The organism is Adhaeribacter radiodurans (assembly GCF_014075995.1).
Taxonomy (GTDB): domain Bacteria; phylum Bacteroidota; class Bacteroidia; order Cytophagales; family Hymenobacteraceae; genus Adhaeribacter; species Adhaeribacter radiodurans.
In genome coordinates this window covers 2595217-3517962 of the sequence record NZ_CP055153.1, presented here as the reverse complement: position 1 = coordinate 3517962, position 922746 = coordinate 2595217, and the positions used below count along the sequence as shown (strand labels likewise).

Below are 922746 nucleotides of genomic sequence, written 5' to 3'. Positions count from 1 at the left end.
TTCGAGTTGCCGGCCAACCATAGTACCAAAAGCCGACCCTAGGCTGGAACTGGTATAAAAATCTCCCTGGGTACCTATTTTATGCTGTGCTGAAGTATAATAGCCTAATTCGGGGTAATACAATGCCATTTCCATGTAATCGCGAAAAGAAATGGGGCCTTCTTGCTGGATTTTCTGGATTATTATTTCCTTAAGTGTCATTCAGATCTAAAAAAAGTAATTTCGTGCGGTAACCGGAAAGGTAAAAAAATAACTTGAATGTTTAATTTCCAGACCGCAGTTCCCTGTTTATTTAAGTTTGATTTTACCCCTAAATAATTTCTCCATCGGCAGAAATAGCAATTATTGCCAACGGGTTTTTAGCGGTAAATAATTTTTAAGTCGTTGGGTTTTACGAAACAGTGATTGACGGTATCCATGTGTACCGCAATATTTTGGCTGAAGATAGTTGCTCCTGAACCTTGAGAATATCTTCGGGAGTAATGGTAATTGGTTCGCCCTTTATACAAATTGTTTAAGCCATTCCCGGGCTTGTTGGTCATCTGAAAAAGATTTCATGGGAATAGGTGGCGATTTAAACTTAAACAAAATACGCATGATTAACTGCGCTAGTCCGGGTTTAGACACCATTGCCATAGCTTTATAAATTTCGGGAAGTTGCTCCGTCGAAAATTTACGGGTTTCTTTATCTGGCACGGGAGAGTTGCTCAAATAAATTAATAAAGGCACTTTTTTATTCCCGGTAATTTGTTTTACTAAAGCAATATTAGCGGCAATAATCTGCACGGTACGCTTCGGGTTTTTGGAGTAAGAATACAAAATACCTTCTGCATCTAACCAGTAATCAGCAATCTCTCCTTTAATTAACAGGCGGTCGTCTGGTGGTATCATTTAGTAATTTTGGAAATGGATTGGATGATTTCGTATTCTTAAATGCAAAAAAAATGATAAAGAATTAATTAAGGCAAATATAAAACTTAATGTCTCGCGTAATTTTTTAACTCTAGGAGGGTCTTTTGTTCTGAGATTTATTGTTCATTCTATTTATTTTAAATCAATGGTTACGTTTTGGCTAAAAAACGCTGTTGTCCCGAGAGCAGCTATGAGTATTAGGCCTTGTTATGCAAATACTTTTTTCTTTTCGTCTATCATTTTTACTTTGACAAAGAACCAAGGAACAGGCTCAAATCCATTTTATTCATCGTTCAAATATTCAACCATCTGCTCCCAATTATCTTCGTTAGCTATCAGTCAGTACTGATTGATTTTAATAATGAATATCTGAATTAATTCACTAGCAAGGTCATGGCAATGAAAGGTATGAAAGTCACCGCTTAGTTCTACTCCAATTAGATCAAATCCAATCACAATTTCTGATTCGTCAGTTACTTCAGGAATATTTCTGTTTAGATTCTCCCAAAGTCCAATTGCTCCTATACCTTTTTCTATAATACTAAACTCTTCCAACAAGTCATTCTTTTCTGATTCTGGAAAGTTGATGCTAAGAATCAGATAGTCTTGAACATTTCTGAAAAACTTATTCTTGTATTCACTTAGTACATCATAATCATAGAAAGTATTTATCCAGCCTATTTTCTTTTCTTCAATTTTTTGGTCAGCCCAAGTTTGAATATCTGTAATTTGTGTGTCAGTCAGGTTAAACTCTTCTATGGCTTTTTTAACATTGTCGCTGTTATTGACTGAGCTCCAAGTTATTGACCAACTATCGAAGTAGGAGTCATTTATACAGGTACTACATGTGTAAATTCTAGCGTCCTTGATGGAGCCGTAATTTGCCTTATGCAGTTTAATAAAATAATATGCTCCCAGATAATACTTCATGAAGTGATCTAATGCACAACTTGTATATATGCGGAATTACTCCGTTTATCTGACACATACTGACATACAAATAGAGTAATTCAGGCTCCTGTATACTATTAAAATACTTAATTTATTAAAAAAGAACTGCCTACAAAGACACGCCGCGCTTCCACGGAATAAAATCGTCCTGACCTAATTGTACCGCTTTGGGGATAATTTCGCCGCTGGCTACTTTGATGCAGAACTCCAGGATTTCTTCGCCTTTGCTTTCGATGGTGGCTTGGCCGGTTATAATGTCGCCGGTGTCCAGGTCTATGATGTCGGCCATGCGCTGGGCCAGTTTGGTGTTGGTAGATATTTTAACTACCGGACAAACGGGGTTGCCGGTTGGCGTACCCAAACCCGTGGTAAATACAATAATGTTGGCTCCGGAACCTGCTTTACCGGTGGTGGCTTCTACGTCGTTACCAGGGGTACAAACTAAACTTAAACCGGGTTTACGCACGGGCTCGGTGTAATCCAATACATCGGCCACGGGAGCAGTTCCGCCTTTTTTTGCGGCCCCGGCACTTTTAATAGCATCGGTAATTAAACCGTCTTTAATATTCCCCGGCGAAGGATTCATATCAAAACCAGAACCTACGGCTTGTGCCTGGGCGGAGTAGCCTTTCATGAGCCGGATAAATTTGTTGGCCGTTTCGTCGTCTACGCTGCGGTCTACCAGTTCTTGTTCCACACCGTTTAATTCCGGAAACTCGGCGAGCAACACCGAACCGCCTAAAGCTACTACTAAATCTGCCGCATAACCCAATGCCGGGTTAGCCGAAATACCCGAAAAGCCATCGGAGCCGCCGCATTTTACCCCTAAAACTAATTTACTCAGTGGGGCCGGTTGCCGGGTTTGTTTATTAGCTTCAATTAAACCTACAAAAGTTTGTTTTATGGCATCACCCAGTAATTGTTCTTCGCTCTGGCTGGTTTGCTGCTCAAAAAAGTAAACCGGCTTATCAAAGTTCGGATTGCGTTCCCGGATGTGCTGCTGCATCTGGTCGTACTGCAAATGCTGGCAACCTAAACTTAATATAGTAACTCCGGCTACGTTAGGATGGTCCATGTAGCCTACCAATAATTTACTTAAAATTTCAGAGTCCTGACGCGTTCCGCCGCAGCCACCCTGGTGGGTTAAAAATTTAATACCGTCAATGTTTTCGAAAACCCGTCTGGTTTCAAATTCTTCGGCGTATAATTTAAAGTCGGTGCTGGCAATAGCATCCGCGGAGTGGCTTTGTTTGTATAATTCCACTAATTGCCGCGCCTGGTTTTGGTATTTCTGACTTTTGCCGTACCCAAGTTCTTTGGTCAGGGCTTCTTTTATAATATCCAGGTTCCGGTTTTCGCAAAATACGGTTGGCACAAACAGCCAGTAATTAGCAGTACCCACTTTACCGTCGGGGCGGTGGAAACCATTAAAGGTGCGGTTTTGCCATTTGCTTACCTCGGGTGCCGTCCAGGTATATTGTTTGGTGCGGCCGCTGTAATCCGAAGCGGCGTGTTTTAAATTGGCCGTTGATATAAGTCCGCCCCGCAGAATGGGCAACATGGCTTTGCCCACTAATACTCCGTACATGGTAACCGGATCGCCCACGGCAAAATCTTTAGCGGCAAATTTATGTTTGGCGGCTACATTGTCTTGCAGCAAATACGTTTCATTTTCAAAGAGAATGGCTTCTCCTTTTTTCAGGTCGGTGAGGGCTACAATTACATCGTCCTGCGGGTGTACTTTTAATACTTTAGCTTGCATATCTAAATGAGTAATATACTAGAGTTGCGAATTATGGGAGTTAGAACCTGTTTATAACAATTTAGCCTTTCGAGCTGGTTTCAAAATCACTATTTAAAATAATCGTAGCCTTTCTGAACCATGAAAGTAAATCGGATTAAAGAATTAATTTCCTTAAGAAAAGACAAAAGTAATGGGGTTCAGGCATAATAATTAAAATTTATTCAAAAAGCTTTACTGTTTCCCGAATTCCCCCAAAATATTTTTTATTTCCGGATTAAACCAGCATCTTCCTGATTGGAATAACGGTTTGGATTAGGACGAAAGAATAAACTGGGTTAATAAAGAGTATAAACCACAAGCTAAGGTCTCTTTCTTTTATTCAGATTTTGAAATTTGCTCCAAGTTATGGAAGGAGCCAGGCACGACACGTACATTTTTACTTTTATAAGTTTATTATTTAAAACTATGCAAAATAGAAGAAATTTTTTGAGAGCTTCCGGCGCCTTAATGTTAGGAGGTTTGGGAACTTTAATGCTCCCGGGTTGTAACACCAAAGATGCCAAAACTACTTCCGAAACTGCTTCGGCGGATAGTACGGCTACTGCTGCCTCCAACCAAACATCTACGGCGACCAATTTAGCGGCTCCAGGTTTGCAATTGTATACCGTTCGTGAATTACTCGAGAAAGATTTAAAAGGCACCTTGCAGAAAATAGCCGACATCGGGTATAAAAATATGGAGTCGGCTGCCGGTTCCAAGGGCCATTATTACGGCATGAAGCCGAAAGAATTTGCTTCGATGTTGGAAGGTATGGGCATGCAGCTCAGAAGTTCGCACGTGCAAGTAGGTTATAACACAGGAGGCAAAAAACCAGAGCATGAAACCCTCACCTACGATTTGCAAAAGCTCGTTGATATGGCGGCTGAATCCGGTCAAAAATATTTGACTTGCGCTTACCTGGCACCCAATGAACGCCGGAACCTGGATGATTATAAGAGCCATATAGCCTTGTTTAACAAAGCGGGCGAAGCTTGTAAAAAGGCCGGTTTGCAGTTTGCTTACCATAATCATGATTTCGAGTTTGAGACCGTGGATGGCCAAAGACCGTATGACTTAATGCTGGCTCAGACCGACAAAGATTTAGTAAAAATGGAACTGGATCTTTACTGGGCTACTAAATCCGGCAATGATCCGATAGGTTTATTCGAAAAAAATCCGGGTCGTTTCCCGCTCTGGCACGTGAAAGACATGGATAAAACCGAGAAGAAATTCTTTACCGAAGTAGGTAACGGTTCCATCGATTTTAAACGCATTTTTGATGCAGCTAATACTTCAGGTATGGAATATTATTTTGTTGAGCAGGATGTTACTCCGGGCAACCCGCTTGATAGCATTACCACCAGCTATAAAAATTTAGGCAAAGTAGTAACAGTTTAAATAAATTCTTTTTTTTAGTACCAGTTATTTGCTTTTTAGAAAGCAGGTAACTGGTATTTTTATAATTTATTAAATTTAGTGATTTATTAGGAGCCTTTTCAAGTCTCCATTCTGTGGTGATATCTTATTTAATATTTCATGTTTTGCTACATGGCCGGCGGGCCTCATTTGGCTCTATCGCACTCGCTATTCTTCCTTTCCTCGACAGTATCTGCGGAATGTGGCTGCGCCACACCGGAAGACTAGCAGGTGCTCCATAGCCAAACTGGTGTCAGGTGTACTTAGCTAATGCTTTTACTTTTAAAGTAGAAAAAATTAATAAACTTTCATGGAATAGTAGATTAAAAGAGAAGTTTTCCTTCTTTTTTCGAGGTGTGTTCTGCTGCATTCTTCGACTTTAAGGATGTTTTATTTAAACGTTTAAGCAGTATATCAGCAAATTATTTATATTTAAAAGCTTAAAATGCTTGCTATGCGAATTCTGTTCCGATACTGCTTTAGTTTACTCTTAATATGTTTGTTTCTTTTAAAACCGGTTTGGGCTCAGACTAAGTTTTCCGGTAAAAACGTTTCGGTACTGGTTTATACTAAAAATGGAAAGGGTTACGTACACGATAATATTCCGAGTGCTGTGGCGGCTATTCAGAAACTAGCGCAGCAGCATGGTTTTAAAGTGGACGTAAGTGATCAACCACAAGTATTTACTACCGAAAATCTCAAGAAATATACGCTTTTACTTTTTCCGAGTACCAACAACGATGTTTTTGATACCAACGAGCAACGGCTGGCTTTCCGGAAATACATGCAGGCGGGTGGCGGTTTTGTGGGGCTTCACTCCGTTGTTGGTACCGAACGCAATTGGCCCTGGTTTAAAATGATGCTGGGTGGTTCCTTTGTCTGGCACCCACCTTTTCAAAAATTAAAAATCGTTCTCATTGATCCTGCTCAACCAAGTGCGCAGGGTTTGCCCAAAATTTGGGCAAAAGAAGATGAATGTTATTTCATGAAAGACCTTTACCCGGGTACGCATACTTTTCTGGCCCATGATTTAACTAACCTGAATCCGAACGAAAGTGAAAAAATGAAAAGTATTGCCGGCCCATATACCACTCTTTACCCGGCGGCCTGGTACCAAAAATTTGATGGTGGCTTAGTTTGGATTACCGCCCTTGGTCATGCCAAAACCGACTACCAGGATGCAACTTATTTACGGCATATTTGGCAGGGGATTCAGTATGTTGCTGGCCAGGTACGTAAATTAGATTATACCAAAGCTTACGCCTCTACCCACGACGAAGCCGTGCGGTATTAAGAATAACAGTTTTCAAGCTGAATTGATTTGTCAGGAATTATAAAGGTATTAACCCGTAGTCTTTATGGAGAACAATGATTCGTTTAATGCTTCGCGGCGGAGTTTTTTAAAAAAAGCAGTTGCCGGTACGGTTACCTCTGGTTTGGCTATTACCGGATTCCCGACCATTGTGCCAGCGGCGGTTTTAGGTAAAAATGCGCCTAGTAATCAAATAAACATTGGAGCAATTGGTACCGGCCGTATTTCGCGCGACCACGACATGCCCGGCATCTGGAAGCACGAACAAGCCCGTATAATGGCCGTTTGCGATCTGGACCAAAAACGAGCCGGTCAGGCAAAAGATTTAGTAAACTCTTATTACAGCAAAAAAACAAATAAGCTTTACGACGGTGTAAAAGTGTATTACAACCATCTGGAATTATTACTAAACAAAGATATTGATGCCGTAGTTATTAGCACCCCGGATCACCAACACGCGTACATTGGTATTCATGCCGTAGAAGCAGGTAAAGACGTGTATTTGCAAAAACCAGCTTCCCTTACCATTGCGGAAGGGCGGTCCCTGAGTAATGCTGTCCACCGCACCGGTAGAATTTTACAGATTGGTAGTCAGCAACGCTCGTCGGCGCAGTTTCGGTACGCCGCCGAATTGGTGCGTAATGGCCGCATTGGCCAATTAAAAACGGTATTGGTAGGTTTACCCGGTGACCCGGCCGGCGAAGAAGAGCCGGAAATGCCTGTTCCGAAAAATTTAAATTACGATGCCTGGTTAGGTTCAACGCCTTACGTGTACTACACCGAAAAACGCGTGCATCCGCAAAATGATTATAGCCGGCCCGGTTGGTTACGTTGCGAGCAATTCGGAGCCGGAATGATTACCGGTTGGGGTTCGCACCACGTAGATTGTGCGCATTGGGCCATGGATACCGAATATACAGGTCCAGTAGAAGTAGGAGGTTGGGCGGAATATCCAGCTCAAGGTTTATGGGATGTACACGGAAAATTCCGAACCGAAGCGCTTTATGAGAACGGCGTAAAAATGATTGTGAGTAATGACTTGCCCAATGGTATCCGTTACGAAGGTACAGAAGGTTGGATATTTGTTACCCGCGGCGACTATTCCGTTACGGCCAGCGATCCGGTAGCTAAAAAATCTGGTACTAAGGCTTTAGAAGCCAGCAATCCTAAATTGTTAACTTCTAAAATTGGCCCAACCGAGATCCACTTGTACGAAAGCAGCGATCACCACGGTAATTGGCTGGAATCGATAAAATCGCGTAAACCGCCCATTGCTCCCATTGAAGTAGGCCACCGTTCTTGCTCTACCTGCTTAATTCACCAGATTGCCATGAAACTTAAACGCAAAGTTTACTGGGATCCGGTAAAAGAAAAATTTAAAAACGACGACGAAGCCAATAGTATGCTTTCCCGTCCACAACGCTATCCGTATTTAGTAGGGTAGATTAAGATTAAGTAAGAGAATAATACTAGTTAATCAAAACCTTGATCGGAAACTAACGCTGTTTGACTTACCCGGTTTAGATTTTTAATAATGGCGAACAGTATAATAGTAATTAGCAAAGAAGCTAGTAGGAATAAAATGGCTTAGAAAGATCAACTTCTTTTGAATAAATATAGAAGCTGTTTCGCATTTTAGAAGTTTATCCTTAAGGAGTAATTCAGTAACAAAAAATTTGGTAAAGGCTACAATAAGGTGGTGTCCTCACCACCTTAGGCGTATTTTTTATTATTGCTAATCAGCTTCATTTAGTAAAATTTCATCTTTGGCTACGATTTCGGAATTAAAATTTGCTTAAGTTTTGATTTGCTGCGGTAGAACCTTTTTCTTTACCGGTTATATTTTTCGCTCTAAAATAAAACGAATGAAAAAAAACTCCTTAACCGTCCTGCAACTACTTGCTTTACTATTTCTGTTTTCTTGCTCGGGTAATAAGAAAGAAGCAACCAGCAACGAATCGGAAACTAATTCCTCTGCTGTGAACAGTAAAATTAAATTAATTAACCTCGACCCGGGGCACTTTCATGCGGCTTTGGTGCAAAAGTCGATGTACCCGAACGTTGATCCGCAAGTACACGTTTTTGCGCCCGCTGGGCCCGATGTAGACGAATACTTAAAAAAGATTAACCAGTATAATGGTCGGGTGGAAGATCCCACACAATGGCAGGAAGAAGTATACACCGGACCTGATTACTTACAGAAAATGCTGGCCACTAAACCGGGCAATGTGGTAATAATGGCTGGTAACAACCAGAAAAAAACCGAGTACATTAAAGCCTCAATAGATGCCGGTTTAAATGTTTTGGCCGATAAACCGATGGCTATTAATACATCTAACTTTAATTTGCTGAAAGAAGCTTTTGCCACGGCCGAAAAAAATAAAGTGCTGCTCTACGACATTATGACGGAGCGCTACGAAATTACCACAATGCTGCAACGTGAATTTTCGCAGTTGCCGGAAGTGTTTGGCACTTTGCAGAAAGGGACGGCCACTGACCCGGCAATTACCAAAGAAAGCGTGCATCATTTTTTCAAATACGTATCCGGGGCACCGCTTATCCGGCCGGCCTGGTTTTTTGACGTGGCGCAGCAAGGCGAGGGGATTGTGGATGTAACTACCCACCTGGTAGATTTAGTGCAATGGGAAGCTTATCCGGAGCAAGTAATTGATTATACCAAAGATATTAAGTTAAATAGCGCCCGGCACTGGCAAACTAAACTTACTCCCGATCAATTTAAAAAAGTAACAAATTTAACGTCTTATCCGGACTACCTGCAAAAATCTGTGGGCAAAGATTCTTTATTGGGAGTGTACGCCAATGGCGAAATTAACTACCAGTTAAAAGGTACGCACGCCAAAGTTTCGGTTATCTGGAATTATGAAGCGCCCGAAGGTGCCGGCGATACCCATTTTTCTATTATGAAAGGTACCAAGGCTAATTTGGTAATTCGGCAAGGGAAAGAACAAAATTATAAACCAGTATTATCCATTGAGCCAGCTGCCGGAACCGATTCAAACACCTTTGAATCTACTCTGCAAACTGGTTTGGCCCAGGTACAGAAGAAATTTCCGGATGTAACCGTTCAAAAAACGGGTTCTACCTGGACGGTTACTGCTCCCGAAAAATACCACAACGGCCACGAAGCCCATTTCGGCCAGGTTACCGAAAAATATCTGCAATTCCTTTCTACTGGTAAAATGCCGGAGTGGGAGGTACCCAACATGCTCGCTAAATACTATACTACCACACAGGCTTTAGAATTAGCTCGCAAAAAGAAATAGTACTATTGACAGCGGCGCTAACCCTAGCGCCGCTGTTTTTTTACACCTTTCCGTTTCTTTCAGTTTATTTGGCCACACTGGTAATTTTACTTATCAAAATTTTAACGTACCCTTCTCTGGTTCGCCCTCCTGTAAGCAACTAACCGGTTCAGAGCGACTGCCAGAGCAATATTAAAAGTAAACTCTTGGTTAAAGGAGGTAATTACTTGTATTACTTTTTATCGGTTCTTCTTTTCTGCCGGTTAGATCCTTGTTGGATGACGAACCATAGAAGGGGAAGATAAATAGTTTAACTCCTTATTCATTCAGATTTAAGAAAATATTGTTTAAGAAGCCGGCTGGATTTATTTTCTCTTAACTAAACAATCTGGTTTACTTAAATTCAAATTAGCTTGATAATTGTTTGTGGAGATCTAATATTATTAAAAATAATAATTATTATTTAAAGGTAGAACAGATTTGAAACAACAGGTGTTTGTTGTTTAACTAATACTATTTTGAAATATTAACAGATATTAACACGTTAGTAGAAGGGATAATGCTGGAATATTTAGCTTTTAAAAAATTATAAATAAGTTGAAATAAAAGCAAAGAACTTCTACCATTCTGAGTAAAAAAGATAAATTTTTGATTATCCGGGTGAAACAACTTTACTTACTTTTTGCTTTTGCTGGTTTCTTTTTAGTGGCTTGTTCTTCTTCCGATAAAGAAAAGGAAATAGAGCCAGTACCTGTTCCTACACCTTATCAATTGCAATTCTCAGATCGCTTTCAACCGCCTTCTATTCCCGAAGATAATCCCCTAACCGTAGAGGGGGTGGCTTTAGGCCGCCGCTTATTTTACGAAAAACGACTTTCGGGCAATAATACCATCTCATGCGGCAGTTGCCACCAGCAAAAACTAGCTTTCACGGATGGCCAGGCTTTTAGCACCGGTGTAGATGGTCAGCAAACTACCCGCAGTTCCATGAGTTTAGTAAATTTAGCCTGGAACAAAACCTTTAATTGGGCGGGCGAAGCTAATTCTTTAGAAGCGCAGGCACGAATTCCGATTGAAAACCCTTTGGAAATGCACCAAAATATGGACGAAGCCGTTCGGGAATTACAAAATACAGCTACTTACCCTAATTTATTTCAGAAAGCATTTGGCACGAGTACTATTACTTCGGATTTAATGCTGAAAGCACTGGGCCAATTTACCCGCACGCTTATTTCCACCAATTCCCGTTACGATAAATACCGGGCCGGCGAAGCTACTTTAACTGTAGAAGAATTAGAAGGCATGCAATTATTTTTCACGCATCCGGATCCTAGCCGCAACTTACGCGGCGGGAATTGCGGCGATTGCCACGGCAGCGATTTTTTTACCTTGCAGCAATTTCATAACAACGGGTTGGATGTGGATTTTGCCGATAAGGGTAGGGGAGCAGTAACTGGTAAAGCCACAGATAACGGCAAGTTTAAAGCACCTTCTCTCCGGAATATTGCCGTTACTGCACCCTACATGCACGATGGCCGGTTAAAGACCTTAGAAGAAGTATTAAACCATTACAACGATCATATTCAAAATGCCAGCCCTAATCTTGACCCATTAATTATAGAAGCATCGAATAAAATTCAAGGTAAATCCCTGGAGCTTACTCCCGCTGAAAAAGCTAAGATTATTAAATTCTTGCAAACTTTGACCGATGATTCCTTCTTAAAAGACGAGCGTTTTTCTGAAACTTCTACTCCTTAATAAAAAGAAGATTTAAAAAAGTCAGTAAAAAACTTTTATTCTATAACTGGCAACTATACTTTTACTGCCTAAAGATTACCTTGAAAAGTACCTTAACCATATTGCTTTTAGTGGTAATGCTGGTGCAAAGCTTCAGTAAGGTATGGATTGTATTAGATTATCAGGCCAATAAAAACTACATAGCTGAATTTTTGTGCGTGAACAAGGCCAAGCCACAGATGCACTGCCAGGGACATTGTTATCTCAAAAAACAATTGGCTAAAGCAGAAGAAGCGCAGAAAAAATCAACAAATCAAAATCAGAAGTTCGAAATAACGCTTTTCTGCCAAAATCTTTTCCGGGTTACTTTTATTCCGGCTTTTAAGCAAAATTCTTTTCAGGCTTTTAAGTCAGTGTTTTATCTTTTTTCTGCCCAATTAAATTATTTCCACCCTCCCCAGGTACTCGTTAAGCTTCTTTCTGCGGCAATTTAATTATTGCTCGTTCCTGTAAGGCACTTTTCTAAGTTTGCCCACAATCTATTCTATCTTTTTATTTTAAAGTTTTACGCTGTAATCTAGTGCAATAGTCAATTCTATAACGGTACGTTATGGAATTACAGTATTGCACAGATTTATGGCTTATAGCACCACCTTACTATTTATCAAAAATCAATTATGCAAAACGTACTTTCTAAATATACTCCCCTTTTGGCCATTGCTTTTATGGCACTCATTACTTTTTCCTGCAAAGAAGATCCGGATCCTATTCCGGCTTTACCGGGTCAGGTTACTTTAGAATTTGATAATGTGGTTGGAGAGGCTGCCTTATCGCTCGACGATCAGGATTATAATAATGCCAACGGCGACCAGTTTAAAGTTTCTATGTTTAAATACTACATCAGCAATATAATTCTGAAGAAAACCGATGGAACTGAATACAAACAACCAGAAAGTTATTACCTGGTAGACGAAAGCAACGCGGATTCAAAGTTAATTACCATAAAAGAAATACCAGCCGGCGAATACACCGGGCTTACTTTTACCATTGGGGTAGATAGTGTACGCAACGTTTCGGGCGCGCAAACCGGGGCTTTAGATCCGGCTAACGGTATGTTCTGGACCTGGAAAAGCGGCTACGTTTTCGTAAAGCTGGAAGGTACTTCGCCGCAGTCGCAAAATGGCGGATTGGTTTTTCATATTGGAGGCTTTCAAAAACCGAATAACACCATTCGCACCATTTCCCCGTCATTAAACGGAACTAAACTGCAAGTAGAAGGCGGTAAAAATCCCGAAGTACATTTTAAAGTAAATGTATTGAATATGTTTCAGGGAGTAAACACCATTAAGTTTGCCGATTTAGCTACTACCATGGGCGGCGAAAACTCAGTGAGAGTAGCCGATAATTACGTGAATATGTTTACCGTAGATCATATTCATCCGTAAGGTTTATGGGCTGCCAATCCCTTAGGAATTTCCGGCTTCTGATTCAGTTGATTTTGAGTTTAAGTATACTTGCTTGTAGCCCAGAATCAGCGGAATTAACTATGCCCAAAAATGCCCAGTTAAATCATTTTCCGGATCCTGTTTACCAGTACCAGAATAACCCTCTTACTAAAGCAGGTTTTGAGTTAGGCCGAAAGCTGTTTTATGATCCCATTTTGTCGGAAGATAATTCTGTTTCCTGCGGGAGCTGCCATAAACAATTTGCCGGCTTTGCCGATTTAGAGCATTCCGTTAGTCATGGGTTGAACAATCAATTAGGTACCCGCAATACACCGGCTTTAGCCAATCTGCGTTGGAATCCGGACTTTTTCTGGGATGGAGGCGTTAATCATTTGGAATTGGTTCCTTTAGCGCCCATTACGAACCTTTTAGAAATGGGTACCAATTTAAGTTTGGTAATCCGCAAATTGAACCGTGACCCAAAATATGTCACCCAATTCCGGAAGGTTTTTCACCAGGATACTATTAACAGCCAGCAATTATTTAAGGCATTGACCCAGTTTATCGGGGAAATGGTTTCGGCAAATGCTCCATACGATCAATACGTAAATGGCAAGACCGATGCACTTACCGAAGAGCAAAAGCAAGGCTTATTAGTTTTTGAAGCTAAGTGCAGCACTTGTCATAAACCCGGGTTATTCACCGATCATTCTTTCCGGAATAATGGTCTGGATTCGGAATTTAAGAAAGACTTGGGCCGGAAAATAATTACGGAACAACCATCCGATTTGGGCAAGTTTAGGGTACCTAGTTTGCGCAACGTGGCGGTAAGTTCGCCTTACATGCACGACGGCCGGTTCCGAACTTTGGCCCAGGTACTGGAGCATTACGACAAAGGCGTAAAAACTTCTGCTACTCTCGACCCATTACTCGGTGGGTCTCGGCTTGGTATTGCTTTGTCCAAAGAGGAAAAAAAACAATTGCTGGCTTTTCTGGAGGCTTTAACCGATAAAACATTCATTACGGATCCACGCTTTGCCGATCCATTTTAATTTTTAATTATGAAAAAACATTTTTACTTATTAATAATCCTTGGAGGATTTTTAACTATAGATGCCCGGGCCTGCGATATCTGCGGCTGCTTTATGGGTATTACTCCTTACGACAATCAAAGCAGCATGGGGGTTTTGCACCGGTATCGAAGTTTTAATGGATACCAAAGTCTTAATCAAAAAAAGCATTTCTTTCCGGAAGGTGGCGGGCTATTTACCGGTGGCGCTGATAAGGAACATGGCGGCTCGCATAGTCATAACGGCAACCCTACAGATTTTGAAGTTTACCGGGTTACCGAATTCCGGGGTAAATACTTTATTCACCAGCGAATAGAACTAAATGCTTTTGTACCCTTTGTCCAAAATACTACCCAATACAACCAAAACCGTAAAACGCTGGCGGGTTTGGGTGATATAAATTTATTCGCCGGAATACATTTGTTGCGCCAAATTGAAGTTGCCAGCGTACAGCAACGGTTAATTGTAGGGGGCGGTTTAAAGTTACCAACCGGTCATTATTACCGGACCAACAACGAGGGTATTCGGTATCCTTTGTTGTACCAGACGGGTACCGGCAGCGTCGATTATTTTGGTTATGTAAACTATATTGCGGGTTATAAAAAGTTTGGTTTAAGCCTTAACTCCAGTTATAAAATAAACGGGCAAAACTATTACCACGAAAGTATTGCGAACAGTTCGGCACACTTTGCCAATTTGTTTTACCGCTACCACCTAAACGATAACTGGAATATTAACCCATCGCTGCAATTTTTTTACGAGTATACCAAAGGCGAGAAATTTAAAGGTGAGTTAACCGGTGAACATAAAATGAACAATGCCTTGCTTGGCCCGGGCCTGGATATTTATTACAAAAATGCGGGAATTAACCTGGCTTTTCAATTACCCTTATTTCAGGAAGATATTGGGCACCCAGCTAGTGCCGGTCGGTTAGTACTGGGGCTCAACTATAATTTTAATCAGACAAAATACTTATTCAAAAGTAAATAAATTTATGAAGCGCTATCCCGGTTATTTAATTATCACATTCATATTCATCAGTCTCTGTTCTTGCGCTAAATCGGAAAAAGAACAGTTAAAGCAATTAGAAGAAAAAGTGCTAGCGGTGCACGATGAAGTAATGGGCCAAATGGATAAAATTTACCAGAAGAAACATAAACTCCAGGCTTCCCTCCAAAAAGCAGATACCACTCAAATGAATACGAGAGTTATCAGAAATCAAATAGCAGATTTAAAAAAAGCGGATGATGCCATGATGGATTGGATGCATCAATATAAAAGCCCTGCTGATTTATCGCCCGAAAAAGCTAACGTATATTTGCAGGACCAATTAGTAAAAATAGAATTAGTAAAAAAACAAGTAACTAATGCTTTAGCAAACGCAGATTATTAAACTTCCATAATGAAAATACACCCGAAAAATTTACTAAATTATTTGATTTACCGAGCCAGCTTTTTGCTGCTGCCTGGTTTACTTTTTAGCTGTTCCCAAACAGAGTCTACTCAAAATACTTTACCCATTCTGGGAGAAAGAGAAACTGTTGAACAGGTAATTAACGGGAAAACCGTAACCGACACAATTTACCACCAAATTCCTGATTTTAGTTTTATTAATCAAGATAGCCAACAAGTAACCAGTCAAACGTTAGCCGGTAAAATCTACGTCACAGATTTCTTCTTTACTACTTGCCCAACCATTTGCCCGAAAATGAAAAGCCAGTTGCTGCGGGTTTATGAAAAATTTAAAAATAATGACCAGGTAGTATTGCTATCCCATACCATTGATCCGCAGCACGATTCGGTAGCGGTTCTCCGGGATTATGCGGAGCGTTTAGGCGTAAGCAGTAACAAGTGGCATTTTGTAACCGGCGCGAAGGACAGTGTTTACGCCATAGCAGCTAAATACATGGTTACAGCCGGCGAGGATGAAAATGAAGCGGGAGGATTTGTGCATAGTGGTGCCTTTATTTTAGTAGATACCAACCGGCATGTACGAGGCATTTACGATGGCACGATTGCCGAACAAGTAGATAAATTAATACAGGATATTCCTCTTTTACTAGCCGAGAAATCGCAGCATGCTAAAAATTAAAGGCTCGGTGTTGCTCTTAATGGGGCTGGTTACAGGTGCGTGGTCCCGTTGTACCCCGGCAATATCGGATAGCGGGGAACAACTATATGAGCAGCATTGCGCAAGCTGCCACATGCAAGATGGCAGCGGCTTACGTCGGCTTATTCCACCGCTGGCTAACGCTGATTATTTAATAAAATACCGCAGGCAATTACCTTATTTAATTAAGCACGGCATGGAAGCGGGTATTACTGTAAATGGGCAACAATACCAGCAGAAAATGCCCGGAGCAGAAACGTTAACCCCCGACCAAATAACGAATTTACTAAATTTTGTGCAAACCAATTTCGGTAATAATAACGAACGTTTTACTATACCGGAAGTAGCTGCTATGCTCGACTCTTGTGCTACGCATAACCACTAGCCTGTGCCGTTATATTAAATTGTATCAAAGAGCTATCCTAGATTTTGCTTGCTAGTAAGGGTTTTCTTTGGAGCTTTTCCAAGGCTCCATGCTTAGGTGCTAACTTGTTTAATGTTTCAATATTTGCCTCATGGCCGGCGGGCCTCGTTTGGCTCTCTCGGGCGGTTTAGCGAACCTTGGCTCGTTCCACTGCGCCATGCTGCTTTGCAGCACCGGAACGCTAAAAGGCCCGAGAGAGCCAAACTGGTGTCTTTACTAGTAGCTACTGCTTTTCTTCCTCATCTTGTGTAATTAACTTGTTTAATGAAGTAGAAGGAAAATGATTTTAATGGGCGGCTACTAATGACAAGAATCAAACTTCCTTTTCTACTTCCCCTTTCAACAGATTCTAATAAATTCGGCTTAATACCATCTTTTACTACTAAAAAAGTAAAAACCTTAGCTAAGAATAAAGACACCAGTTTGGCTGTGGAGCACCTGCTAGGATTCCGGTGCCGCAGGCATTCCACAGACGAAGTCGAGGAAAGGAAGGCTAGCGAGTGCGGAAGAGCTAAACGGGGTCCGCCGGCCATGAGGCAAAATTAGTCTTTTCAAACACGATAGCACCTAAGCATGGAGCCTTGGAAAGGCTCCAAAGGACAACCTCAAAGTCCGTTATAGCAACTACTACTACTATTATTATACTAAAACAAAAAGAGCGGCCATTATTAGCCGCTCTTCTTGTTTTAGTAAATTTTTAGAATTCTTACCAGAAAATGGTGTATAAAGCAGCCAGAATTCCGCAGATAATTACAGCTCCCACCGCAAACGACGAGGAAGTTTTAAACATGGAAGAATCAATTTCCAATCCTTTCGGGTTATTCTTGCTTTTTGGATCTAGCAAGGTAATAATAACCATTAAAGCCACTAAAATCAAAAACACAATTCCCATCCGGTCAATAAATGGAATTTCCTGGAATTGGAATTTTAAATAAGTGGATAATGGTATGGTTAAAACAGCGGCTACTAAAGCGGCGGAGGCAGTAGTCCGTTTCCAGAAAAAGCCCAAAGCAAAAATAGCAAATACCCCAGGCGAAATAAAGCCGGTATATTCCTGAATGTACTGGAAAGCTTGATCGAGGTTGCGTAATACCGGAGCTACTATAATAGCCACAATAAAGGCAACTACCACTACTAATTTTCCAAAATTAACCAGCCTTTTTTCGCTGGCATTACGGTTGAAAAACTTCTTATAGATATCCAGGGTAAAAATAGTAGAAATACTATTGGCTTTTCCGGCTAAAGAAGCCACAATAGCCGCCGTAAGTGCCGCAAACGATAAACCTTTTAAACCTTCGGGTAACAAATTTAATAAAACCGGGTAAGCATGATCCGGAATAACGTGACCGGCTTCATTAGCCATTTCCGTTTGAAACTGACCATTTTTGAAAAGCACATAAGCCGCTATACCGGGTAATACTACTATAATAGGCATCATTAATTTTAAGAAAGCCGCAAATAACAAACCACTGCGAGCAGTCTTTAAATCAGCACCCAAGGCCCGTTGCGTTATGTATTGGTTACATCCCCAATAATTTAGATTTACAATCCACATCCCACCAATTAAAACGGATAAACCAGGTAAGTCCATGTAGGCATCGCGGGTACCGCCCTGGCCGTTCGGAATCATTAATTCACCTTTGGAGATAATCATACTAAAGTGATCGGCTGCTTCTTTGCGTAAAAAACCTAATCCTTCCCAGGCGCCACCGTCGCCTAGAGTAGTAGCTACTAAATCTAATGCTAAATAAGTAGTGGCTAAGCCACCCAGTACTAACACAAATACTTGAATTACATCGGTATAGCCAATTACCTTCATGCCGCCCAGGGTAATGAATATGGCAAATATGGCCAAGCCGTACATGCAGTAATAGAAATCAATACCGGAAACAGTTTGTACCGCTAAGGCACCTAAATACAGAATCGAAGAAAGATTTACGAATACATATACCAATAACCAGAATACTGCCATAATAGTACTTACCGCATCGTTGTAGCGCTGCGATAAAAACTGAGGCATGGTGTAAATCCGGTTTTTAAGATAAATGGGGATAAAGAAAATAGCCACTACCAGTAAGGTTGCGGCGGCCATCCATTCGTAAGTAGATATAGCCAAACCTAAGGCAAAAGCAGACCCTGAAGTACCAATAAATTGCTCTGCCGAAATATTAGAAGCAATCAGGGATGCCCCAATGGCCCACCAGGTTAAGGAACCTTCGGCGAGAAAGTAATCTTTCGAATCGGCTTGCCCGGTTCTGTTTTTCCGGTATATCCAGTATCCGTAGCCAGATACGATTACAAAATACACCAGAAAAACGATGTAGTCAATTGGTTTCATAAATGATGAAAGTGTGGAGGTGAGTATAAGTTGTGCCTAAAGATAAATTTAAATTTTAAAGCTAATTCTATTTACTTAAAGTTATTTTTATAAAAAAAATTAAAAAAATGGCATGTACCAGCATGTTCTAAGTAGCTAATATAAAGTCCATTTTTTTAATTCGTAATCATAAGAAAACTTCAACTGTAAGGGTTTAAAAAGGATTTTGTTAAAAATTAACAATAAATAAACCCGGGAAGTAAAAAACTCACCGGGTTTATTTTATAATATTAAAATTTTAATAATATTAGATGTACTGATTAATCAGGTTTTCGAATAATTCCTGCTTGCCGCTGATTTGTTTAGGCTCGCCATTTTTAACTGCTAATTCGCGCAGTTCTTCTAAAGTAAGCTGGCCTTGCTCAAAACGCTGGCCATCGCCGCTATCAAAAGAAGCGTACCGGGTTTGACGTAATTTCTTGTAATCGGATTTTTGCAGAATGTTATCAGCAATTGTTAAAGCACGGGCAAAAGCATCAATACCGCCAATATGTGCTAAGAATAAATCGTCGAGGTCGGTAGAGTTGCGGCGCAGTTTGGCATCGAAGTTAACCCCACCATTACCTAAACCACCGGCTTCTAGAATTACCAGCATAGCTTCCGTTAGTTCGTATAAATCTACCGGGAACTGGTCAGTGTCCCAACCATTCTGATAATCGCCACGGTTCGCGTCAATGCTACCCAACAAACCGGCATCAACCGCAATTTGTAATTCGTGCGCGAAAGTATGTTGCGCTAGTGTAGCGTGGTTAGTTTCCAGGTTTAATTTGAAATCGTCTTGTAACCCAAATTTATTTAAGAAACCAATCACGGTAGCGGCATCAAAATCGTACTGATGCTTGGTTGGTTCCATCGGCTTAGGCTCAATCAGGAAAGTACCGGTAAAACCAGCTTTGCGACCATAATCGCGGGCCATCGCCAAGAACCGGCCCATGTGCTCAATTTCGCGCTTGGTGTTGGTATTTAGTAACGACATGTAACCTTCGCGGCCTCCCCAGAACACGTAGTTTTGTCCGCCTAAAGCAATAGTTGCATCAATAGCAGCTTTTACTTGGGCAGCGGCGTAAGTTAACACATTAAAATCAGGGTTGGTAGCTGCCCCGTTCATGTAACGCGGGTGCGAAAACAAATTGGCAGTTCCCCACAGTAGGTTTATACCCGTTTCTTTTTGCTTTTCTTTGGCGAAATCTACCATGGTTTGCAGGTTACGCTCCGATTCAGCGATAGATTTACCTTCGGCTACAACATCAAAGTCGTGGAAGCAGTAATAGCCTAATCCTAACTTAGACGTAAATTCAAAGGCCGCATCCATTTTTTCTTTAGCACAGGTAATGGCATCGGAACTGCTGGCCCACGGAAACTCCCGCGTGCCCGGACCAAACGGATCGCCGCCCGTACCGGTAAAAGAATGCCAATAAGCCACTGAAAACTTGAAATAGTCTTTCATGGGTTTGCCCGCTACTACTTTGTTCTCGTCGTAGTATTTAAACGCCATCGGGTTGGTAGACTCTTTGCCTTCGTAAGCTATCTGGGAGATATTCGGAAAGTATTCTTTCGCTCCTGTTACTACTTTAACTGCCATATTTTTTGCTAGGGTTAAGTTTTAATTTTTTATAAAATGCAAATAGTTGAGTAATATAATGTTGGATTAATGCTGGGTTATACGAGAACCAAATACGTTTGCTTTAAATTAAATGGAATTAAATTTTATTTTTTAAGCGGGAAAACGGTTTAACTGTACTTGTAACTCAGCTAGCCAATCCTGGTAAATAGTTTCGTATTGTTCTTGTAAGTGGGTTTCTGGTTCAACGGACCGGGTACAGCGCAAACCGGCAAATGCTTGCGAATAATCGGGGTAAATACCTGCTCCTACGCCTGCTCCCCGGGCTGCTCCCTGCGAACCATCGGTGTTATACAGTTCCACCACCGTGTTGGTAACGGTAGCAAATGTTTGCGCAAATAAAGGACTCAGAAACATGTTGGCATCTCCGGCTTTTACCGTGCGCGCATTTATCTGCATGCCTTTCATGATGTCAAACCCGTAGCGCAGGGCAAAAATAATTCCTTCCTGGGCAGCCCGGGCCAGATGCGCTGGGGTATGCTGATTAAAAGATAAACCAGCGATGTGGGCGCCTACCTGCTGATTTTTAAGAAAACGTTCGGCCCCATTGCCAAAAGGTAAAATAAGTAAACCTTCTGCGCCGGGTGGTACGCTTTGCGCCAGGTTGTTTATTTCTTCGTAGGAGTAACTGGAATTTGCTTTTTCGGAAGTAAATATAGTTTTCCGCAGCCAGGAATTTAAAATACCCGTGCCGTTTACGCATAACAAGGTACCTGTAGATGGTTGCTCCGGGGTATGATTTACGTGCAGGAAAGTATTTACCCGGGATTCCGGATCGTAGGTAAATTGGTTATTAACTCCGTATATCACGCCGGAAGTACCCGCCGTAGCCGCTATTTCACCGGGATGCAATACGTTTAACGAGAAAGCATTATTGGGTTGGTCGCCGGCCCGGTAAGCAATGGGCGTACCCGGCGCTAAACCTAATTCTGTGGCCGCACTTGCCGATACTCCCGCTTGTAAACCAAAACTAGGCACAATTTCCGGTATAAGGTCCGCCGGAATTCCGTAATGATCTAATAAGTCGTAAGCAGGGGCATTTTCTTTAAAATTCCACAAAATTCCTTCCGACAAGCCAGAAGCCGTTGTCTGAATTTTGCCCGAAAGCTTCATGGCAATGTAATCGCCGGGAAGCATAAATTTATGAATGCGCCCAAAAATATCCGGTTCGTTTTCTTTTACCCACTTTAGTTTAGAAGCAGTAAAATTGCCCGGCGAATTTAAGTAGCACGACAAACACGTTTCGGAGCCAATTTCCCGGAAAGCTTTATCGCCCAAGGCAACAGCCCGACTGTCGCACCAAATAATGGAAGGTCGTAACACTTCCTGGTTTTGATCGACTACTACTAAGCCGTGCATCTGGTAGGCAATGCCTATGGCTTTAATGTCTTTTGCCTGAATGCGACCATCGCGGATCACCCGGTGCGTTACTTCGCTCAGGTAATGCCACCATCGTTCGGGGTCTTGTTCGGCCCAGCCTTCTTGCTTTACAATCATACCCATTTCTTGCGCCGGCGCAAAAGCCGAAAGTAGTACTACTCCGGTTGCTGCCTCTATTAAAGTAGCTTTTACCGAAGAGGAGCCAATGTCATAGCCTAATAAATACATCGTGCTTATATATCAGAATAAATTGTTGTGTAAAAATTATTGCTGGTTAATTATAATGGAAAAACAAGCGAATTTTAAAGCAAAAACCTTGATTAAACAGGCTCTAAGCTAATTTATAGTAAATCATTTGTAATAATTCGATTAGAGCCATTATATTACAAATTAAATACGTAAGAATACTTATTGTAAAAGATACAATATTAATAGATAATTCTCACCAAACCAATTTAAAATTACTTATTTTGGATGGTTTAAGCGATTAAGTTTCAATTTATAAAAATGCAGGGAATTGTGTAAGCTTGTTTAGTGGTGTAAACATTTCTCTTTCTTCAATGTTATGGCTAATTATTATACGATGCGTTATGATTCAAACTGAATTTGCCGGTTCCGTTATAAATTTTAAACCCGAAGATATTATTCCTTCCGTTTCCACGGATTGCGTTATATTTGGTTTAGACGATGGCAAACTAAAAGTTCTTCTCCTGAAACGAAATATTGAACCATCCCCAGGTTTATGGGCCTTACCAGGCGGATTTGTACTCGACTTTGAAGAATTGGAAACGTCGGCGAAGCGCACGTTGCACGATACTACCGGCATGACCAACGTTTTTATGGAGCAAGTGCAGGCTTTTGGACAGGTAAATCGCTTTCCGTGGCGGCGGGTAATTACAGTTGTTTTTTACGCGCTTATAAAATACCGCACCGACGATTTAAGAGCCGGGCCTGATGCCAGTGATATCAACTGGTTCGATATTTCGGATTTACCCGAACTGGTATTCGATCATAAACACATCTTAAACGTAACGTTGCAACATCTGCAAAGTAAAGTACGTTCTGAGCCCATTGGTTTTGAATTGCTGCCGCTAAAATTTACTTTAACTCAACTGCAGGAGTTATACGAAGCCGTGTTGCGTACTACTTTCGATACACGCAACTTTCGCAAAAAACTCCTTAAAATGAACTTGCTCGAACAATTAAACGAAACGCAAACCGGAGTAGCGCACCGGGCTGCCCGCTTATACCGCTTTAACCCGGGTATTTATCAAAAATTAAAAGAAAAAGGCTTTACTTTTGAACTGTGAGACTTCCTTACCTAATACCCATCATTAAAAATGAGTAAGGTTAAGGAAGTTTAAAATTTAAATTACAACTGTTTTATTAACTGTTTCCGACGAAGGCTCGCTGGCCCATGAAAATACTCCTGATTGAAGATGAACCTAAAGTTGCCTCTTTTATTAAAAAAGGTTTAGAAGAGCAATCCTACGATGTAGAACAAGCCTACGATGGATTTTTTGGAAAACGGCTGGCCCTGGATAAAGAATACGATATAATTATTCTGGATGTGATTTTGCCACAACTAAACGGCCTGGAAGTTTGCAAAGCCATCCGGCAACAGAATAGTTCAGTGGCTATTTTAATGTTAACTGCTTTGGGCAACACCACTGATAAGATTGAAGGCTTAGATGCCGGCGCCGATGATTATCTGGTAAAGCCTTTCGAGTTTCAGGAATTACTTGCCCGGATTCGGGCTCTTACCCGGCGGAAAAATGATTTACCTACCGGCGAAATTCTGCGCATTGCCGATCTGGAACTAGATATGGCCCGCAAAACAGTAACCCGCAACAACCAACCTGTTACGCTTACGGCGCGTGAATTTGCCTTGCTCTCGTACTTGTTGCGTAATAAAAACCGGGTAGTGTCCCGGGTAGATATTATTGAAAACGTTTGGGAAACTTCTTTTGACACCGGCAGCAACGTAATAGATGTATACATCAATTTTTTGCGCAAAAAAATTGACAAAGACCATCCGGTTAAATTAATCCATACCTTGGTAGGAATGGGGTACGTAGTAAAAGAAAACTGATTTTTATGACCATCCGCACGAAATTAACGCTGCAATTCGCTGTTATATTTTCGTTTATTCTTGTTCTGTTTTCCATTTTTATTTACGTGTTTGTTTTGTTTTACCAGGAAAGTGATTTCCAGCAAAACTTAAAAGACCGGGCGAATATTGTGGCGCACGTATACCTGGATGCCAACCAGGTAAGCCAGGAAACTTACCGCAAAATTTTAAGGCAGTATAACCAATCTTTGCCCTACGAAATTGTAAACGTTTATGACGCAACTGGCAAGCTGGTTTTTCAGGAAGGCGACGGTAGTTTGCCAATAAGCAAAGATTTAATTGCGCGTTTACAACAAGGCCACGAAGTAATGCAGCTGGTACACGACCGGCAACTGGTAGGTATTCCATATTTCGACACCAAAAAAAAACAACAATATTCTGTAATTGCTTCATCTATTGATGTAAATAGTAAACAGCAACTACGCGAGTTGCGCTTAATTTTAACTGTGGGTTGTTTATTAGCAGTAGTTATTGTTTTAGCCGCGGGTTGGGTATTTGCCCGGCAAGCTCTGCGGCCCATTACCAAAGTAGTGAAAGAAGTAGAAAAAATCAGCGCTTCGGATTTGCATTTGCGGTTAACCGATTCTGATGGGAAAGACGAATTGTCGCATTTGGCTCATACTTTTAATAAAATGCTGGACCGGTTGGAACAAGCTTTTGCCATGCAGAAAACGTTTATTTCCAACGCCTCGCACGAACTTCGCACGCCGCTTACTGCTATGATTGGCGAACTGGAAGTAGCCTTAATGAAACCCCGTGGATCTCACGAATACGAACGCGTTTTACATGCTACCTTAGATGAGGCAAAGCTTTTAACGCAACTGTCCAATGGCCTTTTGCAGATTGCGCAGGCAAGTTTTGATATCTCTAAGATAGAGCTAAATAAAGTGAGGTTCGATGAAGTTGTTTTTCTGGCTGGCGAAGAAGTAAAAAAACGACATCGGCAAGCGAAAATAGAAATAAACTTTGAAAATTTACCCGAAGACGAAAGCCGGCTAATTTGCTTAGCAAACGAATCTTTATTACTAATTGCTTTTATTAATGTTTTTGAAAATGCCTGTAAATTTTCGCCGGAGCAAGGGTTAATCTCAGCCACCATTCATGTAAATCTGGTTCAATTACAGTTACGCGTTCAGGATAGGGGAGTAGGCATTAAAAACGAAGATTTACAACACGTATTTGTTCCTTTTTTCCGGGCCGATAACGTCCGGGATATTTCGGGACATGGCATTGGTTTGCCTCTAGCCGAGAAAATTATTAAACTCCACCAAGGTACCATTGAAGTTCACTCAGCCCTGCATGTTGGTACCGAAGTAATTATTTCCCTTCCGGCTAATTTTTAATCTCATTTTAATATGCCTTTAATGTCTGTTTAATCTTGCCAGAATAAGTTTGTAAACTAAAAATAAGGTAAACAGCTATATCTTAATAACAGACTTGGAAACTCGGCATGAATTCAACAAATAGTATTTCTTTAAAAAATCTGGGCAGTGATTTACCCGCGGGCTTGGTGGTGTTTCTGGTAGCCTTGCCGCTCTGTTTAGGTATTTCTTTGGCATCGGGCGCTCCTCTTCTAGGGGGAGTTATTGCGGGAGTGGTAGGTGGCATTGTTGTTTCGCTCGTAAGCGGATCGCAGTTAAGTGTTAGCGGGCCGGCCGCCGGTTTAACGGTAATTGTTTTAAACGGTATTACTAAATTAGGTTCTTTCGAAGCTTTTCAGTTGGCGGTAGTAATAGCCGGTGTTTTACAGTTAATCTTAGGGTTCTTAAAGGCCGGTATTATTGGCCATTATTTTCCGTCGAGCGTTATTAAAGGAATGCTGGCCGCTATTGGCTTAACCTTAATTTTAAAGCAAATTCCGCATTTTTTAGGTGCCGATAAAGATTTTTTTGGCGAAATGGAGTTTTTTCAGTTCGATGGCCGTAACACTTTCACCGAAATGGTTTATGCTTTTGAACACATTGAGAAAGGAGCCTTATTAGTTGGGGTTATTTCTTTACTCATTATAGTTCTTTGGGATAAGCCGCGCTTTAAGAAATATGCGCTCTTTAAATTTGTACCCTCGGCCTTAATAGCTGTAATAGTAGCTTTAGGAATTAATTACTTTTTTAAAGCTAGCGCTCCGGTTTTAACCATTAACACTGAGCATTTGGTGCAGCTACCCACCATGGATTCCTGGACGAAGCTGGTAGCCCAGTTAACCCAGCCCGATTGGAGTGCCTTAGGCAACATGGATGTGTATATTTTAGCGATTACCATTGCCATTATTGCTTCTCTCGAAACCCTTTTAAGTGTAGAAGCCGTGGACCGCATGGATCCTTTAAAACGGGTTACGCCTACTAACCGCGAATTAAAAGCGCAGGGTTTTGGTAATTTTATTAGTGGTTTACTAGGTGGCTTACCCATGACTGCCGTAATTGTACGCAGCTCGGCTAATATAAATGCCGGAGGTAAAACTAAAGTTTCGGCTTTCTTTCACGGTATTTTATTGCTGATAAGTGTGTTGTTTTTATCTTCTGTGCTTAACCAAATTCCATTATCTGCCTTGGCTGCGGTATTACTGGTGGTTGGTTTTAAATTGACTAAACCAAGCCTTTATGTTAGTCAGTTTAAACTTGGCCTAGAGCAATTTATACCGTTTATTGTAACCATTTTGGCTATTTTGTTTACCGATTTGCTCATTGGCATCTCCATTGGATTAGCAATAGGCGTATTCTTTATATTGAAAGCTAATTACAAAACACCTTACTTTTTTCACAAAGAAAAGCATAAACAAGGCGAAGTTATCCGGTTACAACTAAGCGAAAATGTATCGTTTCTTAATAAAGCCAGTATTTTATTAACGTTGCACCATTTACCCGATAACAGCGAAATTATAGTAGATGGCTCCAAATCAACGTTTATTGATTACGATGTGCTCGATGCCATCCAAAATTTTAAAATTAACGCGCAAGAACGTAATATTCGGCTGCATTTGCAGAATATTCCTGAAGTGGTATCCACAAACGCACATTAACCAAACCTTCTAAAGTCGAAAAATAAAATGGAAAAAATATTTGAAAATAACCGTAAATGGGTAGCCGAAAAATTAAAGAATGATAAAAATTATTTTAAAAAGCTTGCCTTAGGTCAGAAACCTCGTTACCTATTTATTGGCTGCTCCGATAGCCGGGTACCGGCAAATGATGTCTGCGGTACAGGTCCCGGCGAAATGTTTGTGCACCGTAATATTGCCAACGTGGTAGTAAATACCGACATGAATATGTTATCGGTATTACAATATGCCGTTGAGGTATTGGGAGTACAGGATGTTATTGTTTGCGGCCACTACGGATGCGGCGGCGTGAAAGCGGCCATGGGCGACCAACAGTATGGATTAATTGATAACTGGCTGCGTAATATTAAAGATATAATGCCTAGGTACCAGGACGAATTGCAGGATATGCAGGATGAAGATGCCCGTTGGCGCCGGCTGGTAGAATTAAATGTACTGGAGCAGGTAAACAACTTATATAAAACTACCATTGTTCAAAATGCCTTAAATGCCGGTAAACCTTTACGCTTGCACGGCTTGGTGTATGATATAGCTAACGGTATTTTAAAAGATACGAAATGGACTACCGAAGACTTTAAACATTACGCCGAAGTTTATCACTTAACAATAGATAATTACAATAACGAATCTACCGAGGAATTACCGCGGGAAGAACCGGAAGTACAAAGAGTTTAATAACACCTTTAACTGTAAGGTTAAAGATAAAATTACATTTAGCTGTTTCTCCTTTACGCAAAAAGCCTCGCATATTTTATGCGAGGCTTTTTATTTTCAGGTTTTTTACTTTAAACCAAGTTTACCATTCATTATTACGGTTAGAAGATCCCCAGGAATCATTTCGGTTAAAATTTCTGCGGGGGTTATCGTCTTCGTGTCCCCGGTTTTCATTAAAGCCGTGGTTCCAGCGGTGCTGGCTATTCATGTTACCTCTTTCCTGATAACGCTGTTCTTCATCTTCGCCGGTAAATCGGTCCCAGGCCTGGCTTATTTTATTTCCCATCCGATCAAAAAAGCCTTCGTTTTCGTGTTCGTTGTTATGGCGATTTTGATACCGGTCGTTATTGAAGTTACGGTCTTGGTTCCAATTGTTACGGGAGCCGTAATCAGAAGAATAACGATTTTGCTGATTATAATCGTTATATGGTTGTTGGTTATGTTGATTCTGATTGCGGAATTGTTGCGATGAGCGATTATAATCATTGTTATTATCGTCATCAGTCCAGCGGTTCCAGGTTTCGTTTATGCGATCGCCGGTTCGTTCAAATACGTTGCGGTCATCGTCGTGGCGACTGTTTTGCGAACTTTGCCAGTTTTGGTGGTCGTTTTGCTGATTATACCGGTTTTCGTTCCGGTACTGCGTATTTTGGTTGTTGTAATTATAATTTTGACCTTGATCAGATTGCCGGTAATTGCCCCGGTTGTTTTGCCAGTTCTGGTCGTTTTGCGACCAGTTATTATTTTGCTGGTTGCTTTTGCGATTAAAAGGTTGATACGCCGAATATTGGCTCGGACCTGAATTAGTGCGATGATCGGCAGTACCTTCGTTAGAACCAGGTCGCATACTGGCTTGGTTAGTGCCAAATTCATTGCGGGTAGACAAGTCGCGTCGTGGATTTTCGTTTCCGGTGCGGAAACTATTAAAAGATGTCGGATCAGAATCTTCGTAATTTCTCATAATTGACATTTCTTAGTTTATCGTTCGTAAAACATAACCGCTCGTTCTGGCGGCTGGAGTACTTTTTACGATATTAAAATTAGAAATGTTCAAACAGGAAAAACTCTGAATTATGGTATTATCTAAAGAAATGAGTATTGTTTTTTATATTTAACAAAGAATAATGGAGTTACAGAAACTTATTAGCAGGATTTCTGCTTTTTATTGCAGGAATCAAAAAAATGATAAACTTAAATTATTTTTTTGTTAACCAACTGTTTTAAGGTTCCGAAACAATGGTAATTTAACAAGAACGTAGTTATACTAATATATAGCGGTTTAGTTAATTTGCTTTACAGATTAAATCCAAATTTAATTTTCTATAGTAGTTAAAACTTATTTCAAGAATATACAGATCACTCAATTTTATGATGCAAAAATTATTACTTCAATGCTTAACAGCTTTAATCCTTATTATTTCTCTTACTAGCTGCGAAGATCTTTTTAATAATTCAGATACCAAACCAGATGGTTCTGCTCCTTACGTTCGACTAGATGCACCTTTAAATAATAGTGTATTTATGTCTGGTAAAACTATTCCGATACAATCTTTAATTAGCGACAAAGACAAAATTAAAGAATTGGAAGTACAGGTAGTAAACTTGGCGGATGGTAGCCTGAACCAAACCGTTTGGGGCTATAAAAAACATCCCAAAACCAATCCGGTAATAGTTGATACTACCATCAAGGCCAGTAGCTTACCGCAAGGATCTTACCTGCTCCGCATGAGTTTAACTGATAACCGGACGAACTCTAAAGTAAAGGAAGTTCGTTTCTCCATCCGTTAGTAAAAGCAAATTAATCAACCCATTTACCTGTTTTATTAGGGCATCTGCATAGATGCCCTTTTTTATTATCCATAAATGAAAATACATGGTATTGCTATCCTTCATAGCCTATTAATGTATTATCATAAATAAAAACGAATTCGGAAGTAAACCCTTACTTGCTGGTGGGTAAAGGAGTAAGCATATATTCTTTATATATTTCTGATGTATTTTTATTTGTAAGCAAGGTGGCGCTATCAATATGAAGTACAACAGAATAAGAACAGGAAAATGACTACAGCAATTTTATTCATAGTACCGACAACCGGAGTATTACTCTGTTTATCCGGCCAAAATGGAAGTATATATGGAGTAGTTCTGTATATCTGGTAGTTGTGTTTAATGCATATAATAAAAAATAAATAAAATATATGGCAAGATGTACAGCACCATCAAGAGGACATAGAACAGCCAGTGCAGCAGCTGACTGCCCTGCCTGCGGAGGACGTTCTTGCGGATATATGTTCATATCCATCCTATACTTCATCTTACTCTTCAAGTAGCAGTAGTTACGGAAGTAGAAGTTCCGGAGGGGGAAGTTCAAGGAGCAGTAAACCGAAATGGTCCAGACCTTCATCTGGTGTTTATTATACACCAACGGAAATACGAACACTAACACCAATTCGTGAAAATATCGAGAGACGCTCAATTACACCTGACCTTCGGGATGTTTTTCTATGCCACGCTTGGGATGACCGAAAAGGTGCGGCAAAGGAACTTCACGATTTGCTCGAGGCTAATGGAGTATCTGTATGGTTTAGCGAAAAGGATGTTTTATTAGGCTCATCATTACTTCGCGAGATTGACAAAGGAATAGCCAAATCAAAAGTTGGATTAGTTTTGGTAACGCCATCCTTTTTAGAAAGAGTGAGAAATGAAGGTATTGCAGATAAAGAACTTTCAGCACTTCTAGCACGCGATTTACTCGTTCCGATTGTACACAATACCACATTTGACAGACTTCGTGAAGTAAGTCCTTTATTAGGTTCAAGAAGTGGTCTTGATACTAATGAAGAATCATTGCTAAAAATTGCATTAAAATTAGCAGAATTAGTGGAGGTTGAAGAAGAAGCTGTATAACAAAAATAAAAGAACTAAACACAACACTGTATGAACCCCAGCAGAGGCCGACGGCCTCTGCTGGGGTTCATACTAGTCCGTTGTACGCAACTGTAAAAACGAATTGTCTGCGTAAATTCACAGTTTTCTTGCTCGGTTGATTTTAACGTAGGCAACAGTTTTTCGGCATCCAGTTCGGAGCGGGAAGCTTTTCTTAAGCGCTAATTTCAAGCTTGTATCCTTTGCCGCGTATAACAACAATTTTGACACTCGTATTAAATTCCATTTTTTTTCTAAGTTTGGAAATAAACATATCCAGACTGCGGCCTACTATAACCCCTTCATCTTCCCATATTTCTTTTTGTAGCCGGCTGCGCTCTATCGTCTCATTAGGAGACAACGCGAAAATGCGTAGTACACGGGTTTCCGTTCTGGTCAAGTCGATGGTCTTTCCATTTATCAGGAGCTTACGAGCCTCCGCGTCGAACGACATTGCCCCTAAAGGAAATATACTCGTAGGCTGACTGTCAGCTACGAAAGCCTTCCGAGGCTGGACAGATTTTAAAAACATAAATCCAACAAAGGCTAAAACTGTCAGGCTGCCCAAAAGATATCCGTTCTTGGCGGTCATTATTCCGGCCGGTTTGAATTGAATGTTAATCAGGTAAGGCGCTACGGGTTGCTTTCTTCCTAAACAGGCTACAATATCATCTTTCTTATTTTTTGATATAGCATATCCATAGGCTACACGGGCACTGTTCAGTACATTAACCACGTAATCACTGGCGAGCGGGTCTTTAGCTAACAAACGTTGCGTTGTATGCACCAGGGATTCGGGTTGAAAAGTAAACGCCTTCTCAAAACTGATCTGGTATTCATTTTTGGCGATCTTTTTTACCGGTAGTACCCGGGATGTACTGTCGCCCGACTGCAGGAGTATTTCGTGTCCGATTCGGCGAAGCAAAATTTCCCTTCGGGCCAAGCCAAAGTCATCACTGCCGGTGATGCTGAAAGCCACGCAGATGATCGAGATAAACGGGAGTAGTAATAATCCGCCCAGGTGATTACGTTTGACTGGCAACAGATTTCTTCTTACAAGCATCATGTCAAGATATTATTTACAAAGTTTACACTTTTATTTACCATCTAAGTCCCTTAGCCTCAAATAAATCAACGTATTTTTATTGCACTAGCTTTAAAGAAATACGAAAAATAAAAAAAGCCTTAAACAAATCTGTTTATCGAGAGATAAATCGATGTTCATTAAAACTACAAAAAACATGAAAAAAGTTATGTATACTCTGATCTTACCGCTGGTTGTGGTAAGCGGACTAGTATTGGCTAATCGCGAGATCATTAATGAAACTGCTAAAAAGCCAGACGCAAAAACAAAGAAGACTGAGACGGCAAAGATCGTTTTTAAATCTACAGATGGCGGACAAACCTGGCAGGACATCAGCAAATGGCTGCCCAAAACTTTACGGGTAGATAGTATTCGGGGAAATAGCTTCTTTGCAAATGATAAAGGCCTGTTCTTAAGGGTTAGAAACGGACTCTATCACAATACACCAAATGCCACCTCTCCTTTTTGGACGAAAGAAACTTTCCCTGACGAACATAGCAGCATTGCCCCCGGTAAGTCCGGGATGTCTGCCCATAATTACTGGGGTGTAAATCTGAAAACAACAAACGGAACGAGTGTATGGTCGCCGATATTCGAAAATTTTCAGGCGGCACGACTACGCAGCGTTTTTGAGACCCCCGAAGGTACCATTTTCATCGCCATCAACAGAGGCATTATTAGGTCCACTGATAATGGAAAAACCTGGAAACATGTCTATGCCGGAGGCTTGGTAGGGAATCTGGCCGAGTCGAATGGCGTACTGCTGGCGACCAGTAGGAGAAGAATAATAAGATCGACCGATAATGGCGACAACTGGGCGCCGGTGATCAGTGAGGACAGGGTGGCTTTCGATGTAAAACCGATCAAAGGTGGATTCGTTGCTATCACTTCCAATTCAGAGTCGAATACCCCAAATACCAGTAGGCTAAGTACATCCTACGACGGGGGTAAAACCTGGCAGCCCATTCATTCCGCCCTTCGGGACAAAGTTGTTATTGATTCAATAGGGCGGACCTGGAATGATCGCATTAATGATCGCCTTCGTGTGCACGCATACATGACTTCCATTACCCAGGTTGGTGAAAACTTCTTTAGTGCTCATCCTGGCGGCATTTTCAGATCATCAGACAAGGGAAAAACATGGGAATTGTTGCTTCCTTCTGTAGAAGATAAAGGCTTCAATTTATTTGTTTCAGGCAACGTGATCTATGCCATACCCAGCAGAGGTGGATGTTGAAAAAATTCCCCAGCAACGTCACCGGGACTTTGCGATTCACTGCATAATAAATAGGAGCTAAGCCGCCACCTCCCCTACGGGGGACATGGCGGCGAATGAATTTAAACCTGCTAAAAATATGAAAAAGGTTATGTATGCGTTGATCTTACCACTGGTGGTGGTAAGCGGACTAGTATTGGCTAATGGCGAAATCAAAAATGAAACTGCTAAAAAATCAATCCCAAAGCCCCTCTCTGCTGCAGATAGGAAAGCTGCCTTGAAAAAATGGGAGGCTACCCCTGAAGGTATCAAGTACAAAGAATGGGAAGCGTCTCCCGCAGGTAAAAAAGTGTATGCTAGTGAAGCTAAAATAAGGAAGCATATAAGTGCTTTTACCAATATGGAGGCTGTGGTAACCTCTCTTTCTCTTCCGCCAGGTTCCCGATTAGGTTTCGGCCTGATGGTCAGGATTAATGGCGTCGATTATATTCTTGGTTATGGGCCGGAAAAGTGTAATGAATTGCAGCAACTACATAGCCTGAAAGTGAACGATAAAATAATCATAAGAAGCCATAGTGTATTGCATGCGCCTAAGTATTCCTATGCCATAGTATCGATCAACTATGTAAAACGAGATAGTAAAATAATTTATAAACGTGCCCCTCGCAAAGGCGGCTGCTGAGTAAGTTATAATGGAAAGACCTTTACAGAATTCAAAGGTATAGAGAATCAGAAATACTTTGTTAGCCGACACTTTTGAGATGGAATGATGCTTTAGTACATTTTCGGCATCGACAAGCAATCGCTTTTTTTTACTCGGGGGACTTTTTATTTTTATTTCAAAAGTAAAAAAGTAATAAACAGATTAACAATAATTTTGTGCTGACAAAAAAGAAACAGCGGCGTACAACATTGTGTTTATGAAATTGTGGCAGGACGCTCGATCATTCGGCTTTAAATCGCTATTTTGCTTTTGTAGTTAATTAAAATGACGTTTTTCAAATACCACAACTTCATAAACACTTCAACCTTGGCAGTAATTAAAAACAATAGAATGGAAGTGGTTTTATCTTATAATAGAGAATACGTTGCAATGTTTAATTTCCTTGATTAACTATCCTCTATCCTCTGAATTTAGGATAGCGCTGAAATAAGTGAAATTTTAGGTTCCATGTCTTTCCTGAATGATGAAAAGCTCATTTACTTATTGCTTTGGACAGTTTGGTTGGAATCAGTTCAAAGAGCAAGCATTATGACAGCGATACTACTTTGAAATTAGTAAAATAGAATTTCTACATCGAACTCATTGTATTCCAGATACTTGTTTTACTACGATTTCGGCATAAACACTTAATCATTAGCTGCCGCTTAATATGAGCAATACTACATCAGAAAAACTGCTAAACCATATGGAAGAATCAAAAAGCAACATGGAGAATACAGGTTCAATAAGTGGTGCAACTCCCAAGGTGACAGGAATTGGTGGAATTTTCTTTTTCTCTGACAATCCAAAAGAAACGAGAGAATGGTACGCCAAAAATTTAGGCCTCGAGGTAAATGAGTGGGGCGCCACTTTTAAATCCAGGGATGTAAACTGCCCAGATCAAGTAAATTCTCTCCAATGGTCACCTTTTAAAAGTAAAAGCGAATATTTTGCACCTTCTAAAAAAGAGTTTATGATTAATTACCGAGTTCAGAATTTAGAAGGACTTATAAAAAAGTTAAGAGAAAACGGAGTTACTATTATTGATGAAATGGAAACGTATGAATACGGGAAGTTTATTCACATAATGGATGCCGAAGGAAACAAGATAGAACTCTGGGAACCCCTGTAATAAGATAATTCCGGATAAGAGTGGAAATTCATAATATTAAAAAGTTGAGTTATTAACCGATAATAAACCTGATAGTTCTACTCAAAGGTTTCGGATACTAACCTTACTACGTATAAAGCGGTAACAATTACAGCTTAATTAAATATTTCGGTGTGAGTAACATTTTTTCGCTATTTTTAAGTATCAACTTAAGTTTTATTTACTAAATGTATTACTAAATATACTTTGTTAACCTTTATACGAAATGAAGACCGGATTTTTAAAATATAGCAGCTTACTTTTCTTGTCTGTTCTGGTATGGAGTGTTACCCCACACTTGGCTGTTGCTCAAAAAACACCCGCAAAAGTGGAAGTACCGGATTGGGCGCTACCTGGCTCAGCTACGCATAAACAAGTACCGCCACCATTAGATTTTTACCGGGAAACCCGCACCAGTAATAAGAAGATTGGTGTTTTTGAAGGTCAAAGCGATGTAGGTGCAGCCTTAGTACCTGGTTCTTCGAGTTATAACGCTGCCACCAAGCAATACACCATTAACTCCGCCGGTTATAATATCTGGTATACGCGGGATGAATTCCGTTATTTGTGGAAGAAAATGGATGGCGATGTATCGCTGGCAGCGGACATTAATTTTCCGGATAAAGAAGGCTATTTAGATCGCAAAGCGGTTGTTATAATTCGCCAAAGCCTGGAAGATGATGCCAAAGAAGCCATGGTGGCCTTACACGGAGGTGGTTTATTGCACCTAGCCTGGCGGCCTGAGAAAGGCCAGAATTTAAAAGAAACGAAAGTTGACCAACGCGGAGGTTTACCGGCTTCACAAATTCCTAACGAAAAAGAGATCGGGTTGGCAAAACGCATTGGTATAGAAAAACGGGGAAATAACTTTGCGCTATTTGTGAGCATGGCCGGGGAACCTATGCATCAGGTAGGCGAAGCAATTCAGTTGCCCTTTGATGGACCCTTTTATGTAGGAATTGGCTTTTGCTCGCATTTGCCGGATAAAGTAGATACGGCCGTTCTGTCTAAGGTAGTTTTGGAGAATGCAGCGGGTAAGGTACAATAAGAAGCATTTTCTTATTGGTACGGACAAGATATAGATAAGTATAAATTAAAAAAGAAGCTCCACTTCTTTAATTAAATCCTTCTGGAAGAATCCGAGATTAGTTACCTACTGGTTAGATCTTTCCAGAAGTACTTAAATTAAAAGCACATAGGCTGTTATTCCCCGACTTTTAGTAAATATAGTCCGGCATTAATCCGGAAAGCCCCAGTGCAGCTACTCCCAATTTCCTAAAAGTCTGCGCAGTATAATAATTTCACCTAAATGATAAGCATTGTGTTCGGCTACTAATAAGGCTTCCCGAAGTAAATTTTGGCCGGTACCATGAGCAAAAGGGGTATAAAGGTTGTTAGCAGGATCCTGCACCAGTTGAATCATTTGTTCCAGACCGTCCTGAATCGTTTGAATACTAGTATCCAGTGCTTCCTGGTTAGCCGGAGCAATTTCTTCGAGCCAGTACCCGGCGGGCCATTCCGGCGATTCATAGTTCGGGCCCCGGCTAAAATCCAAAATATCGAACAAGGCAATGCGTAAATGTTCTATTACCTGCCAAAGAGTATACGGCAGTTTTGGTACCTTTTTACCGGCTTCTTCTACATTTATGCCTGATAAAACCTCCTCCAAAGGTTTAAAAGCCTGCCCGCTTCTTAGTAGTTTTACTAAATTGTCGCGGATAACTTGGTCTTGTTGCATAGAATAAGTGTTTGTTTTACGGCTGTATCTTTAAAATCTAGGTAGACAAGAGCTAATTTTACTTTTTTTTAATGGCGTTGATCTTATCGCAGTATCTAAGTAAATGGACCGAAATAAGTTAAGCCATTTTGATCCTTCAGGTGAAAACTTTTTGACTACGTAGCTAAATAGTTTCCGCGAAAAGGACCGAATTGGAAAAGAATAGCTCCTTTCTACAGATCTTCTTTTCTATTCTCAAACGCATGTTAATATTAGAAAGCCGTCCTGCGCCAATATGGGCAAAATGGCTTTTCTGGCAAAAAATTACTTTTTATAGAATTGGGGTAGAGGATTTAATTTTGTGTTCTGCCGTTGGTGCCAGTAAGGATAAACAGCGGGTACTTCGCTGGCTTTGTCTAGTTTTTTTACTTGTTCTACAGTCAGGTTCCAGCCAACGGCATCCAGGTTTTGCCTTAATTGTTCTTCGTTCCGGGCACCAATAATAATGCTGGTAACGGTAGGGCGTTGCAGCAACCAATTTAGGGCTACCTGGGCCACGGTTTTACCTACTTCGGCGGCTAGTTCCTCTAAGGCATCAATGGTATTGTAAAATACTTCTTCGTTTACTACGGCTTCGGGTACGGGACTACCGCCCTGTGCTACACGGCTATCCGGCGGCAAAGGCTGGTTTCGGCGGTACTTACCACCTAATCGACCCGCCGCCAGCGGCGACCAGATTAAGCTACCCACTTTCTGATCGATACCCAACGGCATGAGTTCCCATTCATAATCGCGGTTAGCTAACGAATAATATACCTGGTGCCCCACGTACTTGGGCCAGCCGTATTTCTCCGACACAGCTAAAGATTTCATTAAATGCCAGCCCGAGAAATTAGAAGCGGCAATGTACCGGATTTTACCTGCTTGCACCAATGTATTCAAGGTGTGTAAGGTTTCTTCAACGGGAGTGTTGCCGTCGAAACCATGCATGTGGTATAAATCAATATAATCAGTACCGAGCCGTTTTAAGCTGCCTTCTACTTGTTTTATTAAATGAAAACGGGAAGACCCCTGGTTATTTGGTCCTGAGCCGAACGGAAAAGTACCTTTTGTAGAAATAATCATTTTGTCGCGTTTACCCGCAATGGCTTTACCCAGAATTTCTTCTGACAAACCTTGCGAATAAATATCGGCGGTATCAAAAAAGTTAACGCCTGCTTCCATGCAGATATCAATTAGCCGCGTGGCTTCTTCTACCTGGGTGCTGCCCCAGGCTTTAAAGAAATTTCCGCTGCCTCCAAAAGTGGCCGTACCAAAACTTAAAACCGGTACAAATAACCCCGAACCACCTAACTGTCTAAATTCCATAATTTTTGTTGTATTTGCGAAAAATTAAATGTTGTTTAAAATAAATTTACAGTAAACAATTATAAAGAGCGATTGTTGCAAAGGGCGTTCACCTGAGCTTTTGCTCCTACGCAAAAAAGCAAATCATTGGTTAAAGAAAATCCGGTGACAAGTTAATCTTTTAGTAAATTTTTAAACCTCCAGACTACTATGAACAAAAAAGTAATAATTACCGGCGCTACCGGCATGGTAGGAGAGGGAGTACTGCACGAATGCCTGCAACACCCCGACATAGCAGAAGTATTGCTCTTAAATCGCCGGCCAAGTGGAGTTACGCACCCAAAAGTAAAAGAGTTAATTCAACCTGATTTTTTAAAGTTTTCGGAAATACAGTTTGATTTTACTCCTTACGATGCTTGCTTTTTTTGTTTGGGAGTTTCGTCGGTGGGTATGAGCAAAGAAGAGTACTACCGCGCTACTTACGAACTTACAATGGGGGTAGCTAAAACCTTGGTTGCGCAAAACCCCAATTTGATTTTTTGTTACGTGTCCGGGGCCGGCACAGATAGTTCCGAAAAAGGAAGTTCGAATTGGGCACGGGTAAAAGGAAAAACGGAGAACGATTTACTAAAACTACCTTTCAAAAAAGCCTACATGTTCCGGCCCGGGTTTTTGCAACCTACTCCCGGTTTAAATAATACTTTAAAAATGTATTCTTACATTAAGTGGCTGGTACCGCTATTACGTCCTTTTTTATCTAATTACATGTCCACCTTGCAGGAACTGGGTTTGGCCATGATAAATGTGGTAGAGCAAGGCTACGGAAAACCAATCCTGGAAGTAAAGGATATTAAAGCCTTAGCTAAATTTTGAAATTCTAGCAACTCTATTAAAAAAGCAGCTATTTAATCTTTAAATTTTATAAGCAGATTAAAAAACAATTGTCCGGAAGGTTAGATTTACCCGGGCCTGGTGGGCGGCATTGGTAGGTGGCAAGCGGTGCAGCCAATGCGTTTGGGTAGTACCTTTCATTATTAGTAAACTACCGTGTTCCAGTACCATTGAAACAATTTCTTTGGTTTGTTTATGTTTAAAACTAAACTTACGTTCGGCCCCAAAACTTAATGAGCCAATCGCGCCATCTTTCTTCAAGTCTTTTTCGCCATCGCTGTGCCAGGCCATTCCTTCTTCGCCGGTATGGTAAAGGTTAAGCAAGCACGAATTAAAAGTTTCGCCGGTTTCGGCTTCTATTGTAGTTTTTAATTCTAATAATTCTTTAGTCCATGGCAGGGCTTTTTTGGTAATGTTGGAGTAGGTGTATTCAAATTCCTGATCGCCGTACCAGGCCACTTTTCTTTTGATAATAATAGTTTTACCGAAAATGTTTGCTTCGTCATTTTTCCAGGCAATGTTGGTTAGCAGTCGGTTCAGATAATTATCGGCTTCTTCGGGGGAGAAAATTTTACCGAAATAATTAACCGTTCCGTCTTTAGGTAATAAGTTTAGGGTAGGGTTGGCAGGGTAGTCAAACAAGTTCATTTTTTCTTTTTAAGGCAAGCAGATTTCATACTACGTTTTCAGGGACGAAGTTTATATATATGGAGAGTTACCGATCATACTTTCCAACCACTAGATTTAGTAAATAACTTAAGTGAATGATTTAATATTATTCCGGATTTACTTGTGAGGCTTCCCAGCCGATCATGGCAGTTTTACGGGTTGGCCCCCACATGTAGCCGCCAAAACTTCCGGAAGATTGAATTACCCGGTGGCACGGGATTAAAAAGGCAACCGGATTGCTGCCAATAGCGGTACCTACAGCGCGAGACGCATTCGGGAGCTCAATTTTCCGGGCAATAGAACCGTACGTAGAAAGGCTGCCCAAGGGAATTTGCAGCAAAGCTTCCCAAACTTTTAATTGAAAAGAGGTTCCTTTTAAATGCAGCTTAATCTGGTTCAGCTTGCTCCAATCGTGTTGAAATATGAATAAAGCATTTTGTTGCAGCAAATCCAGGTTCTGACGGAAGGTAGCATTCGGAAATTTACATTTTAAATCGAGGAAAGACTGAGTTTCGTCTTCGTTAAAAGCCATGTAACAAACTCCTTTACTCGTAGATGCAATAATAATTCTTCCGAATGGGCTTTCGGCAAAGCTGTAGTTGATAACCAGATTTCTACCGCCATTTTTATACTCCGCCGGAGTCATGCCTTCAATGTTCACAAACATATCGTGCAGGCGACTGGTGCTGGAAAGTCCGGTTTCGTAGGCAGCATCGAACAAAGTTGCCTGTTTTTCGGTCAGCAGCTTTTTGGCGTAATTCACGCTAATGTACTGCAAAAATTTCTTAGGGCTGGTTCCTGCCCATTCGTTAAAAATTCGCTGAAAATGAAACGGACTTAAATTTACTTTTTCCGCCACATCATCCAGATTGGGCTGGTCTTTAAAGTTGGTTTGAATATAAGCGATTGCCTCGGCAATGCGGTTATAATTAACTTGGTCCTGAATGTTCATTTTTTCTAAATTTTATGATTCAAAAATCCGAATGTTTTTGCTTTCATAAAATCCGAAACTTGCTGATGTATGTTTTTCCTGCTATTTACTTTATTTAATTAAACATTAGAAATACCGGACATTAATTTTGTTTAGTTAATCTGAAAAATAACCGCGATATAGGAATAAGCATCAGGCCGGAAAAAGCAAAAGTGATAAAGGACATTTTTAGATTAAAAGCGTGGGCAAGGTAACCAATTAAAGGCGGACCCAGTAGCATACCCACAATCCCGAATGAAGCCACTAAAGAAATAGCTACTCCCGCCGAATATTTCTCCGAGCCTCCGGCCAACGTGTAGGTCATGGGAATAACGGCCGCCGTGCCAAACCCCACAAATGAAAAGCCAATTAAAGCCGGCCAGAAGGTCGGGAAGAAAATTGCTAAATTTATACCGGTAAAAATGCACATGGCACTCATAATGTACGTAGGAGCCATCCCTATTTTATCAATAATACGATCCGACACAAACCGGGAAAAGGCCATGAATGTCATGAAAATTAAATAGCCAATGGTAAAAACCTCTTCTTTTACTACTTTCTGAAAATAAATGCCGCTCCAGTCAAACATGCCGCCTTCGCAAATAGCCGCAAAAAATACTAATAAGCCTAAGTATAAAATATAGGCATCCGGCTTAGCCATGGATTTTTTATCTTTTCCGGTGGAGCGGTCGTTGCGTAATAATTGCTGGTACGAAAGCAACGTAATTACAATCGTAACCACCGATACAGTTACTAAATGCGGCACAATAGAAATTCCCTGGGATATAATTAAAGTAGTAACCGCCACTCCTACAATACCACCTGTACTCCAAAGCCCGTGAAAACTCCCGTTTATTTTTCGGTCGAATTGCTTTTGTAAAGTAATAGCCTGGGTATTCATGGAAATGTTAAAAATGCGGGTACTTAAAGAAAATAAAAACAGCGCTATAACCAGACTTAAAGTGGATTGTGCCAAACCAATTAAAGATAGACTAAGGGCATTCAGGAAAAAAGCCAGGGTTAACGGAATACGCGTATCAAACCGGGAAACCAACCAACCTGAAATAGGCAGTCCAATCATAGAACTAATAGGCATGGTAAGGAGAACCGAGCCTAATTCGGCTTCATTCAAATTCAAAGCTGCTTTTATAGTGGGAATACGCGAAGCCCAACTGGCAAAGTTAAATCCTGAAAGAAAGAAAAATACGCTGAGAAAAATGCGGTACTTAACTTTTTGATCTATTTGGTCGGTCTTGGAGGTTATTTCTTGCAGGATACTTTTCTTCCGCTCCTTTTCAACTACTTGTTCCATTTTTTGCTTTCCCTACTATTCTTGCTGCTAAAGCGCCGGTACTTTATTAGTAGAATTTAGATTAATTACATTTTCGGCTTACCAGCGCAAAGATAAATTTAAATTACTCTGGCTTCTTACTTCCAGAATAAAATTAGGTTGCCTTACTCTGGCATTTTAGGTACTATTTTGAGTAAAATTCCGGAATAAGTAATATCTGATAAGAGAATAGGAATGGAGCAGCAAACAGCTTAATATTAGTAAATTTGATTTAAGATGGGGAATTTGGATTCATTATCAAGAATGTATGGATTGAAACCCAACACGATAGCACCAGTAAATGTATGCTTAAAAAGATTCCAAAGAAAACGCTTGCTAGCAAGCAAAATCCAAAATAGTTTTTTGATACGATTTGATATAAGTAGATAGCAAAAACCAACCTAGGGCGAACGTCCTCGCTAGTGTCTAATTATTAGGAAGGCATCTGGCTGGGAAAACAATCTTTTAATCTTATATAAATCTACAGCTCGCTCCAAAGCCAGTTATTAGCAGCTTCTAAATCGAAATGAACTTTTATAGTTCCAGCGGAAGTGGGTTCGTTATTGGAGTTGGGGCGTTCATAAACCTTGTTTGGGCTGGTCATTACAAAACACTCCGGCGCCATTACAATAGCAAATTTCCGGATTTGGTTTGATTTAAGTAAAGGCATCATGTTCTGAACTAACCAAGCTTGGTTTTCGGGTAGCATCGATTTTATTTTCTGAGCATCCGTTAACCAATAATGAGCATCTTTCCGGAGGGCAGTATCTATGGCTAAGCGGTAACTGTTCTGGAAGCGTTCTGCGTCCGGATGTTGGCGGAAGGTTAACTGGATTAAGGCGTGGTCTTTACTCCATTCAATTCTGGTAAAATCGTTTTCGTAAAGAGTTTCCAAATAGTAATCAATCATTCCGGTGAGTTCCGCTTATGGCAATTTCAATAAATAAATGTAACCCGAAAGCAACAATTTTGTTTCAAATAACGCCCATTAGGTTTCCCACTTATTTAATTTTAATCAGGGAAAAATAAGCATCTGGCTAACTGCTAAAAATAGTACTATTCAGGAATTCGTTACGGAATTTACCATTCGGGTCGTATTGGGCTACTAACTTTTTGAAATCAGCGAATTTATCGTAACGCGAAGCCAACACCTGCGGAGATACGGTAAATAACTTGCCCCAGTGCGGGCGGGCATTAAAGGGGGCTAATTCTTTTTCAATTATGGGTAATAATTTACTTACTGCCGGCCAATCTTGCTTCCAGGTAAAATGCAGGGCCACGCTTGGCCGTTGGTAACAAGGGCTCAACCAAAAATTATCCGCGGCAATGGTCCGGATTTCGGAAATAAACAAGTGCGGACTAATTTGCTTCCCTAAACGCGCAATAGCTTGTATAGCTTCCATGGCCTGTTCGCGTGGCACAAAATATTCGGATTGTAATTCTACGCCGCTGCTGGGAGTAAAGCCCATTTTAAAATGCGGTAAGCGTTCGTGCCAAGGACCCGGAACGCCCATTTGTTCGGTACAGTTTTCGGCGGATACTTCCGCAATGGGGTGCAGGTTTTTTGTAGCGGCCGTGGCTCCGTAAAAGTTTGGTTTAGCGTTGGAATTCGCGGCATCGTCCAGGCGGCTTTTAATCCAGACTTCGTTAATGCTGTTATTTTGCCAGTCCGTAAATAAACTTACACTGTAACCCGCCGATACTATTTTTTCAAAATTGTTTTTCAACTGGTCCATAGGCAACCTTTCGTAAACAAATTGCCGCATCTGGAAGGTGGGTTGCAAAGCTAAAGTTACTTTGGTAATCAGGCCCAGCGCCCCTAAACCTACTACTACACCGTTAAATGTATCGCTATCTTTTTCTTTCGTAAAAGTATGCACTTGGCCGTCGGCGGTTACTATTTCTAAGCCTACCACTGGAGTAGCTAAATTACCGTTCTCTACGCCGGAACCATGAGTAGCCGTTGTAATAGAACCCGCCACCGAAATATGAGGTAGAGAAGCTAAATTAGGGAGTGCGTAGCCTTTTTCGTGGAGGTAAGGAGCCAGTTCGCCGTATTTTATGCCGCCTTCTACCGTAACAGTATGCGCCTGGGTATCCAAAGAAATTACTTTATTTAACTGTTTAGTCGAAAGCAGGTAGTCTTTACTATCGGCAATGCGGTTAAAGCAATGGCGGGTACCCAGTATTTTTAACTTTGCATGATTTTTAATGAAAGCCTGTACTTCTTCCTGAGTTTTGGGGTAGGCAACAGAGCTGGTGCTGTAAATAATATTACCCGCCCAGTTTTTTATTTTTTCGTCGGGTAGCCATTTGGTTACCGGTAAAAGCGCACTGCCGGCAGTTGCCGCCGAAGATAATTTTATAAAAGGTCTTCTTTTCATGGTTAATCAGGAACAGAAATGCAAGGTAGTAGATGTAACTCTTTTAAGTAATTCTGTTAAAAGGTTTTGGCTTTTGTAAAGTTAAGATTTTTACTTAAAAGCAAGAGGTTCTTGTTAAATAGCAATGCTTCCAAATCAATTTAAATAAGAAAGTAATCAAGATTAAAGAGAAAATAGGGATAGCTTTAGAACTAGATTCGTTATTTCTGTTCATTTCCTTTTTTACGATGGTAATACCGCCGGGCTTTAGAAGTGCTGCCGCAGTAACCCGGATTGCACCACTGCCTTTTACCATTTTTAGTGGTATCTAAAAATAACCAACCGCACTCCGCACATTCTTTTATTTTTTTTCGGTCAGTTTGGGTTAAGGTTTGGTAAGCCGAATACAGAATAGTTTTTAAGGGTCGTTCTAAGTCATTTTCTTGCATCCTTACCAGCACGGTATACTGGGTATTCTCAAAAGTAAGGGCCACCTGACTTAAAGCGGTAGTTAAATGCTGGTTAAAAATAGCAATCTCGCCCGCATCGGGAATAGCTTCGGCGGCAATTGCCGAAAAAATGGCATACATATTCTCGCGGGTAGCTAGAATGTTATGCAAGGCAACTTTTGCTTTTGCTGGCTGTTCCTGGCTGTACGTGTATAAATTATTTAACCATTCTTCCGGCCATTGCTGAATTCTGCTGCACCAAATTATAAAGTTCTGGTAAGTAGCTAAGTAATTATGCAGAGAGGTAACTTTTCGATTTCTTATTGTATTAATAAAATCTAAACAAAGAACACCCCCATCAAACGGAATGGTTTCTATTGTATTTTGATGCGCCATTTAGGTTGTTCTTACTAGTTAACTATTTTTTACTAGTAACAATAGTAACTATTTTTACGTTCTAAACCTTTTTTAGTAGTAAAAATTTTAATAACAAAAGCAAAGAGTATAATAAGATAACTAATTAATCAACCCCCTTATTTTTTAGTTAAGGTGGGAGGTAATGGACGATAATGAATAATTTTATAAAGGTACTAGTATGAGTCAAAAGACTGCTGCTCCCCGTTGGCTGGTTTTAGTAGCCTTCGCGAATATTTACATTGTTTGGGGTTCTACTTACCTGGCCATTGTATTTGGACTGGATGGTATTCCGCCGTTTATTTTATCTTTTTTACGTTTCCTTTCGGCTGGTATTATTTTGTTTGGTTGGTGTTTGCTCAAAAAAGAATCTTTTCCTGCCTGGAAGAACCTGGGCCGAAATACTATTTGTGGCACGCTAATGCTGGTAGGTGGCTCCGGATTAGTTACCTGGGCCGAGCAATTTATTAGTTCGGGCAGTGCGGCTATTATTATTGCTACCGAACCTTTCTGGTTTATTCTGCTGGATAAAAAATGCTGGTCTACTTACTTGTCGCACAAACTCATAATTGCGGGTTTATTAATTGGATTCCTCGGAGTAATCTTGTTTTTTGTGCAATCTGGTAATACAGCGAGTACTTCTTCGGGGCAATTAACGGCGTACCTGGTTCTGTTGGGCAGTTCGGTTTTATGGGTAGTAGGGTCATTACTTTCTAAAAGTAAAACTTCTAAGCAAGATTCCACTATTATGACCACGGCCGAGCAGTTAATGGCCGCTGGGGTGGTAAGTTTACTCATTAGTTTGCTTACCCAGGAATGGCCCGGGTTTTCCTTTGCCGAAGTATCTTTAAGAGCCTGGGGTGGTTTACTTTTTTTAATTGTTATGGGTTCCTTAGTGGCCTATTTATCTTTTATCTGGCTTATTTCGGTGCGGCCACCAGCTCTGGTGAGTACCCACACGTACATTAACCCGGTAGTGGCCGTATTACTAGGCGGTTTATTTGCGGCCGAGAAAATTAATCTTTTGCAGATAGGTGCGTTACTGGTTATTCTGGTTGGCGTATTACTTACTAATATTCCGGGTTACAAAAAGCAGTTGCTGCCGTCTGATTAATTTAGATGATCTAGAAGATGTTGAGCCATATGCGAACCATTGGCCGGAAAAGAAAATCTTAATTTAATTAGGAAGGTTAGCTTTTGAAAATTTTTTTGAAAGCTTCCGGTGCAGAGTGAACTTCCAGTTTTTTGTAGATATTTTTTATATGACTTTGTACCGTTGACAGTTCCACGAAGGTGTTTGCCGCAATCATTTTGTAGCTGTAGCCGTCTTTTAACAATTTTAAAATTTCAAATTCGCGAGGGGTGAGTTTATCTACTTCATATTTATGGGTGGGTGACGCAAAAAACTCCAGAACCTTTCGGGCAATGGAAGGAGTCATGGGAGCTCCACCGGCTATTATTTGCTTAATGGCATCTACTATTTTGGTGTTTTCTTCACCTTTCACAATGTAGCCGCGGGCTCCAGCCAGAATAGCTGCAAATACTTGCTGGTTGTCTTCAAAACTGGTTAAGATTAGTACTTCGGCTTTGGAGTTTTTGGCTCGTAAAAGCTTAGTGGCAGCAATACCATTTATGTGCGGCAATTCTATATCCATCAAAACCACATCGGGTTGCAGCTCCGTTACCTGTTTTTCTATTTCCAGGCAATCCTCAAATGCACCCACCAGTTCCAAATCATTTTCCATTTGGATTAGCTCGCGTAGTGGCTGGCGGAAATTGATATCGTCTTCGTAAATCGCAATTTTTATAGCCATTTTGATAGGGAGATTTAAACAAAAGTAACAATAAGCTCACTAAAAAGATACCCCATAATTATGGGATTTCTGCCATGGCTAAGTCCAGTTTATTAAATTGTAACAGGTTAATAGTTAGTCTAATTTCTACTCCCTGATTGGATTGGGTAATTAGTGTATAGTCGGCCTGCATTTTTTGCGCGCGTTTCTTAAAATTTCTTAACCCATTTCCCTCCCCAATAGGATGTAACATTCCTTCCTCGTGATTGAAACCTTGACCATCGTCTTTTATTAAGCAGTGAAGAACATTGCCGGAATGTTCCAGTTTAATCCAGCAATTTTGGGCTTGGGCGTATTTGCGGCAATTATGAATAGCTTCCTTCAAAAATCCTTTCAGATTCCGTCTGACAACTAAAGGCAAAGAAATGGGTTGGGCACTTTTATGAAAAGTAAAGTGCAGATGAATGCCCGACATTTCGAACTGATCATTAGCGAATCGGTAGAGTTCCGCGGCTAAAGTGCTCAGGTGGTTGCTATCACTTTTAAGGTCCCGGGATAATTCCCGTATCTGGTCAATCACTTTACTGATTTTCTTGTCTAATGTTTGCAGGGTATTTTGCAGGGCTGTATCGGTAAGCTTTCGGCTTAAAATACCAAAGGAAATCCGCACACCTGCAATAATAGAAATAACTTCATCGTGTAAGTCTTCTACTATTCTTTCTCTTTCCGAAATTATTTGTTCTTGGTAATAAATTCTTTCTAAGTAAGTTCTCCGGATAAGCAGCAAAGAGAGTACAGTTGTTTCATAAAAAACTGTTACAATAATTAAACCTGATTTTATATAATTTTCTATACTAATGGGTGTTAACTCCATCAGTAAGACAATCAGGCAGGTGCAAATTAGTAATATAAACACACTTAAAAACCAGAGGTAAGTTTTATTGCAGGTTTCCCAATAAATTTTTATGCCTAGCCCAAAGGAGATAAAGAAACAGGCCATGCAAGTTATAGCCTCCACAATGTAAAGCCAATAATAAGCTTTTTCGTGCAGCAAAACCAGGTAAGGCCAGGCCATAAACCCAATAGCCAATAACACAAAAAAGCTGGTAAAGGCTATAAATAAATAATTGCTTTTAGGATAGTTTGCTTCTAACCGAAAAAAAATCCGAAATAAACCGGAATAACCTACCAATATCAGAGTAAAACCAATATAAGGGGAAGCATCTTGAAAAAAGGGGATATTTGGCCAAAGTAACCAAAAACCAAACCCAGTGGATCCAACCAAGTACAAAACGGCCCCCAATACATAAAAGCTGAAGTACATATTAATAATTCGACGGTATACCGAAACCAGCACCAAGGAACCTAGTAAGTAAATCAGGCTGCCACCAATGGTAATTCCATGAATAAAAGTGTAAAGTTCGAGGAATTTATATCCTTGATGTATGTTTATTACGTTCATTTCTGTATCCAGCATCTGCAGATGATGGTCCAGGTAAACATAAAAGGTTTTTACTTCTTTCGGATGAAGAGAGAAAGGATGATTGAAATTGACTACATGTATCCGGCGTTTGGCATAAGGGTAACTGTTGCCTAACGTATCCGCCGAAAGTACTTGCCCGGAAGGGGATACTGTATAAATAAATATTCGGAAAATATCATTGGAACTGAAGTTTAAATACCATTGGTTTCGCCAAGCATCCTGGTTACGAATAGTAAATCGCAGCCAATAAGTGGCACCCGGTCCTTCTTTGATACTTTTTTGATTATTAATTATAAATCCAGAATGGTTAAGCACCTCTTTTAAAGTAAGCCTTTGGGTAAAATCCCGGAGCAATTCGACATGGCCCGGGAGAAACGAATAGGATTGTTGATTAGTATCGGACAGAGATAAAGTATCTTGCGCCCAGCCAAGTGAGGTTGTGTAAAGTATTACCCCAATTAAGACCAAGCACTTTTTTATCAAAAACCCCATAGCTTATAGCCAGCTATTGTCAAAGCTCCTCCAGCAGCTGGTTGGCTTTAAATTAATAAAATTAATGGTACTAATTATTAAAAAGATAGTAATTAAGCCGGATGGCTTGGTTGCACTGTTTGATACAATTCTAGGTTTTTAGCGAATAGGAGTAAATACTATAATAAATATTTTTTTAAGGTGAAGTAATACAAACTATTTAACTGCTGCGCCACCTTTATTTCTCTTTCAGAAGTTGGCTTTTCTTACAATATTTCTATTCTTATTCATTACTGCCAGAATCAAATTCCCATAATCATGGGATTGATTTCCGGTAATGGTGCACCTACCTTTAATACATTCTTAAACACTGGTAAAACAATGAGTAACAAGCATAAAATTAAAGAATGTACCCGTAACTTAAACATTTGTCATCATGAAAATTTATCCACTAATCTTTATCCTCTGGGTACTATTGAGTTTACCTAAGGTATTAACTGCCCAACCAACCTATGAAAGCACCAATTACGCTATTATCAGCAACTTGGTAACCCAAATGACTACCTCAAGTATTGATGGTAGTAACAATAACAACAATAAACTTACTGCCGGCACTCTCATTGTTTACCAAACCAATGAAGGACGTTTAGGTAAATTACAGATACTTACCTACGGTTATAATATTCAGCTTCGGGCTGTCACGTACCAGCCAAGCGGCAAAATTTATAAGCAAACACCTAGTTTAACTATTCGCGGAACCTGGCTATGTGATCTGGATCAATTGGTAGAATCCAGCAGCGGAGGTGATTTCTGGTGGGAACAATTAAACAAGACCATACGGTATTTAGTACCTTGGAATAAAGCTCGATTTTACGTAGTGCCTCCTGCTCCACAACAAACCTTAAAGGGTTTTTCCGATATGCATACCCATTTAATGAGTCATTTGAGTATGGGCGGAAAAGTTATGTACGGTGCACCCGATGGGGATATGGCCACTGCCTTAGCAAATTGCAACCCGCATCATGGTGGACCTGGCATTTTTAATATGGGTGGAGATTTCATCCGGGCAGAAATAGTAAATAAGTTAGATGAAAGATATATATACCGGAAAGAAAATAAATTACATATGGATCATCCCCATGAAGGGTATCCTCATTTTAAATATTGGCCGCATTGGTCTAGTGCTACCCATCAGCAAATGTGGTGGGAATGGATCAAGCGGGCGCATGAAGGTGGGCTGAATGTGATGGTTGCCTTGGCTGTTCACAATACCCTAATCAACCAGGCAGCGGCAGGTATTGGCGACCGAGTGTGGGACGATAAGGCGTCTGTGGAATTACAACTGCTCGAAATGCGGCGTTTTGTGGCTAGACATTTTGACTTTATGGAAATTGCCAAAACACCGGCTGACCTGAGAAGAATTGTAATGGAAGGTAAATTAGCCGTTATTCTGGGCGTAGAAACGGAAGACTTAGGTAATCTATCTAGAAGAAGGTATTTTGGGCAAGAAGCTATTACCATTGATAAAGTAAAGGCAGAAATACAAAGATTATACGACCAGTTTGATGTGCGGTACATTTTGCCTATTCATTTCTCCAATAATATATTTGGGGGGACAGCTCTTTCTAGAAACTTATTTTTACTCTCTTCTAAATATTACGCCAACATTTACCCCTTTCCCTTAGAATCGTGCGGGGAAGGTATTGGCTACAAGTTGGAAAAAGAACATTTTGCTTTCCCGAGCGCAGATGCCTTGCGCAGTAGAAACCTGGGCTGGGTAATCGACAACCAACCCACTTATCCTACACCAGCAACGGGCTGTGGGCAAAGAAATATAACCGGTTTAAGCTACCTGGGAAGAGCGGCAATAAAAGAAATGATGCGATTAGGCATCATGATTGACATTGATCATATGTCTCAGCAAGCCGTTACAGATATTTTTAACCTAACCAGTGATTCACTAAGTTACCCCCTTAATTCCGGGCACAATGGGCCAAGAAATACTGGCAAAACTACTCCAGCGGATAATGAAAATAGCCGAACAGAGGATCAATACCGAGGCATTTTAGAAAGAGGGGGAATGATTGGGCTAGGTCACGGCGGAACAGCCACCGGCTTTGTAAATTCTTTTCGTAATGTAAGTCGTTTAGCAGATGGTAAAAATGTAGCCATTGGAACAGATGTTAACGGATTTTATGCCTTGGCAGCCCCTGATTCAGCAGCACTTGTAACGTATGATAGCAGTTTCCCTAATTATCAGTCTCCCGCGGGTAGGCCTTGGGACATTAATAAAGAAGGGTTTGCTCATTATGGTTTATTCCCCGACTTCATAAAAAGCTGGTTATCAGCAGGCATGACAAACAAAGAACAAGAAGCCTTCCATTCAACGGCCGAAGATTTTGCTCGCATGTGGGAAAAATGTGTAAGTCGTTCAAAGGAAATTTTTGCCGACCAACCCGATACCCGTACGGTCAATGTGGATCCCATGATTAGTTTATGCCCTAATACCCATGTTAGTGGCGATCGAGAATTTGACGGACACGGACCTAGGGTAAGGGCTAATGTAATCCTACGCATTTCAACTAGTGGCAACCGGGTAGAAGCCGTTATTAATTTTAGTGCCCGGGAAACGCAAAATGACTGGTCGGAAGTACGCGGCTCCTGGATTCGAACTATTTACACGGCTCCCTTGAGTAGGCGCATTCAGTCCATTACTTCTCCTACCCGCACCAGTATTAACCAAGTGTTAGTAGGTGGGGGCGGAAACGAAATATTTAGAGGTTGTGACGGTGATGTACATACCCTTCGGCCAGGTGGTCCGGTGGCCCGAATGTTTGTCGTTGGGGATACTGGTGGAGACGATATAAGCAGCGATGGTAACTGCAATTGCGATACGCGCATTAACCGGATTGAATTTAATCCTGTCACAGTAACCTTAACACCAGCAAGTGCTTCTAGAAAGAGTTTTGCTCCTTTAGCCGGAATTACCAATGAAAAAATTAATAAAACGGCAGGTTCGTACCTTGACCAAAATAATCCTAATCCTTTTGATCAGCATACGACCATTAACTATCAGGTAATTTCCCCGGTAAAACAAGTTACTCTCAAAATTATAAATATGGCGGGTATAACCGTAAAGCAATTTGCTAACCTGCCAACCGGAAAGCACGAAATAAGTCTGGAAGGAAATAGCTTACCCCCCGGTGTATATGTCTATACCCTCAACCTGGATGGCCAGCAGGTAGCGGCCCGCAAAATGGTACTAGTAAAATAGTCTGGTTTAGACTAAATATTGCAGGGCTTTTGTCAATTAAGAAAAATTCTTAGGGGAAGGATAAGAAAAGGTTAAAGTCCTGCTCCTTTAATTGGCGAAAGTCCTGCGATATAAATTCCTCCTCCAATCTTTTCGCCTCATTATCCCTGCCTCGTTCTGAAGCACAAGGTAGAGCACCTAATTTAACATTGACACCAAAGTTATTTCCCTCCTCTAGGATTTCTCAAACTTATAGAGCATGGTTAGCCGCTTAAGTACCTAACAAAAGCAAAATAGATTTAAAGTTAGGTTATCTGCCCTATTTCTGCAAGGTAAAAAGCTTGCTACATGAAGCATTGATCATTAAGTAAGAACCAATAACTCTTTATTCTTAAATTTTTAAATCATGAAACGTGTAATCCTTATCCTTATTTTTTTTATTTTAACTTTTTCCCATAACAGTTGTACCGAATGCCGGGAAGGATTTCAGGTGGAAATAGTTACTGTACCCCGGGCTAACTGGTTTCCGCTCGTAGAATCTGTATTAAATTCCACAAGTATCCGCTTGAATAATTATACGCCGAACAGAAATGAATTCGATAGCCGGCAAGAATTTGCTTTTTTGAAACCGAACGATAGCCACATAACTTTTAACGGAATTACCCAGGTAATTACCGAATTAGAAAACGAAGCTAGTATCCGGCGCGAACCCTTTACAATTTATATTAACGATTTAAATTCAAGCGCAGTAACTAGCGCTACTATTGGGCCGCAATTAGTAGTAAATGTGCAAATGGAAAGTGATGGTACAGAAATTATAACTGATTGTATAAAGAATATTGCGTGCGTTGAAAAACCGACCATAGAAGTGGACGATGCTATTATTACTTTGTTTTTAAAACCAGAAGTGGATGGAACCGGAAACCTGATTTTTAAGGTGGATACGGATTTTTCTGCTGCCTCCCGGGTAAGTATTTGCCACGACAACTTCTGGGCGTTTTTATGCGGGTTATTTGGCATTAACGAAGGTACAGTAAACCAGGGATTAGAAAGTCGTATAACCAGTTTCTTGAGCAGCCCCAATATACAAGAAAGGATAAACGGCTCGGTAAGGCCACTTATCTCCTCCTTACTTGGGCCAGGAGAAAGGCTTACTTCCATAAATATTGGAAATACCGGTGATTTGTTAATCACCAAGGCCGTTCCTTGTATGAGTTCCTCGTCTTTGCAATCTAAATTTCCTAATTAGAGTCTGGCTCCTAGATCGTACATAAGCAATCTACTATCTCGCCTCCTAACTCTTTCAATTTGCTACCCCTGCCGCCTGAACCTGTTAGTACGTTTGGGATTGATCGGTAAAATCAGTCTAAGGTATTGTCCTATCTTTTGCCTGTCTTTTTAAAAATTGAAATTAGGCAAACAACGAAGAAATTATTTGAATTTTTTTCTTTCAGCATCCTTGTTGTCTGGATGTGAAAACCAAGTGGAACTAGCCCTCGCTTCTGTTGCCAAGGCTGATTCGGAAGAGCAGCATAATCAACTGAATCAGGCTGTGATAACCATTGACTCATAACCCGCCAACCTACCGCCAACAATTGTGTGGTGCAGGTACTACAAAAGAATCAGAATAGAAAAACAAATACCATAAGTGCCCGAATTGGTCATCGGATAATTGGCGAACAAGTAGTACGGATAGGTATCCTTTCTACAAGATTTATAACTCATCTTCTAATCTTCTATAAAGAAAAAAATTAAGACTTAAACCTATGAAAACCATTTTATTAACTCTTTATCTAAAAACCTCGGGTATTCTATTCCTGCTACTGTTACCATTTGCTGCCTTGTCGCAGATTGAACAAGGCTTGTACACTATCAAATTAGTTTCAGCCAATTCCGTATTAAATGCTAAAAGGGCCGATATGGACAAGGATGGCTGTATAGTACATACCTGGACTTACCTGGAAGGAGCAAACCAACATTGGAAAATTGTACCAAGTAGTGTAGAAGGATCTTATAACATCCGGGTAGCAGGTACGGGTAAAGCCTTGGATGCGGCTTGGAACGAACGGTTTACTAACGGAGGACGAATTATTTTATGGAGCTTTAATGATGGCGAATCGCAGCGGTGGCGCCTAGAAAAGATAAGTGATAATAGGTACCGTATCCGGCTGGCAGTGAGCCGTAAGCTACTTTCGGGCACGGGCACTATAGATGGTAGCCGGGTACAGTTGTGGAGTAACCTTGGTAATAACACTCAAGAGTGGATTATTGAAAAAGTAAGCAAAATTACTATATCCGAAAAATATGTAGACTTGCGGCCTAATCAAACAGGTATTCAGAACCAGGGAGGAAGAGGAAGCTGTACTTATTTTGGTGCTACTGCGGCTCTGGAAGCAGCTTATAAAAAAGCGGGGTATGGTAATGTGAATCTTTCCGAAGAATTTTTCTCTATGCAGGGAAAAGCCCTTTATTTGCATCCAACCTGGAGCGATACCGAGCGAAAAGGGCCGGATGTTATGGAAAACCAATTTGCTGGAACCCAAGGAGGGGGCTCCGTATTTATTTTCTCCAATGGTTTTGCCGTTCCGGATTCGAGTTATGTACCCTATCATCCAACCGATTACCCGTGGGATACTATTTCTCAAAACGGCTCTGGTTTTTATACTCAGAAGAGCGCCAATAATTTTAATTTCAGTCTAAACAATAATAATGTGCTAAAAGCTCCCCGCTATTATAGCGCCAATTCAATGGCAAAACTATCTAATTATAAGGATGTTGCTGAATATGAACAATTATTAAGGCAAGGATTTGAAATAAATTTTAACGTTTTGATGATCGGTTCTGATGGTCATCCGGATAACATATGGCGACCTGCTTGCGATCCAAATACGGATTCCAATTGTAGACCAGGAGCGCACAATATGCTAATTGTTGGCTTTGATAAAACGGACCCTGATCCTAAAAATTATTATTTAATTGTGAAAAATAGCTGGGGACATTCCCGCATTCCCGGCTCGGATGGATTTACTTACATGCATTATGACTATTTAAAATATGCCTTAAGTGCGGAATATATTAAAAATGTAAATCCTCCTAAAAAATGGCCAGAATTAGGTTTGCTTGGCGAGTACAGTCTTGATTTTGACGGCTGGAAAGGGCGGTTAGATATTTATCATCTGCCCGGTATAAATCAATGGGGGTTTGATTTCTGGGGAGTAAACGTACCTGATAGAAGGTTGGGTATCTTTTATGACCAATACGGCAATGCTTTTCGGGTAAATGGCTCTGTTAGAAAAATTACGAACGAATTACTGGAAGTAACCTTTTTCATTAACAATGCTAAACCCAATCCTCGTTGGGATGAACTCGAAGGACGTAAATTTATTTACTATTACGATTACCGGAAAGACTTCATGGCTGGTTTTCATACAGATCCTGGCGGCACAAACCAGTATGCTGGTTACGCGGTTAAGGCTAGAAATCGATTTATTACTAATTCTGCCCGTACTCCTCGACCATTCAGGCCGGCATCCTATAAAAACTCAAGCTGGAACCTAGACATAAGCAGCGGACCTAAAGGTAAGCTTTACCTTTCTCAATCGGGCAGCAATTTATTCGGTAGTTTTTATAACAATGCTACCCGATCCTTGTCTGATGTACAGGTTAGATTTACTAATTCGAGCTTTACCCAAATGGAATTCCGGTTAGAAGGTTATACTTTAAAAGGGCAACATTTAACCTGGGAAAACGGCCTGATTGCAGGATATGATGTAATTAGTAGTAAGCCATTTTACATGGTGAGGCAAAGACCGCAAGTTCCTGACCTTACCTGGAACCAAATTGGAAGTCCTCTGTCTGGCCAGTCAACAGATATTTGTGCTTGTAATGATGGAAGTTTGTTTGTTTTAAAAAGTGATAAATCTCTTTACAAAAGCACTGCCGGAGGCGGATATGGTAGTTGGAACTTTGTGACTAACCTTCCGGCAAATACCCGGCAAATTGCCTGCGCCCGAAATTTAGTCTACTTCCAGGTAGTAGGAACCCTAAGTACCGGTGAATTATGGTTCCTTGACGGGGTAACACCTCGCAGAAGTGCAGCATTATCAAATGGGGGAATACTAGCCGGAACGGAAGATAACACCCTCGACTTTTCATATCTTTATTATTTAAATTCAGCCAAAGACCTGCTCAGAAGTTCAACAAGTGGAGTTACCTGGACAAAAATAGGGCATCCCGGAAATGCTGCTAAAATTGCCGTAACACAAAATGTACTGTTCACCCTCCAAAATGATGGTTCCTTCTGGATTAACCGATATGGTGGTTCGGATGTAAACTGGGTGAAAATTGATGCATTACCCGAAGCAAAAGATATTACCGCCACTAGCCTAGGCCAAACGGGAAAAGCAGACCTGTATTATCTACACCAGGATGGTTCTCTTTGGCGGACAACTGTTGTAGATAAAACCTTAGGTTACAATAACAGAATGGCCATTGCTGAACCAACGAACGAATCTTCTGAACTAATTAAATCGCGGTTGCAAATTTCTCCGAATCCAGCCTCTGAGATCCTTACGCTGGGTTATAAAGGGCAGAACAAAGAAATAATTACCCTCCAGGTAAGTGATATTTCTGGAAAAATTATGAAAAAATATAAGGCTGAAGGCGATTTGAATGAACAGGTAAATATTTCAGGTTGGTCAAAAGGAGTTTATGTCGTTACGCTAATGTATTCTCAGGGTATAATCTCAAAAAGATTATTAATCAGGTAAAAATTAAATTTTACTTTTTGATCCTGCGGAAAAACCAGAAGTTATTATTTCCAAAACGCAAGTAAGTCTGTTTTAGAAAGTAATTTTGAATACGGCGAGCTACAGGTAAATTTAATTTATTATCCCCCGGTTTTTATTATATTCGTCTAGTTTCTAAAGGACGTGAACTAAAAGCAAAGAAATTGCTTATTAATTAACTGAGTAAATTAGCTTTTAATAAAGATGTTTCAATTTGCTTAACATTTAATAAATTGCCCCAAATTAAAAAAGCTGGAATGATAACCATAGGTTCTCATTCCAGCTTTTTTGTTGAAAATAATTAAGCCATTCTCCGCTTTGTTAACCAAGTTCTCAGCTATCCTTTTCTTGAGTGGGAGTTAACCGGGATTCGCCAAAAAATAGTTTTGAATGCCGGAAAGTTTTACCTTAATTTCCCTAAACGTAATTAGCTACCTCAGCACAAACAGCACGTTTTCTACTTTAAGAATTTTAGCGTTTTAATCTTCCTTTTCCCCTAATTCTTCCGGATCAGATAAACTGGCGGCGGCAATACTGGTCAGACCAAAAGCCAGAAAAGCATTTCGGGCGTTGGTGTTATCCGCAAAACCAAATAGCCAGGGAGCGCTCGCGGTAAAAATACCAGCGGCTACATCTAAGGCTAAGTGGGCTTTAAAAGGCAAAACTTTTACAAGGCCCCATTCGGCCCGGGTTAAAATGCTGGTGAGAAAAAGGTTGCCTCCTAAAACACGGCACAAAGTAGTAGCTGTTTTTTCTTCTTTAAAATTAAATAATTCGGGAGCGGCGGTAATAGTAGGAATATAACTGTAGTCGGCAACGCCATGCATTTGCCGGGAAATGGGTTGTTTCATAGTTTTATAGTTATTAAAGTTTAACAATAGTAATAACTATAATGATTTCCGGCAGAAAGGTTACTTAAATGGTACAATTTCCTTTATCTGAAAAAAAATTTACTAAAATTAATATTCCCGTTTCCGGCTAAAAGCAATTTTCGCTTTTAGCCGGAAACGGGAATATGCTGAATTAAGAATTAGATTATAAGGGATTTAGGTTGTTATTGATCCAGGCTGATAAAGTTATAATTCTGGTCGAATTTTAATTCCAGACCGTTATTTAATTCTACTTCCTGGTTATTACCATCTTTTTCCCAGCCAACAATAAATTCGGTAGCATGGTTCGTTTGTACGTAGGTTAATACTTGGGCCGGGAGTACGCTGTCCGGTAATTTATTTGTTTTACCATCTATGTCGGTGCACTCGCCATCGGCATTAAAATCTAAGGTAGTACCGTTGTTTAAAAACACATCGTACGAAGTACCGCTGATTTCTTTTTCTTTCTGAATGGATGTAATGGTAGCAGTAGTAAAATGAGTTGAAATAAAATCTTTGGCAGGTTGGGGTAGTTCGGCGGCAGTTATGTTTTCTTCTTTTTCGCAGCTAAACAAAAACAAGGAGAAAAAAATTGCGACCATAAAAAATGCACTACGTTTCATAAGTTTTGGGTTAAGTTAAAAAATAAAAATGTTTAGTTATAAAGTATTATAAGGTAAGCCGGACCTGGGTAATATTGCCCGCTTGTTTGTTTCCCTCGTTAGAAATGAAAAGTTCACCTTCGGGACTAAAGGTCATGCCTTCGGGTTGCTTAAACTCCGAAGAATTTAATTTATATCGCGCTTTAATTTTGCCACTGGGTTCAAGAATAAAAATTTGCGGGTTGGTGGCTTCGGTAACTAAAATAGCACCGGTTTTAGGATGAATGGCTATTTCGGAAGGCTGAATGGCTTTATCCGGTTTTTTACTATTAGTAGCCGCCAACTGCGGATCGTTAAGGCTTATTTTAACTACCGGATTTGGCAGCAATTTTTTAGTTTTTAAATCAAAAGCGTAAATGCCTTTGTAACTTTCTGAATTAGTTTCTTTGCCTTTTATAGCCAGTAATAAGCGGTTGTGGCGGGCATCATACGTAATACCTTCTACATTATTTTTAGCCGTTAAAGGGGTAGTATAAGTTGTAACCTGCGGAGTGGACGCGTGAATGTCCTTTATTTCAAAAATTTTTCCTTCGCTCCGGACTACATATGCCGTTTTGCCTACCAGCGCAATTCCTTCGTAATCGCCGGCGGCACCAAACGTTATTTGCCGTTCAATTTTGCGGGTAGTGGTGTTGTAGATAAATATTACGCCAGCTTCGTCCTGCACGCAGGTAAATTGGTTTTTACCGAGGTAGGCAATACCCGATACTTCCGTTAGAATGGCAGGCACATTCCATTTTTTTACAACTTCTACTTTTGATGAGGCTGTTTCTTCTATCTTGGCTTTTTTCTTTTTTTTGCCTTCTTTTTTGGAATCATCCTGCGCCGGGTAGTCGGCTTTAGCAGAATCGCAGGAAGCCATAGCAAAAGCAAAAATTAGGATCCAGATATTTGCCAGAATGTATTTCATAGATTTATTTAATTTGTTTTAAGTACTTCAACGCAACTAACAGAGACTATTATTTATATTAAGTTGTTGATTATGAAAAATTTACTAAATAAACAACGAACAACTAATATCTAATAACGAACAGCTACTTATTGTAATAGACTTTACTTTTAGCCTTTAACGAATAAATTAAAGAGTAGGATCGGGTACTACTTTACCTGTTGCTGAAAAAACCCGGGTAATATCGCGGTGGTTTTTTTCTAGATCTACCCGATAAAAAAACTCTCCGTTGTTTGTTATTTTATCTAAATCATTTCCATCCACGGTATAACCTGCAAATTGTTTTTGTATTATAGCGGTAATTGGTGCCGGAAGTTCATTGGCCTGAATTTCCTGCTCGTAATAAGTAATTTTGCCCGCGCTGGTAATCAGGGCTGTGTAGTCGGTGAGGCCAATATTAAATTCTACTTCATAACCTTTTGGTTTTTTCTCCCATTCTACCTCTGTTGCATCCGGAAACTTAACTTGTTGCGCATTTTTTACAATGGCAGGTACTTTTTCCGGGGCAATGTCCTGGCTGCAGGCCAGAAAAACAGTGTTACTAAACAGAATTGAAAATAAGATCGCTTTCATAGTTAAAACTTTAGGTGACACCTAATTTTAAACCAAAATTGCAGACCGAAACCGGAAAGAATTGGGAATTTTAAAAGTTTACTTATTTTTTTAAGAAAATTTTGGTGAGAAATCTGTAAGCTTTACTGATATTTTGCCAGTATTTGCGGAAATAAAACCGGCTTGCTTCTTAAATAATCTTCACTTTTGGCTATAGTTTAGCCCATTAATGCTGCGGGGCGCGCGTGGGCTTATACTAAAATGTGTGCTTAATAGATTATTAATATTCAAAACTAAGCATACAATTTTTAAACCTAAGGGCAATGCTCACTAAAAAATGATTTGTCAACAACTGAACAATATGGTTAATTTTGCCTTTTGATTTATAGTAAGTAAATGACCTCTTGAATACGGATCATAATCAAAGCAAACCCAGGAAAATACCTCTATTCGTCTCTATTCATATCAAGGCACCACATTTATTCATTTACCCAATCTATCTTTGTGAGAGCCTGCTTTCGATTTAATAAAAATATAAATTTCATGAATTGCCGCTTTTTTATCTTTAACCAGAACAACACACCTACCTTCGTTTTTTACTTTTTTACACTACTATTAACTTCTTTTTGCGTAAATGCTCAGGAAAATAGCCCTTTCACCACTGGTTTTGAGGAAACAATTTCTTCAAAGATATTGAGTCAACAGCGTAAAATTTGGATACATATTCCTAAAAGCAATGGCGGGAATAAGGTTAAAGATAGAGGGCATTACCCTGTTGTTTACGTACTAGATGGCAGTGAGAATTTCAACACTGTGGTAAGTATCACGGAGCACCTGGAAGAATCCAGCTTGTGTCCGCCGATGATTGTGGTTGGCATTGTACCTATAGATCGCTTAAGTGAACTAACAACCGGTGTAGACAAAGACTCGCCTGAAATTGTTGGAAATAATGATAAATTCATGTCTTTTGTCGAGAAAGAATTAATACCTTATATCGATACTAATTACCCTACTACAACTTATAAGACACTGATTGGCCATTCACTTGGAGGCTTAACGGTTATCAATACCTTACTTCATCATCCGGATTTATTTAATGCGTATGTTTCCCTGGAAGCGTCCTTGTGGTGGAATAATAGAAAATTGGTGGAGGAAGCAAAAACAATTTTACCCACTCAGAATTATCAAGGGAAAACTTTATTTATGGCGATGGCCAATCGTATGGAACGAGGAGTGGATACGCTCAGTGTCCAAAAGGAGACAAGCTCATCTACTAAACTTATTCGCAGTAATTTGGAATTTATTAAAATGCTCAATAGAAATAGAAAAAATAAACTGCGCTACAGCTATAGGTTCTATAAGGACGACGATCATCCATCAGTTAGATTAGTTGGAGAATACGACGCGCTTCGGTTTGTTTTCGATTTTTACAAGCTAAAGATTTATGACAGCGAATTGAATAATCCTAACTTCAGAATTGATTCTGTATTGGAGACACATTACAAAAAAGTATCTGAGAATATGGGTTACGTGGTTAAGCCAGGAGAAAGTCAGGTTAATCGATTGGGATACCAAATGTTAGGTACAAAACAGTATAAGAAAGCAGAAAATCTATTTAAATTGAACATTGCTAACAATCCTTCGAGCGGTAATTGTTACGATTCACTTGGCGATCTGTACCTGGAAACCGGTAACAAATCCAAAGCAATAGAAACCTTCAAAAAGGCATTAACGCTGCAAGCATTACCAGAAACCAAAGAAAAACTGAATAAATTATTGAATGATCCGAAAAAGAAAGTATAATAATTTAATTCAATGATTAATCGTGCCAATTCCCTGCTTTAAAAATTAAGGGAAAGTAACGTTGAATAAAAGTGGCATTTTTCTAATAAAGTTCACCAAGAAGGCTTAGATCAAAAAATTAAAAGTAAATCGACCAAACGTGCTTTTGCTCATAGCTATAGCTAATCCGGAAATGGTACACATCCGCAATAGCTTTTACAATGGCTAAACCTAAACCATTGGAAGAGGAGGATGAATTTATTTTGCTAAAACGGGTAAACAACTGCTTATTATCCAGCGCTTCTGCTTTGCCGGAATTTTCAATAACAATAGAATTCTCGTTTACCTGAATGTGAATAAACCCGCCGGGATAGTTATGAATAGTGGCGTTTTTAAAAAGGTTTAACAACAGGATAGTAGCAAGGTCGGGGTTGAGGGTTTGTTCGCAAGTGGCCATTGCCTCCAAGTTTACAGTTATTTCTTTATACTCTATTTGGCCGGCAAAATCTTCTATAAGTTTTTTTAGGAGTTGATTCAGGTTAATTTTTTCTTCGGGTTCAAATTGTTTGTTTTCAATTTTAGAGAGTAATAGAAGAGATTTATTTAAACGCGTTAGTCTTTCCAGGTGCTGCATTACACCCGCAATCTGATTTAACTGGTCTTCCGTTAGGTTATTGCTTTCCAGTAAAAGTTCTAATTTGTTTAAGCTTATAGCTAAAGGCGTTTGTAATTCGTGCGAGGCATTTTGAATAAAATTTTTCTGGCTGTTGTAAGCTTCCAGGTTGCTTTGCACGAGTTTTTCGGCTGTTTGATTTAGTAATTGAAACTCATCAATTGGTGTTTTCTTTAAGGTTAGGGGTTTGTAATTTTCCAGTTTAAATTGCTGCAGGCGTTCCAGTAAATAGTAAAAGGGTTGCCAGGTTCTTTTTAGCAGGTAATTATTTAAAATTAGAATACTGCCAATTAAGCCTACGTACAGCCAGAGCAAGGAAAAAAACAAATCTTCCATCAGGTCATCTTCTTCTACCATAGAGGTAATTACACGCATTTCATAGTATTTATTATCTTGCCTAAAAACGGTTTTTAGTAACCGCACGGGTTCAAAATCTTCTTCGTTTTGCATGTACATCAGCGTATCCAGGTACAAGTCGCGCTGGTGTTTGGCTTGTTCAAAAGAGATTTCTCTTATTTTGTAATAGCCTTCGTCAAAGTTACTTTGCTGCAATACCTGCGGGTTTTGGGAGGCTTTTTGCATCACCAATAATTTCTGATTTTCCAGCCCATCATCCATGCTGTCGTAAATTTCGTCGAGCATGTTGTAGTAAAATAATCCGGCCCAAACCGTAATGATTAAAAGCAGAATACCGGCAAAATACGAGGTGGTATAATTCAGCAGTTTCATTCGGATACCAATTTATAGCCAATGCCATAGATAGCCTGAATTTCGAGTTGGGCCTGCGCCGTTTTTAGTTTTTTCCGCAGGTTTTTTATCTGAGAATAAATAAATTCAAAGCCATCAGCTTCGTCAATGTTATCGCCCCATACGTGTTCGGCTAAAGCTGTTTTACTCACCAGGCGTTCTTTATTAGTTACCAGGTACAACAAAATATCAAATTCTTTGCGGTTTAAGATTAGTTCTTCGTCGGCAACCCACACCTGGTGTTTATCCGGGTCAATTTGTACGTTTTCAACGGAAAGGATATTATTACCGGCAAATTTCCGGCGCCGCAAAATTGACTTTACCCGCGCATGTAGTTCGGCCATGTGAAAAGGCTTGGCTAAGTAATCATCGGCACCTAGCTCCAGACCGGCAACTTTATCGTCTAAAGAATTTCTGGCAGAAACTATGATCACGCCTTGGGCTTTTTGCTGTTTCTTTAATTCTTCTAAAATGGTAAGTCCGTTCCCATCGGGCAGGTTAATATCCAGTAAAATACAGTCGTATTCGTAAACTCCTACTTTATCCAAGGCTTCTTCCAAAGTAGTAGCCGTTTCAGTCAGGTATTTTTCTTTTTGCAACGAACGCACCAGATTATCCAACATGTCAGGCTCATCTTCAATTATTAAAATTTTCATCAGACCAGAGTTTTTGCCAAGTACGGGTTTAATTCTGTAAAAATCTGGGAATACGGGAAAAATACGAGAGAGGAGTAAATCGAAAATTTTTGAATTGCTAATACCCTAAAACGCAAGAACCACTGCTAAACAGTGGTTCTTGTTTTATCCCGCTATTAAACATTAAATTAGAATTTCTGATTTTATGTTTATACAGGTTACATTTACTTTAAAACCTGAGTAATAGGCTGGCCAACGTTGCCATTAGGTTCCTGAATATGCAACAAGGCGGCTAAAGTAGCCGCAATATCGGTCATATGCGTAACAGCGTTGGTTTTACCGGCCTGAATTCCCCAACCCATCCACACCAAAGGAATGTGGGCATCATAGGCATTCCAGGCACCGTGGCCGGTACCCGTAGTATAGCCCGGTAACCAGGCCGGTTGTAAAATTATTTGAATGGCGCCGCTACGGTCGGCATTATACCCGTTAATTATTCTATCGCGCAGGATGGCCGGAACCGTACTTTCCTGCACTTTATTTAAATCAAGTACGTAGGCAAGGCCGGGTTTGCCTTTCAGAAAATCTATACAATCCTGTTTGATGGCACTCTCGTTTAATTTGTTTTGCGCAATCGCCGGATTATTTAAGTTAACCTGAAAATTATCAAAACCTAAAATCAAGCCTTTTACCTTGTACTTACCTTCTAATTGCTTATTCAATTCGGCTTCTAAAGCGGAACTGGGCCAGGAGCCAGCGGGAATTTTATGGTCCTGCAAAAATTTAGGATTATGCGCCGCCGCATGGTCAGCCGTCAGGAATACCGTATAATTGCCTTTGCCTACTTTGCCGTCGAGGTATTTAAAGAAATTTGCTAAATCTTTATCCAGGCGTAAATAGGTATCTTCGGTTTCGATAGCATTCACTCCAAATCTATGACCAATGTAATCCGGGGAGGAACAGCTAACCGCTAAGAAGTCGGTAACCTCGCCCTGGCCTAATTTCTCGTTTTCTATGGCAGTTCTGGCCATATCTAAAGTAAGCGTATTGCCATACGGCGTAGAGCGAATGATGCCATAATCCTTACTAAACATGCCCGATGTTTTTACCGGTAGAGTAGGAGCTGTTGTTCCGCTAAATTTGCCTTCGTACGGGGTGTCATCCGGGGTACTTTGGACGTAGGTGCTACTATTATATAAGGTATTCCAATCTTGTTTCAGGTATTTTTCTGGCAACTTCTGCGCGTTAAATTGTTTTACCCAGGCCGGCAAATCTGCCATGTAATAGGTACTGGTTATCCAATTTCCGGTAGCATCATCGAACCAATAAGCAGCATTAGCAGAATGGCCAGCGGGTAATATTCCGCCCCGGTCTTTTAAGGCAACACCAATAACTTTAGAACGGAAATTAGTTGCCAGCCTTAGCTCGTCGGTAATGGTACTCACCAGTAAATTACGCGGCGACATTTTTCCCGCTGTAGACGTGCTGCCTACCGTTTGCACCGTTGGGTCTTCGGTACAATACATGTTTTTGCCCGTTGCCTGAATCGTAAAATCGTTGCCGGTAATGCCATGAAAAGCCGGTACTGAGCCGGTATAAACGGTACTATGTCCTACGGCGGTAATAGTAGGAATATATGGAATGTAGGTGTTTTCGCAGCTAAAACCTTCGTTTAACATACGCTTAAAACCATCGGGTTGGTAGCGGTCGTAATACCGGTACAAATAATCCCAACGCATCTGGTCTACCATAATGCCTACCACCAATTTGGGTCGGGGCAAAGCCTGATTTTTAGAATTTTTGTTTTGAGCGAATAAGGGAGAAAAGTAAAGCAAGCAATAAAGTAAAAGCCAATTTTTCTTCATTTTAGTAAATTTTCAAGACTATCTGGCGAAGTCTGTTGTAGAAATAGTTTTCAGATTCAAAGTAATAGAAAAATTAGCAATTATAAACTTAGAAAATCTAAAAGCTTGCGGCGTTACACCTTTAAGTACTCAATATAAATTTTTTCAAAAAATTGTACTAAGGAAAGTTTACCTGAAGAGAATAAAATATGAGTGCTTAGTAAAATGTTGCCGAAGAATTGGGGATAAGCTGATTAAAAAGCCGTTAGTTCCTTAGCAACAAAGAATTAGTTTAATACTTGAGTGATTTATATTATTTCATTTTAGTATTCTGATAATTCTAATTTATTAAAAGGGTTTTGTCACTTTTTACCTATCCTTTTCTTTATAGTTTTAGCACTCTGGGACAAACCATAACGGATAGCTCTACTACCAGGTAGTATTTACAAATTAACTTAAGAGGATATTATAAAGAAGCCAACCCGGTAGGTATTGAAAACAGGAAGGTCGAAAACTTGCGGGAACAATAGTTTGATGATGCCTACTTCTTTTACTTTTGTCATCTTGGAAGGAACTAACCGGCAGAAATGAAGAACGGATAATTGGAAGTAAGGGTTCAGCCAGATTAACCAAACTTCGGCTAAACCTTATAGAAAATAATGCGAGTTGCCAGCTATTGCTTTTGTTTTAATTTTTCGCGTTGAGCCAAATACAAACCGGCAATTACCAAAGCAGTACCGGCATACGTATAAGTAGTAATGGGTTCTCCGAGTAAAGTATAAGAATAAAAGAAACCGAAAATAGGACACATAAACAACCATAGCGAAGCTTGTACCGCATCCTGTTTTACGAGGTAAAACCAAAGCTGTAAGGATATAATCGAAACCGGACCTATTAGCCAGAAAACGGCGCCCCAGAAATTAGCATTAAAGTGCGCACTTTCTAAATTAGTGAAGTAAAGCGTAAAGGGCAACAAGCATAAACCACCAAGTAAAACCTGCCAACCATTAATTACTAAACTGGATAATTTCCATTTTACCTGGGCGTAATAAACCGTTGCCGCCGACACCGAAACCATGCCCGTTAATAGAATAAGTAAACCCTGGAGAGTAGCATAACTGTTTTGCAGTAAAGGATACGTAGCTAAAGCCACACCTGCCAATCCCATTAAAATGCCAAAACCTTCCCGAAGTTGCAAGGGCCGACGGAGCCAAACGGCCGAGAGTAGCGTGATAAAAAGCGGATTAGTAGCGACAGATAAACTGCCTATACCGGCAGATACTTCTTTTAAGGCCAGTACAAATGCTCCCAAATAAATAGTAGTATTCAGCAGCGAAAAAATAAGTAAATGCTTCCATTCTACTCCTTTAGGGTGAGGGTTTTTACCTAGCCGGAACCCATAAGCATAAAGCAGCATTAATCCGCCCGCAATAAAAAAACGAATATTTGCCAGAATTAGTGGGTGCACCTGCACTACGCCAATTTTAGTAGCCACCGATGCCGAAGCCCACAACATGGCAAATAATAAACCGATTACTACCTTTCGCATAAAAATAAAATTTGCTAAATCGGGCGCAAAGGTATTTATTCAAATGCTAATAACGAATTGATTTCGGTTAATGCAACGGGTTCGTTTTAATTTCTAAGGGCTTTAAATTATTGCTTAGAACATTTAAAAAATAAATTATTTTGCAAGTAAGAATCTTAATTGTGACGCTGTTTAGTAGTTGTAATAGGGTCGAAATACTTCTGGTAAAAACCTAAAGAAGTGCTATGCTAGATAAAGTTGGAGGCTATACAGCTTCTGTGTTTTATTATTTTGCAAGTATCAGAAACGTATAAATTTGTTTTAACAGGTAGCTATAATATTCAACTTTAAAGGAATACTGGCTCGGATGATAAGTCTTTTTGTTTAGCTACAACTACTAAGGAAACGGGCTGAGGTAAACGGGTAGGTTCAAAGTATTTTTTTAATTGCAGGAATGGCATTTCAATAAACTTATAAGAAGCCAACGCTACCACTAGTAAAAGGAGAAAGTTTTCTGCTATCCACATGTATGTATTGTTAACGATAAAATCAGGGAAATGTAATAGCACATTTAACTTGTGGAACCAGGGATAAGTATAATAAGGAATGAGAAAGTGGTATAAGTAAAGGCCATAACTTATTTTACCCAGAGCCATTAAAATTTTGTTATCTAATAAAAACCGGAGCAGATAGGGTTTGTCTTCTTTTCTTTGAATAAAAAACAGTATTGTCCAAATGGTTAAAATTGATACCAGGAATTGAACATTTACTAAATGAAAAAAGTGAAAAGTATTGTAGCAAATGATTAAACTAAAACTTGCTATAGCAAGCCAAACTGAAATTTTATATGCCTGTTTTAATCGTTGCGGGTACATTACTACAAACCAGGAAAGTAATGCTCCCATAGCTAATGCATCTAAGCAGTACAAGGTTAAAACACTCGAAAAATCATTCTTAGAAAGTATATATTGAGCATTAAGACCTACTATAATGCTGGTTACTATTATAGGTAACAGGTATTTTCTGCTGGTAAAAAGGATTATCCAAGGCCAAACCAGGTAAAATTGTTCCTCCACTGACATCGACCACAAATGGGCTAAAGCTGGCCATTGTTGAATTTTATAGATGTAAATATTAGTAGTGAAGGTAACAAAGTATTTAAAATCAATAATATCCTTGGTAATAAGAGGAAAAAAGTAGTAAATGCCAAGAACAAGAAAATAAGCGGGAAACAATCTTAATCCACGCTTTATTAAGAAGTTTTTGATTAAAGTTAGTTTATTCGTTTCCAGAATTTCTGCTTTCTTCCTTTCTTTTAGTAGAATATTGGTTATTAAAAAACCACTTAGAGTAAAGAAAATAGTGGGGGCGTTAATTAATTCCGATAATCTATACCAAAAACTGTCTTTGGGAAACCAATGAACAATAATTACGGTGAAAATAGCTAAAGCACGCAAGCTATCTAATTGTTTTATATACTTCATATGGTTTCAAAAAGGTTGATTTCTAAACCTTCCTTTCTGTAAAATAGGCAACTTGACAAGTGAGCTAAGTTTAATATTTCTGAATAATGTACAAGAAAGATGCCATTATATAGTTTGTAAAGTATATAGGTACTGTTTTATGTTCTAACCAATTACAAAAATTAACTACATTTTTGTAAGGCAAGGCTTAGAACAGTTACAATAAGTAAAAACTTAATAAATTAGTTTCTAAAACAAGGCAGATAAGTACTAAAGTTAGATGAAGCGGAGATCTAGAGAGAAAATAATGAAAACGGAAAAACAACCTTTACCTACCTTGTGCGAAATGGAAACGGCGGTGGCAAAGCTTTGGGACGTGCGGCGACATGTTATAGTACCCAACATAAGCTGGGGCATGAAACTGCACGAATGTGATTTATTAATCTTAACCAAAGCTAATTACGCCATTGAAGTAGAGATAAAACGCAGCAAAGCCGATTTAAAAAAAGATGTGGAAAAAGCGCACGCGCATCAATCTAAACGCATAAAAGAATTATGGTTTGCCATTCCGGAACAACTTAAAAATTGCCTTGACTTAATTCCGGAGCATGCGGGTATTATTATCGTTAAAAAAAGGAAATTAAAAAGCTTAAAGGTGGAATATCGGGCGGTACGTAAACGCTTGCCCGTTACCAATAAAGAAGCCATAAAGTTAACGGAAGCCGAAGTATCAAATTTGAAAAGGTTGGGCTGTATGCGAATCTGGTCTTTAAAGGCTACCATACTAAACCTGCAGCAAGAGTTACAACAAATAAAAGAGGAAAGAATCTTACTGGAAGTTTCTTAATGATCTACCTAATTCCGTAACACTATAAAATTTTTATTATACTGAGGTCTTAGGACAGGGCAAATTTTAATTTGCTTTAAGTTGGAATAGTCTAAGTATTAGTTTTGATGTAAGCTTCCCCAAAAATAGAACTGTTCAGGAAGAGGAAAAAACTTAACTTAGAACAGTACTTATGAAAAGAAAGATCTTTAGTCCCCAACAAATTGCTAAAATTCTCAAGGAATTTGAGGATGGTAAAAGTGCGGCCGAGATTAGCCGAGAGCATGGAGTGAGTCAAGCGGCTTTTTACAAATGGCGGCAACGTTACAACGGTATGGATGCGACCGAGCTGAAGCGGCTCAAGGATTTAGAAGAAGAGAACCGGCGGTTGAAAGCCATGTATGCGGAACTAGCCTTAGACTTAAAATTAGCGAAGGAGATCATCGAAAAAAAGCTTTGAAGCCCTGCCAAAAGCGACAGCTGGTGGAAGAGGTTTACCAGCAACCACAAGCCGGCATCAGCAGGGCGTGCCGGGTATTGAGCTTAAGCAAGTCGGTTTACTATTATCAAGCTGTTAAAGAGGACCAACCGGTGGAAGAAGCTTTACGGCAGAAAGCCGAGCAGCATCCCCGAGAAGGTTTTTGGAAGGTCTATGTACGGTTACGTAAAGAAGGCCATCTTTGGAATCATAAACGGGTTTATCGCATCTACACCGCTTTGGGTTTAAACCTGCGTCGTAAAGCGAAAAAGCGTCTACCCGCCCGCATCCAACAGCCCCTGCAAGTACCGCAGACATTGAACTATACTTGGTCGATTGATTTTATGAGTGATGCTTTGCTGAACGGGCGAAAGTTCCGCTCTTTCCATGTGCTAGATGATTATAACCGGGAAATCTTGCATATTGAAGTGGACTTTTCTTTGAAAAGCAACCGGGTAGTTTGGGTACTGAATCACCTATTAAAGCGAAGAGAAAAACCAAAACAGATCCGAATGGATAACGGACCAGAGTTTGTGGCTAGCTTAATGAAGGAATGGAGTCAGGTCCAAGGGATAGAATTTAAATATATTCAACCCGGCAAGCCAACGCAAAACGCCTTTGTAGAACGGTTTAACGGTACCTTCCGCCGAAATGTACTTAATGCTTACTTATTTGAAAACCTGGAGGAAGTAAGAGAAATTACGGCGACTTGGCTCGAGGATTACAACCATAAAAGACCACATGATGCTTTGAATGGAATGGCTCCCGTTGAATATGCTAGAAAAAAGCAGCTTAGTAAAGTAGTATCACCTTAATTAGAATTTATAATTGTAACCAGTTCTAAAAACGGGAAGCTTACATTTATATTATTTAAGCATTCTTGTTAGCAGACATACAATTAAATACCAATAACTAGGAATAGAAAGGCGGAAGAAAGGTGTCTATTGTCCAGAGAATTAGTAATAGTAAGAATACTCCTATCAAAAAGAAGAGGATTGATTTGTTCTTAAGAGATTTGAACTTATCAGGCGGCATATTTTTGTTTATCGGAACGGATGAAATCCACTTCAAGATAAAAATCAATGAAAATGTTATAAAATAATAATAGGAATAATCCAAAAACTTTTGGGCAAGAACATTTTCTTTTAGAATTTTTGGTGTTAGAATAAGAGTTCCCGCTTTATTATCGAGAATGGCCAGTAATGAAAGCACAGAAATATAATAGCTGGCAAGAATTCCCTTAAATTTAATTTTATAATAAGGTTCCCCAACAACCTCTCCATAATGCCGCATCGCCCAGATTTAATAAAAGTCTCTTAAATCTATTTAGTCCTTTAATTACTTAACCTAAATGAAGGGTATTTGGCAGTTATTGTTGTTTTAGTGCCCCAATTTTAATTTGACTACTTACAATATAAAAATGAAGCAAGTGCTTTTCAGGTTAAAGTTGCCAAATTTGCGAAGTACTGGAAATTGTTATTAACTCGACTTTTAGATAAAATCCGGCAGGTTAGGTTTTAAAAGTTTTAAAATAAGCGGGTGCCTTACAGTTGAATATTATCTTTATTCTTAATTAATATAACTTCTATTATTTTTCTGGCTACGTTCTCTTCTAAATCCAAAGCACTGGCTAAATAATCCGTAATTTCTTTTTCTTTATCGGCTAAAATTCCGTCGGCTAACAGGAGCTCCACAATTAAAGCAAACAACGTTGGCTTATTTTCTTCCGCTACTTTCTCTACGCTTCGGTCAATCAGTTCTTTACTACCTAGTTGCAATTGCAAAGTCATAACTTTTTCGTAGAGCGCCACCTTATCTATGTTATGGAAAAGAGTTTTGGCAACCATTATTTGAGAAAGTTTATTCGTTTCCGCCTCCGAAATATCATCATCAACCGCCATGCAGCTAAACATAATGGCCAACCAGGCTTCGGGTTCAGATTTAGGAATATAGGTAATAGTGGGTTGCGTTGGTTTGAGTACAGTGTCAAAAAGTCCCATAGTTGTAATAGTAAATTACCTTAATCAGGCAAAGAAACTAAATACCAGATTAAAAATTTATTAAGATCGTTAATTTAAAAATTCGTGCTGTTCACGGTAAACAGGCTGTTAAAAATATTGTTTAGCTCTTACCACCTTAAATTCTTTTAAAGTGCTTTTTTGCTTATATTTTTTACTGAAAATCAAACATAATAAATATAAGACAAAGCGATAGAAATAAGTAATGCTAAGTCACAATTTTTCATTACCTGTTTTTTGTCTATTCATTTGTTTTTTGAAGGTTTAACCAATAAAAGCTCTTTTTCCTGTTCATCTTATAGCTGCCAATTAAATAATTAAGTTCAGTTAATTACAAACGTAGCGCAACTAAAATTAATATGTTTGGGCCAAAACAAAAGCCACCAAGCAGGTGGCTTTTCTAAATAGTAAAGTAAATCATTACAAAAAAAGTAAATGCAGGTTAGTATTCGTAATTCGGAAACCTGCGGATAGGGCTTGTATTTACAAGTTTCCTAAATTTTAAATTTACGCCGGCTATTCGATTTCTGCGTCCACCGTTGCTTGAACCATTCAATACTTACCCAGACGACCCAGGCCATTATGATTACGGCTACTACCCATTGTTGACCATTCATAGCGTTTAACCTGTAATTTCTGATAAGTCTATTAATTCTAAGTAAGGTTCCAGCAAGTCCAGCGATTTAAAGCCTCTTACTAAATCCACTTCGTTGTCCTCTATCCGGCACCAGACTTCCGCAAAAAATTTCCCGATGGTGTAGAGATATATGCGATAAGCCCCGCTACCACGAACTACAATTAAGGTGCCCTGCGTAAAAGCCAACTCCGCCCGCCGATAGTGATCGTTACTAAAAAATTCGTATAGATTCATAACAAACTAAGTGTAATAGGGTAGAGAGTTAAATAAATAGAAAGTCTTTGTCTTCCTTTTTTTGAGAACTTGCAATAACTACGATAATCAGAGTAAAAGTGAGTAAAGATCTTAGCATATAGTATTGATTATTATTTATATATATAATTATAAATATTATGCCAGACTAAGTTGCGAACGGTACATAGCAAAACTTTTTACCCGTGTTTTATAAAATTTATCATTAGCCTTCGTCGAATTACTTTACACTACTTAGCAATAGAACAACCATAAGAAAATAAGCAGGTGCAAAGGGTACGTAAAAAAACGGAGGGAGGATTTAATCGGCTTTATTTTAGCTCTTAACTTTAACTTCTGATTTTATAAAATAAAGGAGCTAAATGAAACCTGGATATGTTTGAACAAGGCGCTAGGCTAGTAATTTATATCTAATTTTATTTTATTTAAATAAGGCTCCAGCATCGAAATATTCTGAAAGTTGCCGATGTAATCACAAGTACTATACTGCGGCCGGCAATACAGTTCCACGAAGAAATCATGCACATAATAGAGTTTAATTTCAAATACATTTGTTCGGCGAACAGCCAGATATGTTCCCCATTTTTTTAGATATACCATTTTTTCTAAATGGGTTAAATGGTTAAAATCTTTTAAACTCAACATGGCTTTAGTGGTTTAATAGCAGAATTAAAATTTACTAACAAGACGGATAGAAGAGGGGATATAGTTGCCAGGAGTTTGGCGCTACCTAAATAATAAATTAAAGCGATAAGGTATTTGGTTGTTAATGTGGGTTTCTATCCATTTCTAAAGGCAAACAAAATAACCGTGTTATAGTAAACTAGTTATTCAGTATTTTAATGCCACTAACCATAGTAATGGGTATGGGTAATAACTTACCGGCAGTTTTATTTGAGATGAAACAAAGCAAATTAAAATCTGCCTAAAAACTTTGTCTTACAACTTTATAAATTAAAAACTGAAAGTTGGTCCATTTCCTAAATTCAAATCCCAAAATCAAGTTATATGAAAAAACAGCTTACTTTTTTATTTCTGCTATACATTACGTTTACTACGGTTATTCAAGCTCAAAATAAAACATCTTGGAAAGGAAAAAAATGCGCTGTGGTTTTAACCTACGATGATGGCCTGAATACGCATGTAAACCGGGTTATTCCTGCTCTGGATTCACTGGGTTTAAAGGGTACGTTTTACATTTCGGATTATTTTGGCGGATTGCAGGCCCAAATTCCTAAATGGCGGGTAGCGGCAGCAAAAGGTCATGAATTGGCCAATCATACCATTAATCACCCTTGCACGGGTAGTTTGCCCGGGAGAGAATTTGTAAAACCCGATGCTGATTTAAATAATTATTCAATACGCCGGATGACCGATGAAATCCGAACAATGAATACTCTGCTGTACGCCATAGACGGTAAGGTTAAAAGAACTTTTGCTTATCCGTGCGGCGACACAAAGATTAATAACACGCCTTATTTAGATGGTTTGAAAGATGCTTTTATTGGGGCCCGAGGAGTGAGTCCTGCCATGCCGACAATTGATAAAATAGATTTATACAATATTAATTGCTACATGGTAAATGGTCAAACGGGCGAGGAGCTGATAAATTTAGTAAAGCAAGCCGAAGCTAAACAAGGTTTATTGGTGTTTTTATTTCATGGAGTAGGAGGCGAGCACAGTCTAAATGTTTCGTTATCAGCCCATCACCAATTGTTACAATACTTAAAAAAGCGCGAAAAAGATCTTTGGGTTGCCCCCATGTTAGAGGTAGCCGAATTTGCAAAGGAGCAGCAAAAGAAACTCTAGAATATTTAAAGTTTCTTTATCTGGTGGAGAATAAAAAACTATTATCGAACTAGTTCTTTATTTACCGAATTCAATTGAGCTGCTTTGGATTATAATTTCGAACTAATTTTAGAGAAAAAAGTAAGTCCAGATCCGTTTTCTATCAGTTAAGAACTTTACGGAGTGAAAAATTTACTAAATAGTTTTCCAGCGAACAAGTGTATTACTTATTTAACGTGCCTACGAGATAAAGATAAGTATAGAATAAAATGGAAGCTCCTGTTCCTTTTATTCCTCATTTTGCAAGAATCTAATCGGTTACTAACTGGTTAGATTCTTACATGATGACTAGATAAACATCAAGAAACTAAAGAAAATAATTTCATCTTTCTTATTTATTCTTTGTATAGTTCAGTTCTTATAGCAAACGCACGTTAACTTGGGCTTAAATATTCGTTTACATTTGCTCTACCAAAATAATCTAAAGAAATCAGCCACATTTTAAAGTTAAAAATTAGAGTGTATTTAAGTCTGATTAGGCATTTAATTTATTATGGCGGTATTATTCCTGTAAGCTTATTTTGATACAATGTGGTAAGCTATTCTGGCAATTTGAATAGTTTACCACAAAATTAAAAAGGAATAATAACCTTGGCGCTGAAGTTTCGGCCCATGTTGTATATTCCCCGGTGATTATTAGGAGAAGCCTGAAAATATTCAAAATATTTAAGCCGGTTTAAGTGCGATTGGTACGCTTTATCAAATAAATTATTCACCTGAAAGAAAAGCTGGCAAAATACTCGTCCGGATTTTTGTTTTACATTGGTTCCTACCCCCGTATTAAAAAGTACATAGCCGGAAGTAGGCGTTTCGGTGTTATCTACTGCATAAATTTTGTTTTGCCTGCCGTAAGCATCTAATTCCAGGCGGGCGTAAATGCCGGTGTAAGCGCCAACGGATTTCCGTAAAGTTCCGCGAATCTCCGAGCGGTAATGCAAGGGCAATATAAAAGGTAAGTATTTAGCTGCATCGCCGTACGTTTCGCGAAGTTTACTATTTTTATTAATTCCGTTTACGTAAGCTAAACTGTTGTTAAAGTTTAGCCAAGGCACCGATTCCGGGTGCAGGTTTAAAGTAAATTCGCCGCCGTAAAGTTGGGCTTTAGATTGTTGGTATTTATAGGTAAGATTACCTTGGTCATCTACAATGGGTTGCCCTTGATCATCACTTAAGCGGGCCTGGAAAATATAGTTGGATATGCGGTTATCAAACAATTCCACGCTGATATCCAGGTTTTTCAGGTAAGCCAAAAAGCTAATATCTTTCTGAAAGTTAAATTCTGGTTTAAATTCCCGATTGCCCTGGTACCGAATGTGCGCACCAGGGTCTAAACCGTTAGAACCTACCTCATTTATATTAGGCGAACGATAGCCACGCGCTAGATTGGCCTTTAGTAAAATTTGATCTGATAAATTATAAGTAGCACCCAAGCTACCCGAAATACCGTGGTATTGATGCGTAAATTCCGGGAATTGCAAATAGGCTCCAGGCTCTTGGGCATTCACCTTTTGGCCGAAACCAGTTGCATTAGTACCGGTGTAAAAATCATTCCAGGTTAAATGGCGGGTATCGTACCGAATGCCCCCCGATACATCAAACTTACCTAAAGTACGTTTAGTAAACACAAAAGTGCCTACATCAAACAAGTCATAATCCGGAATGGGAAAATTGGTAGCATCTTTATTTTGGTTTGTTTGATACATACCGTTTACGCCCAAGGTAGTTTCTAAGCCATTCCAGGTGGGTAAGTTGTAGTGCACATCATAGTTAAAAGTATTTAAAACCAAAAATAGAGCGGCTTTATCGGGCAGAGTAGGAAACAAGAATTCGCGGCGCCGGCTTTGCTGAAACCCGAAAGTAGCATTAATATTCCCCTGGCCAATAATGAACTGGTTATGCGTGTAAACCCGGTAATGTTGAATAGCCTGATGCAGATTGCCGATAGCGTAGGTTTTTAATTCATTATCTGGTACAATGGGTCGATTCTTTATTTCATCCTCGTTGCCCTCCCTAATAGGTTTGGTAAACTTGCGACTTAATGAATCGCGGCTGCCATCCGGAATTTCTTGCAGGTTGTCGTATAAGGTGGTTGATATTTGTGAAAAGCCCCAGGTTTTATCTACCCTGGCGGTTCCGCTTAAATTGTATTCGCGGTAGGCACTGCCATACACCCAACCATCAACGGGGTTCTGGTAGTTATGCGCTCTTTTTTGGGTGCCCCGTAAATAAAATTTCCAATCGCTTTTGTTGTACGAAATGCCTAACGAAGTACCAATTAACCCATTATTGCTATGAAAATCCGTTAATAAATCGCCTTTTAGCTTGCCATCTACTCCTTTTGGTATAGCCGGAATCATGTTAATGACGCCCGCTAAAGCATCCGATCCGTATGTAAGACTAGCCGGTCCTTTTACTACTTCGGCCCGGTCAATTCCATATTGGTCTACTTCGGTACCGTGTTCATCGCCCCATTGCTGGCCTTCCTGCCGGATACCATCGTACATATTTAACACCCGGTTATAACCTAATCCACGGATAAATGGCTTCGAAATATTAGGGCCCGTAGTGGTAGCACTTACCCCCGGAACGCCTTTAACAATAGCATCTATAATATTTGAATTTACATTAATGTTTATTTCCTTTTTGGAGATAGTAGCTATTGGGATGGGACTTTTTTTAACTTCGGTGGCGCGCGTAACGCCGGTAACTACAATCTCCTCCAGCTTTGAGGTTATTTCTTTTAAGATAAAATTAATGGTGATAGTTGATCCGGGAGTTAAGTTAGCCGAAGCTTTTTGGGATTGGTAGCCAATACTGGAGGCACCCACTTCAATAGAGCCGGGAGGTATATTTTTGATTTCGTAATAACCTTTATCGTTGGAAGTAGCCCCGAGCCTAGTACCCATTACTCCTACGGAGGCATAAGCCAACGGCTCCCCATTCGCCATTACCCGCCCTTTTATACTACTGTTCTGCGCTAGCAGGGAAATGGAAATAAGTAAAAAAGAGAATAAGGTAAAGCTTTTTTTCATGTAGTATTATTATGCCGTGTGTAACTAAGTACCTGACCAAAAGTGATTATTTATATTTAATATAGTAATTGCGCTTGTAAATTACTTAATACCAACCGCTTATACAGTAAATGAATATTTAATAATTTGCTACTTGCGCCTTTTTCCTTCCTATGAATAGCTTTAAACAGCAATTGTTTAAATTCAATAACTGGTAAGTAGAAATACCAATAGTTTTAACGAGAGCAAATTTACGGTTACAGTAAAACAAAAATTCTGATGCTAAATCGTATAACATACATGCAGTAGAAAGTGCTTTACCTTGGGTAACTAGTATAAAGCTGCAATTATATGAATTGAAATAGAAATTCCTATATTCAATCTTCAATAAAAAATTGTAAAATTAAACACGTGTCAATCAAAAGGTAAGCTAAGTACAAGGGTACTAAATCTTATTTAAGTAATTTTCTTAAAACTTACTTTTAATTGTAGGAAGCTTTAAGGGATTACTTACTACAGTAAAATGTAATGAAGCGGGTGAATTATTGCGTAAGTACAATTATCAATACTTTACTCGGGAAAGTTTTAAATTTATTATACTACTAATCTTTTAAATAGAAATATAACTATAGCAGGATAAAGTATAGAAGCTCAATAATGCTTAAAGCGAAGAAAATATTGAAAAGCTTCTAAAATTGAAGAAAGGTTGGTTTTACAGAAAAGTATTTACTTAATTTGGCAGTTAGAAAAAGTAAAATTAAATTTCTTTTAGCCAGGAAGTGGCTGTTTCAATATCATCGAAAACCAAAATAGTAATATTAGGGATATCGTATTTAAGAGCTTGTTCTAATGAAGCCTGACTTTCGGAGCAGGGAGATTGTACCCAAGCCATAAAAAAGCAGCCGGCTCCCAAAAAGCGGGGAAACCAACTATTTATTAACCAGTTGTTAATTCCATCGGCCCAACTGCCAAACACATGTCGGTTATCGTTTATAATTTTTTTTACGGGATACTTATGTAAAGCTAAAAGTATATCTTCGCAGCCAATCATTCCCATTTCATCGTTAATCTTACCCTTCCAGTTTATATATAGCCATTCCTGTTCGGCAATATATTCTATTTCGATATAAGGCTTTTTAATAAAACTAACTTTAGAAATAGCAGTTGTCATTTTTAGCTATAATTAAAAATTGAAATGTGTATAAATCATTCATACAACTATACATAAGTAGGTTCTAAAGCGGATTGGAGTATAACAAAGTTAATCAAAATAATACAAAAAAAAATAAAAATAAGGCTTTTAATTATCCACAATCAATTTAAGTATTGCAATTTAAACAAAAGTGTAGCTTAATTATTTATTAATATATGCATATAAAAACTTAAATCCGTTATAAAATTTATAATTCTAAAACGTATTATGGTCGTTTTAATGTATATGCTGGTTAAAGTGAATAGAAAAATTAAGATGGATTTACTGTTTGCTAAGTAGTTAAAACAGGAAGCAAAAATAATTGTTATACTGTTAAATTTATTTCCCTTATTGTTAATATAGAAAAGCTCCTGCTATTGGCAGGAGCTTTTTATTTACTCTTAAAATTTCTAATTGGGTTCATTTGGTTTTAATCGGCGAAAAACTCTTATTTTAGTTAAACGAGCATTTTGTTGGGTTGGTCTTGCAAGAAGTGTTGTTTATCTAATTTACTAAATATTTAAATGAATTAGCCTGGTTTTAGATATAGAGTGGGTATAAAAAGTTTACGTACATGGAAGCAAAAGTTTACTCTACTTTAAAAGAAGAAGAATACCAGACATTATCACAGCAGTTAAGCGTTTTAGCTGAAAATTTAACGAATAAGCAGCCCATTTTAAAAGAGCAGAACTCAAATGAGTTCAACCAGGCTTCCCGGGAAGTGTTGCAATTTTTAAAGCACCTGATTTAAGGTTTACTCCGAGCAGCAAAACAGCAACAATTTTATTTGCATTTATACTAAGTTCTTTACGCTTAATCAATTCTTTTATGAATCCATTAGCCATACTTGCCATCTCTATTGGCGGTTTTATCATTTCTTCTACCTGGCTGGTGCTTGCCTTAAAGTACCGGAAGGTTGCCGAGAAAGCCGTTCACTAAGCTCGTCTCATTACAGAATTTATTTTAAATACTTCCCTATTTTACTTTAATGGTAATTTGGTTCTGATTTAATCAGTAATTAATTATACCGATTTTAAAAACTGGTTACCTTGTAATTAAGTTTTATTGCTTACTACCCAAAACCAACCAGAGGCTTAATTTCATTTAAATAATTTTCTTGCTTTTCTGCTGGTTAGCGTAAAGACTTTGGCTTTTTTTAACCAACAGGTAGAAAAGCATCCTATATTAAAAAAGAGAACGTATAATATTTTTTCGTTCTCTCTTTTAAATAATCTATTTCCTTATACCAAGGTTTTTGCCTTCTTGCATAGGCTTTTATATCCGCATTCTTTGTATTCATTAGGGCTTTATAGTTTCTTTTTAAAAGGAAAGAAATGCCTTAAAATAGTCGTTTAATTGTAGTGACAATCAATGAGAAATATTTTTCTGTAACTGGCTTTCTAAAACAAGTTTTCTTTACCTGAATTAAAGTAAATTTCTTCAGGAACAAAAGCAGTTGTACTTAGCCGCAGGTTAATTTTAGGAATATCGTTTCTACAATCAGACATTTTCTTAAATTACGGAGATTCTGAAATCTGCCAGCAGCAATTAGTAAATAGCAACGTTTACTTCTAACTCTAACTGCCAGTTATAGCACGCGCACCTACCATGAAGAAAATTCTTGTTTTCTTAGCTAGTATTAACCTTAAGTCTTACCGTTATGTTGTGGGTTTAAGCCTTTTGCTCTTATTTCCTGTTTTGGTAAAAGCAGAAAATGCCGTGCGTCCTGGTAAACTAACCGCGGAGCCACCTACTTTGCTAAATCTAGGATTTGATTGGTCTATCACCGGCGACGACAACCGAAATGCAACAGTGCAAGTTTCTTTCCGAAAAGTGGGAACAAGTACCTGGCTGGAAGCTTTGCCTTTACTGCGGATAGGAGGGGAACGCGTTATTCGAGAAACAGAATTTCTGGATTATACTGTACCCAACGGATTTGCCGGCAGCATTCTGGATCTGGAACCCGGTTCCGAGTATGAATGCCGGTTAACTATGGCGGATCCCGATGGAGTACAAGGAGAGGCAGTGCACGTGGTAAAAGTAAAAACCCGAACCGAACCTAAAGCTTTTACCGGAGGGCGAACGCTGCACGTGTACCCACCCGATTGGAAAGGCCCCAAGCAGGAACCTTCTTTTTTAGGATTAAAGGCTGCTTACTACGGTTCAGGTTTAGGAGATTGGTCGGTAGTGAGTGAGCGCAAAGTGCAGCCCGGCGACATTATTCTGGTGCACGCGGGTTTGTATAAAGCCGATCGGTTGAATTACGTAGAACCGCATGGTATTCCGTTTGATGGGACTTATACTTTAACGGCGAAAGGAACCGCCGAGAAACCCATACTTATTCGGGGGGCGGGCGATGGTGATGCTATTTTTGATGGGGACGGAGCTCACCGGCTTTTTGATGTAATGGCAACCACCCATCATATTTTTGAAAATTTAACGATCCGCAATACAGATATTGCTTTTTTTGCTGGCCAGAAGGAAGTATTAGGCGCCTCTGACCTAACGGTGCGGAATTGCCGGCTGGATGATGTTGGTATTGCCCTTACAACAGAATATGCCGGTTCCAAAAACTTTTATTTAGCGGATAATATTATCTTAGGCCGCGACGATCGGCATCACCTCGTGGGTTGGGCAAATCCGGGTCTTTACGCACCTACCCCTATAAAGAGTTATTTTGCCATTAAAGTATATGGCTCGGGTCACGTTATTTGCCACAATGCCGTAGCTTACTTCCACGATGCCATTACAGTTTCTACTTACGGAACTCCGGATTCTTTGCAAAAAGCCGTAGCCATTGATATTTATAATAATGATATTCACTTGATGGTGGATGATTTTATCGAAGCGGATGGAGGAGTGCATAACATTCGGGTAATGCGTAACCGAGGCGTAAATGCCGCGCAGTGCGGCTTAAGTGCTCAGCCTATCTTTGGAGGGCCCGCCTATTTTATCCGCAACGTGCTCTATAACATACCTACTGGGTGTGCGCTTAAATTTATGTCGAAGCCGGCTGGATTGGTGGTGTACCACAATACCTTTATTTCGGAGAATGTAAATCCGCAGACTTTCTCGAACGCGCATTTCCGGAATAATTTGTTTTTAGGAACCGATGCCCCGCAAAGGCCCATTGTTATTTTCCCGAACGCGACCGCTTATTCTACTTCAGATTACAATGGTTACCGGCCTAACCGCGCCAGCACCGACCAATACCGCTGGGTGTCGCCCACGAAAGAACAACTCTGGAATTATTCACTAACGGTAAAAGAAGCTCAATCTTTCCCGAATTTAGTTAGCCTTACCAAGGCAAGTGGATTGGAAACCCACGGAGTAGAATTAGATTATGCCATTTTTCAGAATTTACGGGCGCCCGATGCCACCAAGCCGCACGCAATTTACCATGCTACGGATTTCAATTTTTTACTTAAACCTAAGAGCAAAGCCGTTGATGCCGGAATCAAACTACCTAATGTAAATTCTGATTTTAAAGGCAAAGCACCGGATTTGGGAGCGCTGGAAGTGGGGGAACCCGTACCCCTGTACGGCCCCCGGAATTTACAGGAGCGGCCATTTTACCGCTAAATTTAGTAAAAAGCATTTCAGATTATTAGTTGATCACGTTTCGTAAGGGCTTACCTTGAAGAGCCAGGAGGCATGCCTGCGCGCTTCTAACCCTAATTTCGGCTAAACCTTCTTCGGAGTAAAAGGCCGCGTGCGGATTAAGAATCAGGCGATGATGAGCCGAGTGTTGTGGATCTTGCCAAGCCTGGATAAGCACATTAATTGTAGGTGGTTCTTGCTCTAACACGTCCAAAGCAGCACCAGCTAATTTACCACTTACCAGTGCTTCCGGAATAATTTGGGTATCTACTACGGCTCCGCGGGCGGTATTTATCAGGTAAGAGCCCGGTGCCATAAAGGCTAAGGTATTTGCGTTGATTAAATGATGCGTTTCTTTGGTTAACGGACAATGCAAACTCACCACCCGAACTTTTTGGAGCAATTCCTGTAAGGTTTCTGCTCGTTTTATTCCCAAAGCTTTGTCATAGCCATCTGGTTTATAAGGATCATAAAAACTTACTTCCATACCTAAACATTTAGCGCGTAAGGCCATTGCAGTGCCAATTCGCCCTAAACCTACAATGCCCAGAGAACTATCCCGTAAGCGGCGAAGTGGTTGCCCCTGGGTATAACTCCACTCGCCGTGGCCAGAACGCAGGCGGGAATTTAAAAAATGAATGCCCCGCGTTAGCGAAAGTAACATACCCAGAGCAGTGTCTGCCACATCTTCGGAACCGTAATCCGGAATGTTTACAACCGGAATACCAATGCTACGGGCTAATGTATAATCCACGTTATCAATTCCTACTCCAGCCCGAACAATTAGTTTACAGTTTTTAAGCCGGTTAAGGGTGCTCCTGGAAAGAGTAAGCAAATGATAAAGAATTAGGGCATCTGCTTCTTCTATTTTTCCTATTAACTCTTCTTCCGAGAGTGCATTCAAGGCTAGTACTTCGGCTGTATTTTCTAAAATTTTCTTTTCTGGTTCAAGCGAATCGCTTAAAAAATCGGTTATCACTACCCGGTAGTTTTTGTTCATTTTAAGAAAGATCGGAAGTTAAGATTTACCCGAATAGGTTTATCACTAGGCAAGATAGATAAAATCTTACTTCTATGGCAAGAGAACTCAACTCTTACCTTAAATTTCGATGCAGAGTACTGGATAGCGCTAAAATTACTAAAAGTTTGAGGTTAAGGGTAGACTTTAAAATTAATCTTACCTTTCTGGAATGAATGATAATTCCTCTTACTTGTGATTAGTAAGGTGCTACAATAGGAGAGGAGGCCTGCTTCCAGTTAATGGTTTCTGAGGCTACGGCCAAGCTAGGAGATAACTAAATTTACTTCAGAATCCAGGTTAGCTACATTAAAACAAACTTAGTTGCTTGGGCCAGGTGTAAGGTTCTAATACGTCGGGTTGGTTATAGCCGGGTATATCTATTTTTTTAGAAATGGTATAAGCCTCCATTTCAATAGCTGGGAAAGATTTAATTTGCACCGTATACTCCTGCACTTGGGAATGATATCGCAACCAGTTATTTTCCTGACCGGCAGGTAAAATGGCCGGCATCCGCGAATGAATCGAACTAATAAGGGCATTAGGATCGAGGGTTACTATGCTGAAAAAGTTTCGGGGCTCACCTGTTTTCGGGTCGGCCACTTGGTCCCATAAGCCGGCTACCGCAAATACATCCTGATTTTTCAACTGAATGCGGTACGGAATCTTACCGCCTTTGGCTACTGTTTCCCATTCGTAAAAACCATCAATTAATACCAGGCAAGTTTGTCCTTTTTTAAATAAATCCAGGTAATAGCCCCAGGTAGAAAGCTTCCGCAAATTAGAATTAGAAAGAAAAAATTGTTCACCCTCAATGGTGGTAGGAATGCCCCAGGTAAAAGACTGCAATTGATCAGGTGCCTGGTTGGTAATAACCGGAAGATTTTGCGAAGGTACTACATTATAAGCCGGTTCCAGATTGGCCGGGTTTATTTGCGGGGCAAAGCGATGTTCTTTATTTACTTTTTTTTTGGTCTGAGAGGCTCGTCCACACATAGTAGTATAGCTTTCAGGTTAGACTTTATAAAAGTAAGAAAATTCGAGTAAAATGTTATTCTAAACCCTGATTTACTTTTATCCTGCATGGTATTCTTTTAAATTAGGAAATAACCTGAGAATAAATTATTCCATTACCATCATTCATACTTCTGAACGCAATCATTATTTCTAAATAATCAGGTGCTTATATAAAAAAGACTTCAGAATAGATAATCATCTGTTCTGGAATGGTATATTTAAGGAAGCGATAAAATTTATTCTTCTTAAAAATATATACCAATATGAGAGCCAAGGTTTCTGTTTTTCTTTTATGTTGCTGTAGTTTATTACTTCTTGTAATTAGTGCCTGGAAACCTTTACCTAAGTTAAAACCGGTAGTGAAAGCTCCCAACCAGGGACGTTATTTATACGTGGCCGTACCCGGAATCCGGGATTATTTAGGTTATGGCGGTCACGGCATTCTGGTTTTCGATATTGATCATAACCACCAATTCGTTAAACGCATTAAAACCAAAGGCTTGCGGGCAAATGGCAAGCCCATGAATGTAAAAGGAGTGGCCGTAAGTGTGCCTCTTAACAGTATTTACGTGAGCACCTTGCAAACGCTGCAACGAATAGATTTAACCACCGAACAAATTGTGTGGGAAAAATCCTACGTAGGAGGAACCGACCGCATGTCCATTTCGCCGGATGGTAAAACCATGTACCTGCCTTCCCTGGAAAATACTTTTTGGAATGTAGTTGATTGCGAAACTGGTGATGTTATTAAGAAAGTACCGGTAGTAGCCCGGGCGCATAATACTATCTACGGACCTTCGGGCAAGTACGTGTACATGGGTGATATTGCCTCGCCTTTGCTGCACGTAGCGGATACTCGCACCCACACGGTAGTTAAAAAAATCGGCCCATTTGGCAAAGGTATTCGCCCTTTTACCATTAACAGCGCCGAAACTTTGGTGTATGCTACCGTAGATAGTTTACTTGGTTTTGAAGTAGGGGATCTAAAGACGGGTAAATTAATAAACCGCATTGAGGTAGAAGGCTGGACCAAAGGTCCGGTTCGTCGGCACGGCAATCCCAGCCACGGCATTGGTCTTACCCCGGACGAAAAAGAATTATGGGTAGCCGATGGGCATAACATGCGACTCCACATTTTTAGCGCAATCAAACCTTACCAACAGCTAACCACCATTCCCTTGCAAGACATGCCCGGCTGGATTACCTTTAGTTTAGACGGTAAATATGCTTACCCGTCGAGCGGGGAAGTAATCGACGTAAAAACCCGTAAAATTCTAACGACCCTGCAAGACGAAGATTATAACAATGTAGCCAGTGAAAAAATGGTGGAAGTGCATCTTACCGACCACAAAGCTGTAAAAGCCGGTGATCAGTTTGGCATTGGGCGAGCGCTTTAAAGAAATGTTTATTCTAATTCAGGCATGGTATTATAGGAATTTAAATTTCAATTGGTAAAATAAATGACAACAATGATTTTGCGAAAAGCTGCCTGGAAGAAGTAACGGATAGGTTAATAAATAAGAAGATGGTTATTTTTATCCAGCGCCATTATTCGGTTAATCAGTTCTACTTTTAAAGCACAATACCGTATAACCTGGTGGCTATCTGCTTCATCTTTCAGGTGGGTATCAATATAAATTATAGCCGCTTCAATTTGATTTCGGCTCAACGTATCAAGAGATTGTTCCTGCAATATATACCGGTCTAAATGCTGCATCGCCTGCTTTCCTTTATTGGTTAATTATAGCAATATTAATTCGTTTTCTTCTAAGTGTTAAATACTTACAATTAAAAATAAAAATGCTAGTATTCAGCTTTAATAAATTGCAGGAGTATTCTTCTTCAGTTAAAAAGCAGTTAAGTGTATTATTTCCGGTTAACTTTTACTAGTTGCCAGAAAAGCCGGGCTCGCCAGTTGCGGTACTTTAATACGCGTTTTTTACTGCGTTCCTGAGGAATAATTTCATGGAGGTAAGCCAAATGCTGGTGCAATTCTTTTTTGTTTAAGCTTATAACTTTACTATCACTAAATATTGCTTCCAATAAGGTGACCATAATGTTAACGTATTCTTTTCAGTTTAAAATAAAAGTAAGCGGTAGAATAATTTAAATAAATAGTACAAACACTTAGATTTTTTGTAGTACTACTTATTTTTTGCACCTGAATAAGTAAAGTAAACATGGGATTTATCTATCCATTAAACAATTAATTTGCCTTGCCAAACACTAAGCAACTTAAGTATTAATAAGAAATTAATTAGGGTGGGTTAGTATTGAATATGTAAGTAAAGTATTGTATATTAGTGCTTTGTTTGATAGGCTTACCTTTTTGTCTTTTGCCACTTACCCATCATCTACGGCTTTCCGGAAAATAATTATAACCGGAGTTTATTTTAGAAAGACACCCCTGTCGCCCTTGGTAAAGCAGACAAGGAATGATAACCTTAATTGCTGCTTTTCTGCCTGTTGCCTGTTTATTTAAATTTAAAATTTACTTTATCTGAAAAAGATTAACGCTATTCATTTCCATCTTTGGTAAAGGTAATGGCATTAGCTTGTCACCTGAACAACTTCTCCGCCACAGGAGCAGCCTGAACCTACCCGAATAAATCTGTTTTTGGTTTTTCTTTCCCATTCTTCATCAAGGCGCTTCTATTCGTTTTCCAGCTTTTGCGTTTTCATCCAGTACCTTATAATGCCTAAAATTGAACTTACTATGAAAAAGAATTTATTCCTTCTGTTATTTAGTGCGTTACTTTTTAGTGACTTATCCTTAATGGCACAATCTCCCTGGCTGGTAGGCGGAAACGCTACAGGTGCTGTCCGCCGATTTGGTTCAACTACATCTTTTGGGGTTCAGTTTATTACCGATAATCAGGAACGCGGCATAATGACGGCCAATGGATTATGGGGTTTTGGCACTTTAACCCCTAATGCCCGGGTAAACATAAACAGCGAAGTGGGTCAAAACCCCTTCCGGATTGATGTAAATAATTTGCCTAAATTTTTGGTACATAACAACGGAGGCGTTGCTATTGGAGGCAACCTGGTTCCTCCCGTAAATGGCTTACACGTAAACGGATTAGTTGGGGTGGGCACCAGCAACCCCGCAGTAAAGTTGCATGTAACCGAAGGAACAGATGTTAACTTAGCGGGTGGCGGTTTTATAGTAGCCGGCTCCTTAACCTCAATTAATTTGGCGCTAGATAACAACGAAATATTAGCCAGAAACAATGGTGCCCGAGCAGACTTATTCTTAAACCAGAACGGAGGAAATCTGATTTTTAACGGTACAAATGGCAGTGGCAATATGGGCATTGGAAATACACAACCAGCCAGCCGTTTGCACATTACGGGCGGTACCGATGCTGCCCAGGGCGGAGGCGGATTTATTATTGCTGGTGGTCTTTCCGGTGAAAACATAGCCATTGACAATAATGAAATTATGGCCAGAACCAACGGTGTTGCTTCGCCGTTGTTTTTAAACCATAACGGCGGAAACGTAATTCTGCAGGCCGGACCTAACTCTACTGCCGGTAAATTAGGAATTCATACAGATAACCCGATAGTAGAAGCTCATTTGGTTCATGGAGTGGGTACGGGTGCCAATCACGGATTACGCTTAGCTAATTCGGGGCGCAATAATCAAAACTGGACAATTTATGTTTCCAACTCCAACGGAAACCTGGATCTATACGCAAATAATGCATTTTTGGGCAGATTTAACGATGCCACCGGAGCTTACTCCACCGTATCGGATTTAAAATTTAAAAAAGATATTGAAAAAGCGGATGCAGTAATGCCCAAAGTGTTGCAATTGGACGTTAAAAAATATCATTTCCTAAAAAATAAAGCCGAAGACAAGAAGAATTACGGTTTGATTGCTCAGGAAGTAGAAAAAATTTTTCCGGAAGTAGTTTTCCTGGAAAAAGGCGATGATGGTTCCGAAACCTATACCATGGATTATAGCGCTTTTGGCGTGTTGGCGATTAAAGCAATTCAGGAATTACAGCAAACGGTAACAGCCCAGCAGCAGCAAAATCTACTTTTACAAAAGCAAATAAGTACTTTCCAGGAAAGATTCGCGCAATTAGAAGCGGCTCTTAAATCGGGAGGTAATTTTAACTTAAACAACTCGGATTTATTAGGTGTTTCTTTGGAGCAAAACCGGCCCAATCCGGTAAATGAAATGACTACTTTCCGGTATACCATTCCGGCGGGTACCATTGCTCAAATTCAATTATTTGAAGTGGCTTCGGGTAAGCTGATAAAAACATTAGCCGCCCCCGAAACCGGGCAGGTTCAACTAAATGGCTCTGAATTACAGGCGGGCACCTACATTTACACGCTGGTTGTTAATGGAAGACTAGTCGCCGCTAAACAATTGTTATTATCTAAATAAATGTATTGACCCATCCGATTTTGTGCTTACTATAAAATGCGTCTTTTTAAAGCCATTCTTTTAGAATGGCTTTTTTTACACTCTTACCTCAGAATTAAGGAGAATAGGTCTAGTTGCAAGAGAATATGGCCAGCACTGTTCCCGAAGGAATTTCTACTAAAAAGTTAGCATTAGAAGCATCTAATATTTTGACAGAAGCGACACTTATGTTTTTCGATTTGGCTAATTGGCAGTAATAGCTAGCCATTGACTTTTTGTCCCTGTCATCGTTTATAACCGAAATAGTTAAAATACCTTGATTCGTAATGGAGGAATGAACAATTGACTTATTTTCTTTTACCTCCTGGAGAAAAGTTTGTTTGTCTAAGGCACGGAGAGGAGGTGAAATTAGGTTGCTACTTTCTGCATTTGAAGTGGCATTTACATAATAAACAAAAGCATTACTACTAAAAATCAATAAAAACAAAACTGTTAAATACCGCATTTGCCTATTTAATCTACTGTCAGCATAGCTTCTTATAATTTTATCTTTTTCTACTAGGTCCATCGTGCCTCGGAAATTAGGACCAACTATTGGTTTAGAAAAAATCAGGGAAGCAATGGCAATGGCAATAGCAGTCACTACCAGGTGCATAAACATAGTAAAAATTTAAAATTTAGATTGTTGATACAATCTTCTTTATAAGAACCGGTTAGTAAGAAAATTGTTACCGGTGTGATAAGTATAATTTTATAAAATTTAGGAAAATTCGGAGATAGTACCTGGTAGTGAATCAGGTATGAATAAAGTGTTAATACCTGACGGGTAAGAATACTATGGAAAGAGAAAGGTAGTGGTTTGGAAAGAGTTAAGAATAATTTTAGCAGTAATCTTCATCCGTTATGTTTTTTTTAATCTATACCAATACTTCTTACAGGCGGCTGTTTCAAGTTTTTATGAGCAATTTCAATTGTTTCTCTTGGTTGTATTCCTAACCTACCACATAGCCGAGCCAAGTTTAGAGGCTTGCCTTCCATTTGCCTCACTAGATCGTAAAACAAGGCTCTAGGCTAGTATGATAAATTAATCAGTAACATTCATTTAAATTCTGGATAAATACCTTTGGTAGATGTTTCGAAAGTATGATGATATAGAAAAAGGCAGCGAAGGGTTTAAGATGATGGAATGTTCGAAGTCCACATCAAAACAAACTGTCCTCACTGCCAGAGCAGCAAGATAGTAAGAAACGGAAAGAAAAAGAATGGTTCTCAGAACCTATTGTGTCGTTGTTGCAGGAAACAATTTCAGCCGGCGTACCAATATAAAGGTGCAAATCCGGCTATAAAGCAGCTGATTATACGTCTTCTGGAAAGGAATACCGGCATTCGCGACATTGAGCAGGTACTACAAGTAAGTCGCAACTGTGCGCTGCGAGCTTTGCTGAGGCATGGAAATGCGATACAGATCACTCCAGTCCACCAATACTATCGCTCTGTTCAGATTGACGAGGTCTGGAGCTTTGTTGGTAAGCGGAAGACAGGTAAGTACTGGTTGTTTTATGCCTACAGTGCGGAATACGATGAAATATTGGCTTATACGTGCGGTAGTTAGAAGCGCACAAACTGTGCGAACCTTACTAAAAAAGCTAAAAAAAGTGGACATTGCCCAGTATTGTACCGACCACTGGAAAGCATTTGCTAAAGTTCTGCTACCAGAAAAGCACCGCATAGGGAAGGCTTATACCAAAAATATAGAAGGGGTGAATACCTGCTTGCGAGCTAGAAATAGGCGTTTAGTTCGAAAAACCACCTGTTTCTCCAAGAAAAAAGAAAACCATATGGCCAGCTTAAATACCATGTTCAACTATCGAAACCAAACAAAAACTAAACATCATACTTTGTAATCCACTACCATACATTTTATTATAAAACCTTATATTGGCTATATATGCTGTCTAAAGCTTTAAACTTCTTATCTTTCTCACCTAATTCTTATTTTACACTTTATTTATTCTTTCCTGTTAAAAACTTATTTTACAAGCTCATAGAAAGAGAACTGACTAAAATTAGTTAAGTACCCGAAATTAGAAGCAATCTCGGGAGCAAAAAGAAATTAACGCATATCTAAACACTTCATCCAACCTACTCGGGTTTTGTTTCATCGTAATCACCTTGCTTAAAATGTCGAACCGCACGCATCAAACGTTTATCGACGAATATTTAATTGTGGGAGCTTTAATTTTCATGACGAGCAGCATTTTTCTTTCTTATCTATTCGAAACAGAACCGATGCTCGGGTTTCTGTATTATAGCAAATTGCCGAGTATTTCTTTATTGCGGGTCTCTTTATATTACTAATGGTAATTGTTCTTATTGCTTTTGATATGCTTTAAGAGAACCCGCACATTTACTAAATAGGAATAGGTAAGTATGGATACACCAGAATCAGGATAGTAGATGCTAAACCTTTGCTAAAGTAAGTAGCAGATGATCATTCTACTATTTCGTCCATCATAACATACAGGATATAGAGTTAATATTGCCCAGTTACTTAGGTAAAACTTTCACTACCAGCTTCGAAGGGTGTTGGGCATCGTGGTACAGGCGAACCGTGGATTTAATGTAATCTTCGGGGTTGGCCTCGTAAATATTAATAAATTGCTGCGGGTTGCGATCGGCTAACGGAAACCAGGAACTCTGAATTTGCACCATTAACCGGTGGCCCGGCTGGAACGTGTGCAAAAGATCCGGCACCGTAAAACGTACTGGGGTAGGCTGATTGGGTACAAAGGCCTCGGGTTTTTCGAAGCTATTACGGTAACGGCCCCGTATAATTTCGGCTCTAACTAATTGCTGGTAGCCGCCCATTATGGCTCTGCTACCTTCGGCCGCAACGGCATCGGGTGTATCTTCGGGGTAAACATCAATTATTTTTACTACAAAATCAGCATCAGTGGTCGAGATACTGGCTATTAGATCCGCTAGAACGGGGCCGGCTAATGTTAAATCAGTGGTTAAAGGCTCCGAAACAAAGGTAGCTACATCCGATCGGGAGGCAGCAAAACGTTGATCATCGAGCATGTAATCGGTGGTGCGTTTACGGTGGGTGCGGCTTTGATAAGGGACCGGATGGGCCGGGTCTGAAACGTACTCGTCGAAAGAATTTGTTCCGGTCGGGGCGGTATTCCCGAGCTTTCCCTGGGGTAATAAATAAAGCACTTGTTCTTTGGTAGCAGTAGGCGGCCAGGTGTTAAATGTACGCCATTTATTAGTACCTCCTTCAAAAGCAGTAGCTTCGGCTAATTTTGGGGCCGAGCCTTGTTCTTTTAAATGGTAATTCATGAAAGGTAAAAACAAGCTGTCGAGGTAAAATGCGCCGGTAGCGCTGCCAAAAGAAATATCGCCCAAAGATTTAGCTTCCTGCCACCAGCAACCGTGGCACCAAGGGCCCATTACCAGTTTATTATTTGTTTTTGGATTTTGTTTTTCAATTTGTTCGTATGTTTTAAGGGCTCCGTATAAATCTTCGGCATCGAACCAGCCGCCTACCGTTAAAATAGCAGGTTTTAGATTGCGGGCGTGCGGCAGTGGGTTCCGGCTTTTCCAGTAATTATCATAATCGGGGTGGGCAAGAATATCATTCCAGAACGGAATACTATCTTTAAAAAATTCGGTATTGGCTCGTTTAGGCGTTTGAATGGTATGCAGAAAATAATCGTAGTTATCCTGGTTTTTGCTTTGGGTTACGCCAAATGTTCGGGTGGCGGGCTTATCGGGTGTGTGCTGATCAAAACGTGGTAGAAAATCAAAAAAGTCCATCCAGAAAAAAGCGCCTTTGTGGTGTACATCGTCGCCAATAAACCAATCGGTAACGGGAGCTTGCGGCGACACCGCCTTTAAGGCCGGATGGTTGCTAATAGCGGCCGCCGTACTGTAAAAACCCGGGTACGAAACGCCGTGAATGCCTACCCGGCCATTATTGTTCTTTACATTTTTCAGCAGCCAGTCAATGGCATCGTAGGTGTCGGTACTTTCATCGGGCTGCTTTTGCTTTTTCTTATCGGCATTATTTACCAGCGGACGTTCGTGCGAAAATGTTCCTTCGGAGTGCCAGCGTCCGCGTACATCTTGTTCTACTAATATAAAACCTTCGCGCGCCAATTTAGCAAATGAAGCATTGGTATAAAGCCGGCTGTGCAGCCGCGTAGCATTATAAGGAGTTCGGGTCATCAAGAAGGGATACTTTTGAACTTTGCCCGCTTCTTTCGGAATAAATAATTCGGTGTACAGCTTTACGCCATCCCGCATAGGAATCATAACTTTACGAAACTGGTAATGCTCCGCTAAGTACAAACTATCTTGCTTTTGTTGCGCGGTTAATTTAACCGGCGTAGTACCTTGGGCCGAAAGGCTTTGGATTGAAAAAATGAATAACAATAAGGGTAGGAGACGGCGAATAATCATATCTGGCAAAATAGATTTAATTACATCCACAATATACTAGAATAGACTGGTATTAAGAAGAAATTAAACTGCCTTATTCCAAGCCATTTTCCTGTCCAGTTTCGGGAATTTATTGCTATTTAGTAAAAAGCCTTTGCTACCCAGCTGGCTAAGATCTTTTAAAATTTTAATTAGGGACAACGCTTGGTACTATTTTATGATAAAAGTCAGGATGGTGTAAGATAACAGGCGTCTGGGAATTTAGTAAAAAATAAATTTTTGTAGCCTCCGTCGGTTAGCAATACCGCTAGAATGGCCGACTCTACCATTGAAGATCCTTTTACCTCAATTTTTTACTGTTTAGGGCTTCTAATAATTTTTCTGAATTCTAAGGCAAATGAGTCCTAATATTAAACTCTTTAAAAATTTAAATTTATTATACTTTGCTCGATTTTACTTTATTCCGGAAAGAAGGGTTGGTTTAATATGCGAACAAAAATTATTCAGTTTGTTAATTGAATTTAAAAGGGAGTATTTAAGGAATTTAATTTGATTATGATTTTTAAAAGCCATACATTTTAAAATCTTTTCCTATTGTTTGTTTCAACTTATTACTTGTTTACTCTTTGCTTGAAAGCTACAATTACGTTCTGCAGGTAGAATTTTTATGCAACTAAAGGCCAATTTTGATCATTGGGAAGAAGTTATGAAACCTGCCGGTTTTAATAATTTGATGGATTCTAATGCCTTGGAGGCGGCAAATTCTGCCGGTACGCTTACTTTACCGAATCAAATTCAGATTTGGGTAGATTTTAAAAATGGTGATAAAAAAGCATTGAGTTTCATTTACCAGGCGACAGTAAAATCTCTGTTTAATTATGGTCAGAAGTTTATTCCGGATAAGGAAATTGTAGCCGATCTTATTCAGGATCTTTTTGTAGAATTGTGGAACCAGCGGGAAAGATTAAGCAATACTACTTCTATAAAATATTTCCTGCTTAAATCTTTACGCTATAAAATTTTTCGTTATCTGAAGCGAAATAAAGATGTTTTCATTAAAAATGGAATTTCGGATGATTATAATTTTGAATTGGTTTTCTCGCACGAACATAAATTAATTGAGGATGGGTTTGCCGAAGAGCAGAAAAAAAAACTGGCGTTGGCTCTAACTAAACTATCCAAGCGGCAAAAAGAAGCTATTTACCTACGCTATTACAATAATTTAAGCTACCCTGAGATTGCTTCTTTAATGTTATTAAGTGAACAATCGTCATATAATCTTATTTCAAAAGCTTTAAAGGTTTTGCATAAGCATCTGCTCCATTATGCTTACTTATTTTTTCTTATATATTGTTTTTGTTAGTATTTGCTGATTAATAAGGCTATTTTCTCTATGCTGTTATTTACCAGCATTACTTTGTACAAAGGCTCACTTTATAATTACCAGCATATACAGGCTAAAGATTCTTTCCACCTCAACTAAATAGTAAATTTAACATCGTTTTAGAATTCTCTTTAATTCTCTTCGTTTTAACTGCTTCTACATTTTATTAAATTTTGTTTGATAAACTATAAATAAAATTGATTAAAATATAAATTTTAAAATTTTAGTCTAATTTTTTGATTATAATTTAAGCGAAGCAGTCATATATAAGTGTAGAGTCTCTAACCCGACTTTAAACTGCATTATGAATTACCGAGATTATTCCGTTAGCGATTTTGCCGCGGATGCTTATTTTCAGAAATGGGTCCAAAATCCGGATATAAATACTACTGTATTTTGGGAACAATGGCTTTTACAAAATCCAGATAAAAAAATTGTTGTTGAGCAGGCCATAAAATTACTTGCTACATTTCGCTTTCAGGAAAATGCTTATTCACAAGATTTCATAAATAATATCTGGCGAAACATTGAGGAGAAAATAGAGGATACAAACAATGTAAAACCCCTTTATGCCTCCAAAAAGAATTTTTCCATAAAAAACATCATCAGGTTCCGCCACGTAGCCGCCATATTTTTAGTTTTAGTACTGGCCGCAGTCCTATTTAATAAATTATCAACTCCCCCCCTTATTTCACATTCAACTCCTTCTGGCCAGATAAAAACCATTTTGCTCCCAGACAGTTCCCTGGTAACCTTAAACGCTAATTCCAGATTGCTATACCGTCAAAGTTGGAGCACCCTTAAATTAAGAGAAGTATGGCTGGAAGGCGAAGGTTATTTTCAGGTCCGGAAAAAACCAGTACCAACCGCATCTTCCTCCGGTATTAAGTTTATTGTTCATGTTAACTTAATGGATATAGAAGTTTTAGGAACTAAGTTTAATGTAAACACTCGTCGGGGTAAAGCCCAGGTAGTACTTAATTCAGGAAAGGTGAAATTGAGCAGCCAGCAAGATAATAATCTGGTAAGTACTTACATGATGCCGGGAGACTTGGTAGAACGCACTTCCAGAACAGGCGGCTTTTTCAAAAAGGTTGTAGATCCCAATCTGTACTCTTCATGGAAGACCCAACATTTTGTTTTTAAGACTACAACAATGGCTGAGATTGTGGCAGTACTCGAAGATACCTACGGTTGGGAAATCCAACTCAAAAACCCAAAAGTAGGACAGATGACTTTTACTTCTACCGTGCCGGTTAATAAACCGGACGTGCTTTTAAGATTACTTGCTGAGTCTTTTAAAATAGATATTCAAAAGGAAGGTAATAAGGTAGTAATTGGTAATTGACCTAAATTAGATGGTTTATTCTTAAAAAGAACGATAAGTTAATCGGACAGGCGGGAATATAAAGAGGCATTAAAACCAAATTACCATTTCTACCGGCCGGTATTTGGGCAATACCAAACTGGTACCCGGAAAACTAGTATTCATTTTTATCCCTAACCCCTAACTTTAAATCGTATGTCTTATGAACAACAATCTACTTAGCAGTAAAAAGCATATTCCTGTTTGGAGTAGGCTATTGGTGTTGTTAATGCTTATTGGTTGCTTGCCTTTATCTGCTACTTCCCAGGATTTAGCGTCAGCCAATTTACCACCAGGCAAAAAAAATGGTCAGAAGATTAAATCACTGCGCGATGCACTGGATAATCTATCAACTAAATACGGAGTACAATTTGCCATCAATGATAAAGTAATCGAAAATAAGTTTATTGACCTTGAAAAGGTTAAATCCAATAATTTGGAAGAAGCTTTGTCTACTATTTTAAAGCCTTTAAAACTTGATTTTAAAAAAGTAGAAAATTACTACGTTATTCAGGAGGCGGAAGAAAATGCGCCGGAAAAAGAAAAGAAAAAGCCCGTATCGGATTCTGTAATTTCAAATTTTCAAGCTATAACAATAAGCGGAAGAGTTGTAGATGATAAAGGCGAAGGTCTGCCTGGGGTAACGGTTTTGTTAAAAGGTACTACTACAGGCACTACTACAGATATGAACGGTACGTACTCTCTTTCCATTCCGGATGAAAATGCACGTAACGGAATTTTAACTTTTTCTTACGTGGGTTTTGCCTCTTCTGAAGTAGCTATTAATAACCGGGCATCGGTAGATGTTACTCTTTCGCCGGACTTACAAACCCTTTCAGAAGTAGTGGTGGTAGGTTATGGAACGCAAAAGCGTTCGGATTTAACTGGCGCCGTGGCTTCCGTAAAGGCCGAGGAAGTTAGAAATTTACCAGTGCGCAGCGTGAACGAGGCTTTGCAAGGCCGGGCCGCCGGAGTACAGGTTACCCGTTCCAGCGGCCAACCAGTAGCCCAATCAGATATTGTTATCAGAGGTATAGGTTCCATTGGCGGTATGTCTCCGCTTTATATTGTGGACGGTATCCGGATGAGTGCCGGCAATAATTTTAACCTGCAAGATGTAGAATCAATAGAAGTTTTAAAAGATGCTAGTGCGGCAGCTATTTATGGGGCACAGGCGGCTGGGGGAGTAGTTTTAGTAACTACCAAGCGGGGGGCAAATCAAGAAAAAATCAATATTAATTTCTCCGCCTACACGGGTATACGGAAACCGGTAAATCTGGTAAAACTGCTAAATACGCAGCAATACTTTCAGGCGAAACAAGCTTTTGGCGTAAATACGAGCGGCTGGGGTGATCCCAATCAATTACCGAATACCGATTGGATTGACGAGACGTTTGACTCCGGCAAAGAACAAAGTTATTCTCTTTCTATGGCGGGTTCCTCCGGAAAATCTAACTTTTATTTATCAGCCAATTACCAACGCGAAGACGGTATCCGGATAGATAATTGGTTTGAACGTTATGGCGTTAGGGCCAACGCGGATTATCAAATTAATAAAAAATTTAAAATTGGCGAAACGCTTTATGCCTGGCGCAGGGGCGAAAATCCTTTACAAGGCAGCGGCATTCCGTATCGTTCGGTGCCTACCAGTTTAGTTCGTGACCCGAATAATCCAATAGGTGGCTGGGGCATAGCCGATTCGTATTTTGCAGGTCCAAACCCGGTAGGGAACGAGTATAAAAACCACCAATTAAATGAGACTTACGCGCTGGAAGGCAATGTGTACGCCGATTGGGAAATTATGAAAGGACTGAATTTTCGTTCTACCTTTGGGGCATCCCTCTACAATGATAAAAACTATAATTTCCAGGAAGCTTACGACTTCGGCATTGTAAAAAATACGGTAGCGTATTTGGGCCGCGACAATAATACCCAAAGGAATCTTACCGCCAACTTTGTGCTTACTTATGGTAAAACCATTGGTAACCACGATTTCAAAGCCATGGCGGGCTACGAAGCCTTTAAGCAAGATTTAAGCAGTTTACACGGCGAAGCGCAAAACTTCCAGGTAATTACTAAAACCCTGGATTTAACCACCGACCCCAGCACGTATAAAGCCAGTGGGGGAGAATATCCGCAAACGCGCTTATTATCGCAGTTTGGCCGGATTAATTACAGCTACGCCGGTCGTTATTTGTTTACCGCTAATATTCGCCGCGATGGCTCCGACCGATTTGGACCGGCTAATAAGTGGGGCGTATTTCCATCGTTCTCAGTGGGCTGGCGCATGAACGAAGAAGCCTTTATTCAGGATAATTTAACTTTTGTCTCGAACCTAAAATTACGGGGTAGCTACGGCAAACTGGGAAGCACTAGCAATATTCCGCAGTTTACTTACCAAGCTTCTTACGGCGGTGCCGGTGGTACTAATATTTTAGGATTACCCGATGGTTCCCGGGCGAAAGGTTACGCGTTAACGGCCCAACTACCCAATGAAGCTATTAAATGGGAAGAAGTGCTGCAAACGGACATTGGTTTGGATATAGGATTATTTAAAAACCAGGTAAATGTAACTTTAGACTGGTACAACCGCCAAACCAAAGACATGATTTACCAGGTTCCTACTCCTCCTTCGGCCGGTTTTAATGCTTCTAACGTGTTTACCAATATTGGTCAGATGAGTAATAAAGGTTTTGAGATTGCGGCTGATTACCGGGGCAAAACTGGTGGTTTTACTTATAGTCTTGGTATAAATGGGGCATTCAATACGAACCAGGTGAAAAAACTAGGTGGCACCAACAACAACCCCATTAATGATGGTTTTGCCGGTGATTACGTAGAAAGTACTGTTTCCCGCACCGAAGCCGGCCGGCCCATGAGTCAGTTTTATGGTTATGTAGCCGAAGGTTTATTCCAAACCAATGCCGAAGTAGCGACTTTAAACCAACAAGCCGTGGAGAAAGCCGCTGCGGCTGGTCAGCCTACCACTGGCGTATTTTTTCAGCAGGAAGCAACCGGAGCCGGCGACTTGCGGTTTAAAGACATAAATGGCGATGGCCGGATTACGGAAAGTGATAAAACCTTTATTGGTACTCCCTGGCCAAAAATAACCTACGGGTTCAACATTAACCTGGGATATAAAGGATTTGATTTAACTGCTTTATTCCAGGGCGTGCAAGGCGGCGATATTTACAACGCTAACCTATACTATACCCAGTTCTTTGTAGGAGATTACAATACTACTCCCAATATTTTTGGAACTTCCTTCTTCAACGGCAATGGCTTAACCGATAAACCGCGGGTGGGTTATACCGATGCTTCGGGCAACTACGTGCGCGACCCGAACCGGAATTACACCCGTATCTCCAGTTACTACGTCGAGAAAGCTTCTTACCTGAAATTGCGAAACTTACAGATCGGCTATACCATTCCGAAGGAGATTAGTCAGAGAGTAAAACTGGCTAATGCCCGGATTTACCTGCAAGGTCAAAACCTGATAACCATTACTAAGTACCGCGGCATGGACCCGGAAGTATTGGGTAATAACGGTACTACTGGTCGGGGAGTAGATAACTTCAATTTGTATCCACGCACGGTATTGTATGCCGTTGGGGTAGACCTCAGTTTTTAACTCAGTTCATTGTTAAACTAGAATATTATGCTTCGATATATAAGAAAATTTACTAAATCAGCGGTTTTTCTGCTGCTCATCAGCGTAACCGCTTGTAAGGATGATTTTGTGGAAGTAAACAACCCGGGAGCTCTTTCCACGAGTAATTATCCCGGCTCCATCAATGACTTGCAGCAACTACTAACGGGTTTGTACGCCACTCAACATTCCGGCGGTTTATATGGCCATAATTTACTGGGTAAAGCCATTGGCTGCTGGGACCACACCGTAGATTTAAGCTGGCAAGGTACGGCTACCTGGATTGCTTTAGCCCAGAACAATACCCAGCCCAACGACGGCTTTCTTTTTGAAACCTGGCGGGACACCTGGAAAGGAGTACAAAGAGCCAATACCTTACTAACCAGCATTGAAGCGTATCGCCCTAAATCTTTACCTGCGGAGCAGGCTGCCTTAAACGAAATTAAAGGCCAGGCGCAGTTCCTTCGGGCCTGGTATTATTATTATCTCATTTCTATCTGGGGCGAGTCTTTTATCATAAATGGCCAGGGAGGTGAAAAATTAGGCGTTCCTATCATTACAGAAGCCGCCTCCGGACTGGATCAAACCCAGGTTCCCCGCGCTACCGTCAAGGAAGTTTGGGATTTTATTATTAGTGATTTAAAAAGCGCCGAAACTTTACTGGCGGGCAAAACCTGGACCGCCTTGAATGAAAAACATAAAGTAAGTACCTGGGCCGTAAAGGGCTTTTTAGGAAAAGCCTATGTCTATACTCAGGATTGGAACAATGCCAAAACCTACCTGAAAGATGTAATTGATAACAGTGGTAAAAGCTTAGAGCCCTTTGATGTGTATAAAGACATGTTTAACGGTAAAAACGAGTTTAACTCCGAATCCTTATTTGAAGTGAACCTAAACTCTGACATGACTACCTGGGGCGCCGGCGATGTCTCGGCAGGTTCCAGTATCGGAATGGTTTTAGCGCCCACCTATGTAGGAGATAATGGCAGTGCGGCGGCTTCGGCGTGGTCCAACGTTTTTCCGCACGCCAAAAACATTGCCCGATTTGGGTTTAACGAAGGTCATTACTTTAAACCGGGTACTACCCAGGCCAATGCTACCAATGTTGATCCGGAATATGTGGCCCGGTCTTTAAAAGTGCGTCAGGATAAAACAGTAGACCCCCGGCTTTGGGTTTCCTGCCAGCAACCTTACGTAGATAGTATGATTGTAGCCGGTAAAAAACGAGCCATTTCACACTACTTGGATATTACTGAAATTAACATGGAGGCCTGGAGTTTCCGCAAGTTTGTTAACCTGACCGGGGCAGAAAGTGAAATCAACATGAATAATCCGTCTAACTTTTACTGGTTGCGCCTGGCCGATGTATACCTGTTATACGCCGAAACTTTACTAAATTCCGGCGATAATGCCACGGCTTTGGAATACATTAATAAAGTAAAACGCCGGGCTTACAGTTATCCGGTAGACGGAGCATCACCGGTAGATTACCAAACTTTAGCGGATAAAACCGAAGCCACTGATCCGGTTTTGGGCAACGATCCGTTAAAGTACGAGCGCTGGGCTGAATTTTTTGGCGAAGGGAACTGGTGGTTTGATGTACGCCGCTGGCAAATTGGCGATAAGGAAGCAAGTTATTACCAGCGGGTGCGAGGCGGCGCTATTGAATGGGCTCCTACCGATTATGCGCAACCTATTCCGGTTCAGGAGTTAAATGCCAACACCAAAATTACCCAGAACCCCGGTTATTAACCGTAAAGGAATATCCCGGGCATTTTCTTTTTTAGTAAATCTTTGCTTGGATAGAAAAGAGAATTGCCTTATTTTGATGAATAACTCTAAAAACTGTCGATGCTGGTAAATCATCGGCAGTTTTTATTTTAAAAATACAGGAGTAAAAGTAAGTGCCTCTTGCATGAGTAATCACGTGCCTTCCGTTCAAACGGATCAGCCAGTTAAAATTCCGGTAAATAAAAAGCGGTTATTGCTTTTTAAGGTAATGGCTTTGCTGGTGCCTTTTCTGCTGTTGTTACTGCTGGAAGGCTATTTAAGGCTAATTGGCTACGGACATGATTTAAGTTTGTTCGTGGAAGATCCTCAGAAAAAAGGCTTTTTAGTAATGAATAAACATGCTTCGGAGAAATATTTTACCAAAGCCGAAAATGCTACCATTGGCAACCAGGAAATATTCCGGCAGGTAAAAACACCGGGCACTTTCCGGGTATTTGTACTCGGCGAATCAACTACCATTGGGTATCCTTACTTTTATAATGGTTCCTTTCACCGGTGGCTGCAATACCGGTTGATGCACACCTTTCCGGAGAAAAACTTTGAAATTATTAATGTGTCTTTAACCGCAGTAAACTCCTACACGGTTTTAGGATTTGCCCGGGAAATAGTAAATTTTGAGCCGGATGCTGTTTTAGTTTATACCGGGCATAACGAATATTACGGCGCCTTAGGGGTAGGGTCTACCAGTACCATTGCGAGTAACCCGTACTTGGTGCGGTTCATACTAAAGCTCCGGGAATTTCGGTTAACCCAATTAATTTCCCAAATAGTTATGGGAATTAAAAAGTCGTTAACCATTCAGAAAGTAGACTTACGGGAAAACTTAATGAAACGCATGGCCGCCCGGCAGCAAATTGTATATAACTCCAAAGAATATAACTTAGGAGTGGAGCAATTTAAAACCAATGTGAATGCTCTTTGCCGGTTATTAAGCCAGCACCATGTTCCGGTTTTTATCAGTAATCTGGTAAGTAATGAAAAAGATTTAAAGCCTTTTATCAGCTTGCCAGGTAATTCAGCTAAATCTGCTCAGTACCTGTATCAACAAGCCACGGATGCTTATAACCAAAAAAATTTTAAGAAAGCGAAGCAGTTATATATCCAGGCCAAAGAAATGGATTTACTCCGTTTCCGGGCACCCGAAGCCTTGAACCTATTTATTCAGGAATTACCTGCCAAATATCCGGGAGTACATCTGGTAGATGCCAAAAAATCTTTTGAGCAGCATTCGCCGCAGGGCATTATTGGTAAAGAAACCATCCTGGAACACGTTCATCCGAATTTATATGGCTATGCCATTCTTTCAAATGCTTTTTACCAAGCTATGAAAGAGCATAAACTAATAGAAAATAACTCAAAAAGCGAGCTTGATTTTAAGACTCTTTTGCAGCAAATGCCCATTACCATGGTAGATTCATTAAAAGGTGCTTACGAAATAATGATGCTCAAAGAAGGCTGGCCCTTTAATGAACCCATGCTGCCCGAGGTAAAAAAAGAAAAAACTACGGAAGAAAGTCTGGCCGGGGCTGTAGCGGTAAAACAAATTTCGTGGGGCGAGGCAATGAACCGCTTATTAAAGCATTATTTAGTAAATAATAATCAACGGGGAGCCTTAAAAGTAACAGAAGCTTTATTGTTAAATCAACCCTACGACCGGGAAATTTACGTGCAAGCTGGTAAATTAAGCATGAACCTGGATGATTATAACAAAGCAGCTTTTTACCTGAAAAAAGCTTTTGACATGGAAAATAATCTGGAAACCGCGCAAAGCTTGTATATTACTATGTTGAAAGCAGATAAACCAGAGGAAGCAATGCCTTATCTAAGTTATGCGGCTAGCCAGAATCAATCTAATTTTCCTTTATCTCAGTTGCAATTGTTTGTGCAGCAATTAATTGCCTTGAAGAGCCGCTACCAACACGATACTACCAATATTAACTTAAGCAACCAGTTAGCCGCGGGCTATTTACAGTTCGCCAATACGGCAGCGGCATCCAAATACATAAATAAATCGCTTCGGCTGGATTCTGATAATGGAGTGGCACTGCAATTAAAAAAACAAGTTCAGGCGATACTTGCCAAATAAAATAAGAAGTTAAAATGCTTAAAATATTTCCGGAAGTTACTAAAAAGCAAGTTGTTGAAACCGGAGTTTTACTCGTAGCGGTGTTTTTATTGGTGGGCCTATACCAACATAAATATTTTTGGTTTCAATTAGCTTTAGTTGGTTCCGTATTAATTTTACTGGTGCCTCCAATATTTTATCCGCTGGCTCGCATCTGGTTTGCGCTAGGGCAGGTCTTAAACCGGATTTCCTCGGTTGTACTTTTAACTTTACTTTTTATTGTAATTGTTATCCCAATTGCTACCCTGAAAAGGATTTTTGGGAAAGACACCCTGCAGTTAAGAAAATTTAAAAAAGATAAAGAATCTGTTTTTATAGAACGGAATCATACTTTTACTCTTTCCGACATACAATATCCATTTTAAATTTACTTGTTTTGGAATTTATACAAGAATTCTGGCTTTTTCTTCGAACCCGTAAAAGATACTGGTTATTCCCTTTAATTTTATTGCTTCTTTTACTTGGCGCTTTAACTTTAATTACTGGTGGTTCGGCCCTGGCCCCCTTCATTTACAGCCTTTTTTAAGGTATGACGAAACTAACCGTTATACTGGGAATATCGGCTTTTTACCACGACAGTGCGGCTGCTTTAATTATCGACGGAGAAATTATTGCCGCAGCCCAGGAGGAACGCTTTACCCGCGTTAAGAACGATGCTTCGTTTCCCAAGAATGCCATTTCCTACGTTTTGGCAGAAGCCAGATTGCAACTGGAAGATATAACCGAAGTGGCTTTTTATGATAAACCTTTCTTGAAGTTTGAGCGCTTATTAGAAACTTACCATGCCGTAGCACCCGCGGGATTACAAAGTTTTCTGAAAGCCATTCCGGTCTGGATTAAAGACAAGTTGTTTATGAAGCGGCTGATTAGGAAAGAACTCTCTGCTCTCGGGAAATTAGCGGCCCCGATTTTATTTACGGAACATCATTTATCCCATGCTGCCAGTGCTTTTTATCCATCTCCTTTTCAGGAAGCGGCTATTTTAACTATTGATGGAGTAGGAGAGTGGACCACTACATCTTTGGGGAAAGGTTCGGGCAATTCTATCGAGATACTGAAAGAATTACATTTTCCTCATTCCCTGGGTTTGTTGTATTCCGCTTTTACTTTTTACCTGGGTTTTAAGGTAAATAGCGGCGAATATAAAATGATGGGGCTGGCACCCTATGGTCATCCTAAAAGTAAGCAAACTTTACTTTTTATTCAGAAAATAAAAGAAAAGCTTTTGGATATACGGCCAAATGGCTCCTTTTTGTTAAATATGGCCTACTTCCGGTTTGCCAGTGATTTACAAATGACTCACGACCAAAAATGGCAAGGCTTATTTAATATTCCCCGTCGCCAACCCGAATCAGAAATTAACCAGACCCACATGAATTTGGCGCTGGCTATTCAAATCGTAACGGAGGAAGTAATTCTTCTATTGGCAAAAACAATGAAGCAAATTACCGGAAGTAAAAATTTAGTAATGGCCGGTGGAGTAGCTTTAAATTGTGTAGCTAATGCCCGAATTGTGGAGGCTAAATTATTTGAAGAAGTTTGGGTGCAACCAGCCGCCGGGGACGCGGGTGGTGCTTTGGGCGCTGCTTTAGCGGTTTATTATTTAAACCAACCCGAAAAAACGCGGGTTTCCCAAAAACCAGATGCCATGCAGGGAGCCTATTTAGGTCCGGTTTATTCAGATAAACAAATTGCCCGAGCATTATTAAAATTCAATATAAAAGCAGAAGTAATTGAATCAAGGGATTTATTACTTAAAAAAACCGCTCAAAATTTAAAAAGTGGGAAAGTAGTAGGTTGGTTTCAGGGCAGAATGGAATTTGGGCCGCGGGCTTTAGGCAATCGCAGTATTCTGGCTGATGCCTCTAATTCCCAAATGCAACAACGCCTGAATGAAAAGATCAAGCTTCGGGAAGGATTCCGACCCTTTGCACCTAGCGTAAGGGTAGAAGATGTTACAAGGTATTTTGAGTGGGAAGGCTTATCTCCTTATATGTTACTAGTGGCTCCCGTAAAAAATAACATCCGTACTCCGGAGCCACCGGAGTATCATACATTACCCTTGTACAACCGATTGTCGCACCCCCGTTCTTCTATTCCAGCAGTCACACATTTAAATTATACGGCACGTCTGCAAACGGTTACCCAAACTACCAATCCGCTATTTTATGATTTGCTTACCGAATTCTTTATCTTAACTGGCACCGGTGTTTTAGTTAATACTAGTTTTAATGTAAGAGGTGAGCCTATTGTTTGTACCCCGGAGGATGCCCTGCGATGCTATCTTAAAACGGATATGGATTGCTTGGTTCTGGGTAACTATATTTTAGAGAAAAATTAAAACAAGTAAACTTTAAAAATAATTGGAAAGTTTTATAAACGAATTAAAATATTACTTAATTCATTCTATGCGTTTGAATTTAGCTTGAAACAAGTAAGCACCAGTTAATTTAGAAAATAGGCAGAAATAAAGAATATAAAAAAGCCTCTACGTTTAAGCTTTTCTATATTCTAAAAGGCATCTTACCCAATTTCTACCGGCGGAGTTCCTTGGCAATCGGAATAGACTCTTTAATTATAAATTATCCATAAGTAATGGTTACCTCTAAGATAAAGGTTAATAGATATTATTAGCCCTTGCATACCTTTTAAGCCTACTAACCAGAACTGTTTGCCAGAATAGAAGGATCAAGGTTTTATGATGGATAGTAAAACTAGCCATTCATAATAATTCTGAATAGCAAATTTCCCTGTCCTTTCGCCTTCTATAAAACCAATGTACAATATAAAATTTTTAGTAATTACAGTGCATGTGAAATCCCTTTTCTTATACTTCTATCAGCTTATCCGGGGTAATTGGTAAAGATCGGATGCGTTTGCCGGTGGCATTGAATACGGCGTTGGCAATAGCCGGTGCCATACCCACCAAGGCAATTTCTCCCAGGCCTTTCGAACCCATGGGATTGGTAAAAGGATCTTTTTTATTCACGAATAACACATCTATCGGGGGAATATCGGCATTGACCGGCACATGGTAATCGGCTAGGTTGTTGTTAATAGGTCGGCCAAAGCGGTGATCTACTACCAGTTCTTCCATTAAGGCCATGCCAATACCACCTACGGCCCCACCTATCATTTGACTGGCCGCTGTTTTCGGGCTAACAATAGTGCCTGCATCTGCACAGGACACCACGTGGTCAATTTTAATCCGGCCAGTGGCGGGATGAACCCTAAGTTTTACAAAATGTACTGAGAACGAATACATGGAATAAGGCTGTTCCTGACCTTTGGATTCTTTGGTAAGCTCCAGGGCAGGTAAATTGTTTTGCCGGAACAGATCGATGTACGAAACTTTAACGGAAGGATTTTTCTTTAAAGCTATGCTATTGTCAGAGAAAATTAAGTCTTCTGCTTTTACATCAGGATTCTTGGCTTTATGAAAAACGCTACCTGTTTTGCTGGCTAGGGCGGCAATCTGCTGTTTCAATTCGGCACAAACATCGTGTACAGCCGAACCTACTGTTGAGGTAACGTTAGATCCTCCTTGCATCGGGCCGGGTGGCAACTTGGTGCTTCCCATTTGTATAGTAATTTTATCGGGTGCTAAACCCATTGCTTCCGAGGCAACGACGGTCATCATCGTAGCTGTACCCGGACCCATATCGTTTACCGAACATTGTAACAACAACTTGCCATCTGGTTGCAGTTTTCCTTTTACGGTGGCTACCCAGCGCATGGCCCCAAATGAGCCGGTACCCATACCGTAACCTATCAGCCAGTCGCCGTCTTTAACCATTTTGGGTTGTAGCTGCCGATCTTTCCAGCCAATTTTCTCAGCTCCCATCTGGTAACATTCTTTCAAGTGTTTGCTCGACCAGGGCCGGTTGTGCTCCGGATCAGTATCAGAGTGATTACGCAAGCGAAATTCAATGGGGTCTAATTTTAATTCATGCGCCAGTTCGTCCATGGCAGACTCCAGGGCAAAAGCGCCGGTTGCTTCGCCTGGTCCTCTCATCCAGATAGGCGTACAAACGTTTAAGGGTACCAGCCGGTAACGGGTGGCCACGTTCGGACAAGCATACATAAACTGGGTAATATTTACGGTAGCTTCGGTAAATTCTTCATAAGTCGAAGTGTTCGCCGTAGCTTCGTGGGTGATACCAACTAGTTTCCCATCCGCAGTAGCGCCCATGCTTACTTTTTGAATAGTTTCCGGACGATACCCTACGTTGGTAAACATCTGTTCCCGGTGTAAAACTAATTTCAGGGGCTTGCCTACTTTTTGAGCCCCCATAATAGCTGCAATTTCGTAGGGCCAGGTGCGCAAGCCCATCCCAAAAGCACCGCCAATGTGCTCCGCTTGCACCGTAATATTTTCCGGATTTAATTTAAAAGCATCCTTGATGGAATTCCGGGTAGATTCTACACCCTGGGTTTTGGTATACACAGTTACTTTATCGGGGCCATCCCAACGGGCAATAATGCTTCCCAGTTCCATGGGGTTGTGCACTTCCACGGGATGGTAATATTCCTGCTCTATTTTCACGGGGGCATTTTTATAAGCATCTGCTTCCCCTCGGTTATAATCTTCTTTCCGCGGACCTGATGGAATTCTGGCTTTACTCAGGTTAGTTTTGAGATTAGTTTGGTGCGCTTCTTTTTCGTATTGTGCTTTCACCAATTTGGCGGCAAACAATGCCCGTTCGTAAGAATCGGCAATGATTAACGCAATGGGTTGATCGTAATATAATATTTCATTATTGTAAAAAATGCGTAAAGGCTGTCCGGCAGTAGGTGGTTTAGAAGGATCTTTCCCGGTTTGGTAGCCCGGTATTTTGGGGGCATTTACATGCGTAATAACTGCTAATACCCCAGGTGCCTGTTCGGCACTTTTAGTATCCAAGCTTTTAATCCGACCTTTAGCAATGGTACTGCCTACTAAAAATCCATAAACTAGGTTGGGTACTTTGTGTTCGGCAGCATAGGTAGCCGTTCCGGTTACTTTGGCTCGGCCATCTACCCGGCTAATAGGATTGTTTTGTTTCTTATCGAAGAAGAAATCCTTTTCCATAAATACATTATTATGCTTTTCTGGTAGCTGTTTTCAATGCCTCTACTACGGTGTTCGGGGCTAGTTTTAGTTTAAAGTTGTTGTGCCCATATCCATGTGCGCCTTTCAGGGCCAGTTCCGCGGCTTGCCGGAATGTGGCCTCAGAAGCTGTTTTTCCCTTTAAAAAAATTTCTGCTTCCGTCAGGCGCCACGGTTTGTGCGCGACTCCACCCATGCTTAACCGAACATCCTTAATGGTATCTCCCTGTAAATCTACAGCAACAGCTACCGACACTAAGGTAAAGGCATAAGACGTACGGTCCCGGACTTTTAAGTAATGCACGTGTTCTTTAAAAGAGTTATCCGGTATTTCGATACCCGTAATTAATTCGCCTCTTTCCAGGGTATTGTCCTTTTGCGGCGTGTCGCCGGGTAAGCGGTGGAAGTTTTGAAATGGAATACGGCGGTCCCCTCTAGGTCCGGTCACGAGTACGGTAGCATCTAAGGCCACCAAGGCAATGCACATATCGCTAGGGTGAACGGCAATGCAATTTTCCGAAGTTCCGAAGATAGCGTGCATCCGGTTAAACCCTTTTAAGGCGCCGCAACCGGTTCCAGGTTCTCTTTTGTTGCAGGGCATATCCGTATTGTAAAAATAAGGACAGCGGGTACGCTGCATCATATTACCGCCCACGGTAGCCATGTTCCGGATTTGCTGCGAAGCACCCGCCTGCAGTGCTAAAGATAGTAAGGGCTGTTCCTTTCGCACCAATTCATTCTCGGCCACCTCGCTGTTAAGAGCCAGAGCCCCAATATGTAGCTTATTGCCTTCTTTTTTTATTTCTTTTAAAGGCAGGTTGTTGATATCGATGAGCTTTTCCGGAATAGTTACGCCTTTTTTCATCAAGTCCACCAGGTTAGTGCCGCCAGCAATCCATTGCGCCTTACTTTCTTTTACCAGGGCATCTACTGCTGCTTTGGGAGTGGAAACCCGACTGTATTCAAAATTAATCATACTTTTTGCCCTCCCTGTTTAACCTCTGTAATGGCTTTCACAATGTTGGGATAAGCGCCGCAGCGGCAAATATTACCGCTCATGTATTCGCGTATCTCATCTTCGGAATTGGCATGGCCTTCCCGGATACAGGCAATCCCAGACATTATCTGCCCGGGGGTGCAATAGCCGCACTGAAAACCGTCGTGTTTAATAAAGGATTCCTGCATAGGATGCAGTTGATCTACGTTGGCTAAACCCTCAATGGTAGTTACTTTTTTGCCATCCTGCATTACGGCCAGCGATAAGCAGGAAAGTACCCGCTTCCCATCTACATGCACCGTGCAAGCCCCGCACTGCCCATGGTCGCAGCCTTTTTTAGTGCCGGTTTGTGCCAGTTGCTCCCGTAGCAAGTCGAGCAGGGTAACCCTGGGCTCAACTGTTAATTGTTGAGCCTTGCCATTTACTTCCAGGGAAAGGGGTACCTTCTCAAAATAAGAAACTGCTTTTTCGTCCCATCTTAATTCAGCGGCTTTTAATAAAGAAGGAGGAGCCACAGCAAGAGCGGTCAGAAGGGAAGATTGCTTTAAAAAGTTTCTCCGTCCTTCATCGGGCTGCTGGACTTCTTGTTGCGGTTTGGGTGATTTTTCAGGAGCCATTATTAGGGAGATTTACTATTCCTATTTATACGCACGCTTATTCGTTCTGCATTTTTCAAAACCTGATCTCATTCCTGTCAAGGAACTATCAGCTTTTTAAAGAGGCCATGTCAATCACGAAGCGATATTTTACATCGCCTTTCAATAAACGTTCGTAGGATTCATTAATATTCTGGATGTCGATCATCTCAATATCGGCAGGGATGTTGTGCTCGGCGCAGAATTCAAGCATTTCCTGCGTTTCGGCAATACCGCCAATCATAGAACCGGCAAAGCTTTTACGGCCCGGAATAAGGCTGAAAGCAGCAACAGGAAGCGGATGCTCCGGCGCTCCTACCAGGGCCAGCGAACCATCTACCCGAAGTAAAGCCAGATAAGCATTAATATCATGCTCTGCCGAAACACAATCCAAAATAAAATGTAGTTTGCCGCGGTACGCAGTCATCTGTTCAGGATCTATTGATAGTACCACTTCGTCGGCACCTAACCTTTTGGCTTCTTCAAATTTCGATTCGGAGGTAGTAAACGCTACTACCTGGGCGCCCATAGCTTTGGCGATTTTAAGACCCATATGGCCCAAACCACCAATGCCCACAACACCTACTTTTTTACCCGGACCAACATTCCAATGGCGTAGGGGAGAGTAAGTAGTGATACCGGCGCAAAGCAAGGGAGCGGCGGCGGCAGGATCGAGGTTTTCCGGAATACGTAATACAAAGTTTTCATCTACCACAATGCTTTCAGAATACCCGCCAAAAGTTGGATTGCCGGGAAGATTATTGTCAGGAGAATTGTAAGTTCCTACGTTGCCAACTGCACAATATTGCTCCAATCCTTCTGTACAATAGTCACATTCCCGACAAGAATCGACCATACAGCCAACACCCACCAGGTCGCCTACTTTATATTTACTAACATGACCGCCAACACTAACCACCTTACCTACAATTTCGTGGCCGGGTACGCAAGGATAGAGTGAAGGTCCCCATTCACTCCGGGCGGTATGTAGATCGGAATGGCAAACGCCGCAGTACAGAATTTCTATTTCCACATCGTGTGGGGTAGGCTTCCGGCGGTTAATATTCATTCCATTTAATGGTAAGTCTGCTGCTTCGGTACCAAATGCTTTTACTTCTTTTACTTCCATAGTTTTTAAATTTTCTTTTTTGTATTTAAACCGGCCATTACTCTAATGAGGATAGCCTTATTTAATTTATAATGTTTGTTTTCTCCTCTTACGGTAAGAATTAAATATCAGCCAAGTCTATTTTCACTTGGATAATATGAAAGACCTTCAACCTAGCAGATCTTATCATGCTGAGGATAATTATTGTGGTCTATGTATAGGTTCAATATCATAGTTATGCTAGCTAACAACATCTTGGTTAGGTTCTTATCCTATAGGCGTTTACCTGAATAACTTCTCGGTTTCTGGTTTTCTTATTATATAAAGGCATTGACCCTTATTCCGGGTCAGGTAATAGTAATCAAACCAATAATTAAGAATTTTAAATATTTTAACAAGAGCGGGATCCTAATAACAAAAGGGGGAATAGTAAGCGCCTACTATAAAAAATACCGTTGCTTTTAATAAAATAAAGTAAATAATCTATTATCCAGCGGGAGCCTGATAGCTGCAAGATCTAGTGTTTTCTCAAGCGTAGGGCATCTGCTTTCTGGAAGTTTTATACCCCTTTGAATTTAGGATTTCCCAAGGGAACAACTGTTTGTTATGTTACTTTAGTATTTATTAAATATTTTGAATTAAAGCATCAAGGCTGGCTTCTTCTTCCAGGTTCAACTTTTTGCGTAGCCGATAGCGGGCTTTGCGAATAGATTCTCCCGAGATGCCCAAAGTATGGGCCATTTCGCGGGTAGATAAGTTGAACTTGGTTAAAATTAACAACCGGGTTTCGGCCGGCGAAAGGTCCGGAAACTTCTTCTTTAACCGGTACATAAAGCCCGGATAAACCTGTTCAAATAAGCGCCAGAAGTGCTGCCAGGCTTCCTCAGTGAGCATGGTGCTGGCTACTAAATTATTAATTTTTAAAGCAAGTTGATCCGAATCAGACTTATCGGGAGTTGTTGGCAGTTGGGCAGATAAATTATCGACCAAAGCTGTTTTCTCTTTCAAAGCCTGCACATAAGCATTTAGAGCTTCTTGGGCGTACTGCAACTCTTTTTGAGCAAGTTCTACTTGCTTTTTTTGACGCATCCGAATGCGGTTGAAAAGCAAACCTCCAATTATAAGAAGTGACAGAAAGGTGCCCAATATTACGGAATAGCGCAAGCGGCTCAGACTTTTTTCACTCTCCAGCAAGTTTACTTCGGCCTGGTGACGTTTAGTCTCTGCTTTATTTACCGCCCGGTTCAGGATTTTAGCGTCCAATACCTGCTGCAAGCTGTCCTTTACCTGGTTGAGCGCATCGGAAAAATATAATGCGTTAGAATACTTTCCAGCCGCTTTGTTTAAATCTACCGATACTTGTAAAAGACGTTTGCGAAATTCTAAAAAACCAGTTGGTTCCCGGATATATTCCTGCGCTAACTTCTGACCAACGGTTAGGTAATACCCGGCACTATCTAGTTGCTGCTTCCGGACAAAAACGGTTGCCAGCGCCAAGGCAGTATAAGCGGCATCTTCCGGGGCCCGGTTAACAATTTGGCTTGTAATCTGATAGCTGCGGCGTAAATAAAAAAGTGCAGAATCATTTTGTTTTTGAGCCACAAAGGTTTGCCCCAGGTTACCAGCTCCAATGCCCACCCATACCAGCATGTTTAAAGCCGCCGCCCGAGCCATGGTTTTCCGATAAAATAGCCGGGCTTGTGGCCAACGATGTTGTTTGGCATAGATTAATCCAATGGTATTGTAGGTATTTATTTCGGTGCGGGGCAGGTAAAAGGAATACTTGGTAGCAGTTAAATATGCCGCCAGAGCTTTATCGTAATCCTCAAACCGGTAATAATACAAGCCCAGATCCGACAGGTAGCCCGAAGCATTAGGCACCTGATGGTAGCCTATTTTTTGAAAAGCTGTTTGCGCCTGGAGTAAATATTCGAAGGCGGGTCCGTATTGGGCTTCTAAAAAGTAAATTTGACCGGTATAATGGTCGCAGGAAGCAGCAATATCCGGGTAGCCTTTTTGCAAAGCCCAGGATTTGGTACGCGCCAGTTGCGCCACCGCGGGCCGGTAATCGCCCCGGGGAAAGTATTGTTTGTTGTTTTCGGAAAAAGGAATGCGGTAGCACCGCTGAAAGTGTTCGGCGTAAGCTTTTAATCTTTTATCCCCCAGGCTGTCAGCAGTGTGCACGACGGTTTGCAGAAAATGGTGGCTGTTTGTAGAATCCCAATCCGAAATTAACTGATCGGAGCAGTAACGCCAAAACAAGGGTAAGCGCTGCGAAGAAGGAACTTGAGTTAGGAACCGGGTTTGAGCCAGGGAGCTAGAATAAAGCAGCAATAAGAGGAATAGAGAAAAAAGCCGGCCTGAAAGCGTAGTAAGTTGCTGATACATAATCGAAAACCCAGCGGTTAAAGTACAAAAAAATATTTGAAGTCCGGAAAGGATCTTCTAAATCTTCTTAGTTCTAAGGCACAACTATATTCTTTAAAGTTGATTTCCAGACTCAGAACAGGGTTTTTGAATTTGTCCACGCTTTTGTCCCGGGCTAAAATTGGGTAAATATTTGAAAGTTAGTAGGTTTGACTTATTCTTCTGACCTATAATACTTATTAACTGATTAATACTAGAAGCAGATTTAGCTTGAAGTGAATCGCGCCATTTTTCTAGCTTTTACTTTAAAACTGCCATACTATGCAAATACTTTCTACCCTTTTTAGGCTCACCCACAAAAGATGGCAAATAAGGTCCATCCCAGGGTGTTTCTGCTCCGGTCGAACCCTTGAGCCTTGTTAAAATTGGATGTCGGTTGGTGCAGTAAACAAATCTTGTGATACAACCGGCCTGGAGGTTTAATTAGGGTGGGGGCATTTGGCTGGTTCTTGATTTAATGCCCCGGCTGTTGGCCGAGTTGTTAATACCTAAGCGTAATCCATAGTAGCGTATTTAAAAAACATAGCACGAGTTTAAAAATCATTGGAGCCGGATTTGGACGAACAGGTACCTTGTCTACTTATCAAGCTTTAAACACCTTGGGCTTTCCTTGTTACCATATGTTTGAAGTGATTGAAAACAAAGAGAACAAAACTCATCTTGATTTCTGGAATCGCGTGGCGAATGCGCCGGCAGGTCAGCAGCATGATTGGGAAGAGGTGTTTGCCAATTATACGGCTACCGTAGATAATCCCGGCTGTTGCGTCTGGCGAGAATTGCTGAAAACATATCCGGATGCTAAAGTATTAGTTACGCTTCACCCCCGGGGACCAGAGGCCTGGTATGAAAGTACCATGGATACGATTTATTTTACCGAAAGCATGTGGCAATTTAATTTCCTGAAGCTATTTACCCCTTTTGCTAAGAAAATGGGAAACATGTCGTCTAAATTGATCTGGCAGCGCTCCCATAAAGGAACAATGCAAGATAAGGATGCCGCAATAGCTCGCTACTTGGAGCATGTGGAAGAGATAAAAGCGTCTGTTCCCGCGAACCGACTCTTGATCTTTACCGTGGACCAGGGATGGGAGCCTTTATGTCAGTTTCTGGAAGTTCAAGTGCCGGAATCCGCGTTTCCTAAGGTGAATGATCGCGCGGAAATAAAAAAGACAATTGCCAATATTACGAAAGGTGCCTATATGTTTTTGGCCCTAGGAATAATAGCATTAACCGGGTTGGTTATTGGTTTATCGCAATTTGTACAAAAAGCGAAATAATACAATCGCTACAAGTTACTTTAAACTGGTTTTTAAATAAAAATTAGCGGCCAAGACTAAGTTAATTAACAGTTTACCTATAACCAAAGAACCCAGGGAAGTTGTAACAAATTAATGTTCAGAACGCCCAACAGGATATTTCTTTTATAACTACCATTTCTCCGTTACTAATGCTTTTATTTTCTTTTTCTACTTAAAACCGCGCACCTATGCATGTCCTTCCTATTGGTTATCAAAGCTTTCCGTATTCTGAAGATAATTTCTTATTAACAGAAACGGCCCTGACACCTGCTGTTCAGAAAAAGTTTGAACGGCTCTGGTACCTGGTTGGCAACACGCCCATGCTGGAATTATTCTACACCTTTGAAGGACAGCCCCGTTCGCTCTACGTAAAATGTGAGCAATACAATTTGACCGGCAGCATGAAAGACCGGATGGCGCTTTATGTATTGCAACAGGCATATCGGGAAGGAAAAATCAGACCAGGCGACCGTATTGTGGAAGCTACCAGCGGCAGTACGGGTATTGCCTTTTCGGCCATCGGTCGGGCGCTGGGGCACCCCGTTACGATTATCATGCCCGAAGGTGTAAGCCAGGAACGTATTGCTATTATTCGGAGTCTGGGAGCTGAAGTCGTGCTATTTACCAAAGCAGAAGGCGGTTTCATGGGTGCTATTCAACGCTCCGAAGAGATGGCCGCGTGCGACCCGCGCATCTTTTTGCCCCGTCAGTTTGCTAATAGAGATAATACGGAAGCCCACCGCCTGACAACAGGTAAAGAAATCTGGCTTCAGCTGCAGAGTGTTGATGTTATACCGGATGCCTTTGTGGCCGGTGTCGGTACTGGAGGAACGGTTATGGGTGTAGGCCGCTATCTAAAATCCCGAAACGTGGATGTTCAAATCCATCCAGTTGAGCCAGCTGAATCGCCTACCCTATCCGTAGGTTATAAAACCGGAACGCACCGCATTCAGGGCCTCTTTGATGAGTTTGTTCCCGGTATTTTAAAATTAAATGAATTAGATCAGGTATTGCAGGCCAGCGATGGCGACGCTATACTAATGGCGCAGAAGCTGGCCCGGGAACTGGGCATCGCGGTAGGTATTTCGTCGGGTGCGAACCTGGTCGGTGCCATTAAGCTACAACAGGAAATGGGTCCTGATGCTCATGTGGTGACTGTCCTGTGCGATTGTAATAAAAAATACCTGAGTACCGACCTGGTTCGGAATGAACGAGTGAAGTCTACCTATATCGCTCCTAAAGTCATATTTAAGGATTATCGCCCGATCAGCCGCTTATAAAGTAATAGTTCGGTTGTGTTTTAATTCTTCATTCTTTACCTGAAAATTATGAATCTATTACATATTACAGTCATTAGAACCATCGGCAAAGAAGTCAATTCATATTTCAACGAGCAGGTTTTTACCTATTTTGGCGTATTCCGGTCTACATAAACATATGTTTATATTACCAACTTAGTAAGCATTGATGCTTTTTTAACACGTACAAGGCTAGCTATACCTTACCATAAAGCTGGTGAAAAGTTTACCTTAGGTCATCAACGATTTAGGCCTTTTACGATGCAATGTAGATTGTTCTACCTTATTGGGTAAGCCCGCTAAATTCGGAAAAGCGTTTAAATCAACCATAAGGTTTGCGGTTTAAACCACCTTTAAAAGTTACTATTTTAAATTAAAGTCATTGTGTCGAGAACACAGGCACATTGTCAAAATTTTTCCAAAAGCAATCCAGTACCTAATTAAAACTATATCTCTAACTTAAACTCAATTTACATGAAATTAAAAGTAACAACATTGCTTTTTAGTCTAAGTTTACTGCTAGTAACCGGCTGCCGAGAATTTTATGAGTACCTGGATACTGTGGAACCTAAACCCGTTAAAAACAAGGAGTTTGCCAGCAAACTCAACCGGCCAGTTGGCTTGGCATTGGATGCCAATCAACAGTTGTGGGTTACTGAAATTGGAACCGGCAAAGACGACGGGAAATTATCCGTATTTGATTCAAATGGAAAAAAACACGTAGTGGTAGTAGGTTTTCCTTCTTTTATTGAGTCAGCCAGCCCGGATATTGTAGGCTTAAACCATTTATTAGTAAAAGATAATAAAGTTTACATTTTGCATACCAATGGTATTTTATACATCGCCGATATCAGCAACTATAAAAACGGCGATAAAGCAGTTAAGGCAAGCAGTCTCCAAAGGCAAAATATAGGTAAATTTGTTTTGAATTATCCGTTTAAAGAAAAGCCCCTGGTTTCGAATCCTTATAGTTTGACCGTAGGTCCGGAAGATAATTTGTATATAACCGATGCGAGTGCCAACGCCATTATTCGCCGCACGCCCGCCGGCAAGTTATACGTATTTACTACCTTTACAGATATTAAAAATCCTACTCCGGTTGGTCCTCCTACCCTCGACGTGGTTCCTACGGGTATTGGCTTCAACGAACAACGGTTTTATGTTACTACTTTAACTGGTTTTCCTTTCCCGAAAGGAGAAGCCCGGATTTATTCAGTAGACCTTAAGGGTAAATATACCTTGTATCAGGAAGGATTTACCACCTTAACCGATATGACGTTTGATCCGGCATATAACCCCGTAGTAGTGGAACATGCGCAATTTGGCCAACAAGGATTTACACCCAACACCGGTAGAATAGTAGTAGCCGCCGATAACGGACAGGCCTCCTTTGGTTCTGCCATCAACCAGCCAACGGCTATTGTGAGAAGCGGCCCTTTAACGTATTATGTAAACAGCATAACTGACGGGAAAATATTTAAAGTTACCAATGAATAGTTTGTTTATTTTAAATAAATAGTAAAAATAAAAGCTGCTTTTAAATAAGTTTTGACCTACTTCTAATTCTTGGCAAAACCTATAATGCCGACGAATTATCTGTTAACGCTAACCAATTAATTGCATAAGGTATTCTTTTGCTGCGACTAAAATATTTTTGGGCGCAGCAAAGTTTACTGCAGGCCAATAACCCTTTTACTAACCCATTTAATTTACCTCTTATACCTACCTGGAGTTTTTAATTAACCTCGGGAATAGGTTCTAGTTAGCACCTTTACGGTAATACTGGAGGCGCTGTATCAAATTAATTTGCTTAAGAAATAAACCTAAAACTTGATGAAGAATACTTTAATTATTGTAAGTGCCGTGGTTTTGCTGACCTCTTGCGAGCAGGCCAACAGTGAAAGTAATACCACCCAAAAAGAAGCCCGGAACATGGTTGTGGGACAAAAGGAACTGGTGGAAAGAGGCAAGTACCTGGTAGCCGTAGGCGGGTGCAATGATTGCCATTCCCCTAAAACTATGACTGATCGGGGACCCGTACCAGATAAAAGGTATTTGCTAGCAGGCCATATAGCAGAAGAAAAGTTGCCGACGCAGGGGGGAAGCGCTTCAAAAAACGGATGGGTGTTGTTTAATAGCAACAACACGGCAGCCGTAGGTCCCTGGGGAACATCTTTTGCCGCTAATCTTACCCCTGACGCTACAGGTATAGGCAACTGGACTTTAGAAAATTTCAAAAAGGCGCTCCGGGAGGGCAAGTACAAGGGTAAAGATAATACGCGCATGCTGCTGCCGCCCATGCCGTGGCCTAATTATGCTACCCTAACAGATCAGGATATTGAAGCTGTATTTGCTTATTTAAAGTCTTTGAAGCCCGTTAAAAATGTAGTACCATCCCCTCTGCCACCAGCTACCTGATGGATTCTGGTATACGGATTTTCCTTTAGAAATTTATTAAATGTTTGTACCCCTTGCCTAATAGGCAAGCAGTATATTTTTAATAATTCCGGGTGCAGCAATTTAATTCATAATTGCTCAGGTTAATGACTGGGTGGTTTCTGCTTTAAACCTTTTATAATTTGTTAGTCAGATGAGTTATCCAATGGAAGCTTATTATGTAATGCGGCTAAAGAACTACGGGTTTGCCCCACCTCTTTTTCAGCAACTTTTCACCGTGTGTCAGGCCTTTAATGATAACCTGCTCGGACATTGGGCTTTTGTTTATGGAGATATACCGGGTTACCCGGGTTGGGTCCACTACCACGGAACCAACTTGAAAGCAGATGATGCGGCGCTGAAAGCTTATTTGCAGCTACCCGATCTTAATTTGATGGAAATCCGTAACTGGGTGACGGATCAATACCAGGCAGGTAAATTAAGGTGGGGAATGACCTTCACCGATCTAAAGCTGGCTCAGGAATACCGCAATCGGTTCTTTTCTTATCTGCCGGATACTTATATTCTCTCGGTTTCGTATTCCGAACAAGAATTAGTAAAACTATGGCAGGAATTAAAAACTAATCCACAGGAGTATGACAAGGCAATTTATAAGCAGATGGAGAAAGCTATTTTGACTATGTCTCCGGAAAAGGGAAAAGTAATTGGTTATGATATTATCCAGAATTGCTCTAATGAATTGGGTAGCTTAGTTTTGGACTCTTTTCTACTCCAGAATTTAGGGCAGGATGTATCCAGTCAATTTGGGGTAGAGCTGAATGAATATGGATTATTAAGGGATATCGCTAAACGGGACGCCATTATAGATTACATGAATAATCCGGAAAGCAAAACGGAGACTCGCGCTTGGGATTGGGTGCAAGTAAAGTATTTCGCGCCTTAATTGCTATTTAGTTAAACTCGGTTCAACTTAACTTTAAAGGTTAATCAATATGAAATAAGACTATTTCCTGATTTATTTAACAGATTAGAAATAGCTTAAAGTAAATTGTAAATTACTATCCTGGCTTTAACCACTAAACTCACCTTATACAACCACTTTTTTAGCCTTAAAAAGTAAACCGCAGACTATTTTTTGTATTAGGTAAATACTTGTTACTGTCAGGCAAGAAGGGTCTAAATATAACTGTGCGGAAGATAGTGAAGTAGCCTAATTAATTTCATTTAAATAAAACCAGTCAGAAAGTACACTAGATAGTGATTCATTCTGACTGGTTTTTTAATTTACCTATCCTAATAACGGCCTATTCTTTAAATTAATTATGGATCAAAGGTGTAGAAAGCTGTAACCCGTTAAAGAGGATAACTTCTCTTTTCACCACTATAGCTAGTATATTTTGCCATTAGACTTATTGCTGAACAATCCTGTACCGTTTCTTTTAATATAGTACCAAGGTCTAGTTTATTAATTTAAAAAAGTTGTTTTTACAGCAATCTCTATTTAATAAATAAATTGCTGATTATATTCTCCCGATGGAACGCCACATTTCCACTTCTTCTTTAAATTGGTTGTTAACTACTTCCAACTTAGTATCAATGCGCATGGTAGGTCGGTTTTTTAAATTATAAGCGGGCCAAACCGGGGCACTTTGGGCGGCGGGTTTGCCTGTACGGGCAAAAGTGGTCCATAACTCCGCAAAGTTGTGCGAGGCAGTAAATCGTTCCGGCCGGTTTCCGCCGAAGAAACTTGGCTTGGCCGGCTCGCCATTTTTGGGTGGTACTTCGTTGTTAAACTTAAAGGAAATGTCCATAGCGTGCGGTGTTCCCATGGCGTAATCTGTACCCGGTATTTTGTTTTCGGATTTATAGCCAAAATTGTACAGGTAAACCGGAGCGCCGTTTTGTCTAGCTTTCTTTTCGGCTATGTCAATGGAACCCAGGCCCATCATGGTAATGGAAGAAATAGCAACAAAAATATCGGGAGCAGTGGCGTTGGGCCGGGCTTTCCGGTAAGTTTCAATAATTTTCTTGGTGTCGGCGGGGCCATACTGCGGCTCTAATTTTTGATATAGGCCGTCAAAATCCATTTTGAAAGATTCGGTATCTTTTCGTTCCCAGGCAAAAAAGGTGTATTCATCTTCGTTCCAGCCTACCAACAAAGGCTTGTTTCGGGAAATAGCTGGCGCATCCGGGTCGAAGGGATGACGAGGAAGGGCTTTTCCATCCACCACGGGGCCAAACCCACCAGCGTTTCGGCGCATCATGCCCTGGGTTTTATTTTTCTCCAGAAAAGGTGGCACGAACGGCAATTTTGCTTGCATACTTAATAAATCAGCAGCGGGCACTTCCAGGATTTTCTGCCAGTTGTTAGCCGATATATTTAATTGTTTCAACAACTGCAAGGTATTTTCATGGGCAGTTTCCTTATCCATCATGCGCACACCCGGACCACTTTCGATAGATGCTTTATTAAAATACGGTGCTGCCGCTGGCATAGCATACAAACAAGAGGTTTTTGCTCCCCCGCCTGATTCACCCCAAATCATTACATTATCCGGGTTACCACCAAACTGGGCGATGTTTTCGTGTACCCACTTTAAACCATCAATTATATCCAATAATCCCATATTGCCCGAACCGGCATAGTCTGGCCCGGCAATTTCATCCAGGTATAAAAATCCGAATAAGCCTAAACGATGATTAGTTTCTACTACCACCACATCAAAGTTTCGGGCTAAGTTAGCGCCGTCCTGACCGGCAGAACCGCCCGAACCAATTACAAATCCTCCCCCATGATTGTAAAACATCACCGGCCGTTTTTTATTATCACTGGCCGGTGTCCAGACATTCAAAAACAAGCAGTCTTCCGATGGCTCCGGCTCATTTCTTCGCGGGGCTTGTATAGCAGGAGCACCCAGGTGAAGGGCATCCCGTACGCCTGTCCACGGTTCGAGTTTTGCCGGGCGTCGGAACCGGTTATTGCCGGAGGTTTTTCCAGCGTAAGGAATACCCTTGAATATGTTTACGCCCTCCGATCGATAGCCTTTAACTTTCCCGTAAGTTGTTTCCGTCTGAACAAACTCTTCAACAATTAGGGGTTTAGAATCTAAAAACGAGGAGGCATATAATTTACCCGAAAGGGCAGTGCCAACCGCAGCCAGGGATAGTTGGGATAAGAATTGTCTTCTTTTTAGGGTATTCATTTTTGATTTAGATGAATCTTTAAGTTAAAACCTTTAGCAGGTTACATTGGTAAATTAATTAAAGCGAAAATTGGTTTACTCCCGCCTTTAAAGGCATACTTTTCCCTTTCCAGACCAAAGTTCCGGTAACCGTTTTAGGTAAGTTTATGGCTACTTTCCACTTATTTTTATCGGCTTTATATTGCACGGCAATTTTACCTTGCGGATGAGGAATTTCGCCACTAATGTTGGTAATTTCACCCAGATGCGGTTCAATTTTTACTTTTGAAAAAGCTGGCCCATCGCTGTCTATTCCCAGAATAGTCCGGTAAAACTCGATGTTGGGACTGGCTCCCCAGGCGTGACAATCCGAGCGAGTTTTGGCCAGATCCGAAGTTTCAGCCCAAGTGGTTAATCCCATTTGGATGTTTTCGCGCCATTTATCCAGCCATTTTAAATAATCGTTGCCTAAACCAGCTTTTATTAAGGCCTGGTGTAAATAAAATTTAAAATAAATAGAAGCCGGAGCCAGATTGGTATTCGTAATTAATTGTTTCGCCAAGGTTGGCATATCTGCGGGGGCAACAATACCGGTTAGTATGGCTAATGAGTTGGTATGTTGGGAATAAGTATCTTTTTCTTCCCGGTCGGCAAATAAATTTTTCTCTTTATTTAGGTATTTTTGGGTAATGGTACTTTTTAATTGGGTAATTGATTTTTCGTATGGAGCGGCCAATGCCGGGTTGCCGAACTTTGTTTCCAGGTCGGCGGCTAATTGGTAAGCCCACAGCAATTGTAAATCGAGTAGGGCAGAGGTACCGTTAGCACTCATGGGGCCTACCCCGGCCCGCCATTCTTTATCATCTACCCAATCGGTAAACATCCATTGCGGCACATTTTTTAAAGAACCATCGGCTTGCTGGTAATTTCTAAAATAATCCAGAATCTGACGAGTGCCACTTATTTTACTTTTTACAAATTCACTATCAGGTCCATACTTGCTGTAATCGTGCAACATGCCAATGTACCACAAGGAAAAGGTAGGTATGTACTGCGGCGTGTAAGATGGATGGCGACTTAAAGTAACACCTTCGGGTTGCCGGGAAAAGTCGGCTTGGTTTATAGCATTTTTGACCAGGCGGTCATCACCTGTATTGTATAAGGAAATTAAGGCCTGAATGCGACCATCCCCGATGTATTGCAATTGCTCGTAATACGGGCAATCCATATAGGTTTCGGTAGCACACAACCGGGCGGTACGCCAACCAATGTTTAAAATTTTGTTTATTTCTTCGCTGCCCGATGCCGTGGAAGCTTTTAACTCGAATGGATAACCCGTAAACGTGCCGTAAAAATCATTTAAAACCAGGGGTTCGCTTTGCGTCGTAATTTTAAGTTGAACGTAGCGGTAAGTGCGATAGGTTAAAGGGGTAAATCTTTGATCATTAGTTCCATCCGATATAATGCTATCTGTCCGTCCTAAGAATTGCATTCCTTTGGTTTCATTCCGGTTTCCCTTAACCGGAAATTTGGAATACAGCGTTTCTGCGTATTTTACCGTAATGGCTGCTCCTTTTCCGCCATTAAAGAATACGTTGGGATACGCATTGGTTAAATACGTTTGGTCTAGTAGAATTGTAATGGCCGAATTTGCCGGGATAGTAACTGCAGTTTTTTGCGTTGGGAAATTTTTCGCGATTTTTACTCCGCCCTCTACGGATACCATTTTAAGTAACCGCTCATCTTTTAACTCCATTTGAGGAATGCCGGATGGAACCAGCATCCAGCCATTGGTGGTACCAAAAGGACCCAAAAGGGTTTTGGGCAACCCATTAAATATATGCTGGGGCTTAAGCCATGGCTCATCGTTAAAGTTTATGCTTTGCCACGATTTAGGATGAGCCGCCATATTCCGGATTTCGCCGGCGCCGGCAACATAGTAAGAACGCACATTAAATTTTAAGGGCGCATAACTATTATCCCGCGTACATTTCCAGGTATTATTGGTATTTACAGTTGCTTCGGTAGCGGTTGCGCCTTGGAGAATAAAACCCGTCCGGAACGAAATCTGGGCTTCCGGTTTATATTCGCCTTCATTCCAGACTTGTGCCGCTAAAATATTCTTACCAGCTTTCAGGTAAGGTGCCAAATCCACGGTTTCAAAATTCCAATGGCTTAAATCGCCCCGGGCCGGGCCCAAAGAAACCAGTTTTTCATTCACGTATAACTTATAACGGTTATCCGCCGAAACATGAATGATAAAGGTTGTTGGTTTGGTGTTTAACTCCACCGTTTTCCGGAACAAGTATACGCCATAGCCATCTGGGGAGGCATCCGGAACCGTAAGCCAAAAAGCCGCCCATCGTTTCTGTAAAATATCGGGGTTTATATTTTGGCCATACAACAAGGAAGAATAAAGAACTAGAAAAGCAAGAAAAATACCTGATACGTATTTTTTTTTCATAGCAAGTTTTGTTGATAGTTGGCAGATGGTAATTAACAGAACATACAGAGAAATACTATCCTGTACTGTCTGTAAATAGTATTTTGTCTGTCTTATAAAATGTTACCTTTATAAAGGTAAATCTTTGATAACTAATAATATTAGCTCGAGCTTCAAGGATAATGCAAGAGAAGTGCGAGCAAATGCTTGAATTACGTTAAAGTATTAGAGTCATTCCGTCGGAAACAATTCTGCTACGTAGCAAAATTGTTTCCGACGGAAAGATCCGACAAATAATATTTCGCTCCTTATGGCTATGGCTTAAGCTTATTGGATGGGCTGCTTTTTAAAATTACTTATTTAGTAATTTAGTAAATACTAAGTAGCCAGACAAAATTAATTCTATATACTGGATGTCGGAATTTCTACAATAGGGCTTTGATATTAAACTAGTTAATTGTAAAAAGCCTGACATCTAATATCTTGAAACTTGTGTCTATTTACTTATCTGGTATACTATCCATTTTTAAGATAACCTGTCGTACTCTTTACTATTTAGATTCTATACTTCATAAAAGCATTTTCATTTTTACTAAACCAGGTAATAATCAGACTGATAGATAAGAATATTAAACTTACTGAGCCCGCAGTTAAGATATAATTTCCGGGAATTTTGTAAAGTATGCTTCCAGGGAGAAAGGCTTTTGTCCGGTAATCTGTTCCACAGCGTTGCTTACCGGGGCAACTTCTCCTGCCGCAATAGCCAGGTAAGAACCAATCCAGGTGGCTACTTCCCAGGCCGGAGCGCCTAAGTCGTTTCGCCATCTTATGGCTTGCGTAATGGTTTCTTCCTGGTACCGATAATTCTTCCCTTGGATTTGTGTCAGCCGTTCGGCCGTTTGGGCTAAAGTGAGCGCTTCCGGACCGGTAAGGTCGTAAGTGCCCTGGTGTGCAACCGGATTTAACAGTACCTGGGCAATGGTACGAGCTACATCTTCCCGGGCCACCCAAGCTACCTGGCCGCGACCGCCTGGACCTTTCATTAATTGCTGCTCGCCAAACATTTCCGGTATCAGATCCATATAAAAGCTATCCCGAAGCACGGTAAAAGATAAACCACTTTGTTTAATAAATTCCTCGGTTTGGAAGTGATCCTGCGACATGGGAAATTTACTATTTGCCGAAGCTCCCTGAAAAGACAGATAAACAATGTGTTTTACTCCTGCTATAACTGCGGCAGCTATGGCATTTTTATGTAATAAGGCTCTCTGGCCCGGAGCAGCATACCCTGATACAATAAAGGCCGTATCAATTCCATCAAAAGCATCTTGCAAAGTAGCGTTATCTTTGTAATCTCCTTTTACTTTTTCGGCTCGGGTAAAGTCTGCTAATTCTTCCGGCTGGCGGCTCATTAAACGTAGTGAATCATAATCTTTTAAAATTTCCGCTACCCGGTTGCCAATGTGGCCGGTAGCACCCGTAATAAGTATTTTATTGGCCATTATTCTTGATGTTAGTCTTTATATCTTACCTACGGGTATTAGCCGCAGATAAGATAAAAAAAGTATTGGCTGTACTTAATTAAAGAATTAATTCGCTAATTTTTAAGCGGAAGGTTGTAAAGCAATTATTATTTTTTTATGTTTTATTCGCTTACTAAAAAAGGAATAATCAAAATTTCTTAATCCTATTCTGGAAATGAAACACCTGTTATTTCTTGGCACAAGCTTAAGAATCTATCTTGTAGCAATGCGTTATCCGATTCGTGGTTGTAGCGAGTTTTTTTCTGATGGAAAAAATAAGGCCCGCTTACTTTTGCCTTCTCTTCCTTACTGGTAGCTAGCCATACCTGTGTCTCGTATCCTTTTTGCAGATCATCGGGTGCACCATTACCTCCCATTTTTGTAGGAACCCAACCGGGATCAAGGGCATTCGCGTAAACCGCTGGCCATTTACGTGCTACTGCCTTGCAAAGTAGCAGCACATGCAGTTTTGAATCTGAATAAGTAATTCGGCTAGTATCTGATTTAAAACTTTCCAGTTTTGGACGCCCCTGTAAATGCATCCCGGAACTCAGGTAAATTAATCGTTTTGGTTTTTGTACTAGACACGTTAAAATATAGGGTGCTAATGTATTAACGGCGAAAATTAGTTTTGCCGAAACCTGGTAAACACCCGCATTGTGAATAATTGCATCAAAAGGACCTAAAGCATTCGCTTTTGAAGCCAGTTGTATTGTTTCATCTATACTGCTAAGGTCGGCGGTTAGTACACCTTCCGCACCGGGTACATTATTTAAAGCCTCCTGGCCTCTTTTTTCATTGCGTGCATGAAGTACAACTTGATATTTCTGGTCAATCAGGGCCTTAGCCGCCAATTGACCAAGTCCATCCGCTGAGCCGGTTATAAATATTCGGGCCATTTGTAACTTAATTGTAACCTTTGCAATACGTGGTTTGGTTATCAATCGACGAAAACTTTTTAGCTAACCAATAAAATTAAAAGAACAATCACTCAAACAGCAATAGCTCTTTTACTCACTAAAAACCTAATTCGAACTGTTATACTGGTCCTCTGTTACTTTCTCCATCCAATCCACCGGCTTACCATTTAGACTTTCCTGAATAGCGATGTGCGTCATGGCAGTGGTGGCGGTGGCACCATGCCAATGCTTTTCATGCGGCGCAAACCAAACTACATCCCCGGGACGAATTTCTTCAATGACCCGCCCAAATTTTTCTACCGCGGTATCAACCAGTTGCTTTACTTGATCCCGCTGCGTTACATCTACAGAAACAGCCAGCGCGTGTCCACCCATATCCTGCATTTCCTTGGCCAATTTTTCAATTCGGTCTGCTCTTCTGGCCCCCAGTACCACCGTGGCACCCAGCGCTGCCAAGTGCTTGGCTGCCGCTTCGCCTAAACCACTGCTAGCACCGGTAATTATTACTACTTTTCCTGCTATGTTATTTTTCAAAATTTAAATTATTTATAGTTATTTATTGATTTTTACAATGGTAGCTGAAATAATTTCAACCTTTGAATTCATTCTAAGGCAAACGTAACCGTTGCATTTCCTGACCCCAAGGCCGCAGTAAGCCCGGCTATATTATCAATCCGGCCCAGTTTGGTGTAGCTATAAGAGGTAGTAAATGATTTGTAAAAAAGCACCAGGGTGTTGGAGCCATACAGCAATAAATCACCGGTTTGGATAGTTCCCAGGTTGGCGGCGTTGGTTGGCAAACCATTTGAAAAATCAAAGAATTTCTCGTTGTTATTCAGGTCTTGCATATCAATGGTTAATGGCAATAATGCTTTAAAGGCAGTTGCGGTAGCATTGTCATAGAGCGTGGCTGTAAACGTATGGGTACCAATTGTAATATTCATTTTACTTCTTGTTAAGTTAGGATTATTGTTCTCATTGGTACTACCCGTGTTTAGCTTGTTAGGCTCATAAGCTTCTTTGTTACAAGAAGCAAAACTGGTCAGGAGAGAGAATAGTGAGAAAATGATAATTAGGGAATGCTTCATGGCTTTTGAGCTTTAGTTTATTTTACAGCAACAAAACAGTACCCTTTGCTGCAAAGAGTTATTCTGATGTACTTTTCTGATTATTGCGTATTTTTATTCTAAGCCTTAGTTAGCCTTGGCGTATTCTTCATCCGAAACGGCGTGCAACCATTTTACAATGCCCTTCTCTGTATTAGGGATAATGTACATCTGTTGCAATCCGGTATTGGGACTGGCCCCGTGCCAATGCATCACATTGGGTGGGCATTTTACCACATCTCCTTTTTTAATGGTTTGCCGGGGTTGCCCTTTTATCTGGTGATAACCTACGCCATCCGTTATAACCAACATTTGCCCGGCCGGATGAATATGCCAGTTACTGCGGGCGCCCGGTTCAAAATAAACATTGCCCATCAGGGTGTTGTAAACGGTGTCATTCGGAACCAGGCTGTAGGCCCAGGCTTTGCCGGTAAAGTTTTCCGCTGGGCCTAATTCCCCTTTCGGGAAAATAGCATTTGTTTCCGATGAAGAAGATTGTTGTTTTACCTGGTTATCACAGCTTATGCTGAACAAGGTTACTAAAGCAAAAATGACTACAATTTGATTTTTCATAATAGCAAGTTTTATGTTCTAAATATTCTCAATTAGCTGAACCATAAGCAGCTGCTTTTTCTTTAGGCGCAGGTTTCCCCGCTTTCAGATGCTCGTTGAAAAAAGCAGTTAATTTATCAAAAGGAATAATATTTACTTGGTCGTACAAATCTACGTGGTCAGCCTTGGGTACAATTACCAACTGTTTCGGCTCAGAAGCCATTTTATAAACATCTTCCGAATAATACCGCGAGTGCGCATTTTCTCCGGCAATCAGCATTATCGGACGAGGCGAAATCATCTCCAGGTTTGCGGCCAACGGGAAATTGAAGAAGGCCATAGGTGTGGTAGCAGTCCAGGCGGTGGTAGAGTTGATGGACCTGGCGTGGAAACCACGTGGTGTCCGGTAATAATCGAAGAAAGCAGCTAAAACCGGGGCCGGATTTTTTGGTAAGGCTTCCGGAAGCACGCGCGTTCCTTTTACCAGATTACCGTTTTTATCAAACGGAACTTCGTGTAAGCCTAAAGCAAATTTGCCATTCTCCGCATCCGTCCAACGCTGCTGACTCAAGTAATCCATAACCTTCTGGCGCTGTTCCAGGGTGTAGCTATCCTTATGGCTGCGGCTCATGCTACGCGACATATCATACATAGAAGCGGTGGCTACCGCTTTAATCCGGGTATCACTGGTGGCCGCCGTAAGGGCCATACCGCTCAAACCACAAATTCCGATAGCACCAATACGGTTACGGTCAACGGTAGGTAGTAAGCCAATATAATCTACCGCGGCGCTGAAATCTTCTGTAAAAATATCAGGCGAAGCAACATTACGGACTTCTCCACCACTTTCGCCGGTGAAGGAAGGATCAAAGGCCAAGGTTATAAACCCCCGGGCGGCCATTTCGTTGGCATACAGACCGGAAGATTGCTCTTTCACTGCTCCAAACGGACCACTCAATACCAGAGCGGGCAGTTTTTGATTGGCGCTATTTTTGGGCGTATACAAGTCACCGGTTAGCGTAATGCCATAACGGTTTTTAAAAGTTACTTCTTGCCGGGTAACCTTATCACTTAACTGAAAGGTATAATGGTCGGTTTTATTTACGTCTTTTATCTTCTTGGTTGATTGTACATTTGATTTTGTTTGGGCAAAAGGCTGCCCCGAAAGCATTAGGTATGTAAGAACAAATAGGCTTATCTTTCTCATGTTATTTATTTTAATTGGTTCGGACCATTAGGTCCAACAATCATTAATTATTTTATTGTTTTAATAAATTTGGCCGGTACTCCGCCTACAATGGTATTATCCGGAACATCCTTAGAAACTACCGCTCCGGCAGCTACTACAGAATTTTCGCCGATGGTTACACCTGGTAAAATGGTGGCGTTGGCACCTATCCAGGCATTCTTTTTAATATGGATTTTTCCCGCTGTAAGCATTTGCCTATCATTTACCGAAACAGGATGCCCTTCCGACAGCAGGCAAACTTTGGGCGCCAGCATTACATTATCTTCAATGGTAATGCCTCCCAAATCCAAAAAAGTACAATCGAAATTGATAAATACATTTTTGCCAATTTTGGTGTTCTTCCCGTAATTAATTTGAAAGGGTGGAAAAACCATGCTGGTCCTATCAATTTCGGAAGCGGTAATTTGGCCTAACAGCTTTCTGATTGCTTCCGGGTTTGCTTCATTGTTCAGCCGGACCAGCAGCCCTCGGGTATCATTACACGCATGCATGATTTGAGAATAATCGGCATCGTTAAATGGAATAGTTTCGCCATTTAACAGTCGTTGAAAAATATCTGGTTGCGTTTTCATATTCCTTTAACGTTACAGCTTGCAAATAAATCCATTCTTTAAACGCTATTTGTTACACTTACTACGCATATAATGTCACATATTTCTTATTATTGTTTAAGCGAAGACTAATGGCAATGGAGAAAGAAAAAATGGATAAGGTTATATTGCTCAAAGCAGAAGGAAATCTAGAGCTGCCCGATGATTTCATTCTGCATTTTCATACCCATATCTTTTGCCACCGGGGAAGTCTAAGCTTTCTTTTTAACGATCGGCCCTATAAGTGTAAGGCCGGAGAATTTGTGTTTTGGTTTGCCGACAGCAATTTGGCAAATCTCACTTTTTCAAAAAATATTAAAGCAACGGTTTTATTGGTAGAAAAAGATTTCCTGTTCGCTAATATTCCAGATCAGAGCTGGAGTATTGATGTGTTACTGCACTCCAAAGAGAATCCAATATTGCATTTGAACGATAAAACTTACAAGCAAAAAGTGCTTTCAAATTTTCATCTTCTGTCCGATAAGTTTTTAGAAACAGGTCACCGTTTTTATTCTGAGGTATTGAAGTTGCAGATGCAGTTATTCATTTTGGAAATGTGGCACACGTTTGCGAATGAATATGAACACCGGAAACGAACCTTAGAAAGCGGATCTCTTTATGAGCGCTTTATGCAACTGCTACAAGAACATTGTATGAAAGAACGCGAAGTACAATTTTACGCCAATCGGCTGCATATTACCGCTAAGTATTTAAATTATATATGCAAACAAAATACAGATATTACTGCTTCCGAATGGATTCAACGCTATGCAAGAGAAAGGATTATGCTTTTATTGCAAAACAAAAACCTGAATATTTCTGAGATTGCCGATGAAATGAATTTTTCGAGTCGGTCCTTTTTTACCAGGTATGTGCGGAAGGTTCTAGGCGTCCCGCCTAAAGAGTATCGTGAGCGCCTGGGAGATTAATAAGAGATATCATGTAATGAAGGACTAACATTATAAAGGTTAGCTCCTTTGTGAAGAAAGTGGCTTAAAGGGATAAGAGTGCCCGTGTTTCATTGCGAACTTTTTCTGAATAGTAAATTGGCTATTGTAATAGTAAATTAAGAATTTCAAACCACCCGGGACCGCTAGGACTTTGGGTTTGTCCCGGATATGCGCTTAAAGTAGTTATTAAAATAAGTAGGGTATTCAAAACCTAAGGCGTAAGCAATATTGGCAATGTTCCAGTTAGTATGCTGCAACAAGGCTTTGGCTTCACTAATAATGCGGTCGGCAATGTGAGCCGTAGTAGGCTTACCGGTTACTTCCAATACCGCCCGGTTGAGGTAATTAACATGCACATTTAAGTATTGAGCATAGTCCAGCGCCGTCTTCAACCTAAGTGGCCGGTCGGTACTTTCGATCAGGAATTGCCGTTTCAGGAGTTCCAGAAATACGGACGAAAGCCGGGAAACCGCGCCATCACTTTCAATTTGAAACACATTATAACCCTTAAGTTTTAATTCTGAATTAAATCTAAAATAGAACGCACAACCTTGTTTTCCATGAATTAAAGTTAAGAAAAACAAACTTAGTATGATTGGTAATGTGTTAAAATGTACTATTAAAAAAGGAAGTCAGTTTTGAAAGTGTATGGTAACTATAAATTGTTGCCTACTATAACAATAGGTTAGGAGGGTAGGAGAGTAGAGGACTTTTTAATCTTGATTTTATACGAAAACTAATAAACACTATTTTGCCTTTGTGGCATGTCTAAACTTCACAAAAGTAATCTTGCTCGCTTTGTCTATCCAGGAAAGTATAGTAAACCAGAAAAGGTAATTTCTAGAGAAAATAAAAAAGCCTCTCTGTTTAAGCAGAGAGGCTTTTTGTAGCCCGTAGGGGAATCGAACCCCTGTTACCAGAATGAAAATCTGGTGTCCTAACCCCTAGACGAACGGGCCGTATATGAACCTGAATAAACGTTTGCCGTATTATTTTGGTGGTGCAAATATAGATGGCCGGTTACTTTTTTCCAAAAGTTTTATTAAAATTTAAATATTTTCAATAAAACACGAAACTCGCCGCTTTTCAACTAAAGAATAAAATAATTTGTTTTAAAAATATAGATTAATAAATTCGCCCCTATTATATTAACCCCTTAACTGTAGTTATCATGCCAAAAATACAAGTTGCCATCAATGGATTTGGTCGTATTGGCCGCCTTACTTTCAAATCGTTATTAGGAAGAGAAAACGTAGAAATTGTAGGGATCAACGATCTTACTGATAATAATACCCTTGCTCATTTATTAAAGTACGACTCGGTACACGGTAAATTTAACGGTACGGTTACCGCCGATGAGCAAAGTTTAACTGTTAACGGTCAGCGGATTGAAGTATTCGCCGAACGTGACCCAAAAAACCTGCCCTGGGGAAAACTAGGAGTAGATGTAGTACTGGAATCAACTGGTCGTTTTGTGGACGATGTAAGCGCCGGCGCGCATTTAGCGGCTGGAGCTAAAAAAGTAGTAATTTCGGCACCAGCAAAAGGTAAAGTGGCTACCGTAGTATTAGGAGTAAACGAAAATATCCTGACGGGTGAAGAAACCATTGTATCTAATGCTTCTTGTACTACCAACTGTCTGGCTCCAATGGCAAAAATACTTGACGATGCTTTTGGAATTGATAGAGGCTATATTACTACAATCCACGCTTATACTTCTGACCAGAATTTGCACGATGCCCCGCATAAAGATTTAAGAAGAGCCCGGGCTGCTGCGCTTTCTATTATCCCTACTTCTACTGGTGCTGCTAAAGCGGTTGGTTTGGTATTGCCTCACCTGAATGGTAAACTAGATGGTATTGCAATGCGCGTTCCGGTTCCAACCGGTTCGTTAACCGACTTAACTGCCATTTTAAAAAGCACACCTACTAAAGAAGAAGTAAATGCTGCTTTCAAAAAAGCGGCCGAAGCTGAATTTAAAGGTATTTTGGAATACACCGAAGATCCTATTGTATCTGTAGATATCGTAGGTAATACGCACTCTTGTATTTTCGATGCCGAACAAACTTCTATCAGCGGTAATTTAGTTAAAGTGGTAGGTTGGTACGATAACGAAGCAGGTTACTCTGCCCGTGCTGCCGACTTAATCGAAATGCTAGCGAATCAAGTAAAATAAGTTAATTGTTTTCGAACAGTTTTATTAAGAGCCCACCTAAAAGATGGGCTCTTTTGTTTTTTGATAAATCTGGAGCAGGGAATACCGGCATTTCTAAGTTGTGGGAGGGAACCACTCCTCCAGGTTCCTCTTTTCTGCCAGTTAATTCCTTGAAGGATTACTCAAATAAAGGAAATGAATAGTTTTCTCTTTCCCAACTCAGGTTTCAGACAATGGTGTTGTCAAAACCTGCTAAATTTTCCTTCTTATTTGGGTAAGCAGGTGCAGGCGGTTTAGTATTTCCTAAAAATTTTAAGGTTTTGCTACGGGTAACATCGGGAATAAACGGCGAATATCGGCCTCGGTCGGGCGTTTACCGTATTCGCAAATTTCGAAAGCTTCTACATTAATAACTTTAGCGGCTCTTTCGGCTCCGTACCATTTTTCGAGGGTTTGCTTTATCTCGGGATTGGGTTGCGACCGACCTAACCATCGTTTTGCCAGCCATTTTTTCCGCTCTTCCGGCGCGTTAGGAACCGAAGTATCGTGGTCAATCCACGGCAACCATTCGTATACCTGCGACACATGCGCATCTAAAGCATCTAATTTCTTCCCAAAAACCGGGGTTATATCAATCGCTATATCGGGTCGGAAAGGATTAGGCCGCTGAAAATTATCGCGGGCATACAAGAAAACAGGATTATTAGCCAGGGCGGGCACACTGCTTAAAATATTAGGCACAATAACCAGAAAGGACGCATCTTGCACCAGCACACCCGTATAGCGGTGGTCCGGATGGTAATCGTTTGGGCGTGGGGCTATCACCAGGTCTGCTTTCCACTCTCTAATGCGCTTAATTACGGCTAAACGGTTTTCCAGAGTTGGCATTAGTTCGCCATCGTGATTGTCCAGGACTTCGTATTCAACCCCAAGACGGCGAGCTACTTCCTGAGTCTCCTTGTAGCGCCGCTGAGCCAGCTCGCCGCCACTTATTTTCTGGTGGCCTTTGTCGCCGTTGGTAAGCGAAACGAATTTTACGGCGTGCCCGGCAGCGGCATAAAGCGCAGCTACGCCACCGCTGGATATATCACAATCATCGGGATGCGCACCAAATACCAGTACTCTAATTTTATTATTTTGCCCGGAAGAATTTAAGGATACACTGAACAGAATGAATAAACAAAGTAAATATTTTATCATAGTACCAAATGTTTAAAATGTTAGCTTTTCTGAACCGATTAGTTTGTTATTTTTCGACAAGGGATAATCCTCTAAAATAGAAAAAAGTCTTTTATTTTTTACTGATTAAATTAAAAGATAAAAGCACGAATTAATCAAAGGTTCGCCACTATCCGATACTAATAACTACTTTCGGATTTGTTAGAATATAATAAGCAGGAATGTGTCGAAGCCTTTCACCGCCTCTGAAAATTTAATTAATTTAATTAATAAGACACAAGTACCAGGATTTTAGACGAAAGGCTTCCTTTTAGTAAATTACCTTGGTATGTGGTAGCAAATTTTGTTGTACTTATTTTTAAATCTATGTGGCATAGTAAAAAGTAGATTTAATCTCCAACAAGATTTACTTTTTTACTCAAGGGCTGTAGCTTGCGTAATTTTAGATTTTAAATTTATTTGTTCAATATTTATTTGACTTTGGTTCTACCATTAAGAATTATTATAAACTTAATAGTTCTCCGTTTATAGTAAAAAATTCAAGTCGAGTGGTTAAATTATTCTTTACTGCTGTTTTACTTAATAATATAAGCAATGCCCAACTTTACCGTGAAACCAATACTATTGGTAATAACTGGTGCCCTGGTTTTTAACCTAGTACTTCCTGTCTTTTCTCAAAATTCTGCTAAAATGGTTAAAAACACCTCTGCGTCTACATCTACCGAAGAAAAACAAAAACAACGACAGGCATTATATCAACTATTAGGTCGGTTACCTAGCCGGAACCGCCCTATTTCGGCGAAGGTAGTTGCCCGAGAAGAAACGGAGGAAATAGTAATAGAAAAATTACTCCTGGATTTAAATGGATTGGAATTAGTGCCTGCTTATTTTACTAAACCGAAAAAAGTTACAGGAAAGATACCGGTGGTGTTGTTTAACCATTCGCATTTTGGGCAATACGAGGTAGGTAAAAATGAGTTTGTAAAAGGCCGCAAAGAAATGCAAAGTCCACCTTACGCCCTTGCATTGGCAAGAGCCGGCTATGCGGGTTTATGTATTGATAGCTGGGGGTTTGGGGAACGGAGCGGCCGTCCCGAAATAGATATTTTTAAAGAAATGCTCTGGAAAGGCCAGGTAATGTGGGGGATGATGGTATACGATAATTTGCGGGCTCTTGATTATTTGGAAACCCGGCCCGAGGTAGATACCAAACGCATTGCTACCATGGGTATGTCAATGGGTAGTACTATGGCCTGGTGGCTGGCTGCCTTGGACGAGCGCATTAAAGTTACCGTAGATTTAAATTGCTTAACTGATTTTCAAGCCTTAATAGAAGATAAAGGACTGGACCGACACGGTATTTATTATTACGTGCCCGATCTGTTAAATCATTTTACTACTTCCAGTATTAATGCTCTTATTGCACCTCGTCCGCATTTTGGATTAGCCGGCAGCCTCGACCCTCTAACACCCCAAAAAGGCTTGGAAAAAATAGATGCTGATCTGAAAAAAGTTTATGCCGCTGAAAATGCATCGGATGCCTGGAAGTTAAAAGTTTACCCTGTAGGCCACCTCGAAACCGCCGAAATGCGTCGGGATATAATGGCTTTCTTAAAAAAATGGCTGTAAGATACTTTTAACATAATTTTTGATGCTATTTGGCATTAGCAGTATCTTTGAATTTAAAAGTTCTGGCTCGTTCTTAAACCTGTTTTTATCAACCTGAATATAAGGCCATTAAGTATGCTACTTAGTATTTTCTTCCGTCTATAAAAACAAACTTTATTTGTCTAAATTCTACATCTTAGTAAAATTAAAATAGTTTCTTTTATCTATTGTGGTAATGGCACAATAATGATTTACTATTCAAAATATCGTAATAGCTTTACTAAAACATTTATTGTTCATAAATCAAATTACACAAAAACTCAACATTTACTTTCTTGATACTAGGTTTAGGAATAGAAAAGACTACTTGCCGCTTCTAAAAAAATATAACTACGTTAAAATAATTTCAGGTAAGATTTACCAAGTTCGAATAAGATTTACTTTCGGGGAGTTGCTGTTTTAGAATATAGAATTCTGATATTTTTATCTTATTTTAGTACTTATAACAGGATTGGCTGCTTATTTATTGATATAAGTACGATTAACTTGCACTTTTCTATGGTTGTTTACATAAGGAAGTTTTTACAAAATTATTTTTCCGCTTCAATTGCTCTTTTTTTTTCATTGTTTGTAACACTCTTTGTTTTTTATACTCTCAAAAACAAAGAGCAGGAGCAAAATGAAAGAAAGTTCATAACAAAAACTGTTCAGGCCAGAGAGGCTTTACGGAGCCGGGTGATTAATTACTTTCAGGTTTTGAAAGGTGGGAAAGCTTTGTTTGCGGCTTCCGGCAAGGTAACACATTTAGAATGGGAAAAATACATTGGTGCTTTAGAAGTAAGTAAAAATTATCCAGGCATCCAGGGCATTGGCTTTGCTCCTATTGTTCGTGCCAATGAATTAACCAAACATATTCAAGAGATTAGAAGTACTGGATTTCCGGAATATACGGTAAATCCGGCGGGTACCCGCTTGTTTTACACGCCCATTATTTTTATTGAACCTTTTACCGGGCGTAATCTGCGGGCATTCGGTTATGATATGTTCAACGAGCCTATTCGGCGGCAAGCTATGGAAAAAGCCCGCGATTCGGGTCAGCCTACTTTAACCAGAAAAGTGCGTTTGGTCCAGGAAACGGGAAAAGATTTGCAGCCTGGTTTTTTGCTGTACTTGCCGGTATACGGCCATTTTAATACGCCCGCTACTAAAGCCGAACGACGCCAGTTATTATCCGGCTTTGTGTATAGTCCTTTCCGTGCAGAAGATTTTATGGTTAAAGTATTCAACCAAAATTTTGAGAATTTACATATTCAGATTTACGATGGAACAACTATTCAGCCGGAAAATTTATTGTACGAGTCGGATAGCTTTAAACAAAAAGAAAATATACCTACTCGTTTTCCGGTATTTACGCGAATGTTGCCTTTGCAGATTGGAGATCGTACCTGGACACTCCGGTTTACGCAACAAATTGCAGTTCCTTCTTCCGGAGCAAACCTGCCTAATTTGATTCTGGCAGGTGGAGGCATAATTAGTTTTCTGGTATTTCTGGCCATGTACCTGGTAGCCAATACCCGTCGGTTTAATCGCTTAAAGCAAACCATTACGGATAATGCCACTGCCGCTTTGTTTATGATGGATGCCAAAGGGTATTGCACCTTTATGAATCCAGCGGCGGAAGCCATGGTAGGATTTACCCTGGAAGAAATTCAGCAGAAACCCTTGCACGAAATGATTCATCATACCCGGCCCGATGGCAGCCATTTTCCGTTGCAGGAATGCCCTATTGATAGGGCCTTGCCCACCAACAACAGCATGCGGGCCCACGAAGACGTATTTATCCGGAAAGACGGTACTTTTTTCCCGGTAAGTTGTGCGGCCAGCCCGATTTATGAACATGGTATTCCGGTTTCAACGGTTATAGAAGTGCGGGATATTACCGAGGAACAAAAAGCCCGAACCGCTCTGGAGGAAAGTGAAGATCGCTTCCGGAATATGGCCGATAGTGCGCCGGTTCTCATTTGGATGAATAATACGGATAACAAAATTACTTACGTGAACAAACAATGGCTGGAATTTGCTGGCCAAACCCTTGAGGAAGCCTTAAATAATGGCTGGGATAAAGTGGTTCATCCAGATGACAGGGAGAAGATAAAAGCTATTTATGTAAATGCCCGAAAGAGCCTGGTGAGTTATGCCGTTGATTACCGGATTAAGCGGCATACCGGTACGTACCGGTGGGTAGCTTCTAAGGCAACTCCCCGTTTTGATGCGAAAGGGCAGTTCTTGGGTTATATTGGGTCTATTAGTGACATAACCGAAAGAAAAGAAGCGGAAAAAAGATTAAAAGAAAACGCCGATCTACTGAACCAGATTTTTTTGGAAGTACCCGCTATTGTTTCTCTTATAAGAGCTACCGACCACGTGTATTTATTGGCAAACCCTATGTTTAGTATGCTGCATGGAAATCGTCCTTTATTAGGCCGCAACATTCGGGAGGCTAATCCAGATTTAGAAAAGTTAGGCTTTGTGGAGCACATAAATAGAGTTGTAGCTACTGGAAAGCCATTTGTGGGTAATGAAGTTCTTATTACTTTCGAGAACGAAGGAGAAAGCCGGATGGGTTATTTTAATCTGGTATTACAACCTTTAACTACGGGTCGTAACCAGGTAGCCGTGATTTTACTCTTTGCCGTAGAGGTAACGGAATTAGTGGAAAGCCGCAAAAAATTACTTTCTACCAACGAAGAATTACAAAATACGAATGTGGAGCTGCGCCGAATAAATAATGACCTGGACAACTTTGTCTACACGGCATCCCATGATTTAAAAGCGCCCATTGCTAACCTGGAGGGTTTAACTACCGATCTGAAATACACCCTTCGGAACCAACTCGGAGGCGATGAACAATTGCTGCTGTCTTTAATTTCGGATTCTATTTTAAAACTTAAGCGCACCATAGTTGATTTAACCGAAATAACCAAAGCTCAAAAGGAAGCATCGGCCCCCAAAGAATTCTTGTATTTTAAAGAAATTTTAGACGATGTCTTATCTGATTTGCAGCCCATGATTAACCAAACGGGTACGCAATTGCACATAAATTTAGAAGCGGAGAAAGTTTATTACGCCCGAAAAAACCTGCGCAGTATTCTTTATAATTTAATTTCAAATGCGATCAAGTACCGGATTCCCGAGAAAACGCCGGATATTACTCTCTCTACAACCCACACCGGCAATTTGATTAAACTTATGGTGAAAGATAATGGTTTAGGCATTCGGTCCGATCAGCAATCTAAACTTTTTGGAATGTTTAAACGGGTGCATACCCACGTAGAAGGTAGCGGGATAGGACTTTACATGATGAAACGGATCGTCGAAAACAATGGCGGAAGAATTGAATTAGAAAGTGAGGCAGGACAAGGTTCTACTTTCTACGTTTATTTTCAAAAAGAAAGAAACGTAGTAAAGAACTGATTTTTATTAATTACCTAAAAAGTTAATAAATAATTTTTAGGTAATCCAATGTAAAAAATGGGATTTACTTGAACAGTAGATTCCATCTGATTTCATTTGCAACATAATCGTAGGCAAGTAAACCAAGCAATAAACTCTACTAACGCTCAGCTCACTTTTATTAAAATGCTTCTACATTAATTTGATATTGCTGTATAAAGTTTTTCTTTTTATTAAATAATCTAATCTTCAATAGCCTTTTCGTATTTTCCTTTAGCTTCCAAAATTTTAAAAATAAAGGTTTATTCCTACATTAGGTGGATCTATATATCCTAAAAACCTATGCGGAATAATTTACTATTTGTCTTCTTTACTTACTTAGTATCAAGCCTGTTCCACGAGTCGGTTGGTCAGGCTCAGCCTTCCAATCAGGCGCCCACGCTCCGGATAAATGAACTGGAGTACCTGGAAATGCCCGGCCTGAATGTAATGTTAGCCCACGATTATTACCCCGGAGGACATCAAAGTGGGATTAGCATTATACAAAATGGTTTGCGGGTGGGTTCTAACGGCGACATTCGCCTGGAACCAACTCCTGGTCCGGGACACGCGCAGCCTAAAGTGGGTAAAAGAATGGTCGACCGGGAAAAGCAAATAATCAGCGTTCGGATGGAGTATCCCGATCCGGAGAAGAACCGCAAAGGATTTGGCCCTATTATTTATCCGGACTTTAATTTTAGCTACGAAGTAAAAACTCAACCGGTTGGCAAAGCATTTCGGGTAATGGTAGATCTGGATAAACCTTTACCCGACGAGTGGATTGGGAAAGTAGGTTTTATTTTTGAGTTGTTCCCCGGCAATTTATTTGGTAAAAGCTATTACCTCGACCAGCATTTTGGTATTTTCCCGCGGCAGGCAAACGGTCCGGGCAAACGCAATCAGGATAAGCTATTTGAAATAGAACCGCTCGCTACGGGTAAAAAGCTCACGATTGCCCCGGAAACGGAGCGGCAGCGCTTAACCATTGAAAATGTGAAAGGCAGTGAATTACAATTAATAGATGGCCGGGCTTTGTCGCAAAGTGGTTGGTTTATTGTTCGTTCTATTATTCCAAAAGGAGCTACTAAAAATGCAGTAGAGTGGTTAATTACTCCCAACGCCTTACCAGGCTGGAAATACGATCCAGTAGTGCAGGTATCGCAGGTAGGTTACCATCCAAAACAGCAAAAAGTAGCCATGATTGAGCTAGATAGATCAGATGCGCGCCGACTGCCGGTAACATTATTTCGGGTAGCGGAAAACGGTGGACTGGAAAAAGTATTGGAAAGTCAGGCAAAGGATTGGGGTAATTTTTTGCGTTACCATTATCTGCAATTTGATTTTACCCGCATCGAAAAACCAGGCATGTACCAGGTGCAATACGGCGATTACCGCACCGAACCTTTTCAAATTAACGCCGAGGTTTTTCAAAGACATGTTTGGCAACCTGTTCTGGAGTATTTTCTGCCGGTGCAAATGTGCCATATGCGCGTAAACGATCGTTCGCGGGTGTGGCACGGCTTCTGCCACATGGATGATGCGCGGATGGCACCTATCAACCATAATCACTTTGATGGTTACATTCAAGGGCCGAGTACCTTAACCAAATACCAACCTGGCGAAATGGTGCCGGGCCTGAATATTGGGGGCTGGCACGATGCCGGCGACTACGACATGCGCATAGAATCGCAGGCGACCGAAGTACTTATTATGGCCTTAGCCTACGAGCAGTTTAAGGTAAATTACGATAACACTACTATCAACCAAAATACCCGGATAGTAGAAATTCTTCAGCCGGATGGTAAAAATGATTTGTTGCAGCAGATTGAGCACGGCATACTTAGTATAGTAGGAAGTTATAAATCTTTAGGTCGCCTTTACCGGGGTATTATAGAACCTACCCGTCGGCAATATTCCCATTTAGGCGATGCCGCCACCATGACGGATAACAAACCCTACCTGGGACAAGGAGTAGGATTAACTTTTATGGAACTGCATACCAATAATAAGTTAGTAAATGGCACCAGTATGGTAAGCGGCGAACCCAATGCACCGGACGATCGCTGGGTATTTACCGAAAACAATCCGGCCCGGGAATTAGAAGCCGCCGCCGGAATGGCGGCTGCCGCGCGGGTATTAAAAGGATATAACGATGAATTAGCCCGCGAAAGCCTGCAACTGGCCCAAGAGCTTTGGGATAAAACTCAGGAAACGAATCCAATGCAGCGTGTACAATTAGCGGTAGAGTTGTTAATAGCTACCGGTGATCAAAAATACAGTACCTTCCTAACGAAAAACGCCGTCCAAATTGCTAAAAACATTGAACGTACCGGCTGGATTGTAGGCCGTTCTTTGCCGTTAATTAAGGCTAATAAGTACCGAAATACCATTATTAACGCCGTTAAAGCGCACCGCGCCAAAGTAGACGAGCAGGAAAAGAAGACGCCATATGGCATGCCTTATGAACCAGATATCTGGGGTGCCGGTTGGGGCATTCAGGAATTTGGCGTACAGCAATACTTTCTGCATACTTCTTTTCCGGATATTTTCCCGGCTACCTTTATGCTCCACGCTATGAATTTTGTGCTGGGCGTCCACCCTGGGGTAAATACTTCTTCTTTTGCTTCGGGTGTAGGTGCCCGCTCGCTTACGGTGGCTTACGGTATTAACCGCGATGATTGGTCGTACATTCCAGGTGGGGTAGGTTCCGGCACCGCTTTAATCCGTCCTGATTTTCCGGAGCTTTTAGTTTGGCCTTACTTGTGGCAGCAGACGGAATATGTATTAGGTGGAGGTAGTTCTAACCTGATGTTTTTGGTATTAGCAGCCGATAAATTATTGAATAAGTAAAACCATCTTTAAAGGGGGAGTGAGGAAGTAAACTTCGGGCGTAGGTGGAGTTAGTCTTGATTGGTACTAATACCAAATAGTAAGGATTAGTTGCTATAATGGCCTTTGATGTTGTTCTTTGGAGCCTTTTCAAGTCTCCATGTACTGGTGCTATCTAGTTTGCTACTTTCGAGTTTGCCTCATGGTCGGCGAGCCTCGTTTGGCTGTTGAGGGCAGTTTAGCGAACCTTGGCTCACTCCGTTGCGCCATGCTGCTCTGCAGCACCGGAACGCTAAAAGGCCCTCAACAGCCAAACTGGTGTTAATTGCGTTTAGCTAATGCCTTTATTTTTTCATAATATTATTAGATTGTATCAAGTAGATTGTATAAAGCCGAATCTATCAGGATTTACTGAAAGGAGAAGCAGAACCAGGAAGTTTAATTCCGTTAATTCTTGTCATTAGTAGCAGACAATTATAATCATTTTCCTTTTCCCTAATTAAACAAGTGAATTATAAAAGATTTGGAAGAAAAGCAGTCGCTACTAGAAACTTACACCAGTTTGGCTGTGGAGCACCTGTTAGGGTTCCGGTACTGCGCAGCAGTATTCCGCCGACGGAGTCGAGGAAAGGAAGGCTAGCGAGTGCGGAGGAGCCAAACGGGGCCTGCCGGCCATGAGGCAAACTCAGCCTTGTCAAATAAGTTAGCACCAGTACATGGAGACTTAAAAAGGCTCCAAAGAAAACGCTTACTATTGAGCAAAATCCAGGAAAGCTATTTAATACGATTTGGTATAACTTGTTTGACAAGGCTCAATTTGCTTAGTACTCCATAAGCCTAACAGGTGCAAAAGGGGCAACTTGGTGCTAGTAGCTGTTAATTTTACTAATCAAATATAGTAGAATCAAAAAACACCTTTTTAGGTACAAATAAAAATAGAATGAACGTTTATAAAAGGAAAGGCACACCTTGCAGTGTGCCTTTCCTTTTTAAATTTACTAAATCTATTAAAAGGATATTATTTGTTTAATTCCTGAACAGTAAATGCTTTCTGGCGGGCTTTTAAATTCTGACGGACTTTAGCTACTTCTTCGGTGCTTACTTTATCGGCATTGTTTTGCCACGACCGGCGGATGTAGCTCAGTACTTGGGCAATGTCCTCATTTGCTAAATCTTTATCGTACCCAATACCCGGCATATCGCCGTTAATTTCGGGTGCTTTGTAGAGGTGGCCTTTTACTTGTACCGGACCGGTTAAGCCATACAATACTATAGAAATTAGCTTTTCTTTATTGCCGGTTACCCACTCCGACCCATTTAAAGGTGGTGCCAATCCGTTTACCCCATTGCCATCAGGTCCGTGGCAGGTTTGGCAGGTTGAAGTAAACATAGCGGCTCCTTTGGGAAATACTTTTAGTAAAACTTTGGGGTCTTTGCTGGCCCGCGCATTTTTAATATTAGCAATAACCCCGCGTAATTGTTGGTGTACCACTAAAGTAGTGTCCGGTGCAAAAGCTATTAACTCCTTCTGAAACGTTTCTTCTTGTTCGGGTAAAGTGCTAATGATAGCATCGGCTACGAATTTGTTTTTCGGAAAAGTTTTTACTAATTGTTGGCGCATGTTTTTACCGGCAGTTTTATCCAGCGGCTGAATATAAGATACCAGGAAAGCCAGGTAAGGAGCTGCCAATGAATCCTTTTGAGTTATAAATTTATTAAAAACAGGTAAGTAGCTTTTGTAAGTTTTTTTTGTTAAAACAGAAGGTAACACGCTTAATGCCTGCATGCGCAAAGGCCAGGTGGGTTCCTGTAATAAAGTCAAAACTTCTTCGGTTTGCAAAGCACCTATTCCTTCTAAAGTCCAAAGGGCATGCATTACCAGTAAGGATTTACTTTTGTCTTGCATAGCTTTATGCAAAGCCGGTATGGCTTGGGTAGATTTACCGTCAATTAACATTTGCTGCGCTTTGTCCCGAACCCAGCCGTTCGAATGACCTAATAAGGTAACGAGCTGATCCGGGTTATTCGGCAAAGTAACGGCCTGGGAAGTTTTGTTTACCGGAACAATTTTATAAATACGTCCGCAATTTAATGGTTGAGTAAGTTGCCGGCGACCAATTTCACTTTTTAAGTAATTAGTTAAATACGTTTTATGTTGAATGATACCCCGGTACATATCCACCACGTACATAGAACCATCGGGTGCATCGAATAAATTTACCGGCCGGAAACGCTCATCTACGCTACTTAAAAATTCTTTGCCCTTATAAGCTTGTTCGCCTTTTACCAATAAGCCTTGCTCGTTAATAATATTGCGCTTAATTAAGTTAGCCGAAGGCTCTGCCACAAAAACGCTGGTAGAATACTCCGGACCAAATAAATCACCCCGGTAAACTAAAGGAGCGCAGGCAGCAGTAAAATCTACTAAATGTTTACTTTCATCTAAAATCCCGTTCATGTAACCACGGTTAACTCCCGGAGTTGGCCGGATAGGATATACTTTATTATTGGCCACAATTTTCTGGACGTAGCCAGCTACCCGACGCTGGTTTTTATTAGTAGCTCCCAAACCAGGGGTAAAGTAATCGCCTAATAAATTTTCGGAATTGGTGTTGTAGTATAAACGGCCGTAATTATCCTGACTAATACCCCATTGTCCCCGGAAGTGAGTAGGTTCAATTATCCATTTATCTCCTTTTTTGCGGTAACGCTTACTCGATTTAGCATTATAAATCCAATTATCCAGAGCCCGGTATAAACCGTTGGGCTGATGTTCTACATTACCACCTTCGGCGTATGCGGCATCTACCAATGTCTTTTTACCCGGTTTATCATTTTTGATCTCGTAATAATATAAGCTGGGAGGTTCGGCCACTAAAATTCCATTTTCAATCAAACAAATAGCTCTGGGCAGCACCAGCGAATCTAAAAATATTCGTCTCTCATCAGCTACCCCGTCTTTATTCGTATCTTCCAGAATTACTATTTTACCAATCGGCTTATCTTCGCCGGTGCCAACGGTATCGGGCATATAACCAGCCATTTCTACTACCCAGGGACGAGCCTTTTCATCAAAAGTGAGGGCAACCGGAGTACTTACCAATGGTTCGGCAGCAACTAATTTTACTTCAAATCCGGGCTCCACCTGCATTTTTTTAATAGCTTCTAATGGTGCAATAACCGGAGAAGAACTTAGATCAACCTGGGTGGGTTCTGCTTTTTTGGTTGCTTCCGGCAGGGCTGCAGCCGGAGCTAACTGGATTGGCTTATTTGTTTGGCAAAAGAATAAAAAACAAGTAAGAAAAAGTAAAAGAACAGATTTTAGCTTGAGCATAAACGGTAAATACGAATAATTTTTCGAAGACCTTCTGAGCGAAAACAGCTTGTTGCTGAAAAGGTTTAACGCTAAGAAGTTTCAAGTCAATAATTTAACTAATAATTAGGGTGGTTAAGTTCCGATTATTTAAAGGGATGAATCATAAGTCTACTGGTTTTAAGCGGGAAGTAAGCAAGTGGATAATGAACCAAGCTACGAAATAAGCAAACCCGCATATTATAAATAAAATGTTATAACCCGCGCTAATGTTCCCGGCCGCTTTATACGTATCCAGTAAGGAACCTACCAATAAGGGAAATAAAGCCGAAGCAATGGAACCCGCCATACCTCCAACGCCTACTACCGAACTAACTGCTTTTTTAGGCACAATATCAGAAACAATGGTAAAGATATTGGCACTCCAAGCCTGGTGAGCGGCAGCGGCTAAGCTTATAATACCTACGGCTACCCAAATATTGGGCGCGTACCGGGCAAATATTATAGGTAATACCGCAAAAGCAACGCAAAGAAGGGTGAATTTTCGGGCCTTTAAAATGGGCCAACCCCTTTTAATTAGATAAGAAGATAAATAACCACCGCCAATGCTGCCAAAAGTAGTAGCGGTGTATACAATAGCTAAGTGGATACTTGGTTTTTTAAGATCTAGGTTAAACGTAGTGGCAAAATAGGAGGGTAGCCAAAATAAGAAAAACCACCAAACCGGGTCGGTTAGCACTTTGCCTAAAATAAAAACCCAGGTTTGCTTAATCTGGAGTAAGCGGCTCCATTTTAATTTGGTCGTATTTTCGGTTACAGCGGGTTCATTATCGCTGTGAATATAGGCAAATTCAGCTGGGTTTACTTTTTTATGACGCGCCGGAATTTCGTATAAAAACCACCAGAAAATCAACCAAATAAACCCAATAGCACCGGTAATTAAAAAAGCTTCCTGCCACCCATAAGCGCCTAAAATCCAGGGAACCATAATAGGAGCTACCACGGCGCCAATGCTGGTACCGGAATTAAAAATACCGGTTGCTAAGGCTCTTTCTTTTTTGGGAAACCACTCGGCCACGGCTTTTACAGCCGCCGGAAAATTACCTGCTTCGCCTAATCCTAGCAAACCTCTTACCACGCTAAAACCAAAGGTACTTTTTACAACGGCGTGCAGCATGGCCGCCACACTCCAGACTATTATAGAAATGGTATAGCCTAATTTAGAACCTATTCTATCAATAAAATTACCGAAGATAATATAACCCAACGCGTAACAAGAGGCAAAAACCATTACAATATTGCCGTAGTCGCTTTCCGTCCAGTTAAACTCTTTTTCGAGGGTGGGTTTTAACAAACCAATTACCTGGCGGTCGATGTAGTTAATGGTAGTAGCAAAAAATAAGAGGGCACAAATAACCCAGCGGTAGTTTCCTGTTTTTGTTTCTGACAAGTTGGAATTACCTGGGGAAGTTATATCTCCGCTGGTTTTTACTTCTACCGGTTTACTATTCTTCATTACCTAGATTCTAAAGTGTACCCTTTTTTCTTACTTTACCCGAAAGCAGCCTATAAATTAGTAATAAAGAGTAAAGAATTCTAAATATTTCCGGTTATACCTCAAAAGAACTGCTCCATTTTTAAATTTTAATAATTAAAGCAGTTCTTTTAAATAAATTTAGGTAAAAAAAGTACCCGCGTCGGGTTCGCTTTTACTATTTGTATTCTTTTAATTTCTAGATTATATAAGTCGCTTACTTTATTGCTTTATCAGCTTCCGGGAAATTATTTGGTTGCCATACTTAATCTGTAAAAGATAAATACCGGGCGTAAGACCATAGGTATCTAAAGTAAGTGGTTCTTTTACTGCATTACTTAAGAATGTAGTAGCTACTGTTTTACCCGCATTATTCCGCAGAATAATTTCTAAAGGCAAGCTAACCGGTTCTTTTGTTTCAATAATGAGTTTATGTTGAATAGGATTGGGATAAACGGAGAAAGCGAGTTTTGCATTAGCGTTTTTTGTAGCCGGAGTTACGTTTTTAGATTGGGTAATTCCCTCATTATGTAAGCTACTGGTGTTGGTGATTAAACAAACCCAATCCTGGGTATCATTCTGAGGAGGTAAGCCCAAGGAATTTAGGCCGGAACCAGTTATTTTCTGTACTGTACCATTTTGTAAATTACCACCGGTCCGGGGATTGTACCATTGCACTAAATAATTATCCGCATTAACACCAAAATCTAAAGTAGTACTGCCTCCCTGGGGCAAGTAAACCGCATAAATTTTACCTGGTAATGCCAGACAGTAATCATTAGTAGCGGTTGTCAGGTTGTCGGCACTTTTCATTTGCCAAAACGGAAGATATTGATTAAAAAATTGGAGAGCATAACGGGTTAAATCCCACATGTGATCGCGGGAACGCCAATCTTGCGCAGATATATCAGAATTAAGAAAACGATAACCAAAATACCATTCCACGCCACCACCACCGGCCATTAAATTTCCCCATAAGGCTTGTTTTCTCGGTGAATCATGGGCATAATCATTGGCATCTGGCTTTACTCCGGTAGTAGAAGGCCCAATTTCATCTAAATTAACTATCCATTTCCGTCCGCTAGCTGCCGATTTATTGACCCAATACAGTGTTTCTGAGTGCGCGTCCGCCGCGTTAACTACCTGCAAAGAAGGGCCTTCGAAAGTGCTATCACCTAAGAGCGGCTTATAAATGGCAGCTCTTTGGGTAGGGTGAGTGTGCACATCTATCGGACTTTTATAGGGGTCTAATTGCCGGATATAATGGGAGAAAGCTTTGCGCTGAGCATCGGTATTGGAGCTTTCTTCCCCCAAATTCCAGTTAATAGCCAAATGATGACCAAAGCGGGCAATTAATTCTCGGTAGTATAATTTGCGTTGCGTTCCTAATTCCCCATTATCTAGTAATTGGTCGTTTTCCTGTTCTTGGGTAACCACGTGAAGCATTAATCCAAGCTTATCCATGTGCGAAAAAACAATTTCCCATTGATCCAGCTTCGAAACATCATACCGAATCTTGTCGATAGGGGAGATCCAGGGCCAGACATCTTTCCCATCGCCATTTACATTTAAGGTTAAAAAGTAAACAGCATTCATGCCTTTTTCCGCCAGGTAATTAAGTGCCCCAATAATGCCTTTTCCTTTACCGCCTTTCCAGACCGGATCGCCGGGTTGCCAATCGCCTAAATGAGGAGCGTAGGTTTTTGTATAATCAGCCTGAGGATTTTGAGTGTACGTGCCATCAAATTCTTTGTAGGCTAAAAAATTCTCCGGACTATCGGCCCCGCCTTTTAAAAAATATTTTTTGGTTTCGGCAAATTGCAAGTAATGCTGTCCAACGTAACGTAAGCGCCCCTGCGCCCGAAAATCAGACCCGGTTTTATCGGTAGCGGCAATAGTAAAGGTGCCGGACATTCCGTCGAAAACAGCCGGACTGCCGGCATTTGCTAAATTGCTGATGGCCACATTTGTCCCGGTTCGGAAAGAAGCTTGGTACGACCATTCCCCGGCTTCATCCGGAGAAAAATGAACCCGCCATTTCGCGCCACCAGTTGCATCGGTTTCGCCCGCATTACCGTCGGCCGCGTAATACCCCGGAACTATAAGTTTTCGGTTGCCTTTACTAAAAATTACATTTAAGCGATAATTTAGAAAAGGATTAACGGCATTTGTTTCACTTGTAACCGGACCGGTAAAAGTGAGAGTAACTTTGTGCCATTTTTTTAATTCTCCCAAAATAACAACCGGTACCGGTTTCTGAACTGAAATTTTAAAGCTGGTAGTTACCGAAGCCTTTGCTTGATCAGTAGCCGTTACTTGCACGTGTAAAGTAGTTTCCGGGGCTGGAGCGGTACCGCTAAAAGTAAGAGTACTGGCATTAAATTGAAGCCAGGCCAGTAAATTGCTGCCATCTATTAAATTTGATTTATAGGTCAACACGTCGCCCGCATTAGGGTCGGTGTATTGTCCGGCAGAGAAGGAAAATATTTTTTCTGTCACCAGGGTTTGATCGGTAGGCTTTTGTACGACTGAAGGCGGTGAATTGCTGGTTGTAATCTGAACGGTAACATTATCGGCAGCGCTCCACATATTCAAACTGTCTTTTACCTGGAGGCTAAAGATATAACTGCCTTGAATTAAATTACCGATGGTAGGTGCAGCAATGGTTTTATTATTAAAAGTGGCGGTATTAGGTCCGCTCACCTGGCTCCAGCTATAGCCGGTAATGGTACCGTCAGCATCGGTGCCGGAGCCGTTTAAAACAGTAGTAGTGGTTGGTAAAATTATAGTTTTATCGGCTCCGGCATTGGCTTTGGGAAGCTGGTTAGAAATAACTGTAAAAGAAACAGAAAAGGCAATACCTGCTACACCAGTACCGCCCGCTTCGGAAAAGGGAGTAGCTTTTAAGGTATAACTACCCAGGGCGGGTACCCAAGCATTGTAATTATCTTTCGTTTCCCCGAACAAGGCATAAGGCACCCTTGTTTCGGTTTTGTTAACTGTTTGTTTACCCCTCAAAGCAAACTTTACGCTTCCAACAATGCCAGGCGAGGTGTTCGCCCGGATATTCAAATTTTTAGTAGGTAAAGTTGCTAAGTTAAGTGCAGTTCCTCCGGTAAGGGTTTGAATAGGTTGCCCATTATCGGCATTTATTAAGGTAAAACTACCTACCTGCTGGCTGGCAAAAATTGCGGGTTTAGTAGCTTTGATAGTGCTTGATAATCCGCCCGCTTCTCGGGAGAGGTTATCAGCCAAGCTTTTAAGGGAAAATACGCCGAAGCATATAAGTAACATCAACCATTTAGAAGTAAAGGAATGGAATAGAGAATACTGCGTAATAGTTTGTTTCATGCAAAAATTTTTGAAGTTATAAAAAACAGATAGACGGCCTTTAAATTCTACATTCAGCTAAAAAGTAAAGAGTTAAAATTTTGACCTTACTATTTTCGCTCAAAAATATTTGTAACTCCACCTGCTAAAAATAAATATAGAGATAATTTCCTGGATGTAACTTAAATACTTTATTAATTTAAAAAGCGTAATAGGTTATTAGTAAGGTATTTGCGATGTTAAAACGTTGGTATCTGTTCCTTAAATGCAGTACCAGGTTTGCTGGCCGCAAGTAAAGATCAGGCGCGAAAGCAGATTTTCTGCGGTTAGTTTTCTGCTGAAATCTTCATTTATTTAATAATTGTTACGAACGGCTATCTAGTTAAATTAATATTTTCTTTAATTTCAGGCGGTGCTTATCTCAGATGAATGGATACGAACGAATACGAACGGCTGGAACAATCGCCGAATAACAGAAACTGGAAAAGCTGGGGACCTTACCTGGCCGAGCGTCAATGGGGAACCGTACGTGAAGATTATAGCCCCAACGGAGATGCCTGGAACTTTGTTTCCCACGATATTGCTCGGAGCAATGCGTACCGCTGGGGCGAAGAAGGGATTGCCGGCTTCTGTGATTATCAACAAATTTTATGTTTAGCTCCAGCATTCTGGAACGGTCAGGATTCCATTTTAAAGGAGCGGCTATTTGGCCTTACCAACGGACAAGGCAACCACGGGGAAGATGTTAAAGAAATATATTTTCATCTGGATTCCTCTCCCACGCATTCGTATTGCCAGTACTTGTATAAATATCCGCATACGGCCTTTCCGTACGAAGATTTAATACAAAAAAACCAACGCGATCGCAGCCAGCCCGAATACGAAATAATGGATACCGGGGTATTTAACAATAACCGGTATTTTGATATTGTTATTGAATACGCCAAAGCCGATACGCACGATATTTTAATGCAAATAACGGTGCACAACCGGGCCGAAGAACCGGCGCCCATTCATGTGCTGCCTCATTTGTGGTTCCGGAATTACTGGAAGCATAGTCCGGAATACACCCGCCCCAACGTTACCGCATTAACTCCGGATTGTTTAAAAGCTTCTTCCACGCGCAATGGCGCTTTTTTTCTGTACCACGATGCAGCCGGCGAACAGTTATTCTGCGATAACGAAACGAATAACGAACGCATATACCAGTCGGCGAATCCCACCCCCTTTGTAAAAGACGGCATTAACAATTACGTGGTAAACGGACAAGAAACCGTTAACCCGGAAAAACAAGGAACAAAAGCTGCTATTTGGCTGCAGGCTATTGTTCCCGGCAAGTCTTTTAAAGTATTTAAAGTGCGGTTGGTGCGTAACCGGATTATTGAACCCTGGACAAATTTTAACCGCATTTTTGAACGTCGTCGCGCGGAGACGGATACTTTTTATCGTGAATTTGTTATTCCCGAAAAGTTATCACCGGCGCACCAACATATTGCCCGTAAAGCTTTTGGCGGATTGCTTTGGACGAAGCAGTTTTATTATTTTGACGTGCACAAATGGCTGAACGGAGAAATAAAAGAGAAAGTACCTTATAGAATAGATAAGCGAAATACCGGCTGGGAGCACCTTACAAACCGGAATATTATTTCTATGCCCGATAAGTGGGAGTATCCGTGGTACGCGGCCTGGGACTTAGCTTTTCACGCTACTACTTTTGTACACATCGATCCTAATTTTGCCAAGCAGCAACTATTGCTCATGCTCCGGGAATATTACATGCACCCGAACGGCCAGATACCTTCTTACGAATGGAATTTTAGCGATGTAAATCCTCCGGTTCATGCCTGGGGCGTTTGGCAGGTATATGATATTGATCGGAAAAAGACCGGGGTTCCGGATTGGGATTTTCTGGAAAGAGCCTTCCAAAAACTGTTGATGAATTTTACCTGGTGGGTAAACCGGAAAGACGTAAATGGTAACGATATTTTTGAAGGAGGTTTCCTGGGGTTAGATAATATTGGCGTTTTTGACCGAAATCATTTGCCGCCAGGAATTAAAAGTTTGCAGCAAGCCGACGCCACCAGTTGGATGGCCATGTTCTCGTTAAATATGCTGCGCATGTCATTAGAATTGGCGAAACGTAACCCGGCTTACGAAGAATCGGCAGCTAAATTTTTCCGGCATTTTTTAAATATTGGCTGGGCCATGGACAATATCGGGGAAAAAAATATTTCTCTCTGGGACGATGAAGATAACTTTTACTACGATGCGGTACAGTTAGATAATGGTAAAAGCCAGCGTCTAAAAATTCGTTCTTTGGTAGGGATTATTCCTTTGCTGGCCGTTGAAATTATAAATAGTAAAATCTTTAATCAAATGAGCGAGTTTAAACGCCGGGCAGTAGGTATTATTCGCACTCGGACCGACTTAGCTCAACTCATTTCGCATATCGAAATTCAAAATAGCAATGGCTATCACTTATTTTCAATTATGCGTGGTTTCCGGTTAGAGAATGTCTTAAAAAGATTACTCGACGAGGCTGAGTTTCTTTCTCAGTTTGGCATACGCTCATTATCTAAATACCACGAGCAAAACCCGTATGTTTTTAATTACCAGGGCCGGCAGCATTTTATTCAGTATGAACCCGGCGAAAGCAGTAGTTCCATGTTCGGGGGTAATTCTAATTGGCGCGGACCAATTTGGTTTCCGTTAAATTACTTAATTATTCAGGCTCTTCGTAAATACTACAAATATTATGGCAAAGAATATATTTATGAATTCCCGACCGGCTCCGGAAATAAATTAAACCTAAAACAAATTGCCCGTGAGTTAACCATGCGTTTGTTACACTTATTCGAAAAAGACGAAGAGGGCAAAACGCATTACCATTCTGCGCATGAGTCTTTTGTCAATGATCCTCACTTTAAAGACCACCATTTTTTCTACGAGTTTTTTAACGGCGATACCGGTCAGGGTTTAGGGGCATCGCACCAAACCGGCTGGTCGGCTTTAATCGCTAATTTGTTGCTGGAAATGGCCGAAGAAGAAGATTAGACGAGCTTAAATATTTTAAGATAAATTTTAATAAATGAACCTTCCAGGTTGCAGAATTATTCCTGCGGTAAATGGAAGGTTCATTTATTATGGAAACATGCGTATAGACATTTAAATCGGGTTCATAATGGCAAAGCCGGTTTGCCTGAGGATTAATCCATCCTGAATAAGGAAAGTATCCGTAGCTTGAGGTATTTCATAGGTACTTGAGCGGGCCTGCCAAACTATATATATAATATCCTCTTCTATCACCTGCTTCTGGATATCTATAGTAAATCCTTCTGTAAATATGGATTCAAATAAAAATTTGAAAAACCCCTGAATAGCTTCTTTTCCTCTAAAAACATCTTCACCCAGAATTAAAATGGCATTTTCGTGGTAATCTATCATATTTGCCTGTAAATCCCGGCTTTTAATGGCCTCTATATGATGATTTAATATTTGGGTTAGATTAGCTGCTAATGTCTGCATAGTAATGAAAGATTTAAGATTAATATCCGATTTTGATTACCTAACTAGAATTTCCAAACATTTAAAATTAAACTAGTGCCGAAGTTGTTGCTGGTGTTTTTAAATATGGCCGGACATTCTTTCCTAATTGTGTCATGCCGGTAATCCAGGTTTCATCATCAATAGCAGCCGATCCAATAAAATCCTCATCCGATAAGTATGCACGCCAACTTAACAAAGGCTCGCAATCTAAGCCAACCGGATGTCTAAAACCGCTTCTCTGACCAGAGATAATTTCGGAAACAACTTCACCAACACCGGAAGGGGGTATAGAATTTTCTTTTGAGGATAGCTCAAAAGCCATAGCCCGGTTAATTTTAGGATAATTGGTTTTAGAGGTAGAGTGTTCTTTTTCTACTTTGTCAATTATTGGGGTGTAAATAACTCCTGGTTCAACAACAGCCACCCTTATACCAAATTCTACTACTTCACCAGCTAAGCTCTCGCTTACTGCCTCTAATGCAACTTTTGTCGCACAGTAGGCTCCAAAAAATGGAGGGTAAATTCTTGCAGCTAAGGAGGAAATGTTAATTATTAATCCGCTTTTTCGTTCGCGCATGGAAGGTAATATAGCCTGCATACAACGAAGAGCGCCAAAATAGTTTGTTTCCATTATACGTCGGAAAATTTCCATTTGGGTTTCTTCTACTGCCTTTAAGGTAAAAATGCCAGCATTATTGACTAATACATTAATTTGACCCGTTTCTGCTAAAATTTGCTGGGTAGCTGCTTTTACCGATTCATCTGAATCTACATCAAGGGGCAAGATAGTTATCGGAAGATTATCGCGTTGGGCTAATTGAGCCAACTCGGGCGAACGTTGAGGATTACGCATAGTAGCGTAAACAGTATGACCCTGACGAGCCAAAACTTCGGCAGTAGCAAAGCCTATCCCTGTGCTACAACCAGTAATAAGTACAAAAGCCATTTTGTAAAAGCTTAAAAGTTTATTAGAAGATTAGCAAATCACGGCTACCCTAGTCAATAAAATATTACTAAGGAGCATTCTTTCAAATTGAACTTGAAAACAGTTGGTTCATACTAGTAAATTGAACCCGTACGGCTTGATAGTAGAGGAATATAGAGTTGAAAATGATGAATTAACTTGAATAAAACAAATTTTTATTAAATTAATTATATGATAAATTGAAATGCGTTATCTGTTAATTGGTATTTTTTGTTAATACTTAAACCAAATACTTTAACTTATATTTAATAACTAGCTGATATAAAACTTATTAAGAAATACTTATTTTATTCACTTTTTTACATTATATTAGGAATAATGCATATTTGATGTAAGGATATTTACTAAACCTGAGACTATAATTAGGTTTTATTATAAAGGATTGGGCAGCTTTTTCTTTATTTAAATCTTACAAGCGAGTTTAATTCTATTAAAAATATAGTCTACTCGTTTACACGGTTTGTTGAGCGGTTACCTGATCCAATATATTTTTTAATTGGTGCGTATGCCTTTGGGTATGGTAAATAACAAAGTGAATTGCCTCCAAACGGGTTAAAAAACCAAAAACCGGAACTTCAAAGCCTGTACAGGTTTGGCTTAGATCAGTGGTTTGAATAACCTGATTAATAGCTGACTTTATTTGTTCGAGGGTAGTTACTAATACTCCTTTTTGGTAGGTTTTATTTTCCGGAGCTACAAAATCGCCTGCCTGCCGTTTAAAAGTAAAATCTAATAAGTTAGCTTTAATTCTTGGTATTTGTTCATCCGGTTTTCTAATGGTTTCTACTGTAGGGCCGTTTAGTATTCTCAAAAAACCGGAATTTACTTTTATTACATGCTGCACTAGTTGCCCCGCGGTCCAACCACCATCTTGCGGCGGTTGATTGATTTCTGCTAATTCAAATGAAGAAAATAGCTTCAAAAGGTCTTGGGCTGTTTTTTCAAATTCAGGACCAACTTGGGCAGTAAGTTCTAACAGGCTAGTGGATTCCGATGATTTCTCTTTTACGAGGCAGAGCATTTCATCGTCGTTTAAATAAATTTCTACACAAGGTTTGCTGCGGTCACTTCGCGCATCGGTAAACATTTTAGTGAAAATATCTTTAATGCTGCTTGTTTTAGTAAGCCAATCGCATACGGTTACGGCTAAGTAGTCGCCTTTTTCTACTACATAAGGGGTATAACCGTATTTTTGAGGTTCGTCTTTTGTTTTTTGGCAGACGGTTGCTAAGTAAACAATTCCTGCCGGCGTACACTCGCTTATACCATAAAAAGACCGGTTATCGCCGGCGGGAAGCTTTTCTTGTAAAGCATCAAAAGCCTCGCCAATGCCTTCCGGAAAAGTTTCAACAGCAAAGCCAAATACATCAACATCTTGAGCCAAATGATATTTTTCCATGAGTTACCTGTTAAAAGATGAAAGAATAAAAGCAGGGAGTTCCCGTTAAGCTTCGGCAACTTCAAGTACCGATAGAATGTTACCGGCTGGGTCTTTAAACCAGGCAATGAAAGGTCCGCCACCCCGGAAAATATGATCTTCATCGGTTTTTAAGTGTTCAAAATCATAAATTTCGAAAACAACACCTCTGTTCTTGAGTTCCGTTACGGCATCTTCTATATTGGGTACCGGAAAGTTAAGAACCGTATAATTGGCCGGATTGTGATTAAGTTTGGGATAAATGAGAACCTTTGTGCCACCGGCCAAATGTAAATGTAAGATGCCCATTGAAGTATCCTCCGAAACTTCCAGGTCCAATACCTGGCTGTAAAATTGTTTGGCTTTTTGGAGGTCGTTAACCGAAAAGCCACTGAATGCTTTCGTGTTTCTAAACATAATCTATTTATAAGTTTAGGGTAAATAAGAATTTAAATTAGCATCTTCCAGCCAATAAGCTAAAATTCATCGGGCAGAACTTCGGCATTAAAGCCAAAGTCCCGTAATAGCTGTATCAGGCAAGCTGCCTGAATAAATTCGGAGCCCGACGCTACCCGCAAAATATTATCGCAATCATCCAGGTCGAAATTAGCTTTATATTCATGAAAGGTTTGGTGAATAAGACTAAGCAGCATTTGGGCGTTGTGCTGGTCTTTTACATTGGTTTTAAAAACTTCTACCATCTCGATCATTCTCCTGTCAGGTATTAATGGATTGTTGCTACGTAGTTAAATGTGCTGTTTGTACAGTAGAGTAATTTTGTTCCGCTCCAGGGCAGCCAAAAAAATTAATTTCCTAGACTATTTATGCTTCTAGATTACTGTAGAACGGGGGCGGGGTGAATCAAAAAATACTGCTTACGCTAATTTTGCTTTATTTAGTAAATCTGATTTCTAGCGACAGCAATAATTAATTATATAGCAAAATTTTACGGTGCTTACTTGTATAAAGTACCAAGCGGTAGCTGGCTCGTGGTAGTTTTTTATTAATTTGTTTTCAGGATTAATTACCAGAAAGGCTCACGTTAGGTAAAATAGCAGATTCTGTAGTTTTTAGCAGTTTGTGGTGGTAAATATAAGATCCGGCTACTAAAAATAAGGGAATAAAAATAAACATCCAATTTCCCGAAGGATCTCCTTTTGAAATATGCGAATACATAGCTCCAATTAAATCAAACGCTAAGCCGGCATACGCCCATTCTTTTACTCTGGGGAAACCAGGAACCAGAATAGCGAGAATACCTAATAACTTTGCCACTCCTAAAAAAGGAACCAGATAGGTTGGGTAACCTAAACGGGTAACGTAATCAACCGCTTCCGGCGCCGAAATAGCATCGTAAACAGAGCCTATTCCTAACATAGCAGCTAGTAGTCCGGTAAAAATCCAGTAAATAATTCTTGTCTTTTTCATGATGCGAATAAGTTTAAGTGGTTGAAAATTGAAATAAATGCGCCTGTTTACTTTCGTTGTTGATAAAAATATAGAAGCGGTAAATAAATATTCGTTCAGCACCAGAAAACCGCTTCTTATATTTGAGGAAAGGGGAAGAAGTTGTGAAGTTTGAAATGAGTTTAATAAAGGAGCGAGAAATTTACAGCTAGTAGAATTTCCCCTCAATAAGGACAAATTTTAATTTTGTTGAATAGCAGCGGGATCCATGTACATAACTTCCCAAAGATGCCCGTCTAAATCTTGGTAGCCCCAGCCGTACATAAAACCTTGGTCTTGTTTGTCGTTGGGGGTAGTAGCACCTGCAGAAATAGCTTTATTTACTAAATCATCTACTCCTTCGCGGCTTTCGGCCGATAAAGCTAAAATTACCTGCGCATTTTGAGCGGTATCCGGAATTTCTTTTTTAGTAAATGATTTAAAAAAAGGTTCTACAAGCAGCATTACGTAAATATCTTCGCTGATAATCATGCAGGTAGCCTTCTCGTCGGTAAACTGCGGATTGAAAGAATAACCAAGCTTCCGGAAGAATTCAATGGATTTATTCAGGTCTTTAACGGGTAAGTTTACAAAGATTTTAGTTGCCATAGTTTTAGCTAATTATAATTGGATGTATGTTTTACTATTTGAATTGCTAATGCCCGAGAAGCATTAAATAAGCAAATAATTTAAACTCTAGTGGAAGGCTCAATTAAAGCTTTATTTTGCTGATTCGTCAACTTTGTTCCTTAGTTGATGGAAGTACTTTTCTAAAGAATCAAGCCGGGAATTCCAAATGAGGCGGTACGTCTCTGCCCAATCTGCTACTAAGATTAATTTTTCTAGCTGGGCTTCGCAGTAGCGTTCGCGCCCTTGTTTTTTTATGGCTACCAATCCACATTCGGTTAGTATTTTTATGTGTTTATAAATGGCCGTGCGGCTTACTGCAAAATTTCCGGCCACTGCTTCCATGTTCAAAGATCGGTTAGCCACTAACTGAATGATTTCCCTTCGGGTTGGGTCGGCAATTGCCTGAAAAACATCTCTTCTCATATCGGAAAGCTTATGTATCAAAGATATAGGAAACCTTTTGGTTGCATGGGGGGTGAACACGACATTAAAAGGGTGATTTCCGACAATTGCCTGATTGAGTGAAAAATGCTTTTAAGAGAGTAAACAGGCTATTATTTATATAAGTTTAAAGAGCAATTTCCCCGTTAAAGGAAGATCTAAAATCTATTTTCTTCGTGCTCTTTTTTCGGGTTTTAAATCTGATACAACAATGTGTGTAGTTAAAATCTCACAAATAATGGAATGAGAAGCAGATTCTAAAAAGATTTGCGATAGATTTTATTAAACCTGAAGGGAGATAGAATTAGAGTTTTTGAAAGTAAGCTGCTAAGAATAAGGTTCGTGCCTGGAGCTTGAACCTGAAACTAAGAGTTAGCTTTCAGTCTAAGTAGTTCGTTTCTCATCGTAGCTGATCATCCACTGTACCCCAAATCTATCGGTGACCATACCGAAATAAGAACCCCAAAATGTTTGTTGAAGGGGCATTTTAATTTGGCCACCTTCGGAAAGGCCGTTAAAAAGTTGGTTGGCTTCTTCTTCGCTGTCAGTATCCAGAGAAAGGTGAACATTATTACCCATAGTTAAGGTATGTCCCATTGATTCTAAAGCATCAGTAGCCATTAGCAAACAGCCTTTTATTGGTAGCGCTATATGCATTATTTTGTCCTGCGCCTCCGCCGGAATTTTGCCGCTTTCAGGAGTATCTTTATATCGTTGCAGGCCCAGAAATTCGCCGCCAAATACGGATTTGTAAAAGTTAAATGCTTCTTCGGTGTTGCCGTTAAAATTCAAATAAGGATTGATGGCTGCCATATTTATTTGCTGTATAGGATGAAAAAACTAAATGTACTTCTGTTTGTAATTAATTTTCTATGACTGGTTTTCTATAAACTAAACGAGCTGGTTCATTATACTTTGTAGTTCCAGGCGCTCAGCCTCCACTGCTTCCATGTTAATAAAATAAGCCATCCGCCGGTCTTTGTAGTCGCCCTCCAATAATTTTGAATGAATATTTACAATGCTAGGATGATGAAAAACCAGGTGCACGTGCTTTGGTGTGCGGGGATTAAACGTTACCAAATCTTCTTTATAAAAGAAACTGGGAGCATTCCATTTAATTCTTTCTTTAATTTGGTTGTTCGCGCCTAAAATAATCGCCCGAATAGCTTCCATCTCAGCTTTAAGCGGATGTTCCAGGTTTTGCATGTATTCATTTACCTTTTCGGTCTGGTTTAGGGGAGTTTTATCCTTCATACTAATTTACAGGCAATTCTAAACTTGCCGACCGTTGGTTGTTATTCTGAGAAGAGGAATAGTTTATTTGGTTTTCATTTTCTAATATATTTTTCAAAGCTTGTAAACTAATCTCCAAATCTTTGCCCAGCATACCTCTTAAAAATAAATGCATCAGATTCATTGGGTACGCGTTAGATCCCGTCATTCCCCAGGTAACTTTGGTTTGGTCTGATCCAATAGCTTGGGTAGTAAAGGGCGTTTGAGCAATAGCGGCAAATGGCCGGATAAACCGAACCTCTACATCTAGCTTTTCTCCTTCTAAAATATTTTTAATTTCCTGCTCGCCTTTACCCGCTTTATCGTTGCCCTCCCAGGCATACACAAAGCCTACTGTGCCATCGGTGCCGCGAAATTCTTTTTTCATATTTGGATCTGTTTGAACCCATTTGCTGTAGTAATCCTGATTTTTCAAGTGTTTTAAAAAAGTAAATACTTCGGCTTTGGGGCGGTTAATACTTATTTCGCGCTCGACTGTATATTGTTTTTCGACGAATAAAGCCGCTATTAATAGCAAGGCAACTAAGCCAACTAAGGCTATGGCAATTATCAGAAAAATGTTCATGTTATTTGTGGTTATCAGTTTTAGAATTTTATCAGATAATTAGCAGATAAATGATTGTAAATGAAATAAAGATTAAGCAATCTTTAAGAATTTCACTTCTTGCGGTTCAGGGTGTAGGGGAGCTGCCGTAGCTTTTGCTACTTTTTTCCATAAGAAATAAGACAAGAACATAACCGATAAAAAAATAAGCGGAGAAAGAATTAATCCTGTACTGTCTCCGGCGTTGGCCCGGGCGGCAAATGCTCCAATCAGGTTAAAGGTTACCCCGGCGTAGGCCCATTCTTTAATTACCCGGTATCTGGTTTGTATTAAGGCTAAAGCGGCTAAAATTTTACCTATTCCAATTACAAGCATTACGTGCACCGGATAACCTAAATGTTGCATAATCTGGCGGCCCGATTCGTGTTGCATGGCTTCCGTAATGCCAGCCATCAGAAGAAAAAGAGAGAAAAGGCCAGTTACGGTCCAGTAAAGAATTTTGACTGTTTTCGGTTTCATGGCTTACGTATTTGTTGTAGGAATAAAAACTAATGATGGTTTTGGTTGCGTATTTTTGATTGCGAGGAAAAAAGCATTTAAATTAAAGAAGTACCGGGTATGGAAAGCGCACCCGGCTTTTAGTTGGTAATTGCTAAGCTTCGGCTAGTTCTTTTATTTTGTGCAAGGCTTTGTCCCAAGCGGTAGCCATCATTTCGTACATTTCCTCGCCCATGTCTACCTCAATTTCCAGTTGGGTAGCATTGTTCTTTTCAACTAAGCGGTAAATTTCCCGGCCACCTTTTACTTCTTGCGCTTCCTCGCTTTCATAATCTTCGATGTTAGCTTTTACTATACCGTGATACTCAATGGAAAGTAATTTGCCAATTTGGTTGGCAACGATGGTGCCGATGATACCGCTGCCACTCTCGTCTTTAAAGGTGACTTTGCTGCCTTCCTGCCAATTTGTTTCCGCAAATGCCCCCGGACTGAATTCAGCAAACCATATGCGGTTATACTGGTCTTGGAGCAATATTTCCCAGATTTTATCTTTAGGAGCATCAATCTCAATTGATTTTTTAATTATCAGAGCTTCCATAATACAGTTGTTTATAGTTAATAATTTTAATTTAGGGTATATGCTCTCCTGTTATTCCAAAGTTATTTCAAAAATTACTTTTTGCTAATTGTTTTGGATTCAGACAAATTTATTAGTAATTTAGGTAACCTAAGGGGGCTATTTCCGACAAACTAGGGGGTAGATTGCGGCAACAATTAATTCTAATTATCTTGGACCAATATAACTGATTCTAGCTACCAATTCAAACTTATTTAAGCCCATGAAACACATTTCGATCCTGGTTCCGAAAGGAGCTATTTTAGGCAGCATTGAAGGGCCGCGGCAGGTATTTACCGAAGTAAACAAACTCTTAAAAAGCATGGGTAGGCCGGCCTTATTTAAAGTGCAGTTAATAGGCTTAACTAAAGAAGTTCCGGCAGCGGGAGGTATTTACACGGTTTACACCGATATGGTAGCCCAGGATATTGTTAAAACCGATTTAATAATAATTCCGGCTTTGGATGGCGATATGGTAAAAACTTTAGAAAACAATCAGGAATTTATTCCCTGGATTGTGCAGCAATACCAGGCGGGGGCCGAAGTGGGAAGTTTGTGCGTGGGCGCGTTTATGTTGGCTGCTACGGGTCTGGTAACCGGTAAAAAATGCGCTACTCATTGGATGGCGGCTAAAGATTTTCGGCGCATGTTTCCGGAAGTAAACCTGGTAGAAGATAAAATTATAACCGATGAACAAGGCATTTATTCGAGTGGCGGCGCTTTCTCTTACCTGAACTTAATTTTGTACCTGATTGAAAAATACGTAGGCCGCGATATAGCAGTTTTTATGTCGAAAGCCTTTCAGATTGATATTGAGCGCCGGAGCCAGTCGCCGTTTGTTATTTTTGCTGGCCAGAAAGATCACGAAGACGATATTATTAGAAAGGCTCAGGAAATTATTGAAAACAGTTTGACCGAAAGAATTACCGTTGACCAATTAGCGGATACTTTAGCTCTGAGCCGCCGTAACCTGGAACGCCGTTTTAAGAAAGCTACGGCCAATACTGTAGTAGAATACATTCAGCGGGTAAAAATAGAAGCCGCCAAAATGAACCTGGAAACCAGTCGCGAAAACGTGAACGAGGTCATGTACAACGTTGGCTACTCCGACCCAAAAGCCTTCCGCGATACTTTCAAAAAAATTACCGGTTTATCGCCCATCCAGTACCGCAGCAAATACAACCGGGCTATATTGGCAGAAGCTTAATAAATTTAGTAAATATTCATGCTATAATTTTCTTATTAGCAAATACCGGGTGATTGTCGCCCGGTATTTTTGTTTTAGAGATGTAAATTCTGATATTTTTTTACTTCTTCAAGAAGATATAAAGCATATCCTGGCTCTAATAACAAGATTAAGATTTGTGTAGATTTAAGACTTGTACTTCAATGTCTTAAGAAAACTTTCCTGAATAATTTGTGCTTTGTTTCAGATATCTCTAATTTTTGAGGTCTAATTAATTTAAATATGTCAGAAAATACAAAGCTTTTACGGGTGTTGGTAGTGGGTTGCGGGAATATGGGAACCTCTCACGCCTTTGCGTACCATACTTTGCCCGGATTTCAAATCTGCGGTATTGTTTCAACCGGCAAAAGTAAAGAAGTCTTAAATCAAAAACTGGGGGGCGATTATCCTTTATTCTCCGACTTGGACGAGGCCTTGCAGCAAACCCAGCCCGATGCGGTGTGCATCTCTACTTACCCGGATACGCACGAAAGTTTTGCCATTAAAGCTCTGGAAAGTAATTGTCATGTTTTTCTGGAGAAGCCCATTGCCGATTCAGTAGCTGGCGCAGAAAGAGTAGCTGCGGCCGCCCAAAAAGCAAACAAAAAATTAGTAGTTGGTTATATTTTGCGCCATCATCCTTCCTGGATTCAATTTGTAGAACTTACCCGGGAACTGGGTAAACCTTTGGTAATGCGCATGAATTTAAATCAGCAAAGTCACGGTGCCGCCTGGGCCGTTCACAAGAATTTAATGAAAAGTTTAAGCCCAATTGTAGATTGTGGCGTGCATTACATTGATGTAATGTGCCAAATGACGCGTTCTCGTCCGGTGCAGGTAAGTGCCATTGGAGCCCGCTTGACCAACGATATTCCGGTTGGTAATTACAATTACGGTCAGTTGCAAATTCGTTTTGAAGATGGATCAGTAGGCTGGTACGAAGCTGGTTGGGGTCCTATGATTAGCGAAACTGCTTTTTTCGTGAAAGACGTTATTGGTCCGAAGGGAGCAGTTTCAATTGTGGCAAAAGATGCGGGCGCAGCAGGTAAATCCGACTCGGTAGAGGCGCATACGAAAACCGAGTGGCTGCGGTACCACCGGGCAGATTTAAATGAAAAAGAAGAATTAAAGCTGGAAGATGCCTGGATTAGCATGGAAGACGAACCCGACCATCAGGAATTATGTAACCGTGAGCAGCTTTATTTCCTAAAAGCCATTCATGAAAACCTTGACTTAACCGACCATGTGGCCGATGCGGTGAACAGCCTGCGAATTGCCTTTGCCTGCGACGAATCTGTGCGAACGGGCCAGGTAGTTTCATTAATTTAAGTAAAAAGTTATTTAAAAAATACTTTACCAGCTAACTCAAATTCACTTGCTGAATAAAGTGAAATATCTATGTTCTGTTACAAAATAATCATGAATAGAGCTTGAAAAAAGAAAGTAGTCTGGTAAAATTTATCTACATCCAATATAATTTAAATTTTATTTATTAATTTAAGGAATTAAAATCCAGCATCTTGCTTTATAGGTAAGGTAGGATTTAGGTCTGATTTTGCCTGGTTTTCTTTTAGCATTATATGAAACGTCGTTCCGCAATTAAAAATTTAAGTTTAGCCTTTGCCGGTATGGTAAGTCTACCGGCTTGGGTATCGGGCTGGACTCCCGAATCAATTGGTCAGGTAAACAGCTTAACTGTACCAGATGAAAACTTACTGGCCGAAATTACCGAAACTATTATTCCGGAAACACAAACGCCCGGCGCAAAATCGCTGAAGGTACACCAGTTTGTAATGCGGATGATTCAGGATTGCTCTGGCGAAGCAGCCCAAACCAACTTAGAGCAAGGCCTGCTTAAAACCGATGAATTAGCTAATATTGCTTATAAAAAGCCTTTTATGGCTTGCGATGCCGCGCAGAGAATAGAGATCCTTACTCACCTGCAAACCTCCAATGATCCGGTGGGAAAACAATTTGTGGACATGGTAAAAAATCTGACCATTAGAGGCTACATGAATTCGGAATACGTGTTAACAAATATTTATAATTATAACATTGCTCCCGGTTTTTACCACGGCTGTGTACCCATAAAAGCCTGATAGTGGGGTGATTTTTCTTTTAAATTAATTTTTGAATTTCTTTTAATCTCTTCATGGCATTCTTCAACATAGATTCCATTAAAGACCGCACTTTTGATGCAATTGTAATTGGCTCCGGCATTAGCGGCGGCTGGTCGGCGAAAGAATTAACCGGTCGTGGTTTGCGCACCTTGGTTTTAGAGCGCGGCCGCGACGTAAAACACATTAAAGATTATCCTACTACCTTCAAAAACCCTTGGGAGTTTCCGCACCTGGGGCAAATTCCAAAGGAGTTACGCGATGCCAATCCTATTGCCAGCCGGTGCTATGCTTTTAACGAAGATGCCGCTCATTTTTTTATAAAAGACAACGAACATCCCTACGTACAGGAAAAGCCATTCGATTGGATCCGGGGTTACCAGGTAGGTGGTAAATCACTGATGTGGGCCCGCGGTACGCAACGTTGGTCGCAGTACGATTTTGATGGTCCGGCCCGGGATGGGTTTGCCGTGGAATGGCCTATTAATTACGCCGATATTGCGCCCTGGTACAGCTACGTAGAGAAATTTGCCGGTATTTCCGGAAATAAAGATGGTTTAGCGCAATTACCCGACGGTGAGTTTTTGCCGCCGCATGAGCAATCGTGCGTGGAAAAGCATTTTACCCAGCAAATGGCGAAGCATTATAATAATAAACGTCCGGTAATTATTGGCCGTTGCGCGCATTTGACCCAACCTCAGCCTATCCACATACAACAAGGGCGCGGTCAGTGTCAGAACCGCGCATTATGCCAGCGGGGTTGTCCGTACGGTGGGTATTTTAGCAGTAATTCATCTACCTTGCCCTGGGCGCAAAAAACGGGTAAAATGACATTGCGGCCCGATTCAGTGGTGCATTCGATTATTTTCGACGAGAAGAAAAATAAAGCGACGGGGGTACGTGTAATCGATGCGCACACGAAAGAAATGACGGAGTACTACGCCAAGATTATTTTCGTGAACGCCTCTACCTTAAATACCAACCTGGTTTTACTAAATTCCACTTCTAACCGGTTCCCGAATGGTTTGGGCAACGATAATGGTTTGCTGGGGAAATACATTGCTTTCCATAATTTCCGGACTACTATATCAGCGGAGTACGAAGGCTTTTTAGACACTACCACCGAAGGTAACCGGCCTAACAGCAGTTACATTCCCCGTTTCCGAAATGTATTTAAACAGGAAACGGATTTCTTACGGGGGTATGCCGCCGGTTTTGGTTCCAGCCGCATGATGGATACCGATAAATCTGGTTTTGGAGAATCCTTAAAAGCGAACCTAACGCAGAAAAAATACGGCAATTGGTTCGTCAACTCCCACATGATGGGCGAAACTATTCCGAAAGAAACGAATTTAGTAAGTCTGGATTCAGATTTAAAAGATGCCTGGGGAATTCCGCAACTGAAAGTTTCGGTAGCTTACGACGATAACGACGAAAAAATGATCGCGGATTTCCATCAGCAAATGACGGAAATGCTGACTATAGCCGGATTTAAAAACATTAAAACAAACGATCGTCCCGATAAGGCTCCCGGCTTGGATATCCACGAAATGGGCGGCGTACGCATGGGCAAAGACCCAAAAACGTCGTTGCTTAATAAATGGAACCAGTTGCACTCATGCCAAAACGTATTCGTTACGGATGGCGCCTGCATGACTTCTAATTCCACGCAAAACCCGTCGCTTACCTTTATGGCCATTACCGCTAGAGCGGCTAACCATGCGGTGGATGAGTTAAAGAAAAAGAACTTGTAAGAACCGGAAGAACTTAAGTTTTTATAGAAAGCCAATCTTATGATTGGCTTTTTTGTTTAAAAAGATGTGACTAATTAAGAATAAAATTAAAAAGTATAAACCATGGGGGTGTCCTCACCACCTATTATGTTCTTCGTCCAATACTTTTCAGTGCAAACACCTATCAAGCGCTTTTATTTAGTAAATTTCGAAACTCTAAACAGATGCTAGGGTAAAGCGTTCTGGGTTTAAGTTGTATTTGTCTAGATTAAGAATGGTTTATTCATTATTAAATTATAATTAATAAGTTTGAGTGCTTTTACAAGTGTTACCCTACTTTGAAAGAACTAGTTATAATCCTAACTTCTTTAAGTTCTTTTATCGTCATTATTATACCTTTAATTAATACTTTAAAAAGTTACAATGATGCTCGTCAGGATAAAAAATTTGAATACTATCATAAATTAATTGATGAGCTAGTTGGTGGAGGATCAAATAATGTTACTCCAATGCTATATAGGCAAGTAGCAATTATCTACGAACTAAGATTTTATTCTAAATATTACCCTAACCCTCAGAGGATACTGATTGATGCTAAAAATTCTTGGGGTAAAAACGAAAGACTGATAGAAGAAATTAATTTTACTTTAACATATATTAACTCTAGTTGGTTTGAACGACTGGTTTTAAAAAAATATTAGAGATAAAGTGCTATTCAAATTGAATTGCTGCTGTATCCCTTTAGATATAAATTATTAAAAATCTATAACCTGATTTTCATACCAATGGATTTCTTTAAGCCAAAATTCGCCTTCATAACTTTCTTAATTGGTATAATCTCAGGAGAGTGCCACGCTCAGGAACAAACCTCCATGCCTTTAATCATCACCATCGACACCAAAAAACAAGCGCAAACGATAGATAATTTTGGTGCGGCGGGTTGCTGGTATGCGGAAGGAATTGGAAAATTCTGGCCAACCCAGAAAAAAGAAAAAATAGCCGAATTACTTTTTAGTCAGGAACAAGATGCGCAAGGAAATCCGAAGGGTATTGGTTTGTCGGCGTGGCGGTTTAATATTGGCGGTGGAACTGCCGAGCAAGGCGATAATAGCGGTATTAAAGATGTGAACCGGCGGGTTGAAAGTTTTCTAAAGCCAGATGGTACCTATGATTGGAGCAAACAAGCGGGTTATACCTGGTTCGTGAAAAAAGCGAAAAACTATGGAGTCGACAAGTTAATTGCTTTCTCCAACACGCCCCCGGTACAAATGACAAAAAACGGTTTAGGCTTTAAAACTGAAAAAGATTTCCGCACCAACTTAAAACCCGATCAAACCGAGGCTTATACTAATTTTTTAACGGAAGTACTGCAACATTACGAAAAGCAAAATTTACGGTTTGATTACATTAGTCCGGTAAATGAGCCGCAATGGGATTGGACCGGAAAAATGGGCGAAGCCAAGCAGGAGGGAAGCCCTTGGCGAAACGACGAGATTGCGCAAGTAGTAAAAAGTTTAGATAAGGCCTTGGAAAATAAAAAACTAACAACCCAAATAATCTTACCCGAAGCCGCTAAACTTACTTTTTTGTACGGCGATACTACACATTCCTCACGCCAGGTACAGCAATTTTTTGGAAAAAAGAGTCCAAACAATTTAAGTAACCTAAAGCACTTGCCTAAATTAGTAGTTGGCCATAGTTACTTCACCGAAAATGGCGATCAGGAAACCGTAACTATCCGGCAGCAATTAGCTGATACGGTGCGGCAGTACGGTGTGCAGTTTTGGCAGTCGGAGTATTCGATGCTGGCTGATGGTTTCCGGGAAGGAACAAAAGCCCGTAGAAGTACAATGGATTGCGGGTTGTTTCTGGCTAAATTAATTCATCAGGATTTAACGGTAGCCAATGCGGCAGCCTGGCAGTTCTGGAATGCTTTTGAACCAGGTAAACCCGATTTTGACACGCGTTATTATTTAATTGCTTTACAGCCCAATGCGAATTATACGGATGGGGAATTTTATCAAACTAAAAATTTGTGGGCCTTAGGGCATTATAGTTTATTTATCCGGCCAGGTATGAACCGCTTACAAATTAACCGTAACGATAATTTATCCCCATTAGAAGCAGCCCAGAAAGTGATGGTATCTTCCTTTGCCGATAAGTCCGGCAAAGTGGTAGTAGTTGCTATTAACTACGAAGCAGAAGCACGGAGTCTACAATTAAATTTGAAAGGTTATTCTTCAGGAGCTACGTATAAACGCTATGTAACTACAGCCGCTTCCGGAGATAACTTAAAACTTTACCCCGCTGGTAAAATAGGAAAAGCAGTTTCAATGCCGCCCCGTTCTATTACCACTTTTGTTATTAACAAGTAGGCGATTCAAATACACTAAGGAAGTGGACAAAATTAGCTAAGGATGATTTTTTGCGTTCTACACGCATAATCGTTTGTGAAGACACAAACGATGGCTACACGATGGTACCAGAATTTAATCGCCCATAGGCAATGTCTTCACTGCCTGCTTTTGCCTAAGCCTTATTCAGGAAAAATTAAGAATATCTTACCCTATTTACTTTGTCAAGGAAGGACTTTTACAAACTACTACATTTATAGCGCGAGTACGCCTCACTCTTAAAGCGTGTTGTTTGGCCTCTGGACGGTAGGAGTTTGCTACTATTATTAAATATTCTGAATATCACCTAACTCTTCGTCTACTTTTTTGGCGGCGCGCATTAAGCTGCTGGCAAAAATAAATTCGTTGAGTTCTTTAATGTTGGTGTTCATAATATCATCTTTGGTGCCTTCCCACATTTTATTGCCTTTGTATAAGTAAATTATGTGATCTCCAATTTCCATTACCGAGTTCATGTCGTGGGTAACTACCACGGTGGTAATATCGTATTCTTTGGTAATCTCGTAAATGAGTTCGTCAATTTTTATGGAAGTAAGCGGATCTAAACCCGAATTAGGTTCGTCGCAAAAAAGGTATTTGGCATTGGGGGCAATAGCGCGGGCAATACCCACCCGTTTTTTCATCCCACCACTGATTTCAGAAGGCATTTTTTTGCCGGCATTTTCTAGTCCAACCCGTTTTAAACAAAAATTTACCCGTTCCCGGCGTTCTTCTTTGGACATATTGCTTTGCATGCGCAGCGGAAATTCTACGTTTTCCTCTACCGTCATGGAGTCAAATAATGCCCCGCCTTGAAAGAGCATCCCAATTTTCCGGCGTATTTCCTGACGTAAATCCAGTTTGTTGTTGGTAAATACTTTGCCGTCGTAAGTAATGCTGCCAATATCCGGTTTAATTAAGCCTACAATGCATTGCAGCAACACACTTTTACCGGTACCGCTGGCGCCTAGTAACAAATTGGTTTTACCTGCTTCAAAAATACCGGAAATGCCATTTAGAACTTTGGCCCCGTTAAATGATTTATGAATATTATGTACTTCAATCATGCTATTTATTCCATGGTCTATGGTCGATAGACCACAGATGGTGATGTAAGATTTAGTAATTGGTCAGGTTAAACTTACTGTTTGGTACGTAAAACGTTTAATTTACTTTTCATCTTTCTAACCTTAAAAAGTCTAATGTATAATCTGCAACTTAAAGCAACAGTTTAGCCAGCACGAAATCGGCAATTAATACGGCAATGATACTTTTGGTTACAGCATTAGTACTGGAAGCTCCAACTTCCAAAGCGCCCCCTTTCGTATAAAACCCTTCGTAAGACGAAATGGAAGAAATTAAAAAGGCAAATACAACTGACTTAATTAAAGAAAATACAATGTTATACGGTACAAACGCATCCCGAATACCTTCAATGTATTCAGTAGCCGTTAAAGCACCCGTAGCTGTACCCGCTACGTATCCACCTCCGATAGAAAGCGTCATAGCAACAATTACCAGCAAAGGAAACATAATCAGGGAAGCAATAATCTTGGGCAACACCAGGTAAGAGGACGCATTTATACCCATTACTTCGAGCGCATCTACCTGATCAGTAATTTTCATGGTACCTAAACCACCGGCAATATTGGAACCAACTTTACCCGCTAAAACAATGGACGTAATGGTGGGTGCTAACTCCAGAATAGTCATTTCGCGCACCATAAAGCCTATGGTAGATCGTGGAATAAGAGCATTGGTTAAGTTATACGCTACCTGCACGCAAGTTACCGCCCCAATAAAGGTAGAAACAATGGCTACAATAAAAATTGAATTGATGCCGATTAGAATAGCTTCATCGATGGTGCGATTGAACAAAATCCGGAAAGCTTCGCCGCGGGAAAACAGACCGCCTATAAAAAGTAAAAAATTACCAAAGGTTCTCATAATGAGGTTTTAAGTGGCAGCAGCTTTTTAAAACTGCTAAAGCGATTTACAATTGACTATATTACGTGGAAATTTATAAAACTATCGTACACCTATGCAAAAATATATATTGGTTACCGGCGGAACCAAAGGTATTGGCCGGGCAATAATTGAACGATTTGCTGCCGAGGGCTTTCATATTATTACTTGTTCGCGACGGGAAACCGAATTAAAAAAGTTAAAATTAGATTTGCAGCAAAAATATACGTTTAGTAAAGTCTTTTATCGGGCCGCTGATCTTAGCGACTCCTTGGGACTACAAAACTTTCTGGATTACGTGCATTCTCTTAAAGTTAAAATAGATGTACTGGTAAATAATACCGGCGTATTTTTGCCGGGTAAAATTCACGATGAACCTGATACTGTATTGCGGCACATGATTGAAACTAACCTGTACAGTGCCTATTTTGTTACAAAATCCTTCGTTGGGGATATGATTAAGCGGCGCAGCGGGCATATTTTTAACATGTGCTCAACGGCCAGTATTACGCCTTATACCAATGGAGGTTCTTATTGTATTTCTAAATATGCTTTGTACGGCATGACCAAGGTTTTACGCGAAGAATTAAAAGAGCATAATGTAAAAGTAACGGCGGTTTTGCCAGGGGCTACTTTAACGGCCAGTTGGGAAGGCGTAGATTTGCCGCCTACTCGTTTTATCCGGCCCGATGATGTGGCGAATGCCATGTATGCTACTTACCAGTTATCTGATTCGGCAGTCGTAGAAGAATTGTTAATCCGGCCCCAATTGGGAGATATTGAATCTTAATTGCTTAAACTTATTATTTATGTTTGTTTAATTAGATTGTTGATTTACAAATTACTATGTAATAAAGGTAAGTGTAATGTGAACAAATGAAATCTGCAAGGTTGAATTAGTAAATCATGTTAAGCGAAAGGCTTATCCAGGATCAACAAACTTAAATAAATCAGGATTAATCAAACGTATATAATTTTTGCTTTAAAATCGTTCTTGTTTAGGTATAAAAGATAATGGTAGATGGCGCTAAAATCTGCGTAATTTATTCAGAATTTTATCTTTGCGCTGATTTTAAAAGCAACCACCATCATCAAATTAAGTACTAACTACATTGAGTTTAAAGATCAGGTATTTCAGTTAAAATAGATATAAATGCGTTTACCAGGCCAGGAGGAGAGTACGGGTATATGTCGGTTGAAGTAAAGAATTTAACTAAGTTGTTTGGTGCTCAACGGGCAGTAGATAATATTTCATTTCGGGTAAATCCGGGACAGGTATTAGGTTTTTTAGGGCCAAACGGGGCGGGTAAATCTACGACCATGAAAATTGCCACGGGATATTTGCCTCCGAGTGCGGGTACTATTACTATAAACGGTTACGATGTACAGGAAACACCTTTAGAAGTTCGCCGACACGTGGGCTATTTACCCGAACATAATCCATTGTACTTGGATATGTATGTTTCGGAATACCTGGTTTTTATAGGGCAACTCTACGGATTAAAGGGAAATGAATTAAACAAACGAGTACAACAAATGATTGCCCTTTGTGGCCTAATGGCCGAGCGGCATAAAAAGATTGGCTCTTTATCAAAAGGGTACCGGCAACGTGTTGGTTTGGCTCAGGCGCTTTTACATGATCCTCAAGTATTAATTTTAGATGAACCTACTACTGGCTTGGACCCCAATCAAATAACGGAAATAAGAACCCTCATTAAACAAGTTGGTCAGGAGAAAACGGTTTTATTTTCCACGCATATTATGCAGGAAGTTTCGGCCATTTGCGACCGGGTGGTTATTATAAATAAAGGCAAAATTGTAGCCGATAGCGACGTCTCCAGCTTAACTAAAATCAATCGGGAGGAAGTAATAACAGTTGTTGATTTTGAGAGCCCTATAGAAGTAAGTTTATTGCACCAAATTCCGGGCATTCTGGAAGTGGAGCAAGCTGCTAATTATACGTACCGTTTAAAGGCAAAAAAAAATATTGATATCCGGTCAGCCGTTTTTGCTTTGGCCGCCGAACATAAATGGAGCTTAATTGGCCTCCGCCAGGAAGAACAATCTCTCGAAAAAATATTTCAATCGTTAACTAAATGAATTATGAATTAGAAATTAAAAATTAGAAATGAATAAAATTCTAACTTTTTACTAAGTAAAATCAAAATAAAATTTACTACCAATTTCTAATTCATAATTTTTAATTTTTAATTAAAGAAAGTTATGTTCGCAGTTCTGCGTAAAGAAATAAATTCCTTTTTAAATTCTATGATTGCCTACATTGTCATTGGGGTTTTCCTGCTGGCAACGGGCTTGTTTATGTGGGTTTTTCCGGATAGTAGCGTTTTAGATTATGGCTACGCCGATATGTATACGCTTTTTAATATTGCGCCCTGGATGTTTTTGTTTTTAATTCCAGCTATTACCATGCGTACTTTCGCCGAAGAAAAGAAATCAGGAACCATTGAGTTGTTACTTACCAAACCCATTACCGACTTTGATTTAATCCTAGGTAAATTCCTGGCTTGTCTGAGTCTGGCCGTTTTGGCTTTGTTGCCGACTTTGATTTATTACTACTCCGTGTACACGTTGGGCAATCCGGTAGGCAATATTGATTCGGCAGCCGTAGCGGGTTCGTACCTGGGAATGTTTTTTTTAGCGGGCATTTTTACAGCCATCGGAGTTTTTGCTTCGGCCTTAACCGAGAATCAAATTGTTGCTTTTATAGTGGCCGTATTTTTCTGTTTTTTAGTTTATGCTGGTTTTGATTCGTTAGCCACTATTGATGTTTGGGGCACCACTTCGTATCTCATCAGCCAATTAGGTGTCTCTTTCCATTACAATACGCTCAGCAAAGGCCTGATTGATTCCCGGGATGTTCTCTATTTTGTGAGCGTAGCTGCCTTATTTTTGCTGGCTACTAAATTAATTATGGAGAGCTGGAAATGGTAAACGAGCAAAACACTACAGCTAAAAGCCGCAAAAGCCGGGATATAACCCAATTCCTTGTATTAATTGGAGTAATTATTTTACTTAATTTTTTATCGGGTTTTTACTTTTTTCGCTACGACTTAACCGAAGATAAACGCTTTACCATGGCGCCGGCTACGCACCAGTTGCTGCACAATTTACCGAAACCCGTGCACGTAGACGTTTATCTGGAAGGTGAGTTTCCGACTGGATTTAAACGCTTGCAAGCAGCCGTGCGCGAAACTTTAGAAGAGTTCCGGATTTATGGGCCTAATTTTTCTTATTCCTTTATTGACCCGAGTGCGGGTACGGATCTTAAAAAGCGAAATAAGCTGTATACCAATTTGGCTTTAAAGGGCATTCAGCCGACTAACTTATTTGCCATGGAAGGCGATAAAAAAGTAGAAAAGCTGGTTTTCCCGGGAGCAATAGTAACGGCTGGGGGCAAAGAAGAACCTGTTATGCTGTTAAAAGGTAATCAGGCCGCTACGCCGGATGAACGGTTAAATCAATCCATTGAAGGGCTGGAGTTTGAACTGGCCTCGGCCATTCGCAAGTTAGCCAATACTAAGCGCAAGCGCATTGGCCTGGTAGATGGCCACGGAGAATTATCTAATCTGGAAGCGGCAGATTTTATTACTTCGCTGCAAAAATATTACGACGTTTACCGCGTAGATATAAATAAAGTCCCCAGCCTCGAAACCTTAAGTGCTTTAATAATTGCCCGCCCGGTAAAACCTTTTAGTGAAGTTGAAAAATATAAACTCGATCAGTTCATAATGCAGGGTGGCAAAGCGCTTTTCTTTTTGGATGCTATTAACGCCGACTTAGATAGTATTGGACCGCAAGGATATTTTGCGTTTCCGTACAATCTTAATCTGGATGATTTATTATTTAAGTACGGGGTGCGGGTAAATGCTGATTTGGTGCAGGATATTAATTCGGGGCAAATTCCGGTGGTAACCGGGCAATATGGCAATCAGCCGCAAACTCAATTAATGAACTGGCGGTACTTTCCGTTACTTAATACTTTTAGCCAGCACCCGCTTACCCGAAATTTAGATGCCGTATACGGTAAATTTGTAAGTACGCTGGATAGTGTACGGGTAAAAGGAATCAAAAAGACGCCTTTGTTATTTACTTCGCGTTACACCAAAATTCTGGTGCCTCCTATTACCATTAGCTTAAACGAAGCCCGGGTTAATATAAAACCTGCTTTGTATAACAAAGGCCCGCAAGCCGTCGGGTACTTGCTCGAAGGAAATTTTTCTTCGGTTTTCACAAACCGACCTCTACCAGAAGGATTGCCCGCCAATACTCTGCCCATTACTACTACCGGCAAGCCGGCTAAGCTTATTGTTTTTTCCGATGGCGATTTCATCCGGAACGAAGTTAATCCGAAGAATAACCAGCCCTACGAATTAGGTTTCGACCGTTTTATGCGAACCCGTTTTGCCAACAAAGATTTGGTAATGAATGCAGTAGAATATTTGTTAGATGAATCTGGGTTAATAAATGTACGGTCAAAGCAAATTACCTTGCGCCCGCTCGACCGCATCCGGATAAAAGAAGAACGGCAACGTTGGCAACTTCTTAATCTTGTTGGCCCCTTGATAGTACTGGTTTTGTTTGGCTTGGGTAAATATTATCTCAGGCGGCGAAAATATGCCCAGGTTTAACAATTTTATTTTCTTAAAAAGGGTTTAAAGCCTCAAAAAGAAAATTAAAATTTTACTAAATATAGTGATTTTAAGCCTGAATGGAAACGGAATAGAGGGTAGTAGAAGGGTTACAAAAGATTTCCACAATCGTGGTTTTTGGGTAGGAAAAACTCTAATTATTTCTAACTTTGTTTCATCACTTCAGACAAACAGGAATGAAATTTATTGTATCGTCTTCCGCTTTATTAAAACAGCTACAAAGCATAAACGGGGTAGTAGCGAATAACCCGGTGGTTCCAATTCTGGAAAATTTTCTCTTCGAGATTCATGATGGTACGTTAACAATTACCGCTTCTGATTTAGAAACTTCCATGATTACGGAGTTGCACGTAGAAGCCAAAGAAAATGGCCGGATTGCGGCTCCCGCCCGGATTTTACTCGAAACTCTTAAAAATTTACCGGACCAGCCCGTTACGTTTACCCTCGACGAAGAAACTTATACCATTGAGTTAAGTTCGGCCAACGGACGATACAAGCTTTCCGGTGAAAATGCCACGGATTTCCCGAAAGTGCCGGCAGTTAAAAGTCAGAACTCCATCGAAGTGCCGTCTAATGTATTAGCCCGGGCTATTAACAAAACCATTTTTGCCGTAAGCACCGATGAGCTACGACCAGCCATGACGGGTATTTTTGTGCAGCTTACCGATAGCAATATTACGTTTGTGGCCACCGATGGGCACCGTTTGTTGCGGTACCGGCGCAACGATGTTGCTTCCGGCGATTCTGCTTCTATTATTATTCCCCGCAAGGCATTTACCTTACTTAAAAATACTTTACCCGCCGAACCTACCTCGGTGCGGGTAGATTTTAATAACTCAAATGCTTCCTTCAGCTTTGAAAATATTCGGTTGGTTTGCCGCTTAATCGATGAACGGTATCCGGATTACGAAAACGTAATTCCGATGAAAAACCCGAACAAGCTAAATATCGACCGCTACGATTTACTCAGTTCCGTAAAAAGGATATCTATTTACTCAAATAAAACAACGCACCAGGTACGCTTAAAACTAGCTGGTAGTGAGCTGCAAATATCCGCGGAGGATCTGGATTTCTCGAACGAAGCCAACGAACGCTTAAGCTGCCAGTACGAAGGAGAGGACATGGAAATAGGCTTTAATGCTAAGTTCTTACTCGAAATGCTGAATAATATTGATTCGGATGAAGTAAATTTAGAATTATCTACTCCTAACCGGGCCGGTTTACTAATGCCTACTAATAACGATGATAACGAAAATATCTTAATGTTGGTAATGCCGGTAATGCTGAATAACTACGTTTAACCAAGGGTAGATTGGAAGCAGTAAATTGAAGCTTAATTTACTAAAAAAGTAAATTTACTATAATTATGATAATACAAAGGGAAGCGAAACGCTTCCCTTTTTTGTTGTTTCTAGTTTAAGCTGATTTTCTAACCGCACGCATCCGGAATATTTTTCGTCAACAATTTACAATTCCCGGTTGAAGGTTTACCTTTGCCCGAAAATTATTTTAATTGTTATAAACAGTTTACTTACTTATTTGCAGACACATGAAAAAATCAGAAATATATTTTAGTATTGCCCTTGATGATCAACACGTACCGGAAGCTATTTCGTGGCGCGCCACCGATGCCGGCGACACTATTCATTTTGCCAAGGCTATAAATATTGCCCTTTGGGATCGCAACGAATCGGGTACCATGAAAATTGATCTTTGGACAAAAGATATGCCCGTAGACGAAATGAAGTATTTTTACATTGATACCATAGGAGCCATGGCCGAAAGCCTGCAGCGTGCTACGAACGATAATACTATGGCCCAAAAAATGAAGAGTTTGTGCGAAGAGTTAATGAAACACGTAGAGGAAGATCAAAAAAAACAACCTAACGCTTAAGCTAAAACTTAAAAAGCCCCACTATAAAGTGGGGCTTTTTGTTAAAATATAAGTACTTCGACGAAATTAATTTAGACTGTTAATTGAATAAAGTGCTAAACACTAATGCTTTAATAGTTTGATAATTAACAAATAATAACCAACAACTACAAATTTAAAATTACCGGTTAACCGAAGGCCTTAAAACGGGATCGGAAGCAGAGGTGTTTAAAGATTCATTGGTAACGGCTTTGTTCAGGGTGTTTTCTTGTTTCTTCGATTTTGCTAAACCTATATTTTTCGCAAAATCTTTATCGTATTTATAAAAATCTGGCCGGTTAGCGTAATATCGGCCGTATTGGTCAAAGCTTAAAAAGCTTTCTAATTCTTTGTCCCGCTCCCGGCAAATTCCCTGGCAATTTTTTTCTACTATGCTCGCGTCATGAGCATATTTTTGCTCAATCTCCATCATCTTACTTACTTTTTCCTGATTTATTTCCCGTAAACGTTTGGCTTGAAAATTATTCAATTTCAATTCCCGGATCATTTGATCCGAAAGCCGATTAGCTCGTTGTTTGGCTATCTCAGCTTTATCCAGCTTTTGCGCTTGAACCCCAAAACAGGTAGCCCAAAACAAAAGGATTATAATTCCTGATTTTTTCATAGCTGCAATATCTTGTTTAAACAATTTTTCCGGTTAGGTATAAGAACACTTAAATGCATGAGCTAGTGCCCTCTAAAAGAAATAAACGAAAAATACCCCAGGATGTTGATGAACAAAGTAATAAGAATTTGAACATTTGCTAAACGAAGTTTTGATCAATAGGTAGAACTTGGAGGCAAGCATCAATAAAAAAGCGGCTTATATTTTAATAAGCCGCTTTCCATTCATTTCTTAAAGTTTCTATTTTGTTAAAATTTATTCTTCCACATCATCGATTCCACCGGAAACTCAGTGCGGGTTGTATATTTGGCATTCGATTTTTTATTATAGAAATTCTCGATATCGCCTTTTACCTCAAAATAAATTAACTGGCCAATTGGCATGCCCGCATAAACGCGTACGGGTTGCGTTACCGAAATTTCTAAAGTCCAGGTGTTACAAAAACCTACATCGCCTTTACCAGCCGTAGCGTGAATATCAATGCCTAAACGGCCTACACTCGATTTGCCTTCTAAAAAAGGCACGTGGGCGTGCGATTCGGTATATTCCTCGGTAACGCCTAAGTAAAGAGTACCAGGTTGTAGAACAAAACCAGTATCGGGAATTTCAAAATGAATAATTTCATTGTGCTTCCGGGCATCTATAATATCGTCTTTGTAGGTAGCTAAATGTTTACTTAAATGAACATCGTAGGAGTTAGTACCCAAACAGTTACGATCGTAGGGTTGAATGAGAATATTACCTTTAACCATTTCGGCTAATATTTCTTTGTCGGTTAAAATCATGATGGTGACTTGCAAATCAAGCCTAAAAATAGTAAATATTTACCGAATGGTGGCAGGATAAAGTAGTAGACCACCTACCTATGAAAGAAAACCAATTAATTGGGCTACCACTTACTAAACTAAGCTATCGAATGTATTTCCTGTAGGGCGGCTAAATTAGCGGCAATGTATTCATCGGCCAGTTTATCGGTTAAGGCAATCGACACAAACAAGGATTCGTATTGCGAAGGTGCTAAGTAAACACCTTGCCGCAGCATACTGTTAAAATACTGACCAAATAAAGGTAAGTCAGAACGTTTGGCAGATTCAAAATCAATAACCGGCTCAGGTGTAAAAAATATACTAAACATAGAGCCCACCTGGTTAATAGTATAATCTAATTTTAATTGCGATAAATTAGATCGCATACCTTCTACCAATTTGCTCGAGATATTATCTAAATAAGCGTAAACTTCGGGATGTTCGTTTAAATAAGTTAACATGGCATAACCGGCCGCCATTGCAATTGGATTACCGGATAAGGTTCCTGCCTGGTAAACTGGCCCGGCCGGAGCCACGCAATCCATAATTTCTTTCCGGCCACCGTAAGCACCCACTGGCATACCACCACCAATAATTTTACCTAAAGTAGTCATATCCGGTAGTACATTGTAGAGTTCCTGAGCACCGCCTTTGGCTAACCGGAATCCGGTCATTACTTCATCAAAAATTAAAACAATATTTTCTCGGGTGCATAAATCGCGTAATCCCTGCAGAAAACCTTTTACGGGTGGCACTAATCCCATATTGCCCACCACCGGTTCTAGAATAATGGCTGCTATTTGGCCTGAGTTTGCCTCTACAATGGATTTTACGGCTTCCAAATTATTAAAAGGTACCGTTAAAGTATCCTGCGCCACTCCTTTAGTAACGCCTGGACTATCAGGTACTCCTAAAGTAATAGCGCCGCTACCCGCCGAAATAAGAAAAGAATCACCGTGTCCGTGGTAACAGCCTTCAAACTTAATAATCTTATCTTTACCGGTGTAGCCGCGGGCAACCCGAATAGCCGACATAGTAGCCTCAGTGCCGGAATTTACCATACGCACTTTCTCCACCGAAGGAACCATCTGAATAATTAGTTCTGCCATTTCTACTTCGCGCCGGGTAGGAGCACCAAAAGAAAAAGATTTGCCTAAAGCATCTTGTACAGCTTTTTCTACTATTTCGCAGGCATGTCCCAGAATCATTGGACCCCAGGAATTAATAAAATCGAGGTATTGATTACCGTCTTCGTCGTAGAGGTAAGGCCCCTTAGCCGAAGCCATAAATATTGGATTACCGCCCACAGCCCGAAAAGCCCGAACCGGAGAATTAACCCCACCCGGAATTACTTGCTGAGCACGTTGAAATAAATTTTGACTTTTCTGAATCATGAAAATGCTTTCTTACTAATTTTTTGTTTAACGGAAAATAGGATTGGCTACGGTAAGCTGTAAATTTTCCATTTTTAATAAAGGCACGTATTGATTGTCCTGCGCTCCCGCGTAACCTATTCCTTGAAACACAACGCCCGATACGGGGCCTTCGTTCTGCAAACCTCCATTAAATTGCGGTCCGTATTTCTGAAGTATTTGCCCGAAATAATAAAGCATTTCAAAGCCAGAGTAGGCATAAACAGAGGGCGGAACATTATAACGGCTAGCGTATTTACGCCGGAATTGTTGCGGTCCGGGAAGCGTATTATCAATGAACTTAGGATAAATAAAGTAAATATTCCGGTTATCAAACTGGTTTAAAGAAATCTGGTTAATATTTAACCACGAAGGATACGTAATAATAGGAGTGGAGGAATCTATAAGGGCCAACCGACTCATGGTATTAATGGCTACCGAAGGCGTATTAGATAAAAGAAGCAAGTGCCCAATGGCAGTTAAATCTATTGCCGAAAGCAAAGTTGCTACAGATGTATTTTTGGGATTGAATTTCGTATACTGGGTAATTTTACCGCCTAACCGTTCAAACTCCCGTTTATAAACATTCGCAAAGGCAGTATCTTCTTTATTGGTTTCAGCCAGAATAATGGCGGTTTTATCCGGAAAATTCTGGTAAGCGTAAGCGGCACTCTGTTTAGCCCGGGTAGTAATGGAAGATTCAAATAAAAACAAGTTTGGGCTGTTTTTTACTAAACTTATTTCATCTGAAAGGGGGTTAATGCTGTTTACCGTATGCTGTTGCGTATAACGGGAAATAATTTTGTTTGCCGATTTATATACCGGCCCCACGATTAAATCCATACTAGCCAGCTCCGGTAATTGCAAGGTTGTTTTTATCTTGTTTGTATCGGCGGGAGCATCGTACGTAAATAGGTTAAGCTGAATCTGCTGTTTAGCTAAAGAATCCTGGGCCAGAAGCATTCCGGCGTATAAGTCGGTTACAAATTGATTACGCCTTGCTTTAGCTTCGGCATCGTTTTGCGGAAAGGGTAGGAGTACGGCTACATTAAAATTGTTTTTTTTAATGGCACTCAGGTTGTTGGGAGCGTATTTATTTTTATCGAGCTTAAATTTTTTTACTAAATTCTCTAAGATTTCCTTATCTGCGGCAGTATACCAACCAGCTACCAACTTATTGGCATATACCTGGGCAAGTACCTTATCATCCTTAAACCTCTCCAGAAGGTTTTGCATTGCTGCTTTATCTGATATTTGATTCAGATAATTGTATTCCATTGCCTCTACATCTTTAACTAAGCTTTTTTCTTTTATGCCCTCCAGAATAGAAAGTGCCCGTTCGTATTCTTTTGCTTCAAAAGCAAGGTTGGCTTCTAAAAAGGCAGCTTCAGATAAGTTTGGCCACGATGGATAAGCGTTTTTTAGTAAGTTAAGTTTTTGGCTGGCCTCGGTGTACTTTTTTGCTTTAGCTGCCGCTACGGCATATAAGTACATAGCGCCCGGCGAGTAAGCCGATTGATTTGCAGCAATTAACGGTTGCAATTCCGTCATGGCCAATTGGTATTTATTGGACGCAAGCAGTTGTTTGGCATTCTCGTATTTAGTGGCAAAATCCTTGGTTGTTTGGGCCCAACCCGATGGCGTAGGTAGCCCAAACAGTAACCAGTAAATAAGAAGAATGAATTGAATGGATTTATTCATGTAATAGGTTCAAAGTAATAGTTGAGGGTAGAAAAAGGTATTGTTCCTGCATTAAACTTCATTGAAGTAAAATACTTTAATGGTTAAACGCCTTTATACTACGTTACCCAGATAGATTCGAATAAAATAAATAGGTTTGATTCTCTAATTAACCTCAATTAGAGAACCTGCCAACGTTTACATTAGGATACTAATCTGTTACTGTTAAATACAACTTGTTATTCCCATTCAATGGTGGCGGGTGGCTTCGAGCTTATGTCGTACACCACACGGTTCACGCCTTTTACTTTGTTAATAATATCGTTGGATACGTTAGCTAAAAATTCATGCGGTAAATGGGCCCAGTCGGCTGTCATGCCATCCACGCTGGTAACGGCCCGCAAGGCTACTACATTTTCGTAAGTACGTTCATCCCCCATTACGCCCACGCTTTGTACCGGTAAAAGCATGGCGCCGGCTTGCCATACTTCGTTGTACAAACCGCTGGTACGCAGGCTTTGTATAAAAATATGATCGACTTGTTGTAAAATATCTACTTTCTGGGGAGTAATATCACCAATTATCCGGATAGCCAAGCCAGGACCGGGGAAAGGATGGCGGCTTAGAATTAAATCGTCGATGTTTAAAGTTTTACCCACTAGTCTCACTTCATCTTTAAATAAAGTTTTTAGCGGTTCTACTACCTTCAGCTTCATGTAATCGGGTAATCCTCCCACATTATGGTGCGACTTAATTGTAGCAGAAGGTCCTTTTACGGAAACTGATTCAATAACATCGGGGTAAATAGTACCCTGGGCTAACCATTTTACATCGGCAATTTGATGGGCTTCTTCGTCGAAAACTTCAATAAATACCCGCCCAATAGCTTTGCGTTTTAGTTCCGGATCAGTGAGACCTGTTAAAGCAGAGTAAAAGCTGGCTTTGGCATCTACTCCTTTTACGTTCAGGCCCATGTGCTGGTACGAATCGAGTACACTTTGAAATTCGTTGTGCCGCAATAAACCATTATCAACAAAGATACAGTACAGATTTTTGCCGATAGCCTGGTGAATGAGCATAGCCGCTACCGAAGAGTCCACGCCACCCGATAAGCCTAATACTACTTTGTCGTTACCAATTAAATCGCCCAGTTCTTGTACCGTTGTTTCAATAAATTGATCAGGAGTCCAGTCTTGCTGACAGCCGCAGATATGCACCACAAAGTTACGTAGCAAGGTTTTACCTTCGGTGGTATGCGTAACTTCCGGGTGAAACTGGATGCCGTACGTTTCCTGACCGGCAATTTTGTAAGCGGCAACTTCAACTGTATCAGTAGAAGCAATAACTTCAAAGTTTTCTGGAATTTCTTTAATAGTATCGCCATGCGACATCCAAACCTGGGAACCAATAGTAATTTCTTTTAACAACCGATTGGTGGCATGTACTTCGCTCAAACGGGCCCGACCGTATTCCCGAATGGTAGAGGCAATTACATCTCCGCCATTTTCGTAGGCTAACAATTGAGCGCCGTAACATACCCCTAACACAGGAATAAGCCCAAAATAAGGATTTAAATCTGGGTTGGGATGATCGTCGTCGCGTACCGAACAAGGGCTACCTGACAAGATAACGCCTTTTATATCCGGGGTGAAGGCCGGAATTTTATTAAACGGATGAATTTCGCAGTAAACGTTAAGTTCGCGTACCCGGCGGGCAATTAATTGCGTGTATTGCGATCCAAAATCGAGAATGAGAATTTTTTCTGGCATGCGCAAAAGTAAGGAAAAATGTTTTTAATTTATATCCCAGGTTTTTGCCATAAGTAAATAACCCCTAAGTTCTATCACCCTGGAAAATAAAACTAGGAATTAGGATCTTTAACAACCTCACTATCTACTTCTATTTTTTGCCACCGGTTTTAAATTAAATGGATTTAGTAAATTTTAAGAGAAAACTATAATATTTTTATCGGAACAAAGTGAATGAAAAAGGCCCCGATTCTTAGGAAATCAGGGCCTGCTTATTTATTTCGGTTAAAAGAACTTATAATCTGGAAATCCAGTTTTTTACATCCTGCGCTGCTTTACCGATTTTGTCGCCAATTTTACCCAACCATTCTTCTTGGGTACCTTCGGCATATTCTAAATCATCATCGGTTAAATGACCATATTCCTGCCGGATTTTTCCTTTAGTTTCGGTCCAATTGCTACGGGCTCTTAGCTCGGTAGCATCATTATCAAAATCATTATAGGCCATAGTTTTAGGTAGTTTAGGTTAGTATTCTACTATTGTATTTAACGGTACTCAGTATTTTAAGTTATTTAATTTAACTAGCTCTCTTTAACTGAGCCGTAATTCTTTTTTAGAGATTGTGAAAAGCTAAAGAACCTTTCCGGTTATAAAGGCTTTAGAGTAGGGATTAATTTAAAAATTAACTTATTATCAGCAATTTAAATGAGTGGTGGCTGGCAAAATCGAACGGAAAGGAAGGGGACATTTAAATCAATTTACTTATATTAGAAAAATTTAAATTAATCTTTGTCGAACGTACTATTAAATAGATTTTATGCGGAAACATTTACTTGGCTTATTGCTTTTTTTAAGTTTTTTAAGTTCCCAAGCCCAAAAAACGGCTACCAATCAGAAAATTGGAGCGGAAGTAAAATTAACCAATCCCGAAAGTGTTGGAATGAGCAGTGCGCGTTTACAGCGCATAGATAAAATGATTCAAGAGTATACCAATAATAATTACTTACCCGGGGCAATTGCTTTTATTTCCCGTAATGGGAAAACTGTTTATCAAAAATCTTTTGGCTTTAACGACACTGAAACTAAAACACCTCTGGATCCAAATGCCATTATGCGCATTGCCTCTCAAACCAAAGCCCTGACTACTTTGGGCGTTATGCTCTTGTTTGAAGAAGGCAAGTTTTTACTCGATGATCCAATATCTAAATACCTGCCTGCTTTTAAGAACCAGAAAGTACTCGATAAATTTAATGAGAATGATACAACGTATACTACTGTGCCCGCAAACCGTGAAGTAACCATCCGGCACTTGCTCACGCATACTTCTGGAATTGGCTATGCCGGCATAGGCAGCAAAGAGGCCAGGGCCATTTACGCAAAAGTTAAAGTTGGTAGTGGAATTGGTACTCCCGAAGGCAAAATAGGCGATGCCATGAACCGCTTAGGCGGAATGCCTTTAATGCATCAACCCGGCGAAAAATGGACCTATGGATTAAGTACTGACGTATTGGGTTATTTTATTGAAGTTATATCTGGCCAGCCTCTCGATAAATTTATGCGCACCCGCATCTTCGAACCTTTAGACATGCAGGATACTTATTTTTATTTACCAGCAAATAAGCACAACCGCCTGGCGATATTATACACCGAAGATGCGCAAAAAAATACGATTAAAGTACAGTCCCGCAATGGGCAATTGGAAGATTATCCGAAATTTACGAATGGCACTTATTTTTCTGGTGGGGCAGGTTTATCGTCTACCCTTGCTGATTATGCCAGGTTTTTACAGATGCTGTTAAATAATGGTTCGTACAATGGCAAACAAATTATTAGCCCGGCAACTGTGCGCCTCATGACCACCAATCAGATTGGGGAAGTAAATCAAGGCGATAATAAATTTGGTTTAGGATTTGGAGTTACTTCCCCGAAAGGAGCGACTAAATTAGGCGTTTCTGAAGGCTCATACGAATGGGGGGGGGTACTTTGGAACCAGTTATTGGGTAGACCCAAAAGAAGGGATAATAGGATTACTCTACACGCAAAAAGCTCCAAATACTACCAGCGGCGATATTGCCGATAAATATAAAGCTATGGTGTATCAGGCTATTACCACTTTCCACAACCCAATTACAGATTAATCTTTAATCCCGAATTTACCTCGATTACACGGATTAGACGAATTATTTTTAAGCGCAGGTTAAAAATAATTCGCAGATTATTTTGGTAAGTAATTCAACGAGTAGATCATCAATTACTTATCTCGCTAAGCTGATAAGAGAAGCTTTATATTTTAGATCTATTGAGATTATTTAGTCAGGATTTATCCAGGATATTTTAATTCAAAGTGGAGAAATAATGCGCCAAATTCGTGTAATCCATTAAAATCTACGATTCGGTATTGTACGTTAAAAAATGATTGTCTATCTTTGCAGCGGCAAATCGGCACGACCAGCTCCTGCTGAACTCCCCCAGGTCTGGAAGGAAGCAAGGGTAGGTGGTTGAGCGGTGCGATGTTCGGTTTGCCACTTTTTTCCTTCCTCTTTTTGGCGTTTTTGCTAAATTCTTTCTTTTTCCCTGCTAGTTTGTTTTAATTTTCGCGTAGCTTTGTTGCGGAAAAAACCATTCTTTATGAAATTTTTTATTGATACTGCGAACTTAAACGAAATCCGGGAAGCCTATGATTTAGGCGTGCTCGATGGAGTAACAACTAATCCATCTTTAATGGCGAAAGAAGGCATTAAAGGACACGACAATGTAATGGCGCATTACAAAGCTATCTGCGATATTGTGGATGGGGACATTAGTGCCGAAGTAATTGCCGTGGATTACGATGGAATTATCCGCGAAGGGGAAATCCTGGCTGAACTGCACCCGAACATTGTAGTAAAAGTGCCTATGATTCGTGATGGAGTAAAGGCCATTAAATATTTCTCCGATAAAGGTATTAAAACGAATTGCACCCTGGTATTCAACGCCGGTCAGGCCTTATTAGCGGCTAAAGCCGGAGCTACCTACGTGTCGCCATTTATTGGCCGCCTGGATGATATCGGGCAAGACGGTATGCAATTAATCGAGCAAATTGTACAGATTTACAGTAATTACGGTTATCCCACCGAAGTTTTAGCTGCCTCTGTACGCCATACCATGCATTTACTGCAATGCGCTGAAGTTGGAGCCGATGTGGTAACCTGCCCTTTAAACGTAATAACATCTTTATTGAATCATCCGCTTACTGAAAGCGGTCTGGCCAAATTCCTTGCCGACCATAAGAAAGTAAACAGCTAGAATAAATTATGAATTAGAAATTAGAAATTATGAATTTTTCTAAATAGTAAATTTTAGGGTTATTTATTCCATAATAATTTCTAATTCATAATTTTTAATTTTTAATTAATGTCATGTACATTATCAAGGTAAAAGGCAAGGCTAAAATTCCGGATTATATTCAGTTGCGGGATGAAAATTTTGTGCTGATTGCTTACTTCCGTGCCGATCGTCCGTTGAAGAATATGGAGCGGTACGGACTGGCCAATAAAGAAGAACAGCTAGCTACTGTAATAAAAGAACTGGAATTCGGGAAGCTCCAGAAACTGGAAATTTAATTATGCGTAATTTTTCTTCTTCGGCGCCGGTGGTGTCGTTAAAAGATGTTTCTATTCACCAGAATGTACAAACGGTATTGCAAGGGGTAACCTTCGATATAGATAAAGGAGAATTTGTATATTTAGTAGGCCGCACGGGTAGTGGTAAATCTTCCTTACTTAAAACTTTGTATGCCGATTTGCCGCTGCGCAATGGTATGGCCGGTGTAGCCGGATTTTCTATTTTTAAACTACCCCGCACCCAAGTACCTTTTCTGCGCCGAAAAATCGGGATTGTGTTTCAGGATTTTCAATTACTTTTTGACCGGACCGTAGCAGATAATTTACGCTTTGTACTGAAAGCAACCGGTTGGAAAGATTCTTCTAAAATTAAGCAACGAATTTCGGAGGTGCTCATGCGCGTAGGTTTAGACGCTGCTTCTAATAAAATGCCGCATCAGCTTTCGGGCGGGGAACAACAGCGCATTGTAATTGCCCGCGCGCTGCTCAACGAACCCGTAATTTTATTTGCCGATGAACCTACGGGTAATTTAGATCCGGAAGTAGCGGATGGTATTATGCAGTTATTTAATCAGATAAATAACCATGGTACTGCTATATTAATGGCCACGCATAATCATCAAATTATAAATACGTACCCACACCGGATTTTAAAATGCGAAAATGGCAAAGTACTAGACTCGGCGAAGCAAAGCTTTTCCTTAACGGATGGTATCTGAGTTATCTATTTTAATTCCCATATACAATTTTGCTGTTGATCAATTAGTAAATGTACTGCTTGCCCAGTGTTATGAAGAGGCCATTTGTTTCGAAATAATATGTTTGGACGATGCTTCCGAATCGCATTTTCAGGAGAAGAACAGATTTTTAAAAAGTTTGGAGAATGTTATTTACGAAGAACTACCCACTAATATAAGCCGGGCGGCCATTCGCAACAAACTAGCCCAACACGCTCAATTCTCCCACTTACTCTTTCTGGACAACGATTCGGAAATTATTAGTCAGGATTTTATCAGACAGTACTTACAGGCAGGTCATCCGGATAAAATTTTAATAGGAGGTACCCTCTATCCGAATGAACTGCCTTCCCATCCTTACCGCTTACACTGGAAATTTGGCCGGAGCCGGGAACAAATTCCAGCTGATTTCCGAAATCAGCATCCGTACCGAAGCGTACAGGTGAACAATGCTTTAGTCCCTCGTGCTATCTTTCTAAATTACCCTTTTAATGAAAAAATAATTGAATACGGGCACGAAGATTCGCAATGGGGTAAACGTTTGGAAAAAGCCAAGGTGCCGGTGGTGCACATTGCTAATCCGGTCGGACATATAGGACTAGAACCTTGTGAAATATTTTTAATCAAAACTCGATCCGCCATTCATAATCTTCACCGACTATATTATTCCGAAGGAATAGGGAAGGATTCTTCATTAATCAAATGGTATTTGCGATTATCGCATTATAAAGTAAAGAAGGTTTATTTTACTTTTTACCGGATTCTAAAGTCAATTTTGTTATTTAACTTGCGTAGTTCCCGTCCAAGTTTGTTTTGTTTCGATTTATACAAACTGGGTTTATTTATTCAAATAGATTATTTGCCTAAAAAGGATCATCCCATTTAATAGTAAAGAAATTGAATAAACATAAAACAGCAGAAGCCCGGCTAGTAATCGGGCTTCTGCTGTTTTCATAGTTTAATAGGGAGTTAAATCAGGATTATTCGTTTTCTTTTTTGCCATCAAAAGCATCTTTTACTTTTTCGCCGGCCTTATCAGCCGTTTTACCTACCGCTTTGGCACCTTTAACCACTCCTTCTTTCACGTCTTTACCGGCTTCTTTAGCCGCGTGGCCTACTTTATTACCTACCTTAGCACCTGTTTCGGTAACATCCTCAGCGGTATTTTTAGCAGCAGTACCTACTTTATCGGCTACGTTGCTACCTTTTTCTTTGGCATCTTTACTGGTTTCTTTTGCTTTTTGACCTACTTGTTGAGCTCCTTTCTGCACTTTGTCTTCAACCTTTTCACCGGTTTGTTTCACATCGGCGGCAACCTGGCTTACTACAGGGTCAAGTTTCTCACCGGTTTTTACCGTTTCGTACTTGGCTTTAGCTTTAGTAATTTCAATTTTATCTTTACTAGATATCTGATCTTCTATGGCGTCTTTACGGTCATCTAAAGCTTGATAATAAGCTTCTACTTTGTGCCATTGATCTCTAGTAAAATCATTTTTGTTCGCTCTTACTTTTTCTACAAAATTGTCGTAAGCCTCGCGGATGGTGGATGAAGTTTGTGTATTAATATTTGCCGTATTAAAATTACTCATGAGATCACTGGTGCCAGTAGTAGCAACTTTGTCGGGTGCCATACCACCGCTCAGGTTAGTGCCGAGGGAGTTCCAATACGAACTATAACGAGTCTTTAAGTGATCAATTTCCTGACGCCGATTTTCATCGTAATTGTTTTGGTACTGATCTAATCGGGCAACTTTCTCATCGTACATAGTCCGCTGATCTTTCCAACTGCTGCTGGCAGTATCCATAGTAGCAATAGCGCTGGAATCGAGAGTGCTCACGTAATTCTTGTAATCCGTATAAGCAGTTTCGCCATCGTTAGCAGCGGTAGAATTATCAGTAGTTTGAGAAGTTGAGCTTTTAGAATCCGATGAACAGCCTATTTGCATACCTGCTAAACTGAAGGCGAGTGCAAAGCTCATTATCGGAGTTTTAATTAAATTTTTCATAGTTTTGTTCAGGTTTTGGCAAAGTTAGGCTTTTCTAAATATTAAGTCTAACATTATTATAAAACGCATCTAACATAAGATTGTTTCAATTCCGGAATGGCAGACAGTAGTACTGCAGGGTTGCTATCTGGGAAATGTTACTTTTATATTTATTTAAGATCCGCTGATTTTTTACTTAAAAATTTTACTAATTTTTTGTTTCCTGCTTATGCATCCCATCCGCTTTTCCGATGTTTCGGATAGTTGTACTTTATTAAAGCCAGACCTGGAAAATGCGTTTGCTCAGGTACTAACCGAAGGTAATTTTATTAAAGGAACCCCGGTAAGAGATTTTGCCCAGGAATTAAGTAAATATTTACAAGGTTCCGAAGTAATACCTTGTGGCAATGGAACAGATGCCTTACAAATTGCTTTAATGGCTTTAGATATACCGCCCGGCAGCGAAGTTATTGTACCTGTTTTTAATTATGTTTCGGCGGCAGAAGCAGTAGCCTTGCTGGGGTTAGTTCCGGTATTTGCCGATGTACTTCCCGACACCTTTACTCTTGATCCAGCATCGGTAGCCGCCAAAATATCTTACAAAACCCGGGCTATAATAGTGGTGCATTTGTTTGGTCAATGTGCAGACCTTAAAACACTTACCTTATTAGCGCAAAAACATGATTTATTTATAGTAGAAGATAATGCCCAAAGTTTGGGTGCGGAGTATATTGCGGCAGATAGTACCCGGTATTTTGCGGGCACGGTAGCCCATATTGGTACAACTTCTTTTTTCCCGACGAAAATGTTAGGTGCTCTGGGAGATGGAGGCGCTCTTTTTACGAGAGAGGAAGAGCTAGCCACCGCTATTCGCCAAATTGCCAGTCATGGTCAAAGTCGAAAATACACCTACGAACGGGTTGGAATAAACTCGCGACTCGATACTATACAGGCAGCTTTTCTTTTAGTGAAATTAAAATACCTAGACACCTATATAGAACAACGACAATTATTGGCTCAAGAATACGATCAGCATTTTCAGGATAGCCGTTTGATTCAGGTTCCGGGTCGTGCCGCTTACAGCACGCATGTATTTAATCATTACGTAGTGCAAGTTCCTGCGGAGCAGCGGGATAATTTAAGAACTTATTTACTCCAAAAACAAATACCCACGGCAGTATACTATGCTACGCCTTTGCATTTGCAGCCTGCCTACTACTATTTAGGTAATTTTTACGGGGATTTTCCGGTAGCAGAAAGTCTTTGCCAGAAAGTAATGGCGTTGCCCTTGCATCCTGCCCTCACCTTAGAACAAGTAGATTATATAATTAGCTGCATTAAAGAATATGAGCATAAATAAGTTGAATCGCGGATTTCCACAGGTTAAACGGATTTAGCAGATTATTTATGGCAAGAACCGGATAAGAGTTTTAGATTTTACTTTGCTTTGAAAATTAGAACCAAGGGCAACTACTAAAGTATTAACCAATAGTAAGAAGTAGTTGCTATAGCAGACTTTGATGTTGTTTTTTAGAGGCTGGAACAGGCTCCATGTCATGGTTCCATCTTATTTGACAAGTAACCAGTTTGCCTCATGGCCGGTGGGCCTAGTTTAGCTATTGCTCTTAGCTACCTGGCTTTAACTATCAAAGGTAAAAGATTTAGTAAATACGCCTCCTCGCGCAAGTGCTACTTCGCTGAACACTTGGGCATAAGAACAAGAGTCAGTCTCCCAACTGACGTAAAAGGGCTTGAGTTTCGCCAGTAGGGAGACTGACTCTTGTCTGTAAGGCACCAGTCCCACTCCACTAAGACTTGCGCTAGCAGGGTGTGCTAGAAAAGAACCTAGAAAGTAGCTAGCAGGAGAAAGGCACAGAAGTAACTTCCGCGCCATAGTAAGTGTCACCAGTCCCGCTCCGTTAAGACTTGTGCTAGAAAGGGTAACAAAGATAGTAAAAGAAGACAGGTTAATTAACCTTTGTTATTTTCGGTAAAAGTAAGATTAACGGTAGCTACTCGAAACAATACCAGTTTGGCTGTTGAGGGCCTTTTAGCGTTCCGGTGCTGCGCAGCAGCATGGCGCAACGGAGTGAGCCAAGGTTCGCTAAACCGCCCGAGAGAGCCAAACGGGGGCCGCCGGCCATGAGGCAAACTTAGCCCTGTCGAAAAAGTTAGCACTTGAGCCTGGAGGCTTGAAAAGGCTCCAAAGAAAACACTTACTAGCAAGCAAAATCTATAATAGCTTTTTGATACAATTTGGTGGTATAAGATTAGTCGCTATAGATGATATTGCAAATATATATGTCTTTATAAAATTATCACTTAAATGAAAAGTCTTCCTTTATTTGAAGTATTGCCTGAAGCGCGCCACTAGCTTATCCGTCATTTCTGGAGCCAGGTTCAGGTTTAAAACCCCAATTATGTAAATCAAGGTTATTAAACCAGAGCGAATTAGAATATCAATGAAAGTAGAAGATACAAACGGTAATTGCCACCCCACCACGTACGCTAATATGGCTAGCATTATAATTTGCAAAGAAGTTTTATCAAAAGGCTGCATTTTATAGAAGTAATACACGCAAGCCAAACGAATAGTATTTATAACGCCGTATACAATCAGGAAAACAAAACCAGCCCCGTTAATACCGTAATTCCGGATAAAATAAGGATTGGCAATAATGGTTAACAAAGCGAGGGAAATGTTAAAAATCAAATCGTAACGGTAACGCGGCGAGGTTAACAATATATAACCGTTCACGCCGGAAGCTAAATCAAAAAGGCGGGCAGCGCACACAAATAAAATAACGTATTTCCCGGAACTGTAAGCTTTTGGCAGCAAGGCCAACAGATTATCAATATTGGCCCAGATACCGATAAACAGCAAACAACCTATTACAAGATTAATGCGGGTTACTTGCTTATACAGCGCCTGCATGGCAGTTAAATTTTGATTTTTCCAGAAATCTGCAATTTGAGGTAAAGCAATTTTGTAAATGGAACTTCCGGCTATTAAAATTACACTGGCCACATTGGTAGCAGTGGTATAAATACCGGCATCGCCCAAACCATTATAATGGGTTATCATAATAGAATCGATAACGGTAATAATGGTGCTTGAAATATTACCTAAAAAGGCGTATAAACCATACTGCAGCATTGGTTTAATGGGTCGGTTTTGCCAGGGCTTCAGGTTAGGGGAAAGATGAAATTGTTTCAGCCAAACCAGGTAAATAAATAATACAACCGCTATACCGGCGTTTACCCCAATAAATAAAAATAAGAATGTTTCAAAGTTAATCAGGTGAGTGGCATACAACAATACGCAGGCACTTATTCCAATCCTCAACAAAAAATCTTTGGTAAAAGAAGGGATAACGGTTTTATAAAGAGAAGTTAAGTAGCTGTTAAATAAAGTAAAAAGTAATGTAAAAAGGCTAAGCGGACCAATGTAATAGGAGTATTGCCGAAGGAGCGGTGCTTCTTTGGCGTAATAAGCTAAAATCTGGGGCTGAAATGCATAATACAGAATAATTATAATGGTGAAGCCCAGTAATGGTACGCCTAACAGATACATTAAAAAATTATAGTGCCGGTTCGCCTTATCACGGAAAAAAGGAAAAAATTTAATACCAGCACTTCCAAAACCAAGCGCCGAAAGTTGAGCCAAAACCAATGCTATATTAGGTAAAACGCGGGTTAAACCTACTTGTTCTACACTTAAGATGCGCGGAAACAGCACCATCACATTTATGTAACCGATAAGCACGCCAGTGTACGAAATAATACTATTTTGAATACCCTGCCGTTTGATAATACCCATGCTGTGTTGTGCTAAAAAGAAGAATGATTAAATCTTGTTTACTACTTTATTTATTTGGCAAACTTATTACTTAAAAGGAGAATAAGTGTTCATTGCTTTTTACTTGGAAAATACCTGACCAGATGGATGCTCTAACAAATTTACGACCGCACTAATGGTTTTAAAACCTGAACCTTGTTCCTGTAAATACTCCATGATCTGGTGGAAAGCCAAGGGGCCGTTCGTAAGATTATGAATTGAAAAGTTTTCGTTGTGCCAGAGCCAGGTAAAGCAGCCGCCAAATTTTTTTATTTCTTGCAGCATAGGTGTAATAGCCGGAAGTATTTCAGAAGCGGATAGTTGCAGGTATTTTGGGTGATGTAAAGTAGCATCCATTAAGTGTAAGGGTACTTCAAAAAACCGAAAGGCTTCCCGCTTTTTAAAATTGAATAATTGAAAAGGAAAACAGGTACCGTGCCGAAAACCAAAATGTTCTGAAAACCCCAACGTAGTATCGTAGTTCATTCCTGCTTCTTCGAGTAGTTGGGGCGTTATTTGGGGTTCAAAGCGTAAGTAATGGAACCGATTACCGTGTACCGGTAACTTTAATTTTTTTACTTCTGTTTGAAGTTTATTTTTAGTAAATGAAGTAATATGGCTGCCGTGTATCCCTACTTCAAACTTTTTCTGCTTGAGTAAAGGCAACCAGGCATGGTAACGGGATTGAGAAATATCATAATCGGCGTTGGCTATACCTTTATATTTTCGGTTATTAGCTAAAAAGAAAAAGGTAGATGTTACGTTGTACTTTTGTACTTCCTGTATTACCTCCGGCACATTACACCAATTATCCTGGCCCGAAATTTTTTGTTTTAACAGTTTACTAAACCGGGACCACTTACCTTGTTTTAAGGCTTGTATTCCTTCTACCCGCCAGGCAGTTTGGCAATTATCAATATCGTGGGTTAAGCAGGTAGTAAAAGGCGCTTCATGGGCTAAAATAGATATTAATTTTAAACCATATACTTGTTCGATGGCCGTTTTCAGAATATCAAAATAGTAATTCACTACCGGAATGGTAATGAAGTCATATTTACTTTGTAGGCTTTCGGCATAAGGGAATCGGCCAAAATTATCGCGCTGAGTAGAATAATATTCCTGCCAACCACTCAAAAAATAAAATGCATTCGCAATAATATCCGCTTTAATAACGGCTTGATCACCCACGTAGGTTATTATTTCTTTTACTTCCGGAGCTCCAAACCAAAACGGAATTTTCTGATTTTTCCAGGTATAAAAAGTTGGTGGTGTTTCAGGGAAAGGAGCTGTTTGTTCAAAAAAAGTAAATTTTGTTTGAGTAATCTGAATACGACTCTGGTTATTTAGGCCATAATGAATTTCGAAAGACTGTTGAGGAGAATAAATATTGTAAAATTGAGCCAGTACGTATTTAAAGATTGCTTCCATGGTTAAGCTTTGCCCGATTTTAATAAATATTCTTTTATATAGCGCAAAGCTAACTCATGGCTGCGACCTTCTAATTCGGTGCCCATCACGGCATTATAATATTTTGCCCGTCCGGACACCTGAGGTCGGTTTAGTTCATAGCTGCTAATTAGAAAGGTCAAATCATTTAAATCTGCTGCTTTTTCTACTAATTGGTGGCGCACATATCCGTAATAATCATCTACAAAATTACTTTTTTCCAGACGGTAATAAATACTTAAAATATTCAGCATAACTGCTTCCAGGTGAATGGAAGAATCGGCGGCAATAATAACATCTTGCTTTTGCAAAAAATCAAAAGCTGGTTCTACTTTAGCATTTGAGAACTGAATTCCAGGACTAATCTGGTTGATAAAATTAAAATTACGACGATCGCTGGGATGCGGGCGAAAGCTGATTTTTTTATCCGGAAATTCCTGTACCAAACGGGTTAGTAGTTCTTTAATCCGGTCGGTTTCATCAATAATATTGGCACAAACGCCTATACTTTCGATAGTAGTACTGGAATTTTTGTTGGCTAAATATTTATCAGCCTTGGGCATACCTATTAATTTCACCTCACCTAATACTGGTCCGCAAGCCCGGTACTTATCTAAACTATCCTGACCTTCGAGTAAACTCAAGTCGAAAGATAAGGGCGGAAAATTAGTGCTCACGCTGGCGTGTTGCAGGTAAATAGTTGGAATACCTACTTCTTTGGCAGCAATTAACAATGCCCGGGGATCAGTATTATGATCGTTAGCGAAAATGATAGCTATAGGACGGTATTTTTGCAGGTATTTTAATGATAATTCATAATAGCCCACGGCCGTATAAATTAAATCGAAGAAGCGCAGCGCCCGCTTGCCTTTCAATTGGTACAAACCCAACAACAGAGGAATAAATTTATAATAGTAAAAAATTTTAAAACGGGTGGGTAAGCGGGTTACTTGTTTGTTATAAATTCCGATTTGTTTGTTTTGGCCGGCTACAAAAACAGCTTCTGGCAGGGCAACTTTTATAAATTGCAGCGATTCATAATTATTTTTACTTACTACATACAACCATACTTTGCCGGAAATATTTTCTTTATTCCGGAAAGGCAGAAATAAATCTAGGAATAAGCGGCCGCCGGTATACAATAATACCCGCCCTAACCGGGCAAATACATTTACCGGACTTATAGCATTAATAGCATGGGCAGGAATGGCAGCAAACGTGTCCGTAAAACGCAGTTGTAAAATATCGGCGTAAATATGAACCAGCTTGCTGTACCGCATTAGAGCAACTCCCAGGTTAAAGGGGTACCCGCCTTAATAAAGGTCTTAGCCGTTTTATTTAATACCTGCTCTAAATACTTCGGCTCCAAACCTTCATTCGGACGAATAATACGAATATTTTCTTTCGTGAATGGTTCTCCGGCTTGTACATCTTTGGCCACGTAAATGGAACGTTTGTACAAACGGCTATTTTTTTCGGCTTTCTGAACTCCGTATTGGATAGTTCCCAAAGCCAGAAATGCCCGTTCAGATTCCACCACTAACGATTGCAGTTCCTGCGGTTCCAAAGAAAACGCTGAATCTACGCCACCATCCGCGCGGCGCAAGGTAAAATGCTTTTCAATAACACAAGCTCCTAAAGCAACTGCAGCTACCGAAGCTCCCACGCCCATGGTGTGGTCGGATAAACCGACCGGCAAATTAAATAATTGCGCTAAATGGGGAATGGTACGCAGATTGGTATTTTCCGGCGAAGAGGGGTATGTGCTGGTACATTTTAGTAAAATAATATCGGTACAGCCGTTAGCCTGTAAAGTACGTACGGCTTCGTCGATTTCAGCCACTGTGGCTACGCCCGTGGAAATAATAACGGGTTTGCCGGTAGCGGCTACTTTTTTAAGTAAAGGCAAGTCCGTATTTTCGAAAGAGGCAATTTTATAAGCGGGTACCTGTAAGCTTTCCAGAAAATCAACGGCCGTTTCATCGAAAGGTGAACTGAATGCCAGAATACCTCTTTCCCGGGCTCGGTTAAATAAGGCTTGGTGCCACTCCCAGGGAGTATACGCCTCGCGGTATAAATCATATAATTCCCGGTTTTTCCAAAGCGAATTCGGATCTTCGATGGTGTGTACGCCCTCAATCGTCATGGTATCGGGGGTGTAGGTTTGCAATTTTATGGCATCTGCTCCCGCATCGGCGGCGGCATCTACAATGGCTAAGGCGCGGTCGAGCGACTGATTGTGATTTCCTGACATTTCGGCAATAATAAACGGCCGGTGCGCCGGACCAATTTTACGATTGCCAATGGTTACTTCTAACATTTTATAAATTCTTTAAAAATTCTTCGGTTATTTCGTCTAAGCTTAAGATGTTTCGGTCGGCTTCGTAAGCTTCGCCCGGCTGTAAATGACGGTAATTACCCCGCATTATCCGGATAGTTTTAAATCCGAGGGGTTTTAATCCGACAAAATCTTTGCTGGGGTTATCACCAATGTACACTATGTTGGCAGGTTCGGTTTTCTCTAACTTACCAATTAATTCAAAACAATACACCGAAGGTTTCGCATTTTTAATACCAAAGCGATGCGTAATAAAAACCTTTTTTACTTTATCGGAAACGTGTAAAGCTTTTACTTTATTCTGTTGCACTAACTTATTACCATCTGTTACTACGTACAAAGGATAATGGCGGAAACGCTCTAAACATCGAATAGCATCGGGGTACAATTGAATTTCAGGGGCATGGAGCCGGTAAATACTCAGACATTTTGTTACCAGTTTTTGGGAGTTCTTGCCGTACTTTGTCAGAACATCATTAAAAATAGAACCCCGGCCACCTGCTTCGAGTCGATTTAGTAATTTAGTAAATAATTCTTCTTCGGGGCAATTAATTAAAGGCGCTAAGTAATTGGCGACCGCTTTAAATCCGCTTTTAACAAAAGTAATTTCTTCGTAAAGGGTATCGTCCAGGTCAAATACTAATACCATATTGAGATGTTACTCGTAATTAGTTGTTCGTTGTTAAGGTAATAAATGGTTGAAAATAAATGCCTTATAAGGATTCAGGATTAGCGTAGCTTTTAAAGTCGAACCACGAATAACCAACAACTATTATACAACCAAGTCTTGGGCAAACCGGATTTGTTTTTTTTCTGACGTGCGGGCAAACGGGTAAACGTCTAAATCTTCGCCCTGAGCTTCCAGTAAAGCCCAATAAAAGGAATCTAATCCGCATTGTACGCTTAAAGTAGAGGCGCCACCAAAACGACTGTTACATTCTATTACATGAAATTGCCCATCAGGAGAAACCAATACTTGTACCACCACGTGGCCGCTTAACGATATGGCCGTGGCTAGTTCCTGGCCTAATTTTTCCAGAGCCGGAAACGAAACGGTTTGGGTAATCTGCGATTCGCCGTTGATTACTAAGTCCCGGGTGCGGGCAATTATACCTTTTACTTTGCCTTGTTGAGTTACGTACATATCCAGGCTGTATTCCTGGCCTGCAATAAAAGGCTGAAATATGGGATGTTGTAATTTCTGGGCGTGCGTACTAGCATCTTGCTTACTTAAGTTAAGGCCCATGTTTAAAGCCCCGGCGCCATACCTTTCTTTTACTACGTACCGTTCAGTGTCCTCTAAATCTTCTATAGCTTCAACAGTAGGAATTAATGGTAAATTTTTAGCGTTTAAGGTTTGATAAAATTGTAACTTATCTAAACAAACCTGCACGGCCGATAAAGAGCTCAGCATAACGGAAATTCCATTAGCGGCGAGCGAGTCTTTATGGGCAGCCCAAAATACCAGTTCTCCGTCGCGGGAAGGAATAATTAAGGTAATATTTTCTTGCTGGCAATAGTGGAGCAATTCTTCTACTGAAAGATCCGTTATACGGGGCATTTGCCAGAAACGATCTACAAAGTGTTTTCCAATTATTTCAGAACTAACATCGGCCCCATACAACAATATATCAGGATCAAACTTCTTAACCGCTGATTTTATTGCCTCTAACATGGGTACTTTGCGGGCAATACTGGTTACCAAAACATTGCCAGTAGAGGAGGTTGCTAGTTGTTTTGTTAGGGCGTCTTGTTCGTAGGAAATTATCTCCGGTATGGTATCTTCCAGTTTTCTCGCAGGCAGCCAGCCTGTTACTTTTTGGAACAAAGTCATATCCGCCTGCGATGCTTCGTATAATATGTCGGAATTTTCTTCCTGGTAAGTTAAAGCCGGGAAGTGCTGTTTTAGCACATCAATCATTTCTGCAACTTTTCTAGCTTTACCACTACCCAAATTTATAATGCCTTTAAAAGCGGTAGGTCCCAAGCGCATTAAACCTTCGGCCACATCACCGGCGTAGATATAATCGAAAATGCCTTCTTTTTTAAAAACCGTTAAACTTTCCTGATTTAACAAAGCCCGCACCCAACGCGATATTATATCGCGGGAGTTTTTTCCGTAGCTGCGGTAAATCCGCACGCAAATGGTTTGAAATTGCTCTCCTCGGAAATCCTCTAAAAAGCGTAATTCAATTTCGTGGTTTAACTTGGCCGAACCGGTTAAATTGCGAGGCAGGATTGGGTCTGTTTCTTTTAAAGAATAAGGCGCAGCAGCAGGCTCCTGAAAGTTGTATAAAATTGGATCGTAAATCAGGTAACTCGACGCAAAAATTACTTTTTTTATAGACGGAAGATCTTTTATTTCCGTCATTAAATGGTGGCTCAGGTTTACGTTGTGCTGGTAATTTTCTTCCCAAAAACCATACGTTTCTTTGGAGCGCTCGAACGTGGCCGCTAAATGAAAGAAATACTCCGGGGCAAAAGTCTGCAACTCAGCGGCGGTTATATAGTTTAAATCGCCTTTGCGGTATTGAATGTCAGATGGCCAATGAGTAGGACGATCTTTTAAATCGCCAATTAGTAAAATGGCGCCGGCTTCGTGTAATTTCTGGACTAACTCATTGCCAATAACGCCGTTGCCACCGCTGATAAATACCTTTTTTCCTTTATACATGATATTCTTTTAAAAAACCGTGCAACAGGGAATCCACCAATTGCTGGTCAATAACTACGTGTTGCCGCATCCGACCCTCAAACTGAAAACCATTTTGTTCTAAAATGGCAATATGGTAAGGTCGAATGTCGTACGTTTCGGTAAATATCCGGTTAAAATTTAAGTCCTCAAACGCTACCTGTTTCATTAGCGTGATAAAAGCCGAAAAACTCACCTGGTATTGTTCCTGATTCTGGTAAATGACCGGGTCTACCAGAAAAGACATTTCGAACCGCCGTGATTCCCAATCAATATTCGTTAGGCCACCGTAGCCAATGCACGTATTGTTTTTTAAAAAACTGAATAAAATAATTTTAGGCTGCGACTGGGTAAATATAGGCAAAACAGCTTGGCGATAATAATTTTCCTGATCGGTATTGGTTAAAGGAGCTTTTTGGCGTAAAACGGCCAATTGACTGTTACGCCATTCTTTAATTAAGAAAATGTCACTTTCCCGCAAAGTAACAATACTATAATCCTGAAAAAAGTAAGATTCTTTAGAAAGTGCCTGGTATTTAGTTACCTGCATGATTATGAGGTTTAAAGAAAGAAATAATCTGGCGACCCATCCCTAAATCGGCTAAGGCGCGGTAGTATTCTACGGTTTTATCAATTGAAATAGTATGCATCAGGTTATCAATTTGGATGCGGGCCTGGTTGCATTCTTTACCTTTGCTTCGATCTTTTACGTAGTTGGTATCCGGATTTACTAAAGCAAAGTCAATCGGAAAATCAGCCATGGTAAAAACTTCATCCCAACCCGAATCTGCTGCAATATTTAGTAATCCCGCTTTATTAAAATAAGATAAATGATCGGGTAAAGCCACCCAAAAATCAGAATCGATAGCTCCTGTTTCTTTTAGATACTGCTGCAAAGGCGAAAAGTCGTTGGGTACTTCCACTACTAAGGCTCCATTATCGGCTACCAGTTCGCGGCAGTTTAGTAAAAGTTGATGCGGGTTTACCACGTGTTCTAGTACATTATCCAGCCAGATAACCGTAAACTTTTCTTTTTGGGCGATTAATTTCTGAATGTTTTCGTAAATGTTACCTGTTAACAGGTTCTCGAGACAGCCGGGGTTAAAAGTTTCACAGCCGTAACGGCTGAAATCCAGACCTGTAACTTGCCAGTTGCGCTGTTTATAATAGCTTAAAACCCAACCTTCGCCGGAGCCTACATCCAGCAAAGAGAGCGGCAACAAGCTGGTTAGGTTAAAATGTTTCTCCAGCACCAATTGCTTTTGCGCTATTTTGTTATAAATGTATTGTTGCTCCTGCGCGGCGTAGGCTTTCTCGTACGTGCCTTTAGTATCCTGGTAATATTTTTGGGAGTAATAGATTTCCAGTTCTGCTTCCGAAGGTTTTTCTTTGACTTCGTGAAATCCATATTTATTTAGTTCGATAGTAGGCAAAGCTGTTATCCTTTTTTCTGTTCAATGTGGGCGTTTATTTTTACCAGTTCCGGATGGCTGCGCAATAATTTTATTATCTCCTGATAAGATAAAGTATCGGCCTGAAAATCCTCGATTAATATTTTTATTAATTGAAAATCTTCGGGCGTATCTACGGTTATTCGTAAGTCACTGGCATCTTCGGAATAAACTACATGCTCCGCCTGGGCGTGCTCTTTTATGTATGGTGTAACATGTTCTTTTTGAAAAGTGGTTTCGGCCTTTAAAAATGCTTCTTCTAATTGCTGAAATGAAAAAATTTCAAAGTCAAAACCGCGTGGAAAAGTGCGTACAATTGAATTAGACAAGTAAATGGTTTCGTTTTGCCACTGCAGGTATTTTTCTACTCCTGTTTTTATTAAATCGCCGTCTACAAGGGGGCAATCCGAGGTAACCCGTACGATAACATCTAATTGGTTTTCTAGCGCCGTTTCGTAATACCTTGAAAGAACATTGTCCTCGTTGCCCCGGTAACAATAAACACCTTCCTGTTCCGCAAATTGGGCAATTACATCATCGGTAGCATTGGTGGTAGTAGCCAGATAAATCGGAAAATTATTTTTTTTTAACCTATCGGTATGGTATTTTAATAAAGGTTGGTTTTTCACGGGCAACAAAACTTTACCCGGTAACCGGGTGCTTGTCATTCTTACCTGAGAAATAATACCGACTTTTTTCAAAACGCTTAAACTTAAATTATTGCTCGTTCACGAACGCTAAAACTTTTTCAATTACAAATTCCTGTTCCTCTTTTGATAAAGTAGGATACATGGGCAGGCTTAAACATTGTTCGTAATAATTTTCGGCCGCCGGAAAATCGCCTTGCTGCCATCCTAGTTGCTGATAATAGGGCATGGTATGCACCGGAATATAATGCACCTGGGCATAAATGTGATGCTGCCGCAAGTAATCGTATAAACCCCGCCGGTTTTTTACTAAAATAACATATAAATGATAGGCATGTCCAGTTTCGGATTTATCATCGGAATAAGCCGCCGGATTCAAAATAATAATATTTTCATCCTGACCAAAAACTTCGTCGTAGCGAGCGGCTATTTCCCGGCGTTTTTGCAAACCTGCATCGGCCCGGTTTAGTTGCGAAATGCCTAAAGCCGTTAGTATATCCGGAATTCGGTAATTGTAGCCTAGTTCCTGCATTTCGTAGTACCAACCACCTTTATCCTTGGGCAATAATTCGGGTTTTTTAGTAATGCCGTGCGTACGCAAGAGCACTAACTTATCGTATAATTCTTTGTTATTGGTCGTAATCATGCCGCCTTCCCCGGTAGCAATATGCTTTACCGGATGAAATGAGAAAATTGCTAAATCGGCGTACTTACCGTTACCGCACAATTGTTTTTGACCTTGATTATCTAAAAAATAACCACCTGGTGCGTGACAAGCATCTTCCAATATCCACAGATTATACTCGTCGGCTAATTGCCGGAAGGCTTCTAAATGAACGGGTAAACCGGCAAAATCTACGGGTATAATTCCGGTAAAAAAGCCTTTCGGTTTACTTTTTAGTAAATCTCTGACTTTGTCAATGTCCATTAAACCCGTAGCCGGATCAATATCGGCAAACCAAACGGTACCGCCGCAATACCGCACGCAATTTGCCGAAGCCACAAAAGTAATAGGGGTAGTAATAACGTTACTTTGTTCATTCACGCCCAGAGCCATCGCGCACAGGTGCAAAGCGGCAGTGCCATTTGCTACGGCAACTGCATACACACACCCAATATATTGCGCAAACTTATTTTCAAATTCTTCAATCTTAGGACCTTGAGTTAAAAAGTCGGATTGCAGCGTTTGTACAACCGCCTGAATGTCTTCTTCGGTAATTTGTTGTTTCCCGTACGGAATGGGTTGCATGGTAAACCTGGGTTATTTGGGAGTGTAAAGATACTAGCGACCGCTACAATTACCATTATGACTGGTTTTATTTTTGAATAGAGTAGTTACACACAGGTTTACCAAGTTAAATAATTATTATATCTGAATGTTTGAATTTTTTTCCTCGATTTGGAATTTAGAATTTTAATTAAGGCTATTTACATGAAGCATTTTTTACTTTTATTTTTATTGGTAAGCTCTTTAACAGCATTGGCTCAAAAGGAAGCCAACATCTGGTATTTTGGCGAATATGCGGGCTTAGATTTTAATCGCGGAGAAGTAACTGTTTTAAAGAATGGAAAAACGAATACCCAGGAAGGCACCACCAGTGTAGCAGATAAAAATGGGAATTTACTTTTTTATTCCGATGGCATAACCGTTTGGAACAAAAATCATACTCCAATGCCTAATGGGTTTGGATTAACCGGGCATAAATCGGCCATTCAATCGGTTATTGCTGTTCCTAAACCAGGATCGGCTACTTTGTACTATCTTTTTACCGTAGATGCCATTGAAAACGATTTGAGCAATGGCTTGCGTTATTCTGTTTTAGATATGTCGCTGCAAAATGGTTTAGGCGATATTACTGCTACTAAAAATGTTCTGCTGGAGGCACCAGTTACCGAAAAATTAACGGTAGTTCGCCATACCAACAATAAAGATTTCTGGATTCTGGTTCATAAATGGAATTCTTATGAATTTTCTTCTTATTTGCTCACCAGCTTAGGAGTAAATACCAAACCTGTTATTAGCAAAACAAGTTTTTACCATGGCGGTGAAATGCTAAATGCGATTGGCTTTTTAAAGGCATCCGTAGATGGTAAAAAGTTGGCATTAGCTGTTAGAGGTTCCAACAGATTTGAACTTTTTAATTTTGACGCGAAAACGGGTCTACTATCAAATGGTATTGTGTCGCCGGAAATTTATGTAAATGCTTTAGGCGTGGAGTTTTCGCCGGATGGGAAAAAACTATATGGAGCCGTTGCCACAAGCAGGCAGATTTTTCAATTTGACTTAACCGCATCCAAAACTCAAATCTTTAGTAGCGGTTTCGTGATTGGTAATTCCGTAGATGTGTTATGTGGCCTCCAGTTAGCACCTGATGGCAGAATTTACGCAACCCGCCGGTATAGTAATTATCTGGGAGTAATTCAAAATCCAAACCAAACAGGAACGGCATCTAATTTTGTAGATGATGGTTTATATCTAGGTTCCGGCAAATACGTTTGGTTCAGTTTGCCCAATTTTCTTCCTCAGTATTTACAAATTCAACCAATAATTGAAAGTTTCGATTTTACTAATACTTGCGAAGGCGATAGTACCTTATTTACTATTGAAAATATACTGTCCAATCATGAATACGTCTGGAATTTTGGTGATTTAAAATCAGGCGCGTCTAACTTATCTACTAAACTTAAACCGGCTCACAAATTTACCAATCCGGGCCAGTATTTGGTGAAGCTAACAGTTAAAGCCGAAAGTGAATGGTATTCAATAGAAAAAAAGATTACCATTTACGGACGACCACTTCTTTATCTGGGGGCTGATACGACTTTGTGTAAAGACGAGAAATTAATGTTAGGTAAGTCGATTGGGAATGTTAGTTACAAATGGCAGGATAATTCTACGCAGGCAACTTATGAGGTAACAAAATCAGGTAAATATTGGGTGGAAATAATTAACGAAAATGGCTGCTCCTATACCGATACCATTGAAGTAAAATACCGGGAAAACAGTTGTCAACCAATCATTCCGAATATTATAACGCCCAATGGGGACGGTTTAAACGAAACATTTTCCATAAAAGGAGCACCAAATAAAAAATGGCAAATTAAAATCTTTAACCGCTGGGGAAATTTAGTTTACCAGAATCCGAATTATGAAAATGAATGGAATGCCGGGCAACAACCGGATGGAGTTTACTATTACGTACTTCATGATCTAACTTCTCAACAGACCTTGAAGGGATATGTAGAAGTGATGAAATAAAAAGCCCGTTTTTCTTCAAAAATAAAATAACAACGGGCCAGTTAAAGCTCTAAGTTATACACTAATTAAACCGAGAAGGTAGGATCAACGTGTTGTTTTATTTGTTCGCGGATTTGTTCCGGGGTTAACCAATCGGTGTTTGATTCGGAATTATACCGGAAACCTGGTTCCACGAAATTGCCCTGAAATTTTTTCATAAAATTTTCAATAGACCAAACCGGCGTAGAAGGAAGAATAACGTAATATTTTTCTAATTCAACGGTGTTGTGCGAATCTGATTCGGTAATCATTTCTTCGTGTAATTTCTCGCCGGGACGGATTCCTACAATGTGGGGCTGCGCAGTAGGGGCAATAGCCGTGGCAACGTCAATGATGCGGTAAGAAGGAATTTTAGGAACAAATATTTCTCCTCCCCAGGCATGTTCCAGAGCGTGTAAAACCATTTCTACTCCGTCTTCCAGCGAAATATTAAAACGAGTCATGTGCGGATGAGTAATAGGCAAAACGCCTTCGTGTCGTTTACTCAGGAAAAAAGGCACTACCGAACCCCGGGAGCCAATTACATTACCGTAGCGTACCACCGAAAAAGTTAAATCGCGGGAGCCTTTCATGTTATTGGCAGCCACAAATAATTTATCGGAGCAAAGCTTGGTAGCACCGTACAGATTAATGGGGGCGGCGGCTTTATCGGTACTTAGGGCCACTACTTTTTTAACGCCACAGTCCAAAGCGGCATTAATTACGTTTTCCGCCCCAAAAATATTGGTTTTAATGCATTCCATTGGGTTGTACTCGGCCGCTGGTACTTGCTTTAAAGCGGCCGCGTGCACAATTATGTCAATTCCTTCACAGGCCCGTTTCAAGCGATCCCCATCGCGCACATCGCCAATAAAATAACGAATGGCTTTGTACTTTTGCGGCGAGAATACCTGGCTCATTTCGAATTGTTTTAATTCGTCGCGCGAAAAAATAACCACGCGCTTTACTTGAGGCCAACGTTCTAAAACCGTTTGAACGAACTTTTTACCAAAGGAGCCAGTAGCGCCAGTGATTAAAATTGCTTTATTATTTAAATCTAATTGCATGAGATTGTATCATCCTTAAACGAAGAAATTAAGTTAGTTAAAACTAAATGTCTATCCATAATTTCTTTTAAAGGCGCGAATTTACGCAATAATTATTAGTCTGCTGTTTTAAACCAGTTAGAAACCTTACTTTTATCCTTTTGAAAGATTAAAACAATTTGGCCGGTTAATGCTACTTAAAAAGTTTTTTCAAATTTTTAGTGCTTCCGTTAACTACTACTATCAGGCAGTTTCCGTTTTTAATCATCCGCAAAAAAGAACGCTAAAGCCTGCTTATCTCCTGAATTTTACTCCAGCAGAAAAACAGTTCCTGGAAAAAAGTGCGCATTCGTTCAATTACGTAGTTGATTATTCTTTAGGCTTCCGGCAAAAAGAATTATTTACTGTACCATTAAAAAATGTTTCTTTTCTGGGTCATTCGGGGGCATTGGTCTGGAAAGGTAAAGTAGTAACCGAATCGGTATTTGACTTAATGCGTTTAACTAAATCGCCGGCCTTTCGCAGTTTTGCCTTATTAAGCACCAAACGAAAAAAAGGAGTATTCAGCTCCCTTATGCATTTCCCCTGGGCCGAAACGAGTAATTATCATTGGTTTTTGGATGCCTTGCCCCGCTTGTTTTTACTTTTGCAAGATGCCGCTGAACCAATTACGCTAATTGTGCCGCAAAATATGCCGGCTTTTCAGCGCGAAACTTTAGACTTTTTATTAGATAAACAATCCCATATTCGATTAGAAACTATTAGTAAGCTGGAGAAATGGCAAGTATCTGAATTTATGCTGCCTTCTTTTGTAGCGAATCACAACAGTGGATATTTGCCGCCGGATATTTTAGAAAGCCTTCGAAGTAAAATTTGGGCAGGCTACCAGGTTACCTCAACCGGCAAACCGAAACGAATTTATATAAGCCGCAAGAAAGCTAACAAACGGAAAATTATAAACGAAGACCAGGTTATAGCTGCTTTAATGCCATACCAAGTGCAAATAATTAATGCCGAAGAGCTAACGTACCAGCAACAAGTGCAATTATTTTATAATGCTGAAGTGGTGATTGCCCCGCACGGAGCAGGTTTAACTAATATCCTATTCTGCCAACAAGCCACAGTATTGGAATTGCATCCGGTGGATGTTATAAAATCGCATTATTTTTTATTAAGTAAGGGCTTGAACTTTTCCTATACCTACTCCATAGGAAGTAAATCTGACGAAAAACAAAATTTTACGGTTTCTATTCCTGATTTTAAAGAGCAGTTAAGCTATTTGTTTGACAACTCGCCTACTTTCCTTGAATAATCTCTGCCAGTTGACCGGTTAAAGCTCGGCGAGAGTACCGGTGATAATCCACAATGGGTAAATCCAGGTTCGGGTTAATTTTCCAACTCCGGGTTAATTGGTCCAGGTAATCTACCATTTGGTCGAAGGCAGCATAATGAAAAACCCGCCCGGCACCGCATTCGTCAATTATCCGGTCGGCATCACTGTTTATAGGTCCGATGCAGATGATGGGTTTGTTAGAAGCCAGGTACTCGAAAAGCTTGCCTGGCAAAATACAAAAGTTATTTACTACATCCGGAATTCCCATTAACAAAACCGTGGCTGACAATAAATAACGGATAGATTCGTGGTGCGGTACAAACGGAATTATTTCGGATATGGAGGTAATACCGGCCTGCTCTACCTGCCGCAGTACCATTTCGGAAATTTTACCAACAAACCGCAGTCGAAAGGGTACTTCTGGATAACGGCGGGTCACTTCGGCCAGAGCTTTTAAAAATAATTCAATGTTATACGTTTCTGATATGGTACCGGTATAGGTAATGCACAGTTTATCTTTGGGCGGTTCAGATGGAAAAGTAAAATCTTCTTCATCGTAACCATTCGGCAATACTTTTATTTTAGTAGAATCAATTTGGGCAGATTTCGCCGCGAGTAACCGTTTTGTATCGGCGCTGGTAACCAAAATAGCATCGGCTCCTTCAATAACGGCTTTTTCGTAGCGGGCATCAATTTGCTTGGCCAGAGTGGTATGGTTTAACTCTTTGTAGTAATAAATATCCGTCCAGGGGTCGCGCATATCGGCAATCCATTTTACATGCGGAAATTCTTTTTTTAACTTTAACCCAATTAATTGCGAGGAGTGCGGGGGGCTGGTAGTAATAATGGCCTTAATAGGTTCAGTTTGTAATAATTTTCTGCCGGCACTTACCGCATATCGGTTCCACCCAACCCGGGCATCCGGAATAAATAAATTCCCCCGGATAAAATTAAATATTTTCTGAATCAGGTTTTGATTATTTTGATTGGCAAACCCACCGTAGGGAATTTCCTTCTTGCCGGTTAATTTTTTATAATACTCAAACGGTTCGCTGGTATTCGTCCGGATTACTCTTACCGAAGCGGGTACATCTGCTGCCAGCGAATAATCCAGTACCGGATACGCACCTTTTTTATCGTCTACCGTTATTACCGTAGGAGTTAGATTAAACTCCGGCAAATGTTTTACAAACTTCAGGCAACGCTGTACACCGGCTCCGCCGGAAGGTGGCCAGTAATAAGAAAAGAATAAAACATTGCCGGAAGAAGGATTTTGCTGGTTTGCCAAGGATAATTTAATTCTAAATTAAGTAACAGATAAATAACCCGGATTAATGATTGCCTTATGAGCAATATTAATAGCGCGAATATACGTTGCTGGCGTAAAAATGTCAGGTAATTTTATTTTTTCTGCTTATTTTTGTATACCATAAGGAGATACACTCATGTTTGATAGTTTAAGTAGCAAATTAGACCGGGCCTTTAAAACTTTAAAGGGCCAGGGTAGCATCACTGAAATTAACGTAGCACAAACCATTAAAGAAGTCCGTCGGGCTTTGGTAGATGCCGACGTAAACTATAAAGTAGCGAAATCGGTAACCGATAAAATAAAAGATGAAGCCATGGGCCGCGATGTTTTAATTGCGGTATCGCCGGGTCAGTTAATGGTTAAGATTGTGCACGAAGAGCTTACCCATTTAATGGGGGGCGAAAAGCAGGATATTCAAATAAAAGGAGACCCGGCCGTAATTCTGATTGCGGGTTTACAAGGTTCGGGTAAAACTACCTTTACTGGTAAACTGGCTAATTACCTGAAAAAGCAAAACCGTAACGTGCTGGTGGCGGCTTGCGACGTGTACCGCCCGGCTGCGATTGACCAGCTAAAAGTATTAGCGGGCCAGGTAGGAGTGGAGGCTTATACCGAGCCGGAAAATAAAAATCCTTTGCAAATAGCTCAAAATGCCATTGCTTTCGCTAAAGCTAATAACAAAAAAGTAGTAATCGTGGATACCGCCGGCCGTTTAGCCGTGGATGAAGCCATGATGCGCGAAATTGCCGAACTGAAGGAAGCTTTAAAACCAACCGAAACCTTGTTCGTGGTAGATTCCATGACGGGGCAGGATGCGGTAAATACTGCTAAAACGTTTAACGACCGGATTAATTTCGATGGCGTTGTTTTAACTAAGTTGGACGGCGATAGCCGCGGGGGAGCTGCTCTTTCTATCCGGGCAGTGGTAGAGAAGCCAATCAAGTTTATCAGTACCGGTGAAAAAATGGAAGCGCTGGATTTGTTTTATCCGGACCGGATGGCACAACGGATTCTGGGGATGGGCGACGTAATTTCGTTGGTAGAACGCGCTCAGCAAACTTTTGACGAAGATGAAGCCCGCCGCATTAACCAGAAAATCCGCAAGAACCAGTTTAACTTCGATGACTTCTTATCGCAACTCGAGCAAATTAAAAAGATGGGCGATATTAAAGATCTCGTAAGTATGATTCCGGGAGTAGGTAAAGCCATGAAAGACGTGGAGATTGATGAGAATGCTTTTAAGCCTATTGAAGCCATCATCAAATCCATGACAAAAGAAGAACGGGCTAACCCGGATATAATAAGTGGCAGCCGCCGGAACCGGATTGCCAAAGGTAGCGGCACGAACATTCAACAGGTGAATAACCTTATGAAGCAGTTCAACGACATGCGCAAAATGATGAAAAACATGAATAAGCTAACCGGAAAAGGCGGGGCTATATCAAAAATGAAAATGTTTAAATAGAATTTAGGATAAAGATTTTAGATAAAAGATTTTATGCTATTAAAAAGAGGGCTTTCAATTATGGAAGCCCTCTTTTTATATATTTTAACGAAAGTAAAAAGTAATACCAAATAGTAAGAAGAAGTTACTACGGCGAACTTTGATGTTATTCTTTGGAGCCTTTGCTAGTCTCCATGCTCGGGTTTCATCTTATTTGATCAGGCTAAGTTTGCCTCGTGGCCGGTTGGCCTCGTTAAGCTGTTTCGGGCGGTTTAGCGAACCTTGGCTCACTGCGTTGCGCCATGCTGCTTTGCAGCACCGGAACGCTAAAAGGCCCTCAACAGCCAAACTGGTGTCTATTGCGTTTAGTTACTGCTTTTCTTCCAGATTTTGTATTAAGAAGAAGGAAAATAGCTTTTATATGCTGCTACTAATTTTAAGAATGACCGGAATAAAACTTCCAGTTCTGCTTTCCAACTCAGTAGATTCTAGGCAATGCGGCTTAGTACAATCCAATACTACTAAAAAAAAGTAAAAGCTGAAACGAAGAACAAAGACATCAGTTTGGCTGTGGAGCACCTGCTAGGGTTCCGGTGCCGTAGGCATTCCGCAGGTGGAGTCGAGGAAAGGAAGGCTAGCGAGGGCGGAAGAGCCAAACGGGGCCAGCCGGCCACGAGGCAAACTTGAAGCCTCAAACAAGATGGAACCAGTGCATGGAGGCTGGAACAGACTCCAAAGAAAACGCTTACTAGCAAGCAAATCCTATGATAGCTTTTTTACACAATTTGATATAAATTAATATTCAGATTTATGTGGATTTTTGTTCCATTCCTGAAAAGCAACAATAGCTTCTTCGGGCAGTAATTGCTCCATCGCAACCTGGCACTCATGCCGGGGTTTTTCTAATTCCTCGTAGATAAAATTGTCGTCGAAGCCAACGGCAGCGGCATCTTGTTTGGTATTACCGTAGTAAACTTTTTGGATGTGGGCCCAATAAATAGCCCCAAAGCACATAGGGCAGGGTTCGCAACTGGTATATAGTTCGCAATCGTTTAAATGATAGGTTTGCAATGTGGCACAAGCCTTCCGGATGGCATCAACTTCGGCGTGGGCAGTTGGGTCGTTGGTAGCTAAAACCTGATTAAACCCCCGGGCAATGATTTCTCCGTTACGAACTACTACCGCACCAAAGGGGCCACCAAACCCCTCGTTCATTTTTTCAATGGATAGCCGGATAGCTTCCCGCATAAATTCTTTTTTATTTTCCATCAGGCATAATAGGTGTTTTTATTCATAAACTTACTTCCGTAATTGAGGTAAGATAGTATTTAATGATGCAGATTAAGTAAGCCAACTATCTACAAGGAGGATAAACAATTTGCTTTTTACGTGTTATCTGATTTCAAATCATTTAAAATTTCTGTTAATTCTATAAGTACTTTATGCCAGATTCTTACCAAATCATTCGTCAGAATAGGTAGCAATTCCAGATGTACTTGTCTAGCGGAGTAAGTTTCTACTAAATTTATTAATGTATGCAGCTCTTCCACCCCAACTAAGGTAGCGGCAGATCTCATTTTATGAACAGACTTTTTTAAATTTACCCAATCCTGGTTCTCGGTATGATAATAAAGCGTCTTTATATTTTCGGGGGTTTGTTGTAAAACTAAGGTTATCATTTCGGTTATAAATTCAGCATTATTGCAGCCTACTTCCTGCAAGTACTTTAAATTAACAAAATTACCTTTTGTCTTCAATGTTGTATCCTGTCCCGCATTAGGAGATGGAAATAATTGTTCAGAGATAGTATTTTTTCTATGTGCTTTGGCCACAAGTATAATGAATACTGATTGCTTTACTTTATGAAATATTTATACAGAACCTTAATATCTCATTTATATACGGCTATACATAGATTATTATAAAATAATAGTCTTCTTCCTGATTTTAACTTCACAAAGTCCAAGCTTTATTTTAGATTATTTCAACAATTCAATAGGTAGTACGATTTCTCCCTAATAATAGATTAAAAATTATTAAATAGGTAAAGTTTAATAAATGCTAATGAGATTTAGGAAGAATTTATAAAGTAAACATTAGCTGGGGTAGAGTTCTGCGCCGGTAGGTTATAATAAATCCATCTTCTCCGTACCAGAACAAAATTTAGGGGTTAAGAATATAATGTAAGTGCCTTAAAGTAAATTTATCAAATAAGGTAAAATAAAAAAGCCGTTTCCTTACTGAAAGGAAACGGCTTTAAACAGCCAAATATTTAGTAAAAAATTAATCTTCGTCTATAATAAGCCGGAATCTACGCAAGCCTTCCCGTAAAATAATATAGAATACGTATAAAAGGCCCGCCAGTAATCCAATCAATGCACCCTTAACCGCATTTTTTTCAATTGTGCCGCTGGCTGGTTTGCCAAAAGTAATAAACCGGTCTATAATCTCAATTTCAGAGTTTATAAATAATAAGCGGTCAATTTGCAATTGTAGATCATATAATCGGAAATCTTCCCGGTAAACATCGATTGGATTCGATTGTTTGTCATTTAAAGTTACGTTGGTGCCGGTTTTACCTGGGCCTTGGGGTAAATAGCTTTTTGCCATGTAAGATTTAAGGGTATCTAAGTTTTTCGATTCCCGGATTAATTTGGCCTTTCGGTTTAGCAAATTTTTTCTTTCAATGGCTATTCGTTTATTAACAAATTTATTGTTTTTAATATAGTTTACCAGAATAGTATCTAAACCAACCAGAGTGGTGGTATCGTATACCTGCACCATAATCTGGAAGGTAGAATCGCTGTGATTTAAAATCAAAGAATCTATCCGTCTCTGATTGCCTTTTGTACTTTTATAAAGGTCAATCAGCATTTGCATATTGGGCGAAATAATCTGCTCTACTTGAATTTTTCGTAAAGTTTTCGCCTTTTCCGGTTCTATTTTTAGTAAATTAGCCAGAACCCGGTAGTTATTCTCAGAGCAAAGCCGGTTTAAGTTTTGAATGGAATTATCTAAAAATTCGCCCCTGTAATAGGCCGAATTTAAAGTCATTCTGGATTCGTAAAAAGGTTTGAAAGCGTAGAAATAAGCTATTCCCAAAATAATACCGGCAAGTACCAAAGCAAGAATAATTTTTGTTTTGGAAATTAAAGTATCCAGGTATAAAAAGAAGAATCTAAAAATAGATTTAAAAAATCTTACAATTCCTCTCCCAATAGAAATAAAAATTTTACTCAGATCAATTTCGTCCAAACTGGAATTATTCTCAACTGGAGTACGCTCTTTGTAACTCATATATTAAATTCGAAAATTTACTTTTTTAGGTTGAAACGAGTAAGCGATTTTAGTTAGTTAAATAAACTAGCAGAATACTAAAGTATTGTATTCGTTTAAAATATTATTTCTTTAAAATAGAGCATCTGGTTCTCATTGAAACTCTCCTTATCTAGTTTCCGCGCAAAAGTATAAATATTTACTAAAAGGTAAGCTACGCTCTGGGCCACTAAATTAATTTTGCTTTTTAATCCTACAATCATGAAGTTTGTGCAATGAAAGTAGTCATTCTTGCAGGTGGTTTAGGTACCAGATTAGCTGAAGAAACAGATTTACGGCCAAAACCCATGGTCGAAATTGGGGGCAAGCCCATCATCTGGCATATCATGAAAATTTATTCAACTTATGGTTTTAACGAATTTATCGTTTGTTTAGGCTATAAGGGCTATGTAATTAAAGAATACTTTGCTAATTATTTTTTGCATCAGTCAGATGTAACCATTGATTTATCAAACAACGATCTGGAAATTCATAATAGTTTTTCTGAAAAGTGGAAGATAACCTTAGTGGAAACCGGCAAGGATACACTTACCGGAGGGAGAATCAAGCGCATTCAGAAATATATTGGGAATGAAAGATTTATGCTTACTTATGGCGATGGTGTTAGTAACGTAAACATTAACGAACTCATTGAAGCGCATGAATCCGGTAAAAAACACGTAACCATTACTGCTATTCAGCCATCCGGTCGTTTTGGGGTATTAAGTTTAGAGGAAGATAACCACATTACTTCTTTCCACGAAAAAAGGAGCGAAGATGTGGGTTGGGTAAATGGTGGTTTTTTTGTGTGCGAGCCTGAAATTTTTAATTACATAGAGGGCGACAGTACTATTTGGGAGCGCGAACCGTTAGAGAATCTGGCAAAAGAAAACCAGTTAAAAGCATTTAAGCATAGAGGTTTCTGGCAACCTATGGATTCATTAAAAGATAAACTGGATTTAAACGAACTCTGGAATAGCGGGAATGCCGCCTGGAAAATTTGGTAATGGAAGCATTTCTGCGCGAAAATTATGCTGGCCAAAAAGTTTTTGTAACGGGCCATACTGGTTTTAAAGGTTCCTGGCTGCTGGTTTGGTTAAAGCAATTAGGAGCAGAGGTAATGGGCTACGCCAAAGCGCCCGAAACCCAAGAAGAACTGTTTAATCAAATCTCCGGCGAAGATTATTGCTATTCGGTAATTGGCGATGTATTAGATAAACCGTTTTTAACCAAGTGTATTTCAGAGTTTCAGCCCAGTTTTGTTTTTCACTTGGCCGCCCAACCTTTGGTAAGAACTTCTTACGAAATACCCGTTGAAACCTTTGAGGTAAATACCATTGGCACAGCCAATGTGCTAAACGCCGTAAGAACACTTTCGGGTAAATGTACAGTCGTTATAATCACTACAGATAAAGTTTATGATAACCAGGAATGGCCGTATCCTTACCGGGAAGTAGATGCTCTTGGGGGCTATGATCCGTACAGTGCCAGTAAAGCATGCGCCGAATTGGTAACTAATTCTTACCGCAATTCCTTTTTTAACGTTAAAACTGTTTCAGTTCATCAAAAAACAGTTGCTACCGCCCGGGCAGGTAACGTAATAGGTGGTGGTGATTGGGCCCGCGATAGAATTGTGCCGGATATTGTGCGGGCTTTACAGAATAAAAATCCTATTCCTGTACGTAATCCCTTAGCCATCCGGCCCTGGCAACATGTGCTAGAACCTTTGTTCGGGTATTTACTATTAGGTGCTAAATTAGCCCAAGAGCCCGAAATATACTCCGGTGCCTGGAATTTTGGCCCTAACACAAACGATACTTTACCCGTCGAAAAATTAGCCCAGTTAGCAGTTCAAGTATGGGGAGAGGGATGTATCCAGAACCTAAATTTAGCAAATCAACCCCACGAAGCAGGAGTACTTAAACTAGATATTAGTAAAACGCAAAAATTATTAAAATGGCGGCCTTATTTAAATACCATAATGGCCGTAGAAAGAACCATTCAATGGTATAAAAGCTTTTTGTTAAAGGAAAGTAGTGCTTCGGAATTAATACTCGCCGATATTGCCAGTTTTTTGAATCAAATAAATGAAAGTGAATAAGTGCAATGGAAAACCTAACAGCTACTGGCTTTAAAAATATAAACGGAGAACTACTTTCAGGGTTAGAAGAAATTGCTCTTCGGAACACAAGTAAGCAATTCCGACCGGGAGTAGACTATATTCCGGTTACTGGCAAAGTATTAGATGCCCAGGATTTACTTTATGGTGTAGATGCCACTTTAGATGGCTGGTTAACTACTGGCCGGTTCGGGCCTGAATTTGAAAAGAATCTGGCCGAATGGGTTGGGGTTAAATATAGCTTTTTAGTAAATTCTGGTTCTTCCGCTAACTTGGTTGCTTTTTACGCTTTAACTTCTCCTAAATTAAAAGACCGGGCTATAAAACCCGGCGATGAGGTAATTACGGTAGCTGCTGGTTTTCCTACAACGGTTAACCCTATGATTCAGTTTGGGTGCATACCGGTTTTTATTGACGTAGATATACCCACCTATAATATTAAAGCCGAATTAATAGAACAAGCAATTACTCCTAAGACAAAAGCCATTATGATGGCGCATACCTTGGGTAATCCGTTTAACTTAAGTGTAGTAAAAGAAATTGCTAAAAAATACAAACTTTGGCTAATTGAGGACGATTGCGATGCTTTAGGAGCTACTTACCAAGGTAAAAAAACGGGTACTTGGGGTGATTTGGCTACTTTATCTTTTTACCCGGCGCACCATATTACTATGGGCGAGGGCGGAGCAGTTTTAGTAAATAATTTAAATTTACGTCGAATAGTAGAAAGTTTCCGGGATTGGGGTCGAGATTGTTATTGCGTTCCGGGCGCAGATAATACCTGCGGAAAGCGTTTCTGCTGGAAACTGGGCGAATTACCGGAAGGGTACGATCACAAATACACGTATTCTCATATTGGATTTAATTTAAAAGTAACCGATATGCAGGCTGCCATTGGTATTAGCCAGCTTAAAAAAGCCGATTATTTTGTAGAGAAGCGGAGAGAAAATCATAAACTGCTATACCAAAAGTTAAAGCCCTTTGAAGATCATTTTATTTTGCCGGAAGCAACTCCTGAGGCTAACCCTAGTTGGTTTGGTTTTATGATTTCTATCCGGGAAAACAGTCCGATTAACCGGAAAGATCTTGTTTCTTACTTAGAAGAAAATAAAATTGGTACTCGTTTATTATTTGCCGGAAATTTACTTCGCCAACCGGCTTATCAGAATATTCAATACCGGAAAGTAGGGGATTTAACGAACACCGATTTTATTATGAACAACTCTTTTTGGTTAGGCGTTTGGCCCGGATTAGAGGAACAACATTACGATTATATGGTTGAAACTCTGCATACTTATTTTAAACAAAATAATATTTCCAGGGGAGAATCGTAAGGTATGGTTTCCCTGCTACCTGACCTACAACATATTCTGATTCATACAAAAGATGTATGGCCTTTTCTCCGGGATAAGCACTTGTTTATAACGGGAGGAACTGGCTTTTTTGGCCGATGGCTTTTAGAAAGCTTAGTTCATGCCAACATTACCCAGAACCTGAATATTCAAATTACTGTTTTAACCCGTAATAGCGAGGCATTCCAAACAAAAGCTCCGCATTTATTTAATTATTCTTTTTTAAAGTATCTGGCAGGAGATATTCAAAATTTTACTTTTCCGGAACGCTCTATTGATTACATTATACATGCGGCCACCGAAGCTAATGCGCAACTAAATGCGGAAAGTCCGCTTTTAATGACGGATACTATCGTTGCTGGTACCCGCCGGGTATTGGATTTAGCCCGAAAAAAGCAAGTGAAGTCCTTGCTATTAACCAGTTCCGGAGCTATTTACGGCCTCCAACCACCCGAATTAAAGCATTTGTTTGAAGATTATTTGGGAGGACCAGATATCACGAATCCTTTTTGGACCTACGGTGAAAGTAAACGGATGGCAGAATTACTTAGTGCCATTTATTTTAAGCAATTTAATATTCCAATTAAAATCGCTAGGTGTTTTGCCTTTGTAGGTCCTTTTTTACCATTAGACACTCATTTTGCTGCCGGCAACTTTATTTTAAACGGGTTAAATCAACAGCCCATAATTATAAAAGGGGATGGTACTCCTTACCGATCCTACTTGTATGCTGCCGATCTGGTAATCTGGTTGTTGCGCATTTTAATTCATGGCCAAGCCGGAAAGCCGTACAACGTAGGATCGGATGAAGAAATATCTATAGCGGAATTGGCAAATTTAGTGGCCCAGCAATTTCAGCCGGTTTTAGAACCGCAAATATTAACTAAGCCGCAGCCACAGTTAGCTCCGGAACGTTATGTACCATCGGTTCAACGGGCGAAAGAAGAGTTAAATCTTAAAATTGTTATCTCTTTAGAAGAAAGCATTAAACGCACCATAAATTTTTACGGGAAAGAATAACTTGAAATTATGCCAGTAGAATTAAAGCGCCCTTGTCCGGTATGTCAATCGCAAACCGGAAATTTTCTTTATCATCAGGATTTTATTCTGTTTGATGGGCATCCGCTAAGTCAGGGGTATGATCTGGTTTATTGCGATAACTGTTACTTTACTTTTGCGGATACCACCGTTACTCAAGCAGATTACGATGAGTATTATACAAACTTATCGCGCTACCAGGATAATAAAACATCAACTGGCGGCGGTGAAAATGCTTTGGACGCTAAACGCTTAGACGATACCGTAGCGGATATTGTTAAAAAATTAACCTCAAAGAACGCCCGAATATTAGATATTGGTTGTGCCAATGGCGGGCTACTCAAACGATTTAAAGATTTAGGATACACCAATTTGGTTGGCATTGATCCATCGCCGGTTTGCGCAGAAAATACAAAGAAATTAACAGGGTTAGAGGCACATGCCGCAAGCTTGTTTCATATTCCGGCTCACTTAGGTACTTTCGATGTTATAATAGTATCTCATGTATTGGAGCATTTGTTTGATTTATATCAAGCAATTGAAGGGTTTTATGCTATTTTAAACGAAGGCGGAATTGTTTATGCCGAATGTCCGGATGCCGGTAATTACTATAAGGTTATTCACGCACCCTTTCAGGAAATTAACACTGAGCATATTAATCATTTTTCTACAACGTCTTTTTTTAACCTGTTTTCTATTCATAATTTCACAAAACTGGCCGATGGTAAACGGTCTTTCCTGATTCCTTCCGGATTACCATATACCGCCGTTTATGGATTTTATCAGAAAAGTGCGGAAAATACCAGTAATGAAATTACTAAAGATTATGCAACAGTAGAGGCAATTCAAAGTTACATTCAGAAATCTAGCTTAATTTTAACTAGAATAAATGAAAAAATAGAAGAATTGAACTCCAGGCAAAAAGAAATTTTTGTTTGGGGTACTGGCCAATTAACGATGAAACTATTAGCAAATACTGCTTTGAGAAATGCCAATATAAAGGCTTTTATTGATTCCAGTCCCGTAAATGCAGGTAGACATTTAAATAATCGTCCTATACTTCATCCTACCAAGGTGGCCGATTTTATAAGCAAAGATGATGTGATTTTAATTACTTCAACAATCTATGAAGAAGCAATTCAGAATGATATTAGTACTATTTATAAATTCCAGAACCAGGTAGAGGGATTAAAAAGATTTATAGCGTAAAAAGCCGGCACTTTGATAAGAATTCGAATGGAAGAAATTATTGATAAACTCTTTGCGGAAGATGTAGAAAGTGCGGCAGCCAGGGCAGCTGCCCCTTTTGATCATTTAGTAAAAGGAAGAAATCTGATATTAATTGGTTCCGGAAACTTAGGTTTAAAGATTTTGCGCGTTTTGCAAAAACACGATCTTGCACCAATTGCCTTTACCGATAATAATCCGGCTAAATGGAATAGTACCCTAGAAGGTATTCCTTTACTATCTCCGGCAGAAGCCGCCGAAAAGTATAAAGATAATGCTGTATTTATGGTATGCATCTGGTCGCCGGGGCATTTCTATAAAAAAACAAAAGAGCAATTTGAGTTATTAGGTTGTAAAAATGTAATGCATTGCAGCCACTTGTTCTGGAAATACCCGCAGGAGCTACTACCGCATTACCATTTTGATTTACCTCAGAATTACCTGATCCATAAAGACGCGATAAAAGCGGCCTATAATTTACTAGCAGATAATGAATCTAAAGCGCAATATCTGGCTCATCTGAAAGCCCGGCTTTTTCTGGATTTAGAAGCTATTCCGTTACCTTCCGGCGAAGCGCAATACTTTCCGGAGAACTTATTTCGTTACTCGGAACAAGAAGTCTTTTTAGATGGTGGTGCCTTTATCGGCGATACCTTAAAAAGTTTCCTGGATGTCTATGAAAATGGTTTTACATCATATATGGCTTTAGAGCCAGATCCAACTAATTTTTCAAGTCTAAATCAGTACGTTGCAGATTTGGATGCCTCGGTAAGAGCAAAAGTAAAAACCTTACCCTACGCTGTAGGTAATAAAAGAGAAAAGTTGCGGTTTAATGCCACCGGTGGAGGGGGAGCCGTTATTAGTGATAGTGGTTCCGTGGAGGTACAGTGCGTTACAATTGATGAAGAGTTTGGGGATTCACCGCCAACTTTTATCAAATTAGACGTAGAAGGAGCGGAACGTTATGCCCTGCAAGGAGCCCTGCATATCATACAACGTTATCAGCCGTTGATTGCGGTTTGTATCTATCATATGCCAGATTGTTTGTGGAACATCTTATTATATTTGCAAAAAATTAATCCGGAGTATACATTTTATTGCCGAACGTACGAAGGCGATGGTTTAGATTTCGTTCTGTATGCCGTTCCGGTTGGCAGAGTTATATAGATTTTACGATTAAATAAGAATGATTAAACTATCAGATTTTATTTTTAAGTATTTAGCCGATAATGGCGTTTCCGATATTTTTTTAGTTACCGGGGGCGGTGCGATGCACTTGAATGATTCTATTGGCAAAGAAAAAAGAATTAATTATATCTGTAATCACCATGAGCAAGCCTCTGCCATAGCTGCCGAAGGTTACGCGCGCGTAAAGGATTCCGTGGGAGTAATAAACGTTACTTCCGGACCGGGTGGTATTAATGCCTTAAATGGGGTTTTTGGAGCCTGGACCGATTCCATTCCACTTTTGGTTTTATCCGGCCAGGTAAAACGGGAAACCTTAATGTCGGGCTATAACATACCGGGGTTGCGGCAATTAGGTGACCAGGAAGTAGATATTATCCGGATGGTGCAAGGTATAACCAAGTACGCCGTGCTGGTTACCGAGCCTAACTCTATTAAATATCATTTACAAAGAGCATTACACCTGGCCATGGCTGGTCGTCCGGGTCCTTGCTGGTTGGATATACCTGTGGATGTACAGGGAAGTATGATTAACGAGGAAGACCTTTTCGAGTATGATCCGAAAGAAGATCAGATTTCTTTTGACTTAACCAACTTACCAGATTATTGTCAGCAGGTTATTCAAAAAATAAAGGATTCAGAAAGGCCAGCCTTGTTGGTAAGTACCGGCATCCGTTTAGCCAGGGCTACCGATTTGCTAGAACAGGTAGCAGATAAATTAGGTATTCCGGTGACAACTGCCTGGTCCCACGATGTTTTTCCGCACGACCATCCTCTGTACTGTGGTAAACAAGGCACTATTGGCGATCGTCCTGGTAATTTTACGGTTCAGAATGCCGATGCCGTATTAATAGTTGGTAGCCGGATGCCCATTAGGCAAGTGAGTTATAATTGGGATAATTTTGCCCGTTGTGCCTACAAAATACAAGTGGACGTGGACCAGGCCGAGCTAAGTAAACCTACTTTTAAGGTTGACCTGCCCCTACACTACGATGCCAAGGTATTTTTAGAGGAAATGAATCGCCAATTAGATCAATTAGACTATAATGCCTCGAAGTATGAATCCTGGCTTAATTGGTGTAAACAACGAGTTGACAAGTATCCTGTTTTACAGGCCAAACATATTAATGGAAGTGAAAATTTAAATCCGTATTACTTTTTATATACCCTTAACCGACAGCTTAACGGAAAGGATGTAATTGTATGCGGCGATGCCACTGCTTGTATTGTTACCTTCCAAACCTCTTATATTGTTAAAGGGCAGCGGCTTTTTAGTAATTCGGGTTCTGCTTCCATGGGTTATGATCTTCCGGCAGCAATTGGGGCAGCTGTAGCCAATAAAGGGCAGCGTATTATTTGTTTGGCAGGCGATGGTAGCATTCAAATGAATATTCAGGAACTTCAAACGGTGGTTCATTACCAATTGCCCATCAAAATCTTTATTTTAAATAATGGTGGTTACTTGTCTATTAAATCAACACAAAACAGCTTTTTTAAACAAGCAGTAGGTAGCGGTCCAGAAAGTGGAGTAAGTTTTCCGGATATGGAGAAAATCGGAAATGCGTATGGTATTCCATCTTTCCGGATAGAAGGAAACAATTTTAAGGATACCCTGGAAAAGGTATTAGCAGCCGAGGGACCCGCTTTAATTAACGTTATTTTAGATGAGCAACAATTATTTGAGCCGAAACTAAGTTCTAAACAATTGCCGGACGGTCGGATGGTTTCTGCTCCTTTAGAAGATATGTTCCCTTTCCTGGAAAAAGAGGAGCTTATGCAAAACCTGCTTATTCCGGCTATTAAGTTCTAGTATGCAATTCCAAAATATTATTTTTGATTTAGACGGTACTTTAATCGATTCTTTTCCGGGCATAGAGCAGGCTTACCAAGTTGCCCTGCATCAGGTTCTGCCGGAAAGAACGGTACCCGACATTAAAAATCTGATTGGTCCACCCATTGATAAAATATTTGCTCTCTCGCTGCAACTGGATAATGAAGTTATCCTGGCCGGGTTAGTTAGAGAATTTAAAATGGCTTACGATACTATTTGCTGGAAAAATACTGTAGTATATGATGGCGTTAGGGTGGTGCTTGAGCAATTAAAAAACAAACAATATAATTTATTTATTGTAACAAACAAAAGGCAGGCACCCAGCTTGAAAATTTTAAATCATTTCGACTTAGCCGATTATTTTACTGAAATAATTTCTCCGGATTCTTATCAATCTAACTTTACGGTAAAAAAGGAAACCTTATCTTTTTTAATGCATAAGTATCAAATGCCGGCTAAAAAAACTATTTTTGTCGGCGATTCAGAAGATGATAGAGAAGCTGCCGCATCAAATAACATAGATTTTGTAGCAGCTGTATACGGATACGGCAAAGCCAATACAAACCAGGTTTATAGCATAAAAAACCCGGAACAATTACTTACATTGATATTTAAAAATTAATTTTTCATGATTAATACAAATATATTCGAAGATCTATTTGTCCTGGAAATGGCAAATAACCATTGGGGAAGTGTAGACCGAGGATTGAAAATAATTAATGATTTTGCGAAGATTGTTCGGTTTAACAATGTTAAAGCCGCTATAAAATTACAGTTTCGGGATGTAGATAATTTTATTCATAAAGATTTTAAAAACCGTACCGATATCCGGTACATTAAAAAAACTTTAGACACCAAATTATCCCGGGAAGAATATGGTATTTTAGTCGATGCTATTCGTAAAAGTGGTTGTATTCCTATGTCTACTCCTTTCGATGAAGCTTCCGTAGACTTATGCGTAGAATTAAACATTCCCATCATAAAAATTGCTAGTTCCGATTTAAACGACTGGCCTTTGATTGAGAAAATTGCTAAAACTAAAAAACCGGTTATTGTTTCAACGGGTGGTTCGTCCTTAAAAGATATGGACGATTTTGTTACTTTTTTTACAAATCGTAATATTCCGATTGCCATTAATCATTGCGTTTCTATTTATCCGGCTGAGGATTATGAATTAGAATTAAATCAGATTGATTTTTTAAAGAACCGTTATCCTGATTTAGTAATAGGGTATTCTACGCACGAATATACTGATTGGACTTCTACCATTATGATGGCCTACGCTAAAGGTGCTCGCACCTTTGAGCGGCACATTGATATTGAAAGCGACGGAATACCTGTTTCTCCTTACTGTACCTTACCTCATCAGGCTGACACCTGGTTTAAGGCATTTAACAAAGCTAAAGAAATGTGTGGCGCCCCGGGTATATCCAAAAGAAATCCACCGGAAAAAGAAATTAAGTATTTAGATGCATTAGTCAGAGGAGTGTATGCTAAACGCACTCTTGAAAAGGGCTATACCATTACCCATGAAAATGTAGAGAAAGATTTTTATTTAGCTATTCCTTTGCAAAAAGGACAACTTTCGTGCCGGGAGTTAATGTCGGGAGAGACCTTACTTACCGATTTGCACGTTGATCAAGCTGTTAAAATAGATGATATTGATTCGCCGTATGCAGGTAATGAATCGTTGAAAAACATTATTTATAAAAGAGGATTGTAATTCTGTTATCATTTTTAGAAATGGAATCTATTGTTACAATAGATTCCATTTATTTTTAATTGTATTCTACTAAATTGTTTTGATACTTAGGTTAATAAAGAAAACTGGATTCAATAAGACAATTGCTTTCACGGTTGCTGGCAAGAGCGTAGGCATTCTCGGAAGTGTTCTTATTATAATTTTGATATCTTCATTTCTTAGTAGCAAGGAACAAGGATTTTACTATACGTTCGGTAGTATTACGGCATTGCAGGTTTTTTTTGAATTAGGACTTTCGTACGTAATTATTCATTATGCTAGTTATGAAACAGCCTGGCTAACCTGGAATAATAACCTTTTTGAAGGTGATTTTAAAGCAAAATCGCGCTTGTCTTCGTTGTTACATTTTACCGTAAATTGGTACCGCGTAGTTTCTGTTTGTTTAGTTGTATTGCTGTTACCATTAGGTTGGCTTTTCTTTTCGGCTAACCAGGCAAACACTGAACAAGTTAATTGGTTAGGCCCTTGGACTTTATTATGTATAAGTACAGCCTTATTCTTATTTATTACCCCTGTTTTTTCTTTTTTGGAAGGTTGCGGCAAAGTAAAAGAAGTTGCACTATATCGCATTTACCAGAGTTTATCTAATTATATTTTTATTGGTTTATCGTTGGCATTAGGGCTGCGGCTATATTCTTTAGGTATTGGAGTGGCTATATCATTTCTGTGCGGTTTAATTTGGTTAAACTTAAAATCTAACCGGGTCTTTTTAAAAGATATTTGGGTTTCTAAAATATCGGATTATAAAATTAACTGGAAGCAGGAAATATTACCTTTTCAGTGGAAAATTGCTATTAGTTGGTTAAGTGGGTATCTAATTTTTCAGTTATTTAATCCGATTTTGTTCACTTTTCAAAGTGCTGCAGTTGCTGGTCAAATGGGTATGAGTTTAGCTGCTTTCAATGGAGTGTCTTTAGTAGCAATGGCATGGGTTAATACTAAAATACCAACTTTTTCAGTGTTAATTGCTAAAAAGGAATTTGAAGAACTAGATCGAATCTTTTTTAAATCTGCCCTTCAATCGTTAGTAGTTGTAACAGCTGCTTCTTTTACTTTAATAACCGTTATTTACCTTTTGCATCGATTTGATATTTCAATTAGCACCCGGTTTCTACCCATAAATCTATTAGTTATTTTGGGTTTCATAAATATTTTAAATCAGTTTACTTTTTGCCAAGCTATTTATTTGAGAGCCCATAAGAAAGAACCATTCCTGTTAAATTCTGTAGTTGGATCAATTTTAACTGGTATAAGTACGTATGTGGCAGGTCGTTATTTTGGGGTAGAAGCAGTAGTAATGATGTATTTTTTATTAAATCTGGTTGTTGGCTTACCCTGGAATACTTATACATTCTTGCATAAAAGAAAAGCTTGGCATAGTTATCAGCCTAATTAAATTTTCCAAGCGAAACTTTATCTATGGAAGAACCCGTGTTACTGCCTAATTATAAAAGGTTAGCTCAAAAATTAGAATTAGTTCTTTTTACTTACAATCGTGCGCCATATTTAAATCATGCATTAACCCAATTGCAAGGCAGCCCATTTTCTTTTTGCAAAATTACCATTCTGGATAATTGTTCTACGGATGAAACTCCGGCAGTAATACAGCAGCATATAGCCTGTTTTCCTAATATGGTTTATGAAAGAAATAAAATCAATATTGGTGGTAATGCAAATATATTAAGAGCAGCCGAAAGAAGTAATGGCCTGTATACCTGGCTTATTTGCGACGATGATGAATTTGATTTTAGTAATTGTGATGACGTTATTGATGTAGTGTTAGAAGAAAAAGTTGATTTAATTCATGTGGGAGGGCATGGTACTAAACCTTGGCAACTGGCTGGCATTACCGCTACTCCTAAAGAATTAATGGCAAAGGGTTACCATTTTGTTAATAATGCGAGTTTTGTACCTGCCAGTTTGTTTCGAACGCAAGTATTTTACGACAGCCTGGACGAAGCCTACCAAAATATTCGTAACTGGTACCCACATTTAGTCTATACTTTTAAATTTTATACCGATAACAAGCTGGTTTATCTGGCTAAAAACCGGATTGTAACCGCGTCCGTGGGGCGGGCTGGTTATAATTATGATGATTGGCTCGATCGCTGGGTAAACACAAGCTTTTTAATGAAGCAATCTTCGGATAGAAGAAAAGTCTTTTTCGATGTATATAACGGAGAAAAGAAGTTAATTACCTTAGCCAGACTTACCTTACATGCTTTTAAGAAAAAAATAAGCTTCTTCTCATTATTTAAAGTATTTTACTTATACTCCGTACCGGGTTTATTGGCAAGTATTTTCTATTTAGCAGGCATTGGTTTGTTGTATCCATTTATAAAAAATATAGGAAAGAAAGATTAAACCATATGTTGGTTTAACTTAAAAAAGTATTTATGAAAATGGCTATTGATTGCAGAGCATTAAGAAATGCTCCTTCCGGAATTCCCAATTTCTTGGTTGCTTCTATCAATGATTTTTCGAGGTATTTTATTAATTGGGAGTTTTTTCTTTTATCTAACGAAGAATTTCATCCGGAAATAGCTAAACAAATAATTTACCGGGATAATATTAAAGTAATTATTGCGCCTTTATTGCTCTTTAAGAATGTTTCTTTTTTATGGTTAGTAACTAAAGCAAATTTTATTGTTAATAAAATTAAACCCGATTTATACTGGTCGCCCGCATTTTTATTACCGCCTTTTTTAAGTAATAAAATTCAAACGCTTGTAACTGTTCATGACGTAGTTAATAAGGAATTCAAAAGTACTATGTCATTAATTGGAAGAATTTACGCCCATCTTCTGCAAGATTATTCTATTAATAAAGCAGATAAATTGTGGGCAAATTCTTATTACACTACTAGTGCTATAATGAAATATTATAAAACCAGGAGGAGTAAAGATATATTTACAGGTTTTTTCATTAATAAAACCCTTTTTAAACCAATAACTATTTCGGACCAAGAAAAGTCTGCACTTTTAAACCAGTACAATGTAAATTCTAATTTTATTTTATTTGTAGGCACTCTGGAACCTCGGAAGAATTTGGAATTTCTTTTAAATCTAATGCCTTCTATTAAACATTTAGAAGTTAAATTACTCGTGGTTGGAGCAAAAGGGTGGGGCAAGACAAAAATCAGTAGTATTGTAGAGAGTACAAACTATCCTTCTGAAAAGGTAGTATTTTCGGGTTTTGTTCCTAGTGAAGATTTAATTATGTTATATAATCTTGCCTCTATCTTTATTTCTACCTCCCTTAACGAAGGCTTTGGGATGCCCCAATTAGAAGCCATGGCTTGTGGCTGCCCGGTAATTGCCCCCCATAATTCAGCTATGATTGAGGTGGTGGAAGGGGCTGGAGAAACGGTTCGTTCCTGGGAAGTAAATGATTGGGTTAACGCTATTACTAAAGTGCTTATAAACCGGGAAGAATATAGGATTAAGGGTTTAGAACGTAGTAAGCAGTATGAAGCAGAATTTGTATTGAAACAGTTGTTTTCTTATATAAACAATGAGAGAAGCTAAGTTATCTTAATGTATGTAAATTATTAATACTCATAAAAAATTAAAGGGTGAAATTAATTTTAAATAAACGTGAGTTAGCATTAGTAGCATTTACAATCTTCTGTTTTATTTCTTTTCAATTAACAGAGATAAAATTTTATAACATAAAAATTAACGAATTACTAGCCCTTCTTTGTTTGCCATTTCTACTATATAACATAAAAACTTTAAACAAATATGTAATTTATCTTTTACTTTTTTTTTGTTTCTTATTAATCACAACTGTTATTCAAAATAATTTTCAAACATTTTACTTTGATCTGGATAGTTTAAGTATTTTAAGAAAGCCTTATTTTATCAGTATATCCAGATTTCTTGAGTTAATTTCCTGTTTGGTATTTACGGTAATTGTTTATAAAACAGTAAATTACTTAAGAGACAACCAGGTAACTTTAAAAGTAATAATTAACTCAGTTTTATTGTTGAATTTCTATTTTGCCTTATTCCTCCTGTTTGCTTCTTTATTTTATTACTTAAACATTTTCTCTTATAGAGAATCTACCATTATTTACGATACCACACCCTACTTACCTACTTATACCTTACGGTTAAGAGGTTATTATGTAGAAGGAGGACCTTTAGGTTTAATGTTTGCTTTTCTTTTTTGCCTTTCTACTTTAGTAAATAAAAAAGAATATCTACAGAAATCCGTTTTTATATTAATAATACTTTTAGCCCAATCTAAGGCAGGAATGATTGCTGTTCTGGGATGGCTTTCATTTAGATTTTACCGAAAGTTCAGGCATACTAAGCTGATGAAATACATCATATTTTTGCTTGTTCTGCCTGTCTTTTTGTTTATCTCTTATAAAATAGCCAGCGGGTATGTAATAACTCTTAAAAACTTTGAACAACAATTATTAGACAGAGAAAAAGACGAAACCCTGATTATGGGCCGTACAGCCGCAATTAAGATTGCTCCGAAAATGGTGGCGCAGCATCCGTTGTTAGGGATAGGTTTAGGAAATTACTCATTAGTAAGGAATGATCCCAATTATCTAAATGGGATGCCTCCAGTGCAAGGTTGGGATTTGCCCGGTTTAGGTGGATTAATAACTTTATTAATTGAAAATGGGATTATTGGGTTTACTTTATTTATTTACCTTTTATGGCAAATTTATAAAAGATATGCTCCTTTCTCCCTTATATCACAAGATGCCATTATGATATTCTGTTTAATATGTTTGTTAGGGATACAGCTTCAATTTTTATATATCTGGTTTTTGATTGGGTTGGCTTTAGCAGCGCCGGATGCCATAGAAGAGAATGTAACGCATGAACAGGAATGACAAACTTTTGATGGTAATTGATGCTCGATTAATGGATACTTCAGGTATAGGAACCGTATGCCAGAATGTAATTCCTTTACTAAAAAGTAAATTTAATATTATTTTATTGGGTAAACGTGCCGTACTGCAGCATTTTAGTTGGATAGATTCGATTCAAATAATTGAATTCTCTACAAATATTTATTCTTTAAAAGAACAATTAGATTATTTTAGTAAAATTCCTGTATGTGATTACTTTCTTTCGCCGCATTATAATGTACCGATCTTACCCATTAAAGCCAAAAAAAGAATTGTTATTATTCATGATGTGAATCATATAGCTTTAGCGGCTAATCTTAATATAATCAAAAGATTATACGCAAGATGGATTTTAGCTAGTGCATTAAAATTATCTGATATAATTTTTACAGTATCAAATTTTTCAAAATCAGAGATTATCAAATTTTTTCATGTAAAAGAAAACATGATAAACACTCTTGTGCTAGGGGTGGATAAAGCAATTTTCAAGCTCTATGATGCATCTGAAAAGCAAAGTATTCAGGTTAAGTATAATCTACCGGAGAAGTTTATTTTGTATGTTGGTAATGTAAAACCCCATAAAAATCTAATAACTTTAATAAAAGCATTTGCTTTGTTAAAAGCTGAAAGTTTTGGTGAGTTGGGTAAGTTGGTAATTGTAGGTAAAAAAGAGGGCTTTATTACCAGTGATTTAAATTTAGACAGCGAAATAGAACGCCTGAAGTTAAGGGATGATATTATTTTTACTGGTTTTGTTGAAAGCCAAGACTTACCCATAATTTATAATCTGGCTAGTTTATTTGTTTTTCCATCTTTTTACGAGGGCTTTGGTTTACCGCCAGTTGAGGCGATGGCCTGCGGTTGTCCTACTTTGGTATCAAACGTTTCCAGTTTACCGGAAGTATGTATAGATGCTTCTCTGTATTTTAATCCTTATGATCCGAAGGAATTAGCTCAATCTATTCATTTAATTTTAAAGGATAAATCAATACAAGAAGAACTACGAACAAAAGGCTTTTACTTAACAGCTAATTACAATTGGCAGAACACGGCTGATAAGATGACAGAAGTTATTTTAACTAAATAAAGATCTATGATTTTAAAATTTCGCAATTATAAAGTTCTGTACGAAATTAATCTAGTAATAATTGCACTCTTACTTCCTTTTACTGAATACTTCTCTATTCAGTTTGTGAGCATCAGTATAATTTTATTAATGTTAGGTTGGTTGCTTTTTAATGATAAATCTAGATTCTTTTCACTAACTAAATCCGAAAAATTAATTTTATTTTTTTTTATTCTTTCTTACTTAATTAATCTTACTAGTTTATTCAGGGGCGGAAGTAGTATTGCGGAGAAAGTTTTAATAAAAAAGTTAGCTCTATTATTATTACCAATTATTATAGCTACTGGCCCTCGTTTAACACTTCTGCAAATCAAGAGAATTATATTTTGTTTTATCCTTAGTTTAGTAATCAGTACTATCCCCACTTATTCAATAGGTATTAACAATCTTTTATCGCCTCAAAATGATTTAAATGATCTTGCTGATATTTTATTGATTCATCGTCCTTATTTTGGCTTGTTTTGCGCTTTTTCAGTGATTGCCCTTTTGGTTTTGTTAAAATTCAAAGACAACATTTATAAAAAGATAACTAGTTTTTTAATAATAATTTATCTATTATTTTTTGCTGGTATTATTTATGCAAAAATGGCTCTGATTGCTTTTTTCCTAACTGTTGTACTATCTGGTTTAGTGTGGCTTTTAAATAAGCGCTTCTATATGTATTCAATCCTTTTGGCGGCAATTCTACTAGTTGGAGGATTTTTAGGTTATCAAAAAACTCCTTCAATAAAATATAATATAAGCAATGTGCTGGCAGGTAAAGATTTCTCTTTTAATGAGTATAATATTTTAGTAGTTGGAAGTATAAATACCCGATATGTTAACTGGGGTTGTGCCTTTAAAGTCTTAAATACAGATAACAATTGGCTGTATGGAGTAGGATCTGGTAATTCTCAGAATAAACTGCAAGAATGTTATAAAACAAGAAATCTTTGGGTTTATGAGAGTAAAATGAATTCCCATAATCAGTTTATAGAAGAAACACTGTATAATGGAATTGGAGGAATGCTTATTTTTTTATGTAGTTTATTGTTGCCCGGCATTATTTCTTTTAAAAGAGGTGATTTTTTGCATTTATCCTTTCTGATTTTATTTACTCTTTGCTGTTTAACGGAAAGTATCCTGTCGAGGCAAGTTGGGATTATTTTTTATTCTTTCTTTAACTCCATTTTATTCTTTAATTTTAAAAAAAATCCAGAAAGTATAACCTTACATGAATAGGAGAGTCGCCTTAGCTAAGCATTGGTTTTTAAATAGTAAAAACGATATCTCTTTTGCCGAACTATTATCTAAAGTTTTGGAAAAAACCAGTGACTTAAAAGCTAAGCCCTTTATTTCAGAAATACAACATGAGAACGGACAATATAAAGTTGATATAAAAAATATTGGCATTTTATATTATCCGGATAATATGCCAATTAAGTCTTTATACCAAGTAATTACCGAAAGTACAGATAAAGAGCAATGGCATTATTATGAAATTCCGGAAACCCAGGTGGCCCAAAATGATGTGGTAGTGGATTGTGGCGCCGCCGAAGGATTATTTAGTTTAATAGTTGCAAAGAGGTGCGCAAAAGTTTACGCGATTGAACCTCTGCCTTCCTTTAATCAATCACTAAAATTAACCTTTGCCAAATTCCAAAATGTAGAATTAATTGCTTGCGCTTTGTCTAATAAAAGCGGTAATGCTTTTATGAACGACCACGATATTTCTTCTGCAATTAGTGATACAGGAAATGTGCCTATTAAAATTGAAACAATTGATAACTTGTTTTTTAATAAAGGTATTGAAATAAATTATTTAAAAGCAGATTTGGAGGGATACGAAATGGATATGCTAAAAGGAGCGACAAAAACAATTAAGCGATCCAGACCTAAAGTGGCAATAACTACTTATCACAAAGCAGAGCACGCCCATCAAATCAGAGAATTTTTACTAGGAATTCATCCTGATTATAAAATTAAGTTTAAAGGGATTGAAGAAAGGGCGGGAGCTCCTGTAATGCTGCATGCTTGGTAGATTATGAAGTTATAAAAGTTTTATTTTCCTAATTCTTACCATAATCTATTCCTATAGTAGTCCTATTATTACCTTTAATCCATTCCGTTCCAATCAATCTTTGGAAATAATTTTATGTATTTGTTTGAAGAATGGAGCAGGTTCTTGGTTATTTATTTTTGAATTAATAAAACAGAGTTTTAATGAAATTAGCCATTGTGCACGACGATTTAATGCGTCGTGGTGGAGCAGAACAGGTAGCACGATGTTTTCATTATGCTTTTCCCCAAGCCCCTATTTTTACTTTAGCTTATGATCCGGATAGTACATATCCGGATTTTAAAAAAAGCAAGGTAATTACTTCCTGGTATCAAAAGCTGGCCAAAGACGAAAACAAAATGAAAAAGCTGTTTTTCCCATTTGGACTGATGGCCATGCATCAGGTTGATGTAACAGGGTTTGATGTAGTTCTACTCTCTTCTACCTATTGTGCTAAATACGTTAAAGTTTCTCCTAAAGCCATAGTTGTTAATTACTGTCACCAACCTTTTAGGCTCGCTTGGTATCCGGAATCTTATGCTGAATACGTACAGGCCAAAGGCTTTAAAAAATTAATTCTAAAGTCTATTATTTCAATTCTTCAACATTACGATTTTAAAGCTGCTAAACGCACTAATTACTTTATTGCCAACACCGTTGAAACTAGTTATAAAATTAAAGATAAATACAAGGTTAAGGAAGAAATAGAAGTAATATACCCTCCGGTAAGTAGTAAACAATTTTACGTAGCTGCGGAACCGAGAGACTACTATTTAATGGTAACCCGATTAGAATATTACAAAAGGGTAGACCTGGCCATTGAAGTTTTCAACCAACTGGGATTACCTTTAATAATTGTAGGTACCGGAACCAAAGAAAGCGAACTAAAGAGTAAGGCTAAAAATAACATCCTGTTCAAAAGTGGATTGTCAGGTGCAGAGTTAAGCAAGCTCTATGCAGAATGCCGGGCTTTAGTCTTTCCGCAACACGAAGATTTTGGTATTACGCCCTTAGAAGCTAATGCGTCGGGTAGGCCCGTTATAGCGTACGGTGCAGGAGGAGTGTTAAGCACGATGATCCCTTTAAAAGATACTATCCAAAAAAGCACGGCTATTTTCTTTAAAGAGCAAACAGCGGAAGAACTTATGCTGTCAGTTAAAAGAATGGAAGTAATGTATCTTGATTTCGACCCTGATTTTATCCGGAAAAATGCCTCCCGGTTTGAGGAAGAAACTTTTATAAAAGCGATCCAGAATTTTGTTAAAACGAAATACCAGGATAATTGCAAAAGCTTTATTAAGAGTTAATTAAAAATCAATTCAAACACTAAGGCTTTTTTTTAATAGATTTGCCCAAAAAACAGGTGTTTAACGTTAATGGCAGGCCAGAATCAAAAGTACATTAAAATAATAAATTCTTTTGGAGATTTAATTTTACTAAACTTAGCAGCGCTGGCCGGGTACGTAAGCCGATTTAAAGGATTCGATAATTTTGTAGAATCTCAATTCTTAAGCTTATTACTGTACTGCAATCTTGCCTGGATTACATCTGCTTCTATTTTAAATTCTTATAATATAAAGCGGGTTACCCGTATTACTTCTATTGTAAGTAACCTTATCAAACAGGTTATTTTATACATCTTACTGGTAGAGGCCTCCTTAAATATTACCAAGCCTTACTTTTTCTCCCGGGAGTTTCTTACTTACTCCTATATTTATCTTACTATTCTTATGGTTTGCTGGCGGGTAGGACTTACCTATTTGCTAAAATATCACCGGATCAAAGGAGGCAATTATAAGAAAGTTGTTATTGCCGGGTTTGGTAGAGCTTCTAATCAGTTGCGAAAATACTTTGAATCAAGGCCCGATACGGGTTATAGGTTCTTTGGGTACTTTGATGATCATTCCAGAAACTCGAGCAAATTTCTTGGGCGAATAGAAGAATTAGAAGAGTACGTGGTTCAGAATGAGATAGATGAAATCTATTGTTCTGCTTTTGAACTTACCAGTAATCAGGTAGCCCAAATCATAGATTTTGCGGAAGATAATTTAATACGGTTAAAATTTATTCCGGAAGCTAATTTAATTCAGTCGCGCAAATTAGAAGTAGATTTTTACGATTTACTTCCCATTATGAATCTCCGGCCAATTCCGTTGGATGATTCTTTTAATATGGTGGTAAAAAGAATATTTGATATTGTTTTCTCTTTTTTAGTAATTGTATTTATACTTTCGTGGCTGATTCCCTTGGTAGGATTGCTTATTAAGTTAGATTCTAAAGGTCCTATCCTGTTTAAACAATTAAGAAACGGACGCGATAACAAACCTTTTGTGTGTTACAAGTTCCGGAGTATGCGGGTTAATGATGAGGCAGATACGAAACAGGCCACGAAAGATGATGATAGAGTTACTAAATTAGGCAGCTTATTAAGAAGAACGAATTTAGATGAGTTGCCGCAATTTTTTAATGTGTTAATCGGGGATATGTCGGTGGTTGGCCCCCGGCCTCATCCCGTTAAATTAAACGAGAATTACCGGCGGTTAATTGGGCGTTATATGTCGCGGCATTTAATAAAACCAGGGGTAACCGGTTTAGCCCAGGTAAAAGGGTATAGGGGAGAAACATCTGAGTCGCATCAAATGAAAAACAGAATAAAGATTGACTTATTTTACATCGAAAACTGGACTTTCCTGCTGGATGTTAAAATTATTATGTTAACCATTTATAACATGTTTAAAGGCGAAGAAAATGCTTTTTAATAAATAGTTATAAAAACAAAAAGCCGGAATTAAGTAATTCCGGCTTTTTGTTTTTACAGTAATCTGCTACTACGCTTTCCGATAAAGAACTTCTTTAACTGCTTTTACCGTACGTTCGATATTGGGCAGCGAAGCCTCAATAAGCGTAGGAGCGTAAGGCAAAGGCACGTCGCGGCAAGTAACGCGTTTTACAGGAGCATCCAGGTAATCAAATGCGTTGTGCTGCACGTGAAAAGCAATTTCCGAAGAAATAGAGGCTAATGGCCAGGCTTCTTCAATCACTACTAAACGATTGGTTTTCTTAACCGATTCTATTATTGTTTTATAATCAATTGGTCGAACGGTGCGTAAATCAATTACTTCGGCTGATATGTTATCTTTTTGGAGTTCTTCGGCAGCCGCTAAAACTACTTTCATCATTTTACCAAAAGAAACCAATGTTACATCTTTACCCGGCCGTTTAATATCGGCTACGCCGATCGGAATAATATATTCCTCTTCGGGCACTTCCCCTTTGTCGCCGTACATTTGCTCTGATTCCATAAAAATAACCGGATCTTCGTCGCGGATAGAAGATTTAAGCAAACCTTTCGCATCGGCCGGATTACTAGGAACAACAACCTTTAAACCCGGACAGTTGGCATACCAATTCTCGAAGTTCTGGGAGTGCTGCGAAGATAACATGCCGGCACTACCAGTAGGTCCCCGAAAAACAATAGGCACCCGGTACTGACCACCCGACATCGACATCATTTTGGCCGCTGAGTTAATAATCTGGTCAATTGCTACCAGCGAGAAGTTAAAAGTCATGAATTCGACAATTGGACGGAGGCCATTCATAGCCGCCCCAATTCCTATTCCGGCAAAACCAAGTTCGGCAATGGGGGTGTCTATAATTCTTTCCGGACCAAACTCATCCAGCATTCCCTGGCTTACTTTATAAGCTCCGTTGTATTCGGCTACTTCTTCGCCCATTAAAAAGATACTAGGGTCGCGCCGCATTTCTTCGGTCATGGCTTCGCGCAAAGCCTCTCTAAACTGAATTGTTCGCATTTATATTTTTATTTATTCTAGCTAAGATGATGTAATTCATTTAAGTTATTTGCCAATCCAGATAAAATGAAATAAAACCCGGAAAACCAAAACTTGCTCTTTTAACAATCAAAACTACATATTTTCTGAAATACTTACAGTATCTCGCCTTAATTTTTGTAATTAGTACGTAGAAAAACCAAAACTTGCCGAACCCAAGGAACACTTTTACTTACTTATTATGCTTTTGTTCAGTTTTTTATTATTTTCTCGTTCAAATTAGCATCTAAAGCATATGAGTAGTTCTGCAACCTTGTAACCGCTAAGTAGTACATATACTATACATCAAAGTTGGACCTAAATCCTTAAAACATATACTATTACTTATCGGTAATACGTTGAAGTAAATTGAATTAAGAACTTAAGACAAATTACAAAGTAAGATTCCAGCTTTAGATTATTAAGTTTAATTTTGCATTACGAATGAAACGGTTACAATATTTTATCGAGTCGCAGGCATTTGGCGTTTGTACCGCTTTGGGCGAAAAACTGGGTTTTGCTACCAGCAGTATTCGAATGTCCTTTATTTATTTGTCGTTTTTAACTTTTGGTTCTCCGGTACTTATTTACCTAATGCTGGCTTTTTGGTTGAACATTCAGAAGTGTTTACGGCGGCAGAAAAGTACTGTTTGGGACTTCTAATTCTGGGATTTTGCCTTCACTAGACATTAGGCCGAATCAGTTAAACTGATTTAAATCTAGTTCGCGGTATGTTTTTTTCCGGCGAATAAAATATTCCCAAACAATACTGCCTTTAAACCAACCAGTTAAATGGGAAGGTTTCTGCGTTAATTGTTCTTTTCGCTTCAGTTGCCAGTAAGATCTGTTTTGCCAAACGGCATAGTGGGCCTTAATCACCGCCCAGCCGTCGGCTGGTTGACCAGAAATTAAAAACTTTAAGCTGGCAATCCAATCTAAAAGTAGGCGGTTAAATAAAGTAAAATAGAAATTTTGCGCCGGTAAATTTTTATAAAGTAAAGCTAAACCATTCCGGAAATTTAAGTATGTTTTACGCGGGTTGGAAGCAGGTAAAGTGCCGCCGCCTACGTGGTAAACCTCACTTTGGCCACAATACAGTATTTGGTAACCTGACTTTTGTAATCGCCAGCACAAGTCAATTTCTTCCATGTGGGCAAAAAAAGCTGGTTCTAAACCACCGCTTTGCTGGTACGCAGCTGCCCGTACAAACATACAAGCGCCCGTAGCCCAAAATACAGGAAAAATATCGTTATACTGTCCGTCGTCCTTTTCCAGAGAATCAAATAAACGTCCCCGACAAAAAGGATAGCCCAATCGGTCTAAAAGGCCGCCCCCGGCACCTGCATACTCAAAATAGTTACGATGCTGGTACGATTTTATTTTTGGCTGACAAGCGGCAATGGTAGCATCGCTTTCCATTAATGCAATAATTGGGTCTAACCAGCCAGGCGTTACTTCTATATCGGAGTTCAACAGAACATAATAGTCAGCTTTTATTTGTGGCAAGGCTACATTGTAGCCTTTACAAAAACCTAAATTTTGATGGTGTTGAATTATGTTAATGGCAGGATAATTTTCCTGTAAAAAGAGAATAGAGGTATCCGTAGAATGATTATCTACTACATAAATAAAATGACCAGCAGAATGAGCTATAACGGAAGGTAAAAACTGAGCTAAAAACTTTTGCCCATTCCAGTTTAATATTACAATGGCAATAGTTGGAGCAGGCTTATAAACCAAGGCTACTTAAATCTAAGCCGGGAATATTAGGTAAAAGGCCTTCGGTGTTACGCTTCATTTCGTCGCGGGCTTTATCACTTGCTTCGTCTAATGCTTTATTAACTGCTGCTACAACTAAATCGCTCAACATTTCTTTATCGTCCTGATTTAATAGAGAGGCGTCAATTTCAAGGGAAATTAATTTGCGCAAACCGTTCGCTTTAGCTTTAACCATGCCTGCTCCAGATTCGGCCGTTACCGTTATAAACTGAAGGTTATCCTGCGCCTCTTTCATCTTAGCCTGTACCTCTTTAATTTTACCCATCATAGAAAACATATCGAACATAGCAGTAGCAGTTAAGTTATTTATATTAATTTTTGCGCAGCAAAGGTAAGGATTTAAGAAAATAATACCTACTCTTAAACAGGTGCGAAATAGTTTTAAGATAGTTATAAACTCAATGAGGAGAATTATTATTGCCGGTAATCAGGCGGGTACTGATCCGGTCACCTAACATTAACTTATTATTAGGTGTAGCATTCGCGTTTTCTTCTACTTCATTGGTTTTATTTACAATTTTCCGGATAATGGAATCCAGATCGTGCGTTACAATGTTCAGGTTGGCCAGGACTTCCAGGTTAAACGGGTCTAATAAATTCTTGTAATTAAAGGCATTAATAAGACCCAGAATGTTTGCCACGGGCACCCGCACTTCGTGCGATTGAATCCAGGCAATTTCTCTTAGCTTTTCATTTTGCTTCTGAATTTTTAACTGGTGGCGTTTATTTTCGGTAATATCCCGCGAAAAACAGCCGGTTCCGGTAATATTGCCATCCCGATCCCTTATCGGGTTAAAACTTACGTCAACATAATTCACCTCCTTATCCGCCGTTATTAACTGATCTTCTATCGTGTAAATTTCGCCTTTAAATGCCCTTTCGTATAAGTTTATCCACTTATTTCTGGTTTCCGGATTTAATTCCGGATAAAGCACGCTTTCCCCTTTTTGTAATGCCCGACCGGTCCATCGCGTTAATTGATTAATAAAAGGTTGGTTGGCCGTTATGAGTTGATAGTTTCGGTTTACCGACCAAATTAAGGCGTGCGGATTGTTAATTAAAGCATTTAAGTTTTGGGTATCTTCGAAATCTTTCTCCTGCGCTAGTTTTTCTTGGGTTATATCCTGTAAATAAACTGTTAAACCCTCGGTGGCGGGATAGGCCGATACGCCAAACCAGGCTTTAAACCGGGGATAATATTCTTCAAACTGAACTTTTACTTGTTCGTTTATTGCGCGGTTGTACTCATTATAAAACTTGAGCGAGGTTGCTTCGGGAAACTGATCCCACAGGGAGGTGCCCATAATATCTTTCCGGTTGCAATGCAGAAGTTTTTCAAATTCTTTATTGACATAGGTGAAATTCCAATTCTTATCAATGGCGTAAAAACCATCGGTAATACTTTCTAAAATATCATTTATTCGCTGGGTATACTCTTTTATTTTTTCGACGGATTTAATTTCTTCGGTAACATCCCGCCCCATTCCTTGTAATTCGGTAATTTTAGTATTGAACGTTTTAATCGCTACAAATTCCCATTCCAGAATTAAACTGTCACCTTTCGCATCCGGTTTTTGAATCATGAGTGGTACCACTTGCCCGGGTTGTTGCAAACATTTATTTATTACTTCTTCAAACCGGATATGGTCTTCCGGTTGAGAATCGTGGGTAAACAATTGGCCAATAATAGTATCAGGACGATATTCTAATTTTTGACAATAAGCCTGGTTAGCAAAAGTATAATGACCTTGGGTATCAATACGAATTAAGAAGGTGGTTTGCGACTCAATAAGGGAACGCAGGTAGCGTTCCTTTTTTGCTAACCGGTTGGTTAAAATGCGGTTTTCTTGTTCGGCGTGAATAATAGGAGAAATATCGAATGCCATTATCAACCTGCATTTGCGGCCATTGTATTCGGTGGTGTTGGAGTAAATACGAACGTAAAACAATTCGCCGTTTTTGCGTTGATGGCACCAAATCCCGCTTTTTGAATACGTAGGAATTTCTTCTAGTAACCTTTTTTCCAGCGCATCAATGCTTTCTTTCGGGCGAATATCTTTGATTGTCATTCCCAAAAGTTCTTCGCGACTGTAGCCATATTCCTCTACCATGGACTGGTTTACTGCTACCAAACGCAGCGTTTCCACATCAAAAACCCACATCGGATTAGGATTTTCGTCGAACAAACGACGAAACTGCTTATCGATGTTTTGACGTTTAGTAAATAAGCGGTGCAGGAATCCGTACAGTACCATGGCTGTAATGGTAACATAAGCATATCCTTTCCAACTTTCCATCCAGAAAACCTGTTGTTCTGAAAGCTGAAAAATATCAAATAGTTTTTGCAGAGCCAAACTGCTAAAAGCCATCCAACATATGCCCAGAACCAAGTAAACCAGTGCAATTCTTTTAGCCATGGCCACAACAAATAAGTATAAATAAAAATTTAAGAAGATACTTCTTCTATAGAGCGCTAAAAACTAATTAAAAATACTACTATTTTTATAAGAACAAAAAATAAAGCGCCCGTTGGCGGGTAAATTAATAAGGATTAGTAGTAAAAGGCGCTTACTTAATTAATGTAACAGAGCCTTTTCGTTGAATGGTATGACCGTCGAGATCCTGGGCAGTGAAGGAAAAAATATAAGTTCCTACGGGCGCATCCTGGTTGTTTATTTTGCCGTTCCATCCTTCGCCGGGGTTTTTACTTTCAAAAATAACCTGTCCCCAACGGTTATAAATTTTTAGCTGGACCGATTGAATAAACCGGCCTTTTATTACAAATACATCATTTAAACCATCATTGTTAGGAGAAAATGCCGTTGGAATAGTGGCTGAAAAAGCTTGGGTTACCCGAATTTTATTTGAATAGCTTACTTCCGGAGTATTAGCAGCCATTACTTTAATGCGGTAAGCCAACAGTTGACTGGATGTATTTAACTTTGTATCGGTAAAAGTTCTATTTGTTCCTACCTCATAAGAGCCAAGTAGTTGGCCCGTAGCATCGTCGGATACTTCTACGGTATAGTGTGGTGCCGTGCTAAAGCCCACGAAAGCTGACCAATTTAAATTTACCCGGTTCTCCGCGGAAAGAAACATACCTTTTAATATAACCGGGCAGGTCTGGTTACTCACAAAGGAAGTAAGTCCGCAAGGATCGGTATAGGTTGCCTGGTAACAAGCCGGTTCATTTTCGTTAAACGGTGCGGTATCCAGCAAAGTACTTTCTTCTGTACTGCCTAGGTTGATAGTAGAACCGTTGTTAATTTGTTTTTGCCAGTTTGCTGACTGAAGCATTTCTTGGAGGGCTGGCTGTAAACGCAACTCTACCTGATTTTGAAGGTTGTAAGAAGCAATCAGAAATCCGGCTTTGGGTGGTATAGTAGCGGTTACCCTTTGGCAGGTATCATTTGAAAACGAGGATTGATTGTTCTTTAATACTACTTCTAACTGATAGCAGTATTGCTGTCCACAGGTTACTGCTTTATCCTCAAACAAGGTAGCCGAAGCCGGTAAGGTGTGTAGTAGTTTCGCATCGCGGTAAATTTGGTAATTACTTACATCAGCCATTACCGGGTAAGGCTGCCAGTTTAAGCGAACAGTTTTATTCTGAGGGCTAAGTGCGAGGGACTGGGTAATTAAAGTATTGGAAAAAACATTAATAAAGGTACCACAACTATCGGTAATTTGGAGGCGATACTGGTAAAAGGTGCGGGTATCGGTTTGATCCAAGGCAATGGTGTACTGGCCGCCGGCCTGTGGTTTTACTCGTTTAACTTCCCGGAAATCCGAGGAGTTTAGCGCGGCTCGCTGCAAAATATACCTGTAATCCGATTGTAAATTAAGCGCATTAATCTCCAGTTTACCTTGTTTGGCGGAGTAGTTGTTAATTTTTAGACTTTGTAATTGCGGTGTTACTATTTCATTTAAAGGAGTAATGGAAATCGTATTTTCCGTTACGCAGAGTGCCTTTCGATAAAAACCTTTAATCCGGAGAGTAAAATTTGCAGCCGATTGAAATTGGTAAGTAGTGTCTTTCCCGGGTAATACCCGCCGCTCGGTACCATCGCCAAAGTTAACGCGGTAATAATCATAATGCGTGTCGGTAATTCTAAAACTTACTTTATTAAAAGCGCAGGCAAAACCAATTAAGGTGGGTGGGGGAGTGTCTAGTACCGTGAAAGTACGCTCAAATTGGTTATTGCCAGGTAGCCCCGTATTAATTAATTGGGTAATCGTATAAGTGCCCGGTACGGAATAGACCACACTTTTAATTGTATCCGGAAAGGCCAAACCGTTGCTTTTATCGGTATCGTAATATTCTTTATCGGGTTGAGCGTTAACGGCGCAGGATTTAAAACGGATAGTCTCGCCTATGCAAAAAGTATTTACTTCTACACCCTGGACATTGTACGCCTTAAATTTTTCGGGACAATTAGGTTGGGCTATTAATTTAGAACCAGATAAGCAATAAAGCAGAAATAAACAGAAAAATTTGAATGGTGTATCAATTAGTTGGCGTAGTAGCATACATAAACGAAATCGTTTTCCGGATAAGTTCGGCAAAAACAGCTTCCTTTAAAACGTCAATTACCTGGTTTCGGTATGCTGCCTTTCTGTTCCCGGTTAAATTTAGATTAATTTGTTGATTAACTGAAGGTGCTAATTGCAGGATGGTGGCTAGAGCCATTATTTGCTCCAGATTTTTCAAAATCTGGTAAGGTTGCAACCAAAGATGATGCGTGAAATTAGTAGAAGGTCCAGAATTTATATCCAATCCCCCCTCGTACAAAATTAAATTTTCCTCACTTAGGTTCTGTAATAATGAAAGCAAGTACTCCGCTTTTAAAGGTAAACTTTCCCTAAAAAAGTAAAAAGTAGCGCTTTTATCAACTATCTCGGAGAGGCTTTCTCTCATGTGTTCGCCAAATTTAGCCAGTAGTTTTTCCAGTTGGTACGTTAAACCGTTCACGTGTTTTTCCTGGGTTGTCGGAAAAGCTAAAGCTTCGTTTAACTGAATCTGTAATTGCTCCATTTGATCCAGGAAAAGATTGTTGGAAGGTGCCAGATAATCCGACTCAGAAAGAATAATTTGGGAAAAAGTGGATATTTTTTTGAACTGAATAAAATTGTATACCAAACTACCCAAACCTAAAAAGGAAGTAGTAAGTAGCGCGTTGGGCAATTTTTCTGGCCAGGAGAGAAGTGGCCAGCTAAAAATATCGTGCACATCGGCTGCATTTAGTAAATAATTTTGAAAATACACTTTACCCTTTCCAAATACCGGCATTAGCAAATGCGCCGTAGGAGAGGCGGGAAGTCCCTGACTAAATACTTGGGGAAAAATTTCAAATTGGTAAAACTCCAGTATCCGGGAAATAATTTCAGGACTGGCAGCAAGCGGATTTTTAGTAAAAAAATCTGCCAGGAGTAACAGCAGCACCCGCGTTATTTCAACCGGTACTTCTGAGCCCAGGCCAATAGCAAAATTAGTTAGGTCTGTGGATTGTAAACTCTCCGCTTCTAAATTACCTTTATTTAAATTGAATGAACTGGCAGATTCAGCTGAATAATTGATGCTTACCTGTTGAGCAAGAATATTCTGAATTGTTTTTACTGTTAGCGGATTATCGGGATGGAGCCAGAATATATTTTCCATTATTAAACCGCCAATTTCTTCAAAATCTCTTCTATACGTAAGCTTTCCTGTTCGCCGGTACGCATATTTTTTAGTTTAAGTAATCCGGAGGCAATTTCTTCAGAACCAATTAACAGCACGTACGGAATCTTTTTCTGGTCGGCGTAAGTCATTTGCTTCGCTAATTTAACCTGGTCGGGGTAAAGCTCCGTAGCAATATTTGCTGCCCGGAGTTGTTGTAAAATAGGTAAAGCGTATACTTCAGCAGAAGCATCAAAATTAGTAATTAGTACTTGGGTGCTGGTTTGAGCCGATTCAGGAAAAAGATTTAATTCTTCCATTACGTCGTAGATCCGGTCTACCCCAAAGGAAATGCCTACTCCCGAAACATTCGGTAAACCAAACATGCCCGTTAAATTATCGTAACGACCACCGCCGGAAATGCTGCCCATTTTTACATTATTTACTTTTACCTCGAAAATGCAACCGGTATAGTAGGAGAGACCTCGGGCAAGAGTAATGTCAAGTGCAAGTCGATTAAAATTTTTAAAACCTAAATTATTTAAATATTCTCTTAACTCTCTAAGTTCAACAAATCCTACAGGTGTACGCATTATTTTGGTTATAGTATTATTCTGATTTTTACTATTACCCTCTACATCATCCCTAATTTCGCCTAAAGCTACTTTTACTTTATCCTCTAATTCGTTAATTTTTTCAAATGAACCATTTAGAGATAAAATCTCAAATAGCTTATTAACCATTTCAGAAGTATAACCTTTATCTATAAGTTCTTTGCGAACTCCATCTAAACCTATTTTATCTATTTTATCTATTGCAACAAATAAATCTATATCAGTACCTTTTGCTCCTTGTAGAAACAAAAATTCGTATAATACACCTAAAACTTTACGGTGATTGATTTTAATAGTAAAATCTTCAATGCCTAAGCTTGTCAGCACTTCATCAAGCATCAGCACAATTTCAGCTTCGCAGAGTAGGGATTTAGTGCCTACCACATCGGCATCGCATTGGTAGAATTCACGATAACGGCCTTTTTGTGGGCGGTCGGCTCGCCATACTGGTTGAATCTGGTAACGTTTAAACGGGAAAGTAATTTCGTTGCGGTTCATTACCACAAAGCGGGCAAAAGGAACTGTTAAGTCGTAGCGTAAAGCCCGTTCGGTAATGGCTGAAGTAGAAAAAGGCTGTTGTAATATTTTGTTCCAATTCTCTTGTAACTTTTCTTTTTCCGGCTCTTTCTTTTCGTGGAGTCCGTTGTTTAATATTTTAAACATTAATTGGTCGCCCTCTTCGCCGTATTTACCGGTAAGTACCGATAAATTTTCCATGGCCGGCGTTTCTAAGGGTTGGAAGCCAAACTTCTGAAATGTTTGCTTAATGGTATTAAATATATAGTTGCGCTTGCCTACTACTTCCGGATTAAAATCCCGGGTTCCTTTCGGAAGGCTCGGTTTTTCTTTACTCATGGTTGCTTCTGTATTCTGGCGCGAAGGTAATAATTTTGGATCGCGGATTTACGCGGATTAAATTGATTTCGCGGATTAATTATTAGAGAGAGATTTGTTGGTAACGAAGCAACAGATAAAAATCAACCACCCCAACCCCTCCTCATCTGAGGAGGGGAGCTTTCTGGCTATTTTATTGCTCATTAATAATCCGTGAAAATCCGCGATTCAGATAATTAATCTAAAATCCAATTAACGTTGTACAAATCTTTTCGGCGATCGCGGAGGTTACGCACACTGCCGCCAGTGTTCAGGTCTTTTAGTAAATCTAAATCTAAGTCGGCAATTAGCGTCATCTCGGTGTTTGGGGTAGCTTCCGCTACTACTGCATCGTGCGGAAAAGCAAAGTCCGAAGGCGAAAACACAGCAGACTGGGAGTATTGAATGTCCATATTTTCAACGCGCGGCAAGTTACCTACGCTGCCGGTAATGGCTACGTAACATTCATTCTCGATGGCCCGCGCCTGAGCGCAACGCCGAACCCGGAGGTAAGCATTTTTGGTGTCGGTCCAGTAAGGCACGAATAAGATTTTCATATCCATGTCGGATAGCATACGGGCCAGTTCCGGAAACTCTACGTCATAGCAAATCAGGATACCTATTTTTCCAATGTCGGTGTCGAAAATAGAAAGTTTATTCCCGCCTCGCATACCCCAATAGGCCGCTTCATCGGGAGTTACGTGCAGTTTGTATTGTTTATCGTAGGTACCGTCGCGACGGCAGAGGTAGCTTACATTATGTAATTGCTTGTTATTATACTCGGGCATGCTGCCCGCAATAATGTTTATGTTGTACGACAAGGCCATGGTAATGAGCTTTTCCCGCACTTCTTCTGTATAGTCAGCTAAGGTCCGGATAGCGGCAGATGGGGATGGATCATTGGATAAAGCCATCATGGGTGCGTTGAAAAACTCCGGAAACATGATAATATCCGCCTTATATGAACTTACGGTATCCACGTAAAACTCAATTTGCTGCAGTAAATCTTCCAGAGAAGTTAGATTGCGCATTTGCCATTGCACAATGCCAATTCGTACTACGCTTTTCTGGCCACCAATCAGTTCTTCGCGTTCTTCGTAATACACGTTAATCCATTCCAGCAAAGTAGCATAGGCTTTCGACTCAATATCGCTGGGCATGTAGCCTTTTAATATTTTCCGTACGTGGAAATCATTACTTAACTGGAAAGTGAGGATAGGGTCGTATATTTCCTTGTTCCGCACCATATCAATGTATTTGCGCGGCGACATTTTTTCGGATTGTTCCATATAACCCGGGATACGGCCACCGGCAATTATTCCGCGCATATTCAAATTTTCGCACAGTTCCTTGCGGGCATCGTACAAGCGCCGGCCTAAACGCAAATTACGGTACTCCGGATCAACAAATACGTCCACCCCGTAAAGAGTATCGCCGCCAGGGTTATGGGTATCGAATTTACCTTTGCCTACAATTTGTTCGTACGTATGCTTATCGCCGTAGTCGGAATATTTTACAATAATACTAAGCGCGCCGGCTACTACTTTTCCTTTATCAGTAATACAAATCTGGCCTTCCGGGAATGCTTTTAATAAGGCCACAAACTCTTCTTTGGTCCAGGAACCGCCAAGGTTGGAGTAAACCGTATCCATAATGCCTTTAATGGCTTTATAGTCGGCTAATCGTAATTGGCGGAGGGTTAATTTATGTTCGGTTTCTTTGTTTTTATCGGAGGCTTTATTTTTTTCAGTCATAGTGATTTTTATTCAAACTGGTTAATTCAGGTTTAACCGCACCTATTCAAGCCGTATTTTCACTTGAATGATTATAAACAACAAAGGTAGTTATATTTTAATTTCCGGAATGTCGCCTTCCACTACCAGTTTACCGGCGGTAGCAACCTGTATTTGTTCAACGGTTACTCCCGGAGCACGCTCCCGTAAAACAAAACCTTGTGCCGTTACCTCTAAAACAGCTAAATCTGTAACAATCTTTTTCACGCATTTTATACCAGTTAAAGGCAAGCTACAAACAGGCAATAATTTAGAATGGCCATCGCGGCTGGTATGTTGCATAGCGACAATAATGTTTTTAGCGGAAGCTACTAAATCCATAGCGCCTCCCATGCCTTTTACCATTTTACCTGGTATTTTCCAGTTGGCTATATCGCCGCGTTCCGAAACTTCCATAGCGCCTAAAATAGTTAAATCAATGTGTTCGCCGCGAATCATACCAAAACTTTCCGCGGAATTAAAGAGCGAAGAACCAGGTAAAGTTGTTACGGTTTGTTTACCGGCGTTTATTAAATCAGGATCTATTTCATCTTCTGTCGGAAAAGGTCCCATACCTAATAAGCCATTCTCCGACTGCAATTCCACGTTTATGCCAGCCGGAATATAGTTTGCCACCAAAGTAGGAATACCAATTCCCAGGTTTACATAATAACCATCCCGTAATTCCTGGGCAATCCGCTTCGCAATACCGTGTTTATCTAAGGCCATTTTAGTTGTTAGTTGTTGGTTGCTGGATTATAGTTTTTTGTAATAAGTTATTAGTTGATTAGTAGTTCAGGTTAATTTCCTGTTCATATAATAACTGTTAAACTTAGATTTGGTAGACGCCTTATTTTACAAGCACCGGAATTTACTTTTTTATATTACCTAAAATCTACCAACCAGCAATCAACAACGAACAACCAGCAACTAAACTACTGTGGCTTATGATCGGCTTGTTCTTTGGCTTTTTGGTTTTCGCGGGCATCTTCCATGGAATGCGCTTCTACTATACTTTCCTCTTTTTCGGCAATATCCGATAATTGATCGTAATAACTTTTTAAAACTTTCAGTTCTTCGTCGCTTAAATCTTCGATGTTAATTAACCGGTTACTGGCACCTTTTAGCGCAGCTACCACTTCGTTTAACTTTAACTGAATAGCCTGGGAATCTTTGTTTTGTGATTGTTGAATTAAAAACACCATTAAAAAAGTAACAATGCTGGTAACGGTATTTATTACCAATTGCCAGGTATCAGAAAATTTAAATAATGGACCGGTAATTCCCCAAACTAAAACAAAGCCAAGAGCTACTAAAAACGAAATGGGCTTACCCGAAAAACAGGTTATTTGGCTGGCAAATTTTTCGAAGAAAATCGTAAATCTGCTCGGCTTTTTATTTCTAATATTTTCCATACCGTATTTTTATTGTATAACTTAAATCCTTACGGTACGTTGTTCGATTCGTTTTTCGTACACCTCTCCTTTAAATATCCGCTGCACAAAAATGCCGGGCGTATGAACGTGATTCGGATCTAGTTCACCGGCGGGTACTAATTCTTCTACTTCGGCAATGGTAATTTTACCGGCAGTAGCCATTATCGGGTTAAGATTGCGGGCAGTACCTTTGTAAACTAAATTACCGGCCGTATCACCTTTCCAGGCTTTTACCAGGGCAAAATCGGCGCGAAGCCAATGTTCCAGTAAATACATTTTACCGTTAAATTCGCGGGCTTCTTTGCCGGTACCTACTTCGGTTCCGTACCCGGCCGGCGTAAAAAAAGCGGGAATACCGGCCCCGCCGGCCCGGATGCGTTCGGCTAGTGTACCTTGCGGAATTAACTCTACTTCCAGTTCACCGTTTAGTAATTGTCTTTCAAATTCGGCATTTTCGCCTACATAACTTGAAATCATTTTTTTTACCTGACGTTTTTGCAATAACAGTCCCAATCCAAAATCATCCACGCCCGCGTTATTCGAAATGCAGGTTAAATTTTTAATGTTTTTGCGCAATAATTCAGCTATAGAATTTTCGGGAATGCCGCATAATCCAAAACCACCCAGCATTAATACGGCACCATCCGGAATATCCCTCAGGGCTTCTTGAGCATTTGCTACTACCTTATTAATCATAGACAAGATAAGTTTTAAGAAACCGGTTTTAATAATATACGAAAAAGTAAGGATAGAATTGGATTCCCTATAAACTTTTACGCGCAACTATCATGGAATCTCAATTGAAAAAAATTTACTTCATCTATAAGGGGAGGTAAAAGTAAAATATAAGTACCGGTATCGTTGCCGGTAAAATCGGTATCGTTTCCGGTAAAAAAGAAAAGATTTTCTTCTTTTTGAATGGCAATTAACCCTTATATTGCCAGAAAGCGGGGCCAAAAAGGGATTCAAACTGTCTGTTTTTTATCTGTTTAAGGATGAGGAAAACGAATAGTAGTTTTAGATAAAAATAGTAAGTAAAGTAGTTATATACGTTCTTTTCATTCCTATTTCAATCTAATCAAAATCCTGCCTCCGCTCTTTTTGCTTGATAATTGATCTTTCGATTAAACACTCTTTGATTTTCTTGATTAAACTTTAGCCTCATGATTCTGAAAGCGGAAAATTTAAATAATATTGCGGATACCGGGAAAGTAGCTGCTCCCTTGCCTTCTTTCGCCCAGTTACCCGAAAAAGTATTACAGTTTGGTACGGGTGTTTTACTGCGCGGCCTTCCCGATTATTTTATTCATAAAGCTAACCAGGCTGGTATATTTAACGGGAGAATTGTAGTGGTAAAATCTACGGATCAAGGTGATACCAGTGCTTTCGAAAAGCAAAATAATTTGTATACCCTTTGCGTGAGGGGGATAGAAGCAGGAGAAACAGTAGAAGAAAATTTAATCTGCGCCGCAATTAGCCGGGTACTTTCGGCTACTTCGCAATGGAAGCAGATTCTGGAGTTTGCCGCTAACCCGGAGCTAACCGTAGTTATTTCTAATACTACAGAGGTAGGTATACAATTGGTAGAAGATTCAATTCAGGCGCAGCCTCCCGTTTCATTTCCGGGTAAATTGCTGGCAGTTTTGCTCGCGCGTTATCAGGCTTTTGCCGGTGATAAAACCAAAGGCTTAATTATTTTGCCCACCGAACTTATTCCGGATAATGGTACTAAGTTAAAAGAAATAATAGTAGAATTAGCCACTCAGCAACAACTGGACACTCCGTTTTTACATTGGCTTACCGAAAGTAATATTTTCTGCAATACGCTCGTCGACCGGATTGTACCGGGTAAGCCGGAAGCTACTAAATTAGCTGCTTTAGAAGAAGAATTAGGCTACCACGACGATTTGCTCACAATGTCGGAAGTATACCGTTTATGGGCGATAGAAGGTGAGGAGCGGGTACAGCAGGTTTTAAGTTTTGCGCCTGTGGATGAGGGCGTGGTAATTGCGCCTGATATTAATATTTACCGGGAATTAAAACTGCGGTTGCTGAACGGAACGCACTCCTTAAGTTGTGGCCTGGCTTTTTTGGCTGGCCTGGCAACGGTTAAGCAAGCCATGGACCAGGAACAAATGGCCGAGTTTATCAGCCAGCTCATGCAAGACGAAATTGCACTTGCTATTCCTTACCCCATAGAATCAAAAAATGCCCAGGATTTTTCGCGAAAAGTGCTGGATCGCTTCCGTAATCCGCACCTCGAACATTATTGGATCAGTATAACAATGAATTATACTTCTAAACTAAAAATGCGGGTTATTCCGGTTTTACAACGTTATTACGAATTATTTCATCAGGTTCCGGAAAGAATGGCGCTTGGGTTTGCGGCTTACTTGCGATTTATGCAGGTAACTGAACAGGAAAATAGTAAATTCTACGGCCATTTTGCCGGTAACCGGTACCTCATTAACGACGATAAAGCCGCCTTTTTCTACGAACTTAACCAACAGCCCGATAAAGTAAATTGGGTGCCCATTATTTTGCAAAATCAGGAATTATGGGGTATAAATTTAGCTACACTTCCCGGGTTCAGCACGGCAGTTCATAAGTACCTGAACCACATAAACGAAATTGGCGTGTTAAACTCCTTAAGAAAAGTAGGCTTAACAAAAGCAAAAAATATGTAAGGAATTGACTTTCTGTTTTTACTAATTTGGTTTACTGTTTAAATGGTAGAAGCCATGGGGGTAGGTTTACTTTTAATGTTGTGCCCGGTTTAGTTTTTAGCGTTAACAGAACTCAGTAAGATTTTAGTTTAAACCGCTAGGTTGAGGTTGATAAAATACCGGATAGCAGTGGCGAAAAGTAAAATCTTTTCTGGAAAGTTGCTCTTATTTTTTAATCAGAAATCAATAATCTCAGATAGCATGAATCAGGTTTCCGTAACTGCTTCCCGGAAGGCAACCAATAATTCCACTTCGTTTTTAGACGAAAATTTTTTGTTACAAAGCAAAACTGCCCGGCAATTGTACCACGATTTTGCGCAAAAGGTACCTATAATAGATTACCACAACCACTTGCCTCCCGAGCAGATTGCCCGCGATCATCAGTTTCAGAATATAACTCAAATCTGGCTGTACGGCGACCATTATAAGTGGCGGGCCATGCGCACCAATGGCGTGCCCGAGGCGTATAGCACCGGAGATAAATCGGATTGGGAAAAGTTTGAGCAATGGGCGGCCACGGTTCCGTATACCTTGCGTAACCCATTGTACCATTGGACCCACCTGGAATTGCAAAGGTATTTTAACGTATCCGAAATTTTATCGGAGAAAAACGCCCGGCAAGTGTACGAAACGTGTTCTGCTCTGCTGCAAACCCCGGAATATTCGGTGCGCAATCTGCTGCGCAAAATGAACGTAGAAGCGGTTTGCACTACCGACGACCCGATTGATTCCTTGGTGCATCATCAAAAAATTAAGCAAGATAATTTTGAAGTAAAAGTATTACCCGCATTCCGGCCCGATAAAGCCATGCAAGCTGAAGATGTAGAAGCGCTGAGTAAGTACATCCAGAAGCTCGAAGCAGTTACCAATACTTCCATTTCTACTTACCAGGATTATTTAATTGCTTTAAAAAGTCGCCACGATTATTTTGCGCAAAACGGTTGTGCCGTGTCGGACCATGGGCTGGAGCAACTTTACGCCGAAGACTATACCGAAACCGAAATCCAGCAAATATTTAATAAAATCCGAAACCAGCAGGCGCTCACCGAAAAAGAAATTGTGCAGTTTAAATCGGCCATGTTGTTTCAATTTGCCCTTTGGGATCACGAAAAAGGCTGGGTGCAGCAATTTCACTTAGGCGCTTTGCGCAACAATAACCCTCGGATGCTGCGCCAATTAGGGGCTGATACCGGTTGGGATTCCATCGGCGATTTTCGGCAGGCGCAGGCTTTAGCTAAATTTCTGGCCCGGCTCGATAGCGAAGATTGCTTAGCCAAAACCATTCTGTACAACTTAAACCCCGCCGACAACGAACTAATGGCAACCATGGCCGGCAATTTTAACGACGGCTCTGTTCCAGGTAAAATTCAGTTTGGCTCGGGCTGGTGGTTCTTAGACCAGAAAGACGGCATGATTAAACAAATAAATGCGCTCTCCAACATGGGTTTGCTCAGCCGGTTTGTGGGTATGCTCACCGATTCGCGCAGCTTTTTATCGTTCCCGCGCCACGAGTACTTCCGCCGCATACTCTGTAATTTATTCGGCGAAGACGTAGAAAACGGCGAACTACCCGCCGATCTGGATTGGATAGGAAAAGTAGTGCAGGATATCTGCTATTACAACGCGAAAAATTATTTCCGTTTCTAAATATATTTTCTTGTAAAGTTTAAATCTATTTACGGTATTTAATAAATAATTTATTTATATATAGCAAATTTACTAAGTTATTCCGGTTATCGGTTGTTTTTGAGCCGATAACCGGAATAACTTAGCTGCATATATGGTTAATAATCGGAATAGCTCCGTTTATCTGGTAGTTGTACTTAATTTTAGTTTATGAATTTACTGAATCCATTATTGTCTGTTAAGTATGAAGACAGAAATGCTTTACAGATTATTGGATGGTGGGAGCTAAGAAGGCCTCTCTATAACGTGATCGTTTTAGTTTGTGGACTTATAAGTATGTCAATAATGTCTCTACTGGTTAAACTGGAGCCATGGGAAGACATAGTAGAACCAATAGTAGTTTTAGGCTTTGCCTTTATATGTAATTTAGGTTACACTCTTGGTTGGGTCAGTGAAATAATGAATGTCAAGACTAAAACCTTTGGACCAAAATTATTTAAAGTAGGTTTATACTTTACTTTGTTCTGGGTATTGCTGCCAGCTTTATTGCACATAATATTATGGGTTGGCAGAGGCTTTGAACGAATGGAATAGAAAAAAACATAGTACAACACGAGCTTTACGTTAGCTGTGCCGCCGTAATGCCTAATCCGTTATGGTTAATTTAAATTAATGAAAACAAAGCTCCATATCTTAATTGTTTTGGTTATGGTTGCTTGCAACAACCAGCATGAAAGTTATGATCCTTGGTTACCTGAAGGAATTAAATACTCATATAGTATCACAACTTACTATGGAGAGAACAATGATCTAGATAATCACAGGGGTATAGAGTATTACGATTCATTAAATAGAATTCTTTTAAAGGTCAGTCCTGAAGAAGGCTGTACTAAGTATGAATATGACAGCATAGGAAGACTTCAAGAGGAGAGATGGGGAAGAAACTGCCAATTTGTTAGTAGGCTTATAATGGTGTACGATAAGGCAGGAAATCATTTAGGTGTATTTAGTACTCAAGATTCAACAGTAAATATTATACCTGCTCCATTCAGGCAGACTAAATTTTATGATAGCGAAAACAGACTTATAAAAGAACTTACTCGCGATCATACTGATGCTGACGGCAAAAAAAATGAAGAGTGGAAGGAGTTAAGGTATTCGGACGGAAGAATTAGTAAGGAAATCATAACATGGAATGGAAGTTTAGAATGGGTTGGTATATACGAATATGATAAGTACAACAGACTAGTAGCTATTAAAAGAAGACGGGGGCAGGTTACTCAAAATAAGTATTTCAGATATAATAAGCAGGGAAAAGTAATCGAGGAAAAAAGAACCAGTAATGAATATCCTATCTCTACAAATGCTACTCATTATGCATGGAACAGCAGCACCTTATATGAATATGATTCAACTGGTAGTTTAGTTAAAGTATTTTCATTAACTCATAAAGGAGACATGGATTTAATTTCACGGTTCGTAAAGAAATACAACAAACCATAACCACACCTATACGGCAGCTGTGCCGCCGCATAGCCCAGTCCGTTGAAGGGTATTTGAATAAAAGCAAAATGTAAAATGAAAAAATGGATTGATGTAAACGCTAGTAAATTGGATTCAAACCAATATTTCACCGACCTCATTTTACTTTTTCCTGATTTGAAAGAAAAAATAGAAGAAGAAGACCCTTCTATGATTCATTTCAGAATGGAAGAGTTTGCATCTTATACCATCGACCACATCAAAAATAAAAATTGGCAAAAACTGAAAACGTGTTTCGACTTTCAAGAATCTAAAATTGATTTAGTAAACTCCGACTTAATTAATGCAATGAATGTTTCATATTGCGAAACTTTGATGCTTGGTGAGGTTGCTGGACAAATGGATAATGTTATTCCAATGATGGGAACTAAGCTGCAGCGGCTTTATAATGAATATCAGGAATATTATAATAGACTTACAAAAACCTCCTGAAAAACAAACACCCTACAACACCGTGTATACCTCACCTCGGCCGACGGTCTTCGCCGCCGTTTGCACAAGGCCTTACCGGTAATTAAATCGAGGCAAAACTTCAGATATAATTATATGAGACGATTTCTTTTGCTTCTGACAACTTTGATTATGCTTTCGCATCTGGCAAATGCACAAAATGGGCAAGACATCAAACAGACGCTTCTTGATTTCAATAGTGCGGTTACAAATAAGGACATAGCCAAAGCATCCACTATGTTCGACAATGACAGCAATGTAATACTTGCGGGTTCAGGAAAAGAAGAATTGCATAAGGGGAATGCAGCAATTAGAAAATTTTTAGAAAAATTTCTTTCCCAGCCATTTCGTGTTTCCTGGAACATGAGCAACATGAGCGTTAACCAAAACAAAGAAACTGCATGGGCATTTGTTGATGGAACGGCTACGATTCAGCATGATAAAGGTCAAGTAGTGGAAATGCATTACCGAATAACGGTTGTGATGGTAAAAAAAGGTAAAACTTGGAAATGGAAATTATTTAATGGCTCAGTACCACAAACAAATTAATTAATTTGACATCGACAAACGACTGCTAACAATGTGTTTATGAAATTGTGACTGGACATTAAAGAATCAGCTATAAATCGCTATTTTGTTTTGCGGTCAATTGAAACGGACGTTTTTCAAATGTCACAACTCCATAAACACTTACCCGTTAGACACAACTTACTTGATAACAAATTTTTAAATTGAACAACTATTAAATTGAATATGAATACAATTTATTACAAACTGACATTAATGATTTTAGCTCTATTATTGTATTCATGTGAAAAGGAGGAAGAACAAGTAAGTAAGTTACCGAAAACCTACATGGATTATGAAAATTTTGTACAGGAAGGTTTAGTAGCTTATTACCCATTTAATGGTAATACCAACGATTTAAGTAAAAATAAGCTACATGGAAAAGATAATAATATAACCTTTACTTCTGATAGATTCAATATCGAAGGTGGCGCCTGTTATTTTAATGGTGAAAATAGCTATGTTTAAATCCCTAATTCTAATTTATTAAATAGTAATGCATTTACTGTTTGTTTCTGGTATAAAGCCGATTTAACAGATAGTTTGCGCCAGGCAATTTTATCCAAGTCAGATACATCCCGATATGGTTACTCCATAGACTTGAAGAACTCTGAATATTATTCTAATGTGGGTTTTGCCTATAAAGATAAAAAAACTCAATTTGAGAGTTGGTCTTTGTTTGGGCCCCGGTACAGAGAATGGGTTCCCGGAGCCGAAAGAAAATATGAATTTGCGGTAGTCGCATTCAGTGAAAAAGCCTTTGTTGATTATTTGGGTGGACGAGCCGTAGAATATTCACCATCCACATTTTTTAATTCTAATGTATTTGATTTATATATTGGAAAAAGTGAAAATGGACGATATAAAAATTTCAAAGGAGAAATAGATGACCTGCTAATATATAATCGAATACTGACAAAGGAAGAGGTTGAAAAGTTGTATAGATGGAAAAAAGGACAATAGCAACTGCCAACATAGCTTGAATTATATTGGGGTGAAAGTACCCATTCTATAAAGTTGTACTTTTATTAAAGTCGATACATCTTAAAAAGATAGTGCACCTAATTCCCCAACTTTACTTAAACCTAAGGTTAGCAGCAATATTAAAATAAAGTCCTGTGTATGGTTGGACAACTAATTAGAACCATGCAATCTTTTATAGATTTCTCAGCCTTATAGGTATTGCCATTACTGGTCTTTATCCGGGAATTTTTGTGTTAGTATTGGTAGCCTTAATTCCCATTGCTTCTAAGTTTTACGCTAAAAAGATGATTCACCAGCCCCACGATTCTCAGAAAATTTACTATACAACACTCACCATTTTTAATGTGCTTTCTATTTTAGTCGTGCTATGGATGACATTAGTCATCGTGCATGACCGGGTTCTTCAGGACTGCTGTTGATGTTTAGTAAGATAGCACTTAATACATGGGTTCTGAGAAGAAGTTACTTTGACCCAAACACCTATAACTAAAAGATATATTTAGTAAATTTTATACAATTAAAAGTGCTGTAAGACTCTCTATAATAATCCTGATAACTTAATATTAAAGAATTGATATACAGCTTATTTACTGGTTATTAATCCAGGATTTATTAAAAGGAATAATTAACCTTAACACAACTAATTAAACTGCTTCCTCCCGTAAGATTACCATCCGTTAGCCAAAGAAAGTTTAGGTAATTTTTAATTCTAGCGAAAACTTCTTTCTTTTATTTCTTTTGAAGTAAAAGATTATGTTACCATTTCATCTCCGAGTTCTATTAGTCCTGTTTATCAGTTTTCTTCCGGCTTATGGCTGGTCACAGGCCGTTGCTGAAAAACTTAATGCAGCTTATAAAAAATTTGCCAACGATCCGCAACTTCGTAATGCCACCTTATCATTGTATGTAGTAGATGCCACTACAGGTAAAATTGTTTTAGATAAAAATGGGAGAGTAGGAATGGTGCCCGCTTCTACCCAGAAAGTAATTACCAGCGTAAGTGCTTATGAACTGCTTGGTAAAAATTTTCAATTTCAGACCCAATTTGCTCTTTCTAAAAACAAAGAAGAGGGTAGGTTATTAATTGTGCCCAGCGGCGATCCTACTTTAGGCAGTTGGCGGTGGGCTGGTACTTCCGAACAGGCAATAATCAAAAAAGTAAGTCAGGCTATTCAAAAAGAAGCGGCAGCTCCTATACGGGAAGTGCGGGTAGATACGCAAGGGTGGGAGGGAGAAGCTATTCCGGATGGTTGGGTTTGGCAAGATATCGGTAATTACTACGGTGCTGGTTCTTTTAAACTAAACTGGCACGAAAACCAGTTTGATGTTTTTTTAAAATCCGGTAAAAATCTAGGTAACCCGGTAAGTATTGCGAGTATACAACCTGCTTTGTATGGTTATTCTTTGCATTCAGAACTTATTGCGGCCGCCCCCGGAACCGGTGATAAAGCTTTTATTTACTTTCCTTTAAACGCTCCTGCCGGAGTTATCAGAGGCACCATTCCAATAAACCAAAGTAATTTCAAAATTTCGGGAGCGCTGCCACAGCCCATGCACCAGTTTATCCGCTCTTTACTTGATTCTCTCGGGAAAGAAGGAGGAAAAACTCCTAAGAATGTACCCATTAAAAGTACCACCCATACTTCCGCAGCCGATTATGCTCCTTTATGCGCGGTAGTTTCTCCTCCTTTAGATAGTATTATTTTCTGGCTAAACCGTAAAAGCATTAACTTATACAGCGAAGCTCTGGTAAAATCCCTGGCTTATAAAAACAAAAAAGTAGCTTCTACCGAATCCGGATTAGAAATTATACGCAATTACTGGAAGCAACGGAATATTCCCGAGTCGGAGTTAAACATGGTAGATGGTTCCGGGCTATCGCCCTTAAACCGTATAACGGCTCATGCCCAGGTAAGTATTTTGCAACATGCTTTACAACAAACCTGGTTTAAAAGTTTTTACGCCAGTTTGCCACAATTAAACAACATGAAAATGAAGAGCGGTACTATTCACGGAGTTAAAGGATTTTGCGGGTATCATACTAGTTCTAACAAGCACCAATATGTTTTTTCTTTTTTAGTAAATAACTACAATGGTTCTTCCCCGGAAGTAGTGCAGAAAATGTATAATGTGCTGAATTGCTTAAAGTAATTTTATCATACAGATTAATACTTTTTCTGATAGAATTGATTCAGCTTCCTGAATCAATCCATACTTCAGTAATTTTATTTTCTAAAATTTTGATCTATAATAGCAACATAAACTTTAAAAGAATATGAAGTACGGGCATAAAGTATCAGGTTGGGCTTTGGTGTTTATTTTGCTGGCTTTTAGTAACCAAAGCTGGGCGCAAAGGGCAAAAAAACAATCGGGCACGGGTAAACCCGCCAATGTAATTTTTATTCTGGCCGATGATCACCGCTACGATTTTATGGGTTTTACGGGTAAAGTACCTGGTCTGCAAACGCCTAACATGGATCGGCTGGCCAAAGAAGGCGCGCATCTCCAGAATGCCTATGTCAGCACCGCTCTTTGCTCGCCGAGTCGCGCTTCTATTTTAACCGGTCAGTATGCCCATACGCACACCATTGTCGATAATCAGGCACCTTTACCAAAAGGTTTAACTTTTTTTCCGCAGTACTTGCAGGAAGCAGGTTACCGAACCGCATTTTTTGGCAAGTGGCACATGGGCAATACCGAAGACGAACCGCAACCAGGTTTTCACCATTGGGAAAGTTTCCGGGGCCAGGGAGTGTACTATAATCCTAAGCTTAACATAAATGGTAAACAAGTAACTTATTCGGATAGCACGTATATTTCTGATTTACTAACGCAACATGCTATTGATTGGATGAAGCAACAGGATAAGCAAAAGCCTTTTTTTATGTACTTATCCCACAAAGGAGTGCACGCCGAATTTGAACCCGCTAAACGTCATCGGGGTCGTTATAAAAACATGCCGGTTCGTTATCCGGCTTCCATGTTTCTGACGGCAACCGATACGAGTAATACCTGGCCCTTGCGAAATAAAGTGGCGGTAAACCCCGAAATGAAGACAGAGGTGAACCTGGCAGGTATTCCGGAATGGGTGAAAAAGCAACGGTATAGCTGGCACGGCGTCGATTACATGTACCACGGACGCATTAATTTCGATGATTTTTACCGCCGTTACTGCGAAACTTTGTTGGGTGTAGATGAGAGTATTGGTCAGGTGTTGGATTATCTTAAAAAAGCGGGTATTGATAAAAATACCTTAGTTATTTACATGGGCGACAATGGTTTTTCGTTCGGGGAACATGGTTTGATTGATAAGCGTCACGCCTACGAAGAATCGATGCGGGTTCCTTTGCTGATGCGTTATCCGGACGTAATTAAGCCTGGTACTAAAATTACGCAGGTCATACAAAATATTGATATTGCTCCTACTATTCTGGCAGTGGCGGGGAAACCAACTCCGTCACAGATGCAAGGCCAATCTTTTTTACCTTTGTTGCAAGGCAAGCAAATGCCGTGGCGCGACAAAGCTTTTTACGAGTATTATTGGGAGTATGATTTTCCGCAAACTCCAACTGTTTTTGCGGTACGTAGCGGGAGGTATAAATACATTCGGTATCAGGGAATCTGGGACACCAACGAATTATTCGATCTTCAAAACGATCCGGAGGAAGTCAATAACCTTATAGCTAAACCCGAACATCAAGCCCTGGTAAAACAATTAGCCGGCGAACTTTATGATTGGCTGGAAAGCACCGGAGGCATGCAAGTTCCTCTTAAACGCACCATAAAAATGCGCGACGGCGATTACTTACATCCAAATCAATATTAGCGGCGTTGAAGTTAATATTATGGCAGTAAGTTTTATTTAATATCTATAAAAAGATGAATTTAGAAAGTCATAATTTTTTAATCATCTTACTAAATATTCGAGTAAAATTATTTATTAAGATTTCGTCATTCAGAAGGCATATTTTAGGCTATTTAGTAAAATAGTTTTCTCCTGGAGGACAATGTTAGGAAACGCGGATTTACTTTATTAAGCTTTTATCTCTTATCTATTTTTTTATTTTATATCTACTTGGCGTAAAATTTAGGTGGATTGATTTGGTGTTAAGATTATATATTATATCACATTGTTTCAAAAAGCTATTATAGATTTTGCTTGTTAGTAGGCTTTTTCTTTGGAGCCTTTTCAAGGCTCCAGGCTGTGGTGCTAATTAACTTTTTAACTTTAAGTTTTGCCTCATGGCCGGCGGGCCTCGTTTGGCTATCTCGGGCGGTTTAGCGAACCTTGGCTCACTGCGTTGCGCCATGCTGCTTTGCAGCACCGGAACGCTAAAAGGCTCTCAATAGCCAAACTGGTATCAGTTCTTGTAGCTACTGCTTTTCTTCCACCTCTTGTTTCATTAACTTGAATAATTAAGGAAAAGAAAGGAAATGATTTTAATGGGCTGCTACTTATGATAAGAATTACCGGAATTAAACTTTCCGGTTCTACTTCCTCTCTCAGTTAATCCTGATGAAGTCAGCTTAATACTATCTATTACAACTAAAAAAATAAAAACAGTAGCTACCAGCAAAGACTCCAGTTTGGCTCTGGAGCACCTGCTAGGATTCCGGTGTCGGAGGCATTCCGCAGACGAAGGCGAGGGAAGGAAGGCTAGCGAGGGCGGAAGAGCCAAACGAGGCCCGCCGGCCACGAGGCAAAACTTGAAATATCAAACAAGTTAGCACCGCCGTCTGGAGACGGGAACCGGCTCCAAAGAACAACATCAAAGTTCGCTATAGCAACTACTTCTTACTATTGGGTATAACCCTTAGATTATAAAATTAATCTGCCTCTGTTATCCAGAATTTAGTAATATTAAAACCGCAAAATAGCAGCATCTGCTTCCACCTTCAAAAACCCGGTTTTAACTAAATTCTATATCCGATGCGATCTATAAAACATCTACTTTTATTAGTTTTTCTTTTTGTATATTCTCATTCATTTGCTCAGCGTTCTGTCTGGACGAAAGAACAGGCTAATGCCTGGTATGCTCAGCAGCCTTGGCTACTCGGGGCTAATTACGTACCGGTAAATGCAATTAACCAGCTAGAAATGTGGCAGGCTGAAACTTTTGATCCCGCTACTCTGGAAAAAGAAATGGCTATGGCGGAAAACCTAGGCTTTAATACCATGCGGGTTTTTCTGCACGATCAACTCTGGAACGCCGATCAGGCGGGATTTACGGAGCGCATTAACCAGTTTTTAGACATTTGTGCCAAACACAAAATCCGGCCTTTGTTTGTATTATTTGATTCCTGCTGGGACCCTTTTCCGCGGTTGGGAAAGCAGCACGAACCGGTGATAGGTTTACATAATTCCGGTTGGGTACAAGGACCGGGAGCTGATATTTTGAAAGACCCTAAGCAATATCCACAGCTGGAAAAATACGTGACCGGAGTAATAGGCCAATTTAAAGAGGATGCCCGCATTTTAGGCTGGGATGTGTGGAACGAGCCGGACAACATGAATAATTCCAGCTATAACCGCTGGGAGCCCGTTAACAAAGTAGAATTAATTACGAACTTGTTACCCCAGGTTTTTACCTGGGCCCGTTCGGCTAATCCGTCGCAGCCGCTTACCTGTGGTATCTGGGCCGGCGACTGGTCTACTCCGGATAAATTAAAACCAATCGAAAAAATCCAGGTAGAAAATTCTGATGTAATTTCGTTTCATAACTACGACGATGCCCCCGAACTCGAAAAACGCATTGTGTACCTACAACAATACGGCAAACCTTTAATTTGCACCGAATACATGTCGAGGGGTAATAAAAGTGTATTTGAGCGCTCGTTGCCCGTAGCCAGCAAATACAATGTAGCCATGATTAACTGGGGCTTTGTAGCAGGTAAATCCAACACTATTTATCCCTGGAATTCGTGGCAAAAAGTTTATGCTTCTGAACCCGAACTTTGGTTCCATGATATTTACCGGTCCAACGGTGAGCCTTATAAAGCAGCCGAAGTAGCTTTTATTCAAAACATTATTAAAGAAAAAGCTTCTGCAAAAAGCAAAGGTTCTAAGAAAATTAAAACAAAGAAAAGAGCGAAAGCTGCTGCTATGTAGTAAGGTAAATTTTCTTCTAAAAAGCCACTAAAAATAAATAGTGGTTTTTTTACGATTTTTAATATATTATAAATAATATATTAAAAATCGGTAATGTATTTGCATAAGGAGTAAAAAATAGTTTTCACTCTTTATTTAAATACTTATGAATGAAGTTTACACCGAATCTAAAAAATTTACTTTTCATGGTAAAAGCGGTAGTTATTTCGAATTGCAAGTAGCAAATTGGGTACTTACGGCTGTTACTTTAGGCATTTATTATCCTTGGGCAAAAGCGAATAAACTCCGGTACCTTTACCAGAAAACCGAATTTGCCGGTAGTCGCTTCACCTTTCATGGTACCGGTAAGGAAATGTTTAAAGGGTTTATTAAAGCCATTGGTCTTTTTATGGTGCTTTATGCCGTACTGGTAGGTTTTGCCTTATCCGGAGACCCTAATTTAGTAAAAATAGGAATTGCAATTGTATACTTAGGAACTGCATTCCTTATTCCAATGGCTTTGCATGGTTCTATGCGTTACCGAACTTCCCGGTCTTCCTGGCGGGGTATTCATTTTGGCTATAGGGGTTCTCTAAAAAGTTTATACAGCGTATTTTTCGTGAATTTATTTCTAACCTTATTTTCGTTTGGAATTTATATGCCCTGGTTTATAACTAATTTACGGAGAGAAATAATCGGGAATTTACGTTTCGGCGATGCACAGTTTTCGTTTGAAGGTAGTGCCAGTGAGCTTTTCATGATTTTATTAAAAGGACAACTATTAACCATTCTGACTCTTGGGGTATACTATTTCTTTATGACGCGTGACCTTTATAAACATTTAGTAAATAATATCTTTTTACATCAAAATGGCGAGTATGCCCACCTGGAAATTAATATTACCGGTTGGGGATTAGCGAAGTTAGAAATAGTAAATCTTTTTATTTTAATCTTTACTTTAGGTTTAGGGGCACCGCTTGTAACGGTACGTACCTTGCGTTATTTATTGGCTAATACTGAATTAGAAGGCTTTTTTGATCCGGATGGTTTAGTACAAACCGAAGAGCAATACCAAAATGCTACTTACGAAGATGTAGCCGATATGCTGGATTTGAATTTGGTATAAGTAAATTGCCGTATGAATTCTGCTTTTACCGGCACTTATTTCGATGGAAATTCTTCCCGACCTTATTCTGCCCAGGTAATGCTGGATCCGGGCCAGGTACGAATTACGTATCTGGTACCAGACCAGGCAGTGCCGCTTACTGTTTATTGGCAACCTTTTCGTATTCAAAAAGAATTATTCGCCGATCAAGATACTATTACCCTTTGTTACGGAGATTATCCCATTCAAAGATTAGAAGTAAGTAGTCCGGGGTTTAAAGAAGCATTCGCAAAACAGTATAGTCCAATTCCCTACCATAAACCTCCGGTTATTATATCAGAAAACAAGATACCCCGGTGGTTGTGGGTAGCCGCCTTGATTTTGTTGGTTTTAGTATTTGGCTTTTATTTCTGGGGCTTACCCAGACTAGCAGATAGAGTAGCCCGTATTATTCCGCAAGCTACCGACGAGTATCTAGGGAAACAACTGCACCAGCAAATAACAAAATCAGCTACAATAGAACCAGAACTAACCCGCGAGGTACGGGGTTTTATGCGGCAACTACGTATAAATAGTGCTTACAAACTTCACGTTACGGTAATTAAAGAAAATAATCCGAATGCTTTTGCTTTACCGGGCGGTTATTTAATGGTGCATAGTGGTATATTAAATCGCATGCAAAAACCCGAAGAACTGGCCGCTCTGTTAGGGCACGAGGCGGGTCACATCCAAAACCGGCATACTACCCGGGCTTTGTTTAGAAGTTTGGGAAGTTACTTATTTATATCTTTAATTTTAGGGGATGTTTCAGGGATAACCAGCGTTGTTATTCAAAATGCGGATATGCTGAAGCAACTGGAGTATAGCCGTAAACTAGAACAGGAGGCTGATGAATTTGGTTTTAACGTACTACGCCAAAACCGCATAAATCCGAAGGGAATGGTAATGTTGTTTCAACGGTTAAAGCAAGAAGAAAAAAACTCTGGAAACGAAGCGCCGGATGAGTTTTTAAGTACGCACCCTCCGCTGACTGCCCGGATGAACCAAATTAAGAAAATGATAAAACAACAGCCGTATACCAGTCAAATGCCTGATTCGTTAAATTATTATTGGCACCGGATAAAGCAATCAAAATAAACATCAAACGGAAAAGCCTGCTTTCATGAAAGCAGGCTTTTCTTTTTGTAAAAAGGGTTATACCCTAAAGTTTTAACAATCTATTAAAACGTGAGTTCGAGATAAGAAAATCCACATAAAAAGTAAGCTAATCTTTTTAAATTCTGTCATTCTGGAAGAATCTAACCGGTTACTTGCTGGTTAGATTCTTCCAGAATGACAAAATAAACGGGAAACTCTACTATTTAATTCTTTTAACTAATACAGGTATACTTTTTTGTTATTATATTCTTATATCGAACTCACGTTATTAAAAGAATAAGCAAACCTGGCAAGTTCCTAAAACAAGATTGTCCCGCACCTAAATCCCAGGTAAGACCATCTAACGTATTCACCTCATGTCCGTCATCTTGCAAGTATCTAACCAGCAGAAAAGAGGAACCGGTGAAAAGTAATTCGAGTTAATCCCTCCTTCAACCTAAAAATTACTATTTGGCACTGCTCCTGCAATAGCTATGAATTAATTAGATCCTTGCAGGATGACGGACAAGAGAAGGGTGGAATAAATAGTTTTTCTTCCTGCCAACTCAGGTTTCAGCCCATATCCTAGTAAAACTTACTAAAGTTATTCCCACTTAATTAAACAGGCAAGTTCAGGCGATGGAGAGTATTATAAATAAGTTGAAGAATTCAGGTTATAGATTTAAATCACCAGCTATTTCTTTCAGGGATATTTCGGCCAACTTAGCTACGTATTGGGCATTGTTAAACCGAACCCGGGCATTCAAATAATTTAATTGCGCATCGCGAAACTCAACGGGAGCAATGCTGCCCAAGCGGTATTTATCTAAAGTAATATTTAAATTTTGCTTCGCGATTTTCTGGTTATTTTCTTCCAGGGTTACTAAAGTTAAACTGGTAACGTACGATTGGTAAGCCGAAGCTAATTGTGATTTAATGTTTAAATCTGCTTTTTCGTATTGTAACTGAGAGTTTTGAATGAGAATTTCGGCATTTTGCTCGTTTCGTCGTTGTAAGAACCCATTAAAAATATTGACGGAAGCGGAAAGGCCATAGTTAAAACCGCGGTTATTGGCTGAAGTGGCAAAGCCAAGGGCCGATTGTGACTGGTTAAAAGTGTAACCACTGGTAACCCCTAAACTAGGGTAGCGGTTTGCCCGCACTTGTTTTAAATCTAATTCCGCAATTCTTTTATTTACCAAAGCTACTTTTAATGCCGGATTTTGCTGATTAGCCAGATCGGATAAAGAGCCAAGGGCTAACTTATTGTCAATAAGTAAAGTATTAGGTACTCCAAAAACGATATTCACATCACGGCCTAAAATTTCATTGAGCTGGATTTGAGTATTCCGGTAAAGAGCCTGTTGCTGTACCAGGTTAGTGGTATCAGTGTTTAAATCTACGCGGGCATTTAAAACTTCCAGGCGGGCGGCTTTTCCAATAGTAAACCGGTTTTGCGCCGTTTGTACCCGCAACCTCGAAATAATAATGGCCGAGTCATACGCCCTTAATTGCTGTTGCTGATTTACTAATTGATAATACGTACCAATAACATCACCTAAAGTAGTAAGTATGGTTTGTTTTAATTCGGCGTCGCCTAACTTTTCCAACTCTTTTAATTGCTCATAGCGGGCAAACATCCGGAAACCATCAAAAATGGTCCAGTTTAGATCGGCCCCGTAGCTAGTATTTGAGCTTTTAACATTGTTAAATTCCTGTAAACCGGTCTGCCGGGTTTGCTTACCCGTTTGTATATTGTTGTTATTGGTAATATTGGCACCCAGTGAAGGCACCATACCGGCATTGGCCCTGCTTACATTGTTGCGATCAATAGCTAAATCATTAGATACTAATTTTATATCGTAATTTTTTTCGAGGGCAATCCGAATGGCATCTTCTAAATTTAAAATATCCTGCGCCTTTCCGGGGAAAAAGATGAATGTTGAAAGCAGACATACCAGAAAAACAAAAATAGACTTCATAGTAAATGGTTATAAGTTACAGGTTGCAGGTTTCACTCATTAACCTGGCAAATTTTAAACTGTAGCGAAATTTAGTTGATAGACTTTTAAGAAAAACAGATTCCGGTTACTATCCAATATAAACGGCCTTCCGGGGAAAGTTATTTATCGGGCAGTAACCGGGATAATTATTAGTGAACACTTTCCAACACTTCTCTTTCTATTTCTTTAGCCCGTTGTAGTTCCGGATTTGGTTTGTATTCCCGCGACCATATGGCGTAAATGGCCGGAATAACAAATAAAGTTAGTATAAGAGAAAATAGCGTACCGCCCACAATTACTATACCCATGCCCATACGGCTTTGAGCCGCCGCTCCTAAAGCTAAGGCAATAGGTAAGGCTCCCAACGCAATGGCTAAACTAGTCATTAAAATAGGCCGTAAACGGGCTTCGGCCGCTTCCAAAATAGCTTCGGCTTTCGATTTTCCTTCTTCTTTTAACTGATTAGCAAATTCTACAATCAGAATACCGTTTTTCGTAACCAAGCCTATGAGCATAATGGTACCAATCTGGCTGAAGATATTCCAGGTTTGACCAAATAACCACAACGATAGCATAGCCCCTGCTACCGCTAAAGGCACGGTAATAATAATAATTAAAGGGTCAATAAAGCTTTCGAACTGAGCCGCCAGAATTAGATAAATAAGTAATAAAGCCAAACCAAAGGCGAAGGCAGTATTGGAACCACTTTCCACGAAATCGCGCGATTCGCCTCCTAAGTCGGTAGTAAAGGTGGGGTCCAGAACTTTAGCGGCAATACGGTCCATGGCATCAATGCCATCGCCGATACTTTTGCCCGGTGCCAAACCAGCCGAAATAGTAGCCGACATATACCGATTGTTATGATATAGTTGCGGTGGACTGCTACGTTCCTGTAAGGTAACCAGGTTATCTAGTTGAATTAACTGACCAGTGCTGCTGCGTACAAATAACGAAGTTAAATCTAAAGGATCATCCCGGTCAACTCGGTCAAACTGGCCAACTACCTGGTATTGTCGGCCTCCCATAATAAAGTAAGCAAACCGTTGGCCACTTAGCGATAATTGTAGGGTTTGTGCCACATCAATTACGGATACACCCAAACTCTGCGCTTTTTCCCGGTCGATGGTAATGTTAATTTCTGGCTTGTTAAATTTCAAATTCACATCCGGGTTCGAAAGAGTAGGATCCTTGCTAGCTTCTTCCATAAACAACGGAATTTTTTCTTCCAGTTTCTTAAAGTCCTGTGCCTGGATAATGTACTGGATAGGCTGTCCGCCTCGCCGATTAACGGATATAGTAGGTTGTTGCGAAACCATAGTACGAGCTTCCGGATATTTGCGGGTTAGCTGGGTTAGTTTATCGGCAATGTCTTTTTGCGAGCGTTCCCGTTTGCCAGGGTCTATCAAAGTCATTCGCATCATACCATTATTTACGGAACCAGCTCCACCCCAACCTGGCGAGGTAATAACCAGATTAACCGCTTTTTCCGGAATAGAATCGTTTACCAGTTGAGTAAGCTCCTCCATAAAACGGTCTGTATACTCAAAGGAAGCACCTTCCGGGGCAGTAACTTGTACCCGTAACATGCTACGGTCGTCATAAGGAGCAGTTTCTTTTTGTAAAGTCAGATAAAATAAAACAATTAAGCCCAAGCAAACGCCAATAATCGGAAAACTCAACCATTTCCTTTCCATAAAGCGACCAAGCGCTTCGGCGTAGCCGGAATTCATTTTCTGGAAATAAGGTTCGGTAAAATTATAAAACCGCGTTTTTTTGTGCCCCCCTTTTTTCATCAGGTATGCGTTCAGCATGGGGGTAAGCGTTAAAGAAACAAAGGCCGATATGAGCACTGCTGCTCCAATTACAACCCCAAATTCCCGGAATAAACGGCCTACAAAACCTTCGAGGAAAATAACTGGTAGAAACACCGCCGCAAGTGTAATGGAAATAGAAATAACAGCTAAGAATATTTCATTGGAGCCTTTAATAGCCGCTTCAATCGGCGACATACCTTCTTCTACTTTCTTGAAGATGTTTTCCGTTACTACAATCCCATCATCCACTACCAGACCTGTTGCCAGTACAATCGCCAATAAGGTTAACACGTTCACCGAAAACCCGGCCAGGTACATGATAAAGAAAGTAGCAATTAAGGAAACCGGAATATCAATTAAAGGGCGGAAAGCAATACTCCAATCTCGGAAGAACAAGTAAATAATTAATATTACTAGTACAAGAGCAATTAAAATGGTTTCAGCTACTTCAATAACAGATCGTTTAATGAACAAAGTGTTGTCCATTACTATATCGAGCTGCAAATCTTTGGGTAAATCATTCTTTAGTTTTTCGAACTGATCATAAAACTTGCCCGCGATTTCTAAGTAATTAGAACCCGGCTGGGGTACAATGGCTAATCCAACCATGGGAATACCCGATTCGCTCATTTTGGTTTCCAGGTTTTCGGGTCCTAGTTCGGCCCGGCCTAAGTCGCTGAACCGGATAATCCTGTCTCCTTCTGATTTAACAATTAAATTATTAAACTGCTCCTCGGTAGAGAGATTGCCTAATGTTTTAACCATTAACTCTGTGTTGGAACCACTTACTTTGCCGGAAGGCAATTCTACGTTCTGGCGATTCAGCGCTTCTCTTACATCTGCTACGGTTAGGCCATACGAAGCAAGTTTCATGGGATCTAACCATAAACGCATAGCGTATCTTTTCTGCCCCCAGATTTGCACACTACTTACTCCGGGAATCGTCTGTAAACGTTGTGATATTACATTTTCTGCGTAATCGCTTAACTCTAATTGGTCGCGGGTTTCGCTCCGTACCGTCATGGTAATAATAGATTCCGAGTCAGCATCGGCCTTAGACACCACCGGTGGCGCATCAATATCCTGGGGTAAGCTCCGGATGGCCTGAGATACTTTATCTCGTACATCGTTGGCGGCTTCTTCCAGGTTTTTTTCTAGGTTAAACTCAATATTTATGTTACTACGGCCCTGGTTACTGGAGGATGAAATATTGCGAATACCATCAATGGAATTTATGGCTTTTTCGAGCGGTTCGGTAATCTGCGATTCGATAATATCGGCATTGGCACCTGTATAACTGGTACTAACCGATACAATGGCCGGATCGATGGATGGATACTCCCGGATACCCAGGAATGTATAACCAATAACGCCGAACAAAATCAGAATAAGGTTAATTACAATAGTAAAAACCGGTCTCTTTATGCTGGTGGTAGATAAACTCATTTTCTGCTATAATTTAATCAACTTCTGGGTAACCGGACTTTAACCGGAGCATCTTGTTTCAAAGTCATAATTCCAGTGGTTAACACCGTATCGCCTGGTTGCAGGCCGGAGGTTATTAAAATATCTTTTTCGGTGCGGGTGGTAGCTTCTACTTTTACTTCCTGCGCTTTGCCGTTTTTAGCAACAAAAACTTTTTTACCATTCTGGATGGGAATAATTGCCTGAGTGGGCACGAGTAAGGCATCCGGAATAGAGGCTAGCGGAAACTCAATGTTGGCAAAAGACCCCGGTAATAATCCGCCGTTAGGATTAGCAGCCCGGGCCCGCAATTGTAAGGTACGGGTACTGGCTTCAATGGCTGGCTCTATGGCGTAAACAGTAGCCGAATATTTTTTACTGCTGCCCGCCACCGATAGTTGCAGTTTAGTATTTGGTTTAACCTGGCTGGCGTATTTTTCCGGTACCGAAAAAGCAATTTTCACCGGGTCGGTGCTGATTAAGTTAGCCACAATAGTTTCGGGAGTTAAATACCCGCCCACTGATACATTACGCAAACCAATACGACCAGAAAAAGGGGCAATAATAGTAGTTTTATCTAATTGAGCCTGAATTAACTGAGTTTGTGCCTGCAAGGTTTTGTAATCAGCAGTAGCAATATCGTATTCTTCGCGGCTAATGGCTTCTTTCTTAAACAATTGTGCTGCCCTTTCAGCATTTTCGGAAGCTAGATTTTGCCGGGTTTGAGCCTGGGCTAATTGGGCGCGTAACTCAGCATCATCTATTTTTAATAAAACCTGACCAGCCTTTACGTTACTTCCTTCATTAAAACTTATGCTCCGGATTAAGCCGGAAACTTGTCCGCGGATTTGTACTTGCTCGTTGGCTTCGATAGAACCGGTGACCGCCAGGTTGTTTGCAAATTCGCGAGGTTTTACTACTATGCCATCTACTTGCATTACTCCGCCTTTTCCTCCTCCTGGTCCGCCTGGGCCTCGGCCACCTCCAGCACCCATTGGTCCGCCGCCCGCTTGCTTTTTATTCGCCGAAATGCGGTAAACTATCAGAGAAGCAAATCCGATAACTAATAGGGCATAAATAATGTACTTAATTTTCATGAGTGTTTTAGAAGTGTTACTTGCGAAAGCGCTAAATTATAGTTAGATATTTTAATATTATTTTTTACCACATATAGTTTAACTACCGGTTTTGCATTGCTCTGTTTTTAGTACTCATTTTTAATTGTTAGTGATTCAAATAAGACTTTATTTTATTAAAAGGAGCCCTTTTGTGCAGACGCAAAATAGTAACCGGCTTAGGTATACAGAAGTTTTATAAATTAATCGCAAATTACCCTTGGATTCTGTTTCAATTCTGAAGTTTAAGGCAAGTAAATTTAAATTTACCCTAACAAAATAGGTAGAGAAGCTAATGGAAGTTTTACCTGATTTAAAAGCAAATAATGGCTAAGACAAAAGACGAAAACTTTTTTCAGAATGTGTACGAAATAGTACAACTCATTCCGGCAGGGCGGGTTACCTCTTACGGGGCAATTGCTAGCTACCTGGGCAGTAAAGGTTCGGCCAGAATGGTGGGTTGGGCGCTTATTGCATCGCACGCCAAGAGCGGTATTCCGGCTTACCGCGTAGTTAACCGGAATGGTTTGCTTACCGGTAAACAACATTTCGAATCACCGGATGCCATGCAAGCCAGTCTGGAGCGGGAAGGAGTGCGAATAGAGAATGATCAGGTAGTTGATTTTGCTAAATTATTCTGGGATCCGGCAAAAGAATTATTATAAATCACAGATTTACACATATTACAAGAATTATTTTTGAACCGCTGCCTACTACGTATTTCACAATCGGCAAAATTACTTTCATTAAACTGGTGCTAACACGATATTTTAGTTTTGTGTTTGTTATTTGGTAATCATCCGGCTGAATAACAGAACTGCTTAGAATTTGAGCCAGATAATCCTACAAAAATGTTTTGCTATACGTTTAGTAAATTCTCCCACTTCAGGATAAGCATCATTAGGTATTTGCATTTAGAGTAATAGCATTGCTTTAATAAGAAAATACTACTCCATTCGTTTTCTTGCTTTGCATTCTCAATTATCCTGCGGATTCCGGCAGATTCAATTTTCCTTCTTATCTTGCTATTATATTTATATAATTCATCTTATTTTAAAAATTATGACAATAACCTATTACCGGCTAGGTGCCTTAGCCTTAACCGGACTTTATCTGGCTGGTTGCAGTACTACCGTTCCTACGCAGCAGGCCACTACCACCGACACTGCCGCTAGCCCGGCTACTGTTTCAACTCCCAAAATGAATATGGGAGTAGGCTTAGATCCGGCAAACCTCGATACCACGCAATCTCCCTGCGCCGATTTCTTTCAGTATGCGAATGGTGGCTGGATTAAAAATAATCCGGTGCCGGCAGCAGAAAGACGTTGGGGCAGTTTTGAAGAACTAGCCGACAAGAACTATGCTGTACAGCGCAATATTTTAACCGAGGCCGCCGCAAACACTTCCGCACCCAAAGGCAGTAACTCGCAAAAAGTTGGCGATTTTTTTGGTTCTGGCATGGATTCTACCGCTATTGAACAATCGGGTATAACCCCGCTGAAGCCTTATTTTGATAAAGTTGCAGCCATTAAAGATGCAAAAGGTTTGCTGACCACCGTGGCACAATTAAAAAAATCCGGCATTAGTGGAATGTTTAGTTTTTATGTTGGTCAGGATGATAAAAAAAGCACGGAGTACGCCATCTTTTTAAACCAGGGTGGTTTAGGTTTACCCGATCGCGACTATTACCTGAAAGAAGACGAGCGTTCTAAAAATATCCGGGCAGAGTACGTGAAACATTTACAGAACATGTTCACGCTACTCGGCGACGATGCAACTATGGCGCAAAAGAATGCCACTAAAGTAATGAGCCTGGAAACTCGGCTTGCCAAAGCTTCCCGCACTCGTGTAGAGTTGCGCGATCCACAGGCCAACTATAACAAAATGACCATTGCCCAATTGCAGAAACAAACCCCAGCCACCAACTGGAACCTGCTCTTAACGCTAATGGGAGCTAAGAACGTAAACGAAGTAATTGTGGGGCAACCTGCATTCTTTAAAGAATTAAACACCTTGGTTAAAACCAGTTCTCTAAGCGATTGGAAAACGTATCTTCGCTGGCATTTAATTCATTCTACGGCTCCGTATCTGAACCAGGCTTATGTACAAGAAAATTTTAATTTTTACGGAAAGGTACTTAGTGGCACCAAAGCCTTACAACCTCGCTGGAAACGCGTATTGCGCACCACCGATGCCGCTATTGGCGAAGCAATGGGACAGTTGTACGTAGAAAAAACTTTTACCCCCGAAGCAAAAGCCAAGGCTCTGGAAATGGTGAAAAACCTGCGCGATGCTTTTCAGGAGCACGTACAGCAATTAGATTGGATGAGCGAAACCACTAAAAAACAAGCTTTGGTAAAATTAGATGCCTTTGCGGTTAAGATTGGTTATCCTGATAAATGGAAAGATTATGCGGACTTGAATGTTGGTCGGGAATCTTACGTAACGAATGTGCTGCAAGCAAATGAATTTGATTTTAATTATAATGTAAACAAGCTGGGCAAACCTATCGATCGTGCAGAATGGGGCATGACACCACCTACGGTAAATGCTTATTATAATCCTTCCATGAATGAGATTGTGTTTCCGGCCGGTATTATGCAACCTCCGTTTTTTGATCCAAAAGCCGATGATGCGGTAAACTATGGCGGTATGGGCGCCGTGATAGGTCACGAAATTACCCATGGCTTCGACGATCAAGGCCGCCAGTACGATGCCGAAGGAAACCTGAAAGATTGGTGGACAAAAACTGATGCCGACCAATTTACCAAGCGGGCTGATATGGTAGTAAACCAATACGGGGCCTACGAAGTGTTGCCTGCGGTTAAAGTAAATGGTAGCTTAACCTTGGGCGAAAACCTGGCCGATATTGGTGGTTTAAACATTGCCTATACGGCACTGCAAAAAGCATTAGCTGGTAAGAATAAAGACAAAATTGCCGGTTTTACCCCAGAGCAGCGATTCTTTTTAGCGTGGGCCCAAATCTGGCGGGTAAATGGCACCGAGCAATATTTTAACCAGCAAGTACAAACCGATCCGCACTCACCTGGTCGTTTCCGTACCAACGGACCTTTAACCAACATGCCGCAATTTTACGAGGCTTTTGGTTGCAAACCCGGCGATAAAATGGTAAAACCCGCAGGTGAACAAATTAAAATTTGGTAATTATTCTAATAAACAAAAAGCTTCTTCAATACGAAGAAGCTTTTTGTTGGCAGTTGTTTTAACTAAGTAAGAAAATATACCCTATTAAAAAGCCACTCTTGTTGGAGTGGATTTTTTTATATAAAGGTTAAATGTTTTTTATTTTTTACTGGCAGAAGCTGAATTAGTTTTTTTATCTACTGTTTTTTCTTCTTGTAAGGCGGTAAGGTTAGAATCAGTAGTCTCTTTGTAAGATTTGTAAGCCGTTAATTGTACCGAATTAAGTAAAGCGGTAAACTTCTTATCAAAATTTACTTCTACTTCCTTTAATTTAGCAGCTACAAGGGTGGGGTCATTATTGTACATAGCCGCAATCTCATCCGATTTTAAAATTCTTTCCCGATTCAGGGCTCTTAATTTAATATATTCTGCTTCGTTCAATTGCAATTCGGTAGCCATTACCCGGGTAAGTAAGGTTATTCTTTTTTCAGCGGAAGAAGGAATATTTTGCGCTTGACCGAAAGTGCTAAACAAGAGGACCACTACAAAACTTAAAACTGCTTTTGTCATAAGGATAAATTTAGGCAAAGGGAAAGTAAATTAAAAGAGTTAAAAGAATTTAATAAATAGTTCAAATATTATATATGTTTAGATTAATATAGTACGTTTTCATTTAATAATAGTTATACTATATTAACTATTATTAGTAAATATTATTATACACTAGTAGCTAAACAACTTTATTGCCAAATATAGTTATTTTTTAATATTTATTTGTTATATTCTCCTAATTTTTGTAATTAGTTTAGTAAATTATATGCATTTAAGAGTTATAGCATTTTTATATAATGCAAGTGATTGTAAGTTTCTATAGATAATTTGCTGAGATAATTAATTGAAAATTACAAGTATAACTGTATATTTAACAAGTTCAGTGTAATAACAGCTTAGTAGTTAGTGTAAATAGTGTAAAACCTTAAACCAAATCATTATGAAATCTGAACTTTTACTAAATAAAACAGAATGGAGAGTTTGTGCAAAATGCGGACGTTCCTACCTCTCTCAACAGACTGCCTGTGCTGAATGCTCCTTACCCCAAAGTAAACCCGAGTTTTTGGCCGGTTTAATAACCACCTTTATTGGAATTATAGCCTTGTATTTTTTATTTAAACTCTAGGAATTTTAATTTTTTTGTTTTTAGCAAGTTAAAAGTAACAAGGATAAAAAGGCAGCGAAATCTATTTATTTTCGTTAGAGGTTACATATATTTTTAATATGTTGACCTTACTACGCTGCCATTACTATATACCATGGAAGAAATATGCTACCTGTACAAAAATTTGAATCGCTACCTTTAGCCGAACAGATGCAGTATATTCGGGAAGAGGGGCATTACCTACATTATAGAATAAAAGGTTGGTGTAAAATAAATATTTATTGGCTGGGAAGCTTTTATGCCGAAGTATGGTTTTTATATAATCTAAAAGATGTAGGTTTAATACGAACCTATACCAAGGCTACCTGTCTGGATCCTTACTTAGCAGAAATGAACGTTCCGCTTCTTTTCGAATAAATTTGAAAGGAAAGTATAAACAAAATTATATTATAGTTAGATGAACCGAGTTAAAATAAAATTAGAAAAATAATAGTTTACAGATAAAGCGGCATCTCTGAAATTATATAATTAATTTGGTGGCAACAAGGTCTTGAGTTTACCGGAATGCACTACTAAATCTTGATTTTACGATCTTAATTAGTAGGTTTATTCCTTAATTAAACCTTATTACTATTTAAATTTAACAATATAATTGTAGCTCATGAATCCGCTTTTAAACCATTTCGCTACTCCTTTTAATACGGCTCCTTTTTCATCTATTAATATTGAACACTATTTACCTGCTATAGAGCAAGCTATTCAAACGGGTAAACAAGAAATACAGCAAATTACAACTAATCCGGCCCCGGCTACTTTTGAAAATACCATTGTAGCTTTGGAGCGCAGCGGGGAGTTGCTCGATAGAATCTCCAGTATTTTCTTTAACCTGAACGCGGCCGAAACTAATTCAGAATTGCAGCAACTGGCCAAGCAAATTTCACCTATGTTAGCTGCCTACGGCAACGATATTATCTTAGACGAAGAACTTTTCCGGCGGATTAATCAGGTTTACGAAAGTAAAAATCAACTTACATTAAATGCCGAAGAAGCCACCTTGCTGGATAAAACCTATAAAAGCTTTATCCGGAACGGTGCGAATTTATCGGAAAATGAAAAAAGCAGTTTACGCGAAATAGACAACCAGCTATCCCGTTTGTCCTTAGAATTTGGAGAAAATGTGCTGCATGAAACGAATCAGTTTTCCCTGGAAGTAACGAACCCTGAAGATTTAAAAGGACTTCCGGAATCCGTCAGAGAAGCCTCGGCTCAAGCTGCTTTAGAAGCGGGTAAAGAAAATTCGTGGCTATTTACCTTGCATTTACCCAGCTACATTCCTTTTATGATGTACGCCGGAAACCGGCAACTTCGCCGGCAACTTTACCAGGCTTATGCCACAAGGGGGTGCCAGAACAACGATTATGATAATCAAACGGTAGTACTGGATATTGTTAAGTTAAGGCAAGAACGCGCGCAATTATTAGGTTTTGAAACGCATGCCCATTTTGTTTTGCAAGAAAGAATGGCCGAAAACCCCGATAAGGTTCAACACTTTTTGCAGGATTTATTAATCCACGCCAAACCGGTAGCTAAGCAGGAAGTTGAAGAGTTAACAACGTATGCTAAGCAAATAAATGGTCCGGAAGAATTACAGCGTTGGGATTTATCTTTTTATTCAGAAAAATTAAAGAAAGAGAAATTCACCATTGATGATGAAATTCTGAAACCTTATTTTCAGCTGGAAAAAGTTATTGAAGGGGTATTTGCGGTTTCTAATAAATTATATGGTTTAGTGTATAAAGAAAATACCGAAATTGAAACCTATCATCCGGATGTAAAAGTGTACGAAGTGGAAGATGAAGAAGGACGGCACGTAGGCATTTTCTACTGCGATTTCTTTCCCCGTCCGGGAAAACGCAATGGTGCCTGGATGACTTCCTACCGGTCGCAACAAAAAGTTAACGGCTCCGATCAACGGCCGCATGTAGCAATTGTTTGTAATTTTACCAAGCCCACTTCCAGCAAACCCGCTTTACTTACTTTTAACGAAGTACGGACTTTATTTCATGAATTTGGTCATGCATTGCACGGCTTACTCGCCAATAGTACTTATTCGAGCCTTTCTGGTACGCACGTGTATTGGGATTTTGTGGAGCTTCCTTCCCAGGTTTTTGAGAATTGGACTACCGAAAAAGAAAGTTTGGATTTATTTGCCCGTCATTACCAAACCGGTGAGCCAATTCCCGATGATCTGATTCAACGCATTAAGGATAGTACCAACTTTATGTCGGGTTACGCTACTTTGCGGCAAATTGGTTTGGCCCGTTTAGATCTAGCCTGGCATACCACCCAGGCCAATACCGTAGAAGATGTATTTACTTTTGAAAACAAAACGTTAGCCGAAACTGAAATTTTCACTTTTGTACCGGGAGCTAATACCAGTTGTTCTTTTTCGCATATTTTTCAAGGCGGTTATTCTTCGGGTTATTACAGTTATAAATGGGCGGAAGTACTCGATGCCGATGCCTTTGAGTTTTTCCAGGAAAAAGGCGTATTTAATAAGCAAACAGCCACTTTGTTTAAGCAACACATATTATCGGCCGGAGGCAGTGAACCTCCTATGATTTTGTATAAACGTTTCCGCGGTAAAGAGCCTTCTCCAATGGCTTTGCTCAAGCGTAACGGATTGCTCAAAGTATAAAATCAAGTTAAGAGACACCCGTGCCAAACTATTAAATTATAGGATGTGTTATAGTTCAATAGCTGAATGCCAATAATTATTTGTAATCATCTCTTTGTACTGTTACATCATCATTTTAAAATTCTTTAAAGTTTAATATTAATTAAAGCAAAGATTTACTTGATAGATAAATAACTTTTTAAACAAAAAAGCAAGCCGGAAAGCTTGCTTTTTTGTTTAAAAAAATGATTCATTAGCGCAAATTATCATGAATTTCTTTCGCGCATTTTGGGAGACCCATGCTCCCGCATTTCTTTTCGTTGAGTCTGGTACTTTGTAAATTGTTCTGTGGTTAAAATGCTTTTAAGCTGAGTTTCATAATTATCCCGAAGAACTTTAGCTTCTTTCCTAAAGCCATTATTCTGTGAACCATCCGTACTATTAAATTTACCCCTTAAGCCTTGCATCTCGTTTAATCGTTTTAGATTTAATGTTTGCAGTTGGGCTTCTTGTTCAGCAGTTAAATCTAAAGATTTCGACATCATTTTGGTTTGACGCAATGCCCGCTGCTCTGGAGTAGCACGTTCGCGTTTTAATGTCTGTTGTTCGGTGTTTACCTGGTTATTTGTTTGGGCGTAAGATGCAGAAACAGTAAAGAAACCAACAGCAAGAGCAATTAATACCTTTTTCATATTTAGTAATAATATCATTAATTTATTACTTAGAGCTTAATGCAAGCAAAAGGTTTAATATCGAACTCAAATTTTTTACTAAATGGAGGATGGAAATAAGAATATAACCGAAATCCTTTATTGATTATTTTAATTATTCTACTTACTTATAAAAGCCCAATGAAAGAGAATTTAAGTAAATGGTTTAGTGGCAAATGGAAACATCAACAAACCAAAATTTACTTTACATAAAGCTTTAAAAGTATTAACCATCTGAAACAAAAACCTGCTCTTATCAAAATAAATTCAGCTGTTTGCCGGCTTTAGTACAAAACAGATGGTAGTTATAGGGTTTCATTTGCCGGCCTTGCATATACTTTTGTTTAGCTACCCGGAACAAATTGCCTATGGTTTCTGCCCATTGGCCCTCACCCGTCATCCGGCGACCAAATGTGCTATCGTTTATTTTTCCGCCGTGGCAGGCAGCAATTTGATTTAATACTTTCTCGGCCCGGTCTGGGTAATTCGTGGCTATCCAATTCCGGAATATATCGCCAATAGATCCGTTTAAACGCACAATATTATAAGCCGCAGAAGAGGCGCCGTGGTCAGCGGCTTGCCGCATTATTTCTGGTATTTCATGGTCGTTAAGTCCGGGAATAATAGGTGCCAACATTACATTTACCGAAATTCCGGCACTGCTTAATATTTTTATTACACTTAAGCGTTTAGCCGCTGCCGCAGTACGAGGTTCCAGGCGCAGCCGGAGTTCTTCGTTTAAGGTAGTGAGCGAAATATTTACATGAAGTAAATTTAATTTATCTAACTGCTTTAAAATATCTAAATCCCGGAGAATGAGCGAGTTTTTGGTAATAATACTTACCGGGTGCCGGTATTCTAACAGCACCTGCAGCATTCGCCGGGTAAGCTGCATTTTTTGTTCTATGGGTTGGTAGCAATCGGTATTACCTGCTAACATAAGAGGCAATACCTGCCATTTAGGATGTTCGAGTTGGGCGGCGAGAGTTTCGGGAGCGTTATGCTTAATAATAATTTTTCTTTCAAAATCTAAACCGGCACTGTAACCCCAATATTCGTGCGTATTGCGGGCATAACAATAAATACAGCCGTGTTCGCAGCCTTGGTAAGGATTCATGGAGTAGGAAAGTCCTAAATCCGGACTTTCTATCTTGTTAATAATCTTTTTAGGCGACTCAGAAAAAAACTCGGTTTTAGAGTTTTGCAGAAATGGCTCATCTAATCCTTCCAGGTGTTCTGTAACGTATTCATTCTTCCGGAAACGATTAGCCGGATTAAATTGGGCACCCCGACCTTTTAAATATTCTGGCTCTTCCATGAAGCTAAGATAAAAATTTTAGCTAAAAACAGCTACTATAAGCTAAAAAAATTAGTAAATCAGGCGTATGTGAACCTATACAGCTTGTTTGCTAATAAAAGTTAGTATTATAGAAGAACCTGACGGTAAGCCTTAGAGAAATGCCACAAGGTAATGATAAAGCAAAATACCTTTAAGTAATAAGAGTAATTGAAGTATTTGGTAATCCTGAACTACTTATTATATAATGCAATTAGGAGCTCTACATACAAGTTGGGATAAGTAACTATTTTAATAAAAAAGTTGCACTTTACGCAAAGGAGTTTTTTTTGTTTCTGTAGTTAAAAATTTATTTTTTAAATTTCGGATGTAAACAAATTTTAAAAAGCTGATTCAAGAATTACAGTACCATGCTTATTTGGATACTATACTTTTAAAAATATATGTCTATGCTGGAAATAATTAATGTGGTGGCCATTTCGATAGGTTTTAATCTGCTTTTCTTTCTGTATGCTTCAACCAAAATGGAAACCAAACTGAATCCGATGGTTACTACTTTGTTTTCCTTTGTATTTAGTGTTCCATTAAGTATTCTTATGGCCGGTGTTTACACCATAATGATGATATACGCTGTGTTGATTGGGGCAAATGAAGATGCCATGTGGGCTTACCTCGAAGAACGCGAAGTAACGGAATAAGAAGAATAAAATAGGAGTTAAAAATAAAAAGGGCACATTTAGAAGTGTCCTTTTTATTTTTAACTATCTAACTCACTTTTTAGTAATATTTTGAAAGTAGTACCTTGGTTTGGTTTACTAAACACTTCAATTTTGCCATCGGCATTTTTTACAATTTTATTAACAATATAAAGACCTACTCCCGAACCTTCTACGTGGTTGTGGAACCGTTTAAACATGCCAAATAACTTAGATTGCTGTGCTTCTTCAATTCCTAATCCGTTATCCTTAACCGTTAAAATAGCATGATCCTTTGTTTTCTCCGTCGCTATTCGGATGAGCAATGGTCGATCTGGGTCGCGGTATTTAATAGAATTACTAATTAAGTTGTATAAAATACTTCGTAAGTTGGTTTTAGAAAATTTGATGGTGGGGCACTCCTGGCAGTTAATTTCTATAACAGCATCTGATTCTTCGATTAAGTTATTGATGCTAAGCTTAATATCTTCCACCAAATCTTCTATGTTTACCTCCGCCACATCATCTGCATCCAACTTTTCGGCTTTGGTAATTTCTGCCAGGTCTTTAATGGTAGCTTTAAACCGATCGACGGACTTCTTGATATGACTCAGAATTTCCAGAATATGGTCATCGGCATTTTCCAACTCCAATTCCAGATGGTACAACAAGCCTTCTATGTTGGAGATTGGTGATTTTAAGTCGTGCGAGGCGGTATAAACAAAATTATCTAAATCGTTATTAATGCGCAGTAGGTTTACATTAGTTTTACGCAGTTCTTCCTGCGCTAACTTTAAATTAGTTAAATCAATTAATGAACCCAACATCCGGTAAGGAATTCGGTTTTCGTTTAAGATGATAAACGCCCGGTTAAAAACATAAGCATACGAATCATCGGCTTTCCGGAAGCGGTATTCGGCCGACCATTGCTCTTGGCTGCTATTGATGGCATCGTTTAAACTACTTATAATCCGATCTTTGTCTTCGGGATGAATGCGATCAAACCACGATTCTACCCCAGGCTCTATTTGTTCCGAAGTATAATCGAACATCGTTTTAAAACCTTCATTCCACCATACCTTGTTGTTCATCATGGTCCAATCCCAGATAACATCGTTGGTGGCTAGAGAAATAAGCCGGAAGCGCTCTTCACTCGCTGATAGTTCCCGGGTACGTGCGCCAATACGTTCTTCTAATTGGTTGTTTAATTTTTTAAGATTTTCTTCCGCTGACTGCAATTCCTGGTAAGCCGATAATAATTTTTGCTCGGCTATTTTTTTCTCGGTAATATCAGCAAATGTAACAGTTAGTCCATCTTCTACTTTAGTGGCTACTGTATGGAACCAACTCTCCAGTTCATCATATTCGTAGTAATGTTCAAAATTTAGTAATTCGCCGGTGTTTACTACTTGTACAAAACGATTAAATAATCGACTCTTTTTCATGCCCGGCATTTCGGTGAGTAAACTTTTGCCAGGAAATTGCATGGGATCTTTCTTTAATAAACGGCCAAAAGCCTCATTGGCCATGCTCCATTCAAAATCAATAATTTGATTATCGGAGCTTCTAATTGCTTTTAAAGCAGCAATACCATTAATGGAACTGTTTAAAATACCCTGAAGAGTATTATTTAAATTTTTTAATAGGGTTACGTCTACAAAGGTTATAACTACACCGTCTAATTTATTGGTTTGTTTTAAATAAGGAGCCAGGCGCATCAAATAATAACTGCCATTCCTTATTTGAATTTCTTTTTCAATGCGGTTACCGGTATCTATTACCGTTTGAATATCTTCAATAAAATGATTATATAATAAATTATTGGAGAAATGAGCAAGCGGCCGACCAATGTCGCTCGGAATTAAATTAATCTGGTTAATAATTGCAGGAGTAAACTTCCTTATAGTTAGTTGTTGATCCACAAACATTTGTCCGATATCGGCATTGCGGAAATAATTATCCAGATCTTCGTTTAATTCAATTAACTCTTTGATTTTTTGTTGATGTTCGGTGTTAACGGTATGCAACTCTTCGTTTAACGATTGTAGTTCCTCGTTGGTGCTTTGTAGTTCTTCGTTAGCCGAGAGTAATTCCTCATTATTCGATTGCAGCTCTTCGTTTGATACTTCTAGTTCTTCAAAAGTAGAGTATAAGTTTTCCTTAGTTTCATTAAGCTCTTGTTCTAAAGCAATAATTTGCTCATGGTGGTTCGAAGCAGAAATATGTTGCGTTCTTGCCTTTTGATTTTTAGGCAGGATAGCTTCCGAAAATAAAACAAATAAAAACCGCTCGTTGTATTCGCCTCCCAAAAATGGTTTGATTACAATATTAATTATTTGCGAGGAGCCATTACGGGTTAGCTTTACGTTTCGTAAAATAGCTTTTTGATTGGTTTTTGCTACTTTTCTAATAGAAGCACCCAGTGTTACAGCCAAATCTTCGGGAACCATTTTAGTTAAACTAAATTGCAATTGCCAATCGGGCAAGTCTAAGTATTTTTTGTAATCGCCAATAGCGTGCAACAGCCGATAGTTTTCGTCGATGCAAATTCCGGCGTAATTATATTCTTCTACCAGAGTACTATTAAAAATATCGCCTATATGTTGCTGAATACTTTGTTTATTTCTTTTATTCTTGGAAGGTTCAGGAATTCGCGAATCAACTTGTAATTGGCGCACCATTATATTTTGGGGCAACGTTTTGCGCGAAGCTTCCAGATTTTTAAATATTTTCCATTTACGGCTTATTTCGGCGAAATAATGCTTTAAAGCGCCTAAATTCTCACTAGGACCCAGAAATAAAAATCCCCCTATGTTTAGCGCAAAATGAAAAGCTTGTAGTACTTTATGTTGCAAGCTGCCGTCCATGTATATAAGCATGTTGCGGCAACTTATTAAATCTACTTTACTAAATGGGGCATCTTTACCTACATCGTGGTGCGCAAAAATGATCATTTTGCGGATGGGTTCACACACAATATAATCGTTGCTGCGGCGCACAAAATACTTAGCCAACATTGGCGGCGGCAACACCTGGGTTATACTTTCGGGATAAATACCACGCGAAGCAATCTGAATAACTTCTTTATCTACATCGGTAGCGAATATTTTTACCGGTAAGTAAATTTTATGCTTGGTTAAGTAAGTATCGACCAACATGGCCAGCGAATACGGTTCTTCGCCGGTGCTGCAACCTGCCACCCATATTTTAATTCCTTCGTCCTTATTTTTAGTCCGTATTAATTCTGGGATTACTTTTTCTTCAAGTAGGGCAAAAGCACGTTCGTCGCGAAAAAAACGCGTAACATTAATTAAGAAATCTCCGCATAAATGTTGTATTTCCGAGGGCGTTTCTTTTAAATAGGCCAGATACTTATCGTACGAATCGAAGTTAATTTCCTGCATTCTTTTCGCAACCCTGCGGGACAGAGTAGGCCGTTTATACGAGGTGAAATCGAGGCCACAGGAATCTTTGGCATATTCCAGAATTGCTTCCAGTACGGAATTACTTTTTAAAGAAGTATCATCAGTAAGGGTACCTGGTAAATTGGAATTATTTTCAAAGTAATTTATAAGATAAGTTGCCATTTGAGGAGGAGCCAACACGGCATCTGCTAATCCGGTAGCAATAGCACTATTGGGCATACCATCAAAGTGAGCCGTAACGGGGTCCTGTACCACTACTATTCCACCCGCCGACTTTATAGCCTCTAAACCACGGGTACCATCGCTGCCGGTTCCAGATAAAATTACAGCTACACTTTTGCTGCCCTTATCGGTAGCCAAAGAATGCAGAAAAGTATCAATAGCCAGGTTAGGTACCGGGTTTTGATTTTTTTCGGCTAACCTCAGTTTGCCTTGCTGTATGGTAAGGGTATTTTTATTCGGAATTAGGTAAATGGAATTAGGCTGCAGCATTAAACCTTCGCGCGCCTCCGAAATAGGCATAGTAGTATGCTTCGTCAGCAATTCGGGCATTAAGCTTTTATGCGTAGGCGAAAGGTGTTGAATTATAACAAATGCAGCTTCGGTATTAGAGGGTAAATGGTCGAAAAATTCGTTGATAGCATCTAATCCACCGGCAGAAGCACCAATGGCTACTACAAAAAAATCGGTTGTCCGGGCTCGGGAAACTAACTCGCGTGGTTGGTATAGCGATTCGGAAAGTAAGCTGTTGCTTGTTGATTCTATTTCCATTCTGTTCTGCCGAAGCCATTAACTATAAATCAAATAGTAGCCAAGATAAGCAGCTTTGCCATGATCCTATTTTGCAATTTGCAGCTGATTACCACTCTACTAAAGATTTAAGTTGGCCTAAAATTAAGATTTTGACGCTGAAAATTTGATTATCTGAAATTTATAGTTGCGTAAAAATCTATATTTAATTTATTATAATTACCTTAAAATAACAAGTTCTAATAAAATACTCTTAGTTAGAACATATAATCTAATAGCAAAATTTTTTAGTGAGTATCCCTCACAATGCGTTCTAAAACGGCAATGCGCAATTGCTCGGCCACGTGTACGTCTTGCTCCGACCAGGGTAAGGAAGTATGTTTTACCTGTTCCTGCCAAACGGCAAATGAATTACGCGGGTGGTAAGTTTTTCCATCCGGTTCCATGGTAATGGCCTGGTTAGGATTGCCGCCCCAGCTTATCGTCTGAACCATTTCTTCCCGGAAACCTAAAATATAATCGCCTCTTTCCAGCGCAATAGGAAGCGCAATTAAGCCACTCGCTACCTCTTTATAGTTAACGGCAGGTTCTAAAGCTTGGGCTAAGTTTTCGGTAGTATGTATTTTATTAACCCGGGACCGTTGCAGCCAATGCACAATACTTTTAATTTCTTCGTTGGTGGGTGTTTTACCTACTTTCTTAATTTCGCCATCTAACACTACAGCTGCTCCCGAACTTGTAAATAACTGATTTAAGGTATAAGCTCCCCGAACTAAGCCCTGCCTGAAATCTTGCTCGTTGTACATCTGGGCTAATAGCCTTGTAAAAATATCGTTTAAACTATTTATCTGCCCTAAGCTGTATTCGTTTTCTTTGGCTACAACCTGCGCCGAAATAATAGATGATAATAAAACAAAAGCCGAGCGCATCTCGAACGAGAGGTTTTTAGGCGTTTTATGATGGCAGGAAATTAAACCCCAAAGCACATTATCTTTAACAATAGGAGTGGACATAGAAGCTTGTACTCCCATATTTTTTAGATATTGCAAGTGCACATTAGCCACGCTGCGCAAATTACAATCCGACAAATCGGTGAAATTAGAAGATATGGGATTTAAAACCGGTACCAACCGGGCTGGCGTGTATTCCCGGTTAGGTATCAGGCGGAACGAATTCTTTAAATATAAATCACGTGCGTTGCGAGGAACATCCGAGGCTGGAAAGCATAAATTTAAATAAGGCTGCATGTCGGGCTCCAAGGCTTCGGCCAAAACGCTGCCGTTCCAGTTTTTATCGAACTGGTAAATCATTACCCGGTCAAAGCCAGATAATTTCTTAATTTCCGATACGGCAATCTGGCTCAACTTCTGAATAGAGTCGGCTTTTTTGAAGGCCGCTAAAATAAACATGATTTCCTGGTAAATGTGCACAAAATCCAGCTCGCTGCTAGTCACCGGCGAAACGTTGGGCTCAAGTTCCAATAAAATATAGTTCTCTTTGGTATGAATAACGGCACTAAACTTTTGCTCCGCGTTATTGATAGTAAAAGAAACATTTTCCGGTATCCGGTCTTCAATATTCCATTGCTGTGTTTTGCGACGAATAACCTCCATTTGTTCCGGCAAAATAATATCGGCCAAATTTCGGTTAAGTAATTCGGTAGGCGTTGTTCCTAGTAAATCAATTACATTCTCGCTGATTTGCCGGATTAAAAAGGTTTCTTTTTGCACCACCATAATAAAACCGTGTGGTTGCACCAGGTTTATAAAATGCAGGGGTAAACTGCCGCAAAACTCCGAATCGTAATTTTTACTGGTGGGTATATCCATTTAAAATTTATAATTAATTATTAAACCAAACTTCTAATTTTTGAAAAGTACAGGTGGCAGAATTTACAATTGCTTCTTCCTGGGTAGAAGTGGAAGTATAACGCCTTAAAGCTTCCTGGAAGGCCTTCCACTTAGGACCGGTTTGCGTACCGTAGCCGTTAAAAAAAGCGATTCCGTTTTCGGGAGTAAAACCTAAAGTTTCATACACAATTTTGGAAATAAACTTTCCTCCTAATGTTGAGCCCTCCATTACGTACAAAGCACCTAAAGCACCATTAAAATCAGAAATAATGGGTACATCGGGGCAAAGGGGTAAGGTAGCAAGCACAATATTTTCCTGGTGAATAGCCCGCAAATCCTGCAAAATACTGGCAGCTTTTCTTCGGGTAGCTAAGTCGGGAAGGTAATATTCTAAACCAGCTACATGGTGAATGGCGTTTTCTAAAGGCTGAAAAAAACCGTAAAACTTACGCAAAATCTGCGTGTAATTTTCCGGAGTTAACGTACGGTTAGCAATGGGTTGCATTAAAGGACTAGCTTCTACATTACGGTGGCTGGTGGCAGTTCTAGCTTTTAAAGCTTCTAAAATCATAAAAAATCCAGACTCTATTATCAAAAAATAAAAAGCCTTCGTTCATAACCGAAGGCTTGGTTAATATTAATACGTAAATGTAATTAATCTATTTGCCACGATTCCATTTTTATTTTTTCAATCTGTAAATAGCTTTTAAAATTTTGCAATAATTGCGTCATTTCTTCGTCGCGCTGGTTCATTTGCGTAAATTCTTCGTCAGACTGCGTTAAAACCGGCTGTAATTGGAAAATGTTTTGTTTTAATTGTTCTACTACCACCTGCGAATGTTGCCGGACTTCTTCGGGCAATTCTTCATTTAAAATATTGGCGTTTAACTCCGCTACGTAATCTTCCATAAAAAGCACCATATCCCAGGGATTATTCGGACGGTTCCAGACGAACTGCACGTTGCAGCGCCGACACTTATATTTATTCGATTGCCAACCTTTTTCGTTCCGGACAGTACCCGTTAATTTTAAATAAGTATTTTTGTGGCATTGCGGACAAGTAGCATGGTCTTGTACAATTTTACGCAGCTTGGCGCGCTTCTCTAAAATAGCTTCGCGAGCAGCCGCATTCGCAAAAATTTGGTCAGCCAGTTTGGTACACGATTCGGAAACCTGCTGGTGCTCCGGACTAAGTTTACCTAGTTTAACAAGTTTCTCCGCCCGTTTACTAAAGTAGTTGGTCAGTTTTACTACTTCGCGTTCGTTTGGTTTTAAGTTATGAATTGTCATGTTAATTCTAAAGATTATCTGTCCGGCAGTTTGCTGTTCTGCTTACTTATTACTAAAAAAATTATTGACTCTCCTTTTCCAGTCGATTTGATAATTTAATTTCATTTCATAATAAAAAGCAACAGAGAAAATCAAAATTAGAGTAATACACCATCTAAAGCAATTGTTTGAAAAGCCGAAAGAGTTAATGGAGCGCCTGGTATATAATTAGGGTAAGAAGTTTTACCGGTATTATTGCCAATGATTGTATGCGTATGCACCGTAAAATTTTCTGGTAGTATTACCGACTGTGGTTCGGCAGTATGATTAGTTACAATCAGGCAGGCGGCCGCTTCTTTGGTTAATAGGAGAGGGGTTACTTTTAAAGGCTCCGGATAAGTAGTGGGTAAAACCTGCGTTGGTTTAAAAGAAAGTATATAGTATAATAAATGTCCTACGGCAAAAGGATGATCTTCCTGGTAAATGCCGCGAGGGCCAGTAGTTTCGAAATAGGTAATGGAGGCAGCTCCTGCTTCAGTTAAATATTTGAGACTTGCTAAAGTCCAGCCGGCAATAAAATCAGTTGGCTGCCGCGGATCAAAGGAATTAGTAAATTTTGTTTGGTCTGATGCCGTTTCTTCGTTTAAACGAGGTTGTAATGTAACCGGCGTAATATAAATTGGGCGCTTACCGGCAATGTGCTGAGCGGTTTTAACGGTATCGGCCTGTGCTGCGGTATTTTCAATTAAGGTTAAATCATCAAAGGCATGTACCTGCGGGTTAATGGCGTATGTTATAAAATTAGTGGAGGTAAACGTAAAAGGATGCCGGTTAAATTCAGTAAAGTTCGCATCGCTACCACCACCCAGCAGCACTCCTGGATAAACAGTACGAATAGCCAAAGCTACTTTTTGCAATAAATTATCCGTGGTATAACGACTAGCAGCTTCAAAAAGTAAAATGCTTTTCAATTGTACTTCCTGTAATTGAATAAAATTTAAAAACTGGTTAACCTCCTGGGCTGCATCTTCCCCGAAAAATAAAGCCAGTTCTAAAGGAATATTCAAGGCGCTGCTCTGGCGAATGGCTCTTTTAAGTTGATCTAACCAACTAGCCTGATTTAGGAAAATATCGGTCCGAAGGTGCTTTAACCCTAATCGTTGCAAAAAATCTGATTCATTTGAAGTAAGATCTGAATTAGTTGCATTTAAACCTAAACCTATTTCAGGAAAAGATACGGGCTGCGATTGAAGGTAAATCTGCGAAACGGGTTTGGTGCGCGCCTCCGCCGCTGGTACGGGCTTGACCAACCGGAAAATAACTTGTTGTTTTATTTCGTCGCCGGAATTTACCTGCGCCGGAATGGGCTTACTTAAAGGCGTGCAATACGTCTTAAAAGAAGCATCGGACCAGTTACGTTGGTCTTCGGTTTCAAAAATATCTCCGCTAAATTCCAGGCGGGCTAATCCTTGTTCACCAACCGGCCACTCCATAGCCGTTAAATCAAGAAAGGGCTGGTTCGGACTAATAAAATTAGGAAAGGTGCTGTACGTAAAACTGTTATCCGGATGTTCTAACCGGCAAGCTTGCCCGCTTACTCCGGTAATGGGATGCAACACGCAAAAACCCGCCCGATTCCTTAAAAAGTTGCTCTTAGCCAAGCCATAAAGATCGAAGGTTATAGTGCCGTCTGGTTGACCATTAATTTTAGCCCGCCACTCCATTTGAATATCTTCGTGGTTCAGGTGGTAGGTATAACTAATGGTAAAAGTATCTTCTGTAGTTTGGATATGTTCATCGGAAAGGGTGCCCGGTATGGTTTGCCAATCCTGATCACGTATCGCAAAATAAATCATCCGTACTGTTTCGTGCCCTGCTGTTTGTATATACCGCAGAAAACCTTTTTCATAAAATGCCTGCACCGGCCCGGCTTTTACAATCATAAAGTAGAATTTAGGTGATCAAAAAGTACCAGCAATTTACAGAAAATAGTGGCTCTAGCCAGCTTAATATTTTTGCTACAATCGTGCCTTTGGTTGAAGCAGTTATTACAGAATGCTTTATTATCTATACCGGCGTATGCTTACTGCCGGAGAGTTAGCGTTAAGCGATTTACCATAAAACCAGAGTAGCGAAGAATTTGTAAGAAGTAAATTATAAATCCGAATGAGGTAGCATTCTTTTCAACCGCGGTGATTTTATTTGAATTAAATACACTACTCAGAATTAGTAAATTTAAAACACCTTGGTTACTTGCTTGTTATATTTGAAACAACTGGTTTCTTAAAAATATTTCCTAACTTGATTTAGCTATAAGATAACTAGTTATGAAACAGTTTGATACCTTAGTAGAGGCTCTACAGGATTTAAAAAGACGGGGTTATACCTACAATTTTAACGTGGCGCAAGAATGCCTGGAATGTGCCGAAATCAATTTAAAGTTATATCCGCAGGATTTTAATGTCACGGAATTTTACCGTTTCGAAGGGCCAACCGATCCGGCAGATAGCACCATCTTATACGCCATTGAAGGTAAGAATGGCACCAAAGGCGTACTGGTCAATGCTTATGGCGTATATTCCGATCCAGGCTCAGCTGCTTTAATGGCTAAACTTCATTTATCCTAAACTATTTCGCGAACAATCATGGAAGAACAAACCGTACAAACCCAGCCTGCCCGGAAGAAAGATCCCCGGATTTCTTTGCCCTTAGAAACCCTTCGTAATATTTCGCTTTTCGAAGGATTAAGCAATGAACAATTAAGCTGCGATATTGTAGGTGAAATAAAAGAATACCGCCGGGGCGAAATTATGTGGCAGGAGGGAGAACCTGCCCGTTTGTTTGTGGTAGTATTAGAAGGTACTTTGCAAATTTACCGGATTGTACGCGGGCAACGCTTACTCATTAATAAATTTACACCCGGCATGACCGGAGGCGAAGTTCCTTTATTGGCCGGAACCCCGCACCCCGGTAATGCAGTTGCTTTAACAGATGTAAAGCTGTTTGTTATTTACGAAGATGAATTCTGGGAAATGATGGGCAGTTGCTCTATTGTGCGCAAACGAATTTTAGCCAACATGGCAGAACGCACAAAAGAAATAAATACGCTTACCAACCAACGCGAAAAATTAATTTCCTTGGGCACTATGTCGGCGGGGCTGGCCCACGAATTAAATAATCCGGCATCGGCGGCGAAACGAGCATCTCAAAATTTACTAAATACTTTGGAAGCTTTTGATACGCACTCGTCGCAGATGTTGAAAGACGTTGTTTTTAAAGAAAAAAACTTACCCGGTGATCCTTTTTTGCCGCTCTATGAAAAAATGCAGCTCGAAGGTTTAAAATTAAATACCCTCGAAAAAAACGACCGCGAAGATGAACTGCTGGATTGGCTCGAAGAGCAAGGGGTAGAAGATGCCTGGGATGTAGCCTCTGTTTTTGTATCAGTAGGAATAACCCGCGACATGCTGGCCGAATTTGCGGAACAGTTGTTACCGGAGCACATTATTAATTTCCTGCATTGGATGCCCAAAGATATTGAAATGCGCCTTTTAGCGCAGGAATTAAAGCAAAGTACCGAACGGATCAGCACTCTCCTTCAGGCCATAAAGGCGTATACTTACATGGATCAGGAATCGCAGTACCAAAACATTGATTTACACGAAGGCATTACCAATACGCTTATAATTTTAAATCATAAATTAAAAATAAAGGAAATTGAGGTTGTAAAAGAATTTGGTACGAACATCCCGCAAATCCATGCCTTCGGTAGCGAGCTCAACCAAGTCTGGACCAACTTACTCGATAATGCCATTGATGCGGTTCCGCCAAAAGGAATAATTAAAATTCGGACCTATATCGATCCCATTGACGAAAATATGGTCTCAATTGAGTTTCAGGACAATGGAGTAGGTATTCCGCTGGATATTCAGGAACGCATTTTTGAACCGTTTTTTACTACCAAAGGTGTAGGAAAGGGCACCGGCATAGGTCTGGAAATTTCGCAACGTATTATTGTTAATCAGCACAAGGGTTCTATTAAAGTAAAATCAGAAACCGGCAAAACCGTGTTTAAAGTTTGCTTACCCATAAATTTAGAACTTTGCACTCAAGAAAAGTTTGTTTAGTAATCCTTTTAAGAACTAATATATAATTCCCAATTTTTCTGCTGTGTTTTACTGGTTCGCTTTTTTTTGTAAATAATTCTTAACTATATAGAAAGAATTAGTTTAACTGTGCCTTTATTAGCAAAGTAATTTTTTCTAGAAATAATAATCCATCTACTAATTAGGGGTAAAGGTAAATGAAGCAACCTATTATATTCGTTATCGACGATGATCCGCAGGTACTGCGGGCAATTGAGCGGGATTTGCGTAAAAAATACCGAAAAGAGTACCGCATTTTAACCGCGGAGTCGGGTGAAGAAGCACTGGAAATAGTAAAAGAATTAAAGCTGAAAAGCGAAGTGGTAGCTTTATTTCTGTCGGATCAGCGAATGCCTGGCTTACAAGGAGTTGATTTTCTGGAACAAGCCAAAGAAAATTATCCCGATGCAAAACGCGTACTTCTAACGGCTTATTCTGATACTAATGCCGCTATTCAGGCCATAAACAAAGTGCAACTCGATTATTATTTAATGAAGCCTTGGGACCCACCCGAAGAAAAATTATATCCTATATTAGACGACTTGCTCGATGATTGGCTTATTAATTTTAAACCAGATTTTCAGGGTATTAAACTGGTAGGTTTTCAGTGGTCGCCGCAATCGCACCTTATTAAAGATTTTCTGGCCGGAAACTTAATTCCGTATCAATGGCTGGATATCCAGACAAATTCTAAAGCTCAGGAATTACTGGATTTAAGTAAAATGGATGCTAAAAATTTACCGGCTCTCTTTTTTGAAGATGGTAGTTATTTAGCAAATCCGGATTTGTTAAGTGTGGCTACCAAAATTGGCTTAAACGTTACTGCTGCCGCTAATTTATACGATGTGGTAATTATAGGGGCAGGCCCCGCCGGTTTAGCTGCAGCAGTATATGGAGCATCGGAAGGATTAAAAACGTTAGTAGTTGAGCGACGAGCCCCTGGTGGCCAGGCCGGAACTAGTTCTAAAATTGAAAATTATCTGGGTTTTCCTACGGGGCTTACCGGGGCAGAACTTACCCGTCGTGCCATTGCGCAAGCTACCCGCTTGGGTGCAGAATTTTTAGCTCCCCTGGAGGTAGTAGATATTCAGTTAAAAGACAGCTACAAAATTCTGGTACTTACCGATGGTACCCAAATTAAAACCCGCAGTATTGTACTCACTACCGGTGTAGATTACATGCAATTACCAGCCGCCGGCATTGATAATTTTACCGGTGCCGGCATTTATTACGGTGCTGCCACCACCGAAGCCGTAGCTGCCCGTGATGAAGATATTTATATAGTAGGCGGCGGCAATTCGGCGGGGCAGGCAGCTATGTATTTATCTAAATTTGCGGCTAAAGTTTATATTTTAATTCGGGGGCAAAGTTTAGCGGCAACCATGTCTCAGTATTTAATTGACCAAATTAACAATACTCCCAACATTCAACTACTAAACCGGACCGTAGTAAAAGAGGCTCACGGCGATAGTCGCCTGAAAGAATTATTACTGGAAAACGTGGAAACGAAGGAGTGCTGGAAAGTGAAATCGCATTTCCTGTTTATCTTTATTGGCGCTAAGCCTTGCACCGATGGTATTAAACTAGATTTTATGACCAATGGCAAAGGGTACATTGAAACAGGCCGGGAGCTAATTAAATACGAAAACTTTCGCAAAAAATGGAAATTGGATCGGGAACCTTTCCCGCTAGAATCCTGCTACCCCGGAGTATTTGCAGCTGGCGATGTTCGGTCCGGGGCCATGAACCGGATTGCCTCGGCCGTTGGTGAAGGAGCTATGGCTATTAAACTAGTTCACGAGTATTTAGCCGAAAATTAATTGTTAGTCCCCTGACCATAGTCCATAGTCCACAGATTAGATTGCATTAAAAGTAAAGGATAAATGGTACCTGATAAATGTTAAATGATAAAAAGTAAATGAATAAGAAACTTTGTTCTCATCTTCAGGCTCTGAACGAATTAAAACCAGCGGATAAACACTACTGCGAAGAATGTGTAAAAACCAATTCTACCTGGGTGCATTTACGTGTTTGCCAAACCTGCGGTAAAGTGCATTGCTGTGACGACTCACTGAACAAGCATGCTACTAAACATTTTCAGGATAGCCAACATCCGGTAGTTTCCTCCGCTGAACCAGGAGAGTACTGGGTCTGGTGTTATCCGGATCAGCAATCTGCCAGTTATTAAAGATTAGAAGTTCTATTTAATATAGGACAATAGAACTTCTAATCTTTATCAAACATCTACTTTACCGGCCAGGTAGTCCGTTAACTTTCCCCATTGAATATCTTGAAAACCTGCCCACCCACCGGCAGCAATAAGGGTATTTAGAAAAGACCGGCTACCTGCCTGATAATTTTGATTATTGATTTTTTCGTTTTTACCGATTTGGTATCCCCGTAATACATTGCCCTGGCGCTCTATCCGAAAAGTACTGCTCGCTTCTTTTACAAAAAAATGCTGCGTTTCCGCTGATCCATTATTAGGGTTAGAGCAGGGATGCACGGTAAATTGAGAAGAATTTTCATCTTCTTGAATATCTTCTATTTGCACCCAATTTTCTACGGTTATTCCTGGTAAGATTATTTGAATAAAATAGCCTTTTTCGGGTTTTTCCTGGATAGGTTGTCCTTGTGTGTTATGCAGCTTAAACGTAGAATTTATGCCGGGTAGTTTACTCCAGCTATTTACCGTGTACAAGCGACCTTTCCCCTCCTTATAAGCTATTTGTGCAGTAGCTTCATCAGCATAAGTTTGCTCGCTGCAAAACGTTTTATCTTTTCCGGCTTCTCCCGTTAAAACCTCCCACTCATGTTTTATTTTATTTATAAAATTATCTTCAGCCATTACTTTAATTACTTTAGATGAAATACGGTTTGCTTTACGAAGAGGATAGGTCGCTTGTTTATTATTTGATAAAGTAATGCGTTTAAAAAATAATTTATTTTAACTTTTGATTCTTTAACAAAAAAGCCTGCTTCCGGAGCAGGAAGCAGGCTGAGATCTTCTATTTACTAAATTTGCTAAAAAGTAATTTTATCGAAGCCACAGTAAGAATGTAGTACTTCAGGTAATAAAATTCCCTCGGCCGTTTGATTATTTTCGAGCAGGGCAGCTACAATACGAGGCAGGGCTAAGGCACTTCCGTTTAGAGTATGTAGTAACAGCGTTTTACCACCACCGGGCTTATATCTTAAATTTAAACGATTGGCCTGATAGGTCTCGAAATTACTGCAGGAACTTACTTCCAGCCACCGGTTTTGCGCCGCCGAAAAAACTTCCATGTCATAGGTTAAGGCAGAAGTAAAACCTAAATCACCGCCGCACAGCCGCAGCACCCGGTAAGGTAATTCTAATTTCTGCAGCAAACCTTGAATGTATTGACTCATTTCATCGAGAGCCGAATAAGATTTATCGGGCTCCTCGATCCGCACAATTTCTACCTTATCAAATTGGTGCAAACGATTTAAACCTCTTACATCGGCTCCCCAGGAACCAGCTTCCCGACGGAAACACGGCGTATAACCGGCATTGCGAACAGGTAATTTATCAGCCGCAATAATTTCGTCGCGGTATAAGTTAGTAATCGGCACTTCTGCTGTCGGAATTAAATAATAATTATCTTCCGTAGCGTGGTACATTTGTCCGTCTTTATCGGGCAGTTGGCCGGTACCATAACCAGAAGCTTCGTTTACTAAAATAGGAGGTTGAATTTCGGTATAGCCCGCATTTAAAGCTTGATCCAGAAAGAAGTTAATTAAAGCTCGTTGCAAACGGGCACCTTGTTTTTTGTAAACCGGAAAACCTGCCCCGGTTATTTTGTTACCTAACTCAAAATCAATAATATCATATTTTTTTATGAGCTCCCAATGCGGTAATGCATCCGAAGATAAAGTCGGAATTTTTCCGTGTTGGTATACAATTTCGTTATCTTCGGGCGTTTTACCTTCAGGTACGCTGTTATGAGGCAGGTTGGGCAACTTTACCAGCACATTTTGTAATTTTTTTTCAATTTCTGACAACTCTTCCGCCAGATTTTTAGTTGTAATCTTAAGAGCGGCTGTTTCTGCTTTCAAAGCTTCCGCTTTTTCTTTCTGGCCGCTTTTCATTAGCGCACCAATTTCACGGGCTAGACTGTTTGCTCGAGCTTGTTCTTCATCGTGCCGGGCCTGCTGGCTACGGCGTTGGTTGTCCAGATCTAAAATAGTTTGAACTTCCTGAACGGCGTTTTTATAGTTTTTTTTTGTTAAACCAGCCAGTACTAATTCTGTTTGCTCTCTTAAAACCGATAATTGCAGCATTTTTTTCGTTTTATATCGGTGTAAAATTATACTTTTTTGAATTAAGCGCGTAGTAAATAAAAATATTTCAAAGTTCTTGAAAACATATAAAATAAAATATACCTTAACATTTGCTAATTAATTAACATTGCTATAACATTGCAAGGCTAATTAAACGAACCTAGTTTCCTGGTTCACTCAATCGAATAAAAAATAATCAGGTTTTCCTTAAATCTATCTCCTGTTGCTGCCCGCATCCTGAGAACCATAAAATTTTGTTAAAATTCTTAACCTTATATGTACAATATTGAAGAGTTGAAAGATAGACTTCTTTCAGAGCTAAAAGAGATTGCTGAAGGGCTTGGTGTTACAAGCTTTAACCGTTTAAGTAAACAAGACCTTATCTATAAAATATTAGATCAGCAAGCAATCACCCCCCCCGAAAAACTTCCCAAAAAATATAAGACGCCCGCTCGTAATCAACCCGTAGCAGTAGCAGAAGCGGTTCCTGTACCCGCTAATCAAGGTCAAATAGATTTTGCAGCGAAGCCCACGCCGGAATTAACTCCTGAACCAGCCGTAGCTTTAGCAACCGGTCCGGAAGTTACCGCTACGCAGCCCGAAGCACCCGTGCGTCGCCCAGCTACTCGCCGCGAGCCCCGGATCCGGACTGCCACAACTACTACTACCACTAATCCGGAACGAGTAAATACGAATAATCAGGAGAATCAGAATCGCGAAACACCAGTACCAGAACCTAAACCTGTTCCGGAAGTTGCAGTTCCCGAGGAAGTAACCCCAGTCCGGGAAATTGTACCTATCCGGGAACGGCAAAATGGAACGGCTCGCGATAATCAAGAAATAACGCCTCCCCGAGAAAATCGGGAGCCTGCTCGGGAACAGCCGAAGCCCCGTGAAGAACGCGAAGCGGTTACTGCCTTACGCGAAGTTAGAGAACCAGCAACCCTTACGCGGGAGCCAGCTCCCGCACCTGCCCGTGAGCCCCGGGAAGTTAATCCGACGCCACAACCCCGCGAATTCCGGGAATCTAACCGGGAACCGCAAACACAACCAAATCGGGATAACAGAGAGCTTATTCGGGACCAACCGCGCGATAACCGCGATAATAACCAGCAACAACGGAAACCTAATCCCAATCAGCAATCCAATAATAGCATCAACAATAACAACTTTAAAGAATTTGATGGAGTTATTGTAAACGAAGGGGTATTAGAGTTAATGCAGGATGGTTATGGTTTCTTGCGGTCTACGTATTATAATTACCTGGCTAGCCCCGATGATATTTATGTTTCGCCTTCGCAGATTAAATTATTTGCCTTAAAAACCGGCGATACTGTTAAAGGACAAATTCGGCCGCCGAAAGAAGGAGAAAAGTACTTTGCTTTATTAAAAGTAGATTCAATTAACGGCCGTACTACCGAAGAAATTCGCGATCGGATACCCTTCCAGCATTTAACGCCCCTTTTCCCGGAAGAACGGTTAAAGCTGACCACCAGAGCCAGCCAATATTCTACCCGGATTATGGATTTATTTGCGCCCATTGGTAAAGGCCAACGGGGTATGATTGTGGCCCAGCCTAAAACGGGTAAAACTGTATTATTGAAAGAAATAGCTAATGCTATTTCCGAAAATCATCCGGAAGTTTACCTGATGATTTTGCTGATTGACGAACGTCCGGAAGAAGTTACCGACATGGCCCGTAGCGTAAATGCCGAAGTAATTGCTTCTACTTTTGATGAAACAGCGGAACGACACGTAAAAATTTCGAGCATTGTTTTAGATAAAGCCAAGCGCATGGTAGAATGCGGCCACGATGTAGTAATATTATTGGATTCTATTACTCGTTTAGCCCGGGCGTATAACACCGTAGTACCAAGCTCAGGTAAAATTTTATCGGGTGGGGTAGATGCCAATGCATTGCATAAACCTAAGCGTTTCTTTGGAGCAGCCCGTAACGTAGAAAATGGTGGTTCTTTAACTATTATTGCTACTGCCCTAATTGATACCGGCTCTAAAATGGACGAAGTTATTTTTGAAGAGTTTAAAGGTACTGGTAACATGGAATTACAGTTGGATCGTAAATTGGCCAACAAACGTATTTATCCTGCTATTGATGTGCCGGCTTCGGGTACACGTCGCGAAGATTTGTTAATGGACAAAGACGAATTAAACCGCGTTTGGATTTTGCGCAAGTTTATGTCAGATATGAACTCGGTAGAAGCAATGGAGTTCCTGAAAGATCGGATGAAAGGCACAAAAGACAACGACGAGTTTTTGATTTCAATGAATAGTTAAACTATCCTGATTTCAATATAAAAAGCCCCGGCAGATTCTTCTGCCGGGGCTTTGTTGTTTTATTGGTGAAATTACTTTAAAGTTTTAAAGACTTAAACTTAGTTTAGTAAATAGTAATATTAAAATAAAAGCTAAACTCAAACTAATCGAAGAGACTTTGTTCATGCGCATGGTATTTTCAAAATTGGCGGCTGTTGTATCTTTATTTACTTGCCAAAACCAGCTACTAAAAATAAATAACACCGGACCCGTACAGATTAAGAAAATATAAATATTACTAACATGATTGGTAGTAAGGTAATTCCAGATTAGTAAGCTGGCTCCAACCAGTAAACTTACGGCTGAAAATATGAAAGTACCTTTTATACCTAAATACAGACTTAAAGTACGATCGCCGCGTGAGGCATCTTCGTGATGTTGGTATACTTGCGTAAGCGGGTAAGAACCACATAAAAACAAGGTGCTTACAAAAGCAAAAATTAAATTGGATGGTTGCATTATTTGGTTAGGTGTGGCAGCGCTACCTAATTGCACTATTATAAAAGTAAAGAATCCTTGAAAAAAGATCACCACTAAAGTACTGATAACAGGATATTTCTTTAACCGGATTTTATCGTAACTATACGCTTTGGATACCAGCAAATAAATGAAAATTCCGGAGGTAAACTCCAGCGATACAAACAAAAAAGAGCAGGTAACTGCCAGAAAATCAAAAAGCAGAACAAGCCAGAATAATTTTTGAGTAACCTTCGGTGGATGTTTTAAGCCGCCAATACTACCTTCATCTTTATCAAAATAAGAATTATATCCATTGCTAGCCGGATAAACCAATAAATGTAAGATAACAAAAACCCATCCTGCCTTAATAGAATTAAAAGTTGGTAAAACGCTTAAAGCAAACCAATAAACGGGCATTAAAAACACCGAAAAAGGAATTCGCATTAATTTGAAAGCATCAGCCATTTGAAAATTTTAGGTTAAATATTGCAGGTTACAGACTGCCAGTTGGAAAGTTTTAAAGTTGAAAGGCAACTGGTTATAAGTAGTCAAGTTAAAAGTTTCGACTTTATAAATGCCCAGGATTACATTTTTCCTAGAAGCTTGATCTATCATTAATTTATAAAGTAAAATCAATTTACTTAAAGTCTACCTTATCACTTATAACAAGTAATTTAATCCGGATAGCCAATCAGGTAAATAACTTTTGAACCACTCCAATGCCGCGCTTTGCCCGCTTGCCAGGTATAATTTTCAGAAGAAATATTCCGCGTTAATTGCCAGAGCATCTCGGGCGAATATAAACGAAGAATGGAAACCATTCCGTCCCACATAATGCAAAGGGGCAAAACCGGAATAAGGTAAGTAAAAAATAAACGGCTGAACCGGAAAGGTTTAATAAAAGGGGTAACAATTAAAATAATAAAAGGAAATATAAACAAGACTAAGGCAATTTCCAGCCAACTTTTGTTTGCACCTTCAAATACCCCAATAGGCACTTTTTTACGAGCGGCATCTTGCAGAATTGCCTTAGCTAAACTAGGTTTAAAATGATGAAACGCCGAAAAAATAGTCCGGAAATTAGTAAATGTACCCGGAACATTGGTGGCATCAATGGGCTCGGCAATATAGCTGATTGCACCATCTGTTTGCTTTTTTACCAGTTCAAACGCCGGTGGATTTGGAAATTTGTCCGTTAAAGTAATATGAACCGAATAACCCAATTGTTTACTCAATTCTTTTTGAATACCGGCAATACCGCCGCCGCCACCCGAGCATAAATCCAGAATATCAGGTTCTGAAGTGTGTCGCATGGCTTCCTGCATAAGCGGTAGAATGGGCTGGTATATGCTTATTTTACTAATCATAAACCGTAGGTAATCCATCATGCTTTGCCGCAGAATATCTGGAAACCAGGATAAATCTTCAAATTCAAATAAGTGGTAACGTTTCATACATGCTGAGCATAGTTTAGTAAGTTACAAGTACTCTGGTAAGCTTTTTAAAGAGAGTAACTTACACTTAAATATCCTAAAGCTTACTCCTTTACCTCACCTTAAAAGCCCAACATTTTAGTAAGTAAACTAGGGTGAAAACTTAATTTTGGACAAGTTTAGTATTTAAGAAGGCTATTATTTTTATTTTTTCAACGGGCTCTTATTACCCAAACCTGCCTATTTGTATCTATTCGGGGAATAGTAGGAGCCGCAAAAGTTCTATTAATTCTATCCGTACCGCACTTGTATCACTGCTCCACTATCGTACAGTAAATGTTCGTTTTCGTACACAAAAACCAGAAATATTTTAGATGTAAAAAATTAAGTTGTTGATAATAAATAGATTGTGAAGAATGGCATTTGGCTTGCAAATTTATTGGCATACGTTAATAAACGAATAGTTAGGAATACAATACCAAGCTAAAGCAACTTAAAAAACATTCATCATAATCAAAAACAATATAAGACATGAAAAAAGCAATTTTATCTCTCGCCATCTTATTTCAGGTTGTAGTTGCATCTGCCAATAACAAAGGCGGAAACCAAGAACTTACTGTTTACAAGCAACCATCTAAAGAAACAGAAATTTTAAAAGTTCTTTCCGAAACCGATGAAGTAGCACTCGTGCGGCCGTTTAATAACAGATGGTCGATTGTGACGGTAAACAAAGAAGTAGGCTATATGTCGAGCTTTCAGTTATCGCAATACAACAAACAACAACGGGCAGCCGCTATAGCTAAGGCCAAAGCAACCAAGACCAAACAAAATGGCCGTTCTTAATAAAAAAGTAATTATCTAAACTTGTTAATTTAAAATTAAACCGGCGAAGCTTTCTTCGCCGGTTTTTTATTTTTTCTGAGGCTGATAAACGGAACTGCTTTACATTTAGGATAGGTGAAGTCTGAAAGTTAAATAATTGTAAATCAACTGTTATGGCTGGTTTAACCCGGTAAAAAAAATTAGGCAGAAGCCAGTTCAAACTCCTGGGGCAAAGAAAAACTTAATTGGTGGCTTCTACTACGGCCGTGTAAATGAGCCAGAAACTCGTCGAGGTAAGCTTTGTATTCTATTTGATAATCTTCGTGCAGATTCTTACGAATAAGCTGGCCGGTACGAACCGTTAATCGGGCGGTAGTAACAAAAAAGCTGCGGTACACACTCTCGAACTGACCAGTAAAATTATCGAAGATGAGCTTTAGTAAAAAAATATGCAGTTCTACTTCGCCTTTTGCGTCTTTGGTAATCCGCTTAAAACGGGCAATTTCTTTTATAGCTTTCCGCAACGATTTATTTAAACTTTTCGCAAAGCTCCTACCGGAAGTAGTATGCATTAGATCGTGAATTTTCTCAGAAGTTTCTTCGAGCAGATGTTCCATCGTTACATCGTCTAGCAGTTCAAAAACCAACATGTCGTAAAGCTCCGCATCGCGGCGAACAGCCCGTAAAATCAGGTTTTCTTTTTCTTTTTCAGATAATTCTTTTAAAGCTCTTTTAAATTCAGCAGAAGGCGCAGGCATGGATTAGAAACAATATTATATGGTTTAATTCGGAATGAATTACAGGTTTTTCTTGTTATATTTTTTTATATATCTACTTAAGTAAGACAATTTCCCGGACTGGAAAAGTTCTTTGCGTGTTAATTGGTATATTATTAATATTTTTGATTTTTAGAAATCCAAAAAGTTAAAATGCAGGTATATACCAAATTGCAGGGGTTAATTTGGTATATGTTACCAAACATTACTTAAACCATTTAGCTAAATCTCGTAAATTTTTGTTATGCCTACATCACCTGAAATATTACACGACGAAGACATACTACTACTGGAAGAGCATATAGATTTGCGTAATTTAGTTGTTTATAACGACGACGTAAACACATTTGAGCACGTAATCGAAACGCTTATTCAGGTTTGTAATCATTCGCAAGAACAGGCTGAACAGTGCACTTATCTTATTCATTACAAAGGCAAATGCACTGTAAAAGTTGGGGCTTTCGAAGAATTAGCAGGTATGTGTACTGCCATCCACGAACGGGGCATTTCTGCCGACATTGTTTAACCTGATATTTCTGAATGAATTTTCCTTCTAAACTGATCGAAAGTGCCGTTGATGAGTTAGCAAAATTACCTGGTATTGGCCGTAAAACCGCATTGCGCCTGGTACTACATTTACTAAAATCCGAAACGGAAGAAACCACCGATTTGGCCGATGCCCTTACCAAAATGCGGAACGATATTACTTATTGCGAGCAATGCCATAATATTTCGGATACGGAGGTTTGCAGTATTTGCGCCAATCCACTTCGCGACCAGACTTCTTTATGTGTGGTAAGTGATATTCGCGATGTAATTGCTATTGAAAATACGGCCCAATACAAAGGCTTATACCACGTTTTAGGCGGAGTTATCTCGCCCATCGAAGGTATTGGGCCTTCAGATTTAAATATTACCTCTTTAATTGAGCGTATTCCAGGTTCGGAGGTAAAAGAAATTATATTGGCTATTAGCCCCACCATGGAAGGCGATACTACTTCGTTTTATATTACCCGCAAGTTGCGCGAATTAGGCGTAAAAATAACCACTATTGCTCGGGGAGTACCGGTTGGCGGCGAACTGGAATATACCGATGAAATTACCCTGGGCCGGAGCATTGTGGAACGAACCAGTTACAATAAGGTATAATCTATTAATGAACTTTATAGAAAGGCTACTGAATATCCAGTAGCCTTTTTTTTGCCAAATGTGGAACGTAAGTAGCAAAAGCCGGATCAACCAAAATGTGATTCTAATGATTCGTAAATTCGAGAGCAGGGAATCTGGAGTAAAACCGGTGATGATTAAATTAATTCAGAAGTAGATTATTCATCGGGAGAAGCTTTTAAAATTAAAGAATTAAGTATATCTAAATTGGTAGAATCTTTTACGTAATCGTACCAAGGCACCACCAACGTAAAAATTATTACTTTTACGAAGCAATAAACGCTTATTAATACTAATCTTAGAAGAGACTTCTTTATTAATAGGAGGCATTTTTTATCATGTATTAATTTAAGTCATAAGTAAAAGTTTTTTATATATTTAAACCGCTACCCGGATTTCACAAAAGGTTTTCATTAATTTTCTGGGTAGTTATACTTGATATTTATAGATATTTGCAGAAATCACCACGTACGTTTGTTTGAAAAAACTGTCTGTTATAATTGTTAACTATAATGTATGCTATTTCCTGGAGCAGGCGCTGCTTTCCGTCCGGAAGGCTATTCACAAACTAAATGCTCCCGCCGAGGTATTTGTTGTAGATAATAATTCGGTTGATAATTCGGTTAGCATGTTGCAGCGCCGTTTTCCGGAAGTAAAGCTGATAGAAAATAAAAAAAATTTAGGTTTTTCAAAAGCCAATAACCAGGCTTTGCGGCAAGCTACCGGCGAATACGTCCTGCTTTTGAACCCCGACACGGTGGTGGAAGAAGATACTTTTATTAAATGCTGCTGCTTTATGGACGAACATCCGGAGGCAGGTGGTTTGGGTGTAAAAATGTTGGATGGCACGGGTACCTATTTACCCGAATCTAAACGAGGATTACCTACTCCTTGGGTAGGATTTTACAAAATTTTCGGCTTAACCCAACTTTTCCCGAATTCGGAAAAATTTGCCCGATATTACTTAGGCCATCTCGATAAAAACCAGATTCAGGAAGTGGAAGTGCTGGCAGGTGCTTTTATGTTTTTAAGGCGCTCAGTTTTAAATAAAATCGGTTTGCTCGACGAAGCTTTTTTTATGTACGGCGAAGATATTGACTTGTCTTACCGCATTCAGCAAGCAGGTTATAAAAACTATTATTTGCCACATACCCGTATTCTGCACTACAAAGGAAAAAGTACCCGGCACAGCAGCCTTAACTATGTAGTTGTATTTTATAATGCCATGGCCATTTTTTACCGCAAGCATTTTTTCGGTCGAATGGCCTTGGCTTATTCTTATCTAATCCAGCTAGCTATTGTACTGCGGGCAGGTGTTTCTATTTTAGCGCGTATACTAAATACTTTTTTGCCTTTTCTCGACGATGCCGCCTTGCTTTTTGCCGGTTTATACGGGCTAAAAGTTATTCTGGAACAGCGTACTTCGTTAGAATTTCCGCCATTTTTTACTTCACAAGTACTACCTCTAACCGTAATTTTATGGATTGGCGCCATTTATTTTAATAATGGGTACGAAAAACCATTTAAACTAAGCCGGTTTATTCAGGGTATAGTGGTGGGTACAATATTGGTAGCCGCTTTGGGTAATTTTTGGTCAAACGCTAATTTATCGCATCATTATATTTTATGGGGTACAATCTGGGCTTTGTTTGCTCTTATAGGTAAACGGTTTTTGTACCATTACGGGCAATACAAAAACTTTCAATTAGGTAATCGACCAGGGCGTAGGATTGCTATTATTGGCAGCGAGCAAGAAAGTAAACGCGTGCTAGAACTTCTTAAACATATAAATTCGGGCACTAAAATTATTGGCTTTGCCAGCCCCTACGTAGCCGATAATTCCGCTAAAGAATATCTGGGCGAGTTACAACAGTTAAAAGATATAATTCAGGTACATAAATTAAACGAACTGATTTTTTGCGGAAAAGATTTATCAGTAACTCAAATAATTGAGTGGATGGTTGCGGTAAACGACGAATCGGTTCAGTACAAAATATTACCCGAAGACAGTGAGTATATCATTGGCAGTAACAATAAAAATACCACCGGCGAGTATTATGCCGTACCATTTGAATTAAACTTGTTTAAGAAAGAACAAATCCGAAATAAAATGCTTCTGGATTTTGCTTTGGCACTAATTTTTCTGGGTTTTTCTCCCGTATTAATTTGGCTGGTACAAAATAAAATGGGCTTTATCCGGAATTGCTGGTTGGTTTTAAGTGGTAATTACAACTGGGTAGGCTTGCAAAATACCTTAGATCAGCATTACCGGAAGAATAAAGCAATTTTAACTCCCAAAGATCAGTTTCATTCTTTAACTAAACCGGACGAGCATACGATCCGGCAAATGGAAGTGCTATACGCCCAAAAGTACAGCGTTAAATTAGATATTGATATTATATTTAAAGCCTTCCGTTATCTCGGCCGAAAGGCAATATGAATTAATTTACTAAAAAGCTCCTAAAATCCCTCATCTGATTGGAGAAGTACAGTTAGGGTTATTTTTACTCAAGTACTTTAAATAAAACCGCAAAGTAAATTTAGGTAAAAATTATTCATTCAGCTTTCTTAAACTAATTTCTACCCGACGGTTCTTTTGCCTGCCTTCAGCAGTTAGGTTAGGGGCAATTGGTTGGGTGCTGCCGTATGGAGTGGTAACAATCCGGTTTTCTTCCACGCCTTTCGACAATAAATATTCTTTTACTTTTAACGCTCGTTTGTCCGATAATTTCCAATTGCCAACGTAACTGCCAATAGAATCAGCGTGACCACGCAGCGATATGGCGTATTTTTCATTTACTATTATTTCAGCTAATTGGTCTAAATTAGGGCAGTAATCATTCCGGATGGAAGCTTTGGCAAAATCGTATTCTAATTTAGTAATTACATCTACTTTCAGATTTTTATTTTTAAGTTTTTCTGGTCCGATTACAGACTTAATAACAGGAACGGTATGGTAGGCATTTACGCCGGTAGCAACTAAGGCCAGGCAAAAAGCAACGGTTCTGAATAATTTTGTTCTCATCAAATAATTGGATAATTAAGTTAAATAGGTAAAAGCTCCCTTAAAAATTGTAATCCTAATTATGTTTAATCCTTACTTACGCAATCAAACCTGCAATTGGATTTCAGCCCTTATAATTTTATAACGATAGTAGACCTATGGAAATAAGTAGCAGAAAACGGCGCGTTTATGAGAAAGTATTTACCGCCTGGTTCGCGGCAAAAGGAAGTTTAATTGAATAATTTTAAAAGCATTTAATATTAAAGAGGGGAGTAGCAAAAGAATGTTAAATAATTATGAATACATTTTAAATTTTCGAATTTTTTCTGGTGCGATAATAATTCAGAGAACCACATTAAGCAATTCCGTTATAAATCTGTATTTTTGGCCGCATAACATTTAACCAATATGGAAATGACAGAACAGGCAACCAGCTTTTTATCCGATCGCATTACTTCTTTAGCAGAATCGCAAACCATTGCGATGGCCAAGAAGGCGCGCGAACTGGCGGCTCAAGGTTACGATGTAATAAACCTGAGTTTCGGCGAACCCGATTTCCAAACTCCGCAGTACATTAAAGATGCCGCCAAGAAAGCCCTCGACGATGGCTTTACTTTTTATACTCCGGTGGCCGGCTATCCGGATCTGCGGCAAGAAATTGTAAATAAATTAAAACGCGACAATAATCTCGATTACAAACCCGAAAATATTGTGGTTTCTACCGGCGCCAAACAATCCATTGCTAATGTGGTAATGAGTTTAGTAAATCCCGGCGACGAAGTAATTATATTTTCGCCTTATTGGGTAAGCTACGAAGAAGTAGTAAAACTAGCCGAAGGAATTCCGGTGCAGGTAAAAGGTACCATTGACAACGATTTTGCTATTACCCCGCAGCAACTCGAAGATGCCATTACCAGCAATACCAAATTGGTAATGTATTCGTCGCCGTGTAACCCAACGGGCTCGGTTTTCTCGAAAGAAGAATTAGAGGCTTTTGCCAATATTCTGGCGAAGCATCCGCAGATATTCGTGATGGCCGATGAAATTTACGAATACATTAACTTTACCGGTCAGCATGCCAGCATGGCGCAATTTGATTTTATTAAAGATCGGGTGATTACCGTTAATGGTTTTTCTAAAGGCTATGCCATGACCGGCTGGCGCGTAGGTTACATTGCTGCTAACAAAGAAATTGCCGATGCCTGCGATAAAATGCAGAGTCAGATTACCTCGGGTACTTGCTCTATTGCTCAAAAAGCAGCCGTAGCCGCTTTAAAAGGTGGTAGAGGTTCTGCGGAAGAAATGTCAGCGGCTTATTTGCGCCGGCGCGATTTAGTATTAGGATTAATGAATGAGATTCCGGGTATCAGAACGTATGTACCGCAGGGAGCTTTTTATATTTTCCCGGAAATAAGCTCTTATTTTGGTAAGTCGTTTAATGGCCAGGTAATTAATAACTCCAACGACCTGAGCATGTTCATTTTAAATGATGCGCACGTAGCCGTAGTTTCCGGCGATGCCTTTGGGGCGGATGAATGCGTGCGTTTCTCTTTTGCTGCTTCCGACGAAAAACTGGTGGAGGCCATGCGCCGCTTAAAAGAAAGTTTAGCCAAACTTGTTTAAATGACAACATTCAATAGCCTGGAGGCTATTTTTGATTCTTTTAATCAGTTAACGGTGCTGGTAGTCGGCGACGTTATGATTGATTCTTATTTATGGGGCAAGTCCTCGCGCTTATCACCGGAGGCTCCCGTTCCGATTGTGAACGTAGTCCGGAAAGAAAAGCGTTTGGGTGGTGCCGCAAACGTAGCGCTCAATGTGCAGGCATTGGGCGCTACGCCTTTATTATGCGCCGTAATCGGCGAAGATTTTGTCGGGGCAGAATTGCTGCGCTTAATGGAAGAACAGCAATTACCAACCGACGGTATCATTAAAAGTCCGGACCGGATTACCACCGTTAAAGAACGGATTTTGGCAGGTGGCCAGCAACTGTTGCGCATCGATGCCGAAATGGAAGCTGAATTATTAGAACATGAGTCGGCGCATTTGGTGCAACAATACAGTAAGTTATTACCCTTAGCCGATGTAGTAATTTTTGAGGATTACGACAAAGGTGTTCTTAACGAAGGAAATATCGCGGCTATGATAGAATTGGCAAGGCAACACGATATTCCAACCGTGGTGGATCCCAAAAAGAAAAACTTTCTGTCTTACGTGGGTTGCACGTTATTTAAGCCCAACTTAAAAGAACTAAAAGAAGGTTTAAAAATTGATTTCGCAGATTCAAACCACGTAGCATTTGAGCAAGCCGCTTTTACGTTACAGCAAAAATTAAATACGCCCACCATATTAATTACCCTTTCGGAACGGGGCGTATTTTATTTATCGGGCCCGCACAAAAAGTACATTGCTGCTCATTTAAGAACAATTTCGGATGTATCGGGAGCGGGCGATACCGTAATTAGCATTGCGGCGCTTTGTTTAGCCTTAGATTTGCCCATTGCCTTTGTGGCAGGTTTATCTAATTTAGGCGGAGGATTGGTTTGCGAACAAGTAGGCGTAGTACCTATTGACAAAGTAAATTTACTGGTGGAAGCACAACGTACGAATACATTTCAGTTAGTTAAAATTACTCCGGTAATCAAAATTTAAATTTTTTAAAAACGTTTAATGGTGCAACCGGTAGCTCGGTTTTGGGTTACAGCCGGAACCTGATTACCTAAGATAGCATCTAAAGCAGTTTTTAAATAAGATTCTTTCACGTAGCCTTCCACCTGCGGATTATCATCTATAGCACCTTTGTAACGGAGCAGGAAATCGCCGTTTTGCGGCTGCAATACCACTGCCTCCGGCGTTTTGGTGGCGCCTAGTTGCTGGCTTACTTTCTGGTTAGTATCTTTAAAATAAGTAAAATCGGCATTATCCGGAGCGTTCGTTTTATCAACAGCGTTACCATCATTACCAGGACTATTATCGGTACTAATGGCAGGTTGCACAAACAAGAACGTAACTCCTTTACCCGAATATTCTGAGTTTAATCGTTGAAGTCGGCTTTTATACAAACGGGAGTAAGGACAATGGTTGTGCGTAAATACTACCACTACCGCTTTGCTGGACGCATAATCGGCAAGAGCTAATTTCTGACCGGTTTCATTTTGTAAGACAAACGGTTCTACTTTTTGGCCCTGAGTAGAAGTTTGAGCCTGTAAATGTATGGCGGTTAGTAGCAATAAATTAATAAGAATTATTTTTTTCATAATTAAACTTTGCCTTTGATAGGTAAACTTTAGTAGGTTGGTTGTAAGAAGTATAAATATATAATGATTTTAATATTTATGACTAAGGTACTTACCCAAAAATTCTATTTAATGCTATTAAATTTTTTACAAACGTCAGTTTTAACTTCCTAAACAATAAGTAAGTACCGTGTCCTTTTCTACTTCAAAGTAAACTATATATTTTTTTTGAAACTCAGGAGTACGGATGAACGCTTCCATATTGCCGGTTAGGCTAATAGGAAACGGCGACAAAAGTAAATTTTGATTAAAAATCAGATTTTTTTTTCCGTAAAGTTTGTACAAAGATTCTTTTGCACTCCAGGCAATGGTAAGTTTTACTAAATCGTTGTTAATAGCTAGTTTCTCCTCTGCATTCAAAAATTTATTCTGCACCCGGCTTACTTTCGATTGTACTCTTTCAATATCTATGCCAACCGGAACATTATTAGAAAGTAATACAGCCACCTGTTGTTGCGTGTGCGAAATGGAAATGTGGTAAGAACTTTCGGCAAAGTAAGGTTTTCCAATTTCGTTATTATGCAGGGGATAAGGTACCGATGTAAAGTACTGCAACATTTGGTAAGCTAGTATGCGGCTGGCTAACCACTCTGTCTGCCGCTTATCGTGTGTGATGAATTCGGGAATTTGTAATTCTGCCGGTAAATTAAGGTAGGCTTTTAATTGTGCTACCGTTTCGGTTAAGGTCCAGCGGCCTATTAAAGTACCTGGAGCTATTTCTTTTATCTGAGCAATGGGCATCGCGGATTAAAGGTACTAAATATTTTACTTGCGTTATTCTATTAATTAGAAGCTACAGCATACCGGAAGACTTTTGGGTATTTTTCCGGAAAATTACTTTTTCTTAAATAGATTCTTGTAAATTAGTGTTGCACCCTTACTTTAAATTTAATTTTCATGAATTACCGCACTATCCAGGTACAAAAAATTACAACTTTTACTGGCCACCGGGATTGCGTGTATACCTTGGAAAAGTCGGATAGGGAGGAAGTATTTTTTTCTGCGGCTGGTGACGGCATGGTAGTGGCCTGGAACTTGGAAAATTCCGGTAATGGTGAGTTAATTGCTCAGGTACCGGCCTCGGTGTATGCCTTGCGTTATGTGCCCGAAAAAAATTGGCTGTTGGTGGGGCATAATCATAATAGTTTACAAATTATAGATATAGCCAATAAGGAAGTACTAGCTGCTGTACCCTTACCACCCGTAGCCATTTTTGATATTGTTTGGTCAGGAAAAACGCAATTCATCTACGTTGGTTTAGGCGATGGTGGCTTAGCTGTTATCGATGCAAATTCTTTCACATTAAAAAAGATAATTAAACTTTCTCAAAAAAGTGCGCGTTGCCTGGCACTAAACGAGCTAACGCAAGAGTTAGCCGTTGGATTTAGCGATCATTCTATTCGGGTGCTGGATGCAACGTCCTTAATATTAAAATTCGAACTTAGCGGCCATACCAATTCGGTTTTTACCGTGGCTTATTCCCCGGATGGGCGCTTTTTGTTGAGCGGTAGCCGCGACGCACATTTAAAAGTATGGCTGGCTACGGCAGAGTATACCGAACATACTTCTATAATTGCCCACATGTACGCCATTAATCATATTACATATAGCCCAAACGGAAAATTTTTTGCTACCTGCAGCATGGATAAATCCATTAAAGTTTGGGATGCCGAAGCCTTCCGGTTATTAAAGGTAATTGATAAAGTAAGGCATGCGGGCCATGGCACTTCGGTAAATAAATTATTGTGGTCGGGTTACCGGAACCAGTTAGTTTCGGGTAGCGACGACCGTACCATATCAGTCTGGGATTTAAATTTTAGTTTAACTTATGAAGATTACACCGTTAGAGATTAGGCAAAAAACCTTTGAAAAAGCTTTCCGAGGTTGTGATAAAGACGAAGTTTCGGCTTTTTTATTAACGCTTTCGCAAGAGTGGGAAAAACTGCAGGACGAAAACAAAGAACTACGGGTAAAACTGGACATTTCCGGTAAAGAAGTTCAGAAAATGCGCGAAGTAGAATCCTCGCTTTATCGCACGCTTAAAACAGCCGAAGATACGGGCAATAACATGCTGGAACAAGCCAATAAGTCGGCGGAGTTAAAGTTGCGGGAAGCCCAGTTACAAGCAGATCAGTTATTGAATGATTCGCGGTTAAAAGCCCGCAGCATTATTGAAGATGCCTATAAACAATCGGAAAAAGCTATTGACGATATGCAGCGCGAAGTAAAGCAACTAGAGCAGGAGCATCAGCGTATGGAGAGTTACCTGGAAAGTTTAGTCCGGGATTTAAAGAATTTAGCCCAAGACGCTTTGGAAAAAGTAGAAAAATCAAACAAACGCCCTCGCACGTACTTATCTGGTATTCTGTCTCAGGCGGCAAATGTTAAAGTAAAACAAGTAGAATTAAGTAAGGAATTAAAAGATGTGTTCTCCACTTCCAGTGTAGATTCTATTTCTTTAAATCCTCCGGCCATGCAACAGAGGGCGGAGCAGTTATTGACGCAAAATTCCGTAATTGCCCAAAACCCCGCTGTGGAACCTATTCCGGAAACACCTGCTCAACCGGACCATAATCCGACACCGGACGTTACCCCGCCGCAGCCGGAAATTCCGGATCCGAAAACTCCGGTACCGTCTCCTACTGGTCCGGAGATAGAGCGGCCAATGCCCGACATTCCAGATAACCCTTCACCTGCGCCGGAAATAGAACGTCCGGTTCCGGAAATAAGCCCCATTTCGCCGGGGACGCCGGAAGTACAACCGCCGTTAACGCAACCAGGTGGCCCTACTTTTAATCAACTGAAACCAAGCGCCAAACCAGTGGCTCAACCGGTTGGTAGCGGTTCGTTTTTTGACGAATTAGATTAAACCGGCTAATTAATTATGCAAGGACGCATTACTCTGGAAGGCATGGAGTTTTTTGCTTTTCATGGGTATTACGATGAAGAGCAGAAAATTGGGAACAAGTACGGTGTAGATTTATTTATTGACACGGATTTACAAGCAGCGGCCCAAACCGACGAATTACCTAAAACGGTAAATTATGAGGTATTGTACAAGTTAGTGTACGAAGAAATGAAAGTGCCTGCTCGTTTACTCGAACACTTAGGCTACCGCATTATTGATCGGATTTATCATAAATTTCCGCACTTAAAAAAAGTAAAAGTAAATATCTATAAATTTAATCCTCCGCTTGGCGGAATTTGCCACAAAGCCAAAGTAACTTTAAAGGAAAAGCGATAGATTTAATAAAAAAGGAAATCCTTCTTTCTAAGCCAAAAGCCCGAAGGAAGGATTTCCTTTTTTTCTTTTCTCTTGTGCAAATATCTATATGTAAGTATCCCTAAAAATCGGACAGTTTGAAAGGAGACAGAAAATGGATACTTTAAAACTGAAAAGATGAAAAAGACAAGGATTACCGAGAGTCAGATTATCAAATCGCTACAGGAGAATGAGTCGGGTCAGAAGACAGAAGACATTTGCCGGGAATTAGAAGTTAGCCGGTCTACCTTTTACCGGTGGAAGAGCCAATACGGCGGCATGGAAGCTTCGGATGTAAAACGGCTCAAAGAGTTGGAAGAGGAGAATGCCCGGTTAAAGAAAATGTATACCGATTTAAGTCTGTGTAAGCTTCCCCAAAAATAGAACTGTTCAGGAAGAGGAAAAAACTTAACTTAGAACAGTACTTATGAAAAGAAAGATCTTTAGTCCCCAACAAATTGCTAAAATTCTCAAGGAATTTGAGGATGGTAAAAGTGCGGCCGAGATTAGCCGAGAGCATGGAGTGAGTCAAGCGGCTTTTTACAAATGGCGGCAACGTTACAACGGTATGGATGCGACCGAGCTGAAGCGGCTCAAGGATTTAGAAGAAGAGAACCGGCGGTTGAAAGCCATGTATGCGGAACTAGCCTTAGACTTAAAATTAGCGAAGGAGATCATCGAAAAAAAGCTTTGAAGCCCTGCCAAAAGCGACAGCTGGTGGAAGAGGTTTACCAGCAACCACAAGCCGGCATCAGCAGGGCGTGCCGGGTATTGAGCTTAAGCAAGTCGGTTTACTATTATCAAGCTGTTAAAGAGGACCAACCGGTGGAAGAAGCTTTACGGCAGAAAGCCGAGCAGCATCCCCGAGAAGGTTTTTGGAAGGTCTATGTACGGTTACGTAAAGAAGGCCATCTTTGGAATCATAAACGGGTTTATCGCATCTACACCGCTTTGGGTTTAAACCTGCGTCGTAAAGCGAAAAAGCGTCTACCCGCCCGCATCCAACAGCCCCTGCAAGTACCGCAGACATTGAACTATACTTGGTCGATTGATTTTATGAGTGATGCTTTGCTGAACGGGCGAAAGTTCCGCTCTTTCCATGTGCTAGATGATTATAACCGGGAAATCTTGCATATTGAAGTGGACTTTTCTTTGAAAAGCAACCGGGTAGTTTGGGTACTGAATCACCTATTAAAGCGAAGAGAAAAACCAAAACAGATCCGAATGGATAACGGACCAGAGTTTGTGGCTAGCTTAATGAAGGAATGGAGTCAGGTCCAAGGGATAGAATTTAAATATATTCAACCCGGCAAGCCAACGCAAAACGCCTTTGTAGAACGGTTTAACGGTACCTTCCGCCGAAATGTACTTAATGCTTACTTATTTGAAAACCTGGAGGAAGTAAGAGAAATTACGGCGACTTGGCTCGAGGATTACAACCATAAAAGACCACATGATGCTTTGAATGGAATGGCTCCCGTTGAATATGCTAGAAAAAAGCAGCTTAGTAAAGTAGTATCACCTTAATTAGAATTTATAATTGTAACCAGTTCTAAAAACGGGAAGCTTACAGTAGTAGAAAGGATATAACAATCCATTGCGTAAATCCAACAATGTCCAACATCTACTATCTTGATACTTGTGTCTCTTTAATTATGAAATTATTTATATGCTAGATTTAGTAATTCCTGAGCGGCAGCAAAAGCGGATAATTGGCCGGATATAACTTGTTGTTCTTTTTCTTTTATATGCTTGGCTACTTCAGGATGCGCGAAAAATTTTTCTTCTAAAGTCTGGCGAATCGTTTCACGGAACCAGTAAAGATGCTGTTGGTTGCGTTTTTCTTGCCAATATTTACTTTTTTGCATTTTTTGAGCATACTCCTGTATGCTTTTCCAAACTTCGGAAATACCGGTGTTTTCTAGAGCAGAACTTAATTGTACCGGAACTTGCCAACCAGATGGCGGCACAGGAAATAAATGAAGAGCATTTATGTACTCTGCTCGCGCCACACGGGCTTTCTCTAAATTAGATCCATCGGCTTTTGTAATTATTAAAGCGTCGGCCATCTCCATTATTCCTTTTTTTAAACCTTGCAATTCGTCGCCGGCGCCAGCTAGTAACAAAAGCAGAAAAAAGTCGGTGAGGCTATGAACGGCCGTTTCAGATTGACCCACGCCCACGGTTTCTACAAAAATAACTTCGAAGCCAGCCGCTTCGCATAATAGTATACTTTCGCGGGTGTAACAGGCAACCCCGCCCAAGGAATTACCAGCCGGAGAAGGGCGAATATACGCCTGGAGCTGAGTAGCCAGTACGGGCATGCGGGTTTTATCTCCCAGAATACTGCCCCCGGTTCTTTGACTAGTAGGATCAATGGCTAGTACCGCTAATTTTTTCTGTTCTTTTAAAATGAGATAATTGCCTAAGGCCTCAATAAAAGTGCTTTTACCAACTCCTGGAGCACCCGTGATTCCAATTCTGATGGAATTACCGGAATAGGGTAGAAGCCGGTTAATTACTTGTTGCGCGAGTTCCTGATCAGCGGGCAATTTACTTTCGACTAATGTAATTGCCCGGCTTAATACCACCCGGTTCCCGGCCAGAATCTGATCTACGTACTGATCAACGTAAAAGCGTTTTACCAAAACCTACTCTGTTTTAAATGAAAGATTTAAATGGTACGCAGGCAGAAGTGAAGGAGTAATAAAAAAGATAAATAATTTATAACCTATCTCAATTGACTGTAACGAATATTGAAAAAGAAGCTTTGCACAAAATTAGGCAAGCCGAGTTCGCTATGACTTGCTGAGTCCAGCATCTGACCTTCGTCAACGTAGTTACAGCCCAAACCCGGAGCATTTGGGTTATTTATTAATCCCAAGGTAGTTTCTTTTTCTTTCGCCAGGTAAATTTTACCATCCGGACCTAGTTGTAACGAACCAATTTTATCGGCTTTAGAAACCGCAATAAGGGTAGGGGATTCTTCTACGGCTTGCCGGGAACCCAGTAAATTAAATTGCCAGATTTGAGAAGGTACGTTGCCAATTCCGTTGGTTGTTCCATAGAGCTTAGTACCATCCGGTGAAAATTCTACCCCATAAGCTTCGTCGTAGTGGTCAAAAGAAATAGGGTTCGATACTTTACCAGTGCTGGCATTAAAGTCGAAAACTTCAAATTTATTGCTGTCGCGCCAAAGTGCTAAGGCAAGTTTTTTTCCGTCCGGCGATACTTTCATAGCTCCAATTGCTTCTTTGTTTTTACCCTTATGAGTCGTACCTACGTTACTTACAATTGGTTGCCGGCTTACTCCGGCCGCCGTTACCTGGTAGGCGTAAAAACCATCAGAATTCCACTTATGCGTAATTACCCAGTAATCTTTGTTGTTGCTATGTTTAACGGCGGTTAATTTTTCGGAAACGGGTGAAATCAAAAAGTTGTTTTTTTTAGCAATATCGCCCATGCCATTTTGCAGTTTCATATCCACTTCGGAATAGCGGAGGCCATACAACTGCGATTGCAGATCGGCGGTGAAAATATAGTAAATATTAGGGTTAAGCGGACGGGGCACAATTACCGCCGATTGGGTAGAAGACCGATGACCCATTAAACGATTGCCATTCGGCATTAATTTATGCTCGCGGTTCCAGACACTTACGCCATTGGTATAAAATAGTAAATTCCCGTCGGTATTTGAAATAGTAGCGCAACCTTCCATAGTAGAAAGCATGCTATTGGCCAATGGTACGGGTTTTCCGCTGGTAAAATCTAAACCTGCCCGCTCGCCAAAATACCAGATGTTGGCTTCTTTCTGCGCATACGCAGTCTTATTCACCCAAAACCATGATAGAAACAAGCAAGCGAAACAAATTTTTTTTAACATAATTGGATTGATGCAGAGAGTTAAGGTCGATGTAAATTCGAAATTTTCGGGTAAAAATAAAACAAGTACAACAAAAAAACCGGAGAATATAAATACTTACTAATTTTATGGCTCTTATTCAGTCAGATATATTTAGATTTAGTAACCAACAGATTGATTTAAACTTTTTACTTCAAGAGCTTGGCTGCATTTAATAGTTTATATTATTTAAAACGAGTTTATGGATGAGTTTATTCGAATTTAAGCTATAAAAGACTTTAAAGAAATAAAAAAGCCCACCAGCTACCAGCCAATAAAACAAAAGCCCACTCTTATTTGAGTGGGCTTTTAACGCGTACAGTAATCGGACTGTAGTGGGATAAAGTTTTTGAGGATATTTAAGCTACTTGCAGGAATAACTTTTCTTTTTCACGACGCACTTTTTTCTGGTTGGCTAACCAATCATTGGCTTCGTCGCGGTAGCCCAAAGGCAGCAAAGTTACACTACGCAAGCCTTTTTCTTTAAGGTTTAACAATTCATCTAAGGCGGTGGCATTAAAACCTTCCATGGGAGTGGCATCTACCTGTTCGGTAGCAGCAGCGGCGATAGCCGTACCAAAAGCAATATAAGCCTGGCGGGCAGCCCACTGAAAGTTTTGCTCAGGAGTGTTGCGGGTAACAATGCCCACCAGCGAGCTTTTAAAATCATTTAAAGTTTCCGGCGCAACTCCGCGTTCGGTGGCCATTTGATTGATGTACTCCGTTACTTGCTCTTCGGTAATATTGTCCCAGGCGGCAAATATAAGTAAGTGCGAAGCTTCTACGATTTGTGGTTGATTAAAGGCTACTTTCTGAATCTCACGCCGCAATTCTTCATCTTCAATTACTAAAACGGTATAAGGTTGTAAGCCCATAGAAGAAGCAGAAAGGCGAGTTGCTTCTAAAATGGCATTTACTTTTTCTTGTGGCACTTTCTCACCGTTCATTCTTTTTACAGCGTAGCGCCAATTTAAAGCTTGTATCAGGCTCATAATTTTATTTGTTTTAAATGAGTTAGTAACTGTTTAATTTTTAATTACTTAAATATTAATAATAACACTGTTAACTTATAGCACAAAAAAATATTTATTGGTTAATAGTTAAATGTATTTTACTGCTATTATTATTTCTAACACTGTTAATTAATAAATAAAAAAATTAGGAAATGTTTTTAATAAATCCTTGAATAGCATCTTGTAATATTAATTGATTTAATTTGTCAGGAGCTTCGCTTCGGCCGGTTAAATTAATCGATATTAAACCATGTAACATTGACCAAAAGGTATGAAACTTTAAAAAATAATCAACTTTCGGGTTTTTGCCAGAGTTAATTAATTCTTTTATAGTTTCCTGAAGTATGTTACTAAATTGCTTCATTTCTGGCGTTTGCCGCACTGTTTCGCAAGTAGGCATGCCTAAGCCATACATTAACTGGTAATATTCTTTATTAGCAAAAGCAAAATTCCAGTAAGCATGAGCCAGGGCTTCTAATTGAGTCGACGGTTCATCGTGCTGTAGCTTGGCTTCTTCTAATTGCAGGTTTAACAGCCGGAACCCTTCTTTAGTAAATTCCTGCAGTATGGCTTCTTTGTTCTCGAAGTGGTTGTAGATAACGGGTACGCTGTACTCAATAGCCTCCGCAATTTTACGAATAGAAAGCGCTTGCCAGCCTTCGGCTAACACCAAAGCCCAAGCCGCCTGGAGAATACTTCCCCGAACTTCTTCTTTTTGTCTTTGTTTGCGCTCTATGATTCCCATCTACTTATCTGTTGTTAGAATAGTTAACAGTGTTAGTAAATTTAAAGTTCATTTACCTTTTTACCAACTATTTTTCGTTTTATTTTAAATTTAGTAAATAGAAGCTAAATATCAGGTTAAGAAAAATGCCAGAAGGCTATAGATGTGGTTATTAAAAGTAATTTCCCCAATAACTTCCCAACCGAGGGATTCGGTATGAACCTGGTGCGAAGCTTTATTTGCTTGATCAATAAAGGCAATACCTAAGTTAAAACGGGTTTTAAGTTCTTCTTTCGTTTTCTGAAACATATTCTGGAGCAAGCCTTGCCGTCGGTAATTTTTCGCAACGAGTACTGGTCCGTAAAAAAAATAATTATAGTGGGTTACAGGTAAATTCTGGTAGTTTAGTTGGGGTAGCTGAATAATAATTTCCTGTACCAAAGGCGGATACTTACCCGGCGGTAAATTAGTATTGAGAATAAAACCTGCTAGTCCTTGTTGTTGATAGGCTATTATACAAGGTGCCGAAGCAATCATAGCAGATATTGCCGCTTCGGAGAAAACACCAGTTAAAAACCCAGATTGGCGCTCTTGTAGTGAAAGATTCTGGTAAGTATATGCGTTAGCTAAATCAACTATTGCCGGTACATCTGCGGCTGTAGGTACCTTTATATCAAAATCTTTCATTAAAACAGTCGAGTAGATTTCTGCAATTATTTTAATATAAAGGTGCTTAAAAGCTGGTAAACCTGATTAATATTATTATCCTTGCGGAATTCTTTTTTTATTGGTTCTGCTTGTCCGGTAACCCAGATATTTAATTCGGCATCTAAATCGAACATGCCGCCGCTTTCTTTCGAGAAACGGGTAATAGATTTATACGGAATAGATAAGTACTCTATCTTAGAACCAGTTAAACCTTGCTTATCGACAATTAACAGGCGCTTATTGGTAAAAACCAACATATCGCGCAATATTTTAAATGCTTTTTCCAGATTTTCCCCGTCCACTAACAAAGGCGCAAATTCCGTCTGTATTGTTTCCAGCGACACCTCACTGGCATTTCCCATTAAACCATCTAGTATTCCCATCGTTTTAATTTTTAATTTTTGCAACTTAAAGATTTCTATTTAACTACTTCTGTTAGGGCTTCAAATATTTCACAATCTAAGTGTATTGCTAGGTGCAATTAATTTACTTGATTTTTAATATTTTATAAAAAATCCTTCTGGTAAATATAAGGTTTATATGGCCAATTTATATTTCAAAAGCCTATTCTATTTGCATGTTATATATTTAATAATTAATATTGTAAAAATAATATATTAGCTAAGTTATAAAATGAAGGGCATGACAGGTATCGTCTTAATTATTATCGGTGTATTTTTTATTATATCTGGTACTGCAGTCATAATGAAGAAGAGCAAAAATCAAGTTGAAAGGATAGGCAATACTACTTCAACCAGGATAGATATTGATTCAGTTGAATCAAAGGTAACTTATCAAAATAAGGAAGCAATAGAAAGTGGTATTAACAAAAATGACTCACATGATTATCTAAATACTACCAAGCAATCAAACAATATTTATTCAAGTAAGTCCGATACTAAAGAAAATAGTTCAGAACAACCTAATGATTCTAAAAGTAAAGGTGATGCCTTTGAAAAATTTATTGTTCAAAAGTTTAATCAAAAGTTTTTTATATTAAAAGAATGGTCTGGAGATAAATATATTAATGGCATTTACGCTGAAAACGCAATGAATCCAGATATGTTGTTTGAGTTTAATTATAATAATAGATCTTACAACTTTGCTGTAGAGTGTAAATGGAGAAAAAATTTTTACTATGATGAGGTTGAAATAGCTACTCTTAGGCAGATTGAAAATTATAAATCATTTTCAAACAAAAAGAGAGTTCCAGTTTTTATAACCTTAGGTATTGGAGGTGAGCCATCCTCTCCCAATCAATTATATGTTATTCCACTGCGTGCAATTTCACGAAATAAATTAGATAAAGCTTATTTAAAAGAATACGAAAAAGATCCTTTCGGAAATTTTTTCTTTGATGTTGAAACAAATGAATTATTAACGAAAACTCTCGAATCAAAAGAACAGGCGAAAATCTAACTATTTAAAACCGTTATTCGTATCTTTACTTCCTTATCCTTATCTATTTAAAATATAAGTTAACGTACATAAAAGCTCTTTAGATTTATTTTTTTGGCGGATTATTTAATTGTTGGATGGTAGTGGGCTTTTATTTGTATCGTAACCCAGTTCTTTTAATTTTTGCTTAAAAGTAACTTGAGGCGTAACATCATAGCCAAAACCTAGAATGCCACTTACTTTATTATTTTCGTCGAAAATAGCTTGATAAGTAAAATTAAAATAAATTGTTTCTGGTGCTTGATCGGCAAAACGATATAAAGTAAAAGGAATTTCTTCGGCAACGAAATCCTGGCCGGTTTGGTAAACTGATTGTAGTACTTCTAAAAAACCTTGGTCTACAATTTCCGGTAACGCTTCGGCTACGGTTTTATGTAACAATTCGCGGCCGGGGTACAGCTCCTGGTAAGCCGGATTAACCAGTTCAAATCGCAGTTCAGAACCTTTTAGAATACAAAAAAGACCGGGGGCTCGCAAAATCAGGCGTTCTAAAGTAGACCGCTCCGCTTCAACTTTTTGAAAAGCAAGGTGTACCTGGTCCGACAACTGGGACATTTGCTCGTTCGTTGCCAGTAACTCCTGCACCATTATTTTGGCATCATGAATATCGGTATTGCTGCCTACCCGCATGTTTACAGCACCCTCTAAATTGACTAGCGGTAAACTTTTTGTTAAATGCCAACGATAGTTCCCTTCTTTGTTACGAATGCGCACTTCGGCCTGAAACTCTTCGTTCGGCGGCAAGGCTACATCCATTTTTTTCTGCACCGCCGCTAAATCATCCGGATGAAAGGTGTTGCGCCAACCCGTGCCCAGTAATTCTTCGGCGGATAATCCGGTATAGTTAAGCCAACGCTGATTTACGTAGGTTACATTGCCCTGGGTATCGGCAGTATGAATGAGCTGCGGAACAGCATCGGTCATGTACTTAAATTTATTTTCCATCTCAAGGTGGGCCCTTTTAGCCAGTTCCCGTTGGGTGACATTACTCGTACGCCGAATAATATATTTAACTTCACCCGCTTCGTCCAGTATAGGAGTATGAGAGGCTTCCCAGTAGCGCGTTTCGTAGCCGCCGCCTTGGGCTGATGGCCGGACAATATCGTACCGGAGCGGTTCAAAATAATTTACAATTTTTTCCCGGAAGGTTTTATCAATAGATTGCCGTAAAAGGCTGGTGTTTTTAGAGCTATCATCCTCCGGACTGTCCGGGAAAGCCTCTAGCAGGTTGCTGCCCATTAATTGCTCTCGGGTGCGTAATACCAAGGTTAAATATTTATTCGTAACCTCCAAAACCGTATAGTCCGGGGCAATAGCAATTAATGCTTCCGGAATATTAACAAATAGTTCGTGTAAATCTACTTTCGCGTTTTCAGACATTCTCATTAGATAGTAATTTATGCAAAATTTGTTGGGCAGCTATGCTAATAACCGTACCCGGACCAAAGATGCCCACCACCCCGGCATCGTATAAAAACTGATAATCCTGCGCCGGAATTACACCCCCGGCAATAACCAGAATATCAGCGCGATCCAAAGCTTTCAGCTCGGTAATTAATTGCGGAATTAATGTTTTATGACCAGCCACCAAACTGCTTACCCCAACCACGTGCACATCGTTTTCCGTTGCCTGGCGGGCAACTTCCTGCGGAGTTTGAAAAAGCGGTGCAATATCCACGTCAAAACCCATATCGGCAAAGGAAGTGGCAATTACTTTAGAGCCGCGGTCGTGCCCATCCTGACCCATTTTAGCCACCATAATGCGTGGCCGGCGGCCATCTACTTGCGCAAACTGGTTGGCCAGTTCTTTGGCTTTTTTAAAATTCTCATCGTCGGAAAGTTCGGCGGAATACACGCCGGAAATAGCTCTGGTCACTGCTTTATATCGTCCGTAAATTTTTTCTAATGCACTCGATATTTCGCCTAAAGTAGCCCGGTTACGAGCGGCTACTACTGCCAATTCTATTAAATTTTCGCCTCCACCCTGCGCAGCTTGGGTGAGCGCCTGTAAAGCTGATTCTACCGCAGAGGTATTGCGTTCGGCTTTTAATTGAGCTAAGCGTTTTATCTGGGTTTCGCGTACTAAAGTATTATCAATATCCAGTACTTCCACCGGAAAGTCATTTTTCTCGGGGCGGTATTTATTTACTCCCACAATTACATCTTTCCCGGAATCAATGCGGGCCTGCCGGCGGGCAGCGGCTTCTTCAATGCGCATTTTTGGTAAACCGGTGGCAATGGCTCGGGCCATTCCGCCTAAATCTTCTACTTCCTGAATAAGGTCCCAGGCTTTATGTGCCAGCTCGTGGGTGAGAGTTTCTACGTAATAAGAGCCACCCCAGGGATCTACTACTTTGGTAATATTGGTTTCGTGCTGCAGATACAATTGGGTATTACGGGCAATGCGTGCCGAAAAATCGGTTGGCAGGGCAATGGCTTCGTCGAGAGCGTTGGTGTGTAAACTTTGGGTGCCTCCTAAAACTGCCGCTAAAGCCTCTAAGGTAGTACGAGCTACGTTATTAAATGGATCTTGCTCGGTTAAACTCCAACCCGAGGTTTGACAATGCGTGCGCAACATTAATGATTTTTCGTTTCGGGGGAAGTAACGTTGCATTAGCTTGGCCCAAAGCAAGCGGCCCGCTCGGAGTTTAGCAATTTCCATGAAATGATTCATGCCAATCGCCCAGAAAAACGATAAACGGGGCGCAAACTGATCAATGTCTAATCCGGCGTTTAAACCGGTACGCACGTATTCCAGGCCATCGGCGAGGGTATAGGCTAGTTCCTGAGCAGCGGTTGCACCGGCTTCGTGCATGTGATAGCCGCTAATACTAATGGAGTTGAACTTAGGCATACGCTGTGCGGTATAAGCAAAAATATCGGCCACAATGCGCATGCTGGGTTCTGGCGGGTAGATATAAGTATTCCGCACCATAAACTCTTTCAAAATATCATTCTGAATAGTACCGCTCAATTGATCTGGTTTCACCCCTTGTTCTTCGGCCGCTACAATATAAAAAGCCAAAATGGGTAATACCGCTCCGTTCATGGTCATAGAAACACTCATTTGATCCAGGGGAATCTGGTCAAAGAGAATTTTCATGTCCAATACGGAGTCAATGGCTACACCGGCTTTACCTACATCGCCCTCTACTCGGGGGTGGTCGGAATCGTAACCCCGATGCGTGGCTAAATCAAAAGCCACCGATAATCCTTTCTGACCACCGGCCAGGTTCCGGCGGTAAAATGCATTGCTTTCTTCGGCAGTAGAAAAACCCGCGTATTGCCGGATAGTCCAGGGATTGCGCACGTACATGGTAGAGTAGGGGCCCCGCAAGTACGGCGGAATGCCGGCCGTAAAACCTAAATGATCCAGTTCCTGAATATCAGTCGCCGAATAGAAATGCTTTAACGGAATTTGTTCTGCCGTTTTCCAGGTAGTTGGCTCCGGCTGGCTGGTAGAATTTTTAACAACAGTTTTATCTAAAGAAATTTTCGAAAAATCAGGCTTCACGGTCAGGCTTTGTAATGGAAAGAATTTAATTAACTATCAATAGTTTGTTCTTTTTGCAAGTGTTCCTGAATGCGAGCTACAATTGTAGTGGTATCGCATCCTTGAAAAAGAAATTCGTCGAAACCTTGTTCTTTTAATTCGGCCTTCATGTGGTGAGGATTCGCCGCCAGAATAATAGCTGGTTTATTTTTGTGGCTTTTAAGGGCCGGGCCAATTTGTTGGGCAAAAGATTGATATTCTTTAGTAGAAGACGATAAAACAATTACTTCTCCGGAAACCAAAGGTAAGGCTTGAGCCGCTTCTGTTACCGAATTAAAATGCTGGATCTCGGTAGTAAACCCAGCGCAGCCAAAGAATTCTTTAGCAAAAGAAGCATTCAGGTGCCGTTGAATAGCATCGCCCACAGAAGCTATTACTACTTTGGGCTTTTGCCGCCGTTTCAGGTAATGTAGTTCTACCGCAAACCGCATTACTTCTAAGGAGTAAGCCGCGCGGGTAGTATCAAAATAATTGCTTTGAATAAGCTTTTCCGGATCGTAGTCAAATTTTTCTTTGGGGTTGATAAATTTATTCGTGCCAACCAGAATATCCTCCCCGGAAGCAACTTTTTTAAATTTTTGCTGGGCTACTTCATTTAAAGAGTTTTTAATATAATTGTTTTGCCAATTAGCCACAAAGCCACCTGTTTTTTCGAGATCCTGAAATATTTGCCAGGCCGACTCAGCGAGTTGACTAGTTAATGTTTCGAGATAATAAGAACCGGCAGCCGGGTCAATAATCTGGTGTAAATACGCTTCTTCTTTTAACAGCAGCGAGATATTACGAGCAATCCGTTCCGAAAACTCGTTTTCAGGACGGATGGTGTTATCAAAAGAACAAACGGCTAAACTGTCGCAACCGCCTAGTACAGCTGCCATGGCTTCGGTGGTGGTGCGTAATAAATTAATGTGCGGGTCGAAAGTAGTTTGATGCCACCGGGAAGTTTGGCTGTGTACCCGGAGAGCAGCCGCTGCTTCCAAATCCAGACCGTAGGATTTTATAATGGTAGCCCAAAGCAAACGAATTGCCCGTAGTTTAGCCATTTCAAAAAAATAGTTGGTGCCAACAGCCAATTGAAAATGCATGTTACGGGCAACTAATTCCGCAGGAATTCCCCGATTGGTAAGTTCATCTAAACAGGCAACGGCAGCACTAATGGTATAAGCTATTTCCTGCACTACTGTTCCGCCTTTAAAGGCAAAGCCCGCCCCATTTATCGAGAGTAATTTATAAGAAGTATTGTCCTGGTATACCTTCAGCAAAGCAGCTAACTCATCGTAGTAAGACCGGGTATAAAAAGTATGGGCTTCGGATAGGTTAAAATAAATAAAACCGCGTAGTACTGAAGTTGAAATGTGTAGCTCTTGAAGGACGTTATAAAAAGTTTTTAGGAAATCAGTTGGTTTTTGGCTTACCGTAAAACTGATAGAAAAACGGTTGTAATCTATATGTTGCAGTAAATAATTAAAATCAAGAATTACTTTATCCTGAAGAATAAAATGCAAACCATCGGCGCCTTGTTCTACTGCTTTGGCTCCTTTATCTACGGCTGAACAAAAATTGTGACTAACTGTAATAACGGCAATATTTTCCCAATTATTATTCGCTGTTTTATGGCCGCGGACAAAAGGATACTGAACAGGAATAGCTTCGGTTAATGGCTGATCAGCTAAGTCTTCTGAGTGGTAGCATGGTTGTATGGTTATACCCTCCGGCGAATGCCAGGTTAAACTTTCCGGATCTTCTCCTTTTAAATCTTTACGAACTTTGTTTGCCCATTCCGAACCAGAAATCTTTTTAAACTCGGGAAACAAAGAAAGGCGCTTTAATGAATCTGGCATACAATACGGTTTTATTTAGCAGACAAATTTAGGCTATAATTTAAATAAACTGCCATTTAAAATGTGTACGCCATTTTTAGCAAAACGGATTAATATTAGCCTATTCCGATTCACCTGTCCGCTTTTTTTATCTGCCCAATTTACTATTTAGAATAATCTGTTTCACAAAATAAATATGGGTTACTTTACGGAAGAAGAGCAGGGTAAAACCGAAACGGCTATTACTTATAAATGTCCTTGGGTTTATTTTGTTTAGTATTCCGCTGATAATAATTGAATGTTATTGTTATGTGCCTTTTGGTGTGTATTATAAATGGACAATCCAAAAAATAAAATGTTCAATAACGAACAGCTAGTAACCCGACACTTTTCAAAAAGTGCTCCTTAAGGTTCCTTTTCAGGTTTTTAGCATAATGGCACACCCATTGTAACTTCTGTTACCGAAGTTCTTTGGCACGCTGCCAGTTACTGTCAATCCATCTAAAACCTATAAAATTATGAAAAAGCTAATTCTTTCACTCGTGTTATTTCTGCAGTTCGGTTTAGTAATGGCCCGCGACAATTTTCCATTAATTGGAGTAAAAGTTCGCAGTGAAAACGTTAAAATGTACCAGCAGGCAGGTACAACTACTCCCGTCATTCAAACTATTGCTACCACCGACCGGGTAGAACTAATTTGCAAATGGAATAATCAGTGGGCGCAGGTAAAAGTAAACCATAAAATAGGTTACGTTTTATTTACAGAGTTAATGTTCCAGAAACCAGAACCGTAACCATCTGCCTCACAACTTTATACGGCTAGCATTTACTAAAACCGCAACCAAAATGGATGGTATTTAAAATGGTAACATAACAATTTACCTTTTTAGGTACCGTTCATTTTAATTTAGTAAATCAAGTAAATTCTTTATTTAAATGTCTCTAACTTATTTAAGTGAAAAGCAGCTTTTAAAAGAAGATTCTGAAGAAATGATAAGTAGTGATTATTGGAATTCTTGTAAATTATACCAAATTGTATCAAAAAGCTTTCCTAGATTTTGCTTTCTAGTAAGGGTTTTCTTTGGAGGCTTTCCAAGTCTCTAGGCTGCGGTGCTATCTAACTTTCTACTTTCAAGATTGCCTCCTGGCCGGCGGGCCCCGTTTGGCTCTTCCTCACTCGCTAGTCTTCCTTTCCTCGCTCCGCTGCGGAACGCTTCCAGCACCAGAACCCTAGCAGGTGCTCCACAGCCAAACTGCTGTCTTTATTCTTAGTTACTGTTTTTACTTTTTTTAGTATTATTTGATTGTATTAAACTGGCTTTTTCAGGATTTGCGGAGAGGGAAAGCAGAACAGGAAGTTTAATTCCGTTAATACTTGTCATTAGTAGCAGCTATAAAAATCATTTTTCTTCTCCTGAATGATACAAGTTAATTATACAAGAGGTGAAGAAAAGCAACAGCAACTAGCAACTAACACCAGTTTGGCTATAGAGGGCCTTTTAGCGTTCCGGTGCTGCAGAGCAGCATGGCGCAACGCAGTGAGCCAATGTTCGCTAAACCGCCCGAAAGAGCCAAACGAGGGCCGCCGGCCACGAGGCAAACTTGTTACTTGTCAAATAAGTTAGCACCGCACCCTGGAGACTTGAAAAGGCTCCAAAGAATAACATCAAAGTCCGTTAAAGTAACTAATTCTTACTATTTGGTATAACATCTCAAAAAATTAATTTACTAAACATGCTTTCGAGATTGGAGTAAAAAGGAGTTACTATTCCAATACTTATATACGAAAAGCCAAACATCTACTATCTTGATATTTGTGTCTATTTACTTAGCAAAATGTAAATATTTTATTTTTCCAGTTCAATTGTAAAAATTGACTTAGTAGCTGTTTTTTGAGCGCCGCCTTCAAAATAAACAACATTAAAGTTCTCTTGTTGCCAGGTCATTTTAGTATCAGTAAGGTTTGTTACTTCAAAAATAGAATTTAAACCAGAGGCAATTAAGTTGATGTACTTTTTACCGTTTTGCTCGTTCAGGGTGTATGTGGCATATTGAGCAATGGTACCCCCATTATTGGTGATAATATTTTTATTTTGGATAATGTATTTAAAATTATTAGTAGTACTTTCTTCGTAGACTTTATTATTGGCGGCGTCAAAGTACTCGGTTTTATCAGAGGTTACGTTCCAGACGCCTTGTACTAACTCATCAAAAGTTTTAGGTTTTTCTTCGTCTTTTTTACAACCCAAAGCAAATAAACAGAACAAACAAAAATAAGATAGCCATTTCATAAGTAGTAATTTTCTAAAATAATGCCGTTGGTTCTTCAATCAGGTTAATGGCAAGAGGCTTCTCCCAGTTCGGTACCGTAGGCGTAACTTTTACCATATTTTGTATCCGCCGCATCTAAAATTACTACACCGCCCAGATAAACATTTTCCGAATTTGCCAAATCACAATAATACATTGCCATTTCGGTTTTGTCTTCTCCATCGTTTGCTACGATAATAGCCAAATAGCCTTGCTCCGTGTAAATTGCCCGTACTATAGCCGGGTTATTTTTAATAGTATTTAAAAAAGCCTTTATGCTCATTTTATGGGTATTTTCAGTAAGCGATCTGGTCCGGTTTCTTAAATGCACGCGAGCATAGTAGGTTCCAATATTAGCAACAATCACCAAGAGCAGGATGCCTAGCCAAAGTTTAACCGATCTTTTTTTATTATAAAGAATCCCGATTAAAAAGATAATTAAGGTTATAACAATATTTAAGAACATATGCTTTTTAACTCTCTCAAATTTATAGCAATATAGAGGAATTAAATAATCTAATACCTTCTGGCAAAGCAGATGAAAGGCCGATAGAGCTGGTAAACTTAAATAGTATACCATCAAAATGCCTTCTGATTTTTAAGTAACTATAGAGCTAATATAACTTAAGTGCTACCTATATTAAATTTAAAATGTTTGATGATTGTGATATGATTACAGTTAGAGTTAGAGATTACCATATTCACGTTACATTCTGAAAACGCTATACGTAACAGAACGCCAAATTGTGCTTACTTAAATACGCAATGCGTTAGCTTAATAGATTTTAATAACGTAGTTCACCACGTGCTGGATACAGATAATGGTGCAGTTATGGGCTACTCTTTCTGGACTGTTTATAAAACTCGGGGTTATCCTGATAAAATTCATGCTATTAATCTGAAAGATTATGCTAAAAACATGGACTAACTAGAAATAAGCATCTCGTATTCTCTTTATTTATATATTTTAATTGATTTTAATTTAATGAGATAAAAATTAAAAAATGCAGCTACATGCTGCGTTTTTTATTTTACCATTATCGTATTGTTGTATTTATTGTATTTTAACTAAGATATACGAATAATGGATAAATTACATATTGGCACCTCTGGCTGGAGTTATCGTTGGAAAGGTTTGTTTTATCCCGAAGATCTTCCATCCGCTGACTACTTACCTTATTTCTCCCAGCATTTTAACTGCACCGAAATAAACAGTAGTTTTTATCATTTCACCATGGAAAAAACCATTCAGAAATGGTTGGACCAAACACCTTCTGACTTTAAGTTTTGTGCCAAACTGAACCAGGAAATTACCCATAAACGTAAATTCGAGAACGCCGAGGAGCCCTTAATTAAATTTATGAGCCGGTACGTTCTTATGGGAGAGCGCCTGGGAGTTATTTTAATTCAGATTGCCGGCAGTTTTCGCTACGACCGGCCAACAGCCGAGAGTTTTTACCGTTTACTTCGGCAGCACTATCCCGAGGTTAAGTTTGCATTAGAAGCGCGGCACGCGTCTTGGTTTTCGGAAGAATCCCTGGATTTACTACGTGATTATGAGATTACCTTTGTCATTGCCAGTGCCGGCAAGCGTTTCCCTAGCTTAGAAACTACTACTACCGAAACTGTTTACCTGCGTTTGCACGGCGACGAGCGTTTGTATTCATCCTTATATTCCGACGAAAAACTGGAACGTTATGCTTATATGATCAATGATTGGCTGCTGGATGATAAAGAAGTTTGGGTATTTTTTAACAATACTATAATGGGTAGTGCTATTACAAATGCCAAAACCTTACAGACGCTTCTCGCTAATTTGTAAACTATTTGATGGTTAGTTGTAGATTAATTTTAAATGGAATGAATGGTAATTTAAGGCCGATAACAGAATAAACTTGAATATTTAAAGAGGTATGATCCAGGTAATATAGATATTTTCAAATAAGTTTTACGCTTGTTTGATTTGTTTTAGGAAAAGCTATTATGTATATTCACTAATCACCTTCACCCATTATCCATGAAGAGTTTCCGCTGGCGGCTTTATTGGCGAGACCTTATTTTTACTTTTTTACTTTTTTCTTGTCAACGAACCTGGCAGCCAAGTCAGCAATTACGGCCCGAAGCGAAGTTGCCGGTAAATGCAGCAGTAGCGGCAGACATGGCTACCGAATCAATGATAGTACCTTATCGCCAGAAAGTAGAGCAGCACATGCAGGAGGTAATTGGTACGGCTCCTGTGGAATTAAAAAGTAATTTTGTGGAGTCGTCGCTGGGTAATTTTGTGGCAGATTTACAGCGCAGTCAGGCGGCCACTTTATTGGGAAAACCCGTGGATATGGGACTCATGACTAAAGGTGGCTTACGCTATATTATTCCGCAAGGAAAAATTACCATTGGCGATGTATTTGAATTAATGCCTTTTGAAAATGAACTTTTGGTACTAACTCTTTCAGGTTCTACCGTCGAAAAGCTTTTTCAGTTTGGCGCGAAAACAAAAATTTTATCGGTATCAAATGCCTCTTTTACTTTACAAAACGGACAAGCAACTAATATTCTAATTGGTGGTCAACCTTTAGATACGCAAAAGATCTACACCCTGGCTATTTCGGATTACCTGGCTAATGGAGGAGATAATTTAAGTTTTTTGAAAGAAGCCATTAAAACGGAGAAAGCGGGTATTTTACTGCGCGAAGCCATTATTCAGCACATTCAGCAACTAACGGCTCAAGGAAAACCGGTAGAAGCTCACGTAGAAGGCCGGGTGAAAGTGATGTAGTTAGAAGGTTAGAAAGTTGATAGGTTTTAAAGTTGGAAGGTTGAAAAATTAATTTTTAAAATTATTTGATTATCGCTAGTCTTAGTGGAGTAAGACGAGTGATGAATGAACAAAAGTCAGCCTCTAAGCTGACGAAACAGATTACCAAAAAAAGTAAGTTGCTGGACCGGATTTACTTAACGATAAATCAAAATATTAAATAGTACATATTCAACCGTTGAACAACGAACAACTAATAACGAGGAACTACTTTATAACGTCCGAATAATGAATAGACGTGATTTTTTGAAAAGAACTGCGGTTGGAGTGGCGGCAACTGGTTTCATGGCTTTGCCTGAAGATATTTGGGCTGCCTCAACCGTGCGGTTAACCATTCTGCATACTAACGACATGCATTCGCGCATTGATCCCTTTCCGAACGATGGGCGAACGAATGGTGGTTTAGGTGGTATGGCCCGGCGGGCTACTTTAATCAGCCAAATCCGGCAGCAGGAACCCAGTGTATTATTACTCGACTCCGGCGATATTTTTCAGGGCACCCCTTTTTTTAACTTTTTTGGCGGCGAGCTGGAGTATAAGTTAATGACGCAAATGCGCTATGATGCGGCTACCTTTGGTAACCACGATTTCGACAATGGATTAGCGGGTTTGCAACGGCAATTACCAAATGCTGGATTTCCTTTTTTATCGGCTAATTACGATTTCAGTAAAACTATTTTGAAGGATTGTTTTCAGCCCTATAAAGTTTTTGAAAAGCAAGGCATTAAAGTAGGCATTTTTGGTTTGGGTATTGAACTGGCCGGTTTAGTAGATAAGAAAAACTATGAGGCTACGGTTTACCTGGACCCGGTACAACGAGCTGCCGATATGGTGAAACAACTCCGCGAAAACGAAAAATGTAACCTGTTAATTTGTTTGTCGCACCTGGGTTATAAATACGAAAACGCGAAAATAGATGACCGGAAGCTGGCTCAGCAAGTACCCGGTATAGATTTAATATTGGGCGGCCATACGCATACCTTTATGGAAGCTCCCGAAAAAATAAATCACTCCAATGGCCACGAAACTATTATTAATCAGGTAGGTTGGGCCGGAATTAATTTAGGACGGATTGATTTTAATTTTAGTAAAAAAAACAAGCAAAAAATAAACGTTGCGGCTGTGGTGCTGCCGGTGGGGCAGCCTGTAATAAGTTCGTAAATAAATAATTTTTTGTTAAGTATTTTTTTTAGATTTTTGTAGCCCTCAAAAATTGTTGGGCCTCGGTAAATTGTAGGATAATAACTTAAGGAATAGTGACTTTCATGATCAAAGACTGTACGACAGTATGGAAGAACTGTCTGCAAGTAATAAAGGATAATATAGGTGAGCAAAGCTACAAAACGTGGTTTGTGCCTATTGTACCTTTGTTACTGAAAGATAATGTGCTGACCATACAAGTGCCGAGCCAGTTTTTTTACGAGTGGCTGGAAGAACACTATGTGGGCTTGTTAAAAAAAGTAATTTACCAGGAGTTAGGGAGCGAAGGCCGCCTGGAGTATTCCATTATTGTGGATCGGGGCAATGATTTTAACAAGCCACAAACGGTTAATATTCCTACGAAGAAAATACCAACCGCCATTACTAATTCGTATCAGCCGGAACAGCATTTCTTAAAGAACCCGTTCGATTCTAAAACCATTGATCGTAATTTTTTTAATTCTCAGCTGAACAGTTCTTACAATTTTGATAATTACATTGAAGGCGATTGCAACCGTCTGGCGCGTTCTGCCGGTTATGCCGTAGCTACCAAACCGGGTACTACTTCGTTTAATCCTTTAATGGTATACGGCGGTGTAGGTTTAGGCAAAACGCATTTGGTTCACGCCATTGGCAATCATATCAAAAGCACCTGGCCCGAAAAATTTGTGCTGTATGTTTCTTCCGAAAAATTTGTAAACCAGTTTATCGAGTCGTTAAAAACAAATACAGTTCAAGATTTTGCTAATTTTTACCTGCTCGTAGATATTCTAATAATTGATGATGTGCAGTTTTTGAGTGGCAAGGAAAAGACCCAGGAAATGTTTTTCCACATCTTTAACCACTTGCACCAATCCGGTAAACAAATTGTGATGACTTCGGACTGCGCACCGCCTAAGTTAAAAGGTTTAGAAGAACGATTATTATCGCGTTTTAAGTGGGGTTTAACCGCCGATTTACAAAGCCCTGATTTTGAAACCCGCATGGCTATTATCCAGAAGAAAATGCAGGCTGATGGAATTGATATTCCGAATAATGTAATTGAATACCTGGCTTATTCGGTAGATACCAATGTGCGGGAACTGGAAGGAGTACTTATTTCTTTAATTGCCCAATCATCGCTTAACCGGAAAGAAATTGATCTGGAACTGGCCAAAAACGCTTTAAAGCATATTATTGAAGACGTTGAAACTGAAGTAAACCTAGATTTTATTCAGAAAACGGTAGCCGAGTACTTTGATGTAACTTTAGATTCGCTAAAAGCAAAAACCCGGAAAAAGGAAATTGTTACGGCCAGGCAAGTAGCCATGTATTTTGCGAAAGAGTTTACGAGCCATTCGCTTAAATCAATTGGCTATCATTTTGGCGGTCGCGATCACAGTACTGTTATTCACTCGGTGCAAACAGTTTCAGATTTAGTTGATACGGATAAAAAATTTAAAGCTTCTATTCAAGAATTACAAAAGAAATTTAAAGTGAAAACCGGGTAAAATAGCCGGCTAAATAAAAAATATGCTTTCTAAAAAAGCGAAATACGCCCTTAAAGCCCTTTTATACCTCACCAAAAACGCCGATAAAGGCCTGATTTTAATTTCGGATATTTCGGAACGGGAACGTATTCCCCGGAAATTCCTGGAAGCCATTCTGGTTGATTTAAAAACCCAAGGCTTGTTACAAAGTACCCGCGGTAAAAACGGGGGGTACGCTTTAGTAAAAGATCCTGCCCAAATATCAGTAGGTAATGTAGTCCGTATGATTGATGGCCCGTTAGCACCAATACCTTGTGTTAGCCATTTGTATTACCGTAAGTGCGACGAGTGCGTGGACGAAATTACCTGCGAAATCCGGATTGTAATGAAAAAAGTGCGCGACGCTACTGCTAACATTCTGGATACTACCTATTTAACCGACCTGGAAAAAATAAATTCCTTAGTGGCTTAAAAAAATATTTGCCACTTTCAAAACTTCTTTCTTTATTTGTCTATTATTTCTGTAGACAATATATAAATAACTTTAAAGATGTATAAATGAATAATCAGGTTAATCTTATTTACTAATAACTAATAAATAAGCTTGATACTTTCTATTTATAATTTATAAAAGCTTGAAAATCTTTCTTCTAAAAGCAAAAAGCCAGCACCTAAAATTACTAATCCCTTTTTAATTCAATGAAAAAAATTTTATTACTCACTTATTCTTTTCTGTTAACATTTTTTACTGTTTATGGTCAGGAAAACAATATTATTGAGATTTCAGGTCAGGTAACAGACCAGGAAGCCAAAGGGCCTTTGCCGGGAGTGAGTGTGTACGTGAAAGGTACCGTAACCGGAACAGTAACCAACACTACCGGAGATTTTTCCTTACGTACCAGGTTAAGGTTTCCGTTTACTTTAATTTTTTCATCTATTGGTTTTCAGCAGCAAGAATATGAAGTTACCGGTGTGGGTTCTAAACTGAATGTAGCCATGGTAACACAAACAGTATTAGGGAAAGAAGTGGTAATTACAGCTTCCCGGGTTGAGGAAAGTATTTTAAAATCCCCGGTAGCCATTGAAAAGTTGGATATCCGTGCTATCAGAGAAACCCCGGCTCCCAGTTTTTATGACGCTTTAGAAAATGTGAAAGGGGTGCAAATGACTACCTCGAGCCTTACCTTTAAAGTGCCCAATACCCGCGGCTTTAACATTCCTAATAATTTCCGGTTTATGCAACTCGTTGATGGGGTAGATATGCAAGCTGCTACCTTGGGTGTACCCCTTGGTAATGCCATTGGCCCCACTGAATTGGATATTGCCAGTGTTGAGATTACTCCGGGAGCTGCTTCGGCGTTATACGGCATGAACGCAATTAACGGTATGGCTAACCTGATTACGAAGAGCCCCTTTTTACACCAAGGATTAAGCGTTTACCAAAAGACTGGCGTAAATCATGTTGATGGTATTGATCATGATCCCAGTGTTTTAACCGAAACCGCTATTCGGTATGCGAAAGCATTTAATAACAAATGGGCATTTAAAATTAACGGAAGCTACATGCGCGGAACGGATTGGCGCTCAAACTCAACCACTGATCAAAATCCTAATACTTTAAATACTGCTAATCCGGGCTTTCCGGAATTAGCTGGGGCCAATAACCCTGCTTACGATGCCTGGAATAAATACGGTGACGAAAATAACAATGCGGTTACTTTAAGTGGTGTTCAGTACCAGGGTAAAAACCAGACCTTTTTGGTAAGAAGAACGGGATACTGGGAAAAGGATGTTGTTAGTCCTATTGTAGATAACTTAAAGTTTGATGCGGCGCTGCATTACCGGTTAAATGATAATGCGGAGCTTTCGTACGGTTACCGCATTGGTAAAATGGATGGGGTTTTCCAAAGGGGTAATAAAATTCAGTTAGACAATGTACGGGTCCAGAATCATCGTTTAGAATTAAAAGGGACTAATTACTTCATTCGGGGTTATGCCTCTATCGAAAATACCGGCGATTCCTATAACGTGAAACCTATGGTAGATAACCTGGATATTACCGGGGGCGGCACGAACCAGGTTTGGGGAGGCAAATTTAAAACAGCTCTGCAAAACGAATTAAATAACGGAGTTGATTTAACAACAGCTATGCAAATTGCCCGGCAATCCGCTGACCAGGGTCGGACTGAGCCTGGAACTCCCGCCTTCGAGAGCTTGAAAAATACAATTCGGGGCATAAATAACTGGGATCATGGAGCGGTGATTCCGGGTGCACCCGCTACTGGTGGTGCCTGGTTAAAGCAAATGAGCCGCCTCTACCACGCCGATGCGCAATACGATTTTGGGGATAAAATCAAATTTGTAAACGTATTAGTGGGCTTAGATGCCCGGATTTACGAGATTATTCCGGATGGGAATAACTTCGTTGATTTCTCCCGGCCAATTGAGGAGAGAACTCTGCTCGGTGGCAATAATGTATATTATAAGAAAATAGGTGGTTTTGGTCAGGTAACGAAAACTTTATTCGATAACAAACTAAAACTTTTTGGTTCGTTGCGCCTGGATTACAATCCGGAATTTGATCCTAAGTTAAACCCCCGGTTAGCAGCCGTTTACACACTTTCGGAGCAGCATAACTTTAGGGCTTCGTTCCAGAATGGTTTCCGGTTTCCTTCTTTGTTTGAGGCCTTATCTTACGTAAACAATGGTAATGTACGCCGGGTAGGCGGGTTGTCTTACATAAACGAAGGTTTAGGTTACCTGGATAACTCGTATACGCTAACTTCGGTAAATACTTTTAATGCGGCTGTTAACAAAGACGTAACCGCCGGACTTACCTCTAACGATGCGGCTTTAAAAAATCGAAGCTTACTGGATGTTACCAACTTATCGGCCACCCAACCTGAACGGATTAATTCCTTTGAAGTAGGCTACAAAAGCTTACTACTGGAAAATAAATTAGTAGTGGACATTGACGCTTACACCAATGAATACAGTGGCTTTTTGGGCCAGGTGGAGGTAGCAGTACCAGCTTCGGATAAGGTAAGTACGGATGCTTCGGTAATAGATATGTTAGCGGCGAACCGTAACAAACAAACTCGTTACCGGGTGTATACCAACGCTAAAAACAAATACAATAATTACGGATCATCGTTGGGTATTACGTACAATTTTTATCAGAAATTTACTTTAGCTGGTAACGTAAACTATAATAACATTAAAACCAACGAAGAAAAAGATGTGTTTGTAACTGGGTTTAATACACCTAAGTTTATCACCAATTTATCTATCGGCAACCGGGAGGTAATTAAAAATACAGGTTTTAACATTGTCTGGAAATGGCAAGACTCTTTTTTATGGGAGAGTCCGTTAGCGAACGGATCGGTGCCCGCTTATCATACTTTTGATGCCCAGGTTACCCACCGGGTACCAAAGATGCATACAACCATAAAAGTTGGTGGTGCTAATATCTTTAATCAACGTTATATTCAATATGCGGCAGGTCCTACTATTGGCGGTCTATATTATGTAGCCTTAACAGTTGACGGATTATTAAATAAATAAGTATATTTACCAACAAATAATTTTGTATAACAAAATGAACGCTCACTGGTTATAATAACCAGTATAGAAAAATGAACAAAATGGATAAGTTTCTAAAAATTAATTTCCTTTGTTGTATGCGGGGTTGTTGTAGCTAGCGGCCATACCGAAGTAGAATTACGGTACTGGCGATATTAGTTAAGAATCATTGTTCTACTTTAAAAATTTTCCGCATGAAAGCAATTTCTTCTGTGTATTATAACACATCTTCTATCCCAAACAATTCTTTTTTTAAGTCTTCCATTGAAAACGAAAGTAACCTATTAGTTGCTCCTGAATCTGCACTTGCTCTACCGTTAACGTTAGCTAAACCTAAAATCACGGTCCTGGATAAAAGCCAGTTACAAGAACTTCATAAACTAATTAAATCTTTTCAGGCCCAGGTGCGAAACTCAGTAGCACTTATAAAGTGGTTGCACGCTAAAACCGGTAACAAAACAACAGCAGTTAGCTCTACTGGTCAGGAACCATTCACCTGGCAAAGTTCCTTTGGCGAGAGTCTTTCGTTCCGATTTTCGACTAATTCAGATGCCTTTACTTTATTTTCTGATACGCTTATGCGGAAAAGTTATTTTTTGCACCACCACGCGCAGGTAGATACATTCAATCAATTAATAAAGGTGCGGGTAGCCGTAAACCGATTGCCCGAGCTGGAGCAAGAATTAAGTATTGTCTTTGAAAATATAAAACCAATTAATTACCTCGAAACGCAGCTGCTACAAAAACAACAATTATATTTTTCGAAGCGGCAGGCGGGATAAATCCGATTCTAAACCAGGCTGCATATTGTTGGTCATTAAATAATTAAAACAAATTAATAATTTTTCAGGCACAGAAAGCCTAGGCTACCGAATTGTTTTTTAGTGCTTGTTATAATCAGAAGGCTTTTAGATTATTTAATAACTTTCTCTTAAAAACATGTTTAACTTAAATTAAATAAAATACTATGGCGTTACGACTGGGGGATATTGCCCCCGATTTTACAGCAGAAACCTCCGAAGGTGTTATTCACTTCCACGAATGGATGGGTAATGGTTGGGCAGTTTTATTTTCGCATCCTCGTGATTATACTCCCGTTTGCACTACCGAATTGGGTGCCGTAGCTCGACTTAAAGATGAATTTGATAAACGTAATACTAAAGTTATTGCTATTAGTGTAGATCCCATCGATTCGCATGCGGGCTGGATTAAGGATATTAATGAAACGCAAGATACCACCGTTAATTTTCCTTTAATTGGAGACCCTAATAAAGAAGTTGCCAATTTGTACGACATGATTCACCCAAATGCCAGCGATACGGCTACAGTGCGTTCGGTTTTTGTGATTGGTCCGGATAAAAAAATAAAATTAACCTTAACTTATCCGGCCTCCACCGGAAGAAACTTCGCCGAAATTTTACGGGTAATTGATTCGTTACAGCTTACTTCCAACTACAGCGTAGCTACACCCGCCAATTGGGAAAATGGTCAGGATTGCATTGTTGTGCCAGCTATTGCAACCGAGGATATCCCGGCTAAATTTCCGAAGGGCCACAAAGTAATTAAACCTTATTTGCGTACTACCCCCCAACCAAATTTATAATTTTTCCTATTAATGTAAATAAAAGTAGCGGTTCAGTTTATGACTCGCCGCTACTTTATTGCTATTTATTTAGAAAGCATAAACAGAAAAAAGGAAGGGCTTACTTGTAATTGCTTTTTATAAATTTTTATAAAGTTTAATAGAAGCATTTAAAACCTAAACAATAAGACTAAATAACACCTGATAGGTTGGGTAATAGTTCCCCTCCTAAGTTTAAGAGGAGTATGGGTGGTTGTTTTCCAATAAAGATGTTAAACCGAATATTTATTTTTACCCAGGAACTTAGGAGTTTTAACCATAGAATTTAAAAAAAAATTACATAACTTTCTGATAATTAAATTACTATACTATTTTATCCCCAATTAAACGCTATTAACCTGATTTTTTTTATTGAATAAGATAAATGGATGGTAGGTGTAAGGTTAAATGATGAAAGATGAGGTCGGATTGTGTATTTACAAATTTCATTCTCTCCTTCTATCACCAGTAAAGAATTGATATAGTATTTAGTAAATAAAATCTATGCTACCATCTAATAATACAAACCAAAGCGAACCTGAAGTAAATACAACCGTTATTGTACCGGTTGATTTAGAAACTCCGGCTAAGACTGGAAAACCAAGAAATATTTTATTTCACTTTGGTGTGGTAGGCATTGTACTAGCCACTATTTTAATTTTTATGGGCCAGGTTCCCGTACAAGATTCTGCTACGGTTTATGATTGGTTAGCACAAAATACTACTTCGGAGTTTTTTCTTTATATGTTGGGTGGCTTTATTGCGCAAATGGTAGATGGGGCTTTAGGTATGGCTTATGGGTTAACTTCCACTACTTTTCTTCTTACCTTGGGTATTTCTCCGGCGGCGGCAAGTGCCAGCGTGCATGCTTCCGAAGTTTTTACCAGTGGTGCTTCTGGTTTAATGCATTTAAAATTAAAAAATGTGAACCGTAAATTATTTGCTTCCCTTTTGATTCCAGGGGTAATTGGGGCGGGGTTAGGCGCCTATATACTTTCAGAGTTAGAAAGCTATAACTACATTATAAAACCCTTAGTGGCCAGTTATACTTTGGTATTAGGAGCTTTAATTATAATAAAAGCTTTTCGACCCAATCGGTCTAAATTAAAAGAAAAGTTAATTGCACCTTTGGCAGTTTTTGGCGGTTTTATGGACTCAGTTGGAGGGGGCGGTTGGGGTCCTATTGTTTCTTCTACTTTAATTGCCGGCGGACATTCTCCTCGTTTTACAATTGGCTCCGTTAATCTGGCAGAATTTTTTATTGCCTTAGCTAGTTCAATTACTTTTTTCACTATGATCGGTATTCATCATTGGCAAATTATTGCTGGTTTAATCTTAGGTGGCGTTATTGCCGCACCTATTGCTGCTAATCTGTCGAAGAACCTACCAGTGAAAGGCTTGATGATATTAGTCGGGATATTAGTAATTCTGGTAAGTAGCCGGATTTTATATATGGCTTTGGGGAGTTAGTTTACTTCCGAAACTTTAAAAGATGCAAGATTCAAATTTTCTAACTGAACTTTCGGGTAAAGTAATATCCTAAAACTAACTACCCCGAATAAGAATTAGTAAATTTCTTCTACCGCTACCATGTTCTTTGTTTAAATACCCCTAATTTTTTATTGTCAAACAGTTTGTTACGGTTACCTTTTGGTGTTTCAAGAATTACATTATAGTAATTATTTTCCGCATCAAAGTATGGATTTGATCTAAAGCAACTGTCATGTTTACTGGCTTTAAAGATTTATTTAGTAATAGGGAGCAAACGGAAAACAGGTTAATAGTGGTTACAAATCCATTAGGTTTTTAGCAGCTTGGGAATCAGGATTTTTCAGGTGTTTTTTAAACCGAAATGCTTCCTACTTTGTAATATTTCTGATATATTAGTACTTACCTTATCTGATTATATTTTTTCAAGCAATTATATATCCCTATAGAGCCTTCGAATTAATTAATTTCACCTCTAAATAGTCGGTAATTATGGATAATGGAGTATTACTGAACGAAATCAACAATCAGTTTTTTACTTATCTGGCCAACGATTTCGGCCTGACCCACCCTTCCCACAAGCTGGAAAATTGGTACGACCTAAGCTTCGACGAATTTAAACAAGAACTCATTAACCGCGACATTACTTTCGACGACACTACTATTTCTGATTGGGAAGAGTATTTTACCATTCAGCAGGAAAAAGTAAAAAAACTGCAGCAACCTATTTAAAAAGTAAAACCCGCCAGTTTTTTGCTGGCGGGTTTAATCTGTTCAGAATATTTTTTTCTAAATGTTCCTTACGGGAATATACCTAACGATAAGTAACTTACCGCAATTTTCTCGGTAGCACTGTAAAAAGCAGCGGTGCGCAAGTCCGATATGGTAGGATGCTCCCGCATAACGTCGCGCATTTCATGGTAGGCGTGAATCATGGTATCTTCTAAACCTGAATGAACCAAGGTAATTTCATCGGCTCCCCGAATAATTAACTGCCGTTCTTTGGCAGAAATGCTTTTACCTGTGGTAGTTTCAATTGTATCAATAATCCGGCGCAGACTGGCTTCTTCGGCACGTTTTCCCATGCGGCCAAAACGTACATTCGATAAGTTTTTCAACCACTCAAAATAAGAAACTGTAACACCACCCGCATTTAAATACAAGTCGGGTAAAATAAAGATATTACGGCTTAGTAAAATTTGTTCGGCTGGTTGGGTAACAGGACCATTTGCGCCCTCAGCTATTATTTTTGTTTTGATACGTGCCGCATTACTTTCATCAATTTGATTTTCTAAAGCGGCCGGTAGCAGAATTTCGCATTCGTACTCAAGCAAATCGATAGAATTCTCCACGTTGGTAGCACCGGGGTAGTTTAAAATAGAACCAGATTCTTTGCGGTGCTTAAATACTGCTTCAATATCTAAACCATCTGGGTTGTAAATGCCGCCTTCCCGCTCGGCTATACCTGTTATAATGACACCATCTTGCTGGCAGAAATGAGCTGCGTGGTAGCCCACATTACCTAATCCCTGCAAAATTAAGCGTTTACCTGCCAGGCCCGGCGTAATCTTTAGTTGGTTTAAAATTTCTACGTCTTGCAAGGCTTCGCGTAAGCCAAAATAAATACCTAAGCCTGTTGCTTCGGTCCGGCCCCGAATACCGCCCTGGCCTACTGGTTTACCGGTAACACAGCCTAAAGCACTTGTTTCGCCGTATTTAAAAGTATGATAGGTATCGGCAATCCAGGCCATTTCCCGACTACTGGTACCGTAATCCGGGGCAGGTACGTCCATTCCTGGTCCAATTAAGTTTTTCTTGATTAGTTCGCTGGCATAGCGGCGGGTAACTTTTTCGAGTACTTCTACCGGGGTGGTACGCGGATTTATTTTAACCCCACCTTTTGCTCCGCCAAAGGGTACATCAACCAAGGCGCATTTAAAGGTCATAAGCGTAGCCAAAGCAATAACTTCGTCCTCATCCACGTGAATACTGTAGCGGATACCACCCTTGGTAGGCAGTTTGTGGTGGCTATGCTGGGCCCGGATACCTTCAATTACTTCTACTTTGCCGTTTACTTCTACCGGAAAATTTACTTTATATACGCTGTTGCATATTTTAATTTGTTCTAAAATGCCGGGCGGTAAAGTAGAATGTTTAGCGGCTTCGTCGAAATAATGATGGACACTGTTTAAGAATTGTTTTCCCTGGGATTCCTGATAAATCATAGTTTTCGGGTAAGGATTATGAGAAAGATATATATAAAACGAGCTGAGGCGGTGGATTGTTTAAAGGAATTTAGAAAGTAATTTAGCTTCACCTGATTATGCCTTAAAATCTAGGATACCACAAACTGCCTAATTTTGATTTTTCTGTATTTGTAAATTATTCAATTACCTGACTTTTAAAGATGGCCTAATTATTAAATTTTTAAAGAAACGAAAAATTTTAGCAAAAATGATTGTTTAACTAAATTATATTCTGCTTGCATAACTTTAGGTATAAAGCCTCAATTTAGGTGCCAATAACAACTGGTTTAAAGCAAAATGTGGAATACTCTTAGTTATCAACGAGTTATCCACATTAATAATGGTACATAAAGAAGATTGGGCTTTGCCAATAAAGTTTGGAGGCAACTTGTTTGGACGAGCTTGTGGAAAATTATTAAAGTAGATTTATATGATCTTTCTGAAGAAAGTTCTTACTGTTGCTATGATATAAAAATAGTGGCTGATTATAAATTTAGTAAATTCTAAAAAGGTTAGAATTACGAATAAGCAAGAACCCTTATTTATGGAATCAAGCAGTTATCGGGAAATTAGCTATTGTGTTTAGTGAAAGTAAAGCTTAAGTATCTATCTATTCGGTCAGCTAATAAGATTTACTTTAATTCTATTAATAAGCCTGGTTCTAAAAAAATAATTGCTACGCCTATAAAGTGGTTATGCCTGAGGTTAAATGCAGAAGAATTCTTATTTTAAAGAAATTTTTAAATAAATCTAAATTCAAAGCAACCATCCCATAAAACCTTCCGTGCTGGGGGTGCAAAACAGAAGTACGTGGCTGAAAAAAGTTTTGAAGATATACGGCTCCTGATTCAGGGCTGCTTACAGTCGGATAGGGAAGCGCAGCGAAAGTTGTATCAATACTTCTTTGGCTATGCCATGAGCATTTGCGTGCGTTATTCTAAAAGTAACGAAGAAGCCCGGGAAGTGCTCAATGATGGGTTTATGAAAGTGTTTACTAAAATTGAAAAATACGACACAGAGAAATCGTTTAAAGGTTGGCTACGCCGGGTAATGATCAATACTGCCCTGGATAACTATCGCCATAATTACAAACATTACCACCACCGTGATCTGGAAGAAGCCGAAAAGGAAACAACCGCCGAAAATATTACGCATCAGTTAAGCCATGCCGATTTGATGCAGCTCATTCAGCGTTTGTCGCCGGGTTACCGTACCGTTTTTAATTTGTACGCGATCGATGGCTATACCCACGAAGAAATTTCAGAATTGCTGAATATTTCGGTAGGTACTTCTAAATCAAACTTATCGAAGGCCCGCGCTAATTTGCAGGCCATGTTAAAAAAAAGTCAACCGGATGAATTTAAGAAGTATGCCTGAAGAAGAAGAACTGGATAATATGTTCCGGCAGGCAGCGGATTCGTTTCAACCGGATTTCGACCCCGAAGCCTGGCGCGATATGGAAAAGAAGTTGGATGCAGCGGATACGCCTAAATCAACTTTTGCCAACTGGACCAAGCGATCATTGCTGGTGCTTTTATTATTAATGGCCGGCTGGTTAGTATATCGTTATACGCAACCGGAAAAGGAAATAAGTAAAACAGAACAAATTACTATTCAGGCCGAAAAACCTGGATTGCCTTTAAGAAATAATTCAGAAAAAGAAGAAAAGCAAGGTAAGAATATAGAAAAACCGGAAGTTGTAAGTTCTACGGATAAAAAGGATGTTTCTAACAGTTTACCAAATTTTAAAGATAAAACAAACGATATAGCTCAACTGCCAAGCCACGTAAATAGGGCAGTAACGGAGCAAAAAGTTGGTATTTGTTCCAGGCGTTTAAGAGTGGCAGCAAACCAGGCAAAAAAAGGTGGTGAGATGCTGAGTACTTCAATTCAAAAAGAGGCAGGAATTAAGGATACAAACAATTCTTTAATAACAGAAAGCACTGTTACAAGTGCAGTAAATAATGAAATAAAAGTAGATACTACCTTAACTGCCAAATTGTTGAATAATAATCAAAATGCCGCGGCTGATTCAACAGAGAAGATAGACCAGAAAACAAATATTGCATTGGACCATAAACCTTTGCTGGATTCTGCTCAGCTTCAGACTTTAGCAGATTCTGCCCTAAAAAAAACGCGCACCCGGTTTTTGGGCAGATTAGGATTAACGTTGGCGCTGGGGCCAGATTTTAGTACGGTTGGTTTTGTAAAGCCCGAAAAAGCCAGTACAAATATTGGAGTACTTTTAAGTTATAAAGTAAGTAACCGGTGGGCAATTTTAACTGGTATGGTGCGGGCGCGCAAAGTTTACGGCGCTAAACCCGAAGATTATCATCCGGGGCCAAATTACTGGCCGGCCGGCCAACATTTACCGGATGATATAAATGCGGTATGTAAAGTCATTGATATTCCGTTGAACGTTCGTTATTCGTTTTTGACTTTACCTACCCACGTGGCATATGTGCAAACGGGTTTATCGAGTTATATTATGCTGCACGAAGATTACCGCTACGACTATAGTAATTACGGCAATCCATATAGTAAGCATTGGATAGTGGATAATAAGAACAGGCACTTCTTCCAGGTGCTAAATGTATCGGCGGGTTACAACCGTCAAATATCGCCGGTTATTTCAGTAGGGGCAGAGCCTTTTGTAAAAATTCCCTTGGCAGGTATTGGGGCCGGCAAAGTAAACCTGACCAGTATGGGAATATTTTTTAACGTTGGATACAGTTTTCGTTAAGACCTGATCAGTAACTAAATAATAACCACTTTAATTTAAACTTATGCACCACTTTAAATGGCGAATGGCATTCCTATGCCTTCTGAATTTAGGCTTAATAACTGGTTGTGCCAGCGATAACGAAGAAGATTTATACGCGAACCCAGGTACCTGCGATACTTCGGCAGTTACTTTTTCTGGCACCATGAATGCCATTTTGGAAAACCGGGGTTGCAAGGGATGTCACGGAGCCGCAAGCCCATCCGGAGGGGTTATTCTGGATTCGTTCGCCGAAGTACAAAAACGGGCTAATAGCGGCCAATTAATGGGGGCAATTACCCACGCCCCAGGTTTTACTCCAATGCCCTTCGGCGGTACCAAAATATCAGATTGTGAAATTGCCAGTATAAAAAAATGGATCGACAATGGTACGCCAAATAACTAACCATAATATGGTCATCCACCATTAAGTAAATTAAATGTGCGGCCTCTTTAACAGATTAATTAAGAATATACATCGGTATTTAGTAAAAATAAGTGAGTCGTTTCTATACCGAATGTTTTAAATCGGCTTTCACTACTTGCATTAGTTACAACCAGTTACTATAAAACTTAATACTTGTTGCCTGTTATTTAATCCTTATATTATTTTCTCATTCCTTAAACTAGTAATCCATGAAAGTTTTCCTGTTGCTAATATGGCTGCTAGTGCTGGGCAGTGGTGAAGGAGTGGCGCAGAACCGCTACTTCACCCGGGCCGGGCACATCTGGTTTTTCTCTGAAACACCCATCGAGAATATCGAAGCACATAATAAAGCCGTTTCTTCCTTTTTGTCTTTTGATACCGGGGAGCTGGTATTTTCGGTGCCCATGAAAAATTATGAATTTCGAAAGTCGCTGATGCAGGAGCATTTTAACGAAAACTTCCTGGAAACCGATAAATATCCCCGAGGAACTTTTAAAGGTACCATCACCAATATTCAAAGTATTGATTTCCGGAAAGATGGCGTGTATCCTACCAAAGTAACCGGTACCCTTACTATTCATGGTGTATCCCGGCAGGTTACCGCCGATGGTACTTTAGATGTGAAAGGCAACCGGATTGGGGCAAAATCAACATTTACTATTACTCCCCAGGAATATAATATTGAGATTCCGCTGTTGGTGCGCAATCACATTGCTAAAATAATTCAAATAAATGTCGACATGCAGTACGAACCGTATGTTGCCAAACAATAACTTTTAAATGGTTTTCCTATGCGTCAGAAATATTATCTGTTCCTTTTCGTAATTTTTTGTAGTGTATGTGCCCGGCAAGCTGCTGCCCAGGACGATGATTTACTAAAAATGGCGGAAGCCGCCGACAGCACCCAACAAAATGCCAGCTATACTACGGGCATTTTTAAAGGTACCCGCATTATTACGGGCCATTCGGTGCAAACCAACGCGCAAAAAGAACTGGTACTTCTTATTTCGCATAGGTTTGGTACTTTAAATAGTGGGGCTTATAATTTCTTTGGTTTAGATAATGCGGTAATGCGGCTTGCCTTGGAATATGGCCTTACTAATAATCTAAACGTAGGCTTTGGGAGAAGTTCTTACCAGAAAACTTTTGATGGTTTTTTGAAATACCGCTTTATGCGTCAACAAGACGGCGGTTGGCAACGGCCCGTCTCGGCAGTTTTATTTGGCAGCGCGGCTTTAAATTCGTTGCGGCCCAGCAACCCGGAGCAGGACATAATGTTTAAATCCCGGCTTACTTATACCACTCAGCTTTTAATTGCCCGAAAATTTAATCAAAATTTATCGCTGCAATTATCACCTACCTGGATTCACCGCAACCTGGTTCCTACCCGCCAGGACGAAAGCGATGTCTATGCAATTGGTTTATCCGGTCGCCATAAAATAACCAAACGCACCTCCTTCAACGCCGAGTATTTTTACCTCTTGCCCGGCCACACCGCCGATACCTATACCAATGCTTTATCGCTTAGTTTTGATATAGAAACGGGTGGCCACGTATTTCAATTGTTGTTTAGTAATTCCATTGGCATGATTGAAAAAAATCTGATTGCCGACAATATGGGTACCTGGGGAAATGGAGATATTTACTTCGGCTTTAATATTTCCCGCGTTTTTGATTTAGATAAAAGCCGGAAAATGGATAAGAAAAAATATTGATATTCTTGAAAACGCAATCTGTTAAGCTGAGTGGTGTTTGCGGTAAGAATAATTTATAAAAAAGTAGAATAGATATTGTCTGTACCAGATTCTATATCTACTCTACTTTTTTATTTATCCCGTTAGCTAAAAGCACTAAAATATTTGCAGGACTAATGTCCTTCTTAGCCAATACCTTTAGTTACCGCTTTCATTTTGTTAAGTGCTGTTTGTGCTACCAATAATGGTTCTTGGGCGTAATATTTTTTATTAAATACCTCAAACGAAATTACTAAAGGACGATCGGGGGCTTTTACCGATTGCAAAATTTTCTTTATTGGCGCTACTCCATCGCCGGTGTAAATCCGATCGGCATCCGTAATAGTAGCCGATGGCATATTTGCTGCGTAATCGTTTACGTGAAAAACTTCCATAGCTGGTTTACCTACCAGTGGCAAACTTTCTATACTCGATCCGCCTTTGTACAAATGATACACGTCCAATAACACGCGTGCTCCCGGATGGCCGCTTTCCAAGGCTACGTACATCACTTCGCTCAACCGGCTCAGGTTTTTTGAAAATCCCCACATTTCCAATTGCGGCATGACCGTGGTCTTTTCGCCTAACTCCAATATGGCCCGGTAACGCTCGGCTGCTTTTTTTAAATCTAACCCGGGTTGTTCGGTAGCACCCATGGGCGGGGCTGCAGTACGGTGGCAACCTATTTGGGCCAGCAATTCCATTTCGCGTTTTAGTTGTTCCAGGCCTTTGGTGCGGGTAGCCTCGTCGTCTACAATCCAGGCGGCAAAACCAATCGCATTTTCTATTTTCAAACCTAAATCATTAATGAGTTTGCGGGCATCCTGCACCGTGTTTCCTTCTTTCAGGTAATTTTCTAACGTTTCCATCCAGATTTCTACTGAACGGAATCCTGCTTTAGAGGCAACTTCCAGTTCTTTAACAAAACCCAATTTATGGCCCCGGATGGTACTTAAATTTAAGCAATAAGTAAATGGAGCAGGAGCTGCTGCGGGTTGGGCCTGGCTTTGGCCAGGTAGCAGCGAAAGGCCAACCGAGGCACTTAATAATTTTAAAGAATCACGACGAGAAAAAGAAGTTGCGGACATAGACGTTTTTAGAGTAAAATGCAACCCCTAAATTATCCCACTCTTTCGAAATTGCAAATTTTAGGCCGGTCTGCTGGCAATAATTATACAATTAATAAATTTACAGCCATTATCCGGAAGATCATCGCCATAACTTCTACAGTAAATTACCAGACACTTTAATCTCCCTCTTTTCAGAAGTTTAGGGGAATTAAATAAAAAACCGGTCAGTTTACTTGACCGGTTCTGATTTTGAATGGGGTGTCTTATTTTTAGGAAGTAATTGTAGCATTTGCTTTTTAATTTCATCCAGAAGATGGGGGTCGCGTACCCGGCGGCTCAGGTAGTTTAATACGGTAACAAAAGCTTCCCGATCCTGCCACGGTAATGAGTTTACATCCATGCTTTTTAACTGATACAAATAATCGACAACCATATAATAAATTTATTTTTAGCTGATAAAAAAATTAAACTGAATCCAGCGCCCAAATAAGTTTTAGCTCTCCAATAAACTAATGCAAAGCAGTTGCTTTTTACTAATTTATTCGCTAACCAGGAGTAAATGTCTCTTTTCTGTTTTACTAAGAATAAAGAACAATACAAGTATAAATTTACCTGTAAATGAAAGATAAAGTTACACAGCGTATGTTACGCTTATGTTACTATTAGCGGGGTGTCTGGTTATAGGTTTCAAAATAGAAAAAAATATACGTTAAACCTAGTCAAAACCTTCAAAATCCGTTTTTATTTTCCAGAATCCGTATTTATTTCCTATCTTATTACCCGTAAATGTTCAATTTTAACTTGTTTGAATTAGTATTACATTTCCGAAAGTGCTTATATTTACCTTTGATATTTGTTAAAAATGTAGCTGAGAAGAACTAAGCTTTTAAGGAGGATAAAGCTTATAATTTTACCGCCTATTAAAAGAATATTACCGAAAGATAACAACTTAATAACGGTACTATTAACTTAAAATTCACTTTTTTTACTAAAAAGAAAACATCTAATATTAAATAAAACAACCTTATGCTACTCTGGTTGTTTAACCATAAACCTATAACCTAAATCAAAAAACTATGATGCTTAAGTATCTCTTTGTCTTTTTACTTGCTTTTTCTTTTTATGAGGCTAACGCCCAGCGCTCCAAACCCGACCAGCTTGCAACCAAGAAAGGTTCCGTTACGATTCAACCGGTGTTACATGGCTCTGTAGTATTTACCTGGAATAACAAAACCATTTATGTAGACCCATACGGTGGAGCCGCTGCTTTTTCGAGTTTAACTGCTCCCGATTTAATTTTGATTACGGATATTCACGGCGATCATGCTGATTTAAAAACTTTGGAGGCTATTAACACCACGAAAGCTAAATTTATTGTTCCCGCTGCTGTGGCCGAAATGTTACCAGCTAACCTGAAATCTAAAGCTACCATCCTAAAAAATGGCGATCAAACTATTCAGTATGGTATGGGAATTACCGCTGTGCCCATGTATAATCTACCGGAAACGGCTGATTCGCGGCACCCGAAAGGTAGAGGAAACGGGTATGTGCTCAATATTGGCGGAAAAAATATTTACTTATCCGGCGACACGGAAGATATTCCGGAAATGAAGGCTTTGCAAAATATTGATGTAGCTTTTGTGTGCATGAACCTACCTTTTACCATGGATATAAACCAGGCCGCAGAGGCCCTGCTGGCCTTTAAACCAAAAGTGGTTTACCCATATCATTACCGTGGCCAGGATGGTTTAAGCGATGTAGAAGCATTTAAAAAATTAGTAAATGATAAAAATGCCCAGATAGACGTTCGTCTGCGTGGTTGGTATCCTTCTAATTAAAACTTAATCTAAGTTCCTGTTTTCGTACCAGGACAATACTTAGCCGGATTCCTGATAAGGCATAAGCCAAAAAGGAATCCGGTTTTTCTATTTTAACGCTTTATAAGGTTTAATACAGCAAAAAATTATGTTGCAGCCCATTTACGAAGAACAAGTACTGCGGGAACTTAGAGACTGGCAACGCCAAATGCTGCGTTCACCTTCCTTTACTAATCGCCTGGCCAAACGGGTACAGCAAAAAATTAACACCATTATTCCCGAAAAAGTACAACAGGTAATTACCGCTACCATTAAACACATGATTCGGGCAGTTTTATTTGGCGCCGAATTTACCACCCGAACGCCTACTTATAATCATTCCTTAGAAATGCGCGAAGCTATTATCCGGGAGCGTATTGAATTTTTCAAAAAAACAGCGGCCGCCGAAGGCGGTATTACCGGTGCAGGCGGCATCTTACTTGGGTTAGCCGATTTTCCATTATTGCTAGGTTTAAAATTAAAAATGCTCTATGATATTGCCGCCCTTTATGGCTATAATGTAAGCGATTACAAAGAACGAATTTATTTGCTGTACATCTTTCAATTAGCCTTCAGCAGCCAGGAACAACGGACGCATATTTACCGGCAAATAGTAAATTGGGAAAAACAAAAACATAATTTACCCGACGATATTCACCAGTTTGATTGGCGTACTTTCCAGCAGGAATACCGCGATTACATTGACTTAGCCAAAATGGCGCAACTCATACCCATTATTGGGGCGCCGGTAGGAGCGGTGGTAAATTACCGATTGCTGGATAAATTAGGCCGCTTTGCCATGAATGCTTATCGTATGCGTTGGCTGGACGAGAGAAATAAAAGTGAGGCTTAGAAGGTGTTTTAAAAAGTACTTAGGGGAAAATAGGGGAATAAAAAAGTACTCAAAAGGGTTAAGAATAGTTGAACCACCAACTTATCAAAACCGAAATGAGTACTAGTCAAAAGAAGCAAAAACGGCGGAGATATCCAAGTGATATCAGTCAGAATGGCTGGCAGAAGTTAAAGAAGTTATTGGAAGGACCGGATTCAGCCATCAGGAAAGCAGGTCGCCCAGCCGCCGATTTAAGAGAGGTCATAAACGCTATTTTTTATGTAGTAAAAACGGGTTGTAGTTGGCGGAGCATGCCCCATGACTTACTGTGCTGGCAAACGGCGTATGGTTACTTTAATGGCTGGAGTCAGAATGGCACCTGGGAGTGGGTTCATAGCGTTTTTGTAAAAAAGCTGCGGTGCCAATCCCAGCGCCAAGCTTGTCCCTCGGCGGGCAATATAGATTCCCAAAGCATCAAAACAACGGCTTGTGGGGGTTCTCACCGGGGCTTTGATGCGGGTAAGCAAATCAAGGGCCGCAAACGGTTTGTTCTTACCGATACCCAAGGCTTGCTGTTAGCCGTATGGGTATGCGCTGCCAGTGTTTCGGAAAAGAAAGGAGCCATGCCATTGCTTCGCTATAGGAAGCGAGTGCCTTATCTAGCTCATCTCTGTCGGCGTATTAAATTGGTTTGGGTGGATGGTGGTTACCGGGGAGAGGATTTAATGGCCTATGTAAAAAAGCTATGGGGCTGGTGCTGGCAAGTAGTGCTTCGAACAGATAATACGAAAGGCTTTAAAGCCTTGCCCCGTCGATGGGTCGTAGAAAGAACTTTTGCTTGGCTGCTGTTTGCCAGACGACTGAATAAAGATTATGAAAAGAACCGTCGTAATAGTCAGAGGATGGTCTACTTAGCGATGCTAGCCCTCATGCTTAAACGAGTTTAATCTATTTTAAAACAGTTTCTTAGATTTTTTAGTGGTTAATAGACATTAACTAATGCCCATTTATTTAAGCAAGCTGATATCCGATTATTTCTATTCAAACTAAATCTTACTTAAATTAGTTAATAGAATAAAGCATTTACCTAAAACCTAATATGAATAACACCGATAAATCTGCCACTTATAATACATTAACTCCCGAAGAAGAACGGGTAATTTTGTACAAAGGCACCGAAATGCCGTTTACAGGTAAATTTAACAAAAACAAACAACCCGGTACGTACGTGTGCCGGCGCTGCAACGCTCCGCTTTACCGGTCCGCAGATAAGTTCGACTCGCATTGTGGCTGGCCCAGCTTCGACGATGAAATACCAGGTGCCGTAGAACGCGTGTTGGATGCCGATGGTTACCGGGAAGAAATTGTTTGTGCTAATTGCAAGGCCCACTTGGGTCACGTATTCGAAGGCGAACGTTTTACCCCCAAAAATACCCGGCATTGCGTTAATTCTATTTCCATGGATTTTATTCCGGAAGAATAAATAAAAACAATCAAAATAGTAAAAAAGGATGGCTAAATAGGCCATCCTTTTTTATTTAAAGGATATTGAGGCCCCTTAGTAAATCGCTTGAAGTTAACACGCTACTATTCTAACACAGAGAATTTAACCAGGAGCAGAAACAATAAAAGCTTCATCTGTTTATCTCGAATTACTTCCTTCCTAATTGTAAAAAATTAATATCCGGCACGGCTATTTGTCCGTATTGATGGTTAAACTAAAGCGCTTATGTCCGTTCCGAATCCAAATTTTGGTATTACCAAAAGTACTACCGTTACACCGGCCCCCGAAGAATTTAAGAATCCACTGCCCCGCGTAGTATTACGTTCAAATACCTACTTATTACTGGATGGAGAGTGGAAATTTTGCTACGACCCCGATGATCGGGGATTAAGCGAAGGCTGGAATAATGGGCAGCATTGTAAAACAACTGCACAATGGCCAGGTAGTGTAGAAATGCACTTAGCGGCTGCTAAGGGGCAAAAAGATCCTTATGCCTGGCAAGATAAAGTAGTGGTGTGGTACGAGCGGGAATTTCCTAAGCCGGAGCGTAACGGCGATCCAACTCCGTCTATGTTTCAGTTAACATTTGGGGCTTGCGGCTACGAAACACGCGTTTGGCTGAATGGACGCTTATTGCGCACCATTGAGGGCGAGGAGGTGCATTACGGTGAATATACCTCTTTTTCGTACGAGATTGGAGAAGAAGATCTACTCCCGGTAAACCGCCTTAACGTGCGCATTGCCGATACCATGGATGCCGAGATTCCCCGTGGGAAGCAGGAATCGCACGTATACAAACGCGGCGGCATCTGGTACCAGACTAACACGGGAGCTGTTCGTAGCGTTTGGATAGAAACCGTAGAGCGCAACCGGCTGCGGTCGCGGATAGGGGTTATTAGTGTAGTAGAAGATTACCTGGTTCGCTTTAACTTAACCACCCGTATTCACGATCCGGGGAAGTATATTATTCGGTTAAAAGTTTTTCCGCAGGAAAAAAATGCCGAGCCGCTGGTTACTTCCGATTTTGAATTAAACCTGCAAGCTGGTCAGAAAGAACAACGTTTGGTAGTGGAAGTTCCGGATGCAAAATTATGGTCGCCGGAAACGCCAAATTTGTATTGTGTAGTTGCCCAGCTTATTGATGCCAACGGCTATGTTGCCGAGATTGAAGCTCAGTTTGGTTTGCGTAAAATAGAGGCGCGCGGCCGGTTCGTGTATCTAAATAATAAACAAATTTACCTGGACGGCATTTTGTACCAACCGGGTACGGCCACTTACGATGAAATGCAGCGGCACTTTTACGCCATGAAAGCCTTGGGTTGTAACTTAGTGCGAGTACATATCGCCGGGGTAGATCCGCGCATTTATAATCTGGCCGATGAAATTGGATTGTTGTTATGGGTAGAAGTTCCAAGTCCGCATAGCTCCACGCCTTTAAGCCGACTAAATCACCAGGCCGAGTTAATAAGAATGTTAGCTTTACTGGAAACCAATCCGTCGGTTATAATCTGGAGTTTGTACAACGAAGATTGGGGCGCTCAGGATATTGCCACTAACCCCGAAACGCGCCAGTATATAGTAGACATGTATCATTACATGCTCATTAAACATCCCCAATACCTGGTAGTAGACAACGATGGCTGGCAGCATATTTCCTGGGAAGGTAAATTAAAATCGGATTTACTCACGGCACATTTGTATACTCCCGATTTAAGTCGTTGGCAGGAATTACTCGACCGGTTAACTAACGGCGAAATGGAAGGAGTAGCCGCTTTTCCGTTGGTAGTAGGCGATCCATTTTTTTACCGGCGACAAGTACCTTTAGTGGTGAGTGAGTGGGGAGGCTTTGGTTTTCCGGATTACGGCGGACCAAAAGATGCCGAAGAACGAACCGAACGTATTCGGCAATTTAAGCACGAGTTGCGGCAACGGCCCATTGCCGGCGATGTGTATACCCAGGCTACTAACATAGAAGATGAACGGAATGGGTTAATTGATGCGCATACCGGCGAATTAAGCGTTCCTCCCGGACTTTTATCGTCTTCCTGATTTTAATTTTTAATAAAAATTAGTGTGCTTCATCAGATTAGTTAAATTTAGCAAATGAAATAATTTTTTATTGCTTTTGTTATACTTTGTTTAAATGAGATGTATAAAATATTTTGATAAAAGTTGTAACTATTGTTATATTTTATTCCAAACTTTAATCAAACAAAATACTTATAAAATAAGAAACCCTTGCTTTTCCGGTTAACCTGGAAAAGCAAGGGTTTAAAATAGATGGATTAATTGTGTAAAAAGAATTAAGCGGCTCTTTTGAAATTTTCAACCGGACCGAACTTAGCTTTCTGAATAGTTTTGCCTCTTTTAGTTAATTCAATTTCTACGGGAGCCATCATTCTGGTTAAATCCGAGGAAATTACTTTGCTGTAAAACGCCTCAGCTTCCACAGAAGCACCTTTGCCAAACGAATGACGAGATTGATTTTTATTAACCGGCATACCGGGAATTAATTGATAGTTAGTGCATACTACTTCGTAAGACGGTAAAAAAGGATTGATAACTTTCCGGATTAATTTTTTCATGCGTTTGATTTATGTATAAATAATTTATAATCTATAATTAGTTGTTCCTCTTTAAGTGATGTAAAATTACTAAAAGCAAATAGCATCGCCAGCGTTGAATTATTCTATTGTTGTTATTTCTCTTGTAGCTGGTTTAGGTGCTCAGGTAAAATTAAAATAATACAATTAGCCATGTATGAGTAATTTTAATTACAAACACTAATCCATTTGTATAGCCTATACTCTCTTACAATCCAGTATAATCAAGCATTTGCCCGATTTAGTAAAACCTTCAGGAATTATTTACGCTTATATACTTTATCAATTAAACTACAACTAAAACTATGAGCACAACACCGCAAAATACCGATAACATACCGGCACCAGACGTTCAAAAAGAAGGCGAAAACGTAACGGGTGGCTCCGACGAAAACCAAGCCCAAACTCCTGACGAAGCCAGCACTCCGGATGTTCAAAAAGAAGGTGGCGAATACACCCCAGAAACGGAAACTACTAAAGAAGAAAGTACGGGCTATAACGAGTTGCCCGATCAGGCAAAAGTAGGTGGAGCATAGATAATCTATAAGTAATTATTTTAGTTATTATGTTAAATTAAAGTGCTTGTATTAGCTGGTCCTCCGGCAATAATACAAGCACTTTTTTATTGCGGTAGAGAAGGGTAGAGCGGTAACATAGCGCGGGCCAGGATAAAATTCAGGAGGGAAAAGCTATTTATAGCTATAAGCATTAAATAAATAAGTTAAAAGAAAGCTAACATACAGATTTTTAATAAATTGGATAATGCAAAACCTTAAAATTTATCTATTAACTTATCCTTTCTACTATGCAAACAAATTTTACTTACCCACCCATGCCCCTTGGGGTAGACGAAAAAATTATTCGACCTTCCGCCGCATTTAAAACCGAAGTTTTTAAAGTTTTAGGTACTATTATTTTCTTTATTCTTACCTACTTTACTTTGGTTGGTTTAGCCTTAGGGTTTGCCGCCGTGTGTATTGCTATTGCTGTCTTATTGGTTTTTACCATCACCAAATTCTTTACTATCATGATTGGTCTCGGATTAGCCGGCTTGGGGCTGATGGTAGTAATATTTATGATTAAATTTATTTTTTCCCGGCATAAAACGGATCGCTCCGGTTTAATAGAAGTTACCGAAAAAGACCAGCCCACTTTGTTTGCCTTTATCCGGCAGGTAACCCGCGAAACGCAAACCCCTTTCCCTAAGCGTATTTACCTTTCGGGCGATGTGAATGCCAGCGTATTTTATAATTCAGGTTTCTGGAGTATGTTTCTGCCGGTCCGGAAAAATTTGCAGATCGGATTAGGGTTGGTGAACTCCGTTAATATAAGTGAATTTAAAGCCATACTGGCTCATGAGTTCGGGCATTTTTCGCAACGCAGCATGAAACTAGGCAGCTATATTTATAATGTGAATCAAGTGCTATATAATTTACTTTACGATAACAAAGGTTTTGAACGGGCATTAAGCAATTGGGGTAGCGCCAGTGGTTTTTTTTCCATTTTTGCTCATTTAACTGTAGGGGTAATCAACATCATTCAGTTTATTCTGCAAAAAGTATTTCTGCTGGTAAATAAAAGTTACTCTAGGTTATCGCAACAAATGGAATTTCATGCCGATGCGGTGGCTGCTTACGTTACTGGTTCGCAGCATTTAGTAACCTCTTTGTACCGCATAGAAGCGGCGGACGTTTGTTTTAATCAATTGCTCGACCATTATAAAAACTGGGAAGATGATAATTTAATGCCGGACAATTTGTACCCGCAGCACCAGGTAGTAATGCATCAGTTGGGCCGGCAATTAAACAATCCAGTTGAGCACCATTTCTTGCAAATAAATGCGCAAACCACTTCTTTATTTCATCAGAGCCGCTTGGTTGTTAAAAATCAATGGGCCTCGCATCCTAGTACCGAAGACCGCATTGTTCATTTAAATAGTTTAAATATTCATTCCGAAACTATTCAGGAGCCAGCCTGGAGCTTATTTAAAGATGCTGAGAAGCTACAACAGCAAATGACGGTTAAAATGTTTGAAGAGGTAGTAGTAGCTTGGTCTCCTGTTGTACTGGATTTAACTGCTTTCCGAGATAAAATTACTAAAGAAGAGCAAGATTACAGCTTTGATGCTGCATACAAAGGGTTTTACGATAGCCGGGATATTACTATTTTTAGCACCACGGAGCAAGCTCAACAGGCTTTACAAGAAGTAAATGCCCCGAATAAACTGGAAGATTTTTTAACTGAAGAAGCTTGCCGTTTACCGGCTCAGGTAAGTAGTTGGCAAAGAGATGTAGAAGTGTTACAAAAAATTGCAAACGGTAAATCCGGCATTAAGAATTTAGATTTTGATGGAAAAAAGTACCGGGCCAAAGAAGTCGAAAATATTTTATCAGAACTTACCCGGGACGTATCCGAAGCGCAACAAAAACTGAAGCAACTAGACATTCAGCTTTTTCAATTCTTTTATCGGCAAGCCTTAACCCAGGGTAAAGCAGAGCAACTCAAGAGCCTATACCAGCAACTTTTCGAAGCCATGAAGGATACGGAAGGTGATGAAAAATTTTATGAAAGTATCATTTTGGTTTTACATCCTCTTTTTACACAAACGTTAGCTTTAGAAGCGGCCGCTGTATTGTTAGATGAATTAGCCAACCGGGAAAAAAATCTTAAAAAAAGAATAATAAAATTTTTAGAAAATAGTACTACTCAGGATCATCTAACTGAGAAACAGCTTGTAAAGTTGAAAGTGTATGCCCAAGCCGAAGACCCTATATACCTAGAGGGTGAAACCGTTAACGAACATGCGGTAAGTTATTTAATGGAAATGGCGAAAGTTTTTATCAATCTTAGTACTGAAAAAGCTTTTAAAGTAAAGAAGCATTTACTCCATACGCAACTAACACTTTTAAATACGTCTCAACTTAAACCAGAATACTAATAAATTGTGTTTCAGGGCCACTGATTTAAGTACTTAACGAGCGTTCGAGATATGAAAAACCCACATAAAAAGTAATCTCATCTTCTTTAATTCTGTCATTCTGGAAGAATCAAACCGGTTACTTGCTGGTTAGATTCTTCCAGAATGATAGGAATAGACGGGAATCTCTACAGTTTAATTCTTTTGGCTAATACAGGTATGTTTTATTGTTATGAAATGCTTATATCGAACGCTGGTATTTAGTAATAATTACCCCTTTACAGGCAAGTAAGTTTAGTTTTAATAAATTCCTGTCTACGCAAGCATGCTACGCTCGTGAATATTATTTCGGAGATTTTCGCCCGGGTTAATCCAAGATCCTTATTATTTAATATGCAGTCATTCGCCTGTTTCTACTGGCCAGAGGCCGGACGATGAACAACACGAGCGTAGACGCTCGCGTTAGATCAGTTTTTTACAACAGAACTTAACGCCCTTAATATTTTGGAGAGTAGGGGAGAATTTGCCTAAATGATACTTGGTAATCAAAGTAATTTACTTTTTATTCAGCCTTAATTCTCCACCTAACTCCTGCAACAGTATTTTATAATATTCAGGTAATGTCAGTTTTTATTCTAAACGTAAACGTTAGCTTTTAACCATTTAATGCTGGCAGCTGGGTCGTCTATGGTTTTGGCGCCGTCTTGTTCAATAAAAGTATGCTGCACGCCGGATAGTTTGGAGTTTTCGAAAACACGTTTAAAATCGAACTGACCGGCTCCTACCGGGCAAGGCCGTTTGGTGGTCGGGTCAATATCTTTCACGTGCCACAGTGGGAACCGGTTCGGATATTGTTTAAACATGGCAACCGGGTCCATACCGGCCATAAATGCCCAGGCTAAATCCAGTTCCATGTATACTTCGTTTTTGTTGGTATTGGTTAAAATGTAATCATAAGCACTTATACCATCCACTTTAGCAAATTCGGATTGGTGGTTATGATAGGCAAACTTCATTTTATTTTTCCGGGCAGCTTCACCAGCTTTCGCGAAAATTTCAGTTGTTTTTTTGATTTCATCCATGGTAGACTCCGCTGAACTGGAACACACCACCCAGGAACAACCTCCCTCTGCCGATTCGTCAACGATTTGTTGTAAGTTCTCAGCTAAGTTGGTTCGAGGGCCCCCGGGCATGGTTGGCCGGGTAGGAGGGGTAGCAATAGCCCCTACCGCTCCGCTAGCTGCTGCAGGGGGAGTAGTTCGGGTTCTCGGAAGGCCGCTATAATGATTACCCACCCAGGTCATGCCTAAGTCTTTAACCATCGCGCTAAATTCTTTCGGTTTGTGTCCGTAGTATAAGCCGGTAGCCGTACCTGTTGCGGTTTCTAATTCTTTCACTCCAATATCGGCAATTTGCTTTAGAACCGCTTTGGTATCCACATCGGGGCCATTTAGTAAAAAGTTGAGCGTATACGTTTGAATTCCAACGGGCGGGTATTTGGCAGCTAAATAACCAAATAAGGAATTAGCGTTACTAATTGAAGGCAATAAACCAGCCAGGGCCAAAGCGCCGGAAGTTTTTAAAAAGGATCGTCTGTTATGCATATAAGTTTCTTTTAAAGTCAGTTAGTATATAATTCAAAATTAAGGGGTATGTAAAAGCAAAATCTGGAATATAAATTAGTAAGAAAGAGAAATATAAGAGAATCTTTTTGATTTTTAATGCATTGCCTTCTTCAAATAAAACTTGGTTTTTAAAGCTTTTTACTACTACCCGGAATACCGTTTAGTATTCACGTAAGCTTATTGAAGCACTTTCTTTCGGGTTACAAATACTTCTTGTATAAATTGTAAAGTACCCGTTTATCTGAATCCGTTAAAATGCTGTTTACTTCCGTTTGAATAAAGTGAAGCTTAAATGCTTTTATGGCAGCTGCTAAATCGCTGGTGTCGTACCCAATAATCCGTAACGCTTCAATCGGGTTAAAGCCAGTGGGCACTCCAGTAACGTTCAGAACACTATCTGCCGCTATAAGCGTGGTATCTGCTACTAAAAAAGTCGTATCTATTAAATGAAGTGCAACATTAGCAAGGGTAGTATCCGTTAAGGGAAAATTTCCCAATACCTCGGCATCGTACCATAAACCAAAGCCTTGCTGGGCCAGTTGTTGCCAAGGAAAAGTAGCATTGGGGTCGTTTTTACGGGTAGGGGCAATATCGGCGTGGCCGATAAAATTGGCTGTGGGTATGTTATACGTTTTCTTTAAAATTGCCAATAATTTCAGCAAGCTCGCTACTTGATCAGGAGCAAAAGGTTCAGCCCCGTTATTATCCAGTTCAATGCCAACGGAAGAAGAATTAATATCAGTATTATTTCCCCATTTACCGGCTCCGGCATGCCAGGCGCGTAAATAATCGTTCAGCATGTGGTACACTTTGCCATTGCGGTCAATAACATAATGGGCACTTACCTGGGTACGGGTTTGCGTAAATGTTTGCAGGGTTTGAGCCGATGAACTTTGGGCAGTATGGTGAATAATAATATAATTAGGCTTCCGAACATTAAAATTTGTAGACCCAACCCAGATATCTCCCATATTTAAGCTATCGGCACCTGGTGTTACTACCGGAACTTGCCGCAAACTGCGGGCAAAAGCTTTTACTTGTTTTTTATACGATTTATTGGTGGAAGCATAAGGATTAGGGGCGCAGGAATATACACTCAGGCCACTTATTACTAATATGCCCAGGCGGATTAAAGCTTTTTTCATAGAAACCGAATTAACGGCTTCAAGTTAAGCATAAGGTTTAAATTGCCTATTTAGATTACTAATGAAAGTAATTAAAAAGAAAAGGTACTTGTTACATGGCCGGAAAGCCGCCGTTAATTATAGAAAATTTGCGAATGCATTATGTATAACAGATCCTTCCTTTAAGGAGGGTTACTTCCTGAAAAAAAGAAATAGTAAAATTACCGCTAACAGCAATTTATTAGCGAAAATAGTAGCCCCGGATTACCTTGCTGAAAATTGCGGTTATAAGGCGATCATTTTACTTAAAACATCTGGTGGAGTTTGAGTAAGGCCTCGGGCATTTATTTGTTCAAAATAGGTGTACCATCCAGCACCCACTACTCCTTCTTCAAATTCCTGAGCAGAATTAGCATCTGGGAAACTCCAAACCGCAAAGAAATCGTAATCAATTCGCTGATAAGTATTTTGATCATTTACTCCCCAGCTTATAATCTGTACCCCATTCTCCAACAAATTTTGAATAAACGGCCCTAGTTGATTAATGTAATTGCTCCGTTCTTCCTGACTTATATTTTGCCAAGCGGGGGTTGCTTTCCAGAGTTCGATGTACGTAATCATAGCTTTAATTTTTTTAGGTGTAAATGCATAATAATTTAACTAAAATTTACAATAACGAACCACTATTTGATTAATAATTAATTATGAAAGTATGGGCCAATTAACCAGCAAAATTTTTGGTTGTATTTTTTAGTATAATCATAAAGCAAAAACAGCTTAAATCTTCTATAACATCAAATTGTATCAAAAATCTATTCTAGATTTTGCTGGCTAGTAAGCATATTCTTTGTAGCCAGTTCCTGTCTCCAGGCGGCGGTGCTAACTTGTTTGATAATTCTAGATTTGCCTCATGGCCGGCGGACCTCGTTTGGCTCTTTCGGGCGGTTTAGCGAACCTTGGCTCACTCCGTTGCGCCATGCTGCTCCCGCAGCACCGGAACGCTAAAAGGCCCTCAACAGCCAAACTGGTATCAGTGCTTGTAGCTACCTGGTTCTAGCTATCAAAGGCAAAGTTTTAGTAAATACGCCTCTTCGTACAAGTGTTAAGCGAAGCGTCACTTGGGCGTAAGAACAAGAGTCAGTCTCCCGACTGAGGTGTATTAGGGTATTCGCCAGCCGGGAGACTGGCTTTGGTCGATAAGTCACCAGTTTCGCTCTGCTAAGGCTGGCGCAAGCAAGATATGCTAGCAAGATGTACTAGAAAAGAATACCAGACAATAGCCAGCAGGAGAAAGGCACGGAAGTAAATCCGCGCCATAGTAAATGCCAATAAATTAAAAGCAAAGGAAGTGGCAATGTATGCCAAAAAGGACTGCAGTAGCTAAGTGCAAAGACATCTGTTTAGCTGTGAAGCACCTGCTAGGGTTCCGGTACTGCGCAGCAGTATTCCGCAGACGGAGTCGTGGAAAGGAAGAATAGCGAGGGCGGAAGAGCCAAACGGGGCCCGCCGGCCACGAGGCAAAACTTGAATTATCAACCTAGATAGCACTCAAGCCTGGTGTCTTGAAAAGGCTCCACAGAACAAAATCAAAGTTTTCTATAGCAACTACTTCTTACTATTGGGTATAAAGGGTAAGAAGAAATTCTGAGCTTACTTTATCTTAAAGTATTGTTTTAATAACTGAAAAAATAAAAAAGCCGCAAGTTTTAGCTTGCGGCGGAGGGTAAGTAGGCTGAATGAGTTGCTATATTTAGAACCTTTACCTATTTTTTAGAGAATAATTTGCGAACCAAGCGTACAATTTTTTCAATAACAAAGCCCAGTATAACGCCACCAATTGCGCAAGCCAGGGCTTTAGCTAACCAAGCCAGGGGCGGTACGCTGGCTAAAGAATGTTCCAGGTTTTCTACCAGGTGATGTAAAAAAGGAATGCCGTGGGTAATAATTTCGAAACCAACCCATAGCATGGCCGCGGTGCCCACGTAGCCTAATATCTTTAAAAAATGCGGCATAAATTTTACAATGCCTCGTCCGAGGTTTCGTACCTGTGGACTATGAGTTTCTTTAGCCAGGTGTACACCAAAATCATCGGCTTTTACAATTAAACCCACAAACCCATAAACAGCCGCCGTAATAAAAACCGCTACGCAAAACAATACCACGATTTGGGAAATTAATGGTTGATCGGCTACCTGGCTGTAAGCAATTGCAATTATTTCAGATGACAGAATAATATCGGTGCGTACGGCGCTTTTTATTCTTTCTTTTTCCAGTTCTTCCGGGGTGGTTATTTCTACGGCTGCGCTTTTGTCGTGTGCCTCCTCGTGCGAGCTAAACATGGAATGCACTTTTTCGTAACCCTCGAAACATAAATAAGCTCCACCCAGCATGAGTATAGGTTGGATAGCCCAGGGCGCAAAAAAACCGAGCAACAGCGCTGCCGGCGCTAAGAAAATAACTTTATTAATCAGCGACTTTTTGGCAATCTGAAAAATAATAGCCAGCTCCCGCGCGGGATCGAGGCCTACTACGTATTTGGGTGTTACAGCGGTATCATCAATCACAATGCCGGAAACTTTACCGGTAGTTTTGGCAACCTGCGTAGGAACATCGTCTAAGCTGGCCGCGCTAACTTTAACGAGGGCACCAATATCATCTAATAAAGCAAGGAGTCCGGATGGCATTATATATATTTTAGTTTTAGTAGATTATTTATTTACTTTTATTTACCCAACGCTTTTGTTTTGCGGTGGTTTGCCTCCAATTTAGGCAGAGCCTTATCGATTACCAAATAGTAAATTGGCCTTGGCTACTAAGTGGTTTGGAGCAGGTCATTTACAATTAGGTAATTTAATTTGAGGCAGTACTTTTAAGGGCACTAGTATCAGCACAGTACTCCATTCATAAACTTTTTGTTCTATTCTTAATCTAACCCTGAGGTATTAATATCAGATAAATTACGCTTTTCCGCTGCAATCATTTCATAAAAAAATTTTCTGGGCACAGCCATTAACTGCTTTTTCCGTTGTCTGCGGGGTACGGGATGGTATTACGCAGACTTTCGATACGTTCCGGACTAAATTTGGGAAGCGGTAAATCGTGAGTGTTACGCCAATTATTTACTTTTTCTTCGGCAGCTTTCGTGTTTTCTTCGGATTTTCCTGAGTCGCGGCCCAGGTAAACCGTTTGCGACGGAAAAGCAAAACCCGAACCGCTGGCTTCTACTACGTCCATCATCCGGAGCAGTAAATCTTCCTGAATTTCCAGAAACTCGTTAAAATCGGTGGTGAGTACATAAGAGAAAACCTCCAGGTTATACGAAAAATCGCCAATGCCTACAAAACGTACACGCGCGGAATTGGGATCTATTTTAGGATGCGCATATAGAATGGAGCGCAGCTCTACCAGTAAATACCGGAGTTGGTCGGGACTGGTATCGCAGCGGACGCTGAAAGTAGGATGAAACCAAATGCGATCCCGGTGCGCGAAGTTTTCGATGCGTTGCGACGAAAAATCCCCGTTCGGAATAGTAACTACGGTGCGTTCGTTAGTGCGAATGCGGGTAGAGCGCATGCCTATGGTTTCGACGGTGCCTACTGTATCGCCCACTTTGCAAAAGTCACCTACCCGGATGGGCTGGTCGGCAATTAGCGTAACGCTGCCTACAAAATTTTCTACCGTTTTTTGGGCTCCTAATGCCAACGCCAAACCACCCACTCCCAAGGCAGCCAAACCAGTAGTAACATCAAAACCCAGGGTACTTAAAATGCCAATAGTTCCAAAAACAAGAACGGCAATTTTAGCGCCTCGCCGCAGGAACAGTACTGCCGAAAGCCCCGCCTGGTGTTGGTGCCGGATCATTCGCCGCTCTATAAAACGACCAAAAACATCCACTAACCGCCACAAAAGCAGCAGAAACACGAAGAATCCTATAATTACCGTAAGAACACTGAACTTTTGCCGCACAATAATGGAGATACCCGCCCGCTGACTAAATTCAAAAAAGAACCAAAGCGCCAGATATAACTGCAACGGCAAGACAAAGGCGGTGATAATGCCGGATATAGGATCTTCGGTAGCCCGGTACCAGCTTTTCCGGAGCACAAACAAGAAAGCCTGCACCAGGCACCAGCTCACAGCATAGCTTCCTATTGCAATAAGCAGCAAGGCTAGCCAATGACCAATGGGCACGCCGCCCCATTTGTTTTTCACAATCACTTCGGGCATTACCTTATCGGCGATGGGAGTAGAGGTTTGCTCAATTTCTTTGGGAATGCGCTGAACAGTTTGGGAAGAAAATAACCAGATCGGGCCACCACTAGCATCTTCGGTCTTCTCCAGGAATAAATCAAATTTTTCGCCGTTGGCAGTAGCGTTACCCACACGTTCCAGATTGGTGCCTAGATTATCATCTTCCCGGCCATTAAAGTTATCGCTGAGTAAAGAATACGGAACAATTTCTCCACCGTGATCAAGCAACCGTTGCAGGGAATGCGCCAATTGTTCGCCTTGCTTTTTCTGTTTGCGGGTTAGATTAAAATACAGTGCCGCTTTCGGGTAATCTTCGTCGGCCAGTGACCGAATAAATCCTTGCACCGCTCCGCGCGGGGTACGCCGTCCAAGGGTATCGTTTGGCCAATCGGGTACAGCCGCTGCCGAATCAATAACTTGTTCTTTTTTGGGCAAGGACAACTGCGCCCAGGCAGGCGTTTCTACCAAGCCCAGTAAAAACAGCGCAACAAAAAAGATTTTAGCAAAGACGGATAATGGTTTTAAATATTTAAAAAGATATAAAAATAAAGGCACTAAAAATTTCATGGTAAAATTTTAAATTAAAAAGATTTACAGCTACGCCATTTATACCAGGTAACAATTCCTTTCACACCAAAGCCGTTTGATTTCGTGTTTACGAATTTATGGTAGCTAGGTGTTACAAACTGGGCAAAGCAGAGTAGTAAAACATTTATACCAACTTGTATCAAAAAGCTATTATAGATTTTGCTGGTTAGTAAGCTTTTTCTTTGGAGCCTTTCCAAGTCTCCATTCAGCGGTGCTGATGCGATTCAACGGTCTAAGTTTGCCTCGTGGCCGGCGGGCCCCGTTTAGCTCTCTCGGGCGGTTTAGCGAACCTTGGCTCGTTGCACTGCGCCATGCCTCCTGCGTCGGCACCGGAACGCTAAAAGGCCCACCACAGCCAAACTGGTGTCTATTGCGTTTAGTTACTGCTTTTCTTCCACATTTTGTATTGTGAAGGAGAAGGGAAATGATTATAATAGGCGGCTAGTAATGCCAATAATTAATGGAATGAAACTTCCTAGTTCTGCTTTCCGTCTCAACATATTCTAATAAATTCGGCTTCATACCAGATAATAATACTAAAAAAGTAATATCAGCAGCCACTCGCAAGAAATACCAGTTTGGTTGTGGAGGGCCTTTTAGCGTTCTGGTGCTGCAAAGCAGCATGGCGTAGTGCAACGAGCCAAGGTTCGCTAAACCGCCCGAGAGAGCCAAACGAGGCCCGCCGGCCATGAGGCAAACTTAGACCGTTGAATCGCATCAGCACCGCTGAATGGAGACTTGGAAAGGCTCCAAAGAAGAACCGCAAAGTCTACTATATCAACTAATGCTTACTATTGAGTATTACTTATGCAATAGTCTATCCTCTATTATCTTGATACCTCTGCTTAGTTACTTACCACTTTCTATAAACTAAAACGCCCGGCAAATTCATCGGGCGTTTTAGTTTATATCTAACAAAAATATGTTCGGTTAATAGCCATCTACTTTTAGTACTTCGTACCAGATTTCGTTATTATGAAGTACCGGTTTGTACTGTACCCCATCTACAATGTAATAGGTTTCACCGTCAATTACTACTTCTTCGTAGCCATCCGGAATGCTTTCCACTAAAGCGCCTACGGGTGGCCTTACCACTTCGTAGTAACCATTCCGGAGTTCGTAATAAGTACCGTAGTAATAGTAATAAGGGCGTTGGCTAATGAAAAATCGAAGGTGACCCGCAGGGATCATCCGGGTACGCAAACCAACAGGAGCGGGCACTACCACGTAACGGCCGTTCATGGGTCGATAATAAACGCCATTGTCGTAATGGAAATAAACGCCGCCAAAAGCCACAGTTATCGAACTACTCGGGGCAAAGGGTACCGAATAACCTCTTCGGGGTAAGTTTCTGTAATTCCAGTTAGGGCTGCGGTAATTGGGCCGGTTGTAATGACTGGGTGCCGGGTAAGTAGGATGCGCGGGATAGCGGTAATTTCTGTTGCTCCCATAAGCTAACTCCCGGCTTCTTTGCCGATCCGGCGATTGGTACCGTTCCCTATCCGATGAATAACGCTCCCGATTAGAGGACTGGTACCGCTCCTTGCGACTCATTTCCGGGCGGGGAGTGGGGTTCCGGTAATCTCTGTTCAGGCTAGGGGAAGAAGGCCGGCTTAACTCCCGATTTGGCCTGCCACTTTCCCGGCCAGATGGACGGTTGTTTTCCCGGTTGTTTGTTCTATCGTTTTGGTGAGTACTACTCCGGTCCGGACGTTGGGCAAAACTGGAATTCGGAAAAACCAACCCACCCAGCAAAGCTACTCCCAATAAGAAAGCCGGTTTCTTTAAATCAAAAATAGGTTTAAAATGTAAAATAGGTTCTGTTACCCTTTTCATGTATGCAATAATTTATAATCGTTAGATTATAAAAACTGAAGAAGGTTTAATTTCTATATTCAGATTTTTAAAATTTATTTTTGATCTTAAAAAAGACACTAGTATCAATATGCCAGATGTTAGACTTTAATGTGTATAAGCAATGGAATGTTACTCCTTTTTTCTACGATCTCGATAGCATGTTTAGTTAATTAATTTTGCCCAATTGCTTATTTGAGGCTTATGTAAAGGACCTAATTAAAAATTGATTTTTAATTTACTTTTATTTACCCTGTCCTCTCCGCCGTAAATGGGTTAAGTTCTTTTAGCTTCTCCTTTGCATCTTCCTCGGGAGAAGCAATATCCGGTCTCTAGCCCGTAGAAAAATTTACTGGTGCGCCCGGCCAGAGGCCTACCAAATAGTAGACACGAGCGTAGACGCTCGCGCCAGGAGGGAGTAGGAGAAGCTAAATACCAGTATGATTAGTTTTAAAGGCCTTTTTTTACTTAACTCCTCCAAAGTTTCAGTACCAATTAGTTCTAATTAAATCCTGCTTTCACGGGCGTCTATGTTCGTGAAGATTATTCAGGAGGTCTCCAGCCGGGCGAATCCCATAGTCTTGTTATTATTCAGAGTGCATTCATTCGCCTGTTTCTACCGGCCAGAGGCCGGACGATGAACAACACGAGCGTAGACGCTCGCGTTAGATCATTTTTTCAGAACACAACTTAAAACCCTACCTACGAAAAGGGACTTTTCTCCTGGTACTTTAATTTAAAAATAAATTCTCAGAAGTACGTTTTAAGGTTGAGACGGAACAAATTTCTTTCAGCCGTATCAATAGTAAAGGTGCTATCATTAGCATAAGAAGCTCCATAGATTTAGTTACGCAGTTAGTTAAGCAGTAGCTACCAGCAACTGACACCAGTTTGGCTCTCTCGGGCGGTTTAGCGTTCCGGTGCTACGCAGTAGCATGGCGCAGTGCAACGAGCCAAGGTTCGCTAAACCGCCCGAGAGAGCCAAACGAGGCCCGCCGGCCACGAGGCAAAACTTGAAATATCAAACTAGTTAGCACCACCACCTGGAGACTGGAACTGCCTCCAAAGACAAACTTCAAAAAATCCTAACCACAGAAACAAACCCGAAAAATAAAATTCTTATCTTCCGCTTTTAATCAAAACTCACTTGCATGAACAAATTAAAACTTCTACTCTTTACCTTCATTCTTCAGGTAGGTATTTCTTTTAGCAGCCAAGCGCAAAAACAATTTAAAGTATTACTGGTAACCACTACCAAAGGCTGGCACCACGAATCTTTGCACGCCGGAGTATTGGCCATTCAGCAAATGGGCATTCGTAATAATTTTGATGTGGTGCTGTGGGAAGACCCCAACGGATTTACCGACAAATACCTGGATCAATTTAAAGCCGTAATTTTTGTAAATACTACCGGCGATATTTTCGATGCGAATCAGCAAAAAGTAATGGAGCGCTTTATTCAATCCGGAAAAGGTTTTGTGGGCATTCATAGCGCTTCCGATACCGAGTACGATTGGGAGTGGTACACCAAACTGGTTGGCCGCATGTTCCATATTCACCCCACTGTGCAAACGGCTAAAACTAAAATCGTAGACGCTAAATTTCCGGGTTTACAAGGCTTTGCGGACGACCGCCTTTGGACTGAGGAATGGTACGAGTTTGGCCCGGAAAAAACCACTGGTCTGAACTACATTCTCAGCGTAGACGAAAGCTCGTATAACCCGAAAGTAGACTGGGGTCGCGTAAAAGGAGAGGGCATGGGCAAACTACACCCGGTTGCCTGGTACCACAACTACGACGGCGGCCGCGCCTTTTATACCGCACTAGGGCATTTACCTACCAACTTTAGCGAACCCGCATTCCTAAATCATTTATACGCCGGCATATTCTGGGCTGCTACCGGGAGAAAGTAATTTGTTCCAATTACCTCGAACCTTAACTTTTACTAGTAAATATTATACAACCCAGTATTCGTTAACTTAATAGATTAACGGATACTGGGTTTTTATTTTACGTGGTTTATCCACTGGAAAAAAGATTTTTAATGATTTGCCTTCAAAGAATTTAAATGATATAGCTGATACAGCCAAACTAATTGAGAAAAGTCAATTCGCAGGAGAAAAGAAATCTTCTCCAATCCTGCAAATATCTATATCTGGAGTCGTATAAAGGCTCCAAAGAAAAACATTAAAAATGCGACTTGTATACTTCAAGCCAATACGTAAAAAGACAATATAAGGTGAGTTTAAAAATTAACCAGGCCTCCTCCTTCTAACTTTAGAAGAAGAGCTTTTAACTTGTTATTAAAAATTTTGTTGTAATAACACCTAAGTAGAAACCCGATTTAAAATAAAAAGTAAACAGAAATAAACTTACGATTCCTGTTTATGGCGCTTTATTCGCAAGAAAAATTAAATACTCTGTTCATTAACCAAATTAAGAATTACGCCATTTTTGCGATGGATACCCGGGGTATTATAACCTCCTGGAACAAAGGCGCCGAACGGCTAAAAGGGTATACCGAAAACGAAATTGTGGGGCAGTATTATGGAGTGCTATCGCCGGACGAATACCAGCAGGCCGGCTTACCGGAACGGGAAATGAAGATAGCTTTAGAGCAAGGCGTGTACGAGGCCGAAGATTGGCGAAAACGCAAAGATGGCGCGCTTTTTTGGGCTGATTTAATGCTCACGCCTATTTTTGATGAGGCAGGCCAGCACTTAGGCTTTACTAAAATTACCGGCGACATTACCAAACAAAAAGAACTGCAGGATAAATTAGCCGAACGGCAGCAAAGTGCGCTGGAGCATACCAACACCGAACTAAAGAAAATTAACTTCGACCTGGATAATTTTGTTTATACCGCGTCGCATAATCTGCGCTCACCGATTACCAATATCGAAGGCCTGATGGATTTACTGCAGGAAGAATTACAGGAATCCGGTTGTTTAAACAATACCGTTAATGAAATAGTAAAACGCGTTAATTCGTCGATTAACCGGTTTAAGCACACTATTGCCGATCTCACTGAAATTAGCCGTTTGCAGAAAGATTACATCGAAAACCCCTCCGACGAATATCTGGATATAAAAGAGGTGTACGAAGACATTATCGTGGATTTAGAAGATCCCGTTAAACGGAAAGTATGTTTTATTCAAACCGATTTTCAGGTACACGAGTTAAAGTTTTCGAAAAAGAATTTTCGGAGCATTTTGTATAATCTGATTAGTAATTCTATAAAATACCAGGACCCGGAACGCAGTTGTATTATTAAAATTAGTACCCGTTTGCAGGAGCCTTACGTACTTTTACGAGTGCAGGACAACGGCTTAGGTATTAGCCAGCACCACCAGCAACAGCTTTATTCTATGTTTAAACGGTTTCACGACCACGTAGAAGGATCCGGAATTGGTCTTTATATGGTAAAACGGATACTAGACAATGCCGGCGGTAAAATTGAAGTGGAATCGAAAGAAGGGGAGGGCACCGTATTTAAGGTTTATTTTAATGACAGCATGTAGAAAGAGTAAGACAATTAAATGTTTGTCGAAGGGTAGTGGCTAACGAAGAGTTTGCGTATCCTCGATAAAATCTCTTTCTAAAAAAAAATTAGTGTATATCATTTAACTCCATCAATCGCCATTACCAATTCCTGCAAAGCCACAAGTGTTCTACCATCAAATGTATCTGCCTGTAAAGCTTTATGGAATTTCATGGTAGCTCTTTGCTCTACATTCAGGAAAGTATGGGCATCCACTTCTTCCAGGCCGGTAAAAACATCGGTATAATGCGATCTGATTTGGTTAGGTTTTTGGTAACTAACCAGGGCATCGGAGAATTTATGCTGGCCATTAACGTACGATTGAAAAGCATCCTTTAACAAAAGGAAATAATGTTGCTTTTGGTCTTCGCGCCAGGTATCTAGCTGGGAACTTAAATCGTGTAAAAAAATAAGCGTTTCGCGTTGCAGGCGCCGGTTACACCAGAGAGCCGTCCATAAATGGTTACTTACTTTTTCCTCATTAAATAAATTATGCGACGTAGAAAAGCATTGCAGGTAAGTTTTACTCCGGGAGTTGTTATAGGCCACATAATTTAAGGGTAAGTAATTTTTTAGTAAATTATCTTTTTCCCGGGTACTGTCTACGGTTAAGTTGTCCCAGTAATAGTTGGACATTTCGGAGCGGGATAAGCGTTCTTCCATGCCGGTTGGTTCCGGCGAAAGTAATTGCAGCAGAATGGTAGAAGATTGGGCCAGGGAAATAGAAGTCATGGTGTCACCTTGCTGGTCGGCTACTTGCGCCAGGTAATCTATCCCATCTACCAAAGCTTCAATGTAGGTATATCCGTTCAAAACTTTGTTCTGAGCCAGGGTGGCCAAAGTATTTTTTAAAAGCTTTAACCCTTCCCCGAAAACATCTTCCTCGGGTACCCGATTTGTTACGTAAAATTGCTCTATAAAACTGAACAAACCCCGGATTGGTGCCGGCTGGTAGCTAATTAGATCTTCATATTGGTATTGTTTCTTTTTTAGCCGGAATAAATCGGCTATAAATCCTTCCCAGGAGCTTACGTTTTCTCGCCGGAATAAGATGGCTAAAAGCCTGGTTATGGTTCTGTTTTGATCAATTTTCTCGAGCCGGTTTATCCATTGGCTTACATCTAACCTGGCCAGGATTAGGACAATAGTTGTTAGTAGTAAATCATAATCGTTTACTTCTTGTAGGTGCCGGGGAATGTCGGAGAAAGAGCCGTGCGTTTCACTCGTTTTAAAATTTACCTTTAATCCATAATTGGCAAAAACGCTGCTTAGGTTTAATCTGATTTCCCGCGGTTGGGTAACGGATAGAATGGGACCGCTAACCAGATAGGATAGAAATTCATGCGTGTATCCCGGACAAAGCGGATCAATTACCTGGTACGCTCGCCGGGCGTAACCACCAATCATTCCCGCCAAAAATTCTTTTTTGTAATTAGATGGCAGGTTCCGGAATTGCAAGCTGGCAATTTCCGGGTCTAGCCGGGCTTCGTGCCGGTAATTAGCCTTTTGCATCCGCCACCGACCTTTAATACGGTCGAAGGTAAAGTTCTCGAAAAAGTTAGAAGGGTAATAACTGCCGGAAGCATTAAAATTGGCTAAGGTTTCGCCTAATACGTACAAAGAATCGGCAGCCGGGTATATGTATAATTCGCTTAAATGAACAGGACCTTCAATTTCTGGTGCGTGCATTCTATCTTTTAAATTAACAAGTAGCAGAGACCGGGAGAGTACTTTCAAGAAAAGAGACAGTCTTTTTTACCTAAAATTATTTCTCGTATTCCTGCGTGTTCTAGCCTTTATGCAAGGATAAACCCAATGTTCCCGCATCTTTTTATAGATTCGCCAACATAGGCTTTTGTTACCCCCCTTATTTAAAATATTTGAATGAAAATACTAAATCTTGATCTGGCTACTTGATTATTTAGAAATTTCTCTACCGGAAATTACCTCCGGGAATAAAAAAGTAAAGGATTAACATTACTCAAAAAGTGAGGGAATCTCTGTAATGAGTTAAAGTGCCTGGTTGCTTTTGGCTTGGCTGTTTGAAGCTTGGGTCATTAAAAATTATTTGGAAGTACCGGCATTTACCCTTCTATATTTTAACAAGGCCTTAAATCTTAGTTTAAGTAAAGTATAGAATAAATGGTTGAGGTAGGGTAGTATTTTTACTTTGCAAACCTCATTCCGGTTCGGCAATTACCCAAAGTACTCAACTGTAAAGCGAATGGGTGAAGTGGTTTATCATTCGAATTTATTAATTCTTGATAGTTGAATCCTTTACTGAAGGGCAAAGCCGTTAAGTTCTTTTATATGTACCCTGGTATATATACCCTGGCGCGAGGCTCCCGCCTCGTGGCTACTATTGGGTAGGCCTCTGGCCGGGCATACAAATAGGCTTTAGCTACGGAGATAATAAGATAATTTACTACCGGCTAGAGGCCGGACGATGAAACTCACGAGCGAGGACGCTCGCGATATAACCAAGTGGGACTTTTAGCTAAAATCCTCCCCAACCCCCTCCAAAGGGGGACACTCGTTTTATTCTTAATCCTGGTCACTTTACAATTTCTAAACTCTTCTTTAAGAATTTTAGATGGTCCTATATTGCAGATAAATCCCCCTTTGGAGGGGGAAGGGGGAGGATTTATAAATGGATAAAACTTACGTAGACGGTTAACCAATGTGCTGAGATATACAGATTATAAAGGTGGAATTCAAACAGTTACTTTAACCTAAAAATCAGGAATATGCCAGATGTACAAGTTTGATGCTATCGATAGTACCTGCCAAAATGCCCAAGTTTTAATCTATTACAGGTAGGGTTTAAAGGATTTTATTTCTGGTTAAACCGGTAATGCAAACCGATGCCAAATTGGTGCTGCCTTTTTTCCTGCGGTAAAAACTCCTGCGGATCACCCCATAAGTAAAGTGGTTCTACTACCAGCCGGTTCTGAAATACAAAATTTCCGCTTACAAACGAGTGCGCCCCGTTCGTGCCAAAACGGGCATAAGAGCCGTTCCGAATGCCGAAACCCGAACCAATACTGGCCTGGTACCGCATTCCCGGTAAAGCCGAGGGAAACTGGTCAGCCAAACGAAAGTCAACAAAAGCTATCCGGGTAGGGCCAATCCTGACATTGAACTGTGGGTATACGGGTGTTTTGCGGCTGCCCCAGCCGGGCATACCCGAGCCACTTTCCTCTTTATCTTCGAGGATGTACCGTAAATTACCCACGTGGAGCCCGGCGCCCAATCCGTACCATTTTTTATCCAGCTTTATATAAGGGTTTACTCCAAATAAGGTGGTTTTATGCGTCTCACCGGGCATACCGCTGGTAATATCGGTTTCCTGGTGGTTGCCCAGGAAAGCATTCAGGCCGTACGTTACTTCTTTATTGCCTTTCTGTTGGGTAATAGCGTACCCCGCTGCGCCTAGTGTATAATCCTGCAAATAATATTTAACGTTACCTTCCCGCCCACAGCCATTGACATGGCCAATAAAATAGGAGTTCTGGAAATTGCCTTCGCCAAATCCGATTTTAAAAGTATGATAGGATTTTTGCCCGGAGATATTGGTTGTTGAGTCGGGCCGGCTCAGGGGCAAGGTTTGGCTCATTAAAAATAGGGGCAATAAAAGTGTAACCAGCGCCACCCACCGGAATTGCGGCACAAATATATTCCCGAATACATACCAGCTTACCAGTACAATGGCGGGGTACAAGGCCATGTTTAACGCCAGCAATTCGGTGAACGTAAACCAATCGCGCAAACTCCAGGTAATGACTACCAGGCTCAGCAGAACCAAAACGGTGACCGTAACGGACGGTAATTTTTCGGGGCTAGCCTCAGGCGTAAAATGCTTTTCGCGGTAAAAAAACAAACTACCCAGAAAACCAATAACTACCAGAATACCCCATTGCAGCGTTATTAATCCGCCTGCCGGAGAACCACCCGTAGTATGCGCCAACGGCGACCGGAAGAATTCCAAAAAAAACCGGAAAAAGCAATACAACAGAATAGAAGCAGTTAACAAATTACCGGGGGCTTTAATGTGCCGCCGAAGCAACAGCAATAAACCCACCACCAGCAATCCGTTCAGGGCTTCGTATAACTGGCTGGGGTGCACCGGCAACGAATACATTTCCTGCGCCTGAATAAGACCCGCCTGAAACTGGTGGTAATGGGGCAAAGTGCCCGGCAAATACTGCACGCCCCAGGGCACTGTAGTTGGGTTGCCGTAACAACAACCAGCCAGGAAGCAGCCGGGCCGCTGTAAAGCAATAGATAAGGGAATAACGAAGGCAAAAGCATCCAGCGTTTCGGTTTTTAGTCGCAGAATCTTTTTTAGTAAAAAGAACCCGATGGCCACCAGCAATAGTCCGCCCAAGAGGGTTTTACCCGATGTAGCCGGGAAATAATGTTCCGTTAAGAGTACCTGCCATTCGGCCTCCGAATACGAAAATAATTTGGTACCGATAATGAAAAAGAACCGGGTGCCGGCTAACACCAGCAGCCAGGCTACCAGGTTGTATTTTCTTTTTACCCCAATCCACAACAATAAAAAATACCCTACCAGAAAGGCGAACAAGTAAAATAAATCGTAGTAAAAACCGCCGTCGGCATTGACAAAGATAAAGAGTAAGTTGTTCATGAGGCGAAAGGTTAAAGGTGAGAACGGGGAAGCACAGTACAACTTAATCTATTAACCGGTAGGAGGTTAACTTGCAGGAATATACATAAAAATTTAAATAATTAACAGGAATAAAAACATATTCCGCCAGCAGGTATTTTCTCTCTTTTTTACTGACTGATTTAGTAAATTTTTAGGAATGCACCCTTGCTTTTTATTGATTGAGGGTAACCGCAAACCTTGAAAATTTACAAGGTGTTTTCTGATTTTAGAAAAATGATGGAGAGTACAGGCTGGTTGAACGCTTTTCCGGATTCAATGGAATTTACCTTTTCGAGGATAGGGCCCTATTCCCGTATTGTTTCTTAAAGGCTGCTCGTATTTGTAAAAAATTCTTACCTCTCCAGAAGAAACCACTTATTACCGCCAAAGCCTGACCAAAGTACAAGAAGCCGCTTCGGATAACCGGAATAGTAATATCGTGCGCGCGAAGTGGCCGGTTACCTATCTTCTGAGCAAAATAGGCAGCAGCTGGAAATTCCTTATTCTTTAAGATTGGCTGCCGGCCACCAAGCATTAAAGTGAGTTAAAAAAATGTATTCCGGCCATTACCGAAATTATGCTGATTCAACATTTAAAAGAACGGAATACTGCTAACCTGGTTTCCCATAATTTAATACAGCTTGATCCCTACAGGCTAGACCTGGGCTAAATGTTAAAAATTGTCTTTCATTTACTTATTAATAGCAAATTATTTACGATGTAAACCAATTTGCTATTAATAAGTAAAAAAAGCAAAAAATTTTACTTCTAAAAACCGTTGAAGATTTACCCTGTTTAAAAGCTGATGAAAGTAAAAACAGAAATAAGGTAAATGCTGGTTTTCTTGCTTACATTTAATCTTAAATCAGATCAGAACTACGTGCATGGGTAACATAACAGAAGAAGTCTTCGGACAGATGCCGGATGGGCAGGAAATTAGTTTATTTACCTTAACTAACCAGAATGGCTTGCAGGTAAAAATAACCCCTTATGGCGGCCGCATTACTTCTATCCTGGTGCCGGATAAAAAAGGCCAGCTCGTTGATGTGGTACTGGGTTACGATGATCTGGCCGGCTACTTAGCCGATGAATCGAACTTTGGCGCTATCATAGGCCGGGTATCTAACCGCATTGCCAAAGGCCAATTTACCCTCGATGGGCAAATCTATACCCTGGCAATAAACAATGGCCCTAATCATTTACACGGCGGGCTAAAAGGTTTTGCGAAAGTAATCTGGCAGGCCGAGGTAACCAGCCAAAATACGTTAGAGTTAACCTATCAGAGCCCGGATGGGGAAGAAGGATATCCGGGTAATTTAACGGCTCGGGTTATTTACTCCCTGTCTGATAACAATGAACTCCGAATTGAGATTAGTGCCGAAACCGATAAGCCCACGCCGGTGAACCTGACGAGCCACAGCTATTTTAATTTAACCGGCGGCACCGATACCATCCAAAACCACCAATTATACCTGAATGCGGATGCCTACATTGCGGTTGATGAAACCATCATACCCACCGGCGAAATGCCGTCCGTGCACCATACTCCCATGGACTTTACCCAATCCAAAGTTATAGGCAGCGGTATAGTGCCAACAAAAGGTATGATAATACTTTTGTTCTGAATAAAACAGATAGCAACTTATCGCTTGCTGCCCGGGCGCTGGACCCCGCCAGTGGCCGACAGGTGGAGGTGTATACTACCCAACCCGGTATTCATTTTTATACCGCCAACCACCTGAATAACAGCTTTATTGGAAAACAAGACCAATTTTACCAACAATACCAGGGGTTTACCCTGGAGACAAACCATTTTCCGGATGCTCCCAATCAGCCGACTTTTCCCAGCACTATTTTACAACCTGGAGAAACATTCCAGGAAACTACCGTTTACAAAATAACTACTTTTTAACATTTTAATTGTACCGGAAAAAGCCAGTAGCCGAAACTGATTTTGGGTAATGACCATTAGCTTATAACCCCAGAGAAGCGTGCCACTTAATCGGCTCAACAATTTAATATTATTACCTTGACCAGCAACGAATCTACCGAATTGTCTAAAAGCTTTATGTTTGGGGTGGAAATCATAAGCATCTTAATCCGGCTGGTCTTTTACTGTTACCACAAAATAATGCGTGTACTTGCCCTGCTTCTGCACGAGGCTCGCATCCGGGCAACTTTCTATTTTCAAAATCTGCGGCACCTGCGATTTGAGGTTTAGGAAATACATAGTGGCTTTTTGCATTTGCTTAATTATATTGCCAATTTTAAGTTAATAAACAATCTTAATTAAAGCTTTTAATTTGTAGTAGATATATAACTAACTTGAGACTAGATCCGAAAGGTATTAATTTAAATAAAGTAAATTTTTTATTTTCTTTATTAATTTGCTACGGATTCAGAATTTGATAAAATACATCTTTATAACCCATCATTAAAACAAATTTTAAAATAAAACTAAAAATTAACTTGAAATTTGCATAGCAATAATATATGAATTTACATTACTACATTCCATACGGTTTCCTAAGCTTCTAAATAGTTTTTGGTTAATTTTTAACTTAATAAAACTTAACAGCATAAAAAAGAATGTGAATAAACTAAAAAATGAGTTCAAATAAAAAAGCCTATAATGCTGAAACAATCTTACAAAATAAAATTTTTAAGAGAAGAAGAATTATTATTGAACGAAAAAGGAAAGGATATTTATTTTCCAAAAGAAAAACAAAAATTAGTTCAGTAATAAAGGAAGTTATATTTGCTCCTGAAGATTTTAGATTTATTGATAATCCAGAGTTATGTTTGAATTTTTTTAACTCATTACGTTCAAAAGACAAATGTTCAATTGTTGAAGGAAAAAGAAAATTTAGAATTTCATTATCAAGAGTTAAAGAAATTGACTTCGCTACTATTAGTATTTTGAAATGTATATTTGAGGAAGCTAAGTTTTATGGAATTAGCTTTGAAGGTACTTATCCTAGAAATGAAGATTGTAAGAAATCTCTTCTTGAATCAGGATTTTTAAATAGAGTCAGTGAGGATGAAGCAAAGGAAATTCAAATTAAAAGTAAAGGAAACTATTTTTCACTTGAAAAAAAACAAGGAAAATTAACTCTGAAGGATTTTGAAAATTTTGAGAATATTTCAATAGATGCTTATGAATATGTATCTGGTAAAGAAGGTTTTTCTGATGAAATCATCACTATGTTAAAAGAAATTGGTGGAAATGCAATTGAATGGAGTAACTCATATAATCAACAATGGCAAATTGGTGTTTACAAGGATAATGGTAAAGTAATTTTTAACGTTACTGACCTTGGAAGAGGAATACTTGATACGTTGTATGTTAGTCAAAAGCTTAAATTAGTAGATTTGTTCTTTTTTCGAGATAATTTGGAAATATTAAATAGAGCTTTTGAAAGAAAATACGGGTCTCTATCCCAAGAAATAAATAGAAACAGAGGCCTTCCTTCAATTAAGAAAATATTTGAAGATAATAAAATATCAAATTTATTAGTTTGCACTAATGATGTGTATTTGAATTTTCAGCTACCTTCAAAATCACATATGTTCAAAAGAGGTAATTTTAAATTTTATGGAACATTCTATCAATGGGAATATGACCAAAATTGTATTTAATGAAATGGAAAACAAGTTAAAAGTATTAAATGTGTTAGGGAAATATACAGGTTTAAGGCATAGTATCATTAGCGAAAATTCAGGCGAGGAATTCTATCATAAATTCTTAAACTATGCTTTTTATGAGTCATTTGTAAAAAAGGAAAAGTTAGAAGTTGATTTAGATGGAGTAAGGGGTTATTCTCCTTCATTTATAGATGAAGCATTTGGTAATTTGGTTTTTGATTTTAAATTAGAGAATGTCAAGAAGTATTTAATTATAAAATCAGAAGATTTTGATTATTGGATTAAAAATATTTATGAAGATACTTACGATGCTTGGGAAAGTAAAAGAATCAAAAATGAATTACCTAGAAAAACTGAAGATCATAAACCTTGGTGGAGAATAATAAATACTATTCCTGAAAAAAGTGTTTGGGAAAAAAAATCTGCTTTATGATGTTTAAAGTTTCAGAATTAATTGCAATTATTGATATTGTTGTAAATGCAATACTAATAATTGGGTTAGGGATTATTATTCAAAAAAATCAAATTAATTCAAGAAGCCTTAAGGATTATTTTATGAACGAGGTGGTTAAACTGCATTCTGATATTATTGTTTTTTTAGACGAATTAGAAAAACCAATTATGCCAAAGGACGTTGAAAAAAAGTTCGTTGTAAATATATCAAAATTGAATACCATTACAAAGATAATTGATAATCGTTATAGCATGGATAGTAATGAAATTGTAAGAGATTTTATAAAGTTACAAACGCAAATAGAAAATGACAACCATTATATTTCCAACTATCTTGGTAATAATTTAACAAGTTTGACTTACAATACAGCTTCTGATGTTTCACAGTTCAGGTCTACTAAGTTAAAATTGTTTCACGAAGTAGTTGTTAAAGTAAATGATCATAGTAACTTAATTTTTTAAATTATTTATGAATTATACACTTATTTTTATCTATATAATTAGTGTCTTGTTTTTTACTTCATGTGTAAATCCAGAAACAGATCTTCAAAATAATAAAATTATCGATTTAAAAGAAAAAGATAATTACTTGAATTCTAAAATAGAAGATCAAAATCAAAAAATTAAAGAGTTAAATGAAAAGATTGAAAGTATGAAGGATGAAATTAAAGATTTAAATACTAGGTTAGAACAGTCAAATAAACCTTCAAAAATTAAGGTTTAGGTATTTTATGTTTTTTAATATTAGAAATAAATATTTATATTTTATGAATTTATTCTGCAAGAATTCTAATGTCTTATGTTTTTCATCTCTTTAATGTACCATCAACTAATTAACTTGGTACATTTTACAACAAAGTATTAGTTAATATTTGTGTAGTATTATTTGTTTTGCATCAATAAGGTTTGTTTCAATCAATAGTTTGCGCCATTGCATTAAATCGTACTTCAACGAATTGATTCAATCCAGAGAATTTATCATTGTGCCGCGTAATAACACTAATGATGATGCGGTGGTTATTATTTCTTTGAAAGAGTATATTGGTTTGCAGGAAACTAATTATTTGCTTGCTTCGCCCGCTAATTGTCTGAAACTGGAAGATCCAAGCCCAATTAAATGCCGGTAAATCGGTAACATTTCCACTGGAAACCTTAGAGCCCGGAACAGCTCAGTAACATGAATAATATTTTTACGGTCTAATCCTCGGAAGAATACTTAAATTTACAAAACACCGATCTGATTGTTGTAAATAGAATTAATGAATAGCTACAAGTTATCCGGCGTACTCCCTTTAAAGGGTTAGGCAAATCCTCAGAACTCCTCTCTAATATAAATGGTTTTTAGTCCTGCAGGATTAATGACGAGCATCGGCTTGTTTACCGCATTTTTGGTACCGAAGGCATAGACCAATTTTGTGAAGTAGCGCAATGTTGGTATTATTACAAGTAATGTTTAGTTTAATTCCTTATAAAATTAAAAACTTTTAAATTTTTAATCATCAATTAAGTTTGAGGGAATTAGTAACATAGAAGTGGATAAGTAGTAGGGTTTAAACTTAGAAATAGTTATGAGTAAATTCTAAGCTAACTAAAAGTCTAACACTTATTACTTATTGATCAAACGAGAAGATTAAATTTTAGCTAATCAAAGAATAATATTTCTTTATTTCTCTTATATTCCAAAATATAAAAGGACATAAAATTATTATCCCTAACCCTAAAAATGCTGCTATAAATAAATCCAAATTCCAAGATGCTTTTAGCCGTATAAATAGGGCTATTATAGAAAATGATGGAAGTAACCAAACAGAAAACAATACTAAAATAGTATTGATGTTCCCTTTATACAAACCAATCCAAGGATAAGAAAATCTTCTTTTTTGTACTTTTTCTAATCTTAAGTTTTCTAGGACAATGCTTAAATGTGATAAATAGTATAAGAGAAATAAAAATAGAACTAAAGGACATCCTATAAGGACCAAATTTTGTGGAAAATGCAATTCAAAAACTGTAAGTTCTTCGTTAGCTTTTTTTTCTTCCCATTTTCCCTGTAATACAAAATATGCTTCTTGAGGTGATTTGTTCATTACATCCCCCCATACTTGTCTTAATTTAGGAAATACTATACTGTTTTGCACAAATGGTTCAATTGTTTTTGAAGTATCTCTTTCTTCTATCCATTCAGCAATAGTCTTTACTTTTTGTTTTACTAGATTGCCTCTAATACTACCAGTAAGGTAAATACTTGGTTTGTTTTCTATTGATCTAAATTCTGCCGAGTATTTTGATATTCCATTAAGTAATAGTCCAACCATACTAGATTGGTCTTCTATTCCATTTTCACTGTTATCTAATCTAAAATCTGTTAGGATATAACCTGCTTTTATTGTATCTGGAAACCCTCTTTTATAAAGTGTCTTTTTCATTTCACTCATATCAGGTTCAAAAAAATAAAAATCAGGGTAATTTGATAGTCGTCGTCCGATTTCTGCGATAGTACCTTCTGAGATAGTATTCAATTTGTCTTCATCAAGACCTTTCAGGTCAGCTAATAACTTTATTCCTTTTTTTTCATTAGTTATAAAGTCTTCATTCATATAAACAACTCCTGATATTCCCTCTTTACCAACGATTTCCTGAAGGGTTTCCATAATTTTTATATCTATAGCTCTTTCAACTGCTACATGGTCAAGATAATCTAAGTAACCTTTAATCTTATCTCTTTCGCTATAGGTCATAAAATCCTTTAATTCTAACATTGCATCTTCATATATTTTTGCTTCATCAGGAGACAAAGCAAAGATGAGAATGGCAGCAGCCAAAAGTAAAAGAAGTCGATGGTAATCATTCAAAATTTTAAAATATTCATCTAATTTGTTATTTTCTTGAGAAGAATTTTCCATAGTAAATTATTATTGAACAAAATATAATCAATTTATTATCAGTACAGTATTCTCCATTTATTAATTTTTAACTTTGATAATAACTTTTTAAAATTACCTTGCCTTTCAACCCCTTCACCATAGATTTACCCGTTCGGGAAATAATCCCGGACGTAATAGAACACCTTGCCGCCCGTAACACGCTGATTGTACAGGCGCCGCCGGGAGCCGGTAAAAGTACCTTGTTGCCGCTGGCTTTGCTAAACGAACCCTGGCTGGCTAACCAGAAAATAATTATGCTGGAGCCCCGGCGTTTAGCGGCCCGCACCATTGCCGAGCGCATGAGTTTTTTGCTCGGCGAAGAACTGGGGCAAACGGTAGGCTACCGCATCCGCTTCGAGAACCGCACATCCGCGCAAACCCGCATAGAGGTAGTAACCGAAGGCATTTTAACCCGCATGCTGCACTCCAATAATGCTCTGGCCGGAGTAGGGCTGGTAATATTCGATGAATTTCACGAGCGCAGTATCCACGCCGATGTAGCCATGGCTCTGAGCCGCGAAGCCCAGCGCACCCGCCGGCCCGATTTGCGATTGCTCGTGATGTCGGCCACGCTGGATATGCCCTCGCTGTCGGGTTTACTGAACGCCCCGGTGGTGCAAAGCGAGGGGCGGCAATACCCCGTAGAAATTATTTACACCGGCGACCTGGACGAATCGCTGCTGCCCGACCTGACCGCCCGCACCGTGCAGCGCGCCCTCCGCGAAAAAGCCGGCGATGTGCTGGTGTTTCTGCCCGGCGAAGGCGACATTAAAAAAGTAGAAGGCCTGCTGCGCCGCCAGCTTTCCCGCGAAATTGTTATTCATCCGTTGTTTGGCATGCTGCCGCCCAACAAGCAATACGCTGCCATTATGCCCGACCGCAACGGCCGCCGCAAAGTGGTGCTGGCGACCTCTATTGCCGAAACCAGTTTAACCATTGAGGGCGTGTCTGTGGTGGTAGATTGCGGTTACGGCAAAACCAGTCGCTTCGACCCCAACTCCGGCTTGTCGCGATTGGAAACCGTGCAAATCAGCAAAGACGCCGCCGACCAGCGCGCCGGCCGGGCCGGTAGGTTAGGCCCCGGTACCGCGTACCGCCTCTGGACCGAAGCCACCCACGCCCGCCTCGCGCCGCACCGTACCCCCGAAATCCTGGAAGCTGACCTGGCCTCGCTGGTGCTGGACATGGCATCGTGGGGCATTATCGATATAAACCAGCTTACCTGGCTTAGTCCGCCGCCCAAAGCCGCCTTGCTGCAAGCCACCGAAACCCTGCACCAGCTCAATGCCCTGGAGCACGGCCGCATAACCGAACACGGCCGCAAAATGCACGCGCTGCCCACGCACCCGCGCATTGCCCACATGCTGTTAGCCGCCGAGGAAAGTGACCAACTAACTTTAGCTACCGATATTGCCGCCATCCTGGAAGAGCGCGACCCGCTGCCCCGCGATGCCGGCATTGATATAAATCTACGGATTGAAGCTTTGAGCCGCTACCGCCAGGAAAACGTAGGCGGCAAAGGCCTGAAGAAAATAGAAAAAATAGCCACCCAGTACCGCCGGATGTTCGAAATAACACCCGATAACGGAGCTGTAGACCCTTACGAAACGGGCGTGCTGCTGGCGTATTGCTACCCCGAGCGCATTGCCTGCGCCCGCCCCGGCAACAACGCGCAGTTCCAGCTGGCTAACGGCAAATACGCCCAGGCCGGTCACCGCGACGACCTGGCCCACGATCCCTGGCTGGCCGTAGCCAAACTGGATGCCCGCCAAGGCATGGGTAAAATATTCCTAGCATCGCCGCTCAACCCCAAAGATTTGGCCCCACTCGTAAAAAAGCAGGAAACCATTACCTGGGACACCACCGACGGCGAACTCACCGCTTCCTCGGATTTACGCATCGGCTCCATTGTGCTGCAACGCAAACCTTTACCTACGCCCGACGACAAACACCGTCCCGCCGCTATTTCAGATGCCCTGAAACGCGAAGGCGAGGAACTGCTAAACTTTTCGGAAGCCGTAAACCAATGGCAAAACCGCGTACTCAGTCTCCGCAAATGGCGCCCCCAGGAATCCTGGCCTGACGTGAGCACGCCTACCTTGCTGGCTACGAATGGGGAGTGGATTAAACCGTATTTAGTAAATGTGGAAGTGCCGGAGGATTTATTTCAGATAGATTTATTGTTGATTTTAGCCGGTTTTTTAGATGCGGAGTTGCAGGCGCGGTTAAATAGTTTAGCTCCCGCCGAAATTACTTTACCCGATGGTTCAACCATGGAACTGGAATATTTTGCCAACGGTGCCCCGCCCGTTTTAGAAATCCGGTTACAGGATGTATTAAGTTGGCACGAGCAACCACTAATAGACGAAGGAGAGATGTCCGTAGAGCTGCACTTACTTACGCCGGATTTAAAGCCATTAGTAGTTGTATCAGACTTAAGTAAATTCTGGCGGGAAGAGTATCCAAGTTTGAAAATTATGTTAAATGAAAAATTCCCTAAGGTAAATTGGCTGCTTAGGTAAATAAGTACCTGGACAAAATTAATTATTCATTTTCACTCGCACCTTTAATAGGAAAACAACCACTCCTCCTACATTAGGAGGGTGGCTTTTTCCCTAACTCATCCTTTATCATTTAATTCGTCTCTTTCCTTAGTTATCTTAATAGCTGTTTAACAATTATAAATTTAATAATATAAAAAAAGTAAAAAAGTTGCCTAAGGTGGTGTCCTCACTATCTTAAAGGAGCTTGCAACCAATTAATTGTTGCGGAAATAACCCTATAATGGATAAACTTATAAAAGGCGAAACAGCTTCTTATTTAAAATTTACATGAAACGATTACTCATTGCTTTTTTATGCTTTTGCTCTCTGTCAAGTGGTGCCCAGAATCTTAGCCTAAAGCAGTTATTAAAATTCCAGCGAATGCAACAAAATGAAATAACGGAAAAGCTTCATAAAAAAGGCTGGTTGTTCATGATAAATAATGCTCCCACAGCCGACTTCATGGGAAAGGCAGTGTGGGCTTATAATCCGGTAGAGGTAGGAAATATGGAGAAAGGAGCGGAGGCTTGGTGTGTTCTCTACTACTTACCTAAAAGTTCATCCCGAATATTATATAATTACTTTAACCTAAAAGCTTTAACCCGAATACATAAAAAGATTAAGCGATATAAAATGAGTAGAATAGAAACCGGAAATGAATTAAAAGGAGTAAGTTCCCTTTCATCTTACACAGATTACGCTAATAATACTTTCGTTTTTAGCCTAATGACTTACGACACCCCTATCCGGTTCGGTATTAAAATTTTCGACAAGGAAGATTTTATGAAGGCAAAAGAAAATAACCAGTTATAGTTGCTTCAACTACCAGAATAGGTTACACAAATAAATGGCGCTGAGTATAACTTCCAGACATAAAGCCGGGAGCTAAAGTTGTACGCGTAAAGATAGTGGCGGCTATTCTATATAAAACAAGTTATTATCGGATAAAGCCTGCATGATATTTATAAATGTTAGCTCCTAAATGTTTCACCGCTTCTTCTGTCTCTTTGGTTAAATTGCCAAAAACATCTAAACGGGTAATAGGTGCAACCGCCAGGAGTTCAGGTAACATTGGCCCAACATTGGCAAAATGAGCTAACACTGCCTCTGAACTTTTAAACGACTCTACCAAATACGCTTTAGTTTCGTCCTGGTTAAAGTAAATCTGAAAAGCGTTGGTGTCTGGCTCATGGTTTTGAATAGCTTCCCGGAAGGAATCAATAATTTTCCTGAACGCCTCCATTTTACCTTCCGCAATTGTAAGCTCCACGGTATATTGCACTTGATTACTCATATCGATTCGTTTTAGGGTTTTATAAATAATACACTTGAATATTTTTAATGAAATCTGTAACAAGAAGTTAAAGAAGCACTTCCGGTTGTCTGCTAAACAATAAGGAAAGTTTTTTACTATTTCTATTTATTAAAATACCCTTCAACCAACAATTTTAAAATGCGGCCTATGCGGGCGCATGTTAGTTTATTTGAGCAAGTTATGCAATACTGATAATTCAGTATTTTTAGGCAGGTAGGGTAAAATTGTACCAGCTTCAATTACAGTTTTTATCGAAATATTTATCAGTTACTCTTTGCGCAAAATGGAAATAAAAATCAAAGGAAAATGCTGCAGAAAGTGTAATTTTGATGATAGTTACCCGCGATTGTGTTACCAGAAAGCTAAAAGTTGAAAGTTTGTATTGCCGAAAAGCCCAGTGTTGCCCGCGAAATAGCGCAGGTAATTGGCGCTAAAAGTAAAAAGGATGGTTATTTTGAAGGGAATGGTTACCAGGTAACCTGGACCTTCGGGCATTTTTGCCAGTTACGCGAACCCGAAGATTACCGCCCCGAATGGAAGCGCTGGAGCATCCACGAACTGCCCATGATACCGGAAAATTTTGGCATTAAATTACTGCAAAACAAAGGCGTGGAGCAACAATTTAAAGTTATAAAAAAACTGCTCGAAACGGCTACTCTGGTTATTAATTGCGGCGATGCGGGCCAGGAGGGGGAAGTAATTCAACGTTGGGTACTTACCGAAGCCAAGTACCGGAAACCATTTAAACGCCTCTGGATTTCGTCGCTCACCGAAGAAGCGATCCGGCAGGGTTTTCAAAATTTAAAAGAAGGTTCGGAGTTTGATTTGCTTTACCAGGCGGGTAAAAGCCGGGCCATCGGCGATTGGCTGCTGGGCATGAATGCTACCCGTTTGTTTACAATTAAGTACGCGCAGGGCCGGCAATTACTATCTTTGGGGCGGGTGCAAACGCCTACCCTGGCCATGATTGTTAACCGGTACCACGAAATTCAGAATTTTAAGCCGGAGCCTTTCTGGGAATTAAAAACCATTTACCGCGAAACAATTTTTGCCAGCACGGCCGGAAAATTTTTGCAGGAAGAAAAAGGGCAGGTTATTCTGGAAGCAATAAAGCAGGAAGAACTAACCATTACCGACATTGAAACGAAAAAAGCCGTTGAGAGTCCGCCCCGCTTGTTCGATTTAACTTCGTTGCAGATTGAGTGCAACAATAAAATGGGTTTATCGGCAGACGAAACCTTGAAAACGGTACAAAGTTTATACGAGAAAAAAGTAGTTACCTATCCGCGCGTAGATACCACTTTTTTACCCGACGATATGTACCCCAAAATTCCAGGTATTCTGCAAGGCTTATCGGCTTACCGGACTTTAACGGAACCTTTGTTGCAAGCCAAAATCCGGAAAACCGCCAAAGTATTTAACAATAACAAAGTTACCGACCACCACGCTATTATTCCAACGGGAGCCGCCGCCAATAATTTATATGGCCCCGAAGCCGGTGTGTACGATAGCATTGTGAAACGTTTTCTGGCTGCTTTTTACCCGGATTGTATTGTGAGCAACACTACGGTAACCGGCGAGGCCGCCAAACATACTTTCCGGGCCAAAGGCCGGCAAATTTTAGAGCCGGGCTGGAGGGTAATATACGGCAAAGAAGAAGAAACGAAGAAAACGCCCACCGAGGCCAACTCCGAAGAAAAAGAAGAAGAAAATGCCGTACTACCTACCTTTGTAAAAGGGGAACATGGACCGCACCAACCTATGCTGGATCGAAAAATGACCAGTCCGCCCAAGGAATATACCGAGGCTACCTTGTTGCGCACCATGGAAACCGCCGGTAAACAAATAGAAGACGAAGAACTAAAAGAAGTACTAAAAGAAAATGGCATTGGCCGGCCTTCTACCCGGGCCGCTATTATCGAAACGCTGTTCAAAAGGGAATATATCCGGAAGGATAAAAAGAAGATTTTACCCACCCAAATGGGTATCGACCTGATTGGAGTTATTAAAAACCCTACTTTAAAATCACCGGAGTTAACCGGGCAATGGGAAAAAAAATTGCGCCAGATTGAGAATGGGGATTTTTCGCCGGCGGCTTTCTTAACCGAATTAAAAAATTTAGTAGATGAAATGGTGCGGGAGGTAAAAAGCGACCGTACCGTAATGGCCATTGAGCCAAAACCCGTTTCCACTCCCGAAACTACTACAAAACCAAGCGCCAGCAAATCCACCGAAAATAAAGTAAAAACCAAAGCAACTAAGGAGAATACACCGGGCTTTGGTCTTTGTCCGGCCTGTAAAACGGGGCATATATTAAAAGGGAGCCAGGCTTACGGCTGTTCCCGCTGGAAAGATGGGTGTTCTTTTCGGTTACCCCTTACGTTCGGGGAAAAAGAAATTCCGGCTAAAGCTATTCAAACCTTATTAGCGAAAGGTAAAAGTCCGGTTTTGAAAGGATTTGTTATACCAGATCAGGCTGGTAAAACTGATGTCTATTTAATTCTGGATGATAATTTAAGTTTAAAAGCACTACCAACAGATAAAAAGCCGGCTACTGACCCATTCGAAAAATGCCCGAAATGCCGAATAGGTAAAGTTTTAAAAGGTAATTCGGCATATGGTTGCAGTCGGTTCCGGGAAGGTTGCTCGTTTTTAGTGCCATTTGCCATTGCGGGTAAAACTCTATCGGAGAAAAATGTGGTGGATATTTTACTTAAAGGTAAAACCCCCAAGCTAAAAGGATTTGTGTCGCCTAAAACCGGAAATAAATTTGAGGCTGTATTGAAGCTTAACGAAGAAGGTAAAGTAATATTTAAGTTTGATTGAAGTTCGGAATTATTGTTAAAAATAATTTAAACAAGTTAAGTATTCTTTGGTTTACGCTTCAGAAAAGGCGAATAACTTTCTCTTTTGTTTTTGTTGCTTATGCATAAGGCCACCTTTACTATTCTATCGTAAATGGTTCCTCTAGCTAATTTGTTTAGTGGTTAGCGGTTGCGGAAAATTTAATTTTTGCCCAAATTAGTTTCTGGCTAATTCTATTTATTAGCACCCCCGCAAGTAAAATGGTAAGGGAATAATACGCTTTTACCGGTATTAAAAAGGTAAAAGCCTGCCTAATAGCAGGAACTTATAATCTGGCCGTACTAAGTGTAATAACCAATAAATCTTTAAAGCCCTCAGATATACTATAGCTGACCATTCGAGTAAAATTAAAATTCTGATTTAAGCCAATACGGGAATATCTAATAAGCAGCATTATGCGTATGTCCATTTAGTAATTTTACGCCACGTAAATACATGAACTTATTTAAAGTAGTATGCAGCCATTGGGTAAATACCTGGTTTTCCTGGGTTTAATAATTGTTGGCTTAGGACTGCTGTTGTGGCTGGCGGGCAATAAACTTAGTTGGTTCGGCCATTTGCCGGGCGATATCCGGATTGAAAAGCCTAATTTTAAATTTTACGCACCACTCACCAGTATGATTTTAGTAAGTATTTTGCTGAGTTTAGTAATGTGGCTTATCCGGCGGTTCTTTTAGATAAAAGCAAGTGTTTGTTCGGCGAAAAAATTCGTGAAGCCGGTGAAATCATTAACTTTTGTTCAAGACTAATTTCGTGCAAGCGCTAATTAGTAAATATTTCTTAATTGCTAATGCTTTTATTAATAACAAACTGGAATAAAGTAAATAGGATTTTTCTATAAGGCAGAATACCTATAATGCCTAAAGTTAAGTAAACATAAAACGTACTATTTCATTAATAATCAGATTTTAAAGATACATCCGACTAATTCTACAAAACCTATGGTATTCAGAGGTACGCGCCTTTTATTTATATTTAGTATATTCTTTTTGTTCCTATCCTGCGACCGGCAAAAAGTTAAAGAATCGGGGGAGGTTACTACTCCAGAGCAACAATTCACCGAGGTAAAAGCAGCTTTGCTGGAGAAAATCTGGCGCCTAAACCCGGAATGGGCCACATCGGTGGGATACCACAAATACGACAGCGAACTGGTAATTCCTACTCCTGAACGCCTGGAAAATGAAGTAGCTTCTTATCGGTCCATGCTCAACGATTTGCATAAAATTAACCGCACCAACTTATCGTTGAATAATCAAACCGATTACCAAATGCTCGAGGATTTTTTTAATGGCCGCATTTGGTACGCTACCGTTCTAAAACCAGCCGAATGGAACCCGGCCGATTATAATATAGGGGGAGGAGTGGCCGAAATTTTAAATGGCCGGTACGATAGTTTAACTAACCGGCTGCGGAGTATTTCATTAAAAATAGAACACGTAGTACCCTATTACGAAGCAGCTAAAAATAATATTAAAAAGCCTACGCTGGAGCATACGCAATTAGCCATTTTGCAAAACAAAGGCGCTTTAACCGTGTTCGATGAACTGGCTGATTCAATAAAAGTTGCCCGATTAAAACCTTTCGAAAAAGACTTTCTACAATCGCGGATTGCCACTGCCAAAACCGAAATTAACAGCTATATCAGCTTTCTGCAAAATGATATTCTACCAACCGTCCGGAAAGGTCAGGGACGAAGTTTTAGAATCGGAAAAGAACTTTTTTCGCAAAAATTCAAGTATGACATTCAATCGGGCTATTCCGCTGAACAGGTTTATCAAAAAGCTTTGCAACATAAAGATTACCTGCACCGCGAAATGCTGGCTCTTACGCAAAAATTATGGCCCGTTTATTTTCCGGATGAACCGTTAACGCCGGGTTTACCGGGCGTTAAACAATTATTAGGTAAACTGGCCGAACAATACGTGCGCCGCGATTCTTTTTTAATCGCCATTAAAACGCAAATTCCGCAACTGGTTGCCTTTGTAAACGCTAAAAAATTATTAACCCAGGATCCAACCAAGCCCTTAGTAGTGCGCCCTACCCCGGAATACATGCGCGGAATAGCCGGAGCTTCTATTTCGGCTCCCGGACCTTACGATAAAAGTGCCAATACCTACTACAATGTAACCCCTTTAACGCATTACAATGCCGCCGAAGCAGAGAGTTATTTACGCGAATACAATAAATATCAATTACAGATTTTAAATATTCACGAAGCCATTCCGGGACATTACACTCAACTTATTTACGCCAATAAATCGCCTTCTATTATAAAAGCAGTTTTAGGTAATGGTGCCATGGTAGAAGGTTGGGCCGTTTACTCGGAGCGCATGATGCTGGAACAAGGCTACGGCAATAATGCGCCGGAAATGTGGCTTACCTGGTACAAATGGAACATGCGCGTGACCCTGAATGCGATTATCGATTACAGCATCCACGTTTTAGGAATGACGGAAAAAGAAGCTTTAGCCTTACTTGTGAACGAAGGTTTTCAGGAAGAAGCGGAAGCGCGTGAAAAATGGAAACGGGCAACTCTTTCGCAAGTTCAATTATCCAGCTACTTTACCGGTTACACCGAGATTTATGACTTACGGGAAGAAATGAAGAAAAAGCAAGGCAAAGATTTTAATTTAAAGAAGTTTCACGAACAATTTTTAAGTTACGGAAGCTCTCCGGTACGCTTCATCCGGACTTTAATGCTTAAAAATGAGAATTAAATAGCTAAGAATTATAAATCTGGTAACTAAATAATGATACTTTACGAGTAGCCGAAGAACTTACTTTTTTAACATTTACTAAATGCAAGAGGTAATTTCTGCGGCAGTTCTGGTCCTATGTTTTTTATACTTTCTAAAATTTTATACTACGTAGCTTTACCCGTAGTTTGGCTGGTAGTACTTTTATTATTTGCTTTATTTACCAAACGGGGCCGTTACCGGCGTTTAGCTGTAAGATTGGCGGCTATTGTGGTGCTTTTTTTTACGAATCCATTTATAATTAACGAAGCTTTCCTGCTCTGGGAATTGCCGCCAAAACGCCTGACCGAAATACCCGTTTCGGATGCGGGTATTTTACTAACCGGAATTACTTCGTTAGAGAAATCGCCACATGACCGGGTATACATAGAGCGCGGAGCCGACCGGGTTTTGCATACCTTATGGCTATACAAAACAAAAAAAATAAAAAAAATAATTATTTCCGGTGGTACCGGCAGTATTAAGACGATTTATACCACGGAAGCCGCCGAATTAAAGAAGATTTTACTTTTAGCCGGCGTACCGGCAACAGATATTCTGCTGGAAGATAAAAGCCAGAATACCCGCGAAAACGCCCTTTTTACCTCACGTTTACTCCAACAAAGGCCGGATATCCATTCCTTAATTTTAATTACCTCTGCCTTTCACATGCGGCGGGCCGAAGGTTGTTTTAAAGAAGCCGGCGTAAATGCCATAAGTTTTCCGGCTGACTTTTATTCTAAAGATCGCAGTTTCTTCCCAAATAGTTTAATTATTCCTTCCGCCGAAGCCTTTGCCAACTGGCACCTCCTCATTCACGAATTATTAGGTTTTATTACTTATACTATTTTAGGATATTGCTAAAACCCAAAATGGAATCGTGTATTTTTATAAGAACACACCTGTATCTTTTAATAAAAAAGTTAACTCTATAACTAATTTTATATATTAATTTTTTAATATACGTATAAACAATTAAATTGCAGAGTTGATAAAGAAAACAGTTCTTTAAAAAAAATGAATAAATGATAAATGAATTCCTGCATTAGTTTGTTGTACTAATTATATATCAGGAAGAAAAAGTATCTGTTTTGGATATTTTAATATTGACTAATTCTTTCATTTGTAGGCGGTTAATTATATAACTTGTTTTAACGAGCCCTTGTATTTTAGATGTCCGTATTTATTCTTAAATTATATGCGAAGAATAGGAATGAAATGAAGCTAACCTAATATTTAATAATTTAAACATCCCTTTTATGAACCTAATTAGACCCTCATCCTCTAATCATAATCTTAAAGTAAGAGCAGTAGGGGTACTTCTTTTTTTATTATCTTTTATTCCACGTATTAGCTCTTATGCTCAAACAAATCCGGTACTATTCAGAGACGATTTTAACCGTTCCGAATTAGGAGATAATTGGAGTATAGCCAATGGCTGGTCTATCCGGTCGGGCTATGCGTATAATTCAATTGATGGTAGCGGGGGTACTTTATCTACAGCAGAAAAGTTTTCGGCTCCTTCTTTTATATTAGAAACCACGAGCAAAGGATATACCGTAAATTACCAGCGCGAATTCCGGATTGTTTTCGGCCAGAATAGCCAGGATGTAGATAGTGCTTTCGCTTACGTTGTAAGTTATACTCCTTATGCAGGCGGGCAATTAACTTTATCCCGCGCCGAAGGTAACTTTTATTATACCCAATCCTTAGATGAAGTAAGTATTTACCCTGATCTGGAAACATCCCGGTGGTATAAATTTAAAATTGCCCGCTACAAAAGTGGCCTTATTCAGGTATATTTAGATAGAGGCAGAGGTTATCCCAGTATTCCTACCTTAGAGGCTATTGATACTACTTATCCGCAATTGGGCCATTTTGGCTGGCAAATAGATACCCAAACCGCCGCCGAAGATTTTTTTGTTGATTGGATTGAAGCCCGCCAACCGGATGTAGAAAAACCAGCTGAAAGAGAAAAACCCGCTCAGGATGATTTAGTAACGCAGGTCTCGGCAGCCAGTAACCGTTCGTATTCGGTAGCTAAGTTAAACCCAGGTGAAAAATCGTATTCCGATCAGTTATTTTCAATTACTTCAATTCCAGAATACTTAAAAGGGGCTTCTTTTATTCAGTCGTCGAGTGCCGATAAGCAAGATACCAGCCGTACTTTTTTAACTATGTTTTTGAAAAAACCGGTAGTACTATACGTTGCCTACGATCCTAAAGCTACCCGATTGCCAGCCTGGTTGAGCGATTGGACAAAAACCGGTGATATTATAGAAACTGATGATCCGGCAAACAGCTATCTGAATGTGTACAGTAAATTAGTAGAGTTCCCGTATATCTATCCGGATCCTTTTTTGTTAGGGGGTAACCTCACTCCACCCGCCGCGGGGGCGCAATCGAATTACTTGGTGATAGCGGTAGAAAAACCAGCCATTGCGAAATACGAAGCCGAATTTGCTACCATAAAAGGAGGGCAAGTTGACATTAATCATTTAGGATATAGCGGTACCGGTTTTGTGAACTATATCAACCCAAACGATGATTACGTTGAATGGACTGTTAAAATACAAACCCCGGGATTATACAATGTGGGTTTAAATTATTCGAATGGCCGGGAAGCTAACCGGGCATTGCATTTTTCAGTGGATGGTGTCGGATTTGCCACCCATGCCTTTACTACTACTTATAGCTGGGATACCTGGTCTTTTTACGGGGGAAATAATATTTTTCTGTCGCAGGGTACCCATACTATCCGGGCTTCGGCCATTGGTCAAAGTGGGCCTAACGTCGATTATTTATCTCTTTCTTATGTATCGGCAGCCAAGGAAATTTCCCGCGGAAGATCAGCAATTGCCGGGCTTTCTAACAATAATACGGAAAATAGTAACATGGCTATTAAAAAGCATTATGCTTATCCGAATCCTTTTGCGAACAGCACTACCATTACGTACACTTTAAGCGAAGATGTACCCGTACATTTGGCGGTTTATTCTTTACAAGGGCAGCAATTGAAAGTTCTGGTAAATGAAAAACAAAAAGCCGGTACGCACGAAGTTCATTTCGATGGTGCCTCTTTGGCCAAAGGTGTGTATCTGTACCGCCTACAAACGGGCAAACAAAATACTTTTAGTAAAATAGTGAAACAATAAGTACTGCAACGAAATTAGTAGAGGCTATTATTTGTAGTATAATGTTGATTATTAGAGATTTACTAAATAAGCAACGAGCAACTAATAACAAACAACTACTAGAATATTTTCATAAAAAAGAGCGGCAGTTATATAACTGCCGCTCTTTTTTATGAAAATATTCTAGGCTACCCAAACGGTTTTCTGGTTCACAAACTCCCGGATGCCTACATACGACAATTCGCGGCCATAGCCGGATTTTTTAATACCCCCAAAGGGTAGAGCCGGATGTGACTGGACTATTCCGTTAATAAATACTGCCCCTGATTCTATTTGGCGGGCTAGTTTCCGGGCTTCCTGCACATTGCACGACCAGATAGAAGCTCCTAAACCATAGCGACTTTCATTTGCTACTTTAATAGCTTCTTCAGCATTTTTTACTACGAAAATACAGGCTACGGGTCCAAATATTTCTTCCTCGTGAGCGGGCGTTCCCGGTTGAATATCCGTTAACATCATCGGGTGAAAATAGGCGCTTGTTTCATCGGGTCGACCACCTTCCAGAAGGATTTTTGCCCCTTTTGCCACCGATTCATCTACTTGCTTTTGCACCGAAGCCGCCAGGTCTTGCCGGGCCAGAGGGCCGTAATCCGTGGTTTCGTCTAAAGTATCACCGGTTTTAAGTGCCTGCAAGTAATGTTTCATGCGGTTAATAAATTTAGGAGCAATTTTTTCTTCGATAATAAACCGTTTGGCTGCAATGCAACTTTGACCCGTATTAATCATGCGGGCTTTGGCTGCCATTTCAGCCGTTTCTTCCAGGTTAGCATCGGCTAGTACAATAAAAGCATCGCTGCCTCCTAGCTCCATTACTGTTTTTTTAATTTGGCTACCAGCCAAAGCTGCTACACTAGCCCCGGCACCTTCGCTGCCCGTAAGCGTTACAGCTTTAATGCGGTCATCTTTTATTAAAGTTTCTACTGCCTCCGACTCAACTAAGGCCGTGGTGAATACTCCCTCCGGAAAACCAGCTTTTCTAAAAACTTCTTCAATGGCCAAAGCGCATTGGGGTACATTAGATGCGTGTTTCAGCAAGCCCACATTACCCGCCATTAAACTAGGTGCCGCAAACCGGAAAACCTGCCAGAAAGGAAAATTCCAGGGCATTACCGCCAGAATAATGCCCAGTGGCTCGTAGGAAATGTAGCTTACAGATGCATCAGAGTGAATATCTTCGTCCTTTAAATATGTTTCGGCGTGCTCCGCGTAAAATTCGCAGCAAAGGGCACATTTATTTATTTCACCTTTTGATTCGCGGATGGGTTTACCCATTTCCAGGGTAATAATTTCGGCGTAATGGTTTACATTATCTTTAAGCTCCTGCGCGGCACGCCGCATTAAGTCGGCGCGTTCGGTAAAAAGGGTTTTTCGCCAACTTCCAAAAGCCAAATCAGCGCGATTTAGTGAATTTTCTAATTCGTCGGGTGAATGAGGAGTGAAGTTTTTAATTACTTTGTTTGTTGCCGGATTTAAAGATTGTATGGCCATAAGTTAATTACTTGTTACACTTAAACAATCAAAATACTCCTAAAAGCTATTAATAGTTTAACTCTATTTTATTCTGCCTTTTTTACAGATTACTTGCTAAAATTAAGAATAATGCTGTTTAAACGGTATTCAAAAATTTTGATTAAGTAAATTAAAAAAAAGTAAAACAAAATAGTGTAAAACCAGTTTGAATAAATAATTTTCAAGTTTATTATGTGTATGTTTGAAAAGGTTTTCTGATCTACAGTAAATCCAAAACTAAATTTTAGAATTGTCACCAAATCAGCCAATAGCTACTTCAGAAGAAGAATTAGTTGCCCGATTACGGGTGCCGGAAGATGCCGCTGTTGGGCAGTTATACGATATGTATTCACCTGCCTTATATGGGGTTATTTTACGGATTGTAAAAGATACTGAAGTTGCCGAAGATGTGCTGCAGGAGTGTTTCGTAAAAATATGGTCTTCTTTTTCTTCGTACGATGCCAGCAAAGGTAAACTGTTTACTTGGTTAATTAATATTGCCAGAAATTTAGCAATTGATAAAATCCGATCCCGGCAGTATCGCGTAGGTTCTAAAACACAAGCTTTAGAAAAAAGTCAAATTCAATATACCGCTGATAGTAGTGGTTTTCGGCCAGAGCATATCGGTTTAAAAGAACTGACGGAGAAACTTAATCCCGATCAGAAGAAAGTGATTGATATGATGTATTTCGACGGGTTTACGCAAAGTGAGGTGGCCGAAGAATTAGAAATTCCGCTCGGCACGGTTAAAACCCGGGCAAGGGCCGCTATAAAAGCTTTAGGAAAATTTTTGAAATAAGTACATAAATAAATTGGATATTCAGGAATACATAGCATCTGGGGTTTTAGAATTATACGCTACCGGGCTTTTACCGCCCGCCGAAAGGTTAGAAGTAGATCGTATGTCAGCTCTTTACCCACAAGTACAAGCGGAGCTACAAGCAATATCTGATTCTTTAGATTCCTACGCGCAATTGCACGCCGTAGAACCACCCGCTCATTTAAAAGAAAAAGTTTTACGTGCTATTATTACAACTGCACCTATCGGGAACACTGTTGCCGAAATTACTCCTGAACCAGAAGGTAAGCAAATTTCCTTTCCAGTTGACTCGCCATTGGATGAATCTTCTGCGGCACCAGGGTATAGTTGGTGGGCCATTGCCGCCACCGTTTTACTTTTAGTTAGTGCTGGTTTTAATTTTTACTTTTTTACGAACTGGCAACGTTCCGAAAATCAGTACCAACTGGCTTTAGCTTCTCAGAACAGATATGCCCAGCAAGTTCAGCAAGTAAATAATAAACTACAATTAACCACCGAGGAGCTACAATTTTTAACGCATAACAAAACACAAAGAGTAGATTTAAAAGGAGTACAAAAATCTCCGTCTTCCTCGGTGTTGGTTTATTGGAATACCAAAACAAAAGGTGTTTTACTAAAAGTAGCAGATTTACCAGTACCTCCTCCTAAACGGCAGTATCAATTATGGGCGTTGGAAAACGGTAAACCCATTGATGCGGGTATGCTAGACCTTAGCGATTCAACGGCGGTTCAGCACATGAAAACCATTGCCAATGCCCAGGCTTTTGCCATTACCTTGGAACCAGAAGGAGGGAGCCAAAACCCAACTTTGCAGGAAATGTACGTAATGGGTCAGATTTAAAAATTGTGTATTAAATGGAAGCTTAATTGCCAGCTGATATATTTGCTGCATGTTTTCTATTCCTAAATTTTATCGGTTCAAAAGCAACTTTATAAAGTTCTTTCTCTTTGTTATTGTTAGTTTTATAGGGGGTATATTGGCTTGTTCGAGCCGGAATGGAGTAGCAGGACCCGGAAATTATACGCAGTATTTTAATGTAAATTGGGCGCAGCAAAAATTCTGGGACGATGGCTTAGCCGAAGTAGCCACCTACCAGGCTCAAAGAATTGTTTACAATAGAGCCCGGCAGTTTGATTATACTTTAATTACGGTTAAAGAAGATTTTAATAAAGCGTTTAACGTTAAAACTGATGATTATAAACGCAGTGATCTTTTTCCGGTAATAAAAGTAAACGAGTTTGCCCGGATTCCCACTGAAAATTATCCTTATCATTATCTAACGTCCTTATTTTTTAAGCGCGAGAACCCGGTTACAGTACATAAACTTACCAGTTCGTCGCAGGAGTGGTGCGGCAATACGTTTAAAGCTATTACGCAAAAGGGCAATTCTTTTACCTACCAATTTAATTCTTACTGGGATAATCAAGGAACCGGTGAATTGTCTTTGAAAGAACTTGCTTTATTTGAAGACCAGTTACCTTATACCTTGCGCAGTTTAAAATTTAAAGAAAACCTAACTTTTAAAGCGCCGGTTTATGAGTTACAGCAAACGTCTAAAGCTTTGCCCCCGACTTTATTCCAAGCTACATTTTCTATTAGCCAGGGCTCCACTGAAGAATTTCCGGGAGGTGCCTGGCTGGTAACGGTGCAATTTGCCCCGGATAAGCAAAGTCAGTATTGGTTTAGTAAAAAATATCCGAATGCCTTGTTGCGGCAAAGATCCTACGATGGCCGAACATTAGAATTAAAAAATATTCAACGCTTCGCTTATTGGCAGCATTAATTTTCGGATAATAGTTTGCCAGTTCTAATTAATTAGGCAAAAGTATCAGGATATTAGTTATTAGACTTTTTTAAGGTTCAGAAACTGAATGTCAATATTAGGAGACAATAGTCTCGTCCTCAGCATCATGTTTAGTAAATTCATCTGGTCTTGTTACTTATTTTCTATTTCTAGTTTTACTCTTTAAGCTAAATTTTTCCAGGAGATAACTGTTAACTTGCAACCTGCAACTTGTAATTACAAAGTATGAACACGCATTTTAAACCCGAGACTCTACAGTATATTACCGACCTCAAAAATAATAATGATCGAAATTGGTTTCAGGAAAATAAAGAGCGTTATGACTTGGCCCGACAGGATTTTTTACTGTTTGTAGGCGAATGGATAAAAGGAGTAGCTGCTTTCGACGAAAGTGTTACGGACCAAAAAGCAAGTGAAATTGTTTTCCGGATTTACCGCGATGTGCGGTTTTCCAACGATAAGCGACCTTACAAAGATCATTTTGGCGCGTACTTAGCCCCTGGTGGTCGTAAATCTGTTTATCCCGGTTACTATTTTCATTTCAGTTCGGGTAATCAGTCATTTATAGGGGGAGGATTATGGATGCCACCCGCTCCTCATTTGAAAGCGGTGCGTCAGGAAATAGATTATAATTTTCAGGAGTTCTCCGAAATTGTGCATAGTCCGGAATTTACTAAAAGTTTTGGGCAGGAATTAGCCGGCGAAAAATTAAAATCCTCGCCAAAAGGCTACGATGCCACCAATCCGGCTTTAGATTACCTGAAGTATAAGAGTTGGGTAGCCACTCATTCCCTCACCGACGAACAGTTACTACAACCCGATTTATTAAAAAACTGCCTGGGAATAGCAAAAGCTTTAATGCCTTTAAAGGATTTTTTACTGCGCCCAATGCTGGAAATAAGCAGCGATTCAGAAAGAGGGTAAATATTAAAATTAATGAATGGATGAAGTAATAAGCTTCCGGTTTTTTACTATTTCCCAGATTAACCAACCATAAACCACAATATATTCCAGGGCAATTACATATAAATTTTCTTGGTAAAGTTGAGTTTGATAAGCTGCATAGGAGAATACAGCTATTCCTGACCAAACCAGGGCATACCGGAAAGGCGTAAAAACACTAAGGGCAACCAAGGTGGTTAAATACCACGGATGTACAGTAGTAGCCAAAAACAGGTAAATACTTAGTGCCAGGAGGAAGTAGGTAAGTAAATTTTGATTGAACCTATTACGGTTCTGGTAAGCTGCCGCCATTATAGTAACGAAAGTAGCTAAAGATAGAAACGGGCCTAGAACCCCAATGGTATTATACCCCAATACAAGGGAACCAAGCCAACGAAAAACGTAATATACGCTGGCATTAAATTCAAATTTCTGGAAGTATAAATTAAGGCTTTGCCCAATATTCTGAAATAATGCTTGCGATAAAAAAGGCAAGAATAATAAGCATAAAGTAAATCCGGTTGCGCTGGCAAATACTAAAAATTTCTTCCAACCCAAATGTGCTAATAGAAAAGGCATAAAAATTAAGGGTATCATTTTTACTCCTATGGCTAACCCCAAAATGGCTCCGGATAAAAGAAGTTTGTGCCGCTTTAGTAAATAGATACTGCCCAACAAGCCGCAAATAAGCAGTGCTTCGAAGTGAAGGTTACCGGTTAGTTCTACTATTACTAAAGGATTAAAAGCGTACCAGGCCACCCGACTAACCGGTATATGGTAGTGTTGTAAAAGCTTAATTAGGAAAACAATAGAGGCTGCTTCGGCCATTAAAATAATAAACCGCATACTTAGCACCATTCCCCAATTACTTTCCGGTGCTATCCAGGCGCTAAAGGCAAATACAAATTGGCTAACAGGCGGGTAAACAGAATAGTAATGCGGGGAGTTAAGGTGTTTAAATAATTCTAGATTGATGCCGGGTATTGGCGTTGGAAGGGTTTGGTAATAGGAAGGTAAATGTAAGAACGGGTTTTCGCCGGCCACCCTTAACCGTCCGTCCCAAATAAACCGGAAATAATCATCGGACAAACTTGGCCATGAAAACATTAACACAAGCCGAAGAAATATTGCTGCCGGAATTATAAGTTTTAAAGATAAACGCTGTTGCAATAAAAGTATGTAGGCCGCAAAGCTCAGGGCAAAAAGAAAAATTAATTGAATAAAATTGGATCGCTCGGTATAGTAGCCCAACCCAACATATGTTATTGCCGATACGAACAACAATATACTAGCTTTCAAGATTGAATTAGGCTTCATGGAGAGTTAACGACTGTGTTTAAGCGTTAAAAAAAATACGCCTCCAAAGCCCAGCATTAACATGGTATAAAAGGGGAGTAGGCCATAGTCCCGGAAGTAGAATGCTAAAATAATTCCCGCAAGAAAATACAAGGCAAGCAAACCTTCTAAAATAGTAAGTAAGTTGATAGAAGCCGTTTGATAGGCATTATTTTGCCAGGAATCAGCGGGAGTACGCAGATTAAATTTGGGCGTACGAACAAACGGAGTTTTGATACCTAAGTAGCCTTCCAGCACCGCTAAGGCATTATGCAGCGATAAACCCAATGAAAAAGTAAGAAACCAGAGAAAACGCGGGAAAAAAGTAAATATAGAAACTGACCGGTTTTTAGAAGTTTGCCGGTAGGCAGTCCAGTAAAACAAAACCAAGCCCACCAGACTAATTAAAAATAAACTACCCGATTTAAACAAATAAAAATAGGGTGTCCAATGTTCGCGGATAAGTAGGAGGGGTAAGCTTAGAACGGCTGATAGAAAAACGCAAACAAAAATGCTGCTGTTACCTAAATGAAAAATAGCGTGTACTTTCGTTAATAACGGTTGATCGGAGCGTAATACTTTTCCGAGATTTTTACGGGCCGTTTCGGCGGCGCCTTTGGTCCAGCGAAATTGCTGCGACTTTACGGCGGGCATGGTAGCGGGTAATTCGGCGGGTGCGGTAACTTGTTCTAAATAACGGAACTCCCAATTCCGCAGTTGAGCCCGATAACTTAAATCTAAATCTTCGGTAAGCGTATCGGCTTGCCACCCGCCGGCATCCTGAATGCAGGTTTTTCGCCAAATGCCACCGGTACCGTTAAAATTTATAAAAAAATGACCGCAACTCCGTCCGGTTTGTTCAATGGTAAAATGGGCATTTAAGCCAAATGCTTGCAACTTGGTTAATAAGGAATAATGGCTGTTTAAATGTTCCCACCGGGTTTGTACTACCCCAACGCGCGGGTGGTTGAACTGGCGAAGCGTTTGGTGCAAAAAATCAGGTTCGGGTAAAAAATCTGCATCAAAAATAGCGATAAATTCACCAGTAGCAGTTGTTAAACCATATTGTAAAGCCCCAGCTTTAAAACCAGTTCGCGATGGACGTTTTACATGCGTTATATCTAATCCTTTGGCTTGGTAATGAGCAACTTTGGCCGCGATAAGCGTTACTGTTTCATCATCCGAATCGTCGAGTACCTGAATTTGAAGTTTATTCGCAGGATAATTAAAAGCGGCCACGGCATCTATTAAACGTTCCACCACGTAACGTTCGTTGTAAATAGGCAATTGTATGGTTACACGAGGAAGCTCCTCTGGAGTTAATAGCAAAGAAGGGTTTATAGGTCGATGCTTTGTGGCTTGGCAACGCAGGTAAAGATAAGTTAGATGCACTTGTATCAGGCTGTAGCAAAATATAAAACTCAGGCACAACCCATACACCAGCACTAATAGCAAAGCCAAAATCGTCATCACCTACAAATATCGGAAAATGGTAGCAATAATTTTATAACCGGCCATAACCGTACCTTTCACCGTACCCGAAATTTTAGAAAAACCAATCCGTTTCCGGTATCTGACCGGAACTTCTACGCTGCGTAGTTTTAGCTTAGCTGCTTTTAATTGCATTTCCACAGTCCAGCCATAGGTACGGTCCTGCATATTTAATTTAAGTAAAGCCTCGGTACGAATCGCACGAAATGGTCCCAAGTCGGTAAAATGGGCATTATAAAATAAACGTAATAGAGTAGTAGCTAGCCAATTGCCAAAAATCTGTTGCGGCAGCATGGCTCCTTTCTCTCTTTGGCCCAGTGCCCGGGAGCCAATAACCAGGTCAGCCCGGTTTTCTAAAATAGGTTGAATCAACAAAGGCATTTCTTCCGGATAGTCCGAGAAATCGCCATCAATAAATACAATAATTTCGGGTTGTTCGGCAGGCAATTTAGTAAGTGCGTACTCCATGCCGGTGAGGCAAGCGTTGCCGTAACCTGGTTCCGAAGCAAATAAAACAGTAGGGCCCGCGGCTTTTGCTACTACTGCTGTATTATCGGTTGAATTATTATTGACTACTATTATTTCTGAAATAAGAGCAGGCGGAATAGCCTGAATTACCTGAGCAATTGATTTTTCTTCGTTGTACGCGGGAATAATAACGTGAATAAGGGGCATGCGGGTAGTAATAAACCGCCGTAAAGATGAACAAATTAACTCAACTCTGAAACCGTATCTCCATTTCTTGGTTATATAACTTTAAAAATTGAGGCGGGTAGTATTTGCTACTCCCATTATAGGTTTATTTAATTTTACAATTATGCTGAATCCTGGAACACCAGCTCCTGACTTTGAACTAAAAAATTCGCAAGGCGAATCTTTTTCCTTATCCGATTTACAAAACAAGAAGAACGTAGTATTGTATTTTTATCCTAAAAACGATACCCGCGGTTGCACGGCCGAAGCCTGCTCTTTTCGGGATCAATTCGAGATTTTTCAGGAACATGGTGCTGAAGTAATTGGCGTTTCTTCCGATGATTTAGCGTCTCACCAAAAATTTTCAACTAAATACCAATTACCTTTTACTTTGTTAAGTGACCCTGCTGGTAAAGTGGCTAAAATGTACGGGGTACCTAAAACGCTGGGCTTAATTCCGGGCCGGGCTACGTTTGTTATTGATAAATCCGGAACAATTCAATATGCATTTAATTCCCAGTTAAAACCGTTGGAACACGTACATAATGCTTTAAGAATTTTGCAGCAACTTTCTTCGGACAATACCTGATACAATCAGATTATTTAAGTTTGAATGAATTGGTGGAAGAGGGGAGAGCTGCTTTCTATTTAGACTTTTACGGATGGTTTTAACTTGAAAGAATATTTTTATTCTTCTTGTAAGATTTACAATTTAAAGGTGTAATATAGTCACTTTATTTTGGGCTGAATTTAAATATGAATGTACTTACTGGTTTTAACAATTAAGTTTTAAAATATATCTACTAATTCGTATGTCTTTAATAATTCAGAGGCGAAAGCTGGTTTTATTAATTTTTATTTTAGTAGTTTCTCTGGTTAAAAAGGCTTGGTCGCAAACGCCGGCCATCCCGGAAGTTCTGGATGCGGAACTAACAGGTTATACTTATCCCTGCCCGGTCCATTTTTTAAACTTAAAAATTGAAAATCAAGCCTGCCGGATGGCTTATATGGATGCCGTTCCGGAAAAATTTAATGCTTCGCGTCCCGCCATTGTACTGTTGCACGGTAAAAATTTTTTAGGCGCTTATTGGCGACAGACCATTAAATTTTTAAATAAACAAGGGTACCGGGTAATTGTGCCCGACCAAATTGGTTTCGGAAAATCTTCTAAACCCTCTCTCCACTACAGTTTTCACCAGCTTGCTACTAATACCCGGCAATTATTAGATACTTTAGGCGTAACAAAAGCCATTGTAATTGGGCATTCTATGGGCGGAATGTTGGCTACCCGGTTTGCGCTCATGTATCCGGAAGTAGTTACTAAATTGATTCTGGAAAATCCGATTGGGTTAGAAGATTACCGACCAATTGTGCCTTTTACTACTTTAGACGCTGCTTATCAGAAAGAAGTAAAAACCTCAGAAGAATCTATCCGGAATTATTTTAAAACTTATTTCCCGGAGTGGAAACCGGAATACGACGAATGGGTAAAAATACCCGCCGCCCAAACCCACAGTAAAGATTACCCGGAAGTAGCTTTTGCCTCGGCCCAAACTTACGATATGATATACCAGCAGCCCATTATTTACGAATTAGAGCAACTGCAAATGCCTACGTTATTAATTATTGGACAAACCGATCGAACGGTAGTGGGTAAGGCCAACATTAAAGACAAAACCGTATTGGCCAAAGCCGGAAATTATCCTACTTTGGGGAGAAAAGCCGTAAACCAAATTAGAACCAGTAAATTAGTGGGCTTACCAGGAATAGGCCACATTCCGCATTTACAAGACCCGGATGCTTTCCATAAAGCCGTTACGAATTTTTTAAGGTAACTAGGTATAAAGTAGAAAACCGCATTTAAATCAAGTATTTTAACTATTTAGTTAAGAAAAATTTACTAAATAGTTACCAATAAATAACTACTACCTTATAACCTACTTCCTTAACTTAAAATCCGTAGACTTTCCGGTGAAATAAGGGCAGTTGGCTGGTAACGATTTTCACGGGGGCCGTTCTCTAAGTTTAAAACGCCCCGCGGACAAACAGTGGCGCACATACCACAACCCACGCACGAAGCCCGGATAATTGGTTGACCTTGCTGCGCATACCAACGTACATCAATTCCCATTTCGCAGTAAGTAGAGCAATTACCGCACGAAATACATTGGCCGCCATTAGTTGTTATCCGGAAACGGGAAAAATGTTTTTGTAAAATACCCAGGTACGCTGCCATTGGGCAACCAAAGCGGCACCAAACGCGTGAGCCCATAATTGGGTAAAAACCTACGCCAATTACGCCCGAAAAGATAGATCCAATGAAAAAACCGTAGGTTTGCGAAAACTCATTTGATAAACGACCCAGTAAGCCCCCACCCATAAGGGAGTTAATCCATAGCAACAGCGTAGTAAGAACAATAAAGCCCAGAATAGGATAAATTATAGCTACTTCCCAGCGCCAGGCAGCCCGGGATTTATCTGATAAATGCCGGTACGGATCGCCCGCTGTTTCGGCCAATCCTCCGCAGCCACACACCCAACTGCAATACCAGCGTTTCCCAAAAAAGTAAGTGAGTATAGGTACGCCAATTAAAGAAATTATGGCTGTCCAGAAAAAAAAGAATACTCCTAAAGCTCCTGGCGTTTTAATTAAATAACCTACCGTACCCGGAAACAAATAATCGTATTTAAGCGGCCAAAAGTAAGATAAATAAAACTCCGGCTGGTTTAACTGAACTAAGAAATACGGAATTAAGTAAGCCAGCACTAACTGGAAAAACATTACAGATAAGGTGCGGATAATCTGGTAAGGACTATGACGATATTTTAATAATGCCCGTACTCCCATAATCAGAACGGCCAACGTGTAAAAGGTGCCGTATAAAAACCACCGGTCGGCCGCATTGCCGCGCAACCAGTAACTTAGTGGATTTATACTGCGAATAAGGCCATTCATTAAATCGGGCCACCAGTATAATACCACGTAAAAACCCGTTAAAAATATTCCGGTAACCCAAGCTATTGCGCCACGACTAGTGGAGCCGCGCAACCAGATTCCATTATTTCTGATACCCGGATGATTCTTGAAATAGGTGCGCAGGAAATAAACAAGCAAAGATGTTAAACCCACTAAAATCCCGGAGAACATTAAATTCCTCTCGCCGGCAGCTTGAAAGCCACTTAAAAAAATTAATAACAAACCTAAGCCAAACCCGCTTAAAGCTACTTTTTGCAGCCAATCAGTTTCATCCGGAAACTGAATTGCCGTAGTGGTTTTACCGTTTAATGCCATGCGTCAAAAATAAGCAGAATTGGAGATTAATGATGGTGGTGATGACCGTGGTGATCATCGGGTTTTGTATTATAGTTAATAATTGCTCCTACAATAAAAACTCCTACCCAACAAACATATAAAGCATTATAACTGGCAATATGTTTATCGGTTAGCAATAAAATAATATGGGCAGCGAAAGTCATTATCAGCCCAACTACAGCTATAAATTGATAGGAGTTCATCTCCCGGAAATTATATAATTTACTTGCTTTCATGTTTCTGAATTTAAATGAAACGATTTAAGAAGGAATATTTGTAAAATTAAAACAGGGATTCACCCCCAATAGTTGTTAGTAACAAGGTAATCTGATTCTGTATCATACGAAAGAAATAACCGGAATTAAGTTTTATTCACAAATTTTTGTTAGCAGAAAGATTGCTTACCTATTTATGTTTTTCAAGCTCAATAAATAAAAAAGGGAACGTTTCTACGTTCCCTTTTTTAGATAATTAGTGAGGTAGCTTAATTTTCTATTATAACTTTCGTTTGTTTTTGACCTGAAGGTCCATTGGCTTTAATAATGTAAATGCCGGGTTTCATGGTTTTCGTTACGGGCAACTCCGCCGAAACAATTCCATTCGCATCTGTTTTAACAGTTTTAGCCTGATAGATTTGTCCGAAGCTATCATAAATAGTAAGCGTTACGGGTTCTAGTTTACCAAAATCAGCCAGATCTACATAAATTTTTGATCCAATGGTATTTGGGTTAGGATATACTTTCAGCACAGGTTCTTTATCAGTTGCCTTTTTGGTAACCTTATTTATCATTTTATTAGCATTAGCTTCTAACGATTCAATGGTTGTGGAATCATTGACTTCGTACTGAATACCAAATCCAACTAATTCTACGGATACCACTTGATCTTTCTTCCGTTTTTGGCTAGATGCTTCGAGTTTGGCTGTTTTTAACCCTGCCGAAGCGGGAAAGAAAGCGATATTAAAGGTTACGGAGCTGTTTTTACGAATTTTTACCGGTTTATTTGGTTTAGCATTGGGTTGCCCTGTCATTACAAACTCCCTCGCATTTTCTCCTACAATTCCCAGGTTTTTCAATTTAAGGTTACCCCGGCCAGTATTTGATATGGTTACGGCATGTTGGGTAACTTTAGAATAATCGGGCAACTCTGGCTTGCCCTTATCTTTGCCCTTGTCCTTGTCCTTGTCCTTGTCTTTATCCTTATCCTTATCTTTTTTAGTGGTAGGTGCAGTAGCCAGCGAATTTACAATTTTAGAACTAGCTGTTTGCGTAACTCCCACCACTTCGGTAGCAGTAATCTTCTCCGGAAAAGCAGTGGCAAATCCATCTTCGTCAGAAATGCTGCTCACCCGCAACAAAGTAATTTGAGCGGTTCTATCCGGAATATTGTTCCAGTTAAACTCAATCACGTACAAATTACCTGTTTGCACATCTTCCACAATATCCAGTGGGTTAATAAAGCCCGACATTCCAACTAAACCCTTGGTACCGGCACCCGTGTAACTTGTCAGGATATCGTAATCTGCTTCCGGGCTGCCTTTTGTTAAGGAACCTGGTTGTAATACAATTATATCGCCCCCGCCACTAAAACGACAAACCAGTAATTTGCCTTTTAAAGCGCCGTTAAAAGCATTGCTCTTGTATTCGATTGCCCCATTAGGTGAGCGGTTCAGTTCAAAATTAAAGGCGGCTCCCCGGTAGTTAGTGTCTGATCCTAAAGAACTAGGATATTTCGGATTATCGGCGTAGCCCCGGTTAGCCACGTACTCGCCACGTAAAGGATTAGGGTGCCCAAAATAACCCACCCCTTTGAGCGGATTAATACGGAATAGCCAGTCATTTTGCACCTTCACTCCTGAAGTAGCAGCTACAGCCGGGCCATTGTAGAAGGTGCCATCTGGTCGGCGGGTACCCGTCACGGAAATCGGTGTGTTACCACCTGCCGCAGAACCGTTGGCCGGTGCATATAACTGACCATTACTGTGCCATACCAGATCGTAGGAATTCCGAACTCCGGAGGCATAGATAGTAAGCGGCGCGTTACTGGCAAACGGATTATACGTACCATCGCTCAACCGCAATTGACTAGCTGTAGCTGTATTTATTAAATTTTGGTCAGAAGTAGTTTTAACGTCGAGGGGTAAAGTGGTAAGTTTGGCAAGGTCTAAACGTAAAATGGCAGCCGACAATAAACTTTCGGTACGCTGCCACGAACCATCGTACGAACCCATCGAACTATTACTACCCTGGTCGATGTACATAGCGCCGTCTGGCCCAAAAACTAAACTATTTACTAAATGGTCTTTGGCCGAACGAGGTAGGTTAGTTACCATTAATTGTTCGATAGCTAACCCGGATCCGCTTAATCTGGAAATTTTACCGTCAAATTCCGGTGCGGCAGCTAAGCCAGAAGAGCAATGCGATACATAAGCTACTAAATTGGACGCAGTAGACGTAGGCGCAAAAACTAACCCAATAGCCGAGCGGTCGCCGTATTTGCCTTGTAAAGTATTAATAACAGCTTCGTAGGTAAGGCTGCCATCCTGGTGATTAATGGCATACCGTTCAATATTGCCGTTAAGTAAAAGAGCATAAAATTTACCATCCGGGCCAATGGTTAAAGAAGAATACTTCTTGTTTTGGGTACCTGGAATGGGCACTTTCGTAAACTCCACTAAAATTGGATCAACCGGTTCAATGGCGGCACCTGTAGTAAAAATAGCGTTATACGGAACGAAGGAAGCACCACTAAGTGATTTAACGCCATCCGTAACCATAAATTTATAAGTAGAATTGGGCTCTAAGGCAAAAGTAGGCGAAAAGCTGATCGCGTCACCACCGCCGGTACCTTGCACCACCCCTTGTATTTGAGTAGTAGTATTGCCCGATACTTTGAGAAGTAAAACTGTATTAGTGGTAATGGTGCTGTTGTCTACGCCTCCCTGGTAACCTTCTACTTCGGGTACAAATAAGTTGTTAGCCGCAATACTGGAAGTATTTACACTTACACTAGTAGCACTATCCGCTGGTGTAGAAGAAATAACATAAGGGTGAGGAGCGCTTACCGTCAGTATGATAGCAACACTTGCCGTTCCGAAGCCGGAGGCTTCGGCGTTTATAGTGGCTTGGTAAGTACCTACAGGCAGGTCTTCGGCTTTAGAATAATCAAAAATTACATTTGGCTCGGCACCGGTATGGCTCGGATTAAAACTTAACCAGTCACCTTTATCCCCATCGTATTGCGCAGAAATAGTGTACTGCACATCATTTTTATTAGTGGTATTGCTTAAATCTAAGGAGAACGTTTTATTACTGCTGATATCTCCTTTTTCTACGGTTATTTGCTGCTCGTTTAGAGACCAAAACGCAAAAGGTCCATTTGTAACGGGTACAATTTGCGTGGAGTTGATTTTAGTATTAAAGCCACCATCGGCATCAATCGTTAACAAACCATCGGTAACTGCTACCCGTACCTTGGCTGATTTAAAGCGGGTGCTGGTTCCGGTAGAACCCGAGGGTATAAAATCCGAAATGGCCTGGCGGCCTTCTACGTTCACTGAATGGCTTTCGGGCAACGTATAAACACCGGCATCACCGGCCGAAACGGTTACATCGTAAATGCCATTGGCTACTTTCATTTCCCAGAAACCTTCGGCTTTAACACCGTTAAAAGCGCCAACTACATCGTCGGCTTGCATGTGGATTAAAGTAGCTAATGTGGCATCGGCAGGCGTATTTCTGTTCCGGCCATTGCCTATTATATCTAATAAACTGTTGTCACTTCTTTTTCTCCAGCCATATTGCAAACCCGTGCCCTGGTTTGGACTCGTACGCGTACCAAATGCCTGACCATAATCTGCTAACCAGCCCGAAGGCGGAACGGTAGACTGATCCTGAAAATTAACTTTAACTTCAGCTGCTGGGTTTACCATTACAGTTACGTAATCCTGACTACTCGCCACATTTTTATCGTCTCTTACGGTAAGAGTAAACTGGTATTTACCCGCGTAAAAATTACTAATTGTAGGAGAAGCAACTGTTTTACTGCTGAAGGTAGCTGTACTTGGCCCGCTTACTTGTTTCCAGGTATAGCTGCTGATAGTGCCATCAGAATCTGTTCCGGAACCCGTTAAAGTTACTTCGTTAGCGGGCAAAGTTATTGCTTTATCCGGACCAGCATTAGCCAAAGGAGCTTTATTGGTAGCATTAGTGCTGTTAATTACCGTAAAAGATATAGTTTTAGCGGTACCCGCTGTTCCTTTACCACCCGAACTCGAGTAGGGAGTTGCCTTTAAAGTATAACTTCCTATTTTTGGCGTCCAGGGTAAATTGTCGCCGAATAATTCATACGGACCTTTCGATTCTATTTGGTTTCGGCTTTCCGTTCCGCTTAAAATAAAAACCACACTGCCAATGGTAGCCGGACTAGTATTGGCTCGTATATTAATATTTGTGGTTGGTAACGTAGCTAAATTAATAGTGCTGCCACTTGTAAGAGTTTGAATGGTAGCTTTGGTGGCGGAATTAATTAAGATAAAGCTGCTTATTTGTTCACCCGCAAAAGCCGTTTTTAAATTGGCAGAACCGATATAATCGGCAGAGGTATTTTTAATAGGAACAACTTTAAAAGCAGATGCTTGACTTTGAGAGCTAATTAAAAAGTAAAATAGCAAAAGCAAATAGCATTTAATAGGGAGTGATAGTACGTTAAGAGATTTGGGTACAAGCTTTTTTTTCATACAATCAAGGTATTAGTTTTCTGAAAGGCTGCAAGTTAGTATTTGTTTCATTATAATTATTAATAACCAGACTGGTGAAAGGTTACTGGTCCGTTACCAACTTTATTTGATGTTTATACTACAAACAACAATAATTAGGATACAAATCGTGCAAATTTAATTTAAGGATAACAACCTGGAATAAGTAAGAGGCTCGTAATGTAGATCTTACAAAGCAAAAAAAGGGAGAGTATTAAAATGATGAATTTTCATAAAGATATTCTAAAAAGTAAGATTTAGTAAATAATTTTGGTTTAGACACACTAGTCGCTTTTCAAATATGCGCCATAAAGTCTTTGCCAGATTTTAACTTAGTACTGTTTAATTAAATATAGTAATTATACTACATTTAATTGTTGAAGGTTATTCTTTTGGACAAATTTTGAAGGGCTTATTCTGGCGTGTGGATAAATCAGAACTATGATTGCCAGCAAGTAGTTTTTTACTTTGTTATGATTCCACAACGTAGCTATTCTAACTACATGAGCAACAAAGTACAGATTGTTTTTAGTAAATATTACTTAAAAGACTAGCAATAAGGTCAGTTAGAATGAAATTATTACGAACTGGTTATTTTACGAGCGTACGAGATACAGATAAGTTTAGAAAAAAAGGAAGCTCTTTTCTTTATTCAGTCATCTTGGAAGAACCTATTGGTTACCTACTAGCTCTCTAAGAATACTAAAATAAACAGTAAGTAACCTGATAATAGAATTTTATCTTTCTTAATCATTCTTTGTGTAAATAGGTGTTTCTCTCGAACACACTTTTTTAATAAAGATAGTTGGGGTAGTTACCTTGGGTATTTGCCTTCGGAAAATGGAAAATTAAATTCAAGGAGTTTAACGCACTCCGTTTTCCGGGAACTTGGCTGTTTTGGTGCGGTAAAATGCCAAAATATCTTCTAAATCTTTCTCGATGTTGCCCGTTGGATAAAAAATTGGACCAACACCGGCTTCTTTTTTAGCATAGTCGAGGTAACCTAGGCAAATAGGTACATTCGCGCCAACTGCAGCATGATAGAATCCCCGGCGCCAGCGGGGCTGGTATTTACGGGTTCCTTCCGGCGTAATCATAATTACCATTTTTTCGTTCTGGTTGAAAATGTCAACCATGGCTTGTACCAGGCTATTATTTTTACTTCTATCAACGGGCAAAGCGCCCATGTATTGAATCCACGGACCCAATATAGGCCATTTTATTGCTTCTTTTTTAATAGTAAAACGTACATCTACCCCCATAATGTAAAAGGCGCAGCGGGCATACAAAAAATCCCAATTACTCGTATGCGGCGCAGCTATCATAATACATTTAGGAACGTTCGCCGGAATACGGCCAACAACTTTCCAGCCCGATACTTTAAAGATAATATGAGATAAAAATTTTGCCAGCATTGTGAATGAGAAGTAAACACTAAAAAGCCAGTTCTTTCGCTTTGAACTGGCTTTTCCTGTTAAAAGTAAGAAAAAGATTTTAATTATCTATTGTAGTAAACTGAATTATGGTTTAAACAGGTAAGATTGATTACTTTATTTTAAGCCCTAAAGCGCCTGTTAAACTTGTGGTTAATAAGTGATTTGCCTTAATATTTGTTACGCGGACGTTCTGTTTGAATGCCCATTTTACCCCGGTAAAGGAAAGCATGCACGGCCACGCCAAAGGCAGGGCCAAATTCGGTTTGCCGGACTACCCCTGCCGAAGTAGGATAATTATTTTGTAAGTACCGGAGTGATAAAAGAGGCTCTATGGCTACTTTTTGATTAATGAAATGGGTATAACCAACAGCTAACTTTCCTTCCAATAATTTAGAATCCACATTAGAATTGAAATTCCTTAGCCCCATACCAAAACCGGCTTCCCCGAATAAACCATTAACCACGTAACCTCGCACAAAAGGACCGTACAGGAAAAAGGTGCTGTTGGGGCCATTGCCTTTTATTTCGTTTTTATAATTAAAATAATTCAGGCTGGCCTGCAAACCTACGGCAATAGTAGGAGAAAGAAAATACCCGGCTTTTACGTCGCCTTTAAAATCAGCAACAGTGCCCTTATCCGGATTACTTTCCGGGCTACTAGCTGCGCGGGAATAACTTCGGAATGATCCGTTAATAGAACCACCTACTAAGTAGGTGCCTTTCTTCACGTAGGTTTGGAGTAAACTGCGGTTTGTTTGAGAATAAGCCGAAGTAGAAAAAAGTAAAAAGAAGAAAAGAAGATAACGCATATAGATTTAAATTTTGTTATTTACATATTTGATATAAATAACAAATGATATGCCGTACTTTAATCTATTTCCTTCTTTGAATTATTCAATAAGCATTTTAGAATATTAAATATCTATAAGTTAATTAATCTTTTAAAGCTAACAACTTGTCTGACAAGCTTAAAGTATGTTCGTAACCCGCTTCAAACATTTTGCGGGCATTTTTTAGATCCGTTAAACTAAAATACTTTAACAAGGGCGGCTCAATTACTAAATTGCAAAAAGATAGGCGGGGTTCGACTGTATTGTTCACCGCCAAATGGCAGGTACGTTCCAGAATACTCCGGAATGTTTTTAATTCGGCTTCGGAGTTCATGGGGTTTACGTGGCTGGCAATCCGGAAATCGGTTATATTTACTAAACATTCTACCGGTAAATTATTAAGCAATCCACCATCTACCAGCAAATAGTTTTGGTACTCTACCGGCGGACTAAGTACGGGAACTGTATTGGAAGCTAACAAAGGTTTGATTAACTCGCCTGAAGAAAAATATATAGTTGTACCCTGGCGTAAATCGGTGGCACAGATATAAAATGGTAAGCTTAAATCTTCGAATGTTTTGTTGCCTAAATACTTAACAAATTCTTTCTCCAAATTATCTAAACGGATTAAGCCGCGTTTGTTAAAAGCTGGCCGGGCCAGTTGCCAATAAGATATTCGGGTAGCAATTTCAAAGATTTCTTCCGGGGCAAACCCGGCAGCGTAAAAAGCGCCGGCAATAGCGCCGGAGCTTACCCCCGACAGAGCGTGTATCGGTATTTGTAGTTCAGTAAGAGCTTTTAAAGTTCCTAAATGCGCCATGCCGTGCACCGCACCGCCCGACATCACTAACCCAATTTTCATCTTTTATACGTCTGCTAAAGTAAAGGCTTCGTTCATACGAACACCTTTTTCAGTAAGTTTTACGGTGCAGCACTCGTGAACAGGATCGTGTTCAAAATATAATATGTATTGTTCGGTAGCGGCAACATTTAAGAAACTCTCTTTTTCCTGTAAAGTTAGCAAAGGCCGGGTGTCGTAACCCATTACATACGGTATAGGTAAATGCCCCACGGAGGGAAGCAGGTCCGCGACGTAAACTATTTTTTTGTCTTTGTAGGGAATTACCGGTAACATCATTTTATCGGTATGCCCATCTACGTACAAAATATCGAACTGATGAAAAGGTGAAGGTTGCTGTGGATGAACAAATTTTAAATGGCCACTTTCCGCTAAGGGTAAAATATTTTCCTTTAAAAAGCTAGCTTTTTCGCGGGGGTTCGGTTCAGTGGCCCATTTATAATGGTCTGGATTGGTCCAGTAAGTAGCGTTTGGAAAAGTAAGTTCTAAAGATGCTCGATTGGTATTATACTGTACGGCACCCCCACAATGATCGAAATGCAAATGGGTTAAAAAAACATCGGTAATATCCGAAAAAGCAAACCCCGCCTTTCGCAGGGATGATTCTAAAGTATGCTCTCCGTGGAGGTAATAGTGCGAAAAGAATTTTGGGTCTTGTTTGGTGCCGATCCCCGTATCGATTAAAATCAATTGATTGCCGTCTTCTATCAGTAAACAACGCATGGCCCAGGTACACAAATTATTCTCATCGGCGGGATTAGTGCGTTGCCAGATACTTTTAGGAACCACTCCAAACATAGCACCCCCGTCTAATTTAAAAAAACCGGTTTCGATAGTATGTAGGCGCAATTTAGTTATGAATTAAGAGTTGAGTTATGAGTTATAAATGAAGATGTAATTACTTTATTTTATTTACGACTAAGGTCAATTTTTGACTTACAATCTTATCGATTACCTTAAAAGTAATATAAACTTATAACTTATAACTCATAACTTTCAACTTACAACTCCTGCACCACACCCATAGCAGAGAATTTCTCAATTCTTTGAATGGTGCGCTCTTCGGCAGGTATAGCTTCTAATTCAGTTAAGGTTTTTAGAATATTTTTTTTGAGTATACGAATCATTTTTTCGGGTTCGGTGTGCGCTCCCCCTAATGGCTCTTTAATAATACCGTCAATTAGACCGTTCTTTAACATATCGGTAGCGGTTAACTTTAAGGCTTCGGCAGCTTGTTCTTTGTAATTCCAGCTACGCCATAAAATGGAAGAACAAGATTCCGGTGAAATAACCGAGTACCAGGTGTTTTCGAGCATGAGCACCCGATCGCCAATTGCTATTCCTAAAGCCCCACCCGAAGCACCTTCGCCGATTATAATACAGATAACCGGCACTTTTAACATAAACATCTCTTTCAAATTCCGGGCAATGGCCTCGCCCTGGCCACGTTCTTCAGCTTCCATTCCCGGAAATGCTCCTGGCGTGTCGATAAACGTAACAATAGGTTTGTTAAATTTTTCGGCCATTTTCATCAAACGTAAGGCTTTGCGGTAACCTTCCGGATTTGCCATTCCGAAATTGCGCAGTTGCCGTTGTTTGGTATTACGGCCTTTTTGCTGGCCAATGAACATAATAGTGCGGCCATTTATCTCGCCAAAGCCACCTACCATGGCTTTATCGTCCGAAACGTTACGGTCGCCGTGTAATTCAATAAATCGGGTGCTTAGGCCTTCAATGTAATCTAAAGTATAAGGGCGATCTGGGTGGCGGGACAATTGTACTCGTTGCCAGCGGGTTAAGTTCGCGTAAGTTTCTTTTTTAAGAGTTTTAATTTTTTCTTCTAACGCTTTTACAGCTTCGGTTACATCTACCTGGCTTTCAGCCGCCAGTTTTTTCATCTCTTTCAGTTTGCCTTCGAGCGCTACAATAGGTTGTTCAAAATCTAGAAGCATACATCCGGGGTTAGTTCTACTACACAAAGTTAAGGGAATCTTAGAATTTACGTAAGAGTGCCGTAATTAATTAATAAAGCATAAAATAGTACCCTGGCTTTGAAACAGATAGCTATTAACTTTAAAATAAAGTAAAAATATTTAGGAGAAGGTATTGCAGAATAAAATTTAACCCTATACATTTGCATCACTTTAACGGAAGAACAAACCTTCAGATTAAAGAAAACGGTCCGGTAGTTCAGTTGGTTAGAATGCCGCCCTGTCACGGCGGAGGTCGCGGGTTCGAGTCCCGTCCGGACCGCAAAAAAGCCCTTAGCTTAAGTCCTAAGGGCTTTTTTTATTTGCTTCGGAAATATTTCGGACACTAATTTCAAGTAAGTAAATTCTTATAAATTTATATTAGGGCTTGGACAATATATAATCGGGACTGCCTAAAAGACTATCCACTTAAAGACGGATTATAATACTCTTCCTTTAAAATAGGTAAGAAAAGAAGTCTTACCTTTAAACTTTACTTATTTTCACCCTGGTGCAGGAACTCTATCTTTAGTGTAACCTATCCGATCTATATGCCGGCACTTGACTTGCAACCTTCCGCGGAGTTAGAAAAACTCTCCGGTATTGTCAAACGCATTACTTTCCACAGCGTAGAGACCGGCTATACCGTGCTAAAGGTAAACAGCTTTCAAAAGCCGCAGGAAGAAATCACGGTACTGGTGCACCAATCCAAAGTATTTGCCGGAGCTACCCTGGACTTTTATGGTCAGTGGACCACGCATCCGAGTTATGGACTGCTATTTAAAGCTACCAAGATTATTGAGCGGAAACAAGCAACGGCTAATGCTCTGGAAAAATACTTAGGTTCCGGGTTGATTAAAGGGGTAGGGCCGGTAACCGCCAAAAGAATCGTCAAGCATTTTGGTCTTCTCCGGAAATCAATGTTGTATCAGCCACGACGGTGGCTGTTGCACAACCTACTGTTTGAGCTTAATCGTTGAAAAAGATTAGGACTAATTTTTAAAATTATGCAGGGCAAGAAGGTCGTGGAAGATGAGAAGGTGCTGCTCTTCTCGCTCTCGGCACACGTACCGGAACACAACTTTTATCGCCAGTTGAAGCAGCAGCTTAATCTAGATTTTCTCTACGAGCTTACCCAACCTTACTACGGACGATGTGGTCAGCAGTCAATTGATCCGGTTGTTTTCCTTAAACTCTGCTTGGTGGGCTACTTGGAGAACATCACTAGTGATAGGAAACTTATAGAACATTGTAGCCTTAGACTAGATCTGCTTTACTTTTTAGACTACCAGTTAGATGAGCCCTTACCCTGGCATTCCACGGTGAGTCGTACCCGCCAGCTTTACCCCGAGGCCTTGTTCGAATCGTTGTTTGATCAAGTTTTCCGTTTATGTGTCGAGAAAGGCATGGTTGCTGGTCATCAGCATGCTATCGATTCCGCACCTATTAAGGCGAATGCTTCCATGGACAGCTTGCTTTTAAAACAACCCACTGAAACGTTAGAAATGCACCTGGTAGTAAATGCCCCTACTACCAATGGACCAAGCCAAAATACCACCAGGAAGCCCGAGCAATTTGTTTCGGCACCCGAGCATCAGTTAAGAAAGTTAGAAAAGCACCAGGATCATCTAAGAGAAACTCCTAAAGGCTTAGGGGGCCATCACGAGAAAGCACGCCTGGTCAGTAATAAGACGCACTACAGCCCAGCGGATCCGGATGCCCGTATATCGGTCAAACCAGGCAAAGCCCGACAACTCAATTATCATTGTAGTCTGGCGGTGGATACGGCCACAGGCGTCATCAGTCACGTGCAAGCGGACTTTGCGGATGGCCGGGACAGCCAATATCTGCCCGCTATTACCTGTAGATTGCAACGACGGCTATTAGATAATGATCTGCATTTAGCAGAACTACTAGCCGATGGTGGTTATTCTAACGGAAGTAACTATGCCTTCTTAGAGCAAAGAAAGATAACGGGCTGGATACCTGTATTTGGTCAGTACAAACCGGAGATAGCAGGTTTTCCCTACGACCAACAAGCAGACCATTTCACCTGTCTGGCCGGGAAGGTACTCGCCTTTAAGACCTATGACACCAATGCGGAGGGAGGGTTACTAAAAATCTACCGGGCTACTTACCAGGACTGTAAACAGTGTTCTTTAAAACCAACGTGTGTTCCCAAAAGCCAATGTCGGCAAATCACGCGAACCGCTTACGATCCGGAGTATCGGCGGGCTCTGGCCAGGCAACAAAGTAGAAAAGGCAAACGCATGAAGCGGCTCCGACACAGCACGGTAGAGCCGGTTTTTGGCAGTTTGATTCAGCACTATGGGCTCCGGAAAATAGGGGTGCGCGGGAAAGCTGGGGCTCACAAAGTGATGCTGCTGGCTGCTTGTGCTTTTAACTTAAAAAAATATCTGAAGTTTAAGCCGGTGAAAGTGGTAAGCCAAGCCATTGCGCTCCAAAAAGAGCAAGAATCTGCTTTTATCCGCTATTCTTTTGCTCTTACTAAGCAGTTTTCAACTTAGAGAGCACTATAAGGGCGAAAATAAGTTCGAACAAGGAAATCGGCACAGCTGAAAAGGTAGTTGTGCAACAGCCACGACCGTTTCTTGAGACAAAATAAGAGTCTCCCTAAAGAGGCTTTTTTCAGCTAAAAACCGTATCAAATGACCATCTCACCAATCAAAAACAATTTTGTATATTTGAGATGGCATTCGTGAGACAATTATGAAAATCGGTTACGCTCGGGTGAGTACCCAGGATCAAAAATTAGAATTGCAATTAGATGCCTTGACTGGTCAAGGGTGTGAGCTCATCTTTCAAGAAAAGAAATCGGGGAAAAACAAAGAACGACCCGAACTGGCAAAGCTGCTGGGCCAACTCCGGTCTGGTGATACGGTGGTTGTCTGGAAGCTGGACCGGTTGGGTAGATCCTTGCGGGATTTGATTGACCTGGTAGCCGAGTTTCAGAAAAGGGGAGTAGACTTTGTGAGTTTACAGGATGGGATCAACACGGCTACTTCCACCGGTCGCTTTACCTTTAACATCTTTGCTTCCCTGGCTGAGTTCGAACGAGAGATTATTAAGGAACGCACAAAAGCGGGCTTAGTAGCGGCCAAATCTCGGGGTAGAGCAGGAGGGAGGCCCGCTGGTTTATCCCCGGCCGCCCAAGAAAAAGCCAAGTCGGCCAAAGTACTTTTGGCCTCAGGTAATAAACCCGAGGAAATCGCCAAGATTCTGGGGATCTCCCGGGCTACTTGTTACCGGTACCTGGATTATACGGCTACCGAATCAAAGTCTTGACTCAGCCATTTAGCCGATAGCACATGAATCGTATCCTCCAGGTAGTAGGCATTTCTTTGATCATCGGAACCGCTTTCGGCTTCTATTTCTATTTCACTAATCTCAACCGGAACGTCATCCTTATATATAATTCCATCTTGTCTAGTGTCTCTATTGGCTCCCTGATGATGTTGTTTATCTACCAAAGACAGGTAGTTCTGCGGGGTATTCGATTAGAATCGCTCCGGCTCCTGGTGATGATGCTGTTATTAGTAATCGCGGCTATTCTGGGTACGGAGCTAGCGCACGGGTTACGGGAAGTCGTGCTATTTCACCGGGAGTTTCACTTTACGAATAACCAGAATATTTACTTTCTAAACATCATTATTGTCTTTGTCACCGGCATTCCCATCTACCAGCAGGAAGTTTGGAAAGAACATACTCAGGTTAGAATCCAAAAACAGCAATTTGAGTTGCTGCAGTTAAAGCAGCTCCAGACGCAAACCGAACTAGAGATGCTGCGGGCGAAGATCAATCCCCATTTTCTCTATAACGTTCACAATGCCATTGCCGGGCTCATCTATGCTGCTCCTGAGCAAGCCGAGCAAATGGTGCTGCTTTTATCGAAGTTCTTCCGCTTTACGCTGAACAAAACCAGCAACACCTTTCATACCGTGCAGGAAGAAGTAGAGATTAGTCAAACCTATTTGCAACTACAACAAATCCGGTTTGGGGAACGGCTGCAAACGCATTGGGCCATGGCTCCGGACTGCCCGAACGAACAGCTGCCTTCCTTTATCCTACAGCCACTGGTAGAGAATGCCGTTAAGTATAGCGTTGAACAAGTACCGGGTCCCGGTAAGATTGCCGTATGCATTTATAAGGATCATGATTGGTTAGTCCTGCAGGTGGCCGATGAGGGTCCAGACTTTAAAGAACCGCTGCCGTATGGGTTTGGTTTACAAAGTATTTTGGATAAGCTTAACCTGCTTTACCCGGATCAGTACACTTTTACCCTGCACCATCATCCCCATAAATATGTCCAAATTCGACTTTACTCCCCAGCCAATTAAAAAGAGCGTTCTGGTGGTCGATGATGAGGTAATTGCCCGCCAACGGTTACGACAACTTCTCCAACCGTACCAAACCCAATTAGAAGTAATTGGCGAAGCCAGTGATGGCCAGCAGGCGCAGCAACAGATAGAACAGTTGCGCCCGGATGTCGTGTTTTTGGATATTGAAATGCCGGGTAAAAACGGCCTACAGGTAGTAAAAGAATTACAATACCAACCTTTGATCGTCTTCGTAACGGCCTATGAGCAATACGCGGTTAAAGCTTTCGAAGAAAATTCGCTGGACTACTTGCTCAAACCCGTGGAGCCGATACGCCTGGCTCGGACCGTTCAACGGTTATTAGAGCGGCAGCAACCAAGTCCTGTCTTGCCGGCTCAGCTACAAGCGCTCCTGGAGCAACTACAACCGGTCAAAGAGTTAAAAGTGATTCCGGTGAAGACGGGGGATCAAATTGTGTTAGTACCGGTGAAAGAAATCGTGTTTTTAGAAGCGAAGGATAAATACGTAACCCTCCACTTAGTTAAGAAAAAGTATCTGTTGGACCAGTCGCTTGCTTATTTAGAAGAACGCCTCCCCGCAGATTTTATCCGGGTACAACGAGCTTACATTATCAATCAAAATCATATTCAAGAGATACGCAAGTACTTTAACGGCGGCTTCGTTTTTACTATGGCTACTGCGACAACCACTAGCATCAAAAGTGGTAGTACGTACCAGGAAGAATTGAAGCGCCGGTTCGAGATATAAGGAGTTGGATCCCCTAAGTCCGTCCCTATTACTTAGTAGTTCATCCTCCTAAATCGGGAGCTCATCAGATTAATCTGGCTGAAGGGGCCTCTTTTCGCTTTTCTTACGGGGAAAAAGTAAAAGATGGAAACTTTGCACCGCCTCAACATTAGCTTGCACGTGCTAGCGGGAACCTTGGCCTTAATCGCCGGATTTGTGGTTCTCTTCTTGGCTAAGGGAAACCAAAAGCACGTTCGCTTTGGGCGTTATTTTCTTTGGGCTTTAAGTGTGGTTATCCTGACGGGACTGCTAGGTGTTATTGTATTTAAAAGGAATACTTTTCTGCTGGTAATTACGCTCTTGAGTGGCTATACCGCTTTTAGTGGCATTAGAACGCTGCGGCTAAAAGGCCAGAGACCTCAACTATTAGATGCATTAGTGCCGGTAGGAGTGATGAGTGCGGCCGGGTATTACCTGTATTACATACAATCCATTGGCATGTTTTGGGCACCGGTTGTTATTTATTCGACTTTAGGAGCGCTTTTTTGGGTAACCCTCTATGACTTAAGCCGATTTTTCCTTTCCCAAACAAGGCGACAAAGGCTTTATATAACGGAGCATATCTATAAGCTAGTGAGCTCCTTGATTGCCATTACTTCCGCTTTTACGGGAACAGTTTTACCCCAATATCAACCGTACAGCCAGATCTTACCCACGGTTTTTGGCCTTACTTATATCGTAGTAGCAGCAGTTTATTTCTTTAAAAAACCTGTGAATCGGTCTATTCGCCTTCCCATTACTGCCGATCAGTAAGTGTAAGTACATTTACTATAATTAAATGTCCCTTTAACTAATGTAAAACGCTAAGGCATTAAAACATAAGGTACGTCCCTTCCTGATTCCTGAGAATGTAAAGGCTATGTTTTAAGTATATATTTATAACTTTGTTATTGAGTTAAGCCCTTCTTTATTCTATTTCTTTATGACTAAATTCCTATATACACGAAGAAACTAATCTAGCTCAATCAATACAGCAAGCCGTTAAAACTGAATTTGGTGGTTTTGTTAGATTTTTTGTTTCTTCAAATGGACAGACTATTCCTGCCGGCACTAGCTTTTTCAATCATATGATAAGGCTGGCAAATGGAAAGTAAAATTAATTCGGGAATTGAAAGCAGCAAGTTTCAAAATACCTATTAAACTATCTGATAGAATTTAAACAAGATGGACCTAACTTTTTATACATCTTTACTAGAGGATGTTAAATCTCGTATCCGAATAGCCCAGACGAAAGCAACTTTGGCTGCTAATGCAGAAATGATTTTCTTGTACTGGGATATTGGCCAATTGATTTTTCAGCGCCAACAAGAACAAGGCTGGTCAGCTGCAGTAATTCCTAGACTGAGTAAAGACTTGAAAAATGAATTACCAGAACTCAAAGGGTTCTCCGAACGCAATTTAGGGAGAATGCTGGCTTTTTATCGGGAATATCCACCTGAAAAAGATCAGTCTGTAAATTTGCCACAGTCCGTGGCAAATTTACAGACTGATAAGATGCAACTGAAAGTTGTTGCTCAGCTTCCATGGGGGCATAATTTATTGTTAATTGAAAAAATCAAAGATATGCCTTCCCGGATGTGGTATGCCCAACAAACTATCCAAAATGGTTGGAGCCGGGATGTATTAAGCCTAATGATTAAAAGTAATCTGCACTTAAGACAAGGCGACACAACTAATAACTTTGCTGAACAACTACCTAATCCGCAATCAGACCTAGCTAGACAAAGCCTTAAAGATCCGTATATTTTTGATTTCTTGACTCTAACTCAACCTTTTACAGAAAGAGAACTAGAGGTAGAACTTACTCGGCATATCGAAAAATTCTTATTGGAGTTAGGTACTGGTTTCGCTTTTGTAGGCAGACAGTACCATCTAACAGTAAGCAATCACGATTATTACTTGGACTTATTGTTTTATCATCTACATATGCGATGCTTTGTAGTAATTGATTTAAAAAAAGGAGAGTTCAAACCTGAATATGCTGGGAAAATGAATTTTTACTGTTCAGCAGTGGATGACTTGTTAAGACATGCAACTGATGGTCCCACCATCGGATTAATTCTTTGCCAGACCAAGGATAAAGTAATGGCTGAGTATGCCCTCCGGGATGTAAAAAAGCCAATTGGAATTTCTGAATTTGAATTAACTCGTGCTCTTCCTGAAAACCTCAAGTCAAGTCTGCCTACGATTGAGGATATTGAAAATGAATTAACTCACAATAAATAAAATTAAGCTTTATGAAATTTATAGATCGACATGATATTGAAAGATGGGCAGAGCGATATGACTCAAAGGGTTACTTGCCAAACTTAATTTCAAGACTTGTGCGATCTACTACTCCTTTAGGTACATTCGTAGAGTTTCCTGACGGTAGCAGTACATTTATTGGGGGTTGGGATGGTAAGGTGATTTGTAATGAGTCAACCCCATACGTTCCTGCAGGTACGTCACTGTGGGAGTTCGGTACAGAAGTAAGTTCTGCAGGAAAAGCGAACAGAGACATGGCAAAACGGACAGCAGATACGCTTGGATATGAGCCATCAGATTGTACCTTGGTTGTAGTTACTCCCAGATTTTTCAAAAAGAAAGATGAATTTAGACAAGAGAAAATAGCACTAGGTATTTGGAAAGATGTGCTTATTTATGATTCGCGGAATTTGGAAGAATGGTTTGAAATAGCCCCCGTGCCTTCACGATGGTTCTCAAGTTATGTCAAAAAATATCCCCCAGACGGGATCATAACTATTGAAGAGTATTGGAAGGAGTGGTCTACAGGACCGATTGGCATACTTCCACCAAAAGCGGTAACAGCAGGAAGAGAATATGAATCTGATCAACTCCTAAAATTTCTACAAGGAGCTCCAGCAATTTTACCCGTACAAGCTTCATCAAAGGATGAGGCTGTTGCTTTTATTATCGCAACAGCCATGCAGTTCGAAAAAGCCCATCAAGAAGCATTTGCCGCAAAGGCACTTGTGGTAGATACGTCTGCTAACTTCAGAAGTATTCGAATAAATCAGTTTGGACTCAATCTTATTGCAAAGTTTGATCATCCACAAATTTTGTATGCAGGTGTTGCAGATGGTCATCATGTCTTAGTCCCGTTGGGAGCAGATGACACCTTTAATCAAGATAAGTTGGTTTTGCCACTAATTGATAGAGATGGATTGGTTGAAGCGTTAAAATCGATGGGGATATCCGAAACGATAGCTTCCAGTTATTCAAAGGAGAGCGCTCGAAATATAACCGTTCTCAAAAGGCTTTTAAAATTTCCTCAGAATTGGCTAGAATGGGCTGAACCTGAGAATGCCAAAGAGATTATTCCCGGAATGTTGATTGGCAGATGGAATGAAAAAAACAAAGGGGATATTGAGCTTATTGAAAAACTGGCTCAAGAAGACTACAAGAACTTTATCAAGAAGATCTCAAGATGGAATGAACATGAAACTCCACCATTTATAAAAATAGGTGAAACTTGGCGATTGACTTCACCTCTTGATGCTTGGGCTCATTTGGCTGAACATCTTTCGTTAGAGAACTTAAATAGTCTTAAAGAATGTTTTTTCGAGGGGTTTAAATATGGTAACCCTACACTAGAACCAGATTCAGATAAAGCCACTTTTACTCAATTCTTATCTAAAGAAAAAAAATTCTCATCATGGGCTCGTGAAGGGTTAGCTCAATCCTTAATTCTTATTGGGTTATATGGCAAGGGGTTAAAAATTCTAGATTTGGAATCACCTCAACTATGGGTTGATGACATTATAAATGAGTTACTGAATGATGCAGATGGTCAATTGTGGGTTTCATTAAATCATGAAATGCCTCTTATCTCCGAAGCTTCTCCCAATAGTTTCTTTAACGCCATTTTTGACTCGCTTGAAAAATCCCCTTCTCCATTGTTGGAAGTTTTTCGAGAGGTTGAAGGCTTTATAACTCCAACTAGTCATCATACTGGTTTGCTTTGGGCTTTAGAGGGGTTGGCTTGGGATCCTGAGTATTTGAATGATTCAGCTATAGCTCTAAGTAAATTAGCTCAAATTGATCCAGGTGGAACTATTTCTAATAGGCCAATTAACAGCCTCGTTGAAATATTCAAACCTTGGCATTATCAAACTTTGGCGAGTTTTGATGAACGCATGAAAACCGTTCGTCAAATTGCTACTATCACCAAAGAGATAGGCTGGACTTTGCTTTTACAAATGCTGCCTCAAAATCACGGAGTTGGTCATCCGACTCAAAAAATGCGTTGGAGAATGCTTGATCATAGTTTTGATAAAAGCTATACCTACAAAGAGATTTGGGATACCCATTCCGAAGTTGTTGACATAATAATTTCTGTTTTTGACTATTCAGAAGGTCAATTATCTGACCTTCTGGAGAGTATTATTAATTTATCTATTCAAGACCGTGAAATTTTACTGTCCTTCTTGGATTCCGAGTTAGATAAAATTCAGCAAGTTGAATATAATGCTTGGCACACCTTGAGAAATAATCTTTCTCATCATAGATCATACCCTGATACTGATTGGGCTTTAAGTGAAGAAGAATTAAAAAAATTGGAAGTCGTTTATGAACGTTTAACACCTAAAGATTCTATATTAAAATATAAATGGCTCTTTGACGATCAGTGGCCAAGATTTCCAGAAGGAAATGAACTTGATGAAGGACAAAGTGAAAGCCGACACGATCAAATGCAAAAGAAGATAGATGATCGAAGAGTCGAAGCACTTAAAATAATACTTGAGGAATATGGATTAAGTAAAGTTATTTCCTTGAGTCAGTCTATTAAGGAGCCTTGGTTCTTAGGAGATACCTTAGCCAAGGTGTCAAATAATGATGAGGTATTAACAGAAGTTGTTGAACTGTTAGGTACATCGGATGATAATGTTCTGAGATTCGCTCAATCATTTATTTACCGAAAGTCAATTCTAAACGGAGAAGAATGGATAATTCATTATTTCGAACAGTTTGATAAAAAGCAGATAAAGAACAAAGCACTTGCTAAGTTTTTCATACCTCTGAATCAATCAAAAAAACTATGGGATTTTATCAACGGACTCTCTGAAGGAATCAAAAATGAATATTGGCTTCATATGAACCCTCGCTTTTATCGTTTAAACCAGGATGAGATAATATACGGACTCAAAGAGCTTTTAAATCATTCTAGATTTATTAGTGCAATTGATGTTGCTAGCCATTCAAAGGAAGAAATTCCATCAGATTTAATTGTGGAAATATTGGAAAAGGCAGCTACAATTGAATCTAAAGAGACAGCTCGTCTTCATGGTTATGAAGTTGATCAACTTTTTGAAGAGATTGATAAACGTTCAGATGTGGAACGAGGAAAAATGATTCACCTCGAATGGTTATATCTATCAATATTGGCGTCCTATGGTAATAGAAGGAATCCACGGGTCTTACATGATGAGCTAGCAAATAACCCAAAATTTTTCTTAGAAGTACTAAAATGGGTTTACATGCCCAAAGACAAGGAATTAGTAGAAGAAGAACGCCAAGGCTTGTCTGAAGAAATTATTGGGAATAGAGCTATGCAAGCCTATAAGCTGCTTGACTCTTGGAAGAGAATTCCTGGAGTAAACGAACTAGGTGAAATTGACAAAGATAATCTAGAAAATTGGGTCAAAGAGGCTAGAAAATTAGCCCAAGAAGCTGATCGTATTGAGGTAGCTGATGCTCAGATTGGTCAATTACTGGCACAATACCCTGAAAAGGGATCAGATTGGCCGCCTGATGAAATATGTCAAATGATTGAAATGGTTAATACAGATAGTATTAAAAGAAATTTTTCGTCAGCTACACATAATAAAAGGAGCTTCTCATCAAGAGGGCCGTTTGATGGAGGTAATATAGAAAGAGGTCATGCAGAATATTTTAGTAAGCTTGCTAAGGGACACCGTAGAAAACACCCAATTATTGCCCGAATCTTTGATGGATTAGTTGATGGATATTTACGTGAAGCCAAAAGAATGGACGAAGAAGCAGAGAGGAGTAAGTTGGATTATTAAAAAATAAAATGGCTTACTACAAAGGCATAAACGTCATCCTGGGGCTGATAACATCGCTTGCCATTTAGCCAAGTACTTAAACAGCAATTTAAATTAGGAAATGGATTCTAAGAACATTCATATTTCTTTTCGTCGCTATTTAAATTACATCAATTGGGAGATGCACGAGGAAAGCGAATGGATTTTTGTCGGGGTAAAAGAAGAATTTAATAAGACAGAAACTACTAAGATTTTAAATGCCTTCTTTGAAGAAAGTGAATTATATCTTATTATAGATAGACATAACTCATTCCTAATCCAGAAAGAAGAGGCGATTACAAAGGTTCTAGAATTTATTAAAGAACATAATCCTACTCTTGTCAATATGGACTTTAGTAAAATCATGGAGTTCAGTAAGATTGGAGTTATAAGATTAGGAAATAGAAAATTAGAAGTAGAGTAACAATAGGTAAAAACTTCTAAACGGCAGCTGGGATGTACCAAGCTGCCGTTTAGTGTATAAAATCTAGAAACCAGTTTCTATTTATCATAATAGTAGTTATTAGGACATTTATTACCTTCCTTCAACTTAACCTTTCAACTTTCCTCTTTTCCACTTTGGTTGCCTCAGTATCGAACAACTAAGTGTTCGTTTTTGGAACAACCTGGTTGGTACTTCACCCATTTAAATTGGCCTTACGAGCGCCCAATGGCTGTTTTATCTTCTTGGTTCAGTATTTGGTATGCAAATGAGTAGGATATAAAATATTTTACCCTAAAACGCATCACTAGTAACATGAAAGGAGAACAATTAGGTGAGTTTGAAGAGTTGGTTCTGCTTACCATTGCCTACCTCTATGAGCGGGCTTACAGTGTGGCTGTGATGGAAGAACTCAGTCAACGCTTGGAGCGGCCCCTCAGCTTAGGAGCCGTACATCGGACCATGCAACGGCTCGAAGAAAAAGGAATGGTTTTATCGCACTTAGGAGAAGCCACCGCCGAACGGGGCGGGCGGCGGAAACGGTTGTTTACCGTCACCGCCGCCGGCGAGCAAGCCTTGCACGACCTGCGGCGGATCCGCCACGAGCTATGGACCGGCATCCCACAAGCCGCCTGGGGAGGAAGTTTATGAAACGGGAATACCCTTCTCCTCCCGATCCTAAGGACGAACCGGGAGGTTTCCCTTCCTGGGCCGAACGTTGGTTAAAATTACTCATGGCGCCGCATTTACGAGAAGAGCTACTCGGTGATCTCCAGGAGATGTTCCTTCAACGAAGGCAACAGCACGGCTCTTTTAAAGCCCGCCTGTTTTATCTGTGGCAAATGCTGCTCCTGTTGCATCCCCGACTCTGGCGCCGGGAAGCTACAACGACTTCTCCTTCTTATCTCTCTCAATTAAACCACTATCCTAAACCTGCTTTTACCACCATGTTCCAAAACACTTTTCTAGTTGCCTGGCGAAAGCTCCGCCGGCATAAATCCTATACCCTGATTAATGTTTTAAGCCTGAGTCTGGGTATGGCCAGTGTGATCCTCATCTTCACGCTCGTTAAATACCACCTGAGTTTTGATACCTTCCACGTTCACAAAGACCGGATCTATCGGATTACGACCGAGTTTCACGAAGATAAAATTCGCTTTAATACCGGCGTACCTTCCCCCTTGGGAGAAGCTTTTCGCCAGGATTATCCGGTAGCTGAAAAAGTAGCCCGGGTGGCTTTTTTAACCAAGCGGGTTGTGGCTGTATCACCGCAAAAGAAATTTGAAGAGGATGTGGCTTTTGCGGAACCAGCTTTTTTTGATATCATCCATTTGCCGCTGGTGCCGGGAACGGCGCCGAACGTGTTCCAAGGACGGCAGACCGCCCTGATCACCGAGCGTCTGGCTAAAAAATATTTTGGCGAGCAGACCGCCGTGGGACAAACGATCCGGATCGATGATTCGCTGGTGGTTTCGGTGGCGGGCGTTCTGCAGGATCTACCCCGCAACACCGATTTTCGCAGCGAAATCTACGTGCCTTTTTCGCACTTAAACGAACACAGCCCTGGGTTAGTAGAAAAAGACTGGTGGTATAGCGTCAATAAACAAATGCAATGCTTTATCCGGTTAAAACCGGGCGTATCGGCCGCTGCCGTGAATGATCTGGTGCTATCGGCCATTTCCCGGACGTATTATGACGAAAAGATGGCCCAGTTATTCCGGTTTAAACTGCAACCCCTAGCCGATTTGCACTTCAACCCGGACTTAGGGGGTTATACTGAAAAGAAGAATTTGTGGGCCTTTGCTTTTATTGGTTTTATTCTGATTATCACTACTTGCGTCAACTTCGTTAATCTGGCGACGGCGCAGGCGCTGGGCCGGGCCAAAGAGATTGGCATCCGCAAAATCCTGGGCAGTCAACCCCGCACTTTATTCTGGCAGTTTATTGCCGAAACGACGCTGCTGACGGGGTTTGCCTTGCTCTTGGCAAGTACGTTGGCCTACTTGATATTGCCCTTCGTGAATCAGCTTTTTGAGCTGCAACTAGAATTAAACCCCGGGCAGGATATTTCCTTGCTCCTCTTTCTAGCGGTATTAATGCTCGTAGTTATCTTTTTAGCGGGTTCTTATCCGGGTTTGATTCTGGCCCGCTTTCAGCCCATTGTGGCGCTAAAAGGAAAACTTTCCCAAAAGCAAATCGGCGGTTTCTCCTTGAGAAAAGGTTTGGTAATTACCCAATTCGCCATTTCCCAACTGCTGATCATGGGCACCTTGGTCATTGCCCATCAGATGCGGTATGCCCGCCAGGCAGATCTAGGGTTTGATAAGGAAGCGATTGTGTTATTACCGGTACCGGATGTACATAAAGCGAAAAGCCATGCTTTAGGCGCGCAGTTCTCGCGGGTTACCGGCGTGGAAAAAGTAACCTTTTGTTACGAGGCTCCCACCTCCGAATACTCTCCCACGACGGGCATTCTCTTCGACTCTAGGCCCGAAGCCGAAAAATTTTCCATTGTCCAAAAATTTGGCGATCAGGAGTATGTGCCGACTTTCGGGCTGAAAATCGTGGCGGGTCGTAATCTGTTGCCAGCCGATACCATCCGGGAGTATCTGCTGAACGAATCCGCCGTTAGAGCCCTGGGATTTACAGTCAATCAATCAGTATTGGGCAAGAAAGCCGTTATCAATGGTCACCGGGGCACCGTGGTGGGAGTAGTGAAAGACTTTCATAATAAATCTTTTCACGCCGCTATTGACCCCCTTTGTATTACAACCCTATCGGAAAACTATGCCACGTACGGGATAAAAGTAAACTTAAAGAGTCTGGCCACGAGCTTGCCGCAATTACAAAAAGCGTGGGATGCGACTTATCCCACGGCCATCTTTACCTATCGTTTCTTAGACGAAGACATTGCCCGCGCTTACCAGCTGGACACCATGATCCAGTGGCTCATTCAGGCTTTTGCGGGTATTGCTATTTTTATTGGTTGTCTGGGTTTGTATGGCTTGGTGGCCTTTATGGCTACCCAGAAAACCAAAGAAATTGGCGTTCGGAAAGTATTGGGAGCTAGTTTGGGAAGCATCCTGTGGTTGTTCTACCGGGAATTTTTACGCTTGCTCTTGTTGGCTTTTGTCGTAGCGGCTCCCCTGGCCTGGTGGCTCATGCATGAGTGGTTAAGTAACTTCGTCTACCGGGTAGAGCTCGGCAGCAGAATTTTTGTTTTAGCTATTCTCATAACCGGTGGAATAGCCCTAATAACGGTGGGTTACCAATCGCTAAAAGCCGCTTTAACGAACCCCGTGCAATCGCTCCGTTCCGAATGAAGAAGCAGAAAAATGGGTCTCATCTTTTGATCTTAGAAATCAAATTTGTCCCTTGATTTTTGAGATAGATAAATAAGATAAATTTAAAGCCAGAAAAGGCCTGCTGTGAGTAGACCTTTTCCTTGCTCTTTATTCGGTCGTTTTCTGAAATCATAAGTTCTCAAGCTAATACGGACCAGACCTCTTCCTTAAGTTTTATTATGCTTGGCTGGTAGAGAATTAAAAACTTATTTCTGTCAAATCCAAAGGAAAAAGATCACTTTACGTACAGGAGCAAAGGCATTACATTCATCCGGTGAAAATTATGGCAAGAAGGCCGGCTTATTCTCTTGGGCAAAACTTTTGGCGTTATAACCTGATCAGGTTTCAACGACGATTTACCCGTCCTCAATTATTATATGTCTTCAGCATTATAGTTGGCTTAACCGCGGGCATAGCAGCCGTTATTCTGAAAACGCTGGTGCATTCCATTCGGGGTATTCTGGTAGCCAACAATTATTCCATTGCCTCGCAATACCAGATTTACCTCAACTTTCCCCTTATTGGCATTTTGTTGACAGTATTATTTATCCGGATATTTCTGAAAGGAAAATTTGATCGGGGGGTTGCCAGCGTGTTAAAAGCTATTTCCCAGCAGTCGGGCCGGTTAGAAAAACATAAAACATTTACTCACATTATTACCAGTGCGATTACCGTGGGTTTTGGCGGTTCGGCGGGATTGGAATCACCCATTGTTGTAACTGGGTCGGCTATTGGTTCCAATTACGGGCAATTGCCTTTCTTTCCTTACAAAGATCGTTTGGTTCTGTTGGCATGCGGGGCGGCAGCAGGCATTGCGGCGGCTTTTAATGCTCCTATTGCCGGTTTACTGTTCGCCCTGGAAGTGCTGCTTACCGATGTGACCATCTCTGCTTTTATTCCGCTAATCCTGGCTTCTGTAACGGGGGTCCTATGTTCTAAAATTATTTTGCAGGAAGAAATATTATTTCGGTTTCGCTTCTTACAACCTTTTGATTATCATAATTTAATTTTTTACCTGCTTCTGGGTTTATTATCTGGAGTAATTTCCTTGTATTATGCTTTTGTTACTTTAAAGGTGGAAAGCCTTTTTCACCGGTTTGGTCCGCAACGACAACTGGTAAAAGTTTTAACCGGCGGCCTGCTGCTGGGAGCCCTCATTTTTTTATTCCCGCCCCTTTTTGGCGAAGGTTACGAAAGTATTAAGGATTTGTCACAGGGTAATATGCAGGCTTTGTTTCAGCATACCTTGTACGAGCAAATGCACGACCAGGAGTTGTTCATCCTGATATTTATTGGAGCTATTGCCTTAGTAAAAGTTATAGCAACATCAGTTACCCTGGCCAGCGGGGGGAACGGCGGAAATTTTGCTCCTGCTTTGTTTGTAGGGGCTTATATCGGTTTCTTCTTATCGCGGTTAGTAAACCTGATTTCTCCGTTTCGGTTACCCGAAGATAATTTTACCGTGGTGGGAATGGCCGGCATTCTAGCAGGTGTCATGTATGCTCCTTTAACGGCTGTTTTTCTCATTGCGGAAATAACCCAAGGCTATGATTTGATCATCCCTTTAATGGTAGTTTCAGCTACCAGTTATGCTTTAGTACGTCGCTTTGAATTATTTCCAATGGATACGCGGGAACTGGTACGAAAAGGACAAATTCATACGCATAACCGTGACCAAAATATCCTGCAATCCTTAAAGCTGGATCAGCTGCTCGAAACGGATTTCCAGACTATTTCTCCTGAAGCTACTTTACGGGAAATAGTAACCGTTATTGCCACGTCTAAGCGCAATTTGTTTCCGGTAGTGCAGCCCGAAAATGGAACATTGGCCGGAATTCTGGTAACTGACGACTTGAAAGAGGTGATGTTTCAACCGGAACTGTACGACAAACTCATCGCTCGTAACTTACTAAAGGCCCCACCAGCCTTGGTAGAAAGCAACGAAGAGATGCCGGCTATCATGCGCAAATTTGATCAGACAAAGGCCTGGAATCTGCCGGTGGTGGAGAAAGGGATTTATCTGGGTTTTATTTCAAAATCAAATATTTTTACGGCCTACCGCAGTTTCCTGTTGATGCTTTCATAAAAAGAAAACAACAACTAAATAGAAAAAGAGAGTTTCTGTAGTAAACCATTTTTTAACATTAGTTAACTGATAACTAGAAACTCAGATAATAACCTGATAAGTAAGGTTATGTAAAACCACTTGCTGTAATCTCAGGAAAACGGTCCTTTTACGAGATGAAATTTCTCAACCTGAGTTGCCGACCAGATAGTTTTAACAAGTTAAAATTTATTGGTACTTTGGATAAATTGGACGAAACAAAAATAATTTTTTTCTCAGCAGTTAAAAAGGCGGCGGCCTTCTTATTTCCCACAAGCCTTAATCATCCATACCATGCGGTTTTCTTCTCTTTTTCTCCTATTGCTCCTGACCCGTTTTTTGGTCTTTGCGCAAGCCTATAAACCTCCTCACTTGGAGAAAAAAGGAAAAACCATGCAACTGGTAGTAAAGGACAAGCCCTTTTTAGTTTTGGGAGGAGAGCTGCATAACTCCACGGTATCCGGAGCCGCTTACATGCGACCCGTATGGGCCCAAATGAAGCAGAAATACCTCAATACAGTATTGGTCCCGGTATATTGGGAACTCATCGAGCCGGAGGAAGGCAAGTTTGATTTTGCCTTAGTGGACAGCTTGATCTACGGGGCCCGGAAACAGAACCTGCATTTGGGTATTCTTTGGTTTGGGGCTTTTAAGACTACCTATTCCACTTACGTTCCTTCCTGGATAAAGACCAATTCAGCTAAATACCCCAGGGCCCAGAATAGCAAGGGCGAACGCTTACCCCTGTTGTCCGTTTTCTCTGAAGCTAATTTAAAAGCCGATGCCAAGGCTTTCAAAACTCTCCTGCAGCATATCCGGCAAGTGGATGAGCAACACCAGACCGTGATTATGGCCCAAGTGGAAAATGAAGTAGGCATCTTTAATAACCCGCGGGATTATAGTGAAGTGGCAACTAAAGCTTACCAACAAGGTGTTCCGGCTGATTTAATGCGCTATTTGGCGGCCAATAAAGGTAAACTGCAGCCGGAGATGGAGACTGCCTGGAAGGCGAACGGTTACCAAGCTTCGGGCAGTTGGGAGAAAGTATTTGGGAAAAGTGTGGTGGAGGAGAAAAACCCCCAAGTCTTTTCTTATTTACCCGAAGAATTGTTCTCCGTCTACCAGTATACCAAGTTTGTGGGGCAACTGGCCGCGGCCGGTAAAGAAGCTTATCCGATTCCCCTGTTTGTCAATGCCTGGCCCAAAGCCGTAGGATTTACGGGAATACCGGGCAAGTACCCCAGCGGGGGGCCGGTGCCGCACACGCTGGATATCTGGCGGGCGAATGCGCCGGCCATTGATTTCATTACTCCAAATGTGTACGCTTCTAAACAAGGTATTTATAATTTAGTGGAGCAATACCACCGCCCGGGAAACCCGGTATTTATTCCCGAAATCCGGCAAGGACTCGAACCAGCTAATCTGGCTTTGTGGATCTATGGCGGGCACGATGCGATGGGGGTGGCTCCCTTCGGCATCGACGACAGCTCAGCGGAAGCGGACCCTTTTACTAAAAGCTTTGCCGTTTTAGAGCAGGTTCAGGAGTTGATTTTACATCATCAGGGTAAAGGAACGATGGCTGGCATTTTTGTTGACACAGCTGCTAAGTCGCAAACGTTTACTTTAAAGGATTATTCCGTCAAAGCAGATTTAGTGGTCCCCCGAAGCTTTCCGGGCGCTGCTCCCACGCCCAAAGGCGCTTCTCTGGCCGGCGGAATGATTTTCGCTATTGGTCCGGATGAATTTATTGCTGTAGGGAAAGATTATGAACTAACGTTTACGCCCTTGAAGGCCGATTCTCAGAAAACCCAAGTGGATGTAGATTACCTGGAGGAGGGTACGTTTGTGGCAGGCAAGTGGAGAACCATTCGGCGCCTGAACGGGGATGAAGGTACCGGGGGTGGAAGTATTGGTAGCTTAGCCATTAAAAACACCCGGGTCGGGATGGTGCGTTTCCAGAAAAATGCTACCGATGATTATAGTATCGTCCGGGTAAAGTTTTACCGGTACTAAATGGAAGTATATTCGTTAACTCTTACCTCATAATTGGCCAGCCAGATCTGATAAGTCGAATAATGTAAAACAAGGCAAGAAATGTCTCAGGAAAACGGTCGTTTCCTGAGATGATTTTGGTCAACGTATTACGGGAAGGCACCTATTTATTCTCCATCAACTAATTTTTTAGTTCAAATTATTTGGATATTTTAAACTAATGTTTTAGTTTTAACTAAATAATTAGTTTGAAACATTTAGTTAAATACATTTGGCCATGAAAGAACTAACCAAAGCCGAAGAAGAAATCATGCAGGTCTTATGGGAATTGGACTCCGTATTCGTCAAGGACATCATCACCCAATTACCTGAACCTAAACCTGCCTACAATACCGTTTCTACTATCGTGCGAATCTTGCAACAAAAAGGATTTGTCGGACACGAAATACACGGTAAGTCGCATAAATATTATCCTTTGATTTCTAAAGAAGCCTATACCAAATCATTTATGAAAGGATTTGTAAAAAGGTACTTTAGCGGATCCTATCAGCAGATGGTTTCCTTTTTTACCAAAGAGGATAAGCTCAGCCTGAACGAACTGGAGCAACTCCTGAACGAACTGAAGGCCAAGAAACCATGAGCAATTATCTAGTAGAACTTTCGGTGATCCATATTGCCTTGCTATTAGGATATGGATTCTTTTTGAGAAAGGAGCGGCAGTATGCAAAAATGAGATTCTACCTAATAGGCGCTACTCTTCTGGCTCTTACCATTCCGTTGCTCAAATTACCCAATCTATTTTATGTCAACCAGGAACCAATAGCGGCCCTACCTATGGAAGCCATTTCCCTAAATGCGACGACCATTACTCCTATAGCTGATAGGTCCGTCTGGGACTATGATCTACTCATCTGGACCTATGGAGCCATTAGTGCCCTCTTTCTGCTGAAATTCTTCAACAATATGCTCTATCTCGTCTATCTAGGGCGCAAGAGTAGCCGGGAGAAATTTAATGACATGTCCATCCGCAAAGTCGCCAATATGAAAGGAAGTTTCACCTTTTTCCATTGGATTTTCCTGAGTGATGAAATAGATAATAAAGGGCCGGATTATGCAATAATTTTAAAGCATGAAAAAGGGCATGCTTCCCTGGGACACACCTACGATATACTATTCTTCGAGTTGTTTAAAGTGTGTTTTTGGTGGCTCCCCACTACCTGGTTTATTATCCAAGAAATAAAAAAAATACACGAATTTCAAGCGGATGCTTACGCCCTCCGGTCCTATACCATGGACCAATATTCCTCTATCCTGATCAGTTCTACTTTGAAGTCCCATGGACTGAACCTGGTTAGCTCCTTTCACGATGGTTTAATTCTAAAACGACTCTTAGCCATGAAACAACAAACTAAAAAGGTAAGTCCCTGGAAACTGGGGTTATTATCAGCCCTGTGTTCTTTACTCTTCGTAGTATTCGCGTGTAGCGAAGAACAAGAGCCAAAATCAAAAGAGTTGGGGAGCCAAAGTAACCAAAGCGAAAGAGCTGTTCTTACCGTCGTAGAAGAACAACCTGAATTTGCAGGAGGAATGAACGCTTACTATGGGTATGTAGCAAAGGAAATAAAGTATCCCTTATCAGCCCGCCAAATGGGTGTAGAGGGGCGTGTAGATGTCCAGTTTGTTATTGAAAAAGATGGTTCCTTGTCAGACATAAAGGTCATCAAAGGGATTGGTGCCGGCTGTGACGATGAAGCGGTAAGAGTGGTGCAAAATGCTCCTTCGTTCCAGCCGGGTACGCAAGGCGGTAAACCGGTAAGAGTACGCCTGGTCCTGCCTATCATCTTCCAGCTAAACGAAGGTAAGAGGAATGAGGACAACAGCACCCCAGGAAAAATCATGGTGGAGGAAGTCGAATCAAGCCAAGGAAGGCTAAGGGTAGACGCCAACTATGCCCAGGATGCCTGGTCCGGTACTGTTTACGATCCGGAGGGCGAGAAACTGCCCGGGGTTAACATCGTGGTAGTTGGAACCACAACCGGAACCGTATCCGATATAAATGGCCATTTCAAAGTAAAAGCCCATGAAGCCAATGATCTCTCTTTAAGTTTCATCGGGTATGAAAGCCTCCGATTAGAAGGAAAATAATCAGCAACTACATAAACCAGCTTAACCCTCTAGGGAGTGGTGGACATCCGCCATTTCCATGGTGGTAGGCGTAAAAAGTTTTAAGAACATGGCAAATCTTAATTCCATTTATTTCTTCTTTTTCTTCTATATTCTCCTACCTTCTTACGCGGAATTACAAGCCCAGGAGGTGGCCCCCCCATTGAGCCGAAAGGAAAGATCCTTTACCATTCATTCCATTAGTGGTAAACTGCAAGAGAACTATATTTTTCCGAAGGTGGCGGATAAGATGGTTCAAAGCCTTAAAACAAATCTAAAGAAAGGTAAATACAACTCCTTGGTCAATCCACCCGAATTTGCCCGGCAACTTACAAATGATCTCCGGGAAACAAGCAAAGATAAGCACCTAATGGTGGTCTATAATCCGGCGGTTATAGCTCGGGAAAAGGCTTTAATCGATAAGGACAGAGCAAATGAAGAAGCGGAATGGGCCAAAGAGTTAGTGAATCATTTAAAACGGGACAATTATGGCTTTAGAGAAGTAAAAATTCTGGACGGAAATATTGGCTATTTGGATTTAAGGGAGTTTACCGATCCAAAATATAGTAGTGAAACGTTAGCGAACGCCATGCATTTTCTGGAAAACACGAATGCCTTCATCATTGATTTGCGTCAAAACGATGGTGGTTCCCCAGAAATGGTTCAGCTGCTGGCAAGTTACTTCTTCTCCTCGGAACCTGTGGTCCATTTAGCTAATAACTACAATCGTCCCAAAAATGAACTAACAAAATCATGGACTCTGCCCAACGTGACGGGTACGCGAAGACCTCTGACGGATTTATACATCCTGACAAGTAGTAAAACATTCTCCGCGGCGGAGGCATTCAGCTACCAACTAAAGCATTTGAACCGGGCCACCATCGTGGGGGAAAGAACCGCTGGTGGGGCACATCTTACCGGATCCGTAATTGCCACCGACAAGTTTTACGTCAGGATACCACAAGGCCGAACAACCAGTCCCGTCACCAACGCGAATTGGGAGGGAATTGGGGTGACACCTGATATAGAAGTGAGTGCTGAGGAAGCATTGCACACGGCGCACACCAAAGCACTTGCTGGAATAAAAGACCGCTAGTTGACGTTACAAACTATGAATTGTATTTAACTCAGAAAACACTTCTATTTAACATATAAGTCGTTATCAGAGAAATACTTTTTCCTGCGTTCTAAGCATGATTTTTTCAGATTCCTTTTCTGGTACTTTAATAAGATATTTAAAAATCACCCTTTATCATTTTTGTTTGTTGCATATTAATTAATATATATATAGTATATTTATTACATTATAACGCCTATCCAGCTTCCCTTAGTTGGATAGGCGTTATATTAACGGACACCTACTAGCTAGCCACCAAAAACTATTGCCTTTTACCATCCTATATGCAACGCCTCTACTTATTCTGCTTAATTTTCTTCACGTTTTTTTCTTCTTGTTCTAAACCGGCTGACGAAATAGTGGAGCCTCAGGGTTATATTCAAGGCTACTTCAATTCCGAATTTGTGGTATTTGATCACCTAGGTTATGCCGGCAAAGAGACGGGTAATACGTATTTCTTCGATGAGTTGGGATCAATGGATGCGCAAGGATTAAATCAGGTTAACCTCATTCGACGAGGAATCATTCCTTCCCTGGGCTCACGGGAATGCCACATTTACATCAATGGCACCCCATTAGATCAAATGGTTACTCCGATGAGGTATGACAAGAAAGCCTATCCCCAACAAAGTAGTTTAGTGCTTCTGGATCGTACCCACCAGCTGGATACTTTGTTTAGTGCCACGGATCGTTACAACTATTTGGGTGTAACCTGTGCGGATCCTCTCCAAGTCATAGTTACCAATCGGACCAATGACGTACTGAAAGGAACCTTTGAAGGGCAGATCCGCACCCCCACGGGATTAATAATGGAAATCAAACAAGGCGAGTTCTGCTTAAGAATTGATAGAAAGAAGATGTGAAGAAACGTTTCCTAATACTACCTATATGGCAGCTTTACCACAACATAGCTTCGGCCCATTAACGCTTCCCTCCTGCTCGACTGCCTTGGTCATATAAGTACAGTTATATAAAGTAATTCTAAGCTCATCCCTCTCTCCGGGAAAAAAAGGTTGCTTTAAACATAGTTCTGCTCCTCCTTAAATTAGCAATTAGAAAGCAGGTATTCCTGCGAGAAAGTAACTATTTTTAAAGTACCTTCCAGCAGCGGATAGTAGGGAACCTTTTATGACGAGCAACATCATTTCGGAAGTCAGTACCAACGGGGAAGGCAGTAAAGTCTTGTACTCCTCCGTTCAGCAATTCGAACATACCGGCTGTGCCACGGCCGTCATCCTCAATTATGTGCTTACCGGAACGGAACATTATTCGCTCGAGAACAAGACCCTTCCCGTGCGGGCTAAGCAGTATTTGATCATTAATCAGGCCCAATCTTTTCACGTCTCCATTCCATACAGCCAGGTTCCGGTAACGGCTTTTGGCGTCTATTTAACGGAAGCTTTCCTGGCCGATGTGGCCCGCAATTACCAACTCCCGGAAATAGATCTTCTGGACAATCCTTTTGCATCAGCGACAAGTAAATGGGAGTTTTTTGAAGGTGTTTATACTCAGGACTCTTTACAGTCAATTCTGCAAAAATTGGAGAAATACTTAAATCTCGCTAAAAGCGAGTTGCAACTTCCCCGGCAGGAACTTTACCTCCAACTCGCCCAAGAACTTTTACTGGCTCATCGCTACCTGACCCAAAAGGCTTTTAACCTGCCGGCCAAAAGGCCCGCCGTTAAAAGAGAACTCTTTAAGCGGGTACAAGCCGCTAAGCTTTTGTTAGATGAGACGCCCGAAAACTTGAAGATCTCGCAGCTAGCAGCCATTGTAGCTTTATCCGAGTTTCACTTCTTCCGGACCTTCAAACAAGCATTTGGACAGAGTCCCCATTTGTACCAAACCCAAAAAAGGTTAGAGAAAGCCGCTGGGTTCTTGCAACAGGAAGCCTGGTCAGTGAGCGAGATTGCATTGGCCGTGGGATTTGAGGATATCTATAGCTTTAGTAAGGCCTTTAAGAAATACTATCATCTATCCCCCTTGCAGTACCGGCAGCAATTTAGCAGGATTGGATAAATACTTTCCAGTAGCGAAGAGGCACTTTTGGAAACTCAACCATCAGAAAGATGCCCCCTTATAAAGCCCTTACTCGTCCCATTGCTTTATTCCTTTTCCCGGATGAACCCAAACTTAAAACAGCTAATCTAAAGAGGTTATGCTGAACTTTTCTCATCCGTTGTGGAAGGTATTGTTACCGCTGGTAACCATCGTGCTGGTTTCCTTTATTGCCCGGAGAAAGCTACATTATTCCTGGCAAAAGGACCTTTTATTAGTGCTTCCCCCTCCTAAGATTCTCCTGTTCTGGATTTTGGTTTTTGGGACTTATATGCTCAGCACAGACTACTTCTGGCACTGGCGGGGAGACTGGAATTTTCAAACCTGGCAACAGCAATCCTTATTTACTTCTATCACCCGGGTCTTCGCCGTAGTTATAGCGGGCCCGCTGGCCGAGGAAATGCTATTTAGGGGGTTGTTATTGATCCGGCTTAACCGCACGGGCCTTAATCGTGGGATAAGCTTAGTACTAATTACCAGTGTTTGGGCCGGGATTCACATGGAATATTCTTGGGAGATAATCATATTAATTTTTGGCAATGGTTTGCTACTAGGTCTATCCCTTTACTCTTCCCGTTCTTTACTAGTTCCGATGATCCTGCACATGATCTGGAACGGGTACGCGGTTTGGTAAGTTTATTTTAGGGCGAATTCAGCCAACTTATATGGGAAATAAAACCTTTACTGCTGTCTATTTATGTTTTCTTATAACCAGCATTATGTAAAATAGAGTAAAAGGAGTAGGTTTAAATAAATAAGATATTGATTTAAACCTACTCCTTTTACTAAATGTATGTAATGGCAAGATAAATTCATGACGAGATGATCAGTTTTGCTGTTCACGTACAGAAAACCGGGATAAGAAACGGATGGATTTTACCTTATAGCAAACCCTCATCGGCAAAGCTCAGGAAGGTACCTTGCGGCGATACAATAACATGGTCCAGCACTTTTATCCCGAATAATTCCCCCGCTTTCTTTAGTTGGTGGGTCAGCTTTTTGTCCGCCTCCGAAGCAGTGAGCGAACCCGAAGGGTGATTATGCGAAATAATAATGCCGGTACTCAGGCCTTTGAGGGCCACCGCTAGAATCAACCGGATGTCCACCACGGTTGCGGTCATTCCGCCGCTAAATCCTCTGTATACGCCCAGTACTTTGTTGGCATTGTTCAGATAGAGGATAATAATCTCCTCCCGGATGCCTAGATAATCCGGATCGTAGTAATTTTTTAGTACCTGGTAAGCTTCTTCCGAAGTTGTAATCACTGGCGCTTCTCTTGTTATCCTAGAACGGTATTGCAGGCGGATTTCCCGCACGGTATTTATTTTTTTGTTCATGCTTTCCTACTAATGAAAAAGCCCATCCTATGGGACAAGGATGGGCGGTGAATAAATCTTTAAAATGTAAATCAGAAAGGTTTAACTTTTATCCGTTTAAAAACCAGCTGGTGCTCCCGCCACTTAAGGCTTGTTGCACCTTGTTGGTAAAATCGAAGGCGTTCACGGACCGATCCAGAAATTGGTCAATGTAGGTAGACTTATTTACCCCTGTGAACAAGTTATAAAACCGCCACAAGTTGATGTTGCCATCTTCCTGGCGGCAGAAGCTCGCATCCTTATAGTAGTCCTTACACACGGCTCCGAGTTGGGTATCGCCGTACGACAAAGCGGGTATCTGTTTCTTTTCTTCGGCGGGTAAATACGGATACATGCGGCACCGGCCTAGTAGTTGGGCAAACTGCTGTTCCGTCAAGGAGTAATCGGTTAGAGTTTGCAGCTGTTTTAAGTGCTGGTGTTGGTCATAGCTATCTAGTACCCGGTAAATACCAGTTCGCAACTGTTCCAGGCTCGTCACCTTTAAATTACTGAAGTATCCATCGGTTCTAACACAAAGATTGGTGCAAACCGTATTCTGAAAACCTATGAAGATTTTGAAGTGCTCCATGGCTCCTTTCTTGTTGTAAAGGTTATCCAGGTTATAGGCTTTTACTCCTCCCACTAGCAAGGTTAAGGTATTCCCGTCAATGACATCCAGGATGGTGGGTATTTCCACACAGAACATCATGCGTTCGTAGTAGAGAGTGCGTTCCCAATCCTGCAACTGGCTGGCTGGTTTATCTTTGGCTTCCGGAATACGGCCTTTAATCGGGTGCGACACTCTAATTTGGGGCTCGAGAATCGGCTCGCCCTGGAATGTATCAGAGACGGCTTCTACGATGGTTTGAATGAAATCAGATTGGCTAATGAGCGGTTCATTGTCTTTGACAAAGACGGGTATCAGATGATTGTGCTGGATTTCGGCTAAGCTTACCGCCAGGGTGTTGGCTTCGATAAACGCCCGGGAACTGGAAGATTGTTCCAATACTACGGTGGGGTTCATACGTCTACTGGGATAGGAGTTAATGGGAATGATGCTGTTTTCCATTTCGGTTTAAATTAGATGTGGTTAAATGATTTTGCGTTAGGGTACTTTTGAGAATAGATAATTTTTGCTGTTGGTATTCGGCTTTCAGGTACACCTGCTGCTCGGGGTAGCGGTGATACAGTGCCGAGAGTTCTTTTAAGGAGGTACATAGGGCAATTTGCTCCCGAATCGTGGGTTCGGTTTCACTCGGGCTACCCAGCTCACACCAGTTCCGAATTTGTTGACCGGTATCTGCTGTTAATAGGTGAGGTGGTTTGCCCTGGAATAAGCTCGTCCGGTCTTTGGAAGCACTTGCCTGGTTTTTGGTATCCAGGTCAAAGACCAAAGTAAACTCGTAATCCAGATCATCGCGTTGAATGGCTTTCAGGCCTACTTTCTCCGGCACCAGCTTGCCGTTCTTCTCGCTGAGCACATAGTCCTGCTTGGTGCGAGCCGTGGCAATAATGTGAGCGGGAGAATGCAGCAAGGCTTTGACAAAGTGATTGTGCCGGGGCGTAACCTTGCTCCAATTGGTAAAGCTATTGCCGCTCAAAGAGGCGTGGTAATCCAAGAGGAATTGCCATTCCAGGGAGATGGTATCCAAAATAATGACCTCCATGCCGGCGCTTTCACAAACTTGTACAGCTTCCTGGTAATGTTCCGGAGAGTAAGGTTCCGCTAAAGGGAGTACCTTATATTCGCCTAAGTGGCTGTAAAGGGAGGCCGAGTAATGTTCCGTGTCTATAACGGCAACCTTGGACCAGTCGCCACAGAGGCCATAGGCCACAAGTAAGGCACTGTAAGTTTTACCGGCACCCGCCGGTCCTTGCAGGCACAGGCGAATCTTTGCCTGGCTGCGTTGAGCAATTTGTAGTTCCATAAGAATGATAGCGATATAGTGCGCGTGTAGAAAAGGAAAAAGGATAGCAGCTTGGGGCTACTATCCGGAAAGTAAGAGTAAGGAGAGCAGGAGAAATTAGCCGGGTAGTTCTCCTAAGCGGGTCAGACCTAATACAGGACCGTGACGTTCCGGTTGGTAGGCATAGGCCACATCAACGAGCAGGCGCTTGCCCAAGGCAGGTTTCCGAAAGTAGTAGGGAGCCGTTTTAACTTTTACTACATGGCCGGGTAATCTCTGCCCCAGAGTCATGGTATCCATAACTTGCCGGGTAACCTGAGCCTGACATCTTTTCTGGACCGCTACCCGGTCACCGGTACTTAGGCATGACACCATCTCGGCTCCTTGCCGGACATCCACGAGGTAGGAGGCTTCTCCTTCGAGAGGAGTAACATTTTGAACTTTTAAAACTTGAACCATAGCTGAATGATTTATAAGTGAACACTGGTTCAGGAGGGGGGGAGGTCGGTTTTCCAAAGGTACCCGGGGGAGGGGTAAGGGGTACCTAATACGCGTGAATACACTCTGGGTAAAAATTTTTTTACAAAATTTTTTGGCACTTTACCAGAGGGTACCTCTCGGCGATAGCTATCTAATATATATATTACGGTGGAGAGGATTATGATAATAGAGAACAGTTAAAAGAAATCTGGGGAGAGGGGATACTACTTTCACGCGCGTGTACAGAATTATAGAAAGCTACTTCTAAGATGTACTACCAGAGGGAAATGCTGGCTTGAATTGTGCGTGCTATCATGCAGGTAAGAAAACGCTTAATTCCCGTCTGGGAAATTACCCTTAAGTCTGGGATGAGGATTGGTCAGCATGGTAGACAAACAACTGGTCTGACTCGGAATCAGACGCATAAAATATCGGTACTGGATGGAAATTAAAAAGTGGTATAAGTATAAACCTACATATATGTAGGTTTATACTTATACCACTTTTTAATCGGGAATTTAAGCACCAGTTTTTACAATGGTTAAGCTACCTTAAGGGAGTTAGGGGAAGGAGAAACTCTAGGGTATTTTCCATTAATTGGCATGAACCAATTTTCTATCAATCCCATCACTGGGTATATGACTAAGGCCTTGGACAAGGTTGTGGCAGGTTCAATGGATTTCTAAATATCAGAATTTTCTTAACGCAAAAATAACTACCTACTGATTAAGTTATATCTTTTATTTTTTTGTATATTCCCTAGGTATTTAGCTGACCGCTTCTCTTTAAACAAATCTACCTTATTGGTACTTTCATTCGCTCTCCCGAATATCTACTGAGGTTATACCATTAACTCCAACTGGATTCTGATTTTGCTATTTCCTTTAGCCTTTTTTTAATTTAATCTAACATTAGTATGATCATGCCTTATAGAAGTAAGAGTATTTCTAGTTTACCTCTATCCGCAGGTTGGACAGCTATTATGCTACTTTTCTGGCTATTGGTTACTTTCTCCACCCAAGGTCAAGGCAAACTCTGGCAAAATAATTTTGGTGGTAGTAAGGAGGATAACTTAAATTCCATGCAACGAACCAGTGACGGGGGTTATATTCTGGCAGGTAGTTCTAACTCCCTCCTTAGTGGTGACAAAACAGAAGCCCGCCGAGGTGATTATGATTATTGGGTAGTAAAGCTAGATGCCAACCGAAACAAAGTATGGGATAAAACCTTGGGCGGGGAAAAGGCAGACTGGTTAACCTCGGTACACCAAACGAGTGATGGCGGGTATATATTGGGCGGTTATTCCTGGTCTGGAAAAGGTGGGGATAAATCAGAAGCTAAAAAAGGGGAGTTAGATGAAAATGGTAATCCTACCAGTGATTACTGGGTAGTAAAGCTAAAGGCCAATGGCACCAAAGCCTGGGATAGATCATTTGGTGGCGACAATGATGACCGATTAGTTTCATTGCAGCAAACGAGTGATGGAGGCTATATTCTGGGAGGTTATTCTTACTCGGGTAAGAGCGGTGATAAAACAGAAGCTTCTAGAGGAATGTATGATTACTGGATTGTGAAGCTGAATGCCAATGGTACGAAAGCTTGGGATAAAACAATTGGCGGAGTTAGTTCTGATGTCTTAACTTCGATGCAGCAGACCAGTGATGGTGGCTATATTCTGGGTGGTAAGTCTGGATCCGGTACTAGCGGTGATAAATCGGAAAATCCCCGGGGTAAATGCAACCAAGGTTACTGTCTTGATGATTATTGGATCGTAAAGCTACAGGCAGATGGCCGTAAAGTTTGGGATAAAACAATTGGTGGTTACGGTGCTGACCGGCTGAATTCGCTGCAGCAAACTCAGGATGGTGGTTATCTTTTGGGAGGTACTTCCTGGTCCGGAATAGGGGGAGATAAATCCGAACCATCTAAAAATGATGATTACTGGATTGTAAAGCTGCAGGCTGATGGTCACAAAATTTGGGATAAAACTATAGGGGAAGCAAGTGATCAAGGCTTATTCTCGGCGCAGCAAACGAGCGATGGAGGGTATATCCTGGCGGGAAGCTGGATGGTGAAACTAGATGCTAACCGGAATAAAGTATGGGATACCAACATTAGTGATAATGGGCAATATTCGTTAACTAGTTTGCAACTTACCAGTGATGGGGAGTATCTTCTGGGAGGACGTTCCTGGTCTAATACAAATATGTCGGAATATTGGCTAGCAAAACTGGATAATAGTAGCCGATTAAATCAAAGTATCACCTTTTCTCCTATTCCGGATAAAACTTTTGGCAGTGAGCCTTTTGCCATTACCGCTCAAGCCAGCTCTGGGTTGCCGATTACCTTTCGCGTAATATCCGGGAACGCTGCGGTCAAGGGAAATATCGTCACCATTACGGGAGTAGGGGAAGTAATTATAGAAGCTTTACAAGCCGGTAATGCTACTTATATTCCAGCTACCGCCAAGCAAACTTTCTTCGTGCCTCCAACCAAGAAACTGTGGGATATAACCATGGGTGGGAATAAACCCGATAAGCTTACCGCCATGGTTCCTACCCCGGATGGAGGTTATTTAGTGGGCGGATCTTCCCTTTCGGGCAAAACCGGCGAAAAGAGTGAAGATGCCAAGGGAACTCCCAATGAACAAGGTTACTACCCGTCAGATTTTTGGCTTGTAAAACTCGATAGTCAGGGTAAAAAAATGTGGGATAAAGCTTACGGTGGAGATGAGGCAGATCATCTTGCTGTCATTCTTCCTACGCCAAATGGCGGTTATTTGCTGGGTGGCTCCTCGGTTTCGGGTAAGAGTGGGGATAAAAGCCAACCGGGCATGGGAAATACGGACTTTTGGCTGGTAAAAATAAATGCGACTGGTCAGAAGCTGTGGGATAAGACGTATGGTGGCAGTGCGGCGGATAACCTGACTAGTTTACTGGTTACTCCAGATGGCGGGTATTTATTAGGCGGCAGTTCTTACTCCGGTAAAAGTGGCGACAAAAGCCAGGCAAGCCAGGGAAGTGGTGATTACTGGCTGATAAAGGTAGATGCTGAAGGCCGGAAGGTTTGGGATAAGAGCTTTGGCGGGAGCGAAACGGATAATTTGACAGCAATAGTAGGTGCTCCGAAAGGGGGCGGGTACCTTATCGGTGGTTCTTCGGCTTCGGAGAAGAGCGGGGATAAAAGCGAGGTGAGCCGAGGCTTGGAAGATTATTGGATAGTGCGCTTAAAAGAAGATGGTACTAAGCTGTGGGATAAAACTTTAGGTGGCGTAAAAGAAAGGTATAAATGGGGAGATTGCCCTTATGAAGACCCGACACAGTGTGTTACCGAATTAGGTAAATCTATTCTGACGGCCTTGCTCGCTACCCCGGATGGCGGCTACCTGCTAGGGGGATATTCCAGTGCCGAGTACGGGGCAGAAAAGACCGAAGATAATCAGGATGTACATGATGATAATTATTATTTCGATAGCGAAGATTATTGGGTAGTTAAAATAAACAGTACGGGTACGAAAGTGTGGGATAAGATCTATAATGGCCCGGTTGATTGCACGCTTGCCTCCATTATCCCTACGCCGGATGGCGATTACTTGTTGGCGGGTACTTCCGGTGCAGGGTACTTTGAACCGGGAGCAGAAGATTATTGGTTGGTTAAGATTGACGGTGAAGGCACGAAGAAATGGGATAGAACCCACGGAAGTTTAGATACCGACGAGCTGACAGCAATTGTACCTACTCCAGATGGTAGTTATCTATTAGCCGGTTCTTCGGCGGGTGGTATTGGGGGAAATAAAACAGAAGCTTCCCGTGATTTCAATAGCCAATACGCATTGGATAAACGAGATTTTTGGCTGGTAAAAGTAAAAGAGGAACTGCCATTAACGGCACAATGGGACATGCGTTACGGTGGTTCCAGCAATGATGGCTTTTCTACCATAATCAAGACCTCTGATGGTAGTTATTTATCGGGTGGTTATTCAACTTCCGGAGTAAGCGGGGATAAAAGTCAGAGTAGCCGGGGCAAGAATGATTATTGGATTGTCAAATCTGATAAGAACGGGAAAAAGGAATGGGACAAACGCTACGGTGGAAGTGGTGATGATTACCTCAACCACATTATTCCGACGAAAGATGGGGGGTATTTACTGGCGGGTAGTTCTTTGTCGGGAAAAGGAGGTGATAAGACAGAAGCTAGTCATGGAGACCGGGATTACTGGCTAGTAAAGATAGACAAGCAAGGTACTAAAGAATGGGACAAGAGCTATGGTGGCAGTGGCATAGATGAACTCAAGAAAGTCTTACAACTCTCCACGGGAGAATACATATTAGCCGGGAACAGCAACTCTCCGGTGAGTGGAGATAAAACGAAGGCTAGCCAAGGTAAGCACGACTTCTGGTTAGTCAAGATCAGTAGCACGGGCAAGAAGCTGTGGGATCAACGGTATGGCGGCAGCTTAGACGAAGTTTTGGCTAGTATTGTTCAGACGGCGAATGATGGCTTTTTACTAGGAGGTAGTTCCTGGTCGAGCAAGAGCGGGAATAAGACCGAATTAAGTCGCGGCAAGAGTGACTTCTGGTTGGTTCAAGTAGATAAGAATGGCAATCAACTCTGGGACAAAACGTATGGCGGTACAGGGCAAGATGAAGCCTACTCAGTAGGAAAATCTGGGGGTACTTACTTCTTAGCCGGGCAGAGTGATTCCCCCGCTGGATTAGATAAGACGCGAGATAGTCAAGGAGGATTAGATTACTGGCTGTTGAAAGTAAGTAGTAACGGAGAGAAGGTGTGGGACAAACGGTATGGGGGAAGTAAAGATGATGAGTTAAGAGCCAGTATTCCGACCCAAGATGGCGGGTACTTATTAGCCGGAAAGTCCTTCTCCAACAAGAGTGGTAATAAGCGGCAAGATAGTCAAGGGTCGAGTGATTACTGGATCGTGAAAGCCAATAAAGAAGGACAGTACGAGTGGAGCAAAACTTTTGGTGGTAGCAGGGCAGAAGAACTACGAGCCGTTATTCAGACTCAGGAAGGTGGTTTTCTGTTAGGAGGAAAGTCCGAGTCCGGAGTGAGTGGCGATAGAACCCAGCCCAGCGAAGGAGGAACGGATTATTGGCTGGTGAAAGTAGCGACTGAGAAAATATCTATTATTACCGAGAAAGAAGCCATTGTTATGGCAGAGCCGGTAAAAGAGACGGAGCTAAGTCCAATTACAGCTTATCCTAACCCAGGCAAAGACCAGGTAATTATAAGCTTTACTTTGCCGAAATCACAAACAACTACGGTGAAGATTTACGATAGTCATGGTAGGAGTATAACCACTTTGTTTCAAGGAGTAGCAAAAGCGAAACAAACTTATAAACTGCAATGGCAAGCAGATCATCAACCCGCAGGAATGTATTTACTGCAACTGCATACTTCGGAGAGGACCCGCTTTACTAAACTCTTGCTTGTTCGTTAATACCCGTTATTTTCTATGGTTAGCTAATCTGGATATAGGTAAAGAATCCAGGTTAGCTAGCTTATTTTTAAGAAGCATTCTGATAATTATGAGTTAGTATATAATTGTGCTATATTATTAATTTTTAGTATATTACAAAGTTGTTTTACTGCTGAGTGTTCTTTGAATGGGCAGTAGTTTTATAAATATTTCCATCTTTTCGGCAATCTGGTTAGGTCTCCTTCTTTCCTCAAATTGGGTTTGTGTTCTTTTGTTGAATAAGTATTTTCTATTTGCTTGCAATTATCCTCAATTATGAAAACACCTCTATCTTTTCTAACTATCCATGAAGGCTTTTCTAATTTAAAACCTGCCTGGTTCCCGGTGGTTTTTATACTATTATTCTTCTTGTTGAGTATTCTCTCCTCTCAAGCCCAAAACAAAGTCTGGGATAAAACAATAGGTGGAAAAAATGAAGATAAACTTTCCATTGTAGTAGCTACGGCCGATGGAGGCTACTTACTGGGTGGTTCGTCTCTGTCGAATAAAGGAGAAGATAAGAGTGAAGATAGCCGAGATAAGAAGAACTACATTCCTAATAATAAAGGCGATTATTGGGTGGTAAAAATAGATAGTAAAGGCCAGAAAATTTGGGATAAAACATACGGCGGAGATAATTCGGAAGAACTTGCGACCATAGTGGCTTCTCCGGATGGCGGGTATTTACTAGGCGGTTCCTCCCATTCAGGGAAGAGTGGAGATAAAAGTGAAAGTAATAAGGGAACACTAGATGAATATGGATATATTCCTGCCGACTTTTGGATAGTGAAAATAGATGCTAACGGCAAAAAAATATGGGATAAAACCATTGGTGGCGATGACGATGATGAACTCTCCTCCATTGTGGCTACTTTGGATGGCGGCTATTTAATGGGCGGTCTTTCCGAAACAGGTAAGAACGGGGATAAATCGGAGCCATCTAGAGGTATTAGTGATTTTTGGTTGGTAAAAATAAAAGCAGATGGTTCCAAAGTTTGGGACAAACGGTTTGGGGGAAGTAATATCGACTGGTTATCTGCCTTGTTAGCTACCCCGGATGGGGGATATCTGCTCGGTGGAAGGTGCGATTCGCATAAGAGCGGCGATAAGAGTGAAGAAAAGTCGGGGTATTGGGTTATAAAGATAGATGCTACAGGTAAAAAGCTTTGGGATAAAACTTTAAGTGGAGGGTATAACCTTACTAGGTTGTTGGCAACAGCGGATGGGGGATATTTGCTTGGCAGTTCTGCCGGTTCGGGGAAGAATGAAGACAAGAGTACCTCGTATGCCGGGTATTGGATAGTGAAATTAAAAGCCAATGGTGAAAAGGTGTGGGATAAGAGCTACGGTGGCAGTACCTACGATATGTTTGCCGATATAGTATCCACGCCGGATGGAGGTTACCTACTGGCGGGAACTTCTAACAGGAAAAAAGGGGGCGATAAGAGTGAGGATAAAAATGGATATTGGTTAATTAAGATAAAAGAGAATGGAGCCAAAGTATGGGAAAAAACTTTCGGAAGTGTAGAAGGTATTTGGAATTCATTTCAATTAGGATCTTTAGTAACCAATAAGGATAAGGGGTACTTATTAGGGGGGACTTCTTTTTTAGGTATTAGTGGGGACAAAAGTGAAGCCAGTCGGGGTTCCTATGACTTTTGGGCCTTAAAAATAGAGGATGTTACCGATATCAATAAAAAAAGACAAACCATTACCATACCAACTCCTCTTATTACAAAATCCTTGGGCGATTCTCCATTTATCCTTTCTGCTCAGGCCAGTTCGGGTCTGCCCGTAACTTTTAAGTTAGTTTCAGGTCCAGCCATTCTTAAAAATAATAATCTCACAGTTACCGGCGTAGGGAAAGTTATAGTAAAAGCTACTCAATCAGGTAATGCTACTTACGCTGCGGCTCCCGAAGTTACTCAAACTATTTTAGTGGATCCTTCTTCTCCTGTTACTAAACTCTGGGATAAACGGTATGGAGGAAAAACGTATGACAAACTTGTAAGTATGGTAGCCACCCCGGACGGTGGGTATTTGTTAGCGGGAGATTCTAATTCTGGTAAAGAAGATGATAAAAGTGATGCTACAAGTGGTTACTGGCTAGTGAAGATAGATAAAAATGGGAAGAAGATATGGGATGTAACCTTAAGCGTTTTGGGGGATCTGGGAAATAGTCTATCAAGTATGATAGTCACCCCAGATGGAGGCTATCTACTGGGAGGTTCTGCCTATTTCGATTTTAGTAATGTTTATTGGGTAGTAAAAATTAGTAGTAATGGTACTAAGCAATGGGAGAAGAGTTTTGCTAGCTCTGATAACAACTACCTGGGTGCTCTAGTAACTACGCCAGATGGAGGTTACCTGTTGGGTGGGGAGTCTGGTACGGCTGTGGCGGGTGATGGATATGATTATTGGGTAGTAAAAATTGATGCTAAGGGCAATCAGGTTTGGGATAAGCACTACGGGGGGAATGATTATGATTTCCTGTCCACTCTGCTGGTAACTTCAGATGGAGGCTATTTACTGGGTGGTTCTTCTAGTTCGGGTAAGGGCAAGGATAAGAGTGAGCCTAATAAGGGTGGGTTGGATGAGTATGGTTCACCTTCTACCGACTATTGGTTAGTCAAGATCGATGCCCAGGGTAAAAAGATATGGGACAAAACCTTAGGTGGTGATAAGAGTGATGGCATTTCAGAGATTAAAGCTTTTCCGGACGGGGGGTATTTAGTAGCAGGTTCCTCAAACTCAGGTAAAAGTGGCGACAAGAGCCAAGTTAATAAAGGTGTGCCAGATGTAAATGGTTACTCAACATCAGACTTTTGGCTAGTGAAAATTGATAGTCAGGGTAAAAAGGTGTGGGATAAAACTATTGGTGGTAATGCTAGCGACGGGTTAGCAACAGTAGTAGCCACTGTAGATGGGGGCTTTCTGTTAGGTGGTTCTTCTTCTTCGGGTATCGGTGAAGATAAAACTGGGGAGTACCGTGGAGGCCAAAATTCCGGTGATTATTGGGTTGTAAAAATAGATAATAGTGGTAAAAAGCTATGGGATAAAACCTTAGGAGGAGATAACATTGATAAGCTTTCAGCACTAATTGTTTCCCGGGAAGGCTATTATTTATTAGGAGGCATTTCTTATTCAGGCGCAACCGGTGATAAGAGTGAACCTACCCGAGATACTGGTCCTACTCTAAAGGGAGATTTTTGGGTAGTACAGCTAAAAGAAGAACTTCCATTAGCAGCCGAATGGGACTTTCGATATGGTGGTTCAAGTAATGAAGGTTTTACGTCGATAATTAAAACTACGGATGGAGGTTACTTGTCGGGAGGCTATTCGGCTTCTAGGGTAAGTGGGGATAAAAGTCAAGTTAGTCAGGGCAAGAACGACTACTGGATAGTGAAATCTGATCAGAACGGTAAGAAGTTGTGGGACAAACGCTATGGAGGCACATCAGATGATTACCTCAACCGGATTATCCCGACGAAAGATGGAGGGTATTTACTGGCGGGTAGTTCATTGTCCGGGAAAGGTGGCGACAAAACGGAAGTTAATAAAGGAGATCGGGATTACTGGCTTGTCAAGATAGACAAGCAAGGAAATAAGGAGTGGGATAAGAGTTATGGGGGAAGTGGCTCGGATGAACTCAAGAAAGTGCTACAACTCTCTACGGGAGAATACATTCTAGCAGGTTACAGTAACTCACCTGTAAGTGGAGATAAAACGCAGGCGAGTCAGGGAGGGGATGATTATTGGTTAGTCAAGATTAGCAGTAAGGGAGAGAAGTTATGGAACCAGCGGTACGGTGGCAACTTAGAGGAAATGTTAGGAGGGATCGTGCAAACGTCGGATGGTGGATATTTACTCGGCGGCAGTTCCTGGTCGGGTAAAAGCGGCAACAAGACGGAAGGAAGTAGAGGTAAGAGTGATTTCTGGCTAGTTGCTGTAGATAAAGAAGGAAAGCAACTTTGGGATAAAACTTACGGAGGAACCGGTGAAGATGAAGCCTACTCAGTGGGAAAAGCGGGCACTACCTACTTCCTGGCCGGGCAAAGTAATTCTCCGGCCGGATTGGACAAGACCAGGGATAGTCAGGGAGGCTTGGATTACTGGCTCTTAAAAGTAACGAGTACGGGTGAGAAGGTGTGGGATAAACGTTATGGAGGAGAAAAAGACGACGAGCTTAGGGCTAGTATTCCAACCCAGGATGGTGGCTACTTACTAGCTGGAAAGTCCTTCTCCAACAAGAGTGGTAATAAGAGGCAAGATAGCCAAGGATCGAGTGACTACTGGATCGTGAAAGCCGACAAGGAAGGTCAATATGAATGGAGCAAAACTTTCGGCGGCAGTGGTGCAGAAGAGCTAAGAGCCGTCATTCAAACCCAGGACGGTGGTTTCTTGTTAGCAGGTAAGTCTGATTCGGGGGTAAGTGGCGACCGAACCCAACCCAGCCAAGGAGGTAGTGATTACTGGTTGGTGAAAGTAATTCCTGAAGCCAATCCTATTGTAGCCGAAAGAGAAACAATGCTTGTAACAGAGCCAGTAGTAGAAACCGAACTAAGTTCATTAACGGTTTATCCCAATCCAGCCCAAGAGCAAGTAACGGTAAGATTTACTTTGCCCGAAACGCAAGCTGCTACAGTAAAGGTGTACGACAGCCAAGGAAGAGAAACAGCTATTTTGTTCCAAGGCCAAGCCCAAGCTAACCAAACTTATCAACTTCAATGGCAAGCTAATAACCTACTTGCTGGGATGTATCTACTACAATTGCATTCTTCATATAAGAACCATACTGTTAAACTTTTGCTTCATCGCTAAGTATTTAGGTGCTATTTAATAAGTTAACTGGTACAGGTATGAGTATTGGAATCGGGGCTACCAATCTTTTCTATATTTTGTTTCTCGGTGGTTTAATAGAACCAGACAAGAGAATGTGTTTAGCTTTTATCTCTGTTTATCAGTTTATTACTTTGTTGTTTTAGTAACCAGATATTTCTATAAAACAGGTTGAAGTGGTAGTAGTTAAATCGTCTAGCAGACCTCTTATTTTCCTCTTACTTCTTTCCGACGGCATTTTAAACCTATTTTGAATTAGTATTTATCTTCTCTTCAAAACCCTTACAGTAATGAAAACATCTTTATCAATTAGGAAAGAAGGGCTTGCTGCTAAACCTCATTTTTGGGTTCAGTTAACTCTTTTGTTGTTTTTATGGCTACTGATAAGCTTCTTTGCTCGAGCTCAAACAAAAGTGTGGGACAAAACTATTGGCGGCGATAAAGAGGATAACTTCACGGCAATGGTGGCTACATCTGATGGCGGCTATTTGCTGGGGGGTAGTTCCTACTCGGGTAAAAGTGGCGATAAGAGTGAACCTGAGCGAGGATCAAATGACCCGTTGAGTTATGATTACTGGGTAGTAAAAATAGATGTGAACGGAAATAAATTGTGGGATAAAACTTTCGGCGGTAATAGTAGTGATGAGCTTCATGCTTTAGTGGCTACACCGGATGGCGGCTATTTGCTGGGGGGCTCTTCCTATTCGGGCAAGAGTGGCGATAAGAGTGAAAACAACAGAGGCACCTTGCAAGGCAGTTTTTACGATACTCCAGACTATTGGGTCGTGAAAATAGATGCGAACGGAAATAAAGTATGGGATAGAACCTTTGGGGGAAAAGGTTATGATGACCTTACTGCTTCGGTATCTACCTCCGATGGTGGGTTTTTACTGGGAGGTTCTTCTAATTCAGGGGAAGGCGAAGATAAAAGTGAAGTAAATGGAGCTGGATGTGAACAGTACTGTAGTTATGATTATTGGGTAGTTAAGATAGATGCTAATGGTACTAAGATATGGGACAAAACATTTGGAGGCAATAAAAACGATAAACTAACCTCCCTGATTGTAACTAAGGATAGTGGTTACTTACTCGGCGGTTTTTCAGAGTCAGAAATAAGTGGGGATAAGAGTGAAGCTAGCCGGGATGCGGCGGATATTCTCAACAATAAGGGTGATTACTGGGTAGTAAAAATAGATACTGATGGTAAAAAGCTCTGGGACAAAACAATAGGAGGAACATTAAAGGATGAACTTTATTCTATGTTGTTTACCGCTGATGGAGGGTACTTAGTTGGCGGTTCTTCTAATTCAAACATAAGTGGCGAGAAGAGTGAAGCCAAGGGTGGATATTGGATAGTAAAGTTAGATAGTAACGGTAAAAAGGTCTGGGATAAAAGCTATAGTGCCGGTAGCCTTACAGCTATGATAGCTTTGCCTAGTGGCGGATTTGTATTGGCAGGCTTTTCTAGTCGGCGTAAAGGAGCCGACAAAAGTGAGGACAAATCTGGCTGTTGGCTTGTCAAGGTAAAAGAGAATGGAACGAAAGTTTGGGATAAAACTTTTGGTGACGGTGGTTATGCCCTCAATCATGTTTCTCTGGTTGTAACACCTGACGAAAACTATTTATTGGGTACGACTTCCAGCCAAGGTATTAGCGAGGACAAAACGCAGGAAAGTAAAGGGAGCAATGATTACTGGGTATTGAAAGTGGAGGATACAAATAAAAAAAGTCAAACCATTACTTTTAATTCTCCTCTGCTTACCAAAACCTACGGAGAAGTACCCTTTATTCTCTTGGCTAAAGCTAGTTCCGGTTTGCCGGTTACTTTTCGCGTTGAATCTGGCCCTGCTACCCTTACCAATAATACGCTTTCTCTCACTGGAGTGGGTAAAGTCACGATAAAAGCATCTCAAGCCGGTAATAACACCTATAGCGCAGCTCTTGACGGTACTCAAATTATTCTCGTTGATCCCTCTATTCCGGTTACTAAGGTATGGGATAAAACCTTTAGCCGGCGGTATAACGACGAACTTACTACTGTAATAACTACCTCGGATGGTGGGCATTTACTAGGCGGGATATCCCGACTATACATGTACCAGGAAGCCGGATTTAGAATAGTAAAAATAGATAGCAAAGGTCAGACAGAATGGGATAAAGACTTGGGTGGTAACGATGACAGAAGACTGTCTTTAGGAGTAATGGCTTCCGATGGCGGTTACTTGTTTGGTGGTTCTTTGGGTTTGCTAAGTATGGATGATGAATCGCAGGATTTTTATCTTTTTAAAACGGATAAGGAGGGAACAAAGGAGTGGGAGAGACAATTTAGGGGGCCGGCTCTTCTTTCAGCAATGATAGCAACATCGGATGGCGGTTATTTACTAGGGGGGACTACTAATGAAATAAAGGGGAAGGATAAAACCGAACCTCCTCGTGGAGGAAGAGATTATTGGGTACTAAAAGTGGATGCAGCGGGGAATAAGCTTTGGGACAAAACCCTGGGAGGTAAGCAAGATGATTATTTAGCCTCATTAGTTGCCACTCCAGACGGTGGTTATCTGGTGGGTGGTTCTTCTAATTCGGATAAAGGTGGCGACAAAAGTGAAAACAAAAAAGATAATCCGAATGAGGATGGTTATTTCTCTGATTATTGGGTAGTGAAGCTAGATGCTACCGGCAAAAAGGTGTGGGATAGAACCTTCGGGGCAGATAAATTTGATAATCTTACTGCCATGGTGAATACAGCAGATGGCGGTTACCTGGTGGGTGGTTCTTCTTATTCAGATAAGGGTGGCGATAAGACGGAAGGAAATAAAGGTAACCTGGATGAATTTGATAATATCACTCCAGATTATTGGGTAGTGAAGCTAAATTCCAAGGGTAAAAAAGTATGGGATAAAACCTTTGGTAGTAAACAAACAGATGCACTTACTGTTCTGCTTCCTACTTCAGATGGGGGGTATTTACTGGGAGGTGATTCCGATTCCAATATTGGAGGAGATAAAACGGGGGAATACCGCGGTGGCCTTTATTTTCAATCAGGGGACTATTGGCTGATAAAAATAGATTCGAAAGGACAAAAGCTATGGGATAAAACCTTAGGGGGAGATGACAGTGAGAATCTTGTTAGCTTAGTTGCCGCCCAGGATGGCAGTTATTTAGTGGGCGGTAGCTCTAGATCAGGGGCCAATGGCGACAAAAGTGAATCAGGGCGCGAGCTTAACGGCAGCCAAAGAGGAGACTGGTGGCTGGTCAAGATCAAAGAGGAATTACCATTAACGGCACAGTGGGATATGCGTTACGGTGGATCCGGAAACGAAAGCTTTACTACAATCATCAGGACAGTGGATGGTGGTTACTTATCGGGTGGGTATTCTAGTTCGGGAGTAAGTGGCGATAAAAGCCAAGCTAGTCAGGGTAAAAACGATTATTGGATTTTGAAGAGTGATAAAGACGGTAAAAAGCTCTGGGATAAGCGTTATGGTGGCTCTGAAGATGATTACCTGAACCGGATCATACAAACCAAAGATAGCGGTTATTTATTGGCGGGTAGTTCCTTGTCTGGGAAAGGTGGTGACAAAATAGAAACAAGTCAAGGCGACCGGGACTACTGGATCATAAAAATAGATAAAGCCGGTACGAAAGAGTGGGATAAGAAATACGGAGGTAGTGGCTCGGATGAACTCAAAAAAGTGCTTGAACTAAGTACAGGCGAGTTCATTCTGGCAGGCTACAGTAATTCCCTCGTGAGTGGAGATAAGAGTCAAGCGAGTTGGGGAGGTAATGATTACTGGTTAGTTAAGATTAGCAGTAAGGGAGAGAAACTCTGGGACAAACGCTATGGTGGTAGCTTAAATGAAACTTTGACCGGTATTGTCCAAACTGCAAATGGTGGATTTCTTTTAGGAGGCAGCTCCTTATCGGGTAAAAGTGGCGACAAGAGTGAGATAAGTCGGGGCGGAAGTGACTTCTGGCTAATTAACTTAGATAAGAATGGTAACAAACTTTGGGATAAAGCTTACGGCGGGAGTGGAGAAGATGAAGCCTATTCCTTAGGGCAGGGCGAGACCAGTTACTACTTTATCTCCGGGCAGAGTGATTCCCCAGCAGGATTAGATAAATCCCGTGATAGCCAGGGGGGTAAAGATTTCTGGTTTATTAAAGTAACAAGTAGCGGCGCTAAAATCTGGGACAAGCGCTTTGGAGGCACGTTGGATGAAGAACTACGAGCCAGTCTACGGACCAGTGATGGCGGGTACTTACTAGCCGGCAAGTCCTTCTCCAACATGAGTGGCAACAAACGGCAAGACAGCCAAGGCTCCAGTGATTACTGGATCGTGAAAACGGACAAAGACGGACAGTACCAATGGAGTAAAACTTTTGGGGGCAGTAGTGCCGAAGAGTTAAGAGCCGTGCTGCAAACCAACGATGGTGGTTTCTTGCTGGGAGGTAAGTCGAATTCAGGAGTGAGTGGCGATAGAACGCAGCCTAGCCAGGGAGGAAGTGATTACTGGCTAGTAAAAGTAGCTCCCGAAGCTAAGCCTATTGTAGCCGAGAGAGAGGTAATGATTGTAGCTGAGTCGAAAGAGAAACTAAACGTACTCCAAGGTTTTCCGAATCCGTTTTCAGAGGTAATAACAGTTCGTTTTACTTTACCGCAAACCCAAGATGCTACCTTAAAGGTGTATGATGGCCAAGGTATAACGGTAACTACTTTGTTCCAAGGGGAGGCAAAAGCAAATCAAACTTACAAAATAGACTGGCAAGCTCGTAACCAACCTGCGGGTATGTATCTGTTACAATTGCACACCTTAGATAAAAATCAAATTGTTAAACTCTTGCTTTCTCGTTGAAAACTTTCTGTTACTTAATTTGACTACTTGGTGCGGGTTTTATGAAAAATTGGATACTTATTATTAAAGTTCTTGTGCATTTTTAAGGTGTAATTAGTTGCTTAGGGGAATAGTTTTTAACTCTTTTTTCTTATAAAGTCTTAGGTTGTTTAGCGGCTCTGTTTCTTAAAAACATGGATCAATTCAACAGCCGTTTAATGCTGCTCAACTTTCTGGCTAGACTATCTTCTATATTCTTAGTTGGGCTATATTTCTCTGATTGGTTATTATTTAATTACCTCATTTAATAATACTCTTACATTATGAGTACTTCTATTCTCCGGCAACCCCAGCAAATCTTGGTATTACCAATCAGTTATAACCGATTATCATTCATTTTCCTGTTTTTTTTACAATCGGCATTTCATTCGCAAGCCCAAACTAAAGTCTGGGACAGAACTTTCGGCGGAAGTCTTTCGGATGAACTATCGGTGATGATAGCTACCCCGGACGGAGGCTATCTGTTAGGCGGAACTTCCGAATCGGACAAGGATAAGGATAAAAGCCAAACCAGCAGAGGAATTGCTGATTATTGGGTCGTAAAATTATCAGCCCAAGGTATAAAACAATGGGATAAAACCTTTGGGGGAGACAGATACGATCGTCTTACAACTTTAATAAATTTACCAGGAGGTGGTTATTTACTGGGAGGTTTTTCGGAATCTGGAATAAGTGGTGATAAGACGGAACCTAATGAAAACTTTTGCGATGATTATGAATGCTCCTATGATTATTGGATTGTAAAAATAGATGCCTCCGGAAATAAAGTATGGGATAAAAGTTTTGAGAGGTCTATTAATGACCAGCTTCAATCGGTTTTAGCTACTCCAGATGGTGGTTTTATTTTAGGCGGAACTATTGGGTATACAACCGAAAAATTTAATGTGCTTAAACTAGATGCTTCTGGTAAAGAAATATGGAGTTATACTTATAAAAGAAAAGATGGATGTAACCAAAGGCTGTTCACCGTTGTACCGACTGCAGATGGGGGGTATTTGCTGGGAGGAAATATGATTCGATGTAACGGTACGCCAAATGATTATTGGATAGTGAAGATAGACAAGGATGGTAAACAGCTATGGGATAAGGCCTTTGGTGAAAGTTCGACCGAAGACAATCTTGTTGCCATTACCCCAACTTCAGATAGTGGTTTTTTACTGTGTGGTCATTCTCCTTCTGCTGCGGGCAAAGTTAAGAGCGAACCAAGTAAAGGTGGTATCGATTATTGGATAATTAAAGTAGATGCGAGTGGTTTAAAGCAGTGGGATATAACATATGGAGGTAAAGAGAACGATGTATTAACAACTGTTTTAAAAACACAAGATGGTTATTTGCTGGGTGGCAGTTCTGTTTCAGGTGTAGGAGGAGATAAAAGCGAGGCTGGCCAGGGAGGTAATGATTTCTGGCTGGTTAAGATTGATGCAACCGGAAATAAGTTGTGGGATAAAACCTTTGGGGGAAATAGCAACGATTACCATTCTGCTTTAATAGCAGCCGGGAAGAATGAGTATCTATTAGGAGGTGCTTCGGAATCAGGTATTAGCGGAGATAAAAGCCAGGCCAGTAAAGGTTATCGGGATTATTGGATAATTAAGATAAAGGAAAAAAAAGCTCAAACTATTTCATACTCTACTCCCCTTATTACCAAAACCTTGGGCGATGCTCCTTTTATTCTTTCGGCGAAAGCCAGTTCGGGGTTGCCCGTTACTTTTTCACTAGTGTCTGGTCCGGCTGCTCTTAGCGGCAATACGCTTAAACTTACGGGTGTAGGTAAGATTGTAGTAAAAGCATCTCAGGCTGGTAATGGAATATATAACTCCGCTCCGGAAGTTACCCAAATTATTTTGGTGGATAAACTTGCCCCGGTTACAAAAGTTTGGGATAAACGCTTCGGAGGAGAGAAATATGATCGACTTGGCGCAATGATAGCGACGCCAGATGGTGGTTATTTATTGGCAGGTAACTCTGATTCTCATAAAAGCGGGGATAAAAGTGCAGAGAAAAGGGGGTATTGGCTCGTAAAGATGGATAAGAATGGGACAAAGATTTGGGACATAACCTTAGATGAAAAGGGAGATTTAGGGGCCACACTTTCTAGTATCATAATCACTGTTGATGGGGGTTATCTAATTGGTGGAACTTCCAATTTTGATTCAAGTAATCTTTACTGGATAGTTAAGATTAGTAGCAATGGTACCAAGGAATGGGATAAGACCTTCGGTAATTATGGATCTAATAATTACCTGGAAGCCATGGTAGCTACACCAGATGGAGGTTATTTGCTGGGCGGTACATCTGGTTCAGGTAGTATCGGGGATGGATATGATTACTGGGTAGTGAAGATAGATAGCAAGGGAAATAAGGTATGGGATAAAACTTACGGTGGAAATGGCAGTGATTTACTTTCCTCAATTGAGGTAGCTTCAGTTGGTGGATATCTTTTGGGGGGTACCTCTTTGTCCGGTAAGAGTGGGGATAAAAGTGAAAATAACTGGGGGACACCAACTGGAAACGATACTTATCCGGAAGATTATTGGGTAATAAAGATAGATAAGAGTGGTAATAAGATATGGGATAAAACCTTAGGTGGGCATAGTGTAGATTACCTTAGGGCCATGGTAACTACCTCGGATGGCGGGTATTTGCTAGGTGGTGTTTCTGCTTCTGGTAAATCCGGAGATAAAAGCGAAGGCAGCAGAGGTGGATATGATTACTGGGTAATTAAAATAGATGCTGCTGGTAAAAAGATTTGGGATAAATCCATTGGAGGAAAGGATTTTGATAATCTTACCGCTTTAGTAACTACTCCGGATAATGGCTATCTTCTGGGTGGTTCTTCGGTTTCGGGTGTTGGGGAAGATAAAAGTGGGCATAACCGGGGAGGTACATTATTTGGCGATTATTGGGTGGTAAAGATAGATAATAAAGGAGAAAAGATATGGGATAAGACCTTAGGTGGAAACGAACAAGAAAGTTTTACTACTATACTGGCTTCTCAGGATGGTAATTATTTACTAGGGGGCACTTCTGATTCAGATGCCAATGGCGATAGGAGTGAGCCAAATTGGAGTCCTCGTCAAAGTGGAAGAGGTGACTACTGGGTAGTAAAGATAAAAGAGGAACTGCCTTTAGCGGCACAATGGGACCTGCGTTATGGAGGGGCAGGCAACGAAGGCTTAACTACAATTATCAGGACAGTGGATGGTGGTTACTTATCGGGTGGTTATTCGGCTTCGGGAGTAAGTGGCGATAAAAGCCAAGCAAGCCAGGGTAAAAATGACTACTGGATTGTAAAAAGTAATTCAGATGGGAAAAAGCTCTGGGATAAGAGGTATGGTGGCTCTGAAGATGATTACCTGAACCAAATAATTCTCACCAATGATGGCGGTTATTTACTGGTAGGTAGTTCCTTGTCCGGAAAAGGAGGAGTTAAAACAGAAGCCAATCGAGGAGGTCGAGATTACTGGATTGTCAAGATTGATAAAGAAGGCACTGAAGAGTGGGACAAGAGCTTTGGGGGAAGTGGCTCGGATGAATTAAAGAAAGTATTTCAACTGAGTACGGGAGAGTACATATTAGCTGGGTACAGTAATTCCCCCGTGAGTGGAGATAAGAGTCAAGCGAGTTGGGGAGGTAATGATTACTGGTTAGTTAAGATTAGCAGTAAGGGAGAGAAACTCTGGGACAAACGCTATGGTGGTAGCTTAAATGAAACTTTGACCGGTATTGTCCAAACTGCAAATGGTGGATTTCTTTTAGGAGGCAGCTCCTTATCGGGTAAAAGTGGCGACAAGAGTGAGATAAGTCGGGGCGGTAGTGACTTCTGGCTAATTAACTTAGATAAGAATGGCAATAAACTTTGGGATAAAGCTTACGGCGGGAGTGGAGAAGATGAAGCCTATTCCTTAGGGCAGGGCGAGACCAGTTACTACTTTATCTCCGGGCAGAGTGACTCTCCGGCAGGAGCTGATAAAACCAGAGATAGTCAGGGAGGCTTGGATTACTGGCTCTTGAAAGTAACCAGCACGGGAGAAAAGGTGTGGGACAAGCGTTATGGTGGCGATAAAGATGATGAGCTAAGAGCCAGTATTCCCACTCAAGGTGACGGGTACTTGCTGGCCGGAAAGTCGTTTTCCAACAAGAGCGGCAACAAACGGCAAGATAGTCAAGGCTCAAGTGATTACTGGATTGTGAAAACAGATAAAGAGGGACAGTATCAGTGGAGCAAAACTTTTGGCGGTAGTGAAGCCGAAGAATTAAGAGCCGTGATTCAGACCCAAGAAGGGGGTTTCTTGTTGGGTGGAAAATCCGATTCGGGGGTAAGTGGCGACAGAACCCAGCCAAGCCAAGGTGGTAGTGATTACTGGCTGGTGAAAGTAGTTCCGGAAGCTTCTGCGATAGTGGCCGAGAGAGAAGCAACACTGGTGGCAGAACCAATTATTGAAGCGGGGATACGCTCCTTAACCGTTTACCCGAATCCAGCCCAGGAGCAAGTAACTGTAAGCTTTACATTACCCCAAAAACAAGTCGCAACCGTAAAGGTATACGACAGTCAGGGCAGAGAAATTAGTACTTTATTCCAAGGGAAAGCGCAAGCGAATCAAACTTATCAAGTAGAATGGCATGTTGGTATTAAAGCTGCGGGTATATACCTGCTACAACTACATACTCCCGGGACAAGCCACACTACCAAACTCCTGCTCACCCGCTAATAGATCATGCTAATTTGTATGGTTAGCTAGTCTCGGTTCCGTAATAGAACCTAGGTCAGCTAACCTAAATGTATGGCTTGCTAGGTATGGGGTTACCTTTGTAGCTAATTAGGTTTATTATTTATTTTTTGGTATATTCCCAAGTTGCCTCACTGCATCTTTTCTTTAAAAAGAAGCTTGTTGCTTTGGTGCTTTCTGTCTTCTCCTTCTCGGCAATCTGGTTAGATTCATTTCTTTCTTCCAGCCAGTTCTTCCTTCTGATGCCCGGTTAGTGTTTCTACCCCGTAAAACCATCTCCCAATGAAAACAACTTTATTCTTTTTTCTTCAAATCAGGCTTCTTTTCAGCTTAAAACCTGACAAGTATCGGGTAGCCTTGTTGCTGTTAATAGAGTTGTTTATTTCTTTCGCCTCTCTCGCCCAAACTAAAGTTTGGGATAAGACCTTAGGAGGAAATGGCACAGATGAATTAAAAATCGTACAACAAACCAGTGATGGGGGCTATATCCTGGGTGGCTCTTCTAATTCCCAGCCTGGGATCGATAAATCGCAAGCAAACAAAGGAAACTTTGATTACTGGGTGTTAAAGTTGAATGCGGATGGTTCTAAAGCTTGGGACAAAACATTTGGGGGAAGTAAAAGTGATTATTTATTTTCTCTGCAGCAGACTAAGGATGGTGGGTATATTCTGGGAGGTAATTCTGAATCCGGAAAAGGGGGCGATAAATCGCAAGATGCCAAAGGTTACTCTGATTATTGGGTTGTAAAACTGGATGCCAACGGTAGCAAAGCCTGGGATAAAACCTTTGGCGGCACCGATTCGGATGAGTTAACTTCGGTTCAGGAAACGATTGATGGCGGTTATATCCTGGGCGGTTCTTCTTCTTCCAATAAGAATAGTGATAAAACTCAGGCAAGTAAAGGCAGCTACGACTACTGGATAATAAAGCTACAAGCCGATGGCACCAAAGTCTGGGATAAAATTTTGGGCGGAAATGATTCCGACTATTTATCCTCGGTCCAGCAAACTGGCAATGGGGGCTATATTCTGGGCGGCCATTCTCGCTCCGGCATCAGCGGGGATAAATCGGAAGCTAGTAAAGATAGTAGCAGTGATGATGATTACTGGATAGTAAAGCTAACACCTAATGGGACCAAAACCTGGGACAAAACCTTGGGCGGAAATAGTAGGGATGACTTACATGCGCTGCAACTGACCAAGGATGGTGGGTATATTGTGGGTGGTTATTCTTTTTCCGGCATCAGCGGCGATAAAACAGAAGCATCTAAAGGAGGAAATGCGGATTATTGGGTAGTAAAGATAGGTGCCAATGGTACTAAAGAATGGGATAAGACCATTGGCTGAGATAGTTGGGATGAGTTATACTCGCTTCAGCAGACCAAGGATGGTGGGTATATTCTGGGAGTGTGGACTTTATCTGGTATGGGGGGCGATAAAACCGAAGCTCCTAAAGGAAAAGGTGCCGATTACTGGGTAGTAAAACTTAATGCCACCGGTACGAAAGTTTGGGATAAAACGATTGGTAGTAATCAAATCGATGTACTAACGTCATTGGAACAGACAGTTGATGGCGGCTATATTCTAGGTGGCTACTCTTCTTCTGGTGTAGGGGGAGATAAATCAGAAGCTAACAAAGGTTCTGTTAATTCTACGGATTACTGGATAGTGAAACTCGACAGTAGCAACCGGTTAAATCAAAATATTACTTTTAATCCTATTTTGGATAAAACTTATGGCGATGCACCTTTTGCTCTTTATGCTAAGGCTAGTTCCGATCTGCCTATTACCTTTCGGGTGGTAACCGGAGCAGCTACTTTGAATGGGAATATTTTAACCCTTACCGGGCCGGGTATAATAACGATTGAAGCCTTACAAGCGGGAAATGCTATCTATAATCCTGCCTCCGCTATCCAAACTTTTTTTGTGGAGCTAACAAATCCTATTAATTTATGGGATAAAACCTTGGGTGGCTATAACCCGGATGTTCTAACTGCTATGGTGACTACACCGGGTGGAGGTTACTTACTGGGCGGTAGCTCGGAGTCAGGCAAGAGTGGTGACAAGTCCGAAGCTAGTCGGGGCGGATCTGATTATTGGGTGGTAAAGGTGGATCAGCAGGGCAATAAGCTTTGGGATAAAACTTTTGGCGGAAATGACCGTGATGAACTTACCGCCCTAATACCTACTGCTGATGGCGGTTATTTGTTGGGGGGGCGTTCCCGTTCAGGTAAAAGTGGGGAGAAAAGTGAAGAAAGCCGCGGGCAAAACGATTATTGGATCATTAAAATAGATGGCAACGGGCAAAAGATCTGGGATAAAACATTAGGAGGTAATGAATATGATTACCTTTCCACGTTGGTTGCTTTGCCGGATAATTCCTTTTTACTCGGCGGTTCTTCCTCTTCGGGGAAAAACGGAGATAAGAGTGAACCGAACCGGGGAACCCCTAATCAAAATGGTTACCCTGCTACGGATTTTTGGCTGGTAAAGATAGATGCCCAGGGAGCAAAATTATGGGATAAGACCTTCGGGGGCAGCAGCAGCGATGGACTGACCGCCATAATAGCTACTCCGGATGGTGGCTTTTTGCTAGGTGGTTCTTCTGCTTCGGATGAGAACGGCGATAAAAGTCAAGACCGTCGCGGTGTAGAAGATTACTGGGTAGTACGTGTGAGTGAAAACGGTACCAAACTCTGGGATAAAACCTTTGGAGGGATAACAGAAACTTACCAATTAGACAATTGTGAAGGGAGTTGTCTTAGGGAAATAGGTCATTCGGTTCTTACTACTCTACTTCTTACCCCCGATGGAGGATACCTGCTGGGCGGCTACTCCAATGCGGATAAAGGTGCCGATAAAACGGATAGCAACTTAGGTTATTCAATAGATAATGCTGATTTACGAGATTATTGGGAGGTAAAGATTGATAGTAAAGGGACAAAATTATGGGATAAAACTTACGGTGGTATTGCCGTAGAAAAAAGTGATAATAGTACCGGTTATTTTATTACGGGCAACTCTGTTCTTCGCAGTATGGTAGCAGCGCCAGACGGTAATTACTTACTAGCAGGTACCTCCGATTCAGATAAAGGAAGGGATAAAAGTGAAGGTAGTAAATGTGGAGAAATTATCGAATATCCGGCTGAGGATGGGGGATATTACACCTTTTTCCCAAGTGCCGAAGATTATTGGTTAGTGAAGATTGATGGCAATGGCACGAAGAAATGGGATAAAACTTATGGCAGCGAAGATTATGATGAGCTAGCTACCATAATAGCTACTCCGGAGGGCTACGTGCTGGCGGGTTCTTCGGCGGCTTACGGCATCGGCGGGGATAAATCAGAGGCTTCCCGAGATACAACATTTCAGTATGCCAGCGGCAAACGCGATTACTGGGTAATAAAGCTAAAAGAAGAGTTGCCTAGTATGGTTCAATGGGAGAAGCGGTATGGCGGTTCGGGTAAAGATAACTTAACAGCCATCATCAAGACTTCGGATGGCGGATATCTCTCAGGAGGTTATTCCACTTCGGAGATGAGCGGGGATAAAAGTCAAGCGAGTCAAGGCAAGAACGACTACTGGATAGTGAAGAGTGATAAGGATGGGAAAAAACTCTGGAACAAACGCTACGGGGGAACAGATGAGGATTACTTGAATACACTCATTCAGACTTCTGATGGCGGTTACTTGCTGGGTGGTTCCTCTCTTTCGGGAAATGGAGGAGATAAGACAGAAGCTAGCCGGGGCAGTCGCGATTACTGGATAGTGAAAATAAGCAGTACGGGCGTAAAGCAGTGGGACAAGCGTTTTGGAGGCAGTGGAGTAGAAGAACTCCAAAAAGTACTGCAACTCGCTACTGGAGAGTATATCTTAGCTGGTATGAGCAACTCACCCGTGAGCGGAGACAAAAGCCAAGCTAGCCGCGGTGAGCAGGATTACTGGTTAATGAAAATTGATAAAAATGGCAAAAAGCTCTGGGATAAGACTTATGGCGGCTCTTTAAACGAAAATTTGGAAGCCTTGGCACTTACTTTAGACGGAGGCTTTCTGCTAGGGGGCAGTTCTCTTTCGGGCATTAGCGGTGATAAGACCCAGGCGAGTTGGGGCGGCAGTGATTACTGGATAGTCCGGGTGAATGACAAAGGGACGAAGTTATGGGATAAACGTTTTGGGGGCGCGGGCGAAGATAACCTGATGGATTTAGGCAGCACCCGCACTGCTACGGGTAACTTCTTTCTGGCCGGTCACAGTACCTCAGGTGCCCAGGGAGACTTTAGTCAGAGCAGTCAAGGCGGTAAAGACTTCTGGATGCTGAAGATAAATGGTGAGGGAACTAAAATCTGGGATAAGCGCTTTGGCGGTAGCGGTCACGAAGGCCTACGTACCATTCTGTTAACCACCGACGGGGGCTACTTGCTGGCAGGCCGTTCCGAATCGGGCATAAGCGGGGATAAAACCCAACCGAATTGGGGTTCGAGTGACTACTGGATCGTAAAGACAAGCAGTACGGGGGTTAAACAATGGGACAAGCGTTTTGGAGGAAGTGGATACGAAGAAAACCGGATGGCTCTGCATACTTCCGATGGCGGGTACTTACTGGGAGGTCGGTCGGATTCTGGGGTGAGTGGGGATAGAACCCAGCCTAGCCAGGGTGGCACAGATTACTGGCTGGTGAAAGTAACTCCTGAAGCTACCTCCATAGTAGCGGAAAGGGAAGCCATGCCATTAACAGAACCGGTAGTAGAAGCAGAACTACATTCATTAACGATTTATCCGAATCCGGCCCAAGACCAAGTAAATATTCGCTTTATCATTCCTCAAACTCAAACAGCCACGGTACAGGTGTACGACAGCCAAGGCAGAGAAGTAGCTACTTTGTTCCAAGGCCAGGCGCAAGCAAATCAGCTCTACCAACTTCACTGGCATGCGAGGAATCAAGCTGCCGGAATGTATTTACTGCGCCTGCATACCTTGGGTAAAAGTCAAATTTCTAAGCTCCTGCTTACTCGTTAAATTACCTTGGGTTAGTTGGGTTTCAAACGAATCCGACCAACAAGCTTAATTTTATGCCTTCCTCGGTGCAGGATTAATTACTAGGTCTGTTAGTTATTACCGTTGGTTTTCAGTAGCTTATTGGTTGGTTAGCTACCAGCTATTTTTATAATATAGAGCCGGTAACATTTTACTTTCTCGGCAACCCAGCTATTTTCCTCCTATTCCTCCAGCAGGGTTTTATTCTGATGCGCGACTAGTATTTCTTCTTTCTAACCCCTATCATAATGAGAACACCTATCCTGCTTAAAAGTAAACTTATTCTGGGTTTACTTCCTTCCTGGAGCCAGGCAACTTTTCTGCTGCTATTAGGGCTGCTAGTTACTTTCTTCTCCCAGGCCCAAACCAAAGTATGGGACAAAACTATTGGTGGTAGTAGGAATGACTATTTTAAAGTAGTACACCAGACCAGCGATGGCGGTTATATTTTAGGTGGTACTTCTGGGTCTGGTATCAGCGATGATAAATCACAAGCGAATAAAGGACCCTGTGGTGAATATTGCACCTCTGATTATTGGATAGTGAAGCTAAAAGCAGATGGCAGCAAAGAGTGGGATAAAACCATTGGAGGAGATAGGGACGATTATTTAACTTCTCTTCAACTTACCAGTGATGGTGGTTATATGTTGGGTGGTTCTTCTAATTCCGGAAAATCCGGCGATAAATCCGAAGAGAATAAAGGAAAGGAAAGTGAATACGGTTACCCTACCGATTATTGGATAGTAAAATTAAAAGCAGATGGCACGAAAGAGTGGGATAAAACCATTGGAGGAGATAGTGGAGATGAGTTAACTTCCTTACAGCAAACCAGAGATGGCGATTATATTCTAGGAGGCACTTCTTCCTCGGGCAAAAGCGGAGATAAAACCGAAATTAGCAAAGGTTATAGCGATTTATGGTTAGTAAAAATAGATGGAAAAGGCCAAAAGATATGGGATAAGACCTATGGAGGGATGTATTACGATTATCTTGCCTCTGTAATCATTACGCCGGATGGCGGCTACCTAATTGGCAGTGCTTTCAGTGATGTTAATTCTCAAAGTATTTTAACCCTCATTAAATTAAAGGCCGATGGTACTAAAGTTTGGGAAAAAAGTATAGATGAACAATTCTCCAGTCAGCAACTTGTTCCACAAATTACCGCTGATGGGGACTACGTAGTGGGTTATGGCGTCTTTTCTCTTTACGAACCTGATCCTACTAATTTTGGTATTATAAAAATTAAAGCCGATGGCACCCAGGTTTGGAATAAATCCTTCGGCGGATCAGGTGAAGAAGTATTAACTTCTCTCTAGCAGACGCGAGATGGGGGATATATCCTAGGTGGTTCGTCTATGTCAAACCGGAGTGGAGATAAAACGGAGGATAATAAAGGTGGATACTATAGGGGTGATTACTGGATAATAAAACTAAGCCCCGATGGCAATAAAGAATGGGATAGAACCATTGGCGGCAATAGTGACGATGAACTTACCTCGCTAGAGCAGACGAGCGATGGTGGCTATATTTTGGGGGGCACTTCTTCTTCCAGCGTTAGTGGTGATAAAACTCAAGCCAGTAAAGGATATGACGATTACTGGGTAGTAAAGCTGAATAATAAGGGTCGCCAAGGTCAAGATATCACCTTTGCCCCCACTATTTTCCTGAACCGAGCCGTCGGTGATGCTCCTTTTGAACTGTCGGCTACGGCTAGTTCCGGGCTGCCGGTTACGTTTAAAATAATCTCGGGTCCGGCCAAAATCAAGGGCAATATTGTTACGGTTGCCGGAGTGGGTACCGTCACCATCCGGGCTTTTCAGGCGGGCAATGAAACCTATAATCCAAGCGAAGCTACGCAAAGTTTTGAGGTAGAAGAAAAGAAGCTAGTGAAAGTACAGTGGGACAAAACCTGGGGTGGCTATAATCCGGATGTTGCAACGGCTATAGTAAATACTGCGGATGGCGGCTATTTAGTAGGAGGATATTCGGGTTCGGGGAAAACCGCCGATAAAAGTAGTTCCGGCCAGGGTTCCAGAGATTTTTGGCTGGTAAAGATAGATTCCCAGGGAGCGAAAGTGTGGGATAAGACTTATGGAGGTAATAATGCGGATAGTCTTACTGCCATATTAGCTACTACTGATGGCGGGTATTTGCTGGGAGGTTTCTCGGCTTCGGGTAAGTCCTGTGACAAGAGCCAGGCGAGTCAAGGGAGTACGGATTATTGGCTGGTAAAAATAGACGAGAATGGTCAGAAACTTTGGGATCAGACTTACGGCGGGAGTGCTGCTGATAACTTGACTACTGTACTAAGTACCCCAGATGGAGGTTATTTACTAGGGGGCAATTCTCGGTCCGGTAAAAGCGGGGATAAAAGTCAGGCCAGTCAGGGAAAAAGTGATTATTGGCTGATTAAGGTAGATGGTGCGGGTAAGAAGCTGTGGGATAGAAGCTACGGCGGCAGCGAAGCCGATAAACTCGCTAGCCTGGTGGTCGCTCCCGAAGGCGGGTATTTGGTCGGCGGTGCATCAGCTTCGGGTAAGAGCGGGGATAAAAGTCAGTCGAGCCGGGGCATTGAAGATTATTGGATCATAAGCCTAAAAGAAGATGGCACAAAGCTTTGGGATAAAACCTATGGCGGGATAAAAGAAACGTACGAACACGAAGATTGTGGTGCTTTTGAAGATCCGGATGATTGCCATTTCCAGGCGGGTAGTTCCGTGCTTACCTCTCTGCTGGTCACCCCAGATGGCGGCTACCTACTTGGGGGCTATTCGAGTGCCGAGAAAGGAGCCGAAAAGACCGATAGTAATCTGAATTACGGACTTAATTCTGGATTAAACGACTATTGGGTAATAAAGATAGACGGTAAAGGCACGAAAGTATGGGATAAAATTTACGGCGGTATTTTAGCAGGAGGCTTTTTTTCTGGGTTTACGGGTAATTCCAAGCTGAAATCCATTATCTCTACTCCGGAGGGAAATTATCTCTTAGCGGGTACTTCTGATTCTTATAAAGGGGGCGAAAAGAGCGAAAATACTAGGGGACAAGATATCCTGTATCCAGCAGAAGGGGGAGGGTATCAGGAAATTTTCTTACCAGAAGATTACTGGCTGGTGAAGATAGACGGAGAAGGCACGAAGCTTTGGGATAGAACCATTGGTAGCCGGGAATCAGATTTTCTGGTTGGGGCAGTACCTACTCAGGATGGAGGTTATGTGCTAGCGGGTTCTTCGATGGGTAGTATTGGAGGTGATAAAACCGAGACTTCCCTAGATACTACTTTCCTGTATGATTCTAGAAAACGCGACTACTGGGTAGTCAAGGTAAAAGAAGACCTGCCCCTTACCGCACAATGGAACCTACGGTATGGTGGTTCGGGGAACGAAGGCTTTACTACGATTATCAAGACCAGTGATGGTGGTTATCTCAGCGGAGGTTACTCAGCTTCAAGAGTAAGTGGCGATAAAACACAGTCTAGCCAGGGCAAGAACGATTACTGGCTGGTGAAAAGTGATCAGAATGGGAAAAAGCTGTGGGACAAACGCTATGGTGGAAGTGGTGATGATTACCTTAACCGGATTATTCCGACGAAAGATGGGGGTTATTTACTGGCGGGTAGTTCTTTGTCGGGTAAGAGCGGCGATAAGAGCGAAGTCAGTCGAGGAGATAGGGATTACTGGATCATAAAAGTAGATAAGGCTGGTACGAAGCAGTGGGACAAGAGCTATGGGGGTAGTGGCTATGATGAGCTAAAGAAAGTATTACAACTCTCTACGGGCGAATACATTTTAGCTGGATACAGCAACTCACCCGTAAGTGGAGATAAAACGCAGGACAGTCAGGGAGGTAATGATTATTGGTTAGTCAAGACCAGCAGCAGCGGAAAGAAACTCTGGGATCAGCGGTATGGCGGCAGTTTAGACGAAGTTTTAGGCGGAATTGTTCAAACAGCGGATGGTGAATTCTTACTAGGCGGTAGTTCTTGGTCGGGTAAAAACGGCAATAAGACGGAAGCCAGTCTCGGCAAGAGTGATTTCTGGTTAGTACAAGTAGATAAAGAGGGCAAGCAGCTCTGGGATAAGACCTACGGCGGTACAGGGCAGGATGAAGCTTATTCAGTAGGAAAAGCCGGAAGTACCTACTTTCTGGCTGGGCAAAGTGATTCTCCGGCCGGATTTGATAAGACCAGAGATAGTCAGGGAGGCTTAGATTACTGGCTTTTGAAAGTAAGTAGTACAGGCGAGAAAGTGTGGGACAAACGCTACGGAGGAGAGAAAGATGATGAACTACGAGCCAGTATTCCCACCCAAGATGGCGGGTATTTGCTAGCCGGAAAGTCGTTTTCTAACCGGAGCGGCAACAAACGACAGGACAGCCAAGGCTCGAGTGATTACTGGATCGTAAAGGCGGACAAAGACGGGCAGTATGAGTGGAGTAAAACCTTAGGAGGTAGCGGAGCAGAAGAACTAAGAGCGGTCATTCAGACCAGTGAAGGAGGTTATTTGTTAGGAGGAAAGTCCGATTCGGGAGTGAGTGGAGATAGAACCCAACCAAGTCAGGGAGGCACAGATTATTGGCTGGTGAAAGTAGCGCCCGAAGCTACCTCCATTGTAGCCGAAAGAGAGGCTATCGTTAGGACAGAGCCGGTAATAGAACCAGAGCTAAGTCCACTTAGAGTTTATCCTAATCCAGCTAAAGACCAGGTAAGCATCCGTTTTACTTTGCCGCAAACGCAAGTAGCTACGGTAAAGGTATACGACAGTCAGGGCAAAGAAAGGGCTACTTTGTTCCAAGGAGAAGCAATAGCCAATCAAAATAATAAAATCCACTGGCAGACTAGTCGTCAACCTGCAGGAATGTATTTACTGCGCTTAAATTCTGTAAATAAGAGCCATACAGCTAAACTCTTGATAGCTCATTAAGTTTCTACTCACTTGTTACTGCTGGGTATTCATCTGCTTTTTAAGGAATATTGGATGAACTTACTACAGAAATAAAAAGCATTGTATTCAGCATTAAAACTTAAGAAATATCATTATTTAAAAAATGATCTGCTTTTTCTAGTTTACAGTTTAATTTTTTGTAGATTAAATCCTGTAAAAATATTATTTAATCGCCTTTTACCCTTCCCGGTGGCCTGGCTAGTTTACTGTTTCCTCAAGCGCCAAGTTCTCATTTTGATGTTCTTCAATTAGCCGAACTTTTTTAAACACCTACCAAAATGAAAACACCTGTATCTCTTCTATTAAGAGGTAGGTATCTTTTTACTTTCCTGTCTTTCTACTCTCGATTTGTTTTTATGCTCTTGTTATGGTCTCAATTTACTACTTCTTCTACTGCCCAAATTAAGTTGTGGGATAAAACCTATGGAGGGAACCGAAGTGATAAAATAGCTTCCGTACAACAAACCAGTGATGGTGGTTATATTTTAGGCGGTTCCTCCAACTCGGATATCAGTGGGGACAAATCCGAAGCCAACCGGGGAGTATGTACTGACGAGAACTGTAGCACTGATTACTGGGTAATTAAGCTAAACGTCAATGGTAGTAAAACCTGGGATAAAACTATCGGAGGAAATAAAAAAGATGAATTGAGAAGAATTCAACAAACAGATGATGGCGGTTATATCCTTACAGGTTTTTCTAATTCCGACAAATCGGGTGATAAAGCGGATTCCCATACGGGTATTTGGATGGTGAAGTTAAAACCCGATGGTACCAAAGTCTGGGATAAAACTTTTAGTGAAGATGAATTTTCATTTCTACAGCCAACCAACGATGGTGGTCTTATTTTAGGTGGCATTACTTATTCCGAATCCAGTTCTTATGATTATTGGGTATCAAAGCTGAATGCAGATGGAAGCAAAGTTTGGGAAAAGACTTTTGGAGGGGATAGCCAAGATTTACTAAGCTCTTTGATTACTACTCCCGATGGTGGCTATCTACTGGGAGGCTCTTCTTACTCAAATAAAAGCGGCGATAAAAGTGAACCAAGAAAAAGTAATTGTTATAAATTTAGTGAGCCCTGTAATGATTATTGGGTAATAAAGATTAACGCCGCGGGAAAAAAGCAATGGGATAAAACGTACGGAGGGTATGCGGAGGATAGACTCACTACAATGTCTATTTCACCTGATGGAGGATACTTGGTGGGTGGCATCTCCGAGTCAGATAAAAGCTTAGATAGAAGTGAACCTACCCGGGATGAAACAGAAAACTATGATAAAAAAGGGGATTTTTGGATTATTAAGATTAAAGCTGATGGCACTAAAGTATGGGATAAAGCTTATGGCGGTAATAGATCAGATGAACTTGCCTCTTTGCTGAAAACTCCGGACGGTGGTTACCTTTTGAGCGGCTATTCTCGTTCAGCCGGGGGCGGGGACATGGGTATCCGCAGAAGTATTGGCAGCATTTGGGTCTTAAAAATTGATATTAAAGGAAATAAACTCTGGGATACCAATGTAGAAAGTGGGCCTCAATTAGCGCTTACTAGTGATAGTAATATTCTATTGGCCAATACTAATAACGAATATCGCTTAGCTAATAACGATGATTATTGGTTAGTAAAGCTCCAGATCCCAAACAAGAAAGTACAAACTATTACTTTTTACCCTCCCGACCAAGCCCTTACCAATTCGCCGTATACCCTTTTGGCTAAGACTAACTCAGGTTTGCCCGTTACTTTTAAGCTTATTTCCGGACCGGCTACTCAAAAAGGCCAGCAGTTGCGATTTACCGGGTACGGCACGGTAGTAGTGAAAGCATTTCAGGCTGGCAACGATAGCTATAGTCCTGTGGAATACACCACGAGCTTCCAGGTACAAAGGCTCCCTAAAAAACAGGATAAAACCATCGGAAGTGATGGTGCTGATATTCTGGCGGATATGGTAGCTACTCCCGAAGGTGGTTATTTGCTAGCAGGTACTTCTGCTTCGGGTATATCTGGAGACAAGAGTATGGCTAGTAAAGGCTCTTCGGATTATTGGCTCGTGAAAGTAGATAAAAATAAGAATAAGGTTTGGGACAAATCCTTTGGAGGCAAAGGTGCCGAGACAATTTCTATTATTATAGCTGCTACAGATGGTGGTTATCTGTTAGGAGGCTCCTCTTCCTCAGGTAAAGAAGGTGATAAAAGTGAAGTCAGTAAAGGTGCGAGTGATTACTGGTTAGTAAAAGTAGATGCTACGGGCAAAAAGCTATGGGATAAAACCATTGGTGGAAATCAGGAGGATAACCTCACTACAATTATAACCACACCTGATGGCGGGTATTTACTAGGGGGATATTCCCGATCGGGTAAGAGTGCCGACAAAAGTGAAAGTAATAAAGGCAGACCAGATGCACAAGGAAGTTATTCACCGGATTATTGGGTAGTGAAGATAGATAGCAAGGGTAAAAAAATATGGGACAAAACCTTTGGTATTACGGAAGCAGATAGTATGCAAGAAGATAGGTTAACATCTATTATAACCACCCCTGATGGGGGATATTTGTTGGGTGGAACAAGTGGTTTTGAGACGGGAGACGTAGGCGCGCAGGGTGTTTACTGGATAATAAAAATAGACGCTCATGGCCAGCAACTCTGGGATAAAACGTACGCCCGTGACTACTACTCTAAGCTATCAGACTTAGTTTCAACACCCGATGGTGGTTACTTGTTGGCGGGTGTTTCTAGTTTTGAACCTTCTGTATACTGGATAGTAAAAACAGATGGTAAGGGTAATAAAATATGGGATAGAACCTATGGAGGAGGTTCAATTCTTCCTTGTGCGGCTTGCGAAATAAACAGCTCCACTCCGGTAGAAATCTTACTTACTCCATTGGGTCATTATTTACTGGCTGGTTATACTTATTCCGATCAAGGTGGCGATCGAAGCGAGGAAAACAGAGGACGGGAAGATTACTGGCTCGTAGAGATAGATGGAAATGGTCAAAAGATTGTTGATAAAAGTTTCGGTGCACGTAATTCCGACAAGTTAACGGCCATTATAGCTGCTCCTAACGGACGCTATTTGCTCGGCGGCTATTCTAACTCCACCTCCAGTTACGAAAAGAGTGAAAACAGTAAAGGCAATTATGACTTTTGGCTGGTAGAAACCGAAATTAGTATTTTCCCTCCCTCTACTCTGGAAGCCTGGAATCTCCGCTACGGCGGCAGCAATTCCGATTATCTGACTACCGTTGTTAAAACTTTGGATGGGGGGTATTTGCTCGGGGGCTATTCCTACTCTCCAAAATCAGGCGATAAAAGCCAGAATGGTTATGGCAAGAGCGACTATTGGGTAGTAAAAACCGATGCAGCCGGTGCCAAACTCTGGGACAAACGTTATGGTGGCACCGGCGAAGACTACCTTAAAAGCATTGTTGGAACACCTGATGGCGGCTTCTTATTAGGCGGAGGCTCTGAATCGGGTAGTAGCGGAAATAAAACCGCTTCTAGTAAAGGCGGTCGGGATATTTGGGTAGTAAAAATCAGCAACAGCGGCGAAAAAGTCTGGGACCAGAGTTATGGCGGTAGTGGCACCGAAGACTTACAGAAAATAACAGTTCTATCAGATATGTATGGGGGCACATATTTGTTAGCCGGTTACAGCGACTCGCCGGTGAGTGGAGATAAAACCCAAGCCAGCCAAGGCGGTCTGGATTACTGGTTAGTGAAACTAGATGGTCAGGGTAGTAAAGAATGGGATGAACGTTATGGAGGGAAGGCCAACGATTACGTAGGCGATTTACTAGTGCTGGAAAATGGGGATTTACTCGTGGGAGGAACTTCTTTTTCTTCCCGAAGTGGGGACAGAAGCCAGGCCAGTCAAGGTTCAAGTGATTACTGGCTGCTAAGAACCAATTCGGAAGGAAAGAAACGCTGGGACAAACGTTATGGCGGCACCGATCAGGATCAGCTGATGGCTCTGCTGCGTCCAAATAAAAATACTATCCTACTAGCGGGTTATAGTGCCTCGGGTAAGTACGGCGACAAGAGCCAAGATAGCCAGGGTGGGAAAGACTTTTGGTTGGTGCAGGTGAATAGCTCAGGAGACAAGCAGTGGGATAAAACCTACGGTGGTAGGGAAGAAGAAACGCTGCGTTCGTTGATTTCTGATAAAGATGGAGGGTATGTACTAGGAGGAACTTCTTTCTCCGGAAAAGGTGGAGATAAAAGTCAGCCTACTCAGGGAGCGAGCGATTACTGGTTAGTCAAAACCAATAACAAAGGTGAAAAGTTCTGGGACAAACGCTTGGGAGGCAGCCGGGAAGAAGAACTCCGGACCGTGTGGACCACCGAGGAAGGCGGGTACATACTGGGAGGACGGTCTAGTTCCGGGGTAAGCGGCGACCGAACCCAGCCCAGCCAAGGAGAAAATGATTTCTGGTTGGTAAAAGTAGACCCGGAAGCTATCCCCATAATAGCTGAGAGAGAAGTTAACCAGGAAAAAGAGCCAACAACGGAGCTAAGTCCAATGATGGCTTACCCAAACCCAACACTAGGAGAAGTAACTGTAAGATTTACACTGCCGCAAACCCAGTCCGCCAGCGTAAAAGTGTATGACAACCAAGGCAGGGAAATCACAACTTTGTTCCAGGGTGAGGTCAAAGCGGAGCAGACGTATGAAGTGGAGTGGCAGGCAGCTAACAATACAGCTGGTATGTACTTGCTTCGCTTAGATACAGCCAGGAAAAGCCACATGATCAAACTACTGCTTACCCATTGATTTTTTAAAGCTAGCTGGCCTTCTATAAAACTAGGGCAATTAGCCCGTTTTTAAACCTTCGGCAGAGCGGAATTAATTACCTGATTTATTGAAAAACTTTTTTGTTTTTAGATAATTAAAAGGCCACTATCCGGGGAGGAAAAGAAAAGGGAGTAAGTGAAGGCGAAACTAGTCAAACAATATATTCGGTGGAGAGGATTTTGGTACCTGAGAATAATTAAAGAAATTCCGGGAGAGGGAGATACTACCTCCACTCGCGTGCAAAAAGGAGTGGAAGAAGTTCCTGCTAAGATGCACTTCCGGAGAAAAATGCTGGGTTAATCTGCCAATGCTACCAGGGCGGAAAGAAAGCACTTAAGTCCCGTCTGGAAAATATTCTAAAGTCCTAAGCGGGGATTAAAATTAGCCGGGCAGCATGGCATTAACCTTGGAAATATGGGTTAATTAAGGGTACTAAATATATAAATTAAAAAGAGGTATAAGTATAAACCTACATATATGTAGGTTTATACTTATACCTCTTTTTAATCAAGGGTTTAGGCAGCAGCTTTTATGCTGGTTAAGCTACTTTAAGAGAGTTAGATGAAGAGCGGATCCGACGGTATCCCCCCTCTTCATCTTTAAGCAGGTGCCCTTTGTCTACCATCTCCCTCACCCGGTTTTTAGCGGAAGCTTCCCTCAAGCCTGTGGCAGTTTCAACGGATTTCCAAATCTCAGAATAAGTATAAACACGGGAAAGATCCGGACAGATTTCATCCACCAATCTACGCAATGCATCTTCCTTATTTTCCGCTTTTGTGGTCTTAACTTTGAATGCATGGTAGACATGGTGCCCCTTCTCCGGATCGAACCGAAATTGCAGATTGGGCAAATTGCCGGTATTTCGTAGGAACTTGCCTTCGATGGTACTTATTTCGGAATCGTTGTCCTTGGCTACTGCTATCACCGACTCACTTTTACGCTCTAATTGGCTGCCAAAGTGACCTCTCGTTTTTTCAGAATTGGGATTAAAGTGGAGTACGATTACCACTGGGCACTCGTACTCAATAGCTAGTGTTTCAAAAAACTTAACTACTTCGTTGCTTTCTTTTTGGTCATTGATATCCAGCACAAAATCGGCTCCTCCATCCAATATTATCAAGTGAATTCCCCCGTGTAGTTTGGCTACATGCTCACACAAGAACTTTAGCTTTGCCCGCCTTTGATGTATTTCCAGTTCCCGGAGGTTATAGGAATGAAACCATTCGGGATGCGTGGTTCTAGATGCCCGCTGGAGAACCTTCATCAATCCCCGGTAATGGTCATAACGGGATTGTTCGCCGTCAATGTGCAGGACACATTTACCTTCCAAATTGGGACTTATTGTTAAGCCAAGAGTGTCAGGTGTATCACCGGGTCGAGCCATTACACCCACTAATATGCCCGATAAAACCCCGCTTTTACCGGCTTTAGCCTGACCGGCAAGAGTAGTTAAATTGCCTCTGGTGGATATGGTATGTCCGACAATGGAGATGACTGCTTCGGGTTTCTTAATGGGTTTGGTGGCATCGAATCGAAGCTTCTGCAAGTCGGCAAAATGTTCTTCAATGGTGCTGCGGCTTTGGGGTTGTGCTAATTGAGTTATGGGGAAAGTAGAACTATTCATAGAAAATTTCTCCATTATCATCCATTCTCTTTATGGTTTGCTCAAACCATTCGTAAAAGCTTTGAAAATCCTTAGCCACATAATAGAGCCACTTATCTTCATTAATTTCTCGAGGTTTTCGGTTTAAAATTTCGCCGGCTTCATATAATTCATTCTTCGTGATTGTAACTTCAACAAACAAACTAGGTTCATCTTCAAAAATATAATTGTAATTAACCAAAATAACTGCCCTATCCGGGTTTAAATTGCTACTTATTATAGTACCTGTTTGATCATTATAATAAGTTTGGGAAATATCGGGGTACCAGTCGCCTACTTCTTTAAACTTTAAATAATTTGAAATACTGTTTGCTAAATCTTTTACAGTTTTGTCGGAGGATTGCTTTATTAAGAGTGATGGCGGAGAACAATAGGCTCGTAGTTCAGGGTCTGCTCCCTGCCATAATTTCATCATACTCTCGTGTATAAGTTTATCCAGTTTGCCTAACGCTCTCATGCTGCTCTCCTCCATTTAAGTGGTTGTTCTAAAGATTCCAGGATTTCGGACTCGAAGAAATATATCCGGCTGCCAATCCGTTTAAATGGTATACGACCGTCCTTCATCCAATTACGAGCAGTGGATTTGGAGATGCTTAGTAGCTCGCAAACTCTTTCAATCTTGATGGGTGGTTCTGATTGTGGAAAAGATAGTTTTTCAGCAGGGCGTGTCTGCTCCAGAATAATTAACAAGAGCTGCTCTATGTTGCTTAGCCTCTCGTCACTCGGTTTAAAAGTTTTAAACATGATGAATGGTATATTAAATTTTTATAAAGCAAAATTATAATATACCATTCAGCAGAATTGGATTAACCGGTTATTTAGAAGGGTTATTTTATGCAACTAATTGATAATAAAAGAGTAATATCTTGTAATCTGCATTTAAGCTTTCAACCTTCCTGTATTAATGAGAGCAGATCCTTATTAGCTTCTTTAACACCCTTTGGGCACCCTTGATTTTGTAAAAGTTTGATTGCCCCTTCTACAACCTCACGGTCTTTTCTTAAATGCACTTTACCATTTTGAAAATCGCCTAATCGATGATAAAATTTATCACCTGAAAGTCCGTAATCCTTTGTAAAGTATTTTATAGCCTCTAATTGGGTAGCCATTTTAAATTCCTCTGCTATCTGTGCAAAAGATTGAATTTCATTATGTATCTGGCCGTAGAAATAAAATAGAACTAATTCATTCTGGGTAACTTTAGGCTTTCTCTTAGGTAATTTATTAAATTCTTCATGTTGCTTACCATTATAGAAAAGATTAGTGTATGCATAACGCCTTTCATTTGGAGGAGTTAATATTGCCTTAATGGGAGTGACGGGCCTATCATTAATAATCAGAACTGGGTAATGGGCCTTTTCCCCTTGTTTTGTTGTTAAGCTAGGTTTATCTTTTATGGCTAAATATAAAAGTCGAAGGACTGGGTCACTATCCATTGTTAGAAGAACTTTACCTGGTTCCAGTGGTACAGTGCAGGAGGAACTCCTTGGCAGCATTAATGTCTCTTCATTAATTAACTCCTGTTGTTTTTTGACTGCTACCTTAAACGCATTTAGAATTCTAATCCGCGTATCCCAATAAAAAAGTTGATCTTTTTGTTTCTGATTTAACAATTCTAATTTTTTAAGTGTAATGTAATCAGATCGAAGGTTAAGTCCTTCTAAAAAATTCATTTTATTCTTATGATATTCAGAAACTCTATCCTCTATTTCTCTTTCAAAATGGGCGCTTGTATTTAAATCATCAAAATAAGAACCTTCTTCGCTATACTTGTCGAAATCTTCTAAGTACTCTTGTAAAATTATTTCCCGAATTTTTGGAGTCGGATTAAAAACTTTTTCTTGCTCTTGAACTATTTTCAAGATCTTATCACCAAAATTTACCATACAAAGTGTTAATAGAATTTAAGACTTACTATCAACCGGCATCTGCCAAATCTGGTTCATTTCTGTCTCTGTTACTTTCTCGCTTATTTTTATGTACTTTTTAAAAGTAGCATAATTAGAATGACCAGAAATCCGCATGACTACCTCTGGCCGCATTCCTTTTTCGAGCGATAGGGTGATAAAAGTCCGTCGAGCCGTATGGGTGCTGATAAACTCGTACTTCGGTTGGGTATTGGTCAGCTTCTCATTCCCGCGTCTTTTAGTAAGGCTGGTGGGCTCATCAATGCCTACTAGCTTACCTAACTCTTTCAGGTAATCATTTGTCTTTTGGTTAGACAACACGGGTATGGGTCTTATTGCATCTTTATACTTATTTAGGATGGCTAAGGCGAACGCATTTAAAGGAACTTGATGTGATTCATCTGTTTTAACGGTCCTTAAATGCCACTTATCTCCTTTTATATTACTTTTCTTCAAATTAGCTATATCCGAATAGCGTTGGCCTGTAAAGCAGCCAAAACAAAACACATCCCGTACCCGCTCTAACTTAGGCTTATGGGATAAGTCTGCTTGGTAAAGCCTCATCAGTTCTGCTTCGGTTAAATAAATGATGTCTGCTCCTTTCTGGGGTGCCTTAAATTTTTTAAAGGTAAGGTTCTGATGAAGATCCCTGGCTAACGCCCAATTCATAAAGGATTTCAGAGTAGCGAAGTCTTTCCATAAGGTATTATCTGTATGCTTTTTCTCCTTTATTAAATAAGTACGAAAAAGGTCGAAGAATTGCATATTTATGGATTCGAAGGTCAGCTTATAGTTCTTCTCATTGCTAAAATTTTCCAGGTGATTCAAAAGTACACGGTACTTAGTAAGAGTGCCTTTACTTCGTTCAGAAGTATTAATATCGATATAGGTCCGGAAAAGGTCGGCAAAGGTGGCTGTTACTTGTACCTCTTTTTTCTGCAATATACCCAAGACTGCTTCCTTTAATTCCTCGAAGGAAACAGCATTATCTTGGGTCAAGCGGTTATAGAGCTCGTGCACATTTTTCTTTAATCCATCTAGCCATTCATTGAAGCTGGAGAATCCGGAATATTTCCGGTTAACGTGGTTACCATTTCTATCTGGTTTAGGGTTCCAGCATTTTGGATTTATATACTGTCCAGTATTCAACTTAATGGTCTGCTTACCGGTGCGGAGAAAAAGATAAATGGCAGTTTCTCCTTCGGCTTTTGGTTTATCCAAGTAATAATTTAGGGTCATTAAAAATGAGAGTAAGAATGCCCAAATATACCATACACATTTAATTTTCGGAAATATTTCGGACACTAAAATTGTACTTGCCTGTTGGTACTTGCTAGTACTTATATTGTAAAATGCCTTTATGAATAATAATTAAGGCATTTTGGTGTGTTTTAGGAGTAAGTAGAATTTAATAATATCAATATGTTCGAGTCCCGTCCGGACCGCAAAAATGCCCCTTAGATTAGTTCTGAGGGGCTTTTCTATTTTAGGCGATTTTAGTTTATTTCTATTTTCTTTGGTAAGCTCCCAGTAATAAAGCTGCTGATTTGATTTTCTGACCTGGCTTTAAATTACAGGATCCAATAGGAGCTGCTACCTTAGACTTTGATGCTAAATTTTTCATACCTTAAACCGGTTTTATAATGATGAATAATTAGTGAGTTAAGCCCGGAGTTCGCACCTACGGGTTTTTTTCTAATTATAATTAGTTGTGACTTGTTATAAACATTTATAAATTATAATGAATAGTTATAAAAAATATTTTTATTTATGTTTATAGCAATTTTGAGAGTAGATACTCTTAAATTGGGATATGAAAAAACTACAGATACAAATTTCGGATGCTGCCCACTCTGAACTACTCAAAATTCAGTTGGAAAGAAAGGTGAATAAAGAGCCAAGAACAACTATAGTGGAAATTGCTAGTGATGTTTTAGAAAATACATTAGTAAAGGATAAAAAAGACATTTCCGCCAAGTAGCTATAATATGCTTAAGATAAAGTTATTATTTGTTGCTATTTTGCTTGCCTTTTTTTCTATTGGTCAAACCCCTATTGAATATTATACTAGGGCAAATGAATATGGTAGTTTAAGACTTCCATTATGTGACTTCAAGGAAATTGCTTCAGATATAGAATATTTTGTAAAAGATACAACATCAGGCAGCTCTAATCCTCGGGATTTTCCCTTGCTTAAATGTGATTTTAGAAGAGATGAAAAAACTATAACCTTAACCTCTTTCAACCAAGTTAAGTTGTTGAACTTAGAAAAGGAAAGTTATACCGAAGTATCCCTGGTTTATAATTTCGATAATCAACCTATTACTGAAGCTAATTTATCATTAGGAAATCGGTATCGAAAATTAACTGTAAAAGGAACAGACGAAAAGAAAGTTCAAGCTCTATACAGAGCCATCGATGAGTCTATCCATTCCAAAGAATACCCCGTTCCTTTACAACAATATAAAGAATTTGTAATGGGTTTAGCCTGGTTAGTATTTTCCTTTTCTTTTTTTAGTTTGAAGAATGTAAGTGAAAAAGCTTCCACTATCCAAAATGCTATAAAGAAAGCTGTTTGGTATGCAATTTTAATTGTAATTTCAGGAATTGTGGTGGTTTTATATTCCGTAAATAAGATTAACTTCTTTCCTGATCTTTTACTTGCTGCTGACTCATCTTCTTGGACAGATCGGAACACTAATTTATTAGGTCTCATCGGGTTTTATATAACTGTAATTACATTACTTTTTAGTATAGCCAAGTATATCTATAAAACCATTTTTAAATAGGAAAATAATATTTTTAAGAAGTCCTGAAAATAGAAAACCCTAGCAAATATTGCTAGGGTTTTCTATTAAAGGCTAGCTTCGTCTTTAATGGTCTGTATTTCATTTAGCTCATTGCCAACTTCCGTAGCCACTTCATAGGCTTTAAGTAAGGTTTTTTAGGTTCTGATTTCTTCCCGAACGCCGCGAACATCTTGTACCAATGTGCCGAAATCATTGGAAGGGTTGAAGGGTTATAAGATAAGGAGCCTATAACGCCACCATTCACATACAAGCCACCTTTTGCTATGTGTACTTTTAAGCCGCCTCGATGTAAAAAGAAGCTAGTAGCCAGTATTCTAATTCACCCTCATTGACAACCGTATTTAGGGAAAGAAAAACTTATTAATACTAGTTAATCAGGAAACTTTCGCTGGTTTTGATCTACTATCCATTAGCTAATGACGAACCCGAAGAAGGCTAATTTTAATTAAATCCTTCTTTGGGGTTCAAACATTAAATGCCAGGCAGTAATTCTAATTGAATAACATTTAATGTAAATAAAAATTTAGAAAGTATGAATCAATGTATTTATTCTTAATAATTAAATATTTTGCTTACTCCCTACTAACTACCAGGAAAAACAAAAAAGTGGCTTGTCAATTTTTCTCAAGTAAGAATTTAAGTTTAGTAGTAATTTTTTTATACTTGATACTTAACGATATTTTCACTTATAAAAAGAGAAATGTTGCTAAGTAATTAAGCGCCAAAGACCATTATTTTATAATTATTATAAAAAAGATAAAGATTTTGGTGCCAAAATTTGCAATAATTTAAAAGTAAGGTTAAGTTAGATGCACTTCGGAATAATTTTGTACGGAGTCTATTCTATTTTCTACTCATTGGCGATACAGGATGTCTTTTTATCCTCATCAAGAATGTATCCTGTGAAATAAAGTTCTTCTCTTTATTTCTAAATCATTCCATTCTTCCCGCTTTCCGCTTTTTATTGTTAAACCCTTAATCATATCTATTCATGACAAGAAAGCTACGTATTTTATCACTCTTATTGGTTTTGCCTTTTCTGGCACAAGGTCAAGCGCCAACTTTCTCGAAAGAACGCGGCTTTTATGATAATCCCTTTCTGTTAACCTTGAGCTCTAGTCTGGAGGGAGCTACCATCCGGTATACGATTAATGGAACCGCTCCCACACCTACTACTGGTTTCATTTACTCCGAAGCTATTCCGGTTAATACCACCAGTGTGGTCCGAGCCTTTGCTTTTAATAGTTCAACTACCACCCCTGTTATGACGCATTCTTATCTATTCTTAGATGATGTGCTAAAGCAACCCGCCAATATTCCGGGTTGGCCTAATAATGTATATGCCACTAATTCAGTCGGGGGAACCGCTACTCATGACTATGAGATGGATCCTCAGGTAGTAAATAATTCTGCTTACAGTGGCATGATCAAACAAGGAATGACCTCTATTCCAACCATGTCGTTGGTTTTAGACAAAAATGAATTCTTAGATTTATACGAAGGCGAGACTACCTTTCAATCTTCGGTGGAAATCTTGTATCCGGATGGTTCCAAAGAACAATTTGATACCGGCTTGGAATCGCATAGCCATAATCGGATGAAGCGAGCTCTAAAACTAAATATTAAGTCTATTATTTATACTAACTTATTTAAAAAGGCCTTACTGAATGGGGAAGACGCAGCTACTTCTTTCACAAAGACTAAAATTGTATTACGTGCCGGCAATAACCGATCTTGGGCACGGGGCTTTAATGCCAACCGCACGTGTTATACCCGAGATGAATGGTACCGGGCCTCTCAATTAGCGATTTTGTAAGCTTCCCGTTTTTAGAACTGGTTACAATTATAAATTCTAATTAAGGTGATACTACTTTACTAAGCTGCTTTTTTCTAGCATATTCAACGGGAGCCATTCCATTCAAAGCATCATGTGGTCTTTTATGGTTGTAATCCTCGAGCCAAGTCGCCGTAATTTCTCTTACTTCCTCCAGGTTTTCAAATAAGTAAGCATTAAGTACATTTCGGCGGAAGGTACCGTTAAACCGTTCTACAAAGGCGTTTTGCGTTGGCTTGCCGGGTTGAATATATTTAAATTCTATCCCTTGGACCTGACTCCATTCCTTCATTAAGCTAGCCACAAACTCTGGTCCGTTATCCATTCGGATCTGTTTTGGTTTTTCTCTTCGCTTTAATAGGTGATTCAGTACCCAAACTACCCGGTTGCTTTTCAAAGAAAAGTCCACTTCAATATGCAAGATTTCCCGGTTATAATCATCTAGCACATGGAAAGAGCGGAACTTTCGCCCGTTCAGCAAAGCATCACTCATAAAATCAATCGACCAAGTATAGTTCAATGTCTGCGGTACTTGCAGGGGCTGTTGGATGCGGGCGGGTAGACGCTTTTTCGCTTTACGACGCAGGTTTAAACCCAAAGCGGTGTAGATGCGATAAACCCGTTTATGATTCCAAAGATGGCCTTCTTTACGTAACCGTACATAGACCTTCCAAAAACCTTCTCGGGGATGCTGCTCGGCTTTCTGCCGTAAAGCTTCTTCCACCGGTTGGTCCTCTTTAACAGCTTGATAATAGTAAACCGACTTGCTTAAGCTCAATACCCGGCACGCCCTGCTGATGCCGGCTTGTGGTTGCTGGTAAACCTCTTCCACCAGCTGTCGCTTTTGGCAGGGCTTCAAAGCTTTTTTTCGATGATCTCCTTCGCTAATTTTAAGTCTAAGGCTAGTTCCGCATACATGGCTTTCAACCGCCGGTTCTCTTCTTCTAAATCCTTGAGCCGCTTCAGCTCGGTCGCATCCATACCGTTGTAACGTTGCCGCCATTTGTAAAAAGCCGCTTGACTCACTCCATGCTCTCGGCTAATCTCGGCCGCACTTTTACCATCCTCAAATTCCTTGAGAATTTTAGCAATTTGTTGGGGACTAAAGATCTTTCTTTTCATAAGTACTGTTCTAAGTTAAGTTTTTTCCTCTTCCTGAACAGTTCTATTTTTGGGGAAGCTTACAATTTCAGGAGTAGGAGGAAGAGGAACTTTTGTGCATTTATACGTGAACGGATTGTATTGGGGCCTTTACAATCCGGTGGAACGTTCCGATGCCGGTATGCTATCCAAGTATTTTGGCGGTGCCTACGAGGACTGGATGGCTTTGGATCACGATGGTATTCGACACGGGGACCCGACTCGCTTTAATTATTTAACAAATACACTCCTCAACCAAGATCTGAGTACCAGTACCAATTACGAGCAATTTAAATCGTACTTAGACGTAGAAAAATTCTGTGATTATCTGATTGTTTCCTGGATGACAGGGATGAGCGATTGGCCAAACAACAACTTTCACGGAGGTAACCGTAATGTGCCAGCCGAACCTTTCCGGTATTTTGCTTGGGATAATGAGTATTCCTGGGATGTTTCCTTCAACTCGAATCAGGGAGCCTGGGTGCATCCCCAGTTTCGCAAAAATCCTACGGGAACGTCTACTATGGCCAAGATTTGGCATGCTGCTCGGAAAAACAGTGATTTTATGCGGGTATTTGTGGAACGGGTAAATAAGCATTGTTTTAATGGGGGAGCTTTGACCGATGCGGCTTCGAGGGCCCGTTGGGCGCAAATTAATAACTACATTAATACTGCTATTATTGGAGAATCGGCCCGTTGGGGAGATGCCCTGGAGGACGGCGTAACACGTACGCGTAATATACATTGGTTGCCCGAGGTAAACCGAGTGGATGGCCTGATGAACGGAAATGTAACCCGGTTTATTAATGCCTTAGTGGCCGAAGGGTATTATTCCGCTCCTAGCTCCAGTCAGAAAGTAGTTAGTTTTAGTTTGATGAACGCCGATACGGATCAACTAATTAAAGAGATCCAACCAGGAGAAGTTATTAATGTAGCTGCTTATACTACCAAAAACTTTAATATTCGGGCTAATACAGAACCGTTAACGGTGGGTAGCGTGAAAATGGCTTTAAGTGGCCAACAAGTAAAAAACTCTACCGAAACAGCTGCTCCTTACGCTCTTTTTGGTGATAATAACGGCAACTATAATAATTGGGTGCCCACCGCAGGTGATTATACCTTAATGGGTACACCATATACGCAAGCTAGTGGGGGTGGTACAGCGGGAACACCGCTTACTATTTCCTTCAAGCTAGTCAATCAACCTACTTCTACTACTTACAATTTAACGGTTACTGCCGCCAACGGATCCGTTTTAAAAAGTCCGGACCAGCCCAGTTACGAGAGTGGTTCCACTGTAATGTTAACGGCAACACCAGTTACTGGATACCAGTTTAGCGGGTGGAGTGGGTCTGCTTCGGGAACAGCGAACCCGCTCACCATTACGATGAATGTCAATAAGAGCATTACTGCCAATTTCAGCCGCACCGGTACGTCGACCTACAGCTTAACAGTAGGTACAACGGGGAGCGGCACAGTTACTAAAAGTCCTAACCAAGCTAGCTATAATAGTGGTAGCAATGTAACTCTCACAGCTACCCCAGCAACAGGCTACACATTCAATGGTTGGAGTGGTAGTGCTACGGTAACAACTAACCCGCTTACGGTAACCATGAATGGTAACAAAAATATCAACGCCTCCTTTATTCTGGCACCGGGTCAACAGGTAGTAAGCTTTACTTTAATTAACGCCGCAACCGATCAGCCTATTAGAACCTTAAGTTCAGGGAGTGAAATTAATCTGGCCATCGTAAAAAGTTTGAACATTCGGGCGAATACGAATCCGAGCAGCGTAGGTAGTGTCAAATTGGTATTAAGCGGCAAACAGAGTAGAAGTACGGTGGAAACAGGTGCTCCCTATGCCTTATTCGGTGATAAAAGCGGTAATTATAATAGTTGGACTCCCGCCACAGGAAGTTATACCTTAAAGGGTACCGCCTATTCCGCAGCCAATGGTGGCGGTAGTGCTAGTGCAACTTATACGATAACTTTTACGGTGGTAAATAAGTCAGTTACGCAGTCAAGAGAAGTCTTAGAGGTAGCAGAAAAAGCAGAAAAGGAACAAACAAACATGTTTGGTCAAGTAATAGCTTATCCAACTCCAACTCCATTTGGGCAGCTGCAGGTCAAACTAAGCAAACCTATCAAAGGAAATTTAAATTACTTTCTTGTGTCTGCAACAGGAGCTAAACTTGCCGCCGGCCACTTATCGTTAAATCAACCAAGTTCTGAACTTTCGTTTGACTTCTCCCGGCAAATGAAGGTATCAGGAGTTTATTACTTGCGGTTAGAAGGTGAAAAGGTAAGAGCAAATGTCAAGTTAATGCGTCAGTAATTTTTCTGAAGGTAGATTATTATTAAAAAAAAAATTGGCTATTCAACTTTGGATTTTGTAGTTGAAATTATGATTTAGTAATTGAAGCAAAAATCAAGCGTTATTTGATCTGGCAAGAAGCCTTCCTTACGAAGAAGGCTTCTTGCTTTTAGGTGCCTTTGCGTATTTAGATGTTTTCTCATGTAAGAGATTAGTTTATAACTCTCATTTTACATAACTGCACTTGTAGTGCCAGTTTATGGTTATTACTTCACCTTAATACGTCCCCCATGGGAAGGGGAGAGATAAAACTTTATTTTTAGCTCTTTTTCCAGGTCCAGTAATCTATTATTTAAGGCAATATTACGAAGTCCAATAGTGCTTCTTAAAGAGTCTGCGTGAGTAGCTTCTGGCTGGGAAATTTCTTGCTCCCAAATCACAAAGGCTTTATCCTTTCCACCAGTATCCACCACGCAACGCCACGATTCAATGATAGCAAGCTCAATGGCAGAAATTTCTCCACGCTCGAAAGCCGCGTAAAGTTTAGGGCGTAACTCCCGGTAAATGGAATCATGCTCATTGTGGCTAATCAGCACCGTTGCCCAAGAATGGTCGCCAATGATCTTTTCGCCGGGATATCCTACTTGATCCATAATTTGATTAATCCGCCTAACTTGTGCTCGATTGTGCGGGACAAATTTTTGCTTGGTGTACCGCTCCCGCCACCTCTTTCCGGGTGTTAGTGCCACGCGAAGAGCTCGTTTCTGATCCGCTGTCAGCATTTGCTTGATCTCCGCCTTAAGAGCTAAATTAATATTTTTCTCAAATGCTTTTTGAAATTGATCTTTGTTCGCCTGCAGCTTTTTAAATTTGGGTTCGGATTTAAACTGCTGAAAGGTTTCTCTTTTCCGGATCTGTTGATAAGTCCAGCCTTTTTGCATGGCTATTTCCAAAAAGAAATATAAGTTAGCAGTATCTTGCGAGTAGGCAGCCAGTTGAGCGGCAACCTTCAAATCCCGCAAAAAAACATGCGGATAGGTAGCAGTCAGATGTCGATAGATCTTTAAGCTTTCCGAAAACTGCCTGGCTACCAGGTATTCTTCTGCTTGTATAATTTGCTGATGATATTCTAAATAGTTTGGAGTCTGGGCCGAACATAAAACAGGCAAAAGTAACAACAGGAAGAGGCTTTTCATAAGAAGGATTTCTATCCAGATGCCTTTTACTCCTTAAAAGTTGCCTGTTAGTAGGCAAAGGGTTAGAAATGCACAAAGTCTTCTTTACCATGGCTGCTAACAGGCTTGGGTAAAAAGATTTATTTAACGTGAGTTCGAGATAAAAAAAGAATACAGCGTTATTTTTCTTTAAGTACGTCATCCTGATAGAATCTAATTGATTACCTACTAGTTGGATCCTTCCAGGATGACGTATATGGATAGGAAAACCTGAAAAATAGAATGTAATCTTTCTTGTTAGTAATATAACCAAAGAACCAACCCGTAGAAGTTTAATCCCCTTGAGCACTACCTGAGAATACCTAGTGCTGATGAATACGTGGATTCTGGCAAACAGCAAGCTCCGTAGAATCAATAAAACTACTCCCTTGGTTTGAGCCAGTCTTTGTCGGCGCATAAACAAAGCAAGTTAAACGGTATAAGCTTGCATCAACTCCACAAATTAGTTATAAGAAACCAAGTTCGGAAAATAGGCCGCCATCGCTGACCATTAAGCATCTTAATGAAGTTGCTCTAAGGAGCCCCTTACTTGTCTCGTCGAAAATATACCTGGAAGGTAGAGCCCTCATCCACCTTACTACTAACTTCAATTCTTCCCCCGGCATTCTCTATTATTTTCTTAACCATGTATAACCCAATGCCGGAGCCTTCTACGTGGGTATGCAGTCGTTTAAACATGGTGAAAAGTTTTGATTGACCCGACAAGTCCATGCCTAAACCATTATCGGTTACGGTAAGTACCTGGTAATCGTCCGTGCTAGCACAAAGTATTTGGATTATAGCTTGCCGGTTAGGTGAGCGGTACTTGAGTGCATTGGAAAGGAGATTATAGACTATACTCCGCATATTCTTTTCCGCGAAGGGAATGGTAGGACAATTAGTTACCTCCACTTCGACACGGGCCTGGGCTGCTCGAATGTCGTTAGCTAGATCTAATTGCACCTCGCTAATTACGGACGCTAGGTTGACGGAGGTAGCTTCCAAATTATTTTCTTTCTGTAACTTGGTAACTTCCGTTAAATGCCCGATGGTGCGTTTAAAACGTTGCACTGAATCGGCTATTAAATGCAGCGTATACTGGATGTCTTCGGCTCGCAAACTTGCGGGTGATAACTGACTCCGCAGAGCCTCCATCAAGCCTTCAATGTTAAGAATAGGCGCTTTTAGATCGTGCGAGGCCGTATAGATGAAGTTGTCCATATCTGCATTCATCCGACTTAACTGTTGATTAATGCTCGACAGTTTTATATTGGCTTCCTGCACCTGATTATGGGAGAAGCGCAATTCTTCATTGACTGTTGCCAGTTCCTGAGCATAGTGTTGCAACTTCATTTCTGCTTGTTTTATTTCCGTTATATCGACTGAAGAGCCAACGTATCCATATATTTCACCGTTGGGGTAATAACTGGGAGCGGCCTGGGAAAGTAGCCATCGGTATTCCCCATCATGGCGTAAAAACCGGTGTTCATTGCGAAAAGGCTGCCGCTGCTCAAATGCCTCACCAATGGTATGGATACTTCGCTGCTGGTCTTCCGGGTGAATGTAGGGCAACCAATTATCGGCCTTATATTTCTCCATAGAAATACCTAAAAACCCGAGCATAAAGCTATTAGCATATTTAAGAGAAGCATCCGGGGCCAGAGACCAGATCATCGTGGGAGAAGCATCGGCCATAAGCCGGAAGCGCTGCTCGCTTTCTTCTATTTTTTGTTGGGCTTCGTTCAAGGCCGTAATATCGGCTCCGGTATTTACAATGCCATAGACCTGACCCGCGGAATTTATTAAAGGAGTAAAACTAAAATTAAAGTAAAAGGACTTTAACTGACCGTCTACCACCAGCTCAAGTTTCTGATTTTGGGTATGATAGGGAATCCCCGTTGCCAGTACGTGATCCAGTTTTTCAAAAATTCCCTGGTTCGCTAATTCAGGTAGTAAATCTTTATAGCGCTTGCCGATAATATCATTCCCTTTTCCTAAGCCATTCATCAAACTTTGATTGGCAAATTCGATGCGCAATTCATTTCCTAAATAAACCCCGATAGGGTGGTGAGAACTGGCTATAATGGCTCGTACTTGTTGCTCACTTTCTTCTATTCCTTTGCGAGTCAATGCCTGTTCGGTTACTTCGATTGCAGCACTGAAGACGTTGGATGTTGCAGTATTCCCTAGGTTTTGGTCAACTTGTATTGGATTTGTAATTTCATTGTTCGCTAGTATGAAGTATGCTACATTACCGTCTTTTGCTAGTACCGGTTTACAACTCACGGACCAATACCGTTCTTCCAACACTCCCTTGGTGTTTAGGACATCGTAGCGAATTATTGGCATTTGGGCTTTCTGTTTAGATTGCCAAACCTGCTTCAACAAGATACGAATAGGGGAAGGATCTACCACCGCAGTGGTAGTTGGGTTTTCCGGAAATAGGGTAAAGAAACTTTTCCCAATGGTGTCTTCTTGTTTTCTACCCGTAGCTTGCAACAGATCCTCCGTAATGGCTAAAATAGAATAATGGGGAGCATTTGGGTATAAAACAAGGAAGTTGCCGGGCATTGAGGCATAAATGGACTGAAAATTTAGGAGAGAAAGTTCAGGTAGAGCAGAAGAAGTGTTGGTCATAAGTAAAAGGAAACAAACCTTAAAGTCAAAACTTAAAGCAGGATAAAAGGTTATAGAATGGGCAAGTTATTTAAAGGCAGATTAATTTAAATAACTTTAAAAAGAGTTCCTGACGATTATCGTTCGATTATTTTAATTGCGAAATCAGAAGATACATTAATCAAATATTTATGAGGAAACGACTTTATTTCTATGTTTATACTTAAATCATTTTACATAACTGAACTTATAGGGGCAATTTTATCGGGTAACAACAGGTACCGAAATAAGGCAGCATAGGAGAAAGAACCCCCGTATGATTAAGATTATAAAGTCACAGCGGCATGGGGTAAATTAAATCCTTGATGAACCAAATCTGTTATAAACTTCTACCAGAAGGTTTTCTTTTTGATATGTAAATAAATTATAAAGTTGCTATGCCTCACTCCTTTATAAACTTGAAAGTTTGGTGCCCCTGATCGGATTCTAGTTGCAGCAAATACAAACCGGCAGGAAGGGAGGCTACATTTATTTGCAGTTTATCATTATTTACTTCTTGATGCGGGTTGTAAAGCATTTCCATACCGATAACATCACTAATGGAGCTTTGTAGATTAGTAACTGGAACATTCAGTTGAATTGTTAAAAGGGTTTTTACCGGATTGGGATAAATACTCGTGGCCACTATACTTTCCGCTACTAACTCCTCTGCCGTTATAAAGCATTCCCCCGCCGCTACTGGCAACACTTCAATGGCCGAAACACACGCTTTATCTACGATGGAGATAAAGCGTACATTTAGGATCCCATCGGAAATAATAATGGATTTTGTAACAATAAGGGCCTTTCTAGCTCCCCCCGCGGCTGCAAAAATATCGTAGTTACTTAACCAACTGACTCCTTCGGCGCTCACGTTAAACTTTCGTTTACCAGTTGTTATATGAAAAATTTCCGCAAAATGCAGTTTCACAGTATAAGCGCCATTCCTAATAGGAATGCTGTATTCAAAGTTTCCCCCGTTGTTAGTAGCCCGCCGGTTATCTTGGTAGAGTGCATCGTTGATTGTATTGCCAATAGCTGAAGCTGTTGAAGAAATACTCGTTGCGCCGCTAAAGTAAGTATCGGCGCTAAATTTGCCTAAGGAAGTAGCTACTGCACTACCACCCGCATTAATTCTTACCATACTAGCTTGGCCAACCGTAATAATAACCGTTTTAGAAGTGGAACTCTGGCAGCCCCAGATTACCCGGAATTTAAACGAGTCGGTGCCGGTAAAGCCCGGATTAGGCGTATAAACGCGGTGCGCATTCGAGCCGGTTACCGTACCATGTTGGGGTTGGCCAGCTATCTTAAACTCTAAAGGAGTGCCGCCGCCCGTAGCAGTAAGCGTAATGGCTTTCGGAGTGTTTATAGCTGTTGTAACACTCTGAGCTTTCGCTATAGGGTTGGCTTTCTGCACCACCAAACTGCCCCATGGCGAATGACCATCGGTACTTAGGTTGAAGTGATGTAATACCGTAAAGTTGCTATCATTGGTTATTTTAAAAATGGTCCCGCCTCCATACGCACCGCCCTGAAAGGCCATGCCGTATAATGTATTGGCAGAGCCTTTTACTAGGCTGCCTTTTGGATAGCCGCCATCCATCGTAATATTTAAACTATGTAATAAAGTAAATGAGCCCTGTGGAGTAACCTTAAAGATAGTACCATAACCGTAAGCACCACCCTCCTCTGTCATGCCATACAAATTATTATTGGTACCCTGGATTAAGCTATTGCTAAAAGGGGAGGCTCCATTAGTCTTGTCAAAATATTGAATTACCTGAAAGACACCGGACGAGGTTATTCGAAAGATAGTACCTTGGCCATATATGCCGCCAGAAGAGGTCATTCCGTAGAAATCACCGTCGACACCTTGGACTAAGCTGCCTTGAGGAAAACTACCATCTTTGAATTGATTTAAATTATAAAGTACTCTATAGGCCCCACTTGCGGTTATCCGAAAGATAGTTCCGTAATTATAGGTTCCGCCTGAGTAAGCAGTGCCGTAGAAGTTACCGTCAGAGCCTTGTACCAAGCTACCCCAAGGTTTGCCACCATCAATCGTTCCGTCCAGGTCCCAGAGTACGGTTAACGTGCCACCCGGCGTTATTTTAAAAATAGTACCATAATTATACATCCCACCTTCTAAAGTTACACCATAAAAATTACCATCGGCGCCCTGCACTAAACTACCCTGGGGGTTACCACCATCCGCAGCCTTATCAAAAGATTTAAGAGTAGAAAAGGTACTGTTGCAAAACTTATATATACTACCACTATTATCACTAGTACCCCCCTTTTGCGTCATACCGTAAAAAGAGCCATCCCAGGCTTGAATTAAGCTGGCACTTGGGTTAGCTCCCGAACCTTCGGGCAAATGAACGAGTACGGTAAAGGCACCACCGGGTGTAATTTTAAAAATAGTGCCAAGCGAATTATTTCCACCTGCGTAAGTCATGCCGTAAAAGTTGCCATCGTTGTTATTGCGTGTGAGGCTACCCCGCGCATATTTGCCATCAGGCAAGGCATTCAGATTTTTAAGAACCGTATACGTACCGCCTAGCGTTATTTTAAAAATTGTACCAAAACGATACGTTCCGCCGTAAGACGTCATGCCATAGAAGTTGCCATCAATATTTTGCACTAAACTACCGTTTGGCCAACCGCCATCAGGAATCATATTCAGGTGTTTGAGAACAGTAAATATACCCCTGGGAGTAAGCTTAAAGATGGTACCATAACCATACGTTCCACCCTGGTAGAGCATCCCGTAAAAATTTCCATCCGAAGCTTTGATTAAATTATTTACATTGGCTACTGCTCCATCGGTAATAGGATTTAAATGCCGCCGCACGCTAAAGGTGCCGATAGGCGAAATCCTAAAAATGGTACCGGAACGGTAAGTACCACCAGCTGAGGTCATGCCGTAAAAGTTGCCGTCATCTCCCTGGATTAAACTGCCGCGCGGATTACTACCATCATTCGCCTGGTCTAAATGACGCAGTACAGTTAACGTACCTTCCAGTGTTATTTTAAATACAGTACCATAACCAATATAAGGAGTGTTATTACCATACAAACCTCCTCTAGAGGTAAGTCCATAAAAATCGCCATCGGCACCCTGAATTAAACTACCGTAAGGATTACCTCCCTCCGTTGTAAGACTGAAAGAATGCAGTACGATAAAGGTACCGTCCGGCGTAATTCTAAAAATAGTGCCTCTGCCATTGGTACCACCATCCCGTGTCATGCCGTAAAAGTTACCGTCGGTACCTTGCACCAAGCTGCCACGTGGGTTGCCCCCTTCTAATAGACCATTAAAACTATGCAAACTTGTTAGCATACCGGAAGATGATATTTTAAAAATATTCCCGTAGTCATAAGTACCACCAGACGAGTTCATGCCGTAAAAATTGCCATCCGAAGCTTTAATTAAATCGCCGGTAGGGGAATGTCCGGATTTGGCAAAGGTTTTTTGAACTGTAAAACCTGATCCATTGCTTTGAATGGTAAAGGCCGTACCTGCGCTCTGTAGTCCACCAGCAGAGGTCAGGCCAAATAGAATGTCTTGTTGGGCTATGGCAGCAAAATTTGATAATAAAAATAGTAAACCGGTTACCAGCCATGCTCTAAGATGGCTAAAATAGAATGAGTTCTGCAGGTTGATTATTAAAGGGCAATTAATTGCAGAGGAAAGTAGATTTCGAACAGCTAATGTTATTGATGATTTCATAATAGACTATTCCTGGTTTAAAAATAACCTGATTACCGCAAGTAAAAGAAAGGTAAAAAAAGAGGTGGGGCTTTACTGATTTAATGAAAACGAGCTTAGTAGCTCTGCCTGTAATTTGACTTTTATTATTTACTTAATAGAAAATCATGAAAATGGCATTAAAAGTAGAAGCATGCCGCAAGTGTCAAGGGCCAGGTCGCTGGCGTGGGAATCTTTAAGCTATTAGTGCTTATGTTTAAACTTAATTCATTTACAAAATGATTGCTCGACTACCGGCATAAACAGAACTAATCGGTAGGAATTCTAAAACCTATCAGAAATAAAAGATAAACAATAATATTACAAAACACAACCTTAATTTATTAGAAATCTTGCTTTTTTAAATAAATATACTTAAATGGATTTACTTCACTTTCCGCCTAAGAAAGTCATTCAGCGATAGGGCATCTTATTTGGTTGAGTACGCTAGTGGCGGAAATTTTCATTGTTTCTAAAAATGAAATCCGAATATAGATTTAAAACCCTCCCCAAGAAAGGACCATTTTTCTGAACATGGTCATTATAGTTTAATATAAACAGTTTATCAGACCAGCGGTACAACACTTTAAATAGCTTTACTTAATTGGTGTAAAGCTATTTCAGGAGTTTGTCTAACATACTTTTTTTATTAACCTGGAGTATAAAATTCAAAAATTAAGCAAAATAGACTATGCTCCCATAATCTCCTGTTTTAACGGATTTTGATGGGAGTAAGGCTTTCATTAATAGCACAAATTGATTGCCTCAGGCACCTATTTGAAGATTAACTTTACTTTTTTAAGGTTGAGCTAAAATACAATGAAAATGTATACGACGTAGTAGTCGTTTAAGGCAACGCAAACGCCACGTACCGATCCCCTGACTTGGTTTTAAGTTTGCCTCCACCGCAGGCAATCACGACGTATTGCTTTCCATTGACGGCGTAGGTACTCGGTGAAGCATACCCGGCAGCGGGCAGTTTGGCGCGCCAGAGTTCACGGCCCGTTTTTCGGTCGAAAGCCCGAATGAGTTCGTCGCGCGAGGAAGCTATGAACAGCAACCCGCCCGCCGTAACGGCCGGTGCACCATAGTTGTCGGTGCCAGTCGGTGGTAGACCTTTAGCTACCAATTCGGGGTACTCGCCCAGCGGGACTTGCCAACGGTGTTCGCCCGTATTCATATCAATTGCTGTAAGTGTGCCCCAGGGTGGCCGGCTCACAGGATACCCCGCCCGGTCGTACCAGCGGGTAAACCCGGTGTGATGGTAGGGGGCGGTATTAAGGCTCGCCTTGCTGGCAACGGACGTTGTTTTGCCGAACAGAAAATCCACAATAGCTTTGCGCTCAGCTTCCTTTAGGTTAGTGAAGGCAGGCATCATACCCTGACCCTTAGCTACCACTTGGGCTACAGATGTCTCGTTGCGTTTTTTGGAAATACCTGCTAAAGTTGGATAGCTACCGTCGTGGCTACCTTCGCGGTTTTGACCGTGACACGAGGCACAATGCGTTTGGTAGAGTTGACTACCGGTGCGGTTAACAACTCCGGCTGACAAAGAACTTTCAGGGGTTGGAACAAGTCCCATAGTGACCGGAATTTGCTTGGAGGGAACGTACATAATGCCCTCTTCGTCCACCGCCGCTCCGCCCCACTGCGCCCCCCCGTCGGTGCCGGGGAAAAATACGGTCCGGTTGGGACTTAGGGGAAGAGGAATGAACTCCTTTCCCGATTGCCAGCGCCGAAGTTGGGCCACCACAGTATCTCGGTCGGTTACAAAGTCGTTAATATCGCTTTCAGAAAAAGATTGACGGGTAAACGGCGCAGGTTTCAAAGGGATAGGCTGAGTGGGCCAGGCTTGTTCCCCTGGGACGCTGGATGCGGGCATGGGTCGTTCCTCAATCGGAAACAGCGGCTTTCCCGTGACCCGGTCGAAGACAAAGAGGAACCCTTGTTTGGACAATACGGAAACGGCATCTACTTTTTTGCCTTCATGGACAACAGTGAATAAATTGGGAGGAGCCGGAATATCGCGGTCCCAAATGTCATGGTGGATCGTCTGAAAATGCCAGAGTCGCTTGCCCGTGGACGCGTCGAGAGCCACAAGGCTGTTGCCGAACAAGTTTTGCCCAGGCCGGTTACTGCCGTATAAATCGAAGGCCGCAGTTCCAGTAGGCACGTAGACAATGCCACGCTGGCGGTCGATGGCCATGCCCATCCAGTTGTTGGCTCCACCAAAGTTAAGGTAACCGTCTTTCGGCCAGGTGTCGGCTCCATACTCGCCGGGATGAGGAATGGTGTGGAACGTCCAGGCAAGCCGCCCTGTGCGCAGGTCGTAGGCGCGTACGTCACCGGGCAGGGCAGGGGCGATCTCCGACACCCGATGGCCCATGATGAGCAGATTTTTATACACCACGCCCGGCGTGTTGCTCACCACGTAATCGTCGGCTCCGGGGCGGGCGAGACCATCTTTTAAGTTAATTTTTCCTTCTTTTCCAAAACTGGGCACCGGTTTCCCGGTTCGGGCGTCGAGAGCGTAAAGCAGCGCGCCGTAGGCGAAGAAGATCCGGGCCTCCCGCCCATTGGTCCAGTAGGTAACACCCCGGCTATTCATGGCAAAGGTATTGTCAGTGAAGGCCGTTTTCCAAAGCTCCTTGCCCGTGGCAGCGTCAAGCGCAAAGGCCTGCGACCCCGCCGAAACACCGTACAGCACGCCGTCGATAATAAGCGGGTTACACTGAATTTGAGTGTTGTTTTTGAGTGTGTCCACCCCACCTGAAGCATATTCCCAGGCAACTTTTAAGCCCGCAACATTACTGGGGTTTAACTGCGTAAGTGGCGAAAAGTGGTTGCGATCTGGCCCACCGTTGTATTCGGGCCAGTCGGTGGTGGCGGGTTTTTCGGTCAGGCTGAGCAGGCCAACTGTCAGGAGTAAGGCTGAGTAGGTGAAACGTTTCATGAGTAGGTTTGGAGGAAAGTACGAATGTAAACAAAATGGCCGAAAGTAAAGAGGTGTTTTGTCCGGAAATACATTTACTAAACTTCTCACAAACGGATTGTTCTCCTATTATATATTACTTTTATTTACGGAGGTGTATTCTATCCACGCTGCTGAAAGAGAAACAAGCAATTCTTCTACGAGCGTACAGATGGATTCAGAAGCACAGGGTTAATAACCAGTTAAAAGATAATGTATTAGGTAACGAGTACACTATCATATCTAAAAATTTCTGAGTCTTACCCCTAATCCAAAATTGGAATTAAATGATTTCTTACCAGCGGCGCAAGAGGTAGTGGGCACTTGGCCAGTTGGATTTAATTAATCAAAGTTCTAAGGGCCCATCTCTTGTTTACCCACCAAATGATATTGCGAATTATAGTCGAAAAAAATGTGGGAGGCGGTTGGAAACCGGATGCAGGCTTATAAAGCCAGCTCAATCTTGGTGAACTTCTTTTTGATAGGAGCAGAATAGGGAGAAAGTCGGCCAACTTCTACATTCGAAAAATATAATGCCGGACTAACTGCTAATCTGGTAATTCTTTATTTAGAAGCTATTTAGTAAAGTTTAGCTTTGCTGATTTTTCGAATAAATTGCACTGTTTAAGCTAAGAAGTAGAAGTCCAGCCTAAGTTGGGCTTTGGTTTCAAAGCGGACGAGCAAAGCTTTAAAACTATTTAACTAGGCGTTAGCCAGTCCAATCACCTTTCTACTTTTGAAATTTACTGAAACATCTCAGAGACTTTTTGCAGCTGTATTTATGCCTATTATTTTATTAAAGCTCCAGGAAGTAATTTTTCCAGATCTACTTGTGATACCTTATTTTTCTTTATCCTACGTTTCTAAATTGTTTTAGTAAATTAATCAACGGGCACCAAGTTTATAGAATTAATTTCTGCAACATTTTTATTTGATACTTGTAAAGCGCGGAGAGTTACAAGTTGCTTGCCCGAAGCTATATAATAAGTACCTACTTCCATTCGCTTCCAACTACTCACTTCGTAAGCTTCTTTTCGAGGTACCCTGTCGGGGCTAGGAATCTGTGCGGAATAAAAAGCATTTTTTATAGTTGCTGGTTTGCTTTCTTTGCCAATGCGACAAACAATCCGGGAACCCACATCCGTCTTTTTACATAGGTATTCGATCTCTACCCGGTATTTCCCTGAATCCTGGCAATTAATTTCCCAAGAAATACTATCGGTGGTGGTATTCCATCTTTCAATCCAATCATGAGCCCATCCATGTCCTTCTTTAAATTTTATTCCCGCCGTTAACGAGGCTTCATAGGTGGGTAGAGCCACTCCCTTTTGGGAAACTACAATGGGTCGGTTATACATTAAATTTGCGGAAACTGCGGTAAACCATTTCTTGTAATCGTCTGTAAATTGATTTACTAATTGGCTGTTTACACTAGCGAGATCCGTTTTTTCTTCCGGATCCCGCCTCAAATCGTATAGCTGAGGTTTGTCATTTTCATATACCAAACGATACTGGCTATTGCGGAAGCCACCCGCGTTCAAATCTACGGGTACTGTCATGAAATTGACGTGGGTATAAAGATTTCGATTGGCCTTGAAAGAAACACCATTATTCAGAAGCAAAGGGACGAGGCTCATTCCGGCTATCGGTTTACCGGGAATGCTGGTGAGTTTACATAATTCCGAAAGGGTGGGATAAATATCTACGTTCGCAATTGGAACGTCAATGTTTTGATCCGCTTGGATATGATTTTTCCAGCTGATGAAAAAAGGAGCCCGAACCCCTCCCTCGTGTACGCTGCCTTTTATTCCTTTCATCATATCATTAAACCGATGGCCATTGGGACCATTATCAGATAAAAATAAGACGATGGTATTTTCTTCGAGTTTGTTCTGTTTAAGATATTGTAGAATTTTCCCGACGTTTTCATCTATATTATCTACCATACCATAAACGGCAGCTAGTTCATTGTTTAATCCTTTGTCTTTGTATTTATTAAAGTACCGATCCGGCACCTGAAAAGGAGCATGAGGCGCATTATAGGGGATGTAACAAAAAAAAGGCTTGTTTTTATTATCGGTTATAAATTGAAGCGCAGCATTCGTTAATACATCAGTGATATATCCCTTGGTTTTTACCTTGGCGGCATTTTTTTCCAGGTTGGTATTAAAATAATTAGATAAATGGCCGGCACTAAATCCTAAAAATTCATCAAAACCTTGATCGTTTGGACGACTGGGGTAATGTTGCCCATTATGCCATTTGCCAAAAATTCCGGTTCTATACCCATTAGCTTTAAATAATTCGGCCAATGTTGTTTCTTCCGGATCCATTATCTCCAGTCCTTTTGAAACCGATAAAACACCGGTACTTAAATGATGGCGTCCGGTTAAGATACTTGCCCGGGAGGGGGCACATAAAGGGCTAACATAAAAATGCGTAAATTCTTTACCTCTTTTAGCCAAACTATCTAAGTGCGGAGTTTCCACCCAAGGGTTATTATGCAAACTTAAATCTCCCCAGCCTTGGTCATCTGTTAATATAAGAATGACATTGGGCCTAGATTGGGCTACCATCCAAGTAGGTAGAAATAATATAATTCCGAATAGAAAAATACTAACCTGGAATAGAGTTTTTGTCTTAAAAGGCATGTATGTGATTTAGTAAATTCTAATTTACAAGAAATAAGATAGAGTTGTTAATTTCTAACAACCGCTAAGAAACGTTGTTTTTCCTTGCAATTAATACATTAAGTTTTACAAAAAGCTACTAAAAAGGTAACTAGTTGGGCGAGTAGGAGGGAAATAGTAAATGTTAGCATTGCTGCGGTAGCACCGTGACGAAGGAACTACTGCTGAATTACGAAATTATTATTTTTGCTGCGGCTAGCCTGCCTAGCAGGACTAATTTTGTTGGCAGCTGGCCTTTGTTTCTGAAGTTTGTTTCCTGGTATTACCGTCCAAAATAGTAAAGTTAATACCCCCAGCAAAGATCCGATTTCAATAAAGTTATGCAGGAATACATTTGCTGCTGTTACTGCAACAAGAATTACTTCCTCTATTGAAGTAGCAGGGATGCGCAGGCGAATGAGACTAACGAAAATAGCAAATAAAACAAAAAGCATTTCCACTAACATTAGTCCAAACCCTACCACCATGCCGAACCATCTAAGTCCACGGGAAAAAATAACAGCCAATTTCCAGTTAGCTACCATTAGCCAAACTCCAAAAATGTTTTGAGTAAAAGTATAAAAACCGTTGGAAAGTAATTTAGGAAAAATCAATACTGCGGAAAGAGAGGTAATAACTATTGATCCCAGTCCTATGTACGTTAAGAAGAAAAATCAGGGAATAAGCACCCTTATAGCCTCATCTCATTAAGAAAGTTGAATACTATATACAAGAAGCAACGTAACAACGTTAAATCTGATAAATATTAATTATTAAATAAACTCTACCCTTGTTCTTTCGGAAGAATGGTTTAGTGTTTAAGTAATTATATAAATTTTCCATATGGAGCAGGAAACCAAAGTAGTAATTCAGCAAAAGTTCAGGCACTTAGAGGATGCACTAGCTACCGAAATAAGTCAGGAAAGTGTTATACGGCAGTTGGAAGAAGGGGAGAATGTGTTGCAAACCGGACAGTTTATCCGCTCTACTATCCTGGTTTCGGATGGGTTACTGAAAGTGTATCGCGAGGATGAAGAAGGCAATGAATTTTTAATGTACTACCTGCAACCTGGTGATGCCTGTGCCCTATCCATAATGTGTACCTTGCGGAACGACCAGAGCGGCATTAAAGCGCGGGCAGTTGTTCCTTCCGAAGTAATTTTAATACCAGCTCACCTAACTGAGGTTTGGTTGGGTAAATATAAAACCTGGAATCATTTTGTGATTTCATCTTATCGGCAACGCTTTGAGGAACTGCTGCAAACCCTGGATAGTGTTGCTTTTAAAGCCTTAGATGAGCGCTTATTGTTTTACTTGAAGCGTTACCAGGAAGTGCAAGGCCGCGAGGTAAAATTATCACACCAACAAATTGCCGATGACTTGAACAGTTCCCGCGAAGTAATATCACGGCTTTTAAAAAAGCTGGAGCAACAAGGCGCGGTTATACTACACCGCAATTACATAGAAGCTCTAAACTTGGATATTATTTAGATTATTTAACGGGAATTCAAATTTAATTAAGAGCCGGCCAATTATAGGTCATGGCATTAAAGGTATACTTTCTACGCGTAGTTGGTTCTCTTAAAATAATTCAGAAACACCTGATTCATCCAACCAATTTTATAAGTCAACCATTAGTTTAAATTCTAAGGAGAAGTTATAATACTCGCAGTTTTACTCTAATCTTCCGGGAAATTGGTTTCTAAAAGCTGGTTGTTAACCGCTGCACTGGGTTCTGTGGGGATAATAGCCGCAACTCTTATCTAACCGGCTCCATCCTCCAGAATAATACCCGGCCACATTATCTCATTTTTTTCACCTGCCGAATGGCTTGGCAAACTCATTTGGGTTGCAGTCACTTAATAGTTTTATACACTCTGAAACCTGCTACCTGTTTTACTTTAGATTTTCTTTGAACGATATTATAGTAAAGCCACTAATCTTAAAATCCAAAACCGCCTTTCTTAATATTTTCTTCTTTAATTAAAAAATACAAAAAAGCTTAAAGTGACCAATGTCACAGAGATTGGTTTAAGAGCTGTGGACCTTTGTATCCAAAATTTAAACAGATGGAAATAATTGGATACCTTGCGGCATTGTTAATTGGGCTTTCGTTGGGTTTAACCGGGAGCGGCGGGTCTATTTTAACCGTACCGATTTTGGTTTATTTAATGCGGCTAAGTCCGGTAATGGCTACTTCTTACTCGTTGTTTGTGGTAGGTACTACCAGTTTGGTAGGTGGTTATAACTTTTACCGGCAGGGATTAGTGAACTTTAAAGCCTCTCTCATTTTTGGCTTGCCTTCTTTAATAACCGTTTACCTGTCCCGTAAATTTTTAATACCCGCTATTCCCGAAGAAGTCTTCCGGTTGAACAGCCTGGTGGTTACGAAAGAGCTGCTGCTCATGGTTTTGTTCGCCTTGCTCATGATTCTGGCTTCTTACAGCATGATTATTAAAAAATGTTGCCAGGATTGGAAAATCAATCAAAGCGAAAAAATTAATTATTGGCTGATTGTTGTTGAAGCTATTATAGTTGGCTTAATTTCTGGTCTGGTAGGTGCCGGCGGTGGATTTTTGATTATTCCGGTACTGGTAATTTTTATCCGGTTAGATATGAAAATGGCCGTAGGAACTTCGCTTTATATTATTGCAGCCAACTCCTTGTTTGGCTTTGTGGGCGATATTTTCCAGTATAAAATAGATTGGCGTTTTCTGCTTATATTCTCTGCGCTTTCCATAGCAGGAATATTTATCGGTTCGGCGTTTGCAGATAAGACTGATAGTGGCAAATTAAAAAGAGGCTTTGGCTGGTTTGTTTTGGTTATGGGGGTTTACATTCTCTTTAAAGAAATATTTATGTCCTAATAAAACCAACGTGACTTATATCACCGAAACAGGCTTAATTAGTACCGACCTTTGTATCATAAATTTTAACAACGTATTTAAAAACTAAGAATATGAAAATAGAACAAATATATACCGGCTGTTTAGCGCAGGGCGCTTACTACATCCAATCCGGCAACGAAGCGGCTATTATTGACCCGTTGCGGGAAGTAAGCCCTTACCTGGCAAAAGCCGAAGCGAATGGCGCCACGATTAAATATGTTTTCGAGACGCACTTTCACGCCGACTTTGTTTCGGGGCACGTGGATTTAAGCAAGCAATCGGGATCGCCTATTATATATGGACCAAACGCCAATCCTACTTTTACCGCCCACATTGCCCCAGACGGGGAGGTATTTAAAGTTGGCGACGTTACCCTAAAAGTGCTGCATACGCCCGGACATACCATGGAATCTACCTCTTATCTGTTAAGTGATGAGCAGGGCAAGGAAACCGCTTTATTTTCCGGTGATACCTTATTTATCGGTGATGTCGGCCGTCCGGATTTAGCCCAGAAAGCAGCCCATATGACCCAGGAAGAACTGGCCGGCACTTTATATGATTCGTTGCGGAACAAAATTATGCCTTTGCCGGACGATATTATGGTGTATCCGGCACACGGGTCGGGTTCGGCCTGCGGTAAAAACATGAGCAAAGAAACTACCGATACGCTGGGCAATCAGAAGAAAACCAATTATGCTTTACGGGCTAATATGACCCGCGAAGAATTTATTCAGGAAGTTACCAATGGCTTAACGCCACCGCCGGCTTATTTCCCGCTGAACGTAAAATTGAACCGGGAAGGTTACGAAAGCTTTGCCAAGATATTAAGTCAGGGAACGCAGGCCTTAGACCCGGAAGCTTTTGAAGCCGCTGCCAACGAAACCGGAGCCGTACTATTGGACACCCGCAACCCGCAAATTTTTGCCCAAGCCTTTGTGCCTAATGCTATCAATATTGGTATCGACGGTAGTTTTGCCCCGTGGGTAGGCACTTTAATTCCGGATATTCTACAGGAAATATTAATTATTGCGGAAGAAGGCCGCGAAGAAGAAGTTGTTACCCGTTTAGCCCGGGTAGGTTACGACCAGGCCATTGGCTACCTGAAAGGTGGTATTGCCGCCTGGAGAGCGGCCGGCAAAGAAGTAGACCAAATCCAATCGGTTTCGGCCGAAGAACTGGCCCAGCGTGTAGCGGCCGGTGAAAAAGTGAATATTCTGGATGTGCGGAAAGAAACCGAGCATTACGCCGAACATGTAATTAACTCTGAGAATGTGGCGCTGGATTATATTAATGAAAATTTTAGCCAGGTAGATAAAAACAAAACCTACTACGTGCATTGCGCCGGCGGCTACCGTTCCATGATATTTAATTCTATCCTGCGGGCCCGGGGTTACGACAGCCTGATAGATGTAAAAGGTGGCTTTAAAGCCCTGAAAGATTCAAATAAATTCCAGGTAAGCACTTATGTTTGCCCCAGCACCATGAAGTAGGTTTTTAGTATTTTTAATTGTAACCACCGGATGGTTGGTGTGCATAGGCATGCAAGTCCGCGCAGGAGTAAACCTACTGTTTTACAGCAGTTTACCAAACGGCTTATAAATCATTGTTCAATACCGGTACTCACGTATCATTTATAAATATTTAATGCTCAATTTACTCAAACAACCCTGGCCCTGGTATACCTCTGGCACGGCCATAGCTTTTATTATGGTTCTACTTTTGTTTTACGGCAAATCGTTTGGTTTTTCGTCTAATCTAAGAACCCTGTGCACCTTAGCTGGGGCAGGTAAAAAAGTTAAGTTTTTCGATTTTGATTGGCGAACCCAGAAATGGAACTTACTCTTTCTAATGGGGGCAGTGCTAGGGGGCATCATTGCTTCTACCGTGTTGAAAAGCGAGCAACCCTTGCAATTGTCAGAAGCTACTATTAAGGACTTACAGACATTAGGAATTAACTTTGACGGACAATTAAATCCTGCTCAACTATTTGGATTCGATTTTATCACTTCGCCAAAAGGTTTCCTGATTCTACTTTTAGGAGGCATTTTGGTCGGCTTTGGTGCCCGTTACGCTGGTGGCTGTACTTCCGGCCATGCTATCAGTGGTTTGTCTAATATGCAAATTCCTTCGCTGTTAGCTGTAATAGGCTTCTTTATTGGCGGCTTAGTCATGACGCATTTTTTACTACCCATAATTTTTTAGGGCATGAAAGGATTTAAATATATAACAGCGGGCATTTTGTTTGGATTGATTATGGCTAAATCAGAAGCAATCTCGTGGTACCGTATTCAGGAAATGTTTCGCTTTCAATCGTTTCACATGTACGGCATTATCTTTACGGCCGTAATTCTGGGGGCAATAGCGGTTTACCTGATTAAAAAATTCAGGGTCAGAGATACGCAGGGGAACGTAATAACTTTTAAGGCTAAAAATAGAACCTTGTCCCGGTATATGATAGGAGGCACCATCTTTGGATTAGGCTGGGCATTAACCGGTGCCTGTCCGGGCCCAATGTTTGTAAATGTGGGTTTTGGTTATTGGACCATGCTTATTGTAATATTTGGTTCTTTAATCGGCACATACTTTTACGGGGTGATCATAGATAAACTTCCGCATTAATATATTGCATTCCGGGTTGGGCATTAATAAAACAGAATGCTCTTCTGCAATGACATTTTCCTAACCAGGTAAAGCTTTTATGATTAATACCTAATTAGCTGGTAAACCTTTAAATAGCGGCCAATGTGGCCCAATTAAAACCTACCTTACGTCGTCCGGATGCAATGACATGGGTGCGGGCCCATAGTGTGATTTGTGTCCAATACAGTGTTGTCCTTCAAAAGGTTGAATACAACCGGGTGCAACGGCTAATAATTACTAAAAGGATTCGCCGGAATTCGTTACAGGAATTATTTAGGGAAATTGCCCCGGTGATTGAGTTGCGCAGAAGGGTACAGAAGAGTTAGCAGATAATATTGTTATTAAAGTAGTACAGTGGGATACAACCCCAAAAAATAAATTAACTCTATCGGTTTCGAACCAATTATTGGAGGGTAACAAGGGCAATAGGTAAAAGACTTAAGTCTCAGAACATCCTAAGAGAATAAACTAAATTTGCATTACTAACAACAGATTTTGCTAACGTATTAAAACAGACTAGCTATCATCTTGCGTTATTATAAATTGAAGATGAAAAATATAATAAATTGGATTAAGAAATTACCGGGTTGGGTATTTGCCTTGCTACTATTTGGCACCTTGTACCTGACCGGGCTGCACACCGAAGTTATTGGTCAGGTACAAAGAATAATTCTGGCCACCGGATTCATCAAACCCAAAGTAGAAGAAATAAACGAAAATACAACTCCAGGCGGAAGTTCCGCGCCAACGCTGGTTGCCGACTATAACTTTCATTTGCGCTCCCTCACCGGCGAGGAGGCTTCGTTAGAATCACTCCGGGGGAAAGTGATTTTCATGAACTTCTGGGCAACCTGGTGTCCGCCTTGTATCGCCGAAATGCCAAACATTCAAAGTCTGTACGAGAAAGTTCATTCCGATAATATTGCCTTTGTAATGATATCCTTGGATCAAGACCCGGCCAAAGCACAGAAATTTATTAAGAAAAGAAACTTCACTTTCCCGGTTTATACTCCTAATGGTCCTTTACCAGCCGCCTACGAAACGCAGGTTATCCCAACTACCTTTGTTATTTCACCCGAGGGGCAAATTGTAGCCCGCAAAGACGGTATGGCGGATTATGACAATCAGGAATTCCGGGAATTTATGCAGAAAATGACGCAGCCGGATAAAATTTTGTCCAAGGTCAATATGCCAAAATTATTATTTAGTCAGGAAGCTAAAAGCTACCTGGCCAATTAGTCCAAAATTATTTTCCTGGAAGTTCGACCCAGTCCGGATTATGCAGGTAGGCAATTGAATAAGGCTTTAAACTCTAATTATAATGGTTCAGAGTTTCTAAATCAACTTTCCTCTTTGGACACAAGTTATAATGAGTTTTTTGTGCGGTAAATGGCCGCAAAGGGCAGCTAAATTGATGCAGGAGATGGGATCTCAATGGGTGTATAATGTTTCCGAAGATTTTTCAGGGTTAAAAAGAGCAGACCTTCCATTTAGTAAATAAATCCTAGAATTAAAATATTATAGAAAAATTTCTGAAACTTTATGTTCCCTCATTCATAGATAAGGCAATTATCTGGTAAAAGAAATACTATATCCTAGTTGGAGGAATTAATTCTACTGACTGAACGGCATCACTTTATTTTCTGGCTACTATAAATAATTCTTAGGCAACAGCACCAAGCCAAGGTCTGACAGGGTTTCTGGCTGAGCTACTGCAAGAAATAACTAATCGCAGAATTAATTTCAAAACTCTTAATCGGCAGTAGTATTAACTATTGATTAAGAGTTTTTTCTTGAAAGCCTTCTTGTAAGCTTCCCGTTTTTAGAACTGGTTACAATTATAAATTCTAATTAAGGTGATACTACTTTACTAAGCTGCTTTTTTCTAGCATATTCAACGGGAGCCATTCCATTCAAAGCATCATGTGGTCTTTTATGGTTGTAATCCTCGAGCCAAGTCGCCGTAATTTCTCTTACTTCCTCCAGGTTTTCAAATAAGTAAGCATTAAGTACATTTCGGCGGAAGGTACCGTTAAACCGTTCTACAAAGGCGTTTTGCGTTGGCTTGCCGGGTTGAATATATTTAAATTCTATCCCTTGGACCTGACTCCATTCCTTCATTAAGCTAGCCACAAACTCTGGTCCGTTATCCATTCGGATCTGTTTTGGTTTTTCTCTTCGCTTTAATAGGTGATTCAGTACCCAAACTACCCGGTTGCTTTTCAAAGAAAAGTCCACTTCAATATGCAAGATTTCCCGGTTATAATCATCTAGCACATGGAAAGAGCGGAACTTTCGCCCGTTCAGCAAAGCATCACTCATAAAATCAATCGACCAAGTATAGTTCAATGTCTGCGGTACTTGCAGGGGCTGTTGGATGCGGGCGGGTAGACGCTTTTTCGCTTTACGACGCAGGTTTAAACCCAAAGCGGTGTAGATGCGATAAACCCGTTTATGATTCCAAAGATGGCCTTCTTTACGTAACCGTACATAGACCTTCCAAAAACCTTCTCGGGGATGCTGCTCGGCTTTCTGCCGTAAAGCTTCTTCCACCGGTTGGTCCTCTTTAACAGCTTGATAATAGTAAACCGACTTGCTTAAGCTCAATACCCGGCACGCCCTGCTGATGCCGGCTTGTGGTTGCTGGTAAACCTCTTCCACCAGCTGTCGCTTTTGGCAGGGCTTCAAAGCTTTTTTTCGATGATCTCCTTCGCTAATTTTAAGTCTAAGGCTAGTTCCGCATACATGGCTTTCAACCGCCGGTTCTCTTCTTCTAAATCCTTGAGCCGCTTCAGCTCGGTCGCATCCATACCGTTGTAACGTTGCCGCCATTTGTAAAAAGCCGCTTGACTCACTCCATGCTCTCGGCTAATCTCGGCCGCACTTTTACCATCCTCAAATTCCTTGAGAATTTTAGCAATTTGTTGGGGACTAAAGATCTTTCTTTTCATAAGTACTGTTCTAAGTTAAGTTTTTTCCTCTTCCTGAACAGTTCTATTTTTGGGGAAGCTTACATTCTGAAATAAAGGTTTTGAATTTAGCCCTGTCTGGCTGAGCCCTCATGACTTCTTTTTATAATTTGCACCGGTTTTAATTTATAGGTTGTATATCCAATTGTATTAATGAACAATAATGAGCTGGCCACCAAGCAACACTATCCTATATTAGATGGTCTTCGCGGGCTAGCAGCCATAATAGTTGTTACATTTCATCTAGACGAACCATTCTCCATCAGTAATTTAGATAAAATGGTTAATCACGGGTATCTGGCCGTCGACTTTTTCTTTTTAATATCTGGTTTCGTAATGGGTTATGCTTACGATAACCGCTGGTCTAAAATGACAGTAGGTAGTTTTTTCAAACGCCGTATCGAACGGCTTCAACCCATGGTAGTTCTGGGGATGACCCTCGGCGCTATCGGGTTCTATTTTACAGATTCTGAAATCTGGCCGCTTATTCATACTATTCCGCTCTGGAAGATGCTACTGGTCATGCTGATCGGTTATACTATCCTGCCGGTTCCCTTACCCTTGGATATACGTGGTTGGCAGGAGATGCACCCTTTAAATAGCGTAGGATGGTCCTTGTTCTTCGAATACATTGCCTACATTCTTTATGCTGTCTGGATCAGAAAATTTTCCCATACTACCTAAAGTGTTTTGGTAGGCCTCTCGGATATTGCCCTGATCCACCTGGCCATCACTAACGGAGATGTCAGTGGTGGCTGGACATTGAATGTGGAACAGGTACGGATTAGATTAACCCGTACCATGTACCCTTTCTTTGCCATTCTGTTACTTGCACGGGTAGCAAAGCTAACACGCATTAAACATGCTTAATTATGGTGCAGCCTTTTAGTCACCATCGTTCTTTATATGCCGCGCATTGACGATGCCGAGCATGTTTGGCTAAACGGAATCTATGATTCTGTTTGCATTATTATCCCTTTTTCGCTGATCGTATATTGGGGCGCCTGTGGAGTGACGCTTACGTCAAGGGAGAACAAAATATGCCAGTTCTTAGGGAATATATCCTATCCGCTTTACCTGGTACATTACCCACTAGTCTATTTTTACGTGGCCTGGATTAGTAATCACAAAGGCATAACAATGGTGCAAATGTGGCCCTATGCGTTACTGATTTTGATAGGAGGGATTGTTTTGGCTTATGCTGCCTGGAAATGGTATGATGAGCCAGTTCGCAAATGGCTGCGAAAAAAGTTGGCGGAGGATCGGGAAAGGAATTATGTAGTAGTCCAAATGTAACAATTATTAAATCAACAATTCGTAAATCAAGAGCGTTGCCCTTTCAGCCTATTTCCTATTACTATTTGGTAACTGTTTAGGGTAAGGATTGTTTTTCTGAGAACAACCAGGTTCATATTACATCTAACTGGTTATAACTTAGAGTTGCAATCCCATTGTGCACAGAGGAAACAATGAGGAGATTAAGTCAATATTCTGAAAAAAGAAGAAGTGCTAAAATACCAGTTTGAGCCAGACGAAAATGCTACTCCAGCGCTACTTGTATGAAGAAACAGCTAAATGCATTCTTTATAAGATTGGTTCGCCTAATAATGTAGAGCAGCCGCTGCTGTAGGTATGCCTATAGCACCGGCGGTTGGTGTGGTGCCGGAGCTACTGGTCCAGCCACTCTTTGAAAGCATTGGCTTTGCTGTTGCTCACGATGATGTCTGTTGGAAAGGCAGGTTGTAGTAACAGATGCAAGCGTCCTTTGAAGTAGGGCCTTACCTCCTGCACGGCGATTATATGCACGATGAGCTGTCTGTTAGCCCGGAAAAAAGCTTTTTTTTCCAGTTGGTCTTCTAATTGGTCTAAGGTGTGGTTGATGATATAGCGCCTACCTTGTTGCGTTACCAGAAACACTACCCCTTCTTCTGCCCAAAAATAAGAAACCTCCTCTACCGCTACAGCTTTAATGGCCTGCCCGCTCTTTACGAGAAACCTTGAACGGGAGGGCTGGGGCGGTGGTGCCTGTACCAGATGGTGCAGGTTACTTATTTCCTGCGAAACATGGTGTTGCTTCAGGTCTTCGTGCTTCTTTATGGCCTTTGCCACCTCCACTGCCTTTAAGGGTTTCAGGAGATAATCGATGCTGTTGACCTGGAAAGCCTCTATTGCATATTGGTTGTACGCTGTCGTGAAGATAATTGGACATTTCACCTCTACCTGCTTAAAAATCTCAAAACTGCTGCCGTCAGATAAGTGAATGTCGCAGAAGATCAGATCCGGGCTTTGGTGTAATATCAGCCACTCCACCGCTTCCTCTACAGAACCAATGGAAGCCACAATTCTGGCTTCGGGCCTGAGCCGGGTGATAATGGCGCCCAGGGCATCGGCTGCGAGTTGCTCATTTTCAATGATAAGTATTTTCATGTTGCTCAACTTTAAGTAACGGCAGGCGCACGATAAACTCCTGATCCATTTGCTCTATTTCCACTTCTTGGCTGGTTAGGTAGCTGTACCGGGTGCTTATGTTCTTTAAGCCAATCTTGGTTGATTTTACTTCATCGAACCGTGGCTGCAGGTTGTTTTTCACTACCAGTTTGCCGTCTGCCACAAAAATAGAAATTAAAAGGGGTTTCCGCGAAGTGGAGCCGTTGTGCTTTATTGCGTTCTCGATTAACATTTGCGCTGCTGTAGGGGGGAGCTCCAATTGCCGGTACGCATCGGGCACCTCAACCTGAAATTGCACGTTCTCGCCGAACCGGGTCTTTAGCAGGTACAGGTATGCATGTACCAGTTCAAGCTCGGTTTTTAGAGGCACCAACTGTTTGCTGCTGCTATCGAGCAGGAACCGGTAAACCTCTGAAAGCTGACTCAGGAACTGTGCGGCCTTATCCTGGTCCACATAGATGAGCGAATGCAGTACATTCAGGCTATTGAAGAGGAAGTGCGGATTTATTTGGTTTTTCAACGCTTCCAACTGTGCCCTATAACTCTCTTTATGCAGTTGCTCTGCCCGTAAATGCTCTGCCTGCAGCAGCTTTGTTTTCCGTTGGCGCTCTACAAAGTAATAAAAGAAGAGGGAAATAATAGCTCCCACCACAAAGCTCGACCTAACCCGAATAGGCAGCACCTCCACGCTGGGCAGAAGAATATTTGTTGGCAGGTACACAAAGAGTAAACACAGGAAGAGGCTGGTTACAATAACAAATGCCGCCTCTAAAAAAGCATTCATATAATCAGGAAGTCTTGGAAAAGGAGGAGCATAAAAGAGCGTTGAAATCTTAGGATGCATCCAGAATGTGGAAATAAGAAACAGCGACACGAGTAGCAATTCTTTTAGTGCACTGGCCTCAAACCAGAATATGGTGCCCAAATTAATGAAGACAAACGTGTAGAAGAAGAAGACAGATGTTAAGGCTGCTGTACCAACTCTGGTAAGTATAAAGTTCCAATTAAAGTGCATCTGCAGGGCGGGCGGTAGTTTAATTCAGTTTTTCCTAGCTGATGCAATTAATGTAAGTTCCTTTCAATTTGCAAGCACGATAATCTTACTTTGCAGTTATAGATGGGCATAAAAGATTACCGGCTATTTACTTCGGCCAGTTTTTAGTACCCCAATCTATCTGTTTCATTCCAGTGCCTCTCCTTTTCATTCAAGTTATATCCAAGTTCATTCACCTAATGTTCCGGTTCATCAGCATGTGGTTTCATTGCTTCCTGTGTCTTTTCATCTTTGATCTACAAACAGCGCAAAGCTGAAGAAGAAAGAATGAAAAACAACTAAACATAAAAAAGACTATGAAATTACTCAAATTACCCCTTTTTGTTCTGTTCCTATTTTTTGCCCAGCATGGTCTGGCCCAGGGAAAGCTTTCCGGCACCGTGCAGGACGCTAAAGGGCAACCCTTGGGCTTTGTAAATGTGGCCGTGCTGAAAGCCACAGATGGTAAAATAGTAACCGGAACCATTGCCAGTTTGGAAGGTGGCTTCCAGATGGTAGCGCCAGGTGCTGGCATGTACAAAGTCAGGCTTAGTATGATTGGCTACACAACATTAGAAACGGCCCTATTTGAGGTAAACGGAAATAACTTTAACAAAGACTTTGGTAACCTAACTTTACTGGAAGATACAGGAATGTTGGGGGAAGTGGTTGTGCAGGCTATGCGCCCTACCGTGATAAATCAGGCGGATAAGATGGTGGTGAGTGTGGAAGGTACTGCTCTGGCAAGTGGCGCAACTGCCTTTGAAGTGCTTACAAAATCTCCAGGGGTATGGGTAGACCAGGAGGGAAATATAAAGCTGAACGGCAAAGCCGGCGTGCAGATCATGGTTGATGGCAGGACGTCTTACCTGAGTGGCAAAGAGCTGCAGAACCTGCTTCAAAGCATGTCGGCGGAAAACATCAAGGATCTGGAAATTATAACAAACCCTTCCGCCAGGTATGATGCAGAGGGTGCTTCCGGCATCATCAACATCAATCTGAAAAAAAATACCATAGCCGGTATGAATGGTAGTGTATATGCAGGATATCAGTATGCCGAGCTACACGGCTATTCCGCCGGCACTGATCTTAACTACAAGCAAGGCCGTTGGAGTTCTTTTGCGAATCTGGATGTGGCGGAGCGGACCCGTTTCCGTAGCAACAACATGCAGCGCACCTCTTCTGATAACATTGGCCAAAGCCTGAACCAGCGGCTAAAAGAAAAGGGCTCCCGTTTTGTGCCGGCATTACGAATAGGAACGGATTATTCCATCAACACCCAACATAGTATAGGAGTATCCGGTAGTGTTTCCCGCTACCGGACACAAGATCAGGTGCAGGCCAACACGTACCTGAGCCATCTAAACCAGCAAACGGACGTGTATGTAAATGCCGCTAACAAATCGAATAACAAATATAATAACAGCGCTTTAAACCTGCACTACCTAGGCAACCTGGATACTCTTGGTACCACGCTGTCGGCTAATGTGGACTATGTGCGATTGATAAGTGATGATAAGGCCAGCTTCCTGAATAAGTATGACAGCCTGGGCACTGAGGCACCTGTCAGAACAGATTTGTTGCTTTCAGAAAACCCGGGCACTTACGATATATACGCAGCTAAAACCGATTTTACCAAATCACTTGGTAAGCTAGGCAAACTGGAAGCAGGAGCAAAAGTAAGCCATGTTGTATCTGATAATGAACTTCACTTTTATACAACAGCTGGCAACATACAACACCTGGACGAGAGCAGAAGTAACCACTTTATATATAAAGAAAACATATATGCTGCCTATGCCAACTACGCTACTCCAATGGGCAAAAGGTGGCACCTGCAGGGAGGCTTGCGGGCAGAGCAAACAACAACAGAGGGCCGTTCTGTAACCCTTAACCAAAGCACTGAACGGAAGTACCTGGATCTGTTTCCCAGCTTGTTTTTGCAGCAGAACGTAAATGACGAGTATCAGATCAGCTACAACTATAGCCGAAGAATAAACCGGCCACAATATGAGTCGCTTAATCCATTCGTGTTCTACCTCGATCCTTATTCGCTGGTACAGGGCAATCCTTACCTGAAGCCACAGTACACCCATTCTTTTTCCCTGACTCAAACCTTTAAGCAGCGTTATAATCTGTTGCTGGACTACTCGCTCACAAAAGATTTTATTGCAGAGGTACCGGTCCAAATTTATTCTGATCAGTTAACTATTTTTCAGCAGCAGAACGTGGATGATAGGAAGAGCACAAGTGCTACACTGGCTGCTCCCGTGCAGGTGTCGGCTAATTGGGAAATGAACAACAATACCACGCTTCTTTACCAGCGCTTTGCCCTAAACAGAGGTGAACAGGTACTGCAAAATGAGCAAGTAACTTTTCTGGCACAAACGAACCATAACATACTACTACCGGGAGGTATGCGCATGGAAATAAACGCGGGTTACCAGGGCCCAATTGCTTATGGACTTTACCAACTGAAGGATAACTGGTGGGTAGATGCGGGTTTAAAACGATCTTTTTTAAATGAAAAACTGGACCTGAGCCTTAGCGTTACAGATGTATTCAGAACCAAAAGAATAGCGGGTCACACAACTATAAACGGAAACACAACCACTTCACAGCAATATAACGGTACCCAAGCCTTTAAAGTAAATCTGCGTTACCGCTTCAGCAAAGGAGAGAAGTTTGAAGCAAAGAAGCTCCAGGTAGATTTAAACGAAGTTGACAGAGCCGGGGGAACTAAAGGTAACTAGCCGAAGTACATAGGCAAAAAAAACATACTAGCAGAAAACAAATGGCCGATTAAATAATAGCAAAAAAGAAAATTATTTTTCCTGGGAGACCACTTTTATAGCTTATGTAAAAGTGGTCTCGTTATAAGTCTGGGTAAATAAAAAGCAATTAATATGATTGCAGTAAAAATGCCATCGTCACCCACCTACAATGGGGTAATAGGTAGAAAAAACCATAGTTGCTGTTTGTTCTATAAAAAAATAACAATGTAATAAATAATGGAAAAGTAACTGGCATTAAGTTTCCCTTCTTGTTAAAATTCTATCTCCTCTAGCCATCTTGGAAAATAGTAAATTAGGTTGGCACTTGAGGCGAGTTTAGAGAAAAGCCTGCTAAAATCTTTGGCTTTTTCACCTGAAAAGGGTACTTCCTGACTCACCTAAAAAATAAATAGTAAATTTTTTGAAATAATCTTTCCATTTATACGATTAATTCGTAGATATACGGAAAAGTCGTATAAATGGAAAGATTAACTAAACCAGAAGAGGAAACCATGCAGGTTATTTGGCGAACCAATGGTGGATTCATCAAGGACTTTCTGGAGCATCTTCCCGCTCCCCAACCACCTTATACTACTTTAGCGTCCACCGTCAAAAAGCTCGAACAAAAGGGTTTTATCCAGAGTGAAAAGCTAGGTTATTCTTACCGCTACACTCCTCTGATTCAGGAAAAAGATTACAGCCGGAGTTTTATGAGCAACTTCATCGGTGATTATTTTCAAAACTCTTACAAAGAGCTCGTTTCCTTTTTTGCCCAGGAGCAACAGATAGGCGCCGCCGAACTCCAGGAAATTATTGAAATGATTGAAAAACGTAAATCTGAATAAGATGCCAGCCTTGTTTGTATACCTGTTGCAAGTTAATTTCGCTTTGGTGCTCTTTTACCTGGCGTACCGTTTTCTGCTGCGTCCCCTTACTTTTTGTACCTTAAACCGCTTCTTTCTGGTCCTCGGCATTGGCTTTTCCTTGACCTATCCGCTGATAGATATTTCTCAGTTATTTAGTAAACAGCCGGACTTTAGTGTTCCCTTTACGGTTATTGTTTCTGATTGGAGAACCCTTTACTTGATACCGGAGCGAGTACCAGCATCTTCTTTCTGGCTAGTTCTTGGATTTCTTTTTGGGTCGGGGGTGGTGCTCACAGCTTTGCGCTTTCTCGTTCAACTCTTTTCTTTATATCCTATTCACCGCTCGTCCATTCCTGCCTGGCATAACGGGTTTTCCTACCGCCAGGTAAAAAACAGGATAAACCCATTTTCCTTCTGGCAAACAGTCTATCTTCATTCTAGTCAGCATTCACCGGAAGAGCTTACTGCCATCTTGCAGCATGAGCACATCCATGTGCGCCAATGGCATACCTTGGATGTACTGCTTGTGGAAGTTACTGGTATCTTATGCTGGTTCAACCCAGTTGCTTGGCTCCTGAAACAAGCGGTGAAAGAAAATTTGGAATTTATTACGGACCGGCAGATGCTCCTAAGCGGGGTAAATAGCCAATTTTACCAATACAGTTTAGTGCGCCTCAGCGGCCTATCCTCGGGGATTACCCTGGTTAATAATTATAATTTTCTAACTATAAAAATGCGTATTGCTATGATGAACAAATGCAAATCTCCCTTACGGCACGTTGCCCGATATGCCATTCTAGTACCCATGATAACTGTTCCACTGCTGGCTTTTACCGCCTGCAATGATGAGCCGACACTAACCCCCGGTTCCTCTTATAATGCCCCGCAATCACCAAGTGTACAAGTAACATCGCCGCAGGCCGTGGTTTATTATATTGACGGGAAAAAAGAAACGAATACCGTCGCCAAAAACATGGATCCCAGTGAAATTCAAAGTATGAATGTTTTCAAAGGGGAAAGCGCCCGAAAGTTATTCGGGGATAAAGCCAGCAATGGGGTAATCGTTATTACTACCAAGAAAAACCAGAATTCGCCGCAAGTACTAAAATTCAATGAAAAACTCTCTTTGCCTAAGTAGCCTTAACTACCAGTAAAGACAAGTGTAAGAGGGGAGAGGCTTAGTCCAACTTCCCTCTTATTGCGTTAGTGGGCCTGGAAAAAATAAAGCCGATCGGGCGGGATAGTCTAAGTAAAGATTCGTATACCAAATATGAAATCAAAAGGGAGCCTTTTTAATTACTTAATGTATGCAGGAATTTTAATATGTACCGCCTGTAATCAAAACTCTAAATCCTCAGAAAAAAGGTCCCCGGAAAATGTGGCCAGGGATAGTACCCTAACCGAAATCAAAAAAACTATATCCGGCAATTTTAGCCCGCAAACCGAACTAAGTTTTGATTCTACTTACCTGCATCAGTTTTTTCAGGAATACCCCGCCTTTCATCCTTACGAAGCCAATTTAAAAAGATTTTATCGTACCCGAAACTTTGCTTATGCCTGGTTTGATAAACGGGGTTTAATTGAACAGGCTGGCAACGTTGCCAATAAAGTAATTAATATAGAGCAGGAAGGAATCCGGCAGGAATTGCCTTATCGCCAGGAATTTGATTCTTTACTAGCGGAGGCACAAGGTGAGGCTTACGTTAAACCCGATCCCAGAACGGAACTAATGCTAACAGCCGGTTATTTTGCTTTTGCCCGAACAGCTTGGGAAGGCTTAAATGATTCTATATCACAGGCCATGCAGTGGTTTGTACCGCGTAAAAAAGTTTCCTATAGCGAATTTCTGGATAGTCTTCTAATCCAACCCAGAGAAAGAGTAAAAGAACCGGTATATCGGCAATATGAATTATTAAGAACCTTTTTACAGCGTTACCAGGAATTAAATAAAAAGGAAGTATGGAGCCCTATTCCATCCAAAAAGAACGGTTACCAACAGGGAGATAAATCAGCAGAAATCCTTCAAATAAAACACCGTTTGCAAAAATATGGCGACTTTACCGGTGATACGAGCACGAACCTTTTTGATGTTGCTCTGGTAGCAGCAGTAAAGCAATTTCAGCAGCGCCATGGACTTCTATCGGATGGCATTCTTGGAGGCAGTACTTTAACAGAATTAAACGTGCCTTTAAAAACCCGTATTCAGCAAATAATAGTAAATATGGAACGGAGCCGGTGGTTGCCTATACATGCAGAATCGGATTACCTGGTGGTGAACATTCCGGACTATACTTTACGGGTTTTTAAAAACGACAGTGTGACCTGGAAATGCAGGGTAGTGGTGGGTAAAGCGGTACATAAAACAGTAATTTTTAGTGGGGATATTAAGTATGTAGTTTTTAGTCCGTATTGGTACGTTCCGGCCAGTATTGTCAGAAAGGAAATTGTGCCGGGAATGCGCCGCGATCCAAATTACTTAAACCGACACAACATGCAGGTAATCGGCCAGCGAAATGGGTTACCAATAGTCCGGCAAAAGCCAGGCCCTAGAAATTCCTTAGGGCAAGTAAAATTTTTATTTCCTAATAGTTACAGTATTTACCTGCACGATACTCCTTCTAAATCTTTGTTCCAGGAAAATTCACGGGCTTTTAGCCATGGGTGTATTCGGGTAAGCGAACCGGCCAGGTTGGCTGCCTATTTGTTACGGGATTATCCGCAATGGACACCACAAAAGATAAAAGCGGCCATGGAGGCCGGCAAAGAACAGACCATAACTTTAGAAAAGGTGTTACCGGTATATATAGTCTACTTTACCGCCTTCATTGATGCCCAAGGAAATATAAACTTCCGAAAAGATATTTATGACCGGGACGAACGTTTGGCCGAGATGTTATTACCAAACGTTACCATTTAACTGGGTGTACAAAAAAGAATAACTTTTTAGTGCCATTCTTTAAACTAGGAAATTAGCACATTTGGTATAAGTAAATCAGCCAGAACTTCAAAATAAATTAAAAGAGTATTAGACAACTATCCTATTTCTAAAAGAGTATACAGGTTAATACCTAATCTTAAAAATATTATAAACGATGTGCTTTACTCAAAAATTATTTGCAATAGGACTTGCTTTACTCCTAATCGTGGGAGTGGAACGTACGCAAGCCCAAGAAAATAATCCCGGACCCAAATTCGGAATTAAAGGAGGATTTAATATTTCTCAGCTCTACGTAGACCAACCAAATGCCGAAGACGAAAATATTAAAGTAGGTTACCATTTAGGTGTTTTTGGTAAAGTGCCAATTACGAGTTTTTTGGCCATTCAACCGGAAGTTCTTTATTCAAACGTTGGTTCTAAAGTTACTTATGGCGGTTCAGACCTGGAAAACTTATTTGGCATTGAGCCTGGGGAAGTGCGATTTAATTTAAACTATATCCAGGTACCGGTAGCTTTAGCGGTTAACATTGGTCCGCTTAATGTTCATGCTGGGCCTTATTTAGCTTATCTGGTATCCGCTAACGTGAAAGATCTGAAAACGTCCAACCTGAACTCAACGGACATTAAAGAGCTAAAAACCGATGACTTTAACCGGTTAGATTATGGGGCATTAATTGGCGTAGGCTTTGACGTAAGAGGCGTTACTGTTGGTGCCCGTTATAACTATGGTTTACGTGAAATTGGGAAAAGTGGTCTGGCAGGAAGTTTAACGAACGATTCTAAGAATTCTGTTACGCAGATTTACATTGGTTTTGGAATTTAAACTAGTGAGGTAATACATTAAAAAGCCTTGGTTCTAAATCAGAACCAAGGCTTTTTAATTTCAAGTAAGTTTTATAACACCTTCCTGCAAAAATTCTTTCTTATATAAAGAAGCAATATTACCCAATCATAACAAGTGCCTTATCCAATGACATAATATTCAAAATGTTTATTTAGAAGGTAAAATAAAGGTTTTAAATTTTTTAGGCCAGAGAAAGTACATTATACAAGTCCCTTCAAATTTTCTAAGTAGCGTAAATCCCTCCTTTTAAACGTATAAACTTATTTTTATCCAACTTGGTTTGTACAACATTATCTTTCCATATTAGTACTTTTCTATATTCCGCTTACAAGTAAAATGTTTCCTGGTTTAGAATACATTAGTAGCCTCCGCTTCCTTTAAGTTATTTATCCATTATAAATTTTTCCAGTTGCCTTTTTTTCCGGGCCCGATTTTATCGAGCGTGCCTATATCCTTGCATTTCAACTTCTTTTACTTCTTAAATCTTAAGGCTAACCCTTCTTATTTAATTAAAATTTCGTAGAACAATTACTTAAACCAGCCTACTCTTGATTAATGCTTGCGCCTTTAATCAAGGTAGGACACCAAACCGGAAGATTATGCAGCTAGGATTTATGTTTGCTACAGGTATCGAGAACAGCATACCAACTATACAAAACGGCACCGTACGAATGGACGAGCTTGAAAAATGCGGCCATTACACTTACTGGAAAAAAGACTTTGAATTGGTAAAAGAGCTCGGCATAAATTTTCTTCGCTATGGGCCTCCTCTGCATAAAGCCTTTTTAGGTAAAGGTAAATTTGACTGGTCGTTTACTGATGAAGCCTTTGCCGAATTAAAGCGCCTTAATATTGTACCTATTGTCGATCTCTGTCACTTTGGTGTGCCGGATTGGATCGGCAACTTTCAAAATCCTGAATTTCCGCAACTGTTTAAAGAATATAGCCGCGCGTTTGCCGAACGCTACCCCTGGGTGCAGTTGTATACACCGGTAAATGAAATGTACATCTGCGCCGTGTTCTCTGCTTTGTATGGGTAATGGAACGAGCAGATGACAACAGACAGAACATTTGTTACCGCGCTCAAGCACATTGTAAAAGCCAACGTCCTGGCTATGCAAACCATACTTGAGGTACGGCCCGATGCCATCTTCATACAAAGCGAATCATCGGAGTATTACCATGCCGAAAATCCTAAGGCTATAAAGCCGGCAGAGTTAATGAATGCCCGCCGATTTCTTTCGCTTGATCTGAATTATGGCCGCCGGGTAGATTCCGATATGTATGAATACCTGATGGATAACGGCATGACCCGCGCGGAGTATCATTTCTTTTTGGAAAATAACTTAAAGCACCACTGCATTATGGGCAATGACTACTACATCACGAACGAGCATCGTGTATTTGCGGACGGTTCTACCCAGGCCTCCGGTGAAATATTTGGCTATCATGTAATAACATCGCAGTACTACGACCGTTACCAGTTGCCGGTCATGCACACCGAAACGAACCTGAAGCAAGGCCCTAAGGGGGATGAAGCCGTATACTGGCTTTGGAAAGAATGGGCCAATGTACTACGCGTGCGCAACGACGGTCTGCCTATTGTTGGGTTTACCTGGTTTTCGCTTACCGACCAGGTGGATTGGGATACTGGCCTGCGGGAAAACAATAACCAGGTAAACCCGCTTGGTTTATATGACCTGAACAGAAACATACGACCTGTGGGTACGGCTTACAAAAGAATTATATCGGAATGGCGCGAAGTACTGCCTACCCAAAGCGTTTGCCTGACGGTGCCGGTAGTAATGCCCAGCGAGCACAACGAGGAATGGGCTAAAAGAAAACGGATGCAAGCCAGACAGGAAATTAATGCAACTACTAATTCACCTACAAACGAATAAATTATGCTATTAAAAGATAAAGTAGCCATTGTAACCGGCGGTGCAGGAGGCATTGGTATGGCCATTGCGCGTAAATTTATTACCGAAGGGGCTCGTATTGTACTTGCCGATTTAAACGAACAAAAATTAGCAACTGCTGTCCAATCTTTAACCCTAACCAATAACCAAAGCGTAATAGCTGCTACCTGCAATGTATCGGTTGAGGCTGAGGTGCAGGCTGCCGTACAAACAGCCATCGATCATTTTGGTCAGTTGGATATTGTGGTGAACAATGCGGGACTTATGATCTTCAAACCCATTGAAGAGCAAACCGAGGAAGACTGGATAAGAATATTAAAGGTTGATCTGCTGGGTGCCTTTTTTTTTATCAAGCATTCCTTCCTTAACATGAAACCCGGTGGGGCCATTATCAACGTAGCCAGCATTCATGCAATAGAGACCGAACCGCTGGTAGCCCCGTATGCCGCTGCCAAAGCTGCCTTGGTGTCGCTTACCCGCTCCGCAGCCTTGGAAGGTAAAATTAAGGGAATACGGGTAAACGCCATATTGCCTGGCGCAATTGATACGCCTATGCTTTGGGACAATCCTAATGTAAAAGCCGGTATCGAAAAAATTGACCCTAATGATGTAGGTAAACCCGAAGACATTGCCTCCGCTATCACGTTTCTCGCCTCGGCCGAGGCGGCTTTTGTGCAAGGCGCAATGCTAACTGTAGACGGGGGAAGACTGGACCGACTATAGGCACACGTAAGTAAGTAAGTAAGTAAGTAAGTAAGTAAGTAAGTAAGTAAGTAAGTAACAAAATGGTGTAAGCAACGACAGGATTACTTTTATTAACCCGAGCGCCCTAGTAAGACTAGGAAGTCTATTAAGTAGCTGTTCAATATGAATTTAAATTTACTAAATGTATAGTAAACAGTTTAAAAGCCATAAAAACAGGAGGTCAAATTTGTGAAAGGTGGAAGAATCAGAATTAAGCTTTTATTTATCGAATTTATCTATTAATATAAAAGCTTTTTACAGAGCATAGTAGTGCTTTCCTCCTACAAATATATAAAATTTAGTTTTCATAAGAATAGGAGCGGGAGTATGCTTGTAAGATAAATTGCCGCTTCCATGATGAAGGTGAATGTATGTGGTCCTTTTTTTACGGGGAATAAATAGATGGTGGATTCGGAATAAAAGTAAGTTCTAAAGATTTATAACGGTTCTCCTAATGAACAAAAAGTTCTTGACATTGATCGTTCCGGTTTTGCTATCTTTTCTTTTTTCCTGCAGCAGAAATGAGGTAGTAAATTCTTTAAATCCGGAGCAAAATAGTAAAATTGTTTTCCTGGGAAATACTTTTGCCGTCGGCCTTCAGGATCAAAATTATTTTGAAACTCTTCTATATAAAAGTTTTCCGGAGCGCAATCTTAAAATCCGAAATTTAGCCTGGAGTGCCGATGAAGTAAATTTACAACCCAGGCCCGTAAATTTTGGAACCGTTTATGAGCACCTGCAAGAACAAAAAGCGGATATTATTTTTGCTTTTTTTGGGCTAAATGAAGCTTTTCAAGGCTCTGATAGTTTAGAAAGCTTTAAGCATCAACTGGCTAATTACCTAAGACATTTACAGCAGCAAAAGTTTAACGGTCACTCCAACCCCCAAATTATTCTGGTTTCCCCAATTGCACACGAAATGCTGGGAGGATTCTTACCCGACCCCGCTGTACATAACCAAAACCTGAAGCAATATACCCAGGGTATGCAGGAGGTTGCCCAAAAGCTAAATATTCCCTTTATCAATTTGTACGAGCCTACCGCCGAACGGATGAAAAGCGAAACAGATTCTTTAACCTCCAACGGAATATATTTAAATGAGCGGGGGTACAAAGCAGTCAGCGAAATAATGGCTCAAGCGTTAGACTTATCAATTTCTACCTGGACCAATGACTTATTTTCTATTCATCTACAAAAGGCAATAGGAATAAAAAACCGCCATTTCTTTTACAAGTACAAAGCCGGAAACGAGGAATATATTTACGGCCGCCGGCGAGAATGGGCGGGTGGACAAACCCTAAGGTCGGAGTTAGCGAAAATTGATAAAATTATTCTGCGACTGGACAGCGCTATCTGGAAAGGAGTAAAAACCAGCAATGGTCCGGATATTAAAAAAATCCAGAACATTATTCAGTATAATAAGCAATATGAACCCCTTAAAGAATCGAGAGAAGCACTTACAAAAGCCAAATCCCAGTTTGTTCTGCCAAAAGGTTATCAAATAGAATTATTTGCTTCGGAACTAGATTTTCCAGTTGCCAACCCGGTATCGTTTACTTTTGATGCGAAAGGCAGAATGTGGGTGGGAACAATGCCGTCATACCCCCACTATTATCCGGGTAGCCCGCCCAACGACCAAATTATTATTCTGGAAGATACCAATCAGGATGGCAAGGCAGATAAACACCGGGTATTCGCCGACAGTTTGTACCTACCTTTAGGGTTTGAACTAGGAGACGGAGGCGCTTATGTGACCCAAGCTCCGGATTTTGTATTTTTAAAAGACACGAACGGAGACGGTAAAGCAGATAGCCGAAAAATCCTGCTCCGCGGCTTCGGCACCGAAGATGCGCACCATGCCATCAGCAATTACACCTGGGGCCCGGATGGGGCTTTATATATGCACGAAGGTACTTTTCTGCATTCCCAGATAGAAACACCTTATGGCCCGGTAAGAGGAGCTAACGGAGTAACCTGGCGCTACGAACCCCGGACAATGAAATTAGAGCCCTATGTCTCTTATCCTTATGCGAATCCCTGGGGCAATGTATTTACCCGCAACGGCACGCATATAATCGGGGATGTTTCTACTGGAATGAATTATTTTGCCCCGCCTTTAACTGTTGCTATCAACTACCCGATCAAGCATAAGGAAATGAAGGATTTTCTTACTTCCAGGCAAAGGCCCAAAACTTGCGGAATAGAAATTGTATCCAGCCGGCAGTTTCCGGAGAGCGCCCAGGGCAATATTCTTTTTAACACTTTTATCGGCTTTCAGGGCATTAAGCAACATAAGCTTACAGAAAAAGGAAGTGGTATTGTAGCAGAAGAAATTGAACCCTTGCTGCAATCCAAAGACCCTAGTTTCCGGCCGGTAGACCTAAAGTTTGGCCCTGATGGCGCCTTGTATGTACTGGATTGGTACGACCCCATTATTCAACACGGTGAACAAGGATTCCGGGAGTCTCAGCGGGATCATACCCGGGGCCGGATCTGGCGGATTACCTACCAAAATAAAGCAGCTTTAAAACCGATTGATCTTACCCGGTTAAGCATTAACGAGCTTTTAAACCAATTAACAGTTTATGAAGACAGAATCCGGTACCGGGCCAGAACTCAGCTAAGAGAGTTTCCGGAAGAACAGGTTATTCCGGTCCTGGAAAAGTGGCTTGCGCAGCTAAATCCTTCCGATCCGAACTATGAATATTATAAGCTAGAGGGGCTTTGGGTTTACCAGCAGTTCAATCACCCGGAAGAAAAGCTGCTCGCAGAGCTTTTAAAAAGTAAGGATTATTCGATAAGAGCAGCGGCCACCCGGGTATTGTTTTATCAAAAAGAAAAGATAAAAGGCGCGGAGAAGAAGTTAATTACCATGTCGCAGGACCCAGCCCCGCGCGTAAGGGTAGAAGCTATTGCGGCCTTAAGTAATTTTCCATCAGAAGCAGTGGTAAAAGCTTTATTAGCGACTACGGAGCTACCCACAGATGATTATATAGATTATGCTTTAGCGGAATCGTTTAAACATCTGAAACCCGTTTGGATGGCAATGTTCCGGAAAGATAAAGCTTTTCTGGCCAATGAACCCGAAAAAGCAAATCGCTTACTGCGCCCGCTAGCTTCGCAAAAGGACTTAGATGCAACGGAGTACTTTGTAAAAGATGATCCGATGTGGCATTCCTTTTCCTACCGGGCTCTTTCCCAAGAGGATTATACCGCATTAGAGAATGTTACCGCGGTAACTCAGTTCCGGAATAATCTGAAAGTACTTCCAACTTCCGATCAGATTCGTAACGTCAATGCAGCCAAGTCGTCTAGTCCAAAAAAGGAGGGATTGGTTATTCATTTGGCTTCGCTTCCAGGAAAAATGTTGTTTGACAAATCAACAATTACTATTCCGGCGAATAAGCTTATTTCGCTTATTTTTGAGAACCGCGATCAGATGGCGCATAATGTAGTAATTGTTATGCCGGGAAGTATGGAGAAAGTGGGAAAAGCCGCTGATGCTATGGCCAGTTTAAAAGACGGGTATGAAAAAAACTTTGTACCTGACTTGCCCGAAGTTTTATTTGCGACTCCGTTGGTTAATGCCGGTAAAAGCTTTCGCCTGAATTTTAAATCACCATCCAAACCTGGAATGTATCCTTTTATCTGTTCATTTCCAGGTCACTGGCAGGTAATGAAAGGAATTATACAGGTAACTAATGAACAAGTAGCCTTAAACTAAAAGCATTAAAAAAGTATGCACGCTCCCTTAAGTTTAAGATAAAAATTTACTAAAAGCTTGAACTACCAATGTTACATGCGGATTTTTGCTTTCGAGGAGGCCAAGGTGCCTGAAGCTATTTTATACAATGTCGGTTAAAGCCTAAGCAAATCTATTAAACAGGGCCTTATTTACAAAGCTATTATGGAACCTGGTTAGCCAGGTAGGAGATAGACATGCAGCCAATTTTTCTGAACAATAACCTAAGAATACCCGACCTACAACTCGGCTAGTACAATATAGGTATGAATAGAAACAGCTATCTATATACTAATTAACGGTTGCTTCTATACCAATTATCACTTATTATTTGTAAAGGGAAGTATTTCTGCTTCTTTACCTAATTTTCATTCCAACAGCTATTGTCTTTTTCAGAATAAGGAAATTGTGCCTTTCTATTTTTAATAATTATAACCTTCAGAGCCTAACTTAATTGTAAGTAAAAGCAAAGTAGCATCCCATGTCCTCTTTCATACAATTATTTGTCCGAAATGGACGCTAACCTGTCCTTTCAAACTCCTCTTTCAGGGTTTAATTTTACAACGTGATGAAAACGAATAAGTTAATCTACTTTTTCATCCCTCGAGTTCTAATCGTGTAACCTTAAATCCAATAAACAAATGAAAAAGACAAAGACAATCGTGTTCTCTATTATCACCAGCCTTTTGGTGCTTAGCTTCTTGGGCTACCTGGCCCTGCAACCGGTTATTGCCCAAGGTTTAAAAGTTTATACCGGCAAAAATAACATGCCCTGGTCGCACCCAACTTTTGATAAAGAAAAAAAGACCGTATTTATTGTAGCGGAGAATAACGGAACGGAGATGTTTGACCTAATGGCGCCCTACTATTTATTTAATGCGACTGAAAAAGCAAATGTTTACGTTGTATCCGAGAGAAAAGCGCCTATTTTATTAGTAAATAGTCTTTTTATTCTTCCCCATTTCTCCTTTTCCGAAATAGATTCCTTGCGCCTGAAATCAGATGTAATTGTTATTCCGAACCAAACCGTTTATCTTAAAACACCCCCAAACCCCACCACAGTAGCCTGGATAAAGCAACAATATACCGGCGATAACATTATTCTAGCTGTATGCGACGGCTCCGTAACGGCTGCGGCAACCAGTTTGTACGATGGCAAACCAATAACCACTCATTCCAGCGATTGGAACAAGGCCAAAAAACTTTACCCAAAGGGTAATTGGGTTCAGCAGGTAAGTTACACCAAAAGTAATAATCTGTACAGCACCGCCGGCGTATCCAATGCTACCGAAGGAAGTTTAGCGGTTATTGAAGAAGTATTTGGGAAATCGGTAATGGAAAAAGTAATGAAACAAGTGCATTATCCGCATGCGGAAATTAAAACCATTCACCAAAATTTACCATTCAATACTTCCGCCGTTCTTACTATTGCAAAAAAGGTGTTATTCAAAAAAGACAAGAATTTGGGTGTTCTCTTGCAGGATAGTATCAATGAATTTGAATTGGCTTCGGTGTTAGATACCTATACCCGCACTTTTCCGGCTTCCCTGAATACTTTTGTTCTAAATGGTACATCGGTAACGTCGCAGTATGGTTTAACTTTACTGCCTACCGCCAATTTACCAGTAAAAACCTTAGACGAATTGCATGTTTTAAGACCGGAAAATTTTTCCAGAAAGGCGGCTAGCTTAATCGCCCACAAAGAGTTGGTTATGTATCAAAGAGAATCGTTACAATATCCTTTTCTTGTTTGCCTGGACCGGATTAAAAGGCAGTATGGCTCCAATTTTCAAAAATCGGTTAAGCTCATGTTAGATTATAATTAAGAAGAGAAATTTACTAAAACCATACTTTCAAAAGTAAATTAACCTCTTTCTTTACCAAAAAGTATCTTTTATTGATGCTTTAAAGAAGGCTTTATACCCATCATTATTCTTCAACTAATCGCTTACAACTGTGAAAATAGCTTTTATAATTCCTCCCTGCGTAGAATTGTTGGATTTGGCGGGTCCCCTCCAGGTTTTTACCGAAGCCAAGGCTTATGGCCTGGAGGTAAGTTTAGAATTCTACTCCTACCAACCTGAAAATGTAAGCAGTGCGGGATTACCCATGGGAAAGGTATTACCTTATATAGAAGCTTACTTACAGCAAGAAGATTTCCTTTTTATTCCGGGTATGGAATTTGATTACCTAAACAGTGCTGAATTTAAAGCAGAAGTAGATTTTTTTTCCTGGGTGAAGGCCTGTGCTGATAAACAGGTTACTGTTTGTTCGGTTTGCAATGCTGCTTATATTTTAGGCGAAGCCGGATTATTGAACAACCGCGAATGTACCACTCATTGGCGCCGTGTAAAGGATTTGCAAGCACGCTTTCCTCAGGCAAAAGTTATTGGCGATACCTTATACGTTAAGCAAGATAATATTTACACCAGTGCCGGAATAAGCGCCGGCATTGATCTGGCCCTATCGGTTTTAGAGGACCTGAAAGGAGCTTTTTTTACCCACCAAATTGCCCGAGGTTTGGTCGTCTATCAGCGCCGGAGTCAAAAACACAAACAAGAAAGCATTTACCTGGATTATCGCAACCACCTTAATCCCCACATTCACGAAGTACAGGACCACTTAATTAATAACTTAGCCGGAGATAACCGGATTGAAAATTTAGCTTCCCTGGTTGCCATGAGCCCCCGCAACTTAAGCCGGGTTTTCAAAGAAAAAACGGGCATTACTATATTGGAATACCTGACCCACCTCCGGGTAGAAAAAGCAAAAACATTTTTAAATAATCCTTATTATACCGTAGACTACGTGGCCGCCCAGTGTGGTTTTAAAACTGCCCGGCAATTGCAAAAACTATTAAAGGCTATTAATTAAGCCATTTCCCTCCTCAATAACCTGGTTCTTCTGTTCCCCTTACTGCTGCTGGCAGCAGTAAGGGCTGGCAACGGCTTTGCCCAAAAAAGATTCAGATCAGGTTAATCGATTGTGAGTCTCCTATCTATTAGAATTATAAAAATCAAAAATCAATTATGCAAGATGAAAAAGTTTCTTTTCTATTCCGTTTTAGTATTTCTTTTCAGTTGTGAAGAAGAAAATATAGATCCAAACCTAGTAGAATCGTTTTCCCTTACTTCGGCGAATACTGGCCGGGATTATACTATTTCTGTTCACTTACCCGAAGATTACTCCCTTTCTGCTAATACCTATGCTACCCTGTATGTGCTGGATGCCGAACAGGACGAAGACTTTGTGGCTATAACCTCAAAAAAAGTAAGTGCGGCTTTGAATAAGTCCAATGTAATAGTAATAGGTATTCGGTATAAAAAAGATAATGCCCGGGATATAGATTATACCCCAACTGTTACACATCATGGAAAAGGAGGGAGCGCGGCTTTTTTAACCTTTATCAAAGAAGAATTAATTCCCCGCATTCAGACGGATTATCGGGCAGATACGCTGCGCAGTCAAAGAACCATTATTGGTCATTCTTATGGGGGGCTGTTAGGAGCGTATGCTTTTATTAAACATAACGAGTTGTTTGGCAATTATCTCTTGCTTAGTCCGTCCTTATTTTATGATAATTCCATTATTCTCCAATACGAACAGCAAATCAGGCCTTCTATAAAAAATAAGAAGCAATTGGTATTTGTGGGCGCGGGCAGTACTGAGAAAGACTTGTTAGTGGCTAACGATTTATTTTACCGGCGATTAGTAAATTTTTACCCTCATACTACCTCTTTATTTTCCCTGGTACCGGGCAAAGGTCATCTGGCATCCAAGAATACAGATATTGAAAAAGCCATTCATTTTTATTATAAAAATAGATAACATGTATAAGCACATCCTAATTCTTTGTTTATGGAGTAGTAGCTACCTAAGCTTCGCCCAAACGAATATATCTTGTTCAAAATACCCCTTCCGCCACTTTACTTTGGAACCTGCCATTGGAACGCGTTTAAATAGTTTTATAGGTGGCCCGGATGTACAGGTATCAAACTTACTGCAATACCGGTTAAAACAAAAAATAAGCTTTATCACTCATAGTGCTTTTTCCTCGGAAGGTGAAATTGCCTGGGTACCAGATGTGAAGAAGAATTATAGTTATACCTTTTATCAAAAAATTGGCCTGGGTGCGTCCTTTAATACCAGAAAAGCTTCGCATGTCTTTTCTTTTCTGGCAGGGGTGAAATATAATACTTTCTCTGGCTCCTTTTACAATAAAGAAATACCCGAGCAAATAACAACCAAATCAAAAAGCCTTACTTCTGACTATGGTTGGCTGTATAATTTAAAACTAGGGCGAAAAAAATATTTTTTTAGTAGCCGGTTGTACATTCCCCTGAAAGATGGCCTAGCTGGGATCTTGGAAAATGCAGTTCTTGAATTGGGAATGGGGATAAGCTTAAAAGATATGTATTAATGTAGTTTTAGATTTTTTTTAAATGTTTGTTTCTGGAATAAGTTGATACATTATTTCAATGAATAGAATGAAAATTTAGCTAAAGAGTGGATTAAAGGAAACAGCGTTGAAGAGATAAGGAATATTATTAAATATGCACTTGCGGGTATTTACTATAGGTTATCTGTGGCATCGCGCTGGGTCAGTCCCATTCTCATCCCTTTAGGAGGCTATTAGCTGTTTTCTTTTACTAATTCTTATCAAATAGAAATGAAAGGCTCTGCTACCAACTTTCCTTATCTATAAAATTATATAAAATATCTCTAAAATTTTGTAAAGGCTAGGGCAGAAGAGCAAAGTACCTTTGTCCTATTCAAACAGAGTAGTTAATAAAAAGAATAGGAAATATTTTTTAAACGCTTCTCTTAGAGCAGCCAACAGCAATTATTCTCTGGGAACTACAAATAGGTTCTTACAAATATAACAGCCGCCAGCTTTCTTATTCCTTACCAGAAAAATCCTAAAACCACAAACCATAAAATTATGAAAAAATTAGTATTCCTATTTTTACTCTTTTTCCCGCTGGTGATGTACGGGCAACAAAAGTATACCATCAGCGGGAACTTAAAAGACACCCAGAACGGGGAAGATCTGGTTGGCGCCACCATTAGCGTACAAGGTAGTACAGCCGGAACCACTACGAATACCTACGGCTTTTACTCTTTAACCTTACCCGCCGGTCCATACACCTTGGTTTATTCTTATTTGGGTTATACTGCCATTGCCCAATCCATTTACCTGAATCAGAATATAAACTTGAATCTGGAACTTACCCCGAGTGCGGCCACCCTGCAGGAAGTAGTTATTACCAGTCACAAAAAAGATGCAAACGTCCAGCAAAACAAGATGAGTACCGACGTTCTGCCCATGGAAACTATTAAAACTTTACCTGCTTTTATGGGGGAAGTAGACGTGATGAAAACCATCCAGATGCTGCCCGGGGTACAATCGGGTGGGGAAGGCACTTCTGGTTTCTACGTGCGGGGCGGTAGCATCGACCAGAATTTAATTCAACTGGATGAAGCGCCCGTTTATAATGCTTCTCACCTGATGGGTTTCTTTTCGGTGTTTAATGCCGATGCGATAAAAGAAGTAGAACTTTACAAAGGTGGTATCCCGGCCGAATACGGCGGTCGCTTATCTTCTCTGGTAGACATCCGGATGAAAGAAGGCAACAACAAACACTTTGATGCATATGGCGGAATAGGCACCATAGCCAGTCGCTTTACCCTGGAAGGCCCTATTGTAAAAGATAAAAGCTCGTTTATTCTATCGGGGCGCCGTACCTACGCCGATATGTTCCTGAAGTTAAGCTCCGATGAAAATATTAATAAAAATAAGCTGTACTTCTACGACCTTAACACTAAGTTAAACTATAAAATTGGCAAAAAAGACCGTTTATTTATTTCGGGTTACTTTGGCCGGGATGTGTTCCAGTATAAAGAACTCATGCGCATGGATTGGGGTAATGCAACCGCTACGGCCCGTTGGAATCATTTATTCACCGATAAACTGTTCTCTAACTTTACGGCCATTTACAGCAACTTTAACTACAATATTGGTATGCCCAGCGGCAACACGGCTTTTAGCTGGAAGTCTAATATTGAGGATGTAAATTTAAAAGCTGATTTTTCTTACTTTCCGAATAACCGCAATACCATAAAATTTGGTCTTAGCTCTATTTACCATACTTTTAAGCCGGGTATCATTCAGCCGCGGTCTGAAACTTCGGTAGTGAGGGAACTCTTGCTCGACGAAAAATATGCCCTGGAAAATGCTTTTTATTTGAGCAATGAGCAGGAAATTTCGCCCCATTTTTCTTTTACGTATGGTTTGCGGTATTCCTTTTTCCAGAATATGGGCGGTCGGGTACAGAATTACGATGCTACCCACCAACTCGTAACAGATACCGTTACTTACGCCCGCACCCACATTTACAAAACGCAGGGCGGTTTCGAACCGCGCCTATCTGCCCGCTTATTGCTAAACGAGAACAGCTCCTTAAAAGCTTCTTACAACCGTACCCTACAATACCTGCACCTGGCTTCCAATGCTACTTCGGCCTCGCCGTTTGATGTGTACATTCCGTCGGGCAAATACATTAAGCCGCAATCGGCCAACCAAATAGCACTGGGCTATTTCCGGAATTTCCGCCAAAATACCTTGGAGGCCTCCGCGGAAGTGTATTACAAAGACCTGAAAAACCAAATTGATTTCCGCGATAACGCCGAACTGCTATTAAATAATAACCTGGAAACCGAAATTTTAACGGGTACCGGAAAAGCGTATGGCCTGGAATTAATGGTTAAAAAACAAACCGGCCGTTTAACTGGCTGGGCCAGCTACACCTTATCCCACACGGAGCGCACCATAAAAGGCATTAATAGCGACAAAGCCTACCCGGTGCGGCAAGATAAGCCGCACAACCTGGCGGTGGTAATGTCTTACCAGATCTCGGACCGTCTAACCCTCGGGGCAAACCAGATGTATAGCAGTGGCAATGTGGTAACCATGCCTTCGGGCTCCTACCGCAACGGTAATATAATTGTACCCATTTATACCGAACGCAACGGTTACCGGCTCCGCGATTATCACCGCCTGGATTTATCTTTAACCCTAAATAATAAAAAACAACCGGGGCAGAAATACGAATCCAGCTGGAATTTCTCGGTATTTAATGCCTATGGTCGCAAGAACGTGTTCTCGGTTCAACTAGACCAAACCGAAGAAACACCTTCCCGGATGGAATCAAAAGAAATCTCCATTATTGGGGCAGCCATTCAGGCGGTTACCTACAATTTTAAATTTTAAAATTATCTCTTTTTTAATCACCCATTGTCAAAATACAACTATGAAAAATTTTGTTTTTTTCTTTTTCAGTTTTCTGATGCTGGCATTAACCAGTTGTGAAACCGTAGTAGACCTGGACCTGAAACAAAGTGAACCGAAACTAGCCGTTGAAGCCATTATAACTGACCAGGCTAACCAAAACACGGTAAAATTAACCTTATCGGCACCCTATGCTAAAAATGTAGAACCCACTCCCGTTAACGATGCCCAGGTAATAATAACCGATAATGCCGGCAATACTATTCCATTCATCCATGAAACCAATGGGTTGTACAAGCCCGCGACAGATTTTAAAGGGGTAATTGGACGAAGTTATACGCTTACCATCCTGGCTAACGGGCAATCGTACACGGCAACCTCAGTATTGAATTCGGTACCCACTTTAGACAAAGTAACTTATGAATATGTGGATGGTAAAAACGACGATTATGGCCGCGAAGAAGGGTATTATATCTCCACTGCTTTTCAGGATATAGCTGGGGTAAAAAACTATTATAAACTATATGTAGTGGTAAACGGCCAGCTTCGGCAACAGCAATCCAGTGATATTCTGGTAACCGAAGATAAATTATACGATGGCTCTTACCTGGACGATTTACAGCTATTTACTGCTTTTGCCCAGAACGACCAACTAGAAGTAAATCTGTTATCGCTTACCAAAGAAGCCTATGATTTTTACGCCGCTATGAGCGATTTAGCTAACCAGGGTGGTTTAATGGGGCGGAATCCGGCCAATCTGCCCACCAACATCAGCAATGGCGCAGTAGGTTTCTTCTCAACTAGTGCTATCTCCTCTAAATCTCTAGTAATTGAATAGGATAATAGCCTAATTATCAATTAAATATAATTAAATTTCTAACGTAATTTTATAAAACGTTGATAAAATTATATAAGAAAAAGGGCGTCTTGGCAATGTAACTTTGTCTTGTTCTCCAAAGGGAATAACCTATAAATTTTAACCCTCCTACCAACTAACTTTTACTTAAATCTTCCCAATTATGAAAGCTAATCAGAATTATTACCACTTAACTGCCAGCGAATTTGAGTGGCAAGTTTCAACCGAAAAAACAATTAAAGCCTGGGGGTTTAATCAACAACTACCGGGGCCAACCTTAAAAGCCCGAAAAGGAGAGGAGCTAATTGTTAAGGTTACCAATAATCTAGAGCAGCCTACTTTTATTCATTGGCACGGCATCCGTTTGCCCGCTTCTATGGATGGTACCGGCGAAGTGCAGAAACCTATCTTACCCGGCGAAGATTTTGAATACCGGTTTATAGTACCCGATGCCGGCACGTTCTGGTATCATTCGCATGCCAACGAAACCGAACAAATGGAGCGGGGCATGTACGGGGCTTTAATAGTAGAAGAGGAAACCGACATTATACAGGCGGATGCCGATAAGGTTTTTATGATTGATGACATGAAACTTACGGCAGAAAATGAATTTACTAAACCCGGTTGGTTTATTCCCCGCATTATCGAAAGACATGATGGCCGCCAAGGCGACACCCTCCTGATTAATGGTAAGGAAAACCCTATTATAGATATGGCGGCTGGGCAGCAGGAAAGATGGAGATTTATTAATGCAGCCAGCGCGCGTTATTTTGTTTTGCACCTTAACGGAAAAGCATTTAAAGTTATTAGCACCGATGGCGGCTTATTGGAACAATCCCGCAAAGTAACCCAATTGCTAATAACCCCCGGTGAACGGTACGATATAATTGCCGGACCATTTGCCGAAGGCGAAACTATTCCGCTGGAATCTTTGCCTTACAACCGGGTAACTTTCTTAAAACCCAAACAACAACAATTTGCCACTATTCGGGTAGGAGAACAGAAGCCTACCATAGCTGTAATCCCGGAAAATTTAAGAAAAATTGAATTACTCGCACCTCGAGATGCCTCTATCACCAGAAAAGTAAAACTTTCGGTTGGGCCCAGTTTAAAAAATGGAATGGATTTTCTGGTAAATAACGATGTGCACGTAAACGATAAACCGGTTAATGTTGGAGAATTGCAAATCTGGGAAGTAAATAACGCGAGTCTCATGGACCATCCTTTTCACTTACACGGGTTCTTTTTTCAGGTACTGGAAGAAAACGGAAAAGCACTCGAATATTTGGCCTGGAAAGATACCTACAATTTACCCCCCCGAACAAAAATTAAAATTGCCTGGGTACCCGATAACCGGCCGGGCCGCTGGATGTATCATTGTCATATTCTGGAACACCATGCCGCCGGTATGATGGCTAACTTCGACGTGGTAGATCCGGCAAACCCCGATCTAAACCCAGTTTCTTCGGAACATTCCTGTCATGTTCATTAATATCCCAAACTTTCACTATCCGATACTTCCGGCCATGTTATATTCCTATAATTTTAAAAATCAACTTCCAGTGCTTCCTGGAATTCAAGGCTTAACTATTCAGGAGAATTTTGATTCGGCCTTTATGGCACAACTGGGACAAATTACCCTGGATGAAGCAAACCAACGGTTTTTAGATGGAAATAAAGCCTTTGTAGCTTATTTACACCATAAGCCGGCCGCATTTGGCTGGGTAGCTTTAAACAAAGCTCGTATTGGAGAATTAAACCATGGATTTAAACTTCCTTTTCAGCACGGTTACCTCTGGAACTTTAGAACTTTAGTTGAATTCCGGGGCTTAGGTATTTACCCGCATTTGCTGCATTATATTTTAAATTGGGGTAAAACCAACCTGGATTGCTTCTGGATTATGCATGCCCCGGAAAATAAAGCTTCGGAGAAAGGAATCCGAAAAGCAGGTTTTAATTTCATTGGCAAAGTTTCCGTAATAAACAGCCACGAAGTAATTTTTACCCATGAAAACCAAGTGCTTCCTCTGGCAGATATCCTGGATACCTTTAGTTTCTTAAAATCGGAAGAGGATCCTGCCTCCTGTTGGAATTGCAGTAGTCCTTATTTAAAAAATCGCACGCCCCATTGCTGCTGCCCAACCGAAGAAACAGAGTGCACTCAAAATATTTATAATTACGCTTAATTTAATACGTGTACATTCTGGATGAAAGTAATATTACCTTTAAAAGTGCGGAAGAACATGGTTGTGGCTTATTCGTAAATTTAAACGATATTCGCCTGTTTACGACCATTTGTTATGATAAAAATCAGTCAAAATTCTCTACAATTACTTTTAGCTGTATGGTATTTTATTGGTTCATTCTTGTTTAGTAGTTATTCATTCGCGCAAAAGCAAATTAAGGCCGATTCCGTTACTATTATGCGCCAGGAAACGCAGCGCCAGTTTAACTTGGATCCGCAGCAACCACTTACTGACCGGGTGCGGGTAACCTCCCCGGAAACCCTTCAAATGTTCCGTGAAGCAGGAATGTCACCCCGGGAGCACGAGTTAACAACCGATGAACGTAGCCAGCTAAAACAAGTATTAGCCGCCTTACCACCTCTGCACCAAAAGGTCTTAAAGGAACATTTACGAAGTATTAATTTCTTAGATAATATGCCCAATACCGCCCTTACCACTACTCTAAACAGCAGCAGTTTTCCTGTTTTCGATATTACGGTGCGGGCGGCAATCTTCCATCAAACCGCTTCGGAATGGATGACCGAGAAAGAACGAACTTGCTTTAAAGCCGAGGGTTCTTCGCTGGAAGTATCCTGCGATATTGGTTCGCTGAGTGCTTTACTCTACGTGCTGTTGCATGAAACAACCCACATGGTAGACGGTACATTGCATCTGGCCCAAACCTCTGGGTTCAGTAAAGGAATTTGGAGCGACCGAACCCGTATAACAGCAGAATATAGCCCGGCCTTGTTCGACAGTACCCGCTACCGGGGCGGCAAGCCCTTACCCATCAGGCAGGCACCTTCATTATACCAATCTTTATCCACTACGCCCTTCGTCTCCTTATACAGTACCAGCAGTTGGAACGAAGACCTGGCGGAATATTTGTCGGTTTACCATTTTACCCAAAAATTGAAGCAGCCTTTCCGGATTATTCTGCGGGATAATGGCAAAGAAGTGTTGGTGTATGAGCCGTTGAAATCAAAGCTGGTGCGCAGCCGTTTGAAAGAGATGAAGCAATTTTACCAAGTGCCTGCTCAGCAAGGTTAATAGTATATTAAAGCACCGAAATTACATTTGAATTTCTGATTAGCTTCTTAAAAGTAGCAACCATAAGCCGGATTCAAATTGCTAATTTTTGCAAATTATTATATTATTGAAGGAATCGTTGCAGTAAGAATGAACGGCTTTACGCTAAATTAAATAATTTTACTATTAATAATTTATGGTTGGAGCGGCATCATTTGTAAAATTAAAAATGCACGTAACTAAAAGTTGAATTTCTATGGTCGTTTTTTATAAATGGATATAAATATTTTATAATAAAAATTGATTTTTTATCTTGTTCCCTTCTAGGTTTTTGTATCCGGATGAGTGACTAAAGTAGAACAATAGGAAAGGGTACAAACATGAAAGATTTATACGAGTAAGTCATGAAAAAAAAATATTTTATTCTTTTTTACTTTTTACTATTATTAATACCCAAAATAAATCCGGTTTATGCCCAGGAAACCGAAGAATTACACGAATTTGACGAATTACAGGTTGACAAAGTAATAATTGCTAAAAGCAACGGGAAAGCCTCGAACCAAAAGTTTAACATGACCAGCAATTCGGCTAGTCTGGTGAAAGCTTTCGGGCCACCTACGAGTAAAACCATTGAGTTTGCCGAAATGGACCAGGTTGATTTTACCGTTTACCGTTATCCTGGTGCCGAAATTTCTTTTTATCAAGATAAAGTAATTTACTTCCGGATTAAAGGCCCTGAATTTAAAGTACTGGCACCCACTACGGGAACTAACAAATTCTCCATTCAGGTAGGAAAGCCAATTAGCGGATTAAAGCCTGTATTTCCAAAATCGTATAAAAATTTAAACAGCGATGGCGTTTTGTTTTTTTGGTTGTATTCTCAGGCAACTAATAAGAGCACTAAAAAATTGACAAAAACCAGGCTAGAACCCGGCATTGGTGTTTTCACCACCAACGGACTTATAACTGACATTGTATTTGAAGAATAACCCTTGTTAGTAAAATACCCTCAGTGAAGAAGTACAAATGGTTACCTGTTAATAAATTTTCCGAAGCGTTTTTCTAGTACCTGCTGGCGATAGACGAAAATCCCTTCTAACTGTTTTTTTACGAACAAGGCATGCACTAAGGCTCCCAACGGGCCAAAAGGTAGTTTGTAATGCACCTGGTCCCGCATTTCCACACCACCAGGTATCTCTTTAAAAAAATGGGAATGGTGCCATAAAGCGTACGGCCCAAACCGCTGCTCATCAACAAAGTATTGTTTATCTGCCACGTGGGTGATTTCCGTCATCCAGAAAATTTTAATGCCAAACAAAGGTTTCACATAGTAAGTAATAATCTGGCCCGGGTACATTTTAGTTGAATCCGAATTGCTTAGAACTTCAAAACCCATGTAAGAGGGAGTAATTTCAGCCAGGTTGTCCGGTGAAGAAAAAAAATCCCAAGCTTGGTCTAAAGTAATGGGTAACTTATGGGTTCGCTTTAAAACATAGTGGCTCATGCCTGCATTACAGTTAAGTATTTAGTAAATTTTACTTTCTGCTTACCTAACCGAAAGAAGTACAATAAGTTTTCGGGAATGGCAAATATCTCATTTAACCCGATTAGTAGAAGTTTGTAAACCTGAATAAAAATCAAAGGGCAATTAGTGCTAAACAGTACGGGTAATCTCAATAACTACATTCTTTTTATTAAATTCTTTCTATTTAAGCCTTCAGGTTATTTGTATATAGAATATAATTTAACTAAGTAGTGCCTTTTGATTCTTTACGTTTATACTTCTTTTTGCAACTTCAGTAATTTGAACAAAATACTAAATTTTTTAAACGACTACGTGTTAGTTCGGTATTTTCTTGTTATAAATACAAGTGGTTTGCCTAAATCAGTAAAAATTCTGCATAACCTCTTCATTTCCAATTCGTAATTGTAAGCTTATGAAAAAAGAGGAGATTTATTTGGGGGATTGGCAACGATTATTGTTGGGTAATTCTCCGTGGGAATTTATGCTGGAGGTTTTTATCCGGACAATAATTATTTATGTGGCTCTACTTATTACCTGGCGCTTGTTAGGAAAACGCATGAACGCCCAGTTAACTATTACCGAACTTGCCGTAATGATTACTTTGGGGGGAATTGCTTCGGTTCCAATGCAATTACCAGATAAAGGTATTTTACTGGGTATTTTAGGTCTAGCCTGTGCTGTAATCTTTCAGCGAGGTTATAATTATTTAACCTTTAAATCGCGGAAAGCCGAAGTTTTAGCTTACGGTGACGTTGGCCTGTTGGTGAAAGATGGCGTTTTGCAATTAGATCAAATGAGGGAATACAATATTTCTAAAGAGCAGGTATTTGCCGGTTTGCGCTCTCAGAAGATTCTTCACTTAGGCGAAGTAAAACGCGCTTACCTGGAATCGTCGGGTTTATTTAGCATTTTTAAAGAAGAAGATCCGAAACCCGGATTATCGGTTTTACCGGAAAAAGACGAACAATTGCACCAGTCCGAACCGCAGGATAATACCTACGCCGCCTGTCTGCATTGCGGTAATATTGTTAAACAAACAAAATTTAATAAACAAGCTTGCCCTAATTGCCAGGAACATACCTGGACTTACGCAGTGGCCGCTTAATATACATTTTATGAAACCCGAAGATATTCATATTACAGATTATTTGCGTATTCTCCTGGGCGAGGTTCCCTGGAGCTTTTTAATAGAAGTTGTTATCCGCGTATTTTTTATTTACCTGGTTCTAACGCTTGCCATGCGCCTAATGGGTAAACGCATGGCGGCCCGTTTAAGTCGGTCCGAAATGGCGGCTTTAGTAGCCTTAGCTGCTTCTAACGGGGTTGCTATTCTGGCTCCTGACCGGGGATTATTACCGGTGTTTATTATTGCCCTGGTTATTATTTGTTTTCAAAAATTCATTGCCCTCCGTACCCGGGATAACCCCCATCTGGAACAAATTACAATGGGCGATGTGGATGTACTAATTAAAGATGGGGTACTGCAACTGGAATGCTTGCAGCATACCCGCATGAGTCAGGAGCAGGTTTTTGCTCAGTGTCGTTTTGAACAAATAAGTAATTTAGGAAAAGTAAAACGTGCCTACCTGGAAGCCAATGGAGCTTTTACTATTTTAAAAGACGAAGAAAAAAAAGCCGGGCTTTCTATCTTACCTAATTGGGATAAAGAGTTTCGGAATACTCAGCAAGCAGCCTCGGATACTTTCGCCTGTTGCAATTGCGGCAATATTGTTACGCATAAGCATCAAGCACAAAATGCTTGTTCTGTTTGTGGCGAGAAGGAGTGGAGTGATGCTGTGGTTTCGTAATCTTTTGGTGTGAAGCAAGGGTTATTACTTGGATCCTTTTCAAGTCTCCAGATGGCGATGCTAACTTATTTGATATTTCAAGTTTTGCCTCGTGGCCGGCGGGCCTCGTTTGGCTCTCTCGGGCAGTTTAGCGAACCTTGGCTCACTCCGTTGCGACATGCCTCCCTCTTCGGCACCGGAACGCTAAAAGGCCCTCAACAGCCAAACTAGTGTTGGTTGCTTGTAACTACCTTGTTCCAGGTTATTGTGGTACTAGAATTAGTAAATACTCAACCTCGCGCAAGTGTTAAGCGAAGCGCCACTTATGCGTAAGAACTTACGTCAGTCTACTGACTGACGTAAAATGGTTTAGAATTTGCCTGTCAGGAGACTGGCTTTTGTATGGAAGTCACTAGCCCCGCACCGGTAAAGCATGCGCTAGTTAGGTTAGCAAAGTCAGTGTAGAGAAGACAAGTTGGTAAACCTTCTGGATTTTCAGATAAAGTAAGATAAACGGTAGCTAAGAGCAAAAGACACCAGTTTGGCTATGGAGGGCCTTTTAACGTTCCGGTGCCGACGTAGGAGGCATGGCGCAACGGAGTGAGCCAAGGTTCGCTAAACCGCCCGAGAGAGCCAAACGAGGCCCGCCGGCCACGAGGCAAACTGGTTAGGTTACCTGTCAAAAAAGATGGAACTTGTGCATGGAGACTGGAACAGGCTCCACGGAATACAAGCTCTCTTAAGATAATCTTAGAGTTAACTCTTTCTTTACTCTACAAACAAAACCAGCCCTTTCAGGTATTCTCCTTCCGGATGAAAGATAGAAACCGGGTGATCGGCTGGTTGAGAGAGGTGGTGCATAATTTTAATATTCCGGCCAGCTTCAATGGCGGCCGCCATAATGGTGTTGTTAAATAAACTACGATCTACGGCTTGCGAACAGGAAAAAGTAAATAATATGCCGCCCGGTTTAATTTGCTTTAAAGCTTCTGCGTTCAGGCGTTTGTAGCCCATTACGGCGTTGTGCCGTACATTATGGTGCTTCGCAAAAGCAGGTGGGTCCAGGATAATAATATCGTAGGGTTGCGGTTGATTTTTGAAAAAGCTAAAGGTATCTACCGCAAAAGAGGCATGGCGATCACCGGCCTGGTTTAAGGCGCAATTCTTGTCGGTGAGTTCAATGGCTTTTTTAGAACTGTCTACCGAATGTACCAGCGTAGCTCCGGCATTTAAGGCATACACCGAAAAGCCGCCCGTATAACAAAAAGTATTCAGCACCGATTTACCCGGAGCATAATTAGCCAGTAGTTGCCGGTTTTCGCGCTGGTCAATAAAAAAGCCGGTTTTCTGACCGGTTATCCAATCTACGTAAAAAGGGTTATTATTTTCCTGCACAATCTGAGCCTCGTTGCCGCTCCCAATTAAATAACTGTTTAAGGGGGTATCGGTTTCCTGTAAGTGCAGGGTTTCAGCACTTTTATCGTATACTGCCTTTAATTGATGGCCGTAAACTTCCTGTAAAGCTTGGGCAATTTGTTCTTTGGCCCGGTACATTCCTACACTATGCGCCTGCAGCACGGCCGTTTCGCCGTATACATCAATAATTAATCCGGGCAAACCATCTCCTTCGGCAAAAACCAGACGGTACACATTAGTTTTCGGATTATCAATAAATCCCAAAACTTGTCGGTAGTTATAGGCTTGCTGCAATTTAGAGCGCCAGAAAGCAGCATCCGCCGCGGTAGGTTCAAAAGAAAAAATCCGTACCGTAATGGAGCCTTTCTGGTAATGGCCTGCACCCAAAAACTCGTTCCGGCTCGAATACACGTCCACAGTATCGCCATCCTGCGGCTCTCCCATAACTTTTTTAATTGCTCCTGAAAATACCCAAGGGTGAAACCGTTTAAGCGATTGTTCTTTACCAGCGTGTAAAATAATGCGAATCCGTTCCGTTGACATAAACCTGTAAATTGAGCCGCAAAGGTAGGGGTTTAGCTGGTTAAATGCTCTAATTGTTAAAGATGGAATGTTGGCAAGTAGTTTTTACTACAAAGAATAATTCTCTTACCTGTTTTAAGAAGGAGGTAAGCTGCGATTTTGTAAACTATCCAATTTAAAAAAAAAATTTTATTTAGTAAAAAGTAAAGCATTGAGTTGATCCAGGACAGGTTGATGAATAGAAAATTCTTTCTGCCCGATGAATTGTATGAGTCGCAAACCCGTTACATTAGAGGTAAAAACAGTCTCCGCACTCATTAAATCTAACTTTGAAAAAATGCCTTCCTCTACTTTTAAGTTTTCAATTGCTGCGAGCCGGAGTATATTTTTCCGGATAATGCCGGCTATACAGCCCGATGGCAAAGATGGAGTGTACAAAACTGCTTCTTTTACCCAAAAAATATTGGCCACTAAAGTCTCTGAAATAAATCCTTGATTATTCAAAAGAATAAGTTCGTCGAGTTGCTTTTGTTTTTTCTCCAGACTGGCTAATACATAATTTACTGCGTAAGGGCCTTTAAAAAAAGATAACGGCGAATACGCATTTTGGACGGTAGTGGCAAAATCAGCACTTGCGATGACGGAAGGAAAAGAAGCTTGCGGTTGCAAGGTAATCAGGGTTTCGGCGGTATTTTGTTCCGGGGTGAACAAACCATCGGGCGTACGCCAAACGTGCAATTTTATCCGGGCACGCTGCTGCAATTGATTTTGTTTGGCAAGTTCCTGTATATAAGACTCTAATAAGGCTTGATTTTGTAGTTCTGCCGGTACCTGAATTTGTAAAACTTGTAGTGCCTTTCGGGTTCGTTCCAGATGGTCGGCTAAAAATCGAATTCGGCCATTATCCAGAATAATGGTTTCAAATAACCCATCGTTGTACTGAAAAGCCCGGTTGGTGTAAGAAAGCGAAAAATTCTCTTCTGAGATTAATTTAAAATTATGCAAAAGGTACATCTGATTATTCCTGGTAAGCCTGGTTCAAAAACTCCTGATAATGGGCATAAAATTAGTGCTTCGCCAAATTATGAATTAGAATTTATGAATTAGAAAGGAGTCCAGGATTCTTAAATCTTTTAATTTCTTCATTCCTAAATCTACTTTATTCTCAAATCTTCTTTGGAGGAACACTAGGATTAAGATTACTGAAGCTGTGATTACGTTTCAAAAATGATAAATCCTTAAGACTGATAAAAACCCATATCAGGTTTAATCTGAATCTAGAGGTAATTATATAACTATACCAAAGCAAACTTTTTACCCGGTAAGGACTTAACCACTCCTTTAAACTCCAGGCCCAAAAGCACCGAAGCCAATCGGCTTACCGGAATCTGAACTTTCCAGGATATATTATCCATAAGTTCTTCTTTATGGGCATGCAGCAGCTCAATTATCTGCCATTCTTCGGGTTCAAACTCGGCGGCATTTAGGTGCAAACCTTTACTATGTTTAACCGCCGCCGGGGCTAAAGCTTCGTCCCAGTTTAACAATTCTTCTAAGTCTGACAACTTGGTATAAATGGCTGCCTGGTTGGTTTTAATTAGGTAGTTGCAACCTTCCGAAACCTTTACATCCAGATTCCCAGGCACAGCCATTACATCTTTGTTATAACTATTAGCAATATCAGCGGTAATAAGCGCTCCACCTTTTATGGCGGCCTCCACAATTATGGTACAATCTCCTAAACCGGCAATTATCCGGTTGCGGGCCGGAAAGCGGGGAGCATCGGGTTTGGTGCCAAAAGTATTCTCGGTAAGTATGCCGCCACTTTCGAGCATTTTCTCTACGGTTTTGCGGTGTACCGATGGGTAAATAATATCTGGTCCGCTAGCCATTACACCAACAGTAGGCAATCCGGCTGCTACGGCGGCTCGATGCGCGAAAATATCAATGCCGTAAGCCAGACCACTTACTATAACTGGGTTGTGCTTTTTTAAATCGGATACAATTTTCTCGGTGATGCGTTTGCCGTAATCAGTAGCCTGTCGGGTACCTACAATACTTACTATTTTCGCATGGTTAAGATCAGCGTTGCCTTTGTAATACAGCAGGCAAGGTGCATCGGCAATCTGTTTTAAACGGGCTGGGTATTGGGGATTGGTATAAAACAGAAGTTGTACTTGTTGTTGTTCGGCTTGCTTTAAAATACTTTCGGCTAGCTGCAGGGCTTGGTTTGGGTTCATATTTTGCACCAAGGTTTGCCCAATGCCCGGTATTTTTAATAATTGGCCTTTATGGGAAGTAAAAACCGCTTTAGCCGAACCGCAGTAGCTAATAAGTTGCCGGGTGAGCATATCTCCTACACCCGGCAGCAATCCCAGGGCCACTTCATATAACAAAGAATCTGATGCCAATTGAGTGTCTGTTTAAATACTTTAGATTAAAACCCGTTTACGCAGGAAAATTGCAAAAGTAACAAAACAGGAAAACGGTAAATTTTAATTTTAAAATCGCTTTTAATTCTTAAAAGAAAGAGTAGTAATATTTAGTAAATGAAGAGGAGCAGTGGGGTGAGGATTATACCTAAAATAAAGCGGTGATGTCGGTATTTAGTCTGCTTTTAAGCTATTAAGGATAAAAAATTAAATATTATAGGTATTAGATTAACGTAAGCATCGGTTTCACGTAAGCATTACCGCATTAAAAAATAGAAACTATGGAAACTTCACAAGTGCAGAATAAATTAGCCGATTTAATTAAAAACCCGACCGCCATAATGGACGCCGTAAAAAATCCGGGTAAGTTTGGTTTAGATTATTATAATTCGCTTTCGAACCGCAACAAACAATATTTGGTATTTGCCGGGGCCGCTGGGCTACTCATTTACGGCATTATACTCGGTCGCCAAAATAAAATTTCTTAATTTATTTAAATGGCTCCTTTTTAGGGAGCCATTCTTTTTTTAATTGTTTTAGTAAATATTCAGCCAATAATACTAACTCAACTCACTTTTTACACTAACCAAAAATTCACGAATTTTTTCCAAAGATTTAATAATTTCTACTTTGTCTTTGGTTTGTACGGACCGGTTCTTTAATACTTCCCGTGCTCCCTGTATCGTAAAGCCGCGTTCTTTTACTAAATGATACACCAAACGTAAGTTTTCAATATCCGTTTTGGTAAACAGCCGGTTCCCTTTTTTACTTTTTTTAGGTTTTAGTACCTCAAATTCCGATTCCCAGAAACGAATAAGCGAAGGCGCCACTTGAAACATGGCCGCTACCTCTCCAATGCTATAATATTGTTTTTCGATATCTTTTTCTTTAAAGGGCATAATCCAGTTTAATTATTTCGTTAGAAATTATTCAGCAATTTATTCTGAGCAAAAGTTAGGTTGTACCAGTTTCAACGTTAATTCACTTTGCCGCCATCCTTCTTAAAACAACCCATAAGATTTTACCTTCTGAATGTAAATGATTTAAAAGCAAAACCACTGCGGGTAAAAATCAGAATAAGGTTACCGATTAATTTTAAAAAATACTACTTTTGCCGACACCCATAACGATACGCTTGGGTGAAAAGCATTGTTCTAAGCGAAATTGAATTATTTTTTGCTGATAAACAATACGATTCGTCTACAAACTTGAATAAAGACTTAAAGAGTATAAATGAATTCTTCGGAGATCAGACAAAAGTTTCTTGATTTTTTTGCTTCCAAAAAACACCATATTGTACCGTCGGCGCCTATTGTAGTAAAAGACGATCCTACCCTCATGTTCACGAATGCGGGTATGAACCAGTTTAAAGATTACTTTTTAGGCAACAAGCCCGCACCTTGGCCACGGGTAGCCAATACCCAAAAATGTTTGCGGGTCTCTGGTAAGCACAACGACCTGGAAGAAGTGGGTTACGACACCTACCACCACACCATGTTCGAAATGCTGGGCAATTGGTCGTTCGGCGATTACTTTAAAAAAGAAGCTTTGCCCTGGGCCTGGGAACTGCTCACCGACGTATACAACCTACCCAAAGAACGCATGTACGTTAGCGTTTTTGGTGGCGACGAGAAAGACGGTTTACCGGCCGATGAAGATGCATTTAAAATTTGGAAGAAAATTCTGGGTGGGGAAGACCGCATATTGTTCGGTTCTAAAAAAGACAACTTCTGGGAAATGGGCGACACCGGCCCTTGTGGTCCTTGTTCCGAAATTCACATTGACCTGCGTTCTGAAGAAGAAGTAGCTAAAACACCCGGTAAAGAACTCGTAAATAATGATCATCCGCAGGTAGTGGAAATCTGGAATAACGTGTTCATGGAATTTAACCGTTTGGCCGATGGATCTTTGGTGAAACTCCCTGCGCAACACGTAGATACGGGCATGGGCTTCGAGCGTTTGTGCATGGCTGTTCAGGGCAAACAATCCAATTACGACACCGATGTTTTCCAGCCCATGATTCAGTTTGTGGCCGAACAAGCCGGTGTGAAATACGAGGATAATGAGAAAACCGACATTGCGATCCGGGTATTATCTGATCATATTCGGGCCATTGCCTTTGCCATTGCCGATGGTCAGCTACCGTCCAATAACAAAGCCGGTTACGTAATCCGCCGGATTTTACGTAGAGCGGTGCGTTATGCTTTTACTTTCTTAAATTTTAAAAAGCCTTTCCTGTACCAAATGGTACCGGTTTTAGCTGATCAGCTAGCGCATATTTTCCCCGAGCTAAAAGCGCAACAGGCTTTTGTGCAACGGGTAATTGAAGAAGAAGAACTGGCTTTCTTGCGGACGCTGGAAAATGGGTTGAAGCGCTTGGATTCTTTAAATGAGACCTTTAAAGGAAACCAAAACCGAATTGATGGGAAAACAGCTTTTGAATTATATGACACTTTTGGTTTTCCGGCCGATTTAACTGCTCTAATTGCCAAAGAAAATGGTTTTTCAGTGGATGAGGAAGGGTTTGAGATAGAAATGCAGGCTCAGAAAAATCGTTCGCGAAACGCAGCGCAAACAGAACAGGGCGATTGGATACTGGTGGGCGATGATGTACCGACGGAATTTATGGGTTATGATGCAATTTCCACCGAAGCCCGCATTGTAAAATACCGGCAGGTAAAAACCAAAAATAAAACCGAGTACCAGATTGTGCTCGACCGGACACCTTTTTACGCCGAAAGTGGCGGTCAGGTGGGAGACACTGGATTTTTAGAATCAGACTTAAGTAAGGTAAAAGTTCTCGATACTAAAAAAGAAAACGACCTTATTATTCATATTACCGCCGACTTGCCTTTGGATATGGAAGTGCCCGTATTGGCCCGGGTAGATGAAGAGCGTCGCCGCCTGATTCAGAAAAACCATTCAGCTACGCATTTACTGCACGCGGCTTTACGCGAAGTACTCGGCACGCACGTGGCCCAGAAAGGTTCTTTGGTAAATGATAAATTATTACGTTTCGACTTTTCGCATTTTACTAAAGTAACCGAAAGTCAATTGCGGGATATTGAAGCCATTGCGAACCAGCATATCCGGCAGAGCATTCCTCTAGACGAAAAACGTAACGTACCTATTGCCGAAGCCAAACAACTTGGAGCAATGGCCTTATTTGGCGAAAAGTACGGGGAATTTGTTCGGGTAATAACTTTTGATAAAAATTACTCCGTAGAATTGTGCGGGGGAACCCACGTACCCAATACCGGCGAGATTGGTTTACTAAAAATAGTTTCGGAGAGTTCGGTAGCTGCCGGCGTTCGGCGCATTGAGGCGTATACCGCTGATCAGGCTCAAGATTATATAAATAACCAATTGGAACAATTAGAGTCTGTAAAGGAGGCTTTGGGTGCCCAAACAAACCTTACAGCGGCCATAGAAAAATTACTTTCTGAAAATAATTCTTTAAGAAAGCAATTAGAGCAATTTGAGTTAAAGCAACTCACTACCCTTAAAGATACCTTATTAAGTAAAAGCCAGGAAATAGCTGGCGTGAAGTTAATTGCGGAAAAAGTGGAGGTTAGCTCTTCGAATTACCTTAAAAAATTAGCCTTTGATACCCGCAATGCGGCCGGTGATAATTTATGTTTAATATTAGCTGCTAAAATTGATAATAAGCCCCAACTAGCGGTAATGCTCTCGGATAATCTGATAGCAGAACGAAATTTGAATGCCGTAAATCTGGTTAAAGAATTAGCCAAAGAAATAAAAGGTGGTGGAGGTGGTCAGCCGTTTTATGCTACCGCCGGTGGTAAAGAAACAAGTGGTTTAGCTGCTATCCCCGGCAAAGCGGCAGAGCTAGTAAAAAGTTTACTGGCAAAATAATTAGATCTTCTTTATCAGGAGGTTATAATTGTTTGCTTAAAGCTTTTAATTTAATTAAATTTATCTATTTTAATATAAAATAATCCAGTATTAGGTAGTGCAGATGCTGGCTATTAATGACACGATGGAAGAAAATTTGCGAGAAAAATATCAGCCGATTATTGGTTTAGAAGTACACGCTCAATTACTGACCGAAAGCAAAATGTTTGCTTCCGACTCTACGGAGTACGGCACTTTGCCGAATACCAACATCAGCGTTATTACTCTGGGCCACCCGGGTACTTTGCCAAAAGCTAATCTAAAAGCCGTTGACTATGCCATTAAAATGGGCTTAGCTACTAACTGCCAAATCACCCGTCAGAATATATTTGCCCGCAAAAACTATTTCTACCCGGATTTGCCAAAAGGCTACCAGATTACCCAGGATAAAACACCCATTTGCCGGGAAGGTTACGTGTACATACAAACCAGCCAGGGCGAAAAACGCATTGGCATTACCCGTATTCACATGGAAGAAGATGCGGGTAAATCCATGCACTTAGCCGGCGAAACCGAATCGCTCATTGACCTGAACCGGGCGGGGGTGCCGCTGATCGAGATTGTATCGGAGCCGGATATTCATACTTCCGAAGAAGCTTATAATTACCTGACGGAGATTAAAAAACTGGTTCGTTACCTGGATATCTGCGATGGTAACATGGAAGAAGGCTCGCTGCGTTGTGATGCCAACGTGTCTGTTATGCTGAAAGGAGCCGAAAAATTTGGTACCAAGGTAGAGGTAAAGAACATGAACTCTTTCCGGAATGTGCAGCGTGCCATTGATTACGAAATTGAGCGCCAAATTGAAATGTTGGAACGCGGCGAAACTATTGAATCGGAAACACGGGGCTTTGATGCCGTAACCGGAACAACCAGCGGCCAGCGTTCAAAAGAAACCATGAACGATTACCGGTATTTTCCGGAACCGGACTTAACTCCGGTATTTGTTTCGGAAGAAATGCTTACCACGATTAAAGCCGAAATGCCGCCTTTACCGCATGAACTCTACGAACGTTTTACTAAAAATTATCAGTTACCCGATTACGATGCCGGCGTTTTAACCGACCAAAAAGAAATTGCTTTGTACTTTGACGATCTTTGCCAATATACCACCAATTACAAAGCTGCTTCGAACTGGATAATGGGACCCGTTAAATCATTCATTAATGAACTGGCTTTGCCCGTGAGCGAATTTCCATTGCAGCCGCAGCAATTAGCTGATTTAATTGGGTTGGTAGATGCCGGTAAAGTAAATCATACGGCGGCCAGCCGGAATATTTTCCCGCAATTAATACAAAATCCGACGAAAACGGCGTTACAAGTAGCAGAGGAACTTAACCTGATACAAGAATCAGATGATACTCAATTACAAGGGTTTATTGATCAGGTATTAGCGGGCAATCCTAAAAAAGTAGTTGAATACAAAGCGGGTAAAACTGCCTTGGTAGGCATGTTTATGGGTGAAATCATGAAGCTTACCAAAGGTAAAGCCGACCCGAAAACGGTAAACAAATTGTTACAGGAAAGCCTGAAGAAAGTATAAAGTAATACATTCTAAGTAAACCGGTTTTTAGACATCTAATTTAAAGATATTTAACTATTAACTTGATTAACAGCTAACGTAACTTATTAGAAGTTAAGCTATGGATCTGACGAAATTGAGATAAAGAATTATACCTGGTTTAGTTATTTAAACGGGTTGGCTTTTTATTTCAGATGTTGATTTATCTTTCTTACCTGAGTAAAATTACCAAGAAGCAGGAGTGCAAAAACTTTTATAGAAATGAAAAAAGTAATATTAATTGGGTTTATACCGCTTGCGCTGCTAGGAGCCTGTAATAAAATAGGTTCTAAAAACGGCGTAGATAGCGGCAGCTATAAAATTTACGGTAAATTAAATAACCAGAGTTCGGGTAAAGTTTACTTGAGTGAGTTAGGAGAGAAGCAGTTTGTTACCCGCGACACAGCAACCGTCTTAAACGATGGATCTTTTACTTTCGAAGGCAAAGTAACGGAGCCAAGTGTTTACCGGATTTCCCTTACCGACGAGAACATGATCTTATTTATGCTGGAAAATAAGGAAATTCAGGTTGAGGCCGATGCCAAAGACCTGAATAAAACCTACGCCATTAAAGGTTCGGAAGAAGCCCAGTTGTTTAAAGAACTAACCGATAAGCTGGAAAAAATGCAGGCTTCCGGTATGCAATTACAAAAACGTTTTACGAAAGCAACTGAATCGGCTAATGAAGATTCGGTGAAAGTAATTCAGGAAGCTTACCAAAAAATACAGGAAGGCAACGTAAAAGTAATTAAAGGCTTTATTAAACAACACGATAAAACTGCCGTTGCCGCTTTTGCTACTTTAAACTTAATTAACCCTGAAACGGACCTTGCCTTTGCTGATAGTATGGCTACTTTGTTGAATAAAAGCAAGCCTGAATCGCAATATACGAAAGCATTAATAAAGCGCCTGGAGCCACTGAAAACCTTAGCTATTGGTAAAGCTGCCCCGGATATTACGCTTCCTACGCCCGATGGCAAAACCATGTCGCTTTCGTCGCTCAAAGGAAAATACGTGTTAGTAGATTTTTGGGCTTCGTGGTGCGGACCTTGCCGACAAGAAAATCCGAACGTAGTGCGCATGTACCATAAGTACAAAGATAAAGGTTTTGAAATTTTTGGAGTGTCGCTGGATAATTCCAGGGATAAATGGTTGGGAGCGATCCAAAAAGATCAGTTGGTTTGGCCGCATGTGTCGGACTTAAAAGGTTGGGAAAGTGCCGCCGCTCAGTTATATAACATTCAAGCTATTCCGCAAACCGTGTTACTCGACCGGGAAGGTAAAATTATTGCCCGCAATTTACGCGGCCCGGAACTGGAGGCTAAAGTTGCGGAGTTATTAAATTAACCTAAATATTTTAAAAAATAGTAAAAGGTTGTTTAATTAAACTAGTAAATTATAAATTAAAATTTAAGCTTTTTCAAACCTAAATTAAACAACAAAGGCCTTCTATTCAAGTAGGCCTTTGTTGTTTAAAAACAATAGATATTTAACTTTTAAGCTATTGGTTTTAAAGAAGCTGTTTAGTAAGGAAAATTTATCCAGGTAGCACCTATTATGGTTTTACCATCCATCCTCTAAAGCTGGAGGCAAGCCATCTATTGTTTGGCAAGTAAATAATAATAAATAATTACTAGCTTCTGAATAGCTACTAGCTTCAGCTAGTGGATTTAAAATTACTTCAAAAACATAGCTTGCAGAGCGGCCCACAATTGTTTTTTCTTGTTTACATCCCGTTCAATAATTTCAAGTTCTTCCACAATTAGCAAAGGAGTATGGCCAATACTGGCTGGTTTGTAATAGCCTACTCGTGAATCAGCAGTCATGTCCAGAATATTTTTCCCGAATACAATCAAGTGTTTCAGGTTTTCTGCTTTGCTTAACTCGTAAATATTTATTGGTTTTATATTTAAAGTATTCACGTAAGCTACATCGCTGGGCGTGTACTTAATTGCTCCTAAAATTTTTACTAAAAACTCATTTTTGGGTAGCTCCTGAAATGCATTCTCAGGTTGAGATACTAATATTAACAAGCCTTTTTTATTATCTCCCAGAACAGGATATTTCTTTACCGGAGCCGTGTTGCCTAATTTTTCTATTTCTGCCTTACTAATTGGTTCGGGTTCTATAACCGGCATTGAAAAAACAACTGGCTCGGCTTGCGTTTCGGGTAGAATAAACAAAGGCTCGGTAAAAAGCTGTTGATAAAAACTGAGTTCTGCTGCCTGTTCCGCCATATAATATAGATTTAATAATAAATACCTAAAACCTACCACTTAAAATAATCAACCTGCAACTACTCCGTCACGTTTTGGTCTAAGTTAAAAATAGATTTTAATTCTTTTGCTTCGTGGGGTTTCATGCGGCCCGCAAGGACGAGGCGTAGTTGCCGGCGCCGCAAAGCGCCTTCGTATAAACTTTTTTCTTCGTCGTTTTCGGGTATTGCTTCCGGCACATCTACTGGGGTTCCATTTTGATCTAAAGCCACAAAAGTTAAAAAAGCTTCGTTGCTTTTCATTTTAGTTCCCGAAGGAATATCTTCGGCCCACACATTTACATGCACTTCCATAGAAGTGTTAAAAGCCCGGGTTACCTGGGCTTCCATGGTGATAACATTGCCCAGTTTAATGCCTTGTTTAAACGAAATATTATCTACCGAAGCCGTTACTACAATGCGGTTAGAGTGTTTCTGCGCCGTAATAGCCGAAACAATATCGAGCCAGTGCATCAGCCGGCCGCCCATTAAATTGTTTAAGGTATTGGTATCATTAGGCAATACCAATTCGGTCATGGTGGTAAATGATTCTTTAACGCTTTTCAGTTTCCGGACGGTCATACATCAATTTTATTCCGCAAAGATACCGAAAATTAACATATACCATTAACCAGGTACCATCTACCAAGTACCAATTATTGGTTAGAAGTATGAACCCAAGAACCTGTTTCGTACAACCTAAAATGTTCAACCTATTTATTCCAGCCAGATTTACCTAATAATGGCACAAATTTAAAGCTATCGAACACTTCGCGGGTAAATTCATCGGGCGTTTCGCGCACCACGCGCACCATTTTTTGAGATTGTTCATCGCCCACCGGAATAACTAGGGCACCGCCTATCTTTAATTGAGCCAGCAAACTTTTTGGAATAACCGGAGCCCCGGCTGTTACTAAAATTTTATCAAAGGGAGCTTCTACGGGTAAACCTTCAGAACCATCGCCCAGGTACGTATGGGGGCGTAATCCTGTTTTCTCAAAAAATTGCAGTGCCTTCCGGAATAATACCTCGTTGTATTCTATGGTGTATACATGGGGCGTAATTTCAAGTAAAACGCAGCACTGGTAACCCGAGCCGGTTCCAATTTCTAAAACTTTATCATTGGAATTTAACTGTAATAGCTCGGTTTGGTAAGCAACGGTATACGGTTGCGAAATGGTTTGGCCTTCGCCAATCGGGAAAGCTTTGTCCTGGTAAGCATGTTCCAGAAACATTTTCTCGAAGAATAAATGCCGGGGTACCGTAGCAATGGCCCGTAAAACCCGCTCGTCTTTTATACCTTTTTCTTTTAAAAGTTTAACCAAGACTTTGCGCATTCCTTTTTGCCGGTACGAATCTGTGTGCATGCGTTAAAAAATAGTTAGTAAAATAATTCTTTTCCCGGTTCAGAAATACCGTTATTTTTGAATCTAATATTAGATATTTCGTTTTTTTGGGGCAGGCATTTCTTTAACCAAAATTGCGAAACCGCGAAATTAGTAATCTCACAGGATATACAAAATGAATACAAGTGCTCTGGATTATTCTTAAAGTGTTTTTAACCCTATCCTTCAATTAATTTAGACTTTTCTATTATTAAAAGAGCGCTTTTTGTGCGTAAAATAAAAAAGATAACTTTTGTTCTTATCGATTTTCTAGCCTCCTTCCTGGCTTGGGTTACTTTTTACATTCTCCGCAAAATTATTCTGGATGAAGGTACGATTGATCTGACCTTAAATCTAGTAGGTAATGCAGCCATTGTAGCATCTTTCTGGACTTTACTTTACGCTTTAACGGGCTGTTACCGGGATATTTTCCGGAAATCGCGGGTAAAAGAAATCTTAAACCTGGCTCAGGTTTCCTTTTTTGGCGGTATCATTATTTTCTTTGTTTTATTGCTCGACGACGAAGGAATTTATAATTACAAGGCCTATTACAAGATTATTTCTACCTACCTGTTTGTGCATTTTTTTATTTCGGCGCTGGCCAAAACGCTGGCCATTATGCATACCCAGAACCTGGTTAAAAAAAGAAAAATATTCTTTAATACCTTAATCATTGGTTCGAATACCAACGCGCGCGAAGTGTACAGAGAATTAGAAAAAAATAACCGCCATTTAGGTTTACAGATAAAAGGCTTTGTGCACGTTTTCGATTCTTTTGGTCATTTTTACGAAGACGAATTATGCAATTTAGGACCCTACGGCGAAATCTCAGACTTAATTAAACAGCATCAAATAGAAGAAGTAATTATTGCTATTGAGCCATCGGAGCACGAAAAAACTACCGAAATTTTAAGCTTACTGGAAGGCGAAAATGTGCACATCAGTATCTTACCGGACGTATATCAGATTTTACTCGGTTCAGTTAAGGTAAACCATTTATTCGGTACTCCGCTCATTGAAGTAAAACAAGATTTAATGCCCGTTTGGCAGGAAATCTCGAAACGGGTAGTAGATATTGGGGTGGCATTTGTTTTTATGTTGTTCTTTTTTTGGGTTTACGCTGCAATTGCAATTCTGGTTAAATTATCTTCGCCGGGACCAATTATTTACCGGCAAGAGCGCATTGGTAAGAGTGGCCGGCCGTTTTACATTTATAAATTCCGGAGTATGTTTGCCAATGCCGAATCCAATGGGCCAGCCTTATCCTCCGATGCCGACCCGCGGGTTACTCCATGGGGAAGATTTATGCGTAAAGTTCGCCTGGATGAATTACCCCAGTTTTACAATGTTCTGCTCGGCGAAATGTCGTTGGTAGGGCCACGGCCGGAGCGGCAATATTTTATTGATCAAATTGTGAAAGTTGCACCTCAGTACAAGCATTTACTACGCGTGCGCCCGGGTGTTACTTCCTTGGGCCTAGTAAAATTTGGTTACGCTCAAAACGTTGACGAGATGATTAAACGGTTAAAATACGATATTCTTTACATCGAAAACATGTCGCTGGCCATGGATTTCCGGGTGCTTTTGTATACGATAAAAGTAATTGTAGAAGGCCGGGGAAAGTAATTTAGTTGGAAGGTTAAAAAGTTTTAAGTTTTAAAAATTTAAGGTTATTGGGTGTAAGCTATAACTGAAATATATAAACAAAGAGCTTTAATTAATATTCCGGAGTTTAACCAATTGTTTTCTAAACTCTTATCTTCATAAAAAAACAAAACCTACTTCTCAGAAGTTTTAAAGTAAAAAATAAGCATGTTTACGGGCATTATAGAAACACTTGGCAGAGTAAAAAGCATTCGGGAGGAAAAAACCAACAAACATTTTATCTTAGAAGCGGATATTACGCCCGAGTTAAAGATTGATCAAAGCGTGTCGCACAATGGTGTTTGCTTAACGGTGGTAGATATTGATCAACAGGAATACACGGTAACGGCTATTGCCGAAACATTGCAGAAAACTAATTTAAACAGTTTAAAATCCGGCGATTTAGTAAATCTGGAACGTTGCATGTCTGCTAATGGTCGCTTTGATGGCCACGTGGTGCAAGGGCACGTGGATCAGGTGGGAACTTGCGTGAGCGTTACCGACCAGAATGGCAGTTGGTTATATACTTTTACGTACGATTCTAGTTTAGGCAACATTACCGTAGAAAAAGGATCTATTTGCGTAAATGGAATTAGTTTAACGGTAGTTCATTCGCAGGATAATCAGTTTTCGGTGGCCATAATTCCATACACTTACGAGCACACAAATTTAAAAAATGTACAACCCGGTAACACAGTTAACCTGGAATTTGATATTATAGGTAAATACGTTGCGAAGTTGCTGGGTAAGTAGTTGTTGGTTGTTCGATAGTTAAAAAAACTGAATATCAATAATTACCTTAAATTATATTATAAACTGATTTTGTTGTGGCATTATAAACTTAATATAGTCTAAATAAAACCGGTTGAGCTCTGTGGAACTCACCCGGTTTTTTGGTTTACCTTTAAGTAGCGCCTAATCGCGTTTAACCAGTTTACTAAAATTGCTGTCCGGACTTAGAAGTATAGCTAGTTTCTTTGCTTCAAATTCTTTAAAAAATTCATCCCAGCTTACTTCTTCAAAACTTTCGTTGTCTTTGCTTTTCTTAGGGAAATGAATCCGTAGTACTCCTTCGCCTTTGCCATCGTCTTCGGTTCCTTTAATGATAGACGGAACGCCGCCGTGCTGCTTGGCCCATTTTTCAATTTCTTTGCGGTCGGTGGTTTTTTTTGCTTCGCTCATAGTTTTATTTTTTAGTAATAACTCCTATACGCACCCGACACCGCTTAAGATTTTTCATTTCAAAAAAGAGTTTACTTGTATTATAAGGGTGAATGAACAAGTGAGAGAACTAAACTTAAAACTTTTCGAATGCAAAACTAGCGGCTAATTACAGTGTGGCGACTTACGCCGTAGCCACCCCAAATTCCTAAACCACCCTTTATATTAGAACGAACGGAAGTAGGAAAACCAAAGGGATTGCCATTGCTGGCCCGGTCAGCCTCCATCGTAAACCAAAACTGGTAATGGTGATAATCTATAGCCGCCCATCTTAACCTTACCGTATCGCCCCGCTTAAAGTAACTGTAAGATTCCAGGTCTAATTTGGCCGATTTTGGGTAACCGCGCTCCAGGGGAAAATCAATAATCCGGCCGTTTACAAATTCATCGGTTAGAACAGAAGCCTGGTAGCCAGGGTAAAACGGCTCTTTATTTCGACTAGTAAAAAAACGTACATTATTTCCTAAGGTATCAGGATCCTGGTAGCGATACCATAAGGTTACTAAACTGTCATTTTTAGGATTTGGGTGCGGCACAAACCACAAAGAATCAATAGGGGTGAGGTTAGGTATGCTGGTACTGGCGGTTAATACCTGACCGTTAGCAGTGATCTGTAGTTGGTATTGCTGCCCTAATTTTCCTTTTAACTCCGTTGTGGTATACACGTAGAAATCTGTTGCGGAGGAAAAAGGAAGGTTTATCCCGAATAATTCACTAACCATTTGTTTTTGTTCAGGAGAAAGATCTTCTAAATTTTGTTCAGTTAGGATAGTAGATTGATCTTTGGTACTTACTATTACCGTAGCGCCATGCACAAAAGAATTAGTAAAAATATTGCTTGGAGTACCGGACAAAACCGGAACGCTGCGGGTTAATAGTACAAAAGGTGGGTTGTCTTGCTCAATATGCCCTTGCACTACCAGTTTTTCTTCGCCGGCTGCAATATCTAAGTTAATAGTTTCTTCGCAACTGGTTAATAGTCCCAAAAAACTAAACAGCCAAAGAATAAACAAACAATGTTTCATTATTAAAAACTAAAATTCCAGGTAACCGAAGGAATAGGAAAAGGAAAAACACTTACTTTCTTAGCCTTCACCAATAAAGTGGCATCGTACGCGCTTCCTTCGTTATCGATGTAATAAAAAAACGGATTGTGCCGGCCATACGCGTTGTACACGGCAAATGTCCAGCTGGAGTTAAGCCGTTTCTTTTGATTTTTCTGGTACGTGGCCGATAAATCTAAGCGGTGATTGGATTGCATCCGGAATCCATTGCGAGCACCATATTGGTAAATAACAGCATCTTCTACCACGTAGCGACGTTCGGGCAAAGTTACGGCCTGGCCGGTTCCCAGTGTAAAAGTGCCGCCCAAAGTCCATTTTTCATTGTATTTATAAGACGACACCAAAGATACATCGTGGCGGCGATCGGAGCGGGCCGGGAAAGTACGTCCACCGTTTAAATCCGGAAAAGTGCGGGTAGTACGCGCCAGCGCATAACCCAGCCAGCCTTGCATCCGGCCCTGGTTTTTACGTATAAAAATTTCTGCACCGTAAGAGCGTCCTTGCCCCGCCACAAATTCATATTCTAAATCTTTGTTTAAAGGGCCGGGCACGTAGCCTTCGCGATATTCCAGTTGATTTTCCAGGGTTTTGTAATATACCTCTACCGATGCTTCATAAGTATTTTCTTTAAAATTGCGGAAGTACCCGGCCGTGTACTGCCACGAGTACTGCGGTTTTACCAAAGCCGAACTGGGTACCCAAATATCTACCGGTAAAGCGGTATAGGCGTTCGATACCAAATGTAAGTACTGGGCATTACGCGAAATTCCCGCTTTGATGGAGGCCGTAGGTGAAACAATGTACCGGAATGACAGGCGAGGTTCTAAGGCCAGGTATTCTTTTACTTTTTGGCCCGCTTGGTAGCTAATGGAGTCTATTAACTTACCTGTATTATCAAAATTAAATTGAGTAAAAGGACCGGTTTGCCGCAAACCGCTGGCCCGAATTCCCAGGTTTATTGTGAGCTTATCAGAAAGTACCCAGTCGTCAGATAAGTAGAATGCTGCTTCGTGCGCTTGTTTTCGCCGAACCCGGTCGGTAGCAAAATCTACTCCTTCGTCCGTTTGGGCGGTGCCGGTACGAGGGGTAACCAGGTGTTTGGTGTATTGTAAACCGTATTGCAACGTATGCCGCAAACTAGGGTAATAATCAAAATCTACTTTTACGCCCACATCTTCCACCCCAGTATCCAGCTTGGAATCGTAATTATCAAAATGCGAATCAAAAATAAAGCGGTAGCGGTTATATATTCCCGAAACGTTCAAAAACATTTTCTCAGAAAATAAATGGTTCCAACGCGCTACAGCTATTTTATTGCCCCAGTTAAAATCAGCCTGAAATCGGCCATCAGATAAATCGAAAGCACCCACATCCTGGCCCAGGTAACCGCTCAAATAAAGCCGGTCCTTCCGCGAAAGCGTATAATTTACTTTGGCGTTAAGGTCGAAAAAAGAATAAGGTACTCCGCCCTGAGAAGTGTTTTTCAGAAAAGGATTCGCGATAACGTCCAGATAAGTACGGCGGCCGGAAATCATAAAAGAAGCTTTTTGCTGAGCTAAAGGGCCTTCCACTAAAAACCGGGAAGCAATTAAACCTACTCCACCGGTACCCTGAAATTTCTCTTTATTTCCTTCTTTCATGCTGATGTCTAATACAGATGCTAAACGGCCACCGTATCGGGCGGGCATATTGCCTTTTATAACGGTAGTATTGCGGATGGCATCGCTGTTAAAAACCGAGAAAAAATTAAATAAATGCCCCGGGTTATACACCACTGCTTCATCCAACAAAACTAAATTCTGATCGGCCCCGCCGCCACGTACGTAAAAACCGGTATTTCCTTCGCCACCCGATTTAATGCCGGGCAATAACTGAATGGTTTTTAGAATATCGGTTTCGCCAAATAATACCGGTAAAGTTTTTACCTGTTCCATAGGTAAAATAATCTGGCTCATTTGCGTACTTTTTACTTGCTCATCGGGCCGTTTATCTGAAATAACAACTTCCTGTACTTGCACCGAAGCCGGGGTAAGTAAAATGTTTTGTTGCTGATTTTGGGTGAGATTTAAACTAATTTCCTGCGATTGGTAACCTAGATATTGAGCAATTAAGGTATAGCTACCTTGCGTTAAGGTTAAAGAATAAAAACCGTAATTGTTAGCAGTGCTGCCTTGGTTTACTTTGTCCTTAACCCGAATAGTAGCGCCCAGTAAGCTTTCGCCGGAAACAGCATCGCGGATATAGCCGCTTAAAGTTAGTTTTTGCTGCCCCCAACCCACTACCGGTATGAGCAAAAAAATGAAAAGAGAAAGAAGTTTATCCAAAGGGAATTTATGCCGTACTTACTTTTATGATAAACAAAGTTAAGGGCAGAAAGTTACCGGTTAAAGAGGCATTTTTGTTTTAACTGGAGAGGCAAAGGCTGGTTTATTCATATAAAGAACGCAAATGAATAAGCAAGAATTTAGCTTGAGAAAAAAATCAGATCAATTAAGTAAAAAATTAAACCGAAAAATAAGAATACCGCACCACCAGCTTTCGGAAAATTAAACCAAAAATCCAGCCCAGGAAAATCCCCAAAATTGCGCCGCCAAGAACATCGCCCGGAAAATGTACCCCTAGGTAAATTCGGCTGTACGAGATAACGGCGGCCCAGATAAAAACAAAAATTTTAAAATACCGGTAGCGTTCCGGTAAGATTAGCGCAAAGAGCATGGCTATGCCAAAGCTGTTAGCCGCGTGCGACGATAAGAAGCCAAATTTACCGCCGCAACCTGCTACAATATTAATGGATTCGGATAAGGAAGAATCGTGACAAGGCCGCAGCCGGGCAAAAAATGGTTTAATAAACCTGGAAGAAATACCATCGGCAGCTGCTAAAGACAAAGCAATAATTAAAAACATTAAAATACTTTGCCGGCGAAAACGATAAATCAAAAAAGCTATTAATATAGCGTAAAAAGGAATCCAGAATTTACGGTCGGACACCGCGATCATGATAGGATCCCAAAAAGAGGAATGATACCCATTAATTGCTAAAAACCATTCCTGATCCAGTCTTTTTAAATTTTCCAGCACTATGTATTAGTCGAAAGCGGTTTTGAATAATACCTGCAAAGTAAATAATTAAAAACAGATCTCCATACATTGATGATATCTGCTATTTAACCCCAGCCCTTATTGATTATTGCATTTATAACTATAAAGACTTAAGGAATTTCATAATATAAATACAAAGCCTGCTTTGGAGCAGGCTTTGTATTACATAACTAAACTTTATTATTTGTAATAGATTACCTTCCGGGTTTGCGTAATCTTACCGGCCTGCATTTTGATAATATACATACCCGGCATTAAGTTACCAGTGCTAGTGTTCCAATTATAGGAATGGGTGCCCGCTTTTACTTTTTCTTTCACTAAAGTAGCTACTTTTTCTCCCACCGAATTGTACACACTTATATCCACCTGAGTGGCTGTTTTAACTTTATATTGAACAATGGTAGAATGATTAAATGGATTAGGGGCCACTTCAAAATCATTATCCAATGCTTCATCGGTTAAACTAACCTGGGTTTGGATATTTGCGGTTAAATCACTGAAGTTATGCGCGCTCGCTAAACTAGAGAAATCCAAAGTGAAATCTTTTTCGCTTAGTAAACTTTGTTTTTTGAAGTGTAAAGTAAATATGTGAACCGCGCCTTTACCCCCCGCCGGATTAGCATTTACGATAGTTAATTTTCCTGCTTTGAGTTCATCGGTATTCACAATAGGATCTTCAAAACCTTGCGATTGTCCCCCGTTAAAGCTTAAGAGTTCCAGCGCGGCCGTATTCCACTTAATAGTCGTGGTGAAACTGCCTAATTCTTCCTGGGTAGGAGTCATGTTTACTATTACGGGTACTTCAATCCAGGAGGCATCTTGCTTATTCACCGATCCATTAGCCGTAATCATAACTTTACCTTTATTGTTGGTTTGGGCCAGGCGGGAATCTGCCTTGGCATCAGCCGGACAGAAAGGTGTACCTACCGGGAATTTACTGGTACCCCGGAGTTCATAATCCAGAATTATTAAACCATCGGCAGAATTGGTTTTCTTGTCTAAGTTCACATCCCCAAAGCCTTGATCGATCCGGGTTTTTGCCCCTTTCGGCACGGATTTGCCGGCATCATAAGACAGAACAATTAAACCATCCGTCGAATTAACGGCGTCATCTGTATTTACATCGCCTAATATACCGCCTCCTTTACTCACCGTTGGCTCACAAATCTGGATTAGTAATTTAGAAGTCAAGTTGGCGTAGGTTTTAGCAGCCGCCATAACGGAGAATTCTGCTTTCAGGCTGATTTTTTCGCCGGCTTTGGCTTTGGTAATAAAGTTGGAATTCAGAATGTCTACCACCCCGGCCATTCCGGTAGAATTAGCGCCATTAAAGCTTAAAGTACCAGCGGCTTTATCTAACCGAACAAAACCTTTGTACTTATTTAGTAATTGAGCTGTTCCGAGAGCTTCTAACTGAGCCGGATCCCAGGTGAGTTTACCGGTGAAGCTACCCAACAGATTATGTGGAGCGGCCGATTTGCGCATATCTACTTTCAAGCGGAAATTCCATTTACAACCTTGCACCACTTTATCCGGGCAGTTGTTTTGCACCACCACATTTTTAGAGCAGTCCTGAAGCAAATTAAAAACAGAAGATACACTGCAGCCTTTAGCATCGGTAATAATAACGCTGTAAATACCATCGGGCAGCTTACTGGCTGAGGCAGCATCTAAATCAGTCAGGTGGCTCCACTTGTAGGTATAAGGGCCCGCGCCGCCGGAAACGGTAACTTGTATTTTACCGTTGGCGTTGCCGCAAGTAGGCCGCTGAACCGAGATCTTGCCTAGTTTAAGACTAGACTGGCCCCCGGGACAAGTAGAAGGATCTTTGGGTTCGACAAAGTCGAGTATGCCATTTTGGTTGAGATCTTTATCCGCTTCCACCGAATCAGGGATATCGTCGTTATCGGAGTCTTCGTCCAGGTAACAAGGGATGTCATCATTATCTACATCGGGGAATTTATCTTCTACATCGGTGGGAATGCCATCTTTGTCCGGATCATTAGAGCCACTGGGCGGGAAAGAAGGAGTGTTCAGGAAAAACGAAGCCGTAGTGATGCGGGTAAATGGTTTTACATTAATTCCCGGATTAGCAGGACCCGGAAAAATAATTTCACCCGGAAGTACTTTGGCTTGATCAGAAACAATGGCCTGGATGGTAGCCTGATAGATTCCCCGGTAATTATAATCGAAAAAAGAAGCAGTTACTTTTCGGGTAAATGGATCCTTCGTAAATTGTAAAGGCGCATAGGAACTGTCTGGCCGGAGAACAAAACCACTATAATCAACTCCTTCCTCTAAATCAGCTAGGTATGAAGCCATGGCCGATATGGTAACGGTGTCCTCGGGAGTAGCTATTCTAGGAACAGCATCCGCGTAGAGGTCCGGAGAAGGGTTCTCGACAAAAGCTAAAATATGCCCGTAGGTAGCCCACCCAGTAGCAGATTCCACTTTAATATTCCAGACGCCGGCAGCGGGTCTAGGTACGCGAAGAATTTGATAATAAGTATCAAACCCTATGAAAGGTTTATCCTGCGGAGTGATTAGGCTGCCATCCGGACCGGTAATAGTGAAAGTAGGAAACCAGGTTTTGACATCGGGATTACGGTTGGATAGAAAAACGACCAATCCTAACGCATCCGTTTCCACGTTTACCGAATAATTCTGAGATTCTACTAAAGCACCCTGGGGTTTTCCGGTTGGTTTGGGAGCACCAATGATGATTTGCCCGAATAAAGAAAATTCATTGCGCGGTAATACTAAACTACTGCCATTGTGAATAGCCGCTAATTCCATGTAAATAGGGGGGAGTTCATCTCCAGAAGGCGCATCTAACATTCTTCCGCCGGTAGTTGAGGCAATATCGGATAACAACGGCCGGTCAGCACCGTTTCCGACGGGTATCGTAAAAGTGCGGATATGTCTATCTTTTAACACTCGAATAACATCTTGGGGGTTGGTCCCCCGGTTGTTTTGCCCATCAGAAAGCAGAAAAAGGGTAGGATTGGCACCGCTTTTACCAATCATTTCAAAAGCGCCAGCTAAAAGGCCATCACCAATGGCCGTATTATCACCGGCATTTAATGCATTTATTGAGTTTTTTATAGTGGGTACATAAGTAGAGGTAAGTAATTGAACGGGTTGATCAACGGTGGCGGCATCATTAAACGATACTAAACCTAATTGATAATTGTTTCCTAAACCCACTGATACATCCACAAAGGCCCGAGCCGCGGCTTTGGCAAATTCTAGCCGGGTAGTATCTCCTGCATCTTCTTCCAGCATACTGCCGGAGCGATCCATAACCAGACAAACCAAGTCACTGGCATTTACCGTTTCTACAACGTTGAGAAATGCCCTGCAGTTAGCCGGTTGAGCTGCTACGGGCAGAGCTGGAATTGCGAGCCCCAGGGCTGGAAAATTGTTAGACAGTACCTGCCATTCCGATAGCCCCCCAAATCTGAGTGTATGACTAGAAGACTCAAAACGATTGGTAGTACCATTAAAACCTGGACACGTACTACAATTCATTGCCGTACCGCCGCAAGTATTAGTAACGCAACTGGTACCATCGCCCCGAAGAAGATCATGGTTGGCGGCAACTGTGAATTCTGTTTGGTCAATACCGCTTTGTTGCATTAAAGTATTGTTTCGTGCATCAATGGTACCTGGGTCAAAAGCCGGACCAATGCCACAAGGGCCTTCCCCCCGGCATTGTTCCGCGTATTCGTCTCCTAAGCCAAAAGCCATGTGCCCGAGTTCATGTGCCAGTATTGCCCCATTTATATTTACTGCATTCTGAAACAGATTAATGTGTGACCCTAAGTTGTTAAATCCACTTAAAGGAGAATTAGAACGCCCGATTTGCGGTAAAATCCATACGTCAGCGCGATCTTCATTAGTTCCGCCGGCCGTAATAGTAACCGTACCAAAAACTATTTGTCCATCTGTGGCATCGCAGAGAATGTCGCTCGCATTGTCAATGGCTTGTCGCAGCCGTGTTATATCCGCTGGAGCAGGTATATAACGATAGTTAATGGAGAAGTTCATTACCCCGCGAATACCAAAGCTATTAGCTGGAGCTGCTACAACTTGCCCGTCTCCGGCAAGTGCCTGTTGACTTATCGAAAAAGAACCCAAGAAAATACAGACTATTCTAAAATTTAGAATATAGAAAGCTGGGTAGGATAAAGTCTTTTGTACTGGAATTCTTTTTTTTTCCAAAAGGAAATGCCAAGCGTAACACAAATAATTTAATAAAGAAAATTTCATAAGTGTAATAGTTTAGCTTACATAAAATAAAGTTGGTTTAACAATAACAGGATAGTTCTTGGAGAAAGCATGTTTAACTTCTCGGAAGAGAAAGGAAGACTTCAAGTAATTACAATTCTACTCAGGAAGATTGAGTTATTTCTTTTCCATTAATATGGAAGATGAAGAGCGTCATAACGCTACACAATTCAGGCTTGATTAAAAAAATGAACTGAATTTGTGTCTGCAGGACAAAAAATAAGGATCAATATGGCCTTATTAAAGTTGTTTGATTTTTTAATAGTTTCTAAGTTAAAGCTATTTCCTCAATAAAAGGTGTCAGGAAATATAATTTCATCTTTGGTAGGATGTTGTACTTGAGGAAGCCAAGTAGTAGTAGTATCAATTACAAAGCATCGATGAAATAAATTATACTAAATAACTCATTAATTCAAATTTTAATCAATGAATTATTAAAGAAGTGATTTGAATGCTTAGTAAATCCAGATTAAATATTTCGGCAAATTTTAACAATAATAACACCCCAAACAACTATTTGGTTAATGGAAAGTAGCAAGGAACTATCATCAATAGACTACATCTTATTTGCGAAGGCAAGGGATAGAAAAGGAAGGATCCAACATGTACTTGAATCGGATGGTAGAATTGAGAATTTACTTCTTTGAAGTAAATTCCAAACTTACACCTGACTACTGGATTATTCGCATTTAAGCAACGTGTTATATTTTTCTAAATATTGCTTTTTAAAATGATAAGCTACGTCTTAAATTAAAATAAGTAATAATTTGATAAAAATTAATTAAAAAATAGATAATATGAATTGGAGGAATTACACTTTAATAAATCATTAGTTAGATTTTAATAAAAATCTGAGTAAAACAAATATATTAATACAAATTGATTATTCAAGTTTATTATTCATTATCCTTCTTTTTCTCTAATTATAAAAAAAATTAATGGAACCTCCCATACTCATGATATAACTTGAGGTACTAATACTTAATTTTTAATTTCTCCTTTGAAACAATCAATCAGATGAGTTTTACCATCAATAGTATTTATTTTTAAAAGATATTTCTTCTGGTCATCCTCGGTAAACTCATAAGATTGACCATCCCGGCTCAGCCACAATTTATGCGATACGGTAGTGGTTAGTTTAGGAGAAGGAATGTTAAAAGCAGTACCCGCAATGCTACCGGTATGTTTACCATTTTGGTATAGCTGAATGACCGGAGCCTGATTTTGGTACCAATAATTTACGTAGGCAAAAGTTTGTCCATCGTTCGATAATATGCCATCGGTGTAACCATCGTACAGGTAGTGGCTTTTCCAAAGCAGGGTACTATCTTTATTTTCTTTTTTATATACAAATATTTCCCATTGTCCATAAGGCGGGTTGGTTTTAGTTGAGTTCTTTACTCCTTTAATGTGGGCAACAAAATGTTTATTAGCCGATTGAATGCTGAAATCGCACCAACAGGGTGGTTGATCTGCCCAAGTAAGTACCGGTGCCAACACAAGTAATATTATAATTATACTTTTCATAAAGTCAGAATTTAATAAAAGACACGCTTAAAACCTACCATTTGATCTCCCGGTACACCTTAAATTATCTCTGAATAAGCCATAATCTTATTTATGCACTAAACCTAATTTAAGACAAATACTTTTTATTATGAAACGGATTAGCCGTTGCTTTTAATATAAATACAAAGCCTGCTTTGGAGCAGGCTTTGTATTACATAACTAAACTTTATTATTTGTAATAGATTACCTTCCGGGTTTGCGTAATCTTACCGGCCTGCATTTTGATAATATACATACCCGGCATTAAGTTACCAGTGCTAGTGTTCCAATTATAGGAATGGGTGCCCGCTTTTACTTTTTCTTTCACTAAAGTAGCTACTTTTTCTCCCACCGAATTGTACACACTTATATCCACCTGAGTGGCTGTTTTAACTTTATATTGAACAATGGTAGAATGATTAAATGGATTAGGGGCCACTTCAAAATCATTATCCAATGCTTCATCGGTTAAACTAACCTGGGTTTGGATATTTGCGGTTAAATCACTGAAGTTATGCGCGCTCGCTAAACTAGAGAAATCCAAAGTGAAATCTTTTTCGCTTAGTAAACTTTGTTTTTTGAAGTGTAAAGTAAATATGTGAACCGCGCCTTTACCCCCCGCCGGATTAGCATTTACGATAGTTAATTTTCCTGCTTTGAGTTCATCGGTATTCACAATAGGATCTTCAAAACCTTGCGATTGTCCCCCGTTAAAGCTTAAGAGTTCCAGCGCGGCCGTATTCCACTTAATAGTCGTGGTGAAACTGCCTAATTCTTCCTGGGTAGGAGTCATGTTTACTATTACGGGTACTTCAATCCAGGAGGCATCTTGCTTATTCACCGATCCATTAGCCGTAATCATAACTTTACCTTTATTGTTGGTTTGGGCCAGGCGGGAATCTGCCTTGGCATCAGCCGGACAGAAAGGTGTACCTACCGGGAATTTACTGGTACCCCGGAGTTCATAATCCAGAATTATTAAACCATCGGCAGAATTGGTTTTCTTGTCTAAGTTCACATCCCCAAAGCCTTGATCGATCCGGGTTTTTGCCCCTTTCGGCACGGATTTGCCGGCATCATAAGACAGAACAATTAAACCATCCGTCGAATTAACGGCGTCATCTGTATTTACATCGCCTAATATACCGCCTCCTTTACTCACCGTTGGCTCACAAATCTGGATTAGTAATTTAGAAGTCAAGTTGGCGTAGGTTTTAGCAGCCGCCATAACGGAGAATTCTGCTTTCAGGCTGATTTTTTCGCCGGCTTTGGCTTTGGTAATAAAGTTGGAATTCAGAATGTCTACCACCCCGGCCATTCCGGTAGAATTAGCGCCATTAAAGCTTAAAGTACCAGCGGCTTTATCTAACCGAACAAAACCTTTGTACTTATTTAGTAATTGAGCTGTTCCGAGAGCTTCTAACTGAGCCGGATCCCAGGTGAGTTTACCGGTGAAGCTACCCAACAGATTATGTGGAGCGGCCGATTTGCGCATATCTACTTTCAAGCGGAAATTCCATTTACAACCTTGCACCACTTTATCCGGGCAGTTGTTTTGCACCACCACATTTTTAGAGCAGTCCTGAAGCAAATTAAAAACAGAAGATACACTGCAGCCTTTAGCATCGGTAATAATAACGCTGTAAATACCATCGGGCAGCTTACTGGCTGAGGCAGCATCTAAATCAGTCAGGTGGCTCCACTTGTAGGTATAAGGGCCCGCGCCGCCGGAAACGGTAACTTGTATTTTACCGTTGGCGTTGCCGCAAGTAGGCCGCTGAACCGAGATCTTGCCTAGTTTAAGACTAGACTGGCCCCCGGGACAAGTAGAAGGATCTTTGGGTTCGACAAAGTCGAGTATGCCATTTTGGTTGAGATCTTTATCCGCTTCCACCGAATCAGGGATATCGTCGTTATCGGAGTCTTCGTCCAGGTAACAAGGGATGTCATCATTATCTACATCGGGGAATTTATCTTCTACATCGGTGGGAATGCCATCTTTGTCCGGATCATTAGAGCCACTGGGCGGGAAAGAAGGAGTGTTCAGGAAAAACGAAGCCGTAGCTGTCCGCGTAAAATAAGGTACATTAATTCCCGGATCAGCTTTACCAGCAAAAATTCTTTCGCCCTGGAATAATTTAGCCCCGCCCGAAACAACGGCCTGGATGGTAGCCTGATAGATTCCCCGGCCATTATAATCGGCGAAGGAAGCCGAAACTTTGCGGGTATATGGGTCCCGGGTGAAGTGTAATGGAGCGGTGGAACTATCGGGCCTCATTATAAAACCACTGTATTCTACGCCTTCGTCAATTTCAGCTACGTAAGAAGCCATGGCCGATAAAGTAATAGTATCGGATTCTGAAGCCACTTTCGGGAAAGCATCTACGTGTAAATCGGGGGAAGGATTTTCAACAAAAGCTAACACATGCCCGAAGGTGGCTCTACCACTGGCAGATTCTAATTTAATATTCCAGGAACCGGGAGCTGGTTTGGGTATCCGGATGATTTGATAATAGGTATCGGTACCGATAAAAGGTTGATTTTGAGGGGTGATAACACTACCATCCGGACCAGTAATGGTAAAAGTAGGAAACCAGTTCTGAATATCCGGATTACGGTTGGAAATAAAAACAACTAATCCCTGCGCATCGGCTTCCACGTTTATTGGATAATTTTCGAATTCTACTAAAGCACCTTTCGGGGTATCGGCTCCTTTAGGGGCACCAATTATAATTTGACCAAATAAAGAAAATTCCTTACGGGGTAATACTAAACTGTTGCCGCTGTGAATAGCCGCCAATTCCATGTAAATAGGCGGGAGTTCATCTGCCGTGGGAGCGTCTAACATTCTTCCGCCGGTAGTACCGGCAATATTAGATAGCAACGGCCGGTCTGCTCCATTGCCCACCGGAATGGTAAAGGTGCGGATTCCCCGGCTGCGCAGAACCGGAATTACGGATTCAGGATTGGTACCCCGGTTATTTTGCCCATCCGAAAGCAGGAATAGGGTAGGATTAGCACCTTTTTTTCCAACCATCTCAAAAGCACCGGCAAGCAATCCGTCGCCAATAGCCGTATTTCCACCAGCACTTATTCCATCAATAGAACTTTTTAACGTGGCGGCATAAGCAGTTGTTAGTAATTGAACGGGTTGATGAACAGTGGCGGCATCACTAAAAGAAACTAAACCTAGCTGGTAATTATTTCCTAAGCCAAGTGAAACATCAACAAAGGCCCGGGCAGCAGCTTTGGCAAATTCCATGCGGGTAGCTCCCCCGGCATCATTTGCCGTCATGCTGCCGGAGCGATCTATTACCAGACAAACCAGATCACTGGCATTTACCGTATTTACTATATTGAGAAAAGCCCGGCAATTAACGGGTCGAGCTGCTACGGGTAGAGCTGGAATTACAATTCCCAAAGCAGGGTAATTGTTGGCAATAATCTGCCATTCTGAATTACCGCCATGAATAAGCGTATGTTGTGAAGATTCAAAACGATTGGTGTTCCCATTGAATCCCTGACAGGTACTGCAATCCATGGCAGTACCGCCACAATTATTGGTAACGCAATTAGTACCATCGCCCCGAAGAAGATCATGATTTGCCGCTACCGTAAATTCTGTTTGGTCAATACCGCTTTGCTGCATTAAAGTATTATTCCGGGCATCTATTGTACCCGGATCGAAAGCCTGACCTATACCGCATGGGCCACCAAAACGGCATTGTTCATCGTATTCATCTCCCAATCCAAAAGCCAAATGGCCTAGTTCATGGGCCAGAACTCCTCCATCTATTCCTCCTTGGTACAAATCAATATGAGAACCCAGATTACCAAAACCGCTCCCATTAAAAAAGAAGCTTACCCCCGAACGTCCACCTTGGGGTAAAATCCATACATCGGCGCGGTCATCGTTGGTTCCACCAGCCGTAATGGTAACCGTACCAAAAACTATTTGCCCATCAGTGGCATCGCAAATAATATCACTGGCATTTTCGATGGCCGTTCTAACCCGGGTAATATCCGCCGGAGCGGGTATGTAACGAAAATTTACAGAGAAATCCATCACCCCCCTAATACCAAAACTATTAGTTGGAGCAACTGCTATTCGCCCATCACCCGCGAATGCTTCTTGGGTATAGGTATAAAAGCTTATAATCAGAATAAGAATTCTAATTAAGTAAGAAGGTAGAAGAGTGCGGGAAAATAAGTTTTTAAAATAGAATATGGTTCTTTCTAAAAGTATTTTCCGAGTACCATTATTTATTGGAGTATGAAATAATTCCATGAGAAACAGGGTTTGTTTAGTAACTTTTCGGAAAGCAATTCTGGAATCATTTATCTAAAGGAGAAAACAGGTTTTCTCCAAAGAATAGGAAGAGAGCAGCTATTCGTAATTCAGTACAGCCCTAGTGACGGAAAGGAAATTATTAAGGAATATTTTAGAAAATGGACTATAAAAAGAGTTGGCTTAACTGAAAACAAATTCTAGAAATAATAAAATTATCTACCAGGCTATCAATTCAAGTAATTAGTAAAGTAAGTTTCATAGCATAAAACACGTTTTTAGGTTTATGAAAAATTTTCAAAATAGAGATATAGAACGAGATCAAAAGCTGTTTAAAGGGTTTGGTTTTAAAAATAACTTAAAGGAATACCGATCTACATTTTTCGTTTTAAGCAATAAAAAACAGTTTTAAAAATCTATAATAAAAACTCATTTGCGTGAAAGAAGCTTTTTAAGATTCAATAATTCCGCTAGAAAGTATCTATGGAAGGTGGGAAGCCTACTTGTACCGCTGTACATTAATGCCGCCAAGTTTTATTAAAATTTTTAACTCACTTACTTAAGGCATCCTTAAACGGATATTGATTAAATTTTAAAAATAGCTCCTGCTTGTTCTGAAATGCGAATAGTACCACCCTTTTTAAAACGAGGTGCAGACGGGTGTGCGTAAAAGTAAAATATTGCTGCAACCAGGGTAATGAGTTAAGCTATGCTGTAGTAAATGCTGGTGTAAAAGCAGGAACTATAATCCCAATAAGTAAGTCTAAGATCAGAAATGGCCGACAGTAAGCAGAAATCAAAATTCTTTAACTTTAATTTTTGGTTCCTGCTACTTATAAAATCAATAAATAAGGAAGAGAGCTAAAAAACAATAATTTATTACAGACTGTCAGAATGGTAGACAGTGGGAGAAGGTGAACTCAAAAAATTAATTTTACCTTAAGTAAATATAAAAATTAAAAGGAAGAAATGCAAGGGAATAGAAGTAAACTTAAAGCTTGTACTACTTACTATAACAAGTAAATAGACATAAGTATCCAAATATCCCATGTTAGATATTTTGTTAATAAATAATTGAATTTCAATTATTTATTAACATCGATTCAATCATCCTGTACAGTAAACTAATTGTGCCCAGTTACTTATTAAAAAATATTGTAAGTTGTATAAGTAAATAAACCTGGTTTGTAAATGAGAAACCTAGGAAGAATTAAGAATTGAAACTACCTGAACAATTATAAATTTACTAAATCACCTGAATATTGCTATCAACTTAAATAGCAATATTCAGGCAGAATGAATTAAACGTGTAGCCAATCCACGTTCTTTTTTAAGTATTGCTGGGTTTGTTCTTCGGCGCTACCGGGTTCGGGTTTAAAGTTGTATTTCCAGGAAGCGTAAGTGGGTAAACTCATCAGGATGGATTCAACCCGGCCACCGGTTTCCAAACCAAATTTAGTTCCCCGATCGTGTACCAGGTTAAATTCTACGTAACGGCCACGGCGAAGTAACTGCCATTCTTTTTGCTGTTCGGTGTAAGCTAAATTTCGGTTCTGGTTAACAATAGTAGTATAAGTAGGGGCAAAAATATCGGCAACTTCCTGCACAAAAGAAAAGAGTTGTTCTAAAGTTAAATCTTCTTCTAAAGGCGTTAGCCGATCAAAGAAAATACCACCAATGCCGCGGGTTTCGTGCCGATGCGGTAAATAAAAATAATCGTCGGCCCATTGTTTAAACCGGCTGTAATAATTAGGGTGGTGACGATCGCACACGGTTTTGAGTTGTTCGTGAAAATAACGCGCCTGCTGTAAATCCAGATAAATAGGAGTGAGGTCTATTCCACCCCCGAACCAGGCTTCGCCGTTGCCCGCTTCCAGGTAACGTACGTTCATGTGCGTTATCGGAATTAGAGGATTTTCAGGATGCAGCACAACGGAAACACCGGTGGCAAAATATCGGGTATCAGGCATTAATAATTTAGTTGCTGCAGCCGTAGGCATATCTCCCGAAACGGCGGAGAAATTAACGCCCCCTTTTTCGAAAATAGCCCCATTCTGAATAACCCGGGAGCGGCCGCCCCCGCCACTTTCGTGTTGCCAATTATCTTCCTGAAACGTGACCTTCCCATCACATTCTTCCAAACTTTTACATAATCGATCCTGAAAATCACGAAACCAAGCTTCTATTTCTTTCTTCATATTTTGTTCTAAAGCAAATCGGGTGGACTAATTAAAATAATTTTTATCTCGTTTACTAAATTTAGTTCTAATGGGCTGGTAAGGTAACGGAATAAAAGTAAGATGGAAACCGTACAAAACTACTTTAAAACGCGCTTCCCTAATCCATAAAACTATTTACTTTTTTAACGATGAAGCTGCTTTGCATTTTAGAAGTTTAGCCATTATCGGGTAATTTCCGCAACTATTAGTTTGTTGGCAGCTCCTTTAAGGTGGTTGGGGCACCACCTTGAGTGAATGTTATTACTTTTTTTACTAAATGCGAAATAGCTCCGATATAAATATTTACTTTTTAAAGATAAAACGTGGGAATATAGAATAATTAGGGTTAGTTCTATTTATATAATGCTTAAGATTAAAACTTTAGATTAGTATTTATTAACTATATAAGTAAATAATTATTGGAACGGCAATCTGTTTTTCCTGAAGCGAGTGTATAGCCATAGGGTATGTTTTTACGTAAACCTAATGGCAAATATAACGCAACCCAAATCTTTGGAACTTTATCTGAAAATTCTGCTCCAAGCTTATTCCCGAATGCTAACGGCCCGCGCCATGGCCAATACGTACGAACAAAACCGGCAGATTTGCCGCTACGTGCACAGCACTTCCCGGGGACACGAAGCTATTCAGCTAGCTACGGCTTTTCAATTAAGTGGCCACGATTATGCTTGCTTGTATTACCGCGACGAAGCCATGCTGTTGGGCTTAGGCTTTACGCCGTATGAACTCATGCTCCAGTTACTAGCTAAAGCCGATGATCCTTTTTCTGGTGGACGTATTTACTATGGTCATCCATCGGTAAGGCGAGAAGGTTTGCCCATTATTCCGCACCAAAGTTCGGCTACAGGTATGCAGGCCATTCCGGCTACGGGCATGTCCCACGCCATTCGTTTTCTGGAAGCGCAAGGTATAATTCCGCTGGAGCGCCAAAGTGTGGTATTATGTTCGTTAGGAGATGGCGCCGTTACCGAAGGAGAAGTATCTGAAGCCCTGCAAATGGCCGTGCTTAAACAGTTGCCTATTATTTACCTGGTGCAGGATAACGACTGGGGAATATCGGCTAAAGGGTCGGAAATGCGGGCAATGGATGCCTATGAATTTGCCCAAGGCTTTAAAGGTTTAGAACGCATGCGCATTGATGGGTCTGACTTTGTTCATTCTTTTACCGGGATGAAACGGGCTTTTAATTATGCGCGGCAGGAAAGAAAACCAATTTTGGTACATGCCAAGTGTCCTTTACTGGGTCATCATACCTCGGGCGTACGTAAAGAATGGTACAGGGGCGAGAGTATCGAACTTGCTCTTAAAAACGATCCTATTCCTAAATTACAGGCCCAATTAGTAGAAGCTGGCGAAACAATAGCTCAATTAGAAGAAATAGAACAAGAAATATTGCAACTGGTAGCAGAAGCTTTTTCCCGGGCAGTAATAGCACCAGAACCGGACCCAACTACCATTTACCAGCATGATTTTGCACCAACTCCTATTGTTCAGGAATCGGGCACCCGGCATCCAATTGGAGCGGCAAAAGTGACCATGGTAGATGCGGCCTTACACGCCATTGAAGAAATTTTAAAAGATTACCCCGAAGCTTTATTTTACGGCCAGGATGTAGGTAAACAACTAGGCGGCGTTTTTCGCGAAGCTGCTCTGTTAGCCGCCAAGTACGGCGATGAACGGGTTTTTAATACCCCTATTCAGGAAGCCTACATAATTGGTTCTACGGCGGGTATGGCGGCAGTAGGAGCCAAGCCCATTGTTGAAATTCAGTTTGCCGATTATATGTGGCCGGGGTTAAATCAACTGGTAGAAGAGCTTTCTAAATCTTGTTATCTCACCCAAGGTAAATTTCCGGTACAATGCCTTATTCGGGTACCCATTGGCGCTTACGGTGGCGGCGGACCTTACCACTCGGGTAGCATTGAATCAGCATTACTCACCATCCGGGGTATAAAAGTAGTGTATCCATCAAACGCGGCGGATATGAAAGGTTTAATGAAAGCTGCTTTTTTAGATCCAAACCCGGTCGTTTTTTTGGAACACAAAGGATTATATTGGTCGAAGTTGCCGGGCACCGAAGAAGCTAAATCATATGAGCCAGCTGCCGATTATATAGTACCGTTAGGGCAACCCTGCCAGGTAGTAAACGCTGACCTCGATAAAAAAATGCAAGGAGAAAGTCTGGTAGTTATTACTTACGGAATGGGTATTTACTGGGCGCGGGAAGCAGCCAAAGGTTTTAAAGGTCAAATTGAAATTATAGATTTACGCACTTTGTATCCCTTAAACGAAGCATTTTTAGAAGAAGCCATTCAGCGGCATGGTAAAGCTTTACTGCTCACGGAAGAACCCTTGCTCAACTCTTTTATTGAATCTTTAGCTGGTCGATTATCGCAGAAATGCTTCCGGTATTTAGACGCGCCTATTTTAACTTTAGGGTCAGAAAATGTACCAGCAGTACCATTAAACATTTGCCTGGAAAGTAAAATGTTGCCAAATGCCGATAAAGTTGCTAAGGCCATTAATCACCTCCTGCATTATTAAAAAAGTAAATTTGTTAGCGAATGAAGCTTAAAATTAAACTTAGGTTGATTCTTATTGTAGTTTAGGAGCAGGATGTATACTAATTAGTATAAAGTAATTGTCAAACAGGCTAAAAGGGAAAGAACATTTTAGTTAGATAAATGTCTTTTATGTATGTAGACTGTTCAAGTCTACAGGCTCTGGTGCTATCTAGTTTGCTAACTTCAAGCATTGCTTCATGGCCGGCGGGCCTCGTTTGGCTCTTCCCGGCGGGTCTAAGCTTCCTTTCCTCCTTCGTCGAAATGCTGCGCACCAGAATCTTAGAAGGACCTCCGCAGCCAAACTGGTGTCAGTTTTTATAGCTACCTGATATTTGTTTGTTAATTATTTTAGTCCAAAAAACAAATTAGAGTAGGAGTACAACTTTTTATTTCAGCTTATGGAAGAATGTTTATGTGATTTGCTATTACCTTAAAGAAATAAATTACTAAAAGAGAATTAAGAAAATTGAATATTTGTTTACCCCGGAGAACTTATGTACCAAATGCTAGTTTCCGGTGGTAAAAATTTTAATTTTTTACAAGGCGCTGCACCAGATTAAGTAGCCGTCCTCTTACTTGAACCTGGTAGGTACCACTGCGAACTCCGGTTATATCTAAACGGAAAGCATTAAGACCAACCGTTGCAGTTCTTTTTTGAGTATAAATTACTTGACCTGAAACATTGGTAATAATTATGTGCACTTCTTCGGATGACTTGGCGCTAAACTCCAAGGTGAACTCGCCAGTTGTTGGGTTCTGGAAAGTCCTAAGAAGGGAGCTAATACTACTCTCGCGTTTAACGGCAATAATTTTACTAAATCGGCTATTTCCATCAGTGGCTACTATTTTTAAACGGTAATAGCTGGTTCCGTTTAGCGGATTTTTATCGGGGAAAGAATAGGCAGTTTGCTGCTGCGTCGTACCGACGCCTTTTACCTGGCCAATGGTTTCAAAAGAAATTCCATCGCTACTTCTTTCAACAACAAAATAATTATTTTTTTCTTCCGAAGCCGTTTCCCAGTGCAATTGAACTCCATGCATCTCCGGCCGGGCAATAAATTTAATTAATCCTACTGGTAAGGGTATGAGTATATCGCTTTGCCGGAAAGCATAATTTGGAATTGGTTCCGTGCCGAAAGTAGTAGAGTCAAATAAATCTAACCAGCCATCATTATCCGAATCGTGGTAATAACTTAAACCATATTCCAGGTAATTCAAACGTCCGTCTTCATCATCGTCTTCTAACCAATCCGGAATACTATCGTTATCTGAATCATTTGTATTGCTGTAATAAGCAGTTGCCGGGCCGTTACCAGCCGCCAGAGCATTTGCTCTAAACTGATCAGCTAAATCTTTTAATTCCGTAAGGGAATAACCCGAAACCTGCGCCGGGTTTGAATTATCGTAGGCTTCAATGGCATCGCCGTAGGCATCCTCGTCACTGTTCTGATCCAGATAATCGGGGAAAGAATCTACGTCGGTGTTTACCGGGTACAGGGCTAATCCGGAAGGGGCTGAACAACCGCAAGTCACATCATAGTTATCATCAATCCCATCTTTATCGGCGTCAGTGCCTTTAGGCGTAATTACAGGATTACCAGGTGAGGCCTGGGCTTCCAGGTAATCCCGCAAACCATCATTATCGGAATCCAAATCGAGGAAGTTGTATAGGCCATCTCCGTCAAAATCGTTAAGGCTCCCTTCCGTAATAGTAGTGGAACTCTTCGGGATACCATTAGCACCTACCGGACTTGTTAAGCGACCGGTATTGGCGCTATAGTTAGAACTGGGAACCCTTCCAAAGGGAGTTTGCTCTACCACATCGGTAATGCCATCGCCATCTGAATCTAAATCAAAGGCATTAATAATACCGTCCCTGTCTTTATCGAATAAATTATTTACTTTCGTTACACTGTTGTAATCACCATTAGGGAAGCTTGGGTCCCGATAGTTTTCAATTCCATCATTATCATCATCGGCCGAAGGATTGAAACCATTGGATTCCAGTAAATCCGGAATGCCATCGTTATCATCGTCTAAATCGATTATATCAGCCACTTTATCTAAATCCTGGTCGGTAGAAATTAGAGGAATAGTAAATACCGCGGCAGAAGCATCCTCGGCATTTTCATTATCTTTTACAATATAGCTAAAAGTAACATTAGCCGTATTGCCTATAGCCGGATCAAATTGAATCTGGTTCCGGTTAGTCCAGGAAAAAGCTGTATTAATAGTAGCCGGTATGTTATTTACGTACAATACTCCTTGCGAAGCAGAAGGCAAAACACTAAACCGAAAGGTACTAATAGACACATCATCGGTTCCGTTTAAAGCATCTAATAAAGTTATGCCTGCTAAGTTTGATAAAGCAAAGCTGTTAGTCTGATCCTCAGCCACGGGTTCTCCGTTTATAGGAATGGTAACAGTAGCGTAAGAAGCATCATTTGCGCCTGCGTTGTCTAAAACGGTAAATTTAAAAGTAACATTTGCCGTATTAGCCAAGTTTGGATCGAAGCGCAAGGTATTGGCTAAATTCCATTGGTAATTCGTGTTTAGTACAAGAGGTGTATTTACTACTGTATTAAAAGTGATAATGGTCCGGGTGCCGTCTTTGCCTGTTTGAGATAAGGCGTTTTGATTTAGAAGGAAATGTAAAAACAGAAAAAATAAGACGTGAAATTTTTTCATGACCAATCAGTATATGCAATATAATCTCCTTAGCCCTTTAAACGGGCTTAATGAGATGGGGTGGCGTTAAGATAATTATTTTGAGAAAATTAGGTTTTTTCTATGTTCTTACTAATTCTTTTTAGTTAACTAAAAAACTTATATAGTAGAATGTATAGAAAGAATATATTAGATAACAACAAGATCCAAAAAGAGCGATTAAAAAGCCGAGATTTAGAAGAACTTTTACCTGGGCCAGGTTTTAATCGGGTAATCGCCGGTTTAGTTTTATAAGTTAGTGAATTAGAGGCATACTTGTAATCAAAATAACTTTTCATGGAACTTGCAATATAGTGTTGTTAACATTATACATGTTAAAATCACCACGGTCAAACTAAAACAACATAAAATACTAAATATAGTGTTTTGATAAACCGCATGATTTAACAGATGAACTTAGAAAATTTAATTGGCAAAATGAATTAAACGAAATTTTAACAAATTAACTTACTGATTAGTAACGCGAATAAATTCAAAGAATTATTTTTATTATCCGGTTATTTAAAATATAATTCATCAAATAAAACCTAAAATTCCACTTCTCCAATTAAATTACGATTTCCTCTTCCATTCGGATTTAATTGGTCAAGTGGCTTTCATTTAACTTAAAAAGGATAACCAATCCCTAAGTTAAAGGTTGTGTGCTTATTATTTCTGTTAAAGATATCTTTTAAAGTGAATTGGTTTAAAACGTAGCGGTTACCATAAGTAAAAGCAGGATCGAATACTTTCGTCGAAAAGTCGAAACGGGCAATTAAAAAGTTAAAATCCAGACGTAAACCGGTACCAACTCCCACCGCAAATTCACTTAAAAAATCGCTCCATTCAAATTGGGAATCAGGTCGGTTTTTATCTTCGGAAATCATCCAGGTATTACCCGCATCAATAAAAAATGCGCCATTCAAATAACCCACTATGTTAAACCGGTGTTCCAGGTTGGTTTCAATGAGCATTTCACCGGGTTGTTCGGTATCGTAATCGCGTTCCATTATTTCGTTTCCGAAACTATCCCGCATAATCTGGTTCGTATCCGGGTCGCGCATGGGCCTTTGGGCGTAATATGCTCCCGGTCCTAACCGCCGGGGACGCCAGGCCCGGATGCTGGAACCACCCCCGCCAAAAAAATATTTATCGTAAGGCAAACCCACCGATTTAAAAGGCTGCACTAAGCCAATATTCAAACGATACACCAAAAAAGATTTGTTGGATAGTTTTAAATATTTGCGGTAATCGCTGTTTACCCGGTAAAACTTATATAAGCGTAAGTCGCCTAAATAATTCAGCTGCTCCTTAGATCTAAATTGTTCGGCCGCCAGAGCAGTTAACCCGCCTACTTCAATGAATAAACGCCAGAATTGCCCCGAGTTATTATTGCGGAAATCGTTATAAAACCGGGTAAAATTAATACTAGGCACTACTGCATTAGTAAAACTTTGGCCGTAAGTCGTATTTTTATTCAATAAAGCTTCGAAGTCCGGGGAAAGCCGCGGTGTTTTTATTAAACTAATATCTACTGGGGTAAAAACGTACTGCACCTTTGTAGAGGGTTGCCAAATGTAATCAAAAGTAGTTTCCAGGTTGGTTCGCACATATTCCCTTCTGTCAACGTAGGTATAAGATACATTTAAGCGGCTGCGCGGGTTAAACCTACTAAATTGTTTATTTACCCGGAACGGCACCAAAAACTGCGGAAAGGTAAGTCCGATATTCCCCCCAAAGTCTTTCATGTAGATAGATTCGCTAAAATCTAAGCTACTATATTGGCCCTGCAAACCTCCTCTTAAACCAATATCCAAGATTTCGGCGCCTCCTAATATATTCCGCACTTTTAAACGCAGGTTCACAAACGGGCCGGGTAAACGAGCAGTATAACTTCCGCCAGCTTCGCTGGTTTCCTGGTACTTTTTGGTAGGCGATACGTTTACAAAAACATCTAGCTGCGGAGAACCTAGGGAGTCAGGTAAAATGGTATAATTTACGGAATTAAACCGAAACATGTCCAGGTTATTTAATTGCTGTTGGGTAAGCTGAGTTAAATCAAGGCTGTAGCGTTGGCGCGGGTAAATGGTTAATTTAGAATCAAGTACCTTAGGATTTATTCTGTGCCGGTAAGCCAGGTATTTAACATTATTGTACCAAATGGTATCTCGCTTAAATCCAAAGCGTTTTAAACCGGCATCACCGATAAAACTTACTTCGCGAATCCGGTATTGTTTATGGGGCTGATTATCTTTGTTATTGGCAATTAAATAGGTAAAATGGGCGGTATAAGGTGCATAATTGGTATCTACTTTGGCCGTAATAAATGGTTTTCGGAATTCGTAATAGCCTAAATTGCGTAGTAAAATTTCCAGCCGGTTTCGTTCCTGATCAATAATTTCTTCGTCATAATTCTGACCAACTTTTAACAAAGCCGCAGTTTGCGCAGAGTCTACAATGTGGGCGATAACCGAATCGGCAATAGCATGGGTAATTTGAGTAATTTTAGTGGGTTTATCCTCATCTACTAATAAATTAAGGTAAACTTTCTTTTCTTTGATTTCTTCGGTGTACGTTACTTTAGAATGAAAAAAGCCTTTGGTGTTCAGGTAGGTTTTTATCTGACGCAGGGTAGCCTGCGTTTTTGTAGTATCGTAAATGGCAGGCGGTTCTCCCACGGTCATTAGCCAATTGCCTTCTTCTCTTTTCCGGGTCATTACCGCTAATCGTTGTTCCCGTTTAGCCAATATATTCGAAATCCTGACAGAATCCGTACCAGCCGCCGCAATTTTAGCATCCGTTTGAACCCGGTATTCGTCTATCCATCTTTGAATTTTATTTGGATTATAAAACTTTTTACCAAAGTAATAAAGCGACAAGTAGGGGGTACTACCTAAAAACTTACGATTTGGTTTTTGTTTGTATAAGGTGCTAATTTGAGCAGGGTCATTTACCGCTACCCCTTTCAGCTTAATGGAATACAATAAATTTTGGTTTTTCTCTAACCGGTGCGTGGGTACGCACGAAGCAGCTAACCAACTAGTACTGAGAAAAAAAAGTATATAACCCGTTAACTTCAAAATCACCTTTGCTCTATGTTATCGAAAGCAGCTTTAAAATATATCAATTCTTTGCAAGTAAAAAAATACCGTCATCTCCACCAAGCCTTTTTGGTAGAAGGAGCTAAAAGCGTGAAAGAGTTGCTTTTATCTGATTACACCATTGAAAAGCTGTTCGTAACAGAAGAATTTCTAGGTAAAAGTACCGAAATAAAGGCGAAAAGTTTGACTTACGAGCTAATAGACGAAAAAGACCTTACCAGGGCCGGCACCTTTTCTACGAATAACGCCGCCTTGGCCATTGCTAAGATGAAAGCGCCTGCTTTTTTTGCACCAGATTTATCAACCTTAACGTTGGCTTTAGATGATATCCGCGATCCGGGAAATTTGGGTACTATTATCCGGATTGCTGATTGGTACGGTCTGCAGCATATTATTTGTTCGGAAACCTGCGCTGATTTTTACAATCCGAAAGTAATTGCAGCTACCATGGGCTCTTTTACCCGTGTGAATGTAGTATACGTTACTTTGCCAGAATTCCTGAAAAAATTACCCGCCGACCTTCCTCTATATGGCGCTTCGCTCCATGGCCAGAACATTCATCGCTTAACGTTACAACCTACCGGAGTACTTATTATGGGCAACGAAGCCCACGGCATCCGGCCCGAAGTAGAAAGCTGCTTAACCCAATTAATTAAAATTCCCCGTTTCGGAAAGGCCGAGTCCTTGAACGTAGCGAATGCTACGGGTATAATCCTGGATAATTTTTTTCGAAATGGGTAGAGGTAAATTTTATAGACTTACGAGAAAACAAAGAGGAGATTCCGTTTAAGAATCTCCTCTTTGTGTGAATAGTCCTGAAAGAATTTTTTTAAATCCGGAAGCCGAAACTTACAACGTTCATTTTAGGACCGCGATTATCTTTGAACAAGTCATTCAGGTTGTATTTAGCAAACAGATTAATCCATTTGTAACCAATTAAGAAATTAACGCCGTACTGCATATCTTCCAGGTTGTAATTACCGCGCTCTTTATCTTTGTAGGTATTGCCCTCGCTTTGGTATTTAATTTTAGTGTGCGAGCCTAAACGGTACCCCACAAAGCCGCCGCCGCCAATCTTAAAGGATTCTTTGCCGTTTTTGTCTTTAAAGTTTAATTCAATAATTACCGGTAAGTTTAACGAAGAAGTGGTAAGCTTACTTTTTTCTAAAGATAAGGTAGACTCGTTGTAAAAAACCGTGGTGTTATTTTCATCGGTAATGCGGCGGTTTTTGTCCAGCATGTAATTATTAAAAGCAAGTTCTAAACCAGTCCGGAATTTTAACGGGCTTTTAACTCCACCAATGCGGGTAGAAATGTATTGGTTTAAGCTAATGTAACGAGAACCAATAGGTTTTAAATCGTACAAGCTATTGTTCAATTCAGGAACATTTACGAAGGTGTTCAAACCTAAATCAATGGTGCTGAAAAAGCGGTGCCGGCGGTTCATTTTACGTTCCATCTTTTCTTTCCGGAGGCTATCGTTGCGGGTTTTAACATTCACGTACACCGAGCCATTGTGGTCATCATCGTCCTCATCATCTTCGTAGTCTACTTCTACTTTAACCAGGTCTCCTGCATTAGCCGACCAGGTTTGTTTGCTTCCACTATTACCGCTTGCCATTTTAATTTTAATTTGCTCGGGCGCATTAGGGTTATTCAGGTCTTTGGCCGGATAAAAGGTCATGCTTATTTCGGCTGAACCATTGGGGCTCGACTTACTCATGCTCTCCACCTGCTGCACGTATTTATTTAACAAAACCATTAAGGAATCCAGGCTATATTTTTGGAAATTTTTTAGCTGGCTGGTGTTTTTAACTTGTAAGGTTAGGCTGGCACCATCGGCTAAATTAATCTGAATAGTATCCAGGAGCGAGGCTACATATTTAGGTTTCGCAGCTAATCCGTTCGCCAAAGACACAGCGGTAGCGGCAACCCAAAAAAGGGCTGTAATGATAAGTATGCGTTTCATAAAAATTTTAGATTAGAGGTTAATAACTTTGGAATATTTTTGTTTTAATAATTTACTTTCTACATCAATTCGGTAATTGGCATTTAAACCTAAAGCCGATAATTCTACTTTTTCGCCATTCTTTAAATTGCGCGCTTGTTTAAAGATATTTTTAACCAGCCGCCCTTTCTTCGATATGTTTTCCTTGATAATTTCCTGCGTATGGGAGTATTCTTTTGCATTGGAATTATCGGTATAAGCAACTTCCGCTTCCGGGGCTTTCTTAATAATTACCTCCATAATCCGTTCTTCGGCCACTGTTGGTAAATTGGGTACGTTTTGCGCTACTACTGTAGTAACTGGTGAATTTTCCGGCACCGTTTTCCAGTCATCCTTTGAATAAGTTTTCTCTTGATTTTTTAAATGGTGGGTAGCTACTAAAATGCCAGGCCGTATTTTTTTACCTTTTTTAATTGGTTTGCTGGTAGTAGTACTAGTACTAGCGTTATTAGTGGTTTCTTTAACTTTTTCCTGCGTTACCGGCTCTACTGTTTCGGGCAGTGCCGGTGCCTGGGTGTTTATATCGGCTAAAATAGGCTCCTTCATTATTAAAGGAGTTGGTTGAGTGGTAGCAGGTTTTAAATTGGCTAAATCTCCATTTACTGGTAACGAACTATTAGTTCTGAACCAAAATAACAATGCTCCTGATAGTAAAATTAAGCTTACCGATGCCGCCGCGTAATACACCCACATTGTAGGGCGTTTTTGCTGTACGGGTTCCATTTTGCTCTGCAAACGAGCCCAGGCGTCAGCCGATGGCTCAGGAGCAAACTGCCCGAATTTGTTTTTAAAATATTGATCTACTTCTTCTTCCTTCATGATATTTTTTGCTTTTAAAGCGTAATCGATTCCTGGTTTTGTAAACGCCGCTGCAACATGGCCCGCGCCTTACTTAACTGAGATTTAGAGGTTCCTTCCGATATATCCAGCAACTCTCCAATTTCTTTGTGCGAATATCCTTCAATGGCGTACAAGTTAAACACGGCCCGGTAGCCGGCGGGTAGTTCGTGCAGCATGCGTAATAAATCTTCGGTGGCTAAATCCTGTTCCGCGTTGGCTTCGGTGGCTACCTGCAAAATATCTTTTTCTATGGCCAAATGCATTGGTTCTTTCTTGCGTAAAAACCCGAGTGCTTCGTTTACCATAATACGTTTCATCCAACCTTCAAAACTTCCTTTGTTTTCGAACTGAGTAACATGTTGAAACACTTTCACAAACCCTGTTAACATTACTTCTTCGGCATCCATCTGGTTTTTTAAATAGCGTAAACAAATACCTAACATTACCCCGGCGTACTTTTCATACAGGGTTTTATGGGCTTTGGCTTCACCTTTAACTAAGCCTCGTATAAGTTCCGCTTCGGTCACGTGGATGATTAAAATTGTTTCAGATTACTAAATTAAGACTGTTTGTTTAGTAGATGCAAGCCGATTTATATCGGTTGCCTGATAATCTAAAAAAGAAGTAAAATTATTTAATTGTTATTATAAAATACTGAATTTTAGTAAATTATAAATAAGGAGCAAGCTAATTTTTGTTAAATTCAGCTGTATAGTAACTATTAAAACCAGATTTAAACCTTATTCGCCTAAAGCCTGAATAACTTTTAACATTCAACGATTATTCATTCGGCAGTTTGGTTGGATTTTGATGCTGGAGAAAGGAAAGCGGAATTGTTAAAGTAACTGAGGAAAAAAGGGAGCTACTTAAAGAACAGATTTATTAATTTTTTTAATGCGATTAAGTAGAATTGAATATCAAATACTAATTTCTTGATTTTATAGGTACTTAAAGTAAGTTCGAGCACATGCTTGAAATAAGTATTATATGAAAGACGGTTTATGCGATATAGGATAAGTTATAATATTTGGATCATCCAGAAAGAAACTAGGTAGCTACGTAGAAAAAGAGTTTCTTCCTGAATGACCCGATAAATAAGATTTCTCTCCTTTATTCTATTTCTAACCTCCTACTAATACCCAGCCGCATATAGTAATTTAGTAAATATTGCCTGGAATAACTAACCCTTTATAATCAAAAAACAGCAAAAAAGTAAAGCCTGGATCATCTTGCGATGCCAGGCTCTAATAGCGGATCAGAGTTCGAATATTTAAATTAATATTCGCCTACGGCCAACATAACCAAGGTGCAGTGATGTAAAGTTTTAATATTTTGTTCGGCGGCTTTTCTTTCCAGTTCCGGGTTTTCAGTGCCGGGGTTAAATATAATACGATTTGGCTTTAAACTTAAAATATAATCGTACCAAGAAGGCTGATTTTGAGGTCCCACGTATAAAGTAACTGTATCTACATTTTCTACCGGATTTTTTTCAGTGTCAATCTTAATTCCGGCTACATCGCCATTCCGGATTCCGACGGGCACTACCTCATGACCATACTGTTTTAATTTGTGTACAGCCCGGTAAGCAAACCGCGACGGATTATCCGTAGCGCCTAATACAACTGTTTTTTTCATAATGGTAAAGAATTAATTCCGTTTATGCGGGATAAATATTTGTTTACCCAAGATAAATCCGGATGCGATTTAATAAAAAATTTGCATTTAATACTGCCAACTTAACGATTAAAGTAAATAAAAATGCTTTAAACGTTGATTTAACAGACTTTCTATTTTAAAAGTTATATAATTTACTTCTACTATTATTTAACGGTTCACTTTGGCGGCAATTTTTTCCGCGCACCGTTCTCCATCCATAGCGGCAGAAACAATTCCACCGGCATAACCCGCACCTTCGCCGCACGGATACAAGTTGTTAATTTGTACGTGTTCGAGCGTTTCCCGGTCGCGCGGAATTCGTACGGGGGACGAAGTGCGGCTTTCTACCCCTATAATCTGGGCTTCGTTACTTACATAATTTTTCATTTTACTGTTAAAATAAGTAAATCCTTCGCGCAATCGGTATGCAATGCTGGCCGGAAATAATTCATTCATATCCACGGAAGTTAAACCGGGCTGGTACGACGTTTCGAGTAAATGGCTGGAGAGCTTGGATCGGGTAAAGTCCTGCAAAAGTTGGGACGGGGCTTTTTGTGTACCTCCCGCAATAGCGCAAGCTTGTTGTTCCAGGGCTTGTTGCAAGCGTAAACCCGCTAATGGTCCATGGGTTTTTACGTCCATATCTTCTGTTTCAATAGCTACTACAATACCAGAATTAGCAAACTTAGAATCGCGCCGGCTCGGCGACATGCCGTTTACCACCACTTCGCCCGGAGCAGTAGCAGAAGGCACCATAAAACCACCCGGACACATACAGAACGAAAATATGCCCCGCTGTTTTTTAGCGTAAGTAGTTTGGTGCACCAAAGCATACGATGATGCCGGTAAATACGGTCCGCGGTTATCGCAATGGTATTGAATGGAATCAATAAAAGATTGCTGATGTTCTACCCGCACTCCCATGGCAAAAGGCTTGGCTTCAATGTAAATATTTTTGGAAGCCAAAAGCTCGTAAATATCACGGGCCGAGTGTCCGGTTGCTAAAATTACGCCTTCGCCTTCGAACAGATTACCCGCTTGGGTAACTACTCCTTTTATAGTGTTTTGCTCAATTATAAAATCTGTAACGCGGGTATCAAAATGAATTTCTCCACCGGCGTTTAAAATACTTTCCCGAATATTAGAAATTAAAACCGGCAGCTTATTTGTGCCAATATGCGGGTGCGCATCAAACAAAATATCGGGAGTAGCACCGTGCTGCACTAAAATTTGCAAAGCCCGGTAAACATCGCCCCGTTTCTTAGAACGGGTATACAATTTACCATCGGAGTAGGTACCAGCACCGCCTTCGCCGAAACAATAATTAGAATCCGGATTTACAACGTGTTCTTTGTTAATAGCTGCCAAATCCCGCCGGCGGGTGCGTACATCCTTGCCCCGTTCTAAGATTATTGGCTTTAAATTTAATTCAATACAGCGCAAAGCCGCAAACAAACCTGCCGGACCAGCTCCTACAATAATAACATGTGGCGCTTTATCAACGGTAGGGTAGTGGAATTTAGGTTGCAGAATATCGTTTGGGGGAGTGCTAAAATATACGTCGGCCCGTACCCGTAACAATACATTTTTTCCACGGGCATCTATCGAGCGTTTTAATTTATGAATGTAGGCTATCTCTTCTGGTTGGGCACCCACGTTTTTTAAGATAGCATTTTGCAGAAGCGCTTCATCGTAAGCTACTTCTGGAGGAAGAACCAGTTCTAATTCTTTTTTCATGAAAACAAGCCGGGTAGTTATCCCAGACATTTAAATTTTGAATACTACTAAAACAATGTTTTAGCCCAGCAAAGTTCGGATTTTCTTTTAATCAATCTATATTTTAAAGAATGTTGAATAAAATTAAGATCAAGTAATTTTTGAAAACAGCGAAAGAGAATTCTTGTACAATACTTTGGCAGTGAGGTGAGCCATTCGAAACATTTTAAAAATTTGGTTTGTCCAGAAACCAAAAAAGATTGCTGTTGGATGACTAAAATTTACTAAATTTTTCGTTAAACCAGTATGGATTATTTTGTGGATAAAAGCTCGGTGGTAAGAAGAATCTGGGGCAACAGCGATACAATCTTATTTATTTTTGCCGGATCTGCGGCGGAATTTGCCTTAAATAAAGCGGTGGATTGGTTGTACTTTACTGGCCGATTACCCGCCGATCCGTTAGGACGATTATTTTCGACGGTGGCTTATGCGCGGTTAATAGTTTTTTCGGATAGAGTAGGAGCTTACCGGGCGATCGATAATATGGCAACTATTCATGCTAAGGTAGAAAGTAACCGGGGTGCCGCTATTCCGGACTGGGCCTACCGCGACGTATTGTTCATGCTGATTGATTATTCCATAAGGGCTTATGAATTACTGGAAAGAAAATTAACCCTGTCAGAGAAAATAGAAGTGTGCCAGGTGTTTTTGCAGGTGGGGCAGCGGATGGGATTAGTAGGACTTCCCACCACTTACCAGGATTGGCTAGTAATGCGAGAGCAACATTTAGAGCAAGATTTACAATACAGCCACTATACAAAGGATTTATATCAGCAATACAAAAAACATTTGGGGCTTTTCCGGTTTATTTTGCTAAAGCAGGCACAACAATTATTGGTTTCGGAAAAAGTAAATAAGCTGCTGGGTTTAGGTAAAACAGCTTACATGAAACCAATTGTAATTGCCTATAAACTCAGTAGAAAGTTAAAGTTAGATGGATTATTAAAAAACAGTATCTTGCCGGCTTCTTACAAAGCTGAAATCAAGAGTTTGGATAAAATTCCAGCTTAGTTTAGATAAGCCTTTTAAGTATTTGAACTATTAAAAATTTGATTATTAATTTTAGATGAATCGAATAAATTAAAATTAACGTAGATTTCAACTCATCTGATTTTAGTTTTTCTTTACAGTTTAATAAAGTTAAAGGTATCTCTACTATTTGCTTTTAAGTAGAATATCCTATAATAGTTTACAGAATATATAAAATGAATAAAGGATTATTGATTTCGGTAATATTAGCAGTTATTGTTTTAGGGGCTTGGTTTATTATGCGTTCAGAAGAGCCACAAATAGAACAGGATAATTCTAATGCGCAGCCTACCACTTCTGTGGCGAGAACTCCGCCCACCCCGGCTAACGATTTACCTAATTTGCCCCTTACCAAACCGGATCAAACAAAAATTAACGCTAAAGATTTAAAAGGAAAAACGGTTCTCATATTTTTTGAACCGGATTGTGAGCATTGTCAGCGCGAGGCGAACGAAATGCAAAAACATTTACCAGCTTTTGCCAAGTACACGGTCTACTTTTTTTCGCCGGCACCTTTTGATCAGATGCAGCAATTTTTTATGAAATATAATTTATCTGGTCCTAATATTTTTTACGCTCAAACCCCATTCAATATCATCTTACAAGAATTAGGCGCCATTCCGGCTCCTTCTGTTTATATTTACACGGAGCAGGGTAAACTGGTAAAAGCCTTTAAAGGGGAAACTCCCATGGAAAATATTTTGCCCTTGTTGTAGAATCAAGTAAATTTAAATCGAGCATCGGGGAAATTTAGTTATATTAATTAGGAAATGTATAACTAAAAGACAATGCTTTCTAAGTCATTTTGAATTAATATTTTATACCTAATTGTAACAAAAAGCTATTATAGATTTTGCTGGATAGTAAGCTTGTACTTTGGAGCCTTTTCGAGTCTCCAGGCAGCGGTGCTATCTAGCTTGAGATTTAGAGTTTGCCTCGTGGCCGGCGGGCCTCGCTTGGCTGTTTCGGGCAGTTTAGCGAACCTTGGTTCACTCCGTTGCGCCATGCTGCTCTCAGCACCGGAACGCTAAAAGGCCCTCAATAGCCAAACGGATGTCTTTCTCCAGTAGTTACCTAACTCTAGCTTTCAGAGGTAAAGAATTTACTAAGTCCGCCTCCTCACGCAAGTATTAAGCCAAGCGTCACTTGAGCGTAAGAACAAGAGTCAGTCTCCCGAATGACGTATAATGGCTGAGTTTCTGCCAGTCGGGAGACTAGCTTTTGTCTGTAAAGCACAAGTCCCGCTCCGCTGAGACTGGCGTCAGCAAGTTGTACAAGAAAAATGTGCTAGAAAAGAACCTAGAAAGTATCTAGTAGAGAAAGGCACGGAAGTAACTTCCGCGCCATAGTGAGTATCACCAACCCTACTCCGCCAAGACTAGTGCGGGCAAGGGTAACAAAGACAGTAAAAGAAAACAGGTTAATTAATCTTCGTCATCTTCGGTAAATGTAAGATTAACGGTAGCTACTAGCAAAAGACACCAGTTTGGCTGTTGAGTGCATTTTAGCGTTCAGGTGCTGCAAAGCAGCATGGCGCAACGGAGTGAACCAAGGTTCGATAAACCGCCCGAAACAGCCAAACGAGGCCCGCCGGCCACGAGGCACACTTGAAATATCAGACTAGTTAGCACCGCTGCCTGGTGACTTGAAAAGGATCCAAAGAACAAAATCAAAGTTTACCAAAGCAACTACTTCTTACCATTGGGTATTATTAAATATCATTGGGTAGTCACAATTGTGGTTAGTAAACCTTTTAATAATTGTACCAGGGTAGTAGGGTAAATTCCGATATACACCAATAATAGGGCTAAAATAGCCATTGTAGCCCCTGTAGCAAACGAGATAGCCGGATGAAGTACTTTACGAGTTTTTTTCTGACTGGATTGTGTTTGGGCAAACATGGCGGCAATTACTTTAATGTAGTAATATAAGCCAATTACACTATTAAGAATGAGCATAATAACCAATAACCAGCGTTGGGCATTTACTCCGGAAGCCAATATATAAAATTTACCTACAAACCCTGCCGTAAGCGGAATACCCGCCAGAGAAAGCAGCATAGCTGTAAAAATAGCGGCAGTGGCGGGGCGTCGCCAGAATAATCCGCGGTAATCGCGGAGCCGATCGGCATCGCGCCGGGTATCTGATAACAAGGCTACAACTCCAAACGCACCGAGGCTGGTAATAAAATAAGCTACCAAATAAAAGCTAACTGCTTCTACTCCCAATTGATTACCGGCTAAAAAAGCCACCAGAATATATCCTAAATGCGCAATAGAAGAATAAGCCAGTAATCGTTTAACGTTTCTTTGCCGCAAAGCCAGCAAGTTACCCGCCAACATAGAGGCAATGGCAATAATAGTAAAAACAAGCATCAGGTTCGGGTAACGATATCCATCAACCTGGGCAAAAAAGCGGATTAACAAAGCTATCATGCCGCCTTTGGATACCGTGGCAATAAAGGCCGTTACCGGAGCCGGAGCCCCTTCGTACACATCGGGCGCCCACATATGAAAAGGCACTACTCCTAATTTAAATCCAATACCCACTACCATTAGCCCGAAACCGGTTAAGAGTAAAGGAGGCAATTCCGGTAAAGCTTTTAAATGGGCGGCAATACTCGCAAAAGCCATTGTACCACTGTCGGCATAAATTAATGCCATACCAAATAGTAAAAAAGCCGACGACATTGCCGCCAAAATTAAATATTTTATGCCGGCTTCATCGGAATGTTCGCGGGTACGCAAATAAGCAATTAAACTGTATAAGGCCACACTTAAAACTTCCAGCCCCAGAAATAGGGCCATAAAATGCTGGCTAATTACTAAAACGCACGAACCAAGAGTGGCAAGAATAAGCAAGATATAATATTCTTCGCGGCGTTCTTCCCGTTGTTCAAAGTAGGCATACGATAACATGGTAACAAAAAGAGACGTTACCAAAATCAGCCCTAAATTAAAGATACCCCAACCATCAATTATAAAAAAAGGATCTATCGTGTAGGGATGATTACCAAGGAATAAAAGAGTGGTTAGGGCTATTATATGCGCTACTAAGGTTATGCCGTATATAACTTTATGATTTCGTTTTACCGCTATTACCAGCATATTTAAGGTAGCGGCTCCTACTAATACCAGCAGCGGCATCAGATAATTGAGATCATTTAAGCGCATGCGAACCTCCTTTTGTTGGAATGGATAATACAGAATCCGGAGAAATACTTTGCTGGGCTACCTCGACGGGTTTTGCTGTTTTTACATTTTGTTTTTGATAAGCCTGCAGTTGTTCTTGCAAGGATAATCGTGCCCGGTCTAAAACAGGTTGCGGATTTAACCCCAGCCATAAAATTGTAATTACCAACGATGCAGCCATACCCATTTCCCTAAAATTAAGGTCTGGCATTAAATGGTCAGAATGGTTTTTACCCAGAAATACCTTTTGCATAATCCGCAGCGAATAAGCAGTAGCGGCCACTAACCCAATGGTGGCAAAAATGGTGAGGGTTCGGTTGGCCTGCCAACTACCTACCAGCGTTAGAAACTCCGCAATAAAATTTCCTAAACCAGGTAAGCCTAGCGAAGCCATCACAAACACTAAGGTAACTACGCCCATTTTGGGTATGGTAGACCAGAAACCACCCATTTGCCGGATATCGCGGGTGTGCAGGCGTTGGTACAGAAAACCGGCCAAAATAAACAAAGCTCCGGTACTTAAGCCATGCGTAATCATCTGCATAACCACGCCCTGAAATGCCCACTCGTTAAAAGCAAATACGCCAAGTGCCACAAAGCCCATGTGGCTCACGCTGGTATAAGCCACTAATCTTTTTAAATCCGTTTGCGAAAAAGCCAGTATAGCCCCGTACAAAATACCAATTACACCCAGCAACATGATCCAGGGCGCAAAAGCCTGTGCTGCCTCCGGAAACAAGGGTACCACAAAACGCAATAACCCATAAGCGCCGGTTTTGAGCAACAGTCCGGCCAGAATAACACTACCGGCCGTGGGTGCCTCGGAGTGTGCATCCGGTAACCACGAATGGAAAGGTACTACGGGCAATTTTACCAAGAAGGCAGCCAGAAATCCGGCCATTAGCCAGCCACCAACTGCTGGTGGGAAAGAAGTATTAAGTAATTGAAAGTAATTAAAGGTATAAGTACCTGTGTTATTTCCATGAATAAAGTAAATTCCCAGAATAGACAAAAGCATCAATAATCCGCTGGCCTGCGTAAAAATAAAAAACTTATAAGCGGCATACATCCGGTTTTCGTGCCCCCAGATCCCAATTAAAAAGTACATCGGAATCAGCATTACTTCCCAGAAAAAGTAAAACAAGAATAAATCCATAGTCAGAAAAACTCCGGTAATGCCCGCCAGTACCCACAAAATGTTAAAATAAAAGAATCCGACTCTGGTTTTAATTTCCGTCCAGGAAGCCAGAATAGCTAGTATACCCAGAAAGAAAGTTAAGAGTAGCAAAAGTAAACTTAAACCGTCCATAGCCAGCGAAAACGAAACGCCCCATTGCGGCACCCAGGGAATGTCTAACCGGACTATCCAGCTACTGTTTGGTTGAATAAGAGCGGCACTGCTGGTCCAGAAAAGCAGAGTTGTCAGGAAACTGGCCAGTACTACTCCGAGGGCAATCCAACGCGGAAATGCCGGGTTTAATTTGCTAGATAACCAGGCAATAATACCACCAATCAGAAGAAAACTAATTAACCAGGTTAGAATCATGGCAGTAAGCTTAAGGTAATAATTAATAAGGCTCCCACTACTATCCCCATCATATACCAGCGCAAAATACCACTTTGGGTGCGTGCCAAACCGTGGTTAAAAGCACGCGTCAGGGCCGCTATAGCGGTGTATATTTTATCAATGAAATCGTTTTTATTAATAGTAGCCAGAAAAACAAAAGGCTTTACTAATATCAAATCATATAGTTTATCAAAGCCCCAGCCCGAATACCAGAACCGGTGCAGAGACATAGCCCAGCCTGAATGCTCCAAACTATTTTGTAAAGTCGGATTTTTAAGGTAAAATAAATAAGCCAGGTAAACTCCCGCCAGTGAAACGAGAGCCGCTAATACTTGAAACAGCCATTCTAAGCTTCCGAGAGTTTCGTTAATGGATGTAGCTGGTAAGGCCGAGGTCAGAAAATCAGAAAAAACAGTAAAATGTCCAAAATTATGGGGCAACTCAATAAAACCACCTACCAAAGAAAGAATGGCAAGTATGATTAGAGGAATAGTAATTAATTTACCAGGCGGATGGGATACCTGCGTTTTTGCCTCCCCATAAAAAGTAAAAAATACCATCCGGAACGTATAATTACCCGTAATAAAGGCTCCAGTTAACCCGGCCAGATAAAGCCAGAAGTTACCTCGCTCACTGGCGAGAGAATACCATAAAATTTGATCTTTGCTGTAGAAACCGGCAGTAATTAAAGGTAAAGCCGCTAGAGAAGCCGAACCAATCAGAAACGTCCAGAAAACTACAGGCATTAATTTCCGGAGACCTCCCATTTTAAACATATTTTGTTCGTGGTGCAACGATATAATAATAGCTCCGGCGCTTAAAAAAAGTAAGGCTTTGAAAAAAGCATGGATCATAAAATGAAAAATACCCGCCGACCAGGCACCCACCCCCAGCGCCAGAAACATATACCCAATCTGGCTAATGGTAGAATAAGCCAGCACCCGCTTTAAATCGGATTGGGTTAAGGCCGAACAACCAGCCAGCAATAGGGTTACGGCACCAATAATAGCTACTGTTAATTGCGCTGCCGGGGCTAAATCAAAAATGACGTGCATGCGGGCGATTAAATATACTCCGGCCGTCACCATGGTAGCCGCATGGATAAGAGCCGAAACTGGAGTAGGACCAGCCATCGCATCCGGCAACCAGGTTTGCAAGGGTAACTGTCCTGATTTACCAACGGCGCCACCTAACAACAGAAAAGCAATAATTACCGCATTTTGGGTTCCTACTGACCACAGCTGCGGTGCCTCGGTGGCAATTGTTTGTATGTGTAAGGTGCCGAAGTTCTGAAATAACATAAAAAGGCCGATGGCCAAGGCTGTATCACCCACGCGAGTAGTGATAAAAGCTTTCCGAGCCGCATAACCGTTAGCCGGTTCGGTGTACCAGAAACCAATTAGTAAATAACTACAGAGGCCCACTCCTTCCCAACCCAGGTACAAAAGCAATAAATTATCGGCCAATACCAGTACCAACATCGAGCCCACGAATAAATTGAGGTAAGCAAAGAACCGGGCAAAACCTTCATCGGGCGCCATATAGGCCGTTGAATACAAATGAATAAGGAAACCCACGAAGGTAATAACAAAAATAAATACCAGCGACAAGGCATCCAAGTGAAACGCGACAGATGGATTAAAGCCCGCCACCTCAAACCATTGCCAAACTTCCTGGTGGTAGTAGGGCGGAGTAGGTTTCCCTGAAATAAAGTTAATTCCTAAAATTATGGTTATCAGGGCTGCTAAACCCACACTTCCCACCCCAATTAAAGCTACGGCCGAGCGGGATAGCCTAGTGCCCATCAAGATAAGTACTAGCGCCCCGGCAAAGGGCAATGCAGGTATCGTCCAAAGTAAAGCTTCCATAATTATCCGTGCATTTGATTGGCAGCGTCACTGTCCAGGGTTTTTAACTGATGGTATAATTGTAGAATTAAAGCCAATCCTACCGAAACCTCCGCCGCAGCCATGGTTATAATAAAAATGAACATGACTTGTCCTTCGGGCTGCGCCCAGCGGGCACCGGCTACAATAAAGGCTAAACCAGCTGCATTCAACATGATTTCCACGGAAATCAGCATGAAAATAATATTGCGCCGGATCAAGACGCTAATTAATCCCAGCATGAAAAGAATGCCGGCCAACATCAGGCCATGGTCCATGGGTATGGGGTTCATCCTTCTGCTCCTTCTAAAAAACGGTGAATAACTTTTCTTTTTTGTCGGCCGAGGTGGTAAGCTCCAACAATACCGGCCATCAGCAGCATACCGCTTAATTCTACTCCCAGGATGTAGGGTCCAAAAAGAGACAAACCCACGGCCTTGGCCTCAACCGGTTGGCCCTGGTAACTAGGTGAATCGGCAGCCGTAAAAATATAGAACAACTCACCCAAGAGTACGAATGAAAGAATAGCCGGGCCAATCCAGATGCCGGGCTTTAGCCATTCTTTTTCGTGTTGCACGTCTTCGTGGGTCAGGTTTAGCATCATAATCACGAAAATGATGAGCACCACAATAGCTCCCGCGTAAATAATTATTTCGAGCGCAGCCATAAAAGGAGCGCCTAGCACAAAAAAGATGACCGATATAGCCAGAAAAGAAACCACCAGGTAAAGCAAGGCATGAATTAGATTATAGCGGGTAATTACCAGTATGGTAGAAACTATAGCCACTGCTGCTGCTAAATAAAAAGTAATTTCCATAGTGTTAAGGCATTAAGCTTTTTACATCAACTGGTTCGCTTTCATTTATTGCCTCACCTTTTCCTTTGCCGCCGATGGCTAAACCCGCAACTTTGTAATAGTTATAGCCAGGATATTTTCCTTCGCCATCTATAAGCAAGTCTTTTTTCTCGTACACCAGGTTCTGACGGTTGTATTCGGCCATTTCAAAATCCGGAATTAGTTGAATGGCGAAGGTGGGACAGGCCTCCTCACAAAAACCACAGAAAATACATCGCGAAAAATTAATGCGGAAAAATTCCGGGTACCGGCGGCCGGTTTCATCTTCGGTACTTTGCAACGAAATACAATCTACGGGGCAGGCAGCCGCACAGAGGTAACAGCCTACGCAACGTTCGCCCATATCCGGGTCGCGGGTTAAAACAATTCGGCCCCGCCAGCGCGTAGAAAGTTTCGCCTTATGTTCCGGGTATTGAATGGTATCCCGTTTGTGAAAGGCATGCAGAAATGTAAGCCACATACTGCGCAGAATACTCAACATGTTACCTCCTTTTTTTAGATATTAGATTTTAGACACTAGACTTCTAATACAGTATTTATAATTTTTACTTTTAACCAGCACCTGTTATATTTTATAATCTTATGGTCTTTCTTAATCCTACTTCTTGTATCTAGCATCTAGTGTCTAGAGGCTAGTCATTCATCCACAGCACTATACCCGCAGTAACCAATAGGTTTAGTAATGTTAAAGGCAGCAGAATTTTCCAGCCGTATTCCATTAACTGGTCGTAGCGGGGGCGGGGTAAGGAGGCTCGCAGCAAAATAAATATGCTGATAAAAACAAATGTTTTTAAAGCAAACCAGACTACCGGTGGCAAAAAAGCGGGTCCCAGCCAACCGCCAAAATATAAGGCTACTACCATGCACGAGATAAGAGTAATGCCCAGGTACTCGCCCACGAAAAACAAACCGAACTTCATACCGGAGTATTCGGAGTGAAACCCAGCAATTAATTCGCTTTCGGCTTCAGGAATATCAAATGGTAAGCGATGGGTTTCAGCTACTCCGGCAATAAAAAAAATAACAAAACCAATGAGTTGCGGTACTACAAACCACATTCCTCGCTGCGCCTCTACAATATCCCGCAGGTTAAAAGAGCCAGCTAGTAATACTACTCCCATCAAAGCCAGGCCCATAAATACCTCATACGAAATCATTTGGGCTGCACCCCGCATGGCACCCAGTAAAGCGTATTTATTATTTGAAGCCCAACCGCCCAAAATAATGCTGTAAGCGCCCATCGATGACATGGCCAGGAAGAACAGAATACCAATATTCAGGTCGGCCACCATAATGCCGGGTGCAAACGGTATGATAACGAAGCTCAATAATACCGTTGTCATTACAATAGCCGGTGCAATGACGAACACGGCTTTATCCGCGAAAGGCGGAATCCAGTCTTCTTTAAACAAAAGCTTTAAGGTATCGGCCAGCACAATGAATAACCCAAAAGGTCCGGCGCGGTTCGGGCCATAGCGGTCTTGCCAGAGTGCCAGCATGCGTCGTTCCACCCAGATGAGTCCGGCGGCTACGTTCATCATCACGAAAAGAACACCTCCTGCAATCAGGAAATAATTTGGGGCTGATTCTTCCATTCTGGTTTCATTTCTGTTTTTGATTCTGATTCTGTTTTAAGAATAACTGCCCAGGTAGGTAGTTCTGCGAAGGGCACACCCGGTAAGCCTTTCGGTAAACCTGCCGTTCCTTTCGTAAGAGTATGGTTTAGTTTTATTGGCAACTGGTGCGTTTGCTTATTTAATTGGAAACGGAGTGGCTCTCCTTCTTTTAAGCCTAATGCCAAAGCATCGGCCGGACTCAAAGCCAGGTAAGGATCGGGTATTCTTTGGGCAACGCCGGGAGATAAAATACTCAACTCCTCCGAGCCGAAGATATGGTACAACGGCACCAGAAACAGGTGGTCGGGGAGAGACTGAAAATTTTCAGGTACGGCAGTAAAATAATGAGGAACATTTCTCTGTTCAGGTTCTATTAGCCGGATTCCCGGATCTCCGTAACGTAAAGGACCGCCTACTTCTTCCTGAAATTTATTGACCGATTGCATGGAGTTCCAGCCCGGTGCCCAGAAAAACGGAATAACCGGCGAAGGCACGATGCCGCGGTAACCTTCCATGGTAAAAGATAATGGCGAATCAGGGTCTTGCGGTGGTTTGGGTTCACTCACATTTATATGCGCATTCATTGCGGTGCGGCCGCTGTAACGATGCGGCTCACGAGCAATTTTTTCTCCGGCAATCCTAAAACTGGCTGGTGGCGCTAATTTTTCAACTCCTTTAAACTGCTGGTTTTGTTCCTGAATGGCCCTGGTAATATCGTCCAGATTTTCCCAACCGGTAAGGATGGGATGATGCCATAATTTGCCTATTTGGGAAAGCCAACGCCAGCTTTCCTGAATATCTTCTGAGGTAGGGTATACCTGGTAAAACCGCTGTGCCCGACCTTCATTATTTAATAAAGTGCCGTCGGCTTCGGAAAAAGTACCAGCGGGTAGTAGAATGGTAGCCTTTTCACTGGTTGCATGATGCAGGTGATCCAGTACTACTATTTCCTTTGCTTTTGTAAAGAAAGAGTCGACAATAACTTTATCGGCACTGCGGTAAAGATTATTTTCTATGATTATTACGGAATCAGAGTAGCCATTTAATACTGCCTCAAAAGCCGATTCCAGCCTATGACCACCTAGCATGGCTAAGCCTAAGCTATTACATTCGGGAACAGTTAAAACAATACCAGCTTCTTTATTTTTAGCGTGTAAGGCAGCAGCAATATTGGCGGCAGCTTTTAGTACGGCTTCGCTGCCGCTGGAACAACCCGAAATTATTAGCGGCTTTTTGGCAGCTTTAAGGACTTCGGCAATTTGCTGCGCTAATAGTAATTCAGCTTCAGGTATATTCATCGCTGGTGGAGCATCACTGTTAATGAAATAAGCTACAGCAAAACCCAATCTCGCTATTGAGTCTGGGTCAGCATGCGAGGTGGCAGTTGCTACTTCATCAAGTTTAGTTGCAGTTATAGTAGAAATAAATAAGGGGCCTGATTCGCCCTGTGTTAGTTCCCGGACAGCAGCATCCTGCCACAAAGGTATATTTGCTTTTGTTACAATTTCTAAAGGTTGTTGTCGAACAGATTGCCGCACAGCCAGAGCTAGCATAGGAGCGGTATTGGTCAGGTCTTCACCTAATATAAAAACAGCATCGGCTTGCTCTACTTCCCGCAGCGAGAAAGTCCGGGCGGGGCTTTCTTTTAAAACTTTTAAAGCAAGCGCCACCAAATCATAGTCGTTATCCGAAACTCCCTGGTAAAAGTTATCTGCACCCACTAAAGTTTTTAAAGCAAAGTTTGACTCCAAAGAAGCACGCGCCGAACCAATACCAATCACGCGGGCGGGTTCTAAAATATTTGCAACCTGTTGTAAAGCCACCTCTTTAGAAACCGCTTCGGGCAGTTGCGTGCGCACCAAAGCTCTACGAATGCGGCTGGCGCTGTTTACAAATTCATACCCGAACCTACCCCTGTCGCAAATAAAATAACCGTTTACCTCGCCGTTATACCGGTTGGTGATTTGCCGGAGGGAACCGTAGCGTTCCCCGGCGGTAATATTGCAACCCAAGCTGCAATGGTGGCAAACCGATGGAGCCATGGTCAGGTCCCACTTGCGGGTATAATGCTGTTTCAGGGTTTTATCGGTAAAAACACCGGTGGGGCACACTTCGGCTAAGTTACCGCTGAATTCATTTTCAAGTACGCCGTCTTCGCTCCGCCCAAAGTATACGTGGTTATGAGCCGCAAAAACATCCAAATCTTTGCCGCCCGCATAATCTTTATAGAACCTTACGCAACGATAACACTGAATGCAGCGGTTCATTTCATGGTTCACGAAAGGACCTAAATATTGATTCCGGTAAGTGCGTTTTTTAAATTGATAACGGCGATAAGCATGTCCCGTCATAACGGTCATATCCTGCAAATGGCAGGAGCCGCCTTCATCGCACACGGCACAATCGTGCGGGTGGTTGGTCATGAGCCATTCAATTACGGTTTCCCGGAATTCTTTAGCTCCCGGCTCATCTACCGACAGGCGAAGGTTATCCCGCACCGGCTCCATGCACGACATTACCAACCGACCTTTGGTATCCGTTTCATCTTTAAATACTTTTACCGCGCATTGGCGGCAAGCGCCAACTGAACCCATAGCCGGATGCCAGCAGAAGTAGGGTAAGTTAAAACCTAAAGAAAGACAGGCTTCTAATAAATTCCTATCTGGTTTTACCTCGTAAGGTACATTATCGATATAAATGGTGACCATTCCTACCTCCAGGGACATTGTTTCTCGTGAATGTGGCGTTCAAAATCCTCCCGAAAATATTTCAGGGCGCTCTGCAGAGGTTCCATGGCACCCGGAGCCAACGCGCAGAACGTGTTGCCGGGACCTAAGAGTTTTGTATGATAATCGAGTAAGCTTATATCTTCCAGTTTGCCTTCGCCTTTGTCAATGGAAAGCAGAATTTTTTCTACCCAAGGCAAGCCTTCCCGGCACGGGGTACAGAACCCGCAGGATTCCTGCGCGAAAAAGTGCTGCAGGTTGTGCACAAACCCCACCGGGCAGGTGTGATCGTCCAGAATAATCATGGTGCCCGTACCCATACGACTGCCAGCTGCCGCTACAGACGGATAATCCATTTGCACATCTAAGTGTTCTTCTACTAAAAAATCGGTAGAAGCGCCTCCGGGTAAGGCTCCCTTAAATTTGTACCCATTCCGCATGCCACCGGCGTGTTCTTCTACTAATTCCCGGACGGTAACACCCATGGGTAATTCCCAGGCACCCGGTTTATTTACCCGTCCGCTGATACCGTATAATTTAGTGCCTGAATCGTTAGTACGGCTTAAACTTTTAAACCAGGCGGCTCCATTGTTAATGATGTGCGGCAAACAACTTAGCGTTTCTACATTGTTGACTATGGTTGGTTTACCAAACAATCCGCTTACCTGCGGGAAGGGGGGCTTCGCGCGGGGAGTAGCCCGTTTACCTTCCAATGCATTGAGCAATGCGGTTTCTTCGCCGCACATATATCGACCTACTCCGGTGTGCAAATACATATCTAAACTAAAACCAGAACCAAATATATTCTGACCTAAGTAACCGGCTGCATAGGCTTCGTGAATAGCTTTGGTAATTTCCTGAGCTGCTTTTTTATATGCCCACCGCAGAAATACATAAGAAATATCTGCTTGTATGGCGTAAGAAGCGATGATCATTCCCTCGATGAGCTGGTGTGGGTTGCCTTCCAGCAAGAGCCGGTCTTTAAAAGTACCAGGCTCCATTTCATCGGCATTTGCTACCAGGTATTTTGGTCGGGGCACGTCCGGTCCCATGGGTACAAAGCTCCATTTTAATCCGGTACTGAATCCGGCTCCGCCACGGCCGCGCAGGTTCGATTCTTTTATTAAATTAGTGACGCCTTCCGGGGTAAATTCCTTAAGCACTTTTCGCACAGACTGGTAACCGCCTACTTGTTCATATTCCTGTAGGTTGAGGGGGCTTCTATCTGATCGAATGTGCTGGGTTAATGGCCTTTCCATAGAAGGGTACGTTTGTTAAAAGATGAAATTCTTATGGTTTGTATGATTAAAGTCTATTAAAATTAGTATTAACAGTTTTTCTGTGGAGCCTTTTCAAGTCTCCAGTTGTTGGTGCTAACTTGTTTGAACAGTAATCAGTTTGCCTCCTGGCCGGCGGGCCTCGTTTGGCTCTTCCGGGCTGGTCTAAGCTTGTTTTGTTCGTGCCTCACAATGCCTCGTACCTCGGCACCACAACCTTAGAAGGCCCTCCACAGCCAAACTGGTGTTAGTTGCGCTTAGTTACTGCTTATCTTGTAATACCTAACCAAATACTTTTTATTCATTCCCGTTTATAGGTGTTCTGATAAATGTACTCTCTTACTATAAATATTTTCTATCCATTAAATTTTAACCTCCCAACTATCCAACTTTAATACTTTCTAACAAAAACAACCCGCAATTCACTTGTACTTACTCAGAATTTCATCTAACTTTTCGGGTGTGACATCCTGGTACAAATCCCCGTCTACCATCAGGGCAGGGGCGTGGTCGCAGGTACCCAGGCAAACATTGGGCAGCAGGGTAAATCGGTTATCCGGGGTAGTTTCGCCGTATTTTATTTCCAGTTTTTGCATCAGGTCCTTTCGGAGGTTTTCGTAGCCCATTACCCAACAACTGATACTATCGCATAATAAAATAACATGCTGGCCCACAGGTTTCCGGAAGATTAAGTTGTAAAAAGTAGCCACGCTGTCCAGTTCATGCGGGGTCATTTCGAGCATAGTTGCAGTATCTTTTAAGTTCTCGTCCGAAACCCAGCCCCGGTGGTTTTGTACTACCTTAAGGGCTTCGATACAAGCCGCTTTTTTATACGGAACCAAGCTTATTTCATGCTCTATCTCCTGAATTTCCTCGGCAGTTAACATGCTTCTTTAAAAATTATGAATTAGATATTATAAATTAGAAATGAGTGGTTAATATTTAAATTATTGCAGCACTTTATGAAAGCTCCCCTCCTAAACTTTGGAGGAGCAGGGGTGGTTGGTTTTTATTTTTAACTTACTTCTGTTCCTAATTTTTATTTGCTCATTCTAAACTCACACCTTTAAACATTCTACAATTCACCGGTCAATATCCGCCAGTACATAATCCATGGCACCTAATATGGAAAGCAAATCGGCTACGGTATAGCCCCGGCTGATATAAGGCAGCATTTGCATGTGCGGGAAGGAGGGAGTCCGGATGCGTACTCTGTAAGGCGAGGTATTACCATCGCTGGTAAGGTAATAACTGTTGGCTCCTTTGGTAGCTTCTATGCAGCTCATGGCTTCGCCGGCCGGAATAACAGGGCCCCAGCTCACATTTAAAAAATGCGTGATGAGGGTTTCAATGTCCTGCATGGTATGTTTTTTTATGGGCGGCGTGGTTAGTGGGTGGTCGGCTTTGTACGGTCCAGCGGGCATGTTTTTCAGGCATTGGTCAATAATGCGTAAGCTTTGCCGCATTTCTTCTACCCGAACCAATGCCCGGTCGTAGCAATCACCGTTATTACCAATGGGTACTTCAAAATCGAATTGCTCGTAGCCGGAGTAAGGTTGTTTTTTCCGGAAATCCCATTCTAAACCACAGGCGCGCAGGTTAGCACCCGTTATGCCCCATTCTATAGCTTCATCTAAAGTAAATATACCAATGCCAATAGTGCGGGCTTTAAACAAGCTATTGCGTAGCACCATTTTATCGTATTCTTTCAACCGTTTTGGAAAATAATTCAGGAAATCCTGAACCAGTTTTTCCCAACCTAGGGGCAAATCCTGCGATACTCCTCCAATCCGGAACCAGTTAGGATGCATGCGACCGCCGCAAACGGCTTCCACAATTTCAAAAACCTTTTCCCGGTCCGAAAACATGTAAAATACCGGCGATAACTGACCTAAATCTTGGGCGAAAGTACCATACCAAACTAAATGACTGGCAATCCGGAAAAACTCACACATCATTATCCGAATTACTTTTACCCGTTCCGGTACTTCGATACCGGCTAGTTTCTCGACTGCTAGTAAATAGGCCAGGTTGTTCATCACACCGCCCAGGTAATCAACCCTATCCGTATAAGGAATATAGGTATGCCACGATTGGCGTTCGCCCATTTTTTCGGCACCCCGGTGGTGAAAACCAATTTCCGGTACGGCATCCACAATATCTTCTCCGTCGAGTTGTAGTATTATGCGCAACACGCCGTGGGTTCCCGGGTGCTGGGGCCCGATATTCATAAACATGAAATCGCTATCGTCGCTTTGACGTTTTAAGCCCCATTCTTCCGGGTTAAATTGCAGGGCAGCTTGTTCGCGATCTTGTTTTTCGTTCCATAAGCGAAAAGGACCCATTTCGGTTGCCCGGGCGGGATGTTCTTTCCGGAGAGGATGCCCTTCCCAGGTGCGGGGCATGAGAATACGGGTGAGATGCGGATGTCCTTCGAACTTAATGCCGAATAAGTCAAATACTTCCCGTTCGTACCAGTTGGCATTTACCCATAAATGAGTAATGCTTGGAACCGAAGGATATTCGCCAAATAAACCGACTTTTAAACGGACAAAACTGTTGCGGGCGAAAGAGAAAAGATGGTAAACAATGGTAAAATCGGCGTGCGGCACATGGTTGGTACTGCGGTTGCGCGTGCGTTCATCAACGGCAGTTAAATCATAAAGAAAAAGGAAAGGCTGCTCAATTTCAATCTTTAAATAATGGAGTATGGCGTGGATCTGGTTAACGGGTATCCAGAGAGTGAGTATGTCATCCTTCGTCGTTTGCCGGGTAAAAGTTTTTTCCCCGAACTTCGACTGCAATAACTCCAATGTATCGCGGCTGCTTTCCATATATGTAAAAATTACCCTTTGTTGCGGGTGTTGCCTTGTGCCTTATGCTAATACCTCATGAAACTTAGTATCGGGTGGTGTTTATTTTTTGAAAAATGCTTAAAAAAATAAATGCTAATGTTGAAGAAAGATCACTTCATATATCTAAAACACTTTATGTTCCTGTTTGCAAGTAATAACCTTTATATTTTATGTAAGTCCTCAGGGAAATGATTTGCTCGGATAATAAATCAGCGTTCACTTTACTTTTTAATTGATTTACAAATTCTAATCCGGCTTTAGTTACACCAATAATTTCGGTTGCTACACCTATTTCTTTATAGGTATCAAAATAGGCCACTTTTGCCACTGGAAGTGTTAAATCTTGGATTATAGAATAGCCTTTGTTGCTCAGTTCCGAAACTGTTTTATCAAATTCTTCTTCCAACACCGAAAAAGCTATATGTTGTACGCCCCCTTCCGGATGTTTTTCAAGGTAATCTTGGTAGATACTTTGACCAGAAACGGGTTGTATTAGCTCCAGCATACTATCACCTGAATAACCCATATATAAATGAAAAACAAAATTGCCTGGTTGCCCGAGATAAGTGCCTTCTGTATCCTCCGCGCGAATGTTTTCCATTTTTGCAAAGTCAGACACACCTAAAACTTCCTGAAAAATCTTTTCAGCCGCCTGGATATCCTTTACCACCAAACCAACTTGACTGAATCGGGTACCGAAATTTGGGCTTACAGAATGTTTTTCCATAAATAATTTTTAGGATACAAATGCTTTTAATTATTAAAACTGATTGTAAACTGAGCGCCACATTTAAAATCTAAACCTCATCCGGTGACCGGAAAGTAGTCATTTGTTGTCTTCTTTCGAGCTTGCGGGCTTTTACATCAATTTTCTCGGGCCGGATTATACCTTGTTCGCCAACGGTCCAGCTTAAGGGTCTTTTTTCTTTTCCCACCGACTCGGATAATAATACTAATCCTTCCATAAAGGCGTCCGGTCGGGGTGGGCAGCCAGGCACGTATAAATCCACGGGTAAAAATTTGTCTACACCTTGTACAACACTGTATATATCGTACATACCGCCGGAATTGGCACAAGAACCCATGGATATAACCCAACGCGGTTCCATCATTTGCTCGTGCAAGCGTTTAATAATAGGCGCCATTTTAATAAATACAGTACCGGCAATAATCATTACATCAGCTTCGCGAGGAGTACCCCGGATTACCTCCGCGCCGAATCGGGCCAAGTCGTATTTAGGAGTCATGCTGGTAGCCATTTCTACGAAGCAGCAGGAAAGCCCGAAATGGAACGGCCACATAGAATTTTTGCGGCCCCAGGCTATTAAACTCTGCACGGAACTCAGCATAATGCTTTGCTGCACAGATTCCTCGAAAGAACCGGTGCCTTTTACCGTATTGGCGGGAGTCTCCGGTTTACTTAACCACCATTTCATGAGCCTTATTTTTAGGAGATATTTTTCGGTAAGCCTGCAGAATTTTCTTGCCATCCGGGCCAAAGTCCAGGGCTCCGTTGCGCCACTCGTAGATTAAAACCACCACCAGTAAGAGTACAAATACCAGCACCCCCATATACCCGTACCACCCTAAATCCTTAAAAGCTATTGCCCACGATACAATAAATATTGTTTCGACATCAAAAATGACGAAGAGCATAGCGATTAAGTAAAATTGAGCCGAAAAGCGCAATCGGGCCGAGCCGGTACTCACAATACCGCCTTCGTATGGTTCGCCGGTAGCGCGTTCTTTATGCCGCCCTCCTAGAAAATGGGAGACGGTTAAAATAACGCCTACGAGGCTAAAAACGATAGCGCTGTAAAATAAAAGTGGCCAAAGTAGGGGAGTGCTTTCAGTAGTTGAATTCAAAACAGATTCCCTCCCGAGAATCGTTTGATTTTGGTAGTTACCGCATCAACGTCAAATACTCACTAACCGGAAAAGTAGGAATTAATGGCCGGTTATGTAATGCTCCAGATCCTCAATAATGATTCTTTGTTCTTCGATAATGAACTTTACGAGGTCACCAATAGAAACAATACCTACTAATTCGTTGCTATCTACCACGGGTAAATGCCGGAATTGTCGGTCTGTCATAAGCTTCATGCAATCTTCAACGGTGGCATCAGAGTTTACCGTAACCGGATGCTCGCTCATTACCTCCCGGATCAGCGTTTCTTTTGAAGCTTTTCCTTTCAGGATAACTTTGCGGGCATAGTCCCGTTCAGTAAAAATTCCAATAAACTTACTGTTTTCTATGACTAAAAGGGCGCTCAGATTCTTTTCCATCATGAGCTCAAGTCCATCGAAAACAGTTCTGTTGGGGTCAATGGAATAAATTTTATTCCCTTTTTTTTGTAAAATATTTCTGACCTTTCCCATTTTACCTCTTCCTCCTCAAGAGTATTAAGTGTAGAAGGTAGCAGTAGTTAATAAAAATATATAATGAGGTTTAATATAGGTCGCTGGAAATGTAAAGGATTTAAATATAAATAAATTATTTAAACATTTACAAATTTATTTAAATTTTTATTATAAAATTTTAGATTTTAAAGTGCTTACTGTCTAAATAAAGTATAGATTCAATATTTTAGTAAATTTATTTTTTTTTAATTGCTGGCTTTCAATACTTTATGTTTGTTATCAATATTGTTCTATTGTAAAGCATCATAACATTTTATTTTAAAATTAACTGTAAAAGCTTCTTTTTACCCGAGGTAAAATCAATTTTACTAATATTATAGGCTCCTAATATAGTCTGGTGTTTACTAAAACAAAGTCTAAAGTACCGCTATTCGTTAAAAATTATGCTCACGAATTGTAATTAAATCTTTTTCTTCGTCCACATCGGTAAGTTCCGGCAAGAGGGCTACGGTTTGTCCGGCGGCTTTTATGTTATTTAACGTGTCGGGTAATACCGAATCGGTACTCCACTTTTTACCTTTAAAAAAAGATTCGTTTAACACTTTCATACCTAATAAATAGTAACCGCCGTCCTGGGCCGGTCCAATTACCACATCGTTTCTTTCCAGTTTATCGAAGGCTTGTAAAATTATTTCTTCGGTTAATTCGTAGCAATCGCTGCCAATAATGCACACTTGTTCGTAGCCCGCAGTAAAAGCTTGTTCAAAGGCGTGTTGCATGCGTTCGCCTAAATCCTGACCCGATTGAACGTAATTGTCGTAAAAGGGCGGGCTCCAATTATCTTCCTGAATGAAATCGGAATAATAAACAGCTTTGGTTACAGGTAAGGGAAGCGTTATTTCGTAAGTGCGTTTCAGAAGTACCTTGTACACTTGCAGTGCTTTTTCTTCGCCAATGCTAGCTGCTAATCTGGTCTTAACTTTTCCGAACACTTCATTTTTAACAAAAATGAGGAGTAATTTTTTATTCATAAACTTTAATGCCTTTTTTTAACCAGATTGCCCAATAATGGTTGTAGGTATGGACACTGTCGGTGGGAGTATTATCCGGTTTTACTACTATCATACCTTTATTTTTCCATTCAAATATGCCACCGTATAAGTTCCGGACGTTTTTATAACCTGCCCGAAGTAATTTCTCACCAATTTTCTCGCTCCGCACACCTACGGAACAATAAACCACAATGGGGGTATCGAATGCAAGGTGTTTTACCTGCGCCAGCGAGAACTCATCATAATTTACGAACTGCGCTGCGGGTAAATGACTTACCGCAAATTCGGCCGGTGAGCGGGTATCCAGCAAAATTATGTTTTGATTATTCTTTAATTCCGTAGCTAATTGTGCCGGCTGGATAAGAGGTACCGTTTTTTTATACAATATGTTTAGTTGCTTATCGAAAGCAGTTTGTCCACACCCCGGAATTATAAAAGATAAAAGCAGTTGAACAAGTATGGTAATCTTTTTCATTAAAAAGGAATTGCTCCAGCAATAACGGTAATAATTTACCTAATTCATTTAGAAGCTGATTAGCATTTATAAAAAAAGTAAAAAACTTTGCCCTTATAAGGGCAGGTATTAATTAATTATTGCGGAAATAAGCCGATAGGGATAAACTTCTAAAACGCTAAATAGCTTCATAGATAAGAAAGTACACCACTCAATCTTTATTCAGGAAAGGATAAATACGTTATTTGTCATAAGACAGAATTTACTAAAAATTACGGTTAAATTAATTTAGAGCCTATCTTGTGCGTTGTCTTACGGATTTTAGAGCTTAATTAATTGTTAAACAACGAACAAGTAATAACCAGCAGAAATTTTCTACATTATTAAAATAGATAAAGGGCCGATAAAAAATTTTGAAGAGTGATATAAGACTTTGCTACACTAAAAATATAATAGTTTAGTACTACAAAATAAGTAACGAGGCAAGATTAGTTTACTGTACCGGATGTTTGAAGGAGGTCATATAACTTTGATATTCAATTATATATTAACTAACATCTAACATCTTTATACTTATGTCTCTTTACTTAGCTTTATTTAGGTTGCATTATACTTATGCCTGATTAAATAGGAAACACATTTTGAATATGAAACATTATTTAATTACCCTGCTTTTAAGTTTACTTTCTATTACCTGTTTTGCCCAAACTGGTTCTGCCATCACTTATAAAAATCCGGTTATTGCCGGCGATTTTGCGGATCCTTCTGTGATAAGGGTGGGTGATATTTTTTACGCGGCAGGTACATCTTCGGAATGGGCCCCGGCTTATCCAATTTATACTTCCAATGATTTAATTAACTGGCAATATGTAGGACCTGTTTTTAATCAGCTTCCATCCTGGACTATGGGCAGTTTTTGGGCTCCGGAGCTTTATCACCGAAATGGCACTTTTTACGTGTATTATACGGCTCGCCGCAAATCTGACCAACGCTCTTACATTGGAGTAGCCACTACCCGGGATTTAAAAAAGGGATTTACTGACCATGGTTGTTTACTAGAATGGACGAACGAGGCTATTGATGCTTTTGTGCTGGAGGATGCGGGTAAACTTTTCATTACCTGGAAGGCATACGGACTAGACAAAGGCAAAGCCACCCAGATTCTGGGCCGGGAATTAACCCCCGATGGATTAAAAGTAAACGGGGAGGTATTTACCTTACTGCAAGCCGATCCCAATAACTGGGAAGCAGGCGGGGCAGAAGGACAAGCAATATTTAAACGAGGGCGCTATTTTTACATGACGTATTCGGGAAATGCTTGCTGTGGGCCTGATTGTAATTACCAGGTAGGTTTAGCGCGGGCCGAGAAATTGCAAGGTCCCTGGGAAAAGTACGCGGGTAATCCCGTGCTAAAAAGCGGAGAGAACTGGAAATGCCCCGGTCACGGCACCGTAGTAACTACCCCCGATAACCGTTATTTTTACTTGCATCATGCTTATAAAAGTTCTGGTTTTACTTTTACCGGCCGCGAGGGAGTACTCGGCGAACTCATTTGGGATAGTAAAACTGATTGGCCAACTTTTCGGTACGGAGATACGACACCCGCACAGGCTGCGGCTCCATTTACAATAGCTCAGAAGCAAAACCTGAACGTATCGGCTAAATTTGAAAAAGGAGAAAAGCCACTTTCCTGGGTGTGGGATGTAAGCCAGCCTGCTCCTGAATTCAGTCTGCAAAATGGGTATTTGCAATTGCCAACGAGTATGGTCTCGCTACCAGCCGGTAATTTTTTAGGGTTAGTGGTTAAAAATGGTACCTATGCTTTTACCGCGGAATTCCAGCCTCAAAATAAGGTACTGCAAAGCGTTTGTATTTACGGCGATAGTAAAAATGCTCTGGGGTTCGGTATTAACCAGGATTCCCTGGAACTGTGGCAAGTAAAAGACGGGCGCCGGGAGGTACTACAAAAGCTCTCGGTACCAGGTAAAAACTCACCTATAACCTTAACTTTATCTAGCCGGCAGGGGAAGTCTTATCAATTTAGCTGGAAGAACAAAAACGGTAAATCAGGTTCAATGGGTAAAGAACCACTGGATGGTGCTTTTCTGCCTCGTTGGGATCGGGCTCCCCGAGTGGGCATAAGCGTAAAAGGCGAAAACCAAGCGGCCGGAAAGATTGGGTATGTGCTTCTTCAGTATGAATAAAAGTAAAATTTAGTAATTAGCGTGCGTTCGAGATAAGTATTAATCTACACTAAGAATAAATAAGGTACTAGCAAGAAAGATTACATTCGCTTTTCACGTTTTTCTTGTCCATTAAAGTCATCCTGTAAGGATTTTCCAAGTAAGTAATTGATTAGATCCTTACACGATAACGTACTTAAAACAGAATAACTACATATTCTTTTATTCTCCCGAACGCACGTTAATTAAACTTCTCTTTTAATATAGCAATCTCCACGGGGGGTGAAATGCGCTCGTACAAAATATTATAAGCCGCCGAAGTTATGGGCATGTTTACTTTAAGCTTTTTATTTAATTCGTGAATAATCTTCACCGCGTAGTAGCCTTCGGCAATCATGTTCATTTCTACCTGAGCCGACTTAACCGAGTAGCCGCGGCCAATCATGTTACCAAAAGTACGGTTTCGGCTAAATTGAGAATAAGCGGTTACTAATAAATCGCCGAGGTAAGCCGAACCACTTAATTGACGCGGACCAGGATGCATGGCCTGCAAAAAAGCTTCAATTTCCAGCATGGCATTAGAAACCATTACCGCCTGAAAGTTATCGCCGTAATTTAAACCGTGCGCAATGCCACAAGCTAAGGCAATAATATTTTTCATGACTGCGCAGTATTCAATGCCGTAAATATCTTCTACGGGAGTAGCGCGCACGTACCGGTTGCGTAACAAAGCACAGAATCTTTCGGCCAATGCTATATTGGTTGCCCCTATACTTAAGTAAGATTGTTTTTCCAGTGCCACTTCTTCGGCGTGGCAAGGGCCGGCAATCACGCATTGATGAGCTAAAGGAACCTGAAAATTATTTTCTAAATATTCGGTTACCAAACAATTTTTATCCGGAATCATACCTTTAATGGCCGATACCAGAAACTTATTTGCAAAAATACGGGAAGGCAATTTCTGTAAAACCGATTCGACGAAAGCGGCTGGAACGGCCAATATTACCCAGGTTGCCTGCTCTATAACGGCTACCATATCAGTAGATGGTTTTACGTAAATTAAATCAAAGGTAACGCCACTTAAATAGCGGGCATTGTGCCGGTACGTTTGCAAGTGTTCCACATCAGCTGTGTGCCGGAACCACCAATTCACCGGTATTTTATTTTCAGAAATAATTTTTACTAAGGCAGTGGCCCAACTACCCCCCCCAATTACTGCTACGCTTTCCAAATGTTTAATTATTCTAATGAGGTATTTATTTGTTAAAACACCTTTAAACTTTTAACGGTTTTAATTCAATTTTATTCCTTTAAGCCGGTTAAGGCTTTTATTAATGTAAGTTGCGATAATAGCTGACCAGGTTTAATAATTTCAGAACCAACCCATAAATTTAAATTACAATTTTATAAAACTGCTAGTAGGTAAAGTTGTTCAATGAGATTAATTTAGTTTCATAGGAGGTCCCACTACCTGCATTTCATTATCTGCAAAAATCTTGGCTATTTCCTGTTGACTTGGTTCATGGTTTAAAGCAGCCATAGTAACAAAGAAATTTTCTAATCTCCCAGCGGGTTGCAATATTACACTCATTTTTCCCTTTTCCGATACTTGTGTCCAGGCATGAGCAACTTTTCGTGGTAAAAATATGCTATCGCCCATAGTTAAATCATACTGGTTGCTCCCAACCTGAAATTTATAGGAGCTTTCTATAACATAAAATATTTCGTCCTGGAAATGATGAATATGTAGAGGCGTTCCCTTGCCTTGTGAGAGAGAGGTTTGTTCAAATAAGGCCAGGTCATTATTGGTATCACTTCCTGATATTTTAACATCAAGAATGTTTGAGTTTACACCTTTTAATTTAATATGCCCATGAATTCTTCCTTCACCAGCCGAAATCTTAAAACCTTTATCATTTCTTGTTAGCTTTTTCTGAAGTTGTGAAAATCCATAATAGGGCACGGTTGCCAAAGCAAGTAGTGCTGCAAGAAATTTATTTCGTTTCATAATTTTAAAGGCTTAGTAAATGAAATTCCATATAATGCTGACTGTATTCCCGATGGTTGGTTAATAAAAAGTAAATAACAATTTAAATTTTCATTGTTTCTATTTACTGACGGAAAGAAATTGCTGCTAGCAGTTTGCAGCTTGGCGAAGGTGACGACTTTCACAACAAATGTGGAGGCGAGAAGCAAATTTAAATATCCCTAAACGGGTTTGCGGAGCACCGCACCGTCCTATTTACTAAATCTGCTGCTAGGGATGGTGGTATTTATATGATTGCTTTTTATTAGTTAAAGGATTGTCTGAATTCTAAGTGAGTCAAGTTTATTTTTGCCTTGAACAACTTGTTAAACAATTGCGAATGTTCAAAACCCAGTTCATAGGTAATTTCACTTTCAGCAAATTCGGAAGTTAACAATATTATTTTAACTCTATCTATAAGTTTATTATAAATATGCTGTTGGGCATTCTGGCCAGACAAAGAACGTTACATATCACTTAAATGGCTGGGCGATAAATTTACGAGCTTAGCTAAATATTGAACGGTTGGCAAACCTTAAATGGATGATTTCTCGTTGTTAAAATAATCATCGAAAAATTTATCTGTCTTTTCTAATAAGTCATGGTTTCTTATTTCCTGTTTAATAAATTGACGTTTGGAAACCCTGTTACTGTAATTTATTAATAATTCAACTTTTATAATAATTAAAACCTGGCTAAAATCATCTATTCTTACCCTCCAATTCGGCTTCAATTATTTTAACAGTTTCTCTAATTTACTTCTAGTTTCATTGAATTTTTTGATAGTCAAGGCTTTTTGATAATTTTCGATTACTCTTGCTTTTTCACCCTTGGCAGCATAAAAGTCTCCGAGTGAATCATGCACATTAAAACTTACCGGATAGTTGCGGACATTTGATTGGAACAGGTATTCTGCTTCCTCCATTTTCTTTTGAGACAGGGCCATATAACCCAGTTGATTTATCATCATTTCCGGTACCGGAACCGTAAAGCCAAACTGCTTAGATACTTCTTTATAATGATCTTCGACTTTAGTAATGGTGTTTTTGGAGAATTTTAAGTAGTCTTCATCTTTGAACCGAAAATCATAAAACTTAAATATGAAGTGTAACGCATCATAGGTAGCAATTAAGGGTACAGATCCATGTGAGTCGCCCTTGTAATACTTGTAGCCATAAGTCAAACCGTTCCGTTTATTTTTCTGTACCAGCTTATTCAGGGTCAGAATGGAACGAATATGCTTGGTTGGGATTGTGGTATCTCGTTTGACTTTTACAGTGTCCATTCCCGGTTTCATGGTATTAGCAATTCCTAAAAAGAGCTTTTTGCCTTTGTAGTCCTGCTGGGCGAGCAGACCACCAGCTTTTGAAAGCAGTTTCTGGTTGTCCCACCACATGCTGGGGTCAATTGCTATGTAGGCATTAAATAGATCTTTGTGATTTAAAAATAGGTTTGTAACGGTTAACCCACCAAGGGAGTGACCGATCAACGTACGGTAAGGTAAAGTTGAGTAGGTTTTCTCAATGTAGGGCATCAATTCCTTTTCCAGGAAAGAAGCAAACTGTTCGCCTCCGCCCGAGGTTCTAACGGCATTGCTGTCGTTCATTAACGGATCAATGTCAACATGCGAAGGTGTTAAGTCGCGGGTTCTATCAGTATTGGGAATGCCCACGACAATCATTTCCGGGCAAATCATGTTGCCGTTGACAGAACTGAGTTGCTGGACCATACCAACTACCGAGTAGAAATGAGCATCACCATCCAAGAGGTAAACAACAGGGTACTTTGCTTGGGCGTACAATCCGCCGGAAGCGGAGTTAGGGACATACACCCAAATCTTCCTTTTTTCCTGCAGGATTTTGGAGTCAATGCTGTCGATGGTGCCCAGAATAATTTTGTTTTCTAGTTGGGCATTGCATGCATAGGATACAAGGATCAATAAGAGACAGGAAAGATATTTTCTCATATTAATTTATGAATGGGTGATAATAAGTTACGCATAACGGCTTGGCTATGGCGTGTTTTAGTGCGCTATAGGTTTTGTTGGTTTAAGTAATTTTTAATTTTATTCCTTTCTTGAACTTCTTCTTTATTCAGGTCAAAATGAATTTCATCGATTTTGTGAACCGGACTATCAATGCCATATATGATGTTTTTATTAAAGGATTTGAAGTCAATTTCTCTAAATTTCTTTTTGAATAAGATACACTCCTGATTATCTATATCAATTATCAAGATTTTTTGAATAGTTCCTATTAGTAATGTTCGTTTCCAAACTGGTATGGCTACTTTGTTTCCTTCTGCATTCCAAATAGGAGGCCCGCCACACAGGTCATTTATTAAATGCTTTCCGCAAGAATTATCAACTAAGTAACATTTCCCTGCTAGTGGGCTACCTTGGACAATTTCAATTAAAGTACCATATTCCATTCTATATTGCCGGTCAGGTGAAAACATCTGTTCACCACCATTTTCAAAAATCCACGGCTTAGTATAAGAACTTTCTATTTTCTCTATCATTCTTAATGCTGCCAACGGCTTGTACATAAGGCGAGCAAGGTATAGCCGAAGCTTGGCTTATGTGCTGGGTTATGTAGTGTTTTTCATCTATGGCAGGTTGTCCCAGCCGATTTCTGGATTATCAAGTAACGACTGAAGATAATCCCTGTCTGGACTTACCAATGTTCCGTAATCAGTAGCCGATGGAATGACCACTTCAAAAAGATAGTCACACTCACTTTTCAGCAATTCATACCTTCTGTTTCCTTTGATATTATCCAAGTCTAAGTAAGCTGGCGACAGCTGGTTTAACTGTATGAATTCAATTCCACCTTTCCAACCAGGCATTAAGGGCTTAAATTCTTCGGTCGGCAGAATGAAGTCAAACTTCAGTCCTTTGGCAAGAACATTTAGATTCTGCACTTCTTCTTTAATTGGTAGATTAAACTTCTGCCATTGAAATCCACTTCCTGTTGTATGGTTATGTACCCAAACATACTTATGGCTATCCCGAATTAAGTACTTGAGAATTCCTGTAGTAGCAAAGTCAAGCACTATCCTATAACTACCTGGGGCGGTTTCTTTGATACAGTTTATGTTCTCTTTGAAGTCTACTTCTTTCATGATTCAAATACTACATAACTACCAGGTATACGGAGTAACTCCGCTTATCTGCACTATACACGCGGATATAAACGTAAAGACTACTCGGGTACTACTCGAGTATAAACACAGCTATTTACAATTTACTAAATCTGTCTTACTTATGTAAAGAGGATGCTCCACTAATTAACAGCCGCTATTCATCACGTATTCCCTTCTTCTTTTTCGTCGCCGCCTGCTTTGTTTAACGTTTTTTCGTCTTTTATAATAACTGCGGTACCATTCTTGAGTTGCTTGGTTACTGCCCTAAAAGGCCCTGAAATAACTTCCTGACCTGGTTTTAAGCCGCTGGTAATTTCAATATTATCAAAATCGCTAATACCGGTTTTTACCTCCACCATTTTAGCTTTGCCGTTTTCCTGCACAAAAATTACCTCTTTCAGGTTTTCGGCCGGGGCGGGTTTGGTATTGGCATTGTTATCCCCGTTAGCATTGTCCGGGTTATTATTTCCCTGGTTAGAATTACCGGGGTTTTTATTTCCTTCGTTATCTCCTTCGGTGCGGGTAGTTACGGCTGCTAACGGTACCGATAAAACGTTTTCTTTTTGTTCGGTAATAATATCCACCGAAGCTGTCATGCCTGGCCGGAAAGGAGTAGAATTTTTCTTTTTTAAATTATGATAAGAATCGCTGAGCAAGCGAATACGTACTTCAAACTCGGTTACAGCCTCTAAGGTAGTAGCATCTTTAGCGGTATTGGCAATGGCCGTTACTACTCCCCGGAATTTAGTGTCGTCGTTTGAGTAAGAATCTACTTCTACAATGGCCGAGTCGCCGAGTCCTACCCGGATAATATCGTTTTCGTTAACGTTTACCCGTACTTCCATAGAGTTTAAGTTAGCAATCCGGAGCATTTCGGTACCAGCCATTTGCGAAGTTCCTACTACCCGTTCGCCGCGTTCTACTGCCAGTTTCGATACAGTGCCACTTACGGGCGCGTAAATTGTGGTTTTACGCAAATTTTCGTTGGCATCATTCAGGCTGGCCTGAGAACTCTTTAAATTAAACTCCGAGGCCCGTACCCGTTGCCGGGCCGATTCTATTTCCTGTATACTGGCATCGTACTGCGCTTTGCTCTGGTCAAATTCCGATTGGGAAATTACTTTTTGCTTAAAAAGCTCGGTATTGCGCTGGTGCGTTAACCGGATGTTGGAGCTACTGGCAATTAACTGCGATAACTGGGCTTTGGCCTGAGCTAAGTTAGCCCGTTCGGTGTTAACCCGCGCCCGCTGGGCTTCTACCATCGACTGGTAATTATCGGCCCGGATGCGCAATAGCAACTGGCCTTTTACCACCGAATCGCCTTCTTTTACGTGCAATTCCGTAATTTCACCCGAAACATCCGGACTGATTTTTACTTCTACTTCGGGTTGCACTTTACCGGAGGCACTTACTTTTTCTACTATTTTTGTCCGTTTGGCTTTTACTACAATTACCTCTACCCCGTTGGGTTTGCCAATCCAGCCTTGTTTTTTAGCAACTACTAATCCTACTATTAATACCAAGGCAACGGCGCCAATAATGTACAATAATCGGTTTGAATTTCTTTTGGCCATGTTTTTTGCTGATTAGTATCTCTAGAAGGTGATGGGTTTGTTTTGGTAAAAATCTAAAACTTTCAATCGAAACGTGTATTCATATTTTGCCTGAATTACATCTAATTCGGCGCGGGTAAAGTTGTTGCGGGCTACGTTGTAGTCGGTAGTGTTCATTACCCCGTTATTGAACCGGATTTCGGCATTGCGGAAAGTTAGCTGGAAGGCAGCTAACTGTCTTTTCATGGCAATAAAACGTTTTTGTGCCGCAACGGCATCGGCGTACGATTGCTGAATAGTTTGCCGCAGCTGATTGCGCGTAATTTCGGAATTTAAGACTGCGTTTTTATAATTTATTTTCGACCTTAACACGCCGTTGCGGGCACTTAAACCGTTAAAAATGGGAATCTGTAAATTTAAAAATACCCCACCACCCCGGTTATCCTGTAGTTGAGTAAGGTAAGTGTATTTTTCTGTAACCGGTACTTTTTGGGTCATAATAGTATAAACCTTTTGATTTACATCCCGGTTTACCAGCCCAATTACTTGTTCAAAGGTTTGCTCCTGACCGGCATCTACTACTCTTATTTTATTTAAATTAAAATAGTTGGTGCTAAAGTTACCACCTAAAGATAGCTGCGGCATTAAAGCACCTTGCGATACTCTAATTCCAGCTAAAGCGCTCTGGGCCCGGATATCGGCACTTTTAATTTCGGGCATGCGCTGCTGAGCTATATCATAGACGTTGGTAGCGTCAAAGTTTATTACATCTTCATCCGGATCCTTAATATCGGGCTTAACTACTTTAAAATCTTTTAAGTCCTGCAAATCTAATAACTGCATTAAGTTAACTGCGGCAATATCTCTCCGGTTTTGCGCATTAATTATACTTACCTCGTCGGTTGCAATCTGGGAGTTTATTTCAAATACATTGCTTTCGGCTACGCTGCCGGCCTGGAAAAGCTTTTGGGTTCTTTCGGCCTGTACCTTCGAGCTTTCTAATTGTAATTTAGCCGCTTGTAATAATTCATCGCTTAAAATAATTTCCAGGTACTGTGATATTATATTTAAAATAACATCATTCTTGGTTTTTTCCAGGTCCGATAACGAAGCTTCATAATTAAGCTGGTTTTGTTTAATCGTGTTCCGTAACTGAAATCCATTAAAAATAGGCACATTGGAATTAACCGAAAAACTATTAGCCCGGGTATTCTGATTTACTAAAACCCCGGTAGTAGGGTCGTTGTTTAAACCAAAGTTTATACTGTAGGAAGTACCGCCATTTACGGTAGGTAAAATGTTATTGCGGGCTTGTTTAGCATTAATAAAAGCAAGTTCGCGGTTTAATCCGGATTGTTTGAGTAGTAAATTGTTCTGCAAGCCATAATCCAGGCATTCTTGCAAAGTCCAGGTGGTTTTTTGGGTTTGTGCCTGCGCTTGCGCGGGAGAAGCCGCAGCTAATCCGGCCACAAGAACTGCTGCTACAATAATTTTTTTAATAGGATTGATCATCATAAATCGATGTTAGGAATGTAGGTTATTTTTTTAATCCAACTAAGCTGACTAAGGTATTGGAGGGTAATTGGCTTCAATCCGGTATCCATTTGAATAAATTGCCGGGCCAGTTCGTTTTTGGCGCGCCGCGATACGTTCATGGTAGCAATATTACAATCATCGTGAGCGATAACACTGCCAATAAAAGCAATGCTGCCTTTTACGTCGTCGGCATCAATAATTAATGTATGCAAGGTAGCCGAAAAATCACAGGCAAATCCATCTACTTCCACAATGCTGATTACCCCACCACCGCGGCTTTCTCCTACTACTGTTACCTGGTTAGTAATGCCGGTTAATTCCAGTTTTACAGTGTTGGGGTGTAGGGTAGAGGCATTTCCTACCGAGCGGAAAGTATATTGTAAACCAACTTTTTCCGCGTAAGTAAAAGCATCTTTCAGGTGAACATCATCGGTGGCAAAATCAAGTAAGCCGGCAATAATGGCCCGGTCGGAGCCGTGACCTTCGTAAGTGCGGGCAAAAGAGTTATAAAAAGTAATGGCGGCAGTTTGCGGAGATTCGCCTAATACCCGGATGGCAGCGCGCGCAATTCGTACCACGCCGGCGGTGTGAGAACTGGAAGGTCCAATCATAACCGGTCCGATCATGTCAAAAATACTACTTCTTTCGGCCATCTGTCGAATATATATGCCTCGTATTCAAAAGGTCAAATTTACTTAATAGCTTCAATTAAGAAAGTTTTATAAATAATATTTAAAATTGAATGAAGTAAGGAGATAAAAGTATAAAGATATATGATGTTAGACTTTTGAAACTATAAGTGACAAAACATTAATATTTTAAAAAAAACAGCCTAGCCATCCATTATAGTAAATTAATTTTGTACCGTTACTTACTTAAAATAAACCTGCGCTTTACTTTGCTTTTTGCCAGCTAACCTTTTTCAGTATTATAGATAAGGAATAGTAGGGTAATTGATTTTTAAGCCACAAAACGGTTGAAAGTATCCGGATTACCTGAGTTAAAAACCAAATCGCTAAATCTATCGGCAAGAGTAGATAAAAAAGTAAATTTATTTTACTTTTTAAGATGCGAATAAACTTGTAAAGGTTGCCCCTAGGATAGCAACAGTATAAAAATTTAACTTTAAGTTTACGCCCTTAACCATTGTTCTTTTGTTAAATGAGCATGCCATTGGAGCCACAGGTATTAGAGCAGCTAAAAAAACTGGAAGAAAAATATTCGGCCTTGGGTCAGGATCTTGCTGCCTACCTGGAAGGATTGTACCATTCCGATTTTTTAAATTACTGGGATTACATTCATCTGGATACGTTGTTGAGTTTACAAACTCCCCGCACTACTTTTCCGGACGAAAAGATATTTATTCTCTATCATCAGATTACCGAATTGTACTTTAAACTTTGCTTAAACGAGTACGAACAAATTGGAAACCTGCCCGACGATGCCTTACCCGAATTAATTATGCGCATCACCCGGATAAATCGCTATTTCGAGAACCTGATTGATTCATTTGACGTGATGGTGGACGGCATGGACCCGAAAGAGTTTTTGCAGTTCCGGATGTCGTTAATGCCGGCCAGTGGCTTTCAATCGGTTCAGTTTAGAATGATTGAAATTTGCTCTACGGATTTAAAGAATTTGATAGATAAAGAAAAGCGCAATGCTTTGGGTTTAACGGCCGGACACGATGAAATGATGGGTTGTATTTACTGGAAAGAAGGTGCCACCGAAGTAGATTCCGGAACCAAAACCTTAACCTTACTGCAATTCGAAGAAAAATACGCCGATATGCTTTCGGCATTTGCTTTAAAATATAAAGATAGAAATGTATGGTCGTTGGTGCAACGTTTACCCGCAGCCGATCAGGAAAACCCTAAATTATTGCGGCAGTTAAAATTGTTGGATAGCAATGTTAACGTAAACTGGCCTTTAATGCATTTTAAATCAGCGGTAAGATACCTGAAAAATGAGAAAGATACCCTGGCCGCTACCGGTGGTACCAATTGGCAGCAATATTTGCCGCCCAAATTTCAGAAGCGTATCTTTTTCCCTTCAATCTGGACCGAACAGGAAATAGACGATTGGGGAAAAGGCTGGGTAGAAAAAGTTTTAAGCGATTTATAATTATTAAAGTGGTAGGTAAAAGGTTTTAAGTGGTAAGTAGTCTTTGTTCAAACGTTTTGCTATTCCATCAAGCACCATAAAAGATTAAAGAAAATTGAAATTAAAAGTATAGTTTAGAAGGTTTTCTAAAAAGCCTGTTTAGTCCTGATTACGGAAGACTTTTTAGAAAACTTTCAACTTAAAACATAAAACTTTTGACCTCCTAACTTATGATTTGGCTTGCTGATTTTGTGGGAGAGTGACTGGGTCAAAAGAAGTAAATACTGTTTCGGGTAGTTCGTCGAAAACCTGAATGTCGGTAAGTTTGGCTTTACCCCGATCGCCAGACAATTTAATGTGGCCATGCGTTTGATAATCTTGCCAAGGCATAACGAATGCAGCGGCAGAATCGTTAACATTTCTATAATGTGCCCATTTGGCTACCAGGTGAGAAGCTTTATCTACGTAAACCAAGTATTTATTATCGGGTGTTACACCCACATTCTGGAAAGTAAGCTGCAAAACATCGGCTTGCCGTCCGGCCGAAACAGTATCTTCGCCTACGTATTTAAGGGTAACTCCGGAATCTTTTAACTTAAAAGGCATTACAAGCCAGTACGAATCATTTATCCAGGCTTCTTTCCCTTCTTTCAGGTATTTAGCCAGCGAATCGGGTTGGGTTACTTCCGTGCCATTCTTAAACACTTTACCTTTGCCGGTATTAATATTCACCAACGTTTTCGTGCTATCTTTTAAATTTTCAATGCGCACGTTGCCGGTGTACTTATCCCAGATTAACTTACGAGCTCCAAAAAAATTCCAGGCAATGTAGTGTGTCGCATCCCAATTCTGACGTCCGCCTTGCGCAGCCATAACCGAATCGGCAATTTGAATTGCTTTAGGGTCGGAACCCGCCAGGTTAAAGCCATCCATTGGGGGATTACCGGTTTGTTTCTGCTCTGCCTTCTGGCACATCTGAAAGGAAAGGCAGGCAATTAGTAGTACTAAATTTAAAAAAGTAGTTCTCTGTTTCATAATATATAAATGGCTAAAAGGAGCGTGTTAAACCGAATTCTTAAACGATTAACTTCTAATTTAAAAAAGTAAGTTTTACTAAAAGTACGCTTTGTCTGGCTTATTAAAATTTACTTATTATATACAATTAAAGTAGGGCAAAAAGGTACCAGTATTTTTGTAATAAATTAAATATTTTATCAATATTCCTTTATTATAAATAAAACTTAGCTAATATTAAATGCAGCCGAAGAATGAGGCTTAAACAATAAACCTTACTTTAAAAATCTGGTATTTACTACCTTTTATTTGCATTCCCGAAACAAATGAATTTTCGAAAAGCTTTTCTTTTATTTGCCACCCATGTTCTTTTTATCCGCTGCTCGTCAGAAAGCAACTCTACCTCGAAAGATTTGTATTCTGACCAAAAACCAGGGCAAGCAGTTTCGCATGATGCTTACAGCGTTTTGTTGCAAAAGTATGTTTCAACGCAAGGAAAGGTAAATTATAAAGATTTTTTAAAAGATAGTACGGCCTTAAACCATTACTTAGAAAGCCTAAGCAATAATCCACCCGCTGAAACCTGGAGCCGGGCCGAGCAATTAGCATATTGGATAAACGCTTACAACGGGTTCACGCTGCAGTTAATATTACGGAATTACCCGGTAAAAAGCATTAAAGATATTGGCAGTAAAATTAAAATTCCTTTTGTGAATACTCCCTGGGACAAGAAGTTTATTCGAATAGGTCAAACCTGGATAGATTTAAACCATATAGAACATAGTGTTTTGCGTAAAGAATTTAACGAGCCGCGCATTCATTTTGCTATTGTTTGTGCTTCCGTCTCTTGCCCCACCTTACTAAACGAAGCGTATACAGCCGCAAATTTAGAACAACAGTTAAACAACCAGGCCCGAATATTTATAAACGATCCCAGCCGAAACCAAATTCAATCCAACCGAATTCAGATTTCTAAAATTTTCAGTTGGTTTAAAGGTGACTTTACCCAGCGTGAATCTTTGATTGAATTTTTAAATAAATACTCACAAGTAAAAATCAATCCAGATGCTCGGGTTTCTACCCTCGATTACAACTGGAATTTAAACGAATAATTTCATAGTACCCTATCCATCCCTATCAGAAGTCAAATTTTAAGCAAAGCACCATCTAATAGGATCGATACTGAGATAGTTGAAAGGTTATTTTAGTTGGAAGGTTGAAAAGTTATAAAGTTGAAAGGTTTTAAGGCTTACAATGAATCTTATTAGAAGAAGAATAATTGAAATTCGACTTAAAAACCTTAAAAACTTATTCAAGAGAGTTTTAAATTAATAAACTTTCTAGCCTTAAACTTTACAACCTTCCAACCTTTCAACTAATTATTGCGACCAAGCGGTAGGTTCGCGGTCCCAGCGGTGTTGTTTTAATTGCTGCAACAGTTGTTGCGATAAACCTTTGCCATCGCTGGCTTTTAAGTTGGCTTTGGCGTGACTTACTTTGCGCATACCGGGTATAACAGTACCTACCTGCGGATTACTCAGAATAAAACGTAAAGCCATTTCGGGCATGGTCATACCGGCCGGAAGTAGTGGTTTTAAAGCATCGGCGTGTTCTACGCTGGAATTTAAATTTTCTGGTACAAAGTAGGTGCTGCGCCAATCATCTTTAGGGAAGGTTGTTTCTTTCGTAAAAGTACCGGTTAAAGTACCTTCGTCGAAAGGAACCCGGGCAATGATACCCACATCCAGTTTTTCGCAAAGCGGAAACAATTCATCTTCGGGAGCCTGGTCGAAAATATTATAAATTACCTGAACGGCCTCAATTAAACCAGTCTGTAGGGTGTTCAGCACATTATTGGGTTCCCAACGGTTAACACTTACTCCCATTGCCTGAATTTTACCGGCCTTTTTCAAATCTTCAACGGCTCGCTGCCAACGTTCATCAGTGGCCCAGGCATCTTCCCAAACGTGGAATTGTTGCAGGTCAATTGTTTCCACATTTAAGTTTTTCAGGCTTTTCTCCGTGTATTCAATAATATGATCGTAAGGAAAACAATCTTCCAATTTCGATTCGCGAGTAGAAGGCCATTGAAAGTTTTTCGGGGGAATTTTAGTAGCCAGGTATAATTTTTTATCGGAATGGCGTTTTTGTAAGTTGCCTAATATCTGCTCGCTGCGACCGGAACCATAACCCCAGGCAGTATCAAAAAAATTACAGCCTTGTTCCACGGATAAGTCCAGCGACTGATTCGATTCATCATCGTCCGAGCCGGTCCAACCAGCCAATCCCCACATGCCATAACCCATTTCACTTACTTGCCAGTTGGTGCGGCCAAATCTTCTGTATTCCATAGTTTATTTTTAAGTAATTTATCTTAAAGTTAAAATTTAGTAAAATTAATTATTTTAAATTCCTGATCACGGGTTAAAATGGATTTCATGGATTACATGGCTAACTTTAAGAGCCTTGTTGCTGGACTACTTTGAATAGGATGGTTCGATTCAGGTTAGCCACTATATTTTCCAATTTAGTTAGTAAGTTGTAGAAGTAAATTAACGCTAAGTAATGATTTAGTAAAAAGAAAATTACAAAATTAACTGTTCAGTTAAAATAATCCGCAAAATCTGAGATTTAATAATTCGTGGAATCCGGGTGAATCTGCGATTCTAATGTTTGCAGTGCCTCGTAAACTTTATGTACCGGTAAGCCCATTACATTATAAAAAGAACCTTCCAGCCGATGAATGGCTACCATTCCAATCCAATCCTGAGCCCCGTATGCGCCCGCCTTATCGAAAGGTTGGTAAGTTTCCAGGTACCAGTTAATCTCTTCTTCGCTTAAACTTTTAAAATAAACCCAGGTTACATCGTGTAAAATAATTTTATGTTGCTGGGCTAATAAACAAACGCCCGTTATAACCTCGTGCGCTTTCCCCGAAAGAGATTGGAGCATGGTTCGAGCTTCGGCAAAATCAGCGGGCTTGTTTAAAACCTGATCTTCGAGGCAAACAATGGTATCTGCCGTTAGTAGAATTTCTTTTTCTGCTAAATCTTCCCGGTAAGCTTCGGCTTTCTTACTAGCTAAATACTCAGCTATTTCGTGGCGATGTAAGTTTGCCGGAAAAGATTCATCCACTTCCTTAACTCGTATGGTGAAATTTAAACCAAGCTTTGCTAAAAGTTCTTGCCGACGCGGAGAATTAGAGGCAAGGACTAACTTCGAGGAGAAATTCATTTTCTTTAATTGAGCTAAAAACAAATCCACTAATTACCTTCGGATAAAAAAAAGTCGATTTCTGAGGCATAAGCGCTCCGCTGTAACATACGTTTTTTACCTGGTCAATGGTAACGCCGTTGGTAATAAAGGCCACTTCAGCTTCTTGATGATCTACCCGGCTCAAACATTCGGCAAAATTACGGATATACTGAATCTGGTCGCTGGTTCGCTGCGCTTCCTGCTGTATGCCTAAAATTTTTTCCAAAACAAAAAAATGCAGAACGGTTAAATCCAGGTCCTTTACCACGGAAGGTAAGGGCCAACTAATTTGCTCGTGCACCTCAGGTTTTAGACGGATTTTATAAGGCTTGCCCCGCAGGTACATGCCAAATGCCCATTTCTTCCCGGCAATAATTTCGTTTAAATCATAGGGGTCAGCCAGTGGAATTAAAGTAAAAAATAAATCTAATTGAGCTAAAAATTTTTCGTTCGTAAATGGCAAATGCAACAACAACCGGTGGGTAGGTAAAATGCGTAAATCGTGCGCTTCGGTGTTGGTTAGGTAAATAAAATGGTAATTATAGGCCTCGTTACCAGTGTGCTCAGGATTGGAAGCCATGCAGGTTTTCCGGTATTGCAAAGAGCTTTCGTAACGATGATGGCCATCGGCTAATAGCACTTGCTTATCTTTTAACACCCGAACAAACTCTTGTATAATGGCCGCATCCTGAATAACGGCTACTACATCGCGTACCCCCTGGTAATCTTCGGATTCGTGCAAAGGCGCCTGAATGCTCTCATCCATGTACTTTTCCAGCGTAAAATCCGGATCGGTGTACAAGCCATGCGTAGGACTAGCCTGAAGCTGGGTGGCAGTTAATAATTCAATGCGATCGTTTACCGAAGCCGGAATGGTGTTTTCGTGGCGCAATAATACCTGATCGTTCCAATCGTAGGCTTTCATGTGGCACATAAATCCTTTGCGGCAATATTCCTGATCAGAATCGGGTAACCTGAAATACTGGTAGTAAACGTAAATTCCCGGTAAGTAATCTTGTTTCAGAATGCCATCGGTTTTCCAGGTTTGCAGCAGTTCGGCCGCTTCTTTAGCCGGAAAAGCGCCTTGGGGTACCGATAAGTGAATACTATTATATGGATTCTGGTAAAGCGCTTCCCGTTGTTTTAAAGAAACAACATCGAATAGGGGGGAGGTTAAATCCTGAATAGAATTGCTTAGATCCTGGTTATAACGCCAGCCCCGTAAAGGAATAATTTCGGCCAAAGTGAAAAATTTAAATAAAAACAGCTATAAATAATTCTGGTACTAAGGAAGATTTATAATTAAGGAGCCAGCCGCGAAATTTGCCATTCAGCGTTTGCTGATTCCTGGGTATACACAATACGATCGTGCAAGCGGTTCGGGCGACCTTGCCAAAACTCTATTAAATGTGTCCGCACCAGATACCCTCCCCAATGTTCGGGGCGCGGTATTTGGGTTAAACCCGCGAACTTATCTGTGTAGAGTTGGTTTGCCTCTTCCAGTTCTTGCCGGCTGGTTACTTGTTTACTTTGCGGCGAAGCCCAGGCACCTACCTGGCTGCCAAGTGGCCGGCTCCAGAAATATTCATCTGATTCAGATTCGGTTACTTTTTCTACGGTACCTTCCATCCGTACCTGGCGTTCTAACTCGGGCCAGAAAAAAGTAAGTGCCACCGCTGGGTTAAGAGCCATGTCTTGCCCTTTGTGGCTGAGATAGTTCGTAAAAAAGAGAAATCCTTCCGGATTTACTTTTTTGAGTAAAACAACCCGTGCAGATGGAATACCTGCCTGGTTTGCCGTGGCGAGAACCATAGCTGTAGGTTCGGGTAAGGCTGCCTGAATAGCCTCTTGTAACCAAACATTAAACTGTTGGAAAGGATCAGCAGCAACACTATTTTCATTTAATTGTTGCAAAGAATAGTTCTTCCGGATACTGGCAAGGTCAACAGTTAAACTCATATATATTATAATATTCATATTTTATCAAGCTTAAAATGCTAATTTTTCTAAATTATATCGCATTACTCCGAAAATTTTAGTATTTTGCACCCTAAAATCTTAATTCTTTCTAATGGTAAACGGATTGATTTAAGTATTTAACGCCAGAACTGTCCAAATTTGAGAAAATAATTCGTACAAAGTAGATTATTTTTCAAATTACTGCTACTATTAACCTCAAAATAGCGTAAAGCGAAAGGTTAATTCATGACCTTTTAAAACAATAGTCTTCCGAAGCTAATTTGAATTATGACGAAAGTTAAAAGTGGCAGTATTCTTATTTCTGAGCCTTTTTTAGGCGACCCTAATTTTGAGCGTACCGTAGTATTGGTTTGCAAACACGACGAAGAAGGATCTTTTGGGCTGGTTCTGAACCGTAAAACGGATCTAAGACTAAGTGATGTTCCCGAATTAGAACAGCTTAACTTTGATATGGAATTACATATAGGTGGTCCAATGGAGCATAATACATTGCATTACATCCATCAGATTTCGTTATTAAATGAATCGATAACTTTAGGATCAAACGTTTTTTGGGGCGGAGATTTTGAACAGCTTAAATATTTATTAAGTAATGGCAGCATAGATACGGATGATATCCGGTTCTTTCTCGGTTATTCCGGGTGGACAGCCGGTCAATTAAACGATGAAATAAAAAATAACGTGTGGATTGTGAATAATTCAGCAACTGATAAATTATTTAACTTAAATACCGATTCACTCTGGCGCGATATATTAAAAGAAATGGGTGGTAAATACAAAATATTGTCGAATTACCCCATTGATCCAAGTTTAAATTAAACCAATCGGCTTTGTAAATAAGCATAGATAGCATGTTAGAAAACGAGAAAAATAGTCCATCCTCCGGTAACGATAACATTCAATCCAATCCTCGTTCAGATGGTGGTAATCCGCAGGAGATTTTAGAGAGAAGATTAGCCGAATTAAATGCCCGCGATAAAACAATACCTCAATCGGTAGGCGGTACCCCAAATCCGGATCTGGTAGATCCTATGCCGGAGCCGCAATCGGAAATAGTGAAAGAAAATACTGCCGATAGTTCCGCAACAACAACTGGAGTAACTGATTTAGTAAATTCTACCGAAAGTTCGGAGGTTAGTACTCCTGCCCAGGAACCTGTTCAGGCGGAAAAACCAACAGGTTCCGTCAGCTTTGAAGTGCCACCTATTGAAAGCAGCGTGGTAAACCAGGCCGACGAAGTATCAGGTTTTGAAGGGGATTTAAGCAGCAGCAACGACATTGCGCCGGATGAGCCATTTAGCGAAACAATTTCGGATGCCGTAGAATCTTCTGATGCAGATGCAGGAGCCAATGCGGCACCTGCTGCCATAAATGAGGATGCTGCTAGTTCATCAGCTATGAGTACCGCCGGGGTAATTCCAACCCAGGAGGCCGCCCCCGTACAAACAGAAAACGTTAATCCGGAGGCGGGCATTATAGAGCATGATTCGGTGGAGCACCCCGATGAAGCGCATTCCGACGATTATATTCCGGAAATTGATTATAGTACCTTACCGGCACCCGAATTAAAAAAGCAACTGCTAAAAGCTTATAAAACATCTGACCCAAGGAAAAATGCCCGGCAAATTTTTGAGATGTACCGGCAGTATGAGTTGCGGGTAGCCACTGAGAAACACGATGCTTTAGAGAAGTTTGTGGCCGATGGGGGAGATGCCGGAGATTTTGCTTTTAACAACAGTTCTGAAAATCAGGAAATTGAACGTGGGTTTCAGCAATTCAGGGAAAACCGCAACCGCGAGCTGAAAAACGAAGAAGAGCAGAAAGAAAAGAATTTAAAGCGCAAAAACGAATTACTCGAACAATTGCGGGCTTTAGTAGAGGCAGCAGAAACAAAAAATAGTGCCGACAAACTCAAGACTATCCAAAGCGAATGGAAAGCCATAGGAGCGGTGCCAACTTCTGATGCCCAACAGCTTTGGAATTCGTACCACGCTTTATTAGATAAATTTTACAACAACCGCAGCATTTTCTTTGAGCTGAAAGAACTCGACCGCAAGAAAAATTTACAACAAAAAATACAGTTGTGCGAGCGGGCAGAAGCTTTATTGGCCAACCCTTCTATTAATGCTTCCTTACAGGAATTACGACATTTACACGAAGAATGGAAAAACATTGGTCCGGTACCTAATGAGGCGCGCGATGGTATTTGGGAGCGTTTTATTCAAGCTTCAGAAAGGATTCACGAACGTAAGAAAGAATATTTAAACGTTCGGAAAGCGCAGGAACAGGAAAATTTGCAGCGCAAATTAAACGTACTCGAAATTGTAGCTCCTTACCAAACCTTTAACTCAGACCGCATTAATGATTGGCGCGATAAAACCGATGAAATCCAGAAGATAAAAGATCAGTGGGATAGTATAGGGTTGGTACCCAAAGAAAATGCCGATGATGTAAACCGCCGTTTCTGGAGCTGCTACAAAGCTTTTTACCAGCACAAGAATGCTTTCTTTAAACAGCTCGACGAACAAAAAATGCAGAATCTCCGGCACAAAACCGAGTTATGCGAACAAGCCGAAGCATTAAAAGACAGTACAGATTGGGAGGAGACTAAAGAGCGTTTAATTCAGTTACAGAAAAAATGGAAAACCATAGGCCGGGTACCAGATAAGTATTCCGACAAAATCTGGAATCGTTTTAGAGCGGCTTGCAACGAGTTTTTCGACCGCAAGCAAAATCAGCAACAGCAAAAAGAAGCAGAACTGGAACGCGCTGCTTCCGAGAAATCAGCCTTTTACGATAAACTGTCCACTCGGTTAAGTACTCCTTCTACTACTGCTGGTTCTCTGGAAGAGTTTAATCAACTGCTCGCCGATTGGCGCAATTTTGAGGAACCTGGCCAACGGATAAACGGGAAACTAGAAGAACGCTTTTTTGATCTGTTGCAGAAATACCTGGATACGATTCCGGATATGAGTTACGATAGAAGAAATGAAATAGCCTTTCAACTTCAACTAGACCGACTACGTCACCATCCGGATGCTTCGCATAAATTATATCAGAAAGAGCAAAACATCCGGAAAGAAATCAGTACGCTTGAAAACGATATTAGTACCTTACGCACCAATATTGAATTTTTTGCCCGGTCTAAAAACGCCGAAAAATTACGCGAAGAATACCAGCAACGCATCGAAGATGCTACTTCCCGGATGAATGTGCTGAAAAAACAACTACGGGCAATCCGCTCTTAATAATTATTCTTTTTGATTTTCAGGTATTTGAAAAAAACTGCCCGAATACTTAACTAAGAGATTTGGATTATTAATTGGAGTTACTAATTTTGTATCCGCTTACAAACACGGAGCAATAATTTAGTAAAAGCCTCCTTAGCTCAGCTGGTAGAGCAACTGACTTGTAATCAGTAGGTCGTTGGTTCGATTCCGACAGGGGGCTCTTCAAAATCAAGCACTTATAAGAATTAATCTTATAAGTGCTTTTTTGTTTGCACCCAAATTGATAAACATAGCTTAGTAAGCTAATCTAATTAAAATCATTAGACCTGATAAAGTCCTTTTTAAGAATTAAGCTGATAATCACAAATACTATAGTTAAGCTTTTAAACTAAATCTTATAAGGCAAATATTTTTCTGGTTAAGCTAAATTACTTCCTAAAAGGTTTAATATAGAGATTAACTTCCTGCCAACATTTTAATAATCATCAATTAGTCCTCTATAAAATAAAAGAATAGAATTCATATTTATTAGGAAGATAAGAGAACGACTCCTAAAGAAAGATGTAAAAACTTTAATTTTAATTTCCTTTCTTGCATTATAGCATTAGCACTCCTTGCTTCCTTTAAATTTTTAGCTAGATTTATTTTTAAGTTATTATTTAATTCTTGTCATGAGTAATCAGGTATTTATTCCACCACATTATAAGTCTATTTTAAATCCTACCCGTACCGAAAAAGCTATAAAGCTTACAAAAGATATATTCGAGCACCAGCTTTCTGCTGAATTACGGTTACGACGGGTTACAGCGCCTCTCTTTGTGCTAAAAGGTACAGGTATCAACGATGATTTAAACGGCATTGAAAGACCAGTAAGTTTCCCGATAAAATGTATGCAGGAAACCCAAGCTGAAATTGTGCATTCGCTGGCGAAATGGAAACGGTGGAATTTAAAAAAACTGCAAATACCGGAAGGTTATGGTTTGTACACCGATATGAATGCCATTCGTCCGGACGAGGACCTGGATAATATTCATTCTTTGTACGTAGACCAGTGGGATTGGGAGCGGGTTATTACCGAGGAAGAAAGAAACCTGGATTTTCTTAAACGTATTGTTCACAAAATTTATTCGGTAATGAAAAGGACCGAATACTTGCTTTATGAAGAATACCCGGAATTAGCACCAATACTACCCGACAAGATTACTTATATTCAAGCGCAGGACTTACAAGACCAATACCTGGATTTAAGCTCAAAAGAAAGAGAAGACCGGGCGGCTAAGGAGTTTGGGGCGATATTTATAATCGGAATTGGAGGACCTCTAGAAAACGGGGAAAAACACGACGGCCGTGCCCCGGATTATGACGATTGGACCTCGCCTACGGAAGGTAATTACAAAGGCTTAAATGGCGATATTGTGGTATGGAACGAAGTACTACAACGTTCTTTCGAGCTTTCTTCGATGGGAATTCGCGTAAACCCAACGGCACTACAAAACCAACTAGCCCTTGCTGGCTGCGAAGACCGGAAAAAGTTAATGTGGCACCAAATGTTACTGCAAAACGAATTACCTCAAACTATTGGGGGCGGCATTGGTCAATCAAGGCTGTGCATGTTTTTCCTGCGCAAAGCTCACATTGGCGAGGTACAATCCAGCATTTGGCCAGAATCTATTCTCGAAATCTGCACTAAAAATAATATCCCTTTACTTTAATTTATTTACTAAAAACTCAATTTATAAAGGCTAATGGATAAGTATTACTTTGATTAAATCCAGCTTAGGAATAGCTCTCTACCAATCTTAAAAATCCATGGTTTTTAGTGTATCTTTTTAATTAAAAAATGATTTTACCTTTACCTTTTAGGAAGAGGAGATTTGTTTATAATAGAAAAAGAGCAGGGTCATTGTACAAAATTGTACAATGGCACTGCTCTTTAAGAACTAATAATTTATTAAGAAATTACTAATTTAATTATTGGTTCCAGCCGCCGCCAAGTGCCCGGTAAATATTGACCATGGCATTCAATTGCTGCATTTTGGTTTCCACCAGATCAAATCTGGATTCTAAAGCATCCCGCTGGGTCAATAGTACTTCCATATAATCAGCTCTGGCTGATGTGAAGAGAATGTTTGAAATATCAATGGATTGATTTAAGGCTTCTACTTCTTGTGATTTTAAATCGTAGAATTTCCCTAAGTTATTGATCTTTGCCAATTGATTAATTACCTCTATGTTGGCGTTTAGAATGGTACGCTCGTAGTTGTAAACAGCCTGGATTTGCTTAGCATTCGCACTATTATAAACGGATTTAATTGCATTCCTGTTCACCAGTGGCGCCGCTAAGTCTCCGGCAAGCGTATACAACAATGATTCAGGCTTCAGCAGAAAACTTGGATTAAAGGCTTGGTAACCTATACCAGCGGAAATACCTAAGGAAGGATAAAACATTGCTTTAGCTACTTTAACGTCCAACTTAGCAGCTACCAGTTCCAGTTCAGCCTGCTTTATGTCTGGCCGGTTAGATAATAACTGCGCGGGAATACCGGCCTGAATGGTTTGCGGTATTAGATTATCAAAAGCCTGATTATTTCTTTGAATAGGCTGCGGATACCTACCTACCAAAAAATTAATTCTATTTTCCGTTTCTGTGATTCTTTGCTGAAGGTCGTACTGCAAACTTTGAGTATTGAGTACCTGAGCCTGGAACCGGCGTACTGCTAACTCGGTAACCTTTGCTGCTTCTTTCTGGAGCTTAACAATTTTAAGCGCGTTATTCTGGATCTCAATGTTTTGTCTTACAATCGCCAACTGATTATCTAAAGCTAATAATTCAAAGTACGAATTAGCAATTTCGGAAATCAGGTTAGTAATCATAAAATTTTTGCCTTCCACGCTAGACAGATACCTGCTTAAAGCCGCTCTTTTGGCATTGTGCAGTTTATGCCAAATATCCAACTCCCAGGTCGCGTAGGCACCTACCATAAAATCTGGGAGTGGTTCCGGCATTTCTTTTTCTGGTTTAATATCGGTGGTAGCTTCCATCGCACCTATATTGGTGTATCGGGCTACTTTATCTACCCCGGCTCCGGCTCTTAAACCAACAAAAGGTAAATACTCTCCTTTTCTCGCCCTTACTTCATTTTGAGCAACTTGAATTTCCTGTAAAGTAATATTTAACTCCTGGTTATTTTGCAGGGCCATGTCAATCAAAGAAGTCAGGTTAGAATCGGTAAAGAATTCCTTCCACTTCATTGCAGCCATATTGGTAGTATCCTGCGAGTTATTGAAACTCGCAGGTAATGCTGTATTAGCTGTTTTCTCCACTATAGCGGGAGTTTTACAAGCCGTATAGGTTAGGGAAATAACAGCTATTCCCACCCATTTTAATTTACTTTTCTTAAACATGGTTTTCACTTTCTGTAACTTGGGGAATACTGTCAATGGCATAAAGATAATCTTCGGTTAAAGGCGTTTCATGTTCATCTTTAATCAGGTGACGGCCATCTGCCATACGGGCGAAGATGTAGTACAATCCAGGAATAAGGATAACCCCGAAAATTGTTCCGAATAACATACCACCGAGGGCAGAAGCACCGATTGTTCTGTTTCCAATAGCACCTGCACCTGTGGCATTAATCAACGGTATCAATCCGGCAACGAAGGCAAAGGAAGTCATTAAAATAGGACGGAAACGAACCCGGGCACCTTCTATGGCGGCATTTAAAATTGTTTCTCCCTGTTGTCGTTTCTGAACGGCAAATTCTACGATAAGCACGGCATTTTTCCCTAACAGACCAACCAACATGATAAGCCCGATTTGCGCATAAATGTTGTTTTCCAATCCCATTATCTTTAACAACATAAACGAACCAAATACCCCAACCGGCAAGGAAAGCACTACCGCAAACGGAATAATAAAACTTTCGTACTGGGCTGCTAACACAAAGTACACGAACAACAGTACAACCATGAAAACATAAAGAGATTCATTTCCCCGGATAGATTCATCGTAAGAAAGACCTTCCCAGGCAATATCATACCCTTTCGGCAAGGTCTTAGCGGCTACCTCCTGAATGGCTTGTATAGCATCTGCCGTGGTATACCCACCTGCTGGAAGGCCCTGAATAGCGGCTGAATTGTACAAGTTGAAACGGGTAACTTCATTAGGTCCCTGCGTTTTTTTGAGTTTCATGAAAGCGGAGTAAGGCACCATTTCGCCTTGGTCATTTTTCACAAAAAGGTTTAAAAGATCCGATGGAAGCCTCCTGAATTTAGGGTCAGATTGCACGTACACTTTGAAAAACTGATTAAACTTGATAAACCCTTGTTCGTAGGTACTACCAATTAAAATATTAAGGTTTTCCATGGCTTTACCAATAGACACCCCTTTTTGCATGGCTAGATTATTATCTATCTCTAAATCATACTGCGGATAATTAGCGGCAAAAAAAGTAAATAAGCCCGTGAGTTCCGGACGCTTGCGCAGATTATCCATGAACTGTTGATTGATCATATCAAACTCATGGTAGTCAGTATCAGTATTTTTATCTAACAAGCGCATAGAAAAACCACCGGACGAACCAAAACCCGGAATAGCTGGTGGTTCGAAGAATTCTACCACAGCGCCAAGGCCTTTTGATTTCTCTTCTAATTCCTCCATGATTTCCTTCAAGGTATGTTTGCGATCTGACCAGGTTTTTAAGTTAATCAAACAAGTACCCGCATTAGAGCCCCGTCCTTCGGTCATAATCTCGTAACCGGCCAAAGAAGATACCGATTCCACGCCATCAATTTCTTCGCAAATCTTTTGCAGACGTTGTGATACCTGGTTGGTTTTTTCTAAAGTAGAACCGGGAGGTGTCTGGATAATGGCATAGATAGTACCCTGGTCTTCGTTCGGAATAAATCCGGCGGGTAAAATTTTATTTTCGTAGAAAATACCCAGGCCAAATGCCAGTAAAATACCGAAAGTAAGCCATCTTCTGCTAACAATTGATCGTAACAAGCGCACATATCGGCCGGTAAGTCTTTCGAACCAATTGTTAAAACCGTCCAGTGCTCTGGAAAGCAGATTTCTCCTTTTAGGTTTACCATGATTATTTTTTAATAACATGGCGCATAATACCGGAGTGAGCGTAAGGGCTATTACCGCCGAAATTACAATGGAGCTAGCCATGGTAATGGAAAACTGCCGATAGAAAATACCCACTGGACCTGTCATGAATACCAATGGAACGAATACGGCGGTCATTACCAGGGTAATTGCTATAATAGCACCTCCAATTTCCCGCAATACTTCCAAAGTGGCTTTATAGGGAGATAAATCCTTTTCTTCCATCTTGGCGTGCACTGCCTCCACTACCACAATGGCATTATCTACTACTATACCAATGGCCAATACTAAGGCGAATAAAGTAATCAGGTTAATGGATAATCCAAAAAACTGAATAACAAAAAAAGCCCCAATCAAAGATACCGGTACCGCCAGAATCGGGATTAAAGTAGAGCGCCAATCGCCCAGGAATATGAATACTACAATGGCAACCAGAATAAACGCGTCGCGCAAGGTATCAATTACCTGCTCAATAGAAGCATCCAGGAACTGAGAAACGTCATAGCTGATTTTGTAGTCCATTCCCGGAGGAAAAGAAGTTTTCATATCTTCCAGCTTGGCTTTTACTTCGGCAATTACATCACTGGCATTACTGCCATAGTTTTGCTTTAATACAATAGCAGCCGATGGTTTACCATCCAGGTTAGAATAAATATCAAAGAACTCACTTCCTAATTCCACAGTGGCGATGTCCTTCAGGCGGATGCTTTCCCCTTCGGCATTAGCCCGGATTATGATATTGTCATACTCTTCGGGTTTGTTATATCTACCTTTGTAGGTGAGCACATATTCCAAGGATTGAGCGGCAATACCGGAGCTTTGACCTAACCGGCCTGGTCGACCAATTATACTTTGTTCGCCTAAAGCTTCCATTACTTCTTCCACGGAAATTTTATAAGCCCGCATACGGTCCGGATTTAACCAAACGCGCATAGCGTAGCGGCGGCTACCTAAAATCTGAGCCCGGGCTACCCCTTTGGTTCTTTGTATTTCCGGGATCATTTTAACGGTAGCGTAGTTGAATAAGAACTTTTCGTCCATACTCTTACTCTTAGAGTAGAGATTGACGTACATCAACATACTTGGCTGGATAGGGGTAATTACAACCCCTTCCCGCTGAACTAATTCGGGCAAGAGGGGCATCACCTGGTCCACCCTCGTCTTGACTCGAATTACCGCATCGTTGGGGTTGGTTCCCGGTTCAAAAATAATCCGGAGGGTAGCCTCACCGGCACTAGTGGCATCCGTAGCAATATAACGCATACCTTCAACGCCGTTTATCGCCTGCTCTAAGGTAATCAGGGTTGATTTTACCAGTACATCGGCACTAGATCCAGGATAAGCTATAAAAATATTTACGGTGGTGGGAGCAATATCCGGGAATTGAGAAATGGGCAATTGCCGGATGGCCAGGCCACCAACAAAAACTATAATGACCGATATTATTATTGCAAATACGGGTCTATGCATAAATTTACTAAACATGTCTTCTGCTTTTTAGGATATTTAAATTATTCCGCATACAACTCTAATTGCGACATGGCAGTCTGAGGCTCTAAGAACTTGGACTGAATTTTTTGATTTTCCCGTACTAAACGTAAACCTTCCAGCAGGATCTTATCATCTTCAGCCAAACCTTTTTGAACCACATAAATATGCGGCATTTCCGCTGCTACTGTAATTTCTCTTGATCGTAACACGTTGCCCTTATCCACTACATACACGTACTTTTTATCTAAAACTTCAAAAGTGGCTTTCTGCGGAATCATCAAGGCATTTTTCATTGGCACTGCCATTAATATGTTACCCGTTTCGCCATGCCGTAACAGTCCTTTGGGATTTGGGAAGGTTGCCCGAAAAGCAATATTTCCTGTTTCGTTGTTAAAATCTGCTTCAATGGTTTGAACTTCTCCAGGGTAATCAAATACCTGTTGGTTTGCCATTTCGAGTTTAACTTTTGTTATGTTATTGCTTTGCTGGGTGGTTTTGTAATCCAGATATTCAGCTTCAGGCACATTAAAATAAACCCACATTTTACTATTATCGGAAAGGGTAGTAAGCAAATCGCCTTCGTCTACCAAGCTACCCAGCCTTACCTGAAAATGGTCCATGATGCCATCAAAAGGAGCTCTTATTTGTGTGAATCCTAAATGAACCTGGGCCAGGGTTACTTCAGCTTTGGCTTTATTTAATTTTGCCTTGGCCATCGCCAATTCATTAGGCGACACCACATTACCGGAGGCAAGCTTGAGGGTGTTTTGATATTCAATGTCCGCAAAACTGGCTTCTGCTTGGGCTTTTTGCAGTTCTGCCTCATACATAACGGGCATAATTTGAAACATTAATTGCCCTTTTTTTATAGACTGTCCTTCGTCTACAAAAATTTTCTGTAAGTAACCTTTTTCCAAAGCTCTTACTTCAATATGGCTTATCGCCCGGATTTGACTAACGTATTCCTTGGTAATCAAGGTGTCTTTTTTTAAAGGGCTGGAAACCAGGAATTTAGTTTCCTCTTCCTTTTCTACTTTTTGCGATTGACAGCTTGTATAGCCTAGTAAGGCACACAAGCCCAAGAGCATGAAAATTCTCTTCATGTTAGTTAAGCTTTTAAAAAGATATAAGGATTTTAATAAATTTTATTTGGGTTGTGTATATCACAAATACAGGATTCCAAGCCTTAAAAGGATGGTAAAATAAGAAATACACGGGTGCATCTTTTCAGCTAAGTGCTAGTAGACGCAGGTAAATAGTAATTAATGGATTAATAAATAGGCAAGTTTAATTTGCCTGATTGCAGTTTGAATCAAATCCGGAAAACCCGGAATAAGAGGTACCACTTATAAGAAGAGAAATAAATAGAATGCTTACAGGAAGGTAAACATTTTAGGAAGAGGAAGCTTAAGAAGCCAAATGCCAGAGCGTAAAATAGAGAAGTAAAGTAACTACTGCCTTCTAAAAATTTCTTAAAAGAAATATAATCATGTTTCTCTTCTTCAATTTCGGCAGCAATAATTTTACAGGTCTCTTTTTCTGTGCTGGATAAAGTAGACTTGAGGAGCAGGGTCTGGCTATTGTGCAAGGAGCCAAAAGTGGCTCGTTCAGACTTAAAAAGAACCTTTTTGGAAGCATGGCATATACACTCTTGATATGAATGTGCATACAGAGTACTATATACACTTAACAGGAGTATACTCAGGCTTAAAAGATATCTTACTATCGCCTTTATCATGCTAGCAGCAAAACTACATCAAATTGATTTCACAGACAAATAATTTAACATTGAATATTAAGAATATAATAAAAAATTTCATCTAATATTCAATAAAACTTACAACATTACCAATCAACTAATCAAAGTTCTTAATTTTTTTAAATGGTAAAGATTAACGCATTAATTTTAAAATAATATGAATGTTCCCGTGACATTAAGGGTACTATACTTTTCTTAATTCTTTAGTTAGTTAAATTGATTTGATTATAGTGGTAAAGTACATTTTTTTTTGTTTGGTATACCGAATATTGGTTTGATAGTAGGTGAGTAATGGAGAGAGATTTGGATGGTAAGAATATGTTAAAAATAAATTTTTAGAACCCCACTAAATTAGTAAAATTAAGTAAGCCTTATTTCTTACTTATACATGGTATACTTTAATACATCAGTGTTATTATTAGCCGTCTACTATTTAGTTACAATCACAAAATAATACTAAGTCACCACTAAGTAAGTTTTCTAAAATTGGCTTATTCAAACGGCTTTAAACCTGTTAAATTTTTACTTGGTTGTCAGTTTAAATCTGTCAGTCAATATTTTAACTATTTTATTGGCCTGAATTTCCCATTCCAAGAGCGGGTTTTCAGATGTAATTAGGTTATCTGTTGGAACAAAGTTATTTTGAAAAATGTAATTTCCGGCGTTATCTAGTGGGATAGTATTGTTAAACGATTTTAAATCAGTTTTTGCTCCTTTCATAGTAGAATCTAAATTGAAAATTTTATCGAGTGAAACCTGGTAGCCTGCTTTAATATTGCTAGCAATAGCAGAGTTAGGAGTAAATATATAATCGCACCGTTTAATAGCCATTTTTTCTAATTCGTATTTCCAACCTTGGTTATTGAGATCACTGTGATCCTGGGATAAACTTGGTATATAAATAGCCAAAGGTTTACTTGTAACTAACTGTAGCTCGATCCCCGCTAAATAAGTCAACCAATTAGAGGCAAAAATTAAATCGTAAGAGCGATCGGCGGCAAACCGAGTTGCAAATCGGGCATATTCTATGGTTTGAGAATCTACGGTTAGTGTATCCCAATTGACAGAATCAAAAATATTGATGATTTTAGTTTTAGAACCATCACTGCTGTTTTCAGAAACAGTTTCCTTTAAATTAATAAAATCAGGCCTTCTTTCCTTTAAATAACTCCGTTGATTCTCAGGTTTGTCTGGAGAGCCATAAAGGGGGATTTCCTGCCGAATGTAATCGGCCTCGGCAAAAGGTTGAGCTTTCGGTAAACGGCTGCCAGAAGAATATGAATCAAAATTTATATTATTTAACCCCGTTACATTTATATTATCTGGAACTACATCCGGGTTTGCTTTTGGTAAAATTAAAGATATAGCCAGTTGAGTAGACATAGCTTTAGCCATCCAGTAGCTATTAGTTTCTGATCCATTAGCTACTTCAGAAAAAAAATCCCAACCTAAAAACAGTACACTTAATTGATACATTTTCAGTTTTAAAGGATTAACTAAATTTACTTGACGGTTAGCAGGAAAATTCTCAACGGTAATGTCTCCTACAAGTTATTTCTAGTCTATTTACCATTGCTTCTGAAATAAAGTTTTTATATTTTCTTACGCTCCTTATTTCTTAAATTATTCCACTTCTAATTTCAATTTGAAGGTACAACAGATGATTTAACCTGGTTCAGGCTACTTAACAAAATCCGTATTTATTAAAATAATTAGATATATAGTCTCTTTTTTAAAGAAAATCTACTTAAGCTTGGCAGTGCTTTTGAAACAAGCTATGGCTGTAATAATCCGTATTTAAGAATTCTATTTGGTAAATTAGAGTTAGATAAAGTCCATTAATAAAGATCTGGCAAATAAGTGATGTGCCTTATTTATAAGGTTTTTACAAAGGTTAAAGCCAGTAATTTTATGAGAAAGTTCTTTTAAACAGCTTCTTTAGTACGAAAAGGTAAGTTATTTAGATAGGTAATCAGTCTTAGACGAAAGAAAATTAATTTAATAGTAAGTGTCTATAAGTTAGTAAATTATATAATATGTATGAAGTTTATGAGGAAAACACTTTAATTCCTTTACCTTAGCTCCGTCATTTAATTAAGGATATTTAAGGTAGTTAGAAGTAATAAATTTATTGCCTAACCCTAAGAAAATTGTTCGTAGGTCCCCAAAAATTAGTCTTAGAAATGCTTAATATTTCACTTTTTATTAATGAATATTGTCATGTTGCATGTTATAGGATAGTTAAATGGAACCATTTGAAGGAGATAGCGGAGTAAGGAAGAAAGATACAACTTATGTGACCATGATTTTACAAAACGGTATTTTCCAGGCCTACTACAAAAAGCTGAATGTTTTGGACCTACTTATAGCAAAAACTGCTGTACAAGACCGGATTATTTTTTTTAAAAACACCGCCTACCCCTGCTTATTTGATATTACGGAAGTAAAAGAAACTACTAAAGAAGCCCGCGACTATATGGCCAACGAGGGCAACGAATTAGTTGTAGCCAGTGGCATGGTAGTAAACTCGCCCATGCTGAAAATGATGGCTAATTTTTATATTATGGTTAATAAACCGAAAAACCCTACCCGCTTGTTTACGGATCGTGCAAGCGCTTTGGACTGGCTCGAACAGTTTAAAAGTAAGTCTTAAAAATAGGTTCTTAACCTTGTTATTCTATTCTACAAATCCAGATAATAATTTTTTACCACCATCTAATTTCATATTCTGTTTAAATACTTAAGCTCCTCTTTTTATAAAATATTGCCACGAAATTAAGATTATAAAGAGTAAGATATAGGACTAGGAAGATAAAGCTAAACTTTCTTTAAATAGAATTTATATTGCAAATATTCCTCGTTAAAATTGTCCCATCAACCGGAAAAAAGCTTTTTCTATTAAGCTTTAACGATTTTAAATTTGAACTATCTAAAAAATTAGCTTTATACAGAATTCTAAAAATATAATTTAAATAAGATGGGTATATTTTCGAAATATGTTTCACCGTGGTTAATGAATAAATTTATGTCTATTAAGGCTATTCCTCCTTACCGGGCAGAATTACTAAACCATGCTTATGGGAAAATACTGGAAATTGGATTTGGATCTGGTTTAAATTTGCCTTTTTACCCGGCCAATATTAAAGAAATTAATATTGTGGAGGTGAACGATGGTATGAAAAATTTAGCTCAGAAAAACATTGCTCAATCTTCTATTCAGGTTAACTATCATACCATAAATGCGGAGCAACTGCCTTTTCCGGATGCTACTTTTGATACAATAGTAAGCGCCTGGACTCTTTGTAGCATTGTGGAAGTGAGCAAAGCTTTAATAGAAATTTACCGGGTGCTTAAACCGGAAGGCCAGTTTTTATTTGTAGAGCATGGCCTAAGTAACGAACCGCAGGTACAAAAATGGCAACACCGGCTCACGCCCGTTCAAAAAGTTATTGCGGATGGTTGTCATCTCGACCGGAATATAGAAGCGCTTATTGCCGGGGCCGGCTTTCAGTTTAGTAAACTCCGGAAAGAATATGCAGGAGTACCTAAAGTGGCCAGTTATTTTTACATCGGAATTGCTACCAAATCTTTAGCTTAATTCATCACTACCTAGTTTTATTCTGTACAAATTATTTTTATCCTTCAGACAAGCCTATAAATTTTACTTGGGTACCCCATCCTAAAATAGAAAATTTAGTAATTCTGCTTATAACCTGATTAGCAGAACTACTCCTTACCAACCTTATTTTTTAGACTATAACTATTGCTTTAATTCTAAAGAAAGGTAATTGTTGATTATCTAATTACAATCATATCGCAGCAAAACCCAACTTGCCTGAAAAGTTACATCGTTAAATAAGCTTGACCAATCCGGATGATAACTTTTATAGGCTAGGGTACAGCCAGCTACTAATTATTCGTTTGCATCTTCGAGGTAAGCATTGTTAAATTCCTTATTAAGTTCAGGGTGCCAGCGCCGGCTCCATTGGAGCAATGAGTGGCTGCAGATTAATTTTTTGTAAACAGGATTTGGTTTAGTTGTTTGAATTACCGCAACTAAGGAATAAACCCAAATAATATAAAAGCAACTGCGTTAGTATATAATAAAATCTATTTCAGTTACATGAACTCTTAAATACTTAAATTTACCATATTGTTACGTTTTAGAAGGACTTTTCTAGTAAAATCTCGTAAGTAAGTATATTAAGTGTTTTATTATTTAAACTAGTTTTTATTGAAACAAATAAAGAATATACATTAAAGTTATAATTCATTATTACTCCTTTACTGTCTAAGTTTTATACTTGAACTTGTTTTGCAAGCAGCTTTAGACTAAATGGATAAAAATTACTAAATTTTTATCTTAGCTTTTTCAATTCGCTTAACATCTCTCTTTTTTAACCAAGTTTTTATATTATGGAAGATGTGCTCAAAAGAAATAATGTAACCGCTAAAGGGAAAGGTGAAACTCCCATTCTATTTGCCCATGGCTATGGTTGCGACCAAAATATGTGGCGTTTTGTTACACCTGCATTTGAAGAGAATTATAAAATTATTCTTCTGGATCAAATGGGGTTCGGAAAATCCGATGTTTCGGCATATACCGCTCAGAAGTACGATTCTTTGCAAGCTTACGCCGATGATATTTTAGAAGTAGCAAATGCGTTAAATATAAAAGATATAATTTTTGTAGGACATTCCGTAAGTGCCATAGTTGGAGTACTAGCGGCTATTACTGCCCCGCATCTTTTTCAGAAATTAATCTTGATTGCTCCATCGCCGCGCTACATTAATGATACCGATTATTCCGGTGGATTTGCTCAGGAGGACATTAACAATTTACTGGAATCGTTGGATAGTGACTATTTAGCCTGGTCGGTGGCAATGGCCCCGGTTATAATGGGAAATGCCGAGAAGCCCGAATGGAGCGAAGAACTGGCAGCCAGTTTCTGCCGGAGTAACGAAGAAATAGCCCGGAATTTTGCCAGGCTTACTTTTCTTTCTGATAACCGGGCCGATTTAAAAAAACTTCAGGTTCCATCTTTAATTCTGCAGTGTCAGAATGATGTAATTGCGCCCTTAGAAGTAGGAAACTATATGAAACAAAGTATAGCCAATAGTAATTTAGTAATACTAAATGCCACCGGGCATTGCCCTAACTTAAGTGCTCCAGAAGAAACTATAGAGGCTATTAAAAATTTTTTATCCACCGAAAAAGTGCTTTATTGAATTAAACTATTGATCGTGAACCAACGCATGAAAACAAGATCGACAGAATTATTAAGCTTTAATGGAGAGAAATGAATTAAAAAAAGTAAACGGCGACTTGTTTTTTGAGGCACAAAGAAAAGGCGCTAATTCGTACATTTTCGCCAACTGGATTGGCATTCAATCCTTGGAGGCTATTATGCTAGGGGCCAATTTGGTTTTATCTATGTTGCGTAAAGAACCATGCATGGCTATTTTAAATAGCAACAAAGAATTAATTGGTCCCTGGGACGAAGGTGCATTATATCTGGGGAACAAGTGGGTAATGGAAGCAAACGCCTTGGGAGTTATTCACTTCGCGCACGTTCTGGCACCCGGGGTTTATGGCCAAAGGTCCTTCGAAAAGTTTTTCCGGCTAGCGCAGCCTTACTTGCAAATTGAAGTCTTTGAAACAGATGCAGAAGCAGAGGCTTGGCTGCTCAGCTAGCTTCACTCTGCCTTTATATTTTACTTTTTTATTATCTTATCTAATTACTTTTACTAAAATCGGTGATAAAATTTTTGGTTTTATCCTGATTTTAGCTCTACAAACACCCAGGATAACCACCAACACAAACCTTCTCTTACATTTCATTGAACCTAAGCCGCTCCCGTATCTTTCATAGTAGGAATTAATACCAGGTAGTATTTACTAATTATAATAAGAGTATATTAAAAAGAAGCCAACCCGGTAGGTATTAAAAACGGGAATGTCGAAAACATGCCGGAACAATAGTTTGATGATAACTACTTCTTCCATTTTAGTCATCCTGAAAGTAACTAACCGGCAGAAAAGAAGGAGGTTGGTTGGTAAAAAGGGAGATTACCTACTATAATCTTATAGAAAATACTACTACAGGCATTCTAAATTGGCTAAATCCTGCCAGAAGAAGGGGAATAAGTAGAAAAAACTGTTTTAAACTTCTATTTCCGACAATCCTGTTTTCAAAACCTGCCGGGTTTGAACAATCGAAGGTTCTTTTTACTATTTGGTTTAAGTTGAAACTACAATGCTCACACCTGTTTAAATATAAATTAAGAATGCTGCTCTAAATTATACTGCAAATAAAGGAATAGGCTTGTGTCAGGTTTCAGAAAGAAAAATTCATACATCCATTTTAATAACCTTAAAACAAATCTGCTTCTGGACTGTAAACGAGAAGAATTTTTTTTGCATCAACACCTCCTTATGGTGTACGTAAAACGAAGTTCATTTTAAATTTAACTTAAAAAGTAAAAAAATATGGCTAGCGAAACAACATCCGCCTTTTCTGCCGATTTTACGATTGGTAGTGATTTAACTGTTAACCGTATGGGGTATGGTGCTATGCGTATTACCGGAGAAGGTATCTGGGGACCACCTCAGGATAAAGAAGAAGCCATTCGGGTATTACAAAGAACTGTTGAATTGGGAATTAATTTTAGCGATACTGCCGATAGCTATGGGCCGCACGTATCCGAAGAGTTAATTGCCGAAGCTTTACATCCTTATCCAGCAGGTTTAGTAATTGCGACGAAAGGCGGCTTATTGCGTACAGGTCCAAACCAATGGCCTATTAACGCGCACCCCGACCATTTGCGTGAAGCGCTGGAAGGAAGCTTACAACGATTAAAACTAGACCAAATTGATTTGTATCAATTACACCGCGTTGACCCCGAAGTACCTTACGAAACATCCTTAGAGTTTTTGCAGCAAGTACAGGAAGAAGGCTTGGTTAAACACATAGGTCTTTCGGAAGTAACCGTTGATCAAATTAAAAAAGCCCAGGAATACGTTAAGGTGGTATCGGTGCAGAATATGTACAGCGTGGATAACCGCAAATGGGAAGAAGAACTGGAATATTGCCGTCAGCAAAACATGGCATTTATTCCCTGGTACCCACTTGCCGGCGGCAATTCTAAAGCATTGGCTAAACTAGACACAATCGGGCAAAAGCATGGCGCTTCTAAACAACAAATTGCCTTAAGCTGGCTCTTGTACCATGCTCCCAATATTTTACTTATACCCGGAACTTCTAAAGTTAAACACCTCGAAGAAAATTTTCAGGCAGCCTCAATAAAGCTTTCGCCGGAAGATATAAAGGTATTAGACCAGCTAAATACCGCCGAAATCTCGGGCTAAGTATAAGTTTTACTAAATTGAAATAAATAAAATTACTGAAACACGAAAGATGGAATATATCCGCTTAGGTAACACCGGCATGAAGGTGTCTAAAATTTGCCTGGGTTGTATGACCTACGGTATCCCAACTGAGCGTTGGCCCTGGGCCTTAAACGAAGAACAAAGCCGGCCATTTATACAAAAGGCACTAGAGCTCGGAATTAATTTTTTTGATACCGCTGATATTTACACCAACGGAGCCAGCGAAGAAGTAGTTGGGCGTGCTTTAAAGGATTTTGCTAAACGGGAGGACGTAGTAATAGCTACTAAAGTACATGGGCCCATGGGTCCCGGACCAAATGACAAAGGCTTATCGCGGAAACACATTATGAGCGCCATTGATGCGAGCCTGCGGCGTTTAGGAACCGACTACGTAGATTTGTATCAAATTCACCGGTGGGATTATGAGGTGCCTTTAGAAGAAACCTTAGAAGCTTTGCACGATGTGGTTAAAGCAGGAAAAGCCCGGTACATTGGCGCTTCTTCGATGTTTGCCTGGCAATTTGCCCAGGCGCTTTACACCGCCGACTTACACAACTGGACGCGTTTTGTATCCATGCAGCCCCAGTACAATCTGGTTTACCGCGAAGAAGAACGCGAAATGCTGCCTCTTTGTCAAGATCAGAAAATAGCCGTTATTCCTTGGTCGCCATTGGCACGAGGCTTACTTACTGGAAAACGCACCAAAGGCGGTAATGAAACCGAACGGGCCCGTACCGATGCTTTTGGCAAATCTATTTACACCCGCGATGATGATTTTCATATTTCGAATTTAGTGAACGATATTGCCCAGGAACATGGTATTCCGAACGCGCAAGTGGCTTTAGCCTGGCTGTTATCCAAGCCTATAGTAACTGCCCCCATTATTGGCGCGAGTAAACCTGGTCACCTGGAAGACGCTGTGGGAGCCTTATCAGTTAAACTTACTCCGGCGGAAATTAAGCGGTTAGAAGAGCCTTACCAACCACATCCGGTACTTGGCTTTTCGTAATAAATAAACTTGAAAAAAACTTAAATTCTTTTTCAAGAAAGTGTAACCTAAGAACTGAAATACCGTTATTAAATAGTGTAAGCTAAAGCAAGTATGTTTTAGTAAATAAAGAAAAGCCAGACTTGAAACGTTTGGCTTTTTTTGTCTTCTACTTTCGAAATTCTTATACTAAATTTTACTTATTCTTTTAAATGGTTGAGTTTAATATCTAATTAGCTTAGCGGATGAACGTAGGTACAGTTTCATTTGCCTGCATGCTGTTTTAGCTGTTGTTCAAAGCCAAACCGATCAATTTGAATCCAGTATTCTACTATTTTTCCATTTTGTACCCGGTAAACCGCACTCGCAATTTCAATTAAAGGTTTGCCAGTGGGGGCATAACCATCCAGGTTGGTAAGATGGTGGCCGGTTTGTTTCCAGCGGGCATATACTTTATCTCCTTCGGCTAATAATTCTGTAATTTGGAAAGAGTAATCACCGTATTGGGTTAAAAACTCGCGCACGTGATCCGCGTAATTTTCGGGGGTACGTTTAACCGTGGTTTCATTCTCGGCATTTACCTGGTGCGCCAGTACCGTTTCTGCCAGGTAAAGATTGGCATTATCCGGCGTCTTGCCTGAGCGCACTTCTGTTAGAAAAGCTTTTACAATTTCCTTGTTGCTGGTTACATCTAAAATCATATACTTCTGTTTAGTTAAAGTTTCGAATGAGTTTAGGTAAATAGAATCTATTTTGCTTTTATAAATAGCATTGCTTTTGCAAATAGATTCACTGGGGTGGAGTTTGTTACCTTGTGAATCTATTGGATGTAACCAACTGATTACTACCAAGGAAAAAAGTAAATTTTTCATAGTTCTGATAGATTTGCATACAAAGTAAATTGTTTGGCTTTAATACCGGAAATACTATTTTTGTCAAGAACTAATACCAAAAAGGTATAACACATGGACCTGCGGCACTTAAATTATTTTCTGGTTTTAGCGGAAGAACTGCATTTTGGCCGGGCCGCCGAGCGTCTGCATATTTCGCAGCCGCCCCTTACCCGCATGATTCAGCAAATAGAAAATGATTTGGGAGTAGCACTTTTTGAACGCACAAAACGCAGCGTAAAATTAACCCCAGCCGGATCTGAGCTGTGGCAGGATGCCAAACAAATGTTGTTGCAAATGCAAACGGTAAAGAAGCGCCTGGCCACTCACGGCCAGGGACAAACCGGTACATTAAAAGTTGGATACGTAGGAGCCGTAATGCACAGTGCCTTGCCCACATTATTAGCTGATTTTGCTAAAAACTACCCTAACCTGAAATTACATTTTGAAGAACAACCCAACCTGAATTTAGTACACGAATTAAATAACGGTACCCTGGACGTTGCTTTTGTTCGAACCTGGCTACACGTAGAAAACTTACAGGAAGACCTTGTCTTGAACGAACCTTTTGTAGCCATACTGCCCGAAAACCATGCTCTGGCTGGTCAAGAAAAAATTAAAGTAAAAGATTTAAAACAAGAAAAGTTTATCACTTTTACCCGGGAGTGCGGCCCAACTATTTTCGATAGTTTTGTGGTTTTATGTTCCCGGGCTGGTTTTACGCCGCATATTTTGCATCATGCCTCCCAATTAAATTCCGTTCTCCGGCTAGTGGAAAGTGGTTTTGGCATTTCCTTGCTTCCGCAGCATGTACAAAATGGCTATAATTTAAAAGTAAAATTTATTCCTCTGGAAGATGCTGCCGAAAACATTCCGTTGTTAATGCTCTCCCGCAAAGAAAACCCTAACCCGGCCTTACTTAATCTGAGAGATTATTTAAAAAGCAGTAGTGTAGAGAAGCTAATAAAATGAAATATGAATTTTATGGCACTAATCTACTCTCTACAATCTTAATGCGGCTGTCCACTTACTTATAAATTTTATTTGAAATTGGATTTACTTCCTGATTTTCGAATCCTGCGTAACAACAATCTAAAAGCTAAAATCAGCAAATTGGCTCTTTAAAAAATAGGAGTATTAAAAATTCTATTATAAGCAGCTAATGTTTATTGGAGTTTAGTATTTTGACTTTCATGAATATGGATACTAAATTTTTAAAACAGAGTAACCTAAATGATAACAAGCGCGTTAAATAATAATGTAAACTAAAGACAGTAAGTTTTAGTAAACAAAGTAGAGCCAGACTTAAAACGTCTGGCTTTTTTTATATCCTTTTCCAACTGACCTCTTCATTCTACCTGCCACCTGGCGGACAATGCTGTTTCAAATAATTAGTATATAAAGTAGATAAATGCTCTTGAGTACCTTCTCCTTCTGAAATGCTGTGCGTGCGGTTTGGATAAGGCATTACTTGAAACTGCTTATTGTATTTTATGAGTTCGTTAATGAGTTGTTCGGCATTGTTGTAGTGCACGTTGTCGTCGCCGGTACCGTGGATGTAAAGTAAATTGCCGCGTAAGTTTTTAGCGTAGGTAATCGGGGAGCCTTTTACAAAATCTTCTTTATTTTCCTGGGGCAAGCCCATGTAGCGTTCCTGGTAAATATTATCGTAAGTTAGTTGGTTGCCTACCGCTGCTACCGCTATCCCTGTTTTATAAATTTTTGGGTGCTGAAATAGTAAATTTAACGTAGCTGAACCGCCTCCGCTCCAGCCCCAAACCGCTACGCGCGCGGTATCTATAAAGGGCATTTTTAAAATTTCTTTAGCCGCTAAGGCCTGATCATTGATGTTGACTAAGCCGATTTTGCGGTAAACACTTTTGCGCCATTCCCGCCCTTTAGGTACAGGCGTACCCCGATTATCTATTCCCACGTACACGTAACCATCATCGGCCATATTACCTTTGTATAAGCGATTATTACTAATGCCGTACACATCTTTCACAATCTGTCCCCAAGGCTCAGTATAAACGTTAAATACCACCGGGTACTTTTTGGTTTTATCCAGGTTAGCAGGTTTTAACATCCAGGCATCCATTTCTACCCCTTCGCTGGTTTTAATTTTTAAAAATTCCAGGTTGCTTTTTGCTTTATCGGCTTTTGCCACCGCATCTGTTACGGCGCTGGTTTTATCTAAAGATTTATGATCAGGCAAACTTAGCCATTCGGAAGTCTGAGGCGTGTAGTAGTTCGAAAACAAGTGGCGGGCAAATTTGCCGTTGGGCGATAAAACGTATCGGTGCGTGCCGGCTTGGATAGTCGGCGATAAACGTTCTAATTTACCTTTACCATCCAATCGAGTGCGGTACAAATACGTTTGTGTTGCATTTTCGGGTGAAGCCGTAAAGTAAACCATACCTTCGGGCTCTACTACTTTTATAATTTCCATTACATCGTAATTGCCGCGGGTAATTAAAGTTTCTTTTTTACCATCGTGGCTAATCCGGTACAAGTGGCGCCAGCCGTCTTTTTCGCTGGCCCACAAAAACTCGCGTCCCTTATTTAACCAATCCCAGCCGCCGTTCGCATATTTGGGGTCCCACAAGGCCAGCACATCAATCCAGGCATCCTCTTTTTCCTGGTAAATTAGGTTTACTTTTCCGGTAGTTGCCTGCCCAATAAATAAACGACTCTCGTTTTGTTTGCGGTTTAGCTGCTGCAAAATAATCTCGTTCGGGTTTGCGGTCCATTCCAGGCGAGGAACGTAATGCTGGCGCGGGTCGCCAGGTAATTGCAGCCAGGTAGTTTTAGCATTAGTTACTTCTACTACGCCAATTTTATACGGAGAAGGTGCTTCACCAGCTACGGGGTATTCTACAGGTGTTACCTGCGAGTAAACTGAATCTATTAGGTTTACCATTAAGTAATCTTTTACCTGGTTAGCATCCATCTGCCAATAAGCGATTCTCTTACTATCAGGGCTCCACCGGAAGCCATTACGACAGAAAAATTCTTCTTCGTAAGCCCAGTCAAAGGTGCCATTAATAATCTTCCGTGTGCCGTCGGAAGTGAGGGGCTTAGTAGTTTTAGCGCTTAAATCTTCTACGTACATATTATGCAGGCTCACATAGGCTACCTGATTGCCATCCGGCGAGAATTGCGCAAACATTAAACTTGCAGCGGGTTGGTTCTTACCAATTTGCGTAAAGGTTTGCTTTTTTAAATCGTAGACCCAATAATCGCCGCGCGTATGCTCTCGCCAGACTTTGCGGGTATTGGTAAAAAGTAAAATTTTTTGTTCGTCCGCAGAAAAAGTAAAGCTGCGGAAAGCCAGGGGAGTAGCTTGACCATTCGGAATTAGTTTTTCTTTCGCCAGAACAACCTGCTTTTCACGCCCGGGCAAAGTGAATTTTACTATATTCCCTTCTTCCTGCTGTACAAAAGCCTTACCGGATTTTAACCAGGTTATAGCGCCGCTGTTTTGAGCCACAACCGGATAAATCTGACAAGCTATAGCAAAGAGTAATAGCCAAAATTTTAAAATATTAGATTTCATGCAGTAAGATTATGAATGCTAAGTCTGTTTGGGAGAAAGTTAGGGTTTTTAGCAATAGTTTTATATTCCTATTGGCGGTTCTTCCGTGTGAAAAGGATGAGAAGCTTAAAAATTTTACAAAAAGCGCTAATTAGTGCTTAACAACTTACCACTAACTTAATGTGCGCTTCGGTAGCCAAAACCAAACAAGGTGTGCAGGGCAATATTGGGTACAGTGGCGGTGCCACCACCGAGCAAGGGCATACGGGTCCAGGCAGCTGTAAGCTTTACTTCCGGCCGGAAAAACCAATGCTCTGCTACGCTTATAGGTGGACCAACTGCGGCTTGTACACAAATTCCGGAAACATGATACCCTCCGCCTGTAAAGCTTTTCACGGGATTAATCGCTTTGCCTCGGATACGTCCTTCCGGATGACCAATTACCATTCCCAGACCAATCCGGATAATACTCGGAGAGTTTCTGTAAGGCACAATATGGCTAAGCATAGCCAGATTATAGCCATGCGATACATCAAAATGCTCTATTTCTGAAGTAGGATTTTGCAAATATAATTTATGGTGCACTAACTCGGCACTCCATTTTTGGTAGCCTAACCGGTAAGCATAATACGGGGAACCGTGCCAAGGTAAGGTATGGTAGCGCGCTTCAAATTTAATTATCTCCTCACCGCGCTGATTTATCCGCAAAGTAGTAGGCAAACTCCACGATGTTCCGGCAAATACTTCTGCTGTTAAGCCCTGACCGACAACCGTAAAGTTATTACTTGCTATTACCAAAAGAAGTAAGATTAACCGGTAAACTTTTCTGATTCTCACCTTAATTTATATACTCAAACTTAGGTAACGAAAAGAGAAAAATAGGGTTTATAAAAGGGGAAGGTACTCTTTAACCATAAATGAAAGAAGGCTAAAGAAATTACCATATAAAAGGCAAACCGCTTTCTATATCCTTCTTCCTCATCCAAAACTATTAAGCTTTCTAATTACTACCTGATATTAAGATAGTTTTAATAAATATTCCTTTTCATGTAAGGTTTTCTTGCTTTGGTCGTCTTTGTTTAAAAGAAGACAACGGTAGAAGGATGAAAGTTTTTCGGGATTCACTAAGTTTTTATTACAGCTCCTTCCAAATAAGGAGTACAGGTTAATTTCTTCGCTCTTAAGTTGCTTAAGAGCGAAGAAATTAAATTTTCTGTTGATGCTGTTACTTTCCGGATAAAGGGAAGTTATCTAAAAATAAGTAATAGTGGTGACCTGATTAGCTTTTAAGTTTCGGACTTTTTCCACTATCGTTTTCAAGCATTATCTCTAAACTTAGGTGGTTGGTGCAGGTTCGTTTACCTGATTAATAAATTTTCCTTTTTCACTACTTGCAAGCATATTCAATTTCTATCCTTAATTGTATGAAAAAAGCTTGGTTGCTTTTACTCTTACTTTTTTTTATTCGAGCTGCTCAAAGTGCTCCTGCCGATTCTGTTCAGGTAAAGAAGAAATATGTTACAAAACAGCTTTCAGGCAGCCTTATTAACTTAGACGGCGTGCCCGATGAAGAAGCCTGGAAGGCGGTAGAGTGGGGTGGTGATTTTACGCAATACCAACCCAACGGGGGCAAACCTCCTTCCCAAAAAACAAATTTCAAAGTTTTATACGATACCAAATTCCTGTACATCGCTTACCGTTGCCTCGATGCAGCACCGGATTCCATTATTAAACGCATGGGACGAAGAGACGAATTTCCGGGTGATTGGATAGAAATAAACATTGATAGTTACCACGATCAGCGGACGGCCTTTTCCTTTAATTTGTCCGTCTCGGGGGTGCGCAGCGATGAATTTGTGTCGAACAACGGCAATAACTGGGATGCGAGCTGGAACCCCATCTGGTTTGCCAAAACGCATGTAAATTCCGAGGGCTGGTCCGGTGAAGTGAAAATTCCGTTTAGCCAGTTACGGTACGGCAACGAACCCGAAAAAGTATGGGGTCTCCAGATTATCCGGCGATTGTTTCGGAAAGAAGAGCGTTCTACGTGGCAAAATATCCCGCAAAATGCCGGAGTGTGGGTGAGCGCCTTTGGGGAACTGCACGGGTTACATGGCATTCCCATGCACCGCCAAGTAGAAATTGCCCCTTACGTAACTGCCCAAACCGACCGTTATAAGAAAGAAGAAGGAAATCCGTTTGCCAAAGGTTCTGATTCTAAAATGAACGCCGGCGTAGACGGTAAATTTGCTATTACTAACGATTTAATTTTAGATTTTACTATAAATCCCGATTTTGGCCAGGTAGAAGCAGATCCTTCTCAAGTACGGATTGATGGTTTTCAGAATTTTTTTGAAGAGCGACGGCCTTTTTTCATTGAAAGCCGCAATATTTTTGATTACCGATTAACCGGTTCCGAAGCCGGGGGCGATTACGACAGCGATTTATTGTTTTATTCCCGTCGGATTGGTAGTTCTCCGCACGGCAATCCGGAAATTAACGACGACGAATACCTGAAATCACCCCAAAATACTTCAATTCTGGGAGCACTTAAGTTTAGTGGTAAAACCAAAAAAGGTTGGAGCATTGGCGTTCTGGAAAGCATTACGCAACGAGAAATAGCTACTATCGATCATGACGGACAACGAAGAGAAGAACTGATAGAACCGCTTACCCATTACTTTGTTGGACGTTTGCAGAAAGACATTAAAGCGGGTAATACCATTTTAGGCGGAATAATAACTGGCGTAAACCGCGAGAAAGGTTTAAGTGACCAACTCCACCGGAATGCTTATTCCGGTGGGTTAGACTTTGTGCAATATTGGAAAGAACGAACCTGGTACATTCGCGGAAACGTAGTTTTTAGCCAGGTACAAGGCACTAAAGAGGCCATTTTAAATACTCAAACTAGCTTCGAGCATGTATTTCAACGCCCAGATGCCCGCGAAGTAGCCGTAGATAGTAACCGCACTTCTCTGGCCGGGATGGGAGGGACTTTTAGGTTTGGTAAAATTGGCGGGAAAACAGGTAAGTTGGGACAGGTTTTTAGATTTGAAACAGGCGTAACCTTACGCTCTCCTGGTCTGGAATTAAATGATCTTGGTTTTATGCTTACAGCCAATGAAATTAATCATTTTACCTGGGCCGGTTTACATTATCAAAAACCCTTTTCTATTTTCCGGAATGCCCGTTTAAATTATAATCATTGGGCCCGGTGGGATTATGGCGGTCAGTTTCTGTACCAAGCTTTTAATTTTAATTCGCATGCAACTTTTAAAAATTACTGGCAATCTGGTATGGGTTTAACCTGGAACACTTTCGATATATCAAATAATGCTCTCCGGGGAGCTTCGTCTATTCGTCGTCCGCCTGGTTTAGGAAATTTCTTCTACGTAATATCCGACATGCGCAAGAAATTCTATGTTACTCTAGAAACATTTAATTTTTGGGGTTTTAGTAATACTGTAAAAGGAAACAATATAGATTTAACAACAACCTTCCAACCAATCAACGCCCTTCGAATAAGTTTAACCGGCAGCTACTCGTATAATTGGCGTCGACAAGACCAATACGTGAGCGAGGTAACTTCTAATAACCAGACCCGCACCATTGTGGGGCGGGTAGCCCAAAAAACGTTACGCTTTACCGGTAGAATAAGCTATAATATTACCCCCGACCTTACCGTGCAATATTACGGACAACCCTACATTACGCGTCCGGTGTACGACAACTTTGCTTATGTATCCAAGCCATTAGCCCGCAAATATGACCAACGTTTTCAACTAGTGGATAGAAGCCAGATGAGTTTAAGTAATGATGAATACAAGATAGATGAAAATCAGGATGGCACTCCCGATTATAGTTTCACCAAGCCGGATTTTAATTTTGTGCAGTTCCGCTCTAACCTGGTTGCCCGTTGGGAATACCGTGCCGGTTCTGAGTTATATTTAGTTTGGTCCCAAGGCAATACCCCCGATGCGAATGCTGATATTAACACTCCTTTGGCCAATAGCTTATGGAAAAATGCTTTTGCCGAACAATCGCGGAATATCTTTTTAATAAAATGGACTTACCGATTTTTAAGGTAGGTTAAATTGGTGCTTTGTTCAATTTAATAATCCGTACAGGTTTTAAGAGGCAAAGGGACAATGGGGATTAATTGAAAAGAGAAAAGGTCGTAGAGAAGCCTTAACACACAACTTACCTACGCCCGATGAGCATCCAAGAGATACTTTCTATAATAATGGGCAAACTTTCTGGCTCTAGTAAATGGCAACATAATTTTTTGATAGAAGTGTTCCAGGCCTAGTTCAGCTGGCTGGGGCGAGCCACCTTTGAGAATCTGGCCTGGTATTCGAAGTTCAATGAACTCACCCTCCGGTGCGGATTCAGCAAATTCTTCGACTGGCTAGCCTTTATTCTGGGCTTGCAGTAAAGTGGTTACCAATCTACTCTTGTATTGGCAGCCGCTTTATTGCAAACGCTTCAAACGAACCCTGCAGGTGGTGCTGGTAAACCGATAAGCGCTTGTTGGTAACTTCCATCGATCAACAACAAGAGGCCGTATGAACAACTCAGCCAACAACCCTCCCTTGAGCTATTTGACCTCAGTACCTTAAATCTTCAGCATTAGCTTAACAAGGCCATTTAATCGAATCTGAACCTGTACGAACCAATGTTAATTGAAAGAACGTCTGAAATCCAAGGGCGACACACTGGTTTTAAGCTTAAATAGTTTACTAAAGGACTGGGGATGCTCAAATCCTAATTCATAGGCTATCTCACTTATCGAAGCCTGACTTGTCGATAACCGCTCCTTTGCTTTTTCAATCAGGTGGTTATGAATGTGCTGTTGGGCGTTTTGCCCAGTCAGTGATCGCAGCATATCACTTAAGTAACTGGTACTGACGTTTAATTGCTCAGAAAGAAACTGGACAGTCGGAAGTCCCTGCTTGGGCGAGTCTGGTGACTGGAAGTAAGCTTGCAAAATCTCTTCTGTTCTTTGAAGTAAATCGCTGCTTACCGCCTTACGGGTGATAAATTGCCGGCTGTAAAACCGGTTGGAGTGATTTAGCAGCAATTCGATCTGGGAGATTACAACGTCCTGGCTGAAATTATCAATTCTGTCTTTTAATTCTTCTTCTATACTTTGAAAAACAGATATTATAATGGTCTTTTCCTTTTCGGACAGATGCAATGCTTCATGGATAGAATAGGAAAAGAAACCAAACACTTTAATTTTCCTGGCGAGTTCGTAACCAAGTAAAAAATCCGGATGGAAAAGTAAAGTATAACCACATTGGTCACTGAGTGGGGCATGCCCCCCTGTGATTTGATTCGGCGAAACAAAAAACATTCCCCCTTCGTCGAAATCGTAGTAATGCTGCCCATATTTGAACTTCCCCTGAAAGTTCGTCTTATAAGAGATCTTGTAAAAATTTAAAATGTGCGGGTTGGGAAGCCTTTCTAGGGGAATGTTACCTGTGGCATTATTTATCAAACTTACCAATGGGTGCATAGGTGCCGGTATGTCCAGCACTTTATGCAACCTTGATAAAGAATCGAATCGATGATTAGAGATTTCATCCTTCATATTATCTGTTTATTATTTGCTTTCAATGCTGCCCAAGGCTCCCTGTACTCCGTTAAGCATTTTCTTTGCCTGTTCCCAACTTGAATCGTTTGGATTGAATGTACTCCGAATATACGCAAGAATGCTTTGACATACAAAGGCAACACGCTCGGGGTTTTCATCACTGGTTTCGCGGGCATCGTAACCTGATATCCCACCAAAGATGTGCTCGGCACCGAATACGGTAAGCAGATCCTTGGGGCCGGGACTTTGATAATAAGCATCGGCTCTCCAATTGTCGACATCAGAGAACATAAGGTTTACGTCCTTGTCCCCGTTCACTATAAGCGCAGGCAAAGTCATGGTGCCAAAATTGCCGGCTGCCAACACAGGATAATGCTGTCTGTTGACTCCATTAAAACCTTCGGGACCACCGCTCACGCCGATCAGTACCTGGGCTTTTATCCGTGGTTCTATGGAATTTACTATTTTACCTGTTGCAGGATCCGTCACATCCATGCCAGCCAGCATAGCAACGGTGTGGCCGCCCATGGAATGGCCGATGGCTGCAACTTTTGCTTTGTCGACTCTTCCATTCAATCCTGGTACTGTTGAAATAATTTCATCTAAATGATCCAGGATAAATTTCATATCGTTTGCTCGTGAACTCCAAAACAAGGGTGCTTCAGGAAGGGATGAGGAAAGCCCCAGTGCTTTGGAGTTCTGGTGAGTAGGTTGAATGACGACAAATCCTTCTGCCGCAAAAAAATCAGCAAGCGGCCCATAACCTTTGTATGAAGAGAGAAAGTTAGAGGGCCCATGTCCATGCGAAAGAAGAATGACCGGCAGGTTGTTTCCGCTTGCAGGAGCAGAAACTTTCATTTCAAGGTCTACGTGACGGCCGGGAACAGATAATACAATTGGACTAAAGCTGATGATGGGAGTTTGTGACTGTTTCATTTTTTTGAATTTTGATATTGGCAAAGTTAATCAGGCTTCAAACTCCGGGTTTAGCTAAATCGGGGCATTACGTAGCCAAACTCCGGCAGGATATTAATAACTTGGTGGAATGTTATGAGGACAGTTATGGTGCTCCCCTAATCCTGTCCAGAATTTGGGGAGCACCCTATTCTACGCTTCGACAGCAAGGCAAACATCTGATCACCAAACTTCGCTCAGATCCCGATTTATATTAGTTATAACACAAGGTAGCCGCCAACCCAAACAGCAAGGAGCGAGCCGTAAATATACCGGGAAAGTCAACGTTGAGGACTCGGCAAGTTGGTCAAAAATGGGGGAAGAAACTACCTATGTTTACCTGCAACTCTACGCACAATGGCGATATTCTAAAAGGTATCATCGCAGTCTGTTAGTGGTTTTAGTGCGCAATATAAAAACCAACAAGTACGTCTTACTATCCTCAACCTATCTCCATCAAGAGCCACAACAAGTAGTGCAATACTATTAACTGCGTTTTCAACTCGAATTCGTTTTTCGCGATGCTAAGCAGTTCACGGGAATGTCTCAATGATAAGCACGAGAGGAGGCTAAGAAGGATTTTCATTTGAATCTTTTTTTGAGTGCCGTCAAAATTGCCCGATTGGCACTTCAAGAAGACCAATCCTATCTCAACTCTATAAATGCCTTAATACGCAGACAAACCAAACAGCGAATAGCTGAATTAATTTATCAGCAACTCAGCACTTGTAGCTCAGTTGATTTTAAACACTATAAGCCCATGTATTTTCAATTATTTCCTAAAAAGGAAGCGTATACTTTTCTTAAAATGTACACACTATGGTCTACTAAGAATTAAAATTTTTTAATTGACAATAATGCCTAAATGCTAATGGTTTTTATTCCTTTGTTCGGAATAGTTTTCTAGGAAAATGGTTTGGTTAGCCAAGGGCGAAGTTTGCTCCAACAGTTCAAAGACCCAGTAAACAAATATTTAAACGAAATTCTACCATTATTTACTTTATTTTATAGTTTCGTGCTTCATCCAAAAAGCACCCATGAACTCTTCGGTACAAAAAAGAATTTATTTTGTCCTTTGTTTTTTCTCTATTTTATTAACAGGCGCTTCTAATAAAAAAAATGAAGAACTTGCCTGGATTCGCATTAATCAGTTGGGCTATTTACCCGAGGGTGTGAAAGTGGCCGTATGGTGTTCCAAGCAAAATCAGGAAATAAAAGAATTTGAATTAGTAAATGCCCGAACAAATAAAGTAGTGTACCGCGGTGCTGCCGGTAAGGCTTTTGGTGCTTACGGTCCATTTACACAAACCTACCGGCTTGCTTTTACCTCTTTTACTAAATCTGGCCGGTATTATTTAAGAGTGAATCAGGCGCGCTCACCGGAGTTTAAGATTAACAAAGAGGTATATCGGGGTACTGCTGATTTTTGCTTGCGCTACCTGCGGCAGCAACGTTCGGGTTTTAATCCTTTTTTACAAGATAGTTGCCATACGCATGATGGATATACTTTGTACGGCCCCATGCCCGACAGCACACACGTAAATGTAGTAGGCGGATGGCATGATGCCAGCGATTATTTACAATATTCTACTACGTCGGCCAATGCTACTTATCATTTATTATTGGCTTACCGCGATTTTGCTCCGGTTTTTACTGATCGGCACCAAGCCAATGGTTTAAAAGGAAAAAACAAACAAGCCGACGTTTTAGATGAAGCCCGTTGGGGTTTAGACTGGCTGTTAAAAATGCATCCGCAAGACGATTGGATGTTTAACCAAATTGCCGACGACCGGGACCATTCTGGTATGCGCCTGCCCAAAGAAGATAGTGCTTACGGACGAGGCTACGAACGACCAATTTACTTTATTAACGGAGAGCCGCAACAAAGAGGTAAATTTTTAAATAATACCACGGGAACTTCCTCAACTGCAGCTAAATTTTCGGGAGCTTTTGCTTTAGGTTCTCAGCTTTATCACAAACTAGACTCAAACTATAGCCAGCGTTTAAAACAAAAATCAATTTCGGCTTATGCCTTTGCATTAAAGAAACCAGGCGTTACGCAAACCGCCTCGGTTAAAGCACCTTACATTTACGCCGAAGATAATTGGGTAGATGATATGGAGTTAGCCGCTACCTGGCAAAACCGGTTAGAAGAAGCTTTACAATACGCCCAAAAAGAACCTGTAACTCCTTGGCTAGGTACCGACACAGCTAAACATTACCAATGGTATCCGTTTATTAATATGGGGCATTACGAGTTAGCCAGCCGCTTACCAGAAGATTCGAGAAAAGTTGTAATTAATTACTATCAGGATGGCATTAACCGGGTGTGGCAAAAAGCCCAAAACAATGCTTTTTACCGGGGAATTCCTTTTATCTGGTGTAGCAATAATTTAACTACTTCCTTTGCCCTGCAATGTTATTGGTACCGGCAACTAAGCAACGATTCCCAATTTACTGAACTCGAACAAGCGAATATTGACTGGCTATTTGGACTAAACCCGTGGGGAACTTCCATGGTGTACGGCTTACCGGCCAAAGGTGATACTCCCGTTGATCCGCATTCGTCTTTAATGCATTTAAACAATTACCCAATTGATGGCGGGCTGGTAGATGGTCCGGTTTACGGCCAGATTTACAAAAATTTAATCGGCATTAAGTTGTACAACCCCGATGAATACGCTGCTTTCCAGAGCGATTTAGTAGTATACCACGATGATTTCGGTGATTATTCTACGAACGAACCTACTATGGACGGTACTGCTTCGTTGGTTTATTTGCTAGCCGCTCAGGAAAACGCAGGAAGAAAAGCAAACACTAAAAAGAAATAGTTGTAGATAACTTTTTTGGGATTTACAATTTAAACAGAAAGATTACTATTTGAAGATTAAGTTTTTCTGTTTGAGTACTTCCCCCTAACGGCTTCATAATCATCAAATAACGAATAAGTACTTATTCAAAAATTATTAATTTTAAAACAAAGAGGTACGTTTTTGCGGATAAGCTTATCTGATCACCCTGAGGAAAACCGATGCAGGAAAAAAGCAATGGCGCCAATATTTCGGAAATGGAATTAACTTCCCCCGATAGTGCTCATTATTCTTTTACTATTTTAATTCGGGAAGAATTAGGCGTAAATAATATTTTTACTTTAACGGTTACTGGCACTGATCCCCAAACCAAACAGGTGAAAACCTGCTACTATCAGCTAAAAGAACGAAACCATACGGATTATTTAAATTTATTCGAAAAATTAGCACTTGATTTCGGGTTACGGACACCCCAGAACCGCCAACTGGTGCAAACCAATCCGCAGTTTAAAGCTACTTACCGGGAAGTGCTGAGTAAAAATTTAAACCCGCAAATCTTATATGGCTACGGCGATCCGGCAGTAATCCGGGTAAAGCAACAAACCGGTGCAGAAGAACCGCTCTATTATTTACTTTCTACTTCTAACGATGCCCCGCATGCTTTCCCCATTATTCGCTCCCGCAATTTACAGGATTGGGAATTTGTAGGCTTTGTATTTCCGGAAAACCGCAAACCCGCCTGGGCAGCTAACGATAAAATGGTAAGCGATTATTGGGCACCCGAAATGCATCAGATTAACGATAATTTCCACGTTTACTTCGTTGCCCGCGATAAAGATACCCGGGAGCTCTGCATTGGAGTTGCCAAGTCTACTCATCCGGATGGGCCTTTTTTGGCGGATGAAGAACCAATTTTAAAAGGCAATGTTATTGATCCGCACGTTTTTGTGCAGGATAACGGATTGGCTTATTTATTCTGGAAGGAAGACAACAACGATGTTTGGCCAGGTAAATTAATTCAATTTCTTTTCGAAAATCCAACTTTCATCCGCGACTTATTTGAGGAGGAAGAAAATCAAATTACGACCTCTTTTATAGTAATTTTATGGCCCTGGGTGCAAACCCTGGAACCCATGGAACGCTTCTTATTTAACCAGGTTTTTATTGAGGCCATAATCAGCAGGTATTTACTTTTTTATGATCGTTTAACTGAATTAAAAAATACACAAACACAGCCAGTTCAGCAGGCCATTTCAGTTATTCAGCGATACATGAAAACCCCCATGTACGCCCAACAACTATCCGCCGATGGATCGAGTTTGATAGGAGAAAGAACTAAAATTATTGAGAATGATCTGGCCTGGGAAGCACATTTGGTAGAGGGCATGTGGGTAACGCATCACCAGAATAAATTCTACCTGTTCTATGCCGGTAACGATTTTTCTACCGATCAATACGGAATTGGTGTAGCCATTGCCGATTCGCTTTTAGGCCCTTACCGGAAAATGCCGCAGCCATTTTTGCAATCAACAGCCGAGTGGTGGGCACCCGGGCACCCCTCGGTAGTTGTGGACCCTAATGGGAAACCGCAACTTTTCCTGCACGGTTATTTTCCGGGTAAAGCTGGTTATAAGCAGTTTCGGGCACTGTTGTCCATACCCATTCTTTTTAAAGAAGACCGGGTAGTATTAGGGAAGATATAAGCCAGAAGACACAAGTATAAAGATATTAGATGCTTGACTAATGTGCTTATTGTAAAATTGAAGCTCAAAACCTTATTACCATAATCCCGACCTTCAATATATTAAACTATTTCTGTCTTCTTACTTAAAAGAAAGCAGTCCGGAGGAAAATTTACTTTTTTCCGGACTGCTTTCAGGAGTTTACTTTTTTACTATTTGGTTAATACTGATTTAATAATTAACCTAAATATATTAGTCGAATATCCATTAATTAGTAACTAACCACTTCTTTAATTTTAAGCTTCGCCCATCATTAAACCTTCAATGGTATGCGCCTGGTAAATAGGTTCTAATTTATCCACTAGCCGGTAAGTTAAATGTTCTTTCAAACTCTCCGGAAGTTGTTCAAAGTAGGAACGGGTAATTTGTAAATCGTGGCGTTCTGCATTTTTAGCAGTGGGAGAGTCTACGCCTAGCACCAAAGCCGGCCGGGGTTTATTTGAATAATTAGCCGTACCCCGGTGAATGGTTAAAGCCGACCGGGCGGAGATATCGCCCATTTTAGGAAATTTCCGTTGGGCTCGTTCCTGGTACCGGGCGTAACTTTCTTTCGCTGGAAACATGTCGTGCTGAAAGTTTATTGGTAAATCCCACTGAGTGCCGGGTGCAATTTCAAAAGGTCCCATGTCTTCGGTAACATCTACGGTGGTTAAGTTAAAGGCCAAAGAATTTAGCCGGCGACCTAAAATGGTATCTTCCGGTGCGGGAAAGTCGCGGTGCCAGGGCTGTTCTACTGCTCCCGGATTTGGAATATCAAACCCGATTTCTACAATTTTATAATCTGGCCCCAGCACGGCTTCCGAAACCGCCTGCACCCAGGGATGCGTCGCTAATTCTACAAAGCCCCGGATATCTTCGGGGTGAATTTCTACGTAATGCCGCTTCGGACCACGGCCAACTGCCCCACCGGGCCGCTGCAAAGCAGCTTCGTATAAAACCCATATATCTTCATCGAGTTGCTGCACCCACTCCCGGCTAAAAGCTCCTTTCAGGGCAATTATACCATCGCCATACAAACCTCCCAAAATTGAGGCTACATCGTATGTTGCTATTGCCGGATTTATTACTTTTTCTGCTAGCATCGTTCTGAAATTTTAAATTTAACAACCATTTCATTTTCCTGTAACCCATATGTGTCAGGATTATTTTACCATTCTACGTTAACCTAACGCCTCTGTATAGTTGAAGTTACAACGAAAAAAGCTTAAAGCTAGGGTAGAAGGCGAATAGATTGTTAAGAAGAAGTTGTGTTTAGAACTTGTTGTATTATAAGAATGTCCGGATTAGCTTATAGTTTACCCCAAATTGCAAGATAGCAGTGTCCTTAACGTAGTTACCCTTATTGGCCTTAACGCAAATAATGCATATCGTATTGGATGGCTTTATTCAGCAAGTTTCCCGGGATGAAAACCTGCATTCCACTTAAAGTTATTTAAATCCACTCAAATTATGTTTGTTCCACCTTAAGAGTACATTAAAACCCATCAGCGAAGTAGTTTTAAATGACTCTTTAACTGAATACTATCAAGTACTTCAACGAAATTAGTAGAAGCTATTATTTATAGTAATTTGTTAAGCACCAAAAACTTACTAAACCAGCAACGAACAACTAATAACAAACAACTACTTACTTGTTGCAGGCACTTGCTGGAACAACCAGGTAAGTAAGTCCGTACCTGCCTCAAAATTCTGGTACTCGGCTGGTAGCTTCCTGCCATCCGTATACTCGTTGTACAACCAGGGATCGCCAACCGCAAACACGGTGCCTTTGCCTACTTTGGCTACTGCCATTACCACATCGCCTTTATGATCTAACACCGATTTAGCCGGAGATTTCAGGTTTAAAGTGCTAATATCCTTCAAGAAAAGCTGACGACCATTCTTGAAAATGGAATGATTAGCGGGAACCACAATTTTTCCTAATTCAAAATCATTGCCTATAACTAAATTCTTGGTTTCTTTTTTAAACTCAATGCCAAATGCTTTTGCCAGCGTATTAAAATGGTCAAATTCGTTATTCGGTAAATCGTTGCCCATTAACAACAGAACACCTCCATTTTTTACCCATTCCGATATAGCTTTTACATGGGCTGGTTGAACGTAATTGGGTTGGGCAGTTTCCTTTTCCGTATCCGGGTCCACAATAAGATATACATCAGCATTTTTCAGGTTCTGAGCGGTAGGAGCTTGTTTTAGCTCTGCTGTTTGAGCCCTCATGTAGCGGGCATGTTCGCCTAACAAAGAAAAACCATTATTATCCTGCTCCTCCCATTTATAATGAAAAGGAATGGTTTGCCCGCTGGCATCTTTTATAAACTCATTATTAAAATACCCATCCAGCAACAAAGTTTTTCCTTTGCCTACGGTAGTAATCGTGCGTAATTCCATTTCGTTAGAAGCCATCAGAAAAGCGCCTACTCCGTTCGGATCGTTCGTAACTACTTTTTTACTATACAAAAATTCATAACTATCGTCTCGGTAAGGGCTTCCTCCCAGATTGTCGACGCTTGCCGTACCTTCCAGATTAACCTGGCCTGTTTCGTTTGTTTTAATAAACTCTTTAACAATTCCTTCATGCCCTTTTAGAGCAACGGCTTCATATTTCTGAGGCAGATAGCCTAAGCGTACTGCTTTGCCTAGGGCATAAACAAATAAACTTGATGCTGATGCCTCCGAATAATTGTTTTTACTTGTTGGCTGATCTAAGATCTGGTACCAGACACCGGATTTGGAATCTTGTACTTTTTCTACGGCTAAGGCAAAACGTTCCAGAATTTGTAGCAGGGCTGTCCGCTGCGGATGTTTAACCGGAAAATACTCCAGTACATCTACCAAACCCGCACCGTACAAACCCATAGCCCTTCCCCAAAACAAGGATAAATCTGTATTCCTATCAATCCACTTTTGTGTTCTTGCTTCATCCCAGCCAGGATTTAACAAACCTGTTTCTGTATCACGCAAATGGTTTTCCAGAGAAATAAATTGATTAGCGATGTCTTCGAAAGCCTCGGGTTGATTAAACGTGGCGGCGTACTCGGCATAAAACGGTTGAGCCAGGTATAAATCATTTAGCCAAGTTTGATATGGATATATATTTTGGTGCCAGAAATTACCTTCTTTGGTACGTGGCTGTTTTCTTAGTTGTTCACGCAGCAAAGTGGCCGCTTTATAATATTTCTCCTGCAAAGTTACTTTGTAAAGAGTTAATAAAATCCGGCCATTCTTAACATCATCAAGCTCAAAATCTTCGGATTTGTACCGGGCTATGCTGCCATCCGGCTTTACAAAACGGTTCATACTTGTTTGCACGAACTTAAAATAGGCTCCTTTTGCTGTTCGCCGCCAAACATTCGTAAACCCCTCCAGTACTAAGCCTTCGTCGAATGACCAGGTAGCAGCCTTGCCGGTCTCTGTTACCAGCGAATCTTGCCAAATATTTACAGCAGTAGCTGCCATTTTCTCTGACCAGGAACTACCCGGCGTTTGGCTATAGGAAAAGGGTGCCGGCAAAATAGTGCTTGCAAATATTAATAGTAAGGATAAAAACTTTTTCATAACTGATTACCTTATTTTATAACAGATAAGAATAATGCTTTCTACTTAGTTAAGAGTAGCTTTACTTGCTGGTTTTTAGTAGCCGTTTGAAGTTGCAGAAAATACATGCCCGTCGATTGATTACCCGCTTGCCAGTTTACCTCATAAGTTTGATTAGCTGTTGCTTCCCCCTGATATAATGTAATTACATCTTTTCCTTGGCTGTCATAAACTTTTAACCTGACGGACTGGGTTTTGGATAATGAAAAATTGATTTTTACTTTTTCTTTACTTGGATTGGGGTAAGCCATTAAATATACCTGACTGGTAAGATCAGCGGATTCTTCAATTGGATTTACTTTCTTTGCAAAAGCTAAAGGAGCTTCTACTAATTCAGATGCTACCTTCACCAGCCAGTAATCGGTTCCACCCTGACTAGATTGAGTCCGGTCCCCGCTTACACCCGAGGCGGACTTTCCGGCTAACAGCAAACCACCATCATTGGCCTGGATCACGGCGCGCAATTCTTCGCCTCCGCTGCCACCATAACGTTTGTCCCACTCGAATTGTCCATCCTTATTAGTTTTTACGATCCAATAATCGCCTAAGCCTTGGCTATTCTGGCTTTTGTTACCACTCTTTTCAGAGTACGATGTTCCAGCCAGTATATATCCACCGTCGTTAGTTTGCGTGCTAGCACGGAGTTCTTCTTCTTTAGCCCCACCAAAACGCTTATCCCAGATTTTTTTGCCTGTGCTGGTTACTTTAATTAACCAAAAATCTTTGCCACCTTGGCTGTTCTGAGTTTTATCCATTCCGGCAGGAGAATTGCTTTGCCCCGAAATAAAGTAATCATTACCCGTCCGGCCTAAAGAGTATGCTTCATCGTTACCGCTCCCTCCGTAAGATTTATCCCATAGTTTAGTGCCGTTCTTATCCAGACTAATCAGCCAAAAATCATTGCCGCCCCGGCTTTCTTCGCTCTTATCTCCATTTTTACCCGAAGCAGAACTACCACCTAATAAATAGCCATCATTGGAAGTGGATACTATGCCGCCCAAAGCTTCGTCTAAGTTACCGCCAAAGCGTTTGTCCCAAATTTTAGAACCTGAATTATTAATTTTTACTAACCAAAAATCGTTCTCACCCCGGCTATCTTGACTTTTATCACCATTGGATGGCGAGTTGCTGTTACCTACTAACAGGTATTCGCCGGAGGCGAGTTGAATAACTTTCTTCAATTCATCGAAACCAGAGCCGCCGTAACGCTTATCCCATTGTTTTGCGCCATTATTGTTGATTTTTACAATCCAATAATCACGATTACCCCGACTAGGCTGGCTTTTGTCGCCGCCACTACCCGAAAGAGAAGAACCCGCTAATAAATAGCCTCCATCTTGGGTAGGAATAATGCGATTCAGGTAATCATCGCCAGAACCACCGTACCGTTTATCCCATATTTTTTTACCATTTTTATCGGTTTTTACAATCCAATAATCGTTTTTACCTTGGCTATTTTGCGTTTTATCCCCACCATTACCTGAATTGGAATAACCACCGGCTAGATAACCCCCGTCCGACGTTTTAATTATGGTAGTAAAACCCTCGTTACCATTACCGCCATAACGTAAATTCCATTCGGCAATGCGGGGTTGATCGTCTTTTAGCTTCACTAACCAGAAATCAAAACCGCCTTTTGAGGCTTCTGATTTATCGTTGCTTTTGCCTGCCGAAGAAGTACCTCCCAGAAGATAATCGCCCTCATTGGTTTGTTGGAAAGCAGTTAAATAATTTTCACCAGCCGCTCCGTAAGCTTTATCCCATTCTTTAATGCCGTTGGCGCTTATTTTTACTACCCAGAAATCTGTAGAACCTTTATTTGCCTCCGTTTTATCGTTATTTTTGCCTGACTTAGAGTTACCTCCTAAAATAAAACCCGCATCCCTAGTTTGCTGAAGAGAGTATAAATAATCACTATCATTTCCCCCAAATGCTTTGTCCCATTCTTTCGTGCCGGTTGCACTTAGTTTAATTACCCAGTAGTCAAAGCCACCTTTAGAGGCTTCCGATTTATCGCCGCCTTTTCCTGATATGGAGTGCCCTCCCACAATATAGCCACCATCATTGGTTGGTTGCAAAGATTTTAGCCTGTCATTATCATCGCCACCCAAAGTTTTATCCCATTCTTTGGAGCCGGCAGCGTTTAGTTTCACTATCCAATAATCGGTGGTGCTGCATCCATTTTCGGCACAATCACCTTTATTAATTTGGGTTTTATCACCGCTTATGCCCGAAGCAGAAGTACCTCCTAATATGTAACCGCCATCCTGGGTTTGCCGGAGAGAGTACAAATTATCATAACCGTTGCCTCCTAATGTTTTATCCCATTCTTTGGTGCCATTGGCGCTTGTTTTTACCACCCAAAAATCATAGCCTCCTTTAGAACCTTCGGTTTTGTTTCCGCTTTTGCCCGAAGAAGAATATCCTCCCAATACATACCCACCATCACTTGTCTGCTGAATGACAGTTAAATAATTTTCATTATTGCCACCAAAGGTTTTATCCCATTCTTTACTGCCATCGGCTTTTAATTTAACTATCCAGTAAGCGCTATGACCTGCACTAGCTTCGGTTTTATCGCTGCTTTTACCTGAAAATGAAGTACCACCCAAAATATACCCGCCATCCCGGGTTTGCTGAAGTAAAGCTAAATCATCGCTGTAATTGCCGCCATAAGTTTTATCCCATTCTCTGGTGCCATTCGCTCGTAGTTTTATAATCCAATAATCAGTATAGCCTTTGGCAGCTTGGGATTTATCCCCACTTATGTTCGAAGAAGAATACCCGCCCACAATGTAGCCACCGTCCCGGGTTTGTTGAAGGGAGTATAAATCATCATAACCGCTGCCACCTAAGGTTTTATCCCAGATTTTAGTTTGAGCGAAGCTAATGGTGCATAAGTTGCCAATAAGTAACAAGATAGTACACAGGCAGCGCCAATTATACCTTTCTACCTGATGGGTTTGGATCAGGAAATAACGATAAAATCGTGGTTTCATAAATGTTTTACTTTATGTGATATTACTATTGGATGGAAATCAGGAATTACTAAAGCGTGGTGACTTAAGAAACTAATACCTTACGCGCAGTAGCCAGTTGGGAGAGTAGCTAAAAATAGAAATTTAAATATAGAATGCAAAAAGATATTTATGAAATGCAATAAATATTTATAGTGTAAAAGCCACAATTTTGAGCTGTACTATTAATAAATTTTAATTATTAATTCAATCTCTGAATTTCTAAATTAAATAGTATATGATATTCTAGAGGTGAGGTAACTAATTCTTGTTCAACAATTCTCAAATTTGATAATTTGCGACTTCTTTTGGGTAGAATGATTGAAATGAATAACTTTGATTAATGTATTTTACTTGTACTCACCAGACTTTACCGGGATAAATTTCTCTACAAAATTCTTTTATTTCATAATTAAATAATCATGTTAAGAATTTCATTAAGTTTCTTTTATGTTATTTTAATATCTCTTGGTTTAATTAGTTTCATCCGGCAACCAGATGTATCTTCTTCCAAGGTACCTAATTCCACCTTAGTTATTCCTCAAGAAGGGCCGGCCGATTTAAAAATTACCAATTTTGCCGGTCCAGATTTAACACCTAGTCCGGCCTGTTTGGCGGTAGCACCAACTGGAGAAGTGTATGTGGGAGTGGATATGATTGGCTCCTTGGGTAAAGATCCAGGAAAAGGCAGCATTGTGCGCTTAGTAGATAGCAACAATGATGGCACCGTAGATCAGCACACTACTTTTGCTCAGGTAGATAATCCCCGAGGTATTATTTCGGTAGGTGATCAAGTTTTTGTTTTGCATACTACTTTTTCCAAAGAAACCGGGAAAGCCAGCGGCATGGATTTAGTAGTTTTTGAAGATAAAAACCACGATGGAGTGGCCGATGGTTCGTCTAAACCGCTTATTCAGGGTATTAGTAATCCTAAATTTTTACAAAGCCGTGGTACCGACCACGCTACCAATGGTATCCGGATGGGCATTGATGGCTGGATTTACATTGCCGTAGGCGACTTTGGATTTCATGATGCCGTAGACCGGTCCGGTAAAAAATTAACCATGTTGGGGGGCGGTATTGTGCGGGTGCGGCCTAATGGTACCGAAATGGAAGTATACACCCATGGCATGCGCAATATCTACGACGTAGCCATTGACCCGTACATGAATATATTTACCCGCGGTAATACCAACGACGGAGGAGGCTGGAACATTCGGTTTAGTCATCAGATTCAATCCGGAGAATACGGTTATCCGGTGTTGTTTCAACATTTTACCGATGAAATTATTCCGGCACTCGTAGATTTAGGTGGCGGTTCCGGAGCAGGTTCTTTATTCCTAGACGAGCCAACCTGGCCTGAAAAATATAACCGTGTTCCGCTTATGGCCGACTGGGGACGCAGTATGTTGTACGTGCACCGGGTAACACCAGATGGACCTAGTTTTCGGCAGAAAGACGAAGAATTTATAAAATTACCCCAAATAACCGATGTGGATGTAGATGGTTCCGGCCGAATGTATCTTTCGGCTTGGGATGGTGCCGGATACTCCGGTAACCCCGCTAAAGGTTATGTGGTGCGGGCAGTACCGGCCAATTGGACTTACAAACCATTTCCGGATCTGAAAAAAGCATCTGTTAAGCAACTGGTTAATTTACTAAAATCTGAAAGTGCCGTGGCTCGCCTATACGCGCAGCAGGAACTGCTTACCCGGCCCGCTAAAAGTACCACTAAAGCTGTCTGGAAAATGGTGGCTGATAAAAGTTTGCCTTTGTATGCCCGGGTAGCTGGCCTGTATACCTACACCCAAGCTACCGGCGAAAAAGGAAATGCCGATTTAGTAAAATTAACCCATGAAAATGATATGCGAGAGTTTGCCTTGCGAGCACTCAGCGACCGGAAGACCCACATAACCGGTGTACCAGTTGAACCTTTCCTGAAAGGTTTAAAAGATCCATCTATACGTGTTCAAACGGCATCCATAATAGGTTTGGGTCGTTTAGGGAAACCGGAGGCTATACCTGCCTTGTTGCAAATTAAAGTGCCCGCTTCTTTTGTAGCTCCAGCCAAAGATGTTGAAGGGCCGCATGCTACTCCTAATTCAACTATAATTCCAGCCCATTTCGCTATGCGGGCTTTAGTAAGTTTAAATGCGGTAGATGCCTGCGTTAACGCAATTGGTACTGAAAATTCTACACTTGCGCTTTGGACTTTGCGGTACTTCCACGACTCAAAGGCAGTGGATGGTTTAATTAAGGCATATGGACAAGCAAAAGACGAAAATCTAAAAAACCAAATATTGGTTACTTTGTCGCGGTTGTACAAAAAAGAAGCGCCTTACGATGCTTCCTGGTGGTGGGGTACCCGACCCGATTCGCATGGTCCTTATTATAAAGGAATAACCTGGGAGGCTTCACCTAAAATCGAAAACTTCTTAAAAGAACAATGGAGCAAAGCCGATGCCTCCGATAAACAACTTTATGCAGATTTGAACAGCCGCCACCGCATGGGCATTACTGAATTTGGCGGGGAAGATTCTTTAGCCGCGAAAGACGACATTAAAGTAGATCTGGAAAAAATCCGGAATCAGAAAGGACAAATAGGAAAGTCTTCTATTGAAGATGTAATGTTAGCCATTGCTAAAATTAAAGGAGATCCGGTGGTGGGTAAAGGTCTTTTCACCCGTCAAGGTTGCGTGGCCTGCCATAGCATTAAAAAAGGCGAAGTTCTGAAAGGACCTTTTATGGGGCAGATAGGTTCGATCATGAACCGGGAGCAAATTGCTGAATCCGTATTAAAGCCCAACGCCTCCATCTCGCAAGGTTTTGCAACTGTTACTATTTCCGCTAAAGGAGGAAAATCGTATACTGGGTTTGTTTCGGAAGAAACAGCCGACAAAGTAGTGATGCGCAATATTGCCGGAGAAGTTTTTACCATAAAAACCAGCGACATTATATCGCGCAAAGAAATGGAAACCTCCATGATGCCAAGTGGCCTGGCCAACGCATTATCTTACGAAGAATTTGCCTCCCTCATTACTTTTTTATCCGAACAGAAGAAGTAATTTGTTTAAGTTAATATTAATCAACTTTATAGGTTTAAATTTCCTTTTGAATATAAGTAATAGAAAGTAAAAGAGCCAGCTTGTTTAAACAGGTTGGCTCTTTTGTTATAATAAATGGAAATTCTAAAAAGGCTGAATACGTTAATGAATGCCCAATTTAGCATATTGATACAAGTTTGGCTGAGGAGAGCCTTTTAGCGTTTCGGTGCGGCGCAGCAGCCTAGTGCAACGGAGTGAGCCAAGGTTCGCTAAACCGTCCGAGAGAGCCAAACGAGGCCCGCCGGCCATGAGGCAAAACTTGAAATATCAAACAAGTTAGCACCGCTGCCTGGAGACGGGAACCGGCTCCAAAAACTAACCGTTAATAAGCCGTTTACTTGTAACTTAAAATAAATTTAACTTAACACCTCCATTCACTACAAACCCATCCAGTGGGGCATAGATATCCCGGAAAGTTGGATTGGTAATGCTGCCAGTATAAATGCTATCGAATCGGGTTTGCCGCACATCCAGGAAATTCTCGAAGTTGAGGTACAAAGAAAACTTTTGGAATAATTTTTCGGCCATAATTCCGGAAATTACATAAGATTTACCCGTGGTACCATCTGTTAGTTTTTGTTTGCTAAAATAATAAGACTCTAAACCGATTTTCCATTTATCTTCCGCCTCGTACATTAATACGGCATTAATGCGGTGTTTGGGAGTTAAAGGATTTATGGTTTTACGTTTACCTTCGTGAATAATAGTATGCGTGAAAGTATAACCTAAAAACATATTAAAATCTTTATAGCCTATTTTAAAGTTTGTTTCCGTGCCTTTCGTGTCCAGGTGACCCGGTCTGTTTTGCAAGATATAGGTATTGTTGCCAAGCGATTGCAAGGCTAATGGATGATCTAAAAAGGTGTAAAAGAATAAATGGTTCACATTAAAGCTGATAGCTTCCTGGGCAAAAGAAGTTCGGTACGTAAAATCCAGGTTGGTGCCATAACTGCGCTCTAATTGATTGTTCTTCGGATTTAGAGGCAAAATTCCGCGATACTGCAAGCGTTCGGTTTCTTCGGTAAAAATAGTAGGAGCTTTGTAGCCAAATCCACCGCCTAGCCGCGAGGTAAAATTAGGTTTTATTTTAAAAAGGGCTGATATCCTTGGGAGCCAGGCAAAGCCGTAATCCACCACATAATCACTCCTTAACCCTGTTTCCAGGTGCAGCCAGTTTTCTACTTTCCACGTATTCTGGACAAAAGCTCCTATAGTAGTTTGCTTGTAATTGCGCAAAGTAAAACTATCTGCTTTACTTTCCCGGAAGTTTTCCGTCCATAAATTTAAACCCGCTACCCAATCTGATTTTTCGCGGGAGTAAGCATAAGTAGCTTCACTAAAGGTATTTACCTGCTTGCCGTTAAAGGAATACTCCGGAATTTGCAAGTCCCGGTTAAAGTAACTAATGCTGTTTTTAAAATTTATTTTACTGGCAGAATTTAATTGATGATTAAAAGCAAGCTGCGTTGAAGAGCGCTTGGTTTTATTCTCTTCATAATACGAATGGTTATTGTTTCTTTCGCCTTTTATGTAATGGATATCGCCACCCAACCGGTTTTCGAAAACCGTATTTATCCCAAAATTTAAATTTGTTTTGGTTGAGGGATACCAGAAAATTCTTGGGTTAAAAGTATAGCGTTTAAATTGAGGAATAGCCGATAAATCCGAGTGGGATGGATCATAGGCAAAATTACTGTTTCGGGCAGCGAATACCGTTACTCCTACCTTTTGCCATTTTTGTCCATAAAAACCATTTACATCCAGGCCGCCCGCCGTAGTACCATTTAGTAAAAAGCGGAGTTCGGGTTTTTGCTGCGGGGTTTTGGAAATAAGATTTACTAAACCGGCAATAGCACCGCCGCCGTACAAGGTAGAACTGGAACCCTTCACAATTTCTACTTGCTTTAAATCCAGGGGAGGAGTTTGCAACAAACCCAAACCACCCGCATAACCCGAGTACAACGGAAAGCCATCTTTTAAAATTTGTGTATAGCGCCCGTCCAACCCCTGAATGCGGATGCTGGCATTGGCCGAAGTAGCCGACGTTTGCTGGGTTTGTATACCGGTACTTTCGCTTAATATCATGCGGATGTCGCCGGGTTTCATATTAGCTTTTTCTTCGAGTTCTTCCCCGGCTATAAACTCTACCCGGGTAGGAATATCCTGGATGGTCCGGGAACTGCGAGTAGAAGTTATTTCTACTGTTTCCAATTCTTCGCCGGTGCTGTGAAGCAGAACAGTAATGGGTTCGGAATTGGTTAAGGGAAAAGAAAATACCTGATTAATTTCGGTGTAACCTACGTGCGAAAAACGAAAAGTAAAAGTGCCGTTGGGTATCCCGTTTATAATTATTCGCCCTTGTCCATCCGAAGAAGCTCCCAGGTTGGTGTTTAGAAGAACAACTGTTGCTCCAATTAAAGGCTCTTGCGTTTCGGCATCTTTTATGTAAGCATTTAAAGTATTTTGACTGTAGGCAAAAGTGGTACATAGCCACGCCCACAGAAATAGAATTACAATCTTCATTTCTTTAAAAAGTAAAAAAGTTTTAAAAAGCAGCCAGCTTTACTCACCATTAGTAAGTAGCTGACAATTAAGAAAAGAAGAAGAATAATTTAGGCGGTTGCCAGATAGCAGCAGAATAACTTGAAACAAATTCCGGTTTAAACCAAGTAGGGGTTTGCGTTTCCGGAAAAGTAATTAAATTTAGTTTAAAAGTTAAAGTAGAAAAAGTAAATCCATTGCAACTGGAGCAACTATAAAAAGGGGAACAAAAACCAGCTTCGGAACTAGAATTAGAATTTTTACCCTTGGTTTGTTCTGATTTGGGCTTTTCATTTGGGCAATTATCAGCAAGGCAACAAGGTATAGTTGCTAGGAGCAATACAAAAACCGATAATAGTAAAGCCAGCGTTTTCACCGCACAAATATAGCTCGTTTAATTTCATATCTTCACTTAAGATGGTAGTAAAGAAAAATTCAGCCTGGTAAATTTCCTAATAGTCAGTGATCAGGAAATTCATCAGGCAGAAAAGTAATTTTTATTTTAAAGCTTTTTTGCTTTTAGCCTTAAACTATTAGCAACTACTGATACCGAACTTAATGCCATTGCTGCCCCCGCAATCATGGGGTTTAGCAAAAAACCAAAGGTTGGATAGAGAATACCGGCCGCTATAGGAATACCGATCAGGTTGTAGATAAAAGCCCAGAATAAATTTTGCCGGATGGCTAATACAGTTTGCCGCGACAATTTAATAGCTTTTGGTAATAATTGTAAATCCGATGTAATGAGTGTCATTTTGGCTACGTCAATGGCAATATCCGAGCCTTTTCCCATGGCAATGCTCACATCGGCCTGAGCCAGGGCTTGCGAATCGTTAATGCCGTCGCCGACCATACCTACTACTTTCCCTTGGTTTTGCAGCGATTTTACAAAATCGGCTTTATCGCTGGGCATTACTTCGGCTTTAAAATTAGTAATTCCAACCTGATGCGCTACTGAAGCCGCCGTACGGGCATTATCGCCGGTGAGCATGTATACGGTTATACCTTGTTCCTGCAAAGTTTGAATAGCCTTGGCTGACGTTTCTTTTATTTTATCCGCAATGGATACCAGGGCAACTACCTGCTGTTCTTCAGAAAAATAAATAATGGTTTGAGCCGCCTCGGCCCAGGTAGTAGCTAAGTCGTTAAACTCGGCTGGTATTTTAATTTTTTCAGAGATCATGTAGGACAAACTGCCAATCCGATACATTTTGTCTTGCCAAATAGCTCGCAACCCTTGGCCGGTAATACTATCAAAATTAGCTAACGAAACAGTGGTAATATTTTTTTCACGTAGGTTACGTACAATAGCTTCGGCTAAAGGATGTTCCGATTGCTGTTCCATGGTGAGCAATACAGATTCTAAAGCCATTTGCCGCAGTTGTACATTTTCCGCCCAAATTAAGTTGTTCACTACAGGTTTGCCCTCAGTAATGGTACCGGTTTTATCCAGCACTAAGGCGTTTAATTGGTGCGCTTGCTCTAAACTTTCCGCATCTTTTATTAAAATACCTAATTCGGCACCTTTGCCTATTCCCACCATTATTGCCGTTGGGGTAGCTAAACCTAAAGCGCATGGGCAGGCAATAACCAATACAGTAACAAAAGCCAGCAAACCTTGGGTAAAACCATTATCACCGCCTAAAACAAGCCAAATAATTAAGCTAAGCAGTGCCAGACCAACTACTACCGGTACAAATATTCCGGCAATTTTATCTACCAGTTTTTGTACCGGAGCCTTGGAACCTTGGGCTTGCTGTACCAATTTAATAATTTGAGCCAGTAAAGTATCGCTACCTACTTTTTGAGCCACAAACCGGAAACTGCCTTTTTGATTTATGGTGCCGGCAAATACATTATCATTCATTTGTTTACTAACCGGAACCGGCTCCCCGCTAATCATAGATTCATCCACGTAAGAAGAGCCCGCTGTAATCTGGCCATCTACGGGTATTTTTTCACCCGGACGAACCAGTATTAAATTCCCTGTTTGAATGTCGGCTACAGGTACTTCCCGTTCTTGGTCGTTTTCTATTAACCATACTGTTTTTGGTTGTAAGCCAATTAACTTTTTTAAAGCCGATGAAGTATTCGATTTCGCGCGTTCTTCTAATAATTTTCCGAGCAGAATAAAAACAATTATAAAAGCAGCAGATTCAAAATAAACGTGCGGGTGCAAACCCCGGGCGTACCAAAACTCGGGGTATAGGGTATTAAAAACGCTAAAACCAAAAGCAGTACCCGTACTTAAGGCTACCAGCGTATCCATATTAGCTTTCCCGTGGCGGGCTTGCCGGAAGGCGTTAATAAAAAAGTTTCGGCCAAAAATAAAAAGCACGGGTGCACTTAATACCAACATTAACCAGTTACCATAAGGCAAGTTCATGAAAAACATACCCACTATAACTAAGGGCAAAGTAAGGATTGCCGCCAGAATGGTATTTCTTTTTATGGTTTGATAATGATTTTGCTGCGCTTGTTCCTGCTTTTCCCGGGCATTTTCAGAGTCAATAATTAAATCGTAACCAATAGATTTAACAACTTTTCGCATATCAGCTAAGCGAACTTTTTCCGGGTCATATGCTACCTGCAACGTTTGGGTGGCATAATTTACATTGGCATTTATTACCCCGGGAGTACTGGCTACCATTGATTCAACGCTAACCGCACAGGCAGAACAGGTCATACCGGTAACGGGCAGCATTACTTCTTTAGGTATATCTTTATCCGTTAGAACGGAAGTTGGCGAAGGTTTACTAATTGTTTCCATAAGAATAATATTGTACTATTATTAACACAAAGGTAGCCCAACATCCTGCCCGAACCGTTACAGAATTTTACTAAATAGTAATAAGATTATGCTTTTTATAAAAGTGAAAACCTTAACTTAGTTGATTGATACAGGTAATTTACGCCTCTTTATAGCAGAATTGGTTACTGAATTGATTACACTTAAAATGCACAATCAAAAATTCTCCCTAATAACGTTAGGTTTACTTCTAACGGCTTCCGGTATATTCTTCAGTTTTAATAAAAAAGAAGCGCCGGCTATTGTTACCGTAAGCACTTTTGGTAAACAGCCGGTAGTAACGGTAGATGCAGCTAACACGATTAAAGTGGTATTTGGGCAGGAAGAAGAGGTATTTTATACTACTTCCAGCAATAACGGCCAAACGTTTACGCCACCACAAAAAGTAGGAAAACAAAAACAATTGGCTCTCGGAATGACCCGTGGCCCGCAAATAACTACTACCAAAGATTATACAGTAATTGCTGCCGCTGCGCACACGGGTAAAATACTAGTTTACCGTTTAAAAAATAACGATACCAAATGGAGTGAGCCCGTTAATATCGTTGATCGGGATACAACGGCGAAAGAAGGTTTTGTTGCTTTAGCCAGCGGAACAGAAAATACCCTACATGCTGCCTGGCTGGACTTACGATTGAGTAAGAAAATCAATATTTTTACGGCTACTTCAAAAAATGGGGGAAAAACCTGGTCGAAAAATAAACTGGCTTATGCCGCGCCCGAAGGTGGAATATGTCCTTGTTGCCGGCCTTCTATTACCGCCGATACCAAAGGGAAGGTGTATATTATGTTCCGTAATGAATTAAATGGTTCTAGGGATATGTACCTGGTAACTTCTTCTGATAACGGACAAACTTTTGGCCCGGCTAAAAAATTAGGTATGGGAACCTGGGTATTAAAGGCTTGCCCCATGGATGGCGGTGCTTTAGCTCTGAATAAACAAGGTAACCTGGGATCAACCTGGCGACGCGAAAACACGGTTTACTACGCCGAACCCGGCACCATGGAACAGAAAATAGGAGAGGGCCGGGCTAGTTCTTTGGTAAAAACAGCTAAGGGTAACTATTTTGTTTGGCAGCAAGGAAATCAAATTGTAGCGCTTGCCCCAGGTAAATTGAGTCCGGAATCAATCGGCACCGGAACCTACCCGCGTTTAGCCGCTTTATCTAACCAGCAAGTTTTAGGTATTTGGGAAACAAATGGAAAAATTGTGGGCAGGCTTTTACCGTGATTATTTACTAAATTAAGATTTTTCCACTTTTCGGTTTAGTCCGGTAATCAATTCTAAAACTATTAAAGTAAGTATTTCTAATTTGGCTATGTGTAGATTGTCTAAGTTCAGGTATTTTGGTATTCTTAACTTAGATGAAAAAGAAGTTTACCATTTCGCGGATTTACTTCCGTGACTTTCATAATTTGCTATACTGAGAAGAGATATGTGGGCGAGGCACGGAAGTAAATCCGCGCCATAATGAACCTATGATATACACGATCCTTCAGCAACAACAAATTCTACTCATAAGACAATCCTTTTAATTGCTTATTATCGTAGTAAAAAGGCTCAAAATTATTTTCCAGCACTTCGCTGGTTACCTGCATTGATTGACAAACTACATTGCCGAATATACTGGCTACAGCTGCATCGGCCGCGTCGCGCCCATTGGCTATTTTTACTAAACCATTTAAAGGAGCCAATTTGGTAGCATCAAAAATAAGCCAATGGCCGCCAATATAAGCCTCAAAACACGCGTGAAAATCCGGGGGATTAAGATTGTATGCGTAAGCAGTAAAATAACGGGCGGGTATGGAAAGAGCCCGGCACAAAGCTATACCTAAATGCGCAAAATCGCGGCAAACGCCTGCCCGTTCCGAAACAGTATCATAGGCAGACGTTTGCGAATTGGTGCTGCCACTCAAATATTCTACGTTTTCGTAAATCCAATCGGTTATCGCTATTACTTGGGCAAAAGTATTCTCTATTTTCCCGAACTTATTATTAGCCAACCGCTGCAATTTATCGGATTGGCAATAGCGGCTAGGAAAAAGATTAGGAATAATATCACCGTCTAACTGCACGACCGGAGTAGCGCCTTTTTCTTGTTTCTGGTCAATTATCTGAGAGATGGTATCTACGGTAGCTTTGTAGGAAATTTTAAAAATTAAAGGTTCAGTTACTTCTAAGCGGATAAACCGGTTCGCGTTTAAAGCTGAACTAAATTCTTCTAAGCGGATATAAGGCTCTACCATTAACGATTCTTCCAGCACCGTTTGAGTAGCTGTGCGGAGAGCATGAATATTTAAAATAAAAGTGCTGGGTTGTAGTACCTGGTATTCTAAATCGCTATGAACCTGAAACTTCATGGATTATTTAATAAGTAATTCGGCGAAAATAGGTTAAAGTATAATTTATAATTCCTTTGTTATTGCAATATTATAAGTTTAACAACAAGCAACTAACAACAAATAACTACTTAATTAAGTTTTGGGTAGTTTATCGAAAGCTAGCTCCATCCATTCTTCCGGAATGGCATCCAAAGCTGATTTTAATTTAGCGGCCCATACTTCCGAAATTTCGCCTAAATCTTTTTGTTCGTAACGGTACTCTACCATCGAAAAACTATCCTTTTTGTATAAGATAACATCTATCGGAAATTCAACGTCGTTATTGCTTACCCGCGTAGAATCAAAAGAAAGAAAACCGGCCTTTAAGGCTTGTTTCATAGTACTATCGGCATGTAACACCCGGTTTAAAATAGCTTTTCCCTGGCCGGAGTTGCCAATTATAATATAAGGAGCGCTTTCGTCCAGTTCCACCCAATTGCCTTCGGAGTACAGCAAAAACAATTTATGTTCCGCGTCATCCCGTAATTGCCCGCCCACAATGGTATTTAAATTAAATTTAAACCCGGCACTTTCTAAAGCAGCTTTATCTTCGTTGGCTACTCGTTTAATCTGTTCGCCAAATGCAGTAACGGCTTTGTATAATTTATTATAAACTACTCCTTCATCGAGCAATTCCTGAAAGTAAAGAATCGCTTTATCGCGCACAGACCGGAGGCCGCTCGTCATGATAAAGAGGGAATAATTTTCTTTTTGGTCAATAAATATCTTTTTTTTAACAGTTGTATTAGTACCGGCTGTAATGCGCGTATCAGCCAAGGCAATCAAGCCTTCTTTTACTTTAATTCCTAAGCAGTAAGTCATAAATATTTGCTTCTTCTAATTCTTTGCAAATTACATTTATATCATATAAAAAAAATTTACTTTGTTTCGGTTACTAATCTTTTACAATAACTTGCCGATTATAATTTACAAATAAAAAGCTTGTAACGCCTGCCCGGATAAATAGTTTAGAGCTAAAAGCTTAAATACTTAAATGTAAAGTTAATAACTAGTAGCGTTTGTATTCCTGCGCTTTTCTGGCTAACCATTATAAAAAAATATAACCTATAATAGGGCTCTTTTAAGTGGAAATGCCAAAGAATATAAGTACATTATCCGCCGAAAAGAAGCAGGCTTGTGCTGGGGAAGAATTAAATATTACCTAAAGGTTTCGCGAGGAACCTTACCCGAGAAAAGGAATTAAATAAACAATCTGTTCAACTAATATAACCCACCTTATGGCATTTCAAATTAAAAAGAAAGGCGAATTGTACGACGTTGTCATTGTTGGCTCCGGAGCGGGAGGCGGCATGGCTGCTAAAACTCTTACTGAAGCTGGTCTGAAAGTAGCTTTATTAGAAGCCGGTCCGGATTACGATCCTGCCAATCCAGATCAGCAAACCCAATTAAAATGGCCGTACCAGTCACCCCGGCGAGGTGCTAACACCACTCGGGCCTTTGGCGATTTTGATGGTGCCTATGGAGGATGGGAAATTGATGGTGAGCCTTATACCCGCCAGGAAGGTACTGAATTCGACTGGTTCCGTTCCCGGATGATCGGCGGGCGCACCAACCACTGGGGACGTATTTCGCTGCGGTTCGGGCCACATGACTTTAAACGGGGCAGCATAGATGGGCTGGGCGATGATTGGCCGCTTTCGTACGAGGATTTAAAACCGTATTACGACCGGGTAGATAAAATGGTAGGGGTATTTGGTACGAACGAAAATTTACCTAATGATCCGGATGGTTATTTTTTGCCACCGCCCAAACCACGTTTGCACGAATTAATGATTAAGAAAGCGGCTACCAGCGTTGGTATTCCCGTTATTCCGGCCAGATTATCTATGTTAACCCGGCCGGTTAACAAAGACCGGGGTTCTTGTTTCTTTTGTTCCCAGTGCGGCAGAGGTTGCTCGGTTCACGCCGATTTTGCTGCTTCTACGGTTTTAGTAAAGCCGGCCCGTAAAACCGGAAATGTAGATTTGTACGTTAACGCCATGGCCCGGGAAGTATTAACCGATAAAAACGGTCTGGCCACCGGTGTTTTGTATACCGATAAAACTGATTTACAGGAATACCAGGTAAACGGAAAAGTAGTTATTTTGGCTGCTAGCGCCTGCGAGTCGGCAAGACTTTTACTAAATTCTAAATCAGCTCAACACCCGAACGGACTGGCAAATTCCAGCGGAGTGGTAGGTAAATACCTGCACGACTCTACCGGGGCTTCGCGTAGTGCTTTTGTACCGAAACTAATGGACCGTAAACGGTACAACGAAGATGGCGTGGGTGGTATGCACTTGTACATTCCGTGGTGGCTCGAAGGAAACAAAAAACTAAATTTCTCCCGGGGTTATCATATTGAACTAGGCGGTGGTCTGGGAATGCCATCCTACGGTTTTGGTTTCGGCATTGAACGAATGAACGGAAAATACCCTAGTAAAGACGGAAAAACTAAGGATGCCGGTGGTTACGGTGCGTCTTTAAAAGATGATTATCGCCGCTTTTACGGGGCAAACGTTGGTTTTTCGGGCCGGGGTGAGAGTGTTCCTCGCGAGTACAACCGCTGCGAAATTGACCCGAACGTAGTAGATAAATACGGTATTCCGGTGCTTAAATTCCATTATAAGTGGACCGAACAGGAAGTAAACCAAGCCAAACACATGCAGGATACTTTCGAAGAAATTATCCACGCCATGGGTGCCATAGCTAACGGGGAAAAACCAGGGGCAGATGAGCAATACGGTTTGGCGGTTCCCGGCCGGATTATTCACGAAGTAGGAACAGTACGGATGGGCAATAACCCAAGCAAATCGGCTTTAAACAAAAACTGCCAGGCACACGAAGTGAAAAACTTATTTGTGGTAGATGGGGGTCCTTTTGTGTCGCAAGCCGATAAAAACCCGACCTGGACCATTATGGCCTTATCTATGCGGGCCTCTGAATTTATAATTGATAATCTTAAAAAGCGGAATATATAATAGCTATTATTTAGCTTATAAAGCAAAATATTATGGACAGAAGAGAATCCCTGAAAGTTTTGGCCATTGGTTCGTTAGGAGCCAGTGCCCTGTTAGTAGGTTGCGATAAAAATTACGGTGAAAAAGGTGATGAGAAAAGCACTTCGGATGTAAAGGACGACGCGAAAGCGGAAGGCTACGGCCGCACCCCCGAAGAAAAAGAGCGGGACGCCAAGCTCATGAAAGAGCAATTTTTCACGAAAGAAGAAATGGCTACCATTGCCATTTTGTGCGATATTATTATTCCGAAAGATGACCATTCCGGTAGTGCTACCGACGCGAAAGTGCCTGAATTTATTGAGTTTATGGCGAAAGACCAACCCAGTTACCAAACTCCGTTACGCGGGGGATTACGTTGGCTCGAAATAAAATCAACCAAGCTTTTTGAAAAGGGTTTTGCGGATGCAAGCAAAGAACAGCAAATACAACTGGTTGATATGATCGCTTACCCGGATAAAGCAGCCAAAGAAAATGCTCAAGGGGTGGCCTTCTTTAACCAGATGCGTAACTTAACAGCTACCGGCTTTTTTACTAGTAAAATAGGTATTGAAGATATCGGATACAAAGGGAATCAGCCTAACGCCTGGGATGGGGTACCCGATGATGTATTAAAACAATACGGGCTGGAGTACGATGCTAAAACTTTGGCGCAATGCCTGAAAAATGAAGACCGGGGTAAAATGATGACTTGGGATTCGTAATAGTAAATTTTAAGTAAAGATAAGCCGGTTTAGAATTACTAAACCGGCTTTTTTATGCTCCCTATATTTAGATATTTGCAAAAAAATAATTTTGTTTATGAACCGACGTAACTTCGTTCAGCTTTTAACGGTTGGCAGCGGAGCGGCCGTTAGTGGCTTGCATGTACCATTTGCTAATCAATCCAGGGCACAATCTTATTCTTCCGGAAAAATGGCCCAGGAACTAAAGGCAGACTTAGTTATTGCCGGCGGCGGATTAGGTGGATGTGCGGCGGCATTGGCCGCTTTACGAAATAATTTAACGGTTATTCTTACCGAAGAAACAGATTGGTTAGGTGGGCAGCTTACCCAACAGGGTGTACCGCCCGATGAGCATCAATGGATTGAAACACACGGAGCAACGCAACTATACCGCGATTTCCGCAAAGCAATCAGGGAATATTACCGGCAAAATTATCCGCTTACCGAACAAGCTCGTTCCCAGCCATATTTTAATCCGGGTAACGGGGCAGTTTCCCGGATAGCGCATGAACCACGAGTAGCTTTAGCGGTATTGTATAACTTGTTCGCTCCTTATCTCAGTTCAAAAAAATTAACCCTGCTTTTAGAACATAAAATTAGTAAAGCCGAGGTTACCGGTAATAAAGTCCGGAGCTTGCAAGCCTTAAACCTGAAAAAAGAGCAGGAGGTAGGATTAACGGCGCCATACTTTGTGGATGCCACGGAGTTGGGTGAATTACTCCCTTTAACCAAAACTGAATTTATTACTGGAACCGAATCTCGCCAGCAAACCCGCGAACTGCATGCTCCCGAAAAGGCGGACCCCCATAATCAGCAAGCCTTTACCGTTTGCCTGGCCATGGATTATGTTCCTGGTTCTAACAATACCATTGATAAACCTAACAATTTTAATTTCTGGCGAAACTTTACTCCTAAAATGAATCCGGCTTGGTCCGGTATGTTACTCAGCTTGGAATATTCTGATCCTAAAACCTTAGCAACAAAAGCTTTAGGTTTTCACCCCGAAGGAGTGGCAACTGGTCAAGCCTTGAACCTCTGGAACTACCGCCGGATTATTCATAAAAGCAATTTTGTGCCGGGTACCTACGCCGGTGATTGCAGCATCCTAAATTGGCCTCAGAACGATTATTATTTAGGAAATTTAGAGGGAGTGAGCGAAAATGATTTTAAAAAACATGTGCAGCAGGCGAAGCAACTAAGCTTATCGCTTTTTTATTGGCTGCAAACCGAAGCACCCCGCCCGGATGGAGGACAAGGTTGGCCAGGCCTACGTTTACGCGGCGATATACTGGGCACCGAAGATGGGTTAGCCAAATACCCGTACATCCGGGAATCAAGGCGCATTCAGGCGCTATTTACCATTTTAGAAGAACACGTGGGAGCGGCTAATCGGGCTCTGATAACCGGTAAAGAAAAAGATAATACGGCCGCGGAGTTTTACGATAGTGTGGGAATTGGATATTACCACATTGATTTGCATCCGAGCAGCGGCGGGAACAACTACATCGATTTTGCGTCTTTACCTTTTCAAATTCCCTTAGGTGCCCTTCTTCCCAAAAGAATGGAAAACTTATTGCCGGCCAGTAAAAACATTGGAACTACTCATATTACCAACGGTTGTTACCGCTTGCACCCGGTAGAGTGGAGTATCGGCGAAGCAGTAGGCTTGTTAATTGCGTTTGCCAAACAGAAAAAAGTATTACCCCGTGAGGTGCGGGAAAAAACTAATTTGCTGGTAGAATTTCAAAAAGTTATCCGATCGCAGGGTATAGAGACGCACTGGCCTACTTAATTTACTATTTAAAGCTAGTGGCATGTCAAACCTTGTATCCTTTTAGAAGTACGCGATCCTTGATTGTTTTTATTGCGCCAATTTTCAAACAATATCAGGTAGTATTTACTATTTACAACAAGAGTATATTATAAAGAAGCCAACCTGGTAGGAATTAAAAACAGGAATGCCGGAAACCTGCTGGAATTATACTCAAGTAATACATAATTTTTCCTCTTTAGTCATCCTAGAAGGAACTAACCGGCAGAAAAGAAGAACAGATCATAGATAATTAAGGAGATTACCTGTTATAACTTTCTAGAAAACATTACGGCAGTCACTCTAAATTGAAATCCATTTAAGATGACGGAAGTAAGTAGAAAGAACTGTTTTAAACTTCTATTTTGGGCATCCCTGTTTTGAAAATCTGCCAGGTTAGAACTATTGATGGTTCTTTTTATTATTTGGTATAAGTTTCTTTTATTCGCAGGTGAATTGCTTACAAACAAGCACTAGCTTTAGCAAGTATTTTATTTTTATATTGTGCCGGATTACATTTCTACTTTTTTGTATGCGCACTCATTATTTGCTACTATGGCTATCCATCTTTCTCGTTGCTTGTTCCACCAGAACTAACACCAGTAGCACAACTGCTTCGCAGGTTCACCCCCGAATGTTGATATACGGAGATATTTCTGATATAGGAGAATCATTAGAAAAAACAAATACTAAAGCCAATTGGCAAATTACAAAGGCTTTGAATAGTAGTTATTTAGTTGATGATTCTTTAAAAAATTTCCAGCGTCTTGTACTTTCGTCCTTCTCGCTTTCTCAACTAAACCATCGGCAGATTACTTCTTTGAGACGGTTTATGGAGGCCGGGGGAGGAATACTAGCTTTAACTGATTCAAGTAATAATGCCCAAACACAAGCTTGGGGAACTGATTTACAAAATTTTATACTTGATAAAAAAGTAAAACCGGAAAGCGGCAAGCTTCTTCTTTTATCCCAAGCTGATCATTCACCGGAAAAAGTTGGAACCGTATTCGAAATAACTGACCTTGAAAGCAACCTGCCGGATTATAGTAAGGCAACTACTTTGCCGGTGCCGGATTCCAGCCGCTATACCTATCAGGTTTTAAGCCAGGGTATGAACGAACCTATGCAAATGGCTCTGCTACCCGGAAATAACGTATTATTTGTAGAACGTAAAGGAGCCGTAAAGCTGTTTGATGCCAACTCAAAACAAACCAAAACCATCGCGAATATAGAAGTATTTAGCGGCATCGAAGATGGATTACTGGGAGTAGCGGCCGATCCGGGCTACGCCCGAAACAACTGGATATACCTTTACTACGCCGTACCCGGCGAAAAAGCCGTAAACCGCCTGGCCCGAATGGAATTGCGGCAAGATAATCTGGACCGAAGTACGGAAAAATTTTTACTCGAAATTCCCACTCAAAGAAAATATTGCTGCCACTCGGCGGGTTACCTGCATTTTGGCCCGGATGGCCTGCTGTATTTGGCTACTGGCGATAATACCAACGCCGAAGAAACCGAAGGCTATATACCCATTGACGAACGTCCGGGCCGGCAATTGGCGGATGACCAGGCAACGGCCGCTAACTCCAACGACTTACGCGGAAAAATTTTGCGCATTAAACCCGAGCCGGATGGTTCTTATTCCATTCCGGAAGGCAATTTATTTCCGGTAGGAACCCCTAAAACCCGGCCCGAAATTTACACCATGGGCCACCGCAATCCGTATCGTTTCTCGGTTGACCCCAAAAATAATTTTGTATACTGGGGCGATATTGGACCGGATACCAAAGTACCCGCCTCAGAAGGAACTTTAAGTTACGATGAAATTAACCAGGCCCGTAAACCCGGATTTTATGGCTGGCCTTACTTTTTAGGAAATAACGAAGTATTTCCTTACTATGATTACGCCACAAAAGCTTTTCGGTCTACTGTATTTAATCCGCAAAAGCCGATAAACAATTCTCCCAATAACACCGGCATCCGGGAATTACCCCCGGCCCAACCGGCCATGATTTGGTACGGCGACGGAGCTTCTAAGCATTTTCCTTTGGTAGGTAAAGGCGGCGAATCGGCTTTGGCAGGGCCGGTTTATTACTCCGATTTATTTCCAAATGCCCCATACAAATTGCCCTCATATTACGATGGAAAGCTTATAATTTACGATTGGGTAAGGCGTTGGTTTATGGCTGTATCTTTCGATGAAAATAAAAATTACCTGCGCATGGAGCCTTTTCTGGATCATATAACCTTTGCGGCTCCCACAGATATGCAAATTGCTCCGGATGGGGCTATCTATATATTAGAATACGGTACTAACTGGTTTGCCAAAAATAACGATGCCCGCTTAATACGGGTAGAATACGCCGAAGGAAACCGCAAACCAATAGCTAATATTAAAGCAGATAATTTATACGGGGCAGTGCCTTTTCAAGTGAAGCTATCGGCCGCTGATTCCAAAGATTATGATAAAAACGACAGCCTTCAATTTACCTGGGAAGTAGCAGGTAAGCATTTTACCGGAGAGCAAATAACTTATACATTTACCCAACCCGGAATTCACGACGTAACTTTAACAGTAAGCGATAACCACCGCGAAAGCAGTACTTCAATGGTGCAAATAAAAGCTGGCAATGCGCCGCCCGAGGTAAATATTACAACCACTGCTAACCGGAGTTTCTACTGGGACAATACCTCGCTTGATTACCAGGTAAAAGTAAAAGACACCGAAGACAAAGTAATCGACCCGAAACGGGTAAGCCTTACCTGGAATTATATGCCGCAAGGTAAAGACGTAGCAGTAGCGCTCACCCGTTCGCCAACTTCGGTGAACGTACAATTTGCGAAAGGTCAGTATTTAGTATCTACTTTAGATTGTAAAGCCTGCCATTCCCAAAATCAAACTTCCGTTGGTCCTGCTTACGTAGCCGTGGCAGCGCGTTATTCGGGGAAAGTTGGCGTTGAACAAAAATTAGCCCATAAAATAATTACGGGCGGCAGTGGTAATTGGGGACAACGTACTATGTCGGCCCACCCGGATTTACCCGAAGCAGATGCTACGGAAATAGTACGATATATTTTGTCTTTAAAAGAATCAACTTCCTCTTTGCCACTTAATGGAAATTTAGCTTTAAAAAGTCACCTGGGGCAAGGCAAAGAAGGCTCTTACCTGTTAACAGCCCTGTATACCGATAAAGGAGCCAATGCCATGGAACCTTTAAGTGATCGGGATTATATTTTATTGCGTAACCCTTTGGTACAGGTAGAAGATTACGACGAAGGCAACGTAAAACTAGGTACCGTTACCACTGAATTTTTAACGTACGCCACTACTATTAACCACCAAAGTTTCGTAAAATTTAAAAATATAGACCTTACTCATTTAAAAAGCCTTACTTACCGGGTGCAAACCAGCGGCCCTGGCGGAAACATAGAAGTACATCTCGATCAGCCTAATGGTACCTTGGTAAGTAGCATTATTATTCCGGCAGCTAAAAATACGGATGCTAAAAGCAAGTGGCAGGAGGTAATAACACCCTTCAACCAGAAAACAAAAGGCATCCACGATTTATATTTTGTCTTTACCGGCACCAATCCAAATCAACAAAATTTATTTAACCTCGATTGGATTTACTTTTCGAATAAGTAAATCCTTATATGTTCTCTTTTAATAAAAGGTCTTAAAAGGCAGAGACCAATTAAATGATAGATGATAAGTTAGGGGAAAAGCTTCCCTCCTAAGTTTAGGAGGGGTAGTTGTTTTTCTATAAAAGCTGCGCTTATATATGTTTGTCCAGGTACTTAAGTATTATGGTAAATCATTCCTCATTATGATTTATGAATAGAAGATCAACTTCATTAATTAACATATAATACCAACTACAATTTACTAAATACCCTAATAGATATGAAAAAGGAGCAAACTGGTAGGTTTAGAAAACGGGAATATCGAAAACCACCCGTAACAATAGTCTGATGATGATAGATACTTCCTCCACTTTCGTCATCCTGGAAGGAACTAACCGGCAGAAAAGAAGATTGGATCATTGGTGATAAAGTAGATTAACTACTATAACTTTCCAGACCACTCTGCGGCAGTCACTTCATATTAATAAGATCATTCCAGTATGATGGAGGTAGGTTATAAAAGTTGTTTTAAACTTCTATTTATGACAATCTTGTTTTCTAAACCTACCGGATTTAAAGCCATAGCCCCTTAGTGCAATTCATTTAGGTGATTGGGTTTAATTACAATAAGTACTTTGAGGGAACAATAAAGTAAATACAACTACAATACTGAAAGTTCTAATTAAACTAAAAAAAGATAAAAGACTATTTAAGCTGTTTGATTTTAGCAACTTATTCTTGGATGGTACTCGTTTAATTTAAGATACCAATTTTAAATACCTTCGTGTTCTAAGCCCCAAAGGTTAAAGCTTATTCTGGGATGGCTACCAGCTTTCCGGGCAAGCTCAGCGGCAAGCAGAGTCATCCGTTCAATAGTTCGATTATTCTTTAACAAACCTGCATCTAACACCCGGAAAGGCAAAGGTTTTAATAAATCCTTTATTTGTTGGCGGGCATTTTCGTCATCAGCAGTAACATAAATATCGCTTTTTAAGCCTTGCAAAACCGGGTTATCAAAAACTACCCAATACGTATTTTTAAAAGCACCTACTACGGTACTATCCGGTATTACTTTTTGTAATTCTTCGGCGGCAGAAGTATTATAAGGTGTGGTAAAATCGTCAAAATTGTCGTTAAACGGATTAACAATATCTATCACAATTTTTCCTTTTAATAATTCCTTATACTTTTCGGCCCAAGGCAGTAAATCTTTAAACCACAACGTCGGAATAATTACATCAGCCTGAAGCGCTTCTTCCATGCTAACAGCTAATAAATCAATTTGTAATTCGTGCAGTACATTTTGCGCCCGTTCTTTTTCCCGACCGCTAAATAAAATGGTGTGAGGAGAATACTGGTAAAAAGTTTTCACTATTCCTTTACCCATCCGCCCCGTTCCAAAAATAGCAATGTTCATCTTTAATAAGTTTAAGCATTTTGTTTCCAAAATTAGCATTCGGCTTTTGTAAAAGAAGTTCTCAATTTAAAATGTCATCTTTTAATTGTTCGTAGTTCTTCTTGTAAAATAGGTAACCCGGCTTCTTCAATTTACTCAATTAAAACTGGCACTATTTATTCTATCCTTTAAAGAGATTTTTAAATAATACCTAAATGGATGTACTTAAAGTTTTAAATGAATCAACTTAGTTTATATAATTCAGTATTAATCAATTAAATCAATTGCTTTTTCTAAAGCAGCATCTTTGCCAGCGGTTAGTTCCGACTTTTTATTTTTAATCAAAATATCTGGAGCAATCCCAATTCCTTCGTAAGATTCACCATTCGGACCGTGCACATCCGCTATGGGCACCCGGAAAACCCATCCATTAGGTAACTCGCGGCGCATAGCATCCGGGATAGCACCACCCGTAGAATCACCCACAATGGTTACGTTCTGGTTTTGTTTCATGGTGAGTACAAATGTTTCTCCGGAGCTAAAGGTAGCTCGCCGGGTGAGCACCACTACTGGTTTTGTAAACTGGTAATTACCTTCGGGTTGGGTGTAAAATTTTAGGGTAGGGCCAAAATCCGAATGTTGGGGACCATTGCGCAACCGCGAAGTAAAAGCTAAATGCTTTTCGGAAGCAAACCTGTTTGCGATATGCTGACTCACCCGGTCTTCTCCGCCGCCATTTTCCCGCATTTCAATAACTATTCCTTTGCTATCCCGCAATTCATCCAGTATTTTATCAATAGCCTTCACGTAAAAGAGATAATTATTTTCAAAATGCAATAAATTAATGTAACCAATAGTGGCCGAAAGTTTGCCGTAGACAATAGCATCGCCGTAGGTTTTTCTTTGAATTAAATACTTTTCTGCTACAGATTTATCAAAATCTTCGAAGGTTTTTCTTCCTAAAATACCGCCGCTGTAAGGAGGTAATCCGGAACTACGCAAAGGCCGGAGAAAAATGTGATTGTCGTTTAAGGGAGTAAGCATACTTACCATTATAGAATATAATGCCGCTTCGGTGGTTGATGTTTTTACCTGAGGTCGGTATTGGTTATAAGCAGCCTTCCAGTCAATTTTTTTTACTTCAAAAGAACCGTACAAGCGATCAAATTCCTGCCACAGTTTTTCAAAGTTTTCTTCCGGATTATTGGGGGCTTGCGGCCCAAGGAATACTTTTTCGCAGGAGGTTAAGGTAAAAAATGTTAAAAAAATTAAAAGAGAAAGAGATAAGGTTTTCATAATTTATAGTAGGATTGACTTTTACAGAATGGGTATTCGGATTAGGTGGATTGTTTTAGATGAGTAATAATTATTTAGAAATAATTAAATGGCTAAAAACCGATAACTGGTTTGTAGCAATAAGGCTTGGGAATAAGACCGGATAGGCCGAGGATCGGGGTAGTGAAACCAACTGAACTGATACGAAGCTCCTAAGGCAAAGCGGCGGCTTAAGTGCAAGTTGTAGGTAGTCGCCAGATTAATTTGCTGTAGTTTAGTAAGAGTAGCTAAATTACTGCCCTGTCGAAAGAATTCGGTTAAGTTAGTACCATGCGTAGATTTCGGATAATTAGCGTAGTTAGCCCGCGATACAATAGCCAAGGCTGGAATACTTAATTGAGTACTAAAACTATGGTGCCGCGCCGGTTCCCACTCGGCCAGGATAGCTGCGTTTACGCTGGCGATGTTAGTTGCCCAGAAAGTATTAGCTATTTCGTCTGATAATAAAAATCCGTTGCTTAACTCTCCGCCTGCAAATAATTTCCAAGTTGGTGCGGCTTTTAGCGGTATTTGGCGCAGATAAGCCAGTTTTAATTGCAAGGCATACAAGGTAGGTGTAATGGCATAAACATAATTATCGTCGCCGTAGGTACGTGATTTAAAGCGCTCCGGAGAGTAATTACCCCAGGCCGGATTTAATTTCAACAGAAACCGAGATTTTTCGCCCCGATTAATAAACTGGAAAGCAGCCGTATTAGAATGATGGGTTTTGTAAAGTAAGGGCGAAGCCTGGGCATCTAAAGTGGTTTGATGATAAGGGCCATACGCCAAACTAATTTCTTTTTCTTTGTCCTGGGCGTACAACTCAGGGAGCCAAGTGAGGCAAATAAAGAGCATGAAGAATTTTTTCATAGGATTGTATAATTGAAAGAGTAAGTGATAAAAGGGTAGAACTAAGAATTAAGTAAAATGACCAGTGTTTGACTCAGAAAAAGCAGGCTGGAAGTTTTCTCATAAAAGCTATTTACTTTTTTCGGATAAACTGAAGATTGGTAATAGCGGTGCGGTTAAACGTAAAACCAGTTGGTATTCCGGCAGTGTTCGAACTAAAAACCAAGGTATTGTTACCGATTAAGTCCGCGAGAAAACGATTCCCTTCTATTGGCTGAAAAGGAATAAACACTACTTTATAGAGAAGCAAACCCAACTTTTCTTTCCTTACTACTAAATGGTAGGTTTTTTTAAGTTCGGAGCTGTAATATTTACCGGCGTAGGTTTTTAATTGAGCAATAGTTAGTTCTTGTGGGGCTACTTTTTGCAGCAAAAAACCATCTTCCCGGATAGGTGTTTGCTGCAAGGTATTTACTTGTCCGTCTTCGGAGCTAATAAAACGGAGCTCGTATTCTTTTAACCCTTGGTTTTGGTAAACCTGGGGAGCTAATGCGGTTAAAGGAGCTTTATACCCATTAAAGGAAGTAGCCGAAAATAATTTTTCATTTTCATGAGTAATGATGGCTAATTCCTGGTTATTGGCTGAGTTTAAATAAATGCCGGTTAATTTACTTAAATCCTTATTAGGCAAACCATTGAAACCAGCTATTTCAGGAATTACTTTATTTTGAATAACGCTTTCCCCCACATGTAATAAATTAGGAGTAAGGCTATACATATCATCGGTATTGGCCAGTCCAATTACAGTTACTTTTTGCTCCGGAAACCGGACCATTTCGGCCTTATAACCCGGGTCGCTGCCGCTGTGGCTGGTAGCTAAATATTCTTTGTAAGGAGCTACTTCTAAACCATAAGCATATCTGCTTACCTGGCCATTATTGAGGGTACCAGGGGTTAAAATTTTAGTAATTAAAGTGGGGCTGCCTTTACCTAATTTGTTCTGATAAAAATTTTCATTCCATTTAATTAAATCCGCCAGAGTAGTAACTAATCCACTGGAACCTACCGTATTGCCCTGGAACTCACTTTGGCGGTATCTTACCTTACCTTTTTTGTAATTAACGCCGTACCCTTTAACTAAACCCGGAATAGTCTCTTTAAAATTACCGTAAAATCTACTATGGTTCATTCCTAATGGCCGGAAGATAGTCTGCTCCGTAAATTCAGGAAAACTCATGCCACTCACCCGGGCTACTATTTCGGCCAGTAAAACATAACCGCCATTCAGGTATTCGTAACGCTCACCGGGCTTAAAGTTTAAATTATTTTGCCGGGTCATGGCTGCCAGCACATTGGCGTTGGTGTACTGTTTTTCGCCTTTAAAGGTAAGCCCAACCAAAGTAAACCCATCCCGCAGACCGCTGGTATGGTGAATTAAATGTTCAATCCGTACGGTTTCGCCTAAATCGGGTAGTTCCGGTAAGTATTTTCGGATATCATCCGAAGCGCATAACTTACCTTGTTCTTCTAATAAAGCAATGCTCATAGCCGTAAATTGCTTGGCCATAGAGGCAATCCAAAAAGAATGATTTGTGGTAAGTGGTTCTTTTTTTTTGATATTAGCCATGCCATAGGCCCGCTGGTACAGCACCTGTCCGTCGCGGATAACTGCTATAACTGTGCCGGGAGTTTTAGTCGAATTCCAGGTTAAAAATAAAGAATCTATGTGTGCCTGCAGAGGTGGAGATATGGTCTGCGCCTGAGTAGAGTTAAAAATACCTAAGCTTAAGAGGAAAATCAGGCTCCAGGCTAGCTGTAAAAGTAAGGGTTTCATACATTTGTTTTGTTTAAATGAGTGGCACAAAACAAATCAAGAAAAGCCTCTTTCCTGCTTCCAGGAACAGTTTTGCTACTGAAACGCCTATAAAAAAGCGACGAGTTGGTGGTTAACGTTTCAGCCAGCGCCGGAACGCGGGAGCTTTATCGCGGCTAATGGTAAAGCTTTCGGGTAATTTGGAATGAGGCTTAAGTTGAACCGTAAGTTTCCCGTGGGTTTCGGTGGTAAAGCTTTCTATCAGATCGGCGGTTAAAATAAACTTACGGTTTGCCCGGAAAAATAGACTCTCGGGCAGTTGTTCTTCCAGGCGATCCAAAGATAAATCCAGCAGGTAGGTTTTATTATCGGCGGTAAGCAAATAAGTTTCTTTGGCTTCGGAGTAAGCACAGCTTATTTCGGGGTACGGTACCCGTATTTCTTTTTTTCCGGACCTAACCAGCAAATGTTCGTGGTTAACCGAAGTTTCTTGCTGTAACACCTGCACTAATGACTCTTTTTCTGATTGGGTATACAGGTAAGAATCATAAAAGTACAAGCCGATGTAGATGCCATTAATAAATAGTAAAAATATTAAAGCAATTATAACATCCAGGCTCCAGTAATGCTCCATTTGGTAAGGCCGAATAAAGCGGTATTCCAATAAAACTAAAATACTAAGGGATAAAATACCCGTAACACAAGTTGCTATAATCTGAATAACCAGCCGCACTACGAAGTTTTGTTGCCACGGATAGTGTTTATCGAGCTGGGTTATGATTAATCTTACCATTTGCCAGACTAAAAATATCTTGACAGCGTCACTTAGCACCTCATACACAAACCAACTATTAAATTGGATATCGTCGTAGGTGAGGTAATAGCCAAAGGCGGTTATAACCGGAATGCCTATAATTCGAATCCATTTATCGTGGTAAACAGGAAGCGGCTGTAACGGAGTTAATTCAGCAGGCATAAAGCTAAACAAATACTTTTAAAGGCGAAGATACAAGGTAAATAGGTTGCATTATCTATCCAATGGCTGCCTAATTTTAATGAGATTTAGTAAATTTTCTTACGCTCTCTGCATTGGTTTATTTATTTTTAAAATTACTCCTGATGTACTACTATTAAAGTTATTTTTGATCTTTTTCGACAAAACAAAACGTTAGACCAACGCTTAATTTGTATTATTTGATTATTTTCTTTAAATTTATTTAAAATATTAATTACAAAATCAAGCTTAATTTAATGGCTTGTAATAAATTTAGTTTAATCTAATAAGCTCACTGTTCTATTACAAACCTGATTGCACTCCATATAATGGCATTATTTAGCCTTTTAAAACCTATACTTCTACGGTCATTCTTCTAAATACTCCAACTTCTTTTAACTCGGTAGAGGTCTGATTTTTGAAGTTATTCTAATAAACTTATCTCAACAAAGCAAAACTAAAATTTATGAAAAAAGCCTTACTTCTTCTGGTACTTATTAGTGCAACCAGCGGCATTATCTCGGATAATGCTTATGCGCAGCAAAATTGGTTAGTAGGCGGCAATAGCTTAACTGGTGTGGGCAGAATTGGGTCGATCAGCAATAATTCAATTATATTCCTGACTAATAACGAGGATCGGGGCCGGGTAACAAATGCGGGTTTGTGGGGTTTTGGCACAACCGAACCTAACGCGAAAGTTCACATTAATAGTGCCTTAGGGCAAATTCCTTTACGCATACAAATTAACGGTACCACTAAATTCTTAGCGCACAACAATGGCGGACTTTCTATCGGTGGTTTTGATAATCCGCCGACTAATGGCTTGTATGCGGCGGGTAGAGTAGGATTTGGTACACCTGTTCCTTTAGCTAAACTCCACGTGAATCATAACAGTACCGCTAGTGCTCCGCACTTATTTTTGTTTGAAAATGATTCAGATTATGCCCGCTTACACTTTGGCAATACCAGTACCTCAAATTACTTTGCTATAGCTGCTCTACCGGCAGTGAATAATGCGGCTTCTAAACTTAATTTCCGCTACAGTGCTACCGGCGACATTTTAACGGTTCAAGGTAACGGTAAAGTGGGCGTAAATACAACTGCGCCTCTTACTGATTTGCATGTTCGTCATGGTATAGGTTCCGGCAACACCGATGGCTTACGAGTAGCTAACAGCGGTGCTAATAATGAAAACTGGACCTTTTACGTGTTAAACAGCACCGGCGCTTTGGAGTTGTATGAAAATGGCCAATTCAGGGGTTCTTTCGACGATGTTTCCGGGGTGTACACGGCCGCTTCGGATTTAAAAATGAAAAAAGATATCGAGAAATCCGATGTGGTTTTACCGAAAGTACTGCAACTCGGCGTTAAAAAGTACCATTTTCAAAAGAACGCTCCCGCCGATGATAAATACTACGGAATGATTGCCCAGGAGGTAGAAAAAATTTTTCCGGAAGTAGTACACCACCAAAAGGCCGATGATGGTAGCGAACATTATACCATGGATTACAGTGCATTTGGAGTGTTGGCCATTAAAGCCATTCAGGAGCAGCAACAAACCATTAGCTCCTTAACCGAACGAATTGCTAAATTAGAAGCTACTTTGGGCACTAACAACAATTCTAATTTCGTAAATACCGATTTAATTGGAGCCTCGCTGGAGCAAAATCAACCCAATCCTTTTAATCAGATTACCACCTTCCGGTACACCTTGCCGATTGGTACGAATGGCTTGCTAAAAATTTATGAAGCTACTTCGGGTAAATTAGTTAAAACTTTGCCTGCCCCAGCTAGTGGTCAGGTGCAGGTAAACGCTCAGGATTTAAAAGCCGGTACTTACGTGTATACTTTGGTGGTAAACGGTAAAGTGGCCGCTTCGAAGCAAATGTTAATCGTGCAATAATTTTATATTTAAAAAGAAAACCCCGGCTATAGTTAAATAGCTAGGGTTTTGTTTGGATGCAAATTGTTTAGCAGTATAAAAGATTCTTTTTACTCGTGCACCACTTTTCCGGAGCCGCTAATTTTAGTATTTACGGTTGGGTTACCCCGGTAAAAAACTGTACCGCTACCCGATAAATCTACATCAAGGGTTTTACTGGCCGAAACCTGGGTCTTGCCGGAACCCGCTACTTTCACTTGTACATCTTCGGCGGCCAGATTATAAGATTTTACTTTTCCCGAACCGGCTATAGTAATTGATTGCTGTTTGGTTGTGCCCGCCAGTTCCATATCGCCGGAACCCATCACCCGCGCTATTACTTTAGTAGCGGCCAGTTCTGCTTGAATAGTGCCCGAGCCATTTACCGCCACCGACAATTCAGAAGCTGTTAATTTATTCTGACCCATTATTTTACCGGAACCGTTGATATAGAATGAACTTACTTCGGGTACGGTAAGGTATACTTGCACGGTTTTACTCCGCCGGATACATTTATCAAATTCAATTTTCCATTTACCATTTTGCACGTTGGTATTTAATTCATCCAGAATGTTGGGCTCACCTTTTACTTCTACTTTTTGGGGAGATCCTTGCGTAATGTACACTTCAAAATCGCCGTTTACATCTACTTCGTGAAAAGATTGTAATTGTAGGGTGCGGGTAGTTATATCACCCTGACCTTTAATGCAAAATGGGCCATCTTCGTCACAAGAAGTTAAAAATAGTAAAGCTAAGGCCCAAATTCCGGTGTAAAGAAATTTCTGTTTCAGGTTAAATTGTTTTTTCATAGTTAAATAGGATTGTGGATTGATTAGGTATTATGTTTAGTTATAAGATTGAATTTGTAAAATTTTGAAAAGTTCCAGGCATCAGGAAATCCAATAAAGAATATACTGTTTCGGCTTTTTTAGTTAAAGCACTACCAAGCTGTTTGACAAGGAAAATAATTGGAACCTTGTTCGAAGTTCGTTTAATGAAACTTAATCTACCAAATAGTAAAAAGGGACTTCTTTCGTTCAAACCCGACAGGTTTTAAAAACCTGCCGAGTTTATACCGCAATGATTTTACCTTCATTTTAATAGGAAACCGCTAAATACAATTGGGTTTTAAATGAGGCTGTTCGTTTTTTTTTACTCAGAAAAATAAGATGGTGAACTACTTTACTTTTGTTCAGCAGGAGGGACCGGTGGATGAACATTAATGCTTTCGTGCAACAATTGCCAGCCTTTAATTGGATCTTTCCGCCACACGTGCATGTAAACCCCGGTTAAAGTAGTATCCTTTTCTGAATCCTGGGTGGTTGCTGTACAAGAACCATAAACCACACCTAAATCCTGGGCAGCAGCTAGCTTATAACCTTCGGGTTTAAACTTTAGATTGGTTTTTTCGGTGAATAAAGTTTTCTTTTCAGCTTCGGAAACATAAGGCGCTTTGCCAGTGCGTAGTAAACGGGCCGCTGGATGCAAAATTTCCTGATAACCTGCTGGTGTACCCGGCTGAATTTTTGCCGCTAAATTCTGATCTATTTTTATTAAATCTACTTTTTCTCTTTTCTGGTTCTTTTCAGCGGCGGGCTCAATTGTTTTTACTTCATTTTCCATCCAGGCAATGCCCGTGTTCCCATGCGAGTTACCTAAATCGATTACAAATGTCCACTTACCATCGGCTTGTTTTTCCCAGACTGTAGCGAAATCGCCGAAAGCCACATCTTTTCCTTTTACCTGGAATTTATAAGGTCCCGACGTGTACCCTAAGTCGCCGGAGGCAGCAATGGTAGCTACTACTGGATCCCAGATTAATTTTCCGGAGGTATCCGGCGGCATAAACTGGTAAATAGGCCGGCCTTTTACCAGTTTACCTTTATTTTCTAACAAGGAGTTTTCAGACATAAAAGCTAAGAAAGCAGCTCTGGTATCTTTAGTAAGCGCCATTTTCGCGAAATATCGTTCGGTATTAATTACTTCCTTAACCTGAGCTTGCGCGTATAAACTAAAAATAAAGAAACTCACTACTAGTAATAAAAATTTTTTCATTTGTTCAGAAATAGACAGTTTAAGCGTTATGCCGGTTTTCAACTGCTGTGCCAAATTTGAATTGTGAGTTTAAGCCAATAAAAGTCCTATTTTTAATAAACTATACCCTTCAAAGTGTTCGATTTCATACAGTTGTGTCCGATTTTGGAACAGATTTAGTAAAAAGGGTTTAGCAAAATGTACGTTTACCAATTAGTACAAGGCAAATATTAATGAACCACAGTTAAAGCTTTTTCTAAAACAGCATCTTTGCCGGCAAGTACCTCTGCTTTTTTGTTTTCAACTAAAATATCAGGGGCAATTCCAATGCCTTCGTAACTTTTACCATCAACCGCCCGGATATCATTAATGCTAATAGTATAATACCAGCCATTAGGCAATTCCCGTCGCGCCTGATCGGAGTAAGCTCCCAAAGTGGTATCTCCGACTTGTACAACGGGTTTAGCTGCTTTAAGTGCCCAAAGTAAAACTTCCCCGGAGCTGGTCGTCCACCGGTTAGTTAAAATTACTAAAGGCTTGGTGTATTGGTTTTTGCCTTCGGGTTGTACGTACCAATTTACGGGTGTAGTAAAATCCGTGTGTTTAGGCCCATTACGTTTGCGACTAGTCATAAACAGTTTTTTAGTGGTAGCAAACCGTCCGGCAATGTAAGCGCTATTCTTATCATAACCTCCTTCAAAATCACGTAAGTCCAACACCAAACCATCCGTATCTTTTAAATAATCGTAAATTTTATCCAGCGCTTTTTGGTAATAACCTTCATCTAAGCCCGAATCTTTCAAATAAATATAACCAATTTGGGGAGCAAGTTTACCATACGTAATGCTCGGGCTGTATTCTATAGCCTCTGTCAGGTAATGTTCTTTTACTACTTTTAAAGAAAAATCTTCGTGTTTTAATTGGCCGGCTAAACCGCCATCGTACTGCATGGGCGGTGTACCCGGCGCGAGTAGGGTCAGGTGGCTATCGTTTAAGGGGGCAAGCATCTCCGTAAAAATTTTAAATAGTTCGGCATCGGTGGTAGTAGGCTTTACCTGGGGCCGATATTGGGCATACAAGGCTTCCCAGTTTATATTTTTCACCGAAATAAAAGCCGATAATTGATCGTATTCATGCCAGAGCTGTTCAAAGTTTTGCTCCGGGTTGTTGGGGGTAACTGGTCCGACTAAAGTATCTTCGCAAGCCGATAAACTCAGCCAAATACCTATTAGTGTAAAAAAATTACTAAAAAGTTTTTTCATGATTTTATAATGGAAAGGATTTTAAAAAGAATAGTTTAATTGGGCTTGAAGATCTTGTTGATACGCCCGGATGGAATGAGGTTGGGTATAATGTTGCCAGTTAAAACTATAGGCTACTCCTGTTTGCCAATGGTAATTTAATTGGTATTGGTAGGCAGCACTTACATTTAGGCGTTGATATTGGTGAAGGGAGGTAAAGCGGCTACCCTCGGCAAAAAATGCTCTAAGGTTACCTTTTTCCGGGTCCGAGATGCTGTTGCTGTAAGGCATTCGGGAAAGCAAAGCAAAAATTGGAACAGAAGCTCCTAATTTTATTTTTTGTTTACTGGTTAAAGCTTTGTCGTACTGCAAGGCGGCGTTTAAAGCCGTGCTATTCATTCCCCAGGTGCTCCAGAAACCAATATTATCGGAGTACCCAATCCATTCTTGTAAACTAATGCCGGCAAATAAATTTTTGTTTTTAATGCGGTGTAAATATCCGGCTTCTAACTGCCCGAGGTATATGGTAGGCGCATGGAGTATTTTGAAAGTGTTTGTTTCGCCGTAAAAATCAGTGCTGCTCATAATAAATTCCCGGGCTCCAAAACCCTTAGGCAAAGCCGTACCTGTGCCTGCCTGAAAATGAAGGTACCTTCTGGATTTGGGAGCGGTGTGTTCGTAGGTGAGGCCAAGTCCATTTAAATTGGCCTGGTACACCAGGGGCGACGCTTGCTTGTCTAAAAAGTGAAAATTGCTGCGGACATAAGCTATTTGCAAAGAACTTTTTTTCAGATCCTGGGCCTGGATAAATTTGGTACTTACTAAAAGGAATAAAGCAAGCAGCCACTTAAAAGTAATAATAGGTTTCATAGTTGTTTAAATCTTAGAATTTGGGCAATAAGGAGGTAAGGCGGATTATTCAGCCGGTTTAGGATAAGGAAAACTCGAAGGTGATTTTACCAGCAAGATGGTTGCCGGTAGTAGAACTTAATTTTTTGTAGCCGAGGCGCTTTTTTTCTTGCGGATTAAGTCGAGCGTTAATTCCAGATCGGCATCGTGTTTTTGAAGAATATCTTCTATGGTGGGAATTACTTCGTGATCAGGTAAAATGCCCCGGTCTGGGTAAGGATAATCTTCTACGGCCATGTAGTAACCCCATTGCGGCGTAGCTAATTCAATTTTAGTATTGGGTAAAACGGCAACTACAAAAAAACCACTGGTGTTACCATAATAACCACCACCCGTTTCGCGCCCTATAAACGTAGCCCGGTTGTTAGAATGCGCAATGGCAGCAAACTCCGAAGTAACCGAAAAACTGTATCCATCCGTTAAAATATAAACGTCGCCTTTAAAGGGATGCGATTGCGGTTTTTGGGTTTTTAGTAATTTTTTGAAAGGAAAGGTATACATTCCGTCTTTACTTTTCCGAATTAGGAAGCGACGGTACACCGGAAACATTTTCGGTACCCAGGCAATGTGTTCGGTAAAGCTGAATTTTTTCTTTTGAGCCACCCTTATTTCATCATAATACCGGAAAGGTTTGTCGCTGAGATAGCTGTAAAGTAAAGCGCCCCATTTATCTATTCCGCCTTCGTTGCCGCGCACATCAATAATTAAGTTCTGGATATTTTTAGCGTTGAGCTGCCAGAATGTATCCCGATAGAATTTCTTTACATCCATCTGGTCTTTGTACACGTTAAAATTATCAATGGTTAAAATTGCCGTGCTGTTTTCTTTGTATTGCAGCCGCATAGGCAAACGCGGTGCTGGCTGATCTTCTTTTTCTAATTTTTGAATCGTAGCTAAATCAATGGCAGGTATAGAAACCGTTTTTACCTCTGGATTATTTTTTTCCCGGTAAGTAATTTCATAAGTGCCAGAACCACCCACGTATGTGCCGTAGTAAAAAGGGAAAAATTTAGTTAAAGATAAATACTTAACGGCTTGACTATTACCATCGGCAAAATACACGGTAGGTAATAACTTATCGATTAAGTTTTTGATGGGTTCTCCGTTAATAGCAATTATTTCAGAACCTAAGGGGATGTTATCCGAACCAGCATTATTACGCACGAGGTAGGCCTCTTTACCCGGAAAATATAAGTCCAAGGGAAAGAGTTTATCCAAGTTGTAATAATACTGCCAATGCGGGCGCTCGTGTGGCATGTATTTTACGTGGCCATCTTTTAAAGCGACGATAAGGGGAGTGGCTGCCACGTAAAACTCTTGCTGCGTCATAGGTCGGTTAAGAGTCTGATGAATACTATCGAAAAGTACATCAAAGCGGGCTTTAGGCGTATAGCGGTAAAATCCCGGGTGAGACTCTTCTAAAATGGTACGCATTACTTTCAGGTCGGCTTGCAACTGAGCTGGAGTGAACTGCTGATTTGATTCAGCCGCAGTGGGGGTGGATGAATTAGGCTGGCTCATGCCCTTGTACGAGCCGAACACTAACAGCGAGGATAATAGACAACGTTTCAAGAAGGTTACTGTTTTCATGTTTTTAGACGAAAAGAACGTTGCAAATGTATCGCCGCTGAAAACGGTTGTCGTCTTACCCGCTAAGTTCAGACGCTTTTACTGGTGTTTTGTTGGTTAATCCGCTAAGGTCGGACGGCTCTGGGCATAGCTCCGCACGTATTCGGAAGGAGTTTGCCCGGTTTGTTTTTTAAAAACTGCATTAAAGGTAGCTTTGGAATTAAAGCCAGCTTCTTCTGCAATTGCCAAATTAGTTAAATGTTTAAATTTAGGATCCACTAATAGTAGTTGCGCTTCCGCCACCCGGTATTGATTTATAAAATCGTAAAAGTTTTTATCTAATTTGTTGTTAATAATTTGTGATAAATGGTGTTTCGGAATCTGGAGCAGCGCCGCCAAATCCTGAATAGTAATATTACTTTGCCGGTAGGGTTTTTCTTCTTCCATATAATCCAGCAAACGGTTTAAATACTTTTGGCTTTCTTCCGGCTTTAAACTGGATTTTTGGTATTTCTTTCCCAAATCCTCGTTTGTTTCCAAATCATATAACTCCTGCGCTGGGGTAGGTAAAGGCTCTTTTTCAATTAGACCTTCCGAGTTTTCTAAATTTATGTTCGTCGGTGCAGGGAAAGCTGCTACTAGCCGGTTTACAAAAACCTGCGGTTGCGCCAATGCTTTGTAACCAATCCAATACACCAAAGCCACTACCATTAAGTAATGCAGATGATAATGGTAGATTTCAGTAAATACGGGCACATACCATTTCTTAGCGTAAAAGGCGATTGCTGCTACAAAAAAAATACTTAAGATTGAATAGATAAATTGCTTTACCCATTGTAGCCGGATTTTTTCTAATTCGGAATAAGTGTCAAATATTTTCCTTTCGTAACGATATAAAGCTTTTAAAGAATAAACCAGATAAAAAAGAATCTGGAACAAAGTAGCCTGACCAATTAAACCAAAATCGTCTTTACGGGCAGTTTCAAAATCATTTAAATAAGCAATTTTATCGGCGGCGGATTTTAAATAGTAAGGCAGCAAATAAAAAAAAGTAATTACGGCCGGAATAAAATGAATCACATCCACCTGTTTGAACCGGGGAACCCGTGATGTAATTTTCCGGGTAAAAAGGTACAACAAAGGACCAAAGAAAAGCGGAATAAGCCAGCTAACTTTACTCAAATGCGGAAAAGTAATAAAGAACTCCCGGGTATCGAAGGCAACTAAAATAGATTGCATCGACATTAAAAAGATTAAAGCTCCCAGTAGCCGGTTAGCTAATTGATTTGTTTTACGGGTAAATAGTAAAAATGCAAGTAAAATTCCCTGCAATGCTCCACCAACAATGATGAACTGCAGAATTTGGGTAAAACTCATATTTTAATAGCCAGAAGTGCCGCAAATTAATAAATCTATGGCTTATTACAGGTATACTTAGCTTTTTCTAATAACATTTTAATGGCTTTTTCGCAGAAAATGGAAGCTCGTAACCTTATTCATTCTCCTTAATAAAAAATTATCTGGTGTACTAATAGGTATAAGTAAATTTTTTGCCAGTTGAAGTTCAGGAAGTAGGTGGAAAATGATTTTTCTTCCGGAAACTTCTTTCAGTAAAAATACTTACTCCTTCATTAGTTTGAGTATATTGGCCGCGAGAATAAGTAAGCAGAACAGGTACCTTCTCCCATCATTCGTCTATTTAAAGTTTGGCATTATACTTTGGTTATACATTTAATCTCCGGCCCTCGCAACATTTCTACCGCGCTGATGTACTCTTTTGCCCAACGACTGGACGTGAAAGTAATGGATGAACCTTTTTATGCTTATTATTTAATTTATAGCCAATTAGAACACCCCGGGAAAGAAGAAATTTTAAAAACCCTGGAACCGGATCCTGTAAAAGTATTTGGGCAGATTCAAGAACAAGAGCAAACTTTTAATAATGTTTTCGTCAAAAACATGGGCCACCATTTGCAGGGCTTTGATTACAGTCCGATAAAACATTACCAGAATGTTTTTCTTATCCGGGACCCGGGGCAAATGCTATTGTCTTATGCCAAAGTAAGGGAAGAGCCTACTTTAAATGACATTGGTTTAAAGCAACAAGCCGAGCTTTTCACCTGGCTGCAAGCCGAAGGTCAAAATCCTCTGGTTTTAGATGGTAATGAACTTAGAAAAAACCCGGAACATGTATTACAACAGCTATGCGATGGCTTAGGCTTACCATTTAACCAAGCAATGCTTAACTGGCCGGCTGGTCCGCGAGCAGAAGATGGTTGTTGGGCTCCGTTCTGGTACGCTAAAGTGCATCAATCTACTAAATTTATGGCGCCCGATACCGATAGTTCTCCTTTACCTAATTCTCTAAGGGCCACTTACGAGGCCGCTTTACCTTATTATACTACTTTAAAACAATACGCTCTTTTAGCCTGATTATGCTGCAACAATATGACTCCCGCAATGCGGATATTAAAGTTTGGGTAAATGGTTTATGTTCCCGGCAAGATGCCCGGGTCTCGGTTTTTGATAGTGTGGTGCAAGGCGGTGATGCGGTTTGGGAAGGAATCCGGATTTATAATGGTTTTGCTTTTATGCTGGAGCAGCACATTGACCGGCTTCAGGAGTCGGCGCATGCGCTTGCTTTTGCCCAGATTCCAAGCCGGGAAGAAATTAAAGAAGCTGTAATTACTACTTTGCAAGCAAATAACATGCACGATGGGGCGCATATCCGGTTAACGCTTACCCGCGGCGAAAAAATAACTTCGGGCATGGACCCCAGATTAAACCAGGCGGGCTGCACTTTAATTGTACTAGCCGAACACAAGCCCCCGGTTTACGATAACTCAGTGGGTATTCGTTTAGTAAGCAGCGCCATTCGCCGCAATAATCCGCAGTTCTTAGATTCTAAAATTCACCATAATAATTTACTAAATAATATTTTAGCCAAAATAGAAGCCAACTTGGCTGGCGCTGATGATGCTTTAATGCTCGACATCTTAGGCTTTGTGGCCGAAACTAACGCTACTAATTTATTTATGGTGAAAAAAAATATTTTGTACACGCCATTACCAGATGCCTGTTTACCCGGAATTACCCGAAAATTAGTCTTGGAAATGGCGACAGATTTAGATATACCGGCTATCGAAAAAAATTTATCCCTAACGGAGTTTTATAATGCTGATGAGGTGTTCGCTACCGGAACCATGGGAGAACTTACCCCCGTGCAGGAAATAGATGGCCGTACGATATTAAACCGGCACGGCTCAGATATTCTGAGCAAATTGCAACAGCATTTTACTACCAAAATTGAAGTGTACGGCGTAAAACTGCCTTTTTAATTGAGTTTATAATACTTGCTTTACAATAGAAAATCGGTTTACATTTATACGGTATTAACAAAATTACTAAAGTCTATATCTAAAAAACTTTACTTCAAGCTACTTAGGTATTTAATCATATTATTTCCTATTTTACTAACTATTTATTTTGTACTTCTGCAACTCGCAGAAATTTAAATGCTTTTGTACTTTTTCACGCGTTGCTCATGAAACCTATTGTACAAATTTCGCTTGACCTTACGAATATCGAAGAAGCCTTGCAAACGGCTGCTTTAGCCCGCCGGGCTGGCGTAGATTGGTTAGAAGCGGGCACCCCCCTTATTCTGGCCGAAGGTTTACACGGGGTACGGCAGTTAGCCCAAAATTTTCCGGGTGTTCCTTTAGTGGCTGATTTAAAAACAATGGATGGCGGCTATCTGGAAGTGGAAATGATGGCAAAAGCGGGAGCTACCCACGTGGTGGTAATGGCAAGAGCGCACGAAGAAACCATAAAATGCGTGGTAAAAGCGGGCCAGGATTTTGGCGTAAAGGTAATGGGCGATAATATGGTGTGCCCTGATATGGTGGATGGGGCAAAATGGCTCGAAGATTTAGGTTGTGATTACGTCATTCATCATATTGGTTACGACGAACGCCGGGGAATTGCTGCTCAGGGAAAACGGATGCCCAGCCCTTTAGATCAGTTGCGGGAAGTAGTACAGGCGGTAAATGTACCCGTGCAAGCAGTTGGTGGCCTTTCTCTGGAACAAGCCATTCGTTGTCCGGAGTACGGTGCTCCTTTAGTAGTGCTCGGCGCACCTTTAACCATTGATGCAGATGCTTTTAGAACCGCCGATGGTGATCTGGAAAGGTCCTTGCGAATGATATGCGACAAAATACACGCTTATGGCGATGTGCCGGTTGGCAAAGGTTAAGTAGTAAGTAAAAGGTAGTAAGTAGTAAGTTTATTATTTACTTTATTTTGTCTGCTGAGCAACCTTGTGAGTAATTCACTATCCAGCATTAAATTCGATAGCCGTTTTTTACTTTATGTTCCTACAATAATTAAGTAACTGGACAAGATTTATTTACTATTATTGATATCTAAATGGAAGAAATAGTAAATGGATAAGCTGCTACATACTTAGGCATAAGTCTACTATCTTGATACATGTATCTCTTTATTTAACATATAACCTTCAACCAAAAACCTTCAACCTATAATATGAAATCTGCTGCTGTTGTCAATTTTGCTCCTCAAAAAGGATCCGTGGAAGTACGGGAAATTGCTGAACCTACTATAGGCGAAGAGGATGTGCTCCTGGAAGTAGCCAACGTAGGCGTTTGCGGTTCCGATTTGCACCAATGGACGGCCGATCATAGTTGGCCGGTTAATTATCCGGTAGTATTGGGCCACGAGTTTGGCGGGCACATTGCGGCATTAGGAAGCAAAGTTATAGGCTGGAAAGAAGGAGACCGGGTAGTTAGTGAAACGGCCGCCGTTATTGATCCTAATAATCCTATGAGCCGGAGCGGTTTGTATAACTTAGATCCAACCCGGAAAGGGTTTGGTTACGGTGTAAATGGGGCCATGACCCGGTTTGTACGGGTACCAGCCCGTTGCTTGCACCGGGTGCCCGAAAATCTGGCATTTGAAGAAGCCTGCTTAACTGAACCTTGCTGCGTGGCTTTTAACGCGGTGGTAGAAAATTCCCGGTTAAAGCCCGGCGATCGGGTGGTGGTATTAGGACCTGGCACTATTGGAATTTTATGCGCGGCCATGGCTAAACTTTGCGGGGCGGAAGTGGCTTTAGTAGGCTTGGAAGCCGATAGGCACCGGTTAGAAATCGGGAAACAATATGGTTGTGAACCTATTATCGGAGATGCTACTGCCTGGTCGCAACAACGGGATGGATTAGGAGCTGATTGTGTGATTGATGCGGCCGGGGTAAGTGCTACTTTAAAAATGGCTTTGCAACTGGTACGTCCGAACGGGCAAATTGCGAAAGTAGGTTGGGGACCACAACCTTTAAACTTTTCTCTCGATCCATTGGTACAAAAAAACATTACGCTGCAAGGTAGTTTTAGCCATAATTGGCCGGTTTGGGAGCGGGTAATAGCTTTGTTAGCCAGCGGACAATTAAATGTAAAACCCATAATTGGAGGTGTTTGGCCCATAACCGAATGGTTCGAAGCGTTTGAAAAAATGCACCGCGGCGAAGTAGTAAAGAGTGTGCTTAAACCCGTATAATTATGCGGCTGCAAAACAAAGTAATTATTGTTACCGGTAGTTGTACGGGTATTGGTAAAGCCATTGCCGAACGCTGCGTAGCCAAAGGTGCCCAAGTTATTATTCATGGTTTAGAAAAAGAATTAGGCGAAGCAGTAGTAGAACGTTTGGGAGCCGATAAAGCTACGCTGCACATTGAAGATTTAACTAATCCAGGTACTCCGCAACGCTTAGTAGATTTGGCATTGCAAGTTTTTGGCCGGTTGGATGCTGTCGTAAATAATGCGGCGTGGGTTACCAGCTCCAACATTCATACTACCGATGAAGCTTTTATGCGGCGGGTTTTAGAAATTAATACCATAGCCCCGTTTGCTTTAATTAAAGCAGCTTTACCGCACCTGAGCCAGGTACGGGGTTCTGTGTTGAATATTGGTTCGGTAAATGCCTATAGCGGAGAGCCTAATTTAATGGCCTACAGTGTGTCTAAAGGGGCGCTTATGACTTTAACGCGTAATTTAGGCGACACGCTTCACCGCGAAAATGGCGTACGGGTGAACCAAATAAATCCGGGTTGGGTACTCACCGAAAACGAAGTCCAACGCAAACACGAACAAGGACTACCCGAAGATTGGTACACCGAAATACCTTCCGTGTTTGCTCCGGCGGGTCGTATTTTGTGGCCTTCGGAAATAGCCGCCGCCGCTGTTTATTGGTTAGCCGACGAAAGCGGACCTATTAGTGGGCAGGTGGTCGATTTAGAGCAACATCCCTTTATTGGCCGTAACCCGCCAAAAGATACTTCTACCATTCCCAAGGCAGATAAAGAAGAAAGCAAATAGGATGCCTGTAAACAACTTATATTCATAACATTAAGCATTTTAAAGAAATTAGTAATACTGCTTTTTATGCTGATTGACTTGTTACCTAAATTTACTAATCCAACAACGCACAACTAATAAGGAATAACGATTTATGCCTCAGTTAGCTGCTTTTCCGAAAGCCTTTATGCAAGCTCTTTGTAAAGATGGTACCATGCAGGTTTCTGAATGGATTAACCTGGCCGTTAAACTAGATATTGATGGCTTGGAATGGTACGCAGGTTTTTTGGAAATGACCGATAAAAGTAACTGGTCCCGTTTTCGGCAAGAGGTAGAAGATCACGGAAAAGTTATTCCAATGTTGTGCTGCTCACCGGATTTCACGCATCCGGATGCTGCTTTCCGGGAAAAAGAAATTGAAAAGCAGAAAAACTGGATTGATATGGCTTATACGCTCGGCTCTTCGTATTGCCGGGTGCTTTCGGGGCAAAGACGCCCGGAACTTACGATTAAGGAAGGAATTAACTTAGCCGCCAGGAGTATTGAAGCTTGTTTACCTTACGCCCAGGAGCGGGGAATTACTTTGATTTTGGAAAATCATTACAAGGACGATTTTTGGGAATATCCGGAGTTTGCTCAAAAGATGGATGTATTCTGGGACTTGGTGCAACAGGTACAACATCCCAATTTTGGGATTAATTATGACCCAAGTAATGCCTACCTGGCGGGCGATGATCCTTTAGAATTATTACGTTTAGTAGCACGGCGGGTAGTTACCATGCACGCCAGCGACCGCTATTTAATAGAAGGTACTCTGGAAGATTTACGAAAAGAAGAAGGTGGTGCCGCCGGTTACGCCAAACGTTTACGCCACGGTGAAATAGGCAAAGGTTTAAACGATTACGATGCTATTTTTACTGAGTTAAAACAAGTTGGATTTAATGGTTGGATTAGTATTGAAGATGGAGTAGAAGGAATGGACCAACTAGAACGTAGCGTAACTTTCCTACGCCGCAAAATAGCAGAATACTGGGATTAACATTAAACATATACCAATTACCATTTACCATTTACATATTATTATTAAATAATAACCTTATAAGAATAAATTTCAAAACATTGTTTTATTAAAAGCATTCAGCAATTCGTAAAAAAAAGCTATTTTGTTATTTAAACTACTAAACGCTATTTACTGTAACATGGCACTTGGTAAATGGCAAATGGAACTTGGTAAATGGTAACTGATAAATGGTAAATGATATTACACCCTAATATAAATCTTTCGCTTATCCAGCAAATAACCTACAAACCAGCAAAGCAGCATGAAACTTAAGGCAAATGCTAGTGAACCTAGATAGCCGCCTAAAGGGGAAAATATTTTTTGGTAAATAGCGCTGTATAAACTTCCTTCACCGCTCTGAAAAAAGTATAGCAAAATTGCCAGCACTTCGGAAAGTAAATAAATAAACAAGGGGTTACGACCGAATACTTCAAAAAAGTACGTCCAGCGGGTTTTATGCCGCAGATCAATTACGTACACCAGCATGCCTAGTAAAATACAATCTATGGCTACCGTTAGCACTACAAAAGAGCTCGTCCATAATTTCTTGTTAATCGGGAAGGCTAAATTCCAGGCATAAGCTATAAACAATAACACGCAACCTACTAAAAGTAATCTAGCCAGAGCTTCGAAGTTTTTGCCTTGTTTTTGCAGGAAATAACCCGCTGCAAATCCAGCGGTCACATTGGCAATGGCAGGTAACGTACTCAATAATCCTTCCGGGTCAAAAGGTACCCCTTCGCCCATGTACAAATGCGAAGGTCCAATCAGCCAATTATCCAGTTTTAAAACCGCATTGCCATGCAAGGTCAATTGAGCACCCGGTTCTCCAAAAATTAACAGCAAAGCCCAATACACAAAAAGTCCGATGATAGAAACTACCAACGCTCTTCGCCATTGTAGAAAATAAATTAAAAGTGCCGCTATGCCAAAGGCCAAAGCAATGCGCTGTAAAACCCCAAAAATGCGGGTATTTTCAATGGGATTACCCACTAACTGACCTTGTTCGTAATGCACAAACGGAAACCAGTACATAAGGTAACCCAGCATAAAAATAATAAAAACCCGTTTTAAAATCTTGCTTATTACCTGGCCCTGAGCCATAGTGCGGTAACGTTGCATGACAAAGCTCAGAGCATTACCCACCGCAAAAAGGAAGGACGGGAAAACTAAATCCGTCGGAGTGAACCCGTGCCACTTGGCGTGCAGCAATGGGCTAAAGGTAGTAGCACCGTTACCTGGGGTGTTCACAATAATCATAAAGCAAACCGTCATTCCCCGGAAAACGTCCAGGGCGGTAAATCGCTGGGTAGCAGCAGCTGTAGTAATAGCCATTTTTGTTACAGGTAAAGGTGTGTCAAATACAGGTTCTTATGTAATGTTGATAAAAGTCACAATTTAGATTTTTCTTCTTAATTAAACTGTATTAATATTTAAAGTGAATTTTTAAATTAGAATAGGGTTCATTTGAATCGCTCCTAATTTAGTAAATTTAACCAGCTTGCCAAGGAGAAGAAAGGTTTAATCGTCGGGATAATCTTAATTAAATAGCTGTATTTAATTTACTTTAAACGAAGCAATTTTCCTGGTTAAATTTAAATTTTAGTTAGTAGTTTTGCTCGCATCCTTCATTAATTTATTTTATACATTTCACCTATCTATATGCCTAAAAATATTAAAGTTGGTTTAATTGGTTACGGTATGGCCGGCCAGGTTTTTCATGCGCCGGTTATTACGGCCGTGCCCGGACTTCAACTAACCAAAATCAGGGAAACCAAACCCGACAATATTCAACTGGCTCAAGCGCGTTACCCCGATGCGGTAATTGTTCCGGATTCGGAAGCTATTATTTCGGATCAGGAAATAGAGTTAGTAGTAATTGCTACTCCCAACAGTTCTCATTATTCATTGGCCGAAAAAGCACTTCTGGCGGGTAAGCACGTGGTGGTGGATAAACCTTTTACCATAACGGCAGAGGAAGCAGATAAATTAATTGATTTAGCGGCGCGGCAAAATCGGGTATTAACGGTTCACCATAACCGCCGTTGGGACAGCAATGCCAAAACTCTCCGGAAGATAATAGAAAACCAAATGTTGGGGCGAATAATAGAATTAGAAGTTCACTTCGACCGTTACCGGCCTTTTTTACGAGCCGGTGCCTGGCGCGAAGAAGATACTCCTGGTTCCGGTATTTTGTATGATTTAGGTGCCCACTTAATCGACGAAGCCCAGTGTTTGTTTGGTTTACCCGAAGCCATTACTGCCGATGAACGCATACAACGCACTAACGGAAAAACCATTGATAATTTTACCATTGTTTTAGATTATCCGCAGTTAAAGGTTACCTTAAAAGCTGGTATGCTGGTGCGCCAATTAGGCCCGGTTCACGTACTACACGGCGAAAATGGAACGTACATTAAGTACGGCCTGGATGTGCAGGAAGCTGCTTTAAAGGAAGGTTTGCACCCGCTCCATACACCCAATTGGGGAAAAGAACCGGAGGCAAATTGGGGAACTATTAACACCGAGTACCAAGGCCAGCACTTAATGGGTAAAATAGAAAGTGAACCCGGTGATTACCGCGAATTTTACGTGAATGTTTACCAGGTTCTATGCGGAGAAACTGAACTAGCCGTAACGCCCGAACAAGCCCGCCAAACTATCCGGATTATTGAACTGGCCCGGCAAAGCAGCGCCGAAAAACGGACTCTCCCTTTTAGTAGATAATTATTGCTAATATTATGTAAAGTAATTCGTTTCTTTAAATTAAAGTTACAAGTGTATTCATCTTTTAAATCTGAAAAGATGAGTAAACTACTTATATAATTATTCTAGTTTTTCACCTAATTAATTAAATATATGTCCATCTCCAAAGAAGCCGATTTAATAGGGATGCAAAATGCCAGCGCAGCGGTAGCGTATACGTTAAAAGAAATGAGGAATTACGTGCGGCCAGGGATGACTACTCTGGAAATTGATGAATTTGGCGGTCAGGTATTAAACGACTTAGGTGCGAAATCGGCTCCGCGGCTGACTTATAATTTTCCGGGTTGGACTTGTATTAGCCTGAACAACGAAATTGCGCACGGAATACCCTCTGTTCAGAAAATAGTAAAAGAAGGCGATTTAATTAATATTGATGTGTCGGCGGAGCTAAATGGTTATTGGGCGGATAATGGTGGCTCATTTGTTTTAGGCGAAGACATTCATCAGCATCAACCTTTAATAGAAGCTTCTAAACAAATATTACGGAAAGCCATTTTTAACATAAAAGGTGGAGTTCGTATTTCTGATATTGGCTATTTAATAGAAACTGAAGCGAAAAAAGCGGGCTATAAAGTTATTCAGAATTTAACGGGCCATGGTATTGGCCGCAGTTTACACGAAGAACCCCACGAAATAGCTAATTATCGGGACAAATTTAACTTAACCAGGTTTAAGAAAAATTCGGTTGTAGCCGTAGAAACGTTTATTTCAACCGCTTCTACCAAAGCGCTTACCCAAAAAGATGGATGGACTTTGATAGGCAATAAAGGCGGTTTTGTGGCACAGCACGAACATACCATTATTATTACCGATAGTACACCCATTGTGTTAACAGAAATGAATCAGATTTGGGAAAATTAACTTCATTTTGATTAAATGAATTTATTACCTCTTTTCAAAAACAATAAATCAAATCTTATTTTCAAGGAAGCGTTATAAAGGTTAAGTAGCTGAATCTATTTTCAACATAGTTAAAATTTAGTAAATTTTTTCTGAAGCTTTTTCGCATTATAGTAGTTTTTCCATTACCAGTTAATTTTCGCCTCAATTAATTTGTTGTCAGCTCCTTCAAAGTGACGTGACGAGGACACCACCTAAGGCAAAATTTTTTACTTTTTTAAATGCTAAACAGCTTCCCTGTATATTAACCTGATTATAAAAGTTTTTGAACTTTAATAATTAAGGACATGAAATGATATAATCTGACTTCTGAAGCTACCTGGCTAGTCGATTACTTTATTTTGTAAAAAAGCACTTTAATTTAACATTAGCACTTGGCTTGGTAGCGGCCTTTGGCCGAGTAATTCAATTAGGTGGCTTTGGTCAAATACCTTTGTGGTTAAATATTGCTTTAGAAGTAATTATTTAATCGGCGCGTATTTTACTTTTTGTCTACGTGCTTGGGTTCGCCAGTTTAAAAAAAGGGCTGGTCAGAATTAAGCTATTTTTAACGCAGAAAGCTAACCGACGACAACTATTGGTAGCAGCAAAGCGAAGAATAAAAAAGCAATGGGTAGCCATACTGCTTAACTTTGCCTGCTTTTTGCTGATAGCTTTTCTAATAAATTTATTAATAGAGCACCTAGCTTATAAAACTTGCCTTTTGCTATCCCTCAAAAATAAAGGTATTTTAATGACTACCTCCTCGGAATGGACAATTTTACTTTTCTTTAAAAATTTATCTGTGATTCCGTTTACATTGGTTGCGGAAGCTATATTTATTCTTTGGATTACGGATAAACTACAAATATCACGCACCTGAAAGGTACTTTAGAGAAGGTTTAAAAAGTTTTTGGTTACTTTTGATCCTTATCAATGCGGAATAAAACTTCTGTTTACCTAAATATTTATTAACAGCCAGTATGTACTAATTATCATAAGAGTAGATTAAAAAGAAGCCAACCTGATGGGTATTGAAAACAGGAATGTCGAAAACCTGCCTGAGCTGTAATTAAGTAATACATACTTCTTCCTCTTTTGTCATCCTGGAAGGATCTAACCGGCAGAAAAGAAGAACAGATTATTGGTAGTAAAAGAGATTAACTACTATAACTTTCTAGACTAATCTGCGGCAGTCATTCTAAATCGGTTAAATACTTCCAGGAAGACGGGAGTAAGTAGAAAAAACTGTTTTAAACTTCTATTCCCCAACAATCCTGTTTTGAAAATTTGTGGTACTTGAACTCTATAAGGTTCTTTTTACTATTAGATATTATTATGGAATGTAGTATGTAAAACTTGCATTAAATACTCTAAAAATAAATTAGATCGAAAATAAAAAAGCCTTCCTCTTAGGGGAGAAAGGCTTTTTTAATTTTAACTTTTTACTCTTATTTGAAACCCCATTTTTTCACCATGGCTAAGTCTTCGCTTATACATACTAATGGCTCTTTACCTTGATAGGATTCTTGTTCGATGATAAACTGAGTAGTGCCGCCCATTTTCCGGCCTAGTTCCATTATTTCCCTAACGGGTATCACGCCCATGGTTAAAATAGTACTTTCGTAACCACCCATTTCACCTTTCTCACTTTTAATTTCATCTTTCACGTGCATCGATTCAAACCTTCCCGGATACTTTTTCATGATATCCAATGCCCGTCCGCCCGCACCATACATATTGCCTATGTCCAGCTGTTGGGCCACCAGTTTTGAGTCGGTGTTTTCCATAATAATATCGAACATTGTTTTATTATTCAGCTTGGTTGTAAACTCAAAATCGTGGTTGTGATAGCCAAATTTAACGCCGGCTTTTTTGCAGAGTTCCCCGCATTGGTTAAATACATCTAAAAAGCGCATTAAGCCATCTGCATCTTCCCGTAAACTCTCATCCATCGAAGGGCTAATCACGTATTTCTGACCTACTGTAATTGAATCATCTACGGTTTTTTTCCATTCATCCGTGAAGTCCTTTTTATCAGCATCGTAATGTTGCTTTCCCAAAACAGAGTGTCCGCTCGGCATTTTCAGGCCTAAATCATTCAGAATTTTCTTAAATTCAGATGCCTCGTAGCCATAAAATTTACCATTACTATAACCCGCGTGCTCTACGTTTTTGTACCCCATTTTAGCAACTTTTTGCAACGTATCCAGCGGGTTGGCTTTCATCTCGTCGCGCACCGAATAAAGTTGAACACCAACGATTTCTTTTGGGTTTTTAGCGGCAAAAAGCTGCTTGCTCCAAAGAGCCGAGCCAGCTAATGCTACCGCACTGGTTTTAATAAATGTTCTGCGGGAAGTTTTCATAAGTTAGTAGGCGTAATTGTAAGTAATAAGTAGTAATGAATAAGATAAAAACAAAGCCATATTGTAGGTAATAAATTTTATTTAAGATAATTAGGTTAGGTAAATTTCATTCAACTAGCTTTATTTAATTGTAATTTTATTAAAAAGAAAATTGTAATAGTTAAAAGTATTATAATCAGATACATTCAGAAAAGTTTGTACAGATTAATTTAGTTTGACTTATGAACTAGATTTTAATATTGCTTTATTTTCGATTGATACTTCTGAGCCTTCAGCTAATAATACAGAAGTAGGTGAACAGTTATTCAAAAACTTAAATATCGGTCCGTAATTCAAAGTAAAATCTACTGCTAAGTCATAATCCAGAATGTGGTATTGTAGCCATTTTGGGTGTTTCACTTCATATTCATTGCTGCATTGATTGTTTACTTTGGCATAGCCCCAATAATGTTCGGTTATATATTCCGCTTCGCTTCCAGTAACAATGGGCGTAGCTGCTTTTTCAGCTTTTACTTTAAGGTATTGCCACTTTTTATTTTTCTTCCACCGGTATTCTACTTCTCTTGAATTTTCATCTTCGAGCCATTGGTGTTGCATGGACAATGTTTCATACTTTTCGTTGTAAAAATTATTGGCCACAAAAGTAATGGCTGGTTTAGGTACAATTTCCTTTATAAAAACAACTCCCCGGTGCCAGGCATTATTCTTCCATCTTTTTACATAAAACCTCAGATTTACTTCTTCAAAATTTATGTGAAAAGGTATTTTAACTCCCAGTAACCGGGTATTTAGAAACCGAAACCCAACCAGACTTATGTAGCATTTCTCATCATAAAAATCTAATTCGGTACCATAAGGCAAAAACGCTTCTAAAAGGTCGGGCTGTATTTCGTAGTTGATAAAAGCTAACTTACGCCATTCAGCTTTTAGAAAACTCATGTTTGTTTTTTACGAATTAGAAAAATAAAATTACGTTTTTGACTTTTTACCTTCTTTCACCACTTTCATGTTTACGGGGTCCCAGTTGATAATCTTTTTTTCAAAATAGCTATCGTTGCAGGCTAAACTAGGAGCAGCAGCCCGAAATCCAAACTCAGCATCTTCTACAATTTTTTTACCGTTGCGCACGGCTTCAAAAAAGTTAGTAACATGGGCTAAATGCATGTCGTTACCACCAGGAGTTTGATACACAAAAGAAGTTTTAAGTCCTGGGCTCTGGTCCTCGGGTGAGTATTTCTGATTATACTGGTGCCGTATTTTTTCCTGCATCGCTTGCGGATAGGTGTTCAAAGCATCCCAACCACCAATGCCGGGTGCTTTTGTCATTTTATTATGGCGCACGGTTACCGAATTTCCTCCAATTTCCATAACTCCTTCGCTGCCCACAAACCGGGAAGTACCTGCCTCACCCATGCCGCTTACAAAATTGACCCGCAACATTACTTCAAAAGCCGGGTGCTCGGCAGTTTGCGGATATTCCATTACGGCCGTCATTACATCGGGTACATCGCGGCCATCTTTCCAGTAATTTAAATTTCCGGTCGAAAATATTTTGGTGGGTCCTTTTGAATCGAGTACGGTATGAATGGTAGATAACAAATGCACAAATAAATCGCCAGCCATGCCGGTACCAAAATCGCGATAATTCCGCCACCAGAAAAACTTTTTCGGGTCGTATGGTATTTTACCCATTCCGGCAATGTAACGGTCCCAGTCAATTGTTTCCGGTGAGGCATCTAAAGGCATGGTATATTGCCAGGCACCCAAGGCGCTTTGACGATCGGTGGATGCTTCTATTAAGTTAAGCTGCCCAATTTCGCCGGCTTTGTAAAATTCCCGGCCTTTTTGCACCGATAAACCACTTACCCATTGGCTGCCCACCTGCAATGGTTTACCTGTCTTGCGTTGCGCTTCAATTACCGGTAATCCCTCGCTAATTTTTTGCACCATGGGTTTTTCGCAGTACACCGCTTTTCCTTTGTTTAAGGCATCAATGGTCATGCGGGCGTGCCAATTATCGCTGGGGGCAATAATCACGGCATCAATATCGCTACGTTCCAGTATTTCGCGGTAATCACGGGTAGTAATTAGGTTAGCTCCGTATAATTCTTTTGCCCGTTCTAAACGGCCGGTATATAAATCACAGGCAGCAACCAGTTCCACGCCTGGTACTTGTAGCGCCGAACGAACATCGTTATATCCCATAATGCCCATGCCAATGCAGGCAATCCGGATGCGGTCATTTGCCGAAATCTTTTTTTCGACGGCTAAAATTCGCTGCTCAATAGTTTCCGGCGATTCGGTTAAGGCCTGCACAGAACCACCTGCTAGTAAAAGACCAGAGGCTCCTAATTGTTGCATAAATTTTCGACGAGAAGAAGTTGACATGGTTGAAAAGATTATTTAAAAAATCTGAACACTACCTTAAAGCCAATCCGATTAGAACAGATACAAGCTTTGCTTTTCCAATATAAGAATATATTCAGAATCAAAATAAGAATATTCTTACTTTATCTGCATTCAGAAAATAAGAAAGAAATAGAAATAAATAGACCTGTAAGCTTGAAGAAGCAGGAATACCTGGCAACTCAAATTAAAATGGTGTTAGGGTCAGGTTTGTTTTTAGCCCGGGTATTCAGAAAAATTTACTTTTTTAGTTAATAATGCATTTTCCTATTTCACTTACCAGATTGAAGTCGTATTTAGTAAGTAAACTCTACTGGTATGTAAGTAAATAAGTGTAAATTAATGCTTGTTTATCTAAATCCATCTCTAAGCTTAAAGCCAATTACTTTTATGACTGCTGCATCCGATTTTACAATTTCAAACCGACGTACTTTCTTGAAAACCAGTTCTAGGGCAGTTGCCAGCTTTTTTATTGTGCCGCGATATGTTTTGGGAGGGACTGATTTTATTGCTCCCAGCGATAAATTAAACATTGCCTCGGTAGGAGTAGGGGGTAAAGGTTTAGTAGATTTAGAAAGAGCTTTTAATAATGGTACGGATAATATTGTAGCCTTATGCGACGTAGATGGGCGGCAAGCTCAGGAGGCAAGATTAAAATGGCCAAATGCCCGGTTCTACCACGATTACCGGCACTTGCTTACCCGAAAAGAAGTAAAAGATATTGATGCCGTAATTGTAAGTACCCCTGACCACATGCACGCACCAATTGCTATGGCCGCCATGCAGTTAGGCAAACACGTTTACGTAGAAAAACCGCTTACCCACGATATATACGAAGCACGTATGCTTACCCAGGCTGCCAAGCGTTATAAAGTAGTTACGCAAATGGGTAACCAGGGCAGCAGCGGCAACGATACCCGCACCATAGAAACCTGGATTCAGCAAGGCCTTATTGGAGACGTTCATACCGTACATACCTGGACGAACCGCCCTGTTTGGCCGCAGGGTATTCCTACGCCCACCCAAGCCATGCCCGTTCCCAAAACCGTTGACTGGGATTTATGGTTAGGTACGGCACCAGTTCGTCCTTACCACGAGGCGTATATGCCTTTCCGGTGGCGCGGTTGGTGGGATTTTGGTACGGGTGCTTTAGGTGATATGGCTTGCCACATTATGGATGTTCCGTTCAGGGCCTTAAAATTAAATTATCCGGAATCGGTAGAGTGTAGTGTGGGTTCTGTGTACGTCGACTTTTTTAAAGAAGCGCATTTTACCGATAGTTGCCCTCCTTCGTCGGTTATTTATTTTAGATTTCCGGCCCGTGGTAATATGCCGGCAGTAGATTTTAGTTGGTCGGATGGGGGTATTTTACCGAAGCGCCCCGAAGAACTATTGCCCGATGAACCTTTAGGTGACCGGGATGGGGGAATGATTTTTATTGGTACGAAAGGAAAAATTAGCGCCGGTATGTGGGGCAGAAAACCTACGCTTTTACCTACCTCGCGCATGCAAAATAACTTACCGCAAGTAACCGTGCCATTAGTAGAAGGAGGGCCCGATGGACACCAGCAACAATGGGTGAAAGCGTGTAAACAAGGGCACGGAGCTTATACCAGTTCGCCGTTTGAAATAGCAGGACCTTTAACAGAAACCATTTTAATGGGAAATCTGGCTGTACGCAGCTACAGTTACCAGCAACCCACCGCTGATGGCAAAGATTACACGAACCCTGGCCGTAAAAAGCTACTCTGGGACGGACAAAATATGAAAATTACTAATTTTGATGTTGCCAATCAGTTTGTAAAAAGACAATACCGGGATGGTTATAGCTTATAAATAACTGTACCGCTACTTTTTGTAGGCTATCTCTCTAAAACCAACAAAGTAGCTTAATACAAGATCGTTAAATTTACTTATTTAAAGTAAATAAAGTATCTAGCCGGTGCTGTTGTAAGATATTATTGAATTCTTCGACTAAAGCCTTATTATTAGCAGCGCGGTCTTTGCGGTTAGTAAGTTTTACTTTGTATTTATCCTGTTCGCGGGTTAATAATAAATGTTGCATAATTAAACTATTACCCAGTTCAAGAGAATCGTTCTGTATTTTTTCGATGCGCTTTTTATTATTGCCAAACAAAACGTTTAAAACGTTAATGTCCATATTTAAGTTAGCACCGCCGCCCATTACATACCGACCACTTAACTCAAAATCTGTTAAGTTACTGTTCATACTCAACCGCGGAGTAATAAACTGATTGTTTTCCATAATAAATTTGGTCGTCACGTCATCAAAATATAAATGTTCGGTACGTTCTTTTCGCATGAAACGTAAGGCATTCTGAATAGGAGCCACCTCAATTAACTCCATTCCTTTAAAGGTAGCATTCGCATAAGCTACTGTTCGATCTATAGACGGGGAGAAAGTATTATCTAAATGCGTGACAAATGAAACGTTGCATTCTACTTGTCCTCTAACGTTTTCGCTGCTCAAAACATCCAGTTTCATTTGATTCGCTACGGCAAAAAATTGCTGCAGGTCGATATTTGATATTTTGGCTTGAATACGCATCGGGTACATGCCATTCGGATTTCGTAAAAGCATATTGCCGTGGCTGTTTATCTGACCATTAAAGGCTTGCAAACTGAGTTGGGTAAGTTTTGCCTGGTCTTTGTTTATGTTGGCGCGCAATACTAAGTTTGAACCTTTAAGATATTCGTATTCTACCCGGCGGGCACTGGCATTTAATTGCAACCAAAAGCTATTTTCGCGTAAAGCAGCTCGCCGGCGGCGTTGGGTTTTAGTTAATGGCCGGTCAGATTTGGGTACCAGATCTTTCAAATTTGCTATATGCTGCATAAAAGTCTGGAGATTCAGGAAATCGTAATGCAAATTTGCTTTTAAATACGGCATCTGAATACCCTCTTGCGTTAATTTAAATCCTCCCGAAGCAGAAGCCTTGCCTCCATCCGGCGAAATAAAGTGCATATTAGTAAGCGTTACCTTCCGGCCCAATTGGTTTACCTGGAACCGAAGCTGTCGAAAGGCTTCTTTCTCCGATAAATTGAAAGTGCCGACCCGCACATTAATTTGGGAACTGGCTGCTTTTAACAAAGATAAAAGGACCGGGTTTGTCTGACCACCAGAAGAAACTGACTTTTGAACATTTTTTTGCGTCCTCTTTTTTTCTGGACGAAAGCTTGCCAGCACGTACGGGTTAGCATTTGCAGTAAAAGAAACCTCTTTGGTAAATTCAGAAGCAGGCGAGGAAGAAAGCTTCGCGTACAAGTTACCTTGTAGCCAATTGGGATGTAGTTTCTCAGCTTCGAAATCTACTTTCGCTTTTAACTGGCCAGGTTGATCGAAGAGATAAGGCAAGTAATTTTGTATAGAAGCGTTTAATTTAAACGGATGGCCATCAATTAAGCCGCCTAAGTTTTGCAATCGAAGATCTTTATCCGAAAATTTAAATTTGCCGTTTACATTGCGCCACATAACTGCAAATCCGGAGGGTTGAAAATTGGCCTTTTGTAATTGAATGTCTCCCTGGCCGGAAAGGGTGGGTGTACTGCTGCGTAAAGAATCAGGTAATACGCCGCTTATTTTTAAATTGCCCGAGATGACACCCTGGTTGGCTTTCGTTAATGGTAAAGGAAGTAATTGCGTGAGAGTAGGTAAATCAATCTGGCCATTTCCCTGAAAAGTAAATGCTGGTTGCGTAAAATCTTTTAAACTCAATTGCATCTGAATAAAGCCACTTCCCAACTTTGCTTTAATATCAGTGATATTTAATTGGCTCGTTTCTGGTAAATGCTTGGGGCCGTTATCGAGCATGCCCACCAGCGACACTCCGGTAAGTAAGCTTTTATTATCGGGTAAATATATTTGCCCGTTTACTAAACGAAAGTTAATGATACTACGGGGGCGCATGCGGGGGCCGCTAACGCCATTAAACCGGCATACTAAATAAACCTGGCTATTGGATTTCATTTTGGCCAAGGCAGGCTGAGCGGTAGGTGGCATTATTTGCCTGAAAATTTGCAATACAGGTTGGTAACCCGTTATCGATATATTTAACTGAGCCCCTTCTCCGGTGGGCAAGCGGGTATGCGAGCCTTTTATCTGCAAAACAGCACCGTTAAATACGGCTTTTGCTTGCTTAAAAACACCTTGTTTTTTTTGTAAATTAAAAACATATCCGGCATCGGCCTGAAACGTTTGATTTTGAAATAAGCGCCGCCGGTTAGAAGTAAAATAATTAATTTTGCCCAGTACATTTCCGTTTATTTCCAGGTCCTGTTCTGTCCTTTTTACTCCCAGTTCCGTCTGATTAATTTGCAGGGACATAGCCGTTTTTTTGTATAAATTTTCACTAATGAACTGGCTATTTGTTATTGCTAATTTATTTATCCGAAAAAGAAACTTTTTAGCCGTAGTATCCGGATTAATGACTTGCTTGAAATGCAAACTGCTTTTATTCCCATTTTTATCTATCCGCTGATGAAAAATTAAACCATCTAAGTTTACGCGGGCAATACGTATATTACGCAGGTTAAATTGCAACAAGTGAATAATTACTTCGGCGCGTTTTACGGCTAATACTTTAATTGGAGTTGTATTGCTAGTATCGAGTAAAGCCACGTTCTCGAATGTAAAAGTCATGCGCGGAAAATGCTTCCAAATAGAAAAAGTAGTAGTAAACGATTGTAAAACTAAATCTGATTTTTGGTTAAATTGAGCCCGGAAATATTGGGTGGCTTTATTCTGATAAACTCGGGACAGAATCTCAAAAGTAATACTTCCTAAAACTGCTATAAGCAGTAATATAAGTAAAACTTTTTTATAATTTACTTTAAGGCGCATAGATAGGGGTAGTGCTTTTACTCAACAGCAACAAGCAGTTCTTAGAATTATTAATAGTTTAATAGTTATAAACTTATATTTAGGAATAAAGTTGAGTTATTACAGCCACAACTTAACTTTAACAATTAAATGGCCATTCTGTTAAACTTAATTCAGATTCTTAATGGTAGCCTTTATACATTAAAAGCACTAGCAGACATTTAACCCTTCTTATAATTTAAGTTTTATTAAATTTTTACCCGTTATTTGCACACCGAAAACATGAAGAAATTTTCGGTGCTCATTTTCTGTTTTATTCAATTTCAAGAATGCAACTCGTTGAAGTAACCACGCCTGCACTGGCCCAAAAATTTATACAAGTAGCCGTTGACTTATATAAAGATGATCCTAACTTTATTAGGCCTTTAGATAAGGATATTGAACAAGTTTTTGACCCGAAGCAAAATAAGTATTTCCGGCACGGCGAATGTACCCGTTGGCTTTTATTAAATGCTGAAAAAAAAGCAATTGGCCGGGTAGCAGCTTTTATAGATAAACGAACCGCACCTAAATTTGAACAGCCTACCGGCGGAATGGGTTTTTTTGAGTGCATTAACGATCAGTCCGCCGCAAATTTACTTTTTAAGCAATGCCAAACCTGGCTAACTAACCGTGGCATGGAAGCCATGGATGGTCCCGTTAATTTCGGCGATCGGGATAAATGGTGGGGTTTGCTGGTGGAAGAATTTTCGCCTGCTTCTTACGCTACTAATTACAACTTTCCGTATTACCGGCAGCTTTTTGAATCGTACGGCTTTCAGGTCTATTTCAAACAATTTACGTACTACCGTAAAGTAATGCAACCGCTTAGCGAGCGCTACACCAAAAAAGCCAAAGCCATTTACCAGCATCCTGATTATGCATTTCGGCATTTAGAACGTAAAAAATTAGCTCAATACGCCGAAGATTTTCGGAAAGTATATAATCTAGCCTGGGGCAAACACCAAGGCGTGAAAGAAATGAGTTCGGCTCAAGCCATGGTAATTATGCAGCAACTAAAACCAATATTGGACGAACGTATTATGTGGTTTGCTTATTACAAAAATGAGCCCGTTGGTTTTTTTATCTCTATACCCGAATTAAATCAGTTATTCAAATTTGTAAATGGCAAGTTGGATTTAATCGGAAAGATTAAATTTGTTTACCATAAATGGAAGGGAAGTTGCACGCGTATGTGCGGCATTGTTTTCGGTATTGCTCCAGACCACCAGCGTAAAGGAGTAGAAGCGGCTATGATTTATGCCAGCAGCACCTATTATCGGAGCCAGTCTAATTTCCCGTATCAAGATATTGTAATGAATTGGATTGGCGATTTTAATCCTAAAATGATGCGCGTAGCCGAACAAATTGAAGCTCAAATTTTTAAAACTCACTTCACCTACCGCAAACTATTCGACGAAACCAAAGAGTTTAAGCGGGCTCCTATAATTTAAGACCAAACGTAATTACGAATAGCATAGGTACTATACTTAATTTAAATTAGTAAGAAGAATAGTATTACCTATGATAAAAATCTTTATAATTTCAGTATTAATCCCATCTTTTTACGTGTTTATACGATAAATTTAATATTAAATTGTAATCTATCTTAGAAGCATAATTCGTTTTTCTTTGCAAATTTATAGTCTAAAATATTATTAGTCGTTAAAGAAGTTAATAACTATACGAATTGGTACATAGTTAAATTAAGATCTAATATAATTTTTTTTGTACTAATCTTTCCTGTATATCCAATCGTATAAAAATAATTAAAGAAATTTATTGATTCTTTAATTAGGTAAAATTGGCTTTCCCGGTGATAATTAAGTATATTACTACTAGTTATATTTCAACTCAATTGTTCTTTTAACGCGATTACCTGTTTTCTTTTTACTATTCCCAAAATCAGAATTTCAACTTTATGACAGTGAGGCGATCTCTACAAACAGATGGTAAATTTCGGGCCTTAGTAGAAAACACTCCTGATACTGTTGTGGTTGCCGATGATTCTAATAAAATAATTTTTAGTAATAATAAAATTTTTTCCACTTTTGGTTATCAGCCAGAGGAAGTTCTAAATCAGCCACTCACTCTTTTATTGCCACCCGCTTACCGGGATATTTACGAAGTAGAATTTAGCCGCTTTATCAAAAACTATAAAAACCGGGGCTATAATCCTATATCCGAAGTACCAGGCTGCTGTAAAGATGGTAGTATTTTCCCCGCCGAAATTTCATTATCTGTTTGGCACGAAGAAAATCATATGTTCTCGTCGGTAATTATTCGGGATGTTTCAGAGCGAAAGAAATACGAAGAGAATTTAGAAAGTGAACGTGAATTTCTGAAGGGAATACTAGATAGTGCTGAAGATATAATTATTGGTTGTGACGAGAATGGAGTTGTTAATTTTCATAATGAATCTGCCCGGACAAAACAACTTATTTCCTCTTTCAAAAGTAGCCATTTAAATTCTCCGGAAAAATGGTTAAAAGCAGAACGTATTTATCAACCGGATGGCATTACTCTCCTGCGATTAGAAGAACTTCCCTTATATCGAGCCCTTAAAGGTGAGAATGTAAAAAATCAGGAGCTAATAATTAGATTAGCTAATAATAGGAATTACTTACTAATAGCAAATGGTCGGCAAATTGTCTGTAAGGAAGGTATAGTTAAAGGGGCCGTTATTGTACTACACGATATTACTACTCTCCGAGAAAATACAAACAGCATTATTGAAAAGAATCAGCAATTACTACAAACTTTTAATGATTTGAAGGATGCCGAAAGAAAGTTGATTGAAGCCAATAATCTACTGGAATTGCGCGTAAATAAACGCACCCAAGAACTTACTGCCAAGAACCAAAAGTTAAATTATTATAATGAAGCTTTACAAAAAGCCAATATCGATTTAGACAATTTTATTCACATTGCTTCCCACGATTTAAAAGTGCCTATTGTAAACATGGAAGCATTGCTTAAAATACTGCACCAAGTTGTTAGTAACGAAAGTGAAGATGCTTTAGACATTATTGATAAGTTGGAAATTTCGGTGGGTAGAATGAAAAAATCAATCCAGGCCATTTCGGAGGTAGCTAAAGTTCAAAAACAAATTGAATACCAATCCGAGATTGTTGATTTAACAGAGTTGTTGGTTGAAATTACCGAAAGTATTGCCGAGCAAATTAAAGCCGAAAATGTGCAATTGGAATACGACTTTTCGGAAGTGCCGGCCATCCGTTTTTCTTACATAAACTTAAAAAGCATTTTGTATAATTTAATTACCAATGCTATTAAGTATAAAGCACCCGATAGAGACCCACACATAATAATTTCTACTCATGTGCAACCAGATGGATTTATTTTGCACGTACGAGATAACGGACTAGGGATTGATCTGGAGAAAAATGGCGCTAAACTCTTTACCATGTTTAGTCGGCTGCACGACCACGTAGAAGGTTCCGGAATTGGCTTATATATTATTAAACGGATTATCGAAAATGCCGACGGCACCATTGAAGTAAGCAGTCAACTAGGAGTGGGCTCCACCTTTACTGTTTGCTTAAAAGACTGAATATAATATAATAATATTTAGTAAATTACTTTATTAATAATTTAATGTATAAACAATTTCTCTTAATTATTTTAAGCTTTTAGCAACATCAATCTTTCACTAACTGCTCAATAGCTAACTGTACTTTTTCAAAGTTAAATCCTGCAATAACCTTGTCCATGGCTTGTTGAATTTGCTCGTTGCATAAGTTACCGATGCTGCCTTCATGGGTATGGTGAACTTCATGCGCCGGATAAAAATTACCTTCTTCAATGGCCAACCCGATGTTCCGGTAGGCTTCCCGAAAAGGTACTCCTTTTAGCACTTCGTTATTTACTACTTCTACGCTAAATAAGTATTTGTATTTATCATCATCCAAAATATTTTCTTTTACAATAACATTCTGCAGCATAAAAGTGGCCATCTGCAAGCATGATTGCAGTTCCTGGAAAGCGGGTAAAAAACTTTCTTTTACGAGTTGTAAATCGCGGTGATAACCCGATGGTAAGTTGGTAATGATTAAGGCAATTTCGTTGGGTAAAGCTTGTAATTTGTTGCATTTCGCCCGCATAATTTCAAAAACATCCGGGTTTTTCTTGTGCGGCATAATGCTGGAACCGGTGGTTAAATTATCCGGTAAACTTAAAAAACTGAAGTTCTGGTTCAGGTACAAGCAAATGTCCATGGCCATTTTACCTAAAGTAGCTGCTAAACTTGCTAAAGCCGACGCCACATTCCGTTCGGTTTTGCCACGGCCCATTTGCGCGTAAACCACATTGTAATTTAAAGAATCAAAGCCAAGTAAATCAGCTGTCATTTGCCGGTTAAGCGGGAAAGACGAACCATAACCAGCCGCAGAACCTAGGGGGTTTTTATTACTGATGCGGTAAGCCGCTTGCAGCATCAATAAATCATCTATTAAGCTTTCGGCGTAAGCCCCAAACCACAAACCAAACGACGAGGGCATGGCAATTTGCAAGTGCGTGTACCCGGGCAACAGTTTATCTTTATGTTCTTCGCTTAACTTGATTAGTTGATCAAAAAGCGCTTGCGTGCTTTCTACCATTTTTTGAATCTCGCTCCGGATGTACAGTTTTAAATCCAGCAAAACCTGGTCGTTACGCGAGCGCCCACTGTGAATTTTTTTGCCGGCATCTCCCAATCTCTTAGTTAATAATAATTCAACTTGCGAGTGTACATCTTCAATGCCTTCCTCAATGGTAAAATTGCCGGCTTTAATATCCAGGTAAATATTCTTTAACTCTTGTTGTAAAATCGTTAGATCAGTTGTTTCTAATAAACCAATTGAAGCCAGCATTTGAGTATGTGCCAGAGAGCCCAGAACATCAAATTCGGCGAGTAATACATCCATTTCCCGGTCGCGACCAACGGTAAATTTTTCTACTTCTTCTTTCGTGGTGGTATTTTTCTGCCAGAGCTTCATAGTTGATTGGGTATCAGGTAATAAGTATCAGGTATTAGGTATTAGGTAGTAAGTAATAAGTAGTAGGAAGAGTTTTAATGGTCATTCGGATACAAAATTTTAAAAAATTAAAATATCTACCATCTTGCTGTATGCTACTTGCTACTCATTATCTTTTATTGATAAATTATTTGATCTAAAATTTTAATGTATAATTCTATGCCTTCTTGTATTTCAGAAAGGTAAATAAATTCATCGGCGGTATGCGAACGGGCAGAGTCGCCAGGACCTAACTTTAACGATGGCACCGTGAGCAAAGCTTGGTCGGAAGTAGTAGGGGAGCCATATAGATTACGGCCTAAAGCTAAACCGGCTTGTACAACTGTCGTTTCTTTACCAATGCGCGAAGGTTTAAGTCGCATCGAGCGCGGCTTTACATCGCAATCCACTTGGGCTTTAATGATTTCCAGCACTTCTTCGTTGGTATAAGCATCGGTTACCCGCACATCCACGGTAAACTCGCAGCTATCCGGAACTACATTGTGCTGGGTACCCGCTTTTATAACCGTGACGCTCATTTTAACCAGCCCTAGAAACTCCGAAATAATTGGAAATTTAAAATTTTGAAACCAGTTGATATCCGGAAGCGCTCTGTAAATCGCATTGTCACCTTCTTCCCGCGCCGCGTGCCCCGAAGTACCTTTGGCTACGCAATCCAATACCATTAAGCCTTTTTCGGCAATGGCTAAGTGCATTTGCGTAGGTTCTCCCACAATGGCAAACTGAATGGGGCCGAGCTGCGGGATAATTAACTCTAAGCCATTTACCCCGGAAACTTCTTCTTCAGCAGTAGCCGCCATAACCAGGTTATAGGCTAAATTCTCCTGTTCGTAATAGTGCAGAAATGTTGTTATTAGAGCTACCAGACAGCCGCCTGCGTCGTTGCTGCCCAAACCAAACAGCTTACCTTCTTCCAAGGTAGGTGTAAACGGATCTTTCGTCCAATCTTTGTTGGGTTTTACAGTATCGTGGTGCGAGTTAAGCAGAATGGTTGGTTTATCCGGATGGTAATGCTTGTTAAATGCCCACAGGTTATTGCGTTCGCGATGTGCTTCAATGCTATTTTTTTTAAAAAAAGCATGAATAATCGCGGCGGTATTTTCTTCCTGACGGCTGAATGATTCCGTGGCAATCAAGGATTTTAATAAATCTACCGCTTCCTCGTAAAGGCTATCTAGTGGCATGTAGTAGTTTCTACAGATAAGGTAATCTGGAATTTTCGGTTTTAGTTTGATTTTACGTACAAATCACCGGCTTTAATAGCTGATAGCCGAATGCCTTTAATCATGGCCGAGCTAAAACCTGCGTGTTCCATTTCGTTTAAGCCGGCAATGGTGCAACCTTTAGGAGACGTAACTTTATCAATTTCGCCTTCGGGGTGATTACCGGTAGCTAATAATAAAGCGGCCGCTCCTTTAGCTGTTTGTGCGGCCATGTGCAAAGCCTCCGCCGCATGAAAGCCAATTTCAGTTCCACCTTGCGAGGCTGCCCGGATAGACCGCAAAAAGAATGCAATGCCGCAAGCACATAAAGCCGTTGCCGAGGTCATTAATTCTTCATGAATTTCAATGGTTTCGCCTACCGTATCAAATAACTCTTTAACTAAAGCCAAATTTTCCTTAGTAGCATTATTGGATGCCAGACAAGTCATGGATTCCTGAATAGCAATAGCGGTGTTGGGCATCGCTCGTACTACTTGTACCTGCTTGTCCAAGCGGTTGGTGATATCATTTACACTTACCCCCGAAACTACCGAAATTAAAAGATGGGAAGCAGCATTTACTTCGTCGCGGATAGAATCTAACAAACCATCTAGTTGTTGAGGCAAAACTGCAATAACTACAATGTCAGCTTCCCGAACCGCCTGCGAATTATTATCGGTAATTGTAAAACCTTGCACAACTAAATCTTGCAAAGCCCGAATGTTCCGGCGCGTAATGGTAATTTGGTTGCCTGCGTACTTTCCGGATTTTACTAACCCTTTAGCTAAAGCTACGCCCATATTACCGCCACCTAAAATGGCTATTTTATGTTGATTACTGGTAGTGGTCATTTCTGTATAATTAGTGTTTTAGAAATTAACGTAAAGCATCTAACTCCCGGTAATTTCAAAAACTGGTTACAAATGTAAAACAGTGCCCGCTGGTTTTTGTTGGTTAGTTATAGTAAGCACATCGTCGGCATGGGTAATGTAAACAGCTTTCACACCTTCTTGTAGTGCTTGCAGGGCATTGTCCATTTTAGGAATCATACCTTGAGCTATTACTCCATTTCCACGTAACTCCTGATAAGTGTCAGGCGATATTTTCGGAATCAAACTTTCTTCATTGTTCACGTCGCGCAGTACGCCTTTCTTTTCGAAACAATAAATTAAGCGCACTTCGTAATGGTTTGCTAAAGCTACTGCTAGGGTAGAAGCAATGGTATCGGCGTTGGTATTTAGTAAATTTCCAGCGTTATCGTGTGTGATGGGAGCCACAATTGGGGTTAAACCAGCATCTAAAAAAGACTCCAGAATAGAAGCATTTACTTTAGCAGCCTCTATATCACCTACAAATCCGTAATCAATGGCGCCAACTTGCCTTTTTTTGGCTGGAATTAAGTTTGCGTCTGCGCCGGTTAAACCAATTGCGTTACATTGAGCAGCTTGTAATTGGGCCACAATGTTTTTGTTTATCAGGCCGGCGTAAACCATGGTAACTACCTTTAAAGAATCAGCATCCGTAATCCTGCGGCCATCAATTAACTGCGGCTGGATGCCCAGAGATTTACTTATCTCCGTAGCAATTTTTCCACCTCCGTGAATCAGAATTTTAGAACCCACTATGTGAGCAAAATCTTGTAGAAAATGCTCCAGTTTACCGGTATCATCAATTATATTGCCGCCAATCTTTACGATATATAGTGGTTGCATTTGTAAAATTTAAAAATTTGCTTCCAGTATTTTCTTTAAAACCACCTGCGCGGCAAATACGCGGTTAGCGGCTTCCGCTATAACTAAAGAATTTGGCCCATCCAGTATTTCAGCCGAAAGTTCCAGATCACGGCGCACCGGTAAACAATGCATTACTTTGGCCTGATTTGTTGTCTTTAACCGTTCGTTAGTAAGCAGCCAGGAAGCATCCGTAGTAAGAATTTTGCCATAATCGTGGTAAGCCGACCAGTTTTTTACATAAATAAAGTCGGCGTTTTCCAAAGCCTCCTCTTGATTATGCGTAATGGTGGCTCCCGTGGTAAATTCTTCCGCGAGTTCATAACCTTCCGGATGCGTCACCACAAAATCAACGTCGGCTTGGCTCATCCATTCGGCAAATGAGTTCGGTACTGCTTGGGGTAAGGCTTTCACGTGCGGCGCCCAGGTAAGCACCACTTTCGGCCGAGGTTTAGTTTTATGCTCGGTTATCGTGATTAGGTCAGCTAAACTTTGCAGCGGGTGACGGGTGCCCGACTCCAGACTTACCACCGGTATTTCCGCATACTTGATAAATTTTTGCAGAATATCTTCGCTGTAATCTTCTTCGCGGTTTTGTAATCCCGGAAAAGACCGGATACCCAATATATCAAAATACTGCCCCATTACGCCGGCCGCTTCTCTAATGTGCTCTACCGTGGTACCGTTCATGATTACGCCGTCGCGGGTTTCCAAAGCCCAACCTTCTTTGTCAATATTCATCACAATTGCTTCCATACCCAAATTGGTAGCAGCTTTTTGGGAGCTTAAACGGGTACGCAAACTCGGATTTAAAAAAATTAATCCTAAAGTCTTTTGTTTACCTAAATGCGAAAAGGCAAAGGGGTTTTTCTTTAATTTTAAAGCTTCGTTTACCAAAGCATTAATATCGGTCACGTCGGCTACCGAAGTGAAATTTCTCATAGTGCGTAGGTTTTTGCCAGTACAGCCTGAAAAGCTTCCAGGAAAATGTCGGCTTCTTGCTTTTGCAGGTTTAAGGCCGGCAATATACGGATGGTATTTTTATTTGAAGAAGAACCCAGGAAAATATGATGCTCTTCCAGTAATTGCTTGCGAATAGGAGCGGCGTTATCCGGTAATTCTACCCCAATCATTAAACCCTGGCCACGGACTTCGGTTATGCCCTCTATTTTGCTTAAATTATCCATTAAGTAGTTACCTAATTCTGCGGCATTCGCTAATAGATTTTCTTCTTTAATTACATTTAACACCGCAATAGCGGCTGCGCAAGCCAGGTAATTACCCCCAAAGGTGGTGCCTAACATGCCGTGTTTTGCCTGAAACTTAGGATGAATCAACACCCCAGCCACCGGAAAACCGTTGCCCATACCTTTCGCTACTGTTACAATATCGGCCTGCACCTTACTGTGTTGGTGGGCGAAAAATTTACCCGAACGGCCATAACCCGATTGAATTTCGTCGAGAATGAGAACAGCGTTATGGGCATCGCAAAAACTACGTAGTGCCCGTAAAAACTCTGGCGTTGGAATATTTACGCCTCCCACACCCTGAATACCTTCAATGATGACGGCGCATATTTCTTCTGGATTTTTTAAATTTTCCAGGGCTTCCAGATCATTAAACGGTAAAAATACGGTTTCATGATTGGCATTCAGCGGAGCCAGAATTGATGGATCGGGCGTAATGGCTACCGCAGCAGAAGTACGGCCATGAAACGCTTTGGTAAAGGCTAAAACTTTTTTCCGTCCGTTGTAAAAAGAAGCTACTTTTAACGCATTTTCATTAGCCTCAGCTCCGGAATTTATTAAAAATAAATTGTAATCTGGGTAACCACATAGTTCTCCCAGCTTAGTAGCTAGTTCTTCTTGTTGCGGAATTTTAACGGAGTTAGAGTAAAAACCAATTTGCTCTAATTGATCCGTGATTTTTTGCACGTAATGCGGATGGCTGTGGCCAATTGAAATAACAGCATGGCCGCCGTACAGATCTAAGTATTTGGTTCCCGATTCGTCCCAAAGGTAAGATCCCTGGGCTTTTACCGGTGTAATATTAAAAAGAGGATATACATCGAAGAGATTCATTTTTCCAGAATTTAAAAATTTAAAAATCAGCACTACTTACTTAATACCGTAACTCCAAATACAGTTGAAAAATGGTTCTGATTTATAGAGTTACCTACAACTTTCTCAAAATCCAGCCGGTTTTAACAACAAGCCCGAAGTTTCCGGTAAATTAAAAAGCAAGTTCATGTTTTGTACCGCTTGCCCCGAAGCACCTTTGAGCAGGTTATCAATCAAGCTGATTATAACCAATTGATCTTCGTGTTTTTCGAGGTAAAGCAAGCATTTATTTGTATTTACCACTTGCTTTACATGCGGGTTTTTATCCGTAACATGAGTGAAAGCGGCATTCTGGTAAAACCGCCTGTAGTTTTCGTAAGCTTCTTCGATGCTCCAATTACAAGTTAAATACGTGGTGCATAATATACCCCGGGTAAAATTGCCACGGTAAGGCACAAAGTTAATGCGGGGAATAGCCTGGTTACTTTGTAAGGTTCCCAAAGTGCGGCGCATCTCGTTTAAATGCTGGTGATTTAAAACCTTATAAGCCGAAATATTGCTGTCGCGCCAGCTAAAATGACTGGTCTCAGAGAAGCTTTGCCCAGCACCAGTAGAGCCAGTTATACCACTTATATGCACATCGGATTGAAGTAAACCTTGTTCTGCCAGGGGGAGTAAAGCTAACTGCATGGCCGAGGCAAAACAACCTGGGTTGGCAATGTTCTGTGCCTTCCGAATTTTGTCGGTTCCCAGTTCGGGCAAACCGTAGGTAAACTGCCGATCCGCAAACGTGGGATTCACCCGGAAATCCTGACTTAAATCAATTATTTTAACATGAGCGGGAAAAGATTGCTGCGCTAAAAATTTCTGCGAATCCCCATGACCCAGACACAAAAATAACACATCAATATCACCCACCATATCCTGGCTAAATGCCAGGTCAGTTTCTCCCACCAAATCGGTATGCACCGAAGCAACAGGTTTGCCGCCACTGCTGTTGCTATGCGCAAAAACAATGTTAACCTGCGGGTGAAAAATCAGCAAGCGTAAAAGTTCTCCGCCAGTATACCCGGCGGCACCCACCACGCCTACATTTATTTTCTGTTCATTCATTTTAAAGGCTGTTTACTTTATGATGAATCATGGTTTGATTACCAAATATTTTGGAAAAACCTTTTACATCTTCGCCGGTCCAGGCATTGTTCATCTCACCGTAAGAACCAAATTTAGATGACATTAAATCATGATCAGAAGAAATACCAATCACATGGTAACGGTAAGGAGCTAAGGCAACTGTAACTTTACCGGTTACCGTACTTTGAGTATCCATCAGGAATTTTTCAATGTTGCGCATTACCGGATCTAAAAACTGACCTTCGTGCAGCAAATTGCCGTACCACACGGCCAGTTGATCTTTCCAGTATAACTGCCACTTAGTAAGCACGTGTTTTTCTAAAGCATGGTGGGCTTTGATAATTACAATAGGTGCAGCAGCTTCAAAACCAACGCGGCCTTTAATGCCAATAATAGTATCGCCCACGTGAATGTCGCGACCAATACCGAATGGTGCCGCCATTTCCGTCAATTTCTGAATAGCGGTTACCGGGTTTTCAAAAATTTCTTCATTAATGCCTTTTAGCTCTCCGTTTACAAAGGTTAACGTTACTTCTTCGGCATCTTGTTTGGAAACCTGGGTAGGCCAGGCTTCTTCGGGCAGGTAGCCGTACGAGGCTAAAGTTTCGGCGCCACCAACTGAGGTTCCCCACAAGCCTTTATTAATGGAATACTTAGCTTTTTCAAAATTCATTTCTACGCCGTGGCTTTTCAGGAAATCAATTTCATCCTGGCGCGATAATTTATTATCCCGGATGGGAGTAAGGATTTGTACTTCAGGAATTAAAATATTAAAAATCATGTCGAACCGCACCTGATCGTTGCCCGCACCGGTGCTGCCGTGTGCTACATAATCAGCACCCACTTGTTTGCAATAGTTAGCAATAGCTACCGCCTGCGATACCCGTTCGGCACTTACCGATAAAGGATAGGTGTTATTTTTTAGAACATTACCAAAAACCAGGTACTTTATGCAGGAATCGTAATAATTATCTGTTTCGTCCAGAACAGCAAATGATTTAACGCCCAAAGCGTAGGCTCTTCTTTCAATCTCCTGTAGTTCGGTTTCATTAAAACCGCCGGTATTTACAATAGCCGCGTGTATTTCCAGATTTAAGGATTCAGCTAAATATTTAACGCAATAGGAGGTATCTAGGCCACCACTGAAAGCTAAAACTACTTTTTTCATTCGTGTTATTTTGTCTAAAATCAGATATGAGGTATATTTTTAAAAAATAATCAAATTTAAGGATACAAAAAGAGCAGCCCGTTAGCTGCTCTTGCTGGTATTATAAATCGGAAGAAGAATCTTCGGTATCGCTGAGCAGAGTGTTAAATTTACGTTCCCTATCTTGGGCCGGATCATAAAGCATAGCCGTGCACAAGCAGTTTTTGCGCTCTTTTAAAGTTAAAATTTCAAAATTAACGCAGCTCCGGCAACCTTTCCAGAATTCTTCGTCGTTGGTTAGTTCGGAGTACGTAACCGGACGGTAGCCTAAATCTGAATTAATTTTCATTACGGCTAAACCGGTGGTTAGCCCAAATATTTTTGCAGCGGGATATTTACGGCGCGAGAGCGCAAAAACTTCCAGCTTAATTTTTTTAGCCAACCCACCTTTTCGGAATTTTGGAGAAACAATTAACCCCGAGTTAGCCACGTACTCGCCATGCCCCCAAGTTTCGATGTAGCAAAAGCCCGCCCACTCACCATCTTTGCTAAGTGCAACAACGGCCTTTCCTTCCAGCATTTTGAGTTTTATGTATTCGGGTGAGCGTTTGGCAATACCAGTGCCTCGCGATTTAGCAGATGATTCCATTTCGTCGCAAATGGTTTGCGCCCAAATAGTATCCTCCGCAGTGGCTACTTTTATAACAAACTGATCGTCTGACCCAGGAAGATTGTTAACCTGAGGAACATCAGTTTTTTTATCTTCAATCATTATCATGGTGAATTAAAAAGAATTAAAAATGAGTAAAATCCTGCTTAAGATTTTAAAAGAATAAACTGAAATAATTGGAGTGGAAAAGGGTTACCGCATAAGTTACCCAGAATAGATTACGCCCTTACGGGGAAATCCTGTCTACAAGCAGGCCTAAATAATGGAGACGCAACAACCATTGCTACCGGAAGAGTAGGCAGCGTAGAAGTGGCTAGCGTAAAAGAATAATATTTCTCCATCTTTTTTAATTCGGTGCAAATGTAATTAAAATACTAAAAAACCAAAGTTTTGGTTCGAAATTGTTTGTAAATTTTTTATTAAGATATTCTAAAACCTAGTAACCTGAATCCATTCTCATACAACAATTTTCGTTCCTATTTTTCTTCTCACAAGCCTTAAGCATTTAAAAAAATTTAGATTTTACTAAAACTATAACCCTTTAATATTTAGTAATTTATAATAAAAAACGAATTTTAACCTGCCATGCTTTACTAATTACTTCTAATCCGCCGAGCTTTTTTTAGTTTACGGTTGCATTTAAATTTATTATTTTAAAAAGTAAAAGCTTTAATTTGGCGGTAAAAAGATAAAGACCGGATACTTACCGGTTTTATTAAGTATGAAGCTTTGTATTATAGGAATTGGCTTATTGGGAGGTTCGTTTGCTTTAGGCTTAAAAGAAACCATACCTGATCTTACCGTTATTGGAGTAGATAATAATCCGGAGCATGCGCGAAAAGCTTTGGATTTAAAAATTGTTGAACAAATTATGCCGTTGGAGGCAGCTGTATCCATTGCAGATTTAGTTGCTTTAGCATCCCCGGTAAATGCCATTGTAGCATTGCTCCCACGGGTCTTGGATTTAGTTGCACCTTCGGCTGTAGTAATTGATTTTGGCTCTACCAAAGAGTTGATATGTTCGGCCGTCCAGCATCATCCCAAACGGGACCAATTTGTAGCCGTTCACCCCATTGCGGGTACAGAGTATTCTGGTCCGGAAGCAGCCTTTGCCACCTTGCTGAAGGAAAAAACTATGATAATCTGCGAACCGGAAAAAAGCAGCCCCACCGCCTTAACTTTAATTAAAGAGCTGTGTCATAATCTAGAAATGCGGGTTAGTTACATGGATGCTACTTCGCATGATTTACATTTGGCTTACGTTTCGCACCTAAGCCATATTAGTTCCTTTGCGCTTGGTATTACGGTTTTAGAAAAAGAAAAAAACGAACAAAATATCTTTGATATGGCGGGCAGCGGTTTTTCTTCCACGGTTCGTTTGGCTAAAAGTTCGCCAGATATGTGGGCTCCAATTTTTACCCAAAATGGTAGAAATATTTCCGAGGCACTTCGTAATTACATCGAAATTTTGCAGAATTTTAAAGAAATAATCGACAACCAGGATGAGAAAAAAAGCTACGCCCTTATGCAGGAAGCCAACGAAATCCGCCGCATTTTGCAAGGAATTAAATAAGGTTAAATAATGGAATTTATACCCACATACTAGGAATATAATACAAATTTACTAACATATTTACCTATAAATTTACTAAATATTCTCCTGCAAACATTAGAATTATAACGCAAAATTATTAAGAACACTGCCGCTTTTGCCTGCTCTTCAGGCAAATAAATACGAGTAATAATTAATGTTTATGGAAGAATTATTTTTACCCGGGCGGTTCTAAAATTTATTTAATGCGCTTTAAAAGTAAAAAGGTATAAAGTCTACTAAAACAAAAATCATCAGAAACCATTCTTTCTGAAGCAATTAGATTTTAATTAAGCGCATTTAAATGAATTTTAAACAATTAAATTACGTTTAATATAATAGTGGTTACTTATTAAATAAATCAAAAAGATTTTCGTTATCATTTAAGTATTTGTTTAATAGCAGACTTTTTTTGAAAATTTATTAAAAATTGTTACTTAGTTTTGAGGCAGTCAAATAAGTTTTATTCTTATCCTTATTTATCTTTTACTTCCATGTTGCTCACCCCCCGGCAGGGATTAATTTTTGTTTTTTTCTTCTTATTGGTTGTATTGGTTGGTTGTCGTCCTGCTTGCCCTATTGCTTCTTGCAGTGTGCGCAAAGTACATCACCATAGTGGTAAAATTTACCGTGGCCAACCTATCTGGAAACGGCAAAACCCACATATTGGCCAAGGAATACCGCGTGATACCAAGGAGAATCCACAGCATAACCGGAAGAAGAACCAAGAAAACTAGACAAAAACCTTAAATTTTCTGTAACTTGCAGGCCACGGTTTCTAAATAGAATACTACATTTTTAACAAAAAAATGACAGAAGGCGAACGAATAATACCTATTAATATTGAAGATGAAATGCGGGGAGCGTACATCGACTACTCGATGTCCGTTATTGTTTCCCGAGCCTTACCAGACGTACGCGACGGCTTGAAACCCGTGCATCGCCGCGTTTTATACGGTATGTCGGAGTTAGGCGTAACTTACAATAAAGCATATAAAAAATCAGCCAGAATTGTAGGCGAGGTACTCGGTAAATATCACCCCCACGGCGATTCTTCTGTGTACGACACTATGGTGCGGATGGCTCAGGATTGGTCGTTACGTTACCCTTTAGTTGATGGCCAAGGTAACTTTGGTTCTATTGACGGCGATTTTCCGGCAGCGATGCGGTATACGGAAGCCCGGCTAAAACGTATTGCGGACGAACTCCTGGGAGACTTAGATAAAAATACTGTTGATTTCATTCCAAATTTCGACGATTCTTTAAAGGAGCCGAGCGTTATGCCGGCCAAATTACCGAATTTATTGATAAACGGTACTTCCGGAATTGCGGTAGGTATGGCTACCAATATGGCGCCTCATAATTTAAACGAAGTAGTAAACGGTATTATCGCCTACATTGATAATCACGAAGTTACTATTGCGGAGTTAATGCAACACATAACAGCACCTGACTTTCCTACTGGTGGTACTATTTATGGGTACGAGGGCGTTCGGTCTGCTTACGAAACAGGTCGTGGACGGGTAATTGTTCGGGCTAAAGCTACATTTGAAACTACTCCTTCCGGTAAGGAGCAAATCATAGTTTCAGAAATTCCTTATATGGTTAATAAAGCGGCCATGATTGAAAAAACGGCAGCTTTAATTAACGAAAAGAAAATAGAAGGTATTTCAGATTTACGCGATGAATCGGATCGTGATGGCTTGCGCGTGGTATACGATTTGAAGCGTGATGCGATGCCAAACGTAGTTCTGAATAACCTATATAAATACACGCAATTACAATCATCTTTTGGGGTAAACAACGTGGCACTGGTTAACGGTCGGCCACTCACACTTAACCTGAAAGATCTGATTCGGTACTTTGTGGAACACCGCCACGAAGTAGTTATTCGCCGGACAGAGTTTGAGTTAGGCGAAGCCAGAAAGCGGGCTCATATTTTGGAAGGCTTACTTATTGCCTTAGATCACCTGGATGAAGTAATTGCCTTAATTCGTTCGTCGCGTGATCCGGATGTGGCCCGGGTTGGCTTAATGGAGCGTTTTCAGTTATCTGAAATTCAGGCGAGAGCTATTTTAGATATGCGTTTGCAGCGTTTAACCGGTTTAGAGCGGGATAGACTTACGAAAGAGTACGAAGAAATTAAGCAGTTGATAACTCGGTTAGAAGAAATTCTGGCTAGTGAAGAATTGCGGATGCAAATCATTAAAGACGAACTGATTGAAGTTCGCGACCGCTACGGAGATCCGCGCCGCACCAACGTGGAAATGTCGTCGAGCGATTTTTCCATGGAAGATATGATTCCGGATGAGAGCATGGTTATTACCATTTCGCACGATGGTTATATTAAGCGGACCGCTTTAACCGAATACCGTAGCCAGAGCCGCGGTGGAGTAGGTTCTCGCGGAGTAGCAGCCTCTAAACAAGACGATTTTACCGAACACTTATTTATTGCCAATACGCATAATTACATGTTGCTCTTCACTGAGTCGGGTAAGGTGTTCTGGCTGAAAGTTTATGAAATACCGGAAGGCAGTAAAACAGCTAAAGGACGCGCCATTCAAAACCTGATTAACATTGAGAAAGAGGACAAAGTACGGGCAGTAATTAACGTGCACGATTTAAAAAATCCGGATTACGTTTTAAATAATTACTTGATTTTCTGTACTGAGCAAGGTACCATTAAAAAGACCCCGTTGGAATCTTACTCCAGACCTCGTTTAAACGGTATTAATGCAATCACAATAAACGACGGGGACAGATTATTAGATGTGCGTTTAACCAACGGCTCTAACGATATTGTACTGGCACTAAAATCAGGTCGGGCCGTACGATTTAACGAAGACAAAGTACGCTCTATGGGCCGGAATGCAGCCGGAGTGAGAGGCGTTACTTTAGCTAACGAAAAAGACAAAGTAGTGGGAATGGTTTGCTTAAGCGATCCAAACATGAACTTGCTGGTAGTTTCGGAAAAAGGCTTTGGTAAACGGTCGCCGTTAGAAGAATACCGCATTACAAACCGCGGCGGTAAAGGGGTAACAACTTTAAAAATTACCGAAAAAACCGGCAGCCTCGTTGCTATTCACGGAGTTATTGATTCAGACGATTTAATGATTATTAACCGTTCGGGTATAACCATCCGGCTACGGGTAAGTGATTTGCGGGTAATTGGCCGCGCTACGCAAGGTGTACGGTTAATTAAAATAAACGAAGGCGATGAAATTTCATCGGTAGCAAAAATCGAATACGAAGATAAAACCGAAATTGTCCTGAATCAGTCGGAGTTGCCAGCCGATGAATCTTTAAATCCGGATTTAACCGATCCGGATTTAATCAATGAAAATTAATAAACCCTAACTTAAACTAAAACGAGTAATTTATTTGTATGAAAAAACTTTTGTTAACTGCCGTTGCCGTCGTGAGTATGCAAATGGCAATGGCCCAAAAATCTGAAGTTACAAATGCGATATTGTCTTTGAAGAATGGGACCTTAGATAAAGCAAAAACTTCGATTGATAAAGCTGTTGTGCACGAAAAAACAGCGAACGACCCCAAAGCTTGGTTTACCAAAGGAGAAGTTTATTCCGCTTACATCGAAAACCCTATTTTTGGCAAGCAAGTACCCAATGCTGTAGAAGAAGCTTACCAGGCTTATGATAAAGCTATTGCTTTAGACAAAGATGGCGAGTGGGGCAAGCAGGCAGCAGCCAAAAAAGATAATTTGTACGCTGGTGCATTTAACAATGCGGTAAATGCGTATAATGATAAGCGGTACGACGAAGCTATTAAAGCTTATACCATGGCGCAGAATATTCGTCCGCAAGATACCACTGCTTTTGTATATGCCGCTTACGCCGCCGAAGCCAAGCAAGATTATGCACTGGCTAAAGAAAACTACAAAAAGCTTTTAGCAATGAATCATAAAACGCCTATGGTATACAGCCGTTTGATTTATTTTGCTAGAGACGTAGATAAAAACGAGGCTGAAACTGCTTCTTTATTACAGGATGCTGTAAAGCAATTTCCTAATAATAAAGATTTTATGTTAGAAGAGTTAAACTTGTACATTAAAGCAGGTAAAGGCAAGGAAGCTATTTCTAAAATCGAAAATGCAGTTAAAGTTGATCCGAATAACGCCAATTTATATAATGTTTTAGGATCGATTTATGATCAAACCGGCGAAAAAGATAAAGCTCGCCAGAGTTACGAATCGGCTCTTAAAATTGATCCGGCTAACTTTGACGCTAACTTTAATATGGGCGTTTATTACTACAATAAAGGAGCCGATATTAACAATAAATTAAGTAAATTAAGTGCTGCTAATCAGCAAAAATCCGGAGCTAAATATGCTGCCGATAGCAAGCAAAGCTTTAATGCCGCTATTCCTTACTTCGAAGCTGCGCATAAATCAAATCCAAACGATGCCAGCACCATGGAAACATTAGCTAAAGTGTACATTCAAACTGGCCGCACCAAAGATGCCGAAGCCATGAATAAAAAAATGGACGCTGCTAAAAAATAATCTAAATTTATTTTTTATAAAAAGGGAAAGCTACTGAAGCTTTCCCTTTTTTATTACCATTAATTTTTGATGTACATTATAGATAAGGATTGATTTGAAAATCTAGCAAATATTAGCTAAATCTGAGTAAACCTTAACTTGTTTAAAGGTATTATTAAAGCTTACTGCTCCGCTATTATTACTTAATTTAGTAAAAATAAGAGTCTTCACTACCATACATAATTAGAATAACTCAGATCCATTAAAATATATACCGGGATAAAAAAGCAGGTGATTCATTCAGAGTGAAAGCTTTTTGTATATTGCACATTGAGCAAAAATTAAGAAGTTACCTTTAAGTGCTTCCGCTAAATTTTTGTAAATTATCCTCTAATCATATAATTTTTATAAATCTAAGCTGCTTAATCAATCCAATGGTAGAAAATCTGATCCAGTTTTTTGGTCGATTACATCCTTTAATTGTGCATTTGCCTATAGGCATTCTGATGCTGGCTATTGCCTTGCAACTGCTGGTTAATTTTGCGAAGTACGCGCGTTTTCGGGAATTTTTGCCATTGTTGTGGTTTGCTGGTTTTATTTCGGGTGTAATGGCTTGCCTGGCTGGCTTTATGTTAAAGCAAGACGGAGGCTACGACGAAGAAGCCGTAGATTTACATCAGTTTTTAGGTATTGCTTTAACTTTACTTACGGGTTTTGTTTTTTTAATCCAATCGCAACGTTTTCCGCAGAAACTACTTGTACCCGGTGTTTTGTTAGCTACTTTATTCCTGATAGGTACCGGGCACTATGGCGGTAACTTAACCCACGGCGAAGATTATTTATCTCAACCCTTGACCGCCTTAATGGGGCAAACGCCTGCTAAAAAAATACGCAAGCCTATTACCAACTTAAACGAAGCCGTAGTATACGCCGATTTAGTAGAGCCGGTACTCGAACAAAAATGCTATCAATGCCATAGTTCCAAAAAGCAAAAAGGGGATTTGCGGTTAGATTCACCGGAAAATATCCTAAAAGGTGGTGAACACGGCAAAATTATCATTGGTGGTAAAGCCGATGAAAGTGATATTTATAAGCGTTTAATTCTTCCCGAAGAAGATGACGACCGTATGCCCCCCAAAGGCAAACCACAACTAACCGAATCAGAAGTTCAGCTTATTCATTGGTGGATTGAACAAGGGGCAGGGGATTTTAACAAAAAAGTGGCCGAAGTTCCGCAAGACGATAAAGTGAAGATTGTTTTATCTAGTTTAACGAAAGAAGCAGACCCCAAAAATTCTGTAGCTGAAATTCCTGAAATTCCGAAGGCTAAGGTAAAGCTGCCGGACAATTCTGTGCTACAACAAATTAAAAACCTGGGGGTAGTAGTAAGTCCGCTTACCCGCGATAATAGCTACGTAGCCTTGAATATGGTTAACGCGCCAAATTTCTCAGACGCCGACATACAATTATTGGCTAAGTTAAGCGATAATATTATTTGGCTGGATATGTCGGAAACTAAAATTACGGACAATGGTTTGGTGCACTTAAAAAAGTTAAAAAATCTTACCCGCTTAAGCCTTGATCAAACGGCGGTATCCGACGCCGGCCTTTCAGCTATCCAATCACTAACCCATCTAAAATATTTAAACCTTTATGGCACCAAAGTTACGGATCAGGGGTTAAAAATATTAGCCAGTTGTAAAAGCTTGAAATCTATTTACTTATGGCAAACCAAGGTGACTTCGCAGGGAGTAGCCGCCTTACAAAAGCAAGTGGGCCAAGAAGTAGAGATTAACTTTGGTACCGATACTTTATAATCTTTCTGACCATGAATAACAAGCATTTCTTATTTGGGGTAGTTACCGTTTTGTTGCTGTCGCTGGGCAGTTGCAGCGAGCCGGACTTACCGCCCGAAGTAGAAAAAGCTATGACCCAGGTTCCGGCTAAAGTTGATTATAACCTACACGTAAAACCTATCTTATCGGATCGTTGCTTTGCCTGCCACGGGCCGGACAAAAACAAGCAAAAAGGAGGATTACGGCTGGATTTAGTAGAGGCTTACCAAAAAGAAAATAAAGATACCGGGCGTAAAGCTTTAGTACCAGGTAACTTGGCAAAAAGTGAAGTGTTTCACCGGATTATCAGTACTGATCCGGAATATTTAATGCCTACTCCTGAATCGCATTTGCAATTAAGTCCGGAAGAAAAGGCCATTTTAATTAAATGGATTAAAGACGGTGCCGAATACAAGCCGCATTGGTCATTGGTAGTACCTCAAAAAGCGCCTTTACCTACCATTAAGAAGAAAAATTGGGTTAAAAATTCCATAGATTATTTTGTTTTAAACAAGCTTGAAGAAAAAGGCTTACAACCAAACCCGGAAGCTTCCAAGGAAACTTTAATCCGGCGGGTATCTTTTGACTTAACGGGTTTGCCGCCCACTATTGCCGAAATAGATGCTTTTTTGGCGGATAAAACACCCCAGGCCTACGAGCGAGTGGTAAACCGATTATTACAATCTCCGCATTTCGGGGAGCGCCTGGCCGTAGATTGGCTGGATGTAGCTCGTTATGCCGATACGCACGGCTACCAGGACGATGGATTGCGCAACGCTTATCCCTGGCGCGATTGGGTAATCTCTGCTTTTAACCGCAATATCCCGTACGATAAATTTATTACTTACCAATTAGCGGGCGATTTACTACCTCAACCTACGCGTGAACAATTAATTGCCACCTGTTTTTTACGTAATCATCCGCAAAGTCAGGAGGGTGGCATTGTAGACGAAGAATACCGAACAGAATACGTAGCCGATCGGGTGAACACGTTTGGTAAAGCTTTTTTAGCCCAAAGCACGGAATGCGCCCGGTGCCACGATCATAAGTACGATCCAATTTCCCAGAAGAACTATTACGAATTATCGGCTTTTTTTAATAGTAATAACGAAACCGGCGAAATACCTTATACCGGCGAAGCCAGCCCGAGTTTAATATTAACTAAACCCGAAGCCGAAGAGAAGTTATACTTTATCCGGACTAAGCTAAAGCCGTTGGAAGATAAACAATTACAAAAAAGTAATTTCGAATCAGATTTTGAAAAGTGGTTACAAAAGGCAAAGGAGAATCCGGCTAAGTATATTAACAGTAAGTTGGGGCTTTTAGGCTATTTTTCTTTCGACGAGAAAATTCCTACTAATAAAATTAAAACTACTTTAAACGCTCATTATACCAGCGGCGAAAAAGACCGGAACCCAACAGCTTATTCGGGCAAATACGGCCAGGCAGTTAAAGTCGACGGGGATATGGGAGTAGAGTTCAGCAAAGAATTAACCTTCGACCGCTATGAACCATTTAGTATTAGTGTTTGGGTGAATGTTTTAAAACCAGGTGAGCAAGGTCCGCTCTTTAACCGCACAAACGGCGAACTCGATAATTGGCGCGGGTATCTCTGTAGCTTGAATAAAGATGGTACTTTATCCCTTAAATTTGTGCATGTTTATCCGGCAAATGCTATAGAGGTACAAACCATTCAAAAATTAGCGCCACAATCCTGGCACCACCTGGCGCTTATTTACGATGGCAGCAGCAAAGCTACAGGCATCAAGTTTTACCTGGATGGTAAGCTCACCAATGTAAAAGTAATTAACGACGACCTAAAGCAAAGTTTACTATACGCCAAAGACAAAATTAACTGGGGTATTCAAAACTTTAAACTCGGTCAGGCATCTATCAAGTCTATTTCGAATGTAGCTTTTGATGAGTTTAGAGCTTATAACCGGCAATTGGCTGCTTTGGAGGTACAACAATTGGCTGGGGAAAAAAATCTTATTCAAACTTTACTGACTAAACCTGTTATAAGCCTTTCAGACGAACAAAAGGATCAATTACGGGAATATTATTTACTAAACTTTGATCCGCAATACGGTTCTCTGCAAAAAGAATTAATGAAAGCCCGTAGCCGCGAAAACGAGCTGCTCACCAATCAGGAAGAGGTAATGGTTTACAAGGAATTACCAAAAGCACGTGCCACTTTTCTATTAGACCGAGGTGCGTACGATGCGCCTAAAGAACAAGTGCACCCAAACACACCGGAAAAAATTTTAGCATTCGACAGGAAATTACCTCAAAACCGTTTAGGATTAGCTAAATGGTTATTAAGCAAAGAACAACCATTATTTCCGCGAGTGGTAGTAAATCGTTACTGGCAACAATGTTTTGGACAGGGCATTGTAAAAACAGCCGAAGATTTTGGTAACCAAGGTGAATTACCTACCCATCCTGAATTGCTGGATTACTTAGCCGTTACTTTCCGGGAAAGCAACTGGAACGTAAAAGCTTTGCTAAAAATGATGGTACTATCGGCTACTTACCGGCAATCGTCGGTACCTACGGCGGAGAATAAGGCCAAAGATCCGGATAATAAATTATTCAGTCGGGCACCTTCGTACCGTTTAAGCGCCGAAATGATTCGCGACAATGCCTTAACTGCCAGCGGTTTGTTAACGCCCAAGGTAGGGGGTAAAAGTGTGTACCCGTATCAACCGGCGGGTATCTGGGAAGCTTTAGCTACCCGAAATGCTACGCATTACGAAACCAGTAAAGGACTGGATTTGTACCGCCGGAGTTTGTACACCGTTTGGAAGCGCAGTTCGCCCCACCCCGCTATGATTAACTTTGATGTGCCCGACCGCTATATGTGTAGTGTACGCCGTCAGAAAACCAGCACTCCTTTGCAAGCTTTGGTATTAATGAACGATGTGCAATACATAGAGGCAGCTCGGGTTTTAGGTGAACGCATGATTCGGGAAGGTGGTTCTACGCCGGAACAACGCATTTCGTATGCTTTCCGGGCTCTAACCAGTCGCCGACCTCGACCGGATGAATTAACCATACTAAAAGATTTATACCAACAGGAGTACGCTGATTTTATAAATAATAAAGCTCGTACCGAAAAATTACTACAAGAAGGAGAGTACCCACGAGATAAAAAATTAGCTGCCGCTGAGGTAGCTACTTGTGCCGTTGTAGCCAATACTCTCATGAATTTTGATGAATTTGTTGTGAAGCGTTAAATATATTACTATGTGCCATCACCACCATCACCAGCAAGTTGCCAGCCAAATGAACAGGCGGGAATTTCTAACCCGTACCAGCCTCGCCGGCGTGGGCATTGCTGCTTTATCTTCTTTACTACCCAACAACGTTTTTGCCGATACTAATCCAAAGCCCATATTGCCTCATTTTGCTCCTAAAGCAAAGCGAATTATTTACTTATTTCAGAGCGGTGGGCCCTCGCAATTAGAATTGTTTGATTATAAACCCAAGCTTAAACAACTTTTCGGACAAGAACTACCGGCTTCTATTCGGGGTAATCAACGCTTAACCGGCATGACCTCTAACCAGAAATCATTTCCGTTGGCCATGGGTAAATTCCAGTTTGCGCAGCACGGAAAAAGCCAAGCCTGGGTTTCGGAATTGTTGCCCCATACTGCCAAAATTGTGGATGATTTATGTTTTATTAAATCCATGCACACCGAGGCTATCAACCACGACCCGGCAGTTACATTTATTCAGACGGGTAGCCAGCAAGCGGGTAGACCTAGTTTCGGTTCGTGGCTGAGTTATGGTTTGGGCAGCGAAAATCAGAATTTGCCGGCTTTCGTGGTATTACTTTCCCGAGCCAGGGAGGGAGATCAGCCACTTTATGCTAAGCTTTGGGGGAATGGTTTCTTGCCTTCGGAACACCAGGGCGTTATTTTCCGGTCAGGGGATAATCCAGTATTTTATCTGAACAATCCGGGTGGCATGGATAAAGTAAGCCGCCGCCGTATGCTCGACCATTTAGCTAAACTGCACCAGGCCCAGGTTAAACACGTTCTCGACGAAGAAATAAATTCCCGCATTTCGCAATACGAAATGGCTTACCGGATGCAAAGCTCGGTACCGGCAACGCTGGATATTAGTAAAGAACCCGAATATATTTACGATATGTACGGGGAAGAATCTAAAAAGCCCGGAACCTTTGCCGCCAATTGTTTACTGGCTCGCCGCCTGATTGAAAAAGATGTGCGTTTTGTACAGTTATATCATCAGGGCTGGGACCAGCACGGTAACTTACCTAACGATATTAAGTTAATGGCAAAGTCGGTAGATCAGGCATCGGCGGCCTTAATTAAAGATTTAAAACAACGGGGTTTATTAGATGAAACTCTGGTAATTTGGGGAGGTGAATTTGGCCGCACCAATTACTCGCAAGGAAAATTAACACCCGAAAACTATGGCCGGGATCACCATCCACGCTGTTACACCATATTTATGGCCGGTGCCGGCATTAAAAAAGGTATATCTTACGGCGAAACCGACGAATTTGGCTATAACATTGTTAAAAACCCGGTTCACGTCCACGATTTTCAAGCTACTGTTTTGCATTTATTAGGTATTGACCACGAACAATTGATTTTTAAAAACCAAGGCCGCCGTTATCGTTTAACGGATGTAGCCGGCAAAGTAGTGAAAGATATTTTGGCCTAAGTAAGAATTATAAGTGGTGTTTAATTAAAGGGTATTTTCTTAAAATTCTTTCTATTTCACTCCGCTCAGGTTCTATTTAGGTTAAAAAGTAGTGAGGAATACCTCAAAAATAAAAAGTAAAAAAGCAGGTTAAAGTACCTGCTTTTTTACTTTTTATTCATAAAAGCTTAACACTATAAAGCCTAATTTAAACAAGCCTCAAAAATTAAAAGTATACTTACTATCGGGGTTATCTAGCTTCGTGCTCTGGCGTTGTTTGCCTACTGTAACATGCACCATGTTTTGCTGTTCCGGGTGCTGGTCAAATAAAATGGAATCGGCTATTTCCAGGCGTTTTACCGTTGTGGTTTGCGGTACTTCCAGGTAGCACCAGGCAGCATCTTCTTCAATTTCATAACCCAAATACTTCAGCTTAACTAATTTACCATCAACCCTAAGTTGCAGTTGATGTTGCAAATAATCCGCTATTAAATCATTTACTTGTTTTGCGTCAGTCGGTTTAATAATGTTAATCTGAACCTGGTATTTTTTTTCTAAAGTTTTTTCTAAATCATCAAAAAATATCCGGCTGCTTATTTCCAGACTTTTACTTTTTTCATTGTGCCGGATCTCGGTGACACTCACGAAAAAAGGATGAATGAAAGAACTTAAATAAAGAAAAGTAATAAAAATATACGATAGCATAGCTTAAGCAAGAGCGGGAAAATACCAGCTTTCTATTTAATTTAACGCCAAATTACAAAAAGAAATTCATGCAAGATTTTTCTTTATACTTTGCGTTAGGTTGGGAACATATTTTAGACTGGCAAGGGTATGATCATATTTTATTTGTTTGCGCCCTTTGCGGAGTATATGCCTTACCCGATTGGCGGAAAGTATTCGTATTAGTTACGGCCTTTACATTGGGTCATTCCGTAACATTGGCGCTAAGTGTTTTAAATAAAATTAAAGTACCTACCGAATTAGTAGAATTCCTGATTCCGGTTACTATTGTATTTACCTGTTTATCTAATATTCTGCGAAAAAAAAAATCGGCAGCCCTTATCCGGTTTAACTATTTAATGGCCATGTTGTTTGGTCTTATTCATGGTCTGGGATTTTCGAATTATCTTAAGAGTTTACTAGGGCGTAATTCAAACATTTTAGCGGAATTATTTAGCTTTAACCTAGGTTTAGAAATGGGTCAAATAATCATTGTTTTAACTATTCTGTTTTTATCTTTTATCTTTACCGAAATTGTTAAAACTCCGCGGCGGGAATGGAATTTATTTCTGTCGTCGGCAATATTTGGTGTAGCTTTTACCATGGCTATAGAACGCCTGGCCAATTTGATGCAATAATTTTTAATTTAAATGAAAAAACGCTTTTTAACCTTCCTTTGTATTGCCAGCTTAAGTACCGCAGCTTCGGCGCAAAACCTGAGTAATCCGGAGTCTAATCACGGGAATAAATTTGAGCAATTGGGTACGATGATTCAGGATCCCAATATGTACCGCTCAGCCTCCGGGGCTCCTGGTCCCCGTTATTGGCAACAACGCGCCGACTACGATATCAACGTAGACTTGGACGACCAAAAACAACTCATTACGGGTTCCGAAACGGTAACGTATTACAATAATTCCCCCGATCCGCTTACTTACATCTGGCTGCAACTCGACGAAAACGAACATAACCTAAAGAGCGATAACCAGAAGTTTGAAGAAAGCAGCATGAAAGAAAAAATGTCTATTGCGGACGTTAAAGAAATCATGGGGCACAACCAAGATTTGGGGGTTAAAATTCAAAGTTTAACTGATGGAAGTGGCAAAACATTAAAGTACACCATTAACCAAACCATGTTGCGCATAGAATTGCCCAAAACATTAAAACCTGGGGAGCGCTTCAAGTTTAAGGTGGCTTGGAACTATAACATCTCTGACCGTATGACCATTGGTGGAAGAGGTGGTTATGAGTATTTCCCGGAAGATGGTAATTACTTATACACCATTTCGCAATGGTATCCCCGTTTAGCGGTTTATTCCGATTTTCAAGGTTGGCAAAATAAACAGTTTACTGGTCGCGGCGAATTTGCTCTTACGTTTGGTAATTTTAAAGTAAACATTACGGTACCCGCCGACCACGTAGTAGGAGCCACCGGCGAATGTCAGAACTATAGCAAAGTGCTAACGGCGGCCCAGATGAAGCGATGGAACCAGTCAAAAAATGCGGCGAATCCGGTTGAAGTTGTGACGAAAGAGGAAATGACGCAAGCCTTAAAAAGCAAAGCTACCAAGAAGAAAACCTGGACGTATGTAGCCAGCAATGTGCGGGATTTTGCTTTTGTTTCGTCGCGCCGCCTGGTTTGGGATGCCATGGGCACCAACGTTGAAGGTAAAAAGGTAATGGCCATGTCTTACTACGGACCGGAAGCTTACCCACTGTATAACCGTTACTCTACGAAAGTGGTAGCGCATACTTTAAAATCGTACTCTAAGCATAGTATTGCTTATCCTTATCCGGTAGCTATTTCGGTGGAGGCAGCAAATGGAATGGAATACCCGATGATTTGCTTTAATTACGGCCGGGCCGAAAAAGATGGTACTTACTCTGAAGCTACCAAATATGGCATGATTGGGGTTATTATTCACGAAGTAGGTCATAATTTCTTCCCGATGATTGTAAATTCCGATGAGCGCCAATGGACCTGGATGGATGAAGGATTAAATACTTTCTTGCAATATTTAACGGAGCAAGCCTGGGATAACAACTATCCATCGCAGCGCGGACCAGCCCACAAAATTGCAGATTACATGCGCTTGCCCAAAGAACAGTTAGAGCCTATCATGACGAACTCGGAAAATATAGTTCGTTTCGGTCCTAACGCTTACGCCAAACCTGCTACTGCTTTAAATATTTTACGGGAAACAGTAATGGGCCGGGAATTATTTGATTATGCTTTTAAACAATATTCCCGCCGGTGGGCCTTCAAACATCCTACTCCCGCCGACTTTTTCCGGACTATGGAAGATGCATCAGCTGTAGATTTAGATTGGTTTTGGCGGGGCTGGTTCTATGGAATAGATCCGGTGGATATTGCTATTTCCAACGTGAAGTATTATCGGATGGATACCAAGAATCCGGAGGTGGAAAATCTGGAAGCCAAGGCTACTCGCGAGAAAGCTGAATTTAATATTGGCCGCGAACGTAATCGGCAGGAGGGAACCAAATTTGCGGTAGAGCAAGATACTTCTTTACAGGACTTTTATAACAAGTGGGATCGATTTGCGGTAACCCCGGCTTCTAAATCTGCTTTTAACGAGTTTCACGCTGGTTTAAGTCCTGAAGAAAAAGCCTTATACGATACCAAAACCAATTTTTACGAAGTAGAATTTACTAATTTAGGTGGTTTGGTAATGCCATTAATTTTGGAATGGACGTATGCTGATGGTTCAAAAGAAACCGAACGTATTTCGGCGTATATCTGGCGTAAAAACGAAAACAAAATCACGAAGGTATTTGCGAAAGCCAAAGAAGTGAAAAGCCTGCGGTTAGATCCATACCGCGAAACCGGTGATATTGAAGAAAATAACAATGCTTGGCCAGCGGAGTATGCTCCTTCTAAGTTTGAATTATTCAAGCAGAAAACGGCTCCCCGCGGCTCTTCTACCGGACCCAACCCGATGCAGCAAAGTCGCCCCGCGAACAATCAAAATCAGTAAATAATAAGAAATAAATTATAAATTTTATAAACCCCTCTCAACAATAAAATTTGAGAGGGTTTATAAAATTTATATAATTTGGGTTTTAGTAATTATAAGTAGTCCTTTATAGTATTTGCTTTACTACGCTTTACTTTGCTTACAGTCCTCCGAAAAGGATCTAACCAGAGGAAAAGAGGAACCAGTAAAAAGTAAATTCAATTAAGTAACCAGACAAGTTAATTTATTATTTTGGAGGTTGCGATTATAGAGATAGGGTATTGTTAATAAATCAATTATTACATCAGAAGTTTATCATCTAAAATCTTGATACTTGTTCTCTTTCATTCGAATTCTCGAAAGCTAAGGTTTTTCTAAATAAAGCAAAACCACACCGTTATCATACACCTGGTGTTTTGTTAATTTTAGATTTTGCTGCTGCTGCACCTGAGGCAATAATTCAATTCCTTCTCCTAAAATGAGCGGAATAAAAGCAATGATGTACGAATCTATTAAACCTGCATCGTGCAACAAGGTATTAATTTCACCGCCACCTACTAACCATATATCTTTACCGGACTGCTGGAGTAAATCTTTTGTAAAATCTACTGGGTTTTGATTAATTAATTCTACCTGCGGAATATGAGGTTTAGTTAAATCACGGGTAAAAACGTAGGTTTTTTTTCCTTCATAAGGCCACTCGCCTAATTTCAAACAGATTTCGTAGGTTTTGTAACCCATTACCAAGGTATCTATTTCGGCTAAGAAGGCTTCGTAACCGTAATCTTCACCGGCATTAGGGTCTGGTAACCAATCAATAGAATCATCTTTGCGGGCAATTTTTCCATCCAGGCTAGCAGCAATATACAATTTCAGTTTTCTCATGTGCGCTCTTATTTAAATTGTTTCTATGGGTTAGGCTATTTTATAATCAATTAATAATCAGCGATAATTATAATTAAATTACTAGAGGGTTCGGGATATTTGCCTCAATAAGTTTAAAAATCCTTATATTGAGTCGGGTAACTTTTAGCTTTAAAATTTGTTTAAAAGTCAACTAAATAAATCTTTTATTTTAAAATTTAGCCCGGGTAAGCAGTTAATCTGTTTTCGCGATTTATTTGATTTGGGAGCTATTCGTAAAATTTGCTTATTCTTTGTTGTGAAAAGAATCTTCTTTACTTCAATTAACTACAACTAGTACTCCCACTTAAGCTGTTACGCCTTAAAAATGAATAAACTGAAGCGTATTTTAATTACCGGAAGTGCCGGATTTATCGGTCATCATCTTCTGCTTGCGCTCTCCGAATTGCCGGTTACCATTGTTGGTTTAGATTCCGTTAATGATTATTACGATCCGCAATTAAAAGCCGGACGTTTACATTTGCAAGGCTTTGATCTGGACTTGATTAAATATAATACTTTAACGGTAAGTCAGGGTAAAGCAAATATTTCTTTTATTAAGCTGGATTTAACCGATGAACCTGCTTTAACCACGCTCTTTCAGGAACAAGATTTTGATGTAGTAATTCATTTGGCTGCCCAGGCGGGGGTACGGCATAGTTTAAAAGATCCGAAATCGTACGTGGCGAGCAATTTAGTAGGTTTTGCTAATATACTCGAATGTTGCCGTCACTTTAAAATCAAACATTTACTATTTGCCTCTTCCAGTTCGGTGTACGGCAATAATCAAAAAATACCTTTTTCTGTTCAGGACCGAACAGACACGCCGGTTTCGTTTTATGCTGCTACTAAAAAAGCCAATGAAGTAATGGCGCATAGCTACGCCCACTTGTACCAACTACCCATTACCGGGATGCGTTTTTTTACGGTTTACGGTCCTTGGGGGCGGCCCGATATGGCTTATTTTTCATTTGCTAAAGCTATTCAGGAGCAAACGCCCATTAAAATTTATAACCACGGGAACATGCTCCGGGATTTCACTTACGTAGATGATGTTATTCAAAGTATTATTCGCCTAGTAGATTTGCCGCCGAAGGCCGAAGAAGGCCGGGTGGTTCCGTACAAATTGTTTAATATTGGAAACAGCCAGCCGGAGCATTTAATGGAACTGGTAACTATTCTGGAGCGATTACTGCAAAAAAAAGCCATTCTGGATTTACAACCAATGCCGCCCGGCGATGTACCTGCTACTTTCGCCGATGTTCAGGATTTAATAGACGCTACGGATTTCAGGCCACTTACTTCTTTAGAAACCGGTTTAACTCACTTTATTAAGTGGTATACCAGTTATTATCAAAAGCAATTTCTGACAGTGAGTTAAGTAATATTGATTACCTTTACGGGAATAAACAATTGCTATTAGCTTACGAAAGTACTGTTATGAACCTAGCCTCCAGTCTTCGGGCTGAATCCTCTTTAACTATAATTGTTCCGGTATTTAACGAAGAAGAATGCCTGCAGCCCTTCAGTGAAGCCATGGATGCTTTCCTGGAAAAATCACCGATGCCTACGCAAGTACTTTTTGTGAACGATGGTTCCCGGGATGAGAGTTTGGCTAGGATTAAACAAATTTGTGCTAGTAAAACCGGCTACAATTATATTTCGCTGGATAAGAATTATGGACTTAGCACCGCTTTTAAAGCTGGAATTGACTATTCTACAAGTACTTACATTGGCTACATCGACTCTGATTTACAAACTTCACCTTTAGATTTTCTGCTTTTTTTCCCTTACCTACCCGAGTATCAAATGGTAAATGGTATACGGCAAAAGCGGAAAGACACCTTCGTAAAGAAAATATCTTCTAAAATTGCTAATAATTTCCGGCGTCGGATGATTCAGGATGGAATTGCTGATACAGGATGTCCGTTGAAAATTATGGATGCGGCATACGCAAAGCGGGTTCCTTTTTTTACCGGCATGCATCGTTTTTTACCCGCTTTGTTTCAGTTACAAGGGGGCAAAGTAAAGCAAATACCGGTGCAGCATTTCGAGCGACTAGCGGGTTATTCTAAATACCATTTATTTAATCGGTTGTGGGGACCTTTGCAAGATACTTTTGCTTTCCGGTGGATGCGCAAGCGTTATATCCGGTACCAAATAGCCGATCAATTCCAGAAAGAAATGCTGCATCCTCACCATGACTAAAACCGATTATTTTATTTATGGCATTGGATTATTAGCCCAATTATTATTTTCGGCCCGGCTTTTACTGCAGTGGATTCAATCTGAAAAAGCCGGTAAAGTTTTGTCTCCTGCTTCTTTCTGGACCACCAGTATTATTGCATCCATTTTGCTAATGATTTACGGAGCCTTGCGGGAGGACGTAGTGGTAATAGGAGGGCAGGTAATTTCTTATTTTATTTATTTACGCAATTTAAAACTGAAAAATCTTTGGTCCGAAGTGCCATTTGTTATTAGGTGGCTCGCTATACTTTTTCCTTTTTTTACGTTCGCCTGGTTATTTTTATACGATAATTATACCTGGAATCACTTACTGGAACATAATAAAATATCGGGGGCTTTAATTGCCTGGGGCGGCTTGGGCCAGGTAGTATTTACCCTGCGCTTTGTGTATCAATGGTATTTTTCCGAACGGCTGCAACAATCTGTTATTCCAAACGGCTTTTGGTTAATTAGTTTGGTTGGGAGTTTAATGATTATGTCATATGCAGTTATCCGGTTAGATCCGGTTCTATTTATCGGACAGATATTTGGCGTGGTAGTGTACATCCGTAATTTTATTATTGGTACCCGGGAAAAATCCAGTTCTAAAGTTATCCAACAGCAAAAAAGCGAAGCAGAACCAACTGCATCTGCTAGAAAAGCTATTCCTTAACTTCCCAATATCTATTTAACATCAGGCAGCCAATTTACTCGTTCTTAAATGCCGCAAACGCTACATCAAGCCACAACTTTAATCCAGAGAACTTCCGTTCAGGTACTCCTTCTCTTTGTTATTTTATACGCTACCTTTTTTCAGAATTTACAAGCCATAGAGCCGTCGTTAATGGAGGCCCGCAATTTTACAACGGTGCGCGAAATGACCCAAAACGGAAATTGGCTTATTCCTACTTTAAACGGAGAAGCGCGTTTAGCAAAACCTCCATTACCTACGTGGTTAACGGCTATTTCGGTATTAATTTCCGGAGATTTGTATGATTTAGTAACCTTGCGGTTTCCGGCTGCCTTAATTGCTAGTTTAGCCGTTTATTTTCTTTTTCTACTTTGCCGGCAACTTACTTCCGACCGCCTTACGCCTTTTTTGGCAGCCCTGGTATTAGCTACTTCTTTTTCGTTCTTTAACATTGGGCGGCAAGGTACCTGGGATATTTATTGTCATTCCTTTATGATTGGAGCAATTTGGTTATTGGTAAAAGGATTGCAAACCAACGGAAAGGCTTACGGTTATTTTGTGGGTGCCGGGATTTTGCTGGGTTGTTCTTTTTTGAGTAAAGGCCCCGTTTCATTTTTTGCTTTATTACTTCCTTTTCTGCTTAGTTATTGGTATGGTTACGGCAGGGCTGGCTTTAAAAAGCATTGGTTTGGTATTTTGCTGGCTTTATTCATTTGCCTGGTACTTAGTTTAGCCTGGCCCTTGTACATTTATTTACATGAACCCGCTAAGCTCGCCACCAATATATCCAATGAGAGTACCGCTTGGGTAAACCGGCACGTAAAACCTTTTTGGTTTTATCTTAGCTTTCCATGGCAGGCCGGTGTTTGGGCTGTATTTGCCGTAGCCGCTCTTATTATTCCGTACGCCCGACGGCGCATTGCCCCTTTCGGAAATTATCGTTTTTTGAGTAGTTGGGTATTTATTTGTTTGTTTTTGCTATCCCTAATTCCCGAAAAAAAAGAAAGATATTTATTGCCATTACTAATACCGCTGGCTTTAATAACGGCGCATTATATTCGTTTTCTGCTGGAAGCATTTCAACAAAAAACTACGGCCAAATCCGATCGGTTTATTTATACTTTTAATAGTCTGTTATTTACTATTATTTCCTTGGGAGTGCCGGTTTTATTGTACTGGTTTGCTTTTTCAAAGAATATTGTTTCTTTAAGTGCCTTTGCTGTAAGTAGCATATTTTTTATAGGATTAGGAATTTGCTTTTTACTGGCTTTAAAAAAGAAGAATTTTGGCTTGTTTCTGGGGGGAACCGTAGGAGTACATATTTTAAGCTTGTTTACCCTTTTGCCCAATTACCAGAATATGTTTTATCCGGTTAAAAACTACGTAGGTTTAGATAAAGTAAGAGAGCAGAGAAATTTAGATGCATTACCTTTTTATGCGCTTCACAATATATCGCCGGAACATATTTGGGAATTAGGGAAAAAGGTAGATACCATAACAGTGGTAAACCAAAAATTAGAACTCCCTGCTAGTTTACCCATAGCTCTCTTTTCGCGCGATTCACTTTCAACAGCTATGTTACCAGAAGCTAATTTAAGCCTGGAGAAATTAGCCCAATACCAATACGACCGTCGCCATCCGGAAAGAGTGTATCATTTATACTTAATATCGAAATAGAAAGTACTTCAACAAATTAAGTTAATAGTATATTTTAGAATGCCATAAATAGAAGTGTGCTATTGGTTATATAACGAGGACTAATTATTAACAACTATTTACTCCATCTACACCTTTTCAAAAAGTTTATTTCGAAACTCTCCGGGGGTAAGGCCATAGTATTTTTTAAACAGCTTATTTAAATGGCTGCCATCGGTAAATCCATATTCATAGGTAATTTGGGCAATACTGCGGTCGCTGAATTGCAGGCGGTTGCGTATCATTTGCAGTTTATACTTTAAAATATATTGCTGCAACGATTCACCGGTTTGCCTTTTAAAAAATACACTTAAATAAGTAGGCGAATAGTTAAATTGTTCGACTAATTGATCCATGCGCAATTGTTCCGGCTTTTGAATATGCTGGCTGATATAAGATAATATCTCTTCAATAAGCTGGCTACTTTTCGGATCTTTTACTTCGACTCCTTTTTCATGAACCACGTTGCGCGCCAGTATTCCTAAGATAGCTTTCATAATGCCGTTCATAATTAACTCGTACGAACTTTCGGTACGTTGCTCGTACTCGTGGAGTAATACAGTAAGTAAATGTTCGAGTAATCCCTTTTCTTTCGCGTTGCTCACTATTGACCCGCAGGATTGGTACGGAGCGTTGAGGAGGGATTTTATAGTGCGCATCCAAACTGTGGATTGCGGTAATGTTGCATCTTTTACAAAAGCTTCCGTGAAGCGGAGGTAGCAAAAGGTGGTTTTTTCTTCAATCTCAAAATAATGGTAATCTTCCGGACCTAATAAAAATACATCGCCAGCCGAATAAGTAAAAGTATTACCGTTAATAAAATGCTTTCCCTGACCGCTGCGGATAAATATTATTTCAAAATAGCTGTGTTTGTGAACCGGGTGCTGCCATTCACTGGCTGTAAATAAATAAATGTTAAATGGTTCGTATTGAATATACCGCTTCATATGCTAAAGCTACAGTTTTAATAGTGAATTTTTACCATAATTTACTGTAAAAATTAGGAGCTTTTTACAAAAACTTGTTTAGTATAAGCTACCAAGAATAGTAAAGTAATTTTGTGCAGTTACATACTATAAATTTATACAAACTAGAAAGCTGATGCATATTTAAGAAGTTTATCCATTAATGAATTATTTCAGAAACAATTAGTCTCTTGCAAGCTCACATTAGGTGGTGAAGACACCACCTTTGGCGGAAATTTTTACTATTTATATAAAGGCTAAAAGGTCTCTACTCTATTTATCAACCTTAATAAAATTGATAAATATATTATCTCTAAAAGCATCAGATTTTTGTCAATAGCCAATCTTATCTACTTAACTATTCGGTACCAACTTAAACCAAATTGTAAATAGTACTACTTTATTTTAGTAAATGGAGGAATTTGAATTTGTTAAGTAAAGATAAATTAGAAAGCTTTGTATGGATGGGGCTTAGAGGAAGAGAACAGTGGTGTTTTTTTTAGAAAAAGTAATTTTAAGTAAATCAAACAAGGGTTTAAGGTCCTAAATTAGAGAGTAAGGTCCCGTTCTTTCAAATAAGAAAGCAAATTATCAATGTCGTGCAGCGATTGTTGCTGGGCATATTCAAAATTATCCTGCAATAAGGCTTCATGTTTAATAGCCGCTTCCGATAAAAATTTATCAGCGATGCGCGAAAGCGTGGTAAAATGGCTATTCCCTTGTAAGTCTTCTTCTAAAGGATCTAGTAACTCAAGTGCGTCTTCTATTAAGCTACGGAGAACTAAAATATTCCCCCGGCTGTAGCGCAAAAAATTAATTTGAAATTTTATTCTCTCTATTTCAGCTCCCTTATCCATACAAATCGATTTTTTACTCAATATAAACAATCTCTCGCTAAATGAATAGGAAATTTAAAAGATAAAAATGAAAATTACTCTTAAAATAAAACTACTAAAGAAGCTATTTTGCTTACTGTATTCTTTTTCAAATAAAATAGTTCGGGAAGCTGTTGATTTTGAGCCTTCTATTGGTTTCTGTTGATTTTTAACCCTCGTACTTAATGGTACTTTTTGATAATCTGCATTATTTTATCAAACAGAGCTGTATTTTCATAAACTCCTCTAAAATCTAAAGAGTGCGGCCCATAGGCAAACACGGGAACCGGAATAGCCGAATGACCTTTGGTGCTGAAATTACTGGCTACGTACCCTTGATTTACACTACCTTCCAACAGCGATAAACCTCCGGTTTCGTGATCGGCGGTAACAATTACTAAAGTTTCACCATTTTCGTCCGCAAACCGCATAGCTTCTCCTACCACCTGATCAAAATCCAGCATTTCTTGTACTACATACGGTAAATTATTTTCGTGGCCACCGTGATCAATCTGAGCTCCTTCGGCCATAATAAAGAATCCGGCTTTGTTCTTACCTAAATTCTGAAGGGATAATTGTAAAGCTTTCTTTAAAAATTCGGCTCTTCCTTTAGCTTCTGATAGCATTGCCGTAGTATCCAGCACCACCATTTTACCAGCCAACGGTTTAGAAAAGGTAGCTAATCTAGTGGAAGTTTGATAGCCTTTTTGCTGCAAAAGCGTAAATAAATTATGCGAATCCTGGCGTTCAATAAATGCGGAACTATTGCTGCCAATTAAAATATCCACCGGACTGTTCAGAAAATCAGCAGCAATGGCTTCACTTAAACTTCTTTCGGATTGGTGCGCGTAAAAACTGGCCGGGGTTGCATCGGTAATATCACCAGCCGAAATAATAGCCGTTTTCATTTTTAACGCATTTATCAAATCCGGAATGGGAGTTAGCCGCCTCCCGGTGGAATCGACACCAACGTAGCGGTTTTTGGTTTTCTGCCCTGTGGCCATAGCTGTAGCGCCCGCTGCTGAATCGGTAATGTAGCTATCCGCCGAAGCTGTTTTGGAAAGGCCAATGTTCCGGAAATTAAAAATATTTAATTGCCCGACCAACGCCGTATACCCCGCGTACATTTGCGCTAATCCCATGCCATCGCCAATTAGTAAAATTACGTTTTTAACCTTTTTCTGCTCGTCGTTATTTTGGTATTTAGGCGAATAAACTTATTATTTAACCTTTGATTGGTAATAGTTAGTAGGAAAATTTTTCAAAAAAGTAGTAAGCCCGGTTACATCATCGGTGCCAATGTAATTTACCCCCAGCTGCATTAATTTTTTCCAGGTATTTACGTTATCGGGGGTGGCCCAAAAGCGCCATTTTTTATTTTGCTGGTGAGCACTATTTATGGCTTCGCGTATTTTAGCTTCATCAGTTGCTAGTAGGCGACCTTTGCCGTTCCAAAGACTATAATTTTTAAAACTAGCACTAAATAGTTTTATGCGTTTTAACTGTTCGGCAGTATATTTTACATCTGGTATTCCATCGAAATTTATATAATCGGGGAAATTACCCCAAGTAGCAGGATTCGGACGCTCCCCGCTAATTACTATTTGGATGGTAGCGTTGTTAATTATTTCCGGGTAATGGTTTAGTTTGCGCACTAAGGCCGGCAGGGTAGTGGTACCATCGGTTTTTAGATCAATGAAAATTTGCAAGATTGCTTTTTTATCGGGATAGGCGGTGCCCTTATTCTTTCTGATTTGAACTTGTAAAGGCTTTAAATACAAAGCATCCAAGGTCCGATCCGATGAAATTTCCTGGGCTTCGTGGGCCACGTAAAGCTCCTCCTTATTTAAAAATACATCGGCCTCAATAGAACCTACCTGACGTGTATAGGCATTGTAAAAAGGAATGGGCTGCACGTAATCGTTATGCGCGTGCACCTGGGCCGAGGTATATGGAGTCTGCGCCTTTGTTGTTTGTAAAAGAAAAAATAACACGAAAAATAAGACGAATTGCTTCATAGATAAAGAAATTTAAAACCTGGCAGCCGTACTTATTAACTGCCACAATACCCATTTGCAAATAAGCAAAAGATTGAGTTTGTATTAATTTGTACCTGATTAATTTTAAGTAAATTATTTTGATTTTGTATCATTCAGCCTTTATATAAGTGAATACGGGAGGGTTTTCTATTCTTTTGTAATAATTAACACTATTCTTTTCAAGTATTAACAAGTCCTAATTACGTACCGTATTTAAATGGATTATTCTTGCTTACTATCTATTTAGTTCGTAGTTCTTTAGGTTCGGGTTTACTATATTTTAAAGGTAAGCTTTGTGAAAGGATTGGTTTAAATAATCTAAAAAGATTTATTTTTCTTGTCTTATACTGTCCTCCGCAGAGTATATTGTTCCTTTTAAGAAATGGATAGTTTAAATAATAATTTCTTTCATTAAACTTAATTTAAGTAATATCCTCATTAGAAGATGGTATGCCCACTCGTTTTAAAAAGTAAATATGGCAAACACAAAAGTATTTTTTTGGTCGATAGTTGTAGCCTTAGGCGGCTTTCTTTTTGGTTTTGATACAGCAGTTATTTCGGGAGCCGAAAAATCTATTCAACGACTATGGCATTTATCTACTTTTGAACACGGGTTTACGGTAGCTATTGCTTTAATCGGAACCGTATTAGGAGCTTTATTTGGTGGTTTTCCTTCCGACCGGTTTGGTCGAAAATCTACTTTAATTGGGATTGCCGTTTTGTATTTAATATCCTCGCTGGGAACGGCGCTGGCACCTACCTGGACAGTTTTCTTAATCTTCCGGTTTTTAGGCGGTATTGGGGTAGGAGTTTCTTCGGTAACGGCACCCTTGTATATTTCCGAAATTGCGCCCGCTAAATCGCGCGGAAAGCTGGTAGCTATGTTTCAGTTTAATGTGGTATTTGGGATTCTGGTTTCTTATTTATCTAATTATTTATTTGCCGGAGCAGGAGCACAAGACTGGCGCTGGATGCTGGGAGTACAAGCGGTGCCTTCGTTTATTTTTATGGTTACCGTTTTGTTTGTTCCGGAAAGTCCGCGTTGGTTAATTATAAAACGGGGCCGCATTTCGGAAGCGGAGAAAACATTGAGAATTGCTAATCCGGAGGCTGATGTTCGCCAGATGATAGCCGATATCCAGACTTCGGCGCAGGATGTACAAGGTAAGGAGGTAAAAACTTCTTTATTTTCAAGTAAATATTCAACGCCCATAATGCTGGCGGTGCTGTTTGCTTTTTTTAATCAAATGTCGGGGATCAACGCTATTATTTATTATGCGCCCCGCATATTTGAAATGGTAGGTTTAGGTAAAAGTTCCGCTTTACTTTCTTCGGCAGGTATTGGGCTAGTTAACTTCTTGTTTACTTTGCTGGCCGTAAATTTTATTGATCGTTTTGGCCGTCGCACGCTTATGCTCATCGGCTCCTTTGGTTTAATTGCTACTTTAGGGTTAGTGGCTAAAGCCTTTTATTTTCAGGAATTTAGCGGCATTGCCGTACCCATATACTTATTTGTGTATATTGCTTTTTTTGCTTTTTCGCAGGGGGCCGTAATCTGGGTATTTATTTCCGAAATTTTCCCTAATCAGGTGCGGGCATCAGGGCAGGCATTAGGCAGCTTTACCCATTGGTTTATGGCGGCTATTATAGCTTTTTCATTCCCATATATCACCGAAACTATAGGGGGTGGAAATACTTTCCTGATTTTTACCGGCATGATGGTGCTGCAATTGCTGTTTGTGTGGCGCCTGATGCCCGAAACCAAAGGCACCTCGCTGGAGCAAATCGAACATACTATGGTTCTTCATTAAGTTGTAGGTGGTAAGTTGTAGGTAGTAGGTTTTACATATGAGAAAGCAATTTGCCTCCTTTTGCCATTTAATTTAGGTAGAGTATAGAGTAAACAGCAGCATAAAGCCCTACGGAAAAGCTCAGATCTAAGCTTAAAAGAATTAGGATTGTTTACGTTTTCCAATTTTCGGTTATTAGAAAGAAGCTGAATGGCAGTAACTTGATTCGCTTATTAAAAGGATCAATAAATTTATAAGAAGAGAAAATAATATTCTAAACTCTATTTCTCTTAAAGTTACAATTACCTGATATCTTAGTCCTCAGCATAATTTATTTTCCGGAACTTATAGTAAAATAAAATTTAAACGTACAACCTAAAACGTATTACTTAAAACCCAGCCGGATGGAAAAAATTATCTGCTTTGGGGAAACTTTATGGGATATGCTGCCTACCGGCAAAATGCCCGGCGGAGCACCCATGAACGTGGCCATTCACTTAAAATACAATGGTTATGATCCTGTTATGATTAGCCGGGTAGGTAACGATGACCTGGGAAAAGAATTAGTGGCTTACCTCAAAGCTAAAAAGATGGATGTTACGTATATTCAAACGGGTCAAACGCATTTAACCGGGGTAGTAAAAGCTAACATCACCAACAAAAATGAGGTGTCATACAAAATTGTGGAGCCGGTTGCCTGGGATTACATTCAGTACGACGATGAAGTAGCAGAATTAGTAAAACATAGTGATGTATTTATTTACGGCAGTCTGGCGGCTCGCAGTGTTACCACCCAGGAAACTTTGCTGAAGTATTTACCGCTGGCTAAACTAAAGGTTTTTGATGTGAACCTGCGTCCGCCGCATTACACCCAGCAAAGAGTGCAGCAATTACTCCAATTTGCCGATATAGCCAAAATGAACCACTTGGAATTGCGGGAAATTGTTGGTTGGCTGGGCGCTCATTCAGAGGAAAAAACAAACATGGAGTTTTTAAAAAAATTCTTTAACTTAAAACAGTTAATTGTTACCCGTGGAGAAAATGGTGCCGCTGCCCTTACCGCAGAAGGTTATTTTGAACAAGCCGGTTATCTTGTAGAAGTTGAAGATACCATTGGCAGCGGCGATGCTTTTCTGGCTACTTATTTAAGTAATTATTTGCAGCAGCAGCCAACTTCTGTTTGTTTGCAAAAAGCTTGTTTAATTGGGGCATTTGTAGCAACCCGCCCCGGTGCTACTCCCGAATACGACCCGACTCAAGTAGGCGAAACCTTCACTCAAACTTAGTTTAATTGAAGAGAATGAATTACATTAGCTTGCCATGAATAATGAAATATACGTAGTTCCTGATTATTTAACCGGCAGTAAAAAATCTGAAACGCATATCCATTTCTACTCCGCCAATAAATCTTCGGTAAAAAACAAAGTTGTCTACAATCAATTCTTAATTTGTTTTATGTTGCAGGGCACAAAAGAAGTGCTTTCTCAAAACAAAAAAGTAAAAATTAACAACCAGGAAATTCTTCTGCTGGAAGCGGGAAGCGTGCTGATGACGGAGAGTTTAATTGCTAATCAGAAGTTTGAAAGCATTTTACTTTTTTTCAGCGAGAAGTTTGTAACGGACTTTTGCCTGAAGTACCAAAAAACTCTTAAAAATATACATTCCCAAGAAGAAGCTTACCCCGTCATCCCTAAAGATAACTTTTTAAACAACTTTCAGAACTCTCTTCTTTTGCTGCAAAATAATGGTTTAGAAGAAATGAAGGGATTAAAGCTTGAAGAACTTCTTTTGTATTTGCATAATCATAATCCCCGGGAATTTTTTTCATTTTTGAGTTCAACTTCCAGTTCTTCCCCGGAAAGCATTATCAGAAAAGTAATGGCGCTTCATGGTAATAGTAAATTAACTATTGAAGAACTGGCTTTTTTGTGTAACATGAGTGCGGCCACTTTTAAAAGACACTTTGCGGTTGCTTTTCAAACGAGTCCTAAAAAGTATTTAACCGAAAACCGGATGCAGAAGGCCCGGCAATTACTGCAACATAAAAAGGCGCCCTCTAAAATCTACCTTGAATTAGGCTACGAAAGTTTATCGTCTTTCAGCAATGAATTTAAAAAGTATGTGGGCGTTTCTCCGAAAAAATTTCAGAATAGAATTGAGCTAAAAGATAAAGTAGTTGAGCCAATAGCGTAATAACTTGAATTCCTTTTCCTAGCATCTTTGCTAAAAACAATAAGCTATGAAAAGAATCTTCTTACTTATTATTTACTTTTTTTCTATAAACCTGGTATTTGCCCAAAATTTTACGCTTAAAAGCAATGACTTGGGCGGACAAGCTTCTCCTAAACAAGTATTAAATGGCCTGGGCTGCACCAGCGAAAATTTATCGCCCCATCTATCCTGGGTAAATGGTCCGGCAGGTACAAAAAGCTTTGCGGTTACTATTTTTGATGAAAGTGCTCCTACCGGTAGTGGCTGGTGACATTGGTTAATTTTTGATATTCCGGCTACTATTAAGGAGCTTAAAACCGGTGCGGGTACTATTACTCTTAAACTAGCTCCCTCTAAATCCATTCAAAGCCTAACTGATTTTAGAGTACAAGGGTATGGCGGCCCGTGCGCACCCGAAGGAAGCGGGCAGTATAAATATAGTATTACTGGCTTTGCACTTAAAACGGAAAACTTAATTTGGATGGTAACGCTAACCCGGCTAGGGTCGGCTTTATGTTAGAGCAGCAGTTATTAGAAAAAGCAGCTTTGGTGTTTTACTATAAAAGATAAAGCAATGAAATCCGATTATTTAGAAAGTGTAATCAAGCAGTTTGAGTACTACAAAATGCTGGGCGAGAAAACCTTTGATCAACTGGCCGAGGAAAAACTTTTCTGGCAATACAATGCCGAAAGTAATAGTATAGCCACTATTGTAAAACATTTATGGGGTAACATGTTGAGCCGTTGGACGAATTTTTTGACGACCGACGGCGAAAAAGAGTGGCGTAACCGCGATGCAGAATTTAAAAACGATATTACCACCAAAGAAGAAATGCTACAAAAGTGGCAGGAAGGTTGGAAAGTATTTTTAACTAGTTTATATGCGCTCTCCGAAGCCGACCTGCAAAAAACAATTTACATTCGCAACCAGGGGCATACCGTAAAGGAAGCTATCAACCGGCAGTTGGCGCATTATCCTTATCATGTGGGGCAAATAGTTTTTATAGGTAAAATGGCCGCCGACCAATGGCATTCGCTTTCTATTCCAAAAGGAAATTCCAAACAATACAATGCCGAAAAATTTTCTAAACCCCAACATAAAGAACACTTCACCGATGAATATCTGAATAAGCCGGAAAGTAACAATTAAGTGTAGTTTAAAAACACAAAACTTAATTCATCCATTAAAATACTATCTCACGCAATTGGTTTGTAATAATTAATATTGGCGTTTTCGATTATAATTAAGGCAGAAAATATATTAGTATGGAACAAGTAAAATGGTTTGAAAGAGACTTTCAGTATAACATAAACCAGAATATTTTCCCGGCCATTATGGAACGGCTCGCCGGCACCCCAATCCGGCTGGAAGAAAAATTAAAAGCTATTCCGGAGAATATATTATCTAAAAAAGTAAATAATACCTGGACAATAAAAGAAAACGTAGGGCATTTAACGGATTTGGAACCACTCTGGCAAGGCCGCTTAGAAGATATAAAGCAAGGCGCAACCGAACTAAGACCAACCGATTTGCAAAATACCAAAACCACTCTGGCCAACCACGATGCTAAACCCTTGGTAGATTTACTAAATGACTTCCGGAAAATAAGAGAACAAACATTAAAACTGCTGGAAAACCTGGACGAAGGAACAATTTTTAAAGCAGCATTGCACCCGAGGCTCAAAACTCCCATGCGAACCCTGGATTTATTTTTATTTGTAGCCGACCACGACGATCATCATTTAGCCCGAATTACAGAGTTGCTTAAAACGCTACCATCTACTTATCCGAATTCCTCATCTTAAGCTTTAAACAAATTTATAAGTAAGACTTTCCAATTAAGAAAAGAGCATGCTTTTACGGGATTTAAATATTTATTGTTTCGTCTTTTTACTTGAAAATTATTCAAATGAAAGGAATAGATTGTTGAAATTATTCTAAAAAGTAGTAGAAATACGGATTTCCAGTATGAATCATCTAAATAAAAACTTAAATTAGAGGATACTTAATGGTTAATTTAAACAATTTCTAGCAATTCTACTTTATGGAACTTCTTGATCGCATCGTAGAACATTCTACGGTTCCGAAATATATTCAGGTGGTAAACGCTGTTATCTCCGATATTGAAGCTGGAATTTTAAAACACGGTCAACGAATTCCTTCTATCAACGAAACCAGCGAAATGTATTACTTGTCGCGCGATACCGTTGAAAAAGCCTACAAAGAATTACGGGAAAAAGGTATCATTACTTCGGTACGGGGCAAAGGAAATTACATTTGCCAGAACTTCTCCACCGATAAAATTCGGGTTTTATTGTTGTTTAATAAACTGAGCGCGTACAAGAAAACCGTATATTATTCACTTTTAAAATCTTTCGGCGAAGACGCCATTGTAGACCTTCACATTCATCATTACGACGGAAAAATCTGCGAAAACCTGATTAATGAGAATTTGGGTAAGTACCATTATTACGTAATAATGCCGCACTTTTTTGAACATACCGAAACCATTATTCAAACGCTCCAAAAAATTCCACCGCATAAATTAGTTTTACTCGATAAAAATTTAGTCCAGTACACCGGCGAATGTGCCGCCGTTTACCAGGATTTTGAACGCGATATATATAGTGCCCTGCACTCCGGCATTGATTTATTGTACAAGTACCAAAAGCTAGTGTTAGTATTTCCGAAGGATTTAAATTACCCGCCCGAAATTGTAAAAGGATTCCAACGCTTTTGCCAGGAAACGTCGTTTCCGTATACTGTAGTAGATGGCATTGAAAGTGAATGCATTACGCCTAAAACTGCCTTTATTGTATTGGAAGAATCGGATTTAGTAGATTTAATTAAGCACAGCCGTTCCGAGAACTGGGTTTTAGGCAAAGACCTCGGCATTATTTCTTACAACGAAACGCCTTTAAAAGAAATCCTGGCAAATGGAATTACGGTTATTTCTACAGATCACGCTAAAATGGGCGAAACGGCTGCTTACATGATGCTGCACAAAAGAAAAGGTAAAGTAATTAATCCTTTTACTTTAATCCGTCGCAAATCACTTTAGTAATAAAATTATTTCTAAACTGTAAATTGTTTGGTCATTTCAGCTACTACTTTACTTAATAAATTATAATTTCTTGTAAATAAGCTTTTTATAATTTTATTTTCTGTTGAAATTGGTGCGGAGTACAACGGACAATTTTCTTAAATTGTTTATTAAAATTAGCAATGTTATTAAAACCGCTTTCGTAGCAAACGTGGCTTACGTTCAGGTCACTATTCAAAAGGCGTTTGCAGGCGTAGCCAATCCGGATCTCATTTACAAAGTGCGAAAAGTTTTTCTTGGTGCGGTTTTTAAAATAACGGCAAAAACCCGAGTAGCTCATCATGGCTAAATCTGCTACTTCTTCTACGCTAATTTCTTCTTTAAAGTGATTCATAACATAAGAAAAAACCTTATTTAGTCGATCGCTGTCTTTTTTATTCTGGCTGTTTAGTTCTGGGCTGGATAATAATTCGTACTCCTCTGATTCTGCTAATTGACTCAGCAACAAAAGCAAGGCAGTTAACCGGTCCATTCCATTTAAAGTAAGAATTTGTTTCATGGCCAGCGCTGCTTTTTGTTGCGTTGCACCTAAAATTTTTATGCCCATTCGCGACCGGTCGAACAGCAATCTGATTTTTAGCATTTCCGGAATTTCCCCGAAGCTTTTACCTAAAAATTCTTCCCGAAAATGAATCACCAAAGAACCTCCCGTGCTTATAGTATCGTCTTTCCGGTACCAGTGCGGTAAATTTGAACCTAATAAGTCAACTTGACCTTCGCAAAAATCCGATACATGGTTGCCCACAAACCTCTTGCCCTTTCCTTCCAGAATAAGAACCAATTCCAACTCTTCGTGGTAATGCCAGGGTGTTTCAAAAGAAGGAGTATAAAAGGTATCGGCTAAAAACGAAGATTGTTCCGAAAGCGGTAGTTTTTGAATATGAGGTTTCATACTCATTTTAGCTAACTAGAAAAATGTACACTTTAATTTACCAAATTACTTATAAAAGGAATAAAAATGGTCAAAAAAGTTTAGGTAATTAAGTAAATAGTAGTAGCAATTTGCCTAAGTAAAGTACATCTTTAACTAGCTTTTCACCAGAAATATAAACTAATTATGTCTTTCACATCTCTTAGTCCAGTCCAAAAAAATCAGTACGAGCAAGATGGTTATATTATTATTCCTAGTTTTCTGAATCAGGATGAGGTGGATTTACTTTATGGTTTAGCCACCGGCGATAACGCCCTCCGGAATCATGCTTTCGATTTAAACGATCAAACGGGCAAACGCACCAAATTAACTTTGTGGTTTACCCCCGGCGACGATACCTACGGCTTGTTAACTCGCAGCGAACGAATGGTAAAATCGGTTCAAACTTTATTGGGAGAAGGTGAGGTGTGTCATTTCCATTCTAAACTTATGCAAAAAGAGCCGAAAGTGGGTGGCGCTTGGGAGTGGCACCAAGATTACGGTTACTGGTACAAAAATGGATTTTTGTATCCGGATGCTATGCTAAGTGTAATGATTGCGCTTACTCAAGCTAACCAGGAAAACGGGTGCTTGCAGGTATTAAAAGGTTCGCACAAAATGGGTCGGTTCGAGCATTTATTTGCCGGAGAACAGCAAGGAGCTGATCTTCCTTTTGTAGAAGAAGCTTTAAATCGGCTCGAAAAAGTTTATGTAGAATTGAATCCGGGCGACGCTTTGTTTTTTCACAGTAATATTCTGCATATGTCGGAAGCTAATCTTTCTGATAGACCGCGCTGGTCTCTAATTTCGGCGTATAATCTGAGCTACAACGTTCCTTTTAGGGAAAAAAACACTTCTTGTATTACCCCGGTGAAAGTAGTGCCGGATGCTTCTATCCTGGAATCAGATGCTACGGGGCTTTCCGAACAAACCGATTTCCTGAAAAAAGAACAGGAAATTACCCTGAATGTTAAATAAGCAAATAGTGGTTAGTTATTAGTTGTTGGATTAGTTAATAGTTTGTAGTTTAAAATTTAAGCTTATTCTAGTTAAACTAAATTCGTTGTAGCATTTAACTGAAGGTTGTTAAGGATAAGTTAAAGAATAACTTAATTCTTTATTAATTCATATTTAAATTTTTACTTCTCTTGTTTAATAACTTGATACTTGTGTCTATATAATTTAAGGCAAATAAAATACTTCTTTTAATGGAACAGACACCGGTGAATTGTCAGGGTTGGTATCCATAATATCGGCCATGTAGGCCCACCATTTTTGCACAATAGCAGTGCTACCAAGATCCTGCGACGATTGCCCACTTAATTTTTGTACGGCGTACAAAGTATCCGTTTCTTCATCCAAAAAGATGGAATAGTCGCTGATGCCGGCTGATTGGAGAAGTTGCTTTAATTCCGGCCAAATGGCTTCGTGGCGTTTTTGGTATTCCGCTCTAAAACCAGGTTTTAATTTCATTTTAAACGCCACCCGTTGCATCATAAATTTAAAATTATCTTATCACCAGCTTATATTACTCTTTTGTTTCCTACCATAAAACGGCAAAAATCCTTTAATCTTGCTTTGTTTAAAGGTAAGTTATAGCATATCTAAGCCCGTCCTGCGGTATCTTGTGGCAGAACTAAAAGCTAAAAAAATAAAAAGTAAATATTTTAGAATAAAGGAAATTGATTGTAGAATTACCCTTCAAGCATCCTTCACCATAATTCCTTTTTCTTAATTCAGTTCCTTCAATATTCTTCTTCAAAGAATATTCCAATATCTACGGTATTCAGCAAGTGAAACAAGTTTTCAACTTGCTTAGGACAATATTATTAGCCTTCAAAATTAAAAATACCTGTTACAGGATAGTGCAGGATGGGTAAATTTATCAGTTTAGCTACATTAGATAATCCTTTAAAAGAGTTAACAAACTTGGGAAAGCAAATAAAAAATTTACCCTAAATGCTTATTTACAAGGTAAAAAGAATAGGGATATAAGGCTATTTTACCTAATTAATTAAGTAAATTTATTAATTGGTAATAACTTTTAACTAGGTAATATATCACTATCATTAATATTTAAAAGCTTAATATTAAATACCTAAATTACAATCGTTTATCTTACTTTATTTTACTAAACTATTTAACTTTAAAAACAAACTAAACTGTTTTTCAAAATCAGTCATATGAACAAAAGTACATCCGGAATTAAATTGTTGCTCACGCTCTCTGTCTCTTTTATGGTGGGTACCTCTTGTCGTAACACCAAAGAAGCCGATAACAAAGCGCAGGCATCGGCCACCACGGAAACGAAAGCCGTACAAGTTACCAGCCCGAAGGTCGAAAAGTTAAAATTGCCCACTGGTTTTCAGGCCGAACATTTATACAGTCCATCGGAGAATAAGCAAGGTTCCTGGGTGGCAATGGCCTTCGATAACAAAGGCCGGTTAATTACTTCGGATCAATACGGCTTTTTATATCGCCTGGAATTACCGGCAATGGGCACCGGTGGCAGACCGAAAGTAGAGCGCTTAAATGTGGGTATTGATAATTCGGTAAATGCCGATACGACCAAGCCAAAAGTAGGAATGGGTTACGCACAAGGTTTGCTATACGCATTTAACAGCTTGTATGTAATGATTAACCATAACAGCGACCAGAATTTCGAAAAAGGCAGCGGTTTGTATCGTTTACAAGATTTAGACGGCGACGATCAGTTCGAAAAAATAACTTTGCTTAAAAATTTAAAAGGTGAAGGCGAGCACGGCCCGCACAGCATTAAACTCTCTCCCGACGGAAAATCGTTATATGTAGTGGCGGGTAATCACACGGATGTACCCGAAATGAATGCTTACCGATTGCCAAAAGTTTGGCAGGAAGATAATTTATTCCCGTTAATTAAAGATCCCCGGGGTCATGCCAACGACCGGATGGCACCTGGTGGTTGGATTGCCAAAGTAAATCCAGAAGGAACTAATTGGGAATTAATTGCCGCCGGTTTCCGAAACACGTATGATATTGCTTTTAACGACGCGGGTGATCTTTTTGGTTATGACTCTGATATGGAATGGGATTTTGGAATGCCCTGGTACCGTCCTACCCGTATTTGCCACGTAACCAGCGGTGCCGAATTTGGCTGGCGCACTGGTAATAGCAAATGGTCGCCTACTTACCCCGATAATTTACCTCCGGTATTAAATATTGGACAGGGTTCGCCTACTAATCTTATCTATTCTGGTGGTGCTAAATTCCCGGAAAAATATCGTCAAACTTTATTTGCCTTTGATTGGAGCTTTGGGATTATTTACGCGGTGCATTTACAGCCGCAAGGGGCCTCATATTCCGCCACTGCCGAAGAATTTATTTCGGGTTCTCCTTTACCTTTAACGGATGGTACTATTGGCCCGGATGGTTCTCTTTATTTTATGACTGGTGGGCGTCGTCTGGATTCTGATTTATACCGGGTTTACTATACAGGTAATGATGCAGTTACTACGGCAAATACAACTCAATCTGCTGCCTCCAGCCCATTAAACCAGCTTAGAAAACAATTAGAAGAATACCATGGCGAACCAAAAGCCGGTGCAATTGCTTTGGCTTGGCCTAATTTAAAGCACAACGATCGGTTCATTCGCTACGCTGCCCGTATTGCCGTAGAACATCAACCATTAGCCGAATGGCAAAATAAAGCCTTGAAGGAGACCGACCCAGTTGCTCTTACTCAAGCCAGTATTGCTTTGGCTCATTTTGGTGATAAATCTTTAAAGAACACCATTTTAACTAACCTGACTAAAGTTAATTATAGTGCTCTCTCAGAATCTCAGAAAGTAGATTTATTACGTACTATTGAGTTAACTTTATCGCGGATGGGCAAGACGGAAGGAGCAATGAATGCCCGTCTAAATTCTTATTTAAATGCCAACTATCCGGCGCAAAACAATGAACTTAACCGCCTTTTGAGTAAAATTTTGGTTTACATAGATTCGCCAACAGTAGTAGCCAAAACCTTGGATCTCTACGAACAAGCGAAAGATGATAACTCAAGTCAAAAAACATTTACGGAGTCTTCCGACTTAATTTTGCGTAATCCGCAGTACGGCTTAGATATTGCCAACATGTTAGCTAAAATTCCACCGGCTCAGCAAACCTATTACGCCACTGCTTTAAGTATGGCTAAAGCAGGCTGGTCAACTCCTTTGCGAGAAAAATACTTCTCCTGGTACACGAATGCTTTTAAAAATTATGCAGGCGGTAGAAGTTTTGTTGGCTTTTTAGATAAGGCCCGTAAAATGGCTTTGCAGAACGTACCTAAAGATAAATTTGACTATTACAATAAATTATCCGGTAGCGAGATGTTAACTACCTCTGGTTTAGATATAGCGGCTACTGCCGTACAACCAAAAGGCCCGGGTAGAAACTGGAAATTACCGGATGCCGTTGCTGCCGTAGAAGGTAAATTAGAAAACCGGAATTTTGAGCAAGGTAAAGCTATGTTTGCGGCCAGTCTGTGCAGTTCTTGCCACAGCATGCGCGGCGAAGGCGGGGCTATTGGTCCAGATTTGACGCAATTAGGTACTCGTTTTTCGGTGAACGATATGTTGGAATCTATAATTGATCCGAATAAATACGTTTCCGATCAGTATGCTTCTACTGTGTTTGTTTTAAAAGATGGTAGTTCCGTGGTAGGTCGTTTGGTTAAAGAAGATGCAGATAAATACTCGATTTCTCAGAACCCATTTGCCCCTGAAACATTGCGTGATATTCCGAAAAGTGAGGTTGCCCAAACTAAAATTTCTAATGTTTCGATTATGATGCCCGGTATGATTAACCGCTTAAACGAAGAAGAGTTGAAAGATTTATTGGCCTATTTAATGTCGGGCGGCAATAAAGAACATACCGTTTATGCAGCTAAAAAGTAAAATACAAAAGATCTGAAGTAAAATCTAAAAATAGCAAACTTTGGAATCGGGTCGGTAGGAGTGAGGTGTTTACCTTTCCTGCTGACCCATTCTTTTTTAGTAAATAGTCTAACTAAAAAAGTGACTTGGTAAGATTCTGACACCCAATAATCAGGTTAATAAATGTAATTTAACCCTACACGTGACCCTTGTAACAGCATTGCCCAAATACCCCTTACTTTACTTTGTCGCTGTACCCTTGTTCTAATTACTATTTATACAATGTTAAAGAGCTTAGTGGCAGGTTATGCTTCTCAGTTTACTTACTATGTTAATAAAAAACAATTGGTAGTTATTGCTTGTGGCGGGAGCTAACGACGATGTAAATCCGGAGATAATTATGTGGCATATGGTTTAAATAATTGGATTTAAGTAAATAGACCCAAGTATATTAATTATTAGATTTTAGATGTTAGACTTGTGTGGGATTGAACCTCTTTCCATTAAAGACATAGCTAAATAATCTCCACCTTCAGTCCAAAAATTATTTCTGTAAGGTAATTAAATAAAAAAGCCCACATACTACGTGGGCTTTCTTGTTCCGGATCGATTAATTATTGGGAAATTAGTCGCACTTATAGGATAAAGTAGTTACTTCGGCGGCATTACCGGTTTCGGTAGATGTAACTTTAGTAGGATACCCATCGCTATTATATTCATAAACATTGTTGGTAGTATTGGTAGTAGCTCCCGTATCATCTTTATCCACCTTAACGGTAATGTTGTTGGTGGAAACCGTAGAAGCATCCTGGAATAGGAAACCAAGCGGCTGCGCCGGATTCTTTTTATCATCAAACTGGTATTCCGTACTGCCATCCAGCACCATATTATTCATAAACTCGGCTGTTGTTGGAATGGAAGTTGGATCAAAATCCTGTAAAAGTTCTTGAATAAATAACGGATCAAGAGAATAATTCATGGTTTTAGTAATATTGCCATTCGAAGAAGTATAGCTGGTATAACTTACCGGAATGGTTGCCTGAATGGGAATACCAAGAGTGGCTAAATTGAAATAAGTAGTGGTTTTACTCAATACTTTATTTGTATACTCCGAAGTAATAGATAAAGCATTAATGGGAGTAGTACTGCTGCCTTGCACCGTAAAGTAATTTGCTTTACTTACTAAACCATCGGTGGTGTACTCATAAGCAATATAACCAGTGGTGGCGTTACTACCATCAAACTGATTGGCTTTGGTTATTTGTCCGGCCTGATTGCGTTCAAAAGTAAAGTAGTTATCGTTAGCGGTACCGGCACTATCAAAACTAGCCTTTGAAAGTTGATCGTTGGTATAAGTAAAGGTTGTAGTATTATTTCCTTCCTTCATTTCAGTTATCACGCAATCCTGGCTGCCGCCTCCGCCCGGCGAAGGATCATCATCATCGCTGTTATTACAAGCACTAACTAAAACCAATAAGGCCAAACAAAGACCGGCAAACGGGTTAAACTTTTTTTTCATAGTAAATTTAATTTGGGGGATTGAAGAAATTAAGAATGTTTATAGTTTATGGATTTTAAAGTACTAGAGCCGAAAAAAAGTAAAGGAGTTGCATGGCTTTTAAAATTAATTTCAAAAAATTAATTAATGGTACTCCTTCTTACTTACCTTCTCTTTTGACAGGAAAACAAACTCCTGTACCAGTACCCTGATATTTACTAAAAATTTATCCAGAATCGAAAAAGCTTTTTTATATTTAATACTTTGTAGCTAGTAAAAAGAGGGCTTATAATCACCTTTGTAATACTTTCGGCCTAAGTTACAAATCTTTATAATTCAATTCTATATATAATGAAAAGAAAATCCTGGTTGGTAAGTGCGGTTTTATTATCGTTGGTAATTACCTGTAAAACTCCCAGCCCTGTATCTCAAATTAATTCAACGCCGCGCCAGGTAGTAGATAAAGATCCCCCGGCTGTACCCTTATCGCCGGAAGAAAGTATGCAAAAAGTGCAGTTACCGCCCGGTTACCACTTGGAGTTAGTAGCTTCTGAACCCATGGTACAAGAACCGGTAGCTATTGCCTGGGACGGGAACGGACGCCTGTTTGTAGCCGAAATGAATACCTACATGTTAGACGTGTACGGCACCGATAAATATAAACCTGTAAGCCGGATAAAGTTATTGGAAGATACCAATGCTGATGGTAAAATGGATAAGGTTTCCGTTTATGTTGATAATCTGGTATTACCCCGCATGATTTTGCCTTTAGATGACCGCTTGATTGTAAACGAAACCAACACCAATCATTTATGGAGTTACCGCGATACTAATGGCGATGGGATAGCCGACGAGAAAAAGCGGGTATACGAAAATAATTTAGTAGATACCCGCAATTTAGAACACCAGAAAAGTGGTTTAATCTGGAATTTAGATAATTACATCTACGTTTCCCGCGACCGTATTCGCTTTCGTTATAAAAATGGCCTGATAGAAGCTGATTCTTTAATTGAAGACCCGGGCGGGCAATGGGGAGTAACGCACGATAGTTATGGCCGACTATTTTTCTCTGCGGGAGGAGCGGAACGGCCGGCGGTATCTTTCCAGCAAAACCCGGCTTATGGCCGTTTAGATTTAAAAGATCAGTACAACGAAGCTTTTTTAGCTACCTGGCCCATTATTGGTACGCTAGATGCCCAGGGTGGCCTTAAACGAATGCGGCCCGACGACAATTCTTTAAATCATTTTACTTCAAGTGGCGGACAATCTATATTCCGGGGCGACCGGCTTCCGGCTGAATTACAAGGAGATTTTTTTACCCCTGAACCCGTAGGTCGTTTAATTCGCCGGGCCAAAGTTATTAACCAGAACGGAAAAATATCTTTGCAAAACGCTTACAACCAAAAAGAATTTATCGCCTCCTCCGATATGAATTTCCGGCCGGTAAATACGGCAACCGGGCCGGATGGCTTGTTATACATTGTAGATATGTACCACGGTATTATTCAGGAAAGTGAATGGACCAAAGAAGGTAGTTACATAAGGCCCCAGATTTTAGCCAGGGGCTTAGATAAAAATAATGGACGTGGTCGCATTTATCGGGTGGTACACGATGATTTTAAACCGGATCCGGTAAAACCGCAGTTGTTAAATGCTTCTACTGCTGCACTGGTTTCTTATTTAAGTCACCCTAATGGCTGGTGGCGCGATAATGCCCAAAAACTTCTTGTTATACGCGGCGATAAATCGGTGGTGCCAGCATTAAAAGAATTAGCCCTTAAAAAACCTTCTTTCTGGAAAAAAATATTCTCCCGGCCAAATAAGACTGAACATCTAACTAAAATTCATGCTTTATGGACTTTAGATGGGTTGGAGGCAATAGATGAAAATACATTGTTTGAAGCATTTAAAGATGAAAATGCCCAGGTAAGAAAGACTGCTTTATGGATTAGTGAAAAATTTCTGAAGCAAAACAGTACGGAAATGCTCCAGCAACTTCAAAATTTAAAAAATGATCCGGATCCCGAAGTAAAAATTCAGATAGCTTTATCCATGCGGGCTCTGCCAAATAATACGGGAAATGCGTTGGTACAAGAGTTAATTACCCAAAACCCTACAATTCCATTGCTGGCAGAATCGGAAACAAGTCGGCAGAAAACCGTTGAATCTATTGCCCGGAGGAAAGAAGAATTTCGCAAGTTAACGCCTTTAGACAGAGCTTTGTTAACGAAGGGAGCTGTAATTTTTCAGCAAGTTTGCGCTGCTTGTCACGGCCAGGATGGCAAAGGAATTGCCTTGGGCAGCAACGACATGGTAGCACCGCCTTTATCCCGCTCCAAACGCATTAACGGCGACAAAGCTGCGATTATCCGCATATTATTAAATGGCTTATCCGGCCCGGTAGAAGGAAAAACGTACCCCGACGTAATGCCAGCCATGGGCCATAACGACGATGAATGGATTGCTGCGGTATTAAGTTACGTACGAAACGATATGTACAACAAAGCCCCTATTATCCGCCCGGAAGAAGTAAAAGAAATTAGAACGCAAACAACCTCCAGGGAGAAATACTGGACCTTGGATGAATTACAAGCTTCGGCCAAGTAGAAATTTGTAATTAAAAAAAGCTGTTATAATCAACTATATATGCCAGCTAGGATTTACTAAATATCTTAACTGTTATAAAGAAGAAGCTCTCCTATGGCCCACTATGGCGCGGAAGTTACTTCCGTGCCTTTCCTTTATGCTAATTCCTCAGAATTTTAAAATAATTGATGCTATACAAAAAAGGCACGGAAGTAACTTCCGCGCCATAGTGCCTTATTTTCAAGAATAAAGTATTAAACTAAACTCTTTCCAGTTTTACAGGATAAGTCTTTTTTGATGCCCATTGCGGTACGTACAAGTTTTCGTCCGAATCTACGCAAACGTCGTGTGGATGCATAAAACCCAGGAAGGAACGGTCTTTTTGCTGTTCCTGTAATACATTTTTCACGTACTTGGGCTCAGTTCCACCAGGCGTGGAAATTACCCTGTCTTTTTCGTCGAAGATAGTAATGTAGCCGGAGTTTGGATATTCCTGAGAAGTACTGCGGTAAACGGCAGCATATAAATTTTTTCCTTTTAAAACCGGCCGGCAAATAAAGGAACCGGGCACCGGAATGGTACTGAGGTATTTTCCATCCAGGGTAAATCGTTTCAGACTCATGTGCGATCGGTCGGTGATAAGCAGGGTAGGGTTTTTAGAATCCCGATTATCAAACAACACTCCGTGGCAGCAATCAAAAGTTTCGTTAGCAGTGCCTTTGCCGCCGAAATGCCGAATGTATTCGCCTTTTTGGTTGTACTGGGTAACAAAATTCATTCCGTAACCATCGGCTACGTAAATATCGCCGTTGTTCGGGTTAACGGTTGTTTCGGTTGGTTTAAATTCACCGGAATGGTTGTAAGATTTATTTTCTTTAGGGTAATCAATTTTAAAAATTTCTTTCCCTTTTAAATCGGTTTTAATTACCTGGTTCCGGTCGGTATCGGTAATAAATAGATATTGTTGTCCTCCTTCGTTGCTTAAAGTTAAACCGTGTGCTCCAGGGTAGCTAGTGCCCCAGGCTTCCAGTAATTTCCCGGATTTATCGTAAATCAAAACATTATTCTTGGTTTCGTTTGTAAGTAATACTAACCGGCCCTGTGCATCTTCTACCATTTCGTGACAATCGTTTACCGGATTTTTGCCAGCATCCAAAACTCCCCAACCTTCCACAACGCGGTAACGGTGCGAATTATGGCCCAAGGTAGTAACATTGGTTTGAGCCATAATATTTTTAATCCAGATGTTCGGGAATACTGAACTTGCTACTAATGCTGTTCCTGCTTTTTTAAAAAAATTGCGTCGGGAGTTATTGTCAATCATTGGTGGTTATATAATTATGCAGTTTTTTAAGGTTATTGATTAGAGACTTTTATGAGTCTTCGAAATGGTTAACTAATTTCGAAGTTAAAGTTTGTTACAAAACAAGGTTGAAAAGTTTTGTAAACCTTTATGCCCTCTAAATAGTCCAATAAATTACTAAATAGCTCTTCATTAAGCAAATAATTCCATAACTGGTTTTCCTAAACCATCTGGCGTAGTATAAAATGGACGTTCTTCAATAATCGCGAGCGCGTCTTCGGCAATGCCTAAGGCATGGTAAATGGTTTGATGGATCTGATCAATTTTAATAGGTTTTTCTACGGTTTTACATGGCCTTTCATCAGCCGTTCTTCCGTAAACATTGCCTTTCTTTAAACCGCCACCAAACATTAAAATAGAGCAGCCATCGGTAAAATGACGGTGCATGCCGTAATTTTTAATATCGTTAATAATGGTGGGTTGTTCTACCTGGTGCTTTACTTCCGCTCCTGGCCGCCCTTCCAGCATCATATCGCGGCTAAACTCACTAGCCAAAATAACAATGGTTCGATCTAAATGGCCGGTTTTGTCTAAATCCTTAATTAATTGTGCAACCGGACCATCAATTTGTTTCTTCATATCGGCTGCCCGCGTATGACCGTTTTCGTGGGTGTCCCAACCTAAAAAAGGTACGTATTCGGTAGTTACGCTAATAAAACGGGCGCCTTTTTCCGTAAGTCTGCGCGCCAATAAACAGCCTAAACCAAACTTGCCGGTATTATAAATATTATAAACTTCCTTAGGTTCTGTGCTTAAATCAAAGGCTTTGGCTTCGGGCGAGTTGAGCAGCATATACGATTGCTCCATGGCTCTTTTCAGTGATTCTTTTTGGTAATCGCTGCCAAATTCCCCAAAAGCACTTTGGCTAATTAGCTCGTTGTATAATTGGTTGCGCCGCTCAAATCTTTTATACGACATTCCTACTGGAGGCTTAACACTATCCAGACCGCTGGTAGGATCCTCAATCATGAAAGGTCCAAATTCATTTCCTAAAAAGCCTGAAGTATGAAAAGCTTTTAATTCTTCCCCTTCGCCTAAAGTTAAGCGTTGCCCAATATCAATAAAAGCCGGAATTACCGGGTTTTTAGGGCCGAGTTCTTTCGCAATCCAGGCACCGAGGTGCGGGGCGGCAACGGATTGAGGCGGTTCGTAACAGGTGTGCCAATGGTACTGATGGCGGGAATGCAGAATAAAACCTAAATCCGCGGCAACGTACGACCGGATTAAAGTACCTTTATCTATTACTTTCCCAATGGATTCCAACCCTTCGGAAAAGTGAATATCATCTAAAACAGTCGGTACCGATTTAAAAGTACTCAGCACCCGATTTGAATCCATGCCTTTCTCGTATGGGGTATATCGTTTGGGGTCGAAGGTGTCGGTGTGGGCCATACCGCCGGCCATCCACAACAATATAACGGTATCTGCTTTCGATTGCGCGATTTTGTTTTTAACCGCTTCTGATTCCAACACTTTTTGATTTTTATCCCGGCTGCAAGAAGTTAATAAACCACTTAAAGGTGCCCCGGCAGCTAAGGCTGATAAGGTAGCAGCACTGGCAGTTTTCAGAAATTCTCGTCTATCCCACTTGGTTTTCATCATGGTTAATAGTTGCAAGTTATAGGTTGCAAGTTAAAATTTAGTAATTTATTAAATGTCAGAAAGCTAAGGGTTCTCCTCTCTAAAGCTTGGTACAATTCACTCATAAAGAACCAATTTCTTAACATTAGATTTAGTAAATCCCTTTTGATTTTACAATAATTAATGGTTTATAAATAAGTGTAATATTCCATTCACTTAGGTTAATGAAATTGAGGAAACCTCAGTTGCTCCTGACTTTAGCCAGGAACTAGGCTATAATATAAATTGAAATTCGGGCAGCAACACAATGGCCCAAAGAAAATCCTGAACCGCTTCGGATTGCGGAGTAGTACCCAACATTTGTTTAGCTACCTTCATCTCACGGGGGAGCGGAGCCCGCCCAAGGGCTTTTTTGTAAACTTCCCGGATAATAACTTCTGATTCTTTGAATTGCGAAATCCAGGTATCGGCTCCTTTTTTTAACACCTCGTTAAATTTTTTGCCATTGGTAAGCTCCATTGCTTGCAACAGATTGGCCTGGGACTCACGGCTGGTTAGCACAGTTTCGCGGTTAGGACGACCTAATGCTGTAAGGAAACCATCGTTTTTCACCAGAGAAGCTCGCACAAAAGGTGTTTTCAAAGGGTTTGGTTTTTCTTTACCAGCCGGATTGTATTGCAGTGCAGAATCGGCGTAAACGGGCTGAATGGTACGGCTCACCGCATCTGCAAATTGTTCCGCAGATAAGCGACGACGCAGCATGCCCGTAAATTTATAATCGGTGGTATTTAGCTTGTTTACATCTTTTATGCCGACTGATGGTAACTGGTAGGTTTTAGAAGTAGTAATCAGGTAAATTAATTCTTTTACATCGTAACCGCGGGCCACAAAATCAGAAGCCAGCCAATCGAGTAAATCCTGGCTCCAGGGTTCGTTATCCATGGCATCTACCGGAGCTACCATGCCGCGGCCCATTAACTGTGCCCAAACCCGATTCACCAAAGTCCGGTATAAGCGGCCGTTTTGGGGTTTGGCCAGGTTTTCGGCCAATTGTTTTAATTTTACCTCTACCGGCGCATTCTTATCAATAGTACCTAGTTCTTCCCATAAAATTCTGGTTTCTGCCATTTTACCGGTAGGCACATCGCAACGATTAATTTCCAGGGTGGTATCGGCAAAAACGTTGGCAAAAGCGTAGGCATCGGCTAGCTTCCAGTCGCTTACGAAGCTATCGTGGCAGGAAGCACATTTTAAGTTTAAGCCTAAAAATACCTGCGATACATTTTGCGCGGCCTGCATTTCTACACGCTGGCTCGCGTTTACCACGCCCCGCCATTGAATGCCACTAATAAAACCTTTCGATTCTTCGGTAGGGTTTAAAAGCTCTTTTACAAATTGATTATAAGGTTTATTATTTTCTAAAGATTTGTATAACCAATCCGAAATATTGTAGCGTCCGTTAGTAATATAGCCCGTACCCGTATAATCGTTACGGAGAGCATCGTTCCAGAAAGTAAGCCAGTTCAGGGCATAATCTTCTTTGCGGTTTAGTAATTGTCTTACCCAAATACCTCTTTTATCCGGACGGGTATCCTGCATAAAGGCTTGCAACTCTTCCGGAGAAGGAACAATACCAATAATATCCAGGTAAATGCGGCGCAGGTAAATGCGGTCGCTTACTATTTTTGGCCAAACTGTTTTAGATTTAGTAAAATATTGGTTAACCAATAAATCTACCGGGTTTTGCAATTCTTTTGTAGCAGGAGGTAAGGTGGGTAAACGAGGTTTTAATTCGGCTACGCGGTATATACTTTTTTGACCTTTGTCTGGCCAGGGGGCACCTTTTTTGATCCAGTAAGTAATAAGGGCAATATCTTCGGTACTCAGGGCCTTACCTTTGCCGGGCATAGATTCTTTGTGGTTGCGCGGCAAAGTTATGCGCCGGATAATCTCACTTTTTTCCGGCTGTCCCGGAATAATAATTGGGCCCGATTTACCCCCTTTAAATACCAAATCTCTCTGATCGAGCCTTAGTTCGCCTTTTATTTTATCGGAGCTGTGGCATTTGTAGCAACTATGAGCAAAAATGGCTCTTACCTGAACGCTTAATTCTACTTCTTTCGCGGGGTCGAGTTTGCCACCTTCCTGCAACGATACTAAAGTAAACTTTTTCTCCCCGGCGGGCGTGTTTTCGTAATCGTCGCTCCACGGCATTACACTAGTTAAGTAAACGTCGCCGTGGGTTAATGAAGCGCCATAGTGGCCGGCAGCGGTAACTCCAACTGCCGTAAAAATTAAAATTCCACGATACAATTTTACTAAATTCCAGCGTTCCCGCTTTTCAACTATGTACAAAACAAAAGCAGTAAGTACACTTAAAACGGCAGTAGCTACTCCCGTCCACCGATGAAGGGATAAAAGCTCACCAGCGTAATCTTCCTGACCGGCCAGCAATAAACCCAAAACAGCAGCAATAACGGCACCAGCAGCGCCAATTAATACCAGTAAATCAATGCCGGGACGTAAGCGGGAAGTAAAGTTTCGAAAAGTGGCTACTTCCAGAATTGCCGCTAAACAAAGCAAAGTTACCGGGAAGTGGACTGCCAGGGGATGCAAGCGCCCAAGTAATTTCCAAAGCCAGAAACCTCCAGTACTGGAAGCTGTAGCCACAGCTGGTTCGGCAAACCCGTACGCTAAACAATTGGGTAAGAAGTAACAGATTAGAAGGAAAATACTAATTTTAACGAGTTCTGTTCTGGTAAAAGAATATTGCTTCATAGACTAAATTGGTAATAATTGCCGAAACCAGAGAACTTAAAAAAGATTACTCTTTTCATAATCAACTTATTAAGGCATGTAATCATTCCATTAATAACCAGGATTCTGGGTTAATTTATCATTTATCAGAATTTGGGGTGCCGGTATAGGAAAAACATATTCATTTTCGGTGTACACATAATCCAGGGCATTAAAGGCCACACCGCCTCTGTCAACGGTAGGCATTGCCTTTTCTTTAGCTGCATACTCATTCATGAATTGCGCTAGTTCGGCGGGCGTTTTAGTTCTTTTTAAATCAAACCAACGGTGGTTTTCAAAAGCCAGTTCTACTCTTCTTTCCTGCAGTACTTTCTCCCGGAAAGTTTCTTTACTTAAGCCATTTAGTTCCGCAAGTCCGGCCCGTTTCCGTACCTGGTTCAGGTAATCATAAGCTTCTGCCGTTGGGCCGGATTGTTCATTAAGCGCTTCCGCTAACATTAATAAAACGTCGGAATAGCGAAGAACCGGCCAATTATTGTCGGTACGGCCGGCAATAGTATGCGGGTAATGATACTTGTTAATAAAAGGTATGGCTACAAATTCACCTTTGGCATTCGTATAGCCGGTTTGTAATGAAATATCTTTTCGTAAATCGCCTTCCTCATAGGCGGCAATCATGTCGTTGGTAGGTATATTTCGGCCGGCGGGAGCAACGCTGGCAAACCCGGTAATAATGCCCTGAGATAAGCGGGGGGCAAAGGTGTACATAAAACCGCTCCACTCGCCTAAATCGTTACCGCCCTGGTATTGTACTTCAAAAACAGATTCTATTCCGTTTTTTTTCTGCGGATCAAAGTTATCAGCGTAATTAGCATTTAAAGCATACCCCAGGGGTAACACCTGTTGCAGGGTGGAAACAGCCTCCGGATACTGTTTTTTTGTCAGATACATTTTGCCTAACAAACTTAAAGCCGCTCCTTTCGTTACTCGTCCGGCATTTGCTGCATTGTAGCTATTGGGCAAGGCTGCGGCCGCCTCTTTCAGGTCTGTTTCTATCTGCGTATAAATATCAGCCTCGGGCGATCTTACTAAATCAAAAGCTTCGTCAGGTTTATCCAAGGTGGATGTAACCAAAACAACATCCCCGAAGTAGCGCACTAGGTTAAAGTAATAATAAGCCCTGATAAATTTAAGTTGACCTTCTATAACGGTTTTAGCGGCCGGATCGATAGTAGTGCTGGCAGCTAATTTCTCCAAAGCAAAATTAATGTTATAAAGGCCCGCGTAATAGGTATTCCATAAGTTGGAGATTTCGCCGTTGCCCGAATTTACCGTTGAGAACTCAAAAGCTTCCCAACCCGCTGCTCCGCCGCGGTCCAGGGGATTAAAATCCAAAGTGGTGTTATCGGAAATAAACTCCTGAAAAATATACTGATTATTCGAAATTGTTTGGAGTTGGCCATAAACTCCGTTCAGAGCTTGTTCTACTTGTTTTTGATCTTTATAAAAAAGGTCAGTACCAATGCGGGTAGGGTCGGTGGTTACTAAAAAGTCGTCGTCGCACGAAAATTGAAGCAGGCTAAGCAGAAGAATACTGGTGGCAGTTATTTTTTTCATTTGACTTAGATTTAGAAGTTAAGACTAGCACCCACGGAGAAAGTTCTTGGAACCGGATACGATTCATCGTCATTATTTAGCTCGGTACCACCCCGCACACCAGCGTCGGGGTTATTACCAGGGTAGTCCGTAATTAAAAACATGTTAGAGGCATTGACAAAAATGCGGGCATTGTTTAAGAAGGATTTTATTTGTGGCAGGGTATAACCCAAAGTAATATTTTTTACCCAGATATGTCTAGCATCGTACACGTACCGTTCGCTGCTTTCCCGCGACCACTTAAAGTAGTTGGTGCCGCCCTGTGAATTTTTGGCGTTGGGGTTAGAACCCGGGTTTTCGGGAGAGCGCCAGCGGTCTTTGGCTTTATCCAACACATTAAATACGCCGTCCATATTCATGGTAGAGGCCTCTATATTCCGGTAAACATCGTAGTTCTGAGCTCCGGTAAATAATATATTAAAATCGAATTTTTTATAATCGGCGGCAAAGGTCCAGGCCCAGGTAAAAGCCGGATTAGGGTTGCCAATCTCCACCATATCTTTGGTGTCGTAAGAAATTACCCCGTCACCGTTGGCATCAAAGAACTTCATACCGCCCGGAATTACCCCGTCTTGTTTAGGTGCCGCATCAATTTCGGCCTGGGTATTAAAAATGCCAAGTTTTTTATACCCGTAAATCATCCCAATCGGGCGGCCCACTTTCTGCACATTATAACCTCCATAAAAGCTGCCGTAATAAAGCATGTCATTGGCTCCTTTTATGGCAAGTATTTTACTCCGGTTAAAGGTTATATTGGGGCTAGTCCGAAAATTAACAGGTCCAATGGCCGTTTTAAATTCCAGGCCAAATTCAAAGCCTTTGTTCTGCACTTTTCCGATGTTGGCCAAACTCGTGGTAAACCCAGAAACGGCCGGAATGGAAATAGGCAACAACATGTCATTTGTAATTTTTTTGTAATACTCAGCTGTTAAAACTATTTTGTTATCCAGCAAGGTTAAATCCATACCCACATCTAACTGGTTTGATTTTTCCCAGCCCAATTCGGTGTTGGCGAAAGAGCTTACAACTTTACCTGGCGCAAAAGCATTACCTAAAATATAATTATTGGCATTCATGAAAGCCAGGTGCGAGTAATTACCAATGTTGTTATTACCGGTCATTCCCCAGCTTGCCCGCAGTTTTAAATCGTTGAGCCACGTAAATTTGGGCATAAAAAGTTCTTCGGAAACGCGCCAGCCCAGAGAAGCCGCCGGAAAATTACCGTACTTATTTTTTTCTCCGAATCGTGAGCTACCTTCGCGTCGCATGGAAGCCGAAAATAAATATTTATCTTTAAAGGAGTAATTTACCCGGCTTAAATAGGCCAGCAAGTTCCAGCCATACTCATAAGAATTGGACGACCGGATAGAGGCTGCCCCCAGGTAAGGCACCAGGTCATCGGGGAAAGTATTACCTGACCCATCTACACCCCGCACTTTTTCTTCCTGGGCCGTAAATCCAACCAGTACATCCAGGTGATGGTTGGGTCCTAGCTCCGGGGCGTAAGTCAGCAGTTGGTCTGTTGAAAGATTGTACAATTGTTCGGTAATTTCGCGGGCGGTAGCCGTTTTGGGTGGCGCTCCCGCAGTACCGGAACCTAAAGCCGAGCCAATGGTAGAAGGAATATACTCGTTGTAATTATTATAATTTAGTTTCGCATTTACCGAGGACCGGAATTTCAAACCTTTCAACAAAGAGAGTTCTATGTATCCATTCGATAATACATCCGCAATATTTCTTCGGCGGGTTATATTTTTCAGCGCAAAAACCGGGTTTGGATAGCCAAAAACACCATCTGATCCGCCAATATAAGGTCGTAAAGAACCGTCTTCGTTATACATAGGCTCCCGAGGGTCCATGATTAGGGTAGAACCTACCAAAGCATCGCGCCCATCGGTATTGGCAACATTTTGTTTCGAATAGCTGCCATTAATATTAAAACCAATAGCGATGAATTTATTCACTTCGCCGCCCAAATTAGCACGCGCCGAAATCCGGTCGTAATTGGTTTTGATAATGGAGCCTTGTTCTTTAAAATAACCCACCGACAAAACTGATTTGATTGGTCCTTTTCCGGACGAAAGCGTTAAGTTGTAATCCTGGTAAGGAGCATTGTTGTAGAGAATTTCGTCGAACCAGTTGGTAGAGTATTTGGTTTGTTCCGGAAAGCGATAACCAATCGGCACTTCAGAAATATCCGGTTCCCGATTTTGGAAGTACCGGATGTTATCCATAAAAACTTCTTTTTTAAACTGGGCAAATTCAACCCCGTTCAGCACTTTTACTTTTCTAGAATCCGGAATATTCTGAATGCCGTAATCAGCTGTAAAAGTTAAACCTACTTTCCCTTCCTTGGCATTTTTGGTAGTAATTAAAACTACCCCGTTTGAACCTCTGGCCCCGTAAATAGCCGTTGAGGCCGCATCTTTCAGAATTGTAATACTTTCAATATCGTTTGGGTTTAAATTCTGCCCCACGTTGGTTCCTACCGCAAAACCGTCTATTACGTACAGCGGATCGCTGCCCGCTCCCAGGGAACTTATACCTCGTACCCTTACCTCAAACTGGCTACCGGGCGTTCCATTTTTCTGCTTTACGGCTACGCCGGGAGCTTGGCCCTGAATCAACCGCGTAACATTAGAAGCGGGTACTTCCCCAATATCGCCCATGTTTATATTGGAAACCGCCGAGGTAATATCGCGTTTTCGTTGGGTACCGTAACCTACCACCACCACTTCTTCCAACGATTTTACATCTGCCGACAGCGTTACGTTAATTGAACTGCGATTATTAATTGCTACTTCCTGGGTATTATAGCCAATAAAGGAAATCACCAAGGTACCATTTGCGTTGGGTACATTCAAGGAATAATTGCCCGATGCATCGGTGGAAGTACCCGCAGAAGAGCCTTTTAACAACACGGTAACGCCGGGAAGGCCTTCCCCTTTATCATCCGCTACCTTACCGGTTACGGAAACAGCCTGGGCCCAGGAACCAGTGGTTGCGAATAACAGTAGCAGGAAGGAAAATAGGTACTTCCGCTTTTTTAGTAAATAATCTTTCATAAATAACACCGTTTAGCTGTAGATGAAATAATTAGAACCTTTAAAAAGAATAAGCAGATAAAACCAGTAAAAAGGGGCTGGACTTAACTGTATGGATAATGTCCGGATTTAAAATCTAAGCGGATGTCTGTAGAATAACAGACATTCCTTTACTCTGAATGAAAGCTTATATTTATATAGTATATACCTGGAGGTACCCCCAGGTATAAATTAGGCTAGTTAGGTTAAGCTAAAAACTTATGCTGCATTAATGGCGAATTTATGCCTTAGTGTTCTTGCCAGAAGGAACTGATGAATCTTTCAGCCTAAAAAATCCTCTCGGTATTATTAAGGTAAAATTTATAGAATTATTTAAAGGGAACTATCCTGTTGTATCCTGCACTCCTATGATTTATGTAAATTTTCCAATATAGCTAATGAATTAATAGAAAATTTTCAGCTAGTTTACAAATTGCCTTTTAACATTTTTAACAAGGCAAGAAAAAATTAAATAATAATTTCTGATTGAAGAAAAATTAATTCAGAAACACTTCATCAATTAATAGTAAAGCCGGACTTCCTTTGCTCTTGTGCCAACCAGGCAATCCTTTTAAGGGTTTCGCAATAATTTTTAGGTAAGAAACCTGGTGAGGTTTAAATTTACTTTCTACTAATTTTATTACTGGTTTATTCACCTTGGTAGGTTGTTCTGGTTTTAGAGTTGCTAAATGCTGCCATTTGTTTAAAGTAGTAGCCCCCCAAACTTCTATCACCTCCGGAGGAAAGATATTGTTTTCTGATTCAATTAGAGTGTTAAGGGCAATGGCCGATATAGTAACAGGCTGCTTAAATTCCGAAATAAGCTCCATGGGGTGTTTATAAAAACCGCCCCAATTATTTGCCCAGGCGGGGCTATTGGCATTAAAAGTACCTAACTCGCCGTCAAAAAACGTTTTAGGGCCATTCGCCTGGTGTACCCGGTTAAGTGGATAGGCTAATCGAACGCTATCGGGTTTAAAGGAACTTCGGTAAAAGTTAAACACAGCTACTTCGCTGCCCAGCCAGCCGGTTTTAAAAGCTTTCGCTTTTAAAGTAGTCATACCGGCCAGGGTAGTTCCGTTTTTAAAAATGGGAGATGTAATACTGTCCGGTACGCTGCCATCCAGGGTATACCGGATTGTAACGCCTTTAATTGGATGGAATAATTGCAAAGGCAGAGTTTCCCGGAAAATAGGAGAGCTGTTTTTAAGTTGGGGCGGGTTTAGTTTAATAAGGGTAGTACCATCGTCTTTAAAACCCGATATAAAATTAATAGTTTTATACGTGTGCTGTAGTTGTTTAATCTCGGCATCGGCTAAGCCAGTATTCCACAAAGTTACCGTACGCAGGTTTTTGAAATTTGCTATTTGTTTTTGTAAATCTTTGTAATGCAGGTTGGTGCCGGCCAAAGATAGGCTCTCTAAGTGTTTTAGTTGAGATAATTCCGCTAATCCCTTTCCGGTAATATCCGTGAAATTTAAGTTTAACCAACGTAGATTTTTAAATTGGCCTATATTTTTTAAATCCGCATCTTTCACCGGAAGTTTGTTTAACTCCAGCGATACTATCTGTTGGTTAACTTCCTTTAAATCAGCTAAGGTGTTGGTATTAAAAGCTTGTTTGTTATAAACGTTTACAGCTAAAGCCGGCGACTCTGTAGCGAGTGGCGTTATTACCCGGTAATTGGTATTTAGCTTTTGAATAGTTTTTTCATCTGCCGCGGCAAAATCATAGGCGATACCAGCATCCTCCACAGGTTTTAAGAAGTTGGTTGCTAATACACGAAGGGAATCGCCAGCAGGAAAATCAATTACTTTTTTACTAAAATCGGCATCCTCCTTTACCCACAGGTGCAACAGTTTCACTTCTTCTGGGGTGAGTTGGGTTTTATTGGCCGGTGGCATGTGTTTTTTATCGGCAACAGGCAAGTAAATCCGTTTCATTAGTAAACTTACTTCTGGCTTACCCGCTACGAATAATTTACCGGTTTTTCCGCCCTTTTGCATTGCAGCAGAGTCAATTAAAGCTAATTTGCCTTTTAGCTTATCCGGATTATGGCAGCTCACACATTTTTTTTCAAAAAGGGGTTGAATAACGTGCTCGAACATTTCTGCTTGCTCTACTGGTACATTCGGAACTTCGGCAATGGTGATGGGTTCCAGAATAAAATTATCGCCGTGGGTTAAAATAGCCCCATAGTGCCCGACAAAAATAAGAGTAAAAGTAGTAACAAGGGCCCCAGTTTTAGCTATGGTTCCAGTGTACCAACGGTATTGCCGACTCCAGTAAACAAGAGTAGCAAACAACAAAATGCCTACCCCCAGCCACTTATGCCATTGCAAAATTCCCCCTTCGTAGCCTTCTTCCTTCGATAAAAAAAGGCCCATTAAAACAGTAACTGCCGAGGTTAACAGACCAGCCAGGAACAGGTTAGAAGTGAAGGTTTGATAAAATTCCTGCGTGTGGTATTTCGTAGCAAAGCGAAAAAACTCCAGCACCATGGCCAGCAGCAGAAGTACGATTGGGAAGTGCAAAAAAATGGGATGCATTCTGCCAACGGGTTGCAGCCAGAATGGTACGGTTATTTTACTTTCAAAAACCAGGAAAAAAAGAATGAAAATGTTAAGGGCAAAAAGTAAATTTTCGGCATAACCTTTCAGGTTGATTTTCATGGGTGAAGTGAAAAATGTATATTATCAAAAATATTGGGTAGTAAATAGTCTTTTTTTAGGTTTGAAAGATTTCATCTTTCAAGTTAATGGTACTAATGGTTCATTTCGGGCTATGTTCGCTCCTGGTCGCAGGGCCTCGCTGCCCAAACTGCAAAATCATCCTGTAGCTACTGCTTACCGAACAGTTATCATTTAGAATATATTTTTACACATAATAATTATTCAAAATAGCTATGCAACATCGAGCAGTTCAAGTTGCAAAAGCCCGACGATTTTGTGTTTGAGCGGAGCGAGTTTAAAATCGTCTTGACTTTTTTGGTTCTTTTTGTGTCAAGACAAAAAGAACAAAGACCTAAGCAATGAAACAACTCAGCCTAAAACCATATAAAAGCCGAAACTATACGAACAGTTAACTCATTCTGTTTCTTTCACCTAAGCAAGTATTTAGAATCTTACCTTAAGTCGCCTGCTACTTAAAAAAATTTATACTAAAATATCTTTCACTACTTTCCCCGCTACATCCGTTAAGCGGTAACGGCGACCTAAATGTTTAAAAATCAGCTTCTCATGGTCCAAACCTAACTGGTGTAAAACGGTAGCTTGAAAATCATGAACGTGGACCGGATCTTTAATAACGTTATACCCAAAATCATCGGTATCGCCGTAAACAATCCCCGGTTTAACGCCGCCACCGGCCATCCAGATGCTAAAACAACGCGGATGGTGATCGCGGCCATAATTATCTTTGGTTAATTTGCCCTGGCTGTAACTGGTGCGGCCAAATTCTCCGCCCCAGATTACCAGCGTTTCGTCGAGCAAGCCCCGTTGTTTTAAATCGGTAACCAAGGCCGCCGAAGCCTGATCCACGTCTTTGGCCTGGCTGGTAATTTCGTAAGGCAGGTTTCCGTGCTGGTCCCAACCCTGGTGATAGAGTTGCACGAACCGGACTCCGTTTTCCGATAATTTTCGGGCCAGCAAACAGTTCGCCGCAAAGGTACCAGGCACCAAACACTCTGGTCCGTATAATTTTATGACGTCGTCGGGTTCTTTGGAAAGATCCATAACTTCGGGCACGGCGGTTTGCATGCGGTAGGCCATTTCGTATTGCTGTACCTTGGCACTTATTTCGGGATCGCCAAATTCTTCGTAGGCTAATTGGTTTAAGGCCGCTAAGTTATCGAGCATTTTCCGGCGTGCGTGCCGGTCCATTCCTTCGGGGTCGCGAATGTAAAGCACCGGATCTTCGCCTTTACTAAATTGCACGCCCTGGTGAATAGAATCAAGAAAGCCGTTGGTCCAGAGTTTAGAATAGACGCCTTGTCCGTTACCAATACCCCGGGAAAGCAATACCGTAAAAGCGGGCAAATTCTTGTTTTCGCTACCTAAACCGTAACTCAACCACGCGCCCATACTCGGTCGGTTACCTTGCTGCGAACCAGTCTGCACAAAAGTTAAGGCGGGGTCATGGTTAATGGCTTCGGTAAACATGGATTTTACAATGCAGATATCATCCACAATTTTAGCCGTATGTGGAAACAAATCGCTTACCCAGGCCCGTGACTCGCCGTATTGCTTGAAATCAATAAAAGAACCGGCCAAGGGAAAAGAATCCTGATTGGCCGTCATGCCGGTTAGGCGTTGATTCCCCCGCACCGAAGTAGGCAATTCCTTGCCATTCATTTCCCGCAGTTTAGGCTTGTAGTCGAAAGACTCCAGTTGCGAAGGAGCCCCGTTCTGGAACAGGTAAATTACCCGCTTGGCTTTGGGCGCAAAATGGGGAATACCCGCACTTAAACCCGAATCATCCAGGCCACTGCCTTTGAAAAGGTCCGGAATTAATAAAGAGCCTAAAGCAACGCTTCCCAGTCCTAAACTTAGCTTGGATAAAAAATGACGGCGATTAAAATTAAAGCCGTGTTCCAGAATTTCTTTTTCCATGGTTCAGGATTTTGAAATAGTTTCTTCTAAATTATAAATGGTAGTAACTACCTGCATGAACGCGGCCAGCTTCATTTTATCGGTTTTTGCGGGTAAGGGATATTCCCCTACCGCTAACCGTTTTTCTGCAATGGATTTGTTTAAAGTTTTAAGCTCTTCCTGGTAATAATTGCTTAGCAGTTGTAATTCCTTTTGGCTTGGTTGGCGACAAACAATTGTCCGAAATGCTTTTTTTATTTTATTTTCCGTTGAGTTATTTTCCTGCAACAATTTGGCGGCCAATACCCGGGAGGCTTCCAGAACAGTTGGGTCGTTCATCATGATTAAAGCTTGTAGCGGCGTATTAGTCGTAAGCCTTTTTACTTCGCACTGGTCGCGGTTACTGGCATCGAAAATACTCATGCTGGGAGGCGGCACGGTTCTTTTTATTAAAGTATACATACCCCGACGGTAAAGGCTGGAACCATGGTCTTGTTTATAAACCGAAAGCAAACCCCGCCCCGAGGTAGCGCCTTCCCATAAACCCGGCGGCTGGTAAGGTTTTACACTTGGTCCGCCAATAGTTTTATTTAACAAGCCGCTGCTGGCTAATACTAAATCGCGGACGAATTCGGCGGGTATCCGGTACCGGGGAGCCCGGGCTAGTAAAATATTATTGGGATCAGTCTTTAATTTGGCCGGCGTTATTACCGCCGATTGCCGGTAAGCAGCAGAAGTAACCAATTGTTTTACGAGGCGTTTGGTATCCCAGCCGTGTTCCCGGAAGTCAACGGCCAGCCAATCTAGTAAAGCCGGATGCGAGGGAAGTTCGCCCTGCATGCCAAAATCGCCGGAAGTTTTAACAATGCCTTTCCCGAAAAATTCTTGCCATACCCGGTTTACGTACACGCGGGCGGTAAGCGGGTTTCGTTCATCAAATAACCATTTAGCCAGGCCCAGCCGGTTTTTTGGGTAATTCTTATTAAAGGGCAGGATAGCTTTGGGGGTACCGGGCTGCACTTCCTCGCCGGGTGCATCGTAAGCGCCTCGGTTCAGGATATGGGTTTTTCGCAAGGTATCCAAATCGCCCATAACCGATACAATTAACCGGGTGGTATCGGGTTTATTAATAAAGGTTAAAATATTTTTTACTTCTTCGTTGCTGATAGTTATGAGTGGTTTTTTAGCGTAGGTCTCGGGTCCGCCAATTACCGATTCTATGCCTACTTCTTTAACGTTGTTAAAAAAGGAGTAAAGCTGATAGTATTCTTTCTGCGAAAAAGGATCGTATTTATGGTCGTGGCAGCGGGCGCATTCGGTAGTAACTCCTAACAAAGCTTTGCCAAAGGTATCACTGCGGTCCGAAACGTACATTACCCGGTATTCTTCGTCTACCACGCCGCCTTCTTCAGTAATTTTATGATTGCGGTTAAAACCAGTAGCGAGTACTTGTTCTTTAGTAGCATTGGGCATTAAATCGCCGGCTAGTTGCCAGGTAATAAAATCTTTATAAGAAATATTTTGGTTAAGTGCATGAATCACCCAATCGCGCCAGGGCCACTGCGTGCGGTAACCATCGTCCTGGAAACCGTGAGAATCGGCGTAGCGGGCCACATCCAGCCAGTGCACCGCCATTTTTTCGCCGTAAGCCGGATTTTGTAGCAATTGATCTACTATTTTTTCATAAGCATTAGCGCTGGTATCGGCCATAAATTGATTCATTAACTCCAGGCTGGGAGGAAGGCCAATCAGGTCCAGGCTTACCCGTTTAAGCAGACGCTCTTTATCGGCTTCCGGGTTAGGAGCTAAACCTTTTTGCTCTTGTTTCTCCAGAATAAAGTAATCAATTTCGTTTTGAACCCAGTCTTTTTGCTTTATTGGAGGTAAAGCAGGTTTTTTCGGGGCTACAAATGCCCAATGCGGTTCGTATTTAGCGCCCTGTTTAATCCACTTCTGAATTAATTGTATTTCGCGATTGGTCAATTTGAGATTAGAATTAGCCGGCGGCATAACCAAAGTAGTATCCGGACTGGAAATGCGCTGGTATACCACCGATAATTCAGGTTTACCTGGTACCAAAGCGTGCGCGGTGGGATTTTCTTCTAAAGCTTTATAGGCTTCTTCTGCGATATCTAACCGTAAGCCAGCTTCCCGTTTGTTGGCATCCGGACCGTGGCAGGCATAACAATTATCCGATAGAATGGGCCGGATGTCGAAGTTATAACTTACTTGGTCAGGCAACTGCTCGCCCGAAGTTTTGAAGTCTGTCCCAGAAGTACACGCTTGCAGGAAAACTGCAGCGGCAAAAAGTATCTTCCAAAAAATCCTTTTCTGGGTCATATTAAACTCGATTTAGTAAATTATAAGCAGTTTAGTAAAATCAGAAAATGAGGTTAATCATTTACGTTAAAGACATCTATTCATAAAACCCTAAATAGTATATTAACTTTGATAACCAACAATATACAAAATTTAACGTTAAAAATTCATAAATCCTTAAAGAGAATTCTGCTATATAATTCAGTTGTTGATTATACTTTTTGCATTTGTTAAACTCTCCCAGCCGATAACTAAATTTTTAATTCCTGCTAAACTGTATCTTAATTAATCTATCTGGGAAAAAAATTATGAGTAGATGTTTTTATCAGGACTAACTAGAAAGCAGTAGTATGGATTGTGACAACGGGCAATGCCGCCGTTGCAGCTGTTTGAGTATTTACAAACAGCTATTGAGCGTACTACTCACTTCCCTGATTATAAAAAACGTACAACCCGTCCTTTCCGGCCACTATTATATCTTTTCTGCCGGAGCCGGTCAGGTCGGTAACGCTGAAATAAATGCCTGCCCCTTTGCCTTCCCCGAAGGGACCGTAACTCACAATTTGCTTCGTGAAAGACTCGCCATTCCATTTATAATAGTAAATACCTAAAGGATCAAACTCGCCGGGGTCGTTGCCGTTGTGAGCACGAAAACGCTTGCCGGTTATTAATTCCTCCTGCCCATCGCCATCTAAATCTATCCAATGCATGGTATGAAACTGCGAATTGTTTAAGTCGATAGCGTGTTTTAACCAGGTAGTTTTTTTTGATTTTTTGTCTTTTTTCTGCTCATACCAGTGTAAACCATAGCTATGCGCTTGGCCCACTATTAAATCGTTCAGTCCATCTTTATTTACATCCACCACTAAAATGGGTACACTGGAAGTGCCTAATTTAAAATCTTCGTGAAAATTCCAGGCTTGTTTAAAGGGTTGCGTTGGAGCTTCGAGCCAGCCATTCTCTACCAGTAAGTCGCTGCGGCCGTCGCCGTTTACATCGCCGAAGCCTAAACCATGGCCATGTTTGCCCATAATCCGGTGCGCCTCAAAGCGGCCGGTTCCTTTGCCCTGGCTATTTTTAACTAAGCGATATATTACTAAAGAATCATTCGGCGTATTAGGAATAATTTCCGGAATGCCGTCGCCGTCTACGTCCCAAGCGCGGGTGGTTTCAATGTTTCCGGCTTCAGCAATACGGTGCTCGGGCCATTCGTTTCCGTTACCCGGGTTTTCGCGCCAGGTTAAAGTTTTACCAAACCAACCTCCGGTAACAAAATCTATTTTATTATCGCCGTTTACATCTAATGGAACCGTGGAAAAATCGTCCCAATATTCTCCGAAACGTTTTACTTCGCCAATGTAATGCCGGTTTAAAAACTTTGGCCCTTCGTACCAATAAGCACCCGAAACCAGGTCCGGAATTTTATCATTATTTACGTCAAAAACATCTACCGATTCAAAACTCTCTGCAGCAATTTGTTGCTTTGTAAATTTTAGTGGTCTGGTTACTTTATTGGCTGGTTCCTTAGACTGACCGGAACAAATATTTACTAAAAAAAACAAACCTAAGGCAGGTAAGAAGGCTTTTTGCATGAACAGCTTTATATTTAGTAACCTAACCGCTTACAGAAATTTTAATTAAATATAATTTCACCTAAGCGGCTAGACCTGAATGTTTGGGAATTATATAGTTCTCAAATTATATTCTTAATTATATAAAATTATCCTGTTGTGTCCTGTTTTAAATTATTACAGGAAGATCCGGGAAGATGGGTTATTATTGGAAAGGTTAAAAAATTATCTTTTGAGTTTTTGTTTATCGATTCTGATAAAGTTTTTGCCAAGCTTCAAAAAACAAGTTTAGCGATAATTGTTGAACGGAATAATTAAACTTTAAACTTGAAATAAACAGGATACGACAGGATAGAAAGCCTTACAGCATCAGATAAATTAGCAAATAAGAACCTGGTTTTTAACCGGTATTAGTAAGTGGTAAATTAGTTAAAAAACCACTTTAAATAATATCCCGGATGTATTCAGGTTATATATGGGGGTTTTCTAAACGTAACAGCAAAATGCATAAAAAAACTTTTTTCTCCTTTATTCCGGCAGCAATCCTGTGCGTGGGTTTGCTGACCGGCAATTGTCAGAATAAAAATGCCAATAAAAACCAGCGCGACAAGGAAGGGTTTACTTCTATTTTCGACGGTAAAACTTTAAAAGGCTGGGAAGGTGATCCTAAATATTGGCGCGTGGAAGAAGGAGCCTTAGTAGGGGAAATTACTCCTACCACACTTTTAAAAACTAATTCTTTTATTATTTGGCGGGGTGGCACTCCAGCTGATTTTGAATTTAAAGGTTCTTTTAAAATTACCACCGATGGCAATACCGGCATTAATTACCGCAGCGAACAATTAACTGATATTCCGTTTGCCTTAAAAGGATACCAGGCCGATATTGATGGAAAAATCCGGTATACGGGTCAAAATTACGAAGAGCGTGGCCGTACTACATTGGCTTACCGTGGCGAAATTGTAACCGTAAATACCCAGGAGAATGCCGAAAATCCTGAATCTTTCCGGGCGAATGTAAAAAATAATGCCTGGCAGGCCCGCCAGGTTACCGGCTCGTTGGGTAAAAGCGATTCCCTCCAAACCTTAATTAAAAGCAACGACTGGAATGATTTTCATATCGTGGTAAAAGGCAACCGGTTGCAGCATTATGTGAACGGGGTTTTAATGAGCGATGTAACCGATAAGGATACTGTAAACCGGAAAATGAGTGGCTTGCTAGGGGTGCAAGTTCACGTAGGCCCCCCCATGAAAGTACAATACCGTAACCTGCGGATAAAACAACTTTAATCTAAACTACAAACTTTAATCTATCAGGGCGAGAACGGTTTACCAACTGTTCTTGCCCTTTTTTATTTAGTAAAAAGTATAAACTCATATTCTTACAAATTATACTGGAATGAATGTGAAAGACGTATTTCTATTAGTATCGCTTTCCTACCTATAAAGCAGGTTCCGTATCAAGTTATTGGTGATGAGGCACGAGGCATGGCGCAACCGAGTGAGCTAAGGTTCGCTAAACTGCCCGAAAGAGCCAAATTGGGCCTATCAACCTTAAGGCAAACTGGTTACTTTAATACAACATCAGCACCGTAACCTTGAGACTTGAAATGGATCTTCGCAAACAAGATTATTCTCCTAACCATTGCCGGAATTCCATGGCTTTTTCGCGGCTGATAATAACTTCTTCGGCAGGGGAGGGATTCAGATTTAATTTGAGTTTTGCATTATAATCCTGACTAACTTTTTCTACGGCCGTATAGTTGACGAGGAATTGGCGATTGGCCCGGAAGAAATCTTTCGGAGGAAGGGATTTTTCGAGTTCTTCCATGGTAAAATCAATCTGGTACCGGCGGTTATCTTTGGTCAGCAAAAAATTTATTTTTTCTTTAGTGAAGAAGTAAGCTACCTCGTTACTGGTGATAGGAATCATGCGCTGGCCTTGTTTTACCAGAATTCGGTCCCGGTACTGCCCAGGGGTGGGCAATTGCTGCTCTTGTAATTCTTTTAATAAAGCTTCAATCTGAAGGGTTAAAGGCTTTCTTTCGGTAAATACCTTTTGTAGATTTTTTAATTTTTGTAAGCTTTGTTGTAATTCCTTTTCCTGAATCGGCTTTAGCAGATAATCAATGCTGTTCAATTTAAAAGCCCGAATAGCATGTTCATCATAGGAAGTTGTAAATATTATCGGGCAGGCTACTTCTATCTGTTTAAAAATATCAAAGCTTTGCCCATCTGCTAGTTCAATATCTAACAATAATAAATCAGGAGCCAGATGGGAATTAAACCAATTTACCGTAGCTGACACACTATCCAGCGTGGCCTCAATGGTACAAGATGGTTCCAGTGTTTCCACCATCTTCCGTAAACGGCGAGCGGCAATAGCTTCGTCTTCAACTATTACGATGCGCATGTATTTTAGGGCTTATTAAAGGTATTTGTACTTGAAAAATTGATTCATTTTCCTGGATTATAATTTCTGGCTGATTGAGTAAATGGTACTTGGCCGATACATTTACTAATCCCATTTTGTTGGAGAAAACTGCTGTTGAGCGTTTTTGTAAATTATTCTCTACTAACAAATTGTTAAAATTATCTGAGTAAATGCGGATGTGCAAAGGAGCAGTTTCGGAAATAATGTTATGCTTTACCGCATTTTCTAAGAGAATTTGCAAGGTTAAGGGCGGTATCAGGTAAACTTTTAACTCAGGTGCCACCTCCACTATTAAAAATACGCCTTTTTCGAACCTGGTTTGTAATAAGTAAAAATAGGCCTGAATAAACTCTAATTCCTGGTCAAGGGGGATAAGTTCCTTTTCGTTGCTTTGCAGCAAGTAGCGGTAGATCTGCGATAATTCATCTACAAACCTCAGCGCACGTTTAGGATCTTCTTCTATTAAGCCGGAAAGGGTATTTAAGCTATTAAAAAGAAAATGTGGGCTTACCTGATTTTTTAAGGAATCCAATTGGCTCTGCAAATTTCTTTTTTCCAAATCTTCTGCCACTGTCACCGATTTTTTCCATTCCAGGAGGTAATAAATACATTCGTAAACGGCCGCAATTAGCTGGCAAAAAAACAAGGTCATTCCTATGCTATACAGGAAGTTGTATACATTCATCTCCTCATGCTGCCAAAAACCTAATAAAAATTCAACCCAAACGTGCCAGCAACCTACCAAAATGGAAAGTAAAACCACTAAGAAAGCTAAAAGTAAAATCCGTGAACCCTGTTTTTTTAATCCGGTAAATTGAGAGCGGCTAAACCGAACGGCCAAACGCGTACCTTCCCACATTACAAACGTAAAAAGTAATTGCCACAACAGAATTTTTAATACAGGTTCGTGTTCCTGGGTTACCCGGGGTAAGTAAAAAAACAAGAACAATATTATATTCTGAATCAGCATGCCGGCTATTCGAATCCGGGTATCATGAAGCTTCTGCATGTATATTTTTCACGGAAAATACAATTACCTTTCTTAAGTTAAGAAATAATCTTCAAACTTCTGGTTTGTTTAGCCGATCCGGTTAACTCACTAAAGGATTTAAAATTAATTCGGGGGAGGTGGTTCTTGTTTCCGATTTAACATTTAAAGAATAACGGCGACTGGCTCTATATACTAATAGCATTAGCGGAACCGATGTTAAAGAAGGAAGCAAGCTAATGGGATTAAACGGAACCAGAGGCAGCGTGATTAAAATTTGTAAAAAACCTGCCTTGTAAATTCCATAGTGATCATTCCAATTACCCTGAAAGACTTGAGTTAATTTAGTTAATACATAATAATTTATAATTACGATTAAAACTCCAAACTGAATTAGGGTATATAAGCGTAGATCGTACTCAAAAGTACCCGCTTTTGCTTTCATACAGGCTACTACAATAACGGCAATTAAATGAGCGCACATATTAAGCAAGGTATAAAGCGTTAAAAACACCAGGCTAAAAGTATAACCTTTGGAGAAGTAAACTTTTTTTTTCCGAAAGATAAAGTAGCAATAAGATAGGGTGGCAAATACTGTAATTACAAATAAAAGGCTGTCGATGAGTTGGCGATTTAACATGGTTATAGGTGTTTTAGGTTATAGTTTGTAAATTATGTTAAGTAGTATAAACAGCTAAATAAGTTTTCACTCGCAAAATAGGCCCGGCTAAAAGAGGTTTATGGTTTAAAAATAAAAGGAGAGTAGCAGCTTTAAAATTGAAGTTTTTTAAAGTGTCAGAATTCATTGCCGAATTAACACTTTAGAAAGCTGAAGCGTTTTTGCCTTTATGAAAGAGAAAAAACTTTAGATAGATAAATGTTCGAAAATGACAAGCTTTCTGTTTAGAACCGGATTAATTACATTAGTGCCAAATTTAAATTGGGATTTATATCCAATCTCGTTGACAATTTGCACCTGATACAGCTGATTTAACAATTAATTAGGTTTTTGGCGGCAATTACTTGTTGGAGGGAGTTTAGTAAATCTTGCCTGATATTAGTTGGTGAGTTTCCGCAGTTAACCGGAAAGAGATCCAAAAAGTATTGCTCGAAGAGATCTGGTAACTTGGTACCAGTACTGGCTTAATAGGCATTAGTAGCTAATCCTATTCTTAAATCCGGCGAAAGAATGAGATAAGAATCGGGAAGTGCGGAAATATTTTTTCTAATTTAAATAGGTTATTTTGGTGTTCATCCAGTTGAGCATTCCCGTTAATTAATTTTTTTGCTTGTTTTTTTATTTCTGCACAAGCAACTGTATTGTTAATTATAGGTTAAATAACTTGGGTACTTATATAAATAAAGAATTACGAATATTGTTATTTCGCTGTAAGTAGGAGTAAAAGTAGATCACCTTATAAATAAAAAGCCAGTATTATATTTTTTGCATGATGCTGAACATCAAATACAAATAAAAAGTCAGGCCTAACAAACTAAAAATAGTTTGTCAGGCCTGATCTGACTATAATTAAAAAATTTTACCGCTTACTTAACCAGCTCGGCAACGTTGGTACTTTTCCAACTCCGGGTAGCTGCCGATTCCAGAACGGCTTCGCATACTAATTGAGTTTCCAATGCTTCCTGGAAGGTAGGAGAGCAGGGTTCGCCACTTTCCAGACTTTTTAAGAAATCAGCTACCTGGTGCACAAAGCTATGCTCATAACCAATGGATAAGCCGGGCACCCACCATTTACTCATGTAAGGTTGATCTCCGTCGGTAACGTGAATAGAACGCCAGCCCCGCACGATTGATTCGTCGCGGTGGTCAAAGTACTCTAAGCGGTTCAGGTCATGTAAATCCCAACGAATAGAAGCGTGCTCGCCATTTATTTCGAAAGTATACAAAGCTTTGTGTCCCCGCGCATATCGGGTAGACTCAAACAAGCCTAATGAACCATTTTCGAAATGGCAATGGAAAATACAAGCATCGTCGATACCAACTTTTTGTTTTTGACCGGTAACGGCGTGTGTACGTTCTTTCACAAAGGTTTCTGTAACTGCCGATACATCCGTAATGCTGCCATTGAGCCAGATAGCCGTATCAATGCAATGCGCCAGTAAATCACCGGTAACACCGGAACCAGCTGCTTCCACATCCAAACGCCAGGTTCCCGCGCCACCTTGCGGCACATCGGCGCTTATTGTCCAGTCTTGCAAGAAATTAGCCCGATAATGAAAAATCCGGCCTAATTTACCTGAATCAATAATTTGCTTAGCTAAAGAAACTGCCGGCAAACGGCGGTAGTTGTACCACACGGTATTAGGTACTCCGGCTTGGTTAATGGCTTCCACCATTTGCTGCCCTTCTTCTAATGTCCGGGATAGTGGTTTTTCGCACAAAATCATTTTACCAGCGGCGGCGGCGGCAATGGCAATTTCCGCGTGCGTATCATTGGGTGTACATATATCAATGGCATCAATATCGTCGCGGGCTACAACGGCTCGCCAATCTGTTTCATACGACTCGTACCCCCATTGTTCGGCAAAGGCTTTTACTTTATCAGCGCTACGCGTACAAACTGCTTTTAAAACCGGCCGGTATTGTAGTTCCGGAAAGAAATCGCCTACGCGCTTATACCCGTTTGAATGCGTTCGGCCCATGAAGCCGCCACCGATTAATCCAATTCTTAATTCTTTTTTATTGCTCATAAAGGTTTAACCAATTAAAGATTCTTCGTTTACTTGTACCGGTTCGTGCCAGCCGTGGGCCTGACGTACTTTTATCAGGGTAGCCAGAATGTCGTTCCAGGTTTGTTGGCGCGTCATTACCTCATTCGGGAACATGCAGCCATCCCAGCAAATATGTTGTACAGCTTTAGTTAATTCCCCTTTTTCGTCGCGTAACCAGAAACCAGCATCGTTTACAATGTCGAGTTTGCCGTTTGGATCGGTGGCTAAACAATGGCGACCGGTTTTGTCGTGTGAACCGGAACCAAAAACGGTGCTGTCGTTTTGCGCCACGTGGAAGTCGATGGTCCAGGGCCGCAAGGCAGCGGTAATGGTTTTTAAGCCCTCAGTTAACACGGAACGGTCGCTCCAATCATAATTTTCAGGTAAAATGCGGTCTTCCGGATGATTGTACCCCAATAAATAAAGTAAGGTATGAGCCATATCTGCCTGAAAACCCATATTCGGCCGGTTTACTGCCTCTAAGGTGGCTACCATGGTACGCCAGCTGTGCATGCCTCCCCAGCAAATTTCACCTTCGGCAGCCAGACGTTCGTTGTATTCAGCGGCTACGTCGCAGGCTTCCTGAAAGGTTTGTACAATTAACTTAGAATTATTCACCGGGTCTTGCTCCCAGGCTTCAGGAGAACTGGCAGAATCAATCCGGATAACGCCGTAAGGCCTTACCCCACGTTCCCGCAAAACTTTGCCAAACTCGCAAGACCGGCGAACCATATCCACGAAAGTGGCCCGCTCTTCCGCGCTACCCATTGCCGGTCCTCCCCAAATGGGTGCTACCAGGCTTCCAACATTTAAATTATAAGCCGAAACTTTGTCGGCCACTTCTTCGGCGGCTCTCCGGATATCATCCAGGGTACCTTCCAAATTAATGTGCGGATTAAATAAACCCAGGTCTACGCCGTCGAATTTTACGCCATCTACTTCTGCAGCGGCGGTCATTTGCAACATGGTGTCAAAAGGTATAACCGGTTCAGAATCGGGACCTTTGCCCACAATACCCGGCCAGGTGGCATTGTGGAGTTTAGGATAGTTATTTTCAGTCATATAAATAAAAGGTTAGTAGCTAATTTATATTAAGTAGTTGTTGATTATTAGTTGTTCGTAGTTCCACCACTAAATTTCTAATAATCAAAAAAATAAACATAAGCTGTAATCTAAACTAATTTTGTTGAAGCTTTTAAATGGATAAGTTCATACTCCGCATAAAATACAACTAGAGTCCTAAATCCGGGTTACCCGGGCCAAAGTGTTTCAGCATCACAATTGGATCGGTACTGGATTGATTTACTATTTTTACTCCTTCTTTAGCGGCTTTTTCGCTGACAAAAAACTCGTCGTTGGTTAATTGTCCGTAGCGGATCAGAGCGGGAGTTTCAATGTCCCATACGCCCATTTTTCCGTGCCCTTGCATCATAATTAAACCGTAAGCGCCGCTATCCTTAATGGTTACTGCTGCTCCCGGCAATACTGTTAGTTCTTTGGCGCTATAAGCTTGGTTCTTGTAGCAAATCCAGTTTTCGATGTACCCTTCAGCCATCATTTCGGGTAAAGATTTTACGGGCCGGGGCCGCATAAAATGATTTTCCATAAAATACGGATCTACGTTGGCTTCCCAGTCAATTACTTCTACTAATAAATCGTAATCGCCTTTGCGGTCTTCGGGGGTACCATTCCACAATAATTCTTCCGGTATAATGGCTTCGTTTACCAGTGATTGGTACATGGCAAATATATCCGAAGCTTTTTGCGGCTCGTAAGTACATAAACTACCGGGAGCATGTAAAATCCCAGGAGGAACATCCCACCCAGTGCCTGGTTCCAGGCGGTAAGCCGAGGAGAAATTGGTTATTTTGTTATCGCCTTTGGTAAAGTTTTGCAGACACTCCTTAATTTGTTCTTTAGTTGTACCCGGCGCAATACCAAAAAAAGTATAAGGAAAATCGCCGCCGTGATTATTGAGTTGGGGCGGGAAATAATAAGCCTCCGGTTTGCCTAGTTGGCCCACCATCGCCGCGTACTCATCGCTGTGGTGAATGTGATGCGGAAGTGGCCCCATGTTATCGAAAAATTTGGAGTACATAGGCCAGGCCTGGTATTCGTTCCACAGGCGGTCGCCAATCAATTCACCTTTTAATTCGTCAATGGCGTCTTTCAACAAAATCTGCTGGTCTTTAGAACCATCGTTAAAAACAATAGCACTTAAACCTTCGTTTTCGCCGGTAAGCGGACCATTTTTAGCCGGAGTAGTAGACGATAACCACCGTTCATCAATTCCGCCGCGTTCGCCGCCGAGCACATAATAATCATCGGGGTGCAACTTAATTCTCCGACCAGGTACACAGAACGACCGGGGCACCCAGGTAGGAGCCAACCGAAGTATTCCTTGACCTTGTTCTAAAGCTTTTGCTGCTAAACTTAATTTTTCCGTAGTTTCCATAAAGAATTGGGTAGGTTAATCCGCTAAAAATCTGTATTATTTAAAAATTCGTGAATGCTTTCTTGAGTGGTAAGTACTTCTATTTGTAAATCGTATTGCCGGCTTTCGCCCGGGTTGATAAATAAAAGTTCTTGTTGTTCCCGGGCTTTTGCTTGCCCGATGGGAGGATGCGTACCCGGTTCCAGGCCGGTAACGTATTCGTTTTTTCCCCAGTGCTGCCAATTAGTTAGCCAGGGAAGCTGCTCTTTCTGAAACTGTAAAGCAACAGCTAAATTTAAGTGGGAGTTGTGTAAGCCGGTGGTACACCAGCCGTTGGTATCCGGGGTAATTTGAATAAAGGCTACTTCTTCGCCGCCACCGGAGTGGGCTTCTAAGGGAGGAGAACATTTTCGGAAGTTATTTCCTTCTCTAAATATCTTGGTACTCGTTACTTCTCCCGGCGATTTCCATGCACCGTTCCAAATTAAATCGGTGCCTTCGTCTACGAGCGGCCAACCAAAATTACAATGGTAAAGCAGCATGTGCGGCGCAGGTGTATTGCCCCGGTTGGTAATTTCGTCTTTTATCTGGATGCTAGCCTGACCCAGGGTGCTGGTGATAGTTCGTTTTAATTCCAGGCTAGGTCCCAGAACTTGGGTTTGTTTCATGCGTCCGGTTATACTCATTTGCATTTGACCGGTAAGCAAATCGGGTTGAATGATGGACTCTATCTCGGCGGGTATGTTACTGATTTGACCGTGTAAGCCACGTTCCCCAGTAGCATCTTGCTCGGGTCCGCCCACGTGCGATAAACCGCAAGTAGTAACTAGGCCACCCCCAAAGGTTCGTAGCCATTCCAAACCATGATTAGAGAAAGGTTCCGGGGCAGTAATTCCGCCATGACTTAACCAGGTTAAACTATGCTGATTAAAAAAAGCATCGGCAATATCCATGGCCCGGTCTAGCACTACTTTGTACCGTAATCCGGTGCCAGTATTTATCCAGGCTATCCGCGTTCCCCGTCCGGGGCCGTTGTCCAACACGGCGGTTTCGATGCCACCCAGTTGAGCCGGATTAGAAATTTTATTTTGCCAAGGTTGTGGTGTCAAGTTGTTCTTTTTACTAATAAGCTTAAAAACTAAAAAGAAAAATAATGAAATAAAAACAAAATTGGGGTTTATCCTTGTTAAAAACCCGCACAGGCAACCAAAAGAGTCCTCTACTAAATCATAAATTTTTAAGTTTAAATTCTAACCTTAAAAATGGGCCTTGTAAGTAGGGATGGCGCTTGTGAAATTTCTATCCTCAAGTATTAATTATTAAAAAATATAAAAATTACTTTTTTGAATAAAAGGCACGAAGCTGAAGCCTCGCACCTTCTTGTTTTAAATAATTTTGTTCCGCTGCTTCAGAATAATTTGTAATTCATCCGGCAGGTTTAAACAAACCAGCACCCGTTACTATAAGTATCGGGTGCTGATTATAAATTTTAGAAGTATGGGCTTAACGCGGCTTCGTCGGCTGGTAAAGCGTAAAACAAAGTAATGTTGCTGAAAGCGTGGCTGCGCGGCTGGCTACCTTCCGGATAATAATAGGCTACAGGATCAGCTTTAACGCGTTGACCATAAGCGGTAATTACATCAATGGCCCGGCCAGTCCGTACGAGGTCGAACCAACGTTTGTTTTCAAAGGCTAATTCTACCCGTCTTTCCTGGTAAATGGCTTCCCGTAAGTCACCTTGGGCTTCGCCTAAACCAGCGCGGCTGCGAACCTGGTTTAAGAAAGTGGCTGCTTCACCGGACTTACCTTGCTCATTTAAAGCTTCGGCTAAGAAAAGTAAAACTTCGGAGTAACGATACACAGGCCAGTTGGTACCGGTATTGTTATGCAAGGCGTGCGGCTTAGCGTATTTTTTAATGTACGGATATACTTTGTTGCTGCGGGCACTACCACTTAAAGTAATGTAGCCAATAGAAACATCTTTACGCGTGTCGCCGGGTTCATAAGCATTAATAATATCCGGAGTAGGAATGTTATTGCCTTCGGCATCCAACGGTTGGGGATTAGAAGTTCCCATAATAGAGGCCACTTCCGGCATTGCCATTGGCCGGGGCATAAATTGGTAAATAAAGTTACCGTTTAATCCGGCAGAACCTTCCAGAAATTGTACTTCAAATACCGACTCCATATTATTCTTATTGCTGGTAGATGTAGAAAAGACATCAGCGTAATTAGGAATAAGAGAGTATTCGTTGCTGGTAACTACTTCTCGTAAAAGCGTTTCGGCTTCGGCCCATTTCTTTTGATTAATGTACACATTGGCCAATAAGGTACGGGCGGCTCCCGAAGTTACACGGCCTGCTTCTTGTTTTGACTTAGGTAACAACATCGGAATGGCCTCGGTGAGATCTTTTACAATCTGGACGTAAATTTCTTCTTCCGAAGCTAATGGCAGTGCCGCTTCTTCGCGGTTAGTTACCGGCGTTAAATGCAAAGGCACTTTGCCAAAATAGCGCACCAATTCAAAATAGGCGAAGGCCCGCAAAAACATGGCCTGGCCTTTTAAATTATTCTTCGACTCGGCGGCGAAATCAACGTTATCAATCGTGGATAAAACTTGGTTTGTCCGGGCAATAATTAAATAATCCTGGCGGTACTGATTTAAAACGTGGGTATTGGAAGTTACTCCATTAGCTGTAGGAATGGCAAAATCGGCAATATCTTCCTGCTGTTCCGTAGCGCCGAAAAGCGGGTTACGGGCATAGTAAGTATTATCGGAATGCATTTCACCTAAAAGCCAGGCCCGATCGTTAAAAATAGTACGCAAAGGAACGTAAGCCGCATTAACTGCCTGCTGAAAATCAGCCTCTTTGGTGAAGAAGGTAGCCGAACTTAGTTGTGTTTCCGGCACAACCGTTAGAAAATCATCATTACAGCTGCTAAGCATAGAACCTACCAGCAAGGTGATTATGATTGTTTTTTTCATTCTATTTAAAAAGTTAAGAATTTTAAATTTTTAATCATTTAAGCTTTCTGGTATTGCTTAAAAATTGACGTTAATACCAAGTGTATAAGTGCGTGGCACCGGATAATTAGAAAGGTCTATGCCTTGGCTTAAATTACCTCCGTTGCCATTACCATCGCCTTGGGCACTGGTTTCCGGGTTTGGACCACCTTTGTATTTAGTAAATACATAAGCCTGCTGAATAGAAGTGTAGATCCGGGCCGAACGGAATACATTCTTAAGTTCGCCAAGAGTGTAACCCAGGGTAATATTTTTAATAGTGAAGTAAGAAGCATCGGCAATAAAGTGGGTGCTCATCCAGTCTCTTTCAATACCGGTAACATTACCACCACCAACGGTAGTACCAAACATACCTTTACCTGGATTTTCGGGAGAACGGAAGCGGTCTTTTACTCCTTTAACCATGTTAAATACACCATCCAGGTTAGCAGTGCTGTATAAGTGGCGCATTAACAATTGGTTGCCGTAAGAACCAGAACCCACAATAGAGAAATCGAACTTACCGTAGGTTAAATTGTTGGTAATACCATAAATAAAGTCAGGGAAAGGATTACCAATAATAGTACGGTCGTCGTTATCGCCGCCGTTTGTAATAATACCGTCGCCATTAACATCTCTTAACTTAATACTACCCACTGTAGAGCGGCCAGGAACCTGAGGCGAATTATTAAGATCTTCTTCGTTCATGTAAAGACCTTCTTTAATAAGGCCATAGAATTGGCCGAATGGCTCACCTACTTTGGTGATATGGAAGGAGCCATAAACCCGGTCAATGCCTTCGGCTAAGGAAATTACTTTGTTACGGTTAAAGGAAATATTGGCATTAGTAGTCCAGATTAATTTACCCTCGGTGTTACGGGTATTTACCGCAAACTCATGACCCCAGAAGTCAATCTGACCAATGTTGTCGTTAAAGTTGGTAAAGCCAGCTTCCTGCGCTATCTGCACGTTGTATAACAAGTTGGTAGTTTTCTTCTTGTAGAAATCGTACATAAAAGTGACGCGATCGTTAAATAAACCTAAATCCAGACCGGCATCAAATTGCTTGGTGGTTTCCCAGCTTAAGTTAGGGTTGGCTAAGCTTATTACCGCCGAACCAGGAGCCACATTATTACCAAAAGCAGCGTTAACGGTATTATTAATTAAAGCATAAGGAGTGTAGTTACCAATGTTATTGTTACCGGTTATACCATAGCTGGCTCTAACTTTAGTAAATGAAATGGCCGGAATACTCCGCATGAATTCTTCGTCGGAAATTACATAACCCACGGAAACGGAAGGGAAGGTACCCCAACGGTTAGCAGAACCAAAGCGGGAGGAACCATCGCTCCGTACAGCAGCAGTAAACAAGTACTTACCTTTATAGTTATACGTTAATCTGGATAACAAGGAAGTTAAACTCCATTCCTGCACATCGCTGCTGGTACCACCGCGGTTAATATTTAAACCACCCTGAATAGTGGGTAGGCGGTCATCGGCATAGGTATCTGCCTGTACGCGGCTGCCATCAAACTGGAAACGTTGGTTGGTATAACCGCCCAAAAGTTCAAAATGGTGATCGTTAAAACTTTTGCTGTAAGTTGCTAAATTTTCGTTCAGCCAGGTAAAAATCTGCAAATTATTCCGGATAGAAACCGCGGTAGTAGGAATAGGAGTATTAATAGCGCTGGTAGCGGTTGAAGGATTAAAGAAGAAAAACTTAGAATTGTATAATTCGGCGTTAAAGGTAGTTTTTAATACTAAATCCTTTATTGGCCGGAATTCCAGGAAAGTATTACCCAGAATGTTCACGTTTCTATTTTCGTTTACTAATTCTTTCGCGGAACGCACCCAATTCGGGTAATCGAAAATATTACCGGTATTGGCCGGGAACCGATTAAATTTAGTTAACTCCCCGTTTTCATCGTAAATAGGCATTACCGGCCAGGTATGCAAGGCATTGAATAAAATACCGGTTCCGCGGTCACCATCGGTACGTGGTGTATTATCAAACACGTACGAAGGAGCCAGGTTAAAACCAAGCCGGAATTTATCTGAAACATCGTAAGTGGTATTTAAGCGCAAGGAATATCTTTTGTATTCATTATTTAAAACTACCCCTTGCTGATTGAATACCCCGGCCACTACGGCGGTATTTACTTTTTCTTTATTAGAAGTAATGGTTAAGTTATAGCTTTGCATAGGAGCGGTGCGCAGCAAAGCATCATACCAGTCGTTATTTTTATCCCGGTATTGCGCTGGGTTCTGAAAAGCTTCGGGCACAGGTTGGCCGGCATCTTCGTAGTATTCTTTTTTAAATTGGGCAAATTCTTCGGCGTTCAACATTTCAATGCGGCCCCGCTCTGGTACCTTCTGGATACCCACGAAAGAACTAAAGCTTACGTTGGTTTGGCCGCTTTTTCCTCTTTTAGTGGTAATTAAAACAACCCCGTTCGCTGCTCTAGAGCCGTATAAAGAAGTTGAAGCCGCATCTTTTAAGATGGAGATATCTTCAATTTCGTCGGGGTTTAGGGTGCTGATGCTGCCGGTAATCGGAAAACCATCTACTACGTACAAGGGATCGCTGCCGCCTAGAACGGATAATTGGCCCCGGATACGAACCGAAATTCCCTGACCAGGTTTACCGGTGGCCTGGGTAATTTGAACCCCGGCTAAACGACCCTGTAGTTTTTGGGTTACCTGCGAAACCGGAATATCCTTAATTTCTTTGGCGGTTACCGTTTGTACGGCGCCGGTTACTTCTTTTTTAAGCTGACTACCGTAACCCACTACTACTACTTCGTCCAAGGCTTTGGTGTCGGGAGCTAAAGTAATATTAATAGAAGACCGATTATTAATGGCTACCTCTTGCGTGGTATATCCAATAAAAGAAACTACTAATGTACCATTACCATTGGGAACGTTCAACGAAAATGCTCCGGTACCATCGGTGGCCGTACCGTTGGTAGTGCCTTTTAATAGAACAGTGACTCCAGGTAAACCTTCGCCTTTATCGCCGGAAATTTTACCTGTAACTGTTAAACTCTGGGCGTTGGCTTGGCTCCAGGAGAAAAAAAACAGTTGCAGCAGACAGGCATACTGCATCAATTTAAGTAATCTGTGCTTCATAAGTTTGATTGTTAGAAATATGAGATTTAAGGGTCATTTACTTATTGCAAATACTAACTCCATATAAGAGCTTTTATTCAGAATAACTTGTTTCGGGGAAGCGTACTATAATCAACCTTTCAATATTTTAAATTTACCGGCAATAATATAGTAGACTATCCTGCACTATCCGGGGTAGCAAAGTGAAATTTTAAAAATTTCATAAATTTTGCTTAATCGGTTAAGCTAATAACCAAATGCCTGATACTCCTTTTTAAATTTTGAATAAAAGAGGATAATTTTTTGATTTTAATTAATTAGAATCTGTAAGGTAATCGAGGTTAAAGTATCTTAAGCTTTATCATTCATAAAGCTATCATTGATCTTAGATGAAAAAGGACTTTTAAGGGCCACAAAAAGCCGCTTCACGTTCACTTTATTCGCACTCAGGAAAGATTTTTATAAATAAAAGCCTCAACCAATTAAAAGAATGAAAGGCATTGAACCAGAATAATTATATGTACTGGCTTTAAATAAACCTAAAATACAATTTAAATACTTTAACTGCTAAAACTGCAAGTATGTACAGGATGGAGCAGGATAGCATTTAATTACTTAGGACCGGTACGTACAACCAGGTAAATACTTACCTAACTTTTACTTAAATGGAATGCTTTTAATTTTAAAGTTATTGATCTATTATTTTTTTACTGTTACTAAAAAGCAATTTCTTACCAGGCATTTAGTACCATGGCAGCACCCAGAGCCGTACCCTGGGAATTTTCAGAAACTACTAATTGCAGTTTAGGAAATGCTTCCTGGAGTAAATGCATAAATATCTTATTCTTACAAAATCCTCCGTCTACTAACAGGTAGTTAAAGGCATCTAGGCGGTACTCACTGGCCAGGTGAATGGCTTTTATCTGGGGTTCCAGTATATTTACCATTAAGGCATGGTAGGCTTCCTCGTACGAATTATATAAGCTTAAATCCAGAGAAATAGCAAGTTGGGGGTTGGTTTGGGTGGCGGTAGTTTGGTTTGAAACTCCTGGGCTTACTTCAGCTACAGTTGCCCGTACCAGGTTAGGATTGTAAACGACTGTTTTAAAATAATCACTTGGTTTTTGAAAATAGTTCGCTAATTTTTTGGTTTGTATTTCGTGTTCGTTGCCAATAAAAACCCGGGAAGCCCGTACCGGATTACCGTCGTAGGTAAAATAGTTAAGACAATCCTGTTGCAACATTTCTTCGGTTAAAGCAGCTTTGGCAAACGGATTTAAAGTAATCCCCCAGGTGCCCGTAGAAAGTAATAAAAAAGGTTCGGTATATTTTTTTAAGTAAGGAATTAAAGCGGCAGAACTATCGTGTAATCCAATACCGGCCGGAATTCTATTCTCCCGGAAACGAACTTCAAAGGTAGTGCCGTGTTCGGTAATTTGTGGTAATAAGCGGATAACATCTTCCTGATATACCCAGCGATGGTAAAAGTTATTAGTATAATCCCACAAGCCGGTATGGCAACCGATACTGGTATATTCCGAAACTTTATGGCCCGTAAACAGAAAAGCACAGTACTGGGGCAAATGCATGGACGTTTGTATCTGGCTAAATAGCTCCGGCCTTTTATATTTAAGCCAGTAAATTTGTAAACCGGAATTTAACATACCTAACGGAGGCGAAGCGGTTTGAGCAGCAAACGACAGTACCGAGCCATACTGTTGGTGAAATTGCTCATGCAGGTCTTCCGGGTATGGCTTTAAGTAAGAATATAACGGAGTAGCCGGTTTATTTTGCGCATTTAAATGCACGAAACTGGCGCCATACGTTGTAAAATTAACGCCAATTATATTAAAACGGGTATCTGCTTCAAGGTTTTGCCAGGTGGTTTTCAGCCAGGTTGTTAAAGCGGGTAAGTCTTCGGCCGGATGCCCATCCTCATCCGTTATTTCCGGAAAACGAGTTTCTATTTCGTGTATAATGTTATAAGATTGATTAAAAAGAACGCATTTCTTGTTCGTTTTACCAATATCAAAAATTGCTACACACGTCTCCATTAATGAGTTATAAGTTTTGAGTAATGAGTGGTAAATTTTATTAGTTAATTGTTACTAGGTAAATGGCAATTAGTAAATCTACAGACCGGTTGTATAAGTTTTGATCCCGCGCTGCCTTATTAATTCTTGCCGGATTGTATTTTGCCGGTAAAAAGCAAGAGGATCAATGGCTGCTCCACTTTCCAGTCGGGCCTGGGCCAACAAAGGACGAACATCGGTCCGGAAGGCATGTTGTAAAATTTCCTGGGCTACAGTAGTATCGTTTTGTTCCTGCGCTGCTTCCAGTTTTTTGCGGTCGATGATAAGTGCCTGGGCATACGCTATTTTAATGGCTTCTACCGATTGCAATAAATCTTCTAAAGGATCTTTAACGTTATGGCTGGCATCAATCATCCAGCTAAGCGGCGGATTTTGTACCTCCTTGCTCGACATGCCTTCTACTAATTCATTAAATATTAAGAAAAGCTGAAAAGGCCGCATGGAACCTACGGTAAGATCGTCGTCGCCGTACTTAGAATCGTTAAAGTGAAAACCGCCTAGTTTGCCTTCCATTAAGAACCTCGATACAATTTGTTCAATATTTGTATTGGGTAAATGGTGACCTAAATCTACCAGGCCTAACGCTTTTTCCCCTAATTTTTGGCAAAAAAGGAGGGAGGTGCCCCAATCGGCTACTACAGTAGAGTAAAAGTGCGGTTCGTAGGGTTTATACTCAATAAAAACTTTCCAATCATCGGGTAAGGCAGCGTAAATCTGGTGAAAAGAATCCAGGGTACGCTGAAAAGAATGTCTGAAATTTTGCTGACCCGGAAAATCGGTACCATCAGACAACCAAATAGTTAAAGCTTTAGAACCTAAATCAATTCCGTGTTTAACAACTTCTATATTATGCGCAATAGCTTGGTCACGCACTTGCTTATCGGCATGCGATAACGAACCATATTTGTAAGAATGTTCTTGACCTTCCTGATCTTGGAAAGTGTTGGAATTAACGGCATCGAACTGTAATTCGAAAGAAGCAGCTAGTTGTTTTATAGCCGTTGCATTTTGCGGAATATCCCAGGGAATATGCAGCGAAATAGCACCGCTGGATTGGTTTAAAGCGTGAAGTAAACCAACATCTTCTATTTTTTCTTCCAGGCTACGGGGCTCCCCACCGCCCGAAAACCGGCCAAAGCGCGTACCTCCGGTACCCAAGGCCCAACTAGGGATAGCAATCTGGAAAGCGGATATTTGTTCCAGCAAGGCCGTTACATCTTGTCCCTCGTCTTGTAAAGTAGTCGCCAGAAACTTGAACTTCTGCTGCTGTTTAGCGGCTAGTTGATCGTTATGCTCATCAATCCGTGATTTATCCAGAATCATAGCCTAATAGTTGAGATGAATTAAAAACTTGATGGTATTAACCGGGAACTTGCTGCGTAATTTCAATCTTAAATTCTTTTCTAAAAAGACAGAATTTGAGATTTTATCTAATTTTATTTAAGTAGTAATAAATATTCAATTTTAAGATATAGGCCTCTGACAGGGTTATGAATTTACTTAATTTTAGTTTTAAAAAAGTAAATTTCTACGCCCGGCCAGAGGCTTACCTAATGGTAGGCATGACCTAAGACATACGCACCATAGAATAATTTTAACTTAAGAATAAATTATCTAAAACTTACCGAACAAAGGCTGCCGGAACGCCACCATCTACGTTTAGCACGTTGCCCGTGCTTTTATTTAGTAAGCCGCCCACGTATAAAAATACGGCATTCGCCATATCTTCGGCCAGCAACTCTTCGTTTAGAACTGTACGTTTGGCGTAGTAAGCAGGCAATTCGGCAATGCTAATGCCGTAAGCTTTCGCCCGACCTTCTGCCCAGCCGCTTTCCCAAATCTTACTGCCCCGGATTACGGCATCCGGATTAACCACGTTTACCCGAATTTTATCCGGTCCTAATTCTGAGGCCATTAACCGCGACATGTGTAATTGAGCTGCTTTAGCCGTGCCGTATGCCACATTATTCGGACCGGATACCAATGCATTTTTACTTACAATATTTACTATATCGCCGCCTAGTTGCTGCTTCCGCATAATGCGTACGCCTTGCTGCGACACTAAGAATTGTCCTTTTACCAGAACATCCTGCAAAATATCATAATCAGCTTCCGTGGTATCCATTAAAGGTTTTGAAATAGACAGACCTGCGCAGTTCACCACAATATCAACGCCACCAAAGGCCAGGTTAGCGGTTCGGAAAGTATTGTTAATGGCTTGGGCATTGGTTACATCTACTACTGCAGTAGCAGCGGTATCGCGGCCGAATTTTTTATTAAATTCAGTTTGAGCTTCCTGGATGTCGTTTTCCCGCATGTCGGCCATTACTACACAAGCACCTTCCTGCGCTAATTTATCAGCAATGGCTTTGCCAATACCGCCGCTACCGCCGGTGATTAAAGCAATTTTACGTGACAAAGGTTTTTCTTTGGGCATCCGCTGCAATTTCGCTTCTTCTAAAAGCCAGTATTCAATATCAAAAGCCTCCTGCTCCGGTAAACCACGGTACTCGGAAATAGCCTCTGCTCCCCGCATTACATTTATGGCATTAATGTAAAATTCACTGGCTACCCGGGCAGTTTGTTTGTCTTTAGCAAAGGAGAACATGCCTACGCCGGGGTAAATAATAATTACCGGGTTAGCATCGCGCACGGCCGGGCTATTATCGTGTTTACTGCGCTCGTAATAAGCTGTATAATCGGCGCGGTAGGCTTCAAATTGTTCTGTTAATTGTGTCTTTAACTTTTCAGGATCGGATATATTGGCATCTGGAGTCAGGTTCAGAACCAGAGGACGAATTTTAGTTCGCAGAAAATGGTCAGGGCAACTGGTTCCCAGAGGAGCCAGAGTTGCTAAATCGTTGCTATTAATATATTCCAGCACCCGCTCATCGTCGGTAAAATGCCCTATCATGCGATTTTGGCTAGAACACAATCCTCTCAGAACAGGAATTAACTCACTGGCTTTATTTAAGCGTTCTTCGGAGGGTAAAGAATTTAATTTAGCACCACCAAAATTTGGCCGTTTTTTGCCGTAATTTTGTTGCAAGTATTCTGATGCTTTTTCAATGGTTTCCAGAGTATTAATGTAGCTTTCATAAGCGGTATCGCCCCAGGTAAATAAACCATGACTGCCCAGAATTATACCCGTAATGCCCGGATTGTCCTGCACTGCTTTTTCCATTTGCAGGCCTAAATCAAAACCGGGCCGCTGCCACGGTACCCAGGCAACTTTGCCACCGAATAATTCTTTAGTAATTTGCTCGCCGTCTTTTGCTGCTGCAATGGCTATAATTGCATCCGGATGCAGGTGGTCAATGTGTTTAAAAGGCAAAAATGCGTGCAAAGGAGTATCAATAGAAGGCGCTTTTGAATCTAAGTCATAGATACAATGGTTAAACAAAGCTACCATTTCGTCTTCGTGGGCCAGGCCCCGGTAACGATTTTTAAGGCTGTGTAACTTATCGACGTACAAAGCGGCTAAACCGCTTTTCTTTAAAGTACCCAGGTCACCGCCGGAACCTTTTACCCACATTACTTCAACGTCTTGTCCGGTTAATGGGTCTGGTTGATACACCTTACAACTGGTATTGCCCCCGGCATAATTCGTTAAACGGAGGTCAGCCCCCAATAAATTAGATCGGTAAATTAACAGAGCTACCTCGTCGTGTTGTAAAGCACTAGCTTCTTGCTCATCCCAAAGATAACTTACGTATTTAAATGTGGTGGTTGCGGCCGAATTATCCATGTTCATAGGTATTTTTAGTTTTTTTAATGCCAAAAGATGGGTTAACAGGTAAATACTACGTATAAAATATAAAAGCAGTAAATATGGTTTGTTAAATACCGGCAATTACAAAATTTTTAAAATAAAGGCCAATGCCGGTAAGGAATAAGTGAATTTAATTAGAGCCATCAAATTAGCCATCCTGTACTATCCGGGGATATCTGCGAAATAATTTAAATACCAGCCTATATAGCAGGTTATTTTACCTCTAAATGTCCCGCTATGATGCCAGGTAGTTACCGTAGCCTACTACCATGGTGGAGGCAATAACAGTAGCTATTCCTAAAATAATTACCCGCATGGTTCTTGGGCTGGCTCCCTTCCATTCGTTAAAATAAATACCCCAGATATTACTCACGATTATAATAAAAGCCATGTGCAGGGTCCAGCTAGAAAAGCCCAGGCCATTAGCCGAAAATAAACTCTCGCCCATACCGTAAAAAAAGAATTGTAAATACCAGGTGGTACCGGCAATAGCCGAAAATAAATAATTTTTAGCTAAAGGCGTTTGAGTATTAATGTAATCGCCGCCCGTTTTATTTCGAATATTCAGGTACAAACACCAAATAAAATTAGTGGTTAAACCGCCTAATAAAATAACGACTAAGGTGGGGTTGTTTTGCCAAAGTGGGTCAATACCGCGGGCCACAGTAGCTTCGGCAATGGGTTTACCCGTTTCGTAACCAAAGGACATAAAAGCGCTTAGTACTCCCGAAAAAATGGCTACGATTAACCCTTTAGGAAAGTTAAATTCCTTGATATTAGCGGTTTTTTGTTCAGCAGATAATTCTTTTTCTTTTAAAGTACCCGCTTTACCGCAAATGCCAATACCTACTAAACACAATAAAACTCCCGCAAAAATAACCAGCCCGGAGGTAGTGCTTAATAATTCGGTTATGGTTTTAGCGTTACCCGATCTGCCAAAAAATTCATAAAATACCGGCGGAATAAGGGTGCCGAAAGCGGCGCAAAATCCTAGTACAATAGCCATTCCCAACGAAAGCCCCAAGTACCGCATGGTTAAGCCAAAAGTTAAACCACCAATTCCCCAGAGCAAGCCCATCAGGTAGGTGTAGAATAAAGTAGAACTCTCGGTAGTGGTTAAAGTTTCTAAATAACCGGGCGCAGTTAGTGCGGCTCCCAGGGGAGGCACAATTAACCAGGAAAAGAAACCACCCACTAACCAATAACTTTCCCAGGCCCACTTTTTTACTTTATTGTAAGGTATATAAAAACTGCCCGAGGCAAAACCGCCGATAAAATGATATAAGAGTCCGAGAATAACCTGCATGGAGGAGTGGGTTGTAGAAAGTTTGGCTTAACAATTTAATGTAAGGAAACTATGAAATGTAGAAGATTTGAAAAAGTAAACTATCCTGCTCCATCCTGTTTAGATTTTCATAAAAATTAGGCAGAATTGGCTTTTATACTGTTTTTTAGGCGCAAACAGATAATTAAATTCTCAAATTATAAACTTTTGCTTACTGTTTTTCTTCAACTGCGTATAGCCAGATTTTAAAACCTACTGAGAAATATTCTGCGTAATCGTACTTAAAGCAAAATCTAACCTATGAAGCAAATTGTTACCGCCGCACTTTCTAGCTTATTAATTATTGGGTGCACCACTCCATTATTAACCAGTAACCAATACAAAAATGAGGAGTTACCTTTATCTATTGTGCTGCCGGAAAGCAAAAATGTGGTACCACATAAAAAAAGCCTGCAGCAGTTTGCGAATAAAAAATTTAAAAAGTACGCGGCCATGCTCACCGAACAAACGCCGCAAAAAATACTGTTTTATAGTGGTGGTAACGATAACCCGGACCAGGTACCTTATGCCGCCATTGGCAGCGTGTTAAATTCGATAGATACTACTAAAATTAAAAAGTCGGGCTTCGCTAATCGTAGAGTAAAAGACCAAGGGTACCTGCACAAAACTACCATCGACAAAACTAATCGGGTAGTGTCCTCTGAATTTTTAGTAAAAATGCCTACCGATTATTTTTACCTTTTTGCTTCGGCTCCGATTAATAAAGCTATTATTCAGAATGAGGAAGCTATGATTATTGTGCAAGACAGTTTAAACCGGAAATATTCGGCGGCAATTGGTACTATAAAATTCGAGAAGTAAAAAAACAATCCGGCAATTAGTATACAATATTCTTCGTACCGTTTACTTTTAGACGGAATATGCTGCCAGTAAAAGCTTTTTAGTAAAATTCAAATAATAAGCAGAGCAAGGCAAAACTCCACTTATGACCTTAACGCAACCTTAAAAATGGGGAACCGCTGACCGAAGATAGGAACTTAGATTTTCCTTGGTTATAATTTCCAGGGGGAGCAGGTTATTTTGTGGCGGTTCTTTTTTTAGAAATAAATAATTTACCAATTGCTGAACACCTAAAAAAGTTTGGTGTTTGGCATTCTGATTAATCAAAAAACTAATTGTTCCGGCTTCCAGGTATTTAATATTTTCCGGCAACAAATCGTAGCCAATTAGCCTGGGCGCTTTTTGCTTTTTCTGGTATAACAATTCAGCAATAAACGATACACCTTTGGAAGTTGTAACATACACTCCCGCTAAAGTATCATCTAACAATAATTCATGAATACCTTTGGTGTCTTTTGGATCTTCGGTATCCTTAATATTTAAAACTTTTATTTTAACATCAGGTAATTTTTTTTCTTGTACATACTCCTCAAAACCTTTTTGCTTGTCCAGGAGGTGAATGGAATTAACGCTGTCTTCGTTAATATGTAAAATGGCAAAAATGCCTTCTGTTAAGTTGCCTAAACACATTAGTTCGGCGGCTACCCGCCCGCTTTCGTATAAATTCTGGCCAATAAAACTTAAAGGGGCTACTTCCGGAATATTGGTATTGAAAACTGTAAACGGAATTTTATTTGCCTGACATTGCTGCAAAAAAGGTAAAGCTTCGTGGTAAAAAATAGGGGCAATTACTACTCCGTCGGGTTTGGCGTGAAAAACGGAATGGGTTACTTGCTCGAAAGAATGCTTATGGTACAAGTCGAAAAAGTAAGTTTTAATCTGAACGTCGTATTGGTGCCAATCCGTTATTGCCTGCCGGACACCAAGCTCCGAATGAGCCCAATATTCGTCTAAGCTCGGGTCCGGTATAATAACGGCAATCCGGAAATTCTTTTTAGTTCCTAGGGTTCGCGCTATTAAGTTAGGTTTATAATCAATTTCTTTTAAAGTCTGAAGAACTTTCTGCAAGGCTTCCTCCGAAACTTTCCCCCGGTTGTGTAGTACCCGGTCAACGGTGCCGCTGGAAACGCCGGCTAATTGTGCAATATCTTTAATTCTTATGTTCTTCTTTTCCATGAAAATTACTTAGGCAGTTTTCCGGTTAATATAAATAATCCGTACTAAAAATTAATATAATATTTACTATAAGCTATACTGTAGCTACATAATTTATAAAGCTCTTTCCGATACCCTTATAATAAAACAAGACTACTAATTATAGTAGCCTTGTTTTATTGATTAAAGAGAAAAAAGTAAATTATTTATCCCACCAAACCCGTGAGGTAAGTAAATCGCCGCCTTGCAGGTTGGCAACTCCCGATTGTAAACCGGCCGGGTTGTTTGAAATTTCCGAAGCCGGATAAATCATACGGCGCGGTATAGTAGCATTGGTAACATTACCAGGGTAATTTACCGGAGTTAACTCGGGGTAACCGGAACGACGCCAATTAAACCAACCTTCGATAAAGTTAAAGGTAGTAGATGCTTCGAGCCAGTATTGTTCGTTAATCTGCTTCAGCGGGTTCTCCGTGCTTAATGGATTGGCTGTTACGTAAGTGGAAATAGCAGCATCGTTAACAGTTGCCGCGGCATCTAACTGAGTAAGCGACTGCATGGCACCACGTAAACCATTTGCGTAATGTTCAGCTGCGGTTCCGCCCACGTTCCAGCCCCGGGTAGCCGCTTCCGCTAATAAGAACTCGGTTTCGGCGTAAGTCAGAATAAAGTTTGCCCCATTCCGTTTCATGTAAACATTTACCCGCGGACGAGAATAGTTACCCAAGGGGGCAACGTCGGTACCCGTACCAGTTCCTCCTGGATAATTCGGGTGTTTCCGGATATCGAAAGCGCCTCCGGATAAATCGTAACCATTTGGCATACCCACCTGCACTGCGGCGCTGGTGTTGCCGGTTAAGCCTTGGTTCGCGTTGTTAATGGCACCCGCTTGCGGAATCTCACCGATTACGCCTAAACGCGGATCGTTTTGTGCCTTTAAGTAGTCGATTAAGGTTTTGCTCCATCTTACTTCCCGGAAATCATCAGGAGTAAGTAGTGCGCCGGTGGTGCTGTTTTGCGTATCGCCGTTTGCCGCATCAGTAATAATAAAACCGTTATCAGCGGTGCTGGCAAAGGTACCGGATGCCGCTGCTTTTTCGGTCCAGGATTGCGCCGCGGCCGGATCAACTTTCGTTAAACGCATGGCTACCCGAACCATTAAAGAATAACCAAACTTTTTCCATTTGGCTACATCACCGGCATAAATAAGATCGCCGGTTGGCTTAGGAGCCGCCGCATCCAGGCTGTTTATGGCCGCTTCCAGTTTCGGCAACAAGTCCATGTAAATATCCTGCTGCTTATCGTATTTCGGTGCGGTTACACCTTCAGCCGCTTGTAAAGCTTCGGTATAGGGAATGTCGCCGTAGGTATCTGTAATCCGCTGAAAAATCAACACCCGCATGATATTGCTGATAGCAATCACATTTTTAAAACGAGCTGGGTCCTGAGTGTTCGCGATTAAAATGGCTTGATTTAAGCGGCTTAATGAGGAATAGCCATCATTAAAAATACGGCCCTGGTAATCGGTAAAGTTACCAGCGTTCACGTATTTGTCACCGTTGCCATAATAATTGTACGTACTAGCTAAAGCCTGAATACCCGTTGCCTGATACAATAACTGCGCGTAACCCGTGTTAGAGAAACCTAGCTGCGCATCGGCCAGCAAAAAGTTAGGATTAAACTGAGAAGCATTAGCAGCGTTCGGATTCGTATTTACTTCGTCTAAATGGTCCTCGGAACAAGCCGGGGCCAACAGTACCGAAGCAAGTGCTAAATATAGAAAAGTCTTTTTCATCAGAAAATTATTTGAATTTAACGTTAACAGTAAAACCGTACGTTCTGGCAAACGGCAGCGAACCACCTTCTACTCCAGCGTAAGTTACTAAGGAAGAAATGGTGTTTTCCGGATCGATGTTATCGGTGTGCTTCATGATAGTAAATAAATTACGACCAACTAAAGACAGACCAATCGATTGGAATGGAGTTTTGGTTAACAAAGTAGGCGTAAAGGTGTAACCTAAGGTTAATTGACGGAATTTAATAAAGCTACCATCCAGTACCGATACAGCCGAAACGTTATTAGCTAATTGCGGATAGTAAATGTAAGCCGGAACTACTGTTTCGTTTACGCTACCATCTTCTTTTACACCTACGGCTACCACGCCGGTTTCACGACCTACTAAAGTTGCTTGGTTTAAGCCCCGAATGTAAGAGTAATGCTCGGTTGCTGAAAGCACTTTATTGTTGTATTTAAAGTCAATTAAGAACGACAGGTTAAAGTTTTTATAAGCGAAATCGTTATTCCAGCCACCGTACAAGTTTGGTAAACCAGAACCCATTGGTTTTAAATCTCCGCGTAACGGAACACCATTGGCACCAATAATAACGTTACCACTAGCGTCGCGCTTGTAATCGTAAGCCATTACCTGGGCAATAGGTAAACCTTTTACGATAGAAATATTACCATTTAATGGGCGGTAAGTACCGGTTTGCAGCGGCGAAGGATTCTCAGACTGATCGATGTCTAAAACTTCGTTCTTCAGTTTAGTAAAGTTAAAGGAAGTATTCCAGTTAAAAGCCGAGCGAATTGGGTTACCTGATACCATTAACTCAATACCCCGGTTAGAAGTAGAACCTAAATTAACGGAACGGCTGTTAAAGCCAGTGGCTGAAGACAAGCTAGCTGATACAATTTCACCTTCGGTCTTGCGGTCAAAGTAAGTAACATCTAATCCTAAACGGTTATCTAAAAACTTCATTTCTGCTCCAACTTCAAATTCGTTCAGGCTGAAAGGTTTTAAGTTAGCGTTAGGTAATTTGGAATCAAAAGAACCGCGGGCTACACCATTGATTGGATTATTTACATTGTAGTAAAAAGCAGTTTGGTATGGCTGGGCTGGCTCACCACTGGTTTCAGCGTAAGAAGCCCGTATTTTACCGTAGTTTAAGGCTGGGGTGTTCAGCAGGTCAGAAAATACAAAGCTAGCTGATACCGAAGGTGTAAATAAGCTCCGGTTGCCCCGTGGTAAAGAAGAGAACGTATCGTAACGGCCGGTAGTGCTTAAGGTTAAATATTTGTAGCTGAAATCGGCAGTATAATAAACCGATGGCGTTTCCAGAGCCGTGTACAAATATTCTGAGTTCCGGGTACGGGTGTTGGTTGGGGTATACAAGTAAGGCACAATAAACTGACTACCATATAAACGGGTGCTTTCGGTATTGTTCCGACGGAAGTTACCCCCTACACTAGCATCAATCGAGAAATCATCGTTAATGTTTTTGCTGAACGACAACAACGCATCGGTATTTAACTCTAAACGGGTGCCTTGGTATAAAGCTTCCAGAGATCCTTCGCCGTTTGAAGAGAACAAGGTACCGTATGGGTTAACAGTAAAGCGACGGTCGCTGGAGAAATCGTAACCAATCCGGGCTTGTAACGAAAGAAAATCAAAGAACTGATAACGGGCCGAAATAGCTGAAATTAAACGACGACGAGAGATATCATTTTTAAATTGATTTACCACGAACCAAGGGTTAGTAGCGTAAATATCATCACTCCAGGCAGTTTCTAAACCATTATTCGAAGCATCGTAACCCGGGGCCAGGCTAGCCTGATCTACGTTAGTTCCTAAGAATACAATGTTGTTGGCGTTCATGGGCGCATCACTCAAATACGGACGGTTTTTGTCTTTTTGGTCAATGTAATTCGCCATTAAGTTAAAGCTTAACTTTTTGGTAAGTTCGTAAGAGGTGTTAAAGTTTACCGTTTTACGATCCAGACCGCTATTGCGCAAAATAGACTGACCATCCATGTTCGAAAGCGATAACCGGTAAGTGCCGCGGTCGCCTCCACCCGAAATAGCTACGGTGTTAGTCCAGGTTCTTGCTGTACGGTAAAAGTTTTCAATATTATCTTTTACCGCCGAGTAAGGATGTAATTGTCCATCAGATTGAATGGTAGGTACGCCATCCAGACGCTCGCCCCAGGAATTACGACCTGATAAAGCCGCAGAAGCTACGTCAACGGGTCTTACACCTTGAGTTCCCTGGCCGTATTCATATTGCCAATCGGTATTGTCAACGGCGCGGTCGAACTGTAAGTTAGTGTTGTACTCGATGGTGGTTTTTCCTTTTACCCCGCTTTTGGTAGTAATTTGAATAACACCGTTCGCCGCACGGGAGCCGTACAAAGCCGAAGCTGTAGAACCTTTTAAAACGGTCATGGTCTCAATATCATCCGGGTTAATGTTACCAATACCATCACCTTGGTCAGCACCGCCCCATTCGCCGGAGCTACCGCGGTTTGAGTTATCCATTGGCACACCGTTGATAACGATTAAAGGTGAAGAACTACCAGAAAACGAAGTTACCCCCCGAATGTTAATCCGGGCAGAAGAACCCGGTCCGCCACTGGTACCAGCTACGTTTAAGCCTGAAACCCGACCTGATAAAGAGTTGGCTACGTTGGCTTCGCGGGCTACGTTTAATACTTCGCCGCCTACTTTAGATACAGAATAGCCCAGTTTACGCTCTTCTTTTTTAATACCCAAAGCCGTAACTACAACCTCTTGTAAAGCGGTAGCATCGCTTTCGAGTACCACATTAATAACCGTGCGGTTATTAACGGGAACGGTTTGGTTTTTATAACCGATGTAAGAAAAAATTAGGGTACCATTGCCAGGTACTTCTAGGGCGTAATTGCCCTCTACATCCGAAATAGCACCTTGCGTGGTTCCGTCGATCTGAATACTTACGCCCACCAAAGGACTATTATCGGATCCGGTTACCCTGCCGGTTACTTTAGTACCCTGCGCAAAGCTATATCCATAGCTTAGAAACAGGAGTAGTACAAACAAGTGTAAGGTTTTTTTCAACATAAATGAAAGTTTAAAAGTGGAATAAAAAGATTGAGAAAGTAAGACTTGCTTTAGGTGCAAAACACGGTGGGGTCAAGTTTGTTTGCGTTAATGGGTGTGGCATTTTAAATTATTAAGCAAAAACCAGTATACAGGTCCTTAGAAATAATGGAAGTTTAAAGCATTTAAACGGATCTTTTCTACTAGGGCTCTTTAATTTTGATCTCAATTTTAGGGTTATTAGCAGAATTTACTAAAAGTAACCTCCTAATAAAACTACTTTTATAGAAGACAAATAAAATGATAATCTAATTAGGATAAAACATTTTTTAAAGAAAAAATTATAATATTAAGGAACTCGCTTGTTTTTAGATCATTAGCAATACTTTAAAATGTGTACGTACACATTTAAGGATAGTTTATCGCGTGTCCGTACACACAAGTCAATTTAAAAATTTTATTTTGTATTTCTTTTTCCTATGTTTGATACTCGATCAAATGGATGTAGTTTAAGTACAAAATTTTAATTATTTGTGAATCCCGCCTTTTCGTCCTTAGGTATGAAACTATATTAAAATTTAAAAGGCAGGATAAATAAACCCACAACAGGTATTACTAACTGGTACTTTAATGACTATCTTACTTTGTTAACCTGAATTAATAAGGAAGCTTTAGTAACGGCCATTTATTTGATTTTTTGCTTGGTCACAGTACTCCCATAAGATTCAAATCTGATACTTCACGATAACTGAAATGAGAAAACTTTTTACTACTATACTTTTCTTCGGATACCTGTTAAACAGTTGGGCGCAACAGCATAATACGTCTACCAACTACATACCGCCCACCGACCCGAAAGTGCAGGCCAAACTTGCTAATTGGCAAGATTTAAAATTTGGTGTTTTTATGCATTGGGGCACTTACAGCCAGTGGGGAATAGTAGAAAGCTGGAGTATCTGCCCCGAAGACGAAGGCTGGACCCAACGTAAAGGGCCTTACGCGGCGGATTATACTACTTATAAAAAAGCGTACGAAAATATCCGAACCGAATTTAACCCGGTAAAATTTAGTCCGGAAAAATGGGTTACTGCGGCTAAGGCAGCCGGTATGAAATACATGGTTTTTACCACCAAACACCATGATGGCTTTGCCATGTTCGATACAAAACAAAGCGATTATAAAATTACCGATTCCAAATCAGCCTTTGCGACCAATCCGCGCAGCAACATTACCAAAGAAGTTTTTAATGCATTCCGAAAAGAAGATTTTTTAATTGGCGCGTATTTTTCTAAACCTGATTGGCACAACGAAAATTACTGGTGGCCTTACTTTCCGCCGAAAGACCGTAACGTAAATTATAATCCTGCTAAATACCCGGAACGTTGGCAAAAATTTAAAGATTTTACTTATAACCAGATTGGCGAGTTAATGACGGATTATGGCGCCGTAGATATTCTTTGGCTGGATGGCGGCTGGGTACGGCCTAAAAATACCATTGATCCTGCAGTGGATTGGCAAAAAGCCATTACGTTTGAACAGGATATTGATATGGCCCGCGTGGCTAAAATGGCCCGCGAAAAACAACCAGGTTTAATCGTGGTAGATCGCACCGTAACCGGCGAGTTCGAAAATTATACTACTCCCGAACACACCGTACCGGATGAACCCTTGCCTTACCCTTGGGAAACCTGTATGACAATGGGCGATTCGTGGAGTTTTGTACCCAACGATAAGTATAAGTCTACGAACCAGCTTATTCAATTACTCGTAAAAATTGTATCCAGAGGCGGTAACTTTTTACTAAATATTGGCCCTAGTCCGGAAGGTGATTGGGCACCCGAAGCGTATAATCGGCTGCAACAAATTGGCGATTGGATGAAAATAAATGGCGAAGGAATTTACGCTAGCCGTTCCGTTGCCCCTTATGAACATCAGAATATTTACTACACCCAGGCTAAAGGTAAATCTGTAATTTATGCCTTCTGGCTGTCGGATAAAGAAGACGTTGCTTTACCTGCCACCTTGCAAATTCCTCTGAATAAAATAAATCAGGTAAAAAAAGTAAGCTTACTCGGACGAGCAGATAAACTCACCTGGCGCTTTAAAGGTAATTCTCTCCAGATCCAGGTACCAACTAAGTTGCAAAAAAAGAGCAGTTTAAAACAAGCCGCAACTTTTAAAATCGAATACTAAAAACGAAAAGCTTATTCTGCTTACTAGTTAAAGTTTATAAAAAATCTTTCTTAATTACGCAGCGAAAGCTTGGAGTGTAATGGATATGCTATCAGAACATAAAATAATCGGGCTGGATATTGGCGGCACCAAAATTCATATTGGCTTAGTGGAAGCGGGTAAAATAACGAAAGAATTAAAAATAGCCACGGCCGCTCAAGCTTCTAAGAAAGAAATATTAAATCAGCTGGTGCAAAGCATTGAGCAATTAATGGAGCCCGATGTTATGGGCATTGGGGTAGGGGTACCGGGCTTGGTAGATGAAGAAAAAGGAGTAGTTTGCGATGTCCAGAATATTCCGGATTTTACGGAGATTCCACTTAAAAATTACCTAGAAGACTACTTTCGCAAATCGGTTTACTTAACCAACGATGCCAACAGTTTTATACTGGGCGAAAAATTATACGGACGGGCGCAGCCTTATAAAAATGTGGTGGGTTTAACTTTAGGGACTGGGTTTGGAGGAGGTATAATTTTAAATAACCAGCTTTATTCCGGGGCTTTTTCGAGTGCGGGCGAGTTTGGTGGTATTCCGTACCTGGATAGCACCCTGGAAGATTACTGCAGCGGCAAATTTTTTCAAAATCAGTTTGGCGTTTTAGGGCAGGAAGTTCACCAGGCAGCCGTAAAAGGCGATAACAGGGCTATTGCTATGTTAGAACAATTTGGTACACACCTCGGCGAAGCCATTAAAATGATTTTATTTGCTTTAGCCCCGGAGGCCATTTTTTTAGGTGGATCGGTGAGTAAATGTTTTCCTTTTTTTAAAGATGCCATGCAGCAACGAGTTGAGGAATTCCCATTTGAGCGAGTAAAGAAGCAATTAATAATTGAACAATCGCACATGCGGAACGGGGCAATTTTAGGGGCGGCAGCTCTGGTTCAAATGAAAAGCAAAGTTTTATCGCCTTTATAAGTAATAGCCTAATTTATTCAGGTAGGTAATTTTACTAAAACCATTTTAGCTTAAATAATTTATTTCTCCGGTATCAAATTGAATAAAGTGAAAATTACCAAATTGAAGGGTGCGTTTTTATTTGGATATTTTTTATTGCAGCAGGTTTTCTGTACTGCTCAGGCCATTATACCAAATAAAGATTACATATTTAGCACTCCGCAACATTACCTTACTTCTTTCACTTCGGAAGCGCCAACCATTGATGGAAATTTAAATGAGAGCGCTTGGCAAGCCGCTACCTGGACAAATAACTTTATTGATATTGAAGGAAAACAAAAGCCGAAGCCTACCTGGAATACCCGGGTTAAAATGTTGTGGAATGATACCTGCCTGTTTATTGCCGCCGAACTTCAAGACCCTCACGTATGGGCCACTTTAAAGCAACACGATACGATTGTTTATTACGATCACGATTTTGAGATTTTTATTGATCCGGATAACGATACCCATAATTATTACGAAATAGAAGTAAACGCCTATAATACCATCTTCGATTTGTTTATGACCAAGCCGTACCGGAATGGGGGTCGGGCAATAATTCCCTGGCAAGCTGTAGGAATGCGCTCGGCGGTGCAAGTGCAGGGAACTCTTAACAACCCGAACGATACAGATAAGGGATGGACCGTGGAAATGGCAATTCCTCTTCGTACGCTTACTTCTACTGGCAGATCTAACCGGATTGAAGAAGAAACCAACTGGCGCATTAATTTCTCGCGGGTACAATGGGACGCCGTTGTGCAACAAGGCAAATACGTTAAAGTTACCGGCCCCAACGGCAAACCTTTACCGGAACATAATTGGGTTTGGTCACCTCAAGGCCTCATCAATATGCACTTTCCGGAGCTGTGGGGTTACTTATATTTTACCCGCAAGCCAGTAACAAAAAAACCAACTTCTGCTTTTACTTTACCTTACGCCGAAAAACTAAAACAGCATCTTTGGCAAATTTACTACTTGCAAAAAGAGTATTTCCGGAAAAACCGGCGCTATGCGGCCTCGCTATCTGACTTAGGAATAAAAAATAACCAGGTTAAAGTAGATAGTCAGATGAATCAAATAAGATTAGAAGCCAATACGTATCAGTTTATGGCTTTTATTAAAGGTAACGATCCGGTTACTTACAGCCTAAACCAGGACGGACTTGTTCAAACTATTAAAGAGTAGTTGATTATTTTACTATATTAGGGTAAAGCAATTTGCTGCCTTGTTCCGGATCAGCATTCCGGATGTTTTACTTGTTATAGAAAATCGAATAATTAAATAAAGATTGCTGGCGGACATGCACGGGGCTTAACTTTAACAAGCTCGTTAACTTCGCATTTAACATTTATTATTTAAATTCTTTTATTTAATTATTTGCGAAGAAAGTTTCTAAACCAGATCTTCTAACTAATTCAGTTTACCACCACAAATTAAAAATATGTCTTTCCTTGGCCGTCGTAAATTTATAAAAGCTTCTTCGCTGGGTATGTCGCTGCTGGCTTTTGATCGCTCTGCTTTTGCTTCTTTTCTTCCCACGAGCCAGCCGGTTCCATCAGCTCCCATTGTTATATCAACCTGGGATTTTGGCATTCCCGCCAACCAGGCCGCCTGGAAAATTTTGAGTAATGGAGGAAGGGCTTTGGATGCGGTGGAAGCAGGTGCCCGAATACCAGAAGCCGATTTAAATAACCATAGTGTGGGTCGGGCTGGTTATCCGGACCGTGATGGTTACGTAACTTTAGATGCCTGCATTATGGATGAACAAGGAAATTGCGGTGCGGTGGCAGCAATGGAAAATATTGATCACCCTATTTCAGTTGCTCGGTTGGTAATGGAGAAAACGCCCCATGTACTTTTAGTAGGAGCGGGAGCAACTCAATTTGCGATAGAAAACGGATTTAAAAAAACAAAATTACTTACCCCCGAATCGGAGAAAGCCTGGCGGGAATGGTTAAAAGAAGCGAAGTACAAACCTACCATAAACGTCGAAAATAAATTGTATCGTCCGGATAAGTTACCGGGTAATAAATTTAACCACGATACAATTGGTATGCTGGCCCTGGATGCAAAGGGTAATATGTCCGGAGCTTGTACTACCAGCGGCATGGCTTTTAAATTGCACGGAAGGGTAGGAGATAGTCCTATTATAGGGGCCGGCCTGTACATCGACAACGAAGTGGGAGGAGCGACTTCTACGGGTGTAGGCGAAGAAGTTATCCGGAATGTTGGCAGCTTTTTGGTGGTAGAGTTAATGCGACAAGGATACACTCCCGAAGCGGCCTGTAAAGCCGCAGTACAACGGATCATTAACAAGAAACCAGATAAGGTAAAGGATCTGCAAGTAGGATTTTTAGCTTTGAATAAAAAAGGGGAGTACGGAGCCTATGCCATCCAGCAAGGATTTTCATTTGCCGTTTGCACAGCCCAAAAACAAGATTTACTTGTGCAAAGTAAGAGTTCCTTTTAAAAGTAATATTTACTAATCCTTTTCTAAAATTTACTTTTTTTTATTAATAATAAACCTTAAACCTGGTTTATAGGATATTAATTTGGTTACGTTTTAAAGTTTCAGAAGAACATGCAGTAATTGTATAATGAAACATGAATTTATCTAAATATTAAAACATATTATGAGTTAATTATTATTATCCGGATATTTGTATTTAGCTATTTATTGGTGAGTAGCTTTTTTTTATATAAAGATCCGAGTACTTTATGAATAAGCTTAATTGTGTATTATTAGTTGATGATAACGAAACAACCTGCTTTATTAATCGTCTGCTATTAGATAAATTAAATATTGTTCAAGAACTTTTAACTGCCCGTGATGGTCGTGCTGCTTTAAATTTACTTCAGGAACGTTTAAATACTGGTGAGCAACTACCGGAGCTTATTCTGCTCGATATTAAAATGCCGGGTATGGATGGATTCGAATTTTTTGCGGAATACAAACAGCGACCCGAGTTTTCTTTCAGCCTCATTGTTATGCTTACTACTTCGCAAAATACCCGTGATTTGGAACAGGCAAAAGGTTTAGGAATACCTTATTACTTAACCAAGCCTTTAACGTCGCAAAAAATTTCTGACATTGTGGATCAGCATTTTAAATTAAAACAGTCTAACACCCTTTAACCTAAATAGTTGTTCGATTAGTAAAATCTAAATTATTGGTAAATTTATTAACTCAAATTTAATTTATTAAAGTACTTATTCTTTGCCATTTAACCTTGTTCGGTTAATTGTTGCAGGGCTCTGTAATAATTATTTAATGAGTTTTCGCAGGTAAATAGGAACAAAAAGGGCTCTATTAATTCCAATTCCATCAACATAAAACTACCGTTTACCTCTAAACCATCTACCCGGGCGTACAGGCAATCTGAGGCAAATTTTTGCACAATACCACTCGCCTCCACCAGCAGGTGCGCCGGCGGATCGGTAGGGTAGATGCTTCCTCCTAAATAATGCTGCACCCGAAAATCTCCTTCCTGGGGTGTTTTTAACAAACAGTGACTAAAATTTCCATTAAAATACACGAACGACCACTCGCCCTGGGTTTGCACCTCCGATAAAAAAGGCTGAGCCAGAAAAGCTTCCTGAGCAAACAAGGCGTTTAGTTTTATGGCTTGTTCTTCGGCAGTTTCGCGGGTAATGGCAAAAGTATTTTTTGCGCCTCCGCTTACGCAAGGTTTAATAATAATTTTATCCGTCCCAAATTGCCGGAAAAGCTTATCCATTTTAAAAGCCTGGCCGGGTTCAATCAAAACACTTGGTGTAATAGTAAAACCGGCCGCAGCAATTTCGTGTAAATAATGTTTATCGGTATTCCATCTTACAGTTTTTAAAGGATTTAACATCCGGATATTTTTCTGCTCAATTACATCCAGCCAGTCTCTAAAATCCAGAATGTAATCAAAATAATCCCAGGGCGATTTTAGAATTAGTAAATCATATTGCTCCCACTTTACCAACGGATCGTTCCATACTTCAAAAGTTAAATCCAGGCCTTTATACTTTAAAAAGTTAAATAAAACAGTGTCTTCGTTCTCCACCGAAGAATTGTATTTTCCTTGATCGTTGTAAGTTATGAGCGCAATTTTGGTAGATGACATGTAGCTATTTTGGTGTGATAAGTATAGATAAAAATCTAATCGAGGTACGTTTTAGTAAAGTACTATATTGACGGTTTTAATTAAAACCCATAAACTGAAAAACCGCCATCAATAGCCAGGCACTGCCCGGTTATGTAACTGGCTGCCGGCATACATAGAAAAGCAGCAGCAGCAGCTACCTCTGCTGGTTCGCCTACCCGGCCCATGGGCGTGCGGCTAAGTACATCGTTTAAATAATCTTGATTTTGCAAAACAGCATCGGCCAAGGGAGTCCGGATGTACCAGGGAGCTAAGGCATTAACCCGAATATTATCGCTGGCCCATTCTACGGCTAAATTCTTGGTTAATTGAATCATAGCGGCTTTGGTCATGCCGTAAATAGCACCCGTACGCAGGTGATTTAAACCGGAAACCGAAGATATTTGAATAATATTGCCTTGTTCGGCTTGTTTAAGTGCCGGGAACAATAACTGGCTTAAATGAAAAGCCGAAGTAAGGTTCGTATCTAATAGTAACTGGTATTCTTTCTCCGAATAAGCAACAGTTTTTTTCCGGATATTAGTACCAACATTATTTACTAAAATGTCCAGCTTTCCCCAATTTTCGGTGATATATTCGGAGAGCTGCACCCTATCTGCCGACCGGCTTAAGTCCGCGGAAATTCCACTGGCTTGCAAATCTTGTTCCCGCCACTCTGCTAATAAAGCATCCAGTTCGGCTTGTTTTCGGGCAACAATTAAAACCTCGGCTCCTAACTGTAAAAACTCTTCGGCAATGGCTCGGCCGATACCTTTGGTACCACCCGTAACCAAGGCCCGCTTTCCGGCTAAAGTCCAGCGGTTAGATTTAGTTGCGTTATTGTTCATTCTACTATTCTTGAATTACAAATTTTTTATACTTCTATTTTTATTACCAAAGGCTCTTACGTAAACCGATAAATTAAGTACAATTAAAGCACTTTCTTAGCTATTTAATCCATCTACTTACATTAAGTCAACCATAATCTTCGTCGTACAAATTAAAATTAGTAAAAGATAGATGCAATTCGCCGGCCGCAATAATGTGGCGGGAACGGCAGAACAAAACAAGAGTATGAGGTCCGGAAGCAATGGCGCCTAGTAGTTCCGGTTCACTGCTCAGGATAGTTACGGGATCGGTTACTTTGCGGCGGGCTGCACTTGTTTCAGTGTAGCTGGTATAAAATAACGTAGGATTGCCTGTTAACACCACCCGGATTATTGCCGTCTTTATTTCCTGATTAGTAGTGGTACTTATATCCAAGTCCAGGCGAATATTTTATTCCACCGTACTTATTACTATATCCACTAACCGGCTTCCAGGAAAAACCTGAAAAAAATTTTGTAAAGTGGCAGCCGGATTTCTGGGAAAAGAAATTTCTGTTCTCATAATAAAATCTAGCTTAGCTAAATAATACTATTTACGATAGGCAGATAAGTAAGTAATACGTTTTAAGTTATAGGTTTTAAGTTTATAAAAATCTTTCATTCCCCTACTTAACTCAAAAATAACTTAAATTTAATTCTGACATTTTACTTAAAATTGGAGAAAGGAATTGTTTACCTATTTTATTACTAATGGTAAAAATAGAAAATATAGACAAACTGAAGGGCAGGCACTAGATTGTTGTATTAGGAAAATGATATTCATTTAATTACACTGAAATCAAACATTTTGATACATCTATCCCTTTACTTAACTAGGTTCAGGTTCAGAATAGGATTTAAAAAAGTAATTAAATTAAGCTTTTTAAAGTTGCTGGTTTATCTATTTTACCAGAAGCAGTAGTGCAGAAATTAGCAATGTATTTAAATGCTTTTGGTATTTCGTACTTATTGAGTATTTGCTGTAAATGTTTTTGAATAGATTCTTCTTTGGTGTTTTCTAACTTTTCTCCTTCGAGTACAGCTACAATACGTTGGCCTAGTTTAGCATCGGGTAATGGAGTAATAAAAGAACGATAATTTAGATCTAACTCTAGTAATGCTTGCGCTAAAGCTACTTCTACTTTTTCGGCCTGAACCTTTACTCCACCGCTATTAATGGTATTATCTACCCGGCCTAACCATTCAAATTCATGTTCTGAAATAAGGTTTGCGAGATCGTTGGTAGTAATTAATTGATCATTTGTTAGATTACCTATAATGGTCAAGCAGCCTCGTTCATCCAAGCCTAGTTTTACAGAACTAGCTGCCTTAAAGTAAGAATCAGGTTTGCTCCCGTTTAAACGCTTTAAAGCCACATGCGACGATGTTTCGGTCATGCCGTAGGTGTGATAAACGGGCGCAGCAATATTCTGAATTTGCTTATATAATATATCATTCACAACAGCCCCACCCACCAAAATGCCTTTCATCTGGTCTAATAAATATTTCTTTTCCGGCGACTCTGTTATTATTGCCTGTAATTGCAGGGGCACGAAGGAGCCAAAGTCATATTCATCCGGACCATTAGGAGGTAAATATTTAAAAGGATTTCCAATAGGCTCGATTATCGTTAAATGTAAATTGCCCACTAACCCGCGAACCAGCATCATCATACCACCAATGTACTCGGTGTTTAAGCAAACTAATGTCCGGTCATTTTCTTGTAAGTTTAACGCCAGCAACGTATTTTGTGCACTGGCAATCATTTGAGCCCGGGTTAAAGTAATTAATTTGGGAGCACCCGTGGAGCCAGAAGTATTAATAGCAATTTCCTGAACCCCATTCAGCCAGTTTCGACAAAATTCCAGGGTAGTAACTTCGTACCCATTCAAGGGTATGCTATTCCGGAACGAGTAATTAGCAATTTCCTCGTAGTAAAACTTCTTCCCGTTAAGCAGCAGGTGATCCATAATTCGTTGTTAGTTGCTGGTTGTTAGTTATTGGTTATAAGTTGTTTGATTTTTATAAGTTTTTAGTACTTAGAAAAATTACATAAAGTTAAAGCGACTTTTTGCCTGCTCTTGTTTAATCAAAAGAATTCCCAAGAAGTATTTCTAGAATCAACCTTAACATGTGCTACAAATTATTTTAAACTATAAACCAGAAACTAACAACTAAAATCAAGGGAATTTAGGGAATTTCGAAAAGTCGGGTTTCCGTTTTTCCAAGAAAGAATTTTTACCTTCTTTGGCTTCGTCGGATAGGTAGTAGAGTAAAGTAGCATTACCCGCTAATTCCTGAATACCCGCTTGTCCGTCGAGTTCGGCATTAAAAGCAGATTTTAACATCCGCAGAGCAATAGGGCTTTTTTCCAGTATTTTCCGGCACCATTCTACAGTTGTTTCTTCGAGTTGGTCAAGGGGAACTACTTTATTTACTAAACCCATATCCAAAGCTTCTTGGGCATTGTATTGGTCGCACAAGAACCAGATTTCACGGGCTTTTTTCTGGCCCACTATGCGGGCTAAATAAGAAGCACCAAAACCACCATCAAAAGAACCAACCTTAGGGCCAGTTTGGCCGAACCTAGCGTTGTCGGCGGCAATACTTAAATCACAAACTACGTGCAATACATGGCCACCGCCAATGGCCCACCCGGCCACCATCGCAATAACTGGTTTTGGAATACGACGAATTTGCATTTGTAAATCCAAAACGTTTAAACGGGGCACTGCATCTTCGCCAATATAACCCCCGTGACCGCGTACGCTTTGGTCGCCGCCACTGCAAAAAGCTTGTCCTCCTTCGCCGGTAATAATAATTACTCCTATTTCCGGGTTTTGGCGGGCAAGTTCCATGGCATCGCTCATTTCCTGAACCGTAAGAGGCGTAAAGGCATTGTGCTTGTGCGGCCGGTTTATACTTATTTTCGCAATTCCTTGGAAATACGAAAACAGAATTTCTTTATAATCTTTAAGGGTTTGCCAGTTGTACTTACTTTGCATAGGTTTTTGATATTAGCTAACTCCAATTTTTAAATGCGTCCGAAGGTAGAGTATACGCCGGAAAAATAAAACGGATAAATAATGGATTATAAAACAACAGCCACCGCTAAAGGTTGCAGTGGCTGTTGTTTTACTTCAGGCGTTTGCCTTTAAGTTGCTTGAAATTAGCTTTTTACCTCAAATTCAGGTTTCTTCATAATGTTCCAGATATTTATCCACAGACCAAGGGCCGGAACCAATAATAAAACAACTGATAAGGAGTATTAAGGTAAATAAGGCAGTCCACCATTCGGCGGTTGTAGTATTTAACTGGATTTCTGACCAAACAAAATTGATACCGCCCTGCGCCATGTTGTTGTCAGACGCCATCCGGATACCAGGCATGGTAAAGAGAACCGCGCCTAATAAAATTGGAATCTGGAAAAAAATGGCTATGCGGGTAAGAAATCCTAAAGCAATAAACAAACCGCCAATAATGTGCATGTACGCAATAAACTGAATTAATACTTGGGCATTCCAATTTAAACTTGTCCCATTTAAAGCATTAATGTTGGAAATAAAAATTTGTACGGATTCAATTTGGCTAAGAACAATAAAGCCTTTCACAAACAGAAAAACTCCTAAGCCCATTCGTACAAAATCAAACCAGGCAGGATAATGCGTAGAGGCCCAGTTTTCAATTTTTTGAGTAATTTCCATAGCACTTTAATTTAAAGTAATTAAACTACTGATCCATTTGAAATTAAACCTCTCGGTGAGTACGCATGTAATGGTCAATAGACCACCGGCCGGAATCGAAAATGAAGAATACAATCAATAAGCAGAGTGTTAATGCCGAAACCCACCATTCGGTATTAATGGATCCGTATTCTAAACCGGGTCGTACAAAAAGTACTGCTCCCACCAGAATAGGAAGTTGGAATAAAACAGCAAGTCGGGTTACCAGGCCCATCGCAATGAGTAAACCACCTACTAAATGCGCAAAAGCAATGTAGTGCGCAAACCAAAAAGAAGACCAGTCCATGTTAATGTTAATCAACAACCTTTCTAACACGGCGATGTCGCTGATAAATATCAGCCCTTTGACGAAGAGGAAGATTCCGAGACCAAATCGGATAAAGTCGAGCCAAATGGGATGATGCCGATCGGCCCACAGCTCAATTTTGTGCGTTACTTCCATAATCCTAATGATTTTAAAGCGTCTAACCAAATATACGATTTAAAATGACACTAAGACTAAGTTATTGAAACAAAGTTACTTGCTCTTGAAAGGAGATTGCTGTCGGTACAATTGAAAAAAATCAGCGTTTTCTTCGCTTTTAGTAAATATTTCTAATATGCCTGGGCCGTTATTCCAAAAATTAGCTAGGTTTTCGGTCAATTGCTGCAAGTTTTCGCAAGGGTAATATTTTAAATTAAACTCCTGTGCTGTTAATTGGGCGTTTAGACCTTGGTATGTTTCGAAGAATTCTGCTAGTTCCGGTTGCTGGCGCGGTCCATCAATCAGCCTAAAAATGCCGCCAGCGTGGTTATTTAAAAGAATAATACGCAAGTTATTCGGCAAGTAATTATGCCATAACCCATTGCGGTCATAAAAAAATGCTAAATCTCCGGTTACTAAAGTAACTATTTGATGAGTGCTAAGCGCACTGCCTACTGCGGTGCTGGTGCAACCATCAATGCCGCTGGTACCTCTGTTTGCAAATACACTAATATTTTGTTCGGGTTTTAACCCGATTATATTCGCGTACCGCACGGCCATGCTATTAGCTACATGTAAAATACTGTTATCCGGTAAGTGCTGTAAGATCCGGGCAAATGCAGTAAATTCATTAAAATAGTTTTGGCCTAGAAACGCTTGCAGATAATCAGCCGCTAATTCTTCCTGCGTTCGCCATTCTGTTTGGTAGCTTTTATTAACGGTTTCTTTATTAGTTGATGCTTGCGTAAAAAAGCTTTGCGGAGCACACCTAATTATGCGCGTAAGCGACTGAAAAGGATCGGCGGCGGTACCGGCAGGTTGCAAGTGCCAATGTTCCCGGGCCGGGAAATCTCTTAAAAATAATTTTAAGTTCTTCGAGATATTAGATAAACCAAATGAAATTAATAAATCTGGTTGTAAATCATCTGCTTTTTTTGTGCTTTCCCCGTTTAAGAAAACATCGTGGTATCGGATAGCCTCGGGTAAAGTATGCTGGTTACTAATAATATCCGCCACCATTACTGCCCCTGTTGCGCGAACAAAAGATTGTAAACCAGCTTGCGTAGCTGTTTCTTTTGCTTGTTGTCCGGCTACAACTAAGATTTTAGAAAAATTTAGTAATTCTTTTTGCAGTTGGTCTTGTTGCGCTTTGGTTAAAGCATAGGCATTGTGCCATTCTTTTATAACTTTTACTTCCGGATTAAACGCCATTGTTTCGCCGGGTTTGGGATAAAACGGTTCCCGCAAAGGCACGTTTACCTGCACCGGACCCGGTGGGTAAGCTTTAGTTTCCAGAATAGCTTCAGAAAGTATCCGTTGTGCAAACCAATTAGCGTCCGGATGTTGCGTATCTACGGGGAAAGTAAAACTACGCTTAATATGTGCCCCATAAATGTTTTCCTGCCGGATCGTCTGACCATCCAGTTGATCAATCCATTCGAAGGGGCGGTCGGCGGTAAAAACCAGTAAGGGTACTTGTTGGTAAAAAGCTTCGGCAATAGCTGGACCATAATTTAAAACGGCCGTACCCGAGGTACATACCAAAGCCACCGGTTGGTGCGTAGTTAAGGCTATGCCTAATCCTATAAAAGCAGCTGCCCGTTCGTCGCTGATGGTTCGTACCTGAATTTTTGGGTGCCGGACAAAGGCCAAAGTTAAAGGCGCACAGCGCGAGCCGGGCGAGAGAATAACATTTTTAATGCCGTGCTGGGCGCAAATTTCAGCAATATCAAAAACAGCTTGTAAGTTCATGAGGGTTGAATACGGAAAACTTGCCGCATGGTGTCCATTTTCATACGGGTTTCCATCCATTCTTTATCGGGTTCCGACTCCGTGGTAATACCGGCTCCGGCATATGTAAGCGCTACTTGCTCTAAAAATTGGGTGCAACGCAGGTTTACGTAAATATTAGATTCGCCGTTAATATTTACCGGACCAAGAAAACCGCTAAAATACGCCCGATCATACCTTTCTTTTTGCAGAATAAAAGCAGTGGCGGGTTCTTTGGGCATGCCGCAAACGGCCGAGGTTGGATGAAGAAGCTGTAACATTTGAGTACCTAAAGTTGGAAAAGTTTCCTCATTCATATTCACGGTAAAATCGGTACGCAAGTGCATTAAATTACCTGCTACTACCGTGCGCGGACCTGTTTCCTGGTACTCCCGGAGGCGAATGCTTTTAAAACAATTAAGAATATAGCGCTCCACCATAGATTGCTCTTCAATTTCTTTTTGCTGCCACATGGCCTTGGCCGGATTACTACCCGGCGTTAAGGGTTGCGTACCAGCCAAGGCTACGGTTTTAAAAATTTTATTGGAGGAAACCTGCACCAATATTTCCGGCGAAGCGCCCATCCAGGTACCAGTATCCGGAATAGAAACCAGGGAAGTAAAAGCATTTGGGTAAGTTTCCTGCAACTTAATAAAAGTATCTACCACGTCAAATCCGGCAGAAAGCTCAGTGACCCGAACCCGCGATAACACCACTTTTTCCATTAAGCCGGCTTCAATAGCCTTAATTCCTTCTTCCACTAATTGCTTAAACTCGCATTCGGGGGTTTGATGCGGCTTCACTTTCCGACTAACATGCCAGTTATTCGCTGAAGCACTTTCTTTAATTTTAGCAAAGTAATCTTGCAATCGTTGCACCAAGGCTACATAATCCGGATTTTCGTTTAACTTAAAGTTAAACTTTAACTTCGCCAATAAACTGCTGTACGTAATATCTGCTTTTATAAATTGCGCCGGATATTTTTCGGAAACCTGAAAAGGATAAAAAGCAAAACCTGAAGTGCCTGATTCGAGCTGGGGTACTTCGCAAGAAGTTTGGGCAGGGCGTAAAGAAACGCATAATTTAATTTCGCTATTGCTGCCGGGTAAACGCCAAACCGCTACAGGTAACTGAAACCGGATAGCTGTTGCAAATAAAGCTTTTAATATGACTTTGTAATCGCCTTCTAAGTTCACTCAGTTTATAATATTTCTTTTAACTCACTATTAGAAGTACCAGACCTAATTAAACTTTTGATAGAATAAGTAGTTGTTCGTTGCTGGTTTAGTAAATTTTAAATGCTTCCCAACTTACTTTACATATAAATCTTAACTAATTTCATCGAAGTACTTAATAATTAATACCTCTGCTTTGTTCATTCTCTGTCTTTTACAAAACCTAACAAAACTCTAATTAAACTAGCTTTTTACTTTTTATTGTAGTAGGATATTTATACTTAATTTTTCAATATTCAGCAATTTTTATCCATTCGCCCGGTCTAAAACGGCCAAAGTTAAACGGCTCACACAAACTAAATCGCCGTTGTTATTAGTAATGCGAATATCCCAAACATGCGTTTTTTTGCCTATATGCACGGCAGCAGCTTTGCCGTAAACAAATCCATTCCGCACACTTTTTAAATGATTCGCATTTATTTCAATACCAACACAAGCTTGTTTCTCCGAATCTACTTGCATTAAACCGGCCACACTACCCAACGTTTCGGCCAGAGCAGCAGAAGCTCCCCCGTGTAAAAGACCCATTGGTTGATGCGTGCGATGGTCTACGGGCATTTTGCCGCATAAATAATCTTCCCCAATTTCGGTAAACTCCATACCCAGGTGTCCGCCTAAGGTATTCTGGTTCCAACTATTCAATATTTCGAGCGTATAATCAGCTTTTTTCATTCTTTTTCGATTCGCTTTCTAACTGATATTATTCGTATTTTGCGCCAAACAAAAGTAGATTAAAATTGAGTATCAAAAAAGTTTACTTACTTCGTCACGGCCAAACTGATTATAATCTGCAAGGTATTATTCAGGGAAGCGGAGTCGATTCCTCGTTAAATGCAACCGGCCGACAGCAAGCTGATCTTTTCTTCCAATGCTATAAACACGTAGCTTTCGATAAAGTTTATACCTCCGTACTCCAACGCAGTATTCAATCCGTACAAGGTTTTATAGATTTAGGAATTCCGCACGAAACGCATGCGGGTTTAAACGAAATCTGCTGGGGCACCCGCGAAGGTACCCGCGTTACCCCGGAAGAAGACGCGTATTATTTTGATGTATTGCAAAAATGGCAAGATGGAGATATTACTCTGCGGATTGATGGGGGAGAAAGCCCGCAAGACGTGGCCGACCGGCAGCAAAATTTTTTAGATGTTTTACTTTCCAGACCCGAAGAACAAACCGTTTTAATTTGCATGCACGGCCGGGCCATGCGCATTTTATTATGCAAATTGCTTAATTACCCGCTGCACTGCATGGATTTATTTGAACACCATAATTTGTGCTTGTACCTTTTACAGTATACGGGTAGTATGTTTAGCGTTCACCGGCACATGGATATTGAGCATTTAAGACCCATGTTTTGAATTAACCTGTGAACCATTGTTCATAGTCCCTAGTCGGGAATTCCTAAACCAAAATACCAGAACTAATAAGGATAAGAGTTTTTTGAATGGGATTTAGGTGAATATTTAAATTTTTAATTCTTTTACCACTTCCTATAACCTGCTGACTTTGGACCAGCAACCATGGACTATCGACTATCAACCAAATAAACTTTGATAAAAATAATTTTCAATCTATTTTTGAACATTCAAAACAAAACAAAATATGGCCGAAGTTATAAAAATGCCGAAGATGAGTGACACAATGACCGAAGGGGTGATTGCATCGTGGCTTAAAAAAGTGGGTGATACCGTAAAATCAGGAGATATTTTAGCCGAAGTGGAAACGGACAAAGCCACTATGGAACTAGAATCATACGAAGATGGCACACTGCTCTTCGTGGGGCCAAAAGAGAAAGATTCCGTTCCGGTGGATGGCATTTTAGCAATAATCGGAAAACAAAACGAAGATATATCTGGCCTGTTAAGTGAAATTCAGGGTGGTGGCAGTGCCCCTAAAGCCGCTGAACAACCCGTCGCACCGGCTGCTACTCCGGCCGATAAACCGGCTCCAGCACCTGCTGCCGCTGCTCCAGCCGCACCAGCGCCATCTAGTGCGCCGGTAAATGCCTCGGTAATTACCATGCCAAAGATGAGCGACACCATGACGGAAGGTACCATTGCCAACTGGCTCAAAAAAGTAGGTGATAAAGTAAAATCCGGTGATATTTTAGCCGAAGTAGAAACCGATAAAGCCACCATGGAGCTGGAGTCGTACGAAGACGGCACGTTGCTTTATGTGGGCGTAGAAGCCGGTAGTTCGGTGGCAGTAGATGGCGTAATTGCTATTATCGGCGAAGAAGGAGCAGATTACCAACAATTACTAAATGGAGGCAACGGCGGAGCGGCGGGAGCTCAACCTACACCTGGCCAGAACCTAAACCAGGCAGATGAGCAGGTAGAAAATGCACAAACTGATACCCAGATTAATAATAGTACCCCCTCAGGATCCAATCCAAATGTTAACGTTCCTGGTCAAGGCCTAAACGGGCAATCGTCTCAGGCTTCTGCGGCAAATACCGGTGGTCGAATTTTTGCTTCCCCATTAGCTAAAAAAATTGCCGAAGAAAAAGGAATTGATTTAGCTCAGGTAAAAGGAAGTGGCGATAACGGGCGTATTGTAGTAAAAGATGTAGAATCGTTTACTCCAGCCGCTGCGCCTGCAGCTCCTGCAGCAGCAACAACAGCTGCTCCGGCACCGGCAGCTAAGCCTCAACCGGTAGCAGCCAGCGCTCCGAGCCAGGATTACGAAGAGGTACCTGTTTCGCAAATGCGTAAAGTTATTGCCAAGCGTTTAAGCGAAAGCTTATTTACAGCACCGCATTTTTACCTCACCATGGAAATTGACATGGACAAAGCAATTGAAACACGCAATGCTTTAAATGAGGTAAGTCCAATTAAAATATCCTTCAACGATTTAGTAATTAAGGCTGCCGCTGCCGCCTTACGTTCTCATCCAGCCGTTAACTCGTCTTGGTTAGGTGATAAAATCCGGTTTAATAAACAAATAAATATTGGGGTTGCTATGGCCGTAGAAGAAGGTTTATTAGTACCCGTTGTGCGCCAGGCCGATCAGAAAAGCTTATCGCAGATTGCCGGCGAAGTAAAAGATTTTAGCGGTAAAGCCAAATCCAAAAAGTTACAACCTGCTGATTGGGAAGGAAACACCTTTACCATTTCGAACTTAGGTATGTTTGGTATCGAAGAATTTACCGCCATTATTAATCCGCCGGATGCTTGTATAATGGCCGTGGGAGGTATTAAACAAACTCCGGTTGTAAAAAATGGCCAAGTGGTACCGGGCAACGTAATGAAAGTAACTTTATCTTGCGACCACCGGGTAGTAGATGGAGCAGTTGGCTCGGCTTTCTTGCAAACCTTCAAGAAACTATTAGAAGACCCTATCCGAATTCTGGTATAATAGTAAAATTTAAATGCATAAAAAAGCCCTTCAATTTGAAGGGCTTTTTTATGCATTTAATGTCAGAAATGAGTTTAAGCAACTCCGAACCTTTCTTTAATATCGCGTATAGTAGCTTTGAAGAATTACGAATTTATGAATATTGAAATTATCTCGGGTTCGCCGCGTCCGGACAGTGTTACTTTTCGGGTAGCTCAATACCTGCACAATTTATTTGCAGCTAAAACCAATTACCACATTGGGTTAATAGATGTGCGGGAGCATGCCTTCGGGTTGCTGCAGCGGGTAATTGTATCCGTAGAAAAAGCTCCCGAAGCACATAAAGCCATTGCGGAAAGAATGTTCGCCGCCGATGCTTTTATTTTAGTTACCCCTGAATACAACGGCAGTTATTCACCGGCATTAAAAAATTTGCTCGATCATTTTCCTAAACAAATGCATAAACCATTTGGCATTGTTACCGCTTCTAAAGGCGCTATGGGCGGTATGCGGGCCAGTCAGCAAATGCAGTTGCTTATTAATGCCTTGTTTGGAATTGGTTCGCCGTATATGTTGGTTATTCCTTTTGTCGATAAAAAACTAGATGCCGAAGGAAATTTACTCGATGGTAGCTTTCAGAGTAATATTGATACTTTTGTGCACGAGTATTTATGGCTTGCAGAAAGAATTTGTAAAAACAATAAGTAAGTTTTACAATTGCTCATAAATGTATAAACCAACTTATAGAAACAGATAACCAAAAACTCTATGGTTATAACTTATTGTAAGTAAAACCAGCCTCCAGCCGAAATATTAAAAGCTACTAAACCTACTTCCCGGCTATAATATATTTCACTAAACGAAATGGGATTAGGTACATTATTACCGTAAATATGCAGTACGTTTTTATAGGTTATACCATTTAAAGTAATTTCTATTAAGTACTGGTCGCGCCAATCGTTGGTTATATATAACTTTGAAACACTATTAAACATCGCATCCACATTTTTAGCGGGCGGTTGCTTGTAATAAGAGTTTATTTTTACTAAAACTTCCTGCGTGAGAATTATATTTAATTGAAAAGCGGTATCAGCCTGGTTAATTAAGATAGATTCAGCAGATTCAATCTGGTAATCGCCGCAAACTTTATCGTGGCCAACTTCCCGGCGATTTAATTTTCTTACCTTAAAAGTAATCGAATCCTGGTTTTCGTTCTTAAATGTAACTTCTTGATTTAACTGGTAAGGAGCCCACGCCTTTATGGTTTCATTTAAATTTAAGTCATTATTAGAGCAACACGCGCTCAGTAGCATTACCAATAAACTCAGGAAAGAATGGTATACATTTATTTTTTTGCTATTTATCACACAAAAAGTAATTTTAAACAGGTAATCGCTTCGGGTAATAACCCAATAATTTATTAATGTACTAGTTTAGGCCAACGAGCAAAGCGCGCTTTTGAATCTGAAAGCATTAGCTAAAGTATTTCGGTGTAAATTTATTTATTTCTAGCCTGGCCAAGCGTTGCTGGCAGGAATGTCCAAAAAATAACCATGTATTTCTACATTATTTAAATAGCTTTGCGCTTTCATTGTAAACCTAGCTTTGGCCATAAAGAAAACCAAATCCCCGGTTTAGAAGTTGTAAGTATTAAAATACATTTTAAAACTGAACATGGCGCTCGAAAAAATAAGATCCACCACCGTTTTAGGAATAGTTCATAATGGCCAGGTAGCTCTAGGGGCTGATGGCCAGGCTAGTATGGGTAATACCATTGCCAAAAGTAACGTAAAAAAAATCCGAAAACTGCTCGACGGTAAAATAGTAACGGGCTTTGCCGGCTCTACGGCCGATGCTTTTACTTTGCTGGAACGCTTCGAAGAAAAATTAAATGCCTACAACCAGAACATGAAGCGGGCCGCCATTGAACTCGCTAAAGATTGGCGCACCGACCGGTATTTGCGCCGCCTGGAAGCCATGATGGTAGTAGCTAACAAAGACGAACTTCTGGTAATTTCAGGTACCGGCGATGTTCTGGAACCTGATAACCAAATTGCTGCAATTGGCTCAGGCAGTATGTACGCTCAAGCGGCGGCAACTGCCCTTAAGAAACATGCCCCACATTTAACCGCCGAAGAAATGGTACGCGAAGGTTTATCCATTGCGGCCGATATTTGCGTATTTACCAATCATAATTTAATTATTGAAAAACCAGCCGGATAATTGAATTAAAACCGACTATTTGTAGTTTGACCAATAGTTTAAAAAGAAGCTGAAGTAGTATAACTTACTAAAAGCTTGTTCTAAATATCAGTAAATTATAAAAAGCTATCGCACAGAATGAAGGTAACGGAATTCCTTAAAAATCAATACAGACATTTTAACGCCGCTGCATTAATAGATGCGGCCGAAGGTTATAAAACGCATTTGGCTAACGGCAATAAAATGCTGGTAACTTTAGCCGGTGCTATGAGTACCGCCGAACTGGGTATTAGCTTGGCCGAGATGATCCGCCAGGATAAGATTCACGCTATTAGCTGTACGGGAGCTAACCTGGAAGAAGATATTTTTAATTTGGTGGCGCACGACTTTTATGAGCGCATTCCTCATTACCGCGACTTAACTGCCCAGGACGAAGAAAATTTACTAAATCGGCACATGAACCGCGTAACGGATACTTGTATTCCGGAAATGGAAGCCATGCGCCGCATCGAAAACACTGTACTTAAGTTTTGGGAAAAAGCCGATCAGGAAGGAAAAGCTTATTTTCCGCACGAGTTCTTTTACCAGATTTTACTCTCCGGCGATTTAGAGCAGTACTACCAAATCGACCCGAAAAACTCCTGGATGTTAGAAGCTGCCAAGAAAAACCTGCCCATTTTTGTGCCGGGCTGGGAAGATTCTACCTTAGGTAATATTTATGCCGGTCACGTAATAAGCGGCGACATCAAAAACGTACATACCATGAAAACCGGTATTCAGTACATGATGCAGTTAGCAGAATGGTATACCCAAACTGCAAAAGAAGAATCTACTATTGGCTTTTTCCAGATTGGAGGCGGTATTGCCGGCGATTTCCCAATTTGCGTAGTACCTATGCTGCACCAGGATTTACAACGCACCGGAGTTCCTTTGTGGGGTTATTTTGCCCAGATTTCTGATTCTACTACCAGTTACGGTTCTTACTCCGGAGCTGTACCGAACGAAAAAATTACCTGGGGTAAGTTAGGCAAAGAAACACCTAAATACATTATTGAATCGGATGCTACCATTGTGGCACCTTTAATCTTTGCCATCGTATTGGATTTATAATATTAAAAATATAGTATATTTAAAGCCGGAGCTTGCAAAAGTTTCCGGCTTTTTAATTAATATTGCATAAATTATATATTTAATAATATTAATATATATTATGCAACGCATATTTACTTTTATTATATGGGTAAGCTTCTTGCTTTTGTTTATTCCCTTTAAATCCTTTAGTCAAAAAAACTTTACTCAAGCTTACTTGATTTTACCTTCTCAGGATTCGGTGCAAGGTTTGATTGATGATCAAAATTGGGGCAAAAACCCGAAAGTGATCTCTTTTAAGAAAGACGAAAGCTCCGTTGTTCAAAAATACAAACCAAGTGATATTCTAGGATTTGGTTTACGTTTGGGTGAACAGTACAGCAGCCAAATTGTATTGGTTGATAAATCTCCGACTGATCTTGCTTCTCTCCTTGAGGTTTCTGAACAAACCAGCAACTTTATAGTCCAGGATACGGTTTTCCTTACTCAATTAGTGAAGGGTTACACCAACTTATATTATTTAAAAGATGAAAATGCCAAAGTGCATTTTTATGCGCAAAAACTTAATAATCCTATTACCGAGCTAATACAGGCAAAATCTATTACTAATGTAAAAGGCAAGTATCTAGTAGTTACTTCTGACACCTATAAGAGCCAACTAATTAATTTATTAGCTGACTGTTTAGCCTTACATTCCGAAATCAATAAAGTAAATTTCCGGCAAAACGATCTTATTCATCTCATAGAAAAGTATAATAATTTAAAATCAGGTGTTACCAACCAAATAACGCCAATTAAATCTGAAGCAAATATTTTGTTTGGTTTGGTGGCGGGAGTTAGCCAGACTAATCTAACTTTTTCTGGGCAATACACCAATTCCAAATTAGTAGATAATAAGTTTGAAACAACAGTAAACTATATTTTGGGATTACATCTGGATTTTATAATGGATCGTAACCGAAGAAAATGGTCAATGCACAACGAATTAGCCTGGAAACCTTATAAAACCCAAGCATCTTACGAATTTACTAAATCGGCGGATAATTATGAAAAAGGCATCTATAAATTGGGTTTTGGTTACGTGGGAGTAGCTAATCTGCTCCGTTATACCTGGCCCTTAGCCCATTTAAAACCATTCATTAACGCTGGCATTGCTCAAAATATAGCTTTAACAAGCGTAAATAGCCATAATAAAACTACGCACTTTTACGCTCCAGATCAGGAAAGTACAACCGCAGTTTTAGCCGACTATAGAAAGTATGAGCAAGCGCTGGTAGTTGGTGCGGGAGTTACATCTAACCGGATTAGCGGTGAAATACGCCTGGAAAAAGGTAATGGAATGTCGGCTTATACAGCCCTAAAATCATCCAAACAAATGATACAAGTTTTACTTTCTTACCGATTAAATTAAGAATCAATAAACTTGAACGGTAATACATGTAAGAAAAGTAAATAGTCCCAAAAAGTAGATTTAGTGTTTAGATTAAATTTCCGGGAAGCCGCTTGTTTGAACCGGTCTAATCTCAATCCTTCTCTTAAAATCATAGAAATTCCCTGTAATCTTACCCAAGATTATATATAAGCCTAATTGAACCAATTTAGTAATTTCCAATTATAATCCGCTGAATAAAAGCACTTTCATATCAGTAATCATGTTTAAAAAATTTACTCATTTCACTTGGGTAAGCCTCTTGGTATTGGTTTTATCAAACACTGCCTACGCTCAAAAAAATTATGTGAAAGGCTATATAATTCTGCCTTCTCAAGATACTCTTTCGGGATTGATTGATGATCAAAATTGGGAACGCAATCCTGATTTTATTTATTTTAAGAAAAATATAGAAAGCGAGAAGCAGCGGTTCGGAATTAGCCAAATTATGGGATTTGGTGCTGAAACAGGCAATTCATATCGTAGAAGTGTTGTACAGGTAGATGCTACTCCCACCCGAGTGGAAGAACTATTGCTTATAGCTAAACCTAAGATAAGAACGGACACTGTATTTCTGCAGGAACTGGTAAAAGGCAACGTTAACTTATACCACTTAAGCGATGCCAATCATAAAACTCACTTCTTCATTCAGATTAAAAATAATGCTATTAAAGAGTTAATTCAACGAAATTATTTGGTTACTAAAAATCGACAACAATTTTTAGGCACCTATAATCAATATAAAGATCAGTTGCAGTATACCTATCTTACTGAATGTGCGTCGCTTGTACCTTTAATTAAGAATACCACCTATACAAAATTTGCTTTAACAACCTTGATTGAAAAATATAACACTTGCTTAAATCCGGTAAGTGAAGCTGAATTTAAAACTGCTCTGGATAAGCATGAGCTAAAATTTAATATTGTAGCCGGAGCCAATAGTACCCGATACACCTTCAAAGGAGAAAGAAACAAGTATTTAACGGATACTAAGTTTGATTGGCAATCTAACCCGATGGTTGGATTAGCTTTTCAGGTTTTATTGCCTCAAAACCGCCAAAAGTGGTCGATTTATAATGAAGTAACCTGGAAGAAAAACTACACGAAGAGCAAATACCGATTAAAAGACGGTTTTACGGACGAGAGTGGTACTGTTACAATTAAGGCGGATTATATAGGTTTAAGTTCGCTGGTGCGCTATTCCTGGATGAACCCAAACTACCAGCCTTTTCTAAATGCAGGCATTACCTTCAACAGATTGTTAAATCTAGATACTCGAGTACAAACAGTAGCAAAACATAGTACTTACAACGAAGTTAAAGATGCACCACTTATAACAGACCCCCGCAACTTTGAGGTAGGGGTAGTAGCAGGTGCCGGTATTAAAGTTAAAAAAGTTACGGCTGAACTTAGGCTGGAAAAAGGTAGTGGATTTTTAATTTACCAGAAATTATCCGTTGATAAAAATATGCTCCTGTTTTTGCTAAGCTATCAAATAAAGTAAACAGAAGATATTCTTGGTATTTCTTTATAAAATACTAAAATTTTAACGTTATAAAGCTGTTGTATGTTACTATGCTATTATGAGGAAAATTCAGCTTATTATATTAAATAGGGACAAGTTTATTAAATATACTCAAAGGGATAAAAATACAAGAAAGGTGCTTCTCGTTTCTAATTAATTACCACTGGTTTAGAGGTAAACAAGTAGGTAGTATCTTGCCGGAATTGGTTGTTTTCGCTTCGTAAAATACTAAAATTGTTAAGTTCAATATCCCAGTTATACGTTCGTTTATTTAAGTAACTTATTATCTCAGGCAATATTTTAGGGGTAGTATCGCGGAGCGCCAAGGAGATATGCGGCACCCAATTATCCGGATCATAAAAATTTATGGTATTTCTACTGAATGTCCGGATGCCCCGGTATAGTTCGGCATGAACCTGGTTAAAACCATCGGCCCGAATAACGGGCACAAACACAACCGGATGTTCCCCCGGAAAAATACCTAAACCAGTAGTTTTTACCCGAACGGAATTGGTTTGCCCGGCAGCTTCGCTTAAGTAAGTTTTTAACTGTGCCAGCTTCTCTACTTCACAAATTAGCCAGGTAATATGCGGATCGGCCGTAATCTTTACTCCTCTTAAACCGAAGATCCTTTCCAGATCGTCGATTATCCCGTTCACAATTTTAGAATGCTCCGCATCAAGTAAGGAAACAACCGCTACCATCATTTATTTTTAACCTGCAAACGAGAGAAAGCAGGCATTCGTTGTGTTAGTTTTAAGTGTTATTAGATAGAATAAAATAGAAAGTTACTAAACCACGTAGTTTTTACATTTTGTTTTTGTTTAATCACTAAGTAAATCTCCTAAGAAGGACGCAAAATTTGTAAGTTTCAACTTTAGAACTTTTTAACCTTCTGAGCTTATATTCTTTAGACTTGCAACTTGCTGTAGCCTTACTTACCTTTGCGTTTTTTATTTCTACAATTCATGATTTCTATTAATAATCTCGATTTTCATTTTGGTAGCCGCACCCTCTACGAAGATGCCAATTTACACATTAAACCGAAAGATAAAATTGGGTTAATTGGCCTAAATGGTACGGGTAAATCTACGCTGCTGCGCGTGTTGGTAGGGGAGTATAAGCCTGATAATGGAACCATCCAGATGAGTCGCGAAACTACTTTGGGCTTTTTAAATCAGGACTTATTGTCGTACCAAACAGAGGATAGTATATTACTGGTAGCTATGCAGGCTTTTGAAGAAGCCTTGGTGTTGCAAAAGAAGATCGAGGACGTTTTACACGAATTTGAAACAGACTACCGCGACGAACTGGTAGATGTTTTAGCCAAACTGCAGGAGCAATTTGAAGCCTTAGACGGCTATAACATTCAAAATAAAGCCGAAGAAATTTTAGAAGGATTAGGTTTTAGCACCGAGGATTTGCAAAAACCCCTAAAAACTTTTTCGGGTGGCTGGCGCATGCGGGTAATGTTGGCTAAAATTTTATTGCAAAAACCATCTTTGCTGCTGTTAGATGAGCCTACTAACCACCTGGATTTACCTTCGATTAAATGGCTCGAAAATTATCTGGAAAACTATGAAGGATCGGTTATAATTGTTTCCCACGACCGGGAATTTTTAGATAAAACTACTAATACCACCGTTGAAGTAGCGCAGCAAAAATTAAACTTATACGCGGGTAATTACTCTTTTTACCTCGAAGAAAAAGAACTTCGCAACGAAATCCAGAAAGGCGCTTTTGAAAACCAGCAATCTCAAATACGGCAGGCCGAGCGGTTTATTGAGCGGTTTAAAGCCAAAGCCTCGAAAGCCAAACAAGCCCAGAGCCGCGCGAAAATGCTCGATAAATTAGAACGGATTGAAGATGTAGCCAGCGATGCACCAAAAGTAAATTTTAAATTTCAGTTTAACGTACAACCAGGCCGTCATATTCTACGCCTGGAACACATGAGCAAAAGCTACGGCGACAAGGTTATTTTCCGGGACACGCACGTAAACATTGAACGGGGCGATAAAATTGCTTTAATTGGGGCTAACGGTAAAGGTAAATCTACGCTTTTACGCATTATTGCCGGCGATGAAGCAATTAATGGCAAGCGCCAACTCGGGCACAATGTAATTATGTCTTTTTACGCGCAGCACCAGTTAGAATCTTTACACGTAGATAACGAAATTCTTCAAGAACTGATAGAAGCTGGTAGCAAGCGTAACGAAATGGAATTACGCGGCATATTAGGTTCTTTCTTGTTTACGGGTGATGCAGTATTTAAAAAAATAAAAGTATTATCCGGAGGAGAAAAATCGCGGGTTGCTTTAGCTAAAACCCTTATTTCGGAAGCTAATTTTTTGCTGCTCGATGAGCCTACCAACCACTTGGATATGCAATCGGTTAATATTCTGATCCAGGCTTTGGAACAGTACGAAGGTACTTTTGTGGTAATTTCCCACGACCGTTACTTCGTCGAAAATGTGGCAAATAAGATTTGGTACATCGAAGATTATCAGCTAAAACAATACCCCGGCACTTACCACGAATACGAATATTGGCAGGAACAACGCGATAAGAACAACCGGAAAACGGGAGATAAAATAGAAAAGCCCACCGCAACTAAGCCGGAACCAATTAAAACTTCAACTACATCGGCCAACACTGCCGCTTTGCAGCAGGATCTTAAAAAATTAAACCAGCAGTTAAAAGAAGTAGAAAATCAAATCAGTGACTTGGAAACCAAACAAGCCAATTTGGAAAAACAACTCGCTGATCCAAATATTTACGGTAATCCTACTCAATTACAGGAAGCTACCCAGCAGTTCGATTCTATTAAAAAGCAACTGGAACTTAAAAATACCCAATGGGAAGAATTCTTGCTGGCAATTGATGAACTCGAAAATCAAGTAAAAAATTTCTGATAAAATAAACCAGAAGTTGGTGTATATTCGTTTTATTACCTTTACGCTTAATAATGAATAGACACCAACTTTTTTTATTTTCCGTTCTTTTTAGCTCTTTATATTGGGCAACTTCCTGTGTTCCTGTAGAGCAAACTACTGCTACCTCGGGTACTACTTCCGGTAAATCAGAATATTCCGGCTCTACTGGACTCCGCTACGAGGATTTTGTGTATGATCCAACCATAAAGTCGGTGCAGTTCTATGTACAAACCGGAAACGCCGAAGAAGTTTTTAATGCCCCGGTGGTTCCTATTACGCAGACAGACCCGGTTATGCTGGAGTTTGACCAGTTAAATACCCCCCAGCAACGGTTTACGGTTAAATTTGTTTACTGCAACATCGACTGGGCAGAGGCGCGCTTAACCCAGATTCAGTTTATTGATGAGTTTAATGAGTTTTATATTACTGACGCACTCTCTTCTTACAATACCAAAGTACCGTATTTCCATTACCGGTTTCAATTACCCCGCGTGAAATTGCCCGGTAATTACCTGGTAGTAGTCAGCGACCGGAGTGGTAATCCTATTATTACCCGCCGTATGATGGTCTACGAAAACAGGGTGACAGTCGCCGCCAGATCAGTTTTACCAGTAGGAACGGAGGAACGCGCCACTAATCAACAAATCGATTTTAATATACTATACCCCGACTACCCGGTGGTAAATCCATCTCAGGAAATTAAAGTAGTATTGCGCCAAAACGGACGGTGGGATAATGCCAAAACTAATTTGCGGCCCTCTTTCGTGCACGATACCCAAAAACGATTAGAATACACCTTGTTTAATGGTACTAACAGTTTTCCGGGGTTAAAAGAATACCGCGGTTTTGATGATCGCAATTTGCGCGGTCGGGGTTTTAATGTAGAAACCGTTAGCTTGGAAGCAAATCCTGTTGAAATAAAACTTTACCCGGAGAAAAACCGCTCCCGCGACGTTTATTCGCAGGATGTGGATATAAACGGAAAAATAGTTTACGAAAACCGGCGGTTTGGCAGCACCAATACCGGCGATCCGGATTATGTACTGGTTAATTTTTCCTTGGCTGCTCCCGATCCGGTACCCGGTGATGTTTATGTCTTTGGCCAATTGAGCGATTGGAAATTAGATCCGGAATATAAATTAACTTACGTGCCGGCTGCGCAACAGTACGCTGGTAAAATATTGTTAAAACAAGGTTATTATAATTATTCCTTTGCGCTGCAAGCGGCTAATCAGCCTCAAAAAGCTAACGAAGTTTATTTTGAAGGTAGCCATTTTCAAACCCGTAATAATTACGACGTACTCGTTTATTACCGCCCGCCGGGAACGCGTACCGATTTACTAATTGGCTATCAATGGCTTGAAACTAATGGTACCCGCCGTTAAAAATGCGGTAAATCTATTTTAATCATTTTCGTATATTAAAAAAGTATTTTTTCAGTTTAATAGGAGATAACCATAAAAGGCATGTTTTCTATTTTTTCTCCATCTTAAGTTTACAATTAAATGACTTTAAAACATTTTGCTTTAACCGGTTTTATAGCCGTTACAACCTTTTCCCAAATTGCCCAAGCCGATACTGGCCACCGCGAACTTCGCAAAAAATACCAAAAATCTTTTGTTGCTGATTCAGTAGCTTTAAAAGCTCCGAATAATTGGTTTAATCTGGATTTTGCGAATGATAAAGTTTTAGGGGTAAGTACCGAAAAAGCCTACCAACACTTGCAAAACCGTACTTCCCGCACAGTGGTTGTTGCCATTATAGATTCAGGCGTAGATGTTAAACACGAAGATTTACAAGGCATTATTTGGGTAAACCCTAAAGAAGTGGCTGGTAATGGAGTGGATGATGATAAAAATGGCTACGTAGATGATGTAAATGGCTGGAGTTTTTTAGGTAACAAAAATGGCCAGAACGTAAAAGACGATACCTACGAAGTTACCCGGCAGTATGCCCGTTTGCGCAAAGAGTTTGAAAATAAGAAAAAGATTAAGCGCAAACAAAAAGAAGAATACGCCCAGTACCAAAAAATAAAAGCCGACTACGAAAAAGAGGTAAAAGAAGCGCAAGCGCAGGCCGCCGATTTTCAAAAGTTCTATGATACGTTTAAACAAGCTGAATCTATTGTGCAGAAGCACTTAGGCGTAACCGATTTTACACCCAGCCAGGTTGAAGCAATTAACTCCACGGATATGCGGGTAATGAAATCGAAAGCTTTGTTACAGTACGCTTACGAAAACAACTTAGTGGCAGAAATTAAAAATGCAGCCGAGCACTTTGATTATGTATTAAAATTTGGTTTAAATCCTGATTTTGATCCTCGGTCCATTGTAGGAGACAATTACGAAGATATCAATGATAAATTTTATGGCAACAACGATGTAATTGGTCCGGATGCCGACCATGGAACCCACGTGGCCGGTATTGTAGCCGCTAACCGACGCAACAACTTAGGAGTTAAAGGGGTAGCCGATAATGTTAAAATTATGGTGGTGCGGGCTGTTCCTAATGGAGATGAGCGGGACAAAGATGTGGCTAATGCTATTTATTACGCAGTAAATAACGGGGCTCAGGTAATTAACATGAGTTTTGGTAAATCTTACACCTCTAATAAAGAAGCCGTAGATGCGGCCATGAAGTACGCCGAAAGCAAAGGTGTATTATTGGTGCATGGTGCGGGTAATGACGGCGAAAATCTGGACCAGGCCACTAACTACCCATCCCGTACCCTGAAAAATGGACAAACGTTACAAAACTGGTTGGAAATAGGAGCTACAGCTTGGGAAAACAATGAAAAATTTGTCGCTAATTTCTCGAACTACGGCAAACAATCGGTAGATGTATTTGCCCCCGGCGTAGATATTTATTCCTTAGGGCCTAATCAAATTTACCAAGAGCATAGTGGTACCAGCATGGCTTCGCCAGTTACGGCCGGGGTGGCTGCCTTATTGTTTTCATACTTCCCGGAACTAACCGCAGTACAAGTGCGGGATATAATTTTGAAATCATCGCTTAAATACTCTAATCTGGAAGTAGTAAAACCTGGTTTAGATAAAAAAGTAGAAACGGGTCTGGTTCCTTTTGGCTCTTTGTCTATTACCGGTGGGATTGTAAATGCTTACGAGGCCGTTAAAATGGCTGAACAGCTTAGTGCCCAGAAATAATTTTTGAAGTTTTTACAAAAGAAAAACCAGCTCCTTTGGGCTGGTTTTTCTTTTTATAGAATATTTGTAATCTTGTAATTAGAATTAAATTTTAAGCTGGGGAAATAATACCAAATCGTATCAAAAAGCTATTATGGATTTTGCTTGCTAGTTAGAGTTTTCTTTGGAGCCTTTTCAAGTCTCCAGGCAGCGGTGCTGATGCGAATTGAGAAGTAACCAGTTTGCCTCATGGTCGGCGGGCCTCGTTTGGCTCTTTCGCACTCGCTAGCCTTCCTTTCCTCGACTTCGTCTGCGGAATGCCTGCGGCACCGGAAGCCTAGCAGGTGCTCCACAGCCAAACTGGTATTAGTAGCTTGTAACTACTGTTTTACTTTTTAGGTTGTATTAGACTGTATTAAGCCTAATTTATCAGGATTTGCGGAGAGGAAAAGCAGAATAGGAAGTTTCATTCCGTTAATTATTGTTTTTAGTAGCCGCCCTTAAAAACCGTTTTCTTCTTCTTATATTAACAAAGTTAACTATACAAGATGTGGAAGAAAAACAGTAGCTACAAGCACTAATACCAGTTTGGCTATGGAGGGCCTTTTAGCGTTCTGGTGTACGGAGCAGCATGGAGCAACGCAGTGAACTAAGGTTCGCTAAACCGCTTGAGAGAGCCGAACGAGACCAGCCAGCCACAAGGTAAACTCAGCCCAATCAAATTAATTTAGCACCAATAAATTGGAGACTCGAAAAGGCTCCAAAGAACAACACCAAAGTCTGCTATAACAACTACAACTTACTATTTAAAATAAGATTTTAAGGAGCCTGCTGCCTTTAGTTCAACTGATTTACCAGGTTAATTAGTAATTATTGGGTCTAATCCATTCAGACCAGCATAAATTTATGGCTTATTGCGTTGAATAAAATCCCAAAGGTTGCCATATAAGTCCTGAAATACAGCCACTGTTCCAAAAGGCTCCTGAACGGGACCCCGCACGAAAATTATGCCTACTCGCTGCATATTTTCAAAATCCTTCCTAAAATCATCGGTGTACAAAAACAAAAATACGCGGCCGCCTGTCTGATTTCCAATCCGGCTTATTTGTTCATCCGTAGCAGCTTTCGCTAATAACAAACGGCATCCATCAGAGCCTTTGGGAGCAATAACCACCCAGCGTTTTGTTTCAGTTAATACTGTATCTTCTACTACCTCAAAATTTAGTTTTTGGGTGTAGAATTCTATTGCTTCATCATAATCTTTTACTACCAAGGCAATTTGCCCGATTTGCTGATTCATGCAAGAATAATTAATTATTAAATGCTACTAAAATACTCTTTAAAATTAAATACTGTAGTAGCAAGGATTGAATACCTAACTAAAATTATATTTATATTAGGATTTATTATAAAAAACTGTTAATTTATAATGATAAATCAAATTAGCCAGAAAATTATAAGTGTAGAGACAAATTAAATGATAGAGGATAAGTTAGGGGAAAATCTCCTCTACTAAGTTTAAGAGGGGTAATGGGTAGTGGTTTTTATATTAAAGCTGCGCGAGAAAATGAATATTTACTTCTGCCCAGGTACTTAGTTGGTTCATTTACTTAATTACTTTATAAGTAGAGTTAATTCTTTTGCTAATAAATAGGCACGTTCTGGTATAATTTAGTTTCAAATTTATTTTAAACAAGGACTCACTTTTGCGAATTGTTGATTTAAATAGTTATGAAAAAAAACAAAGCTTCTTCTTTAAAGAAAATTACGTTTGGTAGTGTTTTCTTTTTAGCGCTAATCTTTATTTGTTTTGCTTTTAAAAATACTAAATCACTTATTATAAGTAACGCGGCACATTCCACTACCGGTACTTGGGTATCGGTTACGTCAACTTCTGGCTCACCTACGGCACGGCACGAAGCAAGTTTTGTACAAACCGGTAATAAATTTTATTTACTAGGCGGTAGAAAAATAAAACCCGTTCAGGTTTTTGATCCCAAAAACAGAACCTGGACCAATAAGGTTAATACTCCCATTGAATTGCATCATTTTCAGGCAATAACCATAGACGGTTTAATTTACGTAGTAGGGGCTTTTACAGGATCTTATCCGCACGAAAAACCTGTTGCTAACATTTACATTTACAATCCGGCCACGAACAAATGGATTACCGGGGCTTCCATCCCATCTTCCCGGCGGCGGGGATCTTCGGGAGTGGTTGTTTATAATAAAAAAATTTATGTAGTGGCAGGTATTAAAGATGGTCATTGGGCAGGTCACGTAAATTGGTTAGATGAATATGACCCGGCTACTAATAAATGGCGTATTTTAGCAAATGCACCACGCGCTCGTGATCATTTTCAGGCTGCGGTAATTAATGGCAAATTGTATGTAGCAGCAGGAAGGCGGTCATCGGCGAGTACTAACCAAACATTTAACTTAACTGTTCCGCAAGTGGATGTTTATGAATTTGCTACCAATAAATGGACAACCTTAGCCAGTAGCAAAAATATACCTACGCAACGGGCCGGAACTGCCACCGCCGTTTTAGGCGAAGAGGTAATTATAATAGGCGGCGAAAGTGGCTCGCAATCAACGGCCCATAAACACACCGAAGCTTTAAATGTACGAACCCAGACCTGGCGGCGGTTAAAAGACTTAAAACAAGGCCGGCATGGAACCCAGGCCATTGTAAATAATAATAACATTTATATAGCCGCTGGTTGCGGAAACCGGGGTGGAACTCCAGAATTAAATACCCAAGAAGCATTTTATTTTGATTCCCGTACTTCTCCAACCGGTTTGGCAATAACCCAAAGTAAGTTAACCGCTCCAACCAGTTTAAGCTTTGGAACAATAGCTATAAATTCATCGAGTAGTAAAACCCTAACTCTTTCTAATACTACAGGTAACCAAGCTATTGTTATTTCTTCTTTCACTAAATCGGGAGCAAGTGCTTTTGCCTTTAGTTCGCCTTATACCGTGCCTTTTATACTTGCCCCGGGCAAGAGTGTTAATATTAGTTTAAGATTTAGTCCTAAAACAACCGGAACCCAATCGGGAAGTTTAGTGGTGAAGCATTCCGGACAATTAGGCAGCACATCCATAACTTTTAACGGAACGGGTAAATCATCTACCTCCAGAATGGAAGAAGATATTAGTAAAGAAACGGTTGTTTTAACTCAATCTTTGGTTGCTTATCCAAATCCAATAACGGATCAACAATTTAAGGTTAAGCTTCCGGAGAACGTAATAGGAGAGGTGCCTTTCGTTATTGTTAATGCCTCTGGAATAGCTATATTAAAAGATAAATTAATCATTGAAAATCTTACTTCCATCTTGCAATTTAATTTATCGGAGCGGCCACTAAATTCCGGCATTTATTTCTTACGAATGAATGAACATGGAAAAAGCTATTATGCCAAACTATTAATAACCACAAATTAGGAGCATTTAGTAAAAAAATAAAGGGCTAGCGTAAAAATTGCGCTGGCCCTTTAATTTTTACTAAAAGTATGCAGATAATTTATTTTCCCGAATCTATACAAACAACAAAACTAATACTTCCTGTTGAATTACCATTTTAGGAAAATTAAGCGCTCCGTTTTTTGTGTTGCCTTATTTTAAGTAATTATATTTCTTTAGATAAGATATTGGCACCTATTTACAATCCTTTATACAAAAAACCTCCGTTGAATGTCTTTCCATTTTAATGTATTTATCATTGTTAAACCTAAATTACAAAGGATACCAATTTTTTATAAGCAAGAAGATCTTAGAAAGAAATTATTACTTCTAAATTTAATTTAAATAAAATTTGCTTTAAAAGGATGATAAATATTTGTATTACTTATTTATAGTTCATTTTAATTTTAATATATTTAATTAAATTCATTAAATTATGGTATGAGAAACCTTTTAACCTTAATTATTTCTTTTTTGGTTCAATCCTGTTTATCGCCTTTGTTGTTATCGGCTCAGTTTTTATCACCCTCTGTAGAATATCAAGTATCCAGTATTAAAGATCCAACAATTGATATTGGAACCATAGAATCAGCAACATTTGCAGTTAAGCCTGATTCTCTTCAAAGTGAAAAACTGGTAGAAAAGAATCTATTAGAATTTATTAAAATTGAATTATTAAAAAAAGGTTGGAAAGAAACTGCTATTCAAAATGCTGATTATATTTTTGAAGTTAAATTTAACATGAAATCAGACCAAAGAACTAGAATCGGGTCAACCACTGATATGGTTTGGGATCATGAGTCAAGCAAATTTATCCCACAACAAAGAGCTTATTCAAATTCAGAAACCACTTTTGTAAGTCAAGTTTTTATTAATGCTTATACTACGAGTTCTAAAACTATTCCAATTTGGTCCTCCAATTGCATAAGTGATGGTTCAAAAAATAATATTCTTTATCCTTCAAAATATATGGTGCCCTTTGGTATTTCTGTATTCCCTAATCAAGGTAATTGGAAAAGAGTAGTAAGGGTTGAAAATTAATACTCAAAATAATTTAAAAGCAAAGGGTATCTTTAATCAAATTCCAAATAACTCCTAGCTTTAAGTTTATACATCAAATAATCTTGCTTTCATTAAGTTTTTTAGCCTTACCTGTACTATTTAACCGCCACCTTTACTTTCACCTATCAAGTTCATTAATTGGCTCAAGTGCCTTGATAATGGGGCTGATCTTGTTTATCTATTTGAATTTTTCTTTTAAGGCCTTGGTGCTGCATTTTATATTTTAAGATACCCTGTTGGTTTGTTGCCCGCTATGGTTACTATTTTGGTACTTGTTACTTACATGCTTGTTTATAATAATAATCTTGAAACAAATATTTAGGAATTAAAATAAACTGTAAATATATATATATGCAAAAAGCCGCCTTAACTCTAGATTAAGGCGGCTTTTCTTATGAAAACATTTTATATTTTTTTAAATATAGTTTTTACACATTAAACCGGAAGTGCATTATGTCGCCGTCTTGAACCACGTATTCTTTTCCTTCTACGGCCATTTTACCGGCTTCTTTTATTTTTGTTTCAAATTTATATTCCTGATAATCTGGCAGTTTAATGACTTCGGCCCGGATAAAGCCTTTTTCAAAATCCGAGTGAATTACACCGGCCGCCTGCGGGGCTTTCCAACCTTTCTGAATGGTCCAGGCACGAACTTCTTTTGGCCCGGCTGTAAAATAAGTAATTAAATTTAAGAGGTGGTAAGAAGCCCGAATTAATTGATTTAAACCAGATTCTTTTAAACCGTATTCGGACAAAAACATTTCTTTTTCATCCGGATCGGTTAATTCAGCAATTTGTGCTTCAATAGCGGCTGAAATAACTACAACTTCCGCGTTTTCGTCTTTTACGTGTTGTTTTAAAGCCTCAATATATTGGTTACCCAAAGTAATGGAAGCTTCGTCAACGTTGGCTACGTAAATAACCGGCTTTAAAGTTAATAGTTGTAAATCGGCTACTGCTTCTAGGTCTTCGTCGGTGAAAGGTAAAGAGCGTGCATTTTTACCACTTTCCAGGTGCGCTTTAAAAGCCTGTAAAGAGGCCAGTTCTTTTTTTGCTTTAGTATCGCCGGCTTTAGCAGTACGCTCTACTTTGGCAATTTTTTTATCAATTGATTCCAAGTCTTTTAATTGCAGCTCCGTATCAATAACGTCTTTGTCGAAAACCGGATCTACCCCGCCGGCTACGTGCACTATATTAGGGTCGTCGAAGCACCGCACTACGTGAATAATGGCATCTACTTCCCGGATATTCGCTAAGAATTTATTTCCTAAACCTTCGCCTTTACTGGCTCCTTTTACTAAGCCGGCGATATCCACGAATTCTATAATAGTAGGCAGCACCCGCTCCGGATGCACCAATTCTTCCAACATCTGCAACCGTTCGTCCGGAACAGTTACCACGCCCACGTTAGGCTCAATAGTACAAAAAGGATAGTTCGCCGATTCCGCTTTCGCACTGGAAATGGCATTAAACAAAGTTGATTTCCCGACGTTCGGCAAGCCTACAATTCCGCATCGTAATCCCATGAAAATAGTATATATGCTAGTTTTAAAGTGATAAGTTTTCCGAAAAACAGGTAAGTTATAAAACCAGATCGGCTATTATGATCCGCTTCATACGGTACTGTATACTTCGTTCAACTTAAATTTAGATTTGGGCGCAAATATAGCTACAATTTTGTTAGCACCCTTACTTATCGCAAAATCAAGCTTTGAAACCTAGAAAGAATTAGAATTTGAAGATGGAGGAGTAGATAAATTTAGTAAAAGCTTTACCAAAGTTAAGTTAAAAACAAGAAGGCCAGCGCCAGGAACCCTAAAGCATAAAGGCCATATACTTTTTTATCAGAGGTAGTAAAGAAACCGATAGCTGCGGCTATAAAAGCAAAAATGGTTTGAAAACCAGTTATCCGGAAAAGTGCAGAACTGGTGGTACTATTTGCCAAATGCCGGGTAATAAAATCTGCATCTAGCTCTGGATCATCTATATATTTCCAACCTCTTTTTTTTATTTCGGCTTGTTTTTCGGTTTGTATTTCTTTTTCAATTCGGGGATAAACCAGAAACCGGTAGCCTAAACAAACAACTGCCAGGAAACAAAATAAAATAAACGGGCCTTTAACCATCCGAAGCGGATTTTTAAATAAAACAACCAACCCTATATTTAATATTAATAATACCGCAAGAACAATCTTCAGGTTAGTTATTAGGGTAACCATTTACTTTAAAATTGAAAGAATTTAGATTAGATGCAGAAGAACGATTTTAATGGAGAGTAAACTAAAAAATACGATATTGTTCTTCGCAAAAATTTACTAAAATGATAGAATTAAGCACGATTTAAAATAAAAAAGCCCACGCAAAGCATGAGCCTCATCCAAGATGATATCCTGTAAATAGCCTAAAAATTACCTATTCCCACTTTAGCTCGTCGTCGAGAGTGGCTGGTTCCGTGGCTTGCTTTTCCAGTTCTGCCAGGATATCCTCGGTGAGGAGTTCTGTTTTTACGTGGTCGATGGTACTTTGCAAGGCTTCGACAAATTTAGCGAAATCTTCTTTGTACAGGAAGATCTTGTGCTTCTCGTACGAATAAGTATCGTCTTTAAATTTGCGTTTACTTTCTGTGATGGTAAGATAATAATCGTTTGAACGAGTAGATTTCACATCAAAGAAGTACGTCCTTTTCCCTGCTCTTATTCGTTGCGAATAAATTTCAGCTTTTTCGTTGTTCTCTTCCACTTTTCTCTATTTTCTGGTTTAGATATAAGGCTAAAGTAATATATTGTTATGATTTATAAAAATTTTCATAGTTAATTTTAGATTGTTTTTGTAAATATATTTTTTGCTTAACGTAGTAGAGTAATTATTTTACTTACTTTTCGTTAGAAATCGGTATCTCTTTAATAAGGGAAATCGTTGATTATTTATCTTTCTTTCTGCTATTTAGGATTTACCAGCTTTAGATGAAAAATACTCTCTCCATTGATTTAGCCGCTATTCGCCGATTTGAAAATTTAGAATTTCTGGCTAAGCAATTAGTGGCCGGATTTATTACCGGTTTGCATCAATCGCCTTACCATGGCTTTTCGGTAGAATTTTCGGAACACCGGTTGTATAACAGCGGCGAAAGTACCCGCCATATAGATTGGAAAGTATTTGCCCGTACCGATAAAGTGTTCGTGAAGCGCTACGAAGAAGAAACTAATTTACGTTGTCATATATTGGTGGATGTTTCCCCGTCTATGTATTACCCGGTAGAAACTTACGGTAAAATAGCTTTTAGCGCTTTAAGTGCGGCTGCCATTGCTGTTATGCTCCAAAAACAGCGCGATGCGGTTGGTTTAGTAACTTTTTCAGATAAAATTAATTTGCAAACGCCGGTAAAATCTACGAGCACGCACTTGCATACGTTGTTGCTTAATTTACAGCAAGTGTTACAACAACCCACGTCTACTAAAACCACCGAAACGGCAACCGTCATTCATCAAATTGCGCAGCAAATTCCTAAACGCTCTCTGGTAATAATTTTTAGCGATATGCTGGGCCGCAACGACGACACTTCCACAATTTTTGCGGCATTGCAGCACTTAAAGCACCAGAACCACGAAGTATTGTTATTTCATGTAATGGATAAGCGCACCGAAGAACAATTTGATTTTGCCGAACGGCCGTACATTTTTGTAGACGTAGAAACCGGTGAAGAAATTAAGTTACAACCTTCGCAGGTAAAAGCGCAATACCAGGCAGCCATCAGCCAATTTAAACAAGATTTAGCTTTAAAATGTGGCCAATATAAAATTGATTTTATTCCGGTAGATATTTCCGAACCTTTCGATAAAGTTTTACAATCTTATTTGATTAAACGGGCAAAGGTAAAGTAGTTGTTTGTTGTTCGTTGTTCGTTGTTATTTATATTATTGGATTGTTGATTTTAAAATTTACTAAATCTAAAATTAGCGACTAACCATTAACGTTCGCCTATAGGTTAATTAAACTAGTAGTACTTACAATATTCTGCTTTAATAAGAAGAAGACCAATTACTATAATCTTACTAATCAACTTTTAAACCTTCAAACTTTCTAACTTTTCAACAAGCAACCAGCAATTTAACTATCCAGCGACTTCCAAAGGTATTTACAGGCGATGGTACGGTAAGGGCGCCAGTTTTCGGCTATTTCCCGCATTTGCGCAAATAAGATTTTGCCCGAAGTTTCTAAGCCATAAGCTTTTTTCATGGCGTTTTGAATACCTAAGTCCAGAACCGGAAAAACATCCGGGCGGTCTAAAGCGAACATTAAAATCATCTCCACCGTCCAGCGGCCAACGCCTTTAATTTGGGTGAGGTGCGTAATTAAAGCCTCATCTTCCAAAGCATTTACAAAAGCATGTTCCAGTTGTCCGGTTTCCTTAAAAGCTGCCACGTTGCGAATGTAATTTAACTTTTGGTAAGATAAACCCACCCCACGCAGGGTTTCATCGGGTAAAGTTTGCAGCAGCTCCGGGTGAGGATATTGTTCCGGAAAAAGATTTAAAAACCGGCTTTTAATAACGCTGGCTACTCTGGTAGATAATTGCTGACTAATAATAGAACTAAGCAAACTGAGGTAAATATCGGTTCGGGCCGAAGACTCGATAATGGGCCATCCTTCAATAATAGTTGCCAAAACAAGATCTTGTAACAAAACAAGCTGCCAATCAGAATTTTGATTCATTTTTGTAGAATTTAACGGTTGGGGTTAAATCTTTACTCAAAATTAAATTCTGGTAAGGAATACCCGAGACATAAAAAGTATAATCTTGCTTTGGCTTAAAACCCAACTTCTCGTAAAAGAAAAGGGCTACAGTATTATTTTGCCAAACAGATAACCATAGGGCCGCATAATCATTGTTTTTACTAAAATTTTCAACAAACTGGTAAAGCTGCCGCCCCATACCTTTCCCGATATAATTTTGCAATACATAAATCCGCTCCAGTTCAACTGCCATATTATCTTTAAGAACTTCCGGCTGGCGATCGTCCCTTATTTTAGCATAACCAATCGGAGTTACTTTTAAATTTGCTAAAAAGTAGGTCGCTTTTTTTTCTTCTATTTCGGCAGTTATTTTTTCTTTCTGAAACGAGGCAGCTAAATACGGGAGCATAGCATGTTGAGGCACTACTTCGTAAAACGTTTCCAGGAAAGTTCTCCGTCCCAGTTCCGCCAGAATGGATGCATCTGCCGGTTCAGCCAACCGGATTTGTAACCCTGCTTCGGAAAAATGGCGGAACGAATGCATATTAATTATTGAAATCTAAATGCCGGAGCACTTGTACTGTGTGTTCGAGCATGGCATCGGTAAAATCTAAATGCGTTACCAGGCGAATACTCTGCGGGCCAAAATCCAAGGCCAGTACATTTTGAGCAGCTAGCTTCTGCAAAAATTGGTTTTCGGTAATCTGATCCGTTAATTTAAAAATAATAATGTTGGTATCTACCGGTTGAATATTCTGAACATAAGAACAGTTTTGCAAGGTTTCGGCCAATATTTTAGCTTTATTATGATCTTCGACTAAACGGTTTACGTGATTGTCTAATGCATAAATACCGGCAGCAGCTAAATAACCCGCCTGACGCATACCACCCCCAAAAACCTTACGAATACGGCGCGCTTTCTGAATAAATGCTTTATTGCCTAATAATACCGAACCAACCGGAGTGCCGAGCCCTTTAGATAAACACACCGAAATGCTGTCGAAAAACTGACCATACGGCTGCGGCTGTTCGTTGGCAGCCACTAAAGCATTAAAAACACGGGCTCCGTCTAAATGAAATGCTAAATTATTTTCGCGGCAAACTTCTGCAATAGCTGCTATTTCGGGTAAAGTATAAAAAGAGCCTCCACCTTTGTTGGAGGTGTTTTCTAAGGTTACTAATTTAGATAAAGGATAATGAATATTGTTCGGGCGGATGCCGCTACGTACCATAGCCGGCGTTATTTTACCGCGTTCTCCGTGTAATAAGTAAACCGAAGCGCCGGAATTAGCCGCAATTCCCCCGCCTTCGTACTGGTAAATATGCGAGGTATAATCGCAGATAACTTCCGAAAGGGGTTCGGTATGGGCTTTAATGGCAATTTGGTTGGTCATGGTACCGGAAGGGCAAAAAAGTCCGGCTTCTAAATTAAATAAATTAGCCGCTTTCTCTTCGAGCGCATTCACAGTAGGGTCTTCGCCAAAAACATCGTCGCCCACGGGAGCACTAAACATCACTTCAAGCATTTCAGGCGTGGGCCGGGTAACGGTGTCGCTGCGCAGATCAGATATAAGCATGATTAAATTTTAGAGTATTATTTTAAAAGTAAAGCAATTTGCAAAATTATAGGCATACTGTTCTTTTTGCAACTTAACTGGCCAGGTATAAATCGAATAAGATGCAGGTAGAAAGCTCTTTAAACTTAAAAAACGACTTATATCGATATGAGGAGATTACAAGCGGAGTAGAATTTTTTGAAAATGTAAAATTTATATCTTACTTTTGCGGTTCAATTTAAAATTAGAAAGATGGCAGTTACCAGACTTAAAAGAAAAGATCGTAAAAATAAAGCAAGAGCTAATAACAAGCAGCGGATTATAAAGCAATTATTAGCGACTCCGGTTATTAAAAATGTAGATGTAGATGCGTTAAAAGCTCAATTTTCAGCTTCTGCGCCTGCTGCAGCGCCTGCACCGGTTGCAGCAACTACTACTGAAGCTTCTGCCGAGTAGTTTTTCTTTCGTTAACTTTCATCCTTGATAAGTTAACTGCCGTCTGCTTAGGTTTAATTCTAAAAGATTTTGATAAGTGTATTTGCTCCGGCAGGTACACTTTTTTGTTTTAAGCGCGTTTTCCTAGTTCTATTACTTTTAAATCGCTCATTTTTCCTTCGCTAACCATAAAAGTAACCAGAGTTCGCACCTTATGAAAACCATGTTTACCGGCTGCCCCCGGATTTATGTGTAATAAGTGGTTGGCTTTATCGGGCATAATTTTAAGAATATGCGAATGCCCGCAAATAAATAGTTGGGGTGGGTTCGCTTGAATCTCTGCTCTTATTTCTGGATTATATTTACCCGGATAGCCACCAATATGCGTCATTAATACATCTAGGTTAGAACAGGTAAACCGTAAAGTTTTAGGGTGTATGCGTCGGATAGTAGAATCATCGATATTGCCGTAAACGCCCCGGAGAGGCTTTAGGGCCGCCAATGTTTCCGAAACTGCCAACGTACCAAAATCACCGGCATGCCAAATCTCATCACAATAACCTAAATGCCGCAATATCTGCTCATCCAGGTAGCCGTGCGTATCCGAAATCAGGCCGATTTTCATTTAAGTTGGAAAGTTGAAGGTTAGAAAGTTGAAAGGTTATTTTAAATATTTATTATTTAGATTGGTTTACTTGGAAAGTAAATAGGCAATACTAACATTTGAATTTCATCGAAGAATATTTTACATTCTAAGTTTCAACCTTTCAACTTTCTAAATTTCCAACTAATCAACCTGTAACTTCTTTTCCCCAAGTGGCAGGATTTTTTCGCCAGTCAGAGAGGGTTTGTAGGGCGGTGGCGTTTATGTAACCTTGTTCCAGGGCAATGCCTAATAAATTCTGGTAATTGCTAAGCGTATAGAAGGGAATATCAGCTTCCGTGAAATTCTTAGTTGCCACTTCAAAGCCATAGGTAAAAATGGCCACCATGCCCACTACTTCCGCACCTGCCGCCTGCACTGCTTTAGCAGCTTTTAAGGAGCTTCCACCCGTCGAAATTAAATCTTCTACTAACACTACCTGTTGGCCTTCCCGCAATTTTCCTTCTATTTGGTTACCCATACCATGGCCTTTTGGTTCCGGACGCACGTATATATAGGGTAAGTCCAGAACATCGGCTACTAAAGCTCCCTGGGCAATACCGGCAGTAGCTACTCCGGCAATAACTTCTACTTGAGGAAATTGCTCGGTAATTAACTCGGCTAAACGTTTCTTAATATACGTACGAATAACAGGGTAAGAAAGAGTTACGCGATTATCACAATAAATGGGTGAGTTCCAGCCCGAACTCCAGGTAAATGGATTATCGGGGCGAAGTTTTACAGCTTCGGTTTCGAGCAGGAACGAAGCTACTTTAAGGGCAGTTTCAGACTTTTGCATGAACGAAAGTACGTAATAATTTTTCAGATTTTTTACGCGCTCTTGTTTTTGTTTCCGAATTATTCTTTATTGATTTGTAAAAACAATGTCTACCTTCAGCTAAAACTTTCTCGATGAACGTTTTCATAAATGATATTCCTTTGATAATCAAAAGAACCAGTGAGAAGGTATTTAAACACCATTACGATTTGATTTTGGACGAAAGTTCTTCTTTTACTTCGAAAGATTTAGTAGGAGATGTCCTGATCCGAAACGTGGGTGATGCAACTATCGACCGAATGGTACGCCTGATGGAGGTGAAAAAATTAAAAAAGCTTAATTCACTTACCTTAATTACCGATAAAAAGAATCGGCTCATCCGCCACCTGAAAGATCAATTTAAAATTGTGAAAGCGGCTGGCGGATTGGTAGTAAAAGATGGTAAAATTCTTATGATTCACCGGTTAGGAATGTGGGATTTACCGAAAGGTAAACTGAAAAAAACCGAAGATGAACGAGAAGGAGCCATCCGGGAAGTAGAGGAGGAGTGTAACATTCAGGTGGAAGCCGTAGAGAAGTTACCTAAAACCTGGCATTCTTATGCTTATAAAGGCAATAAGATTTTAAAGAAAACCAGTTGGTATGTGATGCATTGCCTGGATGATTCTATGATGAAACCGCAAGCCGAAGAATTTATCGAAGAAGTAAGGTTTATGACGCCCGATGAGGTAGAATCTGTTTTACCGGAGGCATACGCTTCTATTGCTTTTGTTATTCATTATTACTTACGCGCGGCTAAATCCGGAATGGTATAAAAGCATCTACGTTGCCGCCATACGAGTGAATTTCCCGGATAATAGAAGAGCTAATGGCGGCCAGATGCGGCGATGTAATCAAAAATACTGTTTCTAAACCAGTATTTACGTGGCGGTTGGCTTGCGCAATGGTGTTCTCGTACTCAAAATCTGTAGTATTGCGAAGGCCCCGAAGTAAAAACCGGGCGCCTGTTTGCCGGGCAAAATCGGCGGTTAAACCTTTGTACGATTGTACCCGAATGCGTGCATCCTCACGAAATAATTCGCTGATTATCTCAATCATTTTTTCTACCGGCATATAACGTTGCTTGGTGCTGTTGTTGCCAATAGCAATAATTAACTCGTCGAACAAGACCGCTCCTCGTTGGGCTACATCTAAGTGGCCGTTGGTAAAAGGATCGAATGACCCCGGGAATATGGCAATTCGTTTCATGTGCAGGAGTTAAGAATTATAAGTATGACGTTTTGCAGAAATTTTGCTATCGTAATGAACAATTTAGTTAAATAATATCTGAGAGTTCAACAATTAGCAATTCAACGAGACAAGATTTACTGTTACTCACAAAAGTGTAAAGCAAATAATTCAAAGTAACGGTGTTCAAACTTTTCCTCGAATTTGTAACTGTATGATAATCCGGTTGGCCTTTTTCCGAGCTGTACGTGGCGTACGTACTTCCGTAAAATATCAAATAAATCCGAGTCGTGCAGAATATCTCCCCAAACCTGCAGAGGGTCCTGGTCGGGGTTAAGTTTGTGCTCTTGCATTACAAAAACTACAAAATAGATAAAATCTTCCGGACTCAAATAGTAAAACACATTACAAAATTCCAGATTACCATCTTTCAGCAAAATCAAAGTAAGGTAATTCTGTTCTACGTAGGCGTAAATTTTTGATTGCGCGGTTCGTTCCGTTATATGGAGTAAGGTTTCAATAAGGGCACTCGTTTGATGGCAAATTTGCGTTTTTTGCGGCGAGAACAATTCGTAAAGCAAAGAACCCAAAAAATGTTCCGTAGCAAAAATATTGACCATATCCGTACCTGGATGGTGATAGCTCAATACCCGGTCATTGATTTCGTCTAGTTCGGCGTGTAATTTTAAATAAGTAGTCGCGGCTTTTGCATCGAAAAGCGTACCAGGCAAGAAAGTAAATTTTTGATTTTTTATCCCTATCCGAATCTGGTGCCATTTTACCGTACTATAAAAAGCATGTTCTGTAATAAGGGTACGTAACTGTTGTACTAATTGAAGGGGAGTAAATACGTTGGTAAGTGCGTAATCTTCAAGAGCAACAAATTTATGCCGGATAGTATCTTCGATGCCGAAGCGAAAAGAATTTTTGCTGGCAGCAATGTATAAATTGTACAAATCCGCATTAATAACAGCAAAGGACTCGTCGATTATTTGCGTTTGGAGCTGGTAATTATAGCTTGTAGTAGTCAAAAGGGCGGAAAGTTTTATAATTAAAAGTCTGCAAAGGTAAAAATAAGCATTTAGGTTGGTTACTTAAATTTTCTATCCGCTATAAAACATTGGGGTAATTAGTTATATGCAGCAAATCATCTAATTGCTTTACCTGGTGTAAAATTTTATGTAATTGATCGTTAGGAATTTGCCTGATTTCCGACAAGGTTTTAAAAGCTACTTCAGCTATTAATTGGTTATCCGGGGTAAGTTCCGGATCATGCCCGGTTATTAAATTTCCTCCCATAACTTCTACCTTAAAAAATACCTCTAAAGCGTGCAAGGGTAAAGAAATAAACTCGTTAATAAACAAGAAGCTGCTTACTTGTATGTCCAGACCGGTTTCTTCTTTAAACTCCCGAATTAAACCACTTTGCATCGACTCGCCGTACTGTAAACCACCTCCCGGCGGCGACCACAAGCCCGCTGTATTTGGCGCAAAAGGTTTATGCCGGATAAGTAAAATTTTATCTTGCTGCAGGCAAATACCGCAAACACGTACCCGCAGTTTACCGGCATAATGCGGTTCCGAAACAGTAGCTGCCATACTGGCTAAAGTAATTTTAAGTTATAAATACAAATAAAATTAGAACATAACCTAAATAAAACTATCCGGATTAAAAAGTAAAAGCAGACGGATAAACGTAATTTGTAGTACAATCCATTCCTGCAACGTACTTTTATAGCATGATAAAAACCTTGAATCCAGATTTTGAAAACACCATCCGGGAGCGGTTACAAAACCAACATTTTATGGCCTTGGTGGGTTTTAAAATTACTAAAATTGCCGAAGGCGTAGTGGAAGGAGAATTACTATTAACGACCCATCATCAGCAACACAAAGGTTTTGTTCACGGTGGAGTAACCGCTACCCTGGCCGATATTACGGCTGGATTAGCTGCTGTAAGCTTAGTACCAGCCAACCATCATGTGGTAACAGCCGATTTAAAAGTTTCTTATTTAAACCCCGGATTAGGCGAGAAACTTTTTGCGCGTGGTTGGGTGTTAAAACAAGGTCGTAAACTTAATTTTTGTGAAGCTGAAGTTTATTGCCAGAGATCAGACAAGCCTGCAATTTTAATTGCCAAAGCCACTGCTATTATGGCCACTATTGCTCCGGAGGATTTAGAAGTTAAAAATTAGAAATTATGAATTCATTCTTGTATGTCCGAAAACAGCTAAATTTATAGAACAGAGAAGTTGAGAATTACTAATTAATACTCATCTTATTAGATTTCCTCCTTCTCATTTCTAATTCATAATTTCTATTTTCTAATTCATTTCAACCGACATGCGTCCGGAAGAAGCCTTACTCAAAAATTTTCCGTTCGAACCGACCGCCGATCAGGCGAGCCTATTCAAAAAGTTAGATGCGTTTATTTTAAGCCGCACCAATGGCAAAGAAGTATTTATGCTGAAAGGGTTTGCTGGTACGGGTAAAACTACGGTACTTACTTCTTTAGTAAAAATCTTAAATTCTTTTGGGTATAAGTATGTATTGTTGGCGCCAACCGGCCGGGCCGCCAAAGTAATGTCGTCGTATTCTAAAAAACCGGCTTCTACTATTCATAAAAAAATTTACCGCCAAAAAAATAATCCGTTTTCTGAAGGTTTAGCCTTTACCCGTCAGCCTAACAGATTAAATAACACAGTTTTCATCGTGGACGAAGCTTCTATGATTTCGGACGAGAAAGCATTCGGCGACAATGGCTTGCTGCAAGATTTAATGGGTTATGTTTTTGAGGGCCAAAACAATAAATTATTGCTAATTGGCGATACGGCTCAGCTTCCCCCGGTTAGTCAAACCATTAGTCCTTCGTTAGATGCAGCTTATCTAAAATCTAATTTCCGTTGCGAAGTATACGAGATTGAATTGCGGCAGGTAATGCGGCAAGCGCAGCAATCGGGTATTTTAATGAATGCTACCAGCTTACGGGAACAACTCCGGCAACCGGAACCCCAGCTTAAAATGCATACCCGGCCTTATAAAGATATGTACCGGATGACCGGCGAAAAACTAGAGGATGGATTGCGTTATGCCTACGATAAGTTCGGAGTAGAAAATACAACCGTTATTTGCCGCTCTAATAAAAATGCGAACTTGTACAACCAACATATCCGGCGGCAAATATTTTTTTCGGAAGATGAAATTGGCGTAAGTGATTACCTGATGATCGTGCGCAATAATTATTATTGGTTAGATAAAAATTCAGAAATTGGCTTTATGGCGAACGGTGACTTTGTAGAAGTTACTAAAATTATTCGCTACGAAGAAATGTACGGCTTCCGGTTTGCCGATATCCGCATTCGCTTTGTCGATTACCCGAACGAAGAAGAACTGGAAGTAAAAATTATGCTGGATACTTTGTACACCGAAGCACCGGCTTTACCGGCAGATAAAAATAAACAATTGTACCAGGAAGTATTAAAAGATTACTCGGATTTAAGCACCAAACGCGAACGCAGCCAGCAATTAAAAAAGAACCCGTATTTAAACGCCTTGCAAGTTAAATTTGCATATGCTTTAACTTGCCACAAAGCCCAAGGCGGCCAATGGGATGCCGTATTTGTAGACCATGGCTATTTAAAAGAAGAGATTACCGGCATTGATTTTGCTCGTTGGCTATACACGGCGGTAACACGAGCTGCCTCCGAATTATATTTAGTAAATTTTAATCAGCAACTATTTGGCGATTAAGAACATAATTTTACTAGGTTTGAAACTATAAATTTATATTTTTGTTTTATATTCAACTTACTCAATCAATTCATTCGAGATGAAAAAATTAGTTTATTTGGCTCTGAGCTTAACTTTAGGCGTTTCAGTTGCTAATGCACAAACTACTGCTCCGGCGGCTGCCAGCAAAGTAGTAACCAATGGACCTGCCATTACTTTCGTAGAAAGCAAGCACGATTTCGGAAATATTAAACAAGGTGATGTAGTTGAATACACTTTCAACTTCAAAAACACCGGTAATCAGCCACTTTTAATTTCAGATGTAGGGGTTACTTGTGGTTGTACTGCTACTGATTACACCAAAGAACCAGTTGCTCCTGGTAAATCTGGTTACGTAAAAGCTAAATTTAATTCTGCTTACAAATCTGGCATGCAGAATAAAATTATTACTGTTAAGTCTAATGCCACTGCCGGTGATGCCCAAGTAGCTATTATTTCTAACGTTATAGTACCTACAGAAGCCTCTGCAAAACCAGCCGACGCAAAAAAGAACTAATAAATGCAATGAATTGATTAGATACTTCTAATCAGGTTTTAGTAAATCTTTTATAAAAAAAGCCCCGGTAAAAATATTTGCCGGGGCTTTTGTTTATTTTATAGTTAATCCCTTTACCTGTTTTCAGCAGGAATTTTAGCAACAGCCATTGCTAAATACAACCAGCCGGCAATAAATAAAACCCCGCCAAATGGAGTAATTGCTCCTAATACTGTAATACCAGTTAAGCATAAAACATACAGCGAGCCCGAAAATACAAGTATACCTAAAAGAAAAAGTAAATTAATTACCCGGAGTTGCTTAAGTGGTACATGAAACTGTAAAAGGCCAATTAGTAAAATGGCTAAAGTATGATACATCTGGTATTTAACAGCAGTTTCAAACGTATCCAGGCGACCTGCAGCTTCAAGGGAAGGTCGAAGTGCATGCGCCCCGAACGCTCCTATCATAACAGTAATGGCACCTAATATGGCAGCCGTTACTAAACTTTGTTTTTGATTCATAAGTTATTTAGCGTAATTACGAGCGCCAAAGATAGATGATCCTACCCGGATCATGGTACTGCCTTCTTCTATGGCAATTTCAAAATCCGCACTCATTCCCATCGATATCTCCTTAAATCGAACATCCTGAGAAAAAAAAGTATTTTTTAAATCCTCAAATATCTCTTTCAATGTTCTGAATTCCTGCCGGATTTGGTTTTCAGAATCTGTATTAGTGGCAATTCCCATAACTCCGGTAATGACACAATTTTTTAGATTTTGGTAATTTTCGGATTGAAGTAGTTCTTTGGCCTCCGCCGGCGAAAGCCCGAATTTAGATTCTTCCTTAGCAATGTATATTTGTAAAAGGCAGTTTATGGTGCGGTTAGTTTTAGCGGCGTGTTTATCTATTTCTTCAAGTAAGCGCAAGCTGTCTACCGACTGAATAGTATGCACAAAGGGCGCGATGTATTTTATTTTATTTGTTTGTAAATGCCCAAGCATGTGCCACTCTATGTTAGAAGGTAAATCCGAAAACTTTTCTGCCATTTCTTGGGCTTTGTTCTCCCCAAAAATACGTTGTCCTGCCTCATACGCTTCTTGCAGGGCTTCAATAGGCTGGGTTTTAGATACAGCTACTAATTTACAGTTAGTGCCAGCTAACTTTTGCTGAAAGCTTTGAATATTGTCCTTTATCGTCATTTATGTGGGTTACAGGTTATAAGTTGCAAGTTACAAGTTGTAACGAAAGAAGATTGAATGGTTAGATGGTAATTTATTAGATTGCAATTCGTACTCTTAAATATAGTCCGGCTGTTTAATTATAAAAATTTTTAACCTGCAACTTGTAATCTGCAATTCTTAATCTTCCAGAGCATTCGACAGGAAAGTGTTTTTTGATAAAAGCCAGAGCAACAGAAAAAGTATCGCCCATTTAAGATAAATCTGGTAGTAATCGTTGTTGTTTCGGAAGCGTAGTTCTTTTATTTCGGACTTTTCTAAAAGATTGATTTTTCGAAAAATTTCTTGCAAAGCATTGGTGGTAGTTGCCCGGAAAAATTGACCATCGGCTACCTGGGCTATTTCACGTAAATTCGTTTCGTCGAGCCGCGTATTTACGTAGGCTATTTCGCCTTTTTCATTGGTGTCGAATGGTACCCGGCCATCTTCGCCGATTCCAATAGTATAAATGCGAATATTAAAGGCATGGGCTAATCTGGCAGCAACAGCCGGTTCAATATTTCCGCCGGTATTTTCTCCATCACTTATTAAAATACAAACTTTTGATTTAGTAACTGCTTCGCGCATGCGGTTAATGGCTACACCTAAGGCACTGCCAATAGCGGTACCATCGTTGGGAATCATTTTAAAATGAATTCCTTTAATGGTTTCCCGGAGTAAATCATAATCGGTAGTTAAAGGAGCTAAGGAATAGGCATCGCCGGCAAAAACAACTACTCCAATTCGATCCTGAAAGCGGCCTTTAATAAAGCGCAAAGCTACTTCTTTAGCAGCATCCAGCCGATTAGGCTTAAAATCTTTTAACTCCATTGAGCCCGAAGTATCTAACACCAACATTATATCAATACCTTCCGAAGATTGTTCGATTACTTCATTAATCCGCTGAGGCCGGGCTAAGGCTACCATTACCAATAAGGCAAACATGCCAAAAATAATATCCGGAATATAGCGTAAGATGGAAGTCCAATGCCATTTGGCTTTACCTTCGAAAAAAGCAATATCTAACTTTTTGCGGAACCGAAGCGTGGTGAGCCAACGTACTAAAAATATAAAGGGTACTAAAGGCAACAAGTACAAATAAATAGGATTGATCCATTCGAAAGATTGGAGCGTGGCCAGTCGAAACCATTCCAGGTCAAACCAGTCGAAGGCATTATCGGGAAACGACAACATGGAGTGTCTGATCTTTTATAAATTCGTAACGCCGATCGGCAAAATGGTGCAGCAAGTAAAAAGCCACAATGGTTTCCGAAGATTGATCTGATAACATGTTACCGTAAATAGCTTTATCAAATAAGCGTAAGGCGGTAGCAACATCTTCGTCTTCGCCATAAAATTGAGTAATTTCTTTGGTAGTAAATGAATTTATGGCGCTACCTTCTAAACGCGTCAGATAATTTTTCCATAGAGTAATGGCTTTTTCAATGTTTTGCAATGATTGAGAACGATTAAATCGTTCTATATGCGCATTAAACCTGGATACAAAAGCTTTATGGTCATTTTTTAATTTGTACAGTTTAAAATTAGCCACAATCCGGCGGCTAAATAATCCCCATATTACTAATAGTAAAATTAATAGTAAACCTAAGCCAAGCAGTACGTAAGGGTAATTAAACCTTTTTCGCACGTCCATTAACTTTGTAGCCGATTTAAGGGAAGCTACATTTTGTGGCGTAACTTTTACCATTTCCTGCAAAAATATACTATCAGAAGCAGGCTTTATTTGTTGAGAAGCCCCATTCTGCCACACTATCACTGGTATTTGTAAGTGTTGTACAGCGCTTAAGTCAAAAGTTCGGAGCATATAAATGGCACTGTCTGTACTTACTTCTCCGCTGCTTCGAGTGGGAAAAAAAGTTTTAGAAACAAATTCAAAAGGAGCAAAAGAAAATGCCGAATCGGGGAATATTACTTCCTCATTGGAAGGATGCTGGTAATAAAGAGTATACGGAATAATTTGGCCAATTTTTAGAGAGTCGCGTTTAAAAAAACCAATAGGTAATTTACCGCTGGCCTTAACCGCAAAAGGAAATATAAAAGTAAATAACCAAAAAAAAGATAAAATTATTTTACGCACTTTTACGCATTAAATTTCGGATTCTGAAAAGATTGACAAGTTGGGGCACATATTCCTCTGTAGTATCAATGGTAAGGTAATTAGCTTGGTATTTCCGGCAAATTTTAGCAATTTTTTCCTGATTGTCGGCGTAGGTAGATAAATAACTATGCTGAAAAGTAGCAGAGGAAGTATTTACCCAAATGGTTTTACCAGTTTCTTTATCCAGCAAAGGAATAATGCCCATAGCCGGAAAATCTACTTCGCGTTTATCAACCAACTGAATTACAACTAAATCGTGTTTCTTGGCGAGCATAGTTAATTCTCGCTCATAATTCTGGTCAATAAAATCGGAGATAAGAATAATAATGCTCCGGCGTTTAATAATACTTAAAGCCAATTTAATTCCGGCGGCCAGATTGGTGCGTAATGATTTTGGTTTTAATTCAAAAATAGATTTAATGATAGTATAGGCATGTTCAATGCCTAATCCAGGTTTTACGTACTTTTCTTTTTGATCCGATACGCACACGATGCCAATCTGGCTGCTTTGCTTGGCCGCTACTAAAGCCAGAACACCGCATATTTCTTTACCAATATCAATTTTCTGCTGACCCACTGTACCAATTGCCTGCGAGGCACTCACATCTAGAATTAAAAAAACGGATTGCTCTTTTTCTTCTTTATAAGTTTTAATAAAGGTGCCGTGGCCTTTGGCCGTAACGTTCCAGTCAATAGCCCGTACATCATCACCGTACTGGTAGGAGCGCACATCGTCAAATTCCAGCCCGGTACCTTTAAATACGGAATGAAAATTGCCTTGCATTTGAGTGTTAATTGCCTTTCTGATGCGAATCTCGTACTTTTGCAGCTTTTTAACCAGGTCTTTCATAAGGGCTAACCATTTCTCTCCAATTTTAAAATTAGAATTTATTTAGCTAATATTCATTCGTGAAATATTTCTTTTTAGTACTAACGCTTTTTTTACTAATTCGGTGTGCTCCGGCCGGCGAACCTAAACCTGCCCATTTACTCTCCGAAGAAGAAATGACCAGCATTATGATTGACGTGCATTTGGCCGAAGCTCAAATTGAAAATGCTGGTCTACCGCCCGATTCCGGCGATGCCGTTTACCGGAAAATGCACCGTGAAATTCTACAAAAGCACCAGGTTAAAGAAGCTGATTTTAATAACAGCTACCAATACTACTTGCGTAACCTGAACGGACTTGATAAAATTTACGAGAAAGTAATCGACAGCCTCACCGTACGCGAAACGCTATCCAAAGCAAAACAACCGTAGTGAGTTGGGTTGGAGTTACAGGTTTGAGGTTTCGAGTTGCAGGTTACAAATTGCAAGTTAAATTAAGGCTAGAATTATTTCTTGATTTAGATACAGAAAAAAAATAGTAAATTAATAACTTCATATCTATTTCTAAAACATCTTACTACTTACAATCTCCAACTTACAACCTGCAACTATTGAACTACATCAATTTTGTGCCATTTGGTAATGGGCTTTGTGGTTGAGCCAAAACAATGTTTCCATTAGCATCTTCAAAACCAGTTATTAAAACTTCCGAAATATATTTACCTATCTGCTTGGGCGGAAAGTTTACTACCGCTACCACTTGCCGGCCAATTAATTCTTCTTTTGCATAATTTACCGTTATCTGGGCACTTGATTTTTTAATTCCAAATGCCCCAAAATCAATAAATATTTTATAAGCAGGCTTGCGAGCTTCCGGAAATGCGTGCACTTCGGTAATGGTACCTACTCGTAAGTCTACTTTTTCAAAATCGTTCCAGGAAATCTGATCCATAATACAGATAAGTAAAGGGTTGGTAACTAAAGCGCTTGCTGGTCGTAATCAAAGCAAAGCGGTTTTATTTTGCCAAAATTAAAAATTGTATTTGCTTATAAAACCATCCTTACTTTTCGCCTTGAAATAAAAAATAAAACTATGAAAAACGAATCTGGCAACACGTTGTCTATTTGGGAACACGGGGTAGAAATGCCTTTTACTACTAGCTTACAAGCCGATATGCAGTGCGATGTTTGCGTAGTGGGAGCAGGTATATCAGGATTAACTACCGCTTATTTACTTTCGCAAGAAGGAAAAACAGTTATTGTATTAGAGTCTAAAGAAATAGGCGGGGGCGAAACATCCCGCACCACGGCGCATCTTTCTAATGCCTTAGACGATCGTTACTATAAAATTATTAAGCTTCACGGTGAAAAAAATGCCCGTTTAGCCGCAGAAAGCCACACCGAAGCCATTCGCAAGATTGAAGAAATTGCTAAAAAAGAAAATATTGATTGTGATTTTGAACGGGTAAACGGCTATTTATTTGTGCAGCCCAGCGACTCAGAAGATGAACTGGATAAAGAACTGGATGCCTGCTGGAAACTAGGTTTTACCAGCGTTACTAAATTGAAAAAGTGCCCGGTTCCAAGTTTATCCGAAGGATCCGTTTTATGTTTTCCCGACCAAGCGCATTTCCACCCAACCAAATACCTGGCCGGATTGAGCAAAGCAATTCTGGACAAAGAAGGTTGTTTAATTTTTACGCATACCCACGTTCAATCTTTTGAAAATAATGGAATTGTCCGGGTTAAAACCGAAGCCGGATACACGATTTCTGCCAATCAGGTGGTGGTAGCAACCAACACTCCCATTAATGATTGGGTAACTATCCACACCAAACAAGCTCCTTACCGCACCTATGTAATTGGTGTAAAAATATTAGAAGATGCCGTACCAAACGCGCTTTATTGGGATAACTCCGACCCTTACCATTACATTCGACTGGTAAAGGATCATCACCCGGATGCCAACCAGGTTGGTCAGGATACTTATAATGTAATGATTGTGGGTGGAGAAGACCATAAAACCGGCCAGGAAACCGATGAGCGTGAACGATTGCGCTGCTTAGAAGAATGGGTTCGGGAAAAGTTTCCTATGGCGGGCCAGGTAGTGTATCAGTGGTCGGGGCAGGTAATGGAGCCGGTAGATTATTTAGGCTATATTGGTAAAAACCCCGGAGAAGATAATGTATATATTGTTACCGGCGATTCTGGGCACGGTATGACCCATGGCACCATTGGCGGCATTTTAATTACCGATATAATTATGGGACGGACTAATGCCTGGGAAAAATTATATAGTCCTGATCGGGTAACTTTTTCGGGGCCATCGGCTTTGGAGTTTATCAAAGAAAACGTAAATGTTGCGGCGCAATATAAAGATTGGGTAACCCCCGGCGAAATTGGTGGTTTAGAAGGAGCCGTGCCCGGTACTGGCAAAATTATGCGCAAAGGAGTGAATAAAATTGCAGTTTACTGTGATCTGAACGGGGTAATTCACGAACGTTCGGCCGTTTGCCCGCATTTGGGTTGTATAGTTAGCTGGAATAACCTGGAAAAAAGCTGGGATTGCCCTTGCCACGGTTCCCGTTTTGATCCATACGGTAAGGTAATAACTGGTCCGGCACTTTCTGACTTGGGAAAACCTTTTTAATTTCTGAATACTAAAATATAGAAGCGTTTTACTTTATAAAAAAGCCACTACCTTTTAGATAGTGGCTTTCTTTATGAAAAATTTTTTAGAATCAAAACTAACTAAACACAATTTATGCTGAGCTTCCCTTAGAAACTAGCCGTACTTTTATCTGTAGCATCAGAAGCAAATGCAATTAGAGATTCTAGCTGCGAAGCTACTGTTTTGGTCCAATATGCTTGCTTTATATCATCTAAACCGTGCTTAGATTCTGTATCATAGCGTTGCTGCGCTTTTTGCCAATCAGCAAAAACTTTGTTTACTACAGCTTTAAATCTGGTTTTATCACCGGTGCATAAACTTTTTTGCTGGCTTAGTTTCTGGCGCAGTAAGCGGGCATATACTTCAGTTAAATCAAAGTGCAATTGTTCGTGTTGCAGTAATTCTTCGGAATTTTTGTTTTTAGACCAGGATTCATTAATAGCAAACTGGCATTTAACATCAAAAACCATTTGGTTGTTTTTACAGGTGGCTTGCACTCCAATATTAGTAGAAGCCAAAGCATGAAGCGGATCGTTTACATCAACTTCTTTCTGAAAATCATCCCAGGTTAACCTTCGGTTACTGCTCCAATCTATAGAAGAATTTACTATTTTTTTGGAAGTATCAAAATTGGAATTTACTAGTACAAATGAATGGGAATTGTCGCCCTTTATCCAGAATAAGAGCACAAGTAAAATTTGGATTAGCATATAATTAAGCAGCCAAAAAATTAAGAGTTGTTGTAGTAATAACTAAAAAACTAAGTTCTTCGTGCGAAGCTGGCCGATAATTTTTTAAAACGAATAAATAACAAACAAGCGGCAATTGTTAATCCGGTTAATAATCCTAACCAAATGCCGTTTACCCCTAAACCCGCGTGGAAACACAAAAAATAGCCCGTTGGTAAACCCACTATCCAATAAGCTAAAAGAGATATAAAACCGGGCATTTTTACATCTTCTAAACCGCGCAATGCCCCCAAACCAACCACTTGCACGCCATCTGATAATTGAAAGAGTGCCGCTATTATTAATAATCCGCCCGCCATTTGAATTACCTGGGTATCCGTAACAAACAGGAGCGGAATAAAACTTTTACTTAAGATAAGTACTATTGCCATAACCGACATGAACAGCAAAGCCATTAAGATGCTGCTAAAGCCTGCCTGACGCATTTGTTGGTACCGGCCCCGGCCTAACTCATTGCTTACTCGAATAGTGGCCGCAGCGGCAATTCCAGTAGCCATCATGTAGGTTACGGCGGCAACGTTAATGGCAATTTGGTGAGCCGCCAGTTGCTTAGCACCCAACCAACCAATCATAATGGCGGAAAAACTAAAAGCGCTCATTTCAAAAACCATTTGCACGGCAATCGGAAATCCTAACTGAATCACGCGCCGCATGTGTTTAAAAGAAATTAGCTTTCGCTGTATGGCATGCCGATATTCCGTAAATCTGGGTGACTGCCAAATATACATTCCCATCATAATGGGCATCATAGTTCTGGCAATTAAAGTAGCAGTAGCGGCTCCTTGTAATCCCAGGCGCGGAAATCCTAAATTGCCGAAAACGAGCAAATAGTTTAACCCAAAATTAACAATATTAGCTACCACCGAAATATACATGGATTGGCGCGTTAAAGATAAGCCTTCGGCAAACTGGCGTAACCCTTGAAAAACCATTAAAGGTATGAGCGAAAAAAATAACAGGTGCAAGTAAGGTATAGCCAACCGGACTACTTCGGGCGGCTGTTTTAAGAGATATAAGTAAGGAGAAAAGCTATAACCCAGTAAAAACAGAATAACCCCCACGGCAGAACAAACCAAAGTACCGTTAAATAACAATAAAGAAATTCGCCGGCGATTTTTCCGGCCATCAGCACCTGCAATTAAAGGGGTAATGCCCATGGATATTCCTAAACCCCAAACCATAAATAAGGTAAAAACACTATTACCCAACGAAGCCGCCGCTAAAGGCAACGTGCCCGTGCGGCCTACCATAATGCTGTCGCAGACTGTTACCAGAATATGCCCCAACTGACTTAATACAACCGGATAGGCGATATGAAAATTTTGCTTAAAATTTGATTTAAGATCAGTTGCCAGCATTGATTTAAGAAGAAAAAAAGCGAACCGGCAAAAGTACGATAATTTCAGAAGTTATATTTCACAATCCACTCATCCACGGAATACTACTGGTGCAAGTCGTGTGAACCAATCTGCCAACTATAACGCGGAAGTTACTTCCATGCCTCTACTTTTTAGAGTTTAATGCCCTCCCTATAAATGCAAGGCAAATTCGTGCGAAAATTTTTGACTTATATGCCATTAATCTACAGGGTACTACTCGTGCAAAGCATGTAAGCCAGTCTGGAGGCGTTCTAAAGCTTCCTTTAATTGTTTTGGCTCTAAGGCAAAAGAAATTCGGGCAAAACCAGGGGCTCCAAAGTAATCACCGGCTAAAAGTTCTAAAGCATATTCTGCTTTTAAATACTGACATAAGGCAATACTACTTTCCAGGTATTTACCCTCAGTGGTTTTCTTTTGTAAATAAAAACTTAAATCGGCGAAAACGTAATAAGTTGCTTGGGGTTCGTTAAAAGAAATGTTACCAATTTCCTGCAACTTAGAACAAATATAATTTCTATTCTGGACTAAAATAATATGCATGGGCTCTAATATCGATTGGTAGTTCTGTAAAGCCACTGCTGCTGCTATTTGAATAAAAGGACTCACTCCTGAAATAGTATTTTCCTGAAATTTATAGCAAGTTTGATAATATCTTTCCGGAACAATTAAATAACCAATCCGCCAACCCGACATGGCGAAGGATTTAGAAAACCCATTTACTACTGCAAAGCGATCAATCTCATCGTTAAATTCTAGCAAAGAAGGTACCCGACTTGTAAAAGCTACAAAATCATAAATTTCATCCGATAGGATAATAACTTGCGGGTGTTGGTTTAAAACCGAAAGTAGATTTTCTATATCTGCTTCCGAATAAATTCTGCTTGTAGGATTACCTGGGTTACATAAAATAAATAAACGGGTTTTAGAAGTAATTGCCTGGGCTAAAACCTCCGGATGAATGGTGTATTCATCATCCGGTGAAGTAGGTAGAATAACTAACTTTGCCTGAACTTCCCCGATTAACTCGTGAAAGCCAAACCAATTAGCTTCCGGGGCAATCACTTCATCGCCAGGTTTAAGAACTGTCCGAAACAAATTGAAAAGCGCTTGTTTTACCCCAGTCGTAATCAGAATTTTATCCGGCGAGATTTTTACTTTATTTACTTCCTGATATCGCTGAGCAATGGCTTCGCGTAAAACCAGTAAACCTTCGGTGGGACCGTAAGAAGTAAAGCCTTGTTTTATAGCGTTAATGGCAGCTTGCTGTACAATTTCGGCAGTTTGAAAATAAGCCGCCCCAGAAGCCATATTTATTAATTCCATTTTACCAACTTAGCTTAGCGGATGCGAAATAACACATCGGCAAAGTAGTGATTTGCATCTGTAAAAATCAGTTCTGTTTCTAAATTCACTTCTGCTGCTAATTCCTGGATTTCTGCTTTTGAAAATTTATACGAGGATTCGGTATGAATAGCTTCCCAGGCTTGCAAAGAAAAAGTAAAATCCAGTTCCTGTAAGGTAATTTGCTGATCGCGGGTACTAATTAAATAACTTCTCATTTCGCCGGTTACCGGATTATACTCAGCAAAGTGCTGAAAGTATTTTAAATTAAAATTACCGGCAAAAGTATCGTTCATTCTTTGCAGAAGATTAAAATTAAAAGAGGCGGTAACACCTGCTGCATCGTCGTACGCCTGGCGAATAATGCGCGGATCTTTTTTTAAATCGAAGCCAATTAGTAACTGATCGCCAGTTTGTAGAAACTGGCGTAGTTTTTTAAGAAATACCTGAATTTCCGGGTAAGTAAAATTACCAATGTTAGAGCCTAAAAACAACAACACCTGCCGAATTCCGGATTCTTGTTTTAATTGCGTTAATGCTTCAAAATAATCACCAGCTAAGGGTACTACGGTTAATTGGGGAAGTTCCTGAGTCAAGTTTTCTTTTAGCTCCTGTAATGCATCTGATGAAATATCCACCGGAACAAAAGAAAACCTTGTGTATCTTTTTAATAAAGCTCGAAGCAAAATTTTAGTTTTAGCAGCATCGCCGGCACCTAAATCAACCAAATTAAAAGGCTGGTCGGAGCAAAAGCCAGAAATAATTTTTTCTTTTTGTTGGGTAAATATTTCCGTTTCGGTGTGGGTAAGATAATATTCCGGCAACTCCATTATTTTCTGAAAAAGCTTGCTACCCACCCCATCGTAAAAATACTTCGACGATAAAGTTTTTTGCTTTTTACTTAATCCTTGCACCACATCCAGGGCAAATTGCTGTTGTTCGAAGGATAAAGTTGCGCTATTTACCCCTGTTATATACGAATTATTGTTCATGTCTATTTTGTCGCGAGCCGGATGCCGGTAAATTGCCATCTTTTATCCGGGTGAAAAAAGTTACGGTAAGTAGGGCGAATGTGGCTGCGGGGCGTAGCACAGGAACCACCGCGCAATACCATTTGGTTAATCATGAATTTACCATTGTACTCGCCTAAAGCGCCCTCCGCTTTATTATACCTCGGATAAGGTTGGTACGCACTGTACGTCCATTCCCAAACATCGCCCAGAAATTGGTTGGCATTTACTTGGTTTTTCGAAAAAGGTTGGGGATCGAAATAGCCATTTTCTAAAAAATTGCCCGCTTTACGATTGGTGGCATATTGTTGATTTGCTACTTCCCATTCAAATTCAGTTAAAAGTCGTTTGCCCGCCCAATTGGCAAAAGCATCGGCCTCGTAAAAACTAATATGGGTAACAGGAGCATTTAAATTTACTTTTTGTAAGCCATGCCAAGTAAACCGGTACCAGCCATCGGTATGTTTGGTCCAGTATAAAGGAGCTTCCCAGTGTTCTTGCTTAGCTAATTCAAAACCTTCATGCAGCCAGTATTTAAAGTTCTGATAACCGCCTGCTTCTATAAATTCCAGGAATTCTCCGTTGGTAACTAATTGATTACGAAAAGCAAACTCATCTAACCAAACCTGATGAACACTTAATTCATTATCAAAACAAAAATCAGTACCAGTATACCCAATTTCATATAAACCGGCTGCAACCGGTAAATATTCTGGTTTAGGCAAGCTGGTTTCCGGGCTCACGTACTTTTCAGCCGGAAGTAAAGCCGGAGTTAAAGGATTGGTACTTAAAATATATTTAATGTCGGTAACGAGGAGTTCCTGGTGTTGTTGTTCGTGTTGCAGACCCAACTCAAAAATTGGCAACATTTCAATTAAAATGTTATCCGTAAGTTGATTTAGTAAATCTGCCACATTCTCGTTTACATAAGCACGATACCGGTAAATTTCTTCAATGGGCGGACGGGTAAGTGTACCGCGGGTTTGGCGCATAATCCGGCTACCAATTGAGTTATAATATGAATTAAACAGATAATTATATTCCGGGTGAAATACGGTATAATCTGGCGCATACTTTTGTAAGATAAAGGTTTCAAAAAACCAACTGGTATGGGCCAAATGCCATTTCGGCGGACTAACATCCACCATTGGCTGTACTACGGTATCTTCGGGCAATAAGGGGCGGCACAAAGCTTCCGTTTGATCCCTGATTTCCAGGAAGCGCTTTAAGTAATTTTCCGTAATAACAGTAAGAACATCCATCCTGAATATCTCCTTCATAATTGTTTCTGGGTATAACTTATTTTATAACTAAAAGTTTATAGGTCAAGCCCATCTAAGTAACTTTTATCAGCAAAGAGAAAAATTAGTAACCATTAAAATTCAACAGCGAAAGAAAATGTGGCTACTATTACAAGAAATATTAAGCGAAAATTAGTTTTAAGCTTATACTCAGAGAAGATAAAGTCCATTAGAAAAGTTAAAGCAACAAAAAATTTACTTTTTTTAAAATAAATTTAAAAGATTATGGCTCTGTGCGCCGCCTTACAAAAAAAAATACTTCAGTTTAAATTCGACGCCCGTACTTCTAGGGGTTCTATGCAGCAACATGTAGTATATTATTTGAAAATTTGGGATAATCTGGAGCCAGAAATAATAGGAGTGGGGGAGTGTGCGCCTTTGCCCGGTTTGAGCCCGGAATACGGACCAGAATACGAGACATGGCTGTACAATTGGGTTAAACAATTTAATAATTTATCTCTCGAAATTGAAACACTGCCGGTAGCAGAAATAATCCGAAAATATGATTTAGTAAACTGGCCTTCCGTGCGCTTCGGGTTAGAAACGGCTATGCTGGACTTACAGAATAAAGGGCAACGAAAGCTTTTCTCGAATTCTTTTTCACATTCCGAAGCGGGTATTCCTATAAATGGCTTAATCTGGATGGGTGACCGGGAATTTATGCAGCAGCAAATTGAAAAGAAACTGCAGGAAGGTTACTCTTGTCTGAAACTCAAAATTGGCGGTTTAGATTTTACAACCGAGTTAATGCTTCTTCAGCAAATCCGCGAAGTAGCCTCTGCTTCTAACTTAACAATTCGGTTAGATGCGAACGGCGCTTTCCGTCCGGAAGATGCTTTACAAAAATTGGAGCAGTTAGCCGCTTTTACTATTCATTCCATAGAACAGCCCATTAAACCCAAGCAGCCAGAATTAATGGCATACTTATGCAGCCAATCTCCTATTCCTATTGCTTTAGACGAAGAATTAATTGGCATTGTAGATAAGAAGGAAAAACAGCAGTTACTATCCACTATACGGCCAGCTTATATTATTTTAAAACCTAGCTTGGTGGGTGGTTTTGCCGCTACGCAGGAATGGATAAACCTGGCAGAAGCGCAAGGAATGGATTGGTGGATGACTTCTGCCTTAGAATCCAATATTGGCTTAAATGCCATTAGTCAATTTACCGCTGAATTCGAGGTAAAGCGGGAGCAAGGTTTAGGTACCGGTCAGTTATACCAAAATAATATACTCTCGCCTCTGCAAATTCAATCGGGTAAATTATACTATGATTCTACTAAAGTGTGGGGCAATCTAGATTAAATAATCACTGTTGATTTACTAATTTTATAAGAATAGTTAAGCAGCAATATTAGAGTTATAACTTTCCGGAGTTAAAGTCTTCATTGAATATTACTTTTAATTGAATTCTTTCTCTAACATTGCTATGGCTCGGGGCACTCCGGTACTGGCTATTTCATTTATTAAATACAAACTAGGGCGTTTAGTTACCGCTGGTAAGTTTGGGTCAATAACGTAAACGGGTATTCCGCGGGGTACATAATTAATTAAGCCAGCCGCCGGATACACCAATAATGATGTGCCAACTACCATAAAGGCGTCTGCTTCTTGGGTCTCTTCCACGGCCGTTTCCATCATGGGCACCATTTCCCCGAACCAAACAATATTAGGCCGGAGTTGCGAACCTTTCTCGCACAAATCTCCCATTTTTAATTCCCAACCATCCATCGGGTACACCAAATTTTCATCTACAGTACTTCTCGATTCAAATAATTTACCGTGTAAATGCACTACATTCGTAGAGCCTGCTTTTTCATGAAGATCGTCTACATTTTGCGTGACGATGGTAAGGTCGTACTTATCTTCTAACTGTGCCAGTGCCAGATGCCCAGGATTAGGATTTACCTGGTTCGCCTTCTTACGCCGTTCGTTATAAAAATTTAACACCAATTCTGGATTCCGATGCCATCCTTCCGGCGAGGCTACTTCCATTACGTCGTGGCCTTCCCATAAACCGTTCGCATCCCTGAAAGTGGCGATGCCGCTTTCAGCGCTAATACCGGCTCCTGTTAATACTACTATTTTCTTGCGTGCTGCCATAAGAACTCTTAAATTCTTGCTTACTACAATTTTTATGAAATGTTAAACCTGTAAAATAAAAAAGCGAAGTAAAAACTTACTTCGCTTTAAGATTAGGTAAATTAATATTGAAATTATTTCTTTTTAGCTGTTGCAGTTGCTTTTTTAGCTCCAGCTGTTTTTTTAGTAGTTGGCTTTTTAGTAGTTGTTTTCTTTGCGGTGGTTTTAGTAGGAGTATCAGTCGTTGATTCCGCCTTTTTCTTAAAACCACCTCGAGCTGGTTTATCCGGTGCTTGTTCCGCAAGCGTTAAGCATTCTTGCAGGGTCAGTTCGGCCGGAACTTTATCTTTCGGAATTTTAACGTTTTTCTTACCAACGGCAATGTAAGGCCCAAAACGACCATTCAATACCTGTACATCCGGATTCTCGGCAAAAGATTTAATACATTTCTCCGCGTCAGCCTTCCGTTTGTTCTGAATAAGTTCAAAAGCTTCTTCGGCACTAACCGTAAAAGGGTCTAATGTTTTGGGCAGAGAATAAAACTTGTTATCGTGTCGGACAAACGGACCGAAACGTCCAATGGCGGCAGTCATGTCCTTCTCTTCAAAAGTGCCGATTATTCTGGGCAATTTAAATAACTCCAGGGCATCTTCTAAAGTTATGCTTTCTAAAAACTGGCCTTTGCGCAGACTGGCATAAACCGGCTTTTCTTTGGTGTCTTCGTTTTCTTCACCCATTTGCACAAAGGGCCCAAACCGACCTAACCGGGCCGTAATTTTTTTACCCGTTTCCGGATGAACGCCTAATTCGCGCGTGCCGCTTATAGTAGATCGTTCTACATTCTGGCTGGAGGTAACTGTTTCGTGAAAACCGCTGTAAAAATGTTCAATCATTTTATCCCAAGCCTTTGTGCCAGCAGCAATCTGATCAAATTCTTCTTCTACTTTAGCCGTAAAAGAATAATCAATTACGCTCGGGAAATAATCTACCAAAAAGTCATTTACCACCATCGCCATGTCGGTCGGGAATAATTTTGCTTTTTCTGCTCCCACCAGTTCGGTTTTTGTTTCCGCAGCAATGGTATCCTTAACTAAAGTTAATACTTGGTATTTGCGTTCTTTTCCTTCGCGGTTATCTTTTTCTACGTAACCACGCTTTTGAATAGTAGAAATAGTAGGAGCATAAGTAGAAGGACGGCCAATACCCATTTCTTCAAGTTTTTTTACTAAACTGGCTTCGGTATATCGTGGTGCCGGACGTGAAAACCGCTGCGTAGCTTGTAATCTCTCAGCAGTTAAGGATTGTCCTATGGTTAAAGGAGGCAGCATATCTTTTACATCATCATCCTGCGTTTCCCCGTCATCTTTCGATTCAATGTACACTTTAAGGAAACCTTCGAAAGTAATGACTTCGCCGGTAGCAATAAACTTTTCTTTAACTGTAGAAATTTTAATAGTAGCCGTTGTTTTTTCAATTTCGGCATCGGCCATTTGAGAGGCAATGGCCCGTTTCCGGATTAACTCATACAAACGTTGTTCATTCCGGTCAGAAGAAACTTCTTTCGCGAAGAAATCAGTCGGCCGAATTGCTTCGTGCGCCTCCTGCGCGGATTGCGATTTATTTTTGTATTGGCGTACTTTTACATATTCTTCTCCAAAGGCAGCTGTTATACGGGCAATTGCTCCATCAACAGCTTCTTTAGATAAATTTACTGAATCGGTACGCATGTAAGAAATCTTACCCGCTTCGTACAACTTTTGCGCTACCGTCATGGTTTGCGACACGGAGAATCCTAGTTTACGGCTTGCTTCCTGTTGTAGAGTAGAAGTAGTAAAAGGCGCAGCCGGGGAACGCTTTAAAGGCTTTTTCTCCAAATTTTCAATGGTGTACTCCGCACCGCGGCATTTTTCTAAGAAAGCCTGGGCTTCGTCCTGGGTTTTAAAACGTTTAGGTAGCTCTGCTTCCAGTTTCTTGCCATTCACGATAAAAATAGCAATTACCTTAAAAGCAGATTCGGCCTTAAACCGCTCAATTTCCCGTTCGCGCTCCACCACCAGGCGTACCGCTACGGATTGTACCCTACCCGCTGATAAACCAGTCTTAATTTTTTTCCAGAGTACCGGCGATAATTCAAAACCCACCAATCGGTCTAACACACGACGCGCTTGTTGCGCATTCACGCGGTCAATATCAATACCCCTGGGCGATTCAATAGCGTTTAAAATAGCATTTTTAGTAATTTCCCGGAATACAATGCGTCGCGTTTTCTTATCGTTTAAGTTTAGGGCTTCAGATAAATGCCAAGAAATAGCTTCTCCCTCACGGTCATCGTCGGAAGCGAGCCAGACAAGCTCTGCCTCTTTGGCTAACTTCTTTAATTCCGCTACTACATCTTTTTTATCTGCCGAAACAATATAGGTGGGTTTAAAGCCATTCTTTATATCAATCGCATTATTATCTTTGGGCAAATCGCGAACGTGACCAAAACTAGATTTAACAATGAAGTCCTTCCCTAAATAACCTTCAATAGTTTTTGCCTTGGCAGGCGACTCAACAATTACTAAGTTTTTAACCATTTATGTGCTCTAACTACTCGACCGACCGGCCTTTTTTTCTCAAAGATGATTATTTTTTCTAAAATACAACAAACTTGCCCTTTTCCGATTAAAGCATTTTTGTTAAAATTCAATATCAAACTGTACTTTTAAAACCCCAATCTTACCTTACAAGTTCAATAGCATTTATGCGGTATCACTTATTTATATGTCGACATGGAGAGGCGCAAACCCCTTCTTTTCACCAGGCTGATTTCGACCGTGACTTAACTGAGAAAGGAAAAGCACAAGCAGTTCAAGCAGGTAAATGGCTGCAGCAAACCGGTTTAAAGCCCGACCAAATCGTGTGCAGCAGTGCTCTTCGTACTTTGAGTACTGCTTCTATAATTGCTAATCAATTTACTATTAATCAAGATGCTATATTACCTATCCGAGATTTATATAATGCTTCCCTAACCCAACTTCTAAGGTCCCTAAGTGCATTAGATAAAAACCGTTTTGTAATTTTATTGGTAGGCCATAATCCTGGAGTATCGGAGTTAATAGCTACTTTAAGCGGTACGTATAAGGGAAATGTGCCCACCGGTAGTATGCACCACCTTTGGTTTGAAATGGATAATTGGACGGAATTGGAGTATACCTTAGCACAAGGACATGAACCTAACTAAGAAGATATAAGTACCAAGATATTAGATGTCAGACTTTTAAATAATTTAAGTTATTGAAAATCAATATTATAATAACAAAATCTTAACCATCAATTTTAGTAAATAATTTTGTACGGTTACATACTAATATTTACGGTTAACTTTAAATTACATTAAGTAGCAGGAAAAAACTAAATACAAGCAGCGAACCAACAAAATTTAACTAACCTTATAGCTAATAATTTAATCGTAAGCGAAGGTTTATCTAAACTATGGCAACTACTACTGTATCAATAATTAATCAGAAAGGTGGAACCGGCAAAACCACTACTACTATTAACCTGGGCAGGGCTTTAAGCAAACTGGGTAAAAAAGTATTACTTATTGATTTAGATCCGCAAAGTAATCTTTCGTATTCCTTAGGGATTACCGAGCCTGAATTTACTTTGGCAGATGTTTTTACGGGTAACAAAAAACTTAAAGAAATTATAGTTGATAAAGACGACAATTTCTCGGTTGCTCCCGGCTCGCACGAATTAGTTGACATTGAAATATCGTTAGTTACTCAGGAAAAAAGAGAAAGTTTTTTAAAAAGTATTCTCGCCAATGTAAAAATTTTTGATTTTATCCTGATTGATTGCCCGCCTTCGCTTTCCGTCTTAACCGTAAACGCCTTAACGGCTTCGCAACAGGTACTTATTCCCTTGCAAATGGAAGTACTAACCTTACAAGGTTTAAATCAGATTTTAGCCACTGTTAAACAAGTTAAATCTACTTTAAATACTAAGTTAAAAATAAAAGGTATTGTGATAGTTATGTATGATAAACGCCGGAAGCTTAGCTCAGAAGTAGAAGCATTTTTACAAGAAAGTGTAGACGAAAAGATTTTCCGTTCCAAAGTCCGTTTAAACGTAAAACTCGCCGAGGCCCCTTCTTTTGGACAAAGCATACTGGATTATGACCCTAATTCTAACGGGGCGCAAGATTATTTAGCTGTAGCGAAAGAGTTCCTGGAAATATAATATAGGTAATTAAACCCCAACCAATAAATACCTAAATTTTGCTTTTACTTATTACTGGCTCGCCCTTATACTTTACTAATGGCGTGGTAAATTGTGGGGTTTTGTTTATTTTTACAGGATTGTTTTCGATTATAACCTGTTCTATCAACAAAGTTTTCCTGTATATAAAATGGTATTACTCGCTTCGCCGTGACTTACAATTACCGGTTATAATCTAAATATTTTATATCTTTAAATGTCCATAAATAAGGTAATATCTTATTAGAATTTACTTTGGCAGCTATTATTATCAGAATCAGTACTTTTATTTAAATATCGTATGGCTTTAGGAAAAAACATGAAGTTGAATAAAGATAAGTTGATTGCTCCACCGGAAACTAGCAAGGTGCCTGAAGCGTCTCCAGCAAATGCTGCTGCTAAACCGGAAGCAAAACAAGCTCCTAATCCAGCTGCAATTAAAGAAGTGGTTCAAGAACCTATTTCTGTTTCGGAGGCTTCTACCTTACCTAAAAACGGGAGAGACATAAGAGCAATTCGAATTTCTGCTGGCGGTAATTCTGCCCGCAAATCTTCTATGGCCGGCGATGGTTCTGATACCCGTGAACAAAATTACCTGAATGAACAACTTAACCGGGTTTTGTATGCTTTAGATGCTTTTAAAAAAGGCGATGTGTCTGTTCGGCTTACCAAGCAAGACGATGATATTTTTGCGGAAATAGCCGAAGCGTATAATTCTATGGTGGAAATGATTGGAGGTGTAGGCGGCGAGGTATCGCGCATTTCCAAAGTAGCCGGAGTAGAAGGAAACTTAAAAGCGCGGGCTTCGGCCGAAAGTGCTTCCGGATTCTGGAAAGACATGATTAATAATATTAATGGCCTGGTCGATTCCATTGCTGTTCCGGTTTTAGAAGTAGGCAAAGTTTTAAAAAATATTTCGAAAGGAAATCTAGACGAAACGTTTCAGATTCCGGTTTCCGGCGATTTCAAAGTAATGGCCGAAACCATTAACCGCACCATTGATAACCTTAATCTTTTTGCCGGGGAAGTTACCCGGGTGGCTCTTGAAGTAGGTTCGGAAGGAAAATTAGGCGGGCAGGCTTCGGTACCAAATGTGGCTGGTGTTTGGAAAGATTTAACGGATAACGTAAATACTATGGCAAGTAACCTCACCAGCCAGGTGCGGGATATTGCCAACGTAGCCACTGCCGTAGCCAAGGGTGATTTAACCCAGAAAATTACGGTAGATGTAAAAGGTGAATTGTTGCAGTTGAAAGAAAACATCAACCAGATGGTGGATTCTTTAAACATCTTCGGGGATGAAGTAACCCGCGTAGCCCGTGAAGTAGGTACAGAAGGAAAATTGGGTGGGCAAGCCAGAGTACCCAATGTTGGCGGTACCTGGAAAGAGTTAACCGATAACGTAAATACCATGGCTAGTAACTTAACGAGCCAGGTACGGGATATTGCTAACGTTGCCACCGCCGTAGCGAAAGGCGATTTAACCCAGAAAATTACGGTTAATGTAAAAGGGGAGCTGTTAGAATTAAAAGAGAACATCAACCAGATGGTGGATTCCCTGAACATCTTCGGGGATGAAGTTACCCGGGTAGCCCGGGAAGTAGGTACCGAAGGAAAACTCGGCGGCCAAGCCATTGTACCCAGAGTAGCGGGTATCTGGAAAGAATTGACTGACAACGTAAACTTAATGGCTAGTAACCTGACCAGTCAAGTGCGTGACATTGCGAACGTAGCTACTTCGGTGGCTCGGGGTGATTTAAGTCAGAAGATTACGGTAGATGTTAGAGGCGAACTCTTGCAACTGAAAGAGAATATCAACCAAATGGTGGACTCTTTGAACATTTTTGCCGGGGAAGTAACCCGGGTGGCCTTGGAAGTAGGTACCGAAGGAAAATTAGGCGGACAAGCTACTGTTCCCAATGTTGGCGGTACCTGGAAAGCTTTGACCGATAACGTAAACTCCATGGCGAGTAACTTAACGAGTCAGGTACGCGATATTGCTAATGTAGCAACAGCCGTAGCAAAGGGAGACTTAAGCCAGAAAATGACGGTGAACGTTAAAGGTGAAATCCTGGAGCTCAAAAATATTCTGAACCAGATGGTGGACTCCCTGAACATTTTTGCCGGGGAAGTTACCCGCGTGGCCTTGGAAGTAGGTACCGAAGGGAAATTAGGCGGACAAGCCAACGTGCCGAATGTAGCCGGTGTTTGGAAAGCTTTGACCGATAACGTAAACTCCATGGCAAGTAATTTAACGAGCCAGGTACGCGACATTGCTAACGTTGCCACCGCCGTAGCGAAAGGCGATTTAACCCAGAAAATTACGGTAGATGTAAAAGGCGAGCTATTGCAACTGAAAGAGAACATCAACCAAATGGTGGATTCTTTGAACATCTTCGCTGGAGAAGTAACTCGGGTGGCCTTGGAAGTAGGTACGGAAGGAAAATTAGGCGGGCAAGCTACTGTTCCCAATGTTGGCGGTACCTGGAAAGCTTTGACCGATAACGTAAACTCTATGGCTAGTAACTTAACGAGTCAGGTGCGGGATATTGCTAATGTGGCAACAGCCGTAGCGAAAGGCGATTTAACCCAGAAAATTACGGTTAATGTAAAAGGAGAGCTGTTAGAATTAAAAGAGAACATCAACCAAATGGTGGATTCTCTGAACATCTTCGGGGATGAAGTAACCCGGGTAGCCCGGGAAGTAGGTACCGAAGGAAAACTCGGTGGACAGGCAACAGTGCCGAATGTAGCGGGTGTTTGGAAAGCGCTTACGGATAATGTGAACTTAATGTCCAGTAACTTAACCAGCCAGATGCGCGACATTGCCAATGTGGCTACATCTGTTGCCCGGGGTAATTTAAGTCAGAAGATCACGGTAGATGTAAAAGGCGAGCTCTTGCAATTAAAAGAGAACATCAACCAAATGGTGGATTCTTTGAACATCTTTGCGGGCGAGGTTACCCGAGTGGCTTTAGAAGTAGGTACCGAAGGTAAATTAGGCGGACAAGCCAACGTACCGAATGTAGCGGGTGTTTGGAAAGCCTTGACCGATAATGTAAACTCCATGGGGTCCAATTTAACCAGCCAGGTACGCGATATTGCCAACGTAGCCACCGCGGTAGCAAAAGGCGACTTAACCCAGAAAATTACGGTAGATGTTAGAGGCGAGCTTTTGCAGTTAAAAGATAACATCAACCAGATGGTGGATTCCCTCAACATATTTGCCGATGAAGTAACCCGGGTAGCCCGGGAAGTAGGTACCGAAGGAAAACTGGGTGGTCAAGCCAATGTACCAAAAGTACAGGGAACCTGGAAAGAGCTCACCGATAATGTAAACACCATGGCCAGCAACCTGACCCTGCAAGTACGCGATATTGCTAATGTGGCCACAGCCGTAGCAAAAGGCGACTTAAGTCAGAAAATGACGGTGAACGTGAAAGGTGAAATCCTGGAACTCAAAAATATTCTGAATCAGATGGTGGACTCCCTGAACATCTTTGCTGGCGAAGTAACCCGGGTGGCCTTGGAAGTAGGTACTGAAGGTAAATTAGGCGGGCAGGCGGCTGTACCCAATGTTGGTGGGGTCTGGAAAGACTTAACCGATAATGTAAACACCATGGCCAGTAACCTAACCACCCAGGTGCGGGGCATTGTTAAAATTGTAACGTCCGTTTCGAAAGGAGACCTAACTCAAAAATTAATTTTAGAAGCAAAGGGAGAAGTTGCAGACCTGGCAGAAACTATTAACCGCATGGTGGATGACCTGAACCGATTAGCGGGTGAGGTAAGCCGGGTTGCCCGGGTAGCTGGAGTGGAAGGTAAATTAACCGAAAGGGCTACGGTACACGGAGTAGGTGGTTCTTGGAAAGAATTAGTAGATACTTTAAATGATTTACTGGAATCCATTGTAACTCCGGTATTGGAAGTATCGCGGGTAGTACGGGCTATCTCAGAAGGTGATTTAACCCAGAAGGTAGAAATTCATACTACCGGAGATTTGCTTTCCATGTCTAATGCTTTAAATCTTGCGGTAGAAAATTTAAATTCTTTACTCGGAGAGATTAATGAGTCTTCTCAGGTAGTGGGTTCTTCTTCTGAAGAAATGGAAAATAAAGGTTTAGACATGAGCCGCGTTACGGTAGATGTAGCTTTAGCCATGCAGCAAATGGCCGAAGGAGCGCAAAACCAAGCTTTAAAAACCGATCAAGCCTTCAAATTGATCGAGGAAATCATGAAAGCGACGAAAGCTACCGCTAATAAAGCCGATATAGTGAACCGGGCCGCCATTTTAGGGGAAGAAACCTCGCAGCTTGGTTTAAAAACCGTTGCCGAAGTAGTGAAAAACATGGAAGAAATATCTTCCGCCGCGGCCTTAACTGCTAAAACTATTGAAGTATTAAGTACTCGGTCGCAGGAAATTTCTAAATCCTTAGGCGTAATTACGGATATTGCTTCCCAAACTAACTTATTAGCTCTAAATGCGGCTATTGAAGCGGCTCGGGCTGGCGAAGCAGGTCGTGGTTTTGCCGTAGTAGCCGAAGAAATCCGGAAATTAGCCGAAGGCTCCCGTAAATCCGCGAGTGAGATTGAAACATTAGTAAACGATGTTAAGAAGGATACATCTTCGGCAGCAGCGGCTATTTCTACCATGGAAGGGCGGGTATTAAAAGGTAAAAATGCAACTTTTGAAGCTTCCGGAGCCTTTAAAAACATTGCTACTTCCAGCGGGGAAACCTTACGTACTTCACAGGATATTTTAACCGCTACCGAAGTGCAGAAATCTTCCATTGCCGACGTAGTAAAATACGTGGAAGAAGTAGTAGCGATTGCCGAGCAAACCGCATCTGGTACTCAACAAGTAGCCGGTACAGCCAAACAATTATCAAGCTCAATGCAGGAAATGACGGCTTCAAGTCAGCAGTTAAATGAAATTGCCGAAGATCTTCAATTAGGTATTTCCGCCTTTAAGCTTTTAGAAGATAATCGTTTTTACCAACAAAGCCGATCTATCCGGCATATTCCGGAAAGTCCAGTTAAAGCAATTTCTGCCCGGCGAGCGTTAACCAGCAGTACTAATGGTACTTCTAGTCATTCGGCCAAGGGTGGGCAACGAACCAATTCTGCTTTACCTAATTCCATCAATCCTAAATTAGAAGCTAATCGCACTTCTTTAAACGGCGGAGAAAACCCGAAGAAAGCCCCAGTTAGGAAGGCCCCTAATAAGTCCAAATCGTAAGTATGAATACCGAGAGTATTAGCGAGAAAAAAGAAGTAAATCGGGAGCCCAGCGTGCATTTAATTGTGTTTAAGCTGGGCTCCGAAGAGTACGGAATCCGGATTGAACAAGTAAAAGAAGTTACTTTCACCCCCGAAATTGCCCGAATGCCCAAAATACCCGTTTTTATTAAAGGGGTAGCTAATATTCGGGGCGATATTATTGCTTTATTAGATTTAGAAGAAAGGTTTCACATTTCCTCGTCCGCACTCGTTAACGGTGAGGCAAAATCCTATTCAAAATCGTATACTCTGGTATTAGAAGCAAAAGATTATACTATAGGGTTATTGGTCCGCGAAGTACCTCAATCTTTATCTATTCCTGTATCCAGGATCGAAAAAACGCCTTCTTTTATTCAGGATTTACAAATTAATGACAACTATATTGAGGGGATTGGGAAATTAGGAGAACGTTTGATTATTGTTTTAGATATTCACAAAATACTTACTTTCGATGAAGCAGAGCAGCTAAAAGCTTAATTTAGCTTTGCTTTTTCGTACATCTTACATGCTGAAGAAATTTCAGAAAAACTTAAATGAATGATGAAAAAAAGAATATTAATTGTTGACGACTCTTTTTACATGCGTACCATGCTTAAAAACATGCTTACGGATGCAGGCTATGAAGTAGTAGGGGAAGCGCCTAATGGACAAACAGCATTGCAGCTGGCCCGGGAAACTAACCCCGATTTAATTACTTTAGATGTAATCTTACCTGATAACACCGGCTTAGATGTATTAAAAGGAATTAAGAAAGAGCAACCCGACATGAAAGTAATTATTGTAAGTGCCGTTGGTCAGGAAGTTATAGTAAACGAAGCCGTTGAAAATGGCGCTTATTCCTACATAGTAAAACCTTTTTCAGAAGAGAAAGTTCTGGAAACCGTAGGAAATGCTTTAAAAGAATAACGGCCACTACATTATTTCATAATTTAGTAATTAATAGCTGCTAGACAATTAATTAAACCCCTATTTTTAATTGGTTACTTTAGCTACTTAACGCCTTATTATAAGTTTAATAACCCGTTTATCCTGAAGCTATTATTCCCGGAGAAATCAAGACTAGCTTTGAGTAACAGGAACAGCCAGCTAAGTTGTTTTACTACAACGCATGAAATCGAGAGAACAAGAATATAAAGAAATATTTATTGCCGAAGCTCTGGAATACTTTGATGCCCTAAACCGGCACATTAGTAACCTGGAAAAAACTCCGGACGATGACCAGATTTTGGCAGAAATATTTCGGTTGCTGCATAACTTAAAAGCTAATGCTAAAGCCATAGGTTACCTCCCAATTTCTGATTTAGCGCATAAACTCGAAACCGCTTTTGAACTGGTTCGCAAACACGAATTAACTTTTAGTAACGAAGTAGCTACTGTTTTATTCGACGGGATTGATTTATTGGGGGAATTACTTTCCAACGTAGACGATCCTAACTATAAAATTCTGGACGAAAGTTTATTTCACAATCTGGATATTCTGGCCGAAAACGGGGCAACTAAAGATTTATCCGAAGCAACGAAGGTTCAGAAATTAAATGCCCGGAATTTAACGCTCTCCGATCTGATTTATATCCAGATCAAAAAGCTCGATCATTTACTAAATTTAGTGGGTGAATTAATAATTGACCGGGACCGGATTATTTCTTTAAGCAAAGACTTAAACAGCGAAGATTTAAAAGCGGTAAGTTCTCATTTATACCGGATTACTGAAGAAATTCAGTTCAGCGTAATGGACGCCCGACTGGTAAACGTAGGAACCTTATTTAATAAATTTCCGCGCATTGTCCGGGACATTGCCCAAGCCGAGCAAAAAGAAATTCAGTTGGAAATCATTGGCCAGGATATTCAGATTGACCGGAACATTTTACAAATAATAACGGATTCGTTACTACATCTGGTTCGGAATGCCATTTCGCATGGTGTAGAAAAAACCGCTGACCGTTTAAAAAAGAACAAGCCTCGCCAAGGTACTCTTACTTTATCTGCTCAAAGCGACCGGGATAATGTTCTTATTAAATTAAGTGATGACGGCAGAGGAATTGATATACCCGCTGTTAAAAAAGCCATTGTAGCCCGTAAATCTTTAACCGCCGATCTCGTGGACGATTTACACGAAAACGAGGTTTTATCGTATTTATTTGAGCCCGGCTTTTCTATGGCGAAAGAGGTAACCGAATTTTCGGGCCGGGGAGTTGGTTTGGACGTAGTAAAAAATGCGATTGATTCTATTGGCGGACGCATTCAGGTTACTTCCGAAAAAGATAAAGGCACTACTTTTACGCTGCATTTACCTACTTCTATTGCGGTAAAAGGAGCCTTACTTTTTGAAGTGGAAGAAGGCTATTATGCTATTTTGCTCATGCACACTGATTCGGTAGTTTCTATTGATAAAGATGAATTGCACGAAGTTGGTAATATGCTGGTGGCGAACATTAAAAATGAAACGATCCCGGTTATTTATTTAAGAGAATTTTTAAACAGCAATGATGCTCACATGAATTTGGGCAGCAAGGACCGATTAAATGGTACCGTGCAAAATATAATTATTATTGTTTACAATAATCGTCGGCTAGGTTTGATAGTGGATAAACTATATAGGCAACAGGACATTGTTATTAAACCATTAAATAAGCCGCTGGATAACATTGAAATTTACGGGGGAGTAACCTTATTGGGTACCGGTAAAGTATGTCTGGTATTAGATGTGCCGGCGATCACCCGTTATTTTATTTCTAAAAAGTAGCAAATGGCTCTATATAGTTATATGCAGCCAAATAAAAAAGATTTATTCATGGAATTACAAGTAACAGATTTAGAAAAAGATATTATCAAAGAAATTCTAAATATTGGCTTGGCCCGGGCTGCCGATTCTTTTGCGGTGATTGCTAAAGACAAGGTACTAATGAAAGTACCTGACTTAGAATTAATTGAAGCTAATGCATTATCTAAATTTATTTCAGGTTACGAAGGAACCCATGAAATTATTCAGTCGGATATAAAAGGGGATTTTAACGGCACTACTTTAATGCTTTTTTCGGGCAACCACGTAGAAATGCTTTCGCTGGTATGCCTTAATTTAAAACGACCTTACCAGAAGCCACTTACCGCCATGCAGGAATCTCTGCTCCTGGAGATTAGTAATATTATAACGGGTGCTTTTGTTACGCAATTGGCTAATATTTTAAAAGCAGATATTTATGGTTCGCCGCCCATTTATCCTCAAAATGGCATTACGCATTCACTAAATCATATCTTAGACGTAAACCCTCTTTTTCAGCCAATTATTTTTACGGTGCTAACGCATTTCACCGATCACGAGGGCATGGTGGAACTCCCGCTTTTCCTTTTCTTCGATACTATAACTTTTAATAAGATTCTCGAAATAATTCGTTCCTACAAATTTTACGAAGAGCGTTAATTAACGCTCTTTTTTGTTTAATCATTTTGCAGTACCTATGTTTTAATAAGATTTTAAAAAATAAAATTTCAATTTTCCTTTCAGAAAACACCTAACAAGGTAAAATTTACTATTTAGACCTAATTTCTTTTAATTTAAACTATGAAGCATTCAACAGCCGATAGAGAAACAAGCAGACAAAGTAAAATATTAAATTTTGACCCGAGTGGCGTGGGTGACAGCAACGCCGGAATTTATGGGTTACCTTTTACCCCCGATGAAGCCACTGTGGTTTTAATTCCGGTTCCTTGGGAAGTTACGGTGTCGTACAGTGCTGGCACTGCTCTGGGGCCGGAAGCAATTAAGTCTGCCTCTTCGCAAATGGATTTATACGACTTAAATATTCCGGATGCCTGGCAAATTGGTTTAGCGCTGGAATCAGTTGCTACCGAATGGCACGAAACCAGTACGCGTCTGCGCGAGCAAACGGCAGCTTACATTCAATACTTAGAAGGCGCTGAATCTGATTTAACTGAACAAGATGTTACAATTTTGCTGGATCAGGTAAATAAGCAAGGCGAAGAATTACTAAATTGGTTAAAGCAAAAAGCAAAGCTTTATTTAGATAATGGGCAATTAGTAGGCGTTGTAGGTGGCGACCATAGTTCTCCCTTGGGTTTAATGCACGCCTTGGCCGATAAGCACGAAGAATTTGGCATTTTACAAGTAGATGCCCACGCCGACTTGCGCGAAGCTTACGAAGGATTTACGTATTCGCACGCTTCTATTATGTACAATGCTCTAAAATTACCCCAAGTAAAAAAACTAGTACAAGTAGGTATTCGCGACAGTGCCGAATCAGAAAATGCGTTAGTACATCATTCCAATGGCCGCGTTTCTACGTTTTTTGATTCTTTTTTAAAAAATGAAATGTACGAAGGCAAAACCTGGAAAAAACAATGCAAAAAAATTATTGCCCAGCTACCGCCGAAAGTATACATCAGCTTTGATATTGACGGCCTCGATCCGAAACTTTGTCCGGCTACGGGTACGCCAGTGCCGGGCGGATTAGAATTTGAACAAGCCGTTTATTTAATTAAAGCTTTAGTAAAATCTGGTCGCGAAATTATTGGTTTCGATTTATGTGAAGTAGCTCCAGGGGATTCGGATTGGAATGGCAATGTGGGTGCCCGGTTGTTGTACCAGCTGAGCAACTGGATGGCGGTCTCTAACAAAGTAGTTGAAGCAGCCGGCGAGTAAATTAATTTTCGTACTCTAACCCGTTAAATTCCGTATAGCATTTGGGCTTACTTTAAGCCATGCATTAAATTAAAATCTCACTGCTTTATTCTGCCATTACAAATTTTAAAAACTATACTAGATTAAAGCTAATAAGTAGTAATTGCTTAAGTGGTTTGTTGCAGGTTTTAAATCTATTCACCTAAACTAAATAAAACTATGGGATTTATTATTAAGTTAATTTTAACCGGTGTGGCGGCAGCAATAGCCGCCTACATATTACCCGGCGTAACCATCGATGGCATAGGAACCGCTATTTTGCTGGCCTTGGTATTAGGTATTTTAAATGCCATTGTAAAACCCATTTTAATTGTTTTATCATTACCCATTACCATTATTACCTTGGGCTTGTTTTTACTGGTAATTAACGCGCTTATTATTCTACTGGCCGATTACATTCTATCAGGGTTCAGCGTGGATGGGTTTATCTGGGCTTTAATATTTAGCTTTGTATTATCTATTCTTACTTCTATCGTGGACATGATTACAAAGTAATTTTTAGTAAATAACGAAAAAGGCCCGGTATTAAACCGGGCCTTTTTCGTTTAAGCAGCTTTGGTTTGCAGCCAGTCCTGGCAAGCTTCGGCGCATTCCTGGCATTCTTCAGCGCACTTCTGGCAATGATCCGCATCGTGTTTCGAACATTCGGCGGCGCAAGCTTTACAAATCTCAATGCACTCGCGCATAACGTGCGGCGCATGCGGCGAATTACGCGCTACAAACCGGGCGGTTAAAGTACAGATATCCGCACAATCGCGATCCAATTGGATGCAGTTTACCATCATTTTTACATCTTCTTCCTGCAAGCAAAGCGTCATGCACGTTTCGCAGGCAGTAATGCACTTTATTAAAATGTGCTCTAAATTATTGGTTACTTCCGATTTCATAGTTTTTAAATTGAGGTTAAAAGAACAGTTAAGTTTAATTGTACGCGGCTCAAACAGGCATGTTCAGTTAAATACAAGCATTTAGCCAAATAGTCTGCTTTCGTTTAGCTTACCGACCAAAAACTTTTTAAACCTTGCATCTAAAACCTTAAATTTGTTGTTAGGAGAGCAAAACAGGAAAGATGATTACAGCCGCGCAACAAGTATTAAAAAAGTTTTTTGGTTATGACCGTTTCCGGCCCATGCAGGAAGATATAATAGCTACGGTTTTAGCAAAACGCGATGCGATTGTTTTAATGCCAACGGGCGGTGGTAAGTCGATGTGCTACCAGGTACCCGCTTTGGTGATGCCGGGTATTTGCGTGGTAGTTTCGCCTTTAATTGCGCTTATGCAAGACCAGGTGAAAGCCCTTACAGCGAATGGGGTAAATGCTGCTTTTCTTAACAGTACCCAATCAGCGGATGTGCAGTATAACATTGAAACGGCTTGCCTTGGCCGAGCTATTAAATTGCTGTACGTATCGCCGGAAAAATTATTATCGAATGGCTTTTTCTCTTTTTTAAAACGCTTACAAATAAACCTTTTTGCTATTGACGAAGCGCACTGTATTTCGGCTTGGGGACATGATTTCCGGCCGGAGTATACCCAATTGCGTTCTTTAAAAGAACAGTTTCCTACGGTGCCGGTAATTGCCCTAACCGCCACCGCCGATCGTCTGACGCAAAAGGATATTCAACAACAATTGCGCTTGCAGGATCCGGCTATTTTTATTTCTTCCTTCGACCGGCCCAATATTAATCTAACAGTTTTACCGGGGCGCAACCGGTTTAACCGCATCATCGACTTTCTCGATCGGCACAAAGGACAACCAGGTATTATATATTGTTTAAGTCGCAGTACCACCGAATCGCTCAGTCAGAAATTAACGGCTCAAGGTTATAAAGCTGCCCATTATCACGCTGGTTTATCGGCAAATGCCCGGGCAACTACCCAAAGCGCCTTTCTAAAAGACAATATTCAGATTATGTGCGCTACCATTGCTTTTGGCATGGGCATCGACAAATCGAATGTACGCTGGGTAATTCATTACAACTTACCGAAGAATATCGAAAGTTACTACCAGGAAATTGGGAGAGGAGGCCGCGATGGTGCGCCCGCTAATGCCTTGTTATTTTACTCGTACGCCGATGTGTTGAATATGCGTAAAATGCTCACCGAAGGCGATAAGAAACAGCAGGAACTGCAATTAGTAAAATTAGAGCGCATGCAGCAATTCGCCGAAGCTACCAGTTGCCGCCGGAAAATTTTACTAAATTATTTTGGCGAAACGCTTAAAAAAGATTGTAATAACTGTGATATCTGCCGCAATCCGCCCGCTTCTTTCGATGGTACAGTACACGCGCAAAAAGCACTATCGGCCGTAGCCCGCATGTTAGAAAAAGCCTCTTTGGGTTTGGTGATTGATGTATTACGCGGTTCCCGCAGCCAACAGGTATTGGAAAAGAATTTCGACCGCATAAAAACCTACGGTGCCGGCCGCGATTTATCTTATATCGATTGGCAAAGCTACTTGCACCAAATGATTAACCAGGGCCTCTTGGAAATAGCCTACGACGATGCTTATACTTTAAAAATTACCCCGGCCGGGAAAGAAGTATTAATGCAGAGCAAACCATTTGCCCTAGTTAAATTCGAGCCTAATGCGGCAACCGAAGTACAAGCGCCCGTTAAAACCAAGAGCAAGAAAGAAATTTTAAAAGACGAATTGTTTGAGCGGTTGCGTGCGCTGCGTAAGAAAATAGCCGACCAGAATAATGTGCCGCCTTACGTGGTATTCAGCGATACTACTTTAAGTGAAATGGCCCAGGAAAAACCAACCAGCCGACCAGCCATGCTATCCATTTCTGGAGTGGGTATGGTAAAACTTGAAAACTACGGCGAAGCTTTTATAAACGAAATAATTTCTTTTGTAACCGACCAGCAGGAGCAAGGCAATAAAGTAAAAGGCGCAACTCATTTAGTAACTCTGGAGGCCTACAAGCAAGGTTTTAAACCTAATGAAATTGCTTTGCAGCGAAACTTAAACATTGTTACTATTTATTCGCATTTAGCCACTTTGTACGAGCAAGGCTACGCCATCGACATTAAAGAATTTATCTCTGTTTCCGATTACCTGAAATTAGAACCTACTATTAATCAATTAGGGGCGGAAACTAAATTAAAGGAATATTTCGATCATTTTGGGGGCTCTGTAGATTACAATACCATTCGCATGGCTTTGGCAGTTTACAAACGAAAACAGCAGCCAGTTAAATAAATGATACTGAATGAGGCTAGCGCATTAATGACCTAGTATTTTCTATTAATAGTACTTACTTGTTGGGTTAAGAACAACCTAAGTAGTTAAAATTAACGTCACATTTCTTTCTAAATTTAAATTTTCCGGCGCATGTCTGTTCGTTGGGCTTGCGTGTGCTATTTTTTTAAATAAATTAAAGAATATTTCTAAATGCTTCTGAATTAATTTGCTAAATGATTTAGAATTAATAAAAAAATTAGTAAATTTACTTTGTCTAAAAGAATAAATTTCCGTAAAAGGAAATAGGAAAACAAAGGCATGATAAATACTAATTTAAAATTTCTGAGAAAGCAAACGGGTCTAACCCAGTCACAGTTAGCCGAAAAGCTCAACATTAAGCGTTCCTTGATTGGAGCTTACGAAGAAGGCCGCGCCGAACCAAAACTAAGCACCTTAGTAAATATATCCAAGCTGTTTAATATTTCTTTAGATATTTTAATTACTAAAGATTTGCCATCGAGCAGTACGGAATCTAGCAGTATGGCGGTTCAGCGATCCAGTAAAGGAAACTTGCGAGTATTAGCTATTACCGTTGACCGGGAAGATAAAGAAAATATTGAATTAGTGCCTCAGCGCGCCAGTGCCGGTTACCTGAACGGATACGCTGATCCGGAATTTATCGAAGAATTACCACGCTTCCGGCTACCTATGTTAAGTACCCAAGGTACGCACCGGGCATTTGAGATTGCCGGTGATTCTATGTTACCCATTGCTTCGGGTGCGGTAATCATTGGACGCTTTATTGAAGATTGGAGTACGATAAAAGATGGCACGCCCTGCATTATTGTAAGTCAGAAAGAAGGCGTTGTTTTTAAGCGGATATTTAATAAATTAAAGAACGAAGCTGTACTGTATCTTCATTCAGATAATCCATCTTATTCACCTTATCAAATTCAAGTAGAAGATATTTTAGAGATTTGGGAAGCCCGCGCTTACATTAGCACCACTTTCCCGATTGCGGATTTATCATTAAATAAGCTTACCTCAATTGTGTTAGACCTGCAACAAGAAGTACTTAAATTAAAGAAAGCTTAAGTTAAACAATTATATCATCCTGATCGCCCGGTTTACTTATTTGTAAACCGGGCTTTTTATTTATCAGTAATTTTAATTTCTTTTAAAATTACTGTTCCTGCTTTGCTGCTTTAACTTATAAACTAATCTCGCGTATTTTAAAGAAAGATTAGAATATAAAGAATTCCTATACTCTCACTACAAAAAACTATGGTAAAACTTATTAATGCCGAAGACCGCCATTTCTCGTCGGCTGGTTGGCTGAAATCGCATTTTTTATTTTCTTTTGCCGATTACTACGACCCGACCAATATGCAATTCGGACCTTTGCGGGTTTTTAACGACGACTACGTAGCACCAAAATCTGGTTTTCCGCAACACCCACACTCCGAAATGGAAATTATTACCATTGTATTAGACGGAGAAGTAACGCACGAAGATAGCATGGGTAATAAAACGATAATTAGTACCGGCGATGTGCAACGAATGACTGCTGGAACAGGAATTACGCATTCTGAAACCAATAACAGCGATAAAGAATTGCACTTGCTCCAGTTATGGTTCCTTACGAATAAACGAGCCTTAAATCCATCGTACGAGCAAAAACACGTTGATTTTCACGATAGCAAAAACGAATTAATTCCGCTAGTAACAGGGCAAAAAGTATTAGAAGATGTAGTGTTTATGAATTCAAACTCTACAGTTTACTATTCCTATTTAAAAAAAGATAAAGAGATAGATTTTAAAACTTTCGAGATTCGGAAAACTTTAATTTATGTTTTAGAAGGCGAATTGTTTGCCAATGGCATGCAAGCCACTGCCAACGATCAGTTGCGCATTGACGATGAAAGCGCCATCTTAATCCGGGCCAGCCAGGATAGCTCTTTTATTTTAATAGACGTTCCGGCAGTGGAGGCTAACTACTAGATGTTAGACACTAAATTCTATTTATAAGATTAATATAATTAAAAAGGCAGCAACAGGCTGCCTTTTTTGTTGATGTGTTAAAGTTGAATCCTAAATTGCCTCACCTAAATTCTATATTCATTTCCTGAAATCTAGTGTCTTGTGTCTTGTGTCTAGTTTCTAACATCTATAGTGTGTACTTCCTGCCTTTGTTTTGAGTTTTCAGGTAGTCCATTAACGGCTGAAAGTAGGCGATCATGGCGCGGGCACTCAAATCTTCCCCGGTTTTTTCTTTTAGTACTTGCCGCCAATCGGCGCTGGCACCGGGGTACATGATGCTGGTTAAAAACTTACCTACTTCTTTATTGCCATAGTAGTTCGTGGCGTGCGGATCTTGTTTTAAAATTTTGGTAGCAATATGGTCATGCAACTGAAACAAAATTACAAACGACAAGGCATAATCATAATACTGCGCCGGGTCGTCGTTGATGTGCGTTTTAGTAGTGGCATCAGCGTATTTATCACTACGTTCGTTGGGTGGTACAATGCCCTGGTATTGTTGCGCCAGTTCCCACCAGCGTTTGTTAAAGTCTGCGGGTGCTAAGTTTTTGGCGTATAAATCGTGCTCAAACTCACTCATAACCCCAGAAGCAAACGGAACAAACACCACGTAGTTTAAAGCTTCTTTTAGTAAATTTTGTACCTGGTCGGCTTTGGCTTGCGCATCTACTAATTGCAAATTAGCCAGAAAAGGTTGTTGCATAGCGGCTAAGCCCATTAAACTACCCATAGCTTCGTGGTACGCCCGGTTAGCACCGCTGCGTAAAAGGATGGGTACGTTGGGGTTGGTGTACGTGAGATAATAGTAGATATGCCCTAATTCGTGGTGGGTAGTTTCGTACCATTCCGAGTTTGGTTCTACGCTCATTAAACTACGGACATCGTTTTCTAAATCCATGTGCCAGGCTGAGGCGTGGTTGTTCTTTTTGTAGTTCGCGCCGGCAGGAACCGGGTACAAACTGGATTTAGTGTAAAAACTGGCGGGCAAGGCCGGAAAGCCCAAGCTCTGGTAAAAACGTTCGGCTTGTTTTACCTGCCATTCAGCGCCTTTGGGTTTTAAAGCGGCATCGAGGTTACTGCCTTTTACTTCTACCATTGCACTCCAATCCTGGCCCCAGCGGTTAGGTAACCAATGCGCCGGAAGCATGTCAGGTACTTCTTTTACTCCGTATTTCTTGGCTAATTCGTAACGGGCGTAGGTGTGCAGTTCCCGGTACAAAGGTTTTAACTCCTGGTTAATTTGGCGCATTAAAGCCATCATGGCTTCGCGCTTCATGCCATAATCCTGGGCCTGGTAACTGAAATAATCATCGTAGCCGAGCGCTTGCACGGTTTTGTTACGCAGATTCCGCAGATTTACTAAACCCGGTTTAAGAACGGTGCCTACTTCTTTACTCGCCTGCCAGGCAGCTAAACGTTTAGCCGGATCTGTTTCCGTTCTTAAAATTTCGTCAATCTGGTTTGTTGTAACCGATTTTCCGTTTAGTTTGTAATCAAAGCCATATAGTTTTTCGGATTGTTCGGTCTCGGCTTTAATGCGGCTTTTTACCACATCGGCTACAGTTTGCGGATTGTTGGCGGCGGCCCGTAATGCAGTTTCCAATTGCTTTACTTGTATTGTCTCCAACTCTTCTTTATGCTGCAGCAAGTCTTGTAATTGCTCGATGTTTTCTTTACTCCCGGTAAAAGCCGCAAATGCCTCGTTGGCTCTACGAGTAGCCACCGCATTGGCAGAATCACTGGCCACAATTCGGGTGTTCGAGGCCCATTCTGCTTCGCTGGAGGCGGTGTACAATTTTTGATACTTCACCGAATACGCTTGTAAAAACGTATCCGCTTGCTGCTTATAGTCTTTCTTCGTTTCACAGGACCATAACAGCGCCAGCGCACATCCGGAAAGCAGAAATTTTCTCATATTTTTAAAATTTTAAATTATATAGGCGAGGTACTGGTTATAGAACAATTTTTAAATTTACTAAACCGGCTGGTATATATCTGTAGGTTTCACCGCTGTAGTAATAACTTTTAAATCCTGCAAAGTAGAGATAACGGTTTGCAGGATTTCTTCCGATACAGGTTCGCCCGTAGACCAGCGAGTGCTTTTAAACCAGGCCACCGCATCTTCGGGTTGCAGGTGAAATTTCTCTACTACCAAATCAACGGACTGCGGATTCGTCATGAATTTTTGAGTGGTATGATTGATAATAGTAAGTACTTTTTGGATGGCAAGTAAATTGGTTTGCAGCACCTCCTCCCGCACCGCAATCACGAAGCAAGGCCAGGGCGTAAGCGTTTCGCCTACCCGCCGGAACTCACCGGAATCCACGAGGGGTTTGGTCATAAATTTTTCCCACATAAATGCATCGGCTTCCTGGTTTTTAAATGCGGCGCGGGCGCCATCTAAATTACCCACTAAAACTAATTCCTGGACTTGCGGATCCCAACCACGTTGGGTCGCATCCACAAAAGCCATTAGGTGCGAGCCAGAACCCATGCGGCTTACGGCGTAGCGTTTCCCTTGTAAATCATCCGGGGATTGAAAGGTAGAATCAGCTGGTACGTGAATGCCCCAAATTAAAGGCGAATCTACATACACCTGCACAATTTTACTGGGGTTGCCATTAGCAATATCGGCCACTATGCCTTCGGTGAGTAAAACGGCTATATCTAAGGTATTATTCCGTAAATCTTTCGCCATGGCACCGGTACCTCCGGCATATTCCGTCCAGGTAAGATTAATGTTTTCAGCCTGAAACAATCCTTGCTCTATGGCTTGATGCCAGGGAATGTTAAAGTGTTCGGGTACACCGCCAATGCGCAACTGGGTTATTTCTTCCATAGTTTTTTAAAGTTTTTAATAGGTTGCTAGCCTGTATACTGTTTCAAGCTAGTCATGTTTATTTCATTTAGTTCGGAAAGCTTTTTTAATCGGAATTTAAATCTATGGGTAAATGTTTAAAGTAACTTTAAATAATTTTTGTAGGTGTTCGTATAGCTGACAGAGTAGCTTTGATTGCTTAGTGAAGTTGTTTCATTGCTTAGGTATTGTTCTTTTTGTCTTGATACAAAAAGAACCAAAAAAATCAAGACGCTAAAAACTCGCTGAACGCTCGAACAGTTTAGCGTCATTCTTTGCATATGGCTTAGGCTATCTGTTGCATCGGTTCTGGGATAAATGTCAAATGGAGTAAGATTTATTCCCCTGAGTTAAATTATTTGATCCATTTGTTCAGCTGTTTTGGGCTGGTAATTAACCATTTTAGATGATTGTTAAAATCTAATATCCAACATCCAACATCTAATATCCCGTTATTCTTCTAGCAGTTCTGGTTGAGATGGCGTGTTTTCCGGTTCCAGGTCAGATTCCCGTAGAAAATTGGTATCGATGGTTTTGGTGGTACGGGCACCGAGTACTTTTAATTGTTGCACTTTCCGGATTAAGTTGCCTTTACCTTCGGTGAGTTTGTTCATGGCAGCGGTATAACTGGTTTGGCTGCTTTCAATGCTTTTCCCAATGGCTTTTAAATCTTCCACAAAATTGGCGAACTTATCGTAGAGCAAACCACTTTCGCGGGCAATCTTTAGCACGTTATTTTTTTGACTTTCCTGTTTCCAAACACCTTCTACAGTACGCAAGGTAGCCAGTAGGGTAGAGGTGGTTACAAATACAATGTTGTAATTTAAAGCTTCGATAAATAGCTCCCGGTCGTGCTGCATGGCCAGGTTAAAGGCCGGCTCAATGGGAATAAACATAAGTACAAAATCGGGGGAGTTTACGCCAATGAGTTGGTGGTATTCTTTTTTGCTTAAATCCAGAAAATGGGTTCTTATAGATTGTACGTGGCTGTTTAAGTGTGCTTGCTGCAATACTTCATCGTCGCAATTACAATAAGCATCGTAAGCGGATAAAGAAACTTTCGAGTCGATGATGAGATGTTTATCACCGGGTAGATTCACGATGACATCCGGACGGTACAGTTTATGATCGTCGTTGCGGAGCACAACTTCGCGGCGATAATGCTCATCTTTTTTCAAACCCGATTTTTCCAGTAAAACTTCCAGTAAATATTCGCCCCAGTTGCCCTGAGTTTTGCGTTCTCCTTTTAGAGCCCGGGTTAAATTGATCGCATCCTGACTCATTTGTTGGTTGAGTTGGGCTAGCATGGCAATTTGTTCTTTTAAGGCGGTGTTTTCCTTTAGACTTTTCTCGTAGGTGGTATCTACTTTCGTTTCAAATTCCTTGATGCGTTCTTTTAATGGGGCCAAAATGGTTTCGAGGTTTTCGGCCGAGGCTTTTTTAAAGTGCTCCGCATTTGTAACTAAAACCTGGTTCGATACACTGGAAAATTGCTGCAAAAAGCTATTGCGAAGTGCTTCCATTTCCAGCTTCTGATCTTCTAACTTTTGCTTTAAATGATAAAGATCGGTTTCGGTTTTGGTTAACTCTGATTGTAAACCCAGAATGGTGTTAGTCTCCATCCGTAATTGTTCTTTAAGTTGGGTTATTTCGGTGTTTTTTTCCTGCACCTGGGTCTGCCAAACTTGCTGCGCTACCAATGCCTGGTTTACTTGTTGTTGCGCCGCGTTTTGCTTCGCTTTTAAAGCCAGATACGCGCCTATTAAACCAACCAAAAAACCCGTGATCGCCAATATTATTTCCATTCCCTGAATTTACTATTATTTGGGTTTTGTAACAAATTGTGGGGGTAGGAAGTGCCTTTTGCGGCGGCTAAGCTTTTTGTTTATATTCTATTATCATATTTGGACCTAAAGCATAGCAAATGTAATTCTTTGGAACCGGTTCCCGCCTCCAGGCGTTGGTGCTACCTAGTTTGACAAGTACCCAGTTTGCCTCATGGCCGGCGGGCCCCGTTTAGCTCTTCCGCACTCGCCAGCCTTCCTTTCCTCGCTCCGCTGCAGAATGCTGCTAGGCAGCACCGGAACCCTGGCAGGTGCTCCACAGCCAAACTGATGTCAGTTGCTAGTAGCTACTGTCTTTACTTATTTAGACTGTTTCTGTGATTGTGTTTGAGCTAACCT

The 922746-nt window shown here is 40.5% G+C and carries 710 protein-coding genes, 3 tRNA genes, 1 other RNA gene and 5 pseudogenes (1 of these 719 only partly in view); 360 read left to right on the top strand and 359 right to left on the bottom strand.

Annotated elements, in window-relative coordinates:
- The 4 genes from HUW48_RS14260 to HUW48_RS14245 form a co-directional block, all read right to left on the bottom strand.
- Positions 1-201: the 5' end (the start) of a class I SAM-dependent methyltransferase gene (locus HUW48_RS14260; protein ID WP_182411590.1), read on the bottom strand. The gene continues 885 nt to the left of window position 1, outside the view; 201 of the gene's 1086 nt are visible here — the first part of the coding sequence; its start codon is at positions 199-201; the stop codon falls past the left edge of the window.
- Between the two features lie 300 nt (positions 202-501).
- On the bottom strand, positions 502-891 hold the full coding sequence (locus HUW48_RS14255) for a SpoIIAA family protein (RefSeq protein WP_182411589.1): 390 nt from the start codon (positions 889-891) through the stop codon (positions 502-504).
- 360 nt (positions 892-1251) lie between these two features.
- A complete protein-coding gene (locus tag HUW48_RS14250) occupies positions 1252-1842 on the bottom strand; it encodes a hypothetical protein (protein ID WP_182411588.1) in 591 nt (196 codons plus the stop codon).
- A 130-nt stretch (positions 1843-1972) separates the two neighbouring features.
- Positions 1973-3625, bottom strand: a complete 1653-nt coding sequence (locus HUW48_RS14245; RefSeq protein WP_182411587.1) for a UxaA family hydrolase — start codon at positions 3623-3625, stop codon at positions 1973-1975.
- Between the two features lie 447 nt (positions 3626-4072).
- Here HUW48_RS14245 and HUW48_RS14240 point away from each other — a divergent pair, with 447 nt between their 5' ends.
- The 13 genes from HUW48_RS14240 to HUW48_RS27310 all read left to right on the top strand — a co-directional run bounded on the left by HUW48_RS14240 (position 4073) and on the right by HUW48_RS27310 (position 16643).
- Positions 4073-5044 (top strand): sugar phosphate isomerase/epimerase family protein, encoded by a 972-nt coding sequence (locus HUW48_RS14240; RefSeq protein ID WP_182411586.1) that lies wholly within the window; start codon positions 4073-4075, stop codon positions 5042-5044.
- Positions 5045-5561: 517 nt separating this feature from the next.
- Positions 5562-6356: a ThuA domain-containing protein gene (locus HUW48_RS14235; RefSeq protein WP_246343478.1), complete on the top strand. Its 795-nt coding sequence runs from the start codon at positions 5562-5564 to the stop codon at positions 6354-6356.
- A 64-nt stretch (positions 6357-6420) separates the two neighbouring features.
- Positions 6421-7818, top strand: coding sequence for a Gfo/Idh/MocA family protein (locus HUW48_RS14230; protein ID WP_182411584.1), 1398 nt, complete (start codon positions 6421-6423; stop codon positions 7816-7818).
- A gap of 421 nt (positions 7819-8239) precedes the next feature.
- Entirely contained in the window at positions 8240-9658 is a 1419-nt protein-coding gene (locus HUW48_RS14225; protein ID WP_182411583.1) for a putative oxidoreductase C-terminal domain-containing protein, read from the top strand.
- Positions 9659-10297: 639 nt separating this feature from the next.
- Positions 10298-11395 carry a cytochrome-c peroxidase gene (locus tag HUW48_RS14220; protein ID WP_246343477.1) on the top strand — a complete coding sequence of 366 codons (1098 nt, stop codon included), beginning with the start codon at positions 10298-10300 and terminating at the stop codon, positions 11393-11395.
- Between the two features lie 80 nt (positions 11396-11475).
- Positions 11476-11868, top strand: coding sequence for a hypothetical protein (locus HUW48_RS14215; RefSeq protein WP_182411582.1), 393 nt, complete (start codon positions 11476-11478; stop codon positions 11866-11868).
- Positions 11869-12051: 183 nt separating this feature from the next.
- Complete coding sequence (locus HUW48_RS14210; RefSeq protein ID WP_182411581.1) at positions 12052-12819, top strand: MbnP family protein; 768 nt, start codon at positions 12052-12054, stop codon at positions 12817-12819.
- A gap of 101 nt (positions 12820-12920) precedes the next feature.
- Positions 12921-13871 (top strand): cytochrome-c peroxidase, encoded by a 951-nt coding sequence (locus tag HUW48_RS14205; RefSeq protein WP_182411580.1) that lies wholly within the window; start codon positions 12921-12923, stop codon positions 13869-13871.
- 9 nt (positions 13872-13880) lie between these two features.
- Positions 13881-14879, top strand: coding sequence for a hypothetical protein (locus HUW48_RS14200; RefSeq protein WP_182411579.1), 999 nt, complete (start codon positions 13881-13883; stop codon positions 14877-14879).
- A gap of 4 nt (positions 14880-14883) precedes the next feature.
- Positions 14884-15282 carry a hypothetical protein gene (locus HUW48_RS14195; protein ID WP_182411578.1) on the top strand — a complete coding sequence of 133 codons (399 nt, stop codon included), beginning with the start codon at positions 14884-14886 and terminating at the stop codon, positions 15280-15282.
- A 9-nt stretch (positions 15283-15291) separates the two neighbouring features.
- Positions 15292-15981, top strand: coding sequence for an SCO family protein (locus HUW48_RS14190; RefSeq protein WP_182411577.1), 690 nt, complete (start codon positions 15292-15294; stop codon positions 15979-15981).
- On the top strand, positions 15968-16384 hold the full coding sequence (locus HUW48_RS14185) for a c-type cytochrome (RefSeq protein ID WP_182411576.1): 417 nt from the start codon (positions 15968-15970) through the stop codon (positions 16382-16384). The genes HUW48_RS14190 and HUW48_RS14185 overlap by 14 nt, the downstream gene beginning before the upstream one ends.
- A gap of 130 nt (positions 16385-16514) precedes the next feature.
- A complete protein-coding gene (locus tag HUW48_RS27310; protein WP_262891444.1) occupies positions 16515-16643 on the top strand; it encodes a hypothetical protein in 129 nt (42 codons plus the stop codon).
- A gap of 486 nt (positions 16644-17129) precedes the next feature.
- Here HUW48_RS27310 and HUW48_RS14180 read toward each other — a convergent pair whose 3' ends face one another.
- From HUW48_RS14180 to HUW48_RS14170, 3 genes are all read right to left on the bottom strand, one after another.
- Positions 17130-18761 carry a sodium/sugar symporter gene (locus HUW48_RS14180; protein WP_182411575.1) on the bottom strand — a complete coding sequence of 544 codons (1632 nt, stop codon included), beginning with the start codon at positions 18759-18761 and terminating at the stop codon, positions 17130-17132.
- Between the two features lie 286 nt (positions 18762-19047).
- Positions 19048-20382 (bottom strand): xylose isomerase, encoded by a 1335-nt coding sequence (xylA, locus tag HUW48_RS14175; protein ID WP_182411574.1) that lies wholly within the window; start codon positions 20380-20382, stop codon positions 19048-19050.
- Between the two features lie 132 nt (positions 20383-20514).
- The gene (locus HUW48_RS14170) at positions 20515-22029 is read right to left on the bottom strand and encodes a xylulokinase (protein ID WP_182411573.1); all 1515 of its coding nucleotides are present in this window, start codon (positions 22027-22029) and stop codon (positions 20515-20517) included.
- 362 nt (positions 22030-22391) lie between these two features.
- On the opposite strand from HUW48_RS14170, the gene HUW48_RS14165 reads away from it, so the two are divergent.
- The 5 genes from HUW48_RS14165 (at position 22392) to HUW48_RS14145 (ending at position 27662) form a co-directional block, all read left to right on the top strand.
- Positions 22392-23111, top strand: a complete 720-nt coding sequence (locus HUW48_RS14165) for an NUDIX hydrolase (protein ID WP_182411572.1) — start codon at positions 22392-22394, stop codon at positions 23109-23111.
- 107 nt (positions 23112-23218) lie between these two features.
- The gene (locus tag HUW48_RS14160; RefSeq protein ID WP_182411571.1) at positions 23219-23893 is read left to right on the top strand and encodes a response regulator transcription factor; all 675 of its coding nucleotides are present in this window, start codon (positions 23219-23221) and stop codon (positions 23891-23893) included.
- 5 nt (positions 23894-23898) lie between these two features.
- Positions 23899-25275 (top strand): HAMP domain-containing sensor histidine kinase, encoded by a 1377-nt coding sequence (locus HUW48_RS14155; protein WP_182411570.1) that lies wholly within the window; start codon positions 23899-23901, stop codon positions 25273-25275.
- A gap of 107 nt (positions 25276-25382) precedes the next feature.
- Positions 25383-26948 carry a SulP family inorganic anion transporter gene (locus HUW48_RS14150; protein WP_182411569.1) on the top strand — a complete coding sequence of 522 codons (1566 nt, stop codon included), beginning with the start codon at positions 25383-25385 and terminating at the stop codon, positions 26946-26948.
- A gap of 27 nt (positions 26949-26975) precedes the next feature.
- The gene (locus HUW48_RS14145; protein ID WP_182411568.1) at positions 26976-27662 is read left to right on the top strand and encodes a carbonic anhydrase; all 687 of its coding nucleotides are present in this window, start codon (positions 26976-26978) and stop codon (positions 27660-27662) included.
- A 121-nt stretch (positions 27663-27783) separates the two neighbouring features.
- Here the strand turns inward: HUW48_RS14145 and HUW48_RS14140 are convergent, their stop codons facing one another.
- A complete protein-coding gene (locus HUW48_RS14140; RefSeq protein ID WP_182411567.1) occupies positions 27784-28662 on the bottom strand; it encodes a hypothetical protein in 879 nt (292 codons plus the stop codon).
- A 407-nt stretch (positions 28663-29069) separates the two neighbouring features.
- Between HUW48_RS14140 and HUW48_RS14135 the strand changes: the two genes are divergently transcribed.
- Together HUW48_RS14135 and HUW48_RS14130 are read left to right on the top strand one after the other, a co-directional pair.
- On the top strand, positions 29070-29489 hold the full coding sequence (locus tag HUW48_RS14135; protein WP_182411566.1) for a hypothetical protein: 420 nt from the start codon (positions 29070-29072) through the stop codon (positions 29487-29489).
- A 453-nt stretch (positions 29490-29942) separates the two neighbouring features.
- Positions 29943-30608: a toll/interleukin-1 receptor domain-containing protein gene (locus HUW48_RS14130; protein WP_220463932.1), complete on the top strand. Its 666-nt coding sequence runs from the start codon at positions 29943-29945 to the stop codon at positions 30606-30608.
- Between the two features lie 193 nt (positions 30609-30801).
- On the opposite strand, the gene HUW48_RS14125 is transcribed toward HUW48_RS14130, so the two are convergent.
- Positions 30802-31569 (bottom strand): winged helix-turn-helix domain-containing protein, encoded by a 768-nt coding sequence (locus HUW48_RS14125; protein WP_246343476.1) that lies wholly within the window; start codon positions 31567-31569, stop codon positions 30802-30804.
- A gap of 298 nt (positions 31570-31867) precedes the next feature.
- Between HUW48_RS14125 and HUW48_RS14120 the strand changes: the two genes are divergently transcribed.
- From HUW48_RS14120 to HUW48_RS14105, 4 genes are all read left to right on the top strand, one after another.
- Positions 31868-32947 (top strand): sialidase family protein, encoded by a 1080-nt coding sequence (locus tag HUW48_RS14120; protein WP_182416537.1) that lies wholly within the window; start codon positions 31868-31870, stop codon positions 32945-32947.
- Positions 32948-33032: 85 nt separating this feature from the next.
- Positions 33033-33608 (top strand): hypothetical protein, encoded by a 576-nt coding sequence (locus HUW48_RS14115; RefSeq protein ID WP_246343475.1) that lies wholly within the window; start codon positions 33033-33035, stop codon positions 33606-33608.
- A gap of 727 nt (positions 33609-34335) precedes the next feature.
- Entirely contained in the window at positions 34336-34761 is a 426-nt protein-coding gene (locus HUW48_RS14110; RefSeq protein WP_182411565.1) for a VOC family protein, read from the top strand.
- 244 nt (positions 34762-35005) lie between these two features.
- Positions 35006-35827, top strand: a complete 822-nt coding sequence (locus HUW48_RS14105) for a hypothetical protein (protein ID WP_220463931.1) — start codon at positions 35006-35008, stop codon at positions 35825-35827.
- 213 nt (positions 35828-36040) lie between these two features.
- Here the strand turns inward: HUW48_RS14105 and HUW48_RS14100 are convergent, their stop codons facing one another.
- Together HUW48_RS14100 and HUW48_RS14095 are read right to left on the bottom strand one after the other, a co-directional pair.
- The gene (locus HUW48_RS14100; RefSeq protein WP_182411564.1) at positions 36041-36517 is read right to left on the bottom strand and encodes a DinB family protein; all 477 of its coding nucleotides are present in this window, start codon (positions 36515-36517) and stop codon (positions 36041-36043) included.
- 303 nt (positions 36518-36820) lie between these two features.
- On the bottom strand, positions 36821-37864 hold the full coding sequence (locus tag HUW48_RS14095) for an aldo/keto reductase (RefSeq protein ID WP_182411563.1): 1044 nt from the start codon (positions 37862-37864) through the stop codon (positions 36821-36823).
- Positions 37865-38053: 189 nt separating this feature from the next.
- On the opposite strand from HUW48_RS14095, the gene HUW48_RS14090 reads away from it, so the two are divergent.
- Positions 38054-38716: an NAD-dependent epimerase/dehydratase family protein gene (locus HUW48_RS14090; protein WP_182411562.1), complete on the top strand. Its 663-nt coding sequence runs from the start codon at positions 38054-38056 to the stop codon at positions 38714-38716.
- Between the two features lie 57 nt (positions 38717-38773).
- Here the strand turns inward: HUW48_RS14090 and HUW48_RS14085 are convergent, their stop codons facing one another.
- From HUW48_RS14085 to HUW48_RS14060, 6 genes are all read right to left on the bottom strand, one after another.
- Positions 38774-39382 carry an alpha-ketoglutarate-dependent dioxygenase AlkB family protein gene (locus tag HUW48_RS14085; RefSeq protein WP_182411561.1) on the bottom strand — a complete coding sequence of 203 codons (609 nt, stop codon included), beginning with the start codon at positions 39380-39382 and terminating at the stop codon, positions 38774-38776.
- 127 nt (positions 39383-39509) lie between these two features.
- Positions 39510-40355, bottom strand: coding sequence for a bifunctional helix-turn-helix domain-containing protein/methylated-DNA--[protein]-cysteine S-methyltransferase (locus tag HUW48_RS14080; protein ID WP_182411560.1), 846 nt, complete (start codon positions 40353-40355; stop codon positions 39510-39512).
- Between the two features lie 121 nt (positions 40356-40476).
- Entirely contained in the window at positions 40477-41685 is a 1209-nt protein-coding gene (locus HUW48_RS14075; protein WP_182411559.1) for an MFS transporter, read from the bottom strand.
- A gap of 499 nt (positions 41686-42184) precedes the next feature.
- Positions 42185-42613, bottom strand: coding sequence for a hypothetical protein (locus HUW48_RS14070; RefSeq protein WP_182411558.1), 429 nt, complete (start codon positions 42611-42613; stop codon positions 42185-42187).
- Between the two features lie 127 nt (positions 42614-42740).
- Entirely contained in the window at positions 42741-44087 is a 1347-nt protein-coding gene (locus tag HUW48_RS14065; RefSeq protein WP_182411557.1) for an FAD-binding protein, read from the bottom strand.
- Between the two features lie 200 nt (positions 44088-44287).
- Entirely contained in the window at positions 44288-44911 is a 624-nt protein-coding gene (locus HUW48_RS14060; RefSeq protein WP_182411556.1) for a CGNR zinc finger domain-containing protein, read from the bottom strand.
- 199 nt (positions 44912-45110) lie between these two features.
- Here HUW48_RS14060 and HUW48_RS14055 point away from each other — a divergent pair, with 199 nt between their 5' ends.
- Positions 45111-46043 (top strand): EamA family transporter, encoded by a 933-nt coding sequence (locus tag HUW48_RS14055; RefSeq protein ID WP_182411555.1) that lies wholly within the window; start codon positions 45111-45113, stop codon positions 46041-46043.
- Between the two features lie 76 nt (positions 46044-46119).
- On the opposite strand, the gene HUW48_RS14050 is transcribed toward HUW48_RS14055, so the two are convergent.
- Both HUW48_RS14050 and HUW48_RS14045 read right to left on the bottom strand, forming a co-directional pair.
- Positions 46120-46743 (bottom strand): response regulator, encoded by a 624-nt coding sequence (locus HUW48_RS14050; RefSeq protein WP_182411554.1) that lies wholly within the window; start codon positions 46741-46743, stop codon positions 46120-46122.
- Between the two features lie 58 nt (positions 46744-46801).
- Positions 46802-48697, bottom strand: coding sequence for a sensor histidine kinase (locus tag HUW48_RS14045; protein WP_182411553.1), 1896 nt, complete (start codon positions 48695-48697; stop codon positions 46802-46804).
- Positions 48698-49112: 415 nt separating this feature from the next.
- On the opposite strand from HUW48_RS14045, the gene HUW48_RS14040 reads away from it, so the two are divergent.
- From HUW48_RS14040 to HUW48_RS14030, 3 genes are all read left to right on the top strand, one after another.
- On the top strand, positions 49113-51950 hold the full coding sequence (locus tag HUW48_RS14040; RefSeq protein ID WP_182411552.1) for a membrane dipeptidase: 2838 nt from the start codon (positions 49113-49115) through the stop codon (positions 51948-51950).
- Between the two features lie 385 nt (positions 51951-52335).
- Positions 52336-53178, top strand: a complete 843-nt coding sequence (locus tag HUW48_RS14035; protein ID WP_182411551.1) for a hypothetical protein — start codon at positions 52336-52338, stop codon at positions 53176-53178.
- A gap of 517 nt (positions 53179-53695) precedes the next feature.
- A complete protein-coding gene (locus tag HUW48_RS14030; protein ID WP_182411550.1) occupies positions 53696-56698 on the top strand; it encodes an RICIN domain-containing protein in 3003 nt (1000 codons plus the stop codon).
- A gap of 497 nt (positions 56699-57195) precedes the next feature.
- Here the strand turns inward: HUW48_RS14030 and HUW48_RS14025 are convergent, their stop codons facing one another.
- The 4 genes from HUW48_RS14025 to HUW48_RS14010 all read right to left on the bottom strand — a co-directional run bounded on the left by HUW48_RS14025 (position 57196) and on the right by HUW48_RS14010 (position 59769).
- Positions 57196-57567, bottom strand: a complete 372-nt coding sequence (locus HUW48_RS14025) for an SPW repeat domain-containing protein (RefSeq protein ID WP_182411549.1) — start codon at positions 57565-57567, stop codon at positions 57196-57198.
- A 203-nt stretch (positions 57568-57770) separates the two neighbouring features.
- The gene (locus HUW48_RS14020) at positions 57771-58208 is read right to left on the bottom strand and encodes a PepSY-like domain-containing protein (RefSeq protein WP_182411548.1); all 438 of its coding nucleotides are present in this window, start codon (positions 58206-58208) and stop codon (positions 57771-57773) included.
- A gap of 46 nt (positions 58209-58254) precedes the next feature.
- Positions 58255-59157, bottom strand: coding sequence for an SdiA-regulated domain-containing protein (locus tag HUW48_RS14015; RefSeq protein ID WP_182411547.1), 903 nt, complete (start codon positions 59155-59157; stop codon positions 58255-58257).
- Between the two features lie 168 nt (positions 59158-59325).
- Positions 59326-59769 (bottom strand): PepSY-like domain-containing protein, encoded by a 444-nt coding sequence (locus HUW48_RS14010; protein WP_182411546.1) that lies wholly within the window; start codon positions 59767-59769, stop codon positions 59326-59328.
- Between the two features lie 522 nt (positions 59770-60291).
- Between HUW48_RS14010 and HUW48_RS14005 the strand changes: the two genes are divergently transcribed.
- On the top strand, positions 60292-61551 hold the full coding sequence (locus HUW48_RS14005; protein WP_182411545.1) for an alpha/beta hydrolase-fold protein: 1260 nt from the start codon (positions 60292-60294) through the stop codon (positions 61549-61551).
- A 118-nt stretch (positions 61552-61669) separates the two neighbouring features.
- On the opposite strand, the gene HUW48_RS14000 is transcribed toward HUW48_RS14005, so the two are convergent.
- From HUW48_RS14000 to HUW48_RS13980, 5 genes are all read right to left on the bottom strand, one after another.
- Positions 61670-62932: a sensor histidine kinase gene (locus HUW48_RS14000; RefSeq protein WP_182411544.1), complete on the bottom strand. Its 1263-nt coding sequence runs from the start codon at positions 62930-62932 to the stop codon at positions 61670-61672.
- The gene (locus HUW48_RS13995) at positions 62929-63606 is read right to left on the bottom strand and encodes a response regulator transcription factor (protein WP_182411543.1); all 678 of its coding nucleotides are present in this window, start codon (positions 63604-63606) and stop codon (positions 62929-62931) included. The genes HUW48_RS14000 and HUW48_RS13995 overlap by 4 nt, the downstream gene beginning before the upstream one ends.
- Positions 63607-63809: 203 nt before the next feature.
- Positions 63810-65450: an alkaline phosphatase PafA gene (gene pafA / locus HUW48_RS13990; RefSeq protein ID WP_182411542.1), complete on the bottom strand. Its 1641-nt coding sequence runs from the start codon at positions 65448-65450 to the stop codon at positions 63810-63812.
- Positions 65451-66102: 652 nt separating this feature from the next.
- Complete coding sequence (locus HUW48_RS13985) at positions 66103-66978, bottom strand: DMT family transporter (protein WP_182411541.1); 876 nt, start codon at positions 66976-66978, stop codon at positions 66103-66105.
- A 326-nt stretch (positions 66979-67304) separates the two neighbouring features.
- Positions 67305-68441 carry an acyltransferase family protein gene (locus tag HUW48_RS13980; protein ID WP_182411540.1) on the bottom strand — a complete coding sequence of 379 codons (1137 nt, stop codon included), beginning with the start codon at positions 68439-68441 and terminating at the stop codon, positions 67305-67307.
- A 286-nt stretch (positions 68442-68727) separates the two neighbouring features.
- On the opposite strand from HUW48_RS13980, the gene HUW48_RS13975 reads away from it, so the two are divergent.
- Positions 68728-69267, top strand: a complete 540-nt coding sequence (locus HUW48_RS13975) for an MmcB family DNA repair protein (protein ID WP_182411539.1) — start codon at positions 68728-68730, stop codon at positions 69265-69267.
- A 172-nt stretch (positions 69268-69439) separates the two neighbouring features.
- A protein-coding gene (locus HUW48_RS13970; RefSeq protein WP_394368414.1) for an IS3 family transposase occupies positions 69440-70539 on the top strand; the annotation gives its coding sequence in 2 pieces (ribosomal slippage) (positions 69440-69701 and positions 69701-70539; 1101 coding nt in all).
- Between the two features lie 729 nt (positions 70540-71268).
- Here the strand turns inward: HUW48_RS13970 and HUW48_RS13965 are convergent.
- The 4 genes from HUW48_RS13965 to HUW48_RS13955 form a co-directional block, all read right to left on the bottom strand.
- On the bottom strand, positions 71269-71724 hold the full coding sequence (locus tag HUW48_RS13965) for a tellurite resistance TerB family protein (protein ID WP_182411537.1): 456 nt from the start codon (positions 71722-71724) through the stop codon (positions 71269-71271).
- 512 nt (positions 71725-72236) lie between these two features.
- Positions 72237-72359, bottom strand: coding sequence for a hypothetical protein (locus tag HUW48_RS27305; RefSeq protein ID WP_262891442.1), 123 nt, complete (start codon positions 72357-72359; stop codon positions 72237-72239).
- A gap of 5 nt (positions 72360-72364) precedes the next feature.
- Positions 72365-72613 (bottom strand): hypothetical protein, encoded by a 249-nt coding sequence (locus HUW48_RS13960; protein WP_182411536.1) that lies wholly within the window; start codon positions 72611-72613, stop codon positions 72365-72367.
- A gap of 414 nt (positions 72614-73027) precedes the next feature.
- On the bottom strand, positions 73028-73276 hold the full coding sequence (locus HUW48_RS13955; protein WP_182411535.1) for a hypothetical protein: 249 nt from the start codon (positions 73274-73276) through the stop codon (positions 73028-73030).
- A gap of 363 nt (positions 73277-73639) precedes the next feature.
- Here HUW48_RS13955 and HUW48_RS13950 point away from each other — a divergent pair, with 363 nt between their 5' ends.
- Positions 73640-74440 (top strand): polysaccharide deacetylase family protein, encoded by an 801-nt coding sequence (locus HUW48_RS13950; protein WP_182411534.1) that lies wholly within the window; start codon positions 73640-73642, stop codon positions 74438-74440.
- 611 nt (positions 74441-75051) lie between these two features.
- On the opposite strand, the gene HUW48_RS13945 is transcribed toward HUW48_RS13950, so the two are convergent.
- Both HUW48_RS13945 and HUW48_RS13940 read right to left on the bottom strand, forming a co-directional pair.
- Positions 75052-77511 carry a TonB-dependent receptor gene (locus HUW48_RS13945; protein WP_182411533.1) on the bottom strand — a complete coding sequence of 820 codons (2460 nt, stop codon included), beginning with the start codon at positions 77509-77511 and terminating at the stop codon, positions 75052-75054.
- 736 nt (positions 77512-78247) lie between these two features.
- Positions 78248-78661: a hypothetical protein gene (locus HUW48_RS13940; RefSeq protein WP_182411532.1), complete on the bottom strand. Its 414-nt coding sequence runs from the start codon at positions 78659-78661 to the stop codon at positions 78248-78250.
- Between the two features lie 595 nt (positions 78662-79256).
- Between HUW48_RS13940 and HUW48_RS13935 the strand changes: the two genes are divergently transcribed.
- Complete coding sequence (locus tag HUW48_RS13935; protein ID WP_182411531.1) at positions 79257-79433, top strand: hypothetical protein; 177 nt, start codon at positions 79257-79259, stop codon at positions 79431-79433.
- An 857-nt stretch (positions 79434-80290) separates the two neighbouring features.
- A complete protein-coding gene (locus tag HUW48_RS13930; RefSeq protein WP_182411530.1) occupies positions 80291-82264 on the top strand; it encodes a right-handed parallel beta-helix repeat-containing protein in 1974 nt (657 codons plus the stop codon).
- Between the two features lie 25 nt (positions 82265-82289).
- On the opposite strand, the gene HUW48_RS13925 is transcribed toward HUW48_RS13930, so the two are convergent.
- Together HUW48_RS13925 and HUW48_RS13920 are read right to left on the bottom strand one after the other, a co-directional pair.
- Positions 82290-83282: a C-terminal binding protein gene (locus HUW48_RS13925; protein ID WP_182411529.1), complete on the bottom strand. Its 993-nt coding sequence runs from the start codon at positions 83280-83282 to the stop codon at positions 82290-82292.
- 327 nt (positions 83283-83609) lie between these two features.
- Positions 83610-84296 (bottom strand): SOS response-associated peptidase, encoded by a 687-nt coding sequence (locus HUW48_RS13920; protein ID WP_182411528.1) that lies wholly within the window; start codon positions 84294-84296, stop codon positions 83610-83612.
- 284 nt (positions 84297-84580) lie between these two features.
- Here HUW48_RS13920 and HUW48_RS13915 point away from each other — a divergent pair, with 284 nt between their 5' ends.
- Positions 84581-85714: a YncE family protein gene (locus tag HUW48_RS13915; RefSeq protein ID WP_182411527.1), complete on the top strand. Its 1134-nt coding sequence runs from the start codon at positions 84581-84583 to the stop codon at positions 85712-85714.
- Positions 85715-85827: 113 nt separating this feature from the next.
- On the opposite strand, the gene HUW48_RS13910 is transcribed toward HUW48_RS13915, so the two are convergent.
- Together HUW48_RS13910 and HUW48_RS13905 are read right to left on the bottom strand one after the other, a co-directional pair.
- On the bottom strand, positions 85828-86034 hold the full coding sequence (locus tag HUW48_RS13910) for a hypothetical protein (RefSeq protein WP_182411526.1): 207 nt from the start codon (positions 86032-86034) through the stop codon (positions 85828-85830).
- Between the two features lie 149 nt (positions 86035-86183).
- The gene (locus HUW48_RS13905) at positions 86184-86372 is read right to left on the bottom strand and encodes a hypothetical protein (RefSeq protein WP_182411525.1); all 189 of its coding nucleotides are present in this window, start codon (positions 86370-86372) and stop codon (positions 86184-86186) included.
- 661 nt (positions 86373-87033) lie between these two features.
- On the opposite strand from HUW48_RS13905, the gene HUW48_RS13900 reads away from it, so the two are divergent.
- Positions 87034-88719, top strand: coding sequence for a tail fiber domain-containing protein (locus tag HUW48_RS13900; protein WP_182411524.1), 1686 nt, complete (start codon positions 87034-87036; stop codon positions 88717-88719).
- Positions 88720-88828: 109 nt separating this feature from the next.
- Here HUW48_RS13900 and HUW48_RS13895 read toward each other — a convergent pair whose 3' ends face one another.
- Complete coding sequence (locus tag HUW48_RS13895) at positions 88829-89341, bottom strand: hypothetical protein (RefSeq protein WP_182411523.1); 513 nt, start codon at positions 89339-89341, stop codon at positions 88829-88831.
- 543 nt (positions 89342-89884) lie between these two features.
- Between HUW48_RS13895 and HUW48_RS27705 the strand changes: the two are divergent.
- Positions 89885-90602, top strand: a pseudogene (locus tag HUW48_RS27705) (IS1 family transposase).
- A gap of 277 nt (positions 90603-90879) precedes the next feature.
- The gene (locus HUW48_RS13880; protein ID WP_182411520.1) at positions 90880-91056 is read left to right on the top strand and encodes a hypothetical protein; all 177 of its coding nucleotides are present in this window, start codon (positions 90880-90882) and stop codon (positions 91054-91056) included.
- 189 nt (positions 91057-91245) lie between these two features.
- Here HUW48_RS13880 and HUW48_RS13875 read toward each other — a convergent pair whose 3' ends face one another.
- Positions 91246-93162: a CocE/NonD family hydrolase gene (locus HUW48_RS13875; protein ID WP_182411519.1), complete on the bottom strand. Its 1917-nt coding sequence runs from the start codon at positions 93160-93162 to the stop codon at positions 91246-91248.
- A gap of 646 nt (positions 93163-93808) precedes the next feature.
- Here HUW48_RS13875 and HUW48_RS13870 point away from each other — a divergent pair.
- From HUW48_RS13870 to HUW48_RS13840, 8 genes are all read left to right on the top strand, one after another.
- Positions 93809-94504, top strand: coding sequence for an RNA polymerase sigma factor (locus HUW48_RS13870; protein WP_182411518.1), 696 nt, complete (start codon positions 93809-93811; stop codon positions 94502-94504).
- A gap of 325 nt (positions 94505-94829) precedes the next feature.
- A complete protein-coding gene (locus HUW48_RS13865; RefSeq protein WP_182411517.1) occupies positions 94830-95873 on the top strand; it encodes a FecR family protein in 1044 nt (347 codons plus the stop codon).
- Between the two features lie 181 nt (positions 95874-96054).
- The gene (locus tag HUW48_RS13860; RefSeq protein ID WP_182411516.1) at positions 96055-99522 is read left to right on the top strand and encodes a SusC/RagA family TonB-linked outer membrane protein; all 3468 of its coding nucleotides are present in this window, start codon (positions 96055-96057) and stop codon (positions 99520-99522) included.
- Positions 99523-99549: 27 nt separating this feature from the next.
- A complete protein-coding gene (locus HUW48_RS13855; RefSeq protein ID WP_182411515.1) occupies positions 99550-101292 on the top strand; it encodes a RagB/SusD family nutrient uptake outer membrane protein in 1743 nt (580 codons plus the stop codon).
- Between the two features lie 163 nt (positions 101293-101455).
- Positions 101456-103417 carry a GSCFA domain-containing protein gene (locus HUW48_RS13850; protein WP_182411514.1) on the top strand — a complete coding sequence of 654 codons (1962 nt, stop codon included), beginning with the start codon at positions 101456-101458 and terminating at the stop codon, positions 103415-103417.
- 14 nt (positions 103418-103431) lie between these two features.
- Positions 103432-103821 carry an SxtJ family membrane protein gene (locus HUW48_RS13845; RefSeq protein WP_182411513.1) on the top strand — a complete coding sequence of 130 codons (390 nt, stop codon included), beginning with the start codon at positions 103432-103434 and terminating at the stop codon, positions 103819-103821.
- An 11-nt stretch (positions 103822-103832) separates the two neighbouring features.
- Positions 103833-103982, top strand: coding sequence for a DUF5989 family protein (locus HUW48_RS26825; protein ID WP_220463928.1), 150 nt, complete (start codon positions 103833-103835; stop codon positions 103980-103982).
- A 3-nt stretch (positions 103983-103985) separates the two neighbouring features.
- On the top strand, positions 103986-105797 hold the full coding sequence (locus HUW48_RS13840; RefSeq protein WP_182411512.1) for a carbamoyltransferase family protein: 1812 nt from the start codon (positions 103986-103988) through the stop codon (positions 105795-105797).
- Positions 105798-106283: 486 nt separating this feature from the next.
- Here HUW48_RS13840 and HUW48_RS13835 read toward each other — a convergent pair whose 3' ends face one another.
- The 5 genes from HUW48_RS13835 to HUW48_RS13815 all read right to left on the bottom strand — a co-directional run bounded on the left by HUW48_RS13835 (position 106284) and on the right by HUW48_RS13815 (position 113673).
- On the bottom strand, positions 106284-108527 hold the full coding sequence (locus HUW48_RS13835) for a xanthine dehydrogenase family protein molybdopterin-binding subunit (protein WP_182411511.1): 2244 nt from the start codon (positions 108525-108527) through the stop codon (positions 106284-106286).
- A 10-nt stretch (positions 108528-108537) separates the two neighbouring features.
- On the bottom strand, positions 108538-109521 hold the full coding sequence (locus HUW48_RS13830) for an FAD binding domain-containing protein (protein ID WP_182411510.1): 984 nt from the start codon (positions 109519-109521) through the stop codon (positions 108538-108540).
- Positions 109518-110159 carry a (2Fe-2S)-binding protein gene (locus HUW48_RS13825; RefSeq protein WP_182411509.1) on the bottom strand — a complete coding sequence of 214 codons (642 nt, stop codon included), beginning with the start codon at positions 110157-110159 and terminating at the stop codon, positions 109518-109520. Before HUW48_RS13825 ends, HUW48_RS13830 begins: the two co-directional genes overlap by 4 nt.
- Before the next feature lie 88 nt (positions 110160-110247).
- Positions 110248-111306, bottom strand: a complete 1059-nt coding sequence (locus HUW48_RS13820; protein ID WP_182411508.1) for an NAD(P)-dependent alcohol dehydrogenase — start codon at positions 111304-111306, stop codon at positions 110248-110250.
- 603 nt (positions 111307-111909) lie between these two features.
- Positions 111910-113673, bottom strand: a complete 1764-nt coding sequence (locus tag HUW48_RS13815) for a tetratricopeptide repeat protein (RefSeq protein ID WP_182411507.1) — start codon at positions 113671-113673, stop codon at positions 111910-111912.
- A 536-nt stretch (positions 113674-114209) separates the two neighbouring features.
- Here HUW48_RS13815 and HUW48_RS13810 point away from each other — a divergent pair.
- From HUW48_RS13810 to HUW48_RS13790, 5 genes are all read left to right on the top strand, one after another.
- Positions 114210-114989 carry a sulfotransferase family protein gene (locus tag HUW48_RS13810; RefSeq protein ID WP_182416380.1) on the top strand — a complete coding sequence of 260 codons (780 nt, stop codon included), beginning with the start codon at positions 114210-114212 and terminating at the stop codon, positions 114987-114989.
- Positions 114990-115198: 209 nt separating this feature from the next.
- Complete coding sequence (locus tag HUW48_RS13805) at positions 115199-116290, top strand: PLP-dependent cysteine synthase family protein (protein WP_182411506.1); 1092 nt, start codon at positions 115199-115201, stop codon at positions 116288-116290.
- A 492-nt stretch (positions 116291-116782) separates the two neighbouring features.
- Positions 116783-117805 (top strand): ScyD/ScyE family protein, encoded by a 1023-nt coding sequence (locus HUW48_RS13800; RefSeq protein WP_182411505.1) that lies wholly within the window; start codon positions 116783-116785, stop codon positions 117803-117805.
- 336 nt (positions 117806-118141) lie between these two features.
- Positions 118142-118726 (top strand): c-type cytochrome, encoded by a 585-nt coding sequence (locus tag HUW48_RS13795; RefSeq protein ID WP_182416225.1) that lies wholly within the window; start codon positions 118142-118144, stop codon positions 118724-118726.
- Positions 118727-118898: 172 nt separating this feature from the next.
- Positions 118899-119648, top strand: a complete 750-nt coding sequence (locus HUW48_RS13790; protein ID WP_182416224.1) for a hypothetical protein — start codon at positions 118899-118901, stop codon at positions 119646-119648.
- A 577-nt stretch (positions 119649-120225) separates the two neighbouring features.
- Here the strand turns inward: HUW48_RS13790 and HUW48_RS13785 are convergent.
- From HUW48_RS13785 to HUW48_RS13745, 9 genes are all read right to left on the bottom strand, one after another.
- Positions 120226-121908, bottom strand: a complete 1683-nt coding sequence (locus HUW48_RS13785) for a carboxylesterase/lipase family protein (protein ID WP_182416223.1) — start codon at positions 121906-121908, stop codon at positions 120226-120228.
- Between the two features lie 58 nt (positions 121909-121966).
- Positions 121967-124351, bottom strand: coding sequence for a family 78 glycoside hydrolase catalytic domain (locus tag HUW48_RS13780; RefSeq protein WP_182416222.1), 2385 nt, complete (start codon positions 124349-124351; stop codon positions 121967-121969).
- 629 nt (positions 124352-124980) lie between these two features.
- Complete coding sequence (locus HUW48_RS13775; RefSeq protein WP_182416221.1) at positions 124981-125832, bottom strand: SDR family oxidoreductase; 852 nt, start codon at positions 125830-125832, stop codon at positions 124981-124983.
- Between the two features lie 185 nt (positions 125833-126017).
- Entirely contained in the window at positions 126018-126752 is a 735-nt protein-coding gene (locus HUW48_RS13770; RefSeq protein WP_182416220.1) for an SDR family NAD(P)-dependent oxidoreductase, read from the bottom strand.
- 126 nt (positions 126753-126878) lie between these two features.
- Complete coding sequence (locus HUW48_RS27700; RefSeq protein ID WP_182416219.1) at positions 126879-127307, bottom strand: SDR family NAD(P)-dependent oxidoreductase; 429 nt, start codon at positions 127305-127307, stop codon at positions 126879-126881.
- Between the two features lie 68 nt (positions 127308-127375).
- Complete coding sequence (locus HUW48_RS13760) at positions 127376-127861, bottom strand: cyclophilin-like fold protein (protein ID WP_182416218.1); 486 nt, start codon at positions 127859-127861, stop codon at positions 127376-127378.
- A gap of 105 nt (positions 127862-127966) precedes the next feature.
- Positions 127967-128452, bottom strand: coding sequence for a cupin domain-containing protein (locus HUW48_RS13755; RefSeq protein ID WP_182416217.1), 486 nt, complete (start codon positions 128450-128452; stop codon positions 127967-127969).
- A 28-nt stretch (positions 128453-128480) separates the two neighbouring features.
- Positions 128481-129638, bottom strand: a complete 1158-nt coding sequence (locus tag HUW48_RS13750) for an alpha/beta hydrolase (RefSeq protein ID WP_182416216.1) — start codon at positions 129636-129638, stop codon at positions 128481-128483.
- A 47-nt stretch (positions 129639-129685) separates the two neighbouring features.
- Entirely contained in the window at positions 129686-130252 is a 567-nt protein-coding gene (locus tag HUW48_RS13745; protein WP_182416215.1) for a sugar O-acetyltransferase, read from the bottom strand.
- A gap of 116 nt (positions 130253-130368) precedes the next feature.
- Here HUW48_RS13745 and HUW48_RS13740 point away from each other — a divergent pair, with 116 nt between their 5' ends.
- The gene (locus tag HUW48_RS13740; protein WP_220464033.1) at positions 130369-131199 is read left to right on the top strand and encodes an AraC family transcriptional regulator; all 831 of its coding nucleotides are present in this window, start codon (positions 130369-130371) and stop codon (positions 131197-131199) included.
- Between the two features lie 164 nt (positions 131200-131363).
- Here HUW48_RS13740 and HUW48_RS13735 read toward each other — a convergent pair whose 3' ends face one another.
- Both HUW48_RS13735 and HUW48_RS13730 read right to left on the bottom strand, forming a co-directional pair.
- The gene (locus HUW48_RS13735) at positions 131364-131717 is read right to left on the bottom strand and encodes a helix-turn-helix domain-containing protein (protein ID WP_246343866.1); all 354 of its coding nucleotides are present in this window, start codon (positions 131715-131717) and stop codon (positions 131364-131366) included.
- A gap of 390 nt (positions 131718-132107) precedes the next feature.
- Positions 132108-132179 (bottom strand) — tRNA-Glu (locus HUW48_RS13730).
- A 212-nt stretch (positions 132180-132391) separates the two neighbouring features.
- On the opposite strand from HUW48_RS13730, the gene gap reads away from it, so the two are divergent.
- The gene (gap, locus tag HUW48_RS13725; protein WP_182416213.1) at positions 132392-133396 is read left to right on the top strand and encodes a type I glyceraldehyde-3-phosphate dehydrogenase; all 1005 of its coding nucleotides are present in this window, start codon (positions 132392-132394) and stop codon (positions 133394-133396) included.
- A gap of 291 nt (positions 133397-133687) precedes the next feature.
- On the opposite strand, the gene HUW48_RS13720 is transcribed toward gap, so the two are convergent.
- Positions 133688-134575, bottom strand: coding sequence for a PIG-L deacetylase family protein (locus tag HUW48_RS13720; RefSeq protein ID WP_182416212.1), 888 nt, complete (start codon positions 134573-134575; stop codon positions 133688-133690).
- Between the two features lie 669 nt (positions 134576-135244).
- Between HUW48_RS13720 and HUW48_RS13715 the strand changes: the two genes are divergently transcribed.
- The 4 genes from HUW48_RS13715 (at position 135245) to HUW48_RS27300 (ending at position 142808) form a co-directional block, all read left to right on the top strand.
- Entirely contained in the window at positions 135245-136183 is a 939-nt protein-coding gene (locus HUW48_RS13715) for a dienelactone hydrolase family protein (RefSeq protein WP_182416211.1), read from the top strand.
- A gap of 714 nt (positions 136184-136897) precedes the next feature.
- Positions 136898-139636: a CHASE domain-containing protein gene (locus HUW48_RS13710; RefSeq protein WP_182416210.1), complete on the top strand. Its 2739-nt coding sequence runs from the start codon at positions 136898-136900 to the stop codon at positions 139634-139636.
- A 321-nt stretch (positions 139637-139957) separates the two neighbouring features.
- Positions 139958-142504 (top strand): glycoside hydrolase family 9 protein, encoded by a 2547-nt coding sequence (locus tag HUW48_RS13705; protein ID WP_182416209.1) that lies wholly within the window; start codon positions 139958-139960, stop codon positions 142502-142504.
- Between the two features lie 181 nt (positions 142505-142685).
- Positions 142686-142808 (top strand): hypothetical protein, encoded by a 123-nt coding sequence (locus HUW48_RS27300; protein ID WP_262891519.1) that lies wholly within the window; start codon positions 142686-142688, stop codon positions 142806-142808.
- A 693-nt stretch (positions 142809-143501) separates the two neighbouring features.
- On the opposite strand, the gene HUW48_RS13700 is transcribed toward HUW48_RS27300, so the two are convergent.
- The 3 genes from HUW48_RS13700 to HUW48_RS13690 form a co-directional block, all read right to left on the bottom strand.
- Positions 143502-145817 (bottom strand): DUF7133 domain-containing protein, encoded by a 2316-nt coding sequence (locus HUW48_RS13700; RefSeq protein WP_182416208.1) that lies wholly within the window; start codon positions 145815-145817, stop codon positions 143502-143504.
- A 142-nt stretch (positions 145818-145959) separates the two neighbouring features.
- Entirely contained in the window at positions 145960-147312 is a 1353-nt protein-coding gene (locus tag HUW48_RS13695) for an MFS transporter (RefSeq protein ID WP_220464032.1), read from the bottom strand.
- A 240-nt stretch (positions 147313-147552) separates the two neighbouring features.
- Entirely contained in the window at positions 147553-150681 is a 3129-nt protein-coding gene (locus HUW48_RS13690; protein WP_182416207.1) for a PKD domain-containing protein, read from the bottom strand.
- Between the two features lie 408 nt (positions 150682-151089).
- Between HUW48_RS13690 and HUW48_RS13685 the strand changes: the two genes are divergently transcribed.
- On the top strand, positions 151090-153714 hold the full coding sequence (locus tag HUW48_RS13685) for an MGH1-like glycoside hydrolase domain-containing protein (protein WP_182416206.1): 2625 nt from the start codon (positions 151090-151092) through the stop codon (positions 153712-153714).
- A 111-nt stretch (positions 153715-153825) separates the two neighbouring features.
- Here HUW48_RS13685 and HUW48_RS13680 read toward each other — a convergent pair whose 3' ends face one another.
- The 13 genes from HUW48_RS13680 to HUW48_RS13620 form a co-directional block, all read right to left on the bottom strand.
- Positions 153826-154185, bottom strand: coding sequence for a nuclear transport factor 2 family protein (locus HUW48_RS13680; RefSeq protein WP_182416205.1), 360 nt, complete (start codon positions 154183-154185; stop codon positions 153826-153828).
- 67 nt (positions 154186-154252) lie between these two features.
- On the bottom strand, positions 154253-155152 hold the full coding sequence (locus HUW48_RS13675) for an SDR family oxidoreductase (protein ID WP_182416204.1): 900 nt from the start codon (positions 155150-155152) through the stop codon (positions 154253-154255).
- A 490-nt stretch (positions 155153-155642) separates the two neighbouring features.
- A complete protein-coding gene (locus HUW48_RS13670; RefSeq protein WP_182416203.1) occupies positions 155643-156590 on the bottom strand; it encodes a DinB family protein in 948 nt (315 codons plus the stop codon).
- 45 nt (positions 156591-156635) lie between these two features.
- The gene (locus HUW48_RS13665) at positions 156636-157025 is read right to left on the bottom strand and encodes a VOC family protein (RefSeq protein ID WP_182416202.1); all 390 of its coding nucleotides are present in this window, start codon (positions 157023-157025) and stop codon (positions 156636-156638) included.
- A gap of 59 nt (positions 157026-157084) precedes the next feature.
- Complete coding sequence (locus HUW48_RS13660) at positions 157085-157318, bottom strand: hypothetical protein (RefSeq protein WP_246343864.1); 234 nt, start codon at positions 157316-157318, stop codon at positions 157085-157087.
- A gap of 310 nt (positions 157319-157628) precedes the next feature.
- The gene (locus tag HUW48_RS13655) at positions 157629-158036 is read right to left on the bottom strand and encodes a DoxX family protein (RefSeq protein WP_182416201.1); all 408 of its coding nucleotides are present in this window, start codon (positions 158034-158036) and stop codon (positions 157629-157631) included.
- Between the two features lie 219 nt (positions 158037-158255).
- Positions 158256-158663, bottom strand: coding sequence for a VOC family protein (locus HUW48_RS13650; protein WP_182416200.1), 408 nt, complete (start codon positions 158661-158663; stop codon positions 158256-158258).
- 111 nt (positions 158664-158774) lie between these two features.
- A complete protein-coding gene (locus tag HUW48_RS13645) occupies positions 158775-159107 on the bottom strand; it encodes an ArsR/SmtB family transcription factor (protein ID WP_182416199.1) in 333 nt (110 codons plus the stop codon).
- Between the two features lie 402 nt (positions 159108-159509).
- A complete protein-coding gene (locus HUW48_RS13640; RefSeq protein WP_182416198.1) occupies positions 159510-159938 on the bottom strand; it encodes a VOC family protein in 429 nt (142 codons plus the stop codon).
- Positions 159939-160016: 78 nt separating this feature from the next.
- A complete protein-coding gene (locus HUW48_RS13635) occupies positions 160017-160379 on the bottom strand; it encodes a DUF1801 domain-containing protein (RefSeq protein ID WP_182416197.1) in 363 nt (120 codons plus the stop codon).
- 1 nt (position 160380) lies between these two features.
- Complete coding sequence (locus tag HUW48_RS13630) at positions 160381-160983, bottom strand: SRPBCC family protein (protein ID WP_182416196.1); 603 nt, start codon at positions 160981-160983, stop codon at positions 160381-160383.
- Between the two features lie 72 nt (positions 160984-161055).
- A complete protein-coding gene (locus tag HUW48_RS13625) occupies positions 161056-161481 on the bottom strand; it encodes a DoxX family protein (protein WP_182416195.1) in 426 nt (141 codons plus the stop codon).
- A 133-nt stretch (positions 161482-161614) separates the two neighbouring features.
- The gene (locus tag HUW48_RS13620) at positions 161615-162058 is read right to left on the bottom strand and encodes an SRPBCC family protein (protein WP_182416194.1); all 444 of its coding nucleotides are present in this window, start codon (positions 162056-162058) and stop codon (positions 161615-161617) included.
- 241 nt (positions 162059-162299) lie between these two features.
- Here HUW48_RS13620 and HUW48_RS13615 point away from each other — a divergent pair, with 241 nt between their 5' ends.
- The 6 genes from HUW48_RS13615 (at position 162300) to HUW48_RS13590 (ending at position 169526) form a co-directional block, all read left to right on the top strand.
- Positions 162300-163283 (top strand): GlxA family transcriptional regulator, encoded by a 984-nt coding sequence (locus HUW48_RS13615; RefSeq protein ID WP_182416193.1) that lies wholly within the window; start codon positions 162300-162302, stop codon positions 163281-163283.
- Between the two features lie 261 nt (positions 163284-163544).
- Complete coding sequence (locus HUW48_RS13610) at positions 163545-164630, top strand: Gfo/Idh/MocA family protein (RefSeq protein ID WP_182416192.1); 1086 nt, start codon at positions 163545-163547, stop codon at positions 164628-164630.
- Between the two features lie 251 nt (positions 164631-164881).
- On the top strand, positions 164882-165400 hold the full coding sequence (locus tag HUW48_RS13605; RefSeq protein WP_182416191.1) for a gluconate 2-dehydrogenase subunit 3 family protein: 519 nt from the start codon (positions 164882-164884) through the stop codon (positions 165398-165400).
- Positions 165401-165453: 53 nt separating this feature from the next.
- A complete protein-coding gene (locus tag HUW48_RS13600; RefSeq protein WP_182416190.1) occupies positions 165454-167172 on the top strand; it encodes a GMC oxidoreductase in 1719 nt (572 codons plus the stop codon).
- A 317-nt stretch (positions 167173-167489) separates the two neighbouring features.
- Positions 167490-167852 (top strand): hypothetical protein, encoded by a 363-nt coding sequence (locus tag HUW48_RS13595; RefSeq protein WP_182416189.1) that lies wholly within the window; start codon positions 167490-167492, stop codon positions 167850-167852.
- A gap of 171 nt (positions 167853-168023) precedes the next feature.
- Positions 168024-169526, top strand: coding sequence for a glycoside hydrolase (locus HUW48_RS13590; RefSeq protein WP_246343863.1), 1503 nt, complete (start codon positions 168024-168026; stop codon positions 169524-169526).
- A gap of 305 nt (positions 169527-169831) precedes the next feature.
- On the opposite strand, the gene HUW48_RS13585 is transcribed toward HUW48_RS13590, so the two are convergent.
- Both HUW48_RS13585 and HUW48_RS13580 read right to left on the bottom strand, forming a co-directional pair.
- Positions 169832-170611, bottom strand: coding sequence for an ABC transporter ATP-binding protein (locus HUW48_RS13585; protein ID WP_182416187.1), 780 nt, complete (start codon positions 170609-170611; stop codon positions 169832-169834).
- Positions 170612-170762: 151 nt separating this feature from the next.
- Positions 170763-171491: an MlaE family ABC transporter permease gene (locus HUW48_RS13580; RefSeq protein ID WP_182416186.1), complete on the bottom strand. Its 729-nt coding sequence runs from the start codon at positions 171489-171491 to the stop codon at positions 170763-170765.
- 94 nt (positions 171492-171585) lie between these two features.
- Between HUW48_RS13580 and HUW48_RS13575 the strand changes: the two genes are divergently transcribed.
- The 6 genes from HUW48_RS13575 (at position 171586) to gldC (ending at position 178073) form a co-directional block, all read left to right on the top strand.
- Positions 171586-172299, top strand: a complete 714-nt coding sequence (locus tag HUW48_RS13575; RefSeq protein ID WP_182416185.1) for an SDR family NAD(P)-dependent oxidoreductase — start codon at positions 171586-171588, stop codon at positions 172297-172299.
- Between the two features lie 398 nt (positions 172300-172697).
- The gene (gene gldA, locus HUW48_RS13570) at positions 172698-173609 is read left to right on the top strand and encodes a gliding motility-associated ABC transporter ATP-binding subunit GldA (protein WP_182416184.1); all 912 of its coding nucleotides are present in this window, start codon (positions 172698-172700) and stop codon (positions 173607-173609) included.
- Positions 173610-173732: 123 nt separating this feature from the next.
- Positions 173733-174461: a gliding motility-associated ABC transporter permease subunit GldF gene (gene gldF, locus HUW48_RS13565; protein ID WP_182416183.1), complete on the top strand. Its 729-nt coding sequence runs from the start codon at positions 173733-173735 to the stop codon at positions 174459-174461.
- Positions 174455-176158: a gliding motility-associated ABC transporter substrate-binding protein GldG gene (gene gldG / locus HUW48_RS13560; RefSeq protein ID WP_182416182.1), complete on the top strand. Its 1704-nt coding sequence runs from the start codon at positions 174455-174457 to the stop codon at positions 176156-176158. Before gldF ends, gldG begins: the two co-directional genes overlap by 7 nt.
- 197 nt (positions 176159-176355) lie before the next feature.
- On the top strand, positions 176356-177480 hold the full coding sequence (gene dnaN, locus HUW48_RS13555) for a DNA polymerase III subunit beta (RefSeq protein ID WP_182416181.1): 1125 nt from the start codon (positions 176356-176358) through the stop codon (positions 177478-177480).
- Positions 177481-177728: 248 nt separating this feature from the next.
- Complete coding sequence (gldC, locus tag HUW48_RS13550; RefSeq protein ID WP_182416180.1) at positions 177729-178073, top strand: gliding motility protein GldC; 345 nt, start codon at positions 177729-177731, stop codon at positions 178071-178073.
- A gap of 160 nt (positions 178074-178233) precedes the next feature.
- Here the strand turns inward: gldC and HUW48_RS13545 are convergent, their stop codons facing one another.
- From HUW48_RS13545 to HUW48_RS13520, 6 genes are all read right to left on the bottom strand, one after another.
- Positions 178234-178716 (bottom strand): hypothetical protein, encoded by a 483-nt coding sequence (locus HUW48_RS13545; protein WP_182416179.1) that lies wholly within the window; start codon positions 178714-178716, stop codon positions 178234-178236.
- A gap of 248 nt (positions 178717-178964) precedes the next feature.
- Complete coding sequence (gene dcd, locus HUW48_RS13540) at positions 178965-179501, bottom strand: dCTP deaminase (protein WP_182416178.1); 537 nt, start codon at positions 179499-179501, stop codon at positions 178965-178967.
- A gap of 119 nt (positions 179502-179620) precedes the next feature.
- Positions 179621-180916 (bottom strand): glutamate-1-semialdehyde 2,1-aminomutase, encoded by a 1296-nt coding sequence (gene hemL / locus HUW48_RS13535; protein WP_182416177.1) that lies wholly within the window; start codon positions 180914-180916, stop codon positions 179621-179623.
- 27 nt (positions 180917-180943) lie between these two features.
- A complete protein-coding gene (locus tag HUW48_RS13530; protein WP_182416176.1) occupies positions 180944-182635 on the bottom strand; it encodes an ABC transporter substrate-binding protein in 1692 nt (563 codons plus the stop codon).
- Positions 182636-182853: 218 nt separating this feature from the next.
- The gene (guaA, locus tag HUW48_RS13525; protein WP_182416175.1) at positions 182854-184383 is read right to left on the bottom strand and encodes a glutamine-hydrolyzing GMP synthase; all 1530 of its coding nucleotides are present in this window, start codon (positions 184381-184383) and stop codon (positions 182854-182856) included.
- A gap of 274 nt (positions 184384-184657) precedes the next feature.
- The gene (locus HUW48_RS13520) at positions 184658-184870 is read right to left on the bottom strand and encodes a CsbD family protein (protein WP_182416174.1); all 213 of its coding nucleotides are present in this window, start codon (positions 184868-184870) and stop codon (positions 184658-184660) included.
- Between the two features lie 310 nt (positions 184871-185180).
- On the opposite strand from HUW48_RS13520, the gene HUW48_RS13515 reads away from it, so the two are divergent.
- The 6 genes from HUW48_RS13515 to HUW48_RS13490 all read left to right on the top strand — a co-directional run bounded on the left by HUW48_RS13515 (position 185181) and on the right by HUW48_RS13490 (position 189588).
- A complete protein-coding gene (locus HUW48_RS13515; RefSeq protein WP_317173802.1) occupies positions 185181-186443 on the top strand; it encodes a serine hydrolase domain-containing protein in 1263 nt (420 codons plus the stop codon).
- A gap of 350 nt (positions 186444-186793) precedes the next feature.
- An RNA gene (ffs, locus tag HUW48_RS13510) (signal recognition particle sRNA small type) lies at positions 186794-186893 on the top strand.
- A gap of 98 nt (positions 186894-186991) precedes the next feature.
- On the top strand, positions 186992-187648 hold the full coding sequence (fsa, locus tag HUW48_RS13505; RefSeq protein WP_182416173.1) for a fructose-6-phosphate aldolase: 657 nt from the start codon (positions 186992-186994) through the stop codon (positions 187646-187648).
- 113 nt (positions 187649-187761) lie between these two features.
- A complete protein-coding gene (locus tag HUW48_RS13500) occupies positions 187762-187965 on the top strand; it encodes a fructose-6-phosphate aldolase (protein WP_182416172.1) in 204 nt (67 codons plus the stop codon).
- A gap of 2 nt (positions 187966-187967) precedes the next feature.
- On the top strand, positions 187968-188684 hold the full coding sequence (locus tag HUW48_RS13495; protein ID WP_182416171.1) for a cell division ATP-binding protein FtsE: 717 nt from the start codon (positions 187968-187970) through the stop codon (positions 188682-188684).
- Positions 188674-189588 carry a glycosyltransferase family 2 protein gene (locus HUW48_RS13490; RefSeq protein ID WP_182416170.1) on the top strand — a complete coding sequence of 305 codons (915 nt, stop codon included), beginning with the start codon at positions 188674-188676 and terminating at the stop codon, positions 189586-189588. Before HUW48_RS13495 ends, HUW48_RS13490 begins: the two co-directional genes overlap by 11 nt.
- Positions 189589-189682: 94 nt before the next feature.
- On the opposite strand, the gene HUW48_RS13485 is transcribed toward HUW48_RS13490, so the two are convergent.
- Positions 189683-190708, bottom strand: a complete 1026-nt coding sequence (locus tag HUW48_RS13485; RefSeq protein ID WP_182416169.1) for a DUF6565 domain-containing protein — start codon at positions 190706-190708, stop codon at positions 189683-189685.
- Positions 190709-190916: 208 nt separating this feature from the next.
- Between HUW48_RS13485 and HUW48_RS13480 the strand changes: the two genes are divergently transcribed.
- On the top strand, positions 190917-192047 hold the full coding sequence (locus HUW48_RS13480) for a DegT/DnrJ/EryC1/StrS family aminotransferase (RefSeq protein WP_182416168.1): 1131 nt from the start codon (positions 190917-190919) through the stop codon (positions 192045-192047).
- Between the two features lie 234 nt (positions 192048-192281).
- Positions 192282-192455: a hypothetical protein gene (locus HUW48_RS13475; protein WP_182416167.1), complete on the top strand. Its 174-nt coding sequence runs from the start codon at positions 192282-192284 to the stop codon at positions 192453-192455.
- A gap of 244 nt (positions 192456-192699) precedes the next feature.
- Here HUW48_RS13475 and HUW48_RS27295 read toward each other — a convergent pair whose 3' ends face one another.
- From HUW48_RS27295 to pseC, 11 genes are all read right to left on the bottom strand, one after another.
- Entirely contained in the window at positions 192700-192831 is a 132-nt protein-coding gene (locus tag HUW48_RS27295) for a hypothetical protein (RefSeq protein WP_262891518.1), read from the bottom strand.
- A 197-nt stretch (positions 192832-193028) separates the two neighbouring features.
- Positions 193029-194507, bottom strand: coding sequence for a lipopolysaccharide biosynthesis protein (locus HUW48_RS13470; RefSeq protein ID WP_182416166.1), 1479 nt, complete (start codon positions 194505-194507; stop codon positions 193029-193031).
- Between the two features lie 99 nt (positions 194508-194606).
- Positions 194607-195953: a polysaccharide deacetylase family protein gene (locus tag HUW48_RS13465; RefSeq protein ID WP_182416165.1), complete on the bottom strand. Its 1347-nt coding sequence runs from the start codon at positions 195951-195953 to the stop codon at positions 194607-194609.
- Between the two features lie 2 nt (positions 195954-195955).
- The gene (locus tag HUW48_RS13460; RefSeq protein ID WP_182416164.1) at positions 195956-197251 is read right to left on the bottom strand and encodes a glycosyltransferase family protein; all 1296 of its coding nucleotides are present in this window, start codon (positions 197249-197251) and stop codon (positions 195956-195958) included.
- Entirely contained in the window at positions 197251-198291 is a 1041-nt protein-coding gene (pseI, locus tag HUW48_RS13455) for a pseudaminic acid synthase (protein WP_182416163.1), read from the bottom strand. The genes HUW48_RS13460 and pseI overlap by 1 nt, the downstream gene beginning before the upstream one ends.
- 1 nt (position 198292) lies before the next feature.
- Positions 198293-198958 (bottom strand): HAD family hydrolase, encoded by a 666-nt coding sequence (locus HUW48_RS13450; protein ID WP_182416162.1) that lies wholly within the window; start codon positions 198956-198958, stop codon positions 198293-198295.
- A 123-nt stretch (positions 198959-199081) separates the two neighbouring features.
- Positions 199082-200983, bottom strand: coding sequence for an NAD-dependent epimerase/dehydratase family protein (locus tag HUW48_RS13445; protein ID WP_182416161.1), 1902 nt, complete (start codon positions 200981-200983; stop codon positions 199082-199084).
- Positions 200976-201551 carry a GNAT family N-acetyltransferase gene (locus HUW48_RS13440; protein WP_182416160.1) on the bottom strand — a complete coding sequence of 192 codons (576 nt, stop codon included), beginning with the start codon at positions 201549-201551 and terminating at the stop codon, positions 200976-200978. The genes HUW48_RS13445 and HUW48_RS13440 overlap by 8 nt, the downstream gene beginning before the upstream one ends.
- Entirely contained in the window at positions 201538-202434 is an 897-nt protein-coding gene (locus HUW48_RS13435) for a class I SAM-dependent methyltransferase (protein ID WP_182416159.1), read from the bottom strand. Before HUW48_RS13435 ends, HUW48_RS13440 begins: the two co-directional genes overlap by 14 nt.
- A gap of 5 nt (positions 202435-202439) precedes the next feature.
- A complete protein-coding gene (locus HUW48_RS13430) occupies positions 202440-203153 on the bottom strand; it encodes a glycosyltransferase family protein (protein WP_262891517.1) in 714 nt (237 codons plus the stop codon).
- 16 nt (positions 203154-203169) lie between these two features.
- Positions 203170-204348, bottom strand: a complete 1179-nt coding sequence (gene pseC / locus HUW48_RS13425) for a UDP-4-amino-4,6-dideoxy-N-acetyl-beta-L-altrosamine transaminase (RefSeq protein ID WP_182416157.1) — start codon at positions 204346-204348, stop codon at positions 203170-203172.
- 183 nt (positions 204349-204531) lie between these two features.
- Here pseC and HUW48_RS13420 point away from each other — a divergent pair, with 183 nt between their 5' ends.
- Positions 204532-206358, top strand: coding sequence for a T9SS type B sorting domain-containing protein (locus tag HUW48_RS13420; RefSeq protein ID WP_182416156.1), 1827 nt, complete (start codon positions 204532-204534; stop codon positions 206356-206358).
- 65 nt (positions 206359-206423) lie between these two features.
- Here the strand turns inward: HUW48_RS13420 and pseB are convergent, their stop codons facing one another.
- On the bottom strand, positions 206424-207443 hold the full coding sequence (gene pseB, locus HUW48_RS13415) for a UDP-N-acetylglucosamine 4,6-dehydratase (inverting) (RefSeq protein WP_182416155.1): 1020 nt from the start codon (positions 207441-207443) through the stop codon (positions 206424-206426).
- Between the two features lie 169 nt (positions 207444-207612).
- Between pseB and HUW48_RS13410 the strand changes: the two genes are divergently transcribed.
- Complete coding sequence (locus HUW48_RS13410; protein ID WP_182416154.1) at positions 207613-208734, top strand: glycosyltransferase family 61 protein; 1122 nt, start codon at positions 207613-207615, stop codon at positions 208732-208734.
- On the opposite strand, the gene HUW48_RS13405 is transcribed toward HUW48_RS13410, so the two are convergent.
- A complete protein-coding gene (locus HUW48_RS13405) occupies positions 208718-210043 on the bottom strand; it encodes a glycosyltransferase family 4 protein (RefSeq protein ID WP_182416153.1) in 1326 nt (441 codons plus the stop codon). The two genes, HUW48_RS13410 and HUW48_RS13405, sit on opposite strands and share 17 nt — an antisense overlap.
- A 157-nt stretch (positions 210044-210200) precedes the next feature.
- Here HUW48_RS13405 and ffh point away from each other — a divergent pair, with 157 nt between their 5' ends.
- A complete protein-coding gene (ffh, locus tag HUW48_RS13400; protein ID WP_182416152.1) occupies positions 210201-211529 on the top strand; it encodes a signal recognition particle protein in 1329 nt (442 codons plus the stop codon).
- 774 nt (positions 211530-212303) lie between these two features.
- Here the strand turns inward: ffh and HUW48_RS13395 are convergent.
- The 3 genes from HUW48_RS13395 to HUW48_RS13385 all read right to left on the bottom strand — a co-directional run bounded on the left by HUW48_RS13395 (position 212304) and on the right by HUW48_RS13385 (position 214805).
- Entirely contained in the window at positions 212304-212777 is a 474-nt protein-coding gene (locus HUW48_RS13395) for a nucleoside deaminase (RefSeq protein WP_182416151.1), read from the bottom strand.
- Positions 212778-212893: 116 nt separating this feature from the next.
- Complete coding sequence (locus HUW48_RS13390) at positions 212894-213340, bottom strand: Hpt domain-containing protein (protein WP_182416150.1); 447 nt, start codon at positions 213338-213340, stop codon at positions 212894-212896.
- A gap of 451 nt (positions 213341-213791) precedes the next feature.
- Positions 213792-214805 carry a hypothetical protein gene (locus tag HUW48_RS13385; protein ID WP_182416149.1) on the bottom strand — a complete coding sequence of 338 codons (1014 nt, stop codon included), beginning with the start codon at positions 214803-214805 and terminating at the stop codon, positions 213792-213794.
- A gap of 254 nt (positions 214806-215059) precedes the next feature.
- Between HUW48_RS13385 and rfbF the strand changes: the two genes are divergently transcribed.
- The 18 genes from rfbF (at position 215060) to HUW48_RS13295 (ending at position 236133) form a co-directional block, all read left to right on the top strand.
- The gene (gene rfbF / locus HUW48_RS13380; protein WP_182416148.1) at positions 215060-215830 is read left to right on the top strand and encodes a glucose-1-phosphate cytidylyltransferase; all 771 of its coding nucleotides are present in this window, start codon (positions 215060-215062) and stop codon (positions 215828-215830) included.
- Entirely contained in the window at positions 215830-216924 is a 1095-nt protein-coding gene (gene rfbG, locus HUW48_RS13375; protein WP_182416147.1) for a CDP-glucose 4,6-dehydratase, read from the top strand. Before rfbF ends, rfbG begins: the two co-directional genes overlap by 1 nt.
- A gap of 5 nt (positions 216925-216929) precedes the next feature.
- Complete coding sequence (gene rfbH, locus HUW48_RS13370) at positions 216930-218276, top strand: lipopolysaccharide biosynthesis protein RfbH (RefSeq protein WP_182416146.1); 1347 nt, start codon at positions 216930-216932, stop codon at positions 218274-218276.
- Positions 218277-218279: 3 nt separating this feature from the next.
- Entirely contained in the window at positions 218280-219314 is a 1035-nt protein-coding gene (locus HUW48_RS13365; protein WP_182416145.1) for an NAD-dependent epimerase/dehydratase family protein, read from the top strand.
- Between the two features lie 9 nt (positions 219315-219323).
- Entirely contained in the window at positions 219324-220541 is a 1218-nt protein-coding gene (locus tag HUW48_RS13360) for a class I SAM-dependent methyltransferase (RefSeq protein ID WP_182416144.1), read from the top strand.
- Positions 220542-220568: 27 nt separating this feature from the next.
- Entirely contained in the window at positions 220569-221726 is a 1158-nt protein-coding gene (locus HUW48_RS13355; protein ID WP_182416143.1) for an FkbM family methyltransferase, read from the top strand.
- A 19-nt stretch (positions 221727-221745) separates the two neighbouring features.
- On the top strand, positions 221746-223554 hold the full coding sequence (locus tag HUW48_RS13350; RefSeq protein WP_182416142.1) for a thiamine pyrophosphate-binding protein: 1809 nt from the start codon (positions 221746-221748) through the stop codon (positions 223552-223554).
- Position 223555: 1 nt separating this feature from the next.
- A complete protein-coding gene (locus HUW48_RS13345) occupies positions 223556-224197 on the top strand; it encodes an HAD family hydrolase (protein WP_182416141.1) in 642 nt (213 codons plus the stop codon).
- 6 nt (positions 224198-224203) lie between these two features.
- Positions 224204-225298 carry an N-acetylneuraminate synthase family protein gene (locus HUW48_RS13340; protein WP_182416140.1) on the top strand — a complete coding sequence of 365 codons (1095 nt, stop codon included), beginning with the start codon at positions 224204-224206 and terminating at the stop codon, positions 225296-225298.
- 181 nt (positions 225299-225479) lie between these two features.
- Entirely contained in the window at positions 225480-226733 is a 1254-nt protein-coding gene (locus HUW48_RS13335; RefSeq protein WP_182416139.1) for a polysaccharide biosynthesis protein, read from the top strand.
- Between the two features lie 23 nt (positions 226734-226756).
- Positions 226757-227701, top strand: coding sequence for a glycosyltransferase family 2 protein (locus HUW48_RS13330; protein WP_182416138.1), 945 nt, complete (start codon positions 226757-226759; stop codon positions 227699-227701).
- Between the two features lie 32 nt (positions 227702-227733).
- Entirely contained in the window at positions 227734-228864 is a 1131-nt protein-coding gene (locus HUW48_RS13325; protein WP_182416137.1) for a glycosyltransferase family 4 protein, read from the top strand.
- Positions 228865-228911: 47 nt separating this feature from the next.
- Positions 228912-230192, top strand: coding sequence for an O-antigen ligase family protein (locus tag HUW48_RS13320; protein ID WP_182416136.1), 1281 nt, complete (start codon positions 228912-228914; stop codon positions 230190-230192).
- Positions 230179-231297: a glycosyltransferase family 4 protein gene (locus tag HUW48_RS13315; protein ID WP_220464031.1), complete on the top strand. Its 1119-nt coding sequence runs from the start codon at positions 230179-230181 to the stop codon at positions 231295-231297. The genes HUW48_RS13320 and HUW48_RS13315 overlap by 14 nt, the downstream gene beginning before the upstream one ends.
- A 6-nt stretch (positions 231298-231303) precedes the next feature.
- Positions 231304-232557, top strand: coding sequence for an O-antigen ligase family protein (locus HUW48_RS13310; RefSeq protein ID WP_182416135.1), 1254 nt, complete (start codon positions 231304-231306; stop codon positions 232555-232557).
- Positions 232550-233356: an FkbM family methyltransferase gene (locus HUW48_RS13305; RefSeq protein WP_182416134.1), complete on the top strand. Its 807-nt coding sequence runs from the start codon at positions 232550-232552 to the stop codon at positions 233354-233356. Before HUW48_RS13310 ends, HUW48_RS13305 begins: the two co-directional genes overlap by 8 nt.
- A 182-nt stretch (positions 233357-233538) precedes the next feature.
- The gene (locus HUW48_RS13300; RefSeq protein ID WP_246343861.1) at positions 233539-234681 is read left to right on the top strand and encodes a glycosyltransferase; all 1143 of its coding nucleotides are present in this window, start codon (positions 233539-233541) and stop codon (positions 234679-234681) included.
- A gap of 69 nt (positions 234682-234750) precedes the next feature.
- Complete coding sequence (locus tag HUW48_RS13295; protein ID WP_182416133.1) at positions 234751-236133, top strand: undecaprenyl-phosphate glucose phosphotransferase; 1383 nt, start codon at positions 234751-234753, stop codon at positions 236131-236133.
- A 69-nt stretch (positions 236134-236202) separates the two neighbouring features.
- On the opposite strand, the gene HUW48_RS13290 is transcribed toward HUW48_RS13295, so the two are convergent.
- On the bottom strand, positions 236203-237186 hold the full coding sequence (locus tag HUW48_RS13290; RefSeq protein ID WP_182416132.1) for a pyruvate dehydrogenase complex E1 component subunit beta: 984 nt from the start codon (positions 237184-237186) through the stop codon (positions 236203-236205).
- A gap of 462 nt (positions 237187-237648) precedes the next feature.
- Here HUW48_RS13290 and HUW48_RS13285 point away from each other — a divergent pair, with 462 nt between their 5' ends.
- Entirely contained in the window at positions 237649-237867 is a 219-nt protein-coding gene (locus HUW48_RS13285; protein WP_106926151.1) for a PspC domain-containing protein, read from the top strand.
- Between the two features lie 36 nt (positions 237868-237903).
- Here HUW48_RS13285 and HUW48_RS13280 read toward each other — a convergent pair whose 3' ends face one another.
- The 10 genes from HUW48_RS13280 to HUW48_RS13235 form a co-directional block, all read right to left on the bottom strand.
- The gene (locus tag HUW48_RS13280; protein WP_246343859.1) at positions 237904-238944 is read right to left on the bottom strand and encodes a glycosyltransferase family 2 protein; all 1041 of its coding nucleotides are present in this window, start codon (positions 238942-238944) and stop codon (positions 237904-237906) included.
- A complete protein-coding gene (locus HUW48_RS13275; RefSeq protein ID WP_182416131.1) occupies positions 238934-239269 on the bottom strand; it encodes a YbaB/EbfC family nucleoid-associated protein in 336 nt (111 codons plus the stop codon). Before HUW48_RS13275 ends, HUW48_RS13280 begins: the two co-directional genes overlap by 11 nt.
- Positions 239270-239381: 112 nt before the next feature.
- Entirely contained in the window at positions 239382-241400 is a 2019-nt protein-coding gene (locus HUW48_RS13270; RefSeq protein WP_182416130.1) for a PAS domain-containing protein, read from the bottom strand.
- A gap of 151 nt (positions 241401-241551) precedes the next feature.
- On the bottom strand, positions 241552-243513 hold the full coding sequence (locus HUW48_RS13265) for a T9SS type B sorting domain-containing protein (RefSeq protein ID WP_182416129.1): 1962 nt from the start codon (positions 243511-243513) through the stop codon (positions 241552-241554).
- Complete coding sequence (locus HUW48_RS13260) at positions 243491-244642, bottom strand: aromatic amino acid lyase (protein WP_182416128.1); 1152 nt, start codon at positions 244640-244642, stop codon at positions 243491-243493. Before HUW48_RS13260 ends, HUW48_RS13265 begins: the two co-directional genes overlap by 23 nt.
- A gap of 2 nt (positions 244643-244644) precedes the next feature.
- The gene (gene hisS, locus HUW48_RS13255; protein ID WP_182416127.1) at positions 244645-246111 is read right to left on the bottom strand and encodes a histidine--tRNA ligase; all 1467 of its coding nucleotides are present in this window, start codon (positions 246109-246111) and stop codon (positions 244645-244647) included.
- A gap of 215 nt (positions 246112-246326) precedes the next feature.
- Positions 246327-247883 carry a carbon-nitrogen hydrolase family protein gene (locus HUW48_RS13250; RefSeq protein ID WP_182416126.1) on the bottom strand — a complete coding sequence of 519 codons (1557 nt, stop codon included), beginning with the start codon at positions 247881-247883 and terminating at the stop codon, positions 246327-246329.
- A 90-nt stretch (positions 247884-247973) separates the two neighbouring features.
- Complete coding sequence (locus tag HUW48_RS13245) at positions 247974-248630, bottom strand: 3-oxoacid CoA-transferase subunit B (RefSeq protein ID WP_182416125.1); 657 nt, start codon at positions 248628-248630, stop codon at positions 247974-247976.
- 206 nt (positions 248631-248836) lie between these two features.
- Positions 248837-249316, bottom strand: coding sequence for a low affinity iron permease family protein (locus HUW48_RS13240; protein WP_182416124.1), 480 nt, complete (start codon positions 249314-249316; stop codon positions 248837-248839).
- Positions 249317-249337: 21 nt separating this feature from the next.
- Positions 249338-250033: a CoA transferase subunit A gene (locus HUW48_RS13235; RefSeq protein ID WP_182416123.1), complete on the bottom strand. Its 696-nt coding sequence runs from the start codon at positions 250031-250033 to the stop codon at positions 249338-249340.
- 467 nt (positions 250034-250500) lie between these two features.
- Here HUW48_RS13235 and HUW48_RS13230 point away from each other — a divergent pair, with 467 nt between their 5' ends.
- From HUW48_RS13230 to HUW48_RS13185, 10 genes are all read left to right on the top strand, one after another.
- Entirely contained in the window at positions 250501-252024 is a 1524-nt protein-coding gene (locus HUW48_RS13230; RefSeq protein WP_182416122.1) for a tagaturonate reductase, read from the top strand.
- A gap of 240 nt (positions 252025-252264) precedes the next feature.
- Positions 252265-253710, top strand: a complete 1446-nt coding sequence (gene uxaC / locus HUW48_RS13225) for a glucuronate isomerase (RefSeq protein ID WP_182416121.1) — start codon at positions 252265-252267, stop codon at positions 253708-253710.
- 189 nt (positions 253711-253899) lie between these two features.
- The gene (locus HUW48_RS13220) at positions 253900-254283 is read left to right on the top strand and encodes a hypothetical protein (RefSeq protein ID WP_182416120.1); all 384 of its coding nucleotides are present in this window, start codon (positions 253900-253902) and stop codon (positions 254281-254283) included.
- A gap of 78 nt (positions 254284-254361) precedes the next feature.
- Positions 254362-255192: a hypothetical protein gene (locus tag HUW48_RS13215; protein ID WP_182416119.1), complete on the top strand. Its 831-nt coding sequence runs from the start codon at positions 254362-254364 to the stop codon at positions 255190-255192.
- 75 nt (positions 255193-255267) lie between these two features.
- Complete coding sequence (locus tag HUW48_RS13210) at positions 255268-255663, top strand: DUF7674 family protein (protein ID WP_182416118.1); 396 nt, start codon at positions 255268-255270, stop codon at positions 255661-255663.
- 114 nt (positions 255664-255777) lie between these two features.
- On the top strand, positions 255778-256230 hold the full coding sequence (locus tag HUW48_RS13205) for a nuclear transport factor 2 family protein (protein ID WP_182416117.1): 453 nt from the start codon (positions 255778-255780) through the stop codon (positions 256228-256230).
- Between the two features lie 204 nt (positions 256231-256434).
- The gene (locus HUW48_RS13200) at positions 256435-256716 is read left to right on the top strand and encodes a hypothetical protein (RefSeq protein WP_182416116.1); all 282 of its coding nucleotides are present in this window, start codon (positions 256435-256437) and stop codon (positions 256714-256716) included.
- Positions 256717-257211 (top strand): LamG domain-containing protein, encoded by a 495-nt coding sequence (locus HUW48_RS13195; RefSeq protein WP_182416374.1) that lies wholly within the window; start codon positions 256717-256719, stop codon positions 257209-257211.
- A 774-nt stretch (positions 257212-257985) separates the two neighbouring features.
- Positions 257986-259383, top strand: a complete 1398-nt coding sequence (dacB, locus tag HUW48_RS13190; RefSeq protein ID WP_182416115.1) for a D-alanyl-D-alanine carboxypeptidase/D-alanyl-D-alanine endopeptidase — start codon at positions 257986-257988, stop codon at positions 259381-259383.
- 124 nt (positions 259384-259507) lie between these two features.
- Positions 259508-261058: a sulfatase family protein gene (locus HUW48_RS13185; RefSeq protein WP_182416114.1), complete on the top strand. Its 1551-nt coding sequence runs from the start codon at positions 259508-259510 to the stop codon at positions 261056-261058.
- 625 nt (positions 261059-261683) lie between these two features.
- On the opposite strand, the gene HUW48_RS13180 is transcribed toward HUW48_RS13185, so the two are convergent.
- Positions 261684-261929 carry a hypothetical protein gene (locus HUW48_RS13180; protein ID WP_182416113.1) on the bottom strand — a complete coding sequence of 82 codons (246 nt, stop codon included), beginning with the start codon at positions 261927-261929 and terminating at the stop codon, positions 261684-261686.
- A 233-nt stretch (positions 261930-262162) separates the two neighbouring features.
- Here HUW48_RS13180 and HUW48_RS13175 point away from each other — a divergent pair, with 233 nt between their 5' ends.
- From HUW48_RS13175 to HUW48_RS13165, 3 genes are all read left to right on the top strand, one after another.
- Positions 262163-263341 (top strand): glycoside hydrolase 5 family protein, encoded by a 1179-nt coding sequence (locus tag HUW48_RS13175; protein ID WP_182416112.1) that lies wholly within the window; start codon positions 262163-262165, stop codon positions 263339-263341.
- 145 nt (positions 263342-263486) lie between these two features.
- Positions 263487-264446: a YjgN family protein gene (locus tag HUW48_RS13170; protein WP_182416111.1), complete on the top strand. Its 960-nt coding sequence runs from the start codon at positions 263487-263489 to the stop codon at positions 264444-264446.
- 12 nt (positions 264447-264458) lie between these two features.
- Complete coding sequence (locus HUW48_RS13165) at positions 264459-265562, top strand: M48 family metallopeptidase (RefSeq protein WP_182416110.1); 1104 nt, start codon at positions 264459-264461, stop codon at positions 265560-265562.
- A gap of 674 nt (positions 265563-266236) precedes the next feature.
- On the opposite strand, the gene HUW48_RS13160 is transcribed toward HUW48_RS13165, so the two are convergent.
- The 3 genes from HUW48_RS13160 to HUW48_RS13150 all read right to left on the bottom strand — a co-directional run bounded on the left by HUW48_RS13160 (position 266237) and on the right by HUW48_RS13150 (position 271940).
- Entirely contained in the window at positions 266237-267544 is a 1308-nt protein-coding gene (locus HUW48_RS13160) for a TolC family protein (protein ID WP_182416109.1), read from the bottom strand.
- A gap of 170 nt (positions 267545-267714) precedes the next feature.
- Positions 267715-270825, bottom strand: coding sequence for an efflux RND transporter permease subunit (locus HUW48_RS13155; protein ID WP_182416108.1), 3111 nt, complete (start codon positions 270823-270825; stop codon positions 267715-267717).
- A gap of 17 nt (positions 270826-270842) precedes the next feature.
- A complete protein-coding gene (locus HUW48_RS13150; protein ID WP_182416107.1) occupies positions 270843-271940 on the bottom strand; it encodes an efflux RND transporter periplasmic adaptor subunit in 1098 nt (365 codons plus the stop codon).
- A gap of 344 nt (positions 271941-272284) precedes the next feature.
- Here HUW48_RS13150 and HUW48_RS13145 point away from each other — a divergent pair, with 344 nt between their 5' ends.
- Positions 272285-272623, top strand: a complete 339-nt coding sequence (locus HUW48_RS13145; protein WP_182416106.1) for an MGMT family protein — start codon at positions 272285-272287, stop codon at positions 272621-272623.
- A 397-nt stretch (positions 272624-273020) separates the two neighbouring features.
- Positions 273021-275123: a M13 family metallopeptidase gene (locus tag HUW48_RS13140; RefSeq protein WP_182416105.1), complete on the top strand. Its 2103-nt coding sequence runs from the start codon at positions 273021-273023 to the stop codon at positions 275121-275123.
- A 138-nt stretch (positions 275124-275261) separates the two neighbouring features.
- Here the strand turns inward: HUW48_RS13140 and HUW48_RS13135 are convergent, their stop codons facing one another.
- Positions 275262-275672 (bottom strand): hypothetical protein, encoded by a 411-nt coding sequence (locus HUW48_RS13135; RefSeq protein WP_182416104.1) that lies wholly within the window; start codon positions 275670-275672, stop codon positions 275262-275264.
- A 751-nt stretch (positions 275673-276423) separates the two neighbouring features.
- Here HUW48_RS13135 and HUW48_RS13130 point away from each other — a divergent pair.
- Both HUW48_RS13130 and HUW48_RS13125 read left to right on the top strand, forming a co-directional pair.
- Positions 276424-276675, top strand: a complete 252-nt coding sequence (locus HUW48_RS13130) for a hypothetical protein (protein ID WP_182416103.1) — start codon at positions 276424-276426, stop codon at positions 276673-276675.
- A gap of 244 nt (positions 276676-276919) precedes the next feature.
- Entirely contained in the window at positions 276920-278956 is a 2037-nt protein-coding gene (locus tag HUW48_RS13125) for a M3 family metallopeptidase (protein WP_182416102.1), read from the top strand.
- Positions 278957-279201: 245 nt separating this feature from the next.
- Here the strand turns inward: HUW48_RS13125 and HUW48_RS13120 are convergent, their stop codons facing one another.
- Positions 279202-279627 carry a DUF4890 domain-containing protein gene (locus tag HUW48_RS13120; RefSeq protein WP_182416101.1) on the bottom strand — a complete coding sequence of 142 codons (426 nt, stop codon included), beginning with the start codon at positions 279625-279627 and terminating at the stop codon, positions 279202-279204.
- A 274-nt stretch (positions 279628-279901) separates the two neighbouring features.
- Positions 279902-280963: a PA0069 family radical SAM protein gene (locus HUW48_RS13115; protein WP_182416100.1), complete on the bottom strand. Its 1062-nt coding sequence runs from the start codon at positions 280961-280963 to the stop codon at positions 279902-279904.
- A gap of 428 nt (positions 280964-281391) precedes the next feature.
- Here HUW48_RS13115 and HUW48_RS13110 point away from each other — a divergent pair, with 428 nt between their 5' ends.
- A complete protein-coding gene (locus tag HUW48_RS13110) occupies positions 281392-281640 on the top strand; it encodes a hypothetical protein (RefSeq protein WP_182416099.1) in 249 nt (82 codons plus the stop codon).
- Between the two features lie 59 nt (positions 281641-281699).
- Here HUW48_RS13110 and HUW48_RS13105 read toward each other — a convergent pair whose 3' ends face one another.
- From HUW48_RS13105 to HUW48_RS13085, 5 genes are all read right to left on the bottom strand, one after another.
- Positions 281700-285833, bottom strand: coding sequence for a chemotaxis protein CheB (locus HUW48_RS13105; protein WP_182416098.1), 4134 nt, complete (start codon positions 285831-285833; stop codon positions 281700-281702).
- Between the two features lie 266 nt (positions 285834-286099).
- Positions 286100-287641 (bottom strand): GAF domain-containing protein, encoded by a 1542-nt coding sequence (locus tag HUW48_RS13100; protein ID WP_182416097.1) that lies wholly within the window; start codon positions 287639-287641, stop codon positions 286100-286102.
- Between the two features lie 13 nt (positions 287642-287654).
- Positions 287655-288233: a biliverdin-producing heme oxygenase gene (locus HUW48_RS13095; RefSeq protein WP_182416096.1), complete on the bottom strand. Its 579-nt coding sequence runs from the start codon at positions 288231-288233 to the stop codon at positions 287655-287657.
- An 83-nt stretch (positions 288234-288316) separates the two neighbouring features.
- On the bottom strand, positions 288317-288952 hold the full coding sequence (locus HUW48_RS13090) for a hypothetical protein (protein ID WP_182416095.1): 636 nt from the start codon (positions 288950-288952) through the stop codon (positions 288317-288319).
- Between the two features lie 137 nt (positions 288953-289089).
- Complete coding sequence (locus HUW48_RS13085; protein ID WP_182416094.1) at positions 289090-290874, bottom strand: hypothetical protein; 1785 nt, start codon at positions 290872-290874, stop codon at positions 289090-289092.
- Positions 290875-291258: 384 nt separating this feature from the next.
- Here HUW48_RS13085 and HUW48_RS13080 point away from each other — a divergent pair, with 384 nt between their 5' ends.
- The 4 genes from HUW48_RS13080 to HUW48_RS13065 all read left to right on the top strand — a co-directional run bounded on the left by HUW48_RS13080 (position 291259) and on the right by HUW48_RS13065 (position 295264).
- On the top strand, positions 291259-291558 hold the full coding sequence (locus HUW48_RS13080) for a phosphoribosylpyrophosphate synthetase (RefSeq protein WP_182416093.1): 300 nt from the start codon (positions 291259-291261) through the stop codon (positions 291556-291558).
- 18 nt (positions 291559-291576) lie between these two features.
- Positions 291577-293058 (top strand): ATP-binding protein, encoded by a 1482-nt coding sequence (locus tag HUW48_RS27480; protein ID WP_317173800.1) that lies wholly within the window; start codon positions 291577-291579, stop codon positions 293056-293058.
- 176 nt (positions 293059-293234) lie between these two features.
- Entirely contained in the window at positions 293235-294896 is a 1662-nt protein-coding gene (locus HUW48_RS13070; RefSeq protein WP_182416092.1) for an FAD-dependent oxidoreductase, read from the top strand.
- 98 nt (positions 294897-294994) lie between these two features.
- Positions 294995-295264, top strand: a complete 270-nt coding sequence (locus HUW48_RS13065; protein ID WP_182416091.1) for a UBP-type zinc finger domain-containing protein — start codon at positions 294995-294997, stop codon at positions 295262-295264.
- A gap of 48 nt (positions 295265-295312) precedes the next feature.
- On the opposite strand, the gene HUW48_RS13060 is transcribed toward HUW48_RS13065, so the two are convergent.
- Entirely contained in the window at positions 295313-295924 is a 612-nt protein-coding gene (locus tag HUW48_RS13060; RefSeq protein ID WP_182416090.1) for a hypothetical protein, read from the bottom strand.
- A 176-nt stretch (positions 295925-296100) separates the two neighbouring features.
- Positions 296101-297378, bottom strand: a complete 1278-nt coding sequence (serS, locus tag HUW48_RS13055) for a serine--tRNA ligase (RefSeq protein WP_182416089.1) — start codon at positions 297376-297378, stop codon at positions 296101-296103.
- A gap of 276 nt (positions 297379-297654) precedes the next feature.
- Here serS and rho point away from each other — a divergent pair, with 276 nt between their 5' ends.
- A complete protein-coding gene (gene rho, locus HUW48_RS13050; RefSeq protein ID WP_182416088.1) occupies positions 297655-299673 on the top strand; it encodes a transcription termination factor Rho in 2019 nt (672 codons plus the stop codon).
- An 84-nt stretch (positions 299674-299757) separates the two neighbouring features.
- Here rho and HUW48_RS13045 read toward each other — a convergent pair whose 3' ends face one another.
- Positions 299758-300636 carry a UbiA family prenyltransferase gene (locus tag HUW48_RS13045; protein ID WP_182416087.1) on the bottom strand — a complete coding sequence of 293 codons (879 nt, stop codon included), beginning with the start codon at positions 300634-300636 and terminating at the stop codon, positions 299758-299760.
- Between the two features lie 209 nt (positions 300637-300845).
- Positions 300846-301625, bottom strand: coding sequence for a class I SAM-dependent methyltransferase (locus HUW48_RS13040; RefSeq protein ID WP_182416086.1), 780 nt, complete (start codon positions 301623-301625; stop codon positions 300846-300848).
- A 510-nt stretch (positions 301626-302135) separates the two neighbouring features.
- Between HUW48_RS13040 and HUW48_RS13035 the strand changes: the two genes are divergently transcribed.
- Positions 302136-302447 (top strand): hypothetical protein, encoded by a 312-nt coding sequence (locus tag HUW48_RS13035; protein ID WP_182416085.1) that lies wholly within the window; start codon positions 302136-302138, stop codon positions 302445-302447.
- A gap of 179 nt (positions 302448-302626) precedes the next feature.
- On the opposite strand, the gene HUW48_RS13030 is transcribed toward HUW48_RS13035, so the two are convergent.
- Positions 302627-303184: a hypothetical protein gene (locus tag HUW48_RS13030; RefSeq protein WP_182416084.1), complete on the bottom strand. Its 558-nt coding sequence runs from the start codon at positions 303182-303184 to the stop codon at positions 302627-302629.
- A 262-nt stretch (positions 303185-303446) separates the two neighbouring features.
- On the opposite strand from HUW48_RS13030, the gene HUW48_RS13025 reads away from it, so the two are divergent.
- The 3 genes from HUW48_RS13025 to HUW48_RS13015 all read left to right on the top strand — a co-directional run bounded on the left by HUW48_RS13025 (position 303447) and on the right by HUW48_RS13015 (position 306809).
- Positions 303447-303728 (top strand): ATP-dependent Clp protease adaptor ClpS, encoded by a 282-nt coding sequence (locus HUW48_RS13025; RefSeq protein WP_182416083.1) that lies wholly within the window; start codon positions 303447-303449, stop codon positions 303726-303728.
- A gap of 14 nt (positions 303729-303742) precedes the next feature.
- Complete coding sequence (gene recR / locus HUW48_RS13020; protein ID WP_182416082.1) at positions 303743-304351, top strand: recombination mediator RecR; 609 nt, start codon at positions 303743-303745, stop codon at positions 304349-304351.
- 496 nt (positions 304352-304847) lie between these two features.
- Complete coding sequence (locus HUW48_RS13015) at positions 304848-306809, top strand: glycosyltransferase family 2 protein (RefSeq protein ID WP_220464030.1); 1962 nt, start codon at positions 304848-304850, stop codon at positions 306807-306809.
- Between the two features lie 111 nt (positions 306810-306920).
- Here HUW48_RS13015 and HUW48_RS13010 read toward each other — a convergent pair whose 3' ends face one another.
- The gene (locus tag HUW48_RS13010) at positions 306921-307394 is read right to left on the bottom strand and encodes an OmpA family protein (protein WP_182416081.1); all 474 of its coding nucleotides are present in this window, start codon (positions 307392-307394) and stop codon (positions 306921-306923) included.
- Positions 307395-307781: 387 nt separating this feature from the next.
- On the opposite strand from HUW48_RS13010, the gene HUW48_RS13005 reads away from it, so the two are divergent.
- The gene (locus tag HUW48_RS13005) at positions 307782-308996 is read left to right on the top strand and encodes a pyridoxal phosphate-dependent aminotransferase (RefSeq protein WP_394368468.1); all 1215 of its coding nucleotides are present in this window, start codon (positions 307782-307784) and stop codon (positions 308994-308996) included.
- Complete coding sequence (locus HUW48_RS13000) at positions 308997-310025, top strand: bifunctional heptose 7-phosphate kinase/heptose 1-phosphate adenyltransferase (protein WP_182416080.1); 1029 nt, start codon at positions 308997-308999, stop codon at positions 310023-310025. It abuts the gene before it with no gap.
- A 5-nt stretch (positions 310026-310030) separates the two neighbouring features.
- Here the strand turns inward: HUW48_RS13000 and HUW48_RS12995 are convergent, their stop codons facing one another.
- Both HUW48_RS12995 and HUW48_RS12990 read right to left on the bottom strand, forming a co-directional pair.
- A complete protein-coding gene (locus HUW48_RS12995; RefSeq protein WP_182416079.1) occupies positions 310031-310630 on the bottom strand; it encodes a redoxin domain-containing protein in 600 nt (199 codons plus the stop codon).
- A 141-nt stretch (positions 310631-310771) separates the two neighbouring features.
- A complete protein-coding gene (locus HUW48_RS12990) occupies positions 310772-311410 on the bottom strand; it encodes a 4'-phosphopantetheinyl transferase family protein (protein WP_182416078.1) in 639 nt (212 codons plus the stop codon).
- Positions 311411-311566: 156 nt separating this feature from the next.
- On the opposite strand from HUW48_RS12990, the gene HUW48_RS12985 reads away from it, so the two are divergent.
- From HUW48_RS12985 to HUW48_RS12965, 5 genes and pseudogenes are all read left to right on the top strand, one after another.
- Positions 311567-312523: a WD40 repeat domain-containing protein gene (locus HUW48_RS12985; RefSeq protein ID WP_182416077.1), complete on the top strand. Its 957-nt coding sequence runs from the start codon at positions 311567-311569 to the stop codon at positions 312521-312523.
- The gene (locus tag HUW48_RS12980; protein ID WP_182416076.1) at positions 312498-313538 is read left to right on the top strand and encodes a DivIVA domain-containing protein; all 1041 of its coding nucleotides are present in this window, start codon (positions 312498-312500) and stop codon (positions 313536-313538) included. The genes HUW48_RS12985 and HUW48_RS12980 overlap by 26 nt, the downstream gene beginning before the upstream one ends.
- Positions 313539-313553: 15 nt before the next feature.
- On the top strand, positions 313554-313913 hold the full coding sequence (folB, locus tag HUW48_RS12975; RefSeq protein ID WP_182416075.1) for a dihydroneopterin aldolase: 360 nt from the start codon (positions 313554-313556) through the stop codon (positions 313911-313913).
- A 156-nt stretch (positions 313914-314069) separates the two neighbouring features.
- A pseudogene (locus tag HUW48_RS12970) lies at positions 314070-314294 on the top strand (transposase); the annotation flags it as partial.
- 64 nt (positions 314295-314358) lie between these two features.
- A protein-coding gene (locus HUW48_RS12965; protein ID WP_394368414.1) for an IS3 family transposase occupies positions 314359-315458 on the top strand; the annotation gives its coding sequence in 2 pieces (ribosomal slippage) (positions 314359-314620 and positions 314620-315458; 1101 coding nt in all).
- A 134-nt stretch (positions 315459-315592) separates the two neighbouring features.
- On the opposite strand, the gene meaB is transcribed toward HUW48_RS12965, so the two are convergent.
- The 6 genes from meaB to HUW48_RS12935 all read right to left on the bottom strand — a co-directional run bounded on the left by meaB (position 315593) and on the right by HUW48_RS12935 (position 320660).
- Positions 315593-316579, bottom strand: coding sequence for a methylmalonyl Co-A mutase-associated GTPase MeaB (gene meaB, locus HUW48_RS12960; protein WP_182416073.1), 987 nt, complete (start codon positions 316577-316579; stop codon positions 315593-315595).
- Positions 316580-316662: 83 nt separating this feature from the next.
- Entirely contained in the window at positions 316663-317766 is a 1104-nt protein-coding gene (locus tag HUW48_RS12955) for a TolB-like translocation protein (RefSeq protein ID WP_246343857.1), read from the bottom strand.
- Between the two features lie 425 nt (positions 317767-318191).
- Positions 318192-318824: a nitroreductase family protein gene (locus tag HUW48_RS12950; protein WP_182416071.1), complete on the bottom strand. Its 633-nt coding sequence runs from the start codon at positions 318822-318824 to the stop codon at positions 318192-318194.
- A 166-nt stretch (positions 318825-318990) separates the two neighbouring features.
- The gene (locus HUW48_RS12945; RefSeq protein WP_182416070.1) at positions 318991-319590 is read right to left on the bottom strand and encodes a TetR/AcrR family transcriptional regulator; all 600 of its coding nucleotides are present in this window, start codon (positions 319588-319590) and stop codon (positions 318991-318993) included.
- Positions 319591-319701: 111 nt separating this feature from the next.
- Positions 319702-320256, bottom strand: a complete 555-nt coding sequence (locus HUW48_RS12940) for a GNAT family N-acetyltransferase (RefSeq protein ID WP_182416069.1) — start codon at positions 320254-320256, stop codon at positions 319702-319704.
- Between the two features lie 26 nt (positions 320257-320282).
- Positions 320283-320660 carry a PH domain-containing protein gene (locus tag HUW48_RS12935; RefSeq protein WP_182416068.1) on the bottom strand — a complete coding sequence of 126 codons (378 nt, stop codon included), beginning with the start codon at positions 320658-320660 and terminating at the stop codon, positions 320283-320285.
- 259 nt (positions 320661-320919) lie between these two features.
- On the opposite strand from HUW48_RS12935, the gene HUW48_RS12930 reads away from it, so the two are divergent.
- Complete coding sequence (locus HUW48_RS12930) at positions 320920-321696, top strand: hypothetical protein (RefSeq protein WP_182416067.1); 777 nt, start codon at positions 320920-320922, stop codon at positions 321694-321696.
- Positions 321697-321801: 105 nt separating this feature from the next.
- Here the strand turns inward: HUW48_RS12930 and HUW48_RS12925 are convergent, their stop codons facing one another.
- The 3 genes from HUW48_RS12925 to HUW48_RS12915 are packed head-to-tail and all read right to left on the bottom strand — an operon-like array spanning position 321802 to position 327129.
- Positions 321802-323115, bottom strand: a complete 1314-nt coding sequence (locus HUW48_RS12925; RefSeq protein ID WP_182416066.1) for a PAS domain-containing protein — start codon at positions 323113-323115, stop codon at positions 321802-321804.
- Positions 323108-325249, bottom strand: coding sequence for a methylmalonyl-CoA mutase (scpA, locus tag HUW48_RS12920; protein ID WP_182416065.1), 2142 nt, complete (start codon positions 325247-325249; stop codon positions 323108-323110). The genes HUW48_RS12925 and scpA overlap by 8 nt, the downstream gene beginning before the upstream one ends.
- A gap of 29 nt (positions 325250-325278) precedes the next feature.
- Entirely contained in the window at positions 325279-327129 is a 1851-nt protein-coding gene (locus tag HUW48_RS12915) for a methylmalonyl-CoA mutase family protein (RefSeq protein ID WP_182416064.1), read from the bottom strand.
- A 497-nt stretch (positions 327130-327626) separates the two neighbouring features.
- On the opposite strand from HUW48_RS12915, the gene HUW48_RS12910 reads away from it, so the two are divergent.
- Positions 327627-327902, top strand: a complete 276-nt coding sequence (locus HUW48_RS12910; RefSeq protein WP_182416063.1) for an SH3 domain-containing protein — start codon at positions 327627-327629, stop codon at positions 327900-327902.
- A 1053-nt stretch (positions 327903-328955) separates the two neighbouring features.
- Here the strand turns inward: HUW48_RS12910 and HUW48_RS12905 are convergent.
- Both HUW48_RS12905 and HUW48_RS12900 read right to left on the bottom strand, forming a co-directional pair.
- Complete coding sequence (locus HUW48_RS12905) at positions 328956-329399, bottom strand: hypothetical protein (RefSeq protein WP_182416062.1); 444 nt, start codon at positions 329397-329399, stop codon at positions 328956-328958.
- Positions 329400-329443: 44 nt separating this feature from the next.
- Positions 329444-329701, bottom strand: coding sequence for a hypothetical protein (locus HUW48_RS12900; protein WP_182416061.1), 258 nt, complete (start codon positions 329699-329701; stop codon positions 329444-329446).
- Between the two features lie 522 nt (positions 329702-330223).
- On the opposite strand from HUW48_RS12900, the gene HUW48_RS27285 reads away from it, so the two are divergent.
- The 11 genes from HUW48_RS27285 to HUW48_RS12850 all read left to right on the top strand — a co-directional run bounded on the left by HUW48_RS27285 (position 330224) and on the right by HUW48_RS12850 (position 342325).
- Positions 330224-330346, top strand: a complete 123-nt coding sequence (locus tag HUW48_RS27285) for a hypothetical protein (protein ID WP_262891514.1) — start codon at positions 330224-330226, stop codon at positions 330344-330346.
- Between the two features lie 156 nt (positions 330347-330502).
- The gene (locus HUW48_RS12895; RefSeq protein WP_182416060.1) at positions 330503-331240 is read left to right on the top strand and encodes a DUF72 domain-containing protein; all 738 of its coding nucleotides are present in this window, start codon (positions 330503-330505) and stop codon (positions 331238-331240) included.
- A 195-nt stretch (positions 331241-331435) separates the two neighbouring features.
- Positions 331436-332194 (top strand): 5'-nucleotidase C-terminal domain-containing protein, encoded by a 759-nt coding sequence (locus HUW48_RS12890; protein ID WP_182416059.1) that lies wholly within the window; start codon positions 331436-331438, stop codon positions 332192-332194.
- 267 nt (positions 332195-332461) lie between these two features.
- Complete coding sequence (locus tag HUW48_RS12885; RefSeq protein WP_182416058.1) at positions 332462-333394, top strand: bifunctional metallophosphatase/5'-nucleotidase; 933 nt, start codon at positions 332462-332464, stop codon at positions 333392-333394.
- A gap of 104 nt (positions 333395-333498) precedes the next feature.
- Entirely contained in the window at positions 333499-334923 is a 1425-nt protein-coding gene (dnaA, locus tag HUW48_RS12880) for a chromosomal replication initiator protein DnaA (protein ID WP_182416057.1), read from the top strand.
- 22 nt (positions 334924-334945) lie between these two features.
- Positions 334946-335374, top strand: a complete 429-nt coding sequence (locus HUW48_RS12875; protein WP_182416056.1) for an RrF2 family transcriptional regulator — start codon at positions 334946-334948, stop codon at positions 335372-335374.
- A gap of 227 nt (positions 335375-335601) precedes the next feature.
- Positions 335602-338466 (top strand): TonB-dependent receptor, encoded by a 2865-nt coding sequence (locus HUW48_RS12870; RefSeq protein ID WP_182416055.1) that lies wholly within the window; start codon positions 335602-335604, stop codon positions 338464-338466.
- Between the two features lie 212 nt (positions 338467-338678).
- Positions 338679-339266 (top strand): hypothetical protein, encoded by a 588-nt coding sequence (locus tag HUW48_RS12865; RefSeq protein WP_182416054.1) that lies wholly within the window; start codon positions 338679-338681, stop codon positions 339264-339266.
- A 185-nt stretch (positions 339267-339451) separates the two neighbouring features.
- On the top strand, positions 339452-340087 hold the full coding sequence (locus HUW48_RS12860; RefSeq protein WP_182416053.1) for a peroxiredoxin: 636 nt from the start codon (positions 339452-339454) through the stop codon (positions 340085-340087).
- 522 nt (positions 340088-340609) lie between these two features.
- The gene (locus tag HUW48_RS12855; protein WP_182416052.1) at positions 340610-341575 is read left to right on the top strand and encodes a sulfite exporter TauE/SafE family protein; all 966 of its coding nucleotides are present in this window, start codon (positions 340610-340612) and stop codon (positions 341573-341575) included.
- Between the two features lie 510 nt (positions 341576-342085).
- Positions 342086-342325 (top strand): hypothetical protein, encoded by a 240-nt coding sequence (locus HUW48_RS12850; protein ID WP_182416051.1) that lies wholly within the window; start codon positions 342086-342088, stop codon positions 342323-342325.
- Between the two features lie 68 nt (positions 342326-342393).
- Here the strand turns inward: HUW48_RS12850 and HUW48_RS12845 are convergent, their stop codons facing one another.
- Complete coding sequence (locus tag HUW48_RS12845; RefSeq protein WP_182416050.1) at positions 342394-343818, bottom strand: Glu/Leu/Phe/Val family dehydrogenase; 1425 nt, start codon at positions 343816-343818, stop codon at positions 342394-342396.
- Between the two features lie 831 nt (positions 343819-344649).
- Between HUW48_RS12845 and HUW48_RS12840 the strand changes: the two genes are divergently transcribed.
- The 5 genes from HUW48_RS12840 to HUW48_RS12820 all read left to right on the top strand — a co-directional run bounded on the left by HUW48_RS12840 (position 344650) and on the right by HUW48_RS12820 (position 348742).
- Positions 344650-345216 carry an RNA polymerase sigma factor gene (locus HUW48_RS12840; RefSeq protein ID WP_182416049.1) on the top strand — a complete coding sequence of 189 codons (567 nt, stop codon included), beginning with the start codon at positions 344650-344652 and terminating at the stop codon, positions 345214-345216.
- Positions 345194-346582 (top strand): hypothetical protein, encoded by a 1389-nt coding sequence (locus HUW48_RS12835; RefSeq protein WP_182416048.1) that lies wholly within the window; start codon positions 345194-345196, stop codon positions 346580-346582. The genes HUW48_RS12840 and HUW48_RS12835 overlap by 23 nt, the downstream gene beginning before the upstream one ends.
- Before the next feature lie 43 nt (positions 346583-346625).
- The gene (locus tag HUW48_RS12830) at positions 346626-347006 is read left to right on the top strand and encodes a hypothetical protein (RefSeq protein ID WP_182416047.1); all 381 of its coding nucleotides are present in this window, start codon (positions 346626-346628) and stop codon (positions 347004-347006) included.
- 230 nt (positions 347007-347236) lie between these two features.
- Positions 347237-347800: a YceI family protein gene (locus tag HUW48_RS12825; protein ID WP_182416046.1), complete on the top strand. Its 564-nt coding sequence runs from the start codon at positions 347237-347239 to the stop codon at positions 347798-347800.
- 18 nt (positions 347801-347818) lie between these two features.
- Positions 347819-348742 carry a DUF5777 family beta-barrel protein gene (locus HUW48_RS12820; protein ID WP_182416045.1) on the top strand — a complete coding sequence of 308 codons (924 nt, stop codon included), beginning with the start codon at positions 347819-347821 and terminating at the stop codon, positions 348740-348742.
- Positions 348743-348906: 164 nt separating this feature from the next.
- On the opposite strand, the gene HUW48_RS12815 is transcribed toward HUW48_RS12820, so the two are convergent.
- Positions 348907-349848, bottom strand: coding sequence for a sugar phosphate isomerase/epimerase family protein (locus HUW48_RS12815; protein WP_182416044.1), 942 nt, complete (start codon positions 349846-349848; stop codon positions 348907-348909).
- A 211-nt stretch (positions 349849-350059) separates the two neighbouring features.
- Complete coding sequence (locus HUW48_RS12810; RefSeq protein ID WP_182416043.1) at positions 350060-350263, bottom strand: hypothetical protein; 204 nt, start codon at positions 350261-350263, stop codon at positions 350060-350062.
- 643 nt (positions 350264-350906) lie between these two features.
- On the opposite strand from HUW48_RS12810, the gene HUW48_RS12805 reads away from it, so the two are divergent.
- From HUW48_RS12805 to HUW48_RS12785, 5 genes are all read left to right on the top strand, one after another.
- The gene (locus HUW48_RS12805) at positions 350907-351668 is read left to right on the top strand and encodes an MBL fold metallo-hydrolase (protein ID WP_394368467.1); all 762 of its coding nucleotides are present in this window, start codon (positions 350907-350909) and stop codon (positions 351666-351668) included.
- A 127-nt stretch (positions 351669-351795) separates the two neighbouring features.
- Positions 351796-352539, top strand: a complete 744-nt coding sequence (locus HUW48_RS12800; protein WP_182416042.1) for an EcsC family protein — start codon at positions 351796-351798, stop codon at positions 352537-352539.
- 95 nt (positions 352540-352634) lie between these two features.
- On the top strand, positions 352635-353465 hold the full coding sequence (locus HUW48_RS12795; protein WP_182416041.1) for an IS5 family transposase: 831 nt from the start codon (positions 352635-352637) through the stop codon (positions 353463-353465).
- 152 nt (positions 353466-353617) lie between these two features.
- A complete protein-coding gene (locus HUW48_RS12790; RefSeq protein ID WP_182416040.1) occupies positions 353618-354001 on the top strand; it encodes a methionine-R-sulfoxide reductase in 384 nt (127 codons plus the stop codon).
- A 246-nt stretch (positions 354002-354247) separates the two neighbouring features.
- Positions 354248-356071: a glycoside hydrolase family 2 protein gene (locus tag HUW48_RS12785; protein ID WP_182416039.1), complete on the top strand. Its 1824-nt coding sequence runs from the start codon at positions 354248-354250 to the stop codon at positions 356069-356071.
- A gap of 254 nt (positions 356072-356325) precedes the next feature.
- Here HUW48_RS12785 and HUW48_RS12780 read toward each other — a convergent pair whose 3' ends face one another.
- The gene (locus HUW48_RS12780; RefSeq protein ID WP_182416038.1) at positions 356326-356607 is read right to left on the bottom strand and encodes a hypothetical protein; all 282 of its coding nucleotides are present in this window, start codon (positions 356605-356607) and stop codon (positions 356326-356328) included.
- Between the two features lie 323 nt (positions 356608-356930).
- On the opposite strand from HUW48_RS12780, the gene HUW48_RS12775 reads away from it, so the two are divergent.
- Positions 356931-357161 carry a hypothetical protein gene (locus HUW48_RS12775; RefSeq protein WP_182416037.1) on the top strand — a complete coding sequence of 77 codons (231 nt, stop codon included), beginning with the start codon at positions 356931-356933 and terminating at the stop codon, positions 357159-357161.
- Positions 357162-357430: 269 nt separating this feature from the next.
- The gene (locus HUW48_RS12770) at positions 357431-359563 is read left to right on the top strand and encodes a M48 family metallopeptidase (RefSeq protein ID WP_182416036.1); all 2133 of its coding nucleotides are present in this window, start codon (positions 357431-357433) and stop codon (positions 359561-359563) included.
- A 614-nt stretch (positions 359564-360177) separates the two neighbouring features.
- Here the strand turns inward: HUW48_RS12770 and HUW48_RS12765 are convergent.
- The 3 genes from HUW48_RS12765 to HUW48_RS12755 form a co-directional block, all read right to left on the bottom strand.
- Entirely contained in the window at positions 360178-361146 is a 969-nt protein-coding gene (locus HUW48_RS12765; protein ID WP_182416035.1) for a TIM barrel protein, read from the bottom strand.
- 221 nt (positions 361147-361367) lie between these two features.
- On the bottom strand, positions 361368-362312 hold the full coding sequence (locus tag HUW48_RS12760) for an N-acetylmuramoyl-L-alanine amidase (protein ID WP_182416034.1): 945 nt from the start codon (positions 362310-362312) through the stop codon (positions 361368-361370).
- Between the two features lie 264 nt (positions 362313-362576).
- Positions 362577-362912, bottom strand: coding sequence for a DUF6616 family protein (locus HUW48_RS12755; RefSeq protein WP_182416033.1), 336 nt, complete (start codon positions 362910-362912; stop codon positions 362577-362579).
- A gap of 289 nt (positions 362913-363201) precedes the next feature.
- On the opposite strand from HUW48_RS12755, the gene HUW48_RS12750 reads away from it, so the two are divergent.
- Complete coding sequence (locus HUW48_RS12750; protein ID WP_182416032.1) at positions 363202-363348, top strand: hypothetical protein; 147 nt, start codon at positions 363202-363204, stop codon at positions 363346-363348.
- Positions 363349-364054: 706 nt separating this feature from the next.
- Here the strand turns inward: HUW48_RS12750 and HUW48_RS12745 are convergent.
- From HUW48_RS12745 to HUW48_RS12725, 5 genes are all read right to left on the bottom strand, one after another.
- Entirely contained in the window at positions 364055-364975 is a 921-nt protein-coding gene (locus HUW48_RS12745; RefSeq protein WP_182416031.1) for a DUF808 domain-containing protein, read from the bottom strand.
- A 325-nt stretch (positions 364976-365300) separates the two neighbouring features.
- Positions 365301-367109 carry a mechanosensitive ion channel family protein gene (locus HUW48_RS12740; RefSeq protein WP_182416030.1) on the bottom strand — a complete coding sequence of 603 codons (1809 nt, stop codon included), beginning with the start codon at positions 367107-367109 and terminating at the stop codon, positions 365301-365303.
- Between the two features lie 462 nt (positions 367110-367571).
- A complete protein-coding gene (locus tag HUW48_RS12735) occupies positions 367572-367820 on the bottom strand; it encodes a hypothetical protein (RefSeq protein WP_182416029.1) in 249 nt (82 codons plus the stop codon).
- Positions 367821-368060: 240 nt separating this feature from the next.
- Entirely contained in the window at positions 368061-368966 is a 906-nt protein-coding gene (locus HUW48_RS12730; RefSeq protein ID WP_182416028.1) for a DUF6515 family protein, read from the bottom strand.
- An 877-nt stretch (positions 368967-369843) separates the two neighbouring features.
- Positions 369844-369987, bottom strand: a complete 144-nt coding sequence (locus HUW48_RS12725; RefSeq protein WP_182416027.1) for a hypothetical protein — start codon at positions 369985-369987, stop codon at positions 369844-369846.
- Positions 369988-370135: 148 nt separating this feature from the next.
- Between HUW48_RS12725 and HUW48_RS12720 the strand changes: the two genes are divergently transcribed.
- Together HUW48_RS12720 and HUW48_RS12715 are read left to right on the top strand one after the other, a co-directional pair.
- Entirely contained in the window at positions 370136-370897 is a 762-nt protein-coding gene (locus tag HUW48_RS12720) for a ThuA domain-containing protein (RefSeq protein ID WP_182416026.1), read from the top strand.
- Between the two features lie 474 nt (positions 370898-371371).
- Positions 371372-372505: a sensor histidine kinase gene (locus tag HUW48_RS12715; RefSeq protein WP_182416025.1), complete on the top strand. Its 1134-nt coding sequence runs from the start codon at positions 371372-371374 to the stop codon at positions 372503-372505.
- A gap of 98 nt (positions 372506-372603) precedes the next feature.
- Here the strand turns inward: HUW48_RS12715 and HUW48_RS12710 are convergent, their stop codons facing one another.
- From HUW48_RS12710 to HUW48_RS12700, 3 genes are all read right to left on the bottom strand, one after another.
- Entirely contained in the window at positions 372604-374214 is a 1611-nt protein-coding gene (locus tag HUW48_RS12710; RefSeq protein WP_182416024.1) for a hypothetical protein, read from the bottom strand.
- 1144 nt (positions 374215-375358) lie between these two features.
- Positions 375359-377176 (bottom strand): prolipoprotein diacylglyceryl transferase family protein, encoded by a 1818-nt coding sequence (locus tag HUW48_RS12705; RefSeq protein WP_182416023.1) that lies wholly within the window; start codon positions 377174-377176, stop codon positions 375359-375361.
- 304 nt (positions 377177-377480) lie between these two features.
- Positions 377481-377732: a hypothetical protein gene (locus HUW48_RS12700; protein ID WP_182416022.1), complete on the bottom strand. Its 252-nt coding sequence runs from the start codon at positions 377730-377732 to the stop codon at positions 377481-377483.
- 15 nt (positions 377733-377747) lie between these two features.
- Between HUW48_RS12700 and HUW48_RS27600 the strand changes: the two are divergent.
- From HUW48_RS27600 to HUW48_RS27280, 3 genes and pseudogenes are all read left to right on the top strand, one after another.
- Positions 377748-377867, top strand: a pseudogene (locus tag HUW48_RS27600) (hypothetical protein); the annotation flags it as partial.
- A gap of 214 nt (positions 377868-378081) precedes the next feature.
- Complete coding sequence (locus tag HUW48_RS12690; protein WP_262891513.1) at positions 378082-378822, top strand: aldose epimerase family protein; 741 nt, start codon at positions 378082-378084, stop codon at positions 378820-378822.
- A complete protein-coding gene (locus HUW48_RS27280) occupies positions 378762-379109 on the top strand; it encodes an aldose epimerase family protein (RefSeq protein WP_317173804.1) in 348 nt (115 codons plus the stop codon). Before HUW48_RS12690 ends, HUW48_RS27280 begins: the two co-directional genes overlap by 61 nt.
- A 183-nt stretch (positions 379110-379292) precedes the next feature.
- On the opposite strand, the gene HUW48_RS12685 is transcribed toward HUW48_RS27280, so the two are convergent.
- A complete protein-coding gene (locus HUW48_RS12685) occupies positions 379293-379442 on the bottom strand; it encodes an antibiotic biosynthesis monooxygenase family protein (protein WP_182416020.1) in 150 nt (49 codons plus the stop codon).
- A 362-nt stretch (positions 379443-379804) separates the two neighbouring features.
- Between HUW48_RS12685 and HUW48_RS12680 the strand changes: the two genes are divergently transcribed.
- From HUW48_RS12680 to HUW48_RS12660, 5 genes are all read left to right on the top strand, one after another.
- On the top strand, positions 379805-380836 hold the full coding sequence (locus tag HUW48_RS12680) for a hypothetical protein (RefSeq protein WP_182416019.1): 1032 nt from the start codon (positions 379805-379807) through the stop codon (positions 380834-380836).
- Positions 380817-381275 carry an STAS-like domain-containing protein gene (locus tag HUW48_RS12675; RefSeq protein WP_220464029.1) on the top strand — a complete coding sequence of 153 codons (459 nt, stop codon included), beginning with the start codon at positions 380817-380819 and terminating at the stop codon, positions 381273-381275. The genes HUW48_RS12680 and HUW48_RS12675 overlap by 20 nt, the downstream gene beginning before the upstream one ends.
- Positions 381272-381757 carry a hypothetical protein gene (locus HUW48_RS12670; protein WP_182416018.1) on the top strand — a complete coding sequence of 162 codons (486 nt, stop codon included), beginning with the start codon at positions 381272-381274 and terminating at the stop codon, positions 381755-381757. Before HUW48_RS12675 ends, HUW48_RS12670 begins: the two co-directional genes overlap by 4 nt.
- Before the next feature lie 7 nt (positions 381758-381764).
- A complete protein-coding gene (locus tag HUW48_RS12665) occupies positions 381765-382019 on the top strand; it encodes a coiled-coil domain-containing protein (protein ID WP_182416017.1) in 255 nt (84 codons plus the stop codon).
- Between the two features lie 148 nt (positions 382020-382167).
- Positions 382168-382422, top strand: a complete 255-nt coding sequence (locus tag HUW48_RS12660; protein ID WP_262891512.1) for a type II toxin-antitoxin system Phd/YefM family antitoxin — start codon at positions 382168-382170, stop codon at positions 382420-382422.
- Positions 382423-382932: 510 nt separating this feature from the next.
- On the opposite strand, the gene HUW48_RS12655 is transcribed toward HUW48_RS12660, so the two are convergent.
- Positions 382933-384198, bottom strand: a complete 1266-nt coding sequence (locus HUW48_RS12655; RefSeq protein ID WP_182416015.1) for a hypothetical protein — start codon at positions 384196-384198, stop codon at positions 382933-382935.
- 98 nt (positions 384199-384296) lie between these two features.
- On the opposite strand from HUW48_RS12655, the gene hrpB reads away from it, so the two are divergent.
- Both hrpB and HUW48_RS12645 read left to right on the top strand, forming a co-directional pair.
- The gene (gene hrpB / locus HUW48_RS12650) at positions 384297-386741 is read left to right on the top strand and encodes an ATP-dependent helicase HrpB (RefSeq protein WP_182416014.1); all 2445 of its coding nucleotides are present in this window, start codon (positions 384297-384299) and stop codon (positions 386739-386741) included.
- A gap of 402 nt (positions 386742-387143) precedes the next feature.
- The gene (locus HUW48_RS12645) at positions 387144-387575 is read left to right on the top strand and encodes a hypothetical protein (RefSeq protein ID WP_182416013.1); all 432 of its coding nucleotides are present in this window, start codon (positions 387144-387146) and stop codon (positions 387573-387575) included.
- A 124-nt stretch (positions 387576-387699) separates the two neighbouring features.
- On the opposite strand, the gene HUW48_RS12640 is transcribed toward HUW48_RS12645, so the two are convergent.
- Positions 387700-388056 carry a putative quinol monooxygenase gene (locus tag HUW48_RS12640; RefSeq protein WP_182416012.1) on the bottom strand — a complete coding sequence of 119 codons (357 nt, stop codon included), beginning with the start codon at positions 388054-388056 and terminating at the stop codon, positions 387700-387702.
- Positions 388057-388446: 390 nt separating this feature from the next.
- On the opposite strand from HUW48_RS12640, the gene HUW48_RS12635 reads away from it, so the two are divergent.
- The 5 genes from HUW48_RS12635 (at position 388447) to HUW48_RS12615 (ending at position 396832) form a co-directional block, all read left to right on the top strand.
- Entirely contained in the window at positions 388447-390903 is a 2457-nt protein-coding gene (locus HUW48_RS12635) for a type IA DNA topoisomerase (RefSeq protein WP_182416011.1), read from the top strand.
- Between the two features lie 494 nt (positions 390904-391397).
- Positions 391398-391619, top strand: a complete 222-nt coding sequence (locus HUW48_RS12630) for a DUF2905 domain-containing protein (protein WP_182416010.1) — start codon at positions 391398-391400, stop codon at positions 391617-391619.
- A gap of 264 nt (positions 391620-391883) precedes the next feature.
- Positions 391884-393659, top strand: a complete 1776-nt coding sequence (locus tag HUW48_RS12625; RefSeq protein WP_182416009.1) for a DUF885 domain-containing protein — start codon at positions 391884-391886, stop codon at positions 393657-393659.
- Between the two features lie 117 nt (positions 393660-393776).
- The gene (locus HUW48_RS12620) at positions 393777-394541 is read left to right on the top strand and encodes a YdcF family protein (RefSeq protein WP_182416008.1); all 765 of its coding nucleotides are present in this window, start codon (positions 393777-393779) and stop codon (positions 394539-394541) included.
- A gap of 395 nt (positions 394542-394936) precedes the next feature.
- A complete protein-coding gene (locus HUW48_RS12615; protein ID WP_182416007.1) occupies positions 394937-396832 on the top strand; it encodes a T9SS type A sorting domain-containing protein in 1896 nt (631 codons plus the stop codon).
- Between the two features lie 162 nt (positions 396833-396994).
- On the opposite strand, the gene HUW48_RS12610 is transcribed toward HUW48_RS12615, so the two are convergent.
- The gene (locus HUW48_RS12610) at positions 396995-398359 is read right to left on the bottom strand and encodes an NAD-dependent succinate-semialdehyde dehydrogenase (protein WP_182416006.1); all 1365 of its coding nucleotides are present in this window, start codon (positions 398357-398359) and stop codon (positions 396995-396997) included.
- 271 nt (positions 398360-398630) lie between these two features.
- On the opposite strand from HUW48_RS12610, the gene HUW48_RS12605 reads away from it, so the two are divergent.
- The 4 genes from HUW48_RS12605 to HUW48_RS12590 all read left to right on the top strand — a co-directional run bounded on the left by HUW48_RS12605 (position 398631) and on the right by HUW48_RS12590 (position 401929).
- Positions 398631-399179, top strand: a complete 549-nt coding sequence (locus tag HUW48_RS12605; RefSeq protein WP_182416005.1) for an RNA polymerase sigma factor — start codon at positions 398631-398633, stop codon at positions 399177-399179.
- 13 nt (positions 399180-399192) lie between these two features.
- Positions 399193-400041, top strand: coding sequence for an anti-sigma factor (locus HUW48_RS12600; RefSeq protein WP_182416004.1), 849 nt, complete (start codon positions 399193-399195; stop codon positions 400039-400041).
- Between the two features lie 49 nt (positions 400042-400090).
- Positions 400091-400984, top strand: coding sequence for a hypothetical protein (locus HUW48_RS12595; RefSeq protein ID WP_182416003.1), 894 nt, complete (start codon positions 400091-400093; stop codon positions 400982-400984).
- A gap of 246 nt (positions 400985-401230) precedes the next feature.
- Positions 401231-401929 carry a DUF2461 domain-containing protein gene (locus HUW48_RS12590; protein ID WP_182416002.1) on the top strand — a complete coding sequence of 233 codons (699 nt, stop codon included), beginning with the start codon at positions 401231-401233 and terminating at the stop codon, positions 401927-401929.
- Between the two features lie 9 nt (positions 401930-401938).
- On the opposite strand, the gene HUW48_RS12585 is transcribed toward HUW48_RS12590, so the two are convergent.
- From HUW48_RS12585 to HUW48_RS12575, 3 genes are read right to left on the bottom strand one after another with little or no spacing between them, the layout of a single operon-like run.
- Positions 401939-403264 (bottom strand): glycosyltransferase family 87 protein, encoded by a 1326-nt coding sequence (locus HUW48_RS12585; RefSeq protein ID WP_182416001.1) that lies wholly within the window; start codon positions 403262-403264, stop codon positions 401939-401941.
- Between the two features lie 6 nt (positions 403265-403270).
- The gene (locus HUW48_RS12580) at positions 403271-404752 is read right to left on the bottom strand and encodes a cellulose synthase family protein (RefSeq protein WP_182416000.1); all 1482 of its coding nucleotides are present in this window, start codon (positions 404750-404752) and stop codon (positions 403271-403273) included.
- 3 nt (positions 404753-404755) lie between these two features.
- Positions 404756-405448: a glycosyltransferase family 2 protein gene (locus tag HUW48_RS12575; protein WP_182415999.1), complete on the bottom strand. Its 693-nt coding sequence runs from the start codon at positions 405446-405448 to the stop codon at positions 404756-404758.
- 142 nt (positions 405449-405590) lie between these two features.
- On the opposite strand from HUW48_RS12575, the gene HUW48_RS12570 reads away from it, so the two are divergent.
- Positions 405591-406055: a peroxiredoxin gene (locus HUW48_RS12570; RefSeq protein ID WP_182415998.1), complete on the top strand. Its 465-nt coding sequence runs from the start codon at positions 405591-405593 to the stop codon at positions 406053-406055.
- A 223-nt stretch (positions 406056-406278) separates the two neighbouring features.
- Complete coding sequence (locus HUW48_RS12565; protein WP_182415997.1) at positions 406279-407301, top strand: alpha/beta fold hydrolase; 1023 nt, start codon at positions 406279-406281, stop codon at positions 407299-407301.
- Positions 407302-407411: 110 nt separating this feature from the next.
- Here HUW48_RS12565 and HUW48_RS12560 read toward each other — a convergent pair whose 3' ends face one another.
- The 8 genes from HUW48_RS12560 to HUW48_RS12525 all read right to left on the bottom strand — a co-directional run bounded on the left by HUW48_RS12560 (position 407412) and on the right by HUW48_RS12525 (position 418612).
- Positions 407412-408758 carry a 4Fe-4S binding protein gene (locus tag HUW48_RS12560; RefSeq protein ID WP_182415996.1) on the bottom strand — a complete coding sequence of 449 codons (1347 nt, stop codon included), beginning with the start codon at positions 408756-408758 and terminating at the stop codon, positions 407412-407414.
- Positions 408759-408784: 26 nt separating this feature from the next.
- The gene (locus HUW48_RS12555) at positions 408785-409015 is read right to left on the bottom strand and encodes a hypothetical protein (RefSeq protein ID WP_182415995.1); all 231 of its coding nucleotides are present in this window, start codon (positions 409013-409015) and stop codon (positions 408785-408787) included.
- A gap of 248 nt (positions 409016-409263) precedes the next feature.
- Positions 409264-413517 carry a PKD domain-containing protein gene (locus tag HUW48_RS12550; RefSeq protein WP_182415994.1) on the bottom strand — a complete coding sequence of 1418 codons (4254 nt, stop codon included), beginning with the start codon at positions 413515-413517 and terminating at the stop codon, positions 409264-409266.
- A gap of 881 nt (positions 413518-414398) precedes the next feature.
- On the bottom strand, positions 414399-414950 hold the full coding sequence (locus HUW48_RS12545; protein ID WP_182415993.1) for a lysophospholipid acyltransferase family protein: 552 nt from the start codon (positions 414948-414950) through the stop codon (positions 414399-414401).
- Positions 414951-415138: 188 nt separating this feature from the next.
- Positions 415139-415780 carry a hypothetical protein gene (locus HUW48_RS12540; protein ID WP_182415992.1) on the bottom strand — a complete coding sequence of 214 codons (642 nt, stop codon included), beginning with the start codon at positions 415778-415780 and terminating at the stop codon, positions 415139-415141.
- A gap of 124 nt (positions 415781-415904) precedes the next feature.
- The gene (locus HUW48_RS12535; RefSeq protein ID WP_182415991.1) at positions 415905-416663 is read right to left on the bottom strand and encodes a patatin-like phospholipase family protein; all 759 of its coding nucleotides are present in this window, start codon (positions 416661-416663) and stop codon (positions 415905-415907) included.
- 3 nt (positions 416664-416666) lie between these two features.
- Positions 416667-417509: an MBL fold metallo-hydrolase gene (locus tag HUW48_RS12530; protein ID WP_182415990.1), complete on the bottom strand. Its 843-nt coding sequence runs from the start codon at positions 417507-417509 to the stop codon at positions 416667-416669.
- Positions 417510-417661: 152 nt separating this feature from the next.
- The gene (locus tag HUW48_RS12525) at positions 417662-418612 is read right to left on the bottom strand and encodes an acetyl-CoA carboxylase carboxyltransferase subunit alpha (RefSeq protein ID WP_182415989.1); all 951 of its coding nucleotides are present in this window, start codon (positions 418610-418612) and stop codon (positions 417662-417664) included.
- A gap of 227 nt (positions 418613-418839) precedes the next feature.
- On the opposite strand from HUW48_RS12525, the gene HUW48_RS12520 reads away from it, so the two are divergent.
- The 20 genes from HUW48_RS12520 (at position 418840) to HUW48_RS12425 (ending at position 443676) form a co-directional block, all read left to right on the top strand.
- Positions 418840-418913 (top strand) — tRNA-Asp (locus tag HUW48_RS12520).
- A gap of 268 nt (positions 418914-419181) precedes the next feature.
- Complete coding sequence (locus HUW48_RS12515; RefSeq protein WP_220464028.1) at positions 419182-419610, top strand: YrrC family ATP-dependent DNA helicase; 429 nt, start codon at positions 419182-419184, stop codon at positions 419608-419610.
- Positions 419611-419637: 27 nt separating this feature from the next.
- Entirely contained in the window at positions 419638-421158 is a 1521-nt protein-coding gene (locus tag HUW48_RS12510; RefSeq protein WP_182411627.1) for an IS1182 family transposase, read from the top strand.
- A 202-nt stretch (positions 421159-421360) separates the two neighbouring features.
- Positions 421361-421936: a recombinase family protein gene (locus tag HUW48_RS12505; RefSeq protein ID WP_182415988.1), complete on the top strand. Its 576-nt coding sequence runs from the start codon at positions 421361-421363 to the stop codon at positions 421934-421936.
- Positions 421937-421959: 23 nt separating this feature from the next.
- On the top strand, positions 421960-422988 hold the full coding sequence (locus HUW48_RS12500; protein WP_182415987.1) for a sensor histidine kinase: 1029 nt from the start codon (positions 421960-421962) through the stop codon (positions 422986-422988).
- A complete protein-coding gene (locus HUW48_RS12495; protein WP_182415986.1) occupies positions 422954-423736 on the top strand; it encodes a LytR/AlgR family response regulator transcription factor in 783 nt (260 codons plus the stop codon). The genes HUW48_RS12500 and HUW48_RS12495 overlap by 35 nt, the downstream gene beginning before the upstream one ends.
- 123 nt (positions 423737-423859) lie before the next feature.
- Positions 423860-424528: a hypothetical protein gene (locus HUW48_RS12490; protein ID WP_182415985.1), complete on the top strand. Its 669-nt coding sequence runs from the start codon at positions 423860-423862 to the stop codon at positions 424526-424528.
- Positions 424529-424939: 411 nt separating this feature from the next.
- Positions 424940-426001, top strand: coding sequence for a PDDEXK nuclease domain-containing protein (locus HUW48_RS12485; protein WP_182415984.1), 1062 nt, complete (start codon positions 424940-424942; stop codon positions 425999-426001).
- A gap of 11 nt (positions 426002-426012) precedes the next feature.
- Positions 426013-429804, top strand: a complete 3792-nt coding sequence (locus HUW48_RS12480) for a hypothetical protein (protein WP_182415983.1) — start codon at positions 426013-426015, stop codon at positions 429802-429804.
- 100 nt (positions 429805-429904) lie between these two features.
- Positions 429905-430246: a calponin homology domain-containing protein gene (locus tag HUW48_RS12475; protein WP_182415982.1), complete on the top strand. Its 342-nt coding sequence runs from the start codon at positions 429905-429907 to the stop codon at positions 430244-430246.
- 333 nt (positions 430247-430579) lie between these two features.
- Complete coding sequence (locus HUW48_RS12470) at positions 430580-430915, top strand: PadR family transcriptional regulator (protein ID WP_182415981.1); 336 nt, start codon at positions 430580-430582, stop codon at positions 430913-430915.
- Positions 430912-433587 carry an ABC transporter permease gene (locus HUW48_RS12465; protein WP_220464027.1) on the top strand — a complete coding sequence of 892 codons (2676 nt, stop codon included), beginning with the start codon at positions 430912-430914 and terminating at the stop codon, positions 433585-433587. Before HUW48_RS12470 ends, HUW48_RS12465 begins: the two co-directional genes overlap by 4 nt.
- A 304-nt stretch (positions 433588-433891) precedes the next feature.
- Positions 433892-435694, top strand: a complete 1803-nt coding sequence (locus tag HUW48_RS12460) for a chloride channel protein (protein ID WP_182415980.1) — start codon at positions 433892-433894, stop codon at positions 435692-435694.
- Positions 435695-436006: 312 nt separating this feature from the next.
- Positions 436007-437725, top strand: coding sequence for a GH35 family beta-galactosidase (locus HUW48_RS12455; RefSeq protein ID WP_182415979.1), 1719 nt, complete (start codon positions 436007-436009; stop codon positions 437723-437725).
- A gap of 256 nt (positions 437726-437981) precedes the next feature.
- Positions 437982-438344 (top strand): BlaI/MecI/CopY family transcriptional regulator, encoded by a 363-nt coding sequence (locus HUW48_RS12450; RefSeq protein ID WP_182415978.1) that lies wholly within the window; start codon positions 437982-437984, stop codon positions 438342-438344.
- Positions 438341-439849 carry a TonB family protein gene (locus HUW48_RS12445; RefSeq protein WP_182415977.1) on the top strand — a complete coding sequence of 503 codons (1509 nt, stop codon included), beginning with the start codon at positions 438341-438343 and terminating at the stop codon, positions 439847-439849. Before HUW48_RS12450 ends, HUW48_RS12445 begins: the two co-directional genes overlap by 4 nt.
- Before the next feature lie 88 nt (positions 439850-439937).
- Entirely contained in the window at positions 439938-440963 is a 1026-nt protein-coding gene (locus tag HUW48_RS12440; RefSeq protein ID WP_182415976.1) for a S41 family peptidase, read from the top strand.
- Between the two features lie 305 nt (positions 440964-441268).
- Complete coding sequence (locus HUW48_RS12435; protein WP_182415975.1) at positions 441269-441847, top strand: hypothetical protein; 579 nt, start codon at positions 441269-441271, stop codon at positions 441845-441847.
- Positions 441848-442112: 265 nt separating this feature from the next.
- The gene (locus tag HUW48_RS12430; protein WP_182415974.1) at positions 442113-443003 is read left to right on the top strand and encodes a helix-turn-helix domain-containing protein; all 891 of its coding nucleotides are present in this window, start codon (positions 442113-442115) and stop codon (positions 443001-443003) included.
- A 139-nt stretch (positions 443004-443142) separates the two neighbouring features.
- On the top strand, positions 443143-443676 hold the full coding sequence (locus HUW48_RS12425) for a CPBP family intramembrane glutamic endopeptidase (protein ID WP_182415973.1): 534 nt from the start codon (positions 443143-443145) through the stop codon (positions 443674-443676).
- A gap of 247 nt (positions 443677-443923) precedes the next feature.
- On the opposite strand, the gene HUW48_RS12420 is transcribed toward HUW48_RS12425, so the two are convergent.
- The 4 genes from HUW48_RS12420 to HUW48_RS12405 all read right to left on the bottom strand — a co-directional run bounded on the left by HUW48_RS12420 (position 443924) and on the right by HUW48_RS12405 (position 446763).
- Complete coding sequence (locus HUW48_RS12420; RefSeq protein WP_182415972.1) at positions 443924-444379, bottom strand: JAB domain-containing protein; 456 nt, start codon at positions 444377-444379, stop codon at positions 443924-443926.
- An 88-nt stretch (positions 444380-444467) separates the two neighbouring features.
- Positions 444468-445466 (bottom strand): DUF3871 family protein, encoded by a 999-nt coding sequence (locus HUW48_RS12415; protein WP_182415971.1) that lies wholly within the window; start codon positions 445464-445466, stop codon positions 444468-444470.
- A complete protein-coding gene (locus HUW48_RS12410) occupies positions 445441-446325 on the bottom strand; it encodes an AAA family ATPase (RefSeq protein ID WP_182415970.1) in 885 nt (294 codons plus the stop codon). The genes HUW48_RS12415 and HUW48_RS12410 overlap by 26 nt, the downstream gene beginning before the upstream one ends.
- Before the next feature lie 96 nt (positions 446326-446421).
- Entirely contained in the window at positions 446422-446763 is a 342-nt protein-coding gene (locus HUW48_RS12405; RefSeq protein ID WP_182415969.1) for a hypothetical protein, read from the bottom strand.
- 937 nt (positions 446764-447700) lie between these two features.
- On the opposite strand from HUW48_RS12405, the gene HUW48_RS12400 reads away from it, so the two are divergent.
- The 10 genes from HUW48_RS12400 to HUW48_RS12355 all read left to right on the top strand — a co-directional run bounded on the left by HUW48_RS12400 (position 447701) and on the right by HUW48_RS12355 (position 481791).
- Positions 447701-452245: a T9SS type A sorting domain-containing protein gene (locus tag HUW48_RS12400; RefSeq protein WP_182415968.1), complete on the top strand. Its 4545-nt coding sequence runs from the start codon at positions 447701-447703 to the stop codon at positions 452243-452245.
- 294 nt (positions 452246-452539) lie between these two features.
- Positions 452540-457084, top strand: coding sequence for a T9SS type A sorting domain-containing protein (locus HUW48_RS12395; RefSeq protein WP_182415967.1), 4545 nt, complete (start codon positions 452540-452542; stop codon positions 457082-457084).
- Between the two features lie 308 nt (positions 457085-457392).
- Positions 457393-461955 (top strand): T9SS type A sorting domain-containing protein, encoded by a 4563-nt coding sequence (locus HUW48_RS12390; protein ID WP_182415966.1) that lies wholly within the window; start codon positions 457393-457395, stop codon positions 461953-461955.
- Between the two features lie 302 nt (positions 461956-462257).
- Positions 462258-466706, top strand: coding sequence for a T9SS type A sorting domain-containing protein (locus HUW48_RS12385; protein ID WP_182415965.1), 4449 nt, complete (start codon positions 462258-462260; stop codon positions 466704-466706).
- 300 nt (positions 466707-467006) lie between these two features.
- On the top strand, positions 467007-468071 hold the full coding sequence (locus HUW48_RS12380) for a hypothetical protein (protein WP_182415964.1): 1065 nt from the start codon (positions 467007-467009) through the stop codon (positions 468069-468071).
- Between the two features lie 60 nt (positions 468072-468131).
- On the top strand, positions 468132-471740 hold the full coding sequence (locus HUW48_RS12375) for a T9SS type A sorting domain-containing protein (RefSeq protein WP_182415963.1): 3609 nt from the start codon (positions 468132-468134) through the stop codon (positions 471738-471740).
- Positions 471741-472006: 266 nt separating this feature from the next.
- Positions 472007-473074, top strand: a complete 1068-nt coding sequence (locus HUW48_RS12370) for a hypothetical protein (protein ID WP_182415962.1) — start codon at positions 472007-472009, stop codon at positions 473072-473074.
- 39 nt (positions 473075-473113) lie between these two features.
- Positions 473114-476680, top strand: coding sequence for a T9SS type A sorting domain-containing protein (locus HUW48_RS12365; RefSeq protein WP_182415961.1), 3567 nt, complete (start codon positions 473114-473116; stop codon positions 476678-476680).
- Between the two features lie 299 nt (positions 476681-476979).
- Positions 476980-481470, top strand: a complete 4491-nt coding sequence (locus tag HUW48_RS12360) for a T9SS type A sorting domain-containing protein (protein WP_182415960.1) — start codon at positions 476980-476982, stop codon at positions 481468-481470.
- Positions 481471-481626: 156 nt separating this feature from the next.
- Positions 481627-481791 carry a hypothetical protein gene (locus HUW48_RS12355; protein ID WP_182415959.1) on the top strand — a complete coding sequence of 55 codons (165 nt, stop codon included), beginning with the start codon at positions 481627-481629 and terminating at the stop codon, positions 481789-481791.
- Positions 481792-482029: 238 nt separating this feature from the next.
- Here HUW48_RS12355 and HUW48_RS12350 read toward each other — a convergent pair whose 3' ends face one another.
- The 5 genes from HUW48_RS12350 to HUW48_RS12330 all read right to left on the bottom strand — a co-directional run bounded on the left by HUW48_RS12350 (position 482030) and on the right by HUW48_RS12330 (position 486300).
- The gene (locus HUW48_RS12350; protein WP_182415958.1) at positions 482030-483130 is read right to left on the bottom strand and encodes an AAA family ATPase; all 1101 of its coding nucleotides are present in this window, start codon (positions 483128-483130) and stop codon (positions 482030-482032) included.
- A complete protein-coding gene (locus HUW48_RS12345) occupies positions 483108-483626 on the bottom strand; it encodes a hypothetical protein (RefSeq protein WP_182415957.1) in 519 nt (172 codons plus the stop codon). The genes HUW48_RS12350 and HUW48_RS12345 overlap by 23 nt, the downstream gene beginning before the upstream one ends.
- Positions 483608-483898 carry a helix-turn-helix domain-containing protein gene (locus HUW48_RS27595; protein WP_182415956.1) on the bottom strand — a complete coding sequence of 97 codons (291 nt, stop codon included), beginning with the start codon at positions 483896-483898 and terminating at the stop codon, positions 483608-483610. Before HUW48_RS27595 ends, HUW48_RS12345 begins: the two co-directional genes overlap by 19 nt.
- Before the next feature lie 143 nt (positions 483899-484041).
- On the bottom strand, positions 484042-485016 hold the full coding sequence (locus HUW48_RS12335; RefSeq protein ID WP_182415955.1) for a hypothetical protein: 975 nt from the start codon (positions 485014-485016) through the stop codon (positions 484042-484044).
- 42 nt (positions 485017-485058) lie between these two features.
- A complete protein-coding gene (locus tag HUW48_RS12330) occupies positions 485059-486300 on the bottom strand; it encodes a site-specific integrase (protein WP_182415954.1) in 1242 nt (413 codons plus the stop codon).
- 574 nt (positions 486301-486874) lie between these two features.
- On the opposite strand from HUW48_RS12330, the gene HUW48_RS12325 reads away from it, so the two are divergent.
- From HUW48_RS12325 to HUW48_RS12315, 3 genes are all read left to right on the top strand, one after another.
- Positions 486875-487042 (top strand): hypothetical protein, encoded by a 168-nt coding sequence (locus HUW48_RS12325; RefSeq protein ID WP_182415953.1) that lies wholly within the window; start codon positions 486875-486877, stop codon positions 487040-487042.
- Positions 487043-487049: 7 nt separating this feature from the next.
- Positions 487050-487850, top strand: a complete 801-nt coding sequence (locus HUW48_RS12320; protein ID WP_182415952.1) for a hypothetical protein — start codon at positions 487050-487052, stop codon at positions 487848-487850.
- A gap of 1012 nt (positions 487851-488862) precedes the next feature.
- Positions 488863-489687 (top strand): chitobiase/beta-hexosaminidase C-terminal domain-containing protein, encoded by an 825-nt coding sequence (locus tag HUW48_RS12315; RefSeq protein WP_182415951.1) that lies wholly within the window; start codon positions 488863-488865, stop codon positions 489685-489687.
- Between the two features lie 40 nt (positions 489688-489727).
- Here the strand turns inward: HUW48_RS12315 and HUW48_RS12310 are convergent.
- A protein-coding gene (locus HUW48_RS12310; RefSeq protein WP_394368414.1) for an IS3 family transposase occupies positions 489728-490827 on the bottom strand; the annotation gives its coding sequence in 2 pieces (ribosomal slippage) (positions 489728-490566 and positions 490566-490827; 1101 coding nt in all).
- A gap of 49 nt (positions 490828-490876) precedes the next feature.
- Between HUW48_RS12310 and HUW48_RS12305 the strand changes: the two genes are divergently transcribed.
- The gene (locus HUW48_RS12305; protein ID WP_182415950.1) at positions 490877-493180 is read left to right on the top strand and encodes an InlB B-repeat-containing protein; all 2304 of its coding nucleotides are present in this window, start codon (positions 490877-490879) and stop codon (positions 493178-493180) included.
- A gap of 245 nt (positions 493181-493425) precedes the next feature.
- On the opposite strand, the gene HUW48_RS12300 is transcribed toward HUW48_RS12305, so the two are convergent.
- From HUW48_RS12300 to HUW48_RS12275, 6 genes are all read right to left on the bottom strand, one after another.
- Positions 493426-494355 (bottom strand): hypothetical protein, encoded by a 930-nt coding sequence (locus tag HUW48_RS12300; protein ID WP_182415949.1) that lies wholly within the window; start codon positions 494353-494355, stop codon positions 493426-493428.
- A gap of 564 nt (positions 494356-494919) precedes the next feature.
- Positions 494920-497010, bottom strand: a complete 2091-nt coding sequence (locus tag HUW48_RS12295; protein WP_182415948.1) for a PAS domain-containing sensor histidine kinase — start codon at positions 497008-497010, stop codon at positions 494920-494922.
- Between the two features lie 421 nt (positions 497011-497431).
- Complete coding sequence (locus HUW48_RS12290; protein ID WP_182415947.1) at positions 497432-500764, bottom strand: choice-of-anchor tandem repeat GloVer-containing protein; 3333 nt, start codon at positions 500762-500764, stop codon at positions 497432-497434.
- A gap of 865 nt (positions 500765-501629) precedes the next feature.
- Positions 501630-503735, bottom strand: coding sequence for an outer membrane protein assembly factor BamB family protein (locus HUW48_RS12285; protein WP_182415946.1), 2106 nt, complete (start codon positions 503733-503735; stop codon positions 501630-501632).
- Between the two features lie 899 nt (positions 503736-504634).
- Positions 504635-506404 (bottom strand): arylsulfatase, encoded by a 1770-nt coding sequence (locus tag HUW48_RS12280; protein ID WP_182415945.1) that lies wholly within the window; start codon positions 506402-506404, stop codon positions 504635-504637.
- A 197-nt stretch (positions 506405-506601) separates the two neighbouring features.
- Positions 506602-506967 carry a hypothetical protein gene (locus tag HUW48_RS12275; protein ID WP_182415944.1) on the bottom strand — a complete coding sequence of 122 codons (366 nt, stop codon included), beginning with the start codon at positions 506965-506967 and terminating at the stop codon, positions 506602-506604.
- Positions 506968-507265: 298 nt separating this feature from the next.
- On the opposite strand from HUW48_RS12275, the gene HUW48_RS12270 reads away from it, so the two are divergent.
- The 6 genes from HUW48_RS12270 to HUW48_RS12245 all read left to right on the top strand — a co-directional run bounded on the left by HUW48_RS12270 (position 507266) and on the right by HUW48_RS12245 (position 513189).
- A complete protein-coding gene (locus tag HUW48_RS12270) occupies positions 507266-507913 on the top strand; it encodes a Crp/Fnr family transcriptional regulator (RefSeq protein ID WP_182415943.1) in 648 nt (215 codons plus the stop codon).
- Positions 507914-508491: 578 nt separating this feature from the next.
- Positions 508492-509289: a sulfite exporter TauE/SafE family protein gene (locus HUW48_RS12265; protein ID WP_182415942.1), complete on the top strand. Its 798-nt coding sequence runs from the start codon at positions 508492-508494 to the stop codon at positions 509287-509289.
- A 92-nt stretch (positions 509290-509381) separates the two neighbouring features.
- A complete protein-coding gene (locus HUW48_RS12260; protein ID WP_182415941.1) occupies positions 509382-510800 on the top strand; it encodes an MBL fold metallo-hydrolase in 1419 nt (472 codons plus the stop codon).
- A 154-nt stretch (positions 510801-510954) separates the two neighbouring features.
- Positions 510955-511512, top strand: a complete 558-nt coding sequence (locus HUW48_RS12255; RefSeq protein ID WP_182415940.1) for a YeeE/YedE family protein — start codon at positions 510955-510957, stop codon at positions 511510-511512.
- Positions 511513-511515: 3 nt separating this feature from the next.
- Positions 511516-511929 carry a DUF6691 family protein gene (locus tag HUW48_RS12250; protein WP_182415939.1) on the top strand — a complete coding sequence of 138 codons (414 nt, stop codon included), beginning with the start codon at positions 511516-511518 and terminating at the stop codon, positions 511927-511929.
- A 570-nt stretch (positions 511930-512499) separates the two neighbouring features.
- Entirely contained in the window at positions 512500-513189 is a 690-nt protein-coding gene (locus tag HUW48_RS12245) for a TlpA family protein disulfide reductase (protein ID WP_182415938.1), read from the top strand.
- Between the two features lie 612 nt (positions 513190-513801).
- Here HUW48_RS12245 and HUW48_RS12240 read toward each other — a convergent pair.
- Positions 513802-514901, bottom strand: a protein-coding gene (locus tag HUW48_RS12240; protein WP_394368414.1) for an IS3 family transposase whose coding sequence is annotated in 2 segments (ribosomal slippage) — positions 513802-514640 and positions 514640-514901 — 1101 coding nt in all. Because the reading frame shifts where the segments join, the coding sequence is not laid out codon by codon here.
- 171 nt (positions 514902-515072) lie between these two features.
- Here HUW48_RS12240 and HUW48_RS26805 point away from each other — a divergent pair.
- The 3 genes and pseudogenes from HUW48_RS26805 to HUW48_RS27590 all read left to right on the top strand — a co-directional run.
- The gene (locus HUW48_RS26805; RefSeq protein WP_220464026.1) at positions 515073-515603 is read left to right on the top strand and encodes an acyltransferase family protein; all 531 of its coding nucleotides are present in this window, start codon (positions 515073-515075) and stop codon (positions 515601-515603) included.
- A gap of 6 nt (positions 515604-515609) precedes the next feature.
- Complete coding sequence (locus HUW48_RS26800) at positions 515610-515789, top strand: hypothetical protein (protein WP_220464025.1); 180 nt, start codon at positions 515610-515612, stop codon at positions 515787-515789.
- Positions 515790-515810: 21 nt separating this feature from the next.
- Positions 515811-516215 (top strand): annotated as a pseudogene (locus HUW48_RS27590) (acyltransferase family protein); the annotation flags it as partial.
- Positions 516216-516587: 372 nt separating this feature from the next.
- On the opposite strand, the gene HUW48_RS12230 reads toward HUW48_RS27590, so the two are convergent.
- Positions 516588-517346, bottom strand: coding sequence for a LytR/AlgR family response regulator transcription factor (locus HUW48_RS12230; protein WP_182415937.1), 759 nt, complete (start codon positions 517344-517346; stop codon positions 516588-516590).
- Positions 517327-518088 carry a sensor histidine kinase gene (locus HUW48_RS12225; protein ID WP_182415936.1) on the bottom strand — a complete coding sequence of 254 codons (762 nt, stop codon included), beginning with the start codon at positions 518086-518088 and terminating at the stop codon, positions 517327-517329. The genes HUW48_RS12230 and HUW48_RS12225 overlap by 20 nt, the downstream gene beginning before the upstream one ends.
- Before the next feature lie 629 nt (positions 518089-518717).
- Here HUW48_RS12225 and HUW48_RS12220 point away from each other — a divergent pair.
- From HUW48_RS12220 to HUW48_RS12135, 19 genes are all read left to right on the top strand, one after another.
- Positions 518718-521153, top strand: a complete 2436-nt coding sequence (locus HUW48_RS12220; RefSeq protein ID WP_182415935.1) for an outer membrane beta-barrel family protein — start codon at positions 518718-518720, stop codon at positions 521151-521153.
- 500 nt (positions 521154-521653) lie between these two features.
- The gene (locus tag HUW48_RS12215; RefSeq protein ID WP_182415934.1) at positions 521654-522019 is read left to right on the top strand and encodes a BlaI/MecI/CopY family transcriptional regulator; all 366 of its coding nucleotides are present in this window, start codon (positions 521654-521656) and stop codon (positions 522017-522019) included.
- 1 nt (position 522020) lies between these two features.
- The gene (locus HUW48_RS12210; protein WP_182415933.1) at positions 522021-523178 is read left to right on the top strand and encodes a M56 family metallopeptidase; all 1158 of its coding nucleotides are present in this window, start codon (positions 522021-522023) and stop codon (positions 523176-523178) included.
- A 132-nt stretch (positions 523179-523310) separates the two neighbouring features.
- Positions 523311-524957, top strand: coding sequence for a L,D-transpeptidase family protein (locus tag HUW48_RS12205; protein ID WP_182415932.1), 1647 nt, complete (start codon positions 523311-523313; stop codon positions 524955-524957).
- A gap of 175 nt (positions 524958-525132) precedes the next feature.
- The gene (locus HUW48_RS12200) at positions 525133-525801 is read left to right on the top strand and encodes a porin family protein (RefSeq protein WP_182415931.1); all 669 of its coding nucleotides are present in this window, start codon (positions 525133-525135) and stop codon (positions 525799-525801) included.
- A 620-nt stretch (positions 525802-526421) separates the two neighbouring features.
- On the top strand, positions 526422-526862 hold the full coding sequence (locus HUW48_RS26790) for a family 1 glycosylhydrolase (protein WP_220464023.1): 441 nt from the start codon (positions 526422-526424) through the stop codon (positions 526860-526862).
- Between the two features lie 75 nt (positions 526863-526937).
- Positions 526938-527723 (top strand): hypothetical protein, encoded by a 786-nt coding sequence (locus tag HUW48_RS26785; RefSeq protein WP_220464022.1) that lies wholly within the window; start codon positions 526938-526940, stop codon positions 527721-527723.
- A 3-nt stretch (positions 527724-527726) separates the two neighbouring features.
- A complete protein-coding gene (locus tag HUW48_RS12190; RefSeq protein ID WP_182415930.1) occupies positions 527727-528464 on the top strand; it encodes an SDR family NAD(P)-dependent oxidoreductase in 738 nt (245 codons plus the stop codon).
- 475 nt (positions 528465-528939) lie between these two features.
- The gene (locus HUW48_RS12185; RefSeq protein WP_182415929.1) at positions 528940-532209 is read left to right on the top strand and encodes a PVC-type heme-binding CxxCH protein; all 3270 of its coding nucleotides are present in this window, start codon (positions 528940-528942) and stop codon (positions 532207-532209) included.
- Positions 532210-532868: 659 nt separating this feature from the next.
- Positions 532869-534053: a DJ-1/PfpI family protein gene (locus tag HUW48_RS12180; RefSeq protein ID WP_182415928.1), complete on the top strand. Its 1185-nt coding sequence runs from the start codon at positions 532869-532871 to the stop codon at positions 534051-534053.
- Positions 534054-534183: 130 nt separating this feature from the next.
- The gene (locus HUW48_RS12175; protein WP_182415927.1) at positions 534184-535101 is read left to right on the top strand and encodes a GlxA family transcriptional regulator; all 918 of its coding nucleotides are present in this window, start codon (positions 534184-534186) and stop codon (positions 535099-535101) included.
- Positions 535102-535263: 162 nt separating this feature from the next.
- Positions 535264-536055: an alpha/beta hydrolase gene (locus HUW48_RS12170; protein WP_182415926.1), complete on the top strand. Its 792-nt coding sequence runs from the start codon at positions 535264-535266 to the stop codon at positions 536053-536055.
- Between the two features lie 103 nt (positions 536056-536158).
- A complete protein-coding gene (locus tag HUW48_RS12165; protein WP_182415925.1) occupies positions 536159-536647 on the top strand; it encodes a hypothetical protein in 489 nt (162 codons plus the stop codon).
- A gap of 522 nt (positions 536648-537169) precedes the next feature.
- Complete coding sequence (locus HUW48_RS12160; RefSeq protein ID WP_182415924.1) at positions 537170-539497, top strand: TonB-dependent receptor; 2328 nt, start codon at positions 537170-537172, stop codon at positions 539495-539497.
- A gap of 40 nt (positions 539498-539537) precedes the next feature.
- Positions 539538-540353: a DUF4249 domain-containing protein gene (locus HUW48_RS12155; RefSeq protein WP_182415923.1), complete on the top strand. Its 816-nt coding sequence runs from the start codon at positions 539538-539540 to the stop codon at positions 540351-540353.
- Positions 540354-540534: 181 nt separating this feature from the next.
- Entirely contained in the window at positions 540535-541863 is a 1329-nt protein-coding gene (locus tag HUW48_RS12150) for a multicopper oxidase family protein (protein WP_182415922.1), read from the top strand.
- Positions 541864-541933: 70 nt separating this feature from the next.
- The gene (locus HUW48_RS12145) at positions 541934-542557 is read left to right on the top strand and encodes a GNAT family N-acetyltransferase (RefSeq protein ID WP_220464021.1); all 624 of its coding nucleotides are present in this window, start codon (positions 541934-541936) and stop codon (positions 542555-542557) included.
- A gap of 114 nt (positions 542558-542671) precedes the next feature.
- Entirely contained in the window at positions 542672-543646 is a 975-nt protein-coding gene (locus HUW48_RS12140; protein WP_182415920.1) for a hypothetical protein, read from the top strand.
- A gap of 383 nt (positions 543647-544029) precedes the next feature.
- Positions 544030-544614, top strand: coding sequence for a hypothetical protein (locus HUW48_RS12135; protein ID WP_182415919.1), 585 nt, complete (start codon positions 544030-544032; stop codon positions 544612-544614).
- Between the two features lie 41 nt (positions 544615-544655).
- Here the strand turns inward: HUW48_RS12135 and HUW48_RS12130 are convergent, their stop codons facing one another.
- The gene (locus tag HUW48_RS12130) at positions 544656-545129 is read right to left on the bottom strand and encodes an SRPBCC family protein (protein ID WP_182415918.1); all 474 of its coding nucleotides are present in this window, start codon (positions 545127-545129) and stop codon (positions 544656-544658) included.
- Positions 545130-545562: 433 nt separating this feature from the next.
- Here HUW48_RS12130 and HUW48_RS12125 point away from each other — a divergent pair, with 433 nt between their 5' ends.
- Together HUW48_RS12125 and HUW48_RS12120 are read left to right on the top strand one after the other, a co-directional pair.
- Entirely contained in the window at positions 545563-546255 is a 693-nt protein-coding gene (locus HUW48_RS12125; RefSeq protein ID WP_182415917.1) for a YetF domain-containing protein, read from the top strand.
- A gap of 10 nt (positions 546256-546265) precedes the next feature.
- On the top strand, positions 546266-546958 hold the full coding sequence (locus HUW48_RS12120) for a DUF421 domain-containing protein (RefSeq protein ID WP_182415916.1): 693 nt from the start codon (positions 546266-546268) through the stop codon (positions 546956-546958).
- 747 nt (positions 546959-547705) lie between these two features.
- Here HUW48_RS12120 and HUW48_RS12115 read toward each other — a convergent pair.
- From HUW48_RS12115 to dprA, 3 genes are all read right to left on the bottom strand, one after another.
- Positions 547706-548896, bottom strand: coding sequence for a class I SAM-dependent rRNA methyltransferase (locus HUW48_RS12115; RefSeq protein WP_182415915.1), 1191 nt, complete (start codon positions 548894-548896; stop codon positions 547706-547708).
- Positions 548897-549064: 168 nt separating this feature from the next.
- Positions 549065-549889 carry an aminotransferase class IV gene (locus HUW48_RS12110; RefSeq protein ID WP_182415914.1) on the bottom strand — a complete coding sequence of 275 codons (825 nt, stop codon included), beginning with the start codon at positions 549887-549889 and terminating at the stop codon, positions 549065-549067.
- A 281-nt stretch (positions 549890-550170) separates the two neighbouring features.
- Positions 550171-551286 carry a DNA-processing protein DprA gene (gene dprA, locus HUW48_RS12105; protein WP_317173797.1) on the bottom strand — a complete coding sequence of 372 codons (1116 nt, stop codon included), beginning with the start codon at positions 551284-551286 and terminating at the stop codon, positions 550171-550173.
- Between the two features lie 302 nt (positions 551287-551588).
- Here dprA and HUW48_RS12100 point away from each other — a divergent pair, with 302 nt between their 5' ends.
- Positions 551589-551795: a hypothetical protein gene (locus HUW48_RS12100; RefSeq protein WP_182415913.1), complete on the top strand. Its 207-nt coding sequence runs from the start codon at positions 551589-551591 to the stop codon at positions 551793-551795.
- Positions 551796-551867: 72 nt separating this feature from the next.
- Here HUW48_RS12100 and HUW48_RS12095 read toward each other — a convergent pair whose 3' ends face one another.
- Positions 551868-552206 carry a MerR family transcriptional regulator gene (locus tag HUW48_RS12095; RefSeq protein ID WP_182415912.1) on the bottom strand — a complete coding sequence of 113 codons (339 nt, stop codon included), beginning with the start codon at positions 552204-552206 and terminating at the stop codon, positions 551868-551870.
- A 334-nt stretch (positions 552207-552540) separates the two neighbouring features.
- On the opposite strand from HUW48_RS12095, the gene alaS reads away from it, so the two are divergent.
- From alaS to HUW48_RS12080, 3 genes are all read left to right on the top strand, one after another.
- Positions 552541-555183 carry an alanine--tRNA ligase gene (gene alaS / locus HUW48_RS12090; protein ID WP_182415911.1) on the top strand — a complete coding sequence of 881 codons (2643 nt, stop codon included), beginning with the start codon at positions 552541-552543 and terminating at the stop codon, positions 555181-555183.
- 103 nt (positions 555184-555286) lie between these two features.
- Positions 555287-556765: an Asp-tRNA(Asn)/Glu-tRNA(Gln) amidotransferase subunit GatB gene (gatB, locus tag HUW48_RS12085; RefSeq protein WP_246343853.1), complete on the top strand. Its 1479-nt coding sequence runs from the start codon at positions 555287-555289 to the stop codon at positions 556763-556765.
- A gap of 240 nt (positions 556766-557005) precedes the next feature.
- Positions 557006-558130: a TlpA disulfide reductase family protein gene (locus HUW48_RS12080; protein WP_246343851.1), complete on the top strand. Its 1125-nt coding sequence runs from the start codon at positions 557006-557008 to the stop codon at positions 558128-558130.
- A gap of 329 nt (positions 558131-558459) precedes the next feature.
- Here the strand turns inward: HUW48_RS12080 and HUW48_RS12075 are convergent, their stop codons facing one another.
- From HUW48_RS12075 to HUW48_RS12065, 3 genes are all read right to left on the bottom strand, one after another.
- On the bottom strand, positions 558460-559020 hold the full coding sequence (locus tag HUW48_RS12075) for a hypothetical protein (protein ID WP_182415910.1): 561 nt from the start codon (positions 559018-559020) through the stop codon (positions 558460-558462).
- A gap of 59 nt (positions 559021-559079) precedes the next feature.
- On the bottom strand, positions 559080-559619 hold the full coding sequence (locus HUW48_RS12070; RefSeq protein WP_182415909.1) for an acyl-CoA thioesterase: 540 nt from the start codon (positions 559617-559619) through the stop codon (positions 559080-559082).
- 131 nt (positions 559620-559750) lie between these two features.
- Positions 559751-560404, bottom strand: coding sequence for a protein-L-isoaspartate(D-aspartate) O-methyltransferase (locus HUW48_RS12065; protein WP_182415908.1), 654 nt, complete (start codon positions 560402-560404; stop codon positions 559751-559753).
- A gap of 246 nt (positions 560405-560650) precedes the next feature.
- On the opposite strand from HUW48_RS12065, the gene HUW48_RS12060 reads away from it, so the two are divergent.
- Together HUW48_RS12060 and HUW48_RS12055 are read left to right on the top strand one after the other, a co-directional pair.
- Complete coding sequence (locus HUW48_RS12060; RefSeq protein ID WP_246343849.1) at positions 560651-562048, top strand: sugar transferase; 1398 nt, start codon at positions 560651-560653, stop codon at positions 562046-562048.
- A 186-nt stretch (positions 562049-562234) separates the two neighbouring features.
- Positions 562235-562819 carry a riboflavin synthase gene (locus tag HUW48_RS12055; RefSeq protein ID WP_182415907.1) on the top strand — a complete coding sequence of 195 codons (585 nt, stop codon included), beginning with the start codon at positions 562235-562237 and terminating at the stop codon, positions 562817-562819.
- Between the two features lie 162 nt (positions 562820-562981).
- Here HUW48_RS12055 and HUW48_RS12050 read toward each other — a convergent pair whose 3' ends face one another.
- The 8 genes from HUW48_RS12050 to hemF form a co-directional block, all read right to left on the bottom strand.
- The gene (locus tag HUW48_RS12050; RefSeq protein ID WP_182415906.1) at positions 562982-563248 is read right to left on the bottom strand and encodes a hypothetical protein; all 267 of its coding nucleotides are present in this window, start codon (positions 563246-563248) and stop codon (positions 562982-562984) included.
- Positions 563249-563385: 137 nt separating this feature from the next.
- The gene (locus HUW48_RS12045; RefSeq protein WP_182415905.1) at positions 563386-564312 is read right to left on the bottom strand and encodes a DUF4249 family protein; all 927 of its coding nucleotides are present in this window, start codon (positions 564310-564312) and stop codon (positions 563386-563388) included.
- Between the two features lie 2 nt (positions 564313-564314).
- The gene (locus tag HUW48_RS12040; RefSeq protein ID WP_246343847.1) at positions 564315-566675 is read right to left on the bottom strand and encodes a TonB-dependent receptor; all 2361 of its coding nucleotides are present in this window, start codon (positions 566673-566675) and stop codon (positions 564315-564317) included.
- A 178-nt stretch (positions 566676-566853) separates the two neighbouring features.
- Positions 566854-567429 (bottom strand): phosphatase PAP2 family protein, encoded by a 576-nt coding sequence (locus HUW48_RS12035; RefSeq protein WP_182415904.1) that lies wholly within the window; start codon positions 567427-567429, stop codon positions 566854-566856.
- Between the two features lie 201 nt (positions 567430-567630).
- Positions 567631-571590: a VWA domain-containing protein gene (locus HUW48_RS12030; protein WP_182415903.1), complete on the bottom strand. Its 3960-nt coding sequence runs from the start codon at positions 571588-571590 to the stop codon at positions 567631-567633.
- Positions 571591-572721: 1131 nt separating this feature from the next.
- Positions 572722-573267, bottom strand: a complete 546-nt coding sequence (locus tag HUW48_RS12025; protein WP_182415902.1) for a hypothetical protein — start codon at positions 573265-573267, stop codon at positions 572722-572724.
- A 211-nt stretch (positions 573268-573478) separates the two neighbouring features.
- The gene (locus HUW48_RS12020) at positions 573479-577576 is read right to left on the bottom strand and encodes a VWA domain-containing protein (RefSeq protein WP_182415901.1); all 4098 of its coding nucleotides are present in this window, start codon (positions 577574-577576) and stop codon (positions 573479-573481) included.
- A 1301-nt stretch (positions 577577-578877) separates the two neighbouring features.
- A complete protein-coding gene (gene hemF / locus HUW48_RS12015; protein ID WP_182415900.1) occupies positions 578878-579774 on the bottom strand; it encodes an oxygen-dependent coproporphyrinogen oxidase in 897 nt (298 codons plus the stop codon).
- Between the two features lie 507 nt (positions 579775-580281).
- Here hemF and HUW48_RS12010 point away from each other — a divergent pair.
- Positions 580282-582360 carry an alpha-ketoacid dehydrogenase subunit alpha/beta gene (locus HUW48_RS12010; RefSeq protein ID WP_182415899.1) on the top strand — a complete coding sequence of 693 codons (2079 nt, stop codon included), beginning with the start codon at positions 580282-580284 and terminating at the stop codon, positions 582358-582360.
- A 217-nt stretch (positions 582361-582577) separates the two neighbouring features.
- Complete coding sequence (locus HUW48_RS27275; RefSeq protein WP_262891511.1) at positions 582578-582709, top strand: hypothetical protein; 132 nt, start codon at positions 582578-582580, stop codon at positions 582707-582709.
- Between the two features lie 199 nt (positions 582710-582908).
- On the opposite strand, the gene HUW48_RS12005 is transcribed toward HUW48_RS27275, so the two are convergent.
- Together HUW48_RS12005 and tamL are read right to left on the bottom strand one after the other, a co-directional pair.
- Complete coding sequence (locus tag HUW48_RS12005) at positions 582909-585068, bottom strand: T9SS type A sorting domain-containing protein (RefSeq protein ID WP_182415898.1); 2160 nt, start codon at positions 585066-585068, stop codon at positions 582909-582911.
- Positions 585069-585712: 644 nt separating this feature from the next.
- Positions 585713-588172, bottom strand: a complete 2460-nt coding sequence (gene tamL, locus HUW48_RS12000) for a translocation and assembly module lipoprotein TamL (RefSeq protein WP_182415897.1) — start codon at positions 588170-588172, stop codon at positions 585713-585715.
- A gap of 9 nt (positions 588173-588181) precedes the next feature.
- Between tamL and HUW48_RS11995 the strand changes: the two genes are divergently transcribed.
- Complete coding sequence (locus tag HUW48_RS11995; RefSeq protein ID WP_182415896.1) at positions 588182-588928, top strand: TrmH family RNA methyltransferase; 747 nt, start codon at positions 588182-588184, stop codon at positions 588926-588928.
- A gap of 88 nt (positions 588929-589016) precedes the next feature.
- Here the strand turns inward: HUW48_RS11995 and HUW48_RS11990 are convergent, their stop codons facing one another.
- The 5 genes from HUW48_RS11990 to HUW48_RS11970 all read right to left on the bottom strand — a co-directional run bounded on the left by HUW48_RS11990 (position 589017) and on the right by HUW48_RS11970 (position 594428).
- The gene (locus HUW48_RS11990; RefSeq protein ID WP_182415895.1) at positions 589017-590156 is read right to left on the bottom strand and encodes an outer membrane beta-barrel protein; all 1140 of its coding nucleotides are present in this window, start codon (positions 590154-590156) and stop codon (positions 589017-589019) included.
- Between the two features lie 12 nt (positions 590157-590168).
- Positions 590169-591014, bottom strand: coding sequence for a hypothetical protein (locus tag HUW48_RS11985; protein ID WP_182415894.1), 846 nt, complete (start codon positions 591012-591014; stop codon positions 590169-590171).
- A 14-nt stretch (positions 591015-591028) separates the two neighbouring features.
- A complete protein-coding gene (locus HUW48_RS11980) occupies positions 591029-591562 on the bottom strand; it encodes an RNA polymerase sigma factor (protein ID WP_182415893.1) in 534 nt (177 codons plus the stop codon).
- Positions 591563-592310: 748 nt separating this feature from the next.
- Positions 592311-592670, bottom strand: coding sequence for a CoA-binding protein (locus HUW48_RS11975; protein ID WP_182415892.1), 360 nt, complete (start codon positions 592668-592670; stop codon positions 592311-592313).
- A 189-nt stretch (positions 592671-592859) separates the two neighbouring features.
- Positions 592860-594428, bottom strand: coding sequence for an NAD(P)/FAD-dependent oxidoreductase (locus tag HUW48_RS11970; RefSeq protein ID WP_182415891.1), 1569 nt, complete (start codon positions 594426-594428; stop codon positions 592860-592862).
- Positions 594429-594713: 285 nt separating this feature from the next.
- Between HUW48_RS11970 and HUW48_RS11965 the strand changes: the two genes are divergently transcribed.
- Together HUW48_RS11965 and HUW48_RS11960 are read left to right on the top strand one after the other, a co-directional pair.
- A complete protein-coding gene (locus HUW48_RS11965; RefSeq protein ID WP_182415890.1) occupies positions 594714-595478 on the top strand; it encodes an oxygenase MpaB family protein in 765 nt (254 codons plus the stop codon).
- A 194-nt stretch (positions 595479-595672) separates the two neighbouring features.
- Positions 595673-596212 (top strand): peroxiredoxin family protein, encoded by a 540-nt coding sequence (locus HUW48_RS11960; protein ID WP_182415889.1) that lies wholly within the window; start codon positions 595673-595675, stop codon positions 596210-596212.
- A gap of 1002 nt (positions 596213-597214) precedes the next feature.
- Here HUW48_RS11960 and HUW48_RS11955 read toward each other — a convergent pair.
- From HUW48_RS11955 to HUW48_RS11875, 17 genes are all read right to left on the bottom strand, one after another.
- Positions 597215-598669 carry an NADH-quinone oxidoreductase subunit N gene (locus tag HUW48_RS11955; protein WP_182415888.1) on the bottom strand — a complete coding sequence of 485 codons (1455 nt, stop codon included), beginning with the start codon at positions 598667-598669 and terminating at the stop codon, positions 597215-597217.
- Positions 598656-600233, bottom strand: a complete 1578-nt coding sequence (gene nuoM, locus HUW48_RS11950; RefSeq protein WP_182415887.1) for an NADH-quinone oxidoreductase subunit M — start codon at positions 600231-600233, stop codon at positions 598656-598658. Before nuoM ends, HUW48_RS11955 begins: the two co-directional genes overlap by 14 nt.
- Positions 600230-602122, bottom strand: a complete 1893-nt coding sequence (nuoL, locus tag HUW48_RS11945) for an NADH-quinone oxidoreductase subunit L (protein WP_182415886.1) — start codon at positions 602120-602122, stop codon at positions 600230-600232. Before nuoL ends, nuoM begins: the two co-directional genes overlap by 4 nt.
- Before the next feature lie 2 nt (positions 602123-602124).
- Positions 602125-602433 carry an NADH-quinone oxidoreductase subunit NuoK gene (gene nuoK / locus HUW48_RS11940; RefSeq protein ID WP_182415885.1) on the bottom strand — a complete coding sequence of 103 codons (309 nt, stop codon included), beginning with the start codon at positions 602431-602433 and terminating at the stop codon, positions 602125-602127.
- Positions 602430-602957, bottom strand: coding sequence for an NADH-quinone oxidoreductase subunit J (gene nuoJ / locus HUW48_RS11935; protein ID WP_182415884.1), 528 nt, complete (start codon positions 602955-602957; stop codon positions 602430-602432). The genes nuoK and nuoJ overlap by 4 nt, the downstream gene beginning before the upstream one ends.
- Before the next feature lie 4 nt (positions 602958-602961).
- Positions 602962-603477, bottom strand: a complete 516-nt coding sequence (gene nuoI, locus HUW48_RS11930; protein WP_182415883.1) for an NADH-quinone oxidoreductase subunit NuoI — start codon at positions 603475-603477, stop codon at positions 602962-602964.
- Between the two features lie 151 nt (positions 603478-603628).
- A complete protein-coding gene (gene nuoH, locus HUW48_RS11925) occupies positions 603629-604591 on the bottom strand; it encodes an NADH-quinone oxidoreductase subunit NuoH (RefSeq protein WP_182415882.1) in 963 nt (320 codons plus the stop codon).
- Positions 604561-607338, bottom strand: coding sequence for an NADH-quinone oxidoreductase subunit NuoG (nuoG, locus tag HUW48_RS11920; protein ID WP_246343846.1), 2778 nt, complete (start codon positions 607336-607338; stop codon positions 604561-604563). The genes nuoH and nuoG overlap by 31 nt, the downstream gene beginning before the upstream one ends.
- The gene (gene nuoF / locus HUW48_RS11915) at positions 607323-608597 is read right to left on the bottom strand and encodes an NADH-quinone oxidoreductase subunit NuoF (protein ID WP_182415881.1); all 1275 of its coding nucleotides are present in this window, start codon (positions 608595-608597) and stop codon (positions 607323-607325) included. The genes nuoG and nuoF overlap by 16 nt, the downstream gene beginning before the upstream one ends.
- A gap of 440 nt (positions 608598-609037) precedes the next feature.
- The gene (gene nuoE / locus HUW48_RS11910; RefSeq protein ID WP_182415880.1) at positions 609038-609502 is read right to left on the bottom strand and encodes an NADH-quinone oxidoreductase subunit NuoE; all 465 of its coding nucleotides are present in this window, start codon (positions 609500-609502) and stop codon (positions 609038-609040) included.
- A 195-nt stretch (positions 609503-609697) separates the two neighbouring features.
- Positions 609698-611449: an NADH-quinone oxidoreductase subunit C/D gene (gene nuoC, locus HUW48_RS11905; RefSeq protein ID WP_182415879.1), complete on the bottom strand. Its 1752-nt coding sequence runs from the start codon at positions 611447-611449 to the stop codon at positions 609698-609700.
- 154 nt (positions 611450-611603) lie between these two features.
- The gene (locus tag HUW48_RS11900) at positions 611604-612197 is read right to left on the bottom strand and encodes a VOC family protein (protein ID WP_182415878.1); all 594 of its coding nucleotides are present in this window, start codon (positions 612195-612197) and stop codon (positions 611604-611606) included.
- A 70-nt stretch (positions 612198-612267) separates the two neighbouring features.
- Positions 612268-612906, bottom strand: coding sequence for an NADH-quinone oxidoreductase subunit B (locus HUW48_RS11895; RefSeq protein WP_182415877.1), 639 nt, complete (start codon positions 612904-612906; stop codon positions 612268-612270).
- Positions 612887-613336, bottom strand: coding sequence for an NADH-quinone oxidoreductase subunit A (locus HUW48_RS11890; protein ID WP_182415876.1), 450 nt, complete (start codon positions 613334-613336; stop codon positions 612887-612889). Before HUW48_RS11890 ends, HUW48_RS11895 begins: the two co-directional genes overlap by 20 nt.
- 81 nt (positions 613337-613417) lie before the next feature.
- Entirely contained in the window at positions 613418-613849 is a 432-nt protein-coding gene (locus HUW48_RS11885; protein ID WP_182415875.1) for a CBS domain-containing protein, read from the bottom strand.
- A gap of 416 nt (positions 613850-614265) precedes the next feature.
- Positions 614266-614862, bottom strand: a complete 597-nt coding sequence (locus tag HUW48_RS11880; RefSeq protein WP_182415874.1) for a TIGR04282 family arsenosugar biosynthesis glycosyltransferase — start codon at positions 614860-614862, stop codon at positions 614266-614268.
- Positions 614855-615358, bottom strand: coding sequence for a rhodanese-like domain-containing protein (locus HUW48_RS11875; RefSeq protein ID WP_182415873.1), 504 nt, complete (start codon positions 615356-615358; stop codon positions 614855-614857). Before HUW48_RS11875 ends, HUW48_RS11880 begins: the two co-directional genes overlap by 8 nt.
- Positions 615359-615984: 626 nt before the next feature.
- Here HUW48_RS11875 and HUW48_RS11870 point away from each other — a divergent pair.
- Positions 615985-617541 (top strand): glycoside hydrolase family 43 protein, encoded by a 1557-nt coding sequence (locus HUW48_RS11870; RefSeq protein WP_182415872.1) that lies wholly within the window; start codon positions 615985-615987, stop codon positions 617539-617541.
- Between the two features lie 220 nt (positions 617542-617761).
- On the opposite strand, the gene HUW48_RS11865 is transcribed toward HUW48_RS11870, so the two are convergent.
- From HUW48_RS11865 to sdaAB, 8 genes are all read right to left on the bottom strand, one after another.
- Positions 617762-618751 (bottom strand): NAD(P)H-dependent glycerol-3-phosphate dehydrogenase, encoded by a 990-nt coding sequence (locus HUW48_RS11865; protein ID WP_246343845.1) that lies wholly within the window; start codon positions 618749-618751, stop codon positions 617762-617764.
- A 210-nt stretch (positions 618752-618961) separates the two neighbouring features.
- Positions 618962-619528 carry a cupin domain-containing protein gene (locus HUW48_RS11860; RefSeq protein WP_182415871.1) on the bottom strand — a complete coding sequence of 189 codons (567 nt, stop codon included), beginning with the start codon at positions 619526-619528 and terminating at the stop codon, positions 618962-618964.
- 751 nt (positions 619529-620279) lie between these two features.
- Entirely contained in the window at positions 620280-621512 is a 1233-nt protein-coding gene (locus HUW48_RS11855; protein ID WP_182415870.1) for an alpha/beta hydrolase-fold protein, read from the bottom strand.
- A gap of 65 nt (positions 621513-621577) precedes the next feature.
- A complete protein-coding gene (locus HUW48_RS11850) occupies positions 621578-622093 on the bottom strand; it encodes a hypothetical protein (protein WP_182415869.1) in 516 nt (171 codons plus the stop codon).
- A gap of 60 nt (positions 622094-622153) precedes the next feature.
- Positions 622154-622669: a hypothetical protein gene (locus HUW48_RS11845; RefSeq protein WP_182415868.1), complete on the bottom strand. Its 516-nt coding sequence runs from the start codon at positions 622667-622669 to the stop codon at positions 622154-622156.
- Between the two features lie 182 nt (positions 622670-622851).
- Complete coding sequence (locus HUW48_RS11840; RefSeq protein WP_182415867.1) at positions 622852-624264, bottom strand: efflux RND transporter periplasmic adaptor subunit; 1413 nt, start codon at positions 624262-624264, stop codon at positions 622852-622854.
- Positions 624265-624285: 21 nt separating this feature from the next.
- Positions 624286-625758 (bottom strand): TolC family protein, encoded by a 1473-nt coding sequence (locus HUW48_RS11835; RefSeq protein WP_182415866.1) that lies wholly within the window; start codon positions 625756-625758, stop codon positions 624286-624288.
- Positions 625755-626432, bottom strand: coding sequence for an L-serine ammonia-lyase, iron-sulfur-dependent subunit beta (gene sdaAB, locus HUW48_RS11830; RefSeq protein ID WP_182415865.1), 678 nt, complete (start codon positions 626430-626432; stop codon positions 625755-625757). Before sdaAB ends, HUW48_RS11835 begins: the two co-directional genes overlap by 4 nt.
- Positions 626433-626946: 514 nt before the next feature.
- Here sdaAB and HUW48_RS11825 point away from each other — a divergent pair.
- A complete protein-coding gene (locus tag HUW48_RS11825; protein WP_182415864.1) occupies positions 626947-627903 on the top strand; it encodes a tryptophan 2,3-dioxygenase family protein in 957 nt (318 codons plus the stop codon).
- A 207-nt stretch (positions 627904-628110) separates the two neighbouring features.
- Here HUW48_RS11825 and HUW48_RS11820 read toward each other — a convergent pair whose 3' ends face one another.
- Positions 628111-628917 carry a hypothetical protein gene (locus HUW48_RS11820; RefSeq protein ID WP_246343839.1) on the bottom strand — a complete coding sequence of 269 codons (807 nt, stop codon included), beginning with the start codon at positions 628915-628917 and terminating at the stop codon, positions 628111-628113.
- Positions 628918-629222: 305 nt separating this feature from the next.
- Here HUW48_RS11820 and HUW48_RS11815 point away from each other — a divergent pair, with 305 nt between their 5' ends.
- A complete protein-coding gene (locus HUW48_RS11815) occupies positions 629223-630008 on the top strand; it encodes a DUF547 domain-containing protein (protein WP_182415863.1) in 786 nt (261 codons plus the stop codon).
- Positions 630009-630275: 267 nt separating this feature from the next.
- Here HUW48_RS11815 and HUW48_RS11810 read toward each other — a convergent pair whose 3' ends face one another.
- The 4 genes from HUW48_RS11810 to pdxH all read right to left on the bottom strand — a co-directional run bounded on the left by HUW48_RS11810 (position 630276) and on the right by pdxH (position 634128).
- The gene (locus HUW48_RS11810) at positions 630276-631247 is read right to left on the bottom strand and encodes an aldo/keto reductase (protein WP_182415862.1); all 972 of its coding nucleotides are present in this window, start codon (positions 631245-631247) and stop codon (positions 630276-630278) included.
- A 280-nt stretch (positions 631248-631527) separates the two neighbouring features.
- Positions 631528-632130, bottom strand: a complete 603-nt coding sequence (locus tag HUW48_RS11805) for a Maf family nucleotide pyrophosphatase (RefSeq protein WP_182415861.1) — start codon at positions 632128-632130, stop codon at positions 631528-631530.
- Positions 632096-633394, bottom strand: coding sequence for a DUF1015 domain-containing protein (locus HUW48_RS11800; RefSeq protein ID WP_182415860.1), 1299 nt, complete (start codon positions 633392-633394; stop codon positions 632096-632098). Before HUW48_RS11800 ends, HUW48_RS11805 begins: the two co-directional genes overlap by 35 nt.
- A 59-nt stretch (positions 633395-633453) precedes the next feature.
- Entirely contained in the window at positions 633454-634128 is a 675-nt protein-coding gene (pdxH, locus tag HUW48_RS11795) for a pyridoxamine 5'-phosphate oxidase (RefSeq protein WP_246343838.1), read from the bottom strand.
- A 270-nt stretch (positions 634129-634398) separates the two neighbouring features.
- Here pdxH and HUW48_RS11790 point away from each other — a divergent pair, with 270 nt between their 5' ends.
- The 4 genes from HUW48_RS11790 (at position 634399) to asnA (ending at position 639073) form a co-directional block, all read left to right on the top strand.
- Positions 634399-634950 (top strand): YqgE/AlgH family protein, encoded by a 552-nt coding sequence (locus tag HUW48_RS11790; protein WP_182415859.1) that lies wholly within the window; start codon positions 634399-634401, stop codon positions 634948-634950.
- 32 nt (positions 634951-634982) lie between these two features.
- Positions 634983-637379 (top strand): DUF349 domain-containing protein, encoded by a 2397-nt coding sequence (locus HUW48_RS11785; RefSeq protein WP_246343836.1) that lies wholly within the window; start codon positions 634983-634985, stop codon positions 637377-637379.
- A 129-nt stretch (positions 637380-637508) separates the two neighbouring features.
- Positions 637509-637581, top strand: a tRNA-Thr gene (locus tag HUW48_RS11780).
- A gap of 451 nt (positions 637582-638032) precedes the next feature.
- Positions 638033-639073, top strand: a complete 1041-nt coding sequence (gene asnA, locus HUW48_RS11775) for an aspartate--ammonia ligase (protein WP_182415858.1) — start codon at positions 638033-638035, stop codon at positions 639071-639073.
- 259 nt (positions 639074-639332) lie between these two features.
- On the opposite strand, the gene HUW48_RS11770 is transcribed toward asnA, so the two are convergent.
- The 4 genes from HUW48_RS11770 to HUW48_RS11755 form a co-directional block, all read right to left on the bottom strand.
- Positions 639333-640766, bottom strand: a complete 1434-nt coding sequence (locus HUW48_RS11770) for a TolC family protein (protein WP_182415857.1) — start codon at positions 640764-640766, stop codon at positions 639333-639335.
- Positions 640759-643959, bottom strand: coding sequence for an efflux RND transporter permease subunit (locus HUW48_RS11765; RefSeq protein WP_182415856.1), 3201 nt, complete (start codon positions 643957-643959; stop codon positions 640759-640761). Before HUW48_RS11765 ends, HUW48_RS11770 begins: the two co-directional genes overlap by 8 nt.
- Positions 643960-643985: 26 nt before the next feature.
- A complete protein-coding gene (locus tag HUW48_RS11760; protein WP_182415855.1) occupies positions 643986-645068 on the bottom strand; it encodes an efflux RND transporter periplasmic adaptor subunit in 1083 nt (360 codons plus the stop codon).
- A 1178-nt stretch (positions 645069-646246) separates the two neighbouring features.
- Positions 646247-647200, bottom strand: coding sequence for a hypothetical protein (locus tag HUW48_RS11755; protein WP_182415854.1), 954 nt, complete (start codon positions 647198-647200; stop codon positions 646247-646249).
- Positions 647201-647969: 769 nt separating this feature from the next.
- Here HUW48_RS11755 and HUW48_RS11750 point away from each other — a divergent pair.
- From HUW48_RS11750 to HUW48_RS11725, 6 genes are all read left to right on the top strand, one after another.
- Positions 647970-648377, top strand: a complete 408-nt coding sequence (locus HUW48_RS11750) for a DUF7793 family protein (protein ID WP_182415853.1) — start codon at positions 647970-647972, stop codon at positions 648375-648377.
- Between the two features lie 372 nt (positions 648378-648749).
- A complete protein-coding gene (locus HUW48_RS11745; protein WP_220464019.1) occupies positions 648750-649322 on the top strand; it encodes a class I SAM-dependent methyltransferase in 573 nt (190 codons plus the stop codon).
- An 818-nt stretch (positions 649323-650140) separates the two neighbouring features.
- Positions 650141-650953, top strand: a complete 813-nt coding sequence (locus HUW48_RS11740; RefSeq protein WP_182415851.1) for an alpha/beta fold hydrolase — start codon at positions 650141-650143, stop codon at positions 650951-650953.
- Between the two features lie 61 nt (positions 650954-651014).
- Positions 651015-651419: a hypothetical protein gene (locus HUW48_RS11735; RefSeq protein ID WP_182415850.1), complete on the top strand. Its 405-nt coding sequence runs from the start codon at positions 651015-651017 to the stop codon at positions 651417-651419.
- A 795-nt stretch (positions 651420-652214) separates the two neighbouring features.
- Complete coding sequence (locus tag HUW48_RS11730) at positions 652215-653093, top strand: aldo/keto reductase (protein ID WP_182415849.1); 879 nt, start codon at positions 652215-652217, stop codon at positions 653091-653093.
- Between the two features lie 49 nt (positions 653094-653142).
- A complete protein-coding gene (locus HUW48_RS11725) occupies positions 653143-654123 on the top strand; it encodes an aldo/keto reductase (RefSeq protein WP_182415848.1) in 981 nt (326 codons plus the stop codon).
- A 242-nt stretch (positions 654124-654365) separates the two neighbouring features.
- On the opposite strand, the gene HUW48_RS11720 is transcribed toward HUW48_RS11725, so the two are convergent.
- Complete coding sequence (locus HUW48_RS11720) at positions 654366-654974, bottom strand: ester cyclase (protein ID WP_220464018.1); 609 nt, start codon at positions 654972-654974, stop codon at positions 654366-654368.
- Between the two features lie 93 nt (positions 654975-655067).
- On the opposite strand from HUW48_RS11720, the gene HUW48_RS11715 reads away from it, so the two are divergent.
- Complete coding sequence (locus HUW48_RS11715) at positions 655068-655964, top strand: LysR family transcriptional regulator (RefSeq protein ID WP_182415847.1); 897 nt, start codon at positions 655068-655070, stop codon at positions 655962-655964.
- Between the two features lie 382 nt (positions 655965-656346).
- Here HUW48_RS11715 and HUW48_RS11710 read toward each other — a convergent pair whose 3' ends face one another.
- Complete coding sequence (locus HUW48_RS11710; protein ID WP_182415846.1) at positions 656347-658548, bottom strand: S9 family peptidase; 2202 nt, start codon at positions 658546-658548, stop codon at positions 656347-656349.
- A 156-nt stretch (positions 658549-658704) separates the two neighbouring features.
- On the bottom strand, positions 658705-659325 hold the full coding sequence (locus tag HUW48_RS11705) for a hypothetical protein (RefSeq protein ID WP_182415845.1): 621 nt from the start codon (positions 659323-659325) through the stop codon (positions 658705-658707).
- 626 nt (positions 659326-659951) lie between these two features.
- Here HUW48_RS11705 and HUW48_RS11700 point away from each other — a divergent pair.
- Positions 659952-662615: a DUF5916 domain-containing protein gene (locus HUW48_RS11700; RefSeq protein ID WP_182415844.1), complete on the top strand. Its 2664-nt coding sequence runs from the start codon at positions 659952-659954 to the stop codon at positions 662613-662615.
- Between the two features lie 590 nt (positions 662616-663205).
- On the opposite strand, the gene HUW48_RS11695 is transcribed toward HUW48_RS11700, so the two are convergent.
- Both HUW48_RS11695 and HUW48_RS11690 read right to left on the bottom strand, forming a co-directional pair.
- Positions 663206-664120, bottom strand: coding sequence for a helix-turn-helix domain-containing protein (locus HUW48_RS11695; protein WP_182415843.1), 915 nt, complete (start codon positions 664118-664120; stop codon positions 663206-663208).
- A gap of 12 nt (positions 664121-664132) precedes the next feature.
- Positions 664133-665059, bottom strand: coding sequence for an alpha/beta hydrolase family protein (locus tag HUW48_RS11690; protein WP_182415842.1), 927 nt, complete (start codon positions 665057-665059; stop codon positions 664133-664135).
- A 17-nt stretch (positions 665060-665076) separates the two neighbouring features.
- Between HUW48_RS11690 and HUW48_RS11685 the strand changes: the two genes are divergently transcribed.
- The 3 genes from HUW48_RS11685 to HUW48_RS11675 all read left to right on the top strand — a co-directional run bounded on the left by HUW48_RS11685 (position 665077) and on the right by HUW48_RS11675 (position 669590).
- The gene (locus tag HUW48_RS11685; RefSeq protein WP_182415841.1) at positions 665077-665295 is read left to right on the top strand and encodes a hypothetical protein; all 219 of its coding nucleotides are present in this window, start codon (positions 665077-665079) and stop codon (positions 665293-665295) included.
- Positions 665296-666114: 819 nt separating this feature from the next.
- Entirely contained in the window at positions 666115-667908 is a 1794-nt protein-coding gene (locus tag HUW48_RS11680) for a glycoside hydrolase family 9 protein (protein ID WP_182415840.1), read from the top strand.
- A 200-nt stretch (positions 667909-668108) separates the two neighbouring features.
- Positions 668109-669590 carry a glycoside hydrolase family 43 protein gene (locus HUW48_RS11675; protein ID WP_220464017.1) on the top strand — a complete coding sequence of 494 codons (1482 nt, stop codon included), beginning with the start codon at positions 668109-668111 and terminating at the stop codon, positions 669588-669590.
- Positions 669591-669865: 275 nt separating this feature from the next.
- On the opposite strand, the gene HUW48_RS11670 is transcribed toward HUW48_RS11675, so the two are convergent.
- From HUW48_RS11670 to HUW48_RS11660, 3 genes are all read right to left on the bottom strand, one after another.
- Positions 669866-670711 carry a phytanoyl-CoA dioxygenase family protein gene (locus HUW48_RS11670; RefSeq protein ID WP_182415839.1) on the bottom strand — a complete coding sequence of 282 codons (846 nt, stop codon included), beginning with the start codon at positions 670709-670711 and terminating at the stop codon, positions 669866-669868.
- A gap of 541 nt (positions 670712-671252) precedes the next feature.
- Positions 671253-673184, bottom strand: a complete 1932-nt coding sequence (locus HUW48_RS11665; protein WP_182415838.1) for a glycoside hydrolase family 88/105 protein — start codon at positions 673182-673184, stop codon at positions 671253-671255.
- Positions 673185-673225: 41 nt separating this feature from the next.
- Complete coding sequence (locus HUW48_RS11660; RefSeq protein WP_182415837.1) at positions 673226-676222, bottom strand: T9SS type A sorting domain-containing protein; 2997 nt, start codon at positions 676220-676222, stop codon at positions 673226-673228.
- A gap of 440 nt (positions 676223-676662) precedes the next feature.
- Between HUW48_RS11660 and HUW48_RS11655 the strand changes: the two genes are divergently transcribed.
- Positions 676663-679305, top strand: coding sequence for a DUF7133 domain-containing protein (locus HUW48_RS11655; protein ID WP_182415836.1), 2643 nt, complete (start codon positions 676663-676665; stop codon positions 679303-679305).
- Positions 679306-679446: 141 nt separating this feature from the next.
- On the opposite strand, the gene HUW48_RS11650 is transcribed toward HUW48_RS11655, so the two are convergent.
- The 3 genes from HUW48_RS11650 to HUW48_RS11640 all read right to left on the bottom strand — a co-directional run bounded on the left by HUW48_RS11650 (position 679447) and on the right by HUW48_RS11640 (position 684655).
- Complete coding sequence (locus tag HUW48_RS11650; protein WP_182415835.1) at positions 679447-679593, bottom strand: hypothetical protein; 147 nt, start codon at positions 679591-679593, stop codon at positions 679447-679449.
- 96 nt (positions 679594-679689) lie between these two features.
- Positions 679690-681867: a TonB-dependent receptor gene (locus tag HUW48_RS11645; RefSeq protein WP_182415834.1), complete on the bottom strand. Its 2178-nt coding sequence runs from the start codon at positions 681865-681867 to the stop codon at positions 679690-679692.
- A gap of 520 nt (positions 681868-682387) precedes the next feature.
- The gene (locus HUW48_RS11640; RefSeq protein WP_394368462.1) at positions 682388-684655 is read right to left on the bottom strand and encodes a heavy metal translocating P-type ATPase; all 2268 of its coding nucleotides are present in this window, start codon (positions 684653-684655) and stop codon (positions 682388-682390) included.
- 187 nt (positions 684656-684842) lie between these two features.
- On the opposite strand from HUW48_RS11640, the gene HUW48_RS11635 reads away from it, so the two are divergent.
- Positions 684843-685925 (top strand): exo-alpha-sialidase, encoded by a 1083-nt coding sequence (locus HUW48_RS11635; protein ID WP_182415833.1) that lies wholly within the window; start codon positions 684843-684845, stop codon positions 685923-685925.
- Between the two features lie 281 nt (positions 685926-686206).
- Here the strand turns inward: HUW48_RS11635 and HUW48_RS11630 are convergent, their stop codons facing one another.
- Both HUW48_RS11630 and HUW48_RS11625 read right to left on the bottom strand, forming a co-directional pair.
- Complete coding sequence (locus tag HUW48_RS11630; RefSeq protein WP_182415832.1) at positions 686207-687055, bottom strand: transglutaminase-like domain-containing protein; 849 nt, start codon at positions 687053-687055, stop codon at positions 686207-686209.
- 114 nt (positions 687056-687169) lie between these two features.
- Positions 687170-687898: a peptidase gene (locus HUW48_RS11625; protein WP_182415831.1), complete on the bottom strand. Its 729-nt coding sequence runs from the start codon at positions 687896-687898 to the stop codon at positions 687170-687172.
- Positions 687899-688314: 416 nt separating this feature from the next.
- On the opposite strand from HUW48_RS11625, the gene HUW48_RS11620 reads away from it, so the two are divergent.
- From HUW48_RS11620 to HUW48_RS11605, 4 genes are all read left to right on the top strand, one after another.
- Entirely contained in the window at positions 688315-690057 is a 1743-nt protein-coding gene (locus HUW48_RS11620) for a GMC family oxidoreductase (RefSeq protein WP_182415830.1), read from the top strand.
- A 32-nt stretch (positions 690058-690089) separates the two neighbouring features.
- A complete protein-coding gene (locus HUW48_RS11615) occupies positions 690090-690797 on the top strand; it encodes a gluconate 2-dehydrogenase subunit 3 family protein (RefSeq protein ID WP_182415829.1) in 708 nt (235 codons plus the stop codon).
- Between the two features lie 97 nt (positions 690798-690894).
- A complete protein-coding gene (locus HUW48_RS11610) occupies positions 690895-692610 on the top strand; it encodes an FAD-dependent oxidoreductase (RefSeq protein ID WP_182415828.1) in 1716 nt (571 codons plus the stop codon).
- A gap of 550 nt (positions 692611-693160) precedes the next feature.
- On the top strand, positions 693161-696277 hold the full coding sequence (locus HUW48_RS11605; protein ID WP_182415827.1) for a PQQ-dependent sugar dehydrogenase: 3117 nt from the start codon (positions 693161-693163) through the stop codon (positions 696275-696277).
- A 750-nt stretch (positions 696278-697027) separates the two neighbouring features.
- Here the strand turns inward: HUW48_RS11605 and HUW48_RS11600 are convergent.
- From HUW48_RS11600 to HUW48_RS11580, 5 genes are all read right to left on the bottom strand, one after another.
- Complete coding sequence (locus HUW48_RS11600) at positions 697028-697672, bottom strand: NADPH-dependent F420 reductase (protein ID WP_182415826.1); 645 nt, start codon at positions 697670-697672, stop codon at positions 697028-697030.
- 246 nt (positions 697673-697918) lie between these two features.
- Positions 697919-698947 carry a S41 family peptidase gene (locus tag HUW48_RS11595; protein ID WP_182415825.1) on the bottom strand — a complete coding sequence of 343 codons (1029 nt, stop codon included), beginning with the start codon at positions 698945-698947 and terminating at the stop codon, positions 697919-697921.
- An 84-nt stretch (positions 698948-699031) separates the two neighbouring features.
- Positions 699032-699838 carry a hypothetical protein gene (locus HUW48_RS11590; protein WP_182415824.1) on the bottom strand — a complete coding sequence of 269 codons (807 nt, stop codon included), beginning with the start codon at positions 699836-699838 and terminating at the stop codon, positions 699032-699034.
- Between the two features lie 112 nt (positions 699839-699950).
- Positions 699951-701651 carry a serine hydrolase domain-containing protein gene (locus tag HUW48_RS11585; protein WP_182415823.1) on the bottom strand — a complete coding sequence of 567 codons (1701 nt, stop codon included), beginning with the start codon at positions 701649-701651 and terminating at the stop codon, positions 699951-699953.
- Between the two features lie 112 nt (positions 701652-701763).
- Positions 701764-702606, bottom strand: a complete 843-nt coding sequence (locus HUW48_RS11580; protein ID WP_182415822.1) for a LytR/AlgR family response regulator transcription factor — start codon at positions 702604-702606, stop codon at positions 701764-701766.
- 484 nt (positions 702607-703090) lie between these two features.
- Here HUW48_RS11580 and HUW48_RS11575 point away from each other — a divergent pair, with 484 nt between their 5' ends.
- Positions 703091-704527, top strand: coding sequence for a tail fiber domain-containing protein (locus HUW48_RS11575; protein ID WP_182415821.1), 1437 nt, complete (start codon positions 703091-703093; stop codon positions 704525-704527).
- An 89-nt stretch (positions 704528-704616) separates the two neighbouring features.
- On the opposite strand, the gene HUW48_RS11570 is transcribed toward HUW48_RS11575, so the two are convergent.
- The 6 genes from HUW48_RS11570 to HUW48_RS11545 form a co-directional block, all read right to left on the bottom strand.
- Entirely contained in the window at positions 704617-705354 is a 738-nt protein-coding gene (locus tag HUW48_RS11570) for a head GIN domain-containing protein (RefSeq protein WP_182415820.1), read from the bottom strand.
- A gap of 373 nt (positions 705355-705727) precedes the next feature.
- Entirely contained in the window at positions 705728-706600 is an 873-nt protein-coding gene (locus tag HUW48_RS11565; RefSeq protein ID WP_182415819.1) for a DUF4440 domain-containing protein, read from the bottom strand.
- Positions 706601-706809: 209 nt separating this feature from the next.
- Positions 706810-707841 (bottom strand): S41 family peptidase, encoded by a 1032-nt coding sequence (locus tag HUW48_RS11560; RefSeq protein WP_182415818.1) that lies wholly within the window; start codon positions 707839-707841, stop codon positions 706810-706812.
- Positions 707842-707862: 21 nt separating this feature from the next.
- Positions 707863-708690, bottom strand: a complete 828-nt coding sequence (locus HUW48_RS11555) for a hypothetical protein (RefSeq protein ID WP_182415817.1) — start codon at positions 708688-708690, stop codon at positions 707863-707865.
- A gap of 117 nt (positions 708691-708807) precedes the next feature.
- The gene (locus tag HUW48_RS11550; protein ID WP_182415816.1) at positions 708808-710319 is read right to left on the bottom strand and encodes a S41 family peptidase; all 1512 of its coding nucleotides are present in this window, start codon (positions 710317-710319) and stop codon (positions 708808-708810) included.
- 96 nt (positions 710320-710415) lie between these two features.
- A complete protein-coding gene (locus HUW48_RS11545) occupies positions 710416-711675 on the bottom strand; it encodes a helix-turn-helix domain-containing protein (RefSeq protein ID WP_182415815.1) in 1260 nt (419 codons plus the stop codon).
- A gap of 342 nt (positions 711676-712017) precedes the next feature.
- Between HUW48_RS11545 and HUW48_RS11540 the strand changes: the two genes are divergently transcribed.
- The 6 genes from HUW48_RS11540 (at position 712018) to HUW48_RS11515 (ending at position 717702) form a co-directional block, all read left to right on the top strand.
- Entirely contained in the window at positions 712018-712731 is a 714-nt protein-coding gene (locus tag HUW48_RS11540; RefSeq protein ID WP_262891509.1) for a sulfotransferase-like domain-containing protein, read from the top strand.
- 2 nt (positions 712732-712733) lie between these two features.
- A complete protein-coding gene (locus HUW48_RS11535) occupies positions 712734-713636 on the top strand; it encodes an aminotransferase class IV (protein ID WP_182415813.1) in 903 nt (300 codons plus the stop codon).
- A gap of 206 nt (positions 713637-713842) precedes the next feature.
- Entirely contained in the window at positions 713843-714550 is a 708-nt protein-coding gene (locus tag HUW48_RS11530; protein ID WP_182415812.1) for an orotidine 5'-phosphate decarboxylase / HUMPS family protein, read from the top strand.
- A gap of 290 nt (positions 714551-714840) precedes the next feature.
- Positions 714841-715866 carry a zinc-binding dehydrogenase gene (locus tag HUW48_RS11525; protein WP_182415811.1) on the top strand — a complete coding sequence of 342 codons (1026 nt, stop codon included), beginning with the start codon at positions 714841-714843 and terminating at the stop codon, positions 715864-715866.
- 2 nt (positions 715867-715868) lie between these two features.
- The gene (locus tag HUW48_RS11520) at positions 715869-716684 is read left to right on the top strand and encodes an SDR family NAD(P)-dependent oxidoreductase (RefSeq protein WP_182415810.1); all 816 of its coding nucleotides are present in this window, start codon (positions 715869-715871) and stop codon (positions 716682-716684) included.
- 133 nt (positions 716685-716817) lie between these two features.
- Positions 716818-717702 carry a sugar phosphate isomerase/epimerase family protein gene (locus HUW48_RS11515; RefSeq protein ID WP_182415809.1) on the top strand — a complete coding sequence of 295 codons (885 nt, stop codon included), beginning with the start codon at positions 716818-716820 and terminating at the stop codon, positions 717700-717702.
- 222 nt (positions 717703-717924) lie between these two features.
- Here the strand turns inward: HUW48_RS11515 and HUW48_RS11510 are convergent, their stop codons facing one another.
- A complete protein-coding gene (locus HUW48_RS11510; protein WP_182415808.1) occupies positions 717925-719058 on the bottom strand; it encodes an acyltransferase family protein in 1134 nt (377 codons plus the stop codon).
- Positions 719059-719385: 327 nt separating this feature from the next.
- Between HUW48_RS11510 and HUW48_RS11505 the strand changes: the two genes are divergently transcribed.
- Positions 719386-720450, top strand: a complete 1065-nt coding sequence (locus HUW48_RS11505) for an oxidoreductase (protein ID WP_182415807.1) — start codon at positions 719386-719388, stop codon at positions 720448-720450.
- Positions 720451-720582: 132 nt separating this feature from the next.
- A complete protein-coding gene (gene map, locus HUW48_RS11500; protein WP_182415806.1) occupies positions 720583-721350 on the top strand; it encodes a type I methionyl aminopeptidase in 768 nt (255 codons plus the stop codon).
- Between the two features lie 1469 nt (positions 721351-722819).
- Here the strand turns inward: map and HUW48_RS11495 are convergent.
- From HUW48_RS11495 to HUW48_RS11485, 3 genes are all read right to left on the bottom strand, one after another.
- Positions 722820-723734, bottom strand: a complete 915-nt coding sequence (locus tag HUW48_RS11495) for a sugar phosphate isomerase/epimerase family protein (RefSeq protein WP_182415805.1) — start codon at positions 723732-723734, stop codon at positions 722820-722822.
- 219 nt (positions 723735-723953) lie between these two features.
- A complete protein-coding gene (locus HUW48_RS11490) occupies positions 723954-724673 on the bottom strand; it encodes a YqjF family protein (RefSeq protein WP_182415804.1) in 720 nt (239 codons plus the stop codon).
- A 30-nt stretch (positions 724674-724703) separates the two neighbouring features.
- Positions 724704-726122 carry a Gfo/Idh/MocA family protein gene (locus tag HUW48_RS11485; protein ID WP_182415803.1) on the bottom strand — a complete coding sequence of 473 codons (1419 nt, stop codon included), beginning with the start codon at positions 726120-726122 and terminating at the stop codon, positions 724704-724706.
- Between the two features lie 408 nt (positions 726123-726530).
- On the opposite strand from HUW48_RS11485, the gene HUW48_RS11480 reads away from it, so the two are divergent.
- A complete protein-coding gene (locus tag HUW48_RS11480; RefSeq protein WP_182415802.1) occupies positions 726531-727976 on the top strand; it encodes a Gfo/Idh/MocA family protein in 1446 nt (481 codons plus the stop codon).
- Between the two features lie 73 nt (positions 727977-728049).
- Here the strand turns inward: HUW48_RS11480 and HUW48_RS11475 are convergent, their stop codons facing one another.
- On the bottom strand, positions 728050-731001 hold the full coding sequence (locus HUW48_RS11475; RefSeq protein ID WP_182415801.1) for an AsmA-like C-terminal region-containing protein: 2952 nt from the start codon (positions 730999-731001) through the stop codon (positions 728050-728052).
- Between the two features lie 308 nt (positions 731002-731309).
- On the opposite strand from HUW48_RS11475, the gene HUW48_RS11470 reads away from it, so the two are divergent.
- Positions 731310-732473, top strand: a complete 1164-nt coding sequence (locus tag HUW48_RS11470) for a hypothetical protein (RefSeq protein ID WP_182415800.1) — start codon at positions 731310-731312, stop codon at positions 732471-732473.
- A 467-nt stretch (positions 732474-732940) separates the two neighbouring features.
- Entirely contained in the window at positions 732941-734590 is a 1650-nt protein-coding gene (locus tag HUW48_RS11465; RefSeq protein WP_182415799.1) for a PAS domain S-box protein, read from the top strand.
- An 88-nt stretch (positions 734591-734678) separates the two neighbouring features.
- Here HUW48_RS11465 and argH read toward each other — a convergent pair whose 3' ends face one another.
- The 9 genes from argH to HUW48_RS11420 form a co-directional block, all read right to left on the bottom strand.
- The gene (gene argH / locus HUW48_RS11460) at positions 734679-736013 is read right to left on the bottom strand and encodes an argininosuccinate lyase (protein WP_182415798.1); all 1335 of its coding nucleotides are present in this window, start codon (positions 736011-736013) and stop codon (positions 734679-734681) included.
- Positions 736014-736168: 155 nt separating this feature from the next.
- Entirely contained in the window at positions 736169-737236 is a 1068-nt protein-coding gene (locus HUW48_RS11455) for a M20 family metallo-hydrolase (protein WP_182415797.1), read from the bottom strand.
- Positions 737237-737277: 41 nt separating this feature from the next.
- Positions 737278-738105 carry a pyrroline-5-carboxylate reductase gene (gene proC, locus HUW48_RS11450; RefSeq protein WP_182415796.1) on the bottom strand — a complete coding sequence of 276 codons (828 nt, stop codon included), beginning with the start codon at positions 738103-738105 and terminating at the stop codon, positions 737278-737280.
- 66 nt (positions 738106-738171) lie between these two features.
- Positions 738172-738966, bottom strand: coding sequence for an acetylglutamate kinase (argB, locus tag HUW48_RS11445; protein WP_182415795.1), 795 nt, complete (start codon positions 738964-738966; stop codon positions 738172-738174).
- A 9-nt stretch (positions 738967-738975) separates the two neighbouring features.
- Positions 738976-739926 (bottom strand): Rossmann-fold NAD(P)-binding domain-containing protein, encoded by a 951-nt coding sequence (locus tag HUW48_RS11440; protein ID WP_182415794.1) that lies wholly within the window; start codon positions 739924-739926, stop codon positions 738976-738978.
- Positions 739923-741065, bottom strand: coding sequence for an aspartate aminotransferase family protein (locus HUW48_RS11435; RefSeq protein ID WP_182415793.1), 1143 nt, complete (start codon positions 741063-741065; stop codon positions 739923-739925). Before HUW48_RS11435 ends, HUW48_RS11440 begins: the two co-directional genes overlap by 4 nt.
- 105 nt (positions 741066-741170) lie before the next feature.
- The gene (argC, locus tag HUW48_RS11430; RefSeq protein ID WP_182415792.1) at positions 741171-742157 is read right to left on the bottom strand and encodes an N-acetyl-gamma-glutamyl-phosphate reductase; all 987 of its coding nucleotides are present in this window, start codon (positions 742155-742157) and stop codon (positions 741171-741173) included.
- Position 742158: 1 nt separating this feature from the next.
- Positions 742159-743346: an argininosuccinate synthase gene (locus HUW48_RS11425; protein WP_182415791.1), complete on the bottom strand. Its 1188-nt coding sequence runs from the start codon at positions 743344-743346 to the stop codon at positions 742159-742161.
- 100 nt (positions 743347-743446) lie between these two features.
- Positions 743447-744097 carry a GNAT family N-acetyltransferase gene (locus tag HUW48_RS11420; RefSeq protein WP_246343834.1) on the bottom strand — a complete coding sequence of 217 codons (651 nt, stop codon included), beginning with the start codon at positions 744095-744097 and terminating at the stop codon, positions 743447-743449.
- A gap of 619 nt (positions 744098-744716) precedes the next feature.
- On the opposite strand from HUW48_RS11420, the gene HUW48_RS11415 reads away from it, so the two are divergent.
- The 7 genes from HUW48_RS11415 to HUW48_RS11385 all read left to right on the top strand — a co-directional run bounded on the left by HUW48_RS11415 (position 744717) and on the right by HUW48_RS11385 (position 756617).
- Entirely contained in the window at positions 744717-745568 is an 852-nt protein-coding gene (locus tag HUW48_RS11415; protein ID WP_182415790.1) for a prephenate dehydrogenase, read from the top strand.
- A gap of 512 nt (positions 745569-746080) precedes the next feature.
- Positions 746081-746323 carry a hypothetical protein gene (locus HUW48_RS11410; protein WP_182415789.1) on the top strand — a complete coding sequence of 81 codons (243 nt, stop codon included), beginning with the start codon at positions 746081-746083 and terminating at the stop codon, positions 746321-746323.
- 72 nt (positions 746324-746395) lie between these two features.
- Positions 746396-748933 (top strand): DNA gyrase subunit A, encoded by a 2538-nt coding sequence (gyrA, locus tag HUW48_RS11405; RefSeq protein WP_182415788.1) that lies wholly within the window; start codon positions 746396-746398, stop codon positions 748931-748933.
- Positions 748934-748971: 38 nt separating this feature from the next.
- Complete coding sequence (locus HUW48_RS11400) at positions 748972-750108, top strand: tetratricopeptide repeat protein (protein WP_182415787.1); 1137 nt, start codon at positions 748972-748974, stop codon at positions 750106-750108.
- A gap of 413 nt (positions 750109-750521) precedes the next feature.
- Positions 750522-751904: a c-type cytochrome domain-containing protein gene (locus HUW48_RS11395; RefSeq protein WP_182415786.1), complete on the top strand. Its 1383-nt coding sequence runs from the start codon at positions 750522-750524 to the stop codon at positions 751902-751904.
- 11 nt (positions 751905-751915) lie between these two features.
- Positions 751916-755158, top strand: a complete 3243-nt coding sequence (locus HUW48_RS11390; protein ID WP_182415785.1) for a DUF1553 domain-containing protein — start codon at positions 751916-751918, stop codon at positions 755156-755158.
- A 10-nt stretch (positions 755159-755168) separates the two neighbouring features.
- Positions 755169-756617: a DUF1501 domain-containing protein gene (locus tag HUW48_RS11385; RefSeq protein ID WP_182415784.1), complete on the top strand. Its 1449-nt coding sequence runs from the start codon at positions 755169-755171 to the stop codon at positions 756615-756617.
- Between the two features lie 198 nt (positions 756618-756815).
- On the opposite strand, the gene HUW48_RS11380 is transcribed toward HUW48_RS11385, so the two are convergent.
- On the bottom strand, positions 756816-757301 hold the full coding sequence (locus HUW48_RS11380) for a DUF6702 family protein (RefSeq protein ID WP_182415783.1): 486 nt from the start codon (positions 757299-757301) through the stop codon (positions 756816-756818).
- A gap of 68 nt (positions 757302-757369) precedes the next feature.
- On the opposite strand from HUW48_RS11380, the gene HUW48_RS11375 reads away from it, so the two are divergent.
- Together HUW48_RS11375 and HUW48_RS11370 are read left to right on the top strand one after the other, a co-directional pair.
- A complete protein-coding gene (locus tag HUW48_RS11375; protein WP_182415782.1) occupies positions 757370-757957 on the top strand; it encodes a HupE/UreJ family protein in 588 nt (195 codons plus the stop codon).
- A gap of 12 nt (positions 757958-757969) precedes the next feature.
- Positions 757970-760315: a M1 family metallopeptidase gene (locus HUW48_RS11370; RefSeq protein ID WP_182415781.1), complete on the top strand. Its 2346-nt coding sequence runs from the start codon at positions 757970-757972 to the stop codon at positions 760313-760315.
- Positions 760316-760657: 342 nt separating this feature from the next.
- On the opposite strand, the gene HUW48_RS11365 is transcribed toward HUW48_RS11370, so the two are convergent.
- A complete protein-coding gene (locus HUW48_RS11365) occupies positions 760658-761179 on the bottom strand; it encodes a dihydrofolate reductase family protein (RefSeq protein WP_182415780.1) in 522 nt (173 codons plus the stop codon).
- Positions 761180-761525: 346 nt separating this feature from the next.
- Between HUW48_RS11365 and HUW48_RS11360 the strand changes: the two genes are divergently transcribed.
- From HUW48_RS11360 to HUW48_RS11345, 4 genes are read left to right on the top strand one after another with little or no spacing between them, the layout of a single operon-like run.
- Positions 761526-762578 (top strand): NAD-dependent epimerase/dehydratase family protein, encoded by a 1053-nt coding sequence (locus tag HUW48_RS11360; RefSeq protein WP_182415779.1) that lies wholly within the window; start codon positions 761526-761528, stop codon positions 762576-762578.
- A 59-nt stretch (positions 762579-762637) separates the two neighbouring features.
- A complete protein-coding gene (locus HUW48_RS11355; RefSeq protein WP_182415778.1) occupies positions 762638-763405 on the top strand; it encodes a glycosyltransferase in 768 nt (255 codons plus the stop codon).
- Positions 763398-764096 (top strand): lipid-A-disaccharide synthase N-terminal domain-containing protein, encoded by a 699-nt coding sequence (locus HUW48_RS11350; RefSeq protein WP_182415777.1) that lies wholly within the window; start codon positions 763398-763400, stop codon positions 764094-764096. The genes HUW48_RS11355 and HUW48_RS11350 overlap by 8 nt, the downstream gene beginning before the upstream one ends.
- 48 nt (positions 764097-764144) lie before the next feature.
- A complete protein-coding gene (locus HUW48_RS11345; RefSeq protein ID WP_182415776.1) occupies positions 764145-765791 on the top strand; it encodes an ArnT family glycosyltransferase in 1647 nt (548 codons plus the stop codon).
- 107 nt (positions 765792-765898) lie between these two features.
- Here HUW48_RS11345 and HUW48_RS11340 read toward each other — a convergent pair whose 3' ends face one another.
- From HUW48_RS11340 to HUW48_RS26775, 4 genes are all read right to left on the bottom strand, one after another.
- Positions 765899-766756 carry an AraC family transcriptional regulator gene (locus HUW48_RS11340; RefSeq protein WP_182415775.1) on the bottom strand — a complete coding sequence of 286 codons (858 nt, stop codon included), beginning with the start codon at positions 766754-766756 and terminating at the stop codon, positions 765899-765901.
- Between the two features lie 566 nt (positions 766757-767322).
- Entirely contained in the window at positions 767323-767631 is a 309-nt protein-coding gene (locus tag HUW48_RS11335) for a hypothetical protein (RefSeq protein ID WP_182415774.1), read from the bottom strand.
- Between the two features lie 200 nt (positions 767632-767831).
- Positions 767832-768812, bottom strand: a complete 981-nt coding sequence (locus HUW48_RS26780) for an alkaline phosphatase (protein ID WP_262891529.1) — start codon at positions 768810-768812, stop codon at positions 767832-767834.
- 57 nt (positions 768813-768869) lie between these two features.
- Positions 768870-769667 carry a phosphatidylinositol-specific phospholipase C/glycerophosphodiester phosphodiesterase family protein gene (locus tag HUW48_RS26775; RefSeq protein ID WP_220464015.1) on the bottom strand — a complete coding sequence of 266 codons (798 nt, stop codon included), beginning with the start codon at positions 769665-769667 and terminating at the stop codon, positions 768870-768872.
- A 497-nt stretch (positions 769668-770164) separates the two neighbouring features.
- Here HUW48_RS26775 and HUW48_RS11325 point away from each other — a divergent pair, with 497 nt between their 5' ends.
- The 7 genes and pseudogenes from HUW48_RS11325 (at position 770165) to HUW48_RS11295 (ending at position 776751) form a co-directional block, all read left to right on the top strand.
- Entirely contained in the window at positions 770165-771499 is a 1335-nt protein-coding gene (locus tag HUW48_RS11325) for a sugar porter family MFS transporter (protein ID WP_182415773.1), read from the top strand.
- A gap of 383 nt (positions 771500-771882) precedes the next feature.
- Entirely contained in the window at positions 771883-772764 is an 882-nt protein-coding gene (locus HUW48_RS11320) for a carbohydrate kinase family protein (RefSeq protein ID WP_182415772.1), read from the top strand.
- Between the two features lie 34 nt (positions 772765-772798).
- Complete coding sequence (locus tag HUW48_RS11315; protein WP_182415771.1) at positions 772799-773671, top strand: helix-turn-helix domain-containing protein; 873 nt, start codon at positions 772799-772801, stop codon at positions 773669-773671.
- Positions 773672-773717: 46 nt separating this feature from the next.
- Positions 773718-774209: pseudogene (locus HUW48_RS11310) on the top strand (YbhB/YbcL family Raf kinase inhibitor-like protein).
- Between the two features lie 54 nt (positions 774210-774263).
- Positions 774264-774839, top strand: a complete 576-nt coding sequence (locus HUW48_RS11305) for a DUF1572 family protein (RefSeq protein ID WP_182415770.1) — start codon at positions 774264-774266, stop codon at positions 774837-774839.
- Positions 774840-774955: 116 nt separating this feature from the next.
- A complete protein-coding gene (locus HUW48_RS11300; RefSeq protein ID WP_182415769.1) occupies positions 774956-775495 on the top strand; it encodes a DinB family protein in 540 nt (179 codons plus the stop codon).
- Positions 775496-775734: 239 nt separating this feature from the next.
- Complete coding sequence (locus HUW48_RS11295) at positions 775735-776751, top strand: GntR family transcriptional regulator (protein WP_182415768.1); 1017 nt, start codon at positions 775735-775737, stop codon at positions 776749-776751.
- Positions 776752-776839: 88 nt separating this feature from the next.
- Here the strand turns inward: HUW48_RS11295 and HUW48_RS11290 are convergent, their stop codons facing one another.
- Complete coding sequence (locus HUW48_RS11290; RefSeq protein WP_182415767.1) at positions 776840-777691, bottom strand: AraC family transcriptional regulator; 852 nt, start codon at positions 777689-777691, stop codon at positions 776840-776842.
- Positions 777692-777850: 159 nt separating this feature from the next.
- Here HUW48_RS11290 and HUW48_RS11285 point away from each other — a divergent pair, with 159 nt between their 5' ends.
- A complete protein-coding gene (locus tag HUW48_RS11285; protein WP_182415766.1) occupies positions 777851-778681 on the top strand; it encodes a phytanoyl-CoA dioxygenase family protein in 831 nt (276 codons plus the stop codon).
- 204 nt (positions 778682-778885) lie between these two features.
- Here the strand turns inward: HUW48_RS11285 and rhaM are convergent, their stop codons facing one another.
- Positions 778886-779200 (bottom strand): L-rhamnose mutarotase, encoded by a 315-nt coding sequence (gene rhaM / locus HUW48_RS11280; RefSeq protein WP_220464014.1) that lies wholly within the window; start codon positions 779198-779200, stop codon positions 778886-778888.
- A gap of 686 nt (positions 779201-779886) precedes the next feature.
- Here rhaM and HUW48_RS11275 point away from each other — a divergent pair.
- A complete protein-coding gene (locus HUW48_RS11275) occupies positions 779887-782619 on the top strand; it encodes a c-type cytochrome (RefSeq protein WP_246343832.1) in 2733 nt (910 codons plus the stop codon).
- 604 nt (positions 782620-783223) lie between these two features.
- Here the strand turns inward: HUW48_RS11275 and HUW48_RS11270 are convergent.
- Complete coding sequence (locus tag HUW48_RS11270) at positions 783224-784117, bottom strand: hypothetical protein (RefSeq protein ID WP_182415765.1); 894 nt, start codon at positions 784115-784117, stop codon at positions 783224-783226.
- Between the two features lie 330 nt (positions 784118-784447).
- Here HUW48_RS11270 and HUW48_RS11265 point away from each other — a divergent pair, with 330 nt between their 5' ends.
- Positions 784448-786703 carry a DUF7133 domain-containing protein gene (locus tag HUW48_RS11265; RefSeq protein WP_182415764.1) on the top strand — a complete coding sequence of 752 codons (2256 nt, stop codon included), beginning with the start codon at positions 784448-784450 and terminating at the stop codon, positions 786701-786703.
- 238 nt (positions 786704-786941) lie between these two features.
- On the opposite strand, the gene HUW48_RS11260 is transcribed toward HUW48_RS11265, so the two are convergent.
- From HUW48_RS11260 to HUW48_RS11235, 6 genes are all read right to left on the bottom strand, one after another.
- Positions 786942-788006, bottom strand: a complete 1065-nt coding sequence (locus HUW48_RS11260; RefSeq protein ID WP_182415763.1) for an NHL repeat-containing protein — start codon at positions 788004-788006, stop codon at positions 786942-786944.
- Between the two features lie 171 nt (positions 788007-788177).
- Positions 788178-789644 carry a DUF1501 domain-containing protein gene (locus tag HUW48_RS11255; protein ID WP_182416352.1) on the bottom strand — a complete coding sequence of 489 codons (1467 nt, stop codon included), beginning with the start codon at positions 789642-789644 and terminating at the stop codon, positions 788178-788180.
- A 255-nt stretch (positions 789645-789899) separates the two neighbouring features.
- Positions 789900-792404 carry a PSD1 and planctomycete cytochrome C domain-containing protein gene (locus HUW48_RS11250; RefSeq protein ID WP_182415762.1) on the bottom strand — a complete coding sequence of 835 codons (2505 nt, stop codon included), beginning with the start codon at positions 792402-792404 and terminating at the stop codon, positions 789900-789902.
- A 90-nt stretch (positions 792405-792494) separates the two neighbouring features.
- Entirely contained in the window at positions 792495-794000 is a 1506-nt protein-coding gene (locus HUW48_RS11245; protein ID WP_182415761.1) for a RagB/SusD family nutrient uptake outer membrane protein, read from the bottom strand.
- An 11-nt stretch (positions 794001-794011) separates the two neighbouring features.
- Positions 794012-797104, bottom strand: a complete 3093-nt coding sequence (locus HUW48_RS11240) for a SusC/RagA family TonB-linked outer membrane protein (RefSeq protein WP_182415760.1) — start codon at positions 797102-797104, stop codon at positions 794012-794014.
- Positions 797105-797619: 515 nt separating this feature from the next.
- Positions 797620-799794: a c-type cytochrome domain-containing protein gene (locus HUW48_RS11235; RefSeq protein WP_182415759.1), complete on the bottom strand. Its 2175-nt coding sequence runs from the start codon at positions 799792-799794 to the stop codon at positions 797620-797622.
- On the opposite strand from HUW48_RS11235, the gene HUW48_RS11230 reads away from it, so the two are divergent.
- On the top strand, positions 799793-799990 hold the full coding sequence (locus tag HUW48_RS11230) for a hypothetical protein (protein ID WP_182415758.1): 198 nt from the start codon (positions 799793-799795) through the stop codon (positions 799988-799990). The two genes, HUW48_RS11235 and HUW48_RS11230, sit on opposite strands and share 2 nt — an antisense overlap.
- A 287-nt stretch (positions 799991-800277) precedes the next feature.
- Here HUW48_RS11230 and HUW48_RS11225 read toward each other — a convergent pair whose 3' ends face one another.
- From HUW48_RS11225 to HUW48_RS11215, 3 genes are all read right to left on the bottom strand, one after another.
- Positions 800278-801732 carry a DUF1501 domain-containing protein gene (locus HUW48_RS11225; RefSeq protein WP_182415757.1) on the bottom strand — a complete coding sequence of 485 codons (1455 nt, stop codon included), beginning with the start codon at positions 801730-801732 and terminating at the stop codon, positions 800278-800280.
- A 3-nt stretch (positions 801733-801735) separates the two neighbouring features.
- Entirely contained in the window at positions 801736-804051 is a 2316-nt protein-coding gene (locus HUW48_RS11220) for a PSD1 and planctomycete cytochrome C domain-containing protein (RefSeq protein ID WP_182415756.1), read from the bottom strand.
- A gap of 398 nt (positions 804052-804449) precedes the next feature.
- Positions 804450-805622, bottom strand: coding sequence for an FG-GAP repeat domain-containing protein (locus HUW48_RS11215; RefSeq protein WP_182415755.1), 1173 nt, complete (start codon positions 805620-805622; stop codon positions 804450-804452).
- A 482-nt stretch (positions 805623-806104) separates the two neighbouring features.
- Here HUW48_RS11215 and HUW48_RS11210 point away from each other — a divergent pair, with 482 nt between their 5' ends.
- A complete protein-coding gene (locus tag HUW48_RS11210; RefSeq protein ID WP_182415754.1) occupies positions 806105-806890 on the top strand; it encodes a 3-keto-disaccharide hydrolase in 786 nt (261 codons plus the stop codon).
- Positions 806891-807230: 340 nt separating this feature from the next.
- Here the strand turns inward: HUW48_RS11210 and HUW48_RS11205 are convergent, their stop codons facing one another.
- The 13 genes from HUW48_RS11205 to rhaT all read right to left on the bottom strand — a co-directional run bounded on the left by HUW48_RS11205 (position 807231) and on the right by rhaT (position 827469).
- The gene (locus tag HUW48_RS11205; RefSeq protein ID WP_182415753.1) at positions 807231-808013 is read right to left on the bottom strand and encodes a LytR/AlgR family response regulator transcription factor; all 783 of its coding nucleotides are present in this window, start codon (positions 808011-808013) and stop codon (positions 807231-807233) included.
- Positions 807994-809043: a sensor histidine kinase gene (locus HUW48_RS11200; RefSeq protein WP_182415752.1), complete on the bottom strand. Its 1050-nt coding sequence runs from the start codon at positions 809041-809043 to the stop codon at positions 807994-807996. Before HUW48_RS11200 ends, HUW48_RS11205 begins: the two co-directional genes overlap by 20 nt.
- Positions 809044-809125: 82 nt before the next feature.
- A complete protein-coding gene (locus tag HUW48_RS11195) occupies positions 809126-809662 on the bottom strand; it encodes a hypothetical protein (protein ID WP_182415751.1) in 537 nt (178 codons plus the stop codon).
- 905 nt (positions 809663-810567) lie between these two features.
- Positions 810568-811731, bottom strand: a complete 1164-nt coding sequence (locus tag HUW48_RS11190) for a Gfo/Idh/MocA family protein (RefSeq protein WP_182415750.1) — start codon at positions 811729-811731, stop codon at positions 810568-810570.
- A 6-nt stretch (positions 811732-811737) separates the two neighbouring features.
- Positions 811738-812814 carry a sugar phosphate isomerase/epimerase family protein gene (locus HUW48_RS11185; RefSeq protein ID WP_182415749.1) on the bottom strand — a complete coding sequence of 359 codons (1077 nt, stop codon included), beginning with the start codon at positions 812812-812814 and terminating at the stop codon, positions 811738-811740.
- Between the two features lie 169 nt (positions 812815-812983).
- Entirely contained in the window at positions 812984-814207 is a 1224-nt protein-coding gene (locus HUW48_RS11180) for a cupin domain-containing protein (RefSeq protein ID WP_182415748.1), read from the bottom strand.
- A gap of 23 nt (positions 814208-814230) precedes the next feature.
- Positions 814231-815295 carry an aldose 1-epimerase family protein gene (locus tag HUW48_RS11175; protein ID WP_182415747.1) on the bottom strand — a complete coding sequence of 355 codons (1065 nt, stop codon included), beginning with the start codon at positions 815293-815295 and terminating at the stop codon, positions 814231-814233.
- 380 nt (positions 815296-815675) lie between these two features.
- Complete coding sequence (locus HUW48_RS11170) at positions 815676-817172, bottom strand: RagB/SusD family nutrient uptake outer membrane protein (protein ID WP_182415746.1); 1497 nt, start codon at positions 817170-817172, stop codon at positions 815676-815678.
- Positions 817173-817229: 57 nt separating this feature from the next.
- Positions 817230-820319: a SusC/RagA family TonB-linked outer membrane protein gene (locus HUW48_RS11165; RefSeq protein ID WP_182415745.1), complete on the bottom strand. Its 3090-nt coding sequence runs from the start codon at positions 820317-820319 to the stop codon at positions 817230-817232.
- A gap of 710 nt (positions 820320-821029) precedes the next feature.
- Complete coding sequence (locus tag HUW48_RS11160) at positions 821030-822352, bottom strand: FGGY-family carbohydrate kinase (protein ID WP_182415744.1); 1323 nt, start codon at positions 822350-822352, stop codon at positions 821030-821032.
- Positions 822353-822430: 78 nt separating this feature from the next.
- The gene (locus HUW48_RS11155) at positions 822431-823714 is read right to left on the bottom strand and encodes a sugar isomerase (RefSeq protein ID WP_182415743.1); all 1284 of its coding nucleotides are present in this window, start codon (positions 823712-823714) and stop codon (positions 822431-822433) included.
- A gap of 298 nt (positions 823715-824012) precedes the next feature.
- Complete coding sequence (locus HUW48_RS11150) at positions 824013-826145, bottom strand: bifunctional aldolase/short-chain dehydrogenase (RefSeq protein ID WP_246343831.1); 2133 nt, start codon at positions 826143-826145, stop codon at positions 824013-824015.
- A gap of 253 nt (positions 826146-826398) precedes the next feature.
- Positions 826399-827469 carry an L-rhamnose/proton symporter RhaT gene (rhaT, locus tag HUW48_RS11145; RefSeq protein WP_182415742.1) on the bottom strand — a complete coding sequence of 357 codons (1071 nt, stop codon included), beginning with the start codon at positions 827467-827469 and terminating at the stop codon, positions 826399-826401.
- A gap of 279 nt (positions 827470-827748) precedes the next feature.
- Here rhaT and HUW48_RS11140 point away from each other — a divergent pair, with 279 nt between their 5' ends.
- Positions 827749-828309 (top strand): hypothetical protein, encoded by a 561-nt coding sequence (locus HUW48_RS11140; RefSeq protein WP_182415741.1) that lies wholly within the window; start codon positions 827749-827751, stop codon positions 828307-828309.
- 141 nt (positions 828310-828450) lie between these two features.
- On the opposite strand, the gene HUW48_RS11135 is transcribed toward HUW48_RS11140, so the two are convergent.
- From HUW48_RS11135 to HUW48_RS11125, 3 genes are all read right to left on the bottom strand, one after another.
- A complete protein-coding gene (locus HUW48_RS11135; protein ID WP_182415740.1) occupies positions 828451-829524 on the bottom strand; it encodes a LacI family DNA-binding transcriptional regulator in 1074 nt (357 codons plus the stop codon).
- Between the two features lie 181 nt (positions 829525-829705).
- Positions 829706-831298, bottom strand: a complete 1593-nt coding sequence (locus HUW48_RS11130) for a SusD/RagB family nutrient-binding outer membrane lipoprotein (RefSeq protein WP_182415739.1) — start codon at positions 831296-831298, stop codon at positions 829706-829708.
- 7 nt (positions 831299-831305) lie between these two features.
- Positions 831306-834380 carry a SusC/RagA family TonB-linked outer membrane protein gene (locus tag HUW48_RS11125; RefSeq protein WP_182415738.1) on the bottom strand — a complete coding sequence of 1025 codons (3075 nt, stop codon included), beginning with the start codon at positions 834378-834380 and terminating at the stop codon, positions 831306-831308.
- 732 nt (positions 834381-835112) lie between these two features.
- On the opposite strand from HUW48_RS11125, the gene HUW48_RS11120 reads away from it, so the two are divergent.
- From HUW48_RS11120 to HUW48_RS11100, 5 genes are all read left to right on the top strand, one after another.
- The gene (locus tag HUW48_RS11120; RefSeq protein ID WP_182415737.1) at positions 835113-836552 is read left to right on the top strand and encodes an alpha-L-fucosidase; all 1440 of its coding nucleotides are present in this window, start codon (positions 835113-835115) and stop codon (positions 836550-836552) included.
- A gap of 79 nt (positions 836553-836631) precedes the next feature.
- Positions 836632-837507 carry an ROK family protein gene (locus tag HUW48_RS11115; RefSeq protein ID WP_182415736.1) on the top strand — a complete coding sequence of 292 codons (876 nt, stop codon included), beginning with the start codon at positions 836632-836634 and terminating at the stop codon, positions 837505-837507.
- Between the two features lie 87 nt (positions 837508-837594).
- Entirely contained in the window at positions 837595-838713 is a 1119-nt protein-coding gene (locus tag HUW48_RS11110) for a carbohydrate-binding family 9-like protein (protein WP_182415735.1), read from the top strand.
- Between the two features lie 256 nt (positions 838714-838969).
- The gene (locus HUW48_RS11105) at positions 838970-839998 is read left to right on the top strand and encodes a N(4)-(beta-N-acetylglucosaminyl)-L-asparaginase (RefSeq protein WP_182415734.1); all 1029 of its coding nucleotides are present in this window, start codon (positions 838970-838972) and stop codon (positions 839996-839998) included.
- 248 nt (positions 839999-840246) lie between these two features.
- A complete protein-coding gene (locus HUW48_RS11100) occupies positions 840247-840663 on the top strand; it encodes a response regulator (protein WP_182415733.1) in 417 nt (138 codons plus the stop codon).
- Positions 840664-840752: 89 nt separating this feature from the next.
- On the opposite strand, the gene HUW48_RS11095 is transcribed toward HUW48_RS11100, so the two are convergent.
- The 10 genes from HUW48_RS11095 to HUW48_RS11050 all read right to left on the bottom strand — a co-directional run bounded on the left by HUW48_RS11095 (position 840753) and on the right by HUW48_RS11050 (position 850407).
- Positions 840753-841640, bottom strand: a complete 888-nt coding sequence (locus HUW48_RS11095) for an ATP-grasp domain-containing protein (protein ID WP_182415732.1) — start codon at positions 841638-841640, stop codon at positions 840753-840755.
- An 80-nt stretch (positions 841641-841720) separates the two neighbouring features.
- Entirely contained in the window at positions 841721-842506 is a 786-nt protein-coding gene (locus HUW48_RS11090) for an SDR family oxidoreductase (RefSeq protein ID WP_182415731.1), read from the bottom strand.
- A gap of 127 nt (positions 842507-842633) precedes the next feature.
- A complete protein-coding gene (locus tag HUW48_RS11085; RefSeq protein ID WP_182415730.1) occupies positions 842634-842921 on the bottom strand; it encodes a hypothetical protein in 288 nt (95 codons plus the stop codon).
- A 472-nt stretch (positions 842922-843393) separates the two neighbouring features.
- Positions 843394-844494, bottom strand: a complete 1101-nt coding sequence (locus tag HUW48_RS11080; protein WP_182415729.1) for an AMP-binding protein — start codon at positions 844492-844494, stop codon at positions 843394-843396.
- Between the two features lie 210 nt (positions 844495-844704).
- Positions 844705-845529 (bottom strand): 1,4-dihydroxy-2-naphthoyl-CoA synthase, encoded by an 825-nt coding sequence (menB, locus tag HUW48_RS11075; RefSeq protein ID WP_182415728.1) that lies wholly within the window; start codon positions 845527-845529, stop codon positions 844705-844707.
- Positions 845530-845712: 183 nt separating this feature from the next.
- Positions 845713-846228 carry a DoxX family protein gene (locus HUW48_RS11070; RefSeq protein ID WP_182415727.1) on the bottom strand — a complete coding sequence of 172 codons (516 nt, stop codon included), beginning with the start codon at positions 846226-846228 and terminating at the stop codon, positions 845713-845715.
- Positions 846229-846271: 43 nt separating this feature from the next.
- Positions 846272-846709 carry a DoxX family protein gene (locus HUW48_RS11065; RefSeq protein WP_182415726.1) on the bottom strand — a complete coding sequence of 146 codons (438 nt, stop codon included), beginning with the start codon at positions 846707-846709 and terminating at the stop codon, positions 846272-846274.
- Positions 846710-846784: 75 nt separating this feature from the next.
- Positions 846785-848482 (bottom strand): 2-succinyl-5-enolpyruvyl-6-hydroxy-3-cyclohexene-1-carboxylic-acid synthase, encoded by a 1698-nt coding sequence (menD, locus tag HUW48_RS11060; protein WP_182415725.1) that lies wholly within the window; start codon positions 848480-848482, stop codon positions 846785-846787.
- Positions 848479-849696 carry a chorismate-binding protein gene (locus tag HUW48_RS11055; RefSeq protein ID WP_182415724.1) on the bottom strand — a complete coding sequence of 406 codons (1218 nt, stop codon included), beginning with the start codon at positions 849694-849696 and terminating at the stop codon, positions 848479-848481. Before HUW48_RS11055 ends, menD begins: the two co-directional genes overlap by 4 nt.
- Positions 849697-849981: 285 nt before the next feature.
- Positions 849982-850407 (bottom strand): hotdog fold thioesterase, encoded by a 426-nt coding sequence (locus HUW48_RS11050; RefSeq protein WP_182415723.1) that lies wholly within the window; start codon positions 850405-850407, stop codon positions 849982-849984.
- 65 nt (positions 850408-850472) lie between these two features.
- On the opposite strand from HUW48_RS11050, the gene HUW48_RS11045 reads away from it, so the two are divergent.
- The 3 genes from HUW48_RS11045 (at position 850473) to HUW48_RS11035 (ending at position 853782) form a co-directional block, all read left to right on the top strand.
- Positions 850473-851096: a histidine phosphatase family protein gene (locus tag HUW48_RS11045; RefSeq protein ID WP_182415722.1), complete on the top strand. Its 624-nt coding sequence runs from the start codon at positions 850473-850475 to the stop codon at positions 851094-851096.
- Positions 851097-851340: 244 nt separating this feature from the next.
- Positions 851341-853095: a pyruvate dehydrogenase complex dihydrolipoamide acetyltransferase gene (locus tag HUW48_RS11040; RefSeq protein WP_182415721.1), complete on the top strand. Its 1755-nt coding sequence runs from the start codon at positions 851341-851343 to the stop codon at positions 853093-853095.
- Between the two features lie 117 nt (positions 853096-853212).
- Positions 853213-853782 (top strand): NADPH-dependent FMN reductase, encoded by a 570-nt coding sequence (locus HUW48_RS11035; RefSeq protein ID WP_246343828.1) that lies wholly within the window; start codon positions 853213-853215, stop codon positions 853780-853782.
- A 71-nt stretch (positions 853783-853853) separates the two neighbouring features.
- Here the strand turns inward: HUW48_RS11035 and HUW48_RS11030 are convergent, their stop codons facing one another.
- On the bottom strand, positions 853854-854441 hold the full coding sequence (locus HUW48_RS11030; protein ID WP_182415720.1) for a hypothetical protein: 588 nt from the start codon (positions 854439-854441) through the stop codon (positions 853854-853856).
- Positions 854442-854748: 307 nt separating this feature from the next.
- On the opposite strand from HUW48_RS11030, the gene hslV reads away from it, so the two are divergent.
- The 4 genes from hslV to HUW48_RS11010 all read left to right on the top strand — a co-directional run bounded on the left by hslV (position 854749) and on the right by HUW48_RS11010 (position 859298).
- Positions 854749-855297 (top strand): ATP-dependent protease subunit HslV, encoded by a 549-nt coding sequence (gene hslV / locus HUW48_RS11025; RefSeq protein WP_182415719.1) that lies wholly within the window; start codon positions 854749-854751, stop codon positions 855295-855297.
- Between the two features lie 117 nt (positions 855298-855414).
- Positions 855415-856386 carry a deoxyhypusine synthase family protein gene (locus HUW48_RS11020; RefSeq protein WP_182415718.1) on the top strand — a complete coding sequence of 324 codons (972 nt, stop codon included), beginning with the start codon at positions 855415-855417 and terminating at the stop codon, positions 856384-856386.
- Between the two features lie 100 nt (positions 856387-856486).
- Entirely contained in the window at positions 856487-857776 is a 1290-nt protein-coding gene (locus HUW48_RS11015; protein ID WP_182415717.1) for an outer membrane beta-barrel protein, read from the top strand.
- A gap of 241 nt (positions 857777-858017) precedes the next feature.
- Positions 858018-859298 carry a porin family protein gene (locus tag HUW48_RS11010; RefSeq protein ID WP_182415716.1) on the top strand — a complete coding sequence of 427 codons (1281 nt, stop codon included), beginning with the start codon at positions 858018-858020 and terminating at the stop codon, positions 859296-859298.
- A gap of 170 nt (positions 859299-859468) precedes the next feature.
- Here the strand turns inward: HUW48_RS11010 and HUW48_RS11005 are convergent, their stop codons facing one another.
- The gene (locus HUW48_RS11005) at positions 859469-860026 is read right to left on the bottom strand and encodes a 2'-5' RNA ligase family protein (RefSeq protein WP_182415715.1); all 558 of its coding nucleotides are present in this window, start codon (positions 860024-860026) and stop codon (positions 859469-859471) included.
- A gap of 261 nt (positions 860027-860287) precedes the next feature.
- Between HUW48_RS11005 and HUW48_RS11000 the strand changes: the two genes are divergently transcribed.
- The 4 genes from HUW48_RS11000 (at position 860288) to HUW48_RS10985 (ending at position 865794) form a co-directional block, all read left to right on the top strand.
- A complete protein-coding gene (locus tag HUW48_RS11000) occupies positions 860288-862231 on the top strand; it encodes an ABC-F family ATP-binding cassette domain-containing protein (protein ID WP_182415714.1) in 1944 nt (647 codons plus the stop codon).
- 53 nt (positions 862232-862284) lie between these two features.
- Positions 862285-863637: a type IX secretion system plug protein gene (locus HUW48_RS10995; protein ID WP_182415713.1), complete on the top strand. Its 1353-nt coding sequence runs from the start codon at positions 862285-862287 to the stop codon at positions 863635-863637.
- 120 nt (positions 863638-863757) lie between these two features.
- Positions 863758-865416: a S8 family peptidase gene (locus HUW48_RS10990; protein WP_182415712.1), complete on the top strand. Its 1659-nt coding sequence runs from the start codon at positions 863758-863760 to the stop codon at positions 865414-865416.
- A 228-nt stretch (positions 865417-865644) separates the two neighbouring features.
- Positions 865645-865794 (top strand): hypothetical protein, encoded by a 150-nt coding sequence (locus HUW48_RS10985; protein ID WP_182415711.1) that lies wholly within the window; start codon positions 865645-865647, stop codon positions 865792-865794.
- 505 nt (positions 865795-866299) lie between these two features.
- On the opposite strand, the gene HUW48_RS10980 is transcribed toward HUW48_RS10985, so the two are convergent.
- The gene (locus HUW48_RS10980) at positions 866300-866695 is read right to left on the bottom strand and encodes a VOC family protein (RefSeq protein ID WP_182415710.1); all 396 of its coding nucleotides are present in this window, start codon (positions 866693-866695) and stop codon (positions 866300-866302) included.
- Between the two features lie 431 nt (positions 866696-867126).
- Between HUW48_RS10980 and HUW48_RS10975 the strand changes: the two genes are divergently transcribed.
- Positions 867127-868842: a Kelch repeat-containing protein gene (locus HUW48_RS10975; protein WP_182415709.1), complete on the top strand. Its 1716-nt coding sequence runs from the start codon at positions 867127-867129 to the stop codon at positions 868840-868842.
- Between the two features lie 459 nt (positions 868843-869301).
- Positions 869302-869901: a DUF4136 domain-containing protein gene (locus HUW48_RS10970; RefSeq protein WP_182415708.1), complete on the top strand. Its 600-nt coding sequence runs from the start codon at positions 869302-869304 to the stop codon at positions 869899-869901.
- A gap of 449 nt (positions 869902-870350) precedes the next feature.
- Here the strand turns inward: HUW48_RS10970 and ychF are convergent, their stop codons facing one another.
- From ychF to HUW48_RS10955, 3 genes are all read right to left on the bottom strand, one after another.
- Positions 870351-871448 (bottom strand): redox-regulated ATPase YchF, encoded by a 1098-nt coding sequence (ychF, locus tag HUW48_RS10965; RefSeq protein WP_182415707.1) that lies wholly within the window; start codon positions 871446-871448, stop codon positions 870351-870353.
- 254 nt (positions 871449-871702) lie between these two features.
- Positions 871703-872140: a hypothetical protein gene (locus HUW48_RS10960; RefSeq protein WP_182415706.1), complete on the bottom strand. Its 438-nt coding sequence runs from the start codon at positions 872138-872140 to the stop codon at positions 871703-871705.
- Positions 872141-872333: 193 nt separating this feature from the next.
- Positions 872334-872660 (bottom strand): DUF3276 family protein, encoded by a 327-nt coding sequence (locus tag HUW48_RS10955; protein WP_106926972.1) that lies wholly within the window; start codon positions 872658-872660, stop codon positions 872334-872336.
- Positions 872661-872884: 224 nt separating this feature from the next.
- Between HUW48_RS10955 and HUW48_RS10950 the strand changes: the two genes are divergently transcribed.
- On the top strand, positions 872885-873802 hold the full coding sequence (locus tag HUW48_RS10950) for a DUF58 domain-containing protein (protein WP_182415705.1): 918 nt from the start codon (positions 872885-872887) through the stop codon (positions 873800-873802).
- Between the two features lie 226 nt (positions 873803-874028).
- On the opposite strand, the gene HUW48_RS10945 is transcribed toward HUW48_RS10950, so the two are convergent.
- Genes HUW48_RS10945 through HUW48_RS10935 form a run of 3 tightly spaced genes read right to left on the bottom strand, consistent with a single transcriptional unit; the run spans position 874029 to position 876232 of the window.
- The gene (locus HUW48_RS10945) at positions 874029-874634 is read right to left on the bottom strand and encodes a DNA-3-methyladenine glycosylase family protein (RefSeq protein ID WP_182415704.1); all 606 of its coding nucleotides are present in this window, start codon (positions 874632-874634) and stop codon (positions 874029-874031) included.
- Complete coding sequence (locus tag HUW48_RS10940; RefSeq protein WP_182415703.1) at positions 874618-875199, bottom strand: GNAT family N-acetyltransferase; 582 nt, start codon at positions 875197-875199, stop codon at positions 874618-874620. Before HUW48_RS10940 ends, HUW48_RS10945 begins: the two co-directional genes overlap by 17 nt.
- 1 nt (position 875200) lies before the next feature.
- Positions 875201-876232: a threonine aldolase family protein gene (locus HUW48_RS10935; RefSeq protein ID WP_182415702.1), complete on the bottom strand. Its 1032-nt coding sequence runs from the start codon at positions 876230-876232 to the stop codon at positions 875201-875203.
- Between the two features lie 231 nt (positions 876233-876463).
- Here HUW48_RS10935 and HUW48_RS10930 point away from each other — a divergent pair, with 231 nt between their 5' ends.
- A complete protein-coding gene (locus HUW48_RS10930) occupies positions 876464-876667 on the top strand; it encodes a hypothetical protein (RefSeq protein WP_182415701.1) in 204 nt (67 codons plus the stop codon).
- Between the two features lie 109 nt (positions 876668-876776).
- Here the strand turns inward: HUW48_RS10930 and HUW48_RS10925 are convergent, their stop codons facing one another.
- Together HUW48_RS10925 and pyrE are read right to left on the bottom strand one after the other, a co-directional pair.
- On the bottom strand, positions 876777-877271 hold the full coding sequence (locus HUW48_RS10925; RefSeq protein ID WP_182415700.1) for a metallophosphoesterase family protein: 495 nt from the start codon (positions 877269-877271) through the stop codon (positions 876777-876779).
- A gap of 166 nt (positions 877272-877437) precedes the next feature.
- A complete protein-coding gene (gene pyrE, locus HUW48_RS10920; protein ID WP_182415699.1) occupies positions 877438-878088 on the bottom strand; it encodes an orotate phosphoribosyltransferase in 651 nt (216 codons plus the stop codon).
- Between the two features lie 113 nt (positions 878089-878201).
- Between pyrE and HUW48_RS10915 the strand changes: the two genes are divergently transcribed.
- Positions 878202-878882: an NUDIX hydrolase gene (locus HUW48_RS10915; protein ID WP_182415698.1), complete on the top strand. Its 681-nt coding sequence runs from the start codon at positions 878202-878204 to the stop codon at positions 878880-878882.
- Here HUW48_RS10915 and coaD read toward each other — a convergent pair.
- The 3 genes from coaD to HUW48_RS10900 form a co-directional block, all read right to left on the bottom strand.
- On the bottom strand, positions 878863-879315 hold the full coding sequence (gene coaD / locus HUW48_RS10910; protein ID WP_182415697.1) for a pantetheine-phosphate adenylyltransferase: 453 nt from the start codon (positions 879313-879315) through the stop codon (positions 878863-878865). The two genes, HUW48_RS10915 and coaD, sit on opposite strands and share 20 nt — an antisense overlap.
- 122 nt (positions 879316-879437) lie before the next feature.
- On the bottom strand, positions 879438-880325 hold the full coding sequence (locus HUW48_RS10905; RefSeq protein WP_182415696.1) for a DUF3822 family protein: 888 nt from the start codon (positions 880323-880325) through the stop codon (positions 879438-879440).
- A 79-nt stretch (positions 880326-880404) separates the two neighbouring features.
- Positions 880405-880893, bottom strand: a complete 489-nt coding sequence (locus tag HUW48_RS10900; protein ID WP_182415695.1) for an NUDIX domain-containing protein — start codon at positions 880891-880893, stop codon at positions 880405-880407.
- Between the two features lie 140 nt (positions 880894-881033).
- On the opposite strand from HUW48_RS10900, the gene HUW48_RS10895 reads away from it, so the two are divergent.
- From HUW48_RS10895 to HUW48_RS10885, 3 genes are all read left to right on the top strand, one after another.
- A complete protein-coding gene (locus HUW48_RS10895) occupies positions 881034-881489 on the top strand; it encodes a PaaI family thioesterase (protein ID WP_182415694.1) in 456 nt (151 codons plus the stop codon).
- A gap of 148 nt (positions 881490-881637) precedes the next feature.
- The gene (locus tag HUW48_RS10890; RefSeq protein ID WP_182415693.1) at positions 881638-883044 is read left to right on the top strand and encodes an ATP-dependent DNA helicase; all 1407 of its coding nucleotides are present in this window, start codon (positions 881638-881640) and stop codon (positions 883042-883044) included.
- A gap of 79 nt (positions 883045-883123) precedes the next feature.
- Complete coding sequence (locus HUW48_RS10885; RefSeq protein WP_182415692.1) at positions 883124-883579, top strand: DUF1573 domain-containing protein; 456 nt, start codon at positions 883124-883126, stop codon at positions 883577-883579.
- 113 nt (positions 883580-883692) lie between these two features.
- Here HUW48_RS10885 and HUW48_RS10880 read toward each other — a convergent pair whose 3' ends face one another.
- From HUW48_RS10880 to HUW48_RS10860, 5 genes are all read right to left on the bottom strand, one after another.
- Positions 883693-884082: a DUF423 domain-containing protein gene (locus tag HUW48_RS10880; protein ID WP_182415691.1), complete on the bottom strand. Its 390-nt coding sequence runs from the start codon at positions 884080-884082 to the stop codon at positions 883693-883695.
- Between the two features lie 3 nt (positions 884083-884085).
- The gene (locus HUW48_RS10875; RefSeq protein WP_182415690.1) at positions 884086-884763 is read right to left on the bottom strand and encodes a YggS family pyridoxal phosphate-dependent enzyme; all 678 of its coding nucleotides are present in this window, start codon (positions 884761-884763) and stop codon (positions 884086-884088) included.
- Between the two features lie 159 nt (positions 884764-884922).
- The gene (locus HUW48_RS10870) at positions 884923-885975 is read right to left on the bottom strand and encodes a vWA domain-containing protein (protein ID WP_182415689.1); all 1053 of its coding nucleotides are present in this window, start codon (positions 885973-885975) and stop codon (positions 884923-884925) included.
- Positions 885956-886879 (bottom strand): hypothetical protein, encoded by a 924-nt coding sequence (locus tag HUW48_RS10865; protein WP_182415688.1) that lies wholly within the window; start codon positions 886877-886879, stop codon positions 885956-885958. Before HUW48_RS10865 ends, HUW48_RS10870 begins: the two co-directional genes overlap by 20 nt.
- The gene (locus HUW48_RS10860; protein WP_182415687.1) at positions 886872-887750 is read right to left on the bottom strand and encodes a DUF58 domain-containing protein; all 879 of its coding nucleotides are present in this window, start codon (positions 887748-887750) and stop codon (positions 886872-886874) included. Before HUW48_RS10860 ends, HUW48_RS10865 begins: the two co-directional genes overlap by 8 nt.
- Before the next feature lie 59 nt (positions 887751-887809).
- Here HUW48_RS10860 and HUW48_RS10855 point away from each other — a divergent pair, with 59 nt between their 5' ends.
- On the top strand, positions 887810-888160 hold the full coding sequence (locus HUW48_RS10855) for a DUF4296 domain-containing protein (RefSeq protein WP_182415686.1): 351 nt from the start codon (positions 887810-887812) through the stop codon (positions 888158-888160).
- Positions 888161-888344: 184 nt separating this feature from the next.
- Here the strand turns inward: HUW48_RS10855 and HUW48_RS10850 are convergent, their stop codons facing one another.
- A complete protein-coding gene (locus HUW48_RS10850; RefSeq protein ID WP_182415685.1) occupies positions 888345-888680 on the bottom strand; it encodes a tRNA-binding protein in 336 nt (111 codons plus the stop codon).
- A gap of 141 nt (positions 888681-888821) precedes the next feature.
- Between HUW48_RS10850 and HUW48_RS10845 the strand changes: the two genes are divergently transcribed.
- Positions 888822-890378: an FAD-dependent oxidoreductase gene (locus HUW48_RS10845; RefSeq protein ID WP_182415684.1), complete on the top strand. Its 1557-nt coding sequence runs from the start codon at positions 888822-888824 to the stop codon at positions 890376-890378.
- Positions 890379-890506: 128 nt separating this feature from the next.
- Here HUW48_RS10845 and HUW48_RS10840 read toward each other — a convergent pair whose 3' ends face one another.
- From HUW48_RS10840 to egtB, 5 genes are all read right to left on the bottom strand, one after another.
- Positions 890507-891109, bottom strand: a complete 603-nt coding sequence (locus tag HUW48_RS10840; protein WP_182415683.1) for a DUF922 domain-containing protein — start codon at positions 891107-891109, stop codon at positions 890507-890509.
- 50 nt (positions 891110-891159) lie between these two features.
- Positions 891160-892506, bottom strand: a complete 1347-nt coding sequence (locus tag HUW48_RS10835) for an MATE family efflux transporter (RefSeq protein ID WP_182415682.1) — start codon at positions 892504-892506, stop codon at positions 891160-891162.
- Between the two features lie 234 nt (positions 892507-892740).
- A complete protein-coding gene (locus tag HUW48_RS10830; RefSeq protein ID WP_182415681.1) occupies positions 892741-893850 on the bottom strand; it encodes a pyridoxal phosphate-dependent aminotransferase in 1110 nt (369 codons plus the stop codon).
- 14 nt (positions 893851-893864) lie between these two features.
- Positions 893865-894899: an L-histidine N(alpha)-methyltransferase gene (egtD, locus tag HUW48_RS10825; protein WP_246343826.1), complete on the bottom strand. Its 1035-nt coding sequence runs from the start codon at positions 894897-894899 to the stop codon at positions 893865-893867.
- A complete protein-coding gene (egtB, locus tag HUW48_RS10820; RefSeq protein ID WP_246343821.1) occupies positions 894863-896158 on the bottom strand; it encodes an ergothioneine biosynthesis protein EgtB in 1296 nt (431 codons plus the stop codon). The genes egtD and egtB overlap by 37 nt, the downstream gene beginning before the upstream one ends.
- A gap of 246 nt (positions 896159-896404) precedes the next feature.
- Between egtB and HUW48_RS10815 the strand changes: the two genes are divergently transcribed.
- On the top strand, positions 896405-897484 hold the full coding sequence (locus HUW48_RS10815; RefSeq protein ID WP_182415680.1) for an o-succinylbenzoate synthase: 1080 nt from the start codon (positions 896405-896407) through the stop codon (positions 897482-897484).
- 96 nt (positions 897485-897580) lie between these two features.
- On the opposite strand, the gene HUW48_RS10810 is transcribed toward HUW48_RS10815, so the two are convergent.
- Together HUW48_RS10810 and topA are read right to left on the bottom strand one after the other, a co-directional pair.
- Positions 897581-898282 carry an SIR2 family NAD-dependent protein deacylase gene (locus tag HUW48_RS10810; protein ID WP_182415679.1) on the bottom strand — a complete coding sequence of 234 codons (702 nt, stop codon included), beginning with the start codon at positions 898280-898282 and terminating at the stop codon, positions 897581-897583.
- A 113-nt stretch (positions 898283-898395) separates the two neighbouring features.
- Entirely contained in the window at positions 898396-900837 is a 2442-nt protein-coding gene (topA, locus tag HUW48_RS10805) for a type I DNA topoisomerase (protein ID WP_182415678.1), read from the bottom strand.
- 167 nt (positions 900838-901004) lie between these two features.
- Here topA and HUW48_RS10800 point away from each other — a divergent pair, with 167 nt between their 5' ends.
- From HUW48_RS10800 to HUW48_RS10760, 9 genes are all read left to right on the top strand, one after another.
- Positions 901005-901484 carry a SixA phosphatase family protein gene (locus HUW48_RS10800; protein WP_182415677.1) on the top strand — a complete coding sequence of 160 codons (480 nt, stop codon included), beginning with the start codon at positions 901005-901007 and terminating at the stop codon, positions 901482-901484.
- A 251-nt stretch (positions 901485-901735) separates the two neighbouring features.
- Positions 901736-902485, top strand: a complete 750-nt coding sequence (locus HUW48_RS10795) for a ParA family protein (protein WP_182415676.1) — start codon at positions 901736-901738, stop codon at positions 902483-902485.
- A 337-nt stretch (positions 902486-902822) separates the two neighbouring features.
- A complete protein-coding gene (locus HUW48_RS10790; RefSeq protein ID WP_246343818.1) occupies positions 902823-907742 on the top strand; it encodes a HAMP domain-containing protein in 4920 nt (1639 codons plus the stop codon).
- A gap of 2 nt (positions 907743-907744) precedes the next feature.
- Positions 907745-908260 carry a chemotaxis protein CheW gene (locus HUW48_RS10785; protein WP_182415675.1) on the top strand — a complete coding sequence of 172 codons (516 nt, stop codon included), beginning with the start codon at positions 907745-907747 and terminating at the stop codon, positions 908258-908260.
- A gap of 60 nt (positions 908261-908320) precedes the next feature.
- On the top strand, positions 908321-908689 hold the full coding sequence (locus HUW48_RS10780; RefSeq protein ID WP_246343816.1) for a response regulator: 369 nt from the start codon (positions 908321-908323) through the stop codon (positions 908687-908689).
- Between the two features lie 202 nt (positions 908690-908891).
- The gene (locus HUW48_RS10775; RefSeq protein ID WP_182415674.1) at positions 908892-910526 is read left to right on the top strand and encodes a chemotaxis protein CheA; all 1635 of its coding nucleotides are present in this window, start codon (positions 908892-908894) and stop codon (positions 910524-910526) included.
- A gap of 48 nt (positions 910527-910574) precedes the next feature.
- Positions 910575-911201: a chemotaxis protein CheC gene (locus HUW48_RS10770; RefSeq protein ID WP_182415673.1), complete on the top strand. Its 627-nt coding sequence runs from the start codon at positions 910575-910577 to the stop codon at positions 911199-911201.
- Between the two features lie 141 nt (positions 911202-911342).
- Positions 911343-912440, top strand: coding sequence for an agmatinase family protein (locus HUW48_RS10765; protein ID WP_182415672.1), 1098 nt, complete (start codon positions 911343-911345; stop codon positions 912438-912440).
- A 198-nt stretch (positions 912441-912638) separates the two neighbouring features.
- The gene (locus HUW48_RS10760) at positions 912639-912974 is read left to right on the top strand and encodes a phage holin family protein (protein ID WP_182415671.1); all 336 of its coding nucleotides are present in this window, start codon (positions 912639-912641) and stop codon (positions 912972-912974) included.
- 50 nt (positions 912975-913024) lie between these two features.
- On the opposite strand, the gene HUW48_RS10755 is transcribed toward HUW48_RS10760, so the two are convergent.
- On the bottom strand, positions 913025-913366 hold the full coding sequence (locus HUW48_RS10755; RefSeq protein ID WP_182415670.1) for a four-helix bundle copper-binding protein: 342 nt from the start codon (positions 913364-913366) through the stop codon (positions 913025-913027).
- A gap of 182 nt (positions 913367-913548) precedes the next feature.
- Here HUW48_RS10755 and recQ point away from each other — a divergent pair, with 182 nt between their 5' ends.
- From recQ to HUW48_RS10740, 3 genes are all read left to right on the top strand, one after another.
- Positions 913549-915684, top strand: coding sequence for a DNA helicase RecQ (gene recQ, locus HUW48_RS10750; RefSeq protein WP_182415669.1), 2136 nt, complete (start codon positions 913549-913551; stop codon positions 915682-915684).
- Between the two features lie 300 nt (positions 915685-915984).
- The gene (locus HUW48_RS10745) at positions 915985-916761 is read left to right on the top strand and encodes an XRE family transcriptional regulator (protein WP_182415668.1); all 777 of its coding nucleotides are present in this window, start codon (positions 915985-915987) and stop codon (positions 916759-916761) included.
- 189 nt (positions 916762-916950) lie between these two features.
- Positions 916951-917667 (top strand): pirin family protein, encoded by a 717-nt coding sequence (locus HUW48_RS10740; RefSeq protein WP_182415667.1) that lies wholly within the window; start codon positions 916951-916953, stop codon positions 917665-917667.
- A gap of 166 nt (positions 917668-917833) precedes the next feature.
- Here the strand turns inward: HUW48_RS10740 and HUW48_RS10735 are convergent, their stop codons facing one another.
- The 3 genes from HUW48_RS10735 to rmuC form a co-directional block, all read right to left on the bottom strand.
- Positions 917834-919621: a M2 family metallopeptidase gene (locus HUW48_RS10735; RefSeq protein WP_182415666.1), complete on the bottom strand. Its 1788-nt coding sequence runs from the start codon at positions 919619-919621 to the stop codon at positions 917834-917836.
- A 60-nt stretch (positions 919622-919681) separates the two neighbouring features.
- Entirely contained in the window at positions 919682-920545 is an 864-nt protein-coding gene (locus HUW48_RS10730; RefSeq protein ID WP_220464013.1) for a substrate-binding domain-containing protein, read from the bottom strand.
- 470 nt (positions 920546-921015) lie between these two features.
- A complete protein-coding gene (rmuC, locus tag HUW48_RS10725) occupies positions 921016-922368 on the bottom strand; it encodes a DNA recombination protein RmuC (protein ID WP_182415665.1) in 1353 nt (450 codons plus the stop codon).
- Positions 922369-922746: the final 378 nt, after the last annotated feature.

Bases quoted from the DNA above. Each gene is read 5' to 3' on its own strand.
- HUW48_RS14255 (WP_182411589.1), bottom strand. From the start codon at position 891: ATGATACCACCAGACGACCGCCTGTTAATTAAAGGAGAGATTGCTGAT.
- HUW48_RS14250 (WP_182411588.1), bottom strand. From the start codon at position 1,842: ATGAAGTATTATCTGGGAGCATATTATTTTATTAAACTGCATAAGGCA.
- HUW48_RS14245 (WP_182411587.1), bottom strand. From the start codon at position 3,625: ATGCAAGCTAAAGTATTAAAAGTACACCCGCAGGACGATGTAATTGTA.
- HUW48_RS14240 (WP_182411586.1), top strand. From the start codon at position 4,073: ATGCAAAATAGAAGAAATTTTTTGAGAGCTTCCGGCGCCTTAATGTTA.
- HUW48_RS14230 (WP_182411584.1), top strand. From the start codon at position 6,421: ATGGAGAACAATGATTCGTTTAATGCTTCGCGGCGGAGTTTTTTAAAA.
- HUW48_RS14225 (WP_182411583.1), top strand. From the start codon at position 8,240: ATGAAAAAAAACTCCTTAACCGTCCTGCAACTACTTGCTTTACTATTT.
- HUW48_RS14210 (WP_182411581.1), top strand. From the start codon at position 12,052: ATGCAAAACGTACTTTCTAAATATACTCCCCTTTTGGCCATTGCTTTT.
- HUW48_RS14205 (WP_182411580.1), top strand. From the start codon at position 12,921: ATGCCCAAAAATGCCCAGTTAAATCATTTTCCGGATCCTGTTTACCAG.
- HUW48_RS14200 (WP_182411579.1), top strand. From the start codon at position 13,881: ATGAAAAAACATTTTTACTTATTAATAATCCTTGGAGGATTTTTAACT.
- HUW48_RS14195 (WP_182411578.1), top strand. From the start codon at position 14,884: ATGAAGCGCTATCCCGGTTATTTAATTATCACATTCATATTCATCAGT.
- HUW48_RS14190 (WP_182411577.1), top strand. From the start codon at position 15,292: ATGAAAATACACCCGAAAAATTTACTAAATTATTTGATTTACCGAGCC.
- HUW48_RS14185 (WP_182411576.1), top strand. From the start codon at position 15,968: ATGCTAAAAATTAAAGGCTCGGTGTTGCTCTTAATGGGGCTGGTTACA.
- HUW48_RS27310 (WP_262891444.1), top strand. From the start codon at position 16,515: ATGGCCGGCGGGCCTCGTTTGGCTCTCTCGGGCGGTTTAGCGAACCTT.
- HUW48_RS14180 (WP_182411575.1), bottom strand. From the start codon at position 18,761: ATGAAACCAATTGACTACATCGTTTTTCTGGTGTATTTTGTAATCGTA.
- xylA (WP_182411574.1), bottom strand. From the start codon at position 20,382: ATGGCAGTTAAAGTAGTAACAGGAGCGAAAGAATACTTTCCGAATATC.
- HUW48_RS14170 (WP_182411573.1), bottom strand. From the start codon at position 22,029: ATGTATTTATTAGGCTATGACATTGGCTCCTCTTCGGTAAAAGCTACT.
- HUW48_RS14165 (WP_182411572.1), top strand. From the start codon at position 22,392: ATGATTCAAACTGAATTTGCCGGTTCCGTTATAAATTTTAAACCCGAA.
- HUW48_RS14160 (WP_182411571.1), top strand. From the start codon at position 23,219: ATGAAAATACTCCTGATTGAAGATGAACCTAAAGTTGCCTCTTTTATT.
- HUW48_RS14155 (WP_182411570.1), top strand. From the start codon at position 23,899: ATGACCATCCGCACGAAATTAACGCTGCAATTCGCTGTTATATTTTCG.
- HUW48_RS14150 (WP_182411569.1), top strand. From the start codon at position 25,383: ATGAATTCAACAAATAGTATTTCTTTAAAAAATCTGGGCAGTGATTTA.
- HUW48_RS14145 (WP_182411568.1), top strand. From the start codon at position 26,976: ATGGAAAAAATATTTGAAAATAACCGTAAATGGGTAGCCGAAAAATTA.
- HUW48_RS14140 (WP_182411567.1), bottom strand. From the start codon at position 28,662: ATGAGAAATTACGAAGATTCTGATCCGACATCTTTTAATAGTTTCCGC.
- HUW48_RS14135 (WP_182411566.1), top strand. From the start codon at position 29,070: ATGATGCAAAAATTATTACTTCAATGCTTAACAGCTTTAATCCTTATT.
- HUW48_RS14120 (WP_182416537.1), top strand. From the start codon at position 31,868: ATGAAAAAAGTTATGTATACTCTGATCTTACCGCTGGTTGTGGTAAGC.
- HUW48_RS14115 (WP_246343475.1), top strand. From the start codon at position 33,033: ATGGCGGCGAATGAATTTAAACCTGCTAAAAATATGAAAAAGGTTATG.
- HUW48_RS14110 (WP_182411565.1), top strand. From the start codon at position 34,336: ATGGAAGAATCAAAAAGCAACATGGAGAATACAGGTTCAATAAGTGGT.
- HUW48_RS14105 (WP_220463931.1), top strand. From the start codon at position 35,006: ATGAAGACCGGATTTTTAAAATATAGCAGCTTACTTTTCTTGTCTGTT.
- HUW48_RS14100 (WP_182411564.1), bottom strand. From the start codon at position 36,517: ATGCAACAAGACCAAGTTATCCGCGACAATTTAGTAAAACTACTAAGA.
- HUW48_RS14095 (WP_182411563.1), bottom strand. From the start codon at position 37,864: ATGGAATTTAGACAGTTAGGTGGTTCGGGGTTATTTGTACCGGTTTTA.
- HUW48_RS14090 (WP_182411562.1), top strand. From the start codon at position 38,054: ATGAACAAAAAAGTAATAATTACCGGCGCTACCGGCATGGTAGGAGAG.
- HUW48_RS14085 (WP_182411561.1), bottom strand. From the start codon at position 39,382: ATGAACTTGTTTGACTACCCTGCCAACCCTACCCTAAACTTATTACCT.
- HUW48_RS14080 (WP_182411560.1), bottom strand. From the start codon at position 40,355: ATGAACATTCAGGACCAAGTTAATTATAACCGCATTGCCGAGGCAATC.
- HUW48_RS14075 (WP_182411559.1), bottom strand. From the start codon at position 41,685: ATGGAACAAGTAGTTGAAAAGGAGCGGAAGAAAAGTATCCTGCAAGAA.
- HUW48_RS14070 (WP_182411558.1), bottom strand. From the start codon at position 42,613: ATGATTGATTACTATTTGGAAACTCTTTACGAAAACGATTTTACCAGA.
- HUW48_RS14065 (WP_182411557.1), bottom strand. From the start codon at position 44,087: ATGAAAAGAAGACCTTTTATAAAATTATCTTCGGCGGCAACTGCCGGC.
- HUW48_RS14060 (WP_182411556.1), bottom strand. From the start codon at position 44,911: ATGGCGCATCAAAATACAATAGAAACCATTCCGTTTGATGGGGGTGTT.
- HUW48_RS14055 (WP_182411555.1), top strand. From the start codon at position 45,111: ATGAGTCAAAAGACTGCTGCTCCCCGTTGGCTGGTTTTAGTAGCCTTC.
- HUW48_RS14050 (WP_182411554.1), bottom strand. From the start codon at position 46,743: ATGGCTATAAAAATTGCGATTTACGAAGACGATATCAATTTCCGCCAG.
- HUW48_RS14045 (WP_182411553.1), bottom strand. From the start codon at position 48,697: ATGGGGTTTTTGATAAAAAAGTGCTTGGTCTTAATTGGGGTAATACTT.
- HUW48_RS14040 (WP_182411552.1), top strand. From the start codon at position 49,113: ATGAAAATTTATCCACTAATCTTTATCCTCTGGGTACTATTGAGTTTA.
- HUW48_RS14035 (WP_182411551.1), top strand. From the start codon at position 52,336: ATGAAACGTGTAATCCTTATCCTTATTTTTTTTATTTTAACTTTTTCC.
- HUW48_RS14030 (WP_182411550.1), top strand. From the start codon at position 53,696: ATGAAAACCATTTTATTAACTCTTTATCTAAAAACCTCGGGTATTCTA.
- HUW48_RS14025 (WP_182411549.1), bottom strand. From the start codon at position 57,567: ATGAAACAACCCATTTCCCGGCAAATGCATGGCGTTGCCGACTACAGT.
- HUW48_RS14020 (WP_182411548.1), bottom strand. From the start codon at position 58,208: ATGAAACGTAGTGCATTTTTTATGGTCGCAATTTTTTTCTCCTTGTTT.
- HUW48_RS14015 (WP_182411547.1), bottom strand. From the start codon at position 59,157: ATGAAATACATTCTGGCAAATATCTGGATCCTAATTTTTGCTTTTGCT.
- HUW48_RS14010 (WP_182411546.1), bottom strand. From the start codon at position 59,769: ATGAAAGCGATCTTATTTTCAATTCTGTTTAGTAACACTGTTTTTCTG.
- HUW48_RS14005 (WP_182411545.1), top strand. From the start codon at position 60,292: ATGAATTGCCGCTTTTTTATCTTTAACCAGAACAACACACCTACCTTC.
- HUW48_RS14000 (WP_182411544.1), bottom strand. From the start codon at position 62,932: ATGAAACTGCTGAATTATACCACCTCGTATTTTGCCGGTATTCTGCTT.
- HUW48_RS13995 (WP_182411543.1), bottom strand. From the start codon at position 63,606: ATGAAAATTTTAATAATTGAAGATGAGCCTGACATGTTGGATAATCTG.
- pafA (WP_182411542.1), bottom strand. From the start codon at position 65,450: ATGAAGAAAAATTGGCTTTTACTTTATTGCTTGCTTTACTTTTCTCCC.
- HUW48_RS13985 (WP_182411541.1), bottom strand. From the start codon at position 66,978: ATGCGAAAGGTAGTAATCGGTTTATTATTTGCCATGTTGTGGGCTTCG.
- HUW48_RS13980 (WP_182411540.1), bottom strand. From the start codon at position 68,441: ATGAAGTATATAAAACAATTAGATAGCTTGCGTGCTTTAGCTATTTTC.
- HUW48_RS13975 (WP_182411539.1), top strand. From the start codon at position 68,728: ATGAAAACGGAAAAACAACCTTTACCTACCTTGTGCGAAATGGAAACG.
- HUW48_RS13965 (WP_182411537.1), bottom strand. From the start codon at position 71,724: ATGGGACTTTTTGACACTGTACTCAAACCAACGCAACCCACTATTACC.
- HUW48_RS27305 (WP_262891442.1), bottom strand. From the start codon at position 72,359: ATGAATGGTCAACAATGGGTAGTAGCCGTAATCATAATGGCCTGGGTC.
- HUW48_RS13960 (WP_182411536.1), bottom strand. From the start codon at position 72,613: ATGAATCTATACGAATTTTTTAGTAACGATCACTATCGGCGGGCGGAG.
- HUW48_RS13955 (WP_182411535.1), bottom strand. From the start codon at position 73,276: ATGTTGAGTTTAAAAGATTTTAACCATTTAACCCATTTAGAAAAAATG.
- HUW48_RS13950 (WP_182411534.1), top strand. From the start codon at position 73,640: ATGAAAAAACAGCTTACTTTTTTATTTCTGCTATACATTACGTTTACT.
- HUW48_RS13945 (WP_182411533.1), bottom strand. From the start codon at position 77,511: ATGAAAAAAAGCTTTACCTTATTCTCTTTTTTACTTATTTCCATTTCC.
- HUW48_RS13940 (WP_182411532.1), bottom strand. From the start codon at position 78,661: ATGACAACTGCTATTTCTAAAGTTAGTTTTATTAAAAAGCCTTATATC.
- HUW48_RS13935 (WP_182411531.1), top strand. From the start codon at position 79,257: ATGGAAGCAAAAGTTTACTCTACTTTAAAAGAAGAAGAATACCAGACA.
- HUW48_RS13930 (WP_182411530.1), top strand. From the start codon at position 80,291: ATGAAGAAAATTCTTGTTTTCTTAGCTAGTATTAACCTTAAGTCTTAC.
- HUW48_RS13925 (WP_182411529.1), bottom strand. From the start codon at position 83,282: ATGAACAAAAACTACCGGGTAGTGATAACCGATTTTTTAAGCGATTCG.
- HUW48_RS13920 (WP_182411528.1), bottom strand. From the start codon at position 84,296: ATGTGTGGACGAGCCTCTCAGACCAAAAAAAAAGTAAATAAAGAACAT.
- HUW48_RS13915 (WP_182411527.1), top strand. From the start codon at position 84,581: ATGAGAGCCAAGGTTTCTGTTTTTCTTTTATGTTGCTGTAGTTTATTA.
- HUW48_RS13910 (WP_182411526.1), bottom strand. From the start codon at position 86,034: ATGCAGCATTTAGACCGGTATATATTGCAGGAACAATCTCTTGATACG.
- HUW48_RS13905 (WP_182411525.1), bottom strand. From the start codon at position 86,372: ATGGTCACCTTATTGGAAGCAATATTTAGTGATAGTAAAGTTATAAGC.
- HUW48_RS13900 (WP_182411524.1), top strand. From the start codon at position 87,034: ATGAAAAAGAATTTATTCCTTCTGTTATTTAGTGCGTTACTTTTTAGT.
- HUW48_RS13880 (WP_182411520.1), top strand. From the start codon at position 90,880: ATGTCGAACCGCACGCATCAAACGTTTATCGACGAATATTTAATTGTG.
- HUW48_RS13875 (WP_182411519.1), bottom strand. From the start codon at position 93,162: ATGATTATTCGCCGTCTCCTACCCTTATTGTTATTCATTTTTTCAATC.
- HUW48_RS13870 (WP_182411518.1), top strand. From the start codon at position 93,809: ATGCAACTAAAGGCCAATTTTGATCATTGGGAAGAAGTTATGAAACCT.
- HUW48_RS13865 (WP_182411517.1), top strand. From the start codon at position 94,830: ATGAATTACCGAGATTATTCCGTTAGCGATTTTGCCGCGGATGCTTAT.
- HUW48_RS13860 (WP_182411516.1), top strand. From the start codon at position 96,055: ATGAACAACAATCTACTTAGCAGTAAAAAGCATATTCCTGTTTGGAGT.
- HUW48_RS13855 (WP_182411515.1), top strand. From the start codon at position 99,550: ATGCTTCGATATATAAGAAAATTTACTAAATCAGCGGTTTTTCTGCTG.
- HUW48_RS13850 (WP_182411514.1), top strand. From the start codon at position 101,456: ATGAGTAATCACGTGCCTTCCGTTCAAACGGATCAGCCAGTTAAAATT.
- HUW48_RS13845 (WP_182411513.1), top strand. From the start codon at position 103,432: ATGCTTAAAATATTTCCGGAAGTTACTAAAAAGCAAGTTGTTGAAACC.
- HUW48_RS13840 (WP_182411512.1), top strand. From the start codon at position 103,986: ATGACGAAACTAACCGTTATACTGGGAATATCGGCTTTTTACCACGAC.
- HUW48_RS13835 (WP_182411511.1), bottom strand. From the start codon at position 108,527: ATGGAAAAGGATTTCTTCTTCGATAAGAAACAAAACAATCCTATTAGC.
- HUW48_RS13830 (WP_182411510.1), bottom strand. From the start codon at position 109,521: ATGATTAATTTTGAATACAGTCGGGTTTCCACTCCCAAAGCAGCAGTA.
- HUW48_RS13825 (WP_182411509.1), bottom strand. From the start codon at position 110,159: ATGGCTCCTGAAAAATCACCCAAACCGCAACAAGAAGTCCAGCAGCCC.
- HUW48_RS13820 (WP_182411508.1), bottom strand. From the start codon at position 111,306: ATGGAAGTAAAAGAAGTAAAAGCATTTGGTACCGAAGCAGCAGACTTA.
- HUW48_RS13815 (WP_182411507.1), bottom strand. From the start codon at position 113,673: ATGTATCAGCAACTTACTACGCTTTCAGGCCGGCTTTTTTCTCTATTC.
- HUW48_RS13805 (WP_182411506.1), top strand. From the start codon at position 115,199: ATGCATGTCCTTCCTATTGGTTATCAAAGCTTTCCGTATTCTGAAGAT.
- HUW48_RS13800 (WP_182411505.1), top strand. From the start codon at position 116,783: ATGAAATTAAAAGTAACAACATTGCTTTTTAGTCTAAGTTTACTGCTA.
- HUW48_RS13795 (WP_182416225.1), top strand. From the start codon at position 118,142: ATGAAGAATACTTTAATTATTGTAAGTGCCGTGGTTTTGCTGACCTCT.
- HUW48_RS13790 (WP_182416224.1), top strand. From the start codon at position 118,899: ATGAGTTATCCAATGGAAGCTTATTATGTAATGCGGCTAAAGAACTAC.
- HUW48_RS13785 (WP_182416223.1), bottom strand. From the start codon at position 121,908: ATGAATACCCTAAAAAGAAGACAATTCTTATCCCAACTATCCCTGGCT.
- HUW48_RS13780 (WP_182416222.1), bottom strand. From the start codon at position 124,351: ATGAAAAAAAAATACGTATCAGGTATTTTTCTTGCTTTTCTAGTTCTT.
- HUW48_RS13775 (WP_182416221.1), bottom strand. From the start codon at position 125,832: ATGGCCAATAAAATACTTATTACGGGTGCTACCGGCCACATTGGCAAC.
- HUW48_RS13770 (WP_182416220.1), bottom strand. From the start codon at position 126,752: ATGGCCCGAATATTTATAACCGGCTCAGCGGATGGACTTGGTCAATTG.
- HUW48_RS13760 (WP_182416218.1), bottom strand. From the start codon at position 127,861: ATGAAGCATTCCCTAATTATCATTTTCTCACTATTCTCTCTCCTGACC.
- HUW48_RS13755 (WP_182416217.1), bottom strand. From the start codon at position 128,452: ATGAAAAATCAAATTGTAGTCATTTTTGCTTTAGTAACCTTGTTCAGC.
- HUW48_RS13750 (WP_182416216.1), bottom strand. From the start codon at position 129,638: ATGAGAAAGATAAGCCTATTTGTTCTTACATACCTAATGCTTTCGGGG.
- HUW48_RS13745 (WP_182416215.1), bottom strand. From the start codon at position 130,252: ATGAAAACGCAACCAGATATTTTTCAACGACTGTTAAATGGCGAAACT.
- HUW48_RS13740 (WP_220464033.1), top strand. From the start codon at position 130,369: ATGGAGAAAGAAAAAATGGATAAGGTTATATTGCTCAAAGCAGAAGGA.
- gap (WP_182416213.1), top strand. From the start codon at position 132,392: ATGCCAAAAATACAAGTTGCCATCAATGGATTTGGTCGTATTGGCCGC.
- HUW48_RS13720 (WP_182416212.1), bottom strand. From the start codon at position 134,575: ATGATAAAATATTTACTTTGTTTATTCATTCTGTTCAGTGTATCCTTA.
- HUW48_RS13715 (WP_182416211.1), top strand. From the start codon at position 135,245: ATGGTTAAAAACACCTCTGCGTCTACATCTACCGAAGAAAAACAAAAA.
- HUW48_RS13705 (WP_182416209.1), top strand. From the start codon at position 139,958: ATGCGGAATAATTTACTATTTGTCTTCTTTACTTACTTAGTATCAAGC.
- HUW48_RS27300 (WP_262891519.1), top strand. From the start codon at position 142,686: ATGGTCGGCGAGCCTCGTTTGGCTGTTGAGGGCAGTTTAGCGAACCTT.
- HUW48_RS13700 (WP_182416208.1), bottom strand. From the start codon at position 145,817: ATGCTCAAGCTAAAATCTGTTCTTTTACTTTTTCTTACTTGTTTTTTA.
- HUW48_RS13695 (WP_220464032.1), bottom strand. From the start codon at position 147,312: ATGAAGAATAGTAAACCGGTAGAAGTAAAAACCAGCGGAGATATAACT.
- HUW48_RS13690 (WP_182416207.1), bottom strand. From the start codon at position 150,681: ATGAAACAAACTATTACGCAGTATTCTCTATTCCATTCCTTTACTTCT.
- HUW48_RS13685 (WP_182416206.1), top strand. From the start codon at position 151,090: ATGGATACGAACGAATACGAACGGCTGGAACAATCGCCGAATAACAGA.
- HUW48_RS13680 (WP_182416205.1), bottom strand. From the start codon at position 154,185: ATGCAGACATTAGCAGCTAATCTAACCCAAATATTAAATCATCATATA.
- HUW48_RS13675 (WP_182416204.1), bottom strand. From the start codon at position 155,152: ATGGCTTTTGTACTTATTACTGGTTGTAGCACAGGGATAGGCTTTGCT.
- HUW48_RS13670 (WP_182416203.1), bottom strand. From the start codon at position 156,590: ATGGAAAAATATCATTTGGCTCAAGATGTTGATGTATTTGGCTTTGCT.
- HUW48_RS13665 (WP_182416202.1), bottom strand. From the start codon at position 157,025: ATGTTTAGAAACACGAAAGCATTCAGTGGCTTTTCGGTTAACGACCTC.
- HUW48_RS13660 (WP_246343864.1), bottom strand. From the start codon at position 157,318: ATGATCGAGATGGTAGAAGTTTTTAAAACCAATGTAAAAGACCAGCAC.
- HUW48_RS13655 (WP_182416201.1), bottom strand. From the start codon at position 158,036: ATGAAAAAGACAAGAATTATTTACTGGATTTTTACCGGACTACTAGCT.
- HUW48_RS13650 (WP_182416200.1), bottom strand. From the start codon at position 158,663: ATGGCAACTAAAATCTTTGTAAACTTACCCGTTAAAGACCTGAATAAA.
- HUW48_RS13645 (WP_182416199.1), bottom strand. From the start codon at position 159,107: ATGAGAAGAGATGTTTTTCAGGCAATTGCCGACCCAACCCGAAGGGAA.
- HUW48_RS13640 (WP_182416198.1), bottom strand. From the start codon at position 159,938: ATGGCAGCCATCAATCCTTATTTGAATTTTAACGGCAACACCGAAGAA.
- HUW48_RS13635 (WP_182416197.1), bottom strand. From the start codon at position 160,379: ATGAAGGATAAAACTCCCCTAAACCAGACCGAAAAGGTAAATGAATAC.
- HUW48_RS13630 (WP_182416196.1), bottom strand. From the start codon at position 160,983: ATGAACATTTTTCTGATAATTGCCATAGCCTTAGTTGGCTTAGTTGCC.
- HUW48_RS13625 (WP_182416195.1), bottom strand. From the start codon at position 161,481: ATGAAACCGAAAACAGTCAAAATTCTTTACTGGACCGTAACTGGCCTT.
- HUW48_RS13620 (WP_182416194.1), bottom strand. From the start codon at position 162,058: ATGGAAGCTCTGATAATTAAAAAATCAATTGAGATTGATGCTCCTAAA.
- HUW48_RS13615 (WP_182416193.1), top strand. From the start codon at position 162,300: ATGAAACACATTTCGATCCTGGTTCCGAAAGGAGCTATTTTAGGCAGC.
- HUW48_RS13610 (WP_182416192.1), top strand. From the start codon at position 163,545: ATGTCAGAAAATACAAAGCTTTTACGGGTGTTGGTAGTGGGTTGCGGG.
- HUW48_RS13605 (WP_182416191.1), top strand. From the start codon at position 164,882: ATGAAACGTCGTTCCGCAATTAAAAATTTAAGTTTAGCCTTTGCCGGT.
- HUW48_RS13600 (WP_182416190.1), top strand. From the start codon at position 165,454: ATGGCATTCTTCAACATAGATTCCATTAAAGACCGCACTTTTGATGCA.
- HUW48_RS13590 (WP_246343863.1), top strand. From the start codon at position 168,024: ATGCCTTTAATCATCACCATCGACACCAAAAAACAAGCGCAAACGATA.
- HUW48_RS13585 (WP_182416187.1), bottom strand. From the start codon at position 170,611: ATGATTGAAGTACATAATATTCATAAATCATTTAACGGGGCCAAAGTT.
- HUW48_RS13580 (WP_182416186.1), bottom strand. From the start codon at position 171,491: ATGAGAACCTTTGGTAATTTTTTACTTTTTATAGGCGGTCTGTTTTCC.
- HUW48_RS13575 (WP_182416185.1), top strand. From the start codon at position 171,586: ATGCAAAAATATATATTGGTTACCGGCGGAACCAAAGGTATTGGCCGG.
- gldA (WP_182416184.1), top strand. From the start codon at position 172,698: ATGTCGGTTGAAGTAAAGAATTTAACTAAGTTGTTTGGTGCTCAACGG.
- gldF (WP_182416183.1), top strand. From the start codon at position 173,733: ATGTTCGCAGTTCTGCGTAAAGAAATAAATTCCTTTTTAAATTCTATG.
- gldG (WP_182416182.1), top strand. From the start codon at position 174,455: ATGGTAAACGAGCAAAACACTACAGCTAAAAGCCGCAAAAGCCGGGAT.
- dnaN (WP_182416181.1), top strand. From the start codon at position 176,356: ATGAAATTTATTGTATCGTCTTCCGCTTTATTAAAACAGCTACAAAGC.
- gldC (WP_182416180.1), top strand. From the start codon at position 177,729: ATGAAAAAATCAGAAATATATTTTAGTATTGCCCTTGATGATCAACAC.
- HUW48_RS13545 (WP_182416179.1), bottom strand. From the start codon at position 178,716: ATGAAAAAATCAGGAATTATAATCCTTTTGTTTTGGGCTACCTGTTTT.
- dcd (WP_182416178.1), bottom strand. From the start codon at position 179,501: ATGATTTTAACCGACAAAGAAATATTAGCCGAAATGGTTAAAGGTAAT.
- hemL (WP_182416177.1), bottom strand. From the start codon at position 180,916: ATGATTCAGAAAAGTCAAAATTTATTTCAACGTGCTCAGCAAGTAATT.
- HUW48_RS13530 (WP_182416176.1), bottom strand. From the start codon at position 182,635: ATGAATAAATCCATTCAATTCATTCTTCTTATTTACTGGTTACTGTTT.
- guaA (WP_182416175.1), bottom strand. From the start codon at position 184,383: ATGCCAGAAAAAATTCTCATTCTCGATTTTGGATCGCAATACACGCAA.
- HUW48_RS13520 (WP_182416174.1), bottom strand. From the start codon at position 184,870: ATGGCCTATAATGATTTTGATAATGATGCTACCGAGCTAAGAGCCCGT.
- HUW48_RS13515 (WP_317173802.1), top strand. From the start codon at position 185,181: ATGCGGAAACATTTACTTGGCTTATTGCTTTTTTTAAGTTTTTTAAGT.
- fsa (WP_182416173.1), top strand. From the start codon at position 186,992: ATGAAATTTTTTATTGATACTGCGAACTTAAACGAAATCCGGGAAGCC.
- HUW48_RS13500 (WP_182416172.1), top strand. From the start codon at position 187,762: ATGTACATTATCAAGGTAAAAGGCAAGGCTAAAATTCCGGATTATATT.
- HUW48_RS13495 (WP_182416171.1), top strand. From the start codon at position 187,968: ATGCGTAATTTTTCTTCTTCGGCGCCGGTGGTGTCGTTAAAAGATGTT.
- HUW48_RS13490 (WP_182416170.1), top strand. From the start codon at position 188,674: ATGGTATCTGAGTTATCTATTTTAATTCCCATATACAATTTTGCTGTT.
- HUW48_RS13485 (WP_182416169.1), bottom strand. From the start codon at position 190,708: ATGAAAAATTTAATTAAAACTCCGATAATGAGCTTTGCACTCGCCTTC.
- HUW48_RS13480 (WP_182416168.1), top strand. From the start codon at position 190,917: ATGCATCCCATCCGCTTTTCCGATGTTTCGGATAGTTGTACTTTATTA.
- HUW48_RS13475 (WP_182416167.1), top strand. From the start codon at position 192,282: ATGGCCGGTGGGCCTAGTTTAGCTATTGCTCTTAGCTACCTGGCTTTA.
- HUW48_RS27295 (WP_262891518.1), bottom strand. From the start codon at position 192,831: ATGGCCGGCGGCCCCCGTTTGGCTCTCTCGGGCGGTTTAGCGAACCTT.
- HUW48_RS13470 (WP_182416166.1), bottom strand. From the start codon at position 194,507: ATGGGTATTATCAAACGGCAGGGTATTCAAAATAGTATTATTTCGTAC.
- HUW48_RS13465 (WP_182416165.1), bottom strand. From the start codon at position 195,953: ATGGAAGCAATCTTTAAATACGTACTGGCTCAATTTTACAATATTTAT.
- HUW48_RS13460 (WP_182416164.1), bottom strand. From the start codon at position 197,251: ATGCGGTACAGCAAGCTGGTTCATATTTACGCCGATATTTTACAACTG.
- pseI (WP_182416163.1), bottom strand. From the start codon at position 198,291: ATGTTAGAAGTAACCATTGGCAATCGTAAAATTGGTCCGGCGCACCGG.
- HUW48_RS13450 (WP_182416162.1), bottom strand. From the start codon at position 198,958: ATGGTATTAGTATTTGACCTGGACGATACCCTTTACGAAGAAATTACT.
- HUW48_RS13445 (WP_182416161.1), bottom strand. From the start codon at position 200,983: ATGTATAAAGGAAAAAAGGTATTTATCAGCGGTGGCAACGGCGTTATT.
- HUW48_RS13440 (WP_182416160.1), bottom strand. From the start codon at position 201,551: ATGCAGGTAACTAAATACCAGGCACTTTCTAAAGAATCTTACTTTTTT.
- pseC (WP_182416157.1), bottom strand. From the start codon at position 204,348: ATGCAACCCATTCCGTACGGGAAACAACAAATTACCGAAGAAGACATT.
- HUW48_RS13420 (WP_182416156.1), top strand. From the start codon at position 204,532: ATGAAGCATTTTTTACTTTTATTTTTATTGGTAAGCTCTTTAACAGCA.
- pseB (WP_182416155.1), bottom strand. From the start codon at position 207,443: ATGCAATTAGATTTAAATAATAAAGCAATTTTAATCACTGGCGCTACT.
- HUW48_RS13410 (WP_182416154.1), top strand. From the start codon at position 207,613: ATGCTACTTAAAAAGTTTTTTCAAATTTTTAGTGCTTCCGTTAACTAC.
- ffh (WP_182416152.1), top strand. From the start codon at position 210,201: ATGTTTGATAGTTTAAGTAGCAAATTAGACCGGGCCTTTAAAACTTTA.
- HUW48_RS13395 (WP_182416151.1), bottom strand. From the start codon at position 212,777: ATGGAAAATAAAAAAGAATTTATGCGGGAAGCTATCCGGCTATCCATT.
- HUW48_RS13385 (WP_182416149.1), bottom strand. From the start codon at position 214,805: ATGAGTTACAAAGAGCGTACTCCAGTTGAGAATAATTCCAGTTTGGAC.
- rfbF (WP_182416148.1), top strand. From the start codon at position 215,060: ATGAAAGTAGTCATTCTTGCAGGTGGTTTAGGTACCAGATTAGCTGAA.
- rfbG (WP_182416147.1), top strand. From the start codon at position 215,830: ATGGAAGCATTTCTGCGCGAAAATTATGCTGGCCAAAAAGTTTTTGTA.
- rfbH (WP_182416146.1), top strand. From the start codon at position 216,930: ATGGAAAACCTAACAGCTACTGGCTTTAAAAATATAAACGGAGAACTA.
- HUW48_RS13365 (WP_182416145.1), top strand. From the start codon at position 218,280: ATGGTTTCCCTGCTACCTGACCTACAACATATTCTGATTCATACAAAA.
- HUW48_RS13360 (WP_182416144.1), top strand. From the start codon at position 219,324: ATGCCAGTAGAATTAAAGCGCCCTTGTCCGGTATGTCAATCGCAAACC.
- HUW48_RS13355 (WP_182416143.1), top strand. From the start codon at position 220,569: ATGGAAGAAATTATTGATAAACTCTTTGCGGAAGATGTAGAAAGTGCG.
- HUW48_RS13350 (WP_182416142.1), top strand. From the start codon at position 221,746: ATGATTAAACTATCAGATTTTATTTTTAAGTATTTAGCCGATAATGGC.
- HUW48_RS13345 (WP_182416141.1), top strand. From the start codon at position 223,556: ATGCAATTCCAAAATATTATTTTTGATTTAGACGGTACTTTAATCGAT.
- HUW48_RS13340 (WP_182416140.1), top strand. From the start codon at position 224,204: ATGATTAATACAAATATATTCGAAGATCTATTTGTCCTGGAAATGGCA.
- HUW48_RS13330 (WP_182416138.1), top strand. From the start codon at position 226,757: ATGGAAGAACCCGTGTTACTGCCTAATTATAAAAGGTTAGCTCAAAAA.
- HUW48_RS13325 (WP_182416137.1), top strand. From the start codon at position 227,734: ATGAAAATGGCTATTGATTGCAGAGCATTAAGAAATGCTCCTTCCGGA.
- HUW48_RS13315 (WP_220464031.1), top strand. From the start codon at position 230,179: ATGAACAGGAATGACAAACTTTTGATGGTAATTGATGCTCGATTAATG.
- HUW48_RS13310 (WP_182416135.1), top strand. From the start codon at position 231,304: ATGATTTTAAAATTTCGCAATTATAAAGTTCTGTACGAAATTAATCTA.
- HUW48_RS13305 (WP_182416134.1), top strand. From the start codon at position 232,550: ATGAATAGGAGAGTCGCCTTAGCTAAGCATTGGTTTTTAAATAGTAAA.
- HUW48_RS13300 (WP_246343861.1), top strand. From the start codon at position 233,539: ATGAAATTAGCCATTGTGCACGACGATTTAATGCGTCGTGGTGGAGCA.
- HUW48_RS13295 (WP_182416133.1), top strand. From the start codon at position 234,751: ATGGCAGGCCAGAATCAAAAGTACATTAAAATAATAAATTCTTTTGGA.
- HUW48_RS13290 (WP_182416132.1), bottom strand. From the start codon at position 237,186: ATGCGAACAATTCAGTTTAGAGAGGCTTTGCGCGAAGCCATGACCGAA.
- HUW48_RS13285 (WP_106926151.1), top strand. From the start codon at position 237,649: ATGAAACGGTTACAATATTTTATCGAGTCGCAGGCATTTGGCGTTTGT.
- HUW48_RS13275 (WP_182416131.1), bottom strand. From the start codon at position 239,269: ATGTTCGATATGTTTTCTATGATGGGTAAAATTAAAGAGGTACAGGCT.
- HUW48_RS13270 (WP_182416130.1), bottom strand. From the start codon at position 241,400: ATGGCTAAAAGAATTGCACTGGTTTACTTGGTTCTGGGCATATGTTGG.
- HUW48_RS13265 (WP_182416129.1), bottom strand. From the start codon at position 243,513: ATGCTACTACGCCAACTAATTGATACACCATTCAAATTTTTCTGTTTA.
- HUW48_RS13260 (WP_182416128.1), bottom strand. From the start codon at position 244,642: ATGGAAAATATATTCTGGCTCCATCCCGATAATCCGCTAACAGTAAAA.
- hisS (WP_182416127.1), bottom strand. From the start codon at position 246,111: ATGAGTAAAGAAAAACCGAGCCTTCCGAAAGGAACCCGGGATTTTAAT.
- HUW48_RS13250 (WP_182416126.1), bottom strand. From the start codon at position 247,883: ATGACTGAAAAAAATAAAGCCTCCGATAAAAACAAAGAAACCGAACAT.
- HUW48_RS13245 (WP_182416125.1), bottom strand. From the start codon at position 248,630: ATGGCCTTAGATAAACACGGTATTGCGAAGCGGATTGCCCAGGAATTA.
- HUW48_RS13240 (WP_182416124.1), bottom strand. From the start codon at position 249,316: ATGGAAAATATTAGAAATAAAAAGCCGAGCAGATTTACGATTTTCTTC.
- HUW48_RS13235 (WP_182416123.1), bottom strand. From the start codon at position 250,033: ATGATTAATAAGGTAGTAGCAAATGCTCAAGAAGCCCTGAGGGATATT.
- HUW48_RS13230 (WP_182416122.1), top strand. From the start codon at position 250,501: ATGATTCTGAAAGCGGAAAATTTAAATAATATTGCGGATACCGGGAAA.
- uxaC (WP_182416121.1), top strand. From the start codon at position 252,265: ATGAATCAGGTTTCCGTAACTGCTTCCCGGAAGGCAACCAATAATTCC.
- HUW48_RS13220 (WP_182416120.1), top strand. From the start codon at position 253,900: ATGAATTTACTGAATCCATTATTGTCTGTTAAGTATGAAGACAGAAAT.
- HUW48_RS13215 (WP_182416119.1), top strand. From the start codon at position 254,362: ATGAAAACAAAGCTCCATATCTTAATTGTTTTGGTTATGGTTGCTTGC.
- HUW48_RS13210 (WP_182416118.1), top strand. From the start codon at position 255,268: ATGAAAAAATGGATTGATGTAAACGCTAGTAAATTGGATTCAAACCAA.
- HUW48_RS13205 (WP_182416117.1), top strand. From the start codon at position 255,778: ATGAGACGATTTCTTTTGCTTCTGACAACTTTGATTATGCTTTCGCAT.
- HUW48_RS13200 (WP_182416116.1), top strand. From the start codon at position 256,435: ATGAATACAATTTATTACAAACTGACATTAATGATTTTAGCTCTATTA.
- dacB (WP_182416115.1), top strand. From the start codon at position 257,986: ATGTTACCATTTCATCTCCGAGTTCTATTAGTCCTGTTTATCAGTTTT.
- HUW48_RS13185 (WP_182416114.1), top strand. From the start codon at position 259,508: ATGAAGTACGGGCATAAAGTATCAGGTTGGGCTTTGGTGTTTATTTTG.
- HUW48_RS13175 (WP_182416112.1), top strand. From the start codon at position 262,163: ATGCGATCTATAAAACATCTACTTTTATTAGTTTTTCTTTTTGTATAT.
- HUW48_RS13170 (WP_182416111.1), top strand. From the start codon at position 263,487: ATGAATGAAGTTTACACCGAATCTAAAAAATTTACTTTTCATGGTAAA.
- HUW48_RS13165 (WP_182416110.1), top strand. From the start codon at position 264,459: ATGAATTCTGCTTTTACCGGCACTTATTTCGATGGAAATTCTTCCCGA.
- HUW48_RS13160 (WP_182416109.1), bottom strand. From the start codon at position 267,544: ATGAAGTCTATTTTTGTTTTTCTGGTATGTCTGCTTTCAACATTCATC.
- HUW48_RS13155 (WP_182416108.1), bottom strand. From the start codon at position 270,825: ATGAGTTTATCTACCACCAGCATAAAGAGACCGGTTTTTACTATTGTA.
- HUW48_RS13150 (WP_182416107.1), bottom strand. From the start codon at position 271,940: ATGAAAATTAAGTACATTATTTATGCCCTATTAGTTATCGGATTTGCT.
- HUW48_RS13145 (WP_182416106.1), top strand. From the start codon at position 272,285: ATGGCTAAGACAAAAGACGAAAACTTTTTTCAGAATGTGTACGAAATA.
- HUW48_RS13140 (WP_182416105.1), top strand. From the start codon at position 273,021: ATGACAATAACCTATTACCGGCTAGGTGCCTTAGCCTTAACCGGACTT.
- HUW48_RS13135 (WP_182416104.1), bottom strand. From the start codon at position 275,672: ATGACAAAAGCAGTTTTAAGTTTTGTAGTGGTCCTCTTGTTTAGCACT.
- HUW48_RS13130 (WP_182416103.1), top strand. From the start codon at position 276,424: ATGCTACCTGTACAAAAATTTGAATCGCTACCTTTAGCCGAACAGATG.
- HUW48_RS13125 (WP_182416102.1), top strand. From the start codon at position 276,920: ATGAATCCGCTTTTAAACCATTTCGCTACTCCTTTTAATACGGCTCCT.
- HUW48_RS13120 (WP_182416101.1), bottom strand. From the start codon at position 279,627: ATGAAAAAGGTATTAATTGCTCTTGCTGTTGGTTTCTTTACTGTTTCT.
- HUW48_RS13115 (WP_182416100.1), bottom strand. From the start codon at position 280,963: ATGGAAGAGCCAGAATATTTAAAAGGTCGGGGTGCCCAATTTAATCCG.
- HUW48_RS13110 (WP_182416099.1), top strand. From the start codon at position 281,392: ATGCTGGAAATAATTAATGTGGTGGCCATTTCGATAGGTTTTAATCTG.
- HUW48_RS13105 (WP_182416098.1), bottom strand. From the start codon at position 285,833: ATGGAAATAGAATCAACAAGCAACAGCTTACTTTCCGAATCGCTATAC.
- HUW48_RS13100 (WP_182416097.1), bottom strand. From the start codon at position 287,641: ATGGATATACCCACCAGTAAAAATTACGATTCGGAGTTTTGCGGCAGT.
- HUW48_RS13095 (WP_182416096.1), bottom strand. From the start codon at position 288,233: ATGATTTTAGAAGCTTTAAAAGCTAGAACTGCCACCAGCCACCGTAAT.
- HUW48_RS13090 (WP_182416095.1), bottom strand. From the start codon at position 288,952: ATGACAATTCATAACTTAAAACCAAACGAACGCGAAGTAGTAAAACTG.
- HUW48_RS13085 (WP_182416094.1), bottom strand. From the start codon at position 290,874: ATGATTGTAAAAGCCGGGCCGGTGCAGGCATTTTATGAAAAAGGTTTT.
- HUW48_RS13080 (WP_182416093.1), top strand. From the start codon at position 291,259: ATGAAACAGTTTGATACCTTAGTAGAGGCTCTACAGGATTTAAAAAGA.
- HUW48_RS27480 (WP_317173800.1), top strand. From the start codon at position 291,577: ATGGAAGAACAAACCGTACAAACCCAGCCTGCCCGGAAGAAAGATCCC.
- HUW48_RS13070 (WP_182416092.1), top strand. From the start codon at position 293,235: ATGAAGCAACCTATTATATTCGTTATCGACGATGATCCGCAGGTACTG.
- HUW48_RS13065 (WP_182416091.1), top strand. From the start codon at position 294,995: ATGAATAAGAAACTTTGTTCTCATCTTCAGGCTCTGAACGAATTAAAA.
- HUW48_RS13060 (WP_182416090.1), bottom strand. From the start codon at position 295,924: ATGGCTGAAGATAATTTTATAAATAAAATAAAACATGAGTGGGAGGTT.
- serS (WP_182416089.1), bottom strand. From the start codon at position 297,378: ATGCTGCAATTATCGGTTTTAAGAGAGCAAACAGAATTAGTACTGGCT.
- rho (WP_182416088.1), top strand. From the start codon at position 297,655: ATGTACAATATTGAAGAGTTGAAAGATAGACTTCTTTCAGAGCTAAAA.
- HUW48_RS13045 (WP_182416087.1), bottom strand. From the start codon at position 300,636: ATGGCTGATGCTTTCAAATTAATGCGAATTCCTTTTTCGGTGTTTTTA.
- HUW48_RS13040 (WP_182416086.1), bottom strand. From the start codon at position 301,625: ATGAAACGTTACCACTTATTTGAATTTGAAGATTTATCCTGGTTTCCA.
- HUW48_RS13035 (WP_182416085.1), top strand. From the start codon at position 302,136: ATGAAAAAAGCAATTTTATCTCTCGCCATCTTATTTCAGGTTGTAGTT.
- HUW48_RS13030 (WP_182416084.1), bottom strand. From the start codon at position 303,184: ATGCCTGCGCCTTCTGCTGAATTTAAAAGAGCTTTAAAAGAATTATCT.
- HUW48_RS13025 (WP_182416083.1), top strand. From the start codon at position 303,447: ATGCCTACATCACCTGAAATATTACACGACGAAGACATACTACTACTG.
- recR (WP_182416082.1), top strand. From the start codon at position 303,743: ATGAATTTTCCTTCTAAACTGATCGAAAGTGCCGTTGATGAGTTAGCA.
- HUW48_RS13010 (WP_182416081.1), bottom strand. From the start codon at position 307,394: ATGAGAACAAAATTATTCAGAACCGTTGCTTTTTGCCTGGCCTTAGTT.
- HUW48_RS13005 (WP_394368468.1), top strand. From the start codon at position 307,782: ATGGAAATGACAGAACAGGCAACCAGCTTTTTATCCGATCGCATTACT.
- HUW48_RS13000 (WP_182416080.1), top strand. From the start codon at position 308,997: ATGACAACATTCAATAGCCTGGAGGCTATTTTTGATTCTTTTAATCAG.
- HUW48_RS12995 (WP_182416079.1), bottom strand. From the start codon at position 310,630: ATGAAAAAAATAATTCTTATTAATTTATTGCTACTAACCGCCATACAT.
- HUW48_RS12990 (WP_182416078.1), bottom strand. From the start codon at position 311,410: ATGCCCATTGCTCAGATAAAAGAAATAGCTCCAGGTACTTTAATAGGC.
- HUW48_RS12985 (WP_182416077.1), top strand. From the start codon at position 311,567: ATGAATTACCGCACTATCCAGGTACAAAAAATTACAACTTTTACTGGC.
- HUW48_RS12980 (WP_182416076.1), top strand. From the start codon at position 312,498: ATGAAGATTACACCGTTAGAGATTAGGCAAAAAACCTTTGAAAAAGCT.
- folB (WP_182416075.1), top strand. From the start codon at position 313,554: ATGCAAGGACGCATTACTCTGGAAGGCATGGAGTTTTTTGCTTTTCAT.
- HUW48_RS12950 (WP_182416071.1), bottom strand. From the start codon at position 318,824: ATGAGCCTGATACAAGCTTTAAATTGGCGCTACGCTGTAAAAAGAATG.
- HUW48_RS12945 (WP_182416070.1), bottom strand. From the start codon at position 319,590: ATGGGAATCATAGAGCGCAAACAAAGACAAAAAGAAGAAGTTCGGGGA.
- HUW48_RS12940 (WP_182416069.1), bottom strand. From the start codon at position 320,256: ATGAAAGATTTTGATATAAAGGTACCTACAGCCGCAGATGTACCGGCA.
- HUW48_RS12935 (WP_182416068.1), bottom strand. From the start codon at position 320,660: ATGGGAATACTAGATGGTTTAATGGGAAATGCCAGTGAGGTGTCGCTG.
- HUW48_RS12930 (WP_182416067.1), top strand. From the start codon at position 320,920: ATGACAGGTATCGTCTTAATTATTATCGGTGTATTTTTTATTATATCT.
- HUW48_RS12925 (WP_182416066.1), bottom strand. From the start codon at position 323,115: ATGTCTGAAAACGCGAAAGTAGATTTACACGAACTATTTGTTAATATT.
- HUW48_RS12915 (WP_182416064.1), bottom strand. From the start codon at position 327,129: ATGCCAGATTCATTAAAGCGCCTTTCTTTGTTTCCCGAGTTTAAAAAG.
- HUW48_RS12910 (WP_182416063.1), top strand. From the start codon at position 327,627: ATGAAAAAGCTAATTCTTTCACTCGTGTTATTTCTGCAGTTCGGTTTA.
- HUW48_RS12905 (WP_182416062.1), bottom strand. From the start codon at position 329,399: ATGAAATGGCTATCTTATTTTTGTTTGTTCTGTTTATTTGCTTTGGGT.
- HUW48_RS12900 (WP_182416061.1), bottom strand. From the start codon at position 329,701: ATGAGCATAAAGGCTTTTTTAAATACTATTAAAAATAACCCGGCTATA.
- HUW48_RS12895 (WP_182416060.1), top strand. From the start codon at position 330,503: ATGGATAAATTACATATTGGCACCTCTGGCTGGAGTTATCGTTGGAAA.
- HUW48_RS12890 (WP_182416059.1), top strand. From the start codon at position 331,436: ATGAAGAGTTTCCGCTGGCGGCTTTATTGGCGAGACCTTATTTTTACT.
- HUW48_RS12885 (WP_182416058.1), top strand. From the start codon at position 332,462: ATGAATAGACGTGATTTTTTGAAAAGAACTGCGGTTGGAGTGGCGGCA.
- dnaA (WP_182416057.1), top strand. From the start codon at position 333,499: ATGATCAAAGACTGTACGACAGTATGGAAGAACTGTCTGCAAGTAATA.
- HUW48_RS12875 (WP_182416056.1), top strand. From the start codon at position 334,946: ATGCTTTCTAAAAAAGCGAAATACGCCCTTAAAGCCCTTTTATACCTC.
- HUW48_RS12870 (WP_182416055.1), top strand. From the start codon at position 335,602: ATGAAAAAAATTTTATTACTCACTTATTCTTTTCTGTTAACATTTTTT.
- HUW48_RS12865 (WP_182416054.1), top strand. From the start codon at position 338,679: ATGAAAGCAATTTCTTCTGTGTATTATAACACATCTTCTATCCCAAAC.
- HUW48_RS12860 (WP_182416053.1), top strand. From the start codon at position 339,452: ATGGCGTTACGACTGGGGGATATTGCCCCCGATTTTACAGCAGAAACC.
- HUW48_RS12855 (WP_182416052.1), top strand. From the start codon at position 340,610: ATGCTACCATCTAATAATACAAACCAAAGCGAACCTGAAGTAAATACA.
- HUW48_RS12850 (WP_182416051.1), top strand. From the start codon at position 342,086: ATGGATAATGGAGTATTACTGAACGAAATCAACAATCAGTTTTTTACT.
- HUW48_RS12845 (WP_182416050.1), bottom strand. From the start codon at position 343,818: ATGATTTATCAGGAATCCCAGGGAAAACAATTCTTAAACAGTGTCCAT.
- HUW48_RS12835 (WP_182416048.1), top strand. From the start codon at position 345,194: ATGAATTTAAGAAGTATGCCTGAAGAAGAAGAACTGGATAATATGTTC.
- HUW48_RS12830 (WP_182416047.1), top strand. From the start codon at position 346,626: ATGCACCACTTTAAATGGCGAATGGCATTCCTATGCCTTCTGAATTTA.
- HUW48_RS12825 (WP_182416046.1), top strand. From the start codon at position 347,237: ATGAAAGTTTTCCTGTTGCTAATATGGCTGCTAGTGCTGGGCAGTGGT.
- HUW48_RS12820 (WP_182416045.1), top strand. From the start codon at position 347,819: ATGCGTCAGAAATATTATCTGTTCCTTTTCGTAATTTTTTGTAGTGTA.
- HUW48_RS12815 (WP_182416044.1), bottom strand. From the start codon at position 349,848: ATGTCCGCAACTTCTTTTTCTCGTCGTGATTCTTTAAAATTATTAAGT.
- HUW48_RS12810 (WP_182416043.1), bottom strand. From the start codon at position 350,263: ATGGTTGTCGATTATTTGTATCAGTTAAAAAGCATGGATGTAAACTCA.
- HUW48_RS12805 (WP_394368467.1), top strand. From the start codon at position 350,907: ATGATGCTTAAGTATCTCTTTGTCTTTTTACTTGCTTTTTCTTTTTAT.
- HUW48_RS12800 (WP_182416042.1), top strand. From the start codon at position 351,796: ATGTTGCAGCCCATTTACGAAGAACAAGTACTGCGGGAACTTAGAGAC.
- HUW48_RS12795 (WP_182416041.1), top strand. From the start codon at position 352,635: ATGAGTACTAGTCAAAAGAAGCAAAAACGGCGGAGATATCCAAGTGAT.
- HUW48_RS12790 (WP_182416040.1), top strand. From the start codon at position 353,618: ATGAATAACACCGATAAATCTGCCACTTATAATACATTAACTCCCGAA.
- HUW48_RS12785 (WP_182416039.1), top strand. From the start codon at position 354,248: ATGTCCGTTCCGAATCCAAATTTTGGTATTACCAAAAGTACTACCGTT.
- HUW48_RS12780 (WP_182416038.1), bottom strand. From the start codon at position 356,607: ATGAAAAAATTAATCCGGAAAGTTATCAATCCTTTTTTACCGTCTTAC.
- HUW48_RS12775 (WP_182416037.1), top strand. From the start codon at position 356,931: ATGAGCACAACACCGCAAAATACCGATAACATACCGGCACCAGACGTT.
- HUW48_RS12770 (WP_182416036.1), top strand. From the start codon at position 357,431: ATGCAAACAAATTTTACTTACCCACCCATGCCCCTTGGGGTAGACGAA.
- HUW48_RS12765 (WP_182416035.1), bottom strand. From the start codon at position 361,146: ATGCATAACAGACGATCCTTTTTAAAAACTTCCGGCGCTTTGGCCCTG.
- HUW48_RS12760 (WP_182416034.1), bottom strand. From the start codon at position 362,312: ATGAAAAAAGCTTTAATCCGCCTGGGCATATTAGTAATAAGTGGCCTG.
- HUW48_RS12755 (WP_182416033.1), bottom strand. From the start codon at position 362,912: ATGATTACGTACATCGAACTCTGGAAAGCAACCCCCGCTTGGCAAAAT.
- HUW48_RS12750 (WP_182416032.1), top strand. From the start codon at position 363,202: ATGGCCGGCGGACCTCGTTTGGCTCTTTCGGGCGGTTTAGCGAACCTT.
- HUW48_RS12745 (WP_182416031.1), bottom strand. From the start codon at position 364,975: ATGCCATCCGGACTCCTTGCTTTATTAGATGATATTGGTGCCCTCGTT.
- HUW48_RS12740 (WP_182416030.1), bottom strand. From the start codon at position 367,109: ATGAAATTTTTAGTGCCTTTATTTTTATATCTTTTTAAATATTTAAAA.
- HUW48_RS12735 (WP_182416029.1), bottom strand. From the start codon at position 367,820: ATGGCCGGCGGGCCTCGTTTGGCTCTCTCGGGCGGTTTAGCGAACCTT.
- HUW48_RS12730 (WP_182416028.1), bottom strand. From the start codon at position 368,966: ATGAAAAGGGTAACAGAACCTATTTTACATTTTAAACCTATTTTTGAT.
- HUW48_RS12720 (WP_182416026.1), top strand. From the start codon at position 370,136: ATGAACAAATTAAAACTTCTACTCTTTACCTTCATTCTTCAGGTAGGT.
- HUW48_RS12715 (WP_182416025.1), top strand. From the start codon at position 371,372: ATGGCGCTTTATTCGCAAGAAAAATTAAATACTCTGTTCATTAACCAA.
- HUW48_RS12710 (WP_182416024.1), bottom strand. From the start codon at position 374,214: ATGCACGCACCAGAAATTGAAGGTCCTGTTCATTTAAGCGAATTATAC.
- HUW48_RS12705 (WP_182416023.1), bottom strand. From the start codon at position 377,176: ATGAACAACTTACTCTTTATCTTTGTCAATGCCGACGGCGGTTTTTAC.
- HUW48_RS12700 (WP_182416022.1), bottom strand. From the start codon at position 377,732: ATGCTTGGTGGCCGGCAGCCAATCTTAAAGAATAAGGAATTTCCAGCT.
- HUW48_RS12690 (WP_262891513.1), top strand. From the start codon at position 378,082: ATGGGTAACATAACAGAAGAAGTCTTCGGACAGATGCCGGATGGGCAG.
- HUW48_RS12685 (WP_182416020.1), bottom strand. From the start codon at position 379,442: ATGCAAAAAGCCACTATGTATTTCCTAAACCTCAAATCGCAGGTGCCG.
- HUW48_RS12680 (WP_182416019.1), top strand. From the start codon at position 379,805: ATGAGTTCAAATAAAAAAGCCTATAATGCTGAAACAATCTTACAAAAT.
- HUW48_RS12675 (WP_220464029.1), top strand. From the start codon at position 380,817: ATGACCAAAATTGTATTTAATGAAATGGAAAACAAGTTAAAAGTATTA.
- HUW48_RS12670 (WP_182416018.1), top strand. From the start codon at position 381,272: ATGATGTTTAAAGTTTCAGAATTAATTGCAATTATTGATATTGTTGTA.
- HUW48_RS12665 (WP_182416017.1), top strand. From the start codon at position 381,765: ATGAATTATACACTTATTTTTATCTATATAATTAGTGTCTTGTTTTTT.
- HUW48_RS12655 (WP_182416015.1), bottom strand. From the start codon at position 384,198: ATGGAAAATTCTTCTCAAGAAAATAACAAATTAGATGAATATTTTAAA.
- HUW48_RS12645 (WP_182416013.1), top strand. From the start codon at position 387,144: ATGCAACAAAATGAAATAACGGAAAAGCTTCATAAAAAAGGCTGGTTG.
- HUW48_RS12640 (WP_182416012.1), bottom strand. From the start codon at position 388,056: ATGAGTAATCAAGTGCAATATACCGTGGAGCTTACAATTGCGGAAGGT.
- HUW48_RS12630 (WP_182416010.1), top strand. From the start codon at position 391,398: ATGCAGCCATTGGGTAAATACCTGGTTTTCCTGGGTTTAATAATTGTT.
- HUW48_RS12625 (WP_182416009.1), top strand. From the start codon at position 391,884: ATGGTATTCAGAGGTACGCGCCTTTTATTTATATTTAGTATATTCTTT.
- HUW48_RS12620 (WP_182416008.1), top strand. From the start codon at position 393,777: ATGTTTTTTATACTTTCTAAAATTTTATACTACGTAGCTTTACCCGTA.
- HUW48_RS12615 (WP_182416007.1), top strand. From the start codon at position 394,937: ATGAACCTAATTAGACCCTCATCCTCTAATCATAATCTTAAAGTAAGA.
- HUW48_RS12610 (WP_182416006.1), bottom strand. From the start codon at position 398,359: ATGGCCATACAATCTTTAAATCCGGCAACAAACAAAGTAATTAAAAAC.
- HUW48_RS12595 (WP_182416003.1), top strand. From the start codon at position 400,091: ATGTTTTCTATTCCTAAATTTTATCGGTTCAAAAGCAACTTTATAAAG.
- HUW48_RS12590 (WP_182416002.1), top strand. From the start codon at position 401,231: ATGAACACGCATTTTAAACCCGAGACTCTACAGTATATTACCGACCTC.
- HUW48_RS12585 (WP_182416001.1), bottom strand. From the start codon at position 403,264: ATGAAGCCTAATTCAATCTTGAAAGCTAGTATATTGTTGTTCGTATCG.
- HUW48_RS12580 (WP_182416000.1), bottom strand. From the start codon at position 404,752: ATGACGATTTTGGCTTTGCTATTAGTGCTGGTGTATGGGTTGTGCCTG.
- HUW48_RS12575 (WP_182415999.1), bottom strand. From the start codon at position 405,448: ATGCCCCTTATTCACGTTATTATTCCCGCGTACAACGAAGAAAAATCA.
- HUW48_RS12570 (WP_182415998.1), top strand. From the start codon at position 405,591: ATGCTGAATCCTGGAACACCAGCTCCTGACTTTGAACTAAAAAATTCG.
- HUW48_RS12565 (WP_182415997.1), top strand. From the start codon at position 406,279: ATGTCTTTAATAATTCAGAGGCGAAAGCTGGTTTTATTAATTTTTATT.
- HUW48_RS12560 (WP_182415996.1), bottom strand. From the start codon at position 408,758: ATGGCATTAAACGGTAAAACCACTACGGCAATTCAGTTTCCGGATGAA.
- HUW48_RS12555 (WP_182415995.1), bottom strand. From the start codon at position 409,015: ATGAAAGCAAGTAAATTATATAATTTCCGGGAGATGAACTCCTATCAA.
- HUW48_RS12550 (WP_182415994.1), bottom strand. From the start codon at position 413,517: ATGAAAAAAAAGCTTGTACCCAAATCTCTTAACGTACTATCACTCCCT.
- HUW48_RS12545 (WP_182415993.1), bottom strand. From the start codon at position 414,950: ATGCTGGCAAAATTTTTATCTCATATTATCTTTAAAGTATCGGGCTGG.
- HUW48_RS12540 (WP_182415992.1), bottom strand. From the start codon at position 415,780: ATGCGTTATCTTCTTTTCTTCTTTTTACTTTTTTCTACTTCGGCTTAT.
- HUW48_RS12535 (WP_182415991.1), bottom strand. From the start codon at position 416,663: ATGAAAATTGGGTTAGTGATGTCGGGCGGTGCGGTGCACGGCATGGCG.
- HUW48_RS12525 (WP_182415989.1), bottom strand. From the start codon at position 418,612: ATGCTTCTAGATTTTGAACAACCTATTGTAGCGCTCGAAGGCAAACTG.
- HUW48_RS12515 (WP_220464028.1), top strand. From the start codon at position 419,182: ATGCCGGCACTTGACTTGCAACCTTCCGCGGAGTTAGAAAAACTCTCC.
- HUW48_RS12510 (WP_182411627.1), top strand. From the start codon at position 419,638: ATGCAGGGCAAGAAGGTCGTGGAAGATGAGAAGGTGCTGCTCTTCTCG.
- HUW48_RS12505 (WP_182415988.1), top strand. From the start codon at position 421,361: ATGAAAATCGGTTACGCTCGGGTGAGTACCCAGGATCAAAAATTAGAA.
- HUW48_RS12500 (WP_182415987.1), top strand. From the start codon at position 421,960: ATGAATCGTATCCTCCAGGTAGTAGGCATTTCTTTGATCATCGGAACC.
- HUW48_RS12495 (WP_182415986.1), top strand. From the start codon at position 422,954: ATGTCCAAATTCGACTTTACTCCCCAGCCAATTAAAAAGAGCGTTCTG.
- HUW48_RS12490 (WP_182415985.1), top strand. From the start codon at position 423,860: ATGGAAACTTTGCACCGCCTCAACATTAGCTTGCACGTGCTAGCGGGA.
- HUW48_RS12485 (WP_182415984.1), top strand. From the start codon at position 424,940: ATGGACCTAACTTTTTATACATCTTTACTAGAGGATGTTAAATCTCGT.
- HUW48_RS12480 (WP_182415983.1), top strand. From the start codon at position 426,013: ATGAAATTTATAGATCGACATGATATTGAAAGATGGGCAGAGCGATAT.
- HUW48_RS12475 (WP_182415982.1), top strand. From the start codon at position 429,905: ATGGATTCTAAGAACATTCATATTTCTTTTCGTCGCTATTTAAATTAC.
- HUW48_RS12470 (WP_182415981.1), top strand. From the start codon at position 430,580: ATGAAAGGAGAACAATTAGGTGAGTTTGAAGAGTTGGTTCTGCTTACC.
- HUW48_RS12465 (WP_220464027.1), top strand. From the start codon at position 430,912: ATGAAACGGGAATACCCTTCTCCTCCCGATCCTAAGGACGAACCGGGA.
- HUW48_RS12460 (WP_182415980.1), top strand. From the start codon at position 433,892: ATGGCAAGAAGGCCGGCTTATTCTCTTGGGCAAAACTTTTGGCGTTAT.
- HUW48_RS12455 (WP_182415979.1), top strand. From the start codon at position 436,007: ATGCGGTTTTCTTCTCTTTTTCTCCTATTGCTCCTGACCCGTTTTTTG.
- HUW48_RS12450 (WP_182415978.1), top strand. From the start codon at position 437,982: ATGAAAGAACTAACCAAAGCCGAAGAAGAAATCATGCAGGTCTTATGG.
- HUW48_RS12445 (WP_182415977.1), top strand. From the start codon at position 438,341: ATGAGCAATTATCTAGTAGAACTTTCGGTGATCCATATTGCCTTGCTA.
- HUW48_RS12440 (WP_182415976.1), top strand. From the start codon at position 439,938: ATGGCAAATCTTAATTCCATTTATTTCTTCTTTTTCTTCTATATTCTC.
- HUW48_RS12435 (WP_182415975.1), top strand. From the start codon at position 441,269: ATGCAACGCCTCTACTTATTCTGCTTAATTTTCTTCACGTTTTTTTCT.
- HUW48_RS12430 (WP_182415974.1), top strand. From the start codon at position 442,113: ATGACGAGCAACATCATTTCGGAAGTCAGTACCAACGGGGAAGGCAGT.
- HUW48_RS12425 (WP_182415973.1), top strand. From the start codon at position 443,143: ATGCTGAACTTTTCTCATCCGTTGTGGAAGGTATTGTTACCGCTGGTA.
- HUW48_RS12420 (WP_182415972.1), bottom strand. From the start codon at position 444,379: ATGAACAAAAAAATAAATACCGTGCGGGAAATCCGCCTGCAATACCGT.
- HUW48_RS12415 (WP_182415971.1), bottom strand. From the start codon at position 445,466: ATGGAAAACAGCATCATTCCCATTAACTCCTATCCCAGTAGACGTATG.
- HUW48_RS12410 (WP_182415970.1), bottom strand. From the start codon at position 446,325: ATGGAACTACAAATTGCTCAACGCAGCCAGGCAAAGATTCGCCTGTGC.
- HUW48_RS12405 (WP_182415969.1), bottom strand. From the start codon at position 446,763: ATGGTTCAAGTTTTAAAAGTTCAAAATGTTACTCCTCTCGAAGGAGAA.
- HUW48_RS12400 (WP_182415968.1), top strand. From the start codon at position 447,701: ATGATCATGCCTTATAGAAGTAAGAGTATTTCTAGTTTACCTCTATCC.
- HUW48_RS12395 (WP_182415967.1), top strand. From the start codon at position 452,540: ATGAAAACACCTCTATCTTTTCTAACTATCCATGAAGGCTTTTCTAAT.
- HUW48_RS12390 (WP_182415966.1), top strand. From the start codon at position 457,393: ATGAAAACATCTTTATCAATTAGGAAAGAAGGGCTTGCTGCTAAACCT.
- HUW48_RS12385 (WP_182415965.1), top strand. From the start codon at position 462,258: ATGAGTACTTCTATTCTCCGGCAACCCCAGCAAATCTTGGTATTACCA.
- HUW48_RS12380 (WP_182415964.1), top strand. From the start codon at position 467,007: ATGAAAACAACTTTATTCTTTTTTCTTCAAATCAGGCTTCTTTTCAGC.
- HUW48_RS12370 (WP_182415962.1), top strand. From the start codon at position 472,007: ATGAGAACACCTATCCTGCTTAAAAGTAAACTTATTCTGGGTTTACTT.
- HUW48_RS12365 (WP_182415961.1), top strand. From the start codon at position 473,114: ATGTCAAACCGGAGTGGAGATAAAACGGAGGATAATAAAGGTGGATAC.
- HUW48_RS12360 (WP_182415960.1), top strand. From the start codon at position 476,980: ATGAAAACACCTGTATCTCTTCTATTAAGAGGTAGGTATCTTTTTACT.
- HUW48_RS12350 (WP_182415958.1), bottom strand. From the start codon at position 483,130: ATGGAGAAATTTTCTATGAATAGTTCTACTTTCCCCATAACTCAATTA.
- HUW48_RS12345 (WP_182415957.1), bottom strand. From the start codon at position 483,626: ATGGAGGAGAGCAGCATGAGAGCGTTAGGCAAACTGGATAAACTTATA.
- HUW48_RS27595 (WP_182415956.1), bottom strand. From the start codon at position 483,898: ATGTTTAAAACTTTTAAACCGAGTGACGAGAGGCTAAGCAACATAGAG.
- HUW48_RS12330 (WP_182415954.1), bottom strand. From the start codon at position 486,300: ATGACCCTAAATTATTACTTGGATAAACCAAAAGCCGAAGGAGAAACT.
- HUW48_RS12325 (WP_182415953.1), top strand. From the start codon at position 486,875: ATGAAAAAACTACAGATACAAATTTCGGATGCTGCCCACTCTGAACTA.
- HUW48_RS12320 (WP_182415952.1), top strand. From the start codon at position 487,050: ATGCTTAAGATAAAGTTATTATTTGTTGCTATTTTGCTTGCCTTTTTT.
- HUW48_RS12315 (WP_182415951.1), top strand. From the start codon at position 488,863: ATGACAAGAAAGCTACGTATTTTATCACTCTTATTGGTTTTGCCTTTT.
- HUW48_RS12300 (WP_182415949.1), bottom strand. From the start codon at position 494,355: ATGAAAAGCCTCTTCCTGTTGTTACTTTTGCCTGTTTTATGTTCGGCC.
- HUW48_RS12295 (WP_182415948.1), bottom strand. From the start codon at position 497,010: ATGACCAACACTTCTTCTGCTCTACCTGAACTTTCTCTCCTAAATTTT.
- HUW48_RS12290 (WP_182415947.1), bottom strand. From the start codon at position 500,764: ATGAAATCATCAATAACATTAGCTGTTCGAAATCTACTTTCCTCTGCA.
- HUW48_RS12285 (WP_182415946.1), bottom strand. From the start codon at position 503,735: ATGAAACGTTTCACCTACTCAGCCTTACTCCTGACAGTTGGCCTGCTC.
- HUW48_RS12280 (WP_182415945.1), bottom strand. From the start codon at position 506,404: ATGCCTTTTAAGACAAAAACTCTATTCCAGGTTAGTATTTTTCTATTC.
- HUW48_RS12275 (WP_182415944.1), bottom strand. From the start codon at position 506,967: ATGGTAGCTAACTGGAAATTGGCTGTTATTTTTTCCCGTGGACTTAGA.
- HUW48_RS12270 (WP_182415943.1), top strand. From the start codon at position 507,266: ATGGAGCAGGAAACCAAAGTAGTAATTCAGCAAAAGTTCAGGCACTTA.
- HUW48_RS12265 (WP_182415942.1), top strand. From the start codon at position 508,492: ATGGAAATAATTGGATACCTTGCGGCATTGTTAATTGGGCTTTCGTTG.
- HUW48_RS12260 (WP_182415941.1), top strand. From the start codon at position 509,382: ATGAAAATAGAACAAATATATACCGGCTGTTTAGCGCAGGGCGCTTAC.
- HUW48_RS12255 (WP_182415940.1), top strand. From the start codon at position 510,955: ATGCTCAATTTACTCAAACAACCCTGGCCCTGGTATACCTCTGGCACG.
- HUW48_RS12250 (WP_182415939.1), top strand. From the start codon at position 511,516: ATGAAAGGATTTAAATATATAACAGCGGGCATTTTGTTTGGATTGATT.
- HUW48_RS12245 (WP_182415938.1), top strand. From the start codon at position 512,500: ATGAAAAATATAATAAATTGGATTAAGAAATTACCGGGTTGGGTATTT.
- HUW48_RS26805 (WP_220464026.1), top strand. From the start codon at position 515,073: ATGAACAATAATGAGCTGGCCACCAAGCAACACTATCCTATATTAGAT.
- HUW48_RS12230 (WP_182415937.1), bottom strand. From the start codon at position 517,346: ATGAAAATACTTATCATTGAAAATGAGCAACTCGCAGCCGATGCCCTG.
- HUW48_RS12220 (WP_182415935.1), top strand. From the start codon at position 518,718: ATGAAATTACTCAAATTACCCCTTTTTGTTCTGTTCCTATTTTTTGCC.
- HUW48_RS12215 (WP_182415934.1), top strand. From the start codon at position 521,654: ATGGAAAGATTAACTAAACCAGAAGAGGAAACCATGCAGGTTATTTGG.
- HUW48_RS12210 (WP_182415933.1), top strand. From the start codon at position 522,021: ATGCCAGCCTTGTTTGTATACCTGTTGCAAGTTAATTTCGCTTTGGTG.
- HUW48_RS12205 (WP_182415932.1), top strand. From the start codon at position 523,311: ATGAAATCAAAAGGGAGCCTTTTTAATTACTTAATGTATGCAGGAATT.
- HUW48_RS12200 (WP_182415931.1), top strand. From the start codon at position 525,133: ATGTGCTTTACTCAAAAATTATTTGCAATAGGACTTGCTTTACTCCTA.
- HUW48_RS26790 (WP_220464023.1), top strand. From the start codon at position 526,422: ATGCAGCTAGGATTTATGTTTGCTACAGGTATCGAGAACAGCATACCA.
- HUW48_RS26785 (WP_220464022.1), top strand. From the start codon at position 526,938: ATGCAAACCATACTTGAGGTACGGCCCGATGCCATCTTCATACAAAGC.
- HUW48_RS12190 (WP_182415930.1), top strand. From the start codon at position 527,727: ATGCTATTAAAAGATAAAGTAGCCATTGTAACCGGCGGTGCAGGAGGC.
- HUW48_RS12185 (WP_182415929.1), top strand. From the start codon at position 528,940: ATGAACAAAAAGTTCTTGACATTGATCGTTCCGGTTTTGCTATCTTTT.
- HUW48_RS12180 (WP_182415928.1), top strand. From the start codon at position 532,869: ATGAAAAAGACAAAGACAATCGTGTTCTCTATTATCACCAGCCTTTTG.
- HUW48_RS12170 (WP_182415926.1), top strand. From the start codon at position 535,264: ATGAAAAAGTTTCTTTTCTATTCCGTTTTAGTATTTCTTTTCAGTTGT.
- HUW48_RS12160 (WP_182415924.1), top strand. From the start codon at position 537,170: ATGAAAAAATTAGTATTCCTATTTTTACTCTTTTTCCCGCTGGTGATG.
- HUW48_RS12155 (WP_182415923.1), top strand. From the start codon at position 539,538: ATGAAAAATTTTGTTTTTTTCTTTTTCAGTTTTCTGATGCTGGCATTA.
- HUW48_RS12150 (WP_182415922.1), top strand. From the start codon at position 540,535: ATGAAAGCTAATCAGAATTATTACCACTTAACTGCCAGCGAATTTGAG.
- HUW48_RS12140 (WP_182415920.1), top strand. From the start codon at position 542,672: ATGATAAAAATCAGTCAAAATTCTCTACAATTACTTTTAGCTGTATGG.
- HUW48_RS12135 (WP_182415919.1), top strand. From the start codon at position 544,030: ATGAAAAAAAAATATTTTATTCTTTTTTACTTTTTACTATTATTAATA.
- HUW48_RS12130 (WP_182415918.1), bottom strand. From the start codon at position 545,129: ATGAGCCACTATGTTTTAAAGCGAACCCATAAGTTACCCATTACTTTA.
- HUW48_RS12125 (WP_182415917.1), top strand. From the start codon at position 545,563: ATGAAAAAAGAGGAGATTTATTTGGGGGATTGGCAACGATTATTGTTG.
- HUW48_RS12120 (WP_182415916.1), top strand. From the start codon at position 546,266: ATGAAACCCGAAGATATTCATATTACAGATTATTTGCGTATTCTCCTG.
- HUW48_RS12115 (WP_182415915.1), bottom strand. From the start codon at position 548,896: ATGTCAACGGAACGGATTCGCATTATTTTACACGCTGGTAAAGAACAA.
- HUW48_RS12110 (WP_182415914.1), bottom strand. From the start codon at position 549,889: ATGTACCTTTTGCATAATTTTAAATTAATCTCAGAAGAGAATTTTTCG.
- HUW48_RS12100 (WP_182415913.1), top strand. From the start codon at position 551,589: ATGGAAACTTCACAAGTGCAGAATAAATTAGCCGATTTAATTAAAAAC.
- HUW48_RS12095 (WP_182415912.1), bottom strand. From the start codon at position 552,206: ATGCCCTTTAAAGAAAAAGATATCGAAAAACAATATTATAGCATTGGA.
- alaS (WP_182415911.1), top strand. From the start codon at position 552,541: ATGAATTCTTCGGAGATCAGACAAAAGTTTCTTGATTTTTTTGCTTCC.
- gatB (WP_246343853.1), top strand. From the start codon at position 555,287: ATGCTGGCTATTAATGACACGATGGAAGAAAATTTGCGAGAAAAATAT.
- HUW48_RS12080 (WP_246343851.1), top strand. From the start codon at position 557,006: ATGAAAAAAGTAATATTAATTGGGTTTATACCGCTTGCGCTGCTAGGA.
- HUW48_RS12075 (WP_182415910.1), bottom strand. From the start codon at position 559,020: ATGGCGGAACAGGCAGCAGAACTCAGTTTTTATCAACAGCTTTTTACC.
- HUW48_RS12070 (WP_182415909.1), bottom strand. From the start codon at position 559,619: ATGACCGTCCGGAAACTGAAAAGCGTTAAAGAATCATTTACCACCATG.
- HUW48_RS12065 (WP_182415908.1), bottom strand. From the start codon at position 560,404: ATGCACACAGATTCGTACCGGCAAAAAGGAATGCGCAAAGTCTTGGTT.
- HUW48_RS12055 (WP_182415907.1), top strand. From the start codon at position 562,235: ATGTTTACGGGCATTATAGAAACACTTGGCAGAGTAAAAAGCATTCGG.
- HUW48_RS12050 (WP_182415906.1), bottom strand. From the start codon at position 563,248: ATGAGCGAAGCAAAAAAAACCACCGACCGCAAAGAAATTGAAAAATGG.
- HUW48_RS12045 (WP_182415905.1), bottom strand. From the start codon at position 564,312: ATGAAACATTGTTTGTTTATTCTTTGGCTGTTTAGTTTTTTGGGACTA.
- HUW48_RS12025 (WP_182415902.1), bottom strand. From the start codon at position 573,267: ATGAAAAGTATAATTATAATATTACTTGTGTTGGCACCGGTACTTACT.
- HUW48_RS12020 (WP_182415901.1), bottom strand. From the start codon at position 577,576: ATGGAATTATTTCATACTCCAATAAATAATGGTACTCGGAAAATACTT.
- hemF (WP_182415900.1), bottom strand. From the start codon at position 579,774: ATGAAGAAAGAAATAGAAGCTTGGTTTCGTGATTTTCAGGATCGATTA.
- HUW48_RS12010 (WP_182415899.1), top strand. From the start codon at position 580,282: ATGGCAAATATAACGCAACCCAAATCTTTGGAACTTTATCTGAAAATT.
- HUW48_RS27275 (WP_262891511.1), top strand. From the start codon at position 582,578: ATGGCCGGCGGGCCTCGTTTGGCTCTTCCCGGCGGGTCTAAGCTTCCT.
- HUW48_RS12005 (WP_182415898.1), bottom strand. From the start codon at position 585,068: ATGAAAAAATTTCACGTCTTATTTTTTCTGTTTTTACATTTCCTTCTA.
- HUW48_RS11995 (WP_182415896.1), top strand. From the start codon at position 588,182: ATGTTATCGAAAGCAGCTTTAAAATATATCAATTCTTTGCAAGTAAAA.
- HUW48_RS11990 (WP_182415895.1), bottom strand. From the start codon at position 590,156: ATGAAACGCATACTTATCATTACAGCCCTTTTTTGGGTTGCCGCTACC.
- HUW48_RS11985 (WP_182415894.1), bottom strand. From the start codon at position 591,014: ATGAAGGAAGAAGAAGTAGATCAATATTTTAAAAACAAATTCGGGCAG.
- HUW48_RS11975 (WP_182415892.1), bottom strand. From the start codon at position 592,670: ATGAAAAAAACAGTTGTATTAGGCGCTACGGATAATCCGTCGCGGTTT.
- HUW48_RS11970 (WP_182415891.1), bottom strand. From the start codon at position 594,428: ATGAAAAAAGAATTAGAACTGGTTCTTCCTCCAGAAGTAGCTTACGAT.
- HUW48_RS11965 (WP_182415890.1), top strand. From the start codon at position 594,714: ATGGATTATTTTGTGGATAAAAGCTCGGTGGTAAGAAGAATCTGGGGC.
- HUW48_RS11960 (WP_182415889.1), top strand. From the start codon at position 595,673: ATGAATAAAGGATTATTGATTTCGGTAATATTAGCAGTTATTGTTTTA.
- HUW48_RS11955 (WP_182415888.1), bottom strand. From the start codon at position 598,669: ATGCGCTTAAATGATCTCAATTATCTGATGCCGCTGCTGGTATTAGTA.
- nuoM (WP_182415887.1), bottom strand. From the start codon at position 600,233: ATGATTCTAACCTGGTTAATTAGTTTTCTTCTGATTGGTGGTATTATT.
- nuoL (WP_182415886.1), bottom strand. From the start codon at position 602,122: ATGGAAGCTTTACTTTGGACGATACCTGCATTGCCCTTTGCCGGGGCG.
- nuoK (WP_182415885.1), bottom strand. From the start codon at position 602,433: ATGAACCCCATACCCATGGACCATGGCCTGATGTTGGCCGGCATTCTT.
- nuoJ (WP_182415884.1), bottom strand. From the start codon at position 602,957: ATGGAAATTACTTTTTATTTAGCAGCAGCAGTGGCTATAGTTTCTACC.
- nuoI (WP_182415883.1), bottom strand. From the start codon at position 603,477: ATGTTGAGTATTCTGCGCAGTATGTGGCTTACATTTCTGCATGCCTTT.
- nuoH (WP_182415882.1), bottom strand. From the start codon at position 604,591: ATGGAAGAATCAGCCCCAAATTATTTCCTGATTGCAGGAGGTGTTCTT.
- nuoG (WP_246343846.1), bottom strand. From the start codon at position 607,338: ATGTCCCTGGAGGTAGGAATGGTCACCATTTATATCGATAATGTACCT.
- nuoF (WP_182415881.1), bottom strand. From the start codon at position 608,597: ATGGAAAGGCCATTAACCCAGCACATTCGATCAGATAGAAGCCCCCTC.
- nuoE (WP_182415880.1), bottom strand. From the start codon at position 609,502: ATGTTAACTGCCGAGGAAATTCAGGAGATAGAGCATGAAATAAGCTTG.
- nuoC (WP_182415879.1), bottom strand. From the start codon at position 611,449: ATGGAAAGCAGCCGCGATACATTGGAGTTATTGCAGTCGAAGTTCGGG.
- HUW48_RS11900 (WP_182415878.1), bottom strand. From the start codon at position 612,197: ATGGAAAAACATTCTGTAAGCCCAAATTTCGGTACCCGATTCAGTCAA.
- HUW48_RS11895 (WP_182415877.1), bottom strand. From the start codon at position 612,906: ATGAAATGGTGGTTAAGTAAACCGGAGACTCCCGCCAATACGGTAAAA.
- HUW48_RS11885 (WP_182415875.1), bottom strand. From the start codon at position 613,849: ATGGGAAAGGTCAGAAATATTTTACAAAAAAAAGGGAATAAAATTTAT.
- HUW48_RS11880 (WP_182415874.1), bottom strand. From the start codon at position 614,862: ATGAATAAAAAATTACTCCTCATTTTTGTTAAAAATGAAGTGTTCGGA.
- HUW48_RS11875 (WP_182415873.1), bottom strand. From the start codon at position 615,358: ATGAAAAAGATTACCATACTTGTTCAACTGCTTTTATCTTTTATAATT.
- HUW48_RS11870 (WP_182415872.1), top strand. From the start codon at position 615,985: ATGAAACATTATTTAATTACCCTGCTTTTAAGTTTACTTTCTATTACC.
- HUW48_RS11860 (WP_182415871.1), bottom strand. From the start codon at position 619,528: ATGAAACGAAATAAATTTCTTGCAGCACTACTTGCTTTGGCAACCGTG.
- HUW48_RS11855 (WP_182415870.1), bottom strand. From the start codon at position 621,512: ATGAGAAAATATCTTTCCTGTCTCTTATTGATCCTTGTATCCTATGCA.
- HUW48_RS11850 (WP_182415869.1), bottom strand. From the start codon at position 622,093: ATGTACAAGCCGTTGGCAGCATTAAGAATGATAGAGAAAATAGAAAGT.
- HUW48_RS11845 (WP_182415868.1), bottom strand. From the start codon at position 622,669: ATGAAAGAAGTAGACTTCAAAGAGAACATAAACTGTATCAAAGAAACC.
- HUW48_RS11840 (WP_182415867.1), bottom strand. From the start codon at position 624,264: ATGGCCAAAAGAAATTCAAACCGATTATTGTACATTATTGGCGCCGTT.
- HUW48_RS11835 (WP_182415866.1), bottom strand. From the start codon at position 625,758: ATGATGATCAATCCTATTAAAAAAATTATTGTAGCAGCAGTTCTTGTG.
- sdaAB (WP_182415865.1), bottom strand. From the start codon at position 626,432: ATGGCCGAAAGAAGTAGTATTTTTGACATGATCGGACCGGTTATGATT.
- HUW48_RS11825 (WP_182415864.1), top strand. From the start codon at position 626,947: ATGCCATTGGAGCCACAGGTATTAGAGCAGCTAAAAAAACTGGAAGAA.
- HUW48_RS11820 (WP_246343839.1), bottom strand. From the start codon at position 628,917: ATGAAACAGAGAACTACTTTTTTAAATTTAGTACTACTAATTGCCTGC.
- HUW48_RS11815 (WP_182415863.1), top strand. From the start codon at position 629,223: ATGAATTTTCGAAAAGCTTTTCTTTTATTTGCCACCCATGTTCTTTTT.
- HUW48_RS11810 (WP_182415862.1), bottom strand. From the start codon at position 631,247: ATGGAATACAGAAGATTTGGCCGCACCAACTGGCAAGTAAGTGAAATG.
- HUW48_RS11805 (WP_182415861.1), bottom strand. From the start codon at position 632,130: ATGAATTTCTCCTCGAAGTTAGTCCTTGCCTCTAATTCTCCGCGTCGG.
- pdxH (WP_246343838.1), bottom strand. From the start codon at position 634,128: ATGAATATTATAATATATATGAGTTTAACTGTTGACCTTGCCAGTATC.
- HUW48_RS11790 (WP_182415859.1), top strand. From the start codon at position 634,399: ATGACGAAAGTTAAAAGTGGCAGTATTCTTATTTCTGAGCCTTTTTTA.
- HUW48_RS11785 (WP_246343836.1), top strand. From the start codon at position 634,983: ATGTTAGAAAACGAGAAAAATAGTCCATCCTCCGGTAACGATAACATT.
- asnA (WP_182415858.1), top strand. From the start codon at position 638,033: ATGAGTAATCAGGTATTTATTCCACCACATTATAAGTCTATTTTAAAT.
- HUW48_RS11770 (WP_182415857.1), bottom strand. From the start codon at position 640,766: ATGTTTAAGAAAAGTAAATTAAAATGGGTGGGAATAGCTGTTATTTCC.
- HUW48_RS11765 (WP_182415856.1), bottom strand. From the start codon at position 643,959: ATGTTTAGTAAATTTATGCATAGACCCGTATTTGCAATAATAATATCG.
- HUW48_RS11760 (WP_182415855.1), bottom strand. From the start codon at position 645,068: ATGAAGAGAATTTTCATGCTCTTGGGCTTGTGTGCCTTACTAGGCTAT.
- HUW48_RS11755 (WP_182415854.1), bottom strand. From the start codon at position 647,200: ATGTATCAATTAAGTGTACTGTTTTTAGGTTGGGATTTTTTTTCTGAA.
- HUW48_RS11750 (WP_182415853.1), top strand. From the start codon at position 647,970: ATGGAACCATTTGAAGGAGATAGCGGAGTAAGGAAGAAAGATACAACT.
- HUW48_RS11745 (WP_220464019.1), top strand. From the start codon at position 648,750: ATGTCTATTAAGGCTATTCCTCCTTACCGGGCAGAATTACTAAACCAT.
- HUW48_RS11740 (WP_182415851.1), top strand. From the start codon at position 650,141: ATGGAAGATGTGCTCAAAAGAAATAATGTAACCGCTAAAGGGAAAGGT.
- HUW48_RS11735 (WP_182415850.1), top strand. From the start codon at position 651,015: ATGGAGAGAAATGAATTAAAAAAAGTAAACGGCGACTTGTTTTTTGAG.
- HUW48_RS11730 (WP_182415849.1), top strand. From the start codon at position 652,215: ATGGCTAGCGAAACAACATCCGCCTTTTCTGCCGATTTTACGATTGGT.
- HUW48_RS11725 (WP_182415848.1), top strand. From the start codon at position 653,143: ATGGAATATATCCGCTTAGGTAACACCGGCATGAAGGTGTCTAAAATT.
- HUW48_RS11720 (WP_220464018.1), bottom strand. From the start codon at position 654,974: ATGAAAAATTTACTTTTTTCCTTGGTAGTAATCAGTTGGTTACATCCA.
- HUW48_RS11715 (WP_182415847.1), top strand. From the start codon at position 655,068: ATGGACCTGCGGCACTTAAATTATTTTCTGGTTTTAGCGGAAGAACTG.
- HUW48_RS11710 (WP_182415846.1), bottom strand. From the start codon at position 658,548: ATGAAATCTAATATTTTAAAATTTTGGCTATTACTCTTTGCTATAGCT.
- HUW48_RS11700 (WP_182415844.1), top strand. From the start codon at position 659,952: ATGAAAAAAGCTTGGTTGCTTTTACTCTTACTTTTTTTTATTCGAGCT.
- HUW48_RS11695 (WP_182415843.1), bottom strand. From the start codon at position 664,120: ATGAAGGATGAAATCTCTAATCATCGATTCGATTCTTTATCAAGGTTG.
- HUW48_RS11690 (WP_182415842.1), bottom strand. From the start codon at position 665,059: ATGAAACAGTCACAAACTCCCATCATCAGCTTTAGTCCAATTGTATTA.
- HUW48_RS11680 (WP_182415840.1), top strand. From the start codon at position 666,115: ATGAACTCTTCGGTACAAAAAAGAATTTATTTTGTCCTTTGTTTTTTC.
- HUW48_RS11675 (WP_220464017.1), top strand. From the start codon at position 668,109: ATGCAGGAAAAAAGCAATGGCGCCAATATTTCGGAAATGGAATTAACT.
- HUW48_RS11670 (WP_182415839.1), bottom strand. From the start codon at position 670,711: ATGCTAGCAGAAAAAGTAATAAATCCGGCAATAGCAACATACGATGTA.
- HUW48_RS11665 (WP_182415838.1), bottom strand. From the start codon at position 673,184: ATGAAAAAGTTTTTATCCTTACTATTAATATTTGCAAGCACTATTTTG.
- HUW48_RS11660 (WP_182415837.1), bottom strand. From the start codon at position 676,222: ATGAAACCACGATTTTATCGTTATTTCCTGATCCAAACCCATCAGGTA.
- HUW48_RS11655 (WP_182415836.1), top strand. From the start codon at position 676,663: ATGTTAAGAATTTCATTAAGTTTCTTTTATGTTATTTTAATATCTCTT.
- HUW48_RS11650 (WP_182415835.1), bottom strand. From the start codon at position 679,593: ATGGCCGGCGGGCCTCGTTTGGCTCTCTCGGACGGTTTAGCGAACCTT.
- HUW48_RS11645 (WP_182415834.1), bottom strand. From the start codon at position 681,867: ATGAAGATTGTAATTCTATTTCTGTGGGCGTGGCTATGTACCACTTTT.
- HUW48_RS11640 (WP_394368462.1), bottom strand. From the start codon at position 684,655: ATGGAAACAATTAGTAAACCTTCGCCAACTTCCGTTCTAACGGATAAA.
- HUW48_RS11635 (WP_182415833.1), top strand. From the start codon at position 684,843: ATGCACAATCAAAAATTCTCCCTAATAACGTTAGGTTTACTTCTAACG.
- HUW48_RS11630 (WP_182415832.1), bottom strand. From the start codon at position 687,055: ATGAAGTTTCAGGTTCATAGCGATTTAGAATACCAGGTACTACAACCC.
- HUW48_RS11625 (WP_182415831.1), bottom strand. From the start codon at position 687,898: ATGACTTACTGCTTAGGAATTAAAGTAAAAGAAGGCTTGATTGCCTTG.
- HUW48_RS11620 (WP_182415830.1), top strand. From the start codon at position 688,315: ATGGCATTTCAAATTAAAAAGAAAGGCGAATTGTACGACGTTGTCATT.
- HUW48_RS11615 (WP_182415829.1), top strand. From the start codon at position 690,090: ATGGACAGAAGAGAATCCCTGAAAGTTTTGGCCATTGGTTCGTTAGGA.
- HUW48_RS11610 (WP_182415828.1), top strand. From the start codon at position 690,895: ATGAACCGACGTAACTTCGTTCAGCTTTTAACGGTTGGCAGCGGAGCG.
- HUW48_RS11605 (WP_182415827.1), top strand. From the start codon at position 693,161: ATGCGCACTCATTATTTGCTACTATGGCTATCCATCTTTCTCGTTGCT.
- HUW48_RS11600 (WP_182415826.1), bottom strand. From the start codon at position 697,672: ATGAACATTGCTATTTTTGGAACGGGGCGGATGGGTAAAGGAATAGTG.
- HUW48_RS11595 (WP_182415825.1), bottom strand. From the start codon at position 698,947: ATGAAAACCTTATCTCTTTCTCTTTTAATTTTTTTAACATTTTTTACC.
- HUW48_RS11590 (WP_182415824.1), bottom strand. From the start codon at position 699,838: ATGAAAAAATTCTTCATGCTCTTTATTTGCCTCACTTGGCTCCCTGAG.
- HUW48_RS11585 (WP_182415823.1), bottom strand. From the start codon at position 701,651: ATGAAACCCTTACTTTTACAGCTAGCCTGGAGCCTGATTTTCCTCTTA.
- HUW48_RS11580 (WP_182415822.1), bottom strand. From the start codon at position 702,606: ATGCCTGCTGAATTAACTCCGTTACAGCCGCTTCCTGTTTACCACGAT.
- HUW48_RS11575 (WP_182415821.1), top strand. From the start codon at position 703,091: ATGAAAAAAGCCTTACTTCTTCTGGTACTTATTAGTGCAACCAGCGGC.
- HUW48_RS11570 (WP_182415820.1), bottom strand. From the start codon at position 705,354: ATGAAAAAACAATTTAACCTGAAACAGAAATTTCTTTACACCGGAATT.
- HUW48_RS11565 (WP_182415819.1), bottom strand. From the start codon at position 706,600: ATGAAAAAATTTTTATTACTAGTAGTGAGTTTCTTTATTTTTAGTTTA.
- HUW48_RS11560 (WP_182415818.1), bottom strand. From the start codon at position 707,841: ATGAAAAAACTTTTTAGTAATTTTTTTACACTAATAGGTATTTGGCTG.
- HUW48_RS11555 (WP_182415817.1), bottom strand. From the start codon at position 708,690: ATGAAACCTATTATTACTTTTAAGTGGCTGCTTGCTTTATTCCTTTTA.
- HUW48_RS11550 (WP_182415816.1), bottom strand. From the start codon at position 710,319: ATGAAAACAGTAACCTTCTTGAAACGTTGTCTATTATCCTCGCTGTTA.
- HUW48_RS11545 (WP_182415815.1), bottom strand. From the start codon at position 711,675: ATGAGTTTTACCCAAATTCTGCAGTTCATCATTGTTGGTGGAGCATTG.
- HUW48_RS11535 (WP_182415813.1), top strand. From the start codon at position 712,734: ATGCTGCAACAATATGACTCCCGCAATGCGGATATTAAAGTTTGGGTA.
- HUW48_RS11530 (WP_182415812.1), top strand. From the start codon at position 713,843: ATGAAACCTATTGTACAAATTTCGCTTGACCTTACGAATATCGAAGAA.
- HUW48_RS11525 (WP_182415811.1), top strand. From the start codon at position 714,841: ATGAAATCTGCTGCTGTTGTCAATTTTGCTCCTCAAAAAGGATCCGTG.
- HUW48_RS11520 (WP_182415810.1), top strand. From the start codon at position 715,869: ATGCGGCTGCAAAACAAAGTAATTATTGTTACCGGTAGTTGTACGGGT.
- HUW48_RS11515 (WP_182415809.1), top strand. From the start codon at position 716,818: ATGCCTCAGTTAGCTGCTTTTCCGAAAGCCTTTATGCAAGCTCTTTGT.
- HUW48_RS11510 (WP_182415808.1), bottom strand. From the start codon at position 719,058: ATGGCTATTACTACAGCTGCTGCTACCCAGCGATTTACCGCCCTGGAC.
- HUW48_RS11505 (WP_182415807.1), top strand. From the start codon at position 719,386: ATGCCTAAAAATATTAAAGTTGGTTTAATTGGTTACGGTATGGCCGGC.
- map (WP_182415806.1), top strand. From the start codon at position 720,583: ATGTCCATCTCCAAAGAAGCCGATTTAATAGGGATGCAAAATGCCAGC.
- HUW48_RS11495 (WP_182415805.1), bottom strand. From the start codon at position 723,734: ATGAAAACTTCCCGCAGAACATTTATTAAAACCAGTGCGGTAGCATTA.
- HUW48_RS11490 (WP_182415804.1), bottom strand. From the start codon at position 724,673: ATGAGTTTTCTAAAAGCTGAATGGCGTAAGTTAGCTTTTATCAACTAC.
- HUW48_RS11485 (WP_182415803.1), bottom strand. From the start codon at position 726,122: ATGTCAACTTCTTCTCGTCGAAAATTTATGCAACAATTAGGAGCCTCT.
- HUW48_RS11480 (WP_182415802.1), top strand. From the start codon at position 726,531: ATGACTGCTGCATCCGATTTTACAATTTCAAACCGACGTACTTTCTTG.
- HUW48_RS11475 (WP_182415801.1), bottom strand. From the start codon at position 731,001: ATGCGCCTTAAAGTAAATTATAAAAAAGTTTTACTTATATTACTGCTT.
- HUW48_RS11470 (WP_182415800.1), top strand. From the start codon at position 731,310: ATGCAACTCGTTGAAGTAACCACGCCTGCACTGGCCCAAAAATTTATA.
- HUW48_RS11465 (WP_182415799.1), top strand. From the start codon at position 732,941: ATGACAGTGAGGCGATCTCTACAAACAGATGGTAAATTTCGGGCCTTA.
- argH (WP_182415798.1), bottom strand. From the start codon at position 736,013: ATGAAGCTCTGGCAGAAAAATACCACCACGAAAGAAGAAGTAGAAAAA.
- HUW48_RS11455 (WP_182415797.1), bottom strand. From the start codon at position 737,236: ATGCCACTAGATAGCCTTTACGAGGAAGCGGTAGATTTATTAAAATCC.
- proC (WP_182415796.1), bottom strand. From the start codon at position 738,105: ATGACCACTACCAGTAATCAACATAAAATAGCCATTTTAGGTGGCGGT.
- argB (WP_182415795.1), bottom strand. From the start codon at position 738,966: ATGCAACCACTATATATCGTAAAGATTGGCGGCAATATAATTGATGAT.
- HUW48_RS11440 (WP_182415794.1), bottom strand. From the start codon at position 739,926: ATGAGAAATTTCACTTCGGTAGCCGACGTGACCGATATTAATGCTTTG.
- HUW48_RS11435 (WP_182415793.1), bottom strand. From the start codon at position 741,065: ATGAATCTCTTCGATGTATATCCTCTTTTTAATATTACACCGGTAAAA.
- argC (WP_182415792.1), bottom strand. From the start codon at position 742,157: ATGAATGAACAGAAAATAAATGTAGGCGTGGTGGGTGCCGCCGGGTAT.
- HUW48_RS11425 (WP_182415791.1), bottom strand. From the start codon at position 743,346: ATGAAAAAAGTAGTTTTAGCTTTCAGTGGTGGCCTAGATACCTCCTAT.
- HUW48_RS11420 (WP_246343834.1), bottom strand. From the start codon at position 744,097: ATGATTGAAGATAAAAAAACTGATGTTCCTCAGGTTAACAATCTTCCT.
- HUW48_RS11415 (WP_182415790.1), top strand. From the start codon at position 744,717: ATGAAGCTTTGTATTATAGGAATTGGCTTATTGGGAGGTTCGTTTGCT.
- HUW48_RS11410 (WP_182415789.1), top strand. From the start codon at position 746,081: ATGTTGCTCACCCCCCGGCAGGGATTAATTTTTGTTTTTTTCTTCTTA.
- gyrA (WP_182415788.1), top strand. From the start codon at position 746,396: ATGACAGAAGGCGAACGAATAATACCTATTAATATTGAAGATGAAATG.
- HUW48_RS11400 (WP_182415787.1), top strand. From the start codon at position 748,972: ATGAAAAAACTTTTGTTAACTGCCGTTGCCGTCGTGAGTATGCAAATG.
- HUW48_RS11395 (WP_182415786.1), top strand. From the start codon at position 750,522: ATGGTAGAAAATCTGATCCAGTTTTTTGGTCGATTACATCCTTTAATT.
- HUW48_RS11390 (WP_182415785.1), top strand. From the start codon at position 751,916: ATGAATAACAAGCATTTCTTATTTGGGGTAGTTACCGTTTTGTTGCTG.
- HUW48_RS11385 (WP_182415784.1), top strand. From the start codon at position 755,169: ATGTGCCATCACCACCATCACCAGCAAGTTGCCAGCCAAATGAACAGG.
- HUW48_RS11380 (WP_182415783.1), bottom strand. From the start codon at position 757,301: ATGCTATCGTATATTTTTATTACTTTTCTTTATTTAAGTTCTTTCATT.
- HUW48_RS11375 (WP_182415782.1), top strand. From the start codon at position 757,370: ATGCAAGATTTTTCTTTATACTTTGCGTTAGGTTGGGAACATATTTTA.
- HUW48_RS11370 (WP_182415781.1), top strand. From the start codon at position 757,970: ATGAAAAAACGCTTTTTAACCTTCCTTTGTATTGCCAGCTTAAGTACC.
- HUW48_RS11365 (WP_182415780.1), bottom strand. From the start codon at position 761,179: ATGAGAAAACTGAAATTGTATATTGCTGCTAGCCTGGATGGAAAAATT.
- HUW48_RS11360 (WP_182415779.1), top strand. From the start codon at position 761,526: ATGAATAAACTGAAGCGTATTTTAATTACCGGAAGTGCCGGATTTATC.
- HUW48_RS11355 (WP_182415778.1), top strand. From the start codon at position 762,638: ATGAACCTAGCCTCCAGTCTTCGGGCTGAATCCTCTTTAACTATAATT.
- HUW48_RS11350 (WP_182415777.1), top strand. From the start codon at position 763,398: ATGACTAAAACCGATTATTTTATTTATGGCATTGGATTATTAGCCCAA.
- HUW48_RS11345 (WP_182415776.1), top strand. From the start codon at position 764,145: ATGCCGCAAACGCTACATCAAGCCACAACTTTAATCCAGAGAACTTCC.
- HUW48_RS11340 (WP_182415775.1), bottom strand. From the start codon at position 766,756: ATGAAGCGGTATATTCAATACGAACCATTTAACATTTATTTATTTACA.
- HUW48_RS11335 (WP_182415774.1), bottom strand. From the start codon at position 767,631: ATGGATAAGGGAGCTGAAATAGAGAGAATAAAATTTCAAATTAATTTT.
- HUW48_RS26775 (WP_220464015.1), bottom strand. From the start codon at position 769,667: ATGAAGCAATTCGTCTTATTTTTCGTGTTATTTTTTCTTTTACAAACA.
- HUW48_RS11325 (WP_182415773.1), top strand. From the start codon at position 770,165: ATGGCAAACACAAAAGTATTTTTTTGGTCGATAGTTGTAGCCTTAGGC.
- HUW48_RS11320 (WP_182415772.1), top strand. From the start codon at position 771,883: ATGGAAAAAATTATCTGCTTTGGGGAAACTTTATGGGATATGCTGCCT.
- HUW48_RS11315 (WP_182415771.1), top strand. From the start codon at position 772,799: ATGAATAATGAAATATACGTAGTTCCTGATTATTTAACCGGCAGTAAA.
- HUW48_RS11305 (WP_182415770.1), top strand. From the start codon at position 774,264: ATGAAATCCGATTATTTAGAAAGTGTAATCAAGCAGTTTGAGTACTAC.
- HUW48_RS11300 (WP_182415769.1), top strand. From the start codon at position 774,956: ATGGAACAAGTAAAATGGTTTGAAAGAGACTTTCAGTATAACATAAAC.
- HUW48_RS11295 (WP_182415768.1), top strand. From the start codon at position 775,735: ATGGAACTTCTTGATCGCATCGTAGAACATTCTACGGTTCCGAAATAT.
- HUW48_RS11290 (WP_182415767.1), bottom strand. From the start codon at position 777,691: ATGAGTATGAAACCTCATATTCAAAAACTACCGCTTTCGGAACAATCT.
- HUW48_RS11285 (WP_182415766.1), top strand. From the start codon at position 777,851: ATGTCTTTCACATCTCTTAGTCCAGTCCAAAAAAATCAGTACGAGCAA.
- rhaM (WP_220464014.1), bottom strand. From the start codon at position 779,200: ATGATGCAACGGGTGGCGTTTAAAATGAAATTAAAACCTGGTTTTAGA.
- HUW48_RS11275 (WP_246343832.1), top strand. From the start codon at position 779,887: ATGAACAAAAGTACATCCGGAATTAAATTGTTGCTCACGCTCTCTGTC.
- HUW48_RS11270 (WP_182415765.1), bottom strand. From the start codon at position 784,117: ATGAAAAAAAAGTTTAACCCGTTTGCCGGTCTTTGTTTGGCCTTATTG.
- HUW48_RS11265 (WP_182415764.1), top strand. From the start codon at position 784,448: ATGAAAAGAAAATCCTGGTTGGTAAGTGCGGTTTTATTATCGTTGGTA.
- HUW48_RS11260 (WP_182415763.1), bottom strand. From the start codon at position 788,006: ATGATTGACAATAACTCCCGACGCAATTTTTTTAAAAAAGCAGGAACA.
- HUW48_RS11255 (WP_182416352.1), bottom strand. From the start codon at position 789,644: ATGAAAACCAAGTGGGATAGACGAGAATTTCTGAAAACTGCCAGTGCT.
- HUW48_RS11250 (WP_182415762.1), bottom strand. From the start codon at position 792,404: ATGAAGCAATATTCTTTTACCAGAACAGAACTCGTTAAAATTAGTATT.
- HUW48_RS11245 (WP_182415761.1), bottom strand. From the start codon at position 794,000: ATGAAAAAAATAACTGCCACCAGTATTCTTCTGCTTAGCCTGCTTCAA.
- HUW48_RS11240 (WP_182415760.1), bottom strand. From the start codon at position 797,104: ATGAAAGATTATTTACTAAAAAAGCGGAAGTACCTATTTTCCTTCCTG.
- HUW48_RS11230 (WP_182415758.1), top strand. From the start codon at position 799,793: ATGGGTGAAGTGAAAAATGTATATTATCAAAAATATTGGGTAGTAAAT.
- HUW48_RS11235 (WP_182415759.1), bottom strand. From the start codon at position 799,794: ATGAAAATCAACCTGAAAGGTTATGCCGAAAATTTACTTTTTGCCCTT.
- HUW48_RS11225 (WP_182415757.1), bottom strand. From the start codon at position 801,732: ATGGAAAAAGAAATTCTGGAACACGGCTTTAATTTTAATCGCCGTCAT.
- HUW48_RS11220 (WP_182415756.1), bottom strand. From the start codon at position 804,051: ATGACCCAGAAAAGGATTTTTTGGAAGATACTTTTTGCCGCTGCAGTT.
- HUW48_RS11215 (WP_182415755.1), bottom strand. From the start codon at position 805,622: ATGCAAAAAGCCTTCTTACCTGCCTTAGGTTTGTTTTTTTTAGTAAAT.
- HUW48_RS11210 (WP_182415754.1), top strand. From the start codon at position 806,105: ATGCATAAAAAAACTTTTTTCTCCTTTATTCCGGCAGCAATCCTGTGC.
- HUW48_RS11205 (WP_182415753.1), bottom strand. From the start codon at position 808,013: ATGCGCATCGTAATAGTTGAAGACGAAGCTATTGCCGCTCGCCGTTTA.
- HUW48_RS11200 (WP_182415752.1), bottom strand. From the start codon at position 809,043: ATGCAGAAGCTTCATGATACCCGGATTCGAATAGCCGGCATGCTGATT.
- HUW48_RS11195 (WP_182415751.1), bottom strand. From the start codon at position 809,662: ATGTTAAATCGCCAACTCATCGACAGCCTTTTATTTGTAATTACAGTA.
- HUW48_RS11190 (WP_182415750.1), bottom strand. From the start codon at position 811,731: ATGAGCAATAAAAAAGAATTAAGAATTGGATTAATCGGTGGCGGCTTC.
- HUW48_RS11185 (WP_182415749.1), bottom strand. From the start codon at position 812,814: ATGACTGAAAATAACTATCCTAAACTCCACAATGCCACCTGGCCGGGT.
- HUW48_RS11180 (WP_182415748.1), bottom strand. From the start codon at position 814,207: ATGGAAACTACGGAAAAATTAAGTTTAGCAGCAAAAGCTTTAGAACAA.
- HUW48_RS11170 (WP_182415746.1), bottom strand. From the start codon at position 817,172: ATGAAAAAAACAATCATAATCACCTTGCTGGTAGGTTCTATGCTTAGC.
- HUW48_RS11165 (WP_182415745.1), bottom strand. From the start codon at position 820,319: ATGAAGCACAGATTACTTAAATTGATGCAGTATGCCTGTCTGCTGCAA.
- HUW48_RS11160 (WP_182415744.1), bottom strand. From the start codon at position 822,352: ATGGAGACGTGTGTAGCAATTTTTGATATTGGTAAAACGAACAAGAAA.
- HUW48_RS11155 (WP_182415743.1), bottom strand. From the start codon at position 823,714: ATGATTCTGGATAAATCACGGATTGATGAGCATAACGATCAACTAGCC.
- HUW48_RS11150 (WP_246343831.1), bottom strand. From the start codon at position 826,145: ATGAACATGGATAATTCGGCCGCAACCACCACATTTAAATACGTAAGT.
- rhaT (WP_182415742.1), bottom strand. From the start codon at position 827,469: ATGCAGGTTATTCTCGGACTCTTATATCATTTTATCGGCGGTTTTGCC.
- HUW48_RS11140 (WP_182415741.1), top strand. From the start codon at position 827,749: ATGAAGCAAATTGTTACCGCCGCACTTTCTAGCTTATTAATTATTGGG.
- HUW48_RS11135 (WP_182415740.1), bottom strand. From the start codon at position 829,524: ATGGAAAAGAAGAACATAAGAATTAAAGATATTGCACAATTAGCCGGC.
- HUW48_RS11130 (WP_182415739.1), bottom strand. From the start codon at position 831,298: ATGAAAAAGACTTTTCTATATTTAGCACTTGCTTCGGTACTGTTGGCC.
- HUW48_RS11125 (WP_182415738.1), bottom strand. From the start codon at position 834,380: ATGTTGAAAAAAACCTTACACTTGTTTGTACTACTCCTGTTTCTAAGC.
- HUW48_RS11120 (WP_182415737.1), top strand. From the start codon at position 835,113: ATGAGAAAACTTTTTACTACTATACTTTTCTTCGGATACCTGTTAAAC.
- HUW48_RS11115 (WP_182415736.1), top strand. From the start codon at position 836,632: ATGGATATGCTATCAGAACATAAAATAATCGGGCTGGATATTGGCGGC.
- HUW48_RS11105 (WP_182415734.1), top strand. From the start codon at position 838,970: ATGTCTTTCCTTGGCCGTCGTAAATTTATAAAAGCTTCTTCGCTGGGT.
- HUW48_RS11100 (WP_182415733.1), top strand. From the start codon at position 840,247: ATGAATAAGCTTAATTGTGTATTATTAGTTGATGATAACGAAACAACC.
- HUW48_RS11095 (WP_182415732.1), bottom strand. From the start codon at position 841,640: ATGTCATCTACCAAAATTGCGCTCATAACTTACAACGATCAAGGAAAA.
- HUW48_RS11090 (WP_182415731.1), bottom strand. From the start codon at position 842,506: ATGAACAATAACGCAACTAAATCTAACCGCTGGACTTTAGCCGGAAAG.
- HUW48_RS11080 (WP_182415729.1), bottom strand. From the start codon at position 844,494: ATGGATCACCTGCTGCTTAACGGGAAGAAGTTTTACTACGAGGAAATT.
- menB (WP_182415728.1), bottom strand. From the start codon at position 845,529: ATGCAAAGTAAGTACAACTGGCAAACCCTTAAAGATTATAAAGAAATT.
- HUW48_RS11070 (WP_182415727.1), bottom strand. From the start codon at position 846,228: ATGGAAATTACTCAAAAAATTGAAAACTGGGCCTCTACGCATTATCCT.
- HUW48_RS11065 (WP_182415726.1), bottom strand. From the start codon at position 846,709: ATGGAAGTAACGCACAAAATTGAGCTGTGGGCCGATCGGCATCATCCC.
- menD (WP_182415725.1), bottom strand. From the start codon at position 848,482: ATGAACTTACAAGCTGTTTTTGATATTGCTGAAATTTGCGCCCAGCAC.
- HUW48_RS11050 (WP_182415723.1), bottom strand. From the start codon at position 850,407: ATGAAAAAAGCTGATTATACGCTCGAAATATTGAATAGTTGGAACCAG.
- HUW48_RS11040 (WP_182415721.1), top strand. From the start codon at position 851,341: ATGGCCGAAGTTATAAAAATGCCGAAGATGAGTGACACAATGACCGAA.
- hslV (WP_182415719.1), top strand. From the start codon at position 854,749: ATGGCGCTCGAAAAAATAAGATCCACCACCGTTTTAGGAATAGTTCAT.
- HUW48_RS11020 (WP_182415718.1), top strand. From the start codon at position 855,415: ATGAAGGTAACGGAATTCCTTAAAAATCAATACAGACATTTTAACGCC.
- HUW48_RS11015 (WP_182415717.1), top strand. From the start codon at position 856,487: ATGCAACGCATATTTACTTTTATTATATGGGTAAGCTTCTTGCTTTTG.
- HUW48_RS11010 (WP_182415716.1), top strand. From the start codon at position 858,018: ATGTTTAAAAAATTTACTCATTTCACTTGGGTAAGCCTCTTGGTATTG.
- HUW48_RS11005 (WP_182415715.1), bottom strand. From the start codon at position 860,026: ATGATGGTAGCGGTTGTTTCCTTACTTGATGCGGAGCATTCTAAAATT.
- HUW48_RS11000 (WP_182415714.1), top strand. From the start codon at position 860,288: ATGATTTCTATTAATAATCTCGATTTTCATTTTGGTAGCCGCACCCTC.
- HUW48_RS10995 (WP_182415713.1), top strand. From the start codon at position 862,285: ATGAATAGACACCAACTTTTTTTATTTTCCGTTCTTTTTAGCTCTTTA.
- HUW48_RS10990 (WP_182415712.1), top strand. From the start codon at position 863,758: ATGACTTTAAAACATTTTGCTTTAACCGGTTTTATAGCCGTTACAACC.
- HUW48_RS10985 (WP_182415711.1), top strand. From the start codon at position 865,645: ATGGTCGGCGGGCCTCGTTTGGCTCTTTCGCACTCGCTAGCCTTCCTT.
- HUW48_RS10980 (WP_182415710.1), bottom strand. From the start codon at position 866,695: ATGAATCAGCAAATCGGGCAAATTGCCTTGGTAGTAAAAGATTATGAT.
- HUW48_RS10975 (WP_182415709.1), top strand. From the start codon at position 867,127: ATGAAAAAAAACAAAGCTTCTTCTTTAAAGAAAATTACGTTTGGTAGT.
- HUW48_RS10970 (WP_182415708.1), top strand. From the start codon at position 869,302: ATGAGAAACCTTTTAACCTTAATTATTTCTTTTTTGGTTCAATCCTGT.
- ychF (WP_182415707.1), bottom strand. From the start codon at position 871,448: ATGGGATTACGATGCGGAATTGTAGGCTTGCCGAACGTCGGGAAATCA.
- HUW48_RS10960 (WP_182415706.1), bottom strand. From the start codon at position 872,140: ATGGTTACCCTAATAACTAACCTGAAGATTGTTCTTGCGGTATTATTA.
- HUW48_RS10950 (WP_182415705.1), top strand. From the start codon at position 872,885: ATGAAAAATACTCTCTCCATTGATTTAGCCGCTATTCGCCGATTTGAA.
- HUW48_RS10945 (WP_182415704.1), bottom strand. From the start codon at position 874,634: ATGAATCAAAATTCTGATTGGCAGCTTGTTTTGTTACAAGATCTTGTT.
- HUW48_RS10940 (WP_182415703.1), bottom strand. From the start codon at position 875,199: ATGCATTCGTTCCGCCATTTTTCCGAAGCAGGGTTACAAATCCGGTTG.
- HUW48_RS10935 (WP_182415702.1), bottom strand. From the start codon at position 876,232: ATGCTTATATCTGATCTGCGCAGCGACACCGTTACCCGGCCCACGCCT.
- HUW48_RS10930 (WP_182415701.1), top strand. From the start codon at position 876,464: ATGGCAGTTACCAGACTTAAAAGAAAAGATCGTAAAAATAAAGCAAGA.
- HUW48_RS10925 (WP_182415700.1), bottom strand. From the start codon at position 877,271: ATGAAAATCGGCCTGATTTCGGATACGCACGGCTACCTGGATGAGCAG.
- pyrE (WP_182415699.1), bottom strand. From the start codon at position 878,088: ATGCAAAAGTCTGAAACTGCCCTTAAAGTAGCTTCGTTCCTGCTCGAA.
- HUW48_RS10915 (WP_182415698.1), top strand. From the start codon at position 878,202: ATGAACGTTTTCATAAATGATATTCCTTTGATAATCAAAAGAACCAGT.
- coaD (WP_182415697.1), bottom strand. From the start codon at position 879,315: ATGAAACGAATTGCCATATTCCCGGGGTCATTCGATCCTTTTACCAAC.
- HUW48_RS10900 (WP_182415695.1), bottom strand. From the start codon at position 880,893: ATGGCAGCTACTGTTTCGGAACCGCATTATGCCGGTAAACTGCGGGTA.
- HUW48_RS10895 (WP_182415694.1), top strand. From the start codon at position 881,034: ATGATAAAAACCTTGAATCCAGATTTTGAAAACACCATCCGGGAGCGG.
- HUW48_RS10890 (WP_182415693.1), top strand. From the start codon at position 881,638: ATGCGTCCGGAAGAAGCCTTACTCAAAAATTTTCCGTTCGAACCGACC.
- HUW48_RS10885 (WP_182415692.1), top strand. From the start codon at position 883,124: ATGAAAAAATTAGTTTATTTGGCTCTGAGCTTAACTTTAGGCGTTTCA.
- HUW48_RS10880 (WP_182415691.1), bottom strand. From the start codon at position 884,082: ATGAATCAAAAACAAAGTTTAGTAACGGCTGCCATATTAGGTGCCATT.
- HUW48_RS10875 (WP_182415690.1), bottom strand. From the start codon at position 884,763: ATGACGATAAAGGACAATATTCAAAGCTTTCAGCAAAAGTTAGCTGGC.
- HUW48_RS10870 (WP_182415689.1), bottom strand. From the start codon at position 885,975: ATGTTGTCGTTTCCCGATAATGCCTTCGACTGGTTTGACCTGGAATGG.
- HUW48_RS10860 (WP_182415687.1), bottom strand. From the start codon at position 887,750: ATGAAAGACCTGGTTAAAAAGCTGCAAAAGTACGAGATTCGCATCAGA.
- HUW48_RS10850 (WP_182415685.1), bottom strand. From the start codon at position 888,680: ATGGATCAGATTTCCTGGAACGATTTTGAAAAAGTAGACTTACGAGTA.
- HUW48_RS10845 (WP_182415684.1), top strand. From the start codon at position 888,822: ATGAAAAACGAATCTGGCAACACGTTGTCTATTTGGGAACACGGGGTA.
- HUW48_RS10840 (WP_182415683.1), bottom strand. From the start codon at position 891,109: ATGCTAATCCAAATTTTACTTGTGCTCTTATTCTGGATAAAGGGCGAC.
- HUW48_RS10835 (WP_182415682.1), bottom strand. From the start codon at position 892,506: ATGCTGGCAACTGATCTTAAATCAAATTTTAAGCAAAATTTTCATATC.
- HUW48_RS10830 (WP_182415681.1), bottom strand. From the start codon at position 893,850: ATGGAATTAATAAATATGGCTTCTGGGGCGGCTTATTTTCAAACTGCC.
- egtD (WP_246343826.1), bottom strand. From the start codon at position 894,899: ATGGCAATTTACCGGCATCCGGCTCGCGACAAAATAGACATGAACAAT.
- egtB (WP_246343821.1), bottom strand. From the start codon at position 896,158: ATGAAGGAGATATTCAGGATGGATGTTCTTACTGTTATTACGGAAAAT.
- HUW48_RS10815 (WP_182415680.1), top strand. From the start codon at position 896,405: ATGGCTCTGTGCGCCGCCTTACAAAAAAAAATACTTCAGTTTAAATTC.
- HUW48_RS10810 (WP_182415679.1), bottom strand. From the start codon at position 898,282: ATGGCAGCACGCAAGAAAATAGTAGTATTAACAGGAGCCGGTATTAGC.
- topA (WP_182415678.1), bottom strand. From the start codon at position 900,837: ATGGTTAAAAACTTAGTAATTGTTGAGTCGCCTGCCAAGGCAAAAACT.
- HUW48_RS10800 (WP_182415677.1), top strand. From the start codon at position 901,005: ATGCGGTATCACTTATTTATATGTCGACATGGAGAGGCGCAAACCCCT.
- HUW48_RS10795 (WP_182415676.1), top strand. From the start codon at position 901,736: ATGGCAACTACTACTGTATCAATAATTAATCAGAAAGGTGGAACCGGC.
- HUW48_RS10790 (WP_246343818.1), top strand. From the start codon at position 902,823: ATGAAGTTGAATAAAGATAAGTTGATTGCTCCACCGGAAACTAGCAAG.
- HUW48_RS10785 (WP_182415675.1), top strand. From the start codon at position 907,745: ATGAATACCGAGAGTATTAGCGAGAAAAAAGAAGTAAATCGGGAGCCC.
- HUW48_RS10780 (WP_246343816.1), top strand. From the start codon at position 908,321: ATGATGAAAAAAAGAATATTAATTGTTGACGACTCTTTTTACATGCGT.
- HUW48_RS10775 (WP_182415674.1), top strand. From the start codon at position 908,892: ATGAAATCGAGAGAACAAGAATATAAAGAAATATTTATTGCCGAAGCT.
- HUW48_RS10770 (WP_182415673.1), top strand. From the start codon at position 910,575: ATGGAATTACAAGTAACAGATTTAGAAAAAGATATTATCAAAGAAATT.
- HUW48_RS10765 (WP_182415672.1), top strand. From the start codon at position 911,343: ATGAAGCATTCAACAGCCGATAGAGAAACAAGCAGACAAAGTAAAATA.
- HUW48_RS10760 (WP_182415671.1), top strand. From the start codon at position 912,639: ATGGGATTTATTATTAAGTTAATTTTAACCGGTGTGGCGGCAGCAATA.
- HUW48_RS10755 (WP_182415670.1), bottom strand. From the start codon at position 913,366: ATGAAATCGGAAGTAACCAATAATTTAGAGCACATTTTAATAAAGTGC.
- recQ (WP_182415669.1), top strand. From the start codon at position 913,549: ATGATTACAGCCGCGCAACAAGTATTAAAAAAGTTTTTTGGTTATGAC.
- HUW48_RS10745 (WP_182415668.1), top strand. From the start codon at position 915,985: ATGATAAATACTAATTTAAAATTTCTGAGAAAGCAAACGGGTCTAACC.
- HUW48_RS10740 (WP_182415667.1), top strand. From the start codon at position 916,951: ATGGTAAAACTTATTAATGCCGAAGACCGCCATTTCTCGTCGGCTGGT.
- HUW48_RS10735 (WP_182415666.1), bottom strand. From the start codon at position 919,621: ATGAGAAAATTTCTGCTTTCCGGATGTGCGCTGGCGCTGTTATGGTCC.
- HUW48_RS10730 (WP_220464013.1), bottom strand. From the start codon at position 920,545: ATGGAAGAAATAACCCAGTTGCGCATTGGCGGTGTACCCGAACACTTT.
- rmuC (WP_182415665.1), bottom strand. From the start codon at position 922,368: ATGGAAATAATATTGGCGATCACGGGTTTTTTGGTTGGTTTAATAGGC.